Consider the following 922,746-nt stretch of genomic DNA (forward strand, 5'->3'; position numbering starts at 1 on the left):
CGTCGATCTTGCCGAGCTTGTACATGCGGCCCAGGATCCAGTCGCGGCGCTCTTTTGCGCGCGCCGGGTTGGCCAGAGGGTTGAAGCGCGACGGCGCCTTGGGCAGGCCAGCGATCATCGCCATCTGCGCCAGGCTCACGTCACGGATCGACTTGCCATAGTAAACCTGTGCGGCAGCGTCGATGCCGTAGGCGCGGTTGCCCAGGTAGATCTTGTTCACGTACAGCTCAAGGATCTCGTCCTTGGTCAGTTCGCGCTCGATCTGCAGGGCCAGCAGAATCTCGTTGGTCTTGCGCGAGAAGCTGCGCTCGCTGGTGAGGAAGTAGTTCTTCGCCACCTGCATGGTAATTGTGCTGCCGCCGGTCTGTATGTGACCGGTTTTCACCAGTTGGGTCGCGGCGCGCATCAGGCTGCCCGGGTCGACGCCGTAGTGATTGAGGAAATTGTCGTCCTCGGCTGACAGAAGCGCCTGTATGAATTGCGGGGGAATGTCCGCGAAGCGGATGGGCGAGCGGCGCATTTCGCCAAATTCAGCGATCAGCTTGCCATCGCTGCTGTACACCCTCAGGGGTATCTGCAACTGGATGCTTCTGAGCGAATCGACCGACGGCAGGTTGGGGCTAAGATACAGAAACGCACCGCTCACACCGAGTACGAGCGCGCAGATGACTGCGACGAAAGACCACCAGAAGAACTTCAGCAGGCGTATCAAGGCTTTTGGGTGTCCAGGTTGAGGGGTGAGTTGCGCACGGAGCCGGCGGACGAAAAAACGCTGGGCATTATAAGCATTTTTCGCCTCGCCGGGTGACCGGCCGGGCAGCCCGCTGCACCGTCTGGCCATCGAGCCTGGGTGCTGGTGCGGGTTTCAGGGCTGACACAGAGGAGCAGCGATGCTTGGACGCATGGGCAAGGATGCCGGTTCACTGTTGGGGGTTGAAATCGCCGCCGATTCGGTTCGGCTTGTACAACTGCAACGCAGAAAAGGGCGCTGCGAGCGTCTTGCCTGGGAGGCCGAGCCGTTCGAGCCCGCAGGTGCTGGTGAGTGGTGGCAGGTGCCCGATCGCGTAGTGGCGGCGCTGCATCGCGCTTGCCGGCGCAGTGGCAGCCGCCAGCGGCGGGCCGCAGTGGCGCTGCCTGCCTCGCAGGTGATCTGCAAGTTGTGCCAGCTACCGGCCGACCAGCCGGTGGCCGAGATGGAGGCGCAACTCTTGGCTGATGCGGACAGGTTGTTTCCTTTTCCGCTGGAAGAGTTGGTGATGGACTTCCAGGTTTTGGGGCCTTCCTGTGGTCAGGCTGACGCGCGTGATGTTCTGGTGGTGGCTTGCCGGCAGACCGTGCTGCAGCCGTTGGAAGCGCTGTTCGACGAGGCCGGCCTGCTGCTGGAGGTCGTGGAGGTCGACAGCATCGCCTTGTGGCGAATGATGCCGCAACCGCGTGCAGACGGCTCCGCGCTGCTGCGCCTCGAACCTGGTAGCGCTACGCTGCATGGCTGGTCTGAAGGTGTGTTGCCGCAGCGGCGCGAAGTGCCCTTGGCCCGGCTGGATGAACTGTTTGTCGATAACCCGCAGGTGCAGGACCTGCTTCTGACTGGAAGCCTGCTGCTTGAGCAAGGTCGGCTCGATCAGTTGTGCAGCCAGTTGAATAGGCCTTGCCGGCCATTGCCGCAGGTGGCTGGCCTTGCATGCCACGACGGCGACATGGCACTGGCGACTGCCCTGGCGCTGGGGGCTTTGCGCTGATGCTGCGTATCAATCTTCTGCCCTGGCGCGAGCAGCAGCGCCAGGCAGCACTTCGCCGCTTTCAATTCAGGCTGATTGGCGGCGTGGTGCTGGCGCTTTGTGTGGTGTTGTTGATGGACCAGCTGGCACGCCAGCGCGCGCAGCATCAGTTGGCTGCCAACCTGGGCCGGCAGGCCGCCATCGCTGGTCTCGATACGCAGTTGCAGCAGCTTGACGTCATTCACCAGGCCCTCGACGCAGCACAGGCCCAAACCGCTCTGCTGGACGCTCTGTTCGCTGATCGAGGGTATCTGACGGCGCTGTTCAGCGCGCTGGAGCGGGCATTACCCGAGGGCGTTCAGGTGGTCGAACTGAAGGTCGAGGGTGAGCGGTTGCACGTGGTCGGGCTGGCTGCGTCCAGTGCTGTGATAGCGCAATTGATGCGCGATCTCGGGCGCTCCGGGGTATTGCTCGACCTGGAGCTGAAGCGGATCGAGAGCTTGCCTGCTGGCGAGAAGTTTTTGCTGCAGGCGCGGATGTCGGCCTCTTGGTCGTGAAACTGCGCACCCGTCTGGACTGGCAGGCGCTCGTGGCGCGCTCGCGCCTGTTCCGGTGTGCCCTGCCGATAGCTGCGGGGTGCCTGGTCGTTGCGGCAGGCTGCCTGATGCGTTGGCCGGAATGGCGGCAACTGCAGCACACAGCGCAGGCAAACCAAAAGGCCCTTGATGACAAGCACCAGGCCAAGGCCGCCCAGGTATCGGCTCGTGTGCATGCTCCGCAAGCGCTGAGCGACGCCCAGCGGCACTTGGACGATATGCGATGGCGGCTGGCGGCCGGCGGCGAAATCAGCGATCTGCTCGACCAATTGGCCGCATCGGGGCATGTGCATGGGCTGCATTTCGAGCGGCTTGAGGTACTGGATGAGCAGAATCAGCCAGGTTTTGGCCGAACACCGCTGGATGTGCAGGTCGTGGGGCGTTACGCGGCACTGCGAATGTGGCTCGATGATTGGCTTGGGCAGGTTCGCCTGCTGCGTGCCGGTGATATGCATCTGGCCAGTGCTCATGGCAGGCCGGGCGTGTTGAGGTTAAGGCTGCGTGTCGACGCCTTCCACGCCGATGGGGCGGTGGCAGAGCCGGAATCACTGGCTTGGCTGCCTGCGCGTGATCAGGTCAGGCCAGCTGTGGCCGACCCCTTTTCAAGCTGGTCGGGCCGCGCTGTCAGGCAAGGGCTCGCCAACATACCGCTCGCTCAGCTGGAAATGGTCGGCAGCTTGTCCCGAGGCATGCAGCACGAGGCTCTGCTGTTGTCTGCAGGGCGGCTCTATCGCGTGCGTTCCGGTGACCGGCTGGGGCGCGATGAGGGGGTGGTGGTGCGCGTGGACGCGCAACAGGTCGAGGTGTGCGAACGGTTGTTCGTGGGGGGCATTTGGCGCGAGCGCACCACAGTGCTGACACTCAGGAAGGGCGTGGACAGGGAGATCACGCGGGACAATGAACGGGATGATGAAGTGGCTGGTGGCGGCCTTGCTGCCGATGCCTTCGCTGGCAGCGACGCCTTATCAGGGTGAACCGGTTTCGCTGAACTTCCAGGACGTGGAAGTGCGCCTTGTGTTGCAGGTGCTGGCCGATTATGCCGGCATCAACCTGGTCGCCAGCGACACGGTGCAGGGCAGTATCACCTTGCGTCTGCAGGATGTTCCGTGGGATCAGGCGCTGGAATTGGTGCTGCGCAGCAAGGGGCTGGCCCGGCGGGAAGAAGGCAAGGTACTGGTGGTGGCGCCAGCGGCTGAGCTGGCCGAACAGGCGCTGGGGGCGCGTATGGGGTTGGAGTTGGAGGCCCAGTCGCAGCCGTTGCGCCGGGAGTTGCTGCCGATACAACACGCCGCGGCCCCAGAACTTGCCGAGTTGCTGCTGGCTACGTTGGCCGATGACGGCATTCTGACTGGGCGCGGTAGTTTGCATGTGGATGTGCGCACCAATACGCTGGTCGCTCACCAGCCTGAGGGCCGGCTTGCCGAGTTGCGCCAGTTGGTTGCGCAGCTGGATGTGCCTGTACGGCAGGTCGAGATCGAGGCCCGCATCGTGGAGGCCAATGTCGATTACGAGCACAGCCTTGGGGTGCGCTGGGGCCCGCGTCTCTATGGCGAAGCCCCTGCGTTGGGCGCGGACGTATTTGTCGATCTTGGGGTGGAGCGGGCCGGTTCCAGCATCGGCTTGGGCGTATTGCGCGGGGGCGTGCTGCTGGACCTTGAACTCAGCGCCATGGAGAAGACCGGTAATGGCGAAATCATCTCCCAGCCCAAGGTGGTAACGGCCAATAACGAGACTGCCCGTATCCTCAAAGGCACAGAAGTCCCTTACCAGGAGACCTCTAAGAGTGGCGCTACGTCGGTTGCATTCCGCGAGGCGTCGCTGTCGCTGGAGGTCACGCCGCAGATTACGCCGGACGGCAAGGTGATCATGACGGTCAAGGTGACCAAGGACGAGCCTGATTTCGTCAATGCCTTGAACGATGTGCCGCCGATCCGCAAGAACGAGGTCAATGCCAAGGTCCGGGTAGCGGATGGGGAAACCATCGTCATTGGCGGTGTGTACTCGACCACGCAAAACAATGTGGTCGACAAGGTGCCATTTTTCGGCGATCTGCCGTATGTTGGGCGGCTGTTTCGACGCGATGTATTACAAGAGAAAAAATCCGAGCTGCTGGTCTTCCTGACTCCGCGTATCATGAGTGACCAGGCGATTGCTGTGAGTCGTTGATTCTGTGCGAAATTTGATACTTGTAGGGCCCATGGGCGCTGGAAAAAGCACCATCGGGCGCCTGTTGGCCAAAGAGCTGCGCCTGCTGTTCAAAGATTCCGACAAGGAAATCGAACTGCGAACCGGCGCCAATATCCCGTGGATCTTCGACAAAGAAGGCGAGCCGGGTTTCCGTGACCGTGAGCAGGCGATGATCGCCGAGCTCTGCGCGCTCGATGGCGTGGTCGTGGCGACCGGCGGCGGTGCGGTCATGCGCGAGGCCAACCGCCACGCGCTGCACCATGGCGGCCGGGTGATCTACCTGCATGCCTCGGTGGAGCAGCAAGTGGGGCGTACTGCGCGCGATCGCAATCGGCCATTGCTGCGTACCGCCAATCCGGAGGCGACCTTGCGTAACCTGCTCGAGGCGCGCGACCCGCTGTACCGTGAGATCGCCGACATCGTGGTGGAAACCGACGAACGGCCGCCGCGCATGGTCGTACTGGATATTCTCGAACGCTTGCAGCAATTGCCGCCCCGGTAGGCCGGGACTATTCTCGGCCAGGGCCGAGGTGAGGTTCAACGTTACCGCGTGGGTCGCTCAGCCGGCGCCGCGCCCAAGTACATTGTGGGGATACATGCAGACACTTAAGGTCGACCTGGGCGAGCGTAGCTACCCGATCTACATTGGCGAAGGCCTGCTTGACCAGCCAGAACTGCTGGCGCCGCATATTGCCGGCCGGCAGGTTGCCATCGTTTCCAACGAGACCGTCGCGCCCCTGTATCTCGAACGTCTGAGCAAGACGCTGGGTGCCTATTCGGTGCTGCCAGTGATTCTTCCGGATGGCGAAGCCCACAAGAACTGGGAAACCCTGCAGTTGATCTTCGACGGCCTGCTGCGCGCCCGGCACGACCGCCGCACCACGGTGGTGGCGCTCGGTGGTGGCGTTATCGGCGACATGGCCGGCTTCGCTGCCGCGTGCTATCAGCGTGGCGTCGATTTCATCCAGGTCCCCACCACCCTGCTTTCCCAGGTCGACTCCTCTGTTGGAGGCAAGACCGGCATCAACCACCCGCTGGGCAAGAACATGGTAGGTGCGTTCTATCAGCCCAATGCCGTGCTGATCGACACCGCCACCCTCAAGACCCTGCCCGAGCGCGAGCTGTCGGCGGGCCTTGCCGAAGTGATCAAGTACGGGCTGATCTGCGACAAGCCCTTCCTCGGTTGGCTCGAAGACAATATCAAGGCCTTGCGCGCCCTTGAACCTGCGGCGCTGACCGAAGCGATCCAGCGCTCATGTGCAGCCAAGGCCGCCGTGGTCGGGGCTGATGAACGTGAGTCCGGTGTGCGCGCGACGCTCAACCTGGGGCATACCTTCGGGCATGCCATCGAAACGCACATGGGCTACGGTGTCTGGTTGCACGGCGAAGCCGTGGCAGCGGGCACGGTGATGGCTCTGGAGATGTCGATGCGCCTGGGCTGGATCGACCAGTCCGAGCGCGATCGCGCAATCCGCCTGCTGCAGGATGCAGGTTTGCCGGTGGTGCCACCACAGGAAATGACCCCGGCGCATTTCATGGAGCATATGGCGGTCGACAAGAAGGTGATCGATGGGCGTTTGCGTCTGGTGCTCCTGCGCCAGATGGGCGAAGCCGTGGTGACCGACGACTATCCGAAAGAGGTTCTTCAGGCCACGCTGTCGGCGGATTACCGCGCGATCGTGGCCCAGCTTTGAGGTTGTGACAGCGCAATGACCAGTTTGCATGCCGATGAGGCGTTTCTCGACCATTACCAGTTGAGCCACGATCCGTTCGCGCCGCGTGTGCCCGGCTTCAAGTTTTTCCCTGCCCAGCGCAAGCCTGTGCTCGGCCAACTGCACCACCTGGCCCGTTACAGCCAGCTGATGCTGGTGGTTACAGGGCCTGTAGGCAGTGGTAAAACCTTGCTGCGCCAGGCCTTGGTGGCCAGCACCAACAAGCAGTCGGTGCAGAGCGTAGTGGTCTCGGCCCGTAGCGCCAGCGATGCCGCCAGTGTGCTGGGCCAGGTGGCCCAGGCGCTTGAGCTGGCCACGGCGGACGTTCAGGCGATCCTCTCCAAGGTAGTCCAGCTTGCCCTCACCGGGCAGGAAGTCTATTTACTGGTGGACGATGCGGAACAACTCGACGAGTCGGCACTCCAAGCGTTGCTGGAGCTGGCTGCAGGTGTCCCGGAGGGGCGCCCGCACGTGTTCCTGTTCGGCGAAGCGTCGCTGATCGCCGGGTTGGACGAGATCCCTGTCGAGGAAGAGCGTTTCCACGTCATTGAACTCGCGCCCTACAGCGAGGAAGAGACCCGCGAGTACCTGGAGCAGCGCCTGGAAGGGGCAGGCCGGGGCATCGAGGTGTTCACCCATGAGCAGATCGTCGATATTCACGAACACTCCGACGGGTGGCCCGGCAATATCAACCAGGTTGCCCGCGATACTTTGATCGAAGCCATGATCGCCAGCCGTAGTTCGGCGAAGCGACCAACCATGGGGTTCAAAATGCCTAAGAAACACGTGCTCGCGCTGTCCGCTGTCGTTGTGGTCGCCGTTGCTGCTGCGGTTCTCATGCCCAAGAAAAGCGACAAGGCGGCCACGGATGCGCCGACGGCCCAAGCCCAATTGCCGCTGGGGGAAGGAAAGCCTGCTGACCCGGCGATCGAGTTCTCAGGGTCGTCGCAGCCGATGCCACTGCCGCTGGTTGGCCAGTCGCAGCCGGTGATGCGCGAGCCTCTGGCGCAGGCCGCCGGCATGGGGGATGGTGAAGAAGGTGGCCCGGCGGACAGCACTGCGCTGCAGCCGGGCAATCCGCCGACGGTCACGACCATCGCACCACCGCAGGGTGAGGCTGCCGGCCCTGCACCCACCATGGCCCAGGCCGCTACCAGCGCGCCGCCGGCTCAGCCGGTTGCTCCTGCGCAGAAGCCGGTAGCAACCCAGCCGGCCAAGCCGGTTGCACCTGCCAAGCCTGCTCCGGCACCGACCCAGGTTGCCACCGCCAAGCCCGCCGCCAAACCGGCTGGCGGGAGCGGTAACAGCGGCTGGTATACCGGGCAGAAGCCTGGCAACTATGTCGTGCAGATCCTTGGTACCAGCTCCGAAGCGTCGGCGCAGGCCTTCGTCAAGGCGCAGGGTGGCGACTATCGCTACTTCAAGAAAACCCTGCAGGGCAAGCCGCTTTACGTGGTCACTTATGGTAGCTTCGCCAACCGCGATGCAGCGGTTGCGGCAATCAAGAACTTGCCAGCGAAGGTTCAGGCTGGTAAACCTTGGCCACGTACTGTAGCCAGCGTCCAACAAGAGCTGGCCACGGCCCGCTGATACCTTCCGGGCGGCACCACCCCGCCGCCCAGTTGCTGAGCGATAACTGACTTTCGTCTAGCCTGCTGCGCCCGAGCGCGGCAGGCTTTTCTGTCCCAGGCTGCCGGCCACAAGCCAATCTTGCAGTCAGGGCTGAAACGCTTCAGACTCAAGCCAAGGCGCTATCACGGCGCATGGCGTAAAACATTCAATATTGCGACATAAATTTTCAATGGTGAGACATGAAAATTTGTGGGCATCGCTGTCGCTGTGCAACAATGGTTTTCCATGGCCACCGCAAAAAAGCTGGCATTTGATCGGCGTGGATGGTAAGTGGTTGTTAAAAAAGAGATTTGCCTCCGGTTGAGAGGTGAACCTGGTGAGAAAGTGTCTATGAAAACAGGTCTGTACCATCCCGAAGAATTCAAGGACAACTGTGGTTTTGGCCTGATCGCCCATATGACGGGCGAACCGAGCCACCACCTTCTGCAAACTGCCATGCAGGCCCTGACTTGCATGACCCACCGCGGCGGTATCAACGCCGACGGCAAGACCGGTGACGGTTGCGGTCTGCTCATGCAGAAACCCGATCAATTCCTGCGTGCCGTAGCCGAGGAACATTTTGCCGTCGAGCTGCCAAAGCAGTACGCCGTTGGCATGGTGTTCTTCAACCAGGACCCGGTAAAAGCCGAAGCTGCTCGCGCCAACATGGACCGCGAAATCATCGCTGCCGGCCTGACCCTGGTTGGCTGGCGCAAAGTCCCGATCGACACCAGCGTGCTCGGCCGCCTGGCGCTGGAGCGCCTGCCGCAGATCGAACAGGTGTTCATCGGCGGTGAAGGCCTGAGCGATCAGGAATTCGCCATCAAGCTGTTCAGTGCCCGTCGCCGTTCGTCCGTGGCCAACGCCCACGACGCCGACCACTACATCTGCAGCTTCTCGCACAAGACCATCATCTACAAAGGCCTGATGATGCCGCGCGATCTCGCGGCCTTCTATCCGGACCTGGACGACGAGCGCCTGCAAACCGCGATCTGCGTGTTCCACCAGCGCTTCTCCACCAACACCCTGCCGAAATGGCCGCTGGCGCAGCCGTTCCGCTTCCTCGCCCACAATGGCGAGATCAATACCATCACCGGTAACCGCAACTGGGCCATGGCCCGTCGCACCAAGTTCGCCAACGACCAGATCCCCGACCTCGAAGAGCTCGGCCCGCTGGTCAACCGCGTTGGTTCCGACTCCTCGAGCATGGACAACATGCTGGAGCTGATGGTCACCGGCGGCATCGACCTGTTCCGCGGCGTGCGCATGCTGGTACCGCCAGCCTGGCAGAACGTCGAGACCATGGACGCCGACCTGCGCGCGTTCTATGAATACAACTCCATGCACATGGAGCCGTGGGATGGCCCGGCCGGCATCGTCATGACCGAAGGCCGCCATGCGGTGTGCCTGCTTGACCGCAACGGCCTGCGCCCGGCGCGCTGGGTGACCACCAAGAATGGCTATATCACCCTGGCGTCGGAAATCGGCGTCTGGGACTACAAGCCTGAAGATGTCATCGCCAAGGGGCGTGTCGGCCCAGGCCAGATCTTCGCCGTGGACACCGAGACCGGTCACATCCTCGACACCGATGCCATCGACAACCGGCTGAAGTCGCGCCACCCGTACAAGCGCTGGCTGCGTCAGCACGCCTTGCGCATCCAGGCGACCCTCACCGACGACCAGGGCGCGGCCAGCTACGACGCTGACCAGCTGAAGCAGTACATGAAGATGTTCCAGGTCACGTTCGAAGAGCGTGACCAGGTACTGCGCCCACTCGGCGAGCAAGGCCAGGAAGCGGTCGGTTCGATGGGTGACGACACGCCAATGGCTGTCCTGTCGCAGCGCGTGCGTTCGCCTTACGACTTCTTCCGCCAGCAGTTCGCCCAGGTTACCAACCCGCCGATCGACCCGCTGCGCGAAGCGATCGTCATGTCGCTGGAGATCTGCCTGGGTGCCGAGCGCAACATCTTCCAGGAATCTCCCGAGCATGCCTCGCGGGTAATCCTCAGCTCCCCGGTCATCTCGCCCGCCAAATGGCGTTCGTTGATGAACCTGGAGCGCGAAGGCTTCGACCGTCAGCTGATCGACCTCAACTATGAGGAAAGCATCGGCCTGGAAGCGGCCATCCGCAATATTGCCGATCAGGCAGAAGAAGCGGTTCGCGCAGGCAAGACCCAGCTGGTGCTCAGCGACCGCTATATCGCCCCGGGCAAGCTGCCGGTGCATGCTTCGTTCGCCGTTGGCGCGGTCCATCACCGCCTGACGGAAAAAGGCCTGCGTTGCGACAGCAACATCCTGGTCGAAACCGCCACTGCCCGTGATCCGCACCACTTCGCGGTACTGCTGGGCTTCGGCGCCTCTGCGGTATACCCGTACCTGGCGTATGAAGTGCTGGCCGACCTGATCCGCACCGGCGAAGTGCTGGGCGATCTGGACGAAGTGTTCAAGTACTACCGCAAAGGCATCTCCAAGGGCCTGCTGAAGATCCTGTCGAAGATGGGCATCTCCACCATCGCCTCTTACCGTGGCGCCCAGCTGTTCGAAGCGGTGGGCCTGGCCGAAGAAGTGGTCGGCTTGAGCTTCAAAGGCGTGTCCAGCCGCATCAAGGGCGCGCGTTTCGTCGACCTTGAGGGCGACCAGAAGCTGCTCGCCGCTGAGGCCTGGAGCGCGCGCAAGCCGATCCAGCAGGGCGGTCTGCTCAAGTTCGTCCACGGCGGCGAGTACCACGCCTACAACCCGGATGTGGTCAATACGCTGCAGGCTGCCGTGCAGCAGGGCGACTACGCCAAGTTCAAGGAATACACCACGCTGGTCGACCAGCGCCCGGTATCGATGATCCGCGACCTGCTGAAGGTGAAGGTGGCCGATCAGGCCCTGCCGCTGGATCAGATCGAGCCGCTGGAGGCGATCCTCAAGCGCTTCGACTCTGCTGGTATCTCGCTGGGCGCGCTGTCGCCAGAGGCTCACGAAGCGCTGGCCGAGGCGATGAACCGCCTGGGCGCGCGCTCCAACTCCGGTGAGGGCGGTGAAGACCCGTCGCGCTATGGCACCATCCGTAGCTCCAAGATCAAGCAGGTGGCCACCGGCCGCTTCGGTGTGACTCCGGAATACCTGGTCAATGCCGAAGTGCTGCAGATCAAGGTTGCCCAAGGCGCCAAACCGGGCGAGGGTGGGCAGTTGCCAGGCGGCAAGGTCAACGGCCTGATCGCCAAGCTGCGCTATGCGGTACCGGGCGTGACCCTGATTTCGCCGCCGCCACACCACGATATCTACTCGATCGAAGACCTGGCCCAGCTGATTTATGACCTCAAGCAGGTCAACCCTCAGGCCCTGGTGTCGGTCAAGCTGGTGGCAGAAGCAGGCGTGGGTACCATCGCCGCTGGCGTGGCCAAGGCCTATGCCGACCTGATCACCATCTCCGGTTACGACGGTGGTACCGGTGCTTCGCCGCTGACCTCGATCAAGTACGCCGGCGCCCCGTGGGAACTGGGCCTGGCCGAAACCCACCAGACCCTGCGCGGCAACGACCTGCGCGGCAAGGTACGGGTACAGACCGACGGTGGCCTGAAAACCGGCCTGGACGTGATCAAGGCTGCCATCCTGGGTGCCGAGAGCTTTGGCTTCGGTACCGCACCGATGATCGCCCTGGGCTGCAAGTACCTGCGCATCTGCCACCTGAACAACTGCGCCACCGGCGTGGCCACGCAGAACGACAAGCTGCGCAAGGACCATTACATCGGCACCGTCGACATGGTGATCAACTTCTTCACCTTCGTTGCCGAAGAAACCCGCGAGTGGCTGGCCAAGCTGGGTGTGCGTAGCCTGGGCGAGCTGATCGGCCGGACCGACCTGCTCGACGTGCTGCCAGGCGATACCGAGCGCCAGCACCACCTTGACCTGTCGCCGCTGCTGGGCAGCTCGCACATTCCGGCCGACAAGCCGCAGTTCTGCGAAGTCGACAAGAACCCGCCGTTCGACAAGGGCGAACTGGCCGAGAAGATGGTCGAAATGGCCCTGCCGGCCATCCGCGATCAGGCCGGTGGCGAGTTCGCGCTCGACATCTGCAACTGTGACCGCTCCATCGGTGCGCGCATCTCCGGCGAAATCGCCAAGTTGCACGGCAACCAGGGCATGGCCGCAGCGCCGATCACCTTCCGCTTCAAGGGCACTGCAGGCCAGAGCTTCGGCGTGTGGAACGCCGGTGGCCTGAACCTGTACCTGGAAGGTGACGCCAACGACTACGTCGGCAAAGGCATGACCGGTGGCAAGGTCACCATCGTGCCGCCAGCCGGCAGCCCGTTCGAAACCCAGCACAGCGCCATTGTCGGCAACACCTGCCTCTATGGCGCCACGGGCGGCAAGCTGTTCGCCGCCGGCACCGCGGGCGAGCGCTTCGCTGTGCGTAACTCCGGCGCCCACGCTGTTGTCGAGGGTACTGGCGATCACTGCTGTGAATACATGACCGGCGGCTTTGTCTGCGTCCTGGGCAAGACCGGTTACAACTTCGGCTCTGGCATGACTGGCGGCTTCGCCTACGTGCTCGACATGGACAACAGCTTCGTCGACAAGCTCAACCACGAACTGGTGGAAATCCAGCGTATCAGTGGTGAAGCGATGGAAGCCTACCGTAGCCACCTGGCGCGGGTCCTTGGCGAATACGTGGAAGAAACCGGCAGCGAGTGGGGGCGTGAGCTCTCGGAGAACCTGGACGATTACGTGCGACGCTTCTGGTTGGTCAAGCCGAAGGCGGCCAATCTCAAGCAACTGCTGTCCAGTACCCGTGCCAACCCGCAGTAAAAACAGCTGCAAGTGGCAAGCCTCAAGCTGCAAGTAAGAGCAGCTCGAGGTTTGCCCGGCTTAAGTGATCGTCTTGCGGCTTGCAGCTTGTAGCTTGCAGCTGCTGTTAAGAGGTTTTGAAAAATGGCTGAACGTCTGAGTAACGACTTCCAGTTCATCGAAGTGGGCCGCAAGGACCCGAAGAAAAAGCTGCTGCGCCAGCGCAAGAAGGAGTTCGTGGAAATCTACGAGCCCTTCAAGCCCCAGCAGTCCGTAGAACAGGCGCATCGCTGTCTGGGCTGCGGTAACCCGTATTGTGAGTGGAAGTGCCCGGTGCACAACTTCATCCCGAACTGGTTGAAGCTGGTCGCCGAAGGCAACATCCTGGCCGCGGCCGAACTGTCGCATCAGACCAACACCCTGCCGGAAGTCTGTGGCCGTGTGTGCCCGCAAGACCGCCTGTGCGAGGGTGCCTGCACGTTGAACGACGGCTTCGGCGCGGTGACCATCGGTTCGGTTGAGAAGTACATCACCGACACCGCCTTCGCCATGGGTTGGCGCCCGGACATGTCCAAGGTCAAACCGACTGGCAAGCGCGTTGCCATCATCGGTGCTGGCCCGGCGGGCCTGGGCTGTGCCGACGTGCTGGTGCGTGCCGGGGTTACCCCGGTGGTGTTCGACAAGAACCCTGAAATCGGCGGCTTGCTGACCTTCGGCATCCCTGAGTTCAAGCTGGAAAAGACCGTGCTGAGCCATCGTCGCGAAGTCTTTACTGGCATGGGTATCGAGTTCCGCCTGAACACCGAGGTGGGCACCGACATCACCATGGAACAGCTGCTCGCCGAGTACGACGCCGTGTTCATGGGCATGGGTACCTATACCTACATGAAAGGCGGCTTCCCGGGCGAGGACCTGCCGGGCGTGCATGACGCGCTGGACTTCCTGATCGCCAACGTCAACCGCAACCTGGGCTTCGAGAAGTCGCCGCAAGACTTTGTCGATATGCAGGGCAAGAGGGTCGTGGTGCTGGGCGGTGGCGACACCGCGATGGACTGCAACCGCACCTCGATCCGCCAGGGAGCCAAGTCGGTGACCTGTGCCTACCGCCGTGACGAAGCCAACATGCCAGGCTCGCGCAAAGAGGTGAAGAACGCCAAGGAAGAGGGTGTGAAGTTCCTCTACAACCGTCAGCCGATCGCCATTGTCGGTGAAGACAAGGTCGAAGGCGTGAAGGTGGTCGAGACCCGTCTTGGCGAGCCGGATGCCCGTGGCCGTCGCAGCCCTGAGCCAATCCCGGGTTCCGAAGAAATCCTCCCGGCGGACGCCGTGGTGATCGCGTTCGGCTTCCGCCCAAGCCCGGCCCCCTGGTTCGAGCAGCATGGCATCCAGATGGACAGCCAAGGCCGTGTGGTGGCCCCGGAGAAAGGCACGTTCAAGCACCAGACCAGCAACCCGAAAATATTTGCCGGTGGCGATATGGTGCGCGGTTCGGACCTGGTGGTGACCGCCATCTTCGAAGGCCGCAACGCTGCCGAAGGTATCCTGGATTACCTCGAAGTCTGATCGGCCCGATGGGGCCGCACAGCGGCCTCATCGGTTTTTGTATACAAAATTGCTTGATCCACGGCACCCAATAGACAAAACGCATGGTCTCAACCGTGCCTTTTGCGCTGGCGTCTGAGAAAATGCCCGCACTTTTTTGCCGGATGCCGACATGACTGCCCTGAAGAACGATCGTTTCCTGCGTGCACTGCTCAAGCAACCCGTAGACGTCACCCCTGTATGGATGATGCGCCAGGCCGGCCGTTACCTGCCGGAATACCGCGCCAGCCGCGCCAAGGCCGGTGACTTCATGAGCCTGTGCATGAACCCCCAGTTCGCCTGTGAGGTCACCTTGCAGCCGCTGGAACGCTACCCGCTTGACGCAGCGATCCTGTTCTCGGACATCCTCACCATTCCCGATGCCATGGGCCTTGGCCTTTACTTCGAGACCGGCGAAGGCCCGCGTTTCAAGAAGGTCATCAGCACCCCGGCCGACATCGAAGCGTTGGCCATCCCTGATCCGCAGAAAGACCTCGGCTACGTGATGGATGCCGTCAGCACCATTCGGCGCGAGCTCAACGGCCGTGTGCCGCTGATCGGTTTCTCCGGCAGCCCATGGACCCTGGCCACCTACATGGTCGAAGGTGGCTCGTCCAAAGACTTCCGCAAGACCAAGGCGATGGCCTACGACAACCCGCAAGCCCTGCACATGCTGCTGGACAAGCTGGCACAGTCGGTCACCAGCTACCTCAACGGGCAGATCCTGGCCGGTGCCCAGGCCGTGCAGATCTTCGACACCTGGGGCGGCAACCTGTCGGCGGCGGCGTATCAGGAGTTCTCCCTGGCCTACATGCGCAAGATCGTCAGTGGCCTGATCCGTGAGCACGATGGGCGCAAGGTGCCGGTAATCCTGTTCACCAAGAATGGCGGCCTGTGGCTGGAGAGCATCGCTGAAGCCGGCGCTGATGCACTGGGCCTGGACTGGACCTGCGAGATCGGCGACGCCCGCCGCCGCGTGGGTGACAAGGTTGCCCTGCAAGGCAACATGGACCCGACCGTGCTGTACGCCAAGCCCGAGGCCATCCGCAACGAAGTGGCACGGATCCTGGCGAGCTATGGCAAGGGTACCGGCCATGTGTTCAACCTGGGTCACGGCATTACGCCGGAGGTCGACCCGGAGCATGCGGGCGTGTTCATCAACGCCGTGCATGAACTGTCCGCGCAGTACCACCAGTGATCTGAGTGCTGGCCAGTCAAGCGAATCGGGGCCGCTTTGCGGCCCATCGCCGGCAAGCCAGCTCCCACAGGGGCCGCGCCAGCTTTTAGCAGTTGCGCAAGACAGTTACTCCCACGAGGTGCGGTCAACTGTGGCTGGCTTGCCGGCGATCACTGGCAAAGCCGGTGCCATGCCCTGGTTTTGTTGCATTAAGTTTTAATTCAGCGATCGTCGCTAATCTGGTCCCATCGAAACCGAAACAGGACCCGAACCTCATGAAAGCTCGCTACTTCGCTCTGATTCTCGCCCCCTTGTTCAGTACCGCTGCCTTGGCCGCCGGTTACACCGGCCCAGGCGCTCAGGCGGTGACTACCGTCGCCGCGGCCAATGACGCAGCCGATGACACCCCCGTAGTGCTGCAGGGGTATGTCACCAAGAAGGTCAACAATGACGACAAGTACGAATTCAAGGACAACACCGGCACCATCTCCGTCGAGATCGACGATGAAGACCTGCCGCCGACGCCGTTCAACGACAAGACCAAGGTCAAGCTGACCGGTGAGGTGGAAAAGCACCTGATGAGCCGTGAAGTGGATGTGGACATCGTCGAGATCGTGAACTGACCTGAGGGCCCAATCGTCGGCAAACCGGCGATTGGGCTGCAGCGCAACCCTGTTCAGGCAGCCTTGGGCGCCAGCTTGCTGAGGTGCAATGCCACCAGCAACGCCACCGTCAGCAGGCTGCCGATGAACAGCCCGATACCACTCCAGCCCCACTGATGCCAGAACACCCCACCTGCGGTGCCCGCCACACTCGACCCCGCGTAATAGCAGAACAGGTACAACGAAGAAGCCTGGCCCTTGGCCTTCAGCGCTCGCCGGCCGATCCAGCTGCTGGCCACCGAATGCGCTCCGAAAAAGCCGAAGGTAAAGATCAGCATCCCCACGATAATCATCACCAAGGGGCTGGCCAATGTCAGCAACAGCCCGCCCGCCATGACCAGAATGCTCGCCCAGAACACCCGCCGGCGTCCCAGTTTATCTGCCAGCGCCCCCACTTGCGCCGAGCTGTAGATACCCGACAGGTAAACCACCGATAGCAGGCCGACCAGCGCTTGGTTCATGTGATAGGGCTCGGCCAGCAGCCGATAGCCGATGTAGTTGAACAGGGTGACGAACGCGCCCATCAGCAGGAACGCTTCGAGGAACAACCAGGGCAGGCCCGCGTCCTTGAAGTGCATGGCGAAGCCGTCCAGCAGGCTGCGCGGTTTCAGCGTCTGCGCCCTGAAATTGCGCGATTCGGGTAGCACCTTCCAGAACACCAGCGCTGCGATCAGGGCCAGGCCACCGATGGTCAGCATTGCCGTGTGCCAGCTGACGAAGTCGATCAGCACGCCGGTGATCAGGCGACCGCTCATGCCGCCGATGGCGTTGCCACCGATATACAAGCCCATGGCCAGGCCGATGTGCTGGGGGTGGATTTCTTCGCTCAGGTAGGTCATCGCCACAGCTGCCAGGCCGCTCAGCGACAGGCCGACCAGCGCCCGCGTGGCGAGTACGCCTTCCCAGGTCGGCATCACCGCGCTGACGATGGTCGATAACGCGGCGCAGAGCAGGGCAAACACCATCACCGGCTTGCGCCCGATGCGGTCGGAAATCGGCCCGGTGATCAGCAGGCCGAACGCCAGCATGCCGGTCGACACCGACAGTACCAGGCTGCTCTGCGCGGCATTGATCGAAAACTCCTGCGACAGCAGCGGCATCATCGGCTGCACGCAATACAGCAGGGCGAAGGTCGCGAAGCCACCGCTGAACAGGGCCAGTACGGTCTTCATGAAGGCAGGGGTGCCTTTCTCGATCCAGATGTCGTTCAGCGGGGCAGGCTCGGGCTCAGCAGGAAGGGGGGCTACAGCAGTCTTCACGGGTGGGTACCTCAGATGCAATGAAAAAATCATATAGCTGCCTAATGATTAGATCCAATATATTGTTCGACCTATTTAAGATGTTTGACGACTTGTTCTGGAGGGCCCATGGAACTGCGCCACCTGCGTTACTTCATTGCAGTTGCCGAAGAGCTGCACTTTGGGCGGGCGGCCCAGCAATTAGGCATTTCTCAGCCACCCCTGAGCCAACAGATCCAGGCCTTGGAACAGGAGTTGGGCGCGCGCCTGTTCGAACGTACCAATCGTCGGGTCGAGCTGAGTGAGGCCGGCCGGCTGTTCCTCGAGGAAGCGCGTCAGGTACTCGCGCAGGTTGAGAAGGCGGCTGATGTCGCGCGCCGTGCGCAGTTGGGTGAACTGGGCGAAATGAAGATCGGCTTTACGTCGTCTGCCCCCTTCACCTCGAAAATTCCCAAGGCTATTCATGCCTTCCGCCAGCGTTTCCCGGCAGTGCACCTGAACCTCAAGGAAATGAGCAGCCGCGATGTCGCCGAGGGGGTGTTCGATGAGTCCATCGAGGTCGGGCTGATGCGGCCCATGCCCTTGCCGGAAGGGCTGGTGGCCACGGAGTTGTTTCGCGAACCATTGGTGGCGGTGATCAATGCCTCGCATGCGCTGGCCGAAGGGACCGAGCACGGTGTGCACATGGCGGCGCTGGCCCACGAACCGTTCGTGTTCTTCCCGCGCAGTTACGGCAGTGGTTTGCACGCCCAGTTGCTCAGCCTGGCGCGGCAGGCGGGGTTCAATCCGCATTTTGCTCAAGAAGCGGGGGAGGCCATGACCATCATTGGGCTGGTGTCGGCGGGTTTGGGGGTTTCGGTCCTGCCGGCGTCATTCCAACGCATGCGCATCGAGGGCGTGGTGTACCGCACCTTGCTGGATGAAGAGGCGACGTCAGCGGTGTGGCTGGTGCAGCGCGAACGAGGCGGGTCGGCGATGGCCAGAGCGTTTGCCGAGTTGGTGACCGGGCAGGTATACGGCTAGGCGGGCAAAAGCGGGCACGATTGGACTGGCCTGCGCGCACCGGCGAGAGCTGGCTTGCCAGCGATGGGCTGCATAGCAGCCCTAATGGAGCTGACTCACTGGAATTGACCTGGAGATGGCACTGCTAAAAGTGCCAAACCTGAAGGCTGATGCCGGTCTTTTAGCGATTCAGGGCCGCTTTGCGGCCCATCGCCGGCAAGCCGGCTCACACATTTTTTCAGGTTTGCAGAACAGATCAGTTCACGCGCGCCAGGTCACCCTTGAGCGCCACACCCGCGATCACCGCGCCAGCATGGCACTCGTAGGTCGCAGCATCCTTGCGCTCGTTCTTCTTGTAGTAGCTGGCGATATTGGTCACCGCGTTGGCGTTCACCTTGCGCGCGGCGTCCTGCAGCGTCAGCAGGGCCGATTGCAACGCCCATTCGCAGGCCGCTTCGTCGCTTTTGTTGAAGGCATTGGTCTTCTTGTTGGTGACCGCGTTGGCGCTGATCACATTGACCTTGCCGCGTGGCTGTACGCCAGCCAGGTAGAACTTCACCGAGCCATCGAGCTTCTTCTCGTTGAGCATCTGCTGCACAACTTTCTCGAAGGGTAGGTACAGGGCGGTGTCACGGGCCTGGCTGACGCCCGGCAGGGCGCAGAGCAGCAGGGCGGTGGCAGCGGTCCAGGTTTTCAGGCGCATCGGGTCTTCCTTGGTTTCAGTGGGGTTGGGTTGCGTCAGTGCCAGCGACGGAAGATCAACGAGGTGTTGACCCCGCCGAAGGCGAAGTTGTTGTTCATCACATATTGATGGTTCATGGCGCGGAACTCGCCGCGCAGGTAGTCCAGTTCACCGCAGCGCGGGTCGACATTATCGAGGTTGAGCGTGTGTACGTAGCGGTCGCTGTTGAGCATCTCGATGCTGAACCAGGACTCCAATGCACCGCAGGCACCGAGGGTGTGGCCGAGGAAACTCTTTTGCGAGCTGATCGGCATACGCGGGCCGAACAGGCTGCTGGTGGCCAGCGTCTCGGCGATATCGCCCTGCTCTGTAGCGGTGCCGTGGCCGTTGACGTAGCCGATGGCCTCGGGCGGCAAGTTTGCGTCCTCCAACGCCAGCTCCATCGCGCGGCGCATGGTCAGCTGCTCAGGGCGGGTGGTGTGCTGGCCGTCGGCATTGCTGCCGAAACCGACGATTTCGGCGTGGATCTTCGCCCCACGGGCCAGGGCATGTTCCAGTTCCTCCAGCACCAGCATGCCGCCGCCCTCGCCGATCACCAGGCCGTCGCGGCCGCTGTCGTAGGGGCGCGGGCTCAGGTGGGGTGTGTCGTTCTTCAGGCTGGTGGCGTACAGCGCGTCGAACACCATCGCCTCGGTCGGGCACAGCTCCTCGGCGCCGCCCGCGAGCATCAGCGGCAGGCGGCCGAACTTGATCGCCTCGTAGGCGTAGCCAATGCCCTGACTGCCGCTGGTGCAGGCGCTGGAGGTGGGGATCAGGCGCCCAGTGAGGCCGAAGAAGATGCTGATGTTGGCGGCGGTGGTGTGCGGCATCATGCGCACATAGGAGTTGGCGTTCAGGCCATCAGCCACCGAGTTCAGCAGCATGTTGCCGAACGCCTTGATTTCGTCGGTGCTGCCGGTGGACGAACCGCAGGCCACGCCCATGCGCCCATCGCGGATGCTCGGGTCGCCGAGCAGCCCGGCATCCTCCAGGGCACGCTCGGCGGCAGCCACTGCGAGGCGCGAAACCCGGCCCATGCTGCGCAGTTGTTTGCGGGTCCAGTGGCTTGGCACCTTGAAATCATCGATGGGGCCCGCCAGGCGTGTGTTCAACTCCTCGAAACGGTCCCATTCGTCCATGCGGCGGATGCCGCTGCGCTGGTTGGCGAAATGCCCGCTGATGCTCGCCCAGTCGCTGCCCAGGGCGGTGATCCCGGCCATGCCGGTGACGACGACGCGGCGCATCAGCATAGCCCCCCGTTCACCGCCAGGACCTGGCGGGTGATGTACGCCGCCTCGGGCGACATCAGGAAATTCACCGCGCCGGCCACCTCGTCCGGTGTGCCCATGCGCCCGGCGGGGATCATCTTCAGCAGCTCGTCCACCGGCACGTGTTCGTCGAGCATGGCCGTGTCGATCAGCCCGGGGGCCACGCAATTGACGGTGATGCGTCGTTTGCCCAGTTCTATTGCCAGGGCCTTGGCGGCGCCGATCAGGCCCGCTTTGGAGGCGCTGTAGTTGACTTGGCCTCGGTTGCCGATCAGCCCCGACACCGAGGTGATACAGACGATGCGCCCCGGCGCGCGGCGGCGGATCATCGGCATGGTCAGTGGCTGCAGGACGTTGTAGAAGCCGTCGAGGTTGGTGCGCAACACCTGGTCCCAGTCTTCGTCTGTGAGCGCCGGGAAGGCGCCGTCGCGGGTCAGGCCGGCGTTGCAGACCACGCCGTAGTAGGCACCGAAGCGTTCCACGTCGCTTTCGAGAATGGCCCGGCAGGCAGCGCGATCGCTGATGTCGAACTGCAGCACCCGTACCTGCTGGCCCAGCGCGCGGATTTCCTCGGCCACTGCATGGGCCTCGGCCAGGCCGCTGCGGCAGTGCAGCACCAGGTCGTAGCCGGCCCGGGCCAGGCGCAGGGCGATGGCGCGGCCGATGCCCCGGCTCGAGCCGGTGACCAGAATGGTATCAGTCATGGGAAGGTTCCTCTGGGCGTGCTTCGGCCAGGTAGCTGGCCGCTTGGGGCGGGCGGTAGACGTTCAGGCGGGCACTGGCATGGATACCGGGGCCGCGCAGGTGGCATTCGAACACGCCCATGCCGTTCTCGTCTTCGAGCGAACGCAGGGCGTGGATGTGCAGTTCGGCGCCGGCCGGGAAGTGCTCGACATCACATTCGAACTTGCGCGTGCCGAGCAGAAAGCCCAGTTCCACCGGCTGACCCTTGCGCCGCGCCCGGCAACCGGCATAGGCCGCCACGCTCTGGGCCATCAGCTCGACGCCGAGCCAGGCCGGCAGGCTGCCATCGGCGCGGTTGAACAGGCCGCCGGGGCGCACGGTAGCGCGGGTGTGGATCTGCTCGTCGTCGCAGCTGTCGACCTGGTCGATCAGAATCATGTCGCCGGCGTGGGGCAGCAGCTCGGCCAGTGGCCAGGGGATCATGGGGTGTCTCCGAGAATCAGGCTGACGTTGTTGCCGCCGAAGGCGAACGAGTTGCTCATCAAACGGCGTGGGCGTTGTGTGCCCATGCGCTGGCTGCCGTCGACCAAGGTCAGGGCCGGCAGTGCCGGGTCCTGTTGGCGGTCCCATACATGCGGCGGCAGCAACCCCTCGGGGTTGTGCCCGCTCAGGCTCAACCAGCAGAACGCCGCTTCCAGCGCGCCGGCGGCGCCAAGCGTGTGGCCGGTCATCGGTTTGCTCGACGAGCAGGGCAGCGTGGCGCCGAACAGCGTATGCACGGCCAGGCTTTCCATGGCGTCGTTATGCGCCGTGGCGGTGCCGTGCAAGTTCAGGTAATCGATCTGCGCGGGTGCAAGGCCGGCATTGTCCAGTGCTTTGCCCATGCACTGCAAGGCGCCAGTGCCGGTCGGGTCGGGGGCAGAGATGTGGTGGGCGTCGGAGCTGGCCCCGGCACCCAGCAATGCGATGTGACTGCCTGCGGCGTTGCCCTCGCGGGTCATCAGGAACAATGCCGCGGCCTCGCCGATGTTGATGCCGTTGCGGTTGACCGAGAACGGGTTGCAGCGCTGCTCGCTGATCGCCTCCAGGGCGCTGAAGCCATTGAGGGTCAGGCCGCACAGGCTGTCGACGCCGCCGCACAGCACCGCGTCGCACAGGCCCAGGTCGAGCAGGCGCCGGGCGCTGAGCAGGGCACGGCCACTGGAGGTGCAGGCGGTGGAAATCACGTAGGCCGGGCCGCTCAGCTGCAACCAGTCGGCGAGGAAGTTGGCCGGTGCGCTCAGCTCTTGCTCGGCGTAGCGGTAATTGGCAGGGAACTGCCCGCTTTGCAGGTACTGCGAAAAGCCTGCGCTGGCTTCGGCGATGCCAGAGGTGCTGGTGCCAAGGATCACCGCGACGCGGTGCGCGCCATACCGGGCGATGGCCTGGCGGATGGCCGGCTCGATCTGCAGGGCTGCGGTGTACAGCAACTGGTTGTTGCGGCTGTGCTGCTCGGGCAGCGGCACGGCGGGCAGGGCGCCGATGACCGCCCCGACCGGTGGCTGGCGCTCGGGGATCCAGCCCGCTGCCGGCTGCATGCCGGAGCAGTCGCCGGCGAACAGGCGCGCGGCCACTTCGGCCTGCCCTTGGCCAAGGGCGCAGACCAGGCCGAGGGCATTGAGGTAGGCGGTCATGGGGTGTCCTCGCGGGGCAGAGGGTCGACTGAATAACGCAGGCCATCACCGAGGTTCAAGTCGAAAGCGTCGGCGGCGCGATAGCGGACCTGCCAGCGATCGCCCAGCCAGCGCCGCTCATTCTGCTGGCGCGCCTGCGGGTAAAGCTGCGGCAGTTGCTCGGCCGGGGTCAGGGCAAACAGCACGGCGGCGAACAGCTCGCGCGCGGCCGGGTTCGGCGGCAGCAGGCCATCGGCATGCCACTGCTGGCCATCGAGCAGCTGACGCGCCTGGGGAATGCCCAGCAGGTCGAGCAGCGACCAGCGCAGGTAGCCGTGCTCGCCCTGGATCACCAGCAGCCAGTCCTGGCGCTGGCCAGCCTGTTCACGTTCGACATGCAGCTGCTGCGGCAGTTGCAGCGCAGGCATGTGCGCCGGCAGCGGCGGGCGTGCGGCGCAGGCGCCGAGCAGCAGGCACAGGGCCAGGGCCAGCAGGTGCTTCATGGCTGCTCCAGGGGCTTGCGCGCCACCACGTTGACCAGCGTCTCTTCGCGCTGGCCGACCGCAGGTGGCGTGCGCAGGCCCAGGCGTTCGAGCAGGCCGAAGTCCGTGGCGCGACTCCACCACAGGTAGGGATACGAGACGTTGCGCGGGCCGAACTGGAAGCCTTGCTGGCGCAGCATCTGCAAGTACCCCTCGGCGCTCTTTTGCACGTGCATGGGGTGGCGGAAGAACCAGCGGATCACCCAGGTATCGATGTAGGCTTCGGTGGACTCGGCGAACAGCAGGTAGCCGCCAGGCTTGAGCACCCGGTAGAACTCGGCCAGGGCCTTTTCCTGCTCCACCAGATGGTGGAAGGTCTGGTGGCAGAACAGGATATCGACGCTGGCATCCGGGTACTGCAGGCGGGCGCAGTCGCTGCCGCGCAGCTCCACCTCAAGGCCCAGGCGGCGGGCCTCGGCGGCGCTCAGCTCAAGGCTGTGCGGGTCGGCATCGGTGCCCATCAGCTTTGCCGGGGCGAACACCTGTTGCAGGTGCTTGAACGACTTGCCCTGGCCGCAGCCGGCGTCGAGCAGCACCGGCGCCTGCGGCGGCTCACCGTCGAACAGTTGGCGCAGGTCATTGATCGCCACGCGCAGCACATGGTGCTGCCAGACGTGGCTGGCAAGGAAGCGGAAACCGATTCGGGTTTCTTCGACGTAGGTGTCGCTGAGGAACGGGCGCTGGTTCATGCAGGGGCTCTCGCGCACAGCTCGGCCAGCGTGCGCAGGCGCCGCCTCGGCTCGGCGACGAAGGGGTTGCGGGCGTCCCAGGCGTAGCCGGCGAGGATCGAGCTGATCATGGCGCGGATCTCCGGCGAGCTGCCGGGGTGGTAGATGACGTCCTGGAAGCTGCCGTCGTACCAGCCTTCCACGTACACGCGGAAGGTATCGACGCCACGCTTGAGCGGTTCGGCGAACTCGCCCTGCCAGTCCACCGCCTCGCCTTGCAGTTGGCGGTGCAGCAGGCCGGCGGCCATGCTCGCCGAACGCATGGCGATGGTCACGCCCGAGGAGAACACCGGGTCGAGGAATTCGGCGGCGTTGCCGAGCAAGGCGTAGCCCTTGCCGTGCAGGGCCTTGACGTTGGCCGAGTAGCCACCGATGGTGCGCGCTGGGGTGTCCCACACCGCGTTGGCCAAGACCTTGGCCAAGCTTGGGGTCTGCGCCACGAAGTGCTTGAGGCAGGCATCCAGGTCCTTGGGCGCGGCGGCGAAGCGCTCGGCGGCGGCGACCACGCCCAGCGACGTGCGGCCATCGCTGAAGGGGATGGTCCAGAACCAGATGTCGCGGTGCTGGGGGTGAGTGGTGATGAGGATCTTGTCGCGGTCGAAGCCTGGGTGGTCGATGCGGTCCTCGATGTGGGTGAACACTGCCTGGCGCACAGGGAAGTTCGACGGTGCCTCGAGGTCGAGCAGGCGCGGCAGTACGCGGCCATAGCCGCTGGCGTCGAGCACGAACTGCGCCTGCACGTCGTATTCGCTGCCATCCGGGCGACGGGCGCGCACCTGCGGCCGTTCACCGCTCATGTCGGCGCTGACGATCTCGTGCTCGTAGCGGATTTCGACGCCCTGAGCCTCGGCCTGGTCGGCCAGCAGCTTGTCGAAGCGCCCGCGCTGCACCTGAAAGGTGCTCGGCTTGCCTTGGCTGAAGGTCTGGCCGAAATCGAAGGCGGTGTATTCCTCGCCCCAGGCGAAGGCTGCGCCGTTCTTGTGCTGGAAGCCGGCTGCTTGCAGGGCATCGAGCATGCCCGCTTCCTCGACGAAGTCGAGGCAGTGGGACAGCAGGCTTTCGCCGATGGAGAAACGTGGGAAACGCTGGCGTTCGATCACCAGCACGTCGTGGCCCTGGCGCTTGAGCAGCGCGGCGGCGATGGCGCCGGACGGGCCGGCACCGATCACCAGCACCTGGCGTTGTTGCAGTTCAATGTTCGGCATGAGGGCTCCTTGCCATGGAAACGGAATTCGAAAGGATGTGTTGGGCCAGTGCGGCGACACGGCGCAGGCCGAGCACCCACAGGGCGAACAGACACAGGGCCATGGCCCAGAGCGAGAGCGGGGTCATGGGTGCGGTTGCGCTCCATCACGGGGGGCCGCCCAGGGGGCCAGGAGGAAACTGAACGCCAGGCCCAGGCTCACGGCCAGGCCGAAACTGCTCACTGCCGGTGTGCTCGACAGCGCCAGCAGGCCGAACGACAGCCAGGTGGTCAGCGCCGCCAGCAAGGTGCCGAGCAGGCTAACCGCCGCGCCGCCGATGCGCTCGTGCATGAGGATCGCGTAGTCGACGCTGATGGCGGTCACCAGCAGCAGGCCGAACAGGCTGAACAGGGTCAGCGGTTGCCCGAGCCAGCCGAGGCTGGCCAGGCTGCACAGCGCCGCCAAGAGCGGCAGGGCGACGATACGCAGTGAACCACGCAAGCCGAACGGCGGCACCAGCAGCAGCAGGATCAGCGCGCAGGACAGCAACTTGAGCTCCGCCGCACTGACCTGGGTAGCGGCGAACAGCTGGTTCAGTTCACCGAGGCGGTCGATCAGTTGTACGCCATCGAGGCCATCGGTCTGCAGGTGCAGCCGCGTGGTGTCGCTCAAGCCTTGCAGGCTGACGATGGCGGCTACCCCGCTGTCTTGCTGGCCCAGCCACAACGGCCGCCAGGCTTCGCCGAGCGGGCCGGCCAGGACGTGCTCGATGGCCTGGTCCGGCAGTTGGCGCAGCTGATCAGCCTGCGCGGCCAGCGCGGCCTGCGGAACGCCCAGGGCCAGCAGTGGCTGCCAGTGTTGCGGCAGTACGGCCAGTGCCTGGCGTACCTGGCCTTGAGCGGCCGGGCTGGCAACCAACTGGCTGAGGCTCATGAAACCCTTGAGCTTGCCCAGCTCGACCAGCTCTTGAAGCTTGCCGGACAGCGCCTCGAGGCGGCCCAGCAGTTGTTGTTGATCGGCCCCGCGTACCAGGTAGAACTGGCTGGTGGGCTGGTAGCCGGTGATGCGCGCCACCGCCTGGGCTTCTTCCATCAGTGGCGGCGGGGTGCCAACCCACTGGCGGATGTCGTTGTGGGTTTGCAGCTGCCACAGGCCAGCGGCGCAGAACGACAGCGCCAGAGCCAGCAAGGCGCCGCTGGGCACCTTGCGCAGCAATTGCTCACGCCAGGTGGTGAGGGTTTCGGCGATGCGCAGCGGCCATTGCGCCGGTTGCAGGTCGACCGTGGCCAGCAGCGCCGGCAGCAGGCACACCGCGCTCAGGTAGGCGCCGACCAGGCCGGCTGCCGAGAACGCGGCGATCTGGGTCAGTGCCGGGAACGGCGTGAAGGCCAGGGCCAGGTAGCCGATGCAACTGGTGGCCAGGCTCAGGCTCATGCCCGGCAAGGTCAGGCGCATAGCTGGCCAGCTGCGCCAGGGCTTGAGGCTCCAGCCCTTGGACAGGTAGTGCAGCGGGTAGTCGACCGCCACGCCGATCAGGCTGGAACCGAGTACCAGGGTCATTACGTGCATCTGGCCGAACAGCGCTACGCACACCACCGAGCCGAACAGCATGCCCACCAGTACCGGGACGAACGCCAGCCACGCACGCCAACGGCGGAAGGTCAGCAGCAACAGCAACAGGATGCCCAGTGTGGCGCCACCCCCGACCCAGGTGATTTCCCGGCTGGCCTGTTGCTGGCCGGCAGCGGCGTGCAGCAGGCCGCTGGCTGCCAGCAGGTGGGCACCGGCCTGGCCGGCCTGGGCGCGGCTCTGCCTGAGCAGTTCGGCTACCTGCAAGGGCAGGTGCAGGTCGAAGGCGTTGCCCACGGTGCGCGCGCGCAGCAGCACCCAGGCCTGGCCGTTGGCCTGGGCGACCAGTGCGCCGCTGGTGGTATCCAGTTCGACATTGGCCGGCTTCGGCTGGCTGTTCTGGATACGCCCGGTAAGGCCCAGCCAGTCGTCCTGGTTGGGCACCAGGCTGAAACCGGTGAAGGGGTCGAACAGGCTTTGCACGCGTTGCTCGATAAAGGCGTCCGGGTGCTCGACCAGCTGTTTCCGGTCCTCGGCCGCCAGCATCGCCAGGCGGCCTTGCAGCAGTTGTTCACGCACCGCCTGCAGGTCGGTCTGCAGGCTCCACTGGACCTTTTCGAACAGGCCGCTGGCCTGCCATTGCCCGGCCAGTTTCTGCGCCATGGCCAGCGCCTGCTGGCGGTCGGCATGGCCGACCAGCACCAGCAGCTCGCGGTTGAGCGGCTCCTGCATGCGTTGTTCGGCGTGCTTGACCAGTGGGTCCTCGGTGGCCCCGGGCACCAGGGTCATCAGGTCGGCGGACAGCGGCGCGCCGCGATGCCACTGCCAAGCGGCAATCGCCAGCATGGCCAGCAGCAGGCAGACGAACAGGCGCGGCAACAGGCGTTCAGTTGGCAAAATCACGGCGCTCCGCGTCGCTCAGGGCAGCGCTGCCACTGCTGTCGGGCATGCGCAGCACGGTGCTGTCACCCTGGGTTTCGCTCAGCACGATGCGCTCGACATAGCGCCCCCCGCTGATGTCGATGTGGGTGAAGACCTGCTTGAGCAGCAACGAACGGGGCGTCAGGCGCAATTGCCACTGCTCGGCCTCGCCGCTCAGGCTCAACTCGAAGTCCCGTTGCAGGCCGCTGCTGTCGCCTTGCAGCACAGCGAAGAACAGGCGGTTCTGCTCGGCCCCGGCGCTGCGGCTGGGCAGGGTTTGCCAGCCACTCGGGTCGCGCCGGGCAATGCCTTGGGCGTCGATGCGGTAATCCTGGCGCAGTGGCGTTTGCAGCAGCCACAGCAGGCCAAGGTCGCGGGCCAGCACGAAGCGGCCCTTGCTCAACAAGGGCTGGGGCAGGGCACGCAGATGCTTTTCCTGGATGAACGAACCCTTGATCACCGCCGGCGCGCTCAGTTGCTTTTGCAGGTCGTCGAGGCCGAAGGCGAAGGCCAGAGGGCTGATGAGCGACATCACGATTGCAGCGAGGATCTTGCGGGAGCGGGCTTGTGATCGCGCTGATCTGCCCGAGTTCGAGCCAGGGCGCAGTGCCGAGAATGACCGGTACAGGCTGTGTTTCATGCCAGCACCTGCTGCACGGCGTCGAGCATCACCTGCGGCGAGGCCAACTGCATCTCGCCGCTGTCGATATGCACCGCGACCTGCACGGTGCTGGCCCGGGTCATGCGTTCGCCGGTCATGGCGTCGCTGATCAGGTAGTGGATCTTCAGGCGGTTTTCCCACTCCACCAGGCTGGCGCGCACGGTAAGGCGCTGGCCGAAGGTGGCGCCGCGGATGTAGCGCAGTTGCAGGTCGATCACCGGCCACGCGTAGCCGCTGGCCTGCATCTGCAGGTAGTTGTGGGCCAGGCGGTCGAGCAGGGCGCAGCGGGCCACCTCCAGGTACTTCACGTAATGGCCGTGCCAGACGATGTGCATGATATCGACGTCGAAGAAGGGAACGACGATCTCGCTGTCGACATGGAAGACCCCGGGGTTACGCATGCAACCTCCAGTGGCGCTGGGCGATACGCTGCAGACAGTGGCGCAGGTCGCTTTCCAGGGCGCGGTCTTCGATGACTGGAGCGAAGTCCGCCAGCAGTGCTTCGTGCATGTGCGCCAGGGCTGGCGGCAGTGGCCGTGCGTCGGCCTGGCGGCTGCGCAGCCAGACACCTTGGTTGGCGGCCAGCAGCGAGGCGGCGGCAACCTGTTCGGTCAGCTCCAGCACCCGCAGGGCATCGCGTGCGGCGATGGTGCCCATGCTCACTTTGTCCTGGTTGTGGCACTCGGTGGAGCGCGAGAACACGCTGGCCGGCATGGTCTGCTTCAGGGCCTCTGCAGTCCAGGCGCTGGCGCCGATCTGCACGGCCTTGAAACCGTGGTTGATCATCGCTCGCTCGGCGTCGGCGCCGGAAAGGTTGCTCGGCAGGCCGTGGTTGTAGCGCACGTCCACCAGCAGCGCCAGCTGGCGGTCGAGCAGGTCGGCGACGTTGGCCACCAGGGTTTTCAGGCTGTCCATGGCAAACGCGATATGCCCGCCATAGAAGTGCCCGCCGTGCAGCACACGCTCAGCGTCGCCATCGATGATCGGGTTGTCGTTGGCGCTGTTCAGTTCGGTTTCGATGAACCCGCGCAACCACCCCAGGCTGTCGGCCAGCACGCCGAGCACATGCGGGGCGCAGCGCAGCGAGTAGCGGTCCTGCAGGCGGTGCAGTGGTGGCAGCGGCGCGTCGATGGCCAGGTCCTGGCGCAGCCAGGCGGCGACCTGGGTCTGGCCGGGGTGCGGCTTGGCGGCGAACAGGCGTTCGTCGAAGTGCTCCGGGTTGCCCTGCAGGCCGATCACATTGAGCGCGGTGATGCGCGTGGCCAACTGCAGCAAGTAATCGGCACGGGCATAGGCCAGGCAGGCCAGGCCGGTCATGACCGCGGTGCCGTTCATCAGCGCCAAGGCTTCCTTGGGGCGCAGTACCAGCGGTTGCCAGCCCAGCTCGCGGTGCACATCGGCACTGCTGCGGCGCTGGCCCTGGTACATCACCTCACGCTCGCCGGACAGGGTCGCTGCCACGTACGACAAGGGTGTCAGGTCCCCGCTGGCGCCCACCGAGCCTTCCTCGGGGATCAGCGGCAGGATGTCGTGGGCGAGAAAGTCGCGCAGGCGCTCGAGCAGTTCCAGGCGAACACCGGAAACGCCGTGGCTCAGCGAACGCAGGCGGGCGGCCAGCACCGCGCGGGTGGCGGGGGCGTCGAGCAGCTTGCCCAGCCCGCAGCCATGGAACGTGTACAGATGCTGTGGCAGGGCCTCCACGTGTTCCAGCGGCACGGCCACCACGCAGGAGTCGCCGTAGCCGGTGGTGACGCCGTAGATCACCCCTTCCTTGTCGAGCAGGGTGTCGAGAAAGCGCGCACCGCGGGCGATGCGTTCACGGTAGGCAGCGTCGTTCTGCAGCGCTACCTGCGCGCGGTGCTCGGCCAGGGCCAGGACATCTTCGATTGCCAGCGGCGATTCGCCGAAGGTGACAGGCTCATGCGGATGCATCGTCATCGGTCTTCCAGAAAGGGTAGAAATTGAACCACTGCAATGGCGCCTGGACGCAGTAGTGCCCCAGGCGTGCGGCATAGCGCGTGGCCCACTCGGCGATCACTTGGTCACGCTGGCCGCGCCGCCATTGCAGGCGTTCGGCGAAGGGTTCGAGGGTGATGTGGTAGCGGCCCTGGTGCTTGAGGCAGAACAGCAGGTTGAGCGGGCATTCGAGCATGCCGGCGAGTAGCCAGGGGCCTTGCGGGAAGGCCGCCGGGTGGCCGAGAAAATCCACCTCGACGGTGCGTGCGCCGTGCAAGGGCACGCGGTCGCCGGCGATCGCCAGCCACTCGCCGCGCTCCAGTCGCTCGGACAGCTGCAGCATCACCGCCGGGTCCAGCTCGCTGACCTGAATCAGCCGCAGGTTGGTGGCACCCGCCTCGCCGAGCAGGCGGTTGAAGCGCTCGGCATGGCGGGTGTGCACCAGCACGTTCATGGTCACCTGTTCGCCAATCTCGGCCAGGGCCCGGCACACTTCGAGGTTGCCCAAATGCGCACCGACCAGCATCTGCCCGCGTGCACCGCGCAGTTGCTGGCGCAGGTTGGCGGGGTCGTGGATCTCGATGTCCTCGATGCGCAGCTTGCCGTTCCACACATCGAGCTTGTCCAACAGTGCCTCGGCAAACGCCATGAACTGGCGAAACACCTGCCAATGGTTGGGCGCAGCGGTTTGCCCGGCGTTCCATTGATGCAGCCGCTGTTGGTACTGGCGGGCGCTGCGCCGGGCGCGGCGGCCAAACAGGAAGAAGTAGGCGACGATGAGGTGGATCAGCGGGCTGAGTACGCGGCGCCCGAGCAGGCGCACCAGGGTCGCGGTCAGCTTCATCAACCAGAAGCTGCCCCGTTCCTGGTGCTCGGCCCAGTGTTGTGGCTGTTCGCTCATGCGCGCCACCTGCGCCAGAGTATCAGCGGTGCGCGCAGCAACATGCCGAAGAACAGCTTGGCGTGCATCTTCGAGATCAGCGCATTGTCGTGGAACAGGCGAAAGTGCGAGAGACCGTCCTGTGGGTAGTGCACGCGGGTCGGCAGCCACTTCATGGGCTGGTTGCGCCAGGCCAGGCGCACCAGAATCTCCGGGTCGAAATCCATGCGTTTGCCCAACTTGACGCTGTCGATCATCGCCAGGGTCGCCGGCAGCGGGTATACCCGAAAGCCGCACATGGAGTCAGGTATCTGCAGCGACAGGCTGTTGATCCACACCCACACGTGGGTCAGGTAGCGGGCGTACAGGCGGCCCTTGGGCACGCTGGCATCGTACTGTGGATAACCGCACACCAGCGCCTGTGGATAAGCTTGCGACTGCTCGACGAAGCGGCCGACATCGGCGAGATCGTGCTGACCGTCGGCGTCCACTTGCAGGGCATGGCTGAAACCGAGCCGTGCGGCTTCGCGCAGGCCGGCCATGACTGCGCCGCCCTTGCCCTGGTTGACCGCCAGGGTCACCAGGTGCACGTCAGGCTGGCCAGCCAGGCGCCCCAGCACCTGGGCGCAGGGCGCGTAGCTGGCGTCATCTACCAGCACGCAGGGAAGGCCTGCGCGCAGCAGGTCGGCGACCACGGCCGGCACTGCCTGCTCGTGGTTGTACACCGGGATCACCGCACAGGGCTTATGCACAGACGGCCTCCAGCAGAATACGGCCACTGGAGCAGGGCAACCCAGCGCAGGTGAAGGTGAAGTACAGCTTGCCGCGCGCGCTGTCCCAGCGCAGGGTCAGCGCCAGTTCATCGCCTGGGCGCACCAACTGCTGGAACTTGAGCACTTCCATGCCGCTGAAGCGCCGCTCGCAATCGAGCAGTTCGCCGCCAAGGTCGATGGCCCAGTCGATCTGGACCACGCCCGGCAATACCGGGGTCTGCGGGAAGTGCCCGGGGAAACACGCCAGGTCCAGCGGCACGGCCAGGCGCAGGTGCAGTTCGTCGCCCTCGCGGCGCTGTTCCAGCACCTCGGGCGCCAGGCTGCGCTGGGCCAGCAGCAGGGCCTGCAAGTTGGCCTGGGGCAGCTTGCCCTGGCTGTTCAGCGGCAGGCGGCGCAGCAACCGCCAACGGCGTGGCAGGGCCAGCGCTTCGCAGTGGCTGGCCAGGTGCGTGCGCAGGCCGTCGACCAGCGCCCGACGGCCAAGGTTGCGCAATGTGTGCAGGCCGGCCGGGCTTGGCACCAGCAGCGCGCCAAGGAAGGCGCGGCCTTCCTCGATCATGCCCAGGCGCGCTTCGGCGACCCACGGGTGGCTGCACAGGGCCTGTTCGAGCATCGGCAGGGAGATACGCTTTTCTTCTAGCTTGACGATACGGTCCAGGCGCCCGAGCAGGCGGAAGCGCCCGCCTTCGACGAACTCGACGGCATCGGCGCTCTGCTCGACATGGCCGGCCGGCAAGTAGCTGGAGGCGATGCGCAAGGCTCCTTGCTCATCCTGGCTCAGTTGCACATCGGCGAACGGGCTCCACAGCTCTTCGCCCTGGCGCCAGGCGATGCCGCCGGTTTCCGAGCTGCCGAGGATTTCCGCCGGCCACTGGCCCAGGCGCTGGTGCAGGCGCTCGCCAGCCTCCGCCGGCAGTTCGCCGCCGGACGAAAACACCTGGCGCACCGGGCGCAGGGCCGGCCAGTCGAGGTTGTCGCCCATGCGCTTGAGGAGCGCCGGGCTGGCCACCCAGGCAAACGCCGGGTGTTCGCGGCTGGCACGTTGCAGGTCTTCGGGGAAGGGTAGCGGGCGGCGCTCGAAGCCACGCCCGGCGCACAGGGGCCAGAGCACGCGGAACAGCAGCCCATAGATGTGCTGGGTGGCGACGCTGCCGATGATCCACGCATCGCCCAAGGTGCTGCCCCAGAGTCGTTCCAGGGCGGTCACTTCGTTGGCCAGTTGGCGCAGCTGCTTGTCGATGCGCTTGGGCTCGCCGCTGGAGCCGGAGGTGCAGAGGCTGATCCGGCACTGCGCCAGATCCAGGTCGGCAGGTTCCAGGGCGTTGCCCAGCAAGGCCTCCAGCGTGGCATCGCCTGGCTGATCGCTGAGCCACAAGTCGACCTGGGCATTCCAGCGCTCGCGGGTTGCCGGTTGCAGGTCGGCGGGCAGCAGCACCTCGACCCCGGCACGCCAGGCGCCCAGCAGTGCGGCCGCCAGTTGCGCGGCGTCTTCCAGATGCACTGCCAGGCGTTTGACCCCACGCTGGCGCAGGCCACCGGCCAACTGCAGGGCCTGCCGGCACAGTGCGGCGTGGTCCAGGGCCGGCGCCTGGGTCACCTGGCGCGGCGCTTCCAGCGGGCGCAGCAGGTGTTCGAGGTTGATCCAGTTCATGAGCGTCCTCGCACACGTTGTCTTATCAGCCATTCGATGGCGAACAGCAGGCCCATCGCGGCATAGGCGATCACGCCGTTGTACAGGGTCCACCAGCGCAGTGGCGCCCACAGCGTGAGGCTGGCGGCGATCAGGCCGTTGCACAGAAAGAACAGGCTCCACGCCTCGGTCACCCGGCGCGTGTAGCGCACGGCCCGGGGTGGCAGTTCAGGGTCACGCAGGCGCGCCAGGCGCTCGGCCATGGGCATGCCGTGCAGCAGGGTGCTGCCGAACAGGGCGAGCATGAAGGCGCTGATCAGCACCGGGTACCAGCGCAGCAGTTGCTGGCTGTCGGACAGCCCCAGCACGCCACAGAATGCCAGCGCCGCCAGCGCCATCCACAGGCTGCCCGGGCGGCGCGGCGCGCTCAGGGCGCGGGCCAGCCAGAGGGCGCCAAGCAGCAGGCCGAATTGCCAGGGGGCGAAATGGGCCATGCCGAAATGCACGGCAAACGGATACAGCAGGCCGGCCAACAGCAGACCGAGGCCGATCAGGCGTTTCATGCCGCCGGGTTTACCAGGCGGAACACGGCCTCGACCACGTCATTGACGGTACGTACCGACTTGAAATCGTCAGCGGCGATCTTCTTGCCGGTCTGGCGCTTGATGTGGTCGATCAGGTCGACGGCGTCGATGCTGTCGATTTCCAGGTCCTGGTACAGGTTGGATTGCAGAGAGATGCTGGCCGGCTCCAGTTCGAACAGTTCGACCAGAGCGTCGCGCAGGATGTTGAAGATGTCTTCGCGGGTTTGCATGGTACGTTCTCAGGCGGCCTGACGGGCGGTGACGAATGCCGCCAGCGTGGCGACGTTGCTGAAGTGGTTGCGGGTGTCCTTGGCATCGGCGTCGATCTTGAAGCCGTAGCGCTTCTGGATCGCCAGGCCGAGTTCCAGTGCGTCTACCGAGTCCAGGCCCAGGCCTTCGCCGAACAGGGGTTGTTCATCGTCGATGTCCTGAACGCTGATGTCTTCCAGGCCCAGGGCGTCGATGATCAGCTGTTTGAGGTCACGGTTCAGGTCTTGCTGTGGCACGCTCATTGGCGGCGAGCTCCTTGATGAAGTAGTGGTGCAGATGGTCGTTGAGCAGCCGCGATGCCTTGGGGGCGGGGCCCAGGGCGGCGAAGGCCTGAGGATCGATATCGGCGCCGACCTTGAGGGTAAAGTGCACGCGGCGGCTGGGAATGCGGTACCAGGGTTCATTCTTGGTCAGCGTGGTGGGGCTGACCTGGATGGTCACCGGGGTGATGATCTTCGCACCGCGCAGGGCGATTGCGGCGGCGCCACGATGAAAGGCCGGCGCCTGGCCGGGGGAGGTGCGCGTGCCTTCGGGGAAGATCACCAGTGGCTGGCCCTGGCGCAGCGACTCCACGGCGGTGTCGAGCATGTCCAGGCTGCCGTCGTTGCCGATGTACTGGGCTTCGCTGACCGGACCGCGGGTGAATGGGTTGTCGAACAGGCTCTGCTTGACCACGCAGTTGGCCTGACGCACCAGGCCAATGAGGAACACCACGTCGATCAGCGACGGGTGGTTGGCGATGATCATCTGCCCCGGACGGCCGAGGCGCTCGGCGCCGTCGATCTGGTAAGTCAGCACGCCGGTGGCGTGCATGAACCGCACGAAACGCCAGAACAGCCAACTGATGGTGCGCCGCGCGCGCCGGCGATGGCGTTCGGCACCGCCTGGCAGGCAGGCCAGCAGCGGAAAGACCAGCAGGCGCAGGCACAAACCGCCCAGGCCGAACAGAAAGAAGCTCGCGGCGGTGGCCAGCAGACGCCAATAGTAAGCGTCGCGTGGCCGGCTCACGGCTGTCGTTGCCAGTTCCATGTACGACGATTCCAGGTGTGAGTGAAGGAAGTGCAGCCAGTCAGCATGGCTTTGAGCCAGCTGAGGCCGTGAGGCAATTCCACGGGAGGTGTTGCCAACGCCTGCCCGGGCGCGAGTTGCCATTGCTGGCCAGGGGTCAGCAGCAGGCCCAGGGCGTAGGCGAAGGGCACGTCGTCGATCCAAGGGCTGTAGGCCTCGGGGGGCAGTTCCTCGGTGACGATCAACAGCACGGCGGGTGCACCCTCTGCCAGCAGTGCCGCCGCCTCCAGCACGCCTTGCTCGAAGCCGTCGCCCGCGGCCGCCAGGGCGGTCATTTCGCTGGTCGAGCCGCGCAGGATCGACCACAGGCCGATGACCGCGTTGTGCACCGACAGGCTGAACTGGGTGGGCGACAGCGGCTGGCGTGCGGCCAGCTCGCTGAGAATCGAAAAGGTGCGGGGCGTTTCACCGTGGCGCGATACGAACACCAGTGGCAACTGCTCGTGGCCCTCGGCCAATGGCCAACCCACGGCAAAGGCCATGCGCGCCAGGTGGCTGAGGCGACGGCGTTGCATGGCGGGCAGGAAGCTCACGTCAGGCGCCTGCGCATCGCTGCGTGGCGGCTGATGGCCATTTGCCCATAATTGCCAGTCGGCGTGTGTCGAGAGGCCAGGGGCCCACGCGCGCCATTGGCTGATGTCGAAGGTGATCACGGTGCTTTGTTTCCCGCCCTGAGGGACTTCCATGCCGAGGGAATGACTCGGCGTAACGACCTGCCAGGGTTGGCGCATTCATCGAGTGGCGCGCATTATCCCGGTGCCGGGGTCATGTATCAATGCATAGTGGTTCAATCAGACATTGCCTTCGTCTGGACATGACATACGCTGATCGCCATGTACGCGGTTTCCGACAATCGGTCAGGGCAAGGTTGTCGGTCGGGAGGTGCACAACTTGAATGAAGAATGCTGGTCAACGCCGAGCGAGCGCCACATACTCGGGCATTCGTTGATACACGGAGGTCTCTCATGCGGCGCGTGGTGTTCAATCAGAAAGGTGGCGTGGGCAAGTCGAGCATCGCTTGCAACCTGGCTGCGGTCAGCGCCAGCGACGGCTATCGGACCCTGCTGATCGACCTGGATGCCCAGGCCAACTCGACTCAGTACCTGACCGGCCTCACCGGCGAAGACATCCCCATGGGTATCGCCGACTTCTTCAAGCAAAGCCTCTCCAGCGGGCCGTTCAGCAAGAAGAACAAGGTCGATATCTACGAAACCCCGTTCGACAACCTGCATGTGGTCACCGCCACCGCGGAGCTGGCCGATTTGCAGCCCAAGCTCGAGGCCAAGCACAAGATCAACAAGCTGCGTAAGTTGCTCGACGAGCTCGACGAGGATTACGAGCGGATCTACATCGATACCCCGCCTGCACTCAACTTCTATGCGGTATCTGCGCTGATTGCGGCAGATCGCGTGCTGATCCCCTTCGACTGCGACAGTTTTTCGCGCCAGGCGCTGTACGGGCTGCTGGCTGAGATCGAAGAGTTGAAGGATGACCATAACGAAGAGCTGGTGGTCGAAGGCATTGTCGTCAACCAGTTCCAGTCCCGCGCCAGCCTGCCCCAGCAAATGCTCGACGAACTGCTGGCCGAAGGGCTGCCGGTATTGCCGATATACCTGAGCAGTTCGGTGAAGATGCGCGAGTCGCACCACGCCAGCTTACCGCTGATTCACCTGGAGCCACGGCACAAGCTGACCCAACAGTTTGTCGAGCTGCACTCGCTGCTCGAAGAAAACGCTTAAATCCCTTGGCTGCGTAGCCACTCCAGCAGCGACTGCAGTGGAAACGCGCCCGCCTGGCGGCTGACTTCGCGGCCGTTCTTGAACAGGATCAGGCTGGGAATCGAACGGATACCCAACTGGCCAGCAAGGGTACGGTTGGCTTCGCTGTCGAGCTTGGCCAGGCGGCAGCGCCCCTCGAGTTGGCGGGCGGCCTGTTCGAAGGTGGGGGCGAAGGACTTGCAGGGGCCGCACCAGTCGGCCCAGACGTCGATCAGCAGCGGCAGGTCGCCTTTGATCTGGCTGGCGTAGTTGCGTTCGTTGAGTTCGAACGACTGGCCCAACAGCACCTGCTGTTTGCAGCGGCCGCATTTAGGCGCATCGCCCAGGCGGGTGGCAGGCAGGCGGTTGAGGCCGTCGCAGTGGGGGCAGGGGATTAGCAACGAGTCGGACATGTGGTTTCCTTGTGGTGTTTGGTCAGGCCCTGTCGCCGGCCACCGGTTTCGCCCAGGACCTGAGGCCAGGGGGCTGTGAAGCAACTGGCTTGCAGGCTCAGCGGTGCATGGCACCGGCTTCGCCGGTGATCGCCGGCAAGCCGGCTCCCACGGGAGCGGCGACAGTCGTTGGACTGCCGGCTTGCTGGCGATGGGGGACTGCGGCCAGCCATCAGGAGGAGCAGCTGATTTCCAGGAGTTTGCCCCACGCTGGCGGCCGTTCGGCGTAGGCCTGCATTCCGGCTTGTTCCTCGAACGGCGTGCTCAGCACCTGATGCAGCCGCCGCACTTCACTGTAGTCACCGGCCTCGGCGGCTTCGATGGCTTTTTGCGCCAGGTAGTTGCGCAGCACGTACAGCGGGTTCACCGCGTGCATGCGCTCGCGGCGCCCATCGCCATTACCGGCTTCACGCTCACAACGGGCCAGATAGGCTGCGCCCCAGGCATCGAAGCCTGCCAGGTCGATGAAGTCGTCGCGTACGTCCTTGAGTGCCTCGGCCACCGGCTGCTCGCCCAGCCTGCGGAAGAACAGGTTGTAGTCCACTCCCCCGCTCTGCATGCGCTGCAGCAGGCGCTCGACCAGCGCCATGTCCTCGTCCTCAGCCGTGGTCAGGCCCAGGCGCCGGCGCATCAGGTCCAGGTAGTGCGCCTGGTACAGCGGCAGGAACAACGCCAGCGCTTGCTTGAGGGGCTCGACCTCAATCACCGTGGTCAGGGCCTGGGCCAGCGCGCTGAGGTTCCAGTGGGCGATCGGCACCTGGTTGGCGTAGCTGTAGCGGCCGCGATCATCGGAATGGTTGCAGATGAAGTTGGCGTCGAAGTCGTCGAGGAAGGCGAAGGGGCCGAAATCGAAGGTGATGCCCAGGATCGACATGTTGTCGGTGTTCATCACCCCATGGCAGAAGCCATAGGCCTGCCAGCGTGCAATCAGCTCGGCGTTGCGCTCGACGATGGTGCGGAACATGGCCAGGTACGGTTGCTCGGCCTCGCGGCATTCGGGGTAATGCTGCGTCAGTACGTGGTCGATCAACACCCGCTGTTGCTCAGGCTGCTTGGTGTAGTAGAAGTACTCGAAATGGCCAAAGCGCACGTGGCTCTGTGCCAGCCGTGTGAGCATGGCGGCGCTCTCGCGGGTTTCACGCCATACCGGGGTACTGGAACCGATCACGCACAGCGCGCGGCTGCTGGGGATGCCCAGGGCGTGCAGGGCTTCGGAGGCGAGAAACTCGCGAATCGACGAACGCAGCACCGCCCGGCCATCGCCCATGCGCGAGTAAGGGGTCTGGCCGGCACCCTTGAGGTGCAGGTCCCAGTGCTCGCCCGCCTCGTTGAGCACTTCGGCCAGTAGCAGCCCGCGGCCATCACCCAGGCGCGGGTTGTACGAGCCGAATTGATGGCCTGAATAGACCATCGCCCGTGGGTCGGCCTCTTCCCAGAGTTTATGGCCGCTGAACAGCTCGGCGAACACCGGCAGGTCGGCCTGGGCCGGGTCGAGGTCGAGCAAGCCCATGGCCGACTCGCTTGCCACGACCAGGCGCGGCTCTGCGATGGGCTCGGGCAGGACCTGGGTGGAAAACGCATCGCCCAGGCGGGCGAAGCGGTTGTCGAAGGTGAGTTGGTCGAGGGCTTTCACGGGCTGCTCCTAGGGTTCAGCACAGAATAAAGCATTCGAGCCGTATCAGGCCGGCGCAGTGCCATCGGGTTTTGGTTGTTCCACGGGAATCAGCTGCTGCTTGCCGCCCTGGGTGTCCATCAGGAATACCTCGACCTGGCGTACGGAGATCTTGATGTTGTGCGCCTTGAACTCACGGTTGATGTAGCGGTTGATCTCGTCCAGCGTCGGGTTGCGGTCGCCCAGGTCGCGTACGTGCATGCGCAGTTCGTGGTCCAGCGAGCTCTCGCCGAAGTTGAGGAAATACACCAGCGGTTCCGGGTCTTTGAGCACCCGTGGATTGTCGTGGGCGCCCTTGAGCAGCAGGTCGCGCACCAGGTCCAGGTCGGAGCCGTAGTCGATGCCCAGTTTCAGCGTGACGCGGGTCACCGTGTCGGTCAGCGACCAGTTGATCAGTTGGCCGGTGATGAAGGTCTTGTTGGGGACGATGATGTCCTTGCGGTCGAAGTCGGTAATGGTAGTGGCGCGGATGCGGATCTTGCTCACGGTGCCGGACAGGTTGCCGATGGTGATGGTGTCGCCGATGCGCACCGGGCGTTCGAACAGGATCATGATGCCGGAGATGAAGTTGGCGAAGATCTCCTGCATGCCGAAACCCAGCCCGACCGACAGCGCTGCCACCAGCCACTGCAGCTTGTCCCAGCTCACGCCGAGGGTCGACAGGGTACTGACGATACCTATACCGACGATGGTGTACGACAGCAGCGTGGTGGTGGCGTAGGCGCTGCCTTGGGCCAGGTTCAGCCGCGACAGCACCAGCACCTCCAGCAAGCCCGGCAAGTTGCCGGCCAGGGCGAAGGTGATCCCGACGATCACCAGCGCACCGAGCAGGTCGCCGAGGCTGATCGGTACCATGCTGGCGGCCGTGCCGGTGCCGCTGGTGTATTCGTACAGGGTGAAGTTGTTGAGGTAGGCGAACACCGTGATCAAGTCCGCCCACACCCAGTACAGGCCGGCAATGAAGCCACCGAGCAAGGCCAGGCGGATCAGGCGCAACGACTGCTGGTTGACCTGCTCGATGTCCAGCGTCGGCTCTTCGGTGATGACTTCGCCGTCCAGGCCTTCCTTGGCGGCCGCGCGCTTGCTCAGCGCACGCTGGTAGGCCAGGCGCCGCGCGGCGACCGATAGGCCACGTACGAATGCGGCCTCGATCACCAACCAGAACATCAGCAGGTAAAGGGTGTAGATCAGCCGGTCGGTGAGCTTCAGTGCGGTGTAGTAATAGCCAAAGCAGACCGCAACGAACAAGGCGATGGGCAACGCCGTGAAGGCCAGCCCGACGGCCCGGCGGAACAGCGAAGCGTCGCGGTGCGCGGGGCTGCTCAGCAGCAGGCGGCTGAGCAGCCAGGCCATGAGTGCGTAACAGGTCAGTACAACGCCGATGCCCAGCACATCGTCGGCCAGTGCCGACGGCTGGTGCTCGGCCACTGCCACCACGCCGACCAGCGCCAGCACGACGGTACCCAGCCGGCGCACCCAGCCGCGCAGGAACTCGACTTGCGGTTTGTGCCAGCGGAAGTGGATTTCCGCCACCCCCCCTGGGGCGAGAATGCGGTAGGCGGTGTAGAACACGAGCCAGGCCTGGGCCAGTTGCCAGAGCGCGGAGCCAAGGTTGGCGTTTTGCCCACGGGCGTCGATCTGCAGGGCATAGCTGCACAGGGCAAGGCCCAGGCTCACTGGCATCGCCAGGAGAATGTTGATCAGGATCGCCTGGGGCGTGTGCCACTGGCTGTCACGGCGGAAATGGCCGATATCCTGGTGCACCTTGTTCAGCCGTTGGTAGAGGTATTTGCGGCGCCACAGCAGGGCACCGATCACCAGCAGCAATGGCAGGAAAAGCAATGGGCGCTGACTCAGCCCGTCGCCCAGCTCCTTCAGGCCAGAGCCCCAGGGCAGGTCTGAGACCTGTTTGGCAAAGCGCTCCGGCACCGTCTTCAACCAGTCCCAGTCCAGCGGCTTGTTGCTCGGGATCCAGAACATCTGCTCGTCGAGCGTGGTGCGCAGGCCTTGCGCGGTGCTGAGCAACTGCTTCTGGTTGAGCTGCAGGGTGATCGATTCGTTGAGCAGCGCCGACAGCTCGCGGTTAAGGCGTTCAAGCAGGTCGCTGCGGGTGATCGCTACCTCCAGCAGGGCCTTGCGCAAGGCTGGGGTGACGTCTTGCTGCGGCTGGTTGGCCAGCAGTTTGTCGACATAGGTCACCGGGCTGCTCATCTGCTCGCGCTGCTGGTTGATCTCGAACTGGTACAGACGGATGTCAGCGATCTGGTCCGCCAGGTCACGGTCAAGCTTCAGGTGCGGCAGGGCCTGCTTCTGCTTGTAGAGGATCTTCGACAGCAACAGGCTGCCCTTGAGCACGCTGATCTGCTCGTCCAGGGCTTGATCGGCCTGGGTCAGGCTGTCGAGCTGCTGTTTGGTGCGCAGGTTCTGCTGGGTCAATTCGTTGAGGCGGTCGGTGCTTTTGAGCAGGTAGTCGGAAAGCTTGAGGTTGGCTGCGCTTTCGCTGGCCAGCAGGCTGCTGCCGCCAGCCTTCTGCGCTTCGATCGACTGTTGGGTTACGGTTTGCTGGGACTGGGCCAGACGCTTCTCGTTGATCAGCGTCTGCAGGTCCTGGATTTCCTGTTCCAGACGTGCGGTGCGTTCGATCAGCAGGTCGTGGCGGGCGTTGCCCAGGTCTTGCAGCAGGCCGTTGCCGGCCAGTTCCTGGCGGCGCAGCAGGGTCAGGGCATTGAGCGAGGCCAGTTCGGCACTCAGTTGGTTGCGCTGGTCGGCATTGATCGATTTGCCGCCATCCTTGCCGCTCTTGAGGATGGTGTTGATTTGCTGGCTGCGTGTCTGGTTGTTGCTGATCTCGGCCTGGGCGCGCTCGGGGCGGGTCTGGGAATTGATGATCAGGCTGTTGGCATCGGACAGCGCTTTTTGCAGCTCACCCTGCAGCGTGTTGCGTTCGCTGAGCATCTGCTCGAGCTGCGGCACGCTCAGGCTGGCGTAGCGTTGAGCCACCGGTTGTGGCTTGCTGGCTTTGAGCTTGGCCAGTTCTTTCTGGCTGTCGCTGGTCTCTTTGGGCGCGCCAGCCAGCTGTTGCTTGAGCTCGGCAAGCTTCTTCTCGCTATCTTCCTTGTTGGCAAGCAGGCTCAGGGTTTGTTCGAGCACCTGCTGCAAGGCCTTCTGATCGGCCTCCGGCAGTTTGCGTTCGGCGATCTTGTCGAGGCTGTTCTGGATGCTGGCAGCGCTCGGAGCTTCGGCTGCAGCAGCGGCGAACGGCAGGGACAGGCACAGCCCGAGCAGGGCTGTGCGAAGGTACACGCGCAGGGACATAGGCAGACTACTTATGGATCATGCAGAAACGAAGTTTAGAGGAACAATCCTGGTCCGGGTCGCGTTCCTTCGGGGAATCTGACGCCCACTTTCTGGATCTTGTTCCCGTCCATGGTCGCCACGGTCCAGATCGTGCCGTGCCATTCCACCTGATCGCCCACTACTGGAGCGCCCCCGACCTTCTGTCGGATGAACTGCGCCAGTGGCATTTTCGCGTCCAGGCCGTCGAGTTTCAGGCCGTAAAGGGCTGCCACCGCGCCCAGTTCGGCATCGCCTTCGAGCACGAAATCGCCGAAAAAGCGCAGGTCCAGGCCGCGTTGCGGGGCCTGGCTGAACAGCTTGCCCAATGCTGGCAGGTTGTGTTCGTGGCCGATCACGCACAGCATGTCGCCGACTTCGAGCACGGTACTGCCGGAGGGGTGCAATAACTGTTCGCCACGGAACAGTGCGGCAATACGGGTGCCCTCGGGCATCTTCAATTCGCGCAGGGCGGCACCGATGCACCACTTCTCCGCGCCCAGGCGATAGACGAACAACTCCCACTCGCTGGTAACGTGCACTTCGAGGGCGGACCGCGAGATCGGTGCCGGGTCCGGTGGTACCGTGACTTTCAACAGCTTGGCCATCCACGGCAGGCTGGTGCCCTGCACCAGCAGCGATACCAGCACGATGAAGAATGCCAGGTTGAAGAACAGTTGCGCGTCAGGTAGCCCCGCCATCAGCGGGAACACCGCCAGGATGATGGGTACCGCGCCACGCAGGCCGACCCAGGAAATGAAGGCTTTCTCGCGGCCATGGAAGGCCTTGAACGGCAGCAGTGCGGCCACCACCGACAGCGGCCGCGCGATCAGGATCATCCACAGCGCCAGGCCCAGTGCGGGCAGGGCGATCGGCAGCAGGTCATGGGGTGTGACCAGCAGCCCCAGCACCAGGAACATGCCGATCTGAGCGAGCCAGGCCATGCCGTCGAGCATGTGCAGGATGCCGTGGCGGCTGCGGATGGGTTTGTTGCCCAGCACCAGGCCGCACAGGTAAACGGCAAGGAAGCCGCTGCCGTGCAGGGCGTTGGTCAGCGAGAACACCGCCAAACCGCCAGCGATGACCAGAATCGGGTAGAGGCCGCCGGCCAGGTTGATCCGGTTGACCAGTTGCAGCATCAGCCAGCCACCGCCCAGGCCCAACAGGCCACCGATGCCGAATTCGCGCAGCAAGTGCCCCAGCAGGCTCCAGTGCAGGCCGGTCTGGCTGCTGGCGATCATCTCGATCAGGGTGACGGTGAGGAACACGGCCATGGGATCGTTGCTGCCCGATTCGATTTCCAGCGTCGCCGTGACCCGTTCGTTCAGGCCTTTGCCGCCAAGCAGTGAGAACACTGCTGCGGCGTCGGTGGAGCCGACGATGGCACCGATCAGCAGGCCCTGGATGAGGCTCAGGTCAAACAGCCAGGCCGCGACCAGGCCGGTGAGGGCAGTGGTGATCATCACGCCGATGGTGGCCAGCGACAATGCCGGCCACAGGGCCACGCGGAAGCTCGCTACCCGCGTGCGCAGGCCGCCGTCGAGCAGGATCACCGCCAGCGCCAGGTTGCCCACCAGGTAGGCGGTCGGGTAGTTGTTGAAGATGATGCCGCCCCCGTCCACGCCGGCGAGCATGCCGACCGCGAGGATGATGACCAGGATTGGAATGCCAAGGCGCGACGACAGCGAGCTGACCAGGATACTTGCGCCCACCAGCAATGCGCCGATCAAGAACAGGCTGTTGATGGTGCTTGCATCCAAAGGCAGGTACTCCGGGATAACGCGGGGAAGAGGACTCGATAGCTTTGAAGAACTAGCAGGTCGCGTGCCAATCGATTCTAACCTGATGAATTGGCAGCATGTAAAGCGTTTCTGCAGATGTAGAAAAGGCACCCCGAAGAGTGCCTTTTCTTGCGTTGCGCCTGCGCGCCTCAGCGCCGGCAAGCCGGCTTCCGCAGGGGGCGGCGGTATTGCCGCTGAAGGCGCAAGTGGGGGCAGGTCAGGCCTGCTTCACTTCACGCATCGGCTTGCCCTTGACCGGCGCACCGTTGGCCACGTAGTACTTGGCAGTGCTGCGCGGCAGCGGCTTGCGGTTGCGTATCTTGTCCGAGATTTTCTCGGCGATCATGATGGTGGTGGCGTTGAGGTTGCCGGTGATGATGATCGGCATGATCGACGCATCCACCACACGCAGGCCCTGCATACCGTGCACGCGGCCTTCGCCATCGACCACCGCCATCTCGTCGGTCCCCATCTTGCACGAGCAGGACGGGTGGAAGGCGGTTTCGGCGTGCTCGCGGATGAACTTGTCCAGTTCTTCGTCCGTCTGCACGTGCGCGCCAGGGCTGATTTCACGGCCACGGTAGGGGTCCAGCGCTGGCTGGGCCATGATTTCGCGCGTCAGCCGGATACCGTCACGGAACTCCTGCCAGTCCTGCTCGGTGGCCATGTAGTTGAACAGGATGCTCGGGTGCTGGCGCGGGTCCTTGGACTTGGCCTGGACGCGGCCACGGCTAGGCGAGCGCATCGAGCCCATGTGCGCCTGGAAACCGTGTTCCTTCACGCCATTGGAGCCGTTGTAGTTAATCGCGACCGGCAGGAAGTGGTACTGGATGTTCGGCCATTCGAATTCAGGGCGAGTACGGATAAAGCCGCCTGCCTCGAACTGGTTGCTGGCGCCGATGCCGGTGCCCTTGAACAGCCACTCGGCACCGATGGCCGGCTGGTTCCACCACAGCAACGACGGGTACAGCGACACCGGCTGGGTGCAGGCGTACTGCAAGTACAACTCAAGGTGATCCTGCAGGTTTTCGCCGACGCCCGGCAGGTCGTGCACGACCGGGATGTCGAGGCTTTCCAGCAGGGCCCGCGGGCCGACGCCGGAGCGCTGCAGCAGCTGCGGCGAGGCGATGGCGCCGGAGCTGACGATGACTTCCTTGCGCGCACGGGCTTCGACGCGCTCTTCGCTGTCGCCGACCAGGTAGGTCACGCCAACGGCGCGCTTGCCTTCGAACAGCACGCGATCGCTCAGGGCGTGGGTGACGATGGTCAGGTTCGGGCGCTTCTTGGCCTGGTCCAGGTAGCCGCGGGCGGTGCTGGAGCGGCGGCCGTTCTTGGTCACCGAACGGTCCATCGGGCCGAAGCCTTCCTGCTGGTAGCCGTTCAGGTCTTCCGTGCGTGGGTAACCGGCCTGTACGCCGGCCTCGACCATGGCGTTGAACAGCGGGTTGTTGCCCGCTTTGGGGGTGGCAACGCTGAGCGGGCCTTCGCCGCCGTGGTAGTCGTTGGGGCCGATGTCACGGGTTTCTGCCTTGCGGAAGTACGGCAGGCAGTCCAGGTAAGCCCAGTCTTCCAGGCCTGGCAGCTTGGCCCAGCCGTCGAAGTCCATGGCGTTACCGCGGATGTAGCACATGCCGTTGATCAGCGAGGAACCACCCAGGCCCTTGCCGCGGCCACATTCCATGCGGCGGCCGTCCATGTGCGGCTCCGGGTCGGTCTCGTAGGCCCAGTTGTAGCGGCGGCCCTGCAGCGGGAATGCCAGGGCAGCCGGCATCTGGGTGCGGAAATCCAGGCGGTAGTCGGGGCCACCGGCTTCCAGCAGCAGTACGGTGACGGCGGCGTCTTCGGTCAGGCGAGTGGCCAGGGTGTTACCGGCCGAGCCGGCACCAACGATGATGTAATCGTATTCCATGGGGCTTCCTCCGGAAGCAGCTGCGAGCTTCAAACGGCAAACTGTAAGTAAAAGCAGCCGTGGGAAACTCGCGGATGGATGAGCCTGCAAGGGCCGGTGGCGTTACGCCGACCGGCTCTTTCTTGCAGCTTGCAGCTTGCCGCTGTTTGTCAGAAGACCGACGCGTAGCCGCCCAGTTCGACCTGAACCGACTTGATGCGCGTGTACTGAGCCAGCGAGCTGACGCCGTTTTCACGGCCGACGCCCGACTGCTTGTAGCCACCGACCGGCATTTCGGCCGGCGATTCACCCCAGGCGTTGATCCAGCAGATGCCGGCTTCGAGCTTGTGGATGATGCGGTGGGCGCGGGTGATGTCGTTGGTGCACACGCCTGCGGCCAGGCCGTATTCGGTGTCATTGGCGCGGCGGATGACTTCTTCTTCGGTTTCGTAGGTGAGGATGCTCATCACCGGGCCAAAGATTTCTTCCTTGACGATGGTCATGTCGTCGGTGCAATCGGTGAACACGGTCGGGGCCACGAAGGCGCCCTTGGCGAAATCACCTTCGGTCAGGCGCTCGCCGCCACACAGCACGCGGGCACCTTCCTGCTTGCCCTTGGCGATGTAGCCCAGCACGCTTTCCATGTGCTGGAAGCTGACCAGCGGGCCGAAGTTGGTGTTTTCGTCTTCCGGGTTGCCGGCGCGAATGCGGGCAACGCGCTCGGCGATCTTGGCTTCGAAGGCCGCTTTCATCTGGGCTGGAATGAACACGCGGGTGCCGTTGGTGCAGACCTGGCCGGAGCTGTAGAAGTTGGCCATCATGGCGATGTCGGCGGCCTTGTCCAGGTCGGCATCGGCGCAGATGATCAGCGGCGACTTGCCGCCCAGCTCCATGGTGACTTCCTTGAGCGAGGAGCTCGAAGCGCTGGCCATGACCTTCTTGCCGGTGGTGGTGCCGCCGGTGAAAGAGACTTTCTCGATGCGCGGGTGTTCGGTCAGCCAGGTGCCGACTTCGCGGCCGCTGCCGGTCAGGACGTTGAACACGCCGTCCGGCAGGCCGGCTTCGGTGTAGATCTCGGCCAGCTTCAGGGTGGTCAGCGAGGTGACTTCCGAAGGCTTGAAGATCATCGCGTTGCCGGCGGCCAGGGCCGGGGCGGACTTCCACAGGGCGATCTGGATCGGGTAGTTCCAGGCGCCGATACCGACGGTCACGCCCAGCGGCTCGCGGCGGGTGTAGACGAACGAGCTTTCACGCAGCGGAATCTGCTCGCCTTCGATGGCCGGTACCAGGCCTGCGTAGTATTCCAGTACGTCGGCGCCGGTGACGATGTCGACATAGCGGGTTTCGGAGTACGACTTGCCGGTGTCCAGGGTTTCCAGCATGGCCAGCTCGTCGTTGCGCTCACGCAGGATGTCGACGGCACGGCGCAGGATGCGCGAACGCTGCATGGCAGTCATCGCGGCCCAGACTTTCTGACCGCGCTCGGCGCTTTCGACGGCTTTCTCGACGTCGGCCTCAGTGGCGCGCTGGACGTGGGCCAGAACTTCGCCGGTCGCCGGGTTGATGGCTTCGAAGGTGGCATCGCTGCCAGCGTCGACATAACCGCCGTCGATGTAGAGTTTTTGCGTTCCGAAACGGGCCATAGTGTCCTCGCAAGTGCAGTGTGTGAGTGGCTTTCGCGTCACGCTCCGGCCGGCTGGGCAAGGGCTGTGCGCATTTTTTCAGAGGCCGGTGGTTGCATGTCCGGGCGCTTCTGTTTAGCCAGTTGTAGTTCCAGGTATTCGTAAGCGATCTGTATCGCCTGGCTGGTGTCGAAGGCATCGCCCGACAGCGCTCCACGCAGCCACAGCCCGTCGATCAAGGCAGCCAGGCCGCGGGCGGCGGTGCGCGCTTCATCGAGCGGCATGGCGCGGCGGAACTGGCAGCACAGGTTGGAATACAGGCGGTGATCGTTGATCCGCTGCAACCTGTGCAAGGACGGCTGGTGCATGCTGGAGGCCCAGAAGGCCAACCAGGTTTTCATTGCCGGGCCATTCACCTGGCTGGCATCGAAGTTGCCATCGATGATCACCCTCAGGTGGGCTCGCGGGCTGTCGTCGGTCAGTGCCTGGCGACGGGCGATCACGCCCTCGTTGAGCATGTTCATGATGTGGCGCATCGTCGCCGCGATCAGGCCGTTCTTGTCCTGAAAGTAGTGACTGATGATGCCGTTCGACACACCGGCCAAACGGGCAATCAGCGCAATGCTGGCATCTCCCAGGCCGACCTGATCGACTGCTTGCAGCGTCGCTTCGATCAATTGCTGGCGGCGGATGGGTTGCATACCGACCTTGGGCATCTTGCTATCTCCTCAGGCCTGACGAGCAGACAACGTGCGGCTGACTCGGCGAGGACCAGTCTATTTTGTTTTGATTGAACGTTCAATCAATAAAGAATAAGCTCTGCGACAATTTGTGCCATTGACAGCTTCCAAGGCTGTTTCGGTGGCACGGATTGACACCCCAGGAAATCGCGTAACCCCCGTATTACAAGGTGTTGACGGGTATTAGCGATGCGAAATGCAGATTCTGCTCAACGGCCATGCGCCTGCGGCAGGCCCTTGGAGCGGGCGGGGTGCTCTGTGACGAATGCGCGCAGCCAACTGATTTGGCGAGGCATTTGCGCAGACCACCTGTCTGGTTTTGCAACGTTTCTATTCGGGATCACGGTTTCCAAGATGCTTTTATAACACCTGATGCAGTGGGGGTATTCCACCAATTGCTCGGGAAAAGACTGATTAGCCTCCACAGCCGCACTGCCCGGAGCATTCGTGCAATGAGTTCTGCCTCCCTTACCAAACCCCCCGCCGAGAGGGTACGGGTCAATCGCGTGGTGTTTTACACCTCCGCGCTGATGATCCTCGTTCTGACTGCCTTGCTTATCGCTGTTCCCGAAACCGCCGGTCAGGTACTGGGCGTGGCCCAGAAGTGGCTGACACGCACCTTCGGCTGGTACTACATGCTGGTGATCTGCGGTTACCTGCTGTTCGTCGTTTACCTGGCGTTCTCCGACTACGGCAAGCTCAAGCTTGGCGGCAAGGATGACCAGCCCGACTTCAGCTACGGGGCCTGGGCCGGCATGCTGTTCTCCTCCGGTATCGGTATCTCGCTGCTGTACTTCGGCGCCTCTGAGCCGCTGGACCACTACTTCAATCCGCCGGAAGGCACCCCTGCCAGCCTCGAGGCCGCGCGCCAGGGCCTGCAACTGACCTTCCTGCACTGGGGGCTGCATGGCTGGGCGATCTACGCCCTGGTCGGGCTGGCCGTAGGCTACTTCGCCTACCGCCACAACCAGCCGCTGGCACTGCGCTCGGCCCTGTATCCGCTGGTCGGTGAGCGTTGGGTCAGAGGGGCCGCCGGTAATGCCGTGGACATCTTCGGCATGTTCGTCACCTTGCTGGGCCTGGTGACCAACCTCGGGATCGGCGCGATGCAGGTGTCTTCGGGCCTTGAATACCTGTTCGGCATGGACCATAGCCAGACCAACCTGCTGGTGGTGATTCTGGTCATGGCCGGGGTGGCCACGGTGGCCGCGGTGTCGGGTGTGGAAAACGGCATTCGCCGCCTGTCCAACCTGAACATCATGCTGTTCAGTGGCTTGCTGATCTTCGTGCTGCTGGGCGGCGAGACCCTGCACCTGCTCAACGGCCTAGTGCAGAACGTCGGCGACTACCTCAACGGCATCGTGCTGAAGACCTTCGACCTTTATGTCTACGAAGGCGAGGCCGGCAAATCTGAGCGTTGGTTGGGCCTGTGGACCGTGTTCTACTGGGCGTGGTGGATCTCCTGGGGCCCGTTCGTGGGCATGTTCATTGCCCGGATCTCCAAGGGCCGTACCGTGCGCCAACTGGTCTGCGGCGTACTGCTGATTCCGTTGGGCTTCACCCTGGCCTGGTTGTCGATCTTCGGTAATACCGCGCTTGACCTGGTGATCAACCAGGGCGCTGTGGAGCTGGGCAAGACCGCGCTGGAGCAGCCGTCGATGTCGATCTACCAGCTGCTGGAATATTTCCCAGCCGCCAAGATCGTGATCGGTGTGGCGGTGTTCGTCGGCTTCGTGCTGTTCCTTACCCCGGCCGACTCCGGCGCGGTGATGATGGCCAACCTGTCATGCAAAGGTGGCAAGGTCGACGAAGATGCCCCGCACTGGATGGTGGTGTTCTGGTCGGTGATCATCACCCTGGTCACCATCGGCCTGCTGTTCGCCGGTAACTTCGAAGCCATGCAGACCATGGTGGTGCTGGCGGGCCTGCCGTTCTCGGTGGTGCTGGTGCTGTTCATGTTCGGCCTGTACAAGGCCATGAAGCAGGACGTTGCCGTGGAGCAGGAGCGTGCCGAGCTGGCTGCCCGCGGCCGCCGCGGTTTCAGCGAGCGCTTGAGCCAGCTTGAGCTGCAACCGACCCAGGCTGTGGTGCAGCGCTTCATGGACAAGCAAGTCAGCCCGGCCCTCAAAGAGGCGGCCGAACAGCTGCGCACCCTGGGCTTCGATGTCGAGAGCCGTGTTGGCCAATCGCGCAACATGATGGGCCTGCGGGTGATGATGGAAGAGGGCAACCCTTTCGTTTACGAAGTGAGCCTGGACGGTTACATGGCCGCACCGAGCGAGGCGCCGGTCGAAGGCGAGCCCGAGGTGCGCCAGCGCTTCTATCGCGCCGAAGTGTACCTGCACGATGGCAGCCAGGAGTACGACCTGATGGGCTTCGCGCCCGAGCAGATCGTGCGTGATGTACTGGACCAGTTCGAGAGCCATCGACAGTTGCTGGGCCGCGTGTACAGCTGACGCGGCTAGCCCTTGCGCGGCCGGATGCCTGGCCGCGCAAGGGCTACAGCTTTATGTAACGCAGCGTACCCAGCCCCTTGGCACATCCTTGCGCTCCATTTGCCGCGAGGAAGCCGCCCATGCCCATCCAGCCAAGTGCTGTTCCTGATTTTCGTCGGTCAGTCGCTGCCGAGTTTCTCGATCGTCCCACCTTGCGTAGCGTTCTGAGCCAGCAGGTTCTCGAATTGCTGGTCCCCTGGCATGCCGCGCTGGCGGGTGCCGGGCTGCCCGATGCCGAAGCGCTCATACTCAACATTCCTGCCCAAATTGCGTCCGGCCCACAGACCTACGATGCCTGGACACCCCGGCCACTGTTGGAGGTCATGCTTGAAGCATTGCACGCCCGTCAGCCACTGGCGTCGTTGGGGGCTAATGGTGGGGATTTCCTGCTGGCGGTCCGGGAGCCATGGTTCCTGCGTGACCAGGCGGGTAACCCGTTGCCGTTCGGGACGATCTCAATCGGCGCCCAAATGGCTGCGCTGGATGACCTGCTGCTCATGCTCGCGGACCGCTTCTGCCAAGCGCAGGTCGATTTCTGGAAGGCGCCAGGCAGTCAGGGCGTAAGCCGTGACCTGTGGCTGCAGCACCTGCTCAAGAGGGCGTTGTTGCACAATTTGCCACTGCAGGGGCTGGACCAACAGCAACGTCAGTGCTTGCTGAGCCTGCTGAAGAGTCACGGCGCCACACCTGCGGTATTTCTGGTCCAGGTGCAACTCGATAACGATGTTCAGTGGCTGCCCAACCTGCTGGTCAGTGGCGAGTGGGACGAGCGCAAAGTGTTTTTGTGGTGCGCCCCCTCCAGCCTGGTGAAGGCATTTGACTCGCTCGATCTGTTTGCTGAAGCGTTAAGGGCCGAGCTTGCTGAGCATCAGCGCTTCAAGGCCATGGTATGGCACCGCTATGAGCTCGAAGGCGACGTTTTTGCCCAGCAAAGCAGCCTGTTGCTGGAGATCATGCTCGATGACATCGCACGTTTGCGTTATGCCGCGTTGCCAGAGGGTTCGTTGCTTGAAAGGGGCTTTGCTGCCCTGAGTGACCCCGCGCGCTGGTTCATCGAAGGTTACGGCCAGGCCAGTGATGCACAGATCCCGCTGCCACCAGGCCTGCGCCATGGCAGTGCGGCGAATGGTTTTGCCTATCAGCGGGGCGTGTTCGAACTGGCGTTGGCGCAGGCTCAGTCCGAAGGCGTTGGGGCGCTCGATGATGTGCTCGATTTGCGCAGTTTCACCCGGCGGGAGTTGCGCACGCTGATGCTTGCCGATTTTCCGCTCGAAGCCAATTATTTCCCGGATGATCTGCTCCTGCACCTGCCCACCCATGTCGGCTCGCCCGGTGGTGCTGGCGTCGGGCCGGGTGGTTGGACGACTGAACCCCACAGCATGAGCTTGACCGAGTTCGCCATCGGTAATCTCTGGTCGCTTCATAACGCGCAGCTTACCGGCATCACCCATTGTGAAAACCAGTTGATCATGGACTGGATGAACGTCGACTACGTCAAGTCGCTGGTGCAGCGGGTCGACATCGGCAAGCACTACCCCGTTTACGTCGCGCAGAAGCTGGACGACCCCGCTACACAACCCGAGCGGATCAAACGCTTTGGCCGTGAATGGCGGTGTTCACTGCTGTTCAGCGCGCTCTATGCCCGCATGCAGGGCGAGCTGAGCGACGCCGGCTTGCAGTGCGTTACAGACTTTTGCCATGGCTACCTTGACCCGCAATTGCCAGCGCTGATGTTGATGCCGCTGGCCTTCAAGCGCGGGGCGGGCGAGGTCGAGCCCGATTCCGTCAGTGGCATGTATGTCCTGTTCGCCACGGAGCCTGCACGGGTTTTGCTGTATCGGCCGCTGTACAGCGCAAAGCCTCTGCTGGAGTTTGCCAGCCTGGACCTGATGATGGACGCAATCCGCAGGCCCGGGCCATTGCAGGACAGCATCCTTGCGTGGATGCCGTCGGCCTCGCGTGCCGTCTACGCCTATGGCGGCTTCTACGAGCCGCATTGGTCAGGGCCTATCCTGGACAGCCAGCTACTGCCTGCGCGAGGGTACCCGCCAACATTTGCAGCGCAGTTCTGGCGTGATGAGGTCGATGCAAGACTGTACAAGGCCAATCGCGACCTGTTGGTTGAGTTGGCTGACCGCGAGTCGGTTTCCAACGCCGAGAGTCGCTGGGCGATTCTCGTTCAGGGGGCCTGGCTGTTGTTCGATGTGGTGACGTTGATCTTGCGTGGGCCTGTTGCCAGCGTTGCCTGGCTGGTCCAGGCCATTGCCGGGTTGCACAACGACCTGTCGGCCTTGCGCGATGGCAGTGCGTTCGAGCGCAGTACCGCTGTGGTCGACGTGTTGCTCAATGCTTGCATGGCCTTGATGCATTTGCGTTTACCGCAGTTCCCCCTGGGCGAGCCTGTACGCAACCTTCCCCGCCGGAGCGCAATGCCCGCATTGGGTGATGCAGAAGCACTGGTGGCGCCCGTACAAGGCAAGGTCGCTGCGCCGGGAGTGCTGGCGCAACATGGCTCGACCCGGCTGGATTTTTCCTGGCGCGGCACTCAGGGGTTCAATGTGCTGTCGCCGCAGCAGCGCACCGTGGTGTTCGGCCTGCGCGTCGAGCAATCGCTGGAAGGCCTGGAACCGCTTGCAGAGGGGCCTGGCCGCGGGTTGTACCGCGTGGGTGAGCACTACTACCTCACGCTGGGTGATGGGGTATACCGGGCCACCTTTGAGGAGCAAGGCCTGCGTATGGTCGGTGCCGACGGTGCCATGGGGCCCTGGTTGGCGTTCGAGCACGGCCAATGGCGTGTAGATCGTGGTTTGCGCTTGCGTGGCGGCATGCCACGCAGCCGCCTTGAAGCCTTGAAAGAGGAGAACCGCAAGAAAGCCGAACAACTCAAGAACGAAGAAGCTGAATTGGCCCGCCATCACAATGCGCTGGCCGAAACCCTGAACAGGCATCGCGACCTGCTCAATGAGAAGGACGAGCGCATCGCGGTGCTGGAAGCGGTGACTGAACCGGACGAGTTGACGCTGCGCGAGCTTGAATTGACCCGGCGCCTGCGCAAGCAGATCAATCTGAAAGTCATCTACGAAGTCAAAGGCGTGGTCGAGGCTTCACTCAAGCATGAGCAAGTGGTCAACAGCCTGTACAACATGCGCCATGACGATGCAGCCTACAGCATCGCCCTCACCGCGCAGCGCAGCCTGATCCGCCAGAGCCTGATCGAGAATATGTCCATCTTCTACAACGAGATGGCCATGATCATCAACGCAGAGGACCTGGAAAACCTCGCCCAGCAGCTTGTCATCCACCCAGAGAGTGAGGCCGAGATCAGCCAGTACCTGCAATTTCGCTCTGCCTTGGAGCAGGTCATCAAATGGGAGGTGGATCTGGTCGACATGTCCCGGTTGCTGGACACGCTGCTCGAAGAAACCCTCAAAGACGACACGTTCGTGTTCAGGAACGAAGACACGCAAGCGCGCATCAACAAAGGCCACGAGCTCAAGAGCACCATCGAGGCGCGGCGGTTGTCGGCCATCGACCTTGATTTCCGTCTGCTTCAAGACCTGGCCGAAGCCAGCCTGGAAAGACGGGCCGATGTCGAGGAGCGGGTGTTATCGCAATACCTCGACTACCTGGCCGGCGACAGCCTGAAGAGCGCGGGCAACGCGCATGGCGACCTGGCGGGAAGCGAGCTGTCGCTGGCCGAGCGGATCGAGGTGTTGACCGGCATCCTGGAGGGCTACGAGGAGGCTGCGGCAATGGCCGACTACCTGGGCAGTGTGGGCGGCGCGGCGATCAGGCAGGAGTCGCTGCAACTGTACAAGAAAACCTTGCACGGATTGCAGCGCGCTGCCCAAGGCGACCTCGCCCAGGCAGTGCGCGAGCACGAACTCAGCGAGCCTGCCCCACCGCGTCCGACGGTCTATGCCCCGCGCGGTGGGCGGCGCCAGCTGGTCAGGACTCACCGCGGGCGCAAGGTGCTCGCTCAGGAAGTCGAGGTGGATGGTGTCGCCCTCGTCCAGCAACGCGATGAGCGTACCCAGCATGTACTCAAGACCTTCCACCAGCGTGGTGGCGAGTGGGTCGAGGATGCGCCGCAACCTACAGCGTCAGAGCCGCCATTCTCCCCACTGGAACCTCGCCTGGCGCGCAAGCGTGCACAGGCCCTGCTTGCAGAGGTCGAGCGGATCACCAAGCTGGCCAGAAGCTTCTTTCAGGCAGAGCAGCCTAACAGTCTGGCCACGGTCATCGACGGGCACCTGGACAAAATGCGCAATGCCCTGAGCACGTTGCCAAGGATGAGCCCCGAAGATGCCTTGTTCGAAAGTCTGGGTGAGGGTATCGAGCGCTTGCAGGCTACCCGCCGCGACCTGTTGACCGGTATCTATCTGTCCACCGATCACCCCGACGCCCGCAGCCTGCAATTTCTGCTCGACAACCACCAGGTCACTGTCCAGCGCGCCGGGCCACGCAAGGCATTGGCAGCAGGTGATTACCTGGATGTCTACGAGGTCAGGCGCCAGCCGCGGGCCGGCCAGGTTCAGGGTGATGGGCTGTGGGAGGCACACTTCCACTACCCGGACATCGGCACCCCGGGGCGGCAGTTCAGCAAAGGGCACCTGAAACTGTGGGCGCAGCGCAAACTGGGACGCCTGGCGCAACTGCGGGCTGCGACCAGCGGCGAAGACCTGGTCGCTATTTACCGGGGAGATTTACGCCTGACCCAGGTGGAGGGGCTGATCCCCTTCGACTGAATGGCTCAGCGATTGCTGTAGCGGCCGTGCTTGCCATGGGCAGGCATGGCCTGATTGCCGCGTTCTGCAATCATCTGTGCCAGTGATACCAGCTCGATGCCCTGGCTGCGCAGCCGGGGCATTTCCTGTTCCAGCACCTGCAGGGTTTGCGGGTAAGGGTGCCCGATCAGCACCGCCGAGCCTTGCCGACGTGCCAGTGCCACGCCTTGCTGCAGCTGTGCGGTGATGGCCTCTGTGGTACGGACGTCGTCCAGAAACACGTCACGCGAGACGTGCCCAAGGGCCTGTGCCTGGGCCTCGGCGGCAGCGACGGTGGCAGCACTGGTGCGGCTGTCCACGAAAAACAGATGCCGCCGCTGAAGTTCACCCATCAGCCAGGTCATGGCGCTACGCTGGGCGGTCATGCGGCTGCCCATGTGGTTGTTGATGCCGGCGGCGTAGGGCACCTTGGCCAAGGCCGCGTCCAATCGCCTGGCGAGCTCTGGTAGGGCGATCTCCGGGTGCCAGGCATAGGGCCCGGTGGCGGGGTCCATGGGCATGTGCAGGATTACCGTCTTGCCTGCCTGGTGCGCCTGGCGGGCGAACTCGGTGGCGTGTGGGGTATCCGGCATGATCGCCATCGTCACAGGGCCAGGCAGCGCGAGCGTCCTGCTGTCGCGCTCGGTGCTCTGGCCCAGGTCGTCGATGATGATGCTCATGTAGGCCTTGCTGGCCGGGGCCGCGTGGGCACATGCGGCTGCCAGGCACAACAGCACGGGCAGCAGATACCGCAGCGGATGAATCATTTGCCGGAGGTGATGTTCAGCCCCTTGAGCAGGCTGAGCGCCTGGCTCAGCTGGAAGTCATCGTCCTGCGGGCGCTCCTTGCGCTTGCTGCTGCCGGTCGGGCGGTCAGCACCCCCGTTGCCGTTGCCCAGGTGGCCCTGCAGGTCGGCTTCCTTGAAGTTCTCGGTATCCACCTCTGCGGTGAGCTTGGCCGGGCGCACCTCGATGTCCGGGACGATGCCCTGTGCCTGGATCGAACGGCCATTGGGGGTGAAGTAAAGCGCGGTGGTGAGCTTCAGGGCTCGGTCGTTGGCCAGCGGCAGCACGGTCTGGACCGAGCCTTTTCCGAAGCTGTCGGTGCCCATCAGCACGGCGCGTTTCTGGTCTTGCAGGGCGCCGGCGACGATTTCCGAGGCCGAGGCGCTGCCGCCGTTGATCAGCACTACCAATGGCACGGCCTCACTGGCATCGGCCGGATCAGCGGAGAAGCGCAGTTCGGAGTTGGCGATACGGCCTTTGGTGTACACGATCAGGCCCTTGGTCAGGAAGTGGTCGGCCACTTCCACCGCCGACTGGAGCACGCCACCGGGGTTGTTGCGCAGGTCCAGCACAACGCCGCGCAGTTTCTTGCCATTGTCCTTGCGCAACTTGGCCAATGCTTTGCCCACTTCGTCCCCGGTCTTGACCTGGAACTGGGTGATGCGGATGTAGCCGTAGTCGTTTTCCAGCAACTGGCTTTTCACGCTCTTGACCTGGATCACGGCACGGACCAGGTTCACATCGAACGGGGTGCCGCCGTCACGTACCAGGGTCAGGGTGATCTTCTCGCCGACTTTGCCGCGCATCTTGTCGACCGCTTCGGTCATGCTCTGGCCACGGGTTGGCGCACCGTTGATCTTGACGATCAGGTCGCCAGCCTGCACGCCAGCGCGCGAGGCGGGGGTGTCATCGATGGGCGAGACCACCTTGACGAAGCCGTCTTCCTGGCCAACTTCGATACCCAGGCCACCGAACTCGCCACTGGTGCTTTCCTGCAGCTCCTGGAAGTCCTCTGGGCCAAGGTAGGCCGAATGTGGATCGAGGTTGCTGAGCATGCCTTTGATGGCGTTCTCCAGCAGCGTCTTGTCGTCTACCGGCTCGACATAGGCCGCTTTGATGCGGTCCATGACCTCGGCGAAGGTGCGCAGCTCTTCCAGTGGCAGCGGCGCCCTGGCGGTCACCTCGGTGGCTGGCACCGCGGCAGGCTTGGCCGGCGCCGGCTCGGCAGCGATGGCCAAAGGCATACCAGTCGCCAGGGCGATGGTCAGGGCCAGCTGGGTGAGACGAGGCGAGTGCAGCATGTCGAACGAACTCCTGATCCTGTAGGCGCTCCTTGGGGAGCATCGGCCCAGCGTGGGGCGCCAGGCCGTAAAAAAGTGACTAGGGTTGAAGCTTAACCTCTGCACCACTGGGAAGGGTCGGTGGGCCGGCCCTGCTGGCGGATGGCGAAGTACAAGCCGGCGGCATCCTGGCCGCCGCTGTCGCCAACGGTGGAAATGGCCTCGCCGGCCTTGACGATGTCTCCGGCGCTCTTGAGCAGGCTCTGGTTGTGGCCGTACAGGCTCAGGTAACCATTACCATGGTCGAGAATGACCAGAAGTCCAGCGCCGCGCAACCAGTCGGCGAACACCACGCGCCCGCCGTGCACGGCGCGTACCTGGGTGCCGGGGTTGGCGCTGATCATCACACCGTCCCACTTGGCTCGGGCATCGCTGCCACGGGCTTCACCGAAACGTGCCAGCAATCGACCATTGACCGGCCACGGAAGTTTGCCCCGTGCGGCAGAAAAAGCACCGCCGTAGGTTGTGCTGTCGCTGGACACCAAGGGGCCGAGGGTGGTGCGCGCCTTTTTTGGTGGTTCGCTGTCCTGCTGTGCGGTCAACGCTTGCTGCTGTCGGCGCTTCTGGGCCTCCTGCTCGGCCAGCAGGGCCTTCTTGCGCGCCTCCTCGGCCTCACGGGCCTGGCGAGCCAAGGTTTCCTCGATGGTCTTGAGCACCTTGGCAAGGTCCGCCTGGTCCTGTTCACGGGCCTGCAGCTTCTTGTCGCGGTCTTTCATGTCACTGTTGAGCTTGGCCAGTACCTGCTGACGCTTGCCACGCTCGGCTTCCAGGGCCTGGCGGCGGCTGTCGAGGTCGGCGCGCTGGGCCAGCAACTGCTCTTGCTGGCGGGAAATGTCCTGTTCGACATTGGCCAGCTGGCGCAGGGTTTCGTTGAAGGCACGCAGTTGCTCCGTGCGCGCCTTGCTCAGGTAGTCGTAGTAGCTGAGGGTGCGGGCGAACTTCTCTGGGTTCTGCTGGTTGAGCAGCAGCTTGAGGTATTCCTCGCGGCCATTGTTCTGGTAGGCGGAGCGCGCCTGAATGGCGATCAGTCGTTGTTGTTCAATGCGCGAGCTCTGGAGTTTTTTTTTCTCGGTATCAAGGCGCTCCAGCTCGCCCTCGGTCTTTTTTAGTTGTTGCTGCAGAGCCTCCACCTGCTTTTCGAGGTTGCCGATGTCGGTTTCGGTGGCTTTGAGGTCTTTCTGCACGCCGGATTTTTCTTCCTGGAGCTTGCCCAGCGTCTTCTTGAGCTCGGCGATGTCCTGGCGGGTGGCGTCCAGTTGTTGCTGGGTCTGAGCGCGCTCGTCGGCGAAGGCCGGGCTGAGCAGGCAAGACAGGGCTAGGAAGATCAGGGCGCGAAGCATGAGGTTGGGCGTACCAAGGATGGAGACTGGCCTAGTATGCCCGCCCGGGCCTGCAAAAAAAACGCCTCACGGCGTCAGCGGTAAGTTTCAAGCTACAAGCCGCAAGAAAAAGCGGGTGTTGGGTCAATACCGGTAGTCAAGCGCTTTGGGGCCGCTTTGCGCCCCATCGCCGGCAAGCCGGCTCCCACCGGTACAGCGCAAGCCTCAAGAGCTGCGCAGTCCCTGTGGGAGCCGGCTTGCCGGCGATGGGCTGCGTAGCACCCCCAAATAGCTAACTGCCTGGCACAAGACTCCAGGCTTTCTCTTGCAGCTTGCAGCTTGCAGCTTACCCGTCGACCAAAATCGAGCTACCCGTCATCTCCGCAGGCTTTTCCAGCCCCAGCAGCTTGAGCATGGTCGGCGCCACGTCGGCCAGCACGCCGCCCTCGCGAACCTTGACCTGGCGTTTGCCGACATAGATGAAAGGCACCGGCTCGGTGGTGTGGGCCGTGTGCGCCTGGCCGGTGCACTCGTCTTCCATCTGCTCGACGTTGCCGTGGTCTGCGGTGATCAGCGCTTCGCCGCCCACCTTGTCCAAGGCCTCGACGATGCGACCGACACAGCCATCCAGGGCTTCGACGGCCTTGACCGCGGCTTCGAACACGCCGGTATGGCCGACCATGTCACCGTTGGCGTAATTCACCACGATCACGTCATAGCGCTGCTGCTCGATGGCCTCGACGATGCGGTCGGTGACCTCTGGGGCGCTCATCTCCGGCTGCAGGTCGTAAGTGGCGACTTTCGGCGATGGGATCAGAATGCGCTCTTCGCCTTCGAACGGCTCTTCGCGCCCCCCGGAGAAGAAGAACGTGACGTGTGCATACTTCTCGGTCTCGGCGATGCGCAGTTGGGTCTTGCCGTTCTTGGCCAGGTACTCACCCAGCACGTTGTTCAGGCTGGCCGGGGCAAACGCCGCAGGGGCGGGGATTTTCGCCGAGTACTGGGTCAGGCCGATGTAGGCAGCCAGTTTGGGCAGGCGGGCCCGTGGGAACTCGTTGAAATCGGCTTCGACGAACACGCGCGACAGCTCACGGGCGCGGTCGGCGCGGAAGTTCATGAAAATCACGGCATCGCCATCTTCGACCTTTACCGCTTCGCCGATACGCGTGGCCTTGACGAACTCGTCGCTCTCGCCACGCATATAGGCCGCTTCGAGCCCGGCAGTGGCGCTGTCTGCGGTGTGTTCGGCAACGCTGTCGACGATCAGGTTGTAGGCAGCACTGACGCGGTCCCAGCGGTTGTCGCGGTCCATCGCGTAGTAACGGCCGATGAGGCTGGCGATACGGCCTTTGCCGAGCTTGGCAAAGGTCGAATCGAGCAGCTCGATGGACGACTGCGCGCTGCGTGGCGGGGTGTCACGACCGTCGAGGAATGCGTGCAGGTAGATCTTTTCGGCACCCCGCTGCGCGGCCAGTTCGGCCATGGCAATCAGGTGGTCCTGGTGGCTGTGGACGCCGCCGTCGGAGAGCAGGCCGAGAATGTGCACGGCCTTGCCGGCACCTGCAGCCTGGTCCACCGCGCCTGTCAGCACCGGGTTTTCGAAGAACTCGCCGTCGCGGATGGCCTTGGTCACGCGGGTGAAGTCCTGGTAGACGACACGACCGGCGCCCAGGTTCATGTGACCGACTTCGGAGTTGCCCATCTGCCCGTCCGGCAGGCCGACATCCATCCCCGAACCGGAAATCAGGCCATGCGGCGCTGTGGCGCGCAGGCGATCATAGACCGGCGTGTTGGCGGCGTAGATGGCGTTGTATTCGGGGCTTTCGCTGTGGCCGAAGCCATCCAGGATGATCAGGACCAGGGGTTTGGGCGTACTCGTCATCAATCAAACTCACGGTTGTTCAAAGATGATAAAGACACGCATTTTAGGGCAAATGCGCCACCTGCGGCGAATATTCGTCCTGTTCCCTGACCAGCGTGGCGCCCGCAGCAACATGAAGGTAGCTTCGCCGCCGGCCTGTCGGGCTTTGGCGGTGTTGGGGGGCTGTGTATACTGGCCGGCATTTTCAATCGCCTGGAACACCGCTGATGGTTGCTCACCTGATTCAATTCGCGACAGATCACTACATCCTGGTTGCGATCTTCGTTGTTCTGCTGGTCCTGCTGCTGCTCAATGAAATCCGCCGCGGCGGCCAGAGCCTGAGCAATGGCCAACTGACCGCTCTGGTCAACGCCGAGAAAGGCCTTGTCATCGATATCCGCCCTGCCAAGGAATACTCCGCCGGCCACATCGTCGGTGCTGTGAACATCCCGCAGGACAAGGTCGCCACTCGCATGAGCGAACTGGACAAGCACAAAGAGAAGACCCTGATCGTCGTCGACGCGATGGGCCAGCAGTCCGGCACCATCTGCCGCGAACTGCTCAAGGCTGGTTACAACGCCGCCAAGCTGAGCGGTGGCGTTTCCAGCTGGAAAGCCGATAACCTGCCCCTGGTGAAGTGATATGAACGACGTCATCGTCTACTCCAGCGACTACTGCCCCTACTGCATGCGCGCCAAGTACCTGCTCCAGAGCAAGGGCGTGGCCTTCGAGGAAATCAAGGTCGACGGCCAGCCGCAAGTGCGCGCCGAGATGAGCCAGAAGGCCGGCCGGACTTCGGTGCCGCAGATCTGGATCGGCAGTACCCATGTCGGTGGTTGCGATGACCTCTACGCCCTGGAGCGCGCCGGCAAGCTCGACGCGCTGCTCAAGGCCTGATTTGCACTGCATTCAAAAACATTAGGATAAGGATCTGCCATGACTGACCAACAGACCAACGGCGCAGCAGCCGAAGACAACAGCCCTCAGTTCTCCATGCAGCGTATCTACGTGCGCGACCTGTCGTTCGAGGCCCCGAAAAGCCCGCAGATCTTCCGTCAGACCTGGGAGCCGAGCGTTGCCCTGGACCTGAACACCAAGCAGAAAGCCCTGGAAGGCGACTTCCACGAGGTGGTGCTGACCCTGTCGGTAACCGTCAAGAATGGTGACGAAGTGGCGTTCATCGCCGAAGTTCAGCAGGCCGGTATCTTCCTGATCAAGAACCTCGACGCCTCTTCCATGAGCCACACCCTGGGTGCGTTCTGCCCGAACATCCTGTTCCCGTACGCCCGCGAGACCCTGGATAGCCTGGTGACCCGTGGTTCGTTCCCGGCCCTGATGCTGTCGCCGGTCAACTTCGACGCCCTGTACGCGCAAGAGATGCAGCGCATGCAGGAAGCCGGCGAAGCGCCGACCGTGCAGTAAGCGCGGCCGGTATCGAAAAGCGCCTCTCGGGGCGCTTTTTTGTTGCCTGTTCGGGCCTTCATCGCGGGCAAGCCCGCTCAGGTGTGGCGTCAGGTGTTGAACAAGGCCGGCGCCAGGTCCGGTACAGGCACTGCATCAGCTCCCGGCAAACCCTTGCTGGCGCCACGCCTCATACACCGTCACCGCGACAGTGTTGGACAGGTTCAGGCTGCGGCATCCAGGCCTCATCGGCAGGCGCAGGCGCTGTTCGGCCGGCAGGCTGTCCAGCACCTCGGCGGGCAGGCCGCGGCTCTCGGGCCCGAACAGGAAGGCATCGCCGGGCTGGTAGGCGACTTCATGAAAGGGGTGCGAGCCCTTGGTGGTGAAGGCGAACAGCCGTGGGTTGCCAAGGCTTTCCAGGCATCCGGCCAGGCTTTCGTGGCGCTTGAGCGTGGCATACTCGTGGTAGTCCAGCCCTGCACGGCGCAGCCGTTTGTCGTCCAGCTCGAAGCTGATCGGTTCGATCAGGTGCAGGTCGCAACCGCTGTTGGCGCAGAGGCGAATGATGTTGCCGGTATTCGGCGGAATTTCAGGTTGAAAAAGGATGACGTGAAACATGCACGGCTCCAAGCATGAAGATGGTGCACATTCTACCCCCGAACCCGAGTCGCGTTCGAAGGCCTTGCCGCGTGTGATGCTTTCGCTGGCGATCGTCGGCGTGATGGTCGGCCTGATGATCGGCCGCCTCACCACCCCAGAAGAGCGCGTGCTCGAGCAGGTGGAGGTGGTGCAGGATGGGTTGGACCTGTGGTTCAGCGACGAGCCGAAGCTGCATGGCGAGAATGTCGAGGGGGCTGTCGCTGTACTGTTCCAGGCCCAGGGCAAGGCCCAGCGCGGGCAACTGACCCTGCAGGGCAAGCCGGTGAGCTGGCGTTTGCAGAAAACTGACGAAGGGTTGCTGCTGAGCGTGATTGCCGCGCGCCCTCTGCGTGGCGAATGGGCCGGTGCAGAGGACGCGGGGCGCTGGCGGGTGCGGGTGCGGGTGCACGAATAAAAGAGGGGATGTCCCGGCCTGCCTGTACCAGGGTCCCCAAAGCTTGCGTTACTGCGTGTAAAAGAGGGATTCCCGGCCTGCCTGTACCGAGGTCCCCAAAGCTTGCGTCACTGCGTATAAAAGAGGGGATTCCCGGCCTGCCTGTACCGAGGTCCCCAAAGCTTGCGTTACTGCGTGTAAAAGAGGGGACTCCCGGCCTGCCTGTACCGAGATCCCCAAAGCTTGCGTTACTGCGTATAAAAGAGGGGTTCACCCGGCCTGCCTGTACCGAGGCCCCCGAAACTGGAGATGTAGTACCTATTGCAGGTGGCGTGCCAGTTTTGAAAGTCCGGAAACATTGGGTTTCAGGGCGATCTGGCCGGGTTTTGAGGGGATTTGTGCCTTGGCGCGGTGCAGTTGGCACAGCTTCGGTGCATGGGCCAGAAATGGCTGGGGCCGCAAAGCGGCCCCAACGGTGTTACTGAGTCAGCGGGAAGTCAGTGATCATCGCCCTCATCGTCATCCCCGCCATCGACGTTCATCCCCAGTTCCTTGATCTTGCGGGTCAGGGTATTGCGCCCCCACCCCAGCAGCACTGCGGCATCCCGGCGACGCCCGGCAGTGTGCTTGAGCGCTGTCTCGATCATGATCCGTTCGAAGCTGGGCACGGCGCTGTCGAGCAGGTTGGATTGCCCTCGGGCCAAGGCCTGGTCGGCCCATTGGCGCAGCGCCTGCTCCCAGTTGGTTACCGGTGCCGCGTCCTGCGGGAGGTTGAGCAGCTCGGGTGGCAGGTCGCCGACCAGCACTTCGCGGCTGGACGCCATGACGGTGATCCAGCGGCAGGTGTTTTCCAGCTGGCGGACGTTGCCAGGCCATGGCAGGTTGCGGATGAATTCTTCGGTTTCCGGCTTGAGCAGCTTCGGCTCGACGGCCAGCTCCTGAGCCGCGCGGCCCAGGAAGTGGCGGGCCAGTGCTGGGATGTCCTCGCGGCGGTCGGCCAGGCGCGGGATATGAATACGGATTACGTTCAGGCGATGGAACAAGTCTTCACGGAACTTGCCAGCCTGTACCAGTGACTCGAGATTTTGATGGGTCGCAGCGATGATTCGCACATCGACCTTCACGGGCACATGGCCGCCCACACGGTAGAACTCGCCATCGGCCAGTACACGCAGCAGGCGTGTCTGAGTATCGGCAGGCATGTCTCCGATTTCGTCGAGGAACAAGGTGCCGCCGTCCGCTTGCTCGAAGCGGCCGCGTCGCAAGTTGGCCGCGCCGGTGAAGGCGCCTTTTTCATGGCCGAACAGCTCCGACTCCATCAGGTCCTTGGGAATGGCGGCCATGTTCAAGGCAATGAACGGTGAGGCAGCCCGCGGGCTGTGGCGGTGCAGGGCGTGCGCCACCAGCTCCTTGCCGGTACCGGACTCGCCGTTGATCAGTACGGTGATGTTGGAGTGGCTCAGCCGACCAATGGCACGGAACACCTCCTGCATCGCCGGAGCTTCACCGATGATTTCCGGGGTACGAGCCAGGGCCTGGGGCACATCGAGGCCTTGCTGTTCCTGCGCATGCTGGTTGGCGCGCTTGACCAGCGAGACCGCCTCATCGACGTCGAACGGTTTGGGCAGGTACTCGAAAGCACCGCCCTGGTACGACGCGACTGCGCTGTCCAGGTCGGAATGGGCGGTCATGATGATGACCGGCAGACGCGGGTGTTGGTCGCGAATCTGTGCCAGCAGGTCGAGGCCGCTGGCGCCCGGCATGCGAATGTCGGAAATGATCACGTCCGGCTGTTGCCGGGCCAGGCGGCCCATCACCCCATCGGCGCTGTCGAAGCTCTGGGTGGTCATACCCTCCTGCTGCAGGGCTTTTTCCAGGACCCAGCGGATGGAGCGATCATCGTCGACGATCCATACGGTTTCACTTCGGCTCATGAGGCGGTGGCTCCTTGTTCCAGTGGCAGGAAGATCGAAAAGGCCGTGTGGCCGGCGTGGCTTTCACACTCGATCAGGCCCTGGTGCTGGCTGATGATGTTCTGGGTAATGGCCAGGCCCAGCCCGGTACCGTCCGGGCGGCCACTGACCATGGGATAGAAGAGCGTGTCTTGCAGTTCACTGGGGATGCCGGGGCCGTTATCGATGATCTCGACGCGGGCCACCAGGCGGTGGCGTACATGGCCGATGGTGAACTGGCGCATCGCGCGGCTGCGCAGGGTGATGCGGCCCAGGCGCAACTCGTTCTGCGAGCTGATCGCCTGCATCGCGTTGCGCACGATATTCAGCACCGCCTGGATCATCTGCTCGCGGTCGATCAGTACGTCCGGCAGGCTCGGGTCATAGTCACGCACCAAAGTGATGCATCCTTGGCTTTCTGCGTCGACCAGGCTGCAGACCCGCTCAAGGACTTCGTGAATGTTGGTCATGGCCAGCGATGGCAGCTTGTTCGAACCGAGCATGCGGTCGACCAGGTTGCGCAGGCGATCGGCCTCTTCGATGATCACATTGGTGTAGTCGCGCAGGCCATCTTCGGGCAATTCCCGGGCCAGCAGTTGCGCCGCGCCACGGATGCCGCCCAGCGGGTTCTTGATCTCGTGGGCGAGGCCGCGGACCAGCATCTTGGTGGTTTCCTGCTTGCTCAGCTGGGCTTCTTCCTTGGTGATGCGCAGCAGGCGGTCACGCGGGTGTACCTCCAGCAGCAGCAGGGTGTTGCCCTGGTGCAAGATGGGTGTCACGGCATAGTCGACCGTGATGGTCTGCCCGGTCAGCGAGGTCAGTTGGGCTTCGCGCTTGGTGAACGGGTGCGCCTGTTCGACCGCCTGGCGCAGCGAGTTGAGCGCCTCGGACGATTCGGTGAACAGTTCACTGATGAACTGCCCATGGCTGCGCTGGCCACTCACGGCCAGGAGCATTTCCGCAGCCGGGTTCATGTACTCCAGGCGCAGCTCGGCGTTGAGCAGGAGCGTAGCTGTGGTCAGGTTGTCCAGAAGCAGACGGTGCTGTGCATCGCTGATGGTCATAAGGCGTCGTTGACCTCTTTTGGCGCTGGCGGGTCCTTGGTAGGGCCAAGGACGAGCGCGCTATGGATCCGCTGATGCCTGGAAAATGCAAGAAACAAACCAAGGCTCCGAAAAGAAGCGGAATTCTCTGATAAAGACCTGTAATTGCGCTTATTCGGAACAGAAGACTCTGATTTACCGTTTCACGTGACCTGTTTTGGTGTGATCGGCGGCGCAATGCGTGACATTGCGCACCAATATAGAGCATAGCCGTGGCTAGTGGTCGACACACAGCTGTGAGGTGGCGCGCACCAGCGCCTGGTGGCGTAAAGGGTCGTTGGTGCGTCGCGCCAGGGCGCGGGCGAGTTCTTGCCTGCAGTCTGGGTAACGTTGCTGGTCAAACCGGGCCAGTTCGAACAGGAGCGTCGCCTGGAGTTGGTCCAGGCGGGGGCGAATCTGGTTGGCAAGGTCGAGCGGTTTGGCCGGCGGGCGTTGCCCTAGCATTGCCCAGCGATCGCGCAGGGTGTACTGGATCAGCTTGTTGGCTTCGATCTGGTCAGCGAAGAACGCAGCGGCGCGCTCAGGGCTCAGGTCGTAGTCCGGTGCCATCTGTTGGACACCTGACAGCACCTGCCGCTCGCGTTCGGGGGCCTCCACGGGCAGGTGGTGGTCCCATTTGTGTACCGCTACCGAGGTGGCCAGGTCCAGGCGCTGCTCGATGCTGGAAAGCAAGGGTTGGAATTCGGGTTCAGAAGGTGATGATGCCTGGCAGCCGAGAAGGCCGAAGGTGATGACGAGCACAAAGGTGGCGCGTTGCATGGTGATCTCCTGTGGATGGAGACCTGATTGTGGATTTGGATGGCGAGTTCTGCTTGTAGGATGCGTCCGATTCGCGCAGTCGAAAAACAAAAACGGCCTTCAGAAGAAGGCCGTTTTCGGTGATTTCATCGACGCCAGGCGCCGATCAGATCAGCAGCTGTAGTACAGCTCGTATTCCAGCGGGTGCACGAAGGTACGGACTTTGATCTCTTCTTCGGACTTCAGCTCGATGAAGGCATCGATGAAGTCGTCGGAGAACACGCCGCCCTTGGTCAGGAACGCACGGCCTTTATCCAGCTCTTCCAGCGCTTCTTTCAGGCTGCCGCAAACTTGCGGGATATCTTTCGCCTCTTCAGGCGGCAGGTCGTACAGGTTCTTGTCGGCAGCATCGCCTGGGTGAATCTTGTTCTGGATACCGTCCAGGCCAGCCATCAGCAGGGCGGCGAAAGCCAGGTACGGGTTGGCCGATGGGTCCGGGAAGCGCGCTTCGATACGGCGGGCTTTAGGGCTGCCGACGTAAGGAATGCGGATCGAGGCCGAACGGTTACGTGCCGAGTAGGCCAGCATTACCGGGGCTTCGAAGCCTGGAACCAGACGCTTGTAGGAGTTGGTCGACGGGTTGGTGAAGCCGTTCAGTGCCTTACCGTGCTTGATGATACCGCCGATGAAGTACAGGGCAGTTTCGGACAGACCGGCATAGCCTTCACCCGCGAAGGTGTTCTTGCCTTCTTTCCAGATCGACATATGCACGTGCATACCCGAGCCGTTGTCGCCGTACAGTGGCTTCGGCATGAAGGTGGCGGTACGGCCGTATGCGTCGGCAACGTTGTGCACGACATACTTCAGGGCCTGTACTTCGTCAGCTTTCTTCACCAGGGTGTTGAACTTGACGCCGATTTCGTTCTGGCCGGCAGTCGCCACTTCATGGTGGTGAACTTCAACGGTCTGGCCCATTTCTTCCAGTGCGTTGCACATGGCAGTACGGATTTCGTGGTCGTGGTCGAACGGCGGAACTGGGAAGTAGCCACCTTTGACGCCTGGACGGTGGCCTTTGTTGCCGCCTTCCACGTCAGCGCCAGTCATCCACGAGCCTTGCTCGGAGAAGATCTTGAACATCGAGCCGGAGATGTCCGACTGGAACTTCACTTCGTCGAAGATGAAGAACTCAGGCTCTGGGCCGGCGAAGACGGTGTCACCGATGCCGGTGCTCTTGAGGTACTCTTCAGCGCGCTTGGCGATTGCGCGTGGGTCGCGATCGTAGCCCTGCATGCTCGAAGGGTCGACGATGTCGCAGGTGATGATCAGGGTCGGCTCTTCGGTGAACGGGTCCAGGACGGCGGTCTCGTCAACCGGCATCAGGATCATGTCGGAGGCTTCGATGCCTTTCCAGCCAGCGATGGAGGAACCGTCGAACATCTTGCCGACTTCGAAGAAGTCTTCGTCCAGGCCATCACGCGCTGGCATGGTCACGTGATGCTGAGTGCCTTTGGTGTCCGTGAAACGCAGATCAATCCACTTGACGTCATGATCTTTGATGAGTTGAACCGACTTCGACATGTTGTCCTCCGGATGGTCTAGAGCGCGGTGGGCCGCTGCCCTGGAAAAAAGGGTGTTGCCGGGCGCGGATAGTCGGCCAAGCTTACCTGCCTCACAAGGGAGCAAATTGCATGCCAGTGCCCGAAAATGGCGAGGCCGGGATAAAAAGGGGCGTTTACGGGCATTCGAGGCCGGGTTGTCGGGGAAAAGTGCACCCTTACGATGCGGTTTTTGTTACTGGCGCACCAATTGCGTGCACAGTTTGGGCCGTGTGCTTCCTTTAGGGGCTTAGTCGCCGGCACGCCGGCTCGCACAGATCAGGCGCCGGTCGTGAGGCCTGCCGATGTCCCCCAGGCGCTGGCTTGCCGGCGATGAGGCCAGTACCGGCAATATAAATCCGACCTTCTGTACAAAAGTTGGTCAAATCCTGAGCAATTTCCGATATAATTCGCGCCCCTCATTTTTCGGCAGGCCCTGCGCGCGCTGTTAACCAATGAAACTTATCGTCAAAGTCTTCCCAGAAATCACCATCAAGAGCCGGCCGGTGCGCAAGCGCTTCATCCGCCAGCTCGGCAAGAACATCCGCAACGTGCTCAAGGACCTCGACCCTGAGCTCGCGGTCGATGGTGTCTGGGACAACCTCGAAGTGGTCACCCGCGTCGAAGACGAAAAAGTCCAGCGCGAGATGATCGAGCGCCTCACCTGCACCCCGGGGATCACCCACTTCCTGCAGGTAGAGGAATACCCGCTCGGTGACTTCGACGATATCGTCGCCAAGTGCAAGCAGCACTTCGGTCACTTGCTGGCCGGCAAGTATTTCGCCGTGCGCTGCAAGCGGGGCGGCCACCATGACTTCACCTCGATGGACGTCGACCGTTACGTGGGTAGCCAGCTGCGCCAGCAGTGCGGCGCCGCCGGCATCGAGCTCAAGCAGCCTGAAGTGACGGTGCGCATCGAAATCCGCAACCAGCGCCTGTACGTGATCCACAATCAGCATCAAGGCATCGGCGGCTACCCGCTGGGGGCCCTTGAGCAGACCCTGGTGCTAATGTCCGGCGGTTTCGACTCCACCGTGGCGGCCTACCAGATGATGCGTCGCGGCCTGATGACCCATTTCTGCTTCTTCAACCTCGGCGGCCGCGCCCACGAACTGGGCGTGATGGAAGTGGCCCACTACCTGTGGAAAAAGTACGGCAGCAGCCAGCGCGTACTGTTCATCAGCGTGCCGTTCGAAGAAGTGGTCGGCGAGATCCTCAACAAGGTCGACAACAGCTACATGGGCGTGACCCTCAAGCGCATGATGCTGCGCGGCGCTGCGCGCATGGCCGATCGTCTGGAAATCGATGCGCTGGTCACCGGCGAGGCGATCTCCCAGGTGTCCAGCCAGACGCTGCCGAACCTGTCGATCATCGACTCGGCCACCGACAAGCTGGTGCTGCGCCCGTTGCTGGCCAGCCACAAGCAGGACATCATCGACCAGGCCAACGAAATCGGCACCGCCGACTTCGCCAAGCACATGCCTGAATATTGCGGCGTGATCTCGGTGAACCCCACCACCCATGCCAAGCGTCACCGCATGGAGCATGAAGAGAAGCAGTTCGACATGGCCGTGCTGGAGCGCGCCCTCGAACGTGCCAAGTTCATCTCGATCGACCACGTGATCGACGAGCTGGGCAAGGACGTGGAAATCGAGGAAGTCAGCGAAGCATTGCCAGGCCAGATCGTGATCGACATCCGCCACCCTGACGCCCAGGAAGACGAGCCTTTGGTGCTCGAGGGTATCGAAGTTCAGGTGATGCCGTTCTACGCGATCAACAGCAAGTTCAAGCAGCTGGATGAAACCCGCCAGTACTTGCTGTATTGCGACAAAGGTGTGATGAGCCGATTGCACGCACACCACCTGCTCAGTGAGGGACATGCCAATGTGCGTGTTTATCGTCCGGCATAAGACCCCAGGGCTGTATGGCGGCAGCATCCGCCATCGCCCTCCCGACCGCCGGGCCCGCTGAGCCTTTTACCTTCATATTGGCCGCCTAGACTGGCGGCAACCGAATCCTCTGATCGAGATACAGTTGTGATCGAAAATCTGCGTAACATCGCCATCATCGCCCACGTTGACCATGGTAAAACCACCCTGGTCGACAAACTCCTGCGTCAGTCCGGCACCCTGGAACGTAACGAGCTCAACGACGAGCGCGTCATGGACTCCAACGACCAGGAAAAAGAGCGTGGCATTACCATTCTGGCGAAAAACACCGCCATCAACTGGAACGGCTACCACATCAACATCGTCGACACCCCCGGCCACGCCGACTTCGGTGGCGAGGTTGAGCGTGTAATGTCCATGGTCGACTCCGTGCTGCTGCTGGTCGACGCCCAGGACGGCCCTATGCCGCAAACCCGCTTCGTGACCAAGAAGGCCTTCGAAGCCGGCCTCAAGCCGATCGTCGTGATCAACAAGGTCGACCGTCCGGGCGCACGTCCTGATTGGGTTCTGGACCAGATCTTCGACCTGTTCGACAACCTCGGTGCAACCGACGAGCAGCTGGACTTCAAAGTGGTCTACGCCTCGGCCCTGAACGGCATTGCCGGCCTGGACCACACCGCCATGGCCGAAGACATGACCCCGCTGTACCAGTCGATCGTCGACAACGTACCCGCGCCGGACGTTGACCGTGAAGGCCCGTTCCAGATGCAGATCTCGGCACTGGACTACAACAGCTTCCTGGGTGTCATCGGCGTTGGCCGGATCGCCCGTGGCCGCGTGAAGCCGAACACCCCGGTCGTCGCCATCGACACCAACGGCAAGAAGCGTAACGGCCGTATCCTCAAGCTGATGGGCCACCACGGCCTGCACCGCGTCGACGTCGAAGAAGCCCAGGCTGGCGACATCGTCTGCATCAGCGGTTTCGACGAGCTGTTCATCTCCGACACCCTGTGCGACCCGACTGCCGTCGAAGCGATGAAGCCGCTGACCGTTGACGAGCCAACCGTTTCGATGACCTTCCAGGTCAACGACTCGCCGTTCTGCGGCAAGGAAGGCAAGTTCGTCACCAGCCGTAACATCAAGGACCGTCTGGACAAAGAGCTGCTGTACAACGTTGCTCTGCGTGTTCAGGAAACCGATTCCCCTGACAAGTTCAAGGTATCGGGCCGTGGTGAACTGCACCTGTCGGTACTGATCGAAACCATGCGCCGTGAAGGCTTCGAGATGGCCGTGGGCCGTCCTGAAGTGATCATCCGCGAAGTGGATGGCGTCAAGCAGGAACCGTTCGAGAACGTCACCATCGACATCCCTGAGGAATCCCAGGGCAAGGTGATGGAAGAGATGGGTCTGCGTAAAGGCGACCTGACCAACATGGTTCCGGATGGCAAGGGCCGTGTTCGCCTGGAGTACAACATTCCAGCCCGTGGCCTGATCGGCTTCCGTAACCAGTTCCTGACCCTGACCAACGGTGCAGGCATCCTGACCTCGATCTTCGATCGCTACGACACCATGAAGTCGGGCCAGATGTCCGGCCGCCTCAACGGTGTACTGGTATCGGTCGAGACCGGCAAGGCACTGACCTACTCCCTGGAAACCCTGCAGGCGCGCGGCAAGCTGTTCGTCGAGCACGGCCAGGAGATCTACAACGGTCAGATCATCGGTCTGAACAGCCGTGACAACGATCTGGGCGTGAACCCGACCAAAGGCAAGAAGCTCGACAACATGCGTGCTTCGGGCAAAGACGAAGTCATCGCCCTGGTTCCGCCAGTTCGCCACACCCTCGAACAGGCCCTGGAATTCATCCAGGATGACGAGCTGTGCGAAGTCACGCCGAAGTCGATCCGTCTGCGCAAGAAGATCCTGGACGAAGGCGAGCGTACCCGCGCTGCCAAGAAAGCCAAGAACTGAGTTAGCTCAGGCTGAATGAAAACGCCCCCGGTCGAAAGGCCGGGGGCGTTTTTTTTGTGGGTTTGAGCGAATCTTGTCCCTTTCTGAACAAGATTTATATCTAGGATCCGAAATTTCTGTGGGGATCTTTCAGTGTCAAAGTAAGCACTTTCGTCATGTGACGTATGAAGTGTCCTACATGTAACATGTACGTGCTAAAAATTCCTATTGATAGTGTCTGCGAGCTATTAATTCTTTGGTCGTATTGATGCATCATTCGATTCGCAGGAACCTTTTCCTGATTGGCAGGAACCGCCATACAAAAAAGAAAAAAGGACCTTGATGTGATCGACATTTTAGAAGTTAGTCTGCCTGGCTTGGCCTCAATGTTTGCAGTGATTCTATTGGCCTATGTCGTATTTGGTATTGCAGGATTCGGTACTGCATTGATAGCCAGCCCAATATTGGCATCTTCATACCTGTCTCGAAGATTGTTCCGCTGCTGGCATTGATGGACCTGTGTGCAGCAGTGATCAATGTCAGTCGCGATAGCAGCAAGGCTGATTGGAGCGAACTTAAGCGCCTGGTGCCACTCATGGTGGTCGGTAGTCTGATAGGCGCTACCCTACTTCTCAATGCAAAACCCGATGTTCTGCTACTGGCGTTGGGCGTCTTTGTGGTCGGATACTGTATTTATTCGCTCCGGAGACGGCAGACTAACCGCCAGTTCTCCCCTATGTTATCAATCCCATTCGGAGCGGTTGGCGGAGTCTTTAGTGCACTGTTCGGTAGCGGTGGTTTTATCTATGCCATCTACCTCGGCGGTCGACTCCGGGATCCAGATGCGTTGCGCATCACACAGACGACGTTGATCGGTTTAAGTACATTGACTCGCGTCGGATTGTTTGTGATTGCTGGGGTTTACCTGGATCCAAGTCTGCTTTTGCTCGCTCTGGTCCTGGCTCCAGGCATGTTGATAGGTATCGCAGTAGGGCGTCGGCTGACGCTGAATATGTCCAGAGAGCGGTTTATCAAACTCGTGAATGTAGTCGTGCTTGCTTCCGGCCTGATGTTGATAATCCGCTATTTTTCCTGAAAGCCTCCGATACCAAGGTGAGCTTTTGGATGCGCCATGCATCACGGCCCATCCGGTGTCATGTGGTGGCGTCTAGACACCCCGCCGACGAAAGCCATGTGTATATCGAGGCGCCTAAAACTTCATAGGCGCTCTGATAGGTTCGTCAGCGCCCGGCTGTTTTTGGCTTGTAAGCACAATACCCCGGCCGCGGCCCGACCTTCGGGTGGTTCCTGCAGGTATCCGGGCGCTTGTCATAAATGGTGCACAGCCCAGCGACCTGGAAAGCCTAGGGGGACAGCTTTCCAGTAACAATCAGACGCGAGTCGACAGGGTTTGTAGGGTATTTCGCGAGGACTGATGTCGCCAGCCCAAACCTGTAGGAACTATCTGTATCAATAGTGGGAAATTTTCTTAGTGGAATAGATGCACAGTGTTGAGTTGCCTTGGGTCGGAGGTGTGAAGACTTGATTTTGGGCAAACTGGAAACCGATATTTCCAGTGTCGGTTACAGCATGTTTCTTTCTACTCAATTACTTACCAAGCTGTCTTTGGCAATAGCCGATGGCCTCAGTACGCTGCCTGTTGGCAATTGATTGAGGCTGAAAATGAAGGGCAAGGGGTGGAAGGAGCACTTGGCTCGTGGCCAGATCGAGGTCGCAGGCAGTTCGTGGAGTCTGCTTCATTTGCGTCCAATCTCACATCAGTTGAAGATCCCGGGCCTGGCTGATGGGGGAATGGGGGAAGTAGCACTGGCGGTCGAGTACTCAAGTCACTGCGTCAGCTATGGTCCCAAGCAAGGTACTGAACTGGACTTCGAACATATGGGGCACGATCACCTCTTGATCGATCATCGGGCAATTCGCCGTGCCTTCTGCCCTGGTCGTCACAAGCTGTCAGTTCAGTTGCCTTCGATTATTGCTTCGTTGCCTGAGCGACAGTGCCTATTTACTGGGCATAGCAACTGGTTGACCATTGAGGGTAATCAGTTCGGGTATCCGGAGGGCAGTCGATATGAGGTGTATTTCAACTTGCGTCGAGATTCGCCCCGTAGCCTGAAACTCCATGTGGAAAGTGCTTATGTGCGTGACCCTGGCCATCCTTCGAATCGGCCTACGGCGCTGAAGCGGCACGAGAAGATTAAAGGCTGGTTGCTGATGCTGAAGAAACTGAGAAATGAGCCGATTCGACGGCCTGTAAGGCGATAGCAACCTGTAAAAATACGAAACCCCCAATGAAGGGGGTCGTATCGCGGATGCCCTTAGGGACTAATCCCATCAACCGGCACGGCCGGAACCAGATGGCGGCGTCTAGACACTTCCCGAAGGAAGCTCCGTGTACATCAAGACGGTTAAAAGTCTATTGGGTCTCAGATGGCTCGTCAACGTCCGGGTGCTTTCGGCTTGTAAGCACAATACCCCGGCCGCGGCCCGACCTTCGGGTGGTTCCTGCAGGTATCCGGGCGCTTGTCATAAATGGTGCACAGCCGGCTCTTACGGTCCAGGTACATGCAGTCATCGTTGCTCATCCGGGTCAGGGTGAAGATCCCCGACTTCTGGTTGAATCGCTCGATGATACCTTCCTTTTGCAGGCGTTTGGCCACGTTCTTCGGCGGTTCGTCCTTTTCGAACTCGTCCACTACGCCGATGCGGATCAGGTCTTTGATCTTCACTTCCACAGGCAGGGTGCAGCAGGTCGAATGACAGCCCCCGCACATGTGGCTGGCATAGCGTTGCCAGGTTTCCAGGCGGTCGACTTCGGCTGCGGCAATCAGGGTCGTTTTCATCGTTATAAGGGGTGGATCACGGTCTTGGGGCGCGCGATGATACCGGAGTTGTTCAATTTGTGAACAACCTTTTGCCGGATTGGCCAAGCCGGCATGAAAACTGCGAACGGAGACTGTCACTCCCTGTCGAAGGGTCTAGTCTCAACACTCTCCCGCCACTTTCGCCAATTTGCCCGAGGATGCCACATGTCCCAGGAACCCAAAGCACGTGACGCCGAGGTGGCCGACTTTCGCGCCGCTGTACTGGACAAACTGACCTACGCGGTCGGCAAGGACCCGGAGCACGCCTTTGACCACGACTGGTTCGAGGCCATAGCCCTGGCTGCCCGTGATCACATGGTCGATCACTGGATGGATCACACCCGTCAGGCCTACCGGCGCAGCCAGAAGCGGGTCTATTACCTCTCTCTGGAATTTCTCATCGGGCGCCTGCTCTACGACAGCCTGAGCAACCTAGGCCTGCTGGACATCGCCCGTGATGCGCTGGAGGGGCTGGACGTGGACCTGGAGCGCATCCGCCTGCTGGAGCCGGACGCCGCGTTGGGCAACGGTGGCCTGGGCCGTCTGGCTGCCTGTTTCATGGAGAGCATGTCGACGCTGGGTATCGCCGCCCACGGTTACGGCATCCGCTATGAGCACGGGCTGTTCCGCCAGGCCATGGTCGACGGATGGCAGCAGGAACAGACCGAAAACTGGCTGGATTTCGGTAACCCTTGGGAGTTCGAGCGCGCCGAGGTGATCTACCCGATCAGCTTCGGCGGCAGCGTCGAAACGGTGCACGATACCCATGGCCAGCAGCGTCAGGTGTGGTGGCCGGGCGAGACGGTGCGGGCGGTCGCCTACGACACGCCGGTGGTCGGCTGGCGCGGCTCCAGCGTCAACACCTTGCGCCTCTGGCGCGCACGGGCGCTGGAAGAGCTGCACCTGGAGCGCTTCAATGCCGGTGACCACCTTGGCGCGGTGGCCGAAGTGGCTCGCGCCGAGAGCATCTCCCGCGTGCTGTACCCGGCCGACAGCACCGAAGCGGGGCAGGAATTGCGCCTGCGCCAGGAATACTTCTTCGTGTCGGCATCGCTGCAGGACCTGCTGCGACGCCATCTGAACATGCACAAGGACTTGCTCAACCTGCCGGATGCTGCGGCCATCCAGCTCAACGACACGCACCCGTCGATCGCCGTCGCCGAATTGATGCGGCTGTTGGTGGACCAACATGAAATCCCGTGGGAGAAAGCCTGGGAGCTGACCGTCGGCACCCTGGCCTACACAAACCACACCCTGCTGCCCGAGGCGCTGGAGACGTGGCCGGTGGCCTTGATGGAGCGCATGCTGCCGCGGCACATGCAGATCATCTACCTGATCAATGCCTACCATATCGATGCCCTGCGCGCGAAGGGCCTGCATGACTTCGACGTGCTGCGGGCGGTGTCGCTGATCGAGGAAGACAACGGCCGCCGGGTGCGCATGGGCAACCTTGCGTTTCTGGGCTCGCACAGCGTCAACGGGGTATCGGCGCTGCACAGCAAGCTGATGAAAAGCACGGTGTTCGCCGAGTTGCACAAGCTGTACCCCCAGCGGATCAACAACAAGACCAACGGCATTACCTTCCGCCGCTGGCTGTACCAGTCCAACCCGAAGTTGACGTCGATGCTGGTGGAGGCCCTGGGGCCAGAGTTGCTCGACGACCCACAGGGGCGCCTGGCCAACCTGGTACCGTTCGCCGACAAGGGCGTCTTCCTCAAGCAGTTCGCCGAGCAGCGCCTGCACAGCAAGCGCGCGTTGGCCAGCATCATCCAGGACCGCGTGGGCGTCACGGTCAACCCAGAGGCGCTGTTCGACGTGCAGGTCAAGCGCATCCACGAGTACAAGCGCCAGCTGCTCAACCTGCTGCATACCGTAGCGCTGTACCAGGCCATTCGTAACGACCCGGGCACCAACTGGGTGCCGCGGGTGAAGATCTTTGCCGGCAAGGCTGCGGCCAGCTACCACCAGGCCAAGCTGATCATCAAGCTGGCCAATGACATCGCCCGGGTGGTCAACAACGACCCCACCGTGCGCGGCCTGCTCAAGGTGGTGTTCCTGCCCAACTACAACGTCAGCCTGGCCGAGAGCATCATCCCGGCGGCGGACCTGTCGGAACAGATTTCCACGGCCGGCTACGAAGCGTCGGGCACCAGCAACATGAAGTTCGGCCTCAACGGTGCACTCACCATCGGGACCCTCGATGGCGCCAACGTGGAGATGTGCGAACAGGTGGGTGCCGACAACATGTTCATTTTCGGCCTGACCGCGCAGCAGGTGGAGGCGCGCAAGCGTGCCGGCGATTTTGGCGCCGTGGCCGCGATCGCCGCCTCCAACCGCCTAAACGATGTGCTGCAGGCGGTTCGCAGTGGCGTGTTCTCTCCCGATGACCCGTCACGCTATACCGGGCTGATCGACGGGCTGGTGGCTTACGACCGCTTCCTGGTCTGTGCCGACTTCGATGCCTACTGGGATGCCCAGCAGCGGGTTGAGGCGTTGTGGCATACGCCCCAGGAGTGGTGGCGGATGGCGGTGCTCAATACCGCACGGATGGGGTGGTTCTCTTCGGACCGGACCATTCGCGAGTATGCGACCGAGATCTGGAAGGTGCTGGATTGAGCCTGGGGGCCGCACAGCGGCCCCACCTGACCACTGGCCTGGCGAGCGCTGAACTACCGACCCGATGTGCCGTCTGACTGCCCAGGCGTGTCTCTTTACTCGCTAGCATTGAACTCTCCCTGTAAACTGCGAGGGTTTTTCTCCCCCATCCTTTCGGAGCCATACATGTCCCGCGTTACCTTGAGTCGCTATCTGATTGAGCAGACCCGCAGCAACAATACCCCTGCCGATCTGCGCTTCCTGATCGAAGTGGTGGCGCGTGCGTGCAAGGAAATCAGCCATCACGTGTCCAAGGGCGCCCTCGGCGGCGTGCTGGGCAGCATGGGCACTGAAAACGTACAGGGCGAAGTGCAGAAGAAGCTCGACGTTATTTCCAACGATATCCTGCTCGAGGCCAACGAGTGGGGCGGCCACCTGGCCGGCATGGCGTCCGAGGAAATGGACAACGCCTACCAGATCCCGGGCAGATACCCCAAAGGTGCCTACCTGCTGGTCTTCGACCCGCTGGACGGCTCGTCGAACATCGACGTCAACGTTTCGGTCGGTACCATCTTCTCGGTACTGCGTTGCCCTAATGAATACCTGAGCCAGAACGAAACCCTGAACGAAAACGCCTTCCTGCAGCCAGGTACCGAGCAGGTCGCCGCCGGTTATGCCATCTATGGCCCGCAGACCATGCTGATCCTGACCCTGGGCAACGGCGTCAAGGGCTTCACCCTGGACCGTGAGCTGGGCAGCTTCGTCCTGACCCACGAAAACATCCAGGTCCCGGCAACCACCGCCGAGTTCGCCATCAACATGTCCAACCAGCGCCACTGGGAAGCCCCGGTTCAGCGCTACGTGGGCGAACTGCTGGCCGGTGAGACCGGGCCGCTGAAAAAGAACTACAACATGCGCTGGATCGCCTCGATGGTGGCCGACGTGCACCGTATCCTGACCCGTGGCGGTCTGTTCATGTACCCGCGCGACGCCCGCGAGCCGAGCAAGCCGGGCAAGCTGCGCCTGATGTACGAAGCCAACCCGATGTCGTTCATCATCGAGCAGGCCGGCGGCGCCTCCACCAACGGTTACGAACGCATCCTCGACATCAAGCCAGAGAGCCTGCACCAGCGTGTATCGGTGATTCTCGGCTCGAAGGAAGAGGTCGAGCGCGTCACCGCCTATCACAAGGAGTAAATCATGCTCGCACCTTGGCAGCCGTTGCTGGAGTGGTGGTTCGGTTGGGGCTCCAGTCCCCAGGCCGTGGCTGACGAGAAGAGCACGCTGTGGTTCGGCAAGCATCACGATGCCGAAGCGCATGCGCTGTTTGGCGAGCTTGTCGAGCATGCCCTGGCGGGCGGGCTCGAGGAGTGGCAGCAAAGCCCGCAGGGGTGGCTCGGCCTGCTGCTACTGCTGGACCAGCTGCCGCGCATGATCTACCGCGACACGCCGCGTGCCTTCGAGGGCGACCGGCGTGCCCAAGTTGTGGCCCTGCAGGGGTTGCAGAAGGGCTGGGATTACCAGCTGTTGCCGATTCAGCGGGTATTCGTGCTGCTGGTGCTCGAGCATGCCGAGGTGCTGGACTGGCAGAACCTGTGCGTTGAACGTTACCAGATGCTGCTGGATGAGCAGCCCGAGGCCAACCGGCGGTTGTTCGAAGGGTTCCTTGATTATGCCGAGCAGCACCAGCGGGTGATTGCCCGGTTCGGGCGCTTCCCGCATCGCAATCTGCTGCTGGAGCGGCCAAGCACCAGTGAAGAGATGGACTTTTTGCTGGAGCCAGGCTCCAGGTTTTGAGTAACGAATGGGGCCGCAACGCGGCCCCCATTCGTTTCAGATCCGGAAACTCCCCACCAGATGCTTCAACCGCTCGACCTGGTGTTCAAGGTCGGTGCAGGCACGCAACGTGCTCTGGAGGTTCTGCACCCCTTCCTGATTCAGCGTATTGATCTCGGTGATGTCGACATTGATCGACTCGACCACCGCCGTCTGCTCCTCGGTAGCAGTAGCCACTGACTGGTTCATGCCATCGATTTCGCCAATGCGCTGGGTCACGCTGCCCAGGCGCGCACCCGCCTGGTTGGCGATCCCGACGCTCTGGTCGCTGTGTTCACGGCTCTGGTTCATGGTGCTGACGGCCATCTGTGCACCGGCCTGCAATTCTTCGATCAGGCGCTGAACCTGCTGCGCCGACTCTTGGGTGCGGTGCGCCAGGTTGCGGACCTCGTCGGCGACCACGGCAAAACCTCGCCCGGCTTCACCGGCACGGGCTGCCTCGATCGCGGCATTGAGTGCCAGCAGGTTGGTCTGTTGGGAAATGCCGCTGATTACATCGAGAATCTGCCCGATGTTGGCGGTGTGGGCATTGAGCGTTTCAATGTTGCCGCATGAATCGCTGATGCGCGCCGACAGCTGGTTCATCACGTCGATGGTGCGCCCGACCACCTGCTGGCCGTCCTCGGCCAGGCCGCGTGCCTCACTGGAATGTTGCGAGGCCAGCGCTGCGTTCTGGGCGATCTCCTGGGCTGCGGCACCCAGCTGGTTGATGGCCGCGGCCACGCTGTTGGTGCGGCTGGACTGCTGGTCGGCGTTGCAGATCGAGGCATTCGAGGCGCTCACTACCTGCGTGGCTACCGCATTGACCTGGCCAGTGGCCGAGGCCACTTCGCGGATCGACTCATGAATGCGCTCGACGAAACGGTTGAATGACTGGGCAAGGCTGCCGAACTCGTCCTGCGCGTGGATGGCCAGGCGCCGGGTCAGGTCGCCTTCGCCTTCGGCAATGTCATGCATGGCCCGGCCCATCAGGTGCAACGGCTCCATCAGCACGCGGATCAGCAGGCCGAGCAGGGCGATGATGACCAGTATCGCGATCATCGTAGCGACGATGGCCGAGGTTCGCAGCTCGCCGAGCATGGCGAAGGCCGCGTCCTGATCGACCACCAGCGCCACATACCAGTCCGCCGAGGGCACGCCGTCGACGTGGGTGAAGCTGATGAACTGCTTGCGTCCATCGAGCACCACTTCTTCAAGGCCGCTGCTGATGTGCGGCGTGTTGTCCGGGTAGACATCCGCCAAGGTCTTGAGCGCCAGGTCGGCCTTGGGGTGGATCAGAATCTTGCCCTCGCCGTTGACGATGAAGGCGTGGCCGTGGCCATCGAAGTCGAGGGTATTGATCAGGTTGCTGATGGTTTGCAGGTCGGTGTCCACGCCGCTGACGCCTATCAGCCGGCCCCCTTGCTGCACGGGAGCGGCCAGGGTGATGACCAGCTTGCCGGCGGAAGCCGAAATGTACGGCTCGGTCACGATGGTCTGGCTGCCTGCACTGGCTGCCTTGTACCAGCCGCGCGCACGAGGGTCGTAGTCGGCGGCGCGGTTGCCGGCCGGCACCGACAGCATGCTGCCGTCCTGGCCACCGAAATAGGTGAGCTGGAAATTGCTGGCGTATACCGGCAGCGCCAGGCTTCTGTCGAGGCTGGTCTTGCCCGGGCCATCGACGGCAATCTGCTGTGCCAGCGAGGCCAGCAGCTGAACGCGGCTGTCGAGCCAGGTGCGGATGTTGCCTGCGGTGAGGCGGCCGAGGTCCTGCAGGTTGGCCTGGGTATCGCTGCGCAGGGACTGGCGTTGGCGGTAGTCGTTGAACAGCACGAAACAGGTAAAGGCGACGGCCACCACCAGGGCGGCGGCCAGCAGGATCTTGTGGCTGAACTTGAGATTCTTGGTCATTTTTTTGGGGTCTGCACAAGGCAAGGCAAAGGAGTGCTGCGATCACGCGTCACAGCGTGCTCGCTGTGTCGACTCGCCATGGCAAAACATTAATCGTTTGCGCAGCGCCCGCCGACCAATGGTGTGGAACGAAAAGGGCATGGCAGGGAACCAGGGACCGTTTTTCCCGTCGAAGGTCCCTGCAGGCCTCTCGCCTGTGCCCACCATTCAGGAGTGTTCCTTCATGTCGTTGCGTTCCCTCGCCCTGTTGTCCCTGTGCGTCATCCTGACTGCGTGCAGCAAGATCAACCAGGAAAACTATTCCAAGCTCAAGGCCGGCATGAACAAGGCCGAGGTCGAGCAACTGCTCGGCACGCCCACCGAGTGCTCTGGCGCACTGGGCATGAGCAGCTGTACCTGGGGGGACGAAAAGAGCTTCATCAGCGTGCAATACGCGGCCGATAAGGTACTGATGTATTCAGGGCAGGGCCTCAAATGACGCGTCTGCACCTGCTGCTGGGGTTGTGCCTGGTGATGCTGTTGGGTGGCTGCGCCACGTCGGCCAATGACCCGCTGGCGCCCAAGACCGCCGGCAATGTCGACCTCAAGCGCTATCAGGGCAAATGGTACGAGCTGGCGCGCTTGCCGATGCCGTACCAGAGCGAGTGCGCCCAGTCCGAAGCGCATTACAACCTCAAGCCTGATGGCTCGTACGGCGTGCTGAACCGCTGCCGCACGATGGGTGACGAGTGGCTGCGCGCCGAGGGGCATGCCAACATCCAGCAGCCGGGGCATACCGACAGGTTGTGGGTGGAGTTCGACAACTGGTTCACCCGCCTGGTCCCTGGCCTGACCAAGGGGGAGTACTGGATCCTGTACGTGGACGACCACTACCGCTCGGCGATCGTCGGCAGCCCTGACCGCAAGTACCTTTGGATCCTGTCGCGTACACCGACCCTGCCGGCATGGGAGCGCGAGAGCCTGCTGGCCAAGGCCCGTCAGCAGGGCTACGACACCAGCCGGCTGATCTGGCGAATGGCGGACAAGCAGATCGTGCAGATGCATTGAGGGCATAGGGGCCGCGTTGCGGCCCTCTGTCGTCAGCCCAACAGCTGTCGCAACACCTCGACAAACGCCCGAGCGCTTTCTTCCTCCTGCCCGTGCCGCCCCTGGCGCACCACCCACTGCCCGTTGACCATCACATCGCGCACCTGGCGGTCGCCACCGGCAAACAGCCAGCGGTTGAGAATTGCATCTTCGTCGGCCGTGGCGATATACGGGTCTTGCCCATCGAGCACCAGCCAGTCGGCACGTTTGCCCACGGCCAGCGCCCCCACAGGCTGCCCGACTGCCTGAGCCCCACCCATCAGCGCCGCGTCATACAGCGTACGGCCGACCCTCGGCTGATCGTCGCGATAAAGCCGGTTGCGCCGTTGGTCACGAAGGCGCTGGCCATATTCCAGCCAGCGCAGCTCTTCGACCACGCTCAGTGAGACATGGCTGTCAGAGCCGATCCCCATCCGGCCACCCTGGCTCAGGTAGTCCACCGCCGGGAAAATCCCGTCACCCAGGTTGGCTTCGGTGGTCAGGCACAACCCGGCCACCGCGCCACTGCTGGCCATGGCTGCCACTTCGTCAGCCTGCGCGTGGGTGGCGTGTACCAGGCACCAGCGCGGATCGACCTGCACATGCTCATACAGCCACTGCAATGGGCGCAGGCCGCTCCAGGCCAGGCAGTCGTCGACTTCCTTCTGTTGCTCGGCGATATGAATGTGGATTGGACATTGCTGATCGCCTGCTGCCAACACCTGGGCGATCTGCCCTGGCGTCACCGCCCGCAGTGAGTGGAAGCACAAGCCCAGCTGCTGCGCGGGTTGTGCGGCGACCGTCGCTGCGAGTTGCGCGTGCAGTTGCAGGTACTGCTCGGTGGAATTGATGAAGCGCCGCTGCCCCTGGTTGGGTGGCTGGCCACCGAAGCCGGCATGGCTGTACAGCACCGGCAGCAGGGTCAGGCCGATACCGCTGCTGGCCGCCGCCGCGCTGATGCGCCGGGACAGCTCGGTTGGGTCGTCATAGGCCTTGCCCGCCGGGTCATGGTGCACGTAGTGAAACTCGGCCACCGAGGTGTAGCCGGCCTTGAGCATCTCGATGTAGAGCTGACGGGCGATGACCTGCAGTTGCTCGGGGGTGATTTTGCCGACCAGGCGATACATCAGTTCGCGCCAGGTCCAGAAGCTGTCGTTGGGATTGCCCGCCACTTCGGCCAGGCCGGCCATCGCGCGCTGGAACGCGTGCGAGTGCAGGTTGGGCATGCCGGGCAGTACCGGCCCTTTGAGGTGTTCGGCGCCCTCGGCCGTAGCATCGGCCTGGACCCCCACCAGATGACCCTCGGCGGCCACCTCCAGGCGGACATTGTGGGCCCAACCGGTGGGTAGCAGGGCACGTTCGGCGTAGTAGGCGGGCATTGCGCTATCCTGTGAGTGTTCAGCTTGTATATACATATACAGCCGTTTGCCTGCCGGGTAAACTGCGGCAAGCTACCGTTCATTCATTCCGCACAAGGATCCACGCCGTGCCGACACCTCCTGTCCCCGCGCTGGTCGCCCCGATGGGCGAGGGCCCGGCGCCGTTGTACGCCCGGGTCAAGCAGATGATCATCCAGCAGATCGAAAGTGGCAGCTGGCCCCCGCATCACCGGGTGCCGTCAGAGAGCGAACTGGTCAGCCAGCTTGGCTTCAGCCGCATGACCATCAACCGTGCGTTGCGCGAGCTCACGGCTGATGGGCTGCTGGTGCGGATGCAGGGCGTCGGCACTTTCGTTGCCGAACCCAAGACCCAGTCGGCGCTGTTCGAAGTTCACAACATTGCCGACGAAATCGCCGCGCGTGGCCATCAGCATAGCTGCCAGGTGATCACCTTGGCCGAGGAAACGGCCGGTTCCGAGCGCGCGCTGGCCCTGGACATGCGTGAAGGTCAGCGAGTGTTCCATTCGCTGATCGTGCATTACGAAAACGGCGTGCCGGTGCAGATCGAGGATCGCTACGTCAACGCGCAGATCGCTCCAGACTACCTCAAGCAGGACTTTACCCTGCAGACGCCCTACGCCTACCTGTCGCAGGTGGCGCCGCTGACGGAGGGCGAGCATGTGGTAGAGGCCATCCTTGCCGAGCCTGACGAATGCCAACTGTTGACGATCGAGCGTGGCGAGCCTTGCCTGCTGATCCGTCGCCGTACCTGGTCCGGGCGTCAGCCGGTGACCGCAGCGCGCCTGATCCATCCGGGGTCTCGTCATCGTCTGGAAGGGCGTTTCAGCAAATGAGGCAGATACACTGGTTGCACGCCGAAGAGTACCCGCGCATGCCGTGGAAGAACGGTGGCGGGTTTACCGAAGAAATCACCCGCGATACCGGCGATGGGCTTGATGGCTTCGGTTGGCGGCTGTCGATTGCCGACATTGAGGCGTCCGGCGGTTTTTCGAGCTTTGCCGGCTACCAACGCATCATCACCGTGCTGCAGGGCGATGGCATGCGTTTGACGGTGGACGGCGAGTCCAGCCGGCCGCTGTTGCCCTTCGATGCCTATGCCTTCAGTGGTGAAAGCCAAGTGAACTGTAGTCTGCTGGGCGGGCCGATTCGCGATTTCAACCTGATCTATGCGCCTGGGCGTTACCGCGCCCGGCTGCAATGGTTCAACGGTGGCAGCCGGCTGCTCAGTGCGGCCAGCACCGTGCTCGTGTTCAGTGGCCAGGCGCAATTGCAGGCGAGCATCGATGGGCAACTGCAGCCGCCATTGGGGTTGTACGACTGCTTGCAGGTGAGCGAAAACACCCGCCTGCAGGAGATTGATGTGCTCGGGCGCTGCTGCGTGATCGAGCTGTCCCCTCTATAAGTGGATGTAGTGGCCCTGATCCGCCGGCTTGCAGGCGACAGGGCCATTGCAATCGGTCGAGAGTAACCTGGTAACGCTTCCAAACGGAGCAGTCTGTTACCGAACGCCCCAGGATGGCGCAATGCCGTCCAGTGTGAAAAACGTCTGGTTTTTACCCCACCAAAGCTTTTCTTCTTGCTCTGAGCCCTTGACGTGCATGGGCTGCAACCTGTTTTCAGCGTCCTCGTCGAGGCGCTGTCAGGCAACTTGGCAATTCAATTGCATATGCTTGTATGTACAAGTAAAGCCAAGTGCGCGATCGTGGATAGGCCGTCCCCTTCGCGCTGTAAGCATCCGAGGAGCACTTTCGTGACTGACAACAAGCTGAACAAATTTCGTGATGTCGAAATCCGCGCCCCGCGCGGCAACAAGCTGACGGCCAAAAGCTGGCTGACCGAAGCGCCGCTGCGCATGTTGATGAACAACCTCGATCCACAGGTTGCCGAAAATCCGAAAGAGCTGGTGGTGTATGGCGGCATTGGCCGCGCCGCGCGCAACTGGGCCTGCTACGACAAGATCGTCGAGAGCCTGACCAACCTGAACGACGATGAAACCCTGCTGGTGCAGTCGGGCAAGCCGGTCGGCGTATTCAAGACCCACGCTAACGCCCCGCGCGTGCTGATCGCCAACTCCAACCTGGTACCGCACTGGGCCAACTGGGAGCACTTCAACGAACTGGATGCCAAGGGCCTTGCCATGTACGGGCAGATGACCGCCGGCAGTTGGATCTACATCGGCAGCCAGGGCATCGTTCAGGGCACCTACGAAACCTTCGTCGAAGCCGGTCGCCAGCACTACGGCGGCAGCCTCAAGGGCAAGTGGGTACTGACGGCAGGCCTGGGCGGCATGGGCGGCGCCCAGCCACTGGCTGCAACCTTGGCGGGTGCCTGCTCGCTGAACATCGAGTGCCAACAGAGCCGCATCGACTTCCGCCTGCAGACGCGGTACGTCGACGAGCAGGCTAGCGATCTCGACGACGCCTTGGCGCGTATCGCCAAGTACACTGGCGAAGGCAAGGCCATCTCCATCGCCCTGCATGGCAACGCTGCCGAAATCCTGCCTGAGCTGGTCAAGCGTGGCGTGCGCCCGGACATGGTCACTGACCAGACCAGTGCCCATGACCCGCTCAATGGCTACCTGCCAGCGGGTTGGACCTGGGAGCAGTATCGTGACCGCGCCCAGACCGAACCGGCGGCTGTGGTCAAGGCCGCCAAGCAGTCCATGGCCGTGCATGTGCAAGCCATGCTCGACTTCCAGAGCCAGGGTATTCCGACCTTCGATTACGGCAACAACATCCGCCAGATGGCCAAGGAAGAAGGGGTCGCCAACGCCTTTGACTTCCCAGGCTTCGTCCCTGCCTATATCCGCCCGCTGTTCTGTCGCGGTATCGGCCCGTTCCGCTGGGCGGCGCTGTCGGGTGATGCCGAGGACATCTACAAGACCGACGCCAAGGTCAAGGCGCTGATCCCGGATGACGCCCACCTGCACCGCTGGCTGGACATGGCCCGCGAACGCATCAGCTTCCAGGGGCTGCCAGCCCGCATCTGTTGGGTCGGCCTGGGCTTGCGCGCCAAGTTGGGCCTGGCGTTCAACGAGATGGTGCGCAGCGGTGAACTGTCGGCGCCGATCGTCATCGGCCGTGACCACCTGGACTCGGGCTCGGTGTCCAGCCCCAATCGCGAGACCGAGGCCATGCAGGATGGCTCGGATGCGGTGTCCGACTGGCCACTGCTCAATGCACTGTTGAACACCGCCAGCGGTGCCACCTGGGTCTCGCTGCACCATGGTGGTGGCGTGGGCATGGGCTTCTCCCAGCACTCTGGCATGGTGATTGTGTGCGACGGTAGCGACGACGCGGCTGAGCGTATCGCTCGCGTGCTGACCAACGACCCGGCCACCGGTGTGATGCGCCACGCCGATGCCGGCTATCAGATTGCGATCGATTGCGCCAAAGAGCAGGGTCTGAACCTGCCGATGATCACTGGCTGACAGCCCCGGTGGGCCGCACGGCGGCCCCCAATCGGTGATTTTTGTTGTAAGGACTGCCGATTTCCACTTTCAAGTTTGGAGCGTCATGCAATGAAAACCAACAAGACCTTGCTTGCCTCGCTGTTCACCCTCGGCCTGCTCGGCGTCACCGGCAGCAGCCAGGCTGCTGGTTGGTGTGAGTCCGGCAAGCCGATCAAATTCGCCGGCCTGAACTGGGAAAGCGGCATGCTGCTGACTGACGTGATGCAGTTCGTGCTGAAGAACGGCTACGGCTGTGCAACCGACAGTCTGCCCGGCAACTCCATCACCATGGAGAACGCGCTGGGCACCAATGACATCCAGGTGTTCGCCGAGGAGTGGGTCGGCCGTAGCGAGGTGTGGAAGAAGGCCGAGGCAGCCGGCAAGGTGGTGGGCGTCGGCGCCCCGGTGGTGGGCGCGCAAGAGGGTTGGTACGTGCCGCGCTATGTGATCGAGGGTGACGCCAAACGCAAGCTCCAGGCCAAGGCGCCAGACCTCGAAAACGTGGCCGATCTGGCCAGATATGCCAGTGTCTTCAAAGACCAGGAAGAGCCCGCCAAGGGCCGCTTCTACAATTGCCCGGCCGGTTGGACCTGCGAGCTGGACAACAGCAAGATGCTCAAGGAGTACGGCCTGGAAAGCAGCTATACCAACTTCCGCCCCGGCACCGGCCCGGCATTGGATGCTGCGGTGTTGTCCAGCTACAAGCGCGGGGAACCCATTCTCTTCTATTACTGGACCCCCACGCCGCTGATGGGCCAGATCGATCTGGTCAAGCTGCAGGAAAAACAGGGTGTGGACAAGACCGTCTCGATCAAGGTCGGGCTGTCCAAGGTTTTCCACGAACAAGCGCCCGAGCTGGTCGCTGTGCTGGAGAAGGTCAACATCCCGATCGACCTGCTGAACCAGAACCTGGCGCGCATGACCAAGGAGCGGATCGAGTCGCCGGCACTGGCCAAGGCATTCCTCAAGGAACATCCTGAAGTCTGGCAGGCATGGGTCAGCGAAGAGGCTGCCAAGAAGATCAACGCGGCGCTTTGAGCGTCCTCTGCCGATGAGTGGAATTTATGTTTCCTGACAACCTGACATTTTCCATCGCCGACTGGGTCAACGGCTGGGTCGACGCCCTGGTGACCAACTACGGCGATGTGTTCCGGCACATCTCCGATACGCTGCTATGGGCCATCGTCGGCCTTGAGGGCTTGTTGCGCGCTACCCCTTGGTGGCTGATGCTCGGTGTGGTGGCAGTGGTCGCCTGGCACGCGACCCGGCGCATCCTGCCGGCCCTGCTGATCACCGGCCTGCTGTTCCTGGTCGGTGCCGTTGGCCTGTGGGACAAGCTGATGCAGACCTTGGCACTGATGCTGGTAGCTACGCTGATCTCGGTGCTGGTGGGCATCCCGCTTGGCATCCTGTCGGCGCGCAGCAACCGTCTGCGGGCAGTACTGATGCCACTGCTCGACATCATGCAGACCATGCCCAGCTTCGTGTACCTGATTCCGGTGCTGATGCTGTTCGGCCTGGGCAAGGTGCCGGCCATCTTCGCTACGGTGATCTATGCCGCGCCGCCGCTGATCCGCCTGACTGACCTGGGTATCCGCCAGGTCGATGGGGAGGTGATGGAGGCGATCAACGCCTTCGGTGCCAACCGCTGGCAGCAGCTGTTCGGTGTGCAGTTGCCGCTGGCGCTGCCGAGCATCATGGCCGGTATCAACCAGACCACCATGATGGCCCTGTCGATGGTCGTGATCGCTTCGATGATCGGGGCGCGTGGCCTTGGTGAAGACGTGCTGGTCGGCATCCAGACCCTCAACGTTGGCCGCGGCCTGGAAGCGGGCCTGGCCATCGTCATTCTCGCGGTGGTCATCGACCGCATTACCCAGGCCTATGGCCGGCCACGCCACGAGGTGAGCAAATGAGCACGCAGCCGATCAGCAAGATCGAGGTGAAGAACGTCTTCAAGATCTTCGGCGACCGGGCCGACGAAGCCATGCGCCTGATCCGCAGCGCCCAGGGCAAAGAGCAAGTGCTGGCGCAGACCGGCTGCGTGGTCGGGGTCAACGACCTGTCGTTGTCCATCGCCAGCGGCGAGATTTTCGTGATCATGGGCTTGTCGGGCTCAGGGAAATCGACCTTGGTACGCCATTTCAACCGCCTGATAGACCCTACCAGCGGGCAGATCCTGGTCGATGGCGAAGACATCCTGCAGTACGACATGGAGGCTTTGCGCGATTTTCGCCGACGCAAGATCAGCATGGTGTTCCAGAGCTTCGGCCTGCTGCCGCACCGCAATGTGATGGAAAACGTCGCCTATGGCCTGAAGGTGCGGGGCGAAAGCAAGCAGCTGTGCGCCGAGCGCGCCCAGCAATGGATCGAGACCGTAGGCCTGAAGGGCTACGAGAAGAAATACCCGCACCAGCTGTCCGGTGGCATGCGCCAGCGTGTCGGCCTGGCCCGGGCACTGGCAGCGGACACCGATATCATCCTCATGGACGAGGCCTTCAGTGCGCTCGACCCCTTGATCCGCGCCGAGATGCAGGACCAATTGCTCGAACTGCAGAAGACCCTGCACAAGACCATCGTGTTCATCACCCATGACCTGGACGAAGCGGTACGCATCGGCAACCGCATCGCCATCCTCAAGGACGGCCGCCTGATCCAGGTGGGAACGCCGCACCAGATCCTCCACAACCCGGCCGATGAGTATGTCGACCGCTTCGTCCAGCGCCGCGCGGTCGCGGTATGAGGGGCACCATGTCGCACGTTCAGACCGTTGTCTTCGAAGATGCCCCACTGCGTTGGCAGGACATAGCCGCCGTTGCCCGCCATGGCGCGCCATTGGAACTGGCACCGCAGGTATGGGCGCGTATCGACAATGCCCAAGCCATCGTCCGCCATATCGTCGAGAGCGGTGAGCGGGCCTATGGCGTGAACACGGGCCTGGGCGCACTATGCAACGTGTCGCTGCAAGGCGAACAGCTCAGCCAGCTATCACGCAATACCTTGCTCAGCCACGCCTGTGGCGTGGGGCCAGCGCTCGCTGAGGAACAGACCCGGGCGATCATCTGCGCTGCAATCGCCAACTACAGCCACGGCAAATCGGGTATCGCCCGATGTGTGGTCGAAGCGTTGCTGGCGCTGCTCAACCATGGCATCACGCCGCAGGTACCTTCGCAGGGGTCGGTCGGTTACCTGACGCACATGGCGCACGTTGGCGTGTGCCTGCTGGGGATCGGCAAGGTCAGCTACCGTGGGCACGTCGTCGACGCCGCCCAGGCCCTGGCCGAGGAGGGCCTGCAGCCGGTGCTGCTGGGGGCCAAGGATGGGCTGTGCCTGGTCAACGGCACGCCGTGCATGACCGGCCTGGCCAGCCTCGCCCTGGACGACGCCAGCCGGCTGTTGCAATGGGCCGACGTGACCGGTGCCATGAGCTTCGAGGCACTGCGCGGGCAGATCACTGCGTTCGACCCCGAGATCATCGCCCTCAAGCCGCACCCAGGCATGCAAGTGGTGGGCGAGAACCTGCGCGCGTTGCTCGCGGGGAGCGAAGTGATCGCTGCCAGCAAGGGTATCCGCACCCAGGATGCGCTGAGCATCCGCTCGATCCCGCAGGTGCACGGCGCGGCCCGTGATCAGTTCGCCCATGCTGTGCGGCAGATCGAGGCCGAACTCAACGGCGCCAACGACAACCCGTTGCTGCTGGGCACCCCGGATGACTTCCGTGTGGTGTCCCAAGCCAACCCACACGGCCAGTCGGTGGCAATGGCCGCCGACCTGCTGGCGATTGCCATGGCCGAGATCGGTTCGATTGCCGAGCGCCGCCTGGATCGCCTGGTCAACCCCCACGTCAGTGGGCTGCCGGCATTTCTGGTCAGCAACCCTGGGGTCAACTCGGGGATGATGATCGCCCAGTACGTGGCCGCCTCGCTGTGCGCGCAGAACCGCCAGCTGGCGCAACCGGCAGTGCTCGACAATTACGTCACTTCCGGTCTGCAGGAAGACCACCTGAGCCTTGGAACCAACGCCGCGCTGAAACTGCACCAGGTGCTGGAGAACTGCACCCAGGTACTGGCCATCGAGTATCTGTTGGCGAGCCAGGCGTTCGAATTTCTCAAGTATCAGCGTTTTGGCGCAGGTACCGATGCCGCCTGGCGCCTGCTCCGTGAGCAGGTTCCGGCTTACCTGGAAGACCGTTGGCTGGCGCCGGACATCGCCTGCACCGCCGCGCTGCTCAAAGCTTCGCCAGGGCCGCTGCCTGTTCTCGCGGCACTGCACTGAACAATAACAAAGGAGCCTGTACATGGAAGCCCTGAACCTCATCCCTGGCCGGCTGACGCTGGCCCAACTGCGCCAGATCCACCTGGCGCCACTGCGCCTGAGCCTGGATGCCAGCGCAGCTGCGGCCATCGATGCCAGCGTTGCCGTTGTCGAGCAGATCATCGCTGAAGATCGCACCGCTTACGGCATCAACACCGGGTTCGGCCTTTTGGCCTCGACCCGTATTGCCAGCCACGATCTGGAAAACCTGCAGCGCTCGCTGGTGCTATCGCATGCCGCGGGCATTGGCGCGCCGCTGGACGATGCGATGGTCCGGCTGATCATGGTGCTGAAGATCAACAGCCTCAGCCGTGGTTTTTCCGGCATTCGCCGCAAGGTCATCGATGCCTTGATCGCACTGGTGAACGCCGAAGTCTACCCGCACATTCCGCTCAAGGGGTCGGTGGGGGCTTCCGGTGACCTGGCGCCGCTGGCGCACATGTCCCTGGTGCTGTTGGGCGAAGGCAAGGCGCGTTACCAAGGCCAATGGCTGCCTGCTGTCGAGGCGCTTGCCGTTGCCGGGTTGCAACCGCTGACCCTGGCCGCCAAGGAAGGCCTGGCGTTGCTCAACGGCACCCAAGCGTCCACTGCCTATGCCTTGCGCGGCCTGTTCCAGGCCGAAGACCTGTTCGCTGCAGCCATCGCTTGCGGCGGCCTCACGGTCGAGGCGGTGCTCGGTTCGCGTTCGCCGTTCGACCCGCGCATCCACGACGCGCGCGGCCAGCCCGGGCAGATCGATACAGCCGCCTGTTTCCGGGACCTGCTGGGCGAGTCCAGCGAGGTTTCGCTGTCGCACAAACACTGTGGCAAGGTCCAGGATCCGTACTCGCTGCGCTGCCAACCCCAGGTCATGGGCGCGTGCCTCACCCAGCTGCGCCAGGCGGCGGAGGTACTGGCGATCGAATCCAACGCGGTGTCGGACAACCCATTGGTGTTCGCCGTCGAAGGCGATGTGGTCTCGGGCGGTAACTTCCACGCCGAGCCGGTGGCCATGGCCGCCGACAACCTGGCGCTGGCCATCGCTGAAATCGGCGCACTGAGCGAGCGCCGTATCTCGTTGATGATGGACAAGCACATGTCGCAGTTGCCGCCGTTCCTGGTGGAAAACGGCGGGGTCAACTCCGGCTTCATGATCGCCCAGGTGACTGCGGCGGCCCTGGCCAGTGAGAACAAGGCGCTGTCACACCCGCACAGCGTCGACAGCCTGCCGACCTCGGCCAACCAGGAGGACCACGTGTCCATGGCCCCGGCGGCTGGCAAACGGCTGTGGGAAATGGCCGAAAATACCCGTGGTGTGCTGGCCATCGAGTGGCTGGGCGCATGCCAGGGGCTCGATCTGCGCGAGGGGCTCAAGACCTCGGTGAAACTGGAGCAGGCCCGCCAGGTGCTGCGCCGTGAAGTGCCGCACTATGACCGTGATCGCTTCTTTTCGCCGGATATCGAGGCCGCCAGCGCGCTGCTGGCAGAAGGCAAACTGACGGGGCTGTTGCCGCGTGGCGTGTTGCCGAGCTTGTGACAACCGGTCAGTTGCCTCGCGCACTATCGCTAGTAACGGAGACTGAATATGAGAACTCTCTGGCAGAACTGCCAGGCGGCAACCATGGCCCAGGGCAGCTACTCGATCATCGAGGACGCGGCCATCGTCAGCAACGCGGGCTTGATCGAGTGGATCGGGCCACGGACTGAAGCGCCGGTGCAGGGCATCGCTCGCACAGTGAGCCTTGACGGCGTCTGGGTCACCCCCGGGCTGATCGACTGCCACACCCACGCCGTATTCGGTGGCAACCGTAGCGACGAGTTCGAGCGGCGCCTGCAGGGCGTGAGTTATGCCGACATCGCCGCGCAAGGCGGCGGCATCGCCAGTACCGTGCGGGCCACCCGTGCGGCCAGCGAGGATGAGCTGTTCGCCAGTGCCCGCCAGCGGGTCCAGGCGCTGATGCGTGACGGTGTGACTACCCTGGAGATCAAGTCCGGCTACGGCCTGGACCTGGCCAACGAACGCAAGATGCTGCGTGTGGCGCGGCGTCTGGCCGACGAATTGCCGGTTGCCGTGCGCGCTACCTGCCTGGCCGCCCACGCCTTGCCGCCGGAATACGCCGGGCGCCCCGACGACTACATTGCGCACATCTGCGACCAGATGCTGCCTGCACTCGCCGCCGAGGGGTTGGTGGACGCCGTGGACGCGTTCTGCGAGCACCTGGCGTTTTCCCCGGCCCAGGTCGAGCAGGTGTTCATCAGGGCACGCGAACTGGGTTTGCCGGTCAAGCTGCACGCCGAGCAGCTATCGTCGTTGCACGGCTCCAGCCTGGCCGCGCGCTACCAGGCGCTGTCGGCCGACCACCTGGAATTCATGACCGAGGAAGACGCCGTGGCGATGGCCGAGGCGGGCACCGTCGCGGTGCTGCTACCGGGCGCGTTCTACTTCCTGCGCGAAACCCGGCTGCCTCCCATGGACGCCCTGCGTCGTCACGGCGTGAAGATTGCCCTTGCCAGCGACCTCAACCCCGGCACAGCGCCAGGCCTGTCGCTGCGGCTGATGCTGAACATGGGGTGCACGCTGTTTCGCATGACCCCGGAAGAAGCCCTGGCGGGCGTTACCCTCCATGCCGCCACGGCACTGGGCATGGGCGACACCCATGGCACGCTGGAAGTCGGCAAGGTGGCGGACTTTGTCGCCTGGCAGATCGAACGCCCCGCCGACCTGGCTTACTGGCTGGGTGGCGACCTGCCCAAGCGCGTGGTGCGCAAAGGCCATGAAATAGCCCACTGAGCGAGGCGAAATGGACAAGGTACTGAGTTTCCACCAGGGCCGTGTGCCCCTGCTGATCAGCATGCCCCACGCGGGGCTCCGCCTGACCCCGGCCGTGCGCGACGGGTTGGTCGACCAGGCGCGCAGCCTGCCCGACACTGACTGGCATATCCCGCGCCTGTACGATTTCGCCCGTGAGCTTGGGGCCAGTGTGGTGGCGGCAGAGTATTCGCGCTTCGTCATCGACCTCAACCGCCCGGATGACGACAAACCGTTGTATGCAGGGGCTACCACAGGCCTGTTTCCGGCTGCATTGTTCGAGGGCCAGCCGCTGTTCAAGGAAGGCTGCGAGCCTTCTGCCGAGGAGCGCAAGGTTTATCTCGAGCAAATCTGGCGGCCGTATCACCAGGTCATCGAGCAGGAACTGGCACGCTTGCGCAGCGAGTTCGGCTACGCACTCCTCTGGGATGCCCACTCGATCCGCTCTTTTATCCCCCACCTGTTCGAAGGCAGGTTGCCAGACTTCAACCTGGGCACCTTCAACGGTGCCAGTTGTGCCCCAGGGCTGGTCGAACGGTTGCAAAGCGTATGTGCCCAAGCGCAGGGCTACAGCCATGTGCTCAATGGCCGCTTCAAGGGGGGGCACATCACTCGGCATTATGGTGACCCTGGCGGCCATATCCATGCCGTGCAGCTGGAGCTGGCGCAGAGTACCTACATGGAAGAGAGCCTACCGTTCGACTATCGCGAAGACCTGGCTCAACCGACGCAAGTGGTTCTGCACCAGCTGTTGACGGCCATGTTGGCGTGGGGGCAGGGGCACTACGCGCAGTGAGCGACGAGGGCCTGGCCGGGTGAAGGCCCTCGCAGTTCGTTTCAGGGGGTGATCATTCGGGCCGGCCCTGCATCCGGGTCAGTTCCTGAAGCAGCTCCAGCTCCTGATGTTCTTTAGCGTCTTGCAGGTTTTGCTGCAGTGCCAGCTCCTCCGTCAGCGGCAGGTCGAGTGCAGCCAGTTCGAGCACCTGCTCGCCATAGCGTTGCTCTATTTCGGCAAAACGGCCGGGGTATTCAGCGCGCAATCGGCGGGTCCAGTCATCGTTCGCCAGCATGTACTGGATGAACGCATCACTGTTTTCCTTTTGCCTGACGCGCTCCAGGACACTGGAGATCTCGCCCGGTGCCAGCATGGCCGCGCCGCGAAAACGCATACTGTCAGCAATCGGCAGGTCCAGCTCCCGGGCCAGCTCCCGGCGGTAGGCCAGGCGTACCGAGACCCGGTCACCTTGCCCGGTCCGGCTGTTGGCCAGCAGTTCCAGCTGGCCGATCCGGTACAGTTGAAGCAGGCGCCGATACAAGGCCGGCAAGGAGTCGCCCGCGTCGGTGAGGATGCGGTTGGACATCAGGTACAGCTCGATATTGTTGAATTCCTGAAGTGCGCCGTCATGGCAGGTCTGCGAGCCGGTTACCGGGTCGGGCAAGGCCGCCGCAGCGATGCTGCTCATGGTGGGCAGCTCATGCTCATGGGTTGCCGCAATCACCAGCATGATGCGCACGCGCTCGCAGAACGCGGCTTGCGAGGTAGGGTCGAGGTACGGCGCCGCATTGCGCAAGCGGCCCGCGAGGGCCAACAGGTTCTGGCCATTTTCGAGTGTCTGCAGCCTTTGCCAGCAGTCGCTCAGGGCTTCGTTCTGCGCTTGGTTGCCAAGCGCCCAATCCTCCAGCCTTGGTGAGTCATCGCCAGCGAAGGGCACTGGGAAGTGAGGATGATCGAGGAGTGAGCCCTCATCGGACGATTCAATCAGGATCAGGTTGTCGGGAATGTCGAGGGCGAAGGACAGGCTGTGCTGGCTGTCGGAGAACGTGCGCACCCGTTGGATCGTATCTTCTGACAACGGGTTGTCGAACATCGAAATCGACGAGATCGGCATCGGGTTGTGGATGTTTTCCAGAATATGGTTGGGCAGCTCCGAGATATGGTTGGAGCTCAAATCCAGCAGCTCCAATGGCAGCAGGGCGTCGCACCAGGCTGGCCAGGCCTGCAGGTTCATGTTGGTCAGGCTCAGGGATGTCAGGTTCGCTGAGAGGTTGGCGGGTATCTGGGTAATGGCACCGATCTGGTTACCCGACAGGTCCAGCGACGAAAGTTGCGGCAAACGGGCGAAGGCTTCGATCATGGCCTGGTCGATTTCCAGGCCCATGTTGCGAAATTCCAAGTGCGCGAGTCGCTGCAACCGTACCAGGGCCGACGGCAGCGAGGGCATTGGCGCTACGTGCGCTTCGACGGTCAGCCGGGTGATATTGGGGAAGCGCCCCAGCAGTTCGTTGAGCTGGGCGGTTGAGCCACTGACGCGGGTCAGCGTCAAGGCAGTCACGCGTTCACCGAAGAAGGCCGGCAGCCGTCTCGGGAAGTGCTCCAGTGCCACATTTTCAAGCTGCAGCCGAAGGTACTGCAAACCCTGCTCCTGCCGGGACCAGAATTCGGTGATCGCCACTTCGATGCGTTGCCGGTCTTCGAGCACCGCTTGGGTCAGCGGGGCGTTGGAACTGGAAGCTTGCGCCCAGCCTTCGATCGCCTCGCGCAGTTGCTGGCGCTCATTCTGGATGCGTTCGAGCCGTTGGGTCAGCTCGGGGGAGTGATCCACATTGACCTGCACATTCATCCGGTTCTCGCTCAGTAGCAGGCGCTGCAGGTGGGTTTCGTTGATCTCGTTACCCTCCAGCGAAAGGCTCGATGGGCGCTGGATCGCTTCTGCCTCATTGAGCAGGAACGAGGGCAGCGACCGGAGGTTGTTGTCACGCAGCGAAACGTGAGCGATTCGCTCCAGGGCGTCACTGCCCAGCCCGATCGGCCATTGATGCAGTTGCATGGCGTTCAGGCCGAGGTAGTCCAGCGAAAACTCATGGAAGCTGGGGCTGTCGCGCTGCGCGAAACGATTGCCGCTCAGGTCCAGGTACCTGAGCAGTGGCAACTGGGCCAGTTGGTTCATGTCGTTGGAGGTGAGTGCGACGTTCTGGTTGATGAACCTCAGCGCCCGCAGGCCAGGCAAGTGCTCGGTGATGGTGGGGATACTGAAAATGAAAGAGGACGGTGTAATGCTGGGGTCGTAGGCCCGGCTGATCTCCAGCGATTCAAGTTGCGGAACCTGCCTGAGCAGGCGTTGCAGCAAGCGTTCGTTCTGCGCCCAACCGGCGAGGGTGCCTGATGGCAGGTCGTAAAGCCGCAACCTGCGAATATTCGAGGTGAAGAATGCCGGCAGGGTCATGGGGATATCGGCCAGGGGCACCTGCTCCAGGCTCAGCTCGCTGGTGTGGCTGTCCCCCTCGACCAACGCCGTGTCGTACCAGTGCTGCATGATGGCTTGCCGCAGGGCACTGTATTGCTGCGCGGCCTGATCGGACGCAGTTGAAATCCCCTCGTTCCAGTCGTCCAGCCGGCTTTGCATCTCTATGCGTTGATCCACCAGTTGCTGCAGCCGTCCAAGCACTTGCTGTGGGTTACGGCCACCGCCGGCGATGATCATCAGAATCTGATCCGCCGATCTGGGGGTGTGTTCGGCGAGCCCTGTGGCGTTGACCGCCTCAAGCAGGGCCTGGCGGCTGACAATGGGGGCTGTCGGCAGGCCACCACTCAACGGGTAGCCAATACGTCCGTTGGCGAGCCGCATGGGGGAGCGGTAACCTGGCCGTACAGGTTGCATGCCCAGCACCTGCCTGAGCGAGGTACGTGACAACAGGGGGCCTTCCTGCAACCGCAGGCGTAAATCAGCCCCGTCCACAATGCCCACTTGGGCCATCGCCTGGGGCAGCGCGGCATATAACGCCGTACACAGATCGCCATAAACGGCGACCGGCGTTTGCGCCCCTGCCTCAGCGTGGACGATGTAACCTGCCTCGGCGCTGGTAATCACCGTGAAAGACCGTGCATCCGTTGGCCCCACCCTTTCGCGATGAGCAGGCCAGAAGCGGTGCTGGCGAAGTTCGAGGTTGATGTCAGCGGGCCAGCCAGGCAGCCGTTCGAGTGAATGCATGATCAGCCGGTCGGTGTCGCCGTTGCGAACGCTGGCGAGGAACAGCCCTTCGTAGGCCCGGGCAAGGCGTACCTGCTGCTGGAAGACGCGTATTTCTTCAGCCAGGCGCAGAGGCAGCTTGCCCGAGCCGAGTGCTGCCAGTTCGCCGCTGGTGGCGTTTCGCAACACCTCATCGGTGATTGCTGCGGGCACGTTCGGATAGACCCTCTGAATGACTGCCGCGCCGCTAGCCTGGCTGGCGGGGAGCCGCGCGTAGGCACGTTCGAGCTCGGTGGGCCATCGGCTCCTGTCAGGCAACTGACGGACAGCCTGGTCCAGCCTGAAGCGGGTCAGGGTGTCCTCAAGCAGGGCAGGCAACCGCTGGTTTTCGGTCAGGACATGGCGCAGCACGTTTTCATGTACATCGCAGACACGCAGTATCTGCAAGGCTGTTTCTTCTGAGAATTGCTCGCTCGCAAGGCCCATGCGTTGCACCAGGGTCGTCATTGGCCATTGCAGAGGGTGCTCCAGGGGCAACAACCAGGCGCCGGCGCCGTTATGGCGAAGCGCAGGCTCGTGCGCAACAGGCCTGGCCGGGTGCACCAGGCGGTATTGGTCAGTGGCCGCAGTGGGCCTGACGATGTACTGGTTACCCTGCACGACAAGCCAGCGCTTGCCTTGATAGTGAAGCAAGCCATGTTCGTCGGGTTCCAGGTTTGCGGGCAGCACCTGGGGGCTGCGGTACGGCGTCAGGTCGGGCTTCCACAGGCGGGCCTCACCATTGGGTAATTCGACAGTTTCCAGCGCTTCGATGAAGGAGGGCGTTTCCACGGGGATCCGTTCCACCTCCGGTTCCTCTCCCGGCCCGCCTGCAGCACCTTCCCCTGGGTTCTTCAGTGCCTTGGCTGCGGCAGAGAGCGCCGCCATGAGCGCCACGTTCTCGACAACATCGACCAGATACCCGTAGGCCGCATCACGTTCATCGTTTTTCCACGCATCGATGCCTTCGTACACCTCGCAGGCCAGCTGTGTCAGGCATACGGCCAGCATCGCCTCGCCCAGGCCCGGGACGAAAAAGCCTGCGATGTTCAAGCCCGTCAGTACGCGCCCGGCAATCAACTGCCGGTGGGCGAGAGCGGTACGTCGATCGACGATCGCTGTTGGTATCGCGTGGAAAAGCACATCCTTTTCGTGGCGCTCGGCTTTCTGGAAGGCCATCACACCCTCGAATGCATGACGAAACGGTTGCGCGACCGGGTACAGCGTTGCATGCGGGTCCGGCACTCGCTCATGCAGGCCGCGGACACTCCAGCCGATGGGGGCCAGGCGGTCCTTGAGGCGCGCGATCACCGGGCCTTTGTCGCGGTCGGCTATATGCCTGTCCAGGTAAGCGATGTTCGCCCTCAGTCGACCGCTCAGGTCGGCCTTCAAGGCTTCCAGGGAGGCGAATTCCTTGAGCGGCGTTTCGTTGTCATCAGGGATGTACAGCGCCACGGTGTCTTGGGCCGACGTTCGCAAGGTGATGAGCGCGACGCCGGTGAGTTCGGCTTCCCACAGTGTGAGCAGGCTGAAAGCGATCGCCGGTCCTGCAGATTCGGCTGGGAGCCTGTCGAGGGGGGTGGCAAGGGCGGTGGTGTACAGCACCTCGCTGATATCGCCCTTGAGGCGGGCGAAATGCAGGGATTGCCTGAATGCCGATACCTCGGCGCGGCCCAGGGTTCGATACACGTTCAGCGCAGCTTCGTCGGCGCTCAGCTGTGCTGTGGCGTGGGGATAGTAGATGGCGTGAACCTTGTCGTGGTATTTGCGGCCCAGGTCCAGGTCACGGCACAGCTCGGCAAACGCCTCTGCCTCGATGTTCAGGGTATTGGTGATGGGCACTGTGCCCATGAAGCGCCGGTGATCGACGATGACGGACTTCTTCAGTGGCCCGCCCTCTGCATCCATCCCATGCTTGACGGCGGCGGCAGCATCGAAGTTGTGCAGGGCGCAGTGCAGCAGCGAGCGGGTGGCGCGGTCGATGGCCTGACGGCTGTCGATGGCGTTGGCGATGTCGATAAGGCGTGCATCCACCAGGTAGCAGTTCTGCACATCGACGGTCAGGCCAAACCGTTCGCTGATCGCCTCTGACAGTTGCTGGCTGGCGTAGGACTGCAGCTCGGGAAGCGCTTCAAACAGCCTGCGCACCTGTGCCGCGTGGTCGCGGTGGCGCGCATGTTCGTCACGCCAGGCGTTGCCGATGTCCGGCATTTGCAGGATCGCCGTGGCCAGCCAGGTGGGGGCCTGCTCCCCGTCGCGCATTGCGCGCAGGGTGTCGGGGGAGGCTGACTTCAGCCACGCGGGGATTTTCTGCTCGATGGTGGCGTATGGGGTACCCGGTGGGGGGGTGGTCTTGCCGGTTGGGCTAGGCATCGTGAGGTCCATTGCAGGAAACGGGACAAGGGACTATGGCGAGTGGAAAAGCCTCGATGGGGTAGATAAATCTGGTGGGGTGTCAGCGCAGTGGCAGAGGCATGGCAGGCTTGTGCGGGGGAGTTGTCTTCAGATACATGCTCAAAGCGCAATTCAGGTTTATGATGCCCAACGGCAGACTAAATCCTCACACGGAGTGCGCAATGCAGACCCTCTACCCGCAGATCAAACCCTACGCCCGGCACGATCTGGCCGTGGAAGCGCCGCATGTGCTTTATGTCGATGAAAGCGGCTCGCCTGAAGGTCTGCCGGTGGTGTTCATCCACGGTGGCCCGGGCGCGGGTTGCGATGCCCAGAGCCGTTGCTACTTCGACCCCAACCTGTACCGCATCATCACGTTCGACCAGCGCGGCTGTGGCCGTTCCACCCCGCATGCAAGCCTGGAGAACAACACCACCTGGCACCTGGTCGAAGACCTGGAGCGCATTCGCGAGCATCTGGGCATCGACAAGTGGGTACTGTTCGGCGGCTCCTGGGGCTCTACCCTGGCCCTGGCCTATGCCCAGACCCACCCCGAGCGGGTTCACGGCCTGATCCTGCGCGGTATCTTCCTGTGCCGCCCGCAAGAGATCGAGTGGTTCTATCAGGAGGGCGCCAGCCGCCTGTTCCCCGATTACTGGCAGGACTACATCGCGCCGATTCCGCCGGATGAGCGTAATGACCTGGTCAAGGCATTCCACAAGCGCCTGACCGGCAACGACCAGATCGCCCAGATGCATGCCGCCAAGGCGTGGTCCACCTGGGAGGGCCGCACTGCCACCCTGCGCCCCAACCCGCTGGTGATCGACCGCTTCTCCGAGCCGCAGCGCGCCTTGTCGATCGCCCGGATCGAATGCCACTACTTCATGAACAACGCGTTCCTCGCACCCGACCAGTTGATCCGGGACATGCCCAAGATCGCCCACCTGCCCGCCGTGATCGTGCATGGCCGCTATGATGTGATTTGCCCGCTGGACAACGCCTGGGCATTGCACCAGGCATGGCCCAACAGCGAGCTGAAGGTGATCCGCGACGCCGGCCATGCGGCGTCCGAGCCGGGGATCACCGATGCGCTGGTGCGGGCCGCCGATCAGATGGCACGTCGCCTGCTCGACCTGCCCCTGGAAGAAGCATGAAGGGGCTGCTGCAGCGTGTGCGCGGCGCGCGGGTAGAGGTGGCGGGTGAAATTGTCGGCGCCATCGACCAGGGCTTGCTGGTGCTGGTGGCGGTAGAGCCTGAAGATACCCGTGAACAGGCCGATAAACTGTTGCACAAGTTGCTCAACTACCGCGTGTTCAGCGATGAGCAGGGCAAGATGAACCTGTCCCTCAAGGATGTGGGCGGCGGTTTGCTGCTGGTGTCGCAGTTCACGTTGGCGGCGGACACCCGCAGCGGCATGCGTCCGAGCTTCTCGACGGCTGCACCGCCAGCGCTCGGTGCCGAACTGTTCGACTATCTTTTGCAGCAAGCCCAGGGCCAGCATGCCGATGTGGCGAGCGGCCGATTCGGTGCCGACATGCAGGTTCACCTGGTCAATGATGGCCCTGTGACTTTTCTGTTACAAATATGAATGAAAAAACGGCCTTGGTTGTGCGAAACAAGGGGTTTTGTACGATAAATAGTTGATCCAGCCTGATGCGTTGTAACGCATCCTGCTGGATAATCGCGCGCTGTTAAGGCCTGCGTTCGCAGGTTCGTTTTACTCTGACTCGAGCATTGTCTGGAACCGTTTGGGGAATCATTACGCCCTCACGGGGTCCGAACAGTGCTCGCCAACCCGGCATTTGTCGCTGGCCGTTGGTTTCATGATCTGTTTTCGGCGAGGGTTGCTCGTGATTGTTAGTCCCCATAAAGCATCTAGAATCCCCGGCAATCGGCTGCGCAAGGCCCTGATGGCCAGTGCGGCACTGGTCGGCCTGATGAGCGCGGGCCACCTGTGGGCATTCAATCTTGACGATGTTGCAGCCAAGGCAAAGGATCTCGCCGGCCAGAAGTACGAAGCACCGAAAAGCAATCTGCCGGCAGTGTTCCGCGACATGAAATTCGCGGATTACCAGAAGATTCACTTCCTGCAGGAAAAGGCCGAGTGGGCCAAGGACAAGACGCCGTTCAAGCTGTCCTTCTACCACCAGGGCATGCACTTCGACACACCGGTGAAAATCAACGAAGTCACCGCCACCTCCGTCGAGGAAATCAAGTACGACCCGAGCCGTTTCGAGTTCGGTGACGTGCCGCACGACCCTGAAACCACCAAGAACCTCGGCTACGCCGGTTTCCGCGTGCTTTACCCGATCAACAAGGCCGACAAGCAGGACGAAATCATGACCCTGCTGGGGGCCAGTTATTTCCGCGTGGTCGGCAAAGGGCATGTGTACGGCCTGTCGGCCCGTGGCCTGGCCATCGACACCGCGCTGCCTTCGGGCGAAGAGTTCCCGCGTTTCACCGAATTCTGGGTCGAAAAACCCAAGCCGGCCGACAAGCACCTGGTGATCTACGCCTTGCTGGATTCGCCGCGCTCGACCGGTGCCTACAAGCTGATCCTGCGCCCGGGCAACGATACCGTGGTCGATGTGCAGTCCCGCGTGTTCCTGCGTGACCACGTCAGCCGTCTGGGCATCGCGCCGCTGACCAGCATGTTCCTGTTCGGTCCTAACCAGCCGTCCAAGGTCATGAACTATCGCCCGGCCCTGCATGACTCCGAAGGCCTGTCGATCCACGCCGGTAACGGCGAGTGGCTGTGGCGCCCGCTGAACAACCCCAAACACCTGTCGGTAAGCAACTTCAGCGTCGAGAACCCGCGCGGTTTCGGCCTGATGCAGCGTCATCGCGAGTTCAAGGATTACGAAGACCTCGACGACAACTACCAGAAGCGTCCGAGCGCCTGGATCGAGCCTAAGGGCGATTGGGGCAAGGGCACCGTCGATCTGGTCGAGATCCCGACCGCCGACGAAACCAACGACAATATAGTTGCCTTCTGGAGCCCGGAAACCTTGCCAGAACCAGGCAAGCCGTTCGAGTACGCCTACCGCCTGCACTGGACCATCGACGAGGCGCGTTTCCAGGCCCAGGAGCTGGGTTCGGTGACCCAGACCATGCGTTCCACCGGTGACGTCAAGCAGTCCAACCTGATCCGTCAACCAGACGGCAGCGTGGCGTTCTTGGTCGACTTCGCCGGCCCGGCCTTGGCCGCCCTGCCGGAAGACGCGGCGGTACGCAGCCAGATCAGCGTCGGCGACAACGCTGAGGTGGTCGAGAACAATCTGCGCTATAACCCAGAGACCAAGGGCTGGCGCCTGACCCTGCGGATGAAGATCAAGGAGGCCAACAAGGCTACCGAGATGCGTGCCGCACTGGTTCGTGACGTTCCGGTCGAGGCGGCCAAGCCTGCCGAAGAAGCCAAGCAGGACAAGGCCGCGACCAAGCATGGCAAGGCTGAAAAAACTGCCAAGGCCGAGCAACCTGCCAAGGCTGAACAACCTGCCGCCGACGCGGCATCCACCAACGGGGCCCCGGCCACCACTGAACAAGTGCTGACCGAGACCTGGAGCTATCAGTTGCCTGCCGATGAGTAACTCAAGCGCAAGGCCGGAATCGCTTGGCGAGTACCTGGCCCACCTCCCACTGAGCGATGAGCAGCGCGCGGAACTCGCCAGCTGTACCTCGTTCAGTGAGCTGCACCAACGCCTGGCGGGCAATGCGCCCGCCACCACCCACGAGGCCGTGCAGGCCTCGGTGGGCCCGCGCCTGACGGTGGGCAGCGCCGCCGAACTGGAAGACGCCGAGATGCTCGGCGTCGACGGCAGCGGCCGGCTCTGCCTGAAGATCGCACCGCCGATCAAGCGCACCCGGGTTGTGCCCGAGCCCTGGCGTACCAATGTGCTGATCCGCGTGTGGCGGCGCATGACCGGCCGCACCAATGCGCCGCAGCCGCCCAAGCGCGAGCTGCCTCCGGCGCGCTGGCGCACGGTCGGCTCGATCCGCCGCTATATCCTGCTGACCCTCATGATCGGCCAGACCCTCGTCGCCGGCTGGTACATGAAGGGCATCCTGCCGTACCAGGGCTGGTCGTTCGTCGACCTCGACGAAGTGGTCAACCAGCCGCTGTGGGACACCGTCGTGCAGGTCTGGCCTTATGCCTTGCAGACCTCCATCCTGATCCTCTTCGGCATCCTCTTCTGCTGGGTGTCGGCGGGCTTCTGGACCGCGCTGATGGGCTTCCTCGAGCTGCTCACCGGGCGTGACAAATACCGTATCTCCGGCAGCAGTGCCGGCAGTGAGCCGATCGCTCCTGAAGCACGTACGGCGTTGGTGATGCCTATTTGCAACGAAGACGTGCCGCGCGTGTTCGCAGGGCTGCGGGCGACCTTTGAATCGGTCGCAGCCAGCGGCAACCTCGACCGTTTCGATTTCTTCGTGCTCAGCGATACCAACGACACGGACATCGCCGTGGCAGAGCAACAGGCCTGGCTGGACGTTTGCCGCGAGACCAAAGGTTTCGGCCGCATCTTCTACCGCCGCCGCCGCCGCCGTGTGAAGCGCAAGAGCGGTAACCTCGACGACTTCTGCCGTCGCTGGGGGGGCGAATACAAGTACATGGTCGTGCTCGACGCCGACAGCGTCATGAGTGGCGAGTGCCTGAGCAGCCTGGTACGCCTGATGGAGGCCAATCCGGACGCCGGCATCATCCAGACCGCGCCCAAGGCGTCGGGCATGGACACGCTGTACGCGCGCATGCAGCAGTTCGCCACCCGAGTGTACGGCCCGCTGTTCACCGCCGGCCTGCACTTCTGGCAGCTGGGCGAGTCACACTATTGGGGCCATAACGCGATCATCCGCATGAAGCCGTTCATCGAGCACTGCGCCTTGGCGCCGTTGCCCGGCAAGGGCGCCTTCGCCGGCGCGATCCTCTCCCACGACTTCGTCGAAGCGGCGCTGATGCGCCGTGCGGGCTGGGGCGTGTGGATTGCCTATGATCTGCCGGGCAGCTATGAAGAGCTGCCGCCGAACCTGCTTGACGAGCTCAAGCGGGACCGCCGCTGGTGCCATGGCAACCTGATGAACTTCCGCCTGTTCCTGGTCAAGGGCATGCACCCGGTGCACCGTGCGGTGTTCCTCACCGGCGTGATGTCTTACCTGTCGGCGCCGCTGTGGTTCTTCTTCCTGGTGTTGTCGACCGCGCTGCTGGCCACCAACACGCTGATGGAGCCGCAATACTTCATCGAGCCGTACCAGCTTTATCCGCTGTGGCCGCAGTGGCACCCGGAGAAGGCCGTGGCGCTGTTCTCCACCACCATCGTGCTGCTGTTCCTGCCCAAGCTGCTCAGTATCATCCTGATCTGGGCCAAGGGCGCGGTCGAGTTCGGTGGGCGGGTCAAGGTCACCTTGTCGATGCTGATGGAGATGCTGTTCTCCATGCTGCTGGCGCCAGTGCGGATGATCTTCCACACCCGGTTCGTGTTGGCCGCATTCCTTGGCTGGGCTGCTACCTGGAACTCGCCGCAGCGCGACGACGATTCGACCCCGTGGAGCGAGGCGGTACGTCGCCATGGCCCGCAAACCCTGCTGGGTATCGCCTGGGCGGCGTTGGTGGCGTGGCTGAACCCAAGCTTCCTGTGGTGGCTGGCACCGATCGTCGGTTCGCTGGTGCTGTCGATCCCCGTTTCGGTGATCTCCAGCCGTACACGCCTGGGCCTGGCAGCCAAGGACGAGAAGCTGTTCCTGATCCCTGAGGAGTACGCAACGCCCCAGGAGCTGCTCGCCACCGACCAGTACACCCACGAGAATCGCTGGCATGCCCTGCACGACGGCTTCGTCCGCGCTGTGGTCGACCCGCGGCAGAACGCCCTGGCCTGTGCCATGGCCACTGCCCGTCATGGCCAGTCGGCAGCGATCGAGGCGATGCGTGCCGAGCGCCTTGCCAAGGCGATAGAGGCTGGGCCCAAAGGCCTGGACCTGGGTACTCGCCTCGCCGTGCTGAGCGACCCGGTCGCCTTGGCACGCCTGCATGCTCAGGTGTGGGCAGAGCACAATGCGGCCTGGATCGACGCGTGGCGTGCATCGATCAACAACGACCCGCATTCGCCGTTGCTGCCCTTGCACCCGGCGAACGAGGCTCAACCTAGCCTGGTTGGCGCCTGACCGACCCTGGGCCGCCATGCGGCCCTTTCGCCGGCTTGCCGGCGGAAGGGTTTTCCTATCTTCCTCACACCCTTCGGATTTTGGCCAACAAAGTCCCCGCCGGCTCTAGGTCCCAGGGCCGCCATGCGTTAGCATCCCTCTCCGAAAAGCCATGCCGGCCGGTACGGCCGTGCCAACAATAAGATTCGCTACTTTTCTTGCTAGGGGACTTGGTGATGATGAAGAAATACCTTTCGCGGCTGCTGGTCGGCGTCACGGCGCTGGTCGCGGTGGCCTCGGCCCAGGCCGGTGCCATCGACGATGCCGTCAAGCGCGGTACCTTGCGGGTGGGCATGGACCCGACCTACATGCCGTTCCAGATGACCAACAAGCGCGGCGAAATCATTGGCTTCGAAGTGGATCTGCTCAAGGCCATGGCCAAATCCATGGGCGTGAAGCTGGAGACCGTCTCCACCGCCTATGACGGCATCATCCCGGCCCTGCTGACCGACAAGTTCGACATGATCGGCAGCGGCATGACCCTGACCCAGGAACGCAACCTGCGCCTGAACTTCAGCGAACCCTTCATCGTGGTTGGCCAGACCCTGCTGATCCGCAAGGAGCTGGCTGGCGAGATCAAGTCGTACAAAGACCTGAACAACGAGAAGTACCGCATCACTTCCAAGCTCGGCACCACCGGCGAGATGGTCGCCAAGAAACTGATCGCCAAGGCCAAGTACCACGGCTACGACAACGAGCAGGAAGCGGTGATGGACGTAGTCAGCGGCAAGGCCGATGCCTTCGTCTACGATGCGCCGTACAACGTAGTGGCGGTCGACAAGGCCGGTGCCGGCAAGCTGCTGTTCCTCGACGAGCCCTTCACCTACGAGCCCCTGGCTTTCGGCTTGAAGAAAGGCGACTACGACAGCATCAACTTCATCAATAACTTCCTGCACCAGATCAAGCATGACGGGACCTACGATCGTATCCACGACAAGTGGTTCAAGAACAAGGACTGGCTGAAGGAAATGGAATAAGAAGCAGCTTCAAGCCGCAAGCTGCAAGCTGCAGGAGGAGGTCGGCCCATACGCGGTCTGCTTGCTCTTGCAGCTTGTGGCTTGCGGCTTGCCGCTTTCTGGAGTAACCACGTGATCAAACACAAGAAAGCCCAATGGCCCTGGCATGCGCTGACTGCGCTGGTCCTTGGGGGCTTGGCGATCAGCCTGTACCTGGCCACCTCGATGATTTCCTACGAGTGGCGCTGGAACCGCGTACCCCAATACTTTGCCTACCAGGCCGAGGACGTGCAGCGTGCCAGCGATTACGGCACGGTGCAGGACATTGTCGTCTCCGGCGATAGCGCCCGCGTTACCCTCAAGGATGAGCGCGGTGGTGAGCAGGTGCTCGAGGTGGCCAAGGACAGCCTGCAACTGAGCCGCGGTGACGATGTGGCCGAAGGTGATCAGGTCGGCGTCACCCGTCACTGGGCTGCAGGCCCACTGGCCTGGGGCCTGTGGACCACCTTGTGGATCTCGGTGGTGTCCGGTGCGCTCGGCCTGGTGATCGGCCTGTTCGCCGGGTTGTGCCGGTTGTCGAACAACCCGACCCTGCGTGACCTGTCGACCGTGTATGTCGAACTGGTGCGCGGCACGCCGCTGCTGGTGCAGATTTTCATCTTCTACTTCTTCATCGGTACCGTGCTCAACCTGTCCCGGGAGTTCGCCGGGGTGGCGGCGCTGGCGCTGTTCACCGGTGCTTACGTGGCCGAGATCGTGCGTGCCGGCGTGCAGTCGATCGCCAAAGGGCAGAACGAGGCCGCCCGCTCGCTGGGCCTGAACGCCAGCCAGTCGATGCGCCATGTGATCCTGCCGCAGGCCTTCAAGCGCGTGCTGCCTCCCCTGGCCGGGCAGTTCATCAGCCTGGTCAAGGACACCTCGCTGGTCTCGGTGATCGCTATCACCGAACTGACCAAGAGCGGCCGTGAGGCCATCACCACTTCGTTCTCGACATTCGAGATCTGGTTCTGCGTGGCAGGCCTGTACCTGCTGATCAACCTGCCGCTGTCGCATTTGGCCAGCCGGCTCGAGCGGAGGCTTGCGCAAAGTGATTGAAGTCCGTGACCTTTTGAAGGTATTCGACACCCGAGGCCAGGTGGTGCGTGCGGTGGACAACGTCACCACCCAGGTGGCGAAGGGTGAAGTGGTGGTGGTGCTGGGCCCGTCGGGGTCCGGCAAGTCGACCTTCCTGCGCTGCCTCAACGGGCTGGAGCATTTCGACGAGGGCCATGTGGCCATCAACGGGTTGCGCTTGGAAGACCCGAAGACCGACATCAACGCCTACCGCCGGGAAGTCGGCATGGTGTTTCAGCATTTCAACCTGTTCCCGCACATGACGGTGCTGGAAAACCTGTGCCTGGCGCAGAAGGTCGTGCGCAAGCGTGGCAAGGCCGAGCGTGAGGCCAAGGCGCGGGCGTTGCTGGAAAAGGTGGGCATCTCGGAGAAGGCCAATGAGTTCCCTTCGCGGCTTTCCGGTGGTCAGCAGCAACGGGTGGCGATTGCCCGTGCGCTGGCGATGGAGCCGAAGGTGATGCTGTTCGACGAGCCAACCTCGGCGCTGGACCCGGAGATGGTCGGTGAGGTGCTGGACGTGATGAAGACTTTGGCCCAGGAAGGCATGACCATGGTCTGCGTGACGCATGAGATGGGCTTTGCCAGGGAAGTGGCTGACCGCGTACTGTTCTTCGATCACGGCAAACTGCTGGAAGACTCGCCGCCCGCGGCGTTCTTTGCCTCACCTAAGGATCCCCGCGCCCAGACCTTCCTGCGCCAAGTGCTCTGAGAGCAGCTGCAAGCTGCGAGCTATAAGCCACAAGCTGCAAGCTACAGGCTACAAGCTGAGCTGTGATGGCCGGTTCACCGCGTTCGGCCTTAGCGTGAAGCTACAAGCTACAAGCTACAAGCTACAAGCTACAAGCCGAGCGGTGATGGCCGGTCCACCGCGTTCGGCTTTAGCTTGCAGCTTGCAGCTTGCAGCTTGCAGCTTGCAGCTTGCCGCTCTCAAAGGCTGAAACGGCCGACCATGCCTCGCAGCTGCTGTCCTAGCTGCTCGAGCTCGCCGCTTGAGGCTGCCGTTTGTTCACTGGCTGCACTGGTCTGGTCCGACGCGTCGCGCACGCTGATGACGCTGCGGTTTATTTGCTCGGCCACCACACTCTGCTCCTCGCTGGCCGTGGCAATCTGCTGGTTCATGCCTTGGATGCTCGACACCGTATCGGTGATCTGGCTCAACGCATCCCCCGCCTTGCGGCTCAGCTCGACACTCTGCTCGGTCAGGCGCTTGCTGTTGTCGAGCAGGCTGGTCACCTCGTCGGTGCCGTTGTGCAAGCTTTCGATCAACTGCTCGATCTCCTCCGTCGACTGCTGCGTACGCTGGGCCAAGCCGCGCACTTCGTCAGCCACCACGGCAAAGCCACGCCCGGCCTCACCTGCTCGCGCCGCCTCGATGGCGGCGTTCAGCGCCAACAGGTTGGTTTGCTCGGAGACCGACTTGATCACGTCGAGAATGCTGCCGATGCGCTGGCTTTCGCCCGCCAGATGTTGCATCGCTGCCAGGCAATCGTCCATCTGCCTGGCCAGCTGCTCGATACGGCCTATGGCTTCAGTCACCACCTGATCACCCTGCTGGGCCTGCTGGTCGGCGTTGGTTGCCGCCAGCGAGGCTTGTTCGGCGTTCTGTGCCACTTCCTGCACCGTGGCGCTCATCTGGTTCATGGCCGTGGCAACCTGATCGGTTTCCTCGCGTTGCTGGCTGATGCGCAGTTTGGTGTCCTCGCTGCTGGCGGCCAGTTGCGTGGCGGCCTGTGACAGATGGCCGACACCCTGATCGATACCGCCGATCAGCTCGCGCAGGCTCAAGGTCATTCTCTGCATGCTGGCCTGCAACTGGCCCATTTCGTCACGACGATCTACAGACTCCACCTGGCTCAGGTCACCCCGGGCAATGCGCGCTGCCAACGCCAGGGTCTGGCGTAGCGGCTGGGTGATCTGCAAGGTGATCAGCCAGCCGGCCGCTACACCCACCAGCAGCGCCAGCAGCGCAACGCTGGTCAGCAGCGAACGGGCGGCCAGTGCTTCGCTGTCGCGCTGCTCGACCTTCCTCTGACCCAGCTCCAGGCTCACGGCACGCAGTTCGTTACCCATCTGCTCCATGTCGTTTTGCAATTGCTCGACACGCAAGGCGGCGCGGCGGTACTGCTCCAGGCTGGTGCGGTATTTCCCCAGCTCCACGCCGGGCTGGTCCATGACTGCCCGCGCAAGGCCCAAGGGGGCGAGGGCTTGGATCAGTTGAGCGAGGCTTTTGTCAGCAGCATCCAGCGCCGCCTGGCCGACCTTGCTGAAGTCCTCCAGCGGCGAGAAGGTGTACGCCGGCACCAGGCTTTGCTGGTTGGCGCCGTCCACGTGCCGGGTGAGGCTGTCCATCAGGCCCAGCAGGCCACTTTGCTGGCTGTCGGCAGGCATCTTCAGCAAGGCCTGGGTTTCCAGTTCGTCGATCACAGCGTTGAGCTTCTGCTCTTGCGCCTGCATGGCCTCGCGCAAGCCACGCCGGCTTTCAACGGTGCGTTGCAAAGTGGCGAAATTGTCCTGAAGGCGCTGCAGCAATTGCAGCTTCTGAGTCAGCATCTGGCGTGATTCATCGACGCTGCTGCGTTGCTGCAGCGCGCTCAGCCCGGCGTCGAGCTGTTGCAGGATGCGGCTGATCTGCGCCTTGCTGGCATCATCGGCCAACACCCTGTAGGTGATGCGCTCGGCGCGCAGGTCCTTGACCAGATCATTGATCTGGCCAATTTCGCTGAGCTGCTCGGAGCGCGTAATTGCGCCGTCCAGGGCGCGCCAGCCGCTGACGGCAGTGGCCACGGTGAGCAGCAGTACCACGGCAAAACCCAGAGCGAGTTTGGCGCCGACGCTGATGTTGCCAATCCTGCGGTTGAGGTAGCCGAACATGGCAAGTCTCCATCCAGTTGAGTAGGGGAGCCATGCCGGCGTTTTACTGGCATGACACCCCTGCCCATCGGCGGAAGGCTTGTAGGACTTGACCTGAGAATTGGGTAGGAAATTTCAGCAGCGCGCTTGGGAATTCACACTGGCCCCACGGCCGACTCGCCGGCGATGGGGCCAGTACGGGTTTACAGCCTGAAGCGCCTTACCAGGTCTTGCAGGTGGGTGCCCAGCCGCGCGAGCTCGACACTGGAGCTGGCCGTCTCCTCGCTCGCCGCCGAGGTCTGGTCGGAGATATCCCGCACATTGATCACGCTGCGGTTGATCTCCTCAGCGGTTGCACTTTGCTGTTCAGCGGCGGTGGCAATCTGCTGGTTCATCGCCTGGATCGACGATACGGTCCGGGTGATGGTCTCCAGCGAAGTGCCCGCGCGGCGGGTCAGCTCGACGCTGCTGTCGGTGAGCTGGCGGCTGGCGTCCATCACGCTGGCCACTCGCTGGGTCCCGCTTTGCAAGCCGGCAATCAGCTCTTCGATCTCTTCGGTGGACTGCTGGGTACGCTGCGCCAGGCTGCGCACTTCGTCGGCGACCACGGCAAAGCCGCGTCCGGCCTCACCGGCCCGCGCCGCTTCGATGGCCGCATTCAGCGCCAGCAGGTTGGTCTGCTGGGCCACCGACTTGATCACATCCAGCACGCTGCCGATCTTGTCGCTTTCGGCCTTGAGCTGGTTCATCGCCTCGCTGGAGTTGACCACTTCACCGGCCAGGCGCTCGATTTGCGCCACGGCTTCACTGACCACCCGATCACCTTCACGCGCCTGTTGGTCGGCCATCAGGGCCGCTTCCGAGGCTTGCTCAGCGTTGCGTGCCACCTCATGCACGGTGGCCGCCATTTCGTTCATGGCGGTGGCCACCTGGTCGGTTTCGACCTTCTGGTTGCTGACCCCGGCGCTGGTCTGTTCGGTTACCGCCGAAAGCTCTTCGGCGGCGCTGGCGATCTGCGTGACACCGTCACCGATACCCCCTATCAGTTCACGCAGGCCTTGGGTCATGCGCTGCATGCTGGCCTGCAACTGCCCCAGCTCGTCACGACGGGTTGCCAGAAGGTCCTGGCGCAGGTCGCCGTTGGCCACGCGCTCGGCGGCGGCCAGTGTCTGGCGCAGTGGCACGATGATCTGCCGAGTGATGGCCCAGGCCGCGATCAGGCCCAGCACCAATGCCAGTGCCGTGGCGCAGGCAAGCAGGGCCTTCGCCTGGCGCGAGCCTGCATCGCGGACTTCGGTCTGCGAAACCGTCATCTTCTGGCTGTTATCCATCAGCACGGTGCCTTGATCAGTCATCACCTGCAGGGCCTGATCACTGGCCAATTGCGCGCTACCGAACTGGTTGACCGCATCGCGGTAGGCGGCGAGGGCCGACAACGCGTCGTCGAGGCTGGCGGCATATTCGGCGGGCAGCTTGGCGGGTAGCGCCTTGAGGTTGGTCATGGCCTGGTCGATGGCGTTGAGCGCAGTCTGCTGGTAGTTCGCATCGCCACTGTAGGTGTAGCCGCGCACCTGGAAGCGTGCTTGCTGGAGCAGGGCACTGACCTCTACCGTGCTGTGATAGGGCGTGATGTCGCCGGCTTGCAGCAGGCGTTCCTGCACCTTGCTGATAAGTGCGGCTGCCTTGTCGGCGCTGTCACCCAATACGCTTCGGCTGGCTTCGCGGCGTTGCCCGGCCTGCTTGAGGTCGGCGAAAGCTTGCTGGTATTTGCGCACCGCCTCCTGCTGTTGCTGCAGGCGCTGATGATCGACGGGCTGTTCGATCTGGCCAAGCATCAGGCTGATCTGGCGGTCGAGGCTAGCGAGGGCCTTCTCCAGTTCGCCGATCGCCGCTTCGCTGCGTTCGCGCTGGTAGTGCTGCCGCGCGATGCGCAGTTCCTGGGTGCCTTGGCTGATGACCGAGATATTGCCCAGCTTGTCACCACGGTCGATGATGCTGTCCATGCCTTGCCAGCCCGTGAAGGTGATGGCCAGGGTCAGTAACAGTACCAGGCCAAAGCCCAGCCCCAATTTGCGATTGACGCTCACATTTCCCAGCGTTTCGGTAACCCATCGGAACATGTTCGACTCCCCGGTAAACTTGGCAGCACGGATTATTGTTGTGTTGCCTAGGCATCGGCCTGCGCCGGGGAAACTTGATGGGAAAAACCTGACCCGTTTGTCAGAAAATCCTTGAGAGCAAGGCTGTTACGGCGGTTTCCACACGCAGGATGCGGTCACCGAGCTGTACTGGCGCGAGCCCTGCCTTGCCCAGCAGTTCGACTTCGTACGGAATCCAGCCACCTTCGGGGCCAATGGCCAGTGTTACCGGGCCTTCGACGGCGCGCGGGCAGGCGGGGTAGGGGCCGGGGTGGCCGACCAGGCCTAAGGTGCCTTCGGCGATCGCGGGCAGGCGGTCTTCGACGAACGGTTTGAAGCGTTTTTCGATGAGCACCTCGGGCAGCACCGTGTCGCGGGCCTGTTCCAGGCCCAGTATCAGGTTGTCGCGGATGCTCTCGGGGCTGAGGAACGGCGTCTGCCAGAAGCTTTTCTCGACCTTGTAACTGTTGACCAGGATCAACCGCTGTACCCCCAGCGTGGCGACGGTCTGGAACAGCCGGCGCAGCATTTTCGGCCGTGGCACGGCAAGCACCAGCGTCAGCGGCAGCTTGGCCGGCGGCGGCTGGTCGAAGCCGACTTCAAGCTCGGCTTCGTGCTGTGCCAGGCGTACCACGGTAGCGGTGCCCATCAGGCCATTGATGCGGCCTACGCGCAGGCTGTCGCCGACCACTACGCGGTGAATTTCCTGCATATGGGTGAAGCGCCGATCGGCAAGGACGACGCGGTCGGCCGACACGAAGTCGGCCTCTTCAAGAAGCAAAAGATTCACGGCTGGGTCGCTGGCGGCTGGTCGTTATGGTCGTTTGCCGCTTCGTCTTCGGCATGGCTGCGCTTGCGGATCAGGCTGCCGCACAACACGCCGATCTCGAACAGCAGCCACATCGGCACGGCGAGCAAGGTCTGCGAGAAGATGTCGGGCGGGGTCAGGATCATGCCGACCACGAAACAGCCGATGATCACGTAGGGGCGGATTTTCTTCAGGTATTGCACGTCGACCACGCCGATCCACACCAGCAGCACCACCGCGACCGGGATCTCGAAGGCAACGCCGAAGGCGAAGAACAACGTCATGACGAAGTCCAGGTAACTGGAAATGTCGGTCATCATCGACACGCCTTCCGGCGTGGCGCTGGCGAAGAAGCCGAAGATCAACGGGAACACCAGGAAGTAGGCGAAGGCCATGCCGGCGTAGAACAGGAAGATGCTCGACACCAGCAGGGGGATGGCGATGCGCTTCTCGTGGCGATACAGGCCCGGGGCGATGAAACCCCAGATCTGCTGCAGGATGAACGGGATCGCCAGGAACAGCGAAACGATCATGGTCAGCTTGAACGGCGTCAAGAACGGCGAGGCCACGTCGGTGGCGATCATCGTGGCGTGGGCCGGCAGGTGTTCGCGCAGTGGTGCCGAGACCAAGGTGTAGATCTGCTGGGCAAAGGAGAACAACCCGGCAAAGATCAGGAAGATGGCAGCCACGCAGCGCAGCAGGCGGGTGCGCAGTTCGGTCAGGTGCGAGACCAGCGGCATGGGCTGGTCGTCTTGCGGTTTTTCGCTCATGGGGCTCGCGGCGGTTGAGACTGTTCGGGCTGCCCAGGTGCAGGGGCAGGCGCTACCGGTGCCGACGTTGGCGTGGCAACGGGCTGCTCGGTGGCCCCTGCAGCGGGTGGCGGGGCAGGCGGCGTCAGCGGGTTGAGGATGCGCTTGGCTTCCTGTTCCATCTGCATGATGTGCTCGTTGTGCAACTGGCGGCGGATGTCATCGGCGCCAATTTCGCGCTCGACTTCCATCTTGATCGAATTGAAGCTTCGTTTGAGCCGGCCGATCCACAGCCCTGCAGTACGCGCGGCACCGGGCAGGCGCTCGGGGCCGAGCACCAGCAGCGCTACCAGGCCGACGAGCAGTAACTCGCTGAAACTCATGCCGAACATGGCTCAGTCTTTCCGCTGCGGCTCTTGGACCGGCTGGGCCTGGCCCTCGATGGTCTGGCCCTGTGGTTGTTGTGCGGTGTTCTGCACGGGCGGTACCGGCTGGGCAGGCGGTGGGGTCTGCTCGGCGGGTTTGCTTTCTTCTTCGTTCATGGCTTTGCGGAAGCCCTTGATCGATTCGCCGAGGTCACTGCCGAAGTTCTTCAGCTTCTTGGTGCCGAACACCAGGACGACGACGACCAGCAGGACGATCCAGTGTTTCCAGTCAAAAATACCCATGGTGCTCTCCTAGAATGCTATTGAGTCAGGCCGAAGGCCCGCGAGCGGCCTTTTCATCGTGCCCGGACAGGCCGAAGCGGCGCTCCAGCTCATCGAGCACGGCTTGTGGATGCTGGCCCAATGCACTGAGCATGACCAGGCTATGAAACCACAGGTCGGCGGTTTCATAGATGACATCACTGTAATCCTTGCTGACCGCAGCGTCCTTGGCAGCAATGATGGTCTCGACGGACTCTTCGCCGAGCTTTTCGAGAATCTTGTTCAGGCCCTTGTGGTACAGGCTGGCGACGTAGGAGCTGTCGGGGGCCGCTTGCTTGCGTTCTTCGAGCACTTCGGCCAGGCGGTTGAGGGTGTCGCTCATGTCAGTGTCCTGCGTTGTAGATGGCATCCGGGTCTTTCAGCACCGGATCGACGGTTTTCCACTGGCCGTCTTCGAAGACGCGGTAGAAGCAGCTTTCACGGCCGGTATGGCAGGCGATATGGCCCAGTTGCTCGACCATCAGGATGATCACGTCGGCATCACAGTCCAGGCGCATTTCGTGCAGCTTCTGCACATGCCCCGATTCCTCGCCCTTGCGCCACAGCTTGCCACGCGAGCGCGACCAGTAGATGGCGCGTTGCTCGGCGGCAGTGAGTGCCAGCGATTCGCGGTTCATCCAGGCCATCATCAGTACGCGTCCGGTCTTGTGGTCCTGAGCGATCGCCGGTACCAGGCCATCGCTGTTCCACTTGATCTCGTCCAGCCACTCTTTCATCGTCGACTCCAAAACCGGGCCCGCTTCTGTGCCGGGCCCTTTGCGCTAGTGTGCCAGCCAGCAGCGCGGCTGGCTATTGGCGCACGATCAGGTAAAGGCCGGCTGCCAGCATCAGCCACGCCGGCCAGGCGGCCGGGGCGGCCAGGCTGGCGGCCTCGGCGGCGCCTGCGGCCAGCACCGCACCGCCGCCCAGCAGGCCGGCACCGAGCAGGCGCAGCGCCCAGCGGTCGCCCTGGCGACGCCGCTCGGGCAGCTGCGGGTCGTGCAGATGCGGCTGGGAAAGACGTTCGAGCAGGTCGCGGGTCATGCCGGCCAGGTGCGGCAGCTGTTCGGCCTGGCTGTACAGGTTGCCGAACATGGCCTTGGGGCTGTAGCGCTCGCGCATCCAGCGTTCCAGGAACGGTTTGGCGGTGCTCCACAGGTCAAGGTCAGGGTACAGCTGGCGGCCCAGGCCCTCGATGTTGAGCAGCGTCTTCTGCAGCAGCACCAACTGCGGCTGGACTTCCATGTTGAAGCGCCGGGCTGTCTGGAACAGGCGCATCAGCACTTGGCCGAAGGAAATGTCCTTGAGCGGTTTTTCGAAGATCGGCTCGCACACGGTACGGATGGCCGCTTCGAATTCATTGGCCTTGGTATGCGCCGGTACCCAGCCCGAGTCGATGTGCAGCTCGGCGACGCGGCGGTAGTCGCGCTTGAAGAAGGCGATCAGGTTGCGCGCCAGGTAGTCCTGGTCTTCGGCGGTGAGGCTGCCGACGATCCCGCAGTCGATGGCGATGTACTGAGGGCTCCACGGTTTGACGGTGCTGACGAAGATATTGCCGGGGTGCATGTCGGCATGGAAGAAACTGTGGCGGAACACCTGGGTGAAAAACACCTCCACACCGCGCTCGGCCAGCAGTTTCATGTCGGTGCGCTGGTCTGCCAGGGTGGCCATGTCGGTCACTGGCACGCCGTAGATGCGCTCCATCACCAGCACCTTGGGGCGGCACAGGTCCCAGTAGACCTGGGGCACGTACATCAGCTCCGAGCCTTCGAAGTTGCGCCGCAGCTGGCTGGCGTTGGCCGCCTCGCGGAGCAGGTCGAGCTCGTCGTAGATGGTTTTTTCGTAGTCGCCGACGATCTCCACCGGGTGCAGGCGACGGGCATCGGCCGAAGCCCGCTCGGCGCCCTTGGCGATCAGGAACAGCCAGGCAAGGTCCTGGGCGATCACCGGCTTGAGGCCCGGGCGCACGACCTTGACCACCACTTCCTCGCCGGTCTTCAGGCGCGCGGCATGCACCTGGGCCACCGAGGCGGAGGCCAGCGGTTCGACGTCGAAGCGGCTGAACACTTCACCCACCTTGGCGCCAAGCTGGCTTTCGATAAGCGCCACGGCTTGTTTTGGGTCGAACGGGGGTACACGGTCCTGCAGCAGCATCAGCTCATCGGCGATGTCGGTGGGCAGCAGGTCGCGGCGGGTGGACAGCAACTGGCCGAATTTGATGAATATCGGCCCCAGGTCCTGGAGCGCCAGGCGCAGACGGGCCCCCCGGCTGAGTTCGGAGTGCCCGCGAGGCAACCAGCGCCACGGCATCAGCAGGCGCAGGCTGCGCAGCCACCACGGCAGCGGTAGGTCGAAGAGCAGGTCATCGAGGCGGTAGCGGATCACCACGCGCTGGATGCGAAAGAGACGACGGACGGCGAGCAGCTTCATGCGTTATCGCTGGTATCAAGGGATCGGGAGAGGCGCTGCAGGCGCGCCTCGAGGCGTTCTGTATCGACCTTCAGGGTGTCTAGCTCGATGAAGGCAGCTTCAGCTTCGCGCTTGCCTACCAGGGTGCGCGACTCTTCGGCCAGGTACTCGGACAGGTTCTGGCTGAAGCGTGCCAGGCCTTGGCGGGTCCAGCGTGCACGCAGGCGCACGTGGCCGGCGAGCAGCGCAGTGGCGACCGGGCCGAGCCAGCGCTGCAGTTCGTGCTCCCAGTCCAGTTCCAGGTCCTGCAGTATGCCGAACAGGTCGAGCAGCACGGCAGTGTCGCCATGCAGTTCGACCTGAGGGCTATGCAGCACAGCGGTCTTGTCCTTGGCCACGGCCAGTTGCAGCAGGCTACCGGCCGGCGCGCGCAGGCTGCAGTCGACCTCGCCTTGCCAGTGTGCGGCGAGCATCAGGCCCTGTTCATCGGGCAGGATGAACACTTGCAGGGCCGGCTGGCGACAATCGATTTCGATGACCTTGCCTTCCAGCGCACCCAGCCGCGGCAATGCCGTGCTGTCCAGGCGCAGGACGCGGTTCAGGCCATGTTCGACGCTGGCGAGCAGCCCTGCCAGCAACATCAGGGCTTGATTCCCCGGTGCACGGCGACGATGCCGCTGGTCATGTTGTGGTAGGTGACCCGGTCGAAACCGGCATCGACCATCATGGCCTTGAGGGTTTCCTGGTCGGGGTGCATGCGGATCGACTCGGCGAGGTAACGATAGCTCTCGGAGTCATTGGTGATCAGCTTGCCGGCCAGGGGCATGAAGGCGAACGAGTAGGCGTCGTAGGCCTTGGACATCAGTTTGTTGGTCGGCTTGGAGAACTCCAGGATCAACAGGCGCCCGCCCGGCTTGAGCACACGCAGCATCGAGCGGATGGCCTCGTCCTTGTGGGTGACGTTGCGCAGGCCGAAGGCGATGGTCACACAGTCGAAGTGGTTGTCCGGGAATGGCAGCTTCTCGGCGTCGGCCTGGACGAACTCGATGTTGCCGGCAACACCGCGGTCGAGCAGGCGGTCGCGGCCGACCTTGAGCATCGAGTCGTTGATGTCGGCGAGTACCACCTGGCCGGTAGGGCCGACCAGGCGCGAAAACTTGGCAGCCAGATCACCCGTGCCGCCGGCGATGTCCAGCACCCGATTGCCGCTACGCACACCTGACAGCTCGATGGTGAAGCGCTTCCACAGGCGGTGCATGCCGCCGGAAAGCACATCGTTCATCAGGTCGTACTTGGCAGCCACCGAGTGGAACACTTCGGCGACTTTCTTCGCCTTCTGGCTCTCGGGCACATCCTGGTAACCGAAATGGGTGGTGGGTTCGGCGTGTTCGCCTTTGCGCTGGTCGTTCATATCGCTTCACCGGAAAAAATTATCGCCATTCTAGGGCGAATGGGCGCATTTGTCTTGGCAGGGTGTACCGTGCGGCGGGGGCGGGCATAATGCCAATTATGTCTTCATATCCAGGAACACCCGTATGACTCAGATCAGCGTCGAACGCAAACACACCCTCGGTCGCGAGGCGGCCCGTGCCAAGGCTCAAACGCTGGTGGAAAAACTGAGCCGTGAATACGACCTCAAGGCCACCTGGAACGGTGACCGGGTGGACGTCGCCCGCAGCGGCGCCAACGGCAGTGTGCACATTGGCGAAGACAGCATCCGTGTGGACCTGAAACTGGGCATGATGCTGTCGATGATGAGCGGCACCATCAAGGGTGAAATCGAGCGGGCGCTGGACAAGGCGCTGGCCTGAGGATGACGGGCCGACCGAGGTCGGCCCGTGACACGCTCAATCGGCCGGAAACGGTACGATGCCGTCGACATCTTCGAGCTTCAGATCGCCCCGGTAGATCTTGATCCGTTCGGCGGTGGTGGCGTGCTTGAGTTGTTCCTCTCGCTCCAGGCTCCGGGGCTCCCAGAATTTCAAGTGGCCCTTGGCGAAGTCGCGGGCGCTGGTCTGCTGGCTGCGGTAATGAAAGTGCGCCTCCCACAGCACTTTGGCGGGGGCATGGGCGTCTCGGATTTCATACACGTCCAGAAAGTCACTTGCACGGCGCGTCGGTTTTCTCGCCACCGTTGGCGTGATCTGCAGGCGCTGCCGTTCATGCAGGTAGCGCAATGCAGCGGCATCGGGGTGTTGCGTGGTGAGGTAGGACTGGGTCAGCAGCCGTTGTTTCTCTGCCCGCACGTAGGTTATCGCTTCCTGCAGTTCGCTGCTCAATGCGGCCAACCGGGGATCGCCTTTGATGGCCTTGAGTTTGACGGCGATCTCAAGCATGTCTTCGATATGCCAGTCCATGAGGTTGGACAGGGCATTCGGCTCGTTGATGTGACGCGCGGCCTTGGCGATGCGCTCGTCACGGCTGGCGAGCAGGCTGGTGGCGCGTTGGCGCAGTTCGGAGGTGTTGAGGGCCACCGAAGGCTGCTCCGGCGGCAGCTCATACCACTCGCCGTCGCGCTGTTCGAACGTGCTGGCAGGTTGCTGAGTGACGGGGTCGTGTTGCACCGCTCGGTTGCTGCCGTGTGCACGGTCGACCAGCAGCCGGCGACCTTGCGCCGTCCTGATGACCGTGTTCTTGCGAGGGTGTACACGGTGCATCACTGGAGCGGGGGCGGGGCTTGCGCCGCTGTCCACGTTCACCAGGGCACTGGCAAGCTGCGCTTCAGTGATGTGCACCAGTGTCGACAATTCCTCGATGTACCCTTGCAGCATGGCCTGGTCGATGGCCGGGTGATCGAACGACTGCAGGTACTGGGCCTTGCCGAGCGTGGTCTGATACTCGCGTAGTGCATCGCCGAGCAAGCCTGCCTGCTCTTCCTGGGGCAGGTTTGCCGTGGCGATGCCATCATGTGTCCAGATGGTCTGTGAGAACTGCTTGCTGTCCAGCGCTTGCTGCAAGGGCAGAAGATCGACGGCCGCTTGCTCGGTCAGGCGCGTCTTGTCCAGCAACAGGTTCGCCATGTCGCTCAGCTTCTGCGCGCGAATGATCAAGGTTGAATAGGGGCGCAGCGCCACGGCCTCTTCGATCCTGGCTTTCTTGTCCTTGTTCTGGAAGGTGATCAGCGGGTCATCCAGTATCTGCGGCAAGAGGTTGTCTAGCCGCTCACTGACCGTGAGCAGGCGGTTGACGATGCCCAGCGTGTCCTGCATGGCCTGGCGAAGTGAAACATGGCGTTGTATTTGTTCGTCGGTCACGGGCAGTTTGCTCAGGCCGACGGAGCGTTGCTCGATGCTGTTGTGGTCCGTTTGTTCCAGCAGACGGCGAAGCAACAGTATGTCGTTCTCGACGAATGTTTCGCAAAGTACCCCCAGGCTGCGCCTGGCGCTGCCGTGCCGGTCCAGCCTGGCGAACCGGGGCTCGATCAGTTGGCGCAGGAGGGAGGCACTGGCTTGCAGCAATGACGCCTGTTTTTCCAGGCAAAGCGATATCGTGCGGATCTGCGGCATAAGCGCCTGGCGCCGGGCAGTCAGGGCCTGGTTTCGTTGCTGCAGCTGTTCGTCCATGGCTGCCGGGCCCCCTGCCCTGGCCAAGGCGTGCCCGAAGGCATTGGCATCGGCATCGTAGTCGGCCATCAATCGCTGGTTCGACTCCAGCAGCGGTTTGATCTTCTTCAGCGCGGCGTGGTGGGTAGCCACCGCCTGGTTCAGGCTGTCGAACTGCTGCTGATTCTGCGCGACGACTTGCTGCCGGGTTCTGGGCATGCCGCCAGCCAGGGCGAGGTCCAGTACCCAGGTATCGTTCCAGCGTGTCAGCCAGGGGCCGTAACGGCGTTGGCGGCCAACGATATGGTAGCCGTCCGGGTTGCCACCCCACCGGCTTTGCCATTCATCCATGTTTTGCGGCGGGCCGATGATTCGCAGGCCTGTTTCGCTTTCCTGCACCTCGTAGGCAGCCCCGTGCAAGTTGACGAAGTAGCGGTCATCGAGGGTATACAACCCGCGAAGCCGGCCTTGGCGCTGCACCTTGAGCCCGTCCAGGGAAATGTTGGCCTGCAGTTGCCCCAGCGCGTGTCGGGTGGGCGCTGGGAGGTTGCCCAGGCGTTGGTTGTCGCCCCAGTTCAGCAACGCGACGTGGCTTTGGGGCTGAACCGGCGATTGCCAGGCGCCTTCGTCTGGCGCCTCCCGCCAGGGCGCAGCGGCAGCCGGGCGGGCTTCCAGGCCTTCAAGCCGTGGCAGCGGGCCTTGCAGCCGGGCCGCAGGGGGTTCTGGGGTGACACTGCCGACATCATGGATCAGCAACATGGCGACATTGGCCAGCAGGTCGGTGACTGCCAGGGCCTTTTCCTCGGGTGTGCCTTGGGTGAGTGCCGACAAATCGTCTTTCAATGCCGCCACTGCAGCCACCACCCAGGCCACGACCGCTGCCGGGCCGCGCAGTAATGGCGTGGTGGCGTTGAACAGCATCCAGCCAAGCTGCCTGGCCAGCGCCCAGCGCTGTTGCGAGTTCGAGACCGCCTGACGCGAGGCAAGCAGTAACAGTGCCTGCACCCTGGCGTTGTGCACCTTGATGTCCAGATCGCCCCGCCAAGGCTCATGCATCAGCGTTACCGGGGTACGCAGCGACTCCAGCGCGTCATCGGTCCAGGCGGTGCCACCGCCCAGCCAGTGCGCCAGGCTGGACAGGCCCGGGTGCAGGTGAGGGCGGATGAAGCCACCGTGCTGATACACGGGCCGGTTTTCATCGTCTATCCAGTCGAGCACGTCCTGCTGCAACTGCGCATCCGTGCGGATAAGCGCCATCAGCGCATCCAGGCTGGCATGTTCCATCAAAGGGCGTTGGGCAAAAAACGGGCGGTAGAGTACATAGCTGGCGCTGGCCTGGACATGCAGCAGGAACATGCCATGCACGGTGTCGCCCTGGCGGGCGCCTGCGAACGGTCGCAGCAGCAGTGCCGAGACCGTCAATGGCGTCGAGGGCAGTGCTTTGCCCAGGCAAAATTCGGCAATCGCCCGGTAGGCGGTGTCGCCAAGCTGGCCGGCAATTTTCGCCTTGAGGGCCGAAAACGCCAGATTACTGCGCCATTCCTGGGCAAAGCGTTGGACTTGCCCGGGGTCATGCTCGAATGCCTGAAGCTGAGCGGCCACGTGCAGCGGATACTGGCCGCCGATGTCGACCGCAACGATCAGGGCCTGAACGTAATCGAGGGTGATCCAGGCTTGCTCCGGTAGGCGCCCCTGGTAGGTCAGGCCCGATGCCACTTCGTTCGACGCGGTGTGCAGGCGTTCTATGGCCAGTTCGGTCAGGGACATGCTTTTGAGGTAAGGCAGCTGGGCTGGCCCTGTCGATGACACAGGCACGACAACGGAGATCGCTATCATCAGCGCGTTGGGGTCGGGCAGTGGCTGGTCGGGGTGGTCGAGTTGCATTTGTTCGCGCAGGCGCCGCCTGGCATAAGCGTGAAGCGTTTCGACATCGTCCAGTGACCCTTTGCTGCCTGCCTGCGCCTGGCGGGCGCCCAACTGCAGCAAGGCGGCGCTGTACAGCAGGCGGTCGCTGGCGTCTGCCGAAGCCAGCCAGCCTGGTAAGGCGATTGCCGGTTGCTCTTGATCCACCACTGGCTGGCCGGAAATGCCTGAGGCGGGGTTGGTAACGGTGTCGAACGTCTGTTCCAGCGCTTCTACAGAGCTGATGGGCGCCACCCTCAGGTGGCCGAGGCGCTCGACGATGCCATTGAGCATGGCCGTAGCCTGGTGTTCGAACGGGTCGCCGGGCAAGGGACGCTGCGCCCAGCGCAAGGTGTCGAAGCGATACGTTTGGGCCAACTGATCGCGCAGGGCATTGGCGAAAGTGGTCGCATCCCTATAGCTGCGTACTCTGCCCGAAGGGCTGCACCACAGCACCAGGTCGGGCCAGAACAGTACAAAGTCCGGCAGCGTGAACGACAGGATGTTGCCCGGCAGGCCCAGCGATATCTGCAGGGCGCTGACGACCGGTGTGTTGGTGCCGTTCGACAGCAGGCGATAGAGCCTGGCTCTGGCGGTGGCATTGAGCCCCTGGCGTTCCACGTTGTTCAGCAGTGAAGCTTTCAGCACATGCGCCAGCCAGCGCAGGTTGGAGCGCTCGTAAGCGCCGGCGGTGCCGGCCCAGAAGCTGATCTGGGCCTGCTCGAAAGCATCGCCCAGGGCGCCGAGCACTGTGTCGAAATCGCGGTTGAGCATCGCCATATCAAGCGTGATTCTGGGCTGGTCGGCAGGGTTGGCGCCTTGCTCCTGGGGGTAGAAGGGCTGCGGTGGGGCGATGCTGAGTTGATCCGCTGCGCCCAGGTCCATGGGGCGGCCGCTCAGGTAGTGCTCCAGCAGCAGTGGCACCAGCGGCTGCTCTGGCGGCAAGGATGGTTCTGCTCTGAGTACGGTGAACCGCTCCAGGCTTTCAAGGTGCGGATAGTTGCGAACGATCCACGGGTAGCGGTCGGCAAGCACGCTGAAGCCTTCGTCAGCCAGCAGGCGGCGTAGTGTGGGGCGTTCGGCGAAGCGGCTGGCCACCAGCTGCCGATAGGTGATGTTCAAGGGCGATACCGCCATGCAAGTCGAGCTCCAGTTTGCAAATGAGCGCGAACACTAGAGGCGGCGAGGTTGCCGGGTGAGGTAAATACGTCGCACGCCCGGGTACATTGGACGAAGCGCGCAGAACATAGAGAGCGGTTGCAACGGGCAGTCATGTACTGCCTCTGCTTAGGGTGAAGATTCTAATTTCTGTCTCTACCTTATGCTCAAGCCCACCTCCATGGGCGGTTCCTCTCCACTCGTGAGCATGAGGTACAGAACATGGCTAAAGTAACCGTGAAGAAAAAGGAAGACGTCCAAAGCACGCTGGGCGAAGTGCGCGGCTATGCGCGCAAGATCTGGCTGGCAGGCATCGGCGCTTATGCCCGGGTTGGCCAGGAGGGTTCGGACTACTTTCAGGAGCTGGTAAAGGCCGGTGAAGGGGTCGAGAAGCGTGGCAAGAAGCGCATCGACAAAGAACTCGATGCCGCCAACAACCAGGTCGACGAAGCGGCCGAAGAAGTCAGCCGCGTACGTGGCAAGGTCGAAGTACAACTCGACAAGATCGAGAAGGCTTTCGACGCGCGGGTCGGTCGCGCCTTGAATCGCCTCGGCATTCCGTCTAAACATGACGTTGAGGCGTTGTCCATCAAGCTTGAACAGCTGCATGAGCTGCTCGAGCGCGTCGCGCACAAACCATAAGGAGAGCAGGATGGCTGGCAAGAAGAATTCCGACAAAGACGGCAGCTCCTGGGTCGGCGGGATCGAGAAGTACTCCCGCAAGATCTGGCTGGCAGGGCTGGGTATCTATTCGAAGATCGACCAGGACGGCCCGAAGCTGTTCGACTCGTTGGTCAAAGATGGCGAGAAGGCCGAGAAGCAGGCGAAGAAAACCGCTGAGGATGTGGCCGATAACGCCAAGGCCTCGACCACTTCGCGTGTTTCTGGCGTGAAGGACCGTGCACTGGGCAAGTGGAGCGAGCTCGAAGAAGCCTTCGACAAACGCCTGAACAGCGCTATCTCGCGCCTTGGCGTGCCAAGCAGGAACGAGATCAAGGCCCTGCACCAGCAGGTCGATAGCCTGACCAAGCAGATCGAGAAACTGACCGGGGCTTCGGTCACGCCGATCTCGTCGCGCGCCGCTGCAGCCAAGCCAGCAGCCAGCAAGACTGCAGCCAAACCGCTGGCCAAGGCAGCTGCCAAGCCTGCAGCAAAAACGGCGGCGGCCAAGCCTGCGAGCAAACCAGCGGCCAAGACTGCGGCGGCCAAACCCGCGGCGAAACCTGCAGCCAAACCCGTTGCTGCCAAGCCTGCAGCAAAGCCTGCTGCTGTGAAAAAACCGGCGGTGAAAAAGGCACCGGCCAAGCCGGCCGCCGCCAAGCCGGCAGCACCCGCAGCCAGCGCCGCACCGGCCGCTACTGCAGCGCCAGCACCCAGCGCAGCTCCCGCCAGCAGCGCTGCGTCGGCACCGGTGAGCGCTACCGAGGCCTGATACCGCGTCGCCGTCATCGCCGGCAAGCCGGCTCCCACAGGTACTGCGCAAGCTTTGAAACCCGCGCAGTACTTGGGGCCGGCTTGCCGGCGATGGGGCCAGGCGCGCCCCCGGAAATCTGTACCCCTACTCCTCCAGGTAGCGCACCGCCAACTGCTCCGCCGCTTCACGCGCTGGCGCCTGCAGATGCGGCGCCACCAGCATCATCACCTGATACACCACGATCCCTACATCCCCCTCGCGCCCCAGTACCCGCTGGTAATCCAGCGAGAACATGAGCGTCAGGGTGATCTGCTCCACCAGCTGTCCCAGCGCCTGCGTTTCACTGACCACCTGGCCCTGGCCTTTGAGGCTGGCCAGCAGTGCCGCCAGTGTGCGTTTAAGTGCATTGATCAGGCTGCGCATGCCCCGTGCCAGCTTGGGCAGGCGCCCGGTCAGGTTCGACAGGTCCTGGAACAGGAAGCGGTACTGGGCCATGCGTTCGACGATCAAGTGAAGAAAAAGCCAGTAGTCCTCGGCATCCAGGCGCACTTCCAGGGGCGGGTCCAGCAGCGGCATCAGCGCTTCTTCGAAGCGCTCGAACAGGCCGATTATCAAAGGCTCCTTACCGTGGAAGTGGTAATACAGGTTGCCTGGGCTGATGCCCAGCTCGTTGGCAATCTCAAGCGTCGAAACGTTGGGCTCGCCCTGCTGGTTGAACAGCTGCAGGGCGCATTCGAGAATACGGTCGCGGGTCTTCATCCAGTCGTTGTACTCATCGGGTCAGGACATAGGTGCCTGGCGCGGGGCCCAGCGGTGGATAGGTCGCGTTGCCCAGCTCTACCCGCGGCGCCTTGAGCGGGCCGGAACGGGGGGTTATCCACTCCAGCCACAGGGGCCACCAGCTGCCGTCGTTGCGCTTGGCATCGTGGAACCAGGCACGCGGGTCACTCGATAGCCTGGGGTTGTCCAGGTAATAGGCCTTGGGGTTGCCGGGCGGGTTGATGATGCTCTGGATGTGCCCGCTGTTGGCCAGCACGAAGCGCCGCTCGCCGCCCAGCAGCAAGGCCGAACGGTACACGGCATCCCATGGCGTGATGTGGTCGTTGCTGCCGGCCACGGTAAAGCTGTCGAGGTTGACCTGCTTGAGGTCGATAGGCGTGCCGCAGACCTCCAGCCCGGCTGGGTGGGTGAGCGGGTTGAGCTTGAAGAAGTCCAGCAGTTCGCCATGCAGTGCAGCGGGTAGCCGCGTGCTGTCGGCATTCCAGTAGAGAATGTCGAAAGCAGGCGGCGTCTTGCCCAGCAGGTAATTGTTGACCCAGTAGTTCCAGATCAGGTCGTTGGGCCGCATCCAGGCGAAGATCCGCGCCACTTCGCTGCCATCCAGTACCCCGCGCTGGTAGGAGCGGCGCTTGGCCGCTTCGATGGTCTGCTCGTCGGCGAACAGACTGGCGGGGCTGTCGAACTTGCTGTCGAGCAAGCTGACCAGGTAGGTGGCGCTGCGCACCCGGCGCAGTTGGTGCTTGGCTTGCAGGTGGCCCTGCAGCGCGGCCATGGTCAGGCCGCCGGCGCAGGCGCCCATCAGGTTGGGGTCGCGGTTGCCGCTGATGCTGCGGCAGGCGTTGAGTGCTTCTTCAAGCGCCTCCACGTAGCTGGACAGGCCCCATTCGCGGTGGCGCGGGTCGGGGTTGCGCCAGCTGACCATGAACACCTGCAAACCGTTCTTGAGCATGAACTGGACGAAACTGTTGTTCGCCTGCATGTCGAAGATATAGAACTTGTTGATCTGCGGTGGCACCACCAGCAAAGGCCGAGCGTGCTGTTTCTCACTCATCGGCTTGTACTGGATCAGTTCCAGCATCTCGTTGCGAAACACCACCGCGCCCGGGGTTGCCGCCAGGTTGCCGCCGACTTCGAAGGCCCGCTCGTCCACCTGGCGCGGCAGGCCGTCGTTGTGGCGCAGGTCGTCGAGCAGGTGGGCCACGCCGCGCACCAGGCTCTGCCCGCCGGTATTGAGCAGTTCCTTGACCGCCAACGGATTGAGCAACGAGTTGCTCGGTGCCAGGGCGTCGTTGATCTGGTTGAACAGGAAATGCGCCCGGGCCCGGTCATCGTCGTCCAGGTGGCTTTCATCTATCCACAGGCGGGTCTGCTTCTGCCAGGCCAGGTAGGCCTGCAGGCCACGGCGGTAAAACGGGTTCTGGCTCCATGTCGGATCGCTGAAGCGCGCATCCCGCGGGCTTGGCGAGTAGGGTGTGTCGCCGAGCATGACGCGACCCAGCTGGCCGCTCAGGGCAAGCAAGTGGCGTGCGGTGTGCAAGGGGTTGAGCAAACCATGCCGGCCAACATTGCGCAGCGTGGAAATCAGGTCGCGGCCGCGCAGGCCGACGATCGCGTTCTGTGCGTTCATGCTGATGGCTGGGAGCGTTGTCGTTCCTTTGGCCGGTTTGTCTTTCATGGCAGCACTCCTTCGTCAGGCCACGGTCGGGACAGAACAACAGCAAACAGCACCCTAGCCGCCGGAGGCCGGGCGGGGGTGCATGACCGCGCGCTGACGTTCTTGCTCGAGGAACTTCATGATGATCGGGGCGACGGCTTCGGCCCGGGTGATCAGGAACAAATGACCGTCGTCGATAATATGTAGCTGGGCATTGGGAATTCGCCAGGCCAGCAAGCGCATGTTGATCAGTGGGATCAGCGGATCGTCGTCGCCGGCCAGCACCAACGTGGGCTGCTGGATCTTGTGCAGCCAGTGGATGCTGGTCCAGCCCAGCCCGGCGAACAACTGCCAGTAGTAGCCCATCTTGCCGCCGGAGCGCACCTTGGATGCATGGTGCATGGCAAGGTCAGGGTCGCGGCGAAAGGCGCCGCCATAGATCAGCGGCGCGATACGGATCACATGCGAGGGCTGGATGTAGCGCCGGGGGCTGGCCATGTTCCACAGCACCCGGGGCTTACCCGGTACCATGAATGCACCGGCGGCGGTGGCGGCCAGCACCAGCTTCTTGCAACGCTCTGGGTAGTCATGGGCGAACTGCTGGGCCAGGGCGCCGCCCCAGGACACCCCGATCGCGTTGACCTGGCCGTAGTCCAGGTAGTCGAGCATGCGTGCGGTCAGCTTGGCCAGGCCGGGGAAGCGATAGGGGCGGCGAGGGGTGGAGGAGCCACCCACGCCTGGCACGTCGAAGGCAATGACTTCGAGGTCCGGGTCCAGCGCTTCGATGAACGGGAAAACCAGCTCCAGGTTGGCGCCGATACCATTGAAGATCAATAGCGGCGTCAGGTGCGGCTTGCCTGGGCGCACGGCAGTGCGGATGGACTGGTCGTCCAGCTCGACGGTCCGGAATATGTAGTGTGACGACATGCGCATGACTCTGTGGTGAATGAAGCGCCGTGGCCTGCCCGTGGGCTGCCACGGCGTTACAACTCAACGTTCGTGAACGTAAGTTCCCGGTGCGGCTTCACCTGCGACGTAGGCACGGTTGCCCAGGCGGGTCGGCGCCTTTTTCAGCTCGCCGGCGCGCTCGCTCAGCCATGTCTGCCAATACAGCCACCAGGAGTCGGCATGTTTGTCTGCGTTCTCTTGCCAGGCCAATGGGTCCCCGGGACGGTCCACACCGGTCAGGAAGCGTGCCTTGGGGTTGCCTGGCGGGTTGAGGATGCTCTGGATGTGGCCGCTGTTGGACAGGACAAATTCGATCTTGCCGCCAAACAGGTGCGCCGAGCGGTAGCACGACTGCCACGGGGTAATGTGGTCGGCGGTGCCGGCCACGCTGAAGATGTCGCACTTGACCTTTTTCAGGTCGATGGCGGTCCCGCACACTTCCAGTGCATCGGCGCGGGTCAGCGGGTTGTTCTTGAACATCTCGATCAGGTCGCCGTGGAAGGCCGCGGGCAGGCGGGTGGTGTCGTTGTTCCAGAACAGGATGTCGAACACCGGCGGCTCGTTGCCGAGCAGGTAATTGTTGACCCAGTAGTTCCAGATCAGGTCGTTGGGGCGCATCCAGGCGAACACCTTGGCCATGTCGCTGCCTTCGAGCACGCCGGCCTGGTAGGAGTGGCGCTTGGCCGACTCGAGGGTCTGCTCGTCGACGAACAATGCGACCTGGGTATCCAGGGTGGTGTCCAGCACGCTGACCAGCAGGGTGAGCGCATTCACCTTCTTCTCGCCCAGCGCGGCGTAGTGGCCGACCAGCGCGGTGCAGGTGATGCCGCCGGAGCAGGCGCCGAGCATGTTCAGGTCCTTGCTGCCGGTAATCGCCAGGACCGCGTCCACCGCTTCCTTGAGTGCGTCGATGTAGGTCGACAGGCCCCACTCACGCTGGGCTTTGGTCGGGTTGCGCCAGCTGATGATGAAGGTCTGCTGATGCGAGCGCAGGCAGAAACGCGCCAGGCTTTTTTCCGGGCTCAGGTCGAAGACGTAGAACTTGTTGATCTGGGGCGGCACCACCAGCAAAGGGCGGCTGTGCACCTGTTCGGTGATGGGGCTGTACTGGATCAGTTCCAGCACGTCATTGCGGTACACCACGGCGCCTTCGCTGGTGCCGAGGTTCTTGCCCACTTCAAAGGCGTCCATGTTGACCTGGCTGGGCATGCCGCCGTTGTTGACCACGTCCTTGGCCAGGTTGGACAGGCCGTCGAGCAGGCTCTTGCCGCCGGTTTCGAAGAACCGTTTGACCGCCGCCGGGTTGGACAGAGTATTGGTCGGTGCCATGGCTTCGGTCATCAGGTTGATGACGAATTGCCCGCGGCTGATGTCCTGGGGCGACAGGTCGCTGCTGCCGATCCAGTCCTGCAGCTCCTTGCGCCAGGCCAGATAGGTTTGCAGGTAGCGGCGGTACAGCGGGTTTTTGCTCCAGGCCGGGTCCTGGAAGCGGCGGTCGTCGCCTTCGGGGGCCAGGCTGGACTTGCCCAGCAGCACGTTTTTCAGCTCCAGGCCGAAATGTGCCACGTGTTTGGCGCTGTGCAGCGGCTGGCGCACGGCCTGGCGCAGCACGGTACGCGCAGAGCTCAGCAGGTCTTTGCGGCGAATGCCGATGACCGGGTTCAGGCCCAGGGTGTTGTCCGAGGCTTGCCGCTGCAACTCATCGTTGTTCTTGTTACTCATCTACGACGCTCCGTTGTCCTGAGACGAGTACCGGTTTGCTGTGGCGCATGCACAGTCGACAGCCCGGTACTGCTACTCGGGTGACCAGTGATAAGGAACAGCGGTGCTGCGGGCCGGATGCTATCGGCGATGAGCTGCGGGGGAGTCTGCGTGTGAAGACAGCCTGCTTTCGCTCGCGACCTCTACATACCAGCCATGCCCTGACTGCCTTCAAAGCAATGCAGGGAACTTGCCAGCTCCATTGGTTACCCGACTTTCATGTAATGCGCAAGACAGCCCATGAATGAGCTGTCTGTAGGGCATTCAAGCAGATGAGATTAGAAAATGCGCTCTAAACCGTGGAAGGCTTGAGCTAGAGCATCAATTTGACCACTGTTTCGGCAGGATCGCGGGATTTGCCGGCCTTGTGCAGTTCATCGAGGTACTCGGCCCAGAGTTGTTCCTGGCGCAGGCACAGTTGCTCCAGATACTCCCAGGTGAACAGCCCGCTGTCATGGCCGTCGTCGAAGGTCAATTTCAGTGCATATTGGCCAGCGGGCTCGAGGCCGCTGAGGCCGACATTGAGTTTGCCGAATTGCAGGATGGGGTTGCCGTGGCCCTGGACCTCGGCGGAGGGTGAGTGCACGCGAAGGAATTCGGCGGGCAGGTGGTAGACCTCGTCGGGACCGTAGGTGAGGCTGAGTGTCCTGGAGGCTTTGTGCAGGTTGATGGCGGTGGGCATGCGGGCCATGGTCTGAATCTCTTCTGAGCGACAAGTTGCAAGCTTCAAGCTTCAAGCTTCAAGCTGCAAGAAGTGATAGTAGAGCCACCCCACAAGGACCATCTGAACGCAGTGCTGCAAGCGACGCCAAACAGCTTGTCGCTTCAACCTTCAAGCTGCAAGCTGCAAGAAGTGATAGTAGAACCATCCCGCAAAGACCATCTGAACGCAGTGCTGCAGGCGACGCCAAACAGCTTGTCGCTTGCAGCTTACAGCTCGAAGCTGCAAGAAGTGACAGTAGAGCCACCCCACAAAGACCATCTGAACGCAGTGCTGCAAGCGACGCCAAACAGCTTGTCGCTTGCAGCTTACAGCTTGCGGCTTGAAGCTTGCCGCTTAGAGAATGTAGCGCGAGAGGTCTTCGTTCTGCGCCAGCTCACCCAGATGGCCGTTCACATAGGCTGCGTCGATCTGGATCGGCGCTTCATCATGGGCGCTGGCCAGGTCGCCAGCACTGAACGACAGCTCTTCGAGCAGGCGCTCGAGCAGGGTGTGCAGGCGGCGGGCACCGATGTTTTCGGTCTTCTCGTTGACCTGGTAGGCGATCTCGGCCAGCCGCTTGATACCGTCGGCCTTGAACTCGATGTTCAGCCCCTCGGTCTTGAGCAACTCGCGGTACTGTTCAGTCAGCGAAGCGTGCGGCTCTTGCAGGATGCGCTCGAAGTCCTCCGGGGTCAGTGCCTTGAGCTCGACACGGATCGGCAGGCGGCCTTGCAGTTCAGGAACCAGGTCGCTCGGCTTGCTCAGGTGGAACGCGCCAGAGGCGATGAACAGAATGTGGTCGGTCTTGACCATGCCCAGCTTGGTGTTGACGGTGCAGCCTTCGATCAGCGGCAGCAGGTCGCGCTGCACGCCTTCACGGGACACATCAGCACCACCGACGTTGCCACGCTTGGCCACCTTGTCGATTTCGTCGATGAACACGATGCCGTGCTGCTCCACCGCTTCCAGGGCCTTCGCCTTCAAGTCATCATCGTTGACCAGGCGGCTCGCTTCTTCGTCGCGAACCATCTTCAACGCTTCCTTGACCTTGAGCTTGCGCGCCTTGCGCTTGCCCTTGCCCATGTTGGCGAACAGGCTCTGCAGCTGGTTGGTCATCTCTTCCATGCCGGGCGGCGCGGCGATTTCGACGCCTACAGCGTCGGCCACCTCGATTTCGATTTCCTTGTCGTCCAGCTGGCCTTCACGCAGGCGCTTGCGGAACAGCTGGCGGGTATTGGAGTCGCTGCTGGTCTGCGCGGCTTCTTCGCTGAAGCTGGTGACCCGGGCCTGCGGCAGCAGGGCGTCGAGGATGCGGTCTTCAGCGGCATCTTCGGCGCGGTGGCGCACGCGGATGATCTCCTGCTCACGCAGCATCTTCATGGCCGCGTCAGCCAGGTCGCGGATGATCGATTCGACATCGCGGCCAACATAGCCCACCTCGGTGAACTTGGTCGCTTCGACCTTGAGGAAAGGTGCGTTGGCCAGCTTGGCCAGGCGACGGGCAATTTCGGTCTTGCCAACGCCGGTGGGGCCGATCATCAGGATGTTCTTGGGCGTCACCTCGGCGCGCAGCTCGGCAGGCAGCTGCATACGGCGCCAGCGGTTGCGCAGGGCGATGGCCACGGCGCGCTTTGCGTCGTCCTGGCCGATGATGTGGCGGTTGAGTTCGTGGACGATCTCGCGGGGGGTCATGGACATGATGAAAATGGTCCTCGAGCAGAATGAGTCAGCGTGGAAAAGCCCCGTCACCGGGACGGGGCGCCAGAACAGCTGATCACTCGGCCAGGTCCTGCTCCTCGATGGTCAGATTGTGGTTGGTGAACACGCAAATGTCACCGGCGATGTTCAGTGCGGTCTCGGCGATTTCGCGGGCCGAGAGGTCAGTCTTGTTCAGCAGGGCACGGGCTGCGGCCTGGGCGTAGGCGCCGCCGGAGCCCATGGCGATCAGGCCGTCTTCTGGCTCGACCACGTCACCGTTGCCAGTGATGATCAGCGATGCATCCTTGTTGGCCACGGCCAGCATGGCCTCCAGGCGGCTCAGGGAACGGTCGGTACGCCATTCCTTGGCCAGCTCGACGGCGGCACGTACCAAATGGCCAGAGTGTTTCTGCAGTTGGGCTTCGAAGCGCTCGAAGAGGGTGAACGCGTCGGCGGTGGCGCCGGCGAAACCGGCGATGACCTCACCGTTGTACAGGCGACGTACCTTTTTGGCGTTGCCTTTCATGACGGTGTTGCCGAGGGATACTTGGCCGTCGCCGCCCATGACGACTTTGCCGTGACGGCGGACAGAAACGATGGTGGTCAAGGGAGAGTCTCCACGCAGCGGGGCAAAATTGCCTGATGCAGACTCATATGGGGGTGGGGGGAAGGATTTCAACCATTGGCGACGAGCTGCAAGCTGCAAGCGGCAAGAAAAACCGGCGGGCCTGCTTTTCTTGCAGCTTGCAGCTTGCAGCTTGCAGCTTGCAGCTTGCGGCGTGCTACGCGGGCTCAGCCCTCGTGGCAGACATGCCCGTCGACCACGGTGTAACGCACTGCGCCGGGCAGGCAGTGGCCGATGAACGGGCAGTTGTCGCCGCGCGAGTACCACTGCTCGCCGGCAACCGTCGAGGCCTTGGCATCGAACAGCACCAGGTCTGCCGCACCACCCACCTTCAGTTCGCCCGCCGGCAGGCGCATGGCGGCCGCGGGGCCGCTGCTCAGGCGGGCGAGCAGGGTCGGCAAGTCGAGCAGGCCATCGTCGACCAGCGTCATGGCCAGTGGCAGCAGCAGTTCGACACTGCTGATACCTGGCTCTGTGGCACCGAACGGGGCCAGCTTGGCATCGCGCTCGTGGGGCTGATGATGGCTGGCGATGGCTTGGATCACGCCCGATCTGACCGCTTCGCGCAGGCCATCGCGGTCGGCGGCGCTACGCAGTGGCGGTTGCACGTGGTAAAGGCTCGAGAACTCGCGCAGCGACTCGTCGGTGAGGATCAGCTGGTACAGCGCCACATCGGCGGTCACCGGCAGGCCAAGTTGCTGGGCCTGGGCGATCAGCTGCGCGCCACGTGCGCTGGTGATCTGTGTGAAGTGCGCACGTACGCCGGCCTGTTCCACCAGCAGCAGATTGCGCGCCAGGGCCACGGTCTCGGCGGTTTCCGGGATGCCGGGCAGGCCGAGAAAACTGGCCATCGCGCCTTCATGGGCCAGGCCGCCTTGTGCCAGGTCGCGGTCCTGGGAGTGGAAGACCACGGTCAGGTCGAAGGTGGCGGCGTATTCCAGGGCGCGGGCCAGGGTACGGTTGTTGGGGATTTCTTTCAGGCCGTTGCCGAAGGCGACGCAGCCGGTGTCACGCAGGGCGACCAGTTCGGCCAGTTGCTCGCCTTCCAGGCCCTTGGTCAGGGCGCCGATGGGGTAGACCTTGCTGTTGCCGGCTTCACGGGCGCGGTCGAGGATCAGCTCGGCCACTGCCGAGGTATCGAGCACCGGCTTGGTCTGCGGCGGGCAGCACAGGCTGGTGACGCCACCGGCTACGGCGGCGCGGGTTTCACTGGCGATGGTGCCCTTGCGGCTGTAGCCCGGCTCGCGCAGCGATACGCCGAGGTCGACCAGGCCGGGTGCGGCGATCAGGCCGTCGGCCTGGATCGTACGGCTGGCGCTGAAGCCGGCCGGGGCCGCGCCGATGGCGGCAATTCGGCCACCGTCCAGGTGCAGATCGGTGACGTGGTCCAGGCCACTCTTGGGGTCGATGACCCGGGCGCCAAGAATGCTGAGGGTCACTGGGCGTTCTCCTGGTCGAGTTGACGTTGCGTGTTCTGCCCGCTCATGGCCATGGACAGCACCGCCATGCGCACGGCGATGCCGTAGGTGACCTGGTTGAGGATCACCGAGTGTTTACCATCAGCCACTGCCGACTCGATCTCCACGCCGCGGTTGATCGGCCCCGGGTGCATGACGATGGCATCCGGCTTGGCGCCGGCGAGGCGCGCGGTGGTCAGGCCGAACAGGCGGTAGAACTCACCCTCGCTGGGCAGCAGGCCGCCAGCCATGCGCTCACGCTGCAGGCGCAGCATGATCACCACGTCGACGTCCTTCAGGCCTTCGGTGAGGTCGGTGTAGACCTTCACGCCGTACTGCTCGATACCGATCGGGATCAGGGTTTTCGGGCCGATCACGCGGATATCCGGGCAACCCAGGGCCTTGAGCGCGAGCATGTCGGAGCGGGCTACACGCGAGTGCAGGATATCGCCGACGATCGCCACGGACAGGTTCTCGAAGCTGCCTTTGTGGCGGCGGATGGTCAGCATGTCGAGCATGCCTTGGGTCGGGTGCGCATGGCGACCGTCACCGCCATTGATGACCGCGACATCCGGGCATACATGCTCGGCGATGAAGTGCGCGGCGCCGGAGTCGGAGTGGCGCACGACGAACATGTCGGCGGCCATGGCCTCGAGGTTGCGCAGGGTGTCGAACAGGGTTTCGCCCTTGCTGGTCGAGGAGGTCGACACATTCAGGCTGATCACGTCGGCCGACAGGCGCTGGGCGGCCAGTTCGAAGGTGGTGCGGGTGCGGGTCGAGTTTTCGAAGAACACGTTGCACACGGTCTTGCCGCGCAGCAACGGGACTTTCTTGACGGCCCGTGCGCCGACTTCGAGGAACGAGTCAGCGGTGTCGAGGATCTCGGTGAGCAGTTCGCGGGGCAAACCGTCGAGCGAGAGGAAGTGGCGCAGCTGGCCCTGATCATTGAGCTGCAGCGGGCGCTTGGCGTCGATTGGCGTCATCGCGGGTGGACTCTTAAAGGGCGGAAGCGGTGGCGAGGTCCTGGCGCTCGAGTGCGAGCGGTGTGGGGCCGGTCAATTTTACCCGTTCATGGGCCGCCAGCGACAGGGTGGCGCCCAGCACGTTGGGGCGGATTGGCAGTTCGCCAGCATCCAGGTCAAGCAGGCAGACCAGGGTCACGCTGGCCGGGCGGCCGTAATCGAACAGTTCGTTGAGCGCGGCGCGGATGGTGCGGCCGCTCATCAGCACGTCGTCGATCAGCACCAGGTGCTGGCCTTCGACCTCGAACGGCAGCTCGGACGGGCGCACTTGTGGGTGCAGGCCGTTCTGGCTGAAGTCGTCGCGGTAGAAGGACACGTCCAGGGTGCCCAGTGGGCTGGTATCGGCCAGCTCCTGCTGCAGGGCCTGGGCTACCCAGACGCCGCCGGTGCGGATACCGATGTAGCGCGGCTCGGTGATGCTGCGGCGGGCGAGATGGGCGCGAAGGTCGACAGCCATCTGCCGGATCAGGTCGGCGGGATTGGGTAGGCTCATTGCGTGTCTCCAGGAGGGCGCCGGGTTGGCCCGACGGCAAAGCGGAAAATTAGGTGTTGGCCTCCAGCCAGCCTTGCAGCAGCAGGGCCGCGGCGATGGCATCGACCGGGTTGTCACGGTAGCTGCCGCGCTGGCCGCCGCGGGCCATGCGCTCACCCTTGGCCTCGAAGGTGGTGAGGCGTTCATCGTGGGTGTGCACTGGCAGGTTGAAGCGGCCGTTGAGGCGTCGGGCGAACTTTTCGGCGCGGGCGCTCATTTCACTTGGCGTGCCGTCCATGTTCAATGGCAGGCCGACGACGATGGCATCGGGCTTCCACTCATTGATCAGTTTTTCCACCTGGGCCCAGTCCGGTACGCCGTTTTGCGCCTTGAGCGTGCACAGCTCACGTGCCTGGCCGGTCACTACCTGGCCGACGGCCACGCCAATCTGTTTGCTGCCGTAGTCGAAGCCCAGCAGCAGGCGCAGCTCGGCCATCAGGCGTGCCCCGCCTGGCTGGTCAGCAAGCTGAGGTTGATGCCCAGGCTGGCGGCTGCGGCAGCCAGGCGCTGTTCACTGCCCAGGCCAAAGATGATGTCCGGGTCGAACGGGCAGTTGAGCCAGGCGTTGTCGGCGAGCTCCGCCTCCAGTTGCCCCGCTTCCCAGCCGGCATAGCCCAGGGTGATCAGGCTCTTTTCCGGCCCAACACCTTCGGCGATGGCGAACAGCACATCCTGCGAGGTGGACAGCGACAGTCCCTGCAGCTCGACAGTGGCCTGGTAGCTGCATTCGCTGCTGTGCAGTACGAAACCGCGGTCGGTCTGCACCGGGCCACCTTGGTAGATCGGCACCTGCAGGGTGCTGGCCGGCGGTTCCTCGTCCGGGCGCAACTGCTCGAGAATGTCCGCCAGGTTCAGCTCCTGAGGTCGATTGACCACCAGGCCCATGGCGCCATTGGCGTTGTGCTCGACGATGTACGTGAGGGTCTGGGCGAAGTTCGGATCGGCCATGTGCGGCATGGCGATCAGGAACTGATGCTTGAGGTAGCTCGGGGCGAGGGTTTTCATGAGGGATAGTGTGGCGCCAGGTGGCGAGGCTGACAAGGCATTCGAGCTACGAGCTGCGAGCTACCAGCTACAAGAAAAAGCAGGGTGCTCACCGATCGGCCTTTTCTTGCAGCTTGCAGCTTGCAGCTTGCCGCTCAATTGCTGGAAAGCCTGTCGCCTCGGGCGAACCGCCAGGTGCGGATGATTTCCAGCCTGTCGTATTCCGCCAGGTCTCCGGTAAAGGGCGCAAATGGCGCTGCCAGCCGCACGATGCGCTGCGCGGCCTGGTCCAGCACTGGCTGGCCGGACGACTCCAATACCAGCACTTCATACAACGACCCATCGCGGTTGATCGACACCATCATCCGCAGGTTGCCGTAGATCTGCTGGCGGCGTGCTTCGTCGGGGTAATTGAGGTTGCCCACCCGCTCGACCTTCTTGCGCCACTCCTCCTTGTACCAGGCACCCTTGTCGCGCATGGTCGAGGCAGCGTTCAGGCGGTGGATGCGCGGGCGCTTGGCGTACATCTGCTGCTCGTTGGACAGCTCCGCCTCAAGGCTGGCGATCTGGCTCGACAACTGCGAACTGTCAAAATCCGGCGTAGCTGCCGGTTTGGGCTGCGGCTTGCTTTCCTTCGGCTTGGGCTCGACCTTCTGCGCCTTGGGCGCTTGGGTGGCCACCGCGGACTTTTGCGGTGCAGGCGGCGGTTTCACCTCAGGCTTAGCCGCCGGCGGCGGGGTGACCTTGTTGATCTTGCTGTCCTGGAACGGCGCGATCTCGGTGGTGGTGGGCACCGCCTTCTTCTCCAGGGTGCCGCTGCCTTGCTGGTTGGCCTGGGCCTGGAAATCGGCCTTCTCGGGTGGCTTCTCGCTTTTGAAGGTGGCCAGGGTGATGTCCATGGTCTGGCGGATTTCAGCCGGCTTGACCACGGTAAAGCCCACGCCGAGGATCAGCGCCAGGTGCACCAAGGCAGCCAGGAACAGGGTAAAACCAAGCCGGTCCACCGGGCGAACGCGCGGTGGAAGCAGGTCGGAGGGGATGTCGGCGGGCAGCGTCATCAGGTATCCACAGTCAGCTTCAAGCTACAAGCCGCAAGCTGCAAGTAACAGCAGACTGGTGCAGGCCAACGTCTTATTGCGGCTTGCAGCTTGAAGCTTGCGGCTGCGCATCATACCCCACTCTGCGCTTTTGCTCCGCGTCGGCGGTCAGCGCGCCTTCAACTGGCGATCAATGGCATCCATCAGCTTGCCACCGATGTCGGTGTTGTAGGCCGCGTCGATCTCGCGGATGCAGGTCGGGCTGGTGACGTTGATCTCGGTGAGGTAGTCGCCGATCACGTCAAGGCCGACGAACAGCAGGCCTTTGGCACGCAGGGTCGGGCCGACCTGGGCGGCAATCCAGCGGTCACGCTCGCTCAGCGGGCGTGCTTCGCCACGCCCGCCAGCGGCCAGGTTACCGCGCGTCTCACCGCTGGCCGGGATGCGCGCCAGGCAGTAGTCGACCGGTTCGCCGTCGATCATCAGGATCCGCTTGTCGCCGTCCTTGATGGCCGGCAGGTAGGCCTGGGCCATGATTTGCTGGGCGCCGAGCGCGGTCAGGGTTTCGAGAATGACCGACAGGTTGGGGTCACCCGCCCGGTGGCGGAAGATCGAGGTGCCACCCATGCCGTCCAGGGGCTTGAGAATCACATCGCCATGCTGGGCGGCGAAGGCCCGAATGATGTCCGGGCGGCGGCTGACCAGGGTCGGCGGCGTGCACTGCGGGAACAGGGTGGCGAACAGTTTTTCGTTACAGTCGCGCAGGCTCTGCGGGCGGTTGACCACCAGCACGCCTTCGGCTTCGGCCTGCTCCAGCAGGTAGGTGCTGTAGACGAACTCCATGTCGAACGGCGGGTCCTTGCGCATCAGGATCACGTCCAGTTCGGCCAGCGGGCTGTCCTGCTCGTCGTCCAGCTCGAACCAGCGCTCAGGGTCGGCGAACACGGTGAGTGGGCGCATCCGCGCGCGGGCCTTGCCATCGGCCTGGTACAGGTCGCGCTGTTCCATGTAGAACAGGCTCCAGCCACGGGCCTGGGCGGCCAGCAGCATGGCCAGCGAGCTGTCCTTCTTGTAGGAGATGGACGCGATTGGGTCCATGACAATGCCGAGGCGAACGCTCATGGGGGTGGTTCCTCTTGGCGGCCGGTAGCCGCAACGAATCGAAAGAAAAGTGGCTCAGGGTGGCGCCGCCAACGCCGCGGGTCAAGGGGTGTGGTGGATGGAATGGCCACCCGGAGTGTGCTAAAAATGAGCTGCAAGCCTTAAGCTACAAGCCTCAAGAAAAACCTGGCCTTGTGCCGGTGCAGCTTTTCTTGCCGCTTGACGCTTGCACCTTGCAGCTCAATTTCTTCTGGTAGGCATCTATGGAACAACCCCTGAAGGTGATGGTGATCGACGATTCACGCACGATCCGCCGCACCGCGCAGATGTTGCTCGGTGAAGCAGGCTGCGAGGTGATCACCGCCAGCGACGGTTTCGATGCCCTGGCCAAGATCATCGACCACCAGCCGCAGATCATCTTCGTCGACGTGCTCATGCCGCGCCTGGATGGCTACCAGACCTGCGCCGTGATCAAGCACAACAGCGCCTTCAAGGACATCCCGGTGATCCTGCTGTCGTCGCGCGATGGCCTGTTCGACAAGGCGCGCGGGCGGGTGGTCGGCTCCGACCAGTTCCTGACCAAGCCATTCAGCAAGGAAGAACTGCTCGACGCGATCAGGGCCCACGTGCCCGGGTTCGCCGCGCACGAACAACACGCACCCTGACCACGCCCGAGGCGGCGTGGCCTTTATTTTCCTGATGGGGAAACAGCATGGCCCGAGTTCTGATTGTCGACGATTCGCCGACAGAGATGTACAGGTTGACCGAGTGGCTGGAAAAGCATGGCCACCAAGTGCTCAAGGCCAACAACGGCGCTGACGCTGTGGCCCTGGCCCGCCAGGAAAAGCCCGACGCGGTGCTGATGGACATCGTCATGCCTGGCATGAACGGCTTCCAGGCCACCCGGCAATTGACCAAGGACCCGGAAACCAGCGCCATTCCCGTGCTCATCGTTACCACCAAGGACCAGGAAACCGACCGTATCTGGGCGCAGCGCCAGGGCGCGCGCGGCTTCGTCACCAAGCCGGTGGAAGAACATGCCCTGATCGCCAAGCTCAACGAAGTGCTGGGCGCTTGACCACCCGCCCCCAAGGCGCGTCGCTGACCGCCTTCGAGCTGTTGCTGGACATAGACCGGCGCTGCCGCCTGCTGGTGGCCGACCAGCCGCCCCAGGACATGCGCCTGCAGCAATGGAGCGGTATCGGCTTTCGCATTGCCGGGCAGTGGTTCGTCGCGCCGATGGGCGAGGTGGCCGAAGTCACGCGGGAGCCGCGCAGCAGTCGGGTGCCGGGCGTACAGCCTTGGGTGTGCGGGGTAGCCAACCTGCGCGGCAGGTTGTTGCCGGTGATGGACCTGAGCAGCTTTTTCGGCCTTGGCCCTGCGGCACCGGGCAAGCAGCGTCGGGTGCTGGTGCTGGACCATGAAGACCTGTTCGTCGGCCTGCTGGTGGACGAAGTGCTCGGCCTGCAGCATTTTGCCCTGGATACCTTGGAGCTTTCGCCCCCCCAGCCGCTGATCCGCGCCGCTGCACGGTTCGTTCAGGGGCATTTCCCGCGTGAGCGCAACTGGGCCATCTTCAGCCCCTTCGCCCTGGCCCAGGCGCCGGGCTTTCTCGACGTGGCGCTATAGGACTTCGAACGTGAACAAGCCGGCCACCAATGTCGCCCCCAGCAGCATGACACCGCGCACGCGCAGCATCGTTCAGATCACCGTGCTGTTCGTGGTGCTGATTCTGTCGATCATTCTGCTGTTCGCCAATTTCGCCTACCTCAACACCCAGTCCAACCACGACAAGCAGTACATCGGCCATGCGGGTGAGCTGCGCGTGCTGTCGCAACGCATCGCCAAGAATGCCACAGAGGCAGCAGCGGGCAAGGCTTTGGCCTTCAAGCTGCTGTCGGATGCGCGCAACGACTTCGAGCGGCGCTGGAGCTACCTGCGAGAGGGCGACCCGTCCACCGGCCTGCCAGCCGCGCCGGTCAAGGTGAAGGATGAAATGGAGGCGGTGCTTCAGGACTGGGAAAACCTGCGCAAGAACACCGATACCATCCTTGCCAGTGAGCAGACCGTGCTCTCGCTGCACCAGGTGGCGGCGACCCTGGCCGAAACCGTGCCGCAACTGCAGGTCGAATACGAGAAGGTGGTGGAGATACTGTTGCAGAGCGGCGCCCCGGCCAGCCAGGTGGTGGTTGCCCAGCGCCAGCTGCTGCTCGCCGAGCGCATTCTGGGTTCGGTCAACACCGTGCTGGCAGGCGACGATACGGCGGCGCAGGCTGCCGATACCTTCGGCCGCGATGCCAGCCGCTTTGGTCAGGTACTCGAAGGCATGCTAGCGGGCAATCCGGCGATTCAGGTGACCCGCGTCGAAGATGCCGACGCACGGGCGCGCCTGACGGAAATCGCCGAGCTGTTCCAGTTCGTCGCCGGATCCGTCGACGAAATCCTCGAAACGTCGCCAGAGCTGTTCCGCGTGCGTGAAGCGGCCGGCAACATCTTCAGCCTCTCGCAAACGCTGCTCGACGAGGCCTCGCACCTCGCCAACGGCTTCGAAAACCTGGCCGCCGGACGCACCCTCGATACCGTCGGTGGGTATGTACTGGGCCTGCTGGCGCTGGCCTCGATCATCCTGATCGGCCTGGTGATGGTCCGCACTACCCACCGCCAGTTGCAAGAAACCGCCGAGAAGAACGAGCGCAACCAGCAGGCGATCATGCGCCTGCTCGACGAAATAGAAGAACTCGCCGACGGCGACCTGACGGTGACGGTCTCGGTGACCGAAGATTTCACCGGCGCGATCGCCGACTCGATCAACTATTCCGTTGACCAGCTGCGCGACCTGGTAGCCACCATCAACCACAGCGCCGAGCAGGTGGCAGCGGCGGTACAAGACACGCAGAACACCGCCCGCCAGTTGGCCAAGGCCTCCGAGCATCAGGCCGAGCAAATCAGTGAGGCGTCCGAGGCGGTGGGCGACATGGTCGAATCGATCGACCGGGTTTCCGCGCATGCCTACGAGTCGGCCAAGGTAGCCGAGCGTTCGGTGGCGATCGCCAACAAAGGCAACGAGGTGGTGCACAACACCATCAATGGCATGGACAACATCCGCGAGCAGATCCAGGACACCGCCAAGCGGATCAAGCGCCTGGGTGAGTCTTCCCAGGAAATCGGCGACATCGTCAGCCTGATCGACGACATTGCCGACCAGACCAACATTCTCGCGCTCAATGCCGCCATCCAGGCCTCGTTGGCGGGAGAGGCCGGTCGTGGCTTTGCCGTGGTGGCCGATGAAGTCCAGCGTCTGGCTGAGCGTTCATCCTCGGCAACGCGGCAGATCGAGGCACTGGTACGCACCATTCAGGCCGATACCAACGAGGCAGTGATCTCCATGGAGCAGACCACCGCCGAGGTCGTGCGCGGCGCACGCCTGGCGCAGGACGCCGGGGTGGCGCTGGCCGAAATCGAGGGGGTGTCGCAGACCCTGGCCGAACTTATCCACAGCATCTCCGACGCTGCCCAGTTGCAGACTTCGTCGGCCGGGCAAATTTCCCACACCATGTCGGTCATCCAGCAGATTACCGCGCAGACCTCCGCGGGCTCCGGCGCCACCGCCGACAGTATCCGCCACCTGGCGCGGATGGCCAGCGAGATGCGCCGCTCCGTGTCCGGTTTCACCCTGCCGGCACCCGCCGAGCGGCGCTGAGGAGTCATGATGGCTGCAGCAACAAGCCCCGAGCGCCACGATACCGTCGCTCTGGCCTGGACCAAGGCGTCCATCCTCGATTGCCTGGGGCAGGCGCGCCAGGCCCTTGAGCGCTTTGCCGGGGATACCGGCGATCTGTCCATCCTGGCGTTCGTGGTGGATAACCTGCACCAGGTTCACGGCTGCCTGCGCATGCTCGAACTGCGCGGTGCCACGCGCCTGGCCGAAGAGCTGGAGCTGCTGGCCAGGGCCTTTGCCGAGGGCCAGGTGAGCCCCCGCGGCGACTGCCTGGGCCCGCTGTTCCGCGGCCTTGAGCAACTGCCCTCGTACCTGGAGCGGCTGCGCGGCGCGCGCCATGACCTGCCTCTGGTCATGCTGCCGCTGCTCAACCAGTTGCGGGCTTGCCGGGGGGTCGAACCGCTGGCCCAGGGCAGCCTGATCAGCGCAGCGGCGCAGCGCTTCGCCGGCTCGGACGACCTGGCCAACCTCGACCTGTCGCTGGGCAATTGGCGGGAGCAGGTTCAGGCAGGGCCTGGGCGTGACGCGCTGCGTTCGGTGATCAGCGCGTTGTGCGACGACCTGATGCGCATCAAGGAACGTCTGGACCAGTTCGTCCGCGGGGACCGTCAGCACATCGAACAGCTGGACAGCCTGTTGGCGCCCTTGCGTCATGTGGCCGATACCCTGGCGGTGCTGGGCTTTCAGCAGCCTCGGCGGGTCATCATCGATCAGGTAATGGCCCTGCAGGCGTTGGCTCAAGGCCAACGCGCGGCGGATGACGCGGTACTCATGGATGTTGCGGGCGCCTTGTTGTATGTGGAGGCGAGCCTCAATGGCATGGTTGGCCCGCTGGAAGAGGGCGGGCAGGGCGGCTTGCCCGGTTCCGACCTGGCCGAGATTCGCCAGCTGGTGTTGAACGAATCGCTGAACGTGTTGCAGCAGGCCAAGGACCTGATCGGCGATTGCCTGGAATCCGGTTGGCCGCGCCAGCGCCTGCAACCATTGCCGGGGTTGCTGCAGCAGGTACGAGGGGCGTTGGCGATGCTGATGCTGCCGGACGCGGCGGAAGTCTTGGCTGGTTGCGCGGGTTATGTGCACGGTTGGTTGCAGCACCTGGATGTCGAGCCGCCGGCGGTTGAGCTTGACCACCTGGCCGATGCCCTCAGCGCCAGTGAGTGTTACCTGCAATGGCGGGTAGCCGACCCTCTGGCCGATGCCCAGCCTTTCCTCGCCAGGGCGCGCGCCAGCCTGGCGGCGCTCGGTGTGCAGTGCACGCTCGGCGAAGGCGCCATGGCCCAGGACGGCAGTACCGACGGGGTGGATGACGAGTTGCGCGAGGTCTTCCTGGAAGAGGCCGGCGAGCTGCTGCCGCAGATCGAGCGGCATTGGTTGCGCTGGCGCGCCGATAACAGCCTGCGGGATGCCTTGCTGGAGGTGCGCCGCGACTTGCATACGCTCAAAGGCAGTGGCCGCATGGTCCATGCTCAGGCGGTCGCCGAATTGGCCTGGGGCGGTGAGCACCTGCTCAACCGGGTACTCGAAGGGCGCACGACACTGGCCCCCGAGGGTGTGGTGGCGCTGCAGCAGGTCGTGGTTCATTTGCCCGACCTGCTGGCCGACTTTGCTGCCGGCCAGATGCCACAGGTGACCGAGATCGAGCAGTTGGCGAGCCACCTGCATGCGCTGGCGGAGAAGGATTCGCCCGCGGGTGGCGAAATCGATGGCCTCGATCCCCTGCTGCTGGACATCTTCCGCAATGAAGCCCAGGGCCATCTGGCCAGCCTGGAGGCATTTCTGCAGGGCACAGACGGTCAGGGCACCGAGGTCAGCGACACCTTGCAACGCGCCTTGCACACCTTGAAGGGCAGCGCCGCGATGGCCGGCGTATTGCCAATCGCCGAGCTCGCCACCGCGCTCGACCGGCTGGTGCGCGAGTACCGGGGGCACCACCTGCCTTTGCAAGCGGCAGAACGCCAATGGCTTGAAGAGGCACGCGGCTTGTTCCAGCTGGGCCTGGCGCAATTGACCAGCACTCCGCTGGCACCCATTTGCGGCGCGGCGCAACTGATCGAACAGGTCGGTGAAGCTGTGGACATGCGCTTGGCCAGCTTGCATGAAGAGCCGTCGCATGGACGCCGGGGCAAGCGTGACCCGCAGTTGATCGCCAGCTTCCTCGCCCAGTCGATGGACATCCTGCTGGATGCCGAGGCCCTGTTGTCGCGCTGGCAGGAGCAGCCCGGCCAACGCCAGTCGCTGGACAGCTTGCTCGACGGGCTGACCACCCTCTGCCACGGTGCACACCTGGCCGACCTGTGGCAGATGGACGATGTCTGTGAAGCGCTGCTGGACCTGTACGGCGCGGTGGAAGAGGGCAGCCTGGCCGCCGATGGGCGCTTTTTTGTCTTGGCACGGCAGGCGCACGAGGCGCTGCTCGACATGCTCGACGAAGTCGCTGCCGGCCAGGAGCCGACCGCCCGCCCAGCCTGCGTCGAGGGCTTGCGGAGCTTGCTGGACGACGCCCTGGCGCCCGAGGCCACTGGCCTGGTGGCACCAGGCTCGGTCACACGCCTCGATGGCCCTCCGGCGCCGGCTGATGAGGCGGAAAACCCGGGCGACAAGGAGCTGCTTGAAGTCTTCCTCGAAGAAAGCTCCGACATTGTTGAAAGCGCCGCCGCCGCGCTTGCGCGTTGGCAGGCCGACCCGCGCAACAGCGCCGAGGTGGACAACCTGCTGCGTGATTTGCACACGCTCAAGGGCGGGGCGCGCATGGTGGAAATCGCCGCTATCGGTGACCTGGCCCACGAACTGGAATTCCTGTACGAACTGCTGGCTGCCGGCCGCTTGCCACCGGGTGCACCGTTGTTCGCCCTGTTGCAGAACTGCCATGACCGCCTGGCGCACATGCTCGACGCGGTGCGCCTGGGGCAGCCGCTGCATGCGGCGACTGCGTTGATCGACTACATCCGCAACTTCAGCAGCGCCGCCCTGACCGACAGCGTTGCCGGGCAGGCCCCGGCCGGGGCAGCACCTGCCGACGCACCTGCCGCTTCACCCGAGCGGCCCCCCGGTGACCTGGTCAAGGTGGATGCCGAACTGCTCGATGACCTGGGCAATCTGGCAGGTGAGCACTCGGTGATTCGTGGGCGTATCGAGCAACAGGTCAATGACGCCCAATTCGCCTTGAGCGAGATGGAAACCACGCTGGAGCGCATGCGCGACCAGTTGCTGCGCCTGGACATGGAAACCCAAGGTCGGATCAGCAGCCGTCAGCCGTTCGAAGGTGACGCCTACGAGGATTTCGACCCACTGGAAATGGACCGCCATTCCCAACTGCAACAATTATCACGGGCATTGTTCGAATCGGCCTCTGACCTGCTTGACCTGAAAGAGACGCTGGCCCAGCGCGCGCAGGAGGCGCAGGCCCTGTTGCAGCAGCAGGCGAGGGTGAACAGCCAGTTGCAGGAAGGCCTCACCGCCACGTTGATGGTGCCGTTCGAACGCCTGGTGCCGCGCTTGCAACGGGTGGTACGCCAAGTGGCCAGCGAGTTGGGCAAGCAGGTGGAACTGGTGGTCGGCAACGCCGAAGGCGAGCTTGATCGCAGTGTTCTGGAACGTATGGTCGCGCCCTTGGAGCACATGCTGCGCAATGCTGTGGATCATGGCCTCGAGACCCGGGAAGCGCGCCTGGCTGCCGGTAAACCTGAGCAGGGCACCATCCATCTCAATTTGCTCCATGAGGGGGCCGATATTGTCATCGAGATGACCGACGACGGTGCCGGCGTGCCGCTGGAGGCGGTGCGGCGCAAGGCGATCAAGCGTGGCCTGCTGGACCCCCAGGCCCACCTGAGTGACCACGAAATCCTGCAGTTCATCTTGCGCCCGGGGTTTTCCACCGCAGAGAAGATCACCCAGATCTCCGGGCGTGGCCTGGGCATGGACGTGGTGCACGAAGAGGTCAAGCAACTGGGCGGCTCGATGAGTATCGAGTCGGCGCAGGGCAAGGGCGCACGCTTTCTGATTCGCCTGCCGTTCACGGTGTCGATCAACCGTGCCGTGATGGTTCACCTGGGTGAGGAGCAGTACGCCATCCCGCTCAATACCATCGAAGGCATCGTGCGCGTGCCGCCGGCCGAGCTGGCTATCTGTTACCAGCGGGATGTGCCGCGCTACGCCTATGCTGGCCATGAATACGATTTGCGTTACCTGGGCGAGCTGCTGCAAGGCCTGCCGCGGCCGAGCCTTCTGGGCCAGAGCGTGCCATTGCCGGTGTTGCTGGTGCACTCCCAGCAACAGTCGTTCGCGATCCAGGTCGACAGCCTGTCGCCGAGCCGCGAGATCGTGGTGAAGAGCTTGGGCCCGCAGTTCGCTGCCGTGCCAGGGTTGTCCGGCGCGACCTTGCTCGGTGATGGTAGGGTGGTGCTGATTCTTGATCTGCTTGGCCAGTTGCGCGGCCAGCAGCGCCGCCTGGCGCGGCTGCCGGGTGGTAGCGGGGTGCAGCGCACGCTGTTCGGCCCGGCGCCGCGGCGGGCATTGCTGGTGATGGTGGTGGACGATTCGGTGACCGTGCGCAAGGTGACCAGCCGCCTGCTGGAGCGCCATGGCATGAGCGTGCTGACGGCCAAGGACGGTGTGGATGCCATGGCACTGCTGGAAGAGCACCGCCCGGATGTGTTGCTGCTGGACATCGAAATGCCGCGCATGGATGGCTTTGAAGTGGCCACCCGCATTCGTCGCGATGAGCGCCTCAAGGACCTGCCGATCATCATGATCACCTCACGCACCGGGCAGAAGCACCGCGACCGGGCCATGGCCATCGGTGTCAACGACTACCTGGGCAAGCCGTATCAGGAGTCGGTGCTGCTGCAGAGTATCGCCCATTGGAGCCAAACCCATGCTTGAGTTGATCGCAGGCCAGCGCAGCAGCCTGACGGGCCTGTTGTTGCCGTTGGGCGACCGAACCCTGGTGTTGCCCAATGTGGCTGTGGCCGAGCTTATCGGCCAGCGCAACCTGGTGTGCCAGCGTGCCCAACCGTCCTGGCACCTGGGGTGGATCGACTGGCGCCAGCAGCACCTGCCGCTGATCGGCTTCGAGGCAGCGTGCGGTGGTGAAACCCCGTGTGGCGAGCGGGCGCGTATCGTGGTGCTGAACGCTTTGGGCGACACCGGCCTGCGATATCTGGCGGTGTTGCTGCAGGACATCCCACGCTCGTGCAAGCTCGACAGCCAGCTGAATTATGTGGATGTGGCGTTGGCCAGCCTGGAGTTGGCGGCGGTGCAGGTGGGCGAGCAGGTGGCACGGGTGCCTGACCTGGTTGGGCTGGAAAGGCTCGTGCGTGACGCGCATCTGTCATGACGGCAGCTTCAAGCTGCAAGCTGCAAGCTTCAAGCTGATCGCGTTGAGTGGGAGAGTATCGCTCTTGCTCTTGCTCTTGCTCTTGCTCTTGCTCTTGCTCTTGCTCTTGCTCTTGCTCTTGCTCTTGCTCTTGCTCTTGCTCTTGCTCTTGCTCTTGCTCTTGCTCTTGCTCTTGCTCTTGCTCTTGCTTGTAGCTTGTAGCTTGTAGCTTGTAGCTTGCCGCTCGACGCAACTTGCAGACGTTTGGGAGGTCTGTTTTTGCATGTATTACGGTGAACGCTTCAACGCTTGGACCCATTTGGTCGGTGCCTTCCTGGCTTGTATTGGGGCTATTTGGCTGATCGTCAGTGCAGGGCTGCAGGGCGATCCCTGGAAGATCGTCAGCTTCTCGATCTACGGCGGCACACTGCTGCTGCTCTACAGCATCTCCACCCTCTACCACAGCACCCGCGGGCGGGCCAAGGTGATCATGCGCAAGCTCGATCACCTGTCCATCTACCTGCTCATCGCCGGCAGCTACACACCGTTCTGCCTGGTGAGCCTGCGCGGGCCCTGGGGCTGGAGCCTGTTCGGGGTGGTCTGGGGGCTGGCGGTGATCGGCATGCTGCAGGAAATCAAGCCACGCTCAGAGGCTCGGGTCCTGTCCATCATCATCTATGCAGTGATGGGCTGGATCGTGCTGGTGGCGGTCAACCCGCTGCTGCAAAGCCTGGGCACCGCCGGCTTTGCCTGGCTGGCGGCGGGCGGTGTGTTTTATACCGTGGGCATCATCTTCTTCGCCTTCGACAGCCGATTCCGACACTGGCATGGCATCTGGCACCTGTTCGTGATCGCTGGCAGCCTGATGCACTTCGTGGCAGTGTCCTTCTACGTGCGTTAGAAGTCGCCCCACAGCTGTTGCGCCACCGACAGGGCCACCACCGGTGCTGTTTCGGTGCGCAGCACCCGGGGGCCGAGGCGGGCAGCGTGGAAGCCCGCGCCCTTTGCCTGGTCGACTTCCGCTTCGCTCAAACCACCCTCGGGGCCGATCAGAAACGCCAGGCGTGCCGGTTTGTCATGACTGGTCAACGGCTCAGCGACAGGGTGCAAGACCAGTTTCAGGTCAGCATCGCTGCCCTTGATCCAGTCTGCCAAGGTCACGGGCGCATGGATGATCGGCAAGGTCGAGCGGCCGCATTGTTCGCAGGCGCTGATCGCGACCTGGCGCCAGTGGGCGAGGCGCTTGTCGGCGCGCTCGTCTTTGAGGCGCACTTCACAGCGTTCGCTGATGATCGGGGTGATTTCATTGGCGCCCAGTTCAGTGGCCTTCTGGATCGCCCAGTCCATGCGCTCGCCGCGGGAAAGCCCCTGGCCCAGGTGAATGTGCAAGGGCGACTCGGCCTGGCCGGCGACGGCCTGGTCGAGGCTCACGCGCACGCTCTTCTTGCCCACTTCGAGCAATTGGCCCAGGTATTCCTGGCCGCTGCCATCGAACAATTGCACGGCGTCGCCGGGGGCCATACGCAGTACGCGGCCGATATAGTGGGCCTGGGCTTCGGGCAGGTCATGCTCGCCGAGGCTCAGGGGGGCGTCGATGAAGAAACGGGACAGTCTCATGGTTTTGCTCAGGAAGAAGGTTGGACATCGACCTTGCAGGCGCGGCACAAGGCCCCACCTGCATGGCAGTGCGATTGCTGGTCGGTTAGCCCGGATCGCGGAAATCGGGGTGGAAGTTCGCTGGCACCGCCACGCTGACGCTTTCTCGCGTGGCGATATCGATGCCTTCACTGGCCACCTCGGCAAGGAAGTCGATCTGCTCGGGCGTGATCACGTACGGCGGCAGGAAGTACACCACGCTGCCCAGTGGGCGCAGCAGGGCGCCGCGGGACAGGGCATGCTCGAACACTTTCAGGCCACGGCGCTCCTGCCACGGGTAGGCGACCTTGCCCGCCTTCTCCTGGACCATTTCGATCGCCAGGGCCATGCCGGTCTGGCGGATTTCGGCAACATGGGCATGATCGGCCAGGTGCGCAGTGGCACTGGCCATGCGTGAGGCCAACGCCTTGTTGGCCTCGATGACGTTGTCCTGTTCGAAAATGTCCAGGGTCGCCAGGGCCGCGGCGCAGGCCAGCGGGTTGCCGGTGTAGCTGTGCGAATGCAGGAATGCGCGCAGGGTCGGGTAGTCGTCGTAGAACGCCTGGTACACCGTGTCGGTGGTCAGGCACGCGGCCAGCGGCAGGTAGCCACCGGTCAGCGCCTTGGACAGGCACAGGAAATCCGGGCGGATGCCAGCCTGCTCACAAGCGAACATCGTGCCGGTGCGCCCAAAGCCCACGGCAATCTCGTCGTGGATCAAGTGCACGCCATAGCGGTCGCACGCCTCGCGCAGCAGCTTGAGATAGACCGGGTGGTACATGCGCATGCCGCCTGCACCCTGGATCAACGGCTCGATGATGACCGCCGAGATCGTTTCGTGGTGTTCGGCCAGCGTCTGTTCCATGGCGCTGAACATGTTGCGCGAGTGCTCTTCCCATCCCATGCCCTCGGGGCGCAGGTAGCAATCCGGGCTGGGTACCTTGATGGTGTCGAGCAGCAGCGCTTTGTAGGTTTCGGTGAACAGCGGCACATCGCCCACCGACATCGCAGCGATGGTCTCGCCGTGGTAGCTGTTGGTCAGGGTGACGAAGCGCTTTTTCGCCGGTTTGCCGATGTTCTGCCAGTAATGGAAGCTCATTTTCAGCGCCACTTCGATGCACGACGAGCCATTGTCGGCATAGAACACCCGGTCCAGGCCGGCAGGCGTCATCGCCACCAGACGCTCGGACAGCTCGATCACCGGCTGGTGGCTGAAACCTGCCAGGATCACATGCTCGAGTTGATCGACCTGGTCCTTGATGCGCTGATTGATGCGCGGGTTGGCGTGGCCAAACACATTCACCCACCAACTGCTGACCGCATCCAGGTAGCGTTTGCCTTCGAAGTCCTCGAGCCACACGCCTTCCCCGCGCTTGATCGGGATCAGCGGCAACTGCTCGTGGTCTTTCATCTGGGTGCAGGGGTGCCACAAGACCTTCAGGTCACGCTGCATCCATTGATCGTTGAGGCCCATTGGCACTTCTCCTGGCGTTACGGCATGTTTGACCGCGTAAGCCTAAGCAATGCCAGGAGGCAGGACAACCGCTGCGGGTCAATGGCGACTGGTGTGGGTCCATTCGAACTTGCGGATATGCACGGTGCCGGCTCTGGAGGTGGAGATGGTCAGGCAGCGAAAGGGCCCGGGGAGGTGCTGATAGCAAGGTTGAGTGGAGAAATGCCCAGGCATGAACTCGGTATAGCCGCTGCCTGAAAGCGTCAGCCAGTAGAAGTTGTGCGGGGGCGGGGCAAACACGCCCCAATCCAAGCTCTCTGTATCCAGGAGCATCGTTACATCTTCGAAGTGCTGGTCGCTGACGACGTAGCATTCCAGGCGAAGGCTCTCGACCTCCTGGCTGAAGCTGATTTCCACCTCACACTGCTCGCCTATCACCAGTTCGGTGCCGTCCTCACCTTTGCACGCTTCGTGAACACCGGCCCAGGAAGTGCCATTGCTGCGGATACGCAAGCCCGATGGCGTCTGTAAGGTTTGTTTGTGCCACAGGAGCTGCCTTTTGACCTGGGCAAAGTGCTCCTCGTAGATCATGCGCAGTTCCTTTTGTCGGTTTTCCGGCTACCCAGACCAGCGTTGCGTAACGGCAGCAGGCCTGTCTACTGACAAAAATGCCAGTTGCCAAAGGCACTTGATGGCGCTGTGGTGGCAGGGTCGCCATACCTGACGTATTCTTAACGCATCATCTCGGGGCATTTGCCTCTTCCCATTTCTGTAACGTCAACTCGGAGTTCGCCATCATGGCTGCTGCTTGGGTGCGCCTGTGCGCGTTGGTATTGATCGGTGTGTCCAGCGGCGCCGCGCTGGCCAAGGACAAGACACCTTCGGCAATCGTGGTGGGTGGCGGCCTGGCAGGCCTGACTGCGGCCTACGAGCTGCAGGACAAGGGTTGGCAGGTGACCTTGCTGGAAGCCAAGGCCGGCATGGGCGGCCGCTCTGGCCTGGCCACCAGTGAGTGGGTCGGCAACAGCAAGGCTCAGCCGGTGCTCAACCAGTACCTTGAGCGTTTCAAGCTCGAGACACTGCCCGCGCCCGAGTTCGTCCGTACTCCGGGGTATCTGATCGACGGGGAGTACTTCAGCGCCAGCGACCTGACTACCCGCCAGCCAGCTACCGCCGAAGCGCTCAAGCGCTACGAGAAGACCCTCGATGACCTGGCCCGTTCGATCGATGACCCGCTCAAACCGCAGGCCACCAGTACGCTGTTCGCCCTCGACCAGATGAACGTTTCCACCTGGCTCGACAAGCTGCAGTTGCCCAGCACTGCACGGCAGCTGATCAACCAGCAGATCCGTACCCGCTATGACGAACCATCGCGTCTCTCACTGCTGTACTTCGCCCAGCAGAGCCGTGTCTACCGCGGCGTCAGCGACCGTGACCTGCGTGCCGCACGCTTGCCTGGCGGCAGCCCGGTGCTGGCCCAGGCTTTCGTCAAGCAGCTGAAAACCATCAAGACCAGCTCGCCGGTCACCTCCATCGTTCAGGACAGCGGCGGGGTCACCGTCAAGGTCGGCAGCGCCAGCTATCAGGCCGATTATGTGGTCATGGCGGTGCCGCTGCGTGCCCTGGCCAAGATCCAGATCACTCCAGCTCTGGACACCCAGCACATCGCGGCGCTGAGGGGCACCAACTATGGTTGGCGCGATCAGTTGCTGCTCAAATTCAAGCAGCCAGTCTGGGAAAGCCGCGCTCGCATGTCTGGCGAAATCTTCAGCAACGCAGGCCTTGGCATGCTGTGGATCGAGCCAGCACTCAAAGGCGGCGCCAACGTGGTGATCAACCTGTCGGGTGACAACGCCCGTCTGCTGCAGGCGTTCGGCGACAAACAGATGGTCGACCAGGTATTGATCCGGCTGCATGCCTTCTATCCAAAGGCCCGTGGTGCGTTCACCGGTTATGAGGTCAAGCGCTACAGCGCCGATGCCGGCACCGGCGGTGCTTACCTGGCCTATGGCCCAGGGCAGATCAGCAAGTACTGGCGCCTGTGGGAGCGCCCGGTGCAACGCATTGCGTTTGCCGGTGAGCATACCGACGCGCTGTACCCAGGCACCCTTGAAGGTGCCCTGCGCAGTGGCCAGCGTGCCGCCAGCCAAGTGCAGGACCTGCTGGCCGGCAAGTCGTTCGACCCCGCCAAGGCTGCCCCTGTGGCGGCGACAGGGGCGGCAAGGAAGGACAACGGTGGGTTCTTCTCCAACCTGTTCGGTGGTTCATCCGACAAGGCGGACGACGCCGAGAAGGCACCCGCCAAAGCAGAACCGGTGAAGGCCGAGGAGGCGAAGGTGGACAAGCCTGGTTTCTTCTCGCGGTTGTTCGGCAGCGCCGACAAGCCTGAAGCCAAGGCTTCTCCAGCTACAGCTCCAGCTCCAGAACCGGCCCAGGCCAAGGCCGGCTGAGGGGTGATCGCCTGGCCCTGTCACCGCCAAGCGGATGTCAGGGCCAGGGCTGACAACTTGACATTACCCACTATCGTTAATGTTTCCTTAATAGCCGACTCGGACAATTACCATCGGATTTATCGATAATCCAAAGCAATTTTTTGTGCTTTTATTCGATACGTTACGCGTTAGTCTGTGCACAGCTTCCACGGGGAAACACGGCATCATGCAACTGCGCAATTCACCTTCTCGCTACGGCGTTGTCAGCATCCTCTTGCACTGGGGGGTTGCGCTGGCGGTCTTTGGCCTGTTCGGTCTTGGTCTGTGGATGGTCGGTCTCGATTATTACAGCCCTTGGCGCAAGGCTGGCCCGGACTTGCACAAGAGCATCGGCCTGGTGCTCATGGCCGTCATGCTCGTGCGTGTGCTGTGGCGCTTCATCAGCCCACCGCCGCCGGCGCCTGCCAGCCACGGTGCATTCACCCGGCTGGCTGCCAAGTTGGGGCATTTGGCGCTGTACGTGGGCCTGTTCGCGGTGATGATCGCCGGCTACCTGATCTCGACCGCCGATGGTGTCGGTATTCCAGTGTTTGGCTTGTTTGAAGTACCTGCCCTTGTCAGTGACCTGCCTGACCAGGCAGACCTGGCTGGCGTGGTTCATCTGTGGCTGGCGTGGGGCCTGGTGATTTTCGCCGCGCTGCATGCCGTGGCTGCCCTGAAGCACCATTACATTGACCGTGACGCGACCCTGGTTCGCATGCTGGGCCGCAAAGCTTGACTCTCAACCTCAATTGCAAGGAACTTAAAGGATGTTGAAAAAGACTTTTGCCGCTTTGGCGCTCGGTACCGCTCTGCTCAGTGCTGGTCAGGCCATGGCCGCCGAGTACAAGATCGACAAGGAAGGCCAGCACGCGTTCGTCGACTGGAAAATCAGCCACCTGGGCTACAGCTTCATTCACGGTACCTTCAAGGACTTCGACGGTAACTTCACGTGGGATAGCGACAAGCCTGAAGCCAGCAAGATCAGCGTCGACCTGCAAACCGCCAGCCTGTGGTCGAATCACGCCGAGCGTGACAAGCATATCGCCAGCGCTGACTTCCTGGATGTGAAGAAGTATCCAGAAGCCAAATTCGTTTCCACCGCCGTCAAGTCCACCGGCGAAAAAACCGCAGACGTGACCGGTGACCTGACACTGCACGGTGTGACCAAGCCGGTGACCTTCAAGGCCACCTTCAACGGTGAAGGCAAGGACCCGTGGGGCGGTGAGCGTGCTGGCTTCAACGCCACCACCACGCTGAACCTGAACGACTTCGGCATCAAGGGCCCAGGCCCAACCTCGCAGACCCTCGACCTGGACATCAGCGTCGAAGGCGTGAAGCAGAAGTGATCATTGCCTGAGCAATGAAAAACGCCGCCCCATGGGGCGTAATGCTGTTCACTTAAGCGGAGCAGCCTTGCGCTCCACCGGATACCGGGTTTTGAAAAATCTTCACCGTCCCAGGCCTTCCGGGCCTTGGGCGGTGATCCAGAAACATCCCCGCAACACCTCCCCGTAACTCAGCCCACCTCCTGCCCGTGGCCGATGCTGGATTGGCCGCAGCCATGGCAATCAACTGCACGGCGATGTACTGGAGGGCAGGTTTGAAGCGTAGGTCCGACGGTGTTCGACCAAAGGCGATTGCGGCCTGGCTGGCCTCCCGGCGGATGATGTTGTAAGCCAGCAGTGAACAGCATTACACCGAAAGGTGGGCCTTTTTGGTTTGGCTTTTACTGAGCGGCACCACCCTTTCTTCTCTGTCACACCACCCCATGCATGAAGAACTCGACCGGTACATTGAAAAACTCAGCAAAGCCCTTTATCTGCGCGACCGTCATCTTTCGCTTGTTGTTCAGAATCTCGGATACTGCGCTCTGGGTCGCTATCGCCGACAGGTCCTTCTGCTTCACGCCCCTGTCCGCTAGCAGAAAGGCCAACGCTTCGGCCTGGCTCGCGAACGGCACCAATACAGAGTCACTTTCATACGCGTAGACGCGGTCCGCTACCATCTCCGCAAAACGTGCCGCAGCGTGGCCTTCGCTGTCCGCATGGGAGTAGAGCTCGTCGATCAATGCCATGCGTGCCTCAAGCTCGGCATCGTCCTTGATGGGGTCATGGCAGGCGGCCAGAAGCTGGGCCATGGTTGCCATCTGAGTGTTCAGGCCATCGAGCATGGGTGAAATATTAGCGATGAAGGCATCTAGTCCATTGGCTTCGACTTTATCCCGCTTCATGTTGTCACCTGTCGAATTGAAATAGGGCGCGGCCCAGGTTGCTACCTGATATCGCTCCTGCACCATTTGTCGTACTCGGCGTGCGACAGAATGGCCTTGATGTAGAGAGTGCCCGTTCGCGCATTGAGCCAAGCGATCAGGCGGCATTCGTTTTTCTTGATATCGAACACGTAGATATCAAGCGGCCCTTTGCGGCTGGGGGGCCTGAGTCTTGAGTAGGGGATGCGATCAACATTCCAGCCAGACACAGTGGTCCACGTCTGCCTCAACTGTTCAAAAGATTCAAACCGCAACGTCGCCCTGTCAAAGGTCGTCAGCCACAGGCTAAGGGGCGCTTTCCACTGCCCGTGGGCTTCAATCGCCTTGGTAACCGCCGCTTTCGTTATGACCCGCATTGTGTTGTCCCGGCGCACCAACATTGGGTGGAAAATATCTCGGATCCATATATCTGTCAACCAGATATCCGGGTCGCGATGCACGGTGACCTGGCGATCGCCAATGGATTGATGCCCGTATTGGGGTGTAGTAGTGCTTGTCGAACAGGTTGTTGGTGTTGAGGCTGACGCTGCGATAGCCCCATGAAACACTCCGTGGCCCCCGCACCTCCCACTGCTCGCTTGGCAGGCGCCGCCGCCGGATGGTGGCTTGCGCCGAGAGCTTGAGCGCAATGGCAACCCATTCACAGGATATTCTGGGTGAAAGTGCTGAGGTCGGAGAAGTTGAAGAGATCGCCGAGGTCGAGCGACTGCTGCTCAATGGGCATAAAAAATCCGATACCAGGGGGCTGGTATCGGATTCTCTAGAAACCCCGGCTTGGACCCAAATGCTCAAGTGAACAGCATTAGCTCCATGGCGCGGCGTTGTTATTTGCCAGCAGCGTTAGCCGCCTTTGCGGGTCAACAACGCAGGCCGCTCACCACGTGGGCGGCTTGGCAGGTCGTCCAGTTGCTCAGGCGTTGGGAAACGGTCGAGCTTGGATTCTTTACGGATGATCACAGGCTGGTTCTGCGGCTCTCGCGAGCTACGTACGGCAGGTTCCTGACGGGATGCGTCGTCACGGCCGCTCGAACGGTTGCGGCCACCACCTTTGCTGTCGCGGCGCGCCTCACCACCCTTGTTATTGCGCGGCGGGCGTTTCTCACCACTGGCGCTGCGCGGCTGGCTGCCGTTACGCCCTTGGCCACCACCACTGTTGCTGCGCCCAGGGTTGGCCTGGGCCTGACCCGCTCCGGTACCAGCACCAGGGCGACGGTTGCGGCCCTGATTCTTGGCATTCTGGTACGGGCTGACGTAGTCGGCACGGTTGCCGAAATTGTCGATTTCGTCATCCAGGAATTCATCCGGAGCACGGTCGGCCGGTACTTTCGGCACACTGCTCTGGCTGGCCTGCTGTTGGCGCGGCTTCTTGTCGCGCGGCTTGCGCGGCTGTTGCTTGTCGGCGGACTTCTCCTTGTCGGCAGGCTTGTCGGCAGCCGGCTGCTTGGCCTTGCCTTTATCCTTGCCCTTGTCCTTGCGACCGCTGCTGCCGTCTTTGCCACCGTCACCACGGGCCTGCTGGTTACGGCCGCCGCGACCGTTATTCTGCGGCCGTTCACGCACCTCAGGTTTCTCGGCTTCTACCTGGCTTGAGTCAAAGCCCATCAGGTCGCCATCAGCGATTTTCTGCCGGGTAACGCGCTCAATGCTCTTGAGCAGCTTTTCTTCATCCGGCGCGACCAGGGAGATAGCCTCGCCCGAGCGGCCGGCACGGCCGGTGCGGCCGATACGGTGAACGTAGTCTTCCTCGACATTGGGCAGCTCGAAGTTGACCACATGTGGCAGCTGGTCGATGTCCAGGCCACGGGCGGCAATGTCGGTGGCGACCAGTACGCGTACGGTGTTGGCCTTGAAGTCGGCCAGGGCCTTGGTCCGAGCGTTCTGGCTCTTGTTGCCGTGGATGGCGGCGGCGCTCAGGCCGTGCTTTTCCAGGTACTCGGCCAGGCGGTTGGCACCGTGCTTGGTACGGGTGAACACCAGCACCTGCTCCCAGGCGCCGAGCGTGATCAGGTGGGCCAGCAGCGCGCGCTTGTGGCTGGCGGGCAGGCGGTAGACCCGCTGTTCGATACGCTCGACGGTCGTGTTCGGCGGGGTGACCTCGATGCGCTCCGGGTTGTGCAGGAGCTTGTCGGCCAGGTCAGTGATGTCTTTGGAGAACGTCGCCGAGAACAGCAGGTTCTGCCGCTTGCTCGGCAGGCGGGCAAGGACCTTCTTGACGTCGTGGATGAAGCCCATGTCGAGCATGCGGTCGGCTTCGTCGAGGACCAGGATTTCCACGTGGGCCAGGTCGACGCGGCCTTGGCCTGCCAGGTCCAGTAGGCGGCCCGGGCAGGCCACCAGCACATCGACACCCTTGGCGATGGCCTGGATCTGAGGGTTCATGCCAACGCCGCCGAAAATGCAGGCACTGACCAGTGGCAGGTCGCGAGCGTAAACCTTGAAGCTGTCGTGAACCTGAGCCGCCAGTTCGCGGGTCGGGGTCAGGACCAGCACGCGCGGTTGGCGCGGGCCATGGCGCTGTGATTTGTCCGGGTGACCTGCCGGGAACAGGCGCTCAAGGATCGGTAGGGCGAAACCGCCGGTTTTACCTGTACCTGTCTGTGCGGCGACCATCAGGTCGCGGCCTTGCAACACGGCGGGAATCGCCCGCTGTTGCACCGGAGTCGGCTGGGTATAGCCCGCAGCCTCGATAGCGCGGACGAGTGCCTCGGAGAGACCGAGGGAAGCAAAGGACATGGGCAATCCTGTTCTGTGGGGGCTGGGCCCGTAGGGATATTCTGCCTGGCGCGACGGGCATCGGTGGGATGCGATCGCGTCCGGTCCAGCTGGGCTTTCACTGCGCATCCGGAAAACGGCGTGAGGACGCAAGGTGCGTCGGTACCGATCGGGATGCCTGTTGCGAGGCCGAGCGTCCGGGCGTGAGCCGGGCGGGAAGGCCCGAGTATAACAGAGCTATCGCTGTGTGCTGCTTTCCTGCTGCTCAACGGTGTGAGGAAGGTGGCCGGTGCTGCCGATATAGCGTTCGATTATCGCTAGGTAGGCGGGCTCCTCCTTGAAGCGCCGCAGCTCTTCGGAAAACGCCAGTGCCAAGGCATCGCGGCCAGGCTTGCGCGCCAGCCCCAGGTATTGCGCTTGACGGCTGATGACCAGTGGCAGTTCCTCTACCTGCTGCTCGAGGCCGAGATGGCGGCGCAGGTAGCGCCCGACCAGGCGATCGGTGATCAGCAGATCGATGCGCCCGAGCACCAGCTTGCCAAAATTGGCTTCGTGGCTTGGCGCCGCTTCACGGCGAAAGCCTGATGCGTCGTTGAACTGCGCGCCATAGGCATAGCCCGGTGAGGTGCCGACCGTCAGGTCAGTGAGGTCGCTCATTTGGTTGACGGTATGGCGACGGTGGCTGGATTGATACAGCACGAATTCGACATCCGACATGGGCTCCAGCGGGTAGACCATGTAGGCCTGGCGCGAGTCCACTTTGAAGATGTCCATGACCCCATCGGCCTGGCCATGTTCGATCATGCTCAGGCATCGCTTCCAGGGCATGAACTCCCACTCCAGCTCGATACCCAGGCGCCGGAACACTTCAGTGGTCACTTCGTAATCTATGCCTTGGGGCTGGCCGTTGTGCTGGTACACATAAGGTGCCCAGTCGTCGGTAACCAGGCGCAGGCGTTCGGCCTGCGCCATGGGGCTCAGGCAGGCGAGCAGCAGGATGCAGTAGAAACGGACGATGAACGGCATAACGCGAGATTACGCGCTCGGCTCTGGTAAGGCCAGTTGCAGGCGCTGAGACAGCACCTCAGGGGAAATCGCACGCTCACAGCTTTGTGGACTGCAGCAGATACGCTTCGATTTCCTTGCGCTGGGCTCCGAGCGAGAGGCGCAGGCATGGATGACGCAGGCATTGGCGTAACTGTTCCGGCTCCATCGGCCCATAGCGGTCGTTGAGATTCTGCAGTGCCTTGTCCCACCAGGCAGGCGCACAGGCGCGGTCGAATTCGTTGGGGTAGGCGTAGCTGCCATACAACAGTTCGCGGGCAAACTGGCGTTCGCGGCTGGGCAGGGTCAAGCTCATGGCCTTGTAACCCAGGCGTTGCAAGGTTGGCGGGCGCGGCAGCTGGTCGTTCACCAACAGCACGTCGGCCAAGGCGGCAGCGCTCAGAGGCTGGGCTCCGTGCTTGCGCAACCAGGCCTGGATCTTGGCCCGGAACTGGGCTTTGCGGCTCCAGTAGTGGTGGATTACATCGGTGCATTCAGCCAGCGCCAACGTGCGGTAGGCAGCAACCGCCAGGCAGAACTCTTCCAGCGTATAGGCCGTGGGAACCAGGGGGTGGAATTCGTCCATCATCGCAATCGAGTGGTCCAGGATCCCCGCATCTTCGGCGGTCAGGCCAATCACGCCGGAGTTGACCATAGGCATCTGGCAGTCTGCCAAGCCACGCGCTTGAAGGAGGGGCTGCAGGTTCTGGTAGAGCAGGCACGTGCGATTTTCGCCGTAGCGCCCGCCGATCGCGTTGCACAGCAGGCTGCCGGGTTTGACCCGCTGGAACAGTGTCAGCGGCGACTTGCGGAAAAATGTGTCGGTGTCGATCAGGACGGCCCGCGGATGTTGCTGGAGTACCTGGCGCAACACGACGTGCTTGCTGCGGAAATGGTACCCGTGAGGTTCGTTCCAGGCCTTGCGGGTTGCCTCATCGAGCAGATGGACCGTGACCGGCAGCTGGGCATAGGGCTGCGGATTATCGGTATAGACCTGGATGTGCATGGCTTGGCCTGCGGACGTGCCCAGGTGGGCCAGTGCGCTGACGATGCTGAAGCAGGCTTCCTGGTGATAGGTGGCAGGGCCGAAGGCCAGATAGACCAGCTGAGGGCGCGAGGGCGTGAGAGGTTGCATGGCTGGCAAGACTCGATTGAACCAGAAAAAGTTAAGGCTTTAGTCTATGACTAGAGCCTTAAGCATTTCTGAACGAGATCTTGCCAAAAAATTTCAGCGAGGCAGCTTCAGGTTGTTCCAGATCGCCAGGCTCGGCTCTGCCTGGTTCAGGGTGTAGAAATGCAGGCCCGGTGCACCGCCTTGCAGCAGTTGTTCGCACATGTGGCTGATGACTTCTTCACCGAAGGCCTGAATGCTGGCGGCATCGTCGGCATAGGCTTCCAGCTGTTTGCGGATCCAGCGCGGGATTTCAGCGCCGCAGGCGTCAGAGAAGCGCGCCAGCTTGCTGTAGTTGGTGATCGGCATGATGCCGGGCACTACCGGAATATCCACGCCCAGCTTCTGTGCGCGCTCGACAAAGTAGAAATAGCTGTCGGCATTGAAGAAGTACTGGGTGATGGCGCTGTCGGCACCGGCCTTGACCTTGTGAACGAAGTTGGCAAGGTCGGCTTCGAAGTGGCGTGCCTGCGGGTGCATTTCCGGATAGGCAGCCACTTCCAGGTGGAAGTGATCACCGGTTTCCTGGCGGATGAACTCGACGAGGTCGCTGGCGTAGCGCAGCTCGCCGCTGGCCATGCCCATGCCAGAGGGCAGGTCACCACGCAGGGCGACGATACGCTTGATGCCTGCCGTCTTGTATTCGGCCAGCAGGGCGCGCAGCTCGTCTTTGGTATCGCCGACGCACGACAGATGCGGTGCGGCAGGCACCTTCACTTCGTTCTCCAGCTGCCGCACGGTGTTCAGCGTGCGGTCGCGCGTCGAGCCCCCGGCACCGTAGGTGCAGGAGAAGAAGTCCGGATTGTAGGTGGCCAGTTGGCGGGCCACGCCCATCAGCTTTTCATGACCGGCATCGGTCTTGGTCGGGAAAAATTCGAAACTGTAGCGGCGTTCTTGTGACATCACTCGTTCCTCAAGCAGCAAGCTGCTAGCGGCAAGCTGCAAGTAAAAGCCAGATCGGTGATGGCCGATCTGGCTTGGCATCGTTCAAGATCGTGGGTGCTGGAGCTGCAAGCGGCAATGGCACTGTCTGCCTTTTCTTGCCGCTTGCCGCTTCAAGCTTGCCGCTTAGTAGCGGTAAGCGTGCGGCTTGAACGGGCCTTCGACAGTCACGCCGATGTAGTCGGCCTGCTGCTGGGTCAGCTTGGTGACCACGCCGCCGAAGCCGCGGACCATTTCCAGGGCCACTTCTTCGTCGAGCTTCTTGGGCAGCACTTCAACGGTCAGGCGCTCAGCTTTCTTCTCGGCCGACAGGTCAGCGAACTTCTGCTCGAACAGGAAGATCTGTGCCAGTACCTGGTTGGCGAACGAACCGTCCATGATGCGGCTTGGGTGGCCGGTGGCATTGCCCAGGTTCACCAGGCGGCCTTCGGCCAGCAGGATCAGGTAGTCATCGTTCTGCGGGTCGAAGTCGCCAGCACCGGTGCGGTGGATCTTGTGAACCTGCGGTTTGACCTCTTCCCATGCCCAGTGCTTGCGCATGAAGGCGGTGTCGATCTCGTTGTCGAAGTGGCCGATATTGCAGACTACGGCGCGCTTCTTCAGGGCCTTGAGCATGTTGGCGTCGCAGACGTTGACGTTACCGGTGGTGGTGACGATCAGGTCGATCTTGCCCAGCAGGGCCTTGTCGATGCTGGCTTCGGTGCCGTCGTTGATACCGTCGATGAACGGCGAGACCAGCTCGAAGCCGTCCATGCATGCCTGCATGGCACAGATCGGGTCAACTTCGGTGACCTTGACGATCATGCCTTCCTGGCGCAGCGACTGCGCAGAACCTTTGCCCACGTCACCGTAGCCGATGACCAGGGCCTGCTTGCCCGACAGCAGGTGGTCGGTACCGCGCTTGATGGCATCGTTCAGGCTGTGACGGCAGCCATACTTGTTGTCGTTCTTGCTCTTGGTGACCGAGTCGTTGACGTTGATGGCCGGGACCTTCAGCTCGCCTTTGGCCAGCATGTCCAGCAGGCGGTGCACGCCGGTGGTGGTTTCTTCGGTGACACCGTGGACGCGGTCCAGCACGGCCGGATACTTCTTGTGCAGCAGCTCGGTCAGGTCGCCGCCGTCGTCGAGGATCATGTTGGCGTCCCATGGCTGGCCATCCTTAAGGATGGTCTGCTCCAGGCACCACTCGTACTCTTCCTCGGTTTCACCTTTCCAGGCGAACACCGGGATGCCGGCGGCAGCGATGGAGGCAGCGGCCTGGTCCTGGGTGGAGAAGATGTTGCACGACGACCAGCGCACTTCGGCACCCAGGGCAACCAGGGTTTCGATCAGCACGGCAGTCTGAATGGTCATGTGGATGCAGCCCAGAATCTTCGCACCTTTGAGCGGCTGCTCAGCGAGGTATTTGCGACGCAGGCCCATCAGGGCAGGCATTTCCGATTCGGCGATGATGGTTTCGCGACGACCCCAGGCGGCCAGGGAGATGTCTGCGACTTTGAAATCGGTAAAACCTGCAGGCGTGTTTACAGCGCTCATGAGAGCCTCCATTCGTAGTGTGCGAATGGGCGCCGTTGTGCGTTCAGCGTCCGCGGGAGCGGACAACGCCCCATCCGAGCCTGACAGGATGACCCTGCTGCAGCGCCCCTCGGACAGGTGGCGGGCATGGCACCGCGGCGGGTGGCCATGTGAATCGGCGCAGATTATAGCCTTGGCGGGAGTCTTCGCCCAAGGTTTTCTGTCGATTAATCGCGACGATAGTCGATGATCAATGGAGCGGCGCGGGCCGCTCTGCCATCATTACCGTACGTTAGCCAAGCAGGTCAGGAGTACAGATGAACTTTCACACCCGCAAATGGGTAAAACCCGAAGACCTCAACCCCAACGGCACGCTGTTCGGCGGCAGCCTGTTGCGCTGGATCGACGAAGAGGCGGCGATCTATGCCATTGTCCAATTGGGCAACCAGCGCGTGGTGACCAAGTACATGTCGGAGATCAACTTCGTCAGTGCCTCGCGCCAGGGCGACATCATCGAGCTGGGCATCACTGCCACCGAGTTCGGCCGCACCTCGATCACCCTCAAGTGTGAAGTACGCAACAAGATCACCCGCAAGAGCATCCTGACCGTCGACAAGATGGTCTTCGTCAACCTGGGCGAGGATGGCCAGCCGGCGGCCCATGGGCGGACCGAGATCAAGTATGTTCAGGACCAGTTTCCGGACAGCGCCGTAGAGTAACGTGCTAGGGCTGCTGCGCAGCCCATCGCCGGCAAGCCGGCTCCCACCGCGACCGCGCAGGTCTTCAGATCTGCGCTTTACCTGTGGCCGCAACTGTCTTGCCCAACCTCTAATAGCCGGCGCAACCCATGTGGGGTTTGCCGGCGAAAGGGCCGTACGGCGAGCCCGGGTTTTCAGGGTTGTGCGCTGACCTTGCGCACCACCCGCCCGATGCTCAAGCCTTGTACCAGGATCGACGACAGCACCACGATGTAGGTGATCGAAAGCAGCAGGTCACGCTCCTCGCCCAACGGCAGCGACAATGCCAGCGCCACCGATACCCCCCCACGCAAGCCGCCCCAGGTCAGGACCCGTATGGTGCCCTTGGGCACACTACGCCAGCGGCGCAGCAACAGGATCGCAGGGGCCACTGTCAGCAGCCGCGACAACAGCACCGCCAGCGCCAGCACACCGCCAGCCGCCAGGTGTAGCCAGTTGAACGGCAGCAGCAACAGCTCCAGGCCGATCAGGGCGAAGAGCAGGGCGTTGAGCATGTCGTCGATCAACTCCCAGAAACCGTCCATGTAGCGACGGGTCATGTCGTTCATCGCCAGGTTGCGCCCCAGGTTGCCGATGATCAGCCCGGCCACCACCATCGCGATCGGTGCCGAAACATGCAGCTCGTAGCACATGGCCGAGCCACCGATGACCAGCGCCAGGGTCAGCATGACCTCGACCTGGTACTGCTCGACGCTCTTGATCATGCGGTAGGTGGCGTAACCGAGCAGCCCGCCAAACACCGCGCCGCCAATGGCCTCGCGGGCGAACAGGATCGCTGTGTCCGTCATGCCTGGCGTTTCACCCAGTTCGATGATGCCCAGCAGCACGGTGAACACCACCACGGCGGTGCCGTCGTTGAACAGTGATTCGCCGACGATGGTGGTCTTCAGTGGTTTGGAGGCGTTGGCGGTGCGCAGGGCCCCCAGCACCGCGATCGGGTCGGTGGGCGAGATCAGTGCACCGAACAGCAGGCAGTAGATCAGTGGCACCTGCCAGCCGAACATCGCAAACACCCAGTGCGCCAGAAAGCCGATCATCACGGTGGCGATCAGTACGCCGAGCGTTGCCAGCAGCCCGATCGGCCAGCGGTAGCTGCGCAAATCGGTGAGGTTGACGTGCAGTGCACCGGCGAACAGCAGAAACGCCAGCATCCAGTGCATCAACAGGTCATTGAAGTCGATCTGGTTCATCAGCCCTTCGACGCGTTCTTCAAGGCCAGGGAAGCCGATCAGGCTCAGGCCCTGCAGTATCAGCGAGAACAGCAATGCCGTGACCATCACGCCGATGGCAGGTGGCAGGCCGATAAAGCGGTAATTGACGTAGGTGAGGAGTGTGGTGAGGCAGATAAACGCAGCGACTAATTCAAGCATCCCAAATCCTGTAACAGTGGCTTCCAAGTCGTAACCCGAATGGCTCGGGCAGTTCTTTGATGACCTGGCGAGGGACTCGGGACACAGTTTTCGACCTGATTGGCTGGATTCGTTCCACTTTCGATACAGAATCGCTTCGCACCCCACGGTCCCATCAACGCTATATATTCACAGGCTGATAACGTCACAAGGACCTGAAGGCGTGCTGGCAACTTCCCTGGTATTGATCGCGGCCTTACTGCACGCGACCTGGAACACCCTGATCAAATTCAGTGGCGAGCGCTTGCTGGTGATCGCCAGCATGGACTCGGTAGCCCTGGCCTTTGCCGTGCTCGCAGTGGCCTTCGTCGACCTGCCGCCTGCCCAGGTCTGGCCTTGGCTGATCGCTTCGGCATTGGCAGAGCAGTTGTACCGATTCCTGTTGATTCAGGCTTATCGAGTGGGCGATCTGGGGCTGGTCTATCCTCTGATGCGTGGCTTGTCACCGCTGGTGGTACTGGGGCTGACCCTGGCGTTCGCCGGCGAGTCGCTCAGCGAACGGCAGATCATCGGCATATTGCTGATCCCCTGTGGCATGGCGTGCCTGCTGTGGCAGGGAGGTGGCGGGGACCGTCTGCCCTGGTCGATGCTGCCGGTAGTGGCGCTGATCGGCCTGTGCATCGGTTGCTACACCTGGTTCGACGGGCAGGCCGTGCGGTTGTGGGGCAAGCCCTGGGACTACCTGGTATGGCTGACCCTGCTCAGCGCCTGGCCGTTTCCGCTGCTGGCCGGTGTGGCACGGCGGGGGCCGTTTGTGCTGTTCTGGCGCACCCAGTGGCGCTTGGGGTTGGCCGTGGGCTTTTGCGTGCTGTTCAGCTATGCGCTGGTCTTGTGGGCCATGCATCTGGGGTCGGTGGCCGAGGCGGCGGCCTTGCGCGAGCTGAGCGTCATCTTGGTGGTGCTGCTGGGCATGCGCTACCTGAAAGAACCTTTTGGCGGCCCGAGACTCCTAGCTTGCGGGCTGGTACTGGCAGGCATGCTGGTGATGAAGCTCTAACCTGACGACTGAAGGAGTCCTGTCCATGACCGTTGCCCTGTGGTGCATCCTGATCGCATTGTTCCTACCACCGCTCTGCGCCTTGATCGCCAAGGTGAGCAGTGGCCGCTTCGGCTTGAAGGACAATCACGACCCGCGCGCCTTCCTCGACACATTGTCGGGCCTGCCACGGCGTGCCCATGCCGCGCAGCAGAACAGCTATGAAGCGTTCCCGGCGTTTGCCGCGGCGGTGCTGGTGGCCGATATCGTCGGCAATGCCGAGCAGGTGACGCAGGACGTGCTTGGGGTCTTGTACATCACCAGCCGGCTGCTCTACATCATCTGCTATCTGGCCGACTGGGCGGCATTGCGCTCGCTGGTGTGGTTCACCGGGGTGGCGCTGATCGTGTCGTTCTTCGTTGTCTCAGCCTGAAGCCGGCGGCACTGCTCGCGGCTAAACCGCGAGCAGTGCAGCCATCGGTCAAAGGACTTTAGGCACGTCAGGCAGCGGCTTGCCTTTTGGCCAGAGCATCCATATCTGCCCCTGCTGCTTCATGTTCCCTGCCAGTTCGCCGGCCTCAGGCCCGGTGCCCCAGAATAGATCCGCACGAACTTCGCCTGTAATCGCGCCACCCGTATCCTGAGCGCCCACCGGCCGAACCACCGGTGTGCCGTCCGGGCGCGTGGTGGACAGCCAAAGCAGGCTGCCCAGTGGAATGACCTTGCGATCGATGGCCACGCTGTAGCCCGCGGTGAGGGGTACGTTCAATGAACCGCGCGGGCCTTCGTTGCTGGCGGGGCGGGTGCTGAAGAACACATAACTGGGGTTGCTCGCCAGCAATTCAGGCACCCGCTGCGGATTGGCCTCAGCCCAGGCATGGATGGCGCCCATGCTCACGTCTTCCTTCTTCAATTGACCTTGCTCGATCAGCCAGCGACCGATCGGCCGGTACGGGTGCCCGTTCTGGTCGGCGTAGCCCAGGCGCAATTGACTGCCATCTTCCAGCTGTACCCGGCCTGAACCCTGGATCTGCAGAAACTGCAGGTCCATCGGGTCGGTCAGCCATGCCAGTACCGGTGCCTTGACGCCGTCCCGGTAGATCACTTCAGCGGTGTCGTAGGGCTTGAGCACGCGGCCATCGAGGCGACCTCGCAGGCGCTTGCCCTTCAGCTCCGGGTAAATGCTGGCCAGGTCGACCACGATCATGTCATCCGGGATGCCGTACACCGGTACCTGAGCCGCGTCGGTGCGCGTCAGGCTGCCGGGGTAGACCGGTTCGTAGTAACCGGTGATCAAGCCATTGGCATTGTTCTCGGCCGAGCGCAGGCCATAGACCTGCAATTGCGCCTGCAGGAACGCGCGCACTGGGGTCGCCTCCAGGGCAATGGGCTGTGCTGCCTCGCACGTGGCGGCCCATACCGGGTCCCGCTTGAGTTTTTCACAACCAGTGCGCCAGGCGTTGAAACCTGCGAGCAGGTCGCTGTCGCTGACGCTGGGCAGGTCATCCCAGGCCGCAGGGGTGTAGGTAGCGACGGCGTGGGGTTCGGGCTTGGCGGTTTCGCCGCCATTGCAGCCGGCCAGCAAGGCCAGGGCCGGCAGCGCCCAGGCGAGATGGCGCAGAGCAGATTTCATGGTTGCATCCTTGGAGGGCAACAGGTGGTTGCTGCCCATAGTGTTCGTAAGGGTATTGGTCTTTGCACGGCAGGCGAGGATACTGTTGGCCCTTTCCTCTGCCAATGTGACCGTGATGTTCAAATGTTTCACCGCCATCCTGCTGGTCAGCCTGTCCCTGGTAGCCTGCGACCGTGTCGATCCTAACTCACCCCTGGGGCAGCGCAAGGCGATCTTCAAGCAGATGCTCCAGACCAGCGAGGACATGGGGGGCATGCTGCGCGGACGGTTGCCGTTCGATGGCGAGAAATTTTCAGCGGGTGCGGTGAAGCTCGATAGCCTGGCCCATGCGCCATGGCAGCATTTTCCGCAGGTGAAGGATGGTGGCGACAGCAGTGCGCGGCCCGAGGTCTGGGAGCGCCAGGCGCGCTTTCATGACTTGGCGCAAGCGTTGGAAGGGGTGACGGGCGAGTTGCTGGCGGTGACACGCAAGCAGCCGCTGGATGCGGCGATGCTCAAGGCACCTATGGACAAGGTCGAGGCAGCCTGCAAGGCCTGCCATACAGAGTTCCGTAATCATTGATGCGCCAGCCAGGGAGCCGCAGGCTGCTGGCTGACGCACGAAACTGAAGCCTCAGATCACTTGGCCAATTCGGCTTTGGCGTCTTCGAGTTCTGCTTTGGATTCGGCCAGTTTCTGCTCACGCTTGGCGATTTTGCTGGGATCGCCTTTCGCCTGTGCCTGCTTCAGGTCTGCTTCGCGCTCCTGGACTTCTGCTTCGGCTTTGCGCACTTTCTGTTCACGCTCTTCTTTCAAGCCAGCATCGGTGCAGTGCTCGGTGTTCTCCTGCAGGGCCTTTTCCAGGCCGCGAATCTCACCCGAGTTATTGTGCGCCCGGGCATATTGCAGCTGGTTTTCGATAGCGCTGCGCTTGGCGGCGCATCCGGTCAGGCCAGGCGTCGGCTGTGCTGCTTGGGCGGCGGCTGCGCTCAAGCCCAGAACAGCCAGCATGACTACGGAAGAAACGACTTTCATGGGAGCCTCCTTGTAGGGGCATATGGCAGTAAGCGCTGCAATGGTGCCCATTCCCCAATACCTAGTGAACCCTTCGGTGGGTAACTTCAGAAAAGTCCTACAAGCCAAGTTGACTGGAAACTAGCTGTCAACGCTCCAAATCGTCGACGGCCTCTTGCAACTCTTTTTTCGCCTCGGCAAGTTTGTCCTTGCGCTTGTTGATGCGCTCCGGGTCGCCCTTTTTCATGGCCTTGTCCAGGTCCTTGGTGCGCTGGTTGACCTCGTGCCGGGCCTCGAGCACTTTCTGTTCGCGCTCTTTACGCAAGCCGGCCTCGGTGCAGTTCGCGTCAACTTCGCTCAGGGCTTTTTCCAGGCCGGCTTGCTGCTCGCTGTTGTTGTCAGCCTTGGCCTGCTCGATCTGTTCGCTGATTGCCTTACGCTTGGCGGCGCAGCCGGTCAGGCCTGTTTGTTCTTCGGTGGGCTGCGCGGCGTGAGCCGACAGGGCGAACGTCACCAGCAGGAAAAGGGTAGAAATACGCTTCATCAAAAAGCCTCCTGAACGGGGCGGGGCAGCAAAAAGTGGGGAAATCCTGCCTTGGTTTTGCCGATTTTTAAACCCTTGGTGGTTTTTCAGGCTGGGATTGGCGAACATTACCCGTACGCCTTGCCCATGAACTATTGCGAAACAAGGTCCGCTGCCCCGTCAAAACCATCGATCCTACGTGCCCCCAGTACAGCGGCTATCCGTTGTACCTGTTCGTGATTGAAAAAGTTCGCGAGCTGTTTGGCCCGTGTTGCGCCAATGCCCGGCAGGGCTTGCCAATCGCGGGCAGACCGGCTGGCCAGCGTTTGCCAGTTCTCGTCCTGTGGCACCTGGCCTGGCGCCGGTACGCCCAACCCTTTGCGCCACTGAGCGAAAGGCCTGTCGCGACCGCTGTCGAAACTGCGTTGAAGCTGCATGGCGGTTTTCCCGCTGATGCCCGGCACCGAGAGCAGTTGCTGGGCATCGAGCGTCAACCAGTCCGTCAGCGATGTCACCAGCCCTGCCTGCACCAGCCGCGTCCAGGTGCCCTTGCCGGTGCCTGGCATGGCCAGCCCCTGCTTGCCAGTGAGCCAGACGAGGCGGGCGATGAACTGCTCGTGGCAGCCATCGCTGGCTTGCCAGCAACTGTGTGGGCCGTACTGCTGCGCTTCAGGTACAGGCAATGCCTGGCGCTCGACGGCGCGGTGGACCACTTGCTCGAAGCGTGGAATGGTCAGGCCGGCGAGGCTGATCGCAACCTGATCGCCTGGGCGAATGTCGAGTGCCTGCCAGCGAGCAAGGGACCCAAGGCTGACCTGGCTGATCCGGCGATCATCCAATGTGACCGGTTTGAGCCTGAGCAAGGGCGTGACTTTGCCCGTGCGGCCGATCAGAAAGCGCACCTCTCGTACCTCTGCCAGCGCTTGGGCGAAGGGGTATTTCCAGGCGGCGATCCAATAGGGGGCGTTGGCCTGCCAGCGCTCGGCCGGGGGGCGGGAGTCCTGCCGCAGAATCACGCCGTCGGTGGCGAAGGGCAGCGGTGAGCGATACCAGTGCAGGCGCCAGTGGCCAGCCTCCTCGGGGGTGGCGATAGCGGTGCTGAAATGCTGACTGTCGGTGAACCCCCAGGCCGCAAGCTGAGTGAGGCGCTCGCCCTGGTTGTCCGGCCCGTGCGGCCAGTCCCAGACGAACAGGCCGACGCTCGCACCCCGTTCAGGGCCAAGCTGCTTGCGCGCCAGCATCCCGGCCACGGTCCCACGCGCGTTGCTGCTGCCTGCTTGAGCTTGCACGTGCGCTTGCAGGCGCAGGTACAACTCGCCTTGCAGTACGACGTCCCGTGGCTCAGGCAATTGCCCAGTGATATTGCCCAGGTCCTTGATGTGGCGGCTCCAGTCATGCCCTTGCAGGCCATCACCACGGCTGAGCAGCTGTACCAGCCGGCCTTGGCGATAGACCAGTGTAACCGCCACGCCATCGACCTTCGGCTGCACCCACACGCCCTTCTTGCCGGCCATCCAGCGTGCAACGGCAGCTGCGTCGGGGAGCTTTTCGACGCCGGTGTGGGCCACGGGGTGGGCAATGGGGCCGCGTGCGCTGGCCAGCGGGCTTGGGCCTGTGGATGGCTGGCCAAAGCACTGTTGCAGGTGCAGCAGGTGGTGCCGGGCCTGGTCGTAGAGCTCATCGGCCACCAGCGCTTTACCCTGGCGGTGGTAGTTGTCGTCCCAGTTGGCCAGGGTTGCGCGAAGTTGTGCCATTTCGGTTCTGGCTTGCTGGGCACTCCAGTCCGGACAGTGGCCGGCTTGAGCGATGGACGTGTGCAGCAGCAACAGGGCTGCGAGGCGCGGGAACAGTGACATGGCCAGCATCCTTGCGTGGCGGAGTGGAGTGTTCAGGCTAGGCAAGCGGGGCGCAGGTCGGCGGGTTCAGTTGTCAGGTGATGTGTCGCGGGGGTGATGGCATGGGGTACAAAAAAGCCCCTGCCGATCACTCGGCAAGGGCTTCGATTCACCGCGGCAGGCTGATTACAGGCCGGCAGCGTCACGCAGCGACTGGGCGCGGTCGGTGCGTTCCCAGGTGAAGGTGGTGAAGGTGTCGTCGCCGACAGTCTTCTGCTGCGGGGTACGGCCGAAGTGGCCGTAGGCAGCGGTTTCCTGGTACATCGGATGCAGCAGGTCGAGCATCTTGGTGATGGCATACGGGCGCAGGTCGAAGCACTCACGCACCAGCTGGATGATCTTGTCGTCCGAGACCTTGCCGGTACCGAAGGTGTTGATCGAGATGGAGGTCGGCTGGGCTACGCCGATGGCGTAGGACACCTGGATCTCGCAACGTTCGGCCAGGCCGGCGGCGACGATGTTCTTGGCCACGTAACGACCGGCGTAGGCAGCAGAACGGTCGACCTTGGACGGGTCCTTGCCGGAGAACGCGCCACCACCGTGGCGGGCCATGCCGCCATAGGAGTCAACGATGATCTTGCGGCCGGTCAGGCCACAGTCACCTACCGGGCCACCGATGATGAAGTTACCGGTCGGGTTGATGTGGTACTGGGTGTCCTTGTGCAGCAGTTCGGCAGGCAGGGTGTGCTTGACGATCAGCTCCATCACGGCTTCCTGCAGGTCTTTTTGCGAAACCTCAGGGTTGTGCTGGGTCGACAGCACCACCGCGTCGATGCCCACTACCTTACCGTTTTCATAGCGGCAGGTGACCTGGGACTTGGCGTCCGGGCGCAGCCAAGGCAGCAGCCCGGATTTGCGCGCTTCGGCCTGGCGCTCGACCAGGCGGTGCGAGAAGCAGATCGGTGCCGGCATCAGCACGTCGGTTTCGTTGCTGGCGTAGCCGAACATCAGGCCCTGGTCACCGGCGCCCTGGTCTTCCGGCTTGGAGCGGTCCACGCCCTGGGCGATGTCCACCGACTGTTTGCCGATGATGTTCATCACGGCGCAGGTAGCGCCATCGAAGCCGACGTCGGAGCTGTTGTAGCCGATATCGATGATGACTTTGCGCACCAGCTCTTCCAGGTCGACCCAGGCCGACGTGGTGACTTCGCCGGCGATGATGGCGACACCGGTCTTGACCAGGGTTTCACACGCCACGCGGGCGTATTTGTCCTGGGTGATGATGGCATCCAGGACCGCATCCGAAATCTGGTCGGCGATCTTGTCCGGATGCCCTTCGGACACGGACTCGGAGGTGAAAAGGGAGTATTCGCTCATCTCGACGGGTTCCTAAAATTTACCGATGGTGTGTGTCGCCAGCCGTCCGCTGAAAATGGCGGACCTGTATCTGGAAACCGTTACGCAAGCCCACATAGAGGCTGTCCCCCGGGGCCAGCCCGGCAGCGTTGGCCCAACGGGCCAGGTCGTCCTGTTCAAAACCAAGCCAGAGATCGCCGCAGGCTTCCCGCGCCCAACCCTGATCATGGCTGCACAGTTCGGTGACCAGCAGGCTGCCGCCTGCCTTCACTCGTTTGGCCAAAAGGCGCAGGGCCAGGGCCGGGTCGCTGAAATGGTGCAGGACCATGTTCAGCACAACGCAGTCGGCTTCCACATCCGTTGCACCCAGTGCATCGGCCAACTGCAGGTTTACATTATCCAGACGTTCGCGTTCGCAGACCTGGCGCGCCAGCTCGAGCATGGTCGGGCTGTTGTCCATGGCTGTGACGCAGGCAAAGCGCCGGGCCAGGTCGGGCAGGAAACCGCCGTCGCCGGGGCCGACTTCCAGCGCGCTGGCCGTCGGCTGGAAATTCAGTGTGTCGAGCAGCGCCAGCAGGCTTTCGCGGTACTGCGGCAGGCCGGCGATCAGGTCCTGCTGGGCGCGGAACTTTTCTTCCACGCGCAGGAAAAAGTCCTGGCTGGTGGCGGCGCGGCGTTGCTGCACCTGGGCGATGCGCGCCTGCACGTCCAGCGGCAGTGTCAGGTCGTCGACCTCTTCGAGCAGCGCGGTATGCAGGCGGCCGCCCAGCCGTTGGCTGTCGGGCAGGGCCCTGCGGTAGAAAATCGCATTGCCTTCGCGGCGTGTAGCCACCAGCTCGGCCTGGGCCAGAACCTTGAGGTGGTGGCTCATGCCCGACTGCCCGATGTCGAAGATCTGTGCCAGCTCCAGGACGCCGAACGAATCGCTGGCCAGGGCGCGCAGGACATTCAGGCGCAGTTCGTCGCCACTAGCTTTGCACAGGGCTGCCAATGTGTCGCTTCGCTGAGGGATCGGTCGCGTACGCAGGTTCATGACGCGGCAGTCTAGACAGGCATCGTTGCCCTAGCAAGGCCAATATCAAAAAGTTTTGATATTGGCGATGAGCTGCAGGAAATAGAGCCTTGCGCGCTCGGGTCCGCTTTCTCTTGCTGATTAAAGCGTGCCGCTGGCCGCTTAAATGTTTGCCCCCAGCCCCCCAGTGGGGGAAAATGGCCGCCTTTTTCGTTACACCACCTATTCAAGCCCCAGGAGATAAGCGATGCCCAGCCGTCGTGAACGTGCCAACGCCATTCGTGCCCTCAGCATGGATGCCGTGCAAAAGGCCAACAGCGGCCACCCAGGTGCCCCCATGGGCATGGCGGATATCGCCGAAGTGCTTTGGCGCGACTATCTGAAGCACAACCCGAGCAACCCGAGCTTCGCCGACCGTGACCGCTTCGTGCTGTCCAACGGCCACGGCTCGATGCTGATCTATTCGTTGCTGCACCTGACCGGCTACGACGTCACCATTGACGACCTCAAGTCGTTCCGTCAGCTGCATAGCCGTACCCCGGGCCACCCCGAGTTCGGCTACACCCCGGGTGTGGAAACCACCACCGGCCCGCTGGGCCAGGGTTTGGCCAATGCCGTGGGCTTTGCCTTGGCTGAGAAAGTGCTGGGTGCCCAGTTCAACCGTGAAGGCCACAACATCGTCGACCACAACACCTATGTGTTCCTCGGCGACGGCTGCATGATGGAAGGCATCTCCCACGAAGTCGCCTCGCTGGCCGGCACCCTGGGCCTGAACAAGCTGGTCGCCTTCTATGACGACAACGGCATCTCCATCGACGGTGAAGTGGAAGGCTGGTTCACCGACGACACGCCCAAGCGCTTCGAGGCCTACAACTGGCTGGTGATCCGCAACGTCAACGGCCACGACGCCGACGAGATCCGCACAGCTATCGAGACTGCGCGCAAGAGCGACCGTCCGACCCTGATCTGCTGCAAGACCATCATCGGTTTCGGCTCGCCCAACAAACAGGGCAAGGAAGACTGCCACGGTGCTCCGCTGGGCAACGACGAAATCGCCCTGGCCCGCAAGGAACTGAACTGGAACCACGCGCCGTTCGAAGTTCCTGCCGACATCTACGCCGAATGGGACGCCAAAGAAGCAGGCGCCAAGGCTGAAGCCGAGTGGAACAAGCGTTTCGATGCCTATGCCGCCGCCTTCCCGGAGCTGGCCAGCGAACTCAAGCGCCGTCTGAGCGGTGACCTGCCGGCCGACTTCTCCGAAAAGGCCGCTGCCTACATCGCTGAAGTCGCTGCCAAGGGCGAGACCATCGCCAGCCGCAAGGCCAGCCAGAACACCCTGAACGCCTTCGGCCCACTGCTGCCGGAATTCCTTGGCGGCTCGGCCGACCTCGCCGGCTCCAACCTGACCCTGTGGAAGGGTTGCAAGGGTGTGGACGCCAACGACGCCAGCGGCAACTACGTGTTCTACGGCGTGCGCGAATTCGGCATGACCGCGATCATGAACGGCGTCGCCCTGCACGGCGGCCTGGTGCCTTACGGCGCGACGTTCCTGATGTTCATGGAGTACGCCCGTAACGCTGTGCGCATGTCCGCCCTGATGAAACAGCGCGTCATCCATGTGTACACCCACGACTCCATCGGCCTGGGCGAAGACGGCCCGACCCACCAACCGATCGAGCAACTGACCAGCCTGCGCAGCACGCCGAACCTGGACACCTGGCGCCCGGCCGACGCAGTCGAGTCGGCTGTGTCCTGGAAGCACGCCCTGGAGCGCAAGGACGGCCCTTCGGCGCTGATCTTCTCGCGCCAGAACCTGCAGCATCAGGCGCGCGACGCCCAGCAGATCGCCGATATCGCCCGCGGCGGTTACGTGCTCAAGGACTGCGCCGGCGAGCCTGAGCTGATCCTGATCGCCACTGGCTCGGAAGTGGGCCTGGCTGTTCAGGCGTTCGACAAGCTGAGCGAGCAGGGCCGCAAGGTGCGTGTCGTGTCGATGCCGAGCACCAGCGTGTTCGACGCCCAGGATGCGGCCTACAAGCAGTCGGTACTGCCGCTGGAAGTGGGTGCACGTATCGCCATCGAAGCGGCTCACGCCGACTTCTGGTACAAGTACGTCGGCCTCGAAGGCCGTGTCATCGGCATGACCACTTACGGCGAGTCGGCTCCGGCCAGCGCACTGTTCGAAGAGTTCGGCTTCACCCTGGAAAATATCCTGGGTACTGCCGAAGAGCTGCTGGAAGACTGATGTAACCAAGGAGGGCGGTGACGCCCTCCAGGTCGTGTAGGGGAGGGCCTTGCCCTCCATCGCGATGCAAGGCCGCTTCTACAGTTACCGCGCAGACTCGATGCTGGCGAGGTAACTGCAGAAGCGGCCTTGTGCCGCGATGGGCCGCAACGCCGCCCCAACAGCCACCCTGCGTTAGCGAGCCCACCCATGCCTCACCCGCGTCCCTTCAAAGTTGCACTCAACGGTTACGGCCGCATCGGCCGCTGTGTCCTGCGCGCACTGTTTGAGCGTGGGGCAAAGGCGGGCTTCGACATCGTTGCTTTGAACGACCTGGCCGACCAGGCCAGCGTGGAATACCTGACACGCTTCGACTCCACTCACGGCCGATTCCCCGGCGATGTGAAGGTCGACGGCGACTGTCTGCATATCAATGGCGACTGCGTGAAGGTCCTGCGCAGCGCCACCCCCGAGGGCGTCGACTGGGCCGCCCTGGACATCGACCTGGTGCTGGAGTGTTCCGGCGCCTATCACACCCGTGCCGATGGTCAGCGCTTTCTCGATGCCGGCGCGCCGCGGGTGCTGTTTTCGCAGCCCATGGCCAGCGAGGCCGATGTGGATGCAACGGTGGTCTACGGCATCAACCAGGCTTGCCTGACCGGCGCCGAGCGGCTTGTGTCCAACGCCTCCTGTACCACCAACTGTGGCGTGCCGCTGCTGCGGGTGCTGGACCAGGCGTTCGGCATCGAGTACGTGCAGATCACCACCATTCACTCGGCGATGAACGACCAGCCGGTGATCGACGCCTACCATCATGAGGATCTGCGCCGCACGCGCTCGGCTTTCCAGTCGGTGATCCCGGTGTCCACCGGTCTGGCGCGTGGTATCGAGCGCTTGCTGCCGGAACTTGCCGGGCGAATACAGGCCAAAGCGGTACGCGTGCCGACCGTCAACGTGTCGTGCCTTGACATTACCCTGCAGACCGGCCGTGACACCACTGCTGCTGAAGTCAACCGGGTGCTGCGCGAGGCGGCGCTGGATGGCCCGCTCAAAGGCTTGCTGGCTTACACCGAATTGCCCCACGCCAGCTGTGATTTCAACCATGACCCGCATTCGGCGATCGTCGATGCCAGCCAGACACGCGTCTCGGGCCCCCGCCTGGTGAACCTGCTGGCCTGGTTCGACAACGAATGGGGTTTTGCCAACCGTATGCTCGACGTTGCCGAACATTATCTGCACGTCGTCCACCCAACCCGCACCAAACAGCCCTGAAGGACTGCATTCATGACCGTGTTGAAGATGACCGACCTCGACCTGCAAGGTAAACGCGTACTGATCCGCGAAGACCTCAACGTGCCTGTGAAGGACGGTGTGGTAACCAGCGACGCGCGTATCCTGGCTGCGCTGCCGACCATCAAGCTGGCCTTGGAGAAGGGCGCGGCGGTGATGGTCTGCTCGCACCTGGGCCGCCCTACCGAAGGTGAGTTCTCGGCCGAAAACAGCCTCAAACCAGTTGCCGACTACCTGAGCAAGGCCCTGGGCCGCGACGTTGCGCTGGTCGCCGACTACCTCGATGGCATCGAGGTCAAGGCTGGTGACCTGGTGCTGTTCGAGAACGTTCGCTTCAACAAGGGTGAGAAGAAGAACGCCGACGAGCTGGCGCAGAAGTACGCGGCCCTGTGCGACGTTTTCGTCATGGACGCCTTCGGTACCGCTCACCGTGCCGAAGGCTCCACCCATGGCGTGGCCAAGTTCGCCAAGGTCGCTGCGGCTGGCCCGCTGCTGGCCGCCGAGCTGGACGCCCTGGGCAAGGCCCTGAAGGCACCGGCCAAACCCATGGCCGCCATCGTTGCCGGCTCCAAGGTGTCCACCAAACTGGACGTTCTGAACAGCCTGAGCTCGGTTTGCGACCAGTTGATCGTGGGTGGCGGCATCGCCAACACCTTCCTGGCCGCCGCCGGCCACCCGGTGGGCAAGTCGCTGTATGAGCCTGACCTGGTGGAAACCGCCAAGGCCATCGCCGCCAAGGTCAGCGTACCGCTGCCAGTCGACGTGGTGGTGGCCAAGGCGTTTGCCGAGAGCGCCGAGGCCACCGTCAAGGCCATCGCTGACGTGGCTGCTGACGACATGATCCTGGACATCGGGCCGCAGACTGCGGCCAACTTCGCCGAACTGCTGAAATCGTCGAAAACCATCCTGTGGAACGGCCCGGTCGGTGTGTTCGAGTTCGACCAGTTCGGCAACGGCACCCAGGTACTGGCCAAGGCCATCGCCGAAAGCGCCGCATTCTCCATCGCTGGTGGTGGCGATACCCTGGCTGCCATCGACAAATATGGCGTCGGCGCCGAGATCTCCTACATTTCTACCGGTGGCGGTGCATTCCTCGAATTCGTCGAAGGCAAGGTACTGCCGGCGGTGGCGATTCTGGAAGAGCGGGCAAAAGCCTGACAATGGCGGCGCCTGGCAAAGGGAGCGACCTGATGGTCAAGCAATTGCCTGTGATCTTGCTGGCGGGTTTGCTGAGCGCATGCTCCAGCAGCCCGCCCTCGGACAACGATCCGGCGCAGCCGCCCAAAGGCGGGTGCTACCAGTCTGAGTGGCAGGCCGAGACCGTGCCGGTAATCAGCAAGCGCGTGGGCCCGGAAGGCCTGGAAAAGTATGACGAAGACCACCAGCGCAAGGCGCCTGGCTGCCCATGAACCGATGCGCTTCGTCGGTGCAGGCAACCAAGTGACCGTTGTGTGGTCATCTAGAGGATATGCAATGAAAGCGCTGATGGCCTTGATGGCCCTGGCGACACTGGCAGGATGCTCGCTGCTGCAGCCGGCGCAACCCGCCCCGGCAGCCACCTGGACCCGCTGGGTCTGTGACAGCCAGAACGAAGTGCTATGGCGCTTCGCCGATGCACAACAGGATTCGGTCGACGTGCGCCTCGGCGGCGGCGACCAGGTCTACCGGCTCAAGGCCGAGCCCAGTGCCTCGGGTGCGATGTACAGCGATGGTGTGCTGGCCTTCCATACCAAGGGCGAGGAAGGCCTGGTGTACTGGGTGGCAACCAATGATCTGATTGGGCGGGGCTGCAAGGCACCGTGACTGGCCGGGCCGCACGGGTGGCCCACACTACTTGAACAGCAACCGCCCCTGCGGCAGGCTTGCACGAAACAAAACGACGCTTGTCGGGAGAGAGATACACAATGGCACTCATTAGCATGCGCCAGATGCTGGACCACGCCGCCGAGTTCGGTTACGGCGTTCCAGCTTTCAACGTCAACAACCTCGAGCAGATGCGCGCCATCATGGAAGCGGCCGACAAGACCGACTCGCCAGTGATCGTCCAGGCTTCTGCCGGTGCCCGCAAATACGCTGGCGCGCCATTCCTGCGTCACCTGATCCTGGCCGCCATCGAAGAATTCCCGCACATCCCTGTGTGCATGCACCAGGACCACGGCACCAGCCCTGACGTGTGCCAGCGTTCGATCCAGCTGGGCTTCAGCTCGGTCATGATGGACGGCTCGCTGGGTGAAGACGGCAAGACCCCGACCGACTACGAGTACAACGTCCGTGTCACGCAGCAGACTGTCGCCATGGCGCACGCCTGCGGTGTTTCGGTCGAAGGCGAGCTGGGCTGCCTGGGTTCGCTGGAAACCGGCATGGCCGGTGAAGAAGACGGCATCGGCGCCGAAGGCGTGCTGGACCACAGCCAAATGCTCACCGACCCGGAAGAAGCCGCGGATTTCGTCAAGAAAACCCAGGTGGATGCCCTGGCCATCGCCATCGGCACCAGCCACGGCGCCTACAAGTTCACCAAGCCGCCGACCGGTGACGTGCTGGCGATCGACCGCATCAAGGAAATCCACAAGCGCATCCCCAACACTCACCTGGTGATGCACGGTTCTTCCTCGGTACCGCAGGAGTGGCTGGCGATCATCAACCAGTACGGCGGCGACATCAAAGAAACCTACGGCGTACCGGTCGAAGAAATCGTTGAAGGCATCAAGCACGGCGTGCGCAAGGTCAACATCGATACCGACCTGCGTCTGGCTTCCACCGGTGCCATGCGCCGCCTGATGGCGCAGAACCCAAGCGAGTTCGACCCGCGCAAGTTCTTCGGCGAAACCGTCAAAGCCATGCGCGATGTCTGTATCGCTCGTTACGAAGCCTTCGGCACCGCCGGCAATGCCTCGAAGATCAAGCCGATCTCCCTGGAAGGCATGTTCCAGCGTTACCTGAAAGGTGAGTTGGCCGCCAAGGTCAACTGATCACAGGCCGCCACGAAAAAACCCGCAGAAATGCGGGTTTTTTTATGGGCCAATGGCCAGCAAACAACCGTTAGTCGACTACCCTTACATTTAGTCGTTGATAGCGTTCTGATTGCATTGCGCGTTACGCACTCGCGTCTAGAGTGATTAATCGGATCCAAATTGCACGTCGAAGTCGGTCATACAAGAGAAAGCAGCATGGATGGCGCTTACCCTCAACCACCGGATGGCAACTCGGTTCTCCTGGTGGTGGACGATTACCCTGAGAACCTCATAAGCATGCGCGCCTTGCTGGCCCGCACAGATTGGCAGGTGCTGACCGCAGGTTCAGGGATGGAAGCCTTGAGCGCCTTGCTGGAGCACGAAGTCGACCTTGTGCTGCTCGACGTGCAGATGCCGGAAATGGACGGTTTCGAGGTTGCCCGGCTGATGCGTGGCAGCCACCGGACCAAGCTGACTCCGATCATCTTCCTCACCGCCAACGAGCAGTCCGATGCCGCCGTGCTCAAGGGCTATGCCAGCGGTGCGGTGGACTACCTGTTCAAGCCGTTCGACCCGCAGATCCTCAAGCCCAAGGTGCAGGCGCAGCTGGACCAGCAGCGCAACCGGCGCATGCTGCAACGCTTGACGCGCGAACTGGAGGCAGCCAGGGCGTTCAATGCGTCCATCCTGGAAAATGCCGCCGAAGGTATTCTGGTGGTCGACGCTCACGGCAGCATCAGCTTTGCAAACCCGGCGATCTCGCGCTTGCTCGATGCCCCGGTCGAGCAATTGCAGGGCGCGCAGTTGCTTGGGTTGCTGCAACTGCCCAATGCCACCTTATGGAGCGAATCGGATTTTCATCACGCCTACCAGTCGCGGCAGATTTTCCGTATACACGATGCTCACCTGCGCACGTCAGGCGGCCACCTGGTGCCGGTAGCCTTGTCCTGCGCGCCGCTGCCGGCCGATCAGCAGGCGATGGTGGTGACGGTGCTGGACATGTCGGTAGTGCGTAATTTGCACCAGCAGCTCGAATACCAGGCGGTCACCGACCCGCTCACCGGCCTGCTCAACCGCCGAGGGTTCTATCAGGCAGCTGAAAGTGTGCTGCTGCGCAACGAACGCTCGGACAAGACGCAGGCTTTGATGTACATGGACCTGGATGGCTTCAAACGGATCAATGATTCGCTCGGCCACGATGCCGGGGACCGGGTACTGGGTTGGGTTGCCGAGCAGCTCAAGGACTGCCTGGGCAGTGAGGCGCTGCTGGCACGCATGGGCGGAGACGAGTTCACTGCGCTGTTCGATGGCCTGCCGTATCCGGAACAAGCCGGCCGCTTTGCCGAGCAACTGCTCGAGCGTGTGTCCGTTCAGCGGCAGGTGGCCGGCCTGGATGTATCCCTGGGTGTCAGCATCGGTATTGCCACCTACCCGGACTGCGGTGCCACGGTCGAAGGCCTGTTGCGTGCCGCCGATGCGGCGATGTATGCGGCCAAGCAAGCTGGGCGCGGGCAGTACCGTTTCTACGACCAGGAGCTCAATGGCCGGGCGCGTTCACGGTTGATGCTCGAGGACAGCGTGCGCGACGCGGTCGAGTCGCAAGGTTTCAACATGGTGTACCAACCCCAGGTCGCTTTCGCCGACGGGCATCTGCGCGGTTTCGAAGCCCTGCTGCGCTGGCAGCACCCCAGTGTTGGCGATGTACCGCCGGGCTTGTTCATCCCCTTGCTGGAGGAGGCGCGACTGATAACGCGCCTGGCCAGCTGGATCTACCGCCAGGGCGCGGCGCAGCGCCAGGCTTGGTGTGAGCGTTTTGCGCCGGACCTGGTGCTGGGTATCAGCCTGAGCCGCGCTCAGTTCGCCATGCCTGGGTTGGTCGATGAGTTGCAGCGGGTGATAGAGGATTACCAGCTCAACCCGGCGCAGCTGGAAGTGGAAGTCGCCGAGACCTCACTGATGTACAACATCGACGCGGCGATCAAGCAGATCCACCGCCTGCGCGAGTTGGGCGTGCGCGTGGCGCTGGACGACTTTGGTGCTGGCGACTGCTCCCTGCGCATGCTGCGCGACCTGCCTATCGACACCTTGAAGTTGGACCGCCACCTGGTGGCGCGCCTGCCCGATTCGGCGGCGGATGCCGCCCTGGTGCGCAGCGTCATCGGCCTGTGCGCCGATTACAACGTCACGGTCATCGCCGAGGGCGTGGAAACAGCGGCCCAGGCCACTTGGCTCAAGGCAAACGGTTGCGCCTACGTGCAGGGCTTTCTTGTCGCTCGCCCGATGACCGCCGCCGATGCCAGCGGCTTCCCGGCAATTTTTCCCTGGCCGGGGTCCTGATTGGCTAGAATCGTCATTCGTTACGCCGAATGCCATGCCATGACCGTCTTACGCTATTTGCAAGCTTACCCGCCGCACCTGCAGGAGCAGGTGCAGCTGATGATCGACAGCGACCGCCTGGGTGACTACCTGCAGCGCCGCTATCCCGGTCGCCATGACGTGCAGAGCGACAAGGCGCTGTACGGCTACGCCCAGGCATTGCGCCAGCAGTACCTGCGCAGTGCGCCCAGCCTGGACAAGGTATTGTTCGACAACCGTCTGGACCTCACCCACCGTGCGCTCGGGCTCAATACTGCGGTATCGCGGGTGCAGGGGGGCAAGCTCAAGGCGAAGAAGGAAATCCGCATCGCCTCGCTGTTCAAGGAGGCCGCGCCGCAGTTCCTGCGCATGATCGTGGTACACGAGCTGGCGCACCTGCGCGAGCGTGACCACAGCAAAGCCTTCTATCAGCTTTGTCAGCATATGGAGCCGGACTACCACCAACTGGAATTCGACCTGCGCGTCTACCTGACCTATCGGGAGCTGCCGGGTAACCTGTAAGGATCACGCAGCATGGATGTGAGCAAGACCAAGAGCAGTTTCTATCGCCGCCTGTACGTGGCCTGGCTGATCGACAGCCAGACCGCTACCAGCGTGCCCGCCTTGATGGAAGCCACCGGCATGCCGCGCCGCACCGCGCAGGACACCATCGCTGCGCTGGCCGACCTGGACATTGTCTGCGAGTTCGAGCAGCAGGACGGGGCGCGCAACCACGCCGGGCATTATCGTATCCGTGACTGGGGAGCGATCGACAAGCAGTGGATCATCCGCCACCTACGCCAGATCAGGGAAGTGCTCGGCTACCCGTAAGTCTGTGAGTCTATGTGCCTCGGCCAAATTAGAGGCTAATTGACACTATTGGCCGCTGCCCTGTACGGCGGCTTTGTGTAGTCTCTCTACCAGCGTTATCGAAGACCGCCATCAACAGCCTGTGCCCCCTATTGCAAAAGGACTTGAGCATGCGGCCACTGTTTTGCGTTCTGGGAGTGTTGGCCGTAATGCTGGCGGCGCCAGCCCTGGGCCAGGCCAAACTGCGGCTGGTGGCCGATACCTGGCCGCCGTTCACCGATGCCGGTATGCCCGGTGGTGGCCTTGCCACCAGTATCGTCACCACGGCGCTGGCGCGTGCAGGTTACCCCAGCGAGTACGAGGAAGTACCGTGGGCGCGGGCGCTGCTCGGGGTGAGCGAAGGCCGCTACGACGTACTGATCAATGCCTGGTACAACGATTCGCGCACCCGCATCGGCCAGTTTTCCAAGGCCTACCTGACCAACCGCATCCGTTTGCTCAAGCGCAAGGGTGACAGCTTCCGTTACAGCCGCCTGGCCGATCTGTACCCCTACAGCATTGCCGTGGTGCGTGATTATGCCTACTCACCGGCATTCGATAGCGACACCCGCTTGCACAAGGTGCCGGTACGCAACTTTTCCTCCGCCGTGCGCATGCTGGCTGCTGGGCGGGTAAACCTGGCGGTGGAAGATGAGTTCGTGGCGCGCTACAACCTGCAGCGCGAACCGGAGTCGGTGCGCAATGTGGTGGTGTTGGTCGAACCCGCGCTGGGCGAGAACACCCTGCATATCCTGGTCAGCCTCAAGCACCCGGAGCATCGGCAGATCGTCGAGCGATTCGAGCGCAGCATCGAAGCGATGAAGGCAGACGGCAGCTATGCACGGCTTCTGCGCCAGCATGGCTTTTGATCTGCGGCGCAGGCAAGAACGATCAGGCCGGTGAGCTCTCTTTGATCAAGTGCGCTGCCAAGGTGCGCAACGGCCCCAACTGCCGGCAGATCAGCGCCAATTGGGTTTGCACCAATCGTTGATGTTCATCCAGTTCTTCGGGCATCTGCTCCAGCGTATTGGCCAAGGCTTCCTCTGCATCGCTGTGGATCGCCACGGGTAACCGCGCCGCCAGGCCGTTGGCGATTTCGTCGAGGCTGGCGGCCAATGCCTGCCCCGCGCCCTCGATCAGCTGCTCATGGACTTCTGCCGGTAGCGCCGTATCACGGTGCGCCCCCAGCCCTGAGAGGTAGCTGAGCAAGGTGTGCGACAGCACCAGGAAGCGGAAGCCCACATCGGCCTCCTTACGGAAGTGCCCCGGCTCCATGAGCATGTTGGCCAGTGTGGTGGACAGCGCTGCGTCGGCGTTGTGTGCGTTGCGCCGGGCCAGACGGTAGGCCAGGTCATCGCGCTTGCCGTGGGCATACTGCTGCATGATTTGACGCAGGTACACACTGGCGCAGGCCAGGGTGTTGGCCAGCGCCTTGTTCAGGCGCCGGCCCTGCCAGTCGGGGAGGAACAGGAACACCGCGACGATGGCGATCAGGCTACCGACCAAGGTATCGAACAGCCGTGGCAGGAACAGGCCGTAGCCATCGCCGATCTGGTTGAAGCAGAACAGGATCATCAGCGTGATCGCCGCCGTGGCCAGGGTGTAGCGGGTGGTCCGGTTGACGAAGAACACCACCCCGGCCACCACTGCGAACGCCGATTGGATCAGCTGATTCGGGAACAGGTCGAACAGCGCCCAGCCAACGGTCAGGCCGATGGCTGTGCCGAAGATCCGCTGCACGAGCTTGCGCCGGGTCGCGCCATAGTTGGGCTGGCAGACGAACAGGGTGGTGAGGATGATCCAGTAGCCTTGGGTCGGGTGGATCAAGTGCACCATGCCGTAGCCCACCGACAGCGCCAACGACAGGCGCAGGGCATGGCGGAACAGCAGTGAGGTCGGTGTGAGCTGGGTGCGCAATCGCTTCCACACATCCTTGAGGTTGCGTGGCGAACGGTCGAGCAGGCTGCTGTCGCTGGCGTCGGCCAGGCTGTCCGGGTTGCTGGCGGCGCCAAGCAGGCGGTCCAGCGTGGCCAGGTTTGCCGCCAGGGCGCGTAGTGAGCGCAACAGCCCGCGCCAGGCGGGATTGTTCTGGTTGCGCAGGTGCTCCAGCGAGGCGTTGAGGTCATCGAGGGCCTCGGCGAAGCCGGTGGCCAGAACGAACGGCTGGCGCAGCCGGATCGAGCGTGCCAGTTCCTGGCAGGACGCCCCTTGTTTGCGCAGCAGGCGCTGGCAGCGGAACATCACGTCGCTGTGGAAGAACGCCTCGGTCAGGGCGTTGTAAGGGTAGTGCGAGGCGCTCACCCGTTCGTGGATGTCCTGGGCCAGGAAGTACAGCTTCAGGTAGCGGCTGACCTTGGAGTTGGGTTGGCTGTTGCCGACCCGGTGCAGAATGATCTCCTTGGCGGCGTTCAGCGCGGCGACCACCTTGCCGTTTTGCCGGGCCAATGCCAGGCGCTGGGCTTCGACATCGAGTGTGCGAATCGGCTCGAACAAGCTGGCCTTGAGCTTGAGGTAGGTGCCCAGTTCGAAGAACAGTTTGGCCAGGCTCTGCTGTACCGGTTGGTTGGAGAACAGTGCCTGCCACAGTACCGAGAGCAAGCCATACCAGGCGGCACCGGCCACCAGCAGCATCGGTTCATGCCAGAAGTCGCTGACTTCGCCGCCGCGCTGGTCCACGCCGATCATGGTGTACACCGATAGAATCAGCGTTGCCGACGCAATCGCTCCGTAGCGTTCACCCAGTGCGCCAAGCATGGTCAGGGAGAAGGCGGCCAACGCCATGGAGATGGCGAAGATCCAGGGGTAGGGGAACAGCAGTTCCACCGAAATTGCAGCGATGGCGAAACACACCAGGGTGACGAGCAACGCGCTGAGGCGGCCTTGCCAGCTATCGTCGGTCTCGGCCAGCGCGCTGGCGATGATGCCGAGGAACAACGGGATGAGCAGGCTCATCTCGTTCTGGTACCAGCACCAGGCCATGCTGCCGGTGAGGGCGATGGTCACCCGGATGGCGTAGCTGAATTTGTCTTGACCCCACAGGCGACGCAATGACTGACGGAATGAACTCGATGACATGATGGCCTGCTGGCAGTGATCGAATGAATGCATTACGGCACGGACCAGCAAGAAGCGTTCCGTGCTGCTGAATGGATTCTACTCTACACGAACTGTGCTGCAGCGTTGGCTGATGCCCATGCCCATTGGAAATTGAAACCGCCCAGATGGCCGGTGACATCCAGCACCTCGCCAATGAAATAGAGGTTGGGGGATTTCAGCGATTCCATGGTTTTCGACGACACCTCGCGGGTATCGACGCCGCCCAAGGTGACTTCGGCGGTGCGATAGCCTTCGGTGCCTGCCGGTACCAGCTGCCAGGCGGCCAGTTTGTCGGCGATCTGCGCCAGCTCCGCCGGGGTGTACTGCTTCATGGGTTTTGATTCGAACCACTGTTCGGCCAGTAGGTTCGCCAGCTTGCGGGTGAACACCTCGCCCAAGACGGTCTTGAGTTCCGCGTTGGCGCGCTCGGCCTGCTGCTGTTGCAGCCAGATGAGCGCATCACGGTCGGGCAGCAGGTTGATTTCAACGGTGTCGCCGGCCTTCCAGAACGAGGAAATCTGCAGGATCGCCGGGCCGCTGAGGCCGCGGTGGGTGAACAACAGGTTCTCGCGGAAGCGGGTGCCGTTGCAGCTGGCTGTGCAATCGAGCGAGGTGCCCGACAGTTCGGTGCACAATGCCTTGAGTTGAGGCTCGGTGATGGTGAACGGCACCAGGCCTGCGCGGGTCGGCAGCAAGGTATGGCCGAACTGGCGGGCTACCTGATAGCCGAAGCCGGTCGCGCCCAGCGTTGGAATCGACAGGCCGCCGGTGGCGATCACCAGCGATTGGCAGGCGAACTGGCCGGCGCTGGTTTGCAGGAGATAGCCGCTTTCGGTCTTCTCGATCTGCTCGATGCTGGTGTTCATGCGCAGCTCGGCACCGGCTTCGTCGCATTCGGCCAGCAACATGTCGAGGATGTCGCTGGCCTTGTTGTCACAGAACAGCTGGCCGAGCTTCTTCTCGTGGTAGGGCACGCCATGCTTGGCCACCAGCTCGATGAAGTCCCATTGGGTGTAGCGGGCCAGGGCCGACTTGCAGAAATGTGCGTTCTGCGAAAGGAAGTTGGCCGGCTCGGTGTACATATTGGTGAAGTTGCAACGCCCGCCACCCGACATGAGGATCTTCTTGCCGGGCTTGTTGGCATGGTCGAGCAGCAGCACCCGGCGGCCACGGCGGGCGCTGAGCTGGGCGCACATCAGGCCGGCGGCGCCGGCGCCGAGGATGATCACGTCGGTGGTGTGCACGGTGTTACCTCATTGCTGGTTCGGGGCCGCTGCGCGGCCATTGCAGGCAAGCCAGCAGCCACGGATATTGCACAATGCCTGAGGCCTGTGGTGGTCCTGTGGGAACTGGCTTGCCGGCGATGGGCTGCAAAGCAGCCCCAAAAGATGTCAGAGAATGCGGACTTTCAGGGCGCGGCCCTTGATCTTGCCGCTGTTCAGCCGCTGCATCGCCTGCTTGGCCAAGGCCCGCTCCACGGCCACGAAGGCCTGGAAGTCAAAGATGGCGATCTTGCCCACCTGCTTGCCCGGGATGCCGGCATCACCGGTCAGCGCACCCAGGATGTCACCCGGGCGCAGCTTGTCCTTGCGGCCTGCGGCGATACACAACGTGGTCATGACCGGCAACAGCGGTTCGCCACCTTTGTTCTTCAAGCTGTCCAGCTGGTCCCAGCGCAGCGGGCTCTTTTGCAGTGCCTCGATGGCCTGGGCGCGATGGCCTTCGGCCGGTGCCACCAGGCTCACGGCAATGCCTTTCTCGCCCGCGCGACCGGTACGGCCGACGCGGTGCACGTGGATTTCGGCATCGCGCGCCAGCTCCACGTTGATGACCATGTCCAGGCCATCGATATCCAGACCGCGTGCAGCCACATCGGTGGCTACCAGCACCGAAGTGCTGCGGTTGGCGAACATCGTCAGCACTTGGTCACGGTCGCGCTGCTCGAGGTCGCCGTGCAGGGCCTGGGCCACGATGCCTTTGGCGGTGAGGTGGGCGACCACGTCTTCGCACTGCTGCTTGGTGAAGCAGAATGCCACGCAAGACTGCGGGCGGTAGTGGCCGAGCACACGGGTGACGGCCTCCAGACGCTGTTGCGGGTCGATCTCGATGAAGCGCTGTTCGATCTGGTTGTCGGTGTGCAGGCTCTCGACCTTGACCTGCTGCGGCTTGCGCATGAAGTCGGCGGCCAATTGCTCGATACCGGCCGGGTAAGTGGCGGAGAACAGCAGGGTCTGGCGGCGCGACGGGGTCTTGCCGATGATGCTGGCGATGGCGTCGAAAAAGCCCATGTCGAGCATACGGTCGGCTTCGTCCAGCACCAGGGTATTGAGCCCGTCGAGCACCAGGGTACCCTTGTCCAGGTGCTGCTGGATGCGCCCTGGGGTGCCGACGATGATGTGCGCGCCATGCTCCAGCGAAGCGATCTGCGGGCCCAGCGACACCCCACCGCACAGGGTGAGGATCTTGATGTTGTCTTCAGCGCGGGCCAGGCGGCGCAGCTCTTTGGCAACCTGATCGGCAAGCTCGCGGGTGGGGCACAGAACCAGTGCCTGGCAACCGAAGTAACGCGGGTTGATCGGGTTGAGCAGGCCGATGCCGAAGGCAGCGGTCTTGCCGCTGCCGGTCTTGGCCTGGGCAATCAGGTCCTGGCCTCTGAGGATGACGGGCAGGCTCTGGGCCTGGATCGGTGTCATCGCGGCATAGCCGAGGGCGTCCAGGTTGGCCAGCATGGCGGCGGACAGCGGCAAGGTGGCAAAAGCGGTGGTTTCGGTGGTCACGAGGCGGGCCTGCGTTGCGAAGCGAAAAATGCCACGCAGTCTACCAGCCTCATGGCCATTCGCCCTAAGACTCCATGTGCTGTTCCGGACGACGGGCACGCCTTCCGTCCGTCGGCGACAGCTGCAGAAAGATCGCCGCCGCCAGCATGGCCATGATACCGATGGTCACGAAGGTCAGCTGGAAGGCGCCCAAGGTGGTGTCCACGCCATCGGCATTGCCAGCTGCGGTGAAACCGCCAAGCAGTGCGCCTGCGCAGGCTACGCCCAGGCTCAGCGACAGCTGCGCGACCACCGATAGCAGGCTGTTGCCGCTGCTGGCGCTGGCATCGTCGAGGTCGATCAGGGTTACCGTGTTCATGGCGGTGAACTGCATGGAGTTCACCGCGCCCAGCAGGGCCAGTTGCACCAGCAGTACGGCATACGGGGTTTGCCCGTCGACCAGCCCCAGGCTGGCCAGCAGCAGGCCGAGCAGCACGGTGTTGCCGGTGAGGACGATCCGGTAGCCGAGCCGCTCGATCAGCGGCCGGGCAACGGACTTGGCGACCATCGCGGCCGCCGCCAGCGGGATCATGCTCATGCCGGCCTGCGCTGGCGAATAGCCCAGCGCCACCTGCAACAGTAACGGCACCAGGAACGGCAGGGCGCCGCTGCCCAGGCGGGCGAACAGGTTGCCCAGAATACCGATGGCGAAGGTGCGCACCCGGAACAGGCTGGGCGAGAACAGCGGTTCGGGATCGCGCCCGGCGCGCAGCCAGTAAGCCGCCAGGCATGCCATGCCGGCGAACAACAGCAGCATCACCCGCAGGTGCGGCAGGTGCAGCTCGCCCAGGCCTTCCATGGCGATGGTGATCAGCACCATCGCGGCGCCGAACAGCAGGAAGCCCGGCGTGTCGAAACGGGTCCGTTCGGCGCCGCGCAGGTCGGGGATGAACTTCCACACGGCGTAGCAGCCGATCAGGCCGACCGGCAGGTTGAGCAGGAAGATCCAGTGCCAGCTGAGAATTTCCACCAGCCAGCCGCCAACCGTCGGGCCCAGCAGCGGCCCCAGCAGGCCGGGGATGGTGATGAAACTCATGATGCGCACCAACTCGGTGCGCGGGTAGGCGCGCAGCACCACCAGCCGCCCGACCGGCAGCATCAGGGCGCCGCCCAGGCCCTGCACCACACGGGCAAAGATCAGGAAACCGAGGCTATTAGCGGCGGCGCACAGCAGCGAGCCGAAGCTGAACAGCAGGATGGCACTGAAGAAGATGCGCTTGGTGCCGAAGCGGTCGGCGATCCAGCCCGAGGCGGGGATCAGCAGGGCCACGGTGAGCATGTAGGCGATGATCACACCCTGCATGCGCAGCGGGTCTTCGGCCAGCGAGCGGGCCATGGCTGGGAGCGCGGTGTTGAGGATGGTGCCGTCCAGGGACTGCATGAAGAAAGCGATGGCCACCACCCAAGGGATCCAGCGGGCGGTGGTGGGGTCCAACGGGGTGCGTTCGGGCATTTTATCCTCAAATCATGGGCTGGACAGGCACGGGCAGTTTCATGTGGAGGGGGAAAGCCGGTGCGTTATCTCAGAGACCTGCCGAGTTCCTGCGGATTCAACCGCTTGATGCAGAGCCAGATATTTGACGGTCCTATCACTTTTACCAGTTGAGCATTCGACGATACAGGGTGATTGTAGAGGGAGGCGTGACGGCATGCAGGTTTCTCGCCTCACGATTGCTGTGGGTCGAGGTGGGCCTTACCTGGGCGAGGAAGCAGGAAATGCTGTTTTTCTACGAAAAAGGATGTTTGGCCATGCTGATGGATGCCGCAGGGGCTGAACGCCTGATGCGGTCTGGTCGGCTACCGCTGGTCCTGGGCCAGGCTGATTGTAGGCGATTGATAGCGACTGACGTCTCTTCATCGGTGCTCAGGGCGATCACTGGCAGCACAGGCGATCACGCGCTTTGTTACGACGCGTACGGCTGCGACGGTGTGCCTGGAAGGGCCAAACTTAGTTTGGGTTTCAATGGTGAACTTTACCTTCCGCGGCAGACGGTGTATGCGCTGGGCAATGGCGAGCGTTTTTACAGTCCCAGACTCCGGCGCTTCTGCTCTCCTGATAAGTCTGGCCCCTTTACATCGGCGGGTATTAATGATTATGCCTATTGTCGAGGAGATCCCGTCAACTTTATCGACCCGAGCGGGCGTGCTGGCATTCCTACTCTTCAATTTTTGGCAGGTCGGGAAGTGGGGCGCAGGTCCCTTGTAGACTTCTTTAGTAGGGAGACGCTCGCGCATAATGGAATAATTAGCTACAGCCGGGCGGCAGAGGTTCTAGCGCCGCAGTCGATGGCTGGGCTGGACGATGGGATTGGAATAAATCGAATGGTGCAGGATACTGCTGCTTACGACCCGAAGGGTTTTGCCAAGTATATGAAGAGCTATCTTCCAATGACGGATAAGGTATCAGCCACAGCTGTGAGAGATGTCATTAACTCCGTCGAGAGAGGGTTGGACTCTCAACACATTCAAATCTCACAGACTTTACCTCCGTCAGCACGGGGTGCTCCAAAAATCAACATTAGTTATACGGGTATGACGGAGGTGCATGCAGTCAGGCTAAAAGCGGCTCTTGAGCCGTACGAGAGTCGTATTAGCCAACCTAAACTGCCCGTTAGAAATTATCAGCCCATTCCGGTCCGGAAGTCTGTTGAAGTCATGGCCTTGTGGAATGAAACCAACAGTATTCGAAGCACGTAGGGGTTCGATAATAGGGCTGGGTAGCATTGACATGGTTCCCTAGCACAGGGTATCCGTAGCATGCTCTGCATTATACTCCTCTTCACAGTCTGGTCAGGCCTGCGAAGAGGTTGGTATTGCCCTCCTATAGTGTCAATGTCAGGCCTTTGACCAGTGCCCCGGGCAAATGACTCGACCCAGTGCTGCGTTGTCCATAGGTGCTGGTCGACAGGATCATTTCCCGCTCACAGGTCAGGTCTTCCAGCTGGCTCCCCAGCAAGTTGTACAGGCTGTCATCGAAACGCATGGTGCTTACCGGCCCCTGGATCTGACCGTTTTCCACCCAGAAGGTCGCGAAGCGGGTGAGCCCGGTCATGCGCGCTGCCGGCAGGTCCGAGTAGTTCAGGTACCACAGGTTGCTGATGTACAGGCCAGTACCCAACCGCGCCAGGATGTCTGCGTTGGCAAGATTTCCCGCTGCCAGGCTGAGGGCGCAGGGCGATTCGTAGCTGTCTGCGCCATTGGCCAGCAACTCGAACTCAGCAGCGCTGCGGGCACTGATCAGCCGTTGCTGCGCCTGTCCTTGCTGAATCAACGGCACATCCAGGCGCGGTGAGCCTTCATCGGAAAACGCCGGGCTCAACGAACCGCTGACTTGCTCGGAGAAGCTCACCAGCGGGCTAAGCCGCGCATCGCCGTTGTACAGGCGCTGCAAGGCACTGTTGCCAGTCGCCAGGGCCTGCGCGGAAAAACCGCCCCAACACAGCATGCCGGCGATCTCGTCCATCGCTGCCGGCGCCAGGAAAGCGCGGTAGCTGCCGGGCTTGAGGGTGACCGCCGGGCGCCCGAGAAAGCCCAACTGCTCCCGCGCCTGGCGCAGGCGTGCGCTGAAGTCGTCGGCGCTCCACAGCTGGCCGGCATAGTTGGCCTTCACCGCCTCGCCGTTTGAGTGGAACAGGCTCCAATCGAAGTTGAAGCTGTTGGCCTGGTGCCAGCCGAAGGCGCCGAACGAGCTGGCGAAGCCTCGGCAGATCGGCCCCGCGGCGTATATACCGACCAGGTCGAGGTCACCGGCTTCATGCTCCAGCAGCGCCAGCACTTCGCTCAGGTCTGGCAGCGCCTGCGCTTGTTGGCTGTGGCTGTGCCAGGCGCTCTCGTCCAGGCGCAGGTAAGGGTCGACGGCGAGCAGTGGCAGTGTCTGGCGCAGCTGCTGCAGCGCATCCGCCAGGCGTTGGCGATCCAGCTGCGCATCGCCGCTCAAGGTCACTTGCTGTTCGGCCTGGCGGCCATCGCGGATCAGCCGCAGTTGCGCGCTGGCCTGGCTTACTTCGCCGGCCTGGCGGACCTTGGCGTGGTTGAAGCGCACGAATTGCGACTGCTCGGCGCTGTAGCTCAGGGTGAACTGCTCGCCCGCGTGCAGGCCGGCGCGTACGTCCCCGACCAGGGTTTCGAAAGCCTGTTTCATCACGCGTCTCCTCCGAATACGTCGATCTGGCGGAACACGCAGGCCGGCGAGGCGTGCCCTACGCGCACCACCTGGTTGGGTTCGCCCTTGCCGCAGTTGGGCGTGCCCAGCACCTGGAAGGTGCTGCGGTCGCCGACTGCCGACAGGTTGCGCCAGAACTGCGCAGAGATGCCGCGGTAATTCGGGTTCTTGACGATGCCCTTGAGCTGGCCGTTCTCGATCAGTTGGCCCCATTCGCAGCCGAACTGGAACTTGTTGCGCGCATCGTCGATGGACCAGGAACGGTTGGTACGCATCAGGATGCCGTGCTCGATGCCTCCGATCAGTTGCTCGAGAGACTGGTCGCCCGGCTCGATGTTGAGGTTGGCCATGCGGTCGATGGGTGCCCGGTTCCAGCCGCAGGCGCGGCTGTTGGCCACGCCGTCCAGGCCGGAGCGGAACTGCGACAGCGCCCCGCCCAGCGGGCGCAGCAGCAGGCCGTCGCGGATCAGGAACTGCTTGCTGGCGGCACTGCCGTCGTCATCGAAGCTGTAACTGGCCAGCTCTTCGCCGATGGTTGGGTCGAAGGTCACGTTGAGCAGGCTGGAACCGTACTGCAGGTGGCCGAAATCGCTGGCGTTGACGAAGCTGGTGCCGGCGTAGTTGCGCTCGTCACCGAGAATGCGGTCCATCTCCAGTGGGTGGCCAATGGATTCGTGGATCTGCAGCATCATCTGGTCGGGCATCAATAGCAGGTCGCGCGGGCCGCTGGGGGTGTTCGGTGCCAGCAGCAATTGCAGTGCCTCGTCGGCTACCCGGCTGGCCGCGCCGACCAGGCCACAGCGCTCGATGATTTCGAAACCACCCTGCTGGCCGAAGTTGTCACGGCCAAGGCTGCGGCTTTGGCTGTCCTGGCCATCGCTGGCCGTTACGCCAAGGCCTGGGAACAGAAAACGTTGGGCATGGCGCAGTTCGGCGCCGGCGGAGTTGAGGTAGGTTTGCTCGACCAGGCTCAAGCCCAGGCTGGCCTGCCAGTCCACCAGGCGGCTGTCCTTGGGCACGCTGGCCGATTCGGCGGCGAGCAGGCCCAGGCAATCGGCAAGGCTGGGGACGGGCTGGTCGAAGTTGGGCGAGACATGATCGTGGCGTGCGCTGGCCACGGGCTGGTCGCGCAGGTCCAGCAGGCTGTGCCGGTCGATCTGCCGGGCCAGCGTCTCGGCTTGCTCCAGGGCGCGCTGCAGCCCAGCCTGGGACAGGTCGGCAGTCGCCGCATAGGCCTCCACGCCATTGATCCGCACGCTGAGCATGGCGCCTTCGTCCAGGCTGAAGCATGGCGGTTCGGCGACATTGCGGCGAACCGACAGCGCTTGGTGCGACTGTTTTACATGGCGTAGGGAAAACAACTCGGCCGTACTGCGCAGCGCAGCAAAGCGCTGGCGCAGCAGGGCGCTGGAATCGAACATGCGCAAGCCTCCGTGTACACGGTGGCTCCTCCTTAGAACCACTCGTCCTGCATGCCGAGGCAAGTGTTGTCGCGCGCCTCGAGCAATGCCAGCTCATTATGGCAGCCTGGTACTTCCCAAGTCAGGAAATAACGGGCTGCCTGCAGTTTGCCCAGGTAGAAGTCGCGGTCTGCGGCATTGCCCTTGAGCAGGCCAAGTTCGGCATGGATCGCTTGCTCCAGCCAGCGCCAGCCGATCACGCAATGGCCAAAGGCCTTGAGGTACAGCGCCGAGTTGGCAAGGGCGTCGGCAATCTGGCCTTGGGCAAGATCACCCAGCAGGGCAAGGGTCACGGCTTGCAGGCGACTGACCAGTTGCTCGAGGGGTTGGCGCAAGGTATCAAGATTGGGGTGGTGGCTGGCGCGCTCCGCGGTGCTGGCGATCAACCGAATCAGCTGCTTGAGGCCGGCGCCATTGTTTTGCGCCAGCTTGCGACCGAGCAGGTCTAGCGACTGGATGCCCTCGGTGCCTTCGTGGATCGGGTTCAGGCGGTTGTCCCGGTAGTACTGTTCCACCGGGTATTCGCGGGTGTAGCCGTGGCCACCGAGGATCTGAATCGCCAGTTCGTTGGCCTTGAGGCAGAAGGTCGATGGCCAGGACTTGACGATCGGGGTCAGCAGGTCGAGCAGTTGCTGGGCTTGAGCGCGGCCGTTTTCGTCGCTGGCGGTGTGGGTGTCGTCGAACAGCCGCGCGGCGTACAGGCCCAGGTCGAAGGCACCTTCCACGTAGGCCTTCTGCGCCAGCAGCATGCGCTTGACGTCGGTGTGGCTGATGATTGGAACCGCAGCGCTTCGAGGATCCTTGTTATCCGGCAACCGACCCTGGGGCCGTTGGCGCGCGTATTCCAACGAGTACAGGTAGCCGGCGTAACCGAGCATGACCGCGCCCATGCCGACACCGATACGTGCCTCGTTCATCATCTGGAACATGCAGGCCAGGCCCTGGTGCGGCTGGCCCACCAGATAGCCGACACACTGCCCGTTATCGCCGAAGTTCAGCGCGGTGGACGTGGTGCCGCGCCAGCCCATCTTGTGGAACAACCCGGCCAGCAGCACGTCGTTGCGTTCGCCACGGCTGCCGTCCTGATTGACCAGGAATTTCGGGACGATGAACAGCGAAATGCCTTTCACCCCGGCTGGTGCATCCGGCAGCTTGGCCAGGACCATGTGCACGATGTTTTCCGACAGTTCGTGGTCGCCGCCGGAAATGAAGATCTTGTTGCCTTTGATCCGGTAGCTGCCATCGCCGGCAGGTTCGGCACGGGTGCGGATATCGGCCAGCGACGAGCCGGCGTGGGGTTCGGTCAGCGCCATGGTGCCGAAGTAGCGCCCCTCGATCATCGGCTGCAGGAACAGACGTTTCTGCTCATCGCTGCCGAAGCTTTCGATCAGGTTGGCCGCGCCCATGGTCAGGAACGGGTAGGCCGTGGTGCCGGCGTTGGCGGCCTGGAAGTGGGCAAAGCAGGCTTGCGAGACCAGGCTGGGCAACTGCATGCCGCCGACTTCGAAGTCGCGGTTGGCATTGAGGAAGCCTGCTTCGAGGAAGGCATCGACCGCCGGTTTCACCTCGGGGATCAGTTCGGCGCGGCCATCCACATAGCGCGGCTCGTTTTCATCGGCCTTGCGGTTGTGCGGGGCGAAGTACTTTTCGGCGATGGTGCGCGCGGTGGTCAGCGCGGCGTCGAACGTTTCGCGGCTGTGCTCGGCGAAGCGCGGGCGCTGGGTCAGGGCTTCAGCGTCGAGCACCTCAAAGAGTTCAAAGGCGAGGTTGCGGGGGCTGAGCAGGGTCTCGGGCATGGTGGCGATCCTGAGGCGGGATGCTGCGAGTGTAGGGAATCGGCTGGTGAGGGGGGAGATTGATAAGTTTGGGTGATATGGGTTCAAAACGAGGAATGGGGCGCATGTTTGGCGTGCGTATGGAGCATTTCAACGTTATACGCCGAGAGAAATTTACCACCACATTCCTCTGTTTCGAGACAGGCAAAAAAAGGAGAGCCGAAGCTCTCCTTTTCGTTACCTCAGCCTGTTCAACCAATGGTCATCAAGCTGGCATTACCCCCCGCTGCAGCGGTATTCACACTCACCGCCCGCTCGATCACCAGCCGCTCCAGGGCAATCTGATGGTCGCCGCTGGACAAGCCGTGCACGCCGACGATCGCACCGGCGCGCTTGGCCACTTGCTGGCACACGCCACGCAGTTGGTCGGAGTCGCCGTGATGGATCACCGCGTCGAACGCCACCTCATCCTTGTTCCAGTCCGCCACCAGCTTGACCTTGGCCTGCAGCTCTTTTGGCAGGCGACCGCGCAGGGCTTTGCCTGGCTCGCCATCCACCCAGACTGCCGAGCTACCCACCGCCAGGACTGCAGCGAACTGTGCCAGCAGGTCGGCTTCGTTGTCTGCCAGGCACAGCACGTGCTCTCGCGGCAGGATGGTGTAGGTGTTGCGCTCGCCGGTCGGGCCTGGCAGCAGGCGGGCGATGCCGCTCTGCGACTGGCTGGCGAACTGGTCGCACAGCGTGGCCAGCTCCGCTTGCTGGTTATTCTGGGCCCAGGCTTTGAGGCTGTGCAGCGGCTTGATCAGCTGTTCGTGCAGGGTGCGGTCCGGTTTGCCTTCGCCGTCCTGTTGCTGGAAGTGCCGGCCGATGGCGTCGGTCGGGCGGGTCGACAGCAGGCGGTACAGGTACAGAGGGCCACCCGCTTTCGGGCCGGTACCGGACAGGCCTTCACCACCGAACGGCTGCACGCCCACCACCGCACCCACGATGTTGCGGTTGACGTACATGTTGCCGGCGTTGGCGTTCTCCACCACCTTGGCGATGGTCTCGTCGATGCGGGTATGCACGCCGAGGGTCAGGCCGTAGCCGGAGTTGTTGATCTGCTCGATCAACTGGTCGAGGTTGCGGCGGTTGTAACGCACCACGTGCAGTACTGGGCCGAAGATCTCGCGCTTGAGCTCATCGAAGCTCTCCAGCTCGATCAGGGTCGGCATCACGAAGGTGCCACGCTTGGTTTCAGCAGCCTCTGCGATCGCCACCTGATAAACCGGGCGGCCTTTTTCACGCATGCCCTGGATGTGCTTCTCGATACCGGCCTTGGCTTCGGCATCGATCACCGGGCCAATGTCTACCGCCAGGCGGTCCGGGTTGCCCAGGCGGCTTTCGGCCATGGCACCTTTGAGCATCTCGATCACGCGGTCAGCCGAGTCTTCCTGCAGGCACAGCACGCGCAGGGCCGAGCAGCGCTGGCCGGCACTGTCGAAGGCCGAGGAAACCACGTCGATCACCACTTGCTCGGTCAATGCCGAGGAGTCGACGATCATCGCGTTCTGGCCACCGGTTTCGGCGATCAGCGGGATCGGGCGGCCCTGGTTGTCCAGGCGGCCGGCCACGTTGCGCTGCAGCAGGCGCGCCACTTCGGTGGACCCGGTGAACATCACGCCCTTGACGCGTTCGTCGCCGACCAGGCCGGCACCCACGGTTTCGCCGCGCCCTGGCAGCAGTTGCAGCACGCCTTCCGGAATGCCGGCTTCGAGCAGCAGGCGCACCGCCTGGGCCGCGATCAGTGGCGTCTGCTCCGCTGGTTTTGCCAGCACTGGGTTACCGGCAGCCAAGGCTGCGGCGACCTGGCCGGTGAAGATGGCCAGCGGGAAGTTCCATGGGCTGATGCACACCACCGGGCCCAGCGGGCGGTGGGCGTCGTTGCTGAAATCGTTGCGCGCCTGCACGGCGTAGTAGCGCAGGAAGTCGACGGCCTCGCGCACTTCGGCGATGGCGTTGGCGAAGGTCTTGCCGGCCTCGCGGATGAGCAGGCCCATCAGCGGCTGGATCTCGGCTTCCATCAGGTCAGCGGTGCGCTCCAGAATCGCTGCACGCTCGGCGGGCGGCGTGGCCTGCCAGATCGGTGCCGCATTGAGCGCGCACTGGATGGCGTTGTCGACGTCGGCAACGGTGGCTTCCTGCACGTGGCCGACCACATCGCGATGGTCCGCCGGGTTCAGTACCGCGGTGGCAGCGCCTTCGCTGGCGGCGCAGGCGAGCAATGGGGTGGCTTTCCAGTCATTGTGCGCCGTGGCCAGCATGGCGCAGGACAGCGATGCCAGGCGGTGTTCGTTGGCCATGTCGATACCGGCCGAGTTGGCCCGCTCACTGCCATAAAGGTCACGTGGCAACGGGATGCGCGGGTGCGGCAGGCCGATGCTGCCTTCCTGGGTGGCCATGCGCTCGATGCTGGCGACCGGGTCGGCGACCAGTTCCTGGATGGAGATCGAGTGGTCGGCAATGCGGTTGACAAACGAGGTGTTCGCGCCGTTTTCCAGCAGGCGGCGCACCAGGTAGGCGAGCAGGGTTTCGTGGGTGCCGACCGGCGCGTAAACGCGGCACGGACGGTTCAGCTTGCCTTCCGAGACTTTACCGACAACCTGCTCGTACAGCGGTTCGCCCATGCCGTGCAGGCATTGGAACTCGTACTGCCCCGGGTAATAGTTCTGGCCGGCGATGTGGTAGATGGCCGACAAGGTATGGGCGTTGTGGGTGGCGAACTGCGGGTAGATGGCTTCCGGTACTGACAGCAGCTTGCGGGCGCAAGCGACGTAGGAAACGTCGGTGTACACCTTGCGGGTGTAGACCGGATAGCCTTCCAGGCCCTCGACCTGGGCGCGCTTGATTTCGCTGTCCCAGTAGGCGCCCTTCACCAGGCGGATCATCAGACGGTGGCGGCTGCGTTTGGCCAGATCGATGACATAGTCGATCACATACGGGCAGCGCTTCTGATAGGCCTGGATGACGAAGCCGATGCCGTTCCAGCCGGCCAGCGATGGCTCGAAGCACAGGCGCTCGAGCAGGTCGAGCGACAGCTCCAGGCGGTCGGCCTCTTCAGCGTCGATGTTCAGGCCGATGTCATACTGCTTGGCCAGCAGGGTCAGCGACAGCAGGCGCGGGTACAACTCTTCCATCACCCGCTCGTATTGAGCGCGGCTGTAGCGTGGGTGCAGTGCCGAGAGCTTGATCGAGATGCCAGGGCCTTCATAGATGCCACGGCCGTGGGAGGCCTTGCCGATCGAGTGGATCGCCTGCTCGTAGGACGCCAGGTATTTCTGCGCGTCGTGCTCGGTCAGCGCGGCTTCGCCGAGCATGTCGTAGGAGTAGCGGAAGCCTTTGGATTCGAAGCGGCTGGCGTTGGCCAGCGCCTCGGCGATGGTCTCGCCGGTGACGAACTGTTCGCCCATCAGGCGCATGGCCATGTCGACGCCCTTGCGGATCATCGGTTCGCCGCTCTTGCCGATGATGCGGGTGAGCGAGGTAGTGAGGCCGGCTTCGTTGTGGGTGGAGACCAGCTTGCCGGTGAGCAGCAAGCCCCAGGTGGCCGCGTTGACGAACAGCGACGGGCTGTTGCCCAGGTGCGGATGCCAGTTGCCACTGCTGATCTTGTCGCGGATCAGCGCGTCACGGGTGCCTTTGTCGGGGATGCGCAGCAGGGCTTCGGCCAGGCACATCAGCGCCACGCCTTCCTGGGACGACAGGGAGAATTCCTGCAGCAGGCCCTGGACGATACCGGCGCGGCCGCCAGCGCTCTTCTGGTTGCGCAGCTTCTCGGCGATGCCGGCGGCCATCTTGTTGGTCGCCTCGGCCAGTGGCGCGCTCAGGCGCGCCTGTTCCAGCAACATCGGCACCACTTCCTGCTCGGGGCGGCGGTAGGCGGCTGTAATGGCCGAGCGCAGCACCGACTGTGGCAGGATGCTCTCAGCGAACTCCAGGAAACACTGGTGCGCGTGGTCGGGCTGTACTTCACCGGCATCATCGGCCGGGTTGTTGGCCTGACCGTTGAGTTCGGTCAGGGTGGCGCCACCCTCGAGCTTCTCCAGGTAGTTGAAGATCGCTTGCTTGATCAACCAGTGCGGCGTGCGGTCGATGGACTGCGCGGCTGCCTTGAGTCGTTCACGGGTAGGGTCATCGAGTTTGACCCCAAGGGTGGTCGTCGCCATTTCTTATCCTCGTTATTGCCACGGTTGTGGCCTAAGCTGACGCCAAGAGTAGCCGTAGGACATTTCGGGTGCAACCAGGTGCAACCCTATTTTTTGGCCGAACAGGTGCAACTCGTCCGATGAATAATCCTACGCGCTAAAGGTGCATCTTTCTGATGCGTTTTGTTCTGAAAAAAGCAGGTTTTGCTCCAGAAAGGAGCAAAAAAGCGGCATTACCTTAAAATGCACGAGAAGGTGCAACTGGCAGATGAAAAGTGGTTGCACCCCATTAACGTTGTTGCATAGGATTCGCCGCCTGGGTGCAACCGTCCCGATTCGGTTGTACATGACATAAAAACAAACGCCAGGGCACAAGCATGGGCAATCCACTAACGATCACTTTCGTGATCTATATCGCGGTAATGGTACTGATCGGCTTCGCCGCCTATCGCTCCACCAACAACCTTTCCGACTACATTCTGGGCGGTCGCAGCCTGGGTAGCGTGGTCACCGCGCTTTCCGCTGGTGCTTCCGACATGAGCGGCTGGCTGCTGATGGGCCTGCCGGGCGCCATCTACTTCTCAGGCCTGTCCGAGGCCTGGATCGCCATCGGCCTGACCGTCGGTGCCTACCTCAACTGGTTGTTCGTCGCTGGCCGTCTGCGGGTGCAGACCGAGCACAACGGTGATGCGCTGACCCTGCCGGACTACTTCTCCAGCCGCTTCGAAGACAGCAGTGGCCTGCTGCGGATCATCTCCGCCATCGTCATCCTGGTGTTCTTCACCATCTATTGCGCCTCCGGTATCGTCGCTGGCGCCCGCCTGTTCGAAAGCACTTTCGGCATGTCCTACGAGACTGCGCTGTGGGCCGGCGCTGCGGCGACCATCGCCTACACCTTCATCGGTGGCTTCCTGGCGGTCAGCTGGACTGACACCGTGCAGGCTTCGCTGATGATCTTCGCGCTGATCCTGACCCCGATCATCGTGCTGATCTCCACGGGCGGATTCGACACGACCTTCCTGGCAATCGAAGCGCAGAACCCGGCGAACTTCGACATGCTCAAGGGTGCGACCTTCATCGGCATCATTTCGCTGATGGGCTGGGGCCTGGGCTACTTCGGTCAGCCGCATATCCTGGCGCGCTTCATGGCTGCCGATTCGGTGAAATCCATCGCCAAGGCGCGCCGCATCTCCATGACCTGGATGATCCTGTGCCTGGCCGGTACCTGCGCCGTGGGCTTCTTCGGTATCGCCTATTTCTCGGCCAACCCTGACCTGGCCGGCCCGGTCACCGAGAACCACGAGCGTGTGTTCATCGAGCTGGCGAAGATCCTGTTCAATCCATGGGTGGCCGGTGTGCTGCTGTCGGCCATCCTGGCTGCGGTCATGAGCACCTTGAGCTGCCAGTTGCTGGTGTGCTCCAGTGCTTTGACCGAGGACTTCTACAAAGCCTTCCTGCGCAAGAACGCCTCGCAGCGTGAGCTGGTCTGGGTGGGGCGCCTGATGGTGCTGGCCGTGGCGCTGATCGCCATCGCCATGGCTGCCAACCCGGAAAACCGCGTGCTGGGTCTGGTGGCCTATGCCTGGGCCGGCTTCGGTGCCGCCTTCGGTCCGGTCGTGCTGATCTCGGTACTGTGGAAAGGCATGACCCGTAACGGTGCGCTGGCCGGTATCGTGGTCGGTGCGCTGACCGTGATCCTGTGGAAGCAGTTCGACACTATCGGGTTGTACGAAATCATCCCAGGCTTCCTGTTCGCCAGCATCGCCATCGTCGTGGTGAGCAAGCTCGGCAGCCCGACGAACAGCATGGTTTCGCGCTTTGAAACCGCTGATGCTGCGTATCACGCTGAAAAGTAATACCTGACACCTGTCGGGTCGAGGTGCCCTGATCGCCGGTAACTGGCGGTCGGGGCGCTGTCGAGCGGCAGCCAGGCCTGACTCCGCCGGCAAGGCAAGGTAAACTTGCTGCCCGCGCAGGAGTTGCCATGAACTATCGTCACGCCTTCCACGCCGGCAACCATGCCGACGTCCTCAAACACATCGTGCTGACCCGCCTCATCGCCCTGATGTCGCGCAAAGAACAGCCGTTCGCCTATATCGACACCCACGCCGGCCTGGGTCTTTATGACCTGCAAGGCGACCAGGCCACCCGTACCGGGGAGTACCTGGAAGGGGTCGCGCGCTTGTGGAATCGCGATGATCTGCCGGCCATGGCCGCCGATTACCTTCGCGTCATCAAGCGCCTGAACAGCGATGGCGAGCTGCGCTACTACCCCGGTTCGCCGGAGCTTGCCCGCCGGCTGATGCGCCAGCAGGACCGCGCCCTGCTCAACGAAAAGCACCCTGAAGACGGGCCGCTGCTCAAAGAGAACATGAAGAAAGACCCGCGCGTGGTGGTGCACCTGGGCGAGGGCTGGCACGTGCCGCGGGCATTGCTGCCAGTGGCGGAAAAACGCGCGATCATGCTGATCGATCCGCCGTTCGAGCAAGCCGATGAGCTCAAGCGCTGCACCACGTCGCTGAAAGAAGCGATCGGCCGCATGCGCCAGACCGTCGCGGCCATCTGGTACCCGATCAAGGACCAGCGCTCGCTCACACGGTTCTATCAGGACCTGACCAGCACTGGCGCGCCCAAGCTGCTGCGGGTCGAGCTGTATGTTCACCACCAGGACAGCCCACAGGGCCTCAATGGTTCGGGCCTGGCCATTGCCAACCCGCCATGGGGGCTGGAAGACGAACTCAAGGCGCTGCTGCCCTGGCTGGCCAGAGAGCTGGCGCAGACTGCCGGCAGCTACCGCATGGACTGGTTGATCGCTGAATAGAGCGGTTGCCGAGTCTGCCCCTGTCGCCGGCGCGGCACGCGCGTTATGCCGCGCCGCGCCTGTCGGAGCCGCCTTGCCGGCGATAGGGCCAGTTGCAAGTGTTTGCGTTATAATCCCGCCTTTTAGCCGTCACCCGCCCCTGAGGCCGCTGGCGCATCTCTACCGAATGAAGAGGCTGATCCCTTGGCATTGACGATTCTTGGCCTGTCCGGCGCCCTTAGCCATGACCCTTCCGCGGCCCTGTACATCGACGGCAAACTGATTGCCGCCGCCGAAGAAGAGCGCTTCGTGCGTGACAAGCATGCGAAGAACCGCATGCCTTACGAGTCGGCGAAGTTCTGTCTGGAACAGGCTGGCATCAAGCCGTCCGATGTCGACGTGGTCGCTATCCCGTTCGCCCCGATCAGCCTGTTCGGCAAGGCGCGCTGGCACTATGCCAAGCGCTACTGGTACGCACCGGACCGGGCCCTGGACGCGATTCTGATGGGCAACCGTCGCTACAAGCGCTACCGCAAGAAGATCGTCTGGTGCCTGGAGCAACTGGGCTTCGACCCGAAAAAAGTCAAGATCGAGCCGGTCGAGCACCACCTGGCGCATGCCTCCAGTGCCTATCACTGCTCGGGCTTCAAGGAAAAGACGGCGATCCTCGGTATCGACGGCAAGGGTGAGTACGCCACCACGTTCTTCGGCTATGGCGAAAACGGCAAGATCCACAAGATCAAAGAGTTCTTCGACCCGGATTCGCTGGGCGGCCTGTACGGTGCGATCACCGAGTTCCTCGGCTTCGAAATGCTCGATGGCGAGTTCAAGGTCATGGGCATGGCGCCCTATGGCGATGCGAGCAAATACGACTTCTCCCGCCTGGCCAGCTTCGAGAACGGCGAACTGGTGATCAACACTGAGTACGCCAACGTCATCGGCCTGCGCCGCTATAAAGAGAAGGGCAAGGGCTTCTACTTCTCGCCGAAACTGATCGAATGGCTGGGCCCCAAGCGCGAAGGCGACATTGCCGACGAGCCCTATATCCATTACGCAGCGAGCATGCAGGCGTTGTTCGAGAAGCTGGCCCTGCAGATGATCGACCACTACCTGGGCGACACCCTGCGTGAAACCGGCAAGCTGGCCTTTGCCGGCGGCTGCGCGCTGAACGTCAAGCTCAACCAGAAGATCATCGCCCGCCCGGACGTCAAAGAGCTGTTCGTCCAGCCGGCTTCCGGTGACGCCGGTACTGCGGTCGGTGCTGCCGCCTATGTGTCCCACGCCCGTGGCGTACCGGTCGAGAAGATGGAGCACGTCTACCTCGGCCCTTCGTACTCCAACGAAGACGTGATCGCCGCCTGTGCCCGTCACCCGAACCAGCCGAAATGGCGCAAGCTCGACGACATGCCTCAGCAGATCGCCAGGATCATGGTCGACGGCAACCCGGTGGCCTGGTTCCAGGGCCGCATGGAATTCGGCCCGCGCGCGTTGGGTGGCCGTTCGATCATCGGCTGCCCGAGCGTCGAAGGGGTGGCTGACCGTATCAACCACCAGATCAAGTTCCGCGAGCGGTGGAGGCCTTTCTGCCCGTCGATGCTCGACACCGTCGCCCCGCAAATGATCAAGATCGATCACCCGGCGCCGTTCATGACCTTCACCTTCGAAGTGGCTGAAGAGTGGAAGACTCGCGTGCCGGAAGTGGTGCACGAGGACGGCACTTCGCGCGCCCAGGTGCTCAAGCGTGAGTACAACCCGCGTTACTACGACATGATGAAGGCGCTGGAAGACCTGACCGGCAATGGCGTGTCGCTGAACACGTCGCTCAACCGCCGCGGCGAGCCGATGATCTGCTCGCCGACCGATGCGCTGAACATGTTCTTCGGCTCGGACCTGCAGTACCTGATCATGGAAGACATCCTCGTTGTGAAGGACGGCGCCGCCGCGTATGACCAGCCGCTCTGAGCCGCGCATCCTGCAGTTCTGCCATGGTTATGACGGGCCGTTCCTGGACTGTGCCCGTCAGTACGCCAGCCTGTTCCAAGGCAGTGGCTACAAGGTCACCACGGTCTTTCTCACCGGCGCCGCCGACCCGCAGGTTGCGGCTGGCTGCGCGTCGGACGAAGTGCTGTTCCTGCAATTCAGCTCCAAGGCCGTTCGCGGCCTGAAGCTCGGCGCCATACGCGCCCTGCGCCGTATCGCGGCCGAGCGCAATTTCAGCTTCTGCATCGCCCACCGCTTCAAGCCGATCTACGTGGCTTTGTTGGCGACCGGCCTGCCGGTGATCGGGGTGCACCATGCGTTCGGCGATTATGAACGCAAGGGGCGGCGCCTGTTCGCCAACCTGTTCAGCAAGCGGCTGAGCCTGCTTGGCGTGTCGGACGCGGTGCGCGACGACATGCGCCGCTGCCTGCCTGGGTGGCCGGCCGAGCGGATCCAGACGCTGTACAACCGTATCGACATCGAGGCCCTGCAGGCCTCGCTGGTGCCGCGCGCGCAAGCGCGTCAGGCCCTTGGCCTGGATGCCCAGGCGTGGGTCGTCGGCAATGTCGGGCGCCTGCACCCGGACAAGGACCAGGCGACCTTGCTGCGCGGTTTTGCCCAAGCCCTGCCAGGGCTGCCGGCCGGCGCTCGTCTGGCGATCCTCGGCACGGGGCGGCTGGAAGGCAAGCTCAAGGCGTTGGCTGGCGAGCTGGGCATTGCCGGGCAGGTCGACTTCCTCGGCCAGGTCGCGGATGCGCGCCGCTACTTCCAGGCGTTCGACGTGTTCGCGCTGAGCTCCGATCATGAGCCGTTCGGGATGGTCCTGCTCGAAGCCATGGTGGCCGGCGTACCGGTGCTGGCAACGGCCTGCGGTGGGGCTCGTGAAGTGGTCGAAGGCGTGGGTGTGTTGTTCCCCCTCGGCGATGCCTCGCAGCTGGCCCAGGGCTTGAAGCACATGGCGTTGCTGGATGAGCAGCAGCGCGAAACATGCGCCTCGCACATGCTGCAGCGCCTGCACGAGCGTTTCTCCGATCAGGCCGTGCGTGAAACCTTCTGGCAGCTGCCGCAAGTCAGTGCGCTGGCGGTGCGCAAGTGATGCTCAATCATATTCAGGCTGTGCGTGAGCGTGGTTGGCAGGTCATCGACGCCGCCGCCTACGCCGAGGCGTGGGAGCGGTTCGGTGGTAGCGTTGCCACGCACCCGCTGGTGATCGAACGATTGGCGGACCTGGCGCAGATCCCCGTGCGTTACCTGGGTTGGCATCAGGCAGGCGAGCTGAAGGCTGGCATTGCCACTTGGGGGCGTCATTTGGCGCTGTCCAAGGACGTGCTCAAGCGTGCCGGCAAGAAAGGCCTGTTCGACCTGGGCAATGCCGAGATCATTCTGCCAGCCGCAGGCGACGCCGCCGCACCCTTGCGCCATACCGCGCGCTACCTGTCCGAGCTGAACCAGGGGCGCTTCAGCGGCCTGAAGGCTCAGAAAGAGCAGCTGGCGATGGCCCGCGCCCATGAAGACCTGTCGAAGAAATTCCGCTACAACCAGCGCCGCGAGTTGCGCCTGCTGGAAGAGGCGGGTGGTGTGGTGCGCCCGATTGCCGATTTCAGTGCCCAGCAGATCGCCGCCATGTACTGCGACCTGTTCCAGCGCCGCTGGGGGTTCCCGGCCACCGGTGCCGAGCGTATGGCCGATGTGCTCGAGCGCCTGCGTGAGCTGCTGATCGGCTCGGTGCTGTTGCTCGACGACAAGCCTATCGCCATCCAGCTGGTCTACCGGGTGGAAGCGCCGCAGTGGATCAGTGTCGAGTACGTCAATGGCGGCGTCGACCCTGAGACCAAGGCCTTCAGCCCTGGCAGCGTACTGAGCTTCCTCAACACCCAGGCTGCCTGGGAAGAGGCTCGCGCACGCAACAAGCCTCTGCGCTTCTCGTTCGGCCGTGCCGACCGCGAGTACAAAGACCGTTGGTGCAACCCTGTGCCGGTGTTCCAGGCGTGAGCCGCAAACAGCAGTTGCTCAAGCGCCACCGGCGCAACAAGCGCCTGGGGCTGCTGGCTGGCCTGGCGGTGCTGGTTGCCCTGGGCATATTCACCTGGTGGTGGCTGCCGGTGTTGCTGCTGCCACTGCTCTGGGCGGGCCACGAAGCCTGGTTCGCCGATCATCTTTTCTATGCCCCGAACGAAGACTACGCCTACGACTTCGGCGAGCAGACCCGCGAAGCGCCTGTCACCTTGCGTGACGGCGTGCTCCAGGTCGATACGGCGCTGCAGGGTAATGAAACGCTGATCGTCGAAGTTCGGGTCAAAAGCAGCTGGCTGGGGCGTTTTCTCGACCCCTGTGTCGAGCTGCTGGGCGATGAGCGCGCTGACCGCCAGACGTTCGAGCGTGGTGTCGACGGCGTTCGCTTCCTGAACCTGACCGGGCTGGCTGCACCGCTGCAGGCGGGTACGCTGCGCGTGCGCGGCCGTCACTGTCGCCTGCAGGGCCAGCCGCGCCTGTGGATAACCCCCGGCGTCGACATGCAGCGCCGTCGCCTGATGGTGATCGCACCCCATGCCGATGATGCCGAGCTGGCGGCCTATGGCCTTTACAGCCAGGCCGACGAAGCCTGGGTGGTGACCTTGACCGCTGGCGAAATCGAAGCAGAACACTACCAGCAGATGGGCATGGGCAAGGCCGAGGCAGCACGGCTCAAGGGCCGCCTGCGCGCCTGGGACAGTATTGCCGTGCCGCGCTGGGCCGGGGTGCCAGAGGCGCGTTGCGTGCAATTAGGCTACTTCTGCCTGCAACTGCCCGCCATGCAGGCAGCGCCCGATGTGCCGGCTGTTTCCCGTGAAGCCGAGATGGCCGATATCCGCCCGTTCCGTCGCTTCAACCCGTTGTCGTTGCCGGCTGACAGCGATGGCGCGCCAACCTGGAACAACCTGCTGGCTGACTTGGGTGCGCTGCTGGAGATGGCCCGGCCTGAAGTGCTGGTCCTGCCGCACCCGCAGCTGGACCCGCACCCTGATCACATCTGCGCCCATGTGGCCGTCATGCAGGCGCTTGAGGGCTTGGCGTGGCAGCCGCAGACGCTGCTGTGCTATGCCAACCATCTGCACGACAACGACCGCTGGCCCATGGGCGATAGCGGCGATGGCGTGGCCTTGCCACCGCAACTGAGTGCCGGCCAGCCGTGGGCACCGTGCAGCCTGGTGCTGGACCTGCCAACGCAGCGCGACAAGGCGATGGCCCTGGGCATGATGCATGACCTGCAGCCTGCCGCGCCGTTCAAGCGCCGATTGCGTCGGCTGTTGCAGCGCTGGCTGGCCGGGCGCCGGCCATCGCCTTACGGTGAGAATGAGTTCTTCCGCAAGGCCGTGCGCCGGCATGAACTGTTCTGGCGCCGTGAGCTGTAGACAATGCCCATGGTTGACCGCGAAGGCGCAGAGCGCCCAAGGAAAGCAATGAAAGTCTTATTTCTGGTGCAGAAAGAACAGCGGGCCATCCTCGATCGCCTGTACGACGGCGTCGCGGCCAACTGTGAGTGCGACCTGCGCTGGTTGACCAGCGATGACCAGCGCAACCTGCGCCGTTATTTCAAGCGCGAAGTGCAGGTCGAGCGCTACGACCGCATCGTGTTCTTCCTGCGCTTCAAGCAGGAAATACGTCAGGCCGCGTTCATCCGTACCGTGCCCAACCTGGTGATCCTCGAGCATGATGCCTACCAGAACTACATCCCCTGCAAGTACACCGGCAAGTTCAGCGCGCATTACCGCAAGCTGCCGTGGGCACGGGTGATCAGTTCCGGCTACATGGTCAGCGAGCGCTTGCGTCAGGAAGGGTTCGATGCGGTGTTCGTGCCCAAGGGGTATGACGAGCGCCTGCTCACGGACCAAGGGCTTGAGCGCGATATCGAACTGGCGTTCGTCGGCAGTACCAACAGTGTTGCCTACAGCGGGCGCAAGGCGTTGCTGGATGAATTGGGGCGGGTGGAAAACCTGGTGGTGACCCGCACCAAATCTGGCGAAGACTATTGCAACACGCTCAACCGGATCCGCTTCTTTGTCAGTGCCGATGTGGGCATGGGCGAGTACATGATCAAGAACTTCGAGGCCATGGCCTGCGGCTGCGTGTTGCTGGCGTTCGACCAGGGGGCCGAAGAAAATAGCGCCTTGGGCCTGCAGGATATGCACAACGTGGTGTTGTACGACAGCATCCCGACGCTCCAGGCGAAGCTGCGTACCCTGCGCGCCGATCCGGGCCTGGCCCAGCAAATTGCAGAAAATGGTCGGCATCTGGCGGTTTCCCGCTTCAGTTTCGCTGAAGTTGGCCGTAGCATCGTCGACCATATGCGCCCGGCACTCAGGCCGCACCCGCCCTTGTCCGTCTGGCAGAGGCTGCGGTTGACGCTGGGCATTTAACTAAAAGAGCTTTCGTGACCAGGGAGTGGCTGCGTAAAGTCTGTTGTCGCAACGCGGAGGGAGTCCGGTGCGCTTTTCAAATGATAGTGATGTCACGCTTGTCGTGACCAGCTGCGGTCGGTTCGATCTGCTCAAGGAAACCCTTGAGAGCTTCGATCGCTACAACACAGCGCCCATTCGCGAGGTCTTCATTACCGAGGACTCCGGTGACGACGCTGTTCACGGTGCCGTACCCGAGCACTGGAAGCCCCACTGCACGGTATTCGTCAACCGCCCCAAGCTTGGGCAGTTGGCCTCGATCGACCTGGCGTACAGCCATGTCAAGACGCCTTACATCTTTCATTGCGAGGACGACTGGCGCTTCTACCGCCAGGCCTTCGTCGAAGACTCCAGGGCGATCCTTGAGGCCAGCCCCCAGGTGCTGCAGGTCTGGTTGCGCAGCCATGCCCATGACCTGTCGATCCACAGCCCCTATATCCATCTGGGGGATCGGCAGGTCATCGCCGGGGTACCCTGCTATCCACTGCACTCCGAGAAAGCCGAGTGGCAGGCCTTTTCCCTGAATCCGGGGTTGCGTCGGCTGAGCGATTATCAGCGCTGTGCGCCTTTTGCCGGCTATGCGGGCGAGAAGGCGCTGTCGCGGCGTTACGCGCAATTGAACCTGACAGCGGTCACCCTGGAGGGAGACGCCGTCCTGCACACGGGCTTTGGCAGCCACGTCACCGTGCCTGAAGAAGTTCACCGCAAGGCCAAACGGCGTAATCGCGACCGGATCAAGCTGGCACTGACCCTGGTGATCGGTGCCTTGGCAGGCATGGGTATATCCATCTTCGTGCACTGATACCGCGCTCGGCGCAGCGCCTGGCCGGGGTTTGTAACGCCCTGCCAGGCGCTGGGGCTGAGGTTCAGCGTGCCAGCAGGGCCGCTTGGAAATCGGCGAGGGGGAAGCGGTCGCCCAGTTTCTCACGTGCGATGTAACTCACCATGTGTTGCACGTTGCGTCGAACCATACGGGTAGACAGTGGTGGGCGCAAAAAGCGCATGTCGGCAACGTCGATCAGGCCCAGGTGCTGGTCGGGCGTGACTACCACATTGCCCAGGTGCAGCGAGCGGAAGTACACGCCGTTGCGGTGCAATTGGCGGATCAAGGTGATCAGGCGGGGCAGGTAGATGTCCCAGCTGAAGCCTTCGTCCCGCGACATCTGCAGCAGCGTGCGCCCCGGCAACGGCCTGTACAGCACTGCGGTTCTGCCCGGCAGGTCCAGCTTGTGCTGGCTGATGACCTCGAGCGTAGGGATGCCCAGCTGTGCAAGGCGCGCAGCGTTGTCCACAAAGCGCTGGGAGTAGGGGCGCAGCAGCGCAGATGAAATCAGACGCTTGCGCCGAAAAACCTTGAGGAAGTTACCATCCTCAAGCAGGTAGACTTTGGCGCCATGGCTGTCTGCCTCCAGTATCTGGGCGCCAAGTGTCAGCTGATCGAAGTCGACCTGGGTGAGCCGAGAGCATTGCATGAGTTGAGCCTTGTCGTCTGGCGAGCAAAATGACCGGCAATAATGCCGAAAATAATCCTCCAGCACCATGTTGGTCTTTTTCGACCGACCAGGGGGCTTAAGCCGTGTGAAAAAACCGGGCGCAGGTCGTGTGGGCCGTCGGCCCGGCTGTTGTTGCACCGCAGGCGTGCCGAAAATGACGCCTGTGGTAAAATTTCCGGTTCAACCTGAACAGCGAGCTCGATGATGGCCGAAACACCGCTACCGGCGGAGCACACCTCCAGCCTGAAGATCTACTTCCGGTTGCTGAGCTACGTGAAACCCTATATCGGCATTTTCCTGCTGAGTATCATCGGTTTCGTGATCTTTGCCTCTACCCAGCCAATGCTGGCCGGGATCCTCAAGTACTTTGTCGATGGCCTGAGCAACCCCGAAGCGGTGTTGTTCCCCAACGTCCCCTACTTGCGCGACCTGCAATTGCTGCAGGCGGTACCGCTGCTGATCATCCTGATCGCGGCATGGCAGGGCCTGGGTTCGTTCCTCGGCAACTATTTCCTGGCCAAGGTTTCCCTCTCCCTGGTGCATGACCTGCGCGTGGAGTTGTTCAACAAGCTGCTGGTACTGCCCAACCGCTATTTCGACAACCACAACTCCGGGCACCTGATCTCACGCATCACCTTCAACGTGACCATGGTGACGGGGGCCGCCACCGATGCAATCAAGGTCGTGATCCGTGAAGGCCTGACGGTGGTCTTCCTGTTTGCCTACCTGCTTTGGATGAACTGGCACTTGACCCTGGTGATGGTCGCCATCCTGCCGGTGATCGCGGTGATGGTCAGCGTCGCCAGCAAGAAATTCCGTAAACAGAGCAAGAAGATCCAGGTGGCCATGGGCGATGTGACCCACGTCGCTTCCGAAACCATCCAGGGCTACCGTGTGGTGCGCAGCTTCGGCGGCGAGGCTTACGAGCAGCAGCGCTTCAGCCGTGCCAGCCAGAGCAACACCGACAAACAGTTGCGCATGACCAAGACTGGCGCCCTGTACACGCCCATGTTGCAGCTGGTGATCTACAGCGCCATGGCCGCGTTGATGTTCCTGGTGCTGTTCCTGCGGGGCGACTCGACCGCGGGCGATCTGGTGGCCTACATCACCGCCGCGGGCCTGCTGCCAAAGCCGATCCGCCAGCTTTCAGAAGTCAGCTCGACCATCCAGAAAGGCCTGGCCGGTGCTGAAAGCATCTTCGAGCAACTGGACGAGCAGCCTGAGATCGACCGCGGTACGATCGAGAAGGAGCGCGTGGCAGGTCGCCTCGAAGTACGCAACCTGAGCTTCACCTATCCGGGCACCGATCGCGAAGTGCTGAGCGACATCAACTTCACCGCCGAGCCTGGGCAGATGATCGCGTTGGTCGGGCGCTCTGGTAGCGGCAAGTCGACGCTGGCGGCGCTGATTCCGCGCTTCTATCACCATGACCAAGGGCAGATCCTGCTCGATGGCGTAGAGATCGAAGACTACCGCCTGCGCAACCTGCGCCGGCACGTGTCGCAGGTGACCCAACATGTGACCCTGTTCAACGACACCGTGGCCAACAACATCGCCTACGGCGACCTGGCCGGCGCGCCGCGTGCGGACATCGAAGCGGCGGCTGCCGATGCCTATGCCAAGGAGTTCGTCGACAAGCTGCCCAAGGGCTTCGACACCGACGTGGGTGAAAACGGCGTGCTGCTGTCCGGTGGCCAGCGCCAGCGCCTGGCGATTGCCCGGGCCCTGTTGAAGAACGCACCGCTGCTGATCCTCGACGAAGCGACTTCGGCACTGGACACGGAGTCCGAGCGGCATATCCAGGCTGCGCTGGACCATGTCATGCAGGGCCGCACCACGCTGGTGATCGCGCACCGCCTGTCGACCATCGAGAAGGCCGACCAGATTCTGGTCATGGACCAGGGCCGTCTGGTGGAGCGCGGCACCCATGCCGAGCTGCTGGCAGCCAATGGCTATTATGCCCGCTTGCATGCCATGGGCTTGGACGAGCCGGCGAAGGCCGATATCACCTGAGTTGTGGTTGATCGGGGCCGTATGGCCCCGATTGTCACCGGAATTTTCCAGGGCCCGATCTGGCCATAAAGCCGTCGCTTACCCTGTGCTAATATCCTGCCCCTGTTCATTATTTCCATATGGGTTGCCCATGAAGTTGTCCCTGCCGCGTTTCGATCAAGCCCCGGTATTGGTGGTCGGCGATGTCATGCTGGACCGCTACTGGCATGGCGGTACTTCACGTATCTCGCCAGAAGCGCCAGTGCCGGTGGTGAAGGTCGATCAGATCGAGGATCGCCCCGGCGGCGCGGCCAACGTTGCCTTGAACATTGCCGCCCTCGGCGCTCCGGCGGCACTGATCGGCGTTACCGGCCAGGATGAGGCCGCCGACAGCCTGGCCAACAGCCTGCAGGCGGCGGGTGTGCGTTCGGTTTTCCAGCGCATTGCGCACCAGCCGACCATCGTCAAGCTGCGGGTCATGAGCCGGCACCAGCAGTTGCTGCGCATCGATTTCGAAGAGCCGTTCGCCACTGACCCGCTGTCGCTGGGCGCCGAAGTCGAAAGCCTGCTCGACGGTGTCAAAGTGCTGGTGTTGTCCGACTACGGCAAAGGCGCGTTGAAAAATCATCAGAGCCTGATCGAGGCCGCCCGTGCCAAGGGCATACCGGTACTGGCCGACCCCAAGGGCAAGGACTTCTCGATCTACCGCGGTGCCAGTCTGATCACGCCGAACCTCAGCGAGTTCGAGACCATCGTGGGCCGCTGCGCCGATGAGGCCGAGCTGGTCGCCAAAGGCCTGCAGCTGCTGCTGGACCTCGACCTGGGGGCGTTGCTGGTTACCCGTGGCGAGCACGGCATGACCCTGCTGCGCACCGGCCACCCGGCACTGCACCTGCCGGCCCGTGCCCGCGAAGTGTTCGATGTGACCGGCGCTGGCGATACCGTGATTTCCACCCTGGCTGCAGCCATCGCAGCCGGTGAGGACCTGCCCCACGCGGTCGCCCTGGCCAACCTGGCGGCCGGCATCGTGGTCGGCAAACTGGGTACTGCAGCGATCAGTGCACCTGAGCTGCGTCGCGCGATCCAGCGCGAGGAAGGTTCCGAACGTGGCGTGCTGGGCCTGGAGCAACTGCTGCTGGCCATCGACGATGCGCGTGCGCACAAAGAGAAGATCGTGTTCACCAATGGTTGCTTCGACATCCTGCATGCAGGGCATGTGACGTACCTTGAGCAGGCGCGTGCCCAGGGTGATCGTCTTATCGTCGCGGTCAACGACGATGCCTCGGTAAGCCGTCTGAAGGGCCCTGGCCGCCCGATCAACAGTGTCGATCGGCGTATGGCCGTGCTGGCTGGGCTGGGCGCAGTGGACTGGGTCATCAGCTTCCCTGAAGGCACGCCGGAGAATCTGCTGAGCCAGGTGAAACCGGATGTGCTGGTCAAGGGCGGTGACTACGGTATCGACCAGGTGGTGGGTGCCGATATCGTCAAGGCCTACGGCGGCACAGTGAAGGTGCTGGGGTTGGTCGAGAACAGCTCGACCACTGCAATCGTCGAAAAAATCCGCAAGAACTGACGTGCCCGGGGCCGCGCGGCGGCCCCGGATACTCATTTGTTCAGCGAGGTGCGCGCGCGCTCCAGCAGTGCCCGCGCCTTGTCGCCAAAGCGGCGCAGGTGTGAAGCCTTCGCGGCTTTGCGCTCCACCAGCCCCTGCTGCTTCACCCAATCCTTCCAGCGTATCCGCTCGTCCGCGACCACCCACCCGTCCTGCCGGGCAAAGCTCTCCGCCAGGTACAGCCCGCGGGTACTGGCCGGTACCAGTTCATCGTTCTTCAAGGTATACAGCTCGGCCAGTGGCTGACCATCCTGCACCGGCATCAGGTACAGGTCCGGCCGCTTACGGTTGAGCCGCGCGACCAGCTGATCGCCCTCCAAGCGTTCATCGACGTGGAAAAGGCTCAGCTTTTTCGCGTCCTTGGGCACTTGCAGGCGCATGTCGTAGATCAGTTGCAGTGATGCCGTAGGCAGGTGCACGTAAGCCCGTGGGCGCTCCAACAACATCAGGTTGCCGCAATACACCGACCGGGCGGCACCTGATTCGGGGGTCAGCACGAACGGCAGCGCTTCCCGGTAGTGCAGCGCCGCAGCGTAAGGTGCAGGTAGCCAGGTGTCGTTGAAGCGACCACCCAGCCAGCCTTCCGGGGTTTCCAGCAGGCACTCTTCCGCCACTTCCTGGACCGCAGTGTGCAGCGGCAGATTGAGCTCCTGAGCCGGGACATACCCTGAAATCAATTTAAGCACCACATCACCCCGGTCCTGGCGGCGCTGGCGCACCAGTACCCAGTAGTCACGGTGCTGCCAGTGCAGGGTCAGGCGTACCGAAACGCCGAGGTTGGCAAGCTCTGCGACGAAGCGCTGGTTATCGGGCAGCTCGATGGCCCGACGCCGTTGTTGCGTCTGGGCGAAGTTCAGCGGCATGCCGATGCTCTGGTAAACCAGGCTCTCGGGGGTGGCTTCGACATGCAGTGGCAGTGTTTTGAAGTTGCTCGGGTTCTTGCGGATCAGCGTACGCGGCACGAGGCTCCTCCTTGCGTCGGGTCAGTGTCCAGGCCCGGGGGTGGGGACAACTCAATGCTGGCCCAGGATGCGGGCGACGGTGGCCACGTTGTGGGCCAGGTGCAACGGGTTGATGGTGCCGACGATAGCACTGCTGACGCCAGGGTGGGCGAACAACAGTTCGAAGCTGGCGTGTACCGGGTCGACACCGGGTGCAAGGCAGACATGCCCACTGGCCAAGGCCTTCTTCACCAGAATGGCTTTGCCGTGTTCGGCAGCGTAGTCCAGTACCGGTCGTTCTGCCTGCTCGTTGAGGTTGAAGGTGACCATGGCGCAGTCGCCTTGTTCGAGGGCCTTCAGCCCGCCGGCGACGGTCTTGCCCGACAGGCCGTAGCCGAGGATCTTGCCCTCCTGCTTGAGGGCTGCGAGGGCCTGGTAGACCTCTTGCTGCTCGAGAATCTCCAGGTCGTTGCCATCGGAGTGCACCAGTACCAGTTCGATGCGGTCGGTCTCCAGCCGGCGCAGGCTGCGCTCTACTGACATACGGGTGTGGGCTGCGCTGAAGTCGAAACGCGATTGGCCGCCTTCGAACTCTTCGCCCACCTTGCTGACGATCACCCATTCATCGCGCTGGCCGCGCAGCAGCGGCCCCAGGCGCTCTTCGCTGCGGCCATAGGCCGGAGCCGTGTCGATCAGGTTGATACCCAGCTCGCGGGCCTGGGCCAGCAGCAGGCGCGCTTCGGCATCCCCGGGGATCGTGAACCCGGTGGGGTACTTCACGCCTTGGTCGCGGCCAAGCTTGACCGTACCCAGGCCCAGGGGGGAAACCTTGAAGCCTGTGCTGCCCAGCGGGCGGTGGAAGTCGTGCAGGGTTGGCAGGGTCATGGCAGCAGTCGCTCCCAGGCGGGGATGCCCAGTGGTGGGCGTGGCAGCCCGGCGAGCTCGGCCTGGGCGCTGGGGCGGATGCCGTCGCGCTGCAGGCTGGCCAGCACGCGGTCACTGAAGTCGGGGGCCAGGGCGAGCTTGGTCGGCCAGCCGACCATCAGCCGTTGCTGGTCGGCGAGGAACGCGTTGTCAGGCCGTACCAGGCCCGATTGCGCAGGTTCTGCGCGGTCCACGCGCAGGGTGGCCCAGCGCACCTGGCTTTGATCTACCCATGGCAAGAGCTGGCTGACCTCCTTCTGGGCTGCAGCAATCTGTGCCGCCGTGTCGCGTGCTACGCCATCGGCTTCAGCCAGGTCGCCGCCGAGGTACCAGACCCACTGGCCATCGGCCGCGGGGTGGGTGGTGATGGTGACGCGCGGCTTGGGCCCGCCGCCCAGGCAGTGGGCATACAGTGGTTTGAGGTTGGGGCCTTTGGCCATGACCATATGCAGCGGCCGTGTCTGCATGGCCGGTTGCTCAAGGCCCAAGGCGTGCAGCAGCCCTTCGGTGCCTGCACCAGCGCTGAGCACGATGCGCTGGGCGCGGATTTCACGGCCGTCCACGCGCAAGCCGGCCAGTGTTTCACCTTCATGCAGGGGTTCGATGTGCTCACCGGCGAGCAAGGAGTCGCCTGCCAGTTCAGCCAGGTTGGCCAGCAGGCTGGGAACGTCGACCACCAGTTCGGCCAGGCGATACACCTTGCCTTTGAAGGCGCGGTCCTGAAGTGCGGGGGGCAACTGGTCGCCCTTGACCTGGTCAACCCGGCCGCGCACGGCCTTGCTGGCGAAGAAGCTGGTGAGGTTGCCGGCCAGGGTACCCGGCGACCACAGGTAGTGGGCATCGGAAAGCAGGCGGGTGCGGCTCAAGTCCAGTTCGCCGCTGCCGGCCAGGGCCTCGCGCCAGCGCCGTGGCATGTCGGCGATGGCCTCCGAGGCGCCCGTCAACGCGCCGTGCAGGGCGTACTTGGTGCCACCATGGATGATGCCCTGGGATTTGATGGTCTGTTCGCCGCCAAGGCTGGCGCGCTCCACCAGCACTGTCGAATAGCCCAGGCTGCGCAGGCGGGCGTTGAGCCACAGGCCTGCGACCCCGGCGCCGACGATGAGCACGTCAGTGGAAATGGCAGATGGCATGGATTACCTCCGAGGTTGGACAGCTGGGCATTATACAACAAGCCACGCGCATTCCCTGTGCAGCCCAGCAGCAGTCGCTATCGCCCTAAAGTATTGGACGTATTTCATACAGGCGTGAATAGCGCGTTAGTGTTGATTCGGGTTGCCTGAAGTTTGCCGGCCTGTTGGATTTTATTTGAGAGGGCAACTGTTATTTTTGCCAGTTTCGACGTGGCTGTTCTGTCGATACGCTGGTCGCTCTTGTGGGTGTCACCACGGTGCTACGGAAGAGACTGTCAACGACTGAAGGAGTATGACCATGAGCACAATTGTACACTTTACGGATTTCGAGCTTCTGCCGGGTGCACAGAAAGAGCGTGAACGCTTGAATGGCTGGCGTCTTTATAATCAGCACGCGGGCGTGAGCTTTCGGAAGCATCCGCAGGATGACAATAAATTTGTACTCTACAATAACAGCAACTCGGGGGCGGACCTGCGCCCGGGCATCATCATGTATAAAGTCATTTCAGGTTATGCGCCTGGCACCAAAGTGAAGTTCCTGATGACGGCAAGTTACAGCAGTAATAACAATCCCCCTCGTTTGTCCGTACGTTACGGGACGGAAATTGTTGTGCCCGAACGTCAGTTGACAGCCGATTTTGTCGACCACGTTGGGGAGTTTGTCGTTGAGGAGGACGGGGTAATTCTTGGTATTGAAAACGCAGTGGCCGAAAGCGCGGGTAACGATCTTTATATTTCGCAGTTGAATATTTCGGTCAATGAAAAGGGCATCGCCGGCTCAGCAAGCAGGTAACAATCCACCCTGCTCACTGGCTTCGGCCTGTTGCCGGTAGGCGCTAGTGCACTATCGGCATCAGGCTGACGCATGTTCAGTGCCCCGTCGTTTTGGAAAACAACTGGATCACCACCACGCCGCCGACGATCATTGCCATCCCCAGCATTGCCGGCACATCGAGTTTCTGGCCATAGATCACCAGCGCCGCCACGCTGATCAGCACGATCCCCAGCCCCGACCAGACCGCATAGGCGATGCCTACCGGAATGCTGCGCACCACCAGGGTCAGCATCCAGAAGGCGATTGCATAGCCGACCACCATCAGCAGCAGTGGCAATGGCGTGCTCAGGCCTTTCACAGCCTTCATGGAGGCTGTAGCGATGACTTCGGCAACGATGGCGATGGCGAGGTAGGTGTAGGCGTTCATGGTTCGATCCTCCGGTTCTGGTTCGGCATTCTAGAGTGTCCCAGGATGCGGTAAAGTCATTACCTATCACCCCAGGGGATAGGTTGATGGCCGAGCAGTGGAACCTTGAGCAGTTGCGAACCTTTGCGCGTGTCGTCGAACTGCGCTCCTTTTCTGCCGTTGCCCGCGAGCAGGGCAAAGCGCAATCCGCCGTCAGCACTGCCATTGCCATGCTCGAAGCGGACCTGGGCGTCACGTTGTTCGAGCGCAGCAGCGGCCGCCAGCCCAGGCTGACCGAAAACGGCACTGCGCTGCTGGAGGATGCCCGCGAACTGCTGCGCCAGTGCGAACGGCTCGATGGCCGCGCGCTGGCCCTGATGCGTGGCCAGGAAGCGTTGCTGCGGGTGGCGCAGGATGAAGCCATGCCGTATCAACCGGTGATCGACAGCCTCGACGAACTGGCCAGCCATTACCCTTTTCTGGAAGTTCAACTGGCCAGCGGTGCCCAAGGTGATGTGGCGCGCAAGCTGGTGGAGCGGCGTGCAGACCTGGGTTTGTTTTTCCACCATGAAAGCATGCCTGCCTCATTGGAACGGCGTGCACTGGGCAGCGTGGAGATGGTCACGGTGTGCGCGGTGGACCATCCATTGGCGCGGGAAAGCCGCGTGACACGCCAGCAGTTGGCACGTTACCGCCAGTTGCTGATCACCCCACAGCAAAGTGGCTACCCAGGCGGCGAAGCGATCAGCCCGCAGGTATGGCGCGCCGACAGCTTCTACGCCATGGCCGAGCTGCTGATGCGCGGGCTGGGCTGGGCGTGGCTGCCGCGCCATGTGGTGCAATACCCGACCTACCAGGCGCATATGGTCGAGCTCGCCAGCGAATGGCGGCCACCGGCCTTGGTCGTCGAACTGGCCTGGCGCCGTGACGAACCTCTGGGGCCCGCCGCGCAGTGGCTGGCCGAGCGCTTTGCGGTGCACTTGCGCGCGATCGGGTAAACTTCGCCGCCATGAACAGAACTCTCTATACCCTGTTGTTCCACCTGGGCCTGCCGCTGGTAGCGCTGCGCCTTTACCTGCGTGCACGCAAGGCTCCGGCCTACCGCCAGCGTATCGGCGAACGCTTCGCCCGCAACCTGCCGGCGATGCGCCAGGGTGGCATCTGGGTTCATGCCGTTTCGGTCGGTGAAAGCATTGCCGCCGCGCCTATGGTGCGCGCGTTGCTCAAGGCCTACCCGGACCTGCCGGTCACCCTCACCTGCATGACCCCCACCGGCTCCGAGCGCATTCGCGCGCTCTTCGCCGATGAACCGCGCATCCAGCATTGCTACCTGCCTTATGACCTGCCGTGGGCGGCGGGGCGTTTTCTCGACCATGTGCGCCCGCAGCTGGGTATCATCATGGAAACCGAGCTATGGCCCAACCATATTCACCAGTGTGCCAAGCGAGGCATTCCGGTCGCGTTGGCCAATGCACGGTTGTCCGAGCGTTCCGCCCGTGGCTATGCGCGGTTTGCCAGGCTTACCCGGCCGATGCTCGCCGAGATGAGCCTGATTGCGGTGCAGACCGAAACCGAGGCGCAACGCTTTCGCGACTTGGGTGCCCGCCCTGAGTGCGTGCAGGTCACAGGTTCGATCAAGTTCGACCTGAAGGTCGATGATCAGCTTTTGCCGCGTGCCAGGGCACTGCGTGAGCAGTGGAGCGCGGGGGAGCGGCCGGTGTGGATTGCGGCCAGTACCCATGAGGGTGAGGACGCACTGATCCTGCAGGCTCATCAACAGTTGCTGCAGGTGCATGGCGACGCGCTGCTGGTCCTGGTGCCGCGCCACCCCGAGCGTTTCGATGCAGTGCACGCCTTGTGCAGCGCGCAGTTCGCTACCGTTCGCCGTTCTGCCGCGACTGCGGTCGATGCCCAGACCCGCGTGTTGCTTGGCGATACCATGGGTGAGCTGCTGTTCCTCTACGCATTGGCCGACATCGCTTTCGTCGGCGGCAGCCTGGTCGCCACTGGCGGCCACAACCCACTGGAGCCGGCAGCGCTGGCGCTGCCAGTGATCATGGGGCCGCATGTGTTCAACTTCCTCGAAATCAGCGCGATGTTGCGCGATGCCGGGGCGCTGCAGCAGGTGGACGATGCCCAAGGGTTGGCGGTGGTCGTGCGGCAGTTGATCGAGCTGCCGCAGGAGGCCCAGCGCATGGGTGAGGCGGGCAGGGCGGTGATGCAGGCCAATCAGGGCGCCTTGCAGCGCTTGCTGGAGGGGCTGGGGCGGTTGATCCGCTGAACCGCGCCTGGTGTTTCTCTAGTAGAAAAGCCGCGGTTCGGAGGAGTCCAGTAAGCTTGCGAGTTTGGTCAAGGCGAAACTCAACTCGGCACGGCTTGGCGTCATCAGGGCGATGCGCACGCCACTGCTGGCTGGGCTGCGCTCAGGCTGGAACTGGCTGCCGCTGACCACGGTTACCCCATTGTTGCGCGCCAGGTTGGCGAACTCATCGCTGGTCCATGGCTCTGGCAGTTCCAGCCAGATATGGAAGCTGTTCGGCTGGCTGCGCACCTTGTACCTGCCGAGGATTTCCAGCGCCATCAACTGGCGTGCGGCGGCTTCTTCCTGCTGCACTCGCACCAGTTGTTCAGCCATACCGCTGTTGATCAGGTTGCTGGCCAACTGGGCCATCAGCGGGGACGGCATCCAGACGCTGCTGCGCACCATCGACGACAACCGCGAAAGCGTTTGTGGCGGCGCGTAGAGGTAGCCGATACGCAGGGCCGGCAGCACGCTCTTGGACAGGCTGGTCAGGTACACCGAGCGCTCAGGTGCGTAGGCGGCCAAGGGTTTGTAGTCAGGTGCCGGTTCGAGGAAACCGTAGATATCGTCATCCACGATGAACAGGTCGAATTCGCGGGCAATCTGGGCGATAGCCTCGCGACGCGCGTGCGGCATCACCGAGTTGGTGGGGTTCTGGTGCGTGGTCACACATACCAGCAGCGAAGGGCGGTGCTCCAGGCAGGCAGCCCGCAAAGCCTCTGGAATCAGGCCGTGCTCGTCCATGGCGACCCCGCGCAAGCGGCGGCCCATGCTGTGGGCCAGGGAAATGATGCCGGGGTAGCAAAGCGACTCGCACAGGATCACATCATCGCTTTTTGACAGGCTGCTGATGGCCACCAACAGGCCGTGCTGGGCGCCGGAGGTCAGCACCACCTGTTGCGGGCGAGCTTCAGGCAACCAGCGCTGGATCCATGTGGCGCCAGCCTGCTTGTGCGTTGCATGGCCACCGTCGGTAACGTAGTCGAGCACCTGGTCCAGGTCCGGGGACGCCGCCAGCTCGGTGATTGCTCCGCGCAGCCAGTCGGCCATGTGCGCATCGTTGGGCTTGATGATCGACAGGTCGATCTGGCCGCTTTCCTGCTTGAACGGTGCGGGCCGCGAGGTGGCGGTGGGGGCAGGCGCCGTCTGTTGCTGCAGGACGAAAGTCCCGCGACCAACCTCACCCACCACCAGGCCCCGCTTGGCCGCTTCGTCATAGGCTCGGCCAATGGTGCCAGGGGTCACGTGCAGTGCCTCGGCGAGGTCCTTGAGTGTTGGCAGGCGGTCGCCCGGCGTCAGCCGGCCGTTGCCTATGTCCTGCTCAAGCGCATCGGCAATCATCAGGTAGACCGGCTGCGCCAGGTCGCTGTAGTGAGGAACCCACATGGAAATGGCACCAAAATTTGCAAGAGCGCGGAAGCCTAGCACGAAAGTCAGGATCGGAGTAATCGGGTTTTTACGCCGTAAATTGCCTCTATTGATATGACTTCGAGGTTCGTCTCGGTCGGTCCACCAGGCGCCGCTTGAGCACTGGCGTCGATGTGATCAAGGGGTGGTACGAAGAAATCTTTTGAAATCAATGAGTTGATTGGATCGACTCAATCGTGATGGCAATCGGCCAATGAAATAAATTGAATCGATTCTATTTTTGTAATTACAATGATTGAGTCGATGCAGTGCGGCGATGCCTGGAGCGGTATCGCCCTTTCACATCGCCCAGCTGTGAACGGATTCAAAAAAACAAAGACTGCCGCCTCTGCCCGGCTTGGCACGACACCGAATGGTCAATGGAATAGCACCCGAAATGGAAAGCGCACACCTGCAACAAGCAGCCGAGCCTCAGACGTCACTGGAAATCCGCCTGCCCTGGGTTGTCTCCAGCGCCTGGCAAACCTTGCTCAACAACACCCCGCTCGACTTCGAAACCAGCAAGGAGCTTTACCCGCAACTCAAGGAGCAGGCGCAAGAGGTATTGGGCAAAGCGCTGTGCCAGCAGATACGGGGTTTCGTTGAAGATCCGCAACTGACCAGCATGATCGTGCGCAACTGCCCACGCGATCGCGATGTACCGCCTACCCCTTACTCCGGTGTGCTCAGCCCACGCAGCACGCCAATTGCCTGCCTGGTCAGCCTGACCATGCAGCACCTGATGGGTATTCACCCGGTTGTCTACGAGGGTGAAAATGACGGTCGGCTGTTTCGCCACGTAATTCCGGCCCGTACCTCCTCCAGTCACAAGAGCTCGCATGGCTCGCGGCTGCGGTTTTCCTACCATGTCGACAATCCCGATCTGCCATTGTCTTCCGAGCCGCTGGGGACCGTGTCCTGCTGCCCGGAATACCTGTCGTTCTTCGGCATGCGCTGCGACCCCCGTATCAGCACCACCTTGGTCAACCTTGATGCCGTGATCGCAGCGCTACCCTTGGCGACCGTGCGCGAACTTTGCGACGCTCAATTCGAAATCCGCCGCCCTGACTCGTTCACCGGTAACCGCCGCTGCACTGCCGAGCTGCCGGTGCTGGTGCGTGGCCATTCAGGCGAGTGGTTGTGCCGCTTCGACAGCGAGAACACCCACGGCCTGAACCTGCGCGCCGAGCAGGCCCTGGCCACCCTGCGCGGGTTGTTGGAGACCCGGCGTTTCGATGAGCCACACCTGCTGCTGCCAGGCGATTTCATGATCTTCAAGAACCAGCGTGTGCTGCATGCCCGCGATGGTTTCGAACCCCAGAACGACGGCGCTGACCGTTGGCTGCTGCGGGTGTTCGCGGTCAACGACCTGAACCGGGTGCGCTTCGCCCGGGCCGACCACCTGTACGAAGTGCTCTCCTGATTTCTCTTCATTCATCGACGGAATTACTGCTATGGAACTGTTAGGCGCTTACTGGGCGGAACACTGGCTGCTGGCGATCCTGCTGCTGGGCGCCATTGCCTTTGTCGCGGGCTTCGTGGACAGCATTGCCGGGGGCGGCGGGTTGTTTCTGGTACCAGGGTTTCTGCTGGTGGGCATGCCGCCTCAGGTAGCGCTGGGGCAGGAGAAACTGGTCAGTACGCTGGGCACGTTGGCGGCCATCCGCAACTTCCTGGCCAACAGCAAGATGGTCTGGCAAGTGGCACTGGTCGGCGTGCCTTTCTCACTACTCGGCGCCTACCTGGGGGCGCACCTGATCGTGTCGATCTCTCAGGAAACCGTAGGCAAGATCATTCTGGCGTTGATCCCTTTCGGCATCCTGATCTTCCTCACCCCCAAGGACCGCCCGATAGAGGAGCGGGAGCTGCCGACGCGGATGCTCTACACCGTCGTGCCATTGACCTGCCTGGCCATCGGCTTCTACGACGGCTTCTTCGGCCCAGGCACGGGCAGCATGTTCATCATCGCTTTCCACTACCTGCTGCGTATGGACCTGGTTTCCAGTTCGGCCAACTCCAAGACGTTCAACTTCGCCTCCAACATCGGTGCGCTGGTCGCATTCATCATGGCCGGCAAGGTGGTCTACCTGCTGGCGCTGCCCCTGGTGGCTTGCAACATCCTCGGCAATCACATGGGCAGTGCTCTGGCGCTGCGCAAAGGCAACGACGTGGTGCGCAAGGCGCTGGTGTTTTCGATGTTGTGCCTGTTCACCAGCCTTGGCGTGAAGTACCTGGTCTGACATTACCTTCTGGGAGACAAACCTGATGAAAACTGCATTCGTAACCGGCGCCTCTTCAGGCTTTGGCCGGGCCATATGCGCCACCCTGGTTGCCAAGGGCTACCGCGTGATCGGGGGCGCCCGCCGTATGGAAAAGCTGCAGGCGCTGGAGCAAGAACTTGGCGACAACTTCATTCCACTGGCGCTTGATGTGACTGATGGGCAGTCGATCAGCGCAGCGGTGGCGCAGATCAACGAAGCTGCACCGGGCATCGATGTGCTGGTCAACAACGCAGGATTGGCGCTGGGTATCGAGCGGGCCCAGGCCTGCAGCGCCGAGAACTGGCAGCGCATGATCGACACCAACATCACCGGCCTGGCCATGGTCACCCATGCGGTACTGCCGCAGATGGTGCAGGCCGACAGCGGCATGATCATCAACATCGGTTCGATTGCCGGCACCTATCCCTACCCGGGCGGCAACGTCTATGGTGCGAGCAAGGCGTTCGTGCGGCAGTTCAGCCTGAACCTGCGCGCCGATCTGGCAGGGACCCGCGTGCGGGTCAGCAACATCGAGCCAGGGCTGTGTTCCGGGACCGATTTTTCCGTGGTGCGCCTGAACGGCGACCTCAATGCGGTGGATGCCTTGTACCGCGACGTGCAAGCGATCCTGCCCGAAGACATTGCCGCCACGGTTGCGTGGATCGCTGAGCAGCCGCCACACGTGAACATCAACACCCTCGAAATCATGCCGGTGGCGCAGAGCAGTGCGGCCTTGAATGTGGCGCGCAATCTGCCGCCTTGCTGACTACGGTCAATCGCACTTTTGGCATTCTTGGCTAGTCTTAACGGTTGGCGGCATCACTTTGCCGCTACCGTGATGACCCGAGGCGCCGGCAAAGCCCCGAGCGCCCGAAACCTGATCAGGAGTGCACGATGGACCTCAACCGTCGGCAGTTCTTCAAGGTCGCCGCTGTCGGCCTTGGAGGCTCGAGCCTGGCGGCGTTGGGCATGGCCCCGACGCCGGCCTTCGCCGAGCAGGTGCGCCACTTCAAGCTGGCGCACACCAAGGAAACCCGCAACACCTGCCCCTACTGCTCGGTCGGCTGCGGCCTGATCCTTTACAGCCAGGGCGATGCGGGCAAGAACGTCAAACAGAACATCATCCATATCGAAGGCGACGCCGACCATCCGGTGAACCGCGGCACCCTGTGCCCGAAAGGCGCCGGTCTGCTGGACTTCATCCACAGTGAGAGCCGCCTCAAGTACCCCGAAGTGCGCAAGCCGGGTAGCAAGGAGTGGGTGCGGGTGAGCTGGGACGAGGCACTCGACCGCGTTGCCGAACTGATGAAGCAGGACCGCGACGCCAACTTCATCGAAAAGAACGACCAAGGGCAAACCGTCAACCGCTGGCTTACCACCGGTTTTCTCGCTGCCTCCGCCGCCTCCAGCGAGGCCGGCTACCTGACCCACAAGGTCATCCGCGCAACTGGCATGCTGGGGTTCGATAACCAGGCACGTGTCTGACATGGCCCGACGGTGGCAAGTCTTGCCCCGACGTACGGCCGTGGCGCCATGACCAACCACTGGTCAGATATCGCCAACGCGAATCTGGTCCTGGTGATGGGTGGCAACGCAGCAGAAGCGCACCCGTGCGGCTTCAAGTGGGTGACCGAGGCCAAGGCGCACAACAAGGCGCGGCTGATCGTGGTCGACCCGCGGTTTACCCGTACCGCCTCGGTGGCGGACTACTACGCGCCGATTCGTACCGGCAGCGATATCGCCTTCATGGGCGGGCTGATCAATTACCTGCTGAGCACTGACAAGATCCAGCACGAGTACGTGCGCAACTACACCGACGTGTCGTTCATCGTCAAAGAAAGCTATGGCTTCGAAGACGGGCTGTTCAGTGGCTACGACGCCGCCAAGCGCGTGTATGCCGACAAGTCCGGTTGGGGTTACGAACTGGGCGAAGACGGTTTCGCCAAGGTCGACCCGACCCTGCAGCACCCGCGTTGCGTGTTCCAGTTGATGAAGCAGCATTACAGCCGCTATACCCCGGAACTGGCGAGCATGACCTGTGGCATGCCGCAGGACGCCATGATGAAGATCTGGGAAGAAATCGCCACCTGCTCGGTACCGGGCAAGACCATGACGATTCTCTATGCACTGGGCTGGACGCAGCATTCGATCGGCGCTCAGATCATCCGCAGTGCGGCCATGGTCCAGTTGCTGCTGGGCAACGTCGGTATGCCGGGTGGCGGGGTCAATGCCTTGCGCGGGCATTCCAACATCCAGGGGCTGACCGACCTTGGCTTGCTCTCCAACTCGCTACCGGGCTACTTGAGCCTGCCTGGCGATGCCGAGCAGGACTATGCCGCCTACATCGACAAGCGGGCTTCCAAGCCGCTGCGCCCTGGGCAGCTGTCCTACTGGCAGAACTACGGCAAGTTCCATGTCAGCCTGATGAAGGCCTGGTATGGCGCCAATGCCACGGCAGACAACAACTGGGGTTACGACTGGTTGCCCAAGCTCGATGTGCCGGCCTATGACGTGCTGCGCATGTTCGAAATGATGGGCCAAGGCAAGGTCAACGGTTACCTCTGCCAAGGTTTCAACCCGATCGCCGCATTGCCCGACAAGAACCGCGTGACCGCGGCATTGGGCAAGCTCAAGTGGCTGGTGGTCATGGACCCGCTGGCCACCGAGACCTCGGAGTTCTGGCGTAATGCCGGGCCCTTCAATGACGTCGACACGGCAAATATCCAGACCGAAGTGATCCGCCTGCCCACCACCTGTTTCGCCGAGGAAGATGGATCGCTGGTCAACAGCAGCCGCTGGCTGCAGTGGCACTGGAAGGGCGCCGACGGCCCGGGCGAGACCCGCACCGACGTGCAGATCATGAGCGAGTTGTTCCTGCGCATGCGCCAGCGCTACCAGACCGAGGGCGGCACTTACCCTGACCCGATCCTGAACATCAGTTGGCCCTACAAGCTGGCGGACGAGCCGTCCCCGGAGGAACTGGCCAAGGAAATGAACGGCTGGGCGGTCACTGATGTGACCGATCCGACCGGTACGCTGATCAAGGCCGGGCAACAGTTGGCAGGCTTCGGCCAGCTCAAGGACGACGGCAGCACAGCGTCCGGCTGCTGGATCTTCGCCGGCTGCTGGACCGAGCAGGGCAACCAGATGGCCCGGCGTGACAACAGCGACCCCTACGGCATGCATCAGGTGCAGAACTGGGCCTGGGCCTGGCCGGCCAACCGCCGCATCCTCTACAACCGTGCCTCCAGCGACCTGCAAGGCAAGCCCTGGGACCCGGAGAAAAAGCGCCTGGTATGGTGGAACGGCAAGGCCTGGACCGGCACCGACGTGCCCGACTTCAAGGTCGATTCGCCACCGGAAGCGGGCATGAACCCGTTCATCATGAACCCCGAGGGCGTCGCACGGTTCTTTGCCATCGACAAGATGGCCGAAGGGCCATTCCCCGAGCACTATGAGCCGTTCGAGACGCCGATCGGCATCAACCCACTGCACCCGAAGAACAACAAGGCCACCAGCAACCCGGCCGGGCGGATCTTCGATTCGGTGTGGGACACCCTCGGCAAGCACGACGAATTCCCCTATGCGGCAACGACCTACCGTTTGACCGAGCACTTTCACTTCTGGAGCAAGCATTGCCGGCTCAACGCCATTGCCCAGCCCGAGCAGTTCGTCGAGATCGGTGAGGTGCTGGCCAACGAGAAGGGCATCAAGGCGGGGGACCGGGTGCGGGTGTCGAGCAAGCGCGGGCATATCGAGGCGGTGGCGGTGGTGACCAAGCGGATTCGCCCGCTGCAGGTCAACAACCAGACCGTGCACCAGGTCGGCATCCCCTTGCACTGGGGCTTCACCGGCGCGACGCGGCACGGTTATCTGACCAACACCTTGGTGCCCTTCCTCGGTGACGGCAACACGCAGACGCCGGAGTCCAAGTCGTTCCTCGTCAAAGTGGAGAAAATCTGATGGCCAGCCAAGACATCATTGCCCGCTCGGCCACCACCACCGTACCCCCTTCGGTACGCCAGCAAGAGGAAGTCGCCAAGCTGATCGACACCACCAAATGCATCGGCTGCAAAGCGTGCCAGGTGGCGTGTTCGGAGTGGAACGAGCTGCGTGACGAGGTGGGCCATAACCACGGCACCTACGACAACCCCCAGGACCTGACGGCCGAAACCTGGACCCTGATGCGCTTCACCGAACACGAGCGCGACGATGGCAACCTGGAGTGGCTGATCCGCAAGGACGGCTGCATGCACTGCGCCGAGCCAGGTTGCCTGAAGGCCTGCCCCAGCCCGGGAGCGATCATCAAGCACGCCAACGGCATCGTCGATTTCAACCAGGACCACTGCATCGGCTGTGGCTATTGCATCACTGGCTGCCCGTTCAACATTCCGCGCATCTCGCAGAAAGACCACAAGGCCTACAAGTGCTCGCTGTGTTCCGACCGAGTGAGCGTGGGCCTGGAGCCTGCCTGCGTGAAAACCTGCCCGACCGGCGCGATCGTCTTCGGCAGCAAGGACGAAATGAAGGTGCATGCCGCCGAACGCATCGTCGACCTCAAATCGCGTGGCTACGACAACGCCGGGCTCTACGACCCGGACGGCGTCGGCGGCACGCACGTGATGTATGTATTGCACCATGCCGATACGCCCAGGCTGTATGCCGGCCTGCCGGACCAGCCGGTGATCAGCCCGCTGGTGGGCTTGTGGAAGGGCATCACCAAGCCCCTGGCGCTGCTGGCGATGGGCGCGGCGGTGCTGGCCGGGTTCTTCCACTATGTGCGGGTTGGCCCGCAGCGGGTCGAGGAGGACGAACACCGCAACCCCGCGCCACCTGATGACAGCGTGCACCAGGTGGACCCCGCGGTGCATGTCTATGATCCGAAGCAGCCCGGTGGGCAAGGGGAGCAGCGGCCATGAACGACGGAAAACCCATATTGCGTTACAACGCCAACGAGCGTACCAACCACTGGATCGTCGCCATCCTGTTCGTGCTGGCCGGGCTTTCTGGGCTGGCGCTGTTCCATCCGGCGCTGTTCTGGCTCAGCCATCTGTTCGGCGGGGGGCCGTGGACACGGATCTTGCACCCCTTCATCGGGGTGGCCATGTTCGTGTTCTTTCTGTTCCTGGTGGTGCGTTTCTGGCGCGCCAACTTCATCACTGCCAACGACCGCCTGTGGCTGCGCCGCATCGACCGGGTGATGCTCAACAAAGAGGAGGGCGTGCCGCCGATCGGCAAGTACAACGCTGGCCAGAAGCTGCTGTTCTGGACGCTGTTGGTGTGCATGCTGGTGTTGCTGCTCAGCGGCCTGGTGATCTGGCGCGCGTATTTCAGCCATTTCTTCGACATCGGTTCGATCCGCCTGGCGTCGTTGGCCCATGCGCTGGCGGGCTTCGTGCTGATCCTCAGCATCATCGTGCACATCTACGCCGGTATCTGGATCAAGGGCTCGATCGGCGCCATGCTGCATGGCTGGGTCAGCCGCGCCTGGGCACGCAAGCACCATCAGTTGTGGTATCGCGAAGTGACCGGCGACAAGACGCCGAGTGATCATGGACGTAAAGAAGGATGAAGGCTTGAGCACGATACTCGAACCGGGGCAGATCGAAGCGTCGGCGGTGATGCCGCCGTTCTTGCACCTGCCGCCCGCCAACCTGTTCGAACTGCGCGCCGTGCGCCTCGAGCAGCTCGCTGCAGGGCATGCCCTTGGCGACTATTTGCGTCTGGTCGCACGGCTGTGTCGCATTCAGCAGCAGCTTGTGGATAACCCGCCTGGTGCTTTGCCAGTGGCCGATGACCGGCAGCGCCTGTGCATAAGTCATGGCTTGCCACCCCTGGCAGCCGATGGCCTGGTGCGCGAGGGGCCATGGCTGGTGTGGTTGCAGGCGCTGCTCGACCGGTTCGACGATGAGGCCGATGGCCCTTTGGCGGCAGCCTTGCAGGCACTGCGCGGCAGTGACGACCGCCAGCGCAAAGGCTGGGGGGCCGCATTACTGGCAGGGCAGTACGACGCTGTGCCCGTAGCCCTGGTGCCGTTTCTGGGGGCCGCCCTGCAGGCGGCGTGGTCCAGCTGGTTGCTGGAGCTACCGTCACCTGAACTCAAGCCATCGGGCAGCCAGGCCCAGTGCCCGGCCTGTGGTTCGCCGGCCATGGCCGGGGTGGTACGTAACCGTGGCAAGCACAACGGCCTGCGTTATCTGGCGTGCTCGTTGTGTGCCTGCGAGTGGCATGTGGTGCGGGTCAAGTGCGTGTACTGCGAGGCGAGCAAGGGTTTGCGCTACACCAGCCTGGAGGATGACCGCCATGCGCCGGGCAAGGCGCCGCTGCGGGCTGAATGCTGCCCGGGGTGCAATACCTACCTGAAGCAGAATTATCTTGAGAACGACGCTGCTGCCGAGCCGTTGGCCGATGATCTGGCCAGCCTGGCACTGGATATCCGCTTGGACGAGGAGGGCTTTCATCGGCTGGCACCCAACCTGATGCTGGCGCCGGGTGGTGGGTGAGTGTCTACACTGCACAATTGAGTTGCCCTCATCGCCGCAAGCCGGCTCCCACCAAGCGCCGGCTTGCCGGCGATGAGGGCCGAACAGACAATGGATAAGGTAGTACCTGATGTCTTCAAGCCTCGCCAGCAACACGCCACGGCTCCCGTCCATCGACACCCTGCTACGCCACCCGGCCTGCCTCCCGCTGATCGAGCGCCATGGCCGCGACGCCGTGCTTGCCACCCTGCGCCAACTGCTCGACGACCTACGCGAACCTGTTCGCAACGGCCAACTCGGCACTGCCGAACTGGGCGCTGAAATCCTCCTGGGCCGCAGCGGCGAGCGCCTGGCGGCCCAGCAGCGCAGCCAGGTACGCCGCGTCTTCAACCTCACCGGCACGGTGCTGCACACCAACCTGGGTCGTGCCCTGTTGCCGGAGGAAGCCGTTGCAGCCATGCAGACCGCCGCCCGCTATCCGCTCAACCTGGAGTTCGACCTTGCCACCGGCAAGCGTGGCGACCGAGACGATCTCATCGAAGGGCTGATCCGCGAGCTGACCGGCGCCGAAGCGGTCACCGTGGTCAACAACAATGCTGCCGCCGTGCTGCTTGCACTCAACAGCCTGGGCGCGCGCAAGGAGGGCATCATCTCCCGCGGGGAGCTGATCGAGATCGGTGGCGCCTTTCGCATTCCCGACATCATGGCCCGTGCCGGTGTACGCCTGCACGAGGTCGGCACCACCAACCGCACTCATGCCCGCGACTACGAAGCTGCCATCGGCCCGCGTACCGGCTTGTTGATGCGGGTGCATTGCAGCAACTACAGCATCCAGGGCTTCACCACCCAGGTGCCCACCGCAGAGCTTGCACGTATCGCCCATCTGCATGAGCTGCCACTGCTCGAAGATTTGGGCAGCGGCAGTCTGCTCGACCTGACCCGCTGGGGCCTGCCCGCCGAACCGACTGTGCGCCAGGCCCTGGCCGATGGCGCGGATATCGTGACCTTCAGCGGTGACAAGCTGCTGGGCGGCCCGCAGGCCGGGATCATCGTCGGGCGCAAGGACCTGATCGCCAGGATCAAGAAAAACCCGCTCAAACGTGCCCTGCGCGTCGACAAGATCACCCTCGCGGCCCTCGAAGCCGTGCTGGCGTTGTACCGCAACCCGGACAGGCTGGCCGAACGCTTGCCCAGCCTGCGCCTGTTGACCCGCAGCCAGGCTGAGATCCACGCCCAGGCCGAGCGCCTGGCCCCCGAGCTCAAAGCCCGTCTAGGGGCGCAATGGGCGGTCAGCGTCGAGCCTGCGCTCGGCATGATCGGCAGCGGCAGCCAGCCGGTCGCCCGCCTACCCAGCGCCGCGCTGTGCCTGCGCCCACATGTGTCGAAGAAATTGCGCGGGCGCAGCCTGCATGTGCTGGAACGCGCCTTGCGCGACCTTGCGGTGCCGGTACTTGGCCGTATCGACGATGATGCGTTGTGGCTCGACCTGCGCCAACTGGACGACGAAGCCCAGTGGTTGGCGCAGTTACCTTCCCTGCAGCTGGGGCCGGTGCAGTGATCGTTGGGACTGCCGGCCACATCGACCACGGCAAGACCGCATTGCTCCAGGCCCTGACCGGGCAGGCCGGCGATCACCGCCAGGAAGAACGCGAGCGCGGCATGACCATCGACCTGGGCTATCGCTATGCCGCCCTCGCCGAAGGCGCGCCACTGACGGGCTTCATCGATGTGCCCGGCCACGAGCGTTTCATCCACAACATGCTTGCCGGCGCCCATGGTATCGATCTGGTGTTGCTGGTGGTGGCTGCCGATGACGGCGTCATGCCACAGACCCGTGAGCACCTGGCGATCATCGAGTTGCTGGGCATTCCCCAGGCACTGGTGGCAATCAGCAAGTGCGACCGGGTCGCGCCGGCGCGCGTGGCCGAGGTACAGGCGCAGATTGCGCAACTGCTGGCGCCCGGGCCTTATGCCGGGGCGACGCAGTTCCCGCTGTCGAGTGTCACCGGCGAGGGGGTCGAGGCGCTGCGTGATGCTGTGCTGGCGGCGGGCGAGCGCTTGAAGCGGCGCAGCGTGCGTGGGGGCTTTCGCCTGGCTATCGACCGCGTCTTCGCGGTCACCGGGGCTGGCCTGGTGGTCACCGGTACGGCGCTGGCCGGGCGTGTGAGCGCGGGTGATACGTTGTTGCTGGGCAAGGCCGGTAAAGCCGTGCGCGTACGCGGTCTGCATGCGCAGAACCAGGCCGCGCTGGTGGCTGAAGCCGGGCAGCGTGTGGCACTGAACATTGCAGCCGAGCGGCTCGCCATGGAGCAGGTGCGCCGTGGCGACTGGCTGGTATCGCAGTGGCTGCACGCGCCCAGCACACGGGTGGACATCGAACTGCAACTGCTCACCGGGGAAGCCCGTCCCTTCGAACATTTCAGTGCCGTGCACGTACATCTGGGCACCCAGGACGTCACCGCGCGGGTCGCCCTGCTCGAAGGCGAGCGCCTGCCTGCAGGCCAGCGTATGTTCGCCCAATTGTTGCTCAATGCGCCGCTGCAAGCCGTGCACGGCGACCGCCTGGTGCTGCGCGACCAGCGTGCCCAGCGCACGCTTGGCGGCGGTACGGTGCTGGACCCGTTCGCCCCGAGCCGGCAGCGTCGCAGCGAGGCGCGCTTGCGCCAGTTGAAGGTGCTGCGTGATGCCGAGGGCCTGGAGCAGGCCCTGATGGCCTTGCTTCACAACGCGCCGGGTGGGCTTGACCCGCAGCGGCTGGAGCGCCAGTTCAACCGCTTGCGTGAGGGCTGGCAGTTGCCTGCTGATGTGCTGGTGGTCGCCACAAGGCAGGGCCAGTTGTTGTTCGCCAAGACCCAGTGGCAGGCGCTCAAACACCAGCTGCGTGAACAACTGGTGGCGTTCCACGAGCAGGAGCCCGATCAGCTCGGCCCGGACCGTGACCGCCTGCGCCGCTTCGCCGCTTTGCCCGTCGAGCGTCCCGCCTTCGTCAGCCTGATCGAGGAAATGCTCGGCGAAGGCGCCATTGCCAGCAGCGGGCCGTGGTTGCATCTGCCCCATCACAAGGTGCAGTTGAGCGACGCCGACAGCGCGCTATGGTCGCGGCTGCAGCCAAGGTTGCTGGAAGGGCAGTTCGATCCGCCATGGGTGCGGACGCTGGCCAGCGAAGAACAATGTGCCGAGGCGGATGTGCGCCTGTTGCTTCGAAAGTTGGCCAGGCTTGGCGTCGTGCATCAGGTGGTACGTGACCTGTTCTACCCCGAGGCGACGCTACAGCGCATGGCAGAGCTGCTGCTTGGGCAAGCGAATGAAACGCCGGTAGTGCAGGTGGCCGCATTTCGCGATATGTTGGGCATCGGTCGCAAGCGCAGTGTGCAGATTTTGGAATACTTCGACCGTATCGGCCTGACCCGCAGGGTTGCCGATCAGCGTCACATCCGCGCCGACAGCGCCCTGGCCCAGCAGCAGGCCAGGCACTGAGTTCAAGGAAGGCAATCGCGCCCGGTGGCGCGGCCGGGCTTCAAACCCGGTTGGGGACGGCAGCCGTTCCCGGGCAGGTTCGACTCCCGCTGCCTTCCGCCAATTTCCTGGTCACGCGCGCTCGCCGCACAGGTCCAGCGCAAACCACGGCTCTGCAGCCTCTGCATCCAGCCCCGCGCCCAGCAGCGCAAACAGCTTGCCCAGCGCCGCCTCACGGGTCATGCCTCCGCCACTGACCAGGCCGGCACCACGCAGGCGGTTGCCCGCCGCATAGGTATCGAACACCACCGAACCCTCTGGGCACTGGCTGATGGCAACCAGCATCACCCCACGTTGGCGCGCAGAGCGCAGCACGTCGAGCAGAGCCTGGTCATCCGATGGCCCGGTGCCGCTGCCGTAACACTCCAGCAGCAGCCCTTGCACCCCGGTGTCGAGCAGCGCACGCAGGTGTTCGGCCTGCAACCCCGGGAATACCGGCATCACGGCGAGGTTCACCGGCTGGCGCTGCTGGCGATAACCCAGCTCGGCCGGTACGTTGTTCGCCCGTTCGCCTTCACGATGACGCGGCAACGCGGCGAAGGCGTCGAACGCTTCGCTGCGAAGCTTCGAGGCGCGGCAGCCCGGCAGCAGCTGGCCATGGAAGTACAGCTGTACGCCATCCTCAAGGCCTTGTTCGAACTGGTGCAGGGCACCGCACAGGTTGTCCCAGGCATCACTGCCCGGTGCACCGGCCGGCAACATAGACCCGGTCAGCAGTACGGGTACCGGCAGGCCCAGCAGCAGGAACGACAACGCCGCCGCGCTGTGGGCGAGGGTATCGGTGCCATGCAGCACCAGCACGCCATCGTGGCCGTCATTGTCCACTGCATCGACGATGGCATCACGCATTGCCAGCCAGTTGTGCTGCTGCATGTTGGCACTGTCGAGCAGTGGGTTCATTTCCTGCAGCGTCCACTGCAGCTGGGGTGCATCGCTCAGTTGGGCGAAGTGTTCGCGCATTCGCGCATCGAAACCACCGGCCGGTGCCAGCCCTTCGGCGGTTTCGAGCATGCCGATGGTGCCCCCGGTGTAGAGGACGAGAAGATTCTTGACTGCACGCATGGAAAGCATCCGTAGCGGTGAGCGGAGAGTAGGCAGCCGCCCGCGAATGGGGCGGCTGGGCAGGCGAGGATATCAGCGCTGCGGCTGAACTTGGCCGACGGTCGTGTCAGCGGCAGTTTCGGCCTGAGGATTGGCCGGCCAGGCGTCGCGGTCCAGGTCCAGGTCGGCGAATTTGCTCGAGTCGAACACAGGCTGCTTGATGCCGGCTTTGCGCTGGTCATCGTAATCGCGCATCACGCGCAAGCCGACCTTGAACAGCAGGGCCAGGGCGACCAGGTTGACGAAGGCCAGGCAGGTCATGGTGATGTCGGCGAATGCGAACACGGTCGTCAGGTCCTGTACCGAGCCCCATACCACCAGCGCCAGCACCAGGCCACGGAACACCAGCAATACCATGCGGTTGCGGCTGAGGAACTGCAGGCTGTTTTCACCCAGGTAGTAGTTGTAGAGGATGCAGGTGAAGACGAACAGCGACAGCGCGACGCTGACGAACAGGCGGCCCCAGTCACCGACCACCGCGGCCAGCGAGTTCTGGGTCAGGACGATACCGTCACCTTCGAAGCCCGGGGTATAGAAGCCAGACAGCAGGATCAGCAGGGCGGTGCAGGTGCAGATCAGGAAGGTGTCGAGGAACACGCTGAATGCCTGGACCACGCCTTGTGCGCCCGGGTGTTTCACAGCTGCCACGGCAGCAACGTTGGGCGCACTGCCCAAGCCTGCTTCGTTGGCGAACACGCCGCGCTTCACGCCCATGACGATGGCGCTGCCGAGCAGGCCGGCGAATGCAGGGTCCAGACCGAAGGCGCTCTTGAAGATGGTTTCCAGCATGGCCGGCACGTGTTCGATCTGGGTGCCGATCACGTACAGGGTTACGGCGATGTAGGCCAGGGTCTTGACCGGTACCAGCAGGTCGGAGACCGCAGCGATACGCTTGATGCCACCCAGGAACACGATGGCCAGCAGCACCGCCAGGGCGATACCGGTGTGGCTTGGGTCAAAGCCGAAAGCGTTCTGTAGCGAGTGTGTCACGGTGTACGACTGCAGGCCCATGAAGGCGAAGCCGTAGGTGACCAGCAGCAGGATCGAGAACACGATGGCCATGCTCCTGAGCTTCAGGCCGTGCAGGATGTAGTAGGCCGGGCCACCACGGTACAGGCCATCGCCATCGGCGCGCTTGTATACCTGGGCCAGGGTGCATTCGAAGAAGCTGCTGGCCATGCCCACCAAGGCGGTGACCCACATCCAGAACACGGCGCCCGGGCCACCCAGGGTCACGGCGATGCCGACACCGGCGATGTTACCGGCGCCGACGCGGCCGGCCAGGCTCAGCATCAGGGCCTGGAAGGAGCTCAACTGGCCTGCCTGGCCACGCAGCGATTCCTTGAACACACTGAACATGTGGGCGAAATGGCGGAACTGTACGAACCGCGAGCGGATGGTGAAGTAACCGCCGAGACCGACGATCAGCACGATGAGAAGCTTCCCCGAAAGGAAATCGTTGAGTGCTTCGAGCATTGGAAAATGACCTCGATTCTTATTCTTCGCGTGGAAAGACCAGCGGACGGCAGGCGCACCGCTATCGTTGGGGCGCATGGTTGGCCATGACAAGAGTGGTTACAATTTCGCGGGTTGCTCTGAGTTGATGCGACTTGATGCTACACTTGCGCCATTCGCGTCACCCTGGATGCCTAAAATGAGCGATCATTTCGCTAGCAACCTCAAATTGGCCTGCAGCCACTACCGCTCTATCTCCGAAGTTTGCCGCCAGCTGTCGATCAACCGCGCGCAGTTCAACAAGTACCTGAGCGGGCAGAGCCGTCCGACAGCGTTCAACCTCAAACGCATCGGTGATTTCTTCGGTGTCGAGGATTACGAGCTGAATTTGCCACCCGAACAGTTCGCCCGCTTGATCGGCGCCCGGGTATCGGCTTTGGCCGACCAGCCCAGCGACCCGATCAGCGAGCTGTTCCGCCCGCTGCACGAGCACGCCGGCAACCTGTCGCGCTATTGCGGCTACTACTTCGAGTACTCCAACTGCATGTCGGTACCCGGCACGATCCTGGTGTCGCTGGTGCACCTGCGCGAGGAGCGCGGCCGCTTCCTGTTCGAACGCCAGGAGCGCCAGGAGCGCTCGAGCGCTACCGACCTGCATGCCGAGGTGCGTTGCCGCTACCTGGGCGCGGCGTTTCAGCTGCAGGACCGGATGTTTCTCATCGACTACGAGTCGCTGACCCTGAACGAGATGAGCCAGACCATCCTCATCCCCAGCTTCAAAAGCCGCATCACCCGCTTGAATGGCCTGAAGACCGGCGTCTCCAGCGGCGACCGGCGCAACCCGGCCTGTACCCGCGTGGTGTGGGAGTACCTGGGTGAGGAGATCAATCGCATCAATGCCTCCCGGCAGGTGAAGCTGTATCAGCCGGATGATCCGCGCATCGATGACGATGTGCGTGAGCGGTTGAGCGTGGGCCCGCTCAGTAACGGGTTGTTCGAAATCGAATAGATGAGCGCTTGTACACGTATTGCCGCCGGTGACCTCTGAGAAGTACATGGCCAGTGGGTGGGCCAACTTTGCCGAGGCCGCACCGGTTGGAAAGGGGGCGGACTCCCGGCTCATTGCCTGTTCAATGAAGGCTTAAAGTTGTCGCAACCACTCCCCAACCGGATGCCCCTCGCTGAGTAGCAGCTTCAACGACATCAGGCAGCAAATAGTGATCAGCAATGGCTTGATCAGCCGTGGCCCGAAGTACAGTGCACAACGTGCGCCGAGTTGCGCACCGACAATGGCGCAAACTGCCATGGCCAGTGCCAGAGGCCAGATGATTGCGCCGCTGAAAGCAAACACCGAAAGGGCCCCGAGGTTGCAGGATGCATTGAGCAATTTGCTGCTGCAGATCGCCTGCATCAGGTGTTGCCCCAAGAGTAACGTGAAGGCCACCATGAAAAATGACCCCGTGCCTGGCCCGAATATACCGTCGTAGAACCCAATGACTGGAGCAACTGCCAGCGTGAAGACCAGATACGAGACCCTCTGCCTGCGCGCCTTGGTATCAAGCTTGGGGCTGAGCGCGAAATAGAGGGCCACTGTAATCAGCAAGATGGGTACAACTGATTGCAGGAGGGCTTTGTCGAGCATGCTGATCGACAATGCGCCTGTAGCGCCACCGACGAATGACAAAGCGGCCATGGGCCAGCCAGTTCGCCACTCGATCATTCGCTTGCGCGCGAACGCCCATACGGCTGAAACACTGGCTGAAGAGGCCTGAAATTTATTGGTAGCCATTGCCGCCACCGGATCGACACCTGCGATGAAAAAGGCCGGCAACGTGAGTAACCCTCCGCCTCCTGCTATCGCATCAAAAAAACCGGCGAGCAATGCGATCGAGGCCAGCGGTAAGAGTAATGAAACTTCAATCTCCATTTATATCTCGCGTACGATCAGTGGATCTTGTTGTAAAGTCACGGCCTTGCATCCGGTGAATACCCGAATAGTCGAACCAGCAGTCTTCGGTTGTCCTTGAAAATGTCGCGAGCATGAGGTGCCTTACTATTGTTGATCAATAGTGCGGAGTAAGAGCTTGGTAAGAAGTCGATGCTGGCTGGCGGTTTGTTGAGTGTGAGATTGAGGATCTGAGATCTGGACTTTGAGTTTAACCCTGTCATTGTTATTTCTTTTTATGTAGGGGAAGGTGGAACTTGTTTTTAGGGTGCTGACTATCTAACTCGATATTTTTTACCGAGGATGTAGGGCCGTGCTCTTGTGAGTTGTGGGGAAAGTCCATAGCTATGGTAGGAATCGTCTTACGCAGGCAGTGCTGTCAGCCTCAGGGTTGGACTTCCCCGCCTGGAAACCGCAAAATGACCCCTTTCCCTCATCAACCTGTTCGGATCTGCTGACTCTATGCGTATGCGCCTGATGCTGTTGGGTGGTGGCAATGCCCTTGGGCAAGCGCTGATTCGTCTCGGGGCCGAGGAGGACATCGCATTTCTGGCGCCGCGCCCGCCGGAAGACGGCTGGACGCCGGCCAGCCTGACCCAGCTGCTCGACGATCATCGCCCCGACGCCTTGGTCAACCTGGCTTACTACTTCGACTGGTTCCAGGCCGAGTCGGTCAGCGAACAGCGCCTGGCTCAGCAGGAGCGGGCGGTGGAGCGGCTGGCGGAGCTGTGCCAGCACCACCAGATCACCCTGGTGCAGCCTTCCAGCTACCGGGTGTTCGATGGCTCGCGTGCCACGGCCTATAGCGAAAAGGATGAGCCGGTGCCGTTGGGCCTGCGTGGTCAGGCGTTGTGGCGCATCGAGCAGAGCGTGCGTGCGGCGTGCCCGCAGCATGTGTTGCTGCGCTTTGGCTGGCTGCTGGACGAGAGCATCGACGGTGCCTTGGGCCGCTTCCTGACCCGCGCCGAGCAGCCACAGGAACTGCTGCTGGCCGATGACCGGCGCGGCAACCCGACGCCGGTCGACGATGCTGCACGGGTGATCCTGTCGGTGCTCAAGCAGCTCGATTGCACCGCGCCGCTGTGGGGTACTTACCACTACGCCGGTAACGAGGCGACCACGCCGCTGGCGCTGGGCCAGGCGATCCTTGCAGAGGCCGGGCAGCACCGCCAGCTGGCCGTGCAGGCGCCGACCGCGCAGGCCCATGCCGCCCGCCCGGATGCCAGTGAAGAACCACAGAACGCAGTGCTGGCCTGCAAGAAAATCCTTCATACCTTCGGCATCAAGCCGCGTGCCTGGCGCGCCGGCCTGCCGCCTTTACTGGACCGATTCTACCGCCATGGCTGACGCCCCCATCCTGATCACCGGCGGTGCCGGCTTCATTGGCTCCCACCTGTGCGATGCGTTGCTGGCTAAAGGCTACGCGGTGCGTGTGCTCGACGACCTGTCCACTGGCAAGCGCGACAACCTGCAACTGGGCAACCCGCGCCTCGAGCTGGTCGAAGGCGATGTTGCCGATGCCGCACTGGTTCAGCGCACCGCGACCGGTTGCAGCGCAGTGGTCCACTTGGCTGCGGTGGCTTCGGTGCAGGCCTCGGTCGAAGACCCGGTAAAGACCCACCAGAGCAATTTCATCGGCACCCTGAATATCTGTGAGGCCATGCGCCTGCAGGGTGTGCGCCGGGTGCTGTTCGCCTCCAGCGCGGCCGTGTATGGCAACAACGGCGAAGGCCAGTCGATTGCCGAGGAGACGCCCAAGGCGCCGCTGACCCCCTATGCGGTGGACAAGCTGGCCAGCGAGCAGTATCTGGACTTCTACCGTCGCCAGCATGGGCTGGAGCCGGTGGTGTTCCGCTTCTTCAACATCTTCGGGCCGCGCCAGGACCCATCCTCGCCGTACTCCGGGGTGATCAGCATCTTCAGCGAGCGAGCGACCCAGGGGCTGCCGATCACCGTGTTTGGCGACGGCGAGCAGACCCGCGATTTCCTTTATGTCGGCGATCTGGTGCAGGTGATGGTGCAAGCGCTGGAGATGGCGCAGGTGGAAGAGGGCGCGGTGAACATCGGCCTGAACCAGGCAACCTCGCTCAATCAGTTGCTCAAGGCACTGGAAACGGTGGTGGGCAGCCTGCCGGCGATCAGCCATGGCCCCGCGCGCTCGGGTGATATCCGCCATTCGCGCGCGGATAACCAGCGCTTGCTGGCCCGGTTCGACTTCCCGCAGCCGACATCGATGGAAGAAGGCCTGGCTCGTTTGCTCGGCAAGGCCTGACTCAGGGGGGGGTGAGGCCCATCGCCGGCTAGCCGGCTTCCACAGGGCTGGGGCAGTTCTTGTGGCTTGCGCCGTATCTGTGGGGGTTGGCTTGTTAGCGCGCTCGGCGCTGGAATTCCGGCGTCTGTGCCGGCCCTATCGCCGGCAAGCCGGCTCCCACAGGACTGCGGCAGTTCTTGAGACTGCGCCGGACCTGGGGGGCTGCGGCAGTTCTTGAGGCTTGCGCCGCTGGCCTACGCCAGTTCTTGGGGCCTGCGCCGTACCGGTGGGAGCCGGCTTGCCGGCGATGGGCTGCGTAGCAGCCCTGATAACGCTAACTGACTGCCATCAAGCCTTGACCGGCTTGCACCGCAGTGGTCAGAACTTGTAGCCAAGGCCGACCATGTAGACCCATGGGTCGACTTCCACGTTGACCTTGGTCTTGCTGTAGCCCAGCGCGCTCGGGCCGTCGACGCTGGCCTTGGTGTCGATATCGACGTACCAGACCGAGGCGTTGACCAGCAGGTTGTCCGTGAGCATGTAGTCCATGCCCAGTTGGCCGGCGATACCGACCGAGTCCTGCAGCTCGAGGTTGCTGAAGCCTTGTTGCTTGCGCTCGCTGCTCAGGTCTTCGTCGAAGAACAGGGTGTAGTTGATACCGATGCCAGCGTAGGGCTGGAAGCGCGAGTTGGGCGCCATCGGGTAGTACTGCAGCGACAGTGTCGGTGGCAGCTGCTTGATGTCGGCCAGCTTGCCGTCCAGGCCGCCGCCCAGGCCTTTGACGCCAACGGTGTGCTGGAACGGCGTGGCGGCCAGCAGTTCGAGGCCGATGTGGTCGGTGAGCATGTAAGCGAAGGTCAGGCCCAGCTGGGTGTCGCTGTCCAGTGTCGCCTTGGTGCCCGACACCTTGTTGCCGTCGAACTTCAGGTCGCCGCTGCTTTCGTTCGGGGCGGTGGTGATCGCGCCTGCACGAAGGATCATGTCTCCCGCCTGGTAGGCGTGGGCGGCAGGGGCGGCGAGCGCAAGGGCCACAAGTGAGGCGCCGAGCAAGGACTTGTTCATGGAAGCTCCGAAAGGACGTGAGTAATCGAGTTGTCCAATGGTACGGAGCCGTCTAAACGTAATGTTTGACCCAGCTCAAAGAACTGCATTCATGAATTAGAAACAGTTCTCACTTCAGCTCATAAGCGTATATTTTCTCGGCGTCCATCTGGTAACCGGCGTCGGCCAGCTCGCTGCTGGAGGCTTTGACATGCAGCTTTCCTTCGATCCAGTAAGGCTGGTACAGGTCTTCGACGCGTACCCCCATTTCGCTGAAAATATGCACGATCTGGTTGGAAGGCGGTGGCGGAACATGGATGCAGGCGCCGTAGTAGGGCACTAACAGGAACTCGGTAGTGCGACCTTCTTCGCTGACCTCCAGCGGCACGATATAGCCGGGAAGTTTGATGTGCTGGCCGTCCAGTTCCTGCACCACCGGCGCATCGGGCGCTTGCTGGCGCGCCGCTGGGGCTGATTCCGCGGACAGGGCATTGCTCAGCTGCGACATGTCGTGCAGTGGGGCCAGCTGCGGCGGGATGATCGGCGCGCCTTCGGGGATCAGTGCAGGCCAATCGAGTTCGCGGGGCTCGGCCGCCCAGGTGGGGGCGGCGAGCATCAGTAGGGATAACAACAGCGCGCGAAGCATGGCGTTTTCTCAAAGGTGAATCGACAGGCCATCGGCCAGCGACTGCCGATAGGCGCGCCAGGCCGGCACGCTGCCCATCAGCAGCGCTGCGCCGAGGATGATAGCAAGCAGCGTCCACTCGTGCGTGCTGGGCCAGGCCAGCGGCAGGTACAGGCCGTAATTGGCCTGAACGTAGCCTTGGGCCAGCGCGATGCCGGCATACAGCAGGCCTAGCCCGGCAACGATACCCGCACTGGCCAGCGCCAGCGCTTCAAGCACCAGCAACCCGGCAATGTGCCAAGGCCGGGCGCCCACCGAGCGCAGAATCGCCATCTCCCGGCGACGTTCGTTGAGGCTGGTGAGAATCGCCGTGAGCATGCCGATCAAACCGGTCAGTACGACAAACAGCGAGACCACGAACAAGGCTTGTTCGGCCGTGCCCATCAGGCTCCACAACTCCTGCAGCGCTACCCCGGGCAAGATCGCCAGCAGCGGCTCGCTGCGGTATTCATTGATCTCGCGCTGCAGGCTGAAGGTGGCGATCTTGCTGTTCAGGCCGAGCATGAAGGCAGTGATGGCGGCCGGCTGCAAGTCCATGGTTCGGGCCTGCTCGGCGCTGATGCGCCCGGCGCCACGTGCAGGCACGCCGTTATGCCAGTCGATATGGATCGCCTCCATCCCCGCCAGGCTGATGTGCAGTGTACGGTCGACCGGCGTGCCGGTGCGTTTCAGCACGCCGACCACGGTGAACGGCTTGTCGTCATGCTTGACCAGGCTTATCGCCGCCACGCCGTGAGCCAGCACCAGCTTGTCGCCAAGCCTGTAATGCAGGGCCTCGGCCACCTCGGCGCCCAGCACCACCTCGAACGGATCGCTGGCAAACTCACGCCCCTGGCTCAGCTCCAGATGCTGCCGGCGACCATACTGATAATGGCTGAAGTACTCACCGGTGGTGCCCATCACCCGATACCCGCGGTGCGAGTCGCCCAGGGAAATGGGGATCGCCCACTTCACCCGTGGATCCTGGGCGTAATGCTGGTAACTGTCCCAACGAATATTGTTGGTGGCATTGCCAATGCGGAATACGGAATACAGCAGCAGGTTTACCGAGCCCGAGCGGGCGCCAACGATCAGGTCGGTGCCGCTGATGGTGCTGGCGAAACTGGCACGGGCTTCGGTGCGCACGCGCTCGACAGCCAGCAGCAGGCACACCGACAAGGCGATGGCGAAGGCGGTGAGGAACGCGGTGAAACGGCGATTGGCCAGGCTGGCCAGGGCAAGGCGAAGCAGGTACATCAGGCCTCCCGGGGCTTGGCTGCGCGGTTCAGCTCGGCCAGTGACAGATGACGGTCGAACAGCGGTGCAAGGCTCTGGTCATGGCTGACGAACAGCAGGCTGGCGCCGGCAGCACGGCATTCATCGAACAGCAGGCGGATGAACGCTTCCCGGGTGTCGGCATCCAGTGCCGAGGTGGGTTCGTCGGCAATGACCAGCTCGGGTTGGCCGATCAATGCACGGGCCGCGGCGACCCGTTGTTGCTGGCCAATCGATAGGCTGTCGGCGCGGCGGGCAAGCAGTGCGGGCTCGTCCAGGCCCAGGTGGGCCAGCAGTGCGCTGGCCGCCTGGTGGGCACTGCCATGACGCTGCTCGGCCCGAGCCTTGCGGCTGCTGGAGAAGCGACAAGGCAGTTCGACGTTTTCCCGTACCGAAAGGAATGGCAGCAGGTTGAACTGCTGGAAGATATAGCCGGTGTGATCGACCCGAAAGCGGTCGCGAGCGCTCTGGCCCAAGCCGCCGAGATCCTGGCCGAGCAACTGGATGCGGCCCTGGGCAGGCACGTTCACCCCGCCCAACAGCCCCAGTAGCGTGGTCTTGCCACTGCCGCTGGGGCCCTTGAGGAACAAGGCTTCGCCTGCTTCCAGGCGAAACGCGGGGATATCCAGCAATGGCGGCTGCCCTGGCCAGGCAAACACCAGGTCTTGCAGCGCGATCAGCGGCAGGCTCATTCAGAACCGAACCACGGCATTGGCAGGCGAGGTTTCCAGGCCTTTCTGGCCGTTCGGGCCGATCAACTGCACATTGATTTTTTGCGTAGCAGGGAAGGCCTTGAACAGCGGTGCGAGGTCGAGCTCAGCGATCTTCTCCGGGGCGGAGCATTTGAGCTGATAGTGCGCATCGATATCGCTGTGCTGGTGGCCATGCTCATGTTCATGCTCATCACCGTCGTCATCTTTTGCCGCATCACCGAACAGTGGACTCTCCAGTTCCTGAGCATCTTCCGTGCAGCCAGCAGCCGCTGGCAGACCAAACAGCTTCAGGGGTTGCTCGAGCTGTTGGCGCACGGCGGCGACCTTGGCTTTGTCGGCGTCGCTGCTGGCGCTGTGTTCAAAGCCCACCAGGTTCATTGCCGGGCTGTCGAGCTCCAGCTCGAGGGTGTTGCCGTCGAGTACCACGTTGAGCTTGGCCACCCCGTGCTCATGCGCGCCGAGCGTGCCGTGGGCGTGATCATGGTCATGGTCGTGGTCGTCGTGGGCATGAGCCACGGCCAGGGGCAGTAGGGCGAAGGGCAGGGCGAGCAGCAGGCGACGCATGGACGACTCCAGAAGCGGGCTGGGAATGAATTGGTGATGTTATAACAGCTTCTATCTGTGCCGCCAGCCTGCGTTCTGCAGGTTTCATGTTGCTGTAGCATGGGGGCATTGGAGCGCTTGAAGGAATGCATCGTGAGAATTCGGGGACAGATTGGAGACTGGCCGGTGGACCTGACCATCGAACTGGAGCCCGCGGAGTGGGCGCAGTTGGGGCGGCAGCGTGAGGTGCCTGTGGCGGCCGACGCCACACCGCAGGCCATGGCGGCAGCGCCGCGCCAGGATGACGGGCAGTTGACGGCCGCGCGCGAGGTGCTTCGTAAGGCGGGGCAGATGAGCGGGCCTGAATTGCTGGACCGCTTGGAAGGGCTGGCGGGCAGTACGGCGGCGGGTAAGCGGCTGTTGGTGCGGTTGCGCCACAGCAGTGAAGTGAAAGTGGAAAGTGGCGCGGATGCGCCGGTGTATCACTGGATCGGTTGAGGCGATTGCCCTGTGCGGCCGCGCAAGCGAGGGCATAGCCCTCGCCTGCTGGGCGAATCAGAACATCGCCGAAGACAGTCTGCGGCGGTAAACCGCGACCAGCGGATGGTCGCCACCGAGCAAGTCGAACACCTGCAGCATCGCCTTCTGCGGCAAGCCGTTTTCATAGGCGCGGTTACGCTGGAACAGTTTCAGCAGGCCATCCAGCGCCGCTTCATACTGCTGGCGTGCCAACTGCTGGATGCACAGTTGGTAGGCCGCCTCATCATCCTGGGGGTTCTGCGCCAGGCGGCTTTTCAGGTCGGCGACTTCCGGCAGGCTGGCGGCCTGGCGCAGGAAGGTCAGCTGCGCTTTGGCCCCGGCCAGGGCAGCCTTGTGCTCATCGGTCTTGACCGCGTCCAGCACGACTTGCGCTTCGCCCAGCTCGCCGCGCTCGGCCAGGCAGCGCGCATACAGGATCAGCGCCTCGGCATTGCTGTTGTCTTCCCCCAGCAGCGCCTGCAGCAGTGCCTCCGCCTCGGCGAAACGGCTTTCGGCGAACAAGGCTTTGGCCTGTTCCAAGGGGGATGCTGCCGGCGCGGCAGGCATCTGCACATGCGGCTCAAGCATGGCGCGGATCGCCGACTCCGGCTGCGCCCCGGCAAAGCCGTCGACTGGCTGGCCATCCTTGAACAGCACCACCGTGGGCAGGCTGCGAATGCCGAACTGGGCAACGACTTGCTGCTCGACGTCGCAGTTGATCTTGGCCAGCAGCAGCTCGCCCTGATAACCCTCGGCGATCTTCGCCAGCAGTGGCATCAGCGCCTTGCAGGGCGCGCACCACTCTGCCCAGAAGTCCACGAGGACCGGCTTGTGAAAGGAGTTTTCGATCACCAGTTGCTGAAAGTTGGCGTCGGTGGCATCGAAGATAAACGGTGTTTCCTGGCTCATCGTGACTCTCGCAAATCCGTGAATGGCACCACTATAAAGGCTCGCGGCTGGCGTGGTACAGGCTGACCCGGCGGAATTCGTGCGGCTCGGCCAGGTCCGGGAGGGTCAGTGCTTCAAGCACGCCCAGCTGCTGGTAAAGCGGGTGTCTGAAATCGCGTACTCGGGAGTCTGCCACCAGGGCCTGACGGCCACGGCCGAGGAAGGCATCCAGCAGCGGCAGATTGGCGCGGTCGTAGAGCACATCCGCAACCAGAATCAGGTCGAAGCGGTCGTCTTCGGCAAAGAAGTCGTTGCTGTAGCTGAGCTCGACCCCGTTCAGCTCGGCATTGGCGCGGCTGGCATCGAGTGCCAGCGGGTCGAGATCGCAGGCCACCACTTCCGATGCGCCGGCGCGCGCCGCGGCAATGCCGGCGATACCGGAACCGGCGCCGAAGTCCAGCACGCGCTTGCCGGCCACCCACTGCGGGTGCGCTGCCAGGTAACGGGCCATGGCCAGGCCGCTGGCCCAGCAAAAGCTCCAGTACGGTGGGTCTTCGAGAATGCGCCGGGTTTCTTCGCTGCTGAAGGCGCGGTCCATGTTCTGATCGTCGATCAACCAGAGTTTGAGCGCGCACCCCGGCAGTTCAGTGACGACCAGCCGCGCTTCGCCGATCAGGCCGCTGAGGGCCTGTTGCAGGGCAAGCGGCGCCACCTAAGGCGCCTTTTTGAAGCGCAGCGGGCCAGTGGCCTGAGTCTGGGCCTGGGTGATGCGCACGGGCGGCAGGTGCATGATCAGTTGGCCCGATTGGCTGGCGCGCCCACGCAGCTCGACCCGACCGCCGGCCGGGAAGACCTCGGGGTTGAAGCGCAGGCGGTAGGGCAGCGCCTGGCCGGTGCCGGTCAGGGTACTGCTGGCCAGAAGCTGTTGCGGGCGGTCGCGCTCGTCGATGACCAGCAAGGCCAGTTCCACGTCGGCACCGCGGGGGATTTCCAGCAAGGTACCGCTCAGTTCGCGTTGATAGGCGGGCAGCGGGCCCAGCGGTTCAGCCTTTTTCGCCACCTTGGCGGGCGCAGGTGCCGGGGCTGGCTCGGTCTTCGGCCGGTCGCTGCCACAGGCGGCGAGCAGGGCGGCGCAGCCCAGCACGACGAGCGCTCGATAATGCATGGGGTAATCCTTCAGGGGCAGATTTACCTTGGATGTTAACCCCTTTGGCTTGTCTTGCCAGTGGGATGCGCTACCATGGCCCTCCCTTTTTTTGTTGCCTGCCACCATGCACTGTCCCTTTTGCGGTGCCAACGACACCAAGGTCATCGACTCGCGCCTGGTCGCCGAGGGCGAACAAGTGCGCCGCCGTCGCGAATGCGTGGCCTGCGGCGAGCGTTTCACCACCTTCGAAACCGCCGAGTTGGTATTGCCCCGGCTGATCAAGCAGGACGGCACGCGCCAGCCTTTCGACGAAGAAAAGCTGCGTGCCGGCATGCAGCGTGCGTTGGAGAAGCGCCCGGTCAGCGTCGAACGCCTCGAGGCGGCCCTGGCGCATATCAAGAGCCGCCTGCGCGCTACGGGTGAGCGCGAAGTCAAGTCGCTGGTGGTGGGTGAGCTGGTGATGGCCGAATTGCGCAAGCTCGATGAAGTGGCCTACATCCGCTTCGCTTCGGTATACCGGCGCTTCCAGGACCTCGATGAGTTCCGTGAAGAAATCGACCGCCTGGCCCGCGAGCCGGCTAAAGAGTGAGCATGCCGAGCCAGACCGCGATCCTCGACGCCCATTACATGGCCCGTGCCCTGGAGCTTGCCCGCAAGGGCATCTACACCACGCACCCCAACCCGCGTGTGGGTTGTGTGATCGTCCGTGACGGTGAAGTGGTGGGTGAGGGGTGGCATGTGCGTGCCGGTGAACCCCATGCCGAAGTGCATGCCCTGCGCCAGGCCGGTGAGCGTGCCCGCGGTGCCTGTGCATACGTGACGCTGGAGCCGTGCAGCCACCATGGCCGAACCCCACCGTGCGCCGAGGCGCTGGTACAGGCAGGTGTGGCGCGGGTGGTGGCAGCCATGCAGGACCCCAACCCGCAAGTCGCCGGGCAGGGCCTGCGCCGCCTGGCCGACGCAGGCATCGAAGTCGCCAGCGGCGTGCTCGAAGCCCAGGCCCGTGCCCTGAACCCTGGTTTCCTCAAGCGCATGGAGCACGGCTTGCCGTTCGTGCGGGCCAAGCTGGCCATGAGCCTGGATGGCCGCACCGCCATGGCCAGCGGCGAAAGCCAATGGATCACCGGGCCTGCCGCCCGCTCTGCGGTGCAGCGCCTGCGCGCCCGTGCCAGTGTGGTGCTGACCAGCGCCGCCAGCGTGCTGGCCGACAACGCACGGATGACTGTGCGCGCTGCCGAGCTTGGCCTGGACCCCGACACCACCGCGCTGGCGCTCAGCCGCCCCCCCTTGCGCGTACTGATCGATGGCCGCCTGCGCCTGCCACTGGACGCGCCGTTCTTCCAGGCCGGCCCTGCGCTGGTGGTAACCGCCCTGGGCGACGACCCGCGTTACGCCCAGGCGGGCCATGAGCTGCTCAGCCTGCCGGGCAGCAATGGCCAGGTCGACCTGCTCGCCTTAATGCAAACGCTGGCTGCGCGGGGCGTCAACGACATCCTGCTGGAAGCTGGCCCTGGCCTGGTCGGCGCTTTTGCCCAACGTGGCCTGATCGACGAGTACCAGCTGTTCGTCGCCGGCACTTTCCTTGGCTCCCAGGCCCGCCCGCTGCTGGACTGGCCCTTGTCGAAGATGAGCGAAGCGCCACGGCTGAAAATCACCGAAATGCGTGCAGTGGGCGATGACTGGCGGGTCACGGCCATCCCTCTGCCGGCCCCCGGCGTATAATGCCGGGCTTGCCCCGCGCAACCCGTTTTTGAGGAAGACCCCATGTTCACCGGCATCATCGAATCCATCGGCACCATCCGCAGCCTGACCCCAAAGGGCGGTGACGTGCGCGTCTACGTCGAGACCGGCAAGCTCGACCTGGGTGACGTCAAGCTCGGCGACAGCATCGCCGTCAACGGTGTGTGCCTGACCGCCGTTGAGCTGCCAGGTGATGGTTTCTGGGCCGACGTCAGCGTCGAGACCCTCAAGCGCACCGCTTTCATCGACCTCAAGCGTGGCAGCAAGGTCAACCTGGAGAAGGCCCTGACCCCGACCACCCGCCTGGGCGGCCACCTGGTCAGCGGCCACGTCGACGGTGTCGGTGAAATCATCTCGCGCAGCGATAGCGCTCGCGCCATCCAGTTCCGCGTGCGTGCACCCAAGGAACTGGCCAAGTACATCGCCCACAAGGGTTCGATCACCGTCGACGGCACCAGCCTGACGGTCAACGAGGTCAATGGCGCCGAGTTCGAGCTGACCATCGTCCCGCACACCCTGTCCGAAACCATCATGGCCGACTACCGCGCAGGGCGTCGGGTAAACCTTGAGGTCGATTTGCTGGCCCGTTACCTGGAGCGCTTGCTGCTGGGCGACAAGGCTGCCGAACCGAGCAAGGGCAGTGGCATTACCGAAAGCTTCCTGGCCGCCAACGGCTTCTTGAAATCCTGATTGAGAAGGGGGTGCCGCGTGGCGCTCAACAGCATCGAAGAACTGGTCGAAGACATCCGCCAGGGCAAAATGGTCATCCTCATGGATGACGAAGACCGTGAAAACGAAGGCGACATCATCATGGCGGCCGAGTGCTGCCTGCCTGAGCACATCAACTTCATGGCCAAGCACGCCCGTGGCCTGATCTGCATGCCGATGACCCGCGAACGTTGCGAAACGCTCAAGCTGCCGCTGATGGCGCCGCGCAACGGTTCAGGCTTCGGTACCAAGTTCACCGTTTCGATCGAAGCGGCCGAAGGCGTTACCACCGGCATCTCGGCGGCCGACCGCGCGCGCACCGTGCAGGCCGCAGCCGCCAAGGATGCCAAGGCCGAAGACATCGTCAGCCCGGGCCACATTTTCCCGCTGATGGCGCAGCCTGGCGGTACCCTGGCAAGGGCCGGCCACACCGAGGCCGCCTGCGACCTGGCACGCATGGCCGGCTTCGAGCCTAGCGGCGTGATCTGTGAGGTGATGAACGATGACGGCACCATGTCGCGTCGCGCCGAGCTCGAAGTGTTCGCCGCCGAGCATGGCTTGAAGATCGGCACCATCGCTGACCTGATCCACTACCGCATGATCCACGAGCGCACCGTGCAGCGCGTTTCCGAGCAGCTGATCGAAAGTGAGCTGGGTGAGTTCAACCTGGTCACCTACCGCGACGCAGTGGAAGGCGATGTGCACATGGCCCTGACCCTGGGCAAGGTCTGCGCCGAAGAACCGACCCTGGTGCGTGTGCACAACATGGACCCGCTGCGCGACCTGCTGCTGGTCAAGCAGCCTGGCCGCTGGAGCCTTCGCGCCGCCATGGCCGCAGTTGCCGAGGCCGGCAGCGGCGTGGTGCTGTTGCTGGGCCACCCCCTGGATGGCGACGTGCTGCTGGCGCATATCCGCGAAAGCGCAGGCGATGCACCGACCAAGGCACCGACCACCTACAGCACCGTGGGTGCCGGTTCGCAGATCCTGCGTGACCTTGGCGTGCGCAAGATGCGCCTGATGAGTTCGCCGATGAAATTCAATGCGATATCCGGATTCGATCTGGAAGTTGTAGAATACGTGCCCTCCGAGTGACTTGAGGCGGCGCCTGCGCCCTCACGCTCGAGTCCAAACCCTCCCGAGGCCGCCAGTGCGCGGCCTCGCTCTTGAAGATGAGAACATCGGAATGACCCTGAAGACCATCGAAGGTACCTTCATTGCCCCCAAAGGTCGCTATGCTTTGGTGGTTGGCCGCTTCAACAGCTTCGTCGTAGAAAGCCTGGTAAGCGGTGCCGTTGATGCCCTGGTACGCCACGGTGTCAGCGAAAGCGACATCACCATCATTCGTGCCCCTGGCGCGTTCGAAATCCCGCTGGTTGCCCAGAAGGTCGCCCAGCAAGGTGAATACGACGCGATCATCGCCCTGGGTGCAGTGATCCGTGGCGGTACCCCGCACTTCGAATACGTGGCGGGCGAATGCACCAAGGGCCTGGCCCAGGTGTCCATGGAGTTCGGTGTGCCGGTGGCCTTCGGTGTCCTGACCGTCGACTCCATCGAGCAAGCCATCGAGCGTTCCGGCACCAAGGCCGGTAACAAAGGTGCTGAAGCTGCCCTGTCCGCTCTGGAAATGGTCAGCCTGCTGGCGCAGTTGGAGGCCAAGTGATTAGCGACGAAAGCGATCGTTTCAACCCGCGCGATCCCAAACCTGCGGATGCCGGCAAGCCATCGAAGAGCGCCAAGCGCCGCGAAGCCCGCAAGCTCGCGACCCAGGCCCTGTACCAATGGCACATGGCTCAGCATTCGCTGAACGAGATCGAAGCGCAGTTCCGGGTCGATAACGATTTTACCGATGTCGATGGCGCCTATTTCCGCGAGATCCTGCATGGGGTCCCGGCAATCAAGAGCGAAATCGACAGCGCGCTGAAACCGTGCATGGACATCGCCCTGGAAGAGCTCGACCCGGTCGAACTGGCCGTGTTGCGCCTGTCCACCTGGGAGTTCATCAAGCGCGTCGATGTACCGTATCGCGTGGTGATCAACGAAGGCGTAGAGCTGGCCAAGGTCTTCGGCGCCACTGACGGTCACAAGTTCGTCAACGGCGTGCTGGACAAGCTGGCACCTTCGCTGCGCGAAGCAGAAGTCAAGGCGAACAAGCGCTGATCCTGGCGCTGTCGAGCCATGGGTGAGTTCGAGCTGATCAACCATTACTTCGCCGCCGCGCCCTGTGCGCAGGGCGGTGAGGGCGTGGCACTGGGTATTGGCGACGACTGCGCCTTGCTCGAGCTTGCCTCGGGCGAGCAGTTGGCGGTGTCTACCGACACCCTGGTTGCCGGGGTGCACTTCCCGACGGTCTGTGACCCGCGTCTGCTCGGCCAGCGCTCACTGGCCGTGGCGGCCAGCGACCTTGCAGCCATGGGCGCCAATGCCATCGGCTTCACCCTTGCCCTCACCCTGCCCGACGTCGGCCCCGACTGGCTTGCCGCCTTTGCCGACGGGCTCAGCCGCATGGCCCAGCGTTGCCGCATGAGCCTGATCGGTGGCGACACCACGCGCGGCCCTTTGAGCATCACCGTCACGGTTTTCGGCAGCGTCCCGGCTGGGCAGGCCCTGTGCCGCAGCGGTGCCCGGCCGGGTGACCTGCTGTGTGTGGGTGGCGTGCTGGGCAAGGCAGCCGGTGCGCTACCGTTGGTGCTGGGCGAGCGAGAGGCCCCTGCCGAGCAGAGCGAGCCCCTGCTGGCCCACTACTGGTCGCCGCTGCCTCAATTGGGCCTGGGCCGTCGCTTGCGCGGGCGAGCGACGGCGGCGCTGGATATTTCCGACGGCCTGCTCGCCGATTGTGGGCATATCGCCAAGGCCTCCGGCGTCGCCCTCGAGGTGAACCTGGCGCAGGTGCCAGTGTCTCCTGCACTAGAGGCCTTTCTCGGGCACGATGCGGCGGTGCAGGCGGCGCTCACCGGTGGCGACGACTACGTATTGGCGTTCACCCTGCCGCCTGAGGCGCTTTCGTCCCTGGCGGACGCTGGCATACATGTCATCGGCCGGGTGCTCCAAGGGCAGGGTGTCACCCTGCGTGACCGCCAAGGCCAGGACATCACCCCCGTACAGCGGGGCTATCAACACTTTAGGGAGACACCGTGACCGACCACCCCAACCAGGTGCCTGCGGAGTTCGTTCCGCCCTCGGTCTGGCGCAACCCATGGCACTTCATCGCGTTCGGCTTCGGTTCGGGCACGCTGCCCAAGGCGCCCGGTACCTGGGGCTCGATGGTGGCCATTCCGTTCATCCCTCTGTGGCAGATGCTGCCCGATTGGGGGTACTGGCTGCTGCTGGGCATCACCATGCTGTTCGGTTTCTGGCTGTGCGGTAAAGTCGCCAATGACTTGCGCGTGCACGACCATGAAGGCATTGTCTGGGATGAAATGGTCGGCATGTGGATTACCCTCTGGCTGGTGCCGGAAGGGTGGCAGTGGATTCTGGCGGGGTTCCTGATGTTCCGCTTCTTCGACATCCTCAAGCCATGGCCGATTCGCTGGATCGACCGCCATGTGCACGGCGGTGTCGGCATCATGCTCGATGATGTCCTGGCTGGGGCGTTCGCCTGGTTGGGTATGCAGGTTCTGGTGTGGGCGGTTGGCTGAGACAGGGAGCGCTTTTATGGCCATTCGGACTGTGCTGCTGGCAATACTGCTCTGCTGTGCCCATGGGGCGCTGGCAGCCGAAGGCGTCCCGAAACAGGTCCATCTGGTCAGTGAAGAGTGGCTGGATTACACCAATGCCGATGGTACCGGCGTGGCCTGGGATGTCTTGCGCAAGGTGTTCGAGCCTGCTGGCGTCAAGGTCGTGGCAAAAAGTGCCCCTTACAGCCGGGCCGTCGGGCTGGTCAAACGCGGCGAGGCCGATGCCTGGGTCGGTTCCTACAAGGATGAGAACGAGGATAACCTCTACCCGCGCTGGCACTTCGACATGGACCACATCTATGCGCTGGGGCTTGCCAGCAAGCCGGTGCCGACCTTGGACACCGTGGGTCAGTATCGCCTGGCCTGGGTGCGTGGCTACGACTACGGCAGCTACCTGCCGAACGTGAAGGAGGCGCGTGAGATCCAGCGGCGCGAAGGCATCCTGCCAATGCTTGAGCATGATCGCGTGGACTTCTACATCGATGCGCTGACCGAGGTTGACTACGTCCTTGGCCAAACCTCCCAGCCAGAGCGGTTCCGTCGCACCCATGTCGCCGAACTGCCGTTGTACCTGGCCTTTGCCCGCAACGAACACGGCAAGGCCCTGAGTGAGCTGTTCGACCGACGCATGGCTGAACTGGTACGCAGCGGCGAGTTGAAGCCTATCTTCCAGCACTGGAAGCAGCCGTATCCCTTCACTGCCGACAGCAAGCCCCAATAGCACCCAAGGCTGTCGCAGGCTAACCGAATATCGAACTTTTCGATCTTAACCCACGGTATTCAGCCAGCGCACAGGCGCTGACCTGCTGATACAATCGCTTCACGAGAATTTTCCTACTTATCCAGGAGCACAACGTGCCCGTCGTCTTTGTTGCCGCCTCTAAACTCCCGACTCCCTTCGCGACTTTCACCATGCATGGTTTCCTCGACGAAGCCACCGGCCGTGAGCACGTGGTGCTCAGCCTGGGTGACATCGCCGACGGTGAGCCGGTGTTGGGGCGCCTGCATTCCGAGTGCCTGACTGGCGATGCCCTGTTCAGCCAGCGTTGCGACTGTGGCTCGCAGTTGGAAGCGGCCCTGCAGGCCATTGCCCGTGAAGGCCGTGGCGTGCTGCTGTACCTGCGTCAGGAGGGCCGTGGCATTGGCCTGCTGAACAAGATCCGCGCCTATGAGCTGCAGGACGGCGGTGCCGACACTGTAGAGGCCAACGAGCGCCTGGGCTTCGCTGCCGACCAGCGTGATTACGCGATCTGCCTGCCGATGCTCGAGCACCTGGGTGTGAAGTCGCTGCGCCTGATGACCAACAACCCGCGCAAGGTCAAGGCGCTGACCGATATGAGCATCAAGGTTGCCGAGCGTGTGCCACTGCATACCGGGCATAACCCGCACAACCGCTACTACCTGGCGACCAAGGCCGACAAGCTTGGCCACATGCTGGGTAACGAACACCAGGGGGAGGTTCCCCAGGCGTGACCCGCAGCGAGGTGAAGCGGCGCCTGGCGCTGGCCTGGTGGCAATACCTGGCGGTCGGCCTGGTGCCGCTGCCGGTGATGGCCTGGGCCTTTGGCGGTGGCGATGCGCTGATCCCGGTGCTGGCCATGCCGCTGTTCATCGCCGGTGCGGCAACCCTGTTCCTCAGCCTGCCGCGTTTTGGCGCCTACAAGCGTGCCTTGATCGCCACTTCCAAGTCACTTGGCACGGCTGAAGAGCCGGCCGCCTGGATCGAGCTGGCTCGGGTGCGGTGCATGGCCATGCTGTTCGCCTGCTTCCCTGCCTGGGTCGCCGCACTGTCGGTGCTGGTAGGGCTCGAAGCAGTGCCGCAAATCCTTCTGGCGTTATCCACCGTGGTGGTGCTTTACCTCTACCGCATCCCGCGTCAGCTGGGGTGATGCGCGGCCTGCTCTGCCTGCTGGCGCTGCTGGCCTGCACTGTCCAGGCTGGCGAGCCCCTGCGCGTGGTCAGCCTTGCCCCATCGATGAGCGAAATCATGCTCGAGCTGCAGGCCGACGACCTGCTGGTGGGCGTACTCGACGGCGGCGAGCGCCCGGCGGCGCTGGGTAATCTGCCTTCGGTGGGGCGCCAGGGGCAACTGGACATGGAACGCCTGCTCAGCCTCAGGCCCGACCTGCTGTTGCTCTGGCCCGGCAGCGTGGCAGCGGCCCAGCGCGACCAGCTCACGCGCCTGGGTATCGCCACCTTCAGTGCTGAACCTCACGACCTTGAGCAACTGCTCGAACAGATCGAGGCCATTGCCGTGCGTGTAGGGCGGGCAGAACAGGGGCGGCAGTATGTGGGCGGCCTGCGTGAACGCTTGCAGCACCTGCGTCAGCACTATCGGCGTGAGCAGCCGCTACGGGTGTTCTATCAGGTCTGGGACCGGCCCCTCTACACCTTGGGTGGGCGACAGGTGGTGAGTGATGCTTTGGCGGTGTGTGGGGCGCGCAATATCTTTGCCGACCTGAGCCAGCCGGCACCGCAAGTGAATGTGGAATCAGTGCTGCTGCGCGATCCGCAGGTGATCCTGGCTGGCGACCAGGGGCAGTTGGCAAGCTGGAAGGCTTGGCCAGGTTTGAGCGCTGTGGCCGATGGCCGTCTGCTGGTGGTGCCAGACAAGGGCCTGGAGCGGCCCAGCGGGCAGATGATCGAAGCCACCGCCCGCTTGTGTGCGCTGCTCGAAGCTAAAGCGCCGGCGTCCAGGTGACGCTGAACAGTGCCGTGCGGCCCTCTTCGCGGTAGCCGTAGCTGGCGCCATCGTAGCTGTACAGCGCACGGCTGTAGCCCTTGTCCAGCACGTTATCCAGCTTAATTTCCAGCTTTAGCTCGTCGGTCGCTGCCCAGCTGCCGCGCAGGCCCAGTAGGCCATAGCCGCCGAGGCGGTTGCGGTTGGCCTCATCGTCGTAACTGGCGCTGACAGCCTGCCAGCTGCCCCCTACCGTGAAGCGCTCGAATTGACGGTCCAGGTCCAGGCTCAAGGTGCGCCGTGCGCGGCGGGCGAGGGTGTGGCCGCTGTCGCGATCACGCGGATCGATCAATGCCAGGCCCAGCTGGCTGCGCCATTCGCCCCACTGTTGCTCCAACGCCATTTCCACCCCGTTGATGCGCGCCGAGGCGACATTACGCGGGATCGAGTCCTGGCCAAAGATAATCGCATCACGCAGGTCAGTACGGTACAGCGACGTTTCCAGGCGGCTGTCGCGGCTGAGCTGGCTGCGCCATTGCAGCTCGTAGCTTCTGGAGTGCTCCGGGTCCAGCTGCGGGTTGCTGTACTGTGGGTAGTACAGGTCGTTGAAGGTCGGGGCCCGAAAGCCTTCGCTGTAGGACAGCAGCACATCGTTGTGGGTATTCAGCGGCACGGTAAGGCTACCGCTCCACGTGGTCTGGCCGCCAAACTGCTGGTTCTGGTCGCGGCGCACGCCCAGTTCGGTAGACAGGTGCTCGCCGTGGAAGCGATGCTGGATGAAGGCGGCGCGGTTCCAGCGGCTGTCTTCACTGAAATCGGTGCTGGCGTGCACGCGGTCTTCGTACCAGTCGCCACCGATCAACAGGTTCTGCCGCTCGCTCAGGGCCAGGTCGTTCTGCCAAGTGACCTGGTCGCGATAGGTGTTGAACACCGAGCGCTCATCACTGAGTTTGTCGCGCTTGTCGTCGCGATTTTCGCTATGGCCCAGCTCCAGGCGCGAATGCCACAGGTCATTGAACTGAGCGTCGAAGTACGTGCCCAAGCTGCTGACGCTGAACTCGGTGTAGGGCTTTTGCCCGAAGCTTTCGAAGGTGACCGGGTCGAAGCCGCCGAATGGATTGTCGTACTCGCTGCGGCCTTGGCTGTCGAGCAGGTTCAAGCCGGCTTCGAAACGTTCACCAAACGTGTGGCTCAGGCTCAGGTTGAACGACGTGTTGCGGTAGGCGTCATGATCGCCGTCGCTGGCGAAGGACGGGCCGGTCGAGTCGATGCCTGCCGTTTCGTCCAGGCTGGCGCCCAGGTTGAAGCGGGTCGCGCCGTCGCCGCCGGACAGGCCCAGGCTGCGTTGCCAGGTCTGGTCGGTGCCTGCCGCCATGCGCAGGCGCGGCTGCAGGCCCTGGCCGTTGCTGCGCCGGGTGAAGATCTGAATCACGCCGCCAATGGCATCGCTGCCGTAGATCGCCGAGCGTGAGCCGCGCAGCACTTCGACACGTTCGATCTGGTCGACGTCGATAAACTGCAGGCCGCTGTCGCCGGAGGTGGCATTGGCAATACGCACACCGTCGACCAGTACCAGGCTCTGCGCGGTTTTGGTGCCGCGGATGAAGATACCCGGCAGGCTGCCGCGGCCACCGGTGGGCGCGACTTGCACGCCGGGCACGCGGGCGAGCAGGTCGGTGACACTGGCCGGTTGCAGGCGGTCGATGTCGCTGCGGGTGAAGACGGTATTGGCTGCGCTGGTGGCGGTGCGTGATTCGGCCTGGCGGTTGGCGCTGATCAGCATGTCGGGGAGCTTCAGGGCGTCGTCGCGTTCGGCGGCCAGCAGCTGGACCGGAAGACAGAGCAGGGTAGCGGTAAGGGTTGGGAATTTCATTGGCATTACCATAGCAATCGCCGGCAAGCCGGCTGCCACGCGTACCCCGCTGTTCTTCGGTTCAGCGCAATACCTGTGGAGCTGGCTTGCCGGCGATGGGCCGCAAGGCGGCCGCGGGAATTACAGGCCGAGCCTGGCCATGCGCGCCTTCACAGACGCCTCGATGCCGGCTGCATCCAGCCCACATTCAGCCAGCATCTGCGCAGGCTTGGCGTGCTCGACATAGAGATCCGGCAGGCCCAGGTGCAGCAGCGGCTTGACCACCCCCTGACTGGCCAGGAACTCACCCACGGCAGCCCCGGCGCCGCCCATGATGGCGTTCTCTTCGAGGGTTACCAGCAGGTCATGACTGCCTGCCATCTCCAGCACCAGCGCTTCGTCCAGCGGCTTGACGAAGCGCATGTCGACCACGGTGGCGTTGATTTGCTCGGCGACCTGCAGGGCCTCGGCCAATTGCACGCCAAACACCAGCAAAGCGACCTTCTCGCCCTGGCGACGGACGACACCCTTGCCGATTTCCAGCGGGTCCAGGTCGCCACTGATCGGCGCGTTGGAGCCGGTACCGCGTGGGTAGCGCACGGCGGCCGGACCGTTGTACAGGTGGCCGGTGCTGAGCATCTTGCGCAGTTCGTTTTCGTCGCTGGGGGTCATTACCAGCATGCCCGGGATGCAGCGCAGGTACGACAGGTCGTAGCTGCCTGCGTGGGTTGGGCCGTCTTCGCCGACCAGGCCGGCGCGGTCGATGGCGAACAGCACGTCGAGGTTCTGTACCGCCACGTCGTGGATCAACTGGTCGTAGGCGCGCTGCAGGAAGGTCGAGTAGATCGCGACCACCGGCTTGCTGCCTTCGCAGGCCATGCCCGCCGCCAGCGTGACGGCATGCTGCTCGGCGATGGCCACATCGAAGTAGCGCTCGGGATACCGTTCACTGAAGGCCACCAGGTCCGAGCCTTCCTTCATTGCCGGGGTGATGCCCACCAGGCGGTTGTCGGCAGCGGCCATGTCGCATAGCCATTGGCCGAACACCGCCGAGTACTTCGGCCCGATGGCCTTCTTCGGTGCGGCCGGCTTGTCGGCAGGCTCGAGCTTGGTGATGGCGTGGTAGCCGATCGGGTCGATCTCGGCCGGCGCGAAGCCTTTGCCTTTTTTGGTCACCACGTGCAGGAACTGCGGGCCTTTGAGGTCACGCATGTTACGCAGGGTGGCGATCATGGTCGGCAGGTCGTGGCCATCGATCGGGCCGATGTAGTTCCACCCCAGCTCCTCGAACAGGGTGCCGGGCACCAGCATGCCTTTGGCGTATTCCTCGGTGCGACGGGCAATCTCCCAGGCACCGGGCAGGCGCGACAGCACCTTCTTGCTGCCCTCGCGCATGCTTGCGTAGGTGCGGCTGGAAAGAATCTTGGCCAGGTAGTTGGACAGCCCGCCAACGTTGCGCGAGATCGACATGTCGTTGTCGTTGAGGATGACCAGCATGTCGGCGTCGACTTCCTGGGCATGGTTCAACGCCTCGAACGCCATGCCGGCCGTCAGGGCACCGTCGCCGATCACGGCAATCGACTTGCGCGCGCTGTTCTGCAGGCGGGCGGCAATGGCCATGCCCAGTGCGGCGCTGATCGAGGTGCTGGAGTGGCCGACGCCAAAGGTGTCGTACTCACTCTCGCTGCGGCGCGGGAAGGCGGCGATACCGTCCTTCTGGCGCAGACTCAGCATGCGGTTACGCCGGCCGGTGAGGATCTTGTGCGGGTAGGCTTGATGGCCGACGTCCCACACCAGCCGGTCATCCGGGGTGTCGAAGACGTAGTGCAGGGCGATCGTCAGTTCGATCACGCCCAGGCCGGCGCCAAAATGCCCACCGGTCTGACCCACGGTGTAGAGCAGCTCCTGGCGCAACTCGTCGGCCAGGTGCTCGAGGTCGGCTTCGGCCAGCCGGCGCAGGCCGGCTGGCGTGTCAGCGCGGTCGAGCAACGGCGTGACCGGGCGTTCGCGGGGGATCTCTTGAAACGTCGTGGGCATCAGGCGAGTCGTTATAGATGTTAAGACGCGGCAGTTTACCCCATTGTGGGTAAAGTGCCCATTCAACCAGAGGTGGCGCGCCCCCTGGGTGCGGGTTCGAATCCGTGCTTAATGGCGGCGTTCGACGATGTAGCGCGCCAACGCTCGCAGGGGTTCTGCGTTTTCACCAAACCCTTCAAGTGCGACCAGCGCCTGGTCGCGCAGTTCGATCGCATAGGCCTTGGCCGCTTCCAGGCCAAGCAGGGCCGGGTAGGTCGGTTTGTCACGGGCGATGTCGGCACCCTGGCGTTTGCCGAGGGTGGCGGTGTCGCTTTCCACGTCGAGGATGTCGTCCTGCACCTGGAATGCCAGGCCAATGGCCTGAGCATAAACCTGCAAGGCGTCCAGCTGCGCCTGCTCGGCGCGGCCGCTGGCCAAGGCACCCAGGCGCACGCTGGCTTCGATCAGTGCGCCGGTCTTGTGCCGATGCATGAACTCGAGGGCCTGCTGGTCCAGCTTCACGCCTACGGCGCCAAGGTCGATGGCCTGGCCTCCGACCATGCCGGCAGGGCCTGCAGCCTTGGCCAGGGCCTGGACCATGGCCAGGCGGATGGCGTCGGGCTGCGGGCTCAGCCGTGGGTCGAGCAGGGCACTGAAGGCCAGGCTCTGCAGGCCGTCGCCGGCGAGGATCGCGCAGGCTTCATCGAAGGCTTTATGGGTGGTCGGCTGGCCGCGGCGCAGGTCGTCATCGTCCATGGCGGGCAGGTCGTCATGCACCAGCGAATAAGCGTGGATCAGCTCCACTGCGCAGGCGGCGCCGTTGGCCTGCTCGGCCGCTGCACCCAGCGCTTGGCAGGCGGCATAGGCGAGCAGCGGGCGCACGCGCTTGCCGCCGTTCATCACGCTGTAGCGCATCGCGGCGTATAGCCGCTCAAGCTCCTTGGTGGGCGCGATGAACAGGGGTTCGAGGGCCGCATCGACGCGCGCCTGGCTACTGGCCTGGTAGGCACCGATCATGCCTCTGGCTCCGCATCGAAGGGCTGAGCGGCGAGCTCGCCGTCGCGTTCGAGCAGTATCTGTACTTTCTGCTCGGCCTGGGCCAGGGCGCCCTGGCAATCGCGGGTCAGGGCGATACCTTGCTCGAAGGCGGCCAGCGAGTCTTCCAGCGACAGCTCGCCGTTCTCCAAGCGTTCGACCAGGGTTTGCAGGTCGGCGAGGGATTGCTCGAAATCGATGGAGGCTTTTTTGCGGGCCATGGCGACGGGTCTCGGAGGCTGTACAGAACGGCGCGACACTAGCAGAGCGGGGCGGGGGGAGCAAACTTGAGGGTGAATTTGCCGGCCCGATCGCCGGCAAGCCGGCGCCCACAAATATGGCGCAAGCCTCAAGAATTGCCGAAGCCTAGCTCCCAGAGACAGGGCGCAGGCCTGAAGAGCTGCGCGGTCGCGGTGGGAGCCGGCTTGCCGGCGATTGGGCCGCAAGGCGGCCCCGTCGATCGATCAGGCTGGCACAGCTTCCCGCTCCAGCATCGCTTCGCGGCAACGGGCCAGCTCTGCGATGGTCAGCACTGGCAGGTTGTACTGGCGGGCATACACCGCCACCTGTTCGCCGCGGGCCATGCTGCCATCGGGGTTCATCAGCTCGCACAGCACCGCTGCCGGGCGCAGGCCCGCCAGGCGAGCCAGGTCCACCGAGCCCTCGGTATGGCCGCGACGGGTCAGCACCCCGCCATCACGCGCCCGCAGCGGGAATACGTGGCCGGGGCTGACGATATGCCGTTGCTCGGCCGTCGAGCGCAAGGCTGCTTCGATGGTGGTGATACGGTCCTGCGCGCTGACGCCGGTGCTCACACCCTCAGCCGCTTCGATGGTCACGGTGAAGCCAGTACCGTGGCGAGCCTGGTTGTTCGGCACCATCGGTGCCAGTTGCAGGGCATCGACCGTGGCTTCGTCCAGGCACAGGCAGACGATGCCGCTGCAATCGCGAATCATCATGGCCATGGTCTGCAGCGACAGGTTTTCGGCGGCGGCAACGATGTCTGCTTCGTCCTCGCGGTCGTCATCGTCGAGTAGCAGTACGGGACGGCCGGCCTGGAAGGCGGCGACGGCAGCGGACACATTGGGGAATTGCTGGTGATGCTTGGGGGACATGAAACGCTCCTCGTGAATGATCGATGAACGTCTCGGGGCGAACAAAATGCGCGCGCAAGGGCGCCCTGATGGCCCTTGCCTGACGCCTTCTTTCATCCGGACTATGACCGTCGGCTCTGGAGTTGCACCAGATCTGCTGACCCCCGGCATGGCCGGGGCGCTCGCGGGCTCATCTTTCGATTTACCGCCGGTGGGGACTTTCACCCCGCCCTGAAGACCGGGCAAGCATACCGCACAGTGCTACCCTGCTGACAAGCCGATGATCTGCGACCTTCGGCGTATCAGGGGTGATCGGCTCATGCAACGGCTTCGAGGATATGCCCCAGATTGCCGGCGGCAAGCCCGCCATTAGTGATGCGGCGAGGGTGCCGTGCAGGCTTAGCGCGACATATCCTCGATTACGCGTTGCAATGAAGCTGGCAGCATCGGCCCATGCCCAATCCCCGTCAATCGCTCGAAACGCACCTGCAACCCCGGCACCTTGGCCAGGTCCGCCGCCAGCTCTCGCATCGGCCGCTCCACATCGCCTTGCAGCGGTGCCCGCGGGCTCACCGGCTCCTCGCTGCCACGCATCAGCAAGAGCGTCGGGTGGTTATCACCCATGCGCTCCTGCAATGTCTGCGCTTGGCGAACGATCGCCCCGTCGTGCCACCATAACGATGGGCTGGCTGCCACATAGTGGCTGAACGCTCCAGGCCGGGTGAACACTGCATGCAACACTGCCAAGCCGCCATACGAGTGCCCCCACAGGGTCTGCCGTTGCAGGTCGATGGGCGCCACGCCGGCCACCATCGGCCGCATGCGTTCGGTAAGCAAATCCAGGAATGCATCCGCGCCACCGCTGGGCAGGTGGGTCAGCGGGTCGCGCTGTTCTGCAAGCCCGGGGATTGCCGGTGTGTAGTCGTAGGTACGGCCTGTTCGCTCGATGCGCTGCTCGGTCTGGTACCCAACCGCCACCAGTAGCGGTGCCTGGCCCGCTGCGAGTCTGCCCAGTAACGCACTGTCCAGGGCACCGAGTGCGGCATTGCCGTCGAGCATCCACAACACCGGGTAACCTGCGGCGGGTGCCGGGCGCTGCGGCTTGCCGATCCATAAGCGGTAATGGCGCTGGCCATCGGCCGAGTCCAGGTCCAGGTGGCTGAAGCGGTAGGCCAGGTCTTGGCGCTGCAGCAGTGAAGTGTCCATCTGCTGCTCGCGTTGCGGCTGTGCCAGGGCAACCGGGGCGGTAAGGGCCAGCGCCAATGCCAGGGACAGGGTGATCTTGCTCATCAGGCGCCTCATCAATGCTTTGCAAGGAGCGCAAGGCGGAAGAGCTCAGATGATAATCAGTCCTGATTGAGCGTAAAGCGCATTAACTTTCTAAACATTGCGAAGCAGCCGGCAGCAACAGGTGCAGGCAAAGCCCGGGGTGACCATTGCTGGCCCACAGCCTGCCGCCTTGCAGTTCGACCGCGCGGCGGGCGATGGCAAGCCCCAGGCCGAAACCTGCGCCGCTGTCGGGCAAGCGCTGGTAAGGCTTGAAGATGCGTTCGAGTTCAGCGTGAGGCACGCCGGGGCCTTGGTCACTCAGGCGCAGGTGCCAGCAGTCGCCCTCACGCCAGCCATCGAGGCTGACCCGGCCATCGGCAGGCGAATGGCGGATGGCATTGCGCATGAGGTTTTCCAGTGCCTGGGCCAGGCTGTCCAGATGGGCCTGCACCACGCATTCGACGCCGAGCGAGCAGGGTAGCCGAGCACGGTCCCAGCCGCTTTCGAAGCAGGCGTCCTGGCATAAGGCTTCCCACACGGAAAGCATCAGTACCGGTTCGGTGCGTAACTGTGGTTGCTCAGTGTCCATCCAGGCGAGGTCCAGGGTGTCCTCGAGCAGCTTCTGCATGTCGTTGACCTCGTGCCCCAGGCGCGCCCGCAACTGGGCGGGCGACAGATCACTGTCATGGGCGATGCGCAGCCGCGCCAGGGGCGTACGCAGTTCGTGGGACAGGGTACGCAGCAGCAGGCGTTGCTGCTCCAGGCTTTGCCGCAGGCGCCCGGCCATGTGTTCAAAGGCCTGCGCCAGTTCGCCCAATTCATCGCGGCGATCCTGCAGGGGCAGGCCGGGGCTGTCCAGGTCGTCTGCGCGCAAGGCGTCGGCGCGGTCGCGCAAGCGGTTGAGCGGTGCCACCAGATGCCGATAGATCGCCAGGCCCAGTAACAGCGCCAGCAGTGTGGGTGCTACGCCGTGAGTGATGACGTGGGTCCAGGGGGTCAGGCCTGTGGGTAACAGGCGCTCGGGCAGTTGCATTACCAGGCGGCCGCGCGCTGGATGCAGCGGGAACTCGATGCTGACGTAGGGCAGCTCATCCTGCAGGCGCCGGCTCATCGGCCAGTCAGGCTTGCGCATGAAGGTCAGGCGGCTGGCCTCGTCGGCATCCAACGGCGTGGTGCCGAGGCTTTGCAGGTGCGGCCCGATCAGTGCCGCCCAGGTGTTCTCGGCGTGCTGCAGGTGTTGGCGAAAGGCTTCGGCCCCGCTCGCCCCCCCTTGCTGCCAGGCCTGTTCAGCCTGCTGCGCATAACGCGCCAGATAATCCTGGTCGGCCTGGGACAGAAAATAACTGCTGCGCTCCACCGACAGGCCCCAGGTCCAGATGAGCCAGGTCAGTAACAGGCAGAAGCTGACTTGCAGCGCGGCCAGCTTCCACAGCAAGGGGTGGCGGCGCATCACAGGCGTTCCGTATCGACCAGGATGTACCCTTGGCCACGTACGGCCTGTATCTGTACATGCTGGGCACCGATATCTGCCAGCTTGCGGCGCAGGTTGCACACATGCACGTCCAGCCCGCGGTCCAGGCGGGTGTAGGCGCGGTGCAGTACGGTCTGGTAGAGAAAGGCTTTGCTCAAGGCCTCGCCGGGGTGGGCGCTCAAGGTGGCCAGCAAGCGAAACTCAGAGCCCGTGAGGCCGGCAGCCTTGCCGTGGTGAACGACATCCTGATGGTCATGGTCGAGCATCACCTCGCCGGCGTCGGTTGCCGCTACCGGCCTGCGGTCAAAGGCCACCCGGCGCATCAGGGCATCGACCCGCGCGTCCAGCTCCGCCAGGCTGAAGGGTTTGGGCAGGTAGTCGTCCGCGCCCCGGGTAAAGCCACTGATGCGGTCCTGCTCGGCGCCCAGTGCCGACATCAGCATCACCGGCACTGCCTGCTGGCGGCGCAATTCGTCGAGCAGGCTAAGGCCGTCCAGGCCAGGCAGCATGATGTCCAGCAACACCAGATCGAAGCCATCGTGTTGCACCGCGTTCAACGCCTGCGGGCCGGTGGCGCAGGCGTTGACCAGAAAGCCCCGCTTCAGGAAGTGGCGCTGGAGGTCCTCACGCAGGCGTGGGTCATCTTCGACGAGCAGGAGTGAGGTTGGCATTGGCGGTCTTTAATGAGAATTCGTATCAGTTGGCGATCATCCCATTGCATGCAGGCTAAGGGCAATCACCCCGTGGCGGGTGCATGTGTTAAGAAGGTTAATCCTGCTGCACCCCCCGTTTTCGTCCGGTATCGTTCGCAAAAAGCAACGTATGTCGTTTGCGATTAAATATCATTTGGGCGAAGGTGTGCCATGAGCAGTTTCAAAGGTGTGGGGAGCCCGCGACGGGCGCGGGGCTGGCTGATGCTGGGGTTGTTGGCGCCGTTTTCATTCTCGGCATTGGCCGAAACGGTAGCCAATGAGGTCGCTGCGGACACCTCGCTCGACCTGCCGGCATTGACCATCGAAGGCAACCGCCTGTACGACATGCTGCCTTCGGAAGAAACCGGCGGTTACAGCGTCGACGCTGCCACCGTCGGCACCAAGACCCCCGCGTCGCTCAAGGAAATACCGCAGTCGGTCACTGTCTACACCCAGGACTACGTCAAAGACCGCCAGTTCGTGCACCTCGATGACCTGGCCAAGTACACCGCTGGGCTGCGCACCCTGACAAACGACAGCGGGCGCTCGTCGATCTATGCCCGTGGCTACGAGTACAGCGAGTTCAACATCGATGGCCTGCCGGCGCCCATGGCCAGTATTTTCGGCACCGTGCCGTCGCTGGCGGCCTTCGATCGTGTGGAGATCATGCGCGGCCCGGCGGGGTTGTTCAGCAGCACCAGCGAGCTTGGCGGTATCGTCAACATGGTGCGCAAGCGCCCGACCGCCGAATTCCAGGGCCACGTCGAGGCCAGGTACGGCACCTGGGACACCAACCACGAAGAAATCGACCTGGGCGGGCCGCTGGATGATGCAGGCCGGGTGCGTGGGCGCTTCGTGGCCTCGCGTGATGACACCAATGGGGAGGTGGACTACAACGCCAACACCAGCAACAGCTACTACGGCGCGCTGGATATCGACCTTGATGACGACACCCAGCTGTCATTCGGCCTGATTCACGAAGTGAAGAACATCACCCCGCACAACGGCTACCCGGCAACCCTGTCTGGTGAGGTGCCGGATTTCAGCCATTCGAAGTTCCTCGGCGCTGACTGGAACTACTTCGACGGCAAGACCACCGACCTGGTTGCCGAGTTGACGCACCGCTTCGACAACGGTGGTTATGGCCGTATCGCCGCCCGTGGCTCGCACCGCGACACCGACTACCTCTATGCCTTTACCGCCACCAATGCCACCACCGGTGCCAACTCCGAGCGTGCCAGTGCCCGCGACTTCACCCAGGACACCTACTCGCTGGACGCCAGCTACAGCCAGCCGTTCGAAACCTTCGGCCAGGTCAGCGAATTCGTGGTGGGTACCGACTACAAGAACTACGACACCGAGTACCTCAACGGCACCACCAACCTGGGGGGCATCAACGTCGGCAGCTACTCGCCGACCCAGTTCGCCAAACCGTCGCCGAACTACAGCACCGAAACCGGCATGCAGGAGGAAGAGTACGGGCTGTACTCCAAGGTCACCTTCCGCCCGGTCGAGCGTTTGGCGCTGATTGCTGGTGGCCGATTCAGTTGGTATCGCGGTGATTTCTACACCACTACCCTGAGCACGGGTTCGACTGTCGATGACAACAAGCGCGTGGATGGGCGCTTCACGCCGTACGGTGGCGTCGTCTACGACCTGACCGATACCCATGCGCTGTATGCCAGCTATTCGCAGGTATTCAAGCCGCAGTCAGACACCGACAGCAATGGCCGGGTGCTCAAGCCGCGTGAAGGCGAGCAGTATGAGTTTGGCCTCAAGAGCAGTTACTTTGGCGGCGACCTCAATACCCGCCTCTCGGTATTCCGTTTGACCGACGAGAACCGCGCCAGCACCGACTATGACGAGGATGGCGTAGACACCGGGTTTTCGGTTGCATCGGGCAAGACGCGCGTGAAGGGTGCCGAAGTGGAAGTCAGCGGCAAGCTGACGCCGAACTGGGAGGTGCTGGCGGGCTACACCTGGATGGAAACCGAAACCCTCGACGGTGATGCCGAAACCACCTTCTTCATCATGCCGCGCCACCAGGCGTCGCTGTGGAGCAAGTACACCATCAGCCAAGGGCCTTTGACCGGGCTGGCCATTGGTGGTGGCGTCTCGGCGATGAGCAACTTCCATTCCGAGAACGGCGGCGTGCGCATCGATGCGCCGGGGTACGCCACGGTGGATGCGATGCTGTCGTACCCGGTTACCTCGAAGCTGACGGCCACCTTTAACGTCAACAACCTGTTGGACCGTGATTACCTGTCGCGGGTGGGGTCGACGTCGACGTTCAACTTCTATGGGCCTTCGCGCAGCATGATGGTTGGCGCGCGTTATGATTTCTGACGTATTTTCCAGGAAATTGTCAGATTTTTACCGTTGCTTGTAGTCCATTTCTGAAATAGCTTGTTCCCGCCTTTTCGGCATTGCGGTGCTTTTCTCTGCGGCCTAGTCTGGGCCCGTCGTTGCCAAATCAGCGACCGGGCCTGCAAGCCCGCACAGAAAACGCATGCTTATCACCGAAAGCCAATGGTTTGCCATTGAGCGCGCTTGACGGTGGCTGCGTACGGGAGGTTTTCGAACCTGCCGGTTTTCGTTCTCTGTCCGGTCTTGCAGACCTGTACGTGGCCGCCACCCATCACACTGCAAGTCATGAGTGTGCGGCTCTAGTGAATCCACAGAGGGCTACACCATGCTTAAAATTGTCCCTGACCCACCCCATGATAATCATTCCCTTGAAGACACCCTGATCCAGGCCACGGACTATGCGCTGTGCGCCACGACCGTTGTGCACCAGGCACTGCTGCTGCATCCCAAGTCACCGGCATCGGTTTTGATGATGACCTCGCTGCATGAAATGGAGGCGTTACGGGTTTTGCTCGAGTCGGCGCTGATCCAGGTGCAGATGCCCACAGGCCCTCGGACCTTGCATTAGGGCTTGGAAGATTTGCCGCCTATACCGGCCCTATCGCCGGCAAGCCGGCTCCCACAGGTTTCAGCGGCGGTGCGGGCACTGGAGCCCAACAGTCTTGCTCAACTTCTAAAAGCTGGCGCCATCCCTGTGGGAGCCGGCTTGCCGGCGAGAGGCCAGGCCGGCCAGCGCAAATTTCAAGGAGATTGAACAATGACCACTGACACAACCAGGTTCGACCATAAACGGCCTGATGGATGAGAAACCCATGATGATCTGGGCTTCGCATTACCTCAGTGCCATGGCCAAGGCGCTGATGGATGGTGCCGAGCTGGGCATGAAGCATTAAGAGCAGGCATTAAAAAGCCGGCTTGTGGCCGGCTTCTCGGGGACGCTTCCGGCTAATTTATGGTAAGCCGCAACCGCCTTAACTGGGTGGCCATCAAAGGCCTGAAAAAGATGGCGAACGTTCGTGTGAAACGTTGCCGAGCCCTCTGGCCTGCGGCTTGCGCCGGTCGGGGCTGAATGTGGCGCGTAGCATACAAGGGCCTGCTCAGGATGCCCAGCAAAAAATGGCACAGGGTGTTTCATTCAGGGCGTTGCCGGCAAAAATGCGACCAGTGGAACACCCAGCCGAGTATCTCCAAGTGCTGTGCCTGGCGCTGGGCAGGGGTGAAGCGTTCCACGGTGTAGTTGCGCCTGTCGTGACTGTGCAGGCACAGGATGCCGTTGTGGCCGAGGCTGAGGCTGTTCACCCGGAGGGTGCCATTGTGCAGCAGGGCATAGGTTTCACCGTCCTTGACCCGGGTCTGGCTGACGTCAATGGCCACTATCGCGTCGGATGGAACCCACGGCGCCATGTTTTGGCTTGGCATGGCCAGGCAAACGACACTATCCATTCCAACGCCCAAGGCCTGCAGCGCTTCAAGCGGCAGTTGCAGGTACTTGCCCTCCAGCGCGACGAGCTTGCCGTCGTGCACTTGCTGAAATGGCACCTGCAAGAGCCGGGTAGCCTGGGTCGACAGCAAGGAGAGCGCATTACCAGTATCAGGGGCGGGCTGCAGGGCGCGGCTGCGCAGGATCGAACTGGGGTGTTTGGGGCCTTCGCCACAGCGCAGCCAGCGCCGGTGTACGCAGAACAGGTCGGCAAGTTCGTCCAGGCGAGCCAGGGGAATGCCGCGCTTGAACCAGTTGTTCACGTGCTGGGCCGTCAAACCACGCTGGGCGGCGAGATCGGCAGGGGTCAAGCCACACTCGTGGAGGAGGGCCTTGAGGCGGTCACCGGAGGTTTTCATGCACCGGAGTGTACCGGCGGTGTGCCAGTAGGGATACGAACCAGGTGTTGACGTGACGTGTACGAAAAGCGCCTAGGTGTAGGACCCTGGATTAGGACCTTGTAGGATTTTTTGCCACAGCGGCACGCACAAAAAACCCCGCCGAAGCGGGGCTTGGTGCATACGGTATCAGCCCTTGTAGGCAGCAACCGATTTGGTGATCGCGGCGCGGGCGGCGTCGGCGCCTTCCCAGCCCTCGATCTTGACCCACTTGCCCTTCTCGAGATCTTTGTAGTTCGCGAAGAAGTGCTCGATCTGCTGGATCAGCAGTGCTGGCAGGTCAGTGTATTCCTTGACGTCGACATACAGCTGCGACAGCTTGTCGTGCGGCACAGCGATGACCTTGGCGTCGCCGCCGCCGTCGTCGGTCATGTTCAGAACGCCGACCGGGCGGGCACGGATGACCGAACCAGGGGCGACCGGGTAAGGGGTAACCACCAGCACGTCCAGCGGATCACCGTCGTCGGCCAGGGTGTTTGGAATGAAGCCGTAGTTGGCCGGGTAGAACATCGGGGTGGCCATGAAGCGATCGACGAACAGGGTATCGCTGTCCTTGTCGATTTCGTACTTGATCGGCGCGTGGTTGGCCGGGATCTCGATGGCGACGTAGATGTCGTTCGGCAGGTCTTTGCCAGCCGGAATCTTGCTGTAGCTCATTGGGCAGTGCCCCCGTGTTTGATCAAAAAAGTGGCGGCGATTATAGGCACATTCGGCCAGGGCATGCCACGCCCCACCTGATGCGCGGGCGCATCAGGTGGGGCTTTGGCGGTAGTCAGGGTGTTCGTCCTGCAACCGCGTCAGGCGCGCCAGAGGGTCCTGGCGGTAGAACAGCGACAGTTGCCGGTACACCTGCGGATAAGCTTGCTGCAAGAGGTCGGGTGCGCTGAAGAAGTACTCGCTGGTGACGGCGAAGAACTCTGCCGGGTTTTCGGCCGCATAAGGGTCGATGGCCGTTTGCGCTTCAGGGTCGGCGTCCAACTGGCGGTTGAGGTCGTCATACGCCTGCTGCATGGCCGTGGCCCAGGCTTCGACCTGCATGTCGCTGTGCAGCGGTGGCAGGCCATTGGCATCGCCATTGAGCATGTCGAGCTTGTGCGCCAGCTCGTGGATCACCAGGTTGTAGGCTTCCCAGCCGCCGCTGGCCAGCACCCCGGCCCAGGCCATGATCACCGGGCCCTGCTGCCACGCCTCGCCGCTGTGTTCACCATCCCAGACATGCTCCACGCCACTGGCGTCGCGGTGGCGCTGGGGGCTTTTGAAGTCGTCCGGGTAGAGGATGATCTCGTGAAAGCCCTGGTACCAGTTGAGGTCCCCCAGGTGCAACAGCGGTAGTTGAGCCTGGGCAGCCAGGAACAGGCGTTGCTGATCATCCAGCTCGACGCCGGGCAGGGTGGTCAGGTGCTTGTCGAGCAGGAACAGGATGCACGCATCACGGAGCCGACGGTCTTCGTCGTCGCTGATGCCATCGAGCATCGGCAGGCGTTCACGGATCGCCTGCCATTGCTGTGGGTCGACCGGGTAGCGCGCCAGGGTTCGCTTACGCCGCCAGGCGCTGAAGGACCACATGGCGTTCGTCAGTGTGCCTTGGCGGTGCGGCCCAGGCGCCCGCGCAGCAGGCCCAGGACCATCGGCACCAGCGACAGGAAGATGATGCCGACCACCATCAGCGAGAGGTGCTGCTTGATGAACGGCACGTTGCCGAAGAAGTAGCCGAGGGTCACCAGGCCGCCGACCCACAGCAGCGAGCCTGCAACGCTGAAGGCCAGGAAACGCGGGTAGTGCATGTGGGCGATGCCAGCGACGAACGGTGCGAAGGTACGCAGGATTGGCAAGAAGCGTGCGAGGGTCACGGTTTTGCCACCATGGCGTTCATAGAACTCATGGGTGCGCTGCAGGTAGTCGCGGCGGAAGATTTTCGAATTGGGTTTGTTGAACAGCCGTTCACCTGCCGTTCGCCCGATCACGTAGTTGGTGCTGTCACCCATGATTGCGGCGGCCATCAGCAGGCCGGCCAGCAGTACCGGGTCCATGCCGCCACCGGCGGCCACGGCGCCGGCGATGAACAGCAGGGAATCACCCGGCAGGAAGGGCATCACCACCAGCCCGGTCTCGCAGAAAATCACGGTGAACAGGATCGCGTAGATCCAGGGGCCGTAATTGGTGACCAGCAGATCAAGGTAGGCATCGAGATGCAGGATGAGGTCCAGCGGGTTGAAATCCATGTACAGCACCTGTGTTCTTGACCCGCAGCGACGGGCGAGCGGACGAGCGGTAGGGTAAATTTTCAGACATGCCAGGAGCGGGCATTATACGGCCAAGTGGCGAGGATGCCCGGAGAGTTTGTAGCGGGGGGTTACTGAGGGTGCCTTTGCTGGCCCGATCGCCGGCCAGCCGGCGCTCGGGCCAGTACGGGTCAGTCTTGACTGATCGGCAAAATGTAGCTTTCGAACTCGGTATCTTTGCGAAAACCGATGGATTCATAGGTCCTCTGCGCTACCTCGTTGTTGGCGCTGGTCGAAACCCGCATGCGCACGGCCTGGGTGTCCTTGGCCATCTTCTTGGCCTCACGGATCAGATGGTCGGCCACCAGCATGCGCCGTGAGTCTTCGGCCACATAGATGTCGTTGAGAATCCACACGCGCTTGAGCGACAGCGACGAGAAGCTCGGGTACAACTGGCAAAAGCCCAGCAGTTTGGCGTCGTCATCGTCCGGCAATGCCAGGTAGATGACCGATTCGTCGCGTTTGAGGCGCGTTTCCAGGAATTTGCGCGAGCTGTCCGGGTAGGGCAGTTGCCCATAGAACTCACGGTATCGGACGAACAGCGGGGTGAGCAGGTCGAGGTGTTCCAGGGTTGCCTTGATGATGCGCATGTGCGGCCCTCAGAGTCCATTTGGGAAACAGCGGAATGCCAGCAGCTTTCGATAGCATGCTGCCCAATGCAGGCTAGAAGCGCAATCCGCCGTCCGTGACATGTTTTTTACCCTTCACCGAGTAGGAAATTACCTTTTTGGCCAGAGGTGTTTTCACTGTCGAGAGTATGGACCTGCGCTTCGTCCTTTAAATTCACGCCAGACATCTGTCGGCGGCAGGCCTCGCGCATCAGGTATAGTAGGCGGTGGGCGGCCATGCCGTAGCTCAGGCCTTCGAGGCGAACGTTGGAAATGCAGTTGCGGTAAGCGTCGGTCAGGCCCACCTTTGGCCCGTAGGTGAAATACAAGCCCAGGCTGTCGGGTGAACTGAGCCCGGGCCGCTCACCGATCAGCACCACGGTCATGCGCGCCCCCAGCAGTTGGCCCACTTCGTCGGCCACGGCCACCCGGCCTTGCTCCACCAGCACCACCGGTGCGCTGGTCCAGCCATCGCTGGCGGCCTGCTCCTCGAAACGGGCCAGGAACGGCAAGGTATGGCGATGCACGGCCAGTGCCGAGAGGCCGTCGGCCACCACGATGGCAAGGTCGCAGCCGCCAGGGTTGGCCTGGGCGTGCTGGCGCAGGTGCTCCACCGAGTGCTCGTTCAGGCGCCGCCCCAGGTCGGGGCGTTGCAGGTACTGGTGGCGGTCGCTGGCAGCGCTGTGCAGTACCAGGCTGTCACGGCCGCGCTGCTTCAATTGTTCGGCCAAGGAACGGTGGTCGAACGCCAGGTGCACGGCATCGCGGGCCTGGGCGTGGGCGAACTGGAAGTCCAGCTGGGCGCCGGTTGGCAGGCTGATGCCGCTGCGGCCCAGGGCGATACGCGCCGGGGTCAGGTTGCGCAGGGCCAGCCAAGGGTTTTCGGGGGTGGGTGTCTGATCCATGGTCACCTCTATGACAGTTGCGCCAAGGCCTGGCGGAACGCCGGTGGCAGGTTGTCGCCAAAGCGCACCCGGCCATCGGCCTGGGTGAAGATACCGGTGCGCTGCAACCATGCCTCGAACTCAGGCCCAGGTTTAAGGCCCAGGGTCTGGCGCGCATACAGCGCGTCATGGAACGAGGTGGTCTGGTAATTGAGCATGATGTCGTCGGAACCGGGGATGCCCATGATGAAGTTGATCCCGGCCACTCCCAGCAGGGTCAGCAGGGTGTCCATGTCGTCCTGATCGGCCTCGGCATGGTTGGTGTAGCAGATGTCGCACCCCATCGGCACGCCCAGCAGTTTGCCGCAGAAGTGGTCCTCCAGGCCGGCACGGATGATCTGCTTGCCGTTGTACAGGTACTCGGGGCCGATGAAACCGACCACGGTGTTGACCAGAAACGGCTTGAAATGACGGGCCACGGCATAAGCGCGGGTTTCACAGGTTTGCTGATCGACGCCGTGGTGAGCGTTGGCCGACAGGGCGCTGCCCTGGCCGGTTTCGAAATACATGAGGTTCTGCCCGAGGGTGCCGCGCTTGAGCGACAGCCCGGCTTCGTAACCTTCCTGAAGCACGTTGAGGTTGATGCCAAAGCCGGCGTTGGCCGCCTCGGTGCCGGCAATCGACTGGAACACCAGGTCCAGCGGTACGCCGCGGTTGATTGCCTCTATGGAGGTGGTGACGTGGGTCAGTACACAGGCCTGGGTGGGAATGTCATAGCGCTGGATGATCGCGTCGAGCATTTCCAGCATCGCGCAGATCGAGGCGGTGCTGTCGGTGGCCGGGTTGATGCCGATCATGGCGTCGCCGTTGCCGTACAGCAAGCCATCGAGAATGCTGGCGGCAATCCCGGCCGGCTCGTCGGTAGGGTGGTTGGGCTGCAAGCGGGTCGACAGGCGCCCGCGCAAGCCCATGGTGCCGCGAAAACGGGTGACCACACGGATCTTCTGTGCCACCAGCACCAGGTCCTGTACGCGCATGATCTTCGAGACTGCAGCGGCCATTTCCGGGGTCAGGCCTGGCGCCAGGGCGCGCAGGCTGTCTTCGTTGGCTTCGTCGCTGAGCAGCCAGTCACGCAGGCCACCGACGGTGAGGTGGCTGACCGGGGCGAAGGCCTGGGCGTCGTGAGTGTCGATGATCAGACGGGTCACTTCATCCTGCTCGTAAGGGATCAGCGCTTCGCTGAGGAAGTGGCTGAGTGGGATATTGGCCAGTGCCATCTGCGCCGCCACCCGCTCGCCATCGTTGGCGGCGGCAACGCCAGCCAGGTAATCCCCGGAGCGTGCGGGGCTGGCTTTGGCCATCACGTCCTTGAGGCTGTCGAAACGGTAGACCAGGTGGCCTACCGTGTGTACGAAACTTGCCATACAGAATCTCCAGAGTGCCGCGGGCGTGCCCGCGGCAGGTGTCGGCGATCAGTGCAGGGCCTCTTCGGCCTTCTGGATCGCGGCGAATTCCTCTTCCGGTGTGCCCGCCACCAGGTGGTGGCGGCTGTAGAACGCAAAGTAGGCAATCAATACTGCATAGATCACTGCAGCGCCAATCACCACCCGTGGGTCGACCAGGAAGCCTGCGACCACGGCGATACAGGCCAGCACCAGGGCTACGCCTGAGGTGAAGATGCCACCCGGGGTGCGATAGGGGCGTTCCATCTTGGGCCGGCGGATGCGCAGGGTGATGTGCGCGGCCATCATCAGTACATAAGACAGCGTCGCGCCGAACACCGCAACCAGGATCAGCAGGTCGCCCTGGCCGGTCAGTGACAGGGCGAAGCCAATGATGCCGGGGATGATCAGGGCCAGTACCGGTGCCTTGCTCTTGTTGGTTTCAGACAGTTTGCGCGGCAGGTAGCCCGCGCGGGAAAGGGCGAAGATCTGCCGCGAATAGGCATAGATGATGGAGAAGAAGCTGGCAATCAGGCCGGCCAGGCCAACCAGGTTGACGAAGCCGCCCATCCAGGTGGAACCGCCATACGCCTTGGACAGCGCTTCAACCAGTGGGTTACCGGAGGCTTTGAGCGCTTCGGAGCCCGCACCGCCCGGGCCGACCACGAGGATCAGCAGGGCAAAGGCCAGCAACACCAGCATGGCGCCAATCAGGCCACGTGGCAGGTCACGTTTCGGGTTCTTGGTTTCCTCGGCTGCCAGTGGCACGCCTTCTACCGCCAGGAAGAACCAGATCGCGTAAGGGATTGCCGCCCACACGCCGACATAACCGAATGGGAGGAAGCTGCTGGCGCCGACCGCGTCGGTCTGGGCGATGTCGAACAGGTTCGCTGCATCAAAATGGGGCACCATGCCCACAAGGAAGACAGCCAGGGCGATGGCGGCGATGGCGGTGATGATGAACATCAGTTTCAGCGCTTCACCCACACCGAAGATGTGGATGCCGATAAAGACGATGTAGAACGCCAGGTAGATCATCCAGCCGCCAATGCCGAACAGGGACTGGCAGTAGGCGCCGATGAACACCGCGATGGCTGCCGGCGCGATGGCGTACTCGATGAGGATCGCCGTGCCTGTCAGAAAGCCGCCCCACGGGCCGAAGGCGCTACGGGCAAAGCCGTAGCCGCCCCCGGCGGTTGGGATCATCGAGGACAGTTCGGCGAGCGAGAAGCACATGCACAAGTACATGGTGGCCATCAGCAGGGTGGCCAGGAACATGCCACCCCAGCCGCCTTGGGCAAGACCGAAGTTCCAGCCGGCATAGTCGCCGGAGATCACGTAGGCGACGCCCAAGCCCACCAGCAGGACCCAGCCGGCAGCCCCTTTTTTCAGTTCACGCTGCTGGAAGTAGTCCGAACCGACTTTTTCAAAATCGACGGAAGCACCTGCCGGTGTGCCGGAAGATTGATCGCTTGGCATAGTTTCACCTGTTCTTTTTCTTGGTGGCCGGAAGGGTTCCGGCCCTTGGTGATGGGTACTGCAGGAAGCGAGCCATGGGGCTTCAAGCTGCTTCAAGCAGCTTCAAGCTTCAAGCTGCAAGCCTCAAGAAAAAGCAGGTCGGCGGTGTACTCGCTTTTTCTTGCAGCTTGCAGCTTGCAGCTTGCAGCTTGCAGCTTGCAGCTTGCAGCTTAGAAAAAGCGGGTCGGCGGTGCACTCGCTTTTTCTTGCCGCTTGCAGCTTGCCGCTTGCCGCTTAGAAGAAGCCCAGCGGGTTGATGTCGTAGCTCACCAGCAGGTTCTTGGTTTGCTGGTAGTGGTCGAGCATCATTTTGTGGGTTTCACGGCCTACGCCGGACTTCTTGTAACCGCCGAACGCGGCGTGTGCCGGGTACAGGTGGTAGCAATTGGTCCATACGCGGCCCGCCTTGATGCCGCGGCCCATGCGGTAGGCGCGGTTGATGTCGCGGGTCCATACACCGGCGCCAAGGCCGAACTCGGTGTCGTTGGCGATGGCCAGTGCTTCAGCTTCGTCCTTGAAAGTGGTGACGCTGACCACCGGGCCGAAGATTTCTTCCTGGAACACCCGCATCTTGTTGGTGCCTTTGAGCAGTGTCGGCTGGATGTAGTAACCGGTGGCCAGCGCCCCCTCCAGCTTCTCCACCTTGCCGCCGGTCAGCAGCTCGGCGCCCTCGTCCTGGGCAATCTGCAGGTACGACAGGATTTTTTCGAACTGCTGTTGCGACGCCTGGGCGCCGACCATGGTGTCGGTGTCGAGCGGGTCGCCGCGTTTGATCTGCAGCACCTTCTTCATCACCACTTCCATGAACTGCGGGTAAATCGACTCTTGCACCAGTGCGCGTGACGGGCAGGTGCATACCTCGCCCTGGTTGAAGAACGCCAGCACCATGCCTTCGGCAGCCTTGTCGATGAAGCTCGGCTCAGCCTGCATGATGTCTTCGAAGTACACGTTCGGCGATTTGCCGCCCAGCTCGACAGTCGATGGGATGATGTTCTCGGCGGCGCACTTCATGATGTGCGAGCCAACCGGGGTAGAGCCGGTGAAGGCGATCTTGGCGATGCGCTTGCTGGTGGCCAGCGCCTCGCCGGCCTCGCGGCCATAGCCCTGGACTACGTTGAGCACGCCGGGCGGCAGCAGGTCGCCAATCAGCTCGACCAGCACGGTGATGCCCAGCGGCGTCTGCTCGGCTGGTTTGAGCACCACGCAGTTGCCAGCGGCCAGGGCCGGTGCCAGTTTCCAGGCGGCCATCAGGATCGGGAAGTTCCACGGGATGATCTGCCCGACCACGCCCAGTGGCTCATGAATGTGATAGGCCACGGTGTTTTCGTTGATCTCGGCGGCACCGCCCTCCTGGGCGCGTATGCAGCCGGCGAAATAGCGGAAATGATCGACCGCCAGCGGGATGTCGGCGTTAAGGGTTTCGCGGACCGGCTTGCCGTTGTCCCAGGTTTCGGTGATGGCCAGCACTTCGAGGTTTTGCTCGATGCGGTCGGCGATCTTCAGCAGAACGTTGGAGCGGTCCTGTACCGACGTACGGCCCCAGGCATCGGCGGCAGCGTGGGCAGCGTCCAGGGCCTTGTCGATGTCTTCGGCAGTGGAGCGGGGGAATTCAGCGATCAGCTTGCCATTGACCGGGGAGGTGTTGTCGAAATACTGCCCCTTCACCGGAGCTACGAATTCACCACCGATGTAGTTGCCGTAGCGGCTCTTGAAGGAAACCTTCGCGCCCTCGGTACCGGGATGTGCATAACGCATGGTGTGTCTCCTGGTTAATTGTGTTTGTTGAGGAGTTGGAAAGCGTAGAGCAAAGGTTGGGCCAGCGTGGGGAGGGCTAGTTGAATCAATGGCTTGCGCGATTTCTTGATGGGCCTGCAGCGGGCGCTGTACCGGGAACGGCACGTGCTGGGTGACACTTTGTACCGTTTGCGACACGCTTGATTGCGGTGCATTGCAAAGCCCGGGCGGGTGGAGGATGCTGGCAGGACGCTCTATCTGCGGAGAACAAAAACCAATGCAGAGCCACCACCTCAGTCGTCATGCCCAGCAAGTGCATACCGTTGCCCACGGCGAAGCCGGGGGGGCCGGCAGCGATCCGTCCATTGCCCGATCCTGGCTGCGATGCCTGGAGGACTACCATCTGGATCCCGAGTTGCTTGCCGCGCCGGTTGTGCTGGAGCACGGCCGCTTGCTCGAAAGCCGTGAGCGCCTGAACCAGGTGCTGAAAATCGCCGACAGTGAAATGAACAGCCTGCACCAGCAGTTATCCGGTGCCGGGCATGCGGTGCTGCTGACCGATGCGCGCGGTGTCATCCTCAACTGTGTCACTGCACCCAGCGAGCGGCGCATCTTCGAACGTGCGGGGTTGTGCTTGGGCGCTGACTGGAGCGAAGCGCGCGAGGGCACCAACGGCATCGGCACCTGCCTGGTGGAGCGCCAGGCCCTGACCATCCATCAGAACGAACATTTTCGCGGCCGGCACACCGGGCTGACCTGTTCGGCCAGCCCGGTATTCGACCCTCACGGCGAACTGCTGGCAGTGCTCGATGTGTCCTCGGCGAGGCCGGATGTTTCGCGCCAAAGCCAGTTTCATACCATGGCGCTGGTCAACCTTTCGGCAAAGATGATCGAGAGCTGTTACTTCCTGCGCCACTTCGAGCAGCAATGGCTGCTGCGCTTTCACCTGCAGGCCGAGTCGGTGGGGTTGTTCAGCGAAGGGCTGCTGGCGTTCGGCGCCGATGGCCGTATCTGCGCGGCCAACCAGAGCGCCCTCAACCTGTTGGGCACTGTCCGGGGCGGGGTACTGGGCAAGCCGTTGGCAATGTTCTTTGCCTGTAACCCTGATGAGCTCTTCAGCCGCGCCATGCCCACGGGCAGCCCGGCCTGGCCGCTGTATACACGAGATGGTCGGCAGGTATTTGCCAGCTTGCGCGGGCAGGCTAAGGCGCCGGTGTGGGCGGTGCCGGCTGGTTTGCCCGAAACCCGGCCTGAGCCCGACCCGGGCATTTGCCTGATGGACCCGGCGCTGCAGGGTGATTTCCAGCGGGCGCTGCGGGTGTTCGAGCGTGATGTGCCACTGTTGGTGTCGGGCGAGACCGGTTGTGGCAAGGAAGCCTTTGCCCAGGCCGTGCACCAGGCTAGCCAACGGCGCGGCAAACCGTTCGTGGCAGTCAACTGCGCATCGATTCCCGAAAGCCTGATAGAGAGTGAGCTGTTCGGTTACCGCGGCGGCAGTTTTACCGGAGCGCGCAAGGAAGGCATGCGCGGCAAGCTGCTGCAGGCCGATGGCGGCACCTTGTTGCTCGACGAGATCGGTGACATGCCGCTGGCGCTGCAGACCCGTCTGCTACGGGTGCTGGAAGAACGTCAGGTGGTGCCGATCGGTGGTGAGCCGCAAGCGGTCGATGTGCGCATCGTCAGTGCTACCCACCGAGATTTGCTGGAGCGGGTGGAGCAAGGCACCTTCCGCGAGGATCTGTATTACCGGCTCAACGGCCTGGAAGTGGCAATGCCGGCGGTGCGTGAACGCAGTGACAAGGCTCAGTTGCTGGATTTCCTGTTGCGCCAGGAAGCGCAAGGCCAGGCCATCGAAATCGACCCAAGCGCCCGCCAGGCGCTGCTGGATTATGCCTGGCCGGGCAATGTGCGCCAGATGCGCAATGTGCTGCGTACGCTGGTGGCATTGTGTGAGCACGGGCGTATCGAGTGTGGCGAGCTTCCTGCCGTGATCCTCAAAAAGGCAGGCAAAAGCTGCAGCGCCCCCCAAGAGGCTGGCACCACCCAAGAAGCTGGCGCTCCCCCTGTGGAAGCCGGCTTGCCGGCGATGAGGCCGGCACGGTTGGAGGATGCCGAGCGCCAAGCCCTGTTATCCACACTGGAGGCAAACCGCTGGCACCTCACCCGTGTCGCCGAGCATTTGAATATCAGCCGCAATACCTTGTATCGAAAACTGCGCAAACACGGCATCGCCAGGGGCGTCTGAGCGAAACAGCGGGTGCGATTTCCCGCGCCCTGGGCTACCCTGCCTCGAAGTTTTGCGAGGTCGACCATGCACATTCATATTCTCGGTATTTGCGGCACTTTCATGGGTTCGCTGGCGGTGCTGGCCAAGGAGCTTGGCCACCGTGTGACCGGTTCGGACGCCAACGTCTATCCACCGATGAGTACCCAGCTCCAGGCCCAGGGCATCGAGCTGACTCAGGGCTACGACCCGGCCCAGCTGGACCCGGCACCTGACCTGGTAGTGATCGGCAACGCCATGTCGCGGGGCAACCCTGCAGTGGAGTATGTGCTCAACAAAGGCCTGCCTTACGTCTCCGGCCCCCAGTGGCTGGCCGACCATGTGCTGCAGGGGCGTTGGGTGCTGGCCGTGGCCGGTACTCACGGCAAGACCACTACCAGCAGCATGCTGGCCTGGGTCCTGGAGCATGCCGGCATGAGCCCTGGCTTCCTGATCGGCGGCGTGCCGCAGAACTTCTCGGTCTCGGCACGTTTGGGCGATACGCCGTTCTTCGTGGTGGAAGCCGATGAATACGACAGCGCCTTCTTCGACAAACGCTCGAAATTCGTGCACTACCATCCGCGCACAGCCATTCTCAACAACCTAGAGTTCGACCACGCGGACATTTTCCCGGACCTGGCCTCCATCGAGCGGCAGTTCCATCATCTGGTGCGCACCATCCCGAGCGAAGGCTTGGTGATCCACCCGACCACAGAGCAGGCGCTGGAGCGGGTAATCGGCATGGGCTGCTGGACGCCAGTACAGACCACCGGCGAGGGTGGCCAATGGCAGGCGCGCCTGCTCAGTGCCGACGGCTCGCGCTTCGAAGTGCTGTTCGAGGGGCAAGCACAAGGCATCGTGGACTGGGGCCTGACTGGCCAGCACAACGTTGCCAACGCGTTGGCAACCTTGGCCGCTGCCCGTCATGTGGGGGTCGTGCCGGCCATGGGCATTGATGGCCTGAGCGCGTTCAAGAGCGTCAAGCGGCGCATGGAGAAGGTCGCAGAAGTGCAGGGCGTGACCATCTACGACGACTTCGCTCACCATCCGACGGCCATCGCCACCACCCTGGACGGGCTGCGCAAGCGGGTGGGCGAGGCGCCGGTAATCGCCATCATCGAGCCTCGTTCCAACTCCATGAAGCTCGGCGCGCACCGTGACGGCCTGCCAGAAAGCGTCAATGATGCCGACCAGGTAGTCTGGTATGCGCCAGCCAACCTGGGCTGGGACTTGGCAGCGACCGCAGCGCAGTGCAAGGTGCCAAGCGTGGTCGCCGACAGCCTCGAGGCGATCATCGAGCGGGTCAAGGGCCAGGCGCGGCCGGGCACACATGTGGTGATCATGAGCAACGGCGGCTTTGGCGGCCTGCACGGCAAGCTGGCCGAGGCCCTGAAATGAGCGGGCCGGAACGCATCACCCTGGCCATGACCGGCGCCTCCGGTGCGCAGTATGGCTTGCGCCTGCTCGATTGCCTGGTGCGCGAAGACCGTGAGGTGCATTTTCTCATCTCCAAGGCCGCGCAATTGGTGATGTCCACCGAGACTGACGTACTGCTGCCACCCAAGCCGCAGGCCATGCAGGCCTTTCTCACCGAGTACACCGGCGCTGCCGATGGGCAGATCCGCGTGTATGGCAAGGAGGACTGGATGTCGCCGGTGGCCTCGGGCTCCGGCGCACCGGCGGCCATGGTGGTGGTGCCGTGCTCGACCGGTACCCTGTCGGCCATCGCCACCGGGGCCTGCAACAACCTGATCGAACGTGCCGCCGACGTAACCCTCAAGGAACGTCGCCAACTGATCCTGGTGCCGCGGGAGGCGCCATTTTCGACCATCCATCTGGAGAACATGCTCAAGCTCTCGCAGATGGGGGCAGTGATCTTGCCGGCGGCGCCGGGCTTCTATCACCAGCCACAAACCATCGATGACCTGGTCGACTTCGTCGTGGCGCGCATTCTCAACCTGCTGAACATTCCACAGGACATGCTGCCGCGCTGGGGCGAACATCATCTTGGGGCGGACGATTGAGGCGGGCTCTGCCTGCCGTGCTGGCCGTCCTGCTGCTCGACGGCTGTGCCACGGTGCGGACGCTGGATGCCAACAAGCCGGGCGCCCCGGTGGTGTATGCCGGCACCCGGCTGGACTTGTACGTGATCAATGGCGGGTGTTGCTCAGAGGACCATTTCGGGGCGCATGCGCCGGCGTATCCGCGGTTGGACCTGCCAGGCAGCATGCTGCTCGATACCCTGCTCCTGCCATTATCGTTGCTGACGGCTGCCGGGATCGGTTTCCAGGCCACTGGCGGTCTGTAATGGCCCCAGCACCGGCTTGCCGGTGACAGGGCCTTACAGGCGGGCGCTATTTCTTGCCCAATCTACGCAGTTCATCCGACTCGACAACCCGAATCCCGTCCTCTTCTTCCAGCGCCAGGCGCCACAGCGCCCGCGCCAATGTGCAGGCTTCGATCCCCCGATACTTGCCCGGCATCAACCGCGCAAACGGCGACGCCAGGCGCTCTCCCAAGCGCGGTGCGATACGCTCGCCCAGCAACAGCGAAGGCCTGACAATCGTCAGTTGTGGCCAATCCTGCGCTTTGAGTGCCTCTTCCATCTCGCCTTTGACCCGGTTGTAGAAGATCGACGATTTGGGGTCGGCGCCGATCGCGCTGACCACCAGCAGGTGGCGCGCCCCCATCTCCCGGGCCCGCTTGCTGAAGGCCACCACCATGTCCAGGTCGACGGCGCGAAACGCCTGTTCGGAGCCGGCCTGCTTGAGGGTAGTCCCCAGGCAGCAGTAAGCGATGTCCACGCGCCCGGCCAACTGCGGTAAAAACACCGCAGGGTCGCCGACCGGGTTTTCCAGGTGTGGATGTTCGGCCAAGGGGCGGCGGGTGGGTGCCAGAACGCGGCTGATGGTGGGCTCGTTGAGCAGGCGGTCAAGCAGGTGTTCACCCGTCAGGCCCGTGGCTCCGGCAAGCAGGACATGCTGAGGCGTCAAGTACATGATGTCTCTCCTGTGTTACACACAAGTCTAGTGCGGGGTGGGCCTTTTTTCCTGCCCCTGCGAAGTCGCTTGTGCGGCATTGCGTAAGGCTTTTTCAGCTTGCTGCTGGCGCAGGCGTTGCCAATGTGCCAGTACGGTTGGCGGTGCCCAGATCTGTGGCTCGGAGGCTTCGAAACCTTCCCGCTTCTCCCGTTCGGCAACACTGCTGCGCGCCAGTTCAAACGCTTGTTCGAGGTCGTCGGTCTGGTTCAGCGCCTGGGCGAACAGAGCCTCGCCGAAATAGGTGAAATCAGCCTCTTCCGAGCAGCCGAATGACACCCTGTCGGCCCGAGCGGCCGTCATGATGATTGTCCGCTCATCTTTGAGCGGGGCGATGTAGCCCCCGGAATAGCAGGCGGAGATGACGATTACCTTGTCGCGTTCCTTGAGCGGCGCCAGGGCGCCGGCCAGTTCGTCGGCGGACAGGTCGGCCAGCTGCAGGCGTGGCTGGTCGAAGACCAACTGGTGGTCCTGGCTGCCATGGCTGGTCAGGTAGATGAACACCAGGTCCTGCGGGCCGGTGCGCTCGGCCAGTGTGCGGGCGGCGCGGGTAAGGTTCTCGCGGGTTGCCATGGGCCTTGAGGACATCTGGTCGCGGTGGTTGACCAGGGTGATCTGGCCATGGGCGCCGAACCGCACCTTCAACAGATTGCTGACGTAGTCGGCCTCGCGCAGAAACACACTCTGTTGGCCGTCACCCGCGACCACCAGGCTATACAGCTCAATCGGCGGCGTGGAGCGCGGTACGCGGGCCAGCGCCTGCTCCAGCAGCTTGCCCTGATTGAGCAGCGCCAGTTCCAGCGGGTCGGGAAGCAATTTGCCGTTGTGGTCGCGAACCCGCACACCATTGACCCAGTAACCGCTTTGCACCTTGCCACTGGCCAGGGTCAGTTTGCCCCGGCCCTGGTAGGCATCGTTTTCGAAGCCGCCGACATAGTGGCTGCCATCGGGCAGTTGCAGGCTGCCCTGGCCGGCCAGGCGCCAGTCGACGAAGCTGCCCTTGTAGTGGCTGCCATCGCTGCCGAGCATTTCCCCTTCGCCAAGCAGCGAACCGTCCTTGAACTCGCCAATCCACACATCGCCTTCGGCGTTTTCATAGCGGCCACGACCTTCCAGGCGATTGTCCTTGAACTCGCCGATATATTGCTCGCCATCGACGCTTTCGTAGGTGCCGCTGCCCTGCAACAGACCGTCGACGAAGCGGCCGCTGAACTGATTGCCGCTGGCATCGCTGCGTACGCCGGCACCGTTGGGCTTGCCTCTGGCGAACTCGCCCTGGTAACGGCTGCCATCGGCGAGTTCGAGTTCGCCCGCGCCATGGTACTGATCGTCCTTGAATTGGCCGCGGTAGGTCTGGTCGGCCTGCTTGAGCGTGCCTTCGCCGTCACGTCGGCCGTGGCTGAAGGTGCCGGCATAATGGCTGCCGGGGGTGGTCAGATCGCCCATGCCCTGGAACAGGCCGGCAGCGAACTGGCCACGATAGATTTCGCCATTGCTGCCATGCCACTCGCCCTGACCCTGCCACTGGCCATCCTTGAACCCGCCGGCGTACCAGCTGCCGTTGGGGTAGTCGATGCGCCCTTCGCCTTGCAGCAGGCCGTCGACTACCTGGCCCCTGTAGCGACCGCCGTCGGGCAGGCGCGCGTCCGGTGGCAACAGCGATTCGCCATCGCCACAGGCAGCGAGCATCAGGGTAAGGGTGAGAGGTAACAGAGCACGCATGGCCGAATCCGGGCAAAAGTTATGCCGAGTATGCCGCACAATGGGGCGGATGAGACAGCCATGGCAGGGGCCGCGTGGCGGCCCCGAAAACGATCAGACGAAGCAGAGCGAAAGCGGCTCGGCGATATAGGCCGGCTTGTCCTCACCTTCGATCTCCAGTGTCGCGGTAGCCTTGAGCAACCACTGCCCAGGTTTCTTCTCGATCACCTCACCCAGGTCCACCTTCAGGCGCACCTTGCTGTCGACTTTCACCGGCTGAATGAACCGCACGCTGTCGAGCCCGTAGTTGACCACCATCTTCAGGCCTTCAGGCAGCACCAGGATGTCTTCCATCAGCTTCGGAATCAGCGACAAGGTCAGGAAACCGTGGGCAATGGTGCAGCCAAACGGTGTCTTGGCCGCTTTGTCAGGGTCGACATGGATGAATTGAAAATCGCCCGTGGCTTCGGCGAACAGGTTGATGCGTTGCTGGTCGATCTTCAGCCAGTCGGAACGTCCCAGTTCCTTTCCAACGTACTGCGAAAGCTCGGTAACCGGTACATAGGGCATCGCGACTCTCCAGGTTGTCATTTGGTACGAGAGTGCAAGATCAGCACGGTGCGCAATGACAGTCAAGTTGCCAGCATCGTGGCGAATGCCTGCCCATAGGCTTGCGCGTGCTTATAATGGCCGGCATGCCCAAAGGAGATCCTTATGCTGCTGCGTGGTTTGACCTGGCTGGTGCTGTTCCAGCTGCTGGGTACGGCGCTCAATCATCTGTTGGTGCCGATACTGCCCGGGCCGATCATTGGTCTGTTGCTCTTGTTGTTGTTCCTCATGGCCCGCGGTGAGGTCGGCAAGCCCTTGAACGAGGCAGCGAGCAGCCTGTTGCGCTACCTGCCGCTACTGTTGGTACCGCCAGCCGTCGGTGTGATGGTGTATGCCAAGGCTATCGCTGCAGACTTCTGGGCGATCGCCGGCGCTCTTCTGATCTCCTGCCTGGCCACCATAGTGTTTGTTGGTGTACTGATGCAGAAACTCATGCATCGCCAGGGCAAGCGCGGGGAGCAGCCATGATCCTCGACTGGCAGGGCGCGCTCGATGCGGTTGTCCACCATCCGCTGTTTGGCATTGGTATCACGCTGGGGGCCTACCAGCTCGTGCTGGCCGCCTACGAGAAAACACGCTGGATTTTCCTGCAGCCGGTACTCGTGTCGATGATCTTGGTGATCGGTGTATTGCTGGTCTGTGGTATCGACTACCGCGAGTACCGCAAGAGCACCGAGATCATGAACATCCTGCTGGGGCCGGCCACGGTGGCGTTGGCCGTGCCGCTCTACCTGAACCTGCGGCGTATCCGTCAGCTGTTCTGGCCGACATTTACTACGCTGGTAATCGGAGGCCTGTTCGCTACGCTCTGCTGCCTGTTGCTGGGCTGGTGGTTCGGCGCTGAACATATGACCCTGATGACCATGGCGCCGAAATCGGTGACCTCACCGATTGCCATGCTCGTGGCCGAGCAAATGGGTGGTGTGGCGGCGCTGGCGGCGGTGTTCGTGTTGATCACCGGGGTGATCGGGGCCATCTTCGGCCCGGCGTTGTTGAGCCGTTTTGGCGTGCATAGCCCCGAGGCGCGCGGCATGTCCCTGGGGGTGACCGCGCATGCGGTGGGTACCTCGGTGGCCTTGCAGGAAAGTGACGAGTGTGGCGCTTTTGCCGCACTGGCGATGAGCCTGATGGGGGTGGCCACGGCGGTGTTCCTGCCGTTGGCGGTCAGCCTGGTGGCTTGAGGAGTTGTGATGACGCTACCGCTGTTTCCCCTCAATACTGTGTTGTTTCCCGGTTGCCTGCTGGATTTGCAGATATTCGAAGCCCGCTACCTGGACATGATTGGCCGCTGCATGAAGCAGGGCACAGGCTTTGGTGTGGTGTGCATCGTCGAAGGCGAGCAGGTCGGTAAGGCGCCACCTGTGGTGGCATCGATCGGGTGCGAGGCGCTGATCCGTGATTTTGTTCAGCAGGACAATGGTCTGCTGGGTATTCGGGTCGAAGGTGTGCGGCGCTTCGAACTGAGCCAGACCGAAGTGCAGAAAGACCAGTTGCTGCTGGGTGAGGTGAGTTGGCTGGCGGAGCAGGCGGACAGCCCGCTGACCGATCAGGACGATGACCTGCTGGCCCTGCTGGTGGCGTTGGGTGAGCACCCGATGGTCGAGGCACTGGACATGCCTCGTGATGTCGCGGGGCGCCAGGCACTGGCCAACCAGCTGGCTTATCTGCTGCCGTTCATGGAGGAGGACAAGCTGGACTTGCTGGCGATCGACTCGCCGTCGGAGCGGCTGGCGGAAATCCAGAGGCTGCTGGAGCGGATTCAGGGTGAGTTGTTTGCCTGATCGAGGCGGGTTGCTTTCATGGCCCTATCGCCGGCAAGCCGGCTCCCACCACGACCGCGCAGCTCTTCGGGCCTGCGCTTTACCTGTGGCAGCGACTGGCTTGCTCAACTTCCAAGAGCTGGCGCGATCCCGGTGGGAGCCGGCTTGCCGGCGATGGGGCCGCCCAGCCAACCTCAGTATTGATAACGCTCCAGGGCCAGCGGCAGCGCGTACAGGGCAAAAAAGGCCAACAGCGCGATACACGCCGGTAGTACCAGCCACCACACCCGCTGTGGCAATGCATTGAGCGGCTGGCGATGTTGCACCAGCGTCAGGCTGAGCGCGCAGACGCAGCAGGCCAGCAAGGCCCCGGCCAGAATGTCGGTCGGCCAATGCGCTCCCAGGTACACGCGCGACAGGGCAATCGCCAGTGCCGGAATGCACCCCAGCATGATCCAGGTCAGGCGCAAGCGTGGCGGCTGGCCCCGCCCGGCCAGCACGGCTATTACCAGAAAGAACGCAAACGACGCCGAGCTGTGCCCGCTGGGCATGCTGTAACTGGTCAAGGGGTCAGTCAGTATTTCCGGTCGCGCCCGGGCGAACAGCCATTTCAGCGAGCCATTGGCAATGGCCGTACCCATCAAGGCGCCGCCGGCGAACAGTGCGTGCCGCCACTGCCGGGCGAGCAGCAGCAGGCCGGTGAGCAGCCCGCCCAGGAAAAACTGGGTGCGGAAATCGCCCAAGCGGGTCACCAGCACCATGGTGCCGTCCACCGCTTGGCTGCGATGCTCCTGCACCAGGGTCATCACGCCCTGGTCGAACTCGTGAAAATACGGCCACCCCAGAAACACACCGGCCAACGCCACAAAGCTCAAGCCGGCGATCAGCCGCGTCCCGTGGCGCTGGTCGCGCACGCTGCTGTTCAGGCTCAGTCCGATCAGCACTGCCAACGAGCCAGCGATGATGCCTGCATCCAGCCAGAACCCTTCCGGCAATGGCAGGCGCATGGCCGCCCCGGTAGCCCAGCCCGGCAACAGGTAGGCGACCGACCAGCCGGCACCGGCCAGCACGCTGACCGCGATGAAACGCGGCAACGGCATGTCGAACATGCCCGCGACCATCGGCAGCATCGGCCGCAGCGGGCCGATGAAACGGCCAACCAGCAAGCTGGCGATGCCGTAGCGCTGGAAGTACGTTTCAGCGCTGCCGATCCATTCCGGGTGGTGGCGTAACAGGGGTAGGCGGCGGATGTTCTGGTGGAAGTACTTGCCGATCGTGTACGACAGGGCGTCACCGAGCAGGCCACCGAGGAACCCCAGCAGCAATGTTTCGCCCAGGCTGAAAGTCCCGCTGCCGGCCAATACCGCGACGGCGAACAGCAGTACCGTACCCGGCACGATGATGCCCGCGATGGCCAGGCATTCGATGCAGGCCACCAGGAAAATTGCCACGCCAAGCCACTGCGGGTTAGCGCTGAGCCAGCCGGTCAGGCTGTCGAGCCATTGGCCCATGGTTCAGCTTCCTTGTTCGAGAATGAAATAGTCTTGCCCTTCGACTTGGCCCCGGCGCAGCGGGTTCCGGGTGCAGAAGCGGGCGTATTCGGCGTCGATGAAACGGTACGGCAGGTGCTCATCGCGGCCATGGGGGATACCCAGGCGCGCGGCCTGGACCACTTTGGGTACGGCGATCGCACAATCCTCCACGTACAGGCGTTCAGGGTCGAAGCGCTGGCCATCCCACTGCGGCACCTTCAGGCCCAACGCCCGGCAGAGCAGTGTCTGGCCGGCACACAGGCGTTCGGCTGGGCGCAGCTTGCCGCTGGCGTCGGGGTTGTTCAACTGCATTTGCGCCAGGCTGTTGGCATCGGAAAGGGCGTCCACCCAGGGGTAGGCCGACTTGATGAGCACTGCATTGCCCGGGCCGTGTGCGCTGAAATTGAGCGAGTCGCCTCCGCGGGCGTAATACATGTAGATATGCCCGCCATCTAGAAACAGCGCCCGGCGTTTCTCTGTGTAGCCAAGCGAGGCATGGCTGCCCTTGTCGGTCAGGTAATAGGCCTCGGTTTCAATGATCCGAGCGGCCAGCCACAGGTCGCCGTGCCGATGGCGGATGACTTTGCCGAGCAGGGCTTTGGCCAAGACCTGGGCGTCCCGGTCGAAGAAGCTGTCGGGCAAGGCGCGGGCAGGGCAGGGAGGCGTGTCTGGCATGCTGGCGATTCGTGGTGGTGTAGGCGCGGATGATAGCAATGATTGGCTTAATCGAGGCTGAACCAAGACAGTTCGATAAGAGCGGTTACATCTTTCCTACAGATTCTTGTCTGCCATTTTCTACCATCCGCCACCCGCCGCTGGGCGTATACCTGCGCGGCAGTTATAATCAGCCGATTTCCCCTTCGCCAAGACACCGAACCCATGACTGAGTCCGTTCTTGACTACATGACCCGTTTGGGTCGCGCCGCTCGCCAGGCCTCCCGGGTGATCGCCCGCGCCAGCACTGCGCAGAAAAACCGCGCCCTGCAGGCTGCTGCCGATGCACTGGACGCCGCGCGTGCCGAGCTTGCCGCAGCCAACGAACAGGACCTGGCCGCCGGCCGTGCCAATGGCCTGGAGCCTGCCCTGCTCGACCGCCTGGCCCTGACCTCTGCGCGTATCGACGGCATGATCACCGGCCTGCGCCAGGTGGCCAACCTGCCGGACCCGGTCGGCGCCATCCGCGACATGAGCTATCGCCCGTCGGGTATCCAGGTCGGCAAGATGCGCGTGCCACTGGGGGTGATCGGAATCATCTATGAGTCGCGCCCCAATGTGACCATCGACGCCGCCAGCCTGTGCCTGAAGTCCGGCAACGCCACCATCCTGCGCGGCGGCTCCGAGGCCATTCACTCCAACCGCGCCATCGCCACCTGCATTCAGCGTGGCCTGGCAGAGGCCGGCCTGCCGGCCGCCGTGGTGCAGGTGGTCGAGACCACCGACCGTGAGGCGGTTGGCGCGCTGATCAGCATGCCTGAGTTCGTCGATGTCATCGTGCCCCGGGGTGGCCGCGGCCTGATTGAACGCATCAGCCGCGATGCCCGCGTGCCCGTGATCAAGCACCTGGACGGTATCTGCCACGTCTACGTCGCCGAGCATGCCGACCTGGACAAGGGCTGGCGTGTCGCTTTCAACGCCAAGACGTACCGTTACGGTATTTGCGGTGCGATGGAAACCCTGCTGGTCGACCAGCGTGTGGCTCAAGGCTTCTTGCCGGAAATGGCCCGCCGCTTCCAGGAAAAAGGCGTCGAACTGCGCGGCTGCGCGCGTACCTGTGAGCTGATCGCGGCCAAGCCGGCCAGCGAAGACGACTGGCACACCGAGTACCTCGACGCCGTGTTGTCGATTCGGGTGGTCGACGGGCTGGAGCAGGCGATCGAGCACATCAACCACTATGGCTCGCACCACACAGATTCGATCATTACCGAACACCAGGGCCAGGCCCGCCAGTTCATGGCCGAGGTGGACTCGGCTTCGGTGATGCTCAACACCCCGACCTGCTTTGCCGACGGCTTCGAGTACGGTTTGGGCGCGGAAATCGGCATTTCCACCGACAAGCTGCATGCCCGCGGGCCGGTCGGCCTGGAAGGCCTGACGTGCGAGAAGTACGTAGTGATCGGCGATGGCCAGCTGCGCGGCCAGGAGTCCTGCTGAGTTGAGCAAGGCCCAGGCAGTCCGGCGCATCGGCATTCTTGGCGGTACTTTCGACCCCGTGCACATCGGCCACCTGCGCAGCGCGCTCGAGGTGGCCGAGTTCATGGGGCTGGAAGAGCTGCGCCTGTTGCCCAATGCGCGGCCGCCGCACCGCGACACCCCGCAAGTGGCCGCCGAAGACCGCTTGGCGATGGTGCGTGAGGCCGTGCAAGGTGTCGAGCGCCTGAGCGTCGATGCCCGTGAGCTTGAGCGCGATAAACCGTCCTACACCATCGATACGCTGGAGTCGGTCCGCGCCGAACTGGGCGCGGATGACCAGCTGTTTCTGGTGCTGGGCTGGGATGCCTTCTGCGGCTTGCCTGGCTGGCACCGCTGGGAAGAGCTGCTGCAACACTGTCACATCCTGGTGCTGCAACGCCCGGATGCCGACGTTGAACCCCCTGACGAGCTGCGCAACCTGTTGGCCGCGCGCTCGGAGAGCGATCCCACCGCCATGTCCGGCCCGGCGGGTAGTATTTCGTTCGTCTGGCAGACACCGCTTGCGGTGTCGGCTACACAGATCCGACAGCTGCTGGCCAGCGGCAGGTCGGTGAGGTTCCTGGTGCCGGACGCCGTACTGGCCTACATCGAGGCGCATGAACTGTATCGTGCGCCTAACTGACGGTGCCCTGTGGGCGCCTCATCCAACGAGTTGAACGAGTTTTATATGAGCAAGCAGAAAATCAACGGCGAAGACCTGGTCAAACTGACCATCAGCGCGCTGGAAGACGTCAAGGCCCAGGATATCCAGGTCATCGACGTTCGCGACAAGCACAGCCTGACCGACTACATGATCATTGCCACGGGTACCTCCAATCGCCAGATCAACGCGATGCTGGAAAAGGTCCGTGAAGCGGTCAAGAAAGAAGGTGCACAGCCGCTGGGCGAAGAAGGCAAGGGCGACAGCGACTGGGTACTGCTGGACCTGAACGACGTCATCGTGCATATGATGACCGCCGCTGCCCGCCAGTTCTACGACCTGGAGCGCCTGTGGCTGGGTGCCGAGCAGAGCCGTGCCGCCGATGCCAAGCACCACAGCCCGGAAAACGCCAGCGACTACTTCACCGACAAGCTCAAAGACCGGGAATAAGGAAGCGTCGTGCGTCTGCGCCTGATCGCGGTCGGCTCGCGCATGCCCAAGTGGGTCGAGGAAGGCTGGCATGAATATGCCAAGCGCCTGCCCCAGGAGCTGTCGCTGGAGCTGGTGGAAATTCCGCTCAATACCCGAGGCAAGAATGCCGACGTCGCCCGCCTGATTCGTCAGGAGGGTGAGGCCATGCTGAGCAAGGTGCAGCCGGGGGAGCGCATCGTCACCCTCGAGGTTCACGGCAAGCCCTGGAGTACCGAGCAACTGGCTACCGAGCTGGACCGCTGGCGGCTGGACTCGCGTACGGTGAATTTGATGGTGGGCGGCCCGGAAGGGCTGGCGCCTGAGGTTTGTGCGCGCGCCGAGCAACGCTGGTCGCTGTCGCCGCTGACCTTGCCGCACCCGTTGGTAAGGATACTCATCGGCGAGCAGATCTACCGCGCCTGGACCGTGTTGTCCGGGCACCCTTACCACAAATGAGCCATTAAGCAGTCCGATGTCGCAGCCGATCCGCCTCAAGGACCACGAGAAAGACGCCCGCCTGGTGCGTAACCGCGTCGTGGTCGGCGCCGTCGCGGTCATGCTGCTTGTCTGCGTGTTGATCGCACGCCTGTACTACCTGCAGATCATCCAGTACGACTACCACTCGACGCTGTCGGAAAACAACCGGGTGCACGTGCAACCGATCCCGCCGACCCGCGGGCTGATTTTCGATCGCAATGGGGTGATCATCGCCGACAACAGGCCCAGCTTCAGCTTGTCGATGACCCGCGAACGGGCCGGCAATTGGCAGCAAGTGCTGGATACGATCGTCGAAGTGCTGGAGCTGACGGCCGACGATCGTGCGCTGTTCGAGAAGCGCATGAGGCAGGGGCGACGCCCCTTCGAGCCCGTGCCGATCCTGTTCGAGCTGAACGAAGAGCAGATTGCCCGCGTGGCGGTCAACCAGTTCCGCTTGCCTGGCGTCGAAGTGGTCGCCCAGTTGGTGCGGCATTATCCGCAAGGCGCGCATTTCGCCCATTCGGTAGGGTATGTCGGGCGGATCAACGAGAAAGAGCTTAAAAGCCTCGACCCGGTGAACTACAGCGGCACCCACCATATCGGCAAGACCGGCATCGAGCGCTTTTACGAAGACGAGCTGCATGGCCAGGTCGGTTACGAGGAAGTCGAGACCAACGCCCGCGGGCGCGTGCTGCGGGTGCTCAAGCGTACCGACCCAAAACCTGGCAAGGACATCGTGCTGAGCCTGGACATCAAGTTGCAGGAAGCTGCCGAAGCCGCCTTGGGTGGGCGCCGTGGTGCGGTGGTAGCGCTCGACCCGCGTAGCGGCGAAGTGTTGGCAATGGTCAGTCAGCCGAGCTTCGACCCCAACCTGTTCGTCACCGGCATCAGTTTCAAGGCCTACGCCGAGTTGCGCGACTCGATCGACCGGCCGCTGTTCAACCGCGTGCTGCGCGGCTTGTACCCGCCCGGCTCGACCATCAAGCCGGCGGTTGCCATTGCCGGCCTGGACAGCGGTGTGGTCAATGCCGGCAGTCGGGTGTTCGACCCGGGCTACTACCAACTGCCCAACTACGATCACAAGTACCGTAACTGGAACCGCAGTGGTGATGGCTGGGTCGACCTGGATACCGCAATCATGCGCTCCAATGACACCTATTTCTACGATCTTGCCCACAAGATGGGCATCGATCGGCTGTCTACCTACATGAACAAGTTCGGCATCGGGCAGAAGGTTGCCCTGGACATGTTCGAGGAGTCGGCCGGGCTGATGCCGTCGCGTGAATGGAAACGCGCCACCCGCCGCCAAGCCTGGTTCCCCGGTGAAACCCTGATTCTGGGCATCGGCCAGGGCTATATGCAGGCAACACCGCTGCAACTGGCCCAGGCCACCGCGCTGATCGCCAACAAGGGCGTCTGGAACCGTCCGCACCTGGCCAAGACCATCGAAGGTCAGCCGCCCGTGGACCCGAACCCGATGGAAAACATCATCCTGCGTGACAAGTCCGACTGGGCCAAGGTCACCCACGGCATGGAGCAGGTGATGCACAACGCCCGCGGTACCGCGCGCAAGGCTGCGGCCGGTGCCCAGTACCGCATTGCCGGCAAGAGCGGTACCGCGCAGGTGGTCGCGATCAGGCAGGGCGAGAAATACGACCGCAACAAAATTCAGGAGCGCCACCGCGACCACGCGTTGTTCGTCGCCTTCGCCCCGGCCGACGATCCTAAGATCGTGGTGTCGGTGATGGTCGAGAACGGCGAGTCCGGCTCCGGTGTCGCCGCACCCGTGGTGCGGCAGATCATGGACGCCTGGCTGCTCGACGAGAACGGCCGGCTCAAGTCCGAGTTCGCTCCTGCCACTGTCGCCCAGGAAACGGCCCCGTGAAGAACAATTTCGATCGCATGCTCTCCAGCGAGGACGTGATGCGTCGACGCGCCAGCTTCCTGCAGCGCATCCACATCGACGGCCCCTTGCTGGTCATCCTGTTGGCCCTCGCCGCCGGCAGCCTGTTCGTGCTCTATTCTGCCAGCGGCAAGAACTGGGACTTGCTGCTCAAGCAGGCCACTTCATTCGGTATCGGGCTGGTGTCGATGTTCGTCATCGCCCAGCTTGAACCACGCTTCATGGCGCGCTGGGTGCCTCTTGCCTATCTCACAGGCGTGCTGCTGTTGGTCGTGGTGGACGTCATGGGCCATAACGCCATGGGGGCCACACGCTGGATCAACATACCCGGGGTAATCCGCTTCCAGCCCTCGGAGTTCATGAAGATCATCATGCCCGCGACCATCGCCTGGTACCTGTCCAAACGCACCTTGCCGCCTCATCTGAAACACGTGGCCATCAGCCTGGTGCTGATTGGCGTACCGTTCATTCTCATCGTCCGCCAGCCGGACTTGGGTACGGCGTTGCTGATCCTTGCCTCCGGCGCCTTCGTGTTGTTCATGGGCGGCCTGCGCTGGCGCTGGATCCTGAGCGTGCTGGCGGCGACCGTGCCTGTGGCGGTGGCCATGTGGTTCTTCGTCATGCACGACTACCAGAAACAGCGCGTGCTGACGTTCCTCGACCCTGAAAGCGACCCGCTGGGCACCGGCTGGAACATCATCCAGTCCAAGGCCGCCATCGGCTCAGGTGGTGTGTTCGGCAAGGGGTGGCTACTGGGCACCCAGTCGCACCTGGACTTCCTTCCAGAGAGCCATACCGACTTCATCATCGCCGTGCTCGGCGAAGAATTCGGGTTGGTCGGCATCTGCCTGCTGCTGATCGTTTACCTCTTGCTGATCGGGCGTGGGCTGATGATCACCGCTCAGGCGCAGACTCTGTTCGGCAAGCTGCTGGCAGGCAGCCTGACCATGACCTTCTTTGTCTATGTGTTCGTCAATATCGGTATGGTCAGCGGCCTCTTGCCCGTGGTGGGCGTGCCGCTGCCCTTTATCAGCTATGGCGGAACTTCGTTGGTGACGCTGCTGTCAGCGTTTGGCGTTTTGATGTCGATCCATACGCACCGTAAATGGATCGCACAGGTTTGAAAAAGGTGAAGAATTTGATGCAAGCAGTGCGTAACTGGGCTGCCCGTTTTGCGCCGTGGGTCGGCGCGGTGGGCCTGTTCGCCGCTGTCCAGCAGGCCCATGCCGGCGATTACGACGGCTCGCCTGAGGTGGCCGAATTCGTCGGCCAGATGAGCCGCGACTACGGCTTTGCCAGCGAGCAGTTGATGGGCGTGTTCCGCGAGGTGCAGCGCAAGCAATCGATCCTCGACGCCATATCGCGGCCGGCCGAGCGGGTAAAACCGTGGAAGGATTACCGGCCGATGTTCATCACCGACGCGCGCATCGCCCGCGGTGTGGACTTCTGGCGCCAGCATGAAGCGGTGCTGGCCCGGGCGGAGCAGGTGTACGGCGTACCGGCGCAGTACATTGTCGCGATCATCGGCGTGGAAACCTTTTTTGGCCGCAACACTGGTAACTACCGTGTGATCGATGCCTTGTCGACCCTGGGCTTCGATTACCCGCCGCGCGCCGAGTTCTTCCGCAAGGAGCTGCGTGAATACCTGCTGCTGGCGCGCGAAGAGCAGCTCGACCCGCTGACACTCAAAGGCTCATACGCCGGTGCCATGGGCCTGCCGCAGTTCATGCCGAGCAGCTTTCGCAACTACGCGGTGGACTTCGATGGCGATGGCCACATCAATATCTGGAACAACCCCGACGATGCCATCGGCAGTGTCGCCAGCTATTTCAAAGAGCACGGCTGGGTGGCCGGGCAGGGCGTGGTCAGCCGGGCCCAGGTCAGTGGCGCGCGCGCGGACGAAGGCCTGACCACGGGCATCGAGCCGGTGAAGACCGTCGCACAGTTGCAGGCGCTTGGCTGGTCGAGTCATGATGCGTTGCGCGGTGATCTGCCAGTGACCGCCTTCCGGCTGGAAGGCGCAAACGGCCCTGAATACTGGATGGGCCTGAAGAATTTCTACGCGATCACTCGCTACAACCGCAGCGTGATGTATGCCATGGCGGTGCATCAGCTTTCGGAACAGCTGGTCCAAGCACGGGGCGTCAAGTAATGCGCGCAATGAAATCTGCCAATACCTTCAAGTTGCTGGCCTGCATGGCCGTCGGCATGCTGCTGGTCAGTTGCTCCTCCAGCCGGCCGACCCCACAGAAAAGCGGCAATGTGGTTCGTGCGCAGCCCGGCCTGGATATCAACCGTGCTCACAAGGACGGTGCGCCGTGGTGGGACGTGGATGTGAACAAGATCCCGGACGCGACGCCGACCGTGCACACCGGCAACTACAAGGCTAACCCTTACACGGTGCTGGGCAAGACCTACTACCCCATGCAGGACTTCCGCAACTACCGCGCCGAAGGTACTGCCTCGTGGTACGGCACCAAGTTCCACGGGCAGAACACCGCCAACGGTGAGCTTTATGACCTTTATGGCATGAGCGCAGCCCACAAGACCCTGCCGCTGCCGGCCTACGTGCGGGTGACCAACCTTGCCAACGGGCGCAGCGTGATCTTGCGGGTCAATGACCGTGGCCCGTTCTACTCCGACCGCATCATCGACCTGTCCTATGCCGCTGCCAAGAAGCTCGGCTATGCCGAGAACGGTACCGCGCACGTGCGGGTCGAAGGCATCGACCCGCAGAAATGGTGGGCCGAGCGTGGCCAGCAGCCGCCCTTGATGCTCAAAGAGCCTCAGGCAGCCCCGACTCAGGCGATTGCCGCCAGCACCGGGCGTGTCGAGCAATGGTCGCCGCCGGCGCAGCAACACGCGGCGCCGGTAGTGCCTGTGCAGGTGGGTGGCAACAATGTGCCGGCAGGCAACGGTGGCAGCTTCTTGCAGGTGGGCGCTTTCGCCAACCCGGACGCCGCCGAGCTGTTGCGCTCGAAGCTGAGCACCATGGTCAGCGCGCCGGTGTTCATCAGCTCCATCGTGCGTAACCAGCAGACCCTGCACCGCGTACGCCTCGGGCCGATCAGCAGCCAGGGCGAAATCCAACAGGCGCAGGACAGCATTCGCCTGGCGAACCTTGGCCAGGCCAAGCTGGTCACAGACTGACCGCGGGTGCGAGCTGCAAGCTTCGAGCTGCAAGCTTTAAGCTGCAAGCTGCAAGAAGAAGCCCGGTGCGCGTCGCCCTGGCTTACAGCTTACAGCTTGGAGCTTACAGCTTGGAGCTTGCAGCTTGCAGCTTGCAGCTCTAGCTGTCTGTTTTGTCATGAATTGCCGCGCGCGGCCATGTACAATGTCGGCTTTTGCCCGCAGCGACATAAAGCCGCACGTCGTGGGCTCGGCCCTGAGCCGCAAAAACTAGACTGACTGGCGCTGGGCACACGATGTGGCCCAGGGAACATCTCAGACCATTAGCGATTTTCGAGAGACGGATGAACATCACCAACCTTGCCAAACGACTTTGCCTGCCCGTACTGCTGATGATCACGCCTGCTGCTTTTGCGGTAGAGCAGATGATGCCGGCACCACCGCAACTGGCAGCCAAGTCCTACGTACTCATGGACGCGTCCAGCGGCAATGTGCTGGTCGAAAACAACGGCGACGAGCGCCTGCCGCCGGCCAGCCTGACCAAGCTGATGACCGCCTACATCGCCACCCTGGACATCCGCCGTGGTCAGATCGGCGAGAACGACCCGGTCACCGTCAGCGAGAACGCCTGGCGCACCGGTGGTTCGCGCATGTTCATCAAGGTCGGTAGCCAGGTCACCGTCAGTGACCTGCTGCATGGCATCATCATCCAGTCCGGCAACGACGCATCGGTCGCCTTGGCCGAGCACATCGCTGGCAGCGAAGATGCCTTCGCCGACATGATGAACAAGACCGGCGCCGAGCTGGGCATGTCCAACAGCCACTTCATGAACCCGACCGGCCTGCCGCACCCGGACCACTACTCCTCGGCCCACGACATGGCCATCCTGGCGCGCGCGATCATCAACGTCGACCCGGCCCACTACGCGATCTACTCGCAGAAAGAGTTCTTCTGGAACAACATCAAGCAGCCAAACCGCAACCTGCTGCTGTGGCGTGACAAGACGGTCGATGGCCTGAAGACTGGCCACACCGAAGAAGCCGGCTACTGCATGGTGGCTTCGGCCGTACGCGACGGTCAGCGCCTGATTGCGGTGGTGTTCGGCACCAACAGCGAGCAGTCCCGTGCTGCCGAAACCCAGAAGCTGCTGACTTACGGCTTCCGCTTCTTCGAAACCCAGACCTTCTATCAGAAAGGCACCGAACTGACCCAGGCCCCGGTCTGGAAAGGCGCCACCAGCATCGTCAAAGCCGGCCTGGCCGACGACCTGACCCTGACCATGCCTAAAGGCCAGATGAAGCGCCTGCAGGCTTCGATGACCATGAACCCACAGCTCACCGCACCGATCGCCAAAGGTGACGTGATCGGTAAAGTGGAAGTCAAACTGGACGAGAACGTGGTTCACAGCGCCGACCTGATCGCCCTCGATGGCGTCGAGGAAGGTGGTTTCATCCGTCGTATGTGGGATAGCATCCGTCTATTCTTCTACGGGTTGTTCAACTGATACGTGACCTGCACGCCCCCGCAATCCTGCGGGGGCGTTGTTGTTGCCACGGCTTACGAGGCCGTTTCCGCCATGAGCGAACCTGACGTCAAGTCGCACAAGATCGAATTCCCCTGCGCCGATTACCCGATCAAGGTCATCGGCGACACCGTTGTCGGCTTCAAGGACATGGTGATCGAGGTACTGAGCAAGCATGCCAAAGTCGACCTTGCCACGCTGGCCGAGCGCCAGAGCAAGGAAGGCAAGTACACCACGGTCCAGTTGCATATCGTTGCCGAGAGCGAAAATCAGCTGCACGATATAAACAGCGCCCTGCGTGCGACCGGCATCGTGAAAATGGTGCTCTGATGTCCCTTCGCCTCGGTTTTCGCGAGCTTGGCCTGCAGCCCTATGAACCGGTGCTGCAAGCCATGCGTCGCTTCACCGAGCAGCGTAGCCCAGAGAGCCAGGACGAAGTCTGGCTGGTAGAGCACCCCGCGGTGTTCACCCAGGGCCAGGCCGGCAAGGCCGAGCACCTGCTGGTACCGGGCGATATTCCGGTGGTGCAGACCGATCGAGGGGGCCAGGTGACCTACCACGGCCCCGGGCAACTGGTGGCCTACCTGCTGCTCGATGTGCGCCGCCTGGGCTTTGGTGTACGCGAACTGGTCAGCCGTATAGAGCAGACGCTGATCGAGCTGCTTGCCAGTTACGGTGTCAACGCGGCGGCAAAGCCCGATGCGCCGGGTGTCTATGTCGACGGAGCGAAAATCGCCTCCCTCGGCCTGCGAATCCGCAATGGCCGTTCTTTTCACGGCCTTGCTCTGAACGTGGACATGGACCTTGCGCCATTCCGCCGAATCAACCCCTGCGGGTATGCGGGGCTGGCCATGACCCAGCTGCGTGACCTGGCAGGCCCGATCGAACTCGACGAGGTCAGGACAAGGCTGCGCGGACAGCTGGTCAAGCACCTCGACTATGCTGAGCAGACGACCCTGACGGGCGGAATCGACTGAATATGACAACTGTGCAAGAAGCCGTGCCGAACCTGATACCCACCCAGGATGCCACCCCGCGCCCCGCGCCGAAGAAGGTGGAAGCTGGGGTCAAGCTGCGTGGTGCCGACAAGGTGGCGCGCATCCCGGTGAAGATCATCCCTACCGATGAGCTGCCGAAGAAACCCGACTGGATCCGCGTGCGCATCCCGGTTTCCCCCGAGGTAGACCGCATCAAGCAACTGCTGCGCAAGCACAAGCTGCACAGCGTCTGCGAAGAGGCCTCCTGCCCGAACCTGGGTGAGTGCTTCTCCGGTGGTACTGCCACCTTCATGATCATGGGCGACATCTGCACCCGACGCTGCCCGTTCTGCGATGTCGGCCACGGCCGGCCGAAACCGCTGGACCTCGATGAGCCAAAAAACCTGGCTGTCGCCATCGCCGACCTGCGCCTGAAGTACGTCGTGATCACCTCGGTGGACCGCGATGACCTGCGTGACGGTGGTGCTCAGCATTTTGCCGACTGCATCCGCGAGATCCGCGCGCTGTCGCCGGGCGTACAGCTGGAAACCCTGGTGCCGGATTACCGTGGCCGGATGGATGTGGCGCTGGAGATCACCGCGCAAGAGCCGCCGGATGTGTTCAACCACAACCTTGAAACCGTTCCGCGCCTGTACAAGGCCGCACGCCCTGGTTCGGACTACGACTGGTCGCTGGACCTGCTGCAGAAGTTCAAGCAGATGGTGCCGCACGTACCGACCAAGTCGGGGCTGATGCTCGGCCTGGGCGAGACGGACGAAGAAGTGATCGAAGTGATGCACCGCATGCGTGAGCATGACATCGACATGCTCACCCTCGGCCAGTACCTGCAACCGTCGCGCAGCCACCTGCCAGTGCAGCGTTTCGTGCACCCAGACACCTTTGCCTGGTTTGCCGAGGAAGGCTACAAGATGGGCTTCAAGAACGTCGCATCGGGCCCGTTGGTGCGTTCGTCCTACCACGCCGACCAGCAGGCTCACGAAGCCAAGATCAAGCTCTGATCCTGGTTTGAGCCGTACATGCCGATGCACGCTGAAAGGCGGCATCGGCATTTTTGTTTTTGTGCCCCGCGCTGCAAGGAGTTGCGATGAATTGCGCCGAAACGTCTGAACACCGCCTGCCCGCCGCACTGCCGGGCAACGCCTGCTTTGCCATTGTCGCTCCGGCCGGGCCGGCAAGGCTGGATGCGCAAAAGGCTGGCCAGTGGTTTGCCGAACGCGGCTATCGCTGCCGTATCTACCCTGGAGTTGGGCAGGCCGAGGGCTATCTGGCGGGCTCTGACCAGCAGCGGTTACAGGATCTGCACGATGCCTTCACTGACCCGAGCATCGACGCGGTCCTGTGCATGCGCGGTGGCTACGGCAGCATGCGCCTGCTCGATCGGCTCGACTTCGATCTGATCCGGCGCAACCCCAAGCCGCTGATCGGCTACAGCGATATCACCGCGCTGCACACGGCTATCTACCGCCATAGCGGCTTGATCAGCTTTCATGGGGCGATGCTCAACGCTGACCTGCTCGGCGCGAAGCTGGCGCCGACCGAGGCGTCGCTGATCGCGCAACTGAGTGGCGCGTTAGGGGAGGGCGATGCCATCGTGCACCCGGCCGAATTTGCCTTGAGTTGCGTGGTACCTGGTGTTGCCCGTGGGCGTCTGCTCGGCGGCAACCTGTCGATTCTGGGCGCGACCCTGGGAACGCTGGCGGAGATCGATACAAGCGGCTCCATCCTGTTCATCGAGGATGTCAACGAGCCGCTTTACCGGGTGGACCGGCTGCTGACCCAACTGCGCCTGGCAGGCAAGCTGGCGGGCGTCAAAGGGGTGCTGGTAGGGGATTTCGCCGGGATCACCGTGGCGGCGCTGACGCCCCTGTTGCAGGAGATTTTCCGGCCATTGGGCGTGCCGGTGCTGGCAGGGTGGCGCAGCGGGCATTGTGATCCGAATGTGTGCCTGCCGCTGGGGGCAGAGGTGGTGCTGGACAGCGAGGCGCAGCGCCTGGTATTGGCGCAGGACCTGTTCAAAGCGTGAGGTTGTAGGGGCGCAAAGCGCCCCCTGGTTAATCAGCGTTGACGCAGGCTATCGAGCAACTTATGCGTCGGGTACCCATCCGCTGGCCAGCCAAAACCCTGCTGCGCATTGCGAATGGCCTTGCGGGTATTGGCGCCGATGATGCCATCGGGGTTGCCTGCATCATGCCCGTTGGCGTTCAGCAGGTTCTGCAATTCCATGCGCTCGCTACGGCTCAGCGGCAGATCATCCTTCGGCCAGCTGCCAGCGATGAAGCCCCAGCCCGAGAACCGATCGCCCAGCAAGCTCACGGCCAACGCATAGGACGATGAGTTGTTGTACTTGAGAATGGCGCGGAAGTTGTCCAGCACCAGGAAGGCCGGGCCACGGGCGCCGGCCGGCAGCAGCAGGGCCGCGGAAAGGTCGTTGCTGCCCATCGGCAGTTTTGTGCCCGCCGGCAGTTTCACACCCAATTGCAGCCACTCACTGACGGGTTTGCGCAACGCGCCATCGGCTAACCAGAAGTCGAAGCCTGCCGGTACCTGAACCTCGAAGCCCCATGGCTGACCGCGCTTCCAGCCGGAGCTCTGCAGGTAATGGGCAGTCGATGCCAAGGCATCCGGGGTGCTGTTCCAGATATCGCGGCGGCCGTCACCGTCGAAGTCCACTGCATGGGTGTTGTAGGTGGTGGGGATGAACTGGGTCTGGCCCATGGCGCCGGCCCACGAGCCACGCATGGCCTCCGGCTGGATGTCGCCGTGCTGGATGATCTGCAGCGCGGCAATCAGCTGATCCTGGGCAAATTGCGGGCGGCGGCCTTCATACGCCAGGGTAGCCAGCGAGCGGATGACCGACTTGCTGCCCTGGAACTGGCCAAAGTTGCTCTCCATGCCCCAGACCGAGACCAGGACCTGACGGTCTACGCCATAGCGCTGTTCGAGGCTGGCCAGTAGTTCGGCATTCTGCTCAAGCAGTTTCTTTCCATTGCGTACTCGCAGTGGCGACAGCGCACCTTCCAGGTATTCCCACACCGGGCGGGTGAATTCGGGCTGGCTGCGGTCTGCCTTGATCACATCCATGTCAGGCGTCACGCCAAGGAACGCACGATCGAAGGTGCTGGCCGAGATGCCCGCCTGCAGGGCTTGCTGGCGGAAGCCGGCCTGCCACTGGGCAAATGTTTGCAGCGGCTGAATTTCAGTGCTGACGTCGGGCGTGGCGCTGGGCAAAGTCACTACCGGCGCAGGCTGGGCGGGGGCCAGCGGCAGGGCGTCGGCGGCGGTGGGCTTTTCCGCGCAGGCGACGAGCAGGATCAAGCTGGAGGCCGCGAGCAGTTGGCGGGATTTCCGGCGGGGGGTAAGACTGAAGGGCATGCACAGATCCAGAATTTCAGGTCAGGTGTCGACCATATCATGCCTGCGCTTTCGATGCTTTCATGCGGCCAAAAAGTAAGAAGCCTCCCAATCTTTCGACTGGAAGGCTTCGCGGCGGTAGCTGCCTTTGCCCTTGTCTGGTCGTTCCTGACGGCAGCGGAACAAGGGTTGGGCAACGATGGATTTGGCCTTGTTGTGGCCTTGTTTCTTCGGCTTTTTGCTCATGGCGGGGTTCCCGGGCCGGTTGGGTTTCGGGCGGACTCTAGGCCTGTGCAGCAGCCGGGGCCAATTGATTGTGTCAATGGTTTGAGAGACAGGCCTGCAAAGCAGCGCCAATCCTGGCGTCACTCAGGCGGTAGAGCCAATCGCTGCCCGGACATGAGCAATGACAAGCGTGACAGCCCGGTCCAGGGTGAACCCTCGGCTTGGCCCTTGATCTGCGCATCGATGCGCTGGGCATCCTGCAGCAGCTGCGCCCAGCGCTGCGCCGACAGGCGCTGCAGGGCTTTGCTGACCAGCGGCCGGCGTTTGTCCCACACCGGTGGGCGGGCCTGGCTGAAGGCCTTGTCCAAGGGCACGCCTTGGCTGAACTGTTGCGAAAGCCCTACCAGCAGACGCAGTTCGCGCGCCAGCGCCCAAAGAATCACGGGTGGCTCTACCCCTTCGCCGCGCAGGCCTTCGAGCATCCGCAGGGCATGCACAGCGTCGCCATTGAGAATGGCATCGACCAGGCCGAACACGTCGAAACGCGCGCTGTCGGCAACGGCTGCCTGCACCGTCTCGACGGTGACCTGGCTGCCGTCGGCGAGCAATTTGAGCTTTTCGATTTCTTGAGCGGCAGCCAGCAGGTTGCCCTCGACACGTGCCGCGATAAGGTCGACCGCATCACGCTGGGCCGAAAGACCGGCCTGTGCCAAACGCTGGTTGATCCATTGCGGCAACTGCTGGGCATCCACCGGCCAGATCTGGATGAACTGGCAATGGTTGCCCTCGATCAGGGCCTTGCCCCACTTGGTTTTCTGCGCACTGCCATCGAGTTTGGGCAGGCTGACCAGCAGCAGCGTGTCCTCGGCAGGGTTGGCGCAGTATTCCATCAACGCCGCAGCGCCTTTGTCACCAGGCTTGCCCGAGGGCAGGCGCAGCTCCAGCAGCCGGCGTTGGGCGAACAGGGACAGGCTGGCACCGGCCTGAAGCAAGGTGCCCCAGTCGAAACTGGCGTCGGCGCTGAACACCTGGCGCTCGTCAAAACCCTGCTGACGCGCGGCATTGCGTATGGCGTCGGCAGCTTCCTGACACAGCAGCGGATCATCGCCACTGACGACATAGACCGGGGCCAATGCGCCTTGCAGGTGCTTGTTGAGTTGGGCGGGGGCGAGTTTCATCGGAAACAGGCGGGGCACCGGGGTGCCCCGCACGGGCTTATTTGCCCGGAATTTCCAGAGGCGATTGCTGCGGCGTTTCTGCCTGCTGGCTGCGCGCGGCCTCCAGCGCAGCGGCTTCGGCCTTGGCGCGTTCGTCGGCATCGCGCTGCAACTGGTCCAGCTGCGTCGGCGTCAGCATCTGCAGGCGCACGACCATGGCGTTGACCAGGTCGCGGCGCATTTCTTCGCGGGCAATGGTGGCTTCCTGGTCGGAGCCGGTGATGTTGCCGCCGTCGCGCACATAGATTTTGCGCACTTCCAGCTTGTCGCTCATCAGCTCCAGGTTGTTCAGGCCCAGGATGCTGTAGCTGAGCACGGTGGTCAGTTCGTACTCGGCAGATTGGTTGCTGCTGGCGTAGGACGCTGCGCGCTGGGTCTGCTGTTCGTTGGTCAGTACCAGGCGATACGGCGCGCCGGTGTGCACATTGACGCCGCTGCGCTCCAGAACGTCGCGCAGTTGCGTCACGGTCGGGCCGTAGGCATCACGTGCGCTGACGTCCATTTCCTTGACGCTGAGCTCGGAGGTGCCGGTGCCGCGCAGCTGGAAACCGCAGGCGCTGAGCATGATGGCCAGGCCCAATACCAGCAGATTGCGTTTGATCATGTTGTTGCTCCCTTGTGGGCTGATACCGCCCACCCGCACTGGCTGCAGGTGGGCGTTGCCATCAGTTGGCGACGATGTTGACCAGCTTGCCTGGCACTACGATGACCTTGCGGATGGTCAGGCCATCGATGAAGCGCAGGACATTTTCGTTGTTGCGGGCGGCGGTTTCGATTTCTTCGCGGCTGGCGGCCGCAGGCATTTCTACCTGGCCACGCAGTTTGCCGTTGACCTGGACCACCAGGGTTACGGTGTCCTGTACCAGAGCGCTTTCATCGACCACCGGCCAGCCAGCATCGATCACGGCTTGCTCATGGCCCAGCGCGTTCCACAGCGCGTGGGAAATGTGCGGAGTGATCGGGGCCAGCAGCAAGGTGACGGCCTCCAGGCCTTCCTGCAGCAGCGCACGGTCTTGCTCGGTGCCCTGGGGGGCCTTCTCCAGAACGTTCATCACGGTCATCACCTGGGCGATGGCGGTGTTGAACTTGTGGTACTGGCCCACATCGGTGCTGGCCTGCTTGATCGCGGCGTGGATGGCACGGCGGATGGCCTTCTGCTCGTCGTTCAGCGCGGCGAGGTCCAGTTTACCCGGCAGGCCCTGGTTGACGTGGCCCTGGGCCAGGCGCCAGACACGGCGCAGGAAGCGGCTTGCACCTTCGACGCCGGAGTCCGACCATTCCAGGCTCATGTCAGGCGGCGAGGCGAACATCATGAACAGGCGGCAGGTGTCGGCGCCGTAGGCGTCGATCATCGATTGCGGGTCGACGCCGTTGTTCTTCGACTTCGACATCTTCTCGGTGCCGCCGATTTCTACCGGCAGGCCGTCGGTCTTCAGGCGTGCGCCAATGATCTTGGCCTTGGCATCGCGCTCGATTTCGACGTCGGCCGGGTTGAACCAGTCTTTGCCACCGTTGCTGGCCACGCGGTAGTAGGTCTCGGCGACCACCATGCCCTGGGTCAGCAGGTTCTTGAACGGTTCATTGGAGGTGACCAAGCCTTCGTCACGCATCAGCTTGTGGAAGAAGCGCGCATAAAGCAGGTGCAGGATGGCGTGTTCGATACCACCGATGTACTGATCGACCGGCAACCAGTGGTTGGCCGCTTTCGGATCGACCATGCCCTGGTCGTAGTTCGGCGAGGCGTAGCGGGCGAAGTACCAGGACGACTCGACGAAGGTGTCCATGGTGTCGGTTTCACGCTTTGCCGCGGTACCGCATTTCGGGCAGCTGCACTCGTAGAACTCGGGCATGCGCGCCAGCGGCGAGCCGGCGCCGTCCGGTACCACGTTCTCGGGCAGGGTGACCGGCAGTTGGTCTTCCGGCACCGGCACGTCGCCGCAGGACGGGCAGTGGATGATCGGGATCGGGCAGCCCCAGTAACGCTGGCGGCTGATGCCCCAGTCGCGCAGGCGGAACTGGGTGCGGGACTTGCCCAGTTCCTTGCGGATCAGGGCCGCCTCGATGGCGTCGAAGGCACCGGCGAAGTCCAGGCCGTCGAACTCGCCGGAGTTGATCAGTTGCCCGTGCTCGCCGTAGGCAGCCTGCCATTCGCCGCCGACTTCATCGCCAGCGCTGGTGCGCACCACAGCCTTGACCGGCAGGTTGTACTTGCGGGCGAACTCGAAGTCGCGCTCGTCGTGGGCCGGCACGGCCATCACGGCGCCGTCGCCGTAATGCATCAGCACGTAGTTGGCGACCCATACCGGCAGTTTTTCACCGGTCAGGGGGTGCTCGACCAGCAGGGAAGTGGGCATGCCCTTCTTCTCCTGGGTGGCCATGTCGGCCTCGGCAACGCTGCCGCTCTTGCACTCGTCGATGAATGCCTGCAGCGCCGGGTTGCCCTGGGCGGCCTGGGTAGCCAGCGGGTGCTCGGCGGCAACGGCGACGTAAGTCGCGCCCATCAGAGTGTCCGGACGGGTGGTGAAGACCTTCAGCGCACCTTCGTGGCCGATGCTGGCCTGATCGTACGGGAACTGCACCTCCATGCCGCGCGACTTGCCGATCCAGTTGCGCTGCATGGTCTTGACCTGCTCAGGCCAGCCCGGCAGTTCGTCGAGGCTTTCGAGCAACTCGTCGGCGTAGTCGGTGATGCGGAAGTAGTACATGGGGATTTCGCGCTTTTCGATCAGCGCGCCCGAACGCCAGCCGCGGCCGTCGATGACCTGCTCGTTGGCGAGCACGGTCTGGTCGGCCGGGTCCCAGTTCACGGTGCCGTTCTTGCGGTAGATGATGCCTTTTTCGAACAGGCGGGTGAACAGCCACTGTTCCCAGCGGTAGTAGTCCGGCTTGCAGGTGGTGACTTCACGTGCCCAGTCGATGGCAAGGCCCAGGCTTTTGAGCTGGGTCTTCATGTAGTCGATGTTTTCGTATGTCCACTTGGCCGGGGCGACATTGTTTTTCATCGCCGCGTTTTCCGCGGGCATGCCGAAAGCGTCCCAGCCCATCGGCTGCAGGACGTTCTTGCCCAGCATGCGCTGGTAGCGGGCAATCACGTCGCCGATGGTGTAGTTGCGCACGTGGCCCATGTGTAGCTTGCCGCTCGGGTACGGGAACATCGATAGGCAATAGTAGGTGTCTTTGCCTGGCTGTTCGGTAACAGCGAACGACTGTTGCTCGTCCCAGAAATGCTGGGCGGCGGCTTCGATATCACGGGGCGTGTATTGTTCGTGCATGGCTACTTTTGGCTGAGAGAGAAGAGACCTTGTTCCAGGCAGCGGAACCTCGCTGCGTCCGGCACTCCGGTGTCGTGAGAGTGAACGCCGTAGCATACAGTAGCGCCGCGCATCGTGGGAAACCCTGATTGAGAATGGCCGCTGGTCGCTGCATCCGGCTGCTTTCGGAAGCAGCGCTAAGCTCAGGTGTGGGGGGAGATATTCTTACCTTCAATGAGGTGAACGGATGGGAGAGACGCAGCTACCCGCAACCAAACCGGAGCTTTACGAACGCCTGATCGACCGTCTTGGCCTGGCCCTGGAAGTGGCCAGAACATCGGTACGATTGCGCGACGAGATGCCAGCCGAACTGGAGTTGCGTGGCCTGAGCCATGCAGAGTTCGAAGTGATCAAGGCTTACCTGGACTCAGTCCCGGGACGCCGTAATGCCTGCGCCGGTAGTTACCCGCAGGCGGAGCCGACATCGGCGAAGATCATCTGGCTCAAGGACAAGAAACGCCCCGCCAAGACGGCGACACCCCGGACGCTGCCACATCGCTAGCCGTTCAGGACGCCCGGCGCAGGCCATCGCGCCCCGGTAATTCAATAAACACTCCACCTGATCGACGCCGGCAGCGCACTTGTTGACCGGCGCCGATCCTCATAGGCTGCACGCCTGCCAAGGAGGTGTAGCCAATGCCGATTCGATTTTTCATCAAACAATGGTTGATGCCGCCGGGCGTGCTGTTCCTGCTGTTGCTCGCGGCCTGGTGGCTGCGCGCCAGGCGCCCGCGGTTGGCCGCACTGTGCTTCGTGCTGGGGCTGGGCGGGTTGTGGCTGATGAGCCTGCCACTGGTGGTGCAGAAAGGTGCGCGGCTGCTGGAAACCGAGCCTGCGCTGGCACCCGGCGATTGGGCCCGCCTGGCCCAGCGGGCCGATGCCATCGTCGTGCTGGGCGCGGGGCGTGAACGTGGCGATCCGGCGTGGGGCGGTGAGGACCAGCCCTCGGCAACGGCGCTCGAGCGCATGCGCTTTGCCGCGCGGCTGGCCAAGGCGTCGGGACTGCCGGTGCTGACCAGCGGCGGTTTGCACTACGGTACGCCGCCGAGCGAGGCGCGGTTGATGGCAGACCGGCTGCGTGAAGATTTCGCTATCGAGGTCAAATGGAAGGAAGAGGCCAGCCGGACCACCTGGGAAAATGCTCAATTCAGCGCGCAATTACTCAAGCCTCTGGGCATTGGGCGTGTGGTGCTGGTGACCCAGGCGTGGCACATGCAGCGTTCGCGCTGGAGCTTCGAGCAGGCGGGGTTCGAGGTGGTGCCGGCACCGGTGGGGTTCCTGGGGCGGGACCATGCGCGGCCGTTCGCCGGGTTGCTGCCGGAAAGCCGGGCAATGTGGCAGAGCGGGCAGTTGCTCAATGAAGCGGCAGGCTTGGCGGGGTACCGGTTGTTCTATTGAACCAAGGCGCTCCCGGCCATTTCCGGGAGCGGCCTTGTACCAGCTGATCAGACGGTTTTGGCTATGCGCCCGGCCAGCAGTGCCCAACCCAGCAGCAAGGCGCAGACAATCGCCAGCGGCCACGAACGCCACTGCAGATACGGCGTCAGTTGCTGCATCGGCACCACGTCGCCATACAGCACCGCGCGTTGGAACTGCGGAACCTGCGCCGTGATTCTGCCAAACGGGTCGATCAGGGCGGTGACGCCGTTGTTGGTGGCGCGGATCATCCAGCGGCCTGCTTCCAGCGCGCGCATCTGCGCCATCTGCAGGTGCTGCAGCGGGCCGATCGAGGTGCCGAACCAGGTGTCGTTACTGATGGTCAGCAACAGGTCACTGCGCGCGGCCAAGCCCGCAGCGAATTCGGGGTAGACCACCTCGTAGCAGATGTACGGGGCAATCTGGTAACCCTTGGCCTGGAGCAGTGGCTGGTCTTCTGGGCCGCGCGCGAAGTCCGACATGGGCAGGTTGAAGAACTCGATCAGCCCGCGCAGCATGTCCTGCAGTGGCACGTACTCGCCGAAAGGCACCAGCTTCTGCTTGAGGTAGGTGCCGTCGCCTTCGCCCGTCACGGTCACGCCGTTGTAGTAGCGGCGCTGCTGATGCACCACCTCGCGCACAGGCACGCCGGTGATGAGCGCCGAATGCCGGTCGGCTGCAAAACGCCCCATCACATCGATGTAGCCTTGGGCCTGGTCCTTGAGGATCGGCACCGCTGTCTCAGGCCAAACCAGCAGATCCACCGGCTTGGAACTGAAGCTCATGTCGCGGTACAGCGCCAGCTGGGCGTCGATGTGGGCCGGGTCCCATTTCAGCTCTTGTTCGACGTTGCCCTGCAAGGCCGCGACCTTGAGTGGGTCACCCGCAGGCTTGGTCCACGCGTGGCCTTTGAGGGCCATGCCGACGACCCAAGGCGCCAGCAGCAACACGACGCCGACAGCGAGGAACGAAGGGCGCGCCCGCAGACGTGGCAGGTTGCACAGCAGCGCCGCGCTCAGGGCCAGGGCGAACGAGATCAGCCACACGCCGCCCAGCGGCGCCAGGCCGGCCAACGGCCCGTTCAGTTGGCTGTAACCGGCATACAGCCAAGGGAAGCCGGTCAGGAACCAGCCCCGGAAGGCCTCTTGCAGCAGCCATAGGGCGGCAAAGCACAGCGCATCGGCCAAGGGGGCTTCATTGCGGCGCAGCCAGCGGGCCCACAGCCAGGTTGGCAGGGCAAAGAACCAGGCGAGGGCGGCGAAGAACGCCAGCAGCAGCACGATCGCCAGCAGCGGCGAGGCGCCGCCGTAGGTGTTCATGCTGACGTAGATCCACCAGGTGCCGGCGCCGTACAGGCCGAACCCGAACCACCAGCCGCGCCACATGGCTTGGCGCGGGGTCAGCTCGCGCAGGCCGAGGTAGAGCACCGCGATGGACAGCAGCGCCAGCGGCCAGATGTCGAATGGCGCCAGGGCCAAAAGGGTAGAGGCGCCGGCCGCCAAGGCCAGCAGGTTACCGGGCCAGCCGGGGCGGGTGATCCAACGCATGTTTGTCCTTAGCGGGTGATCGGGGTCAGGCGCAGCAAGTGTATCCGCCGGCTGTCGGCATTGAGAATACGGAACTTGTAGGTACCGATCTCGGTGGTCTCGTTGCGCTTGGGCAGGTGGCCGAAAGCGCTCATCACCAGGCCGCCAACCGTGTCGAACTCATCATCGGAGAACTCGCTGTCGAAGAACTCGTTGAAGTTCTCGATCGGGGTCAGCGCCTTGACCAGGAAGTCGCCGCTGGGCAGGGGCTTGATGTAGCTGTCTTCTTCGACGTCATGCTCGTCTTCGATGTCGCCGACGATCTGTTCGAGCACGTCCTCGATGGTGACCAGCCCCGCCACGCCGCCGTATTCGTCGATGACGACGGCCATGTGGTTGTGGTTGGCGCGGAACTCGCGCAGCAGCACGTTCAGGCGCTTGGACTCGGGCACGAACGTGGCCGGGCGCAGCAGGTCCTTGATGTTGAAGCTGTCGCCGTTCTCCTTGAGGATCAGCGGCAGCAGGTCCTTGGCCAGCAGGATCCCGAGCACATCGTCATGGCTTTCGCCGATCACCGGGTAACGCGAGTGCGCGGCGTCGATGACGGCGGGCAGGAATTCGCGAGGCGACTGGGTAGCCTTGATGCTGATCATCTGCGAACGCGGCACCATGATGTCGCGTACCTGCAGGTCGGCGACCTGGATGGCGCCTTCGACGATGGTCAGCGCTTCGCTGTCGAGCAGCTTGTTCTGATGGGCTTCGCGCAGCAGCTCAAGGAGCTCCTGGCGGTTTTTCGGCTCATGGGCAAAAGCCTGGGTCAGTTTACCCAGCCAGGACTTCTGCCCGTTGCTCGATCGATCTTCGCTCATGGCGGTTCTCGTGATCCTTGCAGTATCAGTGTGTGATTGATTCGTTTTCATCATCGGCATACGGGTCGGGGTGACCCAGTTCTGCCAGCAATTCCCGTTCCAGCGCTTCCATTTCCTCGGCCTCATCGTCTTCGATGTGGTCGTAGCCCAGCAGATGCAGGCAGCCGTGGATGACCAGGTGCGCCCAATGCGCTTGCAGCGACTTGCCCTGTTCGGCAGCCTCACGCTCGACCACTGGCACGCAGATCACCAGGTCGCCCAAAAGCGGGATATCGAGCAGTTCATCGGGCACATCGGCCGGGAACGACAGCACGTTGGTCGCGTAGTCTTTGTGCCGGTAGGTATGGTTGAGCTCGCGGCCTTCGGCTTCGTCGACCAGACGGATGGTCATTTCCGAGTCGGCGCTGCGCTGGCGCAAGGCCAGTTCGCACCAGTCGCGCAAAGCGGCATCGTCAGGCGTGGCGGCATCCGTGGCGCGTTGCAGGTCAAGTTCAAGCATCTTTGCCGGGCGCCTCGGGCTTGGCCTGGCGGGCATCGAAGCGGTCATAGGCCTCGACAATGCGCTGCACCAGTGGGTGACGAACCACATCTTTGGGTTGGAAGTGGGTAAAGCTGATACCCGGAACGTCCTTGAGTACCTCGATCACATGCGCCAGGCCCGACTTGGTGCCACGTGGCAGGTCGACCTGAGTGATGTCGCCGGTGATCACCGCAGTGGAGCCGAAGCCGATACGGGTCAGGAACATTTTCATCTGTTCGAGCGTGGTGTTCTGGCTCTCGTCGAGGATGATGAAACTGTTGTTCAGGGTACGGCCGCGCATGTAGGCCAGCGGGGCGATCTCGATCACCTGGCGCTCGATCAGCTTGGCCACGTGCTCGAAGCCGAGCATTTCGTACAGGGCGTCGTACAGCGGGCGCAGGTACGGGTCGATCTTCTGGGCCAGGTCGCCAGGCAGGAAGCCGAGCTTTTCGCCGGCCTCGACCGCCGGGCGCACCAGCAGGATGCGGCGCACCTGCTCGCGCTCCAGCGCATCGACGGCGCAGGCCACGGCCAGGTAGGTCTTGCCGGTACCGGCCGGGCCTACGCCGAAGTTGATGTCGTTGCCCAGGATTTCCTTGACGTAACGCTGCTGGTTGACGCCGCGCGGGCGAATGTTGCCCTTGCGCGTGCGCAGGGAAACGCTGACCTCGTTGACTGCCGGGTTTTCGATGTTCTCGACGGTCGATTCCTGCAGGTACAGGTGCACGGTTTCCGGCGACAGCTCGGTGGCCTTGGCCTCGCGATAGAGGCGGCGCAGCAGTTGCTCGGCAGCAGAGGTGGTCTTGGGTTCGCCGATCAGCTCGAATTGATTGCCGCGGTTACGGATCTCGATGGCCAGGCGTTGTTCGATCAGGCGCAAGTGCTCGTCGAACTGGCCGCACAAGTTGGCGAAACGGTGGGCCTCGAAGGGTTCGAGGATGAAGCGATGAGGTTGTATGGGTGCGTTCAAGGTCGTTTTTGGCCGCTCGACGGCAATGATGGTGAACCCAAGAATAACCCTTGAAGGGCAGGGGCGAAAGCACTGAAACGTTCAACGGTATCGGCAGCACAGATCAACGGGCCTGTCTGTTATGATGCGCGCCTTTTCTTACGCATGTGTTATCCCGGCAAACATGAGCAAACGCGAACCCGCCATCTATAAAGTGATCTTCCTCAATCAGGGGCAGGTCTTCGAGATGTATGCCAAACAGATCTATCAGAGCGACCTGTGGGGCTTCCTGGAAATCGAGGAATTCGTTTTTGGTGAGCGCACCCAGATCGTCGTCGATCCGAGTGAAGAAAAGCTCAAGAACCAGTTCGAAGGTGTGATCCGCAGCTTCGTGCCGATGCACTCGATCGTGCGCATCGACGAGGTGGAGCGCCTGGGCACGGCCAAGATCAGCGAAGCCAAAGGAACTGGCAACGTGATGCCGTTCCCTGTGCCGATGCCAGAGAAGTAAAGCGGATCAGGGGAGCGGCGAGAACGGCGTGCGCCCTTCGGCGCTTTGCAGTTCCAGCAGGTATTTGCGGAAGATCTGGCCGAGTACCTGGGTGGCATGCTCCAGTTCATCGCGGGGCATCTGCTCGGTGACTTCGTCGGCCATGTCCAGCGCATCTTCTGCACCGTTGACCGCCGCCATTTTCAGCAGGATGTAGGCCTGTACGTTGTTGGCCTCGACCCCTTCCCCATGAAAGAACATGCCGCCAAGGCGGTACTGGGCCTGTGCATGGCCTTGCAGCGAGGCTTTTTCGAACCAGTCCAGGGCCAGTTTCAGGTCTTTGGGGGTTTGCGTGTAATAGTACTCACCCAGTTCGTACTGCGCCTGGGCGTCCCCGGTCGCCGCCATCTGCTCGCAAGCCTTGAGGGCGTTTTGCTGGTCCTCTGGCTGGACATTGAGCGTGCAGCGCCCCGTTGCAGGAATCAGCAACGAGTTACCGCCCTCCGCCAGTGCCAGCAGGGGCTGAAGAAGCAACAGGCAGCCCAGGGCAAGGGCGCGGCCGGTGCGGTTCATGGGGATCGACATACCTCTGCAAAGCTACGGCCAATGTCTCTGGTGGCACATTATGGGATAAGCAGCGCCAACCTTACAAAGTTTTACTCGAATTTATGTGCCGGTGGGGAAAGTTGCGGGTGTGGCCGGGCATTTATTGCCAGAGCGCTTCGCCCGATTGCCCGGCGAAGCGCTCTGGCTGCGCTTTACTTCAGTGCGGCAAATGCCCGCTCAGCCGCGTCCAGGGTGATCTGCAGCTCCTTGTCACCGTGTGCGATGGAGGTGAAGCCGGCCTCGAAGGCGCTAGGTGCCAGGTAGACGCCACCGTCGAGCATCAGGTGGAAGAAGCGCTTGAAGCGCTCGGCATCGCTGGCCATCACGTCATCGAAGGTGACGATATCGTCGGCGCCGCTGAAGTACAGGCCGAACATGGCACCTGCCTGGGTCGTCACGAACGGCACGCCAGCGGCATCTGCACGCTGCTGCAGGCCGTCGAGCATGCGGCTGGTGAAGTCGCTCAGCTCGTCGTGGAAGCCTGGGCGGCTGATCAGTTTCAGCGTGGTCAGGCCTGCGGCCATGGCCAGCGGGTTACCCGACAGGGTACCGGCCTGATACACCGGGCCCAGCGGGGCGATGCAGCCCATGATCTCGCGCTTGCCGCCGAAGCAGCCGACCGGCATGCCACCGCCGACGATCTTGCCGAAGGTCGACAGGTCCGGGGTGATGCCGTAGTAGCCTTGGGCGCCGCCCAGCGAGACCCGGAAGCCCGTCATCACTTCGTCGAAGATCAACACCACGCCGTGCTTGTCGCACTGCTCGCGCAGGCCTTCGAGGAAGCCAGGCGCTGGCGGTACGCAATTCATGTTGCCGGCCACGGGCTCGACGATGATGCAGGCTACGGTCTGGCCGACCTCAGCCAGGGTCTTCTCGACAGCAGCGATGTCGTTGAACGGCAGGGTCAGGGTGTGCTTGGCGAAGTCCGCTGGCACGCCTGCCGAGCTTGGCACGCCCTGGGTCAGCAAGCCGGAGCCGGCCTTGACCAGCAGGCTGTCGGAGTGGCCGTGGTAGCAGCCTTCGAACTTGATGATGGCGTCGCGACCGGTGTAACCACGGGCCAGGCGGATCGCGCTCATGGTGGCTTCGGTGCCGGAGCTGACCATGCGCACCATTTCCATGGAGGGCACCAGCGAGCAGACAAGGTCTGCCATCTCGGTTTCCATGGCGGTCGGCGCGCCGTAGGACAAGCCGTGCTGCAGCTGGTTGCGCACCGCGTCGAGCACCTGTGGGTGGCCGTGGCCGAGGATCATCGGCCCCCACGAACCCACGTAGTCAACATAGCGCTTGTCGTCTTCGTCGACGACATAGGCGCCTTCGGCATGCTTGAAGAACAGCGGGGTGCCGCCGACGCTCTTGAAGGCGCGGACCGGCGAATTGACGCCACCTGGGATGTGCTTCTGGGCTTGGGCGAACAGGGATTCGGAACGGGACATGGGATCTTCTCTTGAAATCAGGAAGCGAACAGGGCGTTGAAGGCGCGGGCGCGGCGGGTGACTTCCTGCGCGCTGTCGGCACCGAACAGGCCATGGATCACCGCCAGCAGGTCGGCACCGTGGGCGACCAGAGGGGCGGCGTTGTCGAGGGTGATGCCGCCGATCACGGCGATCGGCAGTTTGACCTGGGCCCGGGCCTGCGCCAGCAGGCCAACATCGGCGGCGGGTGCACCGGGCTTGGTCACGGAATTGAAGAAACGGCCAAAGGCAACGTAACTGGCGCCTTCGCTGGCGGCCTGGGTGGCCAGGTCGAGGCTGGCGTGGCAGGTCGAGCCAATGATCGCCTGGCGGCCCAGCAGGGCACGGGCCGGGGTCAAGGGGCCGTCGGTCTGCCCCAGGTGCACACCGACGCCCAGGCGCGCCGCCAGTTCGGCATCGTCGTTGATGACCAACTCGGTGCCGTAGCGTTCGCAGAGCTTGAGCAATGCTTGGGCTTCACGCAGTCGGCGGCCGTCATCATCGCTTTTATCGCGGTACTGCAGCAGGCGCACGCCGCCTTCCAGTGCCGCCTCGACATGGGACAGGAACCGGCCGGCGAGCAGCTGGCTGTCGGTGATTGCATACAGACCGCGTAGCTTCATCAGAAAGCCTCGTATCAGGAGCAGAAATCCAGGGGCAGGCGGCGCGGGACGAACTGGCCCTTGCCCAGCTGCTCGGCGTCACGCAGGGTGCGCCAGGTGTAGTCGAGGGCACTGCGCACTGCGCTTTGCAGGTGTTCGCCCAAGGCCAGGCGGCCGGCCAACGTGCTGGCCAGGGTACAGCCCGAGCCGTGGTAGCTGCCAGGCAGGCGCTGGCAGGTCCAGGTATGCCGCTGGCCATCGCGGCTGTACAGGCGGTTGTGGATTTCTTCTTCGTCGCCGTGGCCACCGGTGATCAGCAGGTGTTTACAGAACGGCAGCAATTTTTCGGCGCACTCGTCTGCGCTACCGTCAGGCAGCTCGGCAAGGATGCGTGCCTCGGGCAGGTTCGGTGTGGCAATGGCGGCCAGCGGCAACAGGCGCTCGCGCACGGCATAGCCGACCTCGTCCTTGCCCAGCCGGCCACCGCCACCGGCGCGCAGCACCGGGTCGCAGACCACCGGCAGGTGTGGGTGGGCAATGAGCAGTTCGGCGACGGTATCGACCATTTCGATCGAGCCGAGCATGCCCAGCTTGACCGCGGCGACCGTGGAGTCGGCCAGTACGGCATTGGCCTGGGCCAGCACCCACTCACGGTCGAGCACGCGGAAGTCGGAAACGTTGACGGTATCCTGTACGGTCAGGGCGGTTACCGCGGGTGCGGCATGACAGCCTTGGGCGATCAGGGCTTCGATATCTGCCTGCAAGCCGGCACCCCCACTTGGGTCGTGGCCGGAGAGACAGAGGACAACGGGGCGGGAGCTGTAGGTATTCATGGTCGGCGAGCTTACCACCAAACCCATTTGTACGGATCGTCCTACAAACGGATTTTGTTGATCGATAGGTCAGCTTTCTGCTTCTTCATGGCCTGAAAACATTCATCTAGAGCCTTTTGAGCCTAAATCAAGATGGCCCGTTGCCAGCCTTCACAGCTATGCTAGAGTGCTCGGATAACTCGATAAACGGGCTTTGCCGGAATTCGTCGTCTCATAGGGATAGGGGGCCATTGCGACGTGTCCGGGCACGCCATGCTGGGGCCGTATGCGCTATTTGCTGATTTTGCTTCTGGGCTGCTTGCCCGTGATGGCCACTGCGGTCGATTTCGACGACTCCACCCGGTACCTACCGCTGGGCAGCACCATGCAGGTCTATGAAGACCGCAATGGCAGCGCCAGCATCGTTCAGGTCACCGCGCCCACCTTCGCCAACCGTTTTCGCCCACACCATGAACACGTGCTGAACGCCGGCTATTCGACTTCGGTGTTCTGGCTCAAGGTCGATTTGCGCTACCTGGCCTCGGCGAACGCCGCACCGCGCCAATGGTTGCTGGAGCTGGCGTACCCGCCGCTGGATCACCTCGAGCTCTATCTGCCGGATGCCGATGGTACCTACCGCCTGGCACAGCGTACCGGCGATGCCTTGCCCTACGCCAGCCGTCAGATTCTCCAGAACAACTACCTGTTCGAACTGCCGCTGCAGCCCAACCAGGCGACCACCGTGTACCTGCGCCTGCACAGCCAGGGCTCGGTACAGGCGCCATTGGCGTTGTGGTCTGCCGAGGCCTACATGGAAGAGCAGCCCACTCGCCTGTATGTGCTGGGGATGATCTACGGGGTGTTGCTGGTGATGCTGGTGTACAACCTGTTCATCTTCCTCAGCGTGCGGGACGTCAGCTACCTCTATTACATCCTCTATATTGCCTCGTTCGGCCTCTACCAGGTGTCGGTCAACGGCGCAGGGGTGGCGTACTTCTGGCCGGACAGCCCCTGGTGGGCGAATGCCGCCACGCCGCTGTTCATCGGTGCGGCCGGCTTGTTCGGTTGCCAGTTCGCCCGCCACTTCCTGCGCCTAGGCACGATCAGCCGAGGGTTCGACCGCCTGCTGCAGTTATTGATGCTTGGCGCAGTGCTGGTGATGCTGCTGGCGGTGAGCATGCCTTATGGCATCGCCTTGCGTATGGCCACGGTACTGGCCCTGCTGTTCACCGTCAGCATTTTCGCCGCGGGGCTTTATGCCTGGGTACGCGGCCTGCGGGTGGCGCGCTGGTTCATCATTGCCTGGACGGCGTTCCTGCTGGGCGGGCTGGTCAATACCCTGATGGTGCTGGGTTACCTGCCCAATGTGTTCCTGACCATGTATGCCAGCCAGCTCGGTGCGGCGCTGGAAGTGGCGTTGCTGTCCCTGGCGCTGGCCGATCGTATCAACAGCATGCGCGAGCAGCAGGCACAGACCCTGCGTGATACCGGGCGCACGCTGGAACAACTGAACCAGCAGTTGGCCAGGAGCAACCATCTGAAGGATGAGTTCCTCGCCACGATCACCCACGAACTGCGCACCCCGATGAACGGTGTGATCGGCTCGCTGGAGCTGATGCACACCTTGCCGCTGAGCGCCGAGATGGCCCAGTACCACCGCACGGCGGTGGGCTCTGCGCAGAACATGATGGACATGGTCGACGATATTCTCACCCTCACCGAGTTGCAGGCCGGCCGCCTGCGCGTGCAGGCGGCGCCGTTCAGCTTGCGGCGCATGCTCCAGGAGCTGCGGGCCGGCTATGCCGGAACGGCGCTGGGCAAGGGGCTGTACCTGAGCCTGGACATCCCCGCCGAGCTGCCGGACGAACTGCTGGGCGATGCGCACAAACTGGCGCGTTGCCTGGGGTGCCTGGTGGACAACGGCCTCAAGTTCACCCACCAGGGTGGGGTGATGATCCAGGTGCGCGGCCGTCGTCTTGGGCCGGGCAGCCTGGCACTGACCTTCGCCGTCAGTGACAGCGGCATCGGCTTCGATGACCTGGACCAGGCGATCCTGTATCAGCGCTTCTTCCAGGTCGATGGCTCGATGACCCGTCGATATGGCGGGTTGGGCATTGGCCTGTCGATCTGCCGGCAGATGGGCGAGGTGCTGGGCGGCCAGCTGGTGCATGAGTCTACGCGGGGCCTGGGTAGCCGGTTCGAATTGAGCCTGGAAGTGGCGATAGCGCAGGTGCAGATGCCGGCGGGGAGGGCGGTGTCGGGCAGCTCACGGCTCTGATGGCACAACGGTGTAGCCCCTGCCAGGGGTCGCACTGCGCCCTCTGCTCGGCCCGCCCACAGCTGACCGGGTGACCCCTCGGGGCAATTCAAATCACACGTTTAGTCACTATTGTCACTTTGTCTGCCCAGCAGTGAGTGCTTCACTGGACTTCTCAGCCCTACACGGCCTCCAGGAGCTCCCCATGAACCTGCACCAGTACGCTGAAACCCACGAAGTCACCAACCAGCCGCCATCGCTCGACGGTGCCAACCTGTACCGCCTGGACCTGCCCCTGCAGGAGTGGTCGCGGCGTTTCGGGGCCGGCTGGGCCGAATCGCGGATCGATGCCTATGGTGCCTTGGCCGGTGGGCCGCTGATGGCCGCGGGCTTTCTGGCCAACGCGAACAAACCGGTGTTCAGCAGCCATGACCGCTACGGTCACCGCATCGACCTGGTGGAGTTCCACCCCGCCTACCACGAGCTGATGCGTACGGCCGTCGAGCACGGCCTGCCCGCGTTACCCTGGGCCGAGCCGCGCCCCGGTGCCCATGTAGCGCGGGCATCGATGACTTACCTGCACAGCCAGGCAGAGGCCGGTACCGGTTGCCCGCTGACCATGACCTTTGCCGCTGTGCCGGCGCTCAGGCTGCAGCCTGAGCTGGCCGAGTACTGGTTGCCGAAGGTTCTCGCCCGCGAATACGACCCGCGCAACGTCGGCGATCGCCACAAGGCGGGCGTGACCATCGGCATGGCCATGACAGAAAAGCAGGGCGGTACCGATGTGCGCGCCAACACCACCCGCGCCTATCCTGTCGGCAGCCCGGGGCCGGGTCAGGCCTACGAGTTGGTTGGGCATAAATGGTTCTGCTCGGCGCCAATGTGCGACGCCTTCCTGACACTGGCGCAGACCGACAAAGGCTTGAGCTGTTTTCTGTTGCCACGCCATCGCCCGGATGACAGCCGTAACCAGTTCTACATCCAGCGCCTGAAGAACAAGCTTGGCAACAGCTCCAATGCTTCCAGCGAAGTGGAGTTCCGTGGCGCGCTGGCCTGGATGGTCGGTGAGGAGGGCCGGGGCGTGCCGACCATCATCGAGATGGTGGCCATGACCCGCTTCGACTGCATGGTCGGCTCAAGCGCCCTGATGCGCCAGGCCTTGACCCAGGCTACCCACCACTGCGCACACCGCAAGGTCGGCGGCCGGGTGCTGAGCGAGCAGCCGCTGATGCAGAACGTGCTGGCCGACCTGGCGCTGGAAAGCGAAGCGGCCCTGGCCCTGAGCCTGCGCATGGGGCAAGCGCTGGAGCAACTCGATGACCCGCAGCAGGCGCACTTCGCCCGGTTGGTCACGGCGGTGGGCAAGTACTGGATCTGCAAGCGCGCGCCGGCGATGATCAACGAAGCTGCCGAGTGCCTGGGCGGTGCCGGTTATGTCGAGGACAGCATCCTGCCGCGGCTGTACCGCGAAGCGCCGGTCAATTCCACCTGGGAGGGCTCAGGCAACGTCCAGTGCCTGGATGTGCTGCGGGCACTGTCCAAAGAGCCTGGTGTGCTCGATGCGCTGTTCGCTGAACTGGGCGATGGCCATGGCGATCCACGGCTGGCCGCGCACATCGGCAACCTCAAGGGTGCGTTCACCGATACGAGTGACATCCAGTATCGTGCCCGGCAGCTGACCGAGGACATCGCCCTGGCGCTGCAGGCCAAGCTGTTGCTGGAGGCGGGTAACAGCTCTGTCAGCGATGCCTTCATCGGCAGCCGGCTGGCCGGCGGCGGCCGCGTTTACGGGGCGTTGCCGCGGGGCGTCGATGTTCAGGCGCTGGTTGCACGGGCCACGCCTGGCTGGCCCGTCTGACAGGGGATGTTTTTACTGGCGAAGGCAGGCAAGATGGCTGACATGCATGTCCAGACAGGAAGCACAGTGTGAGCCAAGCCTTTGTAGTCGTTGATACCCCCGAACAGGCCGTCGACCGTCTGGCGGCCTTGCATGAACAGGCCACCGGGGCCCTCAGCCAGGCCCTCAAGCGTTACCTGAAAGACCGCACCGAGCCGGACGCCGACGAGCGCGCCGTCTACCGCTACCCGGCGTTGCGCCTGACCTACTACAGCCACGGCGAAGTCGCCGCCACCACCCGTGCCTATGCCAAGGTGCAGGTAGCGGGTACTTACAGCGTCACGGTCACCCAGCCTGCGGCATTTCGGGGTTATCTGCTCGAGCAGTTGCGCCCCTTGATGCAGGACTACACCGTGACCGTCGAGGTCGGTGTCAGCGAACAGAACATCCCGTACCCCTACGTGGTCGACCAGGGCGATGAGCTGGCGGGCAGCGGCATCACTGCCGCCGAGCTGGCGCGGGTATTCCCCAGCACCGACCTGTCTGCCGCCACTGACGACATCGCCGACGGGTTGTGCGACTGGGGCAGTGCCGAAACCCTGCCGCTGGCGCTGTTCGACGCTGCCCGCGTGGACTTCTCGCTGCGCCGCCTGGTGCACTACACCGGCAGCGACTGGCGCCATGTGCAGCCGTGGATCCTGCTGACCAACTACCACCGTTATGTCGACCAGTTCATCAGCCACGGCCTTGAACAGCTGCGTGACGACCCGCGCTTCGTGCGCATGGTGCTGCCGGGCAACGTGTCGATCGAAAAAGGCATGGACCACGGTGAGGCGCAGGCCTTGGTGGCCAGCGTGGTCTGGCACCGCTATCAGATGCCGGCGTATCACCTGATCGCCGCTGACGGTGACGGCGTCACCCTGGTCAACATCGGTGTCGGCCCGTCCAACGCCAAGAACATCACCGACCACCTAGCCGTGCTGCGTCCACACTGCTGGCTGATGATCGGCCACTGCGGGGGCCTGCGCCAGTCGCAGACCATCGGCGACTACGTGCTGGCGCACGCTTACATGCGCCGCGACGGTATTCTTGACCGGGTGGTGCCGCCGAACATCCCCATCCCGGCCCTGGCCGAGGTGCAGCTGGCGCTGCAGGAGGCGGCAGCCCAGGTGACCGGCGAGCGTGGCGAGGAGTTGAAGAAGCGCCTGCGCACCGGCACCGTACTCACCTACGACGATCGTAACTGGGAGCTGCGCTGGGCCCAGGAACGGCCACTGATCAACCTGTCGCGAGCGGTGGCGGTAGACATGGAGAGCGGTACCATCGCCGCCCAGGGGTATCGCTTGCGGGTGCCATACGGCACCTTGCTGTGCGTGTCCGACAAACCGCTGCACAGCGAAATCAAGCTGCCCGGTTCGGCCAATGCCTTCTATAACCGCGCGGTCAGCCAGCACTTGAAGATCGGCATTGCCGCCCTCGACCTGCTGCGCACCGAGCTCAACTCGCTGCACTCGCGTAAACTGCGCAGCTTCGATGAGCCGCCGTTCCGCTGAGGATCCATGCCACTGCCACCCCGTTCCAAGCCGCGCCAGCCCAAGGCGCGGCCCGCCGGCCCAAGGCGCCAGCCCAAGGCACCGCCGGCCGAGCCGCGCCTGGTGCTGTTCAACAAGCCGTTCGATGTGCTGACCCAGTTCAGCGACGGCGATGGCCGTGCCACGCTCAAGGATTACATCGATATCCCTGGCATTTACCCGGCCGGTCGGCTGGACCGTGACAGTGAAGGTTTGCTGCTGCTGACCAACGACGGCGGTTTGCAGGCCCGCATCGCCGACCCCAAGCACAAGCTGGCCAAGACGTACTGGGTGCAGGTGGAAGGCGAGCCCAGCGACGAGCAGCTAAAGCGGTTGCGCGAAGGCGTGGAGCTCAATGACGGGCCGACCTTGCCGGCCGAAGCTCGACGCCTGGAGGAGCCCGAACTGTGGCCGCGCAACCCGCCGGTCCGCTTTCGCAAGAGCGTGCCCACAAGTTGGCTGGAGCTGGTGATTCGCGAGGGGCGTAACCGCCAGGTGCGGCGCATGACCGCGGCGGTCGGCTTGCCGACTTTGCGCCTGGTGCGTGTGCGGATCGGTGACTGGGCGCTGGATGGGCTGGAGCAGGGGTGTTGGCGCGAGGTGCCGGCCAAGCTGTAACGTTCGCTGGCGTCATCGCCGGCAAGAGGGCCCTGCAGAACATGCGCAGGCCTTGGCATCCATGGGCGCCAGCTTGCCGGTGATCAGGCTTGGGAGGGCGCTACACCCCTTCCAGAATCCCCACGACCACGGTCTTGATGATAAAGGCCAGCACCCCCAGCCCCAGCACGAAGAACAGGATCATCGTGCCAAAGCGCCCGGCCTTGGATTTTTTTGCCAGGTCCCAAACGATGAAACCCATGAAACCGATCAACACGGTGACCAGGGTGATCATCATCCACTCTTCGAATACAGCCGGATCCATCAGTGTTCTCCAGGCAGGCTCAGCAGCCAATCAACGAAGGTGGGTCAGGGGCAGTTCGGTGCTCGCCAGCACCTGATTGAGCACGAAGCTCGAGCGCACGCTGGTGACGCCTTCGATGCGGGTCAGGCTGCCCAGGAGCAGCTTCTGGTAGTGATCCATGTCCGGTACCACCACCTTTAGCTGATAGTCGGCGTCCATGCCGGTGACAAGGCTGCATTCGAGCACCTGTGGCAAGTTGCGGATGGCCGCCTCGAAGGTCTCGAAACGCTCCGGGGTGTGCCGGTCCATGCCGATCAGCACGTAAGCCGTCAGGCTCAGGCCGAGCTTTTTGCGGTCTAGCAGGGCGACTTGCCGCGAGATATAGCCGTCGTCTTCCAGTTGCTTGACCCGACGCGAGCAGGGGGAGGGCGACAGGCCAATACGTTCGGCCAGCTCCTGGTTGGAAATGCGCGCATCGCGCTGCAATTCGGCGAGGATGCTCAGGTCGTAGCGGTCAAGCTTGCTCATGGAAAAGGCCTTTTCTGATCGGATTGCGGTGAATTATCGATCCAGGGTTAAAAATTGCGCAAGTGCTATTTATCTGAGCAATCTTCGCAATCCGCTGCCGCCCCCTGTCACGTATCTTTATCAACAGAATCACTGCCCGGACATCAGTCCACGGCGACGCGCCCTAGGCGGGCGGTCGCGGCCAGCCATCCAACAGGATCCGCCAGGCCCCCGGGCTACGTACCTCCACAAGAGCGTATGAGGTGAGCCGGCGCCACAAGTGCCGAGCACGGACGACAATTCTCAAAGGGAGGCCACAAGGCCTCCCTTTTTTCATGGCCGCGATTTCATCTGTTTGTCCGGTACAGGCGCGGTAGACTGGCAGCGTGCCGTTATCTTTACCGTGAGGAACAACATGAAGTCGCGCATCTGGCAGTTGGCAGGTGTTGGTTTGCTTGGCGTGAGCATCTGTCTGGGGGCGCAGGCCCAAGGCCCTGACGATGGGCATGGTGGCAATGGCCGGCAGGATCCCAACGGCAGTTACGAAGGCCGCTCGCCGCTCAACTCGCGCGATGAAGTGCATCAGACCCAGCCCGCCCGCCAGGGCTACTATCAGGATATTCCCCGGCGCAATGCCGATTACCGGCACTGGGAGGCCGGCGGCCCTGGGCAACGGCCGGGCGGCGACTGGCAGGGGCGGCCGGATGGCCATGGCAATGGTTGGGGGCCGGGGCCGCAGTACCGCCCTGGGCACAGAGTCGACCGTTTCCCGGACCGCTACTGGAAAGTGCCGTACCGTGGGCAGGACTATTTCTACTCAGGCGGTTACTGGTACCGGCCGCAGGGCGGCAGCTACATCGTGGTCGCCCCGCCTTACGGGGTGCGGGTCGGCTACCTGCCCTCCTATGCACGTGAAGTGTGGGTCGGGGGTGCCCTGCTTTTCCTGGTTGCCGATACGTATTACCAGTACCTGGCAGACAGCCGCGAGTACGTGGTGGTCAGCCCACCTGCCGTCGCACCGGCCCCGGTGGCGCAAGCCCCTTCAAGCACTGCATACGATGTGGTGGCCTACCCGATGCACGGGCAAGGCCAGGAGCAACAGGACCAGGACCGCTACCAGTGTCACCGGTGGGCGGTGAGCGAGTCCAACTTCGACCCCGCCACCGCACCCAGCGCACCCCCGGCCAACGTTGCAGACCACTATCGGCGGGCGCTGGGGGCCTGTTTCAGTGGCCGGGGCTACAGCATCAACTGACCTTCAAACGGGGTCGGCATGCACCATCACATCCGCCTGTGGATAACGCTGGCGGATGACCTCAGAAGCCTGTACGCACAGGGCATGTGCTTCGTGCAACGGCAACTGCCCTGGTAGTTCCAGATGCAGTTGCACGAACCACTGATTGCCCGACACCCTGGTGCGCAGGTCATGTACACCTTTGACCCCGGCAATGCCCAGCACCAGTTCGACCATGCCCTCGCCGATGTCGCCGGGCAGTTCCTTGTCCATCAGGATTGCCGTGCTTTCCCGGGCGATCTGCAGTGCACTCCACAGGATGTACAGCGCGATACCCAGGCCAAACAGCGCGTCCAGTTGCGGCCAGCCGTAACGCGCCAGCAGCAAGGCCAGCAGGATGCTGCCATTGAGCAGCAGGTCAGAGCGATAATGCAGCGAGTCAGCACGCACCGCCGTTGAGCCTGTCACGCGAATGACCTTGCGTTGCAGCGCCAGCAAAGCGAGCGTCAGTACCAACGACAGCAGCATCACGCCGATGCCGATGGCGGTATCACCCAAGGGTTGTGGCGATTGCAGACGCTCGACGGCCTGAACCCCGATCAGTACCGCACTCACACCGATGAACACGGCCTGGGCCATGCCTGCCAAGGCCTCTGCCTTGCCGTGGCCGAAGCGATGGTCATCGTCAGCCGGGCGCAGCGCATAGTGCACCGCGAGCAGGTTGAGGAACGAGGCGACCGCGTCCAGCGCCGAATCGGTCAGCCCGGCCAGCAAGCTGACCGAGCCACTTAACCACCAGGCCACGGCCTTGCTCAGCACCAGGATGCTGGCCACCGCGAGCGACGCGCGGGTGGCCAGGCGTAGCAGGCGCTCGTTTTCAGCCGAGGTGATCATGCCGTGGGGGGCTTCCTTGCAGGTATCAGGCTGCCGGCACCAGGCCGAACGCTGCCAGTTGCTCGACGCTGCCGCGATGCTGGATCAACCGTGGGTCGTCCAGCGGCAGGCGCTGGCCCAGTTCGCTTTCGAGAATGGCTTGCAGCTTGAGGTTGTCGACCTTGCCATCGGGCTTGATGGCCTCGCGCAGTTTCTCTGGCGCTACCTGTGCCGTGGTGCCCCCGGGGTAGTAGATGGCGCCGGTGGCGAAGTCGACACCGAAGGCAATCAGGCCCGGGATCACGTAGAACAGAATACCGATGGCATCGAGGGCGACGATTACCGGGTCGACCTTGCCTTCGATCTGCCCGCGGCGATCAGGGTAGAACAGCGTGCCACAGGCCGTCAGCTGGGTCAGCAAGGTGGCGATGAGGGCGCCACCGATGACGCGGGATGGGATGCGCATTTGAATCTCCGAAGAAAGTTGCCACAAGGTGGACGATACGCCGGCACCTGATGCTAAGACCATGATAGAGCAGGCTGGGTTCGCCGTTATACTCGCCAGACTGTTCGAGGACCACCATGATTTCTTTACCAATCGATGCCGCCCTGCCAGCTTTGCGCCATGCCCTGGAAAACCGTCACGAAGCGGTGCTCGAGGCCCCGCCCGGCGCCGGCAAGACCACCCGTGTGCCGCTGGCGTTGTTGAGTGAAACCTGGCTGGCCGGGCAGACCATCGTGATGCTGGAACCCCGCCGCCTGGCCGCACGCGCGGCGGCCGAACGGCTGGCCAGCGAGCTGGGCGAAAAAGTCGGCGAAACCGTGGGCTACCGCATTCGCCTGGACAGCAAGGTCGGGCCCGGTACGCGTATCGAGGTGGTCACCGAAGGCATCCTGGCGCGCCGGCTCCAAGATGACCCTGCACTGGACGGGGTGGGCTTGGTCATCTTCGATGAGTACCACCTTCGAAACCTTGACTCTGACCTTGCACTGGCTCTGTGCCTGAGTGCCCGCGAACTGCTGCGTGATGAGCCCCCGCTGAAGCTGCTCCTGATGTCCGCAACACTGGAGGGTGCTCGCCTTTCAAAGGTGTTGAATGATGCGCCTGTGGTCACCAGTGAAGGGCGGATGTATCCGGTCTCGACGGTTTGGGGTAGCCCCTATCAGCCGGGCGAGCGAATCGATGCGCGAGTCACAGACACCTGCTTGGCCGCCATCAATGAACAGTCGGGAGGAAGCGTTCTGGTTTTCCTTCCTGGGCAGGCAGAGATTCGGCGGGTGGCAGAAGACCTCAAGGAGCAGCTGAGCAGCCGTCCAGATGTGATCGTATGCCCACTGTATGGTGACCTCGATCTGAACGCCCAGCGTGCTGCTATTGACCCGGCACCCAAGAACTCCCGGAAGATCGTACTGGCCACGAACATCGCCGAGACCAGCTTGACCATCGAAGGCGTCCGGGTCGTGGTGGACAGTGGTCTTGAGCGAGTGCCGAAGTTCGATCCTCGCAGTGGCATGACCCGACTCGACACGCAGCGCATCTCGAAGGCCAGTGCTACCCAGCGTGCGGGGCGGGCAGGGCGCTTGGAGCCAGGCGTGTGCTATCGCCTGTGGTCGGAATCGCAGCACGAGCAAATGGCCGGCTACAGTACCCCAGAGATCTTGCAAGCTGATCTCGCAGCCCTGGCTCTGCAGCTGGCCCGGTGGGGAATGAAGCCGGAAGAGATGACCTGGCTCGACAAACCTCCATCAGCTCCTTTCGGCCAAGCCAGAGACCTGTTGAAGCGCCTGGGCGCGCTCGACGATGCAGGACAGCTCACACCGCACGGTTCGGCCATGAGCGAGCTTCCGGCGCATCCACGGATCGCTCACCTGCTCATCAAAGGCAATGCGATGGGCCTGGATGACCTAGCGTGCAACATCGCGGCGCTGCTGGGTGAGAAGGACATCCAGCGTGGAGCAGGTGCCGACCTTCACACCAGGCTGAGTGCCCTCTCAGGCGAGCAACATTCACGTCGAAGTGGCGGTTCCCTCCAGCGGGTAAAGCAGTCTGCTCGGCAGTACCGATCCCTGCTGCGTGGGAAGGCCTCCAGCCCTGTCAGCGAGCCCGATCACCCAAGATGGGTAGGTTGTCTCCTGGCGTTCGCATACCCTGATCGAATCGGCCTGCAGAGGCGTGCAAGTGCATCCGAATACCGTCTCTCCAACGGACGTGCTGCGGTGTTTTCAGAGCCCGATGCACTCACCAAGCACGAGTGGCTGGTGGTGGCCGACCTGGGTAGCCGGCAAGGGCAGCGCGAAGAGCGGATCTACCTGGCGAGTGATCTCGATCCGGCCTTGTTCGATGACGAGCTGGCTGACCTTGTTGGGTCTGTCGATGAGGTCGACTGGGACGAGAGGGAAGGTGTTCTGAAGGCTGAGCGGCAGTTGAAGGTTGGGCAGCTGATCTTGTCGACGAAAGCCCTGCCGAGTCTTGATGAGCAAACCCGTTCGCTGGCCCTGGTCAACCTGGTGAGGCGCAAGGGCATCGAGCTCCTGCCGTGGAACCCGGAGCTTCGGCAGTGGCAGGCGCGGGTCGATCTACTGCGTCAGCTGGACATCCAGAATGGTCAGGCAGAGAGCAAATGGCCTGATCTCAGCGATGCCAATCTTCTCGACACACTCGAAGAGTGGCTCACTCCGTACCTGGCCAAAGTCACGAGGCTCAGCCACTTCAGCCAGTTGGATCTGCCGTCGATAGTCAGAAATCTCCTGCCGTGGCCGCTTCCACAGGAGCTGGAGAGCCTGGCGCCTCAGGCGATTCAGGTGCCGTCCGGCTCGAATATCCGCATCGACTACTTGCAGCATCCGCCAATCCTCGCAGTGCGGCTGCAGGAGCTGTTTGGCCTGGCAGAGACACCACGCATAGCCCAGGGCAAGCAGCCGTTGATTCTCCATCTACTGTCGCCGGCTCGTAGGCCAGTGCAGGTTACCCAGGATCTCGCCAACTTCTGGCGCAGCACCTATGTCGAGGTGAAAAAAGATCTCAAAGGTAGATACCCCAAGCATTATTGGCCTGAAGATCCATTGGTTGCTGAAGCGACGGCCAGAGCGAAGCCTAGGAAACCTTGAGGTTTGGGTGTGCCCTGCGGGAGCGGCTGTCGTGAATCGAGCTACTGCGTTTCTCGACCCTTACGGGCTTCCATCCTCACGCTTGGCGCGCTCCGCTTGTTCTTCAGCATGGTGCTTAGACCAGGCCGCTAGCCGTTACGACCTAGCTGCCTGTTTTTCTGCGTTTTCAGGCTAGTTATTCGACTGGCCCGAGATCACGCTCAAGCAACTTCAGGAAAATTTCGATGAGGCCTGACGCATAACGTGCCTCTGTTACAAGCTCCTCTTCATCCGCGCCTTTTCCGAGCATAAACTGAGCATACGATTTAGGCCCAATCAGGTCGTGCCCCTCTGTCTTCAAGGTGCTGCAGAATCTCTCTTTCAGTGCGATCCGACATGCCTTGATGGCTTCTGCATGCAAGCCAGACTTCGCTCGCGCAACAAACTGGCCCACTACATCTTCGAGAGGACCGGCATAACGCATCACGTGAATCAGGTCGCCGGAGTCTTTCTTCTCTGCGCGACTGTGAAATGCCAAGGCTTTGAGGATGATGAATGCCGGGACGTCAGCGTAATGTACGGTCTCGATGGTCACACCTCGATCACCGAGCATTTCCGCCTCAATTTTTCTCGACTCGTACCAGTCATGCACAATTTCCATGTGCTGTACTGAGAGTGCTGAAACATCCTCACCGTCGAGTGCAGCAATTTTGCTTGGTGGGCAGTCATCGGTTGAGCCTCTGAGGAATTCAACCAAAACGACTTGCTTGGCAGAAATCTGATACTCCCACCGCCATGCTGTGTCCCAGCCATTTTTTGGATCAACCCATCGTTTGAATCCGCGAGCCAGCAGTTGCTTGGACAGAGAAGTATAGTTTCCGGATGCTAGCACTGAGAGATTAAGCGCAACGTCGACATCAGATGTACCAAAGTGGGCCGGTACATCTGGGTACTGTTCAGGCGTCAAATACCTCGGCACCAAGCCGCCTACCAGGCGGATAGTATCCTTCAGTGAACCGAAGGCGCTGAGGAGGGTGACCAGGACTTGCTCACAGGTATGTGTATGTGCAGCACTGTATCCATCAGCCGACTGTGGTTTGGCTCCTACTGCCACGTTACACCTTTAAAATATCTTCACGAAATTGGGCCGCAAGCTCTGCGTTTCGTCCACGGCCATTTAGGAGGTCAAGGTACTGTATGAAAGGACTCGCGAAAAAAGCTTGTTCAGTGTGCGAATACTCCTGGAAGAGTTCGCTGGCTCCTGAGCGCTCGATCAAAACAACGTTCGCACCTTTTTCGGCTGGTTTAAGACCAAGCTTTTCAGCAACTCGCTCAGCTTTTGTCGGTACTATGATTTCTGCAATATCGACATGAGTGAGTAGGGGGGACAGACGATTGGCAGCGATAGCGCCTGTGAACGCTACCGACAAACCATCTCGTTGGTCACGATCATTCCAGCTCATGTTTGAGGACAATTCCTCGACAAGCTTTTTAGGGTTTTGGCAGAAAAAGTACCATCGAGAAATTTGTTGCCTGCGTTTTGCCCATGCTTCGGCCCAGGCATCCAGCAGCTCTGTAGGTCTTATGAGCCGACGAACTCGATGTCGCCCCTCTCCTTGGGATTCTACCCAACCAAGACGCTCTAGCGCTTGGAGCAAATTAGACACGGTAGCGCCAGAGGTTTGGGAAAGCTCAACTACCTGCTGACCATGAAACCAATCCCTATCCATGTGAAGGAGGGTATGGATGATTTTCTCACGTGAACCTTTGAACACATCCACTTCTCGGAGTGCGCCTTTGGTCGCAGACTTACCTTTTTCGATGTTGACTAGCCAGTTTCGATGCTTGAAGAACAGTGTGCCACTCGCATCAAAGAAGCTCACTCCACGGTTTCTGAGTTCGTCCCGCGCTCCTTTGCTGATGTGTTCGGCAAGGAAAATGGGCACCATGTCAGAAGCATTCTTCGTCCGGCTCTGATGCCCATGCAGATCCCACAGTGCATCCTTGATGTCCCGTGGATACGCTTCTTTCTTGATGGCGAATACTAGACGCCAGTCGCCCTCGGGGGTATTAAGGTGACCCATGGCATCCGGCTCCCAAGGCTCGCCCTCGGGATTGATCTTGATAGCTGACAGCGCTGATCCTGTGGCCTCCTCAAATGCCTCAGCGAAGGCGCTCATCAGCGGTTCATGCTTTTCGAAATCGTAATTCATTGCTACCCCTGCGCCGAAAGCTTGGACGAGCCTCCGTCCATTTCTTAGCTCAAAGCTACTCTAGATTTTAAAAAAATCAACGCTTGGTTCGGTTTTTGGCTCATTTTTCCTGAGCAGGAAATCAAGCGAAATGAGCCTTGGATTCGGCATTTTACCTATTTTCCTGATCAGGAAATCAAGTGAAATGACGTCTTGATTCCGTGCATTGGCTATTTTTCCTGTACAGGAAATCAAGAAAATCTAAAGAACGATATGGTTAACGTTTGTGATCGGCGTGGTTGTTTACACCGAGCGGCGGGGCGATGTGGTCCGCATCACCTCCGCCCGAAGGCCACCAAACAGGAGGCCAAACGCTATGTCGAAAGCATCGAAAACTGACTGGGAACGCCTGGCCAAGCTGGACGATCAGGACATCGACACCGGCGACATGCCCGAGTTGGGCGATGATTTCTTTCGCCGCGCCGAGCTGCGCGTGCCGGTGAAACAGGCGGTGACCATCCGCCTGGATGCCGATGTGCTGGAGTGGTTCAAGGGGCAAGGCGCGGGCTACCAGACGCGCATCAACCAACTGCTACACCGCGACATGCAGGCCCAACAGAGCCTACTGGACCGGACGCCCCCCTGGTACCTGACGATCAAGGCTCAGGCAACCTGCTGGAGGAGGAACGTGAGCGTTTCGCCCTCTTTCGTGTTGATCAGGTACATGGGATGCCTGCTGTGATGAGGGGTGTCCGCGATCGCGCCGGCACGGTAGCCCTGGTGATCACGCAGGTAGCAGATCAAGCCATGTTCCGTGAGCTCCAGCGGTTCGATCTTCCAGTAATCGGTGACTTCTGCCCGCTGGTAGAAGCCCAGGTATCCGTTCAGGCTCAGGCCAAGCTTTTTGGGCGGCTGCGCCGGGCCACTGAGGCTGATGTGATGGTGCAGACGGTCTTGCGTGCTCGAGTCGAAGGTGAAGTCCAGGCGTATGGAGGCCTGGTCGCCCCCAGCCATGAGCCAGTCGTCCTGCGGTGTGATCCCCCAGTGCCATTTGTCGCGGCGGGTGCTCAAGCGAAGGGGGACATACCTGTCGGTGGCCATTGCGTACAGATGGCCACTGAACGACCTGGCGTACCTGCTCTGAATTTCCGGGTCCATGTGCGAACCTCCAAGGTGGGTGGGATTGGCACCTTAATCTCCCGGGCAGGCCACGCTGGAGTCTGAACGCTTTCCTTCAGGTGTCGCTCTTGCTCTCCAGCAGCATGAACAGGCGGTACAGCACCACGGTGCTGAACAACTGCAGGAAGCCGAGCAGGCTGGCCGTGGCCAGCTCCAGGGCGGGAGCTGGCTCGGGGAAGGCAATCAGCAGCAGCCCGTCGATCAGCCAGATCGGTGCCAGCACCCCAAACACGCAGAGCATGATGCGCATGAAATGCCCAGTGGTCATGCGTGCGCTTTCGCGCATCGATTGCACCACCGGCAGGCCGCGCAGCACTAGCAGGTACTCGGCGAACACCAGGTTGATCATGATCCAGACCCCCGGGAAGACCAGCAGCATCAGCCCCGCCAAGATCAGTAGCGAGCTGATCATGATCAGCAGTGCCATCTGCGGCCATAGCTGCATGGCGCGGGCAAACAGCTCACGCTTGGGGATGTCCTGGCCGTTGCTGCGGGTATCGAGGTAAAGAATCAGCGCTGCACTGTAAAGCGGATAGAACAGCAGGCTCACCAGCATGCTGTAGGACAGTGAGGCCTGGTCGCCCAGCTGCCGCATCATCAGTTGGGTCACCAGGGCTTCGAGTACGATCAGCGGCAAGCACAGCGCAATGATGTTTGCCAGGTGGCGGCGGAAGAAGTACAGGGAGTCGCGAAAAACGCTCAGCGGATTCATCGGTCAACATCGCATGGCAGTAAAAGCAGGGGCCTAACTTTAGCCCAGAGCAGCCATTTGCTGAAAAAAGTTTCACCGTGCCAGTGATTGAATCCGCTGCTTGCGCGCCCCATCTTTGACATGTCCGATGTCCCGCTTCCCATGAGGTAGCCAATGAACACTGAAGAGCAAACCCTGATCGATGGCCTGTTTGGCCGCATCAAACAAGCCGAAGACCCCAGCCAGCCGCGTGATGCCCAGGCCCAGGCGCGCATCGAGGAACACCTGCGCGAGCAACCGGCGGCGCCTTACTACATGGCCCAGGCGATTTTGGTTCAGGAGGCTGCGCTCAAGCGCCTGGATGAACAGAACAAGCAACTGGAAGCCGAGCTCAAGCAGGCTCGTGCCCAGGCAGAGGCTTCTCGCAACAGCAGCGCCAGCAGTGGTGGCTTCCTCTCCAGCATCTTTGGCAACAGCGGGCGTAACCCCCAGCCTGCCCAAGCATCGCAGCAGCCCCAGCGGCCTGCCGCGCCGGTCGCTTCGGCAGGCGGTTGGCGTGAGCCGAATGCACCGGGTTTCTCCCAGCCGCAGGCTGCGCAACCGGGTTTTGGCGCCGCGCCGGCTCGGGGTGGTGCCAGCAGCTTCCTTGGCGGTGCGATGCAGACCGCCGCCGGCGTGGCCGGTGGTGTGTTGCTGGCACAAGGCATCAGCAGCCTGTTCAACCACCATTCGCAGCCTGAAGAGGTGGTCGAGGTGATCAGGGAAGAGCCGGCGCCGGCCAGTGATACCGGTGGCTGGAATGACCAGGACGCGCAGCCGCAGGTGGCCGACAACGGTGGCTGGGGCGCTGATCAAGGTGGGTACGCCGATACCGATTACGGCAGCGATGATGGCGGCTTCTTCTCGGACGACGACACCTTCGTCTGATCGCTCTGGCATACTGCTGGCATTTCCGGGGGCGCACTGCGCCTCCTCAGCCGAGGGTATGTAGTGAAGAAAATCGCACTGTTCGCCGATGTGCAAAACCTCTACTACACCGTGCGCCAGGCCCATGGCTGCCACTTCAACTACACCGCGCTGTGGTCGGAAGTCAGCCGCGAGGGTGAGATCGTCGAGGCGGTGGCCTATGCCATCGACCGGGGGGACAGCAAACAGCAGCAGTTCCAGCAGATCCTGCGCAACCTTGGTTTCGACGTGCGCCTCAAGCCGTTCATCCAGCGCAGCGATGGATCGGCCAAGGGTGACTGGGATGTGGGGATAACCCTGGATGTGATCGATGCCGCCAGCCGTGTCGACCAGGTGGTGCTGGCTTCGGGTGATGGTGATTTCGACCTGCTGCTGGAGCGAGTGATTCAGCGCCATGGCGCCGAGGCGGTGGTCTACGGCGTGCCGGGTTTGACCGCCATGTCGCTGATAAGAGCGGCCAGCCGCTATGTGCCGATCGAAGGGCGTTTGCTGTTGAAGCATTGAGGGTTGCTGGCGCCTGAGCGCCATTGCGCCGCATGCCCCTGCCATGACGCAAATTGTGCCGCCCAATTAATCCTGTTTTGTAACTTAATCTTGGCGGCGAGGCTCCCTAAACTCATTCCCCCGTAAACGGATTTCGAGTTTTGCCATGCCTGCCTCCCGCCGCTTCCCGATAGTGTTGATCGGTGCTTTCCTGGCCTTGTACCTGGTCTGGGGCTCCACCTACCTTTTCATCCGCATCGGTGTGGCGTCCTGGCCGCCGATGCTGATGGCCGGGGTGCGATTCCTTATCGCCGGGGGCCTGCTCTATGGGTTTTTGCGCTGGCGTGGGGTGCCGGCGCCGACCTGGCCGCAATGGCGTGCGGCAGGTGCGGTGGGTTTTCTGCTGCTCAGTTGCGGCAATGGTGGCGTAACGGTTGCAGAGCATGCTGGCGTTGCCTCCGGCGTCGCTGCGCTGGCCGTGGCCACGGTGCCGCTGTTTACCTTGGTGTTTGGCCTGCTGTTCGGCCATCGCAATTCGCGCCTGGAGTGGGCGGGCATCGTCCTCGGGCTGGTTGGCATCGGCCTGCTCAACCTTGGCTCTAACCTGCAGGCCAGCCCCATCGGGGCGGCGCTGATCCTGTTTGCGGCTGCCGCCTGGGCGTTCGGGTCGGTCTGGAGCAAGAGCCTGCCGCTGCCCCAAGGCCCCATGGCCAGTGCGGCCGAGATGCTGGTCGGTGGCGCGGTATTGTTGCTGGGCAGCGCCCTGTCGGGTGAGCGCATGACCCAGATGCCCACAGCGGCAGGCTGGGGAGCATTGGCTTACCTGGTGTTGTTCGGCTCGATCCTGGCATTCAGCGCCTACATGTACCTGCTCAAGCATGTGCGCCCGGCGGCGGCCACCAGCTATGCCTATGTCAACCCGGCGGTGGCGGTGTTGCTTGGTATCGTCTTTGCCGGTGAGCAGATCGGCGCAGAGGAATGCCTGGCGATGGCGGTGATCATCAGCGCCGTGGTGCTGATCGGCCTGCCGCAGTGGCGCAAGCCCGCGCTGCCTGCTGCATCGCTTGAAGGCGAAACCTGCAAGTAGGTCGGGGTGTTGCGGTAAACTTGCCGCCTTCGCTGAACCCCCTGACGGTATTGCCATGAATTTCGCCAAACTCGGCCTGATCGAACCGTTGCTGCGCACCCTGCAGCAACTGGACTACACCACCCCAACCCCGGTCCAGGCCCAGGCCATCCCCGCCGTGCTGGCCGGCCGCGACCTGATGGCCGCGGCTCAGACCGGCACCGGCAAGACTGCAGGCTTTGCACTGCCTGTGCTGCAGCGCCTGGCCCTGGAAGGGGAAAAGGTCGCCAGCAACTCGATCCGTGCGCTGGTGTTGGTCCCGACCCGCGAACTGGCCGAGCAGGTGCACAACAACGTGCGCGAATATGCCGAAAACCTGCCGCTGAGCACCTACGCGGTGTATGGCGGGGTCAGCATCAACCCGCAGATGATGCGCCTGCGTCGCGGTGTCGACCTGCTGGTGGCTACCCCGGGGCGCCTGCTCGACCTGTTCCGCCAGAACGCGGTGAAGTTCAACCAGGTGCAAACCCTGGTGCTGGACGAAGCTGACCGCATGCTCGACCTGGGTTTTGCCGAAGAGCTGCAGTCGGTGTACGCGGCACTGCCGCGCAAGCGCCAGACGCTGCTGTTCTCCGCCACCTTCTCCGACCAGATCCGCATGCTGGCAGGCCTGGCGCTCAATGACCCGCTGAGCATCGAGGTCAGCCCGCGCAACGCTGCTGCCACCACGGTCAAGCAATGGCTGGTGCCGGTGGACAAGAAGCGCAAGGTCGACCTGTTCTGCCATCTGCTGCGCAAGCAGCGCTGGACGCAGGTATTGGTGTTCGCCAAGACGCGCAACGGCGTTGACCAGCTGGTGGAGCGGCTGCTGGGCGAGGGGGTGAACGCCGACGGCATTCACGGCGACCGCCCGCAAGCTACGCGCCAGCGCGCGCTGGACAGCTTCAAGGCCCGTGAGGTCCAGGTACTGGTCGCCACCGACGTCGCCGCCCGCGGCCTGGACATCGATGACCTGCCGTTGGTGGTCAACATCGACCTGCCGATCGTCGCCGAGGATTACGTGCACCGTATTGGCCGCACCGGGCGTGCGGGTAACAAGGGCGAGGCAATCTCGCTGGTGTGCGCCGATGAAGTGCAGCAGTTGGCAACGATCGAGACGCTGATTCGCCAGACCTTGCCGCGCCACGAAGAACCGGACTTCATCCCCGATCACCGGGTGCCGATGACCGATGCCAGTGGCCAGGTGATCAAGAAGCCGAAAAAGCCCAAGAAGCCGAAAGAGAACAGTGCCAAGCGCGGGCTGGGGCGCTGGATGGACAGTGGCGACGAGGCTCCGGTCAAAGCGGTGCGCAAAGTGCCGAGCTTCAACACCGGCCCGAAAAAGCGCAAGCCCTGAGGTATTGGGGCCGCCAAGCGGCCCCGCACCCTGTCAGGCAGAACGCGCCAGCCAATCGGCCGCCGCCCGCCCAGCGCGCAACCCACTGGCAAAGCACGCCGTCAACAGGTACCCCCCGGTCGGCGCTTCCCAGTCCAGCATCTCGCCGGCGCAGAACACCCCGGGCATACCCTTGAGCATCAACCCCTCATCCAGCCCCTCGAAGCGCACGCCACCGGCACTGCTGATCGCCTCGTCCAGCGGCCGGGTGCGTACCAGCGTGATCGGCAGCGCCTTGATCGCTCGCGCCAGCGCGGCCATATCGGCAAACGTCGCCTGATCGGTCAGTTCACGCAGCAGTGCCGCCTTCACCCTGTCGATGCCCAGCTGGCTATGCAGGTGCTTGGCCATCGACCGTGAACCGCGCGGTTTGGCCAGGGCCTGGGCAATTTTGTCCACAGGCTTGTCCGGCAGCAGGTCGAGCAGCAGCGTTGCCTGGCCTTTCTGGTTGATGGCTTCGCGCAGCGGTGCCGACCAGGCATACACCAGGCTGCCTTCAACCCCCTGTGCGGTGAGGATGAACTCGCCTTTGCGCGGCGCCTTACCGGGTACGCTCAGGGCAATGTTCTTCAGCGGCGCGCCGGCGAACTTGTCCTTGAGCAGCGCACTCCAGCCTGCCACTTCAAAACCGCAGTTGCTCGCCTGCAGCGGTGAGATATCCACAGCCCGCTCGGCCAGCAGGGGCTGCCAGGCGCCATCCGAGCCAAGCCTGGCCCAGCTGCCACCACCCAACGCCAGTACCAGCACGTCGGCCTTGACGTTCAATTCACCCTGTGGATAACCGAGCCGCAGGGTGCCATCGAGATTCCACCCTAGCCAGCGGTGGCGGGTGTGGATAACTACCCCACGGTCGCGCAGGCGCTTGAGCCAGGCGCGCAGCAACGGCGCGGCTTTCATGTCGGTGGGGAACACCCGTCCCGAGGTGCCGACGAAGGTTTCGATGCCCAGGCCGTGAATCCACTGGCGCAGGGTATCGGCATCGAAGTCCTGCAGCAGCCGGCCAATCGCGTCCTGGCGCTCGGCATACCGGGCAACGAACTGTGGATAAGGTTCCGAATGGGTGATGTTCATGCCGCCGACACCTGCCAGCAGAAACTTGCGACCCACCGATGGCATGGCGTCGAACACCTGTACGGCTAGGCCTTGCTGGGCCAGCGCTTCGGCGGCCATCAAACCGGCAGGGCCCGCGCCGATGACAACGGCGAGGGGAGGGGATGCGGGGTGTAGATCGGGCATGGTGGGTGACGGGCTGTGGAAAAGTTGCCCATTCTAGCGCAGCAGGGCATAGGGAAGCACTGAACAAAAAATGATCAGCCTGCTGCAGGCCACGCGGGCATTGGGCTGCAGCCGCTTTCACTCAGCTTATCCACAAGCGGTTCCACAGTCATTGTGAACAACTGACGACCTTGGCCGCGCTGTGGTGAAGGATGCCGTGGCGCCGCGCCAGCGCTTGCCGGTCCTTGCTGTAGCCACCGCCGATCACCCCGACTACCGGGATATCCCGCCCCAGGCAGTGGCGCATGACATGTTCGTCGCGCGCAGCCAAGCCAGCATCGGTCAACTGCAGGTAACCCAGGGCATCGTCTTTGTGCACGTCCACCCCGGCGTCATACAGCACCAGGTCGGGTTGATACAGCGGCAGCAGGTAGTTGAGCGCGTCTTCCACCACCTTCAGGTAGGCGGCATCGCCCATGCCTCGCGGCAGCGGAATGTCCCAGTCGCTTTGCGCCTTGCCCGCCGGGAAGTTCTGTTCGCAGTGCAACGACACGGTGATGGCGTCCGGGGTGTCTTGCAGGATGCGCGCGGTGCCGTCGCCCTGATGCACGTCGCAATCGAAGATCAGTACCCGGTGCACCCGCCCGGCCTCGAGCAGGTAGTGGCTGATCACGGCCAGGTCATTGAAGATGCAGAAACCGGCAGGGTGGTCATGGTGGGCGTGGTGGGTACCGCCGGCCAGGTGGCACGCAAGGCCATGCTGCAGCGCCATTTCAGCGGCCAGCAGCGAGCCGCCCACCGCACGCACGGTGCGCCGCGCCAAGGCCTCGCTCCAGGGCAAGCCCAGGCGGCGCTGGTCCTCGCGCGACAGCTCGCCGTGCATGTAACGCTCGATGTAGTCGCGGTCGTGGGCCAGGGCGAGGATGTCGTTGGGGCAGATTTCCGGGCGCAGCAACGCCTGGTCGGTCGTCAGCCCGCTTTCGACCAGGTGGTCGCGCAGCAGGCGGAACTTGTCCATGGGGAAGCGATGCTCGGGTGGAAACTCCGGGCTGTAGTCATCGTGGTAGATCAGCGGCAACGGCATGGTGGGTTCGCAATCGGGGCCAGTGCTGATCTTGCCAGTTGTTGGGTTGTGGGTAAAAGTGCTGTGCCGCGCCTACGCTTGAACCTGTAGCACGGCAAAACCGGAGCACGCCCCATGACCCCCATCCTTGAACTGGAAAGCGCCCGCCTGGTGTTGCGCCAATGGCGTGACGACGACCTGCGCGAGTTCGCCGCCATGAGCGCCGACCCGCAGGTGATGCGTTATTTTCCAGCGCCCATGACGCGGCTGGAGGCGGCGGCACTGATCGGTAGGATCCGTGGCCATTTCAACGAATACGGCTTCGGCCTGTGGGCCCTGGAGCGCAAGGACAGCGGCGCCTTCATCGGCATGACCGGCCTGCTCAACGTCAACTTCGATGCGCCGTTCACCCCGGCCGTGGAAATCGGCTGGCGCCTTGCCCGGCGGCACTGGGGCCTGGGCTTTGCCAGCGAGGCGGCGTGGACCTGCCTGCGGTGTGCGTTCGCCCAATTGCGCCTGGAGGAGGTGGTGTCGTTCACGACCGAGGCCAACCTGCCGTCGCAGAAGGTCATGCAGGCCATCGGCATGGTGCAGGACCTGCAAGGCAGCTTCGACCACCCACGCCTGCCCGAGGGGCACCCGCTGCGGCCCCACGTGCTCTACCGCATCGACCGGCCCCGCTGGGAGCAGACCCTGCGCGCTGAATGAGCGGTCATGCGCGGTGCCGATGACAAACCCTGTATCATTTGCCTTCATGAAAGCGCCGTAGAGCTGTGATGTCTTGCTAGGAGAACCCCCGATGAGTCATGTGTTGGACGACCTGGTCGACCTGTTGAGCCTCGAATCGATCGAGGAGAACCTGTTCCGTGGACGCAGCCAGGACCTGGGCTTCCGCCAGCTGTACGGTGGCCAGGTGCTGGGCCAGTCGCTGTCGGCGGCTAGCCAGACGGTCGAGGACGCGCGTCATGTGCATTCGCTGCACGGCTACTTCCTGCGCCCGGGCGATGCCAGCCTGCCGGTGGTCTATTCGGTCGACCGTGTGCGCGATGGCGGCAGCTTCAGCACCCGGCGCGTGACGGCCATCCAGAAGGGCCAGACCATTTTCACCTGCAGTGCGTCGTTCCAGTACGACGAGGAAGGTTTCGAGCACCAGGCGCAGATGCCTGATGTGGTCGGGCCAGAGAACCTGCCGAGCGAGGTCGAACTGGCCCGCGCCATGGCTGACCACCTGCCTGAGCGCATTCGTGACAAGGTGCTGTGCGCCAAGCCGATCGAGATACGCCCGGTCACCGAGCGTGACCCGTTCAACCCCAAGCCCGGCGACCCGGTGAAGTACGCCTGGTTCCGCGCCGACGGCAACCTGCCGGACGTGCCGGCGCTGCACAAGTACCTGCTGGCCTATGCCTCGGACTTCGGCCTGCTGACCACCTCGCTGCAGCCCCATGGCAAATCGGTGTGGCAGCGCGACATGCAGATCGCCAGCCTCGACCACTCGTTGTGGTTCCACGCCAACCTGCGCGCCGATGAGTGGCTGCTGTACGCCACCGACAGCCCCTGGGCCGGCAATGCCCGTGGGTTCTGCCGGGGCAGTATCTATAACCGTGCGGGGCAGTTGGTGGCGTCGTCTTCGCAGGAAGGTTTGATCCGTCATCGCAAGGACTGGGCATGAGCCTGGCCGATATCCGCAACTGGGTGTTCGACATGGACGGCACCCTCACCGTGGCGGTGCACGATTTTGCCGCGATTCGGGAGGCGCTGGAGATACCGCCCGAGGATGACATCCTCACCCACCTGGCGGCATTGCCTGCGGCACAAGCGGCCGCCAAGCATGCCTGGCTGCTGGAGCACGAGCGCGACCTGGCGGTTGCCTCGACTGCAGCGACCGGTGCCGTGGAGCTGGTGCGGGAGCTGGCCGGGCGTGGGTGCCGGTTGGGCATTCTTACCCGTAATGCACGTGAATTGGCGCATGTCACGCTAGAGGCGATAGGCCTGGCGGATTGCTTTGCCGTCGAGCACGTGCTCGGTCGTGACGAGGCGGCGCCCAAGCCCAGCCCAGATGGTTTGCTGAAGATCGCCAGTGCCTGGGGTGTGGCGCCGAGCGAGTTGGTTATGGTGGGTGACTACCGCTTCGACCTGGATTGCGGGCGAGCGGCCGGGGCGCGCACGGTGCTGGTGAACCTGCCGGATAACCCCTGGCCGGAACTGGCGGACTGGCATGCGGCGGACTGCCGGGCGTTGCGGGCGTTGCTGGGCTGAGCGCTGCGGTGTATGGCACCGGCTTTGCCGGTGATCGCCGGCAAGCCGGCTCCCACAGGGATCGCGCCAGCTTTTAGAGGTTAGCAAGGCTTCAGCTACGGATTAAGGCCGGCGCCATACCTTGTGGTAGCGATGGCTTAACCAGTTTCCAGGGGGGGACGCGGGTCCCTGTGGGAGCCGGCTTGCCGGCGATGGGGCCGTTACTGACTATGCTCACCCCCAGTCTTTTCCTCAAATGGAGAACCAGCCATGACCCATAAAGCCATTTACGTGCAACCCGGCGGCGGCTACGACAAGGTCGAAGTCGGCACTTGCGAGGCAGCTGCGCCCAAGCCCGGCGAGATCACCGTGCGCCTGCACGCCAGCTCCCTCAACTACCACGACTTTGCCGTGGTCAGCGGCATGTGGGGGCCAAGCGAGCGGCGCATCCCCATGGCCGATGGCGCCGGCGAAGTGACCGCTGTCGGGGCGGGCGTCAGTGAGTTCAAGGTAGGCGACAGCGTGGTCAGCACCTTCTTCCCGGACTGGCTCGATGGCCAGGCACTGGTCGAAGGCTTCGCCAGCGTGCCGGGCGACGGCATCGACGGCTACGCCCGTGAACAGGTCACCGCCCGCGCGACCGCCTTCACCCTCGCGCCCAAGGGCTACAGCCACGCCGAGGCCGCCACCCTGACGACCGCCGGCCTCACGGCCTGGCGTGCGCTGATGAGCGACGACCACCTCAAGCCAGGTGACACTGTGCTGGTGCAGGGCACCGGCGGCGTATCGATCTTCGCCCTGCAGTTCGCCAAGCTGGCAGGCGCCACGGTCATCGCCACCTCGTCCAGCGATGCCAAGCTCGAACGCCTCAAGGCCCTCGGTGCCGACCACCTGATCAATTACAAAAGCACCCCGGCCTGGGGCGAGAAGGTACGTGAGCTCACCGGCAACCGTGGCGTCGATCATGTGATCGAGGTGGGCGGGCCGGCGACGCTGGAGCAGTCGATGATTGCCGCACGGATCGGCGGCCATGTGTCATTGATCGGCATTCTTACCGGTGTCGCCGGGCAGCTGCCGCTGGTTCAGGCGCTGGTTCGGCAGATCCGGCTGCAGGGTGTGCTGGTGGGTAGCCGCGCGCAGCAGCAGGCGATGGTTCGGGCGATCGACGCCAACGGCTTGCTGCCTGTTGTGGACAAGCATTTCGAGCTGGAACAGATCGTCGAAGCGTTCCGCTACCAAGAGAGCAACCGCCACTTCGGCAAGATCTGCCTGACCTGGTAACCGCCGGCCTCAGTCCGGCAACAAGCGGTCCCGGCTGTTGGACAGATGCAGGCAGATCGCCGCCCGCGCCGCATCCGGGTCTTGTCGGCTGATGGCGTTGAGAATTGCCTCATGTTCCAGGTTGGCCAGGTAGGCATGGCGCGCCAGGTTGGCCCCGGCGCGCTCGGCGATGGCCATGCGGTTGCGTGGAATCAGGCCATTGCCCAGCTGCGCCATCATCTCGCTGAAATACAGGTTGCCGGTGGCTTCGGCGATCAGCAGGTGAAAGCGGCGGTCCGCTTCGATGCAGCTGTCACCGGCCGCAGCGAGGTCCTGATAATCGTCCAGCGCCTGGCGCATGCGTGCCAGGTGTTGGTCGTTACGGCGCACGGCGGCGAGGGCGGCTGCCTGGCCTTCGAGGCCGATGCGCAGTTCCAGCAGGTCGCGCACGCTGGCAGCATTCTCCACGCCCACCCGCAACCCGGCCTGCGCCGGGCGCGCCATCACGAACGTACCAATCCCGTGGCGCGGCTCTACCAGGCCCGAGGCCTGCAGCTTCGACAGCGCTTCACGCACGACGGTGCGGCTGACCCCGTGCTCGCGCACCAGGGTGTTTTCCGACGGCAGCTTGTCGCCCGGCTTGATGGTGCCCAGCAGGATCTGCTGGGTCAGGCTGGAGACCAGGTCGTGGGCACGGCTGTGGCCAGTTTTGCGGGGTTGCTGGGGCATGAGTCGATCCGGCTATCGAGTTAGCTTGTACGACAAGTTAGCGGATAAAATTTTTTTCTGCCTGTTTTTTCGCGGCCAGGAGTCAGCTCGAAATTGATTTTCGATGTTGAATCGATGCTTTTACTGGTTTTATCAGCTTGTATTTTGCGTTTTTAACGACAATCACCATCTTGTCGTACAACTTCGCCGCGCCTATGCTCTGCCCACTGTCATGTCAGACCACCTCGACCCGCACAAAAACAATTAGTGGGAGATACACAAGTGAACGACACCCTCGATCCGTCTGCCCGTAACGGCAATGACGTGCTGGCCAGTGCCGTGGCCAAGGTCAAGCGCCATGTGCTGCCGCTGTTCGTGATCATGTTCATCGTCAACTACCTCGACCGCGTCAACATCGGCTTCGTCCGGCCTCACCTGGAAAGCGACCTGGGCATCAGCGCTGCGGCCTATGGCTTTGGTGCCGGGCTGTTCTTCATCGGCTATGCGTTGTTCGAAGTGCCCTCGAACATGCTGTTGCAGCGCGTCGGCGCCCGCCTGTGGCTGACCCGCATCATGTTCACCTGGGGGCTGGTGGCCACGGCCATGGCCTTCGTGCAGAACGAAACCCAGTTCTACGTGCTGCGCTTTTTGCTCGGTGTTGCCGAGGCCGGTTTCTTCCCTGGGGTGATCTATTACTTCACCCGCTGGCTGCCAGCCGCCGAACGCGGCAAGGCGATTGCCATCTTTCTCAGCGGCTCGGCGCTGGCCTCGCTGATCTCCGGCCCCCTGGCCGGGGCGTTGATGCAGATCCAGGGCCTGGGCATGCATGGCTGGCAGTGGATGTTGTTCATCGAGGGCATGGCTTCGGTCACGCTGTGCTTCTTCGTGTTCTTCTGGCTCGACTCCAAACCGCACGACGCCAAGTGGCTGAGCAAGGCCGAGCAGGACGCGCTGGTCGATACCATCGACCGCGAGCAACGTGAGCGCGAGGCCATCGGCGCCGTCAAGGTATCGTCCTGGAGCCTGCTCAAGGACCGCCAGATCGTGCTGTTCTGCCTGATCTACTTCTGCATCCAGCTGACCATCTACGCTGCGACCTTCTGGTTGCCCAGCATCATCAAGCGCATGGGCGACCTGAGCGACCTGCAGGTCGGCTTCTTCAACTCCATCCCGTGGCTGATCTCGATCCTGGCCATGTACGCCTTCGCCGCTGGCTCCTCACGCTGGAAGTTCCAGCAGGCCTGGGTGGCTGCTGCCCTGGTGATCGCCGCCATCGGCATGTTCATGTCGACCACGGGCGGGCCGGTGTTCGCCTTTGTCGCGGTGTGCTTTGCCGCTATCGGTTTCAAGTCGGCCTCGTCGCTGTTCTGGCCGATCCCCCAAGGCTATCTGGACGCGCGCATCGCTGCGGCGGTGATCGCCCTGATCAACTCGGTGGGCAACCTGGGCGGCTTCGTCGCGCCCACCACCTTCGGCTTGCTCGAGCAGCAGACCGGGTCGATCCAGGGCGGCCTTTACGGCCTGGCCGTGACCTCGGTGCTGGCGGCCATTGCAGTGTTCTTCGTGCGCACCCGCCCAAAGGGTATCCCCTCACATGACCTCAAGGCCCCTTCGGCCTTGGGCCAGACCCACTGATGACTGCGAGACAACAACCATGAACATGCAGACGACTCCCGCTCTCCACACCAGCACCCCTGTGGTCACCGACCTGCGCGTGATCCCGGTTGCCGGCCATGACAGCATGCTGCTCAACCTCAGTGGCGCCCATGGCCCGTTCTTCACCCGTAACGTGGTGGTGCTGCGTGACAGCGCCGGTAACACAGGGCTTGGCGAAGTGCCCGGCGGCGAGAAGATCCGCCAGACCCTGGAAGATGCCCGTAGCCTGGTGGTCGGCCAGCCCATCGGCCACTACCAGCGTGTGCTCAATGCCATGCGCCAGACTTTCGCCAACCGCGATGCGGGCGGGCGCGGGCTGCAGACCTTCGACCTGCGCATCACCGTGCATGCGGTGACCGCCATCGAATCGGCGCTGCTCGACCTGCTCGGCCAGCACCTCAATGTGCCCATGGCCGCGCTGCTCGGCGAAGGCCAGCAGCGCGAGGCGGTGAAGATGCTCGGCTACCTGTTCTACATCGGTGACCGCCAGCAGACCGATCTGGCTTACCGCAACGAGGCCGACGCCGATGATGATTGGTTCCGCCTGCGTCACGAGAAGGCACTGACCCCTGACTCCGTGGTGCGCCTGGCTGAGGCTGCCAAGCAGCGCTATGGCTTCAGCGACTTCAAGCTCAAGGGCGGCGTGCTGCGTGGCGAAGAGGAAATGGAGGCGGTGACTGCGCTGGCCGAGCGCTTCCCCGAAGCGCGTATCACGCTAGACCCCAATGGCGCCTGGTCTTTGAAAGAGGCAATCGCGCTGTGCCGTGACAAGCACCACGTGCTGGCCTATGCCGAAGACCCGTGCGGCGCCGAGAACGGCTATTCGGGGCGTGAAGTGATGGCCGAGTTCCGCCGTGCCACCGGTTTGCCTACCGCCACCAACATGATCGCCACCGACTGGCGCCAGATGGGCCATGCGATCCAGTTGCAATCGGTGGACATCCCCTTGGCCGACCCGCACTTCTGGACCTTGCAGGGTTCGGTACGGGTGGCGCAGATGTGCAATGACTGGGGCCTGACCTGGGGTTCGCACTCCAACAACCACTTCGACATTTCACTGGCGATGTTCACCCAGGTGGCCGCGGCGGCGCCGGGCGAGATCACAGCTATCGATACCCACTGGATCTGGCAGGACGGCCAGCGCCTTACCCGCGACCCGCTGCGCATCGTCGACGGCCACGTGCGCGTGCCGGGGCGGCCAGGGCTGGGTGTGGAGCTGGATGAAGACCAACTGGCCAAGGCCCATGAGTGCTACCGCAGCATGGGCCTGGGCGCGCGGGATGATGGCGTGGCGATGCAGTTCTTGATTCCGGGCTGGACGTTCGATAACAAGCGGCCTTGCCTGGTGCGCTAAGGCTCAGGGCCCCATCGCCGGCAAGCCGGCTCCCACCAGTCCACCACAGCCCTGAAGGCCGGTTGCGGGCTGCGAGGTACCTGTGGAAGCAACCGTCTAAAAGCTGGCGCGATCCCGGTGGGAGCCGGCTTGCCGGCGATTGGGCTGCACAGCAGCCCCTTCAGCCAGCCTCAAAAAAAGCCCGGGCCATTGCCACAAATTCACCCAACACCGGGTTCGGGTTATCCCGGCAGTACGCCAGAAAGATCTCCGCCTGCTGGTCCATTCCCATCAGCGGCTTGAACACCACCTGCTCCAGCCGCAGCGCCTGCGCCGATGCCGGCACCACCGCACAGCCCAGCCCTACATTGACCAACCCCAGGATCGAATGCGTCTGCCCCAGTTGGTGCAGATAACGCGGCTGCACCTGATGACGGGCAAACAGATTGGCGATGCGGTCATGGAAGTAGCGCCCCTCATTGGCGCTGTACATCACGAACGGCTGCTGGTCGAAATCGGCCGGCTTGAGCCGCTCGCGCGCTGCCAGTGCATGCCCGGCGGGCAGGGCGGCGACGAAGGGCTCGCGGTGGATCGGCAGGTACTCCACGCGCGCACTGGGCAGCACCTGGCGCACCAGGCCGACATCGATCAGCCCAGCTTCCAGGTCATGCACCTGGGTTGCGGAGATACGCTCGCTGAGCACCAGTTCGATGTCGGGCACGGTCTTGCCCGCGTGCACCAGCAGGCGCGGGATCATGCTGTAGGCCCCGACGGCGGTGAAACCCAACGTCAGTCGACCAGCCTCGCCATGGGCGATGCGCCGCGCCGACTGGCTGGCCGATTCGGCGATCTGCAGGATGCGCCGGGCATCTTCCAGAAAGCTCTGCCCAGCGAGTGTGAGCCGCGCCTGGCGGTTGTTGCGCTCGAGCAGCAGCACCCCCAACGAATGCTCCAACAGTTGGATCTGCCGGCTCAACGGCGGCTGGGTCATGTGCAGGCGGGTGGCCGCGCGGCCGAAATGCAGCTCCTCGGCAACCGCCACGAAGCAGCGCAACTGGTGCAGCTCCATGATTCAATTCCTGAATTATTCGATCCATCATCTATATTAGACCTGTATCGCATGCCGGCCTAGCATCGAGTCACACCCATGAAGTGGCCGGATATCGACGATGAATGACGACAACACTGCAGCCATCGAGCTGCTGCTGACCCAGCCGGTACCAGATGCCATCGATGCGCAACTGGCCAGCGCTTACCAGGTGCACCGGCTGTATCGCCATGACAACCCACAACAGCTGCTCGCTGAGATAGGCCCGCGGATCAGAGGGGTGGTCACTGGTGGCGCCAAAGGCTTGGCCAATGCGCTGATGGATCAACTGCCAGCGCTGCAGATCATCGCCATCAGCGGTATCGGCACCGATGCTGTCGACCTGCAGCACGCGGCGAGGCGCGGCATACAGGTCACCACCACCCCCGGGGTGCTCACCGATGATGTGGCCGATATGGCCATGGGGTTGATCATCAACACACTGCGCCGCCTGGGCGAGGGCGAGCGTCTGGTGCGTGACGGCTTGTGGGGCACGGTCGACCTGCCGCTGGCGCGCAAGGTCAGTGGCAGTGCGCTGGGTATCGTGGGGCTGGGGCAAGTCGGCAAGGCCATTGCCCGCCGCGCTGCCGCCTTCGACATGCCCATCGCCTACCACGGCCGGCGCGAACAGCATGGCTGTGGCTACCGTTTCGTCGCAGACCTGGTTGAACTGGCGCGTTCGGTGGATGTGCTGGTGGTAGCGGCCTCGGCCGATGGCGGCAAGGTGCTGGTGAGCGCCGAGGTGCTCGACGCGCTGGGCCCGCAGGGCTACCTGATCAACGTGGCGCGCGGCAAGTTGGTCGATGAAGACGCACTGGTAGAAGCCTTGCGCGAACGGCGCATTGCCGGTGCCGGGCTGGATGTGTTCGTCGATGAACCCCATGTGCCACCGGCTCTGCGTGACCTCAACCAGGTCAGCCTGCAGCCGCACCGTGGCAGCGCCACCCTGCAGACCCGCCTGCAGATGGGGCAGATGGTGCTGGACAACCTCTCAGCCTGCTTCCGCGGTGAGGTACCACCGAACTGCGCGTAGCCCCTATCGCCGGCAAGCCGGCCCCCCACAAGGACCCCACTGCTTTCGAGCTAGATGATCTATCCCCGGGAGCCCACTGCTTTCGAGCTCAATGTTGTACCCCCGGGAGCCCAGTGCTTTCGAGCCTGATGATGTACCCCGGGAGCCCAGTGCTTTCGAGCTTGATGATGTACCCCGAGAGCCCAGTGCTTTCCAGCTTGATGATGTACCTGTGGGCATCCACTGCTTTCGAGCTCGGTGATGTACCTGTGGGAGCCGGCTTGCCGGCGATGGGGCCATTAGCCACACCGCAAGACCACACCTTCTCTGCACAAGAACAATCGCTTCCATCGAGAAGCAAGAGGGTCTACATGAACAGCAAATCCGCCGTAGCCGCACCGCAGCCCGTGGTCGCGATCGGTCGCCATCGCTTTCTGGTGCTGGCGCTGATCTCCATCATCACGGTCATCAACTATGCCGACCGCGCCACCCTGTCGATCACGGGCACCGAGGTACTCAAGGACCTCGGCCTGGACCCCGTCATGCTCGGCATGATCTTCTCTGCCTTCGCCTGGGCCTACGCCCTCGGCCAGGTCCCCGGCGGCTGGTTGCTGGACCGCTTCGGTGCCCGCCGTGTGTATGGCATCAGCCTGATACTCTGGTCGCTGTTCACCCTGCTCCAAGGCACAGTGGGCTGGCTGGGCCTGGCCGGCGTATCGGCTGCGGTGGCGTTGTTCTCCATGCGTTTCATGCTCGGCCTGGTGGAGTCGCCGGCATTCCCGGCCAACTCACGCATCGTCAGCTGCTGGTTCCCCACCCGCGAACGCGGTACCGCATCGGCGCTGTTCAACTCGGCGCAGTACATGGCCGTGGTGGTGTTCGCGCCGCTGATGGCGTGGATGACCCACACGATGAGCTGGGAGCAGGTCTTCATCTGGATGGGGGTACTTGGCCTGCTGCTGAGCGTGGTGTGGTTCCGCCTATACCATGAGCCGCACAGCGCACCGGGGTTGAGCCGCGAAGAGTTCGACTACATGCGCGAAGGCGGCGCCCTGGTCGACCTGGAAAAAGAGCGCCAGACGGCCAAGCGCAAACCGACCCGCGCAGAGCTTGCGCAGCTGTTCACAAGCCGCAACCTGTGGGCGGTCTACCTGGGGCAGTACTGCATCACCGAGCTGACGTATTTCTTCATCACCTGGTTCCCGATCTACCTGATCAAGGGCCGTGGCATGACCCTCATGGAGGCCGGTTGGGTGGCCGCTTTGCCGGCCATCTGCGGCTTTACCGGCGGCATCCTCGGGGGCTTCGTGTCCGACTGGCTGATCCGCCGTGGCGTACACCCATCCAGGGCACGCAAAACGCCGTTCGTGATCGGCATGGCGTTGTCCACCACCCTGGTGCTGGCCAATTACGTCGAGGGTAACGCGGCAGTCATTGCCCTGATGACCTTGGCGTTCTTCGGCAAGGGCCTGGCGGCCGTCGGTTGGGCGGTGCTGTCGGATGTGGCGCCGAAGAAAATGGTTGGCCTGTGCGGTGGCGTGTTCAACGGCATCGGCAACATTGCCGGCATCGTCACCCCGCTGGTGATCGGCTACGTGGTGGCCAGCACCGGCTCCTTCCACAACGCACTCTGGTTCGTAGCCGCCCATGGCGTGCTGGGGATCCTCGCTTACCTGTTGCTGGCCCGCCGCTTTGAACGGACGGGGCAGGCGTAGGCAGACGCCTGAGCAGCAGAGGCCCCGGGAGACCGGGGCCTTTTTTTGTGCGCCGGCTACGCATATTCAGATGAAAAACAAAACCCTCAAATGGCCATCAGGCGTGTCTGGGCATGCCATTCACGACATCTGACGCCTAGGGGAAAGCGCTGTCGTGATCGAACAGTTGCGGGGCGTTCTCGTGTAATTTGCCGCAGCCTCAGGCGGCTTAAATGAACCCCGAACCGCACTGACGCCCAGCGCTGTGATGCGCCCCAAAAATCAACAACAGTGGTGTCGACTCATTGAATCCAAAGGAGATATTTTCGCCTACGCCTGCCCGTCCTTCCTTGTGTCAGCAAAAAGAGAACAACATCAATGAACACCGTGGGAACTGATGGCAACCTTGCTCAAGGTTTCAAGCCACGTCATGTAACGATGCTGTCCATCGCGGGCATCATCGGTGCCGGTCTTTTCGTCGGTTCCGGGCACGCCATCGCGGCGGCCGGGCCAGCTACCATTATTTCTTACTTCGTGGCCGGGACCCTGGTGGTGCTGGTCATGCGCATGCTCGGCGAAATGGCCGTCGCGCATCCTGATACCGGTTCGTTCTCCACCTATGCCGACCAGGCCATCGGCCGCTGGGCCGGCTACACCATCGGCTGGCTGTACTGGTGGTTCTGGGTGCTGGTGATCCCGATCGAAGCACTGGCCGCCGGGCATGTGCTCAACGCCTGGTTCCCCCAGGTGGACAGCTGGATCTTCGCCCTCGCGTCCGTGCTGCTGCTGGCGTGCACCAACCTGTTCAGCGTGGCCAAGTACGGTGAGTTCGAGTTCTGGTTCGCCATTCTCAAAGTCACGGCCATCCTTTGTTTCATCGGCTTGGGCTTTGCCGCCCTGATGGGCTGGTTGCCCAACCGCGAAGTCAGCGGCTTGAGCGGCTTGATGAGCGCCTACGGCGGCTTTGCGCCCAATGGCTGGTCTGCCGTGATCGGTGCGTTCATCACCGTGATGTTCAGCTTCATCGGCACCGAAGCGGTGACCATTGCCGCCTCCGAATCCAGCGACCCGTCGCGCAACATCGCCAAGGCCACGCGCTCGGTGATCTGGCGCATCAGCACCTTCTACATCCTGTCGATCTTCGTGATCATCTCGATCGTGCCGTGGAACGACCCGCAGCTTGCGGTAGTGGGTTCCTACCAGCGTGCGCTGGAAATCATGAACATCCCCAATGCCGCCTTCATGGTCGATTTGGTGGTGCTGGTGGCCGTGACCAGTTGCATGAACTCGTCGATCTATATCGCTTCGCGGATGATGTACTCGCTGGCCAAGCGCGGTGATGCACCGGCCTTCCTCAACAAGACCTCCAAGGTCGGCGTGCCACGCGCTGCCGTGTTCGGTAGCACCCTGATCGGCGCGGCCATCGCCATCCTCAACTATTTCGCACCCAAGGGTGTGTTCGAGTTCCTGCTGGCCAGCTCTGGCGCGATTGCGCTGCTGGTGTACATGGTCATCGCCATCTCCCAGCTGCGCATGCGCCGCCGCCTGGAGCGTGAAAACGCGGAACTGAAGTTCCGTATGTGGCTGTTCCCTTGGCTGACCTGGGCGGTGATCATTTTCATTGCCGGGGCGTTGGCGGTGATGATGTACACGCCCGAGCATCGGGCGGAGGTGAGTTCGACCTTGGGCCTGGCGATCTTCATTTCCTTCCTTGGCATCGTCACCACGCGCGGGCACCAGCGGCAACTGGCCGGAGCGCGCTCGCTCGGTTGAGCAACGGCTTCCACACCGCCCCAGTGGCCGGGTCTACCGGCCGCTGGGGGCCCCATCGGTGTGATGTATCCGTGCCATCAGTTTTTTCGTACACTCCGCTCATCCAGCTCGCAAGGGAGTGTGCAACATGTGTCGTGGGATTCGACTGGCTTTGGCCTTGAGTATGTTGCACCTGCCATTGGCACTGGCCGCGCAGGCGCCAGCCGACCCGCTGCTGGATGCGCCGAGCGCCAGCGATGCAGGCGCCGAGCAAAGCGCCCGTGGCGTGTTGCGTGCGCGTCATCAGGCAGTGCTGGCCAGTGAGCTGGCCGGGCGTATCGTCGAGATGCCATATGCCGATGGCGAGGCTTTCAAGAAGGGCAGCACCCTGGCGCGCTTCGACTGCTCGGCCTACCAGGCCCAGCTCAATGCCGCCCAGGCGGCGGTGCGCGCAAGCCGCGAAGAGCTCAACCACAACCGTCAACTGGCCGCGCTGAAATCGGTGGGGCAGTTCGAGGTGTCGCTGGCTGAGGCCAAGCAAGCCCAGGCCCAGGCCGAAGCCCAGGTCTACCAGGTGCAGGTCAAGCGCTGTGTGGTCACCGCCCCGTTCGATGGACGAGTGGTACAGCGCCGTGCCCAGCCTCACGAAAGCGTCGCCAACGGCGCCCCGCTGCTGGAGGTGGTGGACAACCGTTCGCTGGAAATCCAGTTGCTGGTGCCTTCGCGCTGGCTGGCCAGGCTCAAGCCCGGGCAAAGCTTTCAATTCACCCCGGATGAAACCGGTCAACCGTTGGGGGCCACGGTCAAGCGTGTGGGCGCGCGAATCGATGAAGGCAGCCAGACGCTGCTGCTGATCGGCGAACTGCCCACCGACACCCACGGTTTGCTGGCGGGCATGAGCGGTACGGCCCACTTTGCGCAGCAGCCATGACCGCCGCTGCCCATGGTACGGCGGAGCGCGCCTTTGCCTTGTTTCTGGGGCTCCAGCGCCAGGCGCGCCAGGCCAGCAGTAGCGAGCAGTTGGCCTATGCCATGGTCAACGACGGCCAGGCGATGTTTGCTTATCGCCATGCCGCGTTACTGATCGCCGGCAAGGTGCAGGCGCTGACCGGCATCAGCGTGGTGGAAGCCAATGCACCGTTCGTGGCCTTTGTCGAACGTGCCGTGGGCAAGCTGCAGGCTGCCGGTGTCGCTGGGCAGGCCGGTGAAGTCGACCCCAGCGTGCTGGATGCCCAGATACTCGCCGACTGGCAGGCGTTGTCGGCAGGGCAAGCCTTCTGGTTGCCGTTGCACGACCGCAAGGGTGAAGCCTTCGGCGGCTTGTGGCTGGCCCGCGAGCAAGCATTCAACGCCGCCGAGCAGGCCTTGCTGGTGCAGCTGGGGGAAACCTATGCGCATGCCTGGCAGGCCCTGAACCCGGTGCGCCCATGGCGCCTGCGCTGGCCGCGGCGGCGCTTGCTGGCCTTGCTGGCGGTCGCCCTGCTGGTGCTGTTGCTGCCGGTGCGCCAGTCGGTGCTGGCGCCGGCCGAGGTGGTGCCGCGTGGTGGCTGGGTGGTGGCGGCGCCGCTGGAGGGTGTGGTGGCTGAGTTCCTGGTCAAGCCCAACCAGCGTGTGGCGGCCGGGGATTTGCTGGTGCGCTTCGATGCCACCGCCCTCAAGGCCCAGGCCGATGTGGCCGCACGTACCTTGGGCGTGGCGGAGGCCGAACTCAAGGTCAGTACCCAGCGCGCCTTCACCGATGCCGATTCCAGCGCGCGCTTGGATTTGCTGGCCGCTCGCGTCGAACAGAAACGCGCCGAGCTCGACTATGCCCGCCAGTTGCTGGCGCGCAGCGAAATCCGCGCCGAGCGTGACGGCATTGCGGTGTTCGCCGATGTCGAGCGCTGGACCGGCAAACCGGTGCAGACCGGCGAGCGCCTGATGCAACTGGCCGACCCCGAGCAGGCCGAGCTGCGCCTGGAATTGCCGGTCGGCGATGCCATCGCCCTGCAGCCGGGGGCCGAGGTGGCGCTGTTCCTGGACAGCGACCCCCTGCATCGGCACGTGGCGAAGCTCGAACGCGCCGCTTACGAGGCCCAGACCACCGCCGCCGGGCAGCTTGCCTACCGGCTGGATGCGTCATTCGTCGAGGCCTCACCACGCATCGGCCTGCGCGGTACTGCCAAACTGTACGGCGAACGCGCGCCGTTGGCCTATTACCTGCTGCGCCGGCCTCTGGCGGCCCTGCGCCAAGGGCTGGGCCTGTAATGTTGCCGGCGCTGCGTGCGGACCTGCAGCTCTCGCCTGCGGCACCGGCGTTTGACGGTGCCCCGCAATGGACCTTGGCCGACCCATTGCGCGGCCGTTATTTCAAGCTAGGCGCGGCCGCGGTGCGCTTGCTTCGCCACTGGCCGCTGGGTGAGCCGCAACGGGTGCTGGCAGCTGCCAATGCCGAGCCGGGCCTGCCTCTGGAGGCCCAGGAGGTGGAGGACCTATTGGCGTTTCTCGGCCACCACGACCTGCTCAGCGCCAACGACCCCAAGCAGCGCCAGAGTTATGCCGTGAAGGCCGCCGCCAGCCAACAGGGCCTGTGGCAGAAAGCGTTGCACCAGTACCTGTTCTTCCGCATCCCACTGTGGCGCCCGGATGCCTTTCTCAACCGTACCTGGCCGCTGCTCGAACGCCATGGTGGCTGGCTGCTGCGCTTTGGCCTGCCGGCGCTGCTGGTGCTTGGCCTGTTCCTGGTGATTCGCGACTGGTCGCGCTTCATCGCCACGTTCCCGCACCTGTTCAGCCTCGGCGGCATGCTCGCCTTTGGCCTGGCCCTGGCGTTGGCCAAGCTTTGCCACGAGTTCGGCCATGCCTACATGGCCAAGCGCGCCGGCTGCCGTGTGCAGAGCATGGGGCTGGCGTTCATGGTGCTGCTGCCGATGTTCTACACCGATGTCAGCGATGCCTGGCGCGTCAGCGACCGGCGCTCACGGCTGCTGATCGATGCAGGTGGGGTGTTCGCTGAACTGGTGCTGGCGGTGTTGGCGCTGCTGGCCTGGTCGCTGCTGCCCGATGGGCCGCTGCGCACCGCCGCGTTCATGCTGGCCAGTGCCACGTGGATCACCACCTTGCTGGTCAACCTGAACCCGTTCATGCGCTTTGACGGGTACTTTCTGGTCAGTGACCTGTTAGGCGTGGAAAACCTGCAGCAACGCGCCTTCGCCCTGTGCCGGTGGCGCTTGCGCGAGGCGTTGTTCGGCTATGGCGAGACGATGCCGGAGCCGTGGCCACCGCGGATGCGCAAGCGCCTGCTGATATGGGGCTATGGCGCCTGGATCTGGCGTGCGCTGTTGTTCTTTGGTATCGCCCTGGCGGTGTATCACCTGTTCTTCAAGGTGCTGGGTATCTTCCTGATGCTGGTGGAACTGGTGTGGTTCATCGGCTTGCCGGTATTCAAAGAGCTGCAGCAGTGGTGGCTGCGCCGTGACCAGGCCCAGCCGCGCAAGACGCTGGCGCTGGGCCTGGGGTTGATGCTGCTGTTGGTGCTGCTGGCCGTGCCCTGGCGCGGTGCCGTGGAGGTGCCGGCGATGCTTGAGGCATCGCGGGTGAGCGCCTTGCATGCGCCGGTGGCGGCGCGGGTGAAGCAGTTGCAGGTGCACGATGGCCAGACGGTCGCCCAGGGGCAGTTGCTGCTGGAGCTGGAATCGCCTGACCTGGATTCGCGCCTGAAGATCGTGCGCCGCGAAATAGACATTCTGCAGTTGCTGTTGCGCCGTCAGTCCGGGCGCAGCGCCACCGCCAGTGATGCCGGGGTGCTCGAGCAGCAACTGGCCGAGGCAGTGGCCGAGTACCGGGGCCTGGCTGCCCAGCGTGAACGCTTGCAGTTGCGCGCGCCGGCGGCGGGCGTGTGGCGCGACATGCCCAGGGACTTGCAGGCGGGGCAGTGGGTCAATACCGGCCAGCCCCTGGGGCGGGTGGTCGAACCGGGGGTGCGCCTGCGTGGTTACCTGGGCGAGGCCGATTTGTGGCGCGTGGCCGCTGGCAGTGAAGGGCGCTTCATTGCCGACGACCCGGCGCGGGCGGCCTTGCCCGTGCGCGTGGAGCAGGTAGACGCTACCGGCGTTGCCGCGCTGGAACTGCAGGCGCTGGCGTCTGACCGGCATGGCCCGGTGGCCGTGCGCCGCGATGGCCAACAACGTGCCCAGCCGCTGCAGGCGCAATACGGCGTGCGCCTGAGCCCGCGGGTGGACGTGGCTGATGTGGCCCAGCCGTTGCGTGGGGTGGTGGTGCTCGAAGGCGCCCGCGAGTCGCTGCTGGGTGCGGCCTGGCGCAGATTGGCGGCCTTGGGCGTGCGCGAAAGTGGTTTCTAGGGCGAATTCACCGCAAGGAGCAGTCATGAGCGAAATCTCGCTGCCGCTATGTTCCCGGCTGCCGCTTGCCATCGACCTGCCGGCCTTGCTGCAGGCGCTGGCACGGGTGCACGCAGGGGCCTGGCAGGCGCATTTCAACCGTGGTTATCACGAGGGCGACTGGAGCGGTGTGGCGCTGGTCAGTGCCGAGGATGCCCCTGTGCCGCTCGCACCCGGCCGCGGCGCGCCGGTGAAGCTGGCCTGGTGGCACCAGGAGACGGCGTGGCAGGCCGCGCTGGCGCCATTTCGCGCGACACTGCAGGCCGCACGCCTGCTGCGCCTGGGTGAGGGCGCGCGGATTCACGAGCACCGCGACCCAGACTTGGGGCGCCCTGGCGGCTGCCTGCGCCTGCATGTGCCACTGCTGAGCCCACCTGGCGTTGAGTTTATCGTCGACGGCCTGCAGGTCCCCATGCAGGCGGGCGAGTGCTGGTTCGTCGACCTGTCACGTGCACATCGGGTGCACAACCCCGGCCCCGGTGAGCGTATCCACCTGGTGCTCGACTGTTTGCCCGACGACTGGCTGCTCGGGTTGATCGACCAAGGGCGGGCGCTGACCCCGGCGTTGAGCCCGGGGCGGGCAGCGCAGGCATTCGAGCGCTTCCGTGAGCACGTGGCGCATGACCCTGCGCTGGCAGCCAAGCTGCAGGTATTGGACGACCCACGGGCCTTCGTGGCAGCGGCCATTGCCCTCGGCGCAACCTTGGGCCTGGTGTTTTCCGAAGCCGAGGTGCTCAGTGCCATGCGCCAAGGCAAGCAAGCATGGAGCGATCAATGGCGAATCTGAATTCATCGGGCAGTTTTCACGGCTGGATGCCCATTCGCCTGTGGCGTGAGCAGGGTGAGTGGCGCCTGGACTGGTGCTGGTTTGGCCAGCAGGCCCTGACCAGGCCGTTTTTCCGAGACGACGTCGATCAGGCGTTGCGCCTGCCGTTCAACCAGGCCCTGCGCCGTAACACTAGCTTGCAGGCACTGCTGGACTGGCAGGAGAGCAGCCCAGGCCTGGCGCCTTCGGTGCTGGTGTTCCATGCCTCGCGCTGTGGCTCCACCCTGATCGCACAACTGATGGCCAGCCAGGCGCACAACATCGTGCTCAGTGAGCCGCCACCGTTGGACAACCTGCTCAGGGCACCGCTGCAGGACCCAGACGCCAGGCACTGGCAGGCCGAAGGCGTGCGCGCACTGCTTTCAGCCTACGGCCAGCGGCGCCTAGGCGAGGAGCGCCGGTTGGTGATCAAGCTCGATGCCTGGAACGTGTTCGAGGCGCCCTTGCTGGCCAAACTTTACCCCGACGTGCCGCGGATCTTCCTCTATCGCGACCCGCTGGAGATCGTTGTCTCGCAGTTGCGCCAGGCCGGCATGCACCGGGTGCCGGGCCTGCTTGGCGCGTCGGCGCTGGACACCTTGCTGGGCAGCGGCGAGGGCATGGACACGGTGCAATACACCTGCCGGGTAGTGGGCGAGATCCTCAAGGCCGGCCTGCAGCTATGCCGGGAGCATGGCGGCATTGCCGTCAACTACAGTGAACTGCCTGAGGCCATCTGGGGGCGCCTGGCCCCAGTGTTCGGCGTGATGCCGGGCGATGTGCCGTCGTTGCGTGAAGTGGCCGCGTTCGACGCCAAGCAACCGGGCATGAACTTCAGTGCTGACAGCCAGCGCAAGCGAGCGCAAGCCAGCGAGCACGTGCTGGAAGGTGTGCGTCAATGGGCGTTGGAACCCTATAAATGCTTGGAATTCATACGCTTGCATAACGCCTGAAAACTGGCGTCAAAAGGCTTGGAACAGCTGTTTGAGAAAACTGTGTAAATCGCCCTGTTCGGTAGTGGCGATTTGCCCCGACAATCGACTACGCTCAACGCCATCGTGTAGGACATTTCACTTGGATGTGCCCCCCACCAAGGGGTAACTACAGCAGGGAAGCGTGACTCGATGTCGACATCTGAAGTGCTTCTGCGCCCCGTGGTGGACGCTGACCAAGTGTTTCTGCGTGCCTTGTACGCTACCACCCGGGCCACCGAAATGGCCGCGCTGGCGTGGGGCCAGGCAACGATCGAGCATTTTCTCGACCAGCAGTGGCGTGCCCAGCACCTTCATTACCAGGCGCAGTACCCCGACGCCTGCTTTCTGATCATCGAAACCGCCCACGAACGTATCGGCCGTGCGTCCCTGCACTGGGCCGACAGCCACCTGCAGATCATCGATATGGCCCTGTTGCCCGCCTGGCAGGGCCAGGGTATCGGCACACGTCTGCTGCGCCAGTGGCTGGCACAGGCTGACCGCCAGGGCCAGAGCGCCGGTTTGCACGTCATTGCCCACAGCCCGGCCGTGCGCCTGTACCAGCGCAGTGGCTTCGAAGTGGTCGACGACAATGGCCTGTACCTGAAGATGCATCGTTCCTGAACCCCTTTAACGGGCCGCCCGGTCCGCCTTGCAGATAGTCATAGGAGAGCAGCAAATGGATCCGTTTCTCGGTGAGATCAAGATGTTCGCAGGCAATTTCGCGCCACGCGGCTGGGCATTCTGCCAAGGCCAGTTGATGAGCATTGCCCAGAACACCGCGTTATTCTCATTGCTTGGCACCACGTATGGCGGTGATGGCCGCACCACCTTCGCCCTGCCCGACCTGCGCGGCCGCGGGCCAATCGGTTTCGGCACCGGGCCAGGCCTGGGCAATGTGGAGCAGGGTGAAGCTGCCGGTGCCAACGAGGTCACGCTGTTGCAGCCGAACATGCCGATGCAGCAGGCGGTGATCCCGGCGCAGACCGTTTCGGTGGCCATACCGGCGGTGGAAGGCGATGCCAACGCTTCGGCACCTTCGTCTGGCAACGTGCTGGCCAAGTCTTTTGACAGTTCGGGTGCAGGGACGGCGGCGGATATCTATTCCAGTGACACGCCCAACACCAGCCTCAAGCCGTTCAACGTCACGGTGCCTCAAACCACCGTCAACCTCGGTGGTGGCTCGCTGCCGGTGTCTGTGCAGAACCCCTTCCTGGGCATGAACTTCATCATCGCCCTGGAAGGCATCTTCCCGAGCCGTAACTGAGTCAAGGCCGTGCAGTGCACTGCGGGGGCATCTCGGCGCCCCGCGGTGCAACAGGATTTTCAACAAGGATGCGCCATTGCCTGGCGCAGTGACAGGATCAACCAGCCCAAGGGCTGAATGAGGTCGGCATGGCATTCTGGAAGCGAAACAAGAAGAACCAAAACCCCAGCGTTTCCATGAGCCGGCCGAGCCTGATTCAGGCCTTGGAACCCCGCATGATGTTCGATGCTTCGGTGGCCGTGGTCGCCGACCAGGGCGCCCAGGCCGCAGAGGCAGCCACTGCCACGGCCACCAGCAAGGACACCGCCACCGCCAGCGATACGGCCAGCACCCAGGACAGCGCCAGCCATGAAAGCGCGCAGCAGGCCGCACCCGCTACGGCGCCGGCTACCCTGGCCGCCGAGCGCCACGAAGTGGTGTTCGTCGACTCCGCCGTCAGTGACTACCAGAAGCTCATCGCCGGCCTGCCCGCCGGGGTCGAGGTGGTGTTGCTGGAGAACGGCAAGGACGGGTTCAAGCAGATCGCTGATTACCTCGACGGCCGTACCGATGTCACGTCCATCGACATCATCAGCCACGGCGACAGCGGCTATGTGTACCTGGCCGGCAACGCCATCTGGGCCAACCAGCTGGCCAGCCATCAGGCCGACCTGGCGCGCATCGGTGCCAGCCTGGCCGAGGGCGGCGACATCCGCTTTTTCGCCTGCAACACCGGCCAGGGCAGTGATGGCCAGCTGTTCGTCGATGAAGTGGCAAGGCTGAGCGGCGCCGATGTCGGCGCGTCTGCCGACTCGACCGGCAACCGCGCCGGCGAGGACTGGGAACTGGAAACCGTCTCCGGCGTGGTCGCTACGGGCGTTGGTGTGCAACGTGGTGACCTGACGGCGTTCAATACGTCGCTGGCGACCATCACGGTAACCGACACCAATGCCTCGTCCGTTCAGGCCAACGGCTTGGTCTCGCTGGCCGAAGCGATCCAGGCCGCCAACACCGACGCCTCGGTGGACGGCTCTGCCGCTGGCAGTGGCAGCGACATCATCGTGTTTCATCAATCGCTGAGTGGCCAGACCATCCGCTGGTCCACCGCTTCGGCGTTGCTGGTCACCAGCAACATCACCATCAACGGTGATGTGGATGGCGACGGCCGAGGCGACATCATCCTCAGTGGCGACGTCAACAACAACGGCGTGCGTGATGCGACCGAGGCGTCGGGGCTGCAGAGCAACAGCGGCGGCGTGCTGACGGTGCGCAACCTTGATTTTCGTGAGTTCTCGGGCAACCTCGTCGGTGGCGCGATCCGTGCCAACAGTGGTTCGATCACCATTGAAGATTCGAACTTCCAGAACAACGCCGGTGCAGTGATCAACTCGGCGACCACTGTCGGCTCCGCGGTAGTGGTGCGCAACACAACCATTCATGACAACAGCGGCAGTATTGTCGGGGCCACCGCGATGTCATCGCTGGTGCGCTTGGGTGGCGCCAACAACCATGTGTTGGAAAACGTGGCGATCTACAACAACACCGGCACCTACGCTGCGACCGGCACCGTCGCCGGGGGGGCAGTGATCGTCCTGAACAACGCGGGTGGCTCGGTCAACATCGTCAACAGCACCATTGCCAATAACGTATTTCTCAATACCAGTACCGGAAGCATCACCTCCGCGGGCCTTGGCTGGGTCAATGGCCAGGGCGGCACTATCACGGTGCAGAACTCCATCCTCACCGGCAACACCGTCAACGGTGCTGCGGCCGATGCCGTCACCGGCAGCGGCTACACCAGCATCACCAACCTGATCGGCACCACGGTCAACTTCGTCAATGCTGCCGGGGGGGATTACCGCCTGGCCTCCACGGCCAGCAATGCCATCGACCAGGGCACCAGCAGCGGTGCGCCGGCCACCGACCTGCGCGGTTTCGAGCGGCCTCGCGGGGGCGCTGTGGATATCGGTGCCTACGAGGTGCTGTACTCGGCACCACCGGTGGTTGACCTGGACACCAATACTGGCGGCAACGACAGCACGGTGAACTTCACCGGCACCGCGGTGGCGATCGTGCCGAACATCTCCCTCACCCAGACTGACGGCGACACCCAGGTGAGCGGGGCCTCCCTGTCGCTGAGCGGTGTGGCCGATGGCGCCAACGAAACCTTGTCGCTCAGCGCAGCGCAGATCGCCACGGCTGCCGGGTTCGGCATCACTGTCAGCGGCTCGGGCAGCGCCGTGCTGACCCTGAGCGGTGTCGCCACCCTGGCCCAGTACCGGGCAGTGCTGGCATCGGTGGCCTATGGCAACGCGGCGGCGGCCTATACCACGGGCACCCGCACCGTGACCGTCAGCGTCAACGATGACATGGGCAGTACCACGCGTACCGCTTCGGTGGCCGTGCTGCCGCAGAACAGCGCCCCGGTAATCGGTAACCTCAATGGCGACAGCGCGGTATTCACCCAAGGCAACGGCGCGATACTGCTCGACGCGGGTAGCAATGCCACGGTCAGCGACAGCGACTCGGCTGATTTTGGTGGTGGCAACCTTACCGCTTCGATCAGCGCCAACGGCGTAGCCGGCGAAGACACCCTGGGTATCCGCAGCGTGGGTAACGGCGCCGGGCAGATCAGCCTCAGTGGCAATACCGTGAGTTACGGCGGCGTGGCCATCGGCACCGTGGCCGGCGGCACAGGCGGCGCCAGCCTGGTGGTGACCTTCAACGCCAATGCCACCGCCGCGGCGGTACAGGCGCTGGTGCGCAGTATCACGTATGACAACGGCAATGCCGGCAATGGCATCGGCCAGGCCAACCGAGCGGTTTCGCTAACCGTCAGCGACGGCGATGGCGCTACCTCCGGTACCGCCACGGTGCAGGTAACTGTCCGCGAGACAGTGCCGCCCACCGCTTCCATCAGCCTCAGTGACACCGCACTGAAAGTCGGCGACACAGCGACCGTGACCTTCACCTTCAGCGAAGCCGTGACGGGTTTCAGCAATGCTGACCTCACGGTGGTGGGCGGTACGCTGTCGGCAGTGAGCAGCAGTGATGGTGGCCTCACCTGGACGGCTACCTTCACCCCAAGCACCAACATCACGGTCGCCAGTGCGGCGATCACCCTGAACAATACCGGCGTCGCTGACCTGGCCGGCAATGCTGGCAGTGGCACCACCGTGTCGCCGAGCTACAGCATCGATACCCAGCGCCCTACCGCCACCATCGTCGTCGCAGACAATGCCTTGCGCGCGGGCGAGACCAGCCTGGTGACGATCACCTTCAGCGAGGCGGTAAGCGGCTTCACCAATGCTGACCTGAGCGTGGCCAACGGTACTTTGAGCACGCTCAGCAGCAGCGATGGCGGTATCACCTGGACCGCCACCTTCACGCCGACCAGCAACGTTACCGATGCCACCAACCTCATTACCCTGAACAACACCGGGGTCACTGACAGTGCTGGCAACGCTGGCACCGGCACCACCAACTCGAACAACTACAGCGTCGATACCCAACGCCCGGTAGCGACAATCGTGGTTGCAGACACTGCCTTGAGCATTGGCGAAACCAGCCTGGTGACCATCACCTTCAGCGAGGCGGTGACGGGATTCAGCAATGCCGACCTGACCGTGGCCAACGGTACCCTGAGCGCGGTGAGCAGCAGCGATGGCGGCATCACCTGGACCGCCACCTTCACGCCCACCAGCAATGTCACCGACGCCACTAACCTGATCAGCCTGGATAACACCGGCGTGACCGACGCTGCCGGCAATACCGGTAGCGGCACCACCGACTCCAATAATTACGCGATCGACACCGTGCGGCCGGTCGCGGCCATCGTGGTCGCCGACAGCAACCTGGCCATTGGCGAAACCAGCACCGTCACCATCACTTTCAACGAACCCGTCACCGGGCTGTCCCTGGCCGACTTCACTGTACAGAACGGCACGCTCAGCGGCCTGAGCACCAGCGACAACATCACCTGGACGGCCACCTTCACCCCCGCTGCCAATGTCACCGACACCAGCAACCTGATCACCTTGGACAATGCGGGCGTGGTCGACACGGCTGGCAACGCCGGCACCGGCAGCACCGGCTCGAACAACTACGCCATCGACACCCAGCGCCCAACTGCAGCCATCGTGATGGCCGACACTGCGCTGAACGTAGGTGAAAGCACCACGGTGACCATTACCTTCAGCGAGGCGGTCTCTGGCTTCACCCTGGCCGACCTGTCGGCGCCGAACGGCACCCTGAGCGGGCTGTCCAGCAGCGACGGCGGCATCACCTGGACGGCCACCTTCACGCCGTCGATCAACGTGCAGGACGCCACCAATGTCATCACCCTGGCCAACACCGGCGTGACCGACCTGGCCGGCAATGCTGGCAGCGGCACCACCGACTCGAGTAACTACACGGTCAGCACCCTGCAACCCACGGCGACGATCGTGGTCAGCGATGCGGCCCTGCGTATCGGTGAGACCAGCCTGGTCACCATCACCTTCAGTGAGGCGGTGACTGGCTTCACCCCTGCTGACCTGACCGTGGCCAACGGCGCCCTGAGCGGGCTCTCCAGCAGCGACGGCGGCATCACCTGGACCGCCACCTTCACGCCCGCCAGCAATGTCACCGATACCTCCAACCTGATCACCCTCGACAACAGCGGTGTGGTGGGCCAGAGCAGTGGCAACGCGGGCTCCGGCACCACCGATTCGAACAACTACGCCATCGACACCCAGCGCCCGACCGCAACCGTCGTGGTGGCCGAAAGCCAACTGGCGATTGGCGAGACATCGCTGGTGACCATCACCTTCAGCGAGGCGGTGGTCGGCCTCAGCAATGCCGACCTGGCGGTGAGCAACGGCACCCTGAGCGCGGTTGCCAGTTCAGACGGTGGCATCACCTGGACCGCCCTCTTCACGCCCACCAGCAATGTCACCGACGCCAGCAACCTGATCACCCTGGACAACACCGGCGTGGCGGACCTGGCGGGCAACGCAGGGTCCGGCAGCACCGACTCGAACAATTACGCCATCGACAGCCTGCGCCCGACCGCCACCATCGTGGTCGCCGACAGCAACCTGACCCTGGGCGAAACCAGCCAGGTGACCATCACCTTCAGCGAAGCGGTGACGGGCTTTACCAATGCCGACCTGACGGTTGCCAATGGCACCTTGAGCGCGGTTGCCAGTGCCGACGGCGGCATCACCTGGACAGCCACCTTCACCCCGGCCGTGGGCGTGCGGGACGCCACCAATGTCATCACCCTGGCCAACACAGGCATCGCCGACCTGGCCGGCAACCTTGGCAGCGGCACCACTTCTTCGAGCAACTACTCGGTCGACACCATCGTCCCTACCGCCACCATCGTGGTGGCCGACACTGCCTTGAGCATTGGCGAAACCAGCCTGGTGACGATCACCTTCAGCGAGGCGGTGAGCGGCTTCAGCAATGCCGACCTGACCGTGGCCAACGGTACCCTGAGTGCGGTGAGCAGCAGCGATGGCGGCATCACCTGGACCGCCACCTTCACGCCCACCAGCAATGTCACTGATACCAGCAACCTGATCAGCCTGGACAATACCGGGGTGGTCGGCCAGAGCGGCAACGCCGGTGTCGGCACTACCGATTCGAACAACTACGCCATCGACACCCAGCGCCCGACCGCAACCATCGTGGTGGCCGACAGCCAACTGGCGATTGGCGAGACGTCGCTGGTGACCATCACCTTCAGCGAGCCGGTGGTCGGCTTCAGCCTGGCCGAACTGAGCGTGGCCAACGGTACCCTCAGCGGGCTCGCCAGCAGCGACGGTGGCCTGACCTGGACGGCGACATTGACACCCTCAGCCGGCATCAGCGACACCAGCAACCTGATCACCCTGGACAACACCGGCGTGGCGGACCTGGCGGGCAACGCAGGGTCCGGCAGCACCGACTCGAACAATTACGCCATCGACAGCCTGCGCCCGACCGCCACCATCGTGGTCGCCGACAGCAACCTGACCCTGGGCGAAACCAGCCAGGTGACCATCACCTTCAGCGAAGCGGTGACGGGCTTCACCAATGCCGACCTGACGGTTGCCAATGGCACCTTGAGCGCGGTTTCCAGTGCCGACGGCGGCATCACCTGGACAGCCACCTTCACCCCGGCCGTGGGTGTGCGGGACGCCACCAATGTCATCACCCTGGCCAACACAGGCATCGCCGACCTGGCCGGCAACCTTGGCAGCGGCACCACTTCTTCGAGCAACTACTCGGTCGACACCATCGTCCCTACCGCCACCATCGTGGTGGCCGACACTGCCTTGAGCATTGGCGAAACCAGCCTGGTGACGATCACCTTCAGCGAGGCGGTGAGCGGCTTCAGCAATGCCGACCTGACCGTGGCCAACGGTACCCTGAGTGCGGTGAGCAGCAGCGATGGCGGCATCACCTGGACCGCCACCTTCACCCCCGCCAGCAATGTCACCGACACCAGCAACCTGATCAGCCTGGACAATACCGGCGTGGCCGGCCAGAGCGGCAACGCCGGTGTCGGCACTACCGATTCGAACAACTACGCCATCGACACCCAGCGCCCGACCGCAACCATCGTGGTGGCCGACACCCAACTGGCGATGGGCGAGACGTCGCTGGTGACCATCACCTTCAGCGAGCCGGTGGTCGGCTTCAGCCTGGCCGACCTGAGCGTGGCCAACGGTACCCTCAGCGGGCTCGCCAGCAGCGACGGTGGCCTGACCTGGACGGCGACCTTGACACCCTCAGCCGGCATCAGCGACACCAGCAACCTGATCACCCTGGACAACACCGGCGTGGCGGACCTGGCGGGCAACGCAGGCACCGGCACCACCGATTCGAACAATTACGCCATCGACAGCCTGCGCCCGACCGCCACCATCGTGGTCGCCGACAGCAACCTGACCCTGGGCGAAACCAGCCAGGTGACCATCACCTTCAGCGAAGCGGTGACGGGCTTCACCAATGCCGACCTGACGGTTGCCAATGGCACCTTGAGCGCGGTTTCCAGTGCCGACGGCGGCATCACCTGGACAGCCACCTTCACACCAGCCGTGGGCGTGCGGGACGCCACCAATGTCATCACCCTGGCCAACACGGGCATCGCCGACCTGGCCGGCAACCTTGGCACCGGCACCACTTCTTCGAGCAACTACTCGGTCGACACCATCGTCCCTACCGCCACCATCGTGGTGGCCAACACTGCCTTGAGCATTGGCGAAACCAGCCTGGTGACCATCACCTTCAGCGAGGCGGTGAGCGGCTTCAACAATGCCGACCTGACCGTGGCCAACGGTACCCTGAGTGCGGTGAGCAGCAGCGATGGCGGCATCACCTGGACTGCCACCTTCACGCCCACCAGCAATGTCACTGATACCAGCAACCTGATCAGCCTGGACAACACCGGGGTGGTCGGCCAGAGCGGCAACGCCGGTGTCGGCACTACCGATTCGAACAACTACGCCATCGACACCCAGCGCCCGATCGCAACCATCGTGGTGGCCGAAAGCCAACTGGCGATTGGCGAGACATCGCTGGTGACCATCACCTTCAGCGAGCCGGTGGTCGGCTTCAGCCTGGCCGACCTGAGCGTGGCCAACGGTACCCTCAGCGGGCTCGCCAGCAGCGACGGTGGCCTGACCTGGACGGCGACATTGACACCCTCAGCCGGCATCAGCGACACCAGCAACCTGATCACCCTGGACAACACCGGCGTAGCGGACCTGGCGGGCAACGCAGGGTCCGGCAGCACCGACTCGAACAATTACGCCATCGACAGCCTGCGCCCGACCGCCACCATCGTGGTCGCCGACAGCAACCTGACCCTGGGCGAAACCAGCCAGGTGACCATCACCTTCAGCGAAGCGGTGACGGGCTTCACCAATGCCGACCTGACGGTTGCCAATGGGACCTTGAGCGCGGTTTCCAGTACCGACGGCGGCATCACCTGGACAGCCACCTTCACCCCGGCCGTGGGCGTGCGGGACGCCACCAATGTCATCACCCTGGCCAACACGGGCATCGCCGACCTGGCCGGCAACCTTGGCAGCGGCACCACGTCCTCGGGCAACTACGCGGTCGACACCATTGTGCCCACCGCCACCATCGTGGTGGCCGACAACGCGTTGCGGGCGGGCGAGTCCAGCCTGGTGACCATCACGTTCAGCGAAGCGGTCAGCGGGTTTACCTTGGCTGACATGAGTGCGGCCAATGGCGTGCTGAGCAACCTGAGCAGCCAGGACGGGGGCATCACCTGGACCGCGACCCTGACACCGACCAGCAATGTCGAAGACACCAGCAACCTCGTGTCTCTGGACAACAGCGGGGTAGTTGCCACGGCCTCTGGCAACGCCGGTGTGGGCAGCAGCATTTCCAACAACTACGCCATCGACACCCGCGTCCCCAGCGTGACCAGTGTCGGTGGGCCGGCCGGCGTTGCCTACAACGCCGGCGACGCGCTGGTGTTCGTGGTCAATGCCAGTGAAGCCGTGCAGGTGGCCGGTTCGCCACGCCTGGCCCTGGAAGTCGGCGGGCGCACGGTGTTCGCCGAATTGATAGCCGGTGCTGACACGCCGACCCTGGTGTTCCAGTACATCGTCCAGGCCGGCGACAATGACAGCGATGGCATCCGCGTGACCGGCCTGTCGGCCAACGGCGCCACCCTGAGCGATGCCCAGGGTAATGCCATGAACCTGGCCTTGAATGGCATCGCCGACACGAGCACGGTGCTGGTCGATACACTGGCACCTGCAGCCGTCGGCATCGTCACCCTCGACCCATCCCCGAGCAACGCCCAGAGCGTTCGCTTCACCGTCACCTTCAGCGAACGCGTCAACGGCGTTGACCTGGCCGACTTCAGCCTGGTCGCCAGCGGTACCGCCAGCGCGACGCTCAGCGGCCTGCGGCAGATAAGCGATGGCGTGTACGAGATCACCGCCAGCGGTGTCAGCGGCAGCGGTACCCTGGGCTTGAACTTGAAGGCATCTGGCACCGCCATCAGCGATGTGGCCGGCAACGTGCTCACGGGCGGCCTGACCGGCGCGGTGTACACCGTCGACCATGACGCCCCCACGGTGAGGAGCGTCAGCGTGCCGGTGGGCGTGCATTACAACATCGGCGATACCCTGACCTTCGTGGTGGATACCAGCGAAGCGGTGATTGTCGACGGCGCACCGCAGCTGGCACTGGATGTGGGCGGGCGTACGGTGTATGCCGATTTCGTCGCTGGCTCCGGCACGCCGACGCTGGTGTTCCAGTACCGCATCCAGGCTGGCGACAACGATGCCGACGGCATCCAGGTTGTGGGGCTGGCCGCCAATGGCGCGACCTTGCACGACGCTGCCGGCAATGCCTTGCAGCCAGGGCTGGGGGCGGTTGGCGACAGCACGGGCGTCATCGTCGATACCCGCTTGCCGAGCGTCGAGTCGATCGTGCCGATGCCTGTCAATGGCAGCGGTAGCCAGGGCTTTATCGTGACCTTCAGTGAAGCGGTTCGCGGCGTCGATTTGAGCGACTTCCAATTGGTGGCGAGCGGCAGCGCCAGCGGCACCCTGCAATCACTGGTGCAGATCGACAGCCGCACCTGGCAGGTGAATGCCGTGGGGGTTGCCGGCAGCGGCAGCCTGGCCTTGGCCTTGAACAACAGCGGCACGGGTATCAGTGACATGGCTGGCAACGGGCTGGAGGGCGGTTTCGTCGGCCAGGGCAGTGCGCTGCAGGGCACGGGCGCTGACACGCAGTTCCTGGCCTACCCGACCACGCCGCCAAGCCTGGCCGGCCAGCCACTACCCCTGCCCGGCACAGCTGCGTCAGCGTTCTCGGCGTTCCAGTCACCTCTGCTGCCAGTACCGTTGTTCGAAGTGCCGAGTGTTGGCGGTGGGCTGCCGCCGCTGGGCAGCATCTTTATCCACGAGGGTGCCCTGGCGCCCAGCTACCTTGCCCAGGTGTTTGCAGGGCAGCAGGGCGGCTCCGCCATCGGCAACGGCAGCGGCAGCGGTTTCCTCGGCTTTGGCGGTGGAGATGCCAGCGTGTTCGGCGCCAGCAGCCTGGCCAATATTTTCGACAAGACGCTGCCGGACGACGGCGGCCAGTATGAGCTCAGTGGCGGCAACCCTTGGCGCCAGGGCGGCGAGGGCCAGGCCGGTGCGCCGACGCTGGGGCAGCAGTTGCAAGCTTTCAAGGAGGGCGAGCAGCGCCAGGTCAGGGAGCTGGCGCTGGCGCTCGGACAGATCAAGGCACCCATGCCCGAGGCGTGAGCCAGAGCCATGGCGGATAACAACACAATGGATATCAAAAAGCAGTACCAGGGGGCGGTGGGGATGAGCAAGGCATCAAGGATATTTGCGATCAGCATGTTGGCACTGGCGGTGACAGGTTGTGCCGTGAAGACCCAGCCGATCGAGCGCAGCGTCAGCGAACAGCGCGCGCGTGACGACCTGGCCAGCATGTTCAAGGGCCAGGAGGCACTGCAAGGTCCGCTGACCCTGCACCAGGCAATGGCCCGCGCGGTCAAGTACAACCTGGAAGCACGGCTGAAGGTGATGGAAGAAGCCCTGGCCCAGCGCCAGGTGGACCTGGCCACCTTCGACATGCTGCCACGCATGGCGATGTCGGCAGGCTATGCCGGGCGCAGCAATACCAGCGCCGCCAGCAGCCGCAGCGTGCTGACCAACACCCAGTCGCTGGAACCCTCCACCTCCCAGGACCGCGACCGCGACGTGGCGGACCTGACCATGGTGTGGAACGTGCTGGACTTCGGTGTCAGCTATGTCAGCGCCAAACAGCAGGGCGACCAGCGCCTGATCGTGCAGGAGCGCCGGCGCAAGGTGGTGCAGACCATCATTCAGGACGTGCGCTCGGCCTACTGGCGGGCGGTGGCTGCCGAGCGCCTGCTCAAGCAGATCGACGCCTTGATGGTGCGGGTGGACCAAGCGCGTGACAACAGCCAGCGCATGGGCGAACAGCGCATCGGCGACCAGATCCAGGCGCTCAACTACCAGCGCTCGCTGATCGAAGCCACCCGCCAGCTGGAGGAACAACGCCGCGCCCTGTCGCTGGCCAAGACCGAGCTCGGCGCGCTGATCAACCTGCCGCCTGGCACCGACCTGACCTTGGCCGCCAGCGACGACTACAGCGTGCCCGAACTCAAGGTCGGGCTGGACAGCCTTGAGCAGCAGGCCCTGGCCTCACGCCCGGAACTGCGCGAGCAGGACTACCAGGCACGCATCAGCGCCGCCGAGGTGCGCAAGTCGATGCTGCGCATGTTGCCGGGCCTGGAGTTCTCCGCTGGCGGCCATTACGACAGCAACAGCTTCCTGACCAACCAGCACTGGGCCGACTACGGCGTGAAGGTCACCTGGAACCTGTTCAACGTGTTGTCCGGCCCGGCTTCGATCGATGTGGCCAAGGCAGGTGAGCAGGTGGTCGAGGCACGCCGCCAAGCCATGTCGATGGCCATCCTGGCCCAGCTGTACGTGGCCAACGCCAACTACAGCGAAGCACGTCGCCAGTTCGCCACCAGCCAACAGATGGTCGCCCTCGATCAACAGATCGTCGAACAGCTGCGCAACCGCCATCAGGCCCAAGGCATTGGCGAGCTGGAACTGATCCAGGGTGAGCTCAACGCCCTACAGGCAGACCTGCGCCGCGACCTGGCCTACGCCGAGCTGCGCAACAGCTACGGCCAGCTGTTCGCCAGCGCCGGCCTTGACCCGCTGCCGGCAACCCTGCCGTCCGACAAACTGTCCGACATCGCCCAGGCCCTGGGCAACAGCGAAGCCCGCTGGCAGCGAGGCGAGATCACGCCGGGGTCGTGAGCCCTTGGGGGGCCAGGACCTGCTCAAGGACATAACCCAGCAGCAGGTCCTGCGCCCTTTGCAGCGTGGTGCCAGCGGTATCCACGACCAGCTCGGGGTGCTGCGGTGCTTCATAGGGGGCATCGATGCCTGTGAACCCCTTGAGCTCGCCAGCCCGTGCCCGGCGGTACAGGCCCTTGGGGTCACGCGCTTCGCAGGTGGCCAGGTCTGCTTTGACATGCACTTCATGGAACCCGGTTTTGCACGCCCGGCGCGCCGCTGCGCGGTCGACGCGGTAAGGGGAAATGAGCGCGGTGATGCAGATTAGGCCGGCATCGGCGAATAGTGCTGCGACCTCGGCGGTACGGCGGTTGTTTTCATGGCGGTCAGCGGGGGAGAAGCCAAGGTCGGCGTTTAGGCCGTGGCGCAGGGCGTCGCCGTCGAGAACGTAGCAGGGGTGGCCTAACTGGTTTAGGCGCAGGGCTAGGGCGTTTGCCAGGGAGGATTTGCCTGCGCCGGAGAGGCCGGTTAGCCAGATTACTGCGCCGGGGTGATGGGGGGCGCTTCCTGCGTTGGGCACGGTTGGTTCTCCTGGGGGGAGGGCGGGGGGCTTGGATGGTTAGGATAGTTGGGGTTGGGTTGGGAACGCAGGCAAATGCTGAGGCTCGAACACAAGCATGGAAAGCAGACACTCAACAAGACTTCCGTCAGCGTCCTCACATAATCCTTTATTGGGCCGGGGGAAGCTGAATAAACTTAGTAACATATTGTTTTTAATGAAAAAGAAACTTTATCGAAGACATCTAGGAATACCACCTGGAATACTGCTAGCCATAAGATCCAGACTTAGACTTGTTATGTAAGAATGCGAAATTGCCTCTCCGGCTTGAAATCGCCCTATCTCTGACGGCTATGTCAGACTGCTAACCTCCACCCTTGCTTACGCTAGGGAGCTGGATGATGTGCCGACAGGTCCTCAAATGCGAGCGATCAGGGCAGGCATCGCTCCTGGGAAGGATTACTGATGGCGCCTTGATCGCGCGCGCCCCAAGGCTCGGGGTCTGACGCACAGGTTTGGTAGGTCAATCCCCATACATCGATACCGCCAACGTCGTACAATGGCAGGCAGGATTGCGCAAGAACGATGGTAAGGCATGGCCTGACGCTTTGCTCTCCACTACCATGGGGGGATGTGTTGTACATGTCGAGGCCCAGAGCGAATCATGGAGCGCTCTCTGCAAGTAGCAATGTGACTGGCCTGACTTAAGTCTGACCAATAGACATAGAACTATGGCCATAATACGAGATAAGGAAAGTGATGACAAAAATCAATGAAGAAATGTCCGGTTCTGACGTTGAGCCTATCGAGGGATTAGACAGAGATGAGGATATTTCCTTCGGCGATTATCCAATTGATACCGTACTTATTCGAAACGAAAATAGGACCGTCCATGACGTACTACGTCGTATCGAAAAGGGAAGTTTCGTGATGGATCCTGATTTTCAGCGAGATTTTATCTGGGCTGAAGATAAGCAGTGTAAATTAATAGAGTCTGTTATGATGCGGATTCCTTTGCCGGTTTTCTATTTAGCGGAAAATAGCAAGGGTAAAATGATAGTTGTAGATGGTCTTCAGAGGTTGTCGACATTCCAACGTTTTGTCAATAATGAGCTGAAGCTTAAACTTCCTCACCAAAGTGAGCTGCATAACAAGTACTTTCAGGATCTTTCACCGAAGCTGCAGAATAGGGTAGAAGACTGTAACTTGGTTTTGTATGTGATCGATGCCAAGGTTCCCGCGCAAGCATTGTTAGATATTTTTGAACGAGTAAACGGTGGCGTACCTCTTACTAGACAGCAAATGCGCAACTGTCTGTATTCTGGAAAAGCTACGCGCTTCTTGAAGGAAGAAAGTAAAAATAGTAGCTTTTTAAAATCTACTGGCGGCAGTTTAAATAAGAAGACGATGCGCGATCGAGAGCTAATTAATAGGTTTTGTGCATTTGAGCTTCTCGATACGTCTCGCTACAAAGGTGATATGGATGATTTTCTTGCTAAAGCACTGGAACGCATGAATGAGATGTCTGAGAGTGAGTTGGAGCAGCTTTCAGCACGTTTTAGAGCTAGTATGCGTAACAATTTCTTGATTTTTGCTAAGCATGCTTTTCGTAAACATTCTTCACCCTATGATACTAGGAGCGTAATTAACGCATCTCTATGGGACGTCATGTCTACAGGTTTGAGTCGTTATCCTGAATCAATAGTGGAAGCACACGCCGAGGAACTTCATGACGGTTTCTACACACTGATGGAGAATCCGAAATTCAGAGAGGCAATTTCGTTAGGTACGAACCAAGTTGCACGCGTAAGCTCAAGATTTGAGTTGACTAGAGAGATGCTGGAGGAGGTTCTCGGTGATCAGTAAGGTAGAGTTGCGAAATTTTAAGTGTTTTCAGCATCTTAAAATGCCACTTGCTGATTTGACGCTCTTAGCTGGATCGAATGCATCCGGAAAATCGTCATTCTTGCAAGCTTTGGTAGTACTTCATCAAACTATTCGCGAAAATGAGTGGAGTAAGCGCCTGGTTCTTAACGGAGAGATTTTGAGTCTGGGTACAGTTCAGGACGTTGTTAATAAAATTCATGGTCGGAATGATTTTAGTCTCAACTTGACAGATGATGAGTCTACCTATTGTTGGGGGTTTAACGGCGAGAGAGCCGAAATGTCAATGCAGGTTAACTGTTTTCCAGGAGAGCCTATTAGTAGTGACGTGAGCTTGAACAAGCTTTTGCCGATGGAAGGCAGAGAAAATCAAAAAATTTGCACTACCCTTGAAACGCTCACATATATAACTGCTGAGCGAATTGGACCTCGGGATTTCTACGCTCTTGAGGACAGACGTACCATTCAAACTGTTGGTCCTAAAGGTGAGCACGCTGTCAGTTGCTTGTACCGCCTGGCAGAAAAAACCGTTCATAGTAATTTATGTGTAGCTGGAACGCCTCCGACATTGATGAGGCAAGTCGAAGCGTGGATGCAAAAGTTTTTTCCAGGTTGTGGTGTTGAAATCACACCAATTGCACGGATGAATGCGGTTTCATTAGGGATAAGGACTTCTGATGAAACTGATTACCATAGACCTGTTAATGTCGGGTTCGGTCTTACACAGGTGTTGCCAATATTGGTCGCTACATTGTCAGCTAATGAAAATGACTTGATCCTGATTGAAAACCCTGAGGTTCACTTGCATCCGGCTGGACAGGCGCTGATGGGGGGATTTTTGGCAATGATTGCGAGCTCAGGAACACAGATTGTCCTGGAAACCCATAGTGATCATGTGCTGAATGGAATTAGGCGAGCGGTTCGGAGCAAAGTATTGACTCCATCTCAGGTTGCTTTGCATTTCTTCCGCCCATCTACGCCTGATATGGATCAAGTAGTTTCACCACAACTGGACGCTTCTGGAAATATTGATTTTTGGCCAGAGGGTTTTTTCGATCAGTTCGATAAGGATATGAACCACTTCGCGGGGTGGGGGGAGTGAGATGGAGCTCTTTTTCAATGATTGCTCGCTGCATGGTCAGTTTCAGGATGTAGGTAGTTTTGAGAGCTCTTTAGATGTAATCATGGCAATGCGAGGGCTGGCAAAAAAGTATGGTCGAGAGATTTACTGTCACAGGGGCTTAATGCATTCCAGAGTGACTGATCAGTTAAATCTTCCTCAGGCCATGAGTGCTATTAATAGAAGTAAGGCTATCGCTTTAGTTGGGTGGTTTAGTAAGGCTGGCCCATTTTGGGAGGATGGCCGTCGGCATTCCCCTGAAGAGTACTTAGAGTGCTCTAATGAGGTGGTGACGGATACCGCTATCGGTGAATGTGCATATTTGAGTTTTTTAAGCCAGGCTGCACAGCTCGCGAGTATGACACCATCATCCTGGCTGTCTCCACTGATAGAGGTGACCTGGCATCGAAATGAGCAGCCCGCTCAGGTCGGCAGCTTGGTCAACCACCTTGGTGCTGCGACGCTCGAATTAGAGCTGCAGAAGGCTGAGAAGCCATTACAATCCTGGGCAGAGCTTGCCAGAGTTTGCCCAGCAAAATTTGAAAATTTAATCTTCTCTGATAATACATTTAGTCCATTGTCTGGCACTCCCTTCGTGTCAGCGGCGGCTAAAAGTATTATTGATCTATTGAGCGTGCTTCAAAGATTCAAAGCTACTCACATTACAGGTAGTGGAAGAACGCGCGAAGGCGATGAGCTTTATCAGACTTATTTTACTGGCGCACGAGCATGGTTTTCCGATTCGAGTGACAGAGAAAAGCGGGACTTCGAACAAGAGTTAAAGTTTACAGATCCTGAAAATCCTAGGGAAAAAATATCAGCACCATATCATGGAAAAGTTCAAACGCCTCAAATGCGTATACACTTCACATGGCCTGTAGCGGCTGATACTCCGCTTCATGTGCTCTATATAGGTGATAAAATTACAAAATACTGAAAGTTGAGCTAATGGAGCGCCGCCAAATTTTTGGTTGGCGTCGCCCCTACCTAGCTAGGTGCAATTTTACTAGTTAAAGATTTTTAATTAGCTCGCACGCTTCAGCCCATGAGTATGCCCCTGGAAGGGGACTATGTTCAAAAACCATCATGTAGCGGTATTCGCGGCCTGAGCATTTTTCCCAGAGCTGGCCAAGCTCAATTTTAGCTTCAGAGTCAGAGTTGTCTCTATCGCTTCCTTTTGTTTCTATGATGATAGTGAGGCCTGAGTGAAGTCGCACTATAAAATCGGGGTAGTGGTTTATCGGGCCATTTATTACAAAGCCTCGGCCGCTAGAATTCCGATGCCACCATCTAACATTGTTGGCGTCGGCAAGGTAGTCAGACATCCTTTCTTCAAGTCCATTTCCTCTTTCTTCGCGCACATATAGGGAGTTGGATGCTGCAACTGATGCTGTCTGGCGCGGAGAAATCTCAAGAGGGAATTTATAGAAAGGTTTTGTGTCTAGCTTATTAAGGCTAATTAAGTGTTTAAATTTTCGGCGCGAGAAATTTAAAATCTCTCGACGGACTCGCTGTTTTATGGCTTCAACATAGGAATGTTGTTGCTCGAGTATTTCATCGAGTTGCCCAGCGCTGAGTCTGGCCAGGATCTTTTTGATGTAAGATTGCAGATCGGATTCAGCTAGGGGCGGCATTTTCCCAAGCCAGCTTCCAACCAAACCTGTCAACTGTCGTCTTTTTGCCTCGGCATCCAGGCTAGAGAGATAATCTTTAAGTTTGCGGACTTCATGTTCTTTCAGGCGTACACGGGTAGGCTCGTAATCGCCTTGAGACTCCCCAATTCTTAAAAGATCGATTTTAACGAGGTCGCCGCTGACAGGCGCTACAGTGAAATCATTGATGTCGCAATCTGCGAGTCTAAATTCCTGGTCTACCAGTTGAGATTTTTCTAGTAATATGTCACCTGATTCATCTGCAAAAATTAATCCAGGAGGAGCTTTTCTGAAGAACTGTGGAAGTCTCAAATCACTAACTTCGTCAATGAACTCAGGTCGGATTGAGTATAAGTCCATTACACTTCTTACCTCTCCAGGGATATAGTCGTTAAGATCTGCTGGAGTCGCAGCTTGCAGTTCTTTGTTTGCTTCTTCTGCGGCGCTTAAAGTCGATAATAAGAAATCAGGCTCTTTATTTGTAGTGGCGCTGTTAGAAGTCGCGAGATCGAGTTGATTTGAGGTATTGCTTTTATGCGAGAGCAGGGACGGCTCGTTAATTTCCCAGTTTGATGTTGGGGCCTTAGCTGGATATTTAGACTCTGCTCGGGCTTCGTCTTGAATTGGATCAGGTGTTCTGAAGTCGGCTCGGCTGAATCCTGCGCGATTAAGCCCTGCCACAATTTTTTCGAGTGTCTGACTAAATACGCCTGATGCAGTTAATACATAACTCATGTTCAAGGGTTCATGACCATGAGCTCGTACATACGGCTGTCTTAGAATTCGGCCGAGGATCTGTTCTACGTCTACAGGTGATGATCTATCTGCTAAGGTTGCCAATATGTAGGCAAAGGGGCAGTCCCACCCTTCTTTAAGTGCATTAACTGTAATTACAAATCTTACAGGGCATGATTGAGAGTCTAGATCTATACCGCTTAGCTCATCTTTTTCGGCGGTCTTGATTTTGATCCAGTCTTCTGGGATTCCGTGCTCTATAAGTTCGGATTTTACTTTTTCAAAAGTTTGCGCGTCAGCTTTGGCTTTGCTCTCGGCTTGGATTAGGGCTATTGGGCGAATATAGGCTCCGCCAAGCTTTTCTTCTGCCTGTGCCTCTGCTTCGAGTCGCGCTCTGAGATCAATTGTGTGGGCGATTACCGAGCTTCTGTTTGGCAGGTTTCTGACAATAACTGGAAGCTTCACCATGTGCTGATTCCGCATAACCAGCGCATCGACGAAGCTAATAATGTTGGCACCTGCACGCGGAGTTGCGGTAAGTTCAAAAACAAAGCTGGGATTCAAGTTGCGAAGCATATCTTGAGATAGGCTGCTGGTGACGTTGTGACTTTCGTCAACTATCACCACAGGCTCTAATCCAGCCATGGATGCAACTAATGAAAAAGGGTCTACGCCGTCACTGACAGCTACGGCAGTAGAAGATAAATCATCCAGGGCGGAGTTTTCTTGATAGAGCTTTCTATCGTCTTTGTTTTTGGCTTTTAAGCTGTCATAAGTGAGGACTGCCAAAACCAATCCATCTTCAACTTCCGCTCGAGAAAGTTGTCCCGACAAAAGGTCGCGCTTGTCCATAATGCTAACGCGACCTTCAAATAGGCGGTTGAGACTTTGTCTATAAGGGTGATTTGGATTACGCAGAGCATTGAGAACCTGCTGTAAGATTGACAGCGATGGCACTAGCCATAAGCATAAACGTGCATCACCTTGGCGCTTCTGTAATGCCTTGAAAATGCTAGATACCGCGTGCAGCCCAATAAATGTCTTCCCTCCAGCGGTGGGAACCTTCGCACAGACTTGTGGGGCTCTGTGTGTAGGGCTTTGATAGCCTTGCATTCGGGTAGCGCCTTGAGCGTCCCAATGCGCTCGATATGCAAGTTGAGCATCATCACACGCGGTCCAGCGGCGGAGAAAAACCTCTAAATCTTCGATCACTTGGCTCTGGTAGCTGTTTAATTGCACGGTTGATTCCTCAGAGCCTAGTAATGTCGCGTGGTATTTTCTTGAATGCGATGCCGTGGCGTCGCATAAATTCTTCGCCTAGTGCAAGTTGGTCCGCATATATCAAAACGGGTCCTATTTCTCTTACTAACTCCGCCAGAAGCTCAAGATCAAGCGTTGTTGCGGTTTGTTCCTCATAGGCAAAAAATACTTTTAAGCCATTAGCTTCGCCTAACCAATACCGGTGAGGAGTAGTATTTGAGTTGGAAGTTGTGATTGATATCCCCTCTTGCCAAGCTACATATTCTCGAATAGCGGGCAAGCCAATCTTAGGATTCAAATTTCCATATTCGCCAAAAAGCGGTTCGCCTAGTGAGTAGTAAGTGAAAGCCCCTCCTAAGCCTGGAGTTGCTTTGCTATCTGCCCCATATCCCTGTATCACTCGCTTAATACGCTCTGCTGTCAGAGAGTCTGCATAATCCATCATTTCAATTAAGATGAATCGCCTTGAACCTTCATCTTTAAGGTTGGCTTTTAAGACGGCGTGTCCAGTGGTCCCTGATCCTGCAAATGAGTCAAGTATTATGGAGTCATGATCTGCTGCAATATCTAGAATACGGTCGATCAAAGTACTAGGTTTTGGGGTGTCAAAAGACGAGTCGCCGGCGAAAATAGCACGCATCTCATTTTTTGAGCTACGATTACTACCCACATCCTTTTTCCAAAGGGTTCGTGGCACTAAATTTCCAACCTCATTTAGATAACGCTTAATGCTTGGGCGTGCATCTCCCGTAGGTCCCCACCATACACGTCCTTCAGAGTCTAGCTCATGAAGTCTCTCTTCCGAAATACGCCAGAATCTGCCAGGTGGAGGTGAGAACTCTCTACCCGTAGGACCCGAGACAGTGTAGAGCCCTTTCGAGTACGGCTTATTAGCAAATGGATCTCCAGGAATCCACGAACCATTTGGGTCGTTGTCCGGATTGTCATATATGGAATCAGACTCAGCAGTCCTTGCAAGCCGGGCCGGTACCCAGTTAGGACGTTTTGAGTATACTAAAATGTAATCATGGTCAGTTGAGAACTGACTGGCAGAGTTTCTAGGGGAGTCAGCTTTTTCCCATATAACGCATGTGACAAAATTGCTTGCGCCAAATATTTCGTCAAGAACTGGTCGTAATATGCCGACCGCGTTGTCGTCAATCGAGATCCATATGGAGCCGTCATCTGAAAGTAGGCGGTGTAGCAGTTTAAGACGAGGGTAAATCATGCACAGCCATTTGTCTTGGCGGCTCATGTCCTCGTTTTGTTTTCCAACTACCTTCCCTAGCCACTTTTTGATTCGAGGGTCGTTTACATTGTCGTTATAAACCCACCCTTCGTTTCCTGTGTTATAGGGTGGGTCGATGTAAATGCATTTAACTTTCCCTTCAAATTCCGGAAGCAAACTCTTAAGTGCTTCAAGATTGTCACCCTGAATAATTTTGTTGTTCAGGGTGTTCTGTACGGATGAAGTTTTTGGTTGAAAAGTATAATGTGCTTGTAGAGCTCGGTAGGGTACATCCCGATGATGGTTTCGGACCTGATCTTTACCCACCCAGTGCAATGTCGGCATGGTGCTCGCCTTGTCCTCAAAAAAACGCAAACGCTTGCCCTCACGGCAGCCGGTGATTTGACACCATTGGTTACCTGCAAGGCAAGCCGACGTGTCTTCAAGTGCCGACCTCGGGTGACTACCATACCCGTGGATGCGGGGTTCTGGACAGCTTCATCATTTTTCAATCGGTGGGATGAGGTGCGCCAGGGTGCTGAGATCAAGGTTAGGCGTCCGATGCATCAAACGCCCTCGGTTTCCCTCAGACGTTTCCAAATGAGCCGGACAGTGAGCTGGTAATAGTATCGGGTAGCGCTCGAGTGTTCCTTTAGGTAGTGGACCCGAAACCAGCGCAGATGCTTCTGTTTCCAGGTCCAAGGATTGTCTAGCTGCCAGCGCTCCTGGATGGCTGCTTGGATGATTCGGGCTTGCCTGAGGTGTCGTTTCCGCGTGATTTTTGAGCCCGTCAGTACTCCGTTGATGAAAAGCGCCATATCGCATGGCGTAGTCATGCTCTGCCCCCAATGTAAGCGGACACCACATCGATTCGGTTATGCCCGAGTTCCAGACTGATCTGGCGACGAGCTTGCCGGTCAAGCTCGCGATTCATACGATAACCGTGGCCACCATTGACCGGTGCAGCGTAGCCCGTGAGCTGCTCATAGCGTTCGCAAGCGTAAGCCGCACGCAATTCGTGGAAACCCTTTAGTCCATACTCATGTAGGAGCTTGCGTGCAGGGAACACGCGGTGCCGTAGAAACGCAGCATAAGTCTCGCCATGCTCCAGTAGATTGCGACTGCCGGCCGGTGACGCTTTGCGCGCAACCATTAGCGCTGTTATTACCTGATCATTGGCGGCGATCCAGCGCGGCGCTAATGCACCCGAGCGGCCGCCTTTTGTGCCATCTTGGATGTTGATGCGATCCAGTTTATGAGCCTCGCGATGCAATCGTGACAGGTCAGCTAGGCATGCTTCGCGCAAGCGCATGCCGGTTGCTCTTGCCAGCAAGACGATAGCGGCCGCCTTGACGTTTCCTTGTTTGCGTAGCGCCTCAAATACGCTCTGTATTTGTTCGTGCTCTTGGCCATCCGGCGCACGGGTACGTACGTTGGATCGCTGCTGACCCAACGCCTGGCTCGGGCTGATGATTCTCACGTTTTGATCACCGCGCAGCGCAGCGAGGGTGCGGTTAACGCTGCTCAGGCGGTTTTGCGCAGTGGCGATGCACAGTTCGCCTTGTTGGATCTGCTGACGCAGGTATGCGACGTAGTCCAGCAGCGTCTGTCGATCAATCTGACGTGCATCGTTGTAACCGGGGCCGTCCTCCGATCGGCACCATCGCACGAAGGCTTGCCAGCGATCGCTGTGTGCTTTGACGGTGGCGAAGTGGCCACCGGCAAACAGATCTTCCAGTGCCTGCCGACCGGCGTAGCTCAGTTGGCGACCGTAGCCAAAGTTACGACCGTCACGCCGACCGAGCAGCGCCATCTTCTTCACCGCTTGCAGTTGTTTGTAGAAAGAGCAGCAGGGCTTTCCAGTGGGGGCTGATGCTGTCCAACTGCCCCCAGTGTGTTGGGCGGATGAGGAGGGCATTTTCGCTGTGTTGCAGCAGAGCCCCTTCGTCTCGCAACTGCTCGATGAGCCGAACGAGCTCGATTGACTCAGATGTTGGAGCTGCGACAGCGGCGACACTGGCGACAACCCCCGCCGTACCTGGATTGGCACGTGGCGACAAAGTGGTGACGGTGGTGGCGACACACCGTAGCTCGGTCGGGGAGTGATGTTGCGCCCGATAGCGGCGTACGGCCTCAGTGAGGCGGAACATGGCGCACCTCGAATGTCTTTCCGTCGGTGTTCAGCCACCGATGATCAATCAATACCACCAGCAACGCGGCGGTGTGTGGGGTGCTTTTACGGGCAAAGCGAGGGCCTTTGCGCGTGAGGTCACGGATGTTGAAAGGAGGCCAATTCTTCTGTACCAACCAGCGCAGCAGGCAATCTGCCTCTGCGCGAAGCTTATTCAGTGGTTCCTGTTCAGTCAGTCGCTGATTCTCGGCCAGGTAGTAATCCATCAAGGTAGAGGCGCGCTGAATGTGCACTTCCTCCAACACAGTCGACTGCTCAACCACCGTCATTACGCCAGCCATGCGTAGAACGTTCGCGGCGGCTTTACCCGCAGCCGCTTGCACGTTGACCAGCTCGCCGAATTCCCCGGACTCGCATTCAATGGTGTCGTGAATGGCAATCCAGGCCTCACGGGCGCGGGGGCTCAACTCTAGGGCCGCAGGGTTGAGGCCACCATCTTTATGGCGTGACCAAGGCTTCTGCATCAGCGCGGCAATGCGCTGCTGGTACAGGTGCACCTTTGGATCTCGGGTCAGGTCGATGGCTTTGTACAGCCGTTGTCCAACCAGACGCTCGGGCCAACTGATCAGGCAGCGCCCCAGGATGCCCTGGTCTTTGATATCTGCGTCCTGAAGCAAGCGGTCGGCCAGGCGGGGTTGCAGCATCAAGTGCATGCTGAGGCGGCGATCATAGGCACGCAGACTTTCTCCAGTCATCGCGCGCGACCGATCAATCGGGCTACGGTCCCACAGCGTCGACAGGTGAGTGATCGCCTTGATCATGTTGTCCTTGCTCATGGTGCTGCCGCCCAAAAACTGCCCGCCCTCATCGCTGAACAGCCCCATGCTGGGCAAACCGTGGCACAGGCTTTTGACCAGGCCCTCAATGGTCGGCTCAGCAGTGAGCAGTCTTGGTTGGACAGGTTCAGGTTGCGCGTCCAGCGCTAGCTGTGCTGATTTTTTCGAGCTCGGTGACTTCGCGGTGAGGCTCATTGCAGCTCGGTGCGCCTTGAGCTGTTCGCCATAGGCGATCCACTGCTGTCTTTCCCAGTCGCGTACGGCTTGCAGTGCAATATGGTCCACCGCGCTTTTGCGATCACCCGAGCAAGCCACCGTCAGCAAGTACAGCGACAACGGATAGATTCGGCCGTCGAGGTGAACATTGGCGTGCGCCTGGCTCGCCAAAGCTGCCGTGGCCAGAACGGATTGCGCGGCCATGGCGCAGGGCACACCGATTACATCGGCCATGCGCTCTACGGCCGGCCCCAAAAGATCGCCTAGCGCCGCGACCGGGTAGGGTAGGGGCGTAATCTGCTGTTCCAACAAGGGGCGTGGTGGCCCTTGTACTTCGCGCAGTTGCATAGCCATCCTCCATAAATTACCGATCTCTCCCCCACGTCATCCCGCCAAGAATGCTGAGTGTTATCAGGGATCAAGGCCCCTGCGACCTGTGAGGGTGTCCACTGACGCGGGACTGGCGGCTCTTTACGACCAGGAGCAAGGGCATCTCATGATCTGGCCTCCTGAGCACCGTTACCGGTGGGCGGGTGGAGGCTGCACTGGCTGACGAGACCAGCGCCGCGAGATCCTGAGCCACAAGCAAGCAGCAATGCGATGACCGGGGCATGCCTGACTGTCAGTCAGGTGCAGTTCATTCCTTGGGCTGCGGCACCATCATCTACAGCGCTGTTGCTGGTGACATCGGCGTTTGTCACGCCGATTGTCACGAGGGGGATTGCCGCAAAGCCATGTGCGATCAGGGCTGCAGCAGTGTCAGGAGCGCCCGTCTCTTTTCTGGAAAAAGAGACGGGCGCAAGTTGGCGCAAGAATCGGCCAAGCGATTAGATTGCTGCAGGACAGCGCAGTACCGTGTAGCTGGCGCACGAGGGCCATGAGGTTAAAGAGCACCCATCACCGGGAAGATGACCGGGCGAGCTGCCGGATGCTAATCGCCCTTGGGAGAACCACCGCATGAAGCGGCGTGACCTTGAAGGTTCGGGCCACCTGGGTGCTGCCAACGGCAGCGCTTCGAGGCTTCTTTCTAGCGCCGGTGGTATGGGTGGGTCAATCAAGTTAGGCACCGCTCATTGCGCCAAAATTCGATAGCGGAAAGTGATAGCCGTGAGTGGTGGTGAGTGGACGACGGGCCGTTTGTCGCCTTGTTGATGGGAGCCCCTGAGCATGGGAATGCAGAGCCTTCCCATGCTCAGGGGCTTTGCCTGAAAAACGCAGAGCAAACGGAGAATTGGCGACGGTCGCTATACCAGTCGCCATTCTGTACCCCACGTATTTCAACGTGTAGCGCCGTTGTCGCCGCTGTCGCCAAAACAGTCAGCTTGCGCTTGTAGCCGGGTCAGCGGATCGGCACTACGTTCTTGTCTCTGACTTGGCCATATGCTGAGGCGAGCAGGTTGCCGGTCGCGGCTTTCAGGATGTACTCACTCCACCAAGCCATCATCGGACGCCGGCGCTCGATGTAGTCGGCTCGGTTGTAGGCACTGCGCACCTCATCCTTGTCTACGTGAGCTAGTGCGACTTCGATGAGCTCCGGATCCCACCCATGCTCATTCAAGATGGTGCTGGCCATAGAGCGCAGGCCGTGGCTGACTAGGCGATCCTGGAACCCCATGCGTTTCAACGCCATGTTGGCAGTCTGGCTATTAGCGTGGGTACGCGGATTTCTGTCTGACGGGAAGACGTATTCGCGATGGCCGCTGTGAGTTTTTATTGATTGCAGTAGTGCGACTGCTTGATCACTCAACGGGATGCTGTGTGGGCGGCGCTTTTTCATTCGCTCCGGAGGGATGGTCCAGACACGCCTTTCAAAATCAATATCTGCCCAGCGAGTAGTCGCCGCCTCGGCGGGGCGAGTCATCGTGTGCAACTGCCATTCGATCAGGCATCGGGTTGTGCGTTTGATACTGGCGTTCGCGATTTCCAGCATGAGCTCGGGGAGCTCTTCTGGTGGAAGAGCAGCCATGTTTTCTTTCTTCGGCTTCTTGAATACAGCACGAATTCCATTGAGCGGATTTGCGTGTATCAGGCCGGCGTTCACCCCATAGGTCATGATCTCGTTGAGTCGTTGGCTCAACCGCTTCACAGTCTCCAGGCTGCCTTTCGCCTCGATTGGGCGGAGAATTTTGATGACCATAGGGGCGCTGATTTCCGAAAGCGGCGTGGTCTTCAAATCGGGGAGCACGTGCAGCGTGAGCGACCGCCAAATGTCCTCGGCGTAGGCGGGGGTTACCGAGTCTTTCTTCAGCTCGAACCAGGCGGTGGCCACCTTCTCGAAGGTGTGATCGGTCTCAGCAAGCTTGGCTTGCCTTACCTCATCACGTTGGACCTTGGGATCAATACCCAGGGCAAGCAGCTCGCGCGCCTCGACAGCTTTTTTCCTAGCATTGGCTAGTGAGAGGTCGGGGTAAGGACCGAGTGCCATGTTGATACGGCTTCTGGTCGACGGTTCGCGGTAATTGAAGTTCCACATCATCGAGCCGCTGGCTCTGACGCGAAGCTGTAGGCCGTCACCATCGCTGAGGACGAAGTCTTTACCAGTTGCCTTGACCGCCTTGAGCTGGCGATCGGAGAGACGGGTTGCTTGAGTAGGCATGAGAGCTACCTCCGGCACCGTTTTGGTATCCTAAAAATAGCACCGGGTAGCCTGGGATACCACCTGGGATACCAAACCGACTGGAACTCAAAAAACCTCCATGGCCCTCAAAAGCACTGTAAGTCATTGATTTTGGTGAGTTACACGCACAAAAAAAGACGTCCGTGGACGTCTTTGTTTGATCATTTGGTGGAGCCGGGGGGATTTGAACCCCCGTCCGCCAGTACTCCGCTGTCGGTACTACATGCTTAGCCGTGTCTACTGAGTTAATCCGCAGCCGCCCGACGGGCAGGGTGCTTTGGACGAGTTGGGTAAGTTTTAGTCGCTTTGCCCCCAACGTGCTACACGACGATCCTGTTCTGTATGACAATCATTTCGGGTTTACAGGCATCCCCTGATGATTGCTGGAGCCGAAGCTACCAGGAGAGCGGGCTCAGCTGCTTACGCAGCGAGAGCGTAACCCTCATAGTTTTCGTCATTGGCAACTATAGAAAGTTGCAACAGTGGATTTACGAGTTCTGTTACCAACTCGGCATGCACCTAGAGTTTCGCTACCGGCGTCGAATCCTAATCGGCCCCACACTCAGCTCTAGCTGACGTACCTTTCGGCACGTGCCGCTGAGTATACGCCTTTGCGCGGGCGGCGTCGACAACGGCTTCTTGCCGCCCGCTCAAAGCTTAGCTACCGCTGCCACCGGCCGTGCCGCTGCCCTTGTCGGTTTTCTCCAGGCGCTGCAGCACTTTGGTGGAAATGGCGATGCATTCTTTGGTGTCGCCCGCTTTCTGGGCGGCCTTGGCCTTGTCGGCTTGTTCGGTGAGGGCCTTGTCCAGGCCTTCGGAAGTGGCGCCAGCGGTAGCCATGGCGTCATCGATCTTCTGCATGTTGAGGGCGCAGAGGTCGTCAGCAGCGAACACCGGTGAAGCCAGGAGGGTAGCGGCCGCGAAGAGGGCCGAAAGCGCGGTACCTTTCATGGGTGTCTCCTTGAAGGCCTCTGGGAGGTGGGCCTGTAAGGATGGACTGCTGGGGTTTGCCGAGGGTTCAATCGGTGTGCTGGCTTGGCGACATGATGGTGTGTGGCGGGGTGTTTCGGCTGATTGGGCCGCGGAGCGGCCCGGTGGCATCAGTGGGATTTGTTCAGGCCAAGCTCGATGTCGTCGATCAGGGCCTTGGCCATTTCGCTCAGGATGCGGGCCGCGCTGCCGGCCTTGCGGTCGTTTTCCATCTCGGCTTCGGTGGTGAGGTGGCGGATGCAGCCGAGCAGTACTGATAGCTGGCTGAAGGCGTGCTCGAAAGGCACGCCCGGTTGCAGGCGAAACAGGTCGAAGGTTTCCCTGCCCGCGGTGGTGACATCTTTCAATGCGTCATTCATTGAATCACCTCGGCCTTTGCGCGTTGTAGAGGCCAGTCAAGGCATGCTCGATCAGGGCTCTGGATGTTTCGCAGGCGTGCTCGGCGTTGCTGAGCATGCACAGGCCCGGTTCGCCGGCGTGGGTGCGGCAGTGTTCGTCAATAGTTTCGGCGACGCCGCGCAGCAGTTCGCTGGCGTGGGCCAGGGCGTCTGGAGGGGGCATGTCGGTGTGGATGGAGAAGTACGGGTTGGTGAGGAGTTTGGAGCGAGGTGGGTCGGGTACGATTTTTTTCATGGTGCAGATCCGATCTTGGCTGGATTTGAGCTGCCCTTCGTCTTCCTCTCACAGAATAGGGTGGCAGCCGAACGCGGGGTGAGAGACCGGCAAAGATCGGCACAAGCCAGCCAGGCCGAAGCCTGCCCGCGTTGCGGCTGCCATAGCAGTACTGCCGAAATTTGCAGGCTCTCACACCCAAATCGTCAAAGATGACGACCCAGGGAAGTTAGCCCTGATGGTGGTGAGCAACAACAGCGAAACGGCAGCGGCGGTCGTAGGATAAATCCTAAAGCATTTAATCCAGAAGCATTTGGTTGCAGGTTAGGAAATGTCTTACTTCTGGAGGGCTTGGGCGAGGGCTGCGCCCTCGATCGCCGGCAAGCCGGCTCCCACCTGGATTGCGCCGGCTTTTGGAAATTGGGCAAGACAGTTGCTTCCGCAGGTAAAGCGCAGGGCTGAAGAACTGCGCGGTCGCTGTGGGAGCCGGCTTGCCGGCGATGGGGTGCGCAGCAGCCCCCATCGCGGAGGTGTAATAGCCCGAGCGCGTTCGACGGGACCCGCGAGTAACTGGGGCCGCTTTGCGGCCCATCGCCGGCAAGCCGGCTCCCACCTGGATCGCGCCGGCTTTTAGAGGATGAGCAAGACAGTTGCTACAACCGGGGTGGGGTTTGCCGGCGAATCAGCGGGTAGATCAGAGGGTGCGGGGGCGGGTGACGCGGTCTACCAGATAAACCAGCCCGTGGTAATCGATACCGCTGTGGCTGGACAGCCCGATCTCGCAGGTTCGGCTGGTGGAAACCCCTTCGCTGCAATGCTGCACCGCGTCCTTCAGGCTGCGCAGTGAGTGGGCATTCAGCTCTGGTGTGGTAAAGCCTTTGTCACCGGCAAAACCGCAACAGTGAATCCCTTCCGGGATCACCACCTGCGTGCTGCAGCGCCGTGCCAGGTCGATCAGGGCCTGGCTTTCACCCAGGTGCTGGGTGCTGCAGGTCACGTGCACGGCCACCGGCTCGTCCTGGGGGGTGAACTCCAGCTTGTCCAGCAGGTGTGTGCGGATGAAGCGCACCGGGTCGTACAGGTCCAGGCGGGTGTCGCCCAGGTCCTGTACCAGGCGCAGGGTGCAGGGGCTGGTGTCACAGTAGATAGGGTCCAGGCCGCCGCGGCTGGCGTGCAGCAATGCGTTGATCAGCTCTTGGCGCTTGTGCTCCGCTTGCTCGGGGTAACCTTTGGAGGCGAACGGCTGGCCACAGCACAGGCTGTCGGCGTTGCCAGGGAACACCACCTGGTAACCGGCCTTTTCCAGCAGGGCGCGGGTTTTGTCCAGCAGTGAGCTTTGCTCGCGGTCGGCATAGGCCGGGCCCATCACCCGCGACACGCACGCCGCCAGGTACACCACCCGTGGCCGGGCATCGTTGCTCGCCGGGCCGAAACTTACGCTGCGCAGCGGTTGCGGCATGGCGGGGGACCATTGCGGCAGGCGGCCTTTGCTAGCTTTGCTCAACGAGGCGCTCAGGCGGCCCAGATGCGGGGCGCCGAGCAGCTTGCGCGCAGTGTTGGCGGCGGTCAGGGTCAGGCGGGCGCCGGCCAAGGTGGTGTGGAAGTGTTCGGCCAGCCAGTCGGCGGCCTTTGCATGCTCAGCGGCCTGGCTGCGCAACTTCTTCACCAGCTCACCGGTGTTGATGCCCACCGGGCAGCGCTGGGCGCACAGGCCCGTGGCGGCGCAGGTGTCGATGCCTTGGTACTGGTATGTCTGCAGCAGGGCGCGGGTATCGATGCCGGCGCGTTTTTTCGCCTGAATGTCACGCCACATGACGATGCGCTGGCGTGGGCTGAGGGTCAGGCCTTTGGATGGGCAGACCGGTTCGCAGAAGCCGCATTCGATGCATTTGTCTACGATCTCGTCGGCGGCTGGCAGCGGCTTGAGGTTTTTCAGGTGGATGTCCGGGTCTTCGCTCAACACCACATCGGGATTGAGAATGCCGTTGGGGTCGAGCAGGCGTTTGAGCGTCCACATCAGCTGATAGGCGTCATGCCCCCACTCCAGCTCCACGAACGGCGCCATGTTGCGGCCGGTGCCGTGCTCGGCCTTGAGCGAGCCGCCGAATTCCACGGCCACCAATTGCGCCACGTCGTCCATGAAGGCCTGGTAGCGCGCCACTTCCTGCGCGCTGTTGAAACCCTGGGTGAAGACAAAGTGCAGGTTGCCCTCCAGCGCATGGCCGAAAATGATCGCTTCGTCATAGTGGTGCTTGTCGAACAGCTGGATCAGGCGGTTGACGCCTTCGGCCAGTTGCTCGACGGGGAAGGTGACGTCTTCGATGATCACCGTGGTGCCGGTCTGGCGCACGGCGCCGACGGCGGGGAAGGTGTCCTTGCGGATCTTCCACAGCTGGTTGTACACCGCTGGGTCTTCGCTGAAGTCGACTTGCTGTTCCAGCGGGTATTCGGCGATGGAGGCCATGACCTGTTGCAGTTGTTCGTGCAGCAGGCTATGGCTGGCGGCGCGGGACTCGATCAACAGCGCGCAGGCATTGTCCGACAGGCCTTTTACCCACAGCGGCATGCCCGGCATGTTCTGCACCGAACGCAGGCTGCGGCGGTCGAGCAGCTCCACGGCGGACACTGGCTGGCGCTTGAGCACGGTCACCGCGCGGCAGCAGCTTTCTACGCTGGGGAACACCAGCAGTGCGCTGGCCTTGTGCGGGTGGTCGGGCACGGTGTCGTAGGTGACGGCGCTGATGAAGCCCAGCGTGCCTTCAGAGCCAACCAGCAAATGCTGGAGGATATCCAGCGGCTCGTCGTAGTCCACCAGGGCGTTGAGCGACAGGCCGGTGGTGTTCTTCAGCCGGTATTTGTGCCGGATGCGGTCTGCCAGTTCGGTGTTGGCGCGGGTTTCGCGGCCAAGCCGGGCCAGCGCGTCGAGCAGTTCGGCGTGGCTGCTTTCAAAGGCGGCAACGCTGGCCGGGTCTTCGCTGTCCAGGCGCGTGCCGTCTGCCAGCACCAGGCGCAGGCCGGCCAGGGTGTGGTAGGTGTTTTGCGCGGTGCCGCAGCACATGCCGCTGGCGTTGTTGGCAACGATACCGCCGATCTTGCAGGCATTGATCGAGGCCGGGTCCGGGCCGATCTTGCGCCCGTAAGGGGCCAGCCAGGCGTTGGCCTGGGCACCGATGACCCCGGGTTGCAGGCGGATCTGTTCGCCCTGGCCGCGGATCTCTTTGCTGCCCCAGTTATCGCCGAGCACGATCAGCACCGAGTCACTGATGGCCTGGCCGGACAGGCTGGTGCCCGCGGCGCGGAAGGTTACCGGCACGCGCTCGCGCTGGGCCAGCTGCAGCAGCCCGACCACTTCGTCTTCCGACTCCACACGCACCACCAGCTTGGGGACCAGGCGGTAGAAACTGGCGTCGGTGCCAAAGGCCAGGGTGGACGTAGGGTCGTCGAAACGGCGGTCGGCGGGTATCAGGCGCTCGGCATCACGCAGGAAGGCGGCGGGCAGGCTCATGCTATCTCCTCACAGGGCCACGGCGTCTGGCGCGCCGCGTGCCCCGGTCATACAGGCGGTGTTTGTGCAGGCGCTCAAGCGCCCAGTTCGCGTACCAGCGAGTCGCGGCTGATATCGCTGATCGACTTGGCGCCCGTGAGTACCATGGCCACGCGCATTTCCTTTTCGAACAGTTCGAGCAGGTTCTTCACCCCGGCCTGGCCGTGCACGGCAAGGGCCCAGAGGAAGGCGCGGCCGATCAGCACGGTGTCTGCACCCAGGGCGATCATGCGCACCACGTCCAGGCCACTGCGGATGCCGGAGTCGGCGAGGATCTTCAGGTCGCCTTTGACGGCGTCGGCAATTGCCGGCAGCGCACGGGCGCTGGACTGCACGCCGTCGAGTTGGCGGCCGCCGTGGTTGGAGACGACGATGCCGTCGGCCCCGAACTTGACCGCGTCCCGTGCGTCGTCGGCGTCGAGGATGCCTTTGATGATCATCGGGCCGTCCCAGAACTCGCGGATCCATTCCAGGTCCTTCCAGGAAATGGACGGGTCGAAGTTGTTACCCAGCCAGCCGATGTAGTCGGCAAGGCCGGTGGGGTTGCCGCGGTATTTGGAGATGTTGCCCAGGTCGTGCGGGCGGCCCATCACGCCAACGTCCCAGGCCCATTCGGGGTGGGTCATGGCCTGCAACACGCGGCGCATGGGCCCATTGGCGCCGCTCATGCCGGAGTGGGCATCACGGTAACGGGCACCTGGCACCGGCATGTCGACGGTGAACACCAGGGTCTTGACCCCGGCAGCCTTGGCCCGCTCCAGCGCGTTGCGCATGAAGCCGCGGTCTTTGAGCACATACAGCTGGAACCACATCGGCCGGTCGATCGCCGGCGCCACTTCTTCGATCGGGCAGACCGACACGGTAGACATCGTGAACGGGATGCCATGGGCGGCTGCCGCGCGGGCTGCCTGCACTTCGCCGCGGCGGGCGTACATACCGGTGAGGCCGACCGGGGCCAGGGCCACGGGCATGCTCAGGGTTTCGTCGAACAGCCGGGTTTCCAGGCTCAGTTCGGACATGTTCTTGAGCACCCGCTGGCGCAAGGCGATGCCGGCAAGGTCCGAGACGTTGTGGCGCAGGGTGTGCTCGGCGTACGCGCCGCCGTCGGCATAGTGGAAGAGGAAGGGGGGCAGCTTGCGTTGGGCCGCGGCGCGATAGTCAGTGGAGGCGGAAATGATCATGGATTCTCGCAGCGTGGGTTGAAGGAGACGCCGGGCGCTCGCTGGCGCCCGGCCCCTTTCACTTTAGTGATGAACCAGCATGCCGGTCAGCCAGTAGGCCTGGACCAGGGTGATCAGGCCGACGATGGTGGCGAAGAACAGGCTGTGCTTGACGGTGAAGCGGAACAGGTCGGACTCCTTGCCAACCAGGCCGGTGGCTGCGCAGGCCACGGCGATCGACTGCGGCGAGATCATCTTGCCGGTCACGCCGCCGCTGGTGTTGGCCGCTACCAGCAGGGTGTCGTTGACGCCGATCTGGTGGGCGGTGGTGGCCTGCAGCGAACCGAACAGGGCGTTGGACGAGGTGTCCGAGCCGGTGAGGAACACACCCAGCCAGCCCAGGAACGGCGAGAAGAATGGGAACGCAGCGCCAGTGCCGGCCAGGACCAGGGCCATGGTCGAAGACATGCCCGAATAGTTGGTGACGAAGGCGAAGGCCAGGACCATGCCGATGGAAAGGATCGGCCAGCGCAGTTCCCAGAAGGTCTCTTTGAAAGTGGTAAGACCAGTTTTGAAGTTGATCTTCAGCACGGCCATGGAGATCAGTGCCGACAGGAAGATCGCTGTGCCGGTGGCGGAGATCGGGTCGAGCTTGAACACCGCTGGCATGGCGGTCGGCGCGGCGACGATCGGCGCGGTCTTGATCACCAGTTGGTCGAGGTGCGGGATGGCGAAGTTGAACACGAAGTTGTACATCGCTCCGCCTGGGGCGAATGCTGCCTTGAACGGTTTCAGGGTCCAGAGGGTGACCAGTACGGTGAGGATCAGGAATGGCGACCAGGCCTTGAAAATTTCACCGAAACTATAAGGGCTTGGCTGGCTGCCGCCGCTGCTGACCACGGCGGCGCCGACGCTGCCTTTGGCTTCGGCGAACGAGCGCTTGGGTTGCCAGACTTTAAGGAACAGGGTCAGGGCGACCAGGCTGGCCAGGGCCGAGGTGATGTCTGGCAGTTCGGGGCCGATGAAGTTGGAGGTGAAGTACTGGGTGACGGCGAAGCTCAGGCCGGCCACCAGGGCTGCGGGCCAGGTTTCTTTGACGCCGCGCAGGCCGTCCATCATGAACACCAGCCAGAACGGCACGAACAACGACAGCAGCGGCAGCTGGCGGCCGGTCATGGCGCCGATGTGGAAGGCGTCGATGCCCGTCACCTGGCCGGCGACGATGATCGGGATGCCCAGGGCGCCGAACGCCACTGGGGCGGTGTTGGCGATCAGGCACAGGCCGGCTGCGTACAGCGGGTTGAAGCCCAGGCCCACCAGCAGGGCGGCAGTGATTGCCACGGGGGCGCCGAAGCCGGCCGCGCCTTCGAGGAAGGCCCCGAAGCAGAAGCCGATCAGCAGCACCTGTAGGCGCTGGTCGTCAGTGATCGACAGTACCGAGCTGCGGATGACCTCGAACTGGCCGCTCTTGACGGTGAGCTTGTACAGGAACACCGCGGCAACGATGATCCAGGCGATTGGCCAGAGGCCGTAGAGGAAGCCATAGCCTGCGGCAGCGAGGGCCATGTCGACCGGCATCTGGAAGGCGAAGATCGCTACCAGCATCGCTAATCCCAGGGTGATGCTGCCGGCGACGTGGCCTTTGAGGCGGAACACGGCGAGGGCCAGGAAGAAGAACACGATGGGTATGACCGCCGCCAATGCGGACAGGCCAAGGCTACCGAGCGGGGAATAGAGTTGTTGCCAGGTTTGCATATGGGGTGGCCCCTAATTGTTGTTGGTCAGGCACTGGCATTGGATAATTGGTAAGACCAATTTACAATGGCTGGACGCTAGGTTAAAAGCGCTGTGATGGGTGTGTCAATTTGTCCTGTGCAAAACTTTGGTCGTGTGCCGATGAGCGGGTGGCTGATGGGGTTTGAAAAACGTCGCCTGATGGGTGTCGGCGTGGCGTGGATCGGCGAGAATAGACGCCCCCTGAAATTTGCCGGGGGTTTGTGGAGAGCATGTGATGGTTTTTGATCAGGTCCGCCAGCGGCGCCTGTCCGACGACATCGTCGACCGGTTGGAAGGGATGATTCTCGAAGGCACGCTGACCTCTGGCCAGCGGCTGCCGGCCGAGCGCGCCCTGGCCGAGCAGTTCGGTGTGTCGCGCCCCTCACTGCGCGAGGCGATCCAGAAGCTGGTGGCCAAGGGGTTGTTGGTCAGCCGGCAGGGTGGTGGTAACTATGTGGCCGAATCGCTCGGCTCAACCTTCAGCGACCCGTTGCTGCAACTGCTGGAGCACAGCGCCGAGGCGCAGCGCGATTTGCTGGAGTTCCGTCACACCCTGGAGGCGTCATGCGCCTATTACGCTGCCCAGCGCGCCACCGAGCCTGATCGCGCCCGGCTCAAGGCTGCATTCGACACCCTGCAGGACTGTTATGCCCGGGCTGACCAGGTTACCCGGGCAGAGGAGGGGGCGGCGGATGCGCGCTTCCATCTGGCGATTGCCGAGGCCAGCCACAATGCCGTGCTGCTGCATACCATTCGCGGGCTGTTCGACCTGCTCAAGCGCAATGTGGTGACCAATATCGGGGGCATGTACCAGCAGCGCACCGAGACGCGGGACATGCTGATCAGCCAGCACCGTGAGTTGTACCAGGCGATTGTCGAAGGCAGGGCGGACGATGCGCGGGAGGTGTCCAGCCGGCACATTCTGTATGTGCAGGAGGTGCTGGAAGAGGCGCAGAACGAAGCCCAGCGCGTAGCGCGGGCAGAGCGGCGCAGCGGGCGCTGAAGTTCGTGGCCCCCATCGCCGGCAAGCCGGCTTCCACAAGGGTTGCGCCAGCTTTTAGCAGTTGAGCAAGACGGTTGCTTCCACAGGTAAAGCGCAGGCCAGAAGAACAGCGCGGTCGTGGTGGGAGCCCCCTAGCAGCGCTGTAATAGCCCGAGCGCTCGACGGGGCCAGCGAGTACTTGGGGCCGCTTTGCGGCCCATCGCCGGCAAGCCCGGCTCCCACATGGATTTGCGCCGGCCTCTAGGAATTGGGCAAGACGGTTGCTTCCTCAGGTAAAGCGCAGGCCTGAAGAGCTGCACGGTCGTGGTGGGAGCCGGCTTGCCGGCGATGGGCTGCGCAGCAGCCCCCCTAGCAGCGCTGTAATAGCCCGAGCGCTCGATGGGACCAGCGAGCACTTGGGGCCGCTTTGCGGCCCATCGCCGGCAAGCCCGGCTCCCACATGGATTGCGCCAACTTTTAGCAGTTGAGCAAGACAGTTGCTGCCACAGGGATCGCGCCGGCTTTTAGCATTTGAGCAACACAGTTGCTTCCACAGGCGCGTCACTGACCTGAAGCCAGTGGGCTGCCTGTGAAAGCCGGCTTGCCGGCGATAGAGGCGCTACAAAGCGAAGAAGCCTTTAGTCTTCCTTGCCCTTGTTGCGCACCGCACGCTGCAGCTCGCGGTTGGAATCGCGTTCGCGCACAGTGTCGCGCTTGTCGAATTCCTTCTTGCCCTTGCCAAGCGCAATCTCGCACTTGATCAGGTGCTTGCTCCAGTACAGCGCCAAGGCCACACAGGTGTAGCCCTTCTGCGCCACCGCAGCTTCCACACGCTCCAGCTCGCGCTTGTTCAGCAGCAGCTTGCGCGAGCGGATAGGGTCGGCGATGACGTGGGTGCTGGCAGTGGTCAGCGGGGTGATGTGGCTGCCGAACAGCCAGGCTTCGCCATCCTTGAGCAGCACGTAGCTGTCGGTCAGGTGCGCCTTGCCGGCCCGCAGGCTTTTTACTTCCCAACCGGACAGGACCAGCCCGGCCTCGAACTTGTGTTCGATGAAGTAATCGTGTCGCGCCTTTTTGTTTTGCGCGATGGTCCCGGTCGGATGTTTCTTTTGTTTAGCCATAGGGGCGGCATTATAGGCAAGTCACCGCGTGGTCGGCTACGGGATTTCGGTGCGCTTGAGCCACCGCAATGAATACCGGACAATACAGGCCCTGTCTTACGCACAGGTTCTGTTTTTGGCACGCTGCGAAGCCCGCCACCCAGCCTTGGAAGTGACGCCTGGATGACTACCCATATTCAACGCTCCGCCCTGCTGCCGTACCCTGCCCAGGCGCTGTACGACCTGGTCAATGATGTAGCCAGCTACCCGCAGTTTTTGCCCTGGTGCTCGGCCTCGACGGTGCTCGAAGCCAGTGACACGCACATGCGGGCCAAGCTTGAGGTGGCCAAAGGGGGGATGAGCCAGCAGTTCGTGACCAGCAATGTGCTGGTGCCGGGGCAGTCCATCGAGATGAACCTGGAGGAAGGGCCGTTCACCCAGCTGCATGGCGTGTGGGTGTTCAAGGCGCTGGGGGAAAAAGCCTGCAAGATCAGCCTGGACCTGTCCTTCGATTACGCCGGGCCGATCGTGCGGGCCACCTTGGGGCCGCTTTTCAATCAGGCCGCCAATACATTGGTGGATGCGTTCTGCCAGCGTGCCAAGCAGCTCAATAGCTGATGCTGCCAGGCCACCAGGCACAAAAAAAGCCCGGAATGATCCGGGCTTTTTTTGTGCCTGCAATTTATTGCGGCGAGGTATCCAGTGGGGCGGGTGTCGGCACCGGTGTGGTCTGGATGGTGTCGATCTCGCGCTGGATGGATTCTTCCACAGAGCCAGGCTTGGCCGGCTTCTCTTCCGGCTGCGATGCTGGCTGGCCTGGCTCGGTGGCCGGGCTGACAGTGGTATCGCTGCTGCCGCCCAGGATTTCCTGGTCGCGGCTCACCCCTGGCATGAAGTCGCCAGACAGGCTGACCAGCTGGTCGCTGTCATTGAAGAAGATGCTCATGCGTTCCTGTTGGCGTTGGCCGCCACCGGGTTGCAGGCTGTACAGGTAATCCCAACGATTGGTGTTGAAAGTATCCTGGAGCAGAGGGTTGCCCATGATAAACCTTACTTGCCGGCGGGTCATTCCGGGGCGTAATTGGTCTATCATGTCTTGCGTAACGACATTGCCCTGCTGGATGTCGATTTTGTAAACCCCGGGAAACGAGCAACCGGCGAGTGCGAGCAGTCCCACGAAGGTGAGGCTGGTTAGCAAGTGCTTGGTGTTGTTTTGCATCGGTGGGCGACTTCCACTATCTTGGCTGGACAACGTAAACCCCGATCATACCCGTATTAAGAGAAGCTGCGAAGCAGCATCGGCGAGAAAGCTGACCATGGTTGAAAATAGCGAACTGCGCAAAGCCGGTCTCAAGGTGACACTGCCTCGAGTCAAGATCCTTCAGATGCTCGATTCGACCGAGCAACGTCACATGAGCGCCGAGGATGTCTACAAGGCGCTGATGGAGGCTGGCGAGGACGTCGGTCTTGCAACCGTTTATCGCGTACTCACCCAGTTCGAGGCTGCTGGGCTGGTGGTGCGTCACAACTTCGATGGCGGTCACGCAGTTTTCGAGCTGGCGGACGGCGGTCACCACGACCATATGGTCAACGTGGAGACCAGTGAAGTCATCGAATTCATGGATGCCGAAATCGAGCGGCGCCAAAAAGAGATCGTGGCCGAGCATGGCTACGAGCTGGTGGACCACAACCTGGTCCTCTACGTGCGTAAGAAAAAGTAACGATTTCGGTCGTTATTAACAGCAAAGGCGACCCTAGGGTCGCCTTTGTGCTTTGTGCCGCAGGGATAACTGCTGGAGCCGGCTGCAGGCAGCCTCACGCCTTGCCGGACACCACCATCTTGCGTGCATGCGCCAGCGATTCCTTGGTCAGGTCGATACCACCCAGCATCCGCGCCACCTCCTCGACCCGCTCGCGCTTGCCAAGGTTGGCCACGGCAGTGTGCGTTGTGTCGCTGTTGCGCACCTTGTGCACGAACAAATGATGATGCCCTTGCGCCGCGACCTGGGGCAGGTGGGTGACGGTCAGCACCTGGCCGCGTTCACCGAGGCGGCGCAACAGCTGGCCGACGATCTCGGCCGTCGGCCCACCGATACCCACATCAACTTCGTCGAAGACCAGCGTCGGGATGCGTGAGGTTTGCGCCGTGATGACCTGAATCGCCAGGCTGATCCGTGACAGTTCGCCGCCCGAGGCCACTTTGGCCAACGCTTTGAGCGGCTGCCCGGGGTTGGCGCTGACCAGCAGTTCTATCTGCTCAAGGCCGTGTGGCGACAGGTCGTTGCTTTGGTTGGGTGTGAGTTCGATGCAGAACCGCCCGCCAGGCATGCCCAGGCGCTGGATCTCTTGTTCGACCGCGACGGCGAGCTGTTTGGCGGCCTGTTGGCGCAAGGCACTCAGTTCGGTTGCCTTTTCCTGATAATGCTTGGCGTAGGCGGACAGTTCCTCACCCAGGCGCTCTATGGATTCATCGCTGGCATTCAGGCCTTCGAGCTCCTCAAGCAGTTGCTGCTGCAGGTGGGGCAGTTCGGTCGGGTGCACACGGTGTTTGCGCGCCAGGGTGTAGATGGTGTCGAGGCGCTCTTCCAGGGCCTGCAGGCGCATGGGGTCGGCGTCGAAGTTGTCGAGGAAGCGGTTGAGTTCGCCCACGGCTTCTTCTATCTGGATCTGTGCGCTGGCGATGAGATTGGCGGCTTCACCCAGTGCCTTGGGCGTATTGGCTGCGGCGCCCAGGCGGTTGAGGCTGGAGGTGAGGGCGCCGAGCACATTGCCCGAGTCGCTTTCGCTGCACTGGTCGATGACCTGGCGGCAGATGCCGAATAGGGCCTCGGCGTTGGTCAGGTTCTTGTGTTCCTGCTCCAACTGCTCCAGTTCGTTTTCACCCAGGCCAAGGTTGTCGAGCTCTTCGAGCTGATAGCTGAGCAACTGGTGGCGGGCGCGCTGCTCATCGCCGGAGTTGGACAGGTGCTCCAGCTCCAGGCGGGTCTGGTTCCAGCGCTTGGCGGCCAGCTGAACCTGACGGGACAGGTCGATGGCTCCGGCATATTCGTCGAGCAGGCGGCGGTGGGTGTCGGTCTTGAGCAGCGACTGGTGCTCATGCTGGCTGTGGATGTCGATCAGCAGTTCACCGAGCGCCTTCAGGTCACCCAGCGGGCAGGGCGTGCCGTTTATGTAGCCGCGGCTGCGGCCTTCGGCCGTGATCACGCGGCGCAGGATGCAGGGGCCGCCGTCGTCCAGGTCGCGATCGGCCAGCCAGGTGTGCGCTTCGGGGATATCCACCAGGTCGAAGGTGGCCAGGATGTCCGCCTTGTCTGCGTCAGGGCGCACCACGCCGCTGTCGGCACGATCACCCAGGGCCAGGCCGAGGGCGTCGAGCATGATCGATTTGCCTGCGCCGGTTTCGCCGGTGATGACGGACATGCCGCGGGCGAGTTCGAGATCGAGGTGTTCGACGATCGCGTAGTTGTGAATGGACAGGTGCACCAGCATGGGGCGGCTCCCGAAAAGTCAGGTCTGGTTATTTATACAGTACTTTTTTCGACCCTGCCAATGCCTGCTCGCAGTTTCCATCGTCGACCCAAAACCGCTTTGCCCCTTGAAGCTGATTTTTCCGGCCCCATATAGCCGGCAGACACGGCGAGCTTTGCTCGTACTACAGAGATTGCGGAGGAGAGACCCCATGGCTGACGAACAGCTGAATGAGAAAGACCTTAACGCCGAAGAGGCAGGTGCAGTGGATAACGGCGCCCGCGTTCAAGAGCTCGAGGAGCAGCTGGCCGCCGCCAAGGATCAGTCCCTGCGTGCCGTCGCCGACCTGCAGAACGTGCGCCGCCGCGCCGAGCAGGATGTCGAGAAGGCGCACAAGTTCGCCCTGGAAAAGTTCGCCGGCGACCTGCTGCCAGTGATCGACAGCCTTGAGCTGGCCCTGGCGCACTCCAGCGCTGAGGATGAACAGGTCAAGAAGATCCGTGAAGGCGTCGAACTGACCCTCAAGATGTTCCAGGACACCCTCAAGCGTTACAACCTCGAAGCCATCGACCCGCACGGCCAGCCGTTCAACGCCGAGCACCATCAGGCCATGGCCATGCAGGAAAGCGCCGAGGTAGAGCCCAACAGCGTGCTGAACGTGTTCCAGAAGGGCTACCTGCTCAATGGCCGCCTGCTGCGCCCTGCCATGGTAGTGGTCAGCAAGGCGCCGAGCGCGCCGCAGCCTTCGATCGATGAAAAGGCTTGAAATCCGTCGGGGCATCCCCATCTAGGTGTCAAGCCTTCAAGTATTACCGCAGTTGGCCAAAGTAGTCGCTGCAACCAAATTCAAGTTTCGGGAGAGTAAACATGGGCAAAATCATCGGTATCGACCTGGGGACCACCAACTCGTGCGTCTCCATTCTGGAAAACGGTAACGTCAAGGTCATCGAAAACGCCGAAGGTGCGCGTACCACCCCTTCGATCGTGGCCTACGCCAATGACGGCGAAATCCTGGTTGGCCAGTCGGCCAAGCGCCAGGCCGTCACCAACCCGCACAACACCCTGTTCGCAGTGAAGCGCCTCATCGGCCGCCGCTTCGAAGAAGATGTCGTGCAGAAAGACATCAAGCTGGTGCCGTACAAGATCGTCAAGGCTAACAACGGTGACGCCTGGGTCGAAGCTTCCGGCAAGGAAATGGCGCCGCCGCAGATCAGCGCCGAAGTCCTGAAAAAGATGAAGAAGACCGCCGAAGACTACCTCGGCGAGCCAGTCACCGAAGCGGTCATCACCGTTCCGGCCTACTTCAACGACAGCCAGCGTCAGGCCACCAAAGACGCCGGCCGCATCGCGGGCCTGGACGTAAAACGCATCATCAACGAGCCGACCGCTGCTGCGCTGGCCTATGGCATGGACAAAGCCAAGGGCGACCACACCGTCATCGTTTATGACCTGGGTGGTGGTACCTTCGACGTATCGGTCATCGAAATCGCCGAAGTCGACGGTGAACACCAGTTCGAAGTACTGGCCACCAACGGCGACACCTTCCTGGGTGGCGAAGACTTCGACATGCGCCTGATCGACTACCTCGTCGACGAGTTCAAGAAAGAGTCGGGCATGGACCTGAAGAACGACCCTCTGGCCCTGCAGCGTCTGAAAGAAGCCGCGGAAAAGGCCAAGATCGAACTGTCCTCGGCCCAGTCGACCGACGTGAACCTGCCGTACATCACTGCAGACGCGACAGGTCCCAAGCACCTGAACGTGAAGATCTCCCGCGCCAAGCTGGAGTCGCTGGTCGAAGACCTGGTCAACCGTACCATCGAGCCTTGCCGCATCGCCCTGAAAGACGCAGGCATCGACGCCAGCAAGATCGACGACGTGATCCTGGTCGGTGGCCAGACCCGTATGCCGCTGGTTCAGAAGGCCGTAGCCGACTTCTTCGGTAAGGAAGCTCGCAAGGACGTCAACCCGGACGAAGCAGTTGCCATGGGCGCTGCCATCCAGGGTGCCGTACTGGCCGGTGACGTGAAAGACGTGCTGCTGCTGGACGTCAGCCCGCTGACCCTGGGTATCGAAACCATGGGCGGCGTGATGACCCCGCTGATCGAGAAGAACACCACCATTCCGACCAAGAAGTCGCAGGTGTTCTCGACGGCCGACGACAACCAGGGCGCAGTGACCATTCACGTGCTGCAGGGTGAGCGCAAGCAAGCCTCGCAGAACAAGTCGCTGGGCAAGTTCGACCTGGCTGACATCCCGCCAGCACCGCGTGGTGTTCCGCAGATCGAAGTGACCTTCGACATTGACGCCAACGGCATCCTGCACGTCGGCGCCAAAGACAAGGCCACCGGCAAGACCCAGTCGATCGTGATCAAGGCCAACTCCGGTCTGTCCGACGAAGAGATCGAAAAAATGGTGCGTGACGCCGAGGCCAATGCCGAGGAAGACCGCAAGTTCGAAGAGCTGGCCGCTGCCCGTAACCAGGGTGACGCGCTGGTTCACTCGACCCGCAAGATGGTCGCTGACGCCGGTGACAAGGTCACTGCCGAAGAGAAGACTGCCATCGAAGCGGCCGTGGTTGCCCTGGAAGCCGCTGTCAAAGGCGACGACAAGGCTGCCATCGATGCCAAGGTCGAGGAACTGTCCAAGGTCTCCGCGCCGGTAGCACAGAAGATGTACGCCGAGCAGTCGGCCGAACAGCCTCAGGGCGGCGCTCAGCAGCAGGCCGAACCGGAAGCCAAGCACGATGACGTGGTTGACGCCGAGTTCGAAGAAGTGAAAGGCGACGACAAGAAGTAATCGTTGCATGTTGTCGGCCAGCTCACCGTCGTTTGGCGGTGAGCTGGTAGGATGTCGCCGCGCGGGGGCTTGCTCCCGCGTTGGCGTATCTGGAATTCGAGAATTTTTTACAGCATTTGTCTGGGCCGCATCGGGTCTTCAGGCGGGTGCTGACGGCGCGGCGCGGATGCCGAACGCCCAACAAGGTGCAAATGACCTATGTCCAAGCGTGATTATTATGAGGTCCTGGGTGTCGAGCGCGGCGCCAGTGAAGCAGACCTGAAAAAGGCTTATCGCCGCCTGGCGATGAAGTACCACCCGGACCGCAACCCGGGCGACAAAGAGTCCGAAGACAAGTTCAAAGAGGCCAACGAGGCCTACGAAGTGCTGTCTGATGCGAGCAAGCGGGCCGCGTTTGACCAGTATGGTCACGCCGGTGTCGACCCGAGCATGGGTGGCGGCGGTGCAGGCTTTGGTGGCGCCAACTTCTCCGACATCTTTGGCGATGTGTTCAGTGACTTCTTCGGTGGTGGGCGTGGCGGTGGTCGTGGTGGCGCTGCGCGCGGCAGCGACCTGCGCTACACCCTGGAACTGAACCTGGAAGAAGCCGTGCGCGGCACCACGGTCAGTATTCGTGTGCCGACCCTGGTCAATTGCCAACCCTGTGACGGCAGCGGTGCGAAGAAGGGTTCGACGCCATCGACCTGCCCGACGTGCGGCGGCATTGGCCAAGTGCGCATGCAGCAGGGCTTCTTCTCTGTGCAGCAGACCTGCCCGCGCTGCCATGGCCAGGGCAAGATCATCACCGACCCGTGCAATGCTTGCCACGGTGAAGGCCGCGTCGAGGAATACAAGACCCTGTCGGTCAAGGTGCCAGCCGGCGTCGACACGGGCGACCGTATCCGCCTGTCCGGCGAAGGCGAGGCGGGCACCCACGGTGGCCCGACTGGCGACCTTTACGTAGTGATCAACGTGCGTGAGCACGAGATTTTCCAGCGTGACGGCAAGCACCTCTACTGCGAAGTGCCCATCAGCTATACCGATGCCGCTCTGGGTGGCGAGCTGGAAGTGCCGACCCTCGATGGTCGTGTGAAGCTCAAGATCCCGGAAGGCACTCAGACCGGCAAGCAGTTCCGCCTGCGTGGCAAGGGTGTGGCACCGGTGCGTGGTGGTGGTGCGGGTGACCTGCTGTGCCGCGTTGCGGTCGAGACCCCGGTCAACCTCAGCCGTCGCCAGCGTGAACTGCTCGAAGAACTGCGCGACTCGCTCGAAGGCGACAGCTCCCACTCGCCCAAGGCCAATGGCTGGTTCGATGGCGTGAAGCGCTTCTTCGGCGATCTCTGACAAGGAACAGGCTATGCGACGTATTGCAGTGATGGGCGCGGCAGGGCGGATGGGCAAAACCCTGATCGAAGCTGTGCAGCAAACCCCAGGTGCCGGGCTGACCGCGGCGATTGATCGCCCGGACAGCTCGCTGGTCGGGGCGGATGCCGGTGAGTTGGCGGCCCTTGGCCGTATCGGTGTGCCGCTGTCGGATGACCTGGCCAAGGTTGCCGACGATTTCGATGTGCTGATCGACTTCACTCACCCTTCGGTGACCCTGAAGAACCTGGCGTTCTGCCGCAAGCATGGCAAGGCCATGATCATCGGCACCACCGGTTTCACCAGCGACGAGAAGCTGCTGTTGGCCGAGGCGGGCAAGGACATCCCGATCGTCTTCGCCGCCAACTTCAGCGTAGGCGTCAACCTCAGCCTGAAGTTGCTGGACATGGCCGCGCGGGTGCTGGGCGATGATGTCGACATCGAGATCATCGAGGCGCACCACCGGCACAAGGTCGATGCGCCGTCAGGCACTGCGCTGCGCATGGGTGAGGTGGTGGCCAATGCACTGGGCCGTGACCTTCAGGAAGTGGCGGTGTATGGCCGTGAGGGCCAGACGGGGGCGCGTGATCGCAAGACCATCGGCTTCGCCACCGTACGTGCCGGCGATGTGGTCGGTGACCACACCGTGCTGTTCGCCGCTGAAGGTGAGCGCCTGGAAATCACCCACAAGGCGTCCAGCCGCATGACCTTCGCCAAGGGTGCGGTGCGTGCCGCGCTGTGGCTGGATGGGCGTGAGGCGGGCTTGTACGACATGCAGGATGTGCTGGAGTTGCGCTGAGTCTTGCAGCGACTGTGATGGCCCTATCGCCGGCAAGCCGGCTCCCACAATGGATTGTGTGGGCTTTTAGGGTTGAGCAAGGCAGCTGCTCCCGCAGGGGATTGCAAACCTTCCGGTTGGTGCAGTACATGTGGGAGCCGGCTTGCCGGCGATGGGGTGCAAGGCACCCTCTGTCGCAATCATGTGTTTTAGAGGCACATTTGCGGTAGACCAAAAAAGCACTTTTCTGTAAGCTACAGCTTTAGTGTGTCCACTAAAAGCGCGCAGCGAATTGAATTCAGCACATAAAAGCGGGGTGACGTGTCCATACGTCACTCCGCTTTTTTGCAACCTGCGATCGCCCTTTCATGCTTGATTTACGGGAGGTCTTCTTGACAAAGCCAGCCATACTCGCCCTTGCCGACGGCAGTATTTTTCGCGGTGAAGCCATCGGAGCCGACGGTCAGACCGTTGGTGAGGTGGTATTCAACACCGCTATGACCGGCTACCAGGAAATCCTTACAGACCCTTCCTACGCGCAGCAAATCGTTACCCTGACCTACCCGCACATCGGCAACACCGGTACCACCCCGGAAGATGCCGAGTCGAACCGTGTCTGGTCCGCCGGCCTGGTCATCCGTGACCTGCCGCTGCTGGCCAGCAACTGGCGTAACACCCAGTCGCTGCCTGACTACCTCAAGGCCAACAATGTCGTTGCCATCGCCGGCATCGACACCCGTCGCCTGACCCGTATCCTGCGTGAAAAGGGCGCTCAGAACGGCTGCATTCTGGCTGGTGACAACATCAGCGAAGAAGCCGCCATCGCCGCGGCCCGCGCCTTCCCCGGCCTCAAGGGCATGGACCTGGCCAAGGTCGTTTCCACCAAGGAGCGTTACGAGTGGCGCTCCAGCGTGTGGGAGCTGAAAACTGACAGCCACCCGACCCTGGAAGCCTCCGAGCTGCCGTACCACGTTGTCGCCTTCGACTACGGCGTCAAGCTGAACATCCTGCGCATGTTGGTCGCCCGCGGCTGCCGCGTGACCGTGGTGCCTGCCCAGACCCCGGCCAGCGAAGTGCTCGCGCTCAACCCGGACGGCGTGTTCCTGTCCAACGGCCCTGGTGATCCGGAGCCATGCGACTACGCCATCCAGGCGATCAAAGAGATCCTCGAAACCGAGATCCCGGTGTTCGGCATCTGCCTCGGCCACCAGCTGCTGGCCCTGGCCTCCGGCGCCAAGACCGTGAAAATGGGCCACGGCCACCACGGTGCCAACCACCCGGTCCAGGACCTGGACACCGGCGTGGTCATGATCACCAGCCAGAACCACGGTTTCGCCGTAGACGAAGCCACCCTGCCGGGTAACGTGCGCGCCATCCACAAGTCGCTGTTCGACGGCACCCTGCAGGGTATCGAGCGTACCGACAAGAGCGCGTTCAGCTTCCAGGGCCACCCTGAAGCGAGCCCGGGCCCGACCGACGTCGCGCCACTGTTCGATCGTTTCACCGATGCCATGGCCAAGCGCCGCTGAGCATCCTGCTTCAAGGCCCCGGGCCGGCACCTGCCGCGCCCGGCCGCGCCTGACCCAGATTGTTCAAAGCGGCTTGCCGACTGACCCCGGATTTGAGTGACCACCATGCCAAAACGTACAGACATCAAAAGCATCCTGATTCTCGGCGCTGGCCCGATCGTGATCGGCCAGGCCTGCGAATTCGACTACTCCGGCGCCCAGGCTTGTAAAGCCCTGCGCGAGGAAGGTTTCCGCGTCATCCTGGTGAACTCCAACCCAGCCACCATCATGACCGACCCGGCCATGGCCGACGCCACCTACATCGAGCCGATCAAGTGGCAGTCGGTGGCCAAGATCATCGAAAAAGAGCGCCCGGACGCCGTATTGCCGACCATGGGTGGCCAGACCGCACTGAACTGCGCCCTGGACCTGGAGCGCCACGGCGTGCTGGAGAAGTTCGGCGTAGAGATGATCGGTGCCAACGCCGACACCATCGACAAGGCCGAAGACCGTTCGCGCTTCGACAAGGCCATGAAGGACATCGGCCTGGAGTGCCCTCGCTCCGGTATCGCCCACAGCATGGAAGAGGCCAATGCGGTCCTTGAGAAACTTGGCTTCCCCTGCATCATCCGCCCGTCGTTCACCATGGGTGGCACCGGCGGTGGTATCGCTTACAACCGTGAAGAGTTCGAAGAAATCTGCACCCGTGGTCTGGACCTGTCGCCGACCAAAGAGCTGCTGATCGACGAATCGCTGATCGGCTGGAAAGAGTACGAGATGGAAGTGGTCCGCGACAAAAAGGACAACTGCATCATCGTCTGCTCGATCGAAAACTTCGACCCGATGGGCGTGCACACCGGTGACTCCATCACCGTGGCGCCAGCGCAGACCCTGACCGACAAGGAATACCAGATCATGCGCAACGCCTCGCTGGCGGTGCTGCGTGAAATTGGCGTTGAAACCGGCGGTTCCAACGTGCAGTTCGGTATCTGCCCGAACACTGGCCGCATGGTCGTGATCGAGATGAACCCGCGTGTTTCGCGTTCCTCGGCGCTGGCTTCCAAGGCAACGGGCTTCCCGATCGCCAAGATCGCCGCCAAGCTGGCCATTGGTTACACCCTCGACGAACTGCAGAACGACATCACGGGCGGCCGTACCCCGGCGTCCTTCGAGCCGTCGATCGACTACGTCGTCACCAAGCTGCCACGCTTCGCCTTCGAGAAATTCCCGAAAGCCGACGCCCGCCTGACCACCCAGATGAAGTCCGTGGGTGAAGTCATGGCCATCGGCCGTACCTTCCAGGAGTCCCTGCAGAAAGCCCTGCGCGGCCTGGAAGTCGGTGCTTGCGGCCTGGACCCGAAAGTCGACCTGGCCAGCCCTGAAGCCGCCAGCATCCTCAAGCGCGAGCTGACCGTGCCGGGCGCCGAGCGTATCTGGTACGTGGCTGACGCCATGCGTTCGGGTATGACCTGCGAAGAGATTTTTGCCCTGACCGGCATCGACATGTGGTTCCTGGTTCAGATGGAAGACCTGATCAAGGAAGAAGAGAAGGTCAAGACCCTGGCCCTGTCGGCGATCGACAAGGACTACATGCTGCGCCTCAAGCGCAAGGGCTTCTCGGACCAGCGTCTGGCCAAGCTGCTCGGTATCACCGACAAGAACCTGCGCCGTCACCGCCACAAGCTGGAAGTGTTCCCGGTGTACAAGCGCGGCGACACCTGCGCTGCCGAGTTCGCCACCGATACCGCCTACCTGTACTCCACCTATGAGGAAGAGTGCGAGGCCAACCCGTCGACCCGCGACAAGATCATGATCCTGGGTGGCGGCCCGAACCGTATCGGCCAAGGCATCGAGTTCGACTATTGCTGCGTGCACGCGGCACTGGCACTGCGTGAAGACGGTTACGAGACCATCATGGTCAACTGCAACCCGGAAACCGTCTCCACCGACTACGACACCTCCGACCGTCTGTACTTCGAGCCGTTGACCCTGGAAGACGTGCTGGAAGTCTGCCGCGTCGAGAAGCCCAAGGGCGTCATCGTCCACTACGGCGGCCAGACCCCGCTGAAACTGGCGCGCGCCCTGGAAGAGGCCGGCGTACCGATTATCGGTACCAGCCCGGACGCCATCGACCGTGCCGAAGACCGTGAGCGCTTCCAGCAGATGGTTCAGCGCCTGAACCTGCTGCAGCCGCCAAACGCCACCGTGCGCAGCGAAGAAGAAGCCATCCGTGCCGCGGGCGGTATCGGTTACCCGCTGGTGGTGCGCCCGTCCTACGTACTGGGCGGCCGCGCGATGGAGATCGTCTACGAACTGGACGAGCTCAAGCGCTACCTGCGTGAAGCCGTGCAGGTGTCCAACGACAGCCCGGTACTGCTCGACCACTTCCTCAACTGCGCCATCGAGATGGACGTGGATGCGGTCTGCGACGGCACCGACGTTGTCATCGGCGCGATCATGCAGCACATCGAACAGGCCGGTGTTCACTCCGGTGACTCGGCGTGCTCGCTGCCGCCTTACTCGCTGAGCAAGGACGTGCAGGACCAGGTTCGCGACCAGGTGCGCAAGATGGCACTGGAGCTGGGCGTGGTTGGCTTGATGAACGTGCAGCTGGCCTTGCAGGGCGACAAGATCTACGTGATCGAAGTCAACCCGCGCGCCTCGCGTACCGTGCCGTTCGTGTCCAAGTGCATCGGCACTTCCCTGGCGATGATCGCTGCCCGCGTCATGGCTGGCAAAACCCTGAAAGAGCTGGGCTTCACCCAGGAAATCATCCCGAACTTCTACAGCGTCAAGGAAGCCGTCTTCCCGTTCGCCAAGTTCCCAGGGGTTGACCCGATCCTCGGCCCTGAGATGAAATCGACGGGTGAAGTCATGGGTGTCGGTGACAGCTTCGGTGAAGCGTTCGCCAAGGCCCAGATGGGTGCCAGCGAAGTGCTGCCAACGGGCGGTACTGCGTTCATCAGCGTACGTGACGACGACAAGCCGCAAGTGGCTGGCGTTGCCCGCGACCTGATCGCCCTGGGCTTTGAAGTGGTCGCTACTGCAGGTACTGCCAAGGTCATCGAGGCGGCGGGCCTGAAAGTGCGCCGCGTGAACAAGGTGACCGAAGGTCGTCCGCACGTGGTCGACATGATCAAGAACGACGAAGTGTCGTTGATCATCAACACCACCGAAGGCCGTCAGTCGATTGCTGACTCCTATTCGATTCGTCGCAATGCGTTGCAGCACAAGATCTACTGCACCACGACCATTGCGGCTGGTGAAGCCATCTGCGAAGCGCTGAAATTCGGCCCTGAAAAGACCGTTCGTCGCTTGCAGGATCTGCATGCAGGACTTAAAGCATGAGCATTACCAAGTATCCGATGACCGTTCAGGGCGCTCGCGCCCTGGAAGAGGAACATCTGTTCCTGAGCAAGACCGAGCGCCCGCGCCTGAGTCAGGCCATTGGCGAAGCGCGCGAACTGGGCGACCTCAAGGAAAATGCCGAATACCATGCCGCCCGTGAGGAGCAGGGCATGGTCGAGGCGCGTATCCGCGACATCGAAGGCCGTCTGCAGAACTCGGTAGTGATCGATGTGACCACTATTCCTCACACCGGCAAGGTGATTTTCGGTACCACTGTGGTGCTGGCCAACACTGAAACCGATGAAGAGGTGAGCTACCAGATCGTTGGCGAGGATGAAGCCGACGTGAAGCAAGGCAAGCTCTCGAGTGGCGCACCGATCGCCCGTGCCATCATCGGCAAGGAAGAAGGTGATACTGTCGTCGTCAAGACGCCAAGCGGCTCGGTCGAGTACGAGATTGTCGAAGTCAAGCACATCTGACCGGCGCCAGCGGGCGCCATCCCTCGAGGGGATCCTCTGGCAGCTGGCCCAGGTTTTCTGGGTCGGTGGCCTTTGGGTGTTCCATGTGGGGCTGGTGCCTGCGCTCAAGGTCAGTGGCCTGGCGCCCTTGCTGGTACAGGACATCGCCGGGCAGATCGACCGTTGGTTGATAGGCGTGGCGATGCTCGGGCTGCTGACGCAGCTGGCGGTGCTGGCGAGGGTCGATGGCCTGGCTGCCTGGTGGCGGCAATTCCGTGGCCAGATGCTGTTGCTGGGCTTTGCGGCCTGCGTGGGGTACTACACCTTGCGCTACGGTATCTCGGTCGGCGAGCGCTGGCAGATGTTCTGTTTCCTGGTGCTGGGGTTTTCCGGCATCGTGCTGGTCGCTCAACCGGTACCGGTCAGGGCGCGTCAAGCGCGCCACTGAGCGGCGCCACCGTTACTTGTAACGGTGGATGTTGGACAGCTGCTTGTTCGGCTGCGGGTTCTTGCGGTAGATCAGCGCTTTCTTGCCGATGGTCTGCACCAGCTCGGCGCGGCCTTGCTTGCACAGCTCTGCGATGGTCTCGGCGCGCTCTTCGCGATCTTCCGAGCGAATTTCGACCTTGATCAGCTCATGGTCGGCCAGGGCGCGGTCCAGTTCAGCGATCACGCCTTCATTCAAACCGTTGCCAGCAACGATCAGGACCGGTTTCAGGTCATGACCAATGGATTTGTATTGCTTCTTCTGCTCGTTATTGAGCGGCATAATCTGACCCTTTCCGTCTGATTCTGTAAAATTGACGGGCATTTTACCCGAGGGCCTGTGGCTCCGCCCAGTCAAACACGACGCATATCATCGAGGTGCCCCGTGGTACAACGTTCCAAAAGCAGCGCCAACTGGCTGCGAGAGCATTTTAACGACCCTTTTGTTAAGCAGGCGCAGAAGGATGGCTACCGCTCGCGCGCAAGCTACAAACTGCTGGAGATCCAGGAAAAGGACCGCCTGATCCGTCCCGGCATGAGCGTGATCGACCTCGGCGCAGCCCCTGGCGGTTGGTCGCAGGTGACCAGTCGTCTGATTGGTGGCCAAGGCCGCCTGATCGCTTCCGACATTCTGGAAATGGACTCGATCCCTGACGTTACCTTCATTCAGGGCGACTTCACCCAGGATGAGGTGTTGCAACAAATTCTCGACGCTGTCGGTGATTCGCACGTAGACCTTGTGATTTCCGACATGGCCCCCAATATGAGTGGTACGCCTGAAGTGGACATGCCACGTGCAATGTTCCTCTGTGAGTTGGCCCTGGACCTGGCAACACGTGTACTCAAGCCCGGTGGTGATTTTCTCATCAAGATTTTCCAGGGCGAAGGCTTTGACATGTACCTGAAGGATGTTCGCACCAAGTTCGACAAGGTGCAGATGCGCAAGCCGTCGTCTTCGCGGGACCGCTCGCGTGAACAGTACCTGCTGGGTAGGGGTTTCAAGGGCGCTTGAATGGCGTGCTGCGGGGTGGTCGATAGTTATTTCCAATCGGCCGCCCCGTCTGGATTGTCCGAACTTCGTGTAGTCTAGATTTCACAAAGGGTTACAGACGGTGCCTGCGGTTGCGTAGGTAATGTAGTAAGTTAGGGCGATGAATATCATGCGAGGCACGGCTGCGTCGTGCGCCGGCCTCAGAGGGTAGCGAATTGAACGACATGGCAAAGAATCTGATCCTGTGGTTGATCATCGCAGCTGTCCTGGTGACGGTGATGAACAACTTCTCCAGCCCTAACGAGCCGCAGACCCTCAACTACTCCGACTTCATCCAGCAGGTCAAGGATGGCAAGGTCGAGCGTGTTACCGTCGATGGCTACATCATTACCGGCAAGCGCTCCGATGGCGACAGCTTCAAGACCGTTCGCCCGGCCATTACCGATAACGGCCTGATCGGCGACCTGGTCGACAATAACGTGGTCGTCGAAGGCAAGCAGCCTGAGCAGCAGAGCATCTGGACTCAGCTTTTGGTGGCGAGCTTCCCGATCCTGGTGATCATCGCCGTGTTCATGTTCTTCATGCGCCAGATGCAGGGCGGTGCAGGCGGCAAGGGCGGGCCGATGAGCTTCGGCAAGAGCAAGGCGCGCCTGTTGTCCGAAGACCAGGTCAAGACCACCCTGGCCGACGTCGCAGGTTGCGACGAGGCCAAGGAAGAAGTCGGCGAGCTGGTCGAGTTCCTGCGCGACCCGGGCAAGTTCCAGCGCCTGGGCGGGCGCATCCCGCGTGGCGTGTTGATGGTTGGCCCGCCGGGTACCGGTAAGACCTTGCTGGCCAAGGCCATTGCCGGCGAAGCCAAGGTGCCTTTCTTCACCATCTCCGGTTCGGACTTCGTCGAGATGTTCGTCGGTGTGGGTGCCAGCCGTGTGCGCGACATGTTCGAGCAGGCCAAAAAGCACGCTCCATGCATCATCTTCATCGACGAGATCGACGCCGTTGGTCGCCACCGTGGCGCCGGCATGGGCGGTGGTCACGACGAGCGTGAGCAGACCCTCAACCAGTTGCTGGTCGAGATGGACGGCTTTGAAATGAACGATGGCATCATCGTCATCGCCGCCACCAACCGTCCGGATGTACTGGACCCGGCCTTGCTGCGTCCTGGTCGTTTCGACCGCCAGGTGGTGGTCGGCCTGCCGGACATCCGTGGTCGTGAGCAGATCCTCAAGGTCCACATGCGCAAGGTGCCGATCGGCGAAAACGTCAACCCGGCGGTCATTGCCCGCGGTACGCCAGGCTTCTCCGGTGCTGACCTTGCCAACCTGGTCAACGAAGCTTCGCTGTTCGCGGCCCGCTCCAACAAGCGCCTGGTCGAGATGAAAGAGTTCGAACTGGCCAAAGACAAGATCATGATGGGCGCCGAGCGCAAGACCATGGTCATGTCCGAGAAGGAAAAACAGAACACCGCTTACCACGAGGCCGGTCACGCCATCGTTGGTCGTCTGGTGCCTGAGCATGACCCGGTCTACAAGGTCTCGATCATCCCGCGCGGTCGCGCCCTGGGTGTGACCATGTTCCTGCCCGAAGAAGACCGCTACAGCCTGTCCAAGCGTGCGCTGATCAGCCAGATCTGCTCGCTGTACGGTGGCCGTATCGCCGAGGAAATGACCTTGGGCTTCGACGGCGTCACCACTGGTGCCTCGAACGACATCATGCGCGCCAGCCAGATTGCCCGGAACATGGTCACCAAGTGGGGCCTGTCCGAGAAGCTCGGCCCGCTGATGTATGCCGAAGAAGAGGGCGAGGTCTTCCTCGGCCGCAGCGCCGGTAGCCAGCACGCCAGTGTTTCCGGCGAAACTGCCAAGCTGATCGATTCGGAGGTGCGCAGCATCATCGACCAGTGCTATGCCACTGCCAAGCAGCTGCTGACCGACAACCGCGACAAGCTCGACGCCATGGCCGAAGCACTGATGAAGTACGAGACCATCGACGCCGATCAGATCGACGACATCATGTCCGGTCGTACGCCTCGCGAACCGCGTGACTGGGACGACGATAAGACTTCGGGCACGCCTGCTGCCCAGAATGATCGCCCTGAATCGCCGATCGGCGGCCCAGCGGCTCAACACTAAGGGCATCTATGAGCTCTAAGCTGTACCCGACCCGGTTGCCTTGCGGCAACCGGGTTCTTGATTTGTCCCGTACCCATGTCATGGGTATCCTCAATATCACTCCTGATTCCTTCTCTGATGGCGGGCGCTTCAGTCAGCGCGACGAGGCCCTGCGTCATGCAGAAGCCATGGTGGCGGCAGGCGCGACGCTGATCGACATCGGCGGCGAGTCGACTCGCCCGGGTGCCCGTGCGGTGTCGGTCACCGAGGAGCTCGAGCGTGTGGCGCCGATGGTCGAGGCGATCAACAGTCGCCTTGACGTGGTCATTTCGGTCGATACCTCCACGCCTGCCGTCATGCGTGAGTCGGCCCGCCTCGGTGCTGGCCTGATCAACGACGTGCGTGCACTGGAACGTGATGGTGCCCTCGATGCTGCGGCAGATACCGGGCTGCCGGTGTGCCTGATGCACATGCGCGGTGAGCCGGGGAACATGCAGGACGACCCGCATTACGAGGATGTGACTGCTGACGTAACGCGCTATCTTGAACAGCGGATGGCGGCTTGCGCAGCGGCGGGAATCGGTGCCGAACGCATCATCCTCGACCCAGGTTTCGGCTTCGCCAAGACACTGGCGCATAACCTCAGCCTGTTCAAACATATGGAAGCGCTCTACAGCCTCGGTCGCCCGTTGCTGGTGGGGGTTTCCCGCAAGAGCATGATCGGCCTGACGCTGGATCGTCCGGTCGGCGAGCGGCTGTACGGCAGCCTCGCGCTTGCGGCATTGGCCATGACCAAGGGTGCCAGCATTCTGCGCGTCCATGATGTGGCCGAGACCGCCGATGTGGTGCGCATGATCGCTGCGGTACAGAACGCCGAATAAGAAGATTGGAGTCCCTATGAGCAGAAAATACTTTGGTACCGACGGCATCCGTGGCCGCGTCGGCGAATACCCGATCACCCCCGACTTCATGCTCAAGCTGGGCTGGGCGGCGGGCATGGCCTTCCGCAAGCAGGGTAACTGCCGCGTGCTGGTGGGCAAAGACACGCGTATTTCCGGTTACATGTTCGAGTCCGCGCTCGAGGCGGGCCTTTCTGCTGCAGGTGCTGACGTCTTGCTGCTCGGGCCGATGCCCACGCCGGCCATCGCCTACCTGACCCGTACCTTCCATGCCGAAGCGGGTATCGTCATCAGTGCCTCGCACAACCCGCACGATGACAACGGTATCAAGTTCTTCTCGGGCCAGGGCACCAAGCTGCCCGACGAAATCGAGCTGATGATCGAGGAGCTTCTTGACCAGCCGATGACGGTGGTCGACTCCAGCAAACTGGGCAAGGTTTCGCGCATCAACGATGCCGCTGGCCGCTACATCGAGTTTTGCAAGAGCAGTGTGCCGACCAGCACCGGTTTCGAAGGCCTCAAGCTGGTGGTGGACTGCGCCCATGGGGCGACCTACAAAGTCGCGCCGAGCGTGTTCCGTGAGCTGGGTGCCGACGTGACGGTGCTGCATGCGCAGCCTGATGGCCTGAACATCAATGAAAACTGCGGTTCGACCCATATCGAGTCGCTGCAGGCGGCAGTACTGGTCGGCCACGCCGACTTGGGTATCGCCTTCGATGGTGACGGTGACCGGGTGTTGATGGTCGACCATACCGGCGCGATCGTCGATGGCGACGAGCTGCTGTTCATCATCGCCCGGGACCTGCACGAGCGGGGCAAGTTGCAGGGTGGGGTGGTCGGTACGCTGATGAGTAACCTGGGCCTGGAGCTTGCGCTCAAGGACCTGGGCATTCCTTTCGTGCGGGCCAAGGTTGGCGACCGCTACGTCATGGCCGAGCTGCTCGAGCGCGGCTGGCTGGTGGGGGGTGAAAACTCTGGGCATGTCGTGTGCTGCAACCACACCACCACCGGTGATGCGATCATTGCCGCACTGCAGGTACTGCTGGCGCTCAAGCGCCGCGGCGAGACCTTGGCGCAGGCTCGCCAGGCCTTGCGCAAGTGCCCGCAGGTGCTGATCAATGTGCGCTTTGGCGCGAGCAAGGTCGACCCCCTGGAGCATCCGGCCGTCAAGGAGGCCAGTGCCAAGGTCACTGACGACATGGCGGGGCGTGGGCGTGTGCTGTTGCGCAAGTCGGGCACCGAGCCGTTGGTGCGGGTGATGGTTGAAGGTGACGACGAGAGCCAGGTGCGCACGCATGCCGAAGCCCTGGCCAAGCTGGTCGCTGAAGTTTGTGTCTGAATTGGGCTTGCCAGCGCAGATCTGGTTGGGTAAGATCTGCGCCCACTTTGACCGACGAGGTAAAGCATGCGTCGCCCCATGGTAGCTGGTAACTGGAAGATGCACGGTACCCGCGCCAGCGTCGCTGAGCTGACTCAGGGCTTGGGCAATATGCTCATTCCCGACGGTATCGAAGTCGCGGTTTTTCCTCCGGCCCTGTTCATCAATCAAGTCATTGATGGCCTGGAAGGCAAAGGAATCATCGTGGGAGCACAGAATTCTGCTGTACAGCCCGAACAGGGTGCGCTGACCGGTGAAGTTGCACCGAGTCAGTTGGCTGAAGCGGGTTGCAAGTTGGTGTTGATTGGCCACTCCGAACGTCGCCAGATTATCGGTGAAAGTGAAGAAGTGCTTAATCGCAAGTTTGCAGCTGCTCAGAAAAGTGGTTTGACGCCGGTGCTCTGTATAGGGGAAACTCTCGAAGAGCGCGAAGCGGGCAAGACGCTAGAAGTTGTAGAGCGTCAACTAAGCAGTGTTATCGACGCGTTCGGTATTGCCGCTTTTGCCAATGCAGTAATTGCCTATGAGCCTGTATGGGCCATCGGTACAGGTTTGACGGCCTCGCCGCAACAAGCTCAGGATGTGCATGCCGCCATCCGTAAGCAGTTGGCAGCGAAGGACGCCGAAGTTGCGCAGAATGTGCAGCTTCTCTACGGCGGTAGCGTGAAGGCGGCCAATGCGGCCGAACTGTTCGGCATGCCGGATATTGATGGGGGGCTCATTGGTGGAGCATCCCTGAACGCAGACGAATTCGGTGCAATTTGTCGCGCCGCAGGAAACTGAACAAATGCTGGAAACAGTTATCGTTGTTTTTCATCTGTTGGCAGCGCTGTCGCTTGTAGTGCTGGTACTGTTGCAACAGGGTAAGGGTGCGGAAGCAGGTGCATCTTTCGGCGCAGGTGCTTCAAATACTGTGTTCGGAAGCCAAGGTTCTGCTACTTTCCTGAGTAAATTCACTGCTATACTTGCTGCCACTTTCTTTTTGACAGCACTTGGGTTAGGATACTTCGCCAAGCAACAAGCTCACCAGCTTGGTCAGGCGGGACTTCCGGATCCAGCGGTCTTGGAAGTGCAACAGCCAAAGCCGGCAGTAAATGATGATGTACCGGTGCTCCAGGAGCAGAAGAGCGAAACCACCCCAGCGGGTGACGTACCTCCTCCAGCCGAAGAGCAGAAGTAACGGGTTTCAAGAAGTAATATTGCCGAGGTGGTGGAATTGGTAGACACGCAACCTTGAGGTGGTTGTGCCCATAGGGTGTAGGGGTTCGAGTCCCCTTCTCGGTACCAATTAAAGCTTGAGAGCCCGCTTTAGCGGGCTTTCTTGCAGGTGGAGGTTAGATTGACCCAGCGACGGGTTCAGTCTTATACTTTCGCCCCAGCTTTGTCGCGGGGTGGAGCAGCTTGGTAGCTCGTCGGGCTCATAACCCGAAGGTCGTTGGTTCAAATCCAGCCCCCGCAACCAGCTTCAGCGGAGCCCCTTTTCAGGGGCTTTTTGCTAGCCGAACAGTTTACGGCGTCGTTGTCCAACGGCGCTTTCAGGGATGGGCGCTTCGCCCATTTTTTATTTGCACAGCATGCACGAGGGGGTTCAGGTGTCGAGCAAGCTAGAACAGTTGCAGGCCTTGTTGGCCCCGGTGGTCGAGGGTCTGGGCTATCAATGCTGGGGGATCGAGTACGTTTCCCAGGGTAAGCATTCGGTACTGCGCATCTATATCGACAAGGAAGGCGGCATCCTGGTGGAGGACTGTGAAGCGGTCAGCCGTCAGGCCAGCGCCATTCTTGATGTGGAAGATCCGATCAGCAGTGAATATACCCTTGAGGTGTCCTCTCCAGGCATGGATCGCCCGCTGTTCACGCTGGAACAGTTTGCCTCGCATGCCGGCGAACAAGTGAAGATCAAGCTGCGTACGCCCTTCGAAGGTCGTCGTAACTTCCAGGGCCTTCTCCGCGGTGTGGAGGAGCAGGATGTGGTGGTCCAGGTGGACACTCACGAGTTTCTGTTGCCGATCGATTCGATCGACAAGGCCAATATTATTCCCAGTTTTGACTGAGACGTGCCGGGCCCGGCGGACTATCCGGGCCCAATGGCTTGCGCAAGGCGAGGCGTACGATGAGCAAAGAAGTACTGCTGGTTGTTGAATCGGTATCCAACGAAAAAGGTGTACCGCCCGGCGTCATTTTCGAAGCGCTGGAAGTGGCTCTGGCCACTGCAACCAAAAAACGTTTTGAAGACGAAGTCGATCTGCGTGTGGAAATCAACCGCCACACCGGTAGCTACGAGACCTTCCGTCGCTGGACCGTGGTCGACGAAGCCGATCTGGACGATCCGGCGATCGAGACCTGGCTGGCCAAGATTCACGAAACTCACCCTGAAGCCAAAGTGGGTGACGTGATCGAGGAGAAGATCGAGTCCATCGAATTCGGTCGTATCGCCGCCCAGACCGCCAAGCAGGTCATCGTGCAGAAGGTCCGTGAGGCCGAGCGCGCCCAGGTGGTCGATGCCTACCGCGAACGCGTTGGCGAGATCATCTCCGGCACTGTCAAAAAGGTTACCCGCGACAACGTCATCGTCGACCTGGGCAACAACGCCGAGGCGCTGCTGGCTCGCGAAGACATCATTCCACGTGAGACCTTCCGGGTCAGCGTGCGCTTGCGTGCGCTGCTCAAGGAAATCCGCACCGAGAACCGCGGTCCGCAGCTGATCCTGTCGCGCACCGCGCCACAGATGCTGATCGAACTGTTCCGCATCGAAGTGCCGGAAATCGCCGAAGGCCTCATCGAAGTCATGGCCGCTTCCCGTGATCCGGGTTCGCGTGCCAAGATCGCCGTCCGCTCCAAGGACAAGCGCATCGACCCGCAGGGTGCCTGTATCGGCATGCGCGGTTCGCGCGTCCAGGCCGTATCCGGCGAGCTGGGTGGCGAGCGTGTGGATATCGTCCTGTGGGACGAGAACCCGGCGCAATTTGTCATCAACGCCATGTCGCCGGCTGAAGTCGCGGCGATCATCGTTGACGAAGATGCCCATGCCATGGACATCGCCGTTGCCGAGGACAACCTGGCCCAGGCCATTGGCCGTGGTGGTCAGAACGTTCGCCTGGCCAGTCAGTTGACCGGCTGGACCCTGAACGTGATGACCGAGAAGGATATCCAGGCCAAGCAGCAGGCGGAAACCGGTGACATCCTGCGCAACTTCATCGAGGAACTGGAAGTCGACGAGGAGCTGGCCCAAGTGCTGGTCGACGAAGGCTTTACCAGCCTCGAAGAAATTGCCTACGTACCGTTGGAAGAAATGCTCAACATCGATGGCTTTGACGAGGAAATCGTCAATGAGCTCCGCGCTCGAGCCAAGGACCGTTTGTTGACCAAGGCCATCGCTACCGAAGAAAAACTGGCAGACGCCCATCCGGCCGAAGACCTGCTCTCCCTTGAGGGCATGGACAAGGACCTGGCGGCGGAACTGGCGGTGCGCGGCGTGGTTAACCGCGAAGACCTGGCCGAGCAGTCGATTGACGACCTGCTCGACATCGACGGCATCGACGAAGAGCGTGCCGGCAAGTTGATCATGGCCGCCCGAGCCCACTGGTTCGAGTAATTAGGCGCGGCCTGAGGAGAGAAGTGCATGACGCAAGTCACGGTGAAAGAACTGGCCCAAGAGGTCGAGGCACCGGTAGAGCGCCTGCTGCAGCAGATGCGTGAGGCAGGTCTGCCGCACACCGACGCCGGTCAGGTAGTGACCGACAATGAGAAGCAGACTCTGCTGACCCATTTGAAGAGCAGCCACAAGAGCAAGGCGGAAGAGCCGCGCAAGATTACCTTGCAGCGCAAGACCACCAGCACCCTGCGTGTCGCCGGTAGCAAAAGCATCAGCGTAGAAGTACGCAAGAAGAAAGTATTCGTTCAGCGCAGCCCTGAAGAAATTCAGGCTGAGCAGAAACGTGAGCAGGACGAGCGCCGTGCGGCTGAAAACGCCGCGCGTGACAAGGTCGACGCCGACGTTCGCCAGCGCAACGAAGAGCAGGCTCGTCGCCACGCGAACGCCACTGCTGCCGCTGCCCCAGCTGCCAAGGCCGAGCCGGCACCCGCCGCTCCAGCTGCAGCTCCGGCACCCGCACCGGTCGTCGCTGACGCGCCTGCTTCCGAAGACGCTGCAGCCCGTGCTGCCGAGCGCAAGAAGGACGAGACCCGTCGCAACGAAAGCCGCACCCGCGATGACGATCGTCGCCGTGGCGAGGCGCCACGTGTATCGATCAAGGTCAAGGTGAAGGAGAAGGAAAAGGCTCCGACCCCTCGTGCCGCTCCGCGCACCACCGACGAAGAGAGCGATGGCGCGCGCCGTGGTCGTGGTGGCAAGGGCAAGCTGAAGAAGCGCAACCAGCATGGCTTCCAGAACCCGACGGGTCCGGTCATCCGTGACGTGACCATCGGCGAGACCATCACGGTCTCTGAGCTTGCGCAGCAGATGTCGGTCAAGGCCGCTGAAGTCGTCAAGTTCATGTTCAAGATGGGTACTCCGGTCACCATCAACCAGGTGCTCGACCAGGAAACCGCTCAGCTGATCGCAGAAGAGCTGGGCCACAAGGTCACCCTGGTCAGCGATACCGCCCTGGAAGATTCCCTGGCCGAGTCGCTGAAGTTCGAAGGCCAGGCCGAGTCGCGTGCACCGGTGGTTACCGTCATGGGTCACGTTGACCATGGCAAGACCTCGCTGCTCGACTATATCCGTCGTGCCAAGGTTGCCGCTGGCGAAGCCGGTGGTATCACCCAGCACATCGGTGCCTACCACGTGGAAACCGACCGCGGCATGGTCACCTTCCTCGATACCCCAGGCCACGCTGCGTTCACTCAGATGCGTGCCCGTGGTGCCAAGGCGACCGACATTGTCATCCTGGTGGTGGCGGCGGACGACGGCGTGATGCCACAGACCCGTGAAGCCGTTCAGCATGCCAAGGCAGCTGGCGTCCCGCTGGTGGTTGCGGTGAACAAGATCGACAAGCCTGGTGCAGACCTCGATCGCATCCGTAACGAGCTGTCCGTCGAAGGCGTGACCTCCGAGGAATGGGGTGGTGACACGCCGTTCGTCAAGGTTTCGGCGAAGATGGGTACCGGTGTCGACGAACTGCTCGAAGCCGTACTGCTGCAGGCCGAAGTACTTGAGTTGACGGCCACTCCGACCGCGCCTGGTCGTGGTGTGGTGGTTGAATCGCGCCTGGACAAGGGCCGCGGCCCGGTGGCTACCATCCTGGTTCAGGACGGTACCCTGCGTCAGGGCGACATGGTCCTGTGCGGCTCCAACTATGGCCGCGTGCGTGCCATGCTGGACGAGAACGGCAAGCCTGTTAAGGAAGCCGGCCCGTCTATCCCGGTCGAGATTCTTGGCCTGGATGGCACCCCGGAAGCCGGTGACGAGCTGTCCGTGGTCGCCGACGAGAAGAAAGCCCGCGAAGTTGCTCTGTTCCGTCAGGGCAAGTACCGCGAGGTCAAGCTGGCTCGTGCTCACGCCGGCAAGCTGGAAAACATCTTCGAGACCATGGGTCAGGAAGAGAAGAAGACCCTCAACATCGTCCTCAAGACCGACGTGCGCGGTTCCCTGGAAGCGCTGCAGGGTTCGCTCGGCGGCTTGGGCAACGACGAAGTTCAGGTTCGCGTGATCGGTGGCGGCGTCGGTGGTATCACCGAGAGCGATGCCAACCTGGCGCTGGCGTCCAATGCGGTGCTGTTCGGCTTCAACGTGCGTGCCGATGCCGGTGCGCGCAAGATCGTCGAGCAGGAAGGTCTGGATATGCGTTACTACAACGTGATCTACGACATCATCGAAGACGTCAAGAAGGCCCTGACCGGCATGCTCGGCAGCGATGTCCGCGAGAACATCCTGGGCGTTGCCGAAGTGCGTGACGTGTTCCGTTCGCCGAAGTTCGGCGCCATCGCTGGCTGTATGGTCATCGAAGGTACCGTGTACCGCAACCGTCCGATCCGCGTACTGCGCGACGACGTGGTCATCTTCGAAGGCGAGCTGGAATCGCTGCGTCGCTTCAAGGACGACGCTGCAGAAGTACGTTCGGGCATGGAGTGCGGTATTGGCGTCAAGAGCTACAACGACGTCAAGGTCGGCGACAAGATCGAAGTCTTCGAGAAAGTCCAGGTTGCTCGTACCCTTTAAGGGCGAGCAGGGTCTCAGCCCCCGCCCCAGGGCGGTGGGCAGCCCCTCAGTAGGTAGCGCCCGGTCAGGCTTCAGCCTGACCGGGCGTTTGCCGCTTTACGTTACAGGTAGCAAGAATGGCCAAAGAATACAGCCGTACCCAACGTATCGGTGATCAGATGCAGCGTGAGCTGGCAGAGCTGATCCGCCGTGAAGTCAAGGACCCACGCGTCGGCCTGGTGACGATCACTGCCGTGGACGTCAGTCGCGACCTGGGCCACGCCAAGGTCTACATCACCGTCATGGGTGAAGAAACCCCGGACGCCGTGCAGCAGTCGCTGAAGGCGCTGAACAGCGCAGCCAGCTTCCTGCGCCTGCACCTGGGCCGCTCCATGCAGCTGCGCAGCGTGCCGCAGTTGCACTTCCATTTCGATGAAAGCGTCAGCCGCGGTGTGCATCTGTCGGCGCTGATCGAGCGTGCAGTGGCCGAAGACCGCCTGCACAAGGATACCGACGAGCAGGACACCAAGGAGTAACCGGTGGCCCAGGTCAAACGTATCCGCCGCAACGTCAGCGGCATCATCCTGCTGGACAAGCCTCTTGGCTTCACTTCCAACGCCGCACTGCAGAAAGTGCGCTGGTTGCTCAACGCGGAAAAGGCCGGCCACACTGGCAGCCTCGACCCGTTGGCTACTGGCGTGCTGCCGCTGTGCTTCGGCGAAGCGACCAAGTTTTCGCAGTACCTGCTCGATTCCGACAAGGGCTACGAAACCGTCATGCAGCTGGGGCAGACTACCAATACTGCCGATGCGGAAGGCGAGGTCCTGCAAACCCGTGAGGTGACCGTTGGTCGTGCCGACATCGAGGCGCTGCTGCCACGTTTTCGCGGCCCGATCAGCCAGATACCGCCGATGTACTCGGCGCTCAAGCGTGATGGTCAGCCGCTATACAAGCTGGCGCGTGCAGGAGAGGTAGTGGAGCGCGAGGCGCGTTCTGTTACTATTAACCGCTTGGAGTTGCTCGAGTGCGAAGGTACACGAGCACGGCTGAGCGTAGGATGCAGCAAAGGCACCTATATCCGCACCCTGGTGGAGGATATCGGCGAGGCCCTTGGCTGTGGCGCCTATGTTGCCGAGCTGCGCAGGACCCACGCCGGGCCCTTCGAGCTGGCCCAGACCGTGACCCTCGAAGAACTTGAACAGGCCCACGCCGATGGCGGTAACGAAGCGCTCGATCGCTTCCTCATGCCTTCGGACAGTGGCCTGCAGGACTGGCCGCTGATTGGCCTGTCCGAACACAGCGCGTTCTACTGGCTGCACGGCCAGGCGGTACGTGCGCCGGACGCGCCGCAATTTGGCATGGTCCGGGTACAGGATCACAATGGTCGTTTCATCGGTATCGGTGAAGTGAGCGAAGACGGGCGTATTGCGCCGCGTCGACTGATTCGATCGGAATGATCGAAACCGGGGGCTTCGGCTTTTGCTGTGGCCCGCGGATACAAGGGTGGCTGTCAGTAGGCACGGTCACACCTTTTTTATTAATACAGGGATTTGTCCCTGGCCTATTGGACCCGCTTGCGGGTTCCGTTATCAGGAGAAGCCAAATGGCCCTCAGCGTTGAAGAAAAAGCTCAAATCGTTACCGACTTCCAGCAAGCTGCTGGTGACACTGGTAGCCCGGAAGTTCAGGTCGCTCTGCTGACCGCGAACATCAACAAGCTGCAAGGCCACTTCAAGGCCAACGGTAAAGACCACCACTCGCGTCGTGGCCTGATCCGTATGGTTAACCAGCGTCGTAAGCTGCTGGACTACCTGAAGGGCAAAGACACCACTCGTTACAGCGCCCTGATCGGTCGCCTGGGCCTGCGTCGCTAATAGCGGCCTGGTCAGTGGTGTGCATGGCGTGTCGCATGCTTCGCCAGCGCTGCTTGGCAGCGTTTGCGTCGGACACGTCACGCGTATCTTCGAGGTTGGCAGCCTGGCAACGCTGAGCGGTTTTTCCGCCCGGCGCCAGGCTCCCAGCCTCGTGTTGTATCTGGACGGTCAATGGGGCCGATTCCCTGTTCTGCCCAAGAATTCGCAAGAAACCAGTTCCCCCAGAGCCACTGAAAAAAGGTAGGAAACCGTGAACCCGGTAATCAAGAAATTCCAGTTCGGTCAATCGACCGTTACTCTCGAAACGGGCCGCATTGCCCGTCAGGCAACCGGCGCCGTGCTGGTTACCGTCGACAACGATGTCACCGTGCTGGTGACCGTAGTCGGTGCCAAGCAGGCCGATCCAGGCAAGGGCTTCTTCCCGCTGTCGGTCCACTACCAGGAAAAGACCTACGCCGCCGGCAAGATCCCGGGTGGCTTCTTCAAGCGTGAAGGCCGTCCTTCCGAGAAAGAGACGCTGACCTCGCGCCTGATCGACCGTCCGATCCGCCCGCTGTTCCCTGAAGGCTTCATGAACGAAGTCCAGGTCGTCTGCACCGTGGTATCGACCAGCAAGAAGACCGATCCGGACATCGCTGCGATGATCGGTACCTCGGCTGCCCTGGCCATCTCCGGTATCCCGTTCGAAGGCCCGATCGGCGCTGCCCGTGTTGCCTTCCACGAAAGCACTGGCTACCTGCTGAACCCGACTTACGAGCAACTGGCTGCCTCGAGCCTGGACATGGTCGTTGCCGGTACCTCCGACGCCGTGCTGATGGTTGAATCGGAAGCTCAAGAGCTGACCGAAGACCAGATGCTGGGCGCTGTACTGTTCGCCCACGACGAATTCCAGGCCGTTATCCAGGCTGTCAAAGAGCTGGCTGCCGAAGCCGGCAAGCCGACCTGGGACTGGAAACCTGCCGTTGCCAACACCGAGCTGTTCAACGCCATTCGCGCTGAATTCGGCGAAGCGGTTTCCCAGGGCTACACCATCACCGTCAAGGCCGACCGCTATGCACGCCTGGGCGAGCTGCGTGACCAGGCGATCGCCAAGTTCTCCGGCGAAGAAGGCCAGCCTTCGGCCAGCGAAGTCAAAGAAATCTTCGGCGAGATCGAATACCGCACCGTTCGCGAAAACATCGTTAACGGCAAGCCGCGTATCGATGGTCGTGACACCAAGACCGTACGCCCGCTGAACATCGAAGTGGGCGTTCTGCCGAAGACGCACGGTTCGGCACTGTTCACCCGTGGTGAAACCCAGGCCCTGGTCGTCGCGACCCTGGGTACTGCCCGTGACGCCCAGCTGCTGGACACCCTGGAAGGCGAGAAGAAAGACCCCTTCATGCTGCACTACAACTTCCCGCCGTTCTCGGTAGGTGAGTGTGGCCGTATGGGCGGTGCTGGCCGTCGTGAAATCGGCCACGGCCGCCTGGCCCGCCGTTCGGTACAGGCCATGCTGCCTGCCGCTGACGTGTTCCCGTACACCATCCGTGTCGTGTCGGAAATCACCGAATCCAACGGTTCCAGCTCCATGGCATCGGTCTGCGGTGCTTCCCTGGCACTGATGGATGCTGGTGTACCGATGAAGGCACCGGTGGCCGGTATCGCCATGGGCCTGGTCAAGGAAGGCGAGAAGTTCGCTGTCCTGACCGACATCCTGGGTGACGAAGACCACCTGGGCGACATGGACTTCAAGGTTGCCGGTACTGCCAAAGGCGTTACCGCACTGCAGATGGACATCAAGATCAACGGCATCACCGAAGAGATCATGGAAATCGCCCTGGGCCAAGCCCTGGAAGCGCGCCTGAACATCCTCGGCCAGATGAACCAGATCATTGGCCAGTCGCGTACCGAGCTGTCGGCCAACGCGCCGACCATGATCGCGATGAAAATCGACACCGACAAGATCCGTGACGTCATCGGTAAAGGCGGCGCCACCATTCGCGCCATCTGCGAAGAGACCAAAGCTTCGATCGATATCGAAGACGATGGCTCGATCAAGATCTTCGGCGAAACCAAAGAAGCTGCAGAAGCAGCGCGTCAGCGCGTTCTGGGCATCACCGCCGAGGCCGAGATTGGCAAGATCTACGTGGGCAAGGTCGAGCGTATCGTCGACTTCGGCGCCTTCGTCAACATCCTGCCTGGCAAGGATGGTCTGGTGCACATCTCCATGCTCAGCGATGCACGCGTAGAGAAAGTGACCGATATCCTCAAAGAAGGTCAGGAAGTCGAAGTACTGGTACTGGACGTGGATAACCGCGGCCGTATCAAACTGTCGATCAAAGACGTTGCCGCGGCCAAGGCCTCAGGCGTCTAAGCGACCAGCAACGCTGTATGAAAAGGGCCCCTAGCGGGCCCTTTTTTTATGGCCTGCCGGGAACCTTTTGCACACTTGCATCTTGCACGCAGATTTACCTCGCAGGTTGCAATTTGCACGATCAGCCGCTGTTTGAATCTTATATAAGTTGTTGATATTTAAGGAAAAAATAAAAGATTAAAACCTGGCACAGCCCGTGCAACTACCTTCATATCTGCCGCCAGGACATACGGCGCAGACCTTTCGAAAAACAGGAGTGACTCACATGAAGAAGTTCGCCATTGCTGCCGCTACTGCTACCGCTCTGACCCTGACCATGGCTGGTGGCGCGTTCGCCGCAGAGCCAGTTCAGGCTCCAGTCATGTTGGCTGCCAACGATACTGTGGACAACATGCAACAGGAAGGCTCCGACACTTGGATCACCACCAAAGTCAAAGCTGACCTGTTGACTGAAAAAGGCGTGCCAGGCTCTGACATCAAAGTCGAAACCAGCCAAGGCGTGGTTTCGCTGTCTTCAGACGTGAAGGTCACCGATTCTCAGAAAGACGTAGCAGTCAAAATCGCCAAGAACATCAAGGGCGTCAAGAGCGTCATGGCTGATGGTCTGAAGTCCGAATAAGGAATGTCCCGTCGGCCAAAAGGACCTGGCCACCTTTCAAAAAAGCCCCGGCCTCGGCCGGGGCTTTTCATTAGCGCTCAATTCACCGGATTGCGCGCGACGACATCGCCTTCGAAACACACCTGCTCGGCGATCAGTGGCTCCACAAGCGGCCGGCTCTCACGAAAGTGCGCGGTCTGGGTATGCGCTTCGTACGCCTTGTCATCGCGGTAGATTTCGTAGAGGTAGATCACCTCGGGGTCGACTCGATCCTGTGACACATCGAATACCAGGCAGCCGGGTTCTGTGGCAACGGAAGCGGCAGCGTTTACCTTGATGGCAGTGAGAAATAGTTCGGCGCAACCCGGCTTGACCCGTGTCTTGATGAACAGACTGTACACATGAGGCTCCTTTTGTTTTAAATTCAACAATGAATTGTATACAAAAATGGAGCCAGCCAATGTCTGATTTACCTGCACGCCCCGGTCGCCTCAATGGCCTGCGCCATATCGCCCTGTTGGTGCCCAACCTTGAAGAATGCGAGCGCTTCTATGTCGATGTGCTCGGCATGGAGGTATTGAATCGGGCCAACGAGGATCTGGTCTACTTGACCTGTGGTAACGACAACCTGTCGCTGGGGCGGGGGGCAGGCGCTGCCAATGGCCTGCAGACGCTGGATCACTATGGGTTCATCGTCGACAGCGTAGAGGAATTGGAGGCCTGGTATCAGTACTTCAAGGCCTGCGGGGTGACGCTGCTGGACCGGCCCTTCAATCATGGGGATGGCGCGCGCAGCTTCCACTTGCTGGACCCGGCAGGCAACAAGGTGCAGCCGCTATACCACCCGGCGGTGTCGGGGCAGCGGTTGGTCTGAATTCAAGTGTGGATGTGATGGCCCCATCGCCGGCAAGCCGGCTCCCACAGGGACCGCGCCCGCTTTTAGAAGTTGAGCAAGACAGGTGCCCCCACAGGATGGCCTGCTCCAGGATAGTGGATCGGTGTCCAACTTCTGGGGGCAGTGCAGCACCGGTGGGAGCCGGCTTGCCGGCGATGGGGCCGGTGCAGCTGGCAGGGATTACTCAGCATCAAGGTGCAGCGGCGTAATCACCCGACCATCTTCTGGGGGCAGTCCACACCCGTGGGAGCCGGCTTGCCGGCGATGGGGCCGGTGCGGCTGGCAGGGATTACTCAGCATCAAGGTGCAACGGCGTAATCACCCGACCATCTGATTCAGCCTGCCCCAGCGTGGTATCGATGAAGTAGACCCGGTCATCCTCAAGCTTGCCCTTGTCGACCAGGTAGTCCTTGATACTGCTGGCCCGCTCCTGGCCCAGGGTCCGCAGCAATGGGGCACTTTCGGCCCATGACTTGAGTACCGCCTCGCGCAGCTTGGCGGTGCGTTCCTCGCGGCTGAGCTGTTCCCAGTCGGCCGGCGGTTGCTGTTTCAGGCGGGTGCGGTAGATGCCTTCGAGCATGGCCGGTTTGTCGCTGTCGTCGACCACCAGCATGGACGCGTTGGCCGGGACCTTGTCGCCACGGCGTTGCAGAATCTTGTACCAGATGGCCTGATACTCCCGCTCCAGGCGCTGCTGAGCGAGCAGTGGGCCATCACTGGTCTGGGCACTGGTGCCTTCGATTTCCAGGCGCAGTTCAGGGCGCTCCTTGAGCGCCGAGGCGAGTTTGTTCAGGGCCGATTGCGCATCGCCATTGAGCTCGCTGGAACCTGGGGCGAACGATACATTGCCGAGGTCTTGTGAGCCGCCGCCAGCGATCAGCCCGCCGATGAATTTGAACGGTGCCTGTGCCGCCCGCAGTACAAGGTTACGCAAGGTCTGCCAGACGATTGGCATGACGCTGAACTGCGGGTTGTTGAGGTCGCCGGTCACCGGCAGTTCGATCGAGATCTTGCCTTCGGTGTCCTTGAGCAGCGCGACCGCCAAGCGAATGGGCAGGTCGACCGCGTCCGGGCTATCGACCTTTTCCCCCAGTTGCAGCTGTTCGACCACCACTTTGTTCTCGGCTTTGAGCTGGCCGTTGGTGATCAGGTAGTGCAGGTCGAGGTTCAGGCGGCCCTTGCGAATGCGAAAGCCCGCGAACTTGCCGGAGTAGGGCGTCAGCGTGGTCAACTCGACGCGCTTGAAGCTGGTGGCGATATCAAGGCTGGCCAGCGGGTTGAACGGGTTGAGCGCGCCTTTGATGGTAACGGGTGCGTAACGGTCGACTTTACCCTTGATGTCCACCTTGGCTGGCGCCGGCTTACGGTTGTCGATGGTGCCGATCTGGCCGTTCATTTGCTGGACGGCCGTGGCGAAGTTAGGTGTGAGGGTGAGGTCGGCGAAGTTGGCTGAGCCATCGTTGATGCTGATCTGCCCGATGCGGATGCCCAGCGGCTTGCTGCCTGCGGGGCTGGCCGGCTTGGCTTCGTTTGGCGCGGGGGCATCGGCAGGCTGCGGGATGAGCAGGTCATCCACGTTGGTGGTGCGGTCTTCGTTGATGATGAAGCGGGCATAGGGCTGCAGGAGGGTTACCTTATCGATGGCCAGGGTATCCCCGTGCACATAGGCCAGGCCGTCGACATTCACCTGCTGCCATTTGACGAAGTCGCGGTTCTTGATGGTGTCCAGGGTGTGCAACTGGTTGACCTGCGCCTTGCCGACCACGGTGAAGGCCAGTGGCTCGGTGCCTTTGAGGTCGACCTTGAGGTCGCTGGCGAGCATGCCGCTACGCAGCTCCAGGCGGATGAACGGGTTGATGTAGGCCTGCGCAATACGCAGATCGATGTCGCGTGTGCTGACGTCGAGCCTGGCGCTGACCGGCGCCAGGTTGACCTCGCCACTGGCCTGCAGCTTGCCCTGCTTGCCAATGCCGGTGTCGAGCTTGAGGGTGAAAGGCGACTGGTTGAGGCTGTCGAAGCCCTGCATGTCGACGTTCAGCGGCCCAACGTCCAGCGCCACCGGCTCTTTCTGGCTGCGGTCGGCCAGGTGCACCTGATAATTGCGCAGCTGAACGTCCTTGAGTAGCACTTGCCATGGCTTGCTCGGCTGCTTTGCTGCCTCGTCGTTGGGGGCCGGTGCTGCGGCGGCCGGCTCTGCCTTTTCCTTGGGCGTGGGCTTGGCCGGCTGGCTGGCGAAGAGTTTTTGCCAATCGAGTTGGCCGTCCTGCTCCAGGGCGGCCCAGGTTTCCAGTTTTTCACTGCGGATCTTGCCCACGGTCACCAGCTGCTTGGCCAGGTCGATGCGGGTTTCGCTGACATCGAGGCTCGCCAGGCGGACCAGTGGGCGGCCATCCGGCGCCTTTATGGCGAATGGCGCGACACGTACCGAGGTGTTGTCCAGCAACAGCTCGGTTTGCTTGGACAGGTTGAGCCTGTAGTGCGTGTCGAAGTTGACCACGCCGTCCTCCAGCACCAGCGGCACGGCGTCGCGAACGTAGGGCCAGAACAGCTTCATCTTGCCGTCGGTGATTTTCAGTGTGCCTTCGGACGCTATAGGCGCCAGGCTCAAGGTGCCATTCCAGTCGATGCGCCCGCCGTTAGGGCCCAGTGCCACCAACGTCATGTCGGCGTTGTCGTTCGGCAGCGTGCTGAGGTTTTTCAGCTCCAGGTTCATGTCGTCGTAGACGAATTCGATCGGCTCGCTTGGGCGTTGGTCGGCAAAATGCAGGTAGCCAGCGTTGAGCTTGATGCTGCCGATGCGCAAGGGGAACGGATCCGATGCAGGCTCGTCAGCTTTGGGTTCGCTGGCCGGCAGTTTGAAAAGCTGGGTGAGGTTGAGCGTACCGTCCTTGGCGAAGAGCACTTCGTTGCGGGGCTTGTCGAGTTCGACCGCCTGCAAGTGCAGGGCGCCGCTCCACAGGCTGTCGAGCGCCAGGTTGGCATACAGCCGCTCGAAGCCTACCTGTTCCTTGCCCGGTTCGCCGATCTGCAGGCCCCACAGCGTCAGTTCGAGGCTGAACGGGTTGAGTTCTATGCGCTCGAGGTGCGCCGGCAGTGTGGCGTACTGCGCCAACTGCTGGTTGGCGATGCGCAGGGCAACGCCCGGCGCGATTAGAAAGCCAAGCAGGCTGTAGAGGGCCACCAGAGCCAACAGGGCGCCAAGGGCGCGAGTCAATCCTTTGTACATGTGTCGCTTCGTCTGTCCAGGCAGGAGAGCTTGGAGTATGGCAGGTTAAATCGGTTCCGCCGGGGGCAGGGCATTTGCACTCACTCGATCCCCATACGCCTTCTGGCGCGATGCGCCGAACCGTCACGCATGGCCCAACGCAGCACGGGGGCGGTGCGGTTCAGCCCCAACCGGACCATGCCCCGCTGCAGCGGGCTCTGATGCAGGCCGAGCATTTCCTGGGCCCAGTCCGGCAACAGGTCGATACCCGCTTGCAGCATCAACCTGCCAACCGGCTCGGCAAGTCGGCTCGGGGCTGGGGCCTGAAGCAGGATCTCGATCACTTCCAGGCTGCGCGCGTCGCAGTGCAATTGAGGCCGCATACGCTGCAGGTACTCGTCAACCTGCTGGCATGAGCGGGGTACATTGCGGGCGCCGAGGCGTTCGGCGATCAGGGCGATCTCATCGTAATAGCTATCCTGCTCGGCACGTGACAGCTGCGGGTCGCGATAGCGCAGGTGGGCGGCGAGGAAGCTGCTGACTTCGGCCACGTGGACCCAGGTCAGCAGGTCGGGGTCGCTGGCAGCGTATGGACGGCCATCGGGCGATGTCCCGGTGACCTGCAGGTGAATGGTGCGGACCTTGTCGATCAGCCATTCGGCATCACGGGTCGAGCCGAATGTTGTGCCCGAAATGAATTGGCTGGTGCGGCGCAGGCGGCCGAGCAGGTCCTGGCGAAAGTTGGAGTGATCCCACACCCCCGCCAGTGCCAGCGGGTGCAGCAGTTGCAGCATCAGGGCGCTGATACCGCCAACCAGCATGCTGGGGAAATCGCCGTGCACCCGCCAGCTCATGCTGTGCGGGCCGAACAGGCCAGGGTCACCTTTGGGGGATTCCAGGTCGAGCTGGCCGAGGGCCAGCCCGGTGAGGCTCATGACCTGGGTTTCGATGCGGCGGCGTAGGGCTTCCATGGTGACCTGTCGTTCAGGGCGGCCATGAACAGCTGCCGCCGGCTATTGGTTGAGGCGTTTGTCGATCAACCCCTGCACCACGCTCGGGTCAGCCAGGGTCGAGGTATCGCCCAGGGTGTCGAGCTCGTTGCAGGCAATCTTGCGCAGTATACGCCGCATGATCTTGCCCGAGCGGGTCTTGGGCAAGGCCGGCGCCCACTGGATCAGCTCGGGTTTGGCGAAACTGCCGATCTCTTTGCTGACCAGTGCCAGCAGTTCGGCCTGCAGGGCATCGTCCGGCGTCACGCCATTCATGGTCGTCACGAAGGCATACACACCCTGACCCTTGAGGTCATGGGGGTAACCGACCACTGCGGCCTCGGCGACGCTTTCGTGCAATACCAAGGCGCTTTCCACTTCGGCGGTGCCGATGCGGTGACCGGAAACGTTGATCACATCATCGATGCGGCCAGTGATCCAGTAATCGCCATCGGCATCGCGGCGGGCGCCGTCGCCGGTGAAGTAATAGCCGGGCATGGGTTTGAAGTAGGTGTCTACCATGCGTTGGTGGTCGCCGTAGACGCTGCGGATCTGCCCCGGCCAACTGGCCTTTATCGCCAGCAGGCCGGCGCCGGGGCCTTCGATCAGCTTGCCTTTGTCATCCAGCAGCACCGGCTGCACACCAAACATGGGTTGGGTCGCACAACCGGGCTTGAGCTTCTGCGTGCCGGGCAGCGGGGTGAGCATGATGCCGCCGGTTTCGGTCTGCCACCAGGTGTCGACGATAGGGCAGCGTTTTTGGCCGACTTGCTCGAAGTACCATTCCCACGCCTCTGGGTTGATCGGCTCGCCGACGCTACCGAGCAGGCGCAGGCTCTTGCGCGATGTGCCCTGCAACGGGCCAGAGCCTTCACGCATCAGTGCGCGCAGGGCGGTGGGTGCGGTATAGAAGATATTGACCTTGTGCTTGTCCACCACCTGCCAGAACCGGGAGCTGTCGGGGTAGTTGGGAACGCCCTCGAACATCAGTGAAACCGCGCCGTTGGCCAGCGGGCCATAGACGATGTAACTGTGGCCGGTGACCCAGCCCACGTCGGCGGTGCACCAGAACACCTCGCCGTCACGGTAGTCGAACACCACCTTGAAGGTCATAGCGGCCTGCAGCAGGTAACCGGCAGTGGTGTGCAGCACGCCCTTGGGCTTACCGGTGCTGCCGGAGGTGTAAAGGATGAACAGCGGGTCTTCGGCCTCCATGGGTTCAGGTGGGCAGTCGTCACCCGCGTTTTCCGTCGCCTGGTCGTACCAGAGGTCGCGGCCTTCGCTCCAGGCGACATCGGTGCCCGTACGGCGCACTACCACTACGCTGCTGACGTCGGGGCAACTGGCCAATGCCTTGTCGACATTCTGCTTGAGCGGGATGCGTTTGCCGCCGCGCACGCCCTCGTCGGCGGTGATCACGGTGCGGCAGTCAGCATCGAGAATTCGGTCGCGCAACGCATCCGGCGAGAAGCCGCCGAACACCACCGAGTGAATCGCGCCGATGCGCGTGCAGGCAAGCATGGCGTAGGCGGCTTCGGGGATCATCGGCATATAGATGCATACCCGGTCGCCTTTGTGCACGCCACGTGCCTTGAGCGCATTGGCCAAGCGGCAGACCTGGCGGTGCAGCTCTTGATAGGTGATGGCCTTGGAGTCCGCGGGGTCGTCGCCTTCCCACAACAGGGCGGTCTGCCCGCCGCGCTGGGCCAGGTGGCGATCGATGCAGTTGTAGCTGACGTTCAGTTGGCCACCTTCGAACCAGCGGGCTTCGCCGGTCTTGAGGTCGCAGTGCTGTACGCTGGACCACGGTCTGATCCAGTCCAGACGCTTGGCCTGTTCTGCCCAGAAGGTGTCGGGGTCTTCAACCGACTGGCGGTAGAGGCGGCTGTAGTCGTCGGAAGAGAGGCTGGCGGACTGGCTGACGGCCAGGGCCTGGGGATAGTCGCGGATATCGAACATGGCAGGTGGTCCTTTGCGCTTGTCGGGGCGGTGGACTGCAACGGCTATTCGATTGGACAGTGTAGCTGGAACAGGTGTTCAACCTGTGCCGGCGTCTTCGCGGGCTGGCCACGAAGACGCCGGCATCGGTCAGCCGCGGTGACGACCGCGGAAGTAGTTGATCAGGCCCTGGGTGGAACCGTCTTCGGCGCTGTCTTCCAGGCTGCCGACGATACGCTGGTAGACACCCTTGCCCAGCTCCTTGCCCAGTTCCACGCCCCACTGGTCGAAGGCGTTGATACCCCAGATCACGCTCTGCACGAACACCTTGTGCTCATACATCGCCACCAGCGCGCCAAGGCGACGCGGGCTGATGCGTTCGACCACAAGGGTGTTGCTCGGGCGGTTGCCCGGGATCACCTTGTGCGGCGCGAGTTTTTCGATGTCGGCTTCATTCAGGCCTTTTTGACGTAATTCGGCCTCTGCCTCTTCACGTGTCTTGCCCAGCATCAGCGCCTGGCTTTGCGACAGGCAGTTGGCGTACAGCCACTGATGGTGGTCGGCGACCGGGTTGAAGCTCACCACCGGGACGATGAAGTCGGCCGGGATCAGCTGGGTGCCCTGGTGCAGCAACTGGTGGTAGGCGTGCTGGCCATTGCAGCCGACGCCACCCCAGATGACCGGGCCGGTATCGGTCTTCACTGGCGTACCGTCGGTCAGCACGCTCTTGCCGTTGGATTCCATGTCCAGCTGCTGCAGGTGTTTGGTGATGTTGCGCAGGTAGTGATCGTAGGGGAGGATCGCGTGGCTGCGGGCACCCCAGAAATTACCGTACCAGACGCCCAGCAGGGCCAGCAGCACCGGCATGTTCTTCTCGAACGGCGCGGTCTGGAAGTGCTGGTCCATGGTGTAGGCACCCGACAGCAGTTCCTTGAAGTTGGCGGTCCCGATGGCCAGGGCAATCGGCAGGCCGATGGCCGACCACAGCGAATAGCGCCCGCCGACCCAGTCCCACATGGGGAAGATGTTTTCTTCGCGGATACCGAAGGCCACGGCGGCAGCCTTGTTGCTGGAAACGGCGATGAAGTGGCGATACAGCTCTGCTTCCGAACCGCCCTGGGCCAGGTACCAGGTACGTGCGGCCATGGCGTTCTTCAGGGTCTCGAGGGTGTTGAACGACTTGGACGAGACGATGAACAAGGTGGTTTCGGCACGCAGGTTGGCCGACAGCTCATGGAATTCACTGCCGTCGATATTGGCCAGGTAGTGGCAGCGCACGCCTCGCTGGGCGTAGGGCAGCAGCGCCTCGGAAACCAGCTCTGGGCCCAGGAAAGAGCCGCCGATGCCAATGTTGACCACGTCGGTGATCGGCTTCTCACTGTAGCCACGCCATAGCCCGTCGTGGATACGCCCCACCAGCTCAGTGATCTGGTTGAGTACCTTGTGCACCTCGGGCATCACGTTGACGCCGTTGACGCTGAGCTTGTCACCCACCGGGCGGCGCAGGGCGGTGTGCAGCACCGGGCGGCCTTCGGAGGCGTTGATGATTTCGCCGCTGAACATCGACTTGATCGCATCCTGCAGGCCGACGTGTTCGGCCAACTGCACCAGCAGGTCGCGGCTTTGTTCGTTGATCAGGTTTTTCGAGTAGTCGAGGAACAGGCCGCAGCAGCTCAGGGAGAATTCATCGAAGCGCTTGGGGTCGGCGGCGAAGGCTTCGCGCATGCTGAAATCCTGCATGGCGTCGCGGTGCTGCTGAAGGGCCTGCCAGGCTGGCAGGGCCGTAACATCATGGGGTGTCCGGTAATACGCCATTGCGCAGAATTCCTTGTTGCGTAGGTGTGGCCTTGGACAGGGGCGTCATGGCCAGGTTCAGGCAGGCCATCATTATAGGCATTGGTTGCGCGCAGGGAATGGGGCGGGGAGGGGAATTTGGGGCTGCAGTGCAGCCCCTCGGCGTCACGCGGTCGGTTCGTCCAGGTGCACATAAAGGTTGTCGATAAGCCGCGTGTTCCCCAGGTAGGCGGCAACCAGAATCACCAGGTCACGGTCGTCGATCATCGCTGGGCGAAGGGTCAGCGCATGGCGTACCTGCAGGTAGTCCGGGCGCAGGCCGGCTGCTGCCAGCTGATCCTGGCCCTCGGCAACCAGCGCGGCAAAGTCGCGTTGGCCACGGCTGATGGCGTCCCCGATGTGCTTGAGCGTGCGGTAGACCACCGGCGCGGTAGCCCGCTGTTCGGCCGTCAGGTAACCATTGCGTGACGACAGCGCCAGGCCATCTTCGGCGCGCACGGTCGGCTCGCCGATGATCTGGATCGGCATGTTCAGGTCGCGCACCATGGCGCGAATCACTGCCAGTTGCTGGTAGTCCTTTTCGCCGAATACCGCGAGATCAGGCTGCACCATGTTGAACAGCTTGCTGACCACGGTCGCTACGCCCTCGAAATGCCCCGGACGGCTTGCGCCACACAGGCCTTCGGAGAGGTTCGGCACGCTGACGCGGGTCTGCACGGCCATGCCGTCTGGGTACATCTCTTCCACAGTAGGGGCGAACAGCAGATCGCAACCCGCCTGGAGCAGGCGCTCCTGATCGGCGGCAAGGGTGCGAGGGTACTTGTCGAGGTCTTCGTTGGCGCCGAACTGAAGCGGGTTGACGAAGATGCTGGCAACGACGAAGTCGGCACGTTGGGCCGCTTTGGTCACCAGCGCAGCATGGCCGCTGTGCAGGTTGCCCATGGTTGGCACGAAGCCGATACGCTTGCCCTCGCCACGGGCGCGAGCGATGGCCGCGCGCAGTTCACGGACGGTATTGACTGTGTTCATGCGCTGAATCCGTGCTCACTCGCTGGGAAGCTCACGTCTTTGACCGCCTTGACGTAGGCGGCAAGTGCGCTCGCGATGTCTGGCTGGCCGACCATGAAGTTTTTCACGAACTTCGGCACCCGGCCGCTCAGGGACAAGCCCAGCATGTCGTGCAGGACCAGCACCTGGCCGTCGGTAGCGCTGCCGGCACCGATGCCGATCACCGGGATACTCACGGCCTGGGTAATCTCGGCGGCCAGTTCGGCAGGTACGCATTCGAGCAGCAGCATGGCGGCGCCGGCCTGTTCCAGCGCGATGGCATCAGCGCGCATCTGCCGCGCCTGGGCTTCCTGGCGCCCCTGCACTTTATAACCGCCCAGAACGTTGACGGTTTGCGGGGTCAGGCCCATGTGCGCGCACACCGGCACGCCGCGCTCGGCCAGCAGGCGAATGGTCTCGGCCAGCCACGCAGCGCCTTCAAGCTTGATCATGTGGGCGCCAGCCTGCATCAGCATGGCGCAGTTGGCGAAGGCCTGCTCGGGGGTGGCGTGGGCCATGAACGGCAGGTCGGCAAGAATCAGCGCACCCTCGTTGCCGCGTTTGACGCAGGCGGTGTGGTAGGCCATTTCCGCCGTGGTGACGGGCAGCGTGCTGTCATGGCCCTGCAGGACCATCCCCAGGGAGTCGCCCACCAGCAACACTTCGACGCCGGCCTGGCTGGCAGCCTTGGCAAAGGTGGCGTCGTAGCAGGTCAGCATGGTGATCTTTTCACCCTTGGCCTTGAGGCCGTGCAGGGTGGTCAGGGTTACGTCAGGCATGTAGGAAAATCCTCGTTCAGGCGCTGTGAAAAACGACCGCCAACAACGCGTGTAGTCATCTTCCGGAGCGGCACATCATCGCGCGTGATGTTCGGGGCACAGGTCCGTCCGGGCCTAAATACGGGTATGCGGCACTTTGGTGCCACACGGGACGCCTATAGTCGTGAGCGAGGTGGGGGAAGTCAATCACCCTGTTACCGCATTGTTACTAACAGGGTGTTACTGGCGTTACCGCCCTTGGAGAAGGGCCGCAGCGCCTGGGCTACAGGCGTTCCAGGCCAACGAACGGGCAGGCTTGGAGCAACTGGGCAAGCGGGCGCCCGTCGGCCAGGTGAAAATCGTCTGCCACCAGCTCGGCCAGTGGGTACAGCACGAAGGGGCGGGCATGCATGTGGTAGTGCGGCACCTGCAGGCGTGGCACATCGATGACGTGGTCGCCGAACAGCAAGATGTCCAGGTCGAGCGTGCGTGGGCCCCAGCGTTCCTTGCGCACACGGCCCTGTTCGTTTTCGATGGCTTGCAGGGCGTCCAGCAGGTCCAGGGGGGCGAGCGAGGTGTCCAGGGCAGCGACGGCGTTGGTGTAACGCGGCTGGCCAGGCAGCAGGGAGTCGCTGGTGTACAGGGCAGACGCCGCCACCAGGCGGGTGTTCGCCACCCGGTCCAGCGCCTGCAGGGCGTTGCCCAGTTGCTCGGCAGGCGCATCCAGGTTGCTACCAAGGCCGATGTAGGCGCGAGTGGTCACTCGAACGCCTCATCGCCACCACGTTTACGCTTGCTGGAGCTGCGCTTGCGCTTGCGTGGGCCGGCGCCGGTGCCTTCATCGCGGCTGCCCAGCTCGCGGATCATCTCGCGGCGCTCGGCGTCGTTGGCGTCCTGGTAATCGGTCCACCACTGGCCGAGGTCATCGGTTTCTTCGCCTGCGCTCTCACGCAGCAGGAGGAAATCGTAGCCGGCGCGGAAGCGTGGGTTGTCGAGCAGCACGTCGGCACGTTTGCCGCTGCGGCGCGGCAGGCGCTCCTGCATGTCCCAGATCTCGCGGATGGGCAGGGTGAAACGCTTTGGAATGGCAATGCGTGCACACTGTTCGGCAATCAGGTCGTGGGCTGCGCCATTCATCGCCGGGATCGGCGGCACGCCCTGGTTTTGCAGGTGCAGAACGCGGCTTGGCAGTGCTGGCCAGAGCAGGGCGGCGAACAGGAAGGCCGGGGTCACCGGTTTGCCTTGCTTGATACGCAGGTCAGTGTTGCTCAGGGCCTGGCTGATCAGGGTATGGGTGTAGGTCGGGCGCTCTTCCAGTGCATGCGCACTGGCCGGGAACAGCGGCTCGAACAACGCCAGGTCTACCAGCATCTCGAAGACGATCGCGCCTTGCCCGGACAGGAACAGCTTGAGGCACTCCTCGAATAGCCGCGCAGGCGGGATTTCGCGCAGCAGCGGCGCCAGGCCGCGGATCGGCTGGTAAGTGTGCTTTTCGATGCCGAAGTCGAGCTTGGCGGCGAAACGCACCGCGCGCAGCATGCGTACCGGGTCTTCCTGGTAGCGATGCGTCGGATCACCGATCAGGCGCAGCAGGCGGTTGCGTACGTCATGCACGCCGTTGGCGTAATCGAGGATGCGTTCGCTGACCGGGTCGTAGTACAGGGCGTTGATGGTGAAGTCGCGGCGTTGCGCGTCCTCTTCCAGGCTGCCGTATACGTTGTCGCGCAGAATGCGGCCACTGGCATTGTGCGACGAGCGGTGGCTGTCACCTTGGTCGTCTTCGGAGTGAGGGGCACGGAAGGTCGCGACTTCGATGATTTCACGGCCGAAATGCACGTGAACCAGCTTGAAGCGACGGCCGATGATGCGCGCATTGCGGAACTCGGCACGTACCTGCTCAGGTGTTGCGCTGGTGGCGACGTCGAAGTCCTTGGGCGTGATGCCCAGCATCAGGTCGCGTACGCAACCACCGACCAGGTAGGCCTGGTAGCCCGCGCCTTGCAGGCGCTCGACGATATTCACCGCATGGCGGCTGAACTGGTGGCGCTGCAGCGAGTGTTGGCTCTTGTTGATCACCTCAGGCGTGGTGCGCTTGTGGTGCTGGCCCGGTACGGGAGGGCGGAAAGACTGGAACAGCTTCTTCAGCATGGGATGCACTGTGTGAAGGAATGTTCGGCCAAGAATAGGAGAATGGCCGCATGATGGGCGGGGATTCTAGCATTTACTCGGGGAATGGTGTAGGCGGTAGCAGGATGGACTGCCAGAAGGGGAGAAACGACAAGGGGAGCCTAAGCTCCCCAAGAAGTCGTTGCGTGCTCTTATTGTTTTTATGCCGGGCTTCTTGTTTTTGTTGAGTGCCCTGCCCACAAATCTCAAAGCTTGTGGACGACCCCCAATCCAGGGGTTAAGAGCAAACGGATTGCTTTGGCCGCTGATGTCATGCTGATCAATCGATCCAACCAGTTCAGGCGCTGCTTTTTAGTGCAGTTTTTGTTGTTCTCTGCCTGGTCGTGGGGCAAGCCCCAAACACGCATCCTCTCCAAAAGAATCAGTTAGCTGCGCCTCCGCCGTCTTGTTTTTATTGTGCGTGAGCCGTTTCGTCTTGTTCTTATTCTGAGTTGCAGTGCTTGTTATTGTTCTTGTACTGAACATATAGCAGGTGGCGTGCCAACTTTGAGAAACCCAATGAAATCAATGGTTTGGCGGGTTTGATGAAAGGCTGGCCGGTGGGGAATGACGAGATTTCGTTACCGTACGCCTCGGGAACTGTTACGGCGAAAAGGTTAGGTAACAGATTTTGGCGGGGGCCGATTGTTACCAGGGGCACGCAGAGGCGGTTGCGCGTCCATGCGATGGAGCGCCGCGCGGGCGGCGCTCCATGGGCGTCGCTCATTCGCTGGTAGCGTTGCTCTTGCGGCGCGGAATGCCCAGGCGTTGGCGGCGCTCCCACAGGCACTTGCGGCTGACGCCGAGCTTGCGGGCCAGTTCGGTTTCGGTCATATGATCCTGGTGCTCAAGCACGAAATGCTGGAAGTAGTCTTCCAGCGACAGGTCCTCGGTCGGCTCATGGCTGGCGTTGTTGGCAGCGCCCGCGGCCATCGCGTTGTCGAGAATGTCATCATCGTCCATGTCGCTCAGCTCGATGTCGATACCCAGCAGTTCGGCCGATATCTCCGCGCTCTCGCTCAGAATCACCGCACGCTCTACGGCGTTCTCCAGTTCGCGCACGTTGCCCGGCCAGCTGTAATGACGAATGGCTTGCTCGGCTTCAGACGAGAAGTGCAAATCGTCACGACCGATGCGCGCGCTCTGCCTGGCGAGGAAGGCGCTGGCGATCTCGTTGACGTCACTGCCGCGCTCACGCAGGGCTGGCAACTTAAGGGCGATCACGTGCAGGCGGTAATAAAGGTCTTCGCGGAATTGCCCAGCCTTTGCCAGGTTTTTCAGGTCGCGGTGGGTCGCGGCAATCAGGCGCACGTCGACTTTTTGCGACTGTACCGAACCCACCCGGCGGATTTCGCCCTCCTGCAACACGCGCAGCAGACGGGCCTGGGCCTCCAGCGGCAGTTCACCGATCTCATCGAGGAACAGGGTGCCGCCGTCTGCCGCTTCCACCAGGCCGGCGCGCCCTGCGCTGGCACCGGTGAATGCCCCTTTTTCGTGGCCGAACAGTTCCGACTCGATCAAGGTTTCGGGGATGGCCGCGCAGTTCACCGAGATCATCGGCGCTTTGGCGCGCCGTGACAGGTTGTGCAGGGCACGGGCTACCAGTTCCTTACCGGTACCGGACTCGCCCTGGATAAGCACATTGGAATCGGTCGGCGCCACCTTGCGGATCTTGCTGTACATGTCCTGCATGGGCGGGCACGAGCCAATGATGCCGATCTCGCCGTTGGCCGATGCCGGAGCGCCTTTGTCGGCAGGGGCTGCCTTGCCGTTGCTGCGTGGCTCGGCCACTGGAGCGGGTGCCGGTGCACTCTGCCGGTCGCGCAGAATACGCGCCACCGCCTGGAGCATTTCGTCGTGGTCGAAAGGCTTGGCGATGTAGTCCACCGCGCCCATCTTCATCGAGTCCACCGCCGAGCGCAGGCTGGCGTAACTGGTCATGATCAGCACCGGGGTGCCTTGGCCAAGCTTGATCAACTCGGTACCCGGCGCGCCGGGCAGGCGCAGGTCGCTGACGATCAGGTCGAAGGTGGCAATGCTGAAGCGTTCCTGGGCTTCCTGCACCGAGCCGGCTTCGCTGACCTGGTACTGGTTCCGCTCGAGCAGGCGACGCAAGGCCGAGCGGATGATGGTTTCGTCTTCGACGATCAGAATATGCGGCATTGATTCAATTCTCTCGACGGTCTCGAATTTCAGGGGACGTCGCTACGACATGCCGGGGCAGGGTCACGCGGATCCGGGTGCCACGTTGCCGTTCGATGTCGGCCGGGCTGTCGATGGTGATTTGCCCATAATGCTCTTCCACGATGGAATAGACCAGAGCGAGCCCTAGTCCGGTTCCCTCGCCAGGGTCCTTGGTGGTGAAGAAAGGTTCGAACAGGCGGTCCATGATGTTCTTCGGAATCCCACTGCCTTCGTCCTCGACGATCAGGTCGACGGTGTGCTCGCTGACCTCGGTGCGTACCCGCACGGCGCTGCCTGGCGGCGACGCGTCCCGCGCGTTGGAGAGCAGGTTGATCAGCACCTGGGCCAGGCGCTGAGGGTCCCCCTCTGCCCAGTGGTCGGGGTCGCAGAGGTTGAAGAACTGTACTTCGAAATTGCGCCGGTTCAACGCCAGCAGACCGATGGCATCCTGGGCCACTTCGGCCAGGCACACCGGCTCTTCGCTGTTCTGGTGGCTACCGCCGGCATGGGCAAAGCTCATCAGCGACTGCACGATGCGCGACACCCGTTTGGTCTGTTCGAGGATCTGGCTCGACAACTCGATGATCTCGCCGTCGCCTTCGCGCTCCTCGCGCAGGTTTTGCGCCAGGCAGGCGATGCCGGTGATCGGGTTGCCGATCTCGTGGGCCACGCCCGCAGCGAGGCGGCCGATGCTGGCCAAGCGTTCGGAGTGCACCAGCTTGTCTTCCAGGGCCTGTGTTTCGGTGAGGTCTTCGACCAGCAACACCAGCCCGCTATTGCCAGGTGCCAGGGGCTCATCGATGGCCGCTTTGTGCAGGTTGAGCCAGCGCGGCTGGCCGTCCAGTGCCAGGCGCTGTTTGTGCAAGTGCTCATCGGGTACGTTGATGAAACCCAGCAGCAGGCCGCGCCACGGTTCATCGATGGTTACCAGGCGCGACCCGACCACGTGCTTGGCGGCGATGCCGGTCAGCTCCTCCATGGCCTTGTTCCACATCAGGATTTCTTTGTCCTTGGCCAGCGAGCAGACGCCCATGGGCAGCTCCTGCAGGGTCTGACGGTGGTAGCGGCGCAAGGCATCGAGTTCGGCAGCCAGGCCCGTCAGGCGCGAGTGGTAATCTTCCAGGCGGCTTTCGATGAAGTGGATGTCTTCGGTGACGTAGTTCTCGTTGCCAGACTTGTAGGGCAGGAAGGTTTCGACCATGTCCTGGGCCACGCTCGGCCCCATCAGGCCCGAGAGGTTGGCCTCGATGCGGTCACGCAGGCGGCGCAGGGCATAGGGGCGGCGCTCGTCGAACGGCAGGTAGAGGTCGCGCAGGGCTTGTTCGACTTCCTTCTGTGCAGCCTTGGCACCCAGTGGCTTGGCCAATTGGGTGGCGAACTCCTGCGGTGAAGCTGCATGCAGCTCACGGCGCTGGGGCCGGCGCACGTTGTCCACCGCACATGCTTCGGCGGCACTGACCTCCTCGCTGCTGGCGTTGGTGAACAGTGAAATCAGCGTGAACAACAGTACGTTGGCTGCCAGGGAGGCGATCGCTGCCATGTGCCAGCTGGTGTCGTCGAGCACATAGATCATGTCCAGCAGTGGGATGTAGAAGCCCTGCAGGTTGCCCAGCAGGGGCAGCAGCATGGTCACCATCCAGACCAGGGTGCCGGCCAGCAGGCCGGCGATGAAGCCGCGGCGGTTCGCGGTTGGCCAGTACAGCACCGACAGCACCCCCGGCAGGAACTGCAACGTGGCGACGAAGGCGACGATGCCCAGGTTGGCCAGGCTCTGGTGAGTGTTCTGGTTCAGGTAGAACATGAAGCCGGCGGTGATGATGGCGACGATCAGTGCGCGGCGGGTCCATTTCAGCCAGCGGTAGATGTTGCCTTCGGCCGGCGGCTGATACAGCGGCAGCACCAGGTGGTTGAGCGCCATGCCCGACAGGGCCAGGGTGGTTACGATGATCAGGCCGCTGGCGGCGGACAGCCCGCCGACATAGGCCAGCAGAGCCAGCGCCTTGTTGTTGGCGGCGATCCCAAGGCCCAGGGTGAAGTACTCGGGGTTGGTGCTGGCGCCCAGGCGCAGGCCTGCCCACAGCACCAGCGGCACGGCCAGGCTCATCAGCAGCAGGAACAGCGGCAGGCCCCAGCTGGCGCTGACCAGGGAGCGCGGGTTGAGGTTTTCGGTGAAGGCCATGTGGTACATGTGCGGCATGACGATGGCCGAGGCGAAGAACACCAGCAGCAGGGTGCGCCATGGGCCCTCCTGCAGCGGGGTGTGCAGCGCGGCCAGGGCGGTCTGGTTCTGCAGCAGCCACACTTCCAGCCCGTGCGGGCCGCCGAACACGCCGTACAGGGCGTACAGGCCAATACCGCCCAGCGCCAGCAGCTTGATCACCGACTCGAAGGCGATGGCGAACACCAGCCCTTCATGCTTTTCGCGCGTGGCGATGTGACGCGAGCCGAAGAAGATGGTGAACAGGATGATCAGTGCGCAGAAGGCAAAGGCCACGCGTGCCTTGACCGGTTCGCCGGTGAGAATGCTGATCGAGTCGGCCACTGCCTGAATTTGCAGGGCGAGTAAGGGAAGCACCCCGATCAACATGAAAATGGTCGTCAGCGCACCGGCCCAGGTGCTGCGAAAGCGAAAGGCCAGCAAGTCGGCCAATGACGACAATTGGTAGGTGCGGGTGATCTTGAGGATCGGATAAAGCAGCACAGGCGCCAGCAGGAAGGCGCCGGAAACGCCCAGGTAACAGGCGAGGAAGCCGTAGCCATACTGATAGGCCAGGCCCACCGAGCCGTAGAAAGCCCAGGCACTGGCGTAGACGCCCAGCGACAGGGTGTAGGTCAGCGGGTGGCGAATGATCGAACGGGGTATCAACCCACGCTCGCTGATCCAGGCCACGCCGAACAGCACCATCAGGTACCCGGCGCTGATCAGGATCATCTGGGTCAGGCTAAAGCTCATCGGCATCTCGTTGGCTCTGCAGGATGAAAGTGACGACGATCAGGATCAGCCAGAGCAGGTAAGGGCGATACCAGGCGCCGGTCGGTTCGATCCACCAGTCCATGATGGCCGGGGAGAACAGGTAGATCCCCACGACCAGAAGCAGGACCAAACGATAGATGTACATGCTGGCCTCGATGGTTGGGCGCTGCGGGCTTGGACTTATTATTGGCGCAAATGGTTGGAGCGATGCTAGCGGGAATCGGTGGTGTTCGCCAAGGGTTTGAAATTATTGGGCTTTTGTTTTTGAGACGTGGGTTGCCCGATTTCGCCCTGGCGCCAGCTGGCCGCGAGGTAGCGCACAGTAACGGTTGAGCCGGCTTGCCGGCGCTAGGGCCGGTGATGCTTCACTTCAAATCAGCCTCGGGCACCGTTGTTCGCTGTGCAATGGCTTCTGGCTGCCAGCGCTGGCGCGCCACAGCCAATACTTCAGCGGGCGTTGCCGTCAGCAACTGAGGGTCGGCTTCCTGGCCCAATGCCCGCAACGCCCGCAACAGCAACGGCGTTGCCTGATTAGCCTCAAGCGGCGGTGAACGGTATGACTTGCCCAGCTTGTGCCCATCAGGTTGCACGATCAATGGAATGTGCAGGTAACGCGGTTGGGAAAAGCCCAGCAATTCCTGCAAGTACAGCTGGCGCGGCGTGTTGTCGAGCAGGTCGGCCCCGCGCACGATGTCGGTAACACCTTGCCAGGCGTCGTCCAGTACGACTGCCAGCTGGTACGCATACAGCCCGTCGCGGCGCTGAATCACGAAGTCGCCCACCTCGCGGCCAAGGTGTTGCTGGAACTCCCCTTGCACGCGATCGGTAAAGCGGTAGAGCAGTTCTGGCACCCGCAGGCGGATGGCGGCGCCTTCACGGGCATGCCCGGCGTTGCGGCAAAACCCTGGATAGATGCCGTTGTAGCCTTCGAGCTGTTTGCGCGAACAGGTGCAGGCGTAGGCCAGGCCCATGTTGAACAGGCGGTCTACCACCGCGCCGTAAGCGTCGTGGCGCTGGCTCTGGAAGACCACCTCGCCATCCCATTCCAGCCCATAGCGCTCCAGGGTCTGCAGGATTGCATCACGGGCGCCGGGCATTTCCCGTGGCGGGTCGGTGTCTTCCACGCGTAGCAGCCAACGGCCATTGACCGCGCGGGCGTCAAGCCAGGAGGCCAGGGCGGCGACCAGCGAGCCGAAGTGCAGAAAACCGCTGGGGGTGGGGGCGAAGCGTCCGATGTAGCGCGAGTCGTTCATGGGCAGTGGTGTTTCTGAAAATAAAACGGGGCGCATGATGCGCCCCGTTCGGAGGAGAGAAGGATCAGCCTTTGCCGACTGTCTTTTCCTTTTTCTCGGCGATTTCCTTGCAGTCGAAGCACAGGTCCGCGGTGGGGCGGGCTTCCAGCCGACGCAGGCCGATTTCGATGCCGCACGATTCGCACCAGCCGTACTCTTCGTCCTGGATCTTCTGCAGGGTCTTGTCGATTTTCTTGATCAGCTTGCGCTCGCGGTCACGGTTGCGCAGCTCAAGAGCAAATTCTTCTTCCTGGCTGGCACGGTCGGCCGGGTCCGGGAAGTTCGCAGCTTCATCTTTCATGTGGTCTACGGTGCGATCCACACTCTGCATGAGCTCGCCTTTCCAGGCGTTGAGAAGCTTGGTGAAGTGCTTCTTCATGGGCTCACCCATGTACTCTTCGCCCTTGGTCTCATTATAGGGCGCGACACCGTACATGGTTTGACCGGTTTTTTGCTTTTCTACGGTGGACATGAATAGACCGCCTCTTACTCATCTGATCCAATGCGCAGGATGCTCCATCTCCGGCACCCGCCGGCCCTGCGACTGCGAGCCGCCGAACTTACCAGATAGATCGGGGGTGCGCTAGCCCGCCCGATCCTACGTGTTGACAGCGCCATGGGGCGTACGTTCGGTGCTGTGCAAAGGTAGAATCACCAGTTTAGACCCAATTGAGAGAAGGTAATGGCCCACCACTACAGTGCGCGCAGCCGCGCCATTGAACCCTTCCATGTCATGGCGTTGCTGGCGCGGGCCAACGAGCTGCAAGCGGCCGGTCATGATGTGATCCACCTGGAAATCGGTGAGCCGGACTTCACCACCGCCGCGCCTATCGTCGAAGCAGGCCAGGCGGCGCTGGCCGCCGGGCATACCCGCTACACCGCCGCGCGTGGCCTGCCGGCCCTGCGTGAGGCGATTGCCGGCTTTTACGACCAGCGATATGGCGTCGCGATAGACCCCGAACGCATTCTGATCACTCCGGGGGGCTCTGGCGCGCTGCTGCTGGCCAGTAGCCTGCTGGTCGACCCAGGCAAGCACTGGCTGTTGGCAGACCCCGGCTACCCCTGCAACCGTCACTTCTTGCGACTGGTCGAAGGTGGGGCGCAACTGGTACCTGTCGGGCCTGAGGTGAACTATCAATTGACCGCCGATCTGGTGGACCGGCACTGGAACCAGGACACTGTCGGTGCCCTGGTCGCCTCGCCAGCCAACCCCACCGGTACCGTGCTGGAGCGTGATGAGCTGGCCAGCTTGTCCAAGGCCACCCGCGAACGAAATGGCCACTTGGTAGTGGACGAGATCTACCACGGGCTGACATACGGCATGGACGCGCCGAGCGTCCTGGAAGTGGATGATTCGGCTTTCGTCCTGAATAGTTTTTCCAAGTATTTCGGCATGACCGGGTGGCGGCTTGGCTGGCTGGTTGCACCGCCTGAGGCCGTGGCCGATCTGGAAAAGCTTGCGCAAAATCTGTACATCAGCGCGCCGAGCATGGCCCAGCACGCTGCACTGGCCTGTTTCCAACCTGAAACCCTGGCAATTTTCGAAGCGCGCCGCGCCGAGTTTGCCCGCCGTCGCGACTACCTGTTGCCCGCCCTGCGCGAACTGGGCTTTGGCATTGCCGTGGAGCCGCAGGGCGCGTTCTATCTATATGCCGACATCAGTGCCTTTGGCGGCGATGCCTTTGCTTTCTGCCAGCATTTTCTGGAAACCGAGCACCTGGCGTTCACTCCGGGCCTGGACTTCGGCCGCCACCTGGCAGGGCATCATGTGCGCTTTGCCTATACCCAGAGCCTGCCGCGGCTGGAGGAGGCGGTCCAGCGCATCGCCCGTGGCTTGCGGAGCTGGCAGGGCTGATGGTGTTCTTTCCTCCACTCGAACAAGGGCGGCTTCTGCGCCGCTACAAGCGGTTCCTGGCGGACATCCAGCTGGCCAATGGCGAGCAGTTGACCATCCACTGCCCCAACACGGGCTCCATGCTCAATTGCATGCGTGAGGGCGGGCAGGTCTGGTTCAGTCGCTCCAACGACCCCAAGCGCAAGTTGCCGGGCACCTGGGAAATCAGCGAGACGCCTCAGGGGCGGCTGGCTTGCATCAATACGGGGCGGGCCAACGCGCTGGTCGAGGAAGCGCTTCGCGCGGGCGTGATCCAAGAGCTGGCGGGCTTCACTGCACTCAAGCGTGAGGTGGCCTACGGTGAAGAGGGCAGCCGCGTGGACTTTCGCCTGGAGTTCGACCACGGGCCGGCTTATGTCGAGGTCAAGAGCGTGACACTGGGGTACCCGGATACGGCAGTGGCCGCTTTCCCGGATGCCGTCACCCAGCGCGGTGCCAAGCACCTGCGCGAACTTGCGGCGCTGGCCCGGCAAGGCATACGTGCGGTGCAGCTGTACTGTGTGAACCTGACGGGCATCGAAGCGGTGCGTCCGGCCGACGAGATCGATGCAGCCTATGCCCGGGCGCTGCGTGCCGCCGTGGCGGATGGGGTAGAGGTGCTGGCCTATGGCGTGCGCCTGGATGCCGGGCACATCGTCATCGACCGCCCGCTACCGGTGTTGGTCAACCCCTGAGCCAGATACCCTGGCTGTCTTCCAGGCAGTCCAGGGCCTGCAGCGCATCACCCTCGCAGGGGCCTGCCACGCATTCGCCATTTTCTATCAGGAACAGCGCACCGTGATGGGCGCAGTGAATGAGGCTTGCACTGTCATCGAGAAATGCGTCCGCCTGCCAGTTCAAGGGGATCCCCCGGTGCGGGCAGCGGTTGCGATACAGATGCACCTGGCCCTGGCGACGCACGCCGAACAGTTCGATGCCGTCTACCCTGAAGGCGCGGCTATGGCCCTCGGCCAGCGCTGCGGAAGTACAAAGGAAGTGCATGTGCAGGAAAACTCGTGAGACATGTGATGGCTTGACGCGCCAATGCGAATAATTATCAAATTGCGCGCAATCGCAGCGCCCGGTTGTCTATGGTGCGCAGTTCCGCCGTTCGCCACAAGGCGTGTGGCTCGCCTTCAGAAGGAATCCGATGATGCGTCGTCCCGCTGCCTTGTTTGCCTTGTGCGCAGCCCTGGTCGCTTCCACCCAGGCGCTGGCCGCCGATTTGCCACAGCGCTGGGTCAGTGCTGGCGGCGCATTGAGCGAGTGGGTCAGCGCCCTGGGCGGCGAGCCGCGCCTGGTGGGTGTGGATACCACCAGCCAGCATCCTCAGTCGCTCAAGGCCCTGCCAAGTATCGGTTACCAGCGCCAGTTGTCCGCCGAGGGCATCCTCAGCTTGCGCCCGGATGTGCTGGTCGGCACAGAAGAGATGGGGCCGCCACCTGTGCTTGCGCAAATCCGCAAAGCCGGGGTTCGGGTGGAGCTGCTCTCCAGCAAGGCGGACCTCGCCGCCGTGGATGCAAACCTCAAGCAGCTGGGTGTTTTGCTCGGCGCCGAGCAGAAGGCCGCGCAACTCGCCGCTGATTATCATCAGCAGCTTGAGCTGTTGCAGATGCAGGTCAAGCAGGCACAGGCCAGCCACAAAGCGCCGGGTGTGCTGTTGCTGGTCGGCCACGCGGGGGCGAAACCGCTGATTGCCGGGCAGGGCACCGCAGGTGACTGGCTGCTGCGTCAGGCAGGTGGGCGAAACCTGGCCGAGCATCAGGGATACAAGAACTTCTCCAATGAAGCATTGGCGGCCCTGGACCCCGATGTCGTGGTGTTCTCCGATCGCGCGTTGGTCGGCGACCAGGCCCTGCAGGCACTGCTCAAGGAAAACCCGGCGTTGACCGCCTCCCGAGCGGTACGCGACCAGCGCCTGGTGCCACTTGACCCAACCCTGTTGGTCGGCGGCCTTGGCCCGCGCTTGCCGCAGGCCCTGCAAGACCTGGCGGCTGCCTTCTACCCGGCGGCAAAGGTCAGCCTCACGCAATGAAGCAGCGCGTGCAGCCACGTACACTGATTATCTGCCTGAGCCTGCTGTGCCTGTTGGCGGTATGGCTGTCCCTCGCCCTGGGCCCTGTGAGCTTGCCGCTGTTCGATACCTTGCGCGCGGGCCTGCGGTTAGTGGGGCTGCGCATCGACGGCGAAGGCCTGCAGCAGGCCGAAATGATCCTGGGCCAGATTCGCCTGCCACGCACGCTGCTGGGCTTGGCAGTGGGGGCGGTGCTGGCGCTGTGCGGTGTGGCCATGCAGGGGTTGTTTCGCAATCCGCTGGCCGACCCTGGGCTTGTGGGCGTATCCGCCGGGGCAGCCATGGGCGCTGCAGTGGCTATCGTTGGCGGTAGTTGGTTTGGCGGCCTGCCTGAGGCTTTTGCGCCTTACTTGTTGTCACTGTGCGCCTTTATCGGCGGCCTGGCGGTCACCGCGCTGGTCTATCGTCTAGGGCGGCGCGATGGGCAGACCAATGTGGCCACAATGTTGCTGGCCGGTGTAGCCATGACCGCGCTGGGGGGCGCGGCGGTCGGCCTGTTTTCTTATCTGGCCGACGACGCCACCCTGCGTACGCTGACCTTCTGGAACCTGGGCAGCCTCAACGGTGCCAGCTACGACCGCCTGTGGCCGTTGCTGATCGTGGCCGCAGGCGTCGCGCTGTGGTTGCCGCGCCGGGCGCGGGCGCTCAATGCCTTGCTGCTGGGCGAGTCCGAGGCGCGGCACCTGGGTATCGAGGTGGAGCGGCTCAAGCGCGAGCTGGTGTTCTGCACGGCCCTGGGTGTGGGCGCGGCCGTGGCGGCGGCGGGGCTTATCGGCTTCATCGGCTTGGTGGTACCGCACCTGGTGCGCTTGCTGGCCGGGCCTGATCACCGCGTGGTGTTGCCCGCATCGCTATTGGCTGGCGGCGTGCTGATGCTGCTCGCCGACCTGGTGGCGCGCTTGGCGCTGGCGCCGGCCGAGTTGCCGATCGGTATCGTCACGGCCTTTATCGGTGCGCCGTTTTTCCTGGTTTTGTTGATCAGAGGGCGCAGTTGATGTTGCAAGTCGAGGGCCTTTACCTGCGCCGTGGTGGGAATGAAGTACTGCATGACCTCAATCTGCAAATGCATCCGGGCCAGGTGGTGGGTGTGCTCGGCCCGAATGGTGCAGGCAAGAGCAGCCTGCTGGGCGTGCTGTGTGGCGAACTGGCGCCCGGCCAAGGGCGCGTGACGTTGCAGGGCCGGCCGTTGGCCAGCTGGGACGGGCAGGCGCGGGCCAGGTGCCTGGCGGTGTTGCCGCAGGTGTCCAGCCTGGGCTTTGCGTTCAGGGTCGAGGAAGTGGTCGGCATGGGGCGAATGCCCCATGACAGCGGCCAAGTGCGTGACGCTGAGATCGTTGAGGCAGCGCTGCATGCAGCAGATGCCTGCCACCTGCTGGGGCGCAGTTACCTGGCGTTGTCGGGCGGGGAACGGCAACGTGTGCACCTGGCCCGCGTACTGGCGCAGCTGTGGCCGGGTGAGGAGGGGGCTACGCTGCTGCTTGACGAGCCGACCTCGATGCTCGATCCGTTGCACCAGCACACCACTTTGCAAGCTGTGCGCAGTTTTGCCGACCGCGGCGCAGCGGTATTGGTGATCCTGCATGACCTGAACCTGGCGGCGCGCTACTGTGATCGTATTCTGTTGCTCGAAGGGGGCCGTACCCATGCTCTGGCCTCGCCGCAAGAGGTGTTGACGCCCGCGGCGCTGAAGGCCGTCTTCGGCATAGACGTATTGGTACAGGCCCATCCGGAACGGGGGCATCCGCTGATCATCACCCGCTAGGAGGCGTTGCCCATGCATCATTGCTTACTGTCTGGCGCGCTGCTGGGCGTGTTGTTTGCGCTGGGGGGCTGCCAAGCCAGCGTGCCGCCGCTACCCGCCTGGCAGAGTAGCGAAGGGCGTGACCGCGCAGAACTGGGGCAAATCCACGATCTGGCCAGCGGCAAGGTCATCAGCCCTGAACAGTTGGTGCAGGACCTGGCTGGCGTACCGCGAGTGCTGGTAGGCGAAAAGCATGACAACGCAGACCATCACGCCTTGCAACTTTGGTTGATCCGCGCCATGCAGGCCCGGCGCCCCCAAGGCAGCCTGCTTCTGGAAATGCTGCAACCGGAGCAGCAGGCTCGGGTCGATGCGGTTCAAGCCCAGGCCACATTGCCGCAAGATCTGCCCAAGGCCCTGGCGTGGCAGGAGGGCTGGGACTGGCAGCTGTACGGGCCGATCGTACGTGAAGCATTGGGCAGCCATGTTCCCCTTCTGGCCGCCAACCTGTCGGTTGGCGAAATGCGCCAGGCCTATCGCCTGGCGACGCCGGTGCCGGGGGCGCAGTCCAATGCGCCACAGGTGAAGGCAGCATTGCTCGAGCAGGTGAGGGCCGGGCACTGTGATTTGCTCCCCGCGAGCCAGTTGCCGGCGATGCTGGCCGTTCAGCAACAACGTGACCGGCGCATTGCCCAGCGGCTGCTCTCGGCGCCGCAGCCTGCCCTGTTGCTGGCCGGTGCATTCCACGTACGCAAGGACTTGGGCGTGCCGTTGCACCTCGCCGACCTGGGGGCAGAGGGGCAGAGCAAGGTGCTGTTGTTGGCCGAGGTTGGTCAGCAGGTCGACGCGGGGATGGCAGATTATGTCTGGTATACGGCGGCGATGCCGGAGCAGGATTATTGCGCACCGTTGCGTAACTAGGCGTGCGGGCGTTCACGAGGCAGTGGCAAGCCGCAAAAAAAAAGACCCGGCAAAAAATGCCGGGTCAATAACCGTGATTAGCCTGATGAGGAGATAATCTGAGAGTCCGAACCAGGGGCTTTCAGCTTATCCAACCAGTCTCGCGACCAGTTGTGATAATCATAACGATTCTCATTATCGAGTCAATCCCCATCTGATGTTTATTTCGCATTTTTTTGCGTAGGGCATTTCGCATCGAGTTGTTGATTGAGCGCTTGCTTGCGCTCGGCCGGCAAATCGTTCCAGTGCATGTCCAGCAGCGCGCCTTCAATGGCGTACAGCAACACCTTCGACGCCCGGAACCCTCGGGTTTTCACGGCCTGGTAAGCACCTACCGCGCCGAGCCGACGCAAATCCGATGCACTGTGGATACCGGCCGCATGTAACCACTGCGCGGAGGTCTTTCCAAGATTCTTCAGATGCTGCAATTCATCGTTCATCGAGCCTCCTGGCGATGGCTGAACGGGTATTAGGGGATAAATCGCGAGCAGGTCAGAGAGGAGTGTAGCGGGGGTTGGAAAATGCGCGGCCTTTTGCCATCGGGGGCGACGAGATGCCCTGTTTGCGCCGGGGGGAGGTGTTCGGGCCGGCCATTAGCCGGCCCGAATCGAGCTGATTTTAGAGGCCTGGCAAACGCTGGCGGATCTGGTCGATCACCTGGTCCATGCTGCTGGCATCCTGAGTATCAACGCGCGTGCTCTGCTGCCGTTCCACTTCATCCAGCGGCTCACGGCTGGCCTGCTGCGCCTTGACCACTTCCAGGGTGGCGTCCGACGGGTCGTTGTTGTCCGCCAGGCGCTGCTCCAGCCAACTGGCGATGACCGCCTCAGGTGCCTGGCAATCGAGGATCAGCAATGGCACGCCGGTATCGTTCGCGACTTCGGCGGCAGCTTTGCGGTGTTCACGCTTGAGGTAGGTAGCATCGAGCACTACCGGGAAACCTGCGCGCAGGATGGTCGCGGCAAGCTGGTGCAGGCGCTGGTAGGTGGCGGTGCTGGCATCGTTGTCGTAGATGCCCGCTTGCAGTTGGCCTGCTTGGGCGTGTTGCTGTTCACCGTACAAGCGCTTGCGCTCCACATCCGAGCGCACGCGCACAGCGCCCAAGGCTTCGACCAGGCGCATGGCGACGTGGCTCTTGCCTACGGCCGATACGCCATGGGTGATGGCCAGTAGGCGCGAAGGGATGGCGCTGTAGCTTTCTGCCAGGTTGGCGTAGTTGCGGTAGGTGCGCAGGCTGGTGGCACGCTGCACGCCATCGGCATTGGCCGGCATGCTGAACAGGGCGATCTTGGCGCGGACCAGGGCGCGGTAGGCTTTGTAGAAGTTCAACACTTCCAGGCCTTCATAGTCGCCGGTCAGCTCCAGATACTGGCTGACGAAGCGCCGCGCCAGGCATTTCAGGCCGCGGTCTTCCAGGTCCATGGCGAGGAAGCTGGTGTCGGCCCAGACGTCGGTCATGCGGAACGGTTCGTTGAACTCGATGCAGTCGAAGATCACCACCTTGCCATCGATCACGGTGGCGTTACCCAAGTGAATGTCGCCGTGGCATTCGCGGGTGAAGCCATTGGCCTTGCGCGCCGCGAACAGGCCTTCAAGGCGCTCGAAGCTGCTGCGCGCCCAAGCTTGCAGGTTGTCCAGCTGCTGCAGGTCGGCCTTGTCACTGAGGAACGGACGGATCTGCTCGAAGTTCTGCTCGACCGGGGCCATGACACTTTCAGGTGAGCCATATGGCTGCTCGGCGGGCACTTTCGGGGTCTGCAGGTGGAATGCTGCGATCTGCCGGGCCATCTGGTCGATGTGGCCGGCATTGAGTTCGCCGTTGGCCTGCAGGGTGTTGAGCATCTGCCCCTGCGGGAACTGGCGCATTTTCAGTACGTACTCTATCGCAGCGCCTTCACCGCCAAGCTGCGGGGCTTCGGCGCTGCCAGTGATCGGCAGCACTTCCAGGTACAGGCCGTCCGTCAGGCGCTGGTTCAGGCGCAACTCTTCGTTACAGAAATGCTGGCGCTGATCGAGCCCGGTGAAGTCGAGGAAGCCGAAATTCATCGGCTTCTTGATCTTGTAGGCGTATTCGCCAGTGAGCAGGACCCAGGAGATGTGCGTCTCGATGAGTTGGAACCCGTCCACGGGGTGAGGGTAAAGGGCGGGGTTCTGCAACGCTGTGATCAAGGCTTGGCTCACGGGAAATCCTTCCGGGGGCAGGGAATTCGAAGGCGCCATTATGGTCAATGGTGCCGTCCCTGCATACCGCCAGAGGGCGCCTGCCCAGCCTTTACAAAGTGCGTATAATCCGCCGCCATGACTCGAACCCGAAATTCCCGTACCCCTAAGAAACGCCCGACCGGCCGCTCGCGCGCCTGGCTGGGCTGGGCGTTCAAGCTCAGCCTGGTCGGCCTGGTGATCGTTGCCGGCTTCGCGGTTTACCTCGATGCTGTCGTCCAGGAGAAGTTCTCCGGCAAGCGCTGGACCATCCCGGCCAAGGTATACGCCCGGCCGCTGGAGCTGTTCGTCGGCCAGAAGCTGAGCAAGAACGACTTCCTCACCGAACTCGATGCCCTCGGCTACCGGCGGGAAAGCGCGGCCAATGGCCCGGGCGCTGCGGCTGTCAACGGTAATACCGTCGACCTCAACACCCGCGGCTTCCAGTTCTATGAGGGGATGGAACCCGCGCAGTTCGTGCGTGTGCGCTTCTCCGGCGACTACGTTGCCGGGCTGTCCGGCGCCAACAATGCCAAGCTGGATGTGGTGCGCCTCGAGCCGTTGATGATCGGCGGCATCTACCCGAAGAACCTCGAGGACCGCATCCTGATCAAGATCGATCAGGTGCCCCCGTACTTGCTCGAAACCCTGGTGGCAACCGAAGACCGAGACTTTTACAGCCACTTCGGCGTGTCGCCCAAGTCCATCGCGCGTGCTTTGTGGGTCAACACCTCCGCCGGTACCATGCGCCAGGGTGGCAGTACCCTGACCCAGCAGTTGGTGAAGAACTTCTACCTGACCAGCGAACGCACCCTCACCCGCAAGCTGACTGAAGCGATGATGGCCGTACTGCTGGAGATGCACTACGACAAGCGCGAAATTCTCGAGGCTTACCTCAACGAGGTCTTCGTCGGCCAGGATGGCCAGCGCGCCGTGCACGGCTTTGGCCTGGCCAGCCAGTTCTTCTTCAGCCAACCGCTGTCGGAACTCAAGTTGCACCAGATCGCCTTGCTGGTGGGTATGGTCAAGGGGCCGTCCTACTACAACCCGCGTCGCCACCCCGAGCGGGCCCTGGCGCGGCGTAACCTGGTCCTGGACCTTGTGGCCGAGCAGGGCGTTGCCAGCCAGGAGGCGGTCGATGCGGCCAAGAAGATGCCGCTGGGCGTGACCAAGCGGGGCAGCTTGGCCGACAGTTCGTTCCCGGCCTTCCTCGACCTGGTCAAGCGTCAGCTGCGCCAGGACTATCGCGACGAGGACCTTACTGAAGAAGGCCTGCGCATCTTCACCAGTTTCGACCCGATCCTGCAGATGAAGGCCGAAACCTCGATGAATGAGACCTTCAAGCGTCTGGCAGGGCGCAAAGGCGCTGACGAGGTCGAATCGGCGATGGTCGTGACCAACCCGGAAACCGGTGAGGTGCAGGCGCTCATCGGCAGCCGTCAGGCCGGATTCGCCGGCTTCAACCGTGCCATCGATGCCGTGCGGCCGATTGGCTCGCTGGTCAAGCCAGCGGTGTACCTCACCGCGCTGGAGCAGCCGAGCAAGTACACCCTGACCAGCTGGGTGCAGGACGAGGCGTTTTCGGTCAAGGGCGCCAATGGCCAAGTGTGGCGCCCGCAGAACTACGATCGCCGCCCGCATGGCACCATTTACCTGTACCAGGGGCTGGCCAACTCCTACAACCTGTCGACCGCCAAGATCGGCCTGGAAGTAGGTGTGCCCAACGTCATCAAGACCATCGGCCGGCTCGGGGTCAATGTCGATTGGCAGCCGTTCCCGGCAATGCTGCTGGGGGCCGGTGGCATGTCGCCGATGCAGGTGGCGACGATGTACCAGACCATCGCCAACGGCGGCTTCAATACGCCGATGCGCGGTATCCGCAGTGTGCTCACCGCCGAAGGTGAGCCGCTCAAGCGTTACCCGTTCCAGATCCAGCAAACCTTCGACCCGGGCTCTATCTACCTGGTGCAGAACGCGATGCAGCGGGTGATGCGCGAAGGTACCGGCCGCTCCGTGTACAACGTGCTGCCCAGGTCGCTGACGCTGGCGGGCAAGACCGGTACCAGTAACGACTCCCGTGACAGCTGGTTCTCTGGCTTCAGCCAGGACTTGCTGGCGGTGGTGTGGATGGGCCGTGACGATAACGGCAAGACGCCGTTCACCGGCGCCACCGGTGCTCTGCAGGTGTGGACCAGCTTCATGAAGAAGGCTGACCCGCTGCCGCTGGACATGCCGCAACCAGACAACGTGGTACAGGCCTGGATCGACCCCTACAGTGGGCAGGGCTCCGACGCAAGCTGTCCGGGAGCGGTGCAGATGCCGTATATTCGCGGCAGCGAACCGCCCGCCGGCGCAATCTGCGGCGGCGAGCAAAATCCGGCAGAATCGGTCATGGACTGGGTCAAAGGCTGGATGAATTAAGCCCTGGCAGCATTGATGAGGTGTGAAGTGAAAAAGTGGTGGTTTCCTGCCGTGACGGCACTGGTGGTGCTGCAGGGCTGTTCCAGCGTTCAGCGTGGCAACATCCCGGTCGTGGACTCGAGCACTCGGGTGTCCAACAGCGAACGGGTGACGGCCAACCGCTCGGCGGCCGGCATCAACAACGGCACCTCGCAAGCGCAAACCCTGCCCGAGGACTCCGGCGTGACCGTGATGATTCCGCAAGGCGCCGGTGCCACGGGCATCCAGACGTTCCCCGCAGGCAATGGCGTGGCACCGATCAGCACCACGCCGATTACCCCTGGCCCCGGCACATCTGCGCCGATGGAGACCAACCCCAACCCGATCGCCGACGAACCGTTCGACATCGCGTCGATGAATAGTGCCTCGGCCGCTGCCAGCGCGCCAACCGGCATTCCGCGCAGCAGTGCGGCATCCGGTGGGCTGTCGGCTGACGAGCAGCTCGATGGTCCGGTGCTGGCCCTGTTGACCACTGCCCAGTCGCAACAGGGCAGCGGCGACTTCAACGGTGCAGCCTCAAGCCTGGAGCGCGCCCAACGCATCGCCCCGCGCGAGCCGCAGGTGCTGTTCCGTCTGGCGCAGGTGCGCCTGTCCCAAGGCGATGCAGCACAGGCCGAGCAGTTGGCGCGCCGTGCCCTGACTTACGCCAATGGCCGTCCTGACCTTCAGGCCGAGCTGTGGAACACCATTGCCCAGGCTCGTGAGAAGCAGGGCGACAGCGCTGGCGCCGCGTTGGCCCGGCAGAAAGCGCGGGTCAACTCATGATGATCGAGCAGCGCATTCTGGATATCGCTGACCACCTGCTGCTCATCGAGCGTGAGTTGATCGTGCAGGGGTGGTGGGCTGACGAGCCGCCAAGCGATGAGGCGCTGGCCAGCACGGTGCCTTTTGCGGTGGACAGCATGAGCTTCGAGCAGTGGTTGCAGTGGATCTTCCTGCCGCGCATGAAGATCATCATCGAGCTGGGTCAACCGCTGCCCAACGCCTCGGGCATTCTGGTGATGGCCGAGACGGTGTTCGTCGACAGGCCGGAGCAGAGTCGTGAGTTGCGGCGCCTGCTGGCAGAGTTCGATCGATTGATCGCGAGTTGAGCCTGATTTCTTCTATTTTTCCTTCAAGGGCCGCAGATTGTGGCCCTTTTTTGTGTAAATGTTATTTTTTCTGCTGCAGTGTCGGTTTTTAGTGGTGGCTGGAATTCATCTTTAGGAAAAATTGGCAATAATTTTTCTTGACTTGTAGCCGCCAAATCACAAGAATCCAGATTCCGCTTTAGAGGGACTGCCAGAAGCAGACCCGCTAAGCAGATCATGAGGCGCACACCCGCGCCGACCTGTTACACCCCGCAACGCGTTACCTCGCGCTGGGTGGGATAACCCCGCAACACTCTGGGGCGCTCCCAATACTTGCTCAGTCAGTGCTGACGTTCGCTCATGCTCTGCTTGGCAGTAAACCTATTAAGACCCGTCCACTAGGGACGGTATTCTGGCGTTTTAGAGGTGAACAACGTGGAGCTTTTATCTGGCGCTGAGATGGTCGTCCGCTTCTTGCGTGACGAAGGCGTTAAGCACATCTACGGGTACCCTGGTGGTGCTCTCCTGCATGTTTACGACGCCCTGTTCAAAGAACCGGAAGTCGAGCACATCCTGGTTCGTCACGAGCAGGCCGCTACCCATATGGCGGACGGCTACGCCCGCGCCACCGGCAAGGCCGGTGTGGTGCTGGTAACCTCCGGCCCGGGCGCGACCAATGCCATCACCGGTATTGCCACCGCTTACATGGACTCGATTCCGATGGTCATCCTGTCCGGCCAGGTGCCTAGCACCATGGTGGGTACCGATGCCTTCCAGGAAACCGACATGATCGGCATCTCGCGGCCGATCGTGAAGCACAGCTTCATGATCAAACATGCCACCGAGATCCCTGAAATCCTGAAAAAAGCCTTCTACCTGGCGCAATCCGGCCGCCCAGGCCCGGTCGTGGTCGACATTCCAAAAGATATGACCAACCCGGCCGAGAAGTTCGAATACGTTTACCCGAAGAAGGTCAAGCTGCGCTCCTACAGCCCGGCAGTGCGTGGCCACTCCGGCCAGATCCGCAAGGCTGCCGAGATGCTGCTGGCTGCCAAGCGTCCGATCGTTTATGCCGGTGGCGGTGTGATCCTCGGTGGCGGCTCCGAAGCGCTGACCGAAATCGCCAAGTCGCTGAACCTGCCAGTCACCAATACCCTGATGGGCCTTGGCGGCTTCCCGGGTACCGACCGCCAGTTCCTGGGCATGCTCGGCATGCACGGCAGCTACACCGCCAACATGGCCATGCACAATGCCGATGTGATTTTCGCGGTCGGCGCGCGTTTCGATGACCGCGTGGTCAATGGCCCGGCCAAGTTCTGCCCGAATGCCAAGATCATTCACATCGACATCGACCCTGCGTCGATCTCCAAGATGATCAAGGCCGACGTGCCGATCGTGGGCCCGGTCGACAGCGTTTTGAGCGAGATGCTGGGCATCCTCAAGGAAATCGGCGAGCAGCCAGACAAGGCCGCGGCCGATGCCTGGTGGAAGCAAATCGACGAATGGCGCGGTAATGGCGACCTGTTCCCGTACAACAAGGGCGACGGCAGCGTCATCAAGCCGCAGACCGTCATCGAGACCTTGTGCGAAGTGACCAACGGCGATGCCTTCGTCACCTCCGACGTCGGCCAACACCAGATGTTCGCGGCGCAGTACTACCGCTTCAACAAGCCGAACCGCTGGATCAACTCCGGTGGCCTGGGCACCATGGGGTTCGGTTTCCCCGCGGCCATGGGCATCAAGCTCAATTTCCCGGATCAGGACGTGGCCTGCGTGACGGGCGAAGGCAGCATCCAGATGAACATCCAGGAGCTGTCCACCTGCATGCAGTACGGCCTGCCGGTGAAGATCGTCAACCTGAACAACGGCGTGCTGGGCATGGTCCGTCAGTGGCAGGACATGGCCTACAACGGCCGCCACTCGCACTCCTATGTCGAGTCGCTGCCTGACTTCATCAAGCTGGCCGAGGCCTATGGCCATGTGGGTATCCGCATCACCAGCCTGAAGGACCTCAAGCCCAAGCTCGAGGAAGCCTTCGCGATGAAGGACCGCCTGGTGTTCATCGACATCGCGGTCGACCGTACCGAGCACGTCTATCCGATGCAGATCAAGGATGGCTCGATGCGTGACATGTGGCTGAGCAAGACGGAGCGTACCTGATATGCGGCACATCATTTCCCTGCTGCTGGAAAACGAACCCGGAGCTCTGTCCCGCGTGGTCGGCCTGTTCTCCCAGCGCAACTACAACATTGAAAGCCTGACCGTGGCGCCTACCGAAGACCCGACCTTGTCGCGTCTGACGCTGACCACCGTTGGCCATGATGAAGTGATCGAACAGATCACCAAGAACCTCAACAAGCTGGTCGAAGTGGTCAAGCTTGTCGACCTGTCGGAAAGCGCTCACATCGAGCGTGAACTGATGCTGGTCAAGGTCAAGGCCACCGGTGCCCAGCGTGCCGAGATCAAGCGCACCACGGACATCTTCCGTGGCCAGATCGTCGACGTTACCGCCAGCGTGTACACCGTGCAGCTCAGCGGTACCAGCGACAAACTGGACAGCTTCATCCAGGCCATCGGCACTGCATCGATTCTCGAAACCGTGCGCAGTGGCGTCACCGGCATTGCCCGTGGCGACAAAGTGCTCAGCATCTGAATTCAAAAATTAGCGATGGCTCCGTAGGGGCCGAGATATAACCAGGGGTATTTCATGAAAGTTTTCTACGATAAAGACTGCGACCTTTCCATCATCCAGGGCAAGAAAGTCGCCATCATCGGTTACGGTTCTCAGGGCCACGCTCAAGCGTGCAACCTGAAGGACTCTGGTGTAGACGTTACCGTCGGTCTGCGTAAAGGTTCGGCTACCGTTGCCAAGGCTGAAGCCCACGGCCTGAAAGTGGCCGATGTTGCCACCGCCGTCGCTGCTGCCGACCTGGTCATGATCCTGACTCCGGACGAGTTCCAGGGCGCTCTGTACAAGAACGAAATCGAGCCGAACATCAAGAAGGGCGCCACCCTGGCCTTCTCCCACGGTTTCTCGATCCATTACAACCAGGTCGTTCCACGTGCCGACCTCGACGTGATCATGATCGCGCCGAAGGCCCCGGGCCACACCGTGCGTTCCGAGTTCGTCAAAGGCGGCGGTATCCCTGACCTGATCGCTATCTACCAGGACGCCTCCGGCAACGCCAAGAACGTCGCCCTGTCCTACGCTTCGGGCGTTGGTGGCGGCCGCACCGGCATCATCGAAACCACCTTCAAGGACGAGACCGAAACCGACCTGTTCGGTGAGCAGGCCGTTCTGTGCGGCGGTACCGTCGAGCTGGTCAAAGCCGGTTTCGAAACCCTGGTGGAAGCTGGCTACGCGCCGGAAATGGCCTACTTCGAGTGCCTGCACGAGCTGAAACTGATCGTCGACCTCATGTACGAAGGCGGTATCGCCAACATGAACTACTCGATCTCCAACAACGCCGAGTACGGTGAGTACGTCACCGGTCCCGAAGTCATCAACGAAGAATCCCGCAAGGCCATGCGCAACGCTCTGAAGCGCATCCAGGACGGCGAGTACGCGAAGATGTTCATCTCCGAAGGCGCCACCAACTACCCATCGATGACCGCCAAGCGTCGCAACAACGCCGCTCACGGTATCGAAGTCATCGGCGAGCAACTGCGTTCGATGATGCCGTGGATCTCGGCTAACAAAATCGTCGACAAGACCAAGAACTGAGTCTTATCGAATGATGAAAAACGCGGCTTCGGCCGCGTTTTTTCGTTCTGGCATTCAGCTTCTGGTATAAAGCAGACCAGTGGCCTGCCGTCAGAACCTGTTTCGCGGGCCCGTGTCGAACATTTTCCATCCTGTTGCAAGGTACCCTCCATGAGCGAACGTCCCGAAGAGCCGAACAAGCCCTCCGACGCCGAAAGCCTGCTACCTGTCGATGAGCACGTTGAAGAAGGGCATGATGCCGAAGGGCGCAAGGTGCGCCATCGCGGTATCTATCTGTTGCCCAACCTGTTCACCACCGCCAACCTGTTTGCCGGTTTCTACTCCATCATCAACTCGATGAGCGCGCAGAGCGCCCTCAGTGCTGGCGACCCGCGCGAGGCGAGCAAGTACTTTGCCTTTGCCGCCATCGCCATCTTCGTGGCCATGGTGCTCGACGGCCTCGATGGCCGCGTCGCCCGCATGACCAACACCCAGAGCGCCTTTGGGGCCGAGTACGATTCGTTGTCGGACATGGTCGCCTTCGGCGTGGCCCCGGCCCTGCTGGCCTTCGGCTGGGCGCTGGGCGATATGGGCAAGGTCGGCTGGATGGTCGCCTTCATCTATGTCGCTGGCGCCGCGCTGCGCCTGGCGCGTTTCAATACCCAGGTCGGGACTGCTGACAAGCGCTACTTCATCGGCCTGGCCAGCCCGGCTGCCGCTGGGGTGGTGGCCGGCACCGTGTGGGCCTTCAGCGACTATGGCATCCAGGGGTCCAAGTTGTCGTTCCTGGTGGCACTGCTGGTTGCCGCTGCCGGTATGCTGATGGTCAGCAACATCAAGTACAACAGCTTCAAGGAGCTCGACCTCAAGGGGCGCGTGCCGTTCGTGGCGATCCTGGCGGTGGTGCTGGTGTTTGCCGTGGTATTCAGCGATCCGCCGCGCATCCTGCTGCTGATCTTCCTCGCCTACGCCGCTTCCGGCCCGATCCAGTTCCTGCTCAAAGGCCGCCATCGTAAATCTTGAATGATTTAATGATGGAATAACCCTGCGGCTCCATAGTCTTACTGGTACATCCGCTAACCAGTGCTGTGGAGCCGTCATGCTTATAAAGCTTCCCAGGTCTTCCGATTGCAAGGCATCGGAGATCACGCCCGAAAGCATCTACCTTTCCCGTCGTACCCTGCTGGGTGGCTCCATGGCCGCCGTTGCGCTGGGGGCGATGCCCTTTGCCGCGCGCGCGGCCCAAGCGTCGCGTTACGCAGATGTCGAGGCAGGCAACGCGCCGGCCTGGTTCACCAGCAAGCTGGCTGAAACGCGTTGGCAAGCCGTGACGGTAAAAGACGAGGCGATAACGCCCTTCAAGGATGCCACGCATTACAACAACTTCTATGAGTTCGGGCCTGATAAAGGCGACCCAGCCGCCAATGCCGGGAGCCTGAAGACCGAGCCCTGGTCGGTGGTGGTCGATGGCGAGGTTGGCAAGCCCGGGCGCTATGCGCTGGAAGATTTTGTCAAACCCTACGCGCTTGAAGAGCGTATCTATCGGTTGCGCTGCGTGGAGGCCTGGTCAATGGTCATCCCCTGGCTGGGCTTTCCCCTGGCCCAGGTGCTCAAGCAGGTTGAGCCGACTTCGAAGGCGCGCTATGTGCGGTTCGAGACCCTGCAGGATCCGCAAAACATGCCGGGGCAGCGTTCGGGCTTCGCCTTGATCGATTGGCCTTATGAGGAGGGCTTGCGCCTGGACGAGGCGATGAATCCCCTGGCGATCCTGGCGGTCGGCATGTATGGGCGGGAGCTGCCCAACCAGAACGGTGCGCCCCTGCGGCTGGTGGTGCCGTGGAAGTATGGGTTCAAGAGCATCAAGTCGATCGTGCGAATCAGCTTGGTGGCCGAACGGCCGCGCACCACCTGGGAGAGCCTTGCGCCTGATGAATATGGTTTCTATGCCAACGTGAACCCTGAGGTCGATCACCCGCGTTGGAGCCAGGCGCGCGAGCGGCGCCTGCCCAGTGGCCTGTTCAGCCCCAATGTGCGACAGACACAGATGTTCAATGGCTACGCCGATGAAGTGGCGTCGCTGTACGCTGGCCTCGACCTGCGGAAGAACTATTGATGCGTTATCCCTGGCTGCGCCTGGCGATCTTTATCGTCGGTTGTGCGTTTCCGCTGTGGTGGTTGTATGAGGCGGCCATGAACCTGCTTGGACCGGACCCGGGGAAGATCCTTATGGATCGGCTTGGGCTGGGGGCGTTGATCTTCCTTTTGATCACGCTGAGCATGACGCCGCTGCAGAAGCTGACGGGGTGGTCGGGTTGGATCGTTGTGCGTCGGCAGCTGGGGTTGTGGTGTTTTGCCTATATCGTGTTGCACCTCCTTTGCTACCTGTTCTTTATCCTGGGGCTGGATTGGGGGCAGTTTGCCGTCGAGCTGCGCAAGCGGCCGTACATTATTGTGGGGGCGCTCGGCTTCCTGGGTTTGCTGGCGCTGGCGGTGACTTCCAATCGCTACAGCCAGCGGCGCTTGGGCGCACGCTGGAAGAAACTGCACAAGCTGGTTTATGTGATTCTCGGGTTGGGCCTGCTGCATTTCCTGTGGATCGTGCGCTCCGATCTCCGTGAGTGGGCGATCTATGCAGCCATCGGGGTCTTGTTGATGGTGCTGCGGGTGCCAGCGGTGGCGCGGCGCGTGCCTCGAATCATGGGGCGGCGGGGAAGGGTGGCTTCGTAGGTGCTACAAGATGACGTCAAACCATCGTTGCGCTTTATTGAGCCACTTCCGTCTATGTGTCATTTTCTTGAAATTAAAGGTTGACGCCCTCTCGATTCCCCTTATAATGCGCCCCACTTCCAGCGTAGTCGGAACGAGAAACTCCTTGAAATTCAATGGGTTACTTAATCCAGGTAGTGCTGGAGGTGTTTCGGTCATCTGATCGATAGCGGTTGAAATGGTGGTTGACAGCGCTTCTAAACGCTGTATTATTCGCCTCCCGCTACGAGAGATCGAAGCGAGCCAAGTGTTTGAAGCTAAACGAGTTTCTCGCAAAAAACTTCAAAATAAACGCTTGACAGGCTCTGAGGAAAGCGTAGAATGCGCGCCTCGGTTGAGACGAAACGATCTTAACCAAACGCTCTTTAACAAATCGAATCAAGCAATTCGTGTGGGTGCTTGTGAGTACGGACTGATAGTCAAAAAGATTATCAGCATCACAAGTGACCATGCGAGAAATCACATAGTCATTTGAGATTGCTGAGCCAAGTTTAGGGTTTCTTAAAAACCCAAGCAGTATTGAACTGAAGAGTTTGATCATGGCTCAGATTGAACGCTGGCGGCAGGCCTAACACATGCAAGTCGAGCGGATGACGGGAGCTTGCTCCTTGATTCAGCGGCGGACGGGTGAGTAATGCCTAGGAATCTGCCTGGTAGTGGGGGACAACGTTTCGAAAGGAACGCTAATACCGCATACGTCCTACGGGAGAAAGCAGGGGACCTTCGGGCCTTGCGCTATCAGATGAGCCTAGGTCGGATTAGCTAGTTGGTGGGGTAATGGCTCACCAAGGCGACGATCCGTAACTGGTCTGAGAGGATGATCAGTCACACTGGAACTGAGACACGGTCCAGACTCCTACGGGAGGCAGCAGTGGGGAATATTGGACAATGGGCGAAAGCCTGATCCAGCCATGCCGCGTGTGTGAAGAAGGTCTTCGGATTGTAAAGCACTTTAAGTTGGGAGGAAGGGCATTAACCTAATACGTTAGTGTTTTGACGTTACCGACAGAATAAGCACCGGCTAACTCTGTGCCAGCAGCCGCGGTAATACAGAGGGTGCAAGCGTTAATCGGAATTACTGGGCGTAAAGCGCGCGTAGGTGGTTTGTTAAGTTGGATGTGAAAGCCCCGGGCTCAACCTGGGAACTGCATCCAAAACTGGCAAGCTAGAGTACGGTAGAGGGTGGTGGAATTTCCTGTGTAGCGGTGAAATGCGTAGATATAGGAAGGAACACCAGTGGCGAAGGCGACCACCTGGACTGATACTGACACTGAGGTGCGAAAGCGTGGGGAGCAAACAGGATTAGATACCCTGGTAGTCCACGCCGTAAACGATGTCAACTAGCCGTTGGAATCCTTGAGATTTTAGTGGCGCAGCTAACGCATTAAGTTGACCGCCTGGGGAGTACGGCCGCAAGGTTAAAACTCAAATGAATTGACGGGGGCCCGCACAAGCGGTGGAGCATGTGGTTTAATTCGAAGCAACGCGAAGAACCTTACCAGGCCTTGACATGCAGAGAACTTTCCAGAGATGGATTGGTGCCTTCGGGAACTCTGACACAGGTGCTGCATGGCTGTCGTCAGCTCGTGTCGTGAGATGTTGGGTTAAGTCCCGTAACGAGCGCAACCCTTGTCCTTAGTTACCAGCACGTTATGGTGGGCACTCTAAGGAGACTGCCGGTGACAAACCGGAGGAAGGTGGGGATGACGTCAAGTCATCATGGCCCTTACGGCCTGGGCTACACACGTGCTACAATGGTCGGTACAGAGGGTTGCCAAGCCGCGAGGTGGAGCTAATCTCACAAAACCGATCGTAGTCCGGATCGCAGTCTGCAACTCGACTGCGTGAAGTCGGAATCGCTAGTAATCGCGAATCAGAATGTCGCGGTGAATACGTTCCCGGGCCTTGTACACACCGCCCGTCACACCATGGGAGTGGGTTGCACCAGAAGTAGCTAGTCTAACCTTCGGGAGGACGGTTACCACGGTGTGATTCATGACTGGGGTGAAGTCGTAACAAGGTAGCCGTAGGGGAACCTGCGGCTGGATCACCTCCTTAATCGACGACATCAGCCTGCTGATGAGCTCCCACACGAATTGCTTGATTCTTTGTATAAAGACGATGCTGTAACGCGACCCTGTTATAGGTCTGTAGCTCAGTTGGTTAGAGCGCACCCCTGATAAGGGTGAGGTCGGCAGTTCAAATCTGCCCAGACCTACCAATTACTTGGTGCGGCCTAGAAAATACGGGGCCATAGCTCAGCTGGGAGAGCGCCTGCCTTGCACGCAGGAGGTCAGCGGTTCGATCCCGCTTGGCTCCACCACTCTTTCAGGTTGTACAGCTTTCAGAACTTAGAAATGAACATTCGGTGATGAATGTTGATTTCTGACTTTTGTCAGATCGTTCTTTAAAAATTCGGATATGTGATAGAAATAGACTGAACACCAGTTTCACTGCTGGTGGATCAGGCTAAGGTAAAATTTGTGAGTTCTGCTCGAAAGAGCAACATGCGAATTTTCGGCGAATGTCGTCTTCACAGTATAACCAGATTGCTTGGGGTTATATGGTCAAGTGAAGAAGCGCATACGGTGGATGCCTTGGCAGTCAGAGGCGATGAAAGACGTGGTAGCCTGCGATAAGCTTTGGGGAGTCGGCAAACAGACTGTGATCCAGAGATCTCTGAATGGGGGAACCCACTCAGCACAAGCTGAGTATCTTGTACTGAATACATAGGTGCAAGAGGCGAACCAGGGGAACTGAAACATCTAAGTACCCTGAGGAAAAGAAATCAACCGAGATTCCCTTAGTAGTGGCGAGCGAACGGGGACCAGCCCTTAAGTTGATTTGAGATTAGTGGAACGCTCTGGAAAGTGCGGCCATAGTGGGTGATAGCCCCGTACACGAAAATCTCTTATCAATGAAATCGAGTAGGACGGAGCACGAGAAACTTTGTCTGAACATGGGGGGACCATCCTCCAAGGCTAAATACTACTGACTGACCGATAGTGAACCAGTACCGTGAGGGAAAGGCGAAAAGAACCCCGGAGAGGGGAGTGAAATAGAACCTGAAACCGTATGCGTACAAGCAGTGGGAGCCTACTTTGTTAGGTGACTGCGTACCTTTTGTATAATGGGTCAGCGACTTATATTCAGTGGCGAGCTTAACCGAATAGGGGAGGCGTAGCGAAAGCGAGTCTTAATAGGGCGTTTAGTCGCTGGGTATAGACCCGAAACCGGGCGATCTATCCATGGGCAGGTTGAAGGTTAGGTAACACTGACTGGAGGACCGAACCGACTACCGTTGAAAAGTTAGCGGATGACCTGTGGATCGGAGTGAAAGGCTAATCAAGCTCGGAGATAGCTGGTTCTCCTCGAAAGCTATTTAGGTAGCGCCTCATGTATCACTGTAGGGGGTAGAGCACTGTTTCGGCTAGGGGGTCATCCCGACTTACCAAACCGATGCAAACTCCGAATACCTACAAGTGCCGAGCATGGGAGACACACGGCGGGTGCTAACGTCCGTCGTGAAAAGGGAAACAACCCAGACCGTCAGCTAAGGTCCCAAAGTCATGGTTAAGTGGGAAACGATGTGGGAAGGCTTAGACAGCTAGGAGGTTGGCTTAGAAGCAGCCACCCTTTAAAGAAAGCGTAATAGCTCACTAGTCGAGTCGGCCTGCGCGGAAGATGTAACGGGGCTCAAACCATGCACCGAAGCTACGGGTATCACCTCTGGTGATGCGGTAGAGGAGCGTTCTGTAAGCCTGTGAAGGTGAGTTGAGAAGCTTGCTGGAGGTATCAGAAGTGCGAATGCTGACATGAGTAACGACAATGCGAGTGAAAAACTCGCACGCCGAAAGACCAAGGTTTCCTGCGCAACGTTAATCGACGCAGGGTTAGTCGGTCCCTAAGGCGAGGCTGAAAAGCGTAGTCGATGGAAAACAGGTTAATATTCCTGTACTTCCAGTTATTGCGATGGAGGGACGGAGAAGGCTAGGCCAGCTTGGCGTTGGTTGTCCAAGTTTAAGGTGGTAGGCCGAGATCTTAGGCAAATCCGGGATCTCAAGGCCGAGAGCTGATGACGAGTTGCCTTTAGGCGACGAAGTGGTTGATGCCATGCTTCCAAGAAAAGCTCCTAAGCTTCAGATAACTGGGAACCGTACCCCAAACCGACACAGGTGGTTAGGTAGAGAATACCAAGGCGCTTGAGAGAACTCGGGTGAAGGAACTAGGCAAAATGGCACCGTAACTTCGGGAGAAGGTGCGCCGGTGAGGGTGAAGGACTTGCTCCGTAAGCTCATGCCGGTCGAAGATACCAGGCCGCTGCGACTGTTTATTAAAAACACAGCACTCTGCAAACACGAAAGTGGACGTATAGGGTGTGACGCCTGCCCGGTGCCGGAAGGTTAATTGATGGGGTTAGCGCAAGCGAAGCTCTTGATCGAAGCCCCGGTAAACGGCGGCCGTAACTATAACGGTCCTAAGGTAGCGAAATTCCTTGTCGGGTAAGTTCCGACCTGCACGAATGGCGTAACGATGGCGGCGCTGTCTCCACCCGAGACTCAGTGAAATTGAAATCGCTGTGAAGATGCAGTGTATCCGCGGCTAGACGGAAAGACCCCGTGAACCTTTACTATAGCTTTGCACTGGACTTTGAATTTGCTTGTGTAGGATAGGTGGGAGGCTTTGAAGTGGGGACGCCAGTTCTCATGGAGCCATCCTTGAAATACCACCCTGGCAACTTTGAGGTTCTAACTCAGGTCCGTTATCCGGATCGAGGACAGTGTATGGTGGGTAGTTTGACTGGGGCGGTCTCCTCCCAAAGAGTAACGGAGGAGTACGAAGGTGCGCTCAGACCGGTCGGAAATCGGTCGTAGAGTATAAAGGCAAAAGCGCGCTTGACTGCGAGACAAACACGTCGAGCAGGTACGAAAGTAGGTCTTAGTGATCCGGTGGTTCTGTATGGAAGGGCCATCGCTCAACGGATAAAAGGTACTCCGGGGATAACAGGCTGATACCGCCCAAGAGTTCATATCGACGGCGGTGTTTGGCACCTCGATGTCGGCTCATCACATCCTGGGGCTGAAGCCGGTCCCAAGGGTATGGCTGTTCGCCATTTAAAGTGGTACGCGAGCTGGGTTTAGAACGTCGTGAGACAGTTCGGTCCCTATCTGCCGTGGACGTTTGAGATTTGAGAGGGGCTGCTCCTAGTACGAGAGGACCGGAGTGGACGAACCTCTGGTGTTCCGGTTGTCACGCCAGTGGCATTGCCGGGTAGCTATGTTCGGAAGAGATAACCGCTGAAAGCATCTAAGCGGGAAACTTGCCTCAAGATGAGATCTCACTGGGATCTTGAATCCCCTAAAGGGCCGTCGAAGACTACGACGTTGATAGGTTGGGTGTGTAAGCGCTGTGAGGCGTTGAGCTAACCAATACTAATTGCCCGTGAGGCTTGACCATATAACACCCAAGCAATTTGCTTCTGCAGATTGCGGTGGTGAAGATGATACGAACCGAAAGTTCGCAACGAACCACAAATATCGCATATCCGGATTCGCTGGGCTGTCCATCTGGACATTCTGGCTACAGAATTTCTTGACGACCATAGAGCATTGGAACCACCTGATCCCATCCCGAACTCAGCAGTGAAACGATGCATCGCCGATGGTAGTGTGGGGTTTCCCCATGTGAGAGTAGGTCATCGTCAAGATTCATTTCGCAAAACCCCTATCTGCGCGAGCAGGTAGGGGTTTTGTCTTTTCTGGCTTTTACAGATCCCGGACTCGGCGGTTAGCCGTGATATCGTTCCCATCAGCCCGAACTGCCTTCAGAGAACCATCAATGGCCAACCCGACTTCACTCCACCCCGGCTTCATGATCGTGCACGGCAACCGCCTGGACGACTTGCGCAGCCTGGTGGTGAGCTGGATGCGGCGCTATCCGCTGGCCCCCCTGGAAAACGAAATTGCTCTGGTGCAGAGCAATGGTATCGCCCAGTGGCTCAAGCTGGCCTTGGCCGAGGACCCGCTCGAAGATGACCAAGGCGGCTGTGGGATCGCTGCTGCCATCGAAGTGCAGTTGCCAGGCAGCTTCATGTGGCAGTTGTACAGAAAAGTCCTCGGGCGTGACGAAATCCCGGAAGTCTCCCTGCTCGACAAGGCCCCGCTGACCTGGCGACTCATGCGTTTGCTACCCGCGTTGATCGAGCGCCCGCATTTCGAGCCGTTGCGACGCTTCCTCACTGACGACGGCGATCTGCGCAAACGCTATCAGCTTGCAGAGCGCCTGGCTGACCTGTTCGACCAATACCAGGTCTATCGTGCCGACTGGCTGAAGGACTGGGCTGCCGGGCAGCACGTCCTCAATACGGCCCGTGGCGAACGCAAGCCTCTGGCGCCTGGCAACCGCTGGCAGGCAGAGCTGTGGCGGGCCCTGCTCGAGGATGTGGGTGAACAAGGCATGGCCCAGAGCCGGGCAGGGGTGCACCAGCGGTTCATCGAACGTATCAACAGCCTTGAGCAGCCCCCTGCGGGCCTGCCTTCACGGGTAATCGTATTCGGTATCTCATCCCTGCCTGCCCAAGCCTTGGAAGCGCTGGCAGGCCTCGCACGCTTCAGCCAGGTATTGCTGTGTGTGCACAATCCTTGTCGCCACCACTGGGCGGACATCGTCGCGGACAAGGATCTGCTGCGCCACCAGTACAAGCGCCAGCAACGCAAACAGGGCATGCCCGTGCAACTGGATGACGAGTCCTTGCACCAGCACGCCCACCCCTTGCTGGCCGCCTGGGGCAAACAGGGGCGGGACTACATCAACCTGCTCGACAGTTATGACGACCCAGGCAGCTACCAGGGCGCATTCAGCGACGGGCGCATCGACTTGTTCAGCGAAAGCGAGCCGACGACACTGCTCAAGCAGCTGCAGGACGATATCCTCGAACTGCGCCCGCTTACCGAAACCCGTGAGCTGTGGCCTGAGGTGGTTCTGACAAAAGACCGCTCCATCCGCTTCCACATCGCCCACAGCCCACAGCGCGAAGTCGAGATCCTGCACGACCAGTTGTTGGCCCGCTTCAGTGCCGACCCCACCCTGCGCCCGCGTGACGTCATTGTCATGCTCCCGGCGATCGACACCTATGCACCGCATATCCGCTCCGTGTTCGGCCAGCTCCAGCGTAACGACCCGCGTTACATCCCCTTTACCCTGACCGATCAGGGCCAGCGCGGGCGGGATCCCTTGCTGATTGCCCTGGAGCATCTGCTCAAGCTGCCAGACAGCCGTTTCGCCGTCAGCGAGGTGCTCGATCTGCTGGACGTACCGGCTGTGCGAGCCCGTTTCGGGATCCGCGAAAGCGACCTGCCCACGCTGCACCGCTGGATCGAAGGTGCCGGTATCCGCTGGGGGCTCAATGCCGAGCAGCGAGCGGCCTTGGGCCTGCCCGAAGGCCTTGAGCAGAACAGCTGGCGGTTCGGCCTGCGGCGTATGTTGTTGGGTTATGCCGTCGGTATGGGGGAAGGCTGCGACGGTATCGAACCCTACGACGAAATCGGCGGGCTGGATGCTGCGCTGATCGGCCCGTTGGTGGCGTTGCTCGACGCCCTGGATGTGGCCAACCATGCCCTCTCGCAGCCAGCCACTGCTGCCCAATGGGGCGAGCGGCTGAACGCGTTGTTGCAAGTGTTCTTCCTGGCAGAAGGGGAACATGACGAGTTCCTGCTCATGCAACTGCAGGAGCTGCGCGATAGCTGGCTGGAGGTGTGCGAGACTGTCGGCTTGCAAGACGTGCTACCTCTCACCGTCATACGCGAGGCGTGGTTGTCGGGCCTGGATCAGGGCAAGCTGTCCCAGCGCTTTCTTGCCGGTTCGGTAAACTTTTGCACCCTCATGCCAATGCGTGCCATCCCGTTCCGGGTGGTCTGCCTGCTGGGCATGAATGATGGCGATTACCCGCGCGCCCAGCAGCCGCTGGACTTCGACCTGATGGCCAGTGATTACCGCCCCGGCGACCGCTCGCGCCGGGAGGATGACCGTTACCTGCTGCTCGAGGCGTTGTTGTCCGCGCGCGATCAGCTATATATCAGCTGGGTCGGCCGGAGCATCCGCGACAACAGCGAGCGTCCGGCATCCGTGCTCATAGGCCAACTGCGCGATCACCTGGCTGCAGCTTGGCGGCTGGCCGGTGGCAGGGACAGCCAGCACGCGGGCGAGCAGTTGTTGCATGGGTTGACGCAAGAGCACCCGCTGCAGCCCTTCAGCCCGCGTTATTTCCAGAAAGGCAGCGCGTTGTTCAGTTACGCCCATGAATGGCAGCTGCTGCACCAGGTCAGCGATGAGGGCGAACAGGCAGACATTGGCCTGCCACCCTACGTGGGCGATGAAGCCCTGACGCTCACACAACTGCAGGATTTTCTGCGTAATCCGGTGCGGCACTTCTTCAGCCAGCGGCTGAAAGTGTTTTTCGAGGCGCTGGAGGCGCCGACGCCAGATGAGGAGCCGTTCGTCCTCGACGCCCTGCAGCGCTACAGCGCCAGCGAAAGCCTGCTCGGGGCGGCGCTGGCCGACCCGGAAAACGCCGAGCATGCGCTACAAGCCCAGGCGCGCCGGCTGCAGGCATGCGGCATGCTGCCGTTGGCCGGGTTCGGTGAGCTTTTACAGGCCGAACTGATTCAGCCGCTGCCCGATCTGCTGCAACGCCATCGCCAGTTGTTGCAGCGCTGGCCCGAGGTGGTGGAGGGCGCGCTGCCGATCAATTTCGAGCAGGGCAGTCATCGCCTGGAGGGCTGGCTTGGCCGGGTCTACCAGGCCGCCGACCAAAGCCTGTTGAGCATCACCACGGTGCCCAACACCATCAGCGCCGGGCGTAACAGTCTCAAGTGGCACCGGCTGATCGCCAGTTGGGTCATGCACCTGGCGGCGTGCGCCGAAGGCTATCCGCTGTATAGCGCCCTGTTGGCCAGCGACATCACCTTGCTGCTTGCGCCACTGTCACAACACCAAGCTGCTGAGCAGCTCGGCCATTTGCTGGTGTCACGCCAGGCCGCAATGAATGCGCCGCTGCCGGTTGCCGCCAAGACAGCGTTCGCCTGGCTGGCCCAGGACGATCCTGACAAAGCCCTCGCCGCAGCCGCCCGTGCTTACGAAGGTGATGGCCGCACCAGTTTCGGTGAGCGCAGCGAAAGCCTGGCCCTGGCCCGACAATTCCGTGACTTCGCCGCACTCAGTGCCGACGAAACCTTTGAAGGCTGGTGCGAAACCCTGTACCGCCCGTTATACAGCGCAGCCTGGCAGACGCTGGGCAACCCGGAGAGTGGCGCATGACCCAGGTCCGTCCCCTGGCACTGAGTTTCCCCCTGCACGGCAGCCAACTGATCGAAGCCAGTGCCGGTACCGGCAAGACGTTCACGATTTCAGCCCTTTACCTGCGGCTGATACTTGGCCATGGCGGCGAGCACGCTTTTGCCCGCGAACTGCTGCCACCGCAGATCCTCGTGGTGACCTTCACCGATGCAGCCACCAAGGAACTGCGCGAGCGTATTCGCGCGCGCCTGGCCGAGGCTGCACGCTTCTTTCGCGGCGAGCTGCCAGAAGCCGACCCGCTGTTGCACCAGCTACGTGACGATTATCCACAGGAGCACTGGCCTCGCTGCGCCAACCGCCTGGAGATCGCCGTACAGTGGATGGACGAAGCGGCAGTCTCGACCATTCATGGCTGGTGCCAGCGCATGCTTCGCGAACATGCCTTCGACAGCGGCAGCCTGTTCACCCAGAGCCTGGAAACCGACCACAGCGACCTGCTTGGCCAGGTCATGCGCGACTACTGGCGGCGTTTCTGCTACGGCATGCACGGCGCGGCGCTGGGCTGGGTGCGCAGCCATTGGGGCAGCCCCGATGCACTGTTGCCCCGGATCCGCCCATTGTTTGGTCGCGTGCGTGCCCAGCAGGATGAGCAAGAACCGCAAGCGCTGATCGATGCAGCGCTGCTGGAGCGCGCCGATCAGTTGTACCAACTCAAAGCCCCATGGGCGCAGTGGGCCGAGCAGTTGCAACAGATCTGCCGGGACGCCGTCGCCGCCAAGCAGGTCGACGGGCGCAAACTGCAGGCGCGCTTCTTCGAACCCTGGTTCGACAAGTTACGCGCCTGGGCTGCTGATGATCAGATAGTGGAGCTTGACCTAGGGACTGGCTTTACGCGCCTGACCCCGGCAGGCATGGCCGAAGCCTGGAAAATCGGTGAGCCTCCAGATCACCCGGCCTTGCACGCCATGCACGATCTGCCACAACAGCTACAGGCCTTGGCCAGTCCCGATGCCCGCCTGCTCGAGCACGCCGCCGCCTGGGTTTCGGCGCGCTTCGAGGTGGAAAAGCGCCGCCGCGCCGAGATGGGCTTCGACGATATGCTGCTGCGCCTGCAACATGCGTTGGCCAGTGAAGCCGGCGAGAGGTTGGCAGGCCTGATTCGCGAACAGTTCCCGGTAGCCCTGATCGACGAATTCCAGGATACCGACCCTGTTCAGTACGGCATCTTCGAGCGCATCTACCGCATCAGCGAAAATCGTGAGGAAACCGGTCTGTTCATGATCGGCGACCCCAAACAGGCCATCTATGCCTTCCGTGGCGCCGACATTTACACCTACCTGTCCGCGCGGCGCGCCACCGCCGGACGGCTGCACAGCCTGGACACCAATTACCGCTCCAGTGAAGCAATGGTGGCCGCTGTCAATCAGGTGTTCCTGCAGGCCGAAGCCCGTGAGCAAGGGCGGGGCGCCTTCCTGTTCCGCGAAGGCCATGACAACCCGTTGCCGTTCATCGAGGTACGCGCCAAGGGGCGCAGCGAACGCCTGTTGATCGACGGCCAGGCAATCCCGGCCCTGCAGTGCTGGCAATTGGAGAGCGAAGACCCCGTCTCCAGCACACTGTACCGGCAGCAACTGGCGGCCAGCTGCGCCAGCCACATCGTCGCCCTGCTCAACAGTGCCCAGCGCGGCCAGAGCGGTTTCAGCAAGGCTGACGGCGAACTGCGCCCGTGCCTGCCCTCTGACATCGCCATTCTCGTACGTGACGGCCATGAGGCGCAGTTGGTGCGAGCCGAACTTGCCGCCCGTGACGTTCGCAGCGTGTACCTGTCCGACAAGGACTCGGTCTTCGCCGCCCAGGAAGCGCATGACCTGCTGGCCTGGCTCAAGGCTTGCGCCGAGCCGGACTCCGAGCGCCTGCTCAAGGCCGCCTTGGCCAGCCTGACCCTGGACCTGTCGCTGGCCGAGCTGGACCACTTGAACCAGGACGAGCGGGTCTGGGAGGACTGGGTCATGCGTTTTCGCCGCTACCGCGACACCTGGCAGCGCCAAGGCGTACTACCGATGTTGCGGCACCTGCTGCACGATTTTCAGTTGCCGCATACGCTCGTTGCCCGCAGCGATGGCGAGCGGGTGTTGACCAACCTGCTGCACCTGGCGGAGCTGCTGCAGCAAGCGGCGGGCGAACTGGATGGCGAGCAAGCGCTGATCCGCCACCTGGCCGAGCACTTGGCCAACGCCGGCCAGGCCAGTGAAGACCAGATCCTTCGTCTGGAGAGCGACGAACAGCTGGTCAAGGTGGTGACCATCCACAAATCCAAAGGCCTGGAATACCCCTTGGTCTACCTGCCGTTCATCTGCACCAGCAAACCGGTCGACGGTAGTCGCCTGCCGCTGGCCTGGCACGACAGCCAAGGGCAGGCGCAACTGACCCTGACCCCCGACCCGACGCAGATTGCCTTGGCCGATGATGAGCGCCTCGCGGAAGACCTGCGCCTGCTCTACGTGGCCCTCACCCGTGCCCAGCATGCATGCTGGCTGGGCGTTGCCGACCTCAAGCGCGGTAACCAGAAAAGTTCGCAGCTGCACCGCTCCGCTCTCGGCTATCTGCTTGGCGGCGGTGAACCGCTGCAGGGCTCGGCGCAACTGGCGGACTGGCTGCAGAGCTTGCTGGCCGGCTGCCCGCACATTGCCTGCCCCGGCCTGCCAGAGGCAGACGAACAGCGCTACCGGACGCCCCATGCCGAACGCGAGCTGCAGCCTGCACGCAAGCCTCGTCGTGCAGCAGCGGAGCATTGGTGGATCGCGTCCTACAGCGCCTTGCGGGTGGGTGAACAGACACTGGGTGCCGACAGCTCCCTGGCCCAGCAGTTGCTCGACGATGAGGCGGGTGCTATTCAGCTGCCCCGCGAGGTGCCCGCCGACGGCGGCGACATCCACCGCTTCCCACGCGGGCCGAACCCCGGCACCTTCCTCCATGGTTTGCTCGAGTGGGCCGGGCGCGAAGGCTTCGCCGAGGTCGCCGCCAACCCCAAACTGGTCGAGCGCACCGTCGGCCAGCGCTGCAACCGGCGCGATTGGACTGGCTGGATCCCGGCACTGAGCCACTGGTTGCAGCAACTGCTGAACGAGCCACTGCCTGCCCGTGACATGAGCCTGAGGTTGGCGCAGTTGCAGCACTATCAGATAGAAATGGAGTTCTGGTTCGCCAGCCATCAGGTCGATGCCCAGCAGCTTGACCAGTTGGTCGCCCGCCACACCCATCCAGGTGCAGCGCGCCCCGCAGCTCAGCCGACGCTGCTCAACGGCATGTTCAAAGGCTTCATCGACCTGGCGTTCGAGCTCGATGGCCGCTATTACGTGGCCGACTACAAGTCCAACTGGCTTGGCCCGGATACCCAGGCCTATGACACGCCGGCCATGGAAAAGGCGATCCTGGAGCACCGCTACGACTTGCAGTACGTGCTTTATCTGCTGGCCCTGCATCGCCAGTTGCGTGCCCGGCTGCCCGATTACGATTATGACCAGCATGTGGGCGGTGCGCTGTTCATCTTCTTGCGCGGCGCCAGCAGCAGCGGCCACGGCGTGTACTTCGCCAAGCCGCCACGTGAGTTGATCGAAGCACTCGATGCGCTGTTCCGTGGCGTGCATGCGCCTCAACAACACGACCTGTTCGCCGGAGCTGCGCCATGAGTCGCACCCTTGATGACCTCTTGCCTACGCCACTGAACGCCGAGCACCTGCTGACGCTGGCGCCACAACGCAACAGCGCAGACCTGCTGCAACTGCTCGACCGCTGGGTTGAGCGCGGCTGGTTGCGGGCCCTGGACCGTGCATTCGTGTCCTTTCTGGAAGAGCGCGCCCCCGGCAGCGATCCGCTGTTGCTGCTGGCCGCTGCCTTGGCCAGCCATCAGCTGGGCCACGGGCATGTCTGCCTGGACCTGCAGCAAACCCTGGCCGAGCCGGATTTCGCCCTGTCGCTGCCGCCGGAAGGCGATGCCCTGGCAGGGCCGTTGCTGCTGCCGTCGCAGTTGCTCGCCAACCTCGACCTGCACACCTGGCGCAAGCGCATTGCCGCCAGCACCCTGGTGGCGGCTGGCGATACCCCTGGCCATGAGGCCCGGCCATTGGTGATCAGCGGTGAACGTCTCTACCTGCGCCGCTACTGGAGTTACGAGCGGCAGATCGACGAAACCCTGCGCCAGCGCCTGGGCCAAGACGAGGCCACCCCCGCAGACCTGCCTGCGCGCCTGGCGCAGTTGTTTGATGAAGGTGCTCTGGCCGGTCAGGTGGATTGGCAGAAACTGGCGTGTGCCCTGGCTACCCGCGCCGGCTTCAGCATCATTACCGGTGGGCCGGGCACCGGCAAGACCACCACGGTGGTGCGCCTGCTGGCCTTGCTGCAGGCGCCTGCAGTCGAACAGGGCAGGCCACTGCGCATCCGCCTTGCCGCGCCCACCGGCAAGGCTGCAGCGCGCCTGACCGAATCCATCGGTCAGCAGGTCGAGCGTTTGCAGGTCAGTGCCGATGTCCGCCGGCAGATTCCTACCGATGTCAGTACCGTGCACCGGCTGCTCGGCAGCCGCCCGGGCTCTCGCCACTTCCGTCACCATGCAGGCAACCCGCTGCCGCTGGATGTGCTGGTGGTGGATGAAGCCTCGATGATCGACCTCGAAATGATGGCCAACCTGCTCGATGCCTTGCCCCCCAAAGCCCGGTTGATCCTGTTGGGTGACAAGGACCAGCTGGCCTCGGTCGAGGCGGGCGCGGTGCTGGGCGACCTGTGCCGGGATGCCGAAGAGGGCTGCTACTCACCCGCGACCCAAGCATGGCTGGAGCAGATTGGCGGTCAGTCGCTGGCCGAGAGCGGGCTGAAGGCCGGCGACGCGCAACGCAACCCATTGGCCCAGCAAGTCGTGATGCTGCGTTTTTCCAGGCGCTTTGGCGAAGGCAGCGGCATCGGCCAGCTGGCGCGCCTGGTCAACCGCCAGCAAGCCCAGGCGGCCCGCGATCTGTTGACGATGCCGCCGGCCGATGTATTCGGCCTGGCCCTGCGCGGCGAGCACGACCGCGCCTTTGATCGGCTGATACTCGACGGGCTGAACCGCGGCGCCGATGGGCCACAAGGCTATCGCAGCTACCTGCGCACCATTGGCCGGCATCGTCCGGCGCCTGGCAGTGCGTTCGACGATCCGCTCTGGGAGCAGTGGGCTGGCAAGGTGCTGCGCAGCTTTGAGGACTTCCAGTTGCTGTGCGCGGTGCGCAGGGGCGCCTGGGGGGTCGAAGGGCTCAATGAGCGGGTGGCGCGAGTGCTGCACAGCGCCGGGCTGATCGACAGCCAGCAGCCTTGGTATGAAGGGCGCCCGGTATTGGTGACGCGTAACGACTACGGTCTGGGCCTGATGAACGGTGACATCGGCATCGCCCTGCGCTTGCCGGACGAGCAGGGCGAGCCGCTGCTGCGTGTGGCCTTCCCACGCAACGACGGCAGTGGCGGGGTGCGCTTCGTGCTGCCCAGCCGGCTCAACGAGGTGGAAACGGTGTTCGCCATGACCGTCCACAAGTCTCAGGGCTCTGAATTCAGCCACACCGCGTTGGTACTGCCCGACGCGCTCAACCCGGTGCTCACCAAAGAGCTGGTATACACCGGTATCACCCGGGCCAAGCATTGCTTCAGCCTGGTCGAGCCACGGCAGGGCATCTTCGAAGAAGCGGTGGCGCGCAGGGTGCGGCGTATCTCCGGTTTGATGCTCGAGCAGGTGTGATGCATTGCTGTGGACGCTGCCGTGCGCCGTGATAGGGCGCTTCCCCAGCGATAACGGCGTTGTGCTATCGTTGCGCCACATCTGAAGGGACTTAAGAGATTTCCCACATGACAGTGGTTGGCAGACGTGTGACGGGCGGTGCGCTTTCGCGCTTGCTGACCCTCTTGGCGCTATTGGCCGGCCCTGTTCATGCGGATGATTCGGCCACTGCTGCGCAGGCCCAGCAACGTGCCGAGGCCGTGACTCAGGTTGTATTGGGTATCTTGAGTTACGCACGCTGGCCAGTCGAACCGGTGCCGCTGCGGTTGTGCCTCGTCGGCCCTACCGAGTACACCGACGACCTGATCAAAGGCAACCTGCAGAACTCCGGCCAACCGCTGCAAGTGCGCCGTCTGCTTGCTGATGACCGGGAGATCGCCCAAGCGTGTGACGCCGTATACATCGGCAAGCTCGACCAAGGCCAGCGCGATCGGTTGTTCCAGGCCGTCAGTAACCACCCTGTGTTGAGCATCAGTGAAGCCGACGACCCGTGCACGGTCGGTACCCTGTTCTGCCTGCGGGTCAGCGACCAGCAGGTTGCATTCGAGGTCAACCTCGACTCTGTGGCACGCTCGGGCGTGCGCATTCACCCCAGCGTGCTGCAGTTGTCGCGGCGCCGGGCGGTGCAACCATGAGGGCGAGCAGAAAAAGTGGCGTCCGCCCGACCCTGCGCTCGGTACTGAGCCGGGGTCATCTCAGCGTCGCGGTGTTGGCTGTCGGCCTTGCCGGTATCTCGCTGACAGTGCTGGGTGTGCTTGCCTTGCGTGTGTACGCCAACCACAACTTGCACTTGATCGCCCGCTCGATCAACTACACCGTCGAAGCCGCCGTGGTGTTCGACGACAGTGGCGCGGCCAACGAGGCCTTGGAGCTGATTGCCAGAACCGAAGAAGTGGCCGATGCCAAGGTGTTCAACAATGACGGTAAGCAGTTGGCGCATTGGCAGCGCAACGACAACGGCATGCTCGCGCCCTTGGAAGCGCAAGTGGCAAAGGCCTTGCTGAGTGAGCCCATCAACCTGCCGATCATGCATCAGCAACAGAAGGTCGGGCACATCGAGCTGGTCGGCCAAGGCCGCAGCCTGCTGCTGTTCCTGCTCAGCGGCTTGGGCGGCATCCTGTTCTGCACAGCCCTCAGCGCTTTTGTCGCCCAGTACCTGTCCCGGCGCATGCTCGGCGATATCGTCCGCCCTCTGCGTAGCCTGGCCAGCGTCGCCCACGCCGCCCGCCGCGAGCGCAGCTTCGACCGCCGTGTGCCGCAAGCGCCGATCGCGGAACTCAATGAACTGGGCAATGACTTCAACGCCTTGCTGGACGAACTGGAAATCTGGCATGGCCACCTGCAGAACGAAAACGCCACCTTGGCCCACCAGGCCAGCCACGACAGCCTCACCGGCCTGCACAACCGTGCGTTCTTCGAGGGCCGGCTCAACCGCAGCGTGCGCAATGCCGCCCGGCAGCAAGACCATATGGCGCTGTTGTTCCTCGACAGTGACCACTTCAAACAGATCAACGACAACCTCGGCCACGCGGTCGGGGACCAGGTGCTGATCAACGTCGCCGACCGCGTGCGGGCGCAACTGCGTGAGCATGACCTGGTGGCGCGCCTTGGCGGGGATGAATTCGCCGTGCTGCTGACACCGCTGCGGTCGCGCACAGATGCTGAATGTATCGCTGACAAGATCATCAGCAGCATGGCGCTGCCGATTCAGCTCGACAGCGGGGGCAGCATCACCACCTCGCTCAGCGTCGGGATTGCCTATTACCCGGAGGATGGCGACGACCCCGCCAGCCTCCTCGATGCCGCTGATGCGGCGATGTACCAGGCCAAGCGCATGCGCCGTGGCCACTGGCACGCGGCGCAGACGGAACGGTCCGCCGCTGAAATCAAGAACAGGAGCTGAACCGTGATACAGCGTTTGCATTTTCCCTTCATCGCCTTGCTGCTGGTTTTGCTGGCGCTCACGGGTTGCCAGAGCACACCCCGGAAAGGGCTGACGGCCGAACAGGTCGCTGTGCTCAAGCGCGAGGGGTTTGCCCCCACCGATGAGGGCTGGGCGTTCGATCTGTCGGGCAAGGTGCTGTTCGGCAGTGACGTGGACAGCCTCAATGGCCAGAGCCAGGCGATTGTCGAACGTATCGGCAAGGCGTTGCTGGGTGTTGGCATTCAGGGCGTGCGGGTCGACGGCCATGCCGATGCGTCAGGCAAGGCGGCGTACAACCAGCAGCTGTCAGAGCGGCGGGCGCAGAGTGTGGCCAAGGTGTTGATCGGCATCGGCATGCCGAACCAGAACATTCAGACCCGAGGCCTGGGCAGCACTCAGCCGGTAGCGGATAACCGCACCAGCCTTGGGCGTACCGAGAACCGGCGGGTATCGATTGTGGTGGCGTCTTACTGAGATCCGCGTTGCATTCATCGCCGGCAAGCCGGCTCCCACATGGATTTGCGCCGGCTTTGAGCAATTGGGCAAGACAGTTGCCTCCACAGGTAAAGCGCAGGCCTGAAGAACTGCGCGGTCGTGGTGGGAGCCGGCTTGCCGGCGATGGGCTGCAGAGCAGCCCCTTTACTGCTGAGCGAAACGCATCTCACGCGTTTGCCCCATCAACAATGGTGCATTCGCCTCGGTCACCCCACGAATGTAATCCCACAACAGGGTAATGCGCTTGAGCTTGCGCAAATCCTCCCGGCAATACATCCAGAACTGCCGCGTCACCTCGATCTGCTCAGGTAATACCGTGACCAGGCGCGCATCCTGCGCCGCCAGAAAACACGGCAAGATCGCCAACCCTCGCCCCTGCAACGCCGCCGTGTACTGTGCGATCACACTGGTACTGCGCAGGTGCGCGCTGGCGTTGGGAATCAGATTGGCCAGGTACAGCAGCTCGGAGCTGAACGCCAGGTCATCCACATAGCTGATGAACGGATGGCCAACCAGGTCGCTGACCTGGTCGATCGGCGCATGGTTGTCCAGATAATCCTGGGTCGCATACAGCCGCAGCCGGTAGTCGCACAGCTTGCAGCACACATACGGCCCATGCTCCGGCCGCTCCAAGGCGATGACGATGTCCGCCTCGCGCTTGGACAGGCTGATGAAATGCGGCAGCGGCAGGATATCCACCGATATCGCCGGGTAGGCATCGACGAAATGGCTCAACTGCGGGGTGACGAAAAAGCTGCCGAAGCCTTCCGTACACCCCATGCGCACATGGCCCGACAACGCCACGCCTGAACCGGACACCTGTTCGCAGGCCATGTGCAGCGTGCTTTCGATCGACTCCGCATAACCGAGCAAGCGCTGCCCCTCGGCAGTCAGGACAAAGCCATTGGTCCGGGATTTCTCGAAAAGAAGTGTACCCAACGCACCTTCCAGCGAAGTGATGCGCCGCGACACCGTGGTGTAGTCGACGCTCAGGCGTTTGGCCGCGCTGCTGGCCTTGCGGGTGCGTGCCACTTCGAGGAAGAACTTCAAATCGTCCCAGTTCAGCGAACTGAGGGAGGTCAGGTCTTTTTGCATGTTGATCCGGTTTTTTTGTACGTTCTTGTTGGATGTTTGCACATCTATACTCGAAAAAAGCCCCATGACGCCACCTCGCGTTTGCACGGCGCTGGCGATCTCGTCCTGACAATAATTCCAAGGAGAACGCAGATGAACGCACCCCAATCCCCCGACCAAACCAAGGTCGAGCAGGTCAAGCTGCTGATCGACGGCCAGTGGGTCGAGTCCAAGACCACCGAATGGCGCGACATCGTCAACCCGGCCACCCAGCAGGTGCTGGCGCGGGTGCCGTTCGCCACCGTCGAAGAAGTGGATGCCGCCGTGGCGGCTGCCGAGCGTGCCTTCAAGACCTGGCGCGACACCCCGATCGGCGCACGCATGCGCATCATGCTCAAGCTGCAGGCGTTGATCCGCGAACACAGCAAGCGCATTGCCCTGACCCTGAGCGCCGAGCAGGGCAAAACCATTGCCGATGCCGAAGGTGATATTTTCCGAGGCCTGGAAGTGGTCGAGCACGCCGCCTCCATCGGCACCTTGCAGATGGGCGAGTTCGCCGAAAACGTCGCCGGCGGCGTCGACACCTACACGCTGCGCCAACCCATCGGCGTGTGCGCCGGCATCACCCCGTTCAACTTCCCGGCGATGATCCCCCTGTGGATGTTCCCCATGGCCATCGTCTGCGGTAACACCTTCGTGCTCAAACCGTCCGAGCAGGACCCGCTGTCGACCATGATGCTGGTCGAGCTGGCGCTGGAAGCCGGGGTGCCGGCCGGTGTGCTGAACGTGGTCCACGGCGGCAAGCAGGTAGTGGATGCGATCTGCACGCACAAGGATATCAAGGCGATCTCCTTCGTCGGGTCCACCGAAGTCGGCACCCATGTGTACAACCTGGGCAGCCAGCACGGCAAGCGCGTGCAGTCGATGATGGGGGCCAAGAACCACGCCGTGGTCCTGCCCGATGCCAACCGTACCCAGACCATCAACGCCTTGGTCGGTGCCGCCTTCGGCGCCGCTGGCCAGCGCTGCATGGCCACCTCGGTGGCGGTGCTTGTGGGCAAGGCACGTGAATGGCTGCCGGATATCAAGGAGGCGGCCAGCAAGCTCAAGGTCAACGCCGGCAGCGAGCCGGGCACCGATGTCGGCCCGGTGGTTTCCAAGCGTGCCAAGGAGCGTGTGCTGGGCCTGATAGAAAGCGGTATCAAGGAAGGCGCCAAGCTGGAACTCGATGGCCGCGACGTGACGGTCCCGGGTTACGAGCAAGGCAATTTCGTCGGCCCGACCCTGTTCTCCGGTGTGACAACCGATATGCAGGTCTACACCCAGGAAATCTTCGGCCCGGTTCTGGTGACCCTGGCAGTCGACACCCTCGACGAAGCCATCGCGCTGGTCAACGCCAACCCGTTCGGCAACGGCACAGGCCTGTTCACCCAGAGCGGCGCGGCGGCGCGCAAGTTCCAGAGCGAAATCGATATCGGCCAGGTCGGTATCAATATCCCGATCCCGGTACCCGTGCCGTTCTTCAGCTTCACCGGGTCGCGTGGCTCCAAGCTCGGTGACCTCGGCCCGTACGGCAAGCAGGTGGTGCAGTTCTACACGCAGACCAAGACCGTCACCGCCCGCTGGTTCGATGACGACAGCGTCAATGACGGTGTGAACACCACCATCAGCCTGCGCTAAGGAGATCGCCATGCGTATCGCATTCATCGGCCTGGGCAACATGGGCGCCCCCATGGCCCGCAACTTGATCAAGGCCGGGCACCAGCTGAACCTGTTCGACCTGAACAAGACCGTACTGGCCGAGCTCGCCGAACTGGGCGGGCAGGTCAGCGCCTCGCCCAAGGAAGCGGCAGCCAACAGCGAGCTGGTGATCACCATGCTGCCGGCTGCAGCCCATGTGCGCAGTGTCTACCTGAACGAAGACGGCGTGCTGGCGGGCGTGCGCCCGGGCACACCGACCGTGGACTGCAGCACCATCGACCCGCAGACGGCGCGTGAGGTGTGCAAGGCCGCTGCGGCCAAAGGTGTGGACATGGGCGATGCGCCGGTTTCCGGCGGCACTGGCGGCGCGGCGGCAGGCACCTTGACGTTCATGGTCGGTGCCAGCGCAGCGCTTTTTGCCACGCTCAAGCCGGTGCTGGAACAGATGGGCCGCAACATCGTGCACTGCGGCGAGGTCGGCACCGGACAGATTGCCAAGGTCTGCAACAACCTGCTGCTGGGCATCTCGATGATCGGCGTAGCTGAGGCCATGGCGCTGGGCAATGCGCTGGGGATCGACACCAAGGTACTGGCCGGCATCATCAACAGCTCGACCGGGCGTTGCTGGAGTTCCGATACCTACAACCCCTGGCCGGGCATCATCGAAACCGCCCCGGCATCCCGCGGCTATACCGGTGGCTTTGGTGCCGAGCTGATGCTCAAGGACCTGGGGCTGGCGACCGAAGCCGCGCGCCAGGTGCACCAACCAGTCATTCTCGGAGCTGTGGCCCAGCAGCTGTATCAGGCGATGAGCCTGCGCGGCGAGGGTGGCAAAGATTTCTCGGCGATCGTCGAGGGCTACCGCAAGAAGGATTGACGAGCGAGGTGGACTTCATCGCGGGCCGGGCGGCCTTCCCTCTGTAACTGCGCACCAGAGGGCAGGTTGCCCGTAACGCGATTTTTTTAACCATTATTGAGGCAAGGGGGGTAAGTAATGCATGAAAATTCCTAATCCAAAAAATGCAATGGTTAATATTAAATTCGCAGCACCCAAGATGATGAGCGGTTTTTTGATTTTTGAGGGTAGACTATTTACTTCCTTGATATCCACGAGATTTTTACGCGCGTAAATTTTGGGGATGAGCAGGATGAATGAGACATTGGAAAGACGAAGGAGCTTTCCAAACAGGCCGGCATGTAGCCATATTTTCTTTTCGCCGTGTACTGCTTTGCAATTTAACAAAAAGCCTTCAATGTAATCGATTTTGCGATGTGCTATATATGTCATTATTGCAAGGCTCATGAAAATTGAGGCCGTGACAGTCATGGAGCACACTAGAAAGATTAGGTGGGTGAGTGTCATTTTGTTACAGCCTCATACAGCAATTCTCCCGCTTTGGCTCCTATTTCAGTCCCCAGTTTGCCCCCTACCATTCCCCCCGCTGTACCACCGAATATCCCGCAAGCGAATGCTCCTGTTCCACCTGATGCTACGCCAAAGACCAAGCTGCAAGCTGCACCAACAAGAAGTTTACCACCGGCTGCCCCGGCAGCCGTACCCCCTAGACCCAAGGCTAAGGAGCTAATCTCGACGTAATGCGCTTTTTTGCATTCCTCCTCGCGTCCAAGCGTACAGGCTTTATGTATCTCTAGGCCCGTAGCAGCGACGTCTAACGAAATCCCTACATACGTTCCTTTCTTGATCAGCTTAGCAGCCTTCGCTACGCCTGAGACTTTGTTGGCATATCCTGCAATCTCTCCCGTATGTAAGTAACTCTTTGTGGATATTCCCAACATCCTCTTGATCGAGCTTTTGTTCCTTAAACCTGAACCGTAAGCAGCCAGCTTGTTCATCTGCTGATCCAACTTCATGAACAAGGCTGAACGCTTCGCATAGAACTGATCGCGAGCTGTTATCGTCCCTGACCCGAGATACTGCTGATGCAGCTTCTCAATATCCATCAAGGTGGCCTCGATGGCTTTGAGGTGCTTGCTCCACCCTTCACTGACAATGCCAGCGCCCACGGAGGCATGCGCGATGAGGCTCTTCAAGGTCTCGAAGTTATCTAGGAAAAAATTATCCACACCCTGGCCGTTGCGCATCAGTCCTATGTGCACAACGGCGGCCTGCTTCATCAACCAGGCTTCCTGGCTGGTACAGGAAGCGGTCGTGGGATCGCCGATGATCACCAGTTCACCGCTACGGACCACTGTATCGGCAATATGAGCGTTGAGCACATCGAACTTTTCCAGCGAATGACCGGTTAATCGAAGGTCTGTTTTGAGCCGGTGATAGTTTTGCAACTTAAAATTGAGAAACGCTCGGGCTTCTGACACAGCGCTGCCCTCACGCGTACTTTTTGTTACCGATACGGTCCCAACCTCCAGCGATATTGCCGCCGCCGGCGCCATCAAGCCGCCGCTGCTGAGTGTATGTGGTCTTGATGCGACCGTAATTGAGCTGCACCACTTCCAGCGGTACACCCGCGTCAACGCACTGCGAATATTCGGCGATAATAACTTCTTCTAGAATGATTTCGTAATATTTTAGTTTTTCGCCTCCGGCGCGACAGAGCGCCAGCTTCACTTCCTTGAGGTGTTGCCCGGTACAACTGGCCTCCATCAGTTTGCAACTGGCACTGTCAAGATATTTCCTAAAGGTGAAGTTGGTCACGGTGGTGCGCCCAGATGTAGCGCCCCCAGCGGAGCTCGCAGTGGCGGATGTGCTTTGACTGACGCCAAAGTCGTAACCGATTACTTCAATCCATTTTTTGTATTGTTCGTCCAGGGCTTCACCTGGAATGGTGTCGATCTGAATGTATGCATCAAAAGCCATCGTTACCGCTCCCTGGCAATTATTTTTACTGGGTAATGTCGCCCGTCGATATGGGCCATGAATGGAGCCTAGGCCGGCAAAAAAACGAGCGCAATACATTATGGGAGGCAACGATGCGTTTCAGAAAAGGACTACAAAGATGGAAGGTAGGCTGAGCGTATATGTCAGAGGATGTAACTGTGGCCCTGTGGGGGGGCGAGTTGTCCACAGGGCCGGAGTAACAGATCAGGCGAAAACGAAATACTTACGTACCGTCTCGACCACTTCCCAGGTCCCTTTCATGCCCGGTTCGATCACGAACACATCACCGGCCTTCAGGTGTTTGGGCGCTTCACCTTCCGGGGTGACGATGCAGTAACCCTCAAGAAAGTGGCAGAACTCCCACTTCTCGTAGTTGACCTCGAACTTGCCCGGCGTGCAGATCCAGGTGCCCATGATCTTGCTGCCGTCGGCCGACAGGTAAGCATTGAGGTTGACGGTGTGCGGATCGCCGCCGATGCGCTTCCACTTGGTAGCGTCCACGACCGGTGTCGGGCAAGTTTCGCGCAGGACGGTGATGAAATCGGACATGGCACAACTCCTGGTGACTGGCTGAATGACTCGACACCATAGGGCCATTGGCCGAGCCGCAGTTGCCTGGGCTCGACGTTCAGGTGCCTGACTGCGCTATGTGCATGCGCGTGGGTAAGCGCGCTCAGGGCTTGGCCAGCCGCTCGACCAACCCGGCTGCATAGCCTGGCAACCCCGCAAAATCCCGTGCGCACAGCAGCAATCGGCGATTCGCCCAGTCCTCGCGCAGCGCCACCCAGTGCAGCGGCAACACGCCTTCCCAGCGCTTCACTGCCGCCAATGGCACCACGCCAACCCCGGCGCCACCCGCAACCATGCGGATTACCCCGTCAAAACCTTCGGCGCGCACCCGTACGTGCATGCGCCGCCCTTCGCGCAGGGCCTGCTCCTCCAGATACAACGCCAGGGCGCTGTTCGCACCGAGCCCGACATGCCCGTGGGCAAGGCTGTCGATGAAGCTTGGGGCAGGCTCCGAGCCGAGCGGGTGAGCAAGCGGACTGATCAGCACCAGCGGGTCGTCGCGAAACGGCAGGGTTTGCAGGTGCGTGCTGGGCGCAGCGGTGGAGATGATGCCCACATCGGCCATGCCTTGGCTGATCGACTGCACGATCCTCAGGCTCGGCATTTCCTGCACGTCGACGCTCACGCCAGGGTTATCGGCCAGATACCCGGCCAACTGCTCCGGCAGGTATTCGGTCAGCGCCGCTGTGTTGCACAGTAGGCGCACCTGGCCCTGCTGCCCCTGAGCGTACTGGCCCAGGTCGAACTGCAGGCGTTCGACCTGCTGGCCGATCAGCCGAGCATGCTGAAGCAGCGCCTGGCCCGCTGGGGTCGGCTGTACACCGCGGCGGTTGCGTTCCAGCAACGCAGTGCCGAGCGAGGCTTCCATGGCGCGGATTCGCGCACTGGCAGCCGGCAGCGACAGGTGGCTGCGGCGGGCCCCGGCGGTGATGTTGCCGCACTCCAGGGTGTGCCGAAATAGCGTGAGATCAATCAGGTCGAAATGCATCAGCCTCTGTCCTGGTGAGAGTCAGGCTGAGTATATGGCAGATTTTCAGCAGCCCCGTTGCACGCCATGATGGTGGTCATGAATGACCTGATCGCTTTCTATCAACATATCGGGCCGGATCTGTCCCTGCTGGTAATCATGACGTTCCTGCTGGCGGGCGCGGTGAAAGGGGTGATCGGCCTGGGCCTGCCGACCATCGCGATGGGGCTTTTAGGCCTGGCTATGCCTCCGGCGCAGGCTGCCGCGTTGCTGATCGTGCCATCGACTATCACCAACCTTTGGCAGCTGGCGGCGGGAGGCCACCTGCCGGCATTGCTGCGGCGTCTCGGGCCGATGCTCGCGATGATTTTTATGGGGACGCTGCTTGGTAGTGCCTGGCTGGGGATCGACAGTGGCCCATGGGCGGCGCATGCGTTGGGCGCGGCGCTGCTGGTGTACGCCTTGTATGGCCTGATCGGGCCTGGACTGCGGCTGGCGGCAGGCAGAGAAGGGTGGCTTGGGCCGTTGTGCGGGATGCTGACCGGCATCGTGAGCGCCGCCACGGGGGTGTTCGTGATACCCGCAGTGCCTTACCTGCAGAGCCTTGGCCTGAGCCGCGACGAAATGATCCAGGCATTGGGGCTGGCGTTCACCGTCTCGACCCTGGCGCTGGCTCTGGGCCTGGCTGGCCAAGACGCCTTGGGTGGCCAGGCAATGGGGGCTTCATTGCTGATGCTGGCACCCGCGCTCCTGGGCATGCTGGTTGGCCAGTGGCTGCGCCAGCGCATCAGCGCCGTGCTGTTCAAACGGTGCTTCTTCATCGGCCTGGCCGCGCTGGGCGGCCACCTGCTGATCAACGGCTAGCGGAGGACGCGCTGAGCATTTCTATCAGCTGAATATCGAAGTCACGCTCAAGATACTCCATACGTTTTTCGAAGAACTCGACCATGTGCGGCAACGCCGAATGCACATCCAGCGCCGCTTTGTTGGCCCATACCTCGAAGAATACGAACAGGCTTGGGTCTTCCTTGTCGCGCAGCATGTGGTATTCGATGCAGCCAGGCTCATTGCGGCTCGGTTCAACGTAGGCGCGGAACAGGGTTTCGAATGCTTCGGCCATTTCCGGACGGGTCTTTGCCTTGAGAATGAAGGCGTACTGCTCGCTCATTGATCACAACTCATTGATGATGGGGTGAAGCGATATTAAGGCAATAATGAGCTTTGGATTCGTGACTTATGGTCAATTGTATTTTGCCCCGCTCACCCTGTATCCCATGCCCCTTGATCGCTAATCTGCCGGCCATTGATTCTTGACGCGAGGTCAGCATGAAAAAGATTCTCCTGCTCAATGGCGGTAAACAGTTCGCCCACTCTGAAGGTCGCCTCAACCAGACGCTGCACGAGGCTGCCCTCGCTCATCTCGACCGAGCCGGTTTTGACGTGCAGCAAACCTTCATCGACGCCGGCTACGACGTGCAGGCCGAGGTCGAGAAATTCCTCTGGGCCGATGTGGTGATCTACCAGATGCCGGGCTGGTGGATGGGCGCACCCTGGACCGTCAAGAAATACATCGACGAAGTCTTCACTGCAGGCCACGGCAGCCTCTACGCCAACGATGGCCGGACCCGCTCGGATGCTTCGCAGAAGTACGGTAGCGGTGGCCTGGTGCAGGGCAAGCAGTACATGCTGTCGCTGACCTGGAACGCACCGCAGCAGGCCTTCGACGACCCGAGCGATTTCTTCGAGGGCAAAGGGGTGGATGCGGTGTATTTCCCGTTCCACAAGGCCAATCAGTTCCTCGGCATGACCGGCTTGCCAACCTATCTGGCAGTCGATGTGATGAAGCGCCCGGATGTGCCGGCTGCGTTGGCAGCTTACGAGGCGCATCTGAATGCCGTGTTCGGCGTCGCTCAGTGAGATAGGGCCGCTTCGCGCCCCAATCGCCGGCAAGCCGGCTCCCACCTGGATTGCGGCAACTTTTAGAAATTGAGCAAGACAGTTGCTTCCACAGGTAAAGCCCAGGCCTGAAGCACAGCGCGGTCGGGGTGGGAGCCGGCTTGCCGGCGACTGGGCGCGAAGCGGCCCCTTGCACAGGCGCCGATCACCCGCTATCAATCACGGCCTATCCATTGTGTGGTCAATCCTGTGAAAACCCGATCCGAAGAACTCCAGGTATTCGTCGCCGTCATCGACTGCGGTTCGATTTCCGCTGCCGCCGAGCAACTGGGCCAGACGCCTTCGGCGGTCAGCCGCACCTTGGCGCGCCTGGAGGCAAAGCTGGGCACTACGCTGGTCAATCGCACCACCCGGCGCATGGACCTGACCGAAGAAGGGCGCTTTTTCCTCGAGCGTTCTCGGCTGGTGCTCCAGCAAATGGACGACATGGAAGAGCGCCTGTCGATGAACCGCCAGACACCTTCCGGGCGCTTGCGCATCAATGCCGCAGCGCCGTTCATGCTGCATGCGATCCTGCCCTGGATCGGCGAATTTCGCAGCCAGTACCCCGATATCGAGCTGGAATTGAACACCGATGACCTGATCATCGACCTGTTGGAGCAGAGTACCGACGTCGCGATCCGCATCGGTGAGTTGGCCGACTCCAGCCTGCACGCCCGTTCGCTGGGCTGCAGCCCGGTGCAAATCCTTGCAAGTCCGGCTTACCTGCAGCGACACGGTACACCGCAGCATGTCGAAGACCTGAACCATCACTGCCTGCTCGGTTTCAGCCAGCCCGAGTCACTCAACCAGTGGCCGCTGCGCCATGCCCAAGGCGACCGTTGGCCGATTCGCCCGGCGCTGCTCGCCTCCAGCGGCGAGACCCTGCGCCAGTTGGCGCTGGCCGGGGAGGGTATCGTCAGCCTCTCGCACTTCATGACCCACGAGGACATCCGCGCCGGCCGACTGCAGGTCATTCTGAGCGCTGCCACCAACGGCTACCGCCAGCCTATCCACGCTGTTTATTACCGCAACACGCAACTGGCCCTGCGCATCCAGTGCTTCCTCGACTTCATCCAGCGCAAACTGGCGATGTACGCCTGCTGAGTTGCCTGAACGCGACAAATCCTGTCCATTGGCGGCGAAACTTCCTACAGGTGATTGCACAGTCGACAGGCTTCGGCCTTACTGGGTGATCAACAAAAACAACACCAAGGAAGTGTCATGCGTATTGTCCTGTTCCAGTCCATGGCTCTCGGCGCGGCGATCTTGAGCTGTTCATCGGCCTATGCGGTAACCCTGGAGGGTGGCGCGGTGGCCGCCCCTGATCAATATGGCGCACAGGTGGCCGCCGACATCCTGAAAAAGGGCGGCAACGCGGTGGATGCGGCAGTAGCCACCGCCTTCACCCTGGCGGTGACCTACCCAGAGGCCGGCAACATCGGTGGCGGTGGTTTCATGACCCTGTTCGTCGATGGCAAGCCGTACTTCCTCGACTACCGAGAAGTGGCGCCCAAGGCCGCGACCCGCAACATGTACCTGGACGAAAAAGGCGAGGTCATCGAGAACCTCAGCTTGGTCGGCGTGCGCGCAGCCGGCGTGCCTGGCACGGTGATGGGCCTGTGGGAAGCGCACAAGAAATTCGGCAAGCTGCCCTGGAGCGAGCTGCTGACCCCCGCCATCGGCTATGCGAAAAACGGCTTCAAGATTGCCGAAAAGCAGTATCAGTACCGCAACGACGCCCAGGGCCTGTTCAAGACCGCGACCAACTTCAACGACTATTTTGGCACCATGAAGGTCGGCGAGCTGTTCAAACAGCCAGAAATGGCCCAGACCCTCGAACGTATTGCCGACAAAGGCGTGAGCGAGTTCTACCAAGGCAAGACCGCTGATCTGCTGGTGGCGCAGATGCAGGCCGACAAAGGCCTGATCACCAAAGAAGACCTCAAGGACTACAAGGCCGTCTGGCGTGAGCCCATGGCCCTGAGCTGGCGCGGCAACGTGGTTTACACCGCGCCACCGCCAAGCTCCGGCGGCGTCGCCCTGGCCCAGTTGCTGGGCATCAAGGAAGACCGTGCGGCCGACTTCAAAGGCGTGGCACACAATTCGGCGCAATACATTCACCTGCTGGCTGAGATCGAGAAGCGTGTGTTCGCCGACCGCGCCGACTACCTGGGCGACCCGGCCTTCACCAAGGTGCCGGTCGACCAGCTGATCGCCAAGGACTACCTGGCCAAGCGCGCCGCGCAGGTCAACGCCAAGGCCATCTCCGCCACCGAGGATGTCAAACCGGGCCTAGAGCCGCACCAGACCACGCACTTCTCGATCGTCGACAAACAGGGCAACGCGGTCAGCAATACCTATACCCTCAACCTCGACTACGGCAGTGGTGTGGTGGTCAAGGGCGCGGGCTTCCTGCTCAACGACGAAATGGACGACTTCAGCGCCAAACCAGGCGCAGCCAATGCCTTCGGTGTGGTGGGCGGTGATGCCAACGCCATCGAGCCGGGCAAGCGCATGCTGTCGTCCATGAGCCCCAGCCTGATGACCCGCGATGGCAAGGTCGAACTGGTGATCGGTACACCGGGCGGCTCGCGGATCTTCACTTCGATCTTCCAGGTGATGAACAACCTGTACGACTACGGCATGCCCCTGGACAAGGCCGTCGCGGCGCAGCGGGTGCACCACCAGTTGCTGCCCAAGGACACCATCTACTTCGACAGCTATGCACCGCTTACCGGCCCGGTGGCCGATGAGCTGAAGAAGATGGGTTATGTGCTCGAGGATCAGGGCTGGGAGATGGGGGATATCCAGGCGATCCGCGTCAACGGTGCGAAGCTTGAGACGGCTTCGGATCCGCGTGGGCGCGGGGTGGGGATGGTCGTTAAATAACGAGCTGCCAGCTCTGCCAGCATCGCGGGCAAACCGGCTCCCATCGCTATCGAGGGAGCCGGCTTGGCGGCAAGGGGCCGCCAAGCGTGCCCCAACAGGCTAAGGTCAGACCCGGAACTGGCTGACCAGCATCTGCAGGTGCCCACCCAGGCGTGCCAGTTCGACACTGGACGCCGCCGTCTCGTCACTGGCCGCTGCGGTCTGCTCCGACACATCGCGCACATTCAGAATGCTGCGGCTGATCTCCTCAGCCACCGCGCTCTGCTGCTCGGCTGCTGCGGCAATCTGCTGGTTCATCGACTGGATGCTCGACACCGTGCTGGTGATGTTTTCCAGCGAAGTGCCGGCCTTGCGCGCCAGCTCGACACTGCTGTCGGTCAGGGTGCGGCTGCCTTGCATGGCGTTGGCCACTTGCTGGGTACCGTGTTGCAGGCCTGCCACCAATTCTTCGATCTCTTCGGTGGATTTCTGCGTGCGCTGGGCCAAACCACGCACTTCGTCGGCGACCACGGCGAAACCACGCCCTGCCTCACCGGCACGGGCCGCTTCGATGGCAGCGTTGAGCGCCAACAGGTTGGTCTGCTCGGCTACCGACTTGATCACATCCATGACGCTGCCGATCTTCTGGCTTTCCTGCTGCAGCAGGTTCATGGCTTCGGTGGAGCGGTGCACTTCCTCGGCCAGGCGTTCGATCTGGCTGATCGCTTCGCCAACCACGCGATCACCTGCGCGTGCTTCGTTGTCGGCACCGGTGGCTGCGTGGGAAGCCTGTTCGGCATTGCGCGCGACTTCCTGAACGGTCGCGGCCATTTCGTGCATGGCGGTAGCGACCTGGTCGGTTTCGACCTTCTGGCTGTTTGCGCCGGCGCTGGTCTGCTCGGTGACCGCCGACAGTTCCTCAGCGGCGCTGGCGATCTGTGTGACACCGTCGCGGATGCCGGTGATGAGCTCGCGCAGGGTGGTGCCCATGCGGGCGATGCCCTGTTGCAGCACGCCGATCTCGTCGCGGCGGGTAACCCTTAGGTCGTGGGTGAGGTCGCCACCGGCGATGCGCTCCACCGCTTGCAATGTGTCGTGCAGCGGCCGGGTGATCTGGCGCGTGATCAGCACCGCTGCCAGCACACCGACCAGCAAGGCCAGCAACGTGGCGATGGTCTGCAGGCTGCGTGCCTGGGCGCTCTCGGCGTCGCGGCGGTCGATCTGGATCTTGTACAGCGCATCGCTGCGCTTGACGATGTCGCCGCCTTGCACGGTCATCTCGGCACGGGCGGTGGTGATTTCGGCGACTGCAGCGCGGAACTGGCGCACGGCTTCACGGTAGGTCTGTATCGATTGCTCCAACTGCTGCACCCGCGTGGCTTCGGCGGGCAGCTGACGCTTCAGGGTGTCGATCTCGGCAAGGGCCGCCTCCAGCTGGCGCAGGGCGGCTTGTTCGTTGGCCGCAGAGTTGTCGGCAATGTAACCGCGCACATCCACCCGCACTTGCAGCAGTTGCTGGCGCGCCTTGCTGATCAGTTGGTATTGAGCCAGGCGCACGCTATCGGCCTCGGGACGGCCCATGACCTCCTCGCCCAGCAGCTCCATGGCCTCGTCGGCCTTGGCTGCCGATACGTTCATCGCGTCACGTGCAGCCAGCGAGCCTTTGTAGCCTGCACGCATCTTGTTCAGCGAGACTTCGTACTCGCTGATGGTCTGGCCGAGCTCTTTGAGCAGCTTGACGTTTTCCGGGCTCTTGAAAGTACTGACCAGGTATTGCTGCTGTTTGCTGAAGGCATCCAGCTTGGCCTGGGTGTTCGCTGCTGCAGCATCGTCGCCATTGGCGATCATGTACTGCAAGCGCGCGACGCGCAGGTCGGTCAGGTCTTTGTTGAGCTTGCCGATGTCGCCCATCCAGTTGCTGCGGTCGATGAGGCTGCCCAGGCTGGTCCAGCCGGTGAGGGCCAGCAGGCCGGTGAGGACCAGCACCAGGCCGAAGCCCAGGCCGAGTTTGAGGTTGACGCTGATGTTGGCAAACCAGCTGTTCATGCACGCTCTCCAGAAATGATTTCGCTCACTTGATCAATTGTCGATCGCTAGGCGTTGTTGTTCTGGATGCCCGCTGAATCGTGCAGGGGTTATCGGCAAATGGCGAGGAAGCTGAAACGCTTTTTCGACTCAATTGCGACACCGCGCACGGCAGCTGGCATGCCATGCGCAGGGGGGCCTCGAAACGTCAAAGGTTGGGCGCACTGAACGTGTCGCAGCTGTTCACGTCGCCTTGGGCAAACCCGGCCTTGAACCACCGCACCCGCTGCGCCGAGGTCCCATGGGTAAAGGAGTCCGGGACCACGCGCCCCTGGCCTTTTTGCTGCAGCCGGTCATCACCGATGGCATTGGCTGCATTCAGCGCTTCCTCGACATCCCCCGGCTCAAGCCAGTTCAGCCGTTGCTGCGCCTGGTATGCCCATACCCCGGCCAGGCAGTCGGCCTGCAACTCCTGGCGCACCAGCAAGCCATTTTCACCCTCCAGGCGCTGGCCTGCGCGGCGCGCCGCATCGACCTTGGCCGACACGCCAAGCAACGTCTGCACGTGGTGGCCGATCTCGTGGGCGATCACGTAGGCCTGAGCGAAGTCGCCGGCAGCGGCGAAGCGGGTTTCCATTTCACGGAAGAACGACATGTCCAGGTACACCCTTTGGTCAGCAGGGCAGTAGAACGGCCCCACCGCCGCTGAAGCGAAGCCGCAGGCGGAATTGACCTGGCCGCTGAACAGTACCAGCTTGGGCTCGCGATACTGCTTGCCAGCCTGGGAGAACAACGCCTTCCAGGTGTCTTCGGTGTCGCCCAGGATCGACGCGACGAACTGGGCCTGCTCGTCGTTGGCCGCTGGGGCCTTGTTGCCCACGCTGCTTGGAGCCTGCTGCTGTTCCATTTGCCCGGTGAGCTGACCGAGGATCTGCAGCGGGTCCTGGCCAGTGAGCCAGCCGATGCCGACGATCAGAAGGATGGCCCCGAGCCCGAGGCCCTTGCCACCGCCAAAGCGCATGCCACCACCGCCGCCACCTTGGCCACGGGCATCGACCACGTTGTCGCTACGACGGCCTTTTCGCCATTCCATGAAGTGCACTCCAGAGCGTGAAACATGAAGACATAGGTTAGTTCACGCCAGCCAAAGGTACTAATGCATAACCATTTGGTTAAGTAACGGTGGGCGGAATTCAATATTCATCTGCTTCGACCTATCCGAAACTGCAAGTCCGCCTGCGAACCACAGGTGTTTTGATAACTCCAAGAGAGGAAAACGGCATGCCCGCCCAGGACAACAGCCGCTTCGTGATCCGTGATCGCAACTGGCACCCCAAGGCCCTGACGCCCGACTACAAGACTTCTGTTGCCCGCTCGCCGCGCCAGGCATTGGTCAGCATTCCGCAGTCGATCAGCGAAACCACCGGCCCGGATTTCACCCACCTGGGCTTCGGCGCCCACGACCATGACCTGCTGCTCAACTTCAACAACGGTGGCCTGCCGATTGGTGAGCGCATCATCGTTGCCGGCCGCGTCGTCGACCAATACGGCAAGCCAGTGCCCAATACCTTGGTAGAAATGTGGCAAGCCAACGCCGGTGGCCGTTATCGCCACAAGAACGATCGCTACCTGGCGCCGCTGGACCCGAATTTCGGGGGCGTCGGCCGCTGCCTGACCGACAGTGATGGCTACTACAGCTTCCGCACCATCAAGCCCGGCCCCTACCCATGGCGCAACGGCCCGAACGACTGGCGCCCGGCGCACATCCACTTCGGTATCAGCGGCCCGTCGATCGCCACCAAGCTGATCACCCAGCTGTACTTCGAGGGCGACCCGCTGATCCCGATGTGCCCGATCGTCAAGTCGATCGCCAACCCTGAAGCGGTGCAGCAACTGATCGCCAAGCTCGACATGAGTAACGCCAACCCCATGGATTGCCTGGCGTACCGCTTCGACATCGTGCTGCGCGGCCAGCGCAAGACCCACTTCGAAAACTGCTGAGGACCCCGCCATGCCAATCGAACTGCTGCCGGAAACCCCCTCGCAGACCGCCGGCCCCTATGTACACATCGGCCTGGCCCTGGAAGCGGCCGGTAACCCCACCCGTGACCAGGAAATCTGGAACCGCCTGGCCAAGCCAGAGGCGCCGGGTGAACACATCCTGTTGATCGGCCATGTGTACGACGGCAACGGCCACTTGATCCGCGATTCATTCCTTGAACTCTGGCAAGCCGATGCCAATGGCCAGTACCAGGATGACTACAACCTGGAAAACGCCTTCAACAGCTTCGGTCGCACCGCCACCACCTTCGATGCCGGTGAGTGGACCGTCCAGACCGTCAAACCGGGTGTGGTGAACAACGCTGCCGGTGTGCCGATGGCCCCGCACATCAACATCAGCCTGTTTGCCCGCGGCATCAACATCCACTTGCACACGCGGCTGTACTTCGAGGATGAGGCCGAGGCGAACGCCAAGTGCCCGGTGCTCAACCTGATCGAGCAGCCGCAGCGCCGTGAAACCTTGATTGCCAAGCGTTGCGAGGTGGACGGCAAGACGGCATATCGCTTCGATATCCGTGTTCAGGGGGAAGGGGAGACGGTCTTCTTCGACTTCTGATACAACTGGGGCCGCAAAGCGGCCCCAATTTCTGCTAATCAGCGTCGAACCAGCAATACCCCACTTTCCATGTGGTGGGTGTATGGGAACTGATCAAACAACGCACAACGTTCGATGCGGTGCGTGTCCTGCAACTGCTCGATGTTGGCCGCCAGCGTTTCCGGGTTGCACGAGATGTACAGAATCCGCTCGAAGCGCCGTGTCAGCTCGCACGTATCCGGGTCCATCCCCGCACGCGGTGGGTCGACGAACACCGTACCGAAGGCATAACGCTTCAGGTCGATCCCTTCCAGCCGGCGGAACGGGCGAACCTCATTCAGCGCTTGAGTCAGCTCTTCTGCCGATAGGCGCACCAGCCGCACGTTATCCACAGCGTTCTCTTCCAGGTTGCTCAGGGCGGCATTGACCGAGGTCTTGCTGATCTCGGTGGCCAGCACCTGGCGTACCCGGGTAGCCAGCGGCAGGGTGAAGTTGCCGTTGCCGCAGTACAGCTCCAGCAGGTCGTCATCGCGCTCGCCGAGGGCGTCGTAAGCCCAGCTCAGCATCTTCTGGTTAACCGCGCCGTTGGGCTGGGTGAAGGCGCCTTCGGGCTGGCGATAGCTGAACACGCGGCCAGCCACGTCGAGTTTTTCCACGGCGTAATCACGGCCGATGACCAGCCGCTTGCCTTTGGAGCGGCCGATCAGGCTCACGCCCAGTTCTTCGGCCAGCTGCCGTGCTGCCACTTCCCAGGCTTCGTCCAGCGGGCGGTGGTAGCACAGGGTGATCATCGCATCGCCGGCGAGGGTGGTGAGGAACTCCACCTGGAACAGGCGATTGCTCAATTCTTCACTGGCCTGCCAGGCCGCCTTGAGGCGTGGCATCAGTGCATTGATGCGCTCGCTGGCAATGGGGAAATCGTCGATCAGGATGGCCTTGTGCTTCTCGCCCGGGGCGAACATCGCATAGTGGCGCTGGCCGTCCTCGCGCCACAGGCGGAACTCGGCACGCAAGCGATAATGCTCGCGCGGCGAGTCGAACACAGCGGGCTGCGGCGCACCGAAGGGGGCCAGCAGCTCGCGCAGGCGGGTAACCTTGGCCTGCAGTTGCGCGTCGTAGGCGCTTGGGTCGAAGACAGCACTCATGCGTTGAACCAGCCCAGCTTGATGACGAACAGGATGGAAAGGATCACCAGTGCCGGGTTCAGCTCGTGGCGGCGGCCGGAGATCAGTTTGACCGCAGTCCAGCAGATGAAACCGAAGGCGATGCCGTTGGCGATCGAGTAGGTCAGCGGCATGGCCAGGGCGGTGACCACTACCGGTGCGGCCTCGGTCACGTCGTCCCAGTTTATTTCCGCCAGGCCCGAAGCCATCAGCACGGCGACGAACAGCAATGCCGGTGCGGTGGCGAAGGCCGGTACGCTACCGGCCAGCGGGGCGAAGAACAGCGCCAGCAGGAACAGCACGGCCACCACGATGGCGGTCAGGCCGGTGCGGCCACCGGCGCTCACGCCTGCCGCCGACTCGATGTAGCTGGTGGTCGTCGAGGTGCCCAGCAGCGAACCGGCCATGGCCGCGGTGCTGTCGGCGATCAGGGCACGGCCCATCTTCGGCATGTGGCCGTCCTTGCCCATCAGGCCGGCGCGTTTGGCCACGGCGATCAGGGTGCCCGAGTTGTCGAACAGGTCGACGAACAGGAACGCGAAGATCACGCTGACCAGGCCCACGTCCAGGGCCCCGGCGATATCCAGCTGCAGGAAGGTCGGTGCCAGCGACGGTGGCATCGACACGATACCGCCGAATGGTGTGACGCCCATCGCGATCGCCGCGACCGTCACTGCGAGAATGCCAATCAGCACCGCGCCGCGCACCTTGAGCGATTCAAGGCCCACAATCAGGAAGAAACCCAGCGTGGCAAGAATGACCGACGGCTGCTTGAGGTCACCCATGCCCACCAAGGTGGCCGGGTTATCGACGACGATGCCGGCGTTATGCAGGGCAATCAGCGCCAGAAACAGGCCAATGCCCGCAGCGATGGCCGAGCGCAGCGGCAGCGGGATGCTGTTCACGATCCACTCGCGTATGCGGAAGATCGACAGCAGGAAGAACATGACCGCCGAGAGGAACACCGCGCCTAACGCCACCTGCCAGGTGTGGCCCATGTGCAGGACCACGGTGTAGGTGAAGAACGCGTTCAAGCCCATGCCTGGCGCCAAGGCGATCGGGTAGTTGGCAATCAGGCCCATGGTCGCCGAGCCGATGGCCGCAGCCAGGCAGGTGGCGACGAAGATCGCGCCCTTGTCCATGCCGGTTTCGCCGAGAATGCTCGGGTTGACGAACAGGATGTAGGCCATCGCCAGGAAGGTGGTGACGCCCGCAAGAATCTCGGTGCGCACGTTGGTGTTGTGTGCTTTTAGTTGAAACAGCCTTTCCAGCATGCCCGCTCCCCGAGGCGCCCCCGGCGCCGTGAATGTATCGACCCCATCAGCAAAGCACAGGCCGCAGCGGCTGCCGTGGTTTTGCGTGGGGAGGAAAAAAGCCGCGCATCATACCAGCATGACTGGCAGGGGCCTATGGCCGTTCAGGCCGCCGTCAACCATTGTGCAATCGATCCCGCGTAGCCAGTGTCGGGAACAGCTTTATCCACACGCCGGTCACCACCAAGGTGCCCACGCCCCCCAGCACCACCGCCGGCACCGTGCCGAACCAGTGCGCCGTGACCCCCGATTCGAACTCGCCGAGCTGGTTGGAGGCGCCGATGAACAGGCCGTTGACCGCGCTTACCCGGCCACGCATCTCGTCCGGTGTTTCCAGTTGCACGAACGCACCGCGTATCACCATGCTGATCATGTCTGCCGCACCCAGCACCACCAGTACCGCCAGCGAGAACCAGAATGAGGTCGACAGGCCAAAAGCGATGGTGGCCACGCCGAACACCCCGACGGCGGTGAACATGGTGCGGCCGACCTTGCGCTCTACCGGGAAGCGCGCCAGCCAGAACGACATCAGCAGCGCACCCACCGCGGGCGCCGACCGCAACAAGCCCAGGCCCCACGGCCCTGTGAGCAGGATGTCCTTGGCGAACACTGGCAGCAGCGCGGTGGCGCCTCCCAGCAGCACGGCGAACAGGTCAAGGGAAATCGCCCCGAGAATGTCTGGCCGGCTACGGATGAAACGGATCCCGGCCAGCAACGACTCCAGGCTGGCTCGCCCTCGCTGCGGCACCTGCTGGCGCGAGTTCAGGCTCAGCATCAGCAGGCATGCAATGACATACAGGACCACGGTAGGGCCGTACACCCAAATGCTGCCGAAGGCATAAAGAAACCCGCCCACGGCCGGGGCGACGATGGTCGCCGCCTGGGTGGCCGAGGCTGAGGCCGCTACGGCCCGAGGAAACAGCCCGGGCGGCACCACATTGGGCAGCAGCGCCTGGGTGGCGGGCATTTCGAACGAGCGGGTAGCGCCGAGCAGGAAGGCGAGGGCGAAGATCAGTTCGCGGCTGACGTTGTCGGTGGCGCTTCCCAACGCCAGCATCAGGGCGATCAGGCCCTGCAGGGTCTGGCACAGGGCCGCGACCTTACGCCGGTCAAAGCGGTCGGCGACATGCCCGGTGTGCAGCATGAACAGCACCCGCGGGGCGAATTCGACGAGCCCGACCAGGCCCAGGTCGAGCACATTGCCGGTCAGCTGGTAGAGGTGCCAGCCAATGGCCACGGTGAGCATCTGAAAACCGCTGGCGGTGAACACACGGGCCAGCCAGAAGGCAATGAAAGGGCGGTGATGGCGCAACAACTGCGGTGCGGAATCGGACATCGGAAACCTGTGGCCTCGGCGCAGTAGACGGGGGCGGCAGATTATCATCTGTTTGTAACAAACGGTTACTGTTTGCCTGTGTCGGCACGCTTCCACCGGCTTTGGAAACCCATGAGGCAACTGGTCACGCGGCAAACAACCGCACCGCCTGCCGTGCCATTCAGGACTATGCTTGGTAGCAATCGTTGATCTGGATCAATCGTTCCAGAAACAACGAATTGGCCTACGGGTCAAAATCCCTGCGATCGAACAGAACAATTCCAACGTGCCGCACTCGACACTAACGCGGGGGCTGTGGGCAACGGGCCACGAGCCCGAAGCCGGATTACCTGAAGAGGAAGCATCATGTTCGGAATAGAAGCCCTCGAGCTCGCCCGAATTCAGTTTGCCTTTACCGTGTCGTTCCACATCCTGTTTCCGGCCATCACCATTGGACTGGCCAGTTACCTGGCGGTTCTCGAAGGCCTTTGGCTGAGGACCAACGAGCAGGTCTACCGTGACCTTTACCATTTCTGGTCGAAGATCTTCGCCGTGAACTTCGGCATGGGCGTGGTTTCGGGCCTGGTCATGGCCTACCAGTTCGGGACCAACTGGAGCCGTTTTTCAGACTTCGCCGGCGCTGTCACGGGCCCACTGCTCACCTATGAGGTGCTGACGGCCTTCTTCCTTGAGGCAGGCTTCCTCGGCGTCATGCTGTTTGGCTGGAACCGTGTGGGCCGGGGCCTGCACTTTTTCTCAACGGTGATGGTGGCGTTGGGGACGCTGGTATCGACTTTCTGGATCCTGGCGTCCAACAGCTGGATGCAGACCCCGCAAGGCCACGAGATCATCGATGGCCGGGTCGTGCCGGTGGACTGGCTGGCGATCATTTTCAACCCCTCGTTCCCCTACCGCCTGATGCACATGGCCACCGCCGCGTTCGTTGCCACTGCCTTCTTCGTTGGCGCCTCGGCAGCCTGGCACCTGCTGCGCGGGCGGGATAACCCGGCGGTGCGCAAGATGCTGTCGATGGCCATGTGGATGGCGCTGATCGTTGCCCCCATTCAAGCTGTGATCGGTGATTTCCACGGGCTCAACACCCTCAAGCATCAGCCGGTGAAAATTGCCGCAATCGAAGGCCACTGGGAGAACGTCCCTGGCGAGCCAACCCCGCTGATCCTGTTCGGCATCCCGGACATGGAAGCCGAAACCACCCGCTTCAAGGTCGAAATCCCGGCGCTCGGTAGCCTGATCCTTACCCACAGCCTGGATAAACAAGTGCCTGCCATGAAGGAGTTCCCGCGCGAGGACCGTCCCAACTCGACCATTGTCTTCTGGTCGTTCCGGGTCATGGTGGGGCTTGGTTTCCTGATGATCTTCGTTGGCCTGTGGAGCCTCTGGCTGCGCAAGCGCGGCACGCTCTACACGTCGCGCCCATTCCTGTACCTGACGCTGTGGATGGGGCCATCGGGGCTGATCGCCATTCTTGCCGGCTGGTTCACGACCGAGATCGGCCGCCAGCCGTGGGTGGTGTATGGGCTGATGCGGACGTCGGAGGGCGTGTCCAACCATAGCTACGCCCAGCTGGGCTTTACCCTGATCGCATTCGTGGTGGTGTACTTCGCGCTGTTCGGCACGGGCCTGGGCTACATGATGCGCCTGGTGCGCAAAGGGCCGAAAACCGGCGAGGGCGATGAGCACACCCCAGGTGGCCCAGGCCAGAAACGCACGCCGGCACGGCCGCTGTCCGCTGCCGATGAAGGCCACAAGGCCACTGCCCCCAGCCTGAGCAAGGAGAACTGAGCCATGGGTATCGATCTTCCGCTGATCTGGGCCGTGATCATCATTTTCGGCGTCATGATGTACGTGGTGATGGACGGTTTCGACTTAGGGATCGGCATGCTCTTCCCCTTCGTCGAGGCTGAGCGGGACCGTGACGTGATGATGAACACCGTCGCCCCCGTGTGGGACGGTAACGAAACCTGGTTGATCCTGGGCGGCGCCGGGCTGTTCGGGGCCTTTCCGATGGCTTATTCGGTGGTGCTCGAAGCGCTTTATCTGCCGCTGATCCTCATGCTGATCGGCCTGATTTTCCGCGGAGTGGCGTTTGAGTTCCGCTTCAAGGCCAAGGACCACAAGCGCCACATCTGGGACAAAGCGTTCATCGGCGGTTCACTGGTGGCGACCTTCTTCCAGGGGGTGGCGCTTGGGGCGTTCATCGAGGGCTTCAAGGTCGTGGACCGGCACTACGCCGGTGGCACGCTCGACTGGCTGACCCCGTTCAGCCTGTTCAGTGGCCTGGGCCTGATCGTTGCCTACACCTTGCTTGGCTGCACCTGGCTGATCATGAAGACCGAGGGGCCGCTGCAAGCGCAGATGCACAAGCTCGGCCGGCCGCTGGCCCTGGTGTTGCTGGTGGTGATCGGCATCGTCAGCCTGTGGACGCCGATCGCTTACCCACAGATCGCCGATCGCTGGTTCAGCATGCCTAACCTGATCTGGTTCATGCCGGTACCGCTGCTGGTGCTGGTAACCTTCTACGGGTTGTTCAAGGCGGTGGCACGCAGTGCCAACTACACCCCGTTCCTGCTGACCCTGGTGCTGATCTTCCTGGGCTACAGCGGCCTGGGTATCAGCCTGTGGCCGAACATCATTCCACCGTCGATCTCGATCTGGGAGGCAGCCGCGCCGCCGCAGAGCCAGGGCTTCATGCTGGTCGGCACGTTGTTCATCCTGCCATTCATCCTGGGGTACACCTTCTGGAGCTACTACGTGTTCCGTGGCAAGGTCACCCACGAAGACGGCTATCACTAGGAGGGCCCATCATGGCTGGCAAGCATGGCCTTGAAGAGAAGAAACCCCTGTGGCAACGCCTGGGCTGGCTGGTACTGATCTGGGCCGCGAGCGTGGCCGCCCTGGGTGTGGCGGCCTATGCGATGCGGCTGTTCATGAGCGCGGCGGGGTTGACCACCCATTGATGATCCGGGGCCGCACTGAGCGGCCCCGGCTTCATTTGCGGGCTTTGAGGATCACGAACTTCGGTGTCGCGGCCACCTGTTCAACCCCCCGGAACAGGCGCGCCAATTTGCTGTGATAGCCCAAGTGGCGATTGCCGACGATGTACAACGCACCGCCAACCACCAAGGCCTCACGCGCCTGCTGGAACATGCGCCAGGCAAGGAAGTCGCCCACCACCTGCTGTTGGTGGAACGGCGGGTTGCACAGCACCACCTCCAGCGATTGCTTTTCCAGCCCGGCCAGGCCATCGCCTGCCTGCACCGTCACCGCGCGATCGCCCAGCGCCGCCTGCCAGTTTTCCTGCGCCGACTGCACCGCCATGTACGATTCATCCACCAGTGTGTAGTGCGCCTGGGGGTTGGCCAGCGCGCTGGCGATGGCCAGCACACCGTTGCCGCAACCCAGGTCGGCGACACGGGCATTGCCCAGGCCCTGTGGCAGGTGGGGGAGGAAGGCCCGTGTGCCGATGTCCAGGCCGTCGCGGCAGAATACGTTGGCATGGTTGAGCAGTTCGAGCGCCGGGGACTCGAGGCGGTAGCGGGTCGGGTAGGGGGAGCGTGCGGCTGGGCGCTCGCTGAAGGTGGCCGTCAGCAAGCGCGCTTTTTTTTGCGCCAGCGAAGCCTGCACCGGGCCGATGTACTTCTCTAGCAGTTCACCCGCAGCCCTAGGCAAGTGTTTGATCATGGCCGCAGCGATGACCTGGGCGCCGGGCGCCAGATGGCCTTGCAAGCGGATCAGTTGCTCTTCGAGCAGTGCAAGGGTTTTAGGCACACGGACCAGCACGCGATCGAAGTGCCCCTGCCAATGTTCGCTGGCGGGCACGAAAGGTACGCTGTCGAAAGCCTTGCCGTTGCGCGCGAGGTTTTTTTCCAGGGCCATGCGGGCCAGGTGCGAATCACCGCTGCTGACCACTGGCACGTGGTCGACCAGGCTGACGGCCAGTGCGCCGAAACTGTCATTGAGTACCAGCACGCTGCTCCCGGCAGCCAGTGGCTGAGCGTGCAGCTGCTCGAGCAGGTATTCATCGGCGGCGTCAAAGGCCTGCAACGGGTCGTTGGCCTGGTCCGGGTGGCGGATCAGGTCGAGTTCGGCATAGGGTGTGATCAACAGGGGCATGGCATCTGGCTCGGGCACGGATCTGCCCGAGACGGATCGTCACGAGCTTTGGTAGGCGATTCTACAGGGCTTTGCAGCGGGTCGCAGGCTGGGCTACTGGTCGATCAGGCCCCGCATCATCGCAATGGCGACGGCGCCGGCCTTGTTGGAGGCGTTGGTCTTGGTGATCACGCTGCGAATATGGAAGTTCACCGTGCTGAGCGACAGGGACAGAATGCAGGCAACGTCGGCTGCAGTCTTGCCGGCGGCCGACCACTTCAGCACCTCCAGTTCGCGATCGCTCATCTTCAGTGGCGAACTCAATTTGCCCAGGTGGTGCTCGCAAATGGTGTCATGCAGCGTGTGGCAAAGCCATTGCACCTGGCCGGCCTTGTCGTACAGTTCGTGGATGTCGATCTCGCCACAGGGCCTTGCCACACTGAGTTGCGTCTCGTTGTGCCGGAGGTCGTGCAACGTCTGAGTCCAGCCGTGGCGCAGGCCATGTTTGCAGGCCTGCTCACGGAAGTCAGGGGCTTCACGATACAACTCATCGGTCCACAGTACCGGCCCGGTCGACGTGTGGCTCAGTGCTGCTGCCGGGTCCTGCTTGTAGAACTCATCGCGCTGATAGCGCTCGATCCAGGCCAGCGGGTAGTTGCTGTACAGGTACAGCCTGGGGGCTTGGGCCGCAAGTTGAATGCGCAGCTTGAGCCCCATGAACTCCATGCCCAGGTCCTGTGCCAGGTGTACCGCAAGGTCGAATACCTTCTGGGGCGTGCTTTCAGTGACCAGGCGATGTAAATGCTCGTGATTCCAGTGAGGCATTGGCCCCCTCCGTCGCGTCCTGAGGACTCAATCCGTTTGCATACCGGAACAATTGTAGGAAAAGACCGAGCGGCATGTTGGGTTTTTTTTGTTAAGGAGGTCTCATCTGCCCATGAAAACGGCTGAGTGGTCGTCTGTGCCCTTACAATCGAACGGTTTTTATCCTGGCCGCTTTGCGCGACACTGTGCGTACGCTATTCACGGAGCCCGTCATGACCGCCAGTGCCGAAAAGTTTACCCGCCAGACCCTGCTGGACGTCCAGCCACTGACGCCTGGCCTGTTCAGCCTGCGGGTGACTCGCGACCCGGGCTTTCGCTTCCGGGCCGGGCAATTCGCGCGGCTTGGCGTGACCAAGGCCGATGGCAGCGTGGTCTGGCGTGCCTATTCGATGGTCAGTGCGCCGCATGACGAGTATCTCGACTTCTTCTCCATCGTGGTGCCGGGCGGGGAGTTCACCAGCGAGCTCAGCCGCCTCGGCGAGGGTGATACCCTGCTGATCGACCGCCAGGCGTTTGGCTACCTGACCCTTGACCGCTTCGTCGGTGGCCGTGACCTGTGGCTGTTGGCGACCGGTACTGGCATTGCGCCTTTTATGTCGATCCTGCAGGACTTCGAGGCCTGGGAGCGTTTCGACAGCATCAAGCTGGTGTATTCGGTACGCGAGGCCAAGGAGCTGGCCTATGTGGATGACATTGCCGGGCTTGAACAGCGTGATTACCTGGCGGAGTTTGCAGGCAAGCTGCAATTCATCCCGGTGGTTACCCGTGAGCAGCATCCGGGTGCGTTGAATGCGCGTATCACCACGCTGATCGAGAACGGCGAGCTGGAAAAAGCGGCGGGGCTCGAACTGTCGCCCGAGCACTCACGGGTCATGCTTTGCGGCAACCCGCAAATGATCGATGAGACCCGCAAGGTGCTCAAGGCGCGTGACTTGCAGTTGAGCTTGAGCAAGCGGCCTGGCCAGGTGGCCGTGGAGAATTACTGGTAGCTGCAAGCTGCAAGCTGCAAGCTACAAGCTGCGAGCGTTGCGCCGAGCGGCTTTTCTCTTGCAGCTTGCCGCTTGCCGCTCCTCAGGGCAGGCGATTCTGGTTCTGGGATTTGAGCAAATCCCGGATCTCGGTCAGCAGCGTTTCCTGAGGGGTGGGTGTTGGCGGAGCGCTTGGCGCCACGGCCTCTTCGCGCTTCAGGCGGTTGATTGCCTTCACACCCATGAAGATGGCGAATGCCACGATCACGAAGTCGATCACGGTCTGGATGAACTTGCCGTAGGCCAGCACCACGGCCGGTACGTCACCTTCAGCTGCCTTCAAGGTAATCGCCAGGTCACTGAAGTCCACACCCCCGATCAGCAGCCCCAGCGGGGGCATGATGACGTCGCCGACGAAGGAGGAGACGATCTTGCCGAACGCCGCGCCGATAATGATACCGACCGCCATGTCGACGACATTTCCCTTGACCGCGAAGGCCTTGAACTCACTGATCATTCCCATGTTCGATATCCCTTATAACAAATGGTGGCGTCAACCCAGTGTAAACCAGCAAAACGCTTGATGCTTGCCGCTCAGGGGTAATGACTGCTCCGGGCAAGAATAGTTTTGTCGCATCCAGACGCGATCACGACCGCTCTGCGTCGGCTATCATGGCCACTTTTTCCAGGAGACCCTGCCCATGGCCAAGGCCAAGCGCTTGTATGGCTGCACCGAGTGCGGCGCTACCTTTCCCAAATGGGCCGGCCAGTGTGGCGAATGCGGGGCCTGGAACACCCTGGTCGAAACCATGATCGAGAGCGGTGGCGCAGCGCCACCCAGCGGTCGCGCCGGCTGGACCGGGCAGCAGGCGCAGATCAAGACCCTGGCCGAAGTCAGCGTCGAGGAGATTCCACGCTTCACCACCAGCAGCACCGAACTCGATCGCGTGCTCGGTGGCGGCCTGGTCGATGGCTCGGTGGTGTTGATCGGTGGTGATCCGGGCATCGGCAAATCGACCATTCTGCTGCAGACCTTGTGCAACATTGCCGTTGGCATGCCGGCACTGTATGTCACCGGCGAAGAATCGCAACAGCAGGTGGCCATGCGCTCACGCCGCCTGGGGCTGCCCCAGGACCAACTCAAGGTGATGACCGAGACGTGCATAGAAACGATCATCGCCACGGCTCGTCAGGAAAAGCCCCGGGTCATGGTCATCGATTCGATCCAGACCATCTTCACCGAGCAATTGCAATCCGCGCCCGGCGGTGTCGCCCAGGTGCGCGAAAGTGCGGCTCTGCTGGTGCGCTACGCCAAACAGAGCGGTACGGCGATCTTCCTGGTCGGCCACGTCACCAAGGAAGGCTCCCTGGCCGGGCCGCGGGTGCTGGAGCACATGGTCGACACCGTGTTGTATTTCGAGGGTGAGTCCGATGGCCGCTTGCGCTTGCTGCGCGCGGTGAAGAATCGCTTCGGTGCGGTCAATGAACTGGGCGTCTTCGGCATGACCGACCGTGGGCTCAAAGAGGTATCCAACCCATCGGCGATCTTCCTCAACCGGGCTCAGGAAGAAGTACCAGGTAGCGTGGTCATGGCCACCTGGGAAGGTACCCGGCCGATGCTGGTAGAGGTACAGGCGCTGGTCGATGACAGCCACCTGGCCAACCCGCGGCGTGTCACCCTGGGCCTGGACCAGAACCGCTTGGCCATGTTGCTGGCGGTGCTGCACCGCCATGGTGGCATCCCCACCCATGACCAGGACGTGTTTCTCAATGTCGTCGGCGGCGTGAAGGTCCTTGAAACCGCTTCGGATCTGGCCTTGTTGGCTGCAGTGATGTCCAGCCTGCGCAACCGGCCGTTGGCCCATGGGCTGCTGGTATTTGGCGAGATTGGTTTGTCGGGCGAGGTGCGGCCGGTTCCCAGTGGGCAGGAGCGCCTCAAAGAAGCGGCAAAACATGGCTTCAAGCGGGCCATCGTGCCCAAGGGCAACGCGCCGAAGGAATCACCGGCCGGCTTGCAAGTGATCGCCGTGACCCGGCTGGAGCAGGCCTTGGACGCCTTGTTCGAGTAACCCGCTTGCGGGGTTGGCCGGGGGCCGCTGCAGGCAAACAAAAAGGGGGAGCCGACGATGCGCATCGGCTCCCCCTGCTTTACCGCTCAGTCAGCGGTCAGTGCTCGGCTACCGGCGTTCGCCTGGGCGCCGTATTGCCATGCTCGTCCTGCTCCAGAACCGGCACCTCATTCCCCTCGGCGTCGAACAGCTTGCCTTCCTTGAAGTAGTCGCCATCGCGCAGCGCAGAGATGTCCGAGTACTGGATGGTGCGCTCGTAGCCGGCGGCGAATACTGACTGCTGGTCCGAATTGCCTGCCGTGAAATGGTTGAAGATCAGGTTCAGCACGATGGCCATGATCGCTGCCGAGCTGATGCCGGAGTGGAAGATGGTCTCGAACCAGTTCGGGAAGTGGTGGTAGAAGTTCGGCGCGGCAATCGGGATCATGCCAAAGCCCAGCGAAGCGGCGACGATGATCAGGTTGACGTTGTTCTTGTAGTTGACCTTGGACAGGGTGCGGATGCCGCTGGCGGCCACAGTGCCGAACAGCACGATGCCTGCGCCGCCCAGTACCGGCGTCGGCACTGCTGCAATCACCCGGCCCATCACCGGCAGCAGGCCCAGCACCACCAGGATCACGCCACCGGTGGCCACCACGTAGCGGCTCTTGACCCCGGTCACGGCCACCAGGCCTACGTTCTGGGCAAAGGCGCTTTGAGTGAACGAGCCGAACACCGGTGCCAGGATGCTCGAGGCCATGTCGGCGCGCAGGCCGTTACCCAGGCGCTTGGAGTCGACCTTGGTATCGATGATTTCACCTACGGCCAGGATGTCGGCCGAGGTTTCCACCAGGGTCACCATGATCACGATGCACATCGACAGGATTGCCGCGATGTGGAAAGTCGGCATGCCGAAGTGGAAAGGGGTGGGGAAGGCGAACATCGGGCCTTCGGCGACTTTGCTGAAGTCGGTCATGCCCAGCGCCCAGGCAATCAGGGTGCCGCACACCATGGCCAACAGAATCGAAAGGCGCGAAATGGTCGCGTTGCCCAGTTTGCTCAGCAGCAGCACGATGGCGAAGGTCAGCGCTGCCAGGCCGATGTTGGCCATGCTGCCGAATTCCGGCGAAGCACTGTTGCCGCCCATCACCCAGCGTGCGGCCACCGGCATCAGCGTCAGGCCGATGGTGGTGATGACGATGCCGGTGACCAGCGGCGGGAAGAACTTGGTGATGCGCGAGAACACCGGGGTGATCAGAAAGCCGATCAGCGATGCCGCCATGACTGCTCCCAGCACGCCTGGCAAGCCACCACCGTCCTGGCTGCTGAGAATCGCCCCCATGGTTGCCACGCCAGCGAACGATACGCCCTGCACCAACGGCAACTGGCATCCAAAGAATGGCAGGCCGAGCGTTTGCAGCAGCGTTGCCAGGCCTCCGGCAAACAGCGAGGCCGCGATAAGCATGCCTATCTCGGCACCGTTCAGGCCCGCAGCCTGCCCAAGGATCAGCGGTACTGCGACGATCCCTCCATACATGGTCAGCACATGCTGAAGGCCATAAGCCAAGTTGGCTCCAAGGCCGAGGTTTTCGTCCTCGGGGCGCTTGGCGGGAGACGTGCTAGGGGACGTAGTCATTGAGCAGGCTCACTGTTTATTGTTGTGCCGCTACTGTAGACACTTCCTACAAATGATTGCTACAAGAATTGTATACAATATTTTGATTGGAGCGCGAACAAGCAGGCGTGCAGGGTGTGCAAGAACGCAATGCAGATCGCGTACCAACTCGTTGAATACGGTGTTAGAGGGGTGTGTACAACGTGGTGATACCCAGCTTGAAAGCTGTCTGGGTAGACAAGAAACACAAGGTGGGAAAGCTATTAGCTAGCTAAGAGATCCCATTATTCGATGAGTTGACGCAGCTCGCGCATCATTTCGGTGCTGTCGGCCACGTTCAATTCCACAAGACGGTGCAAATGGCTCATCGAATCGATGTCGATGTACAGGCAAATGAACCCCAGCCGCTTCGCCTCTTCATGGCGCAGCTCCACTTGCATCTGCACACGTGTGTGAGGGTCCAGCTGGATGATCGCATCGAAATCCTGCGTGAGGTCGGCGTTCCACGGCTCAGGGCGCTCGATCAACAGGCCCTTGAGCGAAAGATCGAGCAGTTTGACCGGCCAGCGGCGATCGCCCTGGCGTAGTTCGGTGGGGGCGTCGAAATCAATGCGCTGGAAGCGCCGGCGATCGTCGGAAGGAGTGGTCATGGCGGGCCCTCGTCATTAGCACTGACTATAGACCAGCCACGGGCACTCCTGCCGGATGACGGGTGGCCCGGATGACATATGGCCGAGTCACCTGGCTACACCTTTATTCGGCAACAAAATTGAGGTCGACTACCTGATAGAAGGCCTTGTCGGTCTCAGCTATTTCCCACACGCCCAGCAGTACGTGATAGCCCTGGCGCTCAGGGAGCTTCAGCGTATGGGTGGTGGGTTGCGCCGGCCACATCTGCTCGTCGGTGAAGCCCCAGTAAGGCTGGAGTTCATTAAGGAATGTGGCGAACGGCTGCGGCTCGAACTGGGCACGGGTCAGCGGCTCCCCGGCGTTCCAGTCGGCTTTGGTGATGAAGTAGTTGAAACGGCGATATTTGTGGCGCGCACTGAAACTCCAGACAAAATCAAGGGATGCGCCGCTGGCAACATCATGCTTGTCCCACTCGACATCCGTTTTGTCCAGGTAGGCCGCGCCGGGCCGCTCGCCGCTGGCAATCTTGCCATCGGCTGGCGGTGCAATATTTGTTACGTCGTCCTTAGCATAGGGGTCGGTCAGGCCACCGGTCGTCTCCGGAAAGAACTTGCCGCTTTCGATCCCGTTGTGAAGATTCCCGTCTATAAAGCGTCTTTCTTCAGCGAAGGTGGCGCGGGACTTTGGGGTCGCAATCGAACCATGGGTGGGGGCGATGGGGGCTGAGCGTTGAGCGGTGCCGGCTTTTTCCGTGGTCATGATCGTTTCCTTTTTGCTGGCTTTTCAGATGATCGACGCACAATTGCAGCGTGTGCAGATTCGCCAATCGCGTGTCGTCCAAGGGCAATCGACTTGCCTGATCATTGAAAGCCGATGCCCCTTTCCTGAACAACTGGCAAAAATGACAGGCCTGCCAGGGCGCGGCTCGCCTCCCAGGCATGAGGTGGTGCGGGTAGCTGCGTTCTAGAGCCTGTGCTCGCCGGTGGCTACATGCCAATTCGGGATGGTAAACCCTTCAAGCAAGCCCTAGACTCAAGGGGCTGTCTATTCCAACCACTTAGCTGGAAGCATGCCATGAACAACAATAACAGCCTGCTACGCCACATCCCGTGGCTGGCGCTGGCGGTCATCGGGGCTTGTGCGCTGGGTGTGGTCGCCCTGCGTCGAGGCGAGGCGATCAATGCCTTGTGGATCGTGGTCGCGGCAGTGGCCATCTACCTGGTCGCCTACCGTTACTACAGCCTGTTCATCGCCACCAAGGTGATGCAACTCGACCCACGCCGAGCCACCCCTGCGGTGCTCAACAACGACGGCCTGGACTACGTCCCGACCAACAAACACATTCTTTTCGGTCACCACTTCGCCGCCATCGCTGGCGCCGGCCCCCTGGTCGGTCCCGTGCTCGCTGCGCAAATGGGCTACCTGCCCGGCACGCTCTGGCTGATCGCCGGTGTGGTGCTGGCCGGTGCGGTGCAGGACTTCATGGTCCTGTTCCTGTCCACTCGCCGCAACGGCCGCTCGCTGGGCGACATGGTGCGCGAGGAGATGGGCCGCATTCCTGGCACCATCGCCCTTTTCGGCTGCTTCCTGATCATGATCATCATCCTCGCGGTGCTGGCGCTGATCGTGGTCAAGGCCCTGGCTGAAAGCCCATGGGGCATGTTCACGGTGATGGCGACCATCCCGATCGCGATGTTCATGGGCATCTACATGCGCTACATCCGCCCGGGGCGTATCGGCGAGATTTCGGTCGTCGGCGTGGTCCTGCTGCTGGCGTCGATCTGGCTGGGGGGCCAGATTGCCGCGGATCCGGTCTGGGGCCCGGCGTTCACCTTCACCGGCGTGCAGATCACCTGGATGCTGGTGGGTTACGGCTTCGTCGCCGCCGTGCTGCCTGTTTGGCTGGTGCTGGCGCCGCGTGACTACCTGTCGACCTTCCTCAAGATCGGCACCATCCTCGGCCTTGCCATCGGTATCCTGATCATCGCGCCAGAGCTGAAAATGCCTGCGCTGACCCAGTTCACCGACGGCACAGGCCCGGTGTGGAAGGGCACACTGTTCCCGTTCCTGTTCATCACCATCGCCTGTGGTGCGGTGTCCGGCTTCCACGCGCTGATTTCCTCGGGGACCACGCCGAAGCTGCTGGACAACGAAACCAACGCCCGCTACATCGGCTACGGCGGCATGCTGATGGAATCGTTCGTCGCCATCATGGCCATGGTCGCTGCCTCGGTCATCGAGCCAGGCGTTTATTTCGCCATGAACAGCCCGGCCGCAGTGGTCGGTTCCGACGTCGTGTCGGTGGCCCAGACGGTCAGCAGCTGGGGGTTCCTCATCACCCCCGAGCAGCTTGAGGCCGTAGCCCGCGACATCGGCGAGCACACCGTCCTGGCCCGTGCCGGTGGTGCGCCGACACTGGCGGTGGGTATTGCGCAGATCCTGCACCAGGTGCTGCCGGGTGAAAACACCATGGCCTTCTGGTACCACTTCGCGATCCTGTTCGAAGCCCTGTTCATCCTGACCGCAGTGGACGCCGGTACCCGTGCCGGCCGCTTCATGCTGCAGGACCTTCTGGGCAGCTTCGTACCGGCGCTCAAGCGGACCGAGTCGTGGACCGCCAACCTGATCGGCACGGCCGGCTGCGTGGCGCTTTGGGGTTACCTGCTGTATCAGGGCGTGATCGACCCGCTGGGTGGCATCAACACCCTGTGGCCACTGTTCGGCATCTCCAACCAGATGTTGGCCGGTATCGCCCTGATGCTCGGCACCGTGGTGTTGATCAAGATGAAGCGCCAGCGCTACATGTGGGTCACCTTGCTGCCAGCGGTGTGGCTGCTGATCTGCACAACCACTGCAGGGCTGATCAAGCTGTTCGACCCGAACCCTGCGGTTGGCTTCCTGGCCCTGGCCGAGAAGTACAGCACCGCCCTGGATGCCGGTCAGGTGCTGGCCCCAGCCAAGGACATCGGGCAGATGCAGCATGTGATCTACAACGCCTACACCAACGCCGGGCTCACCGTGTTGTTCCTGGTTGTGGTGTTCAGTGTGCTGTTCTTTGCGGTCAAGGTCGGTTACGCCGCCCTCGGTCGCAAGGAACGCACCGACAAGGAAACCCCGTTCCAGGCACTGCCTGACGCTTGAGAGGAATGCTGCGATGTTCAACGACCTGGGTCGACTGGGTAAATACCTGGGGCAGGCTGCCCGCCTGATGGTCGGCATGCCCGACTACGACAACTATGTCGAGCACATGCAGACCAAGCACCCGGACAAGCCGGTGATGAGCTACGAGGCGTTCTTCCGGGAACGCCAGGAAGCCCGCTACGGTGGCAAGTCTGGCCCGAAGTGCTGCTGATTCGGCACACTGCGTGAACCTGTGGGAGCCTGTGGGCTCCCACAGTCATTTTCAGCTTCAGGAGATTTATGCGTGCAGACGCCCATTCCCGTAACCGTGCTCACCGGTTTTCTCGGTGCCGGCAAGACCACGTTGCTCAAGCACATGCTAAAAGCCGAGCACGGCCTGAAAATCGCTGTGATCGAGAACGAGTTCAGCGAGGCAGGCATCGACAGCCAGCTGCTGGGTGACGAGCCGGTGCAGGTCATGACCCTGGCCAACGGCTGTGTATGCTGCAGCATTCACGGCGATTTGACCCGTGCCCTGTTCCTGCTGCTCGAACGCCTGGACGCCGGGGAGATCGCTTTCGATCGCCTGGTGATCGAATGCACCGGCCTGGCCGATCCCGCGCCGGTGGCGCAGACCTTCTTCGTCGAAGAGGAACTGCGCGACCGCTATATCCTTGATGGCATCATTACCCTGGTCGATGCGGCTCATGCCGACTTGCATCTGACCCAGACCATCGCGCAGGCCCAGGTGGGCTTCGCCGACCGCCTGTTGCTGAGCAAGACCGACCTGGTCGAGCCTGCGGTGGTGGAGGCGCTGCGCGAGCGCCTGGCACGTATCAATGGCCGTGCAGCGATGCGCGTGGTGGAGCATGGCCGTATCGACCTGGCCGAACTGCTCGATGTGCGCGGGTTCAACCTCAACCCTGACCTGGGCGCCAACCTCAGGCCAACCCTGCGCCCAGTGTTCAGCCCCGCCACACCTGACCGCATCTCGACCTTGGTGCTGCGTACCGAGGTCCCTCTGGACATCGACCGCCTCAGCGACTTCATGAACGAGTTGCTCGAGACGCACGGCAAGCAACTGCTGCGCTACAAGGGTGTGCTCAACATTGCCGGAGAAGACCGTCGCCTGATATTCCAGGGCGTGCTCAAACTCTATGGTTTCGATTGGGACGCCGAGTGGGCCGAAGGCGAAACGCGCGAAAGCGTGATGGTATTCATTGCCGATGAACTGCCTGAGGCGAAGATTCGGGCGGGTTTCGAAGCTTTGGCCGCGGGCTGAGCCGGCCAGGCGCCTGGGGGGCGAACCACTGCGGCCATGAACTGCGGTGACGCGTGTGTACCTCGATGCAGGGGATCAGCCGCTCGGCGAGCACCTCGGTCTGCTGCACGGCTTTGGCAATGCGATATTTGACGCTGTGGATGCACTCGCGGTCGCCGAATTCGCAGCGGTTCAACGCAGTACCGCCACAGGGGCCATTGGCCAGGCCCTTGGGGCAGGTTTCAGGGCAGACGTACAACGTGTCTTCCAGGCGGCACCGGCCACAGGTGTCGCAGCCCAGCAACGGGCGCTTCACGCTGCGTTCCAGGCTGTGCAGCCAGCGGGTGCCGTTGTCGCTGGCCCACAGCGGCCGGCGCACGGCCCAGCCAAAGGCCTTGCTCAGCCAGTTGTTACGGCTGAACAACAGGGCATGAAACCCATGCAACAGGTGATAACGCAGTTTCTCCCTGGCCGTTGCGCTGACCTGCGACTGGCCTTGGCGCCAGGCTGCTTGTGGTGGGTGGAAGGTCACCGCCGGCAGGCCTGGCATCTGCCAGCTCTCGGCCCAGGCCGTTGCCCACTGTGCCTGTGAATGGATACGTGCTTGCCAGTCCTGGATACGCGCCTCAAGGGCGAGCAGTTGCTCGAGCTCATGAACCCCGGAAAGGTGCACCCCGGCATACCCAATCGACTTTACGCCAATGATCTGCAAGGCCAGGCGATCGACGCTGCGTGCCTGGGCATAGGCTTTGGAGACGGCCGCTTCGGCCTCGAGCATGTCGCGCATCGACGGCGAGACGGTAACGCCGGCGACATGTTCGAGCATCGCGGCACGGCCATGGCTCAGGCTCATCAGGCAGGCCAGCAGAGGCTTGGGGTCGGCCTGACGGCCCATCCACTGCATGGCCTCCAGATGCTTGCTGGCATCGAAACCCAATTGCAGGGTGAGGAAGTCGGCGCCCGCAGCGAGCTTCTTCTGCGCCTTGAGGTACTGCGCACCGCCTTCTTCCTCACGGTATTTGAAGGGGTTGAGTGCAGCCCCCAGCAGCCAGTGGGGGCAGGCCTCGCGTGCAATTTGTAGTGCGGCGACCGACTCCAGATAGCGCACTGGGCGCTCGCCTGGCTGGTGGCCGGGCAGGCGATCGCCGGTCAGTAGCAGCATTTGGTCGAGACCGGCGGCGTCCATGCTTTTCAGTTGCGCGAGCAGGTCATGGCGTTCACGGTCCTTGCCGGAAAAGTGCGGCAGGGCAGGGACCGGTTTACTGAAGCTGGACAGGGCGTCCAATGGCGAGAGGTCCAGCGGGCTACCGACACGGTCGCCGATGGCCACGGTCATTGGCCAGCCGCACAAGTGCCCACGGGCCATGATCGCCTCCATCGCAGCGAAGCGTTCGGCCGACGGCTTGGGCACGAATTCCATGACGCAGACGAAGGTTTTATCGCGCAGCGCCGATTTAAGCAGGCTCATGGCAGTGGGGCACCTGGATTTGTCAGGGAAGCATTGTGCGACGCGTCTCAGGCGCGGGCATGTCTGGAAGCGTACGAGGTTGCTCTGAACGAGACGTGCTCGTGGCCTTCCATCATCAGCCAATAGGCCAATAAATGGCATTGAACCCTATGAGCGGGTCAGAAGTGGGTGGCCACCGATTTCGGCGGCCTGGAAAAACCTCGGGCCTTGACCCAGGTTCAACGCTCGATCGCTAAAGCGACCCCCTGGCCGCCACCGATGCACAGCGTGGCCAACCCCTTCCTGACGTCGCGCTTGATCATTTCATGCAGCAAGGTCACCAGCACCCGGCACCCCGAAGCACCGATCGGATGGCCAAGGGCAATCGCCCCGCCGTTGACGTTGACCCGCTCGGCATCCCACTCCAGCGCCTTGCCCACCGCCAGCGCCTGTGCAGCGAAAGCTTCGTTGGCCTCGATCAGGTCAAGCTCGCCCAATTGCCACCCAGCCTTCTCCAGGCAGCGCTGGGTCGCTGACACAGGGCCAATACCCATGATCGCCGGGTCGACCCCGGCACTGGCGTAGCTGGCAATCCTGGCCAATACCGGCAGGCCAAGGGCGTTGGCCTTGCCTGCACTCATCAGCAGCACCGCAGCAGCGCCGTCGTTGAGGCTGGAAGCGTTGCCAGCGGTGACGCTGCCGTCTTTCTTGAAGGCCGGGCGCAGCTTGGCCAAGGAATCGGCGGTGGTGTCAGGGCGTGGCTGCTCGTCACGATCGAAGACCTTGGGGTCACCTTTTTTCTGCGGCATCACAATGGGTGTGATCTCGTCCTTGAAGCGGCCGGCATCGATGGCAGCCACCGCCTTGCGCTGCGACTGGGCAGCGAACGCATCCTGCTGTTCACGGCTGATACCGTACTTTTCCACCAGGTTCTCGGCCGTAATGCCCATGTGGTAATCGTTGAAAGCATCCCACAGCCCGTCACTGATCATGCTGTCGACCAACTGGCCATGGCCCATGCGCTGGCCGGTACGCACCGACGGCATCACGTAGGGGGCCAGGCTCATGTTTTCCTGGCCTCCGGCGATCACTACCTCGGCGTCACCACAACGGATGGCCTGGGCTGCCAGGTGCAAGGCCTTCAGGCCCGAGCCGCAGACTTTGTTCAGGGTCAGTGCCGGCACGCTGAAGGGCAGGCCGGCCTTGATCGCGGCCTGGCGTGCGGGGTTTTGCCCGGCGCCGGCGGTGAGTACCTGGCCGAGGATCACCTCATCGACCTGAGCCGGGTCCAGGCCGGTCTGCTCCAGCAGGCGCTTGATCACGGCAGCGCCCAGGTCTACTGCAGGCACGTTGGCCAGAGCCCCCTGGAAGCTGCCGATGGCGGTACGGGTTGCGGCGACGATGACCACATCGTTCATCTTGTTGTTCTCCGTGTGCAGGTGGTCGCCCAGCGGGCGCAGGGCCACCAGCTTCGGCGGGTTTGGCTCATTTGTTAAGTTTGTTTTTCTTTGCCATTGATGTAAAAACCCAATGAATGGCACCGGGACGGGTGTCCGGTTCTGGGTAGTTGCCACCGGTTCTTGCCAGCGCATGAGGGCTTGCCGCGGGCGCATCGTTTTGCATCCCTCCGATCACCCCGTAATATGTGTCGGATAACCTGTGGGGGTAGTCTCACCCTCTGATCAATCGGAATCGCCCGAGGCGGCGCTTCCCCGGCATAAACCTGACGAGGTACAGACATTGGCCATCATTCATCCTAAGGTTCGCGGTTTCATCTGCACCACGACCCACCCCAAGGGCTGCGAGCTGAACGTCCGTGACCAGATCGAAGCCACCCGCAAGCTGGGCGTGCGCGAGGATGGCCCGAAGAAGGTCCTGGTCATTGGTGCATCCAGCGGCTACGGCCTGGCGGCACGCATTACCGCAGCCTTCGGCTTCAAGGCCGATACGCTGGGCGTATTCTTCGAGAAGCCAGGCACCGAGACCAAGGCTGGCACTGCCGGCTGGTACAACGCTGCTGCCTTCGACAAGTTCGCCAAGGCCGAGGGCCTGTACAGCAAGTCGATCAACGGTGACGCTTTTTCCGATGAAGCACGCGCCAAGGTCATCGAGCTGATCAAGAACGAAATGGGCGGTCAGGTCGACCTGGTCATCTACTCCCTGGCCTCGCCCGTGCGCAAGCTGCCGCAGACCGGCGAAGTGATCCGCTCCGCCCTCAAGCCGATCGGCCAGCCGTACAAGTCGACCGCCATCGACACCAACAAGGACACCATCATCGAGGCCAGCATCGAGCCGGCCACCGAGCAGGAAATCGCAGACACCGTCACCGTCATGGGTGGCCAGGACTGGGAGCTGTGGATCGATGCCCTGAACGCCGCTGGCGTGCTGGCGCCACAGGCTCGCACCGTAGCCTTCAGCTACATCGGTAGCGACATCACCTGGCCGATCTACTGGCACGGCGCCCTGGGCAAGGCCAAGCAGGACCTGGACGAAACCGCCCAGCGCCTGGCCGGCAAGGTCGGTGGCAGCGCCAACGTGGCGGTGCTCAAGTCGGTGGTCACCCAGGCCAGTTCGGCCATTCCGGTGATGCCGCTGTACCTGTCGATGGTCTTCAAGATCATGCAGGAGAAGGGCGTTCACGAGGGCACCCAGGACCAGCTGGACCGCATGTTCCGTGACCGTATGTACCGTGCTGACGGCGCCCCGGCGGAGCTGGACGAGAAGGGCCGCCTGCGCCTGGACGACTGGGAACTGCGCGAAGACGTGCAGGGCGCCTGCAAGGACCTGTGGCCGCAAGTGACCACCGAGAACCTGTTCGAACTGACCGACTACGCTGGTTACAAGAAGCAGTTCCTCAACCTGTTCGGTTTCGAGCGCGCTGACGTCAACTACGACGAAGATGTGGCCACCGAGGTGAAGTTCGACTGCGTCGAGCTGTAAGCCCCTTGGCTTGTACCGGCCACGCGAAAGGGCCGGTACAGCCCCCGAATTTTTTGCTAGCGTTGGCGCACGACAACAGGAAGCGCGCCATGAGCAGCCTCACCCAGCCGGCCACGCCTTTTCGCCAGACCACAGCCGACGGCTACAGCCTTGGTGGTTTCTGCTGGCGCCACGCCCAAGCCAATCCTCAGCGCCCGCTGGTGATCATCAACGCCGCCACGTCCGTGCGCTGCCGCTACTACACCCGCTTTGCCGATTACCTGTTCGCCCAAGGCTGCGATGTGTTGACCTACGACTACCGCGGCATCGGCGAATCCCGGCCGCCTTCCTTGCGTGGGTTCCAGGCCTCCTGGAGCGACTGGGGCAGGCTGGATTTCGAAGCGATGCTGGTACACGCCACCCAGGCATTTCCCTGCCAGCCGGTGGATGTCGTGGGGCACAGCTTCGGTGGTTGCGCCGTGGGGCTGGCGCCGTCTGCCGAGCGGATCAGGCGGGTGGTGATGGTTGGGGCGCAGTTCGCCTACTGGCGCGACTACGCAGCCGATCAGCGATGGCGGCTGTTTGGCAAGTGGCACGTGGCGATGCCCTTGCTGACCCGCGTGTTCGGTTACTTCCCCGGCAAGCGCCTGGGCTGGATGGAAGACACGCCCGCAGGTGTGGTGCAGGACTGGACTACCGCTACTGCACGCTACGAGCAAAGGCCCAGCGGGCGCCAGTTGCAGCATGTGCCGTTTGTTCAGGTGCGGGCTGCAACCTTGGCGATCAGCCTGACCGATGACCCGTTCGGCACGGTGGCCGCTACGCAGCGGTTGCTAGATTATCTGCAGGGCGCAGAGCGTCGGCATCTGCGGATCGCCCCTGCGGATATCGCGGTCGAGGAGATTGGTCACTTCGCGTTCTTCCATGACCGGTTCCGCGAGAGCCTGTGGCCGATAGCGCTGGCGTGGGTGCAGCGCGGCGGGTTGCCGGCCGGTGGGCCGGGGCAGGTGATCAGCTGATGCGGCCTGCCCGGCCCGGCAGTATCAGGCGTTGCGCGAAAGCGGCAGCGCGGTGAACTTCACCCCCGCCAGGCCATGCGACATCAGCGCACGGATGTTGCCATGGTCGGTGCCTTGGGGCGTGGCCACCACGTCGCGGTAGTGTTCGCCGAAGGCCAGCAACGCCTCCTGGTCGCTCAGGCCCTCCAGCAGGGCCAGGCCCAGCGTCTTGCACGAGCCTTCGTTCTGCCCGGCGGCGTTTTCCACGCCGCCGTTGGTGAAGGCCTGTGGTTGGTAGCTGTAATTGGCGGCGATGAACGCCAGGGTGTCGGCAAAGGCGTGTTCGCCGCTGGCCAGGCTGGCGCGCAGGGTGTTCAGATCAGTCACGAGGTTTTCCTTTTTCAAACGCCGCTTGCTGGTCGGCGCTGGCTTCTTTCTGGTACTGGCTTTTCCAATCGGCGTAGGGCATGCCATACACCGCTTCACGGGCGTCATCCAGGCTGATGTCGACCTGGCGTTCGTCGGCCGCGGCCTTGTACCACTTGGACAGGCAGTTGCGGCAGAACCCGGAAAGGTTCATCAGGTCGATGTTCTGCACGTCGGTGCGGTTCTGCAGGTGTGCGACCAGGCGCCGGAAGGCGGCGGCCTCGAGTTCGAGTTGTTCTTGCGCAGTCATGGGGTTCTCTCAAATCATGCGATTCTTCAGGTGGCGGCCACCGTTGATGACCACCTGGCTGCCGGTGCTGTATTGGCTGTCGAGCAGGTATTTGACCGTCTCGATCAGCGGGCCTGGGCCGGGTTCGAATTCCAGCAGGGCCTTTTTCAGGGTTTGCTGGCGATAGGCTTCGTCGCCCCCTTCCTTGAGGATCAGCAGCCCGGGCAGGATACCGTTGACGTGCACTTTGGGCGCATATTTTTCGGCAAACGACAGCACCATGTTCTGCAGCGCTGCCTTGGTGGCGGCGTAGCCGATATGGCTCTTGCTGCCACGCGAGGACGTTTCGTCGCAGATGTGGATGATATCGGCCTTGTCGACCTTGTTCAGCAAATCACCCAGCGCCAGGTTCAGGTGGTAGGGCGCCTCGACGTGGAGGCGGAACATGGTCTGCAGGTTGTCCAGGCCATCGTCGAGCCACAAGGAGGCATTGTGGATGATCGCGCGCAGCCCATCGTAGTGCTGCTGCAGGTAGTCGATCAGCGCCTGGCGTTCGGCCGCCAGGCAAAGGTCGGCCTGGAACTGCACGATGTTCGGGTGCGCAGGCTGGGGCTGCACGCTGCGGCTGGCACTGACCACGGTATGGCCGGCCTCTGCCAGCTCGAGGGCCAAGGCCAGCCCGACGCGCTGGCTGGCTCCGGTAACGAGAATTGGGCTGTTCATGTGCGGGCGGTCAACTTGTCTTTCCTGTCGTTGCCGCCCAGCATACCCGAACTGTTTCCCTCGTGTGCGGCCTCGCCTCAGCGGCTGCGCAGAGCGGCGCCTGAGGCAGGCGAAGCATGCAGCCAGCTGGCCAGCAGGCGGGTGGAGAGCGGGATGAACAGGTACACCATCAGTGGCGTCAGTGCCAAGGTGCTGAGCATCACCCGCGGCAGCAGTTCCAGTGCGTTCAGCCAGTGGCCGAACAGCACGTTGAACAACAGCGACACGGGAAAGAATGCCAACCAGATCGCTACCGCCTGTTTCCAACGGGGTGGTTTTTGCACTGTATTGCTGCCAAACCAGTCATCGATGCCGCTGACGCGCCTCTCTTTGGGGCGCTCGAACAGGCCGTTGCCGCGCTGCAGCCAGGCGCGGCGTGACGCCGAATGCTCCCAGGCGTGCAGGGTGGGCTCGTCGCTGAAGCGGAAAATGATCTGGAATTCATCGCTGTCGCGGGGCGGCGCGAGGATGCCTGAACCGAGGTAGCCGGGGAAGTCGGTGGCCAGCTGCTCGCCTTCGTGCAGCCAGGCCAGCAGGTCCTGGTAGCGGCCGTGGGCGGCGCGGCGCGACACCATCAGGGTGACGGGTGGGGTAGACATCGTGTATCTCCTGGCGACGGGGCTGGCGGGTAGCCGGCCCCTTGGCTGTGTGGCCCGGGGTGGTGGGCGACACAAGCGTCTATGCAAGAATCGGGCGCGGATTATGGCTGATTGAACGTCCTTGGCAACTGCCTGCTGCTGTGGCTGGGTAACCTGCGATCTTTCCTCCCGTAGTAGACTGCACCTCCAATTTATTGCGCACAGGTCATTCAGTGCAGATCGACAATCAGGGACTTACAGCGGAAGTCGAAGCAGGCCTGCAGCATCAGGACCTGTTCCCCATACGTGAAGTTTCCCGGCTCACCGGGGTCAATGTCGTGACCCTGCGTGCCTGGGAGCGGCGCTATGGGCTGATCCAGCCAACCCGCACCGACAGCGGCCACCGCCTGTATTCGCTGGCGGACATCGACGATATCCGGCGCATCCTCGGGTGGCTCGAGCGCGGCGTGGCGGTCAGCAAGGTAGGCAGTATTCTGGCGCGTGATCAGGCGAGCGCGGGTGACGCGTTCGCAGCCGACTCTGCCCTGCGCTGGCAGGCGCAAGTGCGCGAGGCAGTGCAACGCTTCGATGCCGCAAGCCTTGATCGGTTGTTCGACCAGGTGTTTGCCTGCATCAGCCAGGACCAGGTTTTCGCTGATGTATTCATGCCCGTCTGGCACGACCTGGCGGCGGGGCAAGGTGCGTTCGGCCAGGCCAGCGAGTGGCTGTTCCTCGATCAGTTTTTGCGTGCCCGAGTGTTCTCGCGCCTGCAACTCACGCGTCGGCAGCACAGCCGCTGCGTGCTTCTGGCGCCGCTATCGGGGCAGTGCCTGGAGCTGGAGCTGCTGGTCACCGGCCTGCTGTTGTGCAGCGATGATATCGGCGTGACGCTGTTGGCGCCTGGGCAGCCGCTGGATGAGTTGGCGGTCGTCTCTGCAAAGCTCAGGCCTGACGCTTTGGTGCTGTTCTCCAACCAGGCGCCCACCGCTGAGCTGAGCAAGCGCTTGAGCCGGATGGCTGTTGGGCTTGACTGTCCATTGTTACTGGCGGGGGAGGCTGCCGAATTGGCCCAGGAAAGCCTGGCGGGCAGCCCGGTGGCGTGTTTGGGGGCAGAGGTGAGCGTGATGCGGCGGCGCCTGCGGCAATACCTGGCCGGTCAGCTCGACAGCTGAGCGTGCAGCTCCGGGTGGGCCTGACGATGGGCCTGCAGAATGTATTCACGCAAGCGCTCGGTTTCTTGCGCCAGGCTGCGGCTAAGGTCGTAGGCAGCGAGATCCGAGCCGATACGCCGGCGTAGCCTGCCGTGCAGTGTGATAGCCGGGATGCCCGCTGGCGCGAAGCGCAGGTCGAAACGTGAAGGCGCTTCAGGCAGGCCGCGAATTTCCAGCAGCGCCCCTTTGAAAGATATCTCGCGCACGAACAGCCCGCTGACCTTGCCCTGCCCATCCAGCAGCGCAGTGGGCTGGTCCATCGACAGGCGCCAAGGGCGCAGCATCGGGCCGTCTTCGTAGATTTCCGGCGAACCGATCTGCAGATGCACGGCGTGGAACTCGTCCTCCACCAGCTGCAGGGGGAAATTGATCTGCTGGTTGTTGAACTGGGCCTGCAGGGTCACTTGCTCGTTGGCTACCAGGCGAGCCAGCAACGATTGAATGCGCCGGTCGCCATTGACCAGCAGGCTCGACATCGGGTCGGTCTGGTTCAAGTGCGGGGAATGCTGCATGTCCTGGATGAAATCCAGTTCGTCCTGGGTCAAAAGCGCATTGGCGTGCATAATCGAGCTCGGAGTTGGCGACTTCTTCAACGGGATTGACCCTGCCTTAGGCGCTTGGTTCCGGGCGCTCGTCGAAATCCCGACGAACGTGCACCTGCGCCAGTTCACGCTCCAGTTCGACCTGGCGGCTGACATCTTTCTGAATGCCGATGAAATACGTGCGGTTATCGGCATCGCATGTCACCGGCGTAATCGACAACTCGTTCCAGAAGCCGCTGCCATCCTTGCGGTAGTTGCGCAGTACCTCGCGGCAGGGGCGGCCGTCGGCCAGCGCCTTGCGAATGCGTGCACGGGCAAGCTGGTCGCGGTCATCGGCCTGTAGAAAACGGCAATCCTGGTAAAGGATCTCGTCGCGGCTGTAGCCGGTCAGGCGCTCGAACGCCGGGTTGACGTAGATCAGAATGGTGTCATCGCCTTCCTGTTCGGCTACCACGATGCCGTCGTTGGACGCATCGACCATCGATTGCAGCAGTTGTGCGTTGATCATGTCCGGGCCAGTAGGCAAGAGGGCGTAGGGGTAGGCGGCCTTTTGCCACCGTCGGATGCTAGTATCCTACGTTTTCACTCAGTTTCGGAATCCATCTCCCGATGAAAATCGCCATTATTTCCGGCTCCGTGTACGGTACTGCCGAAGAAGTTGCCCGTCACGCCGAGTCGCTGCTCAAAGCTGCAGGCCATGACGCCTGGCACGCAGCCCGCGCCACCCAGCAGGATCTCGAAGGCTTTGCCCCAGAAGCCTTGCTGGCAGTGACCTCCACCACCGGCATGGGTGAGCTGCCGGACAATCTCATGCCGCTGTACAGCAGCATCCGCGACACCCTGCCCGCTGCCTGGCGTGGCCTGCCGGGGGCGGTCATCGCGCTGGGCGATTCCAGTTATGGCGATACTTACTGCGGCGGTGGTGAGCAGATGCGAGAGTTGTTCGCCGAACTGGGTGTGCGTGAAGTGCAGCCGATGCTCACGCTCGATGCCAGCGAGACAGTAACTCCGGAGACTGACGCCGAACCGTGGTTGGCGACATTTGCCCAGGCCCTGGAGGCTTGAGGCTTGAGGCTGTAGTGGCGACCCCCATGGGCCATGACCGTTCGTGCCACTGACTCGCTCGGTCATCAAGCTGGCTGTCAACGCAAGTTTCACCGAGTTGGTGGCTGACTAGACTCAGCCTCGACATAGAGAGCACATGTATGTGCCGAGGTGACATGCAATGAACGCAGCCTTGCCCTATAACCACCACGACCGTTGCATACCGGGACGAATCTGATGCCTTTGGCCGAGATACCATTGTGCGTCTGGCGTACCCGGAGTCAGAAATTTTCATTCCGGGGCCAGAGCATAAGTTACTGGACCGCAGGGCAAGGAGAGCCTCTGCTGCTGTTGCATGGATTCCCGACCGCAAGCTGGGATTGGCATTACCTCTGGGCGCCGCTGGCCCAGCGCTTTCGCGTCATCGCCTGCGACATGCTCGGCTTTGGCGATTCGGCCAAGCCGCTCAACCATGGCTACAGCCTGATCGAACAAGCCGACCTGCAGCAGGCGTTGCTTGCCCACCTCAAGGTCGACCAGCCTGTGCACCTGCTGGCACACGATTACGGCGGCAGTGTGGCCCAGGAGTTGCTGGCGCGGCACCATGAACAGCAGAGTGCGGACATCGCCAGTTGCGTGTTTCTCAACAGCGGTCTGTTCCCTGAAAGCTGCCGGGTACTGTTGATACAGAAACTGCTGCTCAGCCGCCTGGGTTGGCTGGTGGCGCGCTCGTTCGGGCGCGACGACCTGGTGCGCAACGTCAGCCAGGTCTACGGGCCGTGCACTCACCCCAGCGAAAGCGCACTGGATGATTTCTGGAGCCTGATCGCGGCCAACAGCGGCACTCGCATCCTGCACAAGCTGGTAGGTTTCGTGACCGAGCGCAGGCTGCATCGCGAGCGCTGGGTGGGGGCGCTGCAGCGTGACGGCGTGCCCATGCGCTTGATCAACGGTGTGGTCGATCCGCTGAGCGGCGCGCAGATGGTCGAGCGTTACGGACAACTGGTGCCCAACCCGGACATCGTGCAATTGCAAGGCATAGGCCATTACCCGCACACCGAAGCCCCTGTGCAGGTACTGCGCCATTATCTGGCCTTTCGCGAACAGCCGCTGCGCTACGTCCCGCAAAAAGTGGCCTGGTCCTGAGCGACTGACATCGTTGCGCGTTATCGCCTGGCATTCAGCCTGAGTGAGCTTGATTGTCCGCCGGCAGAGGCTGGTGGACACTCGAGGCCTTCAACCTATCTGGAGCCAGGAGCATGAGCGAGCCGGTACGTCTGCAAGACCGTGTGGTGATCGTCACCGGAGCCGGTGGTGGCTTGGGCCGCGCCCATGCCCTGCTGTTCGCCGCGCGTGGCGCCAAGGTGGTGGTCAACGATCTTGGAGGCTCTACCCATGGGGAAGGTGCCAGTGCTTCGGCGGCCGACCGGGTTGTCGAGCAGATCCGCGCCGCGGGAGGCATGGCCGTGGCCAACCACGACTCCGTGAGTGACGGCGCACGCATCGTCGAACAGGCGCTGGACAGCTTTGGTCGGGTCGATGTGCTGGTCAACAATGCCGGCATCCTGCGCGACAAGACCTTCCACAAGATGGACGACAGTGACTGGGATCAGGTCTACCGGGTCCATGTCGAGGGCGCCTATAAGGTTACCCGGGCTGCCTGGCCCCATTTACGCGAGCAGAACTGGGGGCGGGTGATCTTCACCGCTTCGACCTCTGGTATTTATGGCAACTTCGGCCAGGCCAATTACGGCATGGCCAAGCTTGGGTTGTATGGCTTGACCCGCACCCTGGCCATCGAGGGGCGTAAGCACGGCGTGCTGGTCAATGCCATCGCGCCCACCGGTGGCACGCGCATGACCGAAGGGCTTATCCCGGCACAGGTGTTCGAGCGCCTCAAGCCTGAACTGGTCAGCCCCTTGGTGGTTTACCTGGGCAGCGAGCAGTGCCAGAGCAGCGGTGAGCTGTTCGAGGTGGGTGGAGGCTGGATAGGCAAGGTGCGCTGGGAGCGTAGCCTGGGTGTCGGCTTCGACCCGAGGGAAGGGTTCAGCCCTGAGCAGGTGGCCGACAGCTGGAACCAGATTGGTGATTTCGCTGACGCGGTACACCCGCAGGACAGCCTGCAGGCGTTGCAGCAGATGATGGCGAACCTGCAGCGCTATCCGCTGTAGCGTGCGTCCGCCACGCCCCAAACGCCCTGTAAATAAAAAAAGGCCGCTGCAAGCGCAGCGGCCAATCGAGACGTCAGATCAAGGAGCTTCAAAATCAACGTCGGTGAACCTAGCAGGCCTGAAAGGCGGGGGGAGGGCCCTTCATGCCGGCCAGTGACCCCAGAATAAGCGCTTGATCAGGCAAGAAAAATAGCCCCTCGCGACATTCACCTTTACGTTCCAGGCAACAGTGCCAGCGCCCGCTCAGGCCTTCGGCGCGTAACCCATGCGCCAGCTGGTATTGCCCGCTGCTGCCAGCAGGCGCTGCGCCGCCGGCCCATGTTCATCGGCGTGAAAGATCGAGGTCGGCCCGACTACGGTCATCACCGCAGCGATCTGCCCCATGGCATTGAAAACGGGCGCCGAGAGCGCATCCACGCCCGGCATCAGCAAACCGTGCACATGGTGCAGGCCCCGTTCGCGAATGCCTGCCAGCAGCCGGTCGTAATCGCTCGCGCTCTGCTGCAGCACGGCAAGTTCCTTGTCGCGCAGCTCCAGGGTTTCGCGTTCAGGCAGGTACGCCGCAAACACCAGGCCGGTGGACGAGCTGAGCAGCGGCAGCACCGAGCCGATCTGGGTCACCACCGTGACCGCCCGTACAGCAGGCTCGATGCTGACCACCGTGGCCCCCTGATTGCCCCACACGGCGATGAAGCAGCTTTCGTTGAGTTCGTCACGCAACTGCGACAAGGGCAGCGCAGCCAGCTTCAGCACATCGATGCTACCCAACGCTGCCAACCCCACGCGCAATGCTTCGCGGCCCAGCCCGTAGTGGTTGGTGGCCGCATCCTGTTCGGCAAAGCCACTGGCAATGAGCGCTTGCAGGTAACGGTGCACTTTGCTCGCGGGCATCTGCACGTGCTCGGCCAACCGCGACAGGGAGGTAGACGGGGAGAGCTCGGCGAGGGCTTTGAGGATGTCGGTGCCGACTTCCGCCGAGCGGACCTTCTGCTTGCCGTTGTCGGTGGGGGGGCTGGCTTTGGCCATGGGTTACGGGTTTCCGGATTCGTCGAGTCGCGCCTTTATAGCTTGACGCCTGACACGGAGCAAATTACGTTATTCGTAATCTGATTACGATAAATATAAAATCCGGAGGCATCGATGAACCGCGACACGTCGCCCGACCTTCAGTACCTGAGCGGCTTCGGCAATGAATTCGCCAGTGAAGCACTGCCTGGGGCCCTACCCATCGGGCAGAATTCTCCGCAGAAGGCCCCCTATGGCCTGTACGCCGAGCTGCTGTCGGGTACGGCGTTCACCATGGCGCGCAGCGAACTGCGCCGGACCTGGTTGTATCGCATCCGCCCCTCCGCCCTGCACCCGCGCTTCGAACGGCTGGCGCGTCAGCCACTGAACGGGCCGTTGGGCGCCGTCACCCCCAATCGCCTGCGTTGGAACCCTCAACCGCTCCCCGCTGAAGCAACCGACTTCATCGAAGGCTGGCTGCCGATGGTAGCCAACTCGGCTGCGGACAAACCGGCGGGGGTGAGTGTCTACATCTACTGCGCCAACCGCTCGATGGAGCGTGTGTTCTTCAATGCTGACGGTGAACTGCTGATCGTGCCGGAGCAGGGCCGCCTGCGCATCGCCACTGAGCTGGGGCTGCTGGAGGTCGAGCCGCAGGAGATCGCGGTGATACCGCGCGGCATGAAGTTTCGCGTCGAACTGCCTGATGGCCAGGCCCGTGGCTACATTGCCGAGAACCACGGCGCGCCATTGCGCCTGCCGGACCTGGGCCCGATCGGCAGCAATGGCCTGGCCAACCCCCGAGACTTCCTGGCCCCGGTCGCGCACTACGAGGAGGCTCAAGGCCCGGTGCAACTGGTGCAGAAGTTCCTGGGCGAACACTGGGCCTGCGAGCTGCAGCATTCGCCACTGGACGTGGTGGCCTGGCACGGCAGCAACGTGCCCTACAAGTACGACCTGCGCCGTTTCAACACCCTCGGCACGGTCAGCTTCGATCACCCCGACCCTTCGATCTTCACCGTCTTGACCTCACCGACCAGCGTGCACGGTCTGGCCAACATGGACTTCGTGATTTTCCCACCGCGCTGGATGGTGGCCGAGAATACCTTCCGTCCACCGTGGTTCCACCGCAACCTGATGAACGAGTTCATGGGGCTGATCAGCGGTGCCTACGATGCCAAGGCCGATGGTTTCCTGCCCGGCGGCGCGTCGCTGCACGGGGTGATGAGCGCCCACGGGCCCGATGCCGAGACCTGCGAGAAAGCCATCGCCGCTGACCTCGCGCCGCACAAGATCGACAACACCATGGCCTTCATGTTCGAGACCAGCCAGGTGCTGCGCCCGAGCCTGCAGGCCCTCGAATGCCCGCAGTTGCAGGCCGACTACGATCGTTGCTGGGCCACCTTGCCGAGCACCTTCAACCCGAACCGGAGATACCCATGAACCAGTCCGCCATTGCCCGTAGTTGGGTAGAGCACGCCAACGGGCACAGCGACTTCCCGCTGCAGAACCTGCCGCTGGGCATCTTCAGCCGCCCAGGTGAAACGCCGCGCTGCGGCGTTGCCATCGGTGATGCGGTTCTCGATCTGGAGGCCGTACTGGCTGCCGGGCTGTTCGAGGGCCAGGCCAAGGCTGCGGTGGAGGCTACCCGTGGTGGTGCGCTGAACGCCTTTTTCGCCCTCGGCCGTGAGGCCCGCGTGGCGCTGCGCGAGCGATTGTTGGCGTTGTTGGGCGAACACAGCGAGCACCAGGCGGTGCTCAAAGGGGCGCTGCATCCTGCCAGTGATTGCCAGTTGCACCTGCCAGCCAAGGTCGGCGACTACACCGATTTTTATGTCGGCATTCAGCACGCCACCAACGTCGGCAAGCTGTTCCGCCCCGATAACCCACTGCTGCCCAACTACAAGTACGTGCCGATCGGTTACCACGGCCGCGCCTCGACCCTGCGCCCGTCGGGCACCGATGTTCGCCGCCCCAAGGGCCAGACGCTGCCCGCCGGGCACACCGAACCGACCTTCGGCCCGTGCGCGCGCCTGGATTACGAACTTGAGCTGGGTATCTGGATTGCCCAGGGGAACGAGATGGGGCAGGCGATTCCGATCGCGCAAGCCGATCAGCACCTGGCTGGCCTGTGCCTGCTCAACGATTGGTCGGCGCGTGATATCCAGGCCTGGGAATACCAGCCGCTGGGGCCGTTCCTGTCCAAGAGCTTCATCACCACGCTGTCGCCCTGGGTGGTCACCGCCGAGGCCTTGGAGCCTTTCCGTTGCGCCCAGCCGGCACGCCCGCAAGGTGATCCGCAACCGTTGCCCTACCTGCTAGACCCGCGTGATCAGGCCCACGGTGCCTTCGACATCGAACTGGAAGTGCTGCTGCTGACCGAGCGCATGCGTGAACAGGGCTTGCCCGCTCACCGCCTGGCGTTGAGCAACACCCTGAACATGTACTGGACTGTGGCACAGCTGATCGCCCATCACAGTGTCAACGGCTGCCAGTTGCAGCCAGGCGACCTGTTCGGTTCGGGCACGCTGTCCGGTGCTTCGCCCGATGCTTACGGCAGCCTGCTGGAGACCACCTTGGGTGGCAAGCAGCCGGTGGAGCTGGCCAGTGGCGAGCAGCGCAAGTTCCTCGAGGACGGCGATGAAATCATCCTGCGTGCCCGTTGCAAGCGGGATGGCGTGGCCAGCATCGGCTTTGGTGAGTGCCGCGGCAAGGTCATTGCCGCCAACTGAGGGAGCAGGGTAATGGAGCTGTACACCTACTACCGTTCCACCTCTTCCTACCGGGTGCGTATCGCGTTGGCGCTCAAGGGCCTGGATTACCAGGCCCTGCCGGTCAACCTGCTCAAGGGCGAGCAGCGCGGCACCGAGTATGCAGCGGTGAACCCGCAGGGCCGGGTCCCGGCGCTGCGTACCGACGATGCCCAGCTGCTGGTGCAGTCGCCGGCGATCATCGAGTACCTGGAAGAGGTTTATCCACAGCCTGCGCTGTTGCCCAGTGGCGCTGCAGCGAGGGCCAAGGTACGCGGTGTGGCGGCCATCATCGGTTGCGACATCCACCCGTTGCACAACGTCAGTGTGCTCAACCAGTTACGCCAGTTGGGCCATGACGAGGCCCAGGTCAACCAGTGGATCGCCCACTGGATTGGCCAAGGCCTGGCGGCTGTAGAGCAACTGATCGGCGACGATGGCTACTGCTTTGGTGAGGCGCCGGGGCTGGCGGACGTCTATCTGGTGCCGCAACTGTATGCGGCCGAGCGATTCAATGTCGACCTCGGCAGCTATCCGCGCATCCGCCGGGTCATGGCATTGGCCGCCAGGCATGCTGCATTCGCCATGGCGCACCCGTCCTGCCAGCCAGATACACCGGCTCAATGAATCGAACGCTTCGCCACCGGTAGCTGGCCGATACGTTCGGTCAGTTTCAGACGCTGCACCGGATCCTCGGTGAGCAGCAAGGCATGCTCCAGGTCGAAGCGTTCGGCCTGGGGGCAGTCGAGGTGCTGGTAGAGCGAGGCGCGGGTCATGTAGTCACTCACTTGCACCGGGCCCAATTGCATGACCCGTTCGGCGTCGATCAGCGCGGCCAGGTGGTTGTCATTGTTGATATGCAACTGGCGCAAATTACGCGACAGGCGCTGCAGCATCTGGGCCGGGGTAGCCGTTCGCAGGTGCTCGGCTGTCAGTGGCATGTGCGGGCCAAACTGGCGGGCCAGCAACTCGCGGCAATCATTGGGGTACAGGCGCCGGCCACCGCAAGGGTCGAGCAGGTGATCGGCACCGGGTACGCGCAGCAGAAAGTGCCCTGGGAATGCCACACCCTCCAGCGCTATGGACAGGCGCCGGGCCAGTTCCAGGGTGATGATGGCCAGCGCCAGCGGTTGGCCCCGGCGGCGCTGCAAAACCTTGTCCATCAGTGCTGCCTGCGGGCGCAGAGGGTGGTATTCATCCTGCTGGAAGCCCAGCGCATTGAGTTGACGCAACAGTGGCTGAGCCAGCTCGCAGAGCGGCAGCATCGGCAGGCTGGCACTGATTTCGGCTTGCAGGTGGTGCAGGCTGGCAAGGCTGGTGGCAGGCTCGACCTTGTGATCGTGCTCGGCGGCCATCCACAAGGCAGCCTCCAGCAAGGCGACCGGTTCGCGTTCCAGGCAGGCCAGGCAGGCTTGGCGTGGGTTCATCGGGGCATCTCCACATACCCTTGAGTAATAGCGCTGGCGGGCTGATTCGTCCAGTGGTCCGGTAGCAGCTTGGCCTGCATGCGGATGCCTATACTGCTAGGAGCACCTCGCAGGGGAGCCCGCCGATGTTCGCGCTGATGCAAAGCACCCGCACCCAGTCACTGCACCTGTTCAATGACCCCCAAACCGGCCTGAAGGCGGTTTTGGCCATTCATAACGAGATTCGCGGCCCGGCGCTGGGTGGTTGCCGCTACCTGCCCTATGCAGACGACGAGAGTGCCATGGCCGATGCCATCCGGCTGGCGCAAGGCATGAGCTACAAGGCGGCGCTGGCCGGGCTGGCGTTGGGGGGTGGCAAGGCGGTGGTCATGCGCAACCCGCACGTGGAAAACCGCGCGGCACTGTTCGAAGCACTGGGGCACTGCATCGATACCCTGCAGGGGCGTTTCATCGTCGCTGTGGACAGCGGCACCTCGACGCTGGACATGGATTGCATCGCCCAGAGCACGCCCCATGTGACCAGCACAACGGCCTCGGGTGACCCCTCGCCGCATGCGGCGATGGGCGTGTTTGCCGGCATCCGTGCGACCTGCCTGGCCCGCCTGGGCAGCAGTGACCTCAAAGGCTTGCGCATTGCGGTGCAAGGCCTGGGCAATGTGGGTTATGCATTGGCCGAGCAATTGTACGCAGCAGGTGCCGAGTTGCTGGTGAGTGACCTGGACCCCGGTCGGGTGCGGCTGGCCGTGGAGCAGTTCAACGCCCATCCGGTGACCAACGACGCCTTGATCAGTACGCCCTGCGACATTTTTGCGCCGTGTGGCGTGGGCCCGGTACTCAATGGCCAGACGGTGATGCAACTGCGCTGTGCTGCGGTGGCGGGGGCGGCGAACAATCAGCTGACCACCTTGCAGGTGGCTGACCAGTTGGAGTCCCGTGGGATTCTTTATGCCCCGGACTACGTGATCAATGCCGGTGGTTTGATCTATGTGGCAATGAAGCACCGCGGCGAGGAGCTGGGTACCATCACCGCGCACCTGGCGCGCATCCCGACGCGCCTGACCGAGGTGTTTGCCCACGCCCAGGCCGAGAAGCGCTCACCAGCGCGCGTGGCGCAAATGCTGGCCGAGCGGTTGCTATACGGCTGACGCTGCACGGCGGCCCGGCCGCCGCAGATCATTGGGCAGCGTCAGTGTCCAACAACTCACTCAAGGCGTCCGGCTGGCTCTTGAATGCCCGCGCGAACACGTCGCGGTTCTTCGCCATGTAAATGCCGGCTTCCTCGACCTGCTGCTCGGACAGCGAAGGCACCGCCTTCTGCAGCACCTCGGCCAGGCGCTCGGCCAGTTCGAGCATCTTGTCGTGACGATCTGCTTCGGCCTTATCCATGAACAAGCGCTCCGGGTCGCGGCTGCTGCGGTACACCACTTCGACGGCCATTCATCACCTCTGTGCCTTTTTGCGGTTGGTTGAACGATTACTGTATGCGCATACAGTAATGGCAATCGCACCTCAGGTGCAACCCTTGCCGCAAAAAAGCGTAGCCCACAGGTGCCTTGCGGCAATTGGCCGCCTTCCAAAGCAGGGGCCTGGCCCTTTAACTGCATGGCACAAGCGTCACATGCGTGACGCACCATCCTTCATGTCGTATCGGGGAATCGCACATCGTGAACATCAAATGGGCAGAAAAGCTGCGCAAGGGCCTGCACGGCTCGGCCGACTCGCTGGGCAATCTGTGTGTAGAAGGGTTCCACTACCTTGCCCTGTTCGGCATCGGCGCCATTACCGCCTACGCGGCGGTGATGACGTTCCTGGACATGCTCGGCAAGGGTGGCATCAGCGTCGATGACATTCTGTTGCTGTTCATCTACCTGGAGCTCGGGGCGATGGTCGGGATCTATTTCAAGACCAACCACATGCCTATCCGCTTCCTGCTGTATGTGGCGATCACCGCGCTGACGCGCCTGCTGATCGGTGATGTGTCGCACCACAAGGCGCCGGATGAGGGGCTGCTGTACCTGTGCGGGGGCATCCTGCTGCTGGCGTTTTCGATCCTGGTGGTGCGCTACGCCTCCTACCGTTACCCCTCGACCAAGGTGCTGGACGCCAATGGCAAGGCATTGGAAGACGGCAAGTAGCCGTCAGTTGGCGATGGCGTGACTTGGCTGCTGGCGTGGGTCGCGGGTGAGGGCGGCCAGCACCTGCAAAGGGTTCTGCCCCAGTTCGATGGCCAGGCCCAGGCGGATGCTGTCGATGACCCGCTGCAGGCGCACCGGGTCGTTGCGCTGGGCCTGGGTGATCAGGCGCTTGGCGACCACGCCGGCATCATCGGACAAGGTCAGCATGATGCTGCCGTCCAGGCGCTCGATGCTCAGGTTGACGCGGTACTCGGGGGCGAAGGCGGCGCTGATCTGCTCGAATGGATTGTTCATGGTCTGGGCCTGCAATAGGTGATTGCAGGAATTGACCGGGTAGGTGCCGGGTTGGTTCAGGACATTTGATCGGTAGCCTGGCATCAACAGGGCAAGGCAATTAGCCACTAGTGTGGCTACACTCTTTTGACCAAAGCCGCGATGGCTGGCCTCTGGCCTGCAAAGGAGTGCCCGTGGTTCCCTCTTCCGCTGCCCGGCAGCGTGGCGCGATCGGCCTGATGGCGGTTACCACACTGGCGCTGGCCTTGCTGCTCATGCTGGTAGCGGTGGACAGCGGCCGTCTTTACCTTGAGCAGCGCAAGTTGCAACGTATCGCCGACATGGCCGCGCTGGAGGCTGCTGGCCAGTCTGCCGTGTGCACCGGCAATGGCCCACAGGCCACGGCCATCGCCAGCATCGCCGCGGCCCGCAACGGCCACACGCCCGGCAGCCCGGTGGTGGCCAGCTGCGGTTACCTGCAGACCGGTGCCAACAGCCTGCGCACCTTCACCCATGACAACACCCGTAACGAAGCGATAAGGGTCGATGTCAGCAACACCGTCACCACCAGTTTCGCCGCCGGCATCTACCTCCTGACCCAAGGGGGGGAGGTGCCGCTGACCACGACCTTGCAGGCCCATGCTGTGGCATCGAAACCCTCGCCGCCACAGGCCATGCTGAGCATTCGCACTACGTTGGCTACGGTGAACTCGCAACAGTCGGTGTTGCTCGATGGCTTGCTCGGCGCCTTGGGTGGCAACGTGCAGCTTGGCCTGGCGGGCTGGAACGGCATCGCCGCAACCGACCTCAACCTGCTCGATTACCTCGACCAGTTGGCTGTCGACCTGCAATTGACCGTCGGCGACTACCAGCAGCTAGTCAATGCCGACGCCACCGCCACACAATTGCTGGAAGCGGCGGTCAAGGTGCTTGAGCAAAGCGGCGCCGCCGCCGATGTCGTCATCAACCTGGGCAAGGTCGCCCTGGGTGCCGGCAACAGCACCTTGCTGCAACTGGGCGAGATTCTCGATGTTCAGAACGGTACTGCCCAAGCAGGGCTGGACGCCAGCATCCAGCTGCTGCAGCTGGTGCAGGGGGTGATCCAGCTGGCGGCGAGCGACAGCGCAGCCACCGCCGACTTGCCGCTCAGCGTGCTCGGCCTGGTCAACGGGCGGGTGCGGCTGAAGGTGATCGAGCCGCAACAGGTCTCGGCGGTCGGCGACCCGCGTACGGATGAACTGAGGGTTCACACGGCTCAGGTACGGGCGATGATTTCCCTCGACCTGCCGCTGCTCAGCGGGGTTTTCGGCTTGGCCAATGCGGTGCTCGACCTTGTCTCGCCGCTGACCAACGTGCTCAATAACCTGCTCAGCCTGAACCTGGCGTCGACACTGGAGTCGGTGCTGTGTCTGCTGGGTGTGCCGTGCACTGTCACCGACATCATGCTCGTGCCAGACAGGCTTGAGCTGGACATTGGCCTTGAGGTCGCCGAAGCCACGGCGCGCCTCGACCCGCAGTCCCCTGACACGTTCAGGTGCTCGCCCAAGCGTTTGACCGTTCAGGCTCAGAGCGCTGCCGCCAAGCTGGCGGTGGGCCGCTTCGAATCCGCGGATGCGTTCTTCACCTCCGGCACGACCGCAGTCAAGGCCCTGCCATTGGTCGATATCGGCACCAAGCGCTGCACCAAGTTGCTGATACTCGGCACCTGCCAAAGCCGAATACCTTACGCCGGTGGTGGCCTTGGCCTGCGGGTCGACAGCAAACTGCTGGGCAGTGGCCCGGTAGAGCACCCGTTGCTGTTCCAGGGGCCGGGCAGCGAACCGCCCAACATCGGCCAGCCCGCGGCCTACATGAACATGCGCCCCGCCAATGACAATGTGGTCGGCAGCCTCAGCGATACCTTGCTGGGCGTCCAGCTCCAGGCCTTCAAACCCACTGCCAACAGTGGCCTTGGCGAGGTGCTGGTGATTGCCGGTAACGTGCTCGGTACGGTCAAAGGCATCATCGAACCGTTGATAAGCGGGCTGCTCAGCCCGCTGCTCGACCCCTTGGTCAATGTGCTGTTGAAGGTGCTGGGAATCGACCTGGTCAATACTGACGTCGGCGCCAACCTCAGTTGCGCCACCGGCCGAGCTCAGTTGATGTTGTAGATGGGCAGCAATACCCGGAAGCAGGCGCCGTCAGCCCCATTGAGCGCTTCGAGCCTGCCACCCATGGCCTCGACGATGCCGAAGCTCACCGACAACCCCAGCCCGGTACCCACGCCCGCAGGCTTGGTGGTGAAGAACGGCTCGAAGATACGCGCGATCAGACGCGGGTCGATACCCCCGGCGTTGTCGTCCACCTGCAGGCACAGTTGCCCTTGCTCGATACGCTGGCAGATGCCGATTCGGGGGCTGACCACCTGACGCTCGAGCAACGCATCCCGGGCGTTGACCATCAGGTTGATCAGCACCTGCTCGAGCTGGTCCTCATGCCCTTGCACCTCCGGGCAGAAGTCCGGCGCTTCGATCTGCAAGGCGACACCTTTGCTGCGCAACCCTTCACCCAGCAACGCTATGGCGCCATCCACCGCCGTCCACGCCGCAAACACCTGGTGCTCAAGCGCAGAGCGCCGCCCATAGGTGCGCATATGCTCCACCAGCCTGGCCACACGCCCCACCTGTGCATCGATGCGCTGCAGCTTGCCTTGCAGGTATTCGACGTCGAGCACTCCGCTTTCCACGCGCTTGAGGGTATTGGCGATGGCCAGGCGCATCACGTTCAGCGGCTGGTTGATTTCATGCACCAGCCCTGTCGCCAACTCACCGAGCGTGGCCATCTTCGCGCCCTGCATCAGTTGTTGCTGGCTTTGCCTGACCTGCGTGTTGTCGCGCCCCACTGCCTGCACTTCCAGCAGCCGGCCCTGCTCATCGAACAACCCACGCTCGGCCCACACCCACCAGGCATGCCTGTGCCCTGGCAGTTGCAGGCAGATCTCCGCGCTGCCCAGCGGCTGCTCGGGGGTCAGCGCGGCCAGGCGCTGCAGGAATGCAAGGCGCTGGGCTTCTGACATCCATTGGCCCAGGTTCATCTCGCGCAATTGCTCAGGGGCGCACTCCAGCTGGTCGGCGAGCGGCCGGTTGCCGAACAGCAATTGCAGGTCCGGGGTGTAGCGGCAGATCATCGCGGGTGAATCCTCCACCAGTACCCGGTAGCGTTCCTCACTCTGGCGCACACGCTCGGCAGCTTCGGTCGCTTCGCTGACATCGAGCCACAGGCCGACCACCTCGACCGGCTGGCCGAGGTCGTCACGCAACAGGCGGGCTTCGTCCAGCACCCAGTGGTAGCCACCCAGATGATCGCGCAGGCGATAGCGGCTGCGTACCTGGCCATCGCGCAGCAGCGTACGTGTTCGTTCAAGCCACAGTGCCTGGTCGTGCGGGTGTACCGCCTGGCCTGGCTGGCGCGCCAGTTCGCTATCTTTGGGCCAGCCCAGCATCGGCGTCAGGCTGGCGCTGAAAAATTCGCTGTGCAGCGCGCCCTCGCTACAGCGCTGGATATAGATCACCGCAGGCGAGCTGGCGATCAGGTTCTCCAGCCGGACGCGCGCGGCGCTGGCCTGAAGTTCCTGGGCTTTCAGTGCGCTGATGTCGAGCACAAAGCCTTGCCCCTGCCCGCCGTGCAACTGCCCGACCCAGTGCAGCCAGCGCGGCGCGGCAGCACTGTCGGCTGCGAGCAGGCGCACGTTCAGGCTCAATGCAGCACCGTGGCGCAGTTGCTCCAGGGCCATTTGCGCGGCCTCCCGATCAGCCGGATGCAGGCGCGCCAGCCATTGCTCGAGGCTTACCGTAGCAGGCAGGTCAAGGCTGGCGGCCAGGGTTGGATCGAACTGCAGCAGCCCTTGCCCGGGCCATTGCCACCAGCCTGCGCCCAGTTGCTGTTGCAACTCGTCCAGATGGCGCGAGCGCTGCTGCAACTGGTGTTGCCGCAGGCGCGCCAGCAGCGGTTCGAGCAAGGCTTGCAACAGCGCCTTGGCCGCCTCGGGCGCAGGTACCGACGGCGCGCCCGCACACAGCAACCAGGCCTGAACCTCATGGCCGTGGCTGTAAGGCACAAGGAACAGCGGTAACCCAGCGCACGTCGCTCGCCAGTGCGGCAAGTCCGGCGCGACCTGCTGAAAGTGGGCGGGAAGCGCCTGCAGCCACGGCTGCAGGCGTTGGTCATCGGGCCAAGGCCAGTCGTTTTCGCTGCAGGTATAGGCGCGCCAGCGCGCTTGGTCCACCAACATCAGGCGTACCGAGCCGGCGTGCCAGTGCTCGGCCAGGCGCAGCAGTTGCTCGGCGGTCGTCTGCGTCAGCCACGCTTCGCTGCAGTCACGCACGGCCTGGCCGACCTCTGCGGCCAGCTGGCGCTGGGTCAGCCACTGCTCCTGCTGAGCGCCTTGGCGCAGCAGGTCGCTGATATCGAACAGCTGCAGCATCCAGCCGATCGCCTGGTGTTGCAGCCAGCCGCGGGTCTGCAGGGCGTGGCCGTGCACGGTGGGAAAATCCAGATCCAGCGCTTGCCCTTGCCAATCGGCAGGCACACCTTCGAGGGCCAGCCAGCTGTGCCGATACAGGTAGTCGTGTATTCGCGCCTGGGCGTGGCCAGGTACGGCCAGCAGCGTGCGCAAGGGCCCGGCCAGGCGCAGCACGTGCCCGTGATCGTCCAGCCACACCTGCAGGCCCACCGCCTGCGGCATCTGCGCGGCAGGCTCTGCGGCAGGGCTGCCCAGCCAGCGATCGAACAGGCCGCTCACAGTTGCAGGCTCGCTTCGGCCCGCAAGCTCTCAGGCAAGCGGGGCACTTCGCCAATCAGCGGTATCACCAGCATCGGCAATACGTTGTGCAGTTTCCTTTTCGGATAATTGATCGTCACTTTCAGCAGCTTGTCATCATCCACGCTCACCTGTGCATCGGCCGGCTGGAAGTCCAGTGCCTCGGGCATCCAGGCCAACTGCTCACGGATCACGGCGTGGGCAAGCGCCTGCACATCGTCGTCATAGCTTTCGCTGCTCGGGTCCAGGGCCACGCAGCGGCGTACGGCCTCGCTGCTGGCCTGGTTGAACGACTGCAGCATCAGCATTGGCAGGGTGTAGCTGACCAGGCCGTAGAACACGGTGAAAAAGATCATGAAGACGGCGACGAACTCGATGGCTGCTGCGCCTTTTTGCCGTGCTGGCGGGCCTGCTTGCATGATTGCGTCTACCCTGACGAGGAGTCCTGAGTTACAGCATAGAAGCCTTCGACGAACAGGGATGGCCAATTGCCAATATCCAGTATCGCCTTGCTGCTGTGGCTTGCCCTGTGCAGCGGGCAAGATGTCCGCGAACGGCAGATTTCCAACCTTCTGACCCTGGGGGTGGCAGCCTGTGCGCTGGTATGGCTGGTGGCTACCGGGCACAGCTGGATCGGCGCCCGGGCCAGTGATGCCGGCTGGGCACTGGTGATCGTGTTGCTGCTCACATTGCCTGGCTACATGATGGGGCGTTTCGGTGCCGGCGACGTCAAGTTGCTCGGCGCGCTGGGGTTGGCCACCAGCCAGGCCTACGTGCTCGGTACGTTCATCGGTGCCGGGGGCTGCATGCTGATCTGGGCGCTGTTGCGACGCTGGGCGCGGCGCAGGGCAGGGCAGGCGCCTGAAACCCAGCCATTTGCGCCCTTCGTGCTGGTGGGCTTTTTGCTGGCCTGCGTGTGCCTGCGCTGAGCGTGCCCTGGCCCGGTCAGTTGTTGGACTCGGTCACCTTGGTCCAGCGATAGAAATCCGGAATGGCGTACTTGTAGGTTTCCAGCCAGCGCTGCTTGGACAGGTCGCGCTCGCGCGCCGTCTGCACCTGCAGTCGGTTGGACGCCTGTTCGCCACTGGACTGCACCCGCAGCAGCGCTTCGGTCGCCGTTTGCGCAGGCGGTTGCTGGCGTGGGTAATCCTCTGCCCAGGTCGTGGAGAAACCGGTGCAGCAGGCCAGCAGCATCACATACCTGATCATGACCTTCTCCTTCGCTCAGTTGACCATCACACGTTCGCCACCGGCCGAGGCTATCGGCCCGCGCCCGGTGGCTTTGATCTGGCTGGCGCGGGCCTGGGCCTGGGCGAACTGCGCCGGCTTGAGCCGCAGGCGGCCGACCAGGTCGGTGGCTTGCTGCCAGTTGTCTTGCAGCAGCGCCAAGGTCACCAGGTTGACGGCGGGCAGCGAGTTGTCCTCCTTGAGCTCGATGGCGGTCAGGAATTCGAAGCGTGCCTGTTCATACCTGCCCAGGTTCATCAGCACTACACCCAGGTCATTGCGAATGCGCTCATCGGTCGGTGCCAGCCGTGCCGCGCGCTGCAGGTTCTGCAAGGCCTGCACGTCATCGCCGCGGGCCGAGGCGAGCTGGCCCAGGCCATGCTCACCCTCGGCCGCGAGGCAGCCGCCGAGCAAGCTGCGGTACAGCGGTTCTGCTTCGCTGCGCCCCAGCAGGCGCGAGACCCTGGCCTTGCGCAAGCGTACCTGGTCAAGGGTGTTGGGCAACTGCTCCAGGTGCGCCAGGCTGGCGTGCGGGCGGCCATCGTTGAGCATCTCGTCCGCCAGGTTCAGTGCCAGTTGCTGGTCGGCGTCCGGCTTAGCGCAGCTTGAGGTGCCGAACCACTGCCCGAGCCCGCCAGGCTGCTGGCCGGCGCAGCCCGTCAGCACTAGCAGGCCGGTGAACAACAGGGTCGCTTTCATCCGTTACTCCCTAGGGCCCCAAGGCCCGCGTCAAGGCGGAAAAACCCGGCCCGGCCAGGACGATGAGCAGTGCCGGGAAGAGAAATACCATCATCACCGCCGACATCTTTGCCGACATCTTCGAAACCCGCTCCTGCATGCGTGTCAGGCGCCGGTCGTCGAGCAGATCCTTGAGTGCGAGCAGCGACTTCATCGCGCCGCTGCCCTGTACCAGCAACTGCTGAAGGATTACGCAGGTATCGATGAATTCATCCACGGCCAACAGGCGTGCGGTCTTGTCCAGTTCCGGGCCGAGCGCCAGGCCCGAGTCCACCCGTTGCAGCACCAGGCGTAGCTCTTCGCTGATTTCCGGGAGCAGCGCCTGGCCTTCCTGGCTCAGTACCCGCAACGCCTGCTCTACGGCCAGGCCTGTCTCGAACAGAATACGCAGCAGCGGAATCATCAGGCTGACTTCCAGGGCGATCCGTTGCTGGCGCTGCCGGGCGGCCATGGCCAGCAAGCGTTTGGGCAACAGGTAGCTGGCACCCAAGGCAAACAGCGGCCAGACCAGCCAGTGTGTGCCCGCACCGCCCAGCGCGGCGTGCTGCAGGATCAAGGTCAGGACGACCGCCACCAGCGGCAGCCCCAGTTGCATGGCAGCGAACAGCGCCCGCTGGCGGCTGCGGCGCCAGCCGACCCGGTCGAGCAGGGCCTGGGTTTCACCGTCGAGTTTCTGCAGGCGCTGCCCCAGGGGGCTGTTGCCCAGCCAGTGCAGCCAGTTCCCCAGGCGCTCCTCGCGCGCCAGCCGCCCCTGCAGCCTGCGCGTGACCAGGTAACGGGCACGCAGCTGACGGGCCGCCTGCAAGCCCAGCAAGCCGGCGGCGATGAACAGGCACACGGCACAGAGCAACAAGGCCATGGTCAGAGGCTCCTCATCATGCGCCACAGCACCAGGCAGCCGACCACCTGCAGGGCGAAGGCGAGCAGCAACATCATCTGGCCGCCGCTGTCTTGCCACAGGGTCAGCAGGTACTGCGGGTTGGCCATCAGGAAGTAGCCGACCATGCACAGCGGCAAGGCGCCAAGGATCATCGCTGTGATGCGGGTTTCGCCGGTCATCGCCTTGAGCTGGCGGCTGCCTTGTTCGCGCTCGCGGATCAGCTTGATCAGGTTTTCCATCAGCTCGCTGGTGTTGCCGCCGTAGCGCTGGTTGATGCGCAGCCCCATGGCGAACAGGCGCAACTCATCCTGGTTGTAGAGCTCGGCCAGTTCGTTGACCGCATCGTCCAGCGGTACGCCCAGCTGCACGCTGCGCCGTACCCGGGTCATGGTCGAGCGCAGCGGCTCGCGCGAGCCGTCGATACCACCGAGTAGCGCATCATTGAGGGTTCGCCCGGCCTTGAGGCTGCGCACGCTGTAGTCCAGCAGTGCGGGCAGTTGCGCGACAAGCTGCTGCACACGCCGCCGGCATAGCCAGCTGAGGGTGAAATAGCCGAGCAGCGGCAGGCTCACCAGCACCATCAGCGCGGCCACCCACCCGGCGCCCAGCAGCGCCACCAGCGCCAGGCCCAGCCAGGCCAGCAGCCAGCGCTGCGGTTGCCAGTCGGTGGCGCCAAGCCCGGCCCGTTGCAAGAGCGGCTCAAGCCAGTCGCGCCGTGCGTTGGCGCTGCGGGCCAACTCAAAGGCCCGCCCCAGGCGCTGGAGAATGCGCTGTTCGCTGCGCTTGTACAGGCCCAGGCGAAACAGCATCAGGGAGACGCCCAGCAACAGGGGCGCCAGCGCCAGCAGCAGGGGGCCGGTCATTGCACACCTTCATGGCGCAGTTTGCTCCCCGCAGGGTTCGGCGCCTCCCGTAGAAACACGTCGCCACCGCGGCGGTCGAGGCGGAACAGTGTGCTGGTCACGTACACGTCATCACGCACGCCGACCACTTCCAGGATTTCACTGACGCAGCGGCGCCCGTCGGGCAGGCGCGCCAGCTGGATCACCACGTCCAGTGCCGCGCAGATCATCTGCCGCAAGGTCTTCTCGGCGATTTGCCGCCCGCTCAGGCCAACCAGGGTTTCCAGGCGCAGCAAGGCGTCCTGCGCGGTGTTGGCGTGCACCGTACTCATCGAGCCATCGTGGCCGGTGTTCATCGCGGTGAGTACATCCAGCACCTCGGTACCGCGGATTTCGCCGAGGATGATACGGTCCGGGCGCATGCGCAGGGCATTGCGGATCAGCTCGCTGGCCTTGATCTCGCCATGCCCCTCGGCATTTGGCGGGCGGGTTTCCAGGCGTACCACGTGGGGATGGTGCAGTTGCAGTTCGGCGACGTCTTCGATGGTCACCAGGCGCTCGCGTGGGGCGATCATCTGGCTGAGGATGTTCAGCAGGGTGGTCTTGCCGGTGCCGGTGCCGCCGCTGACCAGGATGTTGCAGCGCCGGCCCACGGCGCGCTCGAGGAAGTCGAAGATAGGTTGGTCGATGGCACGGGTGGCGAGCAGGTCGGCGCTTTTGAGCATGTCCTGGCGGAATTTGCGGATCGACAGGCAGGGGCCGTCCAAGGCCACCGGTGGAATGATCGCATTGACCCGGCTGCCGTCGGGCAGGCGCGCGTCGACCATCGGCGACGATTCATCCAGGCGCCTTCCGAGCGGTGCGAGGATGCGCTGCATGACGCGCTCGACGTGGTGGGCATCGATGAAACGCAGGTCAGTCTGTTGCAGTTGCCCGCCGCGCTCGACGAACACCCTGTGCGGTCCGTTGACCAGGATTTCGGTGACACTGGCATCACGCAGCAGCACCTCCAGCGGCCCGAACCCAGTCAGCTCATCGACCAGTTCTTCGGCCAGGCGCTCCATTTCATAGCGTGACATCGCCAGGCGCAGGCGGGCCACGTAATCGCCCACCTGCTCCAGGACAAATTGCGTCAATGCCGGGCGCGCGCCTTCGAGCAGGTTGCGGCCGCTGTCTTCGATGGCATCGATGGCAAAACGGTGCAGTGCACGCTTGAGCGCATACGGGTCGCCCGAGGCATGGTGAGGGCCGCCGAAGGGTTGGTCGCCGTTCATTTGCTACCCCATAGCCGGCGCAGCCAGGTAAAGGCCGGTGGCGCAAGGTTCTCCGAGCGCTGCGCCAAGCGCTCACCCAGGCTGCGCAGGGCCTGGGTCAGGTTTTCCCGCGGTGCCAGCTCGAACAGGCTCAGGCCCTGGTTTTTCACGTTCAGCCGGACTTCGGGGCTGTCAGGCATGACTTTGAGCAGGGGTAGGCCGTAGCGCTTGGCCAGGCTCTCGGCATCCGGCGCGACATTGCTCAGGTAGCGGTCGACCAGCAGGCTGGCATGCTCCAGCTTGATGCCATTATCGCGCCACAGCTCCAGCACTTCGAGGTTGCGCCGGCAGTCGAGGATGTTCTGGTCGGTATAGATGATGAGCTTGTCGCAATGGCTGATGATGGTGCGCAGGGCCTCGCTGTCGGCATGCCCGGTCAGGTTCACGACGATGTGCTGAAAGTGCTGGCGCAGTGCGCTGAGCAGCATGTACAGCTCGGCGGCACTGGTCTTGCGCAGAGGTTCGTCATCTTCGGCGAAGGTCAGCAGGCGCAGGCCTTTCTTGTCGCGGGTGAAAGCGCTGTCGATCAGGGTGGTGTCGAGCCGGCGCAGGTGGCGCAGGGCATCGCCGAAGTAAAACGACGCCTCCAGCCCCAGTAGCGCCAGGCTGTCGCCACGTGGCATGCCCAGGTCCAGCAGCAGGGTCTGCTGGCCGCTTTCCTGGACCACCCGCGCCAGATGCGTGGTCAGCAGCGCACCGTCGGCACCGGTCTGCACGCCGTACAGCACGGTCAGGCCGCCCAGGCTGGGGTTGTTGGTGACGGTGGGCATGCGTTTGCCCAAGCGCCGGACCAGCCCGGCCACTTCACTGGCCCGCGATCCGTAGGCGACGAAATCGCGAGCCCCGGCACGCATGGCGTGCAGCACCAGCTGATTGTCCATGCCATCACCCAGGGCGACGATCGCAAGCAGCGGCTTGGCCTCGAGCACGCCTTCGATCAGTGCGCACTGGTTGACCAGTTGCTCACGGTCCAGGCCGATGAACACCAAGGTGCTGAACGTCGCATTGATCAGCGCCAGCAGCTCGTCGAGGCTGCCGCCACTGGCACCGATCACCTGGCCTTGGGGTGCCAGCGCACTCTGCAGCCACTGCAGGTCTTCTTCGTTGCGGGTGATGCCCAAAAAGGTCTGGTTGAGGCTCTCGTTCATCGTGATAACCCGCTTTGGCCATCGAAGTTGCCGTTTTCCATGAAGAACAGCCGGCCCCAGCTGGGGTCGTAGGTGCGCAACCCTTCACCGGGCAGTTCCGGCAGGCGGGCATTGGCCGCCAGCGGTTGAACCAGATGCGGGGTGACGATCATCAGTAGCTCGGTTTCCTCACGTACCAGGGCCGATTGCCGGAAAAACGCGCCAAGGATCGGCAGGTTGCCCAGCCCGGGGAGCTTGTCCACCGCCGAACGGGTGTTGTTGCCGACCAGGCCGCTGATGATGAAACTCTCGCCATCGGCCAGGGAAATGCTGGTATCGGTGCGCCGTATGCTCAGCCCCGGTACGCTCGTGCCGGCAATGGTCACCGCGTTGGTGTAATCCAGCTCGCTGACCTCAGGCGCTACCTTCAGGGTGATGCGGTCGCGGCTGATCACGGTCGGCGTCAGGGCCAGGCGCACACCAAACTCCTTGTACTCGATCGAAAAGTTGTCGCTGCCAGCGCTGGGCACCGGGATCGGTATCTCGCCCCCGGCCAGAAAGCTTGCCGTCAGGCCGCTGAGCACGGTGAGGCTGGGGCGCGCCAGGGTGTAGGCGAAGCCGCTGTTCTCCAGTGCATTGATGGCTGCCAGGAAACGGCTGCTGCCGCCGCCCCAGACAATGTTGAACACGCCGTCGTTGAGCGGGATCTGCGGCGAGGTGACAGGCACGGCGCCCGGCGTCACCGATGTGCCTGGCACGGTGCCCGGCGACCCGATCAGGCTGTTGTTCGAGCCGCTGAAGAACAGGCGGGCGCCGGCTTCCTTGTACTTGGTGCGGCGCACCTCGACGAAGCGGATATCGGCCTGCACCTGGCTCGGCAACGCCGGATCCAGCGACGGTGGCAGGCCCGTTTCGGCCATGGCGGCGCTGGCCTGGCCGTTGACGAACAGCATGGCCCGGTGTGGCGCGGGGGCGCAGGCCGTCCACAGCATGAGTGTGGTATTGCCCTGGCCCACGGCGGTCACCAGTACGGCGCGGTCACCGCTGGGTTGCACATCGGCAACGTTGGGGTCGCCGACGGCAGCCCGGGTGATTGCCAGCGGCAAGCGTAATTCTTGCTGTAGGCCTTGATCGATTTCGATCACTGAAGGCAGTTGGGCAAAGGCTTCGCAGCCTTTGCTGGCGCCATTGGCGTGCGGCAACAGCGCCATCATGAGCAAGGCCAGGCATGTGTGGCTGGCGAACCGTTTTGCACTGCAACGCTCGGAACTGCGCATGCTGCATCCTTGCCTTGTCAGGGGGTCTTGTTGGCGTCCGCGGCCTGTGCGCCACGGATGATCTGCATGCTCGCAACGGCTGCAGCGCTTGAGGCGGTTTTGGCCAACGGGGCCTGGGAAAGCTGGCTGAACCGAAAGAGTTCGCGGTTGATGGTTTCTACCTGAGGCTTGCTTTCCGCTTCGGCCCAGTAGCGGGCCAGCCGCTGCTCGGCGGCACTGCGCACGGCCAGGCGCAGGGTGCCGACCTGGGCTGCCAGCATCAGGCGGCTGGCCAAGGCTTCAGGAACTGCCAGCACCACGGTGTGGGTGCTGGCCGGGTTGCTTGGGCGCGCCTGTTCGCGTCGGGCCTTGAGTTCCTCGGCGGTCAGTGCCGGCCGCCCGTCATTGGCAACGCCCATCTGTTCGCCGACGCTCAGCACGCGCAGGGCCGGCAACACCACCTGGGCCGAGGATTGTGGGTTGTTGGCCTCTTCGCGCAGGTACAGCAGCACGTCGACAAAATCACCTGGGTACAGTTGCCCGGCTGCGCCGACCACTTCGTCCACGCCGACCGCCACGGCCCGTTCGTGGGCGCGGATCATCCGTGCCAGCGGTCCGCCAGGCTGGAAGCTCGATTCGTCCAGCCAGCTACCTGCCGCCAGTGGCCTGGCGCTGCTGCGTCCGATCACCTGGTCTACGTGCTGGAAGGCCCCGTCAGGCACCACCTGCAAGCGCTCGAGCAGCACGTCGTCTGCAGTCAGAGGCGTATTGGCCGGCAGCGCCTTGCGCAGCACGACGACAGGGAAGCGCTGGGGCTCGGGCGGTTTTGGGGTGGGCGCGGCAACCACGGCTGCCGGCTGTTCGGCGACAGGGGCGACTGGCTGGGGTGGTGCAGCAGGGCGGCTGAGCACCACGCCCCAATAGCCTGCCAGCAGTGCGCCGATCAGGAAAACTGCAGCCAGAATCATGGTCAAGCGACTGCTCATGTCTGGCCTCCGTGCACATGTTCGGGTGGTGGCAAAAAGTTACTATTTCGCTATTGCACGGTAGCCCACCCATTGCCATTCGCCATTAGCCGCTCGCGTTTTTTTCACGCCTGAATGTAAAACCAATTAAAACAATCAGTTGATGAAATCGACGGCTTTAATGCTTTTGGATTATTACCTGATGACTAATGCTTTTTTATATTTGCGGACGGCGCCAGCTTGGCAATCCTTTGATGGCAAACAGGGGTCACTTTGACACCATTGTCGCCGGCGATGTCGCCGCAAGGAGCTGGTCATGTTGCTGAAACAGGTCGTCCTTCACTGCAAACACTTCCTGCGTCGCAAAGACGGCGCTTCGGGTATCGAGTACGCGGTCATCGCGGCGATGGTGGCGGTGGTGCTGGCGGGTTTCGTCACGCCCATCTCGACCCAGATCACGGCGATGTTCACCGCGATCCAGGGGGCTCTTTAATCCCTAACCCAATGATGTTCAACGCCTCACCGGGCCAGGTGTCCAGGAGCCGCACATGCAGAACTCGCCCTCGCGTCAGCAGATTCTTCTGGTCGATGACGAGCAAGAGCATCTACTTGAGTTGGCCGAACTCCTCGAGAGCGAGGGGTACTACTGCCATACCGCAGGCTCGGTGAAAGCTGCACTGCAACTGCTCACCCAGTATCCGGACGTTGCCTTGGTCATCACTGATCTGCGTATGCCGGAGGAAAGCGGCATCGATTTGATCCAGCGCTTACGCGACCATACGGCCCGCCAGCATTTGCCGGTGATCGTCATGTCGGGCCACGCCGGTGCAGACGACCTCAGCGACCTGCTGCGCCTGCAGGTGCTGGATTTCTTCCGCAAGCCCATCTATTACGCACGGTTGCTGGAGACACTGGACAACCTGTTCCCGCAACCGTTGTTGCAGGTTGCCAAGTACTGACTCCACGCAGCGAGAGCAGAAACGAGAACGCCCGGCACATGGCCGGGCGTTCTGGTTACTGGCAAGGATCAGGCGTCAGGGTCATTGAGCTCCAGTACACCGCGCTTGCTGCGCAGCTTGCCGTAGAAATGATCCAGCGCATTGTTCAGCTTGCTGGCTGCCCCATCCACGGCCTGGTCCAGCGAAGCGGCGGTATGGGTCACGGAAATCGGTTGATGGCCTTTGGGGCGAGCCTCCATCTGGCAGCGTTTGTCATGCGGCCCGGGCTTGGCGCCGTTCTCGTCGCGCAGGTGCACCTCGATGCGGGTGAGGTCCTCCTCGTAACGTTCGAGCGTGGTTTGCAGCGTACTGCGGACCCACTCGTTGAGACGGATGTTGCCTTCGATATGGTTGCTGCTGTTGACCTGGATTTGCATGATTCAATCCTTATTCAGCTTGCTCGCATGGAGGCGTGCCTAGGCCCTTGAGGCCCTTGGTAAAGCTTCGCCTCTTGACTCTAAGGTCAGGCAACCGAAGCCTGAATTCAAGCCCTTCGTGAAAATAAATGTTCTGTTGCAATTGGCATCGCAAAGGCAACTGGGCTGCCCTTGACGAGCGAAGGCCTGCTCAAAACCCTGTGGCCTTTCAGACTTTGCTTATGCGAATTGAAATCATTACTATTGCTACCCCATCGTTTCCCGGACCTCCGCCATGAAGCGCAATGCCGCCGGACTGCCCCTGAGCTACCGCCTGGCCGTGACCTCTCGCTGCCTGGCTGCGGTGCTGGGCGGATACCTGCTGGCGTCCATGGCCAGCGTCTGCATCACCCTGCTGGCGCCGTTGCCGCAAGTCGACGCGGCCATGACCGGCATGATGTTGTCGTTCGTCTTCTACCTGTTGGCCTTCATCTGGTGTTTCGCCTGTCGCAGCGCCGCGCTTGCCTGGCTGGGCGTGTTGCTGCCGAGCCTGCTGCTGGCTCTGATCAGCGGGTTCGCCTACTGGATGGGACATCCATGAAGGACGGTTTCCGCCAGGCGATGGCCTGGTTGCACACCTGGACCGGGCTTATTTTCGGCTGGCTGCTATTCGCTATCTTCCTGACCGGCACGCTGTCGTATTTCAAGGAAGAGATCAGCCACTGGACACAGCCTGAAGTCCGCCGCCACGCACTCGACCCGGTGGCGAGCCTGGGCCTGGCTCAGCGCTACCTGGAGGCCAACGCGGCACATTCGGACAACTGGATGATCCGCTTGCCCAGCGAGCGCAAAGCCGCGTTGAGCGTCGGTTGGCGTGACCCAGATGGCGGGCGCCGTGGCTTTGTCAGCAAGCAACTCGACGCCCAGACCGGGCAACCCGTAGAGGCCCGCGACAGCCGCGGCGGCGAATTCTTCTACCGCTTCCACTTCCAGCTGCAGATGCCCTATCCCTGGGGGCGCTGGCTGGCGACCTTCTGCGCCTTCATCATGTTGCTCGGCCTCGTCACCGGGATCATCACCCACAAGAAGATCTTCAAAGAGTTCTTCACCTTCCGCCCCGGCAAGGGTCAGCGCTCGTGGCTGGACGGGCATAACGCCATCGGTGTGCTGGTGTTGCCGTTCCACCTGATGATCAGTTACAGCAGCCTGGTGATCTTCATGTACATGGTGATGCCGGCCAGCATCATGGCCAGCTATGGGGGCAATACCAACGGCTATTTCAACGACTTGTTCGGCCGTGAGGACGTGCCCAAGGTGGCCAACGTCGCTGCGCCACTGGTGCCGTTGGCCAGCTTGTATGCCAAGGTTCAGGCGCAGGCCCCCGGAGCCCGCATGGGGTACATCCAGGTCCACAACCCGGGCGACCGCAACGCTCGCGTGAGCTTCGCCCAGGCTTCGGCCGACAGCATCGCCTACAAGCGCAGCGCCAACTGGATGTTCGACGGCAGCACGGGCGAACTGCTGAGCCAAGGGGCACCGGAAAGCGCTGCAATGATGACCTCGTTCAGTTTCGTCGGCCTGCACATGGGCAACTTCGCCGGGCCCTGGTTGCGCTGGCTGTACTTCGTGTTCGGGGTGGCCGGTACTGCGGTCATCGGCACGGGCCTGGTGATGTGGCTTGGCAAGCGCCAGCTCAAGCACGCCAAGCGCGAACGCATGCCCGCCGAGCTGCGCCTGGTCGAGGTGCTCAACATTGCCAGCATCAGTGGCCTGCTGCTCGCGGTGGCCGGCTTTTTCTGGGCCAACCGCGTGCTGCCTGCCGCGCTGCAAGGCCGGGCGGAATGGGAGGTGAACACGTTCTTCGTAGTCTGGCTGTTGTCGCTGGTACATGCCGTGCTGCGCCCCGGGCGTCGCGCCTGGGGCGAGCAGTTGGGGCTTGGGGCGCTGGCCTTTGCCCTGCTGCCGTTGCTCAATGCACTGACCACCGGCCAGGGCCTGAACCACAGCCTGGCCGCCGGCGACTGGGCCATGGCCGGGCTGGACCTCACGGCACTGGGCACCGGTCTGTTCCTGGCCTGGGCCGCAGGCAAGATGCTACGTGCCCCGAAGGCTGTGGCCAAGCGTGAGCCCCGGGTGGCCAAGGCAACGGCTGAAACGGTCGAGGTGAATGGATGCTGAGCGTCGCCCTGATTGGTTTCGCCGGCTTTGCTGCCTTGTGCCTGGCGATGGAAAGGCACTTCAAGGATCTGCTGGGGCGCAAGCCTGCTGCTGGCCAGTTGCGTGGCCTGCGCGTGGCGGGTTGGTCGTTGCTGCTGGCATCGCTGGCGCTGTCGGTGCACCTGCGTGGGTGGGCGCATGGCTTGGTGGAGTGGGTCGCGGTGTCGATGGCCGGGGTGACCCTGTGGGTCTTCGCCTTGCCTTACCAGCCGCGCGTGCTGCTGGGGCTGGCGGCGATCAGCCTGATAGTGGGCCCGCTATTGATCCTGTCTGGCGGATGATGCCTTGATCGAGCCTGACAGCGACGGCACCCGCGCGCGTTTCGTGCAGGTCTTCATGGCCCAGCGCGCACGCATGGAAGCCTTGGTCAGCCGGCGAGTGGGCTGCCGCGCCACGGCATCGGACCTGGTCCAGGAGCTGTTCTTGCGCTTTTGGCGGCGCCCCGAGGTCAAGGTAGAGGCGCTGGACACCTACCTGCTGCGCTGCGCCGGGAATCTGGCCATCGACCACCTGCGCAGTGAAGGCAGCCGCGAGCGTATCGCCGAAGCGTCGCTGCCCCTGGATGAATGCCTGGCCCAGGCACCGGAGCAGGCCCTGGAGGTCAACCATGACCTGCAGCGCATCGAAGCGGCGCTGCGCGCCTTGCCTGAGCGAACCCGGCAGATCTTTTTGCTCAACCGTATACACGGCTGCACATATGGCGAGATCGCAAAGGCCATGCAGCTGTCCCAGAGTGCCGTGGAAAAGCATATGATGCGCGCCCTCCAAGCGTGCAAAGCCAGTGTTGCCGAGCCCGCGCCCCCGATCCCCAGGCCAGGGAGCGCCCGTCGATGAGCCGTTCAGACTTGACCACTGCTGACCCGTCGCAAGCAGCGCTGCGTTGGCTGGCCACGATCAACGAGCAGCCTGAGGTTGCGCAGAGTGTGGCGTTCAAGCGCTGGTTGCTGGCCGACCCCAGGCACCGTGAAGCCTATGCCCAGGCCCAGGCGCTGTGGCACCAGACCGCGGCGCCGGCGGCTCGCCTGGCCGAGGAAGAATACGCAGACCTGCAGCGATACCTGGATGCCATGGCCAAGGCGCCTGTCCCGGCGCGCTGGCGCCGCGCCCGCGCCCTGGCTATGGCGGCATGCCTGGTGCTGGCCGTGGGTGTTGCGGGGGGCTGGCACCCGGGGTACTGGCTGCAGGACCTGCAGGCCGATTTCAGCAGCACGCACGCCATCCGTCAGGTGACGCTGGCTGACCAGTCGCAGGTGACGCTGGACGCGGGCAGTGCCATTGCTGTCGATTTCCAGCACGGGCAGCGCCAGGTGCGGCTGTTGCATGGCGCTGCATTCTTCAAGGTCACGCACACCGGTGAGCCCTTCGTGGTACAGGCGGCGGGGGGCCAGGTGCGGGTGCTGGGCACGGAGTTCGAAGTGCGGGAGCAGGCCGAGGGTGCACAGGTCACGGTGCGCAACGGTCGAGTGGCGGTCACGCCGGCTCAAGGGCAAGCCGCCCGTGAGCTGACGGCCAACCAGCAACTGGCCTATGCCCGAGGCCTGGCGGGTGAGACTGCGCGTGTGGACAGCGACAGCCGTCTTTCCTGGCGCCAAGGCTGGGTCAACTACTACCAGGCGCCCTTGGCGCAGGTGATCGAAGACCTGGGGCGCTATTACCCGGGGCGGATCGTGCTGCTCGACAGCGAGTTGGGGCAGCGCAAGGTCAGCGGCAGTTTCCCGGTGCGCGAGCCACTGGCGGCGCTGGACTCGCTGGGCAAGGTGATGGGGTTCTCGCGGCAGACGGTTCTCGGCCGGTTGACGGTCATCCGGCAAGTGTCGGTCGCGGGAAAATAATTTTCAAAAGCGGGTGAGGTAACAGGACGTGACATCCGTGTAATGAGTGGAAGTGCGATTCATTCGCAGTCATCACCCTCTCACAGGTCAGCGTCCATGAAGTTCACCCACCGTTGCGTCCCCCTCTGGCTTGGTCTTTCTGCGCTTTCGGCCTTGGCTGCTGCCCCTGGTATCTTCGCCGCCGAACAGCTCGAACTGCACAGGTTCGCCCAGCCGAGCCAGCCCTTGCCTCTGGCGCTCAGTGCCTTCAGCCGCGCCACCGGCCAGAGCGTGGTCTACACCTTGGAACTGCCTGCCGTGCAGGCACCGGCCCTGCAGGGTACGTTCAGTGCCGAACAGGCGCTGCAGCAGTTGCTGGGCAACGCTGGCCTGACGTGGCGCCGGGTCGACGCCCGCACGCTGACGCTCGAACCTGTGGACACCTCCGGTGCGCTCAACCTGCAGGCCACCACGGTGACCTCGCAGATGGACACCTACAGCTACCAGCCGCCGGCCAGCGCCTCGATCATGCGTGGCCAGGGCCCGTCCCAGGACATCCCCCAAGCCATCAACGTGGTCCCGGCCCAGGTCATTCGCGACCAGGCCCCGCGCAACCTGGATGATGCCCTGGCCAACGTCAGCGGCATCACCCAGGGCAACAATTTCGGTGGCACCTCCGACACGGTGATGAAGCGCGGCTTCGGCGACAACCGCGACGGTTCGATCATGCGCGACGGCATGCCCGTGGTGCAGGGGCGTAGCCTCAATGCGAGTACCGAACGGGTCGAGGTACTCAAGGGGCCGGCTTCGCTGCTTTATGGCATCCAGGACCCGGGCGGGGTGATCAACGTGGTCAGCAAGCGCCCGCAATTGCAGCAGTACAACGCCCTGAACGTGCGCGGCTCGACCTACGGCAGCGGCAAGAATGGCAGCGGCGGCGGTTTCGACAGCACCGGGGCACTGGGCGACAGCCACTTCGCCTACCGCTTGATCGTCGACCATGAAGACGAGGATTACTGGCGTAACTATGGCGTGCACCGCGAATCGCTGGTGGCGCCGTCGCTGGCCTGGCTTGGCGAGGACACCCAGGTGGTGCTGGCCTACGAGCACCGTGAATTTCTCTACCCGTTCGACCGGGGCACCGCCTTCGGCAGCAACGGCCACCCGCTGGACATTCCGGCCACGCGCCGCCTGGATGAACCCTTCAACGACATGGAAGGCCGCTCCGACCTGTATCGCCTGGAGGTCGATCACCAGTTGGCCGACGATTGGAAGCTGCACGTTGGCTACAGCTTCAACCGCGAGACTTACGACGCCAGCCAGGTGCGCGTGACCGGTGTCAACGAAACCAAGGGCACGCTCACACGCAGCATCGATGGCACCCACAACGCCATGAGTCGCGACCAGTTCGCCACCCTCAGCCTGACTGGCAACCTGGAGCTGGCCGGCATGCAGCATGACCTGCTGATGGGCATCGATCACGAAGACCGCAAGGTCTTTCGCGGCGACCTGATTCGGCAGAGCGCGCAGTCCTCCTTCAGCTATGTGAACCCGGTCTACGGCCAGGAAGTGGAGGGGAGCACGGTGCGCGCCAGCGACAGTGACCAGACCGACAAGCTGCGCACCGACGCGCTGTTCCTGCAGGACGCAGTGCACCTGGATGAGCACTGGATACTGGTGGCCGGCGCACGCTTTCAGCAGTACGACCAATACGCTGGCCGCGGCCGGCCGTTCAAGGCCAATACCGACACCCGTGGCCAGGCCTGGGTACCGCATGCCGGTATCGTCTACAAGGTCGATGAACAGTTGTCGTTCTATGGCAGTTACAGCGAGTCGTTCAAGCCCAACTCCAGCATTGCCCCGCTGACCGGCGGCGTGGTGCTGGATTCGTCGATTGCGCCCGAAGAGGGCAAATCGTGGGAGCTGGGGGCCAAGCTCGACATGCCCGGCAGCCTGACCGGCACCCTGGCGCTTTTCGACATCACCAAACGCAACGTGCTGGTCGCCAACTTCGACAGCGGTACCGGCGATACGGTCTACAGCAATGCGGGCGAGGTCAGTTCCAGAGGGGTGGAGCTCGACCTCACCGGGCAGCTCAGTGAGCGTTGGAGCCTGATCGGCAGTTATGCCTACTCCGACGCCAAGGTGACCAAGGACCCAGACCTCGAGGGTAACCGCCTGCAGAACGTGGCCAGGCACAGTGGCTCGTTGTCGGCGGTGTACGACTTCGGCAGCCTGTTCGGCGGCGACCGTTTGCGTTTCGGTGCCGGAGCCCGTTATGTCGGCGAGCGCCCGGGCAACTCGACCAATACCTTCGACTTGCCCAGCTACACCGTGGCCGATGCCTTCGCCACCTATGAGACCAAGCTGGACGAGCACAACGTGCGCCTGCAGTTGAACGTGAAGAACCTGTTCGACAAGGTGTACTACAGCTCGGCGGTCAACCAGTACTTCGTCGCCATAGGTGATGCACGCCAGGTGAGCCTGTCGAGTACGTTTGAGTTCTAGTGGCTGAAGGCGGCGCGATAATCGCCAGGTGTCGCGCCGACTGCCTGGCGAAAGCGATTGCTGAAATGGCTGGCACTGGCAAACCCGCACAGCAACGCAACGTCTCCCAACGGCAACTGCCCCAGGCGCAGCAGCTGGCAGGCCCGATACAACCGGCGGGCCAGCAGATACTGGTGCGGTGGCACGCCGAAGCTGGTGCGGAACATGCGTGCGAAGTGATACTCGGAGAGGTTGCAACGCACGGCCAACTCACCGAGGGTGAGGGGCTGATCCAGGTGTGCCTCGATGTAGTCCACCAGTTGCCGGCGCAGGTTCGGTGCCAACCCGCCTTTGAGGCGTAACCCCTGGCGCGGCCCCACTTGGCTGAGCACGGCGTGATCGACGATCTCGTGTGCCAGGCTGCTGGCCAGCAAGCGCTCGCCTGGCTCCTCCCAGGCCAGGCTGATCAACTGGCGAAAACGCATCGACTGCCGTGGGTCGTCGAGAAACGTCGCTTCCTGCAGTTGCATCTCCCGCGGTTCCCGGTCGAGCAGGCGCACGCAGCCCAGGGCGAACTGCACCTCGCTGATGTACAGGTGCGCCAGGCGCAGCTGCCCATTGACCACCCAGTTGGACTCGTGGCCGGCCGGCATGATGCACAGTTTGCCCGGTGCCCCTTTGTCGGCGGGGCGTTGGCGGCGAAAGGTGCCCGTGCCGTGGGCGATGTAGCACGACAGCGTGTGGTGACTGGGCGCCTGGTAGTCGCGGGCGTCGTCACGGTTGCTCCACAGTGCCGCGGCCAGCCCATCGCCCAGGTGCGCGCTCAGTTCCAGCCTGGCGTGGGGCGAGGCATGCATGGCGTTGAATACGTGCAGCTGGTTCAGTGGGGTCATGGGCGATTCCTCTGTTGCCATCGTACTGCCGATGCGCCGAGGTGGCAGCTCCCTGGGCGTTGAAAAGCGCAAGTTTGTGCAAGCGCACAGCACTGGCCGAAGCGAACACTGATGGCTCTGGCGAGGGCTGCGCCCTCGATCGCCGGCAAGCCAGCGCCCACCAGTGCCGCTTCCAAGCACGGCGGCGAACCTGTGAAGGCCAACTTGTCGGCGATGGGCCGCATGGTGCCCCGCAATGCAAGGTCGTATGCCTAAGGAACCCCCCATGAACCTTTCCCTGTACCTGCTCACCGTCCTGATCTGGGGTACCACCTGGATCGCTCTGAAACTGCAATTGGGCGAAGTCGCCATCCCGGTGTCGATCGTCTACCGCTTTGCCTTGGCTGGCCTGATCCTGTTCGCCATCCTGCTGCTTACCCGCCGCCTGCAGCCAATGAATCGGCGCGGTCACCTGTTGTGTCTGGCGCAGGGGCTGTGCCTGTTTTGCGTCAATTTCATGTGTTTCCTCACCGCCAGCCAGTGGATTGCCAGTGGCCTGATCGCCGTGGTGTTCTCCACTGCCACATTGTGGAATGCGCTGAACGCACGGATCTTCTTCGGGCAGAGGGTCGCCAGCAACGTACTCGCTGGCGGCGCGCTTGGCCTTTTGGGGTTGGGCCTGCTGTTCTGGCCGGAGTTGTCGCACCATGCGGCAAGCCGCGAAACGCTTTATGGCCTCGGCCTGGCCTTGCTCGGTACGCTGTGCTTCTCGGCAGGCAACATGTTGTCGAGCATGCAGCAGAAAGCCGGCCTCAAGCCCATGACCACCAATGCGTGGGGGATGGTCTATGGGGCCGCTTTGTTGTCCGTGTATTGCCTGATCAGCGGTATTCCCTTTGCGATGGAGTGGGACACGCGCTATGTCGGCTCGCTGCTGTACCTGGTGATACCGGGCTCGGTGATCGGCTTCACCGCCTACCTGACGTTGGTCGGGCGCATGGGCGCGGAGCGCGCTGCATATTGCACGGTGCTGTTCCCGCTGGTGGCGCTGAATGTGTCGGCGTTTGCCGAAGGCTATCAATGGACAGCCCCTGCGTTGCTCGGGATGGTCGCGGTGATGGCGGGTAACGTGCTGGTGTTTCGCAAGCCAAGGCCCGTGGCTGCTGGTGTGTTGCATGTTGGCGGGGGCATTGGCAACTGTCAGAAATGACAGGTGCGCGTATTTGCAGCATGGCTAAGACTAGGCCGCAAATCGCTGGGGAAACCAATGCCGTCCTCCTTCAGAACACTGTCCTCTACGCAGCTTTGGCTAACGTGTTCAGCAGCGTTGCTGTTGCATATCGTCCCGCTGCTGATGGCCGACATGTCAGTCCTGGACGACTACGCGCGCCAATACCTGGCACGCAATGACTGGGTGCAAGACGGTCGGCCGCTGGCCGCCTTGCTCAATGCCGTACTGAGTTTCGGCCCCGCTGCTGTGAACCTCTACCCATTGCCATTGCTGCTTGCCGTGCTGATTACCGCACACGCGCTGGCCAACCTGGTGCAGCACTGGTTCACGCTACCGACGGTGAGTGCCGTGCTGGTGGTGTTGCCGTTGTGGATGCAGCCGTTCTTCCTGCAGAACCTTTCCTATCAATATGATGGGGCGTCGATGGCCTTGTCGCTGGCGTGTAGCCTGTGGGCGATCACCCTTGGCTGCCAATGGGCGAAACCATGGCTCGGCGGCACATTGCTGGTGGCCGCCAGCGCTGCGCTCTACCAACCCGGCCTGAACGTATTCGCGGGTTTGTGTTGCCTGGAAATCATGCGTGTGGTCATGAACGGCAGCCGGTTTGCAATGGTTTGCAAGGTTGCAGCGGTGCGCTTGGGGCAGTTGCTGGTTGGCGTGGGGCTTTTCTATGTGTCCTGCGCCTGGATGGTGCGCAGTGAGCGTACGGCGCTGCTTGCTTTCGACGGGCTGTGGCTGACTGAAATGTCCCAGCGCCTTGCGGCCACGGTCGAAGTTGTCAGCGTGTTGGTCACACCTTGGGTGTTCTGGGGTGCCGTTGGTTTGTGCCTGTTGGCGGCATTCTCACTGGGCCGCAAGCTGCAAGCACTGTGGCGTCGTCCCTACGCCTTGAGCGAGCGGCTGGGGTTGGTCGCGGCGTTGCTGTTACCGGTTGCGCTGATACTGCTATGCATTCCAGGCCTCATTCTGTTCCTGGAGCACTTCGACCCCACCGCGCGGGTACTGATGGGCCTGGGGGCCGCGCTGACCATGTTGCTTTACGTGGTGCACGACGCCTTGGCAGCGTTGCCCCGTGTGCGCCTGGTCGTTCTGGCCACCTCGATCGTGTTCATGCTCTCCATGTCCTTTGCGTACGGCCGGGTGCTGATGCTGCAGAAGGCCTTGCACCAAGCAGTCGCCCAGTCCGTTGCCCATGACCTCTCGTCCCAGCCGGAGCTGGCCGCAGCCAGGCATTACTACCTGCTCGGCTATTGGCAGTCCAGGCTTTGGGTGCCTGCTGCCAAAGGTACCTTGGCGCATATGCCAGCGATCGAAGTCATCGATGCGAACCGGTATGTGATGCTGCCAGAAATGCTCCCGCGGGTGGGTATCGACGACCCTCGCACGTTCTACCAGTCGCCGCCGCTGACCCGTCGGCAGGTATTGGCCCGCAGTCCCTCGCCACGGGTCGTGAGCAGGTTCTATGACATCCATTTGGTGGGTGATGCCGCTTATGTGCTGATCAAGCTGCCGCAGGCAACCGGACAGGAGCACTGACCATGGTTCGTTTCGCTCGCTATGGCCTGGTTGGCATCGTTAATACCGCCTTGCACGGGTTGGTGTTCTGGGGGGCGCTGGCGCTGGGGTTGAATCAGGGGCAGAGCAACCTGCTGGCCTTCGCCGTGGCGGCAACGGTGTCCTATCACATCAATGCCCGCTTTACCTTTGCCGTCAGGCCAACGGGGTCGCACTACCTGGTGTTCATGGCCGGCATGGGTGGCATCAGCCTAGTGCTCGGGGCCATCGCCGATTGGGCGCAGTTGTCGCCCTGGTTGACCGTGCTTACGTTTTCAGCCACCAGCCTGATCGTCGGCTACAGCTACTCGCACGCGGTGGTTTTCAAGCGGAGGGAGGCATGAACATTACCCTGGTCGCACCCCTGTACAACGAGCAGGACACCCTTGAACGCTTTTATCATGCGGTACGCAGCGAGCCGACGCTGCAGGGGGTGACGGTCGAGATCCTGCTGGTCAACGATGGCAGCAGCGATGCCAGCGAGCAGATTTGCACCGAGTTGGCGGCGCGCGATGAATGGGTCACGGTGGTCAACTTCTCGCGCAATTTCGGCAAGGAGTCCGCCCTGTTCGCGGGCCTCGAATACGCCAATGGCGATGCGGTGGTGCCGATCGACGTCGACCTGCAGGACCCTGTTGAGCTGATCGCACAGATGATCGAGCTGTGGCAGCAGGGGGCCGACGTTGTGCTGGCCAAGCGCCGTAGCCGTGCGACCGACACCCGGCTCAAACGTTGGACTGCACGCCTGTATTACCGCTTGCACAACCGCATCGCCTCGACCCGGATCGAGGAAAACGTCGGTGATTTTCGCCTGTTGGACCGCAAGGTGGTGGCCGCCATCCGCCAGTTGCCGGAGCAGCAGTTGTTCATGAAAGGTGTGTTGTCCTGGGTGGGTTTTCGTACCGAAATCGTCGAGTACGACCGGCCCGAACGTACGGCGGGCACCAGCAAATTCAGCTTCTGGCGGCTATGGAACCTGGCCCTGGATGGCATCACCTCGTTCAGCACGGTGCCTTTGCGGCTATGGAGTTACGTGGGTGGAGGGGTATCGCTGTCGGCGTTCGTGTTTGCGATGTACATGGTGATCGACAAAATGCTGTTCGGAAACGATGTGCCGGGCTATCCGTCGTTGATGACGGCAGTGCTGTTCCTGGGCGGGGTGCAGTTGATCGGCATCGGAATATTGGGCGAATACATAGGGCGGATCTACCAGGAGACCAAGCATCGGCCCCGGTACGTGGTGCGCAAGGTAGTGAGGCGGCACAGGCAACCCATGTGAAGGTTGCCTGTGCTGGCCTCTTCGCGGCGAATACGCGTTGTCAGCCCTTCCACACCTGTGGATTCACCAGATCCCGCGGCCGTTCGCCCAGCAGCGCAGCGCGCAGGTTGTCCATTGCCCGGTTGGCCATGGCCTCACGGGTTTCGGCGGTGGCCGAACCGATGTGCGGCAGCGTCAGGGCATTGGGCAGTTTGAACAGCGGCGACTCGCTCAGCGGCTCCTTTTCGTAGACATCCAGGCCCGCGCCGCGAATGGTGCCGTTTTGCAGCGCCTCGACCAGCGCTGCTTCGTCGACCACCGGGCCACGGGCGATGTTGATCAGGAAGGCGCTCGGCTTCATCAGCTTCAGCTCGCGAGCGCCGATCAGCTGGCGGGTGGCGTCGGACAGCGGCACCACGATGCAGACGAAATCGGATTCTGCCAGCAGTTGCTCAAGGCTGCGGTATTGGGCCCCGAGCTCCTGCTCCAGTGCTGGTTTGCGGCTGTTGCCGGCATACAGCACCGGCATGTTGAAACCGAAGCGGCCACGGCGGGCGACGGCCGCGCCGATGTTGCCCAGGCCGACGATGCCCAGCGTCTTGCCGTGCACGTCGCTGCCGAAGTGCGCTGGGCCGACGGTGGCCTGCCATTGGCCGGCCTTGGTCCAGGCGTCCAGTTCGGCCGTGCGCCGTGCGCAGCCCATGATCAGCGAGAAGCCCAGGTCGGCGGTGCTTTCGGTCAGCACGTCAGGCGTGTTGGTCAGGGCGATGCCGCGCTCGTTGAAGTAGTCGACGTCGTAGTTGTCGTAGCCCACCGAGACGCTGGACACCACTTCCAGTTTGGCGGCCCCTTCGAGTTGCGCGCGGCCGAGCTTGCGACCGGCGCCGATCAGGCCGTGGGCTTCGGGCAAGGCTTCATTGAACTGGGCACTGATGTCGCCGAGCTTGGGGTTGGGCACGATCACGTTGAAATCTTGCTGCAGGCGCTCGGCCATGGCCGGGGTTATGCGGCTGAAGGCCAGGACGGTCTTTTTCATCGGGCTACTTCCGGGCAAAAGGTAGAAGCTACAAGTTGCAAGCTACAAGCTGCAAGAGAAAGCAGCGCGTGCACGGCCCTGCTGTTGCTTGCAGCTTGCAGCGGCTTCAGTTCGCGATGAGCAACTCGTGGGTTTTCAGGTCCGCTTCGTGGGCTGCGAGAATTTCTGGCAAGGAATTGCGCAGGTACTCCACCCAGGTCTTGATCTTCGCATCCAGATACTGGCGCGACGGGTAGATCGCATACAGGTTCAGCTCCTGCAGCCTGTAGTCCGGCATCACCCGTACCAGGCTGCCATCACGCAAACCCTCGATGGCCGAGTAGATCGGCAGCACGCCCATGCCCATGCCGCTGCGAATCGCGGTTTTCATCGCGTCGGCAGAATTGACCTGGAACGGCGAACTGCTGATGTTGACCAGCTCCTGGCCCTCCGGGCCGTCGAACAACCACTTTTCCAGCGGGATCACCGGGCTGACCATGCGCAGGCAGGCATGCTGCAGCAGGTCGACCGGCTTGTGCGCGAAGCCGTGCCTGGCCACATAGTCTGGCGAGGCGCAGACGATGCTGTAGGTAATGCCCAGACGCTGCGACACGAAGCCCGAGTCCGGCAGCTCGGTGGCCAGCACGATGGACACGTCATAGCCTTCGTCGAGCAGGTCGGGCACGCGGTTGGCCATGGTCAGGTCGAACGTCACGTCCGGGTGCGACTCGCGGTAGCGGGCGATGGCATCGACCACGAAGTGCTGGCCGACCCCGGTCATCGAGTGCACCTTCAATTGCCCGGCAGGGCGGGCATGCGCATCGCTCGCCTCGGCTTCGGCCTCTTCGACGTAGGTCAGGATCTGTTCACAGCGCATCAGGTAACGCTTGCCCGCCTCGGTCAGGGCGATGCGCCGCGTGGTTCGGTTCAGCAGCCGGGTTTGCAGATGGGCTTCCAGGTTGGAGACCGCCCGCGACACGTTCGCGGTGGTCGTATCCAGTTGCGCCGCAGCAGCAGTGAAACTGCCAAGCTGGGCTACGCAACTGAAAGCACGCATGTTTTGCAGGGTGTCCATGGGTCACTCTCAAGGTAGAGGGCAAATTGTGTCACGAAGTAAGTTGCATGTGCCTTCGACCAAAGCCGGATTATCGCTGTTTTGGTAACAAAGATTCGCAGGAATCCACGCTTATCGCCAGTGCGGCCGCCCCCTAGAATTGCCCAGCCCTCCACCTCTTCCTCGGGAAATCGCAGCTGTGCCGCGTCGCATCATCAGAACGCTTCAGGCGTTCAGTGCCTGTGCCATTAGCCTCACCTTGAGCGGCTGTATCGGAACTTGGGGCATTGCCCCACAAAGCAAGACCCTCCAAGCCAATACCTTGACCACCGACGCAGCCATCCGTGCAGCCGCCAGCGATGCCCACTGGCCCGACCAGCAGTGGTGGCGTGCCTACCATGACCCGCAACTGAACCATTGGCTGGACCTGGCCGTGGCGGGTAGCCCGAGCCTGGCCATGGCCGCAGCGCGGGTGCGCGCAGCCAAGGCCATGGCCGGCGTGGTCGAGTCGGCAGAACAGCTGCAGGCCAACGGCCAGGCGGCGCTCAAGCGCCACAACTGGCCTGAAGATCAGTTCTACGGCCCTGGCGCACTGTCGGGTGCCAACACCTGGGACAACAACGCCGCCATCGGCTTCAGCTATGCCCTGGACCTTTGGGGGCGCGAACGCAACGCCAGCGAACAGGCCGTGGACCAGGCGCACATGAGCGTGGCCGAGGCCCGCCAGGCGCAACTGGAACTGCAGAACAACGTGGTGCGTGCCTACATTCAGCTGAGCCTGCACTTCGCCCAGCGTGACATCGTCCAGGCCGAGCTCAAGCAGCAGGAGCAGATTCTGGCTTTGGCCAAGCGCCGCCTGGACGGCGGTATCGGTACCCATCTGGAGGTCAGCCAGGCCGAGGCCCCGCTGCCCGAAACCCATCGCCAACTGGACAGCCTCGACGAAGAAATCGCGCTTACCCGCAACCAGCTGGCTGCGCTGGCGGGCAAGGGGCCAGGGGAGGGCGCGCAGATCCAGCGCCCCAGACTGACCCTCGCCGCCCCTGTGCAGCTGCCGTCTGCGCTGCCGGCCGAGCTGGTCGGCCAGCGCCCCGACGTGGTTGCCAGCCGCTGGCAGGTGGCCGCCCAGGCGCGTGGCATCGACGTCGCTCACGCTGGCTTCTTCCCTAACGTCGACCTGGTCGGCAGCCTGGGCTTCATGGCCACCGGTGGCGGGCCGCTGGAATTTCTCACCGGGCGCAAGTTCAACTACAACGTCGGGCCGGCCGTCAGCCTGCCCATCTTCGACGGCGGCCGCTTGCGCTCGCAGCTGGGGGCGGCTGCGGCGGGCTATGACGTGGCCGTGGCGCGCTACAACCAGACGGTCATTGGCGCGTTGAAGCACATTTCCGACCAGTTGATCCGCCGTGAGTCGATGCAGGAACAGGCGCATTTCGCCGCTGAATCCGTGGCCGCTGCACAGAAGACCTACGACATCGCCATGATCGCCTTCCAGCGGGGCCTGACCGACTACCTCAACGTGCTCAATGCCCAGACCTTGCTGCTGCGCCAGCAGAACGTGCAGCAGCAGGTGCAGGCCGCGCGCCTGATCGCCCATGCCGAGCTGGTGACCGCCCTGGGCGGTGGCCTTCAGGCCGGCAAGGACGTGCCTGAGCAGGAGCGCCAGGCAGCGCCGACCACCCCAGCCACCCTGGCTGTTTTCGACCGCAAACCGGACCACGCCGAATGAGTGCATCGAGCCTGCCCCTGCGCTGGCTGCACAGCCTGGAATGGCGCCGGGGTTTCTTTGCCTGGGCGCGTACCGACGGGGTGACGTGGGTCTACATCTGCAAGGTGCTGGCCGCTGCGTTCATCACCCTGTGGCTGGCCATGCGACTGGAGCTGCCACAGCCGCGCACGGCGATGATCACCGTGTTCATCGTCATGCAGCCGCAGAGCGGCCATGTCTTCGCCAAGAGTTTCTACCGGGTGCTCGGCACCCTGGCCGGCTCGGCGATGATGGTGGCGCTGATTGCCCTGTTCGCGCAGAACACTGAGCTGTTCCTGCCCAGCCTGGCGCTGTGGGTGGGCCTGTGTTCGGCGGGCGCCATGCGCTACCGCACCTTTCGCGCCTATGGTTTCGTGCTGGCCGGCTACACCGCAGCCATGACCGGCCTGCCGGTGCTGGAACACCCAGACCAAGCGTTCATGGCGGCCGTGTGGCGGGTGCTGGAGATTGGCTTGGGCATCCTCGTTTCGACCTTCGTCAGCGCCGCGGTCCTGCCGCAGTCGGCCAGCGCCGCGATGCGCAATGCGCTGTACCAGCGTTTTGGCGTGTTCGCCGGGGTCGTGGTCGAGGCCTTGCGTGGTGACAGCCAGCGAGACCGTTTCGAAACCAGCAACGTCAGGTTCGTCGCCGAGGCGGTCGGCCTGGAAAGCCTGCGCAACGTCACCGCCTTCGAAGACCCGCACATGCGCAGGCGCTCTGGCCGCCTGGTGCGCATGAACAGCGAGTTCATGGCCATCACCACGCGCTTCAACGCCCTGCACCGGTTGCTTGAGCGCCTGCGCGCCCGTGGGCCGCTCACCATCGTCGGGGCCATCGAGCCGGGTTTGAACACCTTGGTCGAGCTGCTTGAGCCCTATGTCGGGCGCGCGCTGACCGATGCCGATGCGTTGCGCCTGACGCTGGAGCTGGCGGCCTACAAAGAGGGCCTGCAGGCTCAGGTACGTGGCCTGCGCGCCGAATACCTGCTGACCGACCCCAGCGAGTCCGACCAGCTCGATTTCCATACCGCTTTCGAGCTGCTCTATCGCTTCGTCGACGAGATGTACAGCTACGCCGAAACCCACGCCTCCCTGGCCGCGCACACGCATGAGCGCGAGCAGTGGGATGAGCCTTACGTGGCCCAGACCAGCTGGCTGGTATCGCTGGCCGCCGGCGTGCGCGCCTCGGCGGTGTTGTTGCTGCTGGGCAGCTACTGGTTGCTCAGCGACTGGCCAAGTGGGGGCATGATGACCTTGATCGCCACCGTCACCGTAGGCCTGTCGGCGGCTTCGCCGAACCCCAAACGCATGTCGTTCCAGATGGCCTGCGGCACGGCGATCGGGGCGTTCATCGGCTTCTTCGAAACCTTCTTCGTGTTCCCTTGGATCGACGGCTTCGCGCTGCTGTGCATGGTGCTGGCGCCGGTGTTCACGCTGGGTGCCTTCCTGTCTTCGCGGCCTGCCTACGCGGGTTACGGCATAGGCCTGCTGGTGTTCTTCGCCATCGGCTCAGTGCCTAACAACCTGACCGTGTACGACCCTTACACCTTCATCAACGACTACATCGGCATGGTCATCGGTATGTTCGTCTGCGCTGCGGCGGGGGCGATCATCCTGCCGCCCAACAGCCGCTGGTTGTGGAGCCGCCTGGAGCAGGAACTGCGCGAGCAGGTGTTGTTCGCCATCAGCGGTCGCCTGCGCGGCCTGGGCTCGGCGTTCGAAAGCCGCACCCGTGACCTGTTGCACCAGGCCTATGGCCTGGCCGCCGGCCAGCCGCAGGTACAAAGCCAGCTGATGGGCTGGATGTTGACGGTGCTGGAAATCGGCCATGCGGTCATCGAGCTGCGCAAGGAGCAGGCCCGCGCACCCGTCCACCCGGCGTATGCCGAGTCGCAGCCTTGGCGCCAGGCAATTCGTGTCATGGGCCGGGCGCTGGCGCGGCTGTTCCTGCAGCCCAGTGCCAGCAACCACGAGCGCGCGCTGGTGGCGGTCGACCACGCCATCAGCCGTGTGCAGGCTACCGACGAACCCTTCGCCCGGCACTTCGACACCTCGGTACTGCGCCGCGTGCAGAGCTACCTGCACTTCATCCGTTCCTCCCTGCTCGACCCACAGTCGCCGTTAGCTACGGCGAAAGGATTGCACGATGCTCCGTGAACTCATGCCCCGTGAGATCGCCTTCCATGGCGTGTACATGCCCACCATGACCTTGATGTTCCTGTTCGCCCTGGGCCTGGCCTGGGGCCTGGACCGCTTCATCGCCAGCCATGATGGCTACCGCTTCTTCTGGCACCCGGCGCTGTTGCGCCTGAGCCTGTTCGTCTGCCTGTTCGGCGCCCTGGCGCTGTCGCTCTACCGGTGAGAATCCTTCGATGAAAAAGTTCTTCAGCCTGATTGCCACCTTGCTGGTGCTGACTGCTGCCGTGGTGATCGGTCGCCAGTTGTGGCTGCACTACATGACGACGCCCTGGACCCGCGACGGGCGCGTGCGGGCCGACATCATCAATGTCGCCGCCGACGTGCCCGGTTATGTGGTGGATGTACCGGTCAAGGATAACCAGCGGGTGAAGAAGGGCGACCTGCTGATCCGGATCGACCCCGAGCACTACCAGTTGGCCGTCGACCAGGCCAAGGCGCTGGTTGCCTCGCGCAAGGCCACCTGGGAGATGCGCAAGGTCAACGCCCGGCGCCGTGCCGACATGGACAACCTGGTGATCTCCAAGGAAAACCGCGACGACGCCAGCAATATCGCCAACGCCGCGCTGGCCGACTATCAACAGGCCCAGGCAGCCCTGGCAGCGGCCGAGTTGAACCTCACACGCACCCGCATCGTTGCCACGGTCGATGGCTACGTGACCAACCTGAATATCCACAAAGGTGACTATGCGCGTACCGGTGAGGCGGTGATGGCGGTGGTCGATGAACACTCGTTCTGGGTTTACGGCTTCTTTGAGGAAACCAAGCTGCCGCATGTGAAGGTGGGTGACCAGGCTGAGCTGCAGATGATGAGCGGCGAACGGCTCAAGGGCCATGTGCAGAGCATCGCCCGGGGCATCTACGACCGCGATAACCCGCAGAGCCGCGAGCTGATCGCCGACGTGAACCCGACCTTCAACTGGGTGCGCCTGGCCCAGCGGGTGCCGGTGCGGATACACATCGATGAAGTGCCGGACGGGTTTCTGCTGGCGGCAGGGACGACGTGCACCGTGGTGGTGACGCCGAGCGATGGGTGAATGCGGGCCTGTGCGATGTCTAGACTGCCGCCCCGACCAAGACCGGCACTGTGACCCGGTCGATCACCTTCGCACTGACTGACGGGTCCAGCATCCGACCCAGGCGCGACAGGTGGCGGTGGCCCATGATGATCAGCTCGCACTTGATTTCCTGCGCCTTGGCGACGATGGCCTCGACCGGTTGCCCTGCGACCATGCAGCCTTGGCTGCTGAAGCCGGCCTGCTTGAGCGATGCCACGGCTTCGGCCACGGCACGGTCGGCCAGGCGTTGTTCCTCACAGGCGGCAGGGTATTGCTCCAGTTCCTCGGCGGTGTAAGGCGCAGGCTTGTCGTGCACGGCGAACGTCGAGTCGATGGCCAGCAATACGTGCAGTTCGTGTTCGTCGGGCCGGCAGTAGCGGCGGGCGAGGGTGAGCAGGGCGGTCGAGGCAGGGGAGGCGTCGATGGCGATCAGGACGGGGCTGGGCATAAGGATCCTCGCTGAAACTGGCTGGTCGGTTGCCTGTACTGGCCCCATCGCCGGCAAGCCGGCCCACAAGTTTGGCCTGCCCCCGGGAAGTTGGACACCCATCCAATGTCCCGGGGCAGTCCACCCTGTGGGAGCCGGCTTGCCGGCGATAGGGCCGGTACAGCCACAGCCTTACTTATGGCTCATCAGGCCATGGAAATAAATGCGCTACCACGCACGAGCACATTGCGTCTGGTGCAATCGTGCGACCTGCTAACATCGCGTTCCCACAACCGCCACGGAAATCGGCCATGCCACTCCCGGACATGAACCTGCTCGTCGCCCTCGACGCCCTGCTCGATGAAGGCAGTGTGGTCGGCGCGGCGCAGCGCATGAACCTCAGCCCGGCGGCAATGAGCCGGACCCTCGGGCGCATCCGCGATGCCTTGGGGGATCCGATCCTGGTGCGCGCCGGCCGTGGCCTGGTACCCACACCTCGGGCGCTGGCCCTGCGCGAGCAGGTGGCGGCGCTGGTGGAGCAGGCCGGTGAGGTGTTCCGCAGTGCTGCAGAGGTGGATCTACCCAAGCTCGACCGAGCCTTCAACATCCGCACCAATGACCTGTTCATCGCCCTGTATGGTGCCCTGCTGTTGCGCCGCATGCATGAGCAGGCCCCGCGCACGGTACTGCGCTTCGTGCCGGAGAGCCCCGGTGGTGATGACGACAGCATCCTGCGCGATGGGCGCACCGACCTGATCATCAGCTCGACCGTCGACCTGGGCCCGGAAATCAAGGTGCAGAGCCTGTTCCAGACTTACTACGTGGGGTTGGCGCGGCGCGACCATCCGATCTTCGACCAGCCGATCACCGCGCAGAGTTTTGCCAGTTATCCACAGATCAGCGTGTCCCGGCGTGGCCGCGCTAACGGGCCGATCGATGTCGAGTTGGCCAACTTCAAGGTGCAACGGCGGGTGGCGCTGATTACGCCGAGCTTCCACTCGGCGTTGTTCTCGCTGCCCGATTCGGACCTGATCCTGCCGATGCCCGCCAATATTCTCAACAGTGTGCACAAGCTTGGCTTGCCGTTGCGCTCGTTCGAGATTCCGGTGCCGCTGGAACGGGTTACCGTGCTGCAGGCCTGGCACCCGCGTTATCACAACGATCCGGCGCACCGCTGGTTGCGGCAGATCTTGAAAGCCTGTTGCAGTGTGGATCCGTAAACCCGCAGCGTTTTGTGGCGCCTAGAGTGGATTGCGTCATGCGCAATATAGAACTTCCGATAAGTCAGTTTTCGTAAGCATTCGACTTTCTTAGACTTGCTCCAGCCATAAAATTGTTGCTGGAGTTGTCTACCCATGAGTTCCCTGTCCGCCCCTGCCACCGCGATCGCCGCCGCCCCGGCGCCGGCTGCGCCCGTGCAGTCGGCGTTCGGCCTGCGCGTGGTGGTCGGGCTGTTCGGCGTGTTGCTGGCCGTGCTGTGCGCCGGCCTCAACGAATCGGTGACCAAGATCTCCCTGGCTGATATCCGCGGGGCCATGGGCATCGGCGCCGACGAGGGCGCCTGGCTGCTGGCGGTTTACAGCGCCGCCTCGGTCTCGGCCATGGCCTTCGCGCCCTGGCTGGCCACTACCTTCTCCTTGCGCCGCTTCACCATGAGCGCGGTTGGGATGTTCGCGCTGCTTGGATTGCTGCAGCCCTTCGCCCCCAACCTGCACAGCCTCATGCTGCTGCGTATCCTCCAGGGCTTTGCATCGGGCGCCTTGCCACCGATGCTCATGAGCGTGGCGCTGCGTTTCCTGCCGCCGGGCATCAAGGTGTACGGGCTGGCCTGCTATGCCCTGACCGCCACCTTCGGCCCGAACCTTGGCACGCCGTTGGCCGGGCTGTGGACCGAATATGTCGGTTGGCAGTGGGCGTTCTGGCAGATCATCTTGCCCTCGGCACTGGCCATGTTCTGTGTCGGCTGGGGCTTGCCCCAGGACCCGCTGCGCCTTGAGCGCTTCAAGCAGTTCGATTGGCGCGGGGTGGTGCTGGGGCTGCCGGCCATCAGCTGCATTGTCCTGGGCCTGTCGCTTGGGGACCGTTGGGGCTGGTTCGATTCGCCGCTGATCTGCTGGCTGCTGGGCGGGGGCGCGCTGTTGCTGGTGCTGTTCCTGTACAACGAATGGTCCGAGCCGCTGCCGTTCTTCCAGTTGCGCATGCTGTCGCGGCGCAACCTGAGCTTTGCGCTGGTCACCTTGGCCGGCGTGCTGGTGGTGCTTTCCGGCGTGGGCAGCATCCCCTCCGCCTACCTTGCACAAATCCAAGGGTATCGCCCGGCGCAAACCAGCCCGCTGATGATGCTGGTGGCCATGCCGCAACTGATTGCCCTGCCGCTGACGGCGGCACTGTGCAACCTGCGCGCAGTGGACTGCCGCTGGGTGCTGGCCACGGGGCTGGCGCTGCTGGCGCTGTCGTGCATCGGTAGCAGCCTGCTGACCGGCCAATGGATACGCGGTGATTTCTACCCGTTCTACCTGCTTCAGGTGTTCGGCCAACCGATGGCGGTCCTGCCGCTGCTGATGCTCTCCACCAACGGCATGAGCCCGCAGGAAGGCCCATTCGCTTCCGCCTGGTTCAACACCGTCAAAGGGCTCGCCGCAGTGATCGCCGGTGGCCTGCTCGACGCCCTCGGCACGCTGCGCCGGCACTTTCATTCCAACCACCTGGTGGACAGCCTGGGCAACGCCCCGCTGATCGATGACAACGCTGCGGGGCTTGCCAAGCGTATTCATGACCAGGCGCTGGTGCTGACTTCGGCCGACCTTTACCTGGTCATGGCCGGTATCGCCGTGGCGCTGATCTGCCTGATTCCTTTCGTGCCTACCCGGGTCTACCCACCGCGCGCGGTGGCCTGAGCCCGGATGAATTCGAGATCGCTGAAAATGACCAACAAGCGCAAGACAATCGTGATCGGCTCGGTACTCGCCGTGGCCGTGCTGGCGGGTATCGTCGGCCCCTGGGTGCTCGGCAGTGACCACCGGCAACGTACCAACGACGCCTACGTGATCGCCGATTACACCGTGGTGGCACCCAAGGTGGCCGGCTTCGTCAAGCAGGTGCTGGTCGAAGACAACCAGCAGGTGCAGGCCGGCCAGTTGCTGGCGACCATCGATGCACGGGACTACCAGGCCGCACTGGATGCCGCACAGGCCCAGCTGCTGGTGGCCAAGGCGCAAAGTGCCGATGCGCGTGCCACCTTGGAACGCCAGGCGGCATTGATTGCCCAGGCTGAGGCGGCGGTGAAGGCGGCGCAGGCCGAAGCATCGTTCGCCGACCACGAGGTCAAACGCTACAGCCGCCTCGCCGAGCAGGGCGCCGGCACCGTGCAGAATGCCCAGCAGGCGCGCAGCCGGGTCGACCAGGCCCGCGCACGGCTGGCCAACACCCAGGCTGCATTGGTCGCCGCGCACAAGCAGGTGGACATCCTCAGCGCTCAGGTCGCCAGCGCCGATGGGCAGTTGAAGCGTGCCGAAGCGGGCCTTGAAAAAGCTCAGCTGGACCTGTCCTACACCCGCATTACCGCGCCGGTGGATGGCATGGTCGGTGAGCGTGCCCTGCGCGTGGGTGCCTTCGTCAACCCGGGCGCGCCCCTGCTGTCGGTGGTGCCCTTGCAGCAGGCTTATGTGGTGGGCAATTTTCAGGAAACCCAGTTGACCCATGTGCAGCCGGGGCAGCCGGTCAGTATCAGCGTCGATACCTTTGCCGGTGAAACCCTCAAAGGCCATGTGCAAAGCATTGCCCCCGCCACGGGCGTGACCTTCGCGGCAGTGAAACCCGACAACGCCACCGGCAACTTCACCAAGGTGGTGCAGCGTATCCCGGTGAAAATCGTCTTCGATGACGGCCAGCCGTTACTCGCGCGCTTGCGTGTGGGCATGTCGGTGGAAGCGACCATCGACACCCGTGGTGACAGGCTCAGTGGCAAAGAGGTAAGTGCACGATGAAACCGGCATTACGCTTGAGCCCTTTGCTGCTGGCCGTGCTGATGGCTGGCTGCACCCTTGGCCCGGACTTCGAGCGCCCGGACAGCCAGGCCCCTCAACAATGGCCACCGCTGCAGGGCCAGGCGGCACCCAGCCAGGCGCAGGCAGAACCGCTTGAACTTCGTTGGTGGGAAACCTTCCACGATGCACGCCTGAGTGCGCTGATCCAGCAGGTGGCCGAGCGTAACCTGGACCTGCAGATCGCCAGTGCGCGACTGCTGCAAAGCCGCGCCTTGCGCAGCACGGTGGCTGCCGACCAGGCGCCGTCGGTCGATGTGGATGCCGGCTACAGCCGCGCCCGTAACAGTGCCGAAGGCCTCAACGACCCGTCTGGCAATGCCGGCAAGTCGGCCTTCAACCTGTGGCAGGGCGACCTGGTCGCCGGTTGGGAACTGGACCTCTGGGGCCGGGTACGCCGGCAGGTGGAGGCTGCCGACGCCACGGTGCAAGTGGCCGAGAACGACCGGCGCGGTGTGCTCCTGGCGCTGTTGTCGGAAACCGCGGGCAACTACATCCAGTTGCGTGCCGTGCAGCACACGCTCGATGTCACCCGTGACAACCTGAAGGTCGCCCAGCACAGCCTGAAGCTGTCCCAGGACCGCCAGGCCGAGGGTGTCGCCACCCGGCTCGACGTGGCCCAGGCCAGCGCCCAGGTAGCCTCGATCGAGGCCCGTCTGCCCAGCCTCGAGGCCCGGCGCGATGACCTGATCAACGCGCTGAGCCTGCTGGCGGCCGAGCCGCCACGCAGTTTGCAGGCACAGCTGTTTGAGGGTGGGGAACTGCCTGCGCCGCAGCAGCAATTCGCGATCGGCTTGCCGTCCGAGCTGGCCGAGCGCCGTCCAGACATCCGTCAGGCCGAGGCCCAGCTGCATGCGGCCACTGCCAGCATTGGCGTGGCCAAGGCAGATTTCTACCCCAGCATCCGGCTGTCCGGCAGCGTCGGCTTCCAGGCCATGCAACTGTCGGACTTCGGCGCCTGGGACTCGCGCCGCTTTGCCTTCGGCCCGCAGCTGTCGTTGCCGATCTTCGAGGGTGGCCGGCTCAAGGGCACCCTGGCGCTGCGTGAGGCGCAGCAGCAGGAGGCGGCGCTCAACTACCGCAAGGTGGTGCTCGGTGCCTGGCATGAGATCGACGATGTGCTGCGCCTGTACAACGCCAGCCAACTGCGCCGTGATCACTTGGCCGAAGCGGTGCGGCAGAACCGCATCGCCCTGGAAACCGCCCAGCGCCAGTACGTGGAAGGCGCGGTGGACTTTCTCAATGTGCTGACGGTGCAGAGTGCGTTGCTTGCCAGTGAAGAGCAGTGGATCGACAGTTCGGCGGCGGTATCGCAGGCGTTGGTCGGGCTGTACAAGGCTTTGGGTGGTGGCTGGCAGGCGTTCGACGGGCAGCCGACGAACAAGGTGTGATCAAGCGGAGGCAGCCATGGACCTCTCCCTCAATGGCAAACGCGCACTCATCAGTGGTTCCATGGCCGGGCAGGGCGTGTCTACCGCCATCGACCTTGCCGCCGCCGGCGCCGAGGTCGTGCTCAACGACCGCACCCAGGCGCTGGTCGACGCTGCGCTCAAAGCGGTGCGCGAGCGTTTGCCCAAGGCGCGGATCATTGGCGTTGCCGCTGACCTGGGCACCGAACAGGGTGTGCAGGCCTTGCTCCAGCAGGTGCCGCACACCGATATCCTGGTCAATAACGGCACGCAGGACGTTGCCCTGCGGCTACAGCGGCATTACGCCCGCGGCATGGCCGAGCGCAAGTGGGGGCAGGTGATCCACCTGGGCAGTGGATCAGAGCGGTCGCAGCAGCCCGAAGCGTTTACGCAGTACCCAGTCCAGTAAACGTCGTGGCAGCCAGCGTGCCACTAGCGGCAACGCGGTACTGCCATTGCCCAGCCGCACCACCGCTGGCACAGGCGATTTGCGTGTGGCAGCCAGCAGCCCTTGGGCAAATTGTGCGGCGCAGGTGGGCCGGTCTTGCGAGGCGCGGGCCCGCGCCTGGATATGCTCGCGCAGCGGCCACCACGGCGACTGCGCTGCCACCACCTGATCGGCCTGGCGCTGGGCATTGCTGGCAAATTGTGAGGCGATCGCTCCCGGTTGCACTTCCATGACCTGAATGCCGAACGGCGCCAGCTCCAGGCGCAGGGCGTCGCTCAAGGCATGCACAGCAGCCTTTGAGGCGCAGTAGGCGCCGGCGAACGGCGTGACCAGTATGCCCGATACACTGCCGATGTTGACCACCAGGCCACGCGCACGGCGCAGCAGCGGGAACAGTGCGCGGGTGGCGCCGATTACGGCGAACACATTGGTTTCGAACTGCTGACGCATGGCCTCCACCCCGCCATCGAGCAAGGGGCCCATGGCACCGTAGCCAGCGTTGTTGACCAGGATGTCGAGGCGGCCGTGGCTTGTTTCCAGCTCGTCGGCGAGGCGCATCAGGGCCTCGGCGTCGTTGACGTCAAGCTGCCGGGCGGTGAAGCCGGCTGCGGCCAGGTGTTCGACGTCTTCGGTTTTACGGGCGGTGGCCCATACGTCGTGGCCAGCATCGCGAAAGGCTTCGGCCAGGGCGCGGCCGATGCCGCTGGAACAACCGGTGATCAGGACGGTGGGCATTGGGCAGGCCTGTGCTCAGAGTAGGTTATGTAGAGGCCGAACCGGCCCTATCGCCGGCAAGCCGGCTCCCACAAATGGACCGCGCAGGGCTTGAGCTCTGTGCTGTACCTGGATTGCCCCAAGGCATTGGATTGGTGTCCAACCTCCTGAGACCAGTCCAGATCCCTAGCTGCCAACGGGCACAGGGTGCACCGATGCCAGGCGGTACTGGGTGCTTTTGGGAGCCGGCTTGCCGGCGATGGGGCCCGTTCAGGCACCGTATCAGTTGGCGAATGTACCCTGTAGATGTTCGGCGCGAAACTCCAGTGTCTGCGGCCGGTACCCAGCGCGCAGTGGCGGCAGTGGCAGGCAATCGGTCCATTCGGCCCCAGGCTGCAGTTCGCCCGGCCCACGATAGCGCGGTGCGCTGTAGGTATTTTCGGCCAGGTTGATGGTATCGCCCGGGGCATAGGCAGCGACCCGCCAGCGCAGCTCGGTCAGCGGAGCCTTGTTGCCGTTTTTCATATGTACCTTCAAGGCACGGTCGGCAGGGCATTGATCCGGTGCGTAGGTCAGGCGCAGGTCAAGCCGCGCCAGTTGCGAAGCTTCGCGTGTGTCCTGCCAGACGACGAACAGTGCCACCAGCCCCAGGCCGCAGACGGCGGCCAGCGAGATCGGCAGGGCCTTGCCCGGGTAACGCAGGAGCAGTACCAGCCAGGTGAGGATGAGGAAGGCGCCGATGATCATGTGGTCCGAATCCCGTTCGAGTCTCCGGACATCTTGGAGCTGCTAGCTGGAAGCTTCAAGCTCCAAGCTGCAAGCGGCAAGAGAAAAGCGGGCCGGCGGAGCCCCCACATCAAGTAGGAACACCACCGCCCCGCTTTGTCTTGCCGCTTGCAGCTCGAAGCTTGAAGCTTGAAGCTGCAAGAGAAAAGCGGGCCGGCGGAGCCCCCACATCAAGTAGGAACACCACCGCCCCGCTTTGTCTTGCCGCTTGCAGCTCGAAGCTTGAAGCTTGAAGCTGCAAGAGAAAGGCGGGCCGGCGGTGCTCCACATCAAGTAGGAACACCACCGCCCCGCTTTTTCTTGCCGCTTGCAGCTCGAAGCTTGCAGCTTACTGAGCGATGGTCTTGACCGACACGCCCCGGTCGACGGGCGTGGAGGTGCGCCCATACACATCCTCGAAGCGCTCGATATCATCCTCGCCCAGGTAACTACCGGACTGCACTTCGATGATCTCCAGCGGGATCTTGCCCGGGTTGCGCAGGCGGTGGACCGAGGCGATCGGGATGTAGGTCGACTGGTTTTCGGTCAGCAGGAACACATTTTCATCGCACGTCACCTCAGCAGTGCCCGAGACCACGATCCAGTGCTCGGCACGGTGGTGGTGCATCTGCAGCGACAGGCTGGCGCCTGGCTTGACGGTGATGTGCTTGACCTGGAAGCGGCCGCCCATGTCCACCGAATCGTAAGAGCCCCACGGGCGGTACACTTCGAGGTGGTTCTGAGTTTCGCTGCGGCCTTGCTCGTCGAGGGTCTTGACCATCTGCTTGACGCCCTGGACCTTGTCCTTATGGGCGATCATCATCGCGTCCTTGGTCTCGACCACGACGATGTTTTCCAGGCCGATCACCGACACCAGCTTGCCGTTGCCATGGATCATGCAGTTGTGGCTGTCCTGCACCACCACATCACCCTTGGTGACGTTGCCATTGGCGTCCTTGTCATGCACTTCCCACAGCGACGACCAGCAGCCAACGTCGCTCCAGCCAGCCGACATCGGCACCACGCAGGCGCGCTGGGTCTTTTCCATCACCGCATAGTCGATGGAGTTGTCCGGGCAGCAGGCGAAGGTCGCTTCGTCGATGCTCAGCACATCATCTGTTTCGTCGCTGCGCTCCAGGGCCAGCACGCAGGTGTCATAAATGTCAGGGTCGTGCTTTTTCAGCTCTTCCAGGAAGCGGCTGGCGCGGAACAGGAACATGCCGCTGTTCCAGAAGTAGCCACCGGACTGGACGAACTCGGTAGCGCGCTTCTCGTCGGGTTTTTCGACGAACTCCGCCACGCGGGCCACCCCTTCGGGCAGCAGGGCGTCCTGGCTGGAGCGGATGTAGCCATAACCGGTCTCGGGCTTGGTCGCCGGGACACCGAACAGCACCATCTCGCCACGCTCGGCAGCTACGGTGGCCAGGGCCAAGGCCCGCTGCAGGGCTTTCTGGTCGTCGATCACGTGGTCGGCCGGCAGCACCAGCATCAAGTCATCGCGCCCCTCGCTGGTCAGCTTCATCGCGGCCATCGCCACCGCAGGGGCGGTGTTGCGGCCGAAGGGTTCCATGAGGATGCCCTGGGTTTGCAGTTTCAGCGCCGCGAGCTGTTCCTGAACGATGAACTTGTGGTCCTTGTTGCAGACCACGATCGGCGCGTCCATGCCTTCGAACACCAGGCGCTCGAGGGTTTGCTGGAACAGCGTGTGCTCACCGGTCAGGGCGAGGAACTGCTTGGGGAACTGCTTGCGCGACAAAGGCCACAGACGCGAACCGCTACCACCAGAAAGAATTACCGGGATCATGTTGTTTCTCCAATAAGGTCGTTAAAGAGGCAGAGGATCAGTTGGTGGACACTGGGCGGGTGACCCAGACCGGCGACAGGCTGCTGCCCGAGCCAGTGACGTACAGCACGGCGGCTTCACCGCGCTCCAGGGCGACGGGTTTGACGTCGCTGACTTTCTTGTCTCCTGCAAACAGGGCCAGGTTGACCTTGACCGGGTTGATCTCACGCTCGCCACGGCCTTTGGCAGCCACTGGCTTGACCACCTCGGTCTTGCCGTCGGCGGTCTTCAGGGCCAGCGGCTGGTCGCTCAGGTTCTGTACACGTACCAGGGCTTTCTGCTTGTTCTTGAACGGTGGTTCTTCGATCAGCTGCGGGTTGCCGCTGCCGTTGTTGACCAGGGTGTAGTACTTGTCAGCGGCCAGCTTGACCGGGACGCTCTTGCCAGCGACCTGCGCGGTGTAGTCACCGCCCGGGAGGAAGCTGAAGTCGCTGCTGGCCTGGGCACCGACCTGTTTGATCTGGGTGTTGCCAACGCTCGCGGCAGCGGGTGCAGGGGCGGCGTTGTACAGGCGCACGAAAGTCGAGCCTTTCGGTGCGGTAGGGCCATACAGGGCAGCGTCGGCGCCGGCGAATGCCTGCATCGAAGCCAACGACAGGCCTGCTGCGAGGGTGAGGGCTTTGGCAATGGAAGTCTTGGTAGTCATGTGCGTGTTCCTCTCTATCTATCAGTGGTCCGTCCGGTTGGACGACAGGGCCAGGTTTTCTTCGGATTTACGGGTGTTCTTCAGTTGCGCGATCCACTGCGGATCGAAGCTGCTGAGGTCGTTTTTCATTGGCAGATAACGTTCGGGGAATTCCCACACCACAACCTGTGGCGCGGCGTTCTTGAAGGCATCGCTTTGCAGGTACTTGAGCATTGGCAGCAGTGGGCCGTGACCGTCTTCGGCATAGTTGGCGACATCGCTATGCAAGGCCTGCTGCAGCGCACCGAGGAAGTTCCAGTGCGGGTTGGCGCTGTAGCTGGTGCCGACCAGCGCGACCGGGATCTGGCTGTCGGCGAACAGGGCATCGCCGCTATCACCTGGGGCCTCGACGGGGTGGGTGCTGCGTTGCTGCAGGGTGTCCGGGCTGGGCAGCAGATTGCTGAACAGCGGGTCCAGTGGCAGGAAGTTGGTCAGGTCGCCTTTGTACGGGGCGGTGTTGCCAGCCTCGGTGATGAACGCCTGTGGGTCGCCATTGAGCAGGCTCTGGCGGTTGACCGCCTCGGCCACTGCCTGGGCGGCGACTTCAGCGCCCATTGGCGTCCAGTGGGTATCGGTACGCAGGAATACCTGGCCGCGGGCCTTGGCCTGTTCCATCGGGGCCATCAGGTCAGGGGCGAAGACGTTGGCCTGACGGACCTGGGCATGGAACTGGTTGTACAGGTCCTCATGCAGGCTGGCAGGCGCCTCCTTGCCTACATACTCCGAATAGACCCGCGCCTTGGCCGGCACGATCGCCAGCACCAGCTGGCTACCGTGCTGTTGCAGGGTGTCGCGCACACCGCGGATCAGCGCCAGGTTTTCCTGCATGAGCTGGTCGGCGCCGGCAGTCGGCTTGAATTCTTCATCGCTGAACAGCCACTGGTCACGGCCCAGCACCACGCCTGGGCGGCCCTCGTTGAACAGCTTGTAATCCAGGGCTGCCCAAAGGTTGGTGCCCAGGCGCTTGATCGGGAACTCATCGTCGTAGTGCGTTTCGGCGGCCTTGGCCAGCTTGCCGTTGAGCAGAGTCATCTGCTCGGTGCGCTGGAAGCTTTGCAGGCCGCCGGTGGACCAGGCGCCCATGCCCACCAGCAGGCCGAGGAACGACAGGGAATAGGTGATGCGTAATGTCCGGGTCATGGTCATCAACCTCAGAACTGGAAGTAAAGGAACGGCGAGTAGCTCTGCGCCGAAAGCTTGAGGATCGAGGCCACGAACAGCAGCAGGATCAGGGCACGGGTCATCACCCGGGTCCAGTCCAGGTCAAGCGAACCGTCGGCATTGACCTGCGCCGGCGTGCGGATTGCTGCCGGCGGGGTGGCATTGCGGTAGAAGTCGCGCAGGCCGAAAAACGCCAGGGTGACGTAGGCAATGACCAAGGTCGCTACCTGCAGCCCGGTGAGCTGGGCGCGGTTGAGTTCGGACAGCTGCCACTCGCCGAAGCTGAACATGGCGCCGTACATGCGGCCGGCCACTTCCAGGTTTTCAGCGCGGAAGATCACCCAGCCGACCACCACCAGCAGGAAGGTGAACGCCCACTTGACCGGGTTGAAGCGCTGCGGATTGGTGTCCAGGCCCAGTGCGCGTTCGATTGCCAGCCACATGCCGTGCCAGGCACCCCAGATGATGTAAGTGAAGTTGGCGCCGTGCCACAGGCCGCCCAGCAGCATGGTCAGGAACAGGTTGCGGTAGGTGTTGAAGGTGCCTTTACGGTTGCCGCCCAGGGTGATGTACAGGTAGTCGCGCAGCCAGGTCGACAGGCTGATGTGCCAGCGGCGCCAGAACTCGGTGATCGACTGGCTGATGTACGGCTGCTTGAAGTTCTCCATGAAGCGGAAGCCCATCATCAGCCCCAGGCCGATGGCCATGTCGCTGTAGCCGGAGAAGTCGAAGTACAGCTGTGCGGTGTAGGCCAGCGCACCGAGCCAGGCGTCACCGGTGGTCGGGTTCTGCAGGGCGAAGCAATGGTCGGCGACCACCGCCAGGGTGTCGGCGATGAACACTTTCTTGATGAAGCCCTGCATGAAGCGGGTGCAGCCTTCGGAGAACTTGTCCAGGGTGTGGGTGCGGTTGTTGAACTGGTCGACCAGGTCCTTGAAGCGCAGCACGGGGCCGGCGATCAGGTGCGGGAAGATCGCCACGAACGCCGCGAAGTCGATCAGGTTGCGAGTAGCCGGGGTGTCGCCGCGGTACACGTCGATGATGTAGCTGATCGATTCGAAGATGTAGAACGAGATACCGATCGGCAGCAGCACGTGGGTAAGGATGAAGGGCTCAAGGCCGAACGAGCTGATGATCGCGTTGAGGCTGTCGACGCCGAAGTTGGCGTACTTGAAATAGCCGAGGATCGCCAGGTCTACGCCCACGCCCAGCAGCAGCCAACGCTGTGCAGGCTTGGTGCGTACGCCGGCGGCACCCACTTTCAGGCCGATCCAGTAGTTCCACAGGGTGACACCGGCGAACAGGGCGAGGAAGTCCACCCGCCACCAGGCGTAGAAGATGTAGCTGGCGACCAGCAGCAGCAGGTTGCGATAGCGTTGCCCGCTCAGGTAGTACAGGCCGAGGAATATCGGCAAGAACAGGAACAGGAACACGTTGGACGAGAAGACCATCCCGGTTCTCCTAAATGGTTCACAGCATCCAGGGCAAAGCGCCCCCCAAACCCCCCAGCCCAAAAACCGGAAGGCACTTCGTATTCCTGTGGCAGCTGGCTTGGCGACAAGCCGGCTCCACAGGGTTTCGCGTTATTTCTTCGAAGCCGCGCTCGGGTCATAGACCCGGGTCAAGTTGCCGCCAAGGCGGAAGCTGTCGAACGGCTGCATCTCGTGTTTGCGCTCAAGGGTGTCGCCCACGCACTGGTACAGCGCGCACCAAGGCTCGAGCCAGGCGTACTTGCCGTCGACCTTGAGGTCCTTCATGTCCTGTTTCTCACCCGCACGTTCGGCGAAGTGGCGCGGGTCGCGGGCGCCGTACAGCACGCCTTCACCCAGGCGCTGCAGGGCAAAGTTGTTTTCGCTGCGCAGGTCCACGCCGTTGGCCTTGGCAAAGCTTGCGATCATCGCCAGTGGCGGCAGGGCGTAGTTGTGGTACGCCAGGGCACGCTGCTTGCGCTTGATTTCGTTGGGCAGGAAGCCCTGGTCGTCGATCTGGTTGGCGCCGATCTTGTATTCCTTCACCGCCCAGTCGAACAGGTCACGGCGGTCGGTGGCCACGGCGGTGGCCATCACCGACCAGGCCGCCCAATAGCTATGGTTGTTGATCTTCTCCAGCGGCAGGTTGCTCCAGTCGCGCACGGTCTGCTCGGCCAGGCGGGCGAACCACTTCTCGATCAGCTCGGCCTCGGCCTGGTGTGCGGCCAGGGGCTGCGAGTTGGAGAATTTCAGGCGCAGCCACGAGCCGCTCATGCTGCCCAGTGCCCATTTGCGCATGGACTTGCCGGTGTGGTTGTAGTTGGTGGACATCAGCGCATCGGCGCGCGCCCAGGTGCCCAGCCATGTCAGGGTGCAGTCCAGTTGTGCCGGACGGCCGTCACGCATGTACTGGTTGACCATCTTGGCGACACCACGCTCCAGGGTGGTGATGTCTTTGGTGGAGTCGCGGAAGGCTTGTTCCGACTCCTTGTTCAGGGTCGCCCGAGCCTTGTCAGAGCCTTCGTACTTGCTGCGAAACTGCAGCGCGCCGGTGTAGGGTTTGGGCGCAGATTCGCAGCGGAAGTTGCCGTCACTGGTCTTGATCTTTTCAATCCCCTCGTAATAACCCTGAGGGGGTACCAGCGCGGCATGCGCGGCACCGCCGGTCAGGGCCAGCACGAGCAGGGCGGGGCTGAAGAGTCGCTTGAATGCAGTCATGGTCGCCTCACTGGCCGGCCTGCGCGGTTTGCGCGGGCACGGCGTAGTTGTTGCGTTTGCAGAGCTTGGCCTCGACTTTCTGGGTACCGTTTTCCGGCCCCTGGACCTCGAGTGCCAACAGGTTCTGGCTGGCCCAGTCCTCGTCTTCACGCATCTGGAAGACGAAGCGGCCATTGGTGTCGGAGGTTTCCGGCTTCTCGATCTTGATGTCCTCGTGGCGCCCGTTGAGGTACCAGAGAGTGGCTTGCAGCACCTTCACCGAAGGGTCTTCGAACTTGATGTCCATCTGCAGGTTGCGGTTGATAAGGTCCTTGATCACGCCGCCCTTGCCGTTGACCATCAGCTCGTTCTTGCCGGGCTTGAGGGTGCTGCTGGCGCTCATCAGTGCCGGGCGCGCGTCACAGCCATCGTCGAGCAGCGCGAGGATCTGCCGCCAGATGGTTTCCTGGTCCAGGCGATACAGGGGCGAGAATTCCCAGATGAGGATCTTCGGTGGATTGTTCTGGAATTCCTCACTGCCCAGGTACTCGATCATCGAGCCTTCCAGGCCGCCACCAGGGAAGGCGACGTTGAGCACGTCGGCACCGATGTACTGCTCCAGGAAGCCGGAGAAGTTGTAGTTCTTGCCGCTGTGGCTGGTGCCGACCAGGGTGATCTGGGCGTTACCGCTGTCACCGAACAGATCGTCGCCGCCGCTGGCACCTTTCGGTTCGGTGGCGAACTGGTCCATGTACTGCACGGCGTAGCTGGTGCCGCACAGTTGCCCGGCAACGTTGTGCAGGGTGCCGGTCTTGCCCATGCGCCCGGACTTGTGGGTTTCGAATTCCTTGCGTGGGATACCTTCGAAGGCCGGCATCTTGTGGACGGTGTCGGCCACGATTTTGGCTGCACGCTCAGCGCCGTAAGGCGTCCAGTGCTGGTCACCACGGAAGTAGAAGTCCTTGCCCTGGTCGGCGGCCGCCAACTGTTCGTTGGTCAGCGGCGACAGGTCCGGCACGTTGTAGCCCATGCTGGCGAAGCGCTTGAGCATGGCCTGGTAGTTGCCAAGGGCCTTCTGGTAATCGAAGGCGGCTTTCTCGGCCGGGTTGAGCATGTTGCGGTTCACCAGGCCTCGGGTGGGCTGGTACACCATCACCAGTTCAACGCCGCGCTTCTTGAACGCGTCGTGCACTTGCTGCAGGCGTTTGTAGCCTGCCGGAGTGGTGTTGAACTCGGTACGCAGGTCTTCGCGGGTACGGAACAGCCAGTCGCCCTTGGCCTGTACCAGCGTGGTGAAGTTCTGCTGGTAGCGGGTGGTGTAGCGACTGGCGTCGTGTGCTTCGGGGCACAGCTGGCAGCAAGGCTCGGCGGTGAAGGTCGGCGCCTTGACCTCGTCGGCGCGCACGCCCTGGCTAATGGCCAGGAGGGCGGCGGACAGGCCCAGCAATTTCATCAAGTGTGGGGTCATGGTCTGGGCTTCCTTAATCGATCATTTCGGTCTGGCGTTCGACCGGGTCGATCAGCACGGCCTTCTGCTGGCGCACCAGCAGGTCGAGGATTTCGTCCTGGCGCTCACCGAGGATGCCGTTGAGGCTGATGCCGCTGGCCTTGCGCGGGGCGAGCATGGAGACTTTGTACAGCTCCACCGAGAGCGGTGAGTCGATCGAAAGAGGCCCTGAGCCATTGGCCGCCAGCTCACCGCCGACCACGATCAGGGACACCTTGGTGTCGAACGGGTCGAGGGCGATGTCACGGTCGGTATCGGACAAGTCCTTGATGTGCCCGTAGACACCCACCAGGCCATTGGCCACGGCGACGTTTTCATACAGGCGGATGTTCACGCTGTTACGCACGCGGATGCCGTGGCGACGGTTGTTGATCAGCTTGTTGCCCCAGATCAGGTTGTCGCCGCTCTCGTACAACGTGATGCCATCGGTGTGGTTGCGGTAGATCTCGTTGTAGGCGATCAGGTTGTTGACGCTGTTACGGTCGATCACCACGCCCGAGAGCTTGTTGTCGTAGCTCTTGTTGTTGATGATCCAGCTGTCATTGACCTCACGCGATACGATGATCCCGTGCTTTTTCTTGGTGCCATACACTGTGTTGCCGGCGATGATCAGGCGGTGCGAGCGGTCGTGCGGGTCGATGCCGTAGACGATGTTGTCGCGGTAGGTGCTGTCCTTGACCACGAAGTCCTGGGTCTCGTAGCAGTAGAACCCGTACCACATGTCGCTGAATTCCGAGCCGATGATCCAGCCGGTGGGCTCCGGGCGGCCCATGCGCTTGGCCATGTTCGGGGTGTACTGCGAGATGCTCACACCGTACGACTTGGACTTGGCATAGCCAAAGCTGGCCATCTTGGTGTTGACGATGTACGTCTCGGTGCCGCCCCACGACAGCAGGAACGGGCGGAATTCCTTGGGCGAGCGGAAGGTCGCCGGACCGTTGTCCTTCTCGCGCCAGCCAGTGACCTGGGTGTCGCTGACAAACAGTTTGCCGTCATTGACCAGGAATGCGCCGCCCTCCTGGGACAGGCGCAGTTGCTTGACCTTGCCGTCGATCTCAAGGATGCCCTTGTGCCCAACCACGATCGGTAGGCGCGCCAGGTAAACCCCTGGCTCGACTTCGCTGAGGTACTGTTTGGGCACCTTCTTGCTCAGCTCGACCAGGTCGACATGGCCATCATCGACAAAGATCGCCTGGGGGATGCCGTGCTGGCGTTGTACCCACTCGGCAGCCTTGTTGTCGCCGCCGATGAATTCCTTGAGCGATTCTTCTTGCAGCATGCGGCGCACGCTGACCTTGCCCTTGTGGCTGCGGTCGATCTTTTTCTGCACGGCGGCGGCGGTGTAACCGCTCAGATCGGGCAGCTTGGGCGGGTCCATGTGCAGCGGCTCGGTCGGGGCGCTGGACACGGTGTAGGTCTTGGCCTGCTGCAGTTCCTTGGCAATCACCGCAGGTTCTGCGGCGACGGCCAGGCCTGTGGCCAGCAGCAAAGCGCTGGCCAGAAGGCTGTGACGTATGTGCGGGTGAAGGTTCATTGCAGGTCCTCTACCGGCCTCAGAAGCGCCAGATCACGTCGACGAAGGCGCGGTGCATGTAAGAATCCGCTTCCTTGCCATAGGCATCGCCGGGTTTGAACACACCGGCACGCAGGCGCACCAGCGCGGACGGCTCGTCGATCGCCTGGCTCATCGAAGCGGGCAGCAGGCCCTGCTTGAAGTACTTGGTGACGACCACGTCCATTTCCTGGCCCAGGTCTTTCTCGCCGTTGACCAGCGGGCGGTTCACGCCGTTGTCGTTGACCGCGGCGTTGATGCCGCTGGAGCCGATGTTCTGCGAGCCATCGACACGCCAGAACTTGTGGTAGATGAAGCTGGCGTCGTAGTCCTCGCGCAGTTGCCAGGAGGCGAACAGCGTGGCCGCCTGCAGGTTGCCCAGCTCGCCACGGAAGGCCTCGCCGAAGCGGTGTACGCGCGAGCGGGTACCGGTGAAGTTGGAGCGGTTGCTCTCAAGGCCGGTCTGCTCGAAGTTGTTCGAACCGTCGTCGCCACCGCCGCCGCTGCCGCGGGCATAGGCCGCGCCGACCTGCCAGTTCGGGTCCAGACGCAGGCGGATGCCCAGGTCGGTGGCCCAGGCATTGACGTCGCCGCTCTGCTTGCCGGTGACGACCTGATCGTCACCGACCAGCTGGCTGTTGAGCTTGTCGCGATCACCGGTCAGCCAGGTCAGGCTGCCCCAGTAGTTGACGGTGTGGTCGTTGCGCCAGTTGTAGGCGTCGCTGTTGGCTTCCAGGCCCAGCCAGGTGAGGTCGCCGGTGCGGGTCTTGTCCAGTGCGTCGATGGTTTCGCCCGGGCTTTTCAGGCTGCCACTGTCATGGGTGTGGTGAGCGCGCAGGCCGACCCAGTGGCCCGGTGTCCACTGCGTGGCGACGTTACCGTAGAGGTGCGTACGGTCTTCGTCTTCCGGGGCCAGCTCGGTCAGGTCGGTGCGGTACTCGCTGAAGCGCTGGGCCACACCCAGGTCCGCCTTGAGCAAGGTGGTGTCGAAGGTCCAGTTCAACGCTTCGATGTTGGTGTCGCGCCACATCCCGTCGTCGCTGCGCAGGCGTTGGCGACCCAGGCGCAGTTGCTCGCCGGGGTACGCGGTGAGGCCACTGTAGCCAACCCAGAACTCGCGCATGGCCAGGTAGCTCTTGTCGGGTTGACGGCTGTCGTCACCGGTGTCGGTGGTGGTGCCGTCGTCGTTCTGGCGCAAGGTGTCGGTTTCGATGGTGTCGGTGGCGGCGACGGCCTGGCCCATGGCATAGGCACTCCAGTTGCCGCGCTCGCCATACACCCAAGGGCGCAGGTCCAGGCCCAGGCCGTTGACGTCACCGCCGGAGCGGGTGCCCAGGTCGCGATCGTCTTCCGACTGGCCGGTGATTTTTACATCCAGGCCGAAGTTCTTCTGGGCAGTCATGTCGGCCAGGGTCGGGCAGGACCACAGCAGGGCGAAGCTCAGGCCGATACCGGCTTTCACGAAGGGATTGAGCGTCATAGCGAGTCCTCACCGTCTACTTCTTTTTCGTCGTCTTGCAGGGCCTCGAGGGCCAGGGTGCTGGCGCCGCCTTGGGCCATGCTGCCGCGAGCCTGCCTTTCCTGCGCCAGCAGGCTCTGCGCCTGGCTGCGCTGGTCAGGCGTGAGTTGTTGGTCGAGTTGCTGCAGCAGTTCGGTGGCTTGCGGCGTCGGGTTGGCCTGCGCAAGCTGGGCGAATACCCAGGCGTCGCCCGGTTGAGGGCGAATGCCATGGCCTTCGCTGAACAGCTGGGCAAGGGCGTAGTCGGCACTGTTCTGGCCACCGCGGGCGGCGCTGAGCAGATGGTCGACGGCCTTTTGCGGCTCGACGTTGCCCAGGTAGCCACGGCGATACAGCTGGCCAAGGTAGTAGTGGGCGCTGACTTCGCCGGCCTCGGCAGCGGCCTGCAAGTGGCGTTCGGCCTTTTCGGCATCCGCGGGCAAGGTCTTGCCTTCGTAGTACAGGCGGCCCAGCAGCAGTTCGGCGCGCGGCTGTTCGGCTTCGCGGCCCTTGTCGATGTAGGCCATCAACTGGTCGGTGTCGCCCAGTTCCGGGAAGTCGTAGACCAGTTGCGCCAGGCTCACCCAAGAAGCCGGATTGGCCTCAGCGACCTGTTCCAGCAGCGCCTTGGCGGTTTTCTCGTCGGTCTGGCCCAGGCTGCGGTCGGCCAGTACACGGGCAACGCTGTCGACCCGAGTGGCAGGCACCGAACCGCGGGCATAGGCGGATTTGAGCTGGCCGATCAGGGCAGCCTGCTGGTCGGCCTGGCCGCGTTTCTGGTACACGGTGGCCAGTTCTACATAGCAGATGTCGTTGGTGTTCAGCGCAGCCTTGCAGATGTCCTCGACCTCAGCCAGGTGCTGGTTGTAGGTCCCCTGGGTGCGATACAGCAGCACCTGGGCCAGGCCCGCTTCCGGGTTGCCGGCCGCGCGCCACTGGTCGATCTGCTGCTGGGCATTGATGTCGGGGAAGCTCTGCGGGTAGGTCAGGTAGAGCATCGCCAGCGGGATCAGGGTGTTGCCTTGGCCCTGCTTGGCGGCGAGCTTGAGCAGGGTCTGGGCTTCTTCGCGTTCTGCCTGGGTGCTGTCGGGCTTGGCCACCAGCAGGCGGCCGAGGCGTGCCTGGGCGCGTGGCGAAGTGGCCGCCGCAGCGCGATAAGTGGCCTCGGCTTCCTTGAGCTGATCGGGGTCACGGGTAGCGACCTTGATGTCGGCCAGGCCGACTTGTGCCTCGCTGTAGCCCAGGTCCGCCAGCGCCTTGTAGTTACGCTCGGCCAGCGCGGTGTCACCGCGCTTGAGGGCTTCGTTGGCCAGGCGCTGGTCGGGCAGGCCGGCACAGCCTGCCAGGGCGATGGCCGCGGCCAGGGCGCAGAGGCCCAGGCTTGCGCTCTTCTTGTGGGGCATCATGCGTTGATCCTCTTACAGCCCACGGGCCGCGGCTTTGTCGATCAGCCAGTTGAGCGAAGGGCCACGGTCACTGCTGACCGATGCCGGGCGCCCGGCCAGCTCGGCAGGCAGGCCGCCGTCTGGTTTGATCTGCACGCGGATGTCGGAGGCCAGGTTTTCGCTGTTGAGGCTGGTGCTGCTGACGATCTGCCCGGTGCGCACTTCGTTTTCGCCAGCCACCTGGAAGTTGACGCGGGTACCTGGCTTGACTTCATCGAACTGGCGGTAGCTGAAGCGTGCTTCGACCATCGGGTTGCTGGTCCGCGGGATCAGCTGGAAGATCGGCTGGCCTTTGGCGGCGTACTGGCCGTCGTCCACCAGTTGGCGGGCGACCACGCAATCGCAGGGGCTGGTGAGGGTGCCGGAGAGTTGCTTGCCGAACAGTTCTTCGACCTTGGCCGGCTCCAGCTGCGAGTCGTCCAGGTGGCCCTTGAGCATGTCCAGCATGCTGGTGCTGAAACTGGCCAGCGGCGCGCCTTTGACCACCATGCCGCCGGGCTCGACCAGGCTGTTGACGGTGCCGTCGCGCGGCATGGTGATGCTGGTGGTCGGCACCGCGACCACGCCGGCTTCGGCGTGGCTGACGAAGTACATGCCGTACAGCGATTTGGCGACGAAGCCGAAGGCGGCAACACCGACCACAAACACGCCCAGGGTGACGGTCACTGCCTTGAACCGGCCGAAGGCGGACAGGCCAGAGCCGCCGTCCTTCTGTTTGCGCGCCTTGGTGAAGTTGTCGCGCTGCAGGGTGCTGAGCACGTCGCCGACGCTGATCAGCTCACCTGAAAGGTGGCTGGTGATGATGTGGCGCAGGGTGGCGATGTCGCGCGGTTCGAGGTTCTGGAACTGTGCACCGGTGCGGCCGTCGCTCGGGTTGCAGGAGCGCACCTGAAACTCGATGTCCATCGACAGGCCCAGGTTGTCGACCACGAACTGCAAGCGCCCGCGCAGTACCTGGCCGACCTGCAGCGGCTGCTTGGCGAAGAAGCTCAAGCCGCCAGCGGACAGGTCTTCGACCTTGACCTCATGGGTCTGGCGTTCGCCATCGAGGTAGCGCAGCTTGGCTGGGATGCGCACCCGGGCATGCTGGCGCTGGGCTTCGGACTCATGCACGACATTGACGTTCACGGCGGTATTCATGGTGATTTGTTCCTGTTAGTTCCGATCCGGGTTTGGCTCACACGACCATGAACAGCACAGCGACGAAGATGCTGGCAGCCGAGAAGGTCATGGTCCGCGAGGACCAGGTGTTGAACCATTGTTGAAAACTGGCGAGGTCGCGTTTCAGGGCAGTCGGTTGGCGGGTCCAGGACTGCTTGTCGAGGCGGAAGAACACGTAGATCTTCATCATTGCCCCGACGATCTGGTTGTAATAGAGGATCAGCGGATAGGCCGGGCCGACGTTGTGCCCCGAGCACAGCAGCATGATGGTGAGGATCAGGCGGGTGATGCCGATCCACAGCAGGTACACCAGCAGGAAGCCCAGGCCGAACTTGAGGCTGGCGATCACGGCCACGGTCAGGCCCAGGAGGCTGGTCCACATCGACACACGCTGGTCGAACAGCACGATGCTGGTGAACAGCCCCAGGCGGCGCAGGCCCAAGCCCAGCGCGCGGGAGTTCTGGCGCAGGTTGTTGCCGTACCAGCGGTACATCAGTTTGCGGCTGGCCTTGAGGAAGCTTTTCTCCGGCGGGTGTTCGACCGTGTTGATGGCGGCGTCCGGCACGTAGAAGGTGTCGTAGCCAAGGCGCATCAGGCTGAACCAGCTGGACTTGTCGTCACCGGTGAGGAACTTGAAGCGGCCCAGGCGCCAGTGCATCAGCGAGTCGCTTTCGACGTCGGCGATGAACTCGGGGTTGGTCACCACGCTGGCACGGAACATCGACATGCGCCCGGTCATGGTCAGCACGCGCTTGCTCAGTGCCATCGAGCACATGTTGATATGGCGCTGGGCGAAGCGCAGCTTGTGCCACTCGCTCATGATGTAGCCACCGCGCACTTCGCAGAACTCGTTGGTGGTCAGGCCACCCACGTTCGGGTACAGCTTGAACCACGGTACGGTCTTGCGAACCACGCCTTCGGCCAGCACGGTATCGCCGTCGATCACCGCGACAACGGCGTTTTCATCCGGCAGCATGCGCGAGATGGCGCGGAAACCGTACGCCAGGCCATCACGCTTGCCGGTCCCGGCGATGCGCACGATGTCCAGCTTCACGTGGGCGGGCGGGTTGTATTTGGCCCACAGGCTCTTTACCAGCAGTTCATCGGACATTTCCACCAGCGAACAGACCACGGTGGTGGGGAAACCACAATCGATCGCTTCACGGATCACCGAGCTGTACACCTGCGCGGTGGTCAACGCTTCGATGCGGAAACTGGTGACCATCAGGTACACGTGTGACGGGTCGGCTGCAGCGCCCATCTTCTGCACCTTGCGGCGCAGGTAGGGGTACACGCCGTAGAGGAAGATCATGCCGCGGATGAAATGGGTGGCGCCCATGGAGTAGCGCCAGATGCCGACTGCGCCGACCAGGAAGATGAAGTGCTTGGACTGCGAGTCGAAGATGTCGGCCGGCAAGGCCAGGGCGATCAACATGAGCAGGCTCATGTAGAGCAGCCAACCGGCGCACTGCAACAGCACTGTCTGTAGCCTTTGCATGTTCAGCATCCGTTGAGAAATCTGGAAAAAGGGCAGCGCAGGAGGCCTGCGCTGCCGGGCTGCTGGCTTACCAGCAGATGCCTTCGGTGCCGCGGGTAGTGCAGGTTGGCTTGCTCATGAAACCGACCAGGTCGATCACTTGCTTGCCAGCCGGTGCCTGGTCGGCAAGGGCGCGGAACTGCTCGTCACGGTTGCCCAGAACGATGATCTCGGCGTTGTCGATGACCTTCTGGAAGTCGGCGTTGAGCAGCGACGAGACGTGCGGGATCTTCGACTCGATGTACTCCTTGTTCGCGCCGTGAACCCGGGCGTACTCGACGTTCTCGTCGTAGATGTCCAGCTGGTAGCCTTTGCCGATCAGGCGCTCGGCCAACTCCACCAGCGGGCTTTCACGCAGGTCGTCGGTACCGGCCTTGAAGCTCAGGCCCAGCAAGGCGACCTTGCGCTTGTCGTGGGCTTCGATCAGTTCAAAGGCGTTCTGCACCTGGGATTCGTTGCTGCGCATCAGCGAGTCGAGCAGCGGGGCCCGGACGTCGAGGCTGGCGGCACGGTAGGTGAGGGCGCGCACGTCCTTGGGCAGGCACGAGCCGCCGAAGGCGAAGCCAGGGCGCATGTAGTACTGCGACAGGTTCAACACCTTGTCCTGGCAGACCACGTCCATCACGTCGCGGCCATCGACGCCGACGGCCTTGGCGATGTTGCCGATTTCGTTGGCGAAGGTGACCTTGGTGGCGTGCCAGACGTTGCAGGTGTACTTGATCATCTCGGCGACTTCGATCGGCTTGCGGATGACCGGCGCATCGAGTTCTTCATACAGGCTTTGCAGGACGTCGCCGCTGGCGCTGTCCAGTTCACCGATGACAGTCATCGGTGGGTGGTCGTAGTCCTTGATCGCGGTGCTTTCACGCAGGAACTCAGGGTTGACCGCAACGCCGAAGTCGACGCCGGCCTTCTTGCCCGAGCAGTCTTCGAGAATCGGGATGACCACGTTCTTCACAGTGCCTGGCAGCACGGTGCTGCGCACCACGATGGTGTGGCGGCGGGTGGTGTCACGCAGCACGTAACCGATTTCGCGGCAGACCGACTCGATGTATTCCAGGCCCAGGTCGCCATTTTTCTTGCTTGGGGTACCGACGCAGATCATCGACACGTCGCTGGCGCGGATGGCCTCGGCGAAGTCGGTGGTGCCACGCAGGCGGCCATTGGCGATGCCCTGTTGCAGCAGTGCCTCCAGGCCAGGTTCGACGATGGGCGACTTGCCCTGGTTGATCAGGTCGATCTTGGTGCTGGACACGTCCACACCAATCACGTCATGGCCTCGCGCCGTCAGGCAGCCTGCACAGACCGCACCCACATAACCCAAACCAAAGATGCTGATACGCATCGCTATCACCTCATGTGTTTATCATGCCAGCTCCTCCGGGAAGAGCCGGACCGGGTTGATTAACAACAGTTTTAGGGCGCACGGATCCCATGGCGAATGCACACTTCACCGAGCGCAGGCATGAACAAATCCGGAGCGCACAAAGTTATGCACTCAAAGTTGGCAGTCAAAGGCCAGTAATTAATAGGCGTGCCCTGAAATGCAGCCGTCTTTATTGCAATGCGCTACTTGGCGCGTTGCTGTGCTTGTTTTTTCAATTGGAAAAATCCTTTGAAATCAACCACTAGGACGATTTTAAGGGGCGCGTCTCTCCTGCTGGGCAGGGCCTACGGGAGTACCCGTGGCGTTTGTTAAAAGTTTCAGAGCCGCTGTTGGTTCGCGACTGCTAGTCCTCTGTAAGTCATCTCTCACACCGCACAGGCATGAAATTCGTTACGGCACTATGAGCTATGCGTCGCAGAAGAAGTTCCTGGGTGGGTTTCGCCCCGATGAAAGATTTCTAAATAATTCTTCAGTAGCGAATAGTTTCAAACTGATAGCACGCTTCGGAAGCACCCCTGTATATAAAGGGCGAAAACCGGGTACGATATTTTTGTGCCAGCATGGGAAAATTTTTTTCAAAATTCGTCAAAAAAGTACGAGCGGGCTTATGACGGTTGGCGATAACGGCTTATTCGTCCGTTTTTTGACGCTGGTTTGTTGGCGTGATGGTTTTGTGATTCATGCCTCAGGGTGGTGCGGGATCACATTCAGAAATACTCAAAGCCATGCAAAAGCTAAGGTTTTGCCCCAGCGGGTCGTTAACACCCTTGGACGCACCTTTCAGGCGCTGTCCATGAACGACGGAGCGTCTTGGGCAGCCTGGGGCCACTGGCCATCAGGGGCGTCTCATCCTTAATCACATGGAAGAGACGAGATCACGCTTATGAAAAAGACATCGCAGATTGTGCTTGCCATCGTTTCGCTGCTTGCTGCCGGCCTGGTGCAGGCGGGGCCGCCCGTAGAAGTGACCATCAAAAACCTCGGTGCTCAGCCCGCGGTCATGAAACTGGTGACCTCAAATGAGACCAGTACCTATCAGATCGCCAACCCTAAACCCTCCAATACGATTTCAGCCTCATCTTCCACCTTCATGCGCGTGCAGCGGTTGGTAAGCCCGGACGTAAATGGTGCGATGGTGCGCTACACCATCGGCAGCAAGACGTGCGCTTTTGGCACCACTTTTCAGATGCGCATGCTACCGGGTGGAATAAAACAGCCCCAGTGGACCAAAACCGCAACGCCAAGTGGCGGGGCAACGTGCACGGCGAATATTACGAGTACCTCCGCTGACTTCTCATGGAAAGTCGAATTCACGATGAGGTGAGTGGCGTTCCAGTCTGCCTCTCAAAGTCTGTACTTTGCCGGTATGCGCCGGCGAAGTGTAGTTGGAGTATTTGTGCGAAAGGCGGGTGCTGCATCAGCACCAGGAGTTATGTATATGGATGGCGTCAGTGGTCGTGGGGTATATAAAAGCCAAGTTGGCACGGCTCTAACTGTCAGGCGTGTAGAGGAATCTGGCCTTGTAGACGCGCAGAAAATAGACAGCGAAACGGGCAATGGCGAAGAAAAAATCTCGAGTCTGGCTAAACAGTTGAGTGCTGCTGCCGAGCGTGCGGCGTTGCGTGATAGCCAGCTCTCCCGTAGTGAGCTGGCAGACCTTGCAGCCAGCATTCTTGATAGGTTGGCAGGGCTGTCATATTCTTTGGCGAAAGACTTTTATGATTCACAGCTACCGGATTCGGATAATGATGAGTTACTGGCGCGTGCGCGCCAAGCCAATGATTTTGCAAGTGGCAAAGGTAGCAACCCATTCAAGGGTTTTAGTCGCGAGCAGCTAAGCCTGATCATTTACGACGAAAGCGGGGCTTTCACGGTGAGTGAGCGACGCGCTGCAATGTTCGAAAAAACAGACCAGCATAACCAGTGGGCACAATCAATAAGCGGCAAGATGAATGCTGAGTATCAGCGAACGGGCCGAATTGATGAAGGGTTGCATGAGATTCTGGACTTTTATAATGCTCTACCGCCCATTGAAGTCGCCGAATATGGAAACTATGAGGCCGATATCATGATGCAGTTGTCGCAGCATGAAGTGCCGCAGCCGGAGTTTGATACTTCGTTGATCGACATGTTGGCAAAGGAGTGGAAATCTGCACGAAGCGATCAAGCGAAAGCACTCGACTCGCAGAGCGACGCTGCTTTTCAGGGTGAGAATGGGGGGGCCAAGGCATGAACCCGATAGTTTGCGTGAACGGTATCGCGCGCATTCAGGGCTGCCAACCAGTGCTGCAAGATGTCTCTTTGTCTATCCCCCGCGGCCAGACCTGCGCCATCATCGGCCCTTCCGGCTCGGGCAAAAGTACCTTGCTCAACCTGATCGGCCTGCTCGACCAGCCTTGCCGTGGCCAGATAGTGCTGGCTGGCCGGGACATGACCGCAGCCACCGCCGACCAGCGGGCAATCATGCGTAATCGCCTGCTGGGCTTCATCTTCCAGAGCTTCAACCTGCTGCCGCGCCTGACTGCGCTGGACAACGTCGCTTTGCCATTGAGTTACCGGGGCATCGGGCGGGTAGCGGCACGCCTGGCGGCGCAGCAGCAACTGGAGGAAGTCGGGCTAGGTCAGCGGGCGCAGCTTCTGCCAGCCGACTTGTCCGGTGGCCAGCGGCAACGGGTCGCCATCGCCCGGGCGCTGGTGACAGAGCCTGCGGTGCTGCTGGCCGATGAGCCGACCGGTAATCTCGATGGCGCCACGGCCGAGGGTATTGCAGCGCTGTTGCTGGCACTCAATCGTGAGCGGGGCGTGACCTTGCTGATGGTCACCCACGACCCTGCCATGGCGCAGCGCATGGAGCGTTGCATCGAGGTGCGCCATGGCGGGGCCTTTGATGCCTGAGGCCTAAGGCCCTTCGTGGCCACAGCGTTTGAGCGAGGCGTTGGCCAGCTTGCGGCAGGCAGGCCCCCGTGCCTGGCTGACGCTTATCGGCATCGCGGTGGGCTGCGCGGCGCTGGTGGCCTTGCTCAATATCGGCCACAGCGCCACGCAACATGCTCGGCAGCTGTATCGAGGCATGGGCAGTGATCTGCTGGTCGCCAACCTACAATGCCCTGCTGAAGTTGTTCCGCCGGTGGCCCTGGACCTGTCTGCATTGCCAGCGTCCATTCGCGCGGCTGCGCCTTTGCTGGTTTCTGTGGCCACAGTGCAATTGGCGAGCAAGCGCCATGAGACGCTGGTCGCTGCAAGCACGCTGCAACTGGCGCAGGTACTGGACTTGCAAGCCAGTCAGGGCCGCTTGTTGTCCGCCTACGACGATGACACCACTCACGTGTTGCTGGGGGCCACGCTGGCCCGGCAACTGGGTGCACGCGTGGGCGACCGACTGCAGTCCGGCCGCTACCTGTTCGAGGTGGTTGGCGTGCTTGCGCATCGGGGCTACAACCCGATGCTGCCAATACAGGTCGACGATGCGCTGTTGATGCCATTGCCGCGCATGCGCCGCCTGGGCGCTGTGCCGGAGGTGGGGACGGTGCTTGCACGCGGCCATGCTGTCGCCGTGTTGCCGGACACGGCACAACCGCTGACTGATTATCTGGCTTCGCGACTACCTGGGTACGAGGTCGATGTGCAGCTGCCACAGCAGTTGCTCGAAGGGATGGCCAACCAGTCACGGATGCTCACGTGGGTGCTCGCCGGCTTTGCAGGTATTGCATTGCTGTTGGGTGGGGTTGGGGTGATGAATGTGATGCTGATGAGCGTAGCGCAGCGCCGTCGCGAGATCAGCGTGCGCATGGCGCTGGGGGCACGCACCCGCGATATTGCCTGGTTGTTCCTGCTCGAAGCGCTGTTGCTGGCAGGGGGCGGAGCGTTGCTCGGCACGCTGGTGGGACTGGCCGCCAGTTGGGGCTTTGCCTTGCTGTCAGGCTGGCGCTATGCGCTGGATGCGTCATCGATAGGGCTGGGCATGGGCAGCGCGTTGTCGCTCGGCCTGTTCTTTGGCTTGCAACCGGCGCTGGCTGCGGCACACCTGCAACCTGTATTGGCATTGCGCGATGACTAGGTGGCCTGTGTTTCTGTGCCTGGCGCTGCTGGGCGGAGCCGTACTGGCGGCAGATGCCCTGCAGCCGTCTCGTGCGGGCCAGGCCTTTGCGGTGTCGGCCACTGCATGGGCGGCCAGCGGGGAGGCCGAGGTATCGCTGGAGCTAGCCGATGCGGTTGCCTTGGCCCTGCGGGACAACCGCGCCATCCGCAGTGCTTACCTTGAGCGCATCGCGCAGAAATTCGACCTGCGCGTGGCGCGTGATCACTATGCCCCACAGCTCTCATTCAAGGCGCGTACCTTTGGCAATCGCAACAGTGATGTCAGGTGGATGAGGCGGGGCAGGCTTACGTGGTTTACCGGGCTAGGGGTGATCGGCAGGGGCGCAAGGTGCCGGTTACCGCTGGTAGGGCGGTAGCGCAGGGGGTCGAGGTGCTGGGGCTGTCGGCGGGTTATGTGCGCATGCCGTAAAAGGGCCGCTGTGCGGCCCCATCGTCGGTCACTGCTGCAGGGAACAGGTGCCTGGCGGTGGTGCAGGCACTCACTCGGCCGGATGGTCGCGCAAGAACACCAGGTGATCGGGCTTGGACTGTTCGGCGCTGTAGTAGTAGCCCTGTACGTCGAACTGCTTGAGCTGCTGGGGGTCGTTGACCCGCTCCTGGATCACGAAGCGGCTCATCATGCCACGGGCTTTTTTGGCGTAGAAACTGATGATCTTGTACTGGCCGTTCTTCAGGTCCTTGAAGTCGACGTTGATTACCCGGCCTTGGAGGGCGCTGCGTTTCACCGCGCTGAAGTACTCGTTGCTGGCCAGGTTCAACAGCAGGTCATCACCCTGCTCGGTCAGCGCCTGGTTCAGCCATTGGCTGATACGCGTGCCCCAGAAGGCATACAGGTCCTTGCCACGGGCATTGGCCAGCTTGGTCCCCATTTCCAGGCGGTAAGGCTGCATCAGGTCGAGCGGACGCAGCAGGCCGTACAGGCCGGAGAGCATGCGCAGGTGCTGCTGGGCGTAGGTGAAGTCGTCTTCGCTCAGGGTTTCGGCGTCCAGCCCGGTATACACATCGCCCTTGAAGGCCAGCAGGGCCTGCTTGGCGTTTTCCGGCGTGAAGTCTGGCGTCCAACTGCCAAAGCGAGCGGCGTTGAGGCCGGCGAGTTTGTCCGACAGGTGCATCAGCTCGCTGATCTGTGCCGGTGACAGCTCACGCAGTTGCACGATCAGCTCCTGAGAATCGTCCAGGTACTGGGGCAGGGTAAAACGCTCGGTCACCGCAGGGGTGTCGTAATCGAGGGTCTTGGCGGGGGAAATCACCGTCAGCATCGGGTCGGCTCCTGGAATCGTTGCCGGGATTCTACGGATTGAAGCAGGGGAACGCCAAACTATGGCGACAATAGTCACAGACCATCGGATGAGCAGGCGCTATAGTGCGCCTTTCGCTGTGACGGAGAGATCGATCGTGCGCATTGCCGGTGTCTTGCTGGCCTCACTCTTGAGCCTGGCCGCCCACGCCGCCCCTATTCCCCCCGCCAGCCTGGACCGCAGCCTGTGGCCCGAACAGTTGGACACGCCAGCGTTGTTCGATGTCGCCTCGCGCGCCGAGATCCTGTCGTTTGCCCAGGTGCTGCACGAAAGTGAGCTGCTCGACGACCGGGCGCTGGCCGCGCGCCTGGGTTTGCGGCAGATCAACCTGCAGAAGGTGCGGGCGCTGCGGGCGCGCATGTGGCAGCGGCTGTGGCAGGGCTACCAGCAAGCCCAACGCAGCTGCGAGCAGGATGCCTCGTTCTGCTACCTGGTGGAGTCCATGGCCGATTTGCGCACGAAGGCTGCGACGTTCGCCGCCGATGTCGGCACCTTCTATACAGGCTGGGTCGAGCCTAGCCACCAGTTCCATGTGCGCTACCTGGATGAGCAACTGCGCAAGGCGGCGCTGTTGCCGCAGATCACCAGCGAGGTCGAACGCCTGTCCAACCGTGAGCGCAGCGGCGATGAGCTTAACGACCGCATGTTCCTGCTGACCTTCGTGGGCGGGCCCGGCCCCCAGGGCAGCACGACCGACACGCTGACCGATTACCTGCGCAAACAGAAGATGCAGGGCACCTTCTTTGTATTGGGCAACCGCCTGCAGCAGCGGCGTGACGCTGGAACGGCCAATGCGCTGGGGCAGCTCTATGATGGCCAGTGCGTGGGGCTTCAGGGGTGGGAGTATCGCTCGCATGCCCAGTGGAACGGCTGGCAGGATTCGCTCAGGCGCAGCCAGGCGCGGATCCAGGCCGACCTGCCTGAGCAGTACGTGCCGTTGTTCCGCCCGCCCTATGGTCAGCGCCGGGCCGATGGCGAGGCATTCATGGCCAGCCAGCAGTTGCGGGTGTCGCTGTGGGATATCGATGCGCAGGATGATGGCCCGTTGACAGCCCAAGCCTCGGCCCAGCGGGTGGTGACCTTGATGCTGCTGTGGCGCAAGGGGGTGATCCAGTTCCATGACAGCCTGCCCAAGGCGCAGCCGGCGGTGCAATCGTTACTGGAAAACACCGCGCAAAGCGGCATTGGCTGGGAGGATTGCCGTGAATACGGCTATCAGGAATAACGGGTCTGACTTCTGACTGTAGTCCCGTATGGGTCCATCGCCAAGTCCTGTTCGTCATTCGGAAAAATAAACTTCACCAACACGTAAAAATGCTTTTTTTAGTCATGCTTTTTGCGGTATGAAGAAACCAGACAGCCGATTCCTGCAGCACAGGTGGCGTCATCCAAGCCCACCTTGCCAGGTTCACTTCCCGCCCGTAGCGACGCGGATACGGGAAGAACGGCAGTCACTTTGCGGCGCAGCAGACCGCGCCGTGTGGCTTCGACATAAGGTGACCGAGTATGGATGACCAAGGACGCAACCCTTCCTCCAGCAAGCCAATCCTCTATGTGCTCGATACCAACGTCCTGATTCACGACCCCAACGCACTTCTCAACTTCGAGGAGCACCACGTCGCCCTGCCGATGACGGTGCTGGAGGAACTCGACAAGCTCAAGACAGGGAAACACACCATCGCCGCCGAATGTCGCCAGGCCATCCGCCTGATCGACCAGACCCTCGGTGACGCATCGCCCAACGATGTCGAGCAGGGCGTGCCGATCCAACGTGGCAAGGGCGGGCCAAAGGGCTTTCTATCGATCCTGATGAGCCCCCGCAGCGAACCCAACCGGCTGCTGCCGGAGAACCTCAACGACAACATCATCATCAACCAGTTGCTGGAACTACGGGCCAAACGTGCCGACCTGGACGTGGTGCTGGTCACCAAAGACATCAACATGCGCCTCAAGGCGCGGGCCTGTGGCATCGCGGCCGAAGATTACAGTACCGACCAGCTGGTCGATGACGTTTCGCTACTTTCCAAGGGCTACCACTCGGTCACCGGTTCGTTCTGGGACCGTGTCAGCAAGGTCGATACCCGTCAGGAGCGGGGACGAACCTGGCATCGCGTGCAACTGATCGACAACCTGCCGGCGGTGCATGTCAACGAGTTCATCATCGATGAGCAGGGGTTCGTGGGTTGGATCAAGGGCATCCGCAACGATGAGCTGCTGCTGCTCGACCTGCACCAGGAGCCACTGCTGCACCAGGAGGCCTGGGGCCTCAAGCCGCGGGATATCCATCAAAGTCTGGCGCTGTTCGCGCTGCTCGACCCGGATATCCACCTGGTCAACCTGACCGGCGCCGCCGGCTCTGGCAAAACCATCCTGGCGTTGGCGGCGGCCATCGAGCAGACCATGGTCAGCAAACGTTACCGCCGGATCATCGCCACCCGCAGCGTGCAGGGGCTGGACCAGGAAATCGGCTTTTTGCCGGGCACCGAAGCCGAGAAGATGGAGCCTTGGCTGGGCGCGATCACCGACAACCTCGAAGCGTTGCACATGGATGATGAAAGCACCCACGGCAGTGTCGAATACATCCTCGAGCGGGTCCCCCTGCAGTTCAAATCACTGAACTACATCCGGGGTCGCAGCTTCCAGCAGAGCCTGATCCTGATCGACGAGTGCCAGAACCTGACGCCGCACCAGATGAAAACCATCATCACCCGTGCCGGTTCCGGTTCCAAGGTGGTCTGCCTGGGCAACCTGGCGCAGATCGACACCCCCTACCTGTCCGCGACCAGTTCGGGCCTGACCTACCTGACCGAGCGTTTCAAGGACTTCCCCCACGGTGTGCACATCACCCTGCAAGGTGTACCGCGCTCGGTGCTGGCCGAGTACGCCGAGTCGCATCTGTAGCCTCTCGAACCGGGCGGTGCGCCGCCCGGTTTTTTCCACTGCTCAAACCTGACCCACGGGTTTACACTCTGTGTTCCCTTCACAGGAGCAGAGCAGTGCTGACACATCTTGATTCCCAGGGGCGGGCCAACATGGTCGACGTCACTGAAAAGGCCGTGACCGAGCGCGAGGCCACCGCTGAGGCGCGCGTGCGGATGTTGCCGCAGACCTTGCAGATGATCGTCGAGGGTGAGCATCCCAAGGGCGATGTGTTCGCCGTGGCGCGTATCGCCGGGATTCAGGCAGCGAAGAAGACCAGCGACCTGATCCCGTTGTGTCACCCGCTGATGCTCACCAGCGTCAAGGTCGAGCTGAGCGCCGAGGGCGTGGATGCGGTGCGTATCCTCGCACGCTGCAAGCTGGCCGGGCAGACCGGCGTGGAAATGGAAGCGCTGACCGCGGCCAGCGTTGCCGCACTGACGATCTACGATATGTGCAAGGCGGTGGACAAGGGCATGGTGATCGAGCAGGTGCGCTTGCTGGAGAAGCTCGGCGGAAAGAGCGGCCACTACAAGGCGGATGTGTGATGAACATCAAAGTGATGTATTTCGCCCGCTACCGCGAATTGCTCGGGGTGGATGCCGAGCGCCTGGAAGGTGACTTCAAGGTGCTCGACGATGTACGTCAAGCCTTGGTGGCCAAGGGTGGGCAGTACCAGGTCCTGGCCGAGCAAAACCTGATGTGCGCGCGCAACGAAGAGCTGTGCAAGCTCGATGAGCCGCTGGAAGCGGGCGATGAGGTGGCGTTCTTCCCACCGGTGACCGGAGGCTGAGCATGGCTGTGCGAGTGCAGGACGGTGCGTTCGACCCCGGGGCTGAGGTCAATGCCATGCATGCCGCCAATGTCGGCGTGGGCGCGGTGGTCGGGTTCGTCGGTTACGTGCGCGATTTCAATGATGGCCGGGACGTGGCTGGGATGTTCCTGGAGCATTACCCTGGCATGACCGAGAAGGCGTTGGCGAAGATCGTGGTCGAGGCCGAGCAGCGCTGGCCGTTGCTGAAGGTTGAAGTGCTGCATCGCATCGGTGCGCTGGAGCCTGGGGAGCCGATCGTGTTCGTCGGTGTGGCCAGTGCCCATCGGCAGGCGGCATTCGATGCCTGCAATTTCATCATGGATTACCTGAAGACCCGTGCGCCGTTCTGGAAGAAGGAAAATACCCAGGAGGGGCCGCGGTGGGTCGAAGGCCGGCAAAGTGATCAGGACGCGGCGGGGCGCTGGTAAGGCCTGATCGATTGGCCGGGGCTTCGCCCCGGATCGCCGGCAAGCCGGCTCCCACTTGGATTGCGCCAACTTTTAGAAGTTGAGCAAGACAGTTGCTGCCACAGGTACAGCGTAGGCCTGAAGAACCGCGCGGTCGTGGTGGGAGCCGGCTTTTGCCGGCGATGGGCTGCGCAGCAGCCCCATAGCAGACCTGTAATAGCCCGAGCGCGCTCGACGGGACCAGTGAGCACCTGGGGCCGCTTTGCGGCCCATCGCCGGCAAGCCGGCTCCCACTTGGATTGTGCCGAGTTTTAGAAATGGGTAAGCCCGTTGCTTCCACCGCTAAAGCGCAGGCCTGAAGAACAGCGCGGTCGTGGTGGGAGCCGGCTTGCCGGCGATGGGCTGCGCAGCAGCCCCATAGCAGACCTGTAATAGCCCGAGCGCGCTCGACGGGACTAGCGAGCATCTAGATCCGCTTTGCGGCCCATCGCCCGCAAGCCGGCTTTGTCAGCACCCATCAATGATGCTTGCGCGGCACCGGCTTGAGCAGTTCGTCCGGCGGCATCTCGCATTTGATCTTGCGCCCCAGCAGCGTCTCGATCGCCGGCAACTGATATGAATCGTCCTCACCGGCAAAGCTGATCGACACACCATTGGTGCCGGCACGGCCCGTACGGCCGATGCGGTGCACATAGTCATCCGGATCTTCCGGCAGGGTGAAGTTGATCACATGGCTGATGCCGTCGATGTGAATGCCACGCCCCGCCACGTCGGTGGCCACCAGCACGGTGATCCGGCCTTCGCGGAAGCTTTCCAGGGTACGTATGCGCTTGTGCTGCGGCACGTCGCCCGACAGCTGGGCGGCATTGATACCGTCGCGTACCAGTTTCTCCTCGATACGCCGCACTTCGTCCTTGCGGTTGGCGAACACCATCACCCGCTCCCACTTGTTCTGGGTCACCAGGTTGTACAACAGTTTGTACTTGTCGCTGCCCGCCACCGCGTAGACGTGCTGTTCGACGGTTTCGCTGGCGACATTCTCCGGCTCGATCTCGACGATCGCAGGGTTGGTGGTCCACTGCTTGGCCAGGTTCATCACGTCGTCGGTGAAGGTGGCAGAGAACAGCAGGGTCTGGCGCTCGCTCTTGGGTGGGGTCTGGCGGATGATCTGCCGCACCTGCGGGATGAAGCCCATGTCGAGCATACGGTCGGCTTCGTCCAGCACCATCACCTCGACCATGTCCAGATGCACATCGCCGCGCTGGTTGAAGTCCAGCAGGCGGCCAGGGGTGGCCACCAGGATGTCGCAGTGGCGTGCTTCCAGCGCCTTGAGCTGCTTGTCGAAGTCCATGCCGCCGACGAAAGTCATGACGTTCAGGCCGGTGTATTTGGTCAGCGCGGCGGCGTCCTTGGCGATCTGTACCACCAGCTCGCGGGTAGGCGCGATGATCAGCGCACGCGGCTCGCCCATGTAGCGCTCTTTGGGCGGCGGGGTCTGCTGCAGCTGGGAGATGATCGAGATGAGGAACGCGGCGGTCTTGCCGGTGCCGGTCTGCGCGCGGCCGATGGCGTCCTGGCCGCGCAGGGTGTAACCCAATACCTGGGCCTGGATCGGCGTGCAGTAAGGAAAGCCCAGGTCATGGATGGCGTGCATCAGCTCGTTGGAGAGCTTGAAATCGTGGAAGCGGGTCTTGCCTTCCTGTGGTTCGACCACGAAGTCTTCAGGCTTCCAGAGGCTGGCCTGGGGTTTGGGCTTGCGTTCGCGGCGGGGCTTGTCCTTGGCCGGCGGCTCGGCTTTGGCCGCGGCGACAGGCAATGGAGCCTTGGCGGCGGCTTCGGTGCGCGGCGTGGAGGGCTGCGGCTCGGGCTGAGCTACGTGCGCCGCAGGCGGCGTGATGCTGGCAGCAGGAGCGACGGCCTGAGGTGCCGCGTCTCCCTTGCCGAATATTTTCTTGAGTGCCTTGAGCACGATCGTCTCATCAACTGATTAAGGAATGTACGCCGGGCAGTGTAATGCAAGATCTGGGCGCGGCGTAGCGGAATGCGCCCACAACTACAAGAGAGCCTGACTATTGCAGTTGCGTGCTCAGCCAGTCGTGGATATCGCTCAGCTCTGCCACCACCACCTCGTGCTCCATTGGGTATTCCTGCCAGCGTGCGGCCACGCCCCAGGTGTTCAGGTACTCGAAAGCGGTGCGGCCCATGGACGGGATCACCACCGGGTCGTGCACCCCATGCAGGCACAGGGCCGGGGTGCGCTGCTGACAGGCGCTCAGCTGATGGGTGTCGTTGAAGGTCGGTGCGTAGGTCGACAGTGCGATCACACCGCCCAGCGCTTCTTGCCACTTTATATAGGCGGTGTGCAGCACGACCGCGCCCCCCTGGGAGAAACCGGCCAGGATGATCCGCGTCAGGTCGATGCCTTTGGCCCGCTCGGCTTCGATAAGGGCAATGATCTGGTCGGCCGATTCTTCCAGCTGCGCTTCGTCGATGGCGCGGGCCGGGGTCATGGCCTTGATGTCGTACCAGCTGGGCATGGCATAGCCGCCGTTGATGGTGACTGGCCGGGTCGGCGCCTGGGGCATGACGAACCGCGTGCTCAGCAGACGTTCCTGCATGAATTCGGCAACCGGTAGGAAGTCGTAACGGTCGGCGCCCAGGCCGTGCAACCAGATCACACAGGCATCTGCGGTTTTCTGGGGTTCGAGAATCAACGGGTGGGTCATGACTGCTCCGAAAGTGTGCGAATCGTATGAAGGCATGCGCAAAAAGAAGGCGCTGGAAATGATTGTCGGAAAAAGAATGTCGCAACGATACAACTTTCCCTACTTGACGAGCGCTTAAACGCTTTAGCCGCCAACTATGGTACGCCCCTTGCTATGAAACCTGCGATGCAAGGGTCGGGCCGGTACGGTAACACCCTTGACACGCGAAGGCTGTCATAGAACAGCCCATTGCGCCATTGACCCAATAACAAGCCAACAAGGGTCGGATGCGCCTCATAAGGGTGCGGTGCAATTCCGGCTCGTACAACAAGAGCGATTTGGAGGTTGTGAATGAAGATGTTGAAAACCACCCTGGCAGTCCTCACCGCTGCCGCCGCGCTGGGCGCCGTGAGCAATGCCCAGGCCGGCGCCACCCTCGATGCGGTCAAGAAGAAGGGCTTCGTCCAGTGTGGCGTGAGCGACGGTCTTCCAGGCTTCTCGGTTCCTGATGCGCAGGGCAAGATCATCGGTATCGACGCCGATGTCTGCCGCGCCGTGGCCGCCGCCGTGTTCGGCGATGCCACCAAGGTCAAGTTCAGCCAGCTCAACGCCAAGGAACGCTTCACTGCGCTGCAGTCCGGCGAAGTCGATGTGTTGTCGCGCAACACCACCTGGACCAGCTCGCGCGATGCCGGCATGGGCCTGGTGTTCACCGGCGTCACTTACTATGACGGCGTTGGCTTTTTGGTCAACAAGAAGCTGGGTGTTTCCAGTGCCAAGGAGCTCGATGGCGCGACCATCTGCATCCAGGCAGGTACCACCACTGAGCTGAACGTCTCCGACTACTTCCGCGCCAACGGCCTGAAGTACACCCCGATCACCTTCGATACCTCCGACGAAAGCGCCAAATCGCTGGAGTCTGGCCGTTGCGACGTGCTGACCTCGGACAAGTCGCAGCTGTTCGCCCAGCGTTCCAAGCTGGCCGGCCCGACCGACTACGTGGTGCTGCCGGAAACCATCTCCAAGGAGCCGCTGGGCCCTGTGGTACGCAAGGGCGACGAGGAGTGGTTCAGCATCGTCAAGTGGACCCTGTTCGCCATGCTCAACGCCGAAGAGGCTGGCGTCACCTCGAAGAATGTCGAGGCTGAAGCCAAAGGTACCAAGAACCCGGACACAGCCCGCTTGCTCGGCGCTGACGGTGAGTACGGCAAGGACCTGAAGCTGCCCAAGGACTGGGTAGTACAGATCGTCAAGCAAGTGGGTAACTATGGCGAGGTGTTCGAGAAGAACCTGGGCCAGAGCACTGACCTGAAGATCGACCGTGGCATGAACGCCCTGTGGAACAACGGCGGCATCCAGTACGCGCCACCTGTGCGCTGATGGCTGCACCCTGCGGCGGCATTCCGCCGCCGCAGGCTGTTCGAATCCCTACTGTCCGGGGCACTTCATGCAAAATCAAATCGGCGCACAAAAGGGGCTGACCCTGAGCGATCCACGTGTGCGCGCGTGGTTGTTCCAGATTCTCACGATCATCTTCGTGGTGGGTCTGGGCTGGTACCTGTTCCACAACACGCAGACCAACCTGCAACACCGGGGCATCACTTCCGGTTTCGACTTCCTCGACCGCAGTGCCGGCTTTGGCATCGCCCAGCATCTGATTCCCTACGTGGAGTCCGACAGCTATGCACGCGTGTTCGTGATCGGCTTGCTCAATACCCTGCTGGTCACCTTCATCGGCGTCATTCTGGCAACGATCCTGGGGTTCATCATCGGTGTGGCGCGCCTGTCACCGAACTGGATGATCAATAAGCTGGCGACGGTGTACGTCGAGACATTCCGCAACATCCCGCCGCTGCTGCAGATCCTGTTCTGGTATTTCGCCGTGTTTCTGACCCTGCCGGGGCCACGGGGCAGCATCAGCTTCGACGATGCGTTCTTCATCAGCAACCGTGGCCTGAACATGCCCGGCGCCACCATGGCCGAAGGCTTCTGGCCATTCGTCGCTGCCCTGGTGCTGGCGATCGTGGCAATCATGGCGATGGTGCGTTACGCCAACAAACGCTTCAACGAAACCGGCGAACCGTTCCACAAGTTCTGGGCAGGGCTTGCCCTGTTCCTGGTGATCCCAGGCCTGTGTGCGGTGCTGTTCGGCAGCCCTGTGCATTGGGAAGTCCCGCAGCTCAAAGGTTTCAACTTCGTTGGTGGCTGGGTCCTGATTCCGGAACTGCTTGCGCTGACCTTGGCGCTGACCATCTACACCGCCGCGTTCATCGCCGAAATCGTACGCTCGGGCATCCGTTCGGTCAGCCATGGCCAGACCGAAGCCGCCCGTTCGCTCGGGCTGCGCGAAGGCCCGACGCTGCGCAAGGTGATCATCCCCCAGGCACTGCGGGTGATCATTCCACCGCTGACCAGCCAGTACCTGAACCTGGCGAAGAACTCGTCGCTGGCGGCAGGTATCGGCTACCCAGAGATGGTCTCGCTGTTCGCCGGTACCGTACTCAACCAGACCGGCCAGGCCATCGAGGTGATCGCCATCACCATGAGTGTCTATCTCGCCATCAGCATCAGCATTTCGCTGCTGATGAACTGGTACAACAAGCGCATTGCGCTGATCGAGCGGTGAGGATACGCCCGTGAATGCCCATGTTTTCAAACCTGACATGCCGCCACCGGTCAAGACCGTCGGCGTGCTCGCATGGATGCGGGCAAACCTTTTCTCCAGCTGGATCAACACCCTGCTGACCCTGTTCGCCGTGTACCTGGTATGGCTGATCGTGCCGCCGCTGCTGCAGTGGGCGTTGATCGACGCCAACTGGGTCGGCACCACGCGCGCCGACTGCACCAAGGAGGGCGCCTGCTGGGTGTTCATCCAGCAGCGCTTCGGCCAGTTCATGTACGGCTACTATCCGGTGGAGTTGCGCTGGCGCGTGGACCTGACCGTGTGGCTTGCCGTGTTGGGCGCTGCGCCGCTGTTCATCAAGCGTTTCCCGCGCAAGGCCGTCTACGGCCTGGGCTTTCTGGTGGTGTATCCGATCCTGGCCTACACGCTGCTGCATGGCGGATACCTTGGCCTGGCAAGCGTGCCGACCAGCCAGTGGGGCGGGCTGATGCTGACCCTGGTCATCGCCACGGTGGGTATCGTGGGCGCCTTGCCGCTGGGCATCCTGCTGGCCTTGGGGCGGCGTTCACGGATGCCGGCGGTGAAGGTGGTCTGCGTGACCTTCATCGAGTTCTGGCGTGGGGTGCCGTTGATCACCGTGCTGTTCATGTCGTCGGTGATGCTGCCGTTGTTCCTGCCCGAAGGCATGAGTTTCGACAAGCTGCTGCGGGCCATGATCGGCGTGATCCTGTTCCAGTCGGCGTACATCGCCGAGGTGGTGCGAGGTGGCCTGCAGGCAATCCCCAAGGGTCAATATGAGGCCGCTGCCGCGATGGGCCTGGGCTACTGGCGTTCGATGGGCCTGGTGATCCTGCCGCAGGCGTTGAAGCTGGTGATCCCTGGCATCGTCAATACCTTCATCGCCCTGTTCAAGGACACCAGCCTGGTCATCATCATCGGCCTGTTCGACCTGCTCAACAGCGTCAAGCAGGCTGCCGCCGACCCGGCCTGGCTGGGCATGGCCACCGAGGGCTATGTGTTCGCAGCCCTGGTGTTCTGGATCTTCTGTTTCGGTATGTCCCGCTACTCCATGCACCTGGAGCGCAAGCTGGACACTGGCCACAAGCGTTAGGAGTTTCGAAATGAGTGAAGCGATCAAGCAGCCTGCCGGCCCAGAAGGCATCATCCAGATGCAGGGCGTCAACAAGTGGTACGGCCAGTTCCATGTACTGAAGGACATCAACCTGAACGTGCGCCAGGGTGAGCGTATCGTGCTGTGCGGGCCGTCCGGCTCGGGCAAGTCCACCACCATCCGCTGCCTCAACCGCCTGGAAGAACACCAGCAGGGGCGCATCGTGGTCGATGGTGTGGAGCTGACCAACGACCTCAAGCAGATCGAGGCGATCCGCCGTGAGGTGGGCATGGTGTTCCAGCACTTCAACCTGTTCCCGCACCTGACCATCCTGGAAAACTGCACCCTGGCGCCCATGTGGGTGCGCAAGATGCCGCGGCGCAAGGCCGAGGAAATCGCCATGCACTATCTGGAGCGGGTACGCATCCCGGAGCAGGCGCACAAGTTCCCGGGGCAGTTGTCTGGTGGCCAGCAGCAGCGCGTGGCGATTGCCCGGGCGCTGTGCATGAAGCCGAAGATCATGCTGTTCGACGAGCCGACCTCGGCGCTCGACCCGGAAATGGTCAAGGAAGTGCTCGACACCATGGTTGGCCTGGCCGAGGACGGCATGACCATGCTCTGCGTGACTCACGAAATGGGCTTTGCCCGCACGGTGGCGAACCGGGTGATCTTCATGGATAAGGGGGAGATCGTGGAGCAGGCTGCGCCTGATGATTTCTTCGACCGGCCGCGCAGTGACCGTACCAAGCTGTTCCTCAGCCAGATCCTGCATTGAGGCAACTGGGGCCGCGCTGCGGCCCATCGCCGGCAAGCCGGCCCACAGCTACGGCGCCGGGCTCAGGATAGGCGCAGCACTTGTGGCAGCCGGCTTGCCGGCGATGGGCTGCAGAGCAGCCCTTGTGTCATTTATCTTCTTCTGGGGCCGCTGCCGGAGCAGGTGGCGGCCGCAGGCCCACCTCGGCGATCAGCTTCAGCTGCTGACCGTTACGCATCACCTCGATGGTGATCTTCTCGTTGGGCTTGATCCGCGCCACCTGGTTCATCGACTTGCGCCCGTCACCGGCCGGCTCGCCATTGATGCTCAGGATCACGTCACCGAGTTGCAACCCGGCCTTCTGCGCCGGGCCATCGCGGAAAATGCCCGCGACAACGATACCGGGGCGGCCCTGCATGCCATACGATTCGGCCAGTTCCTGGCTCAGCGGCTGAACTTCGATACCCAGCCAGCCACGAATCACCTGGCCATGCTCGACGATCGACTTCATCACCTCCAGTGCCAGTTTGACCGGGATGGCGAAGCCGATGCCCTGTGAACCGCCAGATTTGGAGAAGATCGCCGTATTGATGCCGACCAGGTTGCCGTTGGCATCGACCAGTGCGCCACCAGAATTGCCCGGGTTGATCGCTGCGTCGGTCTGGATGAAGTCTTCGTAGTTGTTCAGCCCGAGCTGGTTGCGGCCAGTGGCGCTGATGATGCCCATGGTAACGGTCTGGCCGACGCCGAAGGGGTTGCCGATGGCCAAGGTGACGTCACCGATGTGGATGGTGTCGGAGCGGCCGATGGTGATTGCCGGCAGGCTCTTGAGGTCGATCTTCAAGACTGCCAGATCGGTTTCGGGGTCGCTGCCGATCACGCGTGCCAGGGTTTCGCGGCCGTCTTTGAGGGCCACGACGATCTGGTCGGCGCCGCTGGTGACGTGGTTGTTGGTCAGCAGATAGCCTTCGGGGCTCATGATCACCGCCGAGCCCAGGCTCGACTCCCAGCGCCGCTGCTTGGGCAGGTTGTCGCCGAAGAAGCGGCGGAACTGCGGGTCTTCGAACAGCGGGTGGGCGCTCTTGTTCACCACCTTGGTGGTGTACAGGTTGACCACGGCGGGGGCGGCGAGGGTGACGGCGTCGGCATAGGACACCGGGCCTTGCATGATCTGCGTGGTCTGTGGCGCTTGTTGCAGGTTTACATCCTGGCTGGGCAGGCCGACCCACTGCGGGAAGCGCTGAATGATCAGTATGGCGATCAATATGCCGGTAAGCAGGGGCCAGCCAAAATAACGCAAAGCCTTGAACATGAACGAATCCTGGGAGTGGGCGAGGGCCATGGTGGCGCGGCGGAGCGCGAACGCGCGCGATCATACACCGGTTTCCCCAACGCCGGCGACGGCCCATAATGGCGGCCATTATACGGACGTTGTTCCCGTTGAACGTGCAGATTTCGAGGAGATTTTCCATGGCCGTCGCCCTTGACACCCTGGTTGAAGAAGCCGAGCGTTACCTGGGTAGCGCAAAAATCCAGGATTACTGCCCCAACGGCCTGCAAGTCGAAGGCCGCCCGCAGGTCAGCCGCATCGTCAGCGGCGTCACCGCCAGCCAGGCATTGCTCGATGCCGCAGTCGAGGCACAGGCCGACCTGGTACTGGTGCACCACGGTTATTTCTGGAAGGGCGAGAACCCGTGCATCACGGGGATCAAGCAGCGCCGCCTGAAGACCCTGCTCAAGCACGACATCAGCCTGTTGGCCTTTCATCTGCCGCTGGATGTGCACCCTGAGGTCGGCAACAACGTACAACTGGCCCGCCAACTGGATATCACTGTCGAAGGGCCGCTGGACCCGAATAATCCCAAGGTGGTCGGGCTGGTAGGTTCGCTGGCCGAGCCTGTGACGGCGCGCGATTTCGCCCGCCGTGTGCAGGAGGTCACGGGGCGTGAGCCGCTGCTGGTCGAGGGTGACCAGGTGATCCGTCGCGTCGGCTGGTGTACCGGCGGAGGGCAGGGCTATATCGATACGGCGATCGCGGCCGGGGTGGACGTGTTCATCAGTGGTGAGGCGTCCGAGCAGACCTACCACAGTGCCCGCGAAAATGGCGTGAGCTTCATTGCCGCCGGGCACCATGCCACCGAGCGTTACGGCGTGCAGGCGCTGGGCGACTACCTGGCCCGGCGCTTTGCCCTGGAGCACCTGTTCATCGATTGCCCGAACCCGATCTGAGGCCATCTTCGGCCCAATCGCGGGCAAGCGGGCCTCCAGCGCATGGGCGTCGCTTTGCTGGCGAAAGGGGCCGCAGAGCCGCCCTTCAATAGCCAAACCCCTAGTCATATCGTTAGACCTTTTCGATCTAGGCAGGCGCCTAAATAGAATCAGCCGCTGTGATAAAGTGGCTCGCTCGAACACGGCCCGAAGGCCGTCCATAAGATCGTTTTACGTGAGTAGCCATGGTCGACAAACTGACGCACTTGAAACAGCTGGAGGCGGAAAGCATCCACATCATCCGCGAGGTGGCCGCCGAGTTCGACAACCCGGTGATGCTCTACTCGATCGGCAAGGATTCCGCCGTGATGCTGCACCTGGCACGCAAAGCCTTCTTCCCAGGCAAGCTGCCGTTCCCGGTGATGCACGTCGACACCCAGTGGAAATTCCAGGAGATGTATCGCTTCCGCGACAAGATGGTCGAGGAAATGGGCCTGGAGCTGATCACCCACGTCAACCCTGAAGGTGTGGCGCAGGGCATCAACCCATTCACCCATGGCAGCTCCAAGCACACCGACATCATGAAAACGCAAGGCCTCAAGCAGGCTTTGGACAAGCATGGTTTCGACGCCGCTTTCGGTGGTGCCCGCCGCGACGAAGAAAAATCGCGTGCCAAAGAGCGTGTCTACTCGTTCCGTGACAGCAAGCACCGCTGGGACCCGAAGAACCAGCGCCCGGAACTGTGGAACGTCTACAACGGCAAGGTCAACAAAGGCGAGTCGATCCGCGTGTTCCCGCTGTCGAACTGGACCGAGCTGGACATCTGGCAGTACATCTACCTCGAAGGCATCCCGATCGTGCCGCTGTACTTCGCTGCCGAGCGTGAAGTCATCGAGAAGAACGGCACCCTGATCATGATCGACGACGACCGCATCCTCGAGCATCTCTCCGAGGAAGACAAAGCGCGCATCGTCAAGAAGAAGGTGCGTTTCCGTACCCTCGGTTGCTACCCGCTCACGGGTGCTGTCGAGTCGGAAGCCGAAACGCTCACCGACATCATTCAGGAAATGCTCCTGACGCGCACTTCCGAGCGCCAGGGCCGAGTCATTGACCACGATGGCGCTGGCTCCATGGAAGACAAGAAACGTCAGGGCTACTTCTAAGCTTCAAGTTACAAGCGGCAAGCTGCAAGAAAGAAGCGAAACGCGTTAGCTTCTGAAATTTGCGGACTGCCGCCTGCTCTGCGGGCGCACAGGGAGTGCTCGCAGTGGATTTTGAGAAGTTACTGGTTTGGCAGAGAAGCAAGTGCTTAGCGGTCGAGATGTATCGGGCTTTTGCCGAATGCCGAGATTTTGGGTTCCGATCTCAGATCACACGCTCAGCTGTTTCAATACCCTCCACTATTGCAGAGGGGATGGAGCGTAGAGGATGGCGAGAGAAGGTCTGGTTTCTCAGCGTAGCGAAAGCCTCCAGTGCGGAGCTGCGTACGCAACTGATCATCGCCGGTGAAATAGGTTACCTGCCCGCTGAATTGGCTAACGACTGGATTAACGAAACCCGCGAGCTCTCCAAAATGCTTGCAGGGTTGATCAACAAAATTTCTAACTAGCTGTATGCCGACAAGCTTGCTGCTTGAAGCTTACAGCTTGGAGCTTGAATGCAATGAGTCACCAATCCGATCTGATCAGCGAGGACATCCTCGCCTACCTGGCTCAGCACGAGCGTAAAGAACTGCTGCGTTTCCTCACCTGCGGCAACGTGGATGACGGCAAGAGCACCCTGATCGGGCGCCTGCTGCACGATTCGAAGATGATCTACGAGGACCACCTCGAGGCCATCACCCGTGATTCGAAGAAAGTCGGCACCACCGGCGAAGAAGTCGACCTGGCGCTGCTGGTCGACGGCCTGCAGGCCGAGCGCGAGCAGGGCATCACCATCGATGTCGCCTACCGCTACTTCTCTACCGCCAAGCGCAAGTTCATCATCGCCGACACCCCGGGCCACGAGCAGTACACCCGCAACATGGCCACCGGCGCGTCCACTTGCGACCTGGCGATCATCCTGGTCGATGCCCGCTACGGTGTGCAGACCCAGACCCGCCGCCACAGCTACATCGCCTCGTTGCTGGGCATCAAGCACATCGTGGTCGCGGTCAACAAGATGGACCTCAAAGGCTTCGATGAAGGCGTGTTCGAGTCGATCAAGGCCGACTACCTGAAGTTCGCCGACGCCATCAACCTGAAGCCAAGCAGCCTGCACTTCGTGCCGATGTCGGCGCTCAAGGGCGACAACGTGGTCAACCACAGCGAGCAATCGCCGTGGTACGCCGGCCCGACGTTGATGGAAATCCTTGAAACCGTCGAGGTTTCGGCCGACCGCAACTTCACCGACCTGCGTTTCCCGGTGCAGTACGTCAACCGTCCGAACCTGAACTTCCGCGGCTTCGCCGGCACCATCGCCAGCGGCGTGGTGCACAAGGGTGATGAAGTGGTCGTGCTGCCGTCGGGCAAGAGCAGCCGGGTCAAGTCCATTGTTACCTACGAAGGTGAGCTGGAAAACGCCGGCCCAGGCCAGGCCGTGACCCTGACCATGGAAGACGAGATCGACATCTCCCGTGGCGACCTGCTGGTGCACGCCGATAACGTGCCGCCAGTGACCGACCAGTTCGACGCCATGCTGGTGTGGATGGCCGAGGAGCCGATGCTCCCGGGCAAGAAGTACGACATCAAGCGCGCCACCAGCTACGTGCCGGGCTCGATTGCCAGCATTACCCACAAGGTCGATGTGAACACCCTGGAACAGGGTGCTGCCAGCGCGCTGCAGCTGAACGAGATCGGCCGCGTCAAGGTTGCCCTGGACACCTCGATCGCCCTGGACGGTTACGACAGCAACCGCACCACCGGTGCGTTCATCGTCATCGACCGCCTGACCAACGGCACCGTCGGCGCCGGCATGATCATCGCTCCGCCAGTCCTGCCGCACGGTGGCACCGGCCAGCATGGCAAGCAGGCTCACGTAGCCACCGAAGAGCGCGCGCTGCGCTTCGGCCAGCAACCGGCCACCGTGCTGTTCAGCGGCCTGTCCGGCGCTGGCAAGAGCACCCTGGCCTACGCCGTGGAGCGCAAGCTGTTCGACATGGGCCGTGCAGTGTACGTGCTCGATGGCCAGAACCTGCGCCACGACCTGAACAAAGGCCTGCCACAAGACCGCGCTGGCCGCACCGAGAACTGGCGCCGCGCCGCCCATGTGGCGCGCCAGTTCAACGAAGCTGGCCTGTTGACCCTGGCTGCCTTCGTCGCCCCGGATGCCGAAGGCCGCGAGCAGGCCAAGGCGCTGATCGGCAAGGACCGCCTGGTGACTGTTTACGTTCAGGCCTCGCCGCTGGCGTGCCGCGAGCGTGACCCTCAGGGCCTGTACGCTGCCGGTGGCGACAACATCCCGGGTGAAAGCTTCCCGTTCGATGTGCCGCTGGATGCAGACCTGGTGATCGATACCCAGAACACCAGTGTTGAAGAAGGCGTGAAGCAGGTGCTGGATGTGCTGCGCCAGCGTGGCGCTATCTAAGCATTGCTGCTTGTGAAAAACCCCGCTTCGGCGGGGTTTTTTGTTGTGCGCCAGGCATGGCGCGTTGCGCGTCAGCGCAACCCGCTTGGCTGTGGTGGCCGAGTGGGTGACTTGGAGGTGAAAGTCCTCTACACACCCGGCAAGGGGAAGTGTTAGCCAGAGGCAAGGGTGTCGCAGGCGACTGCGAATCTGAAGGAAGCCCGAGGCAAAATGCTGGCCTGACGAACAGGAAGCGGATTAGGCGGCGCAGCGGGGTAAGAAGGCAACAATCTTCAAAGCCCAATACTTGCACGGAACGCTGTGACGTAAATCCGACAGGCATAAGCAGGAAGGTCGCGCGAATTACCCTGGGAGATCTGCACGCTTGCCTTTGTGCTACCGAGCGTCGTAAGGCGACGGGATGAGCATGCAGAAGTCAGCCGAAGCCGTAGTAAGTGGCGGTTAACCGCGCCACCAAGGGCCGAACAGGTTATGCCGCCAGTAGGCGTCACTGTCTCGTTGGTAGCCGTAATGCAGAAATTTCCCACAGCGGAAACTGTCATCCCGAGTCCCGGCCAGAAGCTGAGGATGATGCATGACAGTGCAAAGGTATCGACGGCGTCAGTAACGTGGACGAACGCGGAGCCGGACACGCTGATGGAGCGGGTGCTTGCACCGGCCAACCTCAGACGTGCGTATCAACGCGTGGTCAGCAACAAGGGAGCGCCGGGTGCCGATGGCATGACGGTCGCTGACTTGGCGGGCTACATGAAACAGTATTGGCCAACCCTCAAGGCCAGGCTACTGGCCGGTGAATACCATCCACAAGCAGTGCGAGCGGTTGAAATTCCCAAGCCGCAGGGCGGCACACGGCAACTGGGAATCCCCAGCGTCGTGGACCGCTTGATCCAGCAAGCCTTGCAGCAACAGCTCACGCTCATCTTCGACCCACTGTTCTCGGACTACAGTTATGGCTTCCGTCCGGGCAGAAGCACACATCAAGCTGTCGAGATGGCCCGTGCCCATGTGGCATCGGGGCATCGGTGGTGCGTGGAAATCGATCTGGAAAAGTTCTTCGATCGAGTCAACCACGACATCCTCATGGCCTGTATCGAGTGCCGGGTCAAAGATAAGTGCGTACTTAGGCTTATCCGTCGCTACCTTGAAGCGGGAGTCATGTCAGGCGGTGTCGTTAGCCCACGGCAGGAAGGGACGCCGCAAGGCGGCCCGCTCTCGCCGCTGCTGTCGAATATCCTGCTCGATGAATTTGACCGCGAACTGGAGCGGCGGGGCCATCGCTTCGTGCGCTATGCCGATGACGCGAACATTTATGTGCGCAGTCCTCGGGCTGGCGAGCGAGTACTGGTCAGTGTCGAGCGCTTCCTGAACCAACGTTTGAAACTGACGGTGAATCAGAAGAAGAGTCGAGTCGCGAGAGCCTGGAAGTGTGACTACTTGGGCTATGGGATGAGCTGGCATCAGCAGCCAAGGCTGCGGGTGGCAACGATGAGCCTGGGTCGCCTGCGCGACCGGCTCGCAGAGTTGCTACGCGGTGCACGGGGTCGCAAGATGGCAAATACCATCGAGCGGATAAACCCTGTATTACGAGGCTGGGCGGGTTACTTCAAGCTCAGCCAGAGCAAACGGCCACTTGAGGAACTGGATGGCTGGGTCAGGCACAAACTCCGCTGTGCCATCTGGCGCCAATGGAAGCAGCCCTCTACGAGGGCGCGCAACCTGATGCGTCTGGGCTTAAGCGAAGAGCGTGCCTGTAAATCGGCCTATAACGGCCGAGGCCCGTGGTGGAACTCGGGGGCGCCACATATGAATCAGGCGCTGCCGAAGAAACTATGGGATCGACTCGGACTGGTCTCGATACTGGATACGATCAACCGGCTTAGCCGCATAGCCTGAACCGCCGTGTACGGAACCGTACGCACGGTGGTGTGAGAGGACGGCGGGTGTGAACCCGCCTCCTACTCGATTGTGGGGAGGAAATATGCATTTGGGCTGCCAGGTGCTTGCCTTGGCTTTTCCAGCGCTCTTGAGATCGAGCGCCGCCCGCGCGGCGCTCGATTTGCGCGCCACCTCAGCGCGTAAGTCATGCACCTTGATGGACGAACGTATTTACAAATGGATGCATTGAGAAATTGACTGACGCAACTGGACGGCCATAGCCTCAGGTAGTACGGAAGCGTATCGACAGCCGTTGTCAGTTGTTGGATGTTCAAGCAGCCTGCGAGTTTTTGGGCATTACAGAACAAACATTGAGCCAGTAGGCACCGCTCCCCAATGACTACCTAGCCCTTCTTGCCCTCGACTGACTTGAAATGCTGGCCATAATCATTTTGCCGTTCGCACCCTTGTTTATAAGGATCCATGTCGCAGGCAAATTTCAGGTCCTGCTGATTGGGCAACAGAAAGAAATCTCCATTGGTGCAACCCGAGAGAAGCAGCATCAGCATCCATACCGACTTTTTCATTGCATATCCTTGAACAGGGCAAATCCCTTCGATTTTCTCCAGGCAATGATACGTGCGATCACACCCATGGCGCAGCCCTCGAGTTCGTTTGCCGGGTAATAGAGCAGATCCGAGCCGCTCGGGTGCTCGGTCATGTCGATAAAGTGTTCAAGCAATCGGTCCTGCCAGGCCGAGGTGCCAGAGGCCTGGAGCAGTTCCTCGATCACCGCCTTGAACTCGGCGCAGGTGTAATCGGCAAGGCTGTGCTTTTGACTGATCACCACTGCACCTCCGACGATAGCGCGTATTGCAGGACGCTCATGATTCGCAGGTTTTCAGCGTCGTACATTGCACCGCCCAAGGTGGGTGGGTCGAGGTGGCAGAGCTGATAGTTGCGCACGGCTTTGGCGGTTTCGCCGAACGGGGCGCGGGGTGGCCAGCCTTGTTTGATGCGGTTGAGTTGCGAGGTGACGAATTGATGAGAGTAGACCGGGTCCTCGGCGACGGCCATCCAGAAGGACTCGGAAAATTCGTCGAAGTTGGCGAAGCTTTGTTCTGCCAGCTTCTGTGCGATCTACTCTGGAAGGTGCATAGCCATGAAAGCGTTTCTCTCTTGAAGTGATGCATGGATCATGACTGTGTTTGTTTGGGTTGGAAATGTTCACCGTACTGCACTGAGTGTGAGGATTTTTCTAAAGGTTTGTAGGAAAATTCTTGCTCTAATTAGGGTGCCCCGCCGAAGCGGGGGTATATGGTTTAGTTATCCTTGAATCCGGGCTTTCCGTTAGCTGCACGCCAAGTTTTGATAATGTTCAGGACCGCTTCAGGCTCACCTTGCTCATCATTCTCGGGCCAGTAAATCAGGTCGGTTCCGCTAGGATGCTCGGTTATTGCAGAAAAGTGCTCCAGCAAAGGATCTAATACGTCATCCGGCTCCTCGGTATTGGCCCGGTATATTTCCTTTAGGAATTCAATGAATTCCAGCTCTGTATAGTCGTGGTAGTTGGTCTTAAGGCTCATGGTTTGTCTCCATAATGAATCCTATGATGAGCTGCTGGTGTCACAACCCTTAAGTTGTCAATGTCGTAGACCGCACCCCCTTCGCTGATGGGTACTACATGGTGTAGTTCAAAACTCTTCTTTTTCCCGTAAGCATCAGAGTAACGTGACCTAGGTGCGTTCCCTCTTTCCCGCATGCGGCTAAGGTTCTGTTTGGAAAATTGCTTTGAAAGCTCGGGATCATTTGCAACGATTTTCCAGAGTTTTTCTCGAAAAGCATCGTAGCTCGGAAATTCAATACCTCTAAGCTGATCGGCAATATGTGCCGGTATCGGCGCGCCTCCTTCACGGGCGGCCTCACCAAGCCAGATCCCTGTTACTTGTGCACCGACGCCTGTGACGGTACCTGGCTCATACCTTGGACTCTTGAAAACCACCAGAATAGGCGGCAATCCCGAGTCGATCGGGAAGGTGATGATCAGCCGTTCCTGATCGAGCAGATCCAGTGCCGGATAACCTTCCGTTTCATTACTTACAGGATTCAGGCTACTGCCAGTGTAAACAATCGTGCCCGGTGGAGCGGGTGGCAGGCTGGTGGAGCTACCTTCACCACCTCCGGGCGGGCTGGCGGGGGTCCAGGTCAGGATGCGCTGCGGGTTTTCAAGTACAAGGCTGTAAACCTGCCGTTCTGTATCAAACGTGGCCGCTCTTACGGCCACTGCTTTCCCACCGGGCACCACGTATAGGCCGATGTCATTCCCTTCTTCACTGCCAGCCAGTAAGTAAGGAACGTCTACGCTGGCTGACGAAAGTGCAAGGGCTGCCAGGTCAGGCCCGCCCGGCGGAGAAAGGCTGGAAAGAGGAGTGCTGATCAGGTAGCGCCTTTCAGCGTTACCGAGCGTCGAAGGCCATGCTGCCGAAAGAATGGCTAAAGCCAAGGTGGCCGAAGGGGCAGCCAATCGACTTACTGCAGCGACGATCGTAGCGCGAAGGGCAACTGACGCGACCTCGACAGCGAAGCTCGCTGCCCCAATCGGAATGACGGTAGTCGCAGATGCAACAGAATGGGTGTCGTTGATATAGCTGATGCTTCTGCGTGCTACTTCCTGCCTGTGGCGTTCAGCCTCGGCAGCCAGTCGCTTCGCCTCGGCCGCTTGTCGTGCAGCTTCCTCTGCCGCCAGGCGTTCAGCTTCCGCCTTCTGACGTTCCACCTCTAGCTGACTGGCATGCTGGGCGCGTAATTGTTCAACTTCATTGGCGCGACGAACCAGATTCTGCGTACTGCTGGAGTACGCGCCGAGAAACCTGATCGACTCGCTCAGTGCCAGGGCTTGGTGATACTCCTTCCAGCGTGGACCGGCTCGTCTTAAACGTTGTTCGTCGACAAGATGCAAAAGTGCTTCAAGCTGAGGCTTTGACAGGGGGCCGTTGATCTGCGGGTTTTTTTGTTTAAATGTCGGGATCTGAGATTGCTTGGCTTGCACCATGCGTGTGGCGGTTGCCAAATAAGCATTGAGTGTTTGGGCTAGCGTCCATGAGCTGTCGATAGTGGTCTGCTGGCTCAATTCATGCTGCAGAACATTGGGTAAGCAATTGAAGTAAATCTGCCGTTCGGCAATGATTTGCGTTGTTCTACGCTCGGCAGCCTTGATGAGGTCAACCGGAGGGTGGCTCAGTTCCGCTCCATCCACTTGCGCTGCCACGGCACTGAGGTCGTCAGCCAACGCTTGGTGCTTGTGGGCTTCGATGTGTAATTTATAGGCACCCTCCCAGGATCGCTGTAATCGCGAAGAAAACGCCCTTGCGAACGCTTCATCCCTTTCAGTGAATACTCCAGGCTCCAGCAGCCTGCTCATCATCGAGTCGGCGCGCTTATAAAACGCTAGGGCGCCGTAATATGCGTTGGCATTTGGCACAATTTGCAGGTAGCCATCGCGGATTTGAGTGATGCGCGAGGTTAAAATTTTCTGTTGTGCTATCGCTTGGGAAAGTGGGTCAGGGGAGTTGGAAGCTTCAGTTGAAATTTGGAGCTTTAAGGCTCCCACTGTTTCTGGAAGTTTACTTAATTGCGGGGCATATTGCTCTTCGTAGTCTTTTTCAATAATTTGATATTCTTCGCTTAAGACCCTGCGCGCGGATATGATCCTTGAAATGTCTGACCGACTGGGGCTGGTTCCTCTTGGGGTTCCTTGGTTGAGCCCCCAGCCGCCGTAGCCTGGTCCCCCGCCGCCGGACAAAGGAGGGAGCGGTGCTCGGTCTGGGGCCTCCTCGTTCATCCAGAGCCCCTCATTCAGATTCAGCGCATTGCGGGAATCACGGAAGGGTTCACCAAATTTGATAGTGTCATCTTGAGCCATGTAGTCATCCTCCTGATCGCTACATGGCAAGCGTGCTACGGCTGGTTTTTCGTGTATGTCAGGCGCGGCTTGTCAATCGGTAGGAGACTTCCCACCGACTTGAAAGATCTGATTCAAATGTGTACTTCAGATACAGGAATTACCCGTTTTTCCTTAACGGCCTTGTAGGAAAAGCTCGAATAGATCTCTTTCACCCCCGGCAACCGCTGCAGCACTTCCCGGGTAAATTCCCCAAACGATTCCAGGTCCCGCGCCAGTATCTCCAGCAGAAAGTCATACCGCCCAGAGATGTTGTGGCAAGCCACAATCTCGGGAATCTCCATCAGCCTTTGCTCGAACGCCAGAGCCATCTCCTTGGTATGCGAATCCATCATGATGCTGACAAACGCCGTCACCCCAAACCCCAGCGACTTGGGCGACAAGATGGCCTGGTAACCGGTGATATAACCGTTGTCTTCCAGCAACTTGACCCGTCGCCAGCAAGGCGAGGTCGTCAGCGCGACCTGGTCGGCGAGTTCGGAGATGGTAAGGCGGGCATTGTCCTGCAAGGCCGCGAGCAGAGCGCGGTCGGTACGGTCGAGGCTTGAAGGCATGATTTGCCCTCCTGGTGTTGTATTTGTTGTTTTCTTTCCAAAACAGGCGCGAATGTGTGGGCAATTTTGGAAAATTTCAGGCAGCTCGGTGGCATAAGCTTATAACAAACCACCAGAGGCTGTTGCCATGCGCGACTCCCATAACAACACCGGTTTTTCCACCCGCGCCATCCACCATGGCTACGACCCGCTTTCCCACAACGGTGCCTTGGTGCCACCGGTTTACCAGACTTCAACCTATGCCTTCCCCAGCGTTGAATACGGCGCGGCGTGCTTTGCCGGGGAGGAGGGTGGGCATTTCTACAGCCGTATTTCCAACCCGACCCTGGCCTTGCTGGAGCAGCGCATGGCTTCACTGGAGGGGGGCGAGGCGGGCCTGGCGCTGGCGTCGGGCATGGGGGCCATCACCTCGACGCTATGGACCCTGTTGCGCCCCGGTGACGAGCTGCTTGTCGGGCGCACGGTGTATGGCTGCACCTTTGCCTATATGCACCATGGCATCGGCGAGTTCGGGGTAAAGGTCCGCCATGTCGACCTCAATGACGCCAAGGCGCTGAAGGCCGCGATCACCCCTAAAACCCGGGTGATCTATTTCGAAACGCCGGCCAACCCGAACATGCAACTGGTCGATATTGCGGCAGTGGCTGAAGCGGCGCGGGGGCATGACTTGCATATCGTGGTCGACAACACCTATTGCACGCCGTACCTGCAGCGGCCATTGGAGTTGGGCGCCGATCTGGTGGTGCATTCGGCGACCAAGTACCTCAGTGGCCACGGTGATATCACGGCCGGGCTGGTGATAGGGCGCAAGGCACTGGTGGATCGGATTCGCCTTGAAGGCCTCAAGGACATGACCGGTGCGGTGTTGTCGCCGCACGATGCCTCATTGCTGATGCGCGGCATCAAGACCCTGGCGCTGCGCATGGATCGTCACTGCGCCAATGCCCAGCAAGTAGCCGAATTTCTCGCGCGCCAGCCCCAGGTGGAGCTGATCCAGTATCCAGGGCTGCCATCGTTTGCCCAATACGAGCTGGCGCAGCGGCAGATGCGCTTGCCGGGCGGGATGATTGCTTTCGAACTCAAGGGCGGGATCGAGGCTGGGCGGCGCTTCATGAATGCGCTGCAACTCTTTGCCAGGGCGGTGAGCCTGGGCGATGCCGAGTCGCTGGCGCAGCATCCGGCGAGCATGACCCATTCCAGCTATACGCCCGAAGAGCGGGCGCATCATGGCATCTCAGAGGGGCTGGTGCGGTTGTCGGTGGGGTTGGAAGATGTGGAGGACTTGCTGGCAGATATCGAGCATGCGCTTAAAGCCAGCCACCAGGCTGGCTGAACTGGCCTTTCGCGGATAAAACCGTATACCTGCACTGCGCAGTCGCTATAACGTGCGTGGCCTCAGATTTCGTCTGGGTCATTGAGATAAGCGGCGTTTCTTTCAAGGATGTTCAGGCGTAACTCAAGAGGTTGCTGACCCTGCTTGCAGATGTAGGTAAACGGCACCCCATTGAAAGTACGCAGCATAAGAGGGGTTCGTCTTCCAGCAGGTGCCAGGCGCACGATTGCTTGGTCGGCGAGGTCTTCGAAGGGAATTGGCGTATCGTCGCAGTCGAGTAAGTCGAACAGCGTTGGGTAGGCACCCTTCAGTGGCGAGCGGAAAGCACCCACGCAGTCCTCGTCATGTATGTACAGCGCATGCCCGTGACGCACTTCTGAACGGACAAACAGCCGGTAGCCGTTATCTACCCGGCGGAAGTAAAGTTTCAAAGGCGGACAACTGACTGTGTTCGATACGTGGCCGAGGTAATGTGACTCGTCTCGTTTGACTGGTTGTTCAATTTTCTTTGGCTCATCTTTTCGGCGCGCTTCATTTTGTCCGGCTCGGCGAAGGGCTCTGCGAAATGTTCGACTGGCAAATCCGGCCGTCGCCAGGCCGCCCGCAGTCAGGCTGCCAGGGGGGCTCGTTGAAGTTTTTTCCAGTTCGGCGGGCCCACTGTGCAGTACGTCGAGGAAGTGCAACGTGCCATCCACGACTTCGACGGTGGCAATGAAAGAGCGTTGTCGATTAGTCAGCATAGGTCTACTCCGGTTGAGGGACTTATGCAGGATCCTGAAGTACTTGATTGGCCGGCAGTAGGAAATGCGGCCTGAGGCGGGGTGAAGAAGGCTGAACCTTTGCGGCAGGTTTGTCTGGAGGGGTGAAGCAGGAGGAGCGGCTAGCCACTCCTCCCTGGCAATCGATCAGCGCTTGAGCCCGTAGCTCTCGTCGAGCATGCCCGGCGAGTTCGGCGACTTCGGTGCATAGTCGCGTGGCACTTCAGCAGTGTCCTTCGGCGGGGTCAGGCGGTCACGTGGACCTTGGGTGCCTTCAGAGTGCAGGGCAGCCAGCAGGCGCTGACGGGTGACATCGTCAAGGGCCAGGTTGTTGGCGCCTTCGGCAAGGTGATCCTGCACGTCCTGGTAGCTCTGGGTCAGTTTCTTGACCAGCATGGCGGTGCTGTTGAAGTGGGTGACCACTTCGTTCTGGTAACTGTCGAAACGCTTCTGGATGTCATCCAGTTGGCGCTGGGTATTGCTGGGCGCCGCATTGGGCAACAGGCGGGCCACGATGAAACCGACCGCCACACCGATGACCAGGGCCAGGGTTGGCAACAACCAAACAAGGAGCGAGAGTTCCACGAGTCCTTCCTCTATAAACGGCTTTGCTTTACGTTAACGGCTCAGACCTGCGCTGTATACCGCGAGCGATCGCAAATCAGAACAGAATTCCTCACCTAGACGAATCGACCCTCTTCGAGGTCACGGAGTAGTGCCTTGCTTGTCCGCGAAACCCCCTTGTTCATCGATGGCCCGATCGGCCAGCTGGAAGCCTTGTACCTGGACGTGGCCGATGCCCGCGGCGCGGTGTTGATCTGCCACCCCAACCCGGTCCAGGGCGGCACCATGCTCAACAAGGTGGTCTCGACCCTGCAGCGCACCGCCCGCGACGCCGGCTACGTGACCCTGCGCTTCAACTATCGCGGCGTCGGCCAGAGTGCCGGCAGCCATGACATGGGCGCCGGTGAGGTGGCCGATGCCGAGGCGGCGGCGGCCTGGTTGCGTGCCAAGCACCCCGAGCTGCCGTTGGTATTGATGGGCTTCTCGTTCGGCGGCTTTGTCGCCACCAGCCTGGCCGGTCGCCTGGAAGCCCAGGGTGTGACGCTGCAGCAGCTGTTCATGATCGCCGCGGCGGTGATGCGCCTGACCGCAGAGTTCCCGCTGCCGCAGCGCTGCCCGATTGCCGTGGTGCAGCCTGACGCCGACGAAGTCGTCGATCCGCAACTGGTTTACGAATGGTCCGACGCACTGGGGCGCCCCCATCAGCTGCTGAAAGTGGCAGAATGCGGACACTTCTTCCATGGCAAGCTGACCGATCTGAAGGATCTGCTGCTGCCGCGCCTTTCGAATTGAGCCAAGCCTGAATAAGCGAACACCCATGACCACGCGCATTCTCACTGGTATCACCACCACCGGTACTCCACACCTGGGCAACTACGCCGGTGCCATTCGCCCGGCGATCGTCGCCAGCCAGCAGCCGGGTGCCGATTCGTTCTACTTTCTGGCCGACTATCACGCCCTGATCAAGTGCGATGACCCCCTGCGCATCCAGCGCTCTCGTCTGGAAATCGCTGCAACCTGGCTGGCCGGCGGCCTGGACCCGGACAAGGTGACTTTCTACCGTCAGTCTGATATTCCCGAGATCCCTGAGCTGACCTGGCTGCTCACCTGCGTTGCGGCCAAGGGCCTGCTCAACCGTGCGCACGCCTACAAGGCTTCGGTGGACAAGAACCTCGAGAATGGCGAAGACCCGGACGCCGGCGTGACCATGGGCCTGTACAGCTACCCGGTCCTGATGGCGGCGGACATCCTGATGTTCAACGCCCATAAGGTGCCGGTGGGGCGCGATCAGATCCAGCACGTGGAAATGGCCCGTGACATCGGCCAGCGCTTCAACCACCTGTTTGGCCAGGGCAAGGACTTCTTTGCCCTGCCAGAGGCGGTCATCGAAGAAAGCGTGGCGACCTTGCCTGGCCTGGACGGGCGCAAGATGTCCAAGAGCTACGACAACACCATCCCGCTGTTCTCTACCGCGAAGGACATGAAAGACGCCATTTCGCGCATCGTGACCGACTCGCGCGCACCTGGCGAAGCGAAAGACCCGGACAACGCGCACCTGTTCACCCTGTTCCAGGCTTTCTCGACGCCGGCGCAATGCGCCGAGTTCCGCGAAGAGCTGCTGCAGGGCCTGGGCTGGGGCGAAGCCAAGCAGCGCCTGTTCCAGCTGCTTGACGGGCAACTGGCCGAGAAGCGTGAGCACTATCATCAACTGATTTCCCGCCCGTCGGACCTGGAAGACATCTTGCTGGCAGGCGCCGCCAAGGCCCGCAAGACTGCCACGCCGTTCCTCGAGCAACTGCGCGAGGCGGTGGGCCTGCGCTCGTTCCGCAGCAGCGTGCAGGCCACCACCGAGGTGAAGAAGAAGGCCGTCAAGAGCGCACGCTTCGTCAGCTTCCGTGACGAGGATGGCAGCTTCCGCTTCCGCCTGTTGGCCGCCGATGGCGAGCAATTGCTGTTGTCCCGCAGCTTCGCCGATGGCAAGAGCGCGGGTGCGGTGAGCAAGCAGTTGCAGCAAGGTGGCGATGCCGACGTGCGTGTCGAAGGCCTGAGCTTCAGCCTGTGGCTGAACGGCGAGCAGGTCGCAGACGGGCCGCAGTTCGCCAGTGCTCAGGCCCGCGACGTGGCTGTTCAAAGCCTGCGTGAAGCCCTGGCGCCGCAGCAGGACTGAGACAGTTTGACGCAAGTCTGATTGCCATTAAGCGGGCCGCTCGCTACAGTGACGGCCCGTTTTTTGTTGCCTCGCTAACGAAATCATGACGCCCCTAGAACGATATCAAGCAGATCTGAAACGTCCCGACTTCTTCCATGATGCGGCGCAGGAAACTGCGGTGCGTCACTTGCAGCGTCTGTACGACGACCTGGTACACGCGCAGAACAACAAGCCGGGCATGTTCGGCAAGCTGTTCGGCAAGAAGGAACAGACGCCGGTCAAGGGCCTGTATTTCTGGGGCGGGGTAGGCCGGGGCAAGACCTACCTGGTCGATACTTTCTATGAAGCGCTGCCGTTCAAGCAGAAGATGCGTACGCACTTCCACCGCTTCATGAAGCGTGTGCACGAGGAGATGAAAACCCTCAAGGGCGAGAAGAACCCGTTGACCATCATCGCGAAGCGCTTCAGCGATGAAGCCAAGGTGATCTGTTTCGATGAATTCTTCGTCTCCGACATCACCGATGCCATGATCCTCGGCACCCTGATGGAAGAGCTGTTCAAGAACGGCGTGTCGCTGGTGGCGACCTCCAACATCGTCCCGGACGGCCTGTACAAGGATGGCCTGCAGCGTGCGCGCTTCCTGCCGGCCATTGCCATGATCAAGCAGTACACGGACGTGGTGAACGTCGATAGCGGGGTCGACTACCGCCTGCGTCACCTGGAGCAGGCCGAACTGTTCCACTTCCCGCTCGACGAGGCTGCCGAGCAGAGCATGCGGGCGAGCTTCAAGGCGCTGACACCCGAGTGCACCCAGGCCGTCGACAATGATGTGCTGATGATCGAGAACCGTCCGATCCATGCCTTGCGGACCTGTGACGATGTTGCCTGGTTCGACTTCCGCGCCCTGTGCGATGGGCCACGCAGCCAGAACGACTACATCGAGCTGGGCAAGATTTTCCATGCCGTGCTGTTGAGCAATGTCGAGCAGATGGGCGTCACCACCGACGACATCGCCCGGCGCTTCATCAACATGGTGGACGAGTTCTATGACCGCAACGTCAAGCTGATCATTTCGGCCGAGGTAGAGCTCAAGGATCTGTACACCGGCGGGCGCCTGAGCTTCGAGTTCCAGCGCACCTTGAGCCGGTTGCTGGAAATGCAGTCGCACGAATTCCTCTCCCGCGCCCACAAGCCCTGACGGGCGCAAGCTTCAAGCTTCAAGCTTCAAGCTGCAAGCTGCAAGAAAAAGCCAAAGCAGTACGCGGATTGCTTTGGCCTTTTCTTGCAGCTTGCAGCTCGCAGCTTGCCGCTCAGAAAGCCCTTCAGGCTTCCTGCACAAACTGCTGCCGATACTGGTTCGGTGACAATTCCGTGTGCTGGCGGAACAGCCGCGCAAAGAAACTCGCATCGTCATAGCCGACTTCATAGCTGATGGTCTTGATGCTCTTGCGCGTGCTCGACAGCAGGCCCTTGGCCGTCTCGATCCTTAGCCGCTGCAGGTAGTGCAGCGGCTTGTCGCCGGTCGCGCCCTGGAAGCGCCGCATGAAGTTGCGGATGCTCATGCCATGGTTGCGGGCCACATCCTCGAAGCGGAACTTGTCGGCGAAGTGCTCCTCGAGCCAGTGCTGGATCTGCAGGATGATCAGGTCCTGGTGCAGCTTCTGGCCGCCGAAACCCATGCGCCCGGGAGTGTAGTTGCGCTGCACTTCGTAGAGGATGTCGCGGGCCACGGCGCGGGCTACGTTGGCCCCGCAGAAGCGTTCGATCAGGTAGATGTACAGGTCGCAGGCCGAAGTGGTGCCGCCGGCGCAGTAAAGGTTGTCGGCGTCGGTCAGGTGCTTGTCCTGGTTCAGACGCACTTTCGGATAGCGCTCGGCGAAGCTGGTGAAGAAGCGCCAGTAGGTGGTCGCTTCCTTGCCGTCGAGCAGGCCGGCCTCGGCCAGCCAGAACACCCCGCTGGCTTCAGCGCACAGTACGGCGCCGCGGGCATGTTGCTCGCGCAACCAGGGCAGCACTTGCGGATAACGTTGCAGCAGGTTGTCGAAGTCTTCCCAGAAGGCCGGAAGGATGATCACATCGGCGTCATCCAGGCCGCCATCGACCGGCAGCTGCACATTGCTGAAGCTGTCCACCGGCTGGCCGTCGGGGCTCACCAGACAGATCTCGAACATGGGCTGCAAGCCCAGGCCCAGCTGTTTGCTGTAGCGCAGGCTGGCGAGGTGGAAAAAGTCCTTGGCTTGCATCAAGGTCGAAGCGAACACCTTGTCAATGGCCAGGATGCTGACGCGCCGCAGCGACGCGGAGGGTTGGGTAAACATCATTGTCATTGTTCTTATAGGGTAGAGTGGTCAATCACCGGCTGGATCGTCTTATGTTTTTTGTCGAGCTGCAAGCTTCGAGCTGCAAGCGGCAAGAAAAAAGCAGCGAGTGCAACACTCACTCTGACTTGCAGCTTGCAGCTTCGCTCAAGGCGCGGGGTTCGGCTGCTCCTGATGAATCGCTTCGATCGCCGCCAGTAGCTCATCGCTCAGGTTCAGCTCCAGGCTGTTGAGGTTGCTCTGAAGTTGCACCAGGTCGGTGGCACCGATGATGTTGCTGGTCACGAAGGGCTGGCGGGTGACGAATGCCAGGGCCATCTGCGCCGGGTCCAGCCCGTGTGCCTGGGCCAGTTGCACATAACGGCTGCAGGCCGCCACTGTCTGTGGGTTGGAGTAACGGGCGAAGCGGCTGAACAGGGTCAGGCGACCATTTTCTGGTCGGGCGCCGTTTTCGTATTTGCCCGACAGCATGCCGAAGGCCAGCGGCGAGTAGGCCAACAGGCCGCACTGCTCGCGGATGGCCACTTCCGCCAGGCCCACCTCGAAGCTGCGGTTGAGCAGGTTGTACGGGTTCTGTATCGACACCGCCCGGGGCCAGCCGCGGGTTTCGGCCAGGTGCAGGAACTTCATGGTGCCCCACGGCGTTTCGTTGGAAAGGCCAATGTGGCGGATCTTGCCTGCCCGCACCTGCTCGTCAAGCACCTCGAGGGTTTCTTCCAGCGGGGTGAACAGGTCATGCGCCAGGTGCTGGTAACCCAGCTTGCCGAAGAAATTGGTGCTGCGCTCCGGCCAGTGCAGCTGATACAGGTCGATACGGTCGGTCTGCAGGCGCTCAAGGCTTGCATCCAGCGCCGCTACGATATGCTGGCGGTTGTGCTTGAGCTGGCCGTCGCGGATATGGCTGATACCGTTGCCGGGGCCTGCGACCTTGCTGGCGAGAACCCATTCATCGCGGTCGCCGTGCTGGCGGAACCAGTTGCCGATGATGCGCTCGGTGGCGGCATAGGTCTCCGGGCGTGGCGGCACGGGGTACATTTCTGCGGTGTCGATGAAGTTGACCCCGCTGGTTTTGGCCAGTTTGATCTGGGCGAAGGCCTCGGCCTCATTGTTCTGCTCGCCCCAGGTCATGGTGCCCAGGCACAGGGCGCTGACATCGAGATCGGTACGGCCAAGCTTGCGGTATTCCATCGGGAAAACACTCCTAGGCAAAGACACCCATAAAAGCAGGTTGAAATTTTTCGCGCAATCTGGATAATTCGGCACCTCTCCGTGTGGCGGAAGTGATGCACCACCACACAGGAAGAACCCCGTCGAACATTGGCGTGCCCGACCCGAGCCCCCAAAAGCGTCTGTGTTCGGCTGCGCGTTTGCCCTTGGCAAGCTGTGCACTATCCAGTAAGATTCGCCGTCTATTTTTCGCTGGGCGGCCTCTGAGGCTTTAGAGAATGAAAACTTTTACTGCTAAACCGGAAACAGTAAAGCGCGAGTGGTTCGTAGTCGACGCCGCTGGCCAGACCCTGGGTCGTCTGGCTACCGAAATCGCTAGCCGTCTGCGTGGCAAGCACAAACCAGAATACACCCCTCACGTTGACACCGGCGACTACATCGTCGTTATCAACGCCGAGCAAATCCGTGTAACTGGCGCCAAGTCTTCCGACAAGATGTACTACTCCCACTCCGGCTTCCCGGGCGGTATCAAGGAAATCAACTTCGAGAAGTTGATCGCCAAGGCCCCTGAGCGTGTTATCGAAACCGCGGTCAAAGGCATGCTGCCGAAGAACCCGCTGGGTCGCGACATGTACCGTAAGCTGAAAGTGTACGCGGGTGCTGCTCACCCACACACTGCTCAGCAGCCTCAAGAACTGAAGATCTAACGGGATAGTTCATTATGTCGGCGACTCAAAATTACGGCACTGGCCGTCGCAAGACCGCAACCGCTCGCGTTTTCCTGCGTCCGGGTACTGGTAACATCTCCATCAACAACCGTCCTCTGGACACCTTCTTCGGCCGCGAAACCGCTCGCATGGTTGTTCGCCAGCCGCTGGAGCTGACCGAGAGCACCGAGAAGTTCGACATCTACGTCACCGTTGCCGGTGGTGGTGTCAGCGGTCAAGCCGGTGCGATCCGTCACGGTATCACCCGCGCTCTGATGGAATACGACGAAACCCTGCGTGGCGCTCTGCGTCGTGCTGGCTACGTCACCCGCGACGCTCGTGAAGTCGAGCGTAAGAAAGTGGGTCTGCGTAAAGCGCGTAAGCGTCCTCAGTACTCCAAGCGTTAATACCGCTTCGGCAGTCGAAAAAAGCCCGGTTCCTTGGAACCGGGCTTTTTTTATGTCTTGAACTAACCTGTCAGCATGTCCGTGGTGTCCTGCCGCATAGACGCAGATCAAGCAAAGCGAGGGTTGTAGCCCATACCGGGGTTAATCACCTTGTCACTGTGTGGATTTGTTTCTTACCATGGCGGCCAATTTTGGGTGCCACAGACATTACCTAAGTACAGGCCTGATTCAACAGGCCAAGCAAGCTGATGGGAGAGGACTGAATGAGCAATGACGGCGTCAACGCAGGCCGGCGCCGCTTCCTCGTAGCCGCGACATCCGTGGTCGGGGCAGCGGGGGCAGTGGGGGCTGCGGTACCGTTCGTGGGGTCATGGTTTCCCAGTGCCAAGGCGAAGGCGGCTGGTGCACCGGTGAAGGTCAACATCGCCAAGGTCGAACCTGGGCAGCAGATGGTGGCGGAGTGGCGCGGTCAGCCAGTGTTCATCGTGCGGCGAACGGACGAGATTCTGGGGAACCTCACGAAGGTCACGGCCGAGCTCGCCGACCCTGAATCGAAGGCCTCGGTGCAGCCGGAGTACGTCGACCCCCAGGTGCGCTCGATCAAGCCGGAAATCCTCATTCTCGTAGGCCTGTGCACCCACCTTGGCTGCTCGCCGACCTTCCGCCCGGAAGTCGCGCCCGCCGACCTTGGGCCGAAATGGGTGGGGGGTTACTTCTGCCCCTGCCACGGTTCCCACTACGACTTGGCCGGGCGTGTCTACAAATCGCAGCCAGCACCTCTCAACCTGCCAGTGCCACCGCACTCTTACGAGTCGGATGACATCGTCGTCATCGGCGTCGACCAGGAGAAAGCATGATGAGCAAGTTCATGGACTGGATTGATGCTCGCTTCCCCGCCACCAAGATGTGGGAAGATCACCTGAGCAAGTATTACGCGCCCAAGAACTTCAATTTCCTGTATTTCTTCGGCTCGTTGGCCCTGTTGGTGCTGGTCAACCAGATCGTCACCGGTGTATGGCTGACCATGAGTTTCACGCCCTCGGCGGAAGAGGCCTTCGCGTCGGTCGAGTACATCATGCGTGACGTGGAGTACGGCTGGATCTTGCGTTATTTGCACTCCACCGGCGCTTCGGCGTTCTTCGTGGTGGTCTACCTGCACATGTTTCGCGGCCTGCTCTATGGCTCCTACCAAAAGCCACGGGAACTGGTCTGGCTGTTCGGTATGCTGATCTACCTGGCGCTGATGGCCGAGGCCTTCATGGGCTATCTGCTGCCTTGGGGGCAGATGTCGTACTGGGGTGCCCAGGTGATCATCTCGCTGTTCGGTGCGATCCCGGTGATCGGCGACGACCTCACCCAGTGGATCCGCGGTGACTACCTGATTTCTGGCATCACCCTGAACCGCTTCTTTGCGCTGCACGTAGTGGCCCTGCCGATCGTCATTCTCGGGCTGGTTGTGTTGCACATCCTCGCCTTGCACGAGGTGGGTTCGAACAACCCTGATGGGGTCGATATCAAGAAGAAAAAGGACGAGAACGGTATCCCGCTGGATGGTATCCCGTTCCACCCGTACTACACCGTCAAGGACATTGTCGGCGTGGTGGTGTTCCTGTTCGTCTTCTGTGCGGTAGTGTTCTTCTTCCCGGAAATGGGCGGCTACTTCCTGGAAAAACCCAACTTCGAACAGGCCAACGCGTTCAAGACGCCTGAGCATATCGCGCCGGTCTGGTACTTCACGCCGTTCTACGCGATTTTGCGTGCGGTGCCCGACAAGCTCATGGGCGTAATCGCCATGGGGGCGGCGATCGCCGTGCTGTTCGTGTTGCCTTGGCTCGACCGAAGCCCGGTACGCTCAATGCGCTACAAGGGCTGGATCAGCAAGGTCTTCCTGCTGGTGTTCTGCATTTCCTTCGTCATCCTCGGCATTTTGGGGGTGCTGGCGCCTACCCCAGGCCGCACGCTGCTGTCGCAGGTGTGCACCGTGCTGTACTTCGCCTACTTCCTGTTGATGCCGTTCTACACAAGGCTTGAGAAGACCAAACCGGTTCCGGAAAGGGTGACTGGCTGATGAAAAAGTTGATTGCAGTATTTTTGCTGGCAGTGATGCCTGCCTTTACCTTTGCTGCCGGGCCGGGGTTGGAGCTGGACAAAGTCGATATCGACCTGACGGACAAGGCTGCGATGCAGGATGGTGCGCGGACTTTCGCCAACTATTGCATGGGTTGCCACAGCGCCAAGTTCCAGCGTTACGAGCGCGTAGCCGATGACTTGGGAATACCCCATGAGCTGATGCTCGAGAAACTGGTGTTCACCGGGGCCAAGATCGGCGACCACATGAACATCGGCATGAAGCCCGATGATGCCAAGACCTGGTTCGGGGCTGCGCCGCCTGACCTGACCCTGGTTGCCCGGGTGCGGGGTACCGATTGGCTGTACACCTACCTGCGCAGCTTCTATGAGGACAAATCGCGGCCTTATGGGGTCAACAACAAGGTATTCCCGAACGTCGGCATGCCCAATGTGCTGGTCGGGCTGCAGGGTAACCAGGTGATCGGGTGCAAGCAGGTGCAGAGGGTGGTCGATGGCAAGAAGCAATTCGACCCCTTGACCGGCAGCCCTTTGACCCATGAAGCGTGTGACCAGCTGACCATCACGCCGAATTCCGGTACCCTGACGCCTGAGCAGTTCGACGAGAAGGTCAAGAACCTGGTGACCTTCCTGGCCTATTCGGCCAACCCGGTCAAACTGGAAAGCCAGCGCATCGGCACCTATGTGTTGCTGTACCTGGCCTTCTTCTTCGTGTTCGCCTACTTGCTCAAGCGCGAATACTGGAAGGACGTGCACTGATCACGCAGTAGTTTCTGGTAGTTGAACGCGCCCTGGGCGCCCCCTCGTCTAAGCGAAGGGGCCTCCAGGGCGCGTTTGCATTTGCAGTTTCACAAGCATCCCCATGCGAGGAGGCGCTACATGGGCGCGACCATCAGGTTAGTCTGCTATTCCGACCCCGCTGATCATTATTCTCATCGGGTACGCCTGGTTCTCGCCGAGAAAGGTGTCAGCGTGCAGATCATCGACGTCGATCCCGGTCGTCTGCCACCCAAGCTGGGTGAGGTGAACCCTTACGGCAGCGTGCCGACCCTGGTCGATCGCGACCTGGCGTTGTATGAATCGACCGTGGTGATGGAGTACCTCGAGGAGCGTTATCCGCATCCGCCGCTGATGCCGGTGTATCCGGTGGCGCGTGGTAACAGCCGCTTGTTGATGCATCGCATTCAGCGTGATTGGTGCGTGCTGGCCGATACCGTGCTCGACTCGCGCAGCAGTGATGCCGCCCGTGCCGAGGCGCGCAAGGCGCTGCGTGAGAGCCTGACGGGCGTCTCGCCCTTGTTCAACGAGTTCGCTTGCTTCATGAGCGATGAGCAAAGCCTGGTCGATTGTTGTCTATTGCCCATACTCTGGCGTTTGCCGGTACTGGGTATCGAATTGCCGCGGCAAGCAAAGCCGCTGCTGGATTACATGGAGCGACAGTTCGCCCGCGAGCCTTTCCTGGCGAGCCTGTCTTCCGTTGAACGTGAAATGCGTAAGCTTTAAGGAGCCGTTGATGAACTCCAGTCGCCCCTATCTGGTTCGAGCACTGTACGAGTGGATCGTCGACAACGATTGCACGCCCCATATGCTGGTCAATGCCGAATACCCGGCAGTCCAGGTGCCGCAAGGTTTCGCCAGTGACGGCCAGATCGTCCTGAACATCTCCCCAAGTGCCGTGCGCAGCCTGCACATGGACAACGATGCGGTGAGCTTCGAAGGGCGCTTCGGTGGTGTTGCCCACTCGTTGTTCGTGCCGGTCGGCGCAATTCTGGGTATTTATGCCCGCGAGAACGGCCAAGGCATGGTCTTCGAGCTGGAGCCTCCGTTGATGGACGGCGAAGAGCCGGAAGATGAGGGTGTCGAGCCGGACGACGACGGCCCGCCGGAAGGGGGTGGCCAGCCGCCGCGTCCGACTGGGCGGCCGAGCCTGAAGGTGGTCAAGTAACGAAAAAAGGCGATCCGTCAGGGTCGCCTTTTTCTTTGCTGCGCGGTGATGGTTACAGGTCGCTGATGGTGCGAATCTGGTCACGGTTAACGCGGGTCTGTTTACCATCCAGCTGCTGGAATTCGTAGAAGCCGGACTCCTGATCGAACGTCGGCTCGTCAACGGTCTGGAACTCGCGACCGTCGTTCAGGGTAATCAGGCTTGGGGTGGAGCAGCCGGCCAGGGTGGCGAAGGCGCCGATCAGCAGGGCGGGCAGCAGAAGCTTTTTCATACGGTGTTTCCTGAGGTTGCGAAGGTAGAGCGATCAGGTTGCCTGCACCCGCGTTCAAGGGCTGGTGCAGGCAAGGGTGTCAGTCTATGTACTCGAACAGCTTGACGATCTTTTGCACGCCCGACACGCCCTGTACCACGGCAGTGGCGGAGTTGGCTTCCTGCTGAGTAACCAGGCCGAGCAGGTAGACGATACCGTTCTCGGTGATCACTTTGATGCGCGAGCTGGGCACGGCATTGTCGGTGAGCATCTGGGTCTTGATCTTGGTGGTCAGCCAGGCGTCGTTATTGCGTGCAAGGATCGAGGAGGGTTGCATTACCTGCAGCTCGTTATGCACCCGCTTGACCCGCTGTACCTGGCTGGCGGTCTGCTCGGCCAGGCTCTTGAGGTCGGCGCGCGGGGTTTGGCCGGCGAGCAGGACAACGCCGTTGTAGCTGCTGACGACAATGTGCGAGCCTTCGTCCAGATCAGGGCTGGCTTTCGCGATGTTTACCGAGGCCTTGGTTTCGATCAGCGAGTCATCGATCTTGCTGCCGATGGTGCGAGTGCCGCGATCATCCTCGATCGGCGAATTGCGGGTCGAGGTCAGTACCGAGCTGCAGCCGGTGACGCTCAGGCACAGGGTCAGGGCCATCAGGCCGAGGCGCTTGGGGATCATTCTTCACTCCCGAACAGTTGGCTGTCGATCAGATCACACAGGCAGTGGATCGCCAGCAGGTGGACTTCCTGGATGCGTGCAGTGACCGTCGAGGGTACGCGGATCTCCACGTCCTCGGGCAACAGCAGCGAAGCCATGCCGCCACCGTCACGCCCGGTCAATGCTACGACAATCATTTCGCGATCATGTGCCGCTTGGATCGCTTGAATCACGTTTGCCGAGTTGCCGCTGGTCGAAATCGCCAGCAGCACGTCGCCGGGCTGGCCGAGGGCGCGAATCTGCTTGGAGAAGATTTCGTTGTAGCTGTAGTCGTTGGCAATCGAGGTCAGTGTCGAGCTGTCGGTGGTCAGGGCGATCGCCGGCAGGCTCGGACGCTCACGCTCAAAGCGGTTGAGGAGTTCCGACGAGAAATGCTGGGCGTCGCCGGCCGAGCCGCCGTTGCCGCAGGCGAGCATCTTGCCCTCGTTGAGCAGCGCATTGACCATGACCAGGCTGGCCTGCTCGATGTGCGGTGCCAGGATGTCCATTGCCTGTTGCTTGGTATCGATGCTGGCCTGGAACAGCCGGCGAATTCGGGATTGCATGTCCATCTGGTGACCTTAAGTGGGGCGGTGGCCTTTGCTACACGCAACAGGGACCAGCCCGCGAAACATAGAGCAATAAAAGGGGAGTGGGTTCAGCATTCGAAGGCGTTTTTCAGCCATTGAAGCGGCCTGCCTGCGTGGTGGCTACCCTGCAAGGCGACAACATCGAAGCGGCACGGGTGGTTGGCCCAGCAAGACTCCTTCAGCAGAAAAAGGCTGGCGGCATGCACCAGTCGCCTCTGCTTGCGCCCGTCGATACTGCCGAGGGCGCCACCGAAGCCCGCGTGCAACCGATAGCGGACTTCGACGAATACTACTGTATCGGTGTCGAGCATGACCAGATCAAGCTCGCCACCTTTGCATCGCCAATTACGCGTCAGCAGTTGCAGGCCTTGCCCTTGAAGAAACTCAAGGGCTTGGTTTTCTGCGGCATGGCCGGCGCTGGTTGGCGATGCTTGGGGCATCAGCGGAGGGTATCGGGCAGGCGCTTGACCTGGCCGCCCGAAAATTCAGCCCACGGCAGCTGGCGCTCGATGCGCTGACTGGCGTTCATGCTCAGGCTGCCCGACAGTCCCTGTACACGGTTATCCGGCAGCGCTTTGAGCTGGCCCAGGCGGGGCGCCAGGCTATAGGCGTCTACACCCATGGCATATAGACGGCCCAGGCTGCCAGCGGCTTGTGGCCACTGCTGGACCACCTGCTGACGCAGGCTGTTGGTGGTGTCGAGCAGCCACGGGGTTTCGCAGAAACGGATGCCGTTCATGTCGTTGTACTGGTTGACGTCACCGCTGGCGCTGTACAGGTTCGAGGTGGCATAGACCGGAACGTCGCCAGCGTACTGGAAGTTCAGGGTGGGCTTGATCTGCTGTGCCTGTTGCGGGGTCGAGGCGAGGAAGATGAAGTCGATGTCCTGGCGGCGCGAGGGTTGCGCAGCAATGGTGCCGCCCACGGTGCTCTGCAGGCTCTGTGCGCGGCCTTCGCTCTGGCGCAGCTGGAACAGATTGGCGATCTGTTGGGCCAGGGCGACTGGCTGGGCGATGCGTTCGGCGGCGAGGATGGTGCCGCCATTGCCTTCCCAGTCCTGGCGGAACGCGGCAAGCACGCGGTCGCCCCATTCACCGGCCGGCACCAGGGCCACCGCGCGAACCATGCCGTCGGCGCGGGCGCGGCGCGATACTTCGCGGGCTTCGTCTTCGGCAGCCAGGCCGAACTGGAAAAGTTGTGGCGGGGCGGTCTGGCCCGCGTCAGCGTAATTCAGGGCGAGGGTGGTGATGGGCAGCTGGGCGTTGGCGGCCAGCTTCTTGACCAGCGCTTTTTCCAGCGGGCCGACTACCAGTTGCACGCCATCGGCCTGGGCCTGGCGATAGAAGTCATCCAGCGAGCCGATGCGTGAGCTGTCATACACCTGTACGGCCGGCGCTTGCTGGCCCGCCTGCTGGGCCTGGAAGTGCGCGGCCATGAAGCCGTCACGCAGGGCGCGGGCGACACCGGCAAGCGGGCCTTCCTGGGGTAGCAGCAGACCGATCTTGGTCAGCGGCTGGCTTGCCAGTTCCTTGAGCTTGACCAAGGCCGATGGCAGCTGCAGTGCCGCGGGATGGTCTGGGTGTTGCTGGCGCCAGGTCTCGATCGCGGCCTGCTGCTGCTCCAGCGTGCCTGCGCTTTTCACGGCCAGAGCCAGGCGGGTCCAGCCGGCCAGGGTCTGATCGCCAGCGGGCTGCTGCAGTTGCTCTGCCGGCAGCGAGGCGACCAAGGCCCAGGTCGCGTCATTGTTGGCGGCGGCAGCCTGGCCGCTGAGCAGTGGGGCCAGCATCACGCGCTGTTGCGCAGCGGCCAGGGCTTGACCGTCGGCTTCCAGGGCGGCGGCGTGGACGCTATACGTACGCACCTGCTGCTCGGCCGGCAATTGGCCGAGGTGCTGCAGGCTGGGGTGCGACAAGGCGCTGAGGGCGGCTTTGGGCTGGTTGCGGCTCATGGCCAGTTCGGCGCCCAGTGTGGCGGCGAAGATCTGTTGGGCAGGCTTGAGCGTATCCATGGGGACCTGCTCGAGAATGCGTGCCGCGCGCGGGTAGTCCTTCTGCTTGTATGCCAGGTCGGCAGCGCTCAGGCGCAGCAGGGCGGCATCTTCGGCAGACGTGCTGGCCGCCGCTTTCTCGAGCAGTTGCTCGATGCTGGCGTCCGGCGTGCGTGGCAGCTCTCCGAGGCTGGATGAGGGCGAGCTGGCGCAGGCTGCCAGCAAGGCAGCGAGGCAGAGGGCTGTGAGCAGCCGCAGGCAAGCGATCATGTAAAGGTCCTGTTACTCGATCAAGTTGGCCGGCAATTGTACCCAAGCGTTGGCCGGGGCGCGATGTTGCTGAACGCGAACCTTCACTATAGGTGTACCTGAGGTGGCTGCAGGTGAAGTTCTTTGCGCCCTGTTACCGGCGCTCGGGCTACAATGGCGCCTTTGATCCGAAAGGCAGGTGTGCGCAGTGACTGATGTGGCAGGGGCTTCGAAATCCACCGTGGGGACGCTGTACGTGGTCGCGACCCCCATTGGCAACCTCGACGACATGAGCGCCAGGGCATTGAAGGTGTTGGCTAACGTCGCCCTGATCGCCGCCGAGGACACCCGGCACTCGATCCGCCTGCTGCAGCATTTCGGCATCGATACGCCGCTGGCTGCCTGTCACGAGCACAATGAGCGGGACGAAGGCGGGCGTTTCATCACCAAGCTTCTGGCCGGTGAGGATGTGGCGCTGGTTTCCGATGCCGGTACGCCATTGATTTCCGACCCTGGTTACCACCTGGTGCGCCAGGCGCGAGCCGCCGGCGTCGATGTGGTGCCTGTGCCTGGCGCCTGTGCGCTGATTGCCGCGCTTTCGGCGGCCGGGCTGCCCTCTGATCGGTTCATTTTCGAAGGCTTCCTCCCCGCCAAAAGCGCAGGCCGCCGTGCCCGGCTCGAACAGGTCAAGGAAGAGCCGCGTACCTTGATTTTCTACGAGGCGCCCCATCGCATTCTTGAGTGTCTGGAGGACATGGAACTGGTGTTCGGTGCCGAGCGCCCGGCGTTGCTCGCGCGTGAGCTGACCAAAACCTTCGAGACCCTCAAAGGCTTGCCGCTCGGGGAGCTGCGCGAGTTCGTGGCGGGTGACAGCAACCAGCAGCGCGGCGAGTGCGTGGTGTTGGTCGGTGGCTGGAGTGCGCCGGAGGGTGAGGCGGCGATCAGCGTCCAGGCGCAGCGTGTACTGGACCTGCTTTTGGCCGAATTGCCGCTCAAGCGTGCAGCGGCCCTGGCGGCGGAGATCACCGGCGTGCGCAAGAACCTGTTGTATCAGGCAGCACTGGAAAAGCAGAAAGCGCAGTAGTGGCGCTTTGATATAATTGCGGTATTGCTTGTTCTTGAGCGCAGCTGCCGTTAACCTTGGCGCCGGAGAGTCGATCGGACAGTCGCTGCCCGCTTTGGTTCCGCAACTTTTGTTGCGTAACGGCGGGGGGAGGAAAGTCCGGGCTCCATAGGGCAGAGTGCCAGGTAACGCCTGGGAGGCGCGAGCCTACGGAAAGTGCCACAGAAAATAACCGCCTAAGCACTTCGGTGCCGGTAAGGGTGAAAAGGTGCGGTAAGAGCGCACCGCACGTCTGGCAACAGTTCGTGGCTAGGTAAACCCCACTCGGAGCAAGACCAAATAGGGTTCCATCAGGCGTGGCCCGCGTCGGAACCGGGTAGGTTGCTAGAGGCGTCCAGTGATGGCCGTCGTAGAGGAATGACTGTCCTCGACAAAACCCGGCTTACAGATCGACTCTCCACCTCTCCTCCCTTCTGCTTGATCGATGGCAGAGCGCGTTTGTAATACCGAAAAGATCTTACTCTTCATAAATCACTTTAAGTTCAAACGGTATCCGTTTGAGTGGGTTTGATTTTTCACGCTTTTTTTTACCCTCTGTAGTCCTTCCTCCTTCCTTTATTGAGCTAAATCTCGGTCCTGTAAGGGTTTTCCGTATGAACGCGCCTTGACGGTGCAGCGGACGGATTCCTATAGTGTGCGCAAGTGGCAGAAAGTGGGATGAAGTGGGTTTTCTGGCACAAAAAAGCTACCATTGTGGGGAATCGCAGCCGTGTTCCGCGGAGCCAACGCCGTCAGCCTCGATGCCAAGGGCCGTCTCGCCATGCCGAGCCGGTACCGTGACGAGCTCGATTCGCGTTGCAATGGTCAGTTGATCGTGACCATCGACGCCGTCGACCCCTGCTTGTGCGTTTACCCCCTCGATGAGTGGGAACAGATTGAAGCCAAGTTGCGTGCCTTGCCGTCGTTGCGTGAGGAAAACCGCCGCCTGCAGCGTTTGCTGATCGGTAATGCGGTTGACCTGGAGCTCGACGGCAGTGGCCGTTTCCTGGTACCGCCCCGCCTGCGGGAGTACGCCAAGCTGGACAAGAAGGCGATGCTGGTGGGGCAACTGAACAAATTCCAGCTGTGGGATGAGGATGCCTGGAACGCAGTTTCGGCAGCCGACCTTGCAGCTATCCAACAACCGGGCGCCATGCCCGACGATTTACGTGACCTGATCCTGTGACCATAGATAGCGGCTTCAACCACATCACCGTCCTGCTCGACGAAGCTGTCGAGGCATTGGCCCTGCGCGCCGACGGTTGCTATCTCGACGGCACCTTCGGCCGCGGCGGGCACAGCCGTCTGATCCTCAGCAAGCTCGGGCCGGATGGTCGGCTGCTGGGCTTCGACAAAGATCCTCAAGCGATTGCCACGGGGCAAGCGCTGGCGGCCGAAGACGGCCGCTTTGTCATTGTGCAGCGCAGTTTTGCCGAGCTGGGCGCTGAAGTGGCCGAGCGAGGCCTGGCTGGCAAGGTCAGCGGTATCCTGCTCGATCTGGGCGTGTCCTCGCCCCAGCTGGACGACCCTGAGCGGGGGTTCAGTTTCCTCAATGACGGCCCGCTGGATATGCGCATGAACCCCGACCAGGGCATCAGCGCTGCCGAGTTCATCGCCACCGCGCCGGTCGAGGAAATTGCCCGCGTTTTCAAAGAGTATGGCGAGGAACGTTTTGCCGGCCGCATGGCGCGCGCCGTGGTAGAGCGCCGCGAAAAGCAGCCGTTCACCCGGACTGCGGACCTGGCCGAAGTGCTCAAGGTCGCCAACCCTGCCTGGGAAAAGGGCAAGAACCCAGCAACCCGTGCCTTCCAGGGCCTGCGCATTCACGTCAACAACGAGCTGGGCGATCTTGAGGCCGGCCTTGAGGCTGCACTCGAGGCGCTGGAAGTCGGCGGCCGTCTGGCGGTGATTAGCTTCCATTCGCTGGAAGACCGTATCGTCAAGTTGTTCATGCGCAAACTGGTCAAGGGTGAAGCGGACAACCTGCCGCGCAACCTGCCAGTTCAGCACAAGGCCTTCGAGCCGAAAATCCGTCTGATCGGCAAGGCTCAGTTTGCTTCCGAAGCCGAGCTCAAGGCCAACCCGCGGTCGCGCAGCGCCGTGATGCGGGTGGCGGAGAAGCTTCGGTGAGCCGGCTATTTGCCAAGCCTTTGCCAGGCGGAAGCTTCCTGATGCTTCTGCTGTTCGTTGGCGTGCTTGTTTCGGCCATTGCCGTGTCGTACAGCGCCCACTGGAATCGCCAGTTGCTCAACACCCTGTACGGCGAGTTGAATGAGCGCGACAAGGCCCAGGCCGAGTGGGGCCGGCTGATCCTCGAACAAAGCACCTGGACCGCTGCCAGCCGCATCGAGAACCTGGCTTCCGAGCAACTGAAGATGCACGTGCCTGCCGCCGACGAAGTACGGATGGTGGCGCCATGATGAAGCTCGAAGGTGCACTCTACCCCTGGCGCTTCCGCGTGGTGATCGGCCTGCTGGCGTTGATGGTCGGCGCCATCTGCTGGCGCATCATCGACTTGCAGGTGGTCGACCGTGACTTCCTCAAGGGCCAGGGCGATGCCCGCAGCCTGCGTCATATTCCTATTCCGGCACACCGAGGTCTGATTACCGACCGTAATGGTGAGCCCTTGGCCGTCAGTACGCCTGTCACCACCTTGTGGGCCAACCCCAAGGAAATGCAAGCGTCCAAGGACCGCTGGCCGCAACTGGCCGCCGCATTGGGGCAGAACGCCCAGCAGCTGAGCGAGCGCCTGACCCAGCAGGCCAGCAAAGAATTCATCTACCTGGTCCGCGGCCTGACCCCGGAGCAGGGGCAGCATGTGCTCGACCTGAAAGTGCCGGGTGTATACGGCCTCGAAGAATTCCGCCGCTTCTATCCCGCCGGTGATGTCACCGCTCACATGGTCGGTTTCACCGACCTAGATGACCATGGCCGCGAAGGGGTAGAGCTGGCCTACGATGAGTGGCTGGCCGGGGTGCCCGGCAAGCGGCAAGTGATCAAGGACCGGCGGGGCCGCTTGATCAAGGACATTCAGGTAACCAAGAACGCCAAGGCCGGCAAGACCTTGGCGTTGTCCATCGACCTGCGCCTGCAATACCTGGCCACGCGCGAGCTGCGTAACGCGATCGCCGAGCAGGATGCCAAGGCCGGCAGCCTGGTGATCATGGACGTCAAGACCGGTGAGGTCCTGGCGATGGTCAACCAGCCGACCTACAACCCCAACAACCGCCGCACCATGTTCCCGTCGGCGATGCGTAACCGGGCGATCATTGACGTGTTCGAGCCAGGCTCCACGGTCAAGCCGATCTCCATGAGCGCTGCGTTGGAGAGTGGGCGCTGGAAGCCCACCGACAAGGTCGAAGTCTACCCCGGCAGCCTGCAGATCGGCCGCTACACCATCAAGGACGTGTCCAGGAGCGAGGGGCCGATCCTCGACCTGACCGGCATCCTGATCAACTCCAGTAACGTGGGCATGAGCAAGATCGCCTTCGATATCGGTGGCGAAGCCATCTACCGGGTCATGTCCCAGGTCGGCCTTGGCCAGTACACCGGCCTTGGGTTCCCGGGCGAGCGGGTTGGCAACCTGCCCAACCATCGTGAGTGGCGCAAGGCCGAAACCGCGACCTTGTCCTATGGCTACGGCGTCTCGGTTACCGCCTTGCAGCTGGTGCATGCCTATGCGGCGCTGGCCAACGACGGGAAGATGGTGCCGCTGTCGATCCTCAAGGTCGACAAGGCCCCGGAGGCAGTCCAGGCCATTCCAAAGGACACCGCCAAAACCGTGCAAGGCATGTTGCAGCAAGTGATCGAGGCGCCGCGCGGGGTGTTCCGCGCCCAGGTGCCGTTCTATCACGTGGGCGGCAAGTCTGGTACCGCGCGTAAAGCCACAGTGGGCTCCAAGGGCTACACCGAAAACGCCTACCGCTCGCTGTTCGCCGGCTTCGGGCCAATGAGCGACCCGCGTTACGCCATTGTCGTGGTCATCGACGAACCGCGCAAAGGCGGTTATTTCGGTGGCCTGGTATCGGCGCCGGTATTCAGCAACGTCATGTCGGGCACCCTGCGGCTGATGAATGTGCCGCCAGACAACCTGCCACCGCCTGCCGACCCGCAACAAGTCAATGCAGCACCCGCCAAGGGAGGGCGTGGATGATGACAATGCCACTGAGCAAGCTTTTCGCCCACGCCAGTCGCGACCCGCTGATCCGTGAGCTGACCTTGGACAGCCGGGCTGTACGCGCAGGTGACCTGTTCCTGGCCGTGCCGGGGGCCAAGGTCGATGGCCGTGACCATATCAGCGACGCGCTGGCCCGCGGTGCCGCTGCGGTCGCCTACGAACAGCAGGGCACCCAGGTGCTGCCGATCACCGATGTGCCGCTGATCCCGGTCAAAGGCCTGATCGCTCAGCTGTCGGATATTGCCGGCCGCTTCTACGGCGAGCCGAGCCGTCAGCTGAACCTGGTCGGGGTTACCGGTACCAACGGCAAGACCAGCGTCACTCAACTGGTGGCCCAGGCGCTAGATGCGCTTGGCCAACGGTGCGGCCTGATCGGTACCCTGGGTACCGGATTTTATGGTGAGTTGCAGAGCGGCCGACTGACCACGCCAGATCCGATTGCGGTGCAGTCGACGCTGTACGACCTGAAAAAGGCCGGGGCCAAGGCCGTGGCGATGGAAGTATCCTCGCATGCCCTGGAGCAGGGGCGTGTTGCCGCGCTGGAATTCGATATTGCGGTGATGACCAACCTGTCCCGTGATCATCTGGACTATCACGGCAGCATGGAGGCCTACGAGGCCGCGAAGGCCAAGCTTTTCGCCTGGCCTAGCCTGCGTTGCCAGGTGGTCAACCTGGATGACGGTTTCGGCCGTCGTCTGGCGGCTGATTTTGCCCGTCGTCCGAGTGTCGACCATATCGAGACCCGTCTGCTCAGCTACAGCCTGGAAAACCCCGACGCTTCTTTGTATTGCCGTGAAGCCAGGTTCGATGACGATGGCGTCCGGGCCATCATCGTCACCGCCCAGGGTGAGCGTACCTTGCGCAGCCAGCTGCTGGGCCGTTTCAACCTGAGCAACATGCTCGCGGCCGTGGCGACCTTGCTCGCTCTGGATTATTCGCTGGACGAAATCCTCAAGGTCACCGCGCAGTTGAAAGGCCCGGTGGGGCGCATGCAGCGTCTTGGCGGCGGTCAGAAGCCGTTGGTGGTGGTCGATTACGCGCACACCCCTGACGCCCTGGAGCAGGTACTCCAAGCCCTGCGCCCGCACGCCCACGGCCAGTTGCTGTGCCTGTTCGGTTGTGGTGGCGATCGCGATCGGGGCAAGCGTCCGCTGATGGCCGAAGTGGCCGAGCGCCTGGCTGATCGTGTACTGGTCACTGACGATAACCCTCGTACCGAAGACCCACAGGCGATCTTCAACGACATTCGCCCCGGCTTTGTCCGCCCCGCCGACGTCGAGTTCGTCGCGGGCCGCGGCGAGGCCATCGCACACCTGATCGCTTCTGCTGCCGCTTCGGACGTCATCGTCCTGGCGGGCAAGGGGCATGAGGATTACCAGGAGATCAATGGCCAACGCCATGATTTCTCTGACTTGGTCGAAGCCGAAAAGGCACTTGCAGCCTGGGAGGCTCCACATGCTTAAGCCCATGACACTCAGCCAGCTGACCGCAGCGCTGAGCGCTCGCCTGGTCGGCGCCGACGCCAGCTTCAGCGGTGTCAGCATCGACAGCCGCAGCGTCGGCGCCGGGCAGTTGTTCGTCGCCCTGGTGGGGCCGCGTTTCGACGGCCACGACTACTTGGCCGATGTGCAGGCCAAGGGCGCCGTGGCAGCGCTGGTGGAGCGTGAAGTGGCCGATGTCGACTTGCCGCAGCTGGTGGTCGCCGACTGCCGTCTGGCCCTTGGCCAGCTCGGAGCGCTGAACCGTGCCGGCTACGACAAGCCGGTGGTCGCCATCACCGGCTCCAGTGGCAAGACCACGGTCAAAGAGATGCTTGCCTGCATCCTGCGTACCCGTGGTCCTGTTCATGCCACCCGTGGCAACCTGAACAACGACCTGGGGGCACCGCTGACCCTGCTGGAAATTGCTCCCCAACACAGCGCCGCCGTCATCGAGCTGGGCGCTTCGCGCATTGGCGAGATCCGCTACACCGTGGGCCTCACCCAGCCACAGGTAGTCATCATCAACAATGCCGGTACTGCCCACGTCGGCGAGTTCGGCGGGCCAGAGAAGATCGTTGAAGCCAAGGGCGAGATTCTCGAAGGGCTGGGCGAGGGCGGCACTGCCATCCTCAATCTGGACGACAAGGCCTTTGCCATCTGGAAGGCGCGCGCGGGTGCCCATAAGGTCATCAGTTTTGCCCGCAGCGACGCCCGCGCCGACTTCCATGCCACTGACATTGGTCGCGACGCGCGGGGTTGCCCGTCGTTCACACTGCACGGCGCCGGTGCATCGGTGGCCGTGCAGCTAAACGTGCTCGGTGAGCATAACGTCAGCAACGCCCTGGCCGCTGCTGCCGCCGCGCATGCCGTTGGTCTGACCCTGAGCGGCATTGCCGCGGGCCTTAACGCCATGCAGCCGGTCAAGGGCCGTACCGTGGCGCAAATCGCCCCGGGTGGCGTGCGCGTGATCGATGACAGTTACAACGCAAATCCCACCTCGATGTGCGCGGCCATTGATATACTCGCCGGCTTTTCCGGGCGCACCGTTCTGGTGCTGGGGGATATCGGCGAGCTGGGGCAGTGGGCGCAAGAAGGTCACCATCAGGTGGGCGATTACGCTCGCGGCAAGGTCGATGCCCTGTACGCAGTGGGTACCAACATGACACATGCGGTCAAGGCGTTCGGCGCCAATGGCCGTCATTTCGTAACGCAAGCTGAGCTGATCGAGGCCGTTCGCGCCGAAACTGCCAGCAATACCACTATCTTGATCAAGGGCTCGCGCAGCGCTGCGATGGAAAACGTCGTGGCTGCACTGTGCGGTGCCAGCGGGGAGAAACATTAATGCTGCTGCTGTTGGCTGAGTATCTGCAACAGTTCCACAAAGGCTTCGCGGTCTTCCAGTACCTGTCCCTGCGTGGGATCCTTGGCGTACTGACCGCGCTGTCGCTGGCGCTGTGGCTGGGCCCGTGGATGATCCGTACCCTGCAGATCCGCCAGATCGGTCAGGCCGTCCGTAATGACGGCCCGCAATCGCACTTGTCCAAATCCGGCACGCCAACCATGGGTGGTGCCTTGATCCTGTCCGCCATCGGCATCAGCACCCTGCTGTGGGCGGACCTGTCCAATCGCTATGTGTGGACGGTACTGATCGTCACGCTGCTGTTCGGCGCCATCGGCTGGGTCGATGACTACCGCAAGGTGATCGAAAAGAACTCGCGCGGCCTGCCTAGCCGCTGGAAGTACTTCTGGCAGTCGGTGTTCGGCCTGACGGCGGCGATCTTCCTGTACCAGACGGCTCCCACCACTGTCGAGACCACCCTGATCGTGCCATTCCTCAAGGATGTCACCATCCCGCTGGGCATCGGCTTCGTCATCCTGACCTACTTCGTCATCGTCGGCTCCAGCAATGCGGTCAACCTGACCGATGGCCTCGATGGCCTGGCGATCATGCCGACGGTAATGGTCGGTGGTGCGCTGGGCATCTTCTGCTACCTGTCGGGTAACGTGAAGTTCGCTGAGTACTTGCTCATTCCTTATGTACCGGGCTCGGGTGAACTCATCGTGTTCTGCGGCGCGCTGATCGGCGCCGGCCTGGGCTTCCTGTGGTTCAACACCTATCCGGCCCAGGTGTTCATGGGCGACGTCGGTGCGCTGGCGCTGGGCGCCGCACTGGGCACCATCGCCGTGATCGTGCGCCAGGAAATCGTGCTGTTCATCATGGGCGGCATCTTCGTGATGGAAACCCTGTCGGTGGTGATCCAGGTCGCCTCCTTCAAGCTGACCGGCAAGCGCGTGTTCCGTATGGCACCGATCCACCACCATTTTGAACTCAAGGGCTGGCCTGAGCCGCGGGTGATTGTCCGTTTCTGGATCATCACCGTGATTCTGGTGCTGATCGGCCTTGCAACCCTGAAACTGAGGTAGACGAGCGTGTCACTGATCGCTTCCGACCAATTCCGCATCGTTGTCGGCCTCGGCAAGAGCGGCATGTCCCTGGTTCGCTTCCTGGCGAACCAGGGCATTGCCTTTGCGGTCGCCGACACCCGCGAGCAACCGCCGGAACTGGACACCCTGCGCCGTGATTACCCGCAGGTGGAAGTACGCTGTGGTGAACTGGACGTGGATTTCCTGTGCCGCGCCAACGAGCTGTACGTGAGCCCCGGCCTGGCGCTGGCCACGCCGGCCCTGCAGCAGGCGGCGGCGCGTGGCGTGAAGCTGTCCGGTGACATCGAACTGTTCGCCCGCCATGCCAAGGCGCCGATCGTGGCGATCAGCGGCTCCAATGCGAAAAGCACGGTGACCACCCTGGTCGGCGAGATGGCCGCCAAGGCCGGCAAGCGCGTGGCCGTCGGCGGCAACCTGGGGACTCCTGCCCTGGACCTGCTCAGCGATGACATCGAGCTGTATGTCATGGAACTGTCCAGCTTCCAGCTGGAAACCACCGACCAGCTCAACGCCGAAGTGGCCACCGTGCTGAACATCAGCGAAGACCACATGGACCGCTACAGCGGCCTGCCGGCCTATCACCTGGCCAAGCACCGGATATTCCGTGGCGCCCGCCAGGTGGTGGTGAACCGCCAGGATGCCCTGAGCCGGCCGTTGCCAGTCGAAGGCCGCCCGTGCTGGAGCTTTGGCCTGAATCAGCCGGACTTCAAGGCTTTCGGCCTGCGTGAAGTCGAGGGTGAGAAGTACCTGGCTTTCGAGTTCCAGGCATTGATGCCGGCCCGTGAGCTGAAAGTGCGTGGTGCCCACAACCAGAGCAACGCACTGGCGGCCCTTGCCCTGGGGCATGCTGCCGGTCTGCCGTTCGAGCCGATGCTCGAGGCCCTGCGCGAATTCGGCGGCCTGCCTCATCGTTGCCAGTGGGTACGAGCGCGCAACGGTGTGAACTGGTACGACGATTCCAAAGCGACCAACGTCGGCGCGGCCCTGGCCGCCATCGAAGGCCTGGGCGCGGATATCGACGGCAAGCTTGTGCTGATCGCCGGTGGCGACGGCAAGGGTGCCGATTTCGCCGCCCTGCGTGAACCGGTGGCGCGCATGTGCCGCGCCGTTGTGCTGCTCGGTCGCGATGCGCAGCGCTTGGCCGAGGCGCTGGGTGATGCCGTGCCGCAGGTGCGTGTCAAGACGCTGGACGAAGCTGTGCAGCAATGCGCCGAGCTGGCCCTGCCGGGGGACGCCGTGTTGCTGTCGCCGGCGTGTGCCAGCCTGGACATGTTCAAGAACTTTGAAGAACGCGGGCGGCTGTTCGCCCAGGCGGCGGGAGAGCTGGCATGATCTTCGGCATCCTCAAGCCGTACCCGTCGCCGCTGGTCAGTGGCCGTGGCATCGACCTCGACTTCGCCTTCCTCGCCGGCTGCCTGGCGCTGCTGGGCCTGGGCCTGGTGATGATCACGTCGGCCTCGTCGGAAGTGGCCGCAGCACAGTCAGGTAACCCGCTGTACCACATGTACCGCCATCTGGTTTACGTGGCCATTGGCTTGGTCGCCTGTGGTGCGACGCTGCTGGTACCGATCGCCACATGGCAGCGCATGGGCTTCATGATGCTGGTGGGCGCCTTTGGCCTGCTGGTACTGGTGCTGGTGCCTGGCATCGGTCGTGAGGTGAACGGCTCGATGCGCTGGATCGGCTTCAGCTTCTTCAACGTCCAGCCTTCGGAGATCGCCAAGGTCTTCGTGGTCATTTATCTCGCCGGCTACCTGGTACGTCGGCAGACCGAAGTACGCGAAAGCTGGATGGGCTTTTTCAAACCGTTCATCGTGCTGCTGCCAATGGCCGGCCTGCTGCTGATGGAGCCGGACTTCGGTGCCACCGTGGTCATGATGGGCGCTGCTGCGGCCATGCTGTTCCTCGGCGGCGTAGGGTTGTTCCGCTTCAGCCTGATGGTGGCGCTGGCGGTGGTCGCCGTATTCGTACTGGTGCAGGCGCAGCCGTACCGGATGGCCCGCCTGATCACCTTTACCGACCCCTGGTCCGACCAGTTCGGCTCTGGCTACCAGTTGACCCAGGCACTGATCGCTTTCGGCCGCGGCGAGTGGCTGGGCGTAGGGCTGGGCAACAGTGTGCAAAAGCAGTTCTACCTGCCTGAGGCGCACACTGACTTCGTGTTCTCGGTACTGGCCGAGGAGTTGGGCGTGGTCGGTTCGCTGGTGACCATCGCGCTGTTCGTGTTCGTGACCGTGCGTGCCCTCTACATTGGCCTGTGGGCCGAAAAGGCCAAGCAGTACTTTGCCGCCTATATGGCATTTGGTCTGGCATTCCTGTGGATTGGCCAGTTCCTGATCAACATTGGCGTGAACGTCGGCTTGCTGCCGACCAAGGGCCTGACCTTGCCTTTCCTCAGTTACGGGGGCAGTTCCCTGGTGATCTGCTGTGCCTGCGTCGGTCTGTTGCTGCGTATCGAATGGGAAAGCCGCACGCATTTGGGCAGCGAGGAGCACGAATTCAGCGAAAGCGATTTTGCCGAGGAGACCAGTCATGGCCGCTGACGGCAAAAACGTACTGATCATGGCGGGCGGCACTGGGGGCCATGTGTTCCCGGCCCTGGCGTGCGCACGTGAGTTCCAGGCGCGCGGCTATACCGTGCACTGGCTGGGCACCCCCCGTGGCATCGAGAATGAACTGGTCCCTCAGGCCGGCTTGTCGCTGCACCAGATCCAGGTCAGCGGTTTGCGTGGCAAGGGCAAGCTGTCGCTGCTCAAGGCGCCGTTCACCCTGGTCAAGGCCGTGCTTCAGGCGCGGCGTATCATTGGCCAGCTCAAGCCGGTCTGCGTGATCGGCTTCGGTGGCTATGTGACCGGCCCTGGCGGCGTCGCCGCGCGCCTGTGCGGTGTGCCGCTGGTGATTCACGAACAGAACGCCCGCGCCGGTACCGCCAATCGCTTGCTGGTGCCGTTGTCGGCACGCGTTTGCGAGGCTTTCCCAGGCACCTTCGAAGCAGGCGGCAAGCTGCGTACCACCGGCAACCCGGTGCGCCCCGAGCTGTTCATGGACGCGCAGCGTGCGCCCTTGGGCGAGCGCCGTGCCCGTCTGCTGGTCATGGGTGGCAGCCTGGGTGCGGAACCATTGAACAAATTGTTGCCTAAGGCCCTGTCCGAGGTGCCCGCTGACCTGCGGCCCGAGGTGTTCCATCAGGCCGGCAAGCACCACGCGCCGATCACCGCCGAGCGCTATCAAGAAGCGGGTGTCGAGGCTCAGGTAGAGCCGTTCATCAAGGACATGGCCCACGCCTACGGCTGGGCTGACCTGGTGGTGTGCCGGGCCGGTGCCCTGACCGTCAGCGAGCTCGCGGCGGCCGGCCTGCCTTCGATGCTGGTGCCTTTGCCCCATGCCATCGACGACCACCAGACCCATAACGCCCAATATCTGGCTCGGGAAGGCGCTGCCTTCCTCATGCCACAAGCGACAACTGGCGCAGCGCAACTCGCTGAACGCCTGAACGAGGTGCTGATGCAACCCGAGAAACTCAACACCATGGCACGCACCGCAAGGAGCCTTGCCAAACCATCCGCAACCAGCACCGTGGTCGATATCTGCCTGGAGGTGGTCCATGGTTGAAAGCCAGAAAGCCATGCCCCAGCCGAAGATGGGCCGCATTCATCGCATCCACTTCGTCGGTATCGGCGGCGTGGGTATGTGCGGTATTGCCGAAGTACTGCTGAACCTGGGCTACGAAGTGTCCGGCTCGGACCTCAAGGTGTCGCCGGTTACCCAGCGCCTGGAGTCGTTCGGTGCCGAGATCTTCGTTGGCCACCGCGCCGAAAACGCCGCCAATGCCGATGTGCTGGTGGTGTCCAGCGCCATCAACCCGGCCAACCCGGAAGTCGCCACTGCGCTCGAGCGGCGTATCCCGGTGGTGCCGCGTGCCGAAATGCTCGCAGAGCTGATGCGCTACCGCCATGGCGTGGCGGTTGCCGGTACCCATGGCAAAACCACCACCACCAGCCTGCTGGCTTCGGTGTTTGCCGCAGGTGGGCTGGACCCGACTTTCGTGATCGGTGGCCGCCTGACGGCTGCCGGCACCAATGCCCAGTTGGGTACCAGCCGCTACCTGATCGCTGAAGCCGACGAAAGCGATGCCAGCTTCCTGCACCTGCAGCCGATGGTTGCCGTGGTCACCAATATCGACGCCGACCACATGGCCACCTACGAGGGTGACTTCAACAAACTGAAGAAAACCTTCGTCGAGTTCCTGCACAACCTGCCGTTCTATGGCCTGGCCGTGATGTGCCTGGACGACCCTGTGGTGCGCGAGATCCTGCCGCAGGTCAAGCGCCCGACCGTGACCTACGGTTTCAGCGAAGAGGCCGACATCCGGGCAATCAACGTCAGCCAGAAGGGCATGCAGACCCACTTCACCGTGCTGCGCCGTGATCGTGAGCCGCTTGAAGTGTCGGTCAACATGCCGGGCAACCACAACGTGCTCAATGCCCTGGCCACCATTGCCATCGCCACCGACGAAGGTATCAGCGACGAAGCCATCGTGCAGGGGCTTTCCGGCTTCCAGGGCGTTGGCCGACGGTTCCAGGTATACGGCGAACTGCCGGTTGAAGGCGGCAGCGTGATGCTGGTCGACGACTACGGCCACCACCCGACCGAAGTGGCGGCGGTGATCAAGGCCGTGCGCGGTGGCTGGCCAAGCCGTCGCCTGGTCATCGTCTACCAGCCACACCGTTACAGCCGCACCCGTGACCTGTATGACGACTTCGTGCAGGTACTGGGCGATGCCAACGTGCTGCTGCTGATGGAGGTGTACCCGGCCGGTGAAGAGCCGATACCCGGTGCCGACAGCCGTCAGCTGTGCCACAGCATTCGCCAGCGCGGCAAGCTGGACCCGATCTACATCGAACGCGGCGCCGAGCTGGCGCCGCTGGTCAAGCCGCTGCTGCGTGCCGGTGACATCCTGCTGTGCCAGGGTGCCGGCGATGTCGGTGGCCTGGCCCCGCAATTGATGAAAAGCCCGCTGTTCGCTGGCGCCAAGCAGGAGAAGTCTAAATGACCAGCGCCTACGAAAAACTGCATTCGACCCTGGACGTCAAGGCGTTCGGCCGCGTCGCTGTCCTCTACGGTGGCAAGAGCGCCGAGCGTGAAGTCTCGCTCAAGTCGGGCGCTGCCGTGATCGAGGCGCTGCGCAGCGCCGGTGTCGACGTGGTCGCCATCGACGTGGGCGACGACCTGCTGGCCCGCCTGCAAAGCGAGAACATCGACCGCGCCTTCATCATCCTGCACGGCCGGGGTGGCGAGGATGGCAGCATGCAAGGGCTGCTGGAGTGCCTGGGTATCCCTTACACCGGCAGTGGCATCCTCGCCTCGGCCCTGGCCATGGACAAGCTGCGGACCAAACAGGTGTGGCAAAGCCTGGGCATTCCGACCCCGCGTCATGCCGTGCTGGCCAGCGCAGAAGATTGTGTTGCAGCCGGTACGGAACTGGGCTTCCCGCTTATCGTCAAACCTGCCCATGAAGGCTCTAGCATCGGCATGGCCAAGGTGAACAGCGAGCAGGAACTGGTTGCTGCCTGGCAAGACGCCGCCAAATACGATTCTCAGGTGCTGGTCGAGCAATGGATTCACGGCCCGGAGTTCACCATCGCCGTTCTGCGTGGCCAGGTGCTGCCGCCGATCGCATTGGGCACCCCGCACGTGTTCTACGACTACGACGCCAAATACATCGCCAATGACACCCAGTACCGCATCCCGTGCGGGCTGGACAGTGCCAAGGAACAGGAGCTCATCGACCTGACCGCACGTGCCTGTGATGCCATCGGCATTGAAGGCTGGGGCCGTCTGGACGTGATGCAGGACGAGCAGGGCCGGTTCTGGCTGCTCGAAGTAAACACCGCACCGGGCATGACTGATCATAGCCTGGTGCCCATGGCGGCCCGCGCGGCCGGCCTGGACTTCCAGCAGCTGGTGCTGGCGATCCTGGCCGAAAGCGTAGCGACGCGAGGTTAAAACCATGCAAGGCGCAATGATACGTCAGCAGCAACCCGTTACCGGCCGTAGCAAGCCGGTGCCGCGTGGTGCCAGCCGACTGGTGGCCGACGAGCCCGTATCGGCGCGCCTGCCGCGGCCCAGCCTGGGCGGCCTCAAGCGCCTGCTGTGGCCGGTGTTGCTGGTGGCCGCAGGCTTTGGCGCCTACGAGGGCGCCATTCGCCTGATGCCGTACGCCGACCGGCCGATCACCAAGATCGACGTGCAGGGCGACCTCAGTTACATCAGCCAACAGTCGGTGCAGCAGCGGATCGCGCCATACGTGGCAGCGAGCTTCTTCAGCGTCGACCTCCCAGCGATGCGAGCCGAGCTCGAGCAGATGCCATGGATCGCCCACGCCGAAGTACGCCGGGTTTGGCCGGACGAGGTGGTGATTCGCCTGGAAGAACAGCTGCCGGTCGCACGCTGGGGGGAGGAAGCCTTGCTCAACAACCAGGGCCAGGCCTTCACCCCGCGCGAGCTGGCCAACTATGAGCATCTGCCGCAGTTGGCCGGGCCGCAGCGTGCCCAGCAGCAAGTCATGCAGCAGTATCAGGTATTGAGCCAGATGCTGCGCCCCCTGGGCTTTTCCATCGCTCGCCTGGAGCTGCGCGAGCGTGGCAGCTGGTTCCTGACCACCGGTGCGGGCAGCACCGGGCAGGGCGTCGAGCTGCTGCTGGGGCGCGATCATCTGGTGGAGAAAATGCGCCGTTTCATTGCCATTTACGACAAGACACTCAAAGAGCAGATCACCAACATTGCCCGCATTGATCTGCGTTATGCCAACGGACTTGCCGTTGGTTGGCGGGAACCGAACGCACCGACGACGGCCCAACCCGCCGTTGCGAAGAATTAGAGAGAGGCAGGACCATGGCAAACGCGCATAGCGGCAAAATGATCGTCGGGCTGGACATTGGCACCTCCAAGGTGGTGGCGCTGGTGGGTGAAGTTGGCGAAGACGGTACCCTGGAGATCGTCGGGATCGGTACTCACCCTTCCCGCGGCCTGAAGAAGGGCGTGGTGGTGAACATCGAATCCACCGTGCAGTCGATCCAGCGCGCAGTGGAAGAAGCTCAGCTGATGGCTGGTTGCCGCATCCACTCGGCGTTCGTCGGTGTGGCCGGTAACCATATCCGCAGCCTGAACTCCCACGGCATCGTCGCCATCCGCGACCGCGAGGTCAGCCTTGCCGACCTCGAGCGTGTGCTGGACGCTGCACAGGCCGTGGCCATTCCGGCTGACCAGCGCGTGCTGCACACCCTGCCGCAGGACTACGTGATCGATAACCAGGAAGGCGTGCGAGAGCCGCTGGGCATGTCGGGTGTGCGCCTGGAAGCCAAGGTTCACGTGGTCACCTGCGCGGTCAACGCGGCGCAGAACATCGAAAAATGTGTGCGCCGTTGTGGCCTGGAAATCGACGACATCATCCTCGAGCAACTGGCCTCGGCCTACTCGGTGCTGACCGACGATGAGAAAGAGCTCGGCGTGTGCCTGGTGGACATCGGTGGCGGCACCACCGACATCGCCATCTTCACCGAAGGTGCGATCCGCCATACGGCGGTCATCCCGATTGCCGGCGACCAGGTCACCAACGACATCGCCATGGCCCTGCGTACCCCCACCCAGTACGCCGAAGAAATCAAGATCCGTTACGCCTGCGCCCTGGCCAAACTGGCCGGCGCCGGCGAGACCATCAAGGTGCCGAGCGTGGGCGACCGCCCGCCGCGCGAACTGTCGCGCCAGGCCTTGGCTGAAGTCGTGGAGCCTCGTTACGACGAGCTTTTCACGCTGATCCAGGCCGAGCTGCGCCGCAGCGGCTACGAGGACCTGGTGCCGGCCGGCATCGTCCTCACCGGCGGCACCGCCAAGATGGAAGGCGCCGTAGAGCTGGCAGAAGAAATTTTCCACATGCCGGTACGCCTGGGCGTACCGCACAGCGTTCGGGGGCTGAGCGACGTGGTGCGCAACCCGATCTATTCCACCGGCGTGGGCTTGCTCGCGTACGGCCTGCAAAAGCAGTCCGAAGACCTGCCCCTGACCGGTAACAGCAGCAGCAACAGCTATGGCGATGAACCGAAGGCCCCAGTGCTTGAGCGCTTCAAGCGGTGGGTTCAGGGCAACTTCTAAGTTTCAAAGCAGTAGTGGTAGGCGCGACAACTAGAGAACTGAAAGGAGAGGGAAAATGTTCGAGCTCGTAGACAACGTCCCGCAAAGCCCGGTCATCAAAGTGATCGGTGTCGGCGGTGGCGGCGGCAACGCCGTCAACCACATGGTCAAGAGCAGCATCGAAGGTGTGGAGTTCATCTGCGCCAACACCGATGCTCAGGCGCTGAAAAACATCGGCGCGCGCACCATCCTGCAATTGGGTACCGGGGTCACCAAGGGCCTGGGTGCCGGTGCCAATCCGGAAGTCGGCCGTCAGGCTGCGCTGGAAGACCGTGAGCGCATCGCCGAGGTGCTGCAGGGCACCAACATGGTGTTCATCACCACCGGCATGGGCGGCGGTACCGGTACCGGTGCGGCGCCGATCATCGCCGAAGTGGCGAAGGAAATGGGCATTCTCACGGTTGCCGTGGTGACCCGTCCGTTCCCGTTCGAAGGTCGCAAACGTATGCAGATCGCCGATGAAGGCATCCGCATGCTGGCCGAGAGCGTCGACTCGCTGATCACTATTCCCAACGAGAAGCTGCTGACCATCCTGGGCAAGGATGCCAGCCTGCTGTCCGCCTTTGCCAAGGCTGACGATGTACTGGCCGGTGCCGTTCGCGGTATTTCCGACATCATCAAGCGCCCTGGCATGATCAACGTCGACTTCGCCGACGTGCGCACCGTCATGGGTGAGATGGGCATGGCGATGATGGGTACCGGTTGCGCCAGCGGCCCGAACCGTGCTCGCGAAGCCACCGAGGCGGCAATTCGCAACCCGCTGCTCGAAGACGTCAACCTGCAGGGCGCTCGCGGCATCCTGGTGAACATCACCGCAGGCCCTGACCTGTCGCTGGGCGAGTACTCCGATGTGGGTAGCATCATCGAAGCCTTCGCCTCCGACCACGCCATGGTCAAGGTCGGCACCGTGATCGACCCGGACATGCGCGATGAGCTGCACGTGACCGTGGTGGCCACTGGCCTGGGCGCGCGCATCGAGAAGCCGGTCAAGGTGGTCGACAACACCCTGCAGACCGCTCAGCAGGCGTACGAGGCCTCTAACCCGGCCCCTGTTCGTCAGGAGCAGCCAGCGGTCAATTACCGTGACCTGGAGCGTCCGACTGTGATGCGCAACCAGGCCCACGCAGGCGCTGCCGCAGCAGCTAAACTCAACCCTCAGGATGACCTGGATTACCTGGATATCCCGGCCTTCCTGCGTCGTCAGGCCGATTAATGGAATTTATCAGGGGTATAAGGGTGATTGGTGTTCAGCAAAGGCCGGGTCTGTTATCATCCCCAGCCTTTGTTGATACCTGTTCGCAATTTGCGCTGAAGCGGCCAATGCCATGATTAGACAACGCACCCTGAAGAATACCATCCGTGCCACAGGCGTCGGCCTGCACTCCGGGGAGAAGGTCTATCTGACCCTCAAGCCTGCGCCTGTCGATACCGGCATCGTCTTCCGTCGCGCCGACCTCGACCCTGTGGTCGAGATCCCGGCACGTGCGGCCAACGTCGGTGAGACCACCATGTCCACCACGTTGGTCAACGGTGACGTCAAGGTCGATACCGTCGAGCACCTGCTTTCCGCCATGGCGGGGTTGGGCATCGATAACGCCTACGTCGAGCTCTCCGCCTCGGAAGTTCCGATCATGGATGGCAGCGCCGGTCCCTTCGTATTCCTGATTCAGTCTGCCGGCCTGGAAGAACAGGACGCAGCCAAGAAGTTCATCCGCATCCTGCGTGAAGTGACAGTGGAGGAGGGCGACAAGCGCGCTACCTTCCTGCCTTTCGAAGGGTTCAAGGTGAGCTTCGAGATCGACTTCGATCACCCGGTCCTCAAGGGCCAGACCCAGAGCGCCGTCGTCGACTTCTCCAGCACCTCGTTCGTAAAGGAAGTCAGCCGCGCCCGCACCTTCGGTTTCATGCGTGACATCGAGTACCTGCGCAAGCACAACCTTGCGCTCGGTGGCAGTGTCGAGAACGCCATCGTCGTCGATGAGACCGGCGTACTTAACGAAGACGGTCTTCGCTCCGAAGACGAATTCGTCAAGCACAAGATCCTCGACGCCATCGGCGACCTGTACCTGCTGGGCAACAGCCTGATTGGCGAGTTCAAGGGCTACAAGTCCGGGCACGCGCTGAACAACCAGCTGCTGCGTAAGCTGATCAGGGAAACCGACGCCTGGGAAGTGGTCACTTTCGAAGATGCCAGTACGGCACCGATCTCTTATATGCGCCCTGTTGCGGCCGTGTAAGTTCGAACACTCTCTCTAGTGATTGAGGCCACCTTCGGGTGGCCTTTTTTATGGGTCGTTCTGAGGCCGCAGGGTCAATCCTTGCCCTTGGCATGGCTGGCCAGACGTTCAAGTGCTGCACGCAGCTTGGGGTCGGTGATGCCCTCGGCGGACCCCCGGATGCCTGCGGCGGCGTTGTTCGACAGCTCTGTCGTGTTGCTACCCCGCTTGGCCGGAACCAACGGTGGCTGCACTTTGAACAGGATGCGCCTGAGGTTGCCGAACGCCTCCATGGCCTGCAATGCCGCCAGCAGGCGCTTCTGCTGATAGCGCAGGCGTGTGGCCCAGTGCCCGTCCGTCACCACCAGCAACAGTGTGCCATCGCGCCACGAAGCCACATGGCAATGCTCGCGGGCTGCCGGTTGCAACTGGCTTTCCAGCAGGCGTTGCAGGTGCGCCAGGCGTTCGGCCTGGTTCAGCAACAGGCGCAGCGGGCGCACCTGGCGCAGCAGTGCCGAAGGGGGCTGGGCGGGGGAGGGTTTGTAGGCCATTGGGCGTCGCATCGGGTTACAAGACTGGCAGTCTAACACCTCCACCGGCCTGCTTGGCGGCGCCAGGGCCATCGTACGCCGGCCGGACAAGAGTCATTCTCGATACGTTTCATGATGCTCCGGGTTGAACTCAGCGAAAATGCCCTTATCTTAGAAAACGCCCCGCCTAAGCGCTGTGCCAGCATCGTGGAAATCCACCACTTTCCTCACCATCGTTTCCGGGTAGAATGCTCGTTCGCATGCGGCCCAAGGGCTGCACGGGCGACTCATGGGGCCGCCCTCCATCCCTACGTGTGGAAGATCCTGCCGATATGTTTGCGCCTTTGTTAAAGAAACTTTTTGGAAGCAAGAACGAGCGTGAAGTGAAACGCATGCTCAAGACGGTGAACATCGTCAATGCCTTCGAAGAGAAAATGGTCGCCCTCTCCGATGAGCAACTGCGCGCCAAAACCGCAGAGTTCAAGGAGCGTCTGGCCAAGGGCGAGACACTGGACCAACTGCTGCCTGAAGCCTTCGCCGTGGCCCGTGAAGCCGGCAAGCGCGTGATGGGCATGCGCCACTTCGATGTTCAGCTGATCGGCGGCATGACCCTGCATGAGGGCATGATCGCAGAAATGCGTACCGGTGAAGGCAAGACCTTGGTCGGTACCCTGGCCGTTTACCTCAACGCCCTTTCCGGCAAAGGGGTTCACGTGGTCACGGTCAACGACTACCTGGCCCGCCGCGACGCCAACTGGATGCGCCCGTTGTATGAGTTTCTCGGCCTGTCGGTCGGCATCGTCTCGGCCTTCCAGCCGCCAGAGGAAAAACGCGCTGCCTATGCGTCCGATATCACCTACGGCACCAACAACGAATTCGGTTTCGACTACCTGCGCGACAACATGGCTTTCAGCCTGGACGAGAAATTCCAGCGTGAACTGAATTTCGCCGTGATCGACGAAGTCGACTCGATCCTCATCGATGAAGCCCGTACGCCGCTGATCATCTCCGGCCAGGCCGAAGACAGTTCCAAGCTGTACATCGAGATCAACCGCCTGATCCCGCGCCTGACCCAGCACATCGAAGAAGTCGAAGGCCAGGTCACCCAGGAAGGCCACTTCACCATCGACGAGAAAAGCCGCCAGGTCGAACTCAACGAAGCCGGTCACCAGTTCATCGAAGAGATGCTCACCCAGTCCGGCCTGCTGGCCGAAGGCGAGAGCCTCTATTCGTCGCACAACCTGGGCCTGCTGACTCATGTCTATGCCGGCCTGCGTGCGCACAAGCTGTTCCACCGCAACGTCGAGTACATCGTTCAGGACGGTCAGGTCCTGCTTATCGACGAGCACACCGGCCGGACCATGCCGGGCCGTCGCCTGTCCGAAGGCCTGCACCAGGCCATCGAGGCGAAAGAAAACCTGAACATCCAGGCCGAGAGCCAGACCCTGGCGTCGACCACCTTCCAGAACTATTTCCGCTTGTACACCAAGCTGTCCGGCATGACCGGTACCGCTGACACCGAAGCGTTCGAGTTCCAGTCGATCTACGGCCTGAACGTGATGGTGATCCCGCCGAACAAGCCGCTGGCGCGTAAGGATTTCAACGACCTGGTGTACCTGACCGCGGACGAGAAGTACGCCGCGATCATCGCCGACATCAAGGAAAGCATGACCCAGGGCCGTCCGGTGCTGGTGGGTACTGCGACCATTGAAACCTCCGAGCACATGTCGAACCTGCTGAAGCAGGAAGGCATCGAGCACAAGGTCCTGAACGCCAAGTACCACGAAAAGGAAGCCGAGATCATCGCGCAAGCGGGGGCTCCGGGTGCACTGACCATCGCCACCAACATGGCCGGCCGTGGTACCGACATTCTGCTGGGGGGTAACTGGGAAGCCGAAGTGGCTGCCCTGGAGAACCCAAGCCCCGAGCAGATCGCCCAGATCAAGGCCGACTGGCAGAAGCGGCACCAGCAGGTGATCGAGTCCGGTGGCCTGCACGTGATCGCCTCCGAACGCCACGAATCGCGCCGTATCGACAACCAGCTGCGTGGCCGCTCCGGCCGTCAGGGCGACCCGGGTTCCAGCCGCTTCTACCTGTCGCTGGAAGACAGCCTGATGCGTATCTTCGCCTCCGATCGGGTGAAGAATTTCATGAAAGCACTGGGCATGCAGTCCGGTGAGGCCATCGAACACCGCATGGTCACCAACGCCATCGAAAAGGCGCAGCGCAAGGTCGAAGGCCGCAACTTCGATATTCGTAAGCAGTTGCTCGAATACGATGACGTGGCCAACGAACAGCGCAAGGTGATCTACCACATGCGCAACAGCCTGCTGGCTGCCGAGAACATCGGTGACACCATCGCCGAGTTCCGCCAGGAAGTGCTCGATGCCACCATCAGCCAGCACATCCCGCCGCAATCGCTGCCCGAGCAATGGGACGTGGCCGGCCTGGAGGCTTCGCTGGCCAGCGACTTCGGCATCAAGCTGCCGATTCAGCAGTGGCTCGACGAGGACGATCACCTCTACGAGGAGACCCTGCGCGAGAAGCTGTTGAAGGAAATCACCGACGCCTACAACGAGAAGGAAGACCAGGCCGGCATCGACGCCCTGCGTACCTTCGAGAAGCAGATCCTGTTGCGCGTGCTGGACGACCTGTGGAAAGACCACCTGTCGACCATGGACCACCTGCGCCACGGCATTCACCTGCGTGGTTACGCGCAGAAGAACCCGAAGCAGGAGTACAAGCGCGAATCCTTCACCCTGTTCCAGGAATTGCTCGAGTCGATCAAGCGCGACACTATCCGAGTGCTGTCCCACGTTCAGGTACGCCGCGAAGACCCGGTCGAAGAAGAAGCCCGACTGCGCCGCGAAGCCGAAGAACTGGCCAGCCGCATGCAGTTCCAGCACGCCCCTGCGCCCGGCCTTGAGAGCGAGCAACTGAGCGAAGAAGGTGCCGAAGTGGCGGTCGCCGTGGCGCCGGTACGCAACGATCAGAAGCTGGGCCGCAACGAGCCGTGCTGGTGTGGCTCGGGCAAGAAGTTCAAGCATTGCCATGGTCAGATCGAGTGATCTGAACGGGCGTTTGTAAAAGCCGGGGGCCGCAGTGCGGCCCTTTCGCGACACAAGGCCGCTCTCACACATCGCGCTCGCCCACGGGTTGGCGCGGTCCCTGTAGGAGCGGCCTTGTGCCGCACATGGGGCGCGAAGCGGCCCTGCTCTTCCCTTATCACTTCACCGTTTTTCTAGGAGCGCTCTAATGGCTGTTGGTCTTGGTCCTTTGCCCACCCTGCATCCGGTTCCGGGTTTTGAACTCGGCATCGCTTCTGCCGGCATCAAGCGCCCAGGGCGCAAGGATGTGGTGGTCATGCGCTGCGCCGAGGGCTCCAGCGTGGCAGGCGTATTCACCCTCAACGCCTTTTGCGCAGCACCGGTGATCCTCGCCAAGCAACGCGTTCAGGGCACTGTGCGTTACCTGCTGACCAACACTGGCAACGCCAACGCAGGTACCGGTGCGCCGGGGCTGGCCGCCGCTGAGCGTACCTGCGCCAAGCTGGCGGAACTGGTCGGCGTGCCTGCCGAATCGGTGTTGCCATTCTCCACCGGTGTGATCGGAGAGCCGCTCCCGGTCGAAAAGATCGAAGGTGCCCTGCAGGCCGCTTTGGACAACCTGTCGGAAAACAACTGGGCTGAAGCTGCCACGGGCATCATGACCACCGACACCCTGCCCAAGGGGGCCAGCCGTCAGTTCCAGCACGAAGGCGTGACCGTCACCGTCACCGGTATCAGCAAAGGCGCCGGCATGATCCGCCCGAACATGGCCACCATGCTCGGCTATATCGCCACCGACGCCAAAGTCGCCCCGGCCGTGCTCAAGGACCTGATGCTCGACGGCGCCAACAAGTCGTTCAACCGCATCACCATCGATGGCGACACCTCGACCAATGACTGCTGCATGCTGATCGCCACTGGCAAAGCGGGCCTGCCAGAAGTCACCGAGGCCAGCGGCGCGTTGTTCGACGCACTGAAGAAGGCGGTGTTCGAAGTGTGCATGGAAGTGGCCCAGGCCATCGTCCGTGACGGCGAAGGCGCTACCAAGTTCGTGACCGTGCAGGTCAATGGCGGTGGCAACCATCAGGAATGCCTGGATGTCGGCTACGCTGTGGCTCACTCGCCGCTGATCAAGACCGCGCTGTTCGCCTCCGACCCGAACTGGGGCCGCATCCTCGCTGCCGTAGGGCGCGCTGGGGTGCCTGCGCTGGATGTAAGCCTGATCGACGTGTACCTCGACACTGTGTGTATCGCCAGCAAAGGCGGCCGCAGCCCGAGTTATACCGAAGAGCAGGGCTCGGCGGTGATGGCCCAGGAAGAGATCACCATCCGTATCGAGCTGGGCCGTGGCCCGTGCAGCGAAACCATCTGGACCACCGACCTGTCCCACGAATACGTGAAGATCAACGCCGAATACCGTACCTGATCCAACGGCCTCATCGCCGGCGCGCCGCCTCCCGCAGTCATTGCACTGAGCAGCAGGGAGCCGGCTAGCCGGCGACAGGCTGCACTGCAGCCTCAGGCCTACCGACATTGCCACATCATCGGAGCCGACCCATGAGCTATCACCTGATCATCGGCGACAAGCTGTATTCTTCCTGGTCGCTACGCGGCGCCCTGGCGCTCGAGCTGGCCGGCGTTCCCTATCAAGAGACCCTGATCAAACTCAACCAGCCCGACACCCGTCAGCGCCTTCTCGCATTTTCCTCCACCGGCAAGGTGCCGCTGCTCAAGACCGAGCACGGGGTGATCGCCGATTCCCTGGCCATCGCCGAATACCTCAACGAGCGCCACCCCGAGGCGCACCTGTGGCCTGTCGATATTGCCGCCCGTGCCCAGGCCCGTTCGGCCTGCGCGCAGATGCACAGCGGTTTCTTCGCCCTGCGTGGCGCCATGCCGTTCGATCTTTCCCGGGACGAGGCGCTGGAAACCATCCCGCTGGATGTGCAGGTGGATATCGACCGTATCGTCGCGCTGTGGTCCGAATGCCGTCTGGTGGCCAAGGACAGTGGGCCATTCCTGTTCGGCAAGCCGACCCTGGCCGATGCCTTCTTCGCTCCGGTTGCCGTGCGCCTGCGCGCTTACCGTGTAGAGCTGCCAGCGCACGCCGCGAGCTATGTCGAAACCATTTACCAATGGCCAGCCTTCAAGGCCTGGCAGCAAGCAGGCCTGGCGGAGCGTGAAGGGTGAAACGGATTCATGTAGCAGCAGGTGTCATCCGCGGTACAGACGGCCGCATCCTCATTGCCCGACGCGCTGGCAGCCAGCATCAGGGCGGCCTGTGGGAATTCCCCGGCGGTAAGGTGGAGGAGGGCGAAAGCGTCGAGGCGGCGCTGGCTCGGGAGCTTCGCGAAGAGCTGGGAATCCAGGTGACCCGTTCTCGGGCGCTGATCAAGGTCAGCCACGACTACCCGGACAAGCAGGTATTGCTCGATGTCCGTGAGGTCGAAGCGTTCACCGGCGAACCCCATGGCGCTGAAGGCCAGCCGCTGGCCTGGGTGTCGCCCAGGGACTTGCCGCAGTATGCGTTCCCCGAGGCCAACAAGCCGATCGTGGCCGCCGCGCGCCTGCCCGATCAGTACTTGATCACCCCGGACGGCCTGGACGTGCCCGAGCTGCTCAAGGGGATACAGAAGGCGGTCGCCGCCGGTATCCGCCTGATCCAGTTGCGTGCGCCGGACATGTACGATCCCAAGTACCGCGATGTGGCGGTGGATGCAGTGGGGCTATGTGCGGGCAAGGCCCAGTTGATGCTCAAGGGGCCGCTGGAGTGGTTGGGCGATTTCCCCTCTGCCGGCTGGCACCTGACGGCTGCGCAACTGCGTAAATATGCCGCCAAGGGTCGGCCTTTCCCTAAAGAGCGTTGGCTGGCAGCGTCCTGCCACAGTGCTGAAGAGCTGGCGCTGGCTGAGCAGATGGGCGTGGATTTCGTCACGCTGTCGCCAGTGCAGGCGACGCAGACCCATCCTGACGCCGCGCCGCTGGGGTGGGATGAGGCTCAGCGCTTGATTGCCGGCTTCGGCAAGCCGGTGTTCCTGCTCGGTGGTGTAGGGCCACAGGAGCGTGAGCAGGCCTGGGAAGCCGGGGCGCAAGGTGTTGCCGGGATTCGGGCCTTTTGGCCTGAGAGCTGAACCGGCTATCGCAGGGGCTGCCACGCAGCCCCTTGCGGTTTCAGCCTGCTGGCTTTCGCGCAGCCTGCCACAGCACCTCGGCAATGCCCTGCCGCCGCCCGATGATCCGCGCCGCCACGAACAGCAGATCGGAAAGGCGATTGATATACGCCAGCCCCACACCTTCCAGAGGCTCAAGCGCATTCAATTGCTGGCAGCGTCGCTCCGCACTGCGCGCCAGGCTTCGGCAGACGTGCGCCTGGGCGACCAGCGCCGAGCCACTGGGCAGGATAAAGTTCGTCAGCGGTCCCAGCTCCTCGTTCCACTCATCGATGGCCGCCTCAAGCCGTTGCACCTCGGCCTCGTTCAACGCCTTGTAACTGGGCATCGCCAACTCGCCGCCGAGGTCGAACAGGCGATGCTGGCAAGGCGCGAGAACCTCGCTGACCTCATCCAGGCCTTGTTCTGCCAAGCCGGCCAGCAGCAGCCCAAGCTGGCTGTTGAGGCTGTCCACCTCGCCGATGGCCTCGATCCGCGGATGGTCCTTGGGCACTCTGCGCCCATCGCCCAGGCCGGTTTCACCAGTGTCGCCGGTGCGGGTGTAAATTTTCGACAGGCGATAGCCCATGTCATGTCTCCGTCTGGTTCGGTGCCGCTGCAGACGGCTGACCGAGGGGCAGGCGCAGGGTGAAGCAGGTGCCCTGGCCGGGCGTGGAATGCACTTCCATCTGCCCCTTGTGGTTATTGGTGATGATGAAGTAGGAAACCGACAAGCCGAGCCCGGTGCCCTGGCCGATTTCCTTGGTGGTGAAGAACGGCTCGAAGGTGCGCTTGCGGACTGCTTCGGGCATGCCGACGCCGTTGTCCTCGACCTGGATCTCGGCCCACGGGGGGCTGAGCCGGGTGCGCAGGGTGATCTTTCCTGGCTCGCAGGGTTGAGGCCGTTGGTGAATGGCTTGGGCGGCATTCTTCAGCAGGTTGAGCAGCACTTGCTCCAGCTCGTTGGCGGTGCACGGCACCGGCCCCAGGTTGGGGTCGAACTGACGGACAATGGCCTGGCCTTTGAAATCGAAACCGATGGCCAGGTCAAAGTCGTTACCGGCGATTTCAACGGCCTGGTCGATCAAGGCCGGCAGGTCACAGGGTGCCAGTTGGCGGTTGCTGCGGCGGCTGAAACTGAGCATATGGGTTACGATCTTGGCCGCCCGGGCGCCGGCCTGCTGAATGCCATCCAGCAGTTGCGGCACTTCGCGGCTCTCCAGGTAGCGATTGACGCTGGGCAGGTCGATGCCCAGCTCGCCGGCTTGCTCCTGGTTGCGTGGCAGCTCCGGCGACAAGCGCCTGCGGATGTTCTGCACGTTATGCAGGATCGCCCCCAGGGGATTGTTGATTTCGTGCGCCATGCCGGCCGCCAGGCCGCCGACCGAAAGCATCTTCTCAGATTGCACCATCATCTCCTCCAGCGACAGGCGCTGGGTGATGTCGTCGATGCGGATGACCACGCCGCGGCCGCCGCCACCCATCAGTGGATAGAAGGTCAGGGCGTAGTGGCGCAAGTCATCGCCTTTGGCCCAGGTCACCCGCTCGATCTTGGCGACACGGTGTTTTTCCACGGTTTCCTTGAGCTGCGGCAGGAACGGCTTGAGCGGCTCGAAAGCGATGAAGATCGGCTGATTCAGCGCTTCGTCCAGCGGCGTGCCGGAGAGCACCGTGGCCTCGTGATTCCACTGGGTGACATAGAGCTGCTCGTCGAGGGCGATCAGCGCCGAAGGCATGGAGTCGATGATGCTGTTGAGATAATTCTGAAAGCCGGTGAGTTTTTTCTCGATCTTGCTGCGCACCTGGACTTCCAGTTCCAGCTTGCGGTTGGTATGGCGGGTTTCCTCGGCCAGGCCCTGGGCCTGATCGTAAGCGTCCTGGAATTCGTCGCGGGTGCGCTTGAGTTGCTGCTCGCGCGCCTCGATGCGCGATAGCATCGTGTTGAAGGCATCGGCGAGGCTGCCGATCTCATCGTCGTTGCCCCGTTTGGCGCGCAGCGCGTAGCTTTCTTCGCGGGTGACCTGGCGGCTGAGTTCTTCGAGCTGATTGATCGGCTGCGTGATCAGGCGCTTGATCTGCCGGGCGATGACCAGCCATAACAGAATGCTGAATACCAGGATCGCCAGGCTGGCACTCAGGGTGCCGGTATAGAACGCGGTGGGTAGTTCGCTGCTGGCCACCAGCAGCAGGTGTGCGGGCGGGCGGGCATCACGGGGGATACGGATCAGTTCGGTGCTGCGAAATTCCATCAAGCGCCAGCTGTCGATGTTTCGATAGCGCTTGGGCAGGGCAAGCGGGTCGCCATGTTGCAACTGGGCCAGCATGCGACCATCGCCACCATAGACCGCCGCAGCGCGCAGTGGCGTATAGCTGTCCAGCTCTTTGAGCAGTGCCGTGGCAGCGTCCGGTGATTCGCCGGCGCGTGCGGCCAGCTGAGGGTTGGCGACCAGGCGGCCAATGGTCTGCAACGCTTGCGGCGCCATGCTCTCCTGGGTGATCCAGTAGGCGGCGCTGATGAAGGTCAGGTTGGCCACCAGCAGGATGGTCACCAGCAGCACCAGCAGGGCGGCCAGCAGCTTCTGCCCGACCGGGAGGTTTTCCAGGCGTTGGCGCAAGGTCATGGGCTAGGCAATGTCCGTATCCGGTTGATGGGGCGCGTCAGGCGCTTGGCAAGCCACGAGCACGCAGGTTATCGACCAGTCTCTGGTGCAGGTGTTCCAGCCGAGGCAGCTCCATGCCATGGCGCGTGGCTGCGCGGCAGGCGTGGCCAAGCAGGTAGTGCACCTCGGTACGCCGGCCAGCACGCACATCCTGATACATGGAAGAGTAGTTGGCTGACGTGGCGAGAATCACCCGATGAACTTCTTCGCCCAAATCATCGGCAGCTTGGGGCTGGCCACAGCGGCCCAGCAGCTCGCCCAGTTCTGCTATCAGCCCATCGACTTCGCCAAGATGCCCCAGCAGCCCGCCGTTCTGGCAGTCGTGCAGTACGGTCAGCGGGTTTATCGCGCAATTGAGCGCAAGTTTGCGCCACAGGCGGGTCAGTATGTCCACGGTCCATTGAGCCGGGATGCCGGCGTCGTGGAGCTCGTCGAACCACTCCGGCGCCGCGGGGTTGGCCGGGTCGCCCAGCCAGTTGAAACCGTGGCCGGCGAAACGTACCCGCCAGTCGTCCTCGCGGAACGCACCCTCGGTGCTGGAGGCGAAGATGCAGCGGGCCTGCGGTACCTGATCGGCGACTTCGTCCTGGCTGCCCAGGCCGTTCTGCAGCAGCACGATTTCAGCGCCAGCGGCCAGGCGCGGGGCCAGCTGTGCGATGGCAGGTGCTGCGTCGTAGGCCTTGCACGCCACCAGCAGGCGGTGCACCGGCCCGTTGGCATCGGCTGTTTCGGCAGGGATCGCGTAATGGTTGGCGTGGTCCTGTTCGACCAGGGTCAAGCCGCCAGCCTGTTCATAGGCCTGCAACCGCTGACGATCGCGCAGAATCAGGCGCACCGCCTTGCCGGCGCGTGCCAGCCGGCAAGCCCAGAGGGTGCCGAGGCTACCGGCGCCGAGAATATGCCAGGTGCTGCTCATCTGCGTTTCGCAACCCGTTATAATAAGCCCGCATTTTAACCTTCAAACCCCGACGCGCTCCATCTTCAGACTGAGCGCGCTTTTATTTTATGGAGAACAACCATGCCTTCGTTCGACGTGGTATCGGAACTGGACAAGCACGAAGTGCAGAACGCTGTGGAAAACGCCATCAAGGAGCTCGACCGTCGTTACGACCTCAAAGGCAAGGGCAGCTTTGAGTTCAAGGACAAGGAACAGACCGTAATGCTGACTGCCGAGGCTCAGTTCCAGCTCGAGGCGATGATCGAAATCCTGCGCCTGGCGCTGGTCAAGCGCAAGATCGACGTCAAGTGCCTGGAAGTCAAAGACGCCTACGCCTCGGGCAAGGAAATGAAGCAGGAAGCCACGTTCCGCGAAGGCATCGACAAAGAGCTGGCCAAGAAAATCGTCGCCCACATCAAGGATGCCAAGCTCAAGGTCCAGGCTGCCATCCAGGGTGAGCAGGTGCGTGTGACCGGCAAGAAGCGGGATGACCTGCAGGAAGCCATCGCTGCCTTGCGTGCCAAAGAGTTCGACATGCCGCTGCAGTTCAACAACTTCCGCGACTGATCCTGGTGTCACCAGGAACCCCGATGGCGCAATGATGTCCATGGGGGTCATGGCCGCTGATAGTGTGGTGGCCGGTTTTACGTGTACGTGCCGTTCGGTACCAGGAGATGAACATGGATTTGAACGCTGAAGTCGATCAGCTGGTCCGCCAGTCGCAGACCTGGATCCCTTTGATCATGGAATACGGCAGCCGTGTGCTGCTGGCACTGCTGACCCTGGCGGTCGGCTGGTGGATCGTCAACAAGGTCAGCGCCCGCCTGGGCAAACTGGTGGGGCTGCGTAACGCCGACCTGGCGCTGCAGGGCTTCATCAGCACCTTGGCCAACATCGTGCTGAAAGTGCTGCTGGTGGTCAGCGTGGCGTCGATGATCGGCATCGAAACCACCTCCTTCGTCGCTGCCATCGGTGCCGCCGGCCTGGCCATCGGCCTGGCCTTGCAGGGCAGCCTGGCGAACTTCGCTGGCGGCGTGCTGATCCTGATGTTCCGCCCGTTCCGCATCGGCGACTGGATCGAGGCGCAGGGTGTGGCGGGAACGGTAGACAGCATTCAGATCTTCCACACCGTATTGCGCACCGGTGACAACAAGACAGTGATCATGCCTAACGGCAGCCTGTCCAACGGCATCATCACCAACACCAACCGTCAGCCGACCCGCAAGGTGGTGTTCGACGTGGGTGTGGATTACGAGGCCGACCTGCAGGTGGCGCGCAACGTCCTGCTCGAGCTTGCGCAGGACCCTCGCGTGCTGGCTGACCCTGCGCCGCAGGCCGTGGTGTCGACCCTGGGGGATAGCTCGATCACCGTTTCGCTGCGCCTGTGGACCAAGACCAGCGATTACTGGGATGTGATGTTCATGCTCAATGAACATGCGCGTGATCGCCTGAAGGCTGAAGGCATCGACATTCCGTTCCCGCAGCGGGTGATTCGAGTGGTCCAGGAGTCTGCCGTGCAGTAACGCTTCACGTTCTGACAAAGGGGCCGCCGTGCGGCCCAATCGCCGGCTAGCCGGCTCTCACAGGTAATGCACTGCGCCGGATGGTTGCAGTGTGCCAGTGGGGGCCGGCTAGCTGGCGATTGGGGCGCGCAGCGGCCCCTTGTCGTTACACTTGTTCACAGCCAAGCCGCGTCATTTCTGGCATATAGCCTAGCCCCACCTGCCTTTGCACCGATACTCACCATGAAACCATTGCTGTACATCACCCCTCTCAGAGCCCTGTTGTTCGGCCTGACCCTGGCCCTGTTCGAACTGCTGACCTACCTCGCCAGCGACGCTGTCATGCCGGCCATGCCGGTGGTGGTCGACCACCTGAACGCCAGCCCCGACTACATCCCGCACGCATTGAACCTGTACCTGCTCGGTGGTGTGGTACTGCAGTGGCTGATCGGCCCGCTGGCCGACCGTTATGGTCGTCGTCCACTGCTGCTGGCCGGTTGCGCGCTGTTTGGTGCCGCTTGCCTGGCCACCTATTGGGTGCAAGACATTGGCCTTTTCAACCTGCTGCGGCTATTGCAGGGCATCGGCCTGGGCTTTGTGGTGACGGTCAGCTACCCGGCCCTGAACGAAGCGTTCAGCGAGGCCGATGCGGTGCGGATGATGGCGTTGCTGGCCAATATTGCCTTGCTGTCGCCACTGCTCGGCCCGCTGGTGGGTACCTTGATGTTGCAATGGCTGGACTGGCGCTGGCTGTTCGTGGCGTTCGCCGCTGGTGCGGTGCTGGTGTGGGGGCTGCTGTACCGTTTGATGCCGGAGACCTTGGGTGTGGAGCGGCGCGACGGCTCCCGCCTCCCGTTCACGCCGATCCACCTGCTGCCGCTACTGGCGGGCTATGGCCAGTTGCTCGCCAACCGGCGTTTCGTCGCCGGCAGCGCGGCGTTGGGCCTGGTGGGCCTGCCGCTGATCGGCTGGATCGGTCTCTCTCCCGTGTTGCTTATCCACGACGAGGGGCTCAGCACGATGGAATATGCCCTGTGGCAGTTGCCGGTATTCGGCGGGCTGATCCTGGGTAACCTGATCATCAACCGCATCGCTGATCGCTATCCGCTGCCGGCGCTGGTGCGCGGCGCGCTGTGGCCGTACCTGGCAGGTTTGGGCCTGATGGTGCTAGCCACCTGGTACTGGCCCAGCGTGACCAGCGTGGTGGCGGGCATGTCGCTGTATGCGCTGGGCCTGGGCGTGGCCAATGCGGTGCTGTACCGCATGACGCTGTTCTCCAGCGATCAGAGCAAAGGGTTGGTGTCTGCGATGCTGGGGATGATCACCATTGCCTTGTTGGGCCTGGGCGGGGCGCTCATGGCCATGATCGGGGCGGGGTCGAGCTTGATGCACTTCGCACTGGCGGCAGGGGTAGCGGGGGCGCTGGCGCTCTGGCCGTTGTGGTCTGTGGTAGGTGGCCGGCCTGATGAGGGTGCTGTCGCTCAGTAGCGATGGCAGTGGCCCCATTGCCGGCAAGCCGGCGATGGGGCTGGTAACGTCCGCGAGTGTCCCTCAGTGCTGCTCGGTCGCCGAGTTATCCACCGGTGCCTGTTTCCCGCGGCCTGCTTCCTGTCGCCATTGCAAGGCGATCAGGATCAGGGTCGGTACACCCAGCAGGGCGGTGATCAGGAAGAAGTCGTGATAACCGAACTTCTCGACGATCACCCCCGAATAGCCGCCGATCAGGCGTGGCAACAGCAGCATGATCGAGCTCAGCAGGGCATATTGCGTGGCCGAGAACTTCAGGTTGGTCAGGCTCGACAGGTAGGCGACGAACGCCGATGTCGCCAGGCCCGAGCTGAAGTTGTCCAGGGAAATGGTCACCACCAACATTTGCAGGTTCGGCCCCATGTCGGCCAGCATCAGGAACAGGATGTTGGTCGCCGCCGAAGCCGCACCGCCGATGAACAGGATCGGCAGGATGCCGAAGCGCACGATCAGCAGCCCACCTGCGCCTGCGCCCACCAAGGTCATGATCAGGCCGAAGATCTTGCTGACGCTGGCAATCTGGTCCTTGGTGAAGCCCATGTCGATGTAAAACACGTTGGCCATGACGCCCATCACCGTGTCCGACATCCGGTAGGTGGCGATCAGCCCCAGCAGCAGCAGGGCCTGCCAGCGGTAACGGGTGATGAAATCATTGACTGGCGTCAGCACTGGCGCCAGGCCGCGACGGCCCATGCCCGACAGGCAAGCCCAGCTCAGCAGTACATAGAGAATCAGGCGCAGGAAAGCGCGGTCTTCGAGCAGCAGGTCCAGTGGTGTGGCATCGCCGAAGATGACGCTGGCCCAATCGGTGTTGAACAGCTGGGTGAAGCTTGCCGGCACCGATACCAACAGGATGATCAGCACGAACACCGAAGCCAGTTGGTGGATAAGCCCGTAGCGGGCTGCCGACAACTGGGTGCGCAGGGGTACGGGAGGTTCGCGCATCACCAGCGTGGTGAACAGCGCAGGCAGCATCATCACACCGAACAGGACGTAAGTGCCGGCCCAGGCCTTGTGCAGGTAGCTGAAGCCCGTGGAACCGAACCACTCGGCAAAGAACAGGGCGCCAGCGGTGGCGAGCAGCGCAGCGATCCGGTAACCGGCCATGTAGCTTGCGGCCAGGGCGGCCTGACGTTGATCGTCGGCAATCTCCAGGCGGTAGGCGTCGACGGCGATGTCCTGGGTGGCCGACGCGAACGCGACCAGCACAGCCAGAGCGATCAGCCACGACAGGTGCTGTTGGGGGTCACACAGGCTCATGCCCACCAGGCCGATCACCACCAGTGCCTGTGACAGTAACAGCCACGAGCGCCGGCGACCCAGCCCACCGAGCAGCGGCAGCCGCCACTGATCGAGCAGCGGGGACCATACCCATTTGAAGGCATAGGCCAGGCCGATCAGGCTGGCATAGCCAATGGTTTCGCGCGCCACGCCAGCTTCGCGCAGCCACACCGACAGGGTCGAAAACACCAGCATGTAGGGCAGACCGGCAGCGAAGCCGAGCAGCAGAAGCACCAGGGTTGACGGGCTGGCATAGGCAGCGAGCGCAGCGCGCCAGGTTTTACGGGGCATGGGCCAACATCTGCCTCAAGTTTGCGAAAACAAAACGCGCACTCTAACCGCTGTGCTCCATCGGGCGCCAGCCATGGCGCATCATATCCACACGATTATTGGCTACATTCACGCCCTCCGCACGCAGCCGCGCCCTTTGTTCGTCACCCGATGGCGTGCCCAGCGCCAGGCTCAGACGGCCGCCGGCACCCAGCACACGGTGCCACGGCAGGCGGGTGTCCGCAGGAAGCTGGCCAAGGGTCCTGCCAACCCAACGCGCCGCTCGGCCAAGCCCTGCCAATTCAGCGAGCTGACCGTAGCTGACCACCTTGCCGGCAGGCACCTGGCCCAGTACCGAATAAAGCGCCGTTCGTCGGGCCTCGGGTGTTTCCAGCGCGTGCTCATATCCCTCAGACATCCCGGCAGCCCTGGCCTGAAGTGAAACCGGACCAATGGTCACGGTAAATGCGTATTGAACTCAACGCCATGGTGGTGGGTCTTTCCTTGCTCTGGTCGTCCGCATCCGGATAATGCCCGGCTCATTCGTCTAATCGAACCTGTATTTCGCTTATGCATTCTAGATCCTTGCTGTGCCTGCTGACCGTTTCCTTGTGCGCTTCTTCTGCGTTCGCCGACACCGTGTGGATGAAGAACGGTGACCGCTTGAGCGGCAAGATTCGCGTTTTTGACGGTGGCAAGTTGTTGCTGGAGACACCTTACGGTGGCTCTATCTCGCTGGATTGGAAACAGGTGCAGACCCTGGAGAGCGACCAGGAGTTGCTGGTCAAGCAGGATGCCTACAACGGGGAACGGGCCAAGTCGTTGAAGGCCGCTGAACCGGGCAAGGTGACCCTGGCCAATGGTGACGCGCCCAAGACTGTCGAGCTTGCCAGCATCGAGCAGATCATGAAGCCCAAGCCTGTGGTCGAGGACTTGGTCTGGAAAGGTAATGTCGATGCCGCGCTGGACTATAAACGCGCGGAGAACGATACCGATGACTATGACATCGGCTTCAAGACCACGGCCCGCCATGGCCGTTGGCGGCACAACGCTGAAGGCGAGTACAACCGCGAGACCAAGGACGAGGTCACCACGACCAACAACTGGAGCGCGGAGTACGCGCTCGATCGCTTCATCACCGAGAAGTGGTTCTGGCAGGGCCGTCTTGAGTACAAGCGTGATCACATCGAGGATCTGGCGCGCCAGCGCACCGTGGGTACCGGCCCCGGTTACCAGTTCTGGGATGACGAACTGGGCGCGTTCTCGCTCGGCTCTTTGATCAACCGCACCGACTTCGAATACCAGGATGGCAGCAAGGACAACTTCTATGCGGCAGCGGTGAAGTGGGACTACACCCGTTATCTGATCGGCAAGAATGTCCAGCTGTTCACCAACGGTGAGTTCGCCAAGCCTCTGGGTGGCGTAGCCGACTATTCGCTCGATGCGGAGGTGGGGCTGCGCTACAAAGTGACCGAATGGGCCTCGCTCAACCTCAAGGCTGAAAAGGACATCATCACTGGCACGCGTGAGAGTGACCTGGACAAGACGCGCTACACCGCAGGCTTTGGCGTGACCTGGTAAGGGCAGCTGCAAGCTCCAAGCTGCAAGCTCCAAGCGAAAGCAGATGGCATGGCGCCCCGCTCCCGCTTTTTCTTGCAGCTTGCAGCTTGAAGCTTGAAGCTTAAGGACCCCCTAGCCCCCTGCCGAGGAGTAAGACGTGAGTCAAAAGGCCATCCGCCCCGCCCGGGAACTGCTGCTCAAGGAGTACCGCGGTGTACTCTCGACCCATTCCAAGTCCATGCCTGGCTTCCCTTTCGGCTCTGTGGTGCCCTACTGCCTGGATGCCGAGGGCAACCCGCTGATCCTCATCAGCCGCATCGCCCAGCACACCCACAACCTGCAGAAAGACCCAAAGTGCTCCTTGCTGGTGGGGGAGCGAGAGGCTGAGGACGTGCAGGCCGTGGGCCGCCTGACCATCATGGCCGAGGCGCACAAACTGCTGGACGAAGCTGCCGTCGACGCCGCTGCCGAACGCTACTACCGTTACTTCCCCGATGCCGCCAACTACCACAAGGCGCACGACTTCGACTTCTGGGTGCTGCAGCCGGTGCGTCATCGGTACATAGGTGGCTTCGGCGCGATTCACTGGCTCGACCAGGTGACGCTGGCCAATCCCTTCGCCGGCAAGGCCGAGGCCAGCATGATCGCGCACATGAACAGCGACCATGCCAACGCCATCGCCCACTACGTAGCATTGAGCGATTTGCCGCGCAGCGCGCCAGCGCAGTTGGTCGGCATCGACAGTGAAGGCATGCACCTGCGTATCGGGCAAGGTATCCACTGGCTGGCTTTTCCAAGCAATTGCAATACGCCGACACAAGTTCGCGAGGCCTTGGTTTTACTGGCGCGCGCCGACCAATGGCCGGCCCCGGCAGAAATCGAAGCTTGAAAAAGCGAGCGCACGCATCCATCTGATGGTCTTAAAGGAAGATAGTCTTCCGTCGAGGAATCCTTGATGCGTGCTTTTCTACTGCTGTTTCTGCTTTTCCCTGTGCTGGAGTTGTTCGTCTTCGTCAAGGTCAGCGCAGCCATCGGTTTCTTCCCGGCGCTGCTGCTGATCATCGCAGGCTCCGCGCTGGGTGTGCTGGTCATGCGTGTGGCGGGCCTGGCCACTGCCTTGCGTGCCCGTGAAAGCCTGCAACGTGGCGAACTGCCTGCCGAAGACATGTTCCAGGGCCTGATGCTGGCGGTGGGCGGTGGCCTGCTGCTGCTCCCCGGCTTCATCAGTGACGTGCTGGGCCTGCTCTGCCTGCTGCCCTTCACCCGCCACTTTGCCGCGCGCAAGATGCGTCAGCGTGCCGAGGCCCAGGCCATGCGCCAGCGGGCGTTTCAGGATGACCCCTATCAGGCACAGCCGCGCGACAGCGGCCACCGGCCCAATGTGATCGAAGGCGAGTACGAACGTCGCGACAAATAGACATCCTTGGGGCCGCTTTGCGGCCCCAAGCATTTCTGCTCGTTGAAAAAATTTCTGCAGCAAGCCTTGTAATTGATCCTGCCGGCCTCATGTATGTGGTCACCGCAAGGTTTCTGGTGGCAACACCGGACAATACACAGGTGGTTCGCCCGTCGCGGGCCACCCCGGCAACGCCGGACCGCATCAACCCGCCGGTGTCGACACCGGCCGATGAAAACCACAAATTGGGAGAGATCGACAATGAAGCTTCGTCCTCTGCATGACCGCGTAGTCATCCGTCGCAGCGAAGAAGAATCGAAAACCGCTGGCGGTATCGTCCTGCCGGGTTCGGCCGCTGAAAAACCAAACCGTGGCGAAGTTGTCGCCGTCGGCACCGGTCGCATCCTGGACAACGGCGAAGTACGTGCGCTGGCCGTCAAAGTGGGTGACAAAGTGGTTTTCGGCCCTTACTCGGGCAGCAACACCGTGAAAGTCGATGGCGAAGACCTGCTGGTAATGAGCGAGAACGAAATCCTCGCCGTTGTCGAAGGCTGATTTACCCGACTTCCCGTTACTCCAAAGAATTTCAAGGATTAAACGATCATGGCTGCTAAAGACGTAAAATTCGGCGATTCCGCCCGTAAAAAAATGCTCGTTGGTGTCAACGTTCTGGCTGACGCGGTAAAAGCGACCCTGGGCCCGAAAGGCCGCAACGTCGTCCTGGCCAAGAGCTTCGGCGCGCCGACCATCACCAAGGACGGCGTTTCCGTCGCCAAAGAGATCGAGCTCAAAGACGCTTTCGAGAACATGGGCGCCCAGCTGGTCAAGGAAGTCGCTTCCAAGGCCAACGATGCTGCCGGTGACGGCACCACCACCGCGACCGTTCTGGCGCAGGCCATCGTCAACGAAGGCCTGAAGGCCGTCGCTGCCGGCATGAACCCGATGGACCTCAAGCGCGGTATCGACAAGGCCACCGCTGCAGTCGTCGCCGAGCTGAAAAACCTGTCCAAGCCATGCGCCGACTCCAAGGCCATCGCTCAGGTAGGCACCATCTCCGCCAACTCCGACAACTCCATCGGTGAAATCATCGCCGAAGCCATGGAAAAAGTCGGCAAAGAAGGCGTGATCACCGTTGAAGAAGGCTCGGGCCTGGAAAACGAACTGTCCGTCGTAGAAGGCATGCAGTTCGACCGTGGCTACCTGTCGCCTTACTTCGTCAACAAGCCAGACACCATGGTTGCCGAGCTGGAAAGCCCGCTGCTGCTGCTGGTCGACAAGAAAATCTCCAACATCCGTGAGCTGCTGCCAGTGCTGGAAGCCGTTGCCAAGGCCGGCCGCCCACTGCTGATCGTTGCTGAAGACGTCGAAGGCGAAGCCCTGGCTACCCTGGTCGTCAACAACATGCGCGGTATCGTCAAGGTAGCCGCAGTCAAGGCACCTGGCTTCGGCGACCGCCGCAAGGCCATGCTGCAGGACATCGCCGTCCTGACCGGCGGCCAGGTCATCTCCGAAGAAATCGGCCTGACCCTGGAAACCACCACCCTGGAGCACCTGGGTAACGCCAAGCGCGTCATCCTGTCCAAGGAAAACACCACCATCATCGACGGTGCTGGCGTTGACGCCGACATCGAAGCACGCGTCAAGCAGATCCGTGCCCAGATCGAGGAAACGTCTTCGGACTACGACCGTGAGAAGCTGCAAGAGCGTCTGGCCAAGCTGGCTGGCGGTGTTGCCGTGATCAAGGTCGGTGCTGGCACCGAAGTTGAAATGAAAGAGAAGAAAGCCCGCGTTGAAGACGCCCTGCACGCTACCCGTGCAGCCGTCGAAGAAGGCGTGGTGCCTGGCGGTGGTGTGGCCCTGGTTCGCGCCCTGGCTGCCATTGTCGACCTCAAAGGCGACAACGAAGACCAGAACGTCGGTATCGCTCTGCTGCGTCGCGCTGTTGAAGCGCCGCTGCGCCAGATCACTGCCAACGCCGGCGACGAGCCAAGCGTTGTGGCCGACAAGGTCAAGCAAGGTTCGGGTAACTACGGCTACAACGCGGCTACCGGCGAATACGGCGACATGATCGAGATGGGTATCCTTGACCCAGCCAAGGTCACCCGTTCGGCCCTGCAAGCAGCTGCTTCGATCGGCGGTCTGATGATCACCACCGAAGCCATGGTTGCCGACCTGCCGGAAGACAAGCCAGCTGGCGGCATGCCAGACATGGGCGGCATGGGCGGTATGGGCGGCATGATGTAAGCCAGCCTTACCCCTGTAACAGGAAAAGCCCCGGTTCGTGAGAATCGGGGCTTTTTCGTTTGCGGCAACTTCGCTGAATATCTACCAGCACTGGCACTGTCCGGTCGATGGCCTTAAGCTGCGCCTGCCGCGCACCACAGCGAAGCGCCGCACAGGAGAACCCGATGCGAATTCTTTTGGTTGAAGACAACCGCGATATCCTTGCCAACCTGGCTGATTATCTGGGCATGAAGGGCTACACCGTCGACTGCGCCCAGGACGGCCTGTCAGGTCTGCACCTGGCCGCCACCGAGCACTACGACCTGATCGTGCTCGATATCATGCTGCCTGGTATCGACGGTTACACCCTGTGCAAGCGCCTGCGCGAGGATGCCCGTCGCGATACGCCAGTGATCATGCTGACCGCCCGCGACCAGCTCGATGACCGCCTGCAGGGCTTCCGCTCCGGCGCCGACGATTACCTGCTCAAACCGTTCGCCCTGTCCGAGCTCGCCGCGCGCATCGAAGCCGTGCTGCGCCGCGCCCAGGGCGGCGGGCGACGCACCTTGCAGGTTGCCGACCTGAGCTACGACCTTGATACCCTCGAAGTCACGCGCCAAGGGCGCTTGCTCAAGCTCAACCCAGTCGGCCTCAAGCTGCTCGCGGTGCTGATGCAGAAAAGCCCCCACGTGTTGCGCCGTGAGGTACTGGAAGAGGCATTGTGGGGGGATGACTGCCCCGACAGCGACAGCTTGCGCAGCCACGTACACCAACTGCGGCAAGTGATCGACAAACCCTTCGAAAAGCCGTTGCTGCATACCGTCCATGGCGTCGGCTATCGCCTGGCCGAGGGTCGCGATGGAGTTTAAGCAAAGCCTGGCGCAGCGCATCATCATCGCGTTCGCGCTGATGAGCGCGCTGGTGGCCGGGGCGTTCGCCTTCGGTATCGTCGCCACGGTGCACCTGGTTGAAGAACGCTTGATCTCCTCGGTGCTGGGCGGCGACTTGCAGCGCCTGCTGCGCATGGACAGCATCAGTGACTGGAGCCACCGGCCGCGCCCCGACCAGCTGTTCTACTTCAGCGGTGGGCGCGATGACTTCGAGCTGCCAAAAGACTTGCGCCACCTCGATGCAGGTTTTCATGAGGTATTCCGCGATCAGCTTTCCTACCACGCAATGGTGGAAATCGTAGACGGCCGACGTTATGTGCTGCTGCAGGATCAGAGCGACTTTGAAGAGCGCGAACGGGTGCTGTTCGCTGTCGTCGTGGTCGGCTTCGTGCTCAGCCTGGTCCTGGCGGTGTTCCTCGGCTGGCTGCTGGCGCGGCGGGTAATGGCACCGGTGATCCGCCTGGCGCGGCAAGTGCGCCATCGTGATCAGCTGCTTGGCCTGGCACCACCCCTGGCACCTGACTACGCCGCCGATGAAGTCGGCCAGCTGGCCGCGGCCTTCGACGATACGCTTGGTCGTTTGCGCGATGCACTGACCCGCGAGCGTCTGTTCACCAGCGACGTCAGCCATGAATTGCGCACGCCACTGATGGTTCTGGCCACTTCTTGTGAGCTGCTGATCGAAAACCCCACTCTGGACAGCCGCTCACGCAGCCAGGTCGAGCGCATCGCCCGGGCCACCGAAGAAATGCGTGAGTTGGTCAAAACCTTCCTGATGCTCGCCCGTGCCCAGCGCGACCAGGGTGCCGTGGCCTCCCAAGCGACGTTGCGTGAAGTGGCCGACGATTTGATCGGCGTGTGGCGCGACACCATCGAGCAGAAGGGGCTGACGCTGTACTTCGATGGCCGCGTCAGTGCCGGCCCGCTGCTGTACAACGCGACCTTCCTGCAGTCGGTGATGGGCAACCTCTTGCGCAACGCGGCGCACTACACCGACAGTGGCTACATTCGCCTGAGCCTTGAAGCCAATGGGTTCAGCGTCGAAGACAGCGGTGTCGGCATTCCGGAGGAGCAGCGTGAGGCGATGTTCAAACCCTTCGTGCGGGGGGATGAACGGCGCGGTGAGGGTCTGGGCCTTGGCTTATCGCTGGTCCAACGGATCTGCGACGATCAGGGATGGCGCGTTACGCTGACCTCAACCGCACCCCATGGCTGCCGCTTTCAGGTGGACTTGAGCCAGAGCGCTGAGAAGTCCGATCCGCTGAAGCCTTGCGAGTGAATCACTGGGCTATATTCCTTTAGGGATAACACTTTTTTCACATTGGGATGACCTGTTTCCTACGCAGTGTTACTTAAGGTGCGTGCAATGGAGCCAGGAGATGCCCAATGCGTAGCCCTATCAAACTCGAGTTTTCCAAAAAGTACGACCAGCAACATGCCCGGGAGTACTTTCTAAAGCACCAAGATGGTCTGGCGCGTCGCCTTTCCCATAAGCGCGACGAGCAATTGGCCCGTCGCGCCTTGGCGCTGGCCGGAGAGCCGGGGTTGGTGCTGGACCTGCCTTGCGGCGCGGGCCGTTTCTGGCCGCTGCTGGCCGAAAAACCCAACAGGGTGATCATCGGTGCCGACAATTCCGAGGCAATGATCGAGACAGCCTGTGCGGCACAACCGCCAGAGGTGGTGGCGCGGGTACGGCCTTTGCAAACATCAGCGTTCGCCATCGACTTGCCGGACAACTCGGTCGATAGCATTTTCTGCATGCGCTTGTTTCACCACATCGGCGAGGCGGCCCACAGGAAAGCGATTCTTTCGGAGTTTCAAAGGGTTAGCCGCGACAGCGTAATCCTGTCATTGTGGGTGGATGGAAACTTCAAGGCCTGGCGGCGGCAGAAACTCGAGCATAAGCGCAGTGCCAAAGCCGAGCCGGGCAGCTACCAGAACCGTTTCGTGTTACCGGCAGAGACAGTCGAAGAAGAATTCAAAGCCGCCGGCTTCAGAATCCAGGAACGCCTGGATTTCCTGCCGTTCTATGCCATGTGGCGGGTTTATGTATTGCGTAAGGGGTAGTGTTTGATGGCTGTAGCCCAAAGCGGGGAGTCACGCTTCGATTATTACTGGCGCCAGCAAGGCGAATGGGTCGAGGAACCGAACCAGCGCCGTGGTGGTGAAAGTGGCGTGCAACGCCTTAACGATGCCGATGGCAACTTGCTGTATGCCAAGCGCCAGGTCGGGCACATCTACCGCAGCCTGCTGCACCCGTTCGGCAGGCCGACTGTGCTGCGGGAGCTTGACGCGCTGAACAGCTTCGAACAGCTGGGGGTGCGTGTGCCGCGTATCGTTTTTTGCGGAGCCGAGCGCGATGCTGACCATCAATGGCGTGCGCTGCTGGTCAGCGAGGCGCTCGATGGATTCATCGAGCTCGATGCCTGGCATGCCCAAGGTGCCCGCGAGCGTTACCCGCACGTGGTGCATGAACGCATGCTCAAAGAGTTGGCCGACAACCTGGCCCGCATGCACCTGGGCCATTGGCAACATGGTTGCCTGTACGGCAAGCACGTGTTCGTCAAGGTGATCGGCGAGGGTGAACAAAGCCGCGTTGAAGTGGCGCTGCTCGATCTGGAGAAGTGCCGCCGCCGCATCAGCTGCCAGCGCGCAGCGGCCAATGATCTGCGCCAGCTGCGCCGCCATTCGTCGCTCAATGACGCGGAATGGCAATCCTTGCTCTACTTTTACGAGATGGCGTTTGGCAGCGCTGTCAAAGGGTTAGGGTAATGAAACTAGAAATCGCTCGAGCTTTGTTTCTGATAGCCGGCCTGGCGGTCACCACGGTGGCGGTTGCTGCCTGGGAAGAGCCGCGGCCCAAGGTGTTCAGCAAGGCTGAACTGGCAGAACAATGCGCGTTGCCGCAGGCAGTGAAACAGCAGGTCCATGCCCAGCCGGACCAGGACCTGCTGTTGTTTCTGTTCGGGCTTCGGCAGGGCTTGCGGCCGGCTGGCTGAGCCAGGTTCGAGCACCGAAGGCCTCGCTATTGCGGGGCCTTTGCTTTTCTGCGTTGCCCCGATCAGGCGACCACAGGTTGTTTGGCCGCAGACTTGTGCGCCAGCAGGGTGTAGATAGCCGGCAGCACGAACAGGGTAAACAACGTCCCGATCGACATCCCCGTCGCAATCACAGTGCCAATGTCAAAGCGGCTCACGGCCCCGGCGCCTGTCGCCAGAATCAGCGGCACCATGCCAAATACCATCGCGGCGGTGGTCATCAGCACCGGGCGTAAGCGAATGGCCGCAGCTTCCTCGATCGCCTCCCTTGCGCTCAGGCCCTTTTCCTCGCGCAACTGGTTGGCGAATTCGACGATCAGGATACCGTGCTTGCTGATCAGGCCGATCAGTGTCACCAGGCCGACCTGGGTGTAGATGTTCATGCTGGAGATGCCCAGGAACAGCGGCAACAGCGCCCCGCAGATCGACAGCGGTACCGTCACCAGAATCACCAGTGGGTCGCGGAAGCTTTCGAACTGCGCCGCCAGCACCAGGAAGATGATCGCCAGGGCCAGGCCGAAGGTCACCCACAGCGCGCTGCCTTCCTGTATGTACTGGCGTGCCGCACCTGCATAGTCGAAGGAGAACCCTTCCGGCGCCTGCTCGGCAGCAATGTCCCGTACCGTCTGCAAGGCTTCGCCGATGCTGACCAACGGCACGCCCTGGATGATCGCCGAATTCAATTGCTGGAACTGGTTGAGCTGGCGCGGACGCGCCCGGTCACTCAGGGTGATCAGGGTCGACAGTGGCAGCAGCTGGCCCTGGTCGTTCTTGACGTAGTAGTTGTTGAGCCAGCCGGGATTGTCGCGGTAAGGGCGTTCGACCTGGGCGATGACTTTATAGCTGCGGCCTTCGAGGGTGAACCGGTTGATTTCCCCCTCGCCCAGCAAGGTCGCCAACGTGCCACCAAGGACGTCCATGGATACCCCCATCTGCGCAGCCTTGGCACGGTCGATGTCGACTACCACCTCGGGCTTGTCGAACGCCAGGTCGATGTCGAGGAAGGCAAATTTGCCCGATGCCTGGGCGCGTTCCTTGATCCGTTGAGCGACCTCCAGCAGCGTCTGGTAATCGCCAGCGGTATTGATGACGAACTGGAACGGCAGGCCCTCGCCGGTCCCAGGCAGTGACGGCAGGTTGAAACCAAAGATCTGCAGGCCGCTGATGTCGTCGAGTTTGGCCTGTACCAGGGGCAGCAACTCCATCTGCGTGCGCTCGCGCTCGTTCCAGGGCTTGAGCAGAAAACCACCGATGCCGCTCTGCACACCGTTGAAGCCGTTGATCTGGAACGACGAGTAGTATTCGGGGAAGGCTTTGAACAGTGGGGTGAACTGGCCGGTGTAGGCATTGAGGTAGTCGAGGTTGGCCGGTTGTGGCGAGCTACTGATCATGAAGATCACCCCCTGATCCTCGTTCGGTGCCAGTTCGTTCTGGGTGAACTTGAGCAGCACCGGGATCAGGCACAGGATGATCACTGCGAACACCAGCACCACCGGGCGGCTGTCCAGCGTGGTGTGCAGCAGGCGCTGATAACGGCCCTTGATGCGCTCGAACAGCACGTCAAGGCGATGGGCCAGGCCGCTGGCATCCTGTTCCCGACGCAGCAGCAAGGCACACATCATCGGCGACAGGGTCAGGGCGACGACACCGGAGATGATCACCGCCCCAGCCAGGGTCAGGGCGAACTCCTTGAACAAGGCACCGGTGAGCCCGGTCAGGAAGCCGATCGGTGCATACACTGCGGCCAGGGTGATGGTCATCGACACCACTGGCATGGCGATTTCCCGCGCGCCCTCCAGCGCGGCGTCCAGCGGTGACTTGCCTTCCTCCATGTGCCGGTGGATGTTTTCCACCACGACGATGGCATCGTCCACCACCAGGCCGATGGCCAATACCATTGCCAGCAGGGTCAGCAGGTTGAGCGAATAGCCCATCATCTGCATGAAGAACAGCACCCCGATCATCGACAGTGGGATGGTCACCACCGGGATCAGTACCGAGCGCAGTGCGCCGAGGAACAAAAATACCACCACGATGACGATCAGCACCGCTTCGCCAAGGGTCTTGACCACTTCGTCGATCGAGGCCTGGATGAACAGCGTGGCGTCATAGGCAATCGACCCCTTGAGCGTGGACGGCAGCTGGCTTTCCAGCTCCGGCATGATGCGGCGTACTTCCTTGATCACCTCCAGCGGGTTGGCGGCCGGGGTGGCCTTGATGCCGATGTACACCGAAGGCGTGCCATCGAACGAGCTGACCGTGTCGTAATTTTCCGCTCCCATCTCCACCCGTGCCACATCACCGAGCAAGACCCGGCTGTCACCTGAGGTCTTGAGCGGCAATGCGGCGAAAGCCTCGGCCGACTTCAGTTCGGTGTTGGCGTTGATGCTGGTGACCACGTATTCGCCCTTCACCTCACCCGCGGCGGCGAGAAAGTTGTAGCGGCGTACGGCGCTGGTCACGTCAGTGGCGGCAAGGCCGAAGGCTGCCAGCTTGACCGGGTCGATCCAGATGCGCATGGCGAACACCTGGTTGCCGAGGATTTCGGCCTCGGCCATGCCCGGCAAGGTTGCAAGTTTCGGCTGGATGACCCGTGACAGGTAGTCGGTGATCTGCGGGTTGCTCATTTCCTTGCTGTAGAAGCTGATGTACATCAGGGCCGAGGCATCTGCGGCTTCTTTGCTCAGTACCGGGTCTTCTGCGTCTTGCGGCAACTGGTTGCGCACTTCGTTGGCCTTGGCCAGCAACTCGGTGAACAGGCGGTCGCTGTCGGCACCGATACGCGCATAGATGGAGATGATCGAGAAGTTCTGCCGGCTCACCGAGGTCATGTAGTCGATGCCCTCGGCGCTGGCCAGGCTCTGCTGCAGCGGCTGGGTGATGTAGCCCTGAATGGTCTCTGCGTTGGCGCCGGGGTAGGCCGTGGTCACCGTGATCAGGGCATTTTCCATTTGCGGGTACTGGCGGATCTGCAGCGTGTTCCAAGCCTGAAAACCCAACAGCAGGATCAGCAGGCTGACCACGCTGGCCAGCACCGGGCGGCGGATGAACGGGTCGGTGAACGCCATGCCTGCCTCCTGGTCAGTCCGCGCGCGGGGCGCCTTGTTCGGGATCGAGGGCTGCGTCCTGGCCGATACGGATGGCCGCGCCAGGGCTCAGTTTGAGCTGCCCGGCGGTGACCACCTGTTCGCCAGCGGCGAGCCCTTTGCTGATCACCACCACGCCGTCGCGCCGCTCGCCGGTCTGCACACTGCGTTGTTCGGCGCTGAGCCGCGGCTGGCCGCTGTCGTCGCGCTCGGGGTTACCGTCCTTGTCTTTCTTGGGCGCGACGACATACACGGAATTGCCATACAGCGTGTAGGTAATGGCGCTTTCCGGTACCACGATCTGTGGGCGCGGGTCAGGCAGGAGCACCAGCAGGTTGGCGAACATGCCCGGCAGCAGCTTGCCATCCGGGTTGGCCATGGTCGCGCGCACCAGCAGGTTGCGCGTGCTCTCATCGACCTTGGGGTTGATGGCGCTGAGGCTGGCAGAGAAGGTCTGGCCAGGGTAGGCGGCCACCTGCACCTGTACCTGCTGGCCCAGGCTCAGTTGGGGCAGTGCCTGCTCCGGTACGTTGAAGTCGACGTACAGGCTGGAAAGGTCCTGCAGGGTAGCGATCACAGAACCAGCCGCCAGGTAGTCACCGACATCCACCTGGCGGATGCCGATCGTGCCGCTGAACGGGGCACTGATGCTCTTCTTGGTTTTCGAGGCCTTAAGCTGGTCGACCACCGCCTGGTTGCGCCGGTACTGGGCGGTGAGGCGATCATATTCGCCCCGAGAGATGGCTGAATCGCCCACCAGCTGGCTGCCGCGGCCGAAGTCCACTTTGGCCAGGCCCAGGTCCGCCTGGGCGGTGCCCAGCAGTGCGGTCTCCTGATCGTCATTGAGCTTGAGCAGCAGTTGCCCAGCCTTGACCTTCTGGCCGGAGTCGAAATGCAAGGATTGGACGATGCCTTCCACCTCAAGGCTCAGCTCGACTCCCTGCAGGGCCTTGAGGCTGCCCACGGCGGGCAGGCGCTGCTGCCACTGGCGCTGCTCGGCCATGGCCGCCGCCACGGTGATGGGGGGCTTGGGGGCAGTGAACATCTGGATCTGCTGGTAGATCGAGAAGGCCTTGTAGCCCCCCAGGGCCAGCACGATCAGCAGAACGACGGCCAACATGATGAGCATGCGGCGGCGCAGCATAAGTCCGTTTCCTTGGATGCGAGGTTGTTATTGGTTTTGACACGACAACGGGCAGTCCTGCCCACGTGCGGATGGGAGAAGTATTGACTGTTTTTTGAGTGACGGGGAAATGGTTTGCGACCCCGCGCCTGACGGGGCCGCGCGAACCTGGGTGAATCAGGCCAGGTGCAGGTGGTTGTCCCAGAACCCGGAGGGCAAATCCATCGGCTGGCCGATCGGTTCCTGCTTGCGGCAATCATAGTACCGGCAACGTCCCTGCCCGGAAGTCACGACGAAACCATCCTTCACCGCCCCGACCCCGGCACAGTCCGGCATCGGCGCATCCAGCCTGACCGCGCCACTGTCCAGGTCCCAGACGAACAGGCGGTTGGCCCGCGGCGCCGTCAGCGCCACCAGGCGCAGGTCGCTGTGGATCGCTACGCTGGCCGTGTACTGGGCCATGGCTTGCAACTGCTGCTCGGGTACCGGGAACGCCTTGAACGGCTCGCCCGGGCGCTTGATGGCCAGCAACTCGGCGGTTTCATCGGCATCGCCCATGAACTGCTGGCAGGCGGCGATGGTGCCATCACTGCCCACTGCCAGATGGCGCACGCTGTTCATTTGCTGAGCCAGCGTTTCCTTGCTCAGCAAGGTGCCGTCGCGCTGCATCAATACCAGGCTTGGCTCCATTGCGTTGAGGTTCATCTCGACCCGGCTTTCGGCCTCGGTACGAATCCCGCCATTGGCCACGATCAGCGTCTCGCCATCTGGCAGCCATGCCACTTCATGCGGGCCGATGCCGTGGGTGGGGATCTCGCCGGTATGGACCAGGCGTTCACCTTCGAAACGGTACACGCCCAGCAGGCCACGCCCGGGGTCGGTCGTGTCATTCTCGGTGGCGTACAGCCATTCGCCGCTTTCATGAATCACGGCGTGGCCGTAGAAGTGCCGGTCAGGGCGCGACGAGACGGTCTGCAACAAGCGCCCGTCGCGCAGGTCGATCAGGTAGCTTTCGGTGCCGGGGCGGCGCGCGACGAACAGGGCAATGGGCAGTTGCGGATGGTTGATGATGGCATGGCAACGCTGGGCCACCTGGGTGCTGAACACCTGGGTACCGTCCAGGCGGAACCCGACGGCATAGTGCTTGCCGTCGCCATCGTCACGCGCCGACAGCAGCAAAGGATCGCTGCCTTTGTTGCGCATCAGGCTCCAGCCCCCCAAGGTCAGGGCGCTGAGTAGAACGCTACCGATTTTGAGTGCCTGGCGTCGCAGCATGATCAGTCACCGTCGTTGGCATTGAAGCCCAGCTGGATGTTCAACGCCTTGGCCAGTTCGCCTTCGTGCAGGCGGTGAACGACGTTGAGGCTGTCGTAGATCTGGTTGAGGCGTTGCATGCCATCGTCGTCTGCCAGCAACTCGCCCAGGGGTTTCTGGTTGTCGGCCAGCAGTTTGAGCGAAGTAGCGTAAGCGTCGTCGATCTTTTGCGCCAGGGCTTTCTGGTCGCTGCCCAGCAAGCTGCGCAGGCCCTGGTTGTCGACCCCGACCCAGACTGCCTGAGCGGCCTTGAGGCTGGCTTCCAGGCTTTTGAGCGAGGCGTGGCTGCGCCAGGCTTCGGCCTGCAGGGGTTGCGCAATGCCTTTGCTCTGGCGACCCATCGGTGCACCGAGCTTCTTCTTCAGGGTATCCAGCGCAGTCACCTGTGCACGCAGCAGGTCGGCGATCGCCTCGTGCGAGTCGGCATAGCGCTGGTTGGGGAACTTGGTCATTTGCGAGAGCATGCCGTCGGTGCTGTTCCAGCCTTTGAGGATCTCTTCGGCCAAGGCCTTCTGGTGCTCACCGATGGCGACCAGCAGCGGGCAGTAGCGGGCTTTCTGTTCGGCGGTGGCGACATCCGGCTTGCTGTCGAACAGGATGTATTCGTAGGCCGACAGGCCGCGGACCACGACGCTGGACTTGCCCAGGGTCTGGGCGTCGATCGGCTTGTCGCCATTGACCAACTGCTCGACCTGGCGACCGACCAGGTTCTTCTTGTCGGGCCAGAACTGCACCTGCCAGGCGCGGTTGCCCTCGGCCAGCGGGCCGACCAGCAGCGGCTGCAACTCGGCCCAGGCTTTTTGCGCGTTGAGGAAGTCCGCGCGAGCGCTGTCCAGGCTTTCTTTGCCTTCGCAGTAGGCCAAGGCACTGGCGGCCAGCTGGCGATCGGCTTCGACCCAGCGGCTGTAGGTCGGCAGGATCACCTGCTTGGCGATAGCGGCCGAAGCCACGGCCTGCGGGTCCTGCGGCGAGCAGGCGCCCAGAGCGAGTGCGGCGAGGCTGGTGAACAACAGTTTGGGTCGGAACATGCCCGGCTCCTTGCGCTTTTAAAGTGAGTTCAGGAAAGCCAGCAACGCAGCGCGCTGCTCGGCATTGAAGGTCAACACATGATCGCGTGCGGCCTGCGCTTCGCCGCCGTGCCAGAGCACGGCCTCGAGCAGGTTGCGGGCGCGGCCGTCATGCAGGTACTGGGTGTGGCCACTGACCACTGGGCTGAGGCCGATGCCCCACAGCGGTGGGGTCCGCCAGTCTTGGCCGTTGGCGGTAAATTCGGTGCGGTCGTCGGCAAGGCCCGGGCCCATGTCGTGCAGCAGCAGGTCGCTGTAGGGGCGGATCACTTGCCCGGCCAGCTCTGGTTCGCTGGCGTCGGCGGCCGTGGTGAACTGCGGGGTGTGGCAACCCTGGCAGCCGGCCTGGTAGAACAGGTTCTTGCCGGCCAGCACTTGCGGGGCGCCGACGTCGCGCCGGGCTGGCACGCCCAGGTTGCGGGTGTAGAAGGTGACCAGGCGCAGGATGTTGTCGCTGACTTCCTTTTCACCGTCGGCGCCGTCGCCATTGGGTGCTGCAAGGCAATCGCGCTGCGCCGGGGTACAGTCGTCCCGGGGCTGCAGGGTGCTGGTCAAACCCATGTCACCCGCGAAGGCGTGCACGTTCTGCTGGTTGACGTTCGGCTGCCCGGCCTTCCAGCCAAAGCGGCCGACCACCGTCTTGCCCAGGGCGTCGTCCCATACCCGGTTGGCCCGGCCGCGAATACCGTCGCGGTTGCGATCGTCGGGGTCTTCGTTGGCCAGAATCTGAGCTTGCGGGATGGCTTCGAGCAGCCCCAGGCCGATCATGGGCGGTGCCACGCGGGCCGAGAACCGGGTGTCAGGGTGCATCGGCCCATAGCCGAGCTGGGTGATGTGCAGGGTAGGACGACGCAGTTCGACCTGGTGGCCGTCCCTGAAGGTGACCGTCTGATGGTCGTAAGTCACGCGCACCTTGCCTTCCGGGGCCACGCCTGGGTTGGCCATGTCCTGCAACTGGGTGCCATAGACCGGCTCTGGAACCACGCCCAGACGCTCGATTTCTTTTGCCAGGTAAGGCTGGTCGGGGATCGACAGGCGCACGAGCATCGACACCGCGTTGCTGTCGCCCGGCTCTGGCGGATGGCCACGGCCATCGCGTACGTGGCAGTTCTGGCAGGCGTTGGTGTTGAACAGTGGCCCCAGGCCGTCGCGTGCAGTGGTGGTAGACGGGGCGATCACCCAGGGGTTGCGGAAGAAACTGTTGCCTACGGCAAAGTCCAGGCGCCGCTCGGGCGACAGGTTGGCCGAGGGCAGGGAAAAAGCATTGCGGTCGTTGCGCTGGACAGTCGCCTGGCCGCCTGACAGCGCTTCGCCTGGCTCTGCCTGGGTGAAACGCGGGGCGTCATCACAGGCGGCAAGGGCGAGGGCCAGCAGCAAAGGGGAGAGTCGGGACAGCGACAAGGACATGCAAAATCCTGGGCGTGGGCAAAAAACCGGCGTGCAAGCTTAGCAGGCTGAGGTTCTTTGAATAAGAGGAATTTGCAATTGCTGGATGAAACAGCTGTCATTTTCGTCGGCGCCATCGCCGGCAAGCCAGGCCCCGCAGTTACCGCGCAGCATTCAAGCACTGCGTGGTCGCCGTTGGAGCTGGCTTGCCGGTGAAGGGGCTGCCTGGCAGCCCTGATAACGCTCAATGACTGGTATTAGCCAGAAGGCCGCGCCAAGTTGCCTGGCAATGCCGAATCAGAATTCGTGATCGGCAGTGTCCGGGTTCAGGTTGGCAATGCCCAGCTTGCCCGCAGCCTGCTCGATCGCACCGGTTTGCTTGACCAGCGAGGCGATGGCGTCACGCACGACCTGGTTGCCGGCAGCATTGTCGGCAGCGATCAATTGGTCGTAGTGCTCGCCTTTGAGCGCGTGGTCGACGATGACCTGAAGCTTGGCTTCGGTCGCTTCCAGGTCGGCCTTGAGGGTAGCGTCGGCGGCCGGGTCGGCCTTGGCCACGAGCGATGACAGGCTTGGGCCGGACAGCTTGGTGCCGTCGGTGCGGGTGTACTCGCCCAGGTAGACATTGCGGATGCCCTTGGCGTCGTAGAAGTGCGAGTAGTGGGTGTTGTCACTGAAACAGTCCTGCTCGTCTTCCGGCGAGTTGGCTTCCAGCGAGACCTTCATGCGCTCGCCCGCCAGTTCGCCCAGCGACAGGCTGCCCATGCCGAACAGCATCTTGCGCAGGCCGTCGGTGGCAGGCTCGGCTTCCAGCGTGGCGCGGTAGTTGTCGGCGACGTTCGGCGCCCAGTTGCCGACCATTTCTTCGAGGTCCTTGACCAGCAGCTCGGTGACCGCCTTCAGGTAGGCGCGGCGACGCTCGTTGTGGCCACCGGTGGCGCCTTCACCTTCGAGGTAGTCGGAAGCAGGGCGGTTGCCTGCGCCCGGGCCGGTGCCGTTGAGGTCCTGGCCCCAGAGCAGGAATTCGATGGCGTGGTAGCCCGTGGCGACGTTGGCTTCGGAGCCGCCCAGTTCGTTCAGGCTGGCCAGCTTCTCAGGGGTGATGTCCTTGACATCGACCTTCTCCTCGCCGACCTGGATCTCGGTATTGGCGATGATGTTGGCGCTTGCAGCCGGGTTGCCCAGCGCATGTTCGTAGCTCGTGTCGACGTAGTCGATCAGGCCTTCGTCAAGCGGCCAGGCGTTCACCTGGCCTTCCCAGTCGTCGATGATGGTGTTGCCGAAGCGGAAGGCTTCGCTCTGCAGGTACGGTACGCGTGCTGCAGCCCAGGCTTCTTTGGCCGCTTTGAGGGTGTCGTCGTTGGGCTTGGCGAGGAAGGCATCGATGGCGGTCTGCAGGGACTTGGCGGTGCTCAGCGAGTCGCTGTAAACGGCGTAGACCATCTCGGTGTAATGCTTGACCACGGCCTTGCCGGCCGCTTCGTCGACAGCAGCCGGTGCCGCGGCGGCGGTGCTGGCAGCAGCAGGTGCCGCAGCTTGCGGGGCGGCGGCCTTCTCGTCCTTGCTTTCACCGCAACCGGCGAGAGCGATGGCGATGGCCAGCAGACTGGCGGTGGCCAGAGGCTTACGAATCATTGTTGGTTTCCCTGCGTCGTGTGGTTGGACAGTGCGCCGTGGCACGTAAAACGACAACATCATGCGAAAGATTTGCATTTGCTGTAAAGGGGTGGTGGCGCAATTAGGCAAATGCCGGCAACGCGCTGGAGCCAGCAGGGGCAGGGGTTATAACGCAGAAACCTGATTGCGCTGGGCCTGGCGCAGGAAACTGGTCAGCTCGCGTGCTGACAGTGGCTTGCTGTAGTGATAGCCCTGACCTTCATGGCAGCCTTGGGCGATGATGTAGGCTTCCTGCTCGGACGTCTCCACGCCCTCGGCGATCACCTGCATGCCCAGGCTTTTGCCCAACTGGATGATTGCCCGAACGATGGTGGCATCGTCATCGTCGTCGAGCAGGTCCTGGACGAAGCTCTTGTCGATCTTGATCTTGTCCAGTGGCAGCGACTTGAGATAGCTGAGCGACGAGTAACCGGTGCCGAAGTCGTCAATCGCGATCAACGCACCGGAGCGGCGCAGGCTGAGCAGATGCTGGGCGGCGGTGCTGATGTCTTCCATCAGGCCGGTTTCGGTCACTTCCAGCTCCAGGCTGCGCGGTGGCAGGCGGTAAGCCTGCAGCAGATTGTTGACCACGCGTGGAAGTTCGCTGTGATGCAGTTGCACGGTGGACAGGTTGACTGCCATGCGCAGTTCGCTGAAGCCCAGGTCGTGCCATTCACGCAGTTGCCTGCAGGCCTGGTCGAGTACCCACTCGCCGATGGCGATGATGTTGCCGTTCTGTTCGGCCAGCGGGATGAATTGGTCCGGCGGGACCATGCCCAGTTCAGGGTGCTGCCAGCGCAGCAAGGCTTCGACGCCGACCACGCGGTGGTCGCGGTAGCTGATCTGCGGTTGGTAAACAAGGAACAACTGGTTGCGCGACAACGCCTCGCGCAGGTCTTTTTCCAATTCACGGCGCCGGCGCATCTCGCTGTCGACGCTGGCGATGTAGAACTGGTAGCGGTTGCGCGAGCGGGCCTTGGCCAACGTCATGGTCTGCTCGGCCTTTTGCAGCAGCTTCTCGGTGCTGTCGCCGTCTTCAGGGAACAGGGTGATGCCGATGGTGGCGCGCAGGCGAATCTGCTGGTGGTCCAGGTCGAATGGCGCCTCCAGGTCATCGAGGATGCTCTGCGCCAGTTCTGCTGCCTCGTAGGGCTGTTCGATATTGGCCTGCACCAGGGCGAACTGGTCGCCACCCAGGCGCGCCAGCGCCCCCAGGCGGCCACTGTGGGCGCGCAGGCGGTCAGCCAGGGCGAGCAGCAATTGGTCGCCGACCTGATAAGTGAACTGCTCATTTATGCCTTTGAAGTCGTCCAGGCCTACGCACAGTACGGCAACGCGATGCTGCAGGCGGGAGCCGTCTGTAAGGATCTTGTCGAGCTGTGCCTGGAGTTGCTGGCGGTTCGGCAGCCCGGTCAGGAAGTCGTATTGGGCCATGCGTTGCAGGCTGTTTTCGGCTTCGTGGCGCAGATGGGTATTGCGCTCGATCGAGGCCAGCAGCTGGTTGGCTGTATTGACCCAGATGCCCAGTTCGTTTTTTTCATGGCCTTTGAGCAGCGGAATCTGATGCTGGCTGGGGCGGTCAGGGTTGATCTGGGTGAGGTGCTCGATGATCTTCGACAGCGGCTTGGTCAGCAGCCAGTGGTAGACCAGGTACAGCACCAGGCCCATGGCCAGGGCGCGCAGCACGCCGGAAATGAAGATGATGATGGCGTTGAGCAGGAAGCCTTCACCGTAGGCGGCAGTGTCCAGGGTGATGCTCAGGTCACCGTAGTACTCGCTGTAGGGGCCGCGGCCGACCAATTGCGTGGTGTAGGTGCGTTCCTGGCCAAGCAGCAGGTCGGTCAACCAGCGGACTGGCGAGTCCTGCAGCGGGCGGGACTTTTCGGCGAGCATGGTTTCATTGGGGTGGCCGATGGAAGCCTGGCGCACGGAATTGTCTTGGAAGAGGCCTTCCATGACCTGCATGCCCATTTCCCGGTCGAGGCTGTAGACCGCCTGGGTCGACGGGTCACGGAACATGTCGAGGATGCGATGGGCGTCGTTGTCGACGGTCTGACGGGTCTTGTAGGTGTCATACACGATCTGCGCGCAGCTAAGAACGACACCGACCGCCAGCGCCGAAAGGAGCACGACCCTGAGCAACTTGACCGATAAGCTGTTCCGCAATTCCAGCTTCAATGGGGTTTCCTTAATCCATGCAATGGCATCATTTTGCCATTAACCTTGGCAATACACTATCGGCCGGTGGGCTGCCCTTAGCAGTGTATCGGTTGCCTGACCCTGCAACTTGAGTGCGCTGTTGCGAACTTCCAGACGTTTGATGTTAGCGCGCTATGCGGGGTGAGCAAGAGCCGCTGGGAAAACTGTTGATGGGCAGGCTGGGATGCCGGCACCGGCCATAAAAAAACCCGGCGCATGGCCGGGTTTCTTGGTCAAGGCGCTGGCAATCAGGCCTTGAAGGTCTTGCCTTCGAATTGTTCGGCAACGAAGGCCCAGTTGACCAGGTTCCAGAATGCCTCGACGTACTTGGGACGCAGGTTGCGGTAATCGATGTAGTAGGCGTGTTCCCAGACGTCGCAGGTCAGCAGCGGGGTGTCGCCGCTGGTCAGCGGGCAGCCGGCACCGATGGTGCTGGCCAGGGCCAGGGAGCCGTCGGCTTTCTTGACCAGCCAGCCCCAGCCGGAGCCGAAGGTGCCAACGGAAGTCTTGGTGAACTCTTCCTTGAACTTGTCGAAGGAACCGAATGCGGCGTTGATGGCTTCAGCCAATGCACCGGTAGGCTGGCCGCCGCCGTTTGGCGACAGGCAGTTCCAGTAGAAGGTGTGGTTCCAGACTTGAGCGGCGTTGTTGAAGATGCCGCCCGAAGAGCTCTTGACGATCTCTTCCAGGGTCTTGCCTTCGAATTCGGTGCCTGGGACCAGGTTGTTCAGGTTCACGACGTAGGTGTTGTGGTGCTTGTCGTGGTGATACTCCAGGGTTTCCTTGGAGATGTGCGGCTGCAGGGCATCGTGGGCGTACGGCAGCGGCGGCAATTCAAAAGCCATGGTGGATCTCCTGATTCAGGTCTAGTTCGCGGTTTGCGCAAGGCCGATCACGGGCGGCCCTATGTGCGTCGGCGAGTTTGTACTCTTTGCGACGCAAGGGCTGGATCATAGCACCAGCCCCGGCGCATAACCACGCAACAAAGATAGGGAATAGAGGTTCCAGAGCGGTTGCCCGCCGCCGACGGGTGGCGCCCCGGGGCAGGAGAGCTGCAAGCTTCAAGCTTCAAGCTGCAAGTAGAAGCGGACCGCGTACAGTCTTGCAGCTTGCAGCTTGCAGCTTGCAGCTTGCAGCTTGCAGCTCAAGAAAAGACCAGTTGCGCCGCCACGGCGAACATCATCACCGCCACCATCAGGTCGAGCATCCGCCAGGTCGCCGGGCGGGCCAGCCAGGGCGCCAGCCATGCAGCACCGATCGCCAGGGTCGAGAACCACAGCAGCGAAGCGCTGGCGGCGCCTGCCACATACGCGCCTGGTACGGTCTGCTGGGCGCCCAGCGAGCCGATCAGCAACACCGTGTCCAGGTACACATGCGGGTTCAGCAGGGTCACGGCCAAGGCGCTGAGCAGCACCGCACGCCGCGAACGCATGCCTTGGCCTTGCTGATGCTGCAGGCTCTGCTTGGAACAGGCGCTACGCAGCGCTTTGGCGCCGTACCAGAGCAGGAACACCGCGCCACCCCAGCGTGCGACCGCCAACAGCATCGGATTGTGTGCCAGCACCGTCGCCAGGCCGAATACCCCGGCGGCGACCAGCAGAGCGTCACAGACGATGCACAGTGCTGCCACCGGCAGGTGATGCTCACGGCGCAGGCTCTGCGCCAGGACGAAGGCGTTCTGGGCGCCGATGGCCATGATCAGGCCGAGGGCCACCAGCATGCCGTTCAGATAGCTTTGCCACATGGCAGATACTCCAAAGAAGATGCTGGCTATTGTGGCGATCGACCCTGTATAAGAAAAACAAATAATGCTGATCCGTCATTAGGGAAATCGATGTTCGACTACAAGCTGCTGGCCGCCCTCGCGGCCGTGATCGAGCAAGGTGGTTTCGAACGTGCAGCGCAGGTACTGGGGCTGTCGCAATCGGCTATCTCACAGCGCATCAAACTGCTCGAGGCGCGGGTTGGCCAGCCGGTGCTGGTGCGCGCCGCGCCACCGAGCCCGACCGAGGTCGGGCGCCAGTTGCTCAACCATGTGCAGCAGGTGCGGCTGCTCGAACGTGACCTGCAGCGCCAGGTACCGGCACTGGATGAGGAAGGCATGCCAGAGCGTCTGCGCATTGCGCTCAACGCGGATAGCCTGGCGACCTGGTGGGCAGGCGCGGTGGGTTCGTTCTGCGCCGAGCAGCAGGTACTTACCGACCTTGTGGTGGAAGATCAGGAAGTCGGCCTCAAGCGCATGCGTGCCGGGGAAGTGGCGGCCTGCCTGTGCGGCAGCGAGCGGCCGGTGGCGGGCGCGCGCAGCATGCCGCTGGGCGCCATGCGCTACCGGGCGCTGGCCAGCCCTGCATTCATGGCGCGCTATTTCCCTGGGGGCTTCGAGGCCCGGCGGCTGGCCCGCACGCCGGCGATCGTGTACGGGCCGGACGATTTTCTGCAGCACCGATACCTCGCTTCTCTAGGTATCGAGGATGGCTTCCTGCACCACCTTTGCCCCTCGTCCGAAGGCTTCCTGCGCATGACCGAAGCCGGCCTGGGCTGGGGCCTGGTGCCTGAGTTGCAGGCCCGCGAACAGTTGAAAAGCGGGCAACTGGTGGAAATATCTACCGATACCCCCATCGATGTGCCGCTGTACTGGCATCATTGGCGCAATGGCGGGCAACTGCTCGCGCAACTGACCGAACACCTGCGCCACACGGCCCAGCATTGGCTGGTGCCGTTGTAGTGGCGGCCGGCGTCTGTTGCATCTGAAATCTGAGGCGGAGTGTTACATGCGAATTCTGGTCACTGGCGCGAGCGGCTTCATCGGCGGGCGCTTTGCGCGCTTTGCCCTGGAGCAAGGCCTGGATGTGCGGGTCAGCGGCCGCCGCGCCGAGGGCGTCGAGCACCTGGTCAAGCGTGGTGCGCAGTTCATCCCTGGCGACCTCGGTGACGCCGAACTGGCCCGGCGCCTGTGCCAGGGCGTCGAGGCGGTGGTGCATTGCGCCGGAGCGGTGGGCACCTGGGGGCGCTATCAGGATTTTTACCAGGGCAATGTGGTGGTCACCGAGAATGTGGTCGAAGGCTGCCTGAAGGAGCACGTCCGTCGCCTCGTGCACCTGTCGTCGCCGTCGATCTACTTCAATGGCCGCTCGCGCCTGGATATCCGCGAAGACCAGGTGCCGCGTCGTTTTCATCATCCCTACGCGCAGACCAAATACCTTGGCGAGCAAAAGGTCTTCGGCGCCCAGGAGTTCGGGCTCGAAGTGCTGGCGCTGCGCCCGCGTTTCGTGACCGGCGCCGGTGACGCCAGTATTTTCCCACGGCTGATGCAGATGCAGCGCAAGGGCCGCGTGGCGATCATCGGCAACGGCCTGAACAAAGTCGATTTCACCAGCGTGCACAACCTCAATGAGGCACTGCTGGGCGCGCTGTTCGCCGATGATCGTGCGTTAGGGCAGGCCTACAACATAAGTAATGGCCAACCGTTACCCTTGTGGGATGTGATCAATTACGTCATGCGCCAGATGCAGTTGCCCCAGGTGACCCGTTATCGCGCCTATGGCCTGGCCTACAGCATGGCGGCGCTCAACGAAGCCGCTTGCCTGCTCTGGCCCGGGCGACCCGAGCCCACCCTCACGCGCCTGGGGATGCAGGTGATGAACCGCGATTTCACCCTGGATATCAGCCGCGCCCGGCAGTACCTGGATTATCAACCCAAGGTCAGCCTGTGGACGGCGCTGGATGAATTCTGCGCGTGGTGGAAGCACCAACCTTTTGCTCAGTGAACCAGGCGTCTGGATGATGGTCATCAGTGCGCCGCTTGAGCGGTTTATACTCATGTCTCTTTGCTACTACCGCGGTTGAATCTATCCATGCGCAACGATGCCCACGACGATTTTGATGATGTGCCAACCCTGCGTGCCGGCACCCCGGATGACGACGAACTCTTGCCGGCGCGTGTCTCGCGCAACCGCCAGAAGGCCGTCAGGCCCGCCAGCACGGGCCCTTTGTGGGCGTTGCTGGGGGCCTCGTTCATCGCGTTGGCCGGGCTCGGTTGGTGGAGCTTTCAGCAAATCTCGCTGATGGAGCAGCAACTGGTGGCTACCCAGGAAAGCTTTGCGCGCATCAGCGAGGAAGCAGCGGGGCGTTTGCAGGCGATCAGTGGCAAGGTCGCTGCCACTGAGACCTCTAGCACCACCGGCAGTGAAGCGCTCAAGCTGCAGATCCGCCAATTGCAGGCCAGCCTGGCCGAGCAGGGCAAGCAACAGCAGGGCGTGGCAGGGCAAACGGGTGACCTGGGCAAGCGCCTGGAGCAAGTGCTGGCCGATACCCGTGAACAGCAAAAGGCGGTCACTGAACTGCAAACCCAGTTACAGGCGCAGTTGAAAGCGGTGAATGCCGAGCTGGCGGCGTTGAAGTCGGGCCAGGTGGATGGCGGCAAGCTGGATGGGCAGCTCAAGAGCCTTAGCGAGGAGGTGGCCGCACTGAAGAAGCAGGGCAACCCGAAAGCGGCGATCGAGAGCCTGGAGCAGGACGTGCTGGTATTGAAAAGCCAGGTGGACAATCGCCCAGCTGCGGCGGCTGCCGGTACTGCTTCGGTTCAGGAGTTCGATGCGTTTCGTGGCCAGACGACCCGCAACCTCAATACCCTGCAAAGCCAGATTCAGAACCTGCAGCAGCAGATCAACGCCCGCCCTTGAGGCCTTGCGGGAGGGCTTTGCCCTCCTTTCGCCGGGCCAGGGCGCTTGTACGGGAATCTTCCGTAGGTCAGCCATGCGTCGCGCAGGGCCGCAAAGCGGCCCTGGCGCTCGGGCTTACAGCCGCGGGTAATCGATGTACCCCACCGGCCCTTTGGCATAGAAGGTTTCCGGGTGCGCCTGGTTCAACGGCGCATCGGCTGCCAGCCGTGCCGGCAGGTCCGGGTTGGCAATGAATGGCACGCCAAATGCCACCGCATCTGCCTTGCCACTGGCCAATGCAGCATTGGCACTCGCCTTGTCGAACCGCTCGTTGACGATGTAAGGGCCACCGAACGCCGCTTTGATCAGCGGGCCGATACTGTCATCGGCTTCCTTCTCCCGCGAGCAGATGAAGGCGATACCCCGCTTGCCCAGTTCCCGCGCGACATAGGTGAACGTCTCGGCGCGGTCGGCATCACCCATGTCATGGGAGTCTGCGCGCGGTGCAAGGTGCACGCCGACCCGGCCTGCGCCCCACACGCCGATGGCGGCGTCTGTCACCTCCAGCAGCAGGCGGGCACGGTTTTCCAATGAACCGCCGTAGCGGTCGGTGCGCTGGTTGGTGCTGCTCTGCAGGAACTGGTCGAGCAGATAGCCGTTGGCACCGTGGATCTCGACGCCGTCGAAACCGGCCGCCTTGGCGTTCTCTGCGCCAGTGCGGTATGCCTCGACGATGTCGGCGATCTCTTCGCTTTCCAAGGCCCGTGGGGTCGGGTATTCGGTGATCGGTCGCACCAGGCTGACATGGCCCTTGGGCTGGATGGCGCTGGGCGCCACCGGCAACTCACCGTTCAGGTAGCTGGGGTGGGAAATGCGGCCAACATGCCACAACTGCAGGAATATGCGACCGCCCGCGCCGTGCACGGCCTTGGTCACGTTGTTCCAGCCGCGTACCTGTTGGTCGTTCCAGATGCCTGGCGTATCAGGGTAGCCGACGCCCATGGGCGTGACCGAAGTCGCTTCACTGAGGATCAGCCCGGCGCTGGCGCGCTGCACGTAGTACTCGGCCATCAGCGCATTGGGCACCCGGCCTTCGTCGGCGCGGCAGCGGGTGAGCGGCGCCATGATGATGCGGTTGGGCAGTTGCACATCGCCCAGTGTGATCGGATCGAAAAGCGTGGTCATAAGTGTTTACCTGCTTGGTCAAAGCGCTTGGCGCAGTTGTTCGAGAAACGCCTGGATGGTGGCTTCGTTGCGTTTGAAAAAATGCCACTGGCCGATCTTCTGGCTGCTGACCAGGCCAGCGCGCTGCAAGGTCGCCAGGTGGGCAGAAACGGTCGACTGCGACAGGCCGCAGCGTTGATCGATCTGCCCGGCACAGACACCGTGCTCGGTGCTGTGGTGTTGGGCAGGAAAGTGCGCTGCCGGGTCCTTGAGCCAGTTGAGGATTTCTCGCCGGACCGGGTGGGCCAGGGCTTTTATGATTTCGTCGAGATCGAGAGGCATGGTGTGGGGCTCATGGTGTAGCGGTATATCGTGATGTGACGAAATATAAATCGGTATTTCGCGATATAGAAATATGAAGTCGTTCTGAGCTGAGCGCGAATCGTTATATCGCGTTATAACGATATATGAATGCACGGTGCTAAACTGCGCCCATGAACTACCTCGCACACCTGCACCTGGGCGGCCCGGCGCCGCAACAATTGCTTGGCAGCCTGTATGGCGATTTCGTCAAAGGCTCGCTGGAGGGGCGCTTTGCGCCGACGCTGGAAGCTGCCATCCGTCTGCATCGGCATATCGACAGTTATACCGATCAACACCCGCTGGTGTTGGCGGCGCTGGCGCGGTTTCCCCGGGAGCGGCGCCGCTATGCCGGCATCATCGTGGATGTGTTTTTCGACCATTGCCTGGCACACCATTGGGGCGACTACGCCGAGCAGCCGCTGGCGCAGTTCACCGGTGCGTTCTATCGCGTGTTGCTGGCCGAGCCCGAGTTGCCAGAACGCTTGGCACGCATTGCGCCCTCGATGGCCGCAGATGACTGGCTGGGGGCCTATGGCGATTTTGCCACCCTGGAGCAGGTCTTCAACGGCATTGGGCGACGCTTGTCCAGGCCTGAGGGCATGATGGGCGTGATGACCGAGCTTGAGCGGCTATACGAGCCGTTGCTGGCGGATTTCCGTGAGTTCTATCCGCAGTTGCAGGCGTTTGCCGCAGCGCAGAGGGCTGGCACCTAGCGCTGAACTGCCAATCGAGCATCAAGCCACCTGAGCCTGTCGGCCCAGGGCCACCTCGACTTCGCCCACGCCGAACAACGCCCGCTCGATGGCCTGCTGCGCCTGCAATGCCAACGCCGCGCGCTCTTTGTTCACGCTGCTGATCGGCTGCAACAGGTGAATGCACACCTTACCCCGCGGCTCGGCGAACAGGCGCAACAGGTGGGCCACCAGGTCATCGTTACCAATGAACGGCGCAACCAGGTCGGCCTCGCCGTTGCGCAGGTACGCAAGGGCAACGGGCTGCACCGCCACACCCTGATCGATGGCCCCTGCCAGCAAACGCCCGTGGAAGGTCCGCACCTGGCGCCCGTCGGTCGTGGTGCCTTCGGGGAAGATCAACAGCGGCCTGGCGTCGCCCAGTTGTGCGCTGATCTGTTCACGCAGGCGCTGGCTGTCGCCGCCGCCGCGGCGGATGAACAACGTGCCGGCTTTCTCCGCCAGCCAGCCCGCCACTGGCCAGTGGCGGACTTCGGCCTTAGACAGGAACGACAGCGGCAGCAGCATGCCGAGCAGTGGGATATCGGTCCAGGACACGTGGTTGCTGACCCACAACATCGGCCGTTTGGGCAGCTCACCGATTACCTGCACGTCGAAGGGCAGGGCCGCGACCAGGCGCTTCATGAACAGGCAGGTCCAGCGCTGGCGGCGCTCGATGGAGGCTTTGCTGCCCAGGCGTTCGCCGACGGCGATCACGCTGGCCATGAGCATGCCCAAGAGCAGCACCAACAACAGCCTTGCGAGGCGGGCGAACACCCGCAGCTTGGGCATCAGACCGCTGCCTTGAAGTGGCGGGCGTAACGCGGGCACAGGTCATCACGCTTGAGCAGGATGAACACGTCGGCAACCTGGAAGTCCTCATCCCAGCAGGGTTCACCGCAGATCTTCGCACCCAGGCGCATGTAGGCCTTCAGCAGCGGCGGCATTTCAGCGATGACATTGTGCGGCAGGGCCAGGGTGGGCAGCGGGTTCTTCGGTTCTGCACGCAGATGTTCGGTGCACAGGTAGCGCTCGCGCAGCCGTTGCATGACAGCATGGGCCTGAACACCGCCATCCTGCATGGGGATGCTCGCGCAGCCCATCAGGTAGCTGTAACGGCCTTCATTGAGCACTTCGGCCAGCTCGCCCCAGAGCACGGCGATGGTGCCGCCGTTGCGGTAGCCGGGGTCCACGCAGGTGCGGCCCAGTTCGAGGATTGGCCCTTGCAGTTGCAGCAGGCCATGCAGGCTGAATTCTTCTTCACTGTAGAAACGCCCCAGGCTGCTGGCGGCCTGATGGTCGAGCAGGCGGGTGGTGGCGACCAGTTCGCCGGTGCTCAGGTCGCGTACGCCGATGTGCTGGCAGTGTACGTCGTAGTCATCCATGTCCAGGCCCAGTTCAGCGCCCTTGAGCCGGGCCTTGAATTCTGCGCTGAACACGTTGTAGCGCAGGGCCTGTGCTTCCTGCAGGGCCGCGGCGCCGACCAGGCGTTCGGCTTGCAGACGGCGTTCAGTGCTGTTGTCGCCAGAGCGAGCGGTCCGAGTCATTGCGAGTCTCCCTAAGCCAGCCATGAAGGGTTGCGGCCGGTCGGCTTTGTTGTGCAAAGTCAGCCTAGGTAGGCGCGGTGTCACCCCTGTGAACCTTTGGTGATGCTTGCGTGACACCCCTGACAAGCGCTTATGAGAGGAGCGTCCGATGGCCTGGTTGCAACGACTCAACGATCCCTTTCGCCAGCCTCTGGCCGATACCTTGGGCGAGCTCTATGCCGCGCAGCTCGAACGCCTCGGCGGGTGCGCCCCGTTCGAGCTGGCGGTGCTGGGTGGGCGCGCCATGGCCACACCTGGCCTGGCGTTTCTGCTTGGCTACCAGGCCGCCTTGCGTGCGCTGTGGCCCAGCGCCCCCGCCACCCTCGGCGCGCTGTGCGCCACCGAGGGGCGTAGCGTGCGCCCGGCGCACATGCAGACGCGCCTGGAGGCTTTGCGTCTGACGGGTAGTAAGGACTTCGTGACCGCGGGGCTTGACGCCGAATGGCTGCTGGTGGCGGCACGCAGCGAGGGGCAGGGTGAAGCACCGCGCCTGAGCCTGGGGGTGGTTTACCCGGGTGAGCCAGGGGTGACCCTGGAGGCGTTGCCAACCCTGCCATTGATGCCTGATGTCGGCCACGGGCGCCTGCAACTTCGCCAGGCTGCCTGCGAACTGCTGGCCGGTGATGGGTGGGATGCATACGTCAAACCGTTTCGCTCACTGGAAGATTTGTACGTGCTGGCGGCGATGGTTGCCTGGTTGTATGGCGTAGCGCAGGAAAGCGGCTGGCAACAGGCGCTGCGGTTGCGCCTGATCGGCTTGTTGGCGGGTTGTGCCGAGGCCAGCCGCCAGTGCGCCGACAGTGTCGGCTGCCATTTATTGCTGGCGGGCTTGTTTGCGCAGTTTCAGGCACTGAAGCCGTCCATCGACGAAGCCCTGTCGGCCGGGCCGGCGCAATGGGCGCAGCTGTGGCAGCGCGATCAGGGCGTCATGGCGCTGGCGACGGCTGCTCGGGAAAAGCGCCTGGCCAAGGCTTGGGAGGCTGCCGGATTGTCATGAACGCCTGGCAGGATCGCCTGATCCGTTGACACCCGGGTCGCCCTGCGGCCCCAAGAGGCGTTCATGTTGAAGACCGGGCTGATTATCCTGGCGGTGGCGCTTGGTTCGGCCAGGGCAGAGGACTGGCCCCTGCCGGAGTGGCAAGCCGACACCACGGCCATCGACTGGCAGGCTGTCGACAGCTATGCCTTCCCGGAGCGCGCTACCACCCGGCGCAGCGGCATTCGCAGCGACGCCCTGCTGATCATCCGCGACGGCCGCATCCTGCACGAGCGGTACGCCGCGCCTACCACCGCGAAAACCGCCCACCTGACCTGGTCGGTGAGCAAGAGCGTACTGGCTACAGTGCTGGGCGTGGCCCAGGGCGAGGGGCGTTTTCAGTTGCAGGACCCAGCAGCACGCTATTACCCGCCCATGCAGGCCCACCCCGATGTGCGTATGGCCGACCTGTTGCATTGGGCCAGTGGCCTGGCCTGGCAGGAAGACTACGAATACGCACCGCTGAAATCCTCGGTGGTGGCAATGCTCTATACCCGAGGGCGCCATGACATGGCCGCGTATACCGCTGCAAGGCCCGTTGCCGAAGCGCCTGGGCAGCGATTCCTGTATTCCAGTGGCGACAGCAATGTCCTGGCCGCCGCATTGCGCGGCATGCTCAAGGGCGGTGCTTACCCTGACTACCCCTGGCAGGCGCTGTTCACCCCGCTGGGCATTCACAGCGCCGTGTGGGAGCGCGATGGCAGTGGCACCTTCGTTGGCTCTTCCTACCTCTACCTCAGTGCCCGCGACCTGGCACGCATCGGCCTGTTGATGCAGCGTGAAGGGCGCTGGGGTGGTCGCCAATTGCTGCCGGCAAGCTGGGTCGCCTTCAATCGTACCCTGTTCAGCCAGGCCACACCGCTGCCCGGGGAAGCCAACCCCGGTGGCCACTGGTGGCTCAACCAGCCACTGCCGGGCAGTACCTTGCCCTGGCCTGACGCGCCAGCAGACACCTATGCCGCCCTCGGCCACTGGGGCCAGGCCCTTTACATACTGCCGAGCCACAAGCTGGTCATCGTCCGCTACGCCGATGACCGTGATGGCAGTTACAGCCATAACGAACTGCTAAGGCGGGTGCTGACAGCGCTGGCCAAGGAGGGGGCATGAAGCGGCTGCTGGGGCTGGTGATGCTTGCCTTGCTGGGCTGGGCCTGGCTGGAGCGCCAGGCATTGGCGGATTTCCCGGGTATTCTTTCGGCTTATTCGGCCAAGGAGTATTGCTCCTGCCGTTTCGTCATGGGCCTGGACCCTGACTATTGCCGGGGTTATGTAGCGCAGTGGTTGCCGTTGAGCATGCTGGAGGAAGACAGCCAGCGGCGTCTGGTCAGTGCCGCAGGGCTGGGCCAGCGCAATCAGGCGGCATGGCAGGGCGCGCAGGTTGGCTGCCGCTTGCTGCCATGAAAAGGGCCGGGTAAGGTTGGCGGTCTGGTTTCACGAGATCTGTCATGTTCAAGCTGCCCCGTCTTTTACCCGCCCTGTTGCTGGCCCTGTGCCTGCCCGCCCACGCCAATTGGCACCTCGATGGTGAGTCCTCACGCCTTTCATTCGTCACTGGCAAGGACGGCGACACGGCCGAAGTCCATCGTTTTCTGGTGCTGCATGGTACCGTCGACCGCAAGGGCGCCGCCGGGCTGCGTATCGAGATGGATTCGGTCAGCAGTGGTATCCCGCTGCGGGACGAGCGTATGCGTGACGATCTGTTCGAGGTCGGCCGCTTTGCCGAAGCGACGGTCAAGGCCCAGCTCGACCTGCGGCCGATAAACGACCTGGCCGATGGCGCGCAGATCGAACTGCGCCTGCCGTTGACCGTTACGCTGCATGGCCAGTCGCACAGCTACAACGCCTTGTTGCTGGCAACACGCCTCGATGCGCGGCGCTTTCAGGTGGTGACCCTTGAGCCACTGATTTTGCAGGCCCACGATTTCGGCTTGCTGCCCGGGCTGGAAACCTTGCGCAAGTTCGCCAAGCTCAAATCCATCAACCCGACGGTACCGGTCAATGCGGTGCTGATTTTCAACGCCCGCTGACATGCCGGGGCCGGTCTTTCCCTGGCGTGATGGCAACCAGTTCGAACTGCTGATCGACGGCCCCGAATTCTTTCCACGCATGCTTCAGGCGATCGTGGATGCGCAAGCCCAGGTCGATCTTGAGTTGTATCTGGTCGAGGCCGGTGCGTGCGCCGAAGCGGTGGTCGAGGCACTGGAGCAGGCCGCCCGGCGTGGGGTACGCGTGCGGTGCCTGTTCGATGACTACGGCTCGCTGGCGTTCAATTCGGCTTTGCGCCAACGCCTGCTCGATGCCGGTGTGTACCTGCGCTGGTACAACCGCCTGCGCTGGCGCCGCGGCCTGCGCAACCTGTATCGCGACCATCGCAAGCTGCTGCTGGTTGACGAGCGCCTGGCGGTGGTCGGGGGTACCGGGGTCACCGATGAGTTCTGGACGCCGGGCGAAGCGACCAGCGAGTGGCATGAGGTGATGGTACAGATGCACGGCCCGGTGGTCAGCGATTGGCAGCTACTGTTCGACCGCCAGTGGCAGGCCAACCATCGCCGTACTGCCTGGCGCCCCGCTGAGGGCTTCGGCCTGCCGCGCCTGCCCAAGGTGCCGGTGCATGGCCCGGGCATGGGCCGCGTGGCCTATGCCGACGCCCGCCAGCACCGTGACATCCTGCATTCGCTGGTGCGTGCGCTCAACAGCGGCAAGCAGCGGGTCTGGCTGGCCACACCTTATTTCCTGCCAACCTGGAGCGTGCGCCGTTCGCTGCGCCGGGCGGCAGGCAAGGGCGTCGATGTGCGCCTGCTGCTTACCGGCCCGCGGACCGATCACCCCTCGGTCCGCTACGCCGGCCATCGTTACTACCCTCGTTTATTGCGCGCGGGGGTACGTATCTATGAATACCAGCCGTGCTTCCTGCATTTGAAGATGGCGCTGGTGGATGATTGGGTCAGTGTCGGCTCGTGCAACTTCGATCACTGGAACCTGCGCTTCAACCTGGAGGCCAACCTCGAGGCCTTGGACCCGTCGCTGACGGCCGCCGTGGTCGCCAGCTTCGAACGCGATTTCGCCCTCAGTCACGAAGTCGACCTTGACCACTGGCACGCCCGGCCACTGTGGCGTCGTTTGAAGCAAAGGATATGGGGCTGGATGGACCGGCTGGTGGTCAACCTGCTCGACCGCCGTAACTGAAGCAGACTATCGTGCAGGGTGCTTCCCCAATTACCGAAGGAGTGGATGGCGATGACTGCGAAGAAGATTCTCATGCTGGTGGGCGACTACGTCGAGGACTACGAGGCGATGGTGCCTTTCCAGGCCTTGACCATGGTGGGCCACACGGTGCATGCGGTGTGCCCGGAGAAAATCGCGGGGCAGACGGTGCGCACGGCGATCCACGATTTTGAAGGCGAGCAGACCTACAGCGAGAAGCCTGGGCACAACTTTGCCCTCAATCATGATTTCGTCCAGGTCCGTGCCGAAAGCTACGATGCCTTGCTGATCCCCGGTGGGCGCGCCCCTGAGTATCTGCGCCTGGATGAGCGCGTGCTGGCGCTGGTCAAGGCATTCGACCAGGCCAGCAAGCCGATTGCGGCGGTTTGCCATGGGGCGCAGTTGCTGGCGGCGGCTGGCGTGCTCGAAGGGCGTGAGTGCAGTGCGTATCCGGCCTGTGCGCCGGAGGTGCGCTTGGCAGGGGGCACGTTCATCGATATCGCCGTGGACCAGGCGCACGTGGATGGCAACCTGGTGACAGCGCCAGCGTGGCCGGCGCACCCGGCATGGCTTGCGGCCTTCCTCAAGGTGCTGGGGACGCGCATCAGTTGAGCCGGCCTGGTCGCCGGCTTGCCGGCGCTGCTGGGTTCAACCCACCTGCTCGACCCAGTCATTGAGGTTGTAGTAGTTGCTTACCCGGGCAATCTTCCCGCAGTGAATGTAGAAGAAGGCGCCTGCCGGTAGCACGTAGGTCTGCCCCTTGGCCGCAGGCAATCCCTCATCATCGGCCAGGTACTCGCCATGTACGGTGAACTCGGCCGCCGCGCGGCTGCCGTCGGCATTTTGCATCACCACGATATCGGCCAGGCGCTCGCGGTAGCAGCGGTTCATCTTGTCCATGAACGCGGCAAACCTGGCCTTGCCCATTTGCCGCTCGCCCTGGTTGATGTCGTGAATCACGTCTTCGCTCAGCAAGGCAAGGAAGGCAGGCATGTCGCCGGCATTGAACGCCGCGTAGTAGGCATTTACCAGTTCGGTAGCGGTCATGGAACAGTTCCTGTCGTGTAGGGGAAAGGTGCAGCCTTGGTTCGGATGATAGGGTTTCCCCTCAAGCCCGGCTTAGCCGAGCGCGTCATCCACATCGACAAAACGACCGCCAAGCATGGAAATACGCCTGTTGCACGGCGCCGCTATCGCGCCTTACATCGATGACCTCGCTCGTCTGCGCCTGACCGTTTTCCGCGAGTTCCCCTATCTCTATGACGGCACGCTGGAGTATGAAGCCGAGTACCTGGCAGCCTATGCACGTTCCGGCCGCAGCCTGGTAGTGCTGGCCCTGGACAATGGCCAGGTGGTGGGCGCCTCGACCGGCGTGCCGCTGGTGGACGTTGCGCCCCAGTTTCAGCAGCCATTTCTGGCGCAGGGGCGCGACCCGGCCAGCGTGTACTACTTCGGCGAATCGGTGGTACTGCCCCAATACCGTGGCCAAGGCCTGGGCGTGCGCTTCTTCATCGAGCGCGAGTCCTACGCGCACAAGCTGGCCGGGTTCGATTGCTGCGCCTTCTGCACCGTCGAGCGCCCTGGCGTGCACCCAAGGCGGCCTGCCAACTACAAGCCATTGCACGGTTTTTGGCGAAACCGGGGCTTCCTGCATGACCCGTCCCTGCGCACGCAGTACGCCTGGCGCGACCTGGACGAGCAGGAAAGCAGCGACAAGATCATGTCGTTCTGGCTCAAGGAATTACCGATATGATCCGTGTGGCGGCCTGCCAGTACGCCATCGAGTTGCATGAATCCTGGAGTGCTTACGCCGAGCACCTGCAACGCGTATGCGCCGAGGCGGTGGCGGCGGGCGCTCAATTGCTGCTGTTGCCTGAATACGCCGGCATGGTGCTCAGCGGCCAGTTGCCTGCCGACCAGCGCGGCGACCTGAAAGCCTCCATCGCCGGCGTCCAGCCGTTGATCGAACCCTGGTTGGCGCTGTGCGAAGGCATCGCCCGGCGCTTGGGGGTGTACCTGCAGCCGGGCAGCCTGCCGGTGCTGGACAACGATGGGCACTATCGCAACCGGGCCTGGCTGTTCGGGCCTGAAGGTATGCTTGGGCATCAGGACAAACTCATGATGACCCGTTTCGAGCGAGAACACTGGGGCATCAGCGCGGGCCAGGGGCTGCGGGTATTCGATACGCGCCTCGGTCGCCTGGGCATCCTGATCTGCTATGACAATGAGTTCCCGCTGCTGGCGCGGCACTTGGCCGAAGCGGGGGCCGACCTGATTCTGGCGCCCAGTTGTACCGACACCGAAGCGGGCTACCACCGCGTGCGCATCGGTATTCAGGCGCGGGCGCTGGAAAACCAGATAGCACTGTTGCAGAGCCCGACTGTGGGCTCGGCACCGTGGTCACCGGCGCTGGATGAGAACGTTGGGCGTGCGGGGTTGTTCGTGCCGCCGGATCATGGCATGCCGAGCAATGGGGTGGTGGGTGAAAGCGAAACGCTGAGCCCCGCGGGCAGCCAATGGCTGGTATGCGATGTGGACCTGGGAGCGGTCCGGCGGGTGAGGGAGCAGGGGCAGGTCTTTACCCGGCGCGATTGGCCAGCGCAGTTCGAGCGTATTGCGTGAATCGGGGCCGCGACGCGGCCCCGATACCGATTACTTGACTTCCACCGCCAGGCTTTCGGCGATCTTGCTCTGCCACAGCGCAGGGCCGGTGATGTGCACCGACTCACCGTTGCTGTCCACCGCGACGGTGACCGGCATGTCTTTGACTTCGAACTCGTAGATCGCTTCCATGCCCAGTTCGGCGAAGGCCAGCACCTTGGACTTGCGAATCGCCTGGGCCACCAGGTAGGCGGCGCCGCCGACGGCCATCAAGTAAACGGCCTTGTTGTCCTTGATCGCTTCGATGGCGGTCGGACCACGCTCGGACTTGCCGATCATGCCCAGCAGGCCGGTTTGCTCAAGGATCTGGCGGGTGAACTTGTCCATCCGGGTGGCGGTGGTCGGGCCAGCCGGGCCTACCACTTCGTCACCGACCGGGTCGACCGGGCCGACGTAGTAGATGAAGCGGCCTTTGAGGTCAACCGGCAGCGCTTCGCCACGGTTGAGCATCTCGACCATGCGCTTGTGCGCGGCATCGCGGCCGGTGAGCATCTTGCCGTTGAGCAGGATGGTCTCGCCCGGTTTCCAGCTGGCGACTTCTTCCGGGGTGATGTCGTCGAGGTTGACGCGGCGGGCGCTCGGGCCTGCTTCCCAGACGATTTCCGGGTAGGCGTCCAGCGACGGGGCTTCCAGTTCGGCCGGGCCGGAGCCGTCGAGCACGAAGTGCGCGTGACGGGTGGCGGCGCAGTTGGGGATCATGCACACCGGCAGCGATGCGGCGTGGGTCGGGTAGTCCATGATCTTGACGTCGAGCACGGTGGTCAGGCCGCCCAGGCCTTGGGCGCCGATACCCAGCTGATTGACCTTCTCGAACAGCTCCAGGCGGATTTCTTCGAGGCGGTTCTGCGGGCCACGGGCTTTGAGTTCATGGATGTCGATGGACTCCATCAACACTTCCTTGGCCATGACCGCAGCTTTTTCGGCGGTACCGCCGATGCCGATCCCGAGCATGCCGGGCGGGCACCAGCCGGCACCCATGGTCGGAACGGTCTTCAGAACCCAGTCGACGATCGAGTCGGACGGGTTGAGCATGGCCATCTTCGACTTGTTTTCCGAGCCGCCGCCTTTGGCTGCCACATCGACTTCGACCTTGTCGCCTGGGACGATCGAGTAGTGGATGACGGCTGGCGTGTTGTCCTTGGTGTTCTTGCGGGCACCGGCCGGGTCGGCCAGGATCGAAGCGCGCAGGACGTTTTCAGGCAGGTTGTAGGCGCGACGCACACCTTCGTTGATCATGTCGTCGACGCTCAGGGTGGCGCCGTCCCAGCGCACGTCCATGCCGACGCGCACGAATACGGTGACGATACCGGTATCCTGACAGATCGGGCGGTGGCCGGTGGCGCACATGCGCGAGTTGATCAGGATCTGGGCGATGGAGTCGCGCGCGGCAGGCGACTCTTCACGCAGGTAGGCCTCGTGCATCGCCTGGATGAAATCGACGGGGTGGTAGTACGAAATGAATTGCAGGGCGTCGGCGACGCTCTGAATCAGGTCGTCTTGCTTGATCACGGTCATGCAGCGCGCTCCTCTTAAAGACGGGAACATTCGTAAAGGCCTTCCGACACTGCACACCTGCGTGTCGAAACGCCTGGCAAGGCGTCGACAGGTCAGGCCGACGCAAAAAGGCGCGGCAGTATAGCGCGCCTGTGCCTGCGAAACACCTGCGCGTGGTCTGGACCATGGTCGGCAGGCGACGGGCATCCTTTTTGCTGCCGATGCCGGCTTGCCTTAGAGTGGCGATGTATAGCCGGAGAAGTGATGACCATGCCTGAACTCTGTGTGGGCGAGCGCCGCTGGACGGTGCCCACCGGCAGCAATCTGCTCGATGCCCTGAACGATGCGGGGCTGAACGTGCCCTACAGCTGCCGTGCCGGTAGCTGTCATGCCTGCCTGGTGCATTGCCTGGAAGGGCAACCCGCCGATGCACTGCCAGAGGCCCTGGCGCTGGAAAAACACGCTCAGGGCTGGCGACTGGCATGCCAGTGCCGGGTGACTGACGACCTGCGCGTGGCGGTGTTCGACCCCCTGCTGGACGGCATCCCTGCACAGGTCTGTGCGCTGGACTGGTTGGGTGATGTGCTGCGCTTGCGCCTGAGGCCGGAGCGGGCATTGCGTTATCAGGCGGGGCAACATCTGGTGCTGTGGAACGGCCCGGTGGCCCGGCCCTATTCCCTGGCAAGCCTGCCGGGCGAAGACGCGTACCTGGAGTTTCATATCGACTGCCGGCACCCGGGCGCGTTTTGCGACAAGGCCCGTGGTTTGCTGGTCGGCGATACGTTGCGCTTGGGTGAGCTGCGCGGCGGGGCGCTGCATTACGATCTGGACTGGCAGGGGCAGGCGCTATGGCTGCTGGCGGCAGGTACCGGGCTTGCGCCCTTGTGGGGCATCTTGCGCGAGGCGGTGCGCCAGGGGCATCGGGGGGAGATCAGGGTGATGCATGTGGCCCATGATGAGGCAGGGCATTACCTGGCTGAGCCGTTGATGCAGATCGAGGGCGTGACTGTCGAGCGGGTACTGGCAGGGCAGCTGGATGCAGCGCTGGCGACACTGCGGCCATCATCGCGGCGGACCATTGCCTTGCTGTGTGGCTCGCCGGCCAGTGTGGAGCGGTTCGCGAGGCGGCTGTTCATTGCGGGGGTACCGAGGAATCAGGTATTTGCCGATGTGTTCGTCGCGCATGCCTGACGGCGCTGTGCAGTGATCGAACCGGCCTGATCGCTGCGGCGCGTCGTGGCGACGAACCGCAGCGATGGGCCGCAGCGCGGCCCCGGTCAAGACCGATCAGCCGACCAGCGGATCACCGACATGCAGGATCTTCATGCCGTTGGTACCACCGATGGTGTGGTAGCTGTCGCCCTTGGTCAGGATCACCCAATCACCTTGCGCCACCAGGCCACGCTTGAGCAGTTCGTCGACCGCCGCCTGGCTGACCTTGTCGGCCGGCAGCGAAGCCGGGTCGAACGCGATCGGGTAGACGCCGCGGAACATCGACGCGCGCGCTTGGGTAGCGCGGTGCGGCGACAGTGCGTAGATCGGCACATGCGAGCGCAGGCGCGACATGATCAGCGGGGTATAGCCACTTTCGGTGAGGGCGATGATCGCCTTGACACCCGGGAAGTGGTTGGCGGTGTACATGGCCGCCAGGGCGATGCTCTCGTCGCAGCGCTCGAAGGTGGTGTGCAAACGGTGGCTGGACTTCTGGCTGGTCGGATGCTTTTCAGCGCCCAGACAGATGCGCGCCATGGCCTGGACCGCTTCGATCGGGTAGGAACCGGCGGCGCTTTCGGCCGACAGCATCACCGCATCGGTGTTGTCCAGCACGGCGTTGGCCACGTCGGAAACTTCGGCACGGGTCGGCATCGGGTTCTGGATCATCGACTCCATCATCTGGGTCGCCACGATCACGGCCTTGTTGTTGCGGCGAGCGTGCTGGATGATCTTCTTCTGGATGGCGATCAGCTCGGCGTCACCGATTTCCACGCCCAGGTCGCCACGGGCAACCATCACGGCATCGGAGGCAGCGATCAGCTTGTCGAGGGTTTCGTCGTCGGCAACGGCTTCGGCACGCTCGATCTTCGCCACCAGCCAGGCGCTGCCGCCGGACTCGTCGCGCAGCTTGCGGGCATATTCCATGTCGCTGGCGTCACGCGGGAAGGATACGGCGAGGTAGTCCAGGTCCATTTCCGCGGCCAGCTTGATGTCGGCCTTGTCTTTTTCGGTCAGGGCTGGTGCGGTCAGGCCGCCACCTTTGCGGTTGATGCCTTTGTGGTCCGACAGCGGGCCACCGATGATCACCACGCAGTGCAGTGCATCAGCGGTAGCGGTCTCGACGCGCATGACCACACGGCCGTCGTCGAGCAACAGTTCGTCACCAACGCCGCAGTCCTTGACCAGGTCGGGATAGTCGATACCGACGATGTCCTGGTTGCCTTCGGTCAGCGGGTGGGCGGTGGAGAAGGTGAACTTGTCACCGATCTTCAGTTCGATGCGCTTGTTGCTGAACTTGGCGATGCGGATCTTCGGACCCTGCAGATCGCCCAGCAATGCGACATGGCGGCCGTTCTTGGCAGCGATCTCACGGATCAGGCGGGCGCGCGCCTTGTGCTCGTCCGGGGTGCCGTGGGAAAAGTTCAGACGTGCCACGTCCAGGCCGGCGAGGATCAGCTGTTCGATCACTTGCGGCGAGTTGCTGGCGGGGCCGAGGGTGGCGACGATTTTGGTACGGCGGATGGTCATGCACAGACTCCTATAGTGAAGCGCAGCGAAAGGCTACTCCTGAATCGCCCTGTAGTCATTGTTCCGTTGCACTACCTGAAGGCGGGTACGATATGGCAGCTGCAAGCCGCACGTGGCAAGCTGAAGAAATATACCGGCACGCCGATATACTCTTTATTAAAGGAGATCCCCATGCGAGCCCTGATCGTTTTCGCCCTGGCGGCCAGCGCCGTCGGCTGTACCCGCTGGTCCATGGACCACCACCTGAACAACGCCTATCGTGCGTACGACCGTGGCGATTGCCAACGGGTGATGCTCGAGCTGTCACAGGTCGACCGCACCAGCCGTGCGCGGCCGTTCATTCATCCGGAAGTGTCGTTGCTGCGTGGCCAGTGCCTGGAGCGCCAGAAGCTTTACGTGGACGCTGCACAAACCTACGAGTACCTGATTCAGCAGTATCCACGCAACGAGTATGCCTACCGGGCCAAGGCGCGGCTGCAAACCCTGGAGAAGCTGGGCCACTACCGCGCTGGCGAGGCTGCGATGGCCAACCCGGTGAATACCTCTCCTTGGCGTTAACACCAAGGTGTCGTTTATTTCACGGGATTTGCCGCGCGCGCTGCGCTAACCTGTAACTCAGTTGTTACAACAACCGCCAGTACCTCGTATTCCTGGCATCGGGTACGGACTGCAATTGTGACCATGTTCAACCAGCGTCATATCGAGCGCCATCAGTTACCTTGCGTACTGATGGTCTTCAATCGCGTGACCGATCAGCCGATCGGGCAGTTGGGCAATGCCTCGGAAGATGGCTTGATGTTGATCAGCCAGTTACCGGTGCTGGTGGGCCCGGATTTCGAATTGCAATTGCGCCTGCCGCTGCCCGGTGGCGGCTTTCAGTTCATCAACCTGACCGCCAGTTGCCTGTGGTGCCGTGAGGACCAGACGCCTGGGCATTATGATTCGGGCTTCATGCTGCTGCAGGCACCACGCGAGTACGACGAGTTCGTGCGCTCGTTGCGCGACTATTTCAGTTTCCATCCGGCCAACGCTTCCGTCTGAGGCCATGTCCGCTAGAATCGGGGCGACCTTCGATCAGGACGACCCCGTGACCTCCAGCATTTTCTGGCACGACTACGAAACCACCGGTATCAACCCGCGCTGCGACAGGCCGTTGCAGGTGGCCGGTGTGCGCACCGACTTCGAGCTCAATGAAATCGACGAGCCGATCAGTCTTTATTGCCGCCCCAGCGACGATATCCTGCCGCACCCGGCGGCTTGCCTGGTGACAGGCATCACCCCGCAGCAGCTGGCCAACCAGGGCCTGAGCGAAGCCGAGTTCATGACGCGGGTGCACGCGCAACTGGCCCAGCCGGGGACCTGCGGCGCGGGTTACAACACGCTGCGCTTCGACGACGAGGTTACCCGCTACAGCCTGTACCGCAATTTCTTCGACCCGTATGCCCGGGAGTGGCAGGGCGGCAATAGCCGCTGGGACTTGATCGATGTGGTCCGCACTGCTTACGCCCTGCGCCCTGAGGGCATCGTCTGGCCGCAACAGGACGGGCGCGTCAGCTTGCGCCTTGAATTGCTCAGCAAGGCCAACGGCATCGATCATGGGCATGCCCACGAGGCACTTTCCGACGTGCGGGCTACCATCGCGCTGGCGCGCTTGATCCGCGACAAGCAGCCTAAGTTGTATGAGTGGCTGTTCCAATTGCGCAGCAAGCACAAAGTGATGGAGCAAATCCGTCTGCTGCAGCCCTTGGTGCATATATCGGGGCGCTTCTCGGCAGCGCGCAATTATCTTGGGGTGGTCTTGCCGTTGGCCTGGCACCCACGTAATCGCAACGCGCTGATTGTGTGCGACCTGCAAAGTGAAACCCTACCCTTATTAAGGGAAAGTGCCGAGGTAATTCGTGAGCGCTTGTACACGCGTCGTGAGGAATTGTCTGATGGGCAATTACCCATACCGCTGAAGTTGGTGCAGATCAATCGCTGCCCGGTAGTGGCGCCGCTTTCGGTATTGCGCGCGGCCGATCAGCAACGGCTCGGGATCGATCTGGCGCTCGTACACGCTCGCGCTGAAGAGTTGGCCAATCAGCAGAACGCCTGGCAACACAAGCTGGAACATATTTACGGCAAGGATGACTTTGCTCCGAGTGAAGATCCGGAGCAGCAATTGTATGAAGGGTTTCTCGGCGACCGCGACCGCCGGCTGTGTGAACAAGTAAGAACGCTGGACCCTTCACAGTTGGGGCAAGGCCACTGGATGTTCGATGACCCGCGCCTGCCTGAGTTGTTGTTCCGGTACCGGGCGCGTAACTTCCCGGACACCTTGAATAGCGAAGAGCGGCAGCGCTGGTATGGGTTCTGTCAGCAGCGATTGAGCGACCCACACTGGGGAGCACCGAACACGCTGGGCGACTTCGAGCAGGCGCGGCAAAGCGCCTGGGCCAAGGCGGACGAGCCGGGGCGCCAGGTGCTGGACGCCTGGCAGGCGCATGCCCGACAACTGGCAGAGCACTTTGCCATTCCTTTTTGAGTGGTTTTGTACACGCAAAAAAAAACGCCGGCATTGTGCCGGCGTTTTTGTTTTAAGCAGTACAGCGATCGAGCGGACAATCAGTCCAGCAGGGTCGCCCAGCTTTCAACCACATCGCCACCCCATTTGGCTTTCCACTCTTTCAGGGTTTTGTGGTTGCCGCCTTTGGTTTCGATCACTTCACCGTTGTGCGGGTTTTTGTATTGCTTGACCTTGCGCGCACGTTTGGTGGCGGTGGTCTTGACTGCGCCACGTGGGCCTTTGCTCAGCTTCGATTCTGGGTCGAGCAGGGCAATGACGTCGCGCAGCGATTTGGAGTATTCGCCCATCAGCGTGCGCAGTTTGCCTTCGAACTCCAGTTCTTTCTTCAGCTTGTCATCCTGCGACAGGTTGGCCAGGCGGGCTTGAAGTTCTTTGATGGCTTCTTCGGTGGCGCGGTATTCGTTGATCAGGGACATGGAGTGTTCCTTAATGCGTGTTCAGGAAATGTGTGGAGCAATAATAGACAGGCGATACTCTCAAGTAAACCTATTAATCAGTTCATCAACTGTTTATGTGGGCTGTGACAAAATATCTCAAGGTTAAAAAAATATTTACATTAGCCCGCGTAACTCGTCATGTTTCGCCTGGCTGTTGCTGCGTGCCACGGCCCGTGTCTAAGCGCGCAAGGGGCGGTGGCGGGGTGCAATGATTACTGCGTTTTTCCGGGCGGGCCGCTAGAATGAGCGCCTTTGCGAAGTTCTGGAGTCTTATTCATGCGCACCTATCGTCTGGTGATCGCTTGCCCCGACCGTGTTGGTATCGTGGCGAAAGTCAGTAATTTCCTGGCTTTGTACAATGGCTGGATCAACGAAGCGAGCCACCACTCCGATGAGCAGAGTGGCTGGTTCTTCATGCGCCATGAAATCCGCGCCGAATCGCTGCCATTCGGTATCGAGGCCTTCCGTGAAGCCTTTTCGCCGATAGCCGAAGAGTTTTCCATGACCTGGCGCATTACGGATTCGGCTCAGAAAAAGCGTGTGGTGTTGATGGCGAGCCGTGAATCCCACTGCCTGGCTGATCTGCTGCATCGCTGGCACACCGATGAACTCGATTGCGAGATCCCTTGCGTGATCTCCAACCACAACGACCTGCGCAGCATGGTCGAGTGGCACGGCATCCCGTTCTTCCATGTACCCGTCGACCCGAAAGACAAGGCGCCTGCGTTTGCTGAAGTGTCGCGCCTGGTCCAGGAACATGCGGCCGATGTGGTTGTGCTGGCGCGGTACATGCAAATCCTGCCACCGCAGTTGTGCCAGGATTACGCCGAAAAAGTCATCAACATCCACCACAGCTTCTTACCGTCGTTCGTCGGTGCCAAGCCTTACCACCAGGCCGCCCTGCGTGGGGTGAAGCTGATCGGTGCTACCTGCCACTACGTGACCGAAGAACTGGACGCAGGCCCGATCATCGAGCAGGACGTGGTGCGTGTGAGCCATGCCGACAGCATCGAGGACATGGTCCGCTTCGGCCGCGATGTGGAGAAGATGGTGCTTGCCCGTGGCCTGCGCTATCACTTGGAAGACCGCGTGCTGGTGCACGGCAACAAGACTGTCGTGTTCGACTGATACGGGCTTTGGGGCTGCACTGCAGCCCCAGTTATGCAGGGGGTGAAACATGACAGGCTCACGCAACAAACCCACCGCATCAGCACCGCCTACCCTCGGGGAAGGCTGCCTTTCTCGCTACGACCCCGACGCCCTGAGCGAACAGGACGGCACTGATTTCCCCGGTGCCGCTGAGCTCTGGCGCCAGCTCAACCCGTCTGACGCCGCCAGCGCTCCAGCAGGGGGCGCGCCAGCAGGCAGACAAACACCGGCCCCCCGGCCAGCAGATAAAAGTAGTAAGTGACCGCACGCCAGATCAGGATCGCCGCAGCAGCGGTGGAACTGCCCACCAAAGGCGTCAACAGGCTCGCCGAGGTCAGCTCGGCCGCCCCGGCGCCGCCCGGCAGCAGGCTGAACTGCCCGGCACTGAGCGAGAGCATCTGTACCAGGAAGCTCGGAATCCACGACAACTCCACGCCCAAGCCTTGCAAGACCAGGTACAGCACGCTGTAGCGTAGGCTCCAATGCGCGCAGGTGAGGGTGAACACCAGTGCCAGTGTGCTTTTTGGCAGCTGCCAGGTCTGCGCCAAGGCATCGATGAAGTGCAACAGCTTGCGCGCCCAGCGCCGTTTGCGCGCAGGCGCCACCCCCATGCGCTGCAGCAGCCGCCCATTCAGGCGCATCACCGTCCGTCGGTACCGTAGCAACGCCACGATTGCCGCCAGTGCCGAGCACAGCAGTAGGGCACTTCCCAGCAACATGCTCTGCTGGCTGCGGCCAAGGCTGTGGAACAGTGCGTAACCGGCTATTGCCAACATGGCGCAGAAGAAGAACAGCAGATCGTTCAACTGGTCCATGGCAAACACCGCGCCGCTGCGTGCCGGGCCGATACGGTCACGGGCCAGCAGGGCCATGAGTGTCAACGGCCCGCCGCTGCCGCCTGGGGTGGTGCAAATGGCGAATTCGGTGGCCATTACCACGCCGAGGCTGCGCACGTGGCCAAGCTTTGCTCCCTGCTGGCCAAGCAGCAGGCGCAAGCGCACGGCATTGATTACCCAGCACATCAGGATCATACCCAGCAGGGTCAGCATCAATGCGGGGTCGAAGGCCTTGAGCCTGGGCAGCAGGTCGCTGCCCCCCAGCAGGGCCGGTATCACCATGGCCATCACCAGCGCCATGGCCAGCCAGCCCAAACGGTTCATCCTACTGCCTGGCGCTGTAGCCAGGCCGACTTGGTCAGGGGGGCGCGCCCTTGCATCAGCAGCTTGTCCAGCGTGCGCAGCCAGTAATCTCGTGAGGAGCGGTGGCGCATGTCCACGGGGTGCAGCCCAAGGCGCAGGGTCTCAGCGTTGCGCCAGCGTCTGCACTGCCAGTCACAGACCACCTGCGACACACCACGACGCCAGGCGCTGCGGGCGCTCCAGACCAGGCCTGGGGCATCGAACGCGGTGAAGTCGGGTAAACGATAAAGGTGCTGCGGGGTGCTGGTGTAGCGCAACGGCAATTGGCTCAAGGCCTGGCGGGTGCCTTGGCTCATCAGCCAGGCCGGGGCGACGAAGCCTGCCACGGGCCAGCCTTGCCGGTCGAAGACTTCAAGGCCGGCCTCCAGGCGTTGCATGGCCTGCGCCTGGTTCAAGGCATAGAACTCCCCTTCATGGGTGTACAGGCGGCGCATGAAGTAGTCACGCAGGCTGCGTGGCGCTGGCCCGTCGTCGGCGTGATACAAGCCATGCAGCGCCAGTTCGTCGCCACGCGCCAAGCGTCGTTCGAGCAGGCGGCAGAATGCGGGTGAGCCCGCCAGCGGGTTGCGGTGATGGAAGTTCGGCACTACCAGCCAGGTCATGGGCACATGGCCCATTTCGTCGACGGCCTCGACGAAGGGCTGGTAATCCGGCCAGGTCTCAGGCGCGATGTCATGCAGCACAAGCATCAGGCTGCCCGGCGCGGCGCTGGTCTCAAGCATGGGCGCGTACCTGCGGTTGATGGCCAAGCACCGCCTGATAGTGCTGCAGCAGGCCGGCGACGACATTGTCCCATGAATAATGCTGCTCCACATGGCTGCGGGCCTGGGCCCCGAGCTTGCGCACGCCGGCTTCGAACACCTCACGCACTGCGGTGGCCATGGCCAGGCCGTCGTTGGCCCGGCACAGGCGCCCGCACTGCTCATTGACGATCTCGCCGAAAGCCCCGGCGTGCACGGCCACCACGGGAGTGGCGCTGGCCATGGCTTCAAGGATGACCAGGCCGAAGGTTTCCTGGTCGCCGGCATGCACCAGCAGGTCGGCGCTGGCCACGAGCCGGGCGACGTCCTGCGGCGCACAGAATCGATTGATCACACTGACGTTGTCAGGGACGTTGCTTGGCATGTTCGAGCCTACCAGCAGCAGGTGGTAAGGGCGGCCAAGGCGCTGTATGCAATCGAGCAGTACGGGCAGGTTTTTTTCCCGCGAGCCACGGCCAGCGAAGACCAGCAGGCGGCTGGTATCGGGGATACCCAGTTCGGCGCGCAGTTGTGGGTCACGGTGTTGCGGGTTGAACGTGGCCAAGTCCACGCCCAGGCGCTGCACATGCACATCGCGCACGCCCAGGCGGCGAAGTTTGTCGGCCATCACCTGGCTGGGCGCCAGCACTCGGTCGAAATTGCCGTACAGCTTGCTGACATAGGCTTCTACATTGGGCGTGAACCAGTTGCCCATGCGGTTGCTGACCAGCAGTGGCAAGTCGGAGTGATAGAAGCCGATCACGGGGACATCGAGCTGGCGTCGCGCCTCAAGGGCGGCCCAGGCGGTCAGGTACGGGTCACCCACTTCGATGAGGTCGGGCTTGAGGCCGCGCAGCACATTGCACCAGGGAGCAAGGCGTACGGGGAAGCGGTAGCCTTTGCCAAAGGGCAGGGGCGGCGCCGGAACTTGATAGATGCCGTCTTCCTGGCGAGCACTGGCCCCGGGAATCAACAGGCTGTGGCGTACGCCCTCAATGGCGTCGAGACGGTGGTGTTTGGCATCAAGATAGGTACGTACGCCCCCGCTGGCCGGGGCGTAGAACATGGTGATGTCAGCGATGTGCACGATCAGCATCCCTCCGGGATCGACTTTTGGTCCGTCATCGGGCTGTAACAGGCCGACGATGACGCGCCTAAAGATTGACCTACCTGAAGGATAGTTTGTTCGGTTGGGTTGGGAGCAGCAGCTGCAGCTGCAAGCAGCAAGCTGCAAGCTACAAGCTACAAGCGAGAGGGCGCATGGCCCGCTTTTACTTGCAGCTTGAAGCTTGCCGCTTGCCGCTTAGATCCGGAAGCTGCCTACCAGGTGCTTGAGGCGGGTGGCCTGTTGCTCGAGGTCCGAGCACGCTCGCAGGGTGGCCTGGAGGTTCTCGACGCCTTCCTGGTTGAGCATGTTGATCTCATTGATGTCCATGTTGATCGAGTCGACCACGGCCGTCTGCTCTTCGGTTGCAGTTGCCACCGACTGGTTCATGCCGTCGATTTCACCGATGCGTACAGTCACGCTGTCCAGGCGCTCACCCGCCTGGTTGGCGATCGCCATGCTGTCCTGGCTGTGGCGCTGGCTCTGGCCCATGGTGTCCACCGACTCACGGGCACCGACCTGCAGCTCCTCGATCATCGCCTGGACCTGTTGCGCCGACTCTTGGGTACGGTGCGCCAGATTGCGGACTTCGTCGGCGACCACGGCAAAACCACGCCCGGCTTCACCCGCCCGTGCGGCCTCGATGGCAGCGTTCAGCGCCAGCAGGTTGGTCTGCTGGGAGATGCTGGTGATCACTTCGAGGATCTGGCCGATGTTCACCGTCTTGCTGTTGAGCGTTTCGATGTGCGCGCTGGACGTGACGATCAGGTCCGACAGGCGATTCATCGCCTCGATATTGCGCGTCACTACCTGCTGACCTTCTTCTGCCAGCAGCCGTGCAGAACTTGCATGCTGCGAAGCCTGGGCGGCATTGCCGGCGATTTCCTGGGCGGCGGCACCCAGTTCATTGATGGCCGCGGCAACGCTGTTGGTGCGGTTGGACTGCTCGTCGGAGTTGGTCATCGACGAGTTGGAGGCGCTGATCACGCGCAGCGCCACCTCGTTGACCTGCTCGGTGGCCGAGGACACCTCGCGGATCGAGCCGTGGATGCGCTCGACGAAGCGGTTGAAGGCAGTGCCGAGGATGCCGAACTCATCCTGCTGGTGAATTTTCAAGCGTTTGGTCAGGTCGCCTTCACCTTCGGCGATGTCTTCCATGGCGCGGGTCATGGTGAGCAACGGCTGCATCAGCACGCGGATCAGCAGGCCCAGCAAACCGATGATGATCACGACCGCCACCACCGTGGCGATCACTGCCGAAGTACGGAAGTTGCTGAGCATGGCAAAGGCTTTGTCCTTGTCCACGGACAGGCCGATGTACCAGTTGGCCGATGGCAGGCCCTTGATCGGGGTGAAGGTCAGTAGGCGGGTCTGGCCATCGGCTTCGATTTCAGTCAGCTCGCCCGTCAGTTTTGGCGTGTGCTGCGGGAACAGGTCCGACAACGATTTCATGACCAGTGCCTTGTCAGGGTGCACCAGAATCTTGCCTTGATCGTTGACCAGGAAGGCGTAGCCCATGCCGCCAAAATTCAGCGAGTTGATGATCTGCACCAGGCCGTCCAGCGCCAGGTCGCCGCCGACCACGCCGACACCCGCGGACACTTTGCTGAGGATGCCGATGACCATCTGGTTGGTGGTCATGTCGATGTAGGGCTCGGTGAGGATGGCGCCCGTGGCGTTCATGCCATCCTTGTACCAGGGACGGGTGCGCGGGTCGTAGCCATCCGGCATCTTCGAGTCGGGGCGCACGCTGAAGCCGCCATCGACCTTGCCCAGGTAGACGGTCAAAAAGCTTGAAGTCAGGGCACTCTGGCCCATCAGCGTTTCTGCGCTGGCAGGTTGCTGGGCGATGTTCTGCGCCAGGTTTTCAACCAGCTTTATCCGGCCTTCGAACAGGTTGCGAATGTTGTTCGAAGTGGAGGCGCCCATTTCAGCCAGATAATTCTCCAGGTTTTCACGGATGGCATTACGCTGGAGATAGTCGTTGTAGAGGGTGAACAGGCTGAAGGCGAGTATCACGATCAGTGATGCGGCCAAAAGAATCTTGTGGCTGAAACGAAGGCTTTTGTTCATGGCGTGATCGGTTCCGCTAAGGTTTTTATCGGGCGTTCGCACGAGTACCGCTTAAAACAGTGCAACATCCCGTAAGTCCTTTCAGGGGTGTTCTGTCTTCAAAGGCGAATATCATCCAGAGCTATCGGCTGATGGGTGGTCGAGCTTGAGCAGGGGATTGAAAAGATGTCGGAAAACTCGACGATAGTTGTAGGTGCTGGCCCGGATGGCCAGCCTGTGACCCAAGCCATGCGCCTGGCTAACCGCCATGGCCTGGTCGCCGGTGCCACCGGTACCGGCAAGACCGTGACCTTGCAACACCTGGCGGAAGCGTTCAGTGATGCCGGTGTGGCGGTGTTCGCGGCCGATGTCAAAGGTGACCTGTGCGGTGTCGGTGCGGTGGCAGCGCCCCAGGGCAAGGTGGCCGAGCGCATTGCCGGCATGCCTTGGCTGGGGTACCGGGCGCAAGCCTACCCGTTGAGCCTTTGGGATATCGCCGGGCAGTCCGGGCACCCGCTGCGCACCACCCTGAGTGAGATGGGGCCGCTGTTGCTTGGCAACCTGCTTGAACTGACCGACAGCCAGCAGGCAGCGTTGTATGCCGCATTCAAGGTGGCCGACCGTGACGGGTTGCTGCTGCTCGATCTCAAGGACCTCAAGGCGCTGCTGGCACACCTTAAAGACAATCCCCAGTTGCTGGGCGAAGACAGTGCACTGATGACCACCGGTTCGACCCAGGCATTGTTGCGTCGTTTGGCAACGTTGGAGCAGCAGGGCGCCGAGGCGCTGTTCGGTGAGCCGGCATTGCAACTGGAGGACCTGCTGCGCACGGACGCTGATGGTCGTGGGCGAATTCACCTGCTCGATGCCAGCCGCTTGGTGCATGAGGCGCCGAAGGTCTACGCCACCTTCCTGTTGTGGCTGCTGGCCGAACTGTTCGAGCAGTTGCCGGAGCGAGGCGATGCCGACAAGCCGGTGCTTGCGCTGTTTTTCGACGAAGCCCATCTACTGTTCAACGGCACCCCGAAAGCGCTGCAGGATCGCTTGGAACAGGTGGTTCGGCTCATCCGCTCCAAGGGCGTGGGGGTGTTCTTTGTCACCCAGTCGCCTGGCGATCTGCCCGACAGCGTGCTGGCCCAATTGGGGTTGCGCATACAGCATGGGTTACGGGCGTTTACCGCCAAGGAGCAGAAGTCGCTGCGGGCCGTGGCAGACGGCTTTCGCCCGAACCCGGCATTCGACACTCTGGCAGTGCTGACCGAGCTTGGGATTGGCGAGGCGCTGGTGGGGACGCTTGAAGACCGGGGGACGCCGGCGATGGTGCAGCGAGTCTTGATCGCACCGCCGCAATCGCGAATCGGGCCGTTGAGTGCGGGCGAGCGTAGTGCGCTGATAGCCGGGTCGCCGTTGGCGGGGCGCTATGACAAGCCGATCGACCGTGAGTCGGCGTATGAAATGCTGGCCCGGCGCAAAGGCGAGCCGGCGGAGCCGGTACCGGCGCCCCAGGCGGATGAAGACAGCTTGGTGGACAAGGCTGGGGACTTCTTGCAGAGCGCCGCGGGGCAGGCGATCAAATCGGCTGTGCGTCAGGCGGCCAATCAGTTAGGGCGCCAACTGGTGCGGGGGTTGATGGGGTCGTTGCTTGGGGGCAAGAAGCGTTAGCGGTGGTGATGCTGGCTTCTGTGCATTAAAAGCCGCTTGAGGGTTGGTGTTGGTCAGCTCGGGCAAAAGGGGCCGCTTTGCGGCCCATCGCCGGCAAGCCAGCTCCCACAGGGTCGCGCCAGCTTTTAGAAGCTGAGCAAGGCAGGTGCTCCCATAGAGGGCTAAGCCGCCCGTCGTTGGCAAGCCGGCTCTAACAGGTACAGCGCAGACCTCAAGAACTGCACAGCCCACCCTGTGGGAGCCGGCTTGCCGGCGATGGGCCGCAGAGCGGCCCTTTTCACTGCGCTGCCAAGGTTCAGCCGATTGCTTTGGATGCCAGCCAGAACAAGCCAGCCGCAAGGCCCATCGTTGCAGGCAGGGTCAATACCCAGGCCAGCAGGATGGTTTTCACCGTGCCGCCTTGCAGGCCACTCTTGTTGGCAACCATGGTGCCGGCCACACCGGACGACAACACATGGGTCGTCGAAACCGGCAGGGCGAACACGTTGGCCATGCCAATGGCGCAGGCTGCGGTGATCTGCGCCGACATGCCCTGGGCATAGGTCATGCCCTGTTTGCCGATCTTCTCGCCTACGGTCAGTACAACGCGTTTCCAGCCGACCATGGTGCCCAGGCCCAGCGCCAGGGCGACGGCAACGATTACCCAGAACGGGGCATATTCGGTGGTGGCGGTGAGGTCTTTGCGCAACTTGTCGAGGTCGGACTTTTCACGCGCCTCCAGCCCTGGCAGCTTGCCAACCTTCTTCGCCGTATCATCCAGGCACAGCAGGTAGCGGCGCACTTCCACCCGTTTTTCCGCGTCAAGGGCACGGTAATCGGTAACGCCCTGAAGCGAGGATTGCAATGCCGCGATGGTAGGTTCGGTCTGCTGCGGGTTGCAGCTGAACTGCTCCGGAAGGTCGCTGGCCTGCGCCTTGCCCAGTGCCAGGAACTCGCCAAGTGTGGCGGCGTTGCGCTGGTAGAACTGGCTAAGGTGCATCGTTGCGTCGCGGGTGCGTTCGATCTGGTAAGTGGTGCTGTTCAGGTCCAGTACGAACTTGGCCGGAACAATGCCGATCAGCACCAGCATGATCAGGCCGATGCCCTTCTGGCCGTCGTTGGAGCCGTGCACGAAGCTCACGCCCATGGCCGAAATCACCAGCACTAGGCGGTTCCAGAAGGGCGGGTGCTTCTTGTCGTCGAGCTTGCGGCGTTGCTCTGGTGTCTTGTGCATCTTCGACAGCGGACGCCACCATTTCAAGCCGAGCAGCAACAGCGCAGCGACAGCGAAGCCGGCCATGGGCGAAATGACCAACGACATGGCGATGTCGATCGCCTTCTGCCAGTTGACGCCGTCACCCAAGGGAATGTCGCTGATCAGGGCATTGGCCAGGCCCACGCCCAGGATCGAACCGATCAAGGTGTGCGAGCTCGAGGCCGGGATGCCGAAATACCAGGTGCCCAGGTTCCAGGTGATGGCCGCAGCCAGCAACGAGAAGACCATGGCCAGGCCATGCCCGGTGTTCACATTGATCAGCAGCTCCACCGGCAGCAGGTGAACGATGGCGTAAGCCACCCCGACACCGCCCAGCAGAACGCCAAGGAAGTTGAACACCCCGGAGAAGAACACGGCCAGGTGTGGTGGCATGGCTTTGGTATAGATGACGGTGGCTACCGCGTTGGCGGTGTCATGAAAGCCATTGATGAACTCGAATGCGAGCACGAAGGTCAGGGCAAGCAGCAGGCTCACCAATACCCAGGCATCCAGTCCGCTGAATAAATCGATCATGAAGGTTGTCTGGCGGTCATTTGGGGGGCGGGATTATGCCAGAAAACCTTTGCAATCGATGCACCCGCAGCTGACCGATGGCAGCCTTTTGCGCGCCCCCTAGCGCGGTTACCCACGGCGTAAAGCGCAGAAATCTGCGCTAAAAATCACAAAAAACGCCGAAATCCAGGGTATTCCTGCAAAATGGACTCGTCATTCAGGATTCAAACGGCTGTATGAAATTTGTGTAATTCCATTTCATGAGTGGCTGTTCGGTAACGATCTTTGTCCCGAGCGCCGCCCCTGACCGCGAATGCGATTGCCTGCGGCAAACGGCTCAGGTGTCTTCGTTGCGCAACTCTTTCTCCATCTTTTCCAGTTCCTGGTTGAAGGCCTGGTCCTGGACCGTGGCCCGCTTGCGCCAAGGTTTGCGCTCCGGTTCCGGTTGAGCGGCGTAAGTGGTGACTTCACCACCGTAAACTTCCTTGTAACGTTCAGCCTGGCGCTCCAGTTCCGCGCGCAGTTCATCTTTCGTCACAGTAGTACCTGAATGTAAAAAGTGGCCGGTAATGCGTGCACATGCACGTTGCCCATGCACTGGGCGTGCTGGTCGTCGGATAAAGGTAGGCGGTAAGTGCCCTGCCCGAATATCGAACCGGGCCAGCCGGTTGGATTATAGCAATCGATAAAACGCCAGCCAGCGTAATTTACCCAGCGCTTACAACCCTTTGTTCAAGTTGCGGGTAATGGCTGCTTGTGCAAAGTTTGAACGGCCGGCGCATGGAAAGTTCGCTGCGGTTCGGGTGCCAGCAGGGAAATAAAAACGGCCTCGCACAAAGGCGAGGCCGTTGCCTGGGGACTTCTACGGTGGGTACCTGACCAGTCTCTCCAAAGAAGCCACAAGTGGCAGTAGAAAGGTATAAGCAAACGTGTCAGCGGTCAATTGCGATTATCGGCCGCTTGTTCGATAATCGCACGAAGCAGCGAATTTTTTGAGGTGAGCGATGAGTGACGAAATCCCGGCCAACGAATCTGCCAGCCCTGAGTCGGCACGCCAGAGCACCCCTGCCTTGGCGCCGCCAATCGTGGCCTCGCCAGCCAAGCGTATTCAGGCATTTACCGGTGATCCGGACTTCATGACCTCGCTGGCGCGGGGGCTTGCCGTGATCCAGGCATTCCAGGAGCGCAAGCGCCACCTGACCATCGCTCAGATCAGCCACCGCACCGAGATCCCGCGAGCGGCGGTGCGTCGTTGTCTGCATACCTTGATCAAGCTCGGCTACGCCACGACCGACGGGCGGACCTATTCGCTGCTGCCCAAGGTGCTGACGCTTGGCCATGCCTACCTTTCGTCGACGCCCCTGGCGGTGTCCGCCCAGCCCTATCTGGACCGCATCAGCGATCAGTTGCACGAAGCGGCCAACATGGCCACCCTCGAGGGCGACGACATCCTTTATATAGCCCGTTCGGCCACTGTCGAGCGGCTGATATCGGTCGATCTGTCGGTCGGTGGACGGCTGCCGGCCTACTGCACGTCGATGGGCCGCATTCTCTTGGCCGCGATGGATGACACCAGCTTGCGCGAGTACCTCGACCGCGCCGACCTCAAGGCCCGAACCAGCCGTACCTTGCATGATCCGGAGTCGCTGTTCGCGTGCATCCAGCAGGTGCGTGAGCAGGGCTGGTGCGTGGTCGACCAGGAACTGGAGCAGGGCCTGCGTTCGATCGCCGTACCGATTTACGATGCTTCCGGGCAAGTGCTTGCGGCGTTGAATGTCAGCACCCATGTGGGGCGTGTGAGCCGAAGCGAACTGGAGCAGCGTTTCTTGCCGATCCTGTTGGCGTCCAGTCGCGATCTTTGCCACCAGTTGTTTGGTTGAAACAACCCCCGCCCAACGCGCCGCTGTGCACCGTTATCGAACATGCCAACCGTTTCCTGTTCGATAAACGCACAGTGTCGCTCTGGACGAATTGCGCGCCCTGCATTGGCTGATTAATGTCTCCCGCAGCGGTCGGCTGTGCCGACCGAACAAGAAAAACACAAGAGGCGCACATCATGACCACTGTCACTTCGCTGCTGCGGCCGCACCCGTACGCAGTTGTGTTGTATCCAGGCTGACTCAGGCCGAACTCCCTCGACTTTGAACCCTGTACCTGTCGCCCTCGTGCAGTGGCTCGACTGTGCTCAATTTCTGGATAACAACAATGAACAAGCCACAACCTGTCGGGAACTGCCTCGACGTTCAGTCCTTCATCAATGAACAACCGCTGTCGCGCTATCAGTGGCGTGTAGTGATCCTTTGCTTCCTGATTGTCTTCCTCGATGGTCTGGACACGGCGGCCATGGGCTTCATCGCTCCGGCATTGTCCCAGGAGTGGGGCATCGACCGCGCCAGCCTTGGCCCGGTGATGAGCGCCGCCTTGATCGGGATGGTGTTCGGCGCCTTGGGTTCAGGGCCGCTGGCCGACCGCTTTGGCCGCAAGGTCGTGCTGGTGGGTGCGGTATTGGTGTTCGGTGGTTTCAGCCTGGCCTCGGCCTACGCCAGCAACGTCGACCAGTTGCTGATGCTGCGCTTTCTGACCGGCCTCGGCCTGGGCGCCGGCATGCCCAATGCCACCACGCTGCTTTCCGAATATACCCCGGAGCGCCTCAAGTCACTGTTGGTGACCAGCATGTTCTGCGGTTTCAACCTGGGCATGGCCGGTGGTGGGTTCATCTCCGCGAAGATGATCCCGGCCTACGGCTGGCATAGCCTGCTGGTAGTGGGTGGTGTGCTGCCACTGCTGCTGGGTGTGGTGTTGATGGTCTGGCTGCCTGAGTCGGCACGCTTCCTGGTGGTGCGCAACCGCGGTACCGACAAGGTGCGCAAGACCCTGGCGCCGATCGCACCGGCCGTTGTCGCGCAGGCCGGCAGCTTCAGTGTGCCGGAACAGAAGGTTGTAGCGGCGCGCAACGTGTTCGCAGTGATCTTCTCCGGCACCTATGGCCTGGGCACGATGCTGCTGTGGCTGACCTACTTCATGGGCCTGGTCATCGTCTACCTGCTTACCAGCTGGCTGCCGACGCTGATGCGTGACAGCGGCGCAAGCATGGAGCAGGCTGCGTTCATCGGCGCGCTGTTCCAGTTCGGTGGTGTACTCAGCGCCGTGGCAGTAGGCTGGGCCATGGACCGTTTCAACCCGCACAAGGTCATCGGTATCTTCTACTTGCTGGCAGGCGTGTTCGCTTATGCAGTAGGGCAGAGCCTGGGCAACATTACCGTGCTTGCCACGCTGGTGCTGGTAGCCGGGATGTGTGTGAACGGCGCGCAATCGGCCATGCCTTCGCTGGCGGCGCGGTTCTATCCGACCCAGGCACGTGCCACCGGTGTTTCCTGGATGCTCGGTATCGGCCGCTTTGGCGCGATTCTCGGCGCCTGGAGTGGCGCGACCCTGCTTGGCCTGGGCTGGAACTTCGAGCAGGTGCTGACGGCGCTGCTGGTGCCAGCTGCACTTGCGACGGTAGGCGTGATCGTGAAAGGCCTGGTAAGCCACGCCGACGCGACCTGAGCCTGCGCTAGCGGGCCGCGTTGCGGCCCCCACAACAGAGGGTGGGTTGGGTGACAAAATGTTCGATAACCGCACTGATAGTCGATTATCGGATTGTCAGCGACCCACCACTCTCCTTAATCTGGGCTCAACGTAGCACCCTGAACCGAGGTCCAGCGGGGTGCGCCTGCGTGACTTTGAACCCCGCACCGCCGAGGCCCGTGGCCCACTGGCAGGAGAAGCTTGATGCGCGACGTATTTATCTGTGACGCTATTCGCACCCCGATCGGCCGCTTCGGCGGCGCCCTCGCTGGCGTGCGTGCCGATGATCTGGCCGCTGTACCGCTCAAGGCGCTGATCGAGCGCAACCCGGGTGTGAAGTGGGATCAGGTCGACGAAGTGTTCTTTGGCTGTGCCAACCAGGCCGGTGAAGATAACCGCAACGTGGCACGCATGGCCCTGCTGCTGGCGGGCCTTCCCGAGACTATCCCGGGCGTGACCCTGAACCGCCTTTGCGCCTCGGGTATGGACGCCATCGGTACTGCATTCCGTGCCATCGCCAGCGGCGAGATGGAGCTGGCCATTGCCGGCGGTGTCGAGTCCATGTCGCGCGCGCCGTTTGTCATGGGCAAAGCCGAGAGCGCTTACTCGCGCAACATGAAGCTTGAGGACACCACCATCGGTTGGCGCTTCATCAACCCGTTGATGAAGAGCCAGTACGGTGTGGATTCCATGCCTGAAACCGCTGATAACGTCGCAGACGATTACCAGGTTTCGCGTGCCGATCAGGATGCATTCGCCCTGCGCAGCCAGCAGAAGGCCGCTGCAGCCCAGGCGGCGGGCTTCTTCGCCGAAGAAATCGTGCCTGTGCGTATCGCCCACAAGAAGGGCGAAACCATCGTCGAGCGCGACGAGCACCTGCGCCCGGAAACCACCCTCGAGGCACTGACCAAGCTCAAGCCGGTCAACGGCCCGGACAAGACCGTCACCGCTGGTAATGCCTCGGGCGTCAACGACGGTGCTGCTGCACTGATCCTGGCCTCGGCTGAGGCGGTGAAGAAGCACGGCCTGACCCCGCGTGCCCGTGTTCTGGGCATGGCCAGCGGTGGTGTGGCGCCCCGGGTGATGGGCATCGGCCCGGTACCCGCAGTGCGCAAGCTGACCGAGCGCCTGGGTGTGGCCATGAGCGATTTCGATGTGATCGAGCTCAACGAAGCCTTCGCCAGCCAAGGCCTGGCGGTGCTGCGTGAGCTGGGCGTGGCCGATGATGCACCGCAAGTCAACCCTAACGGCGGTGCCATTGCCCTGGGCCACCCGCTGGGCATGAGTGGTGCGCGCCTGGTACTGACTGCGCTGCACCAACTGGAAAAGAGCGGCGGGCGCAAGGGCTTGGCGACCATGTGTGTCGGTGTTGGCCAAGGCCTGGCGCTGGCCATCGAGCGGGTTTGACCTGTTCCGGCCTCTTCGCGGGCCAAGCCCGTTCTCACAGGGGACCACGCCTCCCTTGTGAGGGCGGGCTTGGCCCGCGAAGGGGCCGGACTTATGCGACACAAGGCCAATAGCCAGCGCGGAAGCGGAACGAGTGTGTTACTAAGTATGTCTAGACCTACCTAGGACACTCCAGGAGTAAAGCCGTCATGACCTCAACCTATTACACCGGTGAAGAGCGCAGCAAGCGCATCTTCGCCATCGTCGGTGCCTCTTCAGGCAACCTGGTGGAATGGTTCGACTTCTATGTCTACGCCTTCTGTGCAATCTATTTTGCCCCGGCCTTCTTCCCCTCTGACGACCCCACCGTTCAATTGCTCAATACCGCTGGCGTGTTCGCTGCTGGCTTCTTGATGCGGCCTATCGGTGGCTGGATCTTCGGTCGCCTGGCGGACCGCCATGGCCGCAAGAATTCCCTGATGATCTCGGTGCTGATGATGTGTTTCGGCTCCTTGATGATTGCCTGTTTGCCTACCTACTCGAGCATTGGCACCTGGGCTCCGGCATTGCTGTTGCTCGCCCGTTTGATTCAGGGCCTGTCGGTCGGCGGCGAGTACGGTACCACCGCGACCTACATGAGTGAGGTGGCGCTGCGTGGCCAGCGCGGTTTCTTCGCATCGTTCCAGTACGTCACGCTGATCGGTGGCCAACTGCTTGCCGTGCTGGTGGTGGTGATCCTTCAACAATTGCTGACCGAAGAAGAATTGCGTGCCTGGGGCTGGCGCATCCCGTTCGTGGTCGGTTCCATCGCAGCGCTGATCTCGCTGATGCTGCGCCGCTCGCTGCACGAGACCAGCAACGCCGAAACCCGCAAGGACAAGGACGCAGGTTCCATCAAAGGCCTGTTCCGCAACCACACGGCGGCCTTCATCACCGTGCTCGGCTATACCGCCGGTGGCTCGTTGATCTTCTATACCTTCACGACGTACATGCAGAAGTACCTGGTCAACACCGCGGGCATGAGCGCCAAGAGCGCCAGCTTCGTGATGACCGGTGCCTTGTTCCTGTACATGGTGATGCAGCCGTTCTTCGGCATGCTTTCCGACCGTATCGGCCGACGTAACTCGATGCTGCTGTTCGGTGCCTTGGGCACGTTGTTCACCGTGCCGTTGCTGATGGCGCTGAAAACCGTCAGCAGCCCGTTCATGGCCTTCGTGCTGGTGACCCTGGCACTGTGCATCGTCAGTTTCTACACCTCGATCAGTGGCCTGGTGAAGGCCGAGATGTTCCCGCCGCAGGTGCGTGCGCTGGGTGTGGGCCTGGCTTACGCGGTAGCCAACGCGATGTTCGGCGGCTCGGCCGAGTACGTGGCCCTGGGCTTGAAAAGCCTCGGGATGGAGAACACCTTTTACTGGTACGTGACGGCGATGATGGCCATCGCGTTCCTGTTCAGCCTGCGTCTGCCGAAACAGGCGGCGTATCTGCACCATGATGATTAAGGACGTTGCATGAGCAACCTACTGTTTGACGCCTATTTCACCGCCCCGGCCATGCGCGAGATCTTCTCTGACCGCGGCCGCCTGCAAGGCATGCTCGATTTCGAAGCTGCCCTGGCCCGTGCCGAGGCCGCTGCTGGCCTGGTGCCGCTCAGCGCGGTTGCGGCCATCGAGACAGCCTGCCAGGCCGAGCGCTATGACGTTCGTGCGCTTGCCGATGCCATCGCCACGGCAGGCAACTCGGCAATCCCGCTGGTCAAGGCGTTGGGCAAGGTGGTCGCCAGTGGTGTTCCCGAGGCCGAGCGCTATGTGCACTTGGGCGCCACCAGCCAGGATGCGATGGACACCGGGCTGGTGCTGCAGTTGCGTGATGCACTGGCGCTGATCGAGGCCGACCTCGCCACGCTGGCCGAAACCTTGTCGCGCCAGGCCCTGCAGCACGCCGACACACCACTGGTGGGGCGTACCTGGCTGCAGCACGCCACCCCGGTGACCCTGGGCATGAAACTGGCCGGCATCCTGGGCGCCGTTACCCGCCACCGTCAACGGCTGCAGGAGCTGCGTCCGCGCTTGCTGGTACTGCAGTTCGGTGGCGCCTCCGGCAGCCTGGCGGCCTTGGGCAGCAAAGCTATGCCGGTCGCCGAGGGCCTGGCTGCACAGTTGAAACTGACTTTGCCCGAGCAACCCTGGCACACCCAGCGCGACCGCCTGGTGGAATTCGCCTCGGTGCTGGGCCTTGTGGCCGGTAGCCTGGGCAAGCTGGGCCGCGATGTCAGCCTGCTGATGCAGACCGAGGCGGGTGAGGTGTTCGAGCCTTCCGCGCCTGGGAAGGGTGGGTCGTCGACCATGCCGCACAAGCGCAACCCGGTGGGCGCGGCAGTCCTGATCGGAGCTGCCACCCGGGTTCCAGGGCTGCTATCGACACTTTACGCAGCCATGCCCCAGGAGCACGAGCGCAGCCTCGGCCTGTGGCATGCCGAGTGGGAAACACTGCCGGAGATCTGCTGCCTGGTTTCAGGCGCCTTGCGCCAGGCCCAGGTGATCGTCGAAGGCATGGAGGTGGACGCCGAGCGCATGCGCCGTAACCTCGACCTGACCCAGGGCCTGGTGCTGGCCGAGGCGGTGAGCATCGTTCTGGCCCAGCGCCTTGGCCGCGACCGCGCCCATCACTTGCTCGAGCAATGCTGCCAGCGCGCAGTCGCCGAACAGCGCCATTTACGCGCTGTGCTGGGCGACGAGCCGCAGGTGACTGCCGAGCTGACCGAACAGGAACTCGACCGTCTGCTCGACCCTGCCCATTACCTTGGTCAGGCCCGCGTCTGGGTGGCGCGCGCCGTGGCTGAACATCAACGTTTCACTGCCTGAAGGAGACCGCTGTGGCGCATTTGCAACTGGCCGATGGCGTACTGAACTATCGACTCGATGGCCCGGATGATGCCCCGGTGCTGGTGCTGTCCAACTCCCTGGGGACCGACCTGGGCATGTGGGACAGCCAGATTCCGCTGTGGAGCGAGCATTTCCGTGTACTGCGTTACGACACCCGCGGTCACGGCGCTTCGCTGGTCACCGATGGCCCCTACAGCATCGAGCAACTGGGCGGTGATGTACTGGCGCTGCTCGATGCGCTGGATATCGCCCATGCCCACTTCGTCGGCCTGTCCATGGGTGGCCTGATCGGCCAGTGGCTGGGGATCAATGCAGGCGAGCGTCTGCACAGCCTGACCTTGTGCAATACTGCTGCCAAGATCGCCAATGACGAGGTGTGGAATACCCGCATCGACATGGTGCTCAAAGGCGGGCAGCAAGCCATGGCCGACCTGCGCGACGCCTCGATCGCTCGCTGGTTCACCCCTGCTTTTGCCCAGGCTCAACCTGAGCAGGCGCAGCGCATCTGCCAGATGCTCGCGCAGACCTCTCCACAGGGCTATGCCGCCAACTGCGCGGCGGTACGCGATGCCGACTACCGTGAGCAACTCGGCCGTATCCAGGTGCCTACGCTGGTTGTCGCCGGTACCGAGGACGTGGTGACCACGCCGGAACATGGCCGCTTCATGCAGGCCGCGATCATCGGTGCCACCTATGCCGAATTCCCGGCAGCGCACCTGTCCAACGTCGAGATCGGCGAGGCGTTCAGCCTTCGCGTACTTGACTTCCTGCTGGCTCGCTGAGGACTCTGCCATGGATGAGAAACAACGCTACGACGCCGGCATGCAAGTACGCCGCGCGGTACTGGGCGATGCCCATGTAGATCGCAGCCTGGAAAAACTCAACGACTTCAATGGCGAGTTCCAGGAAATGATCACCCGCCATGCCTGGGGTGATATCTGGACCCGCCCGGGCCTGCCACGGCATACGCGCAGCCTGATCACCATCGCGATGCTGATCGGCATGAACCGCAACGATGAGCTCAAGTTGCACCTGCGCGCAGCGGCCAACAACGGCGTGACCCGTGATGAGATCAAGGAAGTGCTGATGCAGAGCGCTATCTACTGTGGTATCCCGGCGGCCAATGCCACCTTCCACCTGGCAGAGTCGGTGTGGGATGAGCTGGGTGTAGAGTCTCGTCAACAGCCGTGAAGCTCACGCCTGTAGGGGCGGCCTTGGGTCGCGCCTACACAGAGCGCAGCGCCACCGGCCCGGCATTGGCCTCCACAGCCTGCTTGAGCGCCGGGCACATGCCCAGCATGAATGCCGCTTCTGCCACCACGAACAGCGGCCCTATGATCAGCCCACTGATATCGTCGACGAAGGCAGGCTTGCGGCCTTCGTAGTAATGCCCGACGAACTGGATGATCCAGCCCAGCACGAACGCTCCTGCCCCAGCACTGAGCCACAGCGCGGTGCTTTGCAGCGCCAATGCCTGGCCAACCCATAGGCACAGCCCCAGCAGCAAACCCATCACCAAGCCGAAACGCAGGTCCAGGCGCAGGTAGAACCACACCGACGCCGCAGCGGCCAGCAGGGCAGGGGACAGCCACACCCCGGCCACGTCCCAGCCTGGGCGCGACAGCAGGATGGTCACTGCCAGCACGATCAGCGGAATGCCGACGAAGTGGGTAGCGATATTGCGTGGGTCGCGGTGGTAGCTTGCGTACTGGCTCAGGTGTTCGACGAGGTTTTTCATTGTCGTTCCTCCCTCGGTGGCCTGCCTGCATGGGGTAGCCTGTGCCGCCGTGGTGGGGGCACAGGCCACTCATGATGCTCAGGATAGCCTGTGGCGCACCACCATCATCAGCTTAGCGAATGGTGGCACTGCGCATGGCTGATGGCCGGGGGATCACAACAGGTTCAACGGGTAGCTGACGATCAACCGGTTCTCATCGAACGCGTTGGTGCTGAAGTCCCTGCGCATGGTGGAGTTGCGCCATTTCACCGAAAGATCCTTGAATGACCCCGACTGCACCACGTAGGCCAGTTCGGTTTCCCGCGCCCATTCCTTGCCGTCCTCGATGCTGCCAGAGGTGACATTGTCACCTTTGATGTAGCGGTTCATCAGGGTCAGGCCCGGAATACCGACGCTGACGAAGTTGAAGTCATGGCGCACCTGCCAGGACCGTTCCTTGGCATTGTCGAAGCTGGAGTTGTAGCTGTCGTTGGCCAGGGTGCCACCGCTGGTGCCGTTGACCCGCAACCAGGCATCGTCGCCACTGACTTTCTGCAGGCCGACGTAGAAGGTGTTGCCCTTGTAGCGTGCAGAGAGCATCGCCGAGGCAGTGCGGTTGTCGAGCTGGCCTGCACGTTCGGCGCCGTCTTCCTTGCCGATGAAGTAGCCGAGGTTGGCGCCCAGGGTCCATTCGCCCAGCGGCTGGCTATGTACCAGGTTGATGTACTGCTGACGGTAGATGTCCTTGAGCTGGGCATCCCACACGCCGATCATCGTGCGCTTGTCGTTGAAGGTGTATTCGCCACCGCCAAAGTTGAAACGATCGGAGGTGAACGCCGCTCGGCCGTTGAGCGACATGTCTTCCATGCTTGCGTCGTTGCGCGGGCTGTTGGCGCGGAACTGACCTGCGTACAGGGTCAGGCCCTCGATCTCTTTCGAGGTGAGCTGGCCGCCACGGAAGGTCTGCGGCAGCGAGCGGCCGTCATCCGAGCGCAGGATCGGCAGCACGGGCATCCATTCGCCTACTTTCAGCTCGGTCTGCGACAGCTTGGCTTTCAGCGCAACGCCCAGGCGGCCGAAGTCGTCGGCAGGCCGGCCGTCATCGTGGACCGGTAGCAGGTGGGTGTTGGTGGTGCCTTTGCCGCCGTCGAGCTTGACCGAGTACATGCCCAGCACATCCACGCCGAAGCCTACGACGCCCTGAGTGAAGCCGGAGCGGGCATCGAGGATGAAACTCTGCGTCCATTCCTCGCCCTTGGCTTGGGAGTGCGCCGGGTCGACGAAGTTGCGGTTGATGTAAAAGTTGCGCAGGTTGAGGGTGGCCTTGGCGTCCTCCATGAAACCGCCTTCGGCGGCCAATGCGGGGAGGGCGCAGGAGATGGCCAACAGGCCGGGCAGCAGCTGGCGTGCGGGGTGCGAAATGCTCATCTGTCGTGGATCTCTTGTTTTTATTGGCGAACCGGTGCGCTGCAGCGTGCGGCCTGCAGGGCGGGTCTTTTCTGTCAAATTGGCAACGTGTTGCTGGGGAGGATGGTGCGGGGGAGGGCAGCGGTGAGGCAATTCGCCGCAAGCGGAAGCGGGCGATAATCGAACGGAATGTTCCAGGTGGTTAATTATTTGTCAGGCAGCGTGGTGATGTATAAACATCCCTGGCAGTCATGACAGCCAGTAAGCGTTTTCAGGGCTGCTACGCACCCCATCGCCGGCAAGCCGGCTCCCACAGAGTTCTGGGGTGCACCTCAGACAGTGGACATCCCTCCATCTTTCGGGGTGCAGTCCATCCCTGTGGGAGCCGGCTTGCCGGCGATGGGCCGCAAAGCGGCCCCAATACGCTGGACTGACTGGCAGCACCGCCAGGGATGGGCTTGGTGCTTTCAACCCGAGCACTCAGCTCTTCGGTGTTGCCGCCGATGCCTGCTGATTGGCCTGGCCAGTCTTCTCATACCAGCCACCGCCGAGCGCTTTATACAGGTTGACCTCGCTGGTCAGCTGCGACAGGCGATCGGTGATCAGTGACTGCTGTGCACTGAACAGGTTGCGCTGGGCATCGAGGAAGGTCAGGTTGCTGTCGATGCCGATGCGGTAACGGCGTTCGGCCAGGCGGTAATAATCCTGGTTCGCCTGCACCAGGTCACGTTGCGCCTGCAACTGCTCTTCGAAGGTCTTGCGCGCCGCCAGGCCATCGGAGACTTCCTGGAAGGCGGTCTGGATGGTCTTTTCATACTTGGCGACGTTGATGTCCTTCTGGATCTTCGAATAGTCCAGGCTGGCCTTCAGGCTGCCGGCGTTGAAGATCGGCAGGTTGATCTGCGGCTGGAACAGCCAGGTCCCCGAACCACCCTTGAACAGCCCGTCCATGTCCGGGCTCAGGGTGCCCGCGTTGGCGGTCAGGCTGATGCTCGGGAAGAACGCTGCGCGCGCTGCGCCAATGTTGGCATTGGCGGCCTTGAGCAGGTGTTCGGCTTCCTGAATGTCCGGGCGGCGCTGAAGAAGGTCCGACGGCAGGCCAGCCGGCACTTCCGCCAGCTGGTCGGCATCGAGCCCCAGCGGCTTGGGCAGGTCGGCCGGGATGCCGGTACCCACCAGCACAGCCAGGCTGTTGAGGTCCTGGGCTACCAGGCGCTGGTATTGCGAGTACTTGACCCGTGCCCCTTCCACAGCGGTGCGCGCCTGGCTGAGGTCGAGCGCCGACGCCACACCGACTTCGTTGCTGCGGCGGGTCAGGTTGTAGCTTTCTTCGTAGGTCTTGAGCGTTTCTTCGGTCAGCTTGAACAGCGCCTGGTCGGCCTGCCAGGTGTAGTAGGCGTTGGCCACGCTGGCCACCAGGGCGATCTGCGTGGAGCGCCGCGCCTGCTCACTGGACAGGTAGGTTTCCAGAGCCTGCTCGGTCAGGCTGCGTACGCGGCCGAACAGGTCCAGCTCATAGGCGCTGACACCCAGGGTGGCCGAGTACTGGCTGGTGATGTTGGCTTCGCCGGTGGTCGACAGGTCAGCCGGGACGCGCTGGCGGCTGCCGCTGCCAGTGGCCGAAACCGCCGGGAACAGGTCAGCGCGCTGGATGCGGTACTGCGCACGGTAGGCATCGAGGTTCAGCGCCGCCACGCGCAGGTCGCGGTTGTTGACCAGCGAAGTCTGGATCAACTGCTGCAGTGCCGGGTCGTGGAAGAACTGGCGCCAGCCCTGTTCGGCGGCGGCCACATCGGCCGACTCGGTCGGCGAGTACGCAGGGCCTTGCGGCCACTGCGCAGCCACCGGTGCTTCCGGGGTCTGGTAGTCAGGGATCAGCGAGCAGCCGCCGAGAATGAAAGCGGTTACCGCAAGGGACAACAAAGACTTGGTCATTGCCCAGCCTCATAACGTGGAGTTTCAGGGGTGGCGTCCTTTTCCGGCTTTTTGCTGCCGAACAGCGACGACACTGCGACGAAGAACAGCGGTACCCAGAAGATGGCCAGCACGGTCGCACTGATCATGCCGCCAATTACCCCAGTACCGATGGCATGCTGGCTGCCCGCGCCCGCGCCGCTGGAAATGGTCAACGGTACCACGCCCAGGATGAATGCCAGCGAGGTCATGATGATCGGGCGAAGACGCATGCGGCATGCCTCGATCGCTGCGTCAAACAGGCTCTTGCCTTGCTCGTGCAGTTCCTTGGCGAATTCCACGATCAGGATCGCGTTCTTCGCCGCCAGGCCGATGGTAGTCAGCAGGCCGACCAGGAAGTACACGTCATTGGACAGGCCGCGCAGGCTGGTGGCGATCAGCGCACCGATGATGCCCAGTGGAACGACAAGCACGACGGCGATCGGGATCGACCAGCTTTCATACAGTGCAGCCAGGCACAGGAACACGAACAGGATCGAGAGGGCGAACAGTGCCGGCATCTGCGAGCCGGAGAGTTTTTCCTCGTAGGACATGCCGGTCCAGGAGTAGCCGATACCGTCCGGCAGTTCGCCAGCGATACGCTCCACCTCGGCCATGGCTTCACCGGTACTGTAGCCAGGGGCCGGGGCACCGAGGATTTCCATCGCCTCGACGCCGTTGTAGCGCGAGAGCTTGGGCGAACCGTAGGTCCACTCGCCGGTGGCGAAGGACGAGAACGGCACCATCTCGCCTTCGCCGTTGCGCACGTACCACTTCTGCAGGTCTTCCGGGCTCATCCGGGCGTTCGCTTCGCCCTGGATGTACACCTTCTTGACCCGGCCGCGGTCGATGAAGTCGTTGACGTAGCTGGCACCCAAGGCAATCGACAGGGTGTTGTTGATGTCGGAGATGGTCACGCCCAGGGCGCTGGCACGTTCGTCATCGATGGTCAGCTGGTACTGCGGCTCATCGTTCAGGCCGTTCGGGCGCACGCCGCTGAGCACCTTGCTCTGGCCAGCCTTGGCCAGGAACTGGTTGCGCGCTTCCATCAGTTTTGCATGGCCGACGCCCCCACGGTCCTGAAGGAATACGTCGAAGCCGGTGGCGTTACCCAGTTCCATTACCGCAGGCGGCGCGAAGGCGAACACCATCGCATCACGGAAGCTGAAGAAGTGCTGCTGGGCACGCTCGGCCAGGCCGAACACGCTGTTCTCCTTGGTGCGCTCGTCCCATGGCTTGAGCATGATGAACGCCATGCCCGAGCTTTGCCCGCGACCGGCAAAGTTGAAGCCGTTGACGGTGAACACCGACGACACGGTATCGGCTTCGTCCTTGAGCAGGTAATCACGCATGTTGTCGATCACCACCTGGGTGCGCTCAGCACTGGAACCGGCCGGGGTCTGTACCTGGGCGAACAGTACGCCCTGGTCTTCCTCTGGCAGGAACGCGGTAGGGATGCGGGTGAACAGCCAGATCATGCCGACGACAATCAAGACATAGCCCAGCAGGAACGGCACCTTGTTGCGCAGGATGGTGCCCACGCTGCGCTCGTAGCCGTTCACGCCGCGGTCGAAGTTACGGTTGAACCAGCCGAAGAAGCCACCTTTGGCTACATGGTGCTCGCCCTTTTTGAGTGGCTTGAGCATGGTGGCGCACAGGGCCGGGGTGAAGATCAGCGCCACCAGCACCGACAGGCCCATGGCCGAGACGATGGTGATGGAGAATTGCCGGTAGATCACCCCCGTGGAGCCACCGAAGAAGGCCATCGGCAGCAGTACTGCCGACAGTACCAGGGCGATGCCCACCAGCGCGCCCTGAATCTGCTCCATCGACCGCTTGGTTGCCTCTTTGGGCGGCAAGCCTTCCTCGGACATGACCCGTTCGACGTTCTCCACCACGACGATGGCGTCGTCCACCAACAAGCCAATGGCCAGAACCATGGCGAACATGGTCAGGGTGTTGATGCTGAAGCCCGCTGCGGCAAGGATGCCGAAGGTGCCCAGCAATACCACCGGTACGGTCATGGTGGTAATGATGGTGGCGCGGAAGTTCTGCAGGAACAGGTACATCACCAGGAATACCAGGACCACGGCTTCGATCAGGGTGTGGATAACCCCGCTGATCGATTCGGTGACCACCGGTGTGGTGTCATACGGGAATACCGCTTTCACCCCTGGCGGGAAGAACGGCTCCAGCTCGCTGATGGTGTTGCGCAAGGCCGTGGCGGTATCCAGGGCGTTGGCACCGGTTGCCAGCTTGACCGCAAGGCCCGAGGCCGGCTTGCCGTTGAACTGGGCGCTGATGGCGTAGTTTTCGCCACCCAGGCCGACCTGGGCAACATCACTCAGGCGAACCTGCGAACCGTCGCTGTTGACCTTGAGCAGGATCTTCTCGAACTGCTCGGCGGTCTGCAGGCGGGTCTTGCCGATGATGGTGGCGTTCAGCTGGGTGCCCGGCATGGCAGGCAGGCCACCGAGCTGGCCGGAGGAGACCTGCACGTTCTGCGCGGCGACCGCGTTCTTGACGTCGACCGGGGTCAGCTGGAATTTGTTCAGCTTGGCCGGATCGAGCCAGATACGCATTGCGTACTGTGCACCGAATACCTGGAAGTCACCCACACCTGCCGTACGCGAAATCGAGTCCTGCATGTTGGAAACGATGTAGTTGGCAAGGTCATCCTTGGTCATGGTGCCGTCTTCTGACACCAGGCCGATCACCATCAGGAAGTTCTTCACTGCCTTGGTGACGCGGATACCTTGCTGCTGCACTTCCTGCGGCAGCAGTGGGGTGGCCAGGTTCAGCTTGTTCTGTACCTGAACCTGCGCGGTATCAGGGTTGGTGCCCTGCTCGAAGGTGGCGGTGATGGTCATGCTGCCGTCGGAGTTGCTCTCCGAGGACACATAACGCAGGTTGTCGATGCCGTTGAGCTGCTGCTCGATCACCTGCACCACGGTGTCCTGCACGGTTTGCGCCGAGGCGCCCGGGTAGGTCACGGAGATGGCGATGGCCGGCGGCGCAATGCTCGGGTACTGGTTGATCGGCAGCTTCAGGATCGACAAAGCGCCGACGAGCATGATCACCAAGGCGATCACCCAGGCGAAGATCGGGCGATCGATAAAGAACTTCGACATGGTTTACTCCGCTTTGGCGTCTGCTTTGGCCGAGCTGGCCTGATCAGGGCTGCCCGGTTTCTTGACGTTGGTGGCATCGCCGACCTTGACCTCGACACCTGGGCGCACGTACTGCAGGCCTTCGGTGATCAGGCGGTCGCCCGGGTTCAGGCCTTCTTCGATCAGCCAATCGCTGCCCAGGGTGCGGCTGGCCTTGAGCTGGCGCAGTTCGACCTTGTTCTCCTGGTTGACTACCAGCGCAGTCGGTTCACCCTTGAGGTCACGGGTCACGCCTTGCTGCGGGGCCAGGATGGCATTGCTGTTGACCCCGGCCTTGAGCCGCGCGTGCACGAACATGCCGGGCAGCAGGGTGTGGTCAGGGTTGGGGAAGATGGCGCGCAGCGTCACCGAACCTGTGGTCTCGTCGACCGCCACTTCGGAGAACTCCAGGCGACCTTCCTGCTTGAACAGGCTGCCGTCTTCAAGCACCAGCTGGACGGAGGCGGCGTTGTCGCCGGACTTCTGCAGCTGGCCACTTTCCAGGTCACGACGCAGTTTGAGCAACTCGGCGGTGGACTGCGTGACATCGACGTAGATCGGGTCGAGTTGCTGGATGGTAGCCATGGCATTGGTCTGGCCATTGCTCACCAGCGCACCTTCGGTGAACGACGAGCGACCGATACGGCCACTGATCGGCGCCAGTACCTTGGTATAGCGCAGATCGATCTGGGCGCTCTTGAGCGCGGCCTCGGCCTGCAATCGTTTGGCATTGGCGTCGTCGTATTCCTGCTTGGACACCGCCTGTTCGTCGATCAGCTGCTTGTAGCGCTCGGCCAGCGAGCGGGTGGCCTGCAGGTTGGCCTGGGCGTTGGCCAAGGTCGCCTCGTAGACGGCAGGGTCGATCTGGTACAGCTGCTGACCGGCCTTGACGTCGCTGCCTTCCTTGAACAGGCGCTTGAGAATGATGCCATTGACCTGTGGGCGCACTTCGGCAACGCGATAGGCGCTGGTGCGCCCCGGCAGCTCGGAGGTCAAGGTGAAGGCCTGGGGCTGGATTGTCACGACGCCGACCAGAGGAGCCTGTGCTGCGGGCGCGGCTTCTTCTTTCTTACAGCCACTTAGCAGAGTTGCCAGGGCGACGGCGGAAACCAGAGCGGTAACGGCTGGCTTGAATTGCATGAGGATCCTCGGGTCGCTAGAGCAGGGAGACGCTCAAGAGTAATGGAAGAGTCTTGTCAGAAAAAATGCTATCAGGTTGGATAAATAGCTTACTAACGAATATACTTACATTCATGGTTGTTTGTAAATACCGTAGGGTGGTACTTGGCTACTATCCGGCCCCTTGATTAGCCCATCCGGAGGCGCCCTTCAGAGGTGACCCCGGCGGATTCCCCACCGGCAACGTGCCTGTGGGCCCAGATGAGGTTGTACTGCCATGGTCCGTCGAACCAAAGAAGAAGCCCAGGAAACCCGAACTCAGATCATCGAGGCGGCGGAAAAGGCTTTCTACAAGCGTGGGGTTGCACGAACCACCCTTGCTGACATCGCCGAGCTGGCGGGCGTGACCCGCGGTGCCATCTACTGGCATTTCAACAACAAGGCGGAGTTGGTCCAGGCGCTGCTCGACAGCCTGCACGAAACCCATGACCACTTGGCGCGCGCCAGTGAAAGCGAGGACGAGCTGGACCCCCTTGGCTGCATGCGCAAGCTGCTGTTGCAAGTGTTCAACGAGCTGGTGCTCGACGCCCGGACCCGGCGTATCAATGAGATCTTGCATCACAAGTGCGAGTTCACCGATGACATGTGTGAAATTCGCCAGCAGCGCCAAGGCGCGGTGCTGGATTGCCACGAAGGCATTACCTTGGCGTTGGCCAATGCCGTACGCCGTGAACAGTTGCCGGCCGGGCTGGATGTGGAGCGAGCGGCCGTGGCCCTGTTTGCCTATGTCGATGGCCTGATCGGGCGCTGGTTGCTCCTGCCAGACAGCTTCGATCTGTTGCGCGATGCCGATCAATGGGTGGACACCGGGCTGGATATGCTGCGCTGGAGCCCGGCGTTGCGCAAATGACACTTTGTTAAGGAGTGTGAGGGAGTGTTTTCCCTGAGTATTAAGGGATGATTAATACCTTCAAGGTGTGCCCCTAGCGTCCACGCAACTGCCGGTCTGGCAATGCCACCGCCGCGATCAGCCCGAGCATCGCCACTGCGGCGCTGCCCAGCAGCAGGTACCTGAAGGTTTGCAGTAATCGTGCCTGGGTTGCTGGGTCCGCTTCGCCTGCCTGCAGGCTCCCCAGCAACGGATTACCCAGCAACTCGAACCCACCCTGATGCAGCAGTGCCAGCAATACGCTGGACATGCATGCCACGCCCATCGCGCCGCCCAGTGAGCGGAACAGGTTGGTCGTGCTGGTGGCCACGCCGATGTCCTTGCTGTCCACGGCGCTCTGTGTGCCTACCAGCGATGTCGGGAACTGCAGCCCGCAGGCGATCCCGGTGAACAGCATGAATAGCGCGCTGAGTACCCCCGACTGTGGTGGGGTGATGGCCATGGCGAAGATTGCCACCGGCATCAGCAACGCACCGGCGAGGATCTGCGGCTTGTAGCGGCCAGTGAAGCTGGTCATGCGCCCGCCGGTGAATGCACCGATAGGCAAGCCGATGGCCAAGGGCAGCAGGTGTAGCGCCGCGCTGTCGGCCCCGGCCCCGGTGATGCCCTGGTAACGCAGGGGCATCAGCATGGTCAGAGAGATCGATTGAAAGCTGGCGAAGAAAATCACCGCCCAGCACAGCACGGCAACCCGGTTGCCGAACAGCCCCAGTGGCAGCAATGGCTCCTGGCAGCGACGTTCATGCCCGATGAACAAGGCCGCGCCAAGCCCGGCGCAGGCGAACAGGGCCACCACGGCAGGCGCAGTCCAGGCATGGCCCTGGCCGACCAGGGTAATGCCCAGTAGCAGGCTGCCCAGGCCAAGGATCAACAAAACCGCCCCCACATAGTCCACCTGGGCCCGCCGCCGTTGCACGGGTATGCCCCGTAGGGCGCGGTGGAGGGCCCAGAGGGCGACCATGCCCAAGGGCAGGTTGATCCAGAACACCCAGCGCCACGACAGGTATTCGGTCAGCCAGCCACCTAGCACCGGCCCTGCCACACTCGCTGCGGCATACATGCTGCTGAAATAGCCCTGGTAGCGCCCACGCTCGCGCGGCGGCACGAAGTCGCCGATGATCGCCTGGCTCACCGAGACCATTCCGCCCGCACCGATGCCTTGCAGTACGCGCGCCAGCACCAGTTGTTGCATGTCTTGGGCCAGGGCGCAGGCGATGGAGGCCAGGGTGAACAGACTGATGCCGGTAAGGATCATGCGCCGGCGCCCATACAGGTCCCCCAGCTTCCCGTAGATCGGCACCGCCACGGTCATCGCCACCATGTAGCCCGAAATCACCCAGGCCAGCAGCCCGACGTCATTGAACTGCGCGGAAATGGCGGGCAGTGAGACGGCGACGATGGTCTGGTCCAGGGCGCCAAGGAAAATGGCCAGCATCAACGCGTTGAGCACGTTACGCAGGCCAGCAGGAGGCAGGGCGGCGGTCACGGGGGTACCTTGTTTGAAGGACGGCGGTGGCTTGGGCGGCCCGCGAAACGGGTCGGCATCAAGTGTGCAATCAAGTGTGCAATTGTAACCCGACTTAGGTAGCTACCTATCCACTATCTGCATCGCCTATGCAAGATCGGCATTGGCGCATTCATCCAGTGCTGCATGGCCGCGTGATATCGTGCATAGGCCGCAGAGCCTTGAATCCTGGGGTTGCACCAGCGTGGTGCAACATTATGTCGCAGGTTTCCAGTGCCGCTGTTTCCCACACCTTTTATTCCTCTGCCTGCATGTCGAGCATGACCGCCCAGATGGCGACGGTTGGAACAGGTCAGGTAGACCCGATTCAGGGGTCGGTAGCAACCGTTCAATTTCACGTATAAGCGGAGTGATCATGCCCAAGGCTTCCCATCAAGATCTGCGTTTTGCCTTCCGCGAGCTGCTCGCTTCAGGTTCCTGCTATCACACGGCGTCCGTGTTCGACCCGATGTCGGCGCGTATCGCCGCTGACCTGGGCTTTGAAGTCGGCATTCTCGGCGGCTCGGTCGCCTCGCTGCAGGTGCTGGCCGCACCAGACTTCGCCCTTATCACGCTGAGTGAATTCGTCGAGCAGGCTACCCGCATCGGCCGGGTGGCCCAGCTGCCGGTGCTCGCCGATGCCGACCACGGTTATGGCAATGCGCTGAACGTCATGCGCACCGTCGTCGAACTGGAACGCGCCGGTGTGGCTGCGCTGACGATCGAAGACACGCTGCTGCCGGCCCAGTTCGGGCGCAAGTCCACCGACCTGATCCCGGTCGAGGAGGGCGTTGGCAAGATCCGTGCGGCGCTGGAGGCACGGGTAGACGCTTCGCTGTCGATCATTGCCCGGACCAACGCCGGTGTGCTCAGCACCGAAGAAATCATCGTGCGCACGCAGAGCTACCAGAAGGCCGGTGCCGACGCCATCTGCATGGTGGGTGTCAAAGACTTCGAGCAACTGGAGCAGATTGCCGAGCACCTGAGCGTGCCGCTGATGCTGGTGACCTATGCCAACCCGAACCTGCACGACGATGAGCGCCTGGCGCGCCTTGGCGTGCGGATCGTGGTCGATGGCCATGCCGCCTATTTTGCCGCGATCAAGGCCACTTATGACTGCCTGCGCCTGCAGCGCGGTCGGCAGAACAAGTCGGAAAACCTCACCGCCACCGAGCTGTCGCACACCTACACCCAGCCTGAGGACTACATCCGCTGGGCCAAGGAATACATGAGCGTCGACGAGTGACCGGCATGGCGCCGTTCCGCCTGGCGGGCGGCGCTCAACGGGCAAGCACCCTAGGGCATTCGTTGGCCGGTGCTTGCCGATACTGCCGCGCTTCGGGCCCAGCCGTTCAGCGGTTGGCGCGCGCTTGCAGCCAAGCCATCAACTCGACCAGCCCAGGCGGCACATTCCTGGCCTGACAGGCCAGGTAATAGCCTTTGCCGGTCATCACCTTGAGCCCGAACGGCATGCACAGCCTGCCGCTTTTAAGGTCGTCACCTATCAGCGCCCAATCACCTATGGCCACCCCGGTGCCCTGGGAGGCCATTGCCATGGCCATGTCCAAGGTTTCGAAATGCTGCCTGGGCCCTTGAGTGTCGAAGGCGACCCCAGCGGCTTGTAGCCATAGGCGCCAGTCATGTTCATCCCGCGAGGGGTGCAGCAGCATGTGGCGCTGAAGGTCCCCAACCTCTTTCAGTGGCACCGGCCCTGCCAGTAACGAGGGGGCGCATACCGGCGTGAGCTGTTCCTCGAACAGCTTGCACACGTGCAGCCCATGGTTCGGCGCATCGCCGTAGACGACCGCTGCATCGAACCCTTCACGACGAAAATCCACGCCATGCTGCACTGTGGTGGTCAGCTCCACAGGCACATCCGGGCGCAGCGCCTGCCATTCCATCAGGCGCGGCAGCAACCAGCGCATCACGCAGGTCGGCGCCTTGAGCTGGAGGGTCGCGCTGCGCCCGCCCACTTCCCGTACGCCCTGATCGATCAAGGCGAATACCTGCTGCACGCGCGGCAGCCAGTCTTGCCCTTCACGGGTCAGGCTCAGGCCACGGGCCTGGCGCTGGAACAAGGCGTACCCCAGGTGCTCTTCGAGCCCAGCGATCTGCCGGCTGACGGCGCCCTGGGTGATATGCAACTGCTGTGCGGCACGGGTGAAGTTGCAGTGCTGGGCGGTGATCAGGAAGGTGTGCAGGGAGGAAAGCGGTGGTAGGCGTTTCATCGCTCAAGCCATGATTTAAAGACATGGCTAGTATGTTTTTTTTTGCCTTGTCGCGATAGCCCCGGTTGGGTCCAATGAGCGCAGATTTCAACGGATACAAGGTGAAACGTGATGACTACCTGCGGCGAAGTACTGGTCAAACTCCTCGAAGGCTATGGCGTTGACCATGTTTTCGGCATTCCCGGCGTGCATACCGTGGAACTCTACCGAGGCCTGGCGGGCTCGTCGATCCGGCATGTCACACCGCGCCACGAGCAAGGCGCGGGCTTCATGGCTGACGGCTATGCGCGTACGCGTGGCACGCCGGGGGTATGTTTCATCATCACCGGCCCCGGGATGACCAACATCACCACCGCGATGGGCCAGGCTTACGCTGATTCGATCCCGATGCTGGTGATTTCCAGCGTGCAGTCGCGCAGCCAGCTGGGCGGGGGGCGTGGCAAGCTGCACGAGCTGCCCAATCAGAGCGCCCTGGTGGCTGGGGTGGCCGCGTTCTCGCACACCTTGATGAGCGCTGATGACTTGCCGCAGGTACTGGCGCGCGCGTTCGCCGTCTTCGATGGCGCCCGGCCGCGCCCGGTTCATATCGAGATTCCGTTGGATGTGCTGGTCGAGCCTGCCGACCACCTGCTACCGGGGCGCCCTGTGCGCAGCAGCCGGGCGGGCGCTGCGCCGCAGGCGGTGGCACGGATGGCCGAACGTCTGGGCAAGGCGCGCAAGCCATTGATCCTGGCCGGCGGCGGTGCGTTGGCTGCCGGCCCTGCGTTGGCGCGCATGGCCGAGTATCTGCAGGCACCGGTGGCACTCACCATCAATGCCAAGGGCCTGCTGCCCTCTGACCATCCGTTGCAGATCGGTTCGACCCAGTCGCTGGTCGCTACCCGTGCGCTGGTGGCAGAGGCAGATGTCGTGCTGGCGATTGGCACCGAGCTAGCTGAAACCGACTACGACGTGACATTCAAGGGCGGCTTTGAAATCCCTGGCGCACTGCTGCGCATCGACATCGATCCGGACCAGACCGTACGCAACTACTTGCCGGAGCTGGCGCTGGTCGCCGATGCCGAGCTGGCAGCGCAGGCACTGCTCGATGCCCTGCACGACCTGCCACAGCCTGCTCGCGAGGGCGCGTGGGGGGCGGCACGCGTAGCGCGCCTGCGCGCGTCACTGAGTGCGACATGGGACCCGCCAACCCTGAGCCAGACCCGTTTGCTGACCAGCATTCTGGAACGTTTGCCCAACGCCATCCTGGTGGGCGATTCGACGCAGCCTGTGTACAGCGGCAACCTGACCCTGGATATGGACCAGCCACGCCGTTGGTTCAATGCCTCGACCGGCTACGGCACCTTGGGTTATGCGCTGCCAGCGGCGATGGGGGCGTGGCTGGGCAGTGCCGAGCGACCCGCCGCGCGTGCCCCGGCAGTGTGCCTGATCGGGGACGGTGGGCTGCAGTTCACTTTGCCGGAGCTGGCCAGTGCGGTGGAGGCCCAGGTGCCGCTTATCGTGCTGTTGTGGAACAACCAGGGCTATGAGGAAATCAAGAAGTACATGGTCAACCGTGCCATCGAGCCGGTCGGGGTGGATATCCATACCCCTGATTTCATCGGCGTGGCACGTGCCTTGGGGGCTGAAGCGGAACAGGTCGGCGATGTGCAGCAGCTGCAGGCGGCCCTGGGGAGGGCCGTGGAGCGTAATGGGCCGACGTTGATCCAGGTCGATCAGAACCAGTGGCAGGCAGCGGTCAAAGGCTGAGCCCGTAAACCATCACCCGGCACTGGCCCGCAGCCGTGCCACATCCCGAATCGGCGGGGCGCCATACAGCCGGCTGTATTCGCGGCTGAACTGCGAGGGGCTTTCATAGCCCACCCGGTAACCTGCCACCGCCGCCTCGAGGCCGTCGTTGAGCATCAGGCGGCGGGCCTCCTGCAGGCGCAATTGCTTCTGGTATTGCAACGGGCTCATGGAGGTCACGGCCTTGAACCTGTGGTGCAAGGTTGACGTGCTGAGGTTGACCTCACGCGCCAGGTCCTCGATGCGTAGCGGCTGGTGGAAGTTCTGATTGAGCCAGGTAATGGCTTGGCACACCCGGTGCGTCTGGCTGTTGGCCAGGGCTATTTCATACAGGCGGTAGCCCTGAGGGCCGCGCAGCAGTCGGTAAAGGATTTCCCGGCGGATCAGCGGCGCGAGCATGGCGATGTCACGCGGCGAGTCCAGCAGGCGAATCAGCCGCAGCAGCGCGTCGAGCAGTTGCGGATCGGTCCTTTCCACGTACAAACCACGGCCTGAGGGCAGGTTGGGCACCAGCATCGGCCCGCTTTCGGCGATCAACTGGCTGATCTCGGCCGGGTCGAGGTCCAGGCGCAGGCCCAGGCTGGGGTTTTCCGGGCTGGCATCGAGCTTCGCGCCGCTGAGCGGCAGGGTCACCGATACCACCATGTAATGCAGCGGGTCGTAGGCATACTGCTCGTCGCCCAGAAACAGCGTCTTGCTGCCTTGGGCAAGGACACACAGAGCCGGCTGGGCCAAGGTCGGCACCGAGCGCACGTTCTCGGTGTAGCGCACCAGGTACAAGTCGTCGATGGCCGACGCGGGGCCGTGGGCCTCGCCGGCATGTCGTCCGATCAGCTCGGCCAGTTCCTGGCGCTGCACTTCCAGAGTCGGATCAATGGACGGGACGGTGGTCATGATGGCTTTCCTCTGCTGACCGACGCAGCATAGGTTTGGGCAATGCTGGGCGCTAGTCCAAAGCTGCACGCCGATTGCCTGATCCTGCCGCGCGGCAGGATCAGGCAATCGGCGTGCAGTAATGGCCTAACGCGCCGCGCGAGGGCGCCACTAACCTTGGCAGCCTGGTTTTCCCGTCCATCTGCTCCAAGGAGATCGTGCAATGGCCCTTCTACAACCGGTCACCCATTTGGCTTTCATCCGTGCCAGCAGTGGTCGCTCGGCAGAGCTCGGCGTGCGTTTGCGGGACCTGCTCGAACCCTCGCTGAGCGCGCCTGGCTGCCTGAGCTTTACCGTACAGCGCTCGCAGGCCGATGCCGATCTGTGGCTGCTCAGCGGGAGCTGGCGTGACCAGCAGGCGATGACAGGTTATTTCGAGTCGCCAGCCCTGCAGGTGTTCGGCGAGCTGGTGCAAGCCCAGGTGGTCAGCAGCCTGGATCTGCATACCTTTGGTTGAATGCCACGCCGCGCGGGGTAGAATCCCGCCCCTTGATCAACGACGCGGATTGCAGCAATGGCACGTAGAGAATTCCCGCATTTCGAAGCGGTTTCGGCGATGGTCCCGGTGGAGGGCGGCGGCTACTACGCTGCTATCGCGGTCAAGGCCTTGGGCATGGGGGGAGCGCCGCGTTTCCACAAGGTGCTCGATGGCCAGGTGTTCAAGAGCGCCATGGCGGCCGACGAGGCCGCCTGCGCTGAGCTTGATCGCCTCAAGGGCGTGGGTGAAGAGGGCGAATTGCTCTGGTGATCACACCTGTGGCCTTCTCATCTTGAACAGGTTGCCCAGTTCGAAGTAGTCCGCCGGGCCACCGCCTCGCAAGATCGGCTCGGCGGCCGCGGTATCGTAGATACCGTCCTTGAGCAGGTGCTCAGCGATGTGCACCGCCACCACTTCGCCCAGTATCAGCCAGCTCGGCACCGGCTCCTGGTCGGCCCGCGTGAGCTGGACGATCTGGCTCACCTTGCATTCGAAGGCCACCGGGGTTTCGCCCACACGGGGCACCTTCACCAGGCTCGACGGGGTTGCGCTCAACCCGCTCAAGTCGAATTCGTTGACCTCTGCCGGTACGGCTGCGCAGCTCTGGTTCATGGCTTCGGCCAGCGGGCGGGTGGCCAGGTTCCAGACGAACTCGCCGGTCTGCTCGATATTGTTCAGGCTGTCTTTGCGCCCGACGCTGCAGAAACCGATGATTGGCGGGATGTAGTTGAAGGCGTTGAAGAAACTGTAGGGCGCGAGGTTCAAGCGGCCTTCGCGGTCCTGGGAGGAGATCCAGCCGATCGGACGTGGGCCGACGATGGCATTGAACGGGTCGTGGGGCAGGCTGTGGCCTTTGGCGGGTTCGTAGTAGTACATCTGCGGGGCTTGGGGCCCTACCTCCAGAGGGGACGAGGCGCCTAGTGTGCCAAGCTTGTGCCCGCCTGGAAATGATCAAGCCCGACCGAGGCCGGGCTGGTGGCACGCATCAGGGATCAGCTGATGCGGTGGGCGTTGGTGCGGTCGAAGCCGTCTTCGGCGAAGCGTTGTGCGCCAGTGCGGTCGAAGCCATCTTCGGCGAAGCGTTGAGCGCCAGTGCGGTCGAAGCCGTCTTCGGCGAAGCGTTGTGCGCCAGTGCGGTCGAAGCCATCTTCGGCGAAGCGTTGAGCACCGGTACGGTCGAAGCCGTCTTCGGCGAAGCGCTGTGCACCGGTACGGTCGAAACCGTCTTCAGCGTAAGTGGCCGCTTGGCTGTGGGCCGCTGCGAAGCTGTGGCCGTTGGTGCGATCGAATCCATCTTCGGCAAAGGCGCCAGTGGCGAAAACCGAGAAGGCCAGGGTAAGGATCAGTTTGTTTTTCATGGTCGTTGCTCCGTTGGGTTCAAGAGGTGTTTCGTTTCTATGGGTTCAATGCTACGCCGATTAATTTGATTAAAAAGCGCAAAAATCCGCACTAACAGATCGAATTAATAGATGTTTTTGGGCCCGCCAATGGCGAACATCGCACTTGGTGAAGCCACCGGAACGCCGGTGAGGCAGTTCGCGTGCAATGGGCTTATCAGCGTATGCAGGATGGCGCAGCGGAATTAATGCGGAGTTAAGGCGGGTATTGGGTTGGCTGAAGGGCAGGTGTCACGGGCGGCAGAACACTCAAGCCCTGCACTCAGCGGCATCACAAATGCGTTTTTGCACAACGAAAAAAGGGGCGCCCAGTTACTTGGGCGCCCCTTTTCAAACCGCAGGATCACGGTCAGTCAGTAGTAATCCGCGAATGCTGCTTGGTGTCCTTCATGGTTGCGTACACCAACAACGAACAAGCGATGCACGCTGTGACGTACCAGTAGAAACCGCTCTCCATCCCGGCGCTCTTGAACCACAGGGCTACGTATTCTGCGGTGCCGCCGAAGATCGAGACGGTCAGGGCGTAAGGCAGACCGACGCCCAGCGCGCGAATCTCGGTCGGGAACAGTTCCGCCTTGACCACGGCGTTGATCGAGGTGTAACCGCTGACGATGATCAACGCGGCCATGATCAGGAAGAACGCACCCCACCAGGTCTGGATGGTGTGCAGGGTGCTGAGGATCGGCACGGTGAACAGGGTGCCCAGCACGCCAAAGGCAATCAGGATCGGGCGACGGCCGATCTTGTCGGACAGGCCGCCAATGATTGGCTGGAGGCACATGAACAGGAACAGCGTGGCCGCCGAGATGGTGGTCGAATCACTGATGCTCATGCCGACGGTGTTGACCAGGTACTTCTGCATGTAGGTGGTGTAGGTATAGAAGGCCAAGGTGCCGCCCATGGTCAGGCCGACCACGGTCATCAGTTCCTTGGGGTGGCGCATCAGGGTGCGCATCAGGCTTTCCTTGGCCTTTTCCTTCTTGGTGAACGAGGCGGTTTCTTCCATGCCACGGCGCAGATACAGCGCGACCACCGCGCACAGTGCGCCAATCACGAACGGCACGCGCCAGCCCCAGGCATACAGTTGCTCGGTGGTCAGCGTCTGCTGCAGAACGATCAGTACCGCCAGGGCGATGAGCTGGCCGGAAATCAGGGTGACGTACTGGAAGCTGGAGAAGAAACCACGGCGGTCCTTGCTGGCCATTTCGCTGAGGTAGGTCGCCGAGGTGCCGTATTCACCACCCACCGACAGGCCCTGCAGCAAGCGGGCGATGACCAGCAGGACGGGGGCGGCGACGCCGATGGTTTCGTAACCCGGCGTCAGGGCGATAACCAGGGAGCCGGCGCACATCAGCAGCACAGACGCCATCAACGCAGCCTTGCGCCCTTTGCGGTCGGCGTAAAGGCCCATCAGCCAGCCACCGATCGGGCGCATGAGGAAGCCCACGGCGAAGATCGCGGCGGTGTTGAGCAGTTGTGCGGTGGAGTCGCCGGCAGGGAAGAAGGCCTTGGCGAAATACAGCGAGAATGCTGCGTAGACGTACCAGTCGTACCATTCGACCATGTTGCCGATGGAGCCGCTGAAGATCGACTTGAGGCGGCTGGCGGTGGTTCTTTCTGCGGCGGGCGCGACAGCTGCCCCGGTTGGCAGGGAGGTGGCGTTATCCATCAGGGATACCTTCTCGTTGTTTTTGTGGAGCGCGCCGAAGCGCAGCTTGCCAGCGAGATTGCAGAAGGTGTGCCAAACGGGTGCGTGGTGATTCATTTGAGGGCGCGTCGCGCCGTTGGTGGGCGTGCCGGGGCCACGGGAGGCGCGCTGCTGCTGGCCCGTCGCGGTTGCATCGGCGCGAGCTCGCAGGTGAGGAACTGCAGGGCAGGCCTATGAAAATACGTAGCAGTAAGCGGATTTTTGCTTATTGAGGTAAGCCTATAGGCGGATTTCCGCTCATTCCTTTGCGATGAAATCCTCGCGTACCAGCCCATGGCGCTGCATTTTTTCGTTGAGGGTGCGCCTGGGCAGTTGCAGGTCGTGCATCACCCCTTTGATTTCGCCCTTGTGCAAGCGCAGTGCCGCGCGCAGGCATTGCGCCTCGAACGCTTCCGTCTGCGCTGCCAGGGAATGGCCTGCAGGCAAGCTGTCCAGGCTCGGCGAACCCAAACCCAGGGCGTGGCGTTCGGCGGCATTGGCCAGTTCCCGCACGTTGCCCGGCCAGTCATGGGACAGCAGCTGCGCCAGTTGCGTACCCGACAGCGGCGGGGCTGAGCGGCCGAGTTTCTGGGCTGCGGCATGGGCGAAATGTTCGAACAACAGCGGGATGTCCTCGCGCCGCTCGCGCAACGGCGCCAGGCGCAGCTCGGCGACATTCAGCCGGTAGGCCAGGTCTTCGCGAAAACGCCCGGCCCGCGCTTCTTCAAGCAGGTCAGGCTTGGTTGCGGCGATGATTCGCAGGTCCACACTGATGCTCTGATTGGCCCCCAGCCTTTCCAGCTTCTGCTCCTGGATCACCCGCAGCAGTTTGGCTTGCTGGGCCAGTGGCATGCTTTCTATTTCATCGAGAAACACCGTGCCGCCGTTGGCATATTCGAGCTTGCCGATGCGCTTGCCCTGGGCGCCGGTAAAGGCACCGCTTTCGTGGCCGAACAGCTCGGCTTCGAACAGCGACTCAGGAATGGCTGCGCAGTTGAGTGCCACGAAGGGTTTGCCAGCACGCGGGCCGAAGTCGTGCAGGCAGCGCGCCACGCGCTCCTTGCCACTGCCGGTTTCGCCGCGGATGAGCACATTGACCGGCAGGCTGGCCAGGTCCAGCACCTGCCGACGCAATTGTTGCAGGCCTTGGGACATACCCAGAAGCGTGGATTCCAGGCGCGACTTGAGGTCTGCCTGCTCATGCAGGCGGCGGTTCTCCAGCACCAGCTGGCGCTTCTCCAGCGCGCGGCGCAGGCTACCGAGCAGGTGCTGTGGGGTGAAAGGTTTTTCCAGGAAGTCATAGGCACCGTTGCGCATGGCTTCCACCGCCATCGGCACATCGCCATGCCCGGTCAGCAGGATGATCGGCAGGTCCGGGTCATCGGCCTGCACGCGCTCGAGCAGCTGCAAGCCACCCATGCCCGGCATGCGCACGTCACTGATCACGACCCCTGGAAAATGACGGGGCAACTGAGCCAGGCAGTCCTCGGCGCGGGCGAACAATTGCACGTTGAAACCAGACAGGTTCAACCATTGCTCGACGGCGCTTCGAATGCTGGCTTCATCATCGACGACGATCACTGAATTCAACATACAGGCTCCAGGTCGCGGGGCAGAGTTAGGCTCAGGCGCGCACCGCCTGGCAGGTTTTCGGCCTGCAGTTGGCCGCCGGCCTCATGGATGATGCCATAGGAAATCGCCAGGCCCAGGCCGAGCCCCTCACCCACGGGTTTGGTGGTGAAGAAGGGGTCGAACACTTTGGCCAGGTCGGGCTCGGCAATCCCGCCGCCAGAGTCGAGCACGCTCAGGCGCCATTGATCGTGCTCGGGCTCGATGCGGATTTCCAGGCGTTTGTAACGTTTGTCGGCCATGGCGTCGAGGGCGTTGCGCAGCAGGTTTATCAGCACCTGCTCCAGGCGGATCGCATCACCGCGCACCCATGCCGGGCGGGCCAGGTAGAGCGCCACTTCGACCTCGTCGTTACGGATGCGTGTGTCCAGCAGGTGCAAGGCCTGATCGACGACGGTCGCCAGGTCCAGCCGCTCGCGCAGACCGACCGGGCTGTTACGGGCGAAGGTTTTCAGGTGGCTGGTCAGCGCGGCCATGCGCGTGAGCATCTGCTCCAGCGGCTCCAGCGCCTGGCGTGCCTCTTCGTAACGGCCGTGATCAAGCAGCAGGCGCAGGGTTTCCAGTTGCATGCGCTGGGTTGTCAGTGGCTGGTTGATCTCGTGGGCCATGGCGGCTGACATCTGCCCCAGTGCGGCCAGCTTGGCCGACTGCACCAGGCCCTCCTGGGCGGTACGCAGCTCGCGGGTGCGCTCTTCCACCTGGCGCTTGAGCTCTTCGCGGCTGCGCCGGCGCAAGCGGGCCAGGCGCAGCCGCTGGCTGACCAACAGTGCGGCGAACACCAGGCTCAGCCACGCGGCGGCCGCGCCCAGGGCTGCGTTACGGCCATCAGCGGCCAGTTGTGGTTTGCGCAACAGGTGCAAGGTCCAGTCTTCACTTTCCAGCGGCAGGCTTTCCCACAGGTACTCGGCCTGCCCATCAGGCCCCTGCACGCGGCTGAGGGTGCTGTTGCTGGCGAAGCGGGTCAGCACCTGATGCTGCAGCGGTATCAGCGGCTGCTTGTCGTACTGGCGGGTCTCGGCCAGTTCTGCGCGATCGGGGCCGCTGAGCGGTTGCAGTTCGCGGTAGCGCCAGCCGTCCTGGTTGGCGATGAAGGTGATACCGCGGGCGTCGCTGACCAGCAGGATGTCGTTGCCCTGGCGCCACTCGCGTTCAAGTTCGGGAAACTCCAGCTTGACCACCATGGCCCCGAGAAAGCGCCCTTGTTCATCGGTGACTGCACTGGACAGGAAATACCCCGGCACGCCGCTGGTCACGCCCACGGCATAGAAACGGCCGCTGCCCTGGCTGCGGGTTTGCTTGAAATACGGGCGAAAGCCGTAGTTGGAGCCTACGTAGGTGGTGGGCAGCCGCCAGTTGCTGGCCGCCACGGCCAGCCCGGTGCTGTCGAGCAGCTCCAGGGTGGAGGAGTTGGCGGCACCATTGATGCGTTCGAGCTTGCGGTTGAGTGCGTTCTGCAAAGGCTCGCTGATCGGGCCGCGCAGTGCCTGGATCAGTTCAGGGTCCAGTGCCAGCACCGCAGGCAGGGCGCGATAGCGTTCGATCAAGGTATGCAGCGAGGTGGCGTACAGCCCCAACTGTTGGCTGGCGCGGCGGGCATCCTCCTCCATGGCTTGGCGCTTGGCCTGTTGCATGGCCCAGCTGGCACTGAGCGCAGTGCCGGCCAGGATCAGCAGGGTGATCAGCCCCAAACGCAGGGCGCGAAAGGAAAATGGCATGGGGCAGGTCCGGATGATGGGGTTGTCCGTACCGTCCTGTCGCCGTCAAGCCAGCGAGAGGACGGTAAGGCTTGCAGGGCCGTTACAGCAGGTTGAAGCCCTTTTGTTGCACCGCCTCTGAGTCCAGGCCGACCTGGACATTGAACGCGCCAGGCTCAGCGACCCGCTGCAGCTGCCCATTGAAGAACTTCAGGTCTTCTTCGCTGATGCGGAAGGCCAAGGTCCGCGACTCTCCGGCCTTGAGCATGACTTTCTGGAAGTTCTTGAGCTCTTTGACCGGACGGCTCATGGAGGCCGCGACATCCTGCAGGTACAACTGGACCACGGTCTCGCCATCGACGTTGCCGGTGTTCTTCACCGTCACCTTGGCCTCCAGCGTGTCGCCGCGCTTGAGGTCCTTGTGCGACAGGTTCAGCCCCGACAGTTCGAAAGTGCTGTAGCTCAAGCCGTAACCGAATGGATACAGCGGGCCGTTTGGCTCTTCGAAGTACTGTGAGGTGTAGTTGCCCGGCTTGCCTGGGGTGAACGGGCGGCCAATGCGCGTGTGGTTGTAGTACATCGGGATCTGCCCGACCGAACGCGGGAAGGTAATGGCCAGCTTGCCCGACGGGTTGTAGTCACCGAACAGCACGTCGGCGATGGCATTGCCGCCCTCGGTGCCAGCGAACCAGGTTTCCAGGATGGCATCGGCCTGTTCGCGTTCCCAGGCGATCGACAGCGGCCGGCCGTTCATCAGCACCAGCACCAGCGGCTTGCCGGTGGCTTTCAGGGCCTTGATCAGCTCGCGCTGGCTGGCCGGGATCTCCAGGGTGGTGCGGCTGGACGACTCGTGGGACATGCCGCGGGACTCGCCCACCACCGCCACCACCACATCGGATTGTTTCGCTGCCTTGACCGCTTCATCGATCAGCACTGCGGCCGGGCGCGGATCGTCAACGATTTCCGGGGCATCGAAGTTGAGGAAGTTGAGGTAATCGACGATCGCCTTGTCGCCGGTAACGTTGGAGCCTTTGGCATAGACCAGCTGGGCCTTGCCCTCGACGGCGCGACGCAGGCCTTCGCGCACGGTGACCGAGTGCATCGGCTTACCGTCGGCAGCCCAGCTGCCCATCATGTCGATCGGCGCATCGGCCAGCGGGCCGACCAGGGCAATGGTGCCGGTTTTTTTCAGCGGCAGGGTCTGCTTGCGGTTTTCCAGCAGCACCAGGCTGCGGCGCGCCACGTCGCGCGCGGCCTCACGGTGCAGCCGGTCCTCGCCGTAGTAATCCTTAAGGTCGGTTTCGGCTTTGCCGATACGCACGTACGGGTCCTTGAACAGGCCCATTTCATACTTGGCGCCCAGTACTTCGCGCACGGCCTGGTCCAGTTCGGCCTGGGTCACCTCGCCTGACTTGAGCAGCCCTCGCAGCTCTTCGCCGTACAGGGTGTCGTTCATGCTCATGTCGATGCCGGCCTTGATCGCCAGTTTGGCCGCTTCGCGACCATCATGGGCAACGCCGTGGCGGATCAGCTCCTGGATGGCGCCATGGTCACTGATGGTCACGCCCTTGAAGCCCCACTCCTTGCGCAGCAGGTCGTTCATCAGCCAGGTATTGGAGGTGGCCGGCACGCCGTTGATCGAGTTCAGCGCCACCATCACCCCGCCGGCACCGGCGTCGAGCGCGGCGCGGTAGGGCGGCAGGTAGTCGTTGTACATCTTCGGCAGGCTCATATCGACCGTGTTGTAGTCGCGCCCGCCTTCCACCGCGCCATACAAGGCGAAGTGCTTGACGATGGCCATGATGCTGTCGGCGTTGGCCGGGCTGCTGCCCTGGAACGAGCGGACCATCGCCTGGCCGATCCGCGAGGTCAGGTAGGTGTCTTCACCGAAGCCCTCGCTGGTGCGGCCCCAGCGAGGGTCGCGGGCGATGTCGACCATGGGCGCAAAGGTCATGTCCAGGGCGTCGGCGGCGGCTTCGATGGCCGAAGTGCGGCCGACCTTGGCGATGGCGTCCATGTCCCAGGTGGCAGCCAGCCCCAGGCCGATCGGGAAAATGGTGCGCTCGCCGTGGATGGTGTCGTAGGCGAAGAACATCGGAATCTTCAGGCGGCTGCGCATGGCGGCGTCCTGCATGGGCCGGTTCTCGGGGGCGGTGCGCGAGTTGAAGGTACCGCCGATACGGCCGGCGGCGATTTCCTCACGGATCTTTTCCCGTGGCATCTCCGGGCCGATGCTGATCAGGCGCAACTGGCCGATCTTTTCAGCCTCGGTCATCTGGCTGATCAGATGCTCGATGAATGCCTGCTTGTCCTGCAGGGGCGGGGCGGTGGGGGCGGCAAGGGCCGCCTGACTGGCAAGGCCCAAGGCCAGGCCCAGCAAAGACAGTTTCATCATGAATTCCGTTGTCGAGGCCTGTGCCGTATCCACAGTGATACGCGCGCGGCAGAAGTTTTCAGGCGGCTATTGTTGTACGATTTACCGGCATTAATTCCAGCGGCGGATTATGCCTGATTATGTCGCTCGCTGAGGATCGCCCGCGTGCCGGGACAACAACTATAAAAACGATCAGAGACCGAAGGCATGACCCCCCTCGACGAATACCAGCAGCGCCAGATCGCTGAGGCCATAGCGCGCGTGGAACGGCGCACCGATGCCGAGCTGGTGACCGTGCTGGCCCGACGCGCAGATGATTACCCCTATCTTCCACTGTTTTGGGCCGCCGTGCTGGCGCTGGCGGGGCCTGGCCTGCTGCAGCTGGTGCTGGGCTGGCCGGTTGGGCACGCGCTGCTGGTGGCCAACCTGCTGCTGTTCATTGGCCTGTGCGCGCTGCTGCGCATCCCACGCCTGAACGCCTGGTTGGTCCCCCCTGCGCTGCGCCGCTGGCGGGCATCGCGCCTGGCCCGGCAACAGTTTCGCGAGCAGAGACTGCATTGCACGGCCAAGGGGGCCGGGGTGCTGATCTTCGTGGCCGAAGCTGAGCTGCACGTGGAGATTCTGGTCGATCAAGGTATCGATCGGCACCTCGATGCCCATGCGCGTGCGGTGATCGGTGCCCGCTTTGCCGAGCAGGTGCGCCAGGGCCACACCCTTCAGGGCTTCATCGAGTGCATCGAGGCTTGCGGTGAGCGGCTGTGCGAGCACGTGCCACGCACCCACGCAGGCAACGAGCTGCCGAACCGCCTGGTGATTCTGGAGTGAACCACGCCCATCGCGAAAACCTTCGCCTGAGCCGGGCATCAACGTAGAATGCGCGGCATTGTGCAACGCACTCACCGCTATCCGAGGCACCTGTTTTCCATGTCCGCCAGTACTTCCGCTTCCATCGCGCCGGATGCGCGCGCCCAGTTTCTCGACCTGCTGAGCGCTGCCCTGCACGGCAACACCCTGGTCAAGCTGGTGCTGGCGCGCCATGTCGGCGCCGACCCGACCCTGCAGCGGATCATCGCCAAGCCGGTGCAGGTCAAAGGGCAGGCCAACCTGTCGCTGGTCTACCGCCATCAAACGCGCGACATCACCCGTAACGTGCCGCTGGAGCAGGCCCAGGCATTGATTGCCGGGCTGCTGCCGGAAAGCTTTCGCAATGCCCACTTGTTCGACGCTGACGGTGAAGTGCAACTGACCTTCAGCAAAAAGGGCAAGCCGATGCTCCAGCGCCACGGTGCGCAGGCGCCGCGCGACGCTGCTGCCAGCACGGGCCACGACCGCGAGAAGAAGCGTTACCTGGAACTGTCGCGCCCCTTCCTGCGTGATCTGGGTGTGACCGACGCACAGGGGGCGCTGATCCCGTCCATGTCGCGCAAGTGGAAGCAGATCAACAAGTTCGTTGAAGTGTTCGATCACGCCCTGGCCAATGCGCCGGTGCCGGCTGAGCAGGTGCTGCGGGTGGCCGACTTCGGCTCAGGCAAGGGCTACCTGACCTTCGCCATGCACGACTACCTGACCAACAGCCTGGGCCGCACGGCGCAGGTGACCGGGGTGGAGCTGCGTCCGGACATGGTCGATTTGTGCAATGCAGCCGCTTCGCGCCTGGAGCATCCGGGCCTTGAGTTTCAGTGCGGCGATGTGCGCAGCGTCGTACCCGAGGCCATCGAGGTGATGATCGCCCTGCATGCCTGCGACATTGCAACTGATTATGCGATCCACACCGGAATCCGTTGCAACGCCGCGATCATCATGTGCTCACCGTGCTGCCACAAGCAAATTCGCCCGCAACTGCAAAGCCCAGGCTTGCTGCAGCCGATGCTGCAATATGGGCTGCATCTGGGGCAACAGGCCGAGATGCTCACTGACAGCTTGCGCGCGCTGTATCTGGAAGCTTGTGGTTACGAGACCAAGGTGTTCGAGTTCATCTCGCTGGAGCACACCAACAAGAACAAGATGATTCTTGCCGTGAAACGCAAACAGCCCGCACCGGCGCAAGCGTTGCTGGAGAAGATTGCGCAACTGAAAGCGTTTTATGGCGTGCAGGAGCATTGCCTGGAGACGTTGTTGCGAGGGGATGGCTTGATTTAAACCCGTCACGGGGCTAGCGGGCCGGTCGGGCCGGGGAGTTACGCTAGCCCCGAAAACGATAAACCTGTACAGCTCTGCCATCAGCGCGCAGTCAGTGAGATCACCGCGACGCCAGCCACGATTACGAGTATTGAAGCAATTTTTCGGAATAAGCTTGTCGGCGCGATATCTTCGGTTAGCGTATTCGGAAAATACCGTGTTGCTACGTAACCGAAGAGAAGAACAAACAGTGGATGTATGCTGACGACGACGGATACCAGTGCAGCTCCACCACCTGCAGACAATGCAGCCATGAAAAAAACATAGCCGCCTACATCCAAGGTGTTGGTGGTGCCAAAAATGCAATATTCTTTGGTGGTTAGTCGCTTCAGGTCGTGAGTGATCAGCTTTCGGCAGAAGGGTACTAGCAAGAGCAGTACCCCGCCAAGTGCGTAGCCTGCAAAGTTGAAAAGCAGTACGGATTCCAGGCTTTTTGTTTTGAGTATTTCATCTGAGATGATGGTGGATGCCGCACCGAAAAAAGCGGACACCAAAATCATTGATAGGTGCCTCTTCTGACCTAATCCGCTCATTGTTTTACGTGAAATACAGAGCAGCAGAATACCCCCGGTTATCAGCACGAATCCACTTGCCTGCCCGTATGTGGGGATCGAATTGAATAGCAATGCTGAGGCGATGAGAACGAACAGCGGTTCCGATTGATGAATCGGGATTACGGCGGAGACGTCCATTTCCTCCAGTGAATAGCTATAGGCGAAATATTGCAAGAATATTGCCAGGCCGGACAGTAAGTTTATACTCGCGGTCAAAGGGTCTATGTCAGTCGGTCGGAGAAGAAAGTAAATGCCAATGGCGAAGAATATGTTGCCAATGCTCAGTAGGAAGGTGAATGAAATATAGTGTGATGTAATGTTATTGATCGCAAATTTATCCACCATGTTAGAGAGACTCCACAGCAGTGGCGCCATCAGTGAAAAATATAACCAGCTCATGTTGGCCTGCCTAAAACTTCAAGAATCGTAGAGGGGCTATGGTTGAGTAATGCTTGGGAATTCTCGTAGGCAGGGATGCTGAAGCGCAGTCCTTGTACCTTCGTCTTTTTACCTTTTGCTGAGGGTGCGATGATTTTCAGCGATTTTATTCCGTCGAGTAGCTCTTTGATAAAAAGGGGGAGGGCTACGCGGGATAACGCTTCGTAGCCAATAATGATGAGTTTCATATGCTAACGCCCTGGTTGTTATTGTTGTGTGAAGGTGCGTGTGGTGTGCCGGGAGTAATGTTTGTCACAATGTTTTTTAATGTGTACTTTCGATGGGTTGTTATGGGGCGGGTGGCGCGGTTCAAGTTAGTGTGTATAACGATGCGTTAAGTGGTTTTTAATCCGTGCCTTGGTGTCGTATTTCATCGGGTAATGACGTTTTGTGAGTCCATACAATAGCTGTATTGCTAATAGGTCAAGGGTGTTCTCGTGAATACCTGTTTTTTCAGGCGTGTACTACAGATATAGCGCTGCGTTGCGTGGGATTTTTCTTATTAGTGGCTAGTTCGAGCTAGATATTTGAGATCTGGTGTGCACTTTCGAAAGTGCATGGTTGGTACGTGACTATCCAGGCATAGATACGCCACGCATGAGGGAAGTTGATTCATGCCTTCATGATGCCGGAATGGAGTTCGCATCAAGGGAGTACCTCCCTTGGCATCGCCAACGTGCTGGCCTGGTTGCAGACCAGCGGAAGTCATAGCATCGGCCAAGACATGCTGGCCTGACTCAGGATGCGATGGTCACGATGTGTTAAGCGCTCATGCACGCACGATCAAGGGCACACGGCTTTTGCTTATAGAGAGCGAACCCTGGAAGCGGTCTTAACGGCGCACCGTCGGCACTTCGATCGCCAACGCTGCAGCCCCCAGCGGATGCGTACCCGCATCGAAGAAATGCAGCGCTGTGCCCGCCAGATCACCAAACCGTTCCACAAAGTGCTGCTTCTGATTGATCACCGAAGCCTCGCTCAACGGCCGTATGGCAATCGCAAGATGGCGCGGCCGCGCCTGGCGAATGGCGTCGAGCAGATGCTGGTCGCTGCTGTCCAGGTGTTGCCCGAACAGGCATAGGCCCTGGCTTTCCTGGGCCAACTGGCCCAGGCACCAGCCCAGGTAGTCCGAGTTGCGGATGGCGCGCAGTTTTTCGTCGCTCCGGTCTTCGTTGACGAACAGGGGCACTTCCCCCGGGATGTTCACGGCAAAGCCGTCCAGCAGCTCGGCGCTTTCGGCGCTGCGCTGACGGGTGGTGCCGTCTGGCAGCTTGAGCAGGTGCAGGCCACCGTGCACATGCAGCACGCGCGTCCCTTCGCTGCGGGTGCGGCGTACGTCGAAGAAACCTTGCTCATCGAACAGCGTGGCGAAGCCCTCAGGTGCATGCTGCACTGCCCAAGGCAGGATCAGGTCATAGTTGCTGGTGTAGACACTACGGTAGCCGCGTAAGGCTTGGTTGATGGACGCCAGGGTCGTCACTGGCATCTTAGGCCATGGCAGGTGCACGGTGCGCACGGCGTGGATCAGCGCTTCCTTGATCGAGTAGTAGCGGTTCAGCGGCGCAGTAGAGTTGATCGCCAGCGCCGCATTGGCGCGCACGGCCTGGTTCAGTGTAGTGAGCACCGGTTCGAACAGTTCGGTGCCCAAGGACTTGAACAAGGCTTGGTCGCTGATCGCCAGCCCTTTCTTGCGGCCGGCGCGCTGGGCCTCTTCAAACAGCGAAAAGTAGCCGAATGGTTTCCACAGTACACGGCTGGCGCCGTTGCCCAGTAGCAGGGCTTCGCAGGGGTGGCGGTGGGCGAGTTCCTGCCAGGTGGCGAGGTGGGCGTCTAGTGCGGGCATGATGGGTCCATTCGCTGGAGCGGGAAACGGGGGCGACTTTAGCATGTCATGCAATGTGTGCGAGGGTTGCGCTAGAGCCACGACCAGGTTCGCAGAACGAAAGAGGACTTCAGATGCGCAATTGTTTGATCGGGATGCTGGCCTTGGCAGCGCTGGGGCCGGCCTGCGTGGCATTGGCAACGGACGGCAAGGCCCTCGCCGCAGCCCAAGGCATACCCTACCCGGCAGTGATCGCTCACCGCGGCGCCTCCTATGATGCACCGGAATCTACCAAGCCCGCCTACCTGTTGGCCCGCGAGTTGGGCGCCGACTATCTGGAGCTGGACCTGCAGCGCACGCGCGACGGCGTGCTGGTTGTGGTCCACGACGATGAGCTGTCACGTACCAGCGATGTCGCCAAGCGTTTCCCCGAGCGCAAACACAGCCCAGTCAGTGCCTTTACCCTCGCCGAGCTCAAGTCCCTGGACGCCGGCAGCTGGTTCAACGAGGCCTATCCGGCACGTGCACGGGCGTCGTTCGCCAACCTGCCGATCCTCACCCTCGACGAAGTCATCGATATTGCCGAAGGCAACCCGCAGCGCCAGCCCGGGTTGTACATCGAGACCAAGGTGCCCAGCCAGTTTCCCGGTATTGAGCGCCAGCTCAAGGAGCGCTTGAAGGCCCGTGGCTGGCTCGACCGGCCTGGGCGCGTGGTAGTGCAGACATTCGACCGCAACAGCCTGGCGCTGCTGCACGAGACAATGCCGCAGGTACCGAAGATTCTGCTGCTGTGGGTGGGTACAAAGGCCATCGCGCCGGCCTCGGGACACGATTTCGCGGGTTCAGGCGAAAGCGACAAGGCCGCTTTTTATGCCCGCCAGCACCCCAAGAGCCGGGCTGAATTCCTGCGCTGGCTGGACTTGGCCAAGCAGGGCGGTGCAATTGGAACCGGGCCTTCTGCCAAGCGCGGCAAGCTGGGCGAACAGAGCTACGCCGATCTCATTGAGCCATGGATGAACCAGGCCAGCCATGAGCGTGGGCTGTTGGTGCACGTCTATACGCTCGACGAGGCGCAGGACTTCGACGCAGCCATGAAGGCGGGGGTGGACGGGATCTTCACCAACAGGGCGGGTGCGCTATTGCGCTTTTATGATCGCGCGGCTGAACGTGAGACGGCTGTGCCGAAAAGGCTGGGGTACTGAGCGTTTGAAGGTGTCAAGCCGGCCGGCTTGGGGGTGATCTTCGCCTCGAGGGCAGCGATGACGTTCTGGAACGCCATGCGGGGGATGCGGAGTGGAGCGGGTAGAGGGAATCGAACCCTCGTCGGAAGCTTGGGAAGCTACTGTTCTACCATTAAACTATACCCGCGTCTGCGCTCGACTTTTTACCAGAACCTGTCTGGAATTAGAAGCCCTCGTTATAAACCGGTGAAAAAAAACTGTCGGCGCCCATAGCCTGCAGGCCATGGCTACAGGGCGCCGATGCACTCAGATTGCCCATGCATGCTGCTCTTGGCTGGCGTTGTACGCAGTACGTGCCCGCACCTGGCGCACGGTCGGCTTGAGGAAACCGAGCAACGCGCTGCGGGTGGCTTCGCAGGCCGTCTTGTTTTCCATGTCCAGGAAGTGCCCGGCATCACGGATCACCGTGAAGTGACTCTTGTCGACATGGTTGCCGAACTGGCGAGCGTCTTCGGCTGTGGTGTACTCGTCACGGTCGCCGTTGATGAACAGCACCGGGATGTCGATGTTACGTGCGCCACGCAGTGCCCGTTCCAGGTCATGCTGCAGTACCTGATTGATGTGGAAGTGCATCTGCGCATATTCATGGCTGTCCAGGCTGCTGACGTGCCGGTAGTTGAAGCGCTTGAACAGCGATGGCAAGTGCTTGCCGATGGTGTCGTTGACCAGGTTGCCGACCTGGTAGCGATCGCAGGCAGCCAGGTACTGGCAACCGCGGTTCAGGTAGTCGCGCATTGGTTCGTTGATCACCGGCGAGAACGAGCTGACCACCGCCTTTTTCACCATACGCGGCTGGTGCGCCAGCGCCAGCAGGGTGCAGGCACCGCCCCAGGAGAACGACATCACGTGGTCGGCCTGGAAGTGCTCGATCAGCTCAAGCAGGATATGCGCCTCGTCTTCCTTGCTGATCAGGCGTTCCTGGCGGTTGTGCGCCTTGGACTTGCCCGAGTAGGGCTGGTCGTACAGCACGACATTGAACTGTGGGTGCAGGTTACGCACCGTCTGGGCGAACGAAGCCGTGGTGGCCAGCGAGCCATTGATCAGGATGATCGTCTTTTCGGCTGCATCCGCGCGATAGAACTCCGTGTAAACCCGATACTGACCTTGGATATCAAGTACAGCGATTTCTGGCCTCATGTCATCGACTCCTGGCGCAAAAAGGGTGTTCGCGTCACCTAGGGTGCACGTTCTTTATGACAGGTAGGCATTTGCCTGAAGGAATTACCGGGCCCTGTGTCGATCCTTGGCACACGTGTCGACGGTATTGTTTTTGGCGGGCAATCTGCCGTGCTCCAAGGCATCGAGGCCTTGGGTAGCCGACAAAAAGATGTCGTGGCGCGCAGCGTGACCGACGAGTCACGCGCGGACCGACAAGTTAGGAGTCAAGCATCGGGTCTGGCATCCCGCAAGTGCCGGCTGGATAAAATTGTGACTTTTCTCGCCGGGCGGTCGTACGACGTGTTGACCGTGCCTGAACCGCTCTAGACCGAGGCGATTTCTGCAGCCGTGAGCGCCCGGAATTCGCCCGGCGCCAAGTCTGGATCGAGCTGTATCGCCCCCATGGTTTCGCGGTGCAGCCCCACAACCTTGTTGTCGAAGTAGCCGAACATGCGCTTGACCTGGTGATAACGCCCTTCAGTGATGGACAGCTGTGCCGTACGCGGGCCAAGGATGTCCAGGTGCGCGGGGAGGGTAGTCAGGTCTTCGAAGGCGAAGTAGAAGCCTGCGCGAAACTTGTCGATGTAGTGCGCGCCGATTTCATCTTCCGTTTCCACCCGATAGCGCTTGGGCAGCTTCGTCGCCGGCTGCGTCAGGCGCCGGGACCACTGGCCGTCGTTGGTCAGGATCATCAGGCCGGTGGTGTTGTAGTCGAGCCGCCCGGCAATGTGCAGGTCCTCGCGCAATGGCGCAGGCAGCAGGTCGAGTACGGTGCGGTGCTGTGGGTCGTGAGTGGCGCTGACGCAGCCGGGCGGTTTGTGCAGCATCAGGTAGCGCGCCGGGCGCCCGGCCTGCAGCAGCTGATCATCCACCTCGATGCGGCTGAACACACGGACTTCGGCCTGCGGGTCGGTTACCGTTTCGCCATCCACCCGCACGCGGCGCTGTACCAGCAGCAAGCGTACTTGCTGGCGGTTGTAGCTGGGCAGGTTGGCAAGGAAGCGGTCGAGGCGCATGGCGTTGAGGTGGTCCAGGGAGGGGCGCGCAGTCTAGCGCTTTTTTGCCGCGATCCGTGCAGGCGCGTCCTCGGCCAGGCCGGCGCTTGCGGCGCAGCGCGGGCACAAGCAGGATTTGTCGCGCAGTTCATCTGGCAGAGCCTGCAGAACTGCAGGGTCGATCGTGACCGCATAGCACCAGCAGGCTGCGGCTGCGGTACGTGGGTCGGCCAGGGTGCACTGGTTGAGGGCGCCACAGGCAGGGCAGTGCTGGCTGTCATTCATACACAAGTCCGGGATTTTCACTGCAGACGCGGTTGCGGCCGGCCTGCTTGGCACGATAAAGCGCACGGTCGGCGCGGGTCAGCAGGGCTTGCAGGGTATCGCCCGGCTGCAGGCCACTGAGGCCTATGCTGGTGGTCAGGCGCAACGGCTGTTCGTCATGGCTGAAGGTCAGTTGCTCGGTACGCCGACGGATCTTCTCCGCCACGTCGATCGCTTGCCGGCCTTGAGTTTCACGCAGCAGCACGATGAACTCCTCGCCGCCCCAGCGGCACAGTATATCCGACTGGCGCAGGCTGCCCTGGAGCACATTGGCAAACTGGCGCAGCACTTCGTCGCCTGCCAGGTGGCCGTGGTTGTCGTTGAGCGTCTTGAAGTGGTCCAGGTCGATCAACAGCGCCACCAGCGGGGCGCAATCGCGCTGGGCTTGTTGCAAGGCTTTTGCCGCCAGCAGATCGAAGCTGCGCCGGTTGGGCAGCCCGGTAAGGCTGTCGAGCGTGGCCAGGGACTCGATACTGGCCTGATGGCGCCTGAGCATGGCATGCAGCAGCGACACCACCACCAGGCTGATCATCGCGCAGATCGCCAGGTTGAGGTAGAGCGAGTGGCGAATGCGCGCCAAAGCGCCGGCCTCGCGTTTATCCACCAACAGGTACCAGTCAAGTTCGGGCAGGTGCCTTACGTTGAGAAAGTGGCTGTGGCCCTCGCTGTCTTTGTATTCATGGCTGCCCTCGGCGGGTACCGGCTGCTGAGCCTGCAAGGCATCCAGTTCGGGGTTGTCGCGCAGTGGCTGGCCGACCCGCAGGCCATGCGGGCCGCCGTCGGAGCCGGTGAGCAAGATTTTGCCCTTGGCATCGGTGAACAACACCGAACGCTGGTAACGCCGCTGGTAGGTGTCGATCAGCTTGACCACCGTGTCCACGCTCAGGCCCACCCCGGTCGCACCGATGAACCGCTGCTGGTAGTCCAGCACCCGGTAGTTGATAAACACGGTGAGGCTGTCCTGGTTGGCCATGTCCAGGTCGACGTTGATTTCATAGGGTGCTTTCTGGTCGCGCAGGCGGAAATACCAAGCGTCGCGCCAACTGTCGGGCTCGACCTGCTTGAGCACACCTTTGGCCTGGTAATAGGTCAGGGTGCGGTCGGAGACGAAGAACGAAGTGAAGGTGTCCTGCTTGCCCATGACTTCGCCAAGGAAGCGCGTGATGCGCTGAGTGTCCTGCTCGCCAGCGAGCACCCAGTCACGCAGGAAAGTGTCCTGGGCCATCATCGAGGCGATCAGTACCGGGCGGATGAGGTCTTTCTGGATTTCCGAATAGACCGTGTCGGAGGTCAGCGGCAGTTCAGTGTTGACGATGCCATCGCGGATCGCGCTGCGGGAGGCGAAATAGCTGAGCAGCGAGGTGGCGATGAAACCGCAAGCCAACAGCATCAGGATGGTGAGGATCAGCGAGCGGTGCGCGAACAGAGCGGAACGTGAGGGCATGATCATCCCGTGATGTGTGCCGAGGCGATCATTCTAGTGATAAGCCCGGGAAAAGACTGCAGGTTTATTGGGGGTATCCAAGCTATTTCAAATTATTGCGGAAATGGCACTGCACGATGGCGACAATGTCTTATTCCTTGTCGATGTTCGCTTTGGCGTCGACGCTCGGCAGCGCCGCTGCACGGGCACCCCAGCGGTCCAGGAGGCCGCCATGTCCTATCGAATTCTGTTGATCGCCCTGTTGGGCCTGATGACAAGCGCGTGCGTGCCCTACCACGAGGGTGGCCGTTATTATCGTACCGATTACTACACCGCTGACCGGTATGTCTCGCCGGGTTATTACCGTCACGACCGCTATTACGTCGCCCCCCAGCCGCGCTACTACTATCAGCCAGCGCCGCGCTACTACCGGCCTGCGCCGGTGCCGCAATACCGTGCGCACCCTCAGCCGGGGATGAAGCAGTGGCATGGCAACCCGCGTTACGACTATGGCAATCGCCAGCGTTATGACTACGGCCGTGATCGCGACCGGCATGATTACCGCAATGACAGCCGGCGGTATCAGAACGACCGCTGGCACTCCAATGGCCGGGGTGATCGTGATCGCCGTCCGGAGGGTAGGCGCTCAGGTGACCGCAACTGGCAACGGTGAAGGTTTGTCGGGAGGGGCATAGCGGCCCCGGTCAGGCAAGATCTGCCAAGGGATGGCGCCCCTCCCATACTTTCTCAAAATGGGCCTCGACCACGGCCGCCGGCACTTGCGCAACATCCGGCCAGTGCCAGCGTGGCTGGTTGTCCTTGTCCAGCAGGCGGGCGCGCACGCCTTCGCTGAATTCGGGGTGACGGCAGCAATTGAGGCTCATGCTGTATTCCATCTGGAACACCTGGGCCAATGACAGATGCCTGGCCCGACGGATCTGTTCCCAGACCAGGTGCGCCGTGAGCGGGCAGCCCTCGTGCAGGCGTTGGCCAGCAGCGGCCAGCAAGGGGTCTTCATGCTGCTTGAGCCCCTCCAGTGCCCGCCACGCGGCCGCCGGGTCGGCAACGTCGAGCAGGGCATCGATCAGCTGGCGCCGCGGCAACCACTGCGCCTGCGGCAGTTCGGCATAGGCGCGGTGCTGCTCCGCCTTGAGCAGGCTGTTCAACTGCAGGTCGGTCTGTTCTTGCCAGTTGAGTTGCAACAGCTCTTCGATAAGCCCGTCTTGTTGATGCTCGCCAAAGAATCGGTCCGCCAGGCCCAGGTCGATGGCATCCCGGGCGTTGATGGGGGCGCCGGTCAGCCCCAGAAACAGCCCAAGCCTGCCCGGCAGGCGCCCAAGAAACCAACTGGCGCCCACGTCGGGGTACAGGCCAATACTGATTTCTGGCATAGCCAGGCGGCTGCTGGGCGTAACGATGCGTACGCCGGCCCCCTGCAACAGCCCCATGCCACCCCCCAGTACATGGCCGTGGCCCCAGCACAGCAACGGCTTGGGGTAGGTGTGCAGGAGATAGTCGAGGCGGTATTCGGCGGCGAAGAAGGTGGCTGCCAGCGGTGGCACGCTGCCAGGGTGGTCGCGGCAGGCCTGGGCCAGTGCCCGTACATCGCCGCCGGCGCAAAATGCCTTGGCGCCGTTGCCACGCAGCAATACACAGACTACGCCCGGGTCGCGTGCCCAGTCCTGCAGGTATTCGCCGAGCATTTCGATCATCGGCAGGCTCAGGGCATTGAGCGCCTTGGGCGCGTCCAGTGTGGCAATGCCGATGCGGGCGCCATCGGCGCCGGTAAGTACCTCGCAGTGAATGGTCATGGCTACCTCGTTCAAGTCATCGCTCAAGTATGGCTTGCCTGGGCGATCATGCAGGCCACAGGTCGGACCGATTGACAAGGGCAGATGGCTTACCTAGTGTCGCGCCATTGTTTACGGATGGCCCCATGACTGACGACGATCGCATCAAACTCGAACCCAGCTGGAAAAACGCCCTGCGGGCAGAGTTCGACCAGCCCTACATGCACCAGCTGCGTGAATTCCTGCGCCAAGAGCACGCCGCCGGCAAGGAAATCTACCCACCCGGCCCGATGATCTTCAATGCGCTCAACTCCACCCCGCTCGATCAGGTGAAAGTCGTCATCCTCGGCCAGGACCCGTATCACGGCCCGGGCCAGGCTCACGGCCTGTGCTTCTCGGTGCAGCCGGGTGTGCCGACCCCGCCGTCGTTGGTGAATATCTACAAGGAACTGCAGCGCGACCTGAACATCCCCATTGCCAGCCATGGCTACCTGCAAAGCTGGGCCGAGCAGGGGGTGCTGCTGCTCAACACGACCATGACCGTCGAGCGCGCCAATGCCGCTTCGCATGCCAAGAAAGGCTGGGAATTCTTTACGGACCGGATCATTCAGGTGGTCAGCGAGCAGTGTTCGAACGTGGTGTTCCTGCTGTGGGGCGCGCATGCCCAGAGCAAGCAGAAGCTGATCGATGGCACCAAGCATCTGGTATTGAAGTCGGTGCACCCCTCGCCACTGTCGGCGTACCGGGGGTTCCTGGGTTGTGGGCATTTCAGCCGGGCCAATGGCTTCCTCGAACAGCGTGGCCTGGCGCCGATCAACTGGGCGTTGCCGCCGCTTTGAGGGGCAGGGGGTTCTGAGGGGACAGTGAGCGGCTGCCTGCCTGGGTTGTCGATGCAGCGCTGCATGGCACCGGCTTCGCCGGTGATCGCCGGCAAGCCGGCTCCCACATGGATTGCGCCGGCTTTTAGAGGATGGTTGCCTCCCCCAGTAATGCGCAGGCCTGAAGAACTGCGCGGTCGCGGTGGGGGTAACTGTTCTTGCTCAACTTCTAAAAGTTGGCGCGGTTGGGGTGGGAGCCGGCTTGCCGGCGATGGGCTGCGCAGCAGCCCTGATCACACTGACTGCCTGACATCAACCTCAGGTCACCTCCCACAGGCGTTGCGTTGGCTTCAGTCCTGGCCTTTCACCCAGTATCTGAACAGCGGTTCGGCCAGAAAAAGCACGAACAGCAAGCGCATCACTTGCAACGCGGTCACCAACGGCACCGACAACTGCAACGTCTCTGCGGTCAGGCTCATCTCGGCAATGCCGCCCGGCATCATGCCCAGCGTCAGCGAGCGCAGATCCAGCGCAGTCATCACGCTCAACCCCCAGGCGGCAGCGCCCGCGATCAACATGCACAGCGCGGTGGCGAGCAACGTGCGCAGCAAGAACGACGGAGCACGGCGGAAGAACGTGCGGCTGAAGTGGCAGGCCAGGCCACTGCCGATCAACCATTGGCCGATCTGGCTGGCACCGTCGGGCAGGGCAATCTGCAGGTTGCCCGCCAGGCTTAGCGTGGCGGCCACCAGCAGCGGCCCGAACAGCCAGGGGTTGGGCTGGCGCAAGCGCTGCCAGGCGAGAGCGACCGCCACACCCAGCGGTGCGATCAGTGCCAGCCAGCCCCAGCTCACACTGGCGGTATGATTGAGCGGCACACCGTCACCGATCAGGAACTTGAACAGCGCCGGTACGCACAGCACCACCGCCAGCACCCGCAGGCTTTGCGCCGCAGCCACCTGGCTGAGCACCGCGCCGTTACGTGCGCCGAGGTTGACCATCTCCCCGGAACCCCCGGGCATGCTGGCAAAAAATGCCGTGGCACGGTCTTCGCCGGTACGCCGCAGCAACCAGACGCCCACCCCGCTGGAAACCGTGGTTAGCATCGCGGCAAAGAAGATCAGCACGAAATGGCTGGCCACCTGTTCGATCACGGCAGGGGTGAAGTGCAGGCCGATACCCAGGCCGATGATGCATTGGCCGCATTTGCGGCCATTGGGGATTTCCGAGAGTTGCCAGGGCGTCAGGCAGCGCACCAGGATGATCGCCAGCAAGGCGCCGACCATCCAAGGCAAGGGCCAGCCGACCAGGCTGGCGAGATACCCGCCCGCCAGGCCGACCAGCCCTGTCGCCCAGTACAGCGGTAACGACCGATCAGGCATCGGCCATCGCCCGGCGCTGCAGGCTGCGCTTGCGCCAGATACGCAGCAGCGGCAGGCAGAGCATGAACACCACCAGTGCCCAGATGCCCATGCTGATCGAGCTCGACCACAGAATGCCCAGTTCGCCATTGGAAATCGACAGCGCACGGCGCAGGTTCTGCTCCATCAGGCCGCCCAGAATGAAACCGAGCAGGATGGGCGAGAGCGGGAAGTCCAGCTTGCGCAGGATGTAGCCCATGATGCCGATGCCGACCATCAGGAACAGGTCAAAGGTGGTGGCGTGCACGGCGTATACACCGATCGCGGTGATGATCGCGATTACTGGCACCAGCGCCCAGTTCGGTACGGCGAGGATGCGCGTGAAGATGCGGATCATCGGGATGTTCAGGATCACCAGCATGATGTTGGCGACGAACAGCGAAGCGATCAGCCCCCAGACAATGTCAGGTTGCTGTTCGAACAGCAGGGGGCCGGGGGTGATGTTGTACAGGGTCAGTGCACCGATCATCACCGCCGTGGTGCCCGAGCCGGGAACGCCCAGGGTCAGCATCGGCACCAGGGCGCCGCAGCAGGACGCGCCGATGGCCGTTTCCGGGGCAGCCAGGCCACGGGCATCGCCCTTGCCGAACTTGCCACTTTCGCCGGCGATACGCTTCTCGGTCATGTAGGCCACGGCGCTGGCCAGGGTCGCACCCGCACCTGGCAGCACGCCCATGATGAAACCGAGCACGCCACAGCGAATATTGATGACGAACACCGAGGCCGCTTCCTTGAAGTTGAACAGCATGCGCCCCGTGGCTTTGACCGCCTGGTGGCCATGATGAGTCTTCTCCAGCAGCAGCAGGATTTCGCTGATCGAGAACAGGCCCAGCACCAGCACCACGAACTGGATACCGTCGGCAAGGTGCACGCTGTCACCGGTAAAGCGGTACACGCCGCTGTTGGCGTCGATGCCCACCGCTGACAGGAACAGGCCGATCAGTGCGGCGATGAAGGTCTTCAGCGGTTTGTCCCCGGCCATGCCGCCCAACGCAACGATGGCGAACACCATCAGCACGAAGTACTCCGCCGGCCCGAAGGCGATCGCCCATTTCGCCAGCAGCGGGGCGAACAGCACCATGCCGCAGGTGGCGATGAGTGCGCCGATGAACGAACTCCACGCCGACAGCGACAGGGCAACGCCAGCCAGGCCGTTGCGGGCCATCGGGTAGCCGTCCAGGGTGGTCATCACGGTCGAGGCTTCGCCCGGGATGTTCAACAGGATCGAGCTGATCCGCCCGCCGTATTCGCAGCCCAGGTAAACCGCTGCCAACAGGATCAGTGCCGACTCTGGGGGCAGGCCGAGGGCGAAGGCGATCGGGATCAGCAACGCCACGCCGTTGATCGGGCCCAGGCCCGGCAGCAAGCCGACCACGGTGCCGATGAGGGTGCCCGAAAGGGCGGTAACCAGGTTGTAGGGGGTCAGGGCGACGCCAAAGCCCTGGCCCAGGTAGCTCAAGGTATCCATCTGTCAGTTCTCCAGTACGCTCAGCAGGCCGAGGGGCAGGGGCACATCCATCACGCGGTCGAACAGCCAGTAGAGGAACAGGCTCATGCCTACCACCACGAGGGTGCTGTGCAGCCAGCGGCCGCCGTACAAGCGCGCCATGGGGATGCCAACCAGGATGGCGCTGAGGATGAAGCCCAAGGCTTCAAAGGTGCTGGCGAAGACCAGCAGCAGGCCGACGCAGGCAGCAACCTTGGTCAGGGTCGCGCGGTCCAGCGCAGGCTCGTCGTCCTTGTGCACGATGGGCGTGGGGCGTATGGCGAGATAGAGCAGGCCAAGGCTCATCAGGCCAAGCATCAACAGCGGGTAGGCCCGTGGGCCGACCGGTTCGTAGGAAAAGGCCGCCTGGTACGGCCAGGCCATCACGGCCAGGACGGCGCACAGCGCCAGCAGAGCCAGGGCGAAGAGGCGTTGCAGGATCATTGGGAATCCTCATTGGGGTTGCAGTGGCCGTGCAGGCCTTTTCGCCGGCTAGCTGGCTCCCTACGCTGTCGCCGTGGGGGCCGGCTTGCCGGTGATGTGGCCCGTACAGGCGCCCGGGCTTACTGAACCAGGCCAAATTCCTTGGCCAGTGCCTTGTAGTCCGCCACTTGCTTCTTCACATAGGTGTCCAGCTCTGCGCCGGTCATTGCGAACGGGAACAGCTCGCGCTGGTCACGCAGCTTGGCGAAGTCTTCAGAGGCAAGCATCTTGTCGAAGGAATCCTTCCACCAGGCATACTCCTCGTCGCTCACTTTCGGCCCAAGGTAGAAACCGCGCACCACCGGCCAGACGATGTCGTAGCCCTGTTCCTTGGCGGTGGGGATGTTTTTCATCTCCGGCTCGTCGAGACGGTTTTCCGAGAACACGGCGAGGATGCGCATGTTGCCGCTCTGGATGTGGGGCATGGAGTCGGAGATATCGGTGGAGCCGACCTGGATATGGCCACCGAGCAGCGCAGTGGCGATCTCACCGCCACCTTCAAGGGCCACGTAGCGCAGGTCGCGCGGGTTGATGCCGGCGGCCTTGGCGATCAGGGCGGTCTGCATCCAATCCTGGCTGCCGACGGTACCGCCAGAGCCGATCACCACCTTGCTCGGGTCTTTCTTCAGCGCTGCGACCAAGTCATCCAGGGTCTTGTAGGGTGAATCGCTTTTCACCGCGATGGCGCCGTAGCTGGTGCCGACTGCCGCCAGCCATTTCACGGCATTTTCGTCGAAGCGGCCGAATTTGCCCTGGGCCAGGTTGAGCAAGGAGCCGCTGGACCATGCCACCAAGGTGCCGGCATCCGCTGGGCGCTGCGCTACCACCGCGTTGTAGGCCACTGCGCCGACACCACCTGGCATGTAGGTGACGCGCATCGGTTTGCTGAGGATCTTCTCCTGCACCAGGGCGCTTTGCACCAGCTTGCAGGTCAGGTCGAAGCCGCCACCCGGCGAGGCCGGGGCGATGCATTCGGGGCGTTTGGGTTCGGCGGCGATGGCATGGCCGGCCAGCAGCAGGCAGCCGGTAACCAGGGCGAGGCGGCGCAGTGAAAAGTTCATCGTCTATCTCCGTGAGCGTTGTTGTTATGGGTTACCACAGGGCGACGCTGTAGCTCACCAGCAGCCGTACTTCGTCGGCATCGCGGGCGAAATTCGAGCGGAAGGTAGCGTTGCGCAGGCGCACGGCGACGTTTTTCAACGGGCCGCTTTGTACCACGTACTTGAACTCGGTATTACGTTCCCACTCCTTGCCCTCGCTGCCATCGGCGCGGCTGACGTTGTCGCCGTTGATGTAGCGGGTCATGAAGGTCAGGCCCGGGACGCCCAGCGCCGCGAAGTTGTAGTCGTAGCGAACTTGCCACGAGCGCTCGTCGGCCCCGGCGAAGTCGTTGATCTGCACGAAGTTGACCAAGTATGGGTCGGCACCATCGACATAAGGGAAGGCGCTGTCACCTGACAGGTGCTGGTAGGCGGCGCTCACCTTGTGCCCGCCCAAGGCATAGCTGAACATGCCGTTGACGGTGGTGTTGTCGATGCTACCGGCCTTGGCCTGGCCCTGATCGTCGCTCACTGCCAGGCGCAGGTCGGCACCGAAGGTGCCCGGGCCCCAAGGCTGGGTGGCGACCATGCCGAGGAAGTGCTGGCGGTAGATGTCGTCGAGCTGGGCGAAGTGGTAGCTGCCGGTGATGCGATCGGTGAACTGGTAGTCGACGCCCCCCAGGTCGAGGTTGTCGGCCGAGAACGTGCCGCCGAAGCGGCCGTTCTTGTTGTTCAGGGCCAGGTCTTCCCAGTTGGTGTCATTGCGATCCTTGGCCTTCTCCAAGCGCCCGCCGGTGAAGGTGAGGTTCTTGATCTCCTTGGAGGTGACCAGGCCGCCCTCAAAGGTTTGCGGCAGGATGCGGCCATCGTTGGGCTGCAGGGTCGGCAGTTCGGGGATCAGCGAGCCGATTTTCAGTTCGGTCTGGGACACTTTCACTTTGCCGGTCAGGCCGAGTTTGGAGTACTCATCGGCGGCCTTGCCATCATCGTGGGTCGGCAACAGCCCAGAGCCTGCGCGGTCGGGGCTTGAGTCGAGCTTGATGCCGAGCATGCCCAAGGCGTCCAGGCCAAAGCCCACGGTGCCGTCGGTGTAGCCGGACTCAAAGTTGAGCATCAAGCCCTGGGCCCACTCGTCGCGCTTGGACTGCTGCGCACTGGTGCCGTCGCGAAAGTCGCGGTTGAAGTACATGTTGCGGGTTTCGAAGGTTGCCGTGCTGTCTTCGAAGAAGGCGGCCTGGCTCATCGGGGCGACGCCGGCAAGCGCGAAGGCACAAGCGTAGGCGTATGGGCGTGCGGAAAGGGAACGGGTAGGCGCGAACGCCTGCGGCTGCGATGACAGCATCGAGGATGACTCCGTTATTGTTCTTATTGGTTGCACCTTGCTGGTGCTTTTTTTCGGCGCATGGGGCGACCGTGGTGCGATGCTAGGTAACGAACCTTTCGCTAACCTTTCAGCTTGAAAGGTTTGTTACGAGGGGCTTCACAGACCGGGCTACAGCGGTACACTCCGCGCCACCGCCCCACCCGAGCAGGGAGAATTCGATGCGTGTGCTGCTGGTCGAAGACCACGTACAACTGGCCGAAAGCGTGGCCCAGGCCCTGAAGAGCCATGGCTTGACCGTGGATGTGCTGCATGACGGCGTGGCCGCCGACCTGGCGCTGGCCAGCGAGGAGTACGCCGTTGCCGTGCTCGACGTGGGCTTGCCGCGCATGGACGGCTTTGAGGTGCTGGCCCGCCTGCGTGGGCGCGGCAAGACCCTGCCGGTGCTGATGCTGACTGCGCGCAGCGATGTGAAGGACCGGGTGCATGGCCTGAACCTGGGCGCCGACGACTACCTGGCCAAACCTTTTGAGCTGACCGAGCTGGAAGCACGGGTCAAGGCGCTGCTGCGGCGCAGCGTACTGGGCGGCGAGCGCCAGCAACGCTGCGGTCCGCTGGTGTATGACCTTGATACCCGGCGGTTCACCCTGGGCGAGGACCACCTGACCCTGACCTCCCGTGAGCAGAGCGTACTCGAGGCGCTGATCGCCCGGCCCGGCCGGGTGATGAGCAAGGAGCAGTTGGCCGCCCAGGTCTTTGGCCTGGACGAAGAGGCCAGCCCCGACGCCATCGAAATCTACATCCACCGCCTGCGCAAGAAGCTCGACGGCCAGCCGGTGGCCATTGTCACATTCCGCGGCCTCGGCTACCTGCTCGAGCACCGCGATGCGTGACAATGGCAGCCTGCGCGGGCGCTTGCTGGGCAACCTGGCGCTGCTGCTGGTCGTGCTGATGCTGGCCAGCGGCCTGAGCGCCTACTGGAATGGGCGCGAGGCTGCCGATACGGCCTACGACCGGACCTTGCTGGCATCGGCGCGGACCATCGCCGCCGGCTTGTCCCAGCGCGACGGCACCCTTAGCGCGGACGTGCCCTACGTGGCGCTGGACACCTTTGCCTACGACAGTGCCGGGCGCATCTACTACCAGGTGCTGGACATCAACCAGAAACTGATCTCGGGCTACGAGAATCTGCCGCCCCCGCCGCCAGGCACACCGCGTACGGACGATTACCCAGCGCTGGCGCGCTTTTACAACGCCACCTACCTCGGGCAGGACGTGCGCGTGGTCAGCCTGCTCAAGGCTGTAAGCGAGCCGAACATGAACGGCATGGCTGAAATCCGGGTGGCCGAGACCGAGGAGGCGCGGGTGAGCATGGCCCGTGGGCTGATGGCCGACACCCTGCTGCGCCTGGGCATGCTGGCGCTCGGGGCATTGGGGATGGTCTGGTTCGCGGTGAGTGCGGCGCTGCGCCCGCTGGAGCGTCTGCGCAAAGCCGTGGAGGAGCGCCAGCCGGATGACCTGCGCGCGCTGCCGCTGGTGCAGGTGCAGCGTGAGCTTGACCCGCTGGTGCGTGCCTTGAATCACTTCACCGAACGCTTGCGAGGGCAGTTCGAGCGCCAGGCGCAATTCATTGCCGAGGCCGCCCACGAACTGCGCACGCCGTTGGCGGCCCTCAAGGCGCGGGTCGAGCTGGGCTTGCGCGCGAAACAGCCCGAACAGTGGCACCAGACGCTGGAGTCTGCCGCCCAAGGCACTGACAGGCTGACCCATCTGGCCAACCAGCTGTTGTCGTTGGCCCGTGTGGAAAATGGCGCCCGGGCAATCGCCGAGGGTGGCGCTCAGCGCCTGGACCTCAGCCAGCTGGCCCGCGAGCTGGGCATGGCCATGGCGCCGCTGGCGCATAAACGTGGTGTGGCCTTGGCGCTGGAGGCCGCGGCGCCGGTGTGGCTCAAAGGTGAGCCGACCTTGCTCAACGAATTGCTCAGCAACCTGATGGACAATGCGCTGGCCCATACCCCGGCGGGCGGTAATGTGATTTTGCGGGTGCTGGCGCCAGCGGTACTGGAGGTCGAGGATGATGGCCCCGGTATCCCCGAAGATGAGCGCGAGCGGGTGTTCGAGCGCTTCTATCGACGCAGCGCCCAAGGCACTGGCTTGGGGTTGGCGATCGTCGGTGAGATCTGTCGCGCGCACCTGGCGCAGATCAGCCTGCACGACGGTGAGAAGGGCGGGCTGAAAGTGCGCGTGAGTTTTATCGCTGACTGAGGTCTTGCCTGCGCGGCACCGTTGGCGGGCAAGGCACGGCTAGCGCAGCATGCTCCGCGCTTCCAGCAGCTCGCCAACCTCCAGCTCCGTGCCAAACGGCAACCCCAGGTGGCGATAGGCCGGCAACGCAGCCAGAGGCCGGCTGCGTCCGCGCTGGCTGAGGCAGCGGGCGATCTGCACCACGTCGATGTAGTCGATTTTGTCGGTGCGCCGGTCCAGGTCCTGCACCTGGCTTGGCAGGTTGACCAATTGCTCGGGGAATTCCCATGACGAAAGGATCTTGTCCCCCAGCACAGGCTGGATCTGCTCGATCACGTAGTGCAGGCATACCGGGTCCGAGAGCAGTTCGTTGTGCTCTTCGGCGTAGATCAGTACCGGCAGCGCGCCGATCTGGTTGACCAGGCCGCCGAGGGTGGCCTGGTCAGGCTTGAGGTGAGTGAAGCGGCGGCAGATTTCATAGCTGATGCCCGCCACTTCAAGGCTGTTGGCCCAGATATCCCTTAATTTTTGCTCGACTGCCGATGAACGTGCGTGGAAGATCTGTTCGATCACCAGGCCGATGGCCAGGTTGCAGCTGTAGTTGATGCCCAGGCGAGTGATGGCCGTGTGCAGGTCAGTGACCTCGATCGCCGCCCGCAGCAGGGGGCTGTTCACTACCTTGATCAGGCGGGCGGAGAGGGCCGCGTCGCGGCCAATCACCTTGCTCAGGGCAGCAACGCTGATTTCCGTGTCCTCGGCGGCCTCACGGATGCTCAGGGCAACTTCCGGAAGCGTCGGCAGGACCAGGTCATCGTTGGCGATGGCAGCCAGCAACTGTGCTTGAACCATCTCGGCCAGCTTGTTCATTTACTTCTCTACAGCAGGGGTGGCGGGCTGGTCAGCGCTGGATTTCCCGGTCGCGATCCAGTTCGTAGGGTAGGCTCGAAACCTGCAGGCGCGGGCCTTGCAGGCTGCCCAGGTGCAGGTTGTCATCCTCCACGGCCTCGGCACTGAGTACCGCTAGCAGTTCGCAGCCCTTGCCCGTGCTAGCGGCAATGACCACTTCGCCAACCGATGAGCCATGGGTCGGCGAGAAGATCTGCGCCCCTGGGGCAGGACTATCGTGCTGGTCCAGCAGCAGGCGGTACTGGCGTCGCTTGAGCTTGCCCAGATACTGCATGCGCGCGACGATTTCCTGGCCGGTGTAGCAGCCCTTCTTGAAACTCACGCCATCGACCGCCTGCAAATTGATCATCTGCGGGATGAACAGCTCACGGGTCGGGCCCATGACCTGGCCGATGCCGGCACGAATCTGCCCCAGCAGCCAGTCGTTCAGCGGTGCTTCAGGCAATGAGGCTGCCAGTTTTTCGCGCACGCTGGCGGCGGTGTCCGCCGGTACCCAAAGCTCCACGCGCCCCTCGGAGACGGCCACGGCGATCAGGCCTTCATGGCGTTCGGTGGCGCCCGCGTTGGTCGGCACCTTCAAACCCAAGGCCAGCAGCGCCGCATCACCGCCCTGCAGGCCGAAACGCGCCCAGGCAGCGCTTTCGTCGCTGAGCGTGGCCTTGGAAAACACAGCGTACTTTTTCAGGTCGGCCAGCTGTGCCTCGAGCAGCTCGCTGGCCATGGCCAGCAGGTAGCCGTTGCCTTCGGGCAGGATGCGGAAGCTCGACTGCATGCGCCCCTTGACCATGCAGCGGGCGCCCAGGCTAGCGTACTCGGGGCTGAGGTAGTTGATGTTGCAGGTCAATTGGCCCTGCAGGAACTTGCCGGCATCGGAGCCGCGGACGGCGAGGATGCCCTCGTGGGACAGCGGGCAGTAGAAAGCGGAATCGGCCATGGGGGATCGCGGTGGCTAAAGACTGGCGGCCATCATAGAACGCCAGTAACAAAATAGGTAGGTGACTAGACCAACGCCTCGTGCCGCTTCGTGCGCCTGGCTGTATACTGGCCGCCCATTTGAGGAGGGCCCCATGGTCGAACAAACTGAACTCAACCGGCTTTTCTGGCACAGCCGTCGCGGCATGCTGGAACTCGACGTACTGCTGGTGCCTTTCACCCAGGAGGTCTACCCGACCCTGAGCGAAGCCGATCGCGAACTCTACGTTCGCCTGTTGAGCTGTGAGGATCAGGATATGTTCGGCTGGTTCATGGAGCGTACCGAGTCCGAAGACCCGGAGCTGCAGCGCATGGTTCGCATCATTCTGGACCGTGTCCAGCCCAAGTGAATGTTTCGAGTGCCGTTGGCAGGGTTCGCGCCTGCTGCTGGCGGCCTACCTGATCTGCCAGGTGCTGGCGTTGCTGGCCTTGTGGCTGAGTGCGCTGCCCTGGTGGTTTTCCCTCGCTGTCTCAGGCGCTTGCCTGGCCCACGCCCGCTGGGTGATCCCTCGACGCATACTGCTGACCCATGCTCAAGCCGTCACTGGCCTGCGCCGGGATGCAGCGGGCTGGCAGCTTTTCAGTCGTGCCGGGGGCTGGCAGGCGGTGCGCCTGTGTCGCGACAGCGTGGCGCTGCCGGGCCTGGTGGTATTGCGGTTCACCAGGCCTGGGCGCTGGCTGGCCGAGAGCCAGTGCGTTGTCGGCGATGCCACGGCGGCTGATCAGCATCGGCGTCTGCGGGTACGGCTGAAATTCAGCCGGCGCCGGTGGGCAGAGGTCGCGGCCCGCTAGGCAGGCGCCGCGTCTGCCCTTGCAGTTTGCCTGCCAAAGCGGTATCGACCCTCAGGTGGGGCTCAGGATGGTGTCCTTGGCCTCAGCCAGCATCCCGGGGTAGTCCAGGGTGTAGTGCAACCCGCGGCTTTCCTTGCGCTGCATGGCCGAGCGGATCATCAACTCCGCCACCTGTGCCAGGTTGCGCAACTCGATCAGGTCGCGGCTGACCTTGTAGTTGCTGTAGAACTCGTCGATCTCGTCCAGCAGCAGGCGCACGCGGTGCTCGGCACGCTGCAGGCGCTTGCTGGTGCGCACGATGCCCACATAGTCCCACATGAACCGCCGCAGTTCGTCCCAGTTGTGGGCAATGATCACATCCTCATCCGAGTCGGTGACCTGGCTGGCATCCCAGCAGGGCAGGGCTTTGGGCATGGCGATCTGGGCCAGGCGGTCCTCGATGTCTGCGGCAGCCGAACGGCCGTAGACGAAACACTCGAGCAGCGAGTTGCTGGCCATGCGATTGGCGCCGTGCAGGCCGGTGAAGCTGGTCTCGCCGATGGCGTATAGGCCCGGAACGTCGGTATGGCCGCGATCGTCGACCACCACCCCACCACAGGTGTAGTGGGCGGCCGGCACTACCGGGATCGGTTGGCGGGTGATGTCGATACCGAAGGTCAGGCAGCGCTCATAGACGGTCGGGAAGTGGCTTTTGATGAAGTCGGCCGGTTTGTGTGTGATGTCCAGGTAGACGCAGTCCACACCCAGGCGCTTCATCTCGTGGTCGATGGCCCGGGCCACGATGTCGCGCGGAGCCAGTTCTTCGCGGGGGTCGAAGCGCGGCATGAAGCGCTCACCGTTGGGTAGGCGCAGCAGGGCGCCTTCGCCGCGCAGGGCTTCGGTGACCAGAAAGCTTTTGGCTTGCGGGTGATAGAGGCAGGTCGGATGGAACTGGTTGAATTCCAGATTGGCAACCCGGCAGCCGGCGCGCCAGGCCATGGCGATGCCATCGCCGCAGGCGCCATCAGGGTTGCTGGTGTACAGGTAGACCTTGGCGGCACCGCCGGTAGCGAGCACGGTAAAACGCGCGCCGAAGGTATCCACCTCACCACTGTTGCGGTTCAGCACATAGGCGCCCAGGCACCGCTCGCCGGGCAGGCCAAGGCGCCGCTCGGTAATCAGGTCGACCGCTACGCGTTGCTCGAGCAGTTCGATATTGGGGCGTTTGCGGGCTTGCTCCAGCAACGTGGTGAAAATGGCCGCGCCCGTGGCGTCGGCGGCATGGATGATGCGCCGGTGACTGTGCCCGCCTTCGCGGGTCAGGTGAAATTCGAAACCGCCATCGTCAACGCTGGCGTGCTCATCGCGGGTAAAAGGCACGCCTTGCTCGATCAACCACTCGATGGCTTCGCGGCTGTGCTCGACGGTGAATCGCACCGCCTCTTCATGGCACAGGCCGCCACCGGCGTTGAGGGTGTCCTCGACATGGGACTGCACGGTATCGGAATCGTCCAGCACCGCCGCCACGCCGCCTTGCGCCCAGAAGGTCGAGCCATTGGCCAGGTCGCCCTTGCTCAGCACGGCGATGCGCAGGTGGGCGGGCAGGTTGAGTGCCAGGCTGAGACCGGCTGCGCCGCTGCCGATCACCAGGACATCATGTTGGAATTGTTGGCTCATGTCGGGACACTAGTAATCTTCAGAGGGGGCACGGCACAATAGTCACGCGTAGATGGCATTGTGAAACTATCGTGAATAGCGGCCGGGTTGCCTTTATAGCAGCCTGTGGTGGCCAATTTCCATGCCACTTGCGACGTAAGGGTAATCTTCCCGGGAACTTTCCTACATGGCTGGAAATCCTAAGAAGGCTGCCCGTGCGCCATCATTTCGCGCGGCGACGCGAGGCGGCGGCTCTATCCGGGCTGACACCTGCGTATCCGAAACCTGATTATCGACGCTGCCGGCCGTGCCCGCGCTGCGTCTTCCGTGCGAGCCAGTCAAGGGCCGCAGGAAACTTGCTTGGAGGAGAGAACTTTTGCGAAAAGCCCGAGTCTATGTTTGCAAGCCTGAACGATGGCTGATGCAACGCTCCTTCGAGTTCACTGAGGAGTGTTCATGCTAACCCAGGAAGAGGATCAGCAGCTTGTAGAGCGCGTACAGCGCGGCGACAGGCGAGCGTTCGATCTGTTGGTGCTGAAGTATCAGCACAAGATTCTCGGGTTGATCGTGCGGTTCGTTCACGATACCCACGAGGCCCAGGATGTGGCGCAGGAAGCCTTTATCAAGGCCTACCGTGCGCTTGGCAATTTCCGCGGTGACAGCGCGTTTTATACCTGGCTGTACCGCATCGCCATCAACACGGCGAAGAACTATCTGGTGTCCCGTGGAAGACGGCCGCCAGACAGCGATGTGAGCTCCGAGGATGCGGAGTTTTACGACGGCGATCATGGTCTCAAGGATCTCGAGTCCCCAGAACGCTCCCTGTTGCGGGATGAAATCGAAGGCACAGTCCATCGCACCATCCAGCAACTGCCCGAAGATTTGCGCACGGCACTGACCCTGCGTGAGTTCGACGGGTTGAGTTACGAAGACATTGCCAGTGTCATGCAATGTCCGGTGGGTACCGTGCGCTCTCGAATCTTCCGCGCTCGGGAGGCCATAGACAAAGCCCTGCAGCCCTTGTTGCAGGAAACCTGAGACAGCGGCGATAGCCAAGAGAGGAACCGCCATGAGTCGTGAAGCTTTGCAGGAATCGCTGTCCGCGGTAATGGATAACGAAGCGGACGAACTGGAATTGCGACGGGTGCTGAGCGCCGTCGACGATGCCGAAACACGTGCCACCTGGTCGCGTTACCAGGTTGCCCGCGCAGCGATGCACAAGGAGCTGTTGCTGCCGAAACTGGATATCGCCTCGGCGGTGTCTGCCGCCCTGGCTGACGAAGCCGTGCCGGCCAAGGTCAGCAAAGGCCCATGGCGCAGCATTGGCCGTCTGGCCGTTGCCGCCTCGGTGACTGTCGCTGTGCTGGCTGGTGTGCGCATGTACAACCAGGACGAGATCACCGGTGCCGAACTGGCTGCGCAACAACCTGCCCAGCAGGGCCTGAGCATGCCACAAACTCAGGGCCCAGCCGTTTTGGCAGGCTATAGTGAGAGCAGTGAGCAACCGACCGGGCCGATGGCCAACGGCGTGCTGCAGAACCAGGCCGGCTGGGATCAGCGTCTGCCGGGCTACCTGCGTCAGCATGCGCAGGAATCCGCGCTCAAGGGTACTGAAACTGCCCTGCCGTATGCCCGCGCCGCCAGCCTGGAAAACCGCTAAGTAAGGAGGATCATGCGCGCGCTACCTCTCTTGTCGCTGCTTGTAGGCAGTTGCATGACGGTGCCAGCGTTGGCAGCCAATTCGTCGCCTGAGGCAAGCGAATGGCTGAACAAGCTGGCACAAGCCGAACAGAAGCAGAGTTATCAGGGCTCCTTCGTTTACGAACGAAATGGCAGCTTCTCCTCCCACGATATCTGGCATCGAGTGCATGACGGCAAGGTCAGCGAGCGGCTGTTGCAGCTTGACGGCACCGCCCAGGAAATCGTGCGGGTGGATGGCAAGGTGCAATGCATTGGCGGTGCCTTGGCAAGTGGTGTGAACGACTTGCCTGATGCCGCGCCGCGCATGCTCGACCCCCTCAAATTGATGAGCTGGTACGATCTGGCTGTAGCGGGCAAGGCTCGTGTCGCCGGGCGCGATGCGGTCATCGTCACGCTGACCCCGCGCGACCAGCATCGCTACGCATTCGAATTGCATCTGGACAGCAAGACCGGCCTGCCGCTGCGCTCGTTGATGCTCAACGACAAGGGGCAGTTGCTCGAACGCTTCCAGATGACGCGCCTGGATACCGATGACTTGCCAACCGATGCCGATCTGAAGGCCAGCGCCGCCTGCAAACCGGTGGAACGGGTGGCCAGCACCAAGACCGAAGCGGTCGCAGGCTGGCGCTCGGACTGGCTGCCGCCGGGTTTCGAGCTGATCAACAGCGCCGTGCGGCGTGACCCGTCTCGCAACAGCACCGTCAGCAGTCTCATGTACGACGATGGCCTGGCGCGCTTCTCGGTGTTTCTGGAGCCGGTTACCGAAGATGCCAGTGCCGATGTGCGCACTCAACTGGGCCCAACCTCTGCCGTTTCACGTCGCCTGAACACGCCCAAGGGCAAGGTGATGGTCACCGTGGTCGGCGAAATTCCGCTGGGTACCGCAGAACGCGTCGCACTCTCGATGCGGCCACAGGATGCTCAGGCGCGCCAGTAATGGCGCCCTTTTTCGGCGCATGCCAAGGCGCACGGACATGCAGCTGAAATGAAATTAAAGCATTGTCATTTGCAATCCATCTGTAAATTTTCTATAGGTCAGGCTTCTTGGAGTCTGACCTTTCCTGCTTTGCAGGCGGTCTTATGTTAACTACGCTCGTTGTGACGGGAGCCGTATGTCAATACCACGCTTGAAATCCTATCTATCGATGTTCGCCGCCGTGCTGATGCTCGGCCAGGTGCTGACTGCCCAGGCCGAGGAAGCCTTGCCTGACTTCACTACCCTGGTCGAACAGGCCTCGCCGGCAGTGGTCAACATCAGTACCAAGCAAAAGCTGCCGGACCGCCGTGTTGCCGCCGGGCAGATGCCGGACCTCGAAGGGTTGCCGCCGATGTTCCGTGAGTTCTTCGAGCGCAACATACCGCAGCAGCCGCGTTCGCCCCGAGGTGACCGTCAGCGTGAGGCCCAGTCGCTGGGTTCAGGCTTCATCATTTCCAGTGACGGCTATGTGCTGACCAACAACCACGTGGTTGCCGATGCCGACGAGATCATCGTCCGTCTGTCGGATCGCAGCGAGCTGCAGGCCAAGCTGGTCGGCACCGACCCGCGCACCGACGTGGCCCTGCTCAAGGTCGACGGCAAGAACCTGCCCACCGTCAAACTGGGCGACTCCGAGAAGCTCAAGGTGGGTGAGTGGGTGCTGGCCATCGGTTCGCCGTTCGGTTTCGATCACTCGGTGACCAAAGGGATCGTCAGCGCCAAAGGCCGCACCCTGCCCAATGACACCTATGTGCCCTTCATTCAGACCGACGTGGCCATCAACCCGGGCAACTCCGGTGGGCCGCTGTTCAACATGAATGGCGAAGTCGTGGGTATCAACTCGCAGATCTTCACCCGTTCGGGTGGTTTCATGGGGCTGTCGTTCGCCATCCCGATCGATGTCGCGCTCGATGTTTCCAATCAGTTGAAGAAAGACGGCAAGGTCAGCCGCGGCTGGCTGGGTGTGGTCATTCAGGAGGTCAACAAGGACCTGGCTGAATCCTTCGGCCTCGACAAGCCGGCCGGCGCCCTGGTGGCGCAGGTGCTGGAAGATGGCCCGGCAGCCAAGAGCGGCCTGCAGGTGGGCGACGTAATCCTGAGCATGAACGGCCAACCGATTGTCATGTCGGCCGACCTGCCACACTTGGTCGGCACCCTGAAAGCTGGCGCCAAGGCCAAACTGGAAATCATCCGCAATGGCAAGCGCCAGAACCTGGATGTGACCATTGGTGCGATGCCTGATGACGATGCCGATATCGGCACCGGCACGGGTGCCGATGGCAGCGCAGAGCGCAGCAGCAACCGCCTGGGTGTGTCCGTCTCCGACCTGACTGCCGAACAGAAGAAGTCCCTGGAGCTCAAGGGCGGCGTGGTCATCAAAGAAGTCCAGGACGGCCCGGCTGCCATGATTGGCCTGCGTCCAGGTGACGTGATCAGCCACTTGAACAACCAGGCGATCGCCTCGGCCAAGCAGTTCACCGAAATTGCCAAGGAGCTGCCGAAGAACCGTTCGGTATCCATGCGCGTGCTGCGCCAGGGCCGTGCCAGCTTCATCACCTTCAAGCTGGCCGAATAAGCCGGCTTGTCAGTCGCAAAGGGCAGCTTCGGCTGCCCTTTTTCATGAACGTTCACAATTATTGGGGGCACTCAGCCTGTATCGTGCGTCAGAGGAATCTCCCATATCCCTGCTGGTTGAGGTACAATTCCCGGCTATTTTTCGGCGGGCGTCCGGCTCGCAGCCTTTTCGAGTGTTGACCCGTGAGTGATTTGAGTCATATCCGCAATTTCTCCATCATCGCCCACATCGACCATGGCAAGTCGACGCTGGCCGACCGTTTCATCCAGTTGTGCGGTGGCCTGACGGCACGCGAAATGGAAGCTCAGGTTCTCGACTCCATGGACCTGGAGCGCGAACGCGGGATCACCATCAAAGCCCACAGCGTCACGCTTCACTACAAGGCGCTGGACGGCAAGACCTACCAGCTGAACTTCATCGATACCCCCGGCCACGTCGACTTCACCTATGAAGTCTCGCGTTCCCTGGCGGCGTGTGAGGGTGCGCTGCTGGTGGTGGACGCCGGCCAGGGCGTCGAAGCCCAGTCCGTCGCCAACTGCTACACCGCCATCGAGCAGGGCCTTGAGGTCATGCCGGTCCTGAACAAGATGGACCTGCCCCAGGCCGACCCTGATCGGGTCAAGGACGAGATCGAGAAGATCATCGGTATCGACGCCACCGATGCGGTAGCGTGCAGTGCCAAGAGCGGCATGGGCGTCGACGAGGTGCTCGAGCGTCTGGTCCACACCATCCCTGCGCCAGTGGGCGAAATCGATGCCCCGTTGCAGGCGTTGATCATCGACTCCTGGTTCGACAACTACCTGGGCGTGGTGTCGTTGGTGCGCGTGCGCCAGGGCCGCGTCAAGAAGGGCGACAAGATCCTGGTCAAGTCCACCGGCAAGGTGCACCTGGTCGACAGCGTGGGTGTGTTCACCCCGAAACATACCCAGACCCCTGACCTGAAAGCCGGTGAAGTTGGCTTCATCATTGCCAGCATCAAGGACATCCATGGTGCGCCGGTCGGCGACACCCTGACCCTGTCCTCGACCCCCGAGGTCGAAATGCTGGCAGGCTTCAAGAAGATTCAGCCGCAGGTTTATGCCGGCCTGTTCCCGGTCAGCTCCGACGATTTCGAGGACTTCCGCGACGCCCTGCAGAAGCTGACCCTGAACGACTCGTCGCTGCAGTACATGCCTGAGAGCTCCGACGCACTGGGCTTCGGCTTCCGTTGCGGCTTCCTGGGCATGCTGCACATGGAGATCATCCAGGAGCGCCTGGAGCGCGAGTACGACCTGGACCTGATCACCACCGCGCCAAGCGTGATCTACGAGCTGGAACTCAAGACCGGCGAAACCATCGTGGTCGACAACCCGTCGAAGCTGCCTGATGTTTCGTCTGTCACCGACTTCCGCGAGCCGATCGTCACCGCGACCATCCTGGTGCCGCAGGAGCATCTGGGCAACGTCATCACCCTGTGCATCGAGAAGCGTGGCGTACAGCGCGACATGCAGTTCCTCGGCAGCCAGGTTCAGGTGCGTTATGACATGCCGATGAACGAAGTGGTGCTGGACTTCTTCGACCGCCTCAAGTCGACCAGCCGCGGCTATGCTTCGCTGGACTATCATTTCGATCGCTATCAATCGGCCAACCTCGTCAAGCTGGATGTACTGATCAACGGCGACAAGGTCGATGCCCTGGCATTGATCGTGCACCGCGACAACGCGGCCTACAAAGGCCGTGCGTTGACCGAGAAGATGAAGGAACTGATCCCGCGGCAGATGTTCGATGTGGCGATCCAGGCAGCCATTGGCGGCCAGATCATTGCGCGGACAACCGTCAAGGCGCTCAGAAAGAACGTACTGGCCAAGTGCTACGGTGGTGACGTCAGCCGTAAGAAAAAGCTGCTGGAGAAGCAGAAGGCCGGTAAGAAACGCATGAAACAGGTGGGCAACGTGGAGATTCCACAAGAAGCCTTCCTCGCCGTGCTCAGGTTGGATAGCTAGGTCCTATGTCGCTAAATTTCCCGCTGTTGCTAGTCATCGCCGTTGCCGTTTGCGGTCTGTTGGGCTTGATCGACCTGCTGTTCCTGGCTCCGCGCCGGCGGGCGGCGGTCGCCAACTACCAGGGTAGTGTCACTCAGCCAGAAATGGCGGTGGTCGAGCGCCTGAACAAGGAACCGCTACTGGTCGAGTACGGTAAGTCGTTCTTCCCGGTGCTGTTCATCGTCCTGGTGCTGCGCTCTTTCCTTGTGGAGCCGTTCCAGATTCCTTCGGGGTCGATGAAACCGACCCTGGAAGTGGGCGATTTCATCCTGGTGAACAAGTTCTCGTATGGCATTCGCCTGCCGGTGATCGACAAGAAGGTCATCGAGGTGGGTGACCCGCAACGCGGTGATGTGATGGTGTTCCGCTACCCAAGCGACCCGAACGTCAATTACATCAAGCGTGTGGTGGGCCTGCCAGGCGACCAGATCCGCTACACCAGCGACAAGCGGCTGTTCGTCAATGGCCAGCCAGTGGCCGAGCAATTGGTCGGTGCCGAGCCAGGTACCCTGGGCAGCGCCGAGCTGTTCAAGGAAAAACTTGGCGAAACCGAGCACTTGATCCGCAAGGAAATGACCCGTTATCGCATGCCGCCGGACCAGCAGTGGACCGTGCCGGCTGGCCATTACTTCATGATGGGCGACAACCGCGACAACTCCAACGACAGCCGTTACTGGGATGACCCGAACATTCCCAAGGAACTGCACGGCATGGTTCCGGACCGGAACATTGTCGGCAAGGCCTTCGCGGTCTGGATGAGCTGGCCAGAGCCAAAGCTCAGCCACTTGCCCAACCTGTCGCGGGTCGGCCTGATCCATTGATACCCTTCGGCGCTGTCCAGCAGACAGCGCCGAATGCATTTCTGACATAGGCTGTGTTCTCAGGGATCGAGAGATTCGTTGCTCGCCGCGACGGGCCACAGCCAAACAGTCTTTCAGGATGTTGATTTGAACAACGCGTTGAACAACCAGCGGGTGGCTGCATGAGTGCTTCCCTTGCCCGTCTCGAGCGCAAGCTCGGTTACACCTTCAAAGACCAGGACCAGATGGTGCTGGCCCTGACCCATCGCAGCTACGCCGGGCGCAACAATGAGCGCCTGGAGTTTCTTGGCGATGCCATTCTCAACTTCGTGGCCGGCGAGGCGCTGTTCGAGCGCTTCCCGCAGGCCCGCGAAGGGCAGTTGTCGCGCTTGCGTGCCCGTCTGGTCAAGGGTGAGACCCTGGCCCGTCTGGCCCGTGGTTTCGACCTGGGTGAGTACCTGCGCCTGGGCTCCGGTGAGCTCAAGAGCGGCGGTTTCCGCCGCGAGTCGATCCTGGCCGACGCCCTCGAAGCCCTGATCGGCGCCATCTATCTTGATGCCGACATGCAGACCGCCCGCGAGCGCGTGCTGGCCTGGCTGACCGACGAGTTCGAAAGCCTGACCCTGGTCGATACCAACAAAGACCCGAAAACCCGCCTGCAGGAGTTTCTGCAGTCGCGTAGCTGTGAGCTGCCTCGCTACGAGGTGGTGGACATCCAGGGCGAACCGCACTGCCGTACCTTCTTCGTCGAATGCGAAGTGGTGCTGCTGAACAACAAGAGCCGTGGCCAGGGCGTGAGCCGGCGTATTGCCGAGCAAGTCGCCGCCGCCGCCGCATTGATCGCCCTGGGCGTGGAGAATGGCAATGACTGAGAACAATCCGACCCGCTGCGGCTACGTGGCCATCGTCGGCCGCCCCAACGTGGGCAAGTCCACCTTGCTCAACCATATCCTCGGCCAGAAGCTGGCGATCACCTCGCGCAAGCCACAGACTACCCGCCACAACATGCTCGGCATCAAGACCGAGGGTGATGTGCAGGCCATCTATGTCGATACCCCCGGCATGCACAAGGCCAACGACAAGGCCTTGAACCGCTACATGAACCGCAATGCCTCGGCGGCCCTCAAGGACGTCGATGTGGTGATCTTCGTGGTTGACCGTACGCGCTGGACCGATGAGGACCAACTGGTGCTCGAACGCGTTCAGTACGTGACCGGCCCGCTGATCATTGCCGTCAACAAAACCGACCGCATGGACGAGAAAGCCGAGCTGATCCCGCACCTGCAGTGGCTGCAGGAGCAACTGCCCAATGCCGAGGTGGTACCCATCTCTGCCCAGCAAGGTCACAACCTCGACGCACTGGAGGCGCTGATCGCCAAGCACCTGCCGGAAAACGATCACTTCTTCCCGGAAGACCAGATCACCGACCGCAGCAGCCGTTTCCTGGCCGCTGAACTGGTGCGTGAGAAAATCATGCGCCAGCTGGGTGCCGAGTTGCCCTACCAGATCACCGTGGAGATCGAGGAGTTCAAGCAGCAAGGGCATGTGCTGCACATCCATGCGCTGATCCTGGTTGAACGGGACGGCCAGAAGAAGATCATCATTGGCGACAAGGGCGAGCGCATCAAACGCATCGGCTCCGACGCCCGCAAGGACATGGAAACCCTGTTCGACGCCAAGGTCATGCTCAACCTCTGGGTCAAGGTCAAAGGCGGCTGGTCCGATGACGAGCGCGCACTGCGCTCGCTGGGCTACGGCGACCTGTAACCCTTCCAGCGGCCCGGATCTCTCCGGGCCGCTTTGCTTTCAGGCCACACTTCATGGAACAACCTGTCGGCCAGCCGGCCTATGTGCTGCACAGCCGTGCCTATAAGGAAACCAGCGCGCTGGTGGACTTTTTCACACCGCAGGGGCGCGTGCGCGCGGTGTTGCGCCGAGCACGGGGCAAGGGTGGCAGCCTGGTGCGGCCGTTCGTGCCGCTGGAAGTGGAACTGCGCGGGCGCAGTGAGCTCAAGAACGTCGGGCGCCTGGACAGCATGGGCGTCGCTGCCTGGCTGCATGGCGATGCACTGTTCAGCGGCCTCTACCTCAATGAGCTGCTGATGCGCCTGCTGCCTGCCGAGGCACCACAACCCGAACTTTTCGAGCACTACGCACTGACCCTGCAGGCCCTGGCCGCCGGGCGGCCGTTGGAGCCCCTGCTGCGCTCCTTCGAGTGGCGCCTGCTGGAAGACCTGGGTTACGCCTTTGCGCTTGACCACGACGTCAGCGACGAGCCTATCGAGGCTGAGGGGCTTTACCGCTTGCAGGTCGATGCCGGCCTTGAGCGCGTTTACCTGGTGCAGCCTGGTTTGTTCAACGGCGCGCAGCTGTTGGCCCTCGCTCAGGCGGACTGGGACGCACCTGGTGCTCTGCTGGCGGCCAAGCGCCTGATGCGTCAGGCGCTGGCGGTCCATCTGGGGCCAAAACCGCTGGTCAGTCGGGAACTGTTTCGCAAGCGCTGAGCACGTCGTATGCTGTGGGGCTAAATCTTCAGGAGAGCCTTTCGTGACTCACAGCAACCGTATGCTTCTCGGCGTCAACATCGACCACGTGGCTACCTTGCGCCAGGCCCGCGGCACACGCTACCCGGACCCGGTCAAGGCTGCGCTGGATGCCGAAGAAGCAGGCGCCGATGGCATCACCGTGCACCTGCGCGAAGACCGCCGGCATATCCAGGAGCGCGATGTGGTGTTGCTCAAGGACGTGTTGCAAACCCGCATGAATTTCGAGATGGGCGTCACTGAAGAGATGATGGCGTTCGCCGAGAAGATTCGCCCGGCACACATCTGCCTGGTGCCTGAAACACGCCAGGAACTGACCACCGAGGGCGGCCTTGACGTGGCTGGCCAGGAGGCACGGATCAAGGCAGCGGTGGAGCGCCTGTCGCGCACTGGCGCTGAAGTGTCGCTGTTCATCGATGCCGACGAGCGGCAGATCGAGGCATCGCGCCGCGTCGGGGCCCCGGCGATCGAATTGCACACCGGCCGTTATGCCGATGCTCAAACGCCGACTGAGGTTGCTGAGGAGCTCAAGAGGATCGTCGATGGCGTCGCTTTTGGCGTCGGCCAGGGGCTGATCGTCAATGCCGGCCATGGCCTGCATTACCACAACGTCGAGGCGGTGGCGGCAATCAAGGGCATCAATGAATTGAACATTGGCCACGCCTTGGTGGCCCATGCACTGTTCGTAGGTTTCAAGGCGGCGGTGGCAGAGATGAAGGCGCTGATCGTTGCAGCTTCGCGCTGATCATCGCTGCGTGGCTGTTTGCGGACGGGGCAGGGGTTAGTGCCGTCAGTCAGGCAGTTTGGGGCCGCTCTGCGGCCCATCGCCGGCAAGCCAACTCCTACAGGTACAGCGCAGTTCTTGAGGTTTGCGCCCTACCTGTGGGAGCCGGCTTGCCGGCGATAGGGCGGTTAGCAACTGACTGGCATGACGCTGCGCAAAGCCTTCATTTGCGCGCCAACAGCGTGGCGCGGCGTGGGGCGGGCAATCCCTCAATGGTCTTGCTATGGTCGTGCGGGTCGAGGAAGTCCCCCAGCGACTGGTAGCGCATCCACTCGGTGCTGCGCTGCTCCTCGACACTGGTCACACTGACATCCACACAGCGCACATCGCTGAAACCCGCACGGCGCAACCAGCGCTCCAACGCCGGTACCGATGGCAGGTACCAGACGTTGCGCATCTGCGCATAGCGGTCTTCAGGCACCAGTACCTGCTGCTCGTCGCCCTCGACCACCAGCGTCTCCAGTACCAGCTCACCCCCTTTGACCAGGCAGTCCTTGAGCGCCAGCAGGTGCTCGATGGGGGAGCGGCGATGGTAGAACACCCCCATGGAAAAGACCGTGTCGAAACCTTCCAGGTTGGCTGGCAGCTCTTCCAGCGCAAACGGCAGGTGCCAAGCCGGCAAGTCGGGCAGGTACCGCTGCACGGCCTGGAACTGGCAGAAAAACAGCCAATTGGGGTCAACGCCGATGACCATGTCGGCGCCTGCGCCGAGCATGCGCCATTGGTAATAGCCGTTGCCGCAACCCACATCGAGCACACGCTTGCCCTGCAGGTTCAGGTGCGGAGCCACGCGCGACCACTTCCAGTCCGAGCGCCACTCCGTGTCGACATGCACGCCGAACAGGTCGAACGGCCCTTTGCGCCAAGGCGACAGGCCCATCAGGGCGTGGCGCATCTGCGCGCGGGTGGCATCGTCGCAGTCACAGTCCAGCCGCAGGCCGTCGACCAGGTCGATTTCGCTTGGCAGCAGTGCCGGCAGGGCGTCCAGCGCACCGCGCCAGCGCTCGAGATCGCCGTGGCCTTTCTCCAGCTTGGCTTGAAGTTGTGCTTGCAGGCCTTGCGACCAACAAGCCAGTGGGGTGCCCGCCAGGCGGCGGACGAGAGGGGACAGATCGATCATGGCAGGGCTATCAGCGAGGCGAAATTAAGGCATTGGAACCACGGCACCACCTTGCTGAAGCCTGCCGCGTGCAGGCGCTCGGTGTGGGTGTGCAGGGTGTCGGGCTTCATCACGTTCTCGATGGCGCTGCGCTTCTGGGCGATTTCCAGTTCGCTGTAGCCATTGGCACGTTTGAAGTCCAGGTGCAGTTCATTGAGCAGATCCTGCTCTTGGTCATCGGCGAAACGCAGCTTTTCCGAGAGGATCAGTGCGCCACCGGGCAGCAATGCCTGACGTATGCGGCCAAGCAACGCCAGGCGCTGTTCCGGGGCGATGAACTGCAGGGTGAAGTTCATCGCTACGACCGAGGCGGGCTCGAAGGGCAGGGCCAGTATGTCGGCCTCCAGTACCTGAACCGGCAGCAGTTCCTGGAACATCGAGTCTTGCGCGGTGAGGTACTGGCGGCAGCGCTCGACCATGGCGGCGGAGTTGTCCACGGCGATGACCCGGCAGCCCTCGCTGCGCACATGGCGGCGCAGCGCCTGGGTAACGGCGCCCAGCGATGCGCCGAGGTCATACAGGGCGGTATCAGGCTGGGCGAAGCGCGCGGCCAGCACACCAAGGTTCTCGACGATGGTCGGGTAACCGGGCACCGAGCGCTTGATCATGTCCGGGAACACACGCACCACGTCTTCGTTGAACACGAAGTCGGGAACTTGCTCCAGAGGCTGGGAGAAAAGGCGGTCGGGTTGTTTGCTCACGGTGAATCCAGGCGGCTGACGATTGGCAGGGCCGGCATTCTAGCCAAACCGTGCCAAGGATGCATGGTCGGCTGACCAGCGCTGTGCGTTCAGTCGACCCGCACCGCGCAATCGAAGGTCTGCACCGGCCGAACTTCCGGGGCCCAGGGCTGCTGATAGACCAGCACCAGATGGCCTTCGCCGGCGGCGCGGGCTTCGAAGCGCCAGGTGGATAAGCCCGCGCTGCCGACGATGCCGGCGTCCTCGGGCGCGCTGTAAACCTCGGGGCCGAGGCTGCGCAAGATGTTCGAAGCCGGGTTCTGCACCAGCCAGCGGTAGCCGGTGGAGGGATTACTGGGCAGGGTCAGGGTGAGTGGCTGGCCGATCTTGAGGCGCTGGGGGCATTCACTTTCAGCGTCAAGTTCGACCGTGTGCCTGGGCTGCTGGGCGCAGGCGGTGAGCAGGGCAAGGCTCAGGGGAACGAGCAGACGAGGGGCAGTCATGGTGGCTCCAGAGGCTGGCGAAGGCCTGAGGATAACCGAACAGAGAGGGGTTTTGTGTTGTCAGTGCCGGCCTCACCGCCTGCACGCCGGCCCCCACCGGTACTCCACTGAACCACAAACAATTGGAATACCGGGGGTGGCCTTGCAGGCGATGGGGCCGTCGCGGGTCAGAACAGCACTTTGGCCACGTCGGCAAAGCGCTTGGCGAAGTGCACGGTCAGCCCTTCACGCAGGTAGTCAGGCAATTCTTCGAAATCCCCGCGGTTGGGCTCGGGCAGGATCAGTTCGAAGATCTTCTGCCGCCGCGCCGCGATGACCTTTTCGCGTACGCCACCAATCGGCAGGACCTGGCCGGTGAGGGTCAGCTCGCCGGTCATGGCCACACCTTTTTTCGGTGCCTGGTCACGGGCCAGCGAGAGCAGTGCGCTGGCCATGGTGATACCGGCGCTCGGGCCATCCTTGGGCGTGGCACCTTCCGGCACGTGCAGGTGAACGAAGGCTTCGTTGAAGAACGCCGGATCGCCGCCGAATTGCTTGAGGTTGGAGCTGACGTAGCTGTAGGCGATCTCGGCAGACTCCTTCATCACATCACCCAGCTTGCCGGTGAGCTTGAAGCCGCGATTGAGCGTGTGGATGCGGGTCGCCTCGATCGGCAGTGTCGCGCCACCCATGCTGGTCCAGGCAAGGCCGGTAATCACGCCTTTGCCTGCCAGCACCTGCTCACTGCGGAACACCGGTATGCCGAGTGCGGCCTCCAGGTCCTTGGTGCCGATCTTGAGCTTGGCATCCGGGGCATCCAAGAGCTTGATCACCGCCTTGCGCACCAGTTTGCCCAGCTGTTTTTCCAGCTGGCGAACGCCGGCTTCGCGGGCATAGCCCTCGATCACGGCGCGCAGGGCGCTATCGCTGATGGTCAGGCTGGTCTTGGCCACGCCGGCCTTTTCCAGCTGTTTGGGCCAAAGGTGGCGCTTGGCGATGGCCAGCTTCTCTTCGGTGATGTAGCCGGACAGGCGGATCACTTCCATACGGTCGAGCAGTGGGCCGGGGATCGAGTCCAGCGTGTTGGCGGTACACACGAACAACACCTTGGACAGGTCCAGGCGCAGGTCCAGGTAATGGTCGAGGAAGTCGACATTCTGTTCTGGGTCCAGGGTTTCGAGCAGCGCCGAGGCCGGGTCGCCCTGATAGCTCTGGCCCATCTTGTCGATTTCGTCGAGCATGATTACCGGGTTCATCACCTCGACATCTTTCAGCGCCTGCACCAGCTTGCCTGGCTGGGCGCCGATGTAGGTGCGCCGGTGCCCCTTGATCTCGGCCTCGTCGCGCATGCCGCCGACACTGAACCGGTAGAACGGGCGGCCGAGCGATTCGGCGATGGATTTGCCGACGCTGGTCTTGCCCACGCCAGGCGGGCCCACCAGCAGGACGATCGAACCACTGATCTCGCCCTTCCAGGCGCCCACGGCGAGGAACTCCAGAATGCGTTCCTTGATGTCATCGAGGCCCGCGTGATGCTGGTCGAGCACCTTGCGCGCATGCTTGAGGTCGAGCTTGTCCTTGCCGTACACGCCCCAGGGCAGGGCACTGGCCCAATCAAGGTAGTTGCGGGTGACGGCGTACTCGGGGGAGCCGGTTTCAAGGATGGCCAGCTTGGCCATTTCTTCATCGATGCGCTTTTTGGCCTGCTCTGGCAGGGTCTTGCCTTGCAGGCGCTGTTGGAACTGTTCGAGGTCGGCACTGCGGTCGTCCTTGGTCAGGCCAAGCTCTTGCTGGATGACCTTGAGCTGTTCCTTGAGGAAGAATTCGCGCTGGTGCTCGCCGATCTGCCGGTTGACCTCGGCCGAAATCTCATTCTGCAGGCGTGCGACCTCGACCTCTTTGCGCAGCATCGGCAAGACCTTTTCCATGCGTTTGAGCATGGGCACGCAATCGAGCACTTCCTGCAACTGGTTGCCGGTGGCGGAAGTGAGTGCGGCGGCAAAGTCGGTAAGAGGCGATGGGTCGTTGGGGCTGAAGCGGTTGAGGTAGTTCTTCAGCTCTTCGCTGTACAGCGGGTTGAGCGGCAGCAGTTCCTTGATCGCGTTGATCAGGGCCATACCGTAGGCCTTGACCTCGTCGGTCGGCTCGCTTGGCTGGCGTGGGTATTCGACTTCGACCAGATAAGGCGGGCGATGGTGCTTGAGCCAGGTGCGGATGCGCACGCGAGTCAGGCCCTGGGCGACGAACTGCAGTTTGCCGTTTTCGCGGCTGGCATGGTGCACCTTGACCAGGGTGCCGTACTCGGGCAAGGCCGCGGTGTCGAAATGGCGGTGATCTTCGGGCGGGGTGTCCATGAAGAACAGGGCGAGGCAGTGATCCGGTGTCTTGGCCACCAGATCGAGGGTTTCGGCCCAGGGTTCTTCGTTGACGATGACCGGCAGTACTTGTGCGGGGAAGAACGGGCGGTTGTGAATCGGAATCACGTAGACCTTGTCTGGCAATTGCTGGCCGGGCAGGGCAAGTGCGTGGCCAGGCGCGCTTTGGGCCTGACCCTCAAGGTGTTCAATTTCGCTGTTTTCGTCGGGTTGTTCCGGAAAATCCTGCTGGTCGCTCATGGGGCACCTGCGTGAATGGCTATGGTGCTTAGATGGGGCGCTGGCTCATGGGTTTCAAGCTTCAAGCTTCAAGCTTCAAGCTTCAAGCTTCAAGCTGCAAGAAAAAAGCGGGACCGCGCAGGCCCCGCTCTTGCTTGTAGCTTGTAGCTTGTAGCTTGTAGCTTGTAGCTTGTAGCTTGCAGCTTGTAGCTTGCCGCTTACTCGGCGAGTTTGTAAGCGATGATGTAATCGCCCATTTTGGTGCCCAGGGAACCGTGGCCGCCGGCGACGATCAGCACATACTGCTTGCCGTCCTTGCCGGTGTACGTCATCGGCGTGGCCTGGCCACCCGCTGGCAGACGGGCTTTCCACAGCTCCTTGCCATTGTTCACGTCATACGCACGCAGGTACTGGTCCAGCGTGCCGCTGAGGAAGCCCACACCACCGGCAGTGACGATCGAGCCACCCATGCTCGGTACACCCACCGGCAGGCCGATCGGAATCGGCGTGCTGTCACGGGTGGTGCCGTTCTTGCGCTTCCACACCACCTTGTTGGTGAACAGATCGATGGCTGCCACGTAACCCCAGGCCGGCGCCTGGCACGGAACGCCCAGCGGCGACATGAACGGGTGCATGATCACGGCGTAAGGCGCGCCAGTGTTGGGCTGCACGCCGCTGGTTTCACTTTCGCGCTTGCTGCCGGCGGCAACCTGTTCGCGCGGCACCATCTTCGACACGAAGGCCATGTAGTTCGGCGAGGTGAACAGCAGTTGGCGCACCGGGTCGACCGAGACGCTGCCCCAGTTGAACACGCCGACGTTGCCTGGGTATACCAACGAGCCTTGCTCGGACGGTGGCGTGTACTGGCCCTCGTAGCGCAGTTCACGGAACTGGATACGGCATAGCATCTGATCGAACGGCGTGGCGCCCCACATGGCCTGTTCAGTCAGGTCCGGGCCCAGCAGGTTGAGGTCGGAGCGGGCCTGGGTCGGTGCAGTGTGGTCACCCTTGACCGCACCTTGCGGTACCGGGATCTCACGGATCGGCACGATGGGGGTTCCATCACGACGGTCGAGCACGTACAGGCTGCCCTGCTTGGTCGGTACGATGATCGCGGGCTTGACGCCTTCCTTGGTCTTCAGGTGAACCAAGGTTGGCTGGCTGCCGACGTCCATGTCCCACAGGTCGTGGTGAGTGAACTGGTAGTTCCAGCGCGCCTTGCCGGTGGCAAGGTCCAGGGCCACCACGCCAGCGCTGTACTTCTCTGCACCCGGGGTGCGGTTGGCGCCATACTGGTCGGGTGTCTGGTTGCCCAGCGGCAGGTAGACCATGCCCAGGTCTTCATCGACGCTGGCCAGCGACCACATGTTGGCCGAGTTGCGGCTGTAGGTCTTGCCCGGGGCCAGTGGCTGGGTGTCTTCGGGGTTGTTGCTGTCCCAGTTCCAGACCAGGCGACCATCGTGCACGTCGTAGGCGCGGATCACGCCGGAGGGCTCGTTGGTCGACTCGTTGTCGGTGACATGGCCGCCGATGATCACCAGGCTGCGGGTGATCGCCACCGGCGAGGTGGAGTAATAACCGCCGGCAGTGAACGGCCCGATACCGGTAGTCAGGTCGATCGCGCCCTGGTTGGCGAAGCCTTCGCAGACTTTGCCATTGTCGGCATTGATGGCGATCAGGCGGGCGTCGGCCGTCGGCAGGTAGAGGCGGCGCGGGCAGGCTTGAGCGACAGCCTGGCCTGCGTCGGAGACTTTCGGCGCCGGGCTGCCATCGCGGCTGACGTAGTTGTTCTCGTCATAATACGAAACGCCGCGGCAAGTCATGTGGGCGAAGCCCTTGAAGGTGCCCACCGGGCTCTTGATCTGCGGGTCGTAGCGCCAGATCTCGGCGCCGGTGTCCGGGTCCAGGGCTAGTACCTTGCTGTGGGCGGTGCAGGCGTACAGCATGCCGTTGGCCTTCAGCGGCGTGTTTTCGTTGGTCAACTCGACCGGGTCGTTGTCCGTTGGCAGGTCACCGGTGCGGATGCGCCAGGCTTCTTCCAGGCGGTAGGCATTTTGCGGGGTGATCTGGCGCAGCGGCGAATAACGGTCACCATGCTCGGTGCGGCCATAGGCTTGCCAGTCGCCGTCGGGCATCGCGGGGGCGGCACTGCCCATTTCGCTGTTGTCGCGGCCCAGTTCGCCAAACACTTCACCCGGGTGGGTGAACTGGCTGCCCAGCGCGCAAGCGCCCGAGGCGAGCACGGCAACGCTGAGCAGGGCGGTATTGGCCTTGTTGCCCGGCCCGGTCAGCGGGCGGCGTGCCCAAGGCAGCAGCAGCACAACGCCGATGGCGAACCAGATGGCCAGGCGTGGCACCAGTTGCCACCAGTCCAGGCCCACCTCCAGCAGTGCCCAGGCCGTGCTGCCCAGCAGCACCAGGCCGTACAGGCCCAGGGCAAGCCGGCGCTGAGCCAGCAGTAGTGCGCCCGCCACGGCGAAGCCGATACCGGCGATCAGGTAATACAGCGACCCGCCGAGCTGGCTGAGCTTGATACCGCCCGCCAGCAACGCCAGGCCCATCAATAGCAGCAGTACGCCTATCAGGCGCGGTAGCCAGCGGCTTCCATTCTTGGCACCGTCAGTGCTCATCGTATGTTCTCCGTTAGGTGAAGGGTTGTCAGAAAGTGCTTTGGATCTTCAGGCCGCCGATCAGGGCATCGTCCACCTGCGACACCCCGCCCGGATGGCGGATGTACTGCAGGTTCGGGCGCACCGTGAGCCAGTCGGCCAAGTGAATGCCGTAATAGAGTTCAGCGCTGTACTCGGTGTCCTGCACGGGCAGGTAACCGGGATTGTCGTAGTCGTAAAGGCCGGCTGCCTGGTTGGCCAGGCGGGCGTTCTTGCGGTAGGCGGGGTTGACGTGCACGCGGGCGAGGGCGAAACCGATGTCGTCCTTGGCGCGGGCATCGAAGGGGCCCTTGTATACCAGTCCTGTCTGCACATAGTTGTCGATGGCATTGGTCTTCTTGTCGTGCACTGTGGCATTGGCGAACAGGCTCAGGCCGCGCGACTGGTCAGTGGCCAGCGAGGTAACCTGCTGCTGGGCACCGATCCACAGGCCGTGCTTGCTCGAACTGCTGCGGTAGGTGGCGCCACTGATGGCGGCCGGCCGGCCGTCGCTGTCCTTCAGAACATCCTGTGCCTTGGCATTACTGTAGTAGTACCCGGCGCGATATTCCCCTTTCAGGCCATTGACCCGCGGGCTCCACACCAGTTCGATCGGCATTACGGCACCCTGGGTACCGCTGCCGCTGAGTTTGAAACCGTTGCCGGATTCCAGGTTGGAGGGGTTTTGTTCGAACACGCCGACCTGAGCGTAGAGCGCGTCGTTGATGTTGTAGCGCACGCGCAGCGCCCACTGGCTGACGGGCCAGTTGTACCAGATGCCGCCAACCCAGTTGCCCACCTGCGAGCCGCAGAAGGCCAGGTTCTGGAAGTCGCACGGGAAGCTGTTGAAGTCCTCGCCTTCACCGAAGCGGCCGAATTTCACGTCCAGGGCGCCATCGAAGTATTTCTGCCTGATCCACATCTGGGTCAGCCGCCAGGTTTCACCGCGGCCCCAGACTTCCTGGGCTGAAGTGAAGCCGCCGACCCGCGGGTCGTTGATGCGGTCGTTGCTGATGTTGTCCCCGTGGCGTTCGGTGATGGTCAGCTGCAGTTCGGTGTCTTGCCAGCCGAGGATCTTTTCCAGGTCCAGGTGGCTGCCAAAGGTGAACTGGTCGCTGTAACGCGCGGTGCGATCATGGTCGTAGCCGCCGTGCAGGTTGCTGCCCATCTCGCCGGTGTAGCCGAGGTTGAAGTCGTAGCCTTTTTCCAGCAGTTCGCTGCGGGTGCCGCCCCAGTCACCCAGCATCCATGGCGAGTCGCTGGCGAACATTTCACTGGCGCTGGTGGTGGACGTAAAACAGGCGGTCAAGGCAAGCAGAGCGGTGCCGGTGTAGCGAATATTGGGCAGTGAGAACATGAGATAGCGCTATCTTTTGATTGTCGAAAAAACGGCAAGCGCACCGATGAGCGAACTCTTCGATGGAAATGGCGACAGGTGAGGTAAGTGAAGCGATTCAGCTTGCGGCGGGGAGGATATAGGGGAACTTGTAAGAAAAAAAGACAAATTGTCGCAGTGGATTATTGCCGCAGCGGTAACAGTGAGGGAAAGGGGCGCAGCGCGCCCCTAGGTGGTCAGAAGGTTGTACGCAGGCCCACTTCGACGCTGCGCCCCGGCGCCGGCGCGATATCGCGCAGAATCGAACTGGCGTAACGCACGGTCTGATCCGTCAGGTTTTCACCGCGCACGAACGCCAGCCACTGGCTCTGGCCGATATCGAAGCGATAGCCGACACTCGCGCCCAGGGTGGTGTAACCCTCGGTGCTGGTCTCGTTCGCCGGCTTGCGATGCTGCGACGCGGCATGCTGCATATCCACACGCGCCTGCCAGCGGTCCCGCTCCCAGACCAGTGCGCTGTTCAGGCGCAACGGTGCGATGCGCGGCAGCGGCTCACCGCTGTCGAGGTTCTTGGCGCGGGTATAGTCGCCCGACAGCTCCAGGGCGAAACTGCCGTAGCGGTTTTCGACCAACTGCCAGCGGTCCTGGGCTTCGACCCCGTAGAAGCGCGCCCGTACGCCCTGGTACTGATACTCAGGGAAGCCGCCATCGTCGTGATCATGGTCGTCGTCGCCATCGTCGTGGTCATGGCCCTCGCGCAGGGTGCCCGTGCCAATCAGGCCGATGTAGTTGCGAAAGTGGCTGTAGAACACCCCGACGCTGCCCTTGTGGGTGCCATTGTCGAAGCGCAGCGCCAGGTCGGCGGAGAGGGCTTTTTCCTTGTTCAGGCTGGCGTCACCGACTTCATAAGCCCCGGTGGCGACGTGGGCGCCGTTTGCGTAAAGCTCGTAGAAGGTCGGGGCCCGCTCGGTGTAACCAACGTTTGCAGCGAGCGCCCAGACCGGGTCGAGTTGATACACCGCCCCCGACGACAGGCTCAGGGCATTGAAGCTGCTGGCGCTGTCGGCATCGACGAAGTTTTCATTGCCTTTGGCATCCGGGTCGACGCGGGTGTGTTCCAGGCGTGCACCCAGGCTCAGGTTGAGCCGTTCGGTGGCCTGCCATTGCTCGAGCATGAACAACGCCAGGCTATCGGTATCGGTGTGCGGCACGAAGGCTTCTTCACCCAGTGCCGAGAATTCGTTGCGACTGACCTGGGCACCGATCACGCCTTCCACAGGGCCGATCGGTTGGTGCCTGGCCTCGATCCGCGCCTCATAGCCCTTGTTCTTGAAGGTGGTGTGCACTTCGCCTTCTTCGATTTCGCTGTGCTCGTAATCGGTGTAACCGGCATCGAGCTTGACCGAGCTGAAGGGGCCCTCGAGGTCACGCAGTTCCGAGGCGAAGCCGTAGTGATCCTGCTTCATGTCCAGGCGCACGCCGGACTCGGCCACTGAGCCGTAGTTACTGTCGTAGCGGCTGTAGGACAGGCCCGCATAGCCGTGATCCCAGTGGTAGGCCCCGCCCACTGCGCCGCCATCCTGGCGACCGTCGCTGTTTTCCAGGCGGTGCTTGCTGCCGGGCTCGTCAGCGTCACGCACCTTGGAACTGCGGGCGTAGCCCGGGATGCGCAGGTCGTTGAACTGCCGGCTGTTGGCATCCAGGTGCAGGGCGAAGGTGCCGTCACCGGCTTCCAGTTTGCCGGCACTGCTGCGCGTGGTATCGGCACCGCCGTAGCGTAGTTCGCCGGCACCGTGAATACCCTCGATGGGCGCATCGGGGATGCGGTTGTCGAAGGTATTGACCACCCCACCGATGGCGTTGCCGCCGTAGAGCAGGGCGGCGGGGCCCCGGACGATTTCGACGCGCTCGACGGTGACCGGGTCCAGTGGCACGGCATGGTCGTAAGACAATGCCGAAGCGTCGAGGGCGCCGACGCCGTTGCGCAGGATGCGGATACGGTCACCGTCCAGGCCGCGAATCACCGGGCGGCTGGCGCCTGGGCCAAACCAGGTGGAGGCGACGCCGGGCTGTTTGTTGAGGGTTTCGCCCAAACTTCCGTGCTGCTGCTGCAGCAGGTCGTCGCCTTCGAGCACGGTGGTGGGAGCAGCCAGTTCGCGGTTACCCAGAGGGTTGGCAGTGATGACCTGGGGATCGAGCTCAACAGCCTGGCTGGGTGATGAGGCGAGCAAAAGCGCAACGGCGAGCGGAGAGAGGCGTAGGGGAGAGCACAACATGGGAAGTAGCGGTCCTTGGCAGAGGCAATATATTGTTACTATATAACGTACCTATTTCAGCACAGAGGTTTCACCGCTTGCCAGTGGTTTTTGTAATGGCGGTGCTGCGTCCCCTTCATCACTACACTCGTGTAATGTGCGCATCTTTTTATCCGCGGGAGTACTGGCATGAGCACGGCCAACCACAATGCGCTGCACGGCAAGACCCTCGAGCAGATCCTCACTGAGCTGGTGGCGCACTACCAATGGCAGGGCCTGGCCGAGCGCGTGGATGTGCGCTGCTTCAAGAGCGACCCGAGCATCAAGTCGAGCCTGACCTTCCTGCGCAAGACGCCCTGGGCCCGGGAGAAGGTCGAGCAGCTGTACGTGAAACTGCAGCGCAACGCCTGAGATGCCGCGTCATCCCTGGCTGACCCTGGCCGCAGTGCTTGGCTGGTTGGGCCTCGCTGTGCAGGTCTACCTGGTGCTGCTGGCGCGCTGGCAGGAAGCGGCGAGCCTGATCGGCGGGCTGATCAATGTGTTCGGCTATTTCACGGTGTTGACCAATACCCTGGTAGCGACGGTGCTCAGCTATGCGGCGTTCGGGCGGGAATCGCGCGCCAAGCGCTTCTTCCTTTCACCTTCGGTAAGTTCCGCTGTGGCCGCCAGCATCGTGCTGGTGGCGCTGGCCTACAGCGTGCTGCTGCGGCACCTGTGGCAACCCCAGGGTTGGCAATGGCTGGCGGACGAACTGCTGCACGATGTGATGCCGGCGCTTTACGTTGTGTACTGGTGGTTCGCCGTGCCCAAGGGGCATTTGCGGCTCTGGCACCTGGGGCCGTGGGCGCTGTACCCGGCGGTGTACTTTGGCTATGCACTGTGGCGGGGGAGTGAGATCGGGGTGTACCCGTATCCGTTCATAGACGTTGCAAGCCTTGGCTACGGGCAGGTCATGCTCAATGCTCTGGGCGTGCTGGCCGGGTTTTGGGCCATTGCACTGGTACTGCTCGGGCTCGATTGTTGGCGCGGGCGCTGGCTTGCCAGGCCGGTGCAGGCCCCTTCGCGGGTGAAACCGCGAAAGGACCGGGCCTGACACCACAGGTCACTCGTCGTCCGCTGTGCCTTCTGCCCGCCAATAGGCAGCCGCTTTGAGGGCATCTTCGGGGGCACCCTTCTCCAGCAGCAGCGCCTTGGCCTGCCGGGTCAGCGCTTTCTCCAGTGCCACCCAGCTGTACAGCTTGCCCTCAGGCAGGCTCAACCCCTGCACCAGCGCGAGTAGATCCTCATCCCGCTTCACCCAGATCACTTCAACCTCAGCCTTGCTCGGCAGCGCTTGGCGCTCCTGCTCATCTTCGATCTGGATGATCGCCAGTACCCGCCGGCCTGCCGGCAGTTCTTCAAGGCGACGGCCGATGGCCGGAATCGCTGTTTCGTCACCAATGAGCAGGTAGCTGTCGAAGATATCCGGGACCACCATCGACGCCCGTGGCCCGGCAATGTTCAGCGTCTGCCCCGGTTCAGCCTGTGCGGCCCAGGTGGAGGCAGGGCCATCGCCGTGCAGGACGAAATCGATGTCCAGTTCCTGGTTGGCCAGGTCGATGCGCCGCGGCGTGTACTCACGCATCGTGGGCCGCGCTCCGCCGTCGCGGCCCATGTTGCGGGCGTCGATGGCCTGCTGTTGTTCGGTGTTTTCGGCGAACAGCAGCTTGATATGGTCGTCACTGCCCAGGCTGGTGAAGCCTTGCAGCTCGGGGCCGGTGAGGGTGATGCGGCGCATGCGCGGGGTGAGGTCGGTGACCCGCAGCACCTGCAGGCGACGCTGGCGGATTTCGTGATTGACGCGGTGGATGGTGTCACTCATGGAGGTTCTCCGTAGCAGGGGCCGGCCCGTCGGCGATGGCCTTGGCAGTGTCGTTGAGCAGGGCGCGGACCCGCTCGATTTCTTCCGGTGTCCAGCGGCCGCTGTGCATGTGCAGGGCGTGGCGCAGGTTGCCGACGGCTTCGTGAATTTCTGGTGGGCGGTCGTGACCACGCAGGGCGCGCTTGCCGACTTCGATGCGCATGCGCACGCCGTCCAGCGCCACGGCCTGGTCAGCCAGGGCTGCGCTTCCGGCCGGGGTAATGGCGTAGAGGCGTTTGCTGCCTTGCACCTGGCCGCAGATCAGCTCCGCTTCCTCGAGAAAGTTGAGGGTGGGGTAGATGACCCCGGGGCTGGGCGTGTAGCTGCCGTCGAACAAGTTCTCGATCTGGCGGATCAGGTCATAGCCGTGCCCAGGTTGCTCGGCCAGCAGCGACAGCATCAACAGCTTCAGGTCGCCGGGGGCGAATACCCGTGGGCCGCGTTCACCCCGGCCGGGCCGGCGCTCGAAAGGGTCGTGGGCGGAATGTTCACGCATGGCAGCGAGGCTCCGTGTGTTTAGATATATCGCAAGATATTACTCAAGATATATCTAAACACAAGCGGTCAAATGCCGATGGTTATCATTCAAATATTAGATGGGTTACTCGGGAGCATCGCAATCTTCGGTGGTTTGCACGCGTTCGGATTGCCAGGCTCAAGGTAGGGCATGAGGATCGGCGCCATGCCCTTGAGCACCTGCACCGGCAGCGCCGAGGTGAACTTGAACGCCTCCGCGGAGCGCCCGGGCACGAATGCGGTCAGCGTGCCGAAGTGGTTGTCACCGAGGAAGAAGACGAACGTGGCGGTGCGGTTCAGCGAACGCGAGCCGATCAACCGCCCACCGGCGCCGAAGCTTTCGATGCGGTTGTCGCCGGTGCCGGTCTTGCCGCCCATCACCAGCGGGGTGCCGTCATGCAGCTTGAAGCTGCCGGAAATACGCCGCGCCGTGCCTGCGTCGACCACTTGCGACATGGCACCCTTGAGTGCCCGGGCGACTTCCACGGGGAGAATTCGCTGGCCACGGTCGGGGTCGCTGCTCAGCTTGGTTTCATAAGGCGTATCGGCGGCGAAGTGCAGCGTATCGATGCGCAGTGTGGGCAGGCGCACACCGTCGTTCTGAATGATGCCGACCAGCTCGGAAAGCGCCGCCGGCCGGTCGCCGGAGCTGCCGATGGCGGTGGCCAGCGACGGCACCAGGTGATCGAACGGATAACCCACGCCCTTCCAGCGCCGGTGAATATCGAGGAAGGCTTCGATTTCCACCATGGTGCGGATACGGCTGTCGCGGGCACCCTGATGGCGGCTCTTGAACAGCCAGCCATAGACTTCCTGACGCTCGAAGCGGCTGGCGTTGACCATCTCTGTGATTGAGGCGCTAGGGTTCTTCAGCAGGTAGCCGAGCAGCCACAGGTCCAGCGGGTGAACCTTGGCGATGTAGCCTTGGTCGGGCAGGTCATATTTGCCTGGGCCGTAGGCCTCGTACATCTCTGCCAGGCGGCCATCGGTAAGTTTGCTCAGGGCACGCTTGTCTTCCTTGAGGTGCGCGCGCACGAAAGCATTGAATGTTTCCTGGCCCGCTGCCGGGAACAGATAGCGGTGCACTGCGGCCAGGCGCTGCGGTGTGACGCGCATGCTGTCGAGGAAGGTATCCAGGCGTTGCTGCGAGGTTTTGCGCTGGTACTTGCGCCAGAAGCGCATCAGGTAGCTGGTGCCTTCCTTGTCGGCGAAGCGTGCCAGGTATTCCTGGCGGCGCGGGTCCGAATCGTCCTTGAGCAGTGGCACGCGGTTGAATGGCTGTTGGTAGGTCACGTAGCGCACCAGGTCGCGCATCAGGCGAATGAAGGGCAGGTTGATCGACTCGCGCAGGGCTTCCTTGAGCGTCGGGTTGCGGCTGTTGTCCTCCTTGCGGAAGTTGTTGAACACGTGCATGCCGCCGCCGGTGAAGAACGCTTCGCCGGTGTTGGCCGAGTACTTGCGCTCCAGCGCCGCGTCGAGCATGGCATCCAGGCTCTGGTTCTTGCTGTTCTGCGCCAGCCATTCCAGCGACCATTGGCTGATGCGATCGAGTTCGGCGACCTCGACCTTCTTCAATTCGGCGGCTGGCATGCCGGCGTACTTGTCGTGCAACTCGGCGATTATCTGCAGGTAGGTGGTCAGCACTCGCAGCTTGGCCGTCGAGCCCAGCTCAAGTTTGCTGCCTTCGTTGATGTCGAAGGGCTGGTCGGTGCTGTCAGTCTGCACCCGCACCCGTGAGCCATCGGCAGTGCGCTCGAACAAGGTGAAGCTGTAGCGCACCTGGTCGGTGGTCTTGGTGGTGAGCAGGCGCTCGCCGATCAGGCCAATCTGCGCCGCGAATTCAGGGTCGGAGAGGTTCTTCAGGTACTGGCTGACCTGTAGCTGAAGGTCGGCCTGCAAGGTGCTCGTTGCCGAGAGGTCGAGGCGGTCGAGGTCATACAGCGGGCGGTTGAGCATGCCTGACAGGCGGTTCCGGGCCAGGCTGATGCCTTTGTTGGTGATGATCGGAACGATGGTTGGCTGTGCCACCCAGTCCCGGTACAGCGCCTTGCTGGCCAAGGCTGCGTCGGCCAGGGCGCGATCGATGATGCCGTTGGCAGCGAGCACGCGGATGTGCGAATCGGTGAGTTCGGCCAGCTCGACGCGGCCCTTGGTCAGGTAATGCGAGGGGCGGCGCTGGGCAATCATCAGCGACAGTACCTGACGCAGGGCCAAGCCGCGTGCGGCCATGCTGTCGGGGTCTGTTGCGCTCGAGGTGAGGGCCTGGTTGACCTGGTCGAAATCGGCGCCGTACCAGACACGCAGGCCTTCGGCCATGCCATGCACTTCGCCATGGCCGGGCACCGCCGACAGCGGCACGCTGTTGAGGTAGTCGCGCACGATGCGCTGGCGGGCTTCGGTGGTATCAGGCCCGCCCTGATAGGCACGGACGCTGGCGGAAATCATCTGGCGGATCTTCTCGGCACCGGAGACAGTCAGGCCGTCCGGTGAGTGGCGGTATTTTTCCAGCTGCGTGGCCAGGGTGCTGCCACCGGCGGACTGGCCGGGCAAGGCCAGGTATTTGGCCACCTGGCTGTAGGCGGCCTTGGCGAAGCGCGGCCAATCGACTGCCGGGTTGTTTTGCGGGTCTTTCGGGTCCAGCAGGTCGCGGTTTTCGATGAACAGCAGGCTGTTGACCATCACGGGTGGGATTGCGGCGAAGTTCGGGTACAGGTATTGCGGGTAGTTGTACTGGTACAGCGTCTCGCCGCGGCAATCGGTGATCGACAATCCGGCCTGGATTTTCTCGATGTAGGGGGCGAACAGGCCGTGATCCACGTAATTCATCAACGCAGGCGAAAACCGTACCTGCTCGCTGATCAGGTAGTCGCGCTTGAGCAGCCGGGGCAGGAACTCGCCCAGCGCGCTATAGCCCAGGCGTTTGTCGAACGGCCCCTCGCCGGGGTAGACGATGGCATCGCTGGGGCCGGGCTGCAGCGAATAGGTCAGGGTGCTGGCCAGCTTGCTGAATTCGCGGGACTGCAGGTCGGATGTACGGAACTCGTCATAGGCGGCGAAGCCGATGGCGATGATCGCGACCAGCAGGATCAGCAGGATCAGCCGCCACCAAAGCCGACGCTGACGTGGGGACTTTGGCTGCGGCGTCTCGGCCAGAGGTGTTTCGGGTGCTTCCGTTCTGGATGGTTCCGATTGCCACAGTGCGCCCATAGTCTTCAATCCGGCCAGGTATTTTCGTCTTGCTTGTCTGAAGCTTAGACGTTGAAGGCAGTAGGTGAAAAATTTGTAGAAAGTGCAGAAACCTCATGCGCCCTCTGCGCCTTTGGTGTGGGTTTGTTCGTACAACCCTGTTGCCAGGGTAGCTGGGGTGAGCCAGGAGGCTGCAGTAGACGTGCGGGTTTCTCTCCAAATTTTTGATTATTTATAGTGAAAAGCCCTACAGCGAGCTTCCTATACTGCTCGGCCCCTTCGCCCTGCCGGGCCGCTCTACACCGGCACACGGGCCGGCCCACAAGGCCAGCCTGGCAAGCCAACGCCACGCCTATCGGCATGGCCGGCGCTGCACGAAGGTCTAATCCAATAACAAAATGAGGTTGTATTGCTATGCCAGTCGGCAACCACCCTGCCCATGGCGAGACCGCACAAGGCGGCCCGCTCAAGCGTGAACTGGGCGAACGGCACATCCGCCTGATGGCGCTGGGCGCCTGTATCGGCGTCGGTCTGTTCCTCGGTTCGGCCAAAGCCATTGAGATGGCCGGCCCTGCGATCATGCTGTCCTACATCATCGGGGGCCTGGCGATCCTGGTGATCATGCGCGCCCTTGGCGAGATGGCCGTGCACAACCCTGTCGCCGGGTCATTCAGCCGTTATGCCCAGGACTACCTTGGCCCGTTGGCGGGCTTTCTGACCGGTTGGAACTACTGGTTCCTGTGGCTGGTGACCTGCGTTGCGGAAATCACCGCCGTGGCGATCTACATGGGCATCTGGTTCCCGGACGTGCCGCGCTGGATCTGGGCCCTGGCGGCGCTGGGCAGCATGGGCGCGGTGAACCTGATCGCGGTCAAGGCGTTCGGCGAGTTCGAATTCTGGTTCGCCCTGATCAAGATCGTCACCATCATCGCCATGGTCCTGGGCGGCATCGGCATCATCGCCTTCGGCCTGGGCAACGACGGTGTGGCAGTCGGCATCTCCAACCTGTGGAGCAACGGCGGCTTCATGCCCAACGGAGTGACCGGTGTGCTGATGTCGTTGCAGATGGTCATGTTCGCCTATCTGGGCGTGGAAATGATCGGCCTGACGGCCGGCGAAGCCCGCAACCCGCAAAAAACCATCCCGCAGGCCATTGGCTCGGTGTTCTGGCGCATTCTGCTGTTCTACGTCGGTGCCCTGTTCGTGATCCTGTCGATCTACCCGTGGAATGAAATCGGCAGCCAGGGCAGCCCGTTCGTCATGACCTTCGAGCGCCTGGGTATCAAGACTGCCGCCGGCATCATCAATTTCGTGGTGATCACCGCCGCCCTTTCGTCCTGCAACGGCGGTATCTTCAGCACCGGGCGCATGCTCTACAGCCTGGCGCAAAATGGCCAGGCGCCGGCTGTCTTCGCGCGCACTTCAAAAAACGGTGTGCCACGCAACGCGTTGCTGCTGTCCATCGGCGCCTTGCTGCTGGGTGTGCTGGCCAACTACCTGGTGCCGGAGAAGGTGTTCGTCTGGGTGACATCGATCGCCACCTTCGGCGCGATCTGGACCTGGGTGATGATCCTGCTGGCGCAGCTCAGGTTCCGCGCCGGGCTATCGGCCGCCGAGCGCACGGGCTTGAAGTACCGCATGTGGCTTTGGCCGCTGAGCTCCTACCTGGCACTGGCCTTCTTGGTACTGGTGGTGGGCCTGATGGCGTACTTCGAGGATACCCGTGTGGCGCTGTACATCGGGCCGGCGTTCCTGGCACTGCTGACGGTGCTGTACTACACGTTGCGCCTGGCGCCCAAAGCAGTACACGGGGTAGCCAGTTCCGCTTCCTGATCTGCAACTGCAGGGGCTGCAAAGCGGCCCCCGCGTTCCCTCAGGCCGCCACCTCATCGTGCGGCTCAAAACTGTCCGCCCGCGCCAGTTGCCACATCCGCGAATAGAACTGCCCGTTCACCTCGCCATTGAGCAGCTCCCCCGGTTTCAAGAACACATGCATTTGTGAGAACAGCTTGATTTCGGTGGCAGAGGTGCGCCGCACCAAGTGCTTGGCTTCCAGTTGCGCCGGGTGTTCCAGGCCGGCCGCTGCGAGCATTTCTGCCAGGGCGCGCAAGGTGTTGTGGTGGAAATTCAACACCCGCTGGGCTTTGTCCGGGACCACCAGCGCACGCTGGCGCAACGGGTCTTGCGTGGCGACGCCAGTGGGGCACTTGTTGGTATGGCAGCTCTGCGACTGAATGCAGCCGATGGCGAACATGAAGCCGCGCGCTGAGTTGGCCCAGTCGGCACCGATGGCCAGCACGCTGGCGATGTCGAAGGCGCTGACGATCTTGCCGCTGGCGCCGAGCTTGATCTTGTCGCGCAGGTTCAGACCAACCAGGGTGTTGTGCACGAACAGCAGCCCTTCGCGCAGCGGCACGCCGATATGGTCGGTGAACTCCACGGGGGCTGCCCCGGTACCGCCTTCCTTGCCATCGACCACGATGAAGTCGGGGAGGATGCCGGTTTCCAGCATGGCCTTGGCGATGCCCATGAATTCCCAGGGGTGGCCCAGGCAGAACTTGAAGCCCACCGGCTTGCCGCCGGACAGCTCACGCAGTTGGGCGATGAACTGCATCATTTCGATGGGGGTGGAGAAGGCGCTGTGGCGCGATGGCGAAATGCAGTCCTCACCCATGAGAATACCGCGGGTCTCGGCAATTTCCTGGGTTACCTTGTGCTTGGGCAGGATGCCGCCGTGGCCGGGCTTGGCGCCCTGGCTCATCTTGATCTCGATCATCCGCACCTGCGGGCTGCGCGCCTGGGCGGCAAAGCGCTCGGGGTCGAAGCGCCCGTCTGCCGTACGGCAGCCGAAGTAGCCGCTGCCCAGCTCCCACACCAGGTCGCCGCCGTGTTCGCGGTGGTAGGGGCTGATGCTGCCTTCGCCGGTGTCATGGTGGAAGTTGCCCAGCTTGGCCCCTTGGTTGAGCGCGCGGATGGCATTGGCGCTCAGCGAGCCAAAGCTCATGGCAGAAATGTTGAAGATCGATGCCGAATACGGCTGGCTGCACTGCGGTCCGCCAATGTGGATGCGAAAGCTTGCAGGGTCGGCCAGCGGCGCCGGGCGCATGGAGTGGCCGATGAACTCGAAGCCGGACTCGTACACGTCGATCAGCGTACCGAAGGGTTTGTCCGACGCCTCGTTCTTGGCCCGCGCGTACACCAGCGAGCGTTGCGCGCGGGAAAAGGGCAGGGCATCGCTGTCGGCTTCCAGCAGGTACTGGCGGATCTCCGGGCGAATACCCTCGACCAGGTAGCGGATGTTGCCCAGTATCGGGTAGTTGCGGCGTACCGCGTGGCGTCGCTGCAGCAGGTCGAACAGGCCGATCAGGCTGAGCACGGCCGTGGTCAGGGTGAATGGCCACAGCCATTGGTGGTGGAGCAGCGGCAGGCTCGCCAGGGTGAACAGAACACAGGCGGCAAACACTGCGTAGCGACTGAGAAGTGACAGGCTCATACGGGGTCCTTACGATGGCGCGGTCAGGCTCAGGGCCTGGGGAAACCCCGACCATAGCCCGGTTGGGCAGCGCTGAACATGAAAATCGGCTTATCGAAAATCATTCGCGCAGCAATATCTGCCGCCACCGTTGCTGCTCGTCATCCGTGGTTTGCACAAGGTAGGTGTATCGGTTGGCGACTCGCGCGGCCACCGGCACGCCATCGCGGTACAACACACGATTGCCGCCGGCCGCCGGTACCTTCGCTCCGGGCAGCAGCGACCCGATCAGGTTCAGCGGGTCACTGGCACTGACCACCACCAGCGCGCCCTCCATCTCGCGTCGGCGCACCTGGCGCAGCAGCCCGACTGCCTCCGGCAGGGCGAACTGCTCACCGGCCAAGCCGGCGATGAAGCGCCCGCCGCGAATCTCGCCGCGCGCCTCAAGCCGGTGGTAGCAACGCAGCAGCTCACGCCAGGGTGGCAGCACATCACTCTCGCGCGCCAGCAGCCGCCAACAGATCACGCCATAGCGCCTCAACAGGGTGCGAGCGATGTGTTCCAGCCGTTGCCCGTGGTCATCTTCGGCATTGCTCCTGCGTAACAATGCCCAGCGCCCGGCGTGTGCCATGCTGGTGGAAATCGGCGCATGGCCGCGCCGGCTGGTGCGCGATGAGCGTTTCGCCGCCGGGGTGATCAGGCTACGCAGCCCTGTAAAGCTGTCGGCACTCGCCAGGCCGGAACCGACCAATTCCTGTAACGCTGTTTCCAGCTCGCTGGGCAACAAGTGGGCTTGCTGGGTCAATTCGTCGAAGAACAGTGCACCGTGCGCCTGCAGTACTTCGTGCACACGTGTGGCACGCGGGCTCAGCTCATCCAGAGCCGGCGCAGGCACCAGGCTGCGCCACAAGCCCAGGTGTTGACGTGGCAGCAGCACCAGCGGCGTACTCGCCAGCGTACTGCTCGACACCTTGCCCGCCAGGCGGCTCCAGGCGAACTGCCCGCTGCGGCACACCTCGTCGAGCCAGTGCGTGCTGTAGTCGTTGATTCTTGCCGGCAGTAGTTCTGCCTCCCAGGCGCCAGCCGCGCCGGGGAACCCCTGCAACTGGTCGAGCACCTCGGCCACGGCTTGAGGCCCGCGCAGTTTTTCGTCGGCCGCCAGGTGCTGCCAGTCAAACAGAAAGCGCATGAAGTCCTGCAGACTTACCGGCTCGATCTCCCGGCGCAGGCGTTTGACGGTATAGCGATGGATACGCGCCAACAGGTGGCGCTCGCACCATTGCCGTTGGACCTCTCCCGGGCTGAACTGGCCGTGCAGCACGTAGCCTTCTGCTTCCAGGCGGGCCAGTGCCTGTTCGATGGCTGGCTGCGCCTTGCCCAGCGGTGCGGCGATCTGCGCCAGGGTCAGGGGGCCGTGGCCGCTCAGGCGGGCGCGCAGTAGCTCGCTCAGCGCGCTGTCCGGGTCGAGGGCCTGCTCGAAGCCGGGGAGCACGTTGAGCTCGGGCTCCAGGCGTGCATCCGGGTACAGAGTTTGAAGCAGGCTCAGTCGCTCGCGGGCCAGCCACAGGTGCTGGTCGGGCAAGCGTAACGCTCGGCCTGCCTTGGCCAGTTGCCGCAGCAGCAAGGCCCAGCCCGGGTTGGCCTGGACTTCGTGCTGGCTGACTGCGCCCAAGGTCATCAAGGCTTCGTGCATCTCGTCGGCGCTGCCGGGTTGCGGCCAGGCCTCTGCCTGGACAGCGCTGATGGCATCGGCGTCCAGCGCGCCCAGGTCATCGCTACTGTGCACCTCGTTCCAGCGCCGGTTGAGTACCGCCTGGGTGCGGCGCTCCTCCAGTGGGGCATCGTCAAGGAAGGCATAAGGCCTGGCATTGAGGATGGCCGAGGCCAGCGGCGAGGGGGCCGGCAGGTCGCGGCACAGCAAGCGCACCTGGCCACTCTCCATGCGCCTCAACAGGGCCAGCCAGCCCTCGCTGTCCATGGCTTCGTGCAGGCAGTCGTCGAGGGTTTGCTCGACCAGCGGGTGATCCGGAATTTGCCGTTCACCGACGATGTTTTCCAGGCAGGCGATCTGGTCGGGGAAGACCGCGGCAATCAGGTCTTCGCTTTTCATGCGCTGGACCTGTGGCGCGACCTTGCGCCCCCCGACGTAGCGGGGCAAGGCCATCGCCACGGCTGCGTTCCAGCGCCAGCGCACACCGAACAAAGGGGCCTCAAGCAGGGCCTGGATGAGTAGCTGTTCGGCGCTGCGACTGGACAGGTAGCGCCACACTTCGTCCAGTTCGAAACTGTGGCTGGTCGACAGCGACAGCACGATGGCGTCCTCGCTGGCTGCCGCCTGCAATTCGAAATTGAACGTGCGGCAGAACCGTTTGCGCAGGGCCAGGCCCCAGGCGCGGTTGATGCGGCTGCCATAGGGCGAATGGATGATCAACTGGGTGCCGCCGGACTCGTCGAAGAAGCGTTCCATCACCAGTGTGCTCTGCGAGGGCAGGGCGCCCAGCACTTCACGGGTACGGCCCAGGTAATCGAGCAGTTGGCTGGCGCAGGCCTCGTCCAGTGCATAGGCGCGCTGCAGCCAAGTCAGCACTGGGGCGAAAACGCCGTGACTCAGCCCCAGCTGCTCATCGATGCGTGCCTGCAGGCGGGCAACGGCGGCGGACAGCTCATCACTGCGTCCCGGCGCCTCGCCAAGCCAGAACGGAATGGTCGGCGGCAGGCCTTGGGCATCTTCGACCCTTACCCGGCCGGGTTCCACCCGCAGGATGCGGTAGGACGCATTGCCCAGCTGAAAGATGTCGCCAGCGATGCTCTCCACGGCAAAGTCTTCGTTGACGCTGCCGATGTTCAGCGCCTGCGGCTCCAGCAGCACTGCGTAGTCGGCGGTTTCGGGGATGGTCCCGGCGCTGGTGAGCGCGGCCAGCTGGCTACCCCGGCGCCCGCGCAAGGTGCCAGTCACTGCGTCGCGGTGCAGGTAGGCGCTGCGCATGCCTTGGCGTCCGTTGTAGCCCTCGGCGAGCATGCTCAGCAGGGCCTGGTAATGTTTGCTGTCCAGCGCTGTGTAGGGCGTTGCCTGGCGCAGGCAGTCGAACAATGCCTGTTCCTGCCACGGCTGGTTGCTGGTTTCGGCGACGATCTGCTGAGCCAGTACGTCCAGTGGCGCTTGAGGGATGTGCAACAGGTCGAGCTCGCCCTGGCGCACACAGTCGAGCAAGGCGGTGCACTCGATCAGGTCATCCCGCGAGGTGGCGAACAGGCGCCCTTTGGGGATGCCGTCGACCTGATGCCCGGAGCGGCCGACCCGCTGCAAAAAGCCGGCGATAGAGCCTGGCGAGGCGATCTGGCAAACCAGGTCGACATCACCGATATCGATGCCCAGCTCCAGGGAAGCGGTGGCCACCAGCACCTGCAACTGGCCGTTTTTCAGGCGCTGCTCCGCATCCAGGCGCAGCTCCTTGGCCAGGCTGCCGTGGTGTGCGGCCACGGCCTCGTGGCCAAGGCGGTCGCTGAGGTGGCGGGTGAGGCGCTCGGCCAGGCGCCGGGTGTTGACGAAGACCAGGGTGGTGCGGTGTTCGCGGGCCAGCGCTGCCAGGCGATCATAGACCAGGTTCCACACATCCGTGGCCATCACCGCGCCCAAGGGTACAGGGGGTACTTCAAGGGCAAGGTCGCGCTGGCGGGTGTGGCCGATATCGACGACCGCGCAGGGCCGTTGGTGGCCAACCAGAAAGGCTGCCACGCGCTCCACCGGCCGCTGGGTCGCAGACAGCCCGATGCGCCGCAGCCCCCGCCCGGTGAGCGCCTGAAGGCGCTCCAGGGTCAGGGCCAGGTGCGCGCCGCGCTTGTTGCCGGCCAAGGCGTGAATCTCATCGACGATCACCGTGTGCACGCCGCTCAGGCCAGCACGGCCCGAGGCAGACCCCATCAGCACGTACAGCGACTCGGGTGTAGTCACGAGGATGTGTGGGGCCAACTTGCGCATGGCCGCACGCTCTTTTTGCGGCGTGTCGCCGGTGCGTACGGCAGTGGTGATGCGTGGGGGCGTCAGCCCCTGGTCAACCAGTGCCTGGCTGATGCCCTCCAGCGGTGCCTGCAGGTTCAGGCGGATGTCGTTGGACAGTGCCTTGAGCGGCGAAACGTACACCACCTGGGTTCGCGCAGGCAGTTCGCCCGCGTGTTCAAGGCCCTGGCGAAACAGTTCATCGAGCACCGCGAGAAAGGCGCTCAAGGTTTTGCCCGACCCGGTCGGCGCTGCCAGCAGCGTCGATTGGCGCGCGTGAATCAACGGCCAGGCGCGGGCCTGGGCGTCGGTGACCGTGGCGAAATGGCGACGGAACCAGGTGCCGATCGCCGGGTGGAAAAGCTCCAGCACGGGGTGCTGTTGGGCAGGCAGGTTCATGAGAAGGTTATGGAGGGTCGCTGGCGGATTGGCAAGGGACCGTTCGTCTGTGCACCGCCTTGCCGGTAACAGGGCCCTGTGGGATCCTCAGCGGTTTTCAAGAGCGAGCCTGACCATGCCCAACGTTATCCGCATTGCCGCTGCCCTGCTGATCGACCCATTGGGTCGAACCCTGCTGGTACGCAAACGGGGTACCCAGGCGTTCATGCAGCCTGGGGGCAAGATCGATGCGGGGGAAACGCCGCTGCAGGCGCTGGTGCGCGAACTGCAGGAGGAATTAGGGGTGTGCATTGACCCTGCTCAGGCCATCCCGATGGGCCGTTTCAGCGCCCCGGCCGCCAACGAACCTGGCTACGAGGTGCAGGCCGAGCTGTTCCGGGTCGACAGCGCCGAGGCCGTGGTCCCGGCGGCGGAAATCGAGGAAGTGCTCTGGTTGGCCGCAGACCAGGAATCGATGCCTGAGCTGGCGCCGCTGACCCGCGACCTGATACTGCCGCTCTACCGCAAGGCCCTCAGCGTACCGCGCTGACCCCATCGAGCGTGGCGAACGAGGTGTCCTTGGCGGTGAGCAGGAAGTCGCGCATGTAGGGGGCATCGAGCATGTCGGTGCGCACGGCCGCATATAGCGTGGCGAACAGGCCTTTCTCGCCAAGGCGTTTGCCCTTCACATAGCCGCGCGAGCTGTACTCATGCAGCGCCCAGTGCGGCATGCCGCAGACTCCGCGGCCGCTGGCCACCAGTTGCATCATCATCACGGTCAGCTCCGAGGTGCGTACGGCCGCCGGCTCGATGTCGGCCGGTTCCAGGAAGCGGGTGAAGATATCCAGCCGATCGCGCTCCACCGGGTAGGTGATCAGCGTCTGGTCGAGCAGGTCCTGGGGCACGATGTAAGGCTTGTTGGCCAGCGGGTGCTGGTTGGCCACGGCGAGCATGGCTTCATAGGTGAACAGCGGTACGTAAGTGATGCCGGCAAGGTCCAGTGGGTCGGAGGTCACTACCAGGTCCAGGTCGCCACGGGCAAGGGCGGGCAGTGGCGCGAATGCGAAGCCTGACGCCAGGTCCAGCTCCACTTCCGGCCAGGCATCGCGGAACTGGTCGATGGTGGGCATCAGCCATTGGAAGCAGCTGTGGCATTCGATGGCCATGTGCAGGCGCCCGGCAGTACCCCCCGCCAGGCGGGCGATATCGCGCTCGGCGCTGCGCAGCAGCGGCAGGGTGGCATCTGCCAGCTGCAGCAAGCGCAGGCCGGCACTGGTGAAGCGGATAGGTTTGGTCTTGCGTGCGAACAGCGGCAGGCCCAGGCGTTCTTCAAGCTCCTTGAACTGATGCGACAGTGCCGACTGGGTCAGGTGCAGCCGTTCTGCGGCCTCCACCAGGCTATCGGCCTCGCGCAGGGCATGAAGGGTTTTCAGGTGGCGGATCTCCAGCACGGCTGACTCCGAGAGCATAATTTGAGTGAACAGCGAATGAGTTGAGTTTCCCTCATGTTGCGCTGGCTGTCGACTGGACCTTGCGCCGCACCACTGGGCGGGGTTCATCAAATTGTCACGCAACTGTGGCAGCGCGCCCGAATGAATTTCATCAGACTCGCGCTTTACTGGGGATCTGCATTCTGGTGTTTCTTTCATGCGGGCTTTTTTGCTTTTTTTCGTGTTCCTTCTCAGCGTGCCAGCGAGCTTCGCCGATCAGCGTTGTGACCCTCATGTCCCGGTTCAACGGGCCGAGGCGGGCGATCTGAGCCTGGTTTACCAAAGTGTCGGCGCGCCGCAGGACCCTGCGTTGCTGCTGGTCATGGGGCTGGGTGGGCAACTGATCCACTGGCCCGATGACGTGGTCCAGGCCTTGTGTCTGCAAGGCTTTCGGGTCATTCGCTATGACAACCGTGACGTTGGCCTGTCGCGCTGGAACCAACAGCCGCCCTCGGCCAACCTCACGGTCGAGCTGTTGCGCTACAAGTTCGGCCTGCCGGTTGCCGCGCCCTATACGCTGACCGACATGGCCGGTGACGGGCTGCGCCTGATGGACGCCTTGGGGATTGGCCAATTCCATGTGCTGGGTGTGAGCATGGGCGGGATGATCGCCCAGCACATGGCCGCGATTGCGCCGCAGCGGGTGCGCAGCCTGACCCTGGTCATGTCCAGCTCTGGTGCGGCGGGGCTGCCGGCGCCGGCCCCAGCCCTGGTGCAGTTGCTGGCCCGGCGCAGTGCGCCGAACCGGGAAGTGGCCATCGAGCAGCAGGCTGACTTGCTGGCGGCATTGGGCAGCCCGCGGGTGCATGATGACCGGGCCGCTTTGTTGCAGCAGGCTGCGGTGGCCTATGATCGGGCGTTCAACCCGGAAGGTGCCAAGCGCCAGATCATGGCGATCCTGGCCGAGCCAAGCCGGGTAGCGCTACTCAACCAGCTGCGCGTTCCGACATTGGTGGTGCATGGTACGGCTGACCCGTTATTGCCGGTGATGCATGGGGTGCACCTGGCGGCACATATCCGTGGTAGCCAGCTGCGGCTGATCCCGGGGTTGGCACATCGTTTCCAGGAACCCTTCAAGGCACCGCTGCTGGGGGCCGTGCTGCCTTATCTGCAGTCACATCGTGAGGACGTGGCGCACCTTGCCGGGTTATGACAGTGCAGGCCCCTCAGGTGGGCGTTCAGCCCAACCCGTACTTTTTCACTTTGTCGAACAGCGTGGTCTTGGCCATGCCCAGCTCCTGGCTGGCTTGGCTGAGGTTGCCGCCGGTGCGCTGCAGGGCATCGCTGAGCAGATTGCGCTCGAACGCTTCGACCGCTTCGGCAAAGCCCAGCCCTTGGCTGGCGCCACCGCTCGGGCCTTTCTTGAATGCCGGCAGGCCCAGGGCATAGCGCTCGGCAACGTTGCGCAGTTCACGCACATTGCCGGGCCAGTCGTGGGCCATCAGGCGCGACAGGGTCTGGCTGTCCAGTGTCGGTACTTCCCGGTCGAAGCGCAGCGCCGATTGCTGCAGGAAGTGTTCGAACAGCTGCAGCACGTCTTCACGGCGTTCGCGCAACGGTGGTAACTCCAGGGTCACCACATTGAGGCGGTAGTACAAATCGCTGCGAAACTGCCCGCTTTTGCCAAGCGAATCGAGGTCGGCCTTGGTCGCAGCGATCACGCGGCAGTCCACCGCAATGCTCTGGTTCGAACCCAGGCGCTCCAGGGTGCGCTCCTGCAATACCCGCAGCAGTTTGATCTGCAGGTTGATCGGCATGCTCTCGACTTCATCGAGGAACAGCGTGCCGCCGTTGGCATGCTCGATCTTGCCGATGCGACGCTTGCCCGCGCCGGTGAACGCATTGGCCTCGTGGCCGAAGATCTCGCTTTCGAACAGGTTTTCCGGCAGGCCGCCACAGTTGAGCGCCACAAAAGGTTGGCCCTGGCGTCGGCTGAAATCGTGCAGGCAACGTGCGACCAGCTCTTTGCCGGTGCCGGTTTCGCCCTCGATCAGCACGTTGGCCGAAGTGTCGGCAACGTTGGCGATCAGCTCGCGCAGTTGCTCCATGGCGGGGGAGCGGCCAATGATGCGGCCTTCCAGGCTGCTCTTTTCGGCCAGTTGGCGGCGCAGGGCCAGCACTTCGCGCGAGAGCCCGCGCTGTTCAAGTGCGCGGCGCACCACGTCGACCAGGCGTTCCGGCGAAAACGGCTTCTCCATGAAGTCGTAGGCACCGTTGCGCATGGCGCCCACGGCCATGTCGATATCGCCATGGCCGGTAATCAGGACCACCGGCAGGCTGCGGTCGCGCGCCTTGAGGCGGTTGAGCAGTTCCAGGCCGTCGATCCCTGGCAGGCGGATGTCACTGACGACGATGCCGGCGAAGTCATCGCCGATCCGTTCCAGCGCCTGTTCGGCGCTGCCGACCCCCTCGCAGGCGATATCTTCCAGGGCCAGCGCCTGCTGGCAGCCGAGCAGCACATGCGGGTCGTCTTCGACGATCAGGACGGTAAGAGGCGCTTGGTTCATGGGAGCTCTGCCGGTTCATTAGGGGGGGACACCAGTGGCAGGGTGAGAACGAAGGCCGTTCCGCCACTGACAGGATGCTCGACGTTGAGGCTGCCCTTGGCGGCGGCAGCAAGGCTCGCCGACAGGGTCAGGCCCAGGCCCAGGCCGTGTTCGCCCGGTTTGGTGGTGAAGAAGGGTTCGAACAGGTGCTTGCGCGCCTCGTCATCGATACCGTGGCCATTGTCACGTACCCGCAGGCGATACTTGTCGCCCTGCAACTCGCCCTCCAGCCACAGCTCAGGTGCCGGCTGGGTTGCCATGGCATCCAGGGCGTTGCCGATCAGGTTGACCAGAATCTGCTCCAGGCGGGTCTGGTCAATGGCCAGTTGCAGGTCGTCGAACTGGCTGTGCAGCTTCAGGTGACAGCCACTGATGCGAGTGGCCAGCACCTGCAAGGTGGCCTCCACTGCCTTGGCCAGCGAGGCCTGGCCGCGGTCGTCACCGCGGCGGGCGAACGAACGCAGGCTGGCGGTGATGCGGCCCATGCGGTCGATCAGTTCGTTCATGGTGCGCAGGTTGGTACTGGCGGTGTCCAGCGCACCTCGTTCGAGAAAGCGCACGGTGTTGCCGGACAGTGTGCGCAGCGCCGCCAGGGGCTGGTTGAGCTCGTGGGCGATGCTGGTGGACATCTGCCCAATGGCGGCCAATTTGCCGGCCTGGACCAGTTCGTCCTGGGCGTGGCGCAGGGTCTGCTCGGCATGACGGCGTTCGCGGATCTGCCCCTTGAGCCTTTCGTTGCTGGCGCGCAGGTCGGCAGTGCGCTCAGCGATGCGCCGCTCCAGCTGGCTGTTGGCCTCCTCGAGCGCTTCGCGTGCAGCCAGGCGGGTGGCGATCACCTTGCGCCGCTCGTTCCAGGCGATACCCAGGATCGCCAGCAGGGCGAACGCCACGCCTACCAGAATGCCTTGCACCATCGACTCGCGGCGCAGGTCCTGCAGGGGAGTGAGCAGGGTGAAATGCCAGGGGGTATCCACCAGGCGCCGGGTTTGCGCCAGGTAGGCCACCTCATGCGGTTTGCCGTGGGCGGTTTCGCTGTTGGCCGGGAACGTCAGTTTCTCTACGCCATCGGCCAGCGTCTCACGGGCCAGCGGCTGCAGCTCGTTCAGCGGCCACCAATAATATTGCAGGCTGCGCGCCAGGCGCTCCTTGATCTGCGGGGTCATGGGGCGCACCGACTTCAGGCGCCGCGCCGGGTCGCTGGAGAGGATGATGATGCCGTTTTCGTCGCTGACGAACGCTTCCAGGCGGGCGCGCTGCCAGCGCTCTTCCAGGGTGTCCAGGCGTACCTTGATCACCGCCACGCCAATGATCTTGCCGTGTTCTTCAAGGCCGTGGGCCAGGTAATAACCGGCCTCGCCGGTGGTGCTGCCAATGCCGTAGAAACGGCCCGGCTCGCCGCGCACGGCGGTCTGGAAATAGGCGCGGAAAGACAGGTCTTCACCGAGGAACGAGTCGGCATCGCGCCAGTTGCTGGTGGCCTGTACCCGGCCATTGGTATCGAGCACGAAGATGGCCCGGCTGCGGCTGCGGCGGTTGAGGCCTTCGAGGTATTCGTTGACGGCCTGGCGTGAGCCGCCGTCGGGGTCGGTGAGCAGGTGCGAGACGCTGTCTTCGAGCTCCAGCAGGCTCGGCAGGTAGGTGTACTTGCTGATTTCGCTTTCGACCGTACGCGCGTGCAACTCCAGCTGGCGCTCGCCGTTTTCACTCAGGGCGCGTATGCCGTTGCTCTCGCTGATCAGGTAGCCAGCCAGGCCCAGCCCGACCATCAGCAGGATGATCAGGGGCGGCAGCAGCAATTGGCGGATCAGGCGGGATTTCACGGCAGGCTTGGCAGGGAGAAGAAGCGAGGGGTCGCATTTCATCACAGTGGCCTTGTCACGACCAGCATCCGCTGCCCGGTGGAGCCCTGGGCAGCGGTTACTGTGGCCGGCTCAGTGTTGCAGGATCTTGCTGAGGAAGTGCTGGGTGCGTTGGTCACGGGTACCTTGGTCACCGAAGAACTCTTCCTTGGTGCAGTCTTCGATAATGCTGCCCTTGTCCATGAAGATGACCCGGTTGGCGACCTTGCGGGCGAAGCCCATCTCGTGGGTCACGCACATCATGGTCATGCCTTCGTTGGCCAACTGCACCATCACATCCAGCACTTCGCTGACCATTTCCGGGTCCAGCGCCGAGGTCGGCTCGTCGAACAGCATGACGATCGGGTCCATGGCCAGGGCGCGGGCGATCGCCACACGTTGTTGCTGGCCACCGGAGAGTTGGCCTGGGTGCTTCTTGGCGTGCGCGCTGAGGCCGACTCGTTCGAGCAGGGCCAGGCCCTTCTTGGTCGCCTCCTCTTCACTGCGGCCCAGTACCTTGCGTTGAGCGATGGTCAGGTTCTCGGTGATGGTCAGGTGCGGGAACAGCTCGAAGTGCTGGAACACCATACCGACTCGCGAGCGCAACTTGGGCAAGTTGGTCTTGGGGTCGGCAATCGACGTGCCATCGACCACGATGTCGCCTTTCTGGAACGGTTCCAGGGCGTTGACGCACTTGATCAGTGTGGATTTACCCGAGCCCGAAGGGCCGCACACCACCACCACTTCACCTTTCTTGACCTCGGTGCTGCAGTCGGTCAGTACCTGGAAGTCGCCGTACCACTTGTTGACGTTCTTGATGGAAATCATACGGTGATCCTTTTTTGCAGGCGCTTGACCAGCCACGAAGCGGAGAAGCTGATGAGGAAATAGACGACCCCGGCGAAGATCAGGAACTCATGGGAGCGCCCAATGATGTCGCCGTTGGAACGTGCCGAATTGAGGAAGTCTACCAGGCCCACGGTGTAGACCAGCGAGGTGTCCTGGAACAGGATGATGCTCTGCTGCAGCAGCAGCGGGGTCATCTTGCGGAAGGCCTGGGGCAGGATGATCAGGCGCATGGTCTGGGCGTAGTTCATGCCCAGTGCTTGCGCGGCGCCCATCTGGCCTTTGGAAATCGACTGCACGCCGGCGCGGACGATTTCACAGAAGTAGGCGGCCTCGAACATCATGAAGGCCACCACGCACGAGGTGAAGGCACCCACCGGGGTATCCTCCCCGGTGATCCAGCGCAGCACGAAAGGCACGGCCAGATAGAACCAGGTGATCACCAGCAGCAGCGGGATCGAGCGGAAGTAGTTGACGTAGGCACCGGCGAGGTTCGAAAGCAGCTTGTTCGACGACAAGCGCATCAATGCCAGAAGCGTGCCCAGCACGATACCGCCGATCACGCCCATGACCATCAGCTTGAGGGTCATGACCATACCCTCCCAGAGGGCGGGCAGGGCCGGGATGATTTCGCTGAAATCCATTTCCATTTACTTGCCCCCCACGGAAATCAGGCCAGGCACGGCGACTTTTTTCTCGACCAGGCGCATCAGCAGCATCAGGCCCATGTTCAGGGTGAAGTAGATCAGCGTGGCCAGGGTGAACGCCTCGAACAGGTTGGCGGAAAACTCTGCGGTCTGTTTGGTCTGTGCCAGCAGCTCCATCAGGCCGATCAGCGATGCCACCGAAGAGTTCTTGAACACGTTGAGGAACTCGGAGGTGAGCGGCGGAATGATGATCCGGTACGCTTGCGGCAAGAGCACGTTGTTGTAGATCTGCGGCAGGCTGAAGCCCATGGCGCGGGCGGCAGCTTCCTGGCCGCGCGGCAGCGCCTGGATACCGGTGCGCACCTGTTCGCACACGCGGGCGGCGGTGAACAGGCCCAGGCAGATGACCACGCTGATCAATGCCGAGGTGGTCGGGTTGAGGTCCTGCTTGAACCACTCCTGCAGGCCTTCAGGCAGCAGGTCTGGTATCAGGAAGTACCAGATGAACAGTTGCACCAGCAGCGGTACGTTGCGGAACAGCTCCACGTAGGCGGTGGCGATACCCGATACCAGGCGGTTCGGCACGGTACGCATGACGCCAAGCAACGAGCCCAGCAGCAGCGCGATGATCCAGGCAGAGATGGCGATGGCGATGGTCCAGCCCAGACCGGTGATGTACCAGTCCAGATAGGTTTCGCTGCCCACGCCGGTGGACTTGAAGAACACGCCCCAGTCCCAGTTGTAATTCATCGGGATTTCCCCTCAGACGGTTGTTTCACGGGCACCTTCGAGCATCCGGGGGCGCTTGGCGCCCTCGGAGGAAAGGTTAGACACTAATGAGTGGCTTGCAGGATTGATTCGTGCGCGTGCGCACCCGGCCACTAACTGAGGATCAGGATTTCTTCTCGTCCGCGGCCTTGTCGGTCGGCTCGGCGATCAGCTTTTTCAGTTCATCGCTCATCTGGAAGTTGAGGTTCAGACCTTTAGGCGGGATCGGCTGCATGAACCACTTCTCGTAGCTCTTGTTGACCTCGCCGGATTTGAAGTAACCCACGATGGCATCGTCGACGGCTTTCTTGAAGCTTTCGTCACCCTTGCGCATCATGCAGCCGTAGATCTCGTAAGACTGCGGCGTGCCGGTGATGACCCAGTCCGCAGGCTTGCGCGCTTTGGCCATTTCACCGGCCAGCAGGGCATCGTCCATCATGAAGGCCACGGCGCGGCCGCTTTCGAGCATGTTGAAGGCTTCACCGTGGTCCTTGGCGGAAATCACGTTCATCTTCATCTGCTTGTCGGCGTTCATCGCCTTGAGGATGCGCTCGGAGGTGGTGCCGGCGGTGGTCACCACGTTCTTGCCGCCCAGGTCGGTAAAGTCTTTATAGGAGGGTTGGCCATCCTTGACCTTGGTCAGCAGGCGCGTGCCGACTTCGAAGATGCCCACCGAGAAGGCGACTTGCTGCTGGCGCTCGACGTTGTTGGTGGTGGAGCCGCACTCAAGGTCGACGGTGCCGTTCTGCACCAGCGGGATGCGGGTCTGGGAGGTGACGAGGTTGTACCTGACCTTGATGTCGGTGCCCAGTCGCTTCTTCAGGGCGTCGACCACGGCCATCTGGATGTCGTGGGAGTAGCCCACAGGCTCGGGTTTACCGGCCAGGTAGGAAAACGGGATGGAGGAGTCGCGGTGGCCCAGGGTGATGGTGCCCGAATCCTTGATCTTCTTCAGGGTGCCAGTCAGTTCTTCGGCCATGGCCGGCGAAGCGATCACAGCGGCCGCGATGGCGGCGCCCAGCAATTGACGAACGATACGCATCAAATTTTCCTCGACGTGTTTGTTTTTTTTATGGAGCCGTTGGCGGACTCTTTCGTTCAACGAATACAGCAAGAAGCGAGTGCATTCGGCTACCAAGTGTAGAGCATGAGTCGTGCCAAGCCCTGTGACAGATCATAACCCCGCGCAAAGCCTGGGCATGAACCCTCTGTGAAGGTTTTTCTGCACCACGGATTGGTCGGAACACCGAATGAGTTGATAAGCCGCGTTCGGCAATCCGAACGATTACTTGCACCGCGTTCCGCTCCCAGATTTAAGTATCACCTGAGGGCGCGAAACACATGATGAGCTCGCTGGCTAATCACCAGGAGCTCATACCGTGTCCGCCATTGCGATTCCTTCCGATTCCGTCGATGCCTTCATCGCCGGCCAGCTGCCAGGCTGGTTGAAGTCTGCCGATGTCGATCTGCTTCTCACCCTGCACCGGGCGTTGCGTCATCAGCAGGCCGCTGCTGAAGGCGTCAGAAACCTATTGGCGCAGATGCCGAGCATCGAGGCCTTTGCCACGCCGCTGCTCGAGACTGCGCTGGGGCAAAGTGGCCTGGCCGACGCAGACGTGCGCAACATGAAGGTCTACATCGAGAACGATGTGCCTTTGCCCAGTGCGGCGCCCCGTCTGCATACCCCGTGGACGACGCTACATAGCAACCAGCCTTTGCTGACGGCGGCATTGCACAACTTTCATGAGGCCGAGACGCGTCCCTCGGTTCATCGCCGTGCCCATCTGCAGGACGTTCACGGCATCAAGCTGCCGCTGGCATTCGAAGCGTTTGCCAGCTGTTGTAGAACGCTGGATATAGGGGGGCGCTACCAGGAAATGTTGCACGCGCGGCTGTTTCCGAAAAGCAGGCCCCCTGCGCCTGAAGGGTTTGCCCGCGCAGCGGTGGAGCGGGTGCTCGAAGAGAACCTGCGCGCGAAGATGGAAGTTGCGGTGCGCATGGCCAGGATCAGGTCCGAGCTGGACGATGTCGACTACCTGCGTCTGTTGCCTGTGTGCGCAAGCAAACCTATCGTGCCGGCGGCATCAGGCATCGCCACGGCTCGCCAGCTGTACCTGTTGGGCAAACGCATCCATGGCCCCGTAGCCTTCGAGATGCGCGACAGTGCCGCAGGGCCGCTCTCGGGAATCATCAGTTGGATACCACAGGATCCCTACCGGCAGATCGCCAGGTACCCCACCTGGGCCGCCCTCTATCAGTCGTTGGCCAAACAGCTGCGTGCACCCCATTACCGTTCGTTTTTCTGTCGATTCATCAGTGAGCGTGATAAACCGACCTTCACGGCAACCCTCGAACGCCTGATCCAGGCGAGCGACGGCAAGCAGCCAGTTGATCTGGATGGGCGCAATTTCTCGATCGATATGCCCTTGTTCGCCTATCTGCGGGCCCAGCAGGTGGACAAGATACTCGATGATGCAAGGGTCCTGGCAGTGCCCACCGGTGACGAGACTGCGATCGAGCGACATCAGCGCCTGGAAGTGCTCAAGAGTGCTGGCTTCGATCTGCTCAACCTGGCGGCGCTGTTCGTTCCGGTGTTGGGCGAGGTGATGATGGCCGTGGCAGCGGTGGACGTTGTCAGCGAAGTGTACAAAGGTTATGCCGACTGGCGCATTGGCGATCGGCAGGGGGCGCTGGATCACCTGTTTGGCGTGGCAGAGAACCTGGCGGTCGGCACGGTGATCGGCGCCGCGCAGGTAGGCGTAGGCCGGGTGCTTGAGCGCATCCCTTTTGTCGATGCGCTTACCCCCTTGCATGAGGGTGAGGGGCGATACCGGCTGGCTGACTGGCCCGTTTCGGCTCACCACATTGACGGTGGAGGGGCACTTTTGCGCAGCTTAGGTGGGCGCTGGGCGCAAATATCAGACCAAAGTGCCGAAACGCTACTGCGCGTCACCGGGCTTGAGCAGGATCACCTGCGCCACGTGCACCTGCAGGGCGAAGCTCCTCCTGCTCGCCTGCTCGATGCCCATGAGCGCCACGAACTGCATACCCTTGAGCCGCACCTGCAGGGGGCCGCCCTGGAGCGTGAACTGGCAGCTCGGCAAGATCAGCCTTCTGCTGCTGGCGCATTGCTGATCAGGGTCTTCCCTGGGCTGTCCGTTCGCGGCGCTGAAAGCGTGCTCGAACAGGCCAGTGGTGAGCAGGTCAAGGCGTTGCTCACCACTGGCCGTATACCCTTGGAAATGGCCGAGCGCGCCCGTTGGCTCTTGCGCGAAAGCCGCCTGGACCGTGCGTTGCTGGGGTTCGAGCACCAAGGCGCGGTCAACGATGCCACTCAGCGCCTGGTGCTCAAGTGGGTCAACGAACTCGCGCCCTGGCCGGCTTCGGTTCGCATTGAACTGCGCCTGGGCGAAGCGAAGGGGCGGCTGCTCGCATCGGTGGGAAGCATCACTGCGACCCGCGTGCGGTGCCTTGTGCAGACCGAGCAGGGCTATCAGCTGAGTGATGCCACGCAGCCAATAATTGGCCAAGGGTTGTTGGCCTGCCTGATTCAGACACTTGAGGAGGGCCAGAAAGTGGCGCTCGGGGAGGGCTCGGTTGACGCCCGTGCTTTAGGCAACAGGGTTGCTCAAGTGGCCAGCGCTGACCGGCAAAAGACAGCTCAGTTGATGGGCTTGCGGCCGATCGGAGAACGCTTTCGCCCGCCGCAGCGCTTCGCTGACGGCCGTTTCGGTTATGCACTCAGTGGAAGGGGAGAAAGTAGCCGTCAGGCGATTCGCCGCGGGATACATGAAATCTTCCCAACCCTGACCGACGCACAACTTGACGCCTACCTGGGTGACCTGATGCAGCGCCGCATCGGGCTCTGGGACCACCTCAGCACGCTGCAGCGGCAGCTGGATAGCTTGCGCGACGCGCTGGATGCCTGGCAACGTGAGCGCGTGAGCTTCTTGGATGGGCGCAGGCGACAACGTGTGGCCAGCCAGATCCGCCGGGCCTGGCGGCGCAAGACGGCAGGCTTGGCAGGTGATGATTTCAGCCTGCATATCGAGGGTGAACTGGTGGGCAGTCTGCCGATCCTCCCCGAAGGCGTCGAATTCACTCATGTCCAGCGGTTGACGTTGCGTAACATGAGCCTCGACCACATGGATGAACAGTTCCTGCTCAGGTTCACCGGCGTTCGTGAGCTCGACCTGCGGGACAATCAGTTGGTCACCCTGCCGGCAGGCCTGGAGCGCCTGACCGCTCTGCGCAGGCTGCACCTGGCAGGGAACCGGATTGCCTTCGATGCTCAGAGCAATCTCCGGCTGGCAAGCCTTTCCATGCTGCAGCAGCTGGATCTGACCTACAACCCGCTGGGCCTGGTCCCCGACCTTTCCGGGTTGCGCCACTTGCGCGAAGTATCGTTGCGCGCCACAGGGCTGCAAGCGTTGCCCAACGCTTCGGCGTTGCCGTGGAGGGGGCTTGTCGATTTCCGTGAAAACCAGATCCGCCAAGTCACCGATGATCTACGCAACCTCAATGGTCGATTGCAGCGCCTGTCGTTACACGACAACCCGCTGGATGAGGCCAGTGAGTCATTGCTTTCGCGCAGTGCCAGCAGTGACTACCCCGCGAATCGGCGCAGCTCTTACCATCACGCCATCGCCGATGCCAACCTGCAAGAGCGGTGGTTGGGCAGCATTACCGGGGACTTGCTGGAACAGCGCAGAGCGCTATGGGCGAGGTTGGCCGAAGAACCGCAATCGGCAGACCTGTTCAGGTATCTGGCGGATTTTGCCAGGTCTGACGATTTCCGTGACCACCCGCGCTACTACCGTGCCAGGGTATGGCGGATTCTTGAGCTTTGTGCAGACAACACCGATGTGCGTGAGGCCGTTTTCTGGCAGGTGCAAGGGCCCAGAACCTGCGAGGATCAGTTGCTGCTCATACTCAGCCAACTGGAAGTCAGGGCCCACATCGCCTTGCACAGCGCGGAGGCTGGCACAGCGCGCGCCGAAGCCACCTTGCTACGGCTGGGGCGCTCGCTCTATCGCCTGGATCAGGTAGACAGTATCGCGACCCGGCACATCGAGGAGATGCGCCAGAACCCTTACGCGTCGGTGGATGACATTGAGGTTTACCTTGCCTATCGGGTCAACCTGGCTGACCCCCTGGGCTTGCCGGCCCAGCCCCAGCACATGCATTACCCCGAGCACAGCGGTGTAACGGGAACACGAATTCTGCGCGCCCGCGCACAGGTCGTTGCCGGTGAAAGTACCGAGGCACTGAGCAATGCGCTGGCGCAGCGGGAGTTTTGGCAAGGGTATGTGCGCAACCGCTACCCCGAGCGGTTCGAAGCGCTCGCAGCGCCTTACCATGAACAGTTGGAGGCGTTCGAGCGCGAGACGGGCGAGTCTGGCGAGCAGCTTTACCTTGAGCGTGCCGATGCATTGATGGCAGCGCTCAATGCCGAGGAGCGTGCGCTTTACCTGGAGCTGGCCAGGGAGGCATACGAACGGGAAGTCTGAGAACCGGCGACCGCCTGGCGGTCGCCTTGCAAGGTTCAGGCGGCGTCGCTGCGAGCGTCACCTTGCGCAAGATAATCGGCCAATGCGCGTTGCTCGCTCTCGCTGGTGAACAAACCCAGCTTGGTCCGCCGCCAGAGGATGTCCTGGGCACTGATGGCCCACTCGCTATCGCGCAGGTAATCGACTTCACGGGCGAACAAGCCACCGCCGATCGCCTGGCCAAGATCGTCAGGGCCGTTGACCCCCTCCAGCAGCTGCCAGGTGCGGCTGCCATAGGTCACGGCCCAGCGCTTGGCGATATCCACGGCAAGCCATGGATGCTGGGCGAGCAGTTCGTCGACCAGTACCTGAGGCGTGCTCATGCCTTCCCCGCCGGGCAGTGCAGAGCTGGCGGTCCAGCTCTGGCCCATCTGGCTGAAGAACGGCTTGAGTTCTGCCATGGCCGACTCGGCAAGCTTGCGGTACGTGGTCAGTTTGCCGCCGAACACCGACAGCAACGGCGCCTCGCCCTGAGTGGCCGACAGTGCCAGGGTGTAGTCACGGGTGACTGCCGACGGGTTGTCCGATTCGTCGTTGCACAGCGGACGCACGCCAGAGTAGGTGTGCAGGATATCGCCGGCGCTCAACTGATGATTGAAATGAGCGTTGACCACGTCGAGCAAATAGCCGGTTTCCTGCTCGGTGATCGCCACCTTGGCGGGATCGCCGCTGTATTCGCGATCGGTGGTGCCGACCAGGGTGAAGCGGTCCAGGTACGGGATGCAGAATACAATCCGTTGGTCCTCGTTCTGCAGGATGTAGGCATGATCCCCTTCGTACAGGCGCGGCACGATGAGGTGGCTGCCCTGGATCAGTCGAATGCCGTACGGCGCAGTGAGCTTGAGGTCATCCTTGATGAACCGGGCGACCCACGGACCGGCGGCGTTGACCAAGGCGCGCGCGCGAATGGTCTGCAGGCTGCCGTCGGCGTGCTGCAGCTCTACCTGCCACAGGCCGTCGACACGTTCTGCGCGCAGGCAGCGGGTGCGGGTACGAATGTGCGCGCCATGTTCGCGTGCAGCCATGGCGTTGACCACCACCAGGCGGGCGTCGTCGACCGCGCAGTCGGCATATTCGAAACCGCGGGTGATGGCTGGCTTGAGCGGGTAACCCGGGCCGAAGCGCAGGCTGCGCGAGGCACCCAGACGCTTGCGTTTGCCCAGGTGATCGTAAAGGAACAGGCCGGCACGGATCATCCATGCCGGGCGCAGGTGCGGGCGGTGCGGCAGCACGAAGCGCATCGGTTTGACGATGTGCGGTGCCTTGGCCAACAGCACTTCGCGCTCGGCCAGGGCCTCCCGCACAAGGCGGAATTCATAGTGTTCCAGGTAACGCAGGCCGCCATGGATCAGCTTGCTGCTGGCCGACGAGGTGTGCTGGGCCAAGTCGTCCTTCTCGCAGAGGAAGACCTTCAGGCCACGCCCGGCGGCGTCGGCAGCAATGCCCACGCCGTTGATGCCCCCGCCGATCACGGCAAGGTCATAGCAATCGGCAAGTAGGGGCTGGGACGAAACGGGCTGGGACACGGGCAAGGCCTCCTGGGGCTGTTCACATCGAATATGAACATTAATGTTCGTTTCCGAAAATACTAGCGCAACAGAACGCCCATCGCCAGTGACTGTTTATAGAAAAAACTGATCGGATGGCAAGAAAGTGAACAATATCGAAAATGACGAGCCCTTCCGGGCCCGCTTGCGTTTCACACCACGTCGAGGCGGATCTTGTTCTGGTTGAGCAATTCACTCAATGCAGGCGACGGCGGCTGGTCGGTCACCAGGCAGTCGACCAGGCTGATCGAGCCCAGGCGGACCATGGCGTTACGCCCGAATTTGCTGGAGTCCGCCGCCAGGATGACCTGACGGGCGTTGGCGATGATCGCCTGAGATACGCGTACCTCTTGGTAATCGAAATCCAGCAGGCTGCCGTCTTCATCGATACCGCTGATACCGACCAAAGCGAAGTCGACCTTGAACTGGCTGATGAAGTCGACGCTGGCCTGGCCGACCACGCCACCGTCACGGCGTACGGTGCCACCTGCTACCAATACTTCGAAATCATCCTTGGCTGCCAGGATCGCGGCCACGTGCAGGTTATTGGTGATGACTTTCAAGTGGCTGTGGTTGAGCAGCGCCCGGGCAATCGACTCGGTGGTGGTGCCGATATTGATGAACAGCGAAGCATGATCGGGAATTTGCCGGGCCACGGCATCGGCAATGCGCTGTTTTTCGTCACGCATCTGGTCAGCGCGCATGGCGTAAGCCGTGTTCTCGATACTCGAGTCATAGGCTGCCCCACCGTGGTAGCGGCGCAGCAGATTGAGCTCAGCGAGCTGATTGATGTCGCGACGGATGGTTTGCGGAGTGACGACGAATAACTGCGCCATTTCCTCGATGCTGACGTAGCCGCGTTCGCGGACCAGCTCGAGGATTTGTTGTTGGCGTGGGGGCAGATTCATGGGCGGTCCTTATGGGCTGCCGGACAAATTCTGCAATGATGCCGTAGGAAACAGACTACGGCCAGTAGGCCATGGCATGGCGGGGCCGCGAAGCAGCCCCTGCCCAGGGTGATCAGGCCTCGTGATCTTCCCAGTCGCGGGTGCGCTCGACGGCTTTGCGCCAGCCGGCGTAAAGTTTTTCCTTCTGCGCTTGCTCAAGTTGCGGGCTGAATTCGCGTTCGATGATTGCCTTGTCACGCAGTTCGTCCAGGCCACTCCAGAAACCACAGGCCAGGCCCGCCAGGTAAGCGGCGCCAAGGGCCGTGGTTTCACGCATTTTCGGGCGCTCTACGCAGGTGCCGAGGATGTCGGCCTGAAACTGCATGAGGAAATTGTTGGCCACCGCGCCACCGTCGACGCGCAACTCGGAAAGGCGTTGGCCGCAGTCCTGCTGCATGGCGTCGAGCACGTCGCGGGTCTGATAGGCGATCGACTCCAATGCCGCGCGGATGATGTGGTCGACTTTCACCCCACGGGTCAGGCCGAACAGCGCGCCACGGGCGTAAGGGTCCCAGTACGGTGCGCCCAGGCCCGTGAATGCGGGCACCAGGTACACCCCATTGCTGTCCTTGACCTTGCTGGCGAAGTACTCGGTGTCCAGGGCATCGTTGACGATCTTCAGTTCGTCGCGCAGCCATTGCACGGTGGAGCCGCCGTTGAACACAGCGCCTTCCAGGGCATAGGCCACTTCACCTCGTGGTCCGCAGGCAATGGTGGTGAGCAGGCCGTGGGACGAGGTTACGGCTTTGTCGCCGGTGTTCATCAGCAGGAAGCAACCCGTGCCATAGGTGTTCTTGGCCTGGCCGGGTTCCACGCACATCTGGCCGAACAGCGCTGACTGCTGGTCACCGGCGATGCCGGCGATGGCGATGCCGCTCTTGGTGTGGCCGTAGACTTCGGAAGACGGGCGCACCTGGGGCAGCATCTGGCGCGGGATGCCAAGAATTTCGAGCAGCGTGTCATCCCACTGCAGGCTGTGGATGTTGAACATCAGTGTGCGCGAAGCGTTGGTGTAGTCGGTGACATGCACCTTGCCGCCGGAAAACTTCCAGATAAGCCAGGTATCCACGGTGCCGAACAACAGCTCGCCGCGTTCGGCCCGCTCACGTACGCCCTCTACATTGTCGAGGATCCACTTGAGCTTGGTGCCGGAGAAGTACGGATCGGTGACCAGGCCGGTGGTCTCGCGAATGTATTGTTCATGCCCGTCGCGCTTGAGCTGTGCGCAGATCTCTGTGCTGCGGCGGCACTGCCAGACGATGGCGTTGTACACCGGGCGCCCGGTTTCCTTGTCCCACACCACCGTGGTTTCACGTTGGTTGGTGATGCCCAATGCGGCGACCTGGGCATGGCTGATGCCGGCCTGCGCCAGGGCTTCGACCATGGTCGCGCTCTGTGTGGCGAAGATCTCCATCGGGTCATGTTCGACCCAGCCGGCTTGCGGATAATGCTGGGCGAACTCGCGCTGGGAGGTGCCAACCACATTGGCGTCACGGTCGAAGATGATCGCCCGCGAGCTGGTGGTGCCCTGGTCCAGGGCGATGATGTAGTTCTTGTCCTGGGTATCTGTCATGGTCATAGGCCTTGCAAAATGAGGAGGTCAGGGCGCCAGCATCAGTTGGCTTGAGTATCGCCCTGGCGATTGCCGTTTGTCTCTGGGTCCGCGCATAGAGCCGTCGGCAGGTTGCGGGCGATCAAGCCACGATAGGTCGCAGCACCCAGGCAGGCACCGAAGATCGGCGCGAACACCGGAACCAGGAAATAAGGGATGTCCCGACCGCCAGTGAAGGCGATTTCGCCCCAGCCGGCCAGGAAGGTCATCAGTTTGGGCCCGAAATCGCGGGCCGGGTTCATCGCGAAGCCGGTCAGCGGGCCCATGGCGCTACCGATCACGGCGATCAACAGGCCGATCAGCAGCGGTGCCATCGCACCACGGGGCAAGCCGTTGTTGTCGTCGGTCAGGGCCATGATGACCGCCATCAGGATTGCAGTGATCACCACTTCGACCAGAAACGCTTGTGCGGTGGAAAGCGATGGGTGCGGGTAGGTGGAGAACACCGCCGCCAGCTCCAGGCTTTCGCGACTGCCGCGCAGCATGGCGTGGGCTTGTTCGAAATCGAAGAACAGGTTGCTGTACAGGGTATAGACCAGCGCTGCGCCGCAGAAGGCCCCACAAACCTGGGCCAGCATGTAGAACGGCAGTTTGCGTTTGTCGAAGCTTGCGAACAGGGTAAGGGCGATGCTCACGGCCGGGTTCAGGTGCGCACCAGAGATACCGGCGGTGAAGTAGATCGCCATGCTCACGCCGACGCCCCAGATGATGCTGATTTCCCACAGGCCAAAGCTGGCGCCCGCGACCTTGAGGGCGGCGACGCACCCTGTGCCGAAAAAGATGAGCAGTGCCGTGCCGAGGAATTCGGCCAGGCATTGGCTGGACAGCGTGGGTTCGCGTAGAGCAGTCGTCATGTATGACCTCTTTGTTTTTGTTGTGAGGCGCTAAGCGCTCGACAGCAAAGTCCGGCGTCCATCCCCATTGACCCCGGGCACAGGTAGGAATGCACTTAAAAAGTGCACCATTTATTCAGAAACGAAAAAATATAGACAAGAAACGCTTATGTCAAAGGTCGAAAGTGAACGGTCAGTCACGATCTGAGCGTTGAACGCGATCGCGAATCCCAAGCTAGAGCGGCGTGTCAGCTGCTAACTGGCTGGAGTGTATGATTTGCCCTAAAGTAGCCGCCGAATTGTCTCGGAGCGGAGCACTGCATGACCCCGGCCCTCGATCTTCTGAAAAAAACGCGCGCGCCCCATCGTGTGCACAGTTACGAACACGATCCCAAGTCGGCGTCTTATGGGCTGGAGGCGGCTGAAAAACTGGGGCTGGAACCGCAGCAGGTGTTCAAGACCTTGTTGGCCAGCAGTGAGAAGGGTGAGTTGCTGGTGGCTGTTGTGCCTGTGGTGGGAACGCTGGACCTCAAGGCGCTAGCCCACGCCGCCGGCGTGAAAAAATGCGAGATGGCTGACCCCACGGCAGCTCAGCGTGCCACAGGCTACCTGGTGGGTGGCATCAGCCCGCTGGGGCAGAAAAAGCGTCTGCGCACCTTCATCGACGAATCGGCGCAGCGTTTTGCAACCATCCATGTCAGTGCGGGGCGGCGGGGGTTGGAAGTCGAACTGGCTGCCGCTGTACTCGCCGAGCACACCCAGGGCACCTTCGCCAGTATCGGCCGGGGTTGACCCGCGCAAGGGGCCGCCTTGGAGCCCCTTGGCCGAATCGCCGAATCAGGTCGCTGAGCTGTAGCGACGCACCCCATTTTCCTGCTGTGGCAACTGCGCCGCGACACTGCCAGGGACCGGGAACAGCACCAAGTGGTCAGCCTTCACGCTAATGCCGACCTGCTCGCCTACCTGGTGATCGATATGGCTGGGGAAGATCGCTTCCAGCTGGCTGCCTGTCGGCAACTGCAGCCGGTACAGCGTCGATGCACCCAGGAAGCTCTTGCCCACGATGCTCGCGCGCAATGCGCTGTTCGCGTCCGGGACGATGTCGTCAGGGCGCAGCAGCACGTCTACCGAGCTGCCGGGCGCCATGATGTAGGCGCGGTTACCCCGCAGCTCACCGAGCTCGGTGTTGACTGCCTCATGGCTGCTCATCTGGCCACGTATGAAATAACCCTGGCCGATGAAGCTGGCGACGAATGGCGTCTGCGGCTCATGGTAGAGGTTGTAGGGCGTGTCCCACTGCTCCAGCCGGCCTTCCTTGAACACACCCACATGGTCGCTGACCGCGAAGGCTTCTTCCTGGTCATGGGTCACCAGAATCGCGCTGGTACCGCGGCTTTTGAGGATGTCACGGACCTCGTGGCTCAGGCGCCTGCGCAACTCGACGTCCAGGTTGGAGAACGGCTCATCGAGCAGCAGCAATTGCGGCTCGGGGGCCAGCGCGCGGGCCAGGGCCACGCGCTGTTGCTGGCCACCAGAGAGCTCGTGTGGATACCGCCCGCCGAGCCCACCGAGCTTGACCAGGTCGAGCATTTCCTCGACCACCTGCCCCTGGGCGGGGTGCTTGGCGATGCCGAAGGCAATGTTTTGCGCCACGGTCAGGTGGGGGAACAGCGCGTAGTCCTGGAACACCATGCCTATGCGGCGCTTCTCCGGGGACAGGGTGAAACCGGCGCGGGAAATCACTTCGCCCGCCAGCTGGATCTCACCTTCGTGGACCGGCTCGAAGCCGGCTATGGCGCGCAAGGTGGTGGTCTTGCCGCACCCCGACGAACCCAGCAGGCAACCAATGTCGCCTGCGTTCAGGTGCAGGTTGAGGTTCTGGACGATGCGCTGGTCGCCGTAGCCGCAGGCGAGGTTGCGCAGGTTGAGCAGTAGGGGTTGACTCATGCGTGGTGGTAAGCCGGTTCGACAAGGAATTCGAGAAGGGCCTTCTGTGCATGCAGGCGGTTTTCAGCCTGGTCCCACGCGACCGAACGGGGGTCGTCGAGCAGGTCATGGCTGATTTCCTCGCCGCGATGGGCGGGCAGGCAGTGCATGAACAGGGCATCGGGTGCCGCCAGGTCAAGCAGTTCGCGGGTGACCTGGTAAGGCGCGAAATGCGCCAGACGCCGTGCAGTTTCCTCTTCTTGGCCCATGGAAGTCCAGACATCGGTGGTCACCAGATGCGCGCCACGTACGGCTTCACGCGGATCTCGGATGATCTGCACGCGATCTGCGCCCAGTGCCATGAAGCGTGGGTCCGGGTCATAACCCTCTGGGCAGGCGATACGCAACTGGAAATCGAACTGCCGGGCGGCCTCGATGTACGAGTTGCACATATTGAAACCATCGCCGATCCAGGCCACGGTCTTGCCTTGGATGGCGCCACGGTGCTCGTGGAACGTCTGCATGTCGGCCAGCAATTGGCACGGGTGCGACTCATCGGACAGGCCATTGATCAGCGGTACACGCGAGTTGGCGGCGAATTCGGTGAGGGTGCTGTGCGCGTGGGTGCGGATCATCACCGCATCGACCATGCTCGACAGCACGATGGCGCTGTCGCTGATCGGCTCGCCCCGGCCCAGCTGGGTGTCGCGTGGCGACAGGAAGATGGCCTGGCCGCCGAGCTGGATCATGCCGGCTTCGAACGACACCCGGGTCCGGGTGGAGGATTTCTCGAAGATCATGCCCAGCACACGATTTTTCAGCGGTTCGAACAGCACGCCGCGCTTGCGCAGGTCCTTCAGCTCGATGCCTCGGCGGATCACACCGAGCAATTCGTCGGTGGTGAAATCCAGCAGGGAGAGAAAGTGCCTAGCGCTCATGATTGACTACCTTATCTGCAACGGTATGCAGGTCGACCGTATGGTTTTTTTGACAACGGGGGTGACCTGCGGCGTAAGCCGCACGGGGCGGACGAAATGGGAAAGGCGCAATACTATAATTAAATGTCGCCTGAAACCAAGAGGGGGAACAGCGGCTCTGTTGCAAAGGGTGTCATTACCCCTTGAGCCTGCGCTGTTTTTTATTTGCTACACAGGTTTTACACGGCTTGCTGGCAATTTGGCAAATCACTGTCGCAAATCGTGCGCCTGATGTCGGTAGATTCACACGGCGAAGCGCGCTGGCAGGGTGCGGGGCGGGGGCCCATAGTCGAGGTTCGATAATTGCGAGGCAGAGGCCGCCATGACCAAGACCCTGCACCACCGTGCCTGCCACCTGTGTGAGGCGATCTGTGGGCTGAACATCGAGGTGAGCCACGAACACGACGGGAGCGCGCGCATCAGCGCGATCAAGGGCGATCCCCTGGACCCGTTCAGCCGTGGCCACATCTGCCCAAAGGCCGTGGCGCTGCAGGATATCCAGGATGACCCGGACCGCCTGCGCCAACCGCATCGACGGGTGGCGGGCCAGTGGCAGGCCATCAGTTGGGAGGAGGCATTTGCCCTGGCCGCCGACAAGCTGTGGTCGATACAGCAGGCGCATGGGCGCAACGCCGTGGCGGTTTATCAAGGCAACCCGAGCGTGCACAACTATGGCTTGATGACCCACAGCAACTACTTTCTGGGGCTACTCAAGACGCGTAACCGTTTCTCCGCAACTTCGGTGGACCAGTTACCGCAGCACCTGACCAGTTACCTGATGTATGGCCACGGCCTGCTGTTGCCGGTCCCGGACATCGATCACACCGATTTCATGCTGATCCTCGGTGGCAACCCGTTGGCCTCCAATGGCAGCATCATGACCGTGCCGGATGTGGAGAAGCGCCTCAAGGCCTTGAAAGCCAGAGGCGGGCAACTGGTGGTGGTGGACCCGCGGCGCAGTGAAACTGCGGCCATGGCAAGCCAGCACCTGTTCGTGCGCCCCGGCGGCGATGCGGCGTTGCTCTGCGCTTTGCTCAACACCCTCTTCGACGAAGGCCTGGCGAGAGGTTCGCATCTGCCAGTCAACGGCCTGGAGCAGGTGCGCACGGCGATCCAGCCGTTCACCGCCGAGGCCATGAGCGCCCAGTGCGGCATCGACGCTGTCAGCATTCGCCAGCTGGCGCGGGATTTCGCCGCTGCGGACAAGGCGGTCTGCTATGGCCGCATGGGGGTATCGACACAGGCGTTCGGCACCCTGTGCCACTGGCTGGTGCAAGTGATCAATCTGGTAACCGGCAACCTGGATCGTCAAGGTGGTGCACTGTGCACCGAGCCTGCCGTGGACCTGGTGGCCAGTACCTCGGGCGGGCATTTCAATGCCTGGCAGAGCCGCGTATCGGGGTTGCCCGAGTACGGCGGTGAACTGCCCGTGGCGGCCTTGGCCGAGGAAATGCTCACGCCGGGCGAGGGGCAGGTGCGGGCCCTGGTCACCGTGGCCGGTAACCCGGTGCTGTCCACACCCAATGGCAGGCAGTTGGACGTGGCGCTGCAGGGGCTGGAGTTCATGCTCAGCATCGACCTGTACATCAACGAGACGACCCGCCACGCCGACCTGATCCTGCCGTCTACCTCGGCACTGGAAAACGACCATTACGACAGCACCTTCAATCTGTTGGCTGTGCGCAATGTCACCCGCTTCAACCGGGCCATTCTGGCCAAGCCTGCAGGCGCGTTGCATGACTGGGAAATATTCGTAGGCCTGGCGCAAGCCTTTGCCAAGCGTGCAGACCAGGAGCTGAAACCGACCCTCGCACCTGCGCAGATGATCGACCTGGCGTTGCGCAAGGGCCGCTATGGCGACGAAAGTCCCCGCAAGCTTTCCCTCGAAACGCTCGATCAATACCCCCATGGCCTCGATCTGGGCCCCCTGGGCGCTAACCTGCGAGGGCGTCTGGCAACGGCCAGCAAAGCCGTGGAAGCGGCGCCCCAGGTTGTGCTGGATGACTTGCGCCGGTTGGCTGAATGCGTGCCGACGGCCGCGGGTGATTTGCTGCTCATTGGCCGTCGTCATGTACGCAGCAACAACTCATGGATGCACAACTACCATCGCCTGGTCAAAGGTAAGCCACGCCATCAGTTGCTGATGCATCCCCAGGACATGCGTCAGCGGCAGTTGGAGGATGGCCAGCGGGTGCGTATCCGCTCGCGCACCGGTGACCTGGAAGTCGAGGTGCAGGCCTGTGAGGACATCATGCCTGGCGTGGTCAGCCTGCCCCATGGCTTCGGTCATGGCCGCCAGGGCGTCAATCTGCAGATCGCCCAGGCGCAACCCGGCATCAGTGCCAATGACCTGACCGATGAGCGCCTGCGTGATGCTGTGTCCGGGAATGCGGCGCTCAATGGCGTACCCGTGCAAGTGAGTGCCGCCTGAGCACCGGCAAGGCCGAGCACAAGGCTCAGGTTTCCGATACAATGCGTCACCGTGCCGACCATCGAGTCGGAAAGTTCAGACGAGGTGTTCCATGGATATCATCGAAACGATCAAAGAGCAGATTGCCAACAACACCATTCTGCTTTACATGAAGGGCTCGCCGAATGCCCCGCAATGCGGGTTCTCGGCCAAGGCATCGCAAGCTGTGATGGGTTGTGGCGAAAAGTTTGCTTACGTGGATATCCTGCAGAACCCGGAAATCCGCGCCAACCTGCCCAAGTACGCCAACTGGCCGACCTTCCCGCAACTGTGGGTAGCTGGCGAGCTGGTCGGCGGCAGCGACATCATGTTGGAGATGTTCGAGAACGGTGAGCTTCAAGCACTGATCAAGGACGCCGCTGCCAAGGCCAAGGCTTCCGAAGCCTGATCTTCCGGCAAGCATGAAAAAACCCGCTCATGGCGGGTTTTTTTATGGGGCTGGAATTTACTCTTCGCCCATCTGCGACTGCAGGTAGTTCTCGATGGTGATCTTGTCGATCAGGCTCAATTGAGTTTCCAGCCAGTCAATGTGTTCTTCCTCGGACTCGAGGATGTCTTCAAGCAGTTCACGCGAGCCAAAGTCGCCGACGGTTTCGCAGTGGGCGATGGCGGCTTTGAGATCGATCAGGCCTTTCTGCTCGATCTTCAGGTCGCACTCGAGCATTTCCTTGGTGTGCTCGCCGATCAGCAGCTTGCCCAGGTCCTGCACGTTAGGGATGCCTTCGAGGAAGAGAATACGCTTGATCAACTTGTCAGCGTGTTTCATCTCGTCGATGGATTCTTTGTACTCATGCTTGCCGAGCTTGTTCAGGCCCCAATCTTCGTACATGCGTGCGTGCAGGAAGTACTGGTTGATCGCGACCAGCTCGTTTCCGAGGATCTTGTTGAGATGCTGGATGACGCTTACGTCGCCTTTCATTGCGGGTTCCTGCCCTAGAAGTGTGCCAATACAGCGAAGTTTGAGCCTGATACTTAGGGCTGTCAAACCTAAGTTATTGAATAATAAGTGAAAATAAATAGGAATAAGAATGTTTGTGAACCGCGTTGGGGCGCTAACTTATTGAATTTTAGGCATAAAAAAACCGGACGCGAGGTCCGGTTCTTCGAATTGGGCGATATCAGGCGGCGGTAAATTCCACCGGATAGGGCAGGGCGGCTTGCTGGCTCACCTGAAGCTCGGTCAGGGTCTCGCGGACGACCTGCTTGGCCAGGCAGGCGCATTTGCCACATTGGCTGGCGACATTGGTCGCGGCTCTGACGTCCTTGTAGCTGCAGCATCCTTCATAGATCGCATCGCGGATCTGTCCGTCGGTCACGCCGACACAAAGACACACATACATAAAGTCGGACCATCGCTGGTTGAGTCGATGGGTGGAGAGTAATGGTAATGAGAATGCTTGTCAAAACACTTTCTGTAAGTGCCGTGCTTGAGCGACCGGCGGTTGGATTCGGCCTGTCAGCGGAAGCCGTGTATGATGGTCGGCCTTTGTTGGATGTCGGGCAAGCCCGCCTTGGCCTGGCAAACGGTTCTTCACCCTCATCTGGAGATTACAATGAGCGTACTCGTTGGCAAAAAAGCCCCCGACTTCACCGTCCCGGCTGTACTGGGCAATGGCGAAATCGTCGACAGCTTCAACCTGGCCTCGGCCATCAAGGGCAAGTACGGCCTGGTGTTCTTCTACCCACTGGACTTCACCTTCGTATGCCCGTCCGAGCTGATTGCCCTGGACAACCGCATTCCGGACTTCCAGGCTCGCAACGTTGAAGTGATCGGCGTTTCGATCGACTCGCATTTCACCCACAACGCCTGGCGTAACACCCCTGTCAACAATGGCGGTATCGGCCAGGTCAAGTACACCCTGGCAGCCGACATGACCCACGAAATCTGCAAGGCCTACGACGTTGAGTCCGAAGGCGGCGTGGCTTTCCGTGGCGCTTTCCTGATCGATACCAACGGTGTCGTCCGTTCGCAGATCATCAATGACCTGCCGCTGGGCCGTAACATGGACGAGCTGCTGCGTCTGGTCGATGCCCTGCAATTCCACGAAGAGCACGGCGAAGTCTGCCCGGCCAACTGGAAAAAAGGCGACAAGGGCATGAACGCTTCGCCAGAAGGCGTTGCTGCATACCTGAGCGAGAACGCTGGCAAGCTGTAATTGCTGAGCGCCAAAAAAAAACCGGCCTTCGTGGCCGGTTTTTTTTTAGCTGCAAGCTGCAAGCTGCAAGCTGCAAGCTTCAAGCTTCAAGCTTCAAGCAAAAGCCAGAGCGATCCGCGTACTGCTTTGGCTCTTTCTTGTAGCTTGCAGCTTGCAGCTTGCCGCTCCACCTCAATCGTTGAAATCGCGCCAGCCGCCCATCTCTTTCCAGCGGTTGACGATGCCGCAGAAGAGTTCGGCGGTCTTCTCGGTGTCGTAACGTGCCGAGTGCGCCTCACGGCCGTCGAAGTCGATGTCAGCGCTCTGGCAGGCCCTTGCCAACACGGTCTGGCCGTACGCCAGGCCAGCCAGGGTCGCGGTGTCGAAGCTGGAGAACGGGTGGAACGGGTTGCGCTTCAGATCGTTGCGCGCTACCGCGGCATTGAGGAAACCCAGGTCGAAGCTGCTGTTGTGGCCGACCAGGATCGCCCGCTTGCAGCCATTGGCCTTCAATGCCTTGCGCACGCCGCGAAAAATGTCTGTCAGCGCGCTGTCTTCGCTCACCGCCATGCGCAGCGGGTGGTCCAGCTTGATACCGGTGAACTCCAGCGCGGCAGCCTCGATATTGGCCCCCTCGAACGGCTCCACACGGTAGAAGTAAGTGTGCTCCGGGAACAGGAAACCTTTCTCGTCCATACCGATGGTTACCGCCGCGATTTCCAGCAGGGCATCGGTGGCGCTGTTGAAACCGCCGGTCTCCACATCCACCACTACTGGCAGGTAGCCGCGGAAGCGCTCGGCCATCGGGTGGCGCGAGCCGCTGCCGGCTTGCCCGTCCTGGTCGTCTTCGTAGAGGTCTTCGCTCACGCGTTGTCCTCCAGCAGGCGCCAACGCAGTTTTTCACCGGCGCGCAGCGGGATCACCGTCTGATCGCCAAACGGCAGGCTGTCCGGGGCCGTCCATTCTTCACGGACCAGGGTAATGGTGTCGGTATTCGCTGGCAGGCCATAGAAGGCCGGGCCATGCAGGCTGGCGAAACCTTCCAGCTTGTCCAGCGCATGACGCTGTTCGAAAGCTTCGGCGTACATCTCGATGGCCGCATAGGCGGTGTAGCAACCGGCACAACCACAGGCAGCTTCCTTGGCGTGGCGGGCGTGGGGTGCCGAGTCAGTGCCGAGGAAGAACTTCGGGTTGCCACTGGTAGCCGCGTCCAGCAGCGCCACCTGATGGGTGTTGCGCTTGAGGATCGGCAGGCAGTAGAAGTGCGGTCGAATGCCGCCGACCAACATGTGGTTGCGGTTGTACAACAGATGCTGTGCGGTGATGGTCGCCCCGACGTTGGCGGGGGCCTCGGTGACGAATTGCGCTGCATCGGCCGTGGTGATGTGCTCGAACACCACTTTCAGCGTGGGGAAGCGCTCGACCAGGCGACGCATGTGTTCGTCGATGAAGCGTTTTTCGCGGTCGAACACGTCGATCTCGCTGCGGGTCACTTCACCATGCACCAGCAACGGCATGCCGACCTCAGCCAGCGCTTCGATGGCCGGGAAGATATTGTCGATGCTGGTCACGCCGGAATCGGAGTTGGTGGTGGCGCCGGCCGGGTACAGCTTGGCGGCGTACACGATGCCGCTGGCCTTGGCCGCGCGGATGTCCTCGGGGCTGGTGCGGTCGGTGAGGTACAGCACCATCAACGGCTCGAAGCGGCTACCGGCCGGGCGGGCATTGAGGATGCGCTCACGGTAGGCCCCGGCTTCGTCGGCATTGCGTACCGGTGGAACCAGGTTGGGCATGATGATGGCACGGGCGAAAGTACGCGCCACATCGCCAACGGTATGGGGCAGGACGGCACCATCGCGCAGATGGATGTGCCAGTCGTCGGGACGCAGGAGGGTCAGGCGATCGGACATTGGGGATTCCAGGCGGGTCGAACTCAGGCCCCAATGCTACCGGAAAACCCTCGCCCGAGCACGGCTATCAAGTTTTCCGGCGAGCGTCCGATAGCCTGCCTGTAAGCCGTCAGAATTAGTGGAGCCTCCCGTGCGCCAGCGTTACCTAGCCCTGTTGACCCTGTTCGCCAGCCTGCCGGCCGGCGCATTGACCTTCCAGACCCGCATGGAAAACATCGCCTGGAAAGTCGAGGGTGATCAGTTCGAGTGCCGCCTGATTCAGCCGATCGATGGTTTCGGCAGTGGTGAGTTCGTGCGCCGGGCCGGTGAGCAGCCAGTGTTCCAGCTGCGCTCCGGCAGTACTGTGCTGGGCGCAGGTTCCGCTACGCTGCTGGCGGCTGCGGCCCCCTGGCAGCCGGGCCGTGGCGATATCAACCTGGGGGCGGTGCGGCTGGCGCGTACTGGCGTGCTGTTCAGTTCATCCCAAGGCCAGGCCAGCCGCTTGATCAACGGGCTGCTCGATGGCCGCAGCACGGTGGTGCGAAGCTACGCCGGGGAGGCGGGGCGGCCGATCGAAGTGCGTGTGCTGCCGGTCAGTTTTGCCAAAGCGTGGAGTGATTACCAGGCCTGCGCCGGCAAGATGCTGGCAATGAACTATGACCAGGTGCGCCAGACGCAGGTGGGGTTCCCTGGGGGGGGCATCGACCTGGATGCGGCGGCGCGCGCGCGACTGGATGTGGTCCTGGAGTATTTGAAGGCCGATCCGACGGTCAACCATATCGAGCTCAATGGCCACTCGGACAACAGCGGCAATCGCTTGACCAACCGTGATACCTCGCGGCGCCGTGCGCTGGCGGTGGCCGATTACTTCAAAGCCCATGGGGTGCCGGAGGAGCAGATTACCGTGCGCTTCCATGGTGAACGTTACCCCCTGGTGAAGAACAACAGTGCCGCAAACCGCGCACGCAACCGGCGCGTCAATATCGAGCTGGATCGTGTTGCACCGGTGGAAAAGCCGGCCGCCCAACCTGCCCAGCACCCGGCCCCGGCGACCGCACCCGCGACCGCGCCTGCGCCAGCCCCGGCCAGCGCTACTGCTGCCCCGCCCGCCGCGAAACCGTCCTGACGCTGCAGGGCGTCGCCCCATCGACAGTTCCTGTCGCTTTGTCGTCAGAAGCTGTCGCGCCACTGTAAATTTATCCGCAACGCCGGTAGAATCGACCCCTTTCCGTACAACCCCGTGGAGTGATGGCATGGCGGACGTAAAAAAGGTCGTACTGGCGTATTCCGGCGGCCTTGATACTTCGGTGATTCTCAAGTGGCTGCAGGATACCTACGACTGCGAAGTGGTGACGTTCACCGCTGACCTGGGTCAGGGCGAAGAAGTCGAGCCGGCTCGCGCCAAAGCTCAGGCAATGGGCGTCAAAGAGATCTATATCGACGACCTGCGCGAAGAATTCGTGCGCGACTTCGTCTTCCCGATGTTCCGCGCCAACACCGTCTACGAAGGCGAGTACCTGCTGGGTACTTCCATCGCCCGTCCGCTGATCGCCAAGCGCCTGATCGAAATCGCCAACGAAACCGGCGCTGATGCCATTTCCCACGGCGCTACCGGCAAAGGTAACGACCAGGTGCGTTTCGAGCTGGGTGCCTATGCACTCAAGCCGGGCGTCAAGGTCATCGCCCCATGGCGCGAGTGGGACCTGCTGTCGCGCGAGAAGCTGATGGACTACGCCGAGAAGCACGGTATCCCGATCGAGCGCCACGGCAAGAAGAAGTCCCCGTACTCGATGGATGCCAACCTGCTGCATATCTCCTATGAAGGCGGTGTGCTGGAAGATACCTGGACCGAGCACGAAGAAGACATGTGGCGCTGGAGCGTCTCGCCAGAGAACGCGCCGGACCAGGCGACCTACCTCGAACTGACCTACCGTAATGGTGACATCGTCGCCATCGATGGCGTCGAGAAGACCCCGGCCACCGTCCTGGCCGACCTGAACCGCATTGGTGGTGCCAACGGTATCGGCCGTCTGGACATCGTCGAAAACCGTTACGTGGGCATGAAGTCGCGCGGCTGCTACGAGACCCCGGGCGGCACCATCATGCTCAAGGCTCACCGTGCCATCGAGTCGATCACCCTCGACCGCGAAGTCGCACACCTGAAAGACGAGCTGATGCCCAAGTACGCCAGCCTGATCTACACCGGCTACTGGTGGAGCCCGGAGCGTCTGATGCTTCAGCAGATGATCGACGCTTCGCAGGTCAACGTGAACGGTGTCGTGCGCCTGAAGCTGTACAAAGGCAATGTCACCGTGGTCGGCCGCAAGTCGGACGACTCGCTGTTCGATGCCAACATCGCGACCTTCGAAGAAGATGGTGGCGCGTACAACCAGGCTGATGCTGCGGGCTTCATCAAGCTCAATGCACTGCGCATGCGTATCGCTGCCAACAAGGGCCGCGCGTTGCTCTAAGCCTCAAAGTTGTTGCATGAACCCCGGTTTCGGGCTAATGCCAGTCAGTTAGCGTCATCGGGCTGCAAAGCAGCCCCCTCTCGCTCAACTGCCAGGCATCTGGCTCGGCCGGGGTTTTTGTATGCACGAATAGGTTTTACCTGGCGTGCAAGGCCGTGGGCCGATCAATTCTTCAGGTGTGCCGCGTTGTCCGGCAACTCACAGACCGACACGCGAAAACATTGTTGCTTGTCCAGGTTGCAGTAAACCCAGGTGCCTGAATTGACGTGAGGTTGTGCAAGCGTCCTCAGCACATGTTGCTCGATCATTCTTTGCGCATCAGGGCCTGACAGCATGACAGTTACAGGCTCCGCTTCGAGTGAGGGTTGTCGAGCGTTCTGCACGGAACTGGCCGAGGAGGGGATAACAGGTAAAACAGTCGTCGTTGGCTGCAGCGCACTGGTTGCCTCGTCAGCGGAAGTGCTTTCGGGTTTGTACAGTGATTTATAGTTGAAGTTCAGCGTCAGGAAAAACAGCCCGGTCAGAAAGAACGGAAAGCCCACTAGAAACCAGGTATAGAGGCTCTGACTTTTTTCGCTGAGAAACGGAAGTGTCGCCAGTGCAGAGGCCTCGATGATGCCTGCAAAGATGGCGATGATCGTCATGGGGGCGGTGGGTTGGTTTTCAGCCATGGTAGTGGCCTCCTGCGTTTTTTCAATCAATACCTTACCGAGCCGCTCAACCAAATTATGCACCGTTTCCGGAAAGTGAAATGGATCCCGGTGTTTCGAAATATCTGAAACGGTTTTTGTTTTGCGGCGGGTTTGATTGTTGGGTAATGCAGGCTTTAATTCTGTTTTAAGAGAGTGGTCATGCGCTTTTGCGTCTAGACAGGTATTTATATTGGATGATTAGTTGTGCGTTGTAGGAAAATTCCTAAACCGACGTAAGGCTCATCTATTCATGTGTTTGCGAAGGAAATAGGCGCGCCATAATGCTTGCTGCTCGGTTATGGTGGTGTGTAGTCAAAGCAAATAATGAATGAATGGATATCGCATGAATAAAGTCCTTATCGTGGATGATCATCCTGTCATACGCTTGGCAGTGCGAATGCTGATGGAGCGGCATGGATACGATGTGGTCGCGGAAACCGACAACGGCGTGGCAGCTTTGCAGCTAACCCGGGAGTACCTGCCCGATATCGTGGTACTGGATATCGGCATTCCCAAGCTCGATGGGCTGGAAGTCATCGCCCGCATGGCTTCGGCAAGCCCGGGCAGCCGGGTGCTGGTGCTTACCTCGCAGGCCCCCGGGCATTTCTCGATGCGTTGTATGCAGGCGGGGGCTTCAGGCTACGTGTGCAAGCAACAGGAACTCACCGAACTGCTCAGTGCGATCAAGGCTGTGCTGTCTGGTTACAGCTATTTTCCCAACCAGGCATTGCACAAGTCGCGCGGCCGGGTTGGGGGTGGCAGCGAGACGGAAATGGTCGATCGCCTGTCGGCGCGGGAGATGATGGTGCTGCAGCAACTGGCGCGGGGCAGGTCCAACAAGGAGATAGCCGACAGCATGTTCCTCAGCAACAAGACGGTCAGTACCTACAAGACCCGTCTGCTACTCAAGCTCAATGCTCACTCGCTGGTGGACTTGATCGAATTGGCCCGGCGCCATGGCCTGACGTGACCCTGGGTACAGGCAGCCTCCTTGAAGGAGGCTTTCTCGCCCGTGGTTACAGGTCGTAGTCGAAATCGGCGAGTTGCCGTTGCAGGCGCCGCTCTTCCAGAAGGTTGTCGATAGTACGCCGCTTGCTCAGGTTGGTCTTTGCGGTTTCAACCAGAGGTTCGGCGTCGTCTTCAGCGGTGGCAAAGTCTTCTTCGATCGACAGTTCGTCTTTATCGTTACTCATGAGTCGCTCCAAGCCAAGGGGCCATTGGCCGTCCTTATAGCGAGAAAGCGAAGTTTGGTAAAAAAGATTTTTTCAATCGGGACGTGCGTGAATTCGCTATCGAATCAATCGTCAGACGTCTTCTGCTTGAACTCGCACAGGTCCTCGATCCGGCAACTGCCGCACCGTGGCTTGCGCGCCTGGCACACGTAGCGCCCATGCAAGATGAGCCAGTGATGGGCATCGAGCAGGTAATCCTTGGGCACGAACTTGAGCAGTTTTTTCTCGACTTCCAGTACGGTCTTGCCCGGTGCGATACCGGTGCGGTTGCTGACCCTGAAAATATGCGTGTCGACCGCCATGGTGGGCTGGCGGAAGGCGGTATTGAGCACCACATTGGCGGTCTTGCGGCCAACACCGGGTAGCGCCTCCAGCGCCTCCCGGTTTTGCGGAACTTCGCCCCCATGCCGTTCGATCAGCAAGCGACAGGCTTCGATCACATTCCTGGCCTTGCTGTTATACAGCCCGATGGTCTTGATGTACTCGCTCAGGCCTTCGACCCCGAGTGCGTAGATGGCGTGGGGCGTATTGGCGACCGGGAACAGGCGGGCGGTGGCCTTGTTGACCCCGACATCGGTGGACTGTGCCGACAGTGTCACGGCCACGAGTAGTTCGAAAGGCGTGGTGTAAGCCAGCTCTGTCTTGGGGTCGGGATTGTCTTCGTGCAGCCTGCGAAAGATCTCCAGGCGTTTTGCGGCATTCATGGGGTCAACGCTTTCCTTGACGACGTGAGAGGGCGGGGCCCGGGCGTAGACGATTGTACAAGGCCAGCAGCACACCGAGCAGTATCAGTGCGCCGGGCGCCAGGCTGGCCGACGCAATGCCCAGCCCCTCGGTCAGCCATTGGCGGATAACGCCGAGCAACAGGCACAGGCCCATCAGGCCGACCATCTGTAGGCAAAGTTGACGCCACCGGTCCTTCTCTACCAACAGGTGGTCCGTAACCAGGCACTGCAGGCAAATCAGCGCCGGGAAGTAACCCATCGCCAGCGCAAGCGGTAATGCCCAGGCTCGCAATGCCATCTGCAGGCAGCTGGCGAGGGCCGCTAGCAGTAGCAGGCTTGCCAGTGTGTACAGGCGACCTTCGACCCTGGGGCGCACAACGGCCAGCAAGGCCTGGTGAAGCACCGTAAGCACCAGCATGCTGGCGCCGATGACGGCGGCTTGAGGCAGCGTACCTGTAGCGCCGAGGACAGGCGCAAGGCCGGCTACCAGCAGCCAGTACCTAGTCATGGTTGAGCGTTCCGAGTAGACGTGCGCGATGTTGGTCGAAGTAGCGCAGGGCCTCCTGCTGTGCCTGGATCACCGCACGCGAGGTGACCGTTGCGCCGGCCAGTTGGTCGAAATCACCTTGGTCACGCTTGATTGCCCAACGATCCTCCAGGCGACGGTTGGCGAACTGCCCCAGCCAGTTCACCTGGGGATCGTTGATGCGTCCTCCCAGCCCAGGGCTTTCCTGCTGTTCGATGACTTGCGTGCCTATCAGTCGGCCTTGCGCGCTTATGGCAATGGTCAACCGAATGGGGGCGGCGTAACCCTGGACCTGGCTAATCAGTACGATGGCCACGGGGCTCGTGCCGCGTTCGGCGCGGTAGGCGGCCATTATGCGGCTATGCGGCGGTTGCTCTGCCGGGAGTGACACCGCGTTGCTCAGTGGCTGGTTGTCATAGCTCTGCGGTGCCAGCACCGAGAGGAACCTGCGTGCGTAAAATTGTTTCTCGGCCTCGGCGATGGGCGCGCGGGTCCAGCGTTGCCAGGCCAGCGTGCTCGCCAGTGCCAGGCCGGCCACTACCAGCAGTATCAATACACTGCGCACGGGTCGCCTCATGGCCTCACCTGCCGATACCTTGAGGCCAGGCGGTCCAGGGAGGGTACCGCAAGGTTCATCAGCAGGATGGCGAAAGCGCTACCATCGGGGTAACTACCCCAAGTCCTGATCAGGTAGATCAGTGCCCCGGCGCCCAGCCCGAACAGCAGTCGGGCGAGCTCGGTCTTCGGGCCGGAAACAGGTTCCGTGGCAATGAAAAACGCTGCCAGCATGGTCGAACCGCTGAGCAGGTGCAGCAGCGGTGAGCCGTTCGAGTCCGAGCCGGAGCCATTCCAGGCCAGCAGGCTGAACAGAGACAATCCGGCCAGCAAACCCACTGGCGCATGCCAACTGAATACCTTGCGCTGCAACAGAAATAGCCCACCCAACAAGAACGCCAGATTGACCCATTCGCTGCCATGGCCGCCAACGTTGCCGAAGCCTGGGTGGCTGGCAAACAGCTCATCGATGGTCAGGCTGCGGTTGTGCCTGAGGCCGTCGAGTGCCGTGGGGCCGGCCCACGCGTCGATCTGCTCGCCGTGGGCGAAGACCAGCTGCAGGCTGGCGCTGAAGCCTGGTGCGTGCGCTGGCCAGTGGTTCATCTGCAGTGGAAAGCTCAGCACCACGAAGGCGTACCCAACCATCGCCGGGTTGAACACGTTATGGCCGGCCCCGCCGAACGCTTGCTTGCCCAGGCCTATGGCCATCCCCGCTGCAACCATCGGCAACCACCACGGCGCCCCGGTGGGCATGGCGAGGGCGAGCAGCACTGCAGTGACCAGGGCGCTGCCGTCACTCAACGCCGATGTGACCGGCTGGTTGCGCAACGCAAGCGCTACCGCCTCGCAGCAAACGGCGGTGATTGCACACAGCGCCAGGCTCCAGAGCAGGCCCCAGCCCAGTAGCCAGAGCGAAGCCAGCAGGCCAGGCAGGCAGGCCAACAAGACCAGGCCCATGGCATGGCGCAGGCGAGGGTCAGGGGATGCCAGGGTCGGGCTCATTGCGTGAACATCCCGCTGAGGCCAGAGAGCGCCATGCCCATCACACCTGCGCCAAGCAGCGCGATGGGTAGCCCGCGCAGTGCCTCTGGCACCTGTGCGTGTTCGCTGCGCTGATTGAGGTCGTCAAACAACGCCAGGGCCAGCCAGAAGCCGAGCCCGGCCAGGACAGCCCAGCTCAGCGTGGCTTGCCATTCAAGCTGTTCACCTACAACCTGCAGTGCCATGCCCAGCACCACGGCATTCCCCACTATCGGCCACGCGAGGCCCTCTGTGGGCCATTGCGGCCGCAGTCTGGCAAGCGTCTGGGGGATGCCCCACGCCAGTAGTGCCTGCCAGGGCAGCAGCAGGAACAGACGCAGGTGCTGCAGTTGCCAGGGCGCCACGATCAGGTGTTCGAGCAATTGGCCGCCGGTGACTGCCAACATGATCGACAGCGCGCCGGCCAGGCCGCATACATGGACCCGCAGCCGGGAGGCAGGCTGTCGTCGCAAAAACAGGTGGCTGACCAGTGCGGCACTGATCAGCATCAGGACATAGTCGTTCATTCAAATGACGATAGACGTGAATCACCTGCGCTGTCCGGCGAAGCGCTAGGGGGATGAAAAAGCCCCGGCGGTGAGGCCGGGGCTTGGGGGAGGTTACTTGATACGCTGGCCTGGTTTTGCGCCACTGTCAGGGCTGAGCAGGTAGATTTCTTCACCGCCAGGGCCTGCTGCCATGACCATGCCCTCGGAAATGCCAAAGCGCATTTTCCGCGGCTTGAGGTTGGCAACCATCATGGTCAGCCGGCCTTCGAGCAGGGATGGGTCAGGGTAAGCCGACTTGATACCCGAGAACACGTTGCGGCGCTCGTCACCGATGTCCAGGGTCAGTTGCAGCAGCTTGTCGGCACCTGGCACCGCTTCGGCCTTGACGATCAGCGCCACGCGCAGGTCGACGGCCGCGAAGGTGTCGAATTCGATCTCTGCCGACAGCGGGTCCTTGGCCAGTTCGCCATTGCCGGCCGGCGCCTGGGCTTGGCCTTCGGCTGCCAGCAGGTCTTCCTTGCTGGCGGCAATCATGGCTTCGACCTTGGCAGGTTCTATGCGGCTCATCAGGGGTTTGAACGGGTTGAGCGTGTGGTTTTCCAGGCGCGACAGGTGGTCGTCCCAGGCCAGCGGCGCGACATTCAGGAACGCCTCGGCGTCGGCGGCCAGCACCGGCAATACCGGCTTGAGGAAGATCACCAACTGGCGGAACAGGTTGATGCCCTGGGCACAGATCGCCTGCACTTCGTCCTGCTTGCCTTCCTGCTTGGCCAGCGACCAGGGCGCTTTGTCGGCGATCCATGCATTGGCGCGGTCGGCCAGGGCCATGATTTCGCGCATGGCACGGCCAAAGTCGCGGGCTTCATACGCGTCAGCGATGCTCGGAGCCGCAGCCAGGAAGGCCTCGGTCAGCTCCGGGGCGGCGTCGCCGGCAACCATCACGCCGTCGTTGCCTTTGTGGATGAAGCCTGCGCAGCGGCTGGCGATGTTGACCACTTTGCCGACCAGGTCGGAGTTGACCTTCTGCACGAAGTCCTCAAGGTTGAGGTCCAGGTCATCGACGCCGCGCCCCAGTTTGGCGGCGTAGTAGTAGCGCAGGTATTCGGGCTGCAGGTGATCCAGGTAGGTGCGGGCCTTGATGAAGGTGCCGCGCGATTTCGACATCTTCGCGCCATTGACGGTCAGGTAGCCGTGCACGTTGACCGCTGTCGGCTTGCGCAGGCCTGCGCCTTCGAGCATGGCAGGCCAGAACAGGGCGTGGAAGTTGACGATGTCCTTGCCGATGAAGTGGTACAGCTCGGCCTTGGAGTCCTTGTTCCAGAACGCATCGAAATCCAGCTCCGGGCGGCGCGCGCAGAGGTTCTTGAAGCTGGCCATGTAGCCGATCGGCGCATCCAGCCAGACATAGAAGTATTTGCCAGGCTCGCCGGGGATCTCGAAGCCGAAGTACGGCGCATCACGCGAGATATCCCATTCCTGCAGGCCGGCATCCAGCCATTCGGCGAGCTTGTTGGCCACCGCATCCTGCAGGGTGCCGCTGCGGGTCCACTGCTGCAGCATGGCCTGGAAGTCCGGCAGCTTGAAGAAGAAATGCTGCGAGTCGCGCAGTACCGGGGTGGCCCCGGAGATGGCCGACTTGGGGTTTTTCAGCTCGGTCGGGGCGTACGTGGCGCCGCATTTTTCACAGTTGTCGCCGTACTGATCCTCGGCCGCGCACTTGGGGCAGGTGCCCTTGATGAAGCGGTCGGCCAGGAACATGCCCTTTTCAGGGTCGAAGTACTGGGTGACCGAGCGGGTGGCAATGTGACCGGCGTCGCGCAGGCGCGAGTAGATCAGGCTCGACAGTTCGCGGTTTTCTTCGCTGTGGGTGGAGTGGAAATTGTCGAAATCCACCAGGAAGTCGGCAAAGTCGGTGCTGTGCTCGGCCTGGACGTTGGCAATCAGTTGCTCTGGCGTGATGCCTTCCTTTTCGGCGCGCAGCATGATGGCCGAACCGTGGGCGTCATCGGCACAGACATAGATGCACTGGTTGCCGCGCAATTTCTGGAAGCGAACCCACATATCCGTCTGGATGTACTCGAGCATATGGCCAAGGTGGATGGACCCATTGGCATAGGGCAGGGCGCTGGTGACGAGAATCTGACGTGGCTCGGACATGGTGGCTCGGCTACTTATCTGGCTCGGGGTAAATTGAAGGTGATCGGCCACTATAAAGGGCTGGCGAATATATTTCACCCCATGGGCGCAACGGCTGACGATTGACGGGTTAGGATAGGCGCCTGTTCGACTAATCGTATGCCAATGGGAGCCTCCATGAGTGCCGTCACCCGTGCCGCCGTCGAAGGCGTGCTTCGTCAGTACACCGACCCTTATCTGAACCAAGACCCGGTCAGCGCCGGCTGTGTGCGTGCCATCGACATCCAGGGCGGGCAGGTCGCTGTGCAGCTGCAGCTGGGGTATGCCGCCGGTTTGTTCAAAAATGGCTGGGCGCAGGTGCTGCAGACCGCGATCGAGAACCTTGACGGTGTCAGCTCGGCCCAGGTAACGATCGACTGCGTAGTCGCCGCGCACAAGGCTCAGGCCCAGGTGCCGGCCATGGCCAACGTCAAGAACATCGTTGCCGTGGCCTCGGGCAAGGGCGGTGTCGGCAAGTCGACCACCGCCGCCAACCTGGCCTTGGCCCTGGCCCGCGAAGGGGCACGAGTGGGCATCCTCGACGCCGATATCTACGGCCCCAGCCAGGGCGTGATGTTCGGTATCGCCGAAGGCACGCGGCCGCAGATTCGCGAGCAGAAGTGGTTCGTGCCGATCAAGGCGCATGGGGTTGAAGTCATGTCGATGGCGTTCCTCACCGATGACAACACACCCATGGTATGGCGTGGCCCGATGGTTTCTGGTGCGCTGCTGCAACTGGTGACCCAGACTGCCTGGGATGACCTCGATTACCTGGTGATCGACATGCCGCCAGGTACCGGCGATATCCAGCTGACGCTGGCGCAGAAGGTTCCAGTTGCAGGCTCGGTGATCGTTACCACGCCGCAGGACCTGGCGCTGCTGGATGCGAAGAAAGGCGTGGAGATGTTCCGCAAGGTCAACATCCCGGTGCTGGGCGTGGTCGAGAACATGGCGGTGCACATCTGCTCCAATTGCGGCCATGCCGAGCACCTGTTCGGTGAAGGTGGTGGCGAGAAGCTGGCGGCGCAGTATGGGGTGGAACTGTTGGCTTCACTGCCCTTGTCGATGCTGATCCGTGAGCAGGCCGACAGCGGCAAGCCGACTGCGATTGCCGAGCCACAAAGCCAGATCGCCATGGTTTACCAGGAACTGGCGCGCCAGGTTGGGGCGCGGATCGTATTGCAGGAAGCGGCTGCGCCCGCGATGCCGAGCATTACCATCAGCGAAGATTGATACCCCGGTACAGTGCTGCGGCCGATTTGGCAGGGCTGCCTTGCAGCCCTTTGGCGACACTGACCCGCGGTCACAATGGCCTGCAGCGCCTTTTCCAAGGCATAAAAAAACCCGCCTGATGGCGGGTTCTTTTGAAAGCTAGGAAGCTAAATCGACTTAGGCGATTTGAACTTCTTCAGCCTGCATGCCTTTCTGGCCGCGGGTAGCGACGAAAGTAACAGCCTGGCCTTCTTTCAGGGTTTTGAAGCCGTCAGCTTGGATGGCTTTGAAGTGTACGAACAGATCGTCGCCCGACTGAGGGGTGATGAAGCCGTAGCCTTTCTCATCGTTGAACCACTTAACGGTACCGGATTGACGGTTGGACATTTTTCTGTCTCCTTGGACAAAGTAGATAACGGTCAGGAAAAACCCTGGCCGGGACTGAGTGCAAAGAGAGCAGAAAATTCAGCGATGGTGCGATCAGGATCGTGCATCAAACTAGAGATTCTCGGTGTCACGTGCAGCACAGTGGCGTCACCTTAACCCACTTTCCACGACCTGCCAATCTCCAAAACAGCCTTTGATGAAATTCGGATCGGCGGCGGCCGCAAGCCCCGTCTGGCGCGGGATACGGTATGGAACTTTAACCTGAGCGCCGGGACCGGTAATATGCGCTTCTCGTTTTTTCACCTCGCAACTCTCAGGACACCCCGCCATGAGCATCAAATCGGACAAGTGGATTCGCCGCATGGCGCAGGAACACGGCATGATCGAGCCGTTCGTCGAGCGCCAGGTGCGCGGCGAGCACGACAGCCGGGTGATCTCGTTCGGCGTCTCCAGCTACGGTTACGACGTGCGCTGCGCCGATGAATTCAAGGTGTTCACCAACATCAACTCGGCCACCGTCGACCCGAAAAACTTCGACGCCGGCAGCTTCGTCGACATCAAGAGCGATGTCTGCATCATCCCGCCGAACTCCTTTGCCCTGGCCCGCACCGTGGAATACTTCCGCATTCCGCGCAATGTCCTGACCATCTGTCTGGGCAAGAGCACCTATGCCCGCTGCGGCATCATCGTCAACGTCACCCCGCTCGAGCCAGAGTGGGAAGGCCATGTGACGCTGGAGTTCTCCAACACTACCACGTTGCCGGCCAAGATCTACGCCAACGAAGGCGTGGCGCAGATGCTCTTCCTCGAATCCGACGAAGAATGCGAAGTGTCGTACAAAGACCGTGGTGGCAAGTACCAGGGCCAGCGCGGCGTCACCCTGCCACGCACCTGAGCCGACGAGCGCGGGGAATTAGTTTTCGCTCGGGCACTCCAAGCTAGTGAACAGTGCCGCCATGCATGAAGCGTGGCGGCCCTTGTCAGGAGTTGCCTATGAAACTCGATCCCGCAATCAGTGCGAAGCTGGCTGTTCTGCAGCCCAACCAGATCGGCTTGCTGGCGTGGTCCCTGCTGGCCCACCCGGCTCCCATGCATCTGGGCGGAGTGCCAGGTCAGCCCGACCCGGATACCCCGCAACCGGCTCAACCTGGCGACACGCCGCCCATGGAGCCGGGTGAGCCAACCCTGCCCGACGAACCACCGCCTGCGCCGGTGGCATGAACCCTCGATGAGATCACCCTTGCAGGGCCCAGACCTGGTCTGTGCCCGCAAGATAGATACGGCTCTCTTGCCTGGGTTCGACATTCCACCCCCCGGTGAATTCGCCGAACGCCGGTAACAGGCTGACCTGCTGGTCCATCAGGAAGCAGGGCAGCCTGAGCCGCTGGCGAGCGCGGCCGCGCAGGACGAATACCGGGTGCACATGGCCGCACAGCACGGGGTGTTCGGGGTGGGCGACCGGTTCGTGCTGAAGCGCGAACGGTGCCAGCAGCCAAGGTTCTTCTGCTACCTCGATATTCAGGTCGGCTGGAGGATCACCGGCATGGCGGTCGTGGTTACCGCGTACCAGTACGATGCGCAAACCACTGTGCTGTTCTCGCCAAGCCTTCAGCTGCGCCATGGTGGCAGGCGCCTGGGCAGTTCGGGCATGCAAGAAGTCGCCAAGAATGATCAACTGCTCGCAGTCACAGGCTGCCAGCAGTGCGTTCAGGCGCTTGAGTGTGGTTTCGGTGGTGCCGCGCGGCACGGGTTGGTGTAGCGCACGGTAGCTGGCGGCTTTGCCGATATGCACGTCCGCGACCAGCAATGCGCGGCGTGCCGGCCAATAGAGCGCGCGGTCTGGCATCAGCCACAGCGTTTGCCCGCAATGCTCGATGGTCAGGTGCTTGCTCATGCTTTCGTGCCTGCGGCTTTTTCGAGGTCCGCCACCATGCGCGCAATGCGATCGGCCAGCTTTTCTGTGCTCAGGGTCTCACGCATACCTTCGACCAGTAGGGTGAAAGCCAAGGGCCCGGGCCGTCGAAGCTCACGCACATCCAGGCGCAGCTTGCTCATTTTCGCCAATTGATCTTGCAAGCGTTCGATCTCCAGTTCTTCACGCAGTACCTCATCGCGCGCCTGGCCAAGCAGCAGGTTATCGGCGTCATGTTTGCGAAATACCTCGTAGAACAGCCCGCTGGAAGCCTGGATCTGCCGGGTGCTTTTCTGCGCGCCAGGGTACCCGCTGAACACCAGCCCGGAGATCTGGGCGATTTCGCGAAAGCGCCGCAAGGCCATTTCACTGGCGTTCAGGCTGGCCAGTACATCGTCCAGCAGGTGCTCTGTGGACAGCGCTGCGGGCAGGTGGCTCGCCCAGTCCACAGGGGCTGGGCTAAGCAGTTCGAAGCCGTAGTCGCTGACGGCAATGGATACCGAAAGCGGCTGGTTGCGGCTGACCCGCCAGGCAATCAGGTTGGCCAGGCCAAGGTTGGCCATGCGGCCGGCGAACGGGTAGACGAACAGGTGCCAGCCTTGGCGTGTGGCAAGGGTTTCGGCCAGCAGCGTCTGCGTGGTGGGCAAGGCCGACCATTGCCCTTGGAGTGCGAGCAAGGGCCGCACCGTGCGCATTTCAGGGTCGTCGAAGTGGCCGTGGGCTGCGGCGTCGAGTTTTTCCACCAGGGCATCGGCCAGCTCGCTGGACAGCGGCATGCGCCCGCCATTCCAGCGCGCTACGGCGGCTTTGCGGGCAGTGCTGCGGCGTACATAGGCGGTCATGTTCTCCACCCTGACAAGCTCGAGTATCCGCCCGGCGAACACCAGGGTATCGCCCGGGCGCAGGCGGGCGATAAAGGCTTCCTCGACACTTCCCAGATGCTTGCCACCGCCGCCTTTGCTCCAATACTTGAGCTGCAGGCTGGCGTCGCTGACGATGGTGCCGATGCCCATGCGGTGTCGCCGCGCCAGCCGCTCACTGACGACCCGCCAGATACCATCGCTGTGGGCCTCGACGCGCTGGTAATCGGGGTAGGCGCCGAGCGAGCTGCCGCCGTGGCAGACAAAATCCAATGCCCACTGCCACTGGCTGTCGCGTAAATCGCCGAAGGCCCAGGTGCTGCGTACCTCGGTGAGTAGCTCAGCGGGGCGAAAGCCGCAGCCCAGCGCCATGCTGACCAAGTGCTGAACCAGCACATCCATGCACAGCCGCGGGGAGCGACGGGCCTCGATATGGCCTGCCGCAATTGCACTGCGTGCGGCTGCGGCCTCGACCAGCTCCAGGCTGTGCGTCGGCACCAGGGTGACCCGTGACTGGCGCCCCGGCGCGTGCCCGGAGCGCCCAGCCCGTTGCATCAGGCGGGCGACGCCCTTGGCCGAGCCAATTTGCAACACCCGTTCCACGGGCAAGAAGTCCACACCCAGGTCCAGGCTGGAGGTGCAGATCACGGCCTTGAGCGTGCCCTGCTTGAGGCTCAGTTCCACCCAGTCGCGGGTTGCGCGGGCCAGCGAGGCGTGGTGCAGGGCAATTTGCCCAGCCCAGTCGGGACGGGCGTCAAGCAGGGCCTGGTACCACAGCTCGGCTTGGGCACGGGTGTTGGTGAATACCAGGCTGCTGGCACTGGTATCGAGCTCCCGGGCGACCTGAGCGAGCATCTTCAGCCCCATGTGCCCTGCCCAGGGAAAGCGTTCGATGGCCTCGGGCAGGAGTGTGTCGACTACCAGGCGCTTGTCCTGGCGGCCCTTTATCAGCCGGCCACCGTTGGGCACCAGCACCTCGAGTGCATGCGGCAGGTTGCCCAAGGTGGCAGACAGCCCCCAGGTCACCAGTTGCGGTTGCCAGCGACGCAAACGGGCGAGGGCCAATTGCAACTGTACGCCGCGCTTGTTGCCGAGCAGCTCGTGCCATTCATCCACCACGACCATGCGCAGACTGGCGAAATCATCGCAGGCTTTGGCCCGCGTCAATAGCAGGGTCAGGCTCTCGGGGGTGGTGATCAATGTACTCGGCAGGCGCCGGGCCTGCCGGGCGCGCTCGGCGCTGCCGGTGTCGCCGCTGCGCACGCCGACACTCCAGTTCAGGCCAAGGTCGTCCAGCGGCGCTTGCAAGGCGCGTGCGGTATCGGCCGCCAGCGCGCGCATGGGGGTAATCCACAAGACCTGCAATGGCGCCGGCTGCCGCCCTGCGCCCTGCTTGGCGAAGGCGCGCAGTGCGGCCAGCCACAGGGCGTAGGTCTTGCCGGCGCCGGTACTGGCATGCAGCAGCCCCGACTCGCCACGCTCGACCGCCGCCCAGGTTTGCCGCTGGAAGGCGAAGGGCGTCCAGTTGCGCATGCGAAACCAGGCATTGGCAATGTCGGGAGGGCTTGGCATCGGGCCGTCGGGTCCTTCGAAGGTTGTGCTTCTACTGACCATCGGCCCGCTGGTTTGGTTTTACCGGGTCAGTTGGCCAGCAGGTAACCGCTGCGACACACCTGTTCACCGGCGACATGGGCGATGACCATGCCCGTCGTGGCCATGCGCCGAACGCTGCGGGCATACAGCAGGCCAGGCTGGCGGTTGCGCACGGCCGTCACCCGGTCGCTGAGCGGGTCGATGACCTCCGCGACCAGTTGCCCTGCCTCAAGGTACTGACCGGGGCGGGCGTGGTACACCAGCAGCCCACCGAGCGGGGCCGAGATCGGTTCTACGGCAGCGAGGGGCGTCGCGGCTCGGGGCAGGGGGGGCAAGGGCGCTGCAGGGCTTTCGATGACTTCGGCGTGAATCAGGTAATCGAGGATCGCCTGGCAGTCATGGCTGGCCAGGTCATGGCTGACATCGGCCTGGCCACGCAACTCGACCGTTACCGACACGCTACCCAATGGGATCGGGAAGCGCTTGCCGAAGCGTTGCTGCAACTGCCACCAGACCAGGCTGAAGCATTCGTCGAACGACTGCCCGCCGGAATCGGTGGCCAGCAAGCTGGCCTGGGCACCCAGGTAGCGGGCCAGCGGCTCTACTTGAGGCCAGGCTTCCGGGGTGGTGTAGAGGTGTTCCACCGCCTCGAAGTCGCAGTGCAGGTCCAGAATCAGGTCGGCATCGCAGGCCAGCCGCTGCAGGGTCAGGCGCTGGGACTGCAGTGGTGTGTGTGCCGGGTGTGCGTCCAGGCCACGGCGCAGGTATTCGCGGATCAAGGTACGGTTGTGGTCAGCATCCTGGGTCAGGTGGCCCTCCACCTGGTCGCCGATGGTGTCGGAAAGGTCGACGAAGTTGCGGTTGAAGTTCTCGCCGCTCTGTAATTCGAAACGACCCAGTGGTGCGTCAAGCATCACTTGCTCCAGGCCTACCGGGTTGGCCACCGGCACCAGGACGATTTCGCGGCGCAGGCGCCCTTGCTGCTCCAGTTCGGCCAGGCGACGCTTGAGGTGCCAGGCCACCAGCATGCCGGGTAACTCATCGGCATGCAGCGAGGCCTGTATGTACACCTTGGCGCCACCGCGGGGGCCGAAGTGGAAGCTGTGGAGTTGGCGAATGATGCCCGGTACGGGCGAGAGCAGGTCGTGTGTCGAATGGTGCATGGTGGTCCTGGCTGCGTGGCGAAAACGGTCTGCGACACGGGTCGGCACAAAGATAGAAGCATAATTTTAGCCAGTATGCTTCACCGTGTTGGCTTCTTCAGGCCAGCAGCGCTTGCAGGGTCGCCAGGTCATCGGCCTCATCCACAGGTTTATCCAGGCGCCAGCGCAGCATGCGCGGAAAACGCACGGCTATCCCGCTCTTGTGCCGTTTAGACAGGGCGATGCCTTCGAACCCCAGTTCGAACACCAGCGTTGGCTTGACGCTGCGCACCGGCCCGAAGGTCTCCACCGTGGTCTTGCGAATGATTGCATCGACCTTGCGCATTTCTTCATCGCTCAGGCCCGAGTAGGCCTTGGCAAAAGGTACCAGGGCACGCTCAGGGTCGCCGGGTGGTGCGTTCCACACCGCGAAGGTGTAGTCACTGTAAAGGCTGGCGCGTCGGCCGTGGCCGCGCTGGGCATAGATCAGCACGGCATCCACGCTGAGCGGGTCGATCTTCCACTTCCACCACACCCCCATATCCTTGGTCCGGCCCACCCCGTACAGCGCATCGCGCTGCTTGAGCATCAGGCCCTCGACGCCCAGGCTGCGCGATCGTTCGCGCTGGATGGCAAGCGCGTGCCAGTCCGCCCCTTCGAGCAGAGGCGAAAGCAGTACCGGGGCCAAGGGGTAGGCGTCGACCAGACGCTGCAATTGCTGGCGGCGCTCGTGTTGGGGGCGGTTTCGCCAGTCCTCGCCTTGCCACTCCAGCAAATCGTAGGCTTGCAGTACCACCGGAGCATCGGCCAGCAGCTTCTTGCCCAGCGTCTTGCGGCCAATGCGCTGCTGCAGCAGCGCGAACGGTTGCACGGCCAGTGCCTGGTCGCTGCTGGCGTCAGGCTTCCAGACCAGGATCTCACCGTCGAGCACAACGCCGTCGGGAAGGTTCTGCGCCAGGCTGTGCAGCTCCGGGAAGCGCTCGGTAACCAGCTCTTCGCCACGTGACCATACCCAGACATGGCCGTCGCGCTTGACCACTTGGGCGCGGATGCCATCCCACTTCCATTCGATCTGCCAGGCGCTGGGCGGGCCGAGCAGGGCGTCGAACTGTTCGATCGGGGCCTGCAGGGCATGGGCCAGGAAGAACGGGTAAGGTTGGCCACCCCGTTGGCGATGTTCATCGGCCGATTCAGCGGCGACCAGCGTGTGGTAACTGTTGGCTGTGGGGCGATGGCTGATGTCGGTATAGCCGACCAGGCGCTGCGCTATGCGTTTGGCATCCAGCCCGGCCAGTTGCGCCAGTGCCCGGGTGACCAGCAGCTTGGACACGCCCACGCGAAAGCTGCCGGTGATCAGCTTCAGGCACAGCATCAGGCTGGGGCGATCCAACTGTGCCCACAGTGGCGGTAGGCGCTGTTGGACCTCTTCGGCGGGCAGCCCACGCAATGGCAGCAGATGGGCTTCGACCCAGTAGGCCAGCCCGCTGTCGCTCCCTTGCTGGTTTTCAGGCAGCAACAAAGAGATGGTCTCCGCCAGGTCGCCCACGGCCTGGTAGCTTTCTTCGAACAGCCAGCCCGGCAGCCCGGCCAATGCCGTTGCCAGTTCGCGCAGCACCCGGGTGGGGACCAACTGCCGTGGCCGGCCACCGGAAAGAAAATACACAGCCCAGGCGGCATCCTCGGCGGGCGCTGCGGCAAAGTACTCCCTCAACGCTTGCAGCTTGGCATTGCTGGAGGTCGTGGCATCCAGGCGCAGGTACAGCTGGGCAAAGGCCTTCATGCCTCAGCTTCCGTGGCTGGCGTGTCATCCTCTTCACCGTACTCGGTAACGAACGCTCGCGCGTCCAGGCCACGCTCACTGAGGTAGCGCACCAGCACGTTGACCGAACCATGGGTGACCATGACCCGCTCGGCCCCTGTCTGTTCGATGGCCCATAGCAGCCCAGGCCAGTCTGCATGGTCGGAAAGTACGAAACCGCGGTCTACGCCGCGCCGGCGTCGCGTGCCGCGCAGCAGCATCCAGCCACTGGCGAAGGCGTCGCTGTAATCACCGAAGCGACGCATCCAGCTGCTGCCGGCAGCAGAAGGGGGCGCCAAGACGATGGCCTGGCGCATGAGCGGGTCATTACGGGGAACATCACCGGCATAGAGGGTTTGTGGCAGATGTACACCGCCCTCTCGGTATACCTGGTTCAGTGGCTCTACTGCGCCGTGTACCAGGATCGGCCCGATGCTCGGATCCAGGCCATGCAGTATTCGCTGGGCCTTGCCGAAGGCATAGCAGAACAACACGCTGGCCTTGCCTTGGTCGCGATTGGCCCGCCACCATTCATTCACCCCTGCAAATACCTCTGCTTGGCTGGGCCAGCGGTAGATGGGCAGGCCGAAGGTCGACTCGGTGATGAAGGTGTGGCAGCGCACCGGCTCGAACGGCGCACAGGTAGCATCCGGCTCGACCTTGTAGTCCCCGGAGGCCACCCAGACTTCGCCGTCATGTTCCAGGCGTACCTGTGCCGAGCCCAGTACGTGCCCGGCCGGGTGCAAGCTCAGGGTGACGCCGTGGTGGCGGATACGCTCGCCGTAGGCCAGGGCCTGCAGGTCGATATCCTGGCCCAGGCGGCTGCGCAGGATGCCGGCCCCAGGGGCGGCGGTCAGGTAATGTGTATTGCCACGACGGGCATGATCGCCATGGCCGTGGGTGATGATGGCGCGCTCCACCGGCCGCCAAGGGTCGATGTAGAAATCACCGGGTGGGCAGTACAGGCCTTCGGGGCGGGCGATGACGAGGTCCATGGCGATGCCTGGCAAGAGGGCTTACAGGCTCAGAGCATCAGCGTGGCGTGGAAGTTCGCGTGGTGTTGGTAGCCAACCCTGCAGCGCAGGGCTGGCTGTGGGGCTATTCAGCGCAGCGCCATTTTCCAGGCCGCGCCTTTGGTCTGCGCCACGCTGATTTTTTCGGCGTGGGCAATGTTCTTGATGAAGCCACCCTGCACCAGCCTTGGGGAGGTATGGAAGTATTCCCAAGTGGTGGTGCCGTCCTGGCTCTGCAGGTCTTGGCTGTCGTAAGAGATTTCAAGGGTGGCTGGCGACGTGGTCGCTGGCGTCGAGAACTCGCCGTCGATCATGCTGTAGCCTGCTTGCTCGTTGCCGGCCCACAGCTGAAGATCAATGGTGCTGCCCTCCGGCACGGCCAGCGATGCCGGCCAGGACACTTCGATTGTCAGGGTTTCTTTGCTCATGCTGAACATCCTTCTTTGATGGGTTGACCGCACTCGCTGTGTGAACGAGCGCGGCAAGAAGGGATGCTAAGCAGCGAGGCGGCAGGGATGCAGATGGAAACCGGACCTATCGTCCGGGTACCAGGGTCAGCCGCTGGTTGCCATAGGCCCGGGCAAAATGCTGCGGCTGGAGTGGCAGGCTCATGAACCGGCCCTTGAACCAGGCATCTAGCCCGTCGCTGTAATGGGCGCTGGCCGGGTTACCGGATTGCCCAGTACTGGTCAGTACCTGTAGGGGTTCTGCCTGGCCGAAGTCGACGATCATGCGCGCCGAGGCCGGCAGGTGCGTGTCGAAATCGCTGCCCCACGCATAGGGCGTCAGGGCCACGGTGCTGAAGTCACCGCCGGCCGCCTGGGGCGAACGGCTCAGCGCATCGCCCAGGCCGTGGTACGCAGGGGCAGGCCAACGGTATTGGTGCAATTTGCCCCATTGCCAGGCGCGGCGGTCGGCACCCAGCTGGGCATTGCCGGCATCCACGGCAGCGGCCAGGCTGCGGGCCAGAATGGCCGGTTTGTCTTCTTTTTGCGCCGTGCTGCGATCATCCCAGAACGGGCTGTCTTCGCGGCCAAGCAGGTGGTCGGCCTGGGCCGAGTAGGACAGGCGCGCATTGCTGACGAACGCCTGCCAGGCAGTGCTGGATTGCGGACCGAGGTCGTCGAGGAAGGTCTGGCGCGCCACTTCCTGGAGGAACAGTTCATACAGCGCGGCATCCGCTGAGACCGGGCTCAAGCGACCATCGAAGGCTTTGAGGCGGGCCAGCGCGTCGCGGGCCTTGTCGCGCTGGGCGGCTGGCAGGGCGTCGATCGCTTGTTTGAGCGGTTGGGCCATGCCTGGGGCGTCGAACATCTGCTTGAGCTTGTCGGCCAGCAGCGTCTGCTGGTCGTTCTGCAGGGCCATCAGGCTACGGCTGTCGTGACGGCCATTGCCGGCCAGCTCGCCAAGGCGCTCGGCGCGTTCGGGGTAATACCAGGTGTTGGACAGCTGCATGCCGTAGCCGCGCGGCAAGCTGCGCTGGTTGGCATGGGCGATCCAGCCGCTCGGTGGATCCTGGTCGTAGGGGTGCAGCATCGGGTCGGCGTAACCGTCCCAGTCGTAGCGACCCTCCCAGCCCGGGGATGGCAGCAGGCCCTGGCCCTCACGGCGGTTCGGGTAGCGGCCGCTGACCTGCCAGCCAATATGCTCAGGTTCGGCGAACACGAAGTTGAGTGCCACCGCCGTGACCTCGCGGGTGCTGTCGAACGCGCGTTCCACGGTTTGCGCTCGGGTCAGGTCGAACAGCGCATCCAGGCTGCGATCACCCTTGAGCTGCGGCAAGTTCAGGGCCAGGCCTAGGCTGGGGCTGCCGGGCTGGGCGAGCAGGGTGCCATGGCGGGTGTCGTACATCACTTCGCGCAGCGGGCGTTGGCCGCGGATGAAGAAGGTTTCGCTGCGTGCGCGTGCGGGCAGCCACTTGCCGTCGGCCAGGTAGCTGACCTGGGTGCCCTGATGGCGCAGCCGCTCCAGGTACAGGTCCTGGTTGTCGGCCATTACCGCGCTGCTGCTCCAGGCCAGCTTGCCGTTGTAGCCGGCCAGGACGATGGGCAGGCCCGGCAGCGACAGGCCTGCAACCTGGTACTTGCCGGTGTGGATCTGCACCGGGCTCAAGGCCCAGGCGGCGCGGCTGTCGCTTGCCAACAGGCTTTTGCCGCTGCGGCTGCGTTGCGGGCCCAGGGCCAGGTTGGCCGACCCCGGGCTGCCAAGCAGGTCGAGGTCGGCGAGCTTCTGGCTGGCGGCTGTGAGCGCGGCCAGGCCCGGTAGTTGGCTGCTCAGGTTCAGCCCCTTCAGCTTTTCCACCTCAGCGTCAGCCAGGGGTTCGTCTGGCGCACCAGGCAGCAGCCAGGGCAGCTTATCGCTGCCGACCTTCTGCGCCAGGGTCAGGGCACTGAGTTCTTCCTGCAGGTTCACTGACTGGCTGAAGGCATACAGGCTGAAGACCAGCGCCGAATCCTCGGGCTTCCAGTATTCGGGGCGGTAGCCGCTGCTGGCCAGGTTGACCGGTAATTTGTCACGGTAGCGGAACAGATACGCATTGACCCCGCGGGCGTAGACTTCGAAGAAGCGCTTGAGCCGGGGCGAAGCATCGGCGTACAGCTCGGCGGCGTTGTGCTTGAGGTTGGCAGCGCGCATCAGGCGGTCGATGTCCAGCGCCTCGCTTCCGGCCAATTCCGCCAGGCGGCCCTGGGCCAGCAGGCGCATGGCGAGCATTTGCTCGATACGGTCGCCGGCGTGCACGTAGCCGAGGCTGAACAGGGCGTCATGGAAGCTGCTGCTTTCGATCAGCGGTGCGCCCATGGCGTTACGGCGTACCGAAACATTCTGCGCCAGGCCTTTGAGCGGCTGCACGCCGGTGGTCGGTGGCACACTGTCCTGATAGCCGCCCAACTGGCAACCGGCAAGCGCGAGCATGCCGAGCAGCGTGGCAGCGGTGGCGAACCGTGGGCGGAAGGGCGGAAGGACGGGGGCGGCCATGACAAAGGCTCCTGCAAGGCGTGGCGGGGTTCGAATGGCGCTAAGGTAGTGAGCGCGCAGGCGCCGTGCAAGGTGCGGGGACGCTTTATTTACCAGCGGTCGGTCGCTTCAAGCTGCACCAGGTGCGGGCCTGCTTTTTCCAGCAGCTTGAAGCTTGCCGCTCAGCGCTTGATCAGGCCCCGTGGCACTTCTTGAATTTCTTCTCGCTGCCGCACGGGCATGGATCGTTGCGGCCGACGTCTTTCAGGGCATTGCGAACCGGCTCCTGATGGCCGTGATTGCAATGCGGGCCGTGCACATGGCCATGGTCGTGATCGTGGTGATGATCGTGTCCGTGGTTGCAGTCGGGGCCATGAACATGGGGTTGTTGGGTCATTGCAGGGTTACTCCGGTATGAAATCACCGGGGATTATCTCACCACTGCGCGATAAGTGCAGGTCCCGGTGGATGATCAGCCCGGTCTCGAGGTCGCCTTGCAAGCGGTAGTGCAGCGGTTGTTCGCTCTTGAGCAGCTTGGCCAACGGCTTGAGCTGGCGCCACAGGTTGGTCCGCGCGGTGATCTTGAAGGTGCGCCGGGCATGCCCGCCGACACTGCGCCAGATACTGGCCTGATCCTCTACCAGCATCAGGTCGTTGAGCCAGACCGAATACGCCAGGTTGCGAATGAACAGGCGGCTGTCGTTGGGGTTGTCGATACGCAGGTGCAAGACGAACTCCTGCTCCAGCAAGCGCGCCTTGACTGTCTCGACCTTGACCAGGTGCACCTGCGGGTCGCGCCAGTCATCGTCGCCCCATATCGCGCAACCCGCCAGCAACGTCAGCGCAGCGCTGAGCAGGAACAGGCGGGCCAAGGCGATCACCCTCAGTTACCCACGTAACCGGCGCAGCACTTCTTGAATTTCTGACCGCTGTTACAGGGGCAGGGATCATTGCGGCCAGCCTTGAGCGCTACGGTCGGGTCGATGAAGTACCAGCGCCCGTCATGCTGCACGAAGGCGGAGCGCTCGCGGTGCTGGTGATCACCCTCCAGATCGTGCCAGCGCGCAGTGAACGTGACAAAAGCATGTTCGGGCTGGCCCCCGAGCACCTCGGCGTTTTCCACTTCAAGGCCAAGCCAGGTGCTCTGTGCGCTCCAGGCCGCTATCGCGCTGCGATCCAGACCGCTTCGCTGGGCTGGCAAGGTGGTGGCTACCAGGTAATCGATCAGGCCGAGCACGTAGGCGCTGTAGCGCGAGCGCATCAGTGCCTGGGCATCCGGCGCCGGGGTGCCGGCATGGTAGTGCCCGCAGCAGGCGTCCAGCAGGTTACCGCTGCCACAGGGGCAAACCGAGACACTCATTCATCACCACCAGTACTTGCCGAAGTTTTCAGGGTTGGCCCAGAACCTGGCGTTGAGCCAGTCGGGGACCTGTTTGTAGTCATGTAGATCATAGGTGAACAAGCTCAAGACCTGCTCGTCGCGGCGGAATTTCTCGCTGGCCGACAGGGCCAGGGCAAAAAAATCGGTTTCCTGCCAGCCACAGGCGCGCAGGTCGGCCAGCACCGCGACGCGGCTGGCGTTGAGGTTGCGGATGCCGCCCAACAACTCCAGGCCAGTGCGTTTGGGCAAGTGCTCCAGGCAGTCCACCAGCAATGCCAGGTCGAAGCGTTGTGCGGCCACGGGCGCTGCAAGCGCGCCTGGCTGGCAGATCTCGATCGTCACCTGCGGGTGTGCCTGGGCAAAGGCCTCCAGGGCAGGAAAGCGCGTGCCTACCAGCAGCAGACGTTGCGGGGTGAAGCGCTCCAGCAGGGCCGCCAGGGCCTGCTGGGGTGTACGTTGGGAAAAACCGTCGGTCATTGCCAATCCTCGTTCAGGTCTTCCAAGACTAACGGGCTGTCGGCCGTGGGCAAAGCGCCGTATGACCGTGTCGTGGCTTATTGCTGGCAGGGATCAGATGTGCGGTCTTTACTCCCATGGATCGGCCTTATGCCGATTCCCCCTAGGAGAAGCTACGAAATGAGCATAGTACGCACAGCGATACCCCTGGTACTGCTCACCAGTGTGTTGACTGGTTGTGCAGGTTTGCAAAAAACCGACTGGCCGAAGTGTGCTGCCGTCGGGGGCGTGGGCGGTGCTGCCCTGGGTGCCATCGAAAGCTCCAGCTGGGCTGGCTGGGGTGCATTGTTGGGCGGCGGCCTGGCAGCTGGCTATTGCTGGGCCAAGGGCGATGGCGACGAGGATGGTGATGGTGTGCCGGACAGCCGTGACAAGTGCCCTGGCACACCTCGTGGTGTGCAGGTCGATGCCAATGGCTGCCCGCCCGAGCCGGCGCCCGTGGTCGAGGAAGTCGTGGTGCAGAAAGAGGAAGTCATCGTCATCCGTGACGTGCACTTCGAGTTCGACTCTGCGCGCCTGACCGCAGCCGACAAGGAGCGCCTGAACACCATTGCCACGCGCCTCAAGCAGGAAGCACCGAGCGCTCGACTGAGCGTCACCGGTCATACCGACAGCGTTGGCTCCGACAGTTACAACCAGAACCTGTCCGAGCGCCGTGCCCACTCGGTGACCGATTACCTGGTCGAGAGCGGGGTGCCACGCGCCAGCTTCGTGTCCGTGGTCGGTGCCGGCGAAACCCAGCCTGTAGCGGACAACGCCACAGCCGATGGGCGTTCGATGAACCGTCGCACCGAGATCAGGATCGAGCGCTGACGGCGTGCGCCTGCGCCTTGAGAAGTGGCGCGGGCGCGTCTTTACTCCTGTAGGCCGGTTGCGGCCAACGACACAGGAGCATTCATCATGAGTGTCATGTCAAAGGCGGCGCTGCCGTTGCTGGTGGTTTCCAGCCTGCTGGCAGGCTGCGCCACCCACAGTGACGGCAGTGCGCCCCTCAATCAACGGACCTGGCCCATCTGCAGCCTGCTCGGTGGGCTGGCGGGCGGCGGCCTGGGCGCTATAGAAAGCTCGAGCTGGGCTGCAGGCGGTGGCGCCCTGGGTGCGATCGCCGGCGGCCTGATCTGTTACGCCCAGGATGGGGATGAAGATGAGGATGGCGTGTTCGATCGCCGTGACCGTTGCCCCGACACGCCTGCCGGCACCGCCGTCGACCATGTGGGCTGCCCGCTGCCGCAGTATCCGCCCAGCCAACCTGCGCCCGAGCCGCAGCCCGAGGTGATCTCCCTCGACGACCAGGGCCAGGTGATGTTCGCGTTCGACTCCGCCGATTTGACGGCGGGCAGCCAGCAACGGCTGCAAAGCCTGTTACCCAGGCTCAACGAGCTGGGGGTATCGCGGATCAAGGTGGTTGGCCATACCGACAATGTCGGGTCCGACAGTTACAACCAGGCCCTCTCCGAGCGGCGTGCCGCCAGCGTCGCACAGTACCTGATCAGCCAGGGCCTGGCCCCGCAGAAGGTGACCAGCGAGGGGCGCGGGGCGAGCGAGCCGGTGGCAGAAAACGACACCGAAGAAGGCCGTGCGCACAACCGGCGGGTGGACCTGCACCTTAACTGAGCAGCGATGGGAGCAGCAGATGAAATTCATTCTGGGCCTGGGTAAGACTCTCACTATCGCTTTCTGGGGCGTGGTGATGTTCAACCTGATGCTGCCGCAGCCGCTGCCGTTCAACCTGTTGATCAATGCTGCGGGCATTGCTTTGCTGGGCCTGCACTTTCTGGAAGTGCTGTTCTTCAACGGCAGCTTGCGTGGGCGCAGCCACCGCTGGTTCGATCGTTTGCAGATACTGCTGACGGGCATTTTCCATGTGATGTCCATACCGCGGCCGGCAGCGCTGCCGCGCCGTGGCTGACCAAGGCGCGACCTTGCTAGGCCGGTAACCGCGAACTGGCTACCGTCACCACCGCCAACCCCAGCAGGAGGTTGGCCCCCACCAGGCGCCGGATCCGGCCTAGCGCCGCAGCGCCTGCGGCCCAGTCTTCGGCTTGCACCGCGGCCTTGAGTTCAGGCAGCAACAGCGCCTGGATCCGCATGAACAGCGCGAACATGGCGATCCCGCCCCCCATCATCACCTGCACATACCTGGGGGCTGTCTCGAAGCCGTTGAAGCGCAGGTGCAACATGCCGACACCGCTTATCGCCAGAATGGCGATCGCCAGCCAGACCCATCTGAAGAAACGTCGGAAAACGTCCACCCAGAGCCGAAGCCGGGCAGGCCCCTCAAGGGCTGCAACCGTGGCAGGGCGCAGCACCAGCCAGGCGAAGAACATGCCGCCGACCCACACAAGGGCGGCCAGGACATGCAGTGTGTAGGGGAGGGCAAAGGCAAGCATCCGGATCTCCATGCGGCACAATGGGCAATAGCGGGGTATGATAGCCGCCCCATGCGAAACACTGAAAATATATCCAGCCCTTCGGGCGCCTGCAGACCATGATCAGCAACGAACTCAAAGCCACCATCCAGGGCGCCTACTCGCGTTTTCTCGAAGCCAAGAGCCTCAAGCCGCGTTATGGCCAGCGCCTGATGATCGCCGAAGTGGCCAAGGTCCTGGGCGACATTGCCTGCGACGACGAAGGCCGCCGCGCGGGCGAGCCTGCCGTGGTCGCGGTGGAGGCGGGCACCGGTACCGGCAAGACGGTCGCCTACAGCCTGGCCGCAATCCCGGCCGCCAAGGCTGCTGGCAAGCGCCTGGTGATCGCCACCGCGACCGTGGCCTTGCAGGAACAGATCGTCTTCAAGGACCTGCCCGACCTCATGCGCAGCAGCGGTCTGAACTTCAGCTTCGCCCTGGCCAAGGGCCGCGGCCGCTACCTGTGCCTGTCCAAGCTCGACATCCTGCTGCAGGAGGGCCACGCGCAATCGGCCACTGCACAGCTGTTCGAGGAAGAGGGCTTTCATATCGAGGTCGACGAGCGCAGCCAGAAGCTGTTCAACAGCATGATCGAGAAGCTCGCCGGCAATCGTTGGGACGGCGACCGTGACAGCTGGCCCGAAGCCCTGGAAGACCAGGACTGGGCGCGGCTGACCACCGACCACAGCCAATGTACCGGCCGCCACTGCCCGAACTTCCAGCAGTGCGTGTTCTACAAGGCCCGCGAAGGCATGGGTAAGGTCGACGTGATCGTCACCAACCACGACATGGTCCTGGCCGACCTGGCCCTGGGCGGCGGCGCGGTGCTGCCTGACCCGCGCGACACCATGTACGTGTTCGACGAAGGCCACCACCTGCCCGACAAGGCCATCGGCCATTTCGCCCACTTTTCGCGTTTGTGTTCCACTGCCGACTGGCTGGAGCAGACCGCCAAGAACCTGACCAAGCTGCTGGCCCAGCACCCTTTGCCGGGCGATCTGGGTAAGCTGATCGAGCAGGTGCCGGAGCTGGCGCGGGAAATCCGCACCCAGCAACAGTTCATGTTCACCTTGTGCGAGCAAGTCGCCGACTTCCGCCCCAGCGAAGACGTGGAGGGGCGAGAGCGCCCGCGCTATCGCTTCGAAGGCGGCGTGGTGCCCGAACAGATCCGCGAAGTCGGCATCGAGCTGAAAAAGGGCTTCGCCCGCCTCAACGATCTGTTCACCCGCCTGGCCGACCTGCTCAAGGAAGGCATGGACGGCGAGGTCAACATCGGTATCGCCAGCCACCAGGCTGAAGAGTGGTATCCCTTGTTCGGCAGCCTGGTCACCCGCGCCCAGGGCAACTGGGAGCTGTGGACCGCCTTCACGGCCGAGGACCCAGAGGACAGCCCGCCCATGGCCCGCTGGTTGACCCTGGCCGAAAGCGGGGCGCTGTTCGACATCGAGGTCAACGCCAGCCCCATTCTGGCAGCCGAAATGCTGCGGCGTAGCCTGTGGAGCGTTGCCCATGGCGCGCTGGTCACCTCGGCGACGCTGACCGCGCTGGGCAAGTTCGACCGTTTCCGCATGCGCTCGGGCCTGCCGCGCGATGCGGTGACCTGCGTGGTGCCCAGCCCGTTCGTGCATGGCGATGCCGGCCTGCTGCGGGTGCCCGACCTCAAGGCCGACCCGCGTGATGCCGCAGCGCATACCGCTGCGATCATCCGCGAGCTGCCGAACATCGTCGAAGATGCCCGCGGTGCGCTGGTGCTGTTTTCCTCGCGCAAGCAGATGCAGGAAGTGTTCGACGGCCTGGACCGCGACTGGCGCAAGCTGGTGCTGATCCAGGGCAACCTGTCCAAGCAAGAGACCCTGAACAAGCACAAGGCGCGGGTCGATGATGGCCAGCACAGTGTGTTGTTCGGTCTGGCCAGCTTCGCCGAGGGCGTCGACCTGCCCGGTGCCTATTGCGAGCATGTGGTGATCGCCAAGATCCCCTTCGCCGTGCCTGACGATCCGGTCGAGGCGGCGCTGGCCGAGTGGATCGAGGCCCGCGGTGGCAACCCCTTCATGGAAATTGCCGTGCCCGATGCATCGTTGAAGCTGATCCAGGCCTGTGGTCGCCTGCTACGTACCGAACAGGACCGGGGCGTGATTACCTTGCTTGACCGGCGTTTGGTCACCCAACGCTACGGCAAGGCTATTCTCAATGCGCTACCGCCCTTCCGGCGGGAGATTTCCTGAAGGCCGGAGCATGATGTGCCGGCCCGTTGTCCACCACGCTGTCGGGGGCCCATGAGGGCCTCACAGGAGAGCCAGAGCCCTATGATTCGCCGCACCTTGCCTGCTGTTCTCACCTTGTTGTTCTGCGCATCTGCACTGGCCGGGCAGCAGACGCTGTTCAGCTTCGTGCGCCCGGCCTCGGTCGTCAATGTGGTGACCGAAGGGGCGGGGATGCCGCAGTACAACGCAGAACAGACCGCAGAAGGCGAGGTGTTGCGGCGGGTGGTGTTCAACCCGGTTGAACGGCCTACCCTGCGCCTGAGCCCACAGAGTGGCGCATGGGATTGGTCGGCTGGGCAGTTTCTGACCTTGCGCTTGCAAAGTGCCATGGATTGGGCGCTGACCGTGGATGTCACAGTGCTGGGCAGCGACGGGCGTACTCTGACCAGCCGCATCGACCTGCCGGCAGGGCCTGCGCAGACGGTCATGGTGCCGCTCAAGGCCAGTTCCCCCCTTAGCCAGGGCATGCGCGCCGGCCCGCCGATGCCCTGGAACCATGAGGGGCAACGGTTGCTGCTGACCAGCAGCGCCGGTGAGGTCGATCTCAAGCAGGTGGTTTCCGTCAGCTTGAGCATTCCCGGCCCCAAGGTTGCGCAGAACCTGCTGATCGAGAAGGTCGGTATCCAGGACGATGACCTTGCCTACCAGGCCGCCTACCACGCACTGATCGACGCTTACGGCCAGTCCACCCGCAGCCGCTGGCCCGAGAAGGTGGTCAACGATGAACAACTGAAAGCTGCCGACAGCCGCGAGCAGCAACAGCTCAAGGCCTGGCTGGCCGAGCATCACGAGCAACAACTGGACATCTACGGCGGGCTGCTGGCGGGGCCGGCGTTCGAGGCCAAGGGTTTCTTCCGTACCGAAAAGCGTGACGGCCGCTGGCACCTGGTAACCCCCGATGGCCATCCGTTCTACTCGTTGGGCGTCAATGCCGTGGCTGCCGATGGCGGGCGTACCTATGTCGCAGGGCGCGAAGGCATGTTCGAGGCGCTACCGGGCGAAGGTGACGCACTCGGCGCCTTTTATGGCGAGAGCAACAACGATGATGGCAATGCCTCGTCGCAGGGGCGCAACTTCAAGAAAGGGCGTTGGTTCGATTTCTATGCGGCCAACATTCACCGCGCCCATGGCAAGCCTTGCCCGCCAGAGGGCGAATCGCAACCTGCCACGCCCTGCCCGCCGCCTGCGCTGGACAGTGCTCGTTGGCAGGCGCACACGCTCGACCGGTTGCAGGCCTGGGGCTTCAACACCCTGGGCAACTGGAGCGACCCCGAGCTCGGCCAGGCCAAGCGCATGCCTTATACACTGCCGCTGTCGATCGTCGGTGACTATGCCAGCATCAGCACAGGCATGGACTGGTGGGGGCGCATGCCAGACCCGTTCGATCCGCGTTTCGCCATGGCCACCGAGCGTGCCGTGGCCATCGCCGCACGTGACCACCGGGATGACCCCTGGCTGATCGGTTACTTCGCCGACAACGAGCTGGCCTGGGCTGCGCCTGGCAACGACCCGAAGGCCCGTTACGGCCTTGCCTATGGCACCCTGCGTCTGACAACCGATGTGCCGGCCAAGCGTGCTTTTCTCAAGCAATTGCGCGACAAGTACCGCAACCAGCAGGGGCTGTCCAAGGCCTGGGGCATCGACCTGCAAGCCTGGGAGTTGATGGAAGACCCGGGCTTCGAGGCGCCGCTGCCCAACCCCGAGCACCCTGAGATCGAACGCGATTACCAGCACTTCCAGCAGGTGTTCGCTGAAACCTATTTCAAGACCATCGCCGATTCGCTGAACTGGCATGCGCCCAACCACCTTCTGCTGGGCGGGCGCTTTGCCGTCAGCACACCCGAAGCGGTCAAGGCCTGCGCCGAGTTCTGCGACGTGCTGAGCTTCAACTTCTATACCCTCAAACCCGACGACGGCTACGACTTCGCCCGCCTGGCCGAGCTGGACAAGCCCGTGCTGGTGTCCGAATTCCAGTTCGGTTCGCGTGACCGTGGGCCTTTCTGGCCGGGGCCGGTGGAAGTGGCACGTGAAGAGGAGCGGGGGCCGGCCTACGGCAACTTCCTCAAGGCGGCATTGGCGCAGCCGATGATCGTCGGTGCCCACTGGTTCCAATACCTCGACCAGCCCGCCAGCGGGCGCTTGCTCGATGGTGAGAACGGGCACCTTGGCTTGGTGGCGATCACCGATATGCCGTATCCGGCTTTTGTCGAGGCGGTGCGCAAGAGTAACCGGCAGGCCGTTGGTCAGTTGAGCAGCCTGTTGCACAAAGAGGGCTCTACCTCGGGCGCGGCAACCGAAGAGGCACCCTGAAAAGGGTGCTTTTCTGCGTGATCAACCCGCCTTGCCCAGTAGGCAAAACCGCCAACTACTGAAACAATGCCCCCTTTTTCGGCAAGGTCGAACGGAGAACGAGCGGGTGCAGATCCAGGGTCACTATGAGCTGAAGTTCGAGGCAGTGCGCGAAGCGTTCGCGGCATTGTTCGATGATCCTCAGGAGCGCGGCGCCGCGCTGTGCATTCAAGTCGGTGGCGAGACGGTAATCGACCTTTGGGCGGGCAGTGCCGACAAAGACGGCCAGCAGGCCTGGCACAGCGATACCCTCGCCAATCTGTTCTCCTGCACCAAGACGTTCACTGCCGTCACGGCGCTGCAGCTGGTCGGTGAGGGCAAGCTGGCGCTGGATGCACCGGTGGCGCGCTATTGGCCAGAGTTTGCCCAGGCAGGCAAGGAGAGCGTCACCCTGCGCCAACTGCTCAGCCACAGGGCGGGTTTGCCCGCTATCCGCGAGCTGCTGCCAGCAGAGGCCCTGTATGACTGGCAAACCATGGTCGATGCACTGGCCGCCGAGACGCCTTGGTGGGCGCCGGGTACCGCGCATGGCTATGCCGCCATCACCTACGGCTGGCTGATCGGCGAGTTGATCCGCCGCGCCGATGGCCGTGGCCCAGGGGAGTCGATCGTGGCGCGTACCGCGCGGCCGCTGGGGCTCGACTTCCACGTAGGCCTGGCGGACGATGAATTCCACCGTGTGGCGCATATTGCGCGCGGCAAGGGCAACGCCGGCGATGCCGCCGCCCAGCGCCTGCTGCAGGTGACCATGCGTGAGCCCGAGGCGTTGTCTACCCGTGCGTTCACCAACCCGCCGGCCATCCTCACCAGTACCAACAAGCCTGAGTGGCGCCGCATGCAGCAACCGGCGGCCAATGGCCACGGCAATGCCCGTAGCCTGGCGGGTTTCTACGCCGGCCTGCTCGACGGCAGCCTGCTCGAGTCCGAGCTGCTCGATGAACTGACGCGTGAACACAGCATCGGCGAGGATCGCACCCTGCTGACCAAGACGCGCTTCGGCCTTGGCTGCATGCTGGACCAGCCCGCCGTGGCCAACGCCACTTTCGGCCTGGGGGCGCGGGCCTTTGGCCATCCCGGCGCAGGGGGTTCGGTCGGTTTTGCCGACCCCGAGCACGACGTTGCTTTCGGTTTCGTGGTCAATACCCTCGGCCCTTACGTGCTCATGGATCCCAGGGCCCAGCAACTGGTGCGTGTCCTTGGCACTTGCCTTTGATCGGGTAACGCGGGTATTGCGCAATCCCTTTGACTATCCTCAATGCCAACGCCTCGAGTGTGTGGGCAAAATTTCTTTCTATTTCATGGTGTATCGCTGATGTCTTCACATAAAACCTTAGCTCTCGCCCTGTGCCTGACCGCCATGACCGGCTGCGCCAGCCATTCCCAGGATGCCTCCAAGGGCGGCCTCAGCAACTGGTGGCCATTCGGTTCGGACGAGGTCGCCGAGCAGGAAGTGAAGCAGGCCGTTACCGAAAAAGTCGCCAAGGCCGATGCCAAGTCCGAGAGCGCCAGCCGCTGGTGGTGGCCATTTGGCGGTGACGACAAGCAGGCCAAGGGCCCGGTTGTGCCAAAAATTGACGAAAAAGCCACTCAGGCCTGGCTCGATCAGTACGAGCCAAAGCTGCGTGAAGCGATCAAGGACAGCAAGCTGGAGTTGGAGCGCCGCGAGAATGTGCTGGTGGTGACCCTCCCGGCTGACAGCTCCTACAACCCGGATCGTCCGAACATGCTGCTGCCCATGAGCCTGGGCCCGATTACCCGTGTGGCCAAGGCGGTCGAGGGCGATCCCAAGACTGCCGTGCTGGTGCTTGGCCACGCCGACACCAGCGGTGCTGCGGCTACCAACCAGAAGCTCAGCCTGGAGCGCGCCGCTTCGGTGTCGGCGATTTTCCGCTTGAGCGGTTTGAACCGTGACCGCCTGTCCCTCAAGGGCATGGGTTCGGAAATGCCGCGGGCAGCGAACGACAGCGTTGAAGGCCGTGCCCTGAACCGCCGCGTGGAGATGCTGCTGACCCCGCAGAACACCATGCTTGCTTTGATGGCCAAGTATCAGCGGCCAGCGCCGGCACCGAGCACGATGGTAGCTGTCCAGGACACCAAGGCACCTGCCACCAAGCCAGCCGAGACCAAGCCAGCCGCCAAGGCAGCGGCCAAACCTGCTGCGAAGAAGCCTGTAGCCAAAGCCAAGGCATCGACCAAAACCGCCGCTAAAAAGAAAGCCGCGCCGGCCAAGCCCGCGGCCAAGAAAGCTACCGCCGAGAAAAAAGTAGCCGCCAATAGCCCTGCGAAGACCAACTGATCGTCAAGGAAACGCAGCCATGACCCAATCCCTGGCCGATATGCGCCGCGACTACACCCGTGATGGCCTGGCTGAAGCCCAGGCGCCGGGGGAGCCGTTCGCTTTGTTCCACCAGTGGTTCGCCGATGCGGTGAAGACCGAGCAGCCCCCGGTGGAGGCCAATGCCATGACGCTCGCCACGGTCGACGGTGATGGCCGTCCCCATTGCCGTGTATTGCTGCTCAAGGGGCTCGATGACCGCGGCTTCACCTTCTTTACCAACTACGACAGCGCCAAGGGCCAGCAACTGCTGGCCAACCCCTACGCTGCCATGACCTTTTTCTGGCCGGCGCTGGAGCGTCAGGTGCGCATCGAAGGGCGTGTGGAAAAGGTTACGCCCCAAGAGTCGGATGACTATTACCAGGTCCGTCCGCTGGGTAGCCGCCTTGGCGCATGGGCTTCACCGCAAAGCCGGGTGATTGCCAGTCGCGAGGCGCTAGAAGGGCTGGTGAAGGCCACTGAAGCGCGGTTCTGCAACACCCAGCCACACTGCCCCGAGCATTGGGGAGGCTACCGCGTGCTGCCGGAGCGCATCGAGTTCTGGCAGGGACGGGCGAGCCGGCTGCATGATCGGCTGAACTATCGGTGGGTCGATGGCCAGTGGCTGCGCGAGCGCCTGGCGCCGTAGGGTGCGGGGGGCTGCTTGGCAGCCCCAGCATGCCGTTAGTACTTCAATGCAGTAAACCCTGACTATCTTCTGTCTAGATGTCCAGGCCCGGCTCGGAGGCTGTACCGTAGCTGAACGGAAATATTTTTTATGGCTTTGCTACCGTGACAGCCGTCGAAGTGCAGCGTCTAATGGACACCTGACTTATGGAGACTTTACCCATGCGTAAATCCGCTTTGCTGGTGGCGACGTTCACCACCCTGTCGTTGCTGTTGGGCGGCTGTGCTTCCAGCCTGACCGGCGACAGCTACTCCCGTGATGAGGCCCGTCGCGTGCAGACCGTGCGCATGGGGACCATCGAGTCCCTGCGTCCGGTCAAGATCGAAGGCACCAAAACCCCAATCGGCGGCGGTGCAGGCGCAATCGTCGGTGGTGTTGCCGGCAGTGCCATTGGTGGTGGCCGTGGCAGTATCGTTGCTGCGGTAATCGGCGCCGTGGCGGGTGGCCTGGCGGGTTCCGCTGCCGAGGAAGGTATCACCCGCACCCAAGGTGTCGAAATTACCGTGCGTGAGGACGATGGCAGCATGCGCGCCTACGTGCAGGCCGTGCAGGAGAACGAAATCTTCCGCGTCGGTGATCGTGTGCGCATCATGACAGTCGACGGTACCAGCCGCGTTACGCACTGATTGCGGCAAAAACAAAACCCCGAACTGGGCAGGCCCGTTCGGGGTTTTTTATTGGCCTGTCCTGGCCCTGTCGCTGGCAATCCGGCTCCAGGCTTCATGCTGGGGTAGGCGCTGGCGGCTTACAGCCCGAGGATGTCCCGCGCCACGGCCTCGGCAATGCGAATGCCATCAACGCCCGCCGAGAGGATGCCCCCGGCATACCCGGCACCCTCACCTGCAGGGAACAGCCCCTTCACGTTCAGGCTCTGGTAATCCGTGCCGCGGGTAATGCGCAGCGGCGAGGAGGTACGTGTCTCGATCCCGGTGAGCACAGCGTCATGCAGGTTGTAGCCTTTGATCTGTCGATCGAAGGCTGGCAGCGCCTCGCGGATTGCCTCGATGGCGAAAGCCGGCAAACTTGGCGCCAGGTCACCCAAGGTCACGCCCGGCTTGTAGGACGGCTCGACGCTACCCAGCGCGGTGGAGGGTTTGCCTGCCACGAAGTCGCCGACCAGCTGCGCCGGTGCCTGATAGTTGCTGCCGCCCATCACGTAGGCGTGCGCTTCCAGGCGCTCCTGCAGTTCGATACCGGCCAGCGGGCCGCCCGGGTAATCGCGCTCAGGGTCGATACCGACCACGATGCCGGAGTTGGCGTTGCGCTCGTTACGCGAATACTGGCTCATGCCATTGGTAACGACGCGGCCTGGTTCGCTGGTGGCTGCGACCACGGTGCCGCCCGGGCACATGCAGAAGCTGTACACAGAGCGGCCGTTCTTGGCGTGGTACACCAGCTTGTAGTCAGCGGCACCCAATTTCGGGTGGCCGGCATATTTGCCAAGGCGCGCCTTGTCGATCAGTGTTTGCGGGTGCTCGATACGGAAGCCCACCGAGAACGGCTTGGCCTCCATGAACACGCCTTTGCCGTGCAGCATGCGGAAGGTATCGCGGGCGCTGTGGCCCAGGGCAAGCACCACATGGCGCGACTGCAACTGCTCGCCGCTCTCCAGCACCACGCCGCTCAGTTGGCCATCGTCGAGCAACAGGTCGGTGACCTTCTCCTGGAAGCGCACTTCGCCGCCCAGGGCGATGATGTCCTGGCGCATCTGCTCGACCATGCCGGTCAGGCGGAAAGTACCGATATGCGGCTTGTTGATGTAGAGGATTTCGTCCGGCGCACCGGCTTTGACGAACTCCTCCAGTACCTTGCGGCCATGGTGAAGCGGGTCCTTGATCTGGCTGTACAGCTTGCCGTCGGAGAAGGTCCCGGCACCGCCTTCGCCGAATTGTACGTTGGACTCGGGGTTGAGCACGCTCTTGCGCCACAGGCCCCAGGTGTCCTTGGTGCGCTGGCGCACTTCCTTGCCACGCTCGAGGATGATCGGCTTGAAGCCCATCTGGGCCAGCAGCAGGCCGGCGAAGATGCCGCACGGGCCGAAGCCGACCACGATCGGGCGCTCCTGCAGGTCGGCCGGTGCGTGGCCAACGAACTTGTAGGTGACATCCGGCGCGACGGTGATGTTGCGGTCGTCAGCGAACTTGCCCAGCAGCTCCGCTTCGTTGCTGGTTTCAAGGTCGATGGTGTAGATGAACAGCAGTTCGCTGTTCTTCTTGCGCGCATCGTAGCTGCGCTTGAACAGGTTGAAGCTGAGCAGTTGCTCATCACGGATGCCCAAGCGCTGAACAATGGCTTCGCGCAGCGCTTCGTCGGGATGGTCCAGGGGCAGCTTCAGTTCGGTGATTCGTAGCATGGCAGGGTCCAGTATCCCGGCCATGGGCGGCCGGCGGCTTTACACAAACCGCCAAGTATAAGCTGTTCGCCGCCCTGACTGGCAGGATAAAAGTGCCCGGCGATCAGTTGTCGCGTGCACCACCGTAGTAGCCGCAGCCCTGGAGGGTCTGGCCATCGATGCGCAGCTCGGCACGCAGGTGGTGCACGGCACCGGTGGCAGTATCGACGCAACGCTGCGGGGCAGCCCACAGTTCCACATGCTGGCCGTTGGCTTCGCTGGTCAGGGTCAGGCCGCCGCCGGGCACTTCCTCTTCCAGGAAGGGCAGCGGCAATGGTTCCTTGCCAATGCGGTTGATCACCATGCCTTTGCCACTGGCCTTGACGTCCCACTCGGGCTCATGGCCGCTGGCGCGCAGGGTCAGTTGCTTGAAGTTGGGGTCTTCGCAGGCGCGGGTGGACGGATCCAGGCGGTACAGGGTGCGCACCTCGAGCTGACCGTCGTTGTCGGCCTGCTTGCTGCCGGTGAGGCGCCCGCGCACATCGGCGAACAGTTTGTCACCGGCGGCGTCTGCCAGGTTCGCGGCTTCCTGCAAAATGCCGGTGCCGGCGACATCCTTGATCACGAACCGGCGGGCTTCGTTGCAGGGCTTGAACAGCAACTGGCCGCCACCGGCGCTCAACTCGCCCTGCATGCGTGTAGTGCCGATGTTCGGGTCGCTTGGTGGCGCGGCCAGCATCTGGCAGCCGGCGAACAGTGGCAGCAGGGCGGTGAGTACGAGGGAAGGGGTGAGGCGCATGGGGCGGGGCTCCGGGATGCTTGCATGAAGTGCAGGCCACGGTACGCATGCCAGGCGCCGATCACAAGAGGTGGGTACGGGCGGTGCATCTGCATCAGGCAGAAAATGGCTTGAAGCCCTGATGCCATTCAGGTGAGCGATTTGGGGCCGCGTTGCGGCCCATCGCCGGCAAGCCGGCTCCCACTGGGACCGCGCAATTTTCGAGCGTTGCGCTGTAACTGCGGGAGCCGGCTTGAACGGGTAACGCGCAGGCCTGAAGAACTGCGCGGTCGAGGTGGGAGCCGGCTTGCCGGCGATGGGCTGCGTAGCAGCCCCGAAACGCTAACTGACAGCGTCAACCGCCGAGGTAGGCGTCACGCACTTTCGGGTCGGTCAGCAGCGCCTCTCCCGTGCCCTGCATGACAACCCGGCCATTCTCCAGCACATAGGCCCGATCAGCGACTTTCAACGCCTGGTTGGCGTTCTGTTCCACCAGAAACACCGTCACGCCATCGCGGCGCAACTGTTCGATGATGTCGAAGATCTGCTGAATGATGATCGGCGCCAGGCCCAGCGAGGGCTCGTCGAGCAGCAGCAGCTTGGGCTTGCTCATCAGCGCCCGGCCGATGGCCAGCATCTGCTGCTCGCCGCCGGACATGGTGCCGCCGCGCTGCACATAACGCTCTTTCAACCTCGGGAACAGTTGCAGGACTTTGTCCAGTTGCTCCTGATAGTCGCCCTTGTCGGTGAAGAAGCCACCCATGGCGAGGTTTTCCTCGACGGTCAGGCGGGCGAACACCCGGCGCCCTTCCGGGACCACGGCGATGCTCTTGCGCATGATGTGCGAAGAAGGCTGGCCGACCAGCTCCTCACCCAGGTACTTGATGCTGCCGCTGTGCGCCTGGGGCGAGCCGCACAGGGTCATCAGCAGGGTCGACTTGCCCGCGCCGTTGGCACCGATCAAGGTGACGATTTCACCCTGATTGATCTCGACGTTGACGCTATGCAAAGCCTGGATCTTGCCGTAGAAGGTGGAGACGTTCTCGAACTTCAGCATTTACGCTTCCCCCAGGTAAGCTTTGATCACGTCAGGGTTGTCGCGAATTTCCTCCGGTGTGCCGTTTGCCAGGGGCGTGCCCTGGTTGATGACGACAATATGGTCGGAAATGCTCATCACCAGCTTCATGTCGTGTTCGATCAGCAGCACGGTGACATCGTGCGACTCTCGCAGATAAGCGATCAGCGCTTTGAGATCCTCGGTTTCCTTGGGGTTCAGGCCCGCTGCCGGCTCGTCGAGCATGATGATCCGAGGCTGGGTCATCATGCAGCGGGCGATTTCCAGGCGGCGTTGCTGGCCGTAGGCGAGGGTGCCGGCGCTACGGTTGGCGAACTCGGTCAGGTTGACCTTCTCCAGCCAGTACTGCGCACGCTCCAAGGCCTCTTTCTCGCTGCGGCGGAAGCTTGGGGTCTTGAACAGGCCGGCCAAGAAGTTGGTGTTGAGGTGGCGGTGCTGGGCGATCAGCAGGTTTTCCAGCGCGGTCATCTCTTTGAACAGGCGCACATTCTGGAAGGTCCGCACCACGCCCTTGCGGGCGATCTGGTGGCCGGCCAGCCCCTGGATCGGCTGGCCATCGAGCAGAATGGTGCCGCCGCTGGGTTTGTAGAAACCCGTCAGGCAGTTGAACACCGTGGTCTTGCCGGCGCCGTTCGGGCCGATCAGCGCCACCACCTGTTTTTCCTTGACGGTCAGGCCCACGCCGTTGACCGCCAACAAGCCGCCGAAGCGCATGCTCAGGCCGCTGACTTGCAGAATTTCGCGGCTCATCGACGCAGCTCCATGTGTGGACGTTGCATAGGCAGCAAGCCTTGCGGACGCCAGATCATCATCAACACCATCAGCGCACCGAACATCAGCATCCGGTATTCGCTGAACTCACGCATCAGCTCAGGCAGCAGGATCATCACGATGGCCGCGAGGATCACGCCCAGTTGTGAGCCCATGCCGCCAAGCACGACGATGGCGAGGATGATCGCCGACTCGATGAACGTGAACGACTCAGGTGTCACCAACCCTTGGCGGGCGGCGAAGAAGCTGCCGGCGAAACCGGCGAAGCAGGCGCCCAGGGTGAATGCCGAGAGCTTGATCACGGTCGGGTTCAGGCCCAACGCACGACAGGCGATCTCGTCTTCACGCAGCGCTTCCCAGGCTCGCCCGATCGGCATGCGCAGCAGGCGATTGATGACGAACAGCGCCAACAGGGCCAGCAGCAGTGCCACCAGGTAGAGGAAGATGACCTTGTTGATCGAGTTGTACGGCAGCCCGAAGTACTCGTGGAAGGTCTGCATCCCCTCGGCGGCCCGGCGCTCGAAGGTCAGGCCGAAGAGTTCCGGTTTGGGGATGTTGCTGATGCCGTTGGGGCCGCCGGTCCAGTCGGTCAGGTTGCGCAGGAACAGGCGGATGATCTCGCCAAAGCCCAGGGTCACGATCGCCAGGTAGTCACCGCGCAGGCGCAGCACCGGGAAACCGAGCAGGAAGCCGAAGGTGGCGGCCATCAGGCCGGCGATCGGCAGGCATACCCAGAAGCTCCAGCCCAGATAGTGCGACAGCATCGCGTAGCTGTAGGCGCCGACAGCGTAGAAGCCGACGTAACCCAGGTCCAGCAGGCCCGCCAGGCCGACCACGATGTTCAGGCCCAGGCCCAGCAACACGTAGATCAGGATCAGCGTGGCGATGTCGACGGCTCCGCGCGAGCCGAAGAACGGCCACACCAGCGCCACCACGATCAGGCCGATGATGATCCAGCGCTGCGTCTTGGGCAACGTCAGGAAATTGCTTACCGCCGGCGAGATCAGCTTGCGATCCGAGCGGCGGCCCATCACCGAGCTCCACTGCCTGTCGAACAGCACACGCAGGAACATCAGCACCGAGCAGGCGGCGATGATACCGATGGTGAACGAGCCCTGGGTATGCACCACCAGGCTGATGCCATCGATGCTCAGTTTCAGGCCCAGCACCGGGAAGGCCACGGCCCACACCAGCAAGGCGCTGAAGAACGCCTGTTTGAGATTTCTGTTCATACTTTTTCAACCTCCGGGCGGCCGAGGATGCCGGTCGGCCGGAACAGCAGGACAAGAACCAACAAGCCGAATGCCACCACGTCCTTGTACTGGTCGCCAAAGATGTCGGCGCCAAAGGCTTCGGCCACGCCCAGCACCAGGCCACCGAGCATCGCGCCCGGAATGCTGCCGATGCCGCCCAATACCGCCGCGGTGAAGGCCTTCAGGCCCACCAGGAAACCGGCGTTGGGGTTGATCACGCCGTACTGCATGCTCAGCAGCACAGCCGCCACCGCCGCCAGCGCGGCACCGATGACGAAGGTCAGGGCGATGATGTTGTTGGTGTTGATGCCCAGCAGGTTGGCCATCTTGATGTCCTCGGCGCAGGCGCGGCAGGCGCGTCCCAGGCGAGAGCGGGAGATGAACAGGGTCAGCAGGGTCATGGCCACCAGGGTGACCACGAATACCAGGATCTGCATGTAGCTGATCAGGACTTCTTCAGCACCGCCCGGCCCGAAGGAGAAGCTCCCGGGGATCAGGTTGGGGATGGATTTGTCCTTGGAATCCTGCGAAAGCAGCACAGTGTTCTGCAGGAAAATCGACATGCCGATGGCGGAAATCAGCGGGATCAGACGGTTGCTGTTGCGCAGGGGGCGGTAGGCAACCCGTTCGATGCTGTAGCCATAGGCGCTGGTGACGAAGATCGTCGCGACGAAGGCAACGGTCATCAGGATCGGTAGCGAATGGATACCCATCATGGCCAGCCCTGCGAGGGCGATGAAGGCCACGTAGGACCCGATCATGTACACCTCGCCATGGGCGAAGTTGATCATGCCAATGATGCCGTACACCATCGTGTAACCGATGGCGATCAAGGCATAGGTGCTGCCGATGGTCAATCCATTAACCAGTTGTTGGAAGAAATGGTAGATCTCAGGCATTACAGCGCTCCTAAAAACCTGATTTGCATTTCGCTGGCAGGGGTAGGCCAGGAAACCGCGAGTGACGGTTTTAAGATTTTCAGGTGAACCGGCCCCCGGATCGCGGGAGTCAGGTCCATGAACCTCGTAAAACAAAGCCCACTGCTCGCACAGTGGGCTTTTACGGTCAGCTATTTAGTCACGCAGTTATTGAGGGGAGACTTCGGTCTTCGGCTTGCCGAAGTGCCATTCGTAGACCACGAACTTGAAGTCTTTCAGGTCGCCTTTTTCGTCGAACGACAGCGTGCCGGTCGGGGTCTTGAAGGAGCCGGCGTGGATGGCGTCTGCCACCTTGTCGGTGTCTTCGGACTTGGCGGCCTCGATGCCTTTGGCGATCAGCTCCACGGCGGAGTAGGCCGGGAACACGAATGGACCGCTCGGGTCCTTCTTGTCAGCCTTGATGGCGTCGACGATGGCCTTGTTCTCAGGGTCGGCGTCGAACGACTTCGGCAGGGTGACCAGCAGGCCTTCGGAGGCGTTCTGGGCGATCTGCGAGATCGAGTCGTTACCCACGCCCTCTGGGCCCATGAACTTGGCGTCCAGGCCTTTTTCCTTCGCCTGGCGCAGGATCAGGCCCAGCTCTGGGTGGTAGCCGCCGTAGTAGACGAAGTCGACGTTGTTCTGCTTGAGCTTCTGGATGATCGAGGAGAAGTCCTTGTCACCGGCGTTCAGGCCTTCGAAGACGGCAACCTTGGTGCCTTTGCTTTCCAGAGTCTGCTTGACGGCAGTGGCAATGCCTTCACCGTACTGCTGCTTGTCGTGCAGCACTGCAACGACCTTAGGCTTCACGTAGTCGGCGATGTAGTTGCCGGCGGCCGGGCCTTGGGCGCTGTCCAGGCCGATGGTGCGGAAGATCAGCTTGTAGCCACGGGCGGTGATTTCCGGCGAGGTGGCGGCCGGGGTGATCATGATCACGCCTTCGTCTTCGTAGATGTCGGACGCTGGCTGGGTGGAGCTGGAGCACAGGTGGCCGATGACGAACTTGACGCCGTCGTTGACCACTTTGTTGGCGACGGCCACGGCCTGTTTAGGATCGCAAGCGTCGTCGTATTCCTTGGCTTCAAGCATTTTGCCATCGACGCCACCTTTGGCGTTGATGTCCTTGATGGCCTGTTTCGCGCCGATGAACTGCATGTCGCCGTATTGGGTCACAGGACCCGTCTTGGGACCGGCGATGCCGATCTTGATGGTATCGGCGGCAAACGAATGGCTGGCTACCCCGGCCAGTACCATTGCGGCGAACAGCTTGGAAATCTTGATCATAGTGCTCCACTCATTCTGTTGTAATTCTTATAGTCCTGGCGGCCAGGGCTACAGACCGGGCGGGATTTGCGGTATGGCCACGCCATACTGCATGCCCACCTTCCCCCGGAACATGTCCCGGAACTGTACCGGTACAGTGTAGAGCGCTGCCCGAGCGCTTGAAAAGCGGGCGAAAAGCGCCTGTTTCGCGGGTTGTCGCATGGTCGACACAAAGATACAGAAAGGCGCCATTAGATTGCCTGCATCTTTGGCCCAACCCCACAAGTTCTGGGCCAATCGACCAAATTACATATTTGAAACCGGGTTTTTCTGCAAAAATGCCGACCTTTTTTATTGGCTGATATTTGCGGTAAACACCCATGACTGATCAAACAAGCACCCTCTATGCCAAATTGCTCGGCGAGACGGCAACTATCGAGTGGAAAGCTTTGGAGCGTTTCTGGGCAAAGGGTGACCTGATTTGGGTCGACCCTGGGCTGGACCTGATAGCGGTTGCCGAAGTGATGGCTGAGAATCGCAGCGAGATGTTCGCCAAATGGCGGGATGATGGCACTGTGGGCCCTGTCTCGGCCGACCAGGCGCTCGACCTGCAAACCCGCGATCCAGAGATATGGGCAGTGGTGGTTTCGCCGTTCATCCTGATTCAAGTGAAGAGCGCGAAGTCTGCTGGTTGATTTTGGTGCGTAAAAATGCGCAGGTGCCCCATTATGGTGCTCGGCAGCGTTCAGCTGGGGTAGAGGTAGGTAACAATTCGGCGTGGCGGTAACAGTTTACGGGATGCGTAATGGGGCCTGATAAGGCCCGGATAACCATTGGATTTGCCAGGAGTCGTTATGAGCACTGAACTGCCTTCGCTTGGATTCGCCGGGATCGGTCTGATGGGGCTGCCCATGTGTCGGCGCCTGTTGGCCGCAGGTTACCCGCTGACCGTCTGGAACCGCAGCCCGGAGAAGTGTGCCGAGCTGGTCGCAGCTGGCGCCCGGCAGGCTGCAGATCCTGCGGCGTTGTGCCGGGGCAGTGACATGGTGCTGCTGTGCCTGGCGGATACGGCGGTGGTACGCGAGGTGGTTTTCGGCGAGCGAGGTATCGCCCAGGGTGGGCGCAGTGGGCAACTGCTGATCGACTTGTCCAGCCTTGAGCCGACCGCCACCCGCGAGATGGCTGCCGAGCTGGCCGCCTTGTGCGGCATGGCTTGGCTGGATGCACCCGTGTCCGGTGGCACGCCGGGCGCCGAGGCCGGCACCTTGGCGATCATGGTCGGCGGCGAGGCTGCCGACCTGGAGCGAGCGCGCCCGGTATTGCTTACCCTTGGACAGCGGGTCACGCACATGGGCGGGGTGGGGGCGGGGCAGGTGACCAAAGCCTGCAATCAGATGATCGTGGCCTGCAACGCCTTGGTGATTGCCGAAGTGGTGGCGTTGGCCGAGCAGTCAGGCGTGGACGCGACGCTCATCGCCCAAGCCCTGGCCGGTGGTTTTGCCGACTCCAAGCCGCTACAGATCCTGGCCCCGCAGATGGCCGAGCGCCGCTTCGAACCGGTCAAATGGCACGTGCGCACGTTGCTCAAAGACCTCGATGGGGCGGTCAAGCTGTCCCGGGAGCAGGGCGCGGCCACCCCGCTCAGTGCCCTCGCCGCGCAATTGATGCGCTTGCACGGTAGCCAGGGGTATCTGCAAAAAGATCCGGCGACCCTGGTAGAGCTGTATCGCAACACGCGCTGACGGCGGCTTCCTGGCGGTCGAGCCGCTCCAGGATCGGCCGCAGTTCGGCCAGCGGTACCGGCCGGCTGAGCAGGTAGCCCTGCAGGTAGTCGCAGCCGTTGGCGGCCAGAAACTCGTGCTGCTCGACGGTTTCTACACCCTCGCTGACCACCTGAAGATGCAGGGTATGGGCCATGGCGATGATCGCCTGTACGATTTCACGGTCTTTCAGGCTGGCCGGCACGTCCTGAAGAAAGCTGCGGTCGATCTTGAGGACGTCCAGAGGCAGGCGCTTGAGGTAAGCCAGTGACGAGTACCCCGTGCCGAAGTCATCGATCGAAAGGCTGACACCCTGGCCACGGATTCGCTTGAGCAGGCTGAGCGTGCGCTGGATGTCGCCCATCAGGGCATTCTCGGTGACCTCGAGTTCCAGGTGTCGAGGGGCCAGCCCCGCCTGGAACAGGGCCATTTCCACTTCTTTGGGCAAGCCGTCATGGCCCAGGGTCACCGCTGAGCAGTTGACCGTGAGCTTGAGGTCGGTGAAGCCATGGCGGTGCAACTGCGCCAGGTCATCGCAGGCGTGGCGTAGTACCCAGAGGTCCAGGTCGACGATCAGGCCGTTGGCTTCGGCAATGCCGATGAAGCGGTCCGGGCTCAGCAACCCATGCTGCGGATGCTGCCAGCGCACCAGCGCTTCAAGCTTGGCGACCTGGCCGGTGCCCAGGTGATAGATGGGCTGGTAATGCACGCGCAGCCCACGTTCTTCAAGCAAGGCGATGCGCAGTTCTTCTTCCAGTTGCAGTTCAAGGGTGGCGCGGTTTTTCAGGCTGCTGTTGAAAAAATGCAGGCTGTTGCGCCCGCTGCCCTTGGATTGATACAGGGCAAGGTCGGCATGCTTGAGCAGCTCTTCAGCGGTGAGGCCGTCGTCGGGGTAAATGCTGACGCCGATGCTGGTGGTCATGACCATGCGCCGCCCGCCCAGGTCGATGGGGTCCTTCATGCGCTGCATGATGCGCTGTGCCAGGTGGCGTGCTTCGTCAGGCCCATTGAGGCTGGTCACCACGCAGAACTCGTCGCCGCCGAAGCGTGCCACCAGGTCGTGGCTGCGTGTGGCTGCTTTGATATGGCTGGCGATCACCTTGAGCAATTGGTCGCCGGCGTCATGGCCGAGGCTGTCGTTGATCCGTTTGAAATGATCGATATCGAGAAACATCACCGCCAGGCGATGCTCTTCGGGGTCCTGTTCGGCCAGGCGTTCGGCGAACACCTGATTGAAGCCTCGCCGGTTGACCAGGCTGGTCAGTGCATCGTAGTGAGCGGCCTGCTGCAAAGAGGCGCGCGCCTGGTCCAGTTGGCTGAGCAGCATATTCACCCTGCGCAGGTCGTGTTCCTTGCTCTGCAGCTTTTTGTCGGCCAAGGCAGCGCTGATGCTGCTTGCGCTGATCAGCAGGGTGATGAAAGCCACCGTCAGGCCCAGTTGCAGGCTGTTGTCGGCGGATGGCAAGCGCAGGGCGGTGTCGGCAGGAATGACCAGCGTCATGGCGGCCATGGCGGTGAAATGGGTAGCCACGATGCCGCCGGCCATGAGCAGGCTCGCGCCATATTTCAGGGCTTGGTGCACCGTACCGCTGCCGTTGCGGAAGTATCGGGCTATCAGCAGTGCGGCCAGGCTGGTCAGCAGGGCGATGGCGGTGCTGGCCAGCAACAGCTCGGTTTGGTAGTACTGCTTGGCCCCGGTCTGCAACGCCGCCATGCCGACGAAGTGCATCAGCAGGATGCCCAGGCCGATCAGCAGGGCGCTTTGCAGGTAATGCTGTGGGCCCATGCGCTCGCGATCGAGGCTGGTCATCGCCATCCAGGCCGCACCCAGGGCAATCAGCAGCGAAAGGCCGGTCAGCGGTGCATCGTAGTGCAGCTCCAGCGGCGCCCTGAACGCCAGCATGCTGATGAAATGCATCGCCCAGATACCCCCGGCCAGGCAGCAGGCACCCAGCATGCGCCATTGCCTCTGTGCAGCCGGTTGTTCGCTGTGTGACTGGCGCTCGGCCATGTCCAGGGTGGCGAAGCAGGCAGCGCTGGCCACCGCGAAGGCGATCAGGATCAGTAGTGGTTCATGACGGCAGTCGATGACGATGCTGCCGCTAGCCGGCACATCGGAGAACAGTTGCAGTCCCAGCCATTCCATTGCGTGCCCCATGGTCGAGTTCGCACGGGTCTCCATTCAATCCCCAGGAGACTATCCACAAAGGAGTATAGGAACCGGTGATTAAACCTTCCGGGGTAATGGCTCTTTGATTGCAACGATTTGGTTATGAGGTCGATAACGCAGAGGTATAAAGGAGCGGGAGGTGCGCTGGCACCTCCCGCTCCCTGCGGTCAGGCTTAGCCAGCCACCAGCACGCGGATGGCCTCCAGGCGCAGCGCTGCCTTTTCGAGCATCGCCAAGCCATCTTCACGCTGCTTGCGCAGGGCGTCGATTTCGCTGTCGCGTACGCTTGGGTTCACGGCTTTCAGAGCGGTCAGACGCGCCAGTTCTTCGTCCGCTTCGGCGGCCAAGCGGCGTTGCGCCTCTGCCACGCGCTCGACGTGGGTCGGCATGATCTTGGCTTCACCGCCACTGATGCGCTTGGCCAGCACGTCGCGCTGGGCCTGCACGAACTTGTTGGCACTGGCCCGAGGCACGCTTTCGAGTTGCTCGTTGAGCGTTTCGAAGGCCACGCGCGAGGCCAGGTCGTTGCCGTTGGCATCGAGCAGGCAGCGCAGCGCCGCAGGCGGCAGGTAGCGGCCCAACTGCAGGCTGCGCGGCGCAACCACCTCGCTGACGAACAGCAGCTCCAGCAGCACGGTGCCAGGCTTGAGCGCCTTGTTCTTGATCAGCGCGACGGCGGTGTTGCCCATCGAGCCGGACAGCACCAGGTCCATGCCGCCCTGCACCATCGGGTGTTCCCAGGTGAGGAACTGCATGTCCTCGCGCGACAGCGCCTGGCCACGGTCGTAGGTGATGGTGACGCCTTCGTCATCGCCCAGCGGGAAGCTGGCGTCGAGCATCTTCTCGCTCGGCTTGAGGATCAGGGCGTTCTCCGAGTGGTCTTCGCTGTCGATGCCGAAGGCGTCGAACAGGGTTTCCATGTAGATCGGCAGTGCGAACTGGTCGTCCTGCTCAAGGATGTCCTGGACCAGCGCCTGGCCTTCGCCAGCACCGCCGGAGTTGAGCTCCAGCAGGCGGTCGCGGCCGCTGTGCAGTTCTGCTTCCAGGCGTTCACGCTCGCCTTTGGCTTCTGCTACCAGGCCATCCCATTGCTTGCTGTCCCCGCCTTCGAGCATCGGCAGTAGGCGTGGGCCGAACGTGTGCTGCAGGGCGTTGCCGGTCGGGCAGGTGTTGAGGAAGGCGTTGAGTGCTTCGTGGTACCACTGGAACAGGCGCTCTTGCGGGCTTTCCTGCAGGTAAGGGATGTGCAGCTGGATGACGTGCTTCTGACCGATCCGGTCGAGGCGGCCGATGCGCTGCTCAAGCAGGTCGGGGTGGGCCGGCAGGTCGAACATCACCAGGTGGTGGGCGAACTGGAAGTTGCGCCCTTCACTGCCGATCTCGGAGCAGATCAGCACCTGGGCGCCGAACTCTTCGTCGGCGAAGTAGGCTGCGGCGCGGTCGCGCTCAAGGATGCTCATGCCTTCATGGAAAACCGAGGCCGGAATGCCGGAGCGCACGCGCAGGGCGTCTTCCAGGTCCATGGCGGTTTCGGCGTGGGCGCAGATCACCAGGACCTTGGTGCGCTTGAGCATCTTCAGCGTGTCGATCAGCCAGTCGACGCGAGGGTCGAAACGCCACCAGCGCTCGTCGTCGCCGACTTCACCTTGGGCCTGGAACGCGACTTCCGGGTACAGCTCGGCGTGCTCGCCGGCTGGCAGGTCGCGGTATTGTTCTGGCATTGGCAGCGGGTAGGGGTGCAGTTCGCGCTCCGGGAAGCCCTGGATGGCCGCGCGGGTGTTACGGAACAGGACGCGGCCCGTGCCATGGCGGTCAAGCAGTTCGCGGATCAGGCGGGCGCTCGCCTGGCTGTCGCCATCGCTGACGGCGGCCAGCAGGGCGTCGCCCTCGGCACCCAGGAAACCTTGAATGGTGGCGTGGGCCTTGGGCGACAGGCGGCCTTCGTCGAGCAGTTCCTGGACGGCTTCTGCCACCGGGCGATAGTGCTCGCTTTCGGCGCGGAAGGCTGCCAGGTCATGGAAGCGATTGGGGTCGAGCAGGCGCAGGCGCGCGAAGTGACTGTCCTGACCAAGTTGTTCCGGGGTGGCGGTGAGCAACAGTACGCCCGGAATGACCTGGGCCAGTTGCTCGACCAGGCTGTATTCGGTGCTGGCCTTGTCTTCGTGCCACACCAGGTGGTGGGCTTCATCGACTACCATCAGGTCCCAGCCCGCAGCGAACAGCGCATCCTGGGCTTTTTCATCCTCGACCAGCCATTCCAGGGCGACCAGCGCCAACTGGGCGTCTTCGAACGGGTTGCTGGCGTCGCTTTCAATGAAACGTTCGGCGTCGAACAGTGCCACCTGCAGGTTGAAGCGCCGACGCATTTCCACCAGCCATTGGTGCTGGAGGTTTTCCGGCACCAGGATCAGCACGCGGTTGGCACGCCCGGTCAGCAACTGGCGATGGATCACCAGGCCCGCTTCAATGGTTTTGCCCAGGCCCACTTCGTCGGCCAGCAGTACGCGCGGGGCGCTGCGGTCCGCCACTTCACGGGCGATGTGCAACTGGTGGGCGATCGGCTGCGCGCGGCAGCCACCCAGGCCCCACAGCGACGACTGGACCTGCTTGCTGGTGTGCTGCAGCGTGTTGTAGCGCAGGCTGAACCAGGACAATGGGTCGATCTGGCCGGCGAACAGCCGGTCGCTGGCCAGGCGGAACTGGATGAAATTCGACAGCTGGGTTTCCGGCAGGGTGCGCGGCTGGTTCTGGCCGTCGAGGCCGTGGTAGACCATCAGCCCGTCGATGTCCTCGACTTCGCGTACCGTCAGTTTCCAGCCTTCGAAGTGGGTGATCTGATCACCTGGCGAGAAGCGCACGCGGGTCAGCGGCGCATTGCGCAGGGAATACTGGCGGGTGTCGCCAGTGGCCGGGTAGAGCACGGTCAGCAAGCGGCCATCCTGGGCCAGGATGGTCCCCAGGCCGAGCTCCGCTTCGCTGTCACTGATCCAGCGTTGCCCCGGTTGATACTGCTGCGCCATACTGCCTGAACTCCCGCGATGAAAAGCCGGCTATGTTAACGGATAGGCCCGGCGGACCATAGAGTTGAAGTCCAAGAGTCTAGCTGTTTCATCGCACAATACCGTCTTGCCGATGAGGGCAACCCACGCCATGCCGCTCAAGCACCGCTGGTTGAACGCTTCTCTGGCCGTGGGCAGCCTCGTGCTGCTGGCCGCTTGCGAGCAGAAAAACTTCGAAAGCCTGCCTGCAATCCCGGTGGAGCAGCTCGAAGTGCTGGGGGTGCAGACACCGATCAAGAGCGTGCATTTCCGTGACCGGGACGGTGAAGGCCTGCTGGTGCTCAGCCGCAGCGATGGCCAGGCGGTCGATGCCGAGTCCGAGCAGGAAGTCGACAAGGTGGTGCTCAAGGCCACGCTGTACGGGCGAAACACCGAGGGCGATGGGTTCAAGCCGCGCTGGCAGATCGAGCAGGAAACCACCTGCCCTGGCCTGGACCTGGATGTCGACTTTTACAACGATGTCAGCGATGTGGGCGACCTGAACAAAGACGGCATCGCCGAGGTGACGGTGGCCAGCCATGCGTTCTGCGGTGGTGGTATCGATCCCCACGACATTGCCATCGAGATGCGCGAGGGCCAGACCAGTTACACCATCACCGGGCAGTCGTTGATCACCCCGGCAGGCGAAGAGCCGATCGGTGGCGTTCGCCAGGACAGTGCCTCGCTGAAAAACGCGGCGCCAGTGCTGCGCGAGCACATGGACGCGGTCTGGCAGCAGGTCTTCAAGCGCCCCTGGAGCGAGGCCAGCCCGCCAAGTGATCAAGACCCTTATGACGAAGTGCCGTAGCCGCTGTCTATACTGGCATGACGTGGCCGACGCCGGCCGCATTACCTTGCTCGCCAACGCTCAAGGCGGCTGACAACCGGCCGATACAGTGGGCACAGGAGAATTCTCATGCTGCCGCCGATCATTCCGCTCAGTGCCGCCCCAGTGACCTCGCAACAGGACCCGGTCAAGCCGACCCCGGACATCAAGCCGGTAGTCCCCACGCAGCCTGCATCCGGTGAGAGCGCCATCGACCTCAAACAGCAACGCGACCCGCAGGAGCAGGTCCTGTTGCTGCGCGAGGAGCAGCGCCGGCAGCAGCGGCGTCATCAACAGAGGGGCGACGAGCGCTACAGCGCCTTGCCGGGTGACGAAGTCAACGGCGACAACACGGTACCGGTCGCTCCGCTGATGGGCGAGCAGACGCGCCAGGGGCTGCTGGTCGATATCGAAATCTAGGGGCCCTGTGCCGCGGGGCTGGTCATGACCCACGCCTGGCTGCATCATGCAAGTCTCTGTTGATCCTCGAGCCCACCCATGAGCCAAGACAACCTCATCGACTTCGATGCCGAACGTGCCAAGCGCGTGCACGACCTCAAGGAAAAGCGCCTGAACGAAGTGCGTCAGGCGTTCGAGCAAGCCATGCCGCTGGGCAAGGCGAAGAAAAAGAAGCCCAAGAGCAAGCCCAAGAAGCGCTGAAACTTGACGCAGGTCAACCCTGCACCCGCCTCGCGTGCCCGGCCCCGGGCACCATTGACTTCGATCAATTTCCCCGCGCCCCTTATTCGTTACCTTGCATCCATCGGACAACGGCAAACGAATCGGGAGGCCGACATGTTCTTCGACAATGTGGTTATCGCTGGTGTGGTAACGGTCGGGTTGATGTTCGCGTTCTTTGCCGGTCTGGGCATTTTCATCTGGAAGGACTCGAACAAGCGCAAGCCGCGCTGACCTTCCAGCTTCACGGGCACGCAAGGCATTTAGGGCGACTTCGGTCGCCCATTTTTTTTGTCTTGATGGTCGAGATGACAGCACTTTAAAGATGATTAGCTAGCTAATTATTCGTTTCAGCATTATCCTTCCCTCCGTTGTCTATCGTTTACCAGATCAGCCCCCGCAAGGTCCGTTTCGTGCCAATCACCCTCCAGGCCCTGTTCGCACCCAGCAGCCTCGCCATCAAATTCGCCATCAAAACCCTGCTTGGCGGCGGCCTTGCCCTGTGGCTGGCCATGCGCTGGGGGCTGGAGCAGCCTTCCTGGGCGCTGATGACCGCGTTCATCGTCGCTCAACCCCTGTCGGGCATGGTGGTACAGAAGGGCCTTGCACGCTTGGCCGGGACATTGGTCGGCACCTTCATGTCGGTGCTGTTCATGGCGCTGTTCGCCCAGACGCCCTGGCTTTTTCTCATTACGCTGGCGTTGTGGCTGGCCCTGTGTACCGCGGCCTCGACCCAACTGCGCAGCGCCTGGGCGTATGCCTTCGTACTGGCCGGCTACACCGCAGCGATCATCGCCTTGCCCGCGATCGACAAGCCCCTGCAAGTGTTCGATCAGGCGGTAGCGCGTTGTACTGAGATTTGCCTGGGAATCTTCTGCGCAACGGCCACCAGCGCCTTGCTCTGGCCGATGCGGGTGGAGCAGCAGCTTGCCGGGCAGGCGCGCCAGGCCTGGCACAGCGGGTTCCAGGCCGCCAGTGCCATGCTTGGCGGTGAAGACCAGGCGCGCGAAGGCCTGCTGGAGATCCTCGGGCGCCTCGTTGCCATCGATACCCAGCGCGAACATGCCTGGTTCGAGGGCCCGCGCGGGCGCCAGCGGGCCAGAGCCATTCGTGGCCTGAGCCAGAAACTGATGGTACTGCTGCGGATTTCACGTTCGGTGCGTCGCCAGTGGCAGCAGCTGGATGAACAGCAAGCCCTGCGTCTTGGCCCGTGGCTGGAAGAAGTGCGCGCCCTGCTGGTCAAGCCCGATCAGCCGAGCCTGTTGGTGTTGCGTCAGCGCATCTGGGACGCCGCGCATGATGAGCAGATCAGCTCTGCCGAGCATTTTTGCCTGGCCCGCATGACCCTGCTACTGGACTACGCCATGGCTGCCTCACAGGCACTTGATGATGTCGAAGCGGGCAGGGCGCCGAAGGATGTCGCGCAGGGGCTGGCAGCCCACCGCGACTGGTCGCTGGCGTTGCTGTTCGGCTCCCGCAGTGCGCTGGCATTTTTGGTGATGAGTGGTTTCTGGCTTGCCACTGCCTGGCCTTCCGCGCCCGGTGGCCTGGTGCTGACGTGTGTGGTCTGCAGCCTGTTCGCCAGCCGTGAAAATGGTGCGCAGATCGGCCTCAGCTTCTTGCGGGGCATCCTGCTGGCGATCCCGACGGCATTGCTGGTGGGGCAGATCATCTTGCCGCAATGGAGCAGTTTCGCCCTGCTGTGCCTGGGCATGGGCGTGCCTCTGTTCTTTGGTGCTCTGGGTATGGCTCACCCGCGCACCGGCGCCACGGCGACTTCTTATTGCTTGCACTTCATCGTATTGGTGTCGCCGCTCAATGCAATGCAGTTCGGTGTGGCGACCATGCTCAACAGTGCCCTGGCCATGCTGGTGGGCGTAGGTGCGGCGGTCATGGCGTTTCGCCTGCTGGTGTTCCGTCACCCGGCCTGGCTTGGGCGGCGTCTGCGCGCGGCGACCCAAAGCGACCTGGTGCGCCTGACCCGGCGTGACCTGCGCGGTGCCGACAGCTGGTTTGGTGGGCGCATGGCCGACCGCCTGATGCAATTGGCACGGCACGCCGGCGAGCTGCAAGAAGCCGAACGCAAGCGTTGGGACGATGGCCTGCATGGTCTGGACATCGGCGACGAACTGGTGCACTTGCGCATGTGCCTGGCGGTCGCCCAGGCGCCGCTTGGGGATGCCGAACGGGAATATCTGCAGCAACTGGAAACAGTCTTGGCCAGTGGGCCGGCGGCCGGCCGAGGGCAGTGGCTGGATGCCGCCAGCGAGCGATTCATCGCGGCGCTACGACGCTTGCCGGCGAGTGACCCGTTACGCCTGGCCGAAGGGGCAGTGTTGCAGTTGCAGAAAAGCTGGGGCAAATGGTGCCGCTGGCAGGAGGAAGCCCATGGGGTTGCGTGAGTGGGCATTGGGCGGCGTGCTGCTCAGCCCTTTTCTGATCTACGTGCTGATGGCGCTGGTGCTTACCGGGTTGTTGCGCTTTGTCGTGCAAGCCACACCATTGGCGCGCTGGATCTGGCATGAAGCGCTGTTCGACGCGGCGTTGTTCGTTTGTGTGCTCTATCTGGTAGTCCGCCTGCTGGGGCCTTTGTAAGGAGTGATTCGATGCGTGCTGTCGTCCGTATCCTGGTGACCCTCTGTGTGGTCGCCATTGCCGTTCTGGCCGGCTATAAACTCTGGCAGTACTACATGCTCACCCCATGGACACGTGATGCACGGGTGCGGGCCGACGTGGTGGTCATCGCGCCCGATGTGTCGGGCTGGGTGCGTGAGCTCAAGGTGCAGGACAACCAGCGGGTCAAGGCTGGCGAGCTGTTGATGAGCATAGACCGTGAGCGCTTCCAGGCCGCGTTCGACCAGGCCAGCGCCGTGGCGGAAACACGCACTCAGCAGTTGCATCTGCGCGAGCGCGAAGCTGCGCGGCGCACGGCACTGGGGCCCGAGGCGATCAGTGCCGAGCTGCGCGAAAATGCACAAATCAATGCCGCCATTGCCCGCGGTGAGTTGCATGAGGCGCAAGCTCAGTTACAGGTGGCGAAAATCAACCTTGCCCGCAGCGAAGTGCGGGCACCGCGCAGTGGGCACATCACCAACTTGCGCCTGGCTCAGGGCAACTATGTCAATACCGGCCAATCGGTAATGGCCCTGGTGGATGACTCGACCTTTTATATCCAGGCTTATTTCGAGGAAACCAAATTGCCGCGCATACGTGTGGGCGATTCGGTGAAGGTCTGGCTGATGGGGGCAGGAGAAGCCATGCAGGGGCATGTGGAAAGCATCAGCCGGGGTATCACCGACAAGAACAGCAACCCTGACAGCCAGTTGTTGCCAGAGGTTGAGCCAACCTTCAACTGGGTAAGGCTGGCCCAGCGAATACCGGTGCGCATCCGGCTCGACGACATTCCCGAAGGCATGAACCTCAGCGCGGGGATGACGGCCAGCGTGCAGGTGCACGAGGATGCGCCTGAGTGATCCTCGGCGATGCGTTACAGGCTGGCCGTCGACGGCCCCGGCATCTGCCTCGGTGCAGTGGCCGGCAAGTGAAAGCTGAACAGCGTGCCGGTTAGCTCATCTGAGATGACCTGCATGCGTCCACCATGGGCCAGGGCTATCTGGTTGGCTATATAAAGGCCAAGCCCAAGCCCCTGTCTTGGCCCCGCAGACAGCGGCCTGGTAAAGGGCTTGAACAGTTGGTCCAGGGTTTGTGAGGCGATGGGGAGCCCATTGTTGTGCACGCTAAGCGCGAACTCCCCGTCGGCGATCGCCGCCCTGACCGTCACCGGCCCGTCAGGCGCACCATGGATCAGCGCGTTGGCGATAAGGTTGGAGAGCAGCTGGGCCACCCGTTCGCGATCACAGTACAGGCCGCCGATATCTCCGATCTGAAGCACGATGTGCCGCTGTGGGTGGATGTGCTGCAGTTCTGCAGCGACATGCATGAGGCCTTCGGCAAGGTCCGGGCAGGCCTCGAGGTTCAAGGGGATGCCGCTGCCAAGCCGGCCTCGGGCAAAATCCAGCACGTCGCGTACCAGCTGTGCGGCGCGCTGCCCGCAAGTGTGGATGTGGCGGGCGATCCCACGCTGCTTGTCGTCATCCAGGCGCTGAATCAACAGTTCGGCGCCTGCGGTGATGGCGAACAGAGGGTTGCGCAGGTCGTGGCCGAGCACTGCGATGAACTGTTCGCGCACTTCGGCCATCGCCCGTTCCTCACGCAGGGCGCGCTCGGTGTGCTGGACGCTCTCTTCATTCTCGATCTGGATGGCGAGCACGCGGGCGAACGACTCCATCATGGGCTGGATGGCCTGGCCTTTGAGCGAGGCCGGATTCGGGTCCAGGGCGCAGATGGTGCCGAAGAAGCTGCCATCTGTACGGAACACCGGTACGGATATGTAGCTTTCGAAGCGATAGAGCTGCGGCGTATGGTGGTGGCAGTAGCGCTCATCTTCGCTGGCTTTATCGATCACGATGGTCTGGTGAGAGCTGCGAATTTCGTGGCACAGCGTGGTTGCCAATTCGAGCTCGCCGCCCACCTCGAGGCCAAAGCCCAGATTGTCGAGTACGGCGCAGGCGGTCCAGTTGCTTTCGGTAACCCGTGCCACGGCGGCGAAACGCATGCCGGTGGATTCGCAGATGACCTGAAGGATGGCGGGCACGGCGCTGATGCGGCCGATGGTGGCGATATCGGCGCTGATGGCGTTGGTCATGAACGGTCCCAAAATTGGCGACGGAATAGATTTAGCCCATCAGTCTAGCGGGGCGGTTGGGCCAATGGCGAAAAACCTTGGCGAATCGGCCAGCGATTGAGCTAGGCTGGCCTTGCGCGTCGCCCACCAGAGGCGACCGTTGCCCGCCTGGCGTGCGTCACTTCCAGTTATTGCGAGGTTTCGACATGGCCATCACATCCCAGGACATCTGCAGTGCGGCCGACCAGCTCAAGGGCTTTGTCGGCTTTCATGGCAAACGCGGCGTCCATATCGTACGGTTCAGCGAAGACGCGTTCGGTATGGACGTGGCCGACGAGAGCATCATCCCGTGCAGCGAGTTCGTCTGGCGGCCAGCGCAGGGCGCGCACATGGCGCTGTGCCGCCAGCGCCTGTCGCTGCTGCTGGAGCAGCATGTGGACGATCGGCTGAACATTGCCGAACCGCTGCGCCAGTACCTGCGGCGCACGGACCTGCCGGAAATTCTGGCGCAGCGCTCCTTGCGCTGCTGACAGTGCCGCGGCGCTCTTTATGCTCGTGAAACGGTCGATATCGATCAGGGCAATCGCTGGTGGCATTTGCAGGTTCTGGCAAGCCTGGACGCGAAGCTGGAGCCAATGCTTCCAGGCACAGTGATCCAGCAGCCCGGTCAGACTAGCAATCCGGCTCAGGTCCCGAAGGCGGCGCTTGTGTCCGGCAAGCTTGATCGCCAGGCGGTAGCGCACCTAGCCCGGACCAGTGGATAGAGTGTCAGCCTTGGCAGGTTGAGGTGGCCCCTGTTTAGCTGCGTGTTTTGCCAGGGGCCTGGCCGCCTAGGATTCCCAGGTTGAACTGCGTTGGCGAGCCCGAACCGGCAGCGACTGCACGCTTCGGATCATTGCTTGTCGTCCTGCTTGCCGAACGAAGACCTTTTTTCATCCTTTAATAGCTGCGAAGGTGGCTTGCCGCTGTCGCTGCGCACCTGGGCGTGGCTGATCAGGGCAAAAATGAAGCTGCCGCCAATGATATTCCCGGCCAAGGTCGGCAAGGCAAACTCCAGCCAGAAGCTGCGCCAGGTTTCGTCTCCCGCCCAGACCAGATAGGACACCTCGACCGAACCTACGACGATGTGTGTGAAGTCGCCCAGTGCCATCAGGTAGGTGACCATCAGGATGATCCAGATCTTGGCGTGCTCCATGGAAGGGATCATCCACACCATGGTCGCTATCATCCAGCCCGATATGATGCCCTTGGCGAACATCTGGCTGATATCGTTCTCCATCACCTTGCGGCCGATTTCAAGGAAGGCGACGTCCGTCTTGCTGTCGAAAATGGGCAGTTCGAGCATGACCCAGGCGACCAGCAAGGTGCCTGCCAGGTTGCCTACCAGTACTACGCCCCATAGGCGCAACAGGCGCCCGAGGTTGGCGAAGGTTGGTGTCGTCATTACCGGCAGCACCGCTGTGAGGGTGTTTTCCGTAAACAGTTGTTGACGCGCCAGGATCACCGCAAGAAAGCCCGCGCTGTAGCCGATGCTGGCGATGACCTGTGCACTCTCACCTTCGGGCAGGCGGGCGTAGAAAAGCCCCATGGCCATGAATGAAAGCCCCATGGTCAGGCCAGCTGCCAAGGCCGACCACCACAGCGCCGCCAGGGTCCGCTCCAGTTCCTGGTCGCCCTGGTAGCGAATGATTTCGTGCAGAACCGCCGCCCTCGGGGGTTGGTTATGGCTGACTTCCTTCTCTTCGTCAGCCGACAGGCCAGGGGTCTTCTCGCTCTGCGCATCGCTCATGCCATTGCCCTCCACGGAGTGTTTATCTACAGAGCGATGGTTCATGCATTTAGTTGCCCAGCGGCTGCAAAATGCGAGGCGAAGTTTTTTTAGATCAAGGTGTTGACTCAAATTTCAAACCGCGTATTATTCGCCTCCTCGCAGCGTTGAACGCGGTGAGGCAGGCGGTAAGTTGTTGAAGTTCAAGGCTTTTGAAAGAAAGCGGATTCAAAAAAACTTCAAAACAAACGCTTGACAGCAAGTGAGGAAAGCGTACAATGCGCGCCTCGGTTGAGGCGAAAAGCGCTTAACCAAACGCTCTTTAACAAATCGAATCAAGCAATTCGTGTGGGTGCTTGTGAGTACGGACTGATAGTCAAAAAGATTATCAGCATCACAAGTGACCATGCGAGAAATCACATAGTCATTTGAGATTGCTGAGCCAAGTTTAGGGTTTCTTAAAAACCCAAGCAGTATTGAACTGAAGAGTTTGATCATGGCTCAGATTGAACGCTGGCGGCAGGCCTAACACATGCAAGTCGAGCGGATGACGGGAGCTTGCTCCTTGATTCAGCGGCGGACGGGTGAGTAATGCCTAGGAATCTGCCTGGTAGTGGGGGACAACGTTTCGAAAGGAACGCTAATACCGCATACGTCCTACGGGAGAAAGCAGGGGACCTTCGGGCCTTGCGCTATCAGATGAGCCTAGGTCGGATTAGCTAGTTGGTGGGGTAATGGCTCACCAAGGCGACGATCCGTAACTGGTCTGAGAGGATGATCAGTCACACTGGAACTGAGACACGGTCCAGACTCCTACGGGAGGCAGCAGTGGGGAATATTGGACAATGGGCGAAAGCCTGATCCAGCCATGCCGCGTGTGTGAAGAAGGTCTTCGGATTGTAAAGCACTTTAAGTTGGGAGGAAGGGCATTAACCTAATACGTTAGTGTTTTGACGTTACCGACAGAATAAGCACCGGCTAACTCTGTGCCAGCAGCCGCGGTAATACAGAGGGTGCAAGCGTTAATCGGAATTACTGGGCGTAAAGCGCGCGTAGGTGGTTTGTTAAGTTGGATGTGAAAGCCCCGGGCTCAACCTGGGAACTGCATCCAAAACTGGCAAGCTAGAGTACGGTAGAGGGTGGTGGAATTTCCTGTGTAGCGGTGAAATGCGTAGATATAGGAAGGAACACCAGTGGCGAAGGCGACCACCTGGACTGATACTGACACTGAGGTGCGAAAGCGTGGGGAGCAAACAGGATTAGATACCCTGGTAGTCCACGCCGTAAACGATGTCAACTAGCCGTTGGAATCCTTGAGATTTTAGTGGCGCAGCTAACGCATTAAGTTGACCGCCTGGGGAGTACGGCCGCAAGGTTAAAACTCAAATGAATTGACGGGGGCCCGCACAAGCGGTGGAGCATGTGGTTTAATTCGAAGCAACGCGAAGAACCTTACCAGGCCTTGACATGCAGAGAACTTTCCAGAGATGGATTGGTGCCTTCGGGAACTCTGACACAGGTGCTGCATGGCTGTCGTCAGCTCGTGTCGTGAGATGTTGGGTTAAGTCCCGTAACGAGCGCAACCCTTGTCCTTAGTTACCAGCACGTTATGGTGGGCACTCTAAGGAGACTGCCGGTGACAAACCGGAGGAAGGTGGGGATGACGTCAAGTCATCATGGCCCTTACGGCCTGGGCTACACACGTGCTACAATGGTCGGTACAGAGGGTTGCCAAGCCGCGAGGTGGAGCTAATCTCACAAAACCGATCGTAGTCCGGATCGCAGTCTGCAACTCGACTGCGTGAAGTCGGAATCGCTAGTAATCGCGAATCAGAATGTCGCGGTGAATACGTTCCCGGGCCTTGTACACACCGCCCGTCACACCATGGGAGTGGGTTGCACCAGAAGTAGCTAGTCTAACCTTCGGGAGGACGGTTACCACGGTGTGATTCATGACTGGGGTGAAGTCGTAACAAGGTAGCCGTAGGGGAACCTGCGGCTGGATCACCTCCTTAATCGACGACATCAGCCTGCTGATGAGCTCCCACACGAATTGCTTGATTCTTTGTATAAAGACGATGCTGTAACGCGACCCTGTTATAGGTCTGTAGCTCAGTTGGTTAGAGCGCACCCCTGATAAGGGTGAGGTCGGCAGTTCAAATCTGCCCAGACCTACCAATTACTTGGTGCGGCCTAGAAAATACGGGGCCATAGCTCAGCTGGGAGAGCGCCTGCCTTGCACGCAGGAGGTCAGCGGTTCGATCCCGCTTGGCTCCACCACTCTTTCAGGTTGTACAGCTTTCAGAACTTAGAAATGAACATTCGGTGATGAATGTTGATTTCTGACTTTTGTCAGATCGTTCTTTAAAAATTCGGATATGTGATAGAAATAGACTGAACACCAGTTTCACTGCTGGTGGATCAGGCTAAGGTAAAATTTGTGAGTTCTGCTCGAAAGAGCAACATGCGAATTTTCGGCGAATGTCGTCTTCACAGTATAACCAGATTGCTTGGGGTTATATGGTCAAGTGAAGAAGCGCATACGGTGGATGCCTTGGCAGTCAGAGGCGATGAAAGACGTGGTAGCCTGCGATAAGCTTTGGGGAGTCGGCAAACAGACTGTGATCCAGAGATCTCTGAATGGGGGAACCCACTCAGCACAAGCTGAGTATCTTGTACTGAATACATAGGTGCAAGAGGCGAACCAGGGGAACTGAAACATCTAAGTACCCTGAGGAAAAGAAATCAACCGAGATTCCCTTAGTAGTGGCGAGCGAACGGGGACCAGCCCTTAAGTTGATTTGAGATTAGTGGAACGCTCTGGAAAGTGCGGCCATAGTGGGTGATAGCCCCGTACACGAAAATCTCTTATCAATGAAATCGAGTAGGACGGAGCACGAGAAACTTTGTCTGAACATGGGGGGACCATCCTCCAAGGCTAAATACTACTGACTGACCGATAGTGAACCAGTACCGTGAGGGAAAGGCGAAAAGAACCCCGGAGAGGGGAGTGAAATAGAACCTGAAACCGTATGCGTACAAGCAGTGGGAGCCTACTTTGTTAGGTGACTGCGTACCTTTTGTATAATGGGTCAGCGACTTATATTCAGTGGCGAGCTTAACCGAATAGGGGAGGCGTAGCGAAAGCGAGTCTTAATAGGGCGTTTAGTCGCTGGGTATAGACCCGAAACCGGGCGATCTATCCATGGGCAGGTTGAAGGTTAGGTAACACTGACTGGAGGACCGAACCGACTACCGTTGAAAAGTTAGCGGATGACCTGTGGATCGGAGTGAAAGGCTAATCAAGCTCGGAGATAGCTGGTTCTCCTCGAAAGCTATTTAGGTAGCGCCTCATGTATCACTGTAGGGGGTAGAGCACTGTTTCGGCTAGGGGGTCATCCCGACTTACCAAACCGATGCAAACTCCGAATACCTACAAGTGCCGAGCATGGGAGACACACGGCGGGTGCTAACGTCCGTCGTGAAAAGGGAAACAACCCAGACCGTCAGCTAAGGTCCCAAAGTCATGGTTAAGTGGGAAACGATGTGGGAAGGCTTAGACAGCTAGGAGGTTGGCTTAGAAGCAGCCACCCTTTAAAGAAAGCGTAATAGCTCACTAGTCGAGTCGGCCTGCGCGGAAGATGTAACGGGGCTCAAACCATGCACCGAAGCTACGGGTATCACCTCTGGTGATGCGGTAGAGGAGCGTTCTGTAAGCCTGTGAAGGTGAGTTGAGAAGCTTGCTGGAGGTATCAGAAGTGCGAATGCTGACATGAGTAACGACAATGCGAGTGAAAAACTCGCACGCCGAAAGACCAAGGTTTCCTGCGCAACGTTAATCGACGCAGGGTTAGTCGGTCCCTAAGGCGAGGCTGAAAAGCGTAGTCGATGGAAAACAGGTTAATATTCCTGTACTTCCAGTTATTGCGATGGAGGGACGGAGAAGGCTAGGCCAGCTTGGCGTTGGTTGTCCAAGTTTAAGGTGGTAGGCCGAGATCTTAGGCAAATCCGGGATCTCAAGGCCGAGAGCTGATGACGAGTTGCCTTTAGGCGACGAAGTGGTTGATGCCATGCTTCCAAGAAAAGCTCCTAAGCTTCAGATAACTGGGAACCGTACCCCAAACCGACACAGGTGGTTAGGTAGAGAATACCAAGGCGCTTGAGAGAACTCGGGTGAAGGAACTAGGCAAAATGGCACCGTAACTTCGGGAGAAGGTGCGCCGGTGAGGGTGAAGGACTTGCTCCGTAAGCTCATGCCGGTCGAAGATACCAGGCCGCTGCGACTGTTTATTAAAAACACAGCACTCTGCAAACACGAAAGTGGACGTATAGGGTGTGACGCCTGCCCGGTGCCGGAAGGTTAATTGATGGGGTTAGCGCAAGCGAAGCTCTTGATCGAAGCCCCGGTAAACGGCGGCCGTAACTATAACGGTCCTAAGGTAGCGAAATTCCTTGTCGGGTAAGTTCCGACCTGCACGAATGGCGTAACGATGGCGGCGCTGTCTCCACCCGAGACTCAGTGAAATTGAAATCGCTGTGAAGATGCAGTGTATCCGCGGCTAGACGGAAAGACCCCGTGAACCTTTACTATAGCTTTGCACTGGACTTTGAATTTGCTTGTGTAGGATAGGTGGGAGGCTTTGAAGTGGGGACGCCAGTTCTCATGGAGCCATCCTTGAAATACCACCCTGGCAACTTTGAGGTTCTAACTCAGGTCCGTTATCCGGATCGAGGACAGTGTATGGTGGGTAGTTTGACTGGGGCGGTCTCCTCCCAAAGAGTAACGGAGGAGTACGAAGGTGCGCTCAGACCGGTCGGAAATCGGTCGTAGAGTATAAAGGCAAAAGCGCGCTTGACTGCGAGACAAACACGTCGAGCAGGTACGAAAGTAGGTCTTAGTGATCCGGTGGTTCTGTATGGAAGGGCCATCGCTCAACGGATAAAAGGTACTCCGGGGATAACAGGCTGATACCGCCCAAGAGTTCATATCGACGGCGGTGTTTGGCACCTCGATGTCGGCTCATCACATCCTGGGGCTGAAGCCGGTCCCAAGGGTATGGCTGTTCGCCATTTAAAGTGGTACGCGAGCTGGGTTTAGAACGTCGTGAGACAGTTCGGTCCCTATCTGCCGTGGACGTTTGAGATTTGAGAGGGGCTGCTCCTAGTACGAGAGGACCGGAGTGGACGAACCTCTGGTGTTCCGGTTGTCACGCCAGTGGCATTGCCGGGTAGCTATGTTCGGAAGAGATAACCGCTGAAAGCATCTAAGCGGGAAACTTGCCTCAAGATGAGATCTCACTGGGATCTTGAATCCCCTAAAGGGCCGTCGAAGACTACGACGTTGATAGGTTGGGTGTGTAAGCGCTGTGAGGCGTTGAGCTAACCAATACTAATTGCCCGTGAGGCTTGACCATATAACACCCAAGCAATTTGCTTCTGCAGATTGCGGTGGTGAAGATGATACGAACCGAAAGTTCGCAACGAACCACAAATATCGCATATCCGGATTCGCTGGGCTGTCCATCTGGACATTCTGGCTACAGAATTTCTTGACGACCATAGAGCATTGGAACCACCTGATCCCATCCCGAACTCACTAGTGAAACGATGCATCGCCGATGGTAGTGTGGGGTTTCCCCATGTGAGAGTAGGTCATCGTCAAGATTCATTTCGCAAAACCCCTATCTGCGCGAGCAGGTAGGGGTTTTGTCTTTCCGATATTCGCACACCTTTCTCCAGGCAAAGATGTTTTGTCCGTCTCGCACCTGCGCAAACGCGCCGAAGGGTGCGACAATTAATCCTGTTCGTTTACGTGACTTTGCCCCGCCCAAGCTGCGTCAAGGCTTAGGTTCGGGGCACCCTCGCGCCCGGATAGAGCGATGCCAGCGTGCCGTGCTGCGCATTTCTGGACCTTCACCGTCCTATACAACTGAGGTTACAAGCAAGATGGCCAAGGCCGCCGATGTCGTTGTGCAATGCCTGGAAAACGAAGGTGTCGAGTATGTGTTCGGCATTCCTGGTGAGGAAAACCTCGACCTGCTGGAATCCCTGCGCAAGTCGAAGATCAAGCTGGTACTGACCCGCCACGAGCAGTCTGCGGGCTTCATGGCAGCCACCTATGGCCGCCTGACCGGCAAGACCGGCGTCAGCCTGTCGACCCTGGGCCCCGGCGCTACCAACCTGGTAACCGCCAGTGCTTACGCCTACCTGGGCGGCATGCCGATGATGATGATTACCGGCCAGAAGCCGATCAAGAAGTCCAAGCAGGGCCGCTTCCAGATCATCGATGTGTGCGGCATGATGGATCCCATCACCAAGTACACCCACCAGTTCGCCTCGGCCGACAACATCCCTTCGCGCATGCGTGAAGCGTTCCGCCTGGCCGAAGAAGAAAAACCGGGTGCCGTGCACCTGGAGCTGCCGGAAGACATCGCCGCCGAGCAGACCGATGCCATGCCGATCCCGCGCAGCCTGCACCGCCGTCCGCTGGCCGAACATGTGGCTATCGAAGCTGCCATCGAGAAACTGCGCACCGCACGCAGCCCTATCCTGGTGATCGGTGCCGGCGCCAACCGCAAGATGACTGCCAAGGTCCTCAAGCAACTGGTCGACAAGACCGGTATCCCGTTCGTCACCACCCAGCTGGGCAAGGGTGTGGTTGACGAGCGCAGCCCGCGCTTCCTGGGTAACGCGGCGCTGTCGTCCGGTGATTTCGTGCACCGTGCGATCGAAGCGGCCGATCTCATCGTCAACATCGGCCACGATGTGATCGAGAAGCCGCCGTTCTTCATGGTCCGTGGCGGCACCGAAGTCATCCATATCAACTTCCGTTCCGCCGAAGTCGACGCCGTGTACTTCCCGCAGGTTGAAGTGATCGGCGACATCGCCAACGCCGTCTGGCAGATCGCTGAAGGCCTGGGCGACACTTCGCACTGGGACTTCACCCGCCTGATGGCGATTCGTGAAGCCAACGAAGCCCAGATCGCCGAAGGCGCCGACGATGACCGCTTCCCGGTCTACCCTCAGCGCCTGGTTGCCGATATCCGCCGCGTACTGCCGTCCGAAGGCATCGTCGCCCTGGACAACGGCATCTACAAAATCTGGTTCGCCCGTAACTACAAGGCTCACAAGCCCAACACCGTACTGCTCGACAACGCCCTGGCGACCATGGGTGCTGGCCTGCCGTCGGCGATGGCAGCCCACCTGGTGTACCCGGACCGTCCGGTGATCTCGGTGTGTGGCGACGGTGGCTTCATGATGAACAGCCAAGAGCTGGAAACCGCAGTCCGTCTTGGCATGCACGTTACCGTGGTGATCCTGCGTGATGACGGCTACGGCATGATCCGCTGGAAGCAGGCCAACATGGGCTTCACCGATTTCGGCCTGGACTACGGCAACCCGGACTTCGTCAAGTACGCCGAAGCCTACGGTGCCAATGGCCATCGCGTAGAAAGCGCCGAGGGTTTGCTGCCGCTGCTCGAGCACTGCATCAAGATCCCGGGCGTGCACGTGATCGACTGCCCGGTCGATTACAGCGAGAACGACCGCATCCTCAACAGCGAGCTGCGTGAGCGCGCGCTGGCGGTGTAAGTCCTAAAGTCCAATCCTTGGTGAACCGCCTCCCCCAGGGGAGACGGTTTACCGGGGATCAGGCTGCCCAGGCATCACAACAGTGTCGGCTTTCCAGCGGTCACGCGGCAGAGCCTGCATTCATGGGCGTACATATCCACCACCGCTCAGGTCTTACGATTCACCATTCTCACGTTCTCAAGCCCCCATGGAGAACACGAGAACATGACCATTGGATCGTCATACAATCACCCCGCCAACTTGGCCATTGAGCCTCCTTCACCCACGCAACCTTGGGCTGCACGCTTCCCGAATCCACCAGACCTTTGCTTTGACTATCGCCGGCTGATCGAGCAAGAAGGTGGTATCGCGCGTGCTGTTCAACCGGAGCATCGGATCTGCATCGTCGGCGCTGGCGTTACCGGTTTGACCGCTGCCCGTGAGCTGCTGCGTTGTGGCTTCACACAAATCACTTTGATCGAGCAATCCCAGCGTATTGGCGGCCGCCACCTGACAGTGGTGAACAACCTTGGCGATTACAAGCACCCTAAAAGCCCTTTTGAAATGGGGGCAATGCGCATGCCCTTCTTCAATAGAACGGGGGAGCCTGCCAAGGACGGACGTTCGCTGATGGCCTACTACGCCAAATTATTCGACTTGCGCCTCTCCGACTTTCCCAACCCTGGTACACCTTGGGTGAATGCCACAGGGATCTACCTGCGAGAAGGCCAGCTTGACGAAAGTAAAGATCCGGCCCTTCTGATCTGGCGCAATCCAGAAGGAGACACTCCTCCTCCTACGGACACCCTGCAGCGCATTCACGGGAAATGGACACGCTTTGCAGAGCTGTTCGCCGAAAAGGTTGCCACTATTTACGGCACGCAAAGCTGGGAATCGATGTGGTCTGCCATTGTAGAAAGGTATCACCGGCTATCGTTCCGGGAGCTGGTTCACCAGCCTGTTCTTGACCGCTGGGATCCAGCAAACCCCGGTGACTTTGGCGGGTTAGGCATGGATAGAGATGAGTCGGCAATCTTCTATGCGATAGGTATCGGTGATGGCAGCTGGGGTGCATTCTATGATGTCTGCTGCCTGTACCCTCTGCGCACTGCGATCTTCGGCTTCAGCAGCCACTTGCAATTGGTTCACGGGCGTGTGGATGAGGAGGGCATACCTTTCGCCGCACCGTATCTGGAAGTCGAGACGGTGCCTGACAGCAAGGGGGTAATGTTCCAGGCACCTGCCTATCTTGGCCTGGCAGCGATGGATGACTGCCTGCTGTTCATGGATATTGATACTCAGGGCACGTCATTGTATAGCCATCTTGCTCAACGTGATGATGGCCTGCTGACTGACAGTTCGGTGTGCGGTCTGCAGAAACTGCCGAATGGTCGTATTCGAGTTCAATACCGTTGGCAGTGGAGCAATTCAGAGCGAGAGCAGTTGCTGCACGATGATTTCGACAGCGTTGTTCTGACCACGCCATCCTGGTTGATTGAAACTCAGATCCGGCTTAGTGATTTCAGCCGGGAGTCTTTGCCGCAACCGATCATGGATGCCTGGAAGCATGCCCATTGGGAAACCAGCTGCAAAGTCTATGCGCCGCTCCAGAAATCCTTCCTCGATCGCCAACTTCCTTTGCCACAAATACTGATCACTGACAGCTTTGTCCACGACGTGTATGCCTACCGCTACAACGACAGCTACACCGATGATTGCATCCTCCTCAGTTACACCTGGGAAGACGACGCCACCAAACTGGGGGCGTTTTCTGATGAGGAGCTCGCACAGAAGTGCATCAATGAGCTTGATCGGATCCTGTTGCGCTGTAGCAATATCGGTGAAGCCATATCGCCTTACATCGATACTCGAAACATTCGTATACAGCGATGGATGACTGATAGAAACGCCCTCGGCTGCGCAAAACTTTATCGAGCAGGCACCTATTACGACGTTGTTGGCGTGATGAAATACAACCGTGAACTGAGTGCATCCTCGGGACTTTATTTGGCTGGGGAGTCCTTCTCTGTTGATGCGGGTTGGACGGAGCCATGTCTGCGTACGGCAGTCGACACGGTCATAAACATCTGTGATCGCACATCAGCCAAGTTCCATGGTGGCTTCACCCTCGATCACTATCCGCATTATCAAATT

803 protein-coding genes, 8 tRNA genes, 6 rRNA genes, 2 other RNA genes, 10 pseudogenes and 2 riboswitches (2 of these 831 only partly in view) are annotated in these 922,746 nt (G+C 62.4%); of the genes and pseudogenes, 431 read left to right on the forward strand and 398 right to left on the reverse strand.

What is annotated here, in order from left to right; genetic code table 11:
- On the reverse strand, positions 1–712 hold the 5' portion of the coding sequence (locus OSW16_RS01900; protein WP_267820349.1) for a penicillin-binding protein 1A. It extends 1,742 nt beyond the left edge of the window; only the first 712 of its 2,454 coding nucleotides appear in the window; it begins with the start codon at positions 710–712; its stop codon lies beyond the left edge, outside the window.
- Between the two features lie 178 nt (positions 713–890).
- On the opposite strand from OSW16_RS01900, the gene pilM reads away from it, so the two are divergent.
- From pilM to OSW16_RS01955, 11 genes are all read left to right on the forward strand, one after another.
- Positions 891–1,739, forward strand: coding sequence for a type IV pilus biogenesis protein PilM (pilM, locus tag OSW16_RS01905; RefSeq protein WP_267820351.1), 849 nt, complete (start codon positions 891–893; stop codon positions 1,737–1,739).
- Entirely contained in the window at positions 1,739–2,275 is a 537-nt protein-coding gene (locus tag OSW16_RS01910) for a PilN domain-containing protein (RefSeq protein WP_241805105.1), read from the forward strand. The genes pilM and OSW16_RS01910 overlap by 1 nt, the downstream gene beginning before the upstream one ends.
- A complete protein-coding gene (locus tag OSW16_RS01915; protein ID WP_267820353.1) occupies positions 2,272–3,288 on the forward strand; it encodes a pilus assembly protein PilP in 1,017 nt (338 codons plus the stop codon). Before OSW16_RS01910 ends, OSW16_RS01915 begins: the two co-directional genes overlap by 4 nt.
- Positions 3,212–4,480, forward strand: a complete 1,269-nt coding sequence (locus tag OSW16_RS01920; RefSeq protein ID WP_267820355.1) for a type IV pilus secretin PilQ — start codon at positions 3,212–3,214, stop codon at positions 4,478–4,480. The genes OSW16_RS01915 and OSW16_RS01920 overlap by 77 nt, the downstream gene beginning before the upstream one ends.
- 4 nt (positions 4,481–4,484) lie before the next feature.
- Entirely contained in the window at positions 4,485–5,003 is a 519-nt protein-coding gene (aroK, locus tag OSW16_RS01925; protein WP_241805111.1) for a shikimate kinase AroK, read from the forward strand.
- Positions 5,004–5,097: 94 nt separating this feature from the next.
- A complete protein-coding gene (aroB, locus tag OSW16_RS01930; protein WP_267820357.1) occupies positions 5,098–6,195 on the forward strand; it encodes a 3-dehydroquinate synthase in 1,098 nt (365 codons plus the stop codon).
- Positions 6,196–6,210: 15 nt separating this feature from the next.
- On the forward strand, positions 6,211–7,803 hold the full coding sequence (locus OSW16_RS01935) for an SPOR domain-containing protein (protein ID WP_267820359.1): 1,593 nt from the start codon (positions 6,211–6,213) through the stop codon (positions 7,801–7,803).
- A gap of 372 nt (positions 7,804–8,175) precedes the next feature.
- Positions 8,176–12,621: a glutamate synthase large subunit gene (gene gltB, locus OSW16_RS01940; RefSeq protein ID WP_267820360.1), complete on the forward strand. Its 4,446-nt coding sequence runs from the start codon at positions 8,176–8,178 to the stop codon at positions 12,619–12,621.
- 123 nt (positions 12,622–12,744) lie between these two features.
- On the forward strand, positions 12,745–14,163 hold the full coding sequence (locus OSW16_RS01945) for an FAD-dependent oxidoreductase (RefSeq protein WP_267820362.1): 1,419 nt from the start codon (positions 12,745–12,747) through the stop codon (positions 14,161–14,163).
- A 151-nt stretch (positions 14,164–14,314) separates the two neighbouring features.
- Positions 14,315–15,379, forward strand: a complete 1,065-nt coding sequence (hemE, locus tag OSW16_RS01950; protein ID WP_267820364.1) for a uroporphyrinogen decarboxylase — start codon at positions 14,315–14,317, stop codon at positions 15,377–15,379.
- Between the two features lie 254 nt (positions 15,380–15,633).
- On the forward strand, positions 15,634–15,981 hold the full coding sequence (locus OSW16_RS01955) for a YgiW/YdeI family stress tolerance OB fold protein (RefSeq protein WP_241805120.1): 348 nt from the start codon (positions 15,634–15,636) through the stop codon (positions 15,979–15,981).
- Positions 15,982–16,034: 53 nt separating this feature from the next.
- Here OSW16_RS01955 and OSW16_RS01960 read toward each other — a convergent pair whose 3' ends face one another.
- Positions 16,035–17,279: an MFS transporter gene (locus OSW16_RS01960; RefSeq protein WP_418942027.1), complete on the reverse strand. Its 1,245-nt coding sequence runs from the start codon at positions 17,277–17,279 to the stop codon at positions 16,035–16,037.
- A 108-nt stretch (positions 17,280–17,387) separates the two neighbouring features.
- Between OSW16_RS01960 and OSW16_RS01965 the strand changes: the two genes are divergently transcribed.
- Positions 17,388–18,281, forward strand: coding sequence for a LysR family transcriptional regulator (locus tag OSW16_RS01965; protein WP_241805123.1), 894 nt, complete (start codon positions 17,388–17,390; stop codon positions 18,279–18,281).
- A gap of 235 nt (positions 18,282–18,516) precedes the next feature.
- On the opposite strand, the gene OSW16_RS01970 is transcribed toward OSW16_RS01965, so the two are convergent.
- From OSW16_RS01970 to OSW16_RS02065, 20 genes are all read right to left on the reverse strand, one after another.
- A complete protein-coding gene (locus tag OSW16_RS01970) occupies positions 18,517–18,963 on the reverse strand; it encodes an excinuclease (protein ID WP_241805125.1) in 447 nt (148 codons plus the stop codon).
- A gap of 35 nt (positions 18,964–18,998) precedes the next feature.
- Positions 18,999–20,225 carry a beta-ketoacyl-ACP synthase gene (locus OSW16_RS01975; protein WP_267820368.1) on the reverse strand — a complete coding sequence of 409 codons (1,227 nt, stop codon included), beginning with the start codon at positions 20,223–20,225 and terminating at the stop codon, positions 18,999–19,001.
- A complete protein-coding gene (fabG, locus tag OSW16_RS01980) occupies positions 20,225–20,953 on the reverse strand; it encodes a 3-oxoacyl-ACP reductase FabG (protein WP_241805127.1) in 729 nt (242 codons plus the stop codon). The genes OSW16_RS01975 and fabG overlap by 1 nt, the downstream gene beginning before the upstream one ends.
- The gene (locus tag OSW16_RS01985; protein WP_267820371.1) at positions 20,946–21,416 is read right to left on the reverse strand and encodes a hotdog family protein; all 471 of its coding nucleotides are present in this window, start codon (positions 21,414–21,416) and stop codon (positions 20,946–20,948) included. The genes fabG and OSW16_RS01985 overlap by 8 nt, the downstream gene beginning before the upstream one ends.
- Positions 21,413–22,606 (reverse strand): beta-ketoacyl-[acyl-carrier-protein] synthase family protein, encoded by a 1,194-nt coding sequence (locus tag OSW16_RS01990; protein ID WP_267820373.1) that lies wholly within the window; start codon positions 22,604–22,606, stop codon positions 21,413–21,415. Before OSW16_RS01990 ends, OSW16_RS01985 begins: the two co-directional genes overlap by 4 nt.
- The gene (locus OSW16_RS01995; RefSeq protein WP_241805131.1) at positions 22,603–23,088 is read right to left on the reverse strand and encodes a hypothetical protein; all 486 of its coding nucleotides are present in this window, start codon (positions 23,086–23,088) and stop codon (positions 22,603–22,605) included. Before OSW16_RS01995 ends, OSW16_RS01990 begins: the two co-directional genes overlap by 4 nt.
- Positions 23,085–23,816: a class I SAM-dependent methyltransferase gene (locus tag OSW16_RS02000; protein WP_241805133.1), complete on the reverse strand. Its 732-nt coding sequence runs from the start codon at positions 23,814–23,816 to the stop codon at positions 23,085–23,087. Before OSW16_RS02000 ends, OSW16_RS01995 begins: the two co-directional genes overlap by 4 nt.
- Positions 23,813–25,060 carry an NAD(P)/FAD-dependent oxidoreductase gene (locus OSW16_RS02005; RefSeq protein ID WP_267820375.1) on the reverse strand — a complete coding sequence of 416 codons (1,248 nt, stop codon included), beginning with the start codon at positions 25,058–25,060 and terminating at the stop codon, positions 23,813–23,815. The genes OSW16_RS02000 and OSW16_RS02005 overlap by 4 nt, the downstream gene beginning before the upstream one ends.
- A 123-nt stretch (positions 25,061–25,183) precedes the next feature.
- A complete protein-coding gene (locus tag OSW16_RS02010; RefSeq protein ID WP_267820377.1) occupies positions 25,184–27,511 on the reverse strand; it encodes an MMPL family transporter in 2,328 nt (775 codons plus the stop codon).
- On the reverse strand, positions 27,495–28,061 hold the full coding sequence (locus tag OSW16_RS02015; protein ID WP_267824163.1) for an outer membrane lipoprotein carrier protein LolA: 567 nt from the start codon (positions 28,059–28,061) through the stop codon (positions 27,495–27,497). The genes OSW16_RS02010 and OSW16_RS02015 overlap by 17 nt, the downstream gene beginning before the upstream one ends.
- A gap of 104 nt (positions 28,062–28,165) precedes the next feature.
- Entirely contained in the window at positions 28,166–28,591 is a 426-nt protein-coding gene (locus OSW16_RS02020) for an acyl-CoA thioesterase (RefSeq protein ID WP_267820379.1), read from the reverse strand.
- Positions 28,584–30,128: an HAL/PAL/TAL family ammonia-lyase gene (locus OSW16_RS02025; RefSeq protein ID WP_267820381.1), complete on the reverse strand. Its 1,545-nt coding sequence runs from the start codon at positions 30,126–30,128 to the stop codon at positions 28,584–28,586. Before OSW16_RS02025 ends, OSW16_RS02020 begins: the two co-directional genes overlap by 8 nt.
- A complete protein-coding gene (locus OSW16_RS02030) occupies positions 30,109–31,047 on the reverse strand; it encodes a glycosyl transferase (RefSeq protein WP_267820383.1) in 939 nt (312 codons plus the stop codon). The genes OSW16_RS02025 and OSW16_RS02030 overlap by 20 nt, the downstream gene beginning before the upstream one ends.
- Positions 31,044–31,778 (reverse strand): glycosyltransferase family 2 protein, encoded by a 735-nt coding sequence (locus tag OSW16_RS02035; protein WP_241805143.1) that lies wholly within the window; start codon positions 31,776–31,778, stop codon positions 31,044–31,046. The genes OSW16_RS02030 and OSW16_RS02035 overlap by 4 nt, the downstream gene beginning before the upstream one ends.
- Positions 31,771–33,450 carry an AMP-binding protein gene (locus tag OSW16_RS02040; RefSeq protein WP_267820385.1) on the reverse strand — a complete coding sequence of 560 codons (1,680 nt, stop codon included), beginning with the start codon at positions 33,448–33,450 and terminating at the stop codon, positions 31,771–31,773. The genes OSW16_RS02035 and OSW16_RS02040 overlap by 8 nt, the downstream gene beginning before the upstream one ends.
- Complete coding sequence (locus OSW16_RS02045; protein ID WP_241805145.1) at positions 33,447–33,992, reverse strand: hypothetical protein; 546 nt, start codon at positions 33,990–33,992, stop codon at positions 33,447–33,449. Before OSW16_RS02045 ends, OSW16_RS02040 begins: the two co-directional genes overlap by 4 nt.
- The gene (locus tag OSW16_RS02050) at positions 33,989–34,243 is read right to left on the reverse strand and encodes an acyl carrier protein (RefSeq protein ID WP_267820387.1); all 255 of its coding nucleotides are present in this window, start codon (positions 34,241–34,243) and stop codon (positions 33,989–33,991) included. The genes OSW16_RS02045 and OSW16_RS02050 overlap by 4 nt, the downstream gene beginning before the upstream one ends.
- Before the next feature lie 9 nt (positions 34,244–34,252).
- Complete coding sequence (locus OSW16_RS02055) at positions 34,253–34,525, reverse strand: phosphopantetheine-binding protein (RefSeq protein ID WP_241805147.1); 273 nt, start codon at positions 34,523–34,525, stop codon at positions 34,253–34,255.
- On the reverse strand, positions 34,494–35,312 hold the full coding sequence (locus OSW16_RS02060; protein ID WP_267820390.1) for a lysophospholipid acyltransferase family protein: 819 nt from the start codon (positions 35,310–35,312) through the stop codon (positions 34,494–34,496). Before OSW16_RS02060 ends, OSW16_RS02055 begins: the two co-directional genes overlap by 32 nt.
- Entirely contained in the window at positions 35,288–36,004 is a 717-nt protein-coding gene (locus OSW16_RS02065; protein ID WP_267820392.1) for a beta-ketoacyl synthase chain length factor, read from the reverse strand. The genes OSW16_RS02060 and OSW16_RS02065 overlap by 25 nt, the downstream gene beginning before the upstream one ends.
- 312 nt (positions 36,005–36,316) lie before the next feature.
- Here OSW16_RS02065 and OSW16_RS02070 point away from each other — a divergent pair, with 312 nt between their 5' ends.
- A complete protein-coding gene (locus OSW16_RS02070) occupies positions 36,317–37,090 on the forward strand; it encodes a ParA family protein (RefSeq protein WP_267820393.1) in 774 nt (257 codons plus the stop codon).
- Here OSW16_RS02070 and trxC read toward each other — a convergent pair.
- The 7 genes from trxC to betI form a co-directional block, all read right to left on the reverse strand.
- On the reverse strand, positions 37,087–37,521 hold the full coding sequence (trxC, locus tag OSW16_RS02075; RefSeq protein ID WP_241805152.1) for a thioredoxin TrxC: 435 nt from the start codon (positions 37,519–37,521) through the stop codon (positions 37,087–37,089). The genes OSW16_RS02070 and trxC overlap by 4 nt on opposite strands.
- Before the next feature lie 211 nt (positions 37,522–37,732).
- Positions 37,733–39,193 (reverse strand): protein adenylyltransferase SelO, encoded by a 1,461-nt coding sequence (selO, locus tag OSW16_RS02080; RefSeq protein ID WP_267820395.1) that lies wholly within the window; start codon positions 39,191–39,193, stop codon positions 37,733–37,735.
- Positions 39,194–39,238: 45 nt separating this feature from the next.
- A complete protein-coding gene (gene mscK, locus OSW16_RS02085) occupies positions 39,239–42,547 on the reverse strand; it encodes a mechanosensitive channel MscK (protein ID WP_267820397.1) in 3,309 nt (1,102 codons plus the stop codon).
- A 35-nt stretch (positions 42,548–42,582) separates the two neighbouring features.
- Positions 42,583–44,325 (reverse strand): potassium/proton antiporter, encoded by a 1,743-nt coding sequence (locus tag OSW16_RS02090; RefSeq protein ID WP_241805155.1) that lies wholly within the window; start codon positions 44,323–44,325, stop codon positions 42,583–42,585.
- Between the two features lie 238 nt (positions 44,326–44,563).
- Positions 44,564–46,255 (reverse strand): choline dehydrogenase, encoded by a 1,692-nt coding sequence (gene betA, locus OSW16_RS02095; protein WP_267820399.1) that lies wholly within the window; start codon positions 46,253–46,255, stop codon positions 44,564–44,566.
- 149 nt (positions 46,256–46,404) lie between these two features.
- Complete coding sequence (gene betB / locus OSW16_RS02100) at positions 46,405–47,877, reverse strand: betaine-aldehyde dehydrogenase (protein ID WP_241805159.1); 1,473 nt, start codon at positions 47,875–47,877, stop codon at positions 46,405–46,407.
- Positions 47,878–47,915: 38 nt separating this feature from the next.
- A complete protein-coding gene (gene betI, locus OSW16_RS02105) occupies positions 47,916–48,572 on the reverse strand; it encodes a transcriptional regulator BetI (protein ID WP_267820401.1) in 657 nt (218 codons plus the stop codon).
- A gap of 554 nt (positions 48,573–49,126) precedes the next feature.
- Between betI and OSW16_RS02110 the strand changes: the two genes are divergently transcribed.
- The gene (locus OSW16_RS02110; protein WP_418942225.1) at positions 49,127–51,052 is read left to right on the forward strand and encodes a BCCT family transporter; all 1,926 of its coding nucleotides are present in this window, start codon (positions 49,127–49,129) and stop codon (positions 51,050–51,052) included.
- Positions 51,053–51,171: 119 nt separating this feature from the next.
- On the forward strand, positions 51,172–55,839 hold the full coding sequence (locus OSW16_RS02115; RefSeq protein WP_267820403.1) for a dermonecrotic toxin domain-containing protein: 4,668 nt from the start codon (positions 51,172–51,174) through the stop codon (positions 55,837–55,839).
- 5 nt (positions 55,840–55,844) lie between these two features.
- Here the strand turns inward: OSW16_RS02115 and OSW16_RS02120 are convergent, their stop codons facing one another.
- The 4 genes from OSW16_RS02120 to gpmI form a co-directional block, all read right to left on the reverse strand.
- The gene (locus OSW16_RS02120) at positions 55,845–56,612 is read right to left on the reverse strand and encodes a divergent polysaccharide deacetylase family protein (RefSeq protein ID WP_267824167.1); all 768 of its coding nucleotides are present in this window, start codon (positions 56,610–56,612) and stop codon (positions 55,845–55,847) included.
- An 8-nt stretch (positions 56,613–56,620) separates the two neighbouring features.
- Complete coding sequence (locus tag OSW16_RS02125) at positions 56,621–57,943, reverse strand: S41 family peptidase (protein WP_267820405.1); 1,323 nt, start codon at positions 57,941–57,943, stop codon at positions 56,621–56,623.
- Positions 57,944–58,035: 92 nt separating this feature from the next.
- Entirely contained in the window at positions 58,036–59,322 is a 1,287-nt protein-coding gene (locus tag OSW16_RS02130; RefSeq protein WP_241805163.1) for a murein hydrolase activator EnvC family protein, read from the reverse strand.
- Positions 59,323–59,647: 325 nt separating this feature from the next.
- A complete protein-coding gene (gene gpmI, locus OSW16_RS02135; protein WP_267820408.1) occupies positions 59,648–61,183 on the reverse strand; it encodes a 2,3-bisphosphoglycerate-independent phosphoglycerate mutase in 1,536 nt (511 codons plus the stop codon).
- A 206-nt stretch (positions 61,184–61,389) separates the two neighbouring features.
- On the opposite strand from gpmI, the gene OSW16_RS02140 reads away from it, so the two are divergent.
- The 3 genes from OSW16_RS02140 to secB are packed head-to-tail and all read left to right on the forward strand — an operon-like array spanning position 61,390 to position 62,584.
- Positions 61,390–61,803 (forward strand): rhodanese-like domain-containing protein, encoded by a 414-nt coding sequence (locus OSW16_RS02140; RefSeq protein WP_241805166.1) that lies wholly within the window; start codon positions 61,390–61,392, stop codon positions 61,801–61,803.
- Position 61,804: 1 nt separating this feature from the next.
- Entirely contained in the window at positions 61,805–62,059 is a 255-nt protein-coding gene (gene grxC / locus OSW16_RS02145; RefSeq protein ID WP_267820411.1) for a glutaredoxin 3, read from the forward strand.
- Positions 62,060–62,098: 39 nt separating this feature from the next.
- Positions 62,099–62,584 (forward strand): protein-export chaperone SecB, encoded by a 486-nt coding sequence (gene secB, locus OSW16_RS02150; protein WP_012312355.1) that lies wholly within the window; start codon positions 62,099–62,101, stop codon positions 62,582–62,584.
- Positions 62,585–62,719: 135 nt separating this feature from the next.
- Here secB and trmL read toward each other — a convergent pair whose 3' ends face one another.
- On the reverse strand, positions 62,720–63,181 hold the full coding sequence (trmL, locus tag OSW16_RS02155; protein WP_008093177.1) for a tRNA (uridine(34)/cytosine(34)/5-carboxymethylaminomethyluridine(34)-2'-O)-methyltransferase TrmL: 462 nt from the start codon (positions 63,179–63,181) through the stop codon (positions 62,720–62,722).
- On the opposite strand from trmL, the gene OSW16_RS02160 reads away from it, so the two are divergent.
- Entirely contained in the window at positions 63,180–63,617 is a 438-nt protein-coding gene (locus OSW16_RS02160) for a hypothetical protein (RefSeq protein WP_267820415.1), read from the forward strand. The genes trmL and OSW16_RS02160 overlap by 2 nt on opposite strands.
- A 476-nt stretch (positions 63,618–64,093) precedes the next feature.
- Here the strand turns inward: OSW16_RS02160 and ntrC are convergent, their stop codons facing one another.
- The 4 genes from ntrC to glnA form a co-directional block, all read right to left on the reverse strand.
- Positions 64,094–65,530, reverse strand: a complete 1,437-nt coding sequence (gene ntrC, locus OSW16_RS02165; RefSeq protein WP_039603934.1) for a nitrogen regulation protein NR(I) — start codon at positions 65,528–65,530, stop codon at positions 64,094–64,096.
- Entirely contained in the window at positions 65,527–66,612 is a 1,086-nt protein-coding gene (glnL, locus tag OSW16_RS02170; protein WP_046784991.1) for a nitrogen regulation protein NR(II), read from the reverse strand. Before glnL ends, ntrC begins: the two co-directional genes overlap by 4 nt.
- A gap of 255 nt (positions 66,613–66,867) precedes the next feature.
- On the reverse strand, positions 66,868–67,410 hold the full coding sequence (locus OSW16_RS02175; protein ID WP_267820418.1) for a chorismate mutase: 543 nt from the start codon (positions 67,408–67,410) through the stop codon (positions 66,868–66,870).
- Between the two features lie 150 nt (positions 67,411–67,560).
- On the reverse strand, positions 67,561–68,967 hold the full coding sequence (glnA, locus tag OSW16_RS02180) for a type I glutamate--ammonia ligase (RefSeq protein ID WP_060480427.1): 1,407 nt from the start codon (positions 68,965–68,967) through the stop codon (positions 67,561–67,563).
- A gap of 472 nt (positions 68,968–69,439) precedes the next feature.
- Between glnA and thiI the strand changes: the two genes are divergently transcribed.
- From thiI to OSW16_RS02195, 3 genes are all read left to right on the forward strand, one after another.
- Positions 69,440–70,894 carry a tRNA uracil 4-sulfurtransferase ThiI gene (gene thiI, locus OSW16_RS02185; protein WP_267820421.1) on the forward strand — a complete coding sequence of 485 codons (1,455 nt, stop codon included), beginning with the start codon at positions 69,440–69,442 and terminating at the stop codon, positions 70,892–70,894.
- 126 nt (positions 70,895–71,020) lie between these two features.
- Positions 71,021–72,841, forward strand: a complete 1,821-nt coding sequence (gene typA, locus OSW16_RS02190; protein WP_267820423.1) for a translational GTPase TypA — start codon at positions 71,021–71,023, stop codon at positions 72,839–72,841.
- Between the two features lie 508 nt (positions 72,842–73,349).
- Entirely contained in the window at positions 73,350–73,916 is a 567-nt protein-coding gene (locus OSW16_RS02195) for a sulfite exporter TauE/SafE family protein (RefSeq protein ID WP_267820424.1), read from the forward strand.
- 145 nt (positions 73,917–74,061) lie between these two features.
- Here the strand turns inward: OSW16_RS02195 and OSW16_RS02200 are convergent.
- Positions 74,062–74,166: pseudogene (locus tag OSW16_RS02200) on the reverse strand (YkgJ family cysteine cluster protein); the annotation flags it as partial.
- 337 nt (positions 74,167–74,503) lie between these two features.
- Here OSW16_RS02200 and OSW16_RS02205 point away from each other — a divergent pair.
- Positions 74,504–75,103: a hypothetical protein gene (locus OSW16_RS02205; protein ID WP_267820426.1), complete on the forward strand. Its 600-nt coding sequence runs from the start codon at positions 74,504–74,506 to the stop codon at positions 75,101–75,103.
- Between the two features lie 173 nt (positions 75,104–75,276).
- On the opposite strand, the gene OSW16_RS02210 is transcribed toward OSW16_RS02205, so the two are convergent.
- Complete coding sequence (locus OSW16_RS02210) at positions 75,277–75,681, reverse strand: YkgJ family cysteine cluster protein (protein WP_241804115.1); 405 nt, start codon at positions 75,679–75,681, stop codon at positions 75,277–75,279.
- 186 nt (positions 75,682–75,867) lie between these two features.
- Between OSW16_RS02210 and OSW16_RS02215 the strand changes: the two genes are divergently transcribed.
- The 3 genes from OSW16_RS02215 (at position 75,868) to OSW16_RS02225 (ending at position 80,094) form a co-directional block, all read left to right on the forward strand.
- Positions 75,868–78,318 carry a glycogen/starch/alpha-glucan phosphorylase gene (locus OSW16_RS02215; RefSeq protein WP_267820428.1) on the forward strand — a complete coding sequence of 817 codons (2,451 nt, stop codon included), beginning with the start codon at positions 75,868–75,870 and terminating at the stop codon, positions 78,316–78,318.
- 165 nt (positions 78,319–78,483) lie between these two features.
- Positions 78,484–79,494 (forward strand): class 1 fructose-bisphosphatase, encoded by a 1,011-nt coding sequence (locus OSW16_RS02220; RefSeq protein WP_012312365.1) that lies wholly within the window; start codon positions 78,484–78,486, stop codon positions 79,492–79,494.
- A 3-nt stretch (positions 79,495–79,497) separates the two neighbouring features.
- On the forward strand, positions 79,498–80,094 hold the full coding sequence (locus tag OSW16_RS02225) for a DUF924 family protein (RefSeq protein WP_241804113.1): 597 nt from the start codon (positions 79,498–79,500) through the stop codon (positions 80,092–80,094).
- 36 nt (positions 80,095–80,130) lie between these two features.
- Here the strand turns inward: OSW16_RS02225 and OSW16_RS26995 are convergent, their stop codons facing one another.
- Together OSW16_RS26995 and OSW16_RS27000 are read right to left on the reverse strand one after the other, a co-directional pair.
- Entirely contained in the window at positions 80,131–80,961 is an 831-nt protein-coding gene (locus tag OSW16_RS26995; RefSeq protein ID WP_372490520.1) for a methyl-accepting chemotaxis protein, read from the reverse strand.
- Between the two features lie 72 nt (positions 80,962–81,033).
- A pseudogene (locus tag OSW16_RS27000) lies at positions 81,034–82,023 on the reverse strand (cache domain-containing protein); the annotation flags it as partial.
- A 223-nt stretch (positions 82,024–82,246) separates the two neighbouring features.
- Between OSW16_RS27000 and bamE the strand changes: the two are divergent.
- Together bamE and OSW16_RS02240 are read left to right on the forward strand one after the other, a co-directional pair.
- Positions 82,247–82,501 (forward strand): outer membrane protein assembly factor BamE domain-containing protein, encoded by a 255-nt coding sequence (gene bamE / locus OSW16_RS02235; RefSeq protein WP_012312368.1) that lies wholly within the window; start codon positions 82,247–82,249, stop codon positions 82,499–82,501.
- Positions 82,498–83,070 (forward strand): lipocalin family protein, encoded by a 573-nt coding sequence (locus OSW16_RS02240; protein WP_267820434.1) that lies wholly within the window; start codon positions 82,498–82,500, stop codon positions 83,068–83,070. The genes bamE and OSW16_RS02240 overlap by 4 nt, the downstream gene beginning before the upstream one ends.
- A gap of 32 nt (positions 83,071–83,102) precedes the next feature.
- Here OSW16_RS02240 and OSW16_RS02245 read toward each other — a convergent pair whose 3' ends face one another.
- Complete coding sequence (locus OSW16_RS02245) at positions 83,103–84,467, reverse strand: formimidoylglutamate deiminase (RefSeq protein WP_267820436.1); 1,365 nt, start codon at positions 84,465–84,467, stop codon at positions 83,103–83,105.
- Between the two features lie 143 nt (positions 84,468–84,610).
- Between OSW16_RS02245 and hutC the strand changes: the two genes are divergently transcribed.
- From hutC to hutG, 10 genes are all read left to right on the forward strand, one after another.
- Positions 84,611–85,321 (forward strand): histidine utilization repressor, encoded by a 711-nt coding sequence (hutC, locus tag OSW16_RS02250; protein WP_241804130.1) that lies wholly within the window; start codon positions 84,611–84,613, stop codon positions 85,319–85,321.
- Positions 85,318–85,890 (forward strand): HutD family protein, encoded by a 573-nt coding sequence (locus OSW16_RS02255; RefSeq protein ID WP_241804109.1) that lies wholly within the window; start codon positions 85,318–85,320, stop codon positions 85,888–85,890. The genes hutC and OSW16_RS02255 overlap by 4 nt, the downstream gene beginning before the upstream one ends.
- Before the next feature lie 348 nt (positions 85,891–86,238).
- Positions 86,239–87,918: a urocanate hydratase gene (hutU, locus tag OSW16_RS02260; RefSeq protein WP_267820438.1), complete on the forward strand. Its 1,680-nt coding sequence runs from the start codon at positions 86,239–86,241 to the stop codon at positions 87,916–87,918.
- A 90-nt stretch (positions 87,919–88,008) separates the two neighbouring features.
- Positions 88,009–88,977 (forward strand): ABC transporter substrate-binding protein, encoded by a 969-nt coding sequence (locus OSW16_RS02265; RefSeq protein WP_267820441.1) that lies wholly within the window; start codon positions 88,009–88,011, stop codon positions 88,975–88,977.
- 26 nt (positions 88,978–89,003) lie between these two features.
- A complete protein-coding gene (locus tag OSW16_RS02270; RefSeq protein WP_241804106.1) occupies positions 89,004–89,855 on the forward strand; it encodes an ABC transporter permease in 852 nt (283 codons plus the stop codon).
- Complete coding sequence (locus OSW16_RS02275) at positions 89,852–90,682, forward strand: quaternary amine ABC transporter ATP-binding protein (RefSeq protein WP_241804105.1); 831 nt, start codon at positions 89,852–89,854, stop codon at positions 90,680–90,682. Before OSW16_RS02270 ends, OSW16_RS02275 begins: the two co-directional genes overlap by 4 nt.
- Positions 90,683–90,690: 8 nt before the next feature.
- Entirely contained in the window at positions 90,691–92,214 is a 1,524-nt protein-coding gene (locus OSW16_RS02280; RefSeq protein ID WP_267820444.1) for an HAL/PAL/TAL family ammonia-lyase, read from the forward strand.
- Positions 92,215–92,236: 22 nt separating this feature from the next.
- On the forward strand, positions 92,237–93,769 hold the full coding sequence (gene hutH / locus OSW16_RS02285; RefSeq protein ID WP_267820446.1) for a histidine ammonia-lyase: 1,533 nt from the start codon (positions 92,237–92,239) through the stop codon (positions 93,767–93,769).
- 48 nt (positions 93,770–93,817) lie between these two features.
- Positions 93,818–95,023, forward strand: a complete 1,206-nt coding sequence (gene hutI / locus OSW16_RS02290; RefSeq protein WP_267820448.1) for an imidazolonepropionase — start codon at positions 93,818–93,820, stop codon at positions 95,021–95,023.
- Between the two features lie 10 nt (positions 95,024–95,033).
- On the forward strand, positions 95,034–95,837 hold the full coding sequence (gene hutG / locus OSW16_RS02295) for an N-formylglutamate deformylase (protein WP_267820450.1): 804 nt from the start codon (positions 95,034–95,036) through the stop codon (positions 95,835–95,837).
- A gap of 52 nt (positions 95,838–95,889) precedes the next feature.
- On the opposite strand, the gene OSW16_RS02300 is transcribed toward hutG, so the two are convergent.
- A complete protein-coding gene (locus tag OSW16_RS02300) occupies positions 95,890–101,421 on the reverse strand; it encodes a dermonecrotic toxin domain-containing protein (protein ID WP_267820452.1) in 5,532 nt (1,843 codons plus the stop codon).
- A gap of 203 nt (positions 101,422–101,624) precedes the next feature.
- Between OSW16_RS02300 and pip the strand changes: the two genes are divergently transcribed.
- The 7 genes from pip to OSW16_RS02335 all read left to right on the forward strand — a co-directional run bounded on the left by pip (position 101,625) and on the right by OSW16_RS02335 (position 110,415).
- Positions 101,625–102,596 carry a prolyl aminopeptidase gene (gene pip, locus OSW16_RS02305; protein WP_012312379.1) on the forward strand — a complete coding sequence of 324 codons (972 nt, stop codon included), beginning with the start codon at positions 101,625–101,627 and terminating at the stop codon, positions 102,594–102,596.
- The gene (gene dtd, locus OSW16_RS02310; RefSeq protein WP_012312380.1) at positions 102,593–103,030 is read left to right on the forward strand and encodes a D-aminoacyl-tRNA deacylase; all 438 of its coding nucleotides are present in this window, start codon (positions 102,593–102,595) and stop codon (positions 103,028–103,030) included. The genes pip and dtd overlap by 4 nt, the downstream gene beginning before the upstream one ends.
- A gap of 322 nt (positions 103,031–103,352) precedes the next feature.
- Positions 103,353–105,032 (forward strand): glucan biosynthesis protein G, encoded by a 1,680-nt coding sequence (locus OSW16_RS02315; protein WP_267820456.1) that lies wholly within the window; start codon positions 103,353–103,355, stop codon positions 105,030–105,032.
- A complete protein-coding gene (gene mdoH, locus OSW16_RS02320; RefSeq protein ID WP_267820458.1) occupies positions 105,025–107,598 on the forward strand; it encodes a glucans biosynthesis glucosyltransferase MdoH in 2,574 nt (857 codons plus the stop codon). The genes OSW16_RS02315 and mdoH overlap by 8 nt, the downstream gene beginning before the upstream one ends.
- Before the next feature lie 218 nt (positions 107,599–107,816).
- Positions 107,817–108,614 (forward strand): transporter substrate-binding domain-containing protein, encoded by a 798-nt coding sequence (locus tag OSW16_RS02325; RefSeq protein ID WP_241804128.1) that lies wholly within the window; start codon positions 107,817–107,819, stop codon positions 108,612–108,614.
- Between the two features lie 111 nt (positions 108,615–108,725).
- Positions 108,726–109,688 carry an amino acid ABC transporter permease gene (locus OSW16_RS02330; protein WP_241804098.1) on the forward strand — a complete coding sequence of 321 codons (963 nt, stop codon included), beginning with the start codon at positions 108,726–108,728 and terminating at the stop codon, positions 109,686–109,688.
- The gene (locus OSW16_RS02335; protein WP_241804127.1) at positions 109,681–110,415 is read left to right on the forward strand and encodes an amino acid ABC transporter ATP-binding protein; all 735 of its coding nucleotides are present in this window, start codon (positions 109,681–109,683) and stop codon (positions 110,413–110,415) included. Before OSW16_RS02330 ends, OSW16_RS02335 begins: the two co-directional genes overlap by 8 nt.
- 218 nt (positions 110,416–110,633) lie before the next feature.
- Here the strand turns inward: OSW16_RS02335 and OSW16_RS02340 are convergent, their stop codons facing one another.
- The 12 genes and pseudogenes from OSW16_RS02340 to ubiE form a co-directional block, all read right to left on the reverse strand.
- Positions 110,634–112,577 carry a methyl-accepting chemotaxis protein gene (locus OSW16_RS02340; protein WP_267820461.1) on the reverse strand — a complete coding sequence of 648 codons (1,944 nt, stop codon included), beginning with the start codon at positions 112,575–112,577 and terminating at the stop codon, positions 110,634–110,636.
- A gap of 182 nt (positions 112,578–112,759) precedes the next feature.
- Positions 112,760–113,632 (reverse strand): methyl-accepting chemotaxis protein, encoded by an 873-nt coding sequence (locus OSW16_RS27005; protein ID WP_418942227.1) that lies wholly within the window; start codon positions 113,630–113,632, stop codon positions 112,760–112,762.
- A gap of 30 nt (positions 113,633–113,662) precedes the next feature.
- A pseudogene (locus tag OSW16_RS27010) lies at positions 113,663–114,676 on the reverse strand (methyl-accepting chemotaxis protein); the annotation flags it as partial.
- 100 nt (positions 114,677–114,776) lie between these two features.
- Positions 114,777–115,484: a 16S rRNA (uracil(1498)-N(3))-methyltransferase gene (locus OSW16_RS02350; protein WP_267820465.1), complete on the reverse strand. Its 708-nt coding sequence runs from the start codon at positions 115,482–115,484 to the stop codon at positions 114,777–114,779.
- Positions 115,481–116,272, reverse strand: a complete 792-nt coding sequence (tatC, locus tag OSW16_RS02355; RefSeq protein WP_267820467.1) for a twin-arginine translocase subunit TatC — start codon at positions 116,270–116,272, stop codon at positions 115,481–115,483. The genes OSW16_RS02350 and tatC overlap by 4 nt, the downstream gene beginning before the upstream one ends.
- Positions 116,269–116,643 carry a Sec-independent protein translocase protein TatB gene (gene tatB, locus OSW16_RS02360; RefSeq protein ID WP_267820469.1) on the reverse strand — a complete coding sequence of 125 codons (375 nt, stop codon included), beginning with the start codon at positions 116,641–116,643 and terminating at the stop codon, positions 116,269–116,271. Before tatB ends, tatC begins: the two co-directional genes overlap by 4 nt.
- A 3-nt stretch (positions 116,644–116,646) precedes the next feature.
- Positions 116,647–116,919 carry a twin-arginine translocase TatA/TatE family subunit gene (locus OSW16_RS02365; protein WP_241804092.1) on the reverse strand — a complete coding sequence of 91 codons (273 nt, stop codon included), beginning with the start codon at positions 116,917–116,919 and terminating at the stop codon, positions 116,647–116,649.
- A gap of 25 nt (positions 116,920–116,944) precedes the next feature.
- The gene (locus tag OSW16_RS02370; protein WP_241804091.1) at positions 116,945–117,280 is read right to left on the reverse strand and encodes a phosphoribosyl-ATP diphosphatase; all 336 of its coding nucleotides are present in this window, start codon (positions 117,278–117,280) and stop codon (positions 116,945–116,947) included.
- 1 nt (position 117,281) lies between these two features.
- Entirely contained in the window at positions 117,282–117,674 is a 393-nt protein-coding gene (gene hisI, locus OSW16_RS02375) for a phosphoribosyl-AMP cyclohydrolase (RefSeq protein WP_012312393.1), read from the reverse strand.
- Between the two features lie 73 nt (positions 117,675–117,747).
- Positions 117,748–119,367, reverse strand: a complete 1,620-nt coding sequence (ubiB, locus tag OSW16_RS02380) for a ubiquinone biosynthesis regulatory protein kinase UbiB (protein WP_241804089.1) — start codon at positions 119,365–119,367, stop codon at positions 117,748–117,750.
- Entirely contained in the window at positions 119,364–119,987 is a 624-nt protein-coding gene (locus OSW16_RS02385; protein ID WP_267820475.1) for a ubiquinone biosynthesis accessory factor UbiJ, read from the reverse strand. The genes ubiB and OSW16_RS02385 overlap by 4 nt, the downstream gene beginning before the upstream one ends.
- Entirely contained in the window at positions 119,987–120,757 is a 771-nt protein-coding gene (gene ubiE / locus OSW16_RS02390; protein ID WP_012312396.1) for a bifunctional demethylmenaquinone methyltransferase/2-methoxy-6-polyprenyl-1,4-benzoquinol methylase UbiE, read from the reverse strand. The genes OSW16_RS02385 and ubiE overlap by 1 nt, the downstream gene beginning before the upstream one ends.
- A gap of 124 nt (positions 120,758–120,881) precedes the next feature.
- Here ubiE and OSW16_RS02395 point away from each other — a divergent pair, with 124 nt between their 5' ends.
- Positions 120,882–121,157, forward strand: coding sequence for a polyhydroxyalkanoic acid system family protein (locus OSW16_RS02395; protein ID WP_241804087.1), 276 nt, complete (start codon positions 120,882–120,884; stop codon positions 121,155–121,157).
- A 36-nt stretch (positions 121,158–121,193) separates the two neighbouring features.
- On the opposite strand, the gene OSW16_RS02400 is transcribed toward OSW16_RS02395, so the two are convergent.
- Positions 121,194–125,927 (reverse strand): DUF6543 domain-containing protein, encoded by a 4,734-nt coding sequence (locus OSW16_RS02400; protein ID WP_267820477.1) that lies wholly within the window; start codon positions 125,925–125,927, stop codon positions 121,194–121,196.
- 243 nt (positions 125,928–126,170) lie between these two features.
- Here OSW16_RS02400 and OSW16_RS02405 point away from each other — a divergent pair, with 243 nt between their 5' ends.
- Positions 126,171–126,590 (forward strand): phasin family protein, encoded by a 420-nt coding sequence (locus tag OSW16_RS02405; protein WP_267820479.1) that lies wholly within the window; start codon positions 126,171–126,173, stop codon positions 126,588–126,590.
- 10 nt (positions 126,591–126,600) lie between these two features.
- Entirely contained in the window at positions 126,601–127,380 is a 780-nt protein-coding gene (locus tag OSW16_RS02410) for a phasin family protein (protein WP_267820482.1), read from the forward strand.
- A gap of 126 nt (positions 127,381–127,506) precedes the next feature.
- Here the strand turns inward: OSW16_RS02410 and OSW16_RS02415 are convergent, their stop codons facing one another.
- The 14 genes from OSW16_RS02415 to gshB form a co-directional block, all read right to left on the reverse strand.
- Positions 127,507–128,121 (reverse strand): TetR/AcrR family transcriptional regulator, encoded by a 615-nt coding sequence (locus tag OSW16_RS02415; RefSeq protein WP_267820484.1) that lies wholly within the window; start codon positions 128,119–128,121, stop codon positions 127,507–127,509.
- Between the two features lie 13 nt (positions 128,122–128,134).
- Positions 128,135–129,817, reverse strand: a complete 1,683-nt coding sequence (phaC, locus tag OSW16_RS02420) for a class II poly(R)-hydroxyalkanoic acid synthase (RefSeq protein ID WP_267820487.1) — start codon at positions 129,815–129,817, stop codon at positions 128,135–128,137.
- A gap of 54 nt (positions 129,818–129,871) precedes the next feature.
- Entirely contained in the window at positions 129,872–130,723 is an 852-nt protein-coding gene (gene phaZ / locus OSW16_RS02425) for a poly(3-hydroxyalkanoate) depolymerase (protein ID WP_267820488.1), read from the reverse strand.
- A gap of 63 nt (positions 130,724–130,786) precedes the next feature.
- The gene (phaC, locus tag OSW16_RS02430) at positions 130,787–132,466 is read right to left on the reverse strand and encodes a class II poly(R)-hydroxyalkanoic acid synthase (RefSeq protein WP_241804080.1); all 1,680 of its coding nucleotides are present in this window, start codon (positions 132,464–132,466) and stop codon (positions 130,787–130,789) included.
- A gap of 352 nt (positions 132,467–132,818) precedes the next feature.
- Complete coding sequence (locus OSW16_RS02435; RefSeq protein ID WP_267820491.1) at positions 132,819–133,196, reverse strand: DUF971 domain-containing protein; 378 nt, start codon at positions 133,194–133,196, stop codon at positions 132,819–132,821.
- A 366-nt stretch (positions 133,197–133,562) separates the two neighbouring features.
- A complete protein-coding gene (gene hslU, locus OSW16_RS02440; RefSeq protein WP_241804078.1) occupies positions 133,563–134,906 on the reverse strand; it encodes an ATP-dependent protease ATPase subunit HslU in 1,344 nt (447 codons plus the stop codon).
- A gap of 76 nt (positions 134,907–134,982) precedes the next feature.
- The gene (gene hslV, locus OSW16_RS02445; protein WP_012312406.1) at positions 134,983–135,513 is read right to left on the reverse strand and encodes an ATP-dependent protease subunit HslV; all 531 of its coding nucleotides are present in this window, start codon (positions 135,511–135,513) and stop codon (positions 134,983–134,985) included.
- A gap of 185 nt (positions 135,514–135,698) precedes the next feature.
- Positions 135,699–136,970, reverse strand: a complete 1,272-nt coding sequence (locus tag OSW16_RS02450) for a dihydroorotase (RefSeq protein ID WP_241804077.1) — start codon at positions 136,968–136,970, stop codon at positions 135,699–135,701.
- On the reverse strand, positions 136,967–137,971 hold the full coding sequence (locus OSW16_RS02455) for an aspartate carbamoyltransferase catalytic subunit (RefSeq protein WP_012312408.1): 1,005 nt from the start codon (positions 137,969–137,971) through the stop codon (positions 136,967–136,969). Before OSW16_RS02455 ends, OSW16_RS02450 begins: the two co-directional genes overlap by 4 nt.
- A 13-nt stretch (positions 137,972–137,984) precedes the next feature.
- The gene (gene pyrR, locus OSW16_RS02460) at positions 137,985–138,503 is read right to left on the reverse strand and encodes a bifunctional pyr operon transcriptional regulator/uracil phosphoribosyltransferase PyrR (protein WP_241804075.1); all 519 of its coding nucleotides are present in this window, start codon (positions 138,501–138,503) and stop codon (positions 137,985–137,987) included.
- A 49-nt stretch (positions 138,504–138,552) separates the two neighbouring features.
- Positions 138,553–138,978 (reverse strand): Holliday junction resolvase RuvX, encoded by a 426-nt coding sequence (gene ruvX / locus OSW16_RS02465; RefSeq protein ID WP_012312410.1) that lies wholly within the window; start codon positions 138,976–138,978, stop codon positions 138,553–138,555.
- Positions 138,978–139,547 carry a YqgE/AlgH family protein gene (locus tag OSW16_RS02470; RefSeq protein WP_241804074.1) on the reverse strand — a complete coding sequence of 190 codons (570 nt, stop codon included), beginning with the start codon at positions 139,545–139,547 and terminating at the stop codon, positions 138,978–138,980. Before OSW16_RS02470 ends, ruvX begins: the two co-directional genes overlap by 1 nt.
- 134 nt (positions 139,548–139,681) lie before the next feature.
- The gene (locus OSW16_RS02475; RefSeq protein ID WP_267820496.1) at positions 139,682–140,584 is read right to left on the reverse strand and encodes an energy transducer TonB; all 903 of its coding nucleotides are present in this window, start codon (positions 140,582–140,584) and stop codon (positions 139,682–139,684) included.
- 147 nt (positions 140,585–140,731) lie between these two features.
- Positions 140,732–141,685: a glutathione synthase gene (gene gshB, locus OSW16_RS02480; RefSeq protein WP_267820498.1), complete on the reverse strand. Its 954-nt coding sequence runs from the start codon at positions 141,683–141,685 to the stop codon at positions 140,732–140,734.
- A gap of 242 nt (positions 141,686–141,927) precedes the next feature.
- Here gshB and OSW16_RS02485 point away from each other — a divergent pair, with 242 nt between their 5' ends.
- From OSW16_RS02485 to OSW16_RS02510, 6 genes are read left to right on the forward strand one after another with little or no spacing between them, the layout of a single operon-like run.
- Complete coding sequence (locus tag OSW16_RS02485) at positions 141,928–142,329, forward strand: response regulator (RefSeq protein ID WP_241804071.1); 402 nt, start codon at positions 141,928–141,930, stop codon at positions 142,327–142,329.
- A 47-nt stretch (positions 142,330–142,376) separates the two neighbouring features.
- Positions 142,377–142,742 (forward strand): twitching motility response regulator PilH, encoded by a 366-nt coding sequence (pilH, locus tag OSW16_RS02490; RefSeq protein WP_241804070.1) that lies wholly within the window; start codon positions 142,377–142,379, stop codon positions 142,740–142,742.
- Positions 142,739–143,293: a chemotaxis protein CheW gene (locus OSW16_RS02495; RefSeq protein ID WP_241804069.1), complete on the forward strand. Its 555-nt coding sequence runs from the start codon at positions 142,739–142,741 to the stop codon at positions 143,291–143,293. Before pilH ends, OSW16_RS02495 begins: the two co-directional genes overlap by 4 nt.
- 46 nt (positions 143,294–143,339) lie before the next feature.
- Entirely contained in the window at positions 143,340–145,364 is a 2,025-nt protein-coding gene (locus OSW16_RS02500; protein ID WP_241804126.1) for a methyl-accepting chemotaxis protein, read from the forward strand.
- Positions 145,365–145,373: 9 nt separating this feature from the next.
- Positions 145,374–150,263: an Hpt domain-containing protein gene (locus OSW16_RS02505; protein ID WP_267820501.1), complete on the forward strand. Its 4,890-nt coding sequence runs from the start codon at positions 145,374–145,376 to the stop codon at positions 150,261–150,263.
- Positions 150,256–150,717, forward strand: a complete 462-nt coding sequence (locus OSW16_RS02510; protein WP_267820504.1) for a chemotaxis protein CheW — start codon at positions 150,256–150,258, stop codon at positions 150,715–150,717. Before OSW16_RS02505 ends, OSW16_RS02510 begins: the two co-directional genes overlap by 8 nt.
- On the opposite strand, the gene OSW16_RS02515 is transcribed toward OSW16_RS02510, so the two are convergent.
- Positions 150,712–150,981 carry a hypothetical protein gene (locus OSW16_RS02515; RefSeq protein WP_267820506.1) on the reverse strand — a complete coding sequence of 90 codons (270 nt, stop codon included), beginning with the start codon at positions 150,979–150,981 and terminating at the stop codon, positions 150,712–150,714. The two genes, OSW16_RS02510 and OSW16_RS02515, sit on opposite strands and share 6 nt — an antisense overlap.
- On the opposite strand from OSW16_RS02515, the gene trhA reads away from it, so the two are divergent.
- Positions 150,980–151,597 carry a PAQR family membrane homeostasis protein TrhA gene (trhA, locus tag OSW16_RS02520; protein ID WP_267820508.1) on the forward strand — a complete coding sequence of 206 codons (618 nt, stop codon included), beginning with the start codon at positions 150,980–150,982 and terminating at the stop codon, positions 151,595–151,597. The two genes, OSW16_RS02515 and trhA, sit on opposite strands and share 2 nt — an antisense overlap.
- Here trhA and OSW16_RS02525 read toward each other — a convergent pair.
- The 3 genes from OSW16_RS02525 to OSW16_RS02535 all read right to left on the reverse strand — a co-directional run bounded on the left by OSW16_RS02525 (position 151,594) and on the right by OSW16_RS02535 (position 154,375).
- Positions 151,594–152,313, reverse strand: a complete 720-nt coding sequence (locus OSW16_RS02525; protein WP_267820510.1) for a 16S rRNA (uracil(1498)-N(3))-methyltransferase — start codon at positions 152,311–152,313, stop codon at positions 151,594–151,596. The genes trhA and OSW16_RS02525 overlap by 4 nt on opposite strands.
- An 85-nt stretch (positions 152,314–152,398) precedes the next feature.
- Positions 152,399–153,805 carry an adenosylmethionine--8-amino-7-oxononanoate transaminase gene (locus OSW16_RS02530; protein WP_267820512.1) on the reverse strand — a complete coding sequence of 469 codons (1,407 nt, stop codon included), beginning with the start codon at positions 153,803–153,805 and terminating at the stop codon, positions 152,399–152,401.
- 78 nt (positions 153,806–153,883) lie between these two features.
- Complete coding sequence (locus OSW16_RS02535; RefSeq protein ID WP_267820514.1) at positions 153,884–154,375, reverse strand: hypothetical protein; 492 nt, start codon at positions 154,373–154,375, stop codon at positions 153,884–153,886.
- Between the two features lie 206 nt (positions 154,376–154,581).
- On the opposite strand from OSW16_RS02535, the gene OSW16_RS02540 reads away from it, so the two are divergent.
- From OSW16_RS02540 to OSW16_RS02550, 3 genes are all read left to right on the forward strand, one after another.
- On the forward strand, positions 154,582–156,234 hold the full coding sequence (locus tag OSW16_RS02540) for a flavin monoamine oxidase family protein (protein ID WP_267820516.1): 1,653 nt from the start codon (positions 154,582–154,584) through the stop codon (positions 156,232–156,234).
- A 208-nt stretch (positions 156,235–156,442) separates the two neighbouring features.
- The gene (locus tag OSW16_RS02545) at positions 156,443–156,994 is read left to right on the forward strand and encodes a cytochrome b (protein WP_267820518.1); all 552 of its coding nucleotides are present in this window, start codon (positions 156,443–156,445) and stop codon (positions 156,992–156,994) included.
- Positions 156,995–157,025: 31 nt separating this feature from the next.
- Positions 157,026–157,604: a YceI family protein gene (locus OSW16_RS02550; RefSeq protein ID WP_267820520.1), complete on the forward strand. Its 579-nt coding sequence runs from the start codon at positions 157,026–157,028 to the stop codon at positions 157,602–157,604.
- Between the two features lie 48 nt (positions 157,605–157,652).
- On the opposite strand, the pseudogene OSW16_RS02555 reads toward OSW16_RS02550, so the two are convergent.
- From OSW16_RS02555 to ahcY, 9 genes and pseudogenes are all read right to left on the reverse strand, one after another.
- A pseudogene (locus OSW16_RS02555) lies at positions 157,653–157,941 on the reverse strand (IS4 family transposase); the annotation flags it as partial.
- Positions 157,942–158,014: 73 nt separating this feature from the next.
- A complete protein-coding gene (locus OSW16_RS02560; RefSeq protein ID WP_267820522.1) occupies positions 158,015–158,488 on the reverse strand; it encodes a helix-turn-helix domain-containing protein in 474 nt (157 codons plus the stop codon).
- Positions 158,489–158,529: 41 nt separating this feature from the next.
- On the reverse strand, positions 158,530–158,883 hold the full coding sequence (locus OSW16_RS02565) for a type II toxin-antitoxin system HigB family toxin (protein WP_267820524.1): 354 nt from the start codon (positions 158,881–158,883) through the stop codon (positions 158,530–158,532).
- 199 nt (positions 158,884–159,082) lie between these two features.
- Positions 159,083–159,245 (reverse strand): annotated as a pseudogene (locus tag OSW16_RS02570) (IS4 family transposase); the annotation flags it as partial.
- Between the two features lie 122 nt (positions 159,246–159,367).
- On the reverse strand, positions 159,368–161,260 hold the full coding sequence (locus OSW16_RS02575) for a DEAD/DEAH box helicase (protein ID WP_267820526.1): 1,893 nt from the start codon (positions 161,258–161,260) through the stop codon (positions 159,368–159,370).
- A 216-nt stretch (positions 161,261–161,476) separates the two neighbouring features.
- Positions 161,477–162,265: a substrate-binding periplasmic protein gene (locus OSW16_RS02580; protein ID WP_267820528.1), complete on the reverse strand. Its 789-nt coding sequence runs from the start codon at positions 162,263–162,265 to the stop codon at positions 161,477–161,479.
- 76 nt (positions 162,266–162,341) lie between these two features.
- Entirely contained in the window at positions 162,342–163,418 is a 1,077-nt protein-coding gene (locus tag OSW16_RS02585; protein ID WP_267820530.1) for a hypothetical protein, read from the reverse strand.
- 93 nt (positions 163,419–163,511) lie between these two features.
- The gene (gene metF, locus OSW16_RS02590) at positions 163,512–164,357 is read right to left on the reverse strand and encodes a methylenetetrahydrofolate reductase [NAD(P)H] (RefSeq protein ID WP_267820533.1); all 846 of its coding nucleotides are present in this window, start codon (positions 164,355–164,357) and stop codon (positions 163,512–163,514) included.
- A 165-nt stretch (positions 164,358–164,522) separates the two neighbouring features.
- Positions 164,523–165,932 (reverse strand): adenosylhomocysteinase, encoded by a 1,410-nt coding sequence (ahcY, locus tag OSW16_RS02595; RefSeq protein WP_046785039.1) that lies wholly within the window; start codon positions 165,930–165,932, stop codon positions 164,523–164,525.
- A gap of 20 nt (positions 165,933–165,952) precedes the next feature.
- A riboswitch (S-adenosyl-L-homocysteine riboswitch) is annotated at positions 165,953–166,049 on the reverse strand.
- A gap of 179 nt (positions 166,050–166,228) precedes the next feature.
- Here ahcY and OSW16_RS02600 point away from each other — a divergent pair.
- The gene (locus OSW16_RS02600) at positions 166,229–166,630 is read left to right on the forward strand and encodes an acyl-CoA thioesterase (RefSeq protein ID WP_012312432.1); all 402 of its coding nucleotides are present in this window, start codon (positions 166,229–166,231) and stop codon (positions 166,628–166,630) included.
- Between the two features lie 173 nt (positions 166,631–166,803).
- On the opposite strand, the gene OSW16_RS02605 is transcribed toward OSW16_RS02600, so the two are convergent.
- On the reverse strand, positions 166,804–168,039 hold the full coding sequence (locus tag OSW16_RS02605) for a cation:proton antiporter (protein WP_267820536.1): 1,236 nt from the start codon (positions 168,037–168,039) through the stop codon (positions 166,804–166,806).
- 202 nt (positions 168,040–168,241) lie between these two features.
- Between OSW16_RS02605 and OSW16_RS02610 the strand changes: the two genes are divergently transcribed.
- Positions 168,242–169,075, forward strand: a complete 834-nt coding sequence (locus OSW16_RS02610; RefSeq protein WP_267820538.1) for an EamA family transporter — start codon at positions 168,242–168,244, stop codon at positions 169,073–169,075.
- Positions 169,076–169,100: 25 nt separating this feature from the next.
- Complete coding sequence (locus OSW16_RS02615) at positions 169,101–169,487, forward strand: MAPEG family protein (RefSeq protein ID WP_241804049.1); 387 nt, start codon at positions 169,101–169,103, stop codon at positions 169,485–169,487.
- Positions 169,488–169,535: 48 nt separating this feature from the next.
- Here OSW16_RS02615 and OSW16_RS02620 read toward each other — a convergent pair whose 3' ends face one another.
- Positions 169,536–170,687 carry a murein transglycosylase A gene (locus OSW16_RS02620; RefSeq protein ID WP_267820542.1) on the reverse strand — a complete coding sequence of 384 codons (1,152 nt, stop codon included), beginning with the start codon at positions 170,685–170,687 and terminating at the stop codon, positions 169,536–169,538.
- A 115-nt stretch (positions 170,688–170,802) separates the two neighbouring features.
- Between OSW16_RS02620 and OSW16_RS02625 the strand changes: the two genes are divergently transcribed.
- On the forward strand, positions 170,803–171,249 hold the full coding sequence (locus OSW16_RS02625; RefSeq protein WP_267820544.1) for a c-type cytochrome: 447 nt from the start codon (positions 170,803–170,805) through the stop codon (positions 171,247–171,249).
- Positions 171,250–171,305: 56 nt separating this feature from the next.
- Here OSW16_RS02625 and OSW16_RS02630 read toward each other — a convergent pair whose 3' ends face one another.
- From OSW16_RS02630 to OSW16_RS02650, 5 genes are all read right to left on the reverse strand, one after another.
- The gene (locus OSW16_RS02630) at positions 171,306–171,701 is read right to left on the reverse strand and encodes a DUF1090 domain-containing protein (protein WP_241804046.1); all 396 of its coding nucleotides are present in this window, start codon (positions 171,699–171,701) and stop codon (positions 171,306–171,308) included.
- Between the two features lie 127 nt (positions 171,702–171,828).
- Positions 171,829–172,224, reverse strand: a complete 396-nt coding sequence (locus OSW16_RS02635) for a DUF1090 domain-containing protein (protein ID WP_241804045.1) — start codon at positions 172,222–172,224, stop codon at positions 171,829–171,831.
- 131 nt (positions 172,225–172,355) lie between these two features.
- Entirely contained in the window at positions 172,356–174,059 is a 1,704-nt protein-coding gene (gene ligB / locus OSW16_RS02640; RefSeq protein ID WP_267820546.1) for an NAD-dependent DNA ligase LigB, read from the reverse strand.
- A gap of 165 nt (positions 174,060–174,224) precedes the next feature.
- Entirely contained in the window at positions 174,225–175,415 is a 1,191-nt protein-coding gene (gene metK, locus OSW16_RS02645) for a methionine adenosyltransferase (protein WP_012312441.1), read from the reverse strand.
- A 19-nt stretch (positions 175,416–175,434) separates the two neighbouring features.
- Complete coding sequence (locus OSW16_RS02650; RefSeq protein ID WP_241804043.1) at positions 175,435–176,427, reverse strand: ArsR/SmtB family transcription factor; 993 nt, start codon at positions 176,425–176,427, stop codon at positions 175,435–175,437.
- Between the two features lie 226 nt (positions 176,428–176,653).
- On the opposite strand from OSW16_RS02650, the gene tkt reads away from it, so the two are divergent.
- The 10 genes from tkt (at position 176,654) to OSW16_RS02700 (ending at position 186,944) form a co-directional block, all read left to right on the forward strand.
- Positions 176,654–178,651 (forward strand): transketolase, encoded by a 1,998-nt coding sequence (gene tkt, locus OSW16_RS02655; protein ID WP_267820551.1) that lies wholly within the window; start codon positions 176,654–176,656, stop codon positions 178,649–178,651.
- Between the two features lie 189 nt (positions 178,652–178,840).
- Positions 178,841–179,902, forward strand: coding sequence for an erythrose-4-phosphate dehydrogenase (epd, locus tag OSW16_RS02660; RefSeq protein ID WP_241804041.1), 1,062 nt, complete (start codon positions 178,841–178,843; stop codon positions 179,900–179,902).
- 12 nt (positions 179,903–179,914) lie between these two features.
- Positions 179,915–181,078, forward strand: coding sequence for a phosphoglycerate kinase (locus tag OSW16_RS02665; RefSeq protein WP_267820552.1), 1,164 nt, complete (start codon positions 179,915–179,917; stop codon positions 181,076–181,078).
- Positions 181,079–181,110: 32 nt separating this feature from the next.
- Positions 181,111–181,329, forward strand: a complete 219-nt coding sequence (locus tag OSW16_RS02670; RefSeq protein WP_241804039.1) for a hypothetical protein — start codon at positions 181,111–181,113, stop codon at positions 181,327–181,329.
- 64 nt (positions 181,330–181,393) lie between these two features.
- Positions 181,394–181,723 (forward strand): MliC family protein, encoded by a 330-nt coding sequence (locus OSW16_RS02675; RefSeq protein WP_241804038.1) that lies wholly within the window; start codon positions 181,394–181,396, stop codon positions 181,721–181,723.
- A 101-nt stretch (positions 181,724–181,824) separates the two neighbouring features.
- A complete protein-coding gene (fba, locus tag OSW16_RS02680) occupies positions 181,825–182,889 on the forward strand; it encodes a class II fructose-bisphosphate aldolase (protein WP_008093958.1) in 1,065 nt (354 codons plus the stop codon).
- Between the two features lie 198 nt (positions 182,890–183,087).
- The gene (locus OSW16_RS02685; protein ID WP_267820557.1) at positions 183,088–185,208 is read left to right on the forward strand and encodes a putative bifunctional diguanylate cyclase/phosphodiesterase; all 2,121 of its coding nucleotides are present in this window, start codon (positions 183,088–183,090) and stop codon (positions 185,206–185,208) included.
- 39 nt (positions 185,209–185,247) lie between these two features.
- Positions 185,248–185,748, forward strand: a complete 501-nt coding sequence (locus OSW16_RS02690; protein ID WP_267823861.1) for a M48 family metallopeptidase — start codon at positions 185,248–185,250, stop codon at positions 185,746–185,748.
- 12 nt (positions 185,749–185,760) lie between these two features.
- The gene (locus OSW16_RS02695; RefSeq protein WP_241804035.1) at positions 185,761–186,057 is read left to right on the forward strand and encodes a winged helix-turn-helix domain-containing protein; all 297 of its coding nucleotides are present in this window, start codon (positions 185,761–185,763) and stop codon (positions 186,055–186,057) included.
- A 149-nt stretch (positions 186,058–186,206) separates the two neighbouring features.
- On the forward strand, positions 186,207–186,944 hold the full coding sequence (locus OSW16_RS02700) for a substrate-binding periplasmic protein (protein WP_267820559.1): 738 nt from the start codon (positions 186,207–186,209) through the stop codon (positions 186,942–186,944).
- Positions 186,945–186,966: 22 nt separating this feature from the next.
- On the opposite strand, the gene yccS is transcribed toward OSW16_RS02700, so the two are convergent.
- From yccS to mdtD, 4 genes are all read right to left on the reverse strand, one after another.
- Positions 186,967–189,150, reverse strand: a complete 2,184-nt coding sequence (gene yccS / locus OSW16_RS02705) for a YccS family putative transporter (RefSeq protein WP_267820561.1) — start codon at positions 189,148–189,150, stop codon at positions 186,967–186,969.
- 83 nt (positions 189,151–189,233) lie between these two features.
- Positions 189,234–190,415: an NAD(P)/FAD-dependent oxidoreductase gene (locus OSW16_RS02710; RefSeq protein WP_267820563.1), complete on the reverse strand. Its 1,182-nt coding sequence runs from the start codon at positions 190,413–190,415 to the stop codon at positions 189,234–189,236.
- A 147-nt stretch (positions 190,416–190,562) separates the two neighbouring features.
- Entirely contained in the window at positions 190,563–191,900 is a 1,338-nt protein-coding gene (dbpA, locus tag OSW16_RS02715) for an ATP-dependent RNA helicase DbpA (RefSeq protein ID WP_267823863.1), read from the reverse strand.
- A gap of 112 nt (positions 191,901–192,012) precedes the next feature.
- Positions 192,013–193,440: a multidrug transporter subunit MdtD gene (mdtD, locus tag OSW16_RS02720; RefSeq protein ID WP_241804032.1), complete on the reverse strand. Its 1,428-nt coding sequence runs from the start codon at positions 193,438–193,440 to the stop codon at positions 192,013–192,015.
- A 263-nt stretch (positions 193,441–193,703) separates the two neighbouring features.
- On the opposite strand from mdtD, the gene OSW16_RS02725 reads away from it, so the two are divergent.
- On the forward strand, positions 193,704–194,684 hold the full coding sequence (locus OSW16_RS02725) for an RHS repeat-associated core domain-containing protein (RefSeq protein WP_267820565.1): 981 nt from the start codon (positions 193,704–193,706) through the stop codon (positions 194,682–194,684).
- Positions 194,685–194,808: 124 nt separating this feature from the next.
- Here OSW16_RS02725 and OSW16_RS02730 read toward each other — a convergent pair whose 3' ends face one another.
- The 4 genes from OSW16_RS02730 to putA form a co-directional block, all read right to left on the reverse strand.
- A complete protein-coding gene (locus OSW16_RS02730) occupies positions 194,809–196,128 on the reverse strand; it encodes a TldD/PmbA family protein (protein ID WP_267820567.1) in 1,320 nt (439 codons plus the stop codon).
- Positions 196,128–197,570 carry a TldD/PmbA family protein gene (locus tag OSW16_RS02735; RefSeq protein ID WP_267820569.1) on the reverse strand — a complete coding sequence of 481 codons (1,443 nt, stop codon included), beginning with the start codon at positions 197,568–197,570 and terminating at the stop codon, positions 196,128–196,130. Before OSW16_RS02735 ends, OSW16_RS02730 begins: the two co-directional genes overlap by 1 nt.
- Positions 197,571–197,602: 32 nt before the next feature.
- Positions 197,603–199,405: an acyl-CoA dehydrogenase gene (locus tag OSW16_RS02740; RefSeq protein WP_267820571.1), complete on the reverse strand. Its 1,803-nt coding sequence runs from the start codon at positions 199,403–199,405 to the stop codon at positions 197,603–197,605.
- Between the two features lie 230 nt (positions 199,406–199,635).
- Complete coding sequence (putA, locus tag OSW16_RS02745) at positions 199,636–203,589, reverse strand: trifunctional transcriptional regulator/proline dehydrogenase/L-glutamate gamma-semialdehyde dehydrogenase (RefSeq protein WP_241804028.1); 3,954 nt, start codon at positions 203,587–203,589, stop codon at positions 199,636–199,638.
- Between the two features lie 356 nt (positions 203,590–203,945).
- Between putA and putP the strand changes: the two genes are divergently transcribed.
- The 8 genes from putP (at position 203,946) to OSW16_RS02785 (ending at position 213,586) form a co-directional block, all read left to right on the forward strand.
- Positions 203,946–205,424 carry a sodium/proline symporter PutP gene (gene putP, locus OSW16_RS02750; protein WP_267820573.1) on the forward strand — a complete coding sequence of 493 codons (1,479 nt, stop codon included), beginning with the start codon at positions 203,946–203,948 and terminating at the stop codon, positions 205,422–205,424.
- A gap of 128 nt (positions 205,425–205,552) precedes the next feature.
- Complete coding sequence (locus OSW16_RS02755; protein WP_267820575.1) at positions 205,553–206,389, forward strand: 23S rRNA (adenine(2030)-N(6))-methyltransferase RlmJ; 837 nt, start codon at positions 205,553–205,555, stop codon at positions 206,387–206,389.
- Between the two features lie 183 nt (positions 206,390–206,572).
- Positions 206,573–208,330 (forward strand): carbamoyltransferase, encoded by a 1,758-nt coding sequence (locus OSW16_RS02760; protein ID WP_115273446.1) that lies wholly within the window; start codon positions 206,573–206,575, stop codon positions 208,328–208,330.
- Positions 208,314–209,444, forward strand: a complete 1,131-nt coding sequence (locus OSW16_RS02765; protein WP_267820578.1) for a glycosyltransferase — start codon at positions 208,314–208,316, stop codon at positions 209,442–209,444. The genes OSW16_RS02760 and OSW16_RS02765 overlap by 17 nt, the downstream gene beginning before the upstream one ends.
- Positions 209,444–210,340 carry an antimicrobial resistance protein Mig-14 gene (locus OSW16_RS02770; RefSeq protein WP_241804023.1) on the forward strand — a complete coding sequence of 299 codons (897 nt, stop codon included), beginning with the start codon at positions 209,444–209,446 and terminating at the stop codon, positions 210,338–210,340. The genes OSW16_RS02765 and OSW16_RS02770 overlap by 1 nt, the downstream gene beginning before the upstream one ends.
- On the forward strand, positions 210,337–211,740 hold the full coding sequence (locus tag OSW16_RS02775; RefSeq protein WP_267820580.1) for a PIG-L deacetylase family protein: 1,404 nt from the start codon (positions 210,337–210,339) through the stop codon (positions 211,738–211,740). The genes OSW16_RS02770 and OSW16_RS02775 overlap by 4 nt, the downstream gene beginning before the upstream one ends.
- Before the next feature lie 48 nt (positions 211,741–211,788).
- Positions 211,789–212,745, forward strand: coding sequence for a glycosyltransferase family protein (locus OSW16_RS02780; RefSeq protein ID WP_267820582.1), 957 nt, complete (start codon positions 211,789–211,791; stop codon positions 212,743–212,745).
- Positions 212,746–212,812: 67 nt separating this feature from the next.
- Positions 212,813–213,586, forward strand: a complete 774-nt coding sequence (locus OSW16_RS02785; RefSeq protein WP_241804020.1) for a glycosyltransferase family 2 protein — start codon at positions 212,813–212,815, stop codon at positions 213,584–213,586.
- A 64-nt stretch (positions 213,587–213,650) separates the two neighbouring features.
- Here OSW16_RS02785 and OSW16_RS02790 read toward each other — a convergent pair whose 3' ends face one another.
- Complete coding sequence (locus OSW16_RS02790) at positions 213,651–214,256, reverse strand: toluene tolerance protein (RefSeq protein ID WP_267820584.1); 606 nt, start codon at positions 214,254–214,256, stop codon at positions 213,651–213,653.
- Between the two features lie 225 nt (positions 214,257–214,481).
- Here OSW16_RS02790 and msbA point away from each other — a divergent pair, with 225 nt between their 5' ends.
- Together msbA and hldE are read left to right on the forward strand one after the other, a co-directional pair.
- Entirely contained in the window at positions 214,482–216,290 is a 1,809-nt protein-coding gene (gene msbA / locus OSW16_RS02795; RefSeq protein WP_267820586.1) for a lipid A export permease/ATP-binding protein MsbA, read from the forward strand.
- A gap of 130 nt (positions 216,291–216,420) precedes the next feature.
- On the forward strand, positions 216,421–217,842 hold the full coding sequence (hldE, locus tag OSW16_RS02800; RefSeq protein ID WP_241804017.1) for a bifunctional D-glycero-beta-D-manno-heptose-7-phosphate kinase/D-glycero-beta-D-manno-heptose 1-phosphate adenylyltransferase HldE: 1,422 nt from the start codon (positions 216,421–216,423) through the stop codon (positions 217,840–217,842).
- Between the two features lie 32 nt (positions 217,843–217,874).
- On the opposite strand, the gene OSW16_RS02805 is transcribed toward hldE, so the two are convergent.
- Genes OSW16_RS02805 through OSW16_RS02815 form a run of 3 tightly spaced genes read right to left on the reverse strand, consistent with a single transcriptional unit; the run spans position 217,875 to position 220,879 of the window.
- Positions 217,875–218,843 carry a metal ABC transporter ATPase gene (locus OSW16_RS02805; protein WP_267820588.1) on the reverse strand — a complete coding sequence of 323 codons (969 nt, stop codon included), beginning with the start codon at positions 218,841–218,843 and terminating at the stop codon, positions 217,875–217,877.
- Positions 218,844–218,894: 51 nt separating this feature from the next.
- Positions 218,895–219,707 carry an aldo/keto reductase gene (locus OSW16_RS02810; RefSeq protein WP_267820590.1) on the reverse strand — a complete coding sequence of 271 codons (813 nt, stop codon included), beginning with the start codon at positions 219,705–219,707 and terminating at the stop codon, positions 218,895–218,897.
- Positions 219,704–220,879, reverse strand: a complete 1,176-nt coding sequence (locus OSW16_RS02815) for an NAD(P)/FAD-dependent oxidoreductase (protein WP_267820592.1) — start codon at positions 220,877–220,879, stop codon at positions 219,704–219,706. The genes OSW16_RS02810 and OSW16_RS02815 overlap by 4 nt, the downstream gene beginning before the upstream one ends.
- Positions 220,880–221,177: 298 nt before the next feature.
- Between OSW16_RS02815 and OSW16_RS02820 the strand changes: the two genes are divergently transcribed.
- Positions 221,178–221,672, forward strand: coding sequence for a hypothetical protein (locus OSW16_RS02820; RefSeq protein WP_267820594.1), 495 nt, complete (start codon positions 221,178–221,180; stop codon positions 221,670–221,672).
- 76 nt (positions 221,673–221,748) lie between these two features.
- Here OSW16_RS02820 and OSW16_RS02825 read toward each other — a convergent pair whose 3' ends face one another.
- On the reverse strand, positions 221,749–222,081 hold the full coding sequence (locus OSW16_RS02825; protein WP_267820596.1) for a DMT family transporter: 333 nt from the start codon (positions 222,079–222,081) through the stop codon (positions 221,749–221,751).
- An 86-nt stretch (positions 222,082–222,167) separates the two neighbouring features.
- Between OSW16_RS02825 and OSW16_RS02830 the strand changes: the two genes are divergently transcribed.
- Both OSW16_RS02830 and waaA read left to right on the forward strand, forming a co-directional pair.
- Positions 222,168–223,058 (forward strand): LysR family transcriptional regulator, encoded by an 891-nt coding sequence (locus OSW16_RS02830; protein ID WP_267820598.1) that lies wholly within the window; start codon positions 222,168–222,170, stop codon positions 223,056–223,058.
- 11 nt (positions 223,059–223,069) lie between these two features.
- Complete coding sequence (gene waaA, locus OSW16_RS02835) at positions 223,070–224,341, forward strand: lipid IV(A) 3-deoxy-D-manno-octulosonic acid transferase (protein WP_267820600.1); 1,272 nt, start codon at positions 223,070–223,072, stop codon at positions 224,339–224,341.
- 18 nt (positions 224,342–224,359) lie between these two features.
- On the opposite strand, the gene OSW16_RS02840 is transcribed toward waaA, so the two are convergent.
- Positions 224,360–225,748 carry a PLP-dependent aminotransferase family protein gene (locus tag OSW16_RS02840; protein WP_267820602.1) on the reverse strand — a complete coding sequence of 463 codons (1,389 nt, stop codon included), beginning with the start codon at positions 225,746–225,748 and terminating at the stop codon, positions 224,360–224,362.
- 418 nt (positions 225,749–226,166) lie between these two features.
- Here OSW16_RS02840 and OSW16_RS02845 point away from each other — a divergent pair, with 418 nt between their 5' ends.
- The 10 genes from OSW16_RS02845 to OSW16_RS02890 all read left to right on the forward strand — a co-directional run bounded on the left by OSW16_RS02845 (position 226,167) and on the right by OSW16_RS02890 (position 238,091).
- Positions 226,167–227,192, forward strand: a complete 1,026-nt coding sequence (locus tag OSW16_RS02845) for a TauD/TfdA family dioxygenase (protein WP_241804009.1) — start codon at positions 226,167–226,169, stop codon at positions 227,190–227,192.
- A 31-nt stretch (positions 227,193–227,223) separates the two neighbouring features.
- A complete protein-coding gene (locus tag OSW16_RS02850; RefSeq protein WP_267820605.1) occupies positions 227,224–228,009 on the forward strand; it encodes a sulfite exporter TauE/SafE family protein in 786 nt (261 codons plus the stop codon).
- Positions 228,010–228,034: 25 nt separating this feature from the next.
- Positions 228,035–228,796, forward strand: coding sequence for an SDR family NAD(P)-dependent oxidoreductase (locus OSW16_RS02855; protein ID WP_267820607.1), 762 nt, complete (start codon positions 228,035–228,037; stop codon positions 228,794–228,796).
- Positions 228,797–228,924: 128 nt separating this feature from the next.
- Positions 228,925–231,993: a formate dehydrogenase-N subunit alpha gene (gene fdnG, locus OSW16_RS02860; protein WP_267820609.1), complete on the forward strand. Its 3,069-nt coding sequence runs from the start codon at positions 228,925–228,927 to the stop codon at positions 231,991–231,993.
- Positions 231,993–232,949, forward strand: a complete 957-nt coding sequence (gene fdxH / locus OSW16_RS02865; protein WP_267820611.1) for a formate dehydrogenase subunit beta — start codon at positions 231,993–231,995, stop codon at positions 232,947–232,949. The genes fdnG and fdxH overlap by 1 nt, the downstream gene beginning before the upstream one ends.
- Entirely contained in the window at positions 232,946–233,602 is a 657-nt protein-coding gene (locus OSW16_RS02870; protein WP_267820612.1) for a formate dehydrogenase subunit gamma, read from the forward strand. The genes fdxH and OSW16_RS02870 overlap by 4 nt, the downstream gene beginning before the upstream one ends.
- 4 nt (positions 233,603–233,606) lie before the next feature.
- Positions 233,607–234,533 (forward strand): formate dehydrogenase accessory protein FdhE, encoded by a 927-nt coding sequence (fdhE, locus tag OSW16_RS02875; protein WP_267820613.1) that lies wholly within the window; start codon positions 233,607–233,609, stop codon positions 234,531–234,533.
- Positions 234,534–234,642: 109 nt separating this feature from the next.
- A complete protein-coding gene (gene selA, locus OSW16_RS02880) occupies positions 234,643–236,070 on the forward strand; it encodes an L-seryl-tRNA(Sec) selenium transferase (protein ID WP_267820615.1) in 1,428 nt (475 codons plus the stop codon).
- Positions 236,067–237,989 (forward strand): selenocysteine-specific translation elongation factor, encoded by a 1,923-nt coding sequence (gene selB, locus OSW16_RS02885; protein WP_267820617.1) that lies wholly within the window; start codon positions 236,067–236,069, stop codon positions 237,987–237,989. The genes selA and selB overlap by 4 nt, the downstream gene beginning before the upstream one ends.
- Positions 237,990–237,995: 6 nt before the next feature.
- A tRNA-Sec gene (locus tag OSW16_RS02890) sits at positions 237,996–238,091 on the forward strand.
- A gap of 9 nt (positions 238,092–238,100) precedes the next feature.
- Here OSW16_RS02890 and OSW16_RS02895 read toward each other — a convergent pair.
- Positions 238,101–239,090: an asparaginase gene (locus OSW16_RS02895; protein WP_267820619.1), complete on the reverse strand. Its 990-nt coding sequence runs from the start codon at positions 239,088–239,090 to the stop codon at positions 238,101–238,103.
- Between the two features lie 72 nt (positions 239,091–239,162).
- Positions 239,163–240,605 (reverse strand): alanine/glycine:cation symporter family protein, encoded by a 1,443-nt coding sequence (locus tag OSW16_RS02900; RefSeq protein WP_267820621.1) that lies wholly within the window; start codon positions 240,603–240,605, stop codon positions 239,163–239,165.
- Between the two features lie 178 nt (positions 240,606–240,783).
- Here OSW16_RS02900 and OSW16_RS02905 point away from each other — a divergent pair, with 178 nt between their 5' ends.
- Complete coding sequence (locus OSW16_RS02905; protein WP_267820622.1) at positions 240,784–241,593, forward strand: helix-turn-helix domain-containing protein; 810 nt, start codon at positions 240,784–240,786, stop codon at positions 241,591–241,593.
- Between the two features lie 132 nt (positions 241,594–241,725).
- Here the strand turns inward: OSW16_RS02905 and OSW16_RS02910 are convergent, their stop codons facing one another.
- Entirely contained in the window at positions 241,726–242,511 is a 786-nt protein-coding gene (locus OSW16_RS02910) for a TSUP family transporter (protein ID WP_267820624.1), read from the reverse strand.
- A gap of 480 nt (positions 242,512–242,991) precedes the next feature.
- Between OSW16_RS02910 and OSW16_RS02915 the strand changes: the two genes are divergently transcribed.
- Positions 242,992–243,876: a sugar nucleotide-binding protein gene (locus tag OSW16_RS02915; RefSeq protein ID WP_267820626.1), complete on the forward strand. Its 885-nt coding sequence runs from the start codon at positions 242,992–242,994 to the stop codon at positions 243,874–243,876.
- Positions 243,869–244,801: an NAD-dependent epimerase/dehydratase family protein gene (locus OSW16_RS02920; protein ID WP_267820628.1), complete on the forward strand. Its 933-nt coding sequence runs from the start codon at positions 243,869–243,871 to the stop codon at positions 244,799–244,801. Before OSW16_RS02915 ends, OSW16_RS02920 begins: the two co-directional genes overlap by 8 nt.
- A 357-nt stretch (positions 244,802–245,158) precedes the next feature.
- Here the strand turns inward: OSW16_RS02920 and OSW16_RS02925 are convergent, their stop codons facing one another.
- From OSW16_RS02925 to OSW16_RS02945, 5 genes are all read right to left on the reverse strand, one after another.
- Positions 245,159–245,842, reverse strand: a complete 684-nt coding sequence (locus OSW16_RS02925) for an OmpW/AlkL family protein (protein WP_241803996.1) — start codon at positions 245,840–245,842, stop codon at positions 245,159–245,161.
- Positions 245,843–245,951: 109 nt separating this feature from the next.
- Complete coding sequence (locus tag OSW16_RS02930; protein ID WP_267820630.1) at positions 245,952–246,467, reverse strand: DUF3299 domain-containing protein; 516 nt, start codon at positions 246,465–246,467, stop codon at positions 245,952–245,954.
- Between the two features lie 9 nt (positions 246,468–246,476).
- Complete coding sequence (locus tag OSW16_RS02935; protein ID WP_241803994.1) at positions 246,477–247,742, reverse strand: ABC transporter permease; 1,266 nt, start codon at positions 247,740–247,742, stop codon at positions 246,477–246,479.
- Complete coding sequence (locus OSW16_RS02940; protein WP_267820632.1) at positions 247,742–248,452, reverse strand: ABC transporter ATP-binding protein; 711 nt, start codon at positions 248,450–248,452, stop codon at positions 247,742–247,744. Before OSW16_RS02940 ends, OSW16_RS02935 begins: the two co-directional genes overlap by 1 nt.
- The gene (locus OSW16_RS02945) at positions 248,453–249,037 is read right to left on the reverse strand and encodes a DUF2796 domain-containing protein (RefSeq protein WP_267820633.1); all 585 of its coding nucleotides are present in this window, start codon (positions 249,035–249,037) and stop codon (positions 248,453–248,455) included.
- A gap of 132 nt (positions 249,038–249,169) precedes the next feature.
- Here OSW16_RS02945 and OSW16_RS02950 point away from each other — a divergent pair, with 132 nt between their 5' ends.
- Positions 249,170–249,514 (forward strand): hypothetical protein, encoded by a 345-nt coding sequence (locus OSW16_RS02950; RefSeq protein ID WP_267820635.1) that lies wholly within the window; start codon positions 249,170–249,172, stop codon positions 249,512–249,514.
- A gap of 57 nt (positions 249,515–249,571) precedes the next feature.
- Here OSW16_RS02950 and trxA read toward each other — a convergent pair whose 3' ends face one another.
- The 3 genes from trxA to OSW16_RS02965 are packed head-to-tail and all read right to left on the reverse strand — an operon-like array spanning position 249,572 to position 251,588.
- Positions 249,572–250,444: a thioredoxin gene (gene trxA, locus OSW16_RS02955; protein WP_241803990.1), complete on the reverse strand. Its 873-nt coding sequence runs from the start codon at positions 250,442–250,444 to the stop codon at positions 249,572–249,574.
- 31 nt (positions 250,445–250,475) lie between these two features.
- Positions 250,476–251,135, reverse strand: a complete 660-nt coding sequence (locus OSW16_RS02960; protein WP_267820637.1) for a class I SAM-dependent methyltransferase — start codon at positions 251,133–251,135, stop codon at positions 250,476–250,478.
- Positions 251,136–251,588, reverse strand: coding sequence for a YbaY family lipoprotein (locus OSW16_RS02965; RefSeq protein ID WP_267820639.1), 453 nt, complete (start codon positions 251,586–251,588; stop codon positions 251,136–251,138).
- A gap of 106 nt (positions 251,589–251,694) precedes the next feature.
- Here OSW16_RS02965 and nrdR point away from each other — a divergent pair, with 106 nt between their 5' ends.
- From nrdR to OSW16_RS03025, 12 genes are all read left to right on the forward strand, one after another.
- Positions 251,695–252,159, forward strand: coding sequence for a transcriptional regulator NrdR (gene nrdR / locus OSW16_RS02970; RefSeq protein ID WP_008092351.1), 465 nt, complete (start codon positions 251,695–251,697; stop codon positions 252,157–252,159).
- A gap of 2 nt (positions 252,160–252,161) precedes the next feature.
- Positions 252,162–253,292, forward strand: coding sequence for a bifunctional diaminohydroxyphosphoribosylaminopyrimidine deaminase/5-amino-6-(5-phosphoribosylamino)uracil reductase RibD (gene ribD, locus OSW16_RS02975; protein WP_267820641.1), 1,131 nt, complete (start codon positions 252,162–252,164; stop codon positions 253,290–253,292).
- Positions 253,293–253,334: 42 nt separating this feature from the next.
- Complete coding sequence (locus tag OSW16_RS02980) at positions 253,335–254,000, forward strand: riboflavin synthase (RefSeq protein ID WP_267820643.1); 666 nt, start codon at positions 253,335–253,337, stop codon at positions 253,998–254,000.
- 18 nt (positions 254,001–254,018) lie between these two features.
- Positions 254,019–255,110 (forward strand): bifunctional 3,4-dihydroxy-2-butanone-4-phosphate synthase/GTP cyclohydrolase II, encoded by a 1,092-nt coding sequence (gene ribBA, locus OSW16_RS02985; RefSeq protein WP_241803985.1) that lies wholly within the window; start codon positions 254,019–254,021, stop codon positions 255,108–255,110.
- Positions 255,111–255,201: 91 nt separating this feature from the next.
- Complete coding sequence (gene ribE / locus OSW16_RS02990; RefSeq protein ID WP_008092356.1) at positions 255,202–255,678, forward strand: 6,7-dimethyl-8-ribityllumazine synthase; 477 nt, start codon at positions 255,202–255,204, stop codon at positions 255,676–255,678.
- The gene (gene nusB, locus OSW16_RS02995) at positions 255,675–256,175 is read left to right on the forward strand and encodes a transcription antitermination factor NusB (RefSeq protein ID WP_012312511.1); all 501 of its coding nucleotides are present in this window, start codon (positions 255,675–255,677) and stop codon (positions 256,173–256,175) included. Before ribE ends, nusB begins: the two co-directional genes overlap by 4 nt.
- 18 nt (positions 256,176–256,193) lie before the next feature.
- Positions 256,194–257,153, forward strand: a complete 960-nt coding sequence (gene thiL / locus OSW16_RS03000) for a thiamine-phosphate kinase (RefSeq protein ID WP_267820646.1) — start codon at positions 256,194–256,196, stop codon at positions 257,151–257,153.
- Entirely contained in the window at positions 257,150–257,653 is a 504-nt protein-coding gene (locus tag OSW16_RS03005; protein ID WP_241803983.1) for a phosphatidylglycerophosphatase A, read from the forward strand. The genes thiL and OSW16_RS03005 overlap by 4 nt, the downstream gene beginning before the upstream one ends.
- A 16-nt stretch (positions 257,654–257,669) precedes the next feature.
- Entirely contained in the window at positions 257,670–258,413 is a 744-nt protein-coding gene (locus OSW16_RS03010) for a substrate-binding periplasmic protein (protein ID WP_267820648.1), read from the forward strand.
- Between the two features lie 134 nt (positions 258,414–258,547).
- Positions 258,548–259,165, forward strand: a complete 618-nt coding sequence (gene ribA, locus OSW16_RS03015) for a GTP cyclohydrolase II (protein ID WP_241803981.1) — start codon at positions 258,548–258,550, stop codon at positions 259,163–259,165.
- Complete coding sequence (locus OSW16_RS03020) at positions 259,162–259,581, forward strand: MFS transporter (protein ID WP_267820650.1); 420 nt, start codon at positions 259,162–259,164, stop codon at positions 259,579–259,581. Before ribA ends, OSW16_RS03020 begins: the two co-directional genes overlap by 4 nt.
- Positions 259,581–260,393, forward strand: a complete 813-nt coding sequence (locus OSW16_RS03025; protein ID WP_267820652.1) for a cobalamin-binding protein — start codon at positions 259,581–259,583, stop codon at positions 260,391–260,393. Before OSW16_RS03020 ends, OSW16_RS03025 begins: the two co-directional genes overlap by 1 nt.
- Here OSW16_RS03025 and OSW16_RS03030 read toward each other — a convergent pair.
- The 8 genes from OSW16_RS03030 to OSW16_RS03065 form a co-directional block, all read right to left on the reverse strand.
- On the reverse strand, positions 260,371–262,245 hold the full coding sequence (locus tag OSW16_RS03030) for a TonB-dependent receptor domain-containing protein (RefSeq protein ID WP_267820654.1): 1,875 nt from the start codon (positions 262,243–262,245) through the stop codon (positions 260,371–260,373). The two genes, OSW16_RS03025 and OSW16_RS03030, sit on opposite strands and share 23 nt — an antisense overlap.
- Before the next feature lie 120 nt (positions 262,246–262,365).
- Positions 262,366–264,261 carry a 1-deoxy-D-xylulose-5-phosphate synthase gene (gene dxs / locus OSW16_RS03035; protein WP_267820656.1) on the reverse strand — a complete coding sequence of 632 codons (1,896 nt, stop codon included), beginning with the start codon at positions 264,259–264,261 and terminating at the stop codon, positions 262,366–262,368.
- A gap of 108 nt (positions 264,262–264,369) precedes the next feature.
- Positions 264,370–265,257, reverse strand: coding sequence for a (2E,6E)-farnesyl diphosphate synthase (ispA, locus tag OSW16_RS03040; protein ID WP_267820658.1), 888 nt, complete (start codon positions 265,255–265,257; stop codon positions 264,370–264,372).
- The gene (locus tag OSW16_RS03045; protein WP_054900824.1) at positions 265,254–265,496 is read right to left on the reverse strand and encodes an exodeoxyribonuclease VII small subunit; all 243 of its coding nucleotides are present in this window, start codon (positions 265,494–265,496) and stop codon (positions 265,254–265,256) included. The genes ispA and OSW16_RS03045 overlap by 4 nt, the downstream gene beginning before the upstream one ends.
- Before the next feature lie 243 nt (positions 265,497–265,739).
- The gene (ribB, locus tag OSW16_RS03050) at positions 265,740–266,390 is read right to left on the reverse strand and encodes a 3,4-dihydroxy-2-butanone-4-phosphate synthase (RefSeq protein WP_267820662.1); all 651 of its coding nucleotides are present in this window, start codon (positions 266,388–266,390) and stop codon (positions 265,740–265,742) included.
- A gap of 80 nt (positions 266,391–266,470) precedes the next feature.
- Positions 266,471–266,612, reverse strand: a riboswitch (FMN riboswitch).
- 156 nt (positions 266,613–266,768) lie between these two features.
- Entirely contained in the window at positions 266,769–267,659 is an 891-nt protein-coding gene (locus tag OSW16_RS03055; RefSeq protein WP_267820664.1) for an alpha/beta hydrolase, read from the reverse strand.
- Positions 267,660–267,741: 82 nt separating this feature from the next.
- The gene (locus tag OSW16_RS03060) at positions 267,742–269,088 is read right to left on the reverse strand and encodes a sensor histidine kinase (RefSeq protein WP_267820666.1); all 1,347 of its coding nucleotides are present in this window, start codon (positions 269,086–269,088) and stop codon (positions 267,742–267,744) included.
- Positions 269,088–269,780: a response regulator transcription factor gene (locus OSW16_RS03065; RefSeq protein ID WP_241803972.1), complete on the reverse strand. Its 693-nt coding sequence runs from the start codon at positions 269,778–269,780 to the stop codon at positions 269,088–269,090. Before OSW16_RS03065 ends, OSW16_RS03060 begins: the two co-directional genes overlap by 1 nt.
- Before the next feature lie 192 nt (positions 269,781–269,972).
- Here OSW16_RS03065 and OSW16_RS03070 point away from each other — a divergent pair, with 192 nt between their 5' ends.
- The 3 genes and pseudogenes from OSW16_RS03070 to OSW16_RS03080 all read left to right on the forward strand — a co-directional run.
- Positions 269,973–272,147: a TonB-dependent siderophore receptor gene (locus tag OSW16_RS03070; protein WP_267820668.1), complete on the forward strand. Its 2,175-nt coding sequence runs from the start codon at positions 269,973–269,975 to the stop codon at positions 272,145–272,147.
- A gap of 346 nt (positions 272,148–272,493) precedes the next feature.
- Positions 272,494–272,736 (forward strand): hypothetical protein, encoded by a 243-nt coding sequence (locus tag OSW16_RS03075; RefSeq protein WP_267820670.1) that lies wholly within the window; start codon positions 272,494–272,496, stop codon positions 272,734–272,736.
- Between the two features lie 214 nt (positions 272,737–272,950).
- Positions 272,951–273,061, forward strand: a pseudogene (locus OSW16_RS03080) (DUF3077 domain-containing protein); the annotation flags it as partial.
- Positions 273,062–273,299: 238 nt separating this feature from the next.
- On the opposite strand, the gene OSW16_RS03085 reads toward OSW16_RS03080, so the two are convergent.
- The 9 genes from OSW16_RS03085 to OSW16_RS03125 form a co-directional block, all read right to left on the reverse strand.
- Positions 273,300–274,007, reverse strand: a complete 708-nt coding sequence (locus tag OSW16_RS03085) for a LexA family transcriptional regulator (RefSeq protein ID WP_267820672.1) — start codon at positions 274,005–274,007, stop codon at positions 273,300–273,302.
- 168 nt (positions 274,008–274,175) lie between these two features.
- A complete protein-coding gene (ppa, locus tag OSW16_RS03090; RefSeq protein ID WP_003255365.1) occupies positions 274,176–274,703 on the reverse strand; it encodes an inorganic diphosphatase in 528 nt (175 codons plus the stop codon).
- Positions 274,704–274,796: 93 nt separating this feature from the next.
- Positions 274,797–275,612, reverse strand: a complete 816-nt coding sequence (locus OSW16_RS03095; protein ID WP_267820674.1) for a zinc-dependent peptidase — start codon at positions 275,610–275,612, stop codon at positions 274,797–274,799.
- Between the two features lie 8 nt (positions 275,613–275,620).
- Entirely contained in the window at positions 275,621–276,268 is a 648-nt protein-coding gene (locus OSW16_RS03100) for a DedA family protein (protein WP_267820676.1), read from the reverse strand.
- A gap of 191 nt (positions 276,269–276,459) precedes the next feature.
- Positions 276,460–276,918: a GNAT family N-acetyltransferase gene (locus OSW16_RS03105; protein ID WP_012312531.1), complete on the reverse strand. Its 459-nt coding sequence runs from the start codon at positions 276,916–276,918 to the stop codon at positions 276,460–276,462.
- A gap of 107 nt (positions 276,919–277,025) precedes the next feature.
- The gene (eutC, locus tag OSW16_RS03110) at positions 277,026–277,841 is read right to left on the reverse strand and encodes an ethanolamine ammonia-lyase subunit EutC (protein WP_267820678.1); all 816 of its coding nucleotides are present in this window, start codon (positions 277,839–277,841) and stop codon (positions 277,026–277,028) included.
- Positions 277,842–277,849: 8 nt separating this feature from the next.
- Positions 277,850–279,244 carry an ethanolamine ammonia-lyase subunit EutB gene (locus tag OSW16_RS03115; RefSeq protein ID WP_267820680.1) on the reverse strand — a complete coding sequence of 465 codons (1,395 nt, stop codon included), beginning with the start codon at positions 279,242–279,244 and terminating at the stop codon, positions 277,850–277,852.
- 48 nt (positions 279,245–279,292) lie between these two features.
- Positions 279,293–280,741, reverse strand: a complete 1,449-nt coding sequence (eat, locus tag OSW16_RS03120; RefSeq protein ID WP_241803964.1) for an ethanolamine permease — start codon at positions 280,739–280,741, stop codon at positions 279,293–279,295.
- A 273-nt stretch (positions 280,742–281,014) separates the two neighbouring features.
- A complete protein-coding gene (locus OSW16_RS03125; protein ID WP_267820682.1) occupies positions 281,015–282,535 on the reverse strand; it encodes an aldehyde dehydrogenase family protein in 1,521 nt (506 codons plus the stop codon).
- A gap of 256 nt (positions 282,536–282,791) precedes the next feature.
- On the opposite strand from OSW16_RS03125, the gene OSW16_RS03130 reads away from it, so the two are divergent.
- From OSW16_RS03130 to OSW16_RS03145, 4 genes are all read left to right on the forward strand, one after another.
- Positions 282,792–284,759: a sigma-54-dependent Fis family transcriptional regulator gene (locus OSW16_RS03130; RefSeq protein WP_267820684.1), complete on the forward strand. Its 1,968-nt coding sequence runs from the start codon at positions 282,792–282,794 to the stop codon at positions 284,757–284,759.
- 66 nt (positions 284,760–284,825) lie between these two features.
- Positions 284,826–286,175 (forward strand): UDP-N-acetylmuramate:L-alanyl-gamma-D-glutamyl-meso-diaminopimelate ligase, encoded by a 1,350-nt coding sequence (gene mpl, locus OSW16_RS03135; RefSeq protein ID WP_267820686.1) that lies wholly within the window; start codon positions 284,826–284,828, stop codon positions 286,173–286,175.
- Positions 286,172–286,801 (forward strand): flavin prenyltransferase UbiX, encoded by a 630-nt coding sequence (ubiX, locus tag OSW16_RS03140; RefSeq protein ID WP_039603651.1) that lies wholly within the window; start codon positions 286,172–286,174, stop codon positions 286,799–286,801. Before mpl ends, ubiX begins: the two co-directional genes overlap by 4 nt.
- A complete protein-coding gene (locus tag OSW16_RS03145) occupies positions 286,798–287,085 on the forward strand; it encodes a YceK/YidQ family lipoprotein (RefSeq protein WP_267820689.1) in 288 nt (95 codons plus the stop codon). The genes ubiX and OSW16_RS03145 overlap by 4 nt, the downstream gene beginning before the upstream one ends.
- Before the next feature lie 46 nt (positions 287,086–287,131).
- Here the strand turns inward: OSW16_RS03145 and OSW16_RS03150 are convergent, their stop codons facing one another.
- The 3 genes from OSW16_RS03150 to OSW16_RS03160 form a co-directional block, all read right to left on the reverse strand.
- Positions 287,132–287,776, reverse strand: a complete 645-nt coding sequence (locus tag OSW16_RS03150; protein ID WP_012312540.1) for an oxidoreductase — start codon at positions 287,774–287,776, stop codon at positions 287,132–287,134.
- A gap of 27 nt (positions 287,777–287,803) precedes the next feature.
- Positions 287,804–289,537, reverse strand: a complete 1,734-nt coding sequence (locus OSW16_RS03155; protein ID WP_267820691.1) for a C13 family peptidase — start codon at positions 289,535–289,537, stop codon at positions 287,804–287,806.
- Positions 289,538–289,630: 93 nt separating this feature from the next.
- Positions 289,631–290,086, reverse strand: a complete 456-nt coding sequence (locus OSW16_RS03160; protein WP_241803958.1) for a MaoC family dehydratase — start codon at positions 290,084–290,086, stop codon at positions 289,631–289,633.
- 144 nt (positions 290,087–290,230) lie between these two features.
- Between OSW16_RS03160 and OSW16_RS03165 the strand changes: the two genes are divergently transcribed.
- The 3 genes from OSW16_RS03165 to OSW16_RS03175 are packed head-to-tail and all read left to right on the forward strand — an operon-like array spanning position 290,231 to position 291,906.
- Positions 290,231–290,593: a CidA/LrgA family protein gene (locus OSW16_RS03165; protein WP_267820693.1), complete on the forward strand. Its 363-nt coding sequence runs from the start codon at positions 290,231–290,233 to the stop codon at positions 290,591–290,593.
- Positions 290,590–291,306, forward strand: a complete 717-nt coding sequence (locus tag OSW16_RS03170) for an LrgB family protein (protein ID WP_267820695.1) — start codon at positions 290,590–290,592, stop codon at positions 291,304–291,306. Before OSW16_RS03165 ends, OSW16_RS03170 begins: the two co-directional genes overlap by 4 nt.
- A 9-nt stretch (positions 291,307–291,315) precedes the next feature.
- Positions 291,316–291,906 (forward strand): LON peptidase substrate-binding domain-containing protein, encoded by a 591-nt coding sequence (locus tag OSW16_RS03175; protein ID WP_267820697.1) that lies wholly within the window; start codon positions 291,316–291,318, stop codon positions 291,904–291,906.
- A gap of 173 nt (positions 291,907–292,079) precedes the next feature.
- Here OSW16_RS03175 and OSW16_RS03180 read toward each other — a convergent pair whose 3' ends face one another.
- Both OSW16_RS03180 and OSW16_RS03185 read right to left on the reverse strand, forming a co-directional pair.
- Entirely contained in the window at positions 292,080–293,396 is a 1,317-nt protein-coding gene (locus OSW16_RS03180) for a bifunctional DedA family/phosphatase PAP2 family protein (RefSeq protein ID WP_267820699.1), read from the reverse strand.
- 3 nt (positions 293,397–293,399) lie between these two features.
- Entirely contained in the window at positions 293,400–294,092 is a 693-nt protein-coding gene (locus OSW16_RS03185; protein ID WP_267820701.1) for a DNA-3-methyladenine glycosylase, read from the reverse strand.
- Positions 294,093–294,296: 204 nt separating this feature from the next.
- Here OSW16_RS03185 and OSW16_RS03190 point away from each other — a divergent pair, with 204 nt between their 5' ends.
- From OSW16_RS03190 to OSW16_RS03250, 13 genes are all read left to right on the forward strand, one after another.
- Positions 294,297–295,568 carry a glutamate-5-semialdehyde dehydrogenase gene (locus tag OSW16_RS03190; RefSeq protein WP_267820703.1) on the forward strand — a complete coding sequence of 424 codons (1,272 nt, stop codon included), beginning with the start codon at positions 294,297–294,299 and terminating at the stop codon, positions 295,566–295,568.
- Positions 295,537–296,229, forward strand: coding sequence for a nicotinate-nucleotide adenylyltransferase (nadD, locus tag OSW16_RS03195; protein ID WP_241803951.1), 693 nt, complete (start codon positions 295,537–295,539; stop codon positions 296,227–296,229). The genes OSW16_RS03190 and nadD overlap by 32 nt, the downstream gene beginning before the upstream one ends.
- A gap of 45 nt (positions 296,230–296,274) precedes the next feature.
- Positions 296,275–296,697 carry a ribosome silencing factor gene (gene rsfS, locus OSW16_RS03200; RefSeq protein WP_267820707.1) on the forward strand — a complete coding sequence of 141 codons (423 nt, stop codon included), beginning with the start codon at positions 296,275–296,277 and terminating at the stop codon, positions 296,695–296,697.
- Between the two features lie 9 nt (positions 296,698–296,706).
- Entirely contained in the window at positions 296,707–297,174 is a 468-nt protein-coding gene (gene rlmH, locus OSW16_RS03205) for a 23S rRNA (pseudouridine(1915)-N(3))-methyltransferase RlmH (RefSeq protein WP_008090421.1), read from the forward strand.
- A gap of 16 nt (positions 297,175–297,190) precedes the next feature.
- Positions 297,191–299,080 (forward strand): penicillin-binding protein 2, encoded by a 1,890-nt coding sequence (mrdA, locus tag OSW16_RS03210; protein WP_267820711.1) that lies wholly within the window; start codon positions 297,191–297,193, stop codon positions 299,078–299,080.
- A 38-nt stretch (positions 299,081–299,118) separates the two neighbouring features.
- Positions 299,119–300,222 (forward strand): rod shape-determining protein RodA, encoded by a 1,104-nt coding sequence (gene rodA, locus OSW16_RS03215; protein WP_267823865.1) that lies wholly within the window; start codon positions 299,119–299,121, stop codon positions 300,220–300,222.
- 17 nt (positions 300,223–300,239) lie between these two features.
- Positions 300,240–301,250 (forward strand): lytic murein transglycosylase B, encoded by a 1,011-nt coding sequence (gene mltB, locus OSW16_RS03220; RefSeq protein ID WP_267820713.1) that lies wholly within the window; start codon positions 300,240–300,242, stop codon positions 301,248–301,250.
- Positions 301,250–302,248, forward strand: a complete 999-nt coding sequence (locus OSW16_RS03225) for a septal ring lytic transglycosylase RlpA family protein (RefSeq protein ID WP_267820715.1) — start codon at positions 301,250–301,252, stop codon at positions 302,246–302,248. The genes mltB and OSW16_RS03225 overlap by 1 nt, the downstream gene beginning before the upstream one ends.
- 323 nt (positions 302,249–302,571) lie before the next feature.
- Positions 302,572–303,732, forward strand: coding sequence for a D-alanyl-D-alanine carboxypeptidase family protein (locus tag OSW16_RS03230; RefSeq protein ID WP_267820717.1), 1,161 nt, complete (start codon positions 302,572–302,574; stop codon positions 303,730–303,732).
- 72 nt (positions 303,733–303,804) lie between these two features.
- Positions 303,805–304,080: a DUF493 domain-containing protein gene (locus tag OSW16_RS03235; RefSeq protein WP_012312556.1), complete on the forward strand. Its 276-nt coding sequence runs from the start codon at positions 303,805–303,807 to the stop codon at positions 304,078–304,080.
- Positions 304,080–304,727: a lipoyl(octanoyl) transferase LipB gene (lipB, locus tag OSW16_RS03240; protein WP_267820719.1), complete on the forward strand. Its 648-nt coding sequence runs from the start codon at positions 304,080–304,082 to the stop codon at positions 304,725–304,727. The genes OSW16_RS03235 and lipB overlap by 1 nt, the downstream gene beginning before the upstream one ends.
- Before the next feature lie 2 nt (positions 304,728–304,729).
- On the forward strand, positions 304,730–305,746 hold the full coding sequence (gene lipA / locus OSW16_RS03245) for a lipoyl synthase (RefSeq protein WP_027592615.1): 1,017 nt from the start codon (positions 304,730–304,732) through the stop codon (positions 305,744–305,746).
- Between the two features lie 86 nt (positions 305,747–305,832).
- The gene (locus tag OSW16_RS03250; RefSeq protein WP_267820723.1) at positions 305,833–306,771 is read left to right on the forward strand and encodes a S66 peptidase family protein; all 939 of its coding nucleotides are present in this window, start codon (positions 305,833–305,835) and stop codon (positions 306,769–306,771) included.
- Between the two features lie 32 nt (positions 306,772–306,803).
- On the opposite strand, the gene OSW16_RS03255 is transcribed toward OSW16_RS03250, so the two are convergent.
- From OSW16_RS03255 to leuS, 5 genes are all read right to left on the reverse strand, one after another.
- Complete coding sequence (locus tag OSW16_RS03255; protein ID WP_241803942.1) at positions 306,804–308,120, reverse strand: lytic murein transglycosylase; 1,317 nt, start codon at positions 308,118–308,120, stop codon at positions 306,804–306,806.
- Between the two features lie 60 nt (positions 308,121–308,180).
- The gene (gene arfA, locus OSW16_RS03260; protein WP_241803941.1) at positions 308,181–308,345 is read right to left on the reverse strand and encodes an alternative ribosome rescue factor ArfA; all 165 of its coding nucleotides are present in this window, start codon (positions 308,343–308,345) and stop codon (positions 308,181–308,183) included.
- Between the two features lie 119 nt (positions 308,346–308,464).
- The gene (holA, locus tag OSW16_RS03265) at positions 308,465–309,502 is read right to left on the reverse strand and encodes a DNA polymerase III subunit delta (RefSeq protein ID WP_267823867.1); all 1,038 of its coding nucleotides are present in this window, start codon (positions 309,500–309,502) and stop codon (positions 308,465–308,467) included.
- 37 nt (positions 309,503–309,539) lie between these two features.
- On the reverse strand, positions 309,540–310,145 hold the full coding sequence (gene lptE / locus OSW16_RS03270; protein WP_267820727.1) for an LPS assembly lipoprotein LptE: 606 nt from the start codon (positions 310,143–310,145) through the stop codon (positions 309,540–309,542).
- Between the two features lie 61 nt (positions 310,146–310,206).
- On the reverse strand, positions 310,207–312,813 hold the full coding sequence (gene leuS / locus OSW16_RS03275) for a leucine--tRNA ligase (RefSeq protein WP_267820729.1): 2,607 nt from the start codon (positions 312,811–312,813) through the stop codon (positions 310,207–310,209).
- Positions 312,814–313,039: 226 nt separating this feature from the next.
- Between leuS and OSW16_RS03280 the strand changes: the two genes are divergently transcribed.
- Together OSW16_RS03280 and OSW16_RS03285 are read left to right on the forward strand one after the other, a co-directional pair.
- Positions 313,040–313,354, forward strand: coding sequence for a hypothetical protein (locus tag OSW16_RS03280; RefSeq protein ID WP_241803937.1), 315 nt, complete (start codon positions 313,040–313,042; stop codon positions 313,352–313,354).
- Positions 313,355–313,488: 134 nt separating this feature from the next.
- The gene (locus OSW16_RS03285) at positions 313,489–314,250 is read left to right on the forward strand and encodes a YdcF family protein (protein ID WP_267820731.1); all 762 of its coding nucleotides are present in this window, start codon (positions 313,489–313,491) and stop codon (positions 314,248–314,250) included.
- 47 nt (positions 314,251–314,297) lie between these two features.
- Here OSW16_RS03285 and lnt read toward each other — a convergent pair whose 3' ends face one another.
- From lnt to OSW16_RS03305, 4 genes are read right to left on the reverse strand one after another with little or no spacing between them, the layout of a single operon-like run.
- A complete protein-coding gene (gene lnt / locus OSW16_RS03290) occupies positions 314,298–315,815 on the reverse strand; it encodes an apolipoprotein N-acyltransferase (RefSeq protein WP_267820733.1) in 1,518 nt (505 codons plus the stop codon).
- Positions 315,816–315,823: 8 nt separating this feature from the next.
- Entirely contained in the window at positions 315,824–316,663 is an 840-nt protein-coding gene (locus tag OSW16_RS03295; protein ID WP_241803934.1) for an HlyC/CorC family transporter, read from the reverse strand.
- A 25-nt stretch (positions 316,664–316,688) separates the two neighbouring features.
- A complete protein-coding gene (ybeY, locus tag OSW16_RS03300) occupies positions 316,689–317,162 on the reverse strand; it encodes an rRNA maturation RNase YbeY (protein ID WP_267820735.1) in 474 nt (157 codons plus the stop codon).
- Entirely contained in the window at positions 317,155–318,153 is a 999-nt protein-coding gene (locus OSW16_RS03305) for a PhoH family protein (RefSeq protein WP_241803932.1), read from the reverse strand. Before OSW16_RS03305 ends, ybeY begins: the two co-directional genes overlap by 8 nt.
- 163 nt (positions 318,154–318,316) lie before the next feature.
- Here OSW16_RS03305 and OSW16_RS03310 point away from each other — a divergent pair, with 163 nt between their 5' ends.
- Positions 318,317–318,643, forward strand: coding sequence for a DUF1820 family protein (locus OSW16_RS03310; RefSeq protein ID WP_241803931.1), 327 nt, complete (start codon positions 318,317–318,319; stop codon positions 318,641–318,643).
- A gap of 6 nt (positions 318,644–318,649) precedes the next feature.
- Here the strand turns inward: OSW16_RS03310 and OSW16_RS03315 are convergent, their stop codons facing one another.
- The 4 genes from OSW16_RS03315 to OSW16_RS03330 form a co-directional block, all read right to left on the reverse strand.
- Positions 318,650–319,195, reverse strand: a complete 546-nt coding sequence (locus OSW16_RS03315; protein ID WP_241803930.1) for a tetratricopeptide repeat protein — start codon at positions 319,193–319,195, stop codon at positions 318,650–318,652.
- 185 nt (positions 319,196–319,380) lie between these two features.
- On the reverse strand, positions 319,381–320,664 hold the full coding sequence (hemL, locus tag OSW16_RS03320) for a glutamate-1-semialdehyde 2,1-aminomutase (RefSeq protein ID WP_012312573.1): 1,284 nt from the start codon (positions 320,662–320,664) through the stop codon (positions 319,381–319,383).
- A gap of 17 nt (positions 320,665–320,681) precedes the next feature.
- Positions 320,682–321,305: a thiamine phosphate synthase gene (gene thiE, locus OSW16_RS03325; protein WP_267820739.1), complete on the reverse strand. Its 624-nt coding sequence runs from the start codon at positions 321,303–321,305 to the stop codon at positions 320,682–320,684.
- Between the two features lie 14 nt (positions 321,306–321,319).
- Positions 321,320–322,117, reverse strand: a complete 798-nt coding sequence (locus tag OSW16_RS03330; RefSeq protein ID WP_241804121.1) for a hydroxymethylpyrimidine/phosphomethylpyrimidine kinase — start codon at positions 322,115–322,117, stop codon at positions 321,320–321,322.
- Positions 322,118–322,382: 265 nt separating this feature from the next.
- On the opposite strand from OSW16_RS03330, the gene OSW16_RS03335 reads away from it, so the two are divergent.
- From OSW16_RS03335 to OSW16_RS03350, 4 genes are all read left to right on the forward strand, one after another.
- A complete protein-coding gene (locus tag OSW16_RS03335; RefSeq protein ID WP_267820741.1) occupies positions 322,383–324,374 on the forward strand; it encodes a sensor histidine kinase in 1,992 nt (663 codons plus the stop codon).
- A gap of 184 nt (positions 324,375–324,558) precedes the next feature.
- A complete protein-coding gene (locus tag OSW16_RS03340; protein ID WP_267820743.1) occupies positions 324,559–326,211 on the forward strand; it encodes an acyl-CoA dehydrogenase family protein in 1,653 nt (550 codons plus the stop codon).
- A 68-nt stretch (positions 326,212–326,279) separates the two neighbouring features.
- The gene (gene amn / locus OSW16_RS03345) at positions 326,280–327,743 is read left to right on the forward strand and encodes an AMP nucleosidase (protein ID WP_267820745.1); all 1,464 of its coding nucleotides are present in this window, start codon (positions 326,280–326,282) and stop codon (positions 327,741–327,743) included.
- Positions 327,744–327,749: 6 nt separating this feature from the next.
- Positions 327,750–328,379: a pseudouridine synthase gene (locus OSW16_RS03350; RefSeq protein WP_267820747.1), complete on the forward strand. Its 630-nt coding sequence runs from the start codon at positions 327,750–327,752 to the stop codon at positions 328,377–328,379.
- A 100-nt stretch (positions 328,380–328,479) separates the two neighbouring features.
- Here OSW16_RS03350 and OSW16_RS03355 read toward each other — a convergent pair whose 3' ends face one another.
- Positions 328,480–328,683 (reverse strand): DUF2788 domain-containing protein, encoded by a 204-nt coding sequence (locus OSW16_RS03355; RefSeq protein ID WP_241803924.1) that lies wholly within the window; start codon positions 328,681–328,683, stop codon positions 328,480–328,482.
- Positions 328,684–328,713: 30 nt separating this feature from the next.
- A complete protein-coding gene (locus OSW16_RS03360) occupies positions 328,714–329,190 on the reverse strand; it encodes an Lrp/AsnC family transcriptional regulator (protein WP_003249795.1) in 477 nt (158 codons plus the stop codon).
- 394 nt (positions 329,191–329,584) lie between these two features.
- Between OSW16_RS03360 and OSW16_RS03365 the strand changes: the two genes are divergently transcribed.
- Positions 329,585–330,424, forward strand: coding sequence for a DUF6515 family protein (locus tag OSW16_RS03365; RefSeq protein WP_267820749.1), 840 nt, complete (start codon positions 329,585–329,587; stop codon positions 330,422–330,424).
- 3 nt (positions 330,425–330,427) lie between these two features.
- Here the strand turns inward: OSW16_RS03365 and OSW16_RS03370 are convergent, their stop codons facing one another.
- Both OSW16_RS03370 and OSW16_RS03375 read right to left on the reverse strand, forming a co-directional pair.
- Positions 330,428–331,297 (reverse strand): cation diffusion facilitator family transporter, encoded by an 870-nt coding sequence (locus tag OSW16_RS03370; protein ID WP_241803921.1) that lies wholly within the window; start codon positions 331,295–331,297, stop codon positions 330,428–330,430.
- Between the two features lie 25 nt (positions 331,298–331,322).
- Positions 331,323–331,742, reverse strand: coding sequence for a polyribonucleotide nucleotidyltransferase (locus OSW16_RS03375; protein WP_241803920.1), 420 nt, complete (start codon positions 331,740–331,742; stop codon positions 331,323–331,325).
- A 116-nt stretch (positions 331,743–331,858) separates the two neighbouring features.
- Between OSW16_RS03375 and hrpB the strand changes: the two genes are divergently transcribed.
- Positions 331,859–334,384, forward strand: coding sequence for an ATP-dependent helicase HrpB (gene hrpB / locus OSW16_RS03380; protein ID WP_267820753.1), 2,526 nt, complete (start codon positions 331,859–331,861; stop codon positions 334,382–334,384).
- Positions 334,385–334,559: 175 nt separating this feature from the next.
- Here hrpB and OSW16_RS03385 read toward each other — a convergent pair whose 3' ends face one another.
- Positions 334,560–335,477, reverse strand: a complete 918-nt coding sequence (locus tag OSW16_RS03385) for a hypothetical protein (RefSeq protein WP_267820755.1) — start codon at positions 335,475–335,477, stop codon at positions 334,560–334,562.
- Between the two features lies 1 nt (position 335,478).
- On the reverse strand, positions 335,479–336,576 hold the full coding sequence (locus tag OSW16_RS03390) for a type IV toxin-antitoxin system AbiEi family antitoxin (protein ID WP_267820757.1): 1,098 nt from the start codon (positions 336,574–336,576) through the stop codon (positions 335,479–335,481).
- Between the two features lie 253 nt (positions 336,577–336,829).
- On the opposite strand from OSW16_RS03390, the pseudogene OSW16_RS03395 reads away from it, so the two are divergent.
- Positions 336,830–336,954 (forward strand): annotated as a pseudogene (locus OSW16_RS03395) (BrnT family toxin); the annotation flags it as partial.
- Positions 336,932–337,174: pseudogene (locus OSW16_RS03400) on the forward strand (BrnA antitoxin family protein); the annotation flags it as partial. The pseudogenes OSW16_RS03395 and OSW16_RS03400, both read left to right, overlap by 23 nt.
- Positions 337,175–337,218: 44 nt before the next feature.
- On the opposite strand, the gene OSW16_RS03405 reads toward OSW16_RS03400, so the two are convergent.
- Together OSW16_RS03405 and OSW16_RS03410 are read right to left on the reverse strand one after the other, a co-directional pair.
- Positions 337,219–337,713 carry a hypothetical protein gene (locus OSW16_RS03405; RefSeq protein WP_267820759.1) on the reverse strand — a complete coding sequence of 165 codons (495 nt, stop codon included), beginning with the start codon at positions 337,711–337,713 and terminating at the stop codon, positions 337,219–337,221.
- Between the two features lie 76 nt (positions 337,714–337,789).
- Positions 337,790–338,446, reverse strand: coding sequence for a YciC family protein (locus OSW16_RS03410; protein ID WP_267820761.1), 657 nt, complete (start codon positions 338,444–338,446; stop codon positions 337,790–337,792).
- A 153-nt stretch (positions 338,447–338,599) separates the two neighbouring features.
- On the opposite strand from OSW16_RS03410, the gene OSW16_RS03415 reads away from it, so the two are divergent.
- From OSW16_RS03415 to OSW16_RS03430, 4 genes are all read left to right on the forward strand, one after another.
- Entirely contained in the window at positions 338,600–339,352 is a 753-nt protein-coding gene (locus OSW16_RS03415; protein ID WP_267820763.1) for a DUF2076 domain-containing protein, read from the forward strand.
- A gap of 63 nt (positions 339,353–339,415) precedes the next feature.
- Positions 339,416–339,895 (forward strand): NYN domain-containing protein, encoded by a 480-nt coding sequence (locus OSW16_RS03420; protein ID WP_012312588.1) that lies wholly within the window; start codon positions 339,416–339,418, stop codon positions 339,893–339,895.
- A gap of 145 nt (positions 339,896–340,040) precedes the next feature.
- The gene (gene yedA / locus OSW16_RS03425) at positions 340,041–340,961 is read left to right on the forward strand and encodes a drug/metabolite exporter YedA (protein ID WP_267820765.1); all 921 of its coding nucleotides are present in this window, start codon (positions 340,041–340,043) and stop codon (positions 340,959–340,961) included.
- A 55-nt stretch (positions 340,962–341,016) separates the two neighbouring features.
- Positions 341,017–342,336, forward strand: coding sequence for a DEAD/DEAH box helicase (locus OSW16_RS03430; protein WP_267820767.1), 1,320 nt, complete (start codon positions 341,017–341,019; stop codon positions 342,334–342,336).
- Between the two features lie 33 nt (positions 342,337–342,369).
- On the opposite strand, the gene OSW16_RS03435 is transcribed toward OSW16_RS03430, so the two are convergent.
- Entirely contained in the window at positions 342,370–343,611 is a 1,242-nt protein-coding gene (locus tag OSW16_RS03435; RefSeq protein WP_267820769.1) for a TIGR03862 family flavoprotein, read from the reverse strand.
- A 148-nt stretch (positions 343,612–343,759) separates the two neighbouring features.
- Positions 343,760–344,674: a histone deacetylase gene (locus tag OSW16_RS03440; protein ID WP_267820771.1), complete on the reverse strand. Its 915-nt coding sequence runs from the start codon at positions 344,672–344,674 to the stop codon at positions 343,760–343,762.
- Between the two features lie 114 nt (positions 344,675–344,788).
- Here OSW16_RS03440 and OSW16_RS03445 point away from each other — a divergent pair, with 114 nt between their 5' ends.
- From OSW16_RS03445 to OSW16_RS03460, 4 genes are all read left to right on the forward strand, one after another.
- A complete protein-coding gene (locus OSW16_RS03445) occupies positions 344,789–345,361 on the forward strand; it encodes a GNAT family N-acetyltransferase (protein WP_267820773.1) in 573 nt (190 codons plus the stop codon).
- A gap of 91 nt (positions 345,362–345,452) precedes the next feature.
- Entirely contained in the window at positions 345,453–346,322 is an 870-nt protein-coding gene (gene tesB, locus OSW16_RS03450; RefSeq protein WP_241803887.1) for an acyl-CoA thioesterase II, read from the forward strand.
- Positions 346,319–346,909, forward strand: a complete 591-nt coding sequence (locus tag OSW16_RS03455) for an HAD family hydrolase (protein ID WP_267820776.1) — start codon at positions 346,319–346,321, stop codon at positions 346,907–346,909. The genes tesB and OSW16_RS03455 overlap by 4 nt, the downstream gene beginning before the upstream one ends.
- Positions 346,910–347,158: 249 nt before the next feature.
- Entirely contained in the window at positions 347,159–348,169 is a 1,011-nt protein-coding gene (locus OSW16_RS03460; RefSeq protein WP_241803885.1) for a zinc-dependent alcohol dehydrogenase family protein, read from the forward strand.
- A 9-nt stretch (positions 348,170–348,178) separates the two neighbouring features.
- Here OSW16_RS03460 and OSW16_RS03465 read toward each other — a convergent pair whose 3' ends face one another.
- Entirely contained in the window at positions 348,179–348,877 is a 699-nt protein-coding gene (locus tag OSW16_RS03465) for a FadR/GntR family transcriptional regulator (RefSeq protein WP_267820778.1), read from the reverse strand.
- Between the two features lie 261 nt (positions 348,878–349,138).
- On the opposite strand from OSW16_RS03465, the gene OSW16_RS03470 reads away from it, so the two are divergent.
- Both OSW16_RS03470 and gudD read left to right on the forward strand, forming a co-directional pair.
- The gene (locus OSW16_RS03470; protein ID WP_267820780.1) at positions 349,139–350,491 is read left to right on the forward strand and encodes an MFS transporter; all 1,353 of its coding nucleotides are present in this window, start codon (positions 349,139–349,141) and stop codon (positions 350,489–350,491) included.
- Between the two features lie 19 nt (positions 350,492–350,510).
- Complete coding sequence (gene gudD, locus OSW16_RS03475) at positions 350,511–351,866, forward strand: glucarate dehydratase (RefSeq protein WP_267820782.1); 1,356 nt, start codon at positions 350,511–350,513, stop codon at positions 351,864–351,866.
- Between the two features lie 160 nt (positions 351,867–352,026).
- On the opposite strand, the gene OSW16_RS03480 is transcribed toward gudD, so the two are convergent.
- Positions 352,027–352,914, reverse strand: a complete 888-nt coding sequence (locus OSW16_RS03480) for a LysR substrate-binding domain-containing protein (protein ID WP_267820784.1) — start codon at positions 352,912–352,914, stop codon at positions 352,027–352,029.
- A gap of 100 nt (positions 352,915–353,014) precedes the next feature.
- On the opposite strand from OSW16_RS03480, the gene OSW16_RS03485 reads away from it, so the two are divergent.
- From OSW16_RS03485 to OSW16_RS03540, 12 genes are all read left to right on the forward strand, one after another.
- Positions 353,015–353,965: a 2-hydroxyacid dehydrogenase gene (locus OSW16_RS03485; protein ID WP_267820786.1), complete on the forward strand. Its 951-nt coding sequence runs from the start codon at positions 353,015–353,017 to the stop codon at positions 353,963–353,965.
- Positions 353,966–354,315: 350 nt separating this feature from the next.
- Positions 354,316–355,659: an MFS transporter gene (locus tag OSW16_RS03490; protein WP_267820788.1), complete on the forward strand. Its 1,344-nt coding sequence runs from the start codon at positions 354,316–354,318 to the stop codon at positions 355,657–355,659.
- 357 nt (positions 355,660–356,016) lie between these two features.
- Complete coding sequence (gabP, locus tag OSW16_RS03495; protein ID WP_241803880.1) at positions 356,017–357,411, forward strand: GABA permease; 1,395 nt, start codon at positions 356,017–356,019, stop codon at positions 357,409–357,411.
- 163 nt (positions 357,412–357,574) lie between these two features.
- The gene (locus tag OSW16_RS03500) at positions 357,575–358,321 is read left to right on the forward strand and encodes an efflux RND transporter periplasmic adaptor subunit (protein WP_241804120.1); all 747 of its coding nucleotides are present in this window, start codon (positions 357,575–357,577) and stop codon (positions 358,319–358,321) included.
- Positions 358,318–359,637 carry an efflux RND transporter periplasmic adaptor subunit gene (locus OSW16_RS03505; protein ID WP_267820790.1) on the forward strand — a complete coding sequence of 440 codons (1,320 nt, stop codon included), beginning with the start codon at positions 358,318–358,320 and terminating at the stop codon, positions 359,635–359,637. Before OSW16_RS03500 ends, OSW16_RS03505 begins: the two co-directional genes overlap by 4 nt.
- Positions 359,637–361,730 (forward strand): biotin/lipoyl-binding protein, encoded by a 2,094-nt coding sequence (locus tag OSW16_RS03510; RefSeq protein WP_267820792.1) that lies wholly within the window; start codon positions 359,637–359,639, stop codon positions 361,728–361,730. Before OSW16_RS03505 ends, OSW16_RS03510 begins: the two co-directional genes overlap by 1 nt.
- Before the next feature lie 25 nt (positions 361,731–361,755).
- Positions 361,756–362,556 (forward strand): aspartyl/asparaginyl beta-hydroxylase domain-containing protein, encoded by an 801-nt coding sequence (locus OSW16_RS03515; protein WP_267820794.1) that lies wholly within the window; start codon positions 361,756–361,758, stop codon positions 362,554–362,556.
- On the forward strand, positions 362,544–363,527 hold the full coding sequence (locus tag OSW16_RS03520) for a sulfotransferase family protein (protein WP_267820796.1): 984 nt from the start codon (positions 362,544–362,546) through the stop codon (positions 363,525–363,527). Before OSW16_RS03515 ends, OSW16_RS03520 begins: the two co-directional genes overlap by 13 nt.
- A gap of 171 nt (positions 363,528–363,698) precedes the next feature.
- The gene (locus OSW16_RS03525; protein WP_267820797.1) at positions 363,699–364,169 is read left to right on the forward strand and encodes a GNAT family N-acetyltransferase; all 471 of its coding nucleotides are present in this window, start codon (positions 363,699–363,701) and stop codon (positions 364,167–364,169) included.
- A gap of 55 nt (positions 364,170–364,224) precedes the next feature.
- Complete coding sequence (locus tag OSW16_RS03530) at positions 364,225–364,812, forward strand: phage tail protein (RefSeq protein WP_267820799.1); 588 nt, start codon at positions 364,225–364,227, stop codon at positions 364,810–364,812.
- A 128-nt stretch (positions 364,813–364,940) separates the two neighbouring features.
- Positions 364,941–375,059 carry an Ig-like domain-containing protein gene (locus tag OSW16_RS03535; protein ID WP_267820801.1) on the forward strand — a complete coding sequence of 3,373 codons (10,119 nt, stop codon included), beginning with the start codon at positions 364,941–364,943 and terminating at the stop codon, positions 375,057–375,059.
- A 63-nt stretch (positions 375,060–375,122) separates the two neighbouring features.
- Positions 375,123–376,619, forward strand: a complete 1,497-nt coding sequence (locus tag OSW16_RS03540; RefSeq protein ID WP_241804119.1) for a TolC family protein — start codon at positions 375,123–375,125, stop codon at positions 376,617–376,619.
- Here the strand turns inward: OSW16_RS03540 and cysC are convergent.
- Entirely contained in the window at positions 376,603–377,178 is a 576-nt protein-coding gene (gene cysC / locus OSW16_RS03545) for an adenylyl-sulfate kinase (RefSeq protein ID WP_267820803.1), read from the reverse strand. The genes OSW16_RS03540 and cysC overlap by 17 nt on opposite strands.
- Positions 377,179–377,916: 738 nt before the next feature.
- Here cysC and OSW16_RS03550 point away from each other — a divergent pair.
- The 3 genes from OSW16_RS03550 to OSW16_RS03560 are packed head-to-tail and all read left to right on the forward strand — an operon-like array spanning position 377,917 to position 381,098.
- The gene (locus OSW16_RS03550) at positions 377,917–379,023 is read left to right on the forward strand and encodes a DUF262 domain-containing protein (RefSeq protein ID WP_267820805.1); all 1,107 of its coding nucleotides are present in this window, start codon (positions 377,917–377,919) and stop codon (positions 379,021–379,023) included.
- Complete coding sequence (locus tag OSW16_RS03555) at positions 379,013–380,143, forward strand: DUF3696 domain-containing protein (RefSeq protein ID WP_267820807.1); 1,131 nt, start codon at positions 379,013–379,015, stop codon at positions 380,141–380,143. Before OSW16_RS03550 ends, OSW16_RS03555 begins: the two co-directional genes overlap by 11 nt.
- 1 nt (position 380,144) lies before the next feature.
- Positions 380,145–381,098, forward strand: coding sequence for a hypothetical protein (locus OSW16_RS03560; protein WP_267820808.1), 954 nt, complete (start codon positions 380,145–380,147; stop codon positions 381,096–381,098).
- 73 nt (positions 381,099–381,171) lie between these two features.
- Here the strand turns inward: OSW16_RS03560 and OSW16_RS03565 are convergent, their stop codons facing one another.
- The 13 genes from OSW16_RS03565 to OSW16_RS03625 form a co-directional block, all read right to left on the reverse strand.
- Complete coding sequence (locus OSW16_RS03565) at positions 381,172–383,787, reverse strand: DEAD/DEAH box helicase family protein (protein ID WP_267820810.1); 2,616 nt, start codon at positions 383,785–383,787, stop codon at positions 381,172–381,174.
- Positions 383,788–383,797: 10 nt separating this feature from the next.
- Positions 383,798–385,381, reverse strand: coding sequence for a site-specific DNA-methyltransferase (locus OSW16_RS03570; RefSeq protein WP_267820811.1), 1,584 nt, complete (start codon positions 385,379–385,381; stop codon positions 383,798–383,800).
- A 221-nt stretch (positions 385,382–385,602) separates the two neighbouring features.
- Positions 385,603–385,872 carry a hypothetical protein gene (locus OSW16_RS03575; RefSeq protein WP_267820813.1) on the reverse strand — a complete coding sequence of 90 codons (270 nt, stop codon included), beginning with the start codon at positions 385,870–385,872 and terminating at the stop codon, positions 385,603–385,605.
- Complete coding sequence (locus tag OSW16_RS03580; protein ID WP_267820815.1) at positions 385,869–386,849, reverse strand: integrase domain-containing protein; 981 nt, start codon at positions 386,847–386,849, stop codon at positions 385,869–385,871. Before OSW16_RS03580 ends, OSW16_RS03575 begins: the two co-directional genes overlap by 4 nt.
- 320 nt (positions 386,850–387,169) lie before the next feature.
- Complete coding sequence (locus tag OSW16_RS03585) at positions 387,170–388,567, reverse strand: YfjI family protein (protein ID WP_267820817.1); 1,398 nt, start codon at positions 388,565–388,567, stop codon at positions 387,170–387,172.
- 991 nt (positions 388,568–389,558) lie between these two features.
- Complete coding sequence (locus tag OSW16_RS03590; RefSeq protein WP_267820819.1) at positions 389,559–390,815, reverse strand: integrase domain-containing protein; 1,257 nt, start codon at positions 390,813–390,815, stop codon at positions 389,559–389,561.
- A 187-nt stretch (positions 390,816–391,002) separates the two neighbouring features.
- Positions 391,003–391,394, reverse strand: a transfer-messenger RNA (tmRNA) gene (gene ssrA, locus OSW16_RS03595).
- Positions 391,395–391,493: 99 nt separating this feature from the next.
- Positions 391,494–391,787, reverse strand: a complete 294-nt coding sequence (locus tag OSW16_RS03600) for a hypothetical protein (protein ID WP_267820821.1) — start codon at positions 391,785–391,787, stop codon at positions 391,494–391,496.
- A gap of 149 nt (positions 391,788–391,936) precedes the next feature.
- Positions 391,937–392,185 carry a DUF3077 domain-containing protein gene (locus OSW16_RS03605; protein ID WP_241803867.1) on the reverse strand — a complete coding sequence of 83 codons (249 nt, stop codon included), beginning with the start codon at positions 392,183–392,185 and terminating at the stop codon, positions 391,937–391,939.
- A gap of 4 nt (positions 392,186–392,189) precedes the next feature.
- Complete coding sequence (locus OSW16_RS03610) at positions 392,190–392,459, reverse strand: hypothetical protein (protein WP_241803866.1); 270 nt, start codon at positions 392,457–392,459, stop codon at positions 392,190–392,192.
- Between the two features lie 673 nt (positions 392,460–393,132).
- Entirely contained in the window at positions 393,133–395,943 is a 2,811-nt protein-coding gene (locus OSW16_RS03615) for an FAD-binding and (Fe-S)-binding domain-containing protein (RefSeq protein ID WP_267820824.1), read from the reverse strand.
- Between the two features lie 74 nt (positions 395,944–396,017).
- Positions 396,018–397,163 carry an FMN-dependent L-lactate dehydrogenase LldD gene (gene lldD, locus OSW16_RS03620; protein WP_241803863.1) on the reverse strand — a complete coding sequence of 382 codons (1,146 nt, stop codon included), beginning with the start codon at positions 397,161–397,163 and terminating at the stop codon, positions 396,018–396,020.
- Positions 397,164–397,226: 63 nt separating this feature from the next.
- Complete coding sequence (locus OSW16_RS03625) at positions 397,227–398,897, reverse strand: lactate permease LctP family transporter (RefSeq protein WP_241803862.1); 1,671 nt, start codon at positions 398,895–398,897, stop codon at positions 397,227–397,229.
- Between the two features lie 256 nt (positions 398,898–399,153).
- Between OSW16_RS03625 and OSW16_RS03630 the strand changes: the two genes are divergently transcribed.
- Positions 399,154–399,921: an FCD domain-containing protein gene (locus OSW16_RS03630; protein WP_012312632.1), complete on the forward strand. Its 768-nt coding sequence runs from the start codon at positions 399,154–399,156 to the stop codon at positions 399,919–399,921.
- A gap of 617 nt (positions 399,922–400,538) precedes the next feature.
- Here OSW16_RS03630 and smpB read toward each other — a convergent pair.
- Positions 400,539–401,021, reverse strand: coding sequence for an SsrA-binding protein SmpB (gene smpB, locus OSW16_RS03635; protein ID WP_012312633.1), 483 nt, complete (start codon positions 401,019–401,021; stop codon positions 400,539–400,541).
- A 162-nt stretch (positions 401,022–401,183) separates the two neighbouring features.
- Between smpB and OSW16_RS03640 the strand changes: the two genes are divergently transcribed.
- Positions 401,184–401,618: a type II toxin-antitoxin system RatA family toxin gene (locus OSW16_RS03640; RefSeq protein WP_241803861.1), complete on the forward strand. Its 435-nt coding sequence runs from the start codon at positions 401,184–401,186 to the stop codon at positions 401,616–401,618.
- Between the two features lie 64 nt (positions 401,619–401,682).
- Here the strand turns inward: OSW16_RS03640 and OSW16_RS03645 are convergent, their stop codons facing one another.
- Positions 401,683–402,219: an outer membrane protein assembly factor BamE gene (locus OSW16_RS03645; RefSeq protein ID WP_241803860.1), complete on the reverse strand. Its 537-nt coding sequence runs from the start codon at positions 402,217–402,219 to the stop codon at positions 401,683–401,685.
- A 97-nt stretch (positions 402,220–402,316) separates the two neighbouring features.
- Here OSW16_RS03645 and fur point away from each other — a divergent pair, with 97 nt between their 5' ends.
- Positions 402,317–402,721: a ferric iron uptake transcriptional regulator gene (gene fur, locus OSW16_RS03650; protein WP_008096237.1), complete on the forward strand. Its 405-nt coding sequence runs from the start codon at positions 402,317–402,319 to the stop codon at positions 402,719–402,721.
- Positions 402,722–402,815: 94 nt separating this feature from the next.
- Here the strand turns inward: fur and recN are convergent, their stop codons facing one another.
- Positions 402,816–404,489 carry a DNA repair protein RecN gene (gene recN, locus OSW16_RS03655; protein WP_267820829.1) on the reverse strand — a complete coding sequence of 558 codons (1,674 nt, stop codon included), beginning with the start codon at positions 404,487–404,489 and terminating at the stop codon, positions 402,816–402,818.
- Between the two features lie 190 nt (positions 404,490–404,679).
- Between recN and grpE the strand changes: the two genes are divergently transcribed.
- The 8 genes from grpE to OSW16_RS03695 all read left to right on the forward strand — a co-directional run bounded on the left by grpE (position 404,680) and on the right by OSW16_RS03695 (position 415,145).
- Positions 404,680–405,234 (forward strand): nucleotide exchange factor GrpE, encoded by a 555-nt coding sequence (grpE, locus tag OSW16_RS03660; RefSeq protein ID WP_012312638.1) that lies wholly within the window; start codon positions 404,680–404,682, stop codon positions 405,232–405,234.
- A gap of 101 nt (positions 405,235–405,335) precedes the next feature.
- A complete protein-coding gene (gene dnaK, locus OSW16_RS03665) occupies positions 405,336–407,264 on the forward strand; it encodes a molecular chaperone DnaK (RefSeq protein WP_012312639.1) in 1,929 nt (642 codons plus the stop codon).
- A gap of 198 nt (positions 407,265–407,462) precedes the next feature.
- Positions 407,463–408,587, forward strand: a complete 1,125-nt coding sequence (dnaJ, locus tag OSW16_RS03670) for a molecular chaperone DnaJ (protein ID WP_241803857.1) — start codon at positions 407,463–407,465, stop codon at positions 408,585–408,587.
- Positions 408,588–408,600: 13 nt separating this feature from the next.
- On the forward strand, positions 408,601–409,404 hold the full coding sequence (gene dapB, locus OSW16_RS03675) for a 4-hydroxy-tetrahydrodipicolinate reductase (RefSeq protein WP_241803856.1): 804 nt from the start codon (positions 408,601–408,603) through the stop codon (positions 409,402–409,404).
- Between the two features lie 371 nt (positions 409,405–409,775).
- Positions 409,776–410,912 carry a glutamine-hydrolyzing carbamoyl-phosphate synthase small subunit gene (gene carA / locus OSW16_RS03680; RefSeq protein ID WP_241803855.1) on the forward strand — a complete coding sequence of 379 codons (1,137 nt, stop codon included), beginning with the start codon at positions 409,776–409,778 and terminating at the stop codon, positions 410,910–410,912.
- A gap of 105 nt (positions 410,913–411,017) precedes the next feature.
- Complete coding sequence (gene carB / locus OSW16_RS03685) at positions 411,018–414,239, forward strand: carbamoyl-phosphate synthase large subunit (RefSeq protein ID WP_267820833.1); 3,222 nt, start codon at positions 411,018–411,020, stop codon at positions 414,237–414,239.
- Positions 414,236–414,718 (forward strand): transcription elongation factor GreA, encoded by a 483-nt coding sequence (greA, locus tag OSW16_RS03690; protein ID WP_012312644.1) that lies wholly within the window; start codon positions 414,236–414,238, stop codon positions 414,716–414,718. The genes carB and greA overlap by 4 nt, the downstream gene beginning before the upstream one ends.
- Positions 414,696–415,145 (forward strand): MFS transporter, encoded by a 450-nt coding sequence (locus OSW16_RS03695; RefSeq protein WP_241803853.1) that lies wholly within the window; start codon positions 414,696–414,698, stop codon positions 415,143–415,145. The genes greA and OSW16_RS03695 overlap by 23 nt, the downstream gene beginning before the upstream one ends.
- 12 nt (positions 415,146–415,157) lie before the next feature.
- Here OSW16_RS03695 and yhbY read toward each other — a convergent pair whose 3' ends face one another.
- Positions 415,158–415,466, reverse strand: a complete 309-nt coding sequence (gene yhbY, locus OSW16_RS03700; protein WP_241803852.1) for a ribosome assembly RNA-binding protein YhbY — start codon at positions 415,464–415,466, stop codon at positions 415,158–415,160.
- Between the two features lie 102 nt (positions 415,467–415,568).
- On the opposite strand from yhbY, the gene rlmE reads away from it, so the two are divergent.
- From rlmE to OSW16_RS03780, 16 genes are all read left to right on the forward strand, one after another.
- A complete protein-coding gene (gene rlmE / locus OSW16_RS03705; protein WP_241803851.1) occupies positions 415,569–416,195 on the forward strand; it encodes a 23S rRNA (uridine(2552)-2'-O)-methyltransferase RlmE in 627 nt (208 codons plus the stop codon).
- A gap of 203 nt (positions 416,196–416,398) precedes the next feature.
- On the forward strand, positions 416,399–418,303 hold the full coding sequence (ftsH, locus tag OSW16_RS03710; protein WP_241803850.1) for an ATP-dependent zinc metalloprotease FtsH: 1,905 nt from the start codon (positions 416,399–416,401) through the stop codon (positions 418,301–418,303).
- An 8-nt stretch (positions 418,304–418,311) separates the two neighbouring features.
- Positions 418,312–419,163 (forward strand): dihydropteroate synthase, encoded by an 852-nt coding sequence (folP, locus tag OSW16_RS03715; protein WP_046788151.1) that lies wholly within the window; start codon positions 418,312–418,314, stop codon positions 419,161–419,163.
- Between the two features lie 16 nt (positions 419,164–419,179).
- On the forward strand, positions 419,180–420,520 hold the full coding sequence (gene glmM / locus OSW16_RS03720; protein WP_267820838.1) for a phosphoglucosamine mutase: 1,341 nt from the start codon (positions 419,180–419,182) through the stop codon (positions 420,518–420,520).
- 66 nt (positions 420,521–420,586) lie between these two features.
- The gene (tpiA, locus tag OSW16_RS03725) at positions 420,587–421,342 is read left to right on the forward strand and encodes a triose-phosphate isomerase (protein WP_267820840.1); all 756 of its coding nucleotides are present in this window, start codon (positions 420,587–420,589) and stop codon (positions 421,340–421,342) included.
- A 4-nt stretch (positions 421,343–421,346) separates the two neighbouring features.
- Positions 421,347–421,739 (forward strand): preprotein translocase subunit SecG, encoded by a 393-nt coding sequence (secG, locus tag OSW16_RS03730; protein ID WP_241803846.1) that lies wholly within the window; start codon positions 421,347–421,349, stop codon positions 421,737–421,739.
- Between the two features lie 21 nt (positions 421,740–421,760).
- Positions 421,761–421,846 (forward strand) — tRNA-Leu (locus OSW16_RS03735).
- Between the two features lie 98 nt (positions 421,847–421,944).
- Positions 421,945–422,021: transfer RNA gene (locus OSW16_RS03740), tRNA-Met, on the forward strand.
- 130 nt (positions 422,022–422,151) lie between these two features.
- The gene (rimP, locus tag OSW16_RS03745; RefSeq protein WP_241803845.1) at positions 422,152–422,610 is read left to right on the forward strand and encodes a ribosome maturation factor RimP; all 459 of its coding nucleotides are present in this window, start codon (positions 422,152–422,154) and stop codon (positions 422,608–422,610) included.
- Positions 422,611–422,669: 59 nt separating this feature from the next.
- Entirely contained in the window at positions 422,670–424,151 is a 1,482-nt protein-coding gene (gene nusA, locus OSW16_RS03750; protein ID WP_241803844.1) for a transcription termination factor NusA, read from the forward strand.
- Between the two features lie 27 nt (positions 424,152–424,178).
- The gene (gene infB, locus OSW16_RS03755) at positions 424,179–426,716 is read left to right on the forward strand and encodes a translation initiation factor IF-2 (RefSeq protein WP_241803843.1); all 2,538 of its coding nucleotides are present in this window, start codon (positions 424,179–424,181) and stop codon (positions 426,714–426,716) included.
- Positions 426,717–426,832: 116 nt separating this feature from the next.
- Positions 426,833–427,231, forward strand: a complete 399-nt coding sequence (gene rbfA, locus OSW16_RS03760) for a 30S ribosome-binding factor RbfA (protein ID WP_241803842.1) — start codon at positions 426,833–426,835, stop codon at positions 427,229–427,231.
- 3 nt (positions 427,232–427,234) lie between these two features.
- Positions 427,235–428,152, forward strand: a complete 918-nt coding sequence (gene truB, locus OSW16_RS03765; RefSeq protein WP_119688251.1) for a tRNA pseudouridine(55) synthase TruB — start codon at positions 427,235–427,237, stop codon at positions 428,150–428,152.
- 146 nt (positions 428,153–428,298) lie between these two features.
- On the forward strand, positions 428,299–428,568 hold the full coding sequence (rpsO, locus tag OSW16_RS03770) for a 30S ribosomal protein S15 (protein ID WP_012274241.1): 270 nt from the start codon (positions 428,299–428,301) through the stop codon (positions 428,566–428,568).
- A gap of 250 nt (positions 428,569–428,818) precedes the next feature.
- Positions 428,819–430,924, forward strand: a complete 2,106-nt coding sequence (gene pnp / locus OSW16_RS03775; protein ID WP_012312657.1) for a polyribonucleotide nucleotidyltransferase — start codon at positions 428,819–428,821, stop codon at positions 430,922–430,924.
- A gap of 265 nt (positions 430,925–431,189) precedes the next feature.
- The gene (locus tag OSW16_RS03780; RefSeq protein WP_267820847.1) at positions 431,190–431,543 is read left to right on the forward strand and encodes a BON domain-containing protein; all 354 of its coding nucleotides are present in this window, start codon (positions 431,190–431,192) and stop codon (positions 431,541–431,543) included.
- A gap of 77 nt (positions 431,544–431,620) precedes the next feature.
- On the opposite strand, the gene OSW16_RS03785 is transcribed toward OSW16_RS03780, so the two are convergent.
- Positions 431,621–431,923, reverse strand: coding sequence for a putative quinol monooxygenase (locus OSW16_RS03785; protein ID WP_267820849.1), 303 nt, complete (start codon positions 431,921–431,923; stop codon positions 431,621–431,623).
- 59 nt (positions 431,924–431,982) lie between these two features.
- On the opposite strand from OSW16_RS03785, the gene OSW16_RS03790 reads away from it, so the two are divergent.
- On the forward strand, positions 431,983–432,396 hold the full coding sequence (locus tag OSW16_RS03790) for a VOC family protein (protein WP_267820853.1): 414 nt from the start codon (positions 431,983–431,985) through the stop codon (positions 432,394–432,396).
- Positions 432,397–432,706: 310 nt separating this feature from the next.
- Here OSW16_RS03790 and OSW16_RS03795 read toward each other — a convergent pair whose 3' ends face one another.
- From OSW16_RS03795 to dksA, 13 genes are all read right to left on the reverse strand, one after another.
- Entirely contained in the window at positions 432,707–435,643 is a 2,937-nt protein-coding gene (locus OSW16_RS03795) for a DUF748 domain-containing protein (RefSeq protein ID WP_267820855.1), read from the reverse strand.
- An 80-nt stretch (positions 435,644–435,723) separates the two neighbouring features.
- Positions 435,724–436,593: an oxygenase MpaB family protein gene (locus tag OSW16_RS03800; RefSeq protein ID WP_267820858.1), complete on the reverse strand. Its 870-nt coding sequence runs from the start codon at positions 436,591–436,593 to the stop codon at positions 435,724–435,726.
- Between the two features lie 42 nt (positions 436,594–436,635).
- Positions 436,636–438,570 (reverse strand): acetate--CoA ligase, encoded by a 1,935-nt coding sequence (gene acs / locus OSW16_RS03805; protein ID WP_267820860.1) that lies wholly within the window; start codon positions 438,568–438,570, stop codon positions 436,636–436,638.
- A gap of 129 nt (positions 438,571–438,699) precedes the next feature.
- The gene (gene pgi / locus OSW16_RS03810; protein ID WP_267820862.1) at positions 438,700–440,364 is read right to left on the reverse strand and encodes a glucose-6-phosphate isomerase; all 1,665 of its coding nucleotides are present in this window, start codon (positions 440,362–440,364) and stop codon (positions 438,700–438,702) included.
- Positions 440,365–440,508: 144 nt separating this feature from the next.
- A complete protein-coding gene (panC, locus tag OSW16_RS03815; protein ID WP_267820864.1) occupies positions 440,509–441,372 on the reverse strand; it encodes a pantoate--beta-alanine ligase in 864 nt (287 codons plus the stop codon).
- Positions 441,369–442,169: a 3-methyl-2-oxobutanoate hydroxymethyltransferase gene (panB, locus tag OSW16_RS03820; protein ID WP_267820866.1), complete on the reverse strand. Its 801-nt coding sequence runs from the start codon at positions 442,167–442,169 to the stop codon at positions 441,369–441,371. The genes panC and panB overlap by 4 nt, the downstream gene beginning before the upstream one ends.
- Before the next feature lie 262 nt (positions 442,170–442,431).
- On the reverse strand, positions 442,432–442,911 hold the full coding sequence (folK, locus tag OSW16_RS03825) for a 2-amino-4-hydroxy-6-hydroxymethyldihydropteridine diphosphokinase (RefSeq protein WP_241803833.1): 480 nt from the start codon (positions 442,909–442,911) through the stop codon (positions 442,432–442,434).
- Positions 442,908–444,296 (reverse strand): polynucleotide adenylyltransferase PcnB, encoded by a 1,389-nt coding sequence (locus OSW16_RS03830; protein ID WP_241803832.1) that lies wholly within the window; start codon positions 444,294–444,296, stop codon positions 442,908–442,910. Before OSW16_RS03830 ends, folK begins: the two co-directional genes overlap by 4 nt.
- 741 nt (positions 444,297–445,037) lie before the next feature.
- Positions 445,038–446,477, reverse strand: coding sequence for a sigma-54-dependent transcriptional regulator (locus OSW16_RS03835; protein WP_267820868.1), 1,440 nt, complete (start codon positions 446,475–446,477; stop codon positions 445,038–445,040).
- 4 nt (positions 446,478–446,481) lie between these two features.
- On the reverse strand, positions 446,482–449,457 hold the full coding sequence (locus OSW16_RS03840) for a sensor histidine kinase (RefSeq protein WP_241803830.1): 2,976 nt from the start codon (positions 449,455–449,457) through the stop codon (positions 446,482–446,484).
- Positions 449,441–449,617, reverse strand: a complete 177-nt coding sequence (locus OSW16_RS03845; RefSeq protein WP_003250005.1) for a hypothetical protein — start codon at positions 449,615–449,617, stop codon at positions 449,441–449,443. The genes OSW16_RS03840 and OSW16_RS03845 overlap by 17 nt, the downstream gene beginning before the upstream one ends.
- Positions 449,618–449,837: 220 nt before the next feature.
- Positions 449,838–450,725 (reverse strand): tRNA glutamyl-Q(34) synthetase GluQRS, encoded by an 888-nt coding sequence (gene gluQRS / locus OSW16_RS03850; protein ID WP_267820870.1) that lies wholly within the window; start codon positions 450,723–450,725, stop codon positions 449,838–449,840.
- Positions 450,726–450,789: 64 nt separating this feature from the next.
- Positions 450,790–451,236, reverse strand: a complete 447-nt coding sequence (gene dksA, locus OSW16_RS03855; RefSeq protein ID WP_267820872.1) for an RNA polymerase-binding protein DksA — start codon at positions 451,234–451,236, stop codon at positions 450,790–450,792.
- 210 nt (positions 451,237–451,446) lie between these two features.
- Here dksA and OSW16_RS03860 point away from each other — a divergent pair, with 210 nt between their 5' ends.
- Both OSW16_RS03860 and sfsA read left to right on the forward strand, forming a co-directional pair.
- Positions 451,447–452,619 carry a pyridoxal phosphate-dependent aminotransferase gene (locus tag OSW16_RS03860; protein ID WP_241803827.1) on the forward strand — a complete coding sequence of 391 codons (1,173 nt, stop codon included), beginning with the start codon at positions 451,447–451,449 and terminating at the stop codon, positions 452,617–452,619.
- A complete protein-coding gene (gene sfsA / locus OSW16_RS03865; protein ID WP_267820875.1) occupies positions 452,619–453,332 on the forward strand; it encodes a DNA/RNA nuclease SfsA in 714 nt (237 codons plus the stop codon). The genes OSW16_RS03860 and sfsA overlap by 1 nt, the downstream gene beginning before the upstream one ends.
- Here sfsA and OSW16_RS03870 read toward each other — a convergent pair.
- Complete coding sequence (locus OSW16_RS03870; protein WP_267820877.1) at positions 453,322–453,639, reverse strand: Rieske (2Fe-2S) protein; 318 nt, start codon at positions 453,637–453,639, stop codon at positions 453,322–453,324. The two genes, sfsA and OSW16_RS03870, sit on opposite strands and share 11 nt — an antisense overlap.
- Before the next feature lie 148 nt (positions 453,640–453,787).
- Between OSW16_RS03870 and OSW16_RS03875 the strand changes: the two genes are divergently transcribed.
- From OSW16_RS03875 to OSW16_RS03890, 4 genes are read left to right on the forward strand one after another with little or no spacing between them, the layout of a single operon-like run.
- Positions 453,788–454,672 (forward strand): heme/hemin ABC transporter substrate-binding protein, encoded by an 885-nt coding sequence (locus OSW16_RS03875; RefSeq protein ID WP_267820879.1) that lies wholly within the window; start codon positions 453,788–453,790, stop codon positions 454,670–454,672.
- 50 nt (positions 454,673–454,722) lie between these two features.
- The gene (locus tag OSW16_RS03880; protein WP_241804118.1) at positions 454,723–455,706 is read left to right on the forward strand and encodes a FecCD family ABC transporter permease; all 984 of its coding nucleotides are present in this window, start codon (positions 454,723–454,725) and stop codon (positions 455,704–455,706) included.
- A complete protein-coding gene (locus OSW16_RS03885) occupies positions 455,706–456,473 on the forward strand; it encodes a heme ABC transporter ATP-binding protein (RefSeq protein WP_267820881.1) in 768 nt (255 codons plus the stop codon). Before OSW16_RS03880 ends, OSW16_RS03885 begins: the two co-directional genes overlap by 1 nt.
- A 12-nt stretch (positions 456,474–456,485) precedes the next feature.
- Complete coding sequence (locus OSW16_RS03890) at positions 456,486–457,373, forward strand: ChaN family lipoprotein (protein ID WP_267820883.1); 888 nt, start codon at positions 456,486–456,488, stop codon at positions 457,371–457,373.
- Positions 457,374–457,573: 200 nt separating this feature from the next.
- Here the strand turns inward: OSW16_RS03890 and OSW16_RS03895 are convergent, their stop codons facing one another.
- A complete protein-coding gene (locus OSW16_RS03895; RefSeq protein WP_241803821.1) occupies positions 457,574–457,852 on the reverse strand; it encodes a TfoX/Sxy family protein in 279 nt (92 codons plus the stop codon).
- A 178-nt stretch (positions 457,853–458,030) separates the two neighbouring features.
- On the reverse strand, positions 458,031–459,593 hold the full coding sequence (locus OSW16_RS03900) for an AAA family ATPase (RefSeq protein WP_267820886.1): 1,563 nt from the start codon (positions 459,591–459,593) through the stop codon (positions 458,031–458,033).
- A gap of 117 nt (positions 459,594–459,710) precedes the next feature.
- On the opposite strand from OSW16_RS03900, the gene mrcB reads away from it, so the two are divergent.
- From mrcB to OSW16_RS04000, 20 genes are all read left to right on the forward strand, one after another.
- On the forward strand, positions 459,711–462,032 hold the full coding sequence (gene mrcB / locus OSW16_RS03905; RefSeq protein WP_267820888.1) for a penicillin-binding protein 1B: 2,322 nt from the start codon (positions 459,711–459,713) through the stop codon (positions 462,030–462,032).
- Positions 462,033–462,047: 15 nt separating this feature from the next.
- Complete coding sequence (locus OSW16_RS03910; RefSeq protein ID WP_324288814.1) at positions 462,048–462,836, forward strand: tetratricopeptide repeat protein; 789 nt, start codon at positions 462,048–462,050, stop codon at positions 462,834–462,836.
- Entirely contained in the window at positions 462,836–463,162 is a 327-nt protein-coding gene (locus OSW16_RS03915) for a YqcC family protein (protein ID WP_241803817.1), read from the forward strand. Before OSW16_RS03910 ends, OSW16_RS03915 begins: the two co-directional genes overlap by 1 nt.
- Before the next feature lie 414 nt (positions 463,163–463,576).
- On the forward strand, positions 463,577–465,301 hold the full coding sequence (locus OSW16_RS03920; RefSeq protein ID WP_241803816.1) for an acetolactate synthase 3 large subunit: 1,725 nt from the start codon (positions 463,577–463,579) through the stop codon (positions 465,299–465,301).
- A 1-nt stretch (position 465,302) separates the two neighbouring features.
- Complete coding sequence (gene ilvN / locus OSW16_RS03925) at positions 465,303–465,794, forward strand: acetolactate synthase small subunit (RefSeq protein WP_003250040.1); 492 nt, start codon at positions 465,303–465,305, stop codon at positions 465,792–465,794.
- Positions 465,795–465,848: 54 nt separating this feature from the next.
- On the forward strand, positions 465,849–466,865 hold the full coding sequence (ilvC, locus tag OSW16_RS03930) for a ketol-acid reductoisomerase (RefSeq protein ID WP_012312686.1): 1,017 nt from the start codon (positions 465,849–465,851) through the stop codon (positions 466,863–466,865).
- A 150-nt stretch (positions 466,866–467,015) separates the two neighbouring features.
- Positions 467,016–467,867: a CDP-diacylglycerol--serine O-phosphatidyltransferase gene (gene pssA / locus OSW16_RS03935; protein WP_012312687.1), complete on the forward strand. Its 852-nt coding sequence runs from the start codon at positions 467,016–467,018 to the stop codon at positions 467,865–467,867.
- Positions 467,868–467,943: 76 nt separating this feature from the next.
- Positions 467,944–468,957, forward strand: coding sequence for a protein-methionine-sulfoxide reductase catalytic subunit MsrP (msrP, locus tag OSW16_RS03940; protein WP_267820895.1), 1,014 nt, complete (start codon positions 467,944–467,946; stop codon positions 468,955–468,957).
- On the forward strand, positions 468,957–469,571 hold the full coding sequence (gene msrQ, locus OSW16_RS03945; protein ID WP_267820897.1) for a protein-methionine-sulfoxide reductase heme-binding subunit MsrQ: 615 nt from the start codon (positions 468,957–468,959) through the stop codon (positions 469,569–469,571). The genes msrP and msrQ overlap by 1 nt, the downstream gene beginning before the upstream one ends.
- 560 nt (positions 469,572–470,131) lie before the next feature.
- Positions 470,132–471,668, forward strand: a 16S ribosomal RNA gene (locus tag OSW16_RS03950).
- Between the two features lie 86 nt (positions 471,669–471,754).
- A tRNA-Ile gene (locus OSW16_RS03955) sits at positions 471,755–471,831 on the forward strand.
- A gap of 26 nt (positions 471,832–471,857) precedes the next feature.
- Positions 471,858–471,933 (forward strand) — tRNA-Ala (locus tag OSW16_RS03960).
- Positions 471,934–472,175: 242 nt separating this feature from the next.
- Positions 472,176–475,067: ribosomal RNA gene (locus OSW16_RS03965) — 23S ribosomal RNA — on the forward strand.
- 134 nt (positions 475,068–475,201) lie between these two features.
- A 5S ribosomal RNA gene (gene rrf, locus OSW16_RS03970) occupies positions 475,202–475,317 on the forward strand.
- Together the 16S, 23S and 5S rRNA genes with 2 tRNA genes alongside form the textbook arrangement of a ribosomal RNA operon.
- 131 nt (positions 475,318–475,448) lie before the next feature.
- On the forward strand, positions 475,449–478,925 hold the full coding sequence (recC, locus tag OSW16_RS03975; RefSeq protein ID WP_267820899.1) for an exodeoxyribonuclease V subunit gamma: 3,477 nt from the start codon (positions 475,449–475,451) through the stop codon (positions 478,923–478,925).
- Entirely contained in the window at positions 478,922–482,593 is a 3,672-nt protein-coding gene (recB, locus tag OSW16_RS03980; protein ID WP_267820901.1) for an exodeoxyribonuclease V subunit beta, read from the forward strand. The genes recC and recB overlap by 4 nt, the downstream gene beginning before the upstream one ends.
- Complete coding sequence (recD, locus tag OSW16_RS03985) at positions 482,590–484,665, forward strand: exodeoxyribonuclease V subunit alpha (RefSeq protein ID WP_241806517.1); 2,076 nt, start codon at positions 482,590–482,592, stop codon at positions 484,663–484,665. Before recB ends, recD begins: the two co-directional genes overlap by 4 nt.
- 107 nt (positions 484,666–484,772) lie before the next feature.
- Entirely contained in the window at positions 484,773–485,339 is a 567-nt protein-coding gene (locus OSW16_RS03990) for a YfiR family protein (protein WP_267820904.1), read from the forward strand.
- Complete coding sequence (locus OSW16_RS03995; protein ID WP_267820907.1) at positions 485,336–486,607, forward strand: diguanylate cyclase domain-containing protein; 1,272 nt, start codon at positions 485,336–485,338, stop codon at positions 486,605–486,607. The genes OSW16_RS03990 and OSW16_RS03995 overlap by 4 nt, the downstream gene beginning before the upstream one ends.
- 3 nt (positions 486,608–486,610) lie before the next feature.
- Complete coding sequence (locus OSW16_RS04000) at positions 486,611–487,102, forward strand: OmpA family protein (protein ID WP_267820909.1); 492 nt, start codon at positions 486,611–486,613, stop codon at positions 487,100–487,102.
- A 165-nt stretch (positions 487,103–487,267) separates the two neighbouring features.
- Here the strand turns inward: OSW16_RS04000 and OSW16_RS04005 are convergent, their stop codons facing one another.
- Entirely contained in the window at positions 487,268–488,218 is a 951-nt protein-coding gene (locus tag OSW16_RS04005; RefSeq protein ID WP_267820911.1) for a LysR family transcriptional regulator, read from the reverse strand.
- Between the two features lie 132 nt (positions 488,219–488,350).
- Here OSW16_RS04005 and OSW16_RS04010 point away from each other — a divergent pair, with 132 nt between their 5' ends.
- Together OSW16_RS04010 and mmsB are read left to right on the forward strand one after the other, a co-directional pair.
- Entirely contained in the window at positions 488,351–489,877 is a 1,527-nt protein-coding gene (locus tag OSW16_RS04010; protein ID WP_267820913.1) for a CoA-acylating methylmalonate-semialdehyde dehydrogenase, read from the forward strand.
- A 10-nt stretch (positions 489,878–489,887) separates the two neighbouring features.
- Positions 489,888–490,775, forward strand: a complete 888-nt coding sequence (gene mmsB / locus OSW16_RS04015; protein WP_267820915.1) for a 3-hydroxyisobutyrate dehydrogenase — start codon at positions 489,888–489,890, stop codon at positions 490,773–490,775.
- A gap of 93 nt (positions 490,776–490,868) precedes the next feature.
- Here mmsB and OSW16_RS04020 read toward each other — a convergent pair whose 3' ends face one another.
- From OSW16_RS04020 to OSW16_RS04040, 5 genes are all read right to left on the reverse strand, one after another.
- Positions 490,869–491,225, reverse strand: a complete 357-nt coding sequence (locus OSW16_RS04020) for a hypothetical protein (RefSeq protein ID WP_267820917.1) — start codon at positions 491,223–491,225, stop codon at positions 490,869–490,871.
- Between the two features lie 32 nt (positions 491,226–491,257).
- Positions 491,258–492,235, reverse strand: a complete 978-nt coding sequence (locus OSW16_RS04025; protein WP_267820918.1) for a hypothetical protein — start codon at positions 492,233–492,235, stop codon at positions 491,258–491,260.
- 10 nt (positions 492,236–492,245) lie between these two features.
- Positions 492,246–492,734, reverse strand: coding sequence for an Hcp family type VI secretion system effector (locus OSW16_RS04030; protein WP_267820920.1), 489 nt, complete (start codon positions 492,732–492,734; stop codon positions 492,246–492,248).
- Between the two features lie 225 nt (positions 492,735–492,959).
- Positions 492,960–493,304 carry a cupin domain-containing protein gene (locus OSW16_RS04035; protein WP_241806530.1) on the reverse strand — a complete coding sequence of 115 codons (345 nt, stop codon included), beginning with the start codon at positions 493,302–493,304 and terminating at the stop codon, positions 492,960–492,962.
- 124 nt (positions 493,305–493,428) lie between these two features.
- Positions 493,429–494,313, reverse strand: coding sequence for a LysR family transcriptional regulator (locus OSW16_RS04040; RefSeq protein ID WP_267820922.1), 885 nt, complete (start codon positions 494,311–494,313; stop codon positions 493,429–493,431).
- A 78-nt stretch (positions 494,314–494,391) separates the two neighbouring features.
- On the opposite strand from OSW16_RS04040, the gene OSW16_RS04045 reads away from it, so the two are divergent.
- Positions 494,392–495,156, forward strand: a complete 765-nt coding sequence (locus OSW16_RS04045; protein ID WP_267820924.1) for a sulfite exporter TauE/SafE family protein — start codon at positions 494,392–494,394, stop codon at positions 495,154–495,156.
- Here the strand turns inward: OSW16_RS04045 and OSW16_RS04050 are convergent.
- Complete coding sequence (locus OSW16_RS04050; RefSeq protein WP_267820926.1) at positions 495,146–495,460, reverse strand: putative quinol monooxygenase; 315 nt, start codon at positions 495,458–495,460, stop codon at positions 495,146–495,148. The genes OSW16_RS04045 and OSW16_RS04050 overlap by 11 nt on opposite strands.
- A 158-nt stretch (positions 495,461–495,618) precedes the next feature.
- On the opposite strand from OSW16_RS04050, the gene OSW16_RS04055 reads away from it, so the two are divergent.
- The 3 genes from OSW16_RS04055 (at position 495,619) to ggt (ending at position 499,119) form a co-directional block, all read left to right on the forward strand.
- A complete protein-coding gene (locus OSW16_RS04055; RefSeq protein WP_241806534.1) occupies positions 495,619–496,209 on the forward strand; it encodes an NAD(P)H-dependent oxidoreductase in 591 nt (196 codons plus the stop codon).
- Positions 496,210–496,437: 228 nt separating this feature from the next.
- A complete protein-coding gene (locus OSW16_RS04060; RefSeq protein ID WP_267820929.1) occupies positions 496,438–497,334 on the forward strand; it encodes a LysR family transcriptional regulator in 897 nt (298 codons plus the stop codon).
- Positions 497,335–497,451: 117 nt separating this feature from the next.
- Positions 497,452–499,119: a gamma-glutamyltransferase gene (gene ggt / locus OSW16_RS04065; protein WP_267820930.1), complete on the forward strand. Its 1,668-nt coding sequence runs from the start codon at positions 497,452–497,454 to the stop codon at positions 499,117–499,119.
- 105 nt (positions 499,120–499,224) lie between these two features.
- On the opposite strand, the gene OSW16_RS04070 is transcribed toward ggt, so the two are convergent.
- Positions 499,225–501,144, reverse strand: coding sequence for a methyl-accepting chemotaxis protein (locus OSW16_RS04070; RefSeq protein ID WP_267820932.1), 1,920 nt, complete (start codon positions 501,142–501,144; stop codon positions 499,225–499,227).
- Positions 501,145–501,331: 187 nt separating this feature from the next.
- Entirely contained in the window at positions 501,332–502,216 is an 885-nt protein-coding gene (locus tag OSW16_RS04075) for a neutral zinc metallopeptidase (RefSeq protein ID WP_267820933.1), read from the reverse strand.
- Between the two features lie 188 nt (positions 502,217–502,404).
- Between OSW16_RS04075 and pcaH the strand changes: the two genes are divergently transcribed.
- Positions 502,405–503,124, forward strand: coding sequence for a protocatechuate 3,4-dioxygenase subunit beta (gene pcaH, locus OSW16_RS04080; protein WP_241806539.1), 720 nt, complete (start codon positions 502,405–502,407; stop codon positions 503,122–503,124).
- Positions 503,125–503,134: 10 nt separating this feature from the next.
- Positions 503,135–503,740, forward strand: coding sequence for a protocatechuate 3,4-dioxygenase subunit alpha (gene pcaG / locus OSW16_RS04085; RefSeq protein WP_267820935.1), 606 nt, complete (start codon positions 503,135–503,137; stop codon positions 503,738–503,740).
- A gap of 38 nt (positions 503,741–503,778) precedes the next feature.
- Here pcaG and trmA read toward each other — a convergent pair whose 3' ends face one another.
- The 3 genes from trmA to OSW16_RS04100 form a co-directional block, all read right to left on the reverse strand.
- The gene (gene trmA, locus OSW16_RS04090) at positions 503,779–504,864 is read right to left on the reverse strand and encodes a tRNA (uridine(54)-C5)-methyltransferase TrmA (protein WP_267820937.1); all 1,086 of its coding nucleotides are present in this window, start codon (positions 504,862–504,864) and stop codon (positions 503,779–503,781) included.
- Positions 504,861–506,156 carry an NCS2 family permease gene (locus tag OSW16_RS04095; RefSeq protein ID WP_241806542.1) on the reverse strand — a complete coding sequence of 432 codons (1,296 nt, stop codon included), beginning with the start codon at positions 506,154–506,156 and terminating at the stop codon, positions 504,861–504,863. The genes trmA and OSW16_RS04095 overlap by 4 nt, the downstream gene beginning before the upstream one ends.
- Positions 506,157–506,310: 154 nt before the next feature.
- Positions 506,311–507,531: an MFS transporter gene (locus tag OSW16_RS04100; RefSeq protein WP_267820940.1), complete on the reverse strand. Its 1,221-nt coding sequence runs from the start codon at positions 507,529–507,531 to the stop codon at positions 506,311–506,313.
- Positions 507,532–507,876: 345 nt separating this feature from the next.
- On the opposite strand from OSW16_RS04100, the gene OSW16_RS04105 reads away from it, so the two are divergent.
- Genes OSW16_RS04105 through OSW16_RS04115 form a run of 3 tightly spaced genes read left to right on the forward strand, consistent with a single transcriptional unit; the run spans position 507,877 to position 510,488 of the window.
- Positions 507,877–509,313: a cytochrome ubiquinol oxidase subunit I gene (locus OSW16_RS04105; RefSeq protein ID WP_241806544.1), complete on the forward strand. Its 1,437-nt coding sequence runs from the start codon at positions 507,877–507,879 to the stop codon at positions 509,311–509,313.
- A 3-nt stretch (positions 509,314–509,316) separates the two neighbouring features.
- On the forward strand, positions 509,317–510,324 hold the full coding sequence (gene cydB / locus OSW16_RS04110; protein WP_241806545.1) for a cytochrome d ubiquinol oxidase subunit II: 1,008 nt from the start codon (positions 509,317–509,319) through the stop codon (positions 510,322–510,324).
- A gap of 8 nt (positions 510,325–510,332) precedes the next feature.
- Positions 510,333–510,488, forward strand: coding sequence for a DUF2474 domain-containing protein (locus OSW16_RS04115; RefSeq protein WP_267823870.1), 156 nt, complete (start codon positions 510,333–510,335; stop codon positions 510,486–510,488).
- A gap of 31 nt (positions 510,489–510,519) precedes the next feature.
- Here the strand turns inward: OSW16_RS04115 and OSW16_RS04120 are convergent, their stop codons facing one another.
- Entirely contained in the window at positions 510,520–511,644 is a 1,125-nt protein-coding gene (locus tag OSW16_RS04120) for a methyltransferase (RefSeq protein WP_267820943.1), read from the reverse strand.
- Between the two features lie 93 nt (positions 511,645–511,737).
- On the reverse strand, positions 511,738–512,448 hold the full coding sequence (locus OSW16_RS04125) for an autoinducer binding domain-containing protein (protein WP_267820946.1): 711 nt from the start codon (positions 512,446–512,448) through the stop codon (positions 511,738–511,740).
- A gap of 212 nt (positions 512,449–512,660) precedes the next feature.
- Between OSW16_RS04125 and OSW16_RS04130 the strand changes: the two genes are divergently transcribed.
- Positions 512,661–513,437, forward strand: a complete 777-nt coding sequence (locus OSW16_RS04130) for a ferredoxin--NADP reductase (protein WP_241806548.1) — start codon at positions 512,661–512,663, stop codon at positions 513,435–513,437.
- 82 nt (positions 513,438–513,519) lie between these two features.
- Here OSW16_RS04130 and mscL read toward each other — a convergent pair whose 3' ends face one another.
- Positions 513,520–513,939, reverse strand: a complete 420-nt coding sequence (gene mscL, locus OSW16_RS04135; RefSeq protein WP_267820948.1) for a large-conductance mechanosensitive channel protein MscL — start codon at positions 513,937–513,939, stop codon at positions 513,520–513,522.
- 178 nt (positions 513,940–514,117) lie between these two features.
- Here mscL and radA point away from each other — a divergent pair, with 178 nt between their 5' ends.
- Positions 514,118–515,485 carry a DNA repair protein RadA gene (gene radA, locus OSW16_RS04140; RefSeq protein WP_241806550.1) on the forward strand — a complete coding sequence of 456 codons (1,368 nt, stop codon included), beginning with the start codon at positions 514,118–514,120 and terminating at the stop codon, positions 515,483–515,485.
- A 97-nt stretch (positions 515,486–515,582) separates the two neighbouring features.
- On the opposite strand, the gene OSW16_RS04145 is transcribed toward radA, so the two are convergent.
- The 3 genes from OSW16_RS04145 to OSW16_RS04155 form a co-directional block, all read right to left on the reverse strand.
- Positions 515,583–517,100, reverse strand: coding sequence for a nucleobase:cation symporter-2 family protein (locus OSW16_RS04145; RefSeq protein ID WP_241806551.1), 1,518 nt, complete (start codon positions 517,098–517,100; stop codon positions 515,583–515,585).
- A gap of 263 nt (positions 517,101–517,363) precedes the next feature.
- Positions 517,364–517,729 (reverse strand): PilZ domain-containing protein, encoded by a 366-nt coding sequence (locus OSW16_RS04150; protein WP_012312725.1) that lies wholly within the window; start codon positions 517,727–517,729, stop codon positions 517,364–517,366.
- Positions 517,730–517,832: 103 nt separating this feature from the next.
- Positions 517,833–518,468 (reverse strand): lytic polysaccharide monooxygenase auxiliary activity family 9 protein, encoded by a 636-nt coding sequence (locus OSW16_RS04155; RefSeq protein WP_267820952.1) that lies wholly within the window; start codon positions 518,466–518,468, stop codon positions 517,833–517,835.
- 315 nt (positions 518,469–518,783) lie between these two features.
- Here OSW16_RS04155 and OSW16_RS04160 point away from each other — a divergent pair, with 315 nt between their 5' ends.
- The 3 genes from OSW16_RS04160 to yjiA all read left to right on the forward strand — a co-directional run bounded on the left by OSW16_RS04160 (position 518,784) and on the right by yjiA (position 522,111).
- Entirely contained in the window at positions 518,784–520,850 is a 2,067-nt protein-coding gene (locus OSW16_RS04160; protein WP_267820954.1) for a carbon starvation CstA family protein, read from the forward strand.
- A gap of 13 nt (positions 520,851–520,863) precedes the next feature.
- Positions 520,864–521,061, forward strand: a complete 198-nt coding sequence (locus tag OSW16_RS04165; protein ID WP_008094130.1) for a YbdD/YjiX family protein — start codon at positions 520,864–520,866, stop codon at positions 521,059–521,061.
- Between the two features lie 72 nt (positions 521,062–521,133).
- Entirely contained in the window at positions 521,134–522,111 is a 978-nt protein-coding gene (gene yjiA / locus OSW16_RS04170; RefSeq protein WP_267820959.1) for a GTPase, read from the forward strand.
- Here yjiA and OSW16_RS04175 read toward each other — a convergent pair.
- Both OSW16_RS04175 and OSW16_RS04180 read right to left on the reverse strand, forming a co-directional pair.
- Positions 522,047–523,558: a methylenetetrahydrofolate reductase C-terminal domain-containing protein gene (locus OSW16_RS04175; RefSeq protein WP_267820960.1), complete on the reverse strand. Its 1,512-nt coding sequence runs from the start codon at positions 523,556–523,558 to the stop codon at positions 522,047–522,049. The two genes, yjiA and OSW16_RS04175, sit on opposite strands and share 65 nt — an antisense overlap.
- A 218-nt stretch (positions 523,559–523,776) precedes the next feature.
- Positions 523,777–524,955: an acetyl-CoA C-acetyltransferase gene (locus tag OSW16_RS04180; RefSeq protein ID WP_267823873.1), complete on the reverse strand. Its 1,179-nt coding sequence runs from the start codon at positions 524,953–524,955 to the stop codon at positions 523,777–523,779.
- 322 nt (positions 524,956–525,277) lie between these two features.
- Here OSW16_RS04180 and fabV point away from each other — a divergent pair, with 322 nt between their 5' ends.
- Both fabV and OSW16_RS04190 read left to right on the forward strand, forming a co-directional pair.
- Positions 525,278–526,477 (forward strand): enoyl-ACP reductase FabV, encoded by a 1,200-nt coding sequence (gene fabV / locus OSW16_RS04185; protein ID WP_267820963.1) that lies wholly within the window; start codon positions 525,278–525,280, stop codon positions 526,475–526,477.
- An 89-nt stretch (positions 526,478–526,566) separates the two neighbouring features.
- Positions 526,567–527,475 carry an alpha/beta fold hydrolase gene (locus tag OSW16_RS04190; RefSeq protein WP_267820965.1) on the forward strand — a complete coding sequence of 303 codons (909 nt, stop codon included), beginning with the start codon at positions 526,567–526,569 and terminating at the stop codon, positions 527,473–527,475.
- Positions 527,476–527,499: 24 nt separating this feature from the next.
- On the opposite strand, the gene OSW16_RS04195 is transcribed toward OSW16_RS04190, so the two are convergent.
- The 4 genes from OSW16_RS04195 to OSW16_RS04210 form a co-directional block, all read right to left on the reverse strand.
- Positions 527,500–527,841, reverse strand: a complete 342-nt coding sequence (locus OSW16_RS04195) for a HopJ type III effector protein (RefSeq protein WP_267820967.1) — start codon at positions 527,839–527,841, stop codon at positions 527,500–527,502.
- Positions 527,834–528,130, reverse strand: coding sequence for a DUF1244 domain-containing protein (locus OSW16_RS04200; protein WP_267820969.1), 297 nt, complete (start codon positions 528,128–528,130; stop codon positions 527,834–527,836). The genes OSW16_RS04195 and OSW16_RS04200 overlap by 8 nt, the downstream gene beginning before the upstream one ends.
- A gap of 9 nt (positions 528,131–528,139) precedes the next feature.
- A complete protein-coding gene (gene folM / locus OSW16_RS04205; RefSeq protein ID WP_267820971.1) occupies positions 528,140–528,832 on the reverse strand; it encodes a dihydromonapterin reductase in 693 nt (230 codons plus the stop codon).
- A gap of 77 nt (positions 528,833–528,909) precedes the next feature.
- Positions 528,910–529,470, reverse strand: a complete 561-nt coding sequence (locus tag OSW16_RS04210; RefSeq protein ID WP_267820973.1) for an antibiotic biosynthesis monooxygenase — start codon at positions 529,468–529,470, stop codon at positions 528,910–528,912.
- A gap of 212 nt (positions 529,471–529,682) precedes the next feature.
- Here OSW16_RS04210 and OSW16_RS04215 point away from each other — a divergent pair, with 212 nt between their 5' ends.
- Entirely contained in the window at positions 529,683–530,621 is a 939-nt protein-coding gene (locus OSW16_RS04215) for a MerR family transcriptional regulator (RefSeq protein ID WP_418942028.1), read from the forward strand.
- Here the strand turns inward: OSW16_RS04215 and OSW16_RS04220 are convergent.
- Positions 530,606–531,223 carry a hypothetical protein gene (locus tag OSW16_RS04220; protein ID WP_267820975.1) on the reverse strand — a complete coding sequence of 206 codons (618 nt, stop codon included), beginning with the start codon at positions 531,221–531,223 and terminating at the stop codon, positions 530,606–530,608. The genes OSW16_RS04215 and OSW16_RS04220 overlap by 16 nt on opposite strands.
- 46 nt (positions 531,224–531,269) lie before the next feature.
- Positions 531,270–531,710 carry a PAS domain S-box protein gene (locus OSW16_RS04225; protein WP_267820977.1) on the reverse strand — a complete coding sequence of 147 codons (441 nt, stop codon included), beginning with the start codon at positions 531,708–531,710 and terminating at the stop codon, positions 531,270–531,272.
- A 101-nt stretch (positions 531,711–531,811) separates the two neighbouring features.
- Between OSW16_RS04225 and OSW16_RS04230 the strand changes: the two genes are divergently transcribed.
- From OSW16_RS04230 to OSW16_RS04240, 3 genes are all read left to right on the forward strand, one after another.
- A complete protein-coding gene (locus tag OSW16_RS04230; RefSeq protein ID WP_267820979.1) occupies positions 531,812–532,267 on the forward strand; it encodes a flavodoxin in 456 nt (151 codons plus the stop codon).
- Positions 532,268–532,483: 216 nt separating this feature from the next.
- A complete protein-coding gene (locus tag OSW16_RS04235) occupies positions 532,484–533,392 on the forward strand; it encodes an alpha/beta fold hydrolase (protein ID WP_267820981.1) in 909 nt (302 codons plus the stop codon).
- A gap of 113 nt (positions 533,393–533,505) precedes the next feature.
- Positions 533,506–534,417, forward strand: coding sequence for an SDR family oxidoreductase (locus OSW16_RS04240; protein WP_267820983.1), 912 nt, complete (start codon positions 533,506–533,508; stop codon positions 534,415–534,417).
- A 243-nt stretch (positions 534,418–534,660) separates the two neighbouring features.
- Here the strand turns inward: OSW16_RS04240 and OSW16_RS04245 are convergent, their stop codons facing one another.
- The gene (locus OSW16_RS04245; RefSeq protein WP_267820985.1) at positions 534,661–535,443 is read right to left on the reverse strand and encodes an IclR family transcriptional regulator; all 783 of its coding nucleotides are present in this window, start codon (positions 535,441–535,443) and stop codon (positions 534,661–534,663) included.
- Between the two features lie 114 nt (positions 535,444–535,557).
- On the opposite strand from OSW16_RS04245, the gene hmgA reads away from it, so the two are divergent.
- Genes hmgA through maiA form a run of 3 tightly spaced genes read left to right on the forward strand, consistent with a single transcriptional unit; the run spans position 535,558 to position 538,799 of the window.
- A complete protein-coding gene (gene hmgA, locus OSW16_RS04250; protein WP_267820987.1) occupies positions 535,558–536,865 on the forward strand; it encodes a homogentisate 1,2-dioxygenase in 1,308 nt (435 codons plus the stop codon).
- Positions 536,862–538,154: a fumarylacetoacetase gene (gene fahA / locus OSW16_RS04255; RefSeq protein WP_241806567.1), complete on the forward strand. Its 1,293-nt coding sequence runs from the start codon at positions 536,862–536,864 to the stop codon at positions 538,152–538,154. The genes hmgA and fahA overlap by 4 nt, the downstream gene beginning before the upstream one ends.
- Positions 538,155–538,166: 12 nt before the next feature.
- Entirely contained in the window at positions 538,167–538,799 is a 633-nt protein-coding gene (gene maiA / locus OSW16_RS04260) for a maleylacetoacetate isomerase (RefSeq protein WP_267820990.1), read from the forward strand.
- Here the strand turns inward: maiA and OSW16_RS04265 are convergent.
- Positions 538,793–539,599 carry a SirB1 family protein gene (locus OSW16_RS04265; protein ID WP_267820992.1) on the reverse strand — a complete coding sequence of 269 codons (807 nt, stop codon included), beginning with the start codon at positions 539,597–539,599 and terminating at the stop codon, positions 538,793–538,795. The genes maiA and OSW16_RS04265 overlap by 7 nt on opposite strands.
- A 125-nt stretch (positions 539,600–539,724) precedes the next feature.
- On the opposite strand from OSW16_RS04265, the gene OSW16_RS04270 reads away from it, so the two are divergent.
- The gene (locus OSW16_RS04270; protein WP_267820993.1) at positions 539,725–540,744 is read left to right on the forward strand and encodes a Glu/Leu/Phe/Val dehydrogenase family protein; all 1,020 of its coding nucleotides are present in this window, start codon (positions 539,725–539,727) and stop codon (positions 540,742–540,744) included.
- A gap of 28 nt (positions 540,745–540,772) precedes the next feature.
- Here OSW16_RS04270 and OSW16_RS04275 read toward each other — a convergent pair whose 3' ends face one another.
- Positions 540,773–541,036 (reverse strand): YebG family protein, encoded by a 264-nt coding sequence (locus OSW16_RS04275; protein WP_267820995.1) that lies wholly within the window; start codon positions 541,034–541,036, stop codon positions 540,773–540,775.
- A 227-nt stretch (positions 541,037–541,263) separates the two neighbouring features.
- Between OSW16_RS04275 and OSW16_RS04280 the strand changes: the two genes are divergently transcribed.
- Positions 541,264–541,734 carry a phosphate-starvation-inducible protein PsiE gene (locus tag OSW16_RS04280; protein WP_267820997.1) on the forward strand — a complete coding sequence of 157 codons (471 nt, stop codon included), beginning with the start codon at positions 541,264–541,266 and terminating at the stop codon, positions 541,732–541,734.
- 3 nt (positions 541,735–541,737) lie between these two features.
- On the opposite strand, the gene OSW16_RS04285 is transcribed toward OSW16_RS04280, so the two are convergent.
- Positions 541,738–542,028 carry a DUF3509 domain-containing protein gene (locus tag OSW16_RS04285; RefSeq protein WP_241806572.1) on the reverse strand — a complete coding sequence of 97 codons (291 nt, stop codon included), beginning with the start codon at positions 542,026–542,028 and terminating at the stop codon, positions 541,738–541,740.
- A 173-nt stretch (positions 542,029–542,201) separates the two neighbouring features.
- Here OSW16_RS04285 and OSW16_RS04290 point away from each other — a divergent pair, with 173 nt between their 5' ends.
- Positions 542,202–544,157, forward strand: a complete 1,956-nt coding sequence (locus OSW16_RS04290) for a pilus assembly protein TadG-related protein (RefSeq protein ID WP_267820999.1) — start codon at positions 542,202–542,204, stop codon at positions 544,155–544,157.
- On the opposite strand, the gene OSW16_RS04295 is transcribed toward OSW16_RS04290, so the two are convergent.
- Both OSW16_RS04295 and OSW16_RS04300 read right to left on the reverse strand, forming a co-directional pair.
- Positions 544,142–546,787 (reverse strand): PAS domain-containing sensor histidine kinase, encoded by a 2,646-nt coding sequence (locus tag OSW16_RS04295; RefSeq protein WP_267821001.1) that lies wholly within the window; start codon positions 546,785–546,787, stop codon positions 544,142–544,144. The genes OSW16_RS04290 and OSW16_RS04295 overlap by 16 nt on opposite strands.
- Positions 546,784–547,224 (reverse strand): TadE/TadG family type IV pilus assembly protein, encoded by a 441-nt coding sequence (locus tag OSW16_RS04300; RefSeq protein ID WP_241806575.1) that lies wholly within the window; start codon positions 547,222–547,224, stop codon positions 546,784–546,786. The genes OSW16_RS04295 and OSW16_RS04300 overlap by 4 nt, the downstream gene beginning before the upstream one ends.
- Before the next feature lie 75 nt (positions 547,225–547,299).
- Here OSW16_RS04300 and OSW16_RS04305 point away from each other — a divergent pair, with 75 nt between their 5' ends.
- Positions 547,300–547,734: a prepilin peptidase gene (locus OSW16_RS04305; RefSeq protein ID WP_267823877.1), complete on the forward strand. Its 435-nt coding sequence runs from the start codon at positions 547,300–547,302 to the stop codon at positions 547,732–547,734.
- Positions 547,735–547,750: 16 nt separating this feature from the next.
- Here OSW16_RS04305 and OSW16_RS04310 read toward each other — a convergent pair whose 3' ends face one another.
- Genes OSW16_RS04310 through cpaB form a run of 8 tightly spaced genes read right to left on the reverse strand, consistent with a single transcriptional unit; the run spans position 547,751 to position 555,174 of the window.
- Positions 547,751–548,014, reverse strand: a complete 264-nt coding sequence (locus OSW16_RS04310; protein WP_267821003.1) for a DUF3613 domain-containing protein — start codon at positions 548,012–548,014, stop codon at positions 547,751–547,753.
- 15 nt (positions 548,015–548,029) lie between these two features.
- Complete coding sequence (locus tag OSW16_RS04315; protein ID WP_267821006.1) at positions 548,030–548,731, reverse strand: tetratricopeptide repeat protein; 702 nt, start codon at positions 548,729–548,731, stop codon at positions 548,030–548,032.
- Positions 548,732–548,741: 10 nt separating this feature from the next.
- Positions 548,742–549,629 carry a type II secretion system F family protein gene (locus OSW16_RS04320; RefSeq protein ID WP_267821008.1) on the reverse strand — a complete coding sequence of 296 codons (888 nt, stop codon included), beginning with the start codon at positions 549,627–549,629 and terminating at the stop codon, positions 548,742–548,744.
- Positions 549,630–549,631: 2 nt separating this feature from the next.
- Positions 549,632–550,513 (reverse strand): type II secretion system F family protein, encoded by an 882-nt coding sequence (locus OSW16_RS04325; protein WP_267821010.1) that lies wholly within the window; start codon positions 550,511–550,513, stop codon positions 549,632–549,634.
- A complete protein-coding gene (locus OSW16_RS04330) occupies positions 550,510–551,766 on the reverse strand; it encodes a CpaF family protein (protein ID WP_267821012.1) in 1,257 nt (418 codons plus the stop codon). The genes OSW16_RS04325 and OSW16_RS04330 overlap by 4 nt, the downstream gene beginning before the upstream one ends.
- A complete protein-coding gene (locus OSW16_RS04335) occupies positions 551,763–552,953 on the reverse strand; it encodes a pilus assembly protein (protein ID WP_267821014.1) in 1,191 nt (396 codons plus the stop codon). Before OSW16_RS04335 ends, OSW16_RS04330 begins: the two co-directional genes overlap by 4 nt.
- Positions 552,950–554,209: a type II and III secretion system protein family protein gene (locus OSW16_RS04340; RefSeq protein ID WP_418942029.1), complete on the reverse strand. Its 1,260-nt coding sequence runs from the start codon at positions 554,207–554,209 to the stop codon at positions 552,950–552,952. Before OSW16_RS04340 ends, OSW16_RS04335 begins: the two co-directional genes overlap by 4 nt.
- Positions 554,210–554,226: 17 nt before the next feature.
- Positions 554,227–555,174 (reverse strand): Flp pilus assembly protein CpaB, encoded by a 948-nt coding sequence (gene cpaB / locus OSW16_RS04345; protein ID WP_267821016.1) that lies wholly within the window; start codon positions 555,172–555,174, stop codon positions 554,227–554,229.
- Between the two features lie 295 nt (positions 555,175–555,469).
- Between cpaB and OSW16_RS04350 the strand changes: the two genes are divergently transcribed.
- Positions 555,470–555,646: a Flp family type IVb pilin gene (locus OSW16_RS04350; RefSeq protein ID WP_267821018.1), complete on the forward strand. Its 177-nt coding sequence runs from the start codon at positions 555,470–555,472 to the stop codon at positions 555,644–555,646.
- Between the two features lie 55 nt (positions 555,647–555,701).
- Complete coding sequence (locus OSW16_RS04355) at positions 555,702–556,112, forward strand: response regulator (protein WP_267821020.1); 411 nt, start codon at positions 555,702–555,704, stop codon at positions 556,110–556,112.
- Between the two features lie 68 nt (positions 556,113–556,180).
- On the opposite strand, the gene OSW16_RS04360 is transcribed toward OSW16_RS04355, so the two are convergent.
- Positions 556,181–556,528: an HPF/RaiA family ribosome-associated protein gene (locus OSW16_RS04360; RefSeq protein ID WP_241806585.1), complete on the reverse strand. Its 348-nt coding sequence runs from the start codon at positions 556,526–556,528 to the stop codon at positions 556,181–556,183.
- A 274-nt stretch (positions 556,529–556,802) separates the two neighbouring features.
- On the opposite strand from OSW16_RS04360, the gene OSW16_RS04365 reads away from it, so the two are divergent.
- The 6 genes from OSW16_RS04365 (at position 556,803) to OSW16_RS04390 (ending at position 563,043) form a co-directional block, all read left to right on the forward strand.
- Complete coding sequence (locus tag OSW16_RS04365) at positions 556,803–557,108, forward strand: DUF3649 domain-containing protein (protein ID WP_267821022.1); 306 nt, start codon at positions 556,803–556,805, stop codon at positions 557,106–557,108.
- Positions 557,105–558,685 carry a PepSY-associated TM helix domain-containing protein gene (locus OSW16_RS04370; protein ID WP_267821024.1) on the forward strand — a complete coding sequence of 527 codons (1,581 nt, stop codon included), beginning with the start codon at positions 557,105–557,107 and terminating at the stop codon, positions 558,683–558,685. Before OSW16_RS04365 ends, OSW16_RS04370 begins: the two co-directional genes overlap by 4 nt.
- Positions 558,679–559,005: a DUF3325 domain-containing protein gene (locus tag OSW16_RS04375; protein ID WP_267821026.1), complete on the forward strand. Its 327-nt coding sequence runs from the start codon at positions 558,679–558,681 to the stop codon at positions 559,003–559,005. The genes OSW16_RS04370 and OSW16_RS04375 overlap by 7 nt, the downstream gene beginning before the upstream one ends.
- Before the next feature lie 55 nt (positions 559,006–559,060).
- Positions 559,061–559,558, forward strand: a complete 498-nt coding sequence (locus OSW16_RS04380) for an RNA polymerase sigma factor (protein ID WP_372490468.1) — start codon at positions 559,061–559,063, stop codon at positions 559,556–559,558.
- Positions 559,555–560,556: a FecR family protein gene (locus OSW16_RS04385; RefSeq protein ID WP_267821028.1), complete on the forward strand. Its 1,002-nt coding sequence runs from the start codon at positions 559,555–559,557 to the stop codon at positions 560,554–560,556. Before OSW16_RS04380 ends, OSW16_RS04385 begins: the two co-directional genes overlap by 4 nt.
- Positions 560,557–560,652: 96 nt before the next feature.
- On the forward strand, positions 560,653–563,043 hold the full coding sequence (locus OSW16_RS04390; RefSeq protein ID WP_267821030.1) for a TonB-dependent siderophore receptor: 2,391 nt from the start codon (positions 560,653–560,655) through the stop codon (positions 563,041–563,043).
- Here OSW16_RS04390 and OSW16_RS04395 read toward each other — a convergent pair.
- Positions 563,040–563,915: an AraC family transcriptional regulator gene (locus tag OSW16_RS04395; protein WP_267821032.1), complete on the reverse strand. Its 876-nt coding sequence runs from the start codon at positions 563,913–563,915 to the stop codon at positions 563,040–563,042. The genes OSW16_RS04390 and OSW16_RS04395 overlap by 4 nt on opposite strands.
- A gap of 265 nt (positions 563,916–564,180) precedes the next feature.
- Between OSW16_RS04395 and OSW16_RS04400 the strand changes: the two genes are divergently transcribed.
- The 4 genes from OSW16_RS04400 to OSW16_RS04415 all read left to right on the forward strand — a co-directional run bounded on the left by OSW16_RS04400 (position 564,181) and on the right by OSW16_RS04415 (position 567,958).
- Positions 564,181–565,104, forward strand: a complete 924-nt coding sequence (locus OSW16_RS04400; RefSeq protein ID WP_267821033.1) for a DMT family transporter — start codon at positions 564,181–564,183, stop codon at positions 565,102–565,104.
- A gap of 123 nt (positions 565,105–565,227) precedes the next feature.
- The gene (locus OSW16_RS04405; protein WP_267821034.1) at positions 565,228–566,661 is read left to right on the forward strand and encodes a glucosyltransferase domain-containing protein; all 1,434 of its coding nucleotides are present in this window, start codon (positions 565,228–565,230) and stop codon (positions 566,659–566,661) included.
- 2 nt (positions 566,662–566,663) lie between these two features.
- Positions 566,664–567,023 carry a GtrA family protein gene (locus OSW16_RS04410; RefSeq protein ID WP_267821036.1) on the forward strand — a complete coding sequence of 120 codons (360 nt, stop codon included), beginning with the start codon at positions 566,664–566,666 and terminating at the stop codon, positions 567,021–567,023.
- On the forward strand, positions 567,020–567,958 hold the full coding sequence (locus tag OSW16_RS04415) for a glycosyltransferase family 2 protein (protein WP_267821038.1): 939 nt from the start codon (positions 567,020–567,022) through the stop codon (positions 567,956–567,958). The genes OSW16_RS04410 and OSW16_RS04415 overlap by 4 nt, the downstream gene beginning before the upstream one ends.
- A gap of 40 nt (positions 567,959–567,998) precedes the next feature.
- On the opposite strand, the gene OSW16_RS04420 is transcribed toward OSW16_RS04415, so the two are convergent.
- Positions 567,999–568,973: a 2-hydroxyacid dehydrogenase gene (locus OSW16_RS04420; protein ID WP_267821040.1), complete on the reverse strand. Its 975-nt coding sequence runs from the start codon at positions 568,971–568,973 to the stop codon at positions 567,999–568,001.
- 106 nt (positions 568,974–569,079) lie between these two features.
- Positions 569,080–570,027, reverse strand: a complete 948-nt coding sequence (locus tag OSW16_RS04425) for a LysR family transcriptional regulator (protein ID WP_267821042.1) — start codon at positions 570,025–570,027, stop codon at positions 569,080–569,082.
- Between the two features lie 178 nt (positions 570,028–570,205).
- Between OSW16_RS04425 and OSW16_RS04430 the strand changes: the two genes are divergently transcribed.
- The 4 genes from OSW16_RS04430 to OSW16_RS04445 are packed head-to-tail and all read left to right on the forward strand — an operon-like array spanning position 570,206 to position 574,985.
- Positions 570,206–571,735, forward strand: coding sequence for an efflux transporter outer membrane subunit (locus tag OSW16_RS04430; protein WP_267821044.1), 1,530 nt, complete (start codon positions 570,206–570,208; stop codon positions 571,733–571,735).
- Complete coding sequence (locus OSW16_RS04435; RefSeq protein ID WP_267821046.1) at positions 571,732–573,909, forward strand: FUSC family protein; 2,178 nt, start codon at positions 571,732–571,734, stop codon at positions 573,907–573,909. Before OSW16_RS04430 ends, OSW16_RS04435 begins: the two co-directional genes overlap by 4 nt.
- Positions 573,910–573,913: 4 nt before the next feature.
- Positions 573,914–574,114: a DUF1656 domain-containing protein gene (locus OSW16_RS04440; RefSeq protein ID WP_241806649.1), complete on the forward strand. Its 201-nt coding sequence runs from the start codon at positions 573,914–573,916 to the stop codon at positions 574,112–574,114.
- A gap of 10 nt (positions 574,115–574,124) precedes the next feature.
- On the forward strand, positions 574,125–574,985 hold the full coding sequence (locus OSW16_RS04445; protein ID WP_241806600.1) for an HlyD family secretion protein: 861 nt from the start codon (positions 574,125–574,127) through the stop codon (positions 574,983–574,985).
- 19 nt (positions 574,986–575,004) lie between these two features.
- Here the strand turns inward: OSW16_RS04445 and OSW16_RS04450 are convergent, their stop codons facing one another.
- A complete protein-coding gene (locus OSW16_RS04450) occupies positions 575,005–575,454 on the reverse strand; it encodes a universal stress protein (RefSeq protein ID WP_267821048.1) in 450 nt (149 codons plus the stop codon).
- Between the two features lie 290 nt (positions 575,455–575,744).
- On the opposite strand from OSW16_RS04450, the gene OSW16_RS04455 reads away from it, so the two are divergent.
- The 5 genes from OSW16_RS04455 to OSW16_RS04475 all read left to right on the forward strand — a co-directional run bounded on the left by OSW16_RS04455 (position 575,745) and on the right by OSW16_RS04475 (position 581,294).
- Positions 575,745–576,653 (forward strand): LysR family transcriptional regulator, encoded by a 909-nt coding sequence (locus tag OSW16_RS04455; protein ID WP_267821050.1) that lies wholly within the window; start codon positions 575,745–575,747, stop codon positions 576,651–576,653.
- A gap of 135 nt (positions 576,654–576,788) precedes the next feature.
- The gene (locus tag OSW16_RS04460) at positions 576,789–578,330 is read left to right on the forward strand and encodes an MFS transporter (RefSeq protein WP_267821052.1); all 1,542 of its coding nucleotides are present in this window, start codon (positions 576,789–576,791) and stop codon (positions 578,328–578,330) included.
- Between the two features lie 27 nt (positions 578,331–578,357).
- Positions 578,358–579,419: an HlyD family secretion protein gene (locus OSW16_RS04465; RefSeq protein ID WP_267823883.1), complete on the forward strand. Its 1,062-nt coding sequence runs from the start codon at positions 578,358–578,360 to the stop codon at positions 579,417–579,419.
- Positions 579,416–580,867, forward strand: a complete 1,452-nt coding sequence (locus OSW16_RS04470; protein ID WP_267821055.1) for an efflux transporter outer membrane subunit — start codon at positions 579,416–579,418, stop codon at positions 580,865–580,867. Before OSW16_RS04465 ends, OSW16_RS04470 begins: the two co-directional genes overlap by 4 nt.
- A gap of 16 nt (positions 580,868–580,883) precedes the next feature.
- A complete protein-coding gene (locus tag OSW16_RS04475) occupies positions 580,884–581,294 on the forward strand; it encodes an SDR family NAD(P)-dependent oxidoreductase (protein WP_267821058.1) in 411 nt (136 codons plus the stop codon).
- Here OSW16_RS04475 and OSW16_RS04480 read toward each other — a convergent pair.
- From OSW16_RS04480 to OSW16_RS04545, 14 genes are all read right to left on the reverse strand, one after another.
- Positions 581,244–582,068, reverse strand: a complete 825-nt coding sequence (locus OSW16_RS04480; RefSeq protein WP_267821060.1) for an SDR family oxidoreductase — start codon at positions 582,066–582,068, stop codon at positions 581,244–581,246. The genes OSW16_RS04475 and OSW16_RS04480 overlap by 51 nt on opposite strands.
- A 261-nt stretch (positions 582,069–582,329) precedes the next feature.
- On the reverse strand, positions 582,330–582,794 hold the full coding sequence (locus OSW16_RS04485; protein WP_241806607.1) for a multidrug transporter: 465 nt from the start codon (positions 582,792–582,794) through the stop codon (positions 582,330–582,332).
- Positions 582,795–583,161: 367 nt separating this feature from the next.
- Positions 583,162–584,616, reverse strand: coding sequence for a mannose-1-phosphate guanylyltransferase/mannose-6-phosphate isomerase (locus tag OSW16_RS04490; protein WP_267821063.1), 1,455 nt, complete (start codon positions 584,614–584,616; stop codon positions 583,162–583,164).
- 37 nt (positions 584,617–584,653) lie between these two features.
- Entirely contained in the window at positions 584,654–585,301 is a 648-nt protein-coding gene (locus OSW16_RS04495) for an alginate O-acetyltransferase AlgF (protein WP_267821065.1), read from the reverse strand.
- Between the two features lie 21 nt (positions 585,302–585,322).
- Positions 585,323–586,480 (reverse strand): alginate O-acetyltransferase, encoded by a 1,158-nt coding sequence (locus OSW16_RS04500; protein ID WP_241806610.1) that lies wholly within the window; start codon positions 586,478–586,480, stop codon positions 585,323–585,325.
- An 11-nt stretch (positions 586,481–586,491) separates the two neighbouring features.
- Complete coding sequence (locus tag OSW16_RS04505; RefSeq protein WP_267821067.1) at positions 586,492–587,952, reverse strand: MBOAT family O-acyltransferase; 1,461 nt, start codon at positions 587,950–587,952, stop codon at positions 586,492–586,494.
- Positions 587,953–588,084: 132 nt separating this feature from the next.
- On the reverse strand, positions 588,085–589,188 hold the full coding sequence (locus OSW16_RS04510; RefSeq protein ID WP_267821069.1) for a mannuronate-specific alginate lyase: 1,104 nt from the start codon (positions 589,186–589,188) through the stop codon (positions 588,085–588,087).
- A 7-nt stretch (positions 589,189–589,195) separates the two neighbouring features.
- Positions 589,196–590,635, reverse strand: a complete 1,440-nt coding sequence (locus tag OSW16_RS04515) for an alginate O-acetyltransferase (protein ID WP_267821071.1) — start codon at positions 590,633–590,635, stop codon at positions 589,196–589,198.
- Positions 590,636–590,648: 13 nt separating this feature from the next.
- Positions 590,649–592,208: a mannuronan 5-epimerase AlgG gene (algG, locus tag OSW16_RS04520; RefSeq protein WP_241806614.1), complete on the reverse strand. Its 1,560-nt coding sequence runs from the start codon at positions 592,206–592,208 to the stop codon at positions 590,649–590,651.
- Positions 592,209–592,227: 19 nt separating this feature from the next.
- Positions 592,228–593,706: an alginate export family protein gene (locus tag OSW16_RS04525; RefSeq protein WP_267821073.1), complete on the reverse strand. Its 1,479-nt coding sequence runs from the start codon at positions 593,704–593,706 to the stop codon at positions 592,228–592,230.
- Entirely contained in the window at positions 593,703–595,130 is a 1,428-nt protein-coding gene (gene algK, locus OSW16_RS04530; protein WP_267821076.1) for an alginate biosynthesis TPR repeat lipoprotein AlgK, read from the reverse strand. The genes OSW16_RS04525 and algK overlap by 4 nt, the downstream gene beginning before the upstream one ends.
- 12 nt (positions 595,131–595,142) lie before the next feature.
- On the reverse strand, positions 595,143–596,309 hold the full coding sequence (locus tag OSW16_RS04535; protein ID WP_267821078.1) for a PilZ domain-containing protein: 1,167 nt from the start codon (positions 596,307–596,309) through the stop codon (positions 595,143–595,145).
- Between the two features lie 37 nt (positions 596,310–596,346).
- The gene (locus OSW16_RS04540) at positions 596,347–597,828 is read right to left on the reverse strand and encodes a glycosyltransferase family 2 protein (protein WP_267821080.1); all 1,482 of its coding nucleotides are present in this window, start codon (positions 597,826–597,828) and stop codon (positions 596,347–596,349) included.
- Between the two features lie 67 nt (positions 597,829–597,895).
- Positions 597,896–599,212 carry a nucleotide sugar dehydrogenase gene (locus tag OSW16_RS04545; RefSeq protein WP_241806619.1) on the reverse strand — a complete coding sequence of 439 codons (1,317 nt, stop codon included), beginning with the start codon at positions 599,210–599,212 and terminating at the stop codon, positions 597,896–597,898.
- A gap of 925 nt (positions 599,213–600,137) precedes the next feature.
- Between OSW16_RS04545 and OSW16_RS04550 the strand changes: the two genes are divergently transcribed.
- The 5 genes from OSW16_RS04550 (at position 600,138) to OSW16_RS04570 (ending at position 603,708) form a co-directional block, all read left to right on the forward strand.
- Entirely contained in the window at positions 600,138–600,578 is a 441-nt protein-coding gene (locus OSW16_RS04550) for a hypothetical protein (RefSeq protein ID WP_267821082.1), read from the forward strand.
- A gap of 114 nt (positions 600,579–600,692) precedes the next feature.
- A complete protein-coding gene (locus OSW16_RS04555) occupies positions 600,693–601,487 on the forward strand; it encodes a hypothetical protein (protein ID WP_267821084.1) in 795 nt (264 codons plus the stop codon).
- Complete coding sequence (locus OSW16_RS04560; protein ID WP_267821087.1) at positions 601,484–602,149, forward strand: ABC transporter ATP-binding protein; 666 nt, start codon at positions 601,484–601,486, stop codon at positions 602,147–602,149. Before OSW16_RS04555 ends, OSW16_RS04560 begins: the two co-directional genes overlap by 4 nt.
- 28 nt (positions 602,150–602,177) lie before the next feature.
- Positions 602,178–603,311, forward strand: coding sequence for an ABC transporter permease (locus tag OSW16_RS04565; protein ID WP_267821089.1), 1,134 nt, complete (start codon positions 602,178–602,180; stop codon positions 603,309–603,311).
- Entirely contained in the window at positions 603,304–603,708 is a 405-nt protein-coding gene (locus tag OSW16_RS04570; protein WP_418942030.1) for a hypothetical protein, read from the forward strand. The genes OSW16_RS04565 and OSW16_RS04570 overlap by 8 nt, the downstream gene beginning before the upstream one ends.
- Positions 603,709–603,831: 123 nt before the next feature.
- Here OSW16_RS04570 and yaaA read toward each other — a convergent pair whose 3' ends face one another.
- A complete protein-coding gene (gene yaaA / locus OSW16_RS04575) occupies positions 603,832–604,611 on the reverse strand; it encodes a peroxide stress protein YaaA (RefSeq protein WP_267821091.1) in 780 nt (259 codons plus the stop codon).
- A 136-nt stretch (positions 604,612–604,747) separates the two neighbouring features.
- Between yaaA and OSW16_RS04580 the strand changes: the two genes are divergently transcribed.
- The 5 genes from OSW16_RS04580 (at position 604,748) to moaE (ending at position 608,811) form a co-directional block, all read left to right on the forward strand.
- On the forward strand, positions 604,748–605,875 hold the full coding sequence (locus tag OSW16_RS04580) for a polysaccharide deacetylase family protein (protein ID WP_267821093.1): 1,128 nt from the start codon (positions 604,748–604,750) through the stop codon (positions 605,873–605,875).
- 281 nt (positions 605,876–606,156) lie between these two features.
- Entirely contained in the window at positions 606,157–607,551 is a 1,395-nt protein-coding gene (locus OSW16_RS04585; RefSeq protein WP_241806629.1) for a PhoH family protein, read from the forward strand.
- Between the two features lie 95 nt (positions 607,552–607,646).
- Positions 607,647–608,117, forward strand: coding sequence for a cyclic pyranopterin monophosphate synthase MoaC (moaC, locus tag OSW16_RS04590; RefSeq protein ID WP_267821095.1), 471 nt, complete (start codon positions 607,647–607,649; stop codon positions 608,115–608,117).
- Positions 608,117–608,362 carry a molybdopterin converting factor subunit 1 gene (moaD, locus tag OSW16_RS04595; protein ID WP_241806631.1) on the forward strand — a complete coding sequence of 82 codons (246 nt, stop codon included), beginning with the start codon at positions 608,117–608,119 and terminating at the stop codon, positions 608,360–608,362. The genes moaC and moaD overlap by 1 nt, the downstream gene beginning before the upstream one ends.
- 2 nt (positions 608,363–608,364) lie before the next feature.
- Positions 608,365–608,811, forward strand: coding sequence for a molybdopterin synthase catalytic subunit MoaE (gene moaE, locus OSW16_RS04600; RefSeq protein ID WP_241806632.1), 447 nt, complete (start codon positions 608,365–608,367; stop codon positions 608,809–608,811).
- A 496-nt stretch (positions 608,812–609,307) separates the two neighbouring features.
- On the opposite strand, the gene rhlB is transcribed toward moaE, so the two are convergent.
- Both rhlB and OSW16_RS04610 read right to left on the reverse strand, forming a co-directional pair.
- Complete coding sequence (gene rhlB, locus OSW16_RS04605; RefSeq protein WP_241806633.1) at positions 609,308–610,759, reverse strand: ATP-dependent RNA helicase RhlB; 1,452 nt, start codon at positions 610,757–610,759, stop codon at positions 609,308–609,310.
- A gap of 100 nt (positions 610,760–610,859) precedes the next feature.
- Complete coding sequence (locus OSW16_RS04610; RefSeq protein WP_241806634.1) at positions 610,860–611,516, reverse strand: alpha/beta hydrolase; 657 nt, start codon at positions 611,514–611,516, stop codon at positions 610,860–610,862.
- A gap of 330 nt (positions 611,517–611,846) precedes the next feature.
- On the opposite strand from OSW16_RS04610, the gene OSW16_RS04615 reads away from it, so the two are divergent.
- The 4 genes from OSW16_RS04615 to OSW16_RS04630 all read left to right on the forward strand — a co-directional run bounded on the left by OSW16_RS04615 (position 611,847) and on the right by OSW16_RS04630 (position 616,004).
- Positions 611,847–612,875 carry an amino acid ABC transporter substrate-binding protein gene (locus tag OSW16_RS04615; RefSeq protein WP_267821100.1) on the forward strand — a complete coding sequence of 343 codons (1,029 nt, stop codon included), beginning with the start codon at positions 611,847–611,849 and terminating at the stop codon, positions 612,873–612,875.
- Positions 612,876–612,942: 67 nt separating this feature from the next.
- Positions 612,943–614,121: an amino acid ABC transporter permease gene (locus OSW16_RS04620; protein WP_267821102.1), complete on the forward strand. Its 1,179-nt coding sequence runs from the start codon at positions 612,943–612,945 to the stop codon at positions 614,119–614,121.
- A 10-nt stretch (positions 614,122–614,131) separates the two neighbouring features.
- Entirely contained in the window at positions 614,132–615,229 is a 1,098-nt protein-coding gene (locus tag OSW16_RS04625) for an amino acid ABC transporter permease (protein WP_267821105.1), read from the forward strand.
- Positions 615,230–615,239: 10 nt separating this feature from the next.
- Positions 615,240–616,004: an amino acid ABC transporter ATP-binding protein gene (locus tag OSW16_RS04630; RefSeq protein WP_054899237.1), complete on the forward strand. Its 765-nt coding sequence runs from the start codon at positions 615,240–615,242 to the stop codon at positions 616,002–616,004.
- A 127-nt stretch (positions 616,005–616,131) separates the two neighbouring features.
- Here OSW16_RS04630 and algW read toward each other — a convergent pair whose 3' ends face one another.
- Complete coding sequence (gene algW, locus OSW16_RS04635) at positions 616,132–617,295, reverse strand: Do family serine endopeptidase AlgW (RefSeq protein ID WP_267821109.1); 1,164 nt, start codon at positions 617,293–617,295, stop codon at positions 616,132–616,134.
- A 158-nt stretch (positions 617,296–617,453) separates the two neighbouring features.
- Between algW and OSW16_RS04640 the strand changes: the two genes are divergently transcribed.
- The 5 genes from OSW16_RS04640 (at position 617,454) to ltrA (ending at position 623,648) form a co-directional block, all read left to right on the forward strand.
- Positions 617,454–618,212: a Nif3-like dinuclear metal center hexameric protein gene (locus OSW16_RS04640; protein WP_241806639.1), complete on the forward strand. Its 759-nt coding sequence runs from the start codon at positions 617,454–617,456 to the stop codon at positions 618,210–618,212.
- Positions 618,213–618,436: 224 nt separating this feature from the next.
- Positions 618,437–619,354, forward strand: a complete 918-nt coding sequence (cysD, locus tag OSW16_RS04645) for a sulfate adenylyltransferase subunit CysD (RefSeq protein WP_267821111.1) — start codon at positions 618,437–618,439, stop codon at positions 619,352–619,354.
- A 104-nt stretch (positions 619,355–619,458) separates the two neighbouring features.
- Entirely contained in the window at positions 619,459–619,800 is a 342-nt protein-coding gene (locus OSW16_RS04650; protein ID WP_267821113.1) for a four helix bundle protein, read from the forward strand.
- A gap of 53 nt (positions 619,801–619,853) precedes the next feature.
- On the forward strand, positions 619,854–621,755 hold the full coding sequence (cysN, locus tag OSW16_RS04655; RefSeq protein ID WP_267821115.1) for a sulfate adenylyltransferase subunit CysN: 1,902 nt from the start codon (positions 619,854–619,856) through the stop codon (positions 621,753–621,755).
- Positions 621,756–622,226: 471 nt separating this feature from the next.
- Positions 622,227–623,648, forward strand: coding sequence for a group II intron reverse transcriptase/maturase (gene ltrA, locus OSW16_RS04660; RefSeq protein ID WP_241807218.1), 1,422 nt, complete (start codon positions 622,227–622,229; stop codon positions 623,646–623,648).
- Between the two features lie 386 nt (positions 623,649–624,034).
- Here ltrA and OSW16_RS04665 read toward each other — a convergent pair whose 3' ends face one another.
- The 6 genes from OSW16_RS04665 to OSW16_RS04690 all read right to left on the reverse strand — a co-directional run bounded on the left by OSW16_RS04665 (position 624,035) and on the right by OSW16_RS04690 (position 628,145).
- Complete coding sequence (locus tag OSW16_RS04665; protein ID WP_241804694.1) at positions 624,035–624,217, reverse strand: hypothetical protein; 183 nt, start codon at positions 624,215–624,217, stop codon at positions 624,035–624,037.
- Entirely contained in the window at positions 624,214–624,477 is a 264-nt protein-coding gene (locus OSW16_RS04670; RefSeq protein ID WP_241804695.1) for a bacteriocin immunity protein, read from the reverse strand. Before OSW16_RS04670 ends, OSW16_RS04665 begins: the two co-directional genes overlap by 4 nt.
- On the reverse strand, positions 624,474–624,770 hold the full coding sequence (locus OSW16_RS04675; RefSeq protein WP_324288848.1) for an S-type pyocin: 297 nt from the start codon (positions 624,768–624,770) through the stop codon (positions 624,474–624,476). The genes OSW16_RS04670 and OSW16_RS04675 overlap by 4 nt, the downstream gene beginning before the upstream one ends.
- Before the next feature lie 182 nt (positions 624,771–624,952).
- Complete coding sequence (locus tag OSW16_RS04680) at positions 624,953–625,216, reverse strand: bacteriocin immunity protein (RefSeq protein WP_241804697.1); 264 nt, start codon at positions 625,214–625,216, stop codon at positions 624,953–624,955.
- Positions 625,213–627,552: an S-type pyocin domain-containing protein gene (locus tag OSW16_RS04685; protein WP_267821120.1), complete on the reverse strand. Its 2,340-nt coding sequence runs from the start codon at positions 627,550–627,552 to the stop codon at positions 625,213–625,215. The genes OSW16_RS04680 and OSW16_RS04685 overlap by 4 nt, the downstream gene beginning before the upstream one ends.
- A gap of 113 nt (positions 627,553–627,665) precedes the next feature.
- The gene (locus OSW16_RS04690; protein WP_241804699.1) at positions 627,666–628,145 is read right to left on the reverse strand and encodes an Lrp/AsnC family transcriptional regulator; all 480 of its coding nucleotides are present in this window, start codon (positions 628,143–628,145) and stop codon (positions 627,666–627,668) included.
- A gap of 127 nt (positions 628,146–628,272) precedes the next feature.
- Here OSW16_RS04690 and OSW16_RS04695 point away from each other — a divergent pair, with 127 nt between their 5' ends.
- Entirely contained in the window at positions 628,273–629,478 is a 1,206-nt protein-coding gene (locus tag OSW16_RS04695) for a methionine gamma-lyase (RefSeq protein ID WP_241804700.1), read from the forward strand.
- A gap of 62 nt (positions 629,479–629,540) precedes the next feature.
- Here OSW16_RS04695 and OSW16_RS04700 read toward each other — a convergent pair whose 3' ends face one another.
- Together OSW16_RS04700 and OSW16_RS04705 are read right to left on the reverse strand one after the other, a co-directional pair.
- On the reverse strand, positions 629,541–630,218 hold the full coding sequence (locus OSW16_RS04700) for a hypothetical protein (RefSeq protein WP_241804701.1): 678 nt from the start codon (positions 630,216–630,218) through the stop codon (positions 629,541–629,543).
- A 165-nt stretch (positions 630,219–630,383) separates the two neighbouring features.
- Complete coding sequence (locus tag OSW16_RS04705) at positions 630,384–630,821, reverse strand: YhcB family protein (RefSeq protein WP_241804702.1); 438 nt, start codon at positions 630,819–630,821, stop codon at positions 630,384–630,386.
- Between the two features lie 135 nt (positions 630,822–630,956).
- Between OSW16_RS04705 and OSW16_RS04710 the strand changes: the two genes are divergently transcribed.
- From OSW16_RS04710 to zapE, 3 genes are all read left to right on the forward strand, one after another.
- The gene (locus tag OSW16_RS04710; protein ID WP_267821123.1) at positions 630,957–631,592 is read left to right on the forward strand and encodes an alpha/beta hydrolase; all 636 of its coding nucleotides are present in this window, start codon (positions 630,957–630,959) and stop codon (positions 631,590–631,592) included.
- A 25-nt stretch (positions 631,593–631,617) separates the two neighbouring features.
- Positions 631,618–632,967, forward strand: coding sequence for a tryptophan--tRNA ligase (locus OSW16_RS04715; RefSeq protein ID WP_267821125.1), 1,350 nt, complete (start codon positions 631,618–631,620; stop codon positions 632,965–632,967).
- Positions 632,968–633,052: 85 nt separating this feature from the next.
- Entirely contained in the window at positions 633,053–634,147 is a 1,095-nt protein-coding gene (zapE, locus tag OSW16_RS04720) for a cell division protein ZapE (RefSeq protein ID WP_267821127.1), read from the forward strand.
- 124 nt (positions 634,148–634,271) lie between these two features.
- Here the strand turns inward: zapE and OSW16_RS04725 are convergent, their stop codons facing one another.
- Positions 634,272–635,192: a GlxA family transcriptional regulator gene (locus OSW16_RS04725; RefSeq protein WP_267823885.1), complete on the reverse strand. Its 921-nt coding sequence runs from the start codon at positions 635,190–635,192 to the stop codon at positions 634,272–634,274.
- Positions 635,193–635,414: 222 nt separating this feature from the next.
- Positions 635,415–636,455, reverse strand: a complete 1,041-nt coding sequence (locus OSW16_RS04730; protein ID WP_267821129.1) for an NADP(H)-dependent aldo-keto reductase — start codon at positions 636,453–636,455, stop codon at positions 635,415–635,417.
- Positions 636,456–636,712: 257 nt separating this feature from the next.
- Here OSW16_RS04730 and rplM point away from each other — a divergent pair, with 257 nt between their 5' ends.
- The 7 genes from rplM to OSW16_RS04765 all read left to right on the forward strand — a co-directional run bounded on the left by rplM (position 636,713) and on the right by OSW16_RS04765 (position 641,581).
- Positions 636,713–637,141, forward strand: a complete 429-nt coding sequence (gene rplM / locus OSW16_RS04735) for a 50S ribosomal protein L13 (protein ID WP_008097538.1) — start codon at positions 636,713–636,715, stop codon at positions 637,139–637,141.
- Between the two features lie 14 nt (positions 637,142–637,155).
- Positions 637,156–637,548, forward strand: a complete 393-nt coding sequence (rpsI, locus tag OSW16_RS04740; RefSeq protein ID WP_012312849.1) for a 30S ribosomal protein S9 — start codon at positions 637,156–637,158, stop codon at positions 637,546–637,548.
- A gap of 263 nt (positions 637,549–637,811) precedes the next feature.
- Positions 637,812–638,405: a ubiquinol-cytochrome c reductase iron-sulfur subunit gene (petA, locus tag OSW16_RS04745; protein ID WP_267821132.1), complete on the forward strand. Its 594-nt coding sequence runs from the start codon at positions 637,812–637,814 to the stop codon at positions 638,403–638,405.
- Complete coding sequence (locus OSW16_RS04750; protein ID WP_241804923.1) at positions 638,405–639,616, forward strand: cytochrome b; 1,212 nt, start codon at positions 638,405–638,407, stop codon at positions 639,614–639,616. The genes petA and OSW16_RS04750 overlap by 1 nt, the downstream gene beginning before the upstream one ends.
- On the forward strand, positions 639,616–640,395 hold the full coding sequence (locus OSW16_RS04755) for a cytochrome c1 (protein WP_267821134.1): 780 nt from the start codon (positions 639,616–639,618) through the stop codon (positions 640,393–640,395). Before OSW16_RS04750 ends, OSW16_RS04755 begins: the two co-directional genes overlap by 1 nt.
- A gap of 120 nt (positions 640,396–640,515) precedes the next feature.
- On the forward strand, positions 640,516–641,139 hold the full coding sequence (locus OSW16_RS04760; RefSeq protein ID WP_267821136.1) for a glutathione S-transferase N-terminal domain-containing protein: 624 nt from the start codon (positions 640,516–640,518) through the stop codon (positions 641,137–641,139).
- Positions 641,140–641,149: 10 nt separating this feature from the next.
- Positions 641,150–641,581 carry a ClpXP protease specificity-enhancing factor gene (locus OSW16_RS04765; protein WP_267821138.1) on the forward strand — a complete coding sequence of 144 codons (432 nt, stop codon included), beginning with the start codon at positions 641,150–641,152 and terminating at the stop codon, positions 641,579–641,581.
- A gap of 52 nt (positions 641,582–641,633) precedes the next feature.
- Here OSW16_RS04765 and OSW16_RS04770 read toward each other — a convergent pair whose 3' ends face one another.
- The 5 genes from OSW16_RS04770 to OSW16_RS04790 form a co-directional block, all read right to left on the reverse strand.
- Positions 641,634–641,852, reverse strand: coding sequence for a YgdI/YgdR family lipoprotein (locus OSW16_RS04770; protein WP_241804709.1), 219 nt, complete (start codon positions 641,850–641,852; stop codon positions 641,634–641,636).
- A 79-nt stretch (positions 641,853–641,931) separates the two neighbouring features.
- On the reverse strand, positions 641,932–642,510 hold the full coding sequence (locus OSW16_RS04775) for a BON domain-containing protein (protein WP_267821140.1): 579 nt from the start codon (positions 642,508–642,510) through the stop codon (positions 641,932–641,934).
- The gene (locus OSW16_RS04780) at positions 642,507–643,100 is read right to left on the reverse strand and encodes a phosphoheptose isomerase (RefSeq protein WP_008097558.1); all 594 of its coding nucleotides are present in this window, start codon (positions 643,098–643,100) and stop codon (positions 642,507–642,509) included. Before OSW16_RS04780 ends, OSW16_RS04775 begins: the two co-directional genes overlap by 4 nt.
- 86 nt (positions 643,101–643,186) lie before the next feature.
- Positions 643,187–643,558, reverse strand: a complete 372-nt coding sequence (locus tag OSW16_RS04785) for a YraN family protein (protein ID WP_267821143.1) — start codon at positions 643,556–643,558, stop codon at positions 643,187–643,189.
- Complete coding sequence (locus tag OSW16_RS04790) at positions 643,558–645,375, reverse strand: penicillin-binding protein activator (RefSeq protein ID WP_267821145.1); 1,818 nt, start codon at positions 645,373–645,375, stop codon at positions 643,558–643,560. Before OSW16_RS04790 ends, OSW16_RS04785 begins: the two co-directional genes overlap by 1 nt.
- Before the next feature lie 268 nt (positions 645,376–645,643).
- Here OSW16_RS04790 and rsmI point away from each other — a divergent pair, with 268 nt between their 5' ends.
- The 18 genes from rsmI to lpxC all read left to right on the forward strand — a co-directional run bounded on the left by rsmI (position 645,644) and on the right by lpxC (position 664,986).
- Positions 645,644–646,438: a 16S rRNA (cytidine(1402)-2'-O)-methyltransferase gene (gene rsmI / locus OSW16_RS04795; RefSeq protein WP_372490469.1), complete on the forward strand. Its 795-nt coding sequence runs from the start codon at positions 645,644–645,646 to the stop codon at positions 646,436–646,438.
- Positions 646,439–646,504: 66 nt separating this feature from the next.
- Positions 646,505–646,878: RNase P RNA component class A (gene rnpB / locus OSW16_RS04800), an RNA gene on the forward strand.
- A 308-nt stretch (positions 646,879–647,186) separates the two neighbouring features.
- Positions 647,187–647,642, forward strand: a complete 456-nt coding sequence (mraZ, locus tag OSW16_RS04805; protein ID WP_011535546.1) for a division/cell wall cluster transcriptional repressor MraZ — start codon at positions 647,187–647,189, stop codon at positions 647,640–647,642.
- Entirely contained in the window at positions 647,639–648,586 is a 948-nt protein-coding gene (gene rsmH / locus OSW16_RS04810; RefSeq protein ID WP_418942031.1) for a 16S rRNA (cytosine(1402)-N(4))-methyltransferase RsmH, read from the forward strand. The genes mraZ and rsmH overlap by 4 nt, the downstream gene beginning before the upstream one ends.
- A complete protein-coding gene (ftsL, locus tag OSW16_RS04815; RefSeq protein WP_012312861.1) occupies positions 648,583–648,876 on the forward strand; it encodes a cell division protein FtsL in 294 nt (97 codons plus the stop codon). Before rsmH ends, ftsL begins: the two co-directional genes overlap by 4 nt.
- Positions 648,876–650,609, forward strand: a complete 1,734-nt coding sequence (locus OSW16_RS04820) for a peptidoglycan D,D-transpeptidase FtsI family protein (RefSeq protein WP_267823888.1) — start codon at positions 648,876–648,878, stop codon at positions 650,607–650,609. Before ftsL ends, OSW16_RS04820 begins: the two co-directional genes overlap by 1 nt.
- Complete coding sequence (gene murE / locus OSW16_RS04825) at positions 650,606–652,096, forward strand: UDP-N-acetylmuramoyl-L-alanyl-D-glutamate--2,6-diaminopimelate ligase (RefSeq protein WP_267821150.1); 1,491 nt, start codon at positions 650,606–650,608, stop codon at positions 652,094–652,096. Before OSW16_RS04820 ends, murE begins: the two co-directional genes overlap by 4 nt.
- Positions 652,089–653,456, forward strand: a complete 1,368-nt coding sequence (locus OSW16_RS04830; protein WP_267821152.1) for a UDP-N-acetylmuramoyl-tripeptide--D-alanyl-D-alanine ligase — start codon at positions 652,089–652,091, stop codon at positions 653,454–653,456. The genes murE and OSW16_RS04830 overlap by 8 nt, the downstream gene beginning before the upstream one ends.
- Positions 653,456–654,538 carry a phospho-N-acetylmuramoyl-pentapeptide-transferase gene (mraY, locus tag OSW16_RS04835; RefSeq protein ID WP_241804716.1) on the forward strand — a complete coding sequence of 361 codons (1,083 nt, stop codon included), beginning with the start codon at positions 653,456–653,458 and terminating at the stop codon, positions 654,536–654,538. Before OSW16_RS04830 ends, mraY begins: the two co-directional genes overlap by 1 nt.
- 6 nt (positions 654,539–654,544) lie before the next feature.
- Complete coding sequence (gene murD / locus OSW16_RS04840) at positions 654,545–655,891, forward strand: UDP-N-acetylmuramoyl-L-alanine--D-glutamate ligase (RefSeq protein ID WP_267821154.1); 1,347 nt, start codon at positions 654,545–654,547, stop codon at positions 655,889–655,891.
- Entirely contained in the window at positions 655,888–657,102 is a 1,215-nt protein-coding gene (gene ftsW, locus OSW16_RS04845; RefSeq protein ID WP_277818126.1) for a putative lipid II flippase FtsW, read from the forward strand. The genes murD and ftsW overlap by 4 nt, the downstream gene beginning before the upstream one ends.
- A complete protein-coding gene (gene murG / locus OSW16_RS04850; RefSeq protein WP_267821156.1) occupies positions 657,092–658,171 on the forward strand; it encodes an undecaprenyldiphospho-muramoylpentapeptide beta-N-acetylglucosaminyltransferase in 1,080 nt (359 codons plus the stop codon). Before ftsW ends, murG begins: the two co-directional genes overlap by 11 nt.
- Positions 658,164–659,612, forward strand: a complete 1,449-nt coding sequence (murC, locus tag OSW16_RS04855) for a UDP-N-acetylmuramate--L-alanine ligase (protein ID WP_046784854.1) — start codon at positions 658,164–658,166, stop codon at positions 659,610–659,612. The genes murG and murC overlap by 8 nt, the downstream gene beginning before the upstream one ends.
- Entirely contained in the window at positions 659,609–660,565 is a 957-nt protein-coding gene (locus OSW16_RS04860) for a D-alanine--D-alanine ligase (protein WP_267821159.1), read from the forward strand. Before murC ends, OSW16_RS04860 begins: the two co-directional genes overlap by 4 nt.
- A gap of 4 nt (positions 660,566–660,569) precedes the next feature.
- Positions 660,570–661,439 carry a cell division protein FtsQ/DivIB gene (locus OSW16_RS04865; RefSeq protein WP_241804720.1) on the forward strand — a complete coding sequence of 290 codons (870 nt, stop codon included), beginning with the start codon at positions 660,570–660,572 and terminating at the stop codon, positions 661,437–661,439.
- A gap of 14 nt (positions 661,440–661,453) precedes the next feature.
- Positions 661,454–662,710 (forward strand): cell division protein FtsA, encoded by a 1,257-nt coding sequence (gene ftsA / locus OSW16_RS04870; RefSeq protein ID WP_012312872.1) that lies wholly within the window; start codon positions 661,454–661,456, stop codon positions 662,708–662,710.
- Between the two features lie 55 nt (positions 662,711–662,765).
- On the forward strand, positions 662,766–663,962 hold the full coding sequence (gene ftsZ, locus OSW16_RS04875; protein ID WP_003251871.1) for a cell division protein FtsZ: 1,197 nt from the start codon (positions 662,766–662,768) through the stop codon (positions 663,960–663,962).
- 112 nt (positions 663,963–664,074) lie between these two features.
- Positions 664,075–664,986, forward strand: a complete 912-nt coding sequence (lpxC, locus tag OSW16_RS04880) for a UDP-3-O-acyl-N-acetylglucosamine deacetylase (RefSeq protein WP_267821162.1) — start codon at positions 664,075–664,077, stop codon at positions 664,984–664,986.
- A 74-nt stretch (positions 664,987–665,060) separates the two neighbouring features.
- Here lpxC and OSW16_RS04885 read toward each other — a convergent pair whose 3' ends face one another.
- Entirely contained in the window at positions 665,061–665,516 is a 456-nt protein-coding gene (locus OSW16_RS04885; RefSeq protein ID WP_267821164.1) for a DUF721 domain-containing protein, read from the reverse strand.
- A 311-nt stretch (positions 665,517–665,827) separates the two neighbouring features.
- Here OSW16_RS04885 and secA point away from each other — a divergent pair, with 311 nt between their 5' ends.
- From secA to OSW16_RS04905, 4 genes are all read left to right on the forward strand, one after another.
- A complete protein-coding gene (gene secA, locus OSW16_RS04890; RefSeq protein WP_267821166.1) occupies positions 665,828–668,563 on the forward strand; it encodes a preprotein translocase subunit SecA in 2,736 nt (911 codons plus the stop codon).
- Between the two features lie 187 nt (positions 668,564–668,750).
- Positions 668,751–669,968: a bifunctional glutamate N-acetyltransferase/amino-acid acetyltransferase ArgJ gene (gene argJ / locus OSW16_RS04895; RefSeq protein ID WP_267821168.1), complete on the forward strand. Its 1,218-nt coding sequence runs from the start codon at positions 668,751–668,753 to the stop codon at positions 669,966–669,968.
- A gap of 131 nt (positions 669,969–670,099) precedes the next feature.
- Positions 670,100–670,732, forward strand: coding sequence for a glutathione S-transferase family protein (locus OSW16_RS04900; protein WP_267821170.1), 633 nt, complete (start codon positions 670,100–670,102; stop codon positions 670,730–670,732).
- Positions 670,729–671,673, forward strand: a complete 945-nt coding sequence (locus OSW16_RS04905) for a Nudix family hydrolase (RefSeq protein WP_267821172.1) — start codon at positions 670,729–670,731, stop codon at positions 671,671–671,673. Before OSW16_RS04900 ends, OSW16_RS04905 begins: the two co-directional genes overlap by 4 nt.
- A gap of 40 nt (positions 671,674–671,713) precedes the next feature.
- Here the strand turns inward: OSW16_RS04905 and OSW16_RS04910 are convergent, their stop codons facing one another.
- From OSW16_RS04910 to OSW16_RS04920, 3 genes are read right to left on the reverse strand one after another with little or no spacing between them, the layout of a single operon-like run.
- The gene (locus tag OSW16_RS04910) at positions 671,714–672,280 is read right to left on the reverse strand and encodes a cob(I)yrinic acid a,c-diamide adenosyltransferase (protein ID WP_267821174.1); all 567 of its coding nucleotides are present in this window, start codon (positions 672,278–672,280) and stop codon (positions 671,714–671,716) included.
- A 1-nt stretch (position 672,281) separates the two neighbouring features.
- Positions 672,282–674,312: a sensor histidine kinase gene (locus tag OSW16_RS04915; protein ID WP_267821176.1), complete on the reverse strand. Its 2,031-nt coding sequence runs from the start codon at positions 674,310–674,312 to the stop codon at positions 672,282–672,284.
- A gap of 37 nt (positions 674,313–674,349) precedes the next feature.
- The gene (locus OSW16_RS04920) at positions 674,350–675,267 is read right to left on the reverse strand and encodes a putative 2-dehydropantoate 2-reductase (protein ID WP_267821178.1); all 918 of its coding nucleotides are present in this window, start codon (positions 675,265–675,267) and stop codon (positions 674,350–674,352) included.
- A gap of 102 nt (positions 675,268–675,369) precedes the next feature.
- Here OSW16_RS04920 and OSW16_RS04925 point away from each other — a divergent pair, with 102 nt between their 5' ends.
- The 3 genes from OSW16_RS04925 (at position 675,370) to OSW16_RS04935 (ending at position 678,278) form a co-directional block, all read left to right on the forward strand.
- Positions 675,370–675,855, forward strand: coding sequence for a YajQ family cyclic di-GMP-binding protein (locus OSW16_RS04925; protein ID WP_267821180.1), 486 nt, complete (start codon positions 675,370–675,372; stop codon positions 675,853–675,855).
- Positions 675,856–675,968: 113 nt separating this feature from the next.
- Positions 675,969–676,811, forward strand: a complete 843-nt coding sequence (locus tag OSW16_RS04930) for a mechanosensitive ion channel family protein (RefSeq protein ID WP_267821182.1) — start codon at positions 675,969–675,971, stop codon at positions 676,809–676,811.
- 222 nt (positions 676,812–677,033) lie between these two features.
- On the forward strand, positions 677,034–678,278 hold the full coding sequence (locus OSW16_RS04935) for an MFS transporter (RefSeq protein WP_267821183.1): 1,245 nt from the start codon (positions 677,034–677,036) through the stop codon (positions 678,276–678,278).
- 63 nt (positions 678,279–678,341) lie between these two features.
- Here OSW16_RS04935 and OSW16_RS04940 read toward each other — a convergent pair whose 3' ends face one another.
- Together OSW16_RS04940 and OSW16_RS04945 are read right to left on the reverse strand one after the other, a co-directional pair.
- Positions 678,342–679,889 (reverse strand): AmpG family muropeptide MFS transporter, encoded by a 1,548-nt coding sequence (locus OSW16_RS04940; protein WP_267821184.1) that lies wholly within the window; start codon positions 679,887–679,889, stop codon positions 678,342–678,344.
- Positions 679,890–679,932: 43 nt separating this feature from the next.
- Entirely contained in the window at positions 679,933–680,286 is a 354-nt protein-coding gene (locus tag OSW16_RS04945; protein ID WP_241804735.1) for an MGMT family protein, read from the reverse strand.
- A 152-nt stretch (positions 680,287–680,438) separates the two neighbouring features.
- Here OSW16_RS04945 and OSW16_RS04950 point away from each other — a divergent pair, with 152 nt between their 5' ends.
- The 10 genes from OSW16_RS04950 to OSW16_RS04995 all read left to right on the forward strand — a co-directional run bounded on the left by OSW16_RS04950 (position 680,439) and on the right by OSW16_RS04995 (position 688,936).
- On the forward strand, positions 680,439–681,449 hold the full coding sequence (locus tag OSW16_RS04950; RefSeq protein ID WP_267821185.1) for a DUF481 domain-containing protein: 1,011 nt from the start codon (positions 680,439–680,441) through the stop codon (positions 681,447–681,449).
- A 136-nt stretch (positions 681,450–681,585) separates the two neighbouring features.
- The gene (locus tag OSW16_RS04955; RefSeq protein WP_267821186.1) at positions 681,586–682,317 is read left to right on the forward strand and encodes a HugZ family protein; all 732 of its coding nucleotides are present in this window, start codon (positions 681,586–681,588) and stop codon (positions 682,315–682,317) included.
- A 66-nt stretch (positions 682,318–682,383) separates the two neighbouring features.
- Entirely contained in the window at positions 682,384–682,845 is a 462-nt protein-coding gene (locus OSW16_RS04960; RefSeq protein WP_267821188.1) for an FxsA family protein, read from the forward strand.
- Between the two features lie 240 nt (positions 682,846–683,085).
- Positions 683,086–683,379: a co-chaperone GroES gene (locus OSW16_RS04965; protein WP_009395550.1), complete on the forward strand. Its 294-nt coding sequence runs from the start codon at positions 683,086–683,088 to the stop codon at positions 683,377–683,379.
- Positions 683,380–683,427: 48 nt separating this feature from the next.
- A complete protein-coding gene (gene groL / locus OSW16_RS04970; RefSeq protein ID WP_012312890.1) occupies positions 683,428–685,068 on the forward strand; it encodes a chaperonin GroEL in 1,641 nt (546 codons plus the stop codon).
- 164 nt (positions 685,069–685,232) lie between these two features.
- Positions 685,233–685,916 carry a two-component system response regulator ColR gene (gene colR, locus OSW16_RS04975; RefSeq protein WP_003255215.1) on the forward strand — a complete coding sequence of 228 codons (684 nt, stop codon included), beginning with the start codon at positions 685,233–685,235 and terminating at the stop codon, positions 685,914–685,916.
- Positions 685,906–687,216, forward strand: coding sequence for a sensor histidine kinase (locus OSW16_RS04980; RefSeq protein ID WP_267821192.1), 1,311 nt, complete (start codon positions 685,906–685,908; stop codon positions 687,214–687,216). Before colR ends, OSW16_RS04980 begins: the two co-directional genes overlap by 11 nt.
- 107 nt (positions 687,217–687,323) lie before the next feature.
- The gene (locus tag OSW16_RS04985) at positions 687,324–688,004 is read left to right on the forward strand and encodes a class I SAM-dependent methyltransferase (protein ID WP_241804741.1); all 681 of its coding nucleotides are present in this window, start codon (positions 687,324–687,326) and stop codon (positions 688,002–688,004) included.
- Between the two features lie 6 nt (positions 688,005–688,010).
- Positions 688,011–688,709 carry a lipopolysaccharide kinase InaA family protein gene (locus tag OSW16_RS04990; protein ID WP_241804742.1) on the forward strand — a complete coding sequence of 233 codons (699 nt, stop codon included), beginning with the start codon at positions 688,011–688,013 and terminating at the stop codon, positions 688,707–688,709.
- On the forward strand, positions 688,709–688,936 hold the full coding sequence (locus OSW16_RS04995) for a hypothetical protein (RefSeq protein WP_241804743.1): 228 nt from the start codon (positions 688,709–688,711) through the stop codon (positions 688,934–688,936). Before OSW16_RS04990 ends, OSW16_RS04995 begins: the two co-directional genes overlap by 1 nt.
- 62 nt (positions 688,937–688,998) lie before the next feature.
- Here OSW16_RS04995 and OSW16_RS05000 read toward each other — a convergent pair whose 3' ends face one another.
- The 9 genes from OSW16_RS05000 to OSW16_RS05040 form a co-directional block, all read right to left on the reverse strand.
- Positions 688,999–692,043, reverse strand: a complete 3,045-nt coding sequence (locus tag OSW16_RS05000; RefSeq protein WP_267821195.1) for a multidrug efflux RND transporter permease subunit — start codon at positions 692,041–692,043, stop codon at positions 688,999–689,001.
- A gap of 13 nt (positions 692,044–692,056) precedes the next feature.
- Positions 692,057–693,205 carry an efflux RND transporter periplasmic adaptor subunit gene (locus tag OSW16_RS05005; protein WP_267821197.1) on the reverse strand — a complete coding sequence of 383 codons (1,149 nt, stop codon included), beginning with the start codon at positions 693,203–693,205 and terminating at the stop codon, positions 692,057–692,059.
- Between the two features lie 156 nt (positions 693,206–693,361).
- Positions 693,362–694,459: a DUF1513 domain-containing protein gene (locus tag OSW16_RS05010; RefSeq protein ID WP_267821199.1), complete on the reverse strand. Its 1,098-nt coding sequence runs from the start codon at positions 694,457–694,459 to the stop codon at positions 693,362–693,364.
- A 2-nt stretch (positions 694,460–694,461) separates the two neighbouring features.
- The gene (locus tag OSW16_RS05015) at positions 694,462–695,526 is read right to left on the reverse strand and encodes an imelysin family protein (RefSeq protein WP_241804747.1); all 1,065 of its coding nucleotides are present in this window, start codon (positions 695,524–695,526) and stop codon (positions 694,462–694,464) included.
- An 18-nt stretch (positions 695,527–695,544) separates the two neighbouring features.
- Positions 695,545–696,972, reverse strand: a complete 1,428-nt coding sequence (locus tag OSW16_RS05020) for a di-heme oxidoredictase family protein (RefSeq protein ID WP_267821200.1) — start codon at positions 696,970–696,972, stop codon at positions 695,545–695,547.
- Positions 696,973–697,248: 276 nt separating this feature from the next.
- Positions 697,249–698,586 (reverse strand): imelysin family protein, encoded by a 1,338-nt coding sequence (locus OSW16_RS05025; RefSeq protein WP_267821202.1) that lies wholly within the window; start codon positions 698,584–698,586, stop codon positions 697,249–697,251.
- 147 nt (positions 698,587–698,733) lie between these two features.
- On the reverse strand, positions 698,734–700,785 hold the full coding sequence (locus tag OSW16_RS05030; protein ID WP_267821204.1) for a putative bifunctional diguanylate cyclase/phosphodiesterase: 2,052 nt from the start codon (positions 700,783–700,785) through the stop codon (positions 698,734–698,736).
- 269 nt (positions 700,786–701,054) lie between these two features.
- A complete protein-coding gene (locus OSW16_RS05035; RefSeq protein ID WP_012312902.1) occupies positions 701,055–701,651 on the reverse strand; it encodes a superoxide dismutase in 597 nt (198 codons plus the stop codon).
- Positions 701,652–701,950: 299 nt separating this feature from the next.
- Positions 701,951–702,550: a LysE/ArgO family amino acid transporter gene (locus OSW16_RS05040; protein ID WP_267821206.1), complete on the reverse strand. Its 600-nt coding sequence runs from the start codon at positions 702,548–702,550 to the stop codon at positions 701,951–701,953.
- 90 nt (positions 702,551–702,640) lie between these two features.
- Between OSW16_RS05040 and OSW16_RS05045 the strand changes: the two genes are divergently transcribed.
- From OSW16_RS05045 to OSW16_RS05055, 3 genes are all read left to right on the forward strand, one after another.
- Positions 702,641–703,531 carry a LysR family transcriptional regulator ArgP gene (locus tag OSW16_RS05045; RefSeq protein ID WP_241804752.1) on the forward strand — a complete coding sequence of 297 codons (891 nt, stop codon included), beginning with the start codon at positions 702,641–702,643 and terminating at the stop codon, positions 703,529–703,531.
- 46 nt (positions 703,532–703,577) lie between these two features.
- Positions 703,578–704,573, forward strand: coding sequence for an NAD-dependent epimerase/dehydratase family protein (locus tag OSW16_RS05050; RefSeq protein WP_267821208.1), 996 nt, complete (start codon positions 703,578–703,580; stop codon positions 704,571–704,573).
- A gap of 87 nt (positions 704,574–704,660) precedes the next feature.
- Positions 704,661–705,488, forward strand: coding sequence for an ATPase (locus OSW16_RS05055; RefSeq protein ID WP_267821210.1), 828 nt, complete (start codon positions 704,661–704,663; stop codon positions 705,486–705,488).
- A gap of 114 nt (positions 705,489–705,602) precedes the next feature.
- On the opposite strand, the gene OSW16_RS05060 is transcribed toward OSW16_RS05055, so the two are convergent.
- Positions 705,603–706,652 carry an alkene reductase gene (locus tag OSW16_RS05060; RefSeq protein WP_267821212.1) on the reverse strand — a complete coding sequence of 350 codons (1,050 nt, stop codon included), beginning with the start codon at positions 706,650–706,652 and terminating at the stop codon, positions 705,603–705,605.
- A gap of 18 nt (positions 706,653–706,670) precedes the next feature.
- Entirely contained in the window at positions 706,671–706,973 is a 303-nt protein-coding gene (locus OSW16_RS05065; protein ID WP_241804756.1) for an ArsR/SmtB family transcription factor, read from the reverse strand.
- 152 nt (positions 706,974–707,125) lie between these two features.
- On the opposite strand from OSW16_RS05065, the gene OSW16_RS05070 reads away from it, so the two are divergent.
- Complete coding sequence (locus tag OSW16_RS05070) at positions 707,126–707,707, forward strand: ACP phosphodiesterase (protein WP_267821214.1); 582 nt, start codon at positions 707,126–707,128, stop codon at positions 707,705–707,707.
- Positions 707,708–707,728: 21 nt separating this feature from the next.
- Here OSW16_RS05070 and OSW16_RS05075 read toward each other — a convergent pair whose 3' ends face one another.
- A complete protein-coding gene (locus OSW16_RS05075; protein WP_267821216.1) occupies positions 707,729–708,517 on the reverse strand; it encodes a lysophospholipid acyltransferase family protein in 789 nt (262 codons plus the stop codon).
- Positions 708,517–709,272, reverse strand: a complete 756-nt coding sequence (gene olsB / locus OSW16_RS05080) for an L-ornithine N(alpha)-acyltransferase (protein ID WP_241804759.1) — start codon at positions 709,270–709,272, stop codon at positions 708,517–708,519. Before olsB ends, OSW16_RS05075 begins: the two co-directional genes overlap by 1 nt.
- Before the next feature lie 148 nt (positions 709,273–709,420).
- Between olsB and OSW16_RS05085 the strand changes: the two genes are divergently transcribed.
- From OSW16_RS05085 to OSW16_RS05110, 6 genes are all read left to right on the forward strand, one after another.
- A complete protein-coding gene (locus OSW16_RS05085; protein ID WP_267821219.1) occupies positions 709,421–710,308 on the forward strand; it encodes an acyl-CoA dehydrogenase in 888 nt (295 codons plus the stop codon).
- Positions 710,309–710,371: 63 nt separating this feature from the next.
- On the forward strand, positions 710,372–711,454 hold the full coding sequence (locus OSW16_RS05090; RefSeq protein ID WP_267821220.1) for a serine hydrolase domain-containing protein: 1,083 nt from the start codon (positions 710,372–710,374) through the stop codon (positions 711,452–711,454).
- Positions 711,451–711,747 (forward strand): amidase, encoded by a 297-nt coding sequence (locus OSW16_RS05095; protein ID WP_267821222.1) that lies wholly within the window; start codon positions 711,451–711,453, stop codon positions 711,745–711,747. The genes OSW16_RS05090 and OSW16_RS05095 overlap by 4 nt, the downstream gene beginning before the upstream one ends.
- A gap of 44 nt (positions 711,748–711,791) precedes the next feature.
- Positions 711,792–712,373, forward strand: a complete 582-nt coding sequence (locus OSW16_RS05100; RefSeq protein WP_241804763.1) for a YceI family protein — start codon at positions 711,792–711,794, stop codon at positions 712,371–712,373.
- A gap of 1 nt (position 712,374) precedes the next feature.
- Positions 712,375–713,532: a phospholipase D-like domain-containing protein gene (locus OSW16_RS05105; RefSeq protein WP_267821225.1), complete on the forward strand. Its 1,158-nt coding sequence runs from the start codon at positions 712,375–712,377 to the stop codon at positions 713,530–713,532.
- Between the two features lie 51 nt (positions 713,533–713,583).
- The gene (locus OSW16_RS05110) at positions 713,584–714,162 is read left to right on the forward strand and encodes a DJ-1/PfpI family protein (RefSeq protein WP_267821227.1); all 579 of its coding nucleotides are present in this window, start codon (positions 713,584–713,586) and stop codon (positions 714,160–714,162) included.
- A 36-nt stretch (positions 714,163–714,198) separates the two neighbouring features.
- On the opposite strand, the gene OSW16_RS05115 is transcribed toward OSW16_RS05110, so the two are convergent.
- Positions 714,199–714,597: a nuclear transport factor 2 family protein gene (locus OSW16_RS05115; RefSeq protein ID WP_241804766.1), complete on the reverse strand. Its 399-nt coding sequence runs from the start codon at positions 714,595–714,597 to the stop codon at positions 714,199–714,201.
- Positions 714,598–714,712: 115 nt separating this feature from the next.
- On the opposite strand from OSW16_RS05115, the gene OSW16_RS05120 reads away from it, so the two are divergent.
- Both OSW16_RS05120 and OSW16_RS05125 read left to right on the forward strand, forming a co-directional pair.
- Positions 714,713–715,303, forward strand: a complete 591-nt coding sequence (locus tag OSW16_RS05120) for a GNAT family N-acetyltransferase (RefSeq protein WP_267821228.1) — start codon at positions 714,713–714,715, stop codon at positions 715,301–715,303.
- The gene (locus OSW16_RS05125) at positions 715,300–716,172 is read left to right on the forward strand and encodes a carbon-nitrogen hydrolase family protein (RefSeq protein ID WP_267821230.1); all 873 of its coding nucleotides are present in this window, start codon (positions 715,300–715,302) and stop codon (positions 716,170–716,172) included. Before OSW16_RS05120 ends, OSW16_RS05125 begins: the two co-directional genes overlap by 4 nt.
- Positions 716,173–716,202: 30 nt before the next feature.
- Here OSW16_RS05125 and OSW16_RS05130 read toward each other — a convergent pair whose 3' ends face one another.
- Positions 716,203–717,726, reverse strand: a complete 1,524-nt coding sequence (locus tag OSW16_RS05130; RefSeq protein WP_016488901.1) for a fumarate hydratase — start codon at positions 717,724–717,726, stop codon at positions 716,203–716,205.
- Between the two features lie 249 nt (positions 717,727–717,975).
- On the opposite strand from OSW16_RS05130, the gene OSW16_RS05135 reads away from it, so the two are divergent.
- A complete protein-coding gene (locus OSW16_RS05135; RefSeq protein WP_267823890.1) occupies positions 717,976–718,896 on the forward strand; it encodes an iron-sulfur-binding ferredoxin reductase in 921 nt (306 codons plus the stop codon).
- A 96-nt stretch (positions 718,897–718,992) separates the two neighbouring features.
- Here OSW16_RS05135 and pyk read toward each other — a convergent pair whose 3' ends face one another.
- Complete coding sequence (pyk, locus tag OSW16_RS05140; RefSeq protein ID WP_039604343.1) at positions 718,993–720,447, reverse strand: pyruvate kinase; 1,455 nt, start codon at positions 720,445–720,447, stop codon at positions 718,993–718,995.
- Positions 720,448–720,618: 171 nt separating this feature from the next.
- Between pyk and OSW16_RS05145 the strand changes: the two genes are divergently transcribed.
- The 3 genes from OSW16_RS05145 to sbcB all read left to right on the forward strand — a co-directional run bounded on the left by OSW16_RS05145 (position 720,619) and on the right by sbcB (position 722,971).
- The gene (locus OSW16_RS05145; protein ID WP_267821232.1) at positions 720,619–721,005 is read left to right on the forward strand and encodes a tetratricopeptide repeat protein; all 387 of its coding nucleotides are present in this window, start codon (positions 720,619–720,621) and stop codon (positions 721,003–721,005) included.
- Positions 721,006–721,128: 123 nt separating this feature from the next.
- Positions 721,129–721,488: a PilZ domain-containing protein gene (locus tag OSW16_RS05150; protein WP_241804929.1), complete on the forward strand. Its 360-nt coding sequence runs from the start codon at positions 721,129–721,131 to the stop codon at positions 721,486–721,488.
- 46 nt (positions 721,489–721,534) lie between these two features.
- Positions 721,535–722,971, forward strand: coding sequence for an exodeoxyribonuclease I (gene sbcB, locus OSW16_RS05155; protein ID WP_267821233.1), 1,437 nt, complete (start codon positions 721,535–721,537; stop codon positions 722,969–722,971).
- Positions 722,972–723,051: 80 nt separating this feature from the next.
- Here sbcB and mvaT read toward each other — a convergent pair whose 3' ends face one another.
- Positions 723,052–723,429, reverse strand: coding sequence for a histone-like nucleoid-structuring protein MvaT (gene mvaT / locus OSW16_RS05160; RefSeq protein WP_012312927.1), 378 nt, complete (start codon positions 723,427–723,429; stop codon positions 723,052–723,054).
- Positions 723,430–723,726: 297 nt separating this feature from the next.
- Here mvaT and purU point away from each other — a divergent pair, with 297 nt between their 5' ends.
- The gene (gene purU, locus OSW16_RS05165) at positions 723,727–724,578 is read left to right on the forward strand and encodes a formyltetrahydrofolate deformylase (RefSeq protein ID WP_241804771.1); all 852 of its coding nucleotides are present in this window, start codon (positions 723,727–723,729) and stop codon (positions 724,576–724,578) included.
- 188 nt (positions 724,579–724,766) lie between these two features.
- On the opposite strand, the gene OSW16_RS05175 is transcribed toward purU, so the two are convergent.
- From OSW16_RS05175 to OSW16_RS27020, 5 genes and pseudogenes are all read right to left on the reverse strand, one after another.
- A complete protein-coding gene (locus tag OSW16_RS05175; protein WP_267821235.1) occupies positions 724,767–725,759 on the reverse strand; it encodes a lysylphosphatidylglycerol synthase transmembrane domain-containing protein in 993 nt (330 codons plus the stop codon).
- Positions 725,756–726,520, reverse strand: coding sequence for a DUF2334 domain-containing protein (locus OSW16_RS05180; RefSeq protein ID WP_267821237.1), 765 nt, complete (start codon positions 726,518–726,520; stop codon positions 725,756–725,758). Before OSW16_RS05180 ends, OSW16_RS05175 begins: the two co-directional genes overlap by 4 nt.
- Positions 726,513–727,634: a glycosyltransferase family 4 protein gene (locus OSW16_RS05185; protein WP_241804775.1), complete on the reverse strand. Its 1,122-nt coding sequence runs from the start codon at positions 727,632–727,634 to the stop codon at positions 726,513–726,515. Before OSW16_RS05185 ends, OSW16_RS05180 begins: the two co-directional genes overlap by 8 nt.
- 207 nt (positions 727,635–727,841) lie before the next feature.
- Positions 727,842–728,606 carry a methyl-accepting chemotaxis protein gene (locus tag OSW16_RS27015; RefSeq protein ID WP_372490470.1) on the reverse strand — a complete coding sequence of 255 codons (765 nt, stop codon included), beginning with the start codon at positions 728,604–728,606 and terminating at the stop codon, positions 727,842–727,844.
- Between the two features lie 141 nt (positions 728,607–728,747).
- Positions 728,748–729,716: pseudogene (locus tag OSW16_RS27020) on the reverse strand (cache domain-containing protein); the annotation flags it as partial.
- A gap of 165 nt (positions 729,717–729,881) precedes the next feature.
- On the opposite strand from OSW16_RS27020, the gene OSW16_RS05195 reads away from it, so the two are divergent.
- Positions 729,882–731,357 carry a helicase HerA-like domain-containing protein gene (locus tag OSW16_RS05195; protein ID WP_267821241.1) on the forward strand — a complete coding sequence of 492 codons (1,476 nt, stop codon included), beginning with the start codon at positions 729,882–729,884 and terminating at the stop codon, positions 731,355–731,357.
- 295 nt (positions 731,358–731,652) lie between these two features.
- On the opposite strand, the gene OSW16_RS05200 is transcribed toward OSW16_RS05195, so the two are convergent.
- Both OSW16_RS05200 and OSW16_RS05205 read right to left on the reverse strand, forming a co-directional pair.
- Positions 731,653–733,125, reverse strand: coding sequence for an inorganic phosphate transporter (locus OSW16_RS05200; protein WP_241804778.1), 1,473 nt, complete (start codon positions 733,123–733,125; stop codon positions 731,653–731,655).
- 316 nt (positions 733,126–733,441) lie between these two features.
- Positions 733,442–733,642, reverse strand: coding sequence for a hypothetical protein (locus OSW16_RS05205; protein WP_012312935.1), 201 nt, complete (start codon positions 733,640–733,642; stop codon positions 733,442–733,444).
- 516 nt (positions 733,643–734,158) lie between these two features.
- Between OSW16_RS05205 and pcaR the strand changes: the two are divergent.
- From pcaR to pcaC, 7 genes and pseudogenes are all read left to right on the forward strand, one after another.
- A pseudogene (pcaR, locus tag OSW16_RS05210) lies at positions 734,159–734,984 on the forward strand (pca regulon transcriptional regulator PcaR); the annotation flags it as partial.
- Between the two features lie 325 nt (positions 734,985–735,309).
- Positions 735,310–736,653, forward strand: coding sequence for an MFS transporter (locus tag OSW16_RS05215; protein ID WP_267821244.1), 1,344 nt, complete (start codon positions 735,310–735,312; stop codon positions 736,651–736,653).
- Between the two features lie 222 nt (positions 736,654–736,875).
- Complete coding sequence (gene pcaF, locus OSW16_RS05220; protein ID WP_267821246.1) at positions 736,876–738,081, forward strand: 3-oxoadipyl-CoA thiolase; 1,206 nt, start codon at positions 736,876–736,878, stop codon at positions 738,079–738,081.
- Between the two features lie 188 nt (positions 738,082–738,269).
- Positions 738,270–739,559: an MFS family transporter gene (locus tag OSW16_RS05225; RefSeq protein WP_267821248.1), complete on the forward strand. Its 1,290-nt coding sequence runs from the start codon at positions 738,270–738,272 to the stop codon at positions 739,557–739,559.
- A gap of 9 nt (positions 739,560–739,568) precedes the next feature.
- Positions 739,569–740,921: a 3-carboxy-cis,cis-muconate cycloisomerase gene (locus OSW16_RS05230; protein WP_267821250.1), complete on the forward strand. Its 1,353-nt coding sequence runs from the start codon at positions 739,569–739,571 to the stop codon at positions 740,919–740,921.
- An 11-nt stretch (positions 740,922–740,932) separates the two neighbouring features.
- Positions 740,933–741,724 carry a 3-oxoadipate enol-lactonase gene (gene pcaD, locus OSW16_RS05235; RefSeq protein WP_267821252.1) on the forward strand — a complete coding sequence of 264 codons (792 nt, stop codon included), beginning with the start codon at positions 740,933–740,935 and terminating at the stop codon, positions 741,722–741,724.
- 10 nt (positions 741,725–741,734) lie between these two features.
- A complete protein-coding gene (gene pcaC / locus OSW16_RS05240; RefSeq protein WP_241804785.1) occupies positions 741,735–742,133 on the forward strand; it encodes a 4-carboxymuconolactone decarboxylase in 399 nt (132 codons plus the stop codon).
- Between the two features lie 34 nt (positions 742,134–742,167).
- On the opposite strand, the gene OSW16_RS05245 is transcribed toward pcaC, so the two are convergent.
- The 5 genes from OSW16_RS05245 to ttgA all read right to left on the reverse strand — a co-directional run bounded on the left by OSW16_RS05245 (position 742,168) and on the right by ttgA (position 750,308).
- Entirely contained in the window at positions 742,168–742,680 is a 513-nt protein-coding gene (locus OSW16_RS05245; RefSeq protein WP_241804786.1) for a DUF962 domain-containing protein, read from the reverse strand.
- Positions 742,681–742,833: 153 nt separating this feature from the next.
- The gene (locus tag OSW16_RS05250; RefSeq protein ID WP_267821256.1) at positions 742,834–744,087 is read right to left on the reverse strand and encodes an OprD family porin; all 1,254 of its coding nucleotides are present in this window, start codon (positions 744,085–744,087) and stop codon (positions 742,834–742,836) included.
- 459 nt (positions 744,088–744,546) lie between these two features.
- A complete protein-coding gene (locus OSW16_RS05255; RefSeq protein WP_267821258.1) occupies positions 744,547–746,001 on the reverse strand; it encodes an AdeC/AdeK/OprM family multidrug efflux complex outer membrane factor in 1,455 nt (484 codons plus the stop codon).
- Positions 745,998–749,150, reverse strand: a complete 3,153-nt coding sequence (gene ttgB, locus OSW16_RS05260; RefSeq protein ID WP_267821260.1) for a multidrug efflux RND transporter permease subunit TtgB — start codon at positions 749,148–749,150, stop codon at positions 745,998–746,000. The genes OSW16_RS05255 and ttgB overlap by 4 nt, the downstream gene beginning before the upstream one ends.
- A gap of 3 nt (positions 749,151–749,153) precedes the next feature.
- The gene (ttgA, locus tag OSW16_RS05265) at positions 749,154–750,308 is read right to left on the reverse strand and encodes a toluene efflux RND transporter periplasmic adaptor subunit TtgA (RefSeq protein WP_267821263.1); all 1,155 of its coding nucleotides are present in this window, start codon (positions 750,306–750,308) and stop codon (positions 749,154–749,156) included.
- 256 nt (positions 750,309–750,564) lie between these two features.
- Here ttgA and OSW16_RS05270 point away from each other — a divergent pair, with 256 nt between their 5' ends.
- Entirely contained in the window at positions 750,565–751,197 is a 633-nt protein-coding gene (locus OSW16_RS05270; protein ID WP_267821265.1) for a TetR family transcriptional regulator, read from the forward strand.
- A 73-nt stretch (positions 751,198–751,270) separates the two neighbouring features.
- Here OSW16_RS05270 and OSW16_RS05275 read toward each other — a convergent pair whose 3' ends face one another.
- The gene (locus OSW16_RS05275; RefSeq protein ID WP_267821267.1) at positions 751,271–752,722 is read right to left on the reverse strand and encodes an MDR family MFS transporter; all 1,452 of its coding nucleotides are present in this window, start codon (positions 752,720–752,722) and stop codon (positions 751,271–751,273) included.
- Between the two features lie 394 nt (positions 752,723–753,116).
- Here OSW16_RS05275 and OSW16_RS05280 point away from each other — a divergent pair, with 394 nt between their 5' ends.
- Complete coding sequence (locus OSW16_RS05280) at positions 753,117–753,986, forward strand: isocitrate lyase/PEP mutase family protein (protein WP_241804793.1); 870 nt, start codon at positions 753,117–753,119, stop codon at positions 753,984–753,986.
- 106 nt (positions 753,987–754,092) lie between these two features.
- On the opposite strand, the gene OSW16_RS05285 is transcribed toward OSW16_RS05280, so the two are convergent.
- Positions 754,093–754,968 (reverse strand): LysR substrate-binding domain-containing protein, encoded by an 876-nt coding sequence (locus tag OSW16_RS05285; protein ID WP_267821270.1) that lies wholly within the window; start codon positions 754,966–754,968, stop codon positions 754,093–754,095.
- A 111-nt stretch (positions 754,969–755,079) separates the two neighbouring features.
- Between OSW16_RS05285 and OSW16_RS05290 the strand changes: the two genes are divergently transcribed.
- Positions 755,080–756,717 (forward strand): 5-guanidino-2-oxopentanoate decarboxylase, encoded by a 1,638-nt coding sequence (locus tag OSW16_RS05290; protein WP_267821272.1) that lies wholly within the window; start codon positions 755,080–755,082, stop codon positions 756,715–756,717.
- 12 nt (positions 756,718–756,729) lie between these two features.
- Here the strand turns inward: OSW16_RS05290 and OSW16_RS05295 are convergent, their stop codons facing one another.
- A complete protein-coding gene (locus OSW16_RS05295; RefSeq protein ID WP_267821274.1) occupies positions 756,730–757,650 on the reverse strand; it encodes an AraC family transcriptional regulator in 921 nt (306 codons plus the stop codon).
- A gap of 202 nt (positions 757,651–757,852) precedes the next feature.
- Here OSW16_RS05295 and OSW16_RS05300 point away from each other — a divergent pair, with 202 nt between their 5' ends.
- Together OSW16_RS05300 and OSW16_RS05305 are read left to right on the forward strand one after the other, a co-directional pair.
- Positions 757,853–758,146 (forward strand): antibiotic biosynthesis monooxygenase family protein, encoded by a 294-nt coding sequence (locus OSW16_RS05300; protein ID WP_241804797.1) that lies wholly within the window; start codon positions 757,853–757,855, stop codon positions 758,144–758,146.
- 57 nt (positions 758,147–758,203) lie between these two features.
- Positions 758,204–758,437 carry a hypothetical protein gene (locus OSW16_RS05305; RefSeq protein WP_267821276.1) on the forward strand — a complete coding sequence of 78 codons (234 nt, stop codon included), beginning with the start codon at positions 758,204–758,206 and terminating at the stop codon, positions 758,435–758,437.
- Here OSW16_RS05305 and OSW16_RS05310 read toward each other — a convergent pair whose 3' ends face one another.
- From OSW16_RS05310 to bglX, 6 genes are all read right to left on the reverse strand, one after another.
- Complete coding sequence (locus tag OSW16_RS05310) at positions 758,438–759,043, reverse strand: flavin reductase family protein (RefSeq protein ID WP_267821279.1); 606 nt, start codon at positions 759,041–759,043, stop codon at positions 758,438–758,440. It lies immediately after the preceding gene.
- Between the two features lie 116 nt (positions 759,044–759,159).
- Complete coding sequence (locus OSW16_RS05315; protein WP_241804800.1) at positions 759,160–759,525, reverse strand: heme utilization protein; 366 nt, start codon at positions 759,523–759,525, stop codon at positions 759,160–759,162.
- Positions 759,526–759,913: 388 nt separating this feature from the next.
- Positions 759,914–761,233 (reverse strand): MFS transporter, encoded by a 1,320-nt coding sequence (locus OSW16_RS05320; RefSeq protein ID WP_241804801.1) that lies wholly within the window; start codon positions 761,231–761,233, stop codon positions 759,914–759,916.
- 276 nt (positions 761,234–761,509) lie between these two features.
- A complete protein-coding gene (locus OSW16_RS05325) occupies positions 761,510–762,844 on the reverse strand; it encodes a sigma-54-dependent transcriptional regulator (protein WP_267821282.1) in 1,335 nt (444 codons plus the stop codon).
- Positions 762,838–764,595 carry an ATP-binding protein gene (locus OSW16_RS05330; protein WP_267821284.1) on the reverse strand — a complete coding sequence of 586 codons (1,758 nt, stop codon included), beginning with the start codon at positions 764,593–764,595 and terminating at the stop codon, positions 762,838–762,840. Before OSW16_RS05330 ends, OSW16_RS05325 begins: the two co-directional genes overlap by 7 nt.
- Before the next feature lie 82 nt (positions 764,596–764,677).
- Positions 764,678–766,969 carry a beta-glucosidase BglX gene (gene bglX, locus OSW16_RS05335; RefSeq protein ID WP_267821286.1) on the reverse strand — a complete coding sequence of 764 codons (2,292 nt, stop codon included), beginning with the start codon at positions 766,967–766,969 and terminating at the stop codon, positions 764,678–764,680.
- 186 nt (positions 766,970–767,155) lie between these two features.
- On the opposite strand from bglX, the gene OSW16_RS05340 reads away from it, so the two are divergent.
- Both OSW16_RS05340 and OSW16_RS05345 read left to right on the forward strand, forming a co-directional pair.
- Positions 767,156–767,773: a TPM domain-containing protein gene (locus OSW16_RS05340; RefSeq protein WP_267821289.1), complete on the forward strand. Its 618-nt coding sequence runs from the start codon at positions 767,156–767,158 to the stop codon at positions 767,771–767,773.
- A 99-nt stretch (positions 767,774–767,872) separates the two neighbouring features.
- Complete coding sequence (locus OSW16_RS05345; RefSeq protein ID WP_267821291.1) at positions 767,873–769,087, forward strand: class I SAM-dependent methyltransferase; 1,215 nt, start codon at positions 767,873–767,875, stop codon at positions 769,085–769,087.
- An 80-nt stretch (positions 769,088–769,167) separates the two neighbouring features.
- On the opposite strand, the gene OSW16_RS05350 is transcribed toward OSW16_RS05345, so the two are convergent.
- The 3 genes from OSW16_RS05350 to OSW16_RS05360 all read right to left on the reverse strand — a co-directional run bounded on the left by OSW16_RS05350 (position 769,168) and on the right by OSW16_RS05360 (position 771,961).
- Complete coding sequence (locus tag OSW16_RS05350) at positions 769,168–770,079, reverse strand: EamA family transporter (protein WP_267821293.1); 912 nt, start codon at positions 770,077–770,079, stop codon at positions 769,168–769,170.
- On the reverse strand, positions 770,076–770,306 hold the full coding sequence (locus OSW16_RS05355; protein WP_267821294.1) for a hypothetical protein: 231 nt from the start codon (positions 770,304–770,306) through the stop codon (positions 770,076–770,078). Before OSW16_RS05355 ends, OSW16_RS05350 begins: the two co-directional genes overlap by 4 nt.
- Before the next feature lie 644 nt (positions 770,307–770,950).
- Complete coding sequence (locus tag OSW16_RS05360) at positions 770,951–771,961, reverse strand: DUF4917 family protein (protein WP_267821298.1); 1,011 nt, start codon at positions 771,959–771,961, stop codon at positions 770,951–770,953.
- 113 nt (positions 771,962–772,074) lie between these two features.
- Between OSW16_RS05360 and OSW16_RS05365 the strand changes: the two genes are divergently transcribed.
- Positions 772,075–773,142, forward strand: coding sequence for a glycerophosphodiester phosphodiesterase (locus OSW16_RS05365; RefSeq protein ID WP_418942032.1), 1,068 nt, complete (start codon positions 772,075–772,077; stop codon positions 773,140–773,142).
- 92 nt (positions 773,143–773,234) lie between these two features.
- On the opposite strand, the gene OSW16_RS05370 is transcribed toward OSW16_RS05365, so the two are convergent.
- The 5 genes from OSW16_RS05370 to OSW16_RS05390 all read right to left on the reverse strand — a co-directional run bounded on the left by OSW16_RS05370 (position 773,235) and on the right by OSW16_RS05390 (position 777,102).
- Positions 773,235–773,308, reverse strand: a tRNA-Gly gene (locus OSW16_RS05370).
- 119 nt (positions 773,309–773,427) lie between these two features.
- Positions 773,428–774,318 carry an alpha/beta fold hydrolase gene (locus tag OSW16_RS05375; RefSeq protein WP_267821301.1) on the reverse strand — a complete coding sequence of 297 codons (891 nt, stop codon included), beginning with the start codon at positions 774,316–774,318 and terminating at the stop codon, positions 773,428–773,430.
- 344 nt (positions 774,319–774,662) lie between these two features.
- The gene (locus tag OSW16_RS05380) at positions 774,663–775,355 is read right to left on the reverse strand and encodes a pseudouridine synthase (protein ID WP_267821303.1); all 693 of its coding nucleotides are present in this window, start codon (positions 775,353–775,355) and stop codon (positions 774,663–774,665) included.
- Between the two features lie 33 nt (positions 775,356–775,388).
- Entirely contained in the window at positions 775,389–775,619 is a 231-nt protein-coding gene (locus OSW16_RS05385) for a cysteine-rich CWC family protein (RefSeq protein ID WP_267821305.1), read from the reverse strand.
- Positions 775,612–777,102: a sensor domain-containing diguanylate cyclase gene (locus OSW16_RS05390; protein ID WP_267821307.1), complete on the reverse strand. Its 1,491-nt coding sequence runs from the start codon at positions 777,100–777,102 to the stop codon at positions 775,612–775,614. The genes OSW16_RS05385 and OSW16_RS05390 overlap by 8 nt, the downstream gene beginning before the upstream one ends.
- A 211-nt stretch (positions 777,103–777,313) precedes the next feature.
- On the opposite strand from OSW16_RS05390, the gene OSW16_RS05395 reads away from it, so the two are divergent.
- Positions 777,314–777,754 (forward strand): hypothetical protein, encoded by a 441-nt coding sequence (locus tag OSW16_RS05395; RefSeq protein ID WP_267821309.1) that lies wholly within the window; start codon positions 777,314–777,316, stop codon positions 777,752–777,754.
- A 31-nt stretch (positions 777,755–777,785) separates the two neighbouring features.
- Here the strand turns inward: OSW16_RS05395 and OSW16_RS05400 are convergent, their stop codons facing one another.
- On the reverse strand, positions 777,786–778,892 hold the full coding sequence (locus tag OSW16_RS05400; protein WP_267821312.1) for an enoyl-CoA hydratase/isomerase family protein: 1,107 nt from the start codon (positions 778,890–778,892) through the stop codon (positions 777,786–777,788).
- A 125-nt stretch (positions 778,893–779,017) separates the two neighbouring features.
- On the opposite strand from OSW16_RS05400, the gene ung reads away from it, so the two are divergent.
- Positions 779,018–779,710, forward strand: a complete 693-nt coding sequence (gene ung, locus OSW16_RS05405; RefSeq protein WP_267821314.1) for a uracil-DNA glycosylase — start codon at positions 779,018–779,020, stop codon at positions 779,708–779,710.
- Positions 779,711–780,039: 329 nt separating this feature from the next.
- Here ung and OSW16_RS05410 read toward each other — a convergent pair whose 3' ends face one another.
- The 5 genes from OSW16_RS05410 to OSW16_RS05430 form a co-directional block, all read right to left on the reverse strand.
- Complete coding sequence (locus tag OSW16_RS05410) at positions 780,040–781,071, reverse strand: AbrB family transcriptional regulator (protein ID WP_267821317.1); 1,032 nt, start codon at positions 781,069–781,071, stop codon at positions 780,040–780,042.
- Entirely contained in the window at positions 781,064–782,578 is a 1,515-nt protein-coding gene (locus OSW16_RS05415) for a tripartite tricarboxylate transporter permease (RefSeq protein WP_267821319.1), read from the reverse strand. The genes OSW16_RS05410 and OSW16_RS05415 overlap by 8 nt, the downstream gene beginning before the upstream one ends.
- 3 nt (positions 782,579–782,581) lie before the next feature.
- Positions 782,582–783,040: a tripartite tricarboxylate transporter TctB family protein gene (locus tag OSW16_RS05420; RefSeq protein ID WP_267821321.1), complete on the reverse strand. Its 459-nt coding sequence runs from the start codon at positions 783,038–783,040 to the stop codon at positions 782,582–782,584.
- A 119-nt stretch (positions 783,041–783,159) separates the two neighbouring features.
- A complete protein-coding gene (locus OSW16_RS05425; protein ID WP_267821324.1) occupies positions 783,160–784,140 on the reverse strand; it encodes a Bug family tripartite tricarboxylate transporter substrate binding protein in 981 nt (326 codons plus the stop codon).
- Positions 784,141–784,171: 31 nt separating this feature from the next.
- Complete coding sequence (locus OSW16_RS05430) at positions 784,172–785,461, reverse strand: OprD family porin (RefSeq protein WP_267821326.1); 1,290 nt, start codon at positions 785,459–785,461, stop codon at positions 784,172–784,174.
- Positions 785,462–785,661: 200 nt separating this feature from the next.
- Between OSW16_RS05430 and OSW16_RS05435 the strand changes: the two genes are divergently transcribed.
- The gene (locus OSW16_RS05435; RefSeq protein WP_267821328.1) at positions 785,662–786,333 is read left to right on the forward strand and encodes a response regulator; all 672 of its coding nucleotides are present in this window, start codon (positions 785,662–785,664) and stop codon (positions 786,331–786,333) included.
- The gene (locus OSW16_RS05440) at positions 786,326–787,705 is read left to right on the forward strand and encodes a sensor histidine kinase (RefSeq protein ID WP_267821330.1); all 1,380 of its coding nucleotides are present in this window, start codon (positions 786,326–786,328) and stop codon (positions 787,703–787,705) included. The genes OSW16_RS05435 and OSW16_RS05440 overlap by 8 nt, the downstream gene beginning before the upstream one ends.
- A gap of 39 nt (positions 787,706–787,744) precedes the next feature.
- On the opposite strand, the gene OSW16_RS05445 is transcribed toward OSW16_RS05440, so the two are convergent.
- The gene (locus OSW16_RS05445; RefSeq protein ID WP_267821332.1) at positions 787,745–788,551 is read right to left on the reverse strand and encodes an HDOD domain-containing protein; all 807 of its coding nucleotides are present in this window, start codon (positions 788,549–788,551) and stop codon (positions 787,745–787,747) included.
- Between the two features lie 31 nt (positions 788,552–788,582).
- A complete protein-coding gene (locus OSW16_RS05450) occupies positions 788,583–789,524 on the reverse strand; it encodes a YgfZ/GcvT domain-containing protein (protein WP_267821334.1) in 942 nt (313 codons plus the stop codon).
- A gap of 133 nt (positions 789,525–789,657) precedes the next feature.
- Between OSW16_RS05450 and OSW16_RS05455 the strand changes: the two genes are divergently transcribed.
- Positions 789,658–789,912: a succinate dehydrogenase assembly factor 2 gene (locus tag OSW16_RS05455; protein ID WP_008094993.1), complete on the forward strand. Its 255-nt coding sequence runs from the start codon at positions 789,658–789,660 to the stop codon at positions 789,910–789,912.
- Complete coding sequence (locus OSW16_RS05460; RefSeq protein ID WP_241804827.1) at positions 789,896–790,354, forward strand: protein YgfX; 459 nt, start codon at positions 789,896–789,898, stop codon at positions 790,352–790,354. Before OSW16_RS05455 ends, OSW16_RS05460 begins: the two co-directional genes overlap by 17 nt.
- Before the next feature lie 51 nt (positions 790,355–790,405).
- Here OSW16_RS05460 and nadB read toward each other — a convergent pair whose 3' ends face one another.
- A complete protein-coding gene (gene nadB, locus OSW16_RS05465; RefSeq protein ID WP_267821337.1) occupies positions 790,406–792,010 on the reverse strand; it encodes an L-aspartate oxidase in 1,605 nt (534 codons plus the stop codon).
- A 435-nt stretch (positions 792,011–792,445) separates the two neighbouring features.
- Between nadB and rpoE the strand changes: the two genes are divergently transcribed.
- The 10 genes from rpoE (at position 792,446) to pdxJ (ending at position 802,351) form a co-directional block, all read left to right on the forward strand.
- Entirely contained in the window at positions 792,446–793,027 is a 582-nt protein-coding gene (gene rpoE / locus OSW16_RS05470; protein WP_003252049.1) for an RNA polymerase sigma factor RpoE, read from the forward strand.
- 31 nt (positions 793,028–793,058) lie between these two features.
- A complete protein-coding gene (locus tag OSW16_RS05475; protein WP_267821339.1) occupies positions 793,059–793,649 on the forward strand; it encodes a sigma-E factor negative regulatory protein in 591 nt (196 codons plus the stop codon).
- Between the two features lie 12 nt (positions 793,650–793,661).
- Positions 793,662–794,627, forward strand: a complete 966-nt coding sequence (locus OSW16_RS05480; protein ID WP_267821341.1) for a MucB/RseB C-terminal domain-containing protein — start codon at positions 793,662–793,664, stop codon at positions 794,625–794,627.
- Between the two features lie 208 nt (positions 794,628–794,835).
- Positions 794,836–796,242 carry a DegQ family serine endoprotease gene (locus OSW16_RS05485; protein ID WP_372490471.1) on the forward strand — a complete coding sequence of 469 codons (1,407 nt, stop codon included), beginning with the start codon at positions 794,836–794,838 and terminating at the stop codon, positions 796,240–796,242.
- 182 nt (positions 796,243–796,424) lie between these two features.
- A complete protein-coding gene (lepA, locus tag OSW16_RS05490; RefSeq protein WP_267821346.1) occupies positions 796,425–798,224 on the forward strand; it encodes a translation elongation factor 4 in 1,800 nt (599 codons plus the stop codon).
- Between the two features lie 5 nt (positions 798,225–798,229).
- Positions 798,230–799,084, forward strand: coding sequence for a signal peptidase I (lepB, locus tag OSW16_RS05495; RefSeq protein WP_241804838.1), 855 nt, complete (start codon positions 798,230–798,232; stop codon positions 799,082–799,084).
- A gap of 161 nt (positions 799,085–799,245) precedes the next feature.
- A complete protein-coding gene (gene rnc, locus OSW16_RS05500; RefSeq protein WP_012312992.1) occupies positions 799,246–799,935 on the forward strand; it encodes a ribonuclease III in 690 nt (229 codons plus the stop codon).
- Complete coding sequence (era, locus tag OSW16_RS05505; RefSeq protein ID WP_046787792.1) at positions 799,928–800,830, forward strand: GTPase Era; 903 nt, start codon at positions 799,928–799,930, stop codon at positions 800,828–800,830. Before rnc ends, era begins: the two co-directional genes overlap by 8 nt.
- A gap of 53 nt (positions 800,831–800,883) precedes the next feature.
- The gene (recO, locus tag OSW16_RS05510; RefSeq protein ID WP_267821349.1) at positions 800,884–801,567 is read left to right on the forward strand and encodes a DNA repair protein RecO; all 684 of its coding nucleotides are present in this window, start codon (positions 800,884–800,886) and stop codon (positions 801,565–801,567) included.
- 61 nt (positions 801,568–801,628) lie between these two features.
- On the forward strand, positions 801,629–802,351 hold the full coding sequence (gene pdxJ / locus OSW16_RS05515) for a pyridoxine 5'-phosphate synthase (protein ID WP_372490472.1): 723 nt from the start codon (positions 801,629–801,631) through the stop codon (positions 802,349–802,351).
- Between the two features lie 202 nt (positions 802,352–802,553).
- Here pdxJ and cmoB read toward each other — a convergent pair whose 3' ends face one another.
- The 7 genes from cmoB to OSW16_RS05550 form a co-directional block, all read right to left on the reverse strand.
- The gene (gene cmoB, locus OSW16_RS05520) at positions 802,554–803,510 is read right to left on the reverse strand and encodes a tRNA 5-methoxyuridine(34)/uridine 5-oxyacetic acid(34) synthase CmoB (protein ID WP_267821353.1); all 957 of its coding nucleotides are present in this window, start codon (positions 803,508–803,510) and stop codon (positions 802,554–802,556) included.
- Entirely contained in the window at positions 803,507–804,250 is a 744-nt protein-coding gene (gene cmoA / locus OSW16_RS05525) for a carboxy-S-adenosyl-L-methionine synthase CmoA (RefSeq protein ID WP_241804842.1), read from the reverse strand. The genes cmoB and cmoA overlap by 4 nt, the downstream gene beginning before the upstream one ends.
- Positions 804,251–804,339: 89 nt before the next feature.
- On the reverse strand, positions 804,340–804,732 hold the full coding sequence (locus OSW16_RS05530) for a protease inhibitor I42 family protein (protein ID WP_267821355.1): 393 nt from the start codon (positions 804,730–804,732) through the stop codon (positions 804,340–804,342).
- 167 nt (positions 804,733–804,899) lie between these two features.
- Positions 804,900–807,326 carry an endopeptidase La gene (gene lon / locus OSW16_RS05535; RefSeq protein WP_267821357.1) on the reverse strand — a complete coding sequence of 809 codons (2,427 nt, stop codon included), beginning with the start codon at positions 807,324–807,326 and terminating at the stop codon, positions 804,900–804,902.
- A 197-nt stretch (positions 807,327–807,523) separates the two neighbouring features.
- Complete coding sequence (locus OSW16_RS05540; RefSeq protein ID WP_241804845.1) at positions 807,524–809,935, reverse strand: glucose/quinate/shikimate family membrane-bound PQQ-dependent dehydrogenase; 2,412 nt, start codon at positions 809,933–809,935, stop codon at positions 807,524–807,526.
- Between the two features lie 28 nt (positions 809,936–809,963).
- Entirely contained in the window at positions 809,964–811,310 is a 1,347-nt protein-coding gene (locus OSW16_RS05545) for a carbohydrate porin (protein ID WP_267821359.1), read from the reverse strand.
- Between the two features lie 215 nt (positions 811,311–811,525).
- Complete coding sequence (locus tag OSW16_RS05550) at positions 811,526–813,565, reverse strand: TonB-dependent receptor (protein WP_267821361.1); 2,040 nt, start codon at positions 813,563–813,565, stop codon at positions 811,526–811,528.
- A gap of 168 nt (positions 813,566–813,733) precedes the next feature.
- On the opposite strand from OSW16_RS05550, the gene OSW16_RS05555 reads away from it, so the two are divergent.
- Together OSW16_RS05555 and OSW16_RS05560 are read left to right on the forward strand one after the other, a co-directional pair.
- Positions 813,734–813,955 carry a VF530 family DNA-binding protein gene (locus OSW16_RS05555; protein WP_012313003.1) on the forward strand — a complete coding sequence of 74 codons (222 nt, stop codon included), beginning with the start codon at positions 813,734–813,736 and terminating at the stop codon, positions 813,953–813,955.
- A 1-nt stretch (position 813,956) separates the two neighbouring features.
- The gene (locus OSW16_RS05560; RefSeq protein WP_267821364.1) at positions 813,957–814,637 is read left to right on the forward strand and encodes a Pr6Pr family membrane protein; all 681 of its coding nucleotides are present in this window, start codon (positions 813,957–813,959) and stop codon (positions 814,635–814,637) included.
- Between the two features lie 9 nt (positions 814,638–814,646).
- On the opposite strand, the gene OSW16_RS05565 is transcribed toward OSW16_RS05560, so the two are convergent.
- The 3 genes from OSW16_RS05565 to OSW16_RS05575 form a co-directional block, all read right to left on the reverse strand.
- A complete protein-coding gene (locus OSW16_RS05565) occupies positions 814,647–815,405 on the reverse strand; it encodes a siderophore-interacting protein (protein ID WP_267821366.1) in 759 nt (252 codons plus the stop codon).
- Complete coding sequence (locus OSW16_RS05570; RefSeq protein WP_267821368.1) at positions 815,398–815,940, reverse strand: PadR family transcriptional regulator; 543 nt, start codon at positions 815,938–815,940, stop codon at positions 815,398–815,400. The genes OSW16_RS05565 and OSW16_RS05570 overlap by 8 nt, the downstream gene beginning before the upstream one ends.
- An 89-nt stretch (positions 815,941–816,029) precedes the next feature.
- A complete protein-coding gene (locus OSW16_RS05575; RefSeq protein ID WP_267821370.1) occupies positions 816,030–819,167 on the reverse strand; it encodes a transglycosylase domain-containing protein in 3,138 nt (1,045 codons plus the stop codon).
- Positions 819,168–819,560: 393 nt separating this feature from the next.
- Between OSW16_RS05575 and OSW16_RS05580 the strand changes: the two genes are divergently transcribed.
- Positions 819,561–820,979: an amino acid permease gene (locus OSW16_RS05580; protein ID WP_267821372.1), complete on the forward strand. Its 1,419-nt coding sequence runs from the start codon at positions 819,561–819,563 to the stop codon at positions 820,977–820,979.
- Positions 820,980–821,019: 40 nt separating this feature from the next.
- On the opposite strand, the gene OSW16_RS05585 is transcribed toward OSW16_RS05580, so the two are convergent.
- Both OSW16_RS05585 and OSW16_RS05590 read right to left on the reverse strand, forming a co-directional pair.
- Positions 821,020–822,639: an FMN-binding glutamate synthase family protein gene (locus tag OSW16_RS05585; protein WP_267821374.1), complete on the reverse strand. Its 1,620-nt coding sequence runs from the start codon at positions 822,637–822,639 to the stop codon at positions 821,020–821,022.
- A 100-nt stretch (positions 822,640–822,739) separates the two neighbouring features.
- Complete coding sequence (locus OSW16_RS05590; RefSeq protein ID WP_267821375.1) at positions 822,740–827,014, reverse strand: DEAD/DEAH box helicase; 4,275 nt, start codon at positions 827,012–827,014, stop codon at positions 822,740–822,742.
- A 115-nt stretch (positions 827,015–827,129) separates the two neighbouring features.
- Between OSW16_RS05590 and OSW16_RS05595 the strand changes: the two genes are divergently transcribed.
- Complete coding sequence (locus OSW16_RS05595; protein WP_241804854.1) at positions 827,130–827,543, forward strand: NUDIX hydrolase; 414 nt, start codon at positions 827,130–827,132, stop codon at positions 827,541–827,543.
- Here the strand turns inward: OSW16_RS05595 and metR are convergent.
- On the reverse strand, positions 827,527–828,444 hold the full coding sequence (gene metR, locus OSW16_RS05600) for a transcriptional regulator MetR (RefSeq protein ID WP_241804855.1): 918 nt from the start codon (positions 828,442–828,444) through the stop codon (positions 827,527–827,529). The two genes, OSW16_RS05595 and metR, sit on opposite strands and share 17 nt — an antisense overlap.
- A 196-nt stretch (positions 828,445–828,640) precedes the next feature.
- On the opposite strand from metR, the gene OSW16_RS05605 reads away from it, so the two are divergent.
- A complete protein-coding gene (locus OSW16_RS05605; protein ID WP_267821378.1) occupies positions 828,641–829,636 on the forward strand; it encodes an alpha/beta fold hydrolase in 996 nt (331 codons plus the stop codon).
- Positions 829,637–829,661: 25 nt separating this feature from the next.
- On the opposite strand, the gene OSW16_RS05610 is transcribed toward OSW16_RS05605, so the two are convergent.
- The 6 genes from OSW16_RS05610 to OSW16_RS05635 all read right to left on the reverse strand — a co-directional run bounded on the left by OSW16_RS05610 (position 829,662) and on the right by OSW16_RS05635 (position 836,170).
- Positions 829,662–830,939: a sigma-54-dependent transcriptional regulator gene (locus tag OSW16_RS05610; RefSeq protein WP_241804932.1), complete on the reverse strand. Its 1,278-nt coding sequence runs from the start codon at positions 830,937–830,939 to the stop codon at positions 829,662–829,664.
- A 47-nt stretch (positions 830,940–830,986) separates the two neighbouring features.
- Positions 830,987–832,891 carry a sensor histidine kinase gene (locus tag OSW16_RS05615; RefSeq protein WP_267821383.1) on the reverse strand — a complete coding sequence of 635 codons (1,905 nt, stop codon included), beginning with the start codon at positions 832,889–832,891 and terminating at the stop codon, positions 830,987–830,989.
- Positions 832,892–832,960: 69 nt separating this feature from the next.
- Entirely contained in the window at positions 832,961–833,695 is a 735-nt protein-coding gene (locus OSW16_RS05620) for an amino acid ABC transporter ATP-binding protein (RefSeq protein ID WP_241804858.1), read from the reverse strand.
- The gene (locus tag OSW16_RS05625; protein ID WP_267821385.1) at positions 833,692–834,363 is read right to left on the reverse strand and encodes an amino acid ABC transporter permease; all 672 of its coding nucleotides are present in this window, start codon (positions 834,361–834,363) and stop codon (positions 833,692–833,694) included. Before OSW16_RS05625 ends, OSW16_RS05620 begins: the two co-directional genes overlap by 4 nt.
- Positions 834,364–835,110 carry an amino acid ABC transporter permease gene (locus OSW16_RS05630; RefSeq protein ID WP_267821387.1) on the reverse strand — a complete coding sequence of 249 codons (747 nt, stop codon included), beginning with the start codon at positions 835,108–835,110 and terminating at the stop codon, positions 834,364–834,366.
- Between the two features lie 142 nt (positions 835,111–835,252).
- A complete protein-coding gene (locus tag OSW16_RS05635; RefSeq protein WP_267821389.1) occupies positions 835,253–836,170 on the reverse strand; it encodes a glutamate/aspartate ABC transporter substrate-binding protein in 918 nt (305 codons plus the stop codon).
- A gap of 337 nt (positions 836,171–836,507) precedes the next feature.
- Here OSW16_RS05635 and OSW16_RS05640 point away from each other — a divergent pair, with 337 nt between their 5' ends.
- Positions 836,508–840,638, forward strand: coding sequence for an NEL-type E3 ubiquitin ligase domain-containing protein (locus OSW16_RS05640; RefSeq protein ID WP_267821391.1), 4,131 nt, complete (start codon positions 836,508–836,510; stop codon positions 840,636–840,638).
- A gap of 35 nt (positions 840,639–840,673) precedes the next feature.
- Here the strand turns inward: OSW16_RS05640 and glpD are convergent, their stop codons facing one another.
- The 4 genes from glpD to OSW16_RS05660 form a co-directional block, all read right to left on the reverse strand.
- Positions 840,674–842,203 (reverse strand): glycerol-3-phosphate dehydrogenase, encoded by a 1,530-nt coding sequence (gene glpD / locus OSW16_RS05645; RefSeq protein WP_267821393.1) that lies wholly within the window; start codon positions 842,201–842,203, stop codon positions 840,674–840,676.
- Positions 842,204–842,376: 173 nt separating this feature from the next.
- Positions 842,377–843,132, reverse strand: coding sequence for a DNA-binding transcriptional repressor GlpR (gene glpR, locus OSW16_RS05650; protein WP_241804864.1), 756 nt, complete (start codon positions 843,130–843,132; stop codon positions 842,377–842,379).
- 112 nt (positions 843,133–843,244) lie between these two features.
- Positions 843,245–844,744, reverse strand: coding sequence for a glycerol kinase GlpK (gene glpK / locus OSW16_RS05655; protein WP_267821395.1), 1,500 nt, complete (start codon positions 844,742–844,744; stop codon positions 843,245–843,247).
- Between the two features lie 41 nt (positions 844,745–844,785).
- A complete protein-coding gene (locus tag OSW16_RS05660) occupies positions 844,786–845,637 on the reverse strand; it encodes an MIP/aquaporin family protein (protein WP_267821397.1) in 852 nt (283 codons plus the stop codon).
- Between the two features lie 300 nt (positions 845,638–845,937).
- Here OSW16_RS05660 and ybaK point away from each other — a divergent pair, with 300 nt between their 5' ends.
- Complete coding sequence (gene ybaK, locus OSW16_RS05665) at positions 845,938–846,408, forward strand: Cys-tRNA(Pro) deacylase (RefSeq protein ID WP_267821399.1); 471 nt, start codon at positions 845,938–845,940, stop codon at positions 846,406–846,408.
- Positions 846,409–846,453: 45 nt separating this feature from the next.
- Here the strand turns inward: ybaK and OSW16_RS05670 are convergent, their stop codons facing one another.
- Positions 846,454–847,563 carry an ABC transporter ATP-binding protein gene (locus OSW16_RS05670; RefSeq protein WP_267821401.1) on the reverse strand — a complete coding sequence of 370 codons (1,110 nt, stop codon included), beginning with the start codon at positions 847,561–847,563 and terminating at the stop codon, positions 846,454–846,456.
- Entirely contained in the window at positions 847,560–848,480 is a 921-nt protein-coding gene (gene argF / locus OSW16_RS05675; protein WP_046787764.1) for an ornithine carbamoyltransferase, read from the reverse strand. The genes OSW16_RS05670 and argF overlap by 4 nt, the downstream gene beginning before the upstream one ends.
- 361 nt (positions 848,481–848,841) lie before the next feature.
- On the opposite strand from argF, the gene OSW16_RS05680 reads away from it, so the two are divergent.
- Positions 848,842–850,950, forward strand: a complete 2,109-nt coding sequence (locus OSW16_RS05680) for a molybdopterin oxidoreductase family protein (RefSeq protein ID WP_267821405.1) — start codon at positions 848,842–848,844, stop codon at positions 850,948–850,950.
- Positions 850,951–851,041: 91 nt separating this feature from the next.
- Positions 851,042–851,377, forward strand: a complete 336-nt coding sequence (grxD, locus tag OSW16_RS05685) for a Grx4 family monothiol glutaredoxin (RefSeq protein ID WP_241804870.1) — start codon at positions 851,042–851,044, stop codon at positions 851,375–851,377.
- Positions 851,378–851,434: 57 nt separating this feature from the next.
- Here grxD and bfr read toward each other — a convergent pair whose 3' ends face one another.
- Positions 851,435–851,908, reverse strand: a complete 474-nt coding sequence (gene bfr / locus OSW16_RS05690) for a bacterioferritin (protein WP_012313030.1) — start codon at positions 851,906–851,908, stop codon at positions 851,435–851,437.
- Positions 851,909–852,107: 199 nt separating this feature from the next.
- Complete coding sequence (locus OSW16_RS05695) at positions 852,108–852,329, reverse strand: bacterioferritin-associated ferredoxin (RefSeq protein ID WP_039601808.1); 222 nt, start codon at positions 852,327–852,329, stop codon at positions 852,108–852,110.
- A 213-nt stretch (positions 852,330–852,542) separates the two neighbouring features.
- On the opposite strand from OSW16_RS05695, the gene OSW16_RS05700 reads away from it, so the two are divergent.
- Positions 852,543–853,145 (forward strand): peroxiredoxin, encoded by a 603-nt coding sequence (locus tag OSW16_RS05700; RefSeq protein ID WP_012273884.1) that lies wholly within the window; start codon positions 852,543–852,545, stop codon positions 853,143–853,145.
- Positions 853,146–853,316: 171 nt separating this feature from the next.
- Here the strand turns inward: OSW16_RS05700 and rnt are convergent, their stop codons facing one another.
- Both rnt and pyrC read right to left on the reverse strand, forming a co-directional pair.
- Positions 853,317–853,928 (reverse strand): ribonuclease T, encoded by a 612-nt coding sequence (gene rnt / locus OSW16_RS05705; protein ID WP_372490474.1) that lies wholly within the window; start codon positions 853,926–853,928, stop codon positions 853,317–853,319.
- A gap of 59 nt (positions 853,929–853,987) precedes the next feature.
- Positions 853,988–855,034: a dihydroorotase gene (gene pyrC, locus OSW16_RS05710; RefSeq protein WP_267821412.1), complete on the reverse strand. Its 1,047-nt coding sequence runs from the start codon at positions 855,032–855,034 to the stop codon at positions 853,988–853,990.
- 130 nt (positions 855,035–855,164) lie between these two features.
- Here pyrC and OSW16_RS05715 point away from each other — a divergent pair, with 130 nt between their 5' ends.
- Both OSW16_RS05715 and OSW16_RS05720 read left to right on the forward strand, forming a co-directional pair.
- Positions 855,165–856,139, forward strand: a complete 975-nt coding sequence (locus OSW16_RS05715; RefSeq protein ID WP_267821413.1) for a flagellar protein MotY — start codon at positions 855,165–855,167, stop codon at positions 856,137–856,139.
- A 127-nt stretch (positions 856,140–856,266) separates the two neighbouring features.
- Positions 856,267–857,484 (forward strand): argininosuccinate synthase, encoded by a 1,218-nt coding sequence (locus OSW16_RS05720; protein ID WP_241804875.1) that lies wholly within the window; start codon positions 856,267–856,269, stop codon positions 857,482–857,484.
- Between the two features lie 164 nt (positions 857,485–857,648).
- Here the strand turns inward: OSW16_RS05720 and OSW16_RS05725 are convergent, their stop codons facing one another.
- Positions 857,649–858,155 (reverse strand): hypothetical protein, encoded by a 507-nt coding sequence (locus OSW16_RS05725; protein ID WP_267821415.1) that lies wholly within the window; start codon positions 858,153–858,155, stop codon positions 857,649–857,651.
- Between the two features lie 364 nt (positions 858,156–858,519).
- On the opposite strand from OSW16_RS05725, the gene OSW16_RS05730 reads away from it, so the two are divergent.
- Complete coding sequence (locus tag OSW16_RS05730) at positions 858,520–859,146, forward strand: response regulator transcription factor (protein WP_241804877.1); 627 nt, start codon at positions 858,520–858,522, stop codon at positions 859,144–859,146.
- 46 nt (positions 859,147–859,192) lie between these two features.
- Here the strand turns inward: OSW16_RS05730 and OSW16_RS05735 are convergent, their stop codons facing one another.
- From OSW16_RS05735 to metG, 7 genes are all read right to left on the reverse strand, one after another.
- Positions 859,193–859,369, reverse strand: coding sequence for a PA3496 family putative envelope integrity protein (locus OSW16_RS05735; protein WP_241804878.1), 177 nt, complete (start codon positions 859,367–859,369; stop codon positions 859,193–859,195).
- 104 nt (positions 859,370–859,473) lie between these two features.
- A complete protein-coding gene (gene nth / locus OSW16_RS05740; protein WP_267821419.1) occupies positions 859,474–860,112 on the reverse strand; it encodes an endonuclease III in 639 nt (212 codons plus the stop codon).
- Between the two features lie 4 nt (positions 860,113–860,116).
- Positions 860,117–860,641 (reverse strand): Rnf-Nqr domain containing protein, encoded by a 525-nt coding sequence (locus OSW16_RS05745; RefSeq protein WP_267821421.1) that lies wholly within the window; start codon positions 860,639–860,641, stop codon positions 860,117–860,119.
- Positions 860,634–861,236: an RnfABCDGE type electron transport complex subunit G gene (locus OSW16_RS05750; RefSeq protein WP_267821423.1), complete on the reverse strand. Its 603-nt coding sequence runs from the start codon at positions 861,234–861,236 to the stop codon at positions 860,634–860,636. Before OSW16_RS05750 ends, OSW16_RS05745 begins: the two co-directional genes overlap by 8 nt.
- On the reverse strand, positions 861,233–862,216 hold the full coding sequence (locus tag OSW16_RS05755; protein ID WP_267821426.1) for an RnfABCDGE type electron transport complex subunit D: 984 nt from the start codon (positions 862,214–862,216) through the stop codon (positions 861,233–861,235). The genes OSW16_RS05750 and OSW16_RS05755 overlap by 4 nt, the downstream gene beginning before the upstream one ends.
- On the reverse strand, positions 862,213–862,761 hold the full coding sequence (locus tag OSW16_RS05760; RefSeq protein ID WP_267821428.1) for an Rnf-Nqr domain containing protein: 549 nt from the start codon (positions 862,759–862,761) through the stop codon (positions 862,213–862,215). Before OSW16_RS05760 ends, OSW16_RS05755 begins: the two co-directional genes overlap by 4 nt.
- 93 nt (positions 862,762–862,854) lie before the next feature.
- Positions 862,855–864,900, reverse strand: a complete 2,046-nt coding sequence (gene metG / locus OSW16_RS05765; protein ID WP_267821430.1) for a methionine--tRNA ligase — start codon at positions 864,898–864,900, stop codon at positions 862,855–862,857.
- Between the two features lie 156 nt (positions 864,901–865,056).
- On the opposite strand from metG, the gene apbC reads away from it, so the two are divergent.
- Complete coding sequence (gene apbC / locus OSW16_RS05770) at positions 865,057–866,151, forward strand: iron-sulfur cluster carrier protein ApbC (RefSeq protein WP_267821432.1); 1,095 nt, start codon at positions 865,057–865,059, stop codon at positions 866,149–866,151.
- Positions 866,152–866,307: 156 nt separating this feature from the next.
- Here apbC and OSW16_RS05775 read toward each other — a convergent pair whose 3' ends face one another.
- Complete coding sequence (locus tag OSW16_RS05775; RefSeq protein WP_016488765.1) at positions 866,308–866,517, reverse strand: cold-shock protein; 210 nt, start codon at positions 866,515–866,517, stop codon at positions 866,308–866,310.
- A gap of 328 nt (positions 866,518–866,845) precedes the next feature.
- Here OSW16_RS05775 and dcd point away from each other — a divergent pair, with 328 nt between their 5' ends.
- Positions 866,846–867,412 (forward strand): dCTP deaminase, encoded by a 567-nt coding sequence (dcd, locus tag OSW16_RS05780; RefSeq protein WP_145187793.1) that lies wholly within the window; start codon positions 866,846–866,848, stop codon positions 867,410–867,412.
- Positions 867,413–867,510: 98 nt separating this feature from the next.
- The gene (locus tag OSW16_RS05785; RefSeq protein ID WP_012313047.1) at positions 867,511–867,738 is read left to right on the forward strand and encodes a hypothetical protein; all 228 of its coding nucleotides are present in this window, start codon (positions 867,511–867,513) and stop codon (positions 867,736–867,738) included.
- 13 nt (positions 867,739–867,751) lie between these two features.
- On the opposite strand, the gene pdeM is transcribed toward OSW16_RS05785, so the two are convergent.
- From pdeM to OSW16_RS05840, 11 genes are all read right to left on the reverse strand, one after another.
- A complete protein-coding gene (gene pdeM / locus OSW16_RS05790; protein ID WP_241804886.1) occupies positions 867,752–868,411 on the reverse strand; it encodes a ligase-associated DNA damage response endonuclease PdeM in 660 nt (219 codons plus the stop codon).
- The gene (locus OSW16_RS05795) at positions 868,408–870,861 is read right to left on the reverse strand and encodes a ligase-associated DNA damage response DEXH box helicase (RefSeq protein WP_267821442.1); all 2,454 of its coding nucleotides are present in this window, start codon (positions 870,859–870,861) and stop codon (positions 868,408–868,410) included. The genes pdeM and OSW16_RS05795 overlap by 4 nt, the downstream gene beginning before the upstream one ends.
- A gap of 68 nt (positions 870,862–870,929) precedes the next feature.
- Positions 870,930–872,045: a succinylglutamate desuccinylase/aspartoacylase family protein gene (locus OSW16_RS05800; protein WP_267821444.1), complete on the reverse strand. Its 1,116-nt coding sequence runs from the start codon at positions 872,043–872,045 to the stop codon at positions 870,930–870,932.
- A gap of 97 nt (positions 872,046–872,142) precedes the next feature.
- Positions 872,143–873,804: an ATP-dependent DNA ligase gene (locus tag OSW16_RS05805; protein ID WP_267821446.1), complete on the reverse strand. Its 1,662-nt coding sequence runs from the start codon at positions 873,802–873,804 to the stop codon at positions 872,143–872,145.
- Entirely contained in the window at positions 873,801–874,817 is a 1,017-nt protein-coding gene (locus tag OSW16_RS05810; protein ID WP_267821448.1) for a ligase-associated DNA damage response exonuclease, read from the reverse strand. Before OSW16_RS05810 ends, OSW16_RS05805 begins: the two co-directional genes overlap by 4 nt.
- Positions 874,818–874,924: 107 nt before the next feature.
- On the reverse strand, positions 874,925–875,263 hold the full coding sequence (locus OSW16_RS05815) for a hypothetical protein (RefSeq protein ID WP_241804891.1): 339 nt from the start codon (positions 875,261–875,263) through the stop codon (positions 874,925–874,927).
- Positions 875,264–875,369: 106 nt separating this feature from the next.
- Entirely contained in the window at positions 875,370–877,811 is a 2,442-nt protein-coding gene (locus OSW16_RS05820) for a penicillin acylase family protein (protein WP_267821450.1), read from the reverse strand.
- A gap of 172 nt (positions 877,812–877,983) precedes the next feature.
- Positions 877,984–878,187: an SEC-C metal-binding domain-containing protein gene (locus OSW16_RS05825; RefSeq protein WP_012313055.1), complete on the reverse strand. Its 204-nt coding sequence runs from the start codon at positions 878,185–878,187 to the stop codon at positions 877,984–877,986.
- 7 nt (positions 878,188–878,194) lie between these two features.
- Positions 878,195–878,671: an LEA type 2 family protein gene (locus OSW16_RS05830; protein ID WP_267821452.1), complete on the reverse strand. Its 477-nt coding sequence runs from the start codon at positions 878,669–878,671 to the stop codon at positions 878,195–878,197.
- Between the two features lie 2 nt (positions 878,672–878,673).
- On the reverse strand, positions 878,674–879,150 hold the full coding sequence (locus OSW16_RS05835; protein ID WP_241804894.1) for a YchJ family protein: 477 nt from the start codon (positions 879,148–879,150) through the stop codon (positions 878,674–878,676).
- 3 nt (positions 879,151–879,153) lie between these two features.
- Complete coding sequence (locus OSW16_RS05840) at positions 879,154–879,648, reverse strand: DUF6231 family protein (RefSeq protein ID WP_267821455.1); 495 nt, start codon at positions 879,646–879,648, stop codon at positions 879,154–879,156.
- A 159-nt stretch (positions 879,649–879,807) separates the two neighbouring features.
- Between OSW16_RS05840 and OSW16_RS05845 the strand changes: the two genes are divergently transcribed.
- The 3 genes from OSW16_RS05845 to OSW16_RS05855 all read left to right on the forward strand — a co-directional run bounded on the left by OSW16_RS05845 (position 879,808) and on the right by OSW16_RS05855 (position 881,596).
- A complete protein-coding gene (locus OSW16_RS05845) occupies positions 879,808–880,500 on the forward strand; it encodes an OmpA family protein (RefSeq protein ID WP_241804896.1) in 693 nt (230 codons plus the stop codon).
- An 87-nt stretch (positions 880,501–880,587) separates the two neighbouring features.
- Positions 880,588–881,301, forward strand: a complete 714-nt coding sequence (locus OSW16_RS05850; protein WP_267821458.1) for an OmpA family protein — start codon at positions 880,588–880,590, stop codon at positions 881,299–881,301.
- 19 nt (positions 881,302–881,320) lie between these two features.
- Positions 881,321–881,596, forward strand: coding sequence for a DUF1145 domain-containing protein (locus OSW16_RS05855; RefSeq protein ID WP_241804898.1), 276 nt, complete (start codon positions 881,321–881,323; stop codon positions 881,594–881,596).
- Positions 881,597–881,612: 16 nt separating this feature from the next.
- Here OSW16_RS05855 and OSW16_RS05860 read toward each other — a convergent pair whose 3' ends face one another.
- Positions 881,613–882,077 (reverse strand): CopD family protein, encoded by a 465-nt coding sequence (locus tag OSW16_RS05860; RefSeq protein WP_267821460.1) that lies wholly within the window; start codon positions 882,075–882,077, stop codon positions 881,613–881,615.
- Between the two features lie 98 nt (positions 882,078–882,175).
- Here OSW16_RS05860 and dinG point away from each other — a divergent pair, with 98 nt between their 5' ends.
- The 6 genes from dinG (at position 882,176) to OSW16_RS05890 (ending at position 890,336) form a co-directional block, all read left to right on the forward strand.
- Positions 882,176–884,320, forward strand: coding sequence for an ATP-dependent DNA helicase DinG (dinG, locus tag OSW16_RS05865; protein ID WP_267821462.1), 2,145 nt, complete (start codon positions 882,176–882,178; stop codon positions 884,318–884,320).
- Between the two features lie 81 nt (positions 884,321–884,401).
- Complete coding sequence (locus tag OSW16_RS05870; RefSeq protein ID WP_267821464.1) at positions 884,402–886,669, forward strand: beta-galactosidase; 2,268 nt, start codon at positions 884,402–884,404, stop codon at positions 886,667–886,669.
- 106 nt (positions 886,670–886,775) lie between these two features.
- Entirely contained in the window at positions 886,776–887,921 is a 1,146-nt protein-coding gene (locus tag OSW16_RS05875) for a serine hydrolase domain-containing protein (protein ID WP_267821466.1), read from the forward strand.
- A gap of 99 nt (positions 887,922–888,020) precedes the next feature.
- Positions 888,021–889,004: an OmpA family protein gene (locus OSW16_RS05880; protein WP_267821468.1), complete on the forward strand. Its 984-nt coding sequence runs from the start codon at positions 888,021–888,023 to the stop codon at positions 889,002–889,004.
- Positions 889,005–889,023: 19 nt separating this feature from the next.
- Positions 889,024–889,671: a pyridoxamine 5'-phosphate oxidase gene (pdxH, locus tag OSW16_RS05885; RefSeq protein WP_241804904.1), complete on the forward strand. Its 648-nt coding sequence runs from the start codon at positions 889,024–889,026 to the stop codon at positions 889,669–889,671.
- Positions 889,672–889,871: 200 nt separating this feature from the next.
- Positions 889,872–890,336, forward strand: a complete 465-nt coding sequence (locus OSW16_RS05890) for a glycine zipper 2TM domain-containing protein (RefSeq protein ID WP_267821471.1) — start codon at positions 889,872–889,874, stop codon at positions 890,334–890,336.
- Between the two features lie 119 nt (positions 890,337–890,455).
- Here the strand turns inward: OSW16_RS05890 and OSW16_RS05895 are convergent, their stop codons facing one another.
- From OSW16_RS05895 to OSW16_RS05925, 7 genes are all read right to left on the reverse strand, one after another.
- Complete coding sequence (locus tag OSW16_RS05895) at positions 890,456–892,063, reverse strand: NAD(P)/FAD-dependent oxidoreductase (RefSeq protein WP_267821473.1); 1,608 nt, start codon at positions 892,061–892,063, stop codon at positions 890,456–890,458.
- A gap of 103 nt (positions 892,064–892,166) precedes the next feature.
- Entirely contained in the window at positions 892,167–892,841 is a 675-nt protein-coding gene (locus OSW16_RS05900) for a COG3650 family protein (RefSeq protein WP_267821475.1), read from the reverse strand.
- 334 nt (positions 892,842–893,175) lie between these two features.
- Entirely contained in the window at positions 893,176–893,877 is a 702-nt protein-coding gene (locus OSW16_RS05905; RefSeq protein ID WP_012313071.1) for an ABC transporter ATP-binding protein, read from the reverse strand.
- On the reverse strand, positions 893,878–894,645 hold the full coding sequence (gene livG / locus OSW16_RS05910) for a high-affinity branched-chain amino acid ABC transporter ATP-binding protein LivG (RefSeq protein ID WP_267821477.1): 768 nt from the start codon (positions 894,643–894,645) through the stop codon (positions 893,878–893,880).
- Entirely contained in the window at positions 894,642–895,898 is a 1,257-nt protein-coding gene (locus OSW16_RS05915) for a high-affinity branched-chain amino acid ABC transporter permease LivM (RefSeq protein WP_267821479.1), read from the reverse strand. The genes livG and OSW16_RS05915 overlap by 4 nt, the downstream gene beginning before the upstream one ends.
- The gene (gene livH / locus OSW16_RS05920) at positions 895,895–896,818 is read right to left on the reverse strand and encodes a high-affinity branched-chain amino acid ABC transporter permease LivH (protein ID WP_008097482.1); all 924 of its coding nucleotides are present in this window, start codon (positions 896,816–896,818) and stop codon (positions 895,895–895,897) included. The genes OSW16_RS05915 and livH overlap by 4 nt, the downstream gene beginning before the upstream one ends.
- Positions 896,819–897,004: 186 nt before the next feature.
- Positions 897,005–898,120, reverse strand: a complete 1,116-nt coding sequence (locus OSW16_RS05925) for a branched-chain amino acid ABC transporter substrate-binding protein (RefSeq protein WP_267821481.1) — start codon at positions 898,118–898,120, stop codon at positions 897,005–897,007.
- 359 nt (positions 898,121–898,479) lie between these two features.
- Between OSW16_RS05925 and OSW16_RS05930 the strand changes: the two genes are divergently transcribed.
- Both OSW16_RS05930 and OSW16_RS05935 read left to right on the forward strand, forming a co-directional pair.
- Positions 898,480–898,794, forward strand: coding sequence for a DUF2288 domain-containing protein (locus OSW16_RS05930; protein ID WP_267821483.1), 315 nt, complete (start codon positions 898,480–898,482; stop codon positions 898,792–898,794).
- Positions 898,795–898,953: 159 nt separating this feature from the next.
- Complete coding sequence (locus OSW16_RS05935; RefSeq protein ID WP_267821486.1) at positions 898,954–899,841, forward strand: NAD(P)-dependent oxidoreductase; 888 nt, start codon at positions 898,954–898,956, stop codon at positions 899,839–899,841.
- Here the strand turns inward: OSW16_RS05935 and OSW16_RS05940 are convergent.
- Both OSW16_RS05940 and rapA read right to left on the reverse strand, forming a co-directional pair.
- Positions 899,741–902,005 carry a putative bifunctional diguanylate cyclase/phosphodiesterase gene (locus tag OSW16_RS05940; RefSeq protein ID WP_267821488.1) on the reverse strand — a complete coding sequence of 755 codons (2,265 nt, stop codon included), beginning with the start codon at positions 902,003–902,005 and terminating at the stop codon, positions 899,741–899,743. The genes OSW16_RS05935 and OSW16_RS05940 overlap by 101 nt on opposite strands.
- A gap of 197 nt (positions 902,006–902,202) precedes the next feature.
- Positions 902,203–905,049, reverse strand: a complete 2,847-nt coding sequence (gene rapA / locus OSW16_RS05945) for an RNA polymerase-associated protein RapA (RefSeq protein WP_267821490.1) — start codon at positions 905,047–905,049, stop codon at positions 902,203–902,205.
- Positions 905,050–905,179: 130 nt separating this feature from the next.
- Between rapA and OSW16_RS05950 the strand changes: the two genes are divergently transcribed.
- The 7 genes from OSW16_RS05950 to OSW16_RS05975 all read left to right on the forward strand — a co-directional run bounded on the left by OSW16_RS05950 (position 905,180) and on the right by OSW16_RS05975 (position 910,044).
- Complete coding sequence (locus OSW16_RS05950; RefSeq protein ID WP_241804933.1) at positions 905,180–905,875, forward strand: M949_RS01915 family surface polysaccharide biosynthesis protein; 696 nt, start codon at positions 905,180–905,182, stop codon at positions 905,873–905,875.
- A 108-nt stretch (positions 905,876–905,983) separates the two neighbouring features.
- Positions 905,984–906,313 carry an aspartate-semialdehyde dehydrogenase gene (locus tag OSW16_RS05955; RefSeq protein ID WP_241804915.1) on the forward strand — a complete coding sequence of 110 codons (330 nt, stop codon included), beginning with the start codon at positions 905,984–905,986 and terminating at the stop codon, positions 906,311–906,313.
- Between the two features lie 78 nt (positions 906,314–906,391).
- Positions 906,392–906,553 (forward strand): hypothetical protein, encoded by a 162-nt coding sequence (locus OSW16_RS05960; RefSeq protein ID WP_012313081.1) that lies wholly within the window; start codon positions 906,392–906,394, stop codon positions 906,551–906,553.
- Positions 906,554–906,688: 135 nt separating this feature from the next.
- Positions 906,689–906,805, forward strand: coding sequence for a cytochrome c oxidase subunit CcoM (gene ccoM / locus OSW16_RS26920; RefSeq protein WP_008097462.1), 117 nt, complete (start codon positions 906,689–906,691; stop codon positions 906,803–906,805).
- Between the two features lie 179 nt (positions 906,806–906,984).
- A complete protein-coding gene (locus OSW16_RS05965; protein ID WP_267821492.1) occupies positions 906,985–908,973 on the forward strand; it encodes an FUSC family protein in 1,989 nt (662 codons plus the stop codon).
- The gene (locus OSW16_RS05970) at positions 908,960–909,166 is read left to right on the forward strand and encodes a DUF1656 domain-containing protein (protein ID WP_241804917.1); all 207 of its coding nucleotides are present in this window, start codon (positions 908,960–908,962) and stop codon (positions 909,164–909,166) included. Before OSW16_RS05965 ends, OSW16_RS05970 begins: the two co-directional genes overlap by 14 nt.
- An 11-nt stretch (positions 909,167–909,177) precedes the next feature.
- Positions 909,178–910,044 (forward strand): HlyD family secretion protein, encoded by an 867-nt coding sequence (locus OSW16_RS05975; protein WP_267821495.1) that lies wholly within the window; start codon positions 909,178–909,180, stop codon positions 910,042–910,044.
- Positions 910,045–910,058: 14 nt separating this feature from the next.
- Here the strand turns inward: OSW16_RS05975 and OSW16_RS05980 are convergent, their stop codons facing one another.
- Positions 910,059–911,276 (reverse strand): GAF domain-containing sensor histidine kinase, encoded by a 1,218-nt coding sequence (locus tag OSW16_RS05980; RefSeq protein ID WP_267821497.1) that lies wholly within the window; start codon positions 911,274–911,276, stop codon positions 910,059–910,061.
- Positions 911,277–911,461: 185 nt separating this feature from the next.
- Between OSW16_RS05980 and OSW16_RS05985 the strand changes: the two genes are divergently transcribed.
- Entirely contained in the window at positions 911,462–911,785 is a 324-nt protein-coding gene (locus OSW16_RS05985) for a DUF2025 family protein (protein ID WP_241804920.1), read from the forward strand.
- A gap of 362 nt (positions 911,786–912,147) precedes the next feature.
- On the opposite strand, the gene OSW16_RS05995 is transcribed toward OSW16_RS05985, so the two are convergent.
- A complete protein-coding gene (locus tag OSW16_RS05995; RefSeq protein WP_267821499.1) occupies positions 912,148–913,044 on the reverse strand; it encodes a formate/nitrite transporter family protein in 897 nt (298 codons plus the stop codon).
- Positions 913,045–913,501: 457 nt separating this feature from the next.
- Here OSW16_RS05995 and OSW16_RS06000 point away from each other — a divergent pair.
- The 7 genes from OSW16_RS06000 to OSW16_RS06030 all read left to right on the forward strand — a co-directional run.
- A 16S ribosomal RNA gene (locus OSW16_RS06000) occupies positions 913,502–915,038 on the forward strand.
- A gap of 86 nt (positions 915,039–915,124) precedes the next feature.
- Positions 915,125–915,201: transfer RNA gene (locus OSW16_RS06005), tRNA-Ile, on the forward strand.
- Positions 915,202–915,227: 26 nt separating this feature from the next.
- Positions 915,228–915,303 (forward strand) — tRNA-Ala (locus OSW16_RS06010).
- A 242-nt stretch (positions 915,304–915,545) separates the two neighbouring features.
- Positions 915,546–918,437, forward strand: a 23S ribosomal RNA gene (locus tag OSW16_RS06015).
- A gap of 134 nt (positions 918,438–918,571) precedes the next feature.
- Positions 918,572–918,687, forward strand: a 5S ribosomal RNA gene (rrf, locus tag OSW16_RS06020).
- A gap of 282 nt (positions 918,688–918,969) precedes the next feature.
- Positions 918,970–920,613, forward strand: coding sequence for an acetolactate synthase large subunit (locus tag OSW16_RS06025; protein WP_267821501.1), 1,644 nt, complete (start codon positions 918,970–918,972; stop codon positions 920,611–920,613).
- Positions 920,614–920,817: 204 nt separating this feature from the next.
- On the forward strand, positions 920,818–922,746 hold the 5' portion of the coding sequence (locus OSW16_RS06030) for a flavin monoamine oxidase family protein (protein ID WP_267821502.1). 6 nt of this gene lie beyond the right edge of the window; 1,929 of the gene's 1,935 nt are visible here — the first part of the coding sequence; the start codon lies at positions 920,818–920,820; the stop codon falls past the right edge of the window.

The sequence above is a fragment of the Pseudomonas putida genome (genome assembly GCF_026625125.1).
Lineage (GTDB): Bacteria > Pseudomonadota > Gammaproteobacteria > Pseudomonadales > Pseudomonadaceae > Aquipseudomonas > Aquipseudomonas putida_X.

Coding starts and splice junctions, on each gene's coding strand:
- OSW16_RS04380 (WP_372490468.1), top strand. CDS start 559,061: ATGGCCCAGCGCGCACGCATGGAAGCCTTGGTCAGCCGGCGAGTGGGC.
- OSW16_RS04620 (WP_267821102.1), top strand. CDS start 612,943: ATGCAAAATCAAATCGGCGCACAAAAGGGGCTGACCCTGAGCGATCCA.
- OSW16_RS03310 (WP_241803931.1), top strand. CDS start 318,317: ATGAGCAAACGCGAACCCGCCATCTATAAAGTGATCTTCCTCAATCAG.
- OSW16_RS05295 (WP_267821274.1), bottom strand. CDS start 757,650: ATGACCACCGTCCCGTCCATTGATCCGACTCTGGAAGTGCAGCGCCAG.
- OSW16_RS03490 (WP_267820788.1), top strand. CDS start 354,316: ATGAACAGCAAATCCGCCGTAGCCGCACCGCAGCCCGTGGTCGCGATC.
- OSW16_RS04535 (WP_267821078.1), bottom strand. CDS start 596,309: ATGAATACCGCCGTGAACGTCAATGTCGTGCATGAGTCCGAAGCCCAG.
- tpiA (WP_267820840.1), top strand. CDS start 420,587: ATGCGTCGCCCCATGGTAGCTGGTAACTGGAAGATGCACGGTACCCGC.
- OSW16_RS02340 (WP_267820461.1), bottom strand. CDS start 112,577: ATGTTCGGCTACCTCAACCGCAGGATTGGCAACATCAGCGTCGGCGCC.
- OSW16_RS04495 (WP_267821065.1), bottom strand. CDS start 585,301: ATGACTACCAAGACTTCCATTGCCAAAGCCCTCACCCTCGCAGCAGGC.
- mscK (WP_267820397.1), bottom strand. CDS start 42,547: ATGTCCCTGCGCGTGTACCTTCGCACAGCCCTGCTCGGGCTGTGCCTG.
- OSW16_RS05845 (WP_241804896.1), top strand. CDS start 879,808: ATGAGCATAGTACGCACAGCGATACCCCTGGTACTGCTCACCAGTGTG.
- OSW16_RS04435 (WP_267821046.1), top strand. CDS start 571,732: ATGAGTGCATCGAGCCTGCCCCTGCGCTGGCTGCACAGCCTGGAATGG.
- OSW16_RS01945 (WP_267820362.1), top strand. CDS start 12,745: ATGGCTGAACGTCTGAGTAACGACTTCCAGTTCATCGAAGTGGGCCGC.
- OSW16_RS03885 (WP_267820881.1), top strand. CDS start 455,706: ATGTTGCAAGTCGAGGGCCTTTACCTGCGCCGTGGTGGGAATGAAGTA.
- OSW16_RS02060 (WP_267820390.1), bottom strand. CDS start 35,312: ATGGAACTGGCAACGACAGCCGTGAGCCGGCCACGCGACGCTTACTAT.
- OSW16_RS02055 (WP_241805147.1), bottom strand. CDS start 34,525: ATGAGCGTGCCACAGCAAGACCTGAACCGTGACCTCAAACAGCTGATC.
- OSW16_RS05960 (WP_012313081.1), top strand. CDS start 906,392: ATGAGCCAAGACAACCTCATCGACTTCGATGCCGAACGTGCCAAGCGC.
- OSW16_RS01985 (WP_267820371.1), bottom strand. CDS start 21,416: ATGATCCCCTGGCCACTGGCCGAGCTGCTGCCCCACGCCGGCGACATG.
- cmoB (WP_267821353.1), bottom strand. CDS start 803,510: ATGATCGATCTGTCCCCTCTCGTCCGCCGCCTGGCGGGCACCCCACTG.
- dtd (WP_012312380.1), top strand. CDS start 102,593: ATGAAGGGGCTGCTGCAGCGTGTGCGCGGCGCGCGGGTAGAGGTGGCG.
- rpsO (WP_012274241.1), top strand. CDS start 428,299: ATGGCCCTCAGCGTTGAAGAAAAAGCTCAAATCGTTACCGACTTCCAG.
- OSW16_RS05785 (WP_012313047.1), top strand. CDS start 867,511: ATGAAACTCGATCCCGCAATCAGTGCGAAGCTGGCTGTTCTGCAGCCC.
- OSW16_RS05000 (WP_267821195.1), bottom strand. CDS start 692,043: ATGGCGTTCACCGACCCGTTCATCCGCCGCCCGGTGCTGGCCAGCGTG.
- OSW16_RS05480 (WP_267821341.1), top strand. CDS start 793,662: ATGCGCGCGCTACCTCTCTTGTCGCTGCTTGTAGGCAGTTGCATGACG.
- pcaH (WP_241806539.1), top strand. CDS start 502,405: ATGCCCGCCCAGGACAACAGCCGCTTCGTGATCCGTGATCGCAACTGG.
- epd (WP_241804041.1), top strand. CDS start 178,841: ATGCCTCACCCGCGTCCCTTCAAAGTTGCACTCAACGGTTACGGCCGC.
- OSW16_RS04175 (WP_267820960.1), bottom strand. CDS start 523,558: ATGAGCCTGCTTAAATCGGCGCTGCGCGATAAAACCTTCGTCTGCGTC.
- OSW16_RS04055 (WP_241806534.1), top strand. CDS start 495,619: ATGAAAAAGATTCTCCTGCTCAATGGCGGTAAACAGTTCGCCCACTCT.
- bglX (WP_267821286.1), bottom strand. CDS start 766,969: ATGATGAAACTGTCTTTGCTGGGCCTGGCCTTGGGCCTTGCCAGTCAG.
- OSW16_RS03250 (WP_267820723.1), top strand. CDS start 305,833: ATGAATTGCGCCGAAACGTCTGAACACCGCCTGCCCGCCGCACTGCCG.
- OSW16_RS05175 (WP_267821235.1), bottom strand. CDS start 725,759: ATGAACCGTTTGGGCTGGCTGGCCATGGCGCTGGTGATGGCCATGGTG.
- OSW16_RS04485 (WP_241806607.1), bottom strand. CDS start 582,794: ATGATCATCGGCGCCTTCCTCATCCTCACCTGGCTGGTACTGCTCCTG.
- OSW16_RS02685 (WP_267820557.1), top strand. CDS start 183,088: ATGGATGGCGCTTACCCTCAACCACCGGATGGCAACTCGGTTCTCCTG.
- OSW16_RS03575 (WP_267820813.1), bottom strand. CDS start 385,872: ATGACTACGCCATGCGATATGGCGCTTTTCATCAACGGAGTACTGACG.
- OSW16_RS02695 (WP_241804035.1), top strand. CDS start 185,761: ATGGATGTGAGCAAGACCAAGAGCAGTTTCTATCGCCGCCTGTACGTG.
- panC (WP_267820864.1), bottom strand. CDS start 441,372: ATGAACACAGTCAATACCGTCCGTGAACTGCGCGCGGCCATCGCTCGC.
- OSW16_RS03180 (WP_267820699.1), bottom strand. CDS start 293,396: ATGGGCCAATGGCTCGACAGCCTGACCGGCTGGCTCAGCGCTAACCCG.
- OSW16_RS02770 (WP_241804023.1), top strand. CDS start 209,444: ATGCTCAATCATATTCAGGCTGTGCGTGAGCGTGGTTGGCAGGTCATC.
- OSW16_RS04155 (WP_267820952.1), bottom strand. CDS start 518,468: ATGACCACGGAAAAAGCCGGCACCGCTCAACGCTCAGCCCCCATCGCC.
- OSW16_RS04685 (WP_267821120.1), bottom strand. CDS start 627,552: ATGGCTCAAGATGACACTATCAAATTTGGTGAACCCTTCCGTGATTCC.
- OSW16_RS01970 (WP_241805125.1), bottom strand. CDS start 18,963: ATGCGCCTGAAAACCTGGACCGCTGCCACCGCCCTGCTGCTCTGCGCC.
- OSW16_RS05750 (WP_267821423.1), bottom strand. CDS start 861,236: ATGAGGCGACCCGTGCGCAGTGTATTGATACTGCTGGTAGTGGCCGGC.
- OSW16_RS05070 (WP_267821214.1), top strand. CDS start 707,126: ATGAACTACCTCGCACACCTGCACCTGGGCGGCCCGGCGCCGCAACAA.
- OSW16_RS03365 (WP_267820749.1), top strand. CDS start 329,585: ATGAAGTCGCGCATCTGGCAGTTGGCAGGTGTTGGTTTGCTTGGCGTG.
- tatB (WP_267820469.1), bottom strand. CDS start 116,643: ATGTTCGGCATGAGTTTCAGCGAGTTACTGCTCGTCGGCCTGGTAGCG.
- OSW16_RS05230 (WP_267821250.1), top strand. CDS start 739,569: ATGAGCAACCTACTGTTTGACGCCTATTTCACCGCCCCGGCCATGCGC.
- hutH (WP_267820446.1), top strand. CDS start 92,237: ATGGAAGCCCTGAACCTCATCCCTGGCCGGCTGACGCTGGCCCAACTG.
- msrQ (WP_267820897.1), top strand. CDS start 468,957: ATGCGTTATCCCTGGCTGCGCCTGGCGATCTTTATCGTCGGTTGTGCG.
- OSW16_RS04310 (WP_267821003.1), bottom strand. CDS start 548,014: ATGATCAGGTATGTGATGCTGCTGGCCTGCTGCACCGGTTTCTCCACG.
- lnt (WP_267820733.1), bottom strand. CDS start 315,815: ATGCGTTGGATCACCCGCCCCGGCTGGCCCGGTAACCTGCTGGCCTTG.
- OSW16_RS03415 (WP_267820763.1), top strand. CDS start 338,600: ATGAACACTGAAGAGCAAACCCTGATCGATGGCCTGTTTGGCCGCATC.
- thiE (WP_267820739.1), bottom strand. CDS start 321,305: ATGAAGCTACGCGGTCTGTATGCAATCACCGACAGCCAGCTGCTCGCC.
- OSW16_RS04125 (WP_267820946.1), bottom strand. CDS start 512,448: ATGCCTCACTGGAATCACGAGCATTTACATCGCCTGGTCACTGAAAGC.
- OSW16_RS04270 (WP_267820993.1), top strand. CDS start 539,725: ATGTTCGCGCTGATGCAAAGCACCCGCACCCAGTCACTGCACCTGTTC.
- OSW16_RS03535 (WP_267820801.1), top strand. CDS start 364,941: ATGGCATTCTGGAAGCGAAACAAGAAGAACCAAAACCCCAGCGTTTCC.
- OSW16_RS03060 (WP_267820666.1), bottom strand. CDS start 269,088: ATGCGCCGCCACCCCTTGCTGTGGAAGCTGGCCGCGCTGCAAGTCAGC.
- ttgA (WP_267821263.1), bottom strand. CDS start 750,308: ATGCAATTCAAGCCAGCCGTTACCGCTCTGGTTTCCGCCGTCGCCCTG.
- smpB (WP_012312633.1), bottom strand. CDS start 401,021: ATGGCTAAACAAAAGAAACATCCGACCGGGACCATCGCGCAAAACAAA.
- gshB (WP_267820498.1), bottom strand. CDS start 141,685: ATGAGCGTTCGCCTCGGCATTGTCATGGACCCAATCGCGTCCATCTCC.
- OSW16_RS05995 (WP_267821499.1), bottom strand. CDS start 913,044: ATGAGCGATGCGCAGAGCGAGAAGACCCCTGGCCTGTCGGCTGACGAA.
- OSW16_RS05835 (WP_241804894.1), bottom strand. CDS start 879,150: ATGAGTGTCTCGGTTTGCCCCTGTGGCAGCGGTAACCTGCTGGACGCC.
- OSW16_RS05625 (WP_267821385.1), bottom strand. CDS start 834,363: ATGGAAATGGATTTCAGCGAAATCATCCCGGCCCTGCCCGCCCTCTGG.
- glpK (WP_267821395.1), bottom strand. CDS start 844,744: ATGACAGATACCCAGGACAAGAACTACATCATCGCCCTGGACCAGGGC.
- OSW16_RS02220 (WP_012312365.1), top strand. CDS start 78,484: ATGTCCCGCGTTACCTTGAGTCGCTATCTGATTGAGCAGACCCGCAGC.
- OSW16_RS02265 (WP_267820441.1), top strand. CDS start 88,009: ATGAAAACCAACAAGACCTTGCTTGCCTCGCTGTTCACCCTCGGCCTG.
- OSW16_RS05300 (WP_241804797.1), top strand. CDS start 757,853: ATGGCCCTTCTACAACCGGTCACCCATTTGGCTTTCATCCGTGCCAGC.
- ribE (WP_008092356.1), top strand. CDS start 255,202: ATGACCCTGAAGACCATCGAAGGTACCTTCATTGCCCCCAAAGGTCGC.
- carB (WP_267820833.1), top strand. CDS start 411,018: ATGCCAAAACGTACAGACATCAAAAGCATCCTGATTCTCGGCGCTGGC.
- yedA (WP_267820765.1), top strand. CDS start 340,041: ATGCCTGCCTCCCGCCGCTTCCCGATAGTGTTGATCGGTGCTTTCCTG.
- algW (WP_267821109.1), bottom strand. CDS start 617,295: ATGTTCAAGGCTTTGCGTTATTTTGGCTGGCCCCTGCTTACCGGCATA.
- grxD (WP_241804870.1), top strand. CDS start 851,042: ATGGATATCATCGAAACGATCAAAGAGCAGATTGCCAACAACACCATT.
- OSW16_RS03895 (WP_241803821.1), bottom strand. CDS start 457,852: ATGAACGATGAATTGCAGCATCTGAAGAATCTTGGAAAGACCTCCGCG.
- grpE (WP_012312638.1), top strand. CDS start 404,680: ATGGCTGACGAACAGCTGAATGAGAAAGACCTTAACGCCGAAGAGGCA.
- OSW16_RS02815 (WP_267820592.1), bottom strand. CDS start 220,879: ATGCCATCTGCCATTTCCACTGACGTGCTCATCGTCGGCGCCGGGGTC.
- OSW16_RS05635 (WP_267821389.1), bottom strand. CDS start 836,170: ATGCGTATCGTTCGTCAATTGCTGGGCGCCGCCATCGCGGCCGCTGTG.
- thiL (WP_267820646.1), top strand. CDS start 256,194: ATGGGTGAGTTCGAGCTGATCAACCATTACTTCGCCGCCGCGCCCTGT.
- OSW16_RS04700 (WP_241804701.1), bottom strand. CDS start 630,218: ATGCTGACTAATCGACAACGCTCTTTCATTGCCACCGTCGAAGTCGTG.
- OSW16_RS04350 (WP_267821018.1), top strand. CDS start 555,470: ATGTTGCTGAAACAGGTCGTCCTTCACTGCAAACACTTCCTGCGTCGC.
- OSW16_RS05325 (WP_267821282.1), bottom strand. CDS start 762,844: ATGTTGAATTCAGTGATCGTCGTCGATGATGAAGCCAGCATTCGAAGC.
- OSW16_RS05365 (WP_418942032.1), top strand. CDS start 772,075: ATGCGCAATTGTTTGATCGGGATGCTGGCCTTGGCAGCGCTGGGGCCG.
- OSW16_RS02630 (WP_241804046.1), bottom strand. CDS start 171,701: ATGAAAGTCGTTTCTTCCGTAGTCATGCTGGCTGTTCTGGGCTTGAGC.
- OSW16_RS05570 (WP_267821368.1), bottom strand. CDS start 815,940: ATGCGTGAACATTCCGCCCACGACCCTTTCGAGCGCCGGCCCGGCCGG.
- OSW16_RS02505 (WP_267820501.1), top strand. CDS start 145,374: ATGGCTGCAGCAACAAGCCCCGAGCGCCACGATACCGTCGCTCTGGCC.
- hldE (WP_241804017.1), top strand. CDS start 216,421: ATGAAGTTGTCCCTGCCGCGTTTCGATCAAGCCCCGGTATTGGTGGTC.
- secG (WP_241803846.1), top strand. CDS start 421,347: ATGCTGGAAACAGTTATCGTTGTTTTTCATCTGTTGGCAGCGCTGTCG.
- OSW16_RS05680 (WP_267821405.1), top strand. CDS start 848,842: ATGACCAAGACCCTGCACCACCGTGCCTGCCACCTGTGTGAGGCGATC.
- OSW16_RS02270 (WP_241804106.1), top strand. CDS start 89,004: ATGTTTCCTGACAACCTGACATTTTCCATCGCCGACTGGGTCAACGGC.
- ruvX (WP_012312410.1), bottom strand. CDS start 138,978: ATGGCCGAGCTGCGCCTGCTGCTGGGCTTCGACTACGGCAGCAAACAG.
- OSW16_RS02225 (WP_241804113.1), top strand. CDS start 79,498: ATGCTCGCACCTTGGCAGCCGTTGCTGGAGTGGTGGTTCGGTTGGGGC.
- OSW16_RS03570 (WP_267820811.1), bottom strand. CDS start 385,381: ATGCCGACATTGCACTGGGTGGGTAAAGATCAGGTCCGAAACCATCAT.
- moaE (WP_241806632.1), top strand. CDS start 608,365: ATGGCTGTGCGAGTGCAGGACGGTGCGTTCGACCCCGGGGCTGAGGTC.
- OSW16_RS03370 (WP_241803921.1), bottom strand. CDS start 331,297: ATGATCACCTCGGCTGAAAACGAGCGCCTGCTACGCCTGGCCACCCGC.
- rpoE (WP_003252049.1), top strand. CDS start 792,446: ATGCTAACCCAGGAAGAGGATCAGCAGCTTGTAGAGCGCGTACAGCGC.
- OSW16_RS03530 (WP_267820799.1), top strand. CDS start 364,225: ATGGATCCGTTTCTCGGTGAGATCAAGATGTTCGCAGGCAATTTCGCG.
- OSW16_RS03285 (WP_267820731.1), top strand. CDS start 313,489: ATGCCGATTCGATTTTTCATCAAACAATGGTTGATGCCGCCGGGCGTG.
- OSW16_RS02175 (WP_267820418.1), bottom strand. CDS start 67,410: ATGCAACGCGCCACCTTTGTGCTCGTCATCACCTTCGGCCTTCTCGGC.
- OSW16_RS03315 (WP_241803930.1), bottom strand. CDS start 319,195: ATGAACCGCACCGGCCGCGCCCTTGCCCTGGGCTGCCTGTTGCTTCTT.
- OSW16_RS03540 (WP_241804119.1), top strand. CDS start 375,123: ATGAGCAAGGCATCAAGGATATTTGCGATCAGCATGTTGGCACTGGCG.
- OSW16_RS05065 (WP_241804756.1), bottom strand. CDS start 706,973: ATGCCTCTCGATCTCGACGAAATCATAAAAGCCCTGGCCCACCCGGTC.
- pilM (WP_267820351.1), top strand. CDS start 891: ATGCTTGGACGCATGGGCAAGGATGCCGGTTCACTGTTGGGGGTTGAA.
- OSW16_RS04045 (WP_267820924.1), top strand. CDS start 494,392: ATGAATGACCTGATCGCTTTCTATCAACATATCGGGCCGGATCTGTCC.
- OSW16_RS02475 (WP_267820496.1), bottom strand. CDS start 140,584: ATGACGCTGCCCGCCGACATCCCCTCCGACCTGCTTCCACCGCGCGTT.
- OSW16_RS05110 (WP_267821227.1), top strand. CDS start 713,584: ATGACTGCGAAGAAGATTCTCATGCTGGTGGGCGACTACGTCGAGGAC.
- hrpB (WP_267820753.1), top strand. CDS start 331,859: ATGATTTCTTTACCAATCGATGCCGCCCTGCCAGCTTTGCGCCATGCC.
- OSW16_RS04790 (WP_267821145.1), bottom strand. CDS start 645,375: ATGATCGCTTGCCTGCGGCTGCTCACAGCCCTCTGCCTCGCTGCCTTG.
- OSW16_RS02160 (WP_267820415.1), top strand. CDS start 63,180: ATGCACGGCTCCAAGCATGAAGATGGTGCACATTCTACCCCCGAACCC.
- lldD (WP_241803863.1), bottom strand. CDS start 397,163: ATGATCATTTCCGCCTCCACTGACTATCGCGCCGCGGCCCAACGCAAG.
- OSW16_RS05040 (WP_267821206.1), bottom strand. CDS start 702,550: ATGTGGCAAAGCTATCTGAACGGCATGCTGGTGGCCCTCGGCCTGATC.
- OSW16_RS04680 (WP_241804697.1), bottom strand. CDS start 625,216: ATGAGCCTTAAGACCAACTACCACGACTATACAGAGCTGGAATTCATT.
- OSW16_RS02895 (WP_267820619.1), bottom strand. CDS start 239,090: ATGCGTGCAGTCAAGAATCTTCTCGTCCTCTACACCGGGGGCACCATC.
- OSW16_RS02935 (WP_241803994.1), bottom strand. CDS start 247,742: ATGTACCTGCTTCGCCTTGCCCTGGCCAGCCTGGCCAATCGCCGTTTC.
- OSW16_RS02300 (WP_267820452.1), bottom strand. CDS start 101,421: ATGCCTAGCCCAACCGGCAAGACCACCCCCCCACCGGGTACCCCATAC.
- OSW16_RS03280 (WP_241803937.1), top strand. CDS start 313,040: ATGGGAGAGACGCAGCTACCCGCAACCAAACCGGAGCTTTACGAACGC.
- OSW16_RS03065 (WP_241803972.1), bottom strand. CDS start 269,780: ATGCCAACCTCACTCCTGCTCGTCGAAGATGACCCACGCCTGCGTGAG.
- OSW16_RS04690 (WP_241804699.1), bottom strand. CDS start 628,145: ATGCCTTCAAGCCTCGACCGTACCGACCGCGCTCTGCTCGCGGCCTTG.
- OSW16_RS02560 (WP_267820522.1), bottom strand. CDS start 158,488: ATGAAGCGGGATAAAGTCGAAGCCAATGGACTAGATGCCTTCATCGCT.
- selA (WP_267820615.1), top strand. CDS start 234,643: ATGTCTTCAAGCCTCGCCAGCAACACGCCACGGCTCCCGTCCATCGAC.
- lipB (WP_267820719.1), top strand. CDS start 304,080: ATGTCCCTTCGCCTCGGTTTTCGCGAGCTTGGCCTGCAGCCCTATGAA.
- OSW16_RS03600 (WP_267820821.1), bottom strand. CDS start 391,787: ATGAAAGGTACCGCGCTTTCGGCCCTCTTCGCGGCCGCTACCCTCCTG.
- OSW16_RS03790 (WP_267820853.1), top strand. CDS start 431,983: ATGTCTGATTTACCTGCACGCCCCGGTCGCCTCAATGGCCTGCGCCAT.
- OSW16_RS04630 (WP_054899237.1), top strand. CDS start 615,240: ATGAGTGAAGCGATCAAGCAGCCTGCCGGCCCAGAAGGCATCATCCAG.
- OSW16_RS02585 (WP_267820530.1), bottom strand. CDS start 163,418: ATGCAACCTCTCACGCCCTCGCGCCCTCAGCTGGTCTATCTGGCCTTC.
- OSW16_RS02565 (WP_267820524.1), bottom strand. CDS start 158,883: ATGCGGGTCATAACGAAAGCGGCGGTTACCAAGGCGATTGAAGCCCAC.
- OSW16_RS03375 (WP_241803920.1), bottom strand. CDS start 331,742: ATGCGCATCCCATCCCGCGTCATCGGTGGCGCCCTCATCGCCACCTTG.
- OSW16_RS05145 (WP_267821232.1), top strand. CDS start 720,619: ATGCGAGCCCTGATCGTTTTCGCCCTGGCGGCCAGCGCCGTCGGCTGT.
- OSW16_RS04220 (WP_267820975.1), bottom strand. CDS start 531,223: ATGCACGCCAATGCGCTTTTGACCCAGGACGAACTGGATTTCATCCAG.
- OSW16_RS05870 (WP_267821464.1), top strand. CDS start 884,402: ATGATTCGCCGCACCTTGCCTGCTGTTCTCACCTTGTTGTTCTGCGCA.
- OSW16_RS05855 (WP_241804898.1), top strand. CDS start 881,321: ATGAAATTCATTCTGGGCCTGGGTAAGACTCTCACTATCGCTTTCTGG.
- OSW16_RS05590 (WP_267821375.1), bottom strand. CDS start 827,014: ATGAACCTGCCTGCCCAACAGCACCCCGTGCTGGAGCTTTTCCACCCG.
- mdtD (WP_241804032.1), bottom strand. CDS start 193,440: ATGCCCGAACGCACCCCGTTGGACCCCACCACCGCCCGCTGGATCCCT.
- pilH (WP_241804070.1), top strand. CDS start 142,377: ATGGCCCGAGTTCTGATTGTCGACGATTCGCCGACAGAGATGTACAGG.
- OSW16_RS05840 (WP_267821455.1), bottom strand. CDS start 879,648: ATGACCGACGGTTTTTCCCAACGTACACCCCAGCAGGCCCTGGCGGCC.
- OSW16_RS05105 (WP_267821225.1), top strand. CDS start 712,375: ATGCCGGGGCCGGTCTTTCCCTGGCGTGATGGCAACCAGTTCGAACTG.
- OSW16_RS04320 (WP_267821008.1), bottom strand. CDS start 549,629: ATGGCCTTGTTGCTCTGTGCCGTGTGCCTGTTCATCGCCGCCGGCTTG.
- OSW16_RS05320 (WP_241804801.1), bottom strand. CDS start 761,233: ATGGATAACGCCACCTCCCTGCCAACCGGGGCAGCTGTCGCGCCCGCC.
- fahA (WP_241806567.1), top strand. CDS start 536,862: ATGAACCAGTCCGCCATTGCCCGTAGTTGGGTAGAGCACGCCAACGGG.
- tkt (WP_267820551.1), top strand. CDS start 176,654: ATGCCCAGCCGTCGTGAACGTGCCAACGCCATTCGTGCCCTCAGCATG.
- phaC (WP_241804080.1), bottom strand. CDS start 132,466: ATGAGTAACAAGAACAACGATGAGTTGCAGCGGCAAGCCTCGGACAAC.
- OSW16_RS04300 (WP_241806575.1), bottom strand. CDS start 547,224: ATGCAAGCAGGCCCGCCAGCACGGCAAAAAGGCGCAGCAGCCATCGAG.
- OSW16_RS05330 (WP_267821284.1), bottom strand. CDS start 764,595: ATGCCATTTTCCTTTCGCGCCCTGCGTTTGGGGCTGATCACCCTGCTG.
- OSW16_RS04335 (WP_267821014.1), bottom strand. CDS start 552,953: ATGAACGAGAGCCTCAACCAGACCTTTTTGGGCATCACCCGCAACGAA.
- OSW16_RS04050 (WP_267820926.1), bottom strand. CDS start 495,460: ATGAGCGAGCAGTACGCCTTCATTCTCAAGGCAAAGACCCGTCCGGAA.
- OSW16_RS03500 (WP_241804120.1), top strand. CDS start 357,575: ATGTTGCACCTGCCATTGGCACTGGCCGCGCAGGCGCCAGCCGACCCG.
- lepB (WP_241804838.1), top strand. CDS start 798,230: ATGTCGCTAAATTTCCCGCTGTTGCTAGTCATCGCCGTTGCCGTTTGC.
- OSW16_RS04095 (WP_241806542.1), bottom strand. CDS start 506,156: ATGCTGGAAAGGCTGTTTCAACTAAAAGCACACAACACCAACGTGCGC.
- OSW16_RS05455 (WP_008094993.1), top strand. CDS start 789,658: ATGGTCGAACAAACTGAACTCAACCGGCTTTTCTGGCACAGCCGTCGC.
- OSW16_RS04375 (WP_267821026.1), top strand. CDS start 558,679: ATGCTGAGCGTCGCCCTGATTGGTTTCGCCGGCTTTGCTGCCTTGTGC.
- OSW16_RS03055 (WP_267820664.1), bottom strand. CDS start 267,659: ATGAGCAAGATCACCCTGTCCCTGGCATTGGCGCTGGCCCTTACCGCC.
- OSW16_RS04180 (WP_267823873.1), bottom strand. CDS start 524,955: ATGAACGATGTGGTCATCGTCGCCGCAACCCGTACCGCCATCGGCAGC.
- OSW16_RS03890 (WP_267820883.1), top strand. CDS start 456,486: ATGCATCATTGCTTACTGTCTGGCGCGCTGCTGGGCGTGTTGTTTGCG.
- maiA (WP_267820990.1), top strand. CDS start 538,167: ATGGAGCTGTACACCTACTACCGTTCCACCTCTTCCTACCGGGTGCGT.
- fur (WP_008096237.1), top strand. CDS start 402,317: ATGGTTGAAAATAGCGAACTGCGCAAAGCCGGTCTCAAGGTGACACTG.
- OSW16_RS04510 (WP_267821069.1), bottom strand. CDS start 589,188: ATGACTGCATTCAAGCGACTCTTCAGCCCCGCCCTGCTCGTGCTGGCC.
- OSW16_RS05285 (WP_267821270.1), bottom strand. CDS start 754,968: ATGAAACGCCTACCACCGCTTTCCTCCCTGCACACCTTCCTGATCACC.
- OSW16_RS05185 (WP_241804775.1), bottom strand. CDS start 727,634: ATGCTGATCGTGCACATCGCTGACATCACCATGTTCTACGCCCCGGCC.
- OSW16_RS03800 (WP_267820858.1), bottom strand. CDS start 436,593: ATGGAAGCCCTACGCCGCCGCATCGAAACCCAGGTCATGAGCCTCACC.
- OSW16_RS04540 (WP_267821080.1), bottom strand. CDS start 597,828: ATGCAAAGGCTACAGACAGTGCTGTTGCAGTGCGCCGGTTGGCTGCTC.
- OSW16_RS03480 (WP_267820784.1), bottom strand. CDS start 352,914: ATGGAGCTGCACCAGTTGCGCTGCTTCGTGGCGGTTGCCGAGGAGCTG.
- OSW16_RS02845 (WP_241804009.1), top strand. CDS start 226,167: ATGGAAAGCGCACACCTGCAACAAGCAGCCGAGCCTCAGACGTCACTG.
- dxs (WP_267820656.1), bottom strand. CDS start 264,261: ATGCCCACGACGTTTCAAGAGATCCCCCGCGAACGCCCGGTCACGCCG.
- OSW16_RS03990 (WP_267820904.1), top strand. CDS start 484,773: ATGACAGTGGTTGGCAGACGTGTGACGGGCGGTGCGCTTTCGCGCTTG.
- OSW16_RS05880 (WP_267821468.1), top strand. CDS start 888,021: ATGTCTTCACATAAAACCTTAGCTCTCGCCCTGTGCCTGACCGCCATG.
- infB (WP_241803843.1), top strand. CDS start 424,179: ATGACGCAAGTCACGGTGAAAGAACTGGCCCAAGAGGTCGAGGCACCG.
- petA (WP_267821132.1), top strand. CDS start 637,812: ATGAGCAATGACGGCGTCAACGCAGGCCGGCGCCGCTTCCTCGTAGCC.
- OSW16_RS02280 (WP_267820444.1), top strand. CDS start 90,691: ATGTCGCACGTTCAGACCGTTGTCTTCGAAGATGCCCCACTGCGTTGG.
- secA (WP_267821166.1), top strand. CDS start 665,828: ATGTTTGCGCCTTTGTTAAAGAAACTTTTTGGAAGCAAGAACGAGCGT.
- rsmI (WP_372490469.1), top strand. CDS start 645,644: ATGAGCGCCAGGGCATTGAAGGTGTTGGCTAACGTCGCCCTGATCGCC.
- OSW16_RS05970 (WP_241804917.1), top strand. CDS start 908,960: ATGGGGTTGCGTGAGTGGGCATTGGGCGGCGTGCTGCTCAGCCCTTTT.
- betI (WP_267820401.1), bottom strand. CDS start 48,572: ATGCCCAAGGTCGGTATGCAACCCATCCGCCGCCAGCAATTGATCGAA.
- OSW16_RS05620 (WP_241804858.1), bottom strand. CDS start 833,695: ATGATTTCCATCAAGAACGTCAACAAGTGGTACGGCGACTTCCAGGTA.
- algG (WP_241806614.1), bottom strand. CDS start 592,208: ATGAACCTTCACCCGCACATACGTCACAGCCTTCTGGCCAGCGCTTTG.
- OSW16_RS04560 (WP_267821087.1), top strand. CDS start 601,484: ATGAACCCGATAGTTTGCGTGAACGGTATCGCGCGCATTCAGGGCTGC.
- OSW16_RS05580 (WP_267821372.1), top strand. CDS start 819,561: ATGCCAGTCGGCAACCACCCTGCCCATGGCGAGACCGCACAAGGCGGC.
- OSW16_RS02415 (WP_267820484.1), bottom strand. CDS start 128,121: ATGAAGACCCGCGACCGTATTCTCGAATGCGCCCTGCAGCTGTTCAAC.
- OSW16_RS03075 (WP_267820670.1), top strand. CDS start 272,494: ATGCTTAAAATTGTCCCTGACCCACCCCATGATAATCATTCCCTTGAA.
- ahcY (WP_046785039.1), bottom strand. CDS start 165,932: ATGAGCGCTGTAAACACGCCTGCAGGTTTTACCGATTTCAAAGTCGCA.
- lipA (WP_027592615.1), top strand. CDS start 304,730: ATGACAACTGTGCAAGAAGCCGTGCCGAACCTGATACCCACCCAGGAT.
- OSW16_RS03410 (WP_267820761.1), bottom strand. CDS start 338,446: ATGAATCCGCTGAGCGTTTTTCGCGACTCCCTGTACTTCTTCCGCCGC.
- OSW16_RS03160 (WP_241803958.1), bottom strand. CDS start 290,086: ATGCCCTATGTACCGGTTACCGAGCTTTCGCAGTACGTTGGAAAGGAA.
- trmA (WP_267820937.1), bottom strand. CDS start 504,864: ATGAGTGCTGTCTTCGACCCAAGCGCCTACGACGCGCAACTGCAGGCC.
- OSW16_RS04325 (WP_267821010.1), bottom strand. CDS start 550,513: ATGACCGGCCCCCTGCTGCTGGCGCTGGCGCCCCTGTTGCTGGGCGTC.
- OSW16_RS03505 (WP_267820790.1), top strand. CDS start 358,318: ATGACCGCCGCTGCCCATGGTACGGCGGAGCGCGCCTTTGCCTTGTTT.
- nth (WP_267821419.1), bottom strand. CDS start 860,112: ATGAATGCCGCAAAACGCCTGGAGATCTTTCGCAGGCTGCACGAAGAC.
- OSW16_RS03125 (WP_267820682.1), bottom strand. CDS start 282,535: ATGCGTTATGCACATCCCGGTACCGAGGGCGCGAAGGTTTCCTTCAAG.
- waaA (WP_267820600.1), top strand. CDS start 223,070: ATGAACAGAACTCTCTATACCCTGTTGTTCCACCTGGGCCTGCCGCTG.
- pcaC (WP_241804785.1), top strand. CDS start 741,735: ATGGATGAGAAACAACGCTACGACGCCGGCATGCAAGTACGCCGCGCG.
- OSW16_RS02525 (WP_267820510.1), bottom strand. CDS start 152,313: ATGAGACTGTCCCGTTTCTTCATCGACGCCCCCCTGAGCCTCGGCGAG.
- hemL (WP_012312573.1), bottom strand. CDS start 320,664: ATGTCCCGTTCCGAATCCCTGTTCGCCCAAGCCCAGAAGCACATCCCA.
- OSW16_RS01920 (WP_267820355.1), top strand. CDS start 3,212: ATGAACGGGATGATGAAGTGGCTGGTGGCGGCCTTGCTGCCGATGCCT.
- OSW16_RS04410 (WP_267821036.1), top strand. CDS start 566,664: ATGGTTCGTTTCGCTCGCTATGGCCTGGTTGGCATCGTTAATACCGCC.
- OSW16_RS02940 (WP_267820632.1), bottom strand. CDS start 248,452: ATGAGCCTGCCGCTGATCGCGCTGCAAGACCTGGTGTTTGCCTGGCCA.
- OSW16_RS04285 (WP_241806572.1), bottom strand. CDS start 542,028: ATGAACAATCCATTCGAGCAGATCAGCGCCGCCTTCGCCCCCGAGTAC.
- OSW16_RS04550 (WP_267821082.1), top strand. CDS start 600,138: ATGAAAAAGACATCGCAGATTGTGCTTGCCATCGTTTCGCTGCTTGCT.
- hutC (WP_241804130.1), top strand. CDS start 84,611: ATGGGCGAGGGCCCGGCGCCGTTGTACGCCCGGGTCAAGCAGATGATC.
- OSW16_RS05090 (WP_267821220.1), top strand. CDS start 710,372: ATGTTGAAGACCGGGCTGATTATCCTGGCGGTGGCGCTTGGTTCGGCC.
- OSW16_RS05760 (WP_267821428.1), bottom strand. CDS start 862,761: ATGAACGACTATGTCCTGATGCTGATCAGTGCCGCACTGGTCAGCCAC.
- OSW16_RS04120 (WP_267820943.1), bottom strand. CDS start 511,644: ATGCCCCTGTTGATCACACCCTATGCCGAACTCGACCTGATCCGCCAC.
- OSW16_RS04030 (WP_267820920.1), bottom strand. CDS start 492,734: ATGGCTTTTGATGCATACATTCAGATCGACACCATTCCAGGTGAAGCC.
- OSW16_RS02920 (WP_267820628.1), top strand. CDS start 243,869: ATGGCTGACGCCCCCATCCTGATCACCGGCGGTGCCGGCTTCATTGGC.
- OSW16_RS04610 (WP_241806634.1), bottom strand. CDS start 611,516: ATGACCCACCCGTTGATTCTCGAACCCCAGAAAACCGCAGATGCCTGT.
- OSW16_RS03010 (WP_267820648.1), top strand. CDS start 257,670: ATGGCCATTCGGACTGTGCTGCTGGCAATACTGCTCTGCTGTGCCCAT.
- OSW16_RS04005 (WP_267820911.1), bottom strand. CDS start 488,218: ATGCAAAAAGACCTGACCTCCCTCAGTTCGCTGAACTGGGACGATTTG.
- OSW16_RS05180 (WP_267821237.1), bottom strand. CDS start 726,520: ATGCTTGAGACCAGCGCCGCGCCGGGCAGCCTGATGCTTGTGCTGCAT.
- OSW16_RS04935 (WP_267821183.1), top strand. CDS start 677,034: ATGAAACCATTGCTGTACATCACCCCTCTCAGAGCCCTGTTGTTCGGC.
- OSW16_RS05735 (WP_241804878.1), bottom strand. CDS start 859,369: ATGAGTAACGATAAAGACGAACTGTCGATCGAAGAAGACTTTGCCACC.
- OSW16_RS05385 (WP_267821305.1), bottom strand. CDS start 775,619: ATGAATGACAGCCAGCACTGCCCTGCCTGTGGCGCCCTCAACCAGTGC.
- OSW16_RS05800 (WP_267821444.1), bottom strand. CDS start 872,045: ATGCACCATTCGACACACGACCTGCTCTCGCCCGTACCGGGCATCATT.
- fba (WP_008093958.1), top strand. CDS start 181,825: ATGGCACTCATTAGCATGCGCCAGATGCTGGACCACGCCGCCGAGTTC.
- OSW16_RS03630 (WP_012312632.1), top strand. CDS start 399,154: ATGGTTTTTGATCAGGTCCGCCAGCGGCGCCTGTCCGACGACATCGTC.
- msrP (WP_267820895.1), top strand. CDS start 467,944: ATGCTTATAAAGCTTCCCAGGTCTTCCGATTGCAAGGCATCGGAGATC.
- OSW16_RS05755 (WP_267821426.1), bottom strand. CDS start 862,216: ATGAGCCCGACCCTGGCATCCCCTGACCCTCGCCTGCGCCATGCCATG.
- OSW16_RS02810 (WP_267820590.1), bottom strand. CDS start 219,707: ATGACCCTGCCAACCCTGCACGACTTCCACCGCCCGCTGGGCAGCACA.
- moaD (WP_241806631.1), top strand. CDS start 608,117: ATGAACATCAAAGTGATGTATTTCGCCCGCTACCGCGAATTGCTCGGG.
- OSW16_RS02210 (WP_241804115.1), bottom strand. CDS start 75,681: ATGAAAACGACCCTGATTGCCGCAGCCGAAGTCGACCGCCTGGAAACC.
- OSW16_RS05975 (WP_267821495.1), top strand. CDS start 909,178: ATGCGTGCTGTCGTCCGTATCCTGGTGACCCTCTGTGTGGTCGCCATT.
- glnL (WP_046784991.1), bottom strand. CDS start 66,612: ATGACCATCAGCGATGCACAGCACCGTCTGCTTCTGGACAACCTGACC.
- OSW16_RS03355 (WP_241803924.1), bottom strand. CDS start 328,683: ATGGATCCGGCTGTATTCGAAGAGTGGATGATGATCACCCTGGTCACC.
- eutC (WP_267820678.1), bottom strand. CDS start 277,841: ATGGATCAGACACCCACCCCCGAAAACCCTTGGCTGGCCCTGCGCAAC.
- OSW16_RS02850 (WP_267820605.1), top strand. CDS start 227,224: ATGGAACTGTTAGGCGCTTACTGGGCGGAACACTGGCTGCTGGCGATC.
- OSW16_RS04920 (WP_267821178.1), bottom strand. CDS start 675,267: ATGAGCAGCACCTGGCATATTCTCGGCGCCGGTAGCCTCGGCACCCTC.
- OSW16_RS05250 (WP_267821256.1), bottom strand. CDS start 744,087: ATGAGCATTTCGCACCCCGCACGCCAGCTGCTGCCCGGCCTGTTGGCC.
- OSW16_RS02965 (WP_267820639.1), bottom strand. CDS start 251,588: ATGCATTATCGAGCGCTCGTCGTGCTGGGCTGCGCCGCCCTGCTCGCC.
- OSW16_RS02755 (WP_267820575.1), top strand. CDS start 205,553: ATGAACTATCGTCACGCCTTCCACGCCGGCAACCATGCCGACGTCCTC.
- nadB (WP_267821337.1), bottom strand. CDS start 792,010: ATGAGCCAACAATTCCAACATGATGTCCTGGTGATCGGCAGCGGCGCA.
- OSW16_RS02545 (WP_267820518.1), top strand. CDS start 156,443: ATGCAACTGCGCAATTCACCTTCTCGCTACGGCGTTGTCAGCATCCTC.
- OSW16_RS05775 (WP_016488765.1), bottom strand. CDS start 866,517: ATGTCCAACCGTCAATCCGGTACCGTTAAGTGGTTCAACGATGAGAAA.
- OSW16_RS01975 (WP_267820368.1), bottom strand. CDS start 20,225: ATGCGCCGCGTCGTCGTCACCGGCATGGCCGGGATCACCGCCCTGGGC.
- metF (WP_267820533.1), bottom strand. CDS start 164,357: ATGTCACAAGAACGCCGCTACAGTTTCGAATTTTTCCCGACCAAGACC.
- acs (WP_267820860.1), bottom strand. CDS start 438,570: ATGTTCGATATCCGCGACTATCCCCAGGCCCTGGCCGTCAGCCAGTCC.
- OSW16_RS03155 (WP_267820691.1), bottom strand. CDS start 289,537: ATGCGTGCTCTGTTACCTCTCACCCTTACCCTGATGCTCGCTGCCTGT.
- mmsB (WP_267820915.1), top strand. CDS start 489,888: ATGCGTATCGCATTCATCGGCCTGGGCAACATGGGCGCCCCCATGGCC.
- OSW16_RS05060 (WP_267821212.1), bottom strand. CDS start 706,652: ATGACCACGCTTTTCGATCCGATCACACTGGGCGATGTGCAACTGCCC.
- glnA (WP_060480427.1), bottom strand. CDS start 68,967: ATGTCGAAGTCGGTTCAACTCATCAAAGATCATGACGTCAAGTGGATT.
- OSW16_RS02050 (WP_267820387.1), bottom strand. CDS start 34,243: ATGCAAACCCGCGAAGACATCTTCAACATCCTGCGCGACGCTCTGGTC.
- yaaA (WP_267821091.1), bottom strand. CDS start 604,611: ATGCTGACGGTGATTTCCCCCGCCAAGACCCTCGATTACGACACCCCT.
- OSW16_RS02005 (WP_267820375.1), bottom strand. CDS start 25,060: ATGCCGAACATTGAACTGCAACAACGCCAGGTGCTGGTGATCGGTGCC.
- OSW16_RS04960 (WP_267821188.1), top strand. CDS start 682,384: ATGCGTGCTTTTCTACTGCTGTTTCTGCTTTTCCCTGTGCTGGAGTTG.
- OSW16_RS03115 (WP_267820680.1), bottom strand. CDS start 279,244: ATGGCAAGTTTCGTACACACGGTAGGCCACCTGGTCTACCGTTTCGAC.
- OSW16_RS04265 (WP_267820992.1), bottom strand. CDS start 539,599: ATGAACCCACGCCAAGCCTGCCTGGCCTGCCTGGAACGCGAACCGGTC.
- pip (WP_012312379.1), top strand. CDS start 101,625: ATGCAGACCCTCTACCCGCAGATCAAACCCTACGCCCGGCACGATCTG.
- phaC (WP_267820487.1), bottom strand. CDS start 129,817: ATGAAAGACAAACCGGCCAAAGGAACGACAACGCTCCCAGCCATCAGC.
- OSW16_RS04770 (WP_241804709.1), bottom strand. CDS start 641,852: ATGAAAAAGCTTCTGCTGCCCGCCCTGCTGATCGGCGCCTTCGCCACC.
- pssA (WP_012312687.1), top strand. CDS start 467,016: ATGAGCGAACGTCCCGAAGAGCCGAACAAGCCCTCCGACGCCGAAAGC.
- OSW16_RS05415 (WP_267821319.1), bottom strand. CDS start 782,578: ATGGATACCTTGAGCTACCTGGGCCAGGGCTTTGGCGTCGCCCTGACC.
- betB (WP_241805159.1), bottom strand. CDS start 47,877: ATGGCCCGTTTCGGAACGCAAAAACTCTACATCGACGGCGGTTATGTC.
- OSW16_RS05940 (WP_267821488.1), bottom strand. CDS start 902,005: ATGGAATGGCTGGGACTGCAACTGTTCTCCGATGTGCCGGCTAGCGGC.
- OSW16_RS04910 (WP_267821174.1), bottom strand. CDS start 672,280: ATGGGCTATCGCCTGTCGAAAATTTACACCCGCACCGGCGACACTGGT.
- colR (WP_003255215.1), top strand. CDS start 685,233: ATGCGAATTCTTTTGGTTGAAGACAACCGCGATATCCTTGCCAACCTG.
- OSW16_RS03085 (WP_267820672.1), bottom strand. CDS start 274,007: ATGAAAACCTCCGGTGACCGCCTCAAGGCCCTCCTCCACGAGTGTGGC.
- OSW16_RS04465 (WP_267823883.1), top strand. CDS start 578,358: ATGACCAACAAGCGCAAGACAATCGTGATCGGCTCGGTACTCGCCGTG.
- bamE (WP_012312368.1), top strand. CDS start 82,247: ATGTCGTTGCGTTCCCTCGCCCTGTTGTCCCTGTGCGTCATCCTGACT.
- OSW16_RS03780 (WP_267820847.1), top strand. CDS start 431,190: ATGAAGAAGTTCGCCATTGCTGCCGCTACTGCTACCGCTCTGACCCTG.
- OSW16_RS02275 (WP_241804105.1), top strand. CDS start 89,852: ATGAGCACGCAGCCGATCAGCAAGATCGAGGTGAAGAACGTCTTCAAG.
- ispA (WP_267820658.1), bottom strand. CDS start 265,257: ATGATCGGTGCCTACCAGGCCAGTAGCCAGGCGCGCGTCGATGCGGCC.
- OSW16_RS05860 (WP_267821460.1), bottom strand. CDS start 882,077: ATGCTTGCCTTTGCCCTCCCCTACACACTGCATGTCCTGGCCGCCCTT.
- OSW16_RS03225 (WP_267820715.1), top strand. CDS start 301,250: ATGCGCGCAATGAAATCTGCCAATACCTTCAAGTTGCTGGCCTGCATG.
- dnaK (WP_012312639.1), top strand. CDS start 405,336: ATGGGCAAAATCATCGGTATCGACCTGGGGACCACCAACTCGTGCGTC.
- OSW16_RS02550 (WP_267820520.1), top strand. CDS start 157,026: ATGTTGAAAAAGACTTTTGCCGCTTTGGCGCTCGGTACCGCTCTGCTC.
- OSW16_RS01910 (WP_241805105.1), top strand. CDS start 1,739: ATGCTGCGTATCAATCTTCTGCCCTGGCGCGAGCAGCAGCGCCAGGCA.
- OSW16_RS04225 (WP_267820977.1), bottom strand. CDS start 531,710: ATGATCAACGCACAACTGCTGCAATCGATGGTCGATGCGTCCAACGAC.
- OSW16_RS03525 (WP_267820797.1), top strand. CDS start 363,699: ATGTCGACATCTGAAGTGCTTCTGCGCCCCGTGGTGGACGCTGACCAA.
- OSW16_RS04930 (WP_267821182.1), top strand. CDS start 675,969: ATGGATTTGAACGCTGAAGTCGATCAGCTGGTCCGCCAGTCGCAGACC.
- OSW16_RS04860 (WP_267821159.1), top strand. CDS start 659,609: ATGACCAGCGCCTACGAAAAACTGCATTCGACCCTGGACGTCAAGGCG.
- OSW16_RS04420 (WP_267821040.1), bottom strand. CDS start 568,973: ATGAAAAAGACCGTCCTGGCCTTCAGCCGCATAACCCCGGCCATGGCC.
- OSW16_RS04865 (WP_241804720.1), top strand. CDS start 660,570: ATGCAAGGCGCAATGATACGTCAGCAGCAACCCGTTACCGGCCGTAGC.
- rnc (WP_012312992.1), top strand. CDS start 799,246: ATGAGTGCTTCCCTTGCCCGTCTCGAGCGCAAGCTCGGTTACACCTTC.
- OSW16_RS04555 (WP_267821084.1), top strand. CDS start 600,693: ATGGATGGCGTCAGTGGTCGTGGGGTATATAAAAGCCAAGTTGGCACG.
- lptE (WP_267820727.1), bottom strand. CDS start 310,145: ATGATCAAACGCAATCTGCTGGTATTGGGCCTGGCCATCATGCTCAGC.
- OSW16_RS03430 (WP_267820767.1), top strand. CDS start 341,017: ATGAATTTCGCCAAACTCGGCCTGATCGAACCGTTGCTGCGCACCCTG.
- apbC (WP_267821432.1), top strand. CDS start 865,057: ATGAGTGCCGTCACCCGTGCCGCCGTCGAAGGCGTGCTTCGTCAGTAC.
- OSW16_RS04105 (WP_241806544.1), top strand. CDS start 507,877: ATGTTCGGAATAGAAGCCCTCGAGCTCGCCCGAATTCAGTTTGCCTTT.
- OSW16_RS03615 (WP_267820824.1), bottom strand. CDS start 395,943: ATGAGCCTGCCCGCCGCCTTCCTGCGTGATGCCGAGCGCCTGATACCC.
- OSW16_RS05085 (WP_267821219.1), top strand. CDS start 709,421: ATGGCCTGGTTGCAACGACTCAACGATCCCTTTCGCCAGCCTCTGGCC.
- OSW16_RS04075 (WP_267820933.1), bottom strand. CDS start 502,216: ATGGAATGGCGAAAAGGCCGTCGTAGCGACAACGTGGTCGATGCCCGT.
- OSW16_RS05915 (WP_267821479.1), bottom strand. CDS start 895,898: ATGAACAGAAATCTCAAACAGGCGTTCTTCAGCGCCTTGCTGGTGTGG.
- OSW16_RS02070 (WP_267820393.1), top strand. CDS start 36,317: ATGCGGCGCGTGGTGTTCAATCAGAAAGGTGGCGTGGGCAAGTCGAGC.
- OSW16_RS02400 (WP_267820477.1), bottom strand. CDS start 125,927: ATGGCGGTATCGCCCTTGAACATCACCTATCGGCAGCTGGTGGCCAGC.
- OSW16_RS04360 (WP_241806585.1), bottom strand. CDS start 556,528: ATGCAAATCCAGGTCAACAGCAGCAACCATATCGAAGGCAACATCCGT.
- OSW16_RS05225 (WP_267821248.1), top strand. CDS start 738,270: ATGACCTCAACCTATTACACCGGTGAAGAGCGCAGCAAGCGCATCTTC.
- OSW16_RS05630 (WP_267821387.1), bottom strand. CDS start 835,110: ATGAATTACAACTGGGACTGGGGCGTGTTCTTCAAGTCCACCGGCGTG.
- putP (WP_267820573.1), top strand. CDS start 203,946: ATGGGCAATCCACTAACGATCACTTTCGTGATCTATATCGCGGTAATG.
- rpsI (WP_012312849.1), top strand. CDS start 637,156: ATGTCGGCGACTCAAAATTACGGCACTGGCCGTCGCAAGACCGCAACC.
- OSW16_RS04980 (WP_267821192.1), top strand. CDS start 685,906: ATGGAGTTTAAGCAAAGCCTGGCGCAGCGCATCATCATCGCGTTCGCG.
- glmM (WP_267820838.1), top strand. CDS start 419,180: ATGAGCAGAAAATACTTTGGTACCGACGGCATCCGTGGCCGCGTCGGC.
- OSW16_RS03230 (WP_267820717.1), top strand. CDS start 302,572: ATGAACATCACCAACCTTGCCAAACGACTTTGCCTGCCCGTACTGCTG.
- OSW16_RS02905 (WP_267820622.1), top strand. CDS start 240,784: ATGAGCGATCATTTCGCTAGCAACCTCAAATTGGCCTGCAGCCACTAC.
- OSW16_RS03330 (WP_241804121.1), bottom strand. CDS start 322,117: ATGAATACCTACAGCTCCCGCCCCGTTGTCCTCTGTCTCTCCGGCCAC.
- OSW16_RS04010 (WP_267820913.1), top strand. CDS start 488,351: ATGAACGCACCCCAATCCCCCGACCAAACCAAGGTCGAGCAGGTCAAG.
- ftsH (WP_241803850.1), top strand. CDS start 416,399: ATGGCAAAGAATCTGATCCTGTGGTTGATCATCGCAGCTGTCCTGGTG.
- OSW16_RS03870 (WP_267820877.1), bottom strand. CDS start 453,639: ATGCACTTCCTTTGTACTTCCGCAGCGCTGGCCGAGGGCCATAGCCGC.
- mraY (WP_241804716.1), top strand. CDS start 653,456: ATGCTGCTGCTGTTGGCTGAGTATCTGCAACAGTTCCACAAAGGCTTC.
- OSW16_RS05565 (WP_267821366.1), bottom strand. CDS start 815,405: ATGAGTGACACCATCCACCGCGTCAATCACGAAATCCGCCAGCGTCGC.
- OSW16_RS03360 (WP_003249795.1), bottom strand. CDS start 329,190: ATGAGCAAGCTTGACCGCTACGACCTGAGCATCCTCGCCGAATTGCAG.
- OSW16_RS04965 (WP_009395550.1), top strand. CDS start 683,086: ATGAAGCTTCGTCCTCTGCATGACCGCGTAGTCATCCGTCGCAGCGAA.
- ybaK (WP_267821399.1), top strand. CDS start 845,938: ATGACCCCGGCCCTCGATCTTCTGAAAAAAACGCGCGCGCCCCATCGT.
- OSW16_RS04945 (WP_241804735.1), bottom strand. CDS start 680,286: ATGTCTGAGGGATATGAGCACGCGCTGGAAACACCCGAGGCCCGACGA.
- OSW16_RS05955 (WP_241804915.1), top strand. CDS start 905,984: ATGCTGCCGCCGATCATTCCGCTCAGTGCCGCCCCAGTGACCTCGCAA.
- OSW16_RS04445 (WP_241806600.1), top strand. CDS start 574,125: ATGAAAAAGTTCTTCAGCCTGATTGCCACCTTGCTGGTGCTGACTGCT.
- OSW16_RS04390 (WP_267821030.1), top strand. CDS start 560,653: ATGAAGTTCACCCACCGTTGCGTCCCCCTCTGGCTTGGTCTTTCTGCG.
- OSW16_RS03485 (WP_267820786.1), top strand. CDS start 353,015: ATGAATGACGACAACACTGCAGCCATCGAGCTGCTGCTGACCCAGCCG.
- OSW16_RS04490 (WP_267821063.1), bottom strand. CDS start 584,616: ATGATCCCGGTAATTCTTTCTGGTGGTAGCGGTTCGCGTCTGTGGCCT.
- rbfA (WP_241803842.1), top strand. CDS start 426,833: ATGGCCAAAGAATACAGCCGTACCCAACGTATCGGTGATCAGATGCAG.
- OSW16_RS04785 (WP_267821143.1), bottom strand. CDS start 643,558: ATGCCCCAAGCATCGCCAACCAGCGCCGGCCATGCCGCAGAAAACCAA.
- OSW16_RS03840 (WP_241803830.1), bottom strand. CDS start 449,457: ATGCCGATGAGCTTTAGCCTGACCCAGATGATCCTGATCAGCGCCGGG.
- OSW16_RS02830 (WP_267820598.1), top strand. CDS start 222,168: ATGGCCGAGCAGTGGAACCTTGAGCAGTTGCGAACCTTTGCGCGTGTC.
- OSW16_RS05935 (WP_267821486.1), top strand. CDS start 898,954: ATGAGCACTGAACTGCCTTCGCTTGGATTCGCCGGGATCGGTCTGATG.
- OSW16_RS02735 (WP_267820569.1), bottom strand. CDS start 197,570: ATGTTCGATTCCAGCGCCCTGCTGCGCCAGCGCTTTGCTGCGCTGCGC.
- mscL (WP_267820948.1), bottom strand. CDS start 513,939: ATGGGAATGATCAGTGAGTTCAAGGCCTTCGCGGTCAAGGGAAATGTC.
- hutI (WP_267820448.1), top strand. CDS start 93,818: ATGAGAACTCTCTGGCAGAACTGCCAGGCGGCAACCATGGCCCAGGGC.
- cpaB (WP_267821016.1), bottom strand. CDS start 555,174: ATGAGCAGTCGCTTGACCATGATTCTGGCTGCAGTTTTCCTGATCGGC.
- OSW16_RS03100 (WP_267820676.1), bottom strand. CDS start 276,268: ATGGATTTCAACCCGCTGGACCTCATCCTGCATCTCGATGCCTACCTT.
- OSW16_RS02370 (WP_241804091.1), bottom strand. CDS start 117,280: ATGAGCGACACCCTCAACCGCCTGGCCGAAGTGCTCGAAGAACGCAAG.
- OSW16_RS03585 (WP_267820817.1), bottom strand. CDS start 388,567: ATGCAACTGCGCGAAGTACAAGGGCCACCACGCCCCTTGTTGGAACAG.
- OSW16_RS04950 (WP_267821185.1), top strand. CDS start 680,439: ATGCATTCTAGATCCTTGCTGTGCCTGCTGACCGTTTCCTTGTGCGCT.
- OSW16_RS04190 (WP_267820965.1), top strand. CDS start 526,567: ATGAGCAGCCTCACCCAGCCGGCCACGCCTTTTCGCCAGACCACAGCC.
- fabG (WP_241805127.1), bottom strand. CDS start 20,953: ATGACTGATACCATTCTGGTCACCGGCTCGAGCCGGGGCATCGGCCGC.
- bfr (WP_012313030.1), bottom strand. CDS start 851,908: ATGAAAGGCGACGTAAGCGTCATCCAGCATCTCAACAAGATCCTCGGA.
- OSW16_RS04570 (WP_418942030.1), top strand. CDS start 603,304: ATGACTAGGTGGCCTGTGTTTCTGTGCCTGGCGCTGCTGGGCGGAGCC.
- OSW16_RS04915 (WP_267821176.1), bottom strand. CDS start 674,312: ATGACCTTGCGCCAACGCCTGGAAAACCTCCCGGTCGGGCAGAAGCTG.
- OSW16_RS03170 (WP_267820695.1), top strand. CDS start 290,590: ATGATCCTCGACTGGCAGGGCGCGCTCGATGCGGTTGTCCACCATCCG.
- OSW16_RS03390 (WP_267820757.1), bottom strand. CDS start 336,576: ATGAATTACGATTTCGAAAAGCATGAACCGCTGATGAGCGCCTTCGCT.
- OSW16_RS05290 (WP_267821272.1), top strand. CDS start 755,080: ATGACTACCTGCGGCGAAGTACTGGTCAAACTCCTCGAAGGCTATGGC.
- OSW16_RS02670 (WP_241804039.1), top strand. CDS start 181,111: ATGGTCAAGCAATTGCCTGTGATCTTGCTGGCGGGTTTGCTGAGCGCA.
- OSW16_RS05120 (WP_267821228.1), top strand. CDS start 714,713: ATGGAAATACGCCTGTTGCACGGCGCCGCTATCGCGCCTTACATCGAT.
- OSW16_RS04230 (WP_267820979.1), top strand. CDS start 531,812: ATGAAAATCGCCATTATTTCCGGCTCCGTGTACGGTACTGCCGAAGAA.
- OSW16_RS05045 (WP_241804752.1), top strand. CDS start 702,641: ATGTTCGACTACAAGCTGCTGGCCGCCCTCGCGGCCGTGATCGAGCAA.
- hisI (WP_012312393.1), bottom strand. CDS start 117,674: ATGAAAGAGTGGCTGGACGAGATCAAGTGGAACAGCGATGGCCTGGTA.
- OSW16_RS04985 (WP_241804741.1), top strand. CDS start 687,324: ATGCGTAGCCCTATCAAACTCGAGTTTTCCAAAAAGTACGACCAGCAA.
- OSW16_RS05670 (WP_267821401.1), bottom strand. CDS start 847,563: ATGAGTCAACCCCTACTGCTCAACCTGCGCAACCTCGCCTGCGGCTAC.
- OSW16_RS04480 (WP_267821060.1), bottom strand. CDS start 582,068: ATGCCCACCGTCCTGATCACCGGTTGTTCCAGCGGCATCGGCCGCGCC.
- OSW16_RS05430 (WP_267821326.1), bottom strand. CDS start 785,461: ATGCTGTCATCGCAGCCGCAGGCGTTCGCGCCTACCCGTTCCCTTTCC.
- OSW16_RS02365 (WP_241804092.1), bottom strand. CDS start 116,919: ATGGGTATTTTTGACTGGAAACACTGGATCGTCCTGCTGGTCGTCGTC.
- lpxC (WP_267821162.1), top strand. CDS start 664,075: ATGATTAGACAACGCACCCTGAAGAATACCATCCGTGCCACAGGCGTC.
- OSW16_RS02045 (WP_241805145.1), bottom strand. CDS start 33,992: ATGAAACGCCTGATCGGCCTCGGTCTGCTGTTGGCCGGCCTGCTGTAT.
- OSW16_RS03350 (WP_267820747.1), top strand. CDS start 327,750: ATGCCACTGCCACCCCGTTCCAAGCCGCGCCAGCCCAAGGCGCGGCCC.
- OSW16_RS02410 (WP_267820482.1), top strand. CDS start 126,601: ATGGCTGGCAAGAAGAATTCCGACAAAGACGGCAGCTCCTGGGTCGGC.
- OSW16_RS02385 (WP_267820475.1), bottom strand. CDS start 119,987: ATGTTGCTGGCAGGGCTGCTCGCCAGCGTCGAACATGGCCTGAACCGC.
- OSW16_RS03835 (WP_267820868.1), bottom strand. CDS start 446,477: ATGCCGCATATTCTGATCGTCGAAGACGAAACCATCATCCGCTCGGCC.
- fdxH (WP_267820611.1), top strand. CDS start 231,993: ATGGCCAGCCAAGACATCATTGCCCGCTCGGCCACCACCACCGTACCC.
- OSW16_RS04400 (WP_267821033.1), top strand. CDS start 564,181: ATGAACCTTTCCCTGTACCTGCTCACCGTCCTGATCTGGGGTACCACC.
- mpl (WP_267820686.1), top strand. CDS start 284,826: ATGCACATTCATATTCTCGGTATTTGCGGCACTTTCATGGGTTCGCTG.
- dcd (WP_145187793.1), top strand. CDS start 866,846: ATGAGCATCAAATCGGACAAGTGGATTCGCCGCATGGCGCAGGAACAC.
- OSW16_RS04160 (WP_267820954.1), top strand. CDS start 518,784: ATGAACAACAATAACAGCCTGCTACGCCACATCCCGTGGCTGGCGCTG.
- ybeY (WP_267820735.1), bottom strand. CDS start 317,162: ATGCTTGAACTTGACCTGCAACGCGCCACGGATGCCGCCACGCCTGAC.
- OSW16_RS04750 (WP_241804923.1), top strand. CDS start 638,405: ATGAGCAAGTTCATGGACTGGATTGATGCTCGCTTCCCCGCCACCAAG.
- OSW16_RS04370 (WP_267821024.1), top strand. CDS start 557,105: ATGAAGGACGGTTTCCGCCAGGCGATGGCCTGGTTGCACACCTGGACC.
- OSW16_RS03605 (WP_241803867.1), bottom strand. CDS start 392,185: ATGAATGACGCATTGAAAGATGTCACCACCGCGGGCAGGGAAACCTTC.
- OSW16_RS04150 (WP_012312725.1), bottom strand. CDS start 517,729: ATGACCACTCCTTCCGACGATCGCCGGCGCTTCCAGCGCATTGATTTC.
- ubiE (WP_012312396.1), bottom strand. CDS start 120,757: ATGAACGACCAGCGCAAAGGCGAACACGCCGAACCCACCACCCATTTC.
- OSW16_RS05100 (WP_241804763.1), top strand. CDS start 711,792: ATGTTCAAGCTGCCCCGTCTTTTACCCGCCCTGTTGCTGGCCCTGTGC.
- OSW16_RS04885 (WP_267821164.1), bottom strand. CDS start 665,516: ATGGCCTACAAACCCTCCCCCGCCCAGCCCCCTTCGGCACTGCTGCGC.
- folP (WP_046788151.1), top strand. CDS start 418,312: ATGAGCTCTAAGCTGTACCCGACCCGGTTGCCTTGCGGCAACCGGGTT.
- OSW16_RS05850 (WP_267821458.1), top strand. CDS start 880,588: ATGAGTGTCATGTCAAAGGCGGCGCTGCCGTTGCTGGTGGTTTCCAGC.
- OSW16_RS05905 (WP_012313071.1), bottom strand. CDS start 893,877: ATGCTGAAGTTCGAGAACGTCTCCACCTTCTACGGCAAGATCCAGGCT.
- OSW16_RS02625 (WP_267820544.1), top strand. CDS start 170,803: ATGTTCAAATGTTTCACCGCCATCCTGCTGGTCAGCCTGTCCCTGGTA.
- OSW16_RS04235 (WP_267820981.1), top strand. CDS start 532,484: ATGCCTTTGGCCGAGATACCATTGTGCGTCTGGCGTACCCGGAGTCAG.
- OSW16_RS02615 (WP_241804049.1), top strand. CDS start 169,101: ATGACCGTTGCCCTGTGGTGCATCCTGATCGCATTGTTCCTACCACCG.
- dinG (WP_267821462.1), top strand. CDS start 882,176: ATGATCAGCAACGAACTCAAAGCCACCATCCAGGGCGCCTACTCGCGT.
- OSW16_RS04425 (WP_267821042.1), bottom strand. CDS start 570,027: ATGGACACCCTGCAAAACATGCGTGCTTTCAGTTGCGTAGCCCAGCTT.
- gudD (WP_267820782.1), top strand. CDS start 350,511: ATGAACATGCAGACGACTCCCGCTCTCCACACCAGCACCCCTGTGGTC.
- trhA (WP_267820508.1), top strand. CDS start 150,980: ATGTATTACGGTGAACGCTTCAACGCTTGGACCCATTTGGTCGGTGCC.
- OSW16_RS04765 (WP_267821138.1), top strand. CDS start 641,150: ATGAACTCCAGTCGCCCCTATCTGGTTCGAGCACTGTACGAGTGGATC.
- OSW16_RS04240 (WP_267820983.1), top strand. CDS start 533,506: ATGAGCGAGCCGGTACGTCTGCAAGACCGTGTGGTGATCGTCACCGGA.
- murG (WP_267821156.1), top strand. CDS start 657,092: ATGGCCGCTGACGGCAAAAACGTACTGATCATGGCGGGCGGCACTGGG.
- OSW16_RS01955 (WP_241805120.1), top strand. CDS start 15,634: ATGAAAGCTCGCTACTTCGCTCTGATTCTCGCCCCCTTGTTCAGTACC.
- OSW16_RS05375 (WP_267821301.1), bottom strand. CDS start 774,318: ATGAGGCCAGAAATCGCTGTACTTGATATCCAAGGTCAGTATCGGGTT.
- OSW16_RS02725 (WP_267820565.1), top strand. CDS start 193,704: ATGCTGTTTTTCTACGAAAAAGGATGTTTGGCCATGCTGATGGATGCC.
- lon (WP_267821357.1), bottom strand. CDS start 807,326: ATGAGCGACCAGCAGGATTTTCCGGAACAACCCGACGAAAACAGCGAA.
- OSW16_RS05575 (WP_267821370.1), bottom strand. CDS start 819,167: ATGGGCGCACTGTGGCAATCGGAACCATCCAGAACGGAAGCACCCGAA.
- zapE (WP_267821127.1), top strand. CDS start 633,053: ATGACGCCCCTAGAACGATATCAAGCAGATCTGAAACGTCCCGACTTC.
- glpR (WP_241804864.1), bottom strand. CDS start 843,132: ATGAATCTGCCCCCACGCCAACAACAAATCCTCGAGCTGGTCCGCGAA.
- purU (WP_241804771.1), top strand. CDS start 723,727: ATGCGCACCTATCGTCTGGTGATCGCTTGCCCCGACCGTGTTGGTATC.
- OSW16_RS04525 (WP_267821073.1), bottom strand. CDS start 593,706: ATGACGCTCAATCCCTTCGTGAAAGCCGGTATCGGCCTGAGCTTCGCC.
- gltB (WP_267820360.1), top strand. CDS start 8,176: ATGAAAACAGGTCTGTACCATCCCGAAGAATTCAAGGACAACTGTGGT.
- OSW16_RS02535 (WP_267820514.1), bottom strand. CDS start 154,375: ATGATCTACGAGGAGCACTTTGCCCAGGTCAAAAGGCAGCTCCTGTGG.
- OSW16_RS04760 (WP_267821136.1), top strand. CDS start 640,516: ATGGGCGCGACCATCAGGTTAGTCTGCTATTCCGACCCCGCTGATCAT.
- ubiB (WP_241804089.1), bottom strand. CDS start 119,367: ATGAAGCTGCTCGCCGTCCGTCGTCTCTTTCGCATCCAGCGCGTGGTG.
- OSW16_RS02025 (WP_267820381.1), bottom strand. CDS start 30,128: ATGACGATGCATCCGCATGAGCCTGTCACCTTCGGCGAATCGCCGCTG.
- OSW16_RS02675 (WP_241804038.1), top strand. CDS start 181,394: ATGAAAGCGCTGATGGCCTTGATGGCCCTGGCGACACTGGCAGGATGC.
- yhbY (WP_241803852.1), bottom strand. CDS start 415,466: ATGCCGCTCAATAACGAGCAGAAGAAGCAATACAAATCCATTGGTCAT.
- OSW16_RS05355 (WP_267821294.1), bottom strand. CDS start 770,306: ATGAAACTCATCATTATTGGCTACGAAGCGTTATCCCGCGTAGCCCTC.
- OSW16_RS03510 (WP_267820792.1), top strand. CDS start 359,637: ATGTTGCCGGCGCTGCGTGCGGACCTGCAGCTCTCGCCTGCGGCACCG.
- OSW16_RS04475 (WP_267821058.1), top strand. CDS start 580,884: ATGGACCTCTCCCTCAATGGCAAACGCGCACTCATCAGTGGTTCCATG.
- ltrA (WP_241807218.1), top strand. CDS start 622,227: ATGCCGCCAGTAGGCGTCACTGTCTCGTTGGTAGCCGTAATGCAGAAA.
- ccoM (WP_008097462.1), top strand. CDS start 906,689: ATGTTCTTCGACAATGTGGTTATCGCTGGTGTGGTAACGGTCGGGTTG.
- OSW16_RS03640 (WP_241803861.1), top strand. CDS start 401,184: ATGACTACCCATATTCAACGCTCCGCCCTGCTGCCGTACCCTGCCCAG.
- OSW16_RS04730 (WP_267821129.1), bottom strand. CDS start 636,455: ATGGAATACCGCAAGCTTGGCCGTACCGATCTCGATGTCAGCGCCCTG.
- hmgA (WP_267820987.1), top strand. CDS start 535,558: ATGAACCGCGACACGTCGCCCGACCTTCAGTACCTGAGCGGCTTCGGC.
- OSW16_RS05055 (WP_267821210.1), top strand. CDS start 704,661: ATGCGCAACGATGCCCACGACGATTTTGATGATGTGCCAACCCTGCGT.
- OSW16_RS04315 (WP_267821006.1), bottom strand. CDS start 548,731: ATGAAAGCGACCCTGTTGTTCACCGGCCTGCTAGTGCTGACGGGCTGC.
- ftsA (WP_012312872.1), top strand. CDS start 661,454: ATGGCAAACGCGCATAGCGGCAAAATGATCGTCGGGCTGGACATTGGC.
- dapB (WP_241803856.1), top strand. CDS start 408,601: ATGCGACGTATTGCAGTGATGGGCGCGGCAGGGCGGATGGGCAAAACC.
- pdxJ (WP_372490472.1), top strand. CDS start 801,629: ATGCTTCTCGGCGTCAACATCGACCACGTGGCTACCTTGCGCCAGGCC.
- OSW16_RS04020 (WP_267820917.1), bottom strand. CDS start 491,225: ATGACTGTCACGGCCTCAATTTTCATGAGCCTTGCAATAATGACATAT.
- OSW16_RS02820 (WP_267820594.1), top strand. CDS start 221,178: ATGAGCACAATTGTACACTTTACGGATTTCGAGCTTCTGCCGGGTGCA.
- OSW16_RS02980 (WP_267820643.1), top strand. CDS start 253,335: ATGTTCACCGGCATCATCGAATCCATCGGCACCATCCGCAGCCTGACC.
- OSW16_RS02730 (WP_267820567.1), bottom strand. CDS start 196,128: ATGAAACAGGCTTTCGAAACCCTGGTCGGGGACGTACGCGCCGGCCTG.
- pdeM (WP_241804886.1), bottom strand. CDS start 868,411: ATGAGCAAGCACCTGACCATCGAGCATTGCGGGCAAACGCTGTGGCTG.
- OSW16_RS04615 (WP_267821100.1), top strand. CDS start 611,847: ATGAAGATGTTGAAAACCACCCTGGCAGTCCTCACCGCTGCCGCCGCG.
- OSW16_RS02255 (WP_241804109.1), top strand. CDS start 85,318: ATGAGGCAGATACACTGGTTGCACGCCGAAGAGTACCCGCGCATGCCG.
- cysD (WP_267821111.1), top strand. CDS start 618,437: ATGGTCGACAAACTGACGCACTTGAAACAGCTGGAGGCGGAAAGCATC.
- OSW16_RS03165 (WP_267820693.1), top strand. CDS start 290,231: ATGCTGCTGCGTGGTTTGACCTGGCTGGTGCTGTTCCAGCTGCTGGGT.
- OSW16_RS05195 (WP_267821241.1), top strand. CDS start 729,882: ATGTCGGAAAACTCGACGATAGTTGTAGGTGCTGGCCCGGATGGCCAG.
- hutG (WP_267820450.1), top strand. CDS start 95,034: ATGGACAAGGTACTGAGTTTCCACCAGGGCCGTGTGCCCCTGCTGATC.
- OSW16_RS04505 (WP_267821067.1), bottom strand. CDS start 587,952: ATGGTCTTCTCGTCCAACGTGTTCCTGTTCCTGTTCTTGCCGATATTC.
- OSW16_RS03910 (WP_324288814.1), top strand. CDS start 462,048: ATGAGGTGTGAAGTGAAAAAGTGGTGGTTTCCTGCCGTGACGGCACTG.
- OSW16_RS04455 (WP_267821050.1), top strand. CDS start 575,745: ATGCCACTCCCGGACATGAACCTGCTCGTCGCCCTCGACGCCCTGCTC.
- OSW16_RS05310 (WP_267821279.1), bottom strand. CDS start 759,043: ATGTACTACTACGAACCCGCCAAAGGCCACAGCCTGCCCCACGACCCG.
- OSW16_RS05450 (WP_267821334.1), bottom strand. CDS start 789,524: ATGGCCGATTCCGCTTTCTACTGCCCGCTGTCCCACGAGGGCATCCTC.
- OSW16_RS02015 (WP_267824163.1), bottom strand. CDS start 28,061: ATGTCGCTCATCAGCCCTCTGGCCTTCGCCTTCGGCCTCGACGACCTG.
- OSW16_RS01995 (WP_241805131.1), bottom strand. CDS start 23,088: ATGAAGCACCTGCTGGCCCTGGCCCTGTGCCTGCTGCTCGGCGCCTGC.
- OSW16_RS02900 (WP_267820621.1), bottom strand. CDS start 240,605: ATGCTCGAAGCACTCAACGATTTCCTTTCGGGGAAGCTTCTCATCGTG.
- rnt (WP_372490474.1), bottom strand. CDS start 853,928: ATGGCCGAGCGCTTCCGCGGCTACCTGCCAGTAGTGGTGGATGTGGAG.
- OSW16_RS03520 (WP_267820796.1), top strand. CDS start 362,544: ATGGCGAATCTGAATTCATCGGGCAGTTTTCACGGCTGGATGCCCATT.
- OSW16_RS05555 (WP_012313003.1), top strand. CDS start 813,734: ATGAGCACGGCCAACCACAATGCGCTGCACGGCAAGACCCTCGAGCAG.
- OSW16_RS05545 (WP_267821359.1), bottom strand. CDS start 811,310: ATGTTCTCACTGCCCAATATTCGCTACACCGGCACCGCTCTGCTTGCC.
- OSW16_RS27005 (WP_418942227.1), bottom strand. CDS start 113,632: ATGCAGCGCATGACCCAAGGCCTGCGTGAACTGATAGGGGGTATCGGT.
- OSW16_RS03340 (WP_267820743.1), top strand. CDS start 324,559: ATGAACCTGCACCAGTACGCTGAAACCCACGAAGTCACCAACCAGCCG.
- dnaJ (WP_241803857.1), top strand. CDS start 407,463: ATGTCCAAGCGTGATTATTATGAGGTCCTGGGTGTCGAGCGCGGCGCC.
- OSW16_RS04070 (WP_267820932.1), bottom strand. CDS start 501,144: ATGAACAGCTGGTTTGCCAACATCAGCGTCAACCTCAAACTCGGCCTG.
- OSW16_RS03045 (WP_054900824.1), bottom strand. CDS start 265,496: ATGGCCCGCAAAAAAGCCTCCATCGATTTCGAGCAATCCCTCGCCGAC.
- OSW16_RS05360 (WP_267821298.1), bottom strand. CDS start 771,961: ATGCCCGCACTAGACGCCCACCTCGCCACCTGGCAGGAACTCGCCCAC.
- nrdR (WP_008092351.1), top strand. CDS start 251,695: ATGCACTGTCCCTTTTGCGGTGCCAACGACACCAAGGTCATCGACTCG.
- OSW16_RS05720 (WP_241804875.1), top strand. CDS start 856,267: ATGGCGGACGTAAAAAAGGTCGTACTGGCGTATTCCGGCGGCCTTGAT.
- OSW16_RS04470 (WP_267821055.1), top strand. CDS start 579,416: ATGAAACCGGCATTACGCTTGAGCCCTTTGCTGCTGGCCGTGCTGATG.
- OSW16_RS03860 (WP_241803827.1), top strand. CDS start 451,447: ATGGCCCACCACTACAGTGCGCGCAGCCGCGCCATTGAACCCTTCCAT.
- OSW16_RS03070 (WP_267820668.1), top strand. CDS start 269,973: ATGAGCAGTTTCAAAGGTGTGGGGAGCCCGCGACGGGCGCGGGGCTGG.
- ung (WP_267821314.1), top strand. CDS start 779,018: ATGACTGACGACGATCGCATCAAACTCGAACCCAGCTGGAAAAACGCC.
- OSW16_RS04990 (WP_241804742.1), top strand. CDS start 688,011: ATGGCTGTAGCCCAAAGCGGGGAGTCACGCTTCGATTATTACTGGCGC.
- recB (WP_267820901.1), top strand. CDS start 478,922: ATGACCCAGGTCCGTCCCCTGGCACTGAGTTTCCCCCTGCACGGCAGC.
- OSW16_RS05435 (WP_267821328.1), top strand. CDS start 785,662: ATGCGTGTGCTGCTGGTCGAAGACCACGTACAACTGGCCGAAAGCGTG.
- thiI (WP_267820421.1), top strand. CDS start 69,440: ATGAAACTTATCGTCAAAGTCTTCCCAGAAATCACCATCAAGAGCCGG.
- OSW16_RS03405 (WP_267820759.1), bottom strand. CDS start 337,713: ATGGACCCGGAAATTCAGAGCAGGTACGCCAGGTCGTTCAGTGGCCAT.
- OSW16_RS02240 (WP_267820434.1), top strand. CDS start 82,498: ATGACGCGTCTGCACCTGCTGCTGGGGTTGTGCCTGGTGATGCTGTTG.
- trxC (WP_241805152.1), bottom strand. CDS start 37,521: ATGTCCGACTCGTTGCTAATCCCCTGCCCCCACTGCGACGGCCTCAAC.
- algK (WP_267821076.1), bottom strand. CDS start 595,130: ATGATGCCCCACAAGAAGAGCGCAAGCCTGGGCCTCTGCGCCCTGGCC.
- greA (WP_012312644.1), top strand. CDS start 414,236: ATGAGCATTACCAAGTATCCGATGACCGTTCAGGGCGCTCGCGCCCTG.
- OSW16_RS05560 (WP_267821364.1), top strand. CDS start 813,957: ATGCCGCGTCATCCCTGGCTGACCCTGGCCGCAGTGCTTGGCTGGTTG.
- OSW16_RS04515 (WP_267821071.1), bottom strand. CDS start 590,635: ATGACCCCACACTTGATGAAATTGCTGGGCCTGTCCGCCGCCCTCCTG.
- OSW16_RS02700 (WP_267820559.1), top strand. CDS start 186,207: ATGCGGCCACTGTTTTGCGTTCTGGGAGTGTTGGCCGTAATGCTGGCG.
- OSW16_RS05345 (WP_267821291.1), top strand. CDS start 767,873: ATGTCCGCCAGTACTTCCGCTTCCATCGCGCCGGATGCGCGCGCCCAG.
- OSW16_RS04780 (WP_008097558.1), bottom strand. CDS start 643,100: ATGGACATGCAATCCCGAATTCGCCGGCTGTTCCAGGCCAGCATCGAT.
- gpmI (WP_267820408.1), bottom strand. CDS start 61,183: ATGACGAGTACGCCCAAACCCCTGGTCCTGATCATCCTGGATGGCTTC.
- pdxH (WP_241804904.1), top strand. CDS start 889,024: ATGACCCAATCCCTGGCCGATATGCGCCGCGACTACACCCGTGATGGC.
- OSW16_RS05020 (WP_267821200.1), bottom strand. CDS start 696,972: ATGTCCTTGTCGCTGTCCCGACTCTCCCCTTTGCTGCTGGCCCTCGCC.
- OSW16_RS05340 (WP_267821289.1), top strand. CDS start 767,156: ATGACCCCCCTCGACGAATACCAGCAGCGCCAGATCGCTGAGGCCATA.
- OSW16_RS05930 (WP_267821483.1), top strand. CDS start 898,480: ATGACTGATCAAACAAGCACCCTCTATGCCAAATTGCTCGGCGAGACG.
- OSW16_RS05135 (WP_267823890.1), top strand. CDS start 717,976: ATGCCTGAACTCTGTGTGGGCGAGCGCCGCTGGACGGTGCCCACCGGC.
- OSW16_RS02690 (WP_267823861.1), top strand. CDS start 185,248: ATGACCGTCTTACGCTATTTGCAAGCTTACCCGCCGCACCTGCAGGAG.
- OSW16_RS02915 (WP_267820626.1), top strand. CDS start 242,992: ATGCGTATGCGCCTGATGCTGTTGGGTGGTGGCAATGCCCTTGGGCAA.
- rplM (WP_008097538.1), top strand. CDS start 636,713: ATGAAAACTTTTACTGCTAAACCGGAAACAGTAAAGCGCGAGTGGTTC.
- OSW16_RS02325 (WP_241804128.1), top strand. CDS start 107,817: ATGAAGAAATACCTTTCGCGGCTGCTGGTCGGCGTCACGGCGCTGGTC.
- OSW16_RS05420 (WP_267821321.1), bottom strand. CDS start 783,040: ATGATCCTGCAACGCCTCTTCGCCCTGGCTCTGCTGGCGCTGTGCGCC.
- OSW16_RS01965 (WP_241805123.1), top strand. CDS start 17,388: ATGGAACTGCGCCACCTGCGTTACTTCATTGCAGTTGCCGAAGAGCTG.
- metK (WP_012312441.1), bottom strand. CDS start 175,415: ATGAGCGAATACTCCCTTTTCACCTCCGAGTCCGTGTCCGAAGGGCAT.
- OSW16_RS03515 (WP_267820794.1), top strand. CDS start 361,756: ATGAGCGAAATCTCGCTGCCGCTATGTTCCCGGCTGCCGCTTGCCATC.
- OSW16_RS04145 (WP_241806551.1), bottom strand. CDS start 517,100: ATGACTACGTCCCCTAGCACGTCTCCCGCCAAGCGCCCCGAGGACGAA.
- OSW16_RS05010 (WP_267821199.1), bottom strand. CDS start 694,459: ATGCTGCGACGCCAGGCACTCAAAATCGGTAGCGTTCTACTCAGCGCC.
- OSW16_RS02215 (WP_267820428.1), top strand. CDS start 75,868: ATGTCCCAGGAACCCAAAGCACGTGACGCCGAGGTGGCCGACTTTCGC.
- OSW16_RS02315 (WP_267820456.1), top strand. CDS start 103,353: ATGGCCAGTGCGGCACTGGTCGGCCTGATGAGCGCGGGCCACCTGTGG.
- OSW16_RS03440 (WP_267820771.1), bottom strand. CDS start 344,674: ATGCCGTTGCCGCTGATCTACCACGATGACTACAGCCCGGAGTTTCCA.
- OSW16_RS03335 (WP_267820741.1), top strand. CDS start 322,383: ATGCGCTATTTGCTGATTTTGCTTCTGGGCTGCTTGCCCGTGATGGCC.
- grxC (WP_267820411.1), top strand. CDS start 61,805: ATGAACGACGTCATCGTCTACTCCAGCGACTACTGCCCCTACTGCATG.
- OSW16_RS04340 (WP_418942029.1), bottom strand. CDS start 554,209: ATGCGCAGTTCCGAGCGTTGCAGTGCAAAACGGTTCGCCAGCCACACA.
- OSW16_RS04830 (WP_267821152.1), top strand. CDS start 652,089: ATGCTTAAGCCCATGACACTCAGCCAGCTGACCGCAGCGCTGAGCGCT.
- rapA (WP_267821490.1), bottom strand. CDS start 905,049: ATGGCGCAGCAGTATCAACCGGGGCAACGCTGGATCAGTGACAGCGAA.
- OSW16_RS05810 (WP_267821448.1), bottom strand. CDS start 874,817: ATGGACCTCGTCATCGCCCGCCCCGAAGGCCTGTACTGCCCACCCGGT.
- folM (WP_267820971.1), bottom strand. CDS start 528,832: ATGAACAGCCCAATTCTCGTTACCGGAGCCAGCCAGCGCGTCGGGCTG.
- ttgB (WP_267821260.1), bottom strand. CDS start 749,150: ATGTCGAAGTTCTTTATCGATCGCCCGATCTTCGCCTGGGTGATCGCC.
- tatC (WP_267820467.1), bottom strand. CDS start 116,272: ATGAGCGAAAAACCGCAAGACGACCAGCCCATGCCGCTGGTCTCGCAC.
- pyrR (WP_241804075.1), bottom strand. CDS start 138,503: ATGAGCCTACCCAATCCCGCCGACCTGATCCGGCAGATGGCTGTCGAC.
- OSW16_RS02510 (WP_267820504.1), top strand. CDS start 150,256: ATGCTTGAGTTGATCGCAGGCCAGCGCAGCAGCCTGACGGGCCTGTTG.
- OSW16_RS02910 (WP_267820624.1), bottom strand. CDS start 242,511: ATGGAGATTGAAGTTTCATTACTCTTACCGCTGGCCTCGATCGCATTG.
- OSW16_RS04130 (WP_241806548.1), top strand. CDS start 512,661: ATGACCGCCAGTGCCGAAAAGTTTACCCGCCAGACCCTGCTGGACGTC.
- OSW16_RS05695 (WP_039601808.1), bottom strand. CDS start 852,329: ATGTATGTGTGTCTTTGTGTCGGCGTGACCGACGGACAGATCCGCGAT.
- OSW16_RS03190 (WP_267820703.1), top strand. CDS start 294,297: ATGACTGAGTCCGTTCTTGACTACATGACCCGTTTGGGTCGCGCCGCT.
- cysN (WP_267821115.1), top strand. CDS start 619,854: ATGAGTCACCAATCCGATCTGATCAGCGAGGACATCCTCGCCTACCTG.
- OSW16_RS02470 (WP_241804074.1), bottom strand. CDS start 139,547: ATGAAAACCCTCGCCCCGAGCTACCTCAAGCATCAGTTCCTGATCGCC.
- OSW16_RS02435 (WP_267820491.1), bottom strand. CDS start 133,196: ATGGCCCGCATGCCCACCGCCATCAACCTGCACAAAGCCTCCAGGACA.
- OSW16_RS05350 (WP_267821293.1), bottom strand. CDS start 770,079: ATGAGCTGGTTATATTTTTCACTGATGGCGCCACTGCTGTGGAGTCTC.
- OSW16_RS05005 (WP_267821197.1), bottom strand. CDS start 693,205: ATGCTGCGCCGCCGCATGCTCATCATGTTGGCCGTCGTTCTGCTGATC.
- OSW16_RS04165 (WP_008094130.1), top strand. CDS start 520,864: ATGTTCAACGACCTGGGTCGACTGGGTAAATACCTGGGGCAGGCTGCC.
- OSW16_RS02395 (WP_241804087.1), top strand. CDS start 120,882: ATGACTCAGATCAGCGTCGAACGCAAACACACCCTCGGTCGCGAGGCG.
- OSW16_RS03830 (WP_241803832.1), bottom strand. CDS start 444,296: ATGCTGAAGAAGCTGTTCCAGTCTTTCCGCCCTCCCGTACCGGGCCAG.
- OSW16_RS04450 (WP_267821048.1), bottom strand. CDS start 575,454: ATGCCCAGCCCCGTCCTGATCGCCATCGACGCCTCCCCTGCCTCGACC.
- OSW16_RS03560 (WP_267820808.1), top strand. CDS start 380,145: ATGGAGCTCTTTTTCAATGATTGCTCGCTGCATGGTCAGTTTCAGGAT.
- OSW16_RS03915 (WP_241803817.1), top strand. CDS start 462,836: ATGATCGAGCAGCGCATTCTGGATATCGCTGACCACCTGCTGCTCATC.
- hemE (WP_267820364.1), top strand. CDS start 14,315: ATGACTGCCCTGAAGAACGATCGTTTCCTGCGTGCACTGCTCAAGCAA.
- OSW16_RS03175 (WP_267820697.1), top strand. CDS start 291,316: ATGACGCTACCGCTGTTTCCCCTCAATACTGTGTTGTTTCCCGGTTGC.
- ligB (WP_267820546.1), bottom strand. CDS start 174,059: ATGTCACTGTTCCCGCGCCTCGCAGCCCTGTTGCTGCTGCACACGTCC.
- OSW16_RS02030 (WP_267820383.1), bottom strand. CDS start 31,047: ATGAGCGAACAGCCACAACACTGGGCCGAGCACCAGGAACGGGGCAGC.
- rsfS (WP_267820707.1), top strand. CDS start 296,275: ATGAGCAAGCAGAAAATCAACGGCGAAGACCTGGTCAAACTGACCATC.
- OSW16_RS02485 (WP_241804071.1), top strand. CDS start 141,928: ATGGAACAACCCCTGAAGGTGATGGTGATCGACGATTCACGCACGATC.
- OSW16_RS05255 (WP_267821258.1), bottom strand. CDS start 746,001: ATGACCAAGTCTTTGTTGTCCCTTGCGGTAACCGCTTTCATTCTCGGC.
- OSW16_RS05095 (WP_267821222.1), top strand. CDS start 711,451: ATGAAGCGGCTGCTGGGGCTGGTGATGCTTGCCTTGCTGGGCTGGGCC.
- OSW16_RS02635 (WP_241804045.1), bottom strand. CDS start 172,224: ATGAAGCGTATTTCTACCCTTTTCCTGCTGGTGACGTTCGCCCTGTCG.
- secB (WP_012312355.1), top strand. CDS start 62,099: ATGACTGACCAACAGACCAACGGCGCAGCAGCCGAAGACAACAGCCCT.
- OSW16_RS05895 (WP_267821473.1), bottom strand. CDS start 892,063: ATGCTACGAATCACCGAACTGAAGCTGCCCCTGGACCATCCCGACGAA.
- OSW16_RS02605 (WP_267820536.1), bottom strand. CDS start 168,039: ATGCTTGAATTAGTCGCTGCGTTTATCTGCCTCACCACACTCCTCACC.
- OSW16_RS05050 (WP_267821208.1), top strand. CDS start 703,578: ATGCGAATTCTGGTCACTGGCGCGAGCGGCTTCATCGGCGGGCGCTTT.
- OSW16_RS04500 (WP_241806610.1), bottom strand. CDS start 586,480: ATGACCCGGACATTACGCATCACCTATTCCCTGTCGTTCCTCGGCCTG.
- OSW16_RS05595 (WP_241804854.1), top strand. CDS start 827,130: ATGCCCAACGTTATCCGCATTGCCGCTGCCCTGCTGATCGACCCATTG.
- OSW16_RS04275 (WP_267820995.1), bottom strand. CDS start 541,036: ATGGCCGTCGAAGTGGTGTACCGCAGCAGCCGCGACCCGGAGCGCTTG.
- msbA (WP_267820586.1), top strand. CDS start 214,482: ATGGCCGAAACACCGCTACCGGCGGAGCACACCTCCAGCCTGAAGATC.
- OSW16_RS04395 (WP_267821032.1), bottom strand. CDS start 563,915: ATGACCCCACTGAACCAGCTGCACGTATTCAACGCCATGCATGCCTCG.
- OSW16_RS05605 (WP_267821378.1), top strand. CDS start 828,641: ATGCGGGCTTTTTTGCTTTTTTTCGTGTTCCTTCTCAGCGTGCCAGCG.
- cydB (WP_241806545.1), top strand. CDS start 509,317: ATGGGTATCGATCTTCCGCTGATCTGGGCCGTGATCATCATTTTCGGC.
- OSW16_RS03645 (WP_241803860.1), bottom strand. CDS start 402,219: ATGCAAAACAACACCAAGCACTTGCTAACCAGCCTCACCTTCGTGGGA.
- OSW16_RS02140 (WP_241805166.1), top strand. CDS start 61,390: ATGGTTGCTCACCTGATTCAATTCGCGACAGATCACTACATCCTGGTT.
- OSW16_RS05445 (WP_267821332.1), bottom strand. CDS start 788,551: ATGAACAAGCTGGCCGAGATGGTTCAAGCACAGTTGCTGGCTGCCATC.
- OSW16_RS03030 (WP_267820654.1), bottom strand. CDS start 262,245: ATGAAATTCCCAACCCTTACCGCTACCCTGCTCTGTCTTCCGGTCCAG.
- OSW16_RS05200 (WP_241804778.1), bottom strand. CDS start 733,125: ATGATCGATTTATTCAGCGGACTGGATGCCTGGGTATTGGTGAGCCTG.
- OSW16_RS05950 (WP_241804933.1), top strand. CDS start 905,180: ATGCCGCTCAAGCACCGCTGGTTGAACGCTTCTCTGGCCGTGGGCAGC.
- murE (WP_267821150.1), top strand. CDS start 650,606: ATGATGACAATGCCACTGAGCAAGCTTTTCGCCCACGCCAGTCGCGAC.
- ftsZ (WP_003251871.1), top strand. CDS start 662,766: ATGTTCGAGCTCGTAGACAACGTCCCGCAAAGCCCGGTCATCAAAGTG.
- OSW16_RS04715 (WP_267821125.1), top strand. CDS start 631,618: ATGACCACGCGCATTCTCACTGGTATCACCACCACCGGTACTCCACAC.
- OSW16_RS02765 (WP_267820578.1), top strand. CDS start 208,314: ATGACCAGCCGCTCTGAGCCGCGCATCCTGCAGTTCTGCCATGGTTAT.
- OSW16_RS05485 (WP_372490471.1), top strand. CDS start 794,836: ATGTTCGCCGCCGTGCTGATGCTCGGCCAGGTGCTGACTGCCCAGGCC.
- argF (WP_046787764.1), bottom strand. CDS start 848,480: ATGAGCGCTAGGCACTTTCTCTCCCTGCTGGATTTCACCACCGACGAA.
- OSW16_RS05745 (WP_267821421.1), bottom strand. CDS start 860,641: ATGACTAGGTACTGGCTGCTGGTAGCCGGCCTTGCGCCTGTCCTCGGC.
- OSW16_RS05390 (WP_267821307.1), bottom strand. CDS start 777,102: ATGCCCTCACGTTCCGCTCTGTTCGCGCACCGCTCGCTGATCCTCACC.
- holA (WP_267823867.1), bottom strand. CDS start 309,502: ATGAAACTCGCCCCCGCCCAACTCAACAAGCACCTGCAAGGCGCATTG.
- OSW16_RS04585 (WP_241806629.1), top strand. CDS start 606,157: ATGGATGACCAAGGACGCAACCCTTCCTCCAGCAAGCCAATCCTCTAT.
- OSW16_RS02405 (WP_267820479.1), top strand. CDS start 126,171: ATGGCTAAAGTAACCGTGAAGAAAAAGGAAGACGTCCAAAGCACGCTG.
- OSW16_RS05900 (WP_267821475.1), bottom strand. CDS start 892,841: ATGCGCCTCACCCCTTCCCTCGTACTCACCGCCCTGCTGCCACTGTTC.
- OSW16_RS02040 (WP_267820385.1), bottom strand. CDS start 33,450: ATGAACTGGATCAACCTCGAACACCTGCTGCGCCCGCTGGAAGCGCCG.
- OSW16_RS03105 (WP_012312531.1), bottom strand. CDS start 276,918: ATGCGCATCATCAAGGCAACCCTGGAACACCTCGACCTGCTCACCCCG.
- ilvN (WP_003250040.1), top strand. CDS start 465,303: ATGCGGCACATCATTTCCCTGCTGCTGGAAAACGAACCCGGAGCTCTG.
- OSW16_RS02530 (WP_267820512.1), bottom strand. CDS start 153,805: ATGGGCCTCAACGATCAATGGATGCAGCGTGACCTGAAGGTCTTGTGG.
- OSW16_RS04460 (WP_267821052.1), top strand. CDS start 576,789: ATGAGTTCCCTGTCCGCCCCTGCCACCGCGATCGCCGCCGCCCCGGCG.
- ubiX (WP_039603651.1), top strand. CDS start 286,172: ATGAGCGGGCCGGAACGCATCACCCTGGCCATGACCGGCGCCTCCGGT.
- OSW16_RS05380 (WP_267821303.1), bottom strand. CDS start 775,355: ATGCGCCTCGACCGCTTCCTTGCCAACCTGCCCAGCTACAACCGCCAG.
- OSW16_RS02825 (WP_267820596.1), bottom strand. CDS start 222,081: ATGAACGCCTACACCTACCTCGCCATCGCCATCGTTGCCGAAGTCATC.
- olsB (WP_241804759.1), bottom strand. CDS start 709,272: ATGACTCGGACCGCTCGCTCTGGCGACAACAGCACTGAACGCCGTCTG.
- OSW16_RS01935 (WP_267820359.1), top strand. CDS start 6,211: ATGACCAGTTTGCATGCCGATGAGGCGTTTCTCGACCATTACCAGTTG.
- OSW16_RS02205 (WP_267820426.1), top strand. CDS start 74,504: ATGAAGGGCAAGGGGTGGAAGGAGCACTTGGCTCGTGGCCAGATCGAG.
- recC (WP_267820899.1), top strand. CDS start 475,449: ATGGCCAACCCGACTTCACTCCACCCCGGCTTCATGATCGTGCACGGC.
- OSW16_RS02455 (WP_012312408.1), bottom strand. CDS start 137,971: ATGACGCCAATCGACGCCAAGCGCCCGCTGCAGCTCAATGATCAGGGC.
- nadD (WP_241803951.1), top strand. CDS start 295,537: ATGGCCAGCTGCGCGGCCAGGAGTCCTGCTGAGTTGAGCAAGGCCCAG.
- OSW16_RS04640 (WP_241806639.1), top strand. CDS start 617,454: ATGGCCGTCGCCCTTGACACCCTGGTTGAAGAAGCCGAGCGTTACCTG.
- OSW16_RS04665 (WP_241804694.1), bottom strand. CDS start 624,217: ATGAAAAAGTCGGTATGGATGCTGATGCTGCTTCTCTCGGGTTGCACC.
- OSW16_RS04200 (WP_267820969.1), bottom strand. CDS start 528,130: ATGACTGCGCAAGAACAACTCGAACTCGAGGCCGCCGCCTTCCGGCGC.
- OSW16_RS04245 (WP_267820985.1), bottom strand. CDS start 535,443: ATGGCCAAAGCCAGCCCCCCCACCGACAACGGCAAGCAGAAGGTCCGC.
- OSW16_RS02515 (WP_267820506.1), bottom strand. CDS start 150,981: ATGCAAAAACAGACCTCCCAAACGTCTGCAAGTTGCGTCGAGCGGCAA.
- OSW16_RS03455 (WP_267820776.1), top strand. CDS start 346,319: ATGAGCCTGGCCGATATCCGCAACTGGGTGTTCGACATGGACGGCACC.
- tesB (WP_241803887.1), top strand. CDS start 345,453: ATGAGTCATGTGTTGGACGACCTGGTCGACCTGTTGAGCCTCGAATCG.
- leuS (WP_267820729.1), bottom strand. CDS start 312,813: ATGCACGAACAATACACGCCCCGTGATATCGAAGCCGCCGCCCAGCAT.
- OSW16_RS02650 (WP_241804043.1), bottom strand. CDS start 176,427: ATGAACCTGCGTACGCGACCGATCCCTCAGCGAAGCGACACATTGGCA.
- OSW16_RS02740 (WP_267820571.1), bottom strand. CDS start 199,405: ATGCCCGAGACCCTGCTCAGCCCCCGCAACCTCGCCTTTGAACTCTTT.
- OSW16_RS02665 (WP_267820552.1), top strand. CDS start 179,915: ATGACCGTGTTGAAGATGACCGACCTCGACCTGCAAGGTAAACGCGTA.
- OSW16_RS04725 (WP_267823885.1), bottom strand. CDS start 635,192: ATGCAAGCCAAGGACTTTTTCCACCTCGCCAGCCTGCGCTACAGCAAA.
- eat (WP_241803964.1), bottom strand. CDS start 280,741: ATGCCAAGCGATCAATCTTCCGGCACACCGGCAGGTGCTTCCGTCGAT.
- groL (WP_012312890.1), top strand. CDS start 683,428: ATGGCTGCTAAAGACGTAAAATTCGGCGATTCCGCCCGTAAAAAAATG.
- panB (WP_267820866.1), bottom strand. CDS start 442,169: ATGCCTGACGTAACCCTGACCACCCTGCACGGCCTCAAGGCCAAGGGT.
- OSW16_RS04995 (WP_241804743.1), top strand. CDS start 688,709: ATGAAACTAGAAATCGCTCGAGCTTTGTTTCTGATAGCCGGCCTGGCG.
- OSW16_RS02000 (WP_241805133.1), bottom strand. CDS start 23,816: ATGAACCAGCGCCCGTTCCTCAGCGACACCTACGTCGAAGAAACCCGA.
- OSW16_RS04820 (WP_267823888.1), top strand. CDS start 648,876: ATGAAGCTCGAAGGTGCACTCTACCCCTGGCGCTTCCGCGTGGTGATC.
- OSW16_RS02540 (WP_267820516.1), top strand. CDS start 154,582: ATGGCTGCTGCTTGGGTGCGCCTGTGCGCGTTGGTATTGATCGGTGTG.
- OSW16_RS02130 (WP_241805163.1), bottom strand. CDS start 59,322: ATGCTTCGCGCCCTGATCTTCCTAGCCCTGTCTTGCCTGCTCAGCCCG.
- OSW16_RS04545 (WP_241806619.1), bottom strand. CDS start 599,212: ATGCGTATCAGCATCTTTGGTTTGGGTTATGTGGGTGCGGTCTGTGCA.
- OSW16_RS04330 (WP_267821012.1), bottom strand. CDS start 551,766: ATGAACGGCGACCAACCCTTCGGCGGCCCTCACCATGCCTCGGGCGAC.
- dbpA (WP_267823863.1), bottom strand. CDS start 191,900: ATGCTGGCCAACCTGGACGCCCTCGGCTATGCCGCGATGACACCGATC.
- OSW16_RS05540 (WP_241804845.1), bottom strand. CDS start 809,935: ATGAGCACTGACGGTGCCAAGAATGGAAGCCGCTGGCTACCGCGCCTG.
- OSW16_RS03845 (WP_003250005.1), bottom strand. CDS start 449,617: ATGTACATCTATCGTTTGGTCCTGCTTCTGGTCGTGGGGATCTACCTG.
- OSW16_RS02020 (WP_267820379.1), bottom strand. CDS start 28,591: ATGCGTAACCCCGGGGTCTTCCATGTCGACAGCGAGATCGTCGTTCCC.
- OSW16_RS03255 (WP_241803942.1), bottom strand. CDS start 308,120: ATGCCCTTCAGTCTTACCCCCCGCCGGAAATCCCGCCAACTGCTCGCG.
- OSW16_RS03445 (WP_267820773.1), top strand. CDS start 344,789: ATGACCCCCATCCTTGAACTGGAAAGCGCCCGCCTGGTGTTGCGCCAA.
- pyk (WP_039604343.1), bottom strand. CDS start 720,447: ATGACCATCCGCCGTACCAAAATCGTCGCCACCCTCGGCCCCGCCAGC.
- OSW16_RS05395 (WP_267821309.1), top strand. CDS start 777,314: ATGTCCTATCGAATTCTGTTGATCGCCCTGTTGGGCCTGATGACAAGC.
- OSW16_RS05700 (WP_012273884.1), top strand. CDS start 852,543: ATGAGCGTACTCGTTGGCAAAAAAGCCCCCGACTTCACCGTCCCGGCT.
- trxA (WP_241803990.1), bottom strand. CDS start 250,444: ATGAGCCAGGAAACACCGTTTATCTTCGATGCCACCGACGCCAACTTT.
- livH (WP_008097482.1), bottom strand. CDS start 896,818: ATGCCTGAGATCTACCATTTCTTCCAACAACTGGTTAATGGATTGACC.
- OSW16_RS06025 (WP_267821501.1), top strand. CDS start 918,970: ATGGCCAAGGCCGCCGATGTCGTTGTGCAATGCCTGGAAAACGAAGGT.
- OSW16_RS05585 (WP_267821374.1), bottom strand. CDS start 822,639: ATGAGCCTGTCACTTCTCAGTCGCTACGCAGTGTTTGCCGCCTGTGTT.
- recD (WP_241806517.1), top strand. CDS start 482,590: ATGAGTCGCACCCTTGATGACCTCTTGCCTACGCCACTGAACGCCGAG.
- argJ (WP_267821168.1), top strand. CDS start 668,751: ATGGCTGTTGGTCTTGGTCCTTTGCCCACCCTGCATCCGGTTCCGGGT.
- OSW16_RS02500 (WP_241804126.1), top strand. CDS start 143,340: ATGACACCGCGCACGCGCAGCATCGTTCAGATCACCGTGCTGTTCGTG.
- OSW16_RS04355 (WP_267821020.1), top strand. CDS start 555,702: ATGCAGAACTCGCCCTCGCGTCAGCAGATTCTTCTGGTCGATGACGAG.
- OSW16_RS04925 (WP_267821180.1), top strand. CDS start 675,370: ATGCCTTCGTTCGACGTGGTATCGGAACTGGACAAGCACGAAGTGCAG.
- OSW16_RS04035 (WP_241806530.1), bottom strand. CDS start 493,304: ATGTCCGATTTCATCACCGTCCTGCGCGAAACTTGCCCGACACCGGTC.
- OSW16_RS05985 (WP_241804920.1), top strand. CDS start 911,462: ATGGCCATCACATCCCAGGACATCTGCAGTGCGGCCGACCAGCTCAAG.
- OSW16_RS05890 (WP_267821471.1), top strand. CDS start 889,872: ATGCGTAAATCCGCTTTGCTGGTGGCGACGTTCACCACCCTGTCGTTG.
- OSW16_RS02925 (WP_241803996.1), bottom strand. CDS start 245,842: ATGAACAAGTCCTTGCTCGGCGCCTCACTTGTGGCCCTTGCGCTCGCC.
- OSW16_RS02620 (WP_267820542.1), bottom strand. CDS start 170,687: ATGAAATCTGCTCTGCGCCATCTCGCCTGGGCGCTGCCGGCCCTGGCC.
- mrcB (WP_267820888.1), top strand. CDS start 459,711: ATGACTCGAACCCGAAATTCCCGTACCCCTAAGAAACGCCCGACCGGC.
- OSW16_RS05410 (WP_267821317.1), bottom strand. CDS start 781,071: ATGCCTGATCGGTCGTTACCGCTGTACTGGGCGACAGGGCTGGTCGGC.
- OSW16_RS05725 (WP_267821415.1), bottom strand. CDS start 858,155: ATGGCTGAAAACCAACCCACCGCCCCCATGACGATCATCGCCATCTTT.
- mltB (WP_267820713.1), top strand. CDS start 300,240: ATGCAAGCAGTGCGTAACTGGGCTGCCCGTTTTGCGCCGTGGGTCGGC.
- OSW16_RS05315 (WP_241804800.1), bottom strand. CDS start 759,525: ATGAAAAACAAACTGATCCTTACCCTGGCCTTCTCGGTTTTCGCCACT.
- OSW16_RS05660 (WP_267821397.1), bottom strand. CDS start 845,637: ATGACGACTGCTCTACGCGAACCCACGCTGTCCAGCCAATGCCTGGCC.
- OSW16_RS04775 (WP_267821140.1), bottom strand. CDS start 642,510: ATGATCCCCAAGCGCCTCGGCCTGATGGCCCTGACCCTGTGCCTGAGC.
- sfsA (WP_267820875.1), top strand. CDS start 452,619: ATGGTGTTCTTTCCTCCACTCGAACAAGGGCGGCTTCTGCGCCGCTAC.
- OSW16_RS05475 (WP_267821339.1), top strand. CDS start 793,059: ATGAGTCGTGAAGCTTTGCAGGAATCGCTGTCCGCGGTAATGGATAAC.
- mvaT (WP_012312927.1), bottom strand. CDS start 723,429: ATGTCCCTGATCAACGAATACCGCGCCACCGAAGAAGCCATCAAAGAA.
- OSW16_RS05550 (WP_267821361.1), bottom strand. CDS start 813,565: ATGTTGTGCTCTCCCCTACGCCTCTCTCCGCTCGCCGTTGCGCTTTTG.
- OSW16_RS03130 (WP_267820684.1), top strand. CDS start 282,792: ATGCAGAGCCACCACCTCAGTCGTCATGCCCAGCAAGTGCATACCGTT.
- OSW16_RS05925 (WP_267821481.1), bottom strand. CDS start 898,120: ATGATCAAGATTTCCAAGCTGTTCGCCGCAATGGTACTGGCCGGGGTA.
- OSW16_RS05730 (WP_241804877.1), top strand. CDS start 858,520: ATGAATAAAGTCCTTATCGTGGATGATCATCCTGTCATACGCTTGGCA.
- OSW16_RS04415 (WP_267821038.1), top strand. CDS start 567,020: ATGAACATTACCCTGGTCGCACCCCTGTACAACGAGCAGGACACCCTT.
- OSW16_RS05805 (WP_267821446.1), bottom strand. CDS start 873,804: ATGAAGGCCTTTGCCCAGCTGTACCTGCGCCTGGATGCCACGACCTCC.
- OSW16_RS03590 (WP_267820819.1), bottom strand. CDS start 390,815: ATGCCTACTCAAGCAACCCGTCTCTCCGATCGCCAGCTCAAGGCGGTC.
- OSW16_RS03295 (WP_241803934.1), bottom strand. CDS start 316,663: ATGAGCGAAGATCGATCGAGCAACGGGCAGAAGTCCTGGCTGGGTAAA.
- gluQRS (WP_267820870.1), bottom strand. CDS start 450,725: ATGAACGACTCGCGCTACATCGGACGCTTCGCCCCCACCCCCAGCGGT.
- betA (WP_267820399.1), bottom strand. CDS start 46,255: ATGGAATACGATTACATCATCGTTGGTGCCGGCTCGGCCGGTAACACC.
- OSW16_RS04100 (WP_267820940.1), bottom strand. CDS start 507,531: ATGTCCGATTCCGCACCGCAGTTGTTGCGCCATCACCGCCCTTTCATT.
- OSW16_RS02780 (WP_267820582.1), top strand. CDS start 211,789: ATGAAAGTCTTATTTCTGGTGCAGAAAGAACAGCGGGCCATCCTCGAT.
- nusA (WP_241803844.1), top strand. CDS start 422,670: ATGAGCAAAGAAGTACTGCTGGTTGTTGAATCGGTATCCAACGAAAAA.
- OSW16_RS05815 (WP_241804891.1), bottom strand. CDS start 875,263: ATGAGCAAAGAAACCCTGACAATCGAAGTGTCCTGGCCGGCATCGCTG.
- ilvC (WP_012312686.1), top strand. CDS start 465,849: ATGAAAGTTTTCTACGATAAAGACTGCGACCTTTCCATCATCCAGGGC.
- OSW16_RS05075 (WP_267821216.1), bottom strand. CDS start 708,517: ATGCCCAAGCTGCGGGTGTTCGCCCGCCTCGCAAGGCTGTTGTTGGTG.
- ntrC (WP_039603934.1), bottom strand. CDS start 65,530: ATGAGCCGAAGTGAAACCGTATGGATCGTCGACGATGATCGCTCCATC.
- putA (WP_241804028.1), bottom strand. CDS start 203,589: ATGGCGACGACCACCCTTGGGGTCAAACTCGATGACCCTACCCGTGAA.
- OSW16_RS02575 (WP_267820526.1), bottom strand. CDS start 161,260: ATGTCCTTTGCTTCCCTCGGTCTCTCCGAGGCACTCGTCCGCGCTATC.
- phaZ (WP_267820488.1), bottom strand. CDS start 130,723: ATGTCGTCACACTACATATTCCGGACCGTCGAGCTGGACGACCAGTCC.
- gabP (WP_241803880.1), top strand. CDS start 356,017: ATGAACACCGTGGGAACTGATGGCAACCTTGCTCAAGGTTTCAAGCCA.
- OSW16_RS05305 (WP_267821276.1), top strand. CDS start 758,204: ATGGCACGTAGAGAATTCCCGCATTTCGAAGCGGTTTCGGCGATGGTC.
- OSW16_RS04900 (WP_267821170.1), top strand. CDS start 670,100: ATGAGCTATCACCTGATCATCGGCGACAAGCTGTATTCTTCCTGGTCG.
- OSW16_RS05125 (WP_267821230.1), top strand. CDS start 715,300: ATGATCCGTGTGGCGGCCTGCCAGTACGCCATCGAGTTGCATGAATCC.
- recN (WP_267820829.1), bottom strand. CDS start 404,489: ATGCTGGTGCACCTGTCCATTCACAACTACGCGATCGTCGAACACCTC.
- OSW16_RS04385 (WP_267821028.1), top strand. CDS start 559,555: ATGAGCCGTTCAGACTTGACCACTGCTGACCCGTCGCAAGCAGCGCTG.
- OSW16_RS05825 (WP_012313055.1), bottom strand. CDS start 878,187: ATGACCCAACAACCCCATGTTCATGGCCCCGACTGCAACCACGGACAC.
- yccS (WP_267820561.1), bottom strand. CDS start 189,150: ATGTCATCGAGTTCATTCCGTCAGTCATTGCGTCGCCTGTGGGGTCAA.
- OSW16_RS04040 (WP_267820922.1), bottom strand. CDS start 494,313: ATGCATTTCGACCTGATTGATCTCACGCTATTTCGGCACACCCTGGAG.
- rodA (WP_267823865.1), top strand. CDS start 299,119: ATGCGTCGACGCGCCAGCTTCCTGCAGCGCATCCACATCGACGGCCCC.
- OSW16_RS05245 (WP_241804786.1), bottom strand. CDS start 742,680: ATGAAAAACCTCGTCGAACACCTGAGCCAGTACGCAAGCTACCACCGC.
- OSW16_RS02245 (WP_267820436.1), bottom strand. CDS start 84,467: ATGCCCGCCTACTACGCCGAACGTGCCCTGCTACCCACCGGTTGGGCC.
- OSW16_RS02110 (WP_418942225.1), top strand. CDS start 49,127: ATGATCCTCGTTCTGACTGCCTTGCTTATCGCTGTTCCCGAAACCGCC.
- OSW16_RS03875 (WP_267820879.1), top strand. CDS start 453,788: ATGATGCGTCGTCCCGCTGCCTTGTTTGCCTTGTGCGCAGCCCTGGTC.
- OSW16_RS03150 (WP_012312540.1), bottom strand. CDS start 287,776: ATGTACTTGACGCCTCAGCATGTCCTGCTTGCCGGAGCCACGGGCCTG.
- OSW16_RS03610 (WP_241803866.1), bottom strand. CDS start 392,459: ATGAAAAAAATCGTACCCGACCCACCTCGCTCCAAACTCCTCACCAAC.
- OSW16_RS04695 (WP_241804700.1), top strand. CDS start 628,273: ATGCGCGACTCCCATAACAACACCGGTTTTTCCACCCGCGCCATCCAC.
- dksA (WP_267820872.1), bottom strand. CDS start 451,236: ATGTCCACCGTAGAAAAGCAAAAAACCGGTCAAACCATGTACGGTGTC.
- OSW16_RS03025 (WP_267820652.1), top strand. CDS start 259,581: ATGCGCGGCCTGCTCTGCCTGCTGGCGCTGCTGGCCTGCACTGTCCAG.
- ggt (WP_267820930.1), top strand. CDS start 497,452: ATGCGTATTGTCCTGTTCCAGTCCATGGCTCTCGGCGCGGCGATCTTG.
- pyrC (WP_267821412.1), bottom strand. CDS start 855,034: ATGTCCGATCGCCTGACCCTCCTGCGTCCCGACGACTGGCACATCCAT.
- OSW16_RS03235 (WP_012312556.1), top strand. CDS start 303,805: ATGAGCGAACCTGACGTCAAGTCGCACAAGATCGAATTCCCCTGCGCC.
- OSW16_RS05795 (WP_267821442.1), bottom strand. CDS start 870,861: ATGCCAAGCCCTCCCGACATTGCCAATGCCTGGTTTCGCATGCGCAAC.
- OSW16_RS02115 (WP_267820403.1), top strand. CDS start 51,172: ATGCCCATCCAGCCAAGTGCTGTTCCTGATTTTCGTCGGTCAGTCGCT.
- OSW16_RS05150 (WP_241804929.1), top strand. CDS start 721,129: ATGTTCAACCAGCGTCATATCGAGCGCCATCAGTTACCTTGCGTACTG.
- OSW16_RS03995 (WP_267820907.1), top strand. CDS start 485,336: ATGAGGGCGAGCAGAAAAAGTGGCGTCCGCCCGACCCTGCGCTCGGTA.
- OSW16_RS03795 (WP_267820855.1), bottom strand. CDS start 435,643: ATGTACAAAGGATTGACTCGCGCCCTTGGCGCCCTGTTGGCTCTGGTG.
- OSW16_RS05820 (WP_267821450.1), bottom strand. CDS start 877,811: ATGGCCGCCCCCGTCCTTCCGCCCTTCCGCCCACGGTTCGCCACCGCT.
- arfA (WP_241803941.1), bottom strand. CDS start 308,345: ATGAGCAAAAAGCCGAAGAAACAAGGCCACAACAAGGCCAAATCCATC.
- OSW16_RS05530 (WP_267821355.1), bottom strand. CDS start 804,732: ATGACTGCCCCTCGTCTGCTCGTTCCCCTGAGCCTTGCCCTGCTCACC.
- ftsW (WP_277818126.1), top strand. CDS start 655,888: ATGATCTTCGGCATCCTCAAGCCGTACCCGTCGCCGCTGGTCAGTGGC.
- OSW16_RS02945 (WP_267820633.1), bottom strand. CDS start 249,037: ATGCGTCGCCTGCTGCTCGCCCTGCCCTTCGCCCTACTGCCCCTGGCC.
- aroB (WP_267820357.1), top strand. CDS start 5,098: ATGCAGACACTTAAGGTCGACCTGGGCGAGCGTAGCTACCCGATCTAC.
- OSW16_RS04755 (WP_267821134.1), top strand. CDS start 639,616: ATGAAAAAGTTGATTGCAGTATTTTTGCTGGCAGTGATGCCTGCCTTT.
- OSW16_RS05425 (WP_267821324.1), bottom strand. CDS start 784,140: ATGAACTTTTCACTGCGCCGCCTCGCCCTGGTTACCGGCTGCCTGCTG.
- OSW16_RS03185 (WP_267820701.1), bottom strand. CDS start 294,092: ATGCCAGACACGCCTCCCTGCCCTGCCCGCGCCTTGCCCGACAGCTTC.
- OSW16_RS05130 (WP_016488901.1), bottom strand. CDS start 717,726: ATGACCGTGATCAAGCAAGACGACCTGATTCAGAGCGTCGCCGACGCC.
- OSW16_RS05400 (WP_267821312.1), bottom strand. CDS start 778,892: ATGACCATTCACTGCGAGGTACTTACCGGCGCCGATGGCGCCCGCATC.
- OSW16_RS02870 (WP_267820612.1), top strand. CDS start 232,946: ATGAACGACGGAAAACCCATATTGCGTTACAACGCCAACGAGCGTACC.
- OSW16_RS05615 (WP_267821383.1), bottom strand. CDS start 832,891: ATGAAATGCGACCCCTCGCTTCTTCTCCCTGCCAAGCCTGCCGTGAAA.
- mdoH (WP_267820458.1), top strand. CDS start 105,025: ATGAGTAACTCAAGCGCAAGGCCGGAATCGCTTGGCGAGTACCTGGCC.
- OSW16_RS02600 (WP_012312432.1), top strand. CDS start 166,229: ATGAACTTTCACACCCGCAAATGGGTAAAACCCGAAGACCTCAACCCC.
- hslU (WP_241804078.1), bottom strand. CDS start 134,906: ATGTCCATGACCCCCCGCGAGATCGTCCACGAACTCAACCGCCACATC.
- OSW16_RS02790 (WP_267820584.1), bottom strand. CDS start 214,256: ATGCAATGCTCTCGGCTCACCCAGGTCGACTTCGATCAGCTGACACTT.
- OSW16_RS02125 (WP_267820405.1), bottom strand. CDS start 57,943: ATGCTGCACTCGCCTCGTCTCACCCAGCTGGCCCTGACCATCGCCCTG.
- OSW16_RS03460 (WP_241803885.1), top strand. CDS start 347,159: ATGACCCATAAAGCCATTTACGTGCAACCCGGCGGCGGCTACGACAAG.
- OSW16_RS03095 (WP_267820674.1), bottom strand. CDS start 275,612: ATGTGGTCCTTCAGCGCCTGGCGGCGTAAGCGAACCCTGGCGCGCTAC.
- murC (WP_046784854.1), top strand. CDS start 658,164: ATGGTTGAAAGCCAGAAAGCCATGCCCCAGCCGAAGATGGGCCGCATT.
- OSW16_RS27015 (WP_372490470.1), bottom strand. CDS start 728,606: ATGACCAACTCCGACGAGCAGTCCAACCGCACCAACAGCGTTGCCGCG.
- OSW16_RS04210 (WP_267820973.1), bottom strand. CDS start 529,470: ATGTCTACCCCACCCGTCACCCTGATGGTGTCGCGCCGCGCCGCCCAC.
- OSW16_RS03550 (WP_267820805.1), top strand. CDS start 377,917: ATGACAAAAATCAATGAAGAAATGTCCGGTTCTGACGTTGAGCCTATC.
- pcaG (WP_267820935.1), top strand. CDS start 503,135: ATGCCAATCGAACTGCTGCCGGAAACCCCCTCGCAGACCGCCGGCCCC.
- livG (WP_267821477.1), bottom strand. CDS start 894,645: ATGAGCCGCGAAATTCTGCAAGTCAGCGGCCTGAGCATGCGCTTCGGC.
- OSW16_RS03580 (WP_267820815.1), bottom strand. CDS start 386,849: ATGGCGCTGCTCGGTCGGCGTGACGGTCGTAACTTTGGCTACGGTCGC.
- OSW16_RS05015 (WP_241804747.1), bottom strand. CDS start 695,526: ATGTTCCGACCCAAACTGTTGTTCACCAGCCTCGCCGCACTCGCTCTG.
- radA (WP_241806550.1), top strand. CDS start 514,118: ATGGCCAAGGCCAAGCGCTTGTATGGCTGCACCGAGTGCGGCGCTACC.
- OSW16_RS04440 (WP_241806649.1), top strand. CDS start 573,914: ATGCCCCGTGAGATCGCCTTCCATGGCGTGTACATGCCCACCATGACC.
- recO (WP_267821349.1), top strand. CDS start 800,884: ATGGAACAACCTGTCGGCCAGCCGGCCTATGTGCTGCACAGCCGTGCC.
- OSW16_RS03465 (WP_267820778.1), bottom strand. CDS start 348,877: ATGCCCCAGCAACCCCGCAAAACTGGCCACAGCCGTGCCCACGACCTG.
- OSW16_RS03625 (WP_241803862.1), bottom strand. CDS start 398,897: ATGCAAACCTGGCAACAACTCTATTCCCCGCTCGGTAGCCTTGGCCTG.
- OSW16_RS02930 (WP_267820630.1), bottom strand. CDS start 246,467: ATGCTTCGCGCGCTGTTGTTATCCCTACTGATGCTCGCCGCCCCCACC.
- OSW16_RS04365 (WP_267821022.1), top strand. CDS start 556,803: ATGAAGCGCAATGCCGCCGGACTGCCCCTGAGCTACCGCCTGGCCGTG.
- OSW16_RS02580 (WP_267820528.1), bottom strand. CDS start 162,265: ATGCCGTTCATCGTCCGTTTCTACTGCATCCTGCTGCTCGCCTGCCTG.
- ppa (WP_003255365.1), bottom strand. CDS start 274,703: ATGAGCTACAGCAAGATTCCGGCTGGCAAAGACCTGCCGAACGACATC.
- OSW16_RS05980 (WP_267821497.1), bottom strand. CDS start 911,276: ATGACCAACGCCATCAGCGCCGATATCGCCACCATCGGCCGCATCAGC.
- ribD (WP_267820641.1), top strand. CDS start 252,162: ATGCCGAGCCAGACCGCGATCCTCGACGCCCATTACATGGCCCGTGCC.
- metG (WP_267821430.1), bottom strand. CDS start 864,900: ATGTCCGAGCCACGTCAGATTCTCGTCACCAGCGCCCTGCCCTATGCC.
- ribB (WP_267820662.1), bottom strand. CDS start 266,390: ATGTCCCCCAAGCATCACCAGCAATTCCCCAATGTGTCCGCTGCCGTC.
- OSW16_RS03435 (WP_267820769.1), bottom strand. CDS start 343,611: ATGCCCGATCTACACCCCGCATCCCCTCCCCTCGCCGTTGTCATCGGC.
- mrdA (WP_267820711.1), top strand. CDS start 297,191: ATGTCGCAGCCGATCCGCCTCAAGGACCACGAGAAAGACGCCCGCCTG.
- OSW16_RS02855 (WP_267820607.1), top strand. CDS start 228,035: ATGAAAACTGCATTCGTAACCGGCGCCTCTTCAGGCTTTGGCCGGGCC.
- pgi (WP_267820862.1), bottom strand. CDS start 440,364: ATGGCGTATTACCGGACACCCCATGATGTTACGGCCCTGCCAGCCTGG.
- OSW16_RS05270 (WP_267821265.1), top strand. CDS start 750,565: ATGGTCCGTCGAACCAAAGAAGAAGCCCAGGAAACCCGAACTCAGATC.
- OSW16_RS05035 (WP_012312902.1), bottom strand. CDS start 701,651: ATGGCTTTTGAATTGCCGCCGCTGCCGTACGCCCACGATGCCCTGCAG.
- OSW16_RS05280 (WP_241804793.1), top strand. CDS start 753,117: ATGCCCAAGGCTTCCCATCAAGATCTGCGTTTTGCCTTCCGCGAGCTG.
- trmL (WP_008093177.1), bottom strand. CDS start 63,181: ATGTTTCACGTCATCCTTTTTCAACCTGAAATTCCGCCGAATACCGGC.
- OSW16_RS04940 (WP_267821184.1), bottom strand. CDS start 679,889: ATGCCCCGTAAAACCTGGCGCGCTGCGCTCGCTGCCTATGCCAGCCCG.
- OSW16_RS05025 (WP_267821202.1), bottom strand. CDS start 698,586: ATGATTCGTAAGCCTCTGGCCACCGCCAGTCTGCTGGCCATCGCCATC.
- OSW16_RS05440 (WP_267821330.1), top strand. CDS start 786,326: ATGCGTGACAATGGCAGCCTGCGCGGGCGCTTGCTGGGCAACCTGGCG.
- OSW16_RS02840 (WP_267820602.1), bottom strand. CDS start 225,748: ATGTGGGTTCCTCACTACAGCGACCTGGCGCAGCCGGTCTACCTGATG.
- OSW16_RS05215 (WP_267821244.1), top strand. CDS start 735,310: ATGAACAAGCCACAACCTGTCGGGAACTGCCTCGACGTTCAGTCCTTC.
- OSW16_RS05115 (WP_241804766.1), bottom strand. CDS start 714,597: ATGACCGCTACCGAACTGGTAAATGCCTACTACGCGGCGTTCAATGCC.
- OSW16_RS01990 (WP_267820373.1), bottom strand. CDS start 22,606: ATGACCGCCTACCTCAATGCCCTCGGCCTGGTCTGCGCCCTTGGCCAA.
- era (WP_046787792.1), top strand. CDS start 799,928: ATGACTGAGAACAATCCGACCCGCTGCGGCTACGTGGCCATCGTCGGC.